Annotated in this window: 989 protein-coding genes, 1 rRNA gene, 8 pseudogenes, 7 riboswitches and 1 other annotated feature (1 of these 1006 running past the window's edge); of the genes and pseudogenes, 334 read left to right on the forward strand and 664 right to left on the reverse strand. The window is 48.9% G+C overall.

What is annotated here, in order from left to right; translation table 11 throughout:
- Together AF331_RS09895 and AF331_RS09900 are read right to left on the reverse strand one after the other, a co-directional pair.
- Positions 1–59 (reverse strand): 16S ribosomal RNA (locus AF331_RS09895); the annotation flags it as partial.
- A 267-nt stretch (positions 60–326) separates the two neighbouring features.
- Positions 327–1,193, reverse strand: coding sequence for a nucleotidyltransferase-like protein (locus AF331_RS09900; protein WP_053427988.1), 867 nt, complete (start codon positions 1,191–1,193; stop codon positions 327–329).
- A gap of 154 nt (positions 1,194–1,347) precedes the next feature.
- Here AF331_RS09900 and AF331_RS09905 point away from each other — a divergent pair, with 154 nt between their 5' ends.
- A complete protein-coding gene (locus AF331_RS09905) occupies positions 1,348–1,701 on the forward strand; it encodes a YgzB family protein (protein ID WP_048007783.1) in 354 nt (117 codons plus the stop codon).
- A 68-nt stretch (positions 1,702–1,769) separates the two neighbouring features.
- On the opposite strand, the gene perR is transcribed toward AF331_RS09905, so the two are convergent.
- The 5 genes from perR to AF331_RS09930 all read right to left on the reverse strand — a co-directional run bounded on the left by perR (position 1,770) and on the right by AF331_RS09930 (position 4,947).
- On the reverse strand, positions 1,770–2,222 hold the full coding sequence (gene perR, locus AF331_RS09910; RefSeq protein ID WP_048007782.1) for a peroxide-responsive transcriptional repressor PerR: 453 nt from the start codon (positions 2,220–2,222) through the stop codon (positions 1,770–1,772).
- A gap of 85 nt (positions 2,223–2,307) precedes the next feature.
- The gene (locus AF331_RS09915; protein ID WP_053427989.1) at positions 2,308–2,856 is read right to left on the reverse strand and encodes a cob(I)yrinic acid a,c-diamide adenosyltransferase; all 549 of its coding nucleotides are present in this window, start codon (positions 2,854–2,856) and stop codon (positions 2,308–2,310) included.
- Position 2,857: 1 nt separating this feature from the next.
- Positions 2,858–3,817 carry a D-2-hydroxyacid dehydrogenase gene (locus tag AF331_RS09920; protein WP_235576364.1) on the reverse strand — a complete coding sequence of 320 codons (960 nt, stop codon included), beginning with the start codon at positions 3,815–3,817 and terminating at the stop codon, positions 2,858–2,860.
- A gap of 194 nt (positions 3,818–4,011) precedes the next feature.
- Positions 4,012–4,476 carry a thioredoxin-dependent thiol peroxidase gene (gene bcp, locus AF331_RS09925; protein ID WP_053427991.1) on the reverse strand — a complete coding sequence of 155 codons (465 nt, stop codon included), beginning with the start codon at positions 4,474–4,476 and terminating at the stop codon, positions 4,012–4,014.
- Between the two features lie 57 nt (positions 4,477–4,533).
- The gene (locus tag AF331_RS09930) at positions 4,534–4,947 is read right to left on the reverse strand and encodes an ion channel (RefSeq protein ID WP_053427992.1); all 414 of its coding nucleotides are present in this window, start codon (positions 4,945–4,947) and stop codon (positions 4,534–4,536) included.
- A 148-nt stretch (positions 4,948–5,095) separates the two neighbouring features.
- On the opposite strand from AF331_RS09930, the gene AF331_RS09935 reads away from it, so the two are divergent.
- Both AF331_RS09935 and AF331_RS09940 read left to right on the forward strand, forming a co-directional pair.
- Entirely contained in the window at positions 5,096–6,382 is a 1,287-nt protein-coding gene (locus tag AF331_RS09935; RefSeq protein ID WP_053427993.1) for a glutamate-1-semialdehyde 2,1-aminomutase, read from the forward strand.
- A gap of 265 nt (positions 6,383–6,647) precedes the next feature.
- Positions 6,648–7,733: an FUSC family protein gene (locus AF331_RS09940; protein WP_053427994.1), complete on the forward strand. Its 1,086-nt coding sequence runs from the start codon at positions 6,648–6,650 to the stop codon at positions 7,731–7,733.
- 40 nt (positions 7,734–7,773) lie between these two features.
- Here AF331_RS09940 and nikC read toward each other — a convergent pair whose 3' ends face one another.
- The 10 genes from nikC to fabL form a co-directional block, all read right to left on the reverse strand.
- Positions 7,774–8,670: a nickel transporter permease gene (gene nikC, locus AF331_RS09945; RefSeq protein ID WP_053427995.1), complete on the reverse strand. Its 897-nt coding sequence runs from the start codon at positions 8,668–8,670 to the stop codon at positions 7,774–7,776.
- 25 nt (positions 8,671–8,695) lie between these two features.
- The gene (locus AF331_RS09950; protein WP_053427996.1) at positions 8,696–9,700 is read right to left on the reverse strand and encodes an ABC transporter permease; all 1,005 of its coding nucleotides are present in this window, start codon (positions 9,698–9,700) and stop codon (positions 8,696–8,698) included.
- A 225-nt stretch (positions 9,701–9,925) separates the two neighbouring features.
- Positions 9,926–11,518 (reverse strand): ABC transporter substrate-binding protein, encoded by a 1,593-nt coding sequence (locus tag AF331_RS09955; protein ID WP_053428919.1) that lies wholly within the window; start codon positions 11,516–11,518, stop codon positions 9,926–9,928.
- A gap of 64 nt (positions 11,519–11,582) precedes the next feature.
- Positions 11,583–12,548 carry an ABC transporter ATP-binding protein gene (locus tag AF331_RS09960; RefSeq protein WP_048012505.1) on the reverse strand — a complete coding sequence of 322 codons (966 nt, stop codon included), beginning with the start codon at positions 12,546–12,548 and terminating at the stop codon, positions 11,583–11,585.
- Complete coding sequence (locus AF331_RS09965) at positions 12,523–13,539, reverse strand: ABC transporter ATP-binding protein (RefSeq protein ID WP_053427997.1); 1,017 nt, start codon at positions 13,537–13,539, stop codon at positions 12,523–12,525. Before AF331_RS09965 ends, AF331_RS09960 begins: the two co-directional genes overlap by 26 nt.
- Before the next feature lie 245 nt (positions 13,540–13,784).
- Positions 13,785–15,533 (reverse strand): ABC transporter ATP-binding protein, encoded by a 1,749-nt coding sequence (locus tag AF331_RS09970; RefSeq protein ID WP_053427998.1) that lies wholly within the window; start codon positions 15,531–15,533, stop codon positions 13,785–13,787.
- Between the two features lie 126 nt (positions 15,534–15,659).
- Entirely contained in the window at positions 15,660–16,190 is a 531-nt protein-coding gene (ntdP, locus tag AF331_RS09975) for a nucleoside tri-diphosphate phosphatase (protein ID WP_053427999.1), read from the reverse strand.
- Between the two features lie 147 nt (positions 16,191–16,337).
- Positions 16,338–16,595: a YgaB family protein gene (locus AF331_RS09980; RefSeq protein WP_053428000.1), complete on the reverse strand. Its 258-nt coding sequence runs from the start codon at positions 16,593–16,595 to the stop codon at positions 16,338–16,340.
- A gap of 176 nt (positions 16,596–16,771) precedes the next feature.
- On the reverse strand, positions 16,772–16,966 hold the full coding sequence (locus AF331_RS09985) for a gamma-type small acid-soluble spore protein (protein ID WP_048012507.1): 195 nt from the start codon (positions 16,964–16,966) through the stop codon (positions 16,772–16,774).
- 75 nt (positions 16,967–17,041) lie between these two features.
- The gene (fabL, locus tag AF331_RS09990; protein ID WP_053428920.1) at positions 17,042–17,785 is read right to left on the reverse strand and encodes an enoyl-[acyl-carrier-protein] reductase FabL; all 744 of its coding nucleotides are present in this window, start codon (positions 17,783–17,785) and stop codon (positions 17,042–17,044) included.
- A 72-nt stretch (positions 17,786–17,857) separates the two neighbouring features.
- Between fabL and AF331_RS09995 the strand changes: the two genes are divergently transcribed.
- Positions 17,858–18,082, forward strand: coding sequence for a hypothetical protein (locus AF331_RS09995; RefSeq protein ID WP_048012508.1), 225 nt, complete (start codon positions 17,858–17,860; stop codon positions 18,080–18,082).
- On the opposite strand, the gene mutY is transcribed toward AF331_RS09995, so the two are convergent.
- A complete protein-coding gene (gene mutY / locus AF331_RS10000; RefSeq protein ID WP_053428921.1) occupies positions 18,079–19,191 on the reverse strand; it encodes an A/G-specific adenine glycosylase in 1,113 nt (370 codons plus the stop codon). The genes AF331_RS09995 and mutY overlap by 4 nt on opposite strands.
- Positions 19,192–19,388: 197 nt before the next feature.
- Between mutY and AF331_RS10005 the strand changes: the two genes are divergently transcribed.
- Positions 19,389–20,375, forward strand: coding sequence for a metal-dependent hydrolase (locus AF331_RS10005; protein ID WP_053428001.1), 987 nt, complete (start codon positions 19,389–19,391; stop codon positions 20,373–20,375).
- 49 nt (positions 20,376–20,424) lie between these two features.
- On the opposite strand, the gene AF331_RS10010 is transcribed toward AF331_RS10005, so the two are convergent.
- Positions 20,425–20,694 carry a YfhJ family protein gene (locus tag AF331_RS10010; protein ID WP_048007764.1) on the reverse strand — a complete coding sequence of 90 codons (270 nt, stop codon included), beginning with the start codon at positions 20,692–20,694 and terminating at the stop codon, positions 20,425–20,427.
- A gap of 109 nt (positions 20,695–20,803) precedes the next feature.
- Here AF331_RS10010 and AF331_RS10015 point away from each other — a divergent pair, with 109 nt between their 5' ends.
- Both AF331_RS10015 and AF331_RS21840 read left to right on the forward strand, forming a co-directional pair.
- Positions 20,804–20,968, forward strand: a complete 165-nt coding sequence (locus tag AF331_RS10015; RefSeq protein ID WP_053428002.1) for a small, acid-soluble spore protein K — start codon at positions 20,804–20,806, stop codon at positions 20,966–20,968.
- Positions 20,969–20,985: 17 nt separating this feature from the next.
- Positions 20,986–21,126, forward strand: a complete 141-nt coding sequence (locus AF331_RS21840) for a YpzG family protein (RefSeq protein WP_079515360.1) — start codon at positions 20,986–20,988, stop codon at positions 21,124–21,126.
- 31 nt (positions 21,127–21,157) lie between these two features.
- On the opposite strand, the gene AF331_RS10020 is transcribed toward AF331_RS21840, so the two are convergent.
- Positions 21,158–21,487 (reverse strand): YfhH family protein, encoded by a 330-nt coding sequence (locus AF331_RS10020; RefSeq protein WP_053428003.1) that lies wholly within the window; start codon positions 21,485–21,487, stop codon positions 21,158–21,160.
- A 356-nt stretch (positions 21,488–21,843) separates the two neighbouring features.
- Between AF331_RS10020 and AF331_RS10025 the strand changes: the two genes are divergently transcribed.
- Positions 21,844–22,515, forward strand: a complete 672-nt coding sequence (locus AF331_RS10025) for an SDR family NAD(P)-dependent oxidoreductase (RefSeq protein WP_053428004.1) — start codon at positions 21,844–21,846, stop codon at positions 22,513–22,515.
- A 15-nt stretch (positions 22,516–22,530) separates the two neighbouring features.
- Here AF331_RS10025 and recX read toward each other — a convergent pair whose 3' ends face one another.
- Positions 22,531–23,337: a recombination regulator RecX gene (recX, locus tag AF331_RS10030; protein WP_053428005.1), complete on the reverse strand. Its 807-nt coding sequence runs from the start codon at positions 23,335–23,337 to the stop codon at positions 22,531–22,533.
- 90 nt (positions 23,338–23,427) lie between these two features.
- Between recX and AF331_RS10035 the strand changes: the two genes are divergently transcribed.
- From AF331_RS10035 to AF331_RS21850, 3 genes are all read left to right on the forward strand, one after another.
- Complete coding sequence (locus AF331_RS10035; protein WP_053428006.1) at positions 23,428–24,333, forward strand: TIGR01777 family oxidoreductase; 906 nt, start codon at positions 23,428–23,430, stop codon at positions 24,331–24,333.
- Positions 24,334–24,400: 67 nt separating this feature from the next.
- Positions 24,401–24,523, forward strand: a complete 123-nt coding sequence (locus AF331_RS21845; protein WP_082346926.1) for a YfhE family protein — start codon at positions 24,401–24,403, stop codon at positions 24,521–24,523.
- An 87-nt stretch (positions 24,524–24,610) separates the two neighbouring features.
- Positions 24,611–24,793 carry a YfhD family protein gene (locus tag AF331_RS21850; protein WP_174564569.1) on the forward strand — a complete coding sequence of 61 codons (183 nt, stop codon included), beginning with the start codon at positions 24,611–24,613 and terminating at the stop codon, positions 24,791–24,793.
- A gap of 52 nt (positions 24,794–24,845) precedes the next feature.
- Here the strand turns inward: AF331_RS21850 and AF331_RS10040 are convergent, their stop codons facing one another.
- Both AF331_RS10040 and AF331_RS10045 read right to left on the reverse strand, forming a co-directional pair.
- A complete protein-coding gene (locus AF331_RS10040) occupies positions 24,846–25,163 on the reverse strand; it encodes an MGMT family protein (protein ID WP_053428007.1) in 318 nt (105 codons plus the stop codon).
- Positions 25,160–26,920 (reverse strand): ABC transporter ATP-binding protein, encoded by a 1,761-nt coding sequence (locus AF331_RS10045; RefSeq protein ID WP_053428008.1) that lies wholly within the window; start codon positions 26,918–26,920, stop codon positions 25,160–25,162. The genes AF331_RS10040 and AF331_RS10045 overlap by 4 nt, the downstream gene beginning before the upstream one ends.
- Positions 26,921–27,429: 509 nt before the next feature.
- Between AF331_RS10045 and AF331_RS10050 the strand changes: the two genes are divergently transcribed.
- The gene (locus AF331_RS10050; protein ID WP_053428009.1) at positions 27,430–28,185 is read left to right on the forward strand and encodes a Cof-type HAD-IIB family hydrolase; all 756 of its coding nucleotides are present in this window, start codon (positions 27,430–27,432) and stop codon (positions 28,183–28,185) included.
- Between the two features lie 49 nt (positions 28,186–28,234).
- Here AF331_RS10050 and AF331_RS10055 read toward each other — a convergent pair whose 3' ends face one another.
- The 14 genes from AF331_RS10055 to AF331_RS10115 all read right to left on the reverse strand — a co-directional run bounded on the left by AF331_RS10055 (position 28,235) and on the right by AF331_RS10115 (position 44,443).
- Complete coding sequence (locus tag AF331_RS10055) at positions 28,235–30,364, reverse strand: ATP-dependent Clp protease ATP-binding subunit (RefSeq protein WP_053428010.1); 2,130 nt, start codon at positions 30,362–30,364, stop codon at positions 28,235–28,237.
- Positions 30,365–30,611: 247 nt separating this feature from the next.
- A complete protein-coding gene (gene lhgO, locus AF331_RS10060) occupies positions 30,612–31,826 on the reverse strand; it encodes an L-2-hydroxyglutarate oxidase (RefSeq protein WP_053428011.1) in 1,215 nt (404 codons plus the stop codon).
- Positions 31,827–31,842: 16 nt separating this feature from the next.
- Positions 31,843–33,135 carry a (Fe-S)-binding protein gene (locus AF331_RS10065; RefSeq protein WP_152915593.1) on the reverse strand — a complete coding sequence of 431 codons (1,293 nt, stop codon included), beginning with the start codon at positions 33,133–33,135 and terminating at the stop codon, positions 31,843–31,845.
- Positions 33,132–34,541: an FAD-binding oxidoreductase gene (locus AF331_RS10070; protein WP_053428012.1), complete on the reverse strand. Its 1,410-nt coding sequence runs from the start codon at positions 34,539–34,541 to the stop codon at positions 33,132–33,134. Before AF331_RS10070 ends, AF331_RS10065 begins: the two co-directional genes overlap by 4 nt.
- A gap of 21 nt (positions 34,542–34,562) precedes the next feature.
- Complete coding sequence (locus AF331_RS10075) at positions 34,563–35,291, reverse strand: FadR/GntR family transcriptional regulator (RefSeq protein WP_053428013.1); 729 nt, start codon at positions 35,289–35,291, stop codon at positions 34,563–34,565.
- A 183-nt stretch (positions 35,292–35,474) separates the two neighbouring features.
- The gene (locus tag AF331_RS10080; RefSeq protein ID WP_053428014.1) at positions 35,475–37,427 is read right to left on the reverse strand and encodes a TRAP transporter permease; all 1,953 of its coding nucleotides are present in this window, start codon (positions 37,425–37,427) and stop codon (positions 35,475–35,477) included.
- A gap of 18 nt (positions 37,428–37,445) precedes the next feature.
- Positions 37,446–38,456 carry a TAXI family TRAP transporter solute-binding subunit gene (locus AF331_RS10085; RefSeq protein ID WP_053428015.1) on the reverse strand — a complete coding sequence of 337 codons (1,011 nt, stop codon included), beginning with the start codon at positions 38,454–38,456 and terminating at the stop codon, positions 37,446–37,448.
- Between the two features lie 167 nt (positions 38,457–38,623).
- Positions 38,624–38,968, reverse strand: a complete 345-nt coding sequence (locus tag AF331_RS10090; RefSeq protein WP_053428016.1) for a hypothetical protein — start codon at positions 38,966–38,968, stop codon at positions 38,624–38,626.
- Between the two features lie 76 nt (positions 38,969–39,044).
- Entirely contained in the window at positions 39,045–39,206 is a 162-nt protein-coding gene (locus tag AF331_RS22370) for a hypothetical protein (RefSeq protein WP_156489323.1), read from the reverse strand.
- Between the two features lie 326 nt (positions 39,207–39,532).
- Positions 39,533–41,581, reverse strand: coding sequence for a catalase (locus tag AF331_RS10095; RefSeq protein WP_053428017.1), 2,049 nt, complete (start codon positions 41,579–41,581; stop codon positions 39,533–39,535).
- Between the two features lie 172 nt (positions 41,582–41,753).
- Positions 41,754–42,458 (reverse strand): G protein-coupled receptor family protein, encoded by a 705-nt coding sequence (locus tag AF331_RS10100; RefSeq protein WP_053428018.1) that lies wholly within the window; start codon positions 42,456–42,458, stop codon positions 41,754–41,756.
- Complete coding sequence (locus AF331_RS10105; protein WP_053428019.1) at positions 42,455–43,195, reverse strand: hypothetical protein; 741 nt, start codon at positions 43,193–43,195, stop codon at positions 42,455–42,457. Before AF331_RS10105 ends, AF331_RS10100 begins: the two co-directional genes overlap by 4 nt.
- Entirely contained in the window at positions 43,182–44,066 is an 885-nt protein-coding gene (locus tag AF331_RS10110) for an ABC transporter ATP-binding protein (RefSeq protein ID WP_053428020.1), read from the reverse strand. Before AF331_RS10110 ends, AF331_RS10105 begins: the two co-directional genes overlap by 14 nt.
- Positions 44,063–44,443, reverse strand: a complete 381-nt coding sequence (locus AF331_RS10115; RefSeq protein WP_048012522.1) for a GntR family transcriptional regulator — start codon at positions 44,441–44,443, stop codon at positions 44,063–44,065. Before AF331_RS10115 ends, AF331_RS10110 begins: the two co-directional genes overlap by 4 nt.
- A gap of 180 nt (positions 44,444–44,623) precedes the next feature.
- Here AF331_RS10115 and AF331_RS10120 point away from each other — a divergent pair, with 180 nt between their 5' ends.
- The 4 genes from AF331_RS10120 (at position 44,624) to AF331_RS10135 (ending at position 48,960) form a co-directional block, all read left to right on the forward strand.
- The gene (locus AF331_RS10120; protein ID WP_082346928.1) at positions 44,624–45,226 is read left to right on the forward strand and encodes a DUF4004 family protein; all 603 of its coding nucleotides are present in this window, start codon (positions 44,624–44,626) and stop codon (positions 45,224–45,226) included.
- Between the two features lie 22 nt (positions 45,227–45,248).
- Positions 45,249–46,037, forward strand: coding sequence for a polymer-forming cytoskeletal protein (locus AF331_RS10125; RefSeq protein ID WP_053428021.1), 789 nt, complete (start codon positions 45,249–45,251; stop codon positions 46,035–46,037).
- A gap of 338 nt (positions 46,038–46,375) precedes the next feature.
- On the forward strand, positions 46,376–47,689 hold the full coding sequence (locus tag AF331_RS10130; protein WP_053428022.1) for an alkaline phosphatase family protein: 1,314 nt from the start codon (positions 46,376–46,378) through the stop codon (positions 47,687–47,689).
- The gene (locus AF331_RS10135) at positions 47,686–48,960 is read left to right on the forward strand and encodes an MFS transporter (protein ID WP_053428023.1); all 1,275 of its coding nucleotides are present in this window, start codon (positions 47,686–47,688) and stop codon (positions 48,958–48,960) included. Before AF331_RS10130 ends, AF331_RS10135 begins: the two co-directional genes overlap by 4 nt.
- 41 nt (positions 48,961–49,001) lie before the next feature.
- Here AF331_RS10135 and AF331_RS10140 read toward each other — a convergent pair whose 3' ends face one another.
- The 4 genes from AF331_RS10140 to AF331_RS10150 form a co-directional block, all read right to left on the reverse strand.
- Positions 49,002–49,628, reverse strand: coding sequence for an FMN-dependent NADH-azoreductase (locus AF331_RS10140; protein WP_053428024.1), 627 nt, complete (start codon positions 49,626–49,628; stop codon positions 49,002–49,004).
- Between the two features lie 134 nt (positions 49,629–49,762).
- Positions 49,763–49,897, reverse strand: coding sequence for a hypothetical protein (locus AF331_RS23020; RefSeq protein ID WP_268786634.1), 135 nt, complete (start codon positions 49,895–49,897; stop codon positions 49,763–49,765).
- A 68-nt stretch (positions 49,898–49,965) separates the two neighbouring features.
- A complete protein-coding gene (locus AF331_RS10145) occupies positions 49,966–50,493 on the reverse strand; it encodes a DUF3189 family protein (protein ID WP_053428923.1) in 528 nt (175 codons plus the stop codon).
- Positions 50,494–50,545: 52 nt separating this feature from the next.
- A complete protein-coding gene (locus AF331_RS10150) occupies positions 50,546–51,067 on the reverse strand; it encodes a ferritin (protein ID WP_053428924.1) in 522 nt (173 codons plus the stop codon).
- A 139-nt stretch (positions 51,068–51,206) separates the two neighbouring features.
- Here AF331_RS10150 and AF331_RS10155 point away from each other — a divergent pair, with 139 nt between their 5' ends.
- A complete protein-coding gene (locus AF331_RS10155) occupies positions 51,207–51,512 on the forward strand; it encodes a hypothetical protein (RefSeq protein WP_053428025.1) in 306 nt (101 codons plus the stop codon).
- 119 nt (positions 51,513–51,631) lie between these two features.
- Positions 51,632–52,327 carry a TerC family protein gene (locus AF331_RS10160; protein ID WP_053428026.1) on the forward strand — a complete coding sequence of 232 codons (696 nt, stop codon included), beginning with the start codon at positions 51,632–51,634 and terminating at the stop codon, positions 52,325–52,327.
- Positions 52,328–52,358: 31 nt separating this feature from the next.
- On the opposite strand, the gene AF331_RS10165 is transcribed toward AF331_RS10160, so the two are convergent.
- Positions 52,359–53,411 (reverse strand): NAD(P)/FAD-dependent oxidoreductase, encoded by a 1,053-nt coding sequence (locus tag AF331_RS10165; protein WP_053428027.1) that lies wholly within the window; start codon positions 53,409–53,411, stop codon positions 52,359–52,361.
- Positions 53,412–53,570: 159 nt separating this feature from the next.
- On the opposite strand from AF331_RS10165, the gene AF331_RS10170 reads away from it, so the two are divergent.
- The 5 genes from AF331_RS10170 (at position 53,571) to AF331_RS10190 (ending at position 58,767) form a co-directional block, all read left to right on the forward strand.
- A complete protein-coding gene (locus tag AF331_RS10170) occupies positions 53,571–54,416 on the forward strand; it encodes an ABC transporter ATP-binding protein (RefSeq protein ID WP_053428028.1) in 846 nt (281 codons plus the stop codon).
- A complete protein-coding gene (locus AF331_RS10175) occupies positions 54,367–55,290 on the forward strand; it encodes an iron-hydroxamate ABC transporter substrate-binding protein (protein ID WP_053428029.1) in 924 nt (307 codons plus the stop codon). The genes AF331_RS10170 and AF331_RS10175 overlap by 50 nt, the downstream gene beginning before the upstream one ends.
- Before the next feature lie 58 nt (positions 55,291–55,348).
- Positions 55,349–56,350 carry a FecCD family ABC transporter permease gene (locus AF331_RS10180; RefSeq protein ID WP_373922346.1) on the forward strand — a complete coding sequence of 334 codons (1,002 nt, stop codon included), beginning with the start codon at positions 55,349–55,351 and terminating at the stop codon, positions 56,348–56,350.
- Entirely contained in the window at positions 56,347–57,354 is a 1,008-nt protein-coding gene (locus AF331_RS10185; protein WP_053428031.1) for a FecCD family ABC transporter permease, read from the forward strand. Before AF331_RS10180 ends, AF331_RS10185 begins: the two co-directional genes overlap by 4 nt.
- A gap of 102 nt (positions 57,355–57,456) precedes the next feature.
- On the forward strand, positions 57,457–58,767 hold the full coding sequence (locus AF331_RS10190; RefSeq protein ID WP_053428032.1) for a short-chain fatty acid transporter: 1,311 nt from the start codon (positions 57,457–57,459) through the stop codon (positions 58,765–58,767).
- 325 nt (positions 58,768–59,092) lie between these two features.
- Here the strand turns inward: AF331_RS10190 and AF331_RS10195 are convergent, their stop codons facing one another.
- From AF331_RS10195 to AF331_RS10215, 5 genes are all read right to left on the reverse strand, one after another.
- A complete protein-coding gene (locus AF331_RS10195) occupies positions 59,093–60,055 on the reverse strand; it encodes a bile acid:sodium symporter family protein (protein WP_053428033.1) in 963 nt (320 codons plus the stop codon).
- Positions 60,052–61,446 carry an FAD-binding oxidoreductase gene (locus AF331_RS10200; RefSeq protein ID WP_053428034.1) on the reverse strand — a complete coding sequence of 465 codons (1,395 nt, stop codon included), beginning with the start codon at positions 61,444–61,446 and terminating at the stop codon, positions 60,052–60,054. The genes AF331_RS10195 and AF331_RS10200 overlap by 4 nt, the downstream gene beginning before the upstream one ends.
- 151 nt (positions 61,447–61,597) lie before the next feature.
- Positions 61,598–62,575 (reverse strand): alpha/beta hydrolase, encoded by a 978-nt coding sequence (locus AF331_RS10205; protein ID WP_200908251.1) that lies wholly within the window; start codon positions 62,573–62,575, stop codon positions 61,598–61,600.
- A 253-nt stretch (positions 62,576–62,828) separates the two neighbouring features.
- On the reverse strand, positions 62,829–63,443 hold the full coding sequence (locus AF331_RS10210; protein ID WP_053428036.1) for a class F sortase: 615 nt from the start codon (positions 63,441–63,443) through the stop codon (positions 62,829–62,831).
- The gene (locus AF331_RS10215; RefSeq protein WP_053428037.1) at positions 63,443–64,228 is read right to left on the reverse strand and encodes a DUF4397 domain-containing protein; all 786 of its coding nucleotides are present in this window, start codon (positions 64,226–64,228) and stop codon (positions 63,443–63,445) included. The genes AF331_RS10210 and AF331_RS10215 overlap by 1 nt, the downstream gene beginning before the upstream one ends.
- 219 nt (positions 64,229–64,447) lie before the next feature.
- Positions 64,448–64,549, forward strand: a riboswitch (purine riboswitch).
- 73 nt (positions 64,550–64,622) lie between these two features.
- On the opposite strand from AF331_RS10215, the gene ade reads away from it, so the two are divergent.
- The gene (gene ade, locus AF331_RS10220) at positions 64,623–66,362 is read left to right on the forward strand and encodes an adenine deaminase (protein ID WP_053428038.1); all 1,740 of its coding nucleotides are present in this window, start codon (positions 64,623–64,625) and stop codon (positions 66,360–66,362) included.
- Between the two features lie 300 nt (positions 66,363–66,662).
- Here the strand turns inward: ade and AF331_RS10225 are convergent, their stop codons facing one another.
- From AF331_RS10225 to AF331_RS10235, 3 genes are all read right to left on the reverse strand, one after another.
- The gene (locus tag AF331_RS10225) at positions 66,663–68,171 is read right to left on the reverse strand and encodes a flotillin family protein (RefSeq protein WP_053428039.1); all 1,509 of its coding nucleotides are present in this window, start codon (positions 68,169–68,171) and stop codon (positions 66,663–66,665) included.
- 104 nt (positions 68,172–68,275) lie between these two features.
- Positions 68,276–69,286: an ABC transporter permease subunit gene (locus AF331_RS10230; protein WP_053428040.1), complete on the reverse strand. Its 1,011-nt coding sequence runs from the start codon at positions 69,284–69,286 to the stop codon at positions 68,276–68,278.
- Positions 69,283–70,161, reverse strand: a complete 879-nt coding sequence (locus AF331_RS10235) for an ABC transporter permease subunit (protein ID WP_053428041.1) — start codon at positions 70,159–70,161, stop codon at positions 69,283–69,285. The genes AF331_RS10230 and AF331_RS10235 overlap by 4 nt, the downstream gene beginning before the upstream one ends.
- A gap of 113 nt (positions 70,162–70,274) precedes the next feature.
- Between AF331_RS10235 and AF331_RS10240 the strand changes: the two genes are divergently transcribed.
- Positions 70,275–70,871: a hypothetical protein gene (locus tag AF331_RS10240; protein ID WP_053428042.1), complete on the forward strand. Its 597-nt coding sequence runs from the start codon at positions 70,275–70,277 to the stop codon at positions 70,869–70,871.
- Positions 70,872–70,906: 35 nt separating this feature from the next.
- On the opposite strand, the gene AF331_RS10245 is transcribed toward AF331_RS10240, so the two are convergent.
- The 7 genes from AF331_RS10245 to gltB form a co-directional block, all read right to left on the reverse strand.
- Positions 70,907–71,182: a hypothetical protein gene (locus tag AF331_RS10245; protein WP_053428043.1), complete on the reverse strand. Its 276-nt coding sequence runs from the start codon at positions 71,180–71,182 to the stop codon at positions 70,907–70,909.
- Positions 71,183–71,233: 51 nt separating this feature from the next.
- A complete protein-coding gene (locus tag AF331_RS10250) occupies positions 71,234–72,010 on the reverse strand; it encodes an arylamine N-acetyltransferase family protein (RefSeq protein ID WP_053428044.1) in 777 nt (258 codons plus the stop codon).
- A gap of 69 nt (positions 72,011–72,079) precedes the next feature.
- Positions 72,080–73,930: a terpene cyclase/mutase family protein gene (locus AF331_RS10255; RefSeq protein ID WP_082346935.1), complete on the reverse strand. Its 1,851-nt coding sequence runs from the start codon at positions 73,928–73,930 to the stop codon at positions 72,080–72,082.
- Positions 73,931–74,015: 85 nt separating this feature from the next.
- Positions 74,016–74,723 (reverse strand): DUF2161 domain-containing phosphodiesterase, encoded by a 708-nt coding sequence (locus tag AF331_RS10260; protein WP_053428045.1) that lies wholly within the window; start codon positions 74,721–74,723, stop codon positions 74,016–74,018.
- Between the two features lie 147 nt (positions 74,724–74,870).
- Positions 74,871–76,325, reverse strand: a complete 1,455-nt coding sequence (gene nagE, locus AF331_RS10265; protein WP_053428046.1) for an N-acetylglucosamine-specific PTS transporter subunit IIBC — start codon at positions 76,323–76,325, stop codon at positions 74,871–74,873.
- 259 nt (positions 76,326–76,584) lie between these two features.
- Positions 76,585–78,072, reverse strand: coding sequence for a glutamate synthase subunit beta (locus AF331_RS10270; protein ID WP_053428047.1), 1,488 nt, complete (start codon positions 78,070–78,072; stop codon positions 76,585–76,587).
- Between the two features lie 16 nt (positions 78,073–78,088).
- Positions 78,089–82,690, reverse strand: coding sequence for a glutamate synthase large subunit (gene gltB / locus AF331_RS10275; protein WP_053428048.1), 4,602 nt, complete (start codon positions 82,688–82,690; stop codon positions 78,089–78,091).
- Positions 82,691–83,334: 644 nt separating this feature from the next.
- Here gltB and AF331_RS10280 point away from each other — a divergent pair.
- A complete protein-coding gene (locus tag AF331_RS10280; RefSeq protein WP_053428049.1) occupies positions 83,335–84,870 on the forward strand; it encodes a glycoside hydrolase family 10 protein in 1,536 nt (511 codons plus the stop codon).
- A gap of 61 nt (positions 84,871–84,931) precedes the next feature.
- On the opposite strand, the gene metE is transcribed toward AF331_RS10280, so the two are convergent.
- The 6 genes from metE to AF331_RS10310 all read right to left on the reverse strand — a co-directional run bounded on the left by metE (position 84,932) and on the right by AF331_RS10310 (position 92,060).
- Positions 84,932–87,205 (reverse strand): 5-methyltetrahydropteroyltriglutamate--homocysteine S-methyltransferase, encoded by a 2,274-nt coding sequence (metE, locus tag AF331_RS10285; RefSeq protein ID WP_053428050.1) that lies wholly within the window; start codon positions 87,203–87,205, stop codon positions 84,932–84,934.
- Between the two features lie 139 nt (positions 87,206–87,344).
- A riboswitch (cobalamin riboswitch) is annotated at positions 87,345–87,529 on the reverse strand.
- 61 nt (positions 87,530–87,590) lie between these two features.
- Positions 87,591–87,699: riboswitch (SAM riboswitch) on the reverse strand.
- Between the two features lie 153 nt (positions 87,700–87,852).
- Positions 87,853–89,190 (reverse strand): 6-phospho-beta-glucosidase, encoded by a 1,338-nt coding sequence (locus tag AF331_RS10290; protein WP_327205398.1) that lies wholly within the window; start codon positions 89,188–89,190, stop codon positions 87,853–87,855.
- Between the two features lie 6 nt (positions 89,191–89,196).
- Complete coding sequence (locus tag AF331_RS10295; RefSeq protein ID WP_160316512.1) at positions 89,197–89,433, reverse strand: hypothetical protein; 237 nt, start codon at positions 89,431–89,433, stop codon at positions 89,197–89,199.
- A 152-nt stretch (positions 89,434–89,585) separates the two neighbouring features.
- Complete coding sequence (locus AF331_RS10300; RefSeq protein ID WP_053428053.1) at positions 89,586–90,863, reverse strand: PTS sugar transporter subunit IIC; 1,278 nt, start codon at positions 90,861–90,863, stop codon at positions 89,586–89,588.
- A 25-nt stretch (positions 90,864–90,888) separates the two neighbouring features.
- Positions 90,889–91,194 (reverse strand): PTS sugar transporter subunit IIB, encoded by a 306-nt coding sequence (locus AF331_RS10305; protein WP_048005030.1) that lies wholly within the window; start codon positions 91,192–91,194, stop codon positions 90,889–90,891.
- Entirely contained in the window at positions 91,194–92,060 is an 867-nt protein-coding gene (locus AF331_RS10310) for a MurR/RpiR family transcriptional regulator (protein ID WP_053428054.1), read from the reverse strand. The genes AF331_RS10305 and AF331_RS10310 overlap by 1 nt, the downstream gene beginning before the upstream one ends.
- Positions 92,061–92,221: 161 nt before the next feature.
- On the opposite strand from AF331_RS10310, the gene AF331_RS10315 reads away from it, so the two are divergent.
- Genes AF331_RS10315 through AF331_RS10340 form a run of 6 tightly spaced genes read left to right on the forward strand, consistent with a single transcriptional unit; the run spans position 92,222 to position 98,488 of the window.
- Complete coding sequence (locus AF331_RS10315) at positions 92,222–92,548, forward strand: PTS lactose/cellobiose transporter subunit IIA (protein ID WP_048005032.1); 327 nt, start codon at positions 92,222–92,224, stop codon at positions 92,546–92,548.
- A gap of 13 nt (positions 92,549–92,561) precedes the next feature.
- Positions 92,562–93,653 (forward strand): DUF871 domain-containing protein, encoded by a 1,092-nt coding sequence (locus tag AF331_RS10320; RefSeq protein ID WP_053428055.1) that lies wholly within the window; start codon positions 92,562–92,564, stop codon positions 93,651–93,653.
- A 3-nt stretch (positions 93,654–93,656) separates the two neighbouring features.
- Positions 93,657–94,547, forward strand: coding sequence for a BadF/BadG/BcrA/BcrD ATPase family protein (locus tag AF331_RS10325; RefSeq protein WP_053428056.1), 891 nt, complete (start codon positions 93,657–93,659; stop codon positions 94,545–94,547).
- Positions 94,548–95,717: an anhydro-N-acetylmuramic acid kinase AnmK gene (anmK, locus tag AF331_RS10330; RefSeq protein WP_053428057.1), complete on the forward strand. Its 1,170-nt coding sequence runs from the start codon at positions 94,548–94,550 to the stop codon at positions 95,715–95,717.
- 33 nt (positions 95,718–95,750) lie between these two features.
- The gene (gene glcD / locus AF331_RS10335) at positions 95,751–97,163 is read left to right on the forward strand and encodes a glycolate oxidase subunit GlcD (protein ID WP_053428058.1); all 1,413 of its coding nucleotides are present in this window, start codon (positions 95,751–95,753) and stop codon (positions 97,161–97,163) included.
- Entirely contained in the window at positions 97,160–98,488 is a 1,329-nt protein-coding gene (locus AF331_RS10340) for a (Fe-S)-binding protein (RefSeq protein WP_053428059.1), read from the forward strand. The genes glcD and AF331_RS10340 overlap by 4 nt, the downstream gene beginning before the upstream one ends.
- A 294-nt stretch (positions 98,489–98,782) precedes the next feature.
- Here the strand turns inward: AF331_RS10340 and AF331_RS22375 are convergent, their stop codons facing one another.
- Together AF331_RS22375 and AF331_RS10345 are read right to left on the reverse strand one after the other, a co-directional pair.
- Entirely contained in the window at positions 98,783–98,944 is a 162-nt protein-coding gene (locus AF331_RS22375; protein ID WP_156450607.1) for a hypothetical protein, read from the reverse strand.
- A 95-nt stretch (positions 98,945–99,039) separates the two neighbouring features.
- Complete coding sequence (locus AF331_RS10345) at positions 99,040–99,657, reverse strand: class I SAM-dependent methyltransferase (RefSeq protein ID WP_235576365.1); 618 nt, start codon at positions 99,655–99,657, stop codon at positions 99,040–99,042.
- Between the two features lie 164 nt (positions 99,658–99,821).
- Between AF331_RS10345 and AF331_RS10350 the strand changes: the two genes are divergently transcribed.
- Positions 99,822–100,496: an NAD(P)H-dependent oxidoreductase gene (locus AF331_RS10350; protein ID WP_053428061.1), complete on the forward strand. Its 675-nt coding sequence runs from the start codon at positions 99,822–99,824 to the stop codon at positions 100,494–100,496.
- A 295-nt stretch (positions 100,497–100,791) separates the two neighbouring features.
- On the opposite strand, the gene AF331_RS10355 is transcribed toward AF331_RS10350, so the two are convergent.
- The 9 genes from AF331_RS10355 to AF331_RS10400 form a co-directional block, all read right to left on the reverse strand.
- Entirely contained in the window at positions 100,792–102,018 is a 1,227-nt protein-coding gene (locus AF331_RS10355) for an ATP-binding protein (RefSeq protein WP_160316513.1), read from the reverse strand.
- Between the two features lie 40 nt (positions 102,019–102,058).
- Positions 102,059–102,616 (reverse strand): helix-turn-helix transcriptional regulator, encoded by a 558-nt coding sequence (locus AF331_RS10360; protein WP_053428063.1) that lies wholly within the window; start codon positions 102,614–102,616, stop codon positions 102,059–102,061.
- A 246-nt stretch (positions 102,617–102,862) separates the two neighbouring features.
- The gene (locus AF331_RS10365; RefSeq protein WP_053428064.1) at positions 102,863–103,921 is read right to left on the reverse strand and encodes a C45 family autoproteolytic acyltransferase/hydolase; all 1,059 of its coding nucleotides are present in this window, start codon (positions 103,919–103,921) and stop codon (positions 102,863–102,865) included.
- A 295-nt stretch (positions 103,922–104,216) separates the two neighbouring features.
- Positions 104,217–104,795 carry an ATP-dependent Clp endopeptidase proteolytic subunit ClpP gene (clpP, locus tag AF331_RS10375; protein WP_053428066.1) on the reverse strand — a complete coding sequence of 193 codons (579 nt, stop codon included), beginning with the start codon at positions 104,793–104,795 and terminating at the stop codon, positions 104,217–104,219.
- Positions 104,796–104,811: 16 nt separating this feature from the next.
- On the reverse strand, positions 104,812–105,447 hold the full coding sequence (locus tag AF331_RS10380) for a sigma factor-like helix-turn-helix DNA-binding protein (RefSeq protein ID WP_053428067.1): 636 nt from the start codon (positions 105,445–105,447) through the stop codon (positions 104,812–104,814).
- Positions 105,448–105,509: 62 nt separating this feature from the next.
- A complete protein-coding gene (locus tag AF331_RS10385; protein WP_152915599.1) occupies positions 105,510–106,499 on the reverse strand; it encodes a hypothetical protein in 990 nt (329 codons plus the stop codon).
- Between the two features lie 150 nt (positions 106,500–106,649).
- On the reverse strand, positions 106,650–107,498 hold the full coding sequence (locus AF331_RS10390) for an AraC family transcriptional regulator (RefSeq protein ID WP_053428069.1): 849 nt from the start codon (positions 107,496–107,498) through the stop codon (positions 106,650–106,652).
- Positions 107,499–107,601: 103 nt separating this feature from the next.
- Positions 107,602–107,976 carry a hypothetical protein gene (locus AF331_RS10395; protein WP_053428070.1) on the reverse strand — a complete coding sequence of 125 codons (375 nt, stop codon included), beginning with the start codon at positions 107,974–107,976 and terminating at the stop codon, positions 107,602–107,604.
- Between the two features lie 5 nt (positions 107,977–107,981).
- Positions 107,982–108,188, reverse strand: a complete 207-nt coding sequence (locus AF331_RS10400) for a helix-turn-helix transcriptional regulator (RefSeq protein ID WP_053428071.1) — start codon at positions 108,186–108,188, stop codon at positions 107,982–107,984.
- Positions 108,189–108,292: 104 nt separating this feature from the next.
- Between AF331_RS10400 and AF331_RS10405 the strand changes: the two genes are divergently transcribed.
- The 3 genes and pseudogenes from AF331_RS10405 to AF331_RS10410 all read left to right on the forward strand — a co-directional run bounded on the left by AF331_RS10405 (position 108,293) and on the right by AF331_RS10410 (position 110,110).
- A complete protein-coding gene (locus AF331_RS10405) occupies positions 108,293–109,285 on the forward strand; it encodes a DUF4003 family protein (RefSeq protein WP_160316514.1) in 993 nt (330 codons plus the stop codon).
- Positions 109,285–109,499 (forward strand): annotated as a pseudogene (locus AF331_RS21855) (DUF3951 domain-containing protein). The gene AF331_RS10405 and the pseudogene AF331_RS21855 overlap by 1 nt, the downstream one beginning before the upstream one ends.
- Positions 109,496–110,110, forward strand: coding sequence for a hypothetical protein (locus tag AF331_RS10410; protein WP_053428073.1), 615 nt, complete (start codon positions 109,496–109,498; stop codon positions 110,108–110,110). The pseudogene AF331_RS21855 and the gene AF331_RS10410 overlap by 4 nt, the downstream one beginning before the upstream one ends.
- A 159-nt stretch (positions 110,111–110,269) precedes the next feature.
- On the opposite strand, the gene AF331_RS10415 is transcribed toward AF331_RS10410, so the two are convergent.
- The gene (locus tag AF331_RS10415; RefSeq protein WP_053428926.1) at positions 110,270–111,199 is read right to left on the reverse strand and encodes an NADP-dependent oxidoreductase; all 930 of its coding nucleotides are present in this window, start codon (positions 111,197–111,199) and stop codon (positions 110,270–110,272) included.
- Positions 111,200–111,383: 184 nt separating this feature from the next.
- Here AF331_RS10415 and AF331_RS10420 point away from each other — a divergent pair, with 184 nt between their 5' ends.
- The 3 genes from AF331_RS10420 to brnQ all read left to right on the forward strand — a co-directional run bounded on the left by AF331_RS10420 (position 111,384) and on the right by brnQ (position 115,251).
- Complete coding sequence (locus AF331_RS10420; RefSeq protein WP_053428074.1) at positions 111,384–112,802, forward strand: NAD-dependent succinate-semialdehyde dehydrogenase; 1,419 nt, start codon at positions 111,384–111,386, stop codon at positions 112,800–112,802.
- 332 nt (positions 112,803–113,134) lie between these two features.
- Complete coding sequence (locus AF331_RS10425) at positions 113,135–113,539, forward strand: VOC family protein (protein WP_053428075.1); 405 nt, start codon at positions 113,135–113,137, stop codon at positions 113,537–113,539.
- A 96-nt stretch (positions 113,540–113,635) separates the two neighbouring features.
- Positions 113,636–113,875: a binding site (T-box leader), on the forward strand.
- Positions 113,876–113,928: 53 nt separating this feature from the next.
- On the forward strand, positions 113,929–115,251 hold the full coding sequence (gene brnQ / locus AF331_RS10435) for a branched-chain amino acid transport system II carrier protein (RefSeq protein ID WP_053428077.1): 1,323 nt from the start codon (positions 113,929–113,931) through the stop codon (positions 115,249–115,251).
- 35 nt (positions 115,252–115,286) lie between these two features.
- On the opposite strand, the gene AF331_RS10440 is transcribed toward brnQ, so the two are convergent.
- Together AF331_RS10440 and AF331_RS10445 are read right to left on the reverse strand one after the other, a co-directional pair.
- The gene (locus AF331_RS10440) at positions 115,287–116,204 is read right to left on the reverse strand and encodes an ABC transporter ATP-binding protein (protein ID WP_053428078.1); all 918 of its coding nucleotides are present in this window, start codon (positions 116,202–116,204) and stop codon (positions 115,287–115,289) included.
- Positions 116,198–116,887 (reverse strand): ABC transporter permease, encoded by a 690-nt coding sequence (locus tag AF331_RS10445; RefSeq protein ID WP_053428079.1) that lies wholly within the window; start codon positions 116,885–116,887, stop codon positions 116,198–116,200. Before AF331_RS10445 ends, AF331_RS10440 begins: the two co-directional genes overlap by 7 nt.
- A 155-nt stretch (positions 116,888–117,042) precedes the next feature.
- On the opposite strand from AF331_RS10445, the gene AF331_RS10450 reads away from it, so the two are divergent.
- Entirely contained in the window at positions 117,043–117,750 is a 708-nt protein-coding gene (locus tag AF331_RS10450; RefSeq protein ID WP_053428080.1) for a response regulator transcription factor, read from the forward strand.
- Entirely contained in the window at positions 117,747–119,426 is a 1,680-nt protein-coding gene (locus AF331_RS10455; protein WP_053428081.1) for a sensor histidine kinase, read from the forward strand. Before AF331_RS10450 ends, AF331_RS10455 begins: the two co-directional genes overlap by 4 nt.
- A gap of 136 nt (positions 119,427–119,562) precedes the next feature.
- Here AF331_RS10455 and AF331_RS10460 read toward each other — a convergent pair whose 3' ends face one another.
- Entirely contained in the window at positions 119,563–120,057 is a 495-nt protein-coding gene (locus AF331_RS10460) for a lactoylglutathione lyase family protein (protein WP_053428082.1), read from the reverse strand.
- Positions 120,058–120,170: 113 nt separating this feature from the next.
- On the opposite strand from AF331_RS10460, the gene AF331_RS10465 reads away from it, so the two are divergent.
- The 4 genes from AF331_RS10465 to AF331_RS10480 all read left to right on the forward strand — a co-directional run bounded on the left by AF331_RS10465 (position 120,171) and on the right by AF331_RS10480 (position 121,840).
- Entirely contained in the window at positions 120,171–120,545 is a 375-nt protein-coding gene (locus tag AF331_RS10465; RefSeq protein WP_053428083.1) for a winged helix-turn-helix transcriptional regulator, read from the forward strand.
- 10 nt (positions 120,546–120,555) lie between these two features.
- Positions 120,556–120,873, forward strand: a complete 318-nt coding sequence (locus AF331_RS10470; RefSeq protein ID WP_053428084.1) for an ArsR/SmtB family transcription factor — start codon at positions 120,556–120,558, stop codon at positions 120,871–120,873.
- Positions 120,874–120,937: 64 nt separating this feature from the next.
- Positions 120,938–121,366 carry a DMT family transporter gene (locus AF331_RS10475; RefSeq protein WP_053428085.1) on the forward strand — a complete coding sequence of 143 codons (429 nt, stop codon included), beginning with the start codon at positions 120,938–120,940 and terminating at the stop codon, positions 121,364–121,366.
- Positions 121,367–121,378: 12 nt separating this feature from the next.
- Positions 121,379–121,840, forward strand: a complete 462-nt coding sequence (locus tag AF331_RS10480) for a DMT family transporter (protein WP_053428086.1) — start codon at positions 121,379–121,381, stop codon at positions 121,838–121,840.
- Positions 121,841–121,921: 81 nt separating this feature from the next.
- Here the strand turns inward: AF331_RS10480 and AF331_RS10485 are convergent, their stop codons facing one another.
- The 3 genes from AF331_RS10485 to AF331_RS10495 form a co-directional block, all read right to left on the reverse strand.
- On the reverse strand, positions 121,922–123,178 hold the full coding sequence (locus AF331_RS10485) for a DUF4179 domain-containing protein (protein ID WP_053428087.1): 1,257 nt from the start codon (positions 123,176–123,178) through the stop codon (positions 121,922–121,924).
- Positions 123,171–123,695, reverse strand: coding sequence for an RNA polymerase sigma factor (locus tag AF331_RS10490; RefSeq protein ID WP_053428088.1), 525 nt, complete (start codon positions 123,693–123,695; stop codon positions 123,171–123,173). Before AF331_RS10490 ends, AF331_RS10485 begins: the two co-directional genes overlap by 8 nt.
- 131 nt (positions 123,696–123,826) lie before the next feature.
- A complete protein-coding gene (locus AF331_RS10495; protein WP_053428089.1) occupies positions 123,827–126,955 on the reverse strand; it encodes a hypothetical protein in 3,129 nt (1,042 codons plus the stop codon).
- A 140-nt stretch (positions 126,956–127,095) separates the two neighbouring features.
- Between AF331_RS10495 and AF331_RS10500 the strand changes: the two genes are divergently transcribed.
- The 3 genes from AF331_RS10500 to AF331_RS10510 all read left to right on the forward strand — a co-directional run bounded on the left by AF331_RS10500 (position 127,096) and on the right by AF331_RS10510 (position 129,307).
- Positions 127,096–127,719, forward strand: coding sequence for a TVP38/TMEM64 family protein (locus tag AF331_RS10500; RefSeq protein ID WP_053428090.1), 624 nt, complete (start codon positions 127,096–127,098; stop codon positions 127,717–127,719).
- 103 nt (positions 127,720–127,822) lie between these two features.
- On the forward strand, positions 127,823–128,200 hold the full coding sequence (locus tag AF331_RS10505) for a GntR family transcriptional regulator (protein WP_053428091.1): 378 nt from the start codon (positions 127,823–127,825) through the stop codon (positions 128,198–128,200).
- Between the two features lie 3 nt (positions 128,201–128,203).
- The gene (locus AF331_RS10510) at positions 128,204–129,307 is read left to right on the forward strand and encodes a DUF1648 domain-containing protein (RefSeq protein WP_053428092.1); all 1,104 of its coding nucleotides are present in this window, start codon (positions 128,204–128,206) and stop codon (positions 129,305–129,307) included.
- Positions 129,308–129,454: 147 nt separating this feature from the next.
- Here the strand turns inward: AF331_RS10510 and AF331_RS10515 are convergent, their stop codons facing one another.
- The 3 genes from AF331_RS10515 to AF331_RS10525 all read right to left on the reverse strand — a co-directional run bounded on the left by AF331_RS10515 (position 129,455) and on the right by AF331_RS10525 (position 132,989).
- A complete protein-coding gene (locus tag AF331_RS10515; protein WP_053428093.1) occupies positions 129,455–130,222 on the reverse strand; it encodes an SDR family oxidoreductase in 768 nt (255 codons plus the stop codon).
- Between the two features lie 283 nt (positions 130,223–130,505).
- A complete protein-coding gene (ald, locus tag AF331_RS10520) occupies positions 130,506–131,630 on the reverse strand; it encodes an alanine dehydrogenase (RefSeq protein ID WP_053428094.1) in 1,125 nt (374 codons plus the stop codon).
- Between the two features lie 120 nt (positions 131,631–131,750).
- Positions 131,751–132,989 carry a PucR family transcriptional regulator gene (locus AF331_RS10525; RefSeq protein ID WP_053428095.1) on the reverse strand — a complete coding sequence of 413 codons (1,239 nt, stop codon included), beginning with the start codon at positions 132,987–132,989 and terminating at the stop codon, positions 131,751–131,753.
- 281 nt (positions 132,990–133,270) lie between these two features.
- Here AF331_RS10525 and AF331_RS10530 point away from each other — a divergent pair, with 281 nt between their 5' ends.
- Positions 133,271–134,674: an alanine/glycine:cation symporter family protein gene (locus AF331_RS10530; RefSeq protein ID WP_053428096.1), complete on the forward strand. Its 1,404-nt coding sequence runs from the start codon at positions 133,271–133,273 to the stop codon at positions 134,672–134,674.
- Positions 134,675–134,713: 39 nt separating this feature from the next.
- Here the strand turns inward: AF331_RS10530 and hflX are convergent, their stop codons facing one another.
- The 4 genes from hflX to AF331_RS10550 form a co-directional block, all read right to left on the reverse strand.
- Positions 134,714–135,979, reverse strand: coding sequence for a GTPase HflX (hflX, locus tag AF331_RS10535; protein WP_053428097.1), 1,266 nt, complete (start codon positions 135,977–135,979; stop codon positions 134,714–134,716).
- A gap of 374 nt (positions 135,980–136,353) precedes the next feature.
- Positions 136,354–137,118, reverse strand: coding sequence for an HAAS domain-containing protein (locus AF331_RS10540; RefSeq protein ID WP_053428098.1), 765 nt, complete (start codon positions 137,116–137,118; stop codon positions 136,354–136,356).
- On the reverse strand, positions 137,115–137,444 hold the full coding sequence (locus AF331_RS10545) for a PadR family transcriptional regulator (RefSeq protein WP_053428099.1): 330 nt from the start codon (positions 137,442–137,444) through the stop codon (positions 137,115–137,117). The genes AF331_RS10540 and AF331_RS10545 overlap by 4 nt, the downstream gene beginning before the upstream one ends.
- A gap of 191 nt (positions 137,445–137,635) precedes the next feature.
- Entirely contained in the window at positions 137,636–138,460 is an 825-nt protein-coding gene (locus AF331_RS10550) for an SDR family oxidoreductase (protein ID WP_053428100.1), read from the reverse strand.
- Positions 138,461–138,764: 304 nt separating this feature from the next.
- Here AF331_RS10550 and AF331_RS10555 point away from each other — a divergent pair, with 304 nt between their 5' ends.
- Positions 138,765–139,208: a hypothetical protein gene (locus AF331_RS10555; protein ID WP_053428101.1), complete on the forward strand. Its 444-nt coding sequence runs from the start codon at positions 138,765–138,767 to the stop codon at positions 139,206–139,208.
- Positions 139,209–139,468: 260 nt separating this feature from the next.
- Here AF331_RS10555 and AF331_RS10560 read toward each other — a convergent pair whose 3' ends face one another.
- Together AF331_RS10560 and AF331_RS10565 are read right to left on the reverse strand one after the other, a co-directional pair.
- Positions 139,469–140,626: an ABC transporter permease gene (locus AF331_RS10560; protein ID WP_053428102.1), complete on the reverse strand. Its 1,158-nt coding sequence runs from the start codon at positions 140,624–140,626 to the stop codon at positions 139,469–139,471.
- Complete coding sequence (locus AF331_RS10565) at positions 140,616–141,368, reverse strand: ATP-binding cassette domain-containing protein (RefSeq protein ID WP_053428103.1); 753 nt, start codon at positions 141,366–141,368, stop codon at positions 140,616–140,618. The genes AF331_RS10560 and AF331_RS10565 overlap by 11 nt, the downstream gene beginning before the upstream one ends.
- A gap of 161 nt (positions 141,369–141,529) precedes the next feature.
- Here AF331_RS10565 and AF331_RS10570 point away from each other — a divergent pair, with 161 nt between their 5' ends.
- From AF331_RS10570 to AF331_RS10585, 4 genes are all read left to right on the forward strand, one after another.
- Complete coding sequence (locus AF331_RS10570) at positions 141,530–142,228, forward strand: LytR/AlgR family response regulator transcription factor (RefSeq protein WP_053428104.1); 699 nt, start codon at positions 141,530–141,532, stop codon at positions 142,226–142,228.
- 14 nt (positions 142,229–142,242) lie between these two features.
- Positions 142,243–143,217, forward strand: a complete 975-nt coding sequence (locus AF331_RS10575; protein ID WP_053428105.1) for a sensor histidine kinase — start codon at positions 142,243–142,245, stop codon at positions 143,215–143,217.
- A gap of 250 nt (positions 143,218–143,467) precedes the next feature.
- The gene (locus AF331_RS10580; RefSeq protein WP_048005078.1) at positions 143,468–144,055 is read left to right on the forward strand and encodes a TetR/AcrR family transcriptional regulator; all 588 of its coding nucleotides are present in this window, start codon (positions 143,468–143,470) and stop codon (positions 144,053–144,055) included.
- 45 nt (positions 144,056–144,100) lie between these two features.
- Positions 144,101–147,259: a bifunctional cytochrome P450/NADPH--P450 reductase gene (locus tag AF331_RS10585; RefSeq protein ID WP_053428106.1), complete on the forward strand. Its 3,159-nt coding sequence runs from the start codon at positions 144,101–144,103 to the stop codon at positions 147,257–147,259.
- Between the two features lie 523 nt (positions 147,260–147,782).
- On the opposite strand, the gene AF331_RS10595 is transcribed toward AF331_RS10585, so the two are convergent.
- The 10 genes from AF331_RS10595 to AF331_RS10640 form a co-directional block, all read right to left on the reverse strand.
- The gene (locus tag AF331_RS10595; protein WP_053428108.1) at positions 147,783–149,981 is read right to left on the reverse strand and encodes a YhgE/Pip domain-containing protein; all 2,199 of its coding nucleotides are present in this window, start codon (positions 149,979–149,981) and stop codon (positions 147,783–147,785) included.
- Between the two features lie 280 nt (positions 149,982–150,261).
- A complete protein-coding gene (locus AF331_RS10600; protein ID WP_048005082.1) occupies positions 150,262–150,462 on the reverse strand; it encodes a cold-shock protein in 201 nt (66 codons plus the stop codon).
- A gap of 178 nt (positions 150,463–150,640) precedes the next feature.
- Positions 150,641–151,408, reverse strand: coding sequence for a MerR family transcriptional regulator (locus tag AF331_RS10605; protein ID WP_048005083.1), 768 nt, complete (start codon positions 151,406–151,408; stop codon positions 150,641–150,643).
- Positions 151,409–151,519: 111 nt separating this feature from the next.
- The gene (locus AF331_RS10610) at positions 151,520–152,299 is read right to left on the reverse strand and encodes a hypothetical protein (RefSeq protein ID WP_053428109.1); all 780 of its coding nucleotides are present in this window, start codon (positions 152,297–152,299) and stop codon (positions 151,520–151,522) included.
- Positions 152,300–152,327: 28 nt separating this feature from the next.
- A complete protein-coding gene (locus tag AF331_RS10615) occupies positions 152,328–153,902 on the reverse strand; it encodes a ribonuclease YeeF family protein (RefSeq protein WP_053428110.1) in 1,575 nt (524 codons plus the stop codon).
- 93 nt (positions 153,903–153,995) lie between these two features.
- Positions 153,996–154,445, reverse strand: coding sequence for a DUF5085 family protein (locus tag AF331_RS10620; protein ID WP_048005088.1), 450 nt, complete (start codon positions 154,443–154,445; stop codon positions 153,996–153,998).
- On the reverse strand, positions 154,432–154,881 hold the full coding sequence (locus tag AF331_RS10625) for a hypothetical protein (RefSeq protein ID WP_053428111.1): 450 nt from the start codon (positions 154,879–154,881) through the stop codon (positions 154,432–154,434). The genes AF331_RS10620 and AF331_RS10625 overlap by 14 nt, the downstream gene beginning before the upstream one ends.
- 32 nt (positions 154,882–154,913) lie before the next feature.
- Positions 154,914–155,765 (reverse strand): hypothetical protein, encoded by an 852-nt coding sequence (locus AF331_RS10630; RefSeq protein WP_053428112.1) that lies wholly within the window; start codon positions 155,763–155,765, stop codon positions 154,914–154,916.
- Between the two features lie 37 nt (positions 155,766–155,802).
- Positions 155,803–157,416 (reverse strand): LXG domain-containing protein, encoded by a 1,614-nt coding sequence (locus tag AF331_RS10635; protein ID WP_053428113.1) that lies wholly within the window; start codon positions 157,414–157,416, stop codon positions 155,803–155,805.
- A gap of 23 nt (positions 157,417–157,439) precedes the next feature.
- Positions 157,440–157,709 (reverse strand): YwqI/YxiC family protein, encoded by a 270-nt coding sequence (locus AF331_RS10640; protein ID WP_048012578.1) that lies wholly within the window; start codon positions 157,707–157,709, stop codon positions 157,440–157,442.
- A gap of 299 nt (positions 157,710–158,008) precedes the next feature.
- Here AF331_RS10640 and AF331_RS10645 point away from each other — a divergent pair, with 299 nt between their 5' ends.
- The 3 genes from AF331_RS10645 (at position 158,009) to AF331_RS10655 (ending at position 160,015) form a co-directional block, all read left to right on the forward strand.
- The gene (locus tag AF331_RS10645) at positions 158,009–158,176 is read left to right on the forward strand and encodes a twin-arginine translocase TatA/TatE family subunit (protein ID WP_053428114.1); all 168 of its coding nucleotides are present in this window, start codon (positions 158,009–158,011) and stop codon (positions 158,174–158,176) included.
- A gap of 207 nt (positions 158,177–158,383) precedes the next feature.
- Positions 158,384–159,001, forward strand: a complete 618-nt coding sequence (locus AF331_RS10650; protein WP_048005092.1) for a DUF47 domain-containing protein — start codon at positions 158,384–158,386, stop codon at positions 158,999–159,001.
- Between the two features lie 15 nt (positions 159,002–159,016).
- Positions 159,017–160,015, forward strand: a complete 999-nt coding sequence (locus tag AF331_RS10655) for an inorganic phosphate transporter (protein WP_053428115.1) — start codon at positions 159,017–159,019, stop codon at positions 160,013–160,015.
- 115 nt (positions 160,016–160,130) lie between these two features.
- Here the strand turns inward: AF331_RS10655 and AF331_RS10660 are convergent, their stop codons facing one another.
- From AF331_RS10660 to AF331_RS10685, 6 genes are all read right to left on the reverse strand, one after another.
- Complete coding sequence (locus tag AF331_RS10660; protein ID WP_053428116.1) at positions 160,131–161,588, reverse strand: sucrose-6-phosphate hydrolase; 1,458 nt, start codon at positions 161,586–161,588, stop codon at positions 160,131–160,133.
- Between the two features lie 21 nt (positions 161,589–161,609).
- Positions 161,610–163,013 carry a sucrose-specific PTS transporter subunit IIBC gene (locus AF331_RS10665; RefSeq protein WP_053428117.1) on the reverse strand — a complete coding sequence of 468 codons (1,404 nt, stop codon included), beginning with the start codon at positions 163,011–163,013 and terminating at the stop codon, positions 161,610–161,612.
- A 161-nt stretch (positions 163,014–163,174) separates the two neighbouring features.
- The gene (locus tag AF331_RS10670) at positions 163,175–164,161 is read right to left on the reverse strand and encodes a LacI family DNA-binding transcriptional regulator (RefSeq protein ID WP_053428118.1); all 987 of its coding nucleotides are present in this window, start codon (positions 164,159–164,161) and stop codon (positions 163,175–163,177) included.
- Positions 164,162–164,262: 101 nt separating this feature from the next.
- Positions 164,263–164,736: a response regulator gene (locus tag AF331_RS10675; protein ID WP_053428119.1), complete on the reverse strand. Its 474-nt coding sequence runs from the start codon at positions 164,734–164,736 to the stop codon at positions 164,263–164,265.
- 26 nt (positions 164,737–164,762) lie between these two features.
- The gene (gene desA / locus AF331_RS10680; protein WP_053428120.1) at positions 164,763–165,788 is read right to left on the reverse strand and encodes a Delta(5) desaturase DesA; all 1,026 of its coding nucleotides are present in this window, start codon (positions 165,786–165,788) and stop codon (positions 164,763–164,765) included.
- Positions 165,789–166,036: 248 nt separating this feature from the next.
- On the reverse strand, positions 166,037–166,888 hold the full coding sequence (locus AF331_RS10685) for a TRM11 family SAM-dependent methyltransferase (protein WP_235576366.1): 852 nt from the start codon (positions 166,886–166,888) through the stop codon (positions 166,037–166,039).
- A 244-nt stretch (positions 166,889–167,132) separates the two neighbouring features.
- Between AF331_RS10685 and AF331_RS10690 the strand changes: the two genes are divergently transcribed.
- The 3 genes from AF331_RS10690 to AF331_RS10700 all read left to right on the forward strand — a co-directional run bounded on the left by AF331_RS10690 (position 167,133) and on the right by AF331_RS10700 (position 168,868).
- The gene (locus AF331_RS10690; RefSeq protein ID WP_048016376.1) at positions 167,133–167,339 is read left to right on the forward strand and encodes a helix-turn-helix transcriptional regulator; all 207 of its coding nucleotides are present in this window, start codon (positions 167,133–167,135) and stop codon (positions 167,337–167,339) included.
- Positions 167,336–167,794, forward strand: coding sequence for a hypothetical protein (locus AF331_RS10695; protein WP_053428121.1), 459 nt, complete (start codon positions 167,336–167,338; stop codon positions 167,792–167,794). The genes AF331_RS10690 and AF331_RS10695 overlap by 4 nt, the downstream gene beginning before the upstream one ends.
- A gap of 252 nt (positions 167,795–168,046) precedes the next feature.
- A complete protein-coding gene (locus AF331_RS10700; RefSeq protein ID WP_053428122.1) occupies positions 168,047–168,868 on the forward strand; it encodes an MBL fold metallo-hydrolase in 822 nt (273 codons plus the stop codon).
- Between the two features lie 34 nt (positions 168,869–168,902).
- On the opposite strand, the gene AF331_RS10705 is transcribed toward AF331_RS10700, so the two are convergent.
- Positions 168,903–169,277 (reverse strand): VOC family protein, encoded by a 375-nt coding sequence (locus AF331_RS10705; protein WP_053428123.1) that lies wholly within the window; start codon positions 169,275–169,277, stop codon positions 168,903–168,905.
- 207 nt (positions 169,278–169,484) lie between these two features.
- On the opposite strand from AF331_RS10705, the gene AF331_RS10710 reads away from it, so the two are divergent.
- Positions 169,485–170,495, forward strand: coding sequence for a serine hydrolase domain-containing protein (locus tag AF331_RS10710; protein WP_053428124.1), 1,011 nt, complete (start codon positions 169,485–169,487; stop codon positions 170,493–170,495).
- On the opposite strand, the gene AF331_RS10715 is transcribed toward AF331_RS10710, so the two are convergent.
- Both AF331_RS10715 and AF331_RS23155 read right to left on the reverse strand, forming a co-directional pair.
- On the reverse strand, positions 170,492–171,163 hold the full coding sequence (locus AF331_RS10715; protein WP_152915603.1) for a hypothetical protein: 672 nt from the start codon (positions 171,161–171,163) through the stop codon (positions 170,492–170,494). The two genes, AF331_RS10710 and AF331_RS10715, sit on opposite strands and share 4 nt — an antisense overlap.
- A gap of 8 nt (positions 171,164–171,171) precedes the next feature.
- Positions 171,172–171,465, reverse strand: coding sequence for an RNA polymerase sigma factor (locus AF331_RS23155; protein ID WP_053428126.1), 294 nt, complete (start codon positions 171,463–171,465; stop codon positions 171,172–171,174).
- A gap of 103 nt (positions 171,466–171,568) precedes the next feature.
- On the opposite strand from AF331_RS23155, the gene AF331_RS10725 reads away from it, so the two are divergent.
- The gene (locus tag AF331_RS10725) at positions 171,569–171,982 is read left to right on the forward strand and encodes an ATP synthase subunit c family protein (protein WP_053428127.1); all 414 of its coding nucleotides are present in this window, start codon (positions 171,569–171,571) and stop codon (positions 171,980–171,982) included.
- A gap of 47 nt (positions 171,983–172,029) precedes the next feature.
- On the opposite strand, the gene mmuM is transcribed toward AF331_RS10725, so the two are convergent.
- Positions 172,030–172,995 carry a homocysteine S-methyltransferase gene (gene mmuM, locus AF331_RS10730; RefSeq protein WP_053428128.1) on the reverse strand — a complete coding sequence of 322 codons (966 nt, stop codon included), beginning with the start codon at positions 172,993–172,995 and terminating at the stop codon, positions 172,030–172,032.
- Positions 172,964–174,379, reverse strand: coding sequence for an S-methylmethionine permease (gene mmuP, locus AF331_RS10735; protein ID WP_053428129.1), 1,416 nt, complete (start codon positions 174,377–174,379; stop codon positions 172,964–172,966). Before mmuP ends, mmuM begins: the two co-directional genes overlap by 32 nt.
- A gap of 85 nt (positions 174,380–174,464) precedes the next feature.
- Positions 174,465–174,573: riboswitch (SAM riboswitch) on the reverse strand.
- A 168-nt stretch (positions 174,574–174,741) separates the two neighbouring features.
- On the opposite strand from mmuP, the gene nei reads away from it, so the two are divergent.
- Positions 174,742–175,557: an endonuclease VIII gene (nei, locus tag AF331_RS10740; RefSeq protein WP_053428130.1), complete on the forward strand. Its 816-nt coding sequence runs from the start codon at positions 174,742–174,744 to the stop codon at positions 175,555–175,557.
- A gap of 309 nt (positions 175,558–175,866) precedes the next feature.
- Here nei and AF331_RS10745 read toward each other — a convergent pair whose 3' ends face one another.
- The 8 genes from AF331_RS10745 to AF331_RS10780 all read right to left on the reverse strand — a co-directional run bounded on the left by AF331_RS10745 (position 175,867) and on the right by AF331_RS10780 (position 182,806).
- Positions 175,867–176,814, reverse strand: a complete 948-nt coding sequence (locus AF331_RS10745) for an ICP22 family protein (RefSeq protein WP_053428131.1) — start codon at positions 176,812–176,814, stop codon at positions 175,867–175,869.
- A 172-nt stretch (positions 176,815–176,986) separates the two neighbouring features.
- Positions 176,987–177,415: a monovalent cation/H(+) antiporter subunit G gene (mnhG, locus tag AF331_RS10750; protein WP_053428132.1), complete on the reverse strand. Its 429-nt coding sequence runs from the start codon at positions 177,413–177,415 to the stop codon at positions 176,987–176,989.
- Positions 177,393–177,677, reverse strand: coding sequence for a Na(+)/H(+) antiporter subunit F1 (locus tag AF331_RS10755; RefSeq protein ID WP_048015147.1), 285 nt, complete (start codon positions 177,675–177,677; stop codon positions 177,393–177,395). The genes mnhG and AF331_RS10755 overlap by 23 nt, the downstream gene beginning before the upstream one ends.
- On the reverse strand, positions 177,670–178,146 hold the full coding sequence (locus tag AF331_RS10760; protein ID WP_053428133.1) for a Na+/H+ antiporter subunit E: 477 nt from the start codon (positions 178,144–178,146) through the stop codon (positions 177,670–177,672). Before AF331_RS10760 ends, AF331_RS10755 begins: the two co-directional genes overlap by 8 nt.
- A gap of 24 nt (positions 178,147–178,170) precedes the next feature.
- On the reverse strand, positions 178,171–179,655 hold the full coding sequence (locus tag AF331_RS10765) for a Na+/H+ antiporter subunit D (protein ID WP_053428134.1): 1,485 nt from the start codon (positions 179,653–179,655) through the stop codon (positions 178,171–178,173).
- On the reverse strand, positions 179,648–179,986 hold the full coding sequence (locus AF331_RS10770) for a Na(+)/H(+) antiporter subunit C (RefSeq protein WP_048005112.1): 339 nt from the start codon (positions 179,984–179,986) through the stop codon (positions 179,648–179,650). The genes AF331_RS10765 and AF331_RS10770 overlap by 8 nt, the downstream gene beginning before the upstream one ends.
- Complete coding sequence (locus AF331_RS10775) at positions 179,986–180,411, reverse strand: Na(+)/H(+) antiporter subunit B (protein ID WP_053428135.1); 426 nt, start codon at positions 180,409–180,411, stop codon at positions 179,986–179,988. The genes AF331_RS10770 and AF331_RS10775 overlap by 1 nt, the downstream gene beginning before the upstream one ends.
- Positions 180,395–182,806 (reverse strand): Na+/H+ antiporter subunit A, encoded by a 2,412-nt coding sequence (locus AF331_RS10780; RefSeq protein WP_053428136.1) that lies wholly within the window; start codon positions 182,804–182,806, stop codon positions 180,395–180,397. The genes AF331_RS10775 and AF331_RS10780 overlap by 17 nt, the downstream gene beginning before the upstream one ends.
- A gap of 165 nt (positions 182,807–182,971) precedes the next feature.
- On the opposite strand from AF331_RS10780, the gene AF331_RS10785 reads away from it, so the two are divergent.
- A complete protein-coding gene (locus AF331_RS10785; protein WP_053428137.1) occupies positions 182,972–183,664 on the forward strand; it encodes a universal stress protein in 693 nt (230 codons plus the stop codon).
- 49 nt (positions 183,665–183,713) lie between these two features.
- On the opposite strand, the gene AF331_RS10790 is transcribed toward AF331_RS10785, so the two are convergent.
- The 5 genes from AF331_RS10790 to htpX form a co-directional block, all read right to left on the reverse strand.
- Entirely contained in the window at positions 183,714–184,277 is a 564-nt protein-coding gene (locus AF331_RS10790) for a site-specific integrase (RefSeq protein ID WP_053428138.1), read from the reverse strand.
- Between the two features lie 275 nt (positions 184,278–184,552).
- Positions 184,553–185,221 carry a thiamine phosphate synthase gene (gene thiE, locus AF331_RS10795; RefSeq protein WP_053428139.1) on the reverse strand — a complete coding sequence of 223 codons (669 nt, stop codon included), beginning with the start codon at positions 185,219–185,221 and terminating at the stop codon, positions 184,553–184,555.
- Entirely contained in the window at positions 185,221–186,015 is a 795-nt protein-coding gene (thiM, locus tag AF331_RS10800) for a hydroxyethylthiazole kinase (RefSeq protein ID WP_053428140.1), read from the reverse strand. Before thiM ends, thiE begins: the two co-directional genes overlap by 1 nt.
- A 53-nt stretch (positions 186,016–186,068) precedes the next feature.
- Positions 186,069–187,511: a protein adenylyltransferase SelO gene (locus AF331_RS10805; protein ID WP_053428141.1), complete on the reverse strand. Its 1,443-nt coding sequence runs from the start codon at positions 187,509–187,511 to the stop codon at positions 186,069–186,071.
- 137 nt (positions 187,512–187,648) lie between these two features.
- A complete protein-coding gene (htpX, locus tag AF331_RS10810; RefSeq protein WP_053428142.1) occupies positions 187,649–188,530 on the reverse strand; it encodes a protease HtpX in 882 nt (293 codons plus the stop codon).
- A gap of 168 nt (positions 188,531–188,698) precedes the next feature.
- Between htpX and AF331_RS10815 the strand changes: the two genes are divergently transcribed.
- Entirely contained in the window at positions 188,699–189,439 is a 741-nt protein-coding gene (locus tag AF331_RS10815; RefSeq protein WP_082346945.1) for a DUF1836 domain-containing protein, read from the forward strand.
- A 72-nt stretch (positions 189,440–189,511) separates the two neighbouring features.
- Here the strand turns inward: AF331_RS10815 and AF331_RS10820 are convergent, their stop codons facing one another.
- From AF331_RS10820 to AF331_RS10850, 7 genes are all read right to left on the reverse strand, one after another.
- Positions 189,512–189,874, reverse strand: a complete 363-nt coding sequence (locus AF331_RS10820) for a DoxX family protein (protein WP_235576368.1) — start codon at positions 189,872–189,874, stop codon at positions 189,512–189,514.
- Positions 189,875–189,969: 95 nt separating this feature from the next.
- Positions 189,970–190,338, reverse strand: coding sequence for a hypothetical protein (locus AF331_RS10825; RefSeq protein ID WP_053428144.1), 369 nt, complete (start codon positions 190,336–190,338; stop codon positions 189,970–189,972).
- Positions 190,338–190,760, reverse strand: coding sequence for a GNAT family N-acetyltransferase (locus AF331_RS10830; protein ID WP_053428929.1), 423 nt, complete (start codon positions 190,758–190,760; stop codon positions 190,338–190,340). The genes AF331_RS10825 and AF331_RS10830 overlap by 1 nt, the downstream gene beginning before the upstream one ends.
- Before the next feature lie 14 nt (positions 190,761–190,774).
- A complete protein-coding gene (locus AF331_RS10835; RefSeq protein WP_053428145.1) occupies positions 190,775–191,206 on the reverse strand; it encodes a GNAT family N-acetyltransferase in 432 nt (143 codons plus the stop codon).
- 75 nt (positions 191,207–191,281) lie between these two features.
- Positions 191,282–192,076, reverse strand: a complete 795-nt coding sequence (locus AF331_RS10840; protein WP_053428146.1) for an ABC transporter permease — start codon at positions 192,074–192,076, stop codon at positions 191,282–191,284.
- A complete protein-coding gene (locus AF331_RS10845) occupies positions 192,073–192,978 on the reverse strand; it encodes an ABC transporter ATP-binding protein (protein WP_053428147.1) in 906 nt (301 codons plus the stop codon). The genes AF331_RS10840 and AF331_RS10845 overlap by 4 nt, the downstream gene beginning before the upstream one ends.
- Positions 192,975–193,214 carry a PLD nuclease N-terminal domain-containing protein gene (locus AF331_RS10850; protein ID WP_053428148.1) on the reverse strand — a complete coding sequence of 80 codons (240 nt, stop codon included), beginning with the start codon at positions 193,212–193,214 and terminating at the stop codon, positions 192,975–192,977. The genes AF331_RS10845 and AF331_RS10850 overlap by 4 nt, the downstream gene beginning before the upstream one ends.
- 117 nt (positions 193,215–193,331) lie before the next feature.
- Here AF331_RS10850 and AF331_RS10855 point away from each other — a divergent pair, with 117 nt between their 5' ends.
- Positions 193,332–193,877, forward strand: a complete 546-nt coding sequence (locus AF331_RS10855; protein ID WP_053428149.1) for a helix-turn-helix domain-containing protein — start codon at positions 193,332–193,334, stop codon at positions 193,875–193,877.
- Positions 193,878–193,913: 36 nt separating this feature from the next.
- On the opposite strand, the gene AF331_RS22380 is transcribed toward AF331_RS10855, so the two are convergent.
- From AF331_RS22380 to rlmD (AF331_RS10870), 4 genes are all read right to left on the reverse strand, one after another.
- Positions 193,914–194,078 carry a hypothetical protein gene (locus AF331_RS22380; protein ID WP_159644396.1) on the reverse strand — a complete coding sequence of 55 codons (165 nt, stop codon included), beginning with the start codon at positions 194,076–194,078 and terminating at the stop codon, positions 193,914–193,916.
- Between the two features lie 69 nt (positions 194,079–194,147).
- Complete coding sequence (locus AF331_RS10860; RefSeq protein WP_053428150.1) at positions 194,148–194,744, reverse strand: histidine phosphatase family protein; 597 nt, start codon at positions 194,742–194,744, stop codon at positions 194,148–194,150.
- Positions 194,745–194,747: 3 nt separating this feature from the next.
- Positions 194,748–195,188: a GNAT family N-acetyltransferase gene (locus tag AF331_RS10865; RefSeq protein WP_053428151.1), complete on the reverse strand. Its 441-nt coding sequence runs from the start codon at positions 195,186–195,188 to the stop codon at positions 194,748–194,750.
- 399 nt (positions 195,189–195,587) lie between these two features.
- Positions 195,588–196,949 (reverse strand): 23S rRNA (uracil(1939)-C(5))-methyltransferase RlmD, encoded by a 1,362-nt coding sequence (gene rlmD, locus AF331_RS10870; protein WP_048005628.1) that lies wholly within the window; start codon positions 196,947–196,949, stop codon positions 195,588–195,590.
- Positions 196,950–197,131: 182 nt separating this feature from the next.
- Between rlmD (AF331_RS10870) and AF331_RS10875 the strand changes: the two genes are divergently transcribed.
- Complete coding sequence (locus AF331_RS10875) at positions 197,132–197,935, forward strand: alpha/beta fold hydrolase (protein ID WP_053428152.1); 804 nt, start codon at positions 197,132–197,134, stop codon at positions 197,933–197,935.
- 124 nt (positions 197,936–198,059) lie between these two features.
- Positions 198,060–198,737 (forward strand): DUF4396 domain-containing protein, encoded by a 678-nt coding sequence (locus AF331_RS10880; RefSeq protein ID WP_053428153.1) that lies wholly within the window; start codon positions 198,060–198,062, stop codon positions 198,735–198,737.
- An 82-nt stretch (positions 198,738–198,819) separates the two neighbouring features.
- Here the strand turns inward: AF331_RS10880 and AF331_RS10885 are convergent, their stop codons facing one another.
- Positions 198,820–199,656: a GNAT family N-acetyltransferase gene (locus AF331_RS10885; protein WP_053428154.1), complete on the reverse strand. Its 837-nt coding sequence runs from the start codon at positions 199,654–199,656 to the stop codon at positions 198,820–198,822.
- A gap of 198 nt (positions 199,657–199,854) precedes the next feature.
- Here AF331_RS10885 and AF331_RS10890 point away from each other — a divergent pair, with 198 nt between their 5' ends.
- The gene (locus AF331_RS10890; protein WP_053428155.1) at positions 199,855–200,742 is read left to right on the forward strand and encodes a cation diffusion facilitator family transporter; all 888 of its coding nucleotides are present in this window, start codon (positions 199,855–199,857) and stop codon (positions 200,740–200,742) included.
- A 226-nt stretch (positions 200,743–200,968) separates the two neighbouring features.
- On the forward strand, positions 200,969–201,688 hold the full coding sequence (locus tag AF331_RS10895) for a hypothetical protein (RefSeq protein ID WP_053428156.1): 720 nt from the start codon (positions 200,969–200,971) through the stop codon (positions 201,686–201,688).
- Positions 201,689–201,797: 109 nt separating this feature from the next.
- On the opposite strand, the gene AF331_RS10900 is transcribed toward AF331_RS10895, so the two are convergent.
- The 4 genes from AF331_RS10900 to AF331_RS10915 all read right to left on the reverse strand — a co-directional run bounded on the left by AF331_RS10900 (position 201,798) and on the right by AF331_RS10915 (position 205,178).
- Complete coding sequence (locus tag AF331_RS10900; RefSeq protein ID WP_152915604.1) at positions 201,798–201,989, reverse strand: hypothetical protein; 192 nt, start codon at positions 201,987–201,989, stop codon at positions 201,798–201,800.
- Between the two features lie 146 nt (positions 201,990–202,135).
- The gene (locus AF331_RS10905) at positions 202,136–203,656 is read right to left on the reverse strand and encodes a tripartite tricarboxylate transporter permease (RefSeq protein WP_053428158.1); all 1,521 of its coding nucleotides are present in this window, start codon (positions 203,654–203,656) and stop codon (positions 202,136–202,138) included.
- Between the two features lie 14 nt (positions 203,657–203,670).
- Positions 203,671–204,117, reverse strand: coding sequence for a tripartite tricarboxylate transporter TctB family protein (locus tag AF331_RS10910; protein WP_053428159.1), 447 nt, complete (start codon positions 204,115–204,117; stop codon positions 203,671–203,673).
- 65 nt (positions 204,118–204,182) lie between these two features.
- Positions 204,183–205,178 (reverse strand): tripartite tricarboxylate transporter substrate binding protein, encoded by a 996-nt coding sequence (locus tag AF331_RS10915; protein ID WP_053428160.1) that lies wholly within the window; start codon positions 205,176–205,178, stop codon positions 204,183–204,185.
- Positions 205,179–205,399: 221 nt separating this feature from the next.
- On the opposite strand from AF331_RS10915, the gene AF331_RS10920 reads away from it, so the two are divergent.
- The 4 genes from AF331_RS10920 (at position 205,400) to AF331_RS10935 (ending at position 209,525) form a co-directional block, all read left to right on the forward strand.
- Positions 205,400–206,425 carry an ArsR/SmtB family transcription factor gene (locus AF331_RS10920; protein WP_053428161.1) on the forward strand — a complete coding sequence of 342 codons (1,026 nt, stop codon included), beginning with the start codon at positions 205,400–205,402 and terminating at the stop codon, positions 206,423–206,425.
- On the forward strand, positions 206,415–207,611 hold the full coding sequence (locus AF331_RS10925; RefSeq protein ID WP_053428162.1) for an MFS transporter: 1,197 nt from the start codon (positions 206,415–206,417) through the stop codon (positions 207,609–207,611). The genes AF331_RS10920 and AF331_RS10925 overlap by 11 nt, the downstream gene beginning before the upstream one ends.
- A gap of 403 nt (positions 207,612–208,014) precedes the next feature.
- Positions 208,015–208,944 carry an RNA polymerase sigma factor gene (locus AF331_RS10930; protein ID WP_053428163.1) on the forward strand — a complete coding sequence of 310 codons (930 nt, stop codon included), beginning with the start codon at positions 208,015–208,017 and terminating at the stop codon, positions 208,942–208,944.
- The gene (locus AF331_RS10935; RefSeq protein ID WP_053428164.1) at positions 208,941–209,525 is read left to right on the forward strand and encodes a dienelactone hydrolase family protein; all 585 of its coding nucleotides are present in this window, start codon (positions 208,941–208,943) and stop codon (positions 209,523–209,525) included. The genes AF331_RS10930 and AF331_RS10935 overlap by 4 nt, the downstream gene beginning before the upstream one ends.
- 300 nt (positions 209,526–209,825) lie before the next feature.
- Here the strand turns inward: AF331_RS10935 and AF331_RS10940 are convergent, their stop codons facing one another.
- On the reverse strand, positions 209,826–209,999 hold the full coding sequence (locus AF331_RS10940) for a DUF4083 domain-containing protein (RefSeq protein ID WP_235576369.1): 174 nt from the start codon (positions 209,997–209,999) through the stop codon (positions 209,826–209,828).
- Between the two features lie 72 nt (positions 210,000–210,071).
- Positions 210,072–210,521, reverse strand: a complete 450-nt coding sequence (locus AF331_RS10945; RefSeq protein ID WP_053428930.1) for a GNAT family N-acetyltransferase — start codon at positions 210,519–210,521, stop codon at positions 210,072–210,074.
- Positions 210,522–210,748: 227 nt separating this feature from the next.
- Between AF331_RS10945 and AF331_RS10950 the strand changes: the two genes are divergently transcribed.
- Complete coding sequence (locus tag AF331_RS10950; protein WP_053428166.1) at positions 210,749–211,432, forward strand: DUF421 domain-containing protein; 684 nt, start codon at positions 210,749–210,751, stop codon at positions 211,430–211,432.
- Here the strand turns inward: AF331_RS10950 and AF331_RS10955 are convergent.
- Positions 211,401–211,856, reverse strand: a complete 456-nt coding sequence (locus tag AF331_RS10955; RefSeq protein WP_053428167.1) for an NUDIX hydrolase — start codon at positions 211,854–211,856, stop codon at positions 211,401–211,403. The genes AF331_RS10950 and AF331_RS10955 overlap by 32 nt on opposite strands.
- 2 nt (positions 211,857–211,858) lie before the next feature.
- Positions 211,859–212,356, reverse strand: a complete 498-nt coding sequence (locus AF331_RS10960; RefSeq protein ID WP_053428168.1) for a GNAT family N-acetyltransferase — start codon at positions 212,354–212,356, stop codon at positions 211,859–211,861.
- A gap of 55 nt (positions 212,357–212,411) precedes the next feature.
- Between AF331_RS10960 and AF331_RS10965 the strand changes: the two genes are divergently transcribed.
- The gene (locus AF331_RS10965; protein WP_053428169.1) at positions 212,412–212,711 is read left to right on the forward strand and encodes a TIGR04104 family putative zinc finger protein; all 300 of its coding nucleotides are present in this window, start codon (positions 212,412–212,414) and stop codon (positions 212,709–212,711) included.
- A gap of 38 nt (positions 212,712–212,749) precedes the next feature.
- Here the strand turns inward: AF331_RS10965 and AF331_RS10970 are convergent, their stop codons facing one another.
- From AF331_RS10970 to AF331_RS23090, 15 genes are all read right to left on the reverse strand, one after another.
- Entirely contained in the window at positions 212,750–214,816 is a 2,067-nt protein-coding gene (locus tag AF331_RS10970; protein ID WP_053428170.1) for a DUF4179 domain-containing protein, read from the reverse strand.
- 63 nt (positions 214,817–214,879) lie between these two features.
- Positions 214,880–215,590: an alpha/beta fold hydrolase gene (locus AF331_RS10975; RefSeq protein ID WP_053428171.1), complete on the reverse strand. Its 711-nt coding sequence runs from the start codon at positions 215,588–215,590 to the stop codon at positions 214,880–214,882.
- Between the two features lie 16 nt (positions 215,591–215,606).
- On the reverse strand, positions 215,607–215,735 hold the full coding sequence (locus AF331_RS23025; RefSeq protein WP_268786706.1) for a hypothetical protein: 129 nt from the start codon (positions 215,733–215,735) through the stop codon (positions 215,607–215,609).
- Positions 215,736–215,781: 46 nt separating this feature from the next.
- The gene (locus AF331_RS10980) at positions 215,782–217,461 is read right to left on the reverse strand and encodes a M3 family metallopeptidase (RefSeq protein WP_160316516.1); all 1,680 of its coding nucleotides are present in this window, start codon (positions 217,459–217,461) and stop codon (positions 215,782–215,784) included.
- Positions 217,461–218,030, reverse strand: a complete 570-nt coding sequence (locus AF331_RS10985; RefSeq protein WP_053428173.1) for a 2'-5' RNA ligase family protein — start codon at positions 218,028–218,030, stop codon at positions 217,461–217,463. The genes AF331_RS10980 and AF331_RS10985 overlap by 1 nt, the downstream gene beginning before the upstream one ends.
- A gap of 123 nt (positions 218,031–218,153) precedes the next feature.
- A complete protein-coding gene (locus AF331_RS10990) occupies positions 218,154–219,371 on the reverse strand; it encodes an ABC transporter permease (protein ID WP_327205403.1) in 1,218 nt (405 codons plus the stop codon).
- Positions 219,355–220,284 carry an ABC transporter ATP-binding protein gene (locus tag AF331_RS10995; RefSeq protein ID WP_053428174.1) on the reverse strand — a complete coding sequence of 310 codons (930 nt, stop codon included), beginning with the start codon at positions 220,282–220,284 and terminating at the stop codon, positions 219,355–219,357. The genes AF331_RS10990 and AF331_RS10995 overlap by 17 nt, the downstream gene beginning before the upstream one ends.
- Entirely contained in the window at positions 220,277–221,152 is an 876-nt protein-coding gene (locus AF331_RS11000; RefSeq protein ID WP_053428175.1) for an ABC transporter ATP-binding protein, read from the reverse strand. Before AF331_RS11000 ends, AF331_RS10995 begins: the two co-directional genes overlap by 8 nt.
- Entirely contained in the window at positions 221,149–221,535 is a 387-nt protein-coding gene (locus tag AF331_RS11005) for a GntR family transcriptional regulator (RefSeq protein WP_053428176.1), read from the reverse strand. The genes AF331_RS11000 and AF331_RS11005 overlap by 4 nt, the downstream gene beginning before the upstream one ends.
- 15 nt (positions 221,536–221,550) lie before the next feature.
- Positions 221,551–222,273, reverse strand: coding sequence for a hypothetical protein (locus AF331_RS11010; RefSeq protein WP_053428177.1), 723 nt, complete (start codon positions 222,271–222,273; stop codon positions 221,551–221,553).
- 137 nt (positions 222,274–222,410) lie between these two features.
- The gene (locus tag AF331_RS11015; RefSeq protein ID WP_082346947.1) at positions 222,411–222,944 is read right to left on the reverse strand and encodes a cysteine hydrolase family protein; all 534 of its coding nucleotides are present in this window, start codon (positions 222,942–222,944) and stop codon (positions 222,411–222,413) included.
- Positions 222,941–223,411 carry a DinB family protein gene (locus AF331_RS11020; RefSeq protein WP_048005153.1) on the reverse strand — a complete coding sequence of 157 codons (471 nt, stop codon included), beginning with the start codon at positions 223,409–223,411 and terminating at the stop codon, positions 222,941–222,943. The genes AF331_RS11015 and AF331_RS11020 overlap by 4 nt, the downstream gene beginning before the upstream one ends.
- Positions 223,398–223,808 carry a nucleoside 2-deoxyribosyltransferase gene (locus AF331_RS11025; RefSeq protein ID WP_053428933.1) on the reverse strand — a complete coding sequence of 137 codons (411 nt, stop codon included), beginning with the start codon at positions 223,806–223,808 and terminating at the stop codon, positions 223,398–223,400. The genes AF331_RS11020 and AF331_RS11025 overlap by 14 nt, the downstream gene beginning before the upstream one ends.
- A gap of 5 nt (positions 223,809–223,813) precedes the next feature.
- Positions 223,814–224,236, reverse strand: coding sequence for a GNAT family N-acetyltransferase (locus AF331_RS11030; RefSeq protein ID WP_053428934.1), 423 nt, complete (start codon positions 224,234–224,236; stop codon positions 223,814–223,816).
- 119 nt (positions 224,237–224,355) lie between these two features.
- Positions 224,356–225,075, reverse strand: coding sequence for a nuclear transport factor 2 family protein (locus AF331_RS23090; RefSeq protein ID WP_327205404.1), 720 nt, complete (start codon positions 225,073–225,075; stop codon positions 224,356–224,358).
- A 178-nt stretch (positions 225,076–225,253) separates the two neighbouring features.
- Here AF331_RS23090 and AF331_RS11045 point away from each other — a divergent pair, with 178 nt between their 5' ends.
- Together AF331_RS11045 and AF331_RS11050 are read left to right on the forward strand one after the other, a co-directional pair.
- Entirely contained in the window at positions 225,254–225,976 is a 723-nt protein-coding gene (locus AF331_RS11045) for a 3-ketoacyl-ACP reductase (protein WP_053428178.1), read from the forward strand.
- A gap of 62 nt (positions 225,977–226,038) precedes the next feature.
- A complete protein-coding gene (locus tag AF331_RS11050) occupies positions 226,039–226,473 on the forward strand; it encodes a GNAT family N-acetyltransferase (protein WP_053428179.1) in 435 nt (144 codons plus the stop codon).
- 29 nt (positions 226,474–226,502) lie between these two features.
- Here AF331_RS11050 and AF331_RS11055 read toward each other — a convergent pair whose 3' ends face one another.
- Genes AF331_RS11055 through AF331_RS11075 form a run of 5 tightly spaced genes read right to left on the reverse strand, consistent with a single transcriptional unit; the run spans position 226,503 to position 229,673 of the window.
- A complete protein-coding gene (locus AF331_RS11055) occupies positions 226,503–227,492 on the reverse strand; it encodes a S66 family peptidase (RefSeq protein WP_053428180.1) in 990 nt (329 codons plus the stop codon).
- Positions 227,489–228,016 carry a DinB family protein gene (locus AF331_RS11060; protein ID WP_053428181.1) on the reverse strand — a complete coding sequence of 176 codons (528 nt, stop codon included), beginning with the start codon at positions 228,014–228,016 and terminating at the stop codon, positions 227,489–227,491. The genes AF331_RS11055 and AF331_RS11060 overlap by 4 nt, the downstream gene beginning before the upstream one ends.
- 2 nt (positions 228,017–228,018) lie before the next feature.
- Entirely contained in the window at positions 228,019–228,639 is a 621-nt protein-coding gene (locus tag AF331_RS11065) for a class I SAM-dependent methyltransferase (RefSeq protein ID WP_053428182.1), read from the reverse strand.
- Between the two features lie 60 nt (positions 228,640–228,699).
- Entirely contained in the window at positions 228,700–229,251 is a 552-nt protein-coding gene (locus AF331_RS11070) for an ATP-binding protein (protein WP_053428183.1), read from the reverse strand.
- Entirely contained in the window at positions 229,248–229,673 is a 426-nt protein-coding gene (locus AF331_RS11075; RefSeq protein ID WP_053428184.1) for an NUDIX hydrolase, read from the reverse strand. Before AF331_RS11075 ends, AF331_RS11070 begins: the two co-directional genes overlap by 4 nt.
- Positions 229,674–229,828: 155 nt before the next feature.
- On the opposite strand from AF331_RS11075, the gene AF331_RS11080 reads away from it, so the two are divergent.
- Positions 229,829–230,245, forward strand: a complete 417-nt coding sequence (locus AF331_RS11080; protein WP_053428185.1) for a VOC family protein — start codon at positions 229,829–229,831, stop codon at positions 230,243–230,245.
- A gap of 40 nt (positions 230,246–230,285) precedes the next feature.
- Here the strand turns inward: AF331_RS11080 and AF331_RS11085 are convergent, their stop codons facing one another.
- Positions 230,286–230,960: a response regulator gene (locus AF331_RS11085; protein ID WP_053428186.1), complete on the reverse strand. Its 675-nt coding sequence runs from the start codon at positions 230,958–230,960 to the stop codon at positions 230,286–230,288.
- Positions 230,957–232,543 (reverse strand): ATP-binding protein, encoded by a 1,587-nt coding sequence (locus AF331_RS11090; protein ID WP_053428187.1) that lies wholly within the window; start codon positions 232,541–232,543, stop codon positions 230,957–230,959. Before AF331_RS11090 ends, AF331_RS11085 begins: the two co-directional genes overlap by 4 nt.
- A gap of 534 nt (positions 232,544–233,077) precedes the next feature.
- On the opposite strand from AF331_RS11090, the gene AF331_RS11095 reads away from it, so the two are divergent.
- Together AF331_RS11095 and AF331_RS11100 are read left to right on the forward strand one after the other, a co-directional pair.
- Positions 233,078–234,019, forward strand: a complete 942-nt coding sequence (locus AF331_RS11095; protein WP_053428188.1) for a DUF1672 family protein — start codon at positions 233,078–233,080, stop codon at positions 234,017–234,019.
- An 11-nt stretch (positions 234,020–234,030) separates the two neighbouring features.
- A complete protein-coding gene (locus AF331_RS11100) occupies positions 234,031–236,136 on the forward strand; it encodes an SA1320 family protein (RefSeq protein WP_053428189.1) in 2,106 nt (701 codons plus the stop codon).
- A gap of 283 nt (positions 236,137–236,419) precedes the next feature.
- On the opposite strand, the gene AF331_RS11105 is transcribed toward AF331_RS11100, so the two are convergent.
- Together AF331_RS11105 and AF331_RS11110 are read right to left on the reverse strand one after the other, a co-directional pair.
- Complete coding sequence (locus AF331_RS11105) at positions 236,420–236,716, reverse strand: hypothetical protein (protein WP_053428190.1); 297 nt, start codon at positions 236,714–236,716, stop codon at positions 236,420–236,422.
- A 310-nt stretch (positions 236,717–237,026) separates the two neighbouring features.
- Positions 237,027–237,515, reverse strand: a complete 489-nt coding sequence (locus tag AF331_RS11110; protein WP_053428936.1) for a DedA family protein — start codon at positions 237,513–237,515, stop codon at positions 237,027–237,029.
- Positions 237,516–237,720: 205 nt separating this feature from the next.
- Here AF331_RS11110 and AF331_RS11115 point away from each other — a divergent pair, with 205 nt between their 5' ends.
- Positions 237,721–238,182: a hypothetical protein gene (locus AF331_RS11115; protein ID WP_079515204.1), complete on the forward strand. Its 462-nt coding sequence runs from the start codon at positions 237,721–237,723 to the stop codon at positions 238,180–238,182.
- A gap of 42 nt (positions 238,183–238,224) precedes the next feature.
- On the opposite strand, the gene AF331_RS11120 is transcribed toward AF331_RS11115, so the two are convergent.
- Positions 238,225–239,070, reverse strand: coding sequence for a sulfite exporter TauE/SafE family protein (locus AF331_RS11120; RefSeq protein ID WP_053428191.1), 846 nt, complete (start codon positions 239,068–239,070; stop codon positions 238,225–238,227).
- 101 nt (positions 239,071–239,171) lie between these two features.
- Between AF331_RS11120 and AF331_RS11125 the strand changes: the two genes are divergently transcribed.
- Entirely contained in the window at positions 239,172–240,011 is an 840-nt protein-coding gene (locus AF331_RS11125) for a LysR family transcriptional regulator (RefSeq protein WP_053428192.1), read from the forward strand.
- A 68-nt stretch (positions 240,012–240,079) separates the two neighbouring features.
- Entirely contained in the window at positions 240,080–240,664 is a 585-nt protein-coding gene (yyaC, locus tag AF331_RS11130; RefSeq protein WP_053428193.1) for a spore protease YyaC, read from the forward strand.
- Positions 240,665–240,681: 17 nt separating this feature from the next.
- On the opposite strand, the gene AF331_RS11135 is transcribed toward yyaC, so the two are convergent.
- Both AF331_RS11135 and AF331_RS11140 read right to left on the reverse strand, forming a co-directional pair.
- Complete coding sequence (locus tag AF331_RS11135) at positions 240,682–241,992, reverse strand: CitMHS family transporter (RefSeq protein ID WP_053428194.1); 1,311 nt, start codon at positions 241,990–241,992, stop codon at positions 240,682–240,684.
- A gap of 130 nt (positions 241,993–242,122) precedes the next feature.
- Positions 242,123–242,998, reverse strand: coding sequence for a LysR family transcriptional regulator (locus tag AF331_RS11140; protein WP_053428195.1), 876 nt, complete (start codon positions 242,996–242,998; stop codon positions 242,123–242,125).
- A gap of 125 nt (positions 242,999–243,123) precedes the next feature.
- Between AF331_RS11140 and AF331_RS11145 the strand changes: the two genes are divergently transcribed.
- Positions 243,124–244,254 (forward strand): 2-methylaconitate cis-trans isomerase PrpF family protein, encoded by a 1,131-nt coding sequence (locus tag AF331_RS11145; protein WP_053428196.1) that lies wholly within the window; start codon positions 243,124–243,126, stop codon positions 244,252–244,254.
- A gap of 330 nt (positions 244,255–244,584) precedes the next feature.
- Here AF331_RS11145 and AF331_RS22880 read toward each other — a convergent pair whose 3' ends face one another.
- The 18 genes and pseudogenes from AF331_RS22880 to AF331_RS11235 form a co-directional block, all read right to left on the reverse strand.
- Positions 244,585–245,055: a GNAT family N-acetyltransferase gene (locus tag AF331_RS22880; RefSeq protein WP_152915654.1), complete on the reverse strand. Its 471-nt coding sequence runs from the start codon at positions 245,053–245,055 to the stop codon at positions 244,585–244,587.
- Positions 245,038–245,445: pseudogene (locus AF331_RS22885) on the reverse strand (DinB family protein); the annotation flags it as partial. The gene AF331_RS22880 and the pseudogene AF331_RS22885, both read right to left, overlap by 18 nt.
- A 3-nt stretch (positions 245,446–245,448) precedes the next feature.
- On the reverse strand, positions 245,449–245,946 hold the full coding sequence (locus tag AF331_RS11155) for a hypothetical protein (protein ID WP_053428197.1): 498 nt from the start codon (positions 245,944–245,946) through the stop codon (positions 245,449–245,451).
- Positions 245,943–246,704: a class I SAM-dependent methyltransferase gene (locus AF331_RS11160; protein ID WP_235576370.1), complete on the reverse strand. Its 762-nt coding sequence runs from the start codon at positions 246,702–246,704 to the stop codon at positions 245,943–245,945. The genes AF331_RS11155 and AF331_RS11160 overlap by 4 nt, the downstream gene beginning before the upstream one ends.
- A 105-nt stretch (positions 246,705–246,809) precedes the next feature.
- The gene (locus tag AF331_RS11165; RefSeq protein ID WP_053428199.1) at positions 246,810–248,573 is read right to left on the reverse strand and encodes an acid phosphatase; all 1,764 of its coding nucleotides are present in this window, start codon (positions 248,571–248,573) and stop codon (positions 246,810–246,812) included.
- 211 nt (positions 248,574–248,784) lie between these two features.
- The gene (locus tag AF331_RS11170; RefSeq protein WP_053428200.1) at positions 248,785–249,327 is read right to left on the reverse strand and encodes a DJ-1/PfpI family protein; all 543 of its coding nucleotides are present in this window, start codon (positions 249,325–249,327) and stop codon (positions 248,785–248,787) included.
- A complete protein-coding gene (locus AF331_RS11175) occupies positions 249,324–249,779 on the reverse strand; it encodes a GNAT family N-acetyltransferase (protein ID WP_235576371.1) in 456 nt (151 codons plus the stop codon). The genes AF331_RS11170 and AF331_RS11175 overlap by 4 nt, the downstream gene beginning before the upstream one ends.
- Positions 249,780–249,876: 97 nt before the next feature.
- Entirely contained in the window at positions 249,877–251,079 is a 1,203-nt protein-coding gene (locus AF331_RS11180) for a Bcr/CflA family efflux MFS transporter (RefSeq protein WP_053428201.1), read from the reverse strand.
- A 180-nt stretch (positions 251,080–251,259) separates the two neighbouring features.
- Positions 251,260–252,177: a cupin domain-containing protein gene (locus AF331_RS11185; protein ID WP_235576372.1), complete on the reverse strand. Its 918-nt coding sequence runs from the start codon at positions 252,175–252,177 to the stop codon at positions 251,260–251,262.
- 75 nt (positions 252,178–252,252) lie between these two features.
- Positions 252,253–253,455 (reverse strand): sensor histidine kinase, encoded by a 1,203-nt coding sequence (locus tag AF331_RS11190; RefSeq protein WP_053428203.1) that lies wholly within the window; start codon positions 253,453–253,455, stop codon positions 252,253–252,255.
- A 200-nt stretch (positions 253,456–253,655) separates the two neighbouring features.
- Positions 253,656–255,440, reverse strand: a complete 1,785-nt coding sequence (locus AF331_RS11195) for an ABC transporter ATP-binding protein (RefSeq protein ID WP_053428204.1) — start codon at positions 255,438–255,440, stop codon at positions 253,656–253,658.
- Positions 255,437–257,176 (reverse strand): ABC transporter ATP-binding protein, encoded by a 1,740-nt coding sequence (locus AF331_RS11200; RefSeq protein ID WP_053428205.1) that lies wholly within the window; start codon positions 257,174–257,176, stop codon positions 255,437–255,439. Before AF331_RS11200 ends, AF331_RS11195 begins: the two co-directional genes overlap by 4 nt.
- Positions 257,177–257,332: 156 nt before the next feature.
- Positions 257,333–257,872 carry a ferric reductase-like transmembrane domain-containing protein gene (locus AF331_RS11210; protein WP_053428206.1) on the reverse strand — a complete coding sequence of 180 codons (540 nt, stop codon included), beginning with the start codon at positions 257,870–257,872 and terminating at the stop codon, positions 257,333–257,335.
- Positions 257,869–258,762 carry an FAD:protein FMN transferase gene (locus AF331_RS11215; protein ID WP_053428207.1) on the reverse strand — a complete coding sequence of 298 codons (894 nt, stop codon included), beginning with the start codon at positions 258,760–258,762 and terminating at the stop codon, positions 257,869–257,871. The genes AF331_RS11210 and AF331_RS11215 overlap by 4 nt, the downstream gene beginning before the upstream one ends.
- Positions 258,759–259,040, reverse strand: coding sequence for a hypothetical protein (locus AF331_RS11220; RefSeq protein WP_048013605.1), 282 nt, complete (start codon positions 259,038–259,040; stop codon positions 258,759–258,761). Before AF331_RS11220 ends, AF331_RS11215 begins: the two co-directional genes overlap by 4 nt.
- A 71-nt stretch (positions 259,041–259,111) precedes the next feature.
- Positions 259,112–259,756, reverse strand: a complete 645-nt coding sequence (locus AF331_RS11225; protein WP_053428208.1) for a hypothetical protein — start codon at positions 259,754–259,756, stop codon at positions 259,112–259,114.
- 125 nt (positions 259,757–259,881) lie between these two features.
- Positions 259,882–261,225: a sensor histidine kinase gene (locus tag AF331_RS11230; protein ID WP_235576373.1), complete on the reverse strand. Its 1,344-nt coding sequence runs from the start codon at positions 261,223–261,225 to the stop codon at positions 259,882–259,884.
- A 31-nt stretch (positions 261,226–261,256) separates the two neighbouring features.
- On the reverse strand, positions 261,257–261,919 hold the full coding sequence (locus AF331_RS11235) for a response regulator transcription factor (protein ID WP_053428210.1): 663 nt from the start codon (positions 261,917–261,919) through the stop codon (positions 261,257–261,259).
- Positions 261,920–262,042: 123 nt separating this feature from the next.
- Here AF331_RS11235 and AF331_RS11240 point away from each other — a divergent pair, with 123 nt between their 5' ends.
- Both AF331_RS11240 and AF331_RS11245 read left to right on the forward strand, forming a co-directional pair.
- Positions 262,043–262,255 (forward strand): ASCH domain-containing protein, encoded by a 213-nt coding sequence (locus AF331_RS11240; protein ID WP_053428211.1) that lies wholly within the window; start codon positions 262,043–262,045, stop codon positions 262,253–262,255.
- On the forward strand, positions 262,218–262,457 hold the full coding sequence (locus AF331_RS11245; protein ID WP_053428212.1) for a hypothetical protein: 240 nt from the start codon (positions 262,218–262,220) through the stop codon (positions 262,455–262,457). Before AF331_RS11240 ends, AF331_RS11245 begins: the two co-directional genes overlap by 38 nt.
- Before the next feature lie 4 nt (positions 262,458–262,461).
- Here AF331_RS11245 and AF331_RS11250 read toward each other — a convergent pair whose 3' ends face one another.
- Positions 262,462–262,923 (reverse strand): GNAT family N-acetyltransferase, encoded by a 462-nt coding sequence (locus tag AF331_RS11250; protein WP_412177716.1) that lies wholly within the window; start codon positions 262,921–262,923, stop codon positions 262,462–262,464.
- Positions 262,924–262,992: 69 nt separating this feature from the next.
- Here AF331_RS11250 and AF331_RS11255 point away from each other — a divergent pair, with 69 nt between their 5' ends.
- Positions 262,993–263,991 (forward strand): GTPase, encoded by a 999-nt coding sequence (locus AF331_RS11255; protein WP_053428213.1) that lies wholly within the window; start codon positions 262,993–262,995, stop codon positions 263,989–263,991.
- 114 nt (positions 263,992–264,105) lie between these two features.
- On the opposite strand, the gene AF331_RS11260 is transcribed toward AF331_RS11255, so the two are convergent.
- The 4 genes from AF331_RS11260 to AF331_RS11275 form a co-directional block, all read right to left on the reverse strand.
- Complete coding sequence (locus AF331_RS11260) at positions 264,106–265,200, reverse strand: NADH:flavin oxidoreductase (protein WP_053428214.1); 1,095 nt, start codon at positions 265,198–265,200, stop codon at positions 264,106–264,108.
- A 77-nt stretch (positions 265,201–265,277) separates the two neighbouring features.
- Positions 265,278–265,583: a hypothetical protein gene (locus AF331_RS11265; protein ID WP_053428215.1), complete on the reverse strand. Its 306-nt coding sequence runs from the start codon at positions 265,581–265,583 to the stop codon at positions 265,278–265,280.
- A gap of 84 nt (positions 265,584–265,667) precedes the next feature.
- Positions 265,668–266,975 (reverse strand): hemolysin family protein, encoded by a 1,308-nt coding sequence (locus AF331_RS11270; RefSeq protein ID WP_053428216.1) that lies wholly within the window; start codon positions 266,973–266,975, stop codon positions 265,668–265,670.
- Between the two features lie 296 nt (positions 266,976–267,271).
- Positions 267,272–267,625 carry a winged helix-turn-helix transcriptional regulator gene (locus AF331_RS11275; protein ID WP_053428217.1) on the reverse strand — a complete coding sequence of 118 codons (354 nt, stop codon included), beginning with the start codon at positions 267,623–267,625 and terminating at the stop codon, positions 267,272–267,274.
- Between the two features lie 156 nt (positions 267,626–267,781).
- Here AF331_RS11275 and hxlA point away from each other — a divergent pair, with 156 nt between their 5' ends.
- The 4 genes from hxlA to AF331_RS11295 all read left to right on the forward strand — a co-directional run bounded on the left by hxlA (position 267,782) and on the right by AF331_RS11295 (position 270,229).
- On the forward strand, positions 267,782–268,414 hold the full coding sequence (gene hxlA / locus AF331_RS11280) for a 3-hexulose-6-phosphate synthase (RefSeq protein ID WP_048013614.1): 633 nt from the start codon (positions 267,782–267,784) through the stop codon (positions 268,412–268,414).
- A 4-nt stretch (positions 268,415–268,418) separates the two neighbouring features.
- Complete coding sequence (gene hxlB / locus AF331_RS11285) at positions 268,419–268,976, forward strand: 6-phospho-3-hexuloisomerase (protein ID WP_048005198.1); 558 nt, start codon at positions 268,419–268,421, stop codon at positions 268,974–268,976.
- A 96-nt stretch (positions 268,977–269,072) separates the two neighbouring features.
- Positions 269,073–269,933: an alpha/beta fold hydrolase gene (locus AF331_RS11290; RefSeq protein ID WP_053428218.1), complete on the forward strand. Its 861-nt coding sequence runs from the start codon at positions 269,073–269,075 to the stop codon at positions 269,931–269,933.
- On the forward strand, positions 269,930–270,229 hold the full coding sequence (locus tag AF331_RS11295) for a hypothetical protein (RefSeq protein ID WP_053428219.1): 300 nt from the start codon (positions 269,930–269,932) through the stop codon (positions 270,227–270,229). The genes AF331_RS11290 and AF331_RS11295 overlap by 4 nt, the downstream gene beginning before the upstream one ends.
- A 44-nt stretch (positions 270,230–270,273) precedes the next feature.
- Here the strand turns inward: AF331_RS11295 and AF331_RS11300 are convergent, their stop codons facing one another.
- Both AF331_RS11300 and AF331_RS21865 read right to left on the reverse strand, forming a co-directional pair.
- The gene (locus AF331_RS11300; RefSeq protein ID WP_053428220.1) at positions 270,274–272,220 is read right to left on the reverse strand and encodes an LTA synthase family protein; all 1,947 of its coding nucleotides are present in this window, start codon (positions 272,218–272,220) and stop codon (positions 270,274–270,276) included.
- 200 nt (positions 272,221–272,420) lie between these two features.
- Positions 272,421–273,452, reverse strand: a complete 1,032-nt coding sequence (locus AF331_RS21865; protein ID WP_082346949.1) for an NUDIX hydrolase — start codon at positions 273,450–273,452, stop codon at positions 272,421–272,423.
- A gap of 91 nt (positions 273,453–273,543) precedes the next feature.
- On the opposite strand from AF331_RS21865, the gene AF331_RS11310 reads away from it, so the two are divergent.
- The 4 genes from AF331_RS11310 to AF331_RS11325 all read left to right on the forward strand — a co-directional run bounded on the left by AF331_RS11310 (position 273,544) and on the right by AF331_RS11325 (position 277,340).
- The gene (locus AF331_RS11310; RefSeq protein WP_053428221.1) at positions 273,544–274,158 is read left to right on the forward strand and encodes a LysE family translocator; all 615 of its coding nucleotides are present in this window, start codon (positions 273,544–273,546) and stop codon (positions 274,156–274,158) included.
- A 126-nt stretch (positions 274,159–274,284) separates the two neighbouring features.
- Positions 274,285–274,596, forward strand: a complete 312-nt coding sequence (locus tag AF331_RS11315) for a metal-sensitive transcriptional regulator (protein WP_053428222.1) — start codon at positions 274,285–274,287, stop codon at positions 274,594–274,596.
- Between the two features lie 38 nt (positions 274,597–274,634).
- Positions 274,635–274,841, forward strand: coding sequence for a copper chaperone CopZ (gene copZ, locus AF331_RS11320; RefSeq protein ID WP_053428223.1), 207 nt, complete (start codon positions 274,635–274,637; stop codon positions 274,839–274,841).
- An 84-nt stretch (positions 274,842–274,925) separates the two neighbouring features.
- Positions 274,926–277,340, forward strand: coding sequence for a heavy metal translocating P-type ATPase (locus AF331_RS11325; RefSeq protein ID WP_053428224.1), 2,415 nt, complete (start codon positions 274,926–274,928; stop codon positions 277,338–277,340).
- A 46-nt stretch (positions 277,341–277,386) separates the two neighbouring features.
- On the opposite strand, the gene AF331_RS11330 is transcribed toward AF331_RS11325, so the two are convergent.
- The 4 genes from AF331_RS11330 to AF331_RS22390 form a co-directional block, all read right to left on the reverse strand.
- A complete protein-coding gene (locus tag AF331_RS11330) occupies positions 277,387–278,604 on the reverse strand; it encodes a DUF5068 domain-containing protein (protein WP_053428225.1) in 1,218 nt (405 codons plus the stop codon).
- 216 nt (positions 278,605–278,820) lie between these two features.
- On the reverse strand, positions 278,821–279,189 hold the full coding sequence (locus AF331_RS11335) for a MerR family transcriptional regulator (protein WP_053428226.1): 369 nt from the start codon (positions 279,187–279,189) through the stop codon (positions 278,821–278,823).
- A gap of 136 nt (positions 279,190–279,325) precedes the next feature.
- Complete coding sequence (locus AF331_RS11340; protein ID WP_053428227.1) at positions 279,326–280,120, reverse strand: class I SAM-dependent methyltransferase; 795 nt, start codon at positions 280,118–280,120, stop codon at positions 279,326–279,328.
- A 180-nt stretch (positions 280,121–280,300) separates the two neighbouring features.
- Complete coding sequence (locus AF331_RS22390) at positions 280,301–280,477, reverse strand: hypothetical protein (protein WP_160316519.1); 177 nt, start codon at positions 280,475–280,477, stop codon at positions 280,301–280,303.
- 85 nt (positions 280,478–280,562) lie between these two features.
- On the opposite strand from AF331_RS22390, the gene AF331_RS11345 reads away from it, so the two are divergent.
- On the forward strand, positions 280,563–281,084 hold the full coding sequence (locus AF331_RS11345; RefSeq protein WP_053428228.1) for a putative glycolipid-binding domain-containing protein: 522 nt from the start codon (positions 280,563–280,565) through the stop codon (positions 281,082–281,084).
- Between the two features lie 91 nt (positions 281,085–281,175).
- On the opposite strand, the gene AF331_RS11350 is transcribed toward AF331_RS11345, so the two are convergent.
- The 9 genes from AF331_RS11350 to AF331_RS22395 form a co-directional block, all read right to left on the reverse strand.
- Positions 281,176–281,607 (reverse strand): NUDIX hydrolase, encoded by a 432-nt coding sequence (locus tag AF331_RS11350; protein WP_053428229.1) that lies wholly within the window; start codon positions 281,605–281,607, stop codon positions 281,176–281,178.
- 19 nt (positions 281,608–281,626) lie between these two features.
- A complete protein-coding gene (locus AF331_RS11355; RefSeq protein WP_053428230.1) occupies positions 281,627–284,848 on the reverse strand; it encodes an ABC transporter permease in 3,222 nt (1,073 codons plus the stop codon).
- A complete protein-coding gene (locus AF331_RS11360) occupies positions 284,845–285,537 on the reverse strand; it encodes an ABC transporter ATP-binding protein (RefSeq protein WP_053428231.1) in 693 nt (230 codons plus the stop codon). The genes AF331_RS11355 and AF331_RS11360 overlap by 4 nt, the downstream gene beginning before the upstream one ends.
- 174 nt (positions 285,538–285,711) lie before the next feature.
- A complete protein-coding gene (locus tag AF331_RS11365) occupies positions 285,712–286,245 on the reverse strand; it encodes a GNAT family N-acetyltransferase (RefSeq protein WP_235576374.1) in 534 nt (177 codons plus the stop codon).
- Between the two features lie 32 nt (positions 286,246–286,277).
- Positions 286,278–286,646, reverse strand: a complete 369-nt coding sequence (locus tag AF331_RS11370; RefSeq protein WP_053428233.1) for a hypothetical protein — start codon at positions 286,644–286,646, stop codon at positions 286,278–286,280.
- Between the two features lie 59 nt (positions 286,647–286,705).
- On the reverse strand, positions 286,706–286,882 hold the full coding sequence (locus AF331_RS11375; RefSeq protein WP_160316520.1) for a hypothetical protein: 177 nt from the start codon (positions 286,880–286,882) through the stop codon (positions 286,706–286,708).
- 141 nt (positions 286,883–287,023) lie between these two features.
- Positions 287,024–289,111 (reverse strand): heavy metal translocating P-type ATPase, encoded by a 2,088-nt coding sequence (locus tag AF331_RS11380; protein ID WP_053428235.1) that lies wholly within the window; start codon positions 289,109–289,111, stop codon positions 287,024–287,026.
- 18 nt (positions 289,112–289,129) lie between these two features.
- A complete protein-coding gene (locus tag AF331_RS11385; RefSeq protein ID WP_231578972.1) occupies positions 289,130–289,393 on the reverse strand; it encodes an ArsR/SmtB family transcription factor in 264 nt (87 codons plus the stop codon).
- A gap of 203 nt (positions 289,394–289,596) precedes the next feature.
- Positions 289,597–289,773 carry a hypothetical protein gene (locus AF331_RS22395; RefSeq protein WP_156450598.1) on the reverse strand — a complete coding sequence of 59 codons (177 nt, stop codon included), beginning with the start codon at positions 289,771–289,773 and terminating at the stop codon, positions 289,597–289,599.
- A 176-nt stretch (positions 289,774–289,949) separates the two neighbouring features.
- On the opposite strand from AF331_RS22395, the gene AF331_RS11395 reads away from it, so the two are divergent.
- Positions 289,950–290,414 (forward strand): VOC family protein, encoded by a 465-nt coding sequence (locus AF331_RS11395; protein ID WP_053428237.1) that lies wholly within the window; start codon positions 289,950–289,952, stop codon positions 290,412–290,414.
- A 211-nt stretch (positions 290,415–290,625) separates the two neighbouring features.
- Here AF331_RS11395 and AF331_RS11400 read toward each other — a convergent pair whose 3' ends face one another.
- From AF331_RS11400 to AF331_RS11415, 4 genes are all read right to left on the reverse strand, one after another.
- Positions 290,626–290,973 carry a hypothetical protein gene (locus AF331_RS11400; RefSeq protein ID WP_053428238.1) on the reverse strand — a complete coding sequence of 116 codons (348 nt, stop codon included), beginning with the start codon at positions 290,971–290,973 and terminating at the stop codon, positions 290,626–290,628.
- Positions 290,974–291,111: 138 nt separating this feature from the next.
- A complete protein-coding gene (locus AF331_RS11405; RefSeq protein ID WP_053428941.1) occupies positions 291,112–292,251 on the reverse strand; it encodes a mannitol-1-phosphate 5-dehydrogenase in 1,140 nt (379 codons plus the stop codon).
- 5 nt (positions 292,252–292,256) lie between these two features.
- Positions 292,257–294,329 (reverse strand): BglG family transcription antiterminator, encoded by a 2,073-nt coding sequence (locus AF331_RS11410; RefSeq protein ID WP_053428239.1) that lies wholly within the window; start codon positions 294,327–294,329, stop codon positions 292,257–292,259.
- Positions 294,330–294,414: 85 nt separating this feature from the next.
- Positions 294,415–296,328 (reverse strand): PTS mannitol transporter subunit IICBA, encoded by a 1,914-nt coding sequence (locus tag AF331_RS11415; protein WP_053428240.1) that lies wholly within the window; start codon positions 296,326–296,328, stop codon positions 294,415–294,417.
- A 200-nt stretch (positions 296,329–296,528) separates the two neighbouring features.
- Between AF331_RS11415 and AF331_RS11420 the strand changes: the two genes are divergently transcribed.
- The gene (locus AF331_RS11420) at positions 296,529–297,074 is read left to right on the forward strand and encodes a class I SAM-dependent methyltransferase (protein ID WP_053428241.1); all 546 of its coding nucleotides are present in this window, start codon (positions 296,529–296,531) and stop codon (positions 297,072–297,074) included.
- On the opposite strand, the gene AF331_RS11425 is transcribed toward AF331_RS11420, so the two are convergent.
- The gene (locus AF331_RS11425; RefSeq protein WP_053428242.1) at positions 297,071–297,820 is read right to left on the reverse strand and encodes a serine hydrolase; all 750 of its coding nucleotides are present in this window, start codon (positions 297,818–297,820) and stop codon (positions 297,071–297,073) included. The genes AF331_RS11420 and AF331_RS11425 overlap by 4 nt on opposite strands.
- Positions 297,804–298,754: an alcohol dehydrogenase catalytic domain-containing protein gene (locus AF331_RS11430; protein ID WP_053428243.1), complete on the reverse strand. Its 951-nt coding sequence runs from the start codon at positions 298,752–298,754 to the stop codon at positions 297,804–297,806. Before AF331_RS11430 ends, AF331_RS11425 begins: the two co-directional genes overlap by 17 nt.
- A gap of 128 nt (positions 298,755–298,882) precedes the next feature.
- Here AF331_RS11430 and AF331_RS22400 point away from each other — a divergent pair, with 128 nt between their 5' ends.
- Positions 298,883–299,023: a hypothetical protein gene (locus tag AF331_RS22400; protein WP_156489283.1), complete on the forward strand. Its 141-nt coding sequence runs from the start codon at positions 298,883–298,885 to the stop codon at positions 299,021–299,023.
- Between the two features lie 34 nt (positions 299,024–299,057).
- Here AF331_RS22400 and AF331_RS11435 read toward each other — a convergent pair whose 3' ends face one another.
- Entirely contained in the window at positions 299,058–299,657 is a 600-nt protein-coding gene (locus AF331_RS11435) for a histidine phosphatase family protein (RefSeq protein ID WP_053428244.1), read from the reverse strand.
- A gap of 97 nt (positions 299,658–299,754) precedes the next feature.
- Here AF331_RS11435 and AF331_RS11440 point away from each other — a divergent pair, with 97 nt between their 5' ends.
- The 6 genes from AF331_RS11440 (at position 299,755) to AF331_RS11465 (ending at position 302,789) form a co-directional block, all read left to right on the forward strand.
- Entirely contained in the window at positions 299,755–300,459 is a 705-nt protein-coding gene (locus AF331_RS11440) for an MBL fold metallo-hydrolase (RefSeq protein WP_053428245.1), read from the forward strand.
- Between the two features lie 6 nt (positions 300,460–300,465).
- Positions 300,466–301,026, forward strand: coding sequence for a TetR/AcrR family transcriptional regulator (locus tag AF331_RS11445; RefSeq protein WP_053428246.1), 561 nt, complete (start codon positions 300,466–300,468; stop codon positions 301,024–301,026).
- A gap of 13 nt (positions 301,027–301,039) precedes the next feature.
- Positions 301,040–301,393, forward strand: a complete 354-nt coding sequence (locus tag AF331_RS11450; protein ID WP_082346951.1) for a YrdB family protein — start codon at positions 301,040–301,042, stop codon at positions 301,391–301,393.
- 17 nt (positions 301,394–301,410) lie between these two features.
- Positions 301,411–301,692, forward strand: a complete 282-nt coding sequence (locus AF331_RS11455; RefSeq protein WP_053428248.1) for an RNA polymerase alpha subunit C-terminal domain-containing protein — start codon at positions 301,411–301,413, stop codon at positions 301,690–301,692.
- A 76-nt stretch (positions 301,693–301,768) separates the two neighbouring features.
- Positions 301,769–301,951 carry a hypothetical protein gene (locus tag AF331_RS11460; RefSeq protein ID WP_053428249.1) on the forward strand — a complete coding sequence of 61 codons (183 nt, stop codon included), beginning with the start codon at positions 301,769–301,771 and terminating at the stop codon, positions 301,949–301,951.
- A 91-nt stretch (positions 301,952–302,042) separates the two neighbouring features.
- Complete coding sequence (locus AF331_RS11465) at positions 302,043–302,789, forward strand: class I SAM-dependent methyltransferase (protein ID WP_053428250.1); 747 nt, start codon at positions 302,043–302,045, stop codon at positions 302,787–302,789.
- Between the two features lie 17 nt (positions 302,790–302,806).
- On the opposite strand, the gene AF331_RS11470 is transcribed toward AF331_RS11465, so the two are convergent.
- Positions 302,807–303,529, reverse strand: a complete 723-nt coding sequence (locus AF331_RS11470; RefSeq protein WP_053428251.1) for an alpha/beta fold hydrolase — start codon at positions 303,527–303,529, stop codon at positions 302,807–302,809.
- Between the two features lie 266 nt (positions 303,530–303,795).
- On the opposite strand from AF331_RS11470, the gene AF331_RS11475 reads away from it, so the two are divergent.
- The gene (locus tag AF331_RS11475; protein ID WP_235576375.1) at positions 303,796–305,103 is read left to right on the forward strand and encodes an aldehyde dehydrogenase; all 1,308 of its coding nucleotides are present in this window, start codon (positions 303,796–303,798) and stop codon (positions 305,101–305,103) included.
- Positions 305,104–305,254: 151 nt separating this feature from the next.
- Here the strand turns inward: AF331_RS11475 and AF331_RS22165 are convergent, their stop codons facing one another.
- The 5 genes from AF331_RS22165 to AF331_RS11500 all read right to left on the reverse strand — a co-directional run bounded on the left by AF331_RS22165 (position 305,255) and on the right by AF331_RS11500 (position 308,452).
- On the reverse strand, positions 305,255–305,734 hold the full coding sequence (locus AF331_RS22165) for a DUF4367 domain-containing protein (protein ID WP_152915610.1): 480 nt from the start codon (positions 305,732–305,734) through the stop codon (positions 305,255–305,257).
- Positions 305,735–305,913: 179 nt separating this feature from the next.
- On the reverse strand, positions 305,914–306,633 hold the full coding sequence (locus tag AF331_RS11485; protein ID WP_053428253.1) for an aspartate/glutamate racemase family protein: 720 nt from the start codon (positions 306,631–306,633) through the stop codon (positions 305,914–305,916).
- Positions 306,630–307,385 carry a phosphotransferase family protein gene (locus AF331_RS11490; RefSeq protein WP_235576376.1) on the reverse strand — a complete coding sequence of 252 codons (756 nt, stop codon included), beginning with the start codon at positions 307,383–307,385 and terminating at the stop codon, positions 306,630–306,632. The genes AF331_RS11485 and AF331_RS11490 overlap by 4 nt, the downstream gene beginning before the upstream one ends.
- Positions 307,382–308,011 carry an HAD family hydrolase gene (locus AF331_RS11495; RefSeq protein ID WP_053428255.1) on the reverse strand — a complete coding sequence of 210 codons (630 nt, stop codon included), beginning with the start codon at positions 308,009–308,011 and terminating at the stop codon, positions 307,382–307,384. Before AF331_RS11495 ends, AF331_RS11490 begins: the two co-directional genes overlap by 4 nt.
- A 60-nt stretch (positions 308,012–308,071) precedes the next feature.
- Positions 308,072–308,452 carry a VOC family protein gene (locus tag AF331_RS11500; protein WP_053428943.1) on the reverse strand — a complete coding sequence of 127 codons (381 nt, stop codon included), beginning with the start codon at positions 308,450–308,452 and terminating at the stop codon, positions 308,072–308,074.
- A gap of 159 nt (positions 308,453–308,611) precedes the next feature.
- Here AF331_RS11500 and AF331_RS11505 point away from each other — a divergent pair, with 159 nt between their 5' ends.
- Both AF331_RS11505 and AF331_RS11510 read left to right on the forward strand, forming a co-directional pair.
- Entirely contained in the window at positions 308,612–309,463 is an 852-nt protein-coding gene (locus AF331_RS11505; RefSeq protein WP_053428256.1) for a PhzF family phenazine biosynthesis protein, read from the forward strand.
- A 76-nt stretch (positions 309,464–309,539) separates the two neighbouring features.
- Positions 309,540–310,382, forward strand: a complete 843-nt coding sequence (locus AF331_RS11510; RefSeq protein ID WP_152915612.1) for a CPBP family intramembrane glutamic endopeptidase — start codon at positions 309,540–309,542, stop codon at positions 310,380–310,382.
- A gap of 35 nt (positions 310,383–310,417) precedes the next feature.
- On the opposite strand, the gene AF331_RS11515 is transcribed toward AF331_RS11510, so the two are convergent.
- Complete coding sequence (locus tag AF331_RS11515; protein WP_053428258.1) at positions 310,418–311,035, reverse strand: class I SAM-dependent methyltransferase; 618 nt, start codon at positions 311,033–311,035, stop codon at positions 310,418–310,420.
- Positions 311,036–311,282: 247 nt separating this feature from the next.
- On the opposite strand from AF331_RS11515, the gene AF331_RS11520 reads away from it, so the two are divergent.
- The 3 genes from AF331_RS11520 to AF331_RS11530 are packed head-to-tail and all read left to right on the forward strand — an operon-like array spanning position 311,283 to position 313,282.
- Positions 311,283–311,810, forward strand: a complete 528-nt coding sequence (locus tag AF331_RS11520) for an RNA polymerase sigma factor (RefSeq protein WP_053428259.1) — start codon at positions 311,283–311,285, stop codon at positions 311,808–311,810.
- Complete coding sequence (locus AF331_RS11525; protein WP_053428260.1) at positions 311,794–312,828, forward strand: DUF4030 domain-containing protein; 1,035 nt, start codon at positions 311,794–311,796, stop codon at positions 312,826–312,828. The genes AF331_RS11520 and AF331_RS11525 overlap by 17 nt, the downstream gene beginning before the upstream one ends.
- Positions 312,829–312,844: 16 nt before the next feature.
- On the forward strand, positions 312,845–313,282 hold the full coding sequence (locus tag AF331_RS11530; RefSeq protein ID WP_053428261.1) for a DUF4362 domain-containing protein: 438 nt from the start codon (positions 312,845–312,847) through the stop codon (positions 313,280–313,282).
- Positions 313,283–313,348: 66 nt separating this feature from the next.
- Here the strand turns inward: AF331_RS11530 and AF331_RS11535 are convergent, their stop codons facing one another.
- A complete protein-coding gene (locus AF331_RS11535; protein WP_053428262.1) occupies positions 313,349–314,185 on the reverse strand; it encodes an aldo/keto reductase in 837 nt (278 codons plus the stop codon).
- A gap of 183 nt (positions 314,186–314,368) precedes the next feature.
- Between AF331_RS11535 and AF331_RS11540 the strand changes: the two genes are divergently transcribed.
- Both AF331_RS11540 and AF331_RS11545 read left to right on the forward strand, forming a co-directional pair.
- Positions 314,369–315,019 (forward strand): DUF3885 domain-containing protein, encoded by a 651-nt coding sequence (locus AF331_RS11540; protein WP_053428263.1) that lies wholly within the window; start codon positions 314,369–314,371, stop codon positions 315,017–315,019.
- Complete coding sequence (locus tag AF331_RS11545; protein WP_053428264.1) at positions 315,016–315,573, forward strand: GNAT family N-acetyltransferase; 558 nt, start codon at positions 315,016–315,018, stop codon at positions 315,571–315,573. Before AF331_RS11540 ends, AF331_RS11545 begins: the two co-directional genes overlap by 4 nt.
- A 17-nt stretch (positions 315,574–315,590) precedes the next feature.
- Here AF331_RS11545 and AF331_RS11550 read toward each other — a convergent pair whose 3' ends face one another.
- Positions 315,591–316,250 (reverse strand): O-methyltransferase, encoded by a 660-nt coding sequence (locus AF331_RS11550; RefSeq protein WP_053428265.1) that lies wholly within the window; start codon positions 316,248–316,250, stop codon positions 315,591–315,593.
- Positions 316,251–316,347: 97 nt separating this feature from the next.
- Here AF331_RS11550 and AF331_RS11555 point away from each other — a divergent pair, with 97 nt between their 5' ends.
- A complete protein-coding gene (locus AF331_RS11555) occupies positions 316,348–316,881 on the forward strand; it encodes a P-loop NTPase family protein (protein WP_053428266.1) in 534 nt (177 codons plus the stop codon).
- On the forward strand, positions 316,874–317,383 hold the full coding sequence (locus AF331_RS11560; RefSeq protein ID WP_053428267.1) for an NUDIX hydrolase: 510 nt from the start codon (positions 316,874–316,876) through the stop codon (positions 317,381–317,383). The genes AF331_RS11555 and AF331_RS11560 overlap by 8 nt, the downstream gene beginning before the upstream one ends.
- Before the next feature lie 36 nt (positions 317,384–317,419).
- On the opposite strand, the gene AF331_RS11565 is transcribed toward AF331_RS11560, so the two are convergent.
- On the reverse strand, positions 317,420–318,328 hold the full coding sequence (locus tag AF331_RS11565; RefSeq protein ID WP_412177717.1) for an alpha/beta fold hydrolase: 909 nt from the start codon (positions 318,326–318,328) through the stop codon (positions 317,420–317,422).
- 115 nt (positions 318,329–318,443) lie between these two features.
- On the opposite strand from AF331_RS11565, the gene AF331_RS11570 reads away from it, so the two are divergent.
- The 4 genes from AF331_RS11570 to AF331_RS11580 all read left to right on the forward strand — a co-directional run bounded on the left by AF331_RS11570 (position 318,444) and on the right by AF331_RS11580 (position 319,809).
- Positions 318,444–318,830: a YybH family protein gene (locus AF331_RS11570; protein ID WP_053428269.1), complete on the forward strand. Its 387-nt coding sequence runs from the start codon at positions 318,444–318,446 to the stop codon at positions 318,828–318,830.
- A gap of 84 nt (positions 318,831–318,914) precedes the next feature.
- The gene (locus AF331_RS22405; RefSeq protein WP_160316521.1) at positions 318,915–319,079 is read left to right on the forward strand and encodes a hypothetical protein; all 165 of its coding nucleotides are present in this window, start codon (positions 318,915–318,917) and stop codon (positions 319,077–319,079) included.
- A gap of 100 nt (positions 319,080–319,179) precedes the next feature.
- A complete protein-coding gene (locus tag AF331_RS11575; RefSeq protein ID WP_053428270.1) occupies positions 319,180–319,521 on the forward strand; it encodes a hypothetical protein in 342 nt (113 codons plus the stop codon).
- 9 nt (positions 319,522–319,530) lie between these two features.
- Positions 319,531–319,809 (forward strand): hypothetical protein, encoded by a 279-nt coding sequence (locus AF331_RS11580; protein WP_053428271.1) that lies wholly within the window; start codon positions 319,531–319,533, stop codon positions 319,807–319,809.
- 72 nt (positions 319,810–319,881) lie between these two features.
- On the opposite strand, the gene AF331_RS11585 is transcribed toward AF331_RS11580, so the two are convergent.
- On the reverse strand, positions 319,882–320,292 hold the full coding sequence (locus tag AF331_RS11585; protein WP_053428272.1) for a YjdF family protein: 411 nt from the start codon (positions 320,290–320,292) through the stop codon (positions 319,882–319,884).
- A gap of 167 nt (positions 320,293–320,459) precedes the next feature.
- On the opposite strand from AF331_RS11585, the gene AF331_RS11590 reads away from it, so the two are divergent.
- Positions 320,460–320,765 (forward strand): hypothetical protein, encoded by a 306-nt coding sequence (locus AF331_RS11590; RefSeq protein ID WP_053428273.1) that lies wholly within the window; start codon positions 320,460–320,462, stop codon positions 320,763–320,765.
- On the opposite strand, the gene AF331_RS11595 is transcribed toward AF331_RS11590, so the two are convergent.
- The 3 genes from AF331_RS11595 to AF331_RS11605 are packed head-to-tail and all read right to left on the reverse strand — an operon-like array spanning position 320,735 to position 323,377.
- Entirely contained in the window at positions 320,735–322,219 is a 1,485-nt protein-coding gene (locus AF331_RS11595) for a HEAT repeat domain-containing protein (protein WP_053428274.1), read from the reverse strand. The genes AF331_RS11590 and AF331_RS11595 overlap by 31 nt on opposite strands.
- A gap of 19 nt (positions 322,220–322,238) precedes the next feature.
- Positions 322,239–323,042, reverse strand: coding sequence for a metallophosphoesterase (locus tag AF331_RS11600; RefSeq protein WP_053428275.1), 804 nt, complete (start codon positions 323,040–323,042; stop codon positions 322,239–322,241).
- Positions 323,039–323,377, reverse strand: a complete 339-nt coding sequence (locus AF331_RS11605; protein ID WP_053428276.1) for a YunG family protein — start codon at positions 323,375–323,377, stop codon at positions 323,039–323,041. The genes AF331_RS11600 and AF331_RS11605 overlap by 4 nt, the downstream gene beginning before the upstream one ends.
- 90 nt (positions 323,378–323,467) lie before the next feature.
- Here AF331_RS11605 and AF331_RS11610 point away from each other — a divergent pair, with 90 nt between their 5' ends.
- From AF331_RS11610 to AF331_RS21870, 5 genes are read left to right on the forward strand one after another with little or no spacing between them, the layout of a single operon-like run.
- Positions 323,468–323,836, forward strand: a complete 369-nt coding sequence (locus tag AF331_RS11610; RefSeq protein WP_053428277.1) for a hypothetical protein — start codon at positions 323,468–323,470, stop codon at positions 323,834–323,836.
- A gap of 60 nt (positions 323,837–323,896) precedes the next feature.
- The gene (locus tag AF331_RS11615; RefSeq protein WP_053428278.1) at positions 323,897–324,718 is read left to right on the forward strand and encodes a nucleotidyltransferase domain-containing protein; all 822 of its coding nucleotides are present in this window, start codon (positions 323,897–323,899) and stop codon (positions 324,716–324,718) included.
- Positions 324,715–325,194, forward strand: coding sequence for a GNAT family N-acetyltransferase (locus AF331_RS11620; protein WP_053428279.1), 480 nt, complete (start codon positions 324,715–324,717; stop codon positions 325,192–325,194). The genes AF331_RS11615 and AF331_RS11620 overlap by 4 nt, the downstream gene beginning before the upstream one ends.
- 1 nt (position 325,195) lies before the next feature.
- Positions 325,196–325,333 (forward strand): hypothetical protein, encoded by a 138-nt coding sequence (locus AF331_RS22890; RefSeq protein WP_235576377.1) that lies wholly within the window; start codon positions 325,196–325,198, stop codon positions 325,331–325,333.
- Complete coding sequence (locus tag AF331_RS21870) at positions 325,302–325,829, forward strand: hypothetical protein (protein WP_235576378.1); 528 nt, start codon at positions 325,302–325,304, stop codon at positions 325,827–325,829. The genes AF331_RS22890 and AF331_RS21870 overlap by 32 nt, the downstream gene beginning before the upstream one ends.
- Before the next feature lie 54 nt (positions 325,830–325,883).
- On the opposite strand, the gene AF331_RS11635 is transcribed toward AF331_RS21870, so the two are convergent.
- The 12 genes and pseudogenes from AF331_RS11635 to AF331_RS11685 all read right to left on the reverse strand — a co-directional run.
- Positions 325,884–326,108, reverse strand: a complete 225-nt coding sequence (locus tag AF331_RS11635) for a hypothetical protein (RefSeq protein WP_053428280.1) — start codon at positions 326,106–326,108, stop codon at positions 325,884–325,886.
- A gap of 104 nt (positions 326,109–326,212) precedes the next feature.
- Positions 326,213–327,196 carry a quinone oxidoreductase family protein gene (locus AF331_RS11640; protein ID WP_053428281.1) on the reverse strand — a complete coding sequence of 328 codons (984 nt, stop codon included), beginning with the start codon at positions 327,194–327,196 and terminating at the stop codon, positions 326,213–326,215.
- Between the two features lie 170 nt (positions 327,197–327,366).
- Positions 327,367–328,050: an alpha/beta fold hydrolase gene (locus AF331_RS11645; protein WP_053428282.1), complete on the reverse strand. Its 684-nt coding sequence runs from the start codon at positions 328,048–328,050 to the stop codon at positions 327,367–327,369.
- A gap of 19 nt (positions 328,051–328,069) precedes the next feature.
- Positions 328,070–328,624, reverse strand: a complete 555-nt coding sequence (locus AF331_RS11650) for a 2'-5' RNA ligase family protein (protein ID WP_053428283.1) — start codon at positions 328,622–328,624, stop codon at positions 328,070–328,072.
- 24 nt (positions 328,625–328,648) lie between these two features.
- The gene (locus AF331_RS11655; RefSeq protein ID WP_053428284.1) at positions 328,649–329,650 is read right to left on the reverse strand and encodes a serine hydrolase domain-containing protein; all 1,002 of its coding nucleotides are present in this window, start codon (positions 329,648–329,650) and stop codon (positions 328,649–328,651) included.
- On the reverse strand, positions 329,647–330,561 hold the full coding sequence (locus AF331_RS11660; protein ID WP_053428285.1) for a Nif3-like dinuclear metal center hexameric protein: 915 nt from the start codon (positions 330,559–330,561) through the stop codon (positions 329,647–329,649). The genes AF331_RS11655 and AF331_RS11660 overlap by 4 nt, the downstream gene beginning before the upstream one ends.
- 1 nt (position 330,562) lies before the next feature.
- Positions 330,563–331,006 (reverse strand): immunoglobulin domain-containing family protein, encoded by a 444-nt coding sequence (locus tag AF331_RS11665; RefSeq protein ID WP_160316522.1) that lies wholly within the window; start codon positions 331,004–331,006, stop codon positions 330,563–330,565.
- Positions 330,937–331,212 carry a hypothetical protein gene (locus AF331_RS22170; protein WP_152915618.1) on the reverse strand — a complete coding sequence of 92 codons (276 nt, stop codon included), beginning with the start codon at positions 331,210–331,212 and terminating at the stop codon, positions 330,937–330,939. The genes AF331_RS11665 and AF331_RS22170 overlap by 70 nt, the downstream gene beginning before the upstream one ends.
- 65 nt (positions 331,213–331,277) lie before the next feature.
- A complete protein-coding gene (locus tag AF331_RS11670) occupies positions 331,278–331,514 on the reverse strand; it encodes a serine hydrolase (RefSeq protein ID WP_053428287.1) in 237 nt (78 codons plus the stop codon).
- Positions 331,515–331,526: 12 nt separating this feature from the next.
- Positions 331,527–331,994: an NUDIX hydrolase gene (locus AF331_RS11675; protein ID WP_235576379.1), complete on the reverse strand. Its 468-nt coding sequence runs from the start codon at positions 331,992–331,994 to the stop codon at positions 331,527–331,529.
- A 12-nt stretch (positions 331,995–332,006) separates the two neighbouring features.
- On the reverse strand, positions 332,007–333,125 hold the full coding sequence (gene dnaN / locus AF331_RS11680; protein ID WP_053428288.1) for a DNA polymerase III subunit beta: 1,119 nt from the start codon (positions 333,123–333,125) through the stop codon (positions 332,007–332,009).
- Positions 333,126–333,251: 126 nt separating this feature from the next.
- Positions 333,252–333,419, reverse strand: a pseudogene (locus tag AF331_RS11685) (SunI/YnzG family protein); the annotation flags it as partial.
- A gap of 193 nt (positions 333,420–333,612) precedes the next feature.
- Between AF331_RS11685 and AF331_RS11690 the strand changes: the two are divergent.
- Complete coding sequence (locus tag AF331_RS11690) at positions 333,613–334,434, forward strand: AraC family transcriptional regulator (protein ID WP_053428289.1); 822 nt, start codon at positions 333,613–333,615, stop codon at positions 334,432–334,434.
- 30 nt (positions 334,435–334,464) lie between these two features.
- Positions 334,465–335,403, forward strand: a complete 939-nt coding sequence (locus tag AF331_RS11695) for a proline dehydrogenase family protein (RefSeq protein WP_053428290.1) — start codon at positions 334,465–334,467, stop codon at positions 335,401–335,403.
- 51 nt (positions 335,404–335,454) lie between these two features.
- On the opposite strand, the gene AF331_RS11700 is transcribed toward AF331_RS11695, so the two are convergent.
- The gene (locus AF331_RS11700) at positions 335,455–335,727 is read right to left on the reverse strand and encodes a hypothetical protein (protein ID WP_053428291.1); all 273 of its coding nucleotides are present in this window, start codon (positions 335,725–335,727) and stop codon (positions 335,455–335,457) included.
- Between the two features lie 291 nt (positions 335,728–336,018).
- On the opposite strand from AF331_RS11700, the gene AF331_RS11705 reads away from it, so the two are divergent.
- The 4 genes from AF331_RS11705 to AF331_RS11720 are packed head-to-tail and all read left to right on the forward strand — an operon-like array spanning position 336,019 to position 338,891.
- Positions 336,019–336,453: a type IV pilus modification PilV family protein gene (locus AF331_RS11705; protein ID WP_053428292.1), complete on the forward strand. Its 435-nt coding sequence runs from the start codon at positions 336,019–336,021 to the stop codon at positions 336,451–336,453.
- Positions 336,450–336,872, forward strand: coding sequence for a PulJ/GspJ family protein (locus AF331_RS11710; protein ID WP_053428293.1), 423 nt, complete (start codon positions 336,450–336,452; stop codon positions 336,870–336,872). Before AF331_RS11705 ends, AF331_RS11710 begins: the two co-directional genes overlap by 4 nt.
- A gap of 6 nt (positions 336,873–336,878) precedes the next feature.
- On the forward strand, positions 336,879–338,330 hold the full coding sequence (locus AF331_RS11715; RefSeq protein ID WP_053428294.1) for a DUF7305 domain-containing protein: 1,452 nt from the start codon (positions 336,879–336,881) through the stop codon (positions 338,328–338,330).
- Positions 338,331–338,390: 60 nt separating this feature from the next.
- The gene (locus AF331_RS11720; RefSeq protein WP_053428295.1) at positions 338,391–338,891 is read left to right on the forward strand and encodes a VanZ family protein; all 501 of its coding nucleotides are present in this window, start codon (positions 338,391–338,393) and stop codon (positions 338,889–338,891) included.
- Positions 338,892–338,928: 37 nt separating this feature from the next.
- Here AF331_RS11720 and AF331_RS11725 read toward each other — a convergent pair whose 3' ends face one another.
- Positions 338,929–340,221: a helix-turn-helix domain-containing protein gene (locus tag AF331_RS11725; protein ID WP_053428296.1), complete on the reverse strand. Its 1,293-nt coding sequence runs from the start codon at positions 340,219–340,221 to the stop codon at positions 338,929–338,931.
- Positions 340,222–340,380: 159 nt separating this feature from the next.
- Between AF331_RS11725 and AF331_RS11730 the strand changes: the two genes are divergently transcribed.
- A complete protein-coding gene (locus tag AF331_RS11730; protein WP_053428297.1) occupies positions 340,381–341,619 on the forward strand; it encodes an MFS transporter in 1,239 nt (412 codons plus the stop codon).
- A 52-nt stretch (positions 341,620–341,671) separates the two neighbouring features.
- On the opposite strand, the gene AF331_RS11735 is transcribed toward AF331_RS11730, so the two are convergent.
- Together AF331_RS11735 and AF331_RS11740 are read right to left on the reverse strand one after the other, a co-directional pair.
- Positions 341,672–343,273: an ABC transporter permease gene (locus tag AF331_RS11735; RefSeq protein ID WP_053428298.1), complete on the reverse strand. Its 1,602-nt coding sequence runs from the start codon at positions 343,271–343,273 to the stop codon at positions 341,672–341,674.
- Entirely contained in the window at positions 343,273–344,160 is an 888-nt protein-coding gene (locus AF331_RS11740; protein WP_053428299.1) for an ABC transporter ATP-binding protein, read from the reverse strand. Before AF331_RS11740 ends, AF331_RS11735 begins: the two co-directional genes overlap by 1 nt.
- A gap of 144 nt (positions 344,161–344,304) precedes the next feature.
- Here AF331_RS11740 and AF331_RS11745 point away from each other — a divergent pair, with 144 nt between their 5' ends.
- Complete coding sequence (locus tag AF331_RS11745) at positions 344,305–344,892, forward strand: TetR/AcrR family transcriptional regulator (RefSeq protein ID WP_053428300.1); 588 nt, start codon at positions 344,305–344,307, stop codon at positions 344,890–344,892.
- Positions 344,893–344,922: 30 nt separating this feature from the next.
- Here the strand turns inward: AF331_RS11745 and AF331_RS11750 are convergent, their stop codons facing one another.
- Genes AF331_RS11750 through AF331_RS11780 form a run of 7 tightly spaced genes read right to left on the reverse strand, consistent with a single transcriptional unit; the run spans position 344,923 to position 350,443 of the window.
- Positions 344,923–345,303, reverse strand: a complete 381-nt coding sequence (locus AF331_RS11750; RefSeq protein ID WP_053428301.1) for a VOC family protein — start codon at positions 345,301–345,303, stop codon at positions 344,923–344,925.
- Positions 345,303–345,656: a hypothetical protein gene (locus AF331_RS11755; RefSeq protein WP_053428302.1), complete on the reverse strand. Its 354-nt coding sequence runs from the start codon at positions 345,654–345,656 to the stop codon at positions 345,303–345,305. Before AF331_RS11755 ends, AF331_RS11750 begins: the two co-directional genes overlap by 1 nt.
- Positions 345,657–345,692: 36 nt before the next feature.
- Complete coding sequence (locus AF331_RS11760; RefSeq protein WP_053428946.1) at positions 345,693–346,124, reverse strand: VOC family protein; 432 nt, start codon at positions 346,122–346,124, stop codon at positions 345,693–345,695.
- A gap of 39 nt (positions 346,125–346,163) precedes the next feature.
- Positions 346,164–346,967: a helix-turn-helix domain-containing protein gene (locus tag AF331_RS11765; RefSeq protein WP_053428303.1), complete on the reverse strand. Its 804-nt coding sequence runs from the start codon at positions 346,965–346,967 to the stop codon at positions 346,164–346,166.
- A gap of 1 nt (position 346,968) precedes the next feature.
- Positions 346,969–348,348, reverse strand: a complete 1,380-nt coding sequence (locus AF331_RS11770; protein ID WP_053428304.1) for a sensor histidine kinase — start codon at positions 348,346–348,348, stop codon at positions 346,969–346,971.
- Positions 348,348–349,016, reverse strand: a complete 669-nt coding sequence (locus AF331_RS11775; protein ID WP_053428305.1) for a response regulator transcription factor — start codon at positions 349,014–349,016, stop codon at positions 348,348–348,350. Before AF331_RS11775 ends, AF331_RS11770 begins: the two co-directional genes overlap by 1 nt.
- The gene (locus AF331_RS11780) at positions 349,013–350,443 is read right to left on the reverse strand and encodes an aminotransferase-like domain-containing protein (protein WP_053428306.1); all 1,431 of its coding nucleotides are present in this window, start codon (positions 350,441–350,443) and stop codon (positions 349,013–349,015) included. The genes AF331_RS11775 and AF331_RS11780 overlap by 4 nt, the downstream gene beginning before the upstream one ends.
- A gap of 100 nt (positions 350,444–350,543) precedes the next feature.
- Between AF331_RS11780 and AF331_RS11785 the strand changes: the two genes are divergently transcribed.
- Positions 350,544–351,146, forward strand: a complete 603-nt coding sequence (locus tag AF331_RS11785; protein WP_053428307.1) for a LysE/ArgO family amino acid transporter — start codon at positions 350,544–350,546, stop codon at positions 351,144–351,146.
- A gap of 38 nt (positions 351,147–351,184) precedes the next feature.
- On the opposite strand, the gene AF331_RS11790 is transcribed toward AF331_RS11785, so the two are convergent.
- The 5 genes from AF331_RS11790 to AF331_RS11805 form a co-directional block, all read right to left on the reverse strand.
- Positions 351,185–353,299, reverse strand: coding sequence for an MMPL family transporter (locus AF331_RS11790; protein ID WP_053428308.1), 2,115 nt, complete (start codon positions 353,297–353,299; stop codon positions 351,185–351,187).
- A 94-nt stretch (positions 353,300–353,393) separates the two neighbouring features.
- The gene (locus AF331_RS22410; protein WP_160316524.1) at positions 353,394–353,549 is read right to left on the reverse strand and encodes a hypothetical protein; all 156 of its coding nucleotides are present in this window, start codon (positions 353,547–353,549) and stop codon (positions 353,394–353,396) included.
- A gap of 27 nt (positions 353,550–353,576) precedes the next feature.
- Positions 353,577–353,807, reverse strand: coding sequence for a hypothetical protein (locus tag AF331_RS11795; RefSeq protein ID WP_053428309.1), 231 nt, complete (start codon positions 353,805–353,807; stop codon positions 353,577–353,579).
- 199 nt (positions 353,808–354,006) lie between these two features.
- On the reverse strand, positions 354,007–355,911 hold the full coding sequence (locus AF331_RS11800) for a S9 family peptidase (protein ID WP_082346954.1): 1,905 nt from the start codon (positions 355,909–355,911) through the stop codon (positions 354,007–354,009).
- A gap of 243 nt (positions 355,912–356,154) precedes the next feature.
- A complete protein-coding gene (locus AF331_RS11805; protein ID WP_053428947.1) occupies positions 356,155–356,604 on the reverse strand; it encodes an AraC family transcriptional regulator in 450 nt (149 codons plus the stop codon).
- A gap of 108 nt (positions 356,605–356,712) precedes the next feature.
- Between AF331_RS11805 and AF331_RS11810 the strand changes: the two genes are divergently transcribed.
- Positions 356,713–356,946, forward strand: coding sequence for a DUF3953 domain-containing protein (locus tag AF331_RS11810; RefSeq protein ID WP_053428311.1), 234 nt, complete (start codon positions 356,713–356,715; stop codon positions 356,944–356,946).
- Between the two features lie 41 nt (positions 356,947–356,987).
- Here AF331_RS11810 and AF331_RS11815 read toward each other — a convergent pair whose 3' ends face one another.
- The 10 genes from AF331_RS11815 to AF331_RS11860 all read right to left on the reverse strand — a co-directional run bounded on the left by AF331_RS11815 (position 356,988) and on the right by AF331_RS11860 (position 366,705).
- Positions 356,988–357,302 carry a hypothetical protein gene (locus AF331_RS11815; protein WP_053428312.1) on the reverse strand — a complete coding sequence of 105 codons (315 nt, stop codon included), beginning with the start codon at positions 357,300–357,302 and terminating at the stop codon, positions 356,988–356,990.
- Between the two features lie 48 nt (positions 357,303–357,350).
- The gene (locus tag AF331_RS11820; RefSeq protein ID WP_053428313.1) at positions 357,351–358,958 is read right to left on the reverse strand and encodes a glycoside hydrolase family 43 protein; all 1,608 of its coding nucleotides are present in this window, start codon (positions 358,956–358,958) and stop codon (positions 357,351–357,353) included.
- Positions 358,951–359,376, reverse strand: coding sequence for a DUF4064 domain-containing protein (locus AF331_RS11825; protein WP_053428314.1), 426 nt, complete (start codon positions 359,374–359,376; stop codon positions 358,951–358,953). The genes AF331_RS11820 and AF331_RS11825 overlap by 8 nt, the downstream gene beginning before the upstream one ends.
- Positions 359,373–360,317 carry a pectinesterase family protein gene (locus AF331_RS11830; protein WP_053428315.1) on the reverse strand — a complete coding sequence of 315 codons (945 nt, stop codon included), beginning with the start codon at positions 360,315–360,317 and terminating at the stop codon, positions 359,373–359,375. Before AF331_RS11830 ends, AF331_RS11825 begins: the two co-directional genes overlap by 4 nt.
- Positions 360,287–361,186, reverse strand: a complete 900-nt coding sequence (locus tag AF331_RS11835; protein WP_053428316.1) for a dienelactone hydrolase family protein — start codon at positions 361,184–361,186, stop codon at positions 360,287–360,289. Before AF331_RS11835 ends, AF331_RS11830 begins: the two co-directional genes overlap by 31 nt.
- On the reverse strand, positions 361,183–362,511 hold the full coding sequence (locus tag AF331_RS11840; RefSeq protein ID WP_053428317.1) for a glycoside hydrolase family 28 protein: 1,329 nt from the start codon (positions 362,509–362,511) through the stop codon (positions 361,183–361,185). Before AF331_RS11840 ends, AF331_RS11835 begins: the two co-directional genes overlap by 4 nt.
- Complete coding sequence (locus tag AF331_RS11845; RefSeq protein WP_053428318.1) at positions 362,475–363,638, reverse strand: glycoside hydrolase family 88/105 protein; 1,164 nt, start codon at positions 363,636–363,638, stop codon at positions 362,475–362,477. The genes AF331_RS11840 and AF331_RS11845 overlap by 37 nt, the downstream gene beginning before the upstream one ends.
- Positions 363,639–363,704: 66 nt before the next feature.
- Entirely contained in the window at positions 363,705–365,201 is a 1,497-nt protein-coding gene (locus AF331_RS11850) for an extracellular solute-binding protein (RefSeq protein WP_053428319.1), read from the reverse strand.
- Positions 365,170–365,829: a YesL family protein gene (locus AF331_RS11855; RefSeq protein ID WP_053428320.1), complete on the reverse strand. Its 660-nt coding sequence runs from the start codon at positions 365,827–365,829 to the stop codon at positions 365,170–365,172. The genes AF331_RS11850 and AF331_RS11855 overlap by 32 nt, the downstream gene beginning before the upstream one ends.
- An 18-nt stretch (positions 365,830–365,847) precedes the next feature.
- Positions 365,848–366,705: an ABC transporter permease gene (locus AF331_RS11860; protein WP_235563470.1), complete on the reverse strand. Its 858-nt coding sequence runs from the start codon at positions 366,703–366,705 to the stop codon at positions 365,848–365,850.
- 374 nt (positions 366,706–367,079) lie between these two features.
- On the opposite strand from AF331_RS11860, the gene AF331_RS11865 reads away from it, so the two are divergent.
- A complete protein-coding gene (locus AF331_RS11865; RefSeq protein WP_048005289.1) occupies positions 367,080–367,964 on the forward strand; it encodes a carbohydrate ABC transporter permease in 885 nt (294 codons plus the stop codon).
- Between the two features lie 62 nt (positions 367,965–368,026).
- Here the strand turns inward: AF331_RS11865 and AF331_RS11870 are convergent, their stop codons facing one another.
- The 4 genes from AF331_RS11870 to xylA form a co-directional block, all read right to left on the reverse strand.
- A complete protein-coding gene (locus AF331_RS11870) occupies positions 368,027–370,243 on the reverse strand; it encodes a helix-turn-helix transcriptional regulator (RefSeq protein ID WP_053428322.1) in 2,217 nt (738 codons plus the stop codon).
- A 160-nt stretch (positions 370,244–370,403) separates the two neighbouring features.
- A complete protein-coding gene (locus AF331_RS11875; RefSeq protein ID WP_053428323.1) occupies positions 370,404–371,168 on the reverse strand; it encodes an NAD-dependent epimerase/dehydratase family protein in 765 nt (254 codons plus the stop codon).
- Positions 371,165–372,667, reverse strand: coding sequence for a xylulokinase (gene xylB, locus AF331_RS11880; RefSeq protein WP_053428324.1), 1,503 nt, complete (start codon positions 372,665–372,667; stop codon positions 371,165–371,167). The genes AF331_RS11875 and xylB overlap by 4 nt, the downstream gene beginning before the upstream one ends.
- Positions 372,668–372,671: 4 nt before the next feature.
- The gene (xylA, locus tag AF331_RS11885) at positions 372,672–373,988 is read right to left on the reverse strand and encodes a xylose isomerase (RefSeq protein WP_053428325.1); all 1,317 of its coding nucleotides are present in this window, start codon (positions 373,986–373,988) and stop codon (positions 372,672–372,674) included.
- Positions 373,989–374,133: 145 nt separating this feature from the next.
- Here xylA and AF331_RS11890 point away from each other — a divergent pair, with 145 nt between their 5' ends.
- Entirely contained in the window at positions 374,134–375,303 is a 1,170-nt protein-coding gene (locus AF331_RS11890) for an ROK family transcriptional regulator (protein WP_053428326.1), read from the forward strand.
- Positions 375,304–375,404: 101 nt separating this feature from the next.
- Here AF331_RS11890 and AF331_RS11895 read toward each other — a convergent pair whose 3' ends face one another.
- The 5 genes from AF331_RS11895 to AF331_RS11915 form a co-directional block, all read right to left on the reverse strand.
- Positions 375,405–375,896, reverse strand: coding sequence for a hypothetical protein (locus AF331_RS11895; protein WP_053428327.1), 492 nt, complete (start codon positions 375,894–375,896; stop codon positions 375,405–375,407).
- A gap of 27 nt (positions 375,897–375,923) precedes the next feature.
- Positions 375,924–376,553 (reverse strand): hypothetical protein, encoded by a 630-nt coding sequence (locus AF331_RS11900; RefSeq protein WP_053428328.1) that lies wholly within the window; start codon positions 376,551–376,553, stop codon positions 375,924–375,926.
- Positions 376,554–376,721: 168 nt separating this feature from the next.
- Positions 376,722–377,408, reverse strand: coding sequence for a hypothetical protein (locus AF331_RS11905; protein WP_160316525.1), 687 nt, complete (start codon positions 377,406–377,408; stop codon positions 376,722–376,724).
- Positions 377,409–377,595: 187 nt separating this feature from the next.
- Positions 377,596–378,210, reverse strand: coding sequence for a putative periplasmic lipoprotein (locus tag AF331_RS11910; RefSeq protein ID WP_152915621.1), 615 nt, complete (start codon positions 378,208–378,210; stop codon positions 377,596–377,598).
- A 62-nt stretch (positions 378,211–378,272) separates the two neighbouring features.
- On the reverse strand, positions 378,273–378,917 hold the full coding sequence (locus tag AF331_RS11915; RefSeq protein ID WP_160316526.1) for a hypothetical protein: 645 nt from the start codon (positions 378,915–378,917) through the stop codon (positions 378,273–378,275).
- A gap of 258 nt (positions 378,918–379,175) precedes the next feature.
- Between AF331_RS11915 and AF331_RS11920 the strand changes: the two genes are divergently transcribed.
- On the forward strand, positions 379,176–379,565 hold the full coding sequence (locus tag AF331_RS11920; RefSeq protein WP_053428332.1) for an OsmC family protein: 390 nt from the start codon (positions 379,176–379,178) through the stop codon (positions 379,563–379,565).
- Between the two features lie 62 nt (positions 379,566–379,627).
- Here AF331_RS11920 and AF331_RS11925 read toward each other — a convergent pair whose 3' ends face one another.
- Complete coding sequence (locus AF331_RS11925) at positions 379,628–380,365, reverse strand: class I SAM-dependent methyltransferase (RefSeq protein ID WP_053428333.1); 738 nt, start codon at positions 380,363–380,365, stop codon at positions 379,628–379,630.
- A gap of 611 nt (positions 380,366–380,976) precedes the next feature.
- Here AF331_RS11925 and AF331_RS11930 point away from each other — a divergent pair.
- From AF331_RS11930 to AF331_RS11950, 5 genes are all read left to right on the forward strand, one after another.
- On the forward strand, positions 380,977–381,294 hold the full coding sequence (locus tag AF331_RS11930) for a PadR family transcriptional regulator (protein ID WP_053428334.1): 318 nt from the start codon (positions 380,977–380,979) through the stop codon (positions 381,292–381,294).
- Complete coding sequence (locus AF331_RS11935) at positions 381,281–381,853, forward strand: DUF2812 domain-containing protein (protein WP_053428335.1); 573 nt, start codon at positions 381,281–381,283, stop codon at positions 381,851–381,853. The genes AF331_RS11930 and AF331_RS11935 overlap by 14 nt, the downstream gene beginning before the upstream one ends.
- 166 nt (positions 381,854–382,019) lie before the next feature.
- The gene (locus AF331_RS11940; RefSeq protein ID WP_053428336.1) at positions 382,020–383,963 is read left to right on the forward strand and encodes an FtsX-like permease family protein; all 1,944 of its coding nucleotides are present in this window, start codon (positions 382,020–382,022) and stop codon (positions 383,961–383,963) included.
- Positions 383,964–384,170: 207 nt separating this feature from the next.
- Positions 384,171–384,410, forward strand: a complete 240-nt coding sequence (locus tag AF331_RS11945; RefSeq protein WP_053428337.1) for a DUF896 domain-containing protein — start codon at positions 384,171–384,173, stop codon at positions 384,408–384,410.
- Between the two features lie 24 nt (positions 384,411–384,434).
- Positions 384,435–385,454 carry an LLM class flavin-dependent oxidoreductase gene (locus AF331_RS11950; RefSeq protein ID WP_053428338.1) on the forward strand — a complete coding sequence of 340 codons (1,020 nt, stop codon included), beginning with the start codon at positions 384,435–384,437 and terminating at the stop codon, positions 385,452–385,454.
- 58 nt (positions 385,455–385,512) lie between these two features.
- On the opposite strand, the gene AF331_RS11955 is transcribed toward AF331_RS11950, so the two are convergent.
- The 10 genes from AF331_RS11955 to AF331_RS11990 all read right to left on the reverse strand — a co-directional run bounded on the left by AF331_RS11955 (position 385,513) and on the right by AF331_RS11990 (position 396,536).
- Positions 385,513–386,622 (reverse strand): hypothetical protein, encoded by a 1,110-nt coding sequence (locus AF331_RS11955; protein ID WP_152915625.1) that lies wholly within the window; start codon positions 386,620–386,622, stop codon positions 385,513–385,515.
- A gap of 128 nt (positions 386,623–386,750) precedes the next feature.
- Positions 386,751–386,900: a hypothetical protein gene (locus AF331_RS22415; RefSeq protein WP_160316527.1), complete on the reverse strand. Its 150-nt coding sequence runs from the start codon at positions 386,898–386,900 to the stop codon at positions 386,751–386,753.
- A 173-nt stretch (positions 386,901–387,073) separates the two neighbouring features.
- Positions 387,074–387,208, reverse strand: a complete 135-nt coding sequence (locus AF331_RS23030) for a hypothetical protein (RefSeq protein WP_262371265.1) — start codon at positions 387,206–387,208, stop codon at positions 387,074–387,076.
- Between the two features lie 270 nt (positions 387,209–387,478).
- Positions 387,479–388,522 carry a sugar ABC transporter substrate-binding protein gene (locus tag AF331_RS11960; RefSeq protein ID WP_053428340.1) on the reverse strand — a complete coding sequence of 348 codons (1,044 nt, stop codon included), beginning with the start codon at positions 388,520–388,522 and terminating at the stop codon, positions 387,479–387,481.
- Between the two features lie 13 nt (positions 388,523–388,535).
- On the reverse strand, positions 388,536–390,056 hold the full coding sequence (locus AF331_RS11965; protein WP_053428341.1) for a response regulator: 1,521 nt from the start codon (positions 390,054–390,056) through the stop codon (positions 388,536–388,538).
- On the reverse strand, positions 390,031–391,491 hold the full coding sequence (locus AF331_RS11970) for a sensor histidine kinase (protein WP_053428342.1): 1,461 nt from the start codon (positions 391,489–391,491) through the stop codon (positions 390,031–390,033). Before AF331_RS11970 ends, AF331_RS11965 begins: the two co-directional genes overlap by 26 nt.
- Positions 391,488–392,465, reverse strand: a complete 978-nt coding sequence (locus AF331_RS11975) for a sugar ABC transporter substrate-binding protein (protein WP_053428343.1) — start codon at positions 392,463–392,465, stop codon at positions 391,488–391,490. Before AF331_RS11975 ends, AF331_RS11970 begins: the two co-directional genes overlap by 4 nt.
- Positions 392,466–392,637: 172 nt before the next feature.
- Positions 392,638–393,810 (reverse strand): sugar ABC transporter permease, encoded by a 1,173-nt coding sequence (locus AF331_RS11980; RefSeq protein WP_053428344.1) that lies wholly within the window; start codon positions 393,808–393,810, stop codon positions 392,638–392,640.
- A 14-nt stretch (positions 393,811–393,824) separates the two neighbouring features.
- Positions 393,825–395,348, reverse strand: a complete 1,524-nt coding sequence (locus tag AF331_RS11985; RefSeq protein WP_152915627.1) for a sugar ABC transporter ATP-binding protein — start codon at positions 395,346–395,348, stop codon at positions 393,825–393,827.
- A 72-nt stretch (positions 395,349–395,420) separates the two neighbouring features.
- On the reverse strand, positions 395,421–396,536 hold the full coding sequence (locus AF331_RS11990; protein WP_285813550.1) for a sugar ABC transporter substrate-binding protein: 1,116 nt from the start codon (positions 396,534–396,536) through the stop codon (positions 395,421–395,423).
- Between the two features lie 518 nt (positions 396,537–397,054).
- Here AF331_RS11990 and AF331_RS11995 point away from each other — a divergent pair.
- Both AF331_RS11995 and AF331_RS12000 read left to right on the forward strand, forming a co-directional pair.
- Positions 397,055–397,585 carry a DUF5906 domain-containing protein gene (locus AF331_RS11995; protein ID WP_327205418.1) on the forward strand — a complete coding sequence of 177 codons (531 nt, stop codon included), beginning with the start codon at positions 397,055–397,057 and terminating at the stop codon, positions 397,583–397,585.
- Between the two features lie 378 nt (positions 397,586–397,963).
- On the forward strand, positions 397,964–398,314 hold the full coding sequence (locus AF331_RS12000; protein WP_160316528.1) for a hypothetical protein: 351 nt from the start codon (positions 397,964–397,966) through the stop codon (positions 398,312–398,314).
- A gap of 527 nt (positions 398,315–398,841) precedes the next feature.
- On the opposite strand, the pseudogene AF331_RS22895 reads toward AF331_RS12000, so the two are convergent.
- From AF331_RS22895 to AF331_RS22175, 5 genes and pseudogenes are all read right to left on the reverse strand, one after another.
- A pseudogene (locus AF331_RS22895) lies at positions 398,842–399,935 on the reverse strand (IS3 family transposase).
- Between the two features lie 91 nt (positions 399,936–400,026).
- The gene (locus AF331_RS12010) at positions 400,027–400,986 is read right to left on the reverse strand and encodes an arsenic resistance protein (protein WP_053428348.1); all 960 of its coding nucleotides are present in this window, start codon (positions 400,984–400,986) and stop codon (positions 400,027–400,029) included.
- Between the two features lie 168 nt (positions 400,987–401,154).
- Positions 401,155–401,994, reverse strand: coding sequence for a methyl-accepting chemotaxis protein (locus AF331_RS23095; RefSeq protein WP_327205408.1), 840 nt, complete (start codon positions 401,992–401,994; stop codon positions 401,155–401,157).
- A 20-nt stretch (positions 401,995–402,014) separates the two neighbouring features.
- Positions 402,015–403,469: an aldehyde dehydrogenase family protein gene (locus AF331_RS12020; protein ID WP_053428350.1), complete on the reverse strand. Its 1,455-nt coding sequence runs from the start codon at positions 403,467–403,469 to the stop codon at positions 402,015–402,017.
- A 174-nt stretch (positions 403,470–403,643) separates the two neighbouring features.
- Entirely contained in the window at positions 403,644–411,218 is a 7,575-nt protein-coding gene (locus tag AF331_RS22175; RefSeq protein WP_053428351.1) for a carboxypeptidase regulatory-like domain-containing protein, read from the reverse strand.
- 465 nt (positions 411,219–411,683) lie between these two features.
- On the opposite strand from AF331_RS22175, the gene AF331_RS23160 reads away from it, so the two are divergent.
- Both AF331_RS23160 and AF331_RS12035 read left to right on the forward strand, forming a co-directional pair.
- Positions 411,684–411,908, forward strand: a complete 225-nt coding sequence (locus tag AF331_RS23160) for a helix-turn-helix domain-containing protein (protein WP_367037818.1) — start codon at positions 411,684–411,686, stop codon at positions 411,906–411,908.
- A gap of 208 nt (positions 411,909–412,116) precedes the next feature.
- The gene (locus AF331_RS12035) at positions 412,117–412,299 is read left to right on the forward strand and encodes a hypothetical protein (protein ID WP_048005320.1); all 183 of its coding nucleotides are present in this window, start codon (positions 412,117–412,119) and stop codon (positions 412,297–412,299) included.
- Between the two features lie 236 nt (positions 412,300–412,535).
- Here the strand turns inward: AF331_RS12035 and AF331_RS12040 are convergent, their stop codons facing one another.
- The 4 genes from AF331_RS12040 to AF331_RS12055 all read right to left on the reverse strand — a co-directional run bounded on the left by AF331_RS12040 (position 412,536) and on the right by AF331_RS12055 (position 417,919).
- The gene (locus AF331_RS12040; RefSeq protein ID WP_053428352.1) at positions 412,536–412,907 is read right to left on the reverse strand and encodes a DUF1304 domain-containing protein; all 372 of its coding nucleotides are present in this window, start codon (positions 412,905–412,907) and stop codon (positions 412,536–412,538) included.
- A gap of 330 nt (positions 412,908–413,237) precedes the next feature.
- Positions 413,238–413,813 (reverse strand): dienelactone hydrolase family protein, encoded by a 576-nt coding sequence (locus tag AF331_RS12045; protein WP_053428353.1) that lies wholly within the window; start codon positions 413,811–413,813, stop codon positions 413,238–413,240.
- A 192-nt stretch (positions 413,814–414,005) separates the two neighbouring features.
- Complete coding sequence (locus AF331_RS12050; protein ID WP_053428354.1) at positions 414,006–416,597, reverse strand: polynucleotide kinase-phosphatase; 2,592 nt, start codon at positions 416,595–416,597, stop codon at positions 414,006–414,008.
- Positions 416,597–417,919, reverse strand: a complete 1,323-nt coding sequence (locus AF331_RS12055; RefSeq protein ID WP_053428355.1) for a methyltransferase domain-containing protein — start codon at positions 417,917–417,919, stop codon at positions 416,597–416,599. Before AF331_RS12055 ends, AF331_RS12050 begins: the two co-directional genes overlap by 1 nt.
- Before the next feature lie 172 nt (positions 417,920–418,091).
- Here AF331_RS12055 and AF331_RS12060 point away from each other — a divergent pair, with 172 nt between their 5' ends.
- Positions 418,092–418,454 carry a PadR family transcriptional regulator gene (locus tag AF331_RS12060; protein ID WP_053428356.1) on the forward strand — a complete coding sequence of 121 codons (363 nt, stop codon included), beginning with the start codon at positions 418,092–418,094 and terminating at the stop codon, positions 418,452–418,454.
- A complete protein-coding gene (locus AF331_RS12065) occupies positions 418,415–419,179 on the forward strand; it encodes a VanZ family protein (protein WP_053428357.1) in 765 nt (254 codons plus the stop codon). The genes AF331_RS12060 and AF331_RS12065 overlap by 40 nt, the downstream gene beginning before the upstream one ends.
- Before the next feature lie 144 nt (positions 419,180–419,323).
- On the opposite strand, the gene AF331_RS12070 is transcribed toward AF331_RS12065, so the two are convergent.
- Positions 419,324–420,370 (reverse strand): 2,3-butanediol dehydrogenase, encoded by a 1,047-nt coding sequence (locus AF331_RS12070; RefSeq protein WP_048013864.1) that lies wholly within the window; start codon positions 420,368–420,370, stop codon positions 419,324–419,326.
- Positions 420,371–420,487: 117 nt separating this feature from the next.
- Here AF331_RS12070 and AF331_RS12075 point away from each other — a divergent pair, with 117 nt between their 5' ends.
- On the forward strand, positions 420,488–421,384 hold the full coding sequence (locus AF331_RS12075) for a LysR family transcriptional regulator (RefSeq protein ID WP_048005327.1): 897 nt from the start codon (positions 420,488–420,490) through the stop codon (positions 421,382–421,384).
- Between the two features lie 85 nt (positions 421,385–421,469).
- Here the strand turns inward: AF331_RS12075 and AF331_RS12080 are convergent, their stop codons facing one another.
- The gene (locus tag AF331_RS12080) at positions 421,470–422,651 is read right to left on the reverse strand and encodes a transglutaminase-like domain-containing protein (protein WP_053428358.1); all 1,182 of its coding nucleotides are present in this window, start codon (positions 422,649–422,651) and stop codon (positions 421,470–421,472) included.
- A 131-nt stretch (positions 422,652–422,782) separates the two neighbouring features.
- Positions 422,783–423,103, reverse strand: coding sequence for a hypothetical protein (locus tag AF331_RS12085; protein WP_053428359.1), 321 nt, complete (start codon positions 423,101–423,103; stop codon positions 422,783–422,785).
- Positions 423,104–423,252: 149 nt separating this feature from the next.
- Between AF331_RS12085 and AF331_RS12090 the strand changes: the two genes are divergently transcribed.
- Together AF331_RS12090 and AF331_RS12095 are read left to right on the forward strand one after the other, a co-directional pair.
- Positions 423,253–423,534: a hypothetical protein gene (locus AF331_RS12090; protein ID WP_053428360.1), complete on the forward strand. Its 282-nt coding sequence runs from the start codon at positions 423,253–423,255 to the stop codon at positions 423,532–423,534.
- A gap of 181 nt (positions 423,535–423,715) precedes the next feature.
- On the forward strand, positions 423,716–424,276 hold the full coding sequence (locus AF331_RS12095) for a hypothetical protein (protein WP_053428361.1): 561 nt from the start codon (positions 423,716–423,718) through the stop codon (positions 424,274–424,276).
- Positions 424,277–424,644: 368 nt separating this feature from the next.
- Here AF331_RS12095 and AF331_RS12100 read toward each other — a convergent pair whose 3' ends face one another.
- Positions 424,645–424,986, reverse strand: coding sequence for a hypothetical protein (locus tag AF331_RS12100; protein ID WP_053428362.1), 342 nt, complete (start codon positions 424,984–424,986; stop codon positions 424,645–424,647).
- 681 nt (positions 424,987–425,667) lie between these two features.
- Positions 425,668–426,210, reverse strand: coding sequence for a nitroreductase family protein (locus AF331_RS12110; protein WP_053428364.1), 543 nt, complete (start codon positions 426,208–426,210; stop codon positions 425,668–425,670).
- 342 nt (positions 426,211–426,552) lie between these two features.
- Here AF331_RS12110 and AF331_RS12115 point away from each other — a divergent pair, with 342 nt between their 5' ends.
- From AF331_RS12115 to AF331_RS12125, 3 genes are read left to right on the forward strand one after another with little or no spacing between them, the layout of a single operon-like run.
- Positions 426,553–426,939: a hypothetical protein gene (locus AF331_RS12115; RefSeq protein ID WP_053428365.1), complete on the forward strand. Its 387-nt coding sequence runs from the start codon at positions 426,553–426,555 to the stop codon at positions 426,937–426,939.
- A gap of 17 nt (positions 426,940–426,956) precedes the next feature.
- Positions 426,957–427,196, forward strand: coding sequence for a hypothetical protein (locus AF331_RS12120; RefSeq protein ID WP_053428366.1), 240 nt, complete (start codon positions 426,957–426,959; stop codon positions 427,194–427,196).
- Positions 427,197–427,249: 53 nt separating this feature from the next.
- Positions 427,250–427,669 (forward strand): hypothetical protein, encoded by a 420-nt coding sequence (locus AF331_RS12125; protein WP_053428367.1) that lies wholly within the window; start codon positions 427,250–427,252, stop codon positions 427,667–427,669.
- 13 nt (positions 427,670–427,682) lie between these two features.
- Here AF331_RS12125 and AF331_RS12130 read toward each other — a convergent pair whose 3' ends face one another.
- Positions 427,683–428,591: an iron-hydroxamate ABC transporter substrate-binding protein gene (locus AF331_RS12130; protein ID WP_053428368.1), complete on the reverse strand. Its 909-nt coding sequence runs from the start codon at positions 428,589–428,591 to the stop codon at positions 427,683–427,685.
- A gap of 472 nt (positions 428,592–429,063) precedes the next feature.
- Positions 429,064–429,167, forward strand: a riboswitch (SAM riboswitch).
- 84 nt (positions 429,168–429,251) lie between these two features.
- Positions 429,252–429,357: riboswitch (SAM riboswitch) on the forward strand.
- A gap of 91 nt (positions 429,358–429,448) precedes the next feature.
- Here AF331_RS12130 and AF331_RS12135 point away from each other — a divergent pair.
- The 6 genes from AF331_RS12135 (at position 429,449) to AF331_RS12160 (ending at position 434,996) form a co-directional block, all read left to right on the forward strand.
- Positions 429,449–430,480: a methionine ABC transporter ATP-binding protein gene (locus tag AF331_RS12135; protein WP_048013722.1), complete on the forward strand. Its 1,032-nt coding sequence runs from the start codon at positions 429,449–429,451 to the stop codon at positions 430,478–430,480.
- Entirely contained in the window at positions 430,470–431,120 is a 651-nt protein-coding gene (locus tag AF331_RS12140; RefSeq protein ID WP_053428949.1) for a methionine ABC transporter permease, read from the forward strand. Before AF331_RS12135 ends, AF331_RS12140 begins: the two co-directional genes overlap by 11 nt.
- Before the next feature lie 14 nt (positions 431,121–431,134).
- Positions 431,135–431,959, forward strand: a complete 825-nt coding sequence (locus AF331_RS12145; RefSeq protein WP_053428369.1) for a MetQ/NlpA family ABC transporter substrate-binding protein — start codon at positions 431,135–431,137, stop codon at positions 431,957–431,959.
- Between the two features lie 18 nt (positions 431,960–431,977).
- The gene (locus AF331_RS12150; RefSeq protein ID WP_053428370.1) at positions 431,978–433,180 is read left to right on the forward strand and encodes a M20 family metallopeptidase; all 1,203 of its coding nucleotides are present in this window, start codon (positions 431,978–431,980) and stop codon (positions 433,178–433,180) included.
- Between the two features lie 424 nt (positions 433,181–433,604).
- On the forward strand, positions 433,605–434,054 hold the full coding sequence (locus tag AF331_RS12155) for a hypothetical protein (protein WP_053428371.1): 450 nt from the start codon (positions 433,605–433,607) through the stop codon (positions 434,052–434,054).
- A 75-nt stretch (positions 434,055–434,129) separates the two neighbouring features.
- Complete coding sequence (locus AF331_RS12160; protein WP_053428950.1) at positions 434,130–434,996, forward strand: GNAT family N-acetyltransferase; 867 nt, start codon at positions 434,130–434,132, stop codon at positions 434,994–434,996.
- Between the two features lie 112 nt (positions 434,997–435,108).
- Here AF331_RS12160 and AF331_RS12165 read toward each other — a convergent pair whose 3' ends face one another.
- From AF331_RS12165 to AF331_RS12185, 5 genes are all read right to left on the reverse strand, one after another.
- Positions 435,109–435,420: a hypothetical protein gene (locus AF331_RS12165; protein ID WP_053428372.1), complete on the reverse strand. Its 312-nt coding sequence runs from the start codon at positions 435,418–435,420 to the stop codon at positions 435,109–435,111.
- A 59-nt stretch (positions 435,421–435,479) separates the two neighbouring features.
- Complete coding sequence (locus AF331_RS12170; protein WP_053428373.1) at positions 435,480–435,824, reverse strand: hypothetical protein; 345 nt, start codon at positions 435,822–435,824, stop codon at positions 435,480–435,482.
- A 15-nt stretch (positions 435,825–435,839) separates the two neighbouring features.
- Positions 435,840–436,847: an ABC transporter permease subunit gene (locus tag AF331_RS12175; RefSeq protein ID WP_053428374.1), complete on the reverse strand. Its 1,008-nt coding sequence runs from the start codon at positions 436,845–436,847 to the stop codon at positions 435,840–435,842.
- Entirely contained in the window at positions 436,844–437,578 is a 735-nt protein-coding gene (locus AF331_RS12180; protein ID WP_053428375.1) for an ABC transporter permease subunit, read from the reverse strand. Before AF331_RS12180 ends, AF331_RS12175 begins: the two co-directional genes overlap by 4 nt.
- Positions 437,579–437,755: 177 nt before the next feature.
- Positions 437,756–438,007, reverse strand: coding sequence for a hypothetical protein (locus AF331_RS12185; protein WP_160316530.1), 252 nt, complete (start codon positions 438,005–438,007; stop codon positions 437,756–437,758).
- A 217-nt stretch (positions 438,008–438,224) separates the two neighbouring features.
- Between AF331_RS12185 and AF331_RS12190 the strand changes: the two genes are divergently transcribed.
- Positions 438,225–438,641 carry a VOC family protein gene (locus AF331_RS12190; protein ID WP_053428377.1) on the forward strand — a complete coding sequence of 139 codons (417 nt, stop codon included), beginning with the start codon at positions 438,225–438,227 and terminating at the stop codon, positions 438,639–438,641.
- Positions 438,642–438,686: 45 nt separating this feature from the next.
- Here the strand turns inward: AF331_RS12190 and AF331_RS12195 are convergent, their stop codons facing one another.
- Positions 438,687–439,310: a LysE family transporter gene (locus AF331_RS12195; RefSeq protein ID WP_053428378.1), complete on the reverse strand. Its 624-nt coding sequence runs from the start codon at positions 439,308–439,310 to the stop codon at positions 438,687–438,689.
- A 127-nt stretch (positions 439,311–439,437) separates the two neighbouring features.
- Here AF331_RS12195 and AF331_RS12200 point away from each other — a divergent pair, with 127 nt between their 5' ends.
- Both AF331_RS12200 and AF331_RS12205 read left to right on the forward strand, forming a co-directional pair.
- Positions 439,438–440,265 carry a TrmB family transcriptional regulator gene (locus AF331_RS12200; RefSeq protein ID WP_053428379.1) on the forward strand — a complete coding sequence of 276 codons (828 nt, stop codon included), beginning with the start codon at positions 439,438–439,440 and terminating at the stop codon, positions 440,263–440,265.
- A 55-nt stretch (positions 440,266–440,320) separates the two neighbouring features.
- Positions 440,321–441,106, forward strand: a complete 786-nt coding sequence (locus AF331_RS12205; RefSeq protein WP_053428380.1) for a class I SAM-dependent methyltransferase — start codon at positions 440,321–440,323, stop codon at positions 441,104–441,106.
- Positions 441,107–441,151: 45 nt separating this feature from the next.
- Here AF331_RS12205 and AF331_RS12210 read toward each other — a convergent pair whose 3' ends face one another.
- The 3 genes from AF331_RS12210 to AF331_RS12220 are packed head-to-tail and all read right to left on the reverse strand — an operon-like array spanning position 441,152 to position 443,830.
- The gene (locus AF331_RS12210; RefSeq protein ID WP_053428381.1) at positions 441,152–442,561 is read right to left on the reverse strand and encodes a sensor histidine kinase; all 1,410 of its coding nucleotides are present in this window, start codon (positions 442,559–442,561) and stop codon (positions 441,152–441,154) included.
- Positions 442,558–443,241 carry a response regulator transcription factor gene (locus tag AF331_RS12215; protein ID WP_053428951.1) on the reverse strand — a complete coding sequence of 228 codons (684 nt, stop codon included), beginning with the start codon at positions 443,239–443,241 and terminating at the stop codon, positions 442,558–442,560. Before AF331_RS12215 ends, AF331_RS12210 begins: the two co-directional genes overlap by 4 nt.
- 25 nt (positions 443,242–443,266) lie before the next feature.
- A complete protein-coding gene (locus AF331_RS12220) occupies positions 443,267–443,830 on the reverse strand; it encodes a class I SAM-dependent methyltransferase (RefSeq protein ID WP_053428382.1) in 564 nt (187 codons plus the stop codon).
- A gap of 144 nt (positions 443,831–443,974) precedes the next feature.
- Here AF331_RS12220 and AF331_RS12225 point away from each other — a divergent pair, with 144 nt between their 5' ends.
- Positions 443,975–444,436: a hypothetical protein gene (locus AF331_RS12225; RefSeq protein ID WP_053428383.1), complete on the forward strand. Its 462-nt coding sequence runs from the start codon at positions 443,975–443,977 to the stop codon at positions 444,434–444,436.
- Positions 444,437–444,471: 35 nt separating this feature from the next.
- On the opposite strand, the gene AF331_RS12230 is transcribed toward AF331_RS12225, so the two are convergent.
- The 3 genes from AF331_RS12230 to AF331_RS12240 all read right to left on the reverse strand — a co-directional run bounded on the left by AF331_RS12230 (position 444,472) and on the right by AF331_RS12240 (position 446,018).
- Positions 444,472–444,717: a hypothetical protein gene (locus AF331_RS12230; RefSeq protein WP_053428384.1), complete on the reverse strand. Its 246-nt coding sequence runs from the start codon at positions 444,715–444,717 to the stop codon at positions 444,472–444,474.
- A gap of 90 nt (positions 444,718–444,807) precedes the next feature.
- Positions 444,808–445,014 carry a hypothetical protein gene (locus tag AF331_RS12235; protein ID WP_053428385.1) on the reverse strand — a complete coding sequence of 69 codons (207 nt, stop codon included), beginning with the start codon at positions 445,012–445,014 and terminating at the stop codon, positions 444,808–444,810.
- A 137-nt stretch (positions 445,015–445,151) separates the two neighbouring features.
- Positions 445,152–446,018, reverse strand: coding sequence for a GNAT family N-acetyltransferase (locus AF331_RS12240; protein WP_053428386.1), 867 nt, complete (start codon positions 446,016–446,018; stop codon positions 445,152–445,154).
- A 114-nt stretch (positions 446,019–446,132) separates the two neighbouring features.
- Between AF331_RS12240 and AF331_RS12245 the strand changes: the two genes are divergently transcribed.
- Positions 446,133–446,417 carry a hypothetical protein gene (locus AF331_RS12245; protein ID WP_053428387.1) on the forward strand — a complete coding sequence of 95 codons (285 nt, stop codon included), beginning with the start codon at positions 446,133–446,135 and terminating at the stop codon, positions 446,415–446,417.
- A gap of 34 nt (positions 446,418–446,451) precedes the next feature.
- Here AF331_RS12245 and AF331_RS12250 read toward each other — a convergent pair whose 3' ends face one another.
- From AF331_RS12250 to AF331_RS12265, 4 genes are all read right to left on the reverse strand, one after another.
- A complete protein-coding gene (locus AF331_RS12250) occupies positions 446,452–447,033 on the reverse strand; it encodes a histidine phosphatase family protein (RefSeq protein WP_053428388.1) in 582 nt (193 codons plus the stop codon).
- A gap of 42 nt (positions 447,034–447,075) precedes the next feature.
- Positions 447,076–447,507, reverse strand: a complete 432-nt coding sequence (locus AF331_RS12255) for a GNAT family N-acetyltransferase (protein WP_053428389.1) — start codon at positions 447,505–447,507, stop codon at positions 447,076–447,078.
- A gap of 4 nt (positions 447,508–447,511) precedes the next feature.
- Complete coding sequence (locus AF331_RS12260; RefSeq protein WP_152915633.1) at positions 447,512–447,700, reverse strand: hypothetical protein; 189 nt, start codon at positions 447,698–447,700, stop codon at positions 447,512–447,514.
- 118 nt (positions 447,701–447,818) lie between these two features.
- On the reverse strand, positions 447,819–448,157 hold the full coding sequence (locus AF331_RS12265; protein WP_053428391.1) for a YolD-like family protein: 339 nt from the start codon (positions 448,155–448,157) through the stop codon (positions 447,819–447,821).
- Positions 448,158–448,654: 497 nt separating this feature from the next.
- Here AF331_RS12265 and AF331_RS12270 point away from each other — a divergent pair, with 497 nt between their 5' ends.
- Entirely contained in the window at positions 448,655–449,107 is a 453-nt protein-coding gene (locus AF331_RS12270) for a VOC family protein (RefSeq protein WP_053428392.1), read from the forward strand.
- Positions 449,108–449,156: 49 nt separating this feature from the next.
- On the opposite strand, the gene AF331_RS12275 is transcribed toward AF331_RS12270, so the two are convergent.
- Complete coding sequence (locus AF331_RS12275; RefSeq protein ID WP_053428393.1) at positions 449,157–449,816, reverse strand: DUF4097 family beta strand repeat-containing protein; 660 nt, start codon at positions 449,814–449,816, stop codon at positions 449,157–449,159.
- Positions 449,817–450,003: 187 nt separating this feature from the next.
- On the opposite strand from AF331_RS12275, the gene AF331_RS22750 reads away from it, so the two are divergent.
- From AF331_RS22750 to AF331_RS12305, 6 genes are all read left to right on the forward strand, one after another.
- Positions 450,004–450,156, forward strand: coding sequence for a hypothetical protein (locus tag AF331_RS22750; RefSeq protein ID WP_053428394.1), 153 nt, complete (start codon positions 450,004–450,006; stop codon positions 450,154–450,156).
- Positions 450,157–450,161: 5 nt separating this feature from the next.
- Positions 450,162–450,905 (forward strand): MerR family transcriptional regulator, encoded by a 744-nt coding sequence (locus tag AF331_RS12285; RefSeq protein WP_053428952.1) that lies wholly within the window; start codon positions 450,162–450,164, stop codon positions 450,903–450,905.
- Positions 450,895–451,542: a GAP family protein gene (locus tag AF331_RS12290; RefSeq protein ID WP_053428395.1), complete on the forward strand. Its 648-nt coding sequence runs from the start codon at positions 450,895–450,897 to the stop codon at positions 451,540–451,542. Before AF331_RS12285 ends, AF331_RS12290 begins: the two co-directional genes overlap by 11 nt.
- A 119-nt stretch (positions 451,543–451,661) precedes the next feature.
- On the forward strand, positions 451,662–452,057 hold the full coding sequence (locus tag AF331_RS12295; protein WP_053428396.1) for a hypothetical protein: 396 nt from the start codon (positions 451,662–451,664) through the stop codon (positions 452,055–452,057).
- 140 nt (positions 452,058–452,197) lie between these two features.
- The gene (locus AF331_RS12300; RefSeq protein ID WP_053428397.1) at positions 452,198–452,674 is read left to right on the forward strand and encodes a DUF2975 domain-containing protein; all 477 of its coding nucleotides are present in this window, start codon (positions 452,198–452,200) and stop codon (positions 452,672–452,674) included.
- Positions 452,675–452,684: 10 nt separating this feature from the next.
- Positions 452,685–452,903 carry a helix-turn-helix domain-containing protein gene (locus AF331_RS12305; protein ID WP_053428398.1) on the forward strand — a complete coding sequence of 73 codons (219 nt, stop codon included), beginning with the start codon at positions 452,685–452,687 and terminating at the stop codon, positions 452,901–452,903.
- 239 nt (positions 452,904–453,142) lie between these two features.
- Here the strand turns inward: AF331_RS12305 and AF331_RS12310 are convergent, their stop codons facing one another.
- Positions 453,143–453,376, reverse strand: a complete 234-nt coding sequence (locus AF331_RS12310; RefSeq protein ID WP_053428399.1) for a hypothetical protein — start codon at positions 453,374–453,376, stop codon at positions 453,143–453,145.
- A 159-nt stretch (positions 453,377–453,535) separates the two neighbouring features.
- Between AF331_RS12310 and AF331_RS12315 the strand changes: the two genes are divergently transcribed.
- Positions 453,536–453,958, forward strand: coding sequence for a helix-turn-helix domain-containing protein (locus AF331_RS12315; protein ID WP_053428400.1), 423 nt, complete (start codon positions 453,536–453,538; stop codon positions 453,956–453,958).
- Between the two features lie 82 nt (positions 453,959–454,040).
- Complete coding sequence (locus AF331_RS12320) at positions 454,041–454,463, forward strand: hypothetical protein (protein ID WP_053428401.1); 423 nt, start codon at positions 454,041–454,043, stop codon at positions 454,461–454,463.
- 81 nt (positions 454,464–454,544) lie between these two features.
- Here AF331_RS12320 and AF331_RS12325 read toward each other — a convergent pair whose 3' ends face one another.
- Genes AF331_RS12325 through AF331_RS12335 form a run of 3 tightly spaced genes read right to left on the reverse strand, consistent with a single transcriptional unit; the run spans position 454,545 to position 456,850 of the window.
- Positions 454,545–455,882 carry a replicative DNA helicase gene (locus tag AF331_RS12325; protein WP_053428402.1) on the reverse strand — a complete coding sequence of 446 codons (1,338 nt, stop codon included), beginning with the start codon at positions 455,880–455,882 and terminating at the stop codon, positions 454,545–454,547.
- A complete protein-coding gene (locus AF331_RS12330) occupies positions 455,839–456,141 on the reverse strand; it encodes a replicative helicase loader/inhibitor (RefSeq protein WP_053428403.1) in 303 nt (100 codons plus the stop codon). Before AF331_RS12330 ends, AF331_RS12325 begins: the two co-directional genes overlap by 44 nt.
- A complete protein-coding gene (locus AF331_RS12335; protein WP_053428404.1) occupies positions 456,131–456,850 on the reverse strand; it encodes a hypothetical protein in 720 nt (239 codons plus the stop codon). The genes AF331_RS12330 and AF331_RS12335 overlap by 11 nt, the downstream gene beginning before the upstream one ends.
- 234 nt (positions 456,851–457,084) lie before the next feature.
- On the opposite strand from AF331_RS12335, the gene AF331_RS12340 reads away from it, so the two are divergent.
- A complete protein-coding gene (locus AF331_RS12340) occupies positions 457,085–457,753 on the forward strand; it encodes a haloacid dehalogenase type II (protein WP_053428405.1) in 669 nt (222 codons plus the stop codon).
- Positions 457,754–457,879: 126 nt separating this feature from the next.
- On the opposite strand, the gene AF331_RS12345 is transcribed toward AF331_RS12340, so the two are convergent.
- From AF331_RS12345 to AF331_RS22420, 4 genes are all read right to left on the reverse strand, one after another.
- Positions 457,880–458,116: a hypothetical protein gene (locus AF331_RS12345; protein ID WP_053428406.1), complete on the reverse strand. Its 237-nt coding sequence runs from the start codon at positions 458,114–458,116 to the stop codon at positions 457,880–457,882.
- Between the two features lie 123 nt (positions 458,117–458,239).
- Positions 458,240–458,575, reverse strand: a complete 336-nt coding sequence (locus AF331_RS12350; protein WP_053428407.1) for a hypothetical protein — start codon at positions 458,573–458,575, stop codon at positions 458,240–458,242.
- Between the two features lie 122 nt (positions 458,576–458,697).
- Positions 458,698–459,033: a hypothetical protein gene (locus AF331_RS12355; RefSeq protein WP_053428408.1), complete on the reverse strand. Its 336-nt coding sequence runs from the start codon at positions 459,031–459,033 to the stop codon at positions 458,698–458,700.
- A 59-nt stretch (positions 459,034–459,092) separates the two neighbouring features.
- Positions 459,093–459,269 (reverse strand): hypothetical protein, encoded by a 177-nt coding sequence (locus AF331_RS22420; protein WP_160316531.1) that lies wholly within the window; start codon positions 459,267–459,269, stop codon positions 459,093–459,095.
- Between the two features lie 173 nt (positions 459,270–459,442).
- Between AF331_RS22420 and AF331_RS12360 the strand changes: the two genes are divergently transcribed.
- From AF331_RS12360 to AF331_RS12375, 4 genes are all read left to right on the forward strand, one after another.
- Positions 459,443–460,123: a response regulator transcription factor gene (locus tag AF331_RS12360; RefSeq protein WP_053428953.1), complete on the forward strand. Its 681-nt coding sequence runs from the start codon at positions 459,443–459,445 to the stop codon at positions 460,121–460,123.
- On the forward strand, positions 460,120–461,964 hold the full coding sequence (locus AF331_RS12365) for a sensor histidine kinase (RefSeq protein ID WP_053428409.1): 1,845 nt from the start codon (positions 460,120–460,122) through the stop codon (positions 461,962–461,964). The genes AF331_RS12360 and AF331_RS12365 overlap by 4 nt, the downstream gene beginning before the upstream one ends.
- A gap of 101 nt (positions 461,965–462,065) precedes the next feature.
- Complete coding sequence (locus tag AF331_RS12370; RefSeq protein WP_160316532.1) at positions 462,066–462,611, forward strand: hypothetical protein; 546 nt, start codon at positions 462,066–462,068, stop codon at positions 462,609–462,611.
- A gap of 310 nt (positions 462,612–462,921) precedes the next feature.
- Positions 462,922–463,857 (forward strand): LCP family protein, encoded by a 936-nt coding sequence (locus AF331_RS12375; protein WP_053428411.1) that lies wholly within the window; start codon positions 462,922–462,924, stop codon positions 463,855–463,857.
- Positions 463,858–463,922: 65 nt separating this feature from the next.
- Here the strand turns inward: AF331_RS12375 and AF331_RS12380 are convergent, their stop codons facing one another.
- The 4 genes from AF331_RS12380 to AF331_RS12395 form a co-directional block, all read right to left on the reverse strand.
- Positions 463,923–464,462, reverse strand: a complete 540-nt coding sequence (locus tag AF331_RS12380; RefSeq protein WP_053428412.1) for a GNAT family N-acetyltransferase — start codon at positions 464,460–464,462, stop codon at positions 463,923–463,925.
- 61 nt (positions 464,463–464,523) lie between these two features.
- Positions 464,524–465,033 (reverse strand): GNAT family N-acetyltransferase, encoded by a 510-nt coding sequence (locus tag AF331_RS12385; protein WP_053428413.1) that lies wholly within the window; start codon positions 465,031–465,033, stop codon positions 464,524–464,526.
- Positions 465,034–465,180: 147 nt separating this feature from the next.
- Positions 465,181–466,176 (reverse strand): hypothetical protein, encoded by a 996-nt coding sequence (locus tag AF331_RS12390; RefSeq protein WP_053428414.1) that lies wholly within the window; start codon positions 466,174–466,176, stop codon positions 465,181–465,183.
- A gap of 29 nt (positions 466,177–466,205) precedes the next feature.
- On the reverse strand, positions 466,206–466,976 hold the full coding sequence (locus AF331_RS12395) for a DUF7683 domain-containing protein (RefSeq protein ID WP_053428415.1): 771 nt from the start codon (positions 466,974–466,976) through the stop codon (positions 466,206–466,208).
- Between the two features lie 139 nt (positions 466,977–467,115).
- Here AF331_RS12395 and AF331_RS12400 point away from each other — a divergent pair, with 139 nt between their 5' ends.
- The 3 genes from AF331_RS12400 to AF331_RS12410 all read left to right on the forward strand — a co-directional run bounded on the left by AF331_RS12400 (position 467,116) and on the right by AF331_RS12410 (position 468,625).
- Entirely contained in the window at positions 467,116–467,466 is a 351-nt protein-coding gene (locus tag AF331_RS12400) for a hypothetical protein (RefSeq protein ID WP_053428416.1), read from the forward strand.
- Between the two features lie 229 nt (positions 467,467–467,695).
- Positions 467,696–468,319, forward strand: coding sequence for an HNH endonuclease family protein (locus AF331_RS12405; RefSeq protein WP_053428417.1), 624 nt, complete (start codon positions 467,696–467,698; stop codon positions 468,317–468,319).
- Between the two features lie 63 nt (positions 468,320–468,382).
- Positions 468,383–468,625, forward strand: coding sequence for a hypothetical protein (locus AF331_RS12410; protein WP_053428418.1), 243 nt, complete (start codon positions 468,383–468,385; stop codon positions 468,623–468,625).
- Between the two features lie 61 nt (positions 468,626–468,686).
- Here AF331_RS12410 and AF331_RS12415 read toward each other — a convergent pair whose 3' ends face one another.
- From AF331_RS12415 to AF331_RS12425, 3 genes are all read right to left on the reverse strand, one after another.
- Entirely contained in the window at positions 468,687–469,121 is a 435-nt protein-coding gene (locus AF331_RS12415) for a DUF4275 family protein (protein ID WP_053428419.1), read from the reverse strand.
- A 38-nt stretch (positions 469,122–469,159) separates the two neighbouring features.
- Complete coding sequence (locus tag AF331_RS12420) at positions 469,160–469,684, reverse strand: hypothetical protein (protein WP_053428420.1); 525 nt, start codon at positions 469,682–469,684, stop codon at positions 469,160–469,162.
- Positions 469,685–470,006: 322 nt separating this feature from the next.
- Complete coding sequence (locus tag AF331_RS12425; RefSeq protein WP_053428421.1) at positions 470,007–470,852, reverse strand: aldo/keto reductase; 846 nt, start codon at positions 470,850–470,852, stop codon at positions 470,007–470,009.
- Between the two features lie 166 nt (positions 470,853–471,018).
- On the opposite strand from AF331_RS12425, the gene AF331_RS12430 reads away from it, so the two are divergent.
- Positions 471,019–471,432, forward strand: a complete 414-nt coding sequence (locus AF331_RS12430) for a MerR family transcriptional regulator (RefSeq protein WP_053428422.1) — start codon at positions 471,019–471,021, stop codon at positions 471,430–471,432.
- Between the two features lie 44 nt (positions 471,433–471,476).
- On the opposite strand, the gene AF331_RS12435 is transcribed toward AF331_RS12430, so the two are convergent.
- The 4 genes from AF331_RS12435 to AF331_RS12450 all read right to left on the reverse strand — a co-directional run bounded on the left by AF331_RS12435 (position 471,477) and on the right by AF331_RS12450 (position 475,485).
- On the reverse strand, positions 471,477–472,883 hold the full coding sequence (locus AF331_RS12435) for a DUF3238 domain-containing protein (protein ID WP_053428423.1): 1,407 nt from the start codon (positions 472,881–472,883) through the stop codon (positions 471,477–471,479).
- 149 nt (positions 472,884–473,032) lie between these two features.
- Complete coding sequence (locus AF331_RS12440) at positions 473,033–473,842, reverse strand: hypothetical protein (protein WP_053428424.1); 810 nt, start codon at positions 473,840–473,842, stop codon at positions 473,033–473,035.
- 341 nt (positions 473,843–474,183) lie between these two features.
- A complete protein-coding gene (locus tag AF331_RS12445) occupies positions 474,184–474,612 on the reverse strand; it encodes a cupin domain-containing protein (protein ID WP_053428425.1) in 429 nt (142 codons plus the stop codon).
- 15 nt (positions 474,613–474,627) lie between these two features.
- Positions 474,628–475,485 (reverse strand): aldo/keto reductase, encoded by an 858-nt coding sequence (locus AF331_RS12450; RefSeq protein ID WP_053428426.1) that lies wholly within the window; start codon positions 475,483–475,485, stop codon positions 474,628–474,630.
- Positions 475,486–475,691: 206 nt separating this feature from the next.
- Between AF331_RS12450 and AF331_RS12455 the strand changes: the two genes are divergently transcribed.
- Positions 475,692–476,237, forward strand: coding sequence for a TetR/AcrR family transcriptional regulator (locus AF331_RS12455; RefSeq protein ID WP_053428427.1), 546 nt, complete (start codon positions 475,692–475,694; stop codon positions 476,235–476,237).
- Positions 476,238–476,278: 41 nt separating this feature from the next.
- On the opposite strand, the gene AF331_RS12460 is transcribed toward AF331_RS12455, so the two are convergent.
- On the reverse strand, positions 476,279–477,184 hold the full coding sequence (locus AF331_RS12460) for a helix-turn-helix transcriptional regulator (RefSeq protein WP_053428428.1): 906 nt from the start codon (positions 477,182–477,184) through the stop codon (positions 476,279–476,281).
- A gap of 81 nt (positions 477,185–477,265) precedes the next feature.
- Between AF331_RS12460 and AF331_RS12465 the strand changes: the two genes are divergently transcribed.
- From AF331_RS12465 to AF331_RS12485, 5 genes are all read left to right on the forward strand, one after another.
- Positions 477,266–477,709: a VOC family protein gene (locus AF331_RS12465; protein WP_053428429.1), complete on the forward strand. Its 444-nt coding sequence runs from the start codon at positions 477,266–477,268 to the stop codon at positions 477,707–477,709.
- A gap of 121 nt (positions 477,710–477,830) precedes the next feature.
- Positions 477,831–478,388: a DUF2239 family protein gene (locus AF331_RS12470; RefSeq protein WP_053428430.1), complete on the forward strand. Its 558-nt coding sequence runs from the start codon at positions 477,831–477,833 to the stop codon at positions 478,386–478,388.
- Positions 478,389–478,481: 93 nt separating this feature from the next.
- Entirely contained in the window at positions 478,482–478,952 is a 471-nt protein-coding gene (locus AF331_RS12475; RefSeq protein ID WP_327205419.1) for a GNAT family N-acetyltransferase, read from the forward strand.
- A gap of 90 nt (positions 478,953–479,042) precedes the next feature.
- On the forward strand, positions 479,043–479,240 hold the full coding sequence (locus AF331_RS12480) for a hypothetical protein (RefSeq protein ID WP_053428431.1): 198 nt from the start codon (positions 479,043–479,045) through the stop codon (positions 479,238–479,240).
- 256 nt (positions 479,241–479,496) lie between these two features.
- Entirely contained in the window at positions 479,497–479,682 is a 186-nt protein-coding gene (locus AF331_RS12485; protein WP_053428432.1) for a hypothetical protein, read from the forward strand.
- A gap of 77 nt (positions 479,683–479,759) precedes the next feature.
- On the opposite strand, the gene AF331_RS12490 is transcribed toward AF331_RS12485, so the two are convergent.
- The gene (locus AF331_RS12490; protein WP_053428433.1) at positions 479,760–480,986 is read right to left on the reverse strand and encodes a DUF819 family protein; all 1,227 of its coding nucleotides are present in this window, start codon (positions 480,984–480,986) and stop codon (positions 479,760–479,762) included.
- Between the two features lie 159 nt (positions 480,987–481,145).
- Here AF331_RS12490 and AF331_RS12495 point away from each other — a divergent pair, with 159 nt between their 5' ends.
- Entirely contained in the window at positions 481,146–481,901 is a 756-nt protein-coding gene (locus tag AF331_RS12495; RefSeq protein ID WP_053428434.1) for a hypothetical protein, read from the forward strand.
- Complete coding sequence (locus AF331_RS12500) at positions 481,888–482,361, forward strand: hypothetical protein (RefSeq protein ID WP_053428435.1); 474 nt, start codon at positions 481,888–481,890, stop codon at positions 482,359–482,361. The genes AF331_RS12495 and AF331_RS12500 overlap by 14 nt, the downstream gene beginning before the upstream one ends.
- Before the next feature lie 99 nt (positions 482,362–482,460).
- Here the strand turns inward: AF331_RS12500 and AF331_RS12505 are convergent, their stop codons facing one another.
- Genes AF331_RS12505 through AF331_RS12515 form a run of 3 tightly spaced genes read right to left on the reverse strand, consistent with a single transcriptional unit; the run spans position 482,461 to position 485,957 of the window.
- Positions 482,461–483,210: a hypothetical protein gene (locus tag AF331_RS12505; protein ID WP_048013777.1), complete on the reverse strand. Its 750-nt coding sequence runs from the start codon at positions 483,208–483,210 to the stop codon at positions 482,461–482,463.
- Positions 483,200–484,051, reverse strand: coding sequence for a hypothetical protein (locus AF331_RS12510; RefSeq protein WP_048013778.1), 852 nt, complete (start codon positions 484,049–484,051; stop codon positions 483,200–483,202). The genes AF331_RS12505 and AF331_RS12510 overlap by 11 nt, the downstream gene beginning before the upstream one ends.
- A 1-nt stretch (position 484,052) precedes the next feature.
- The gene (locus tag AF331_RS12515; protein ID WP_053428436.1) at positions 484,053–485,957 is read right to left on the reverse strand and encodes a hypothetical protein; all 1,905 of its coding nucleotides are present in this window, start codon (positions 485,955–485,957) and stop codon (positions 484,053–484,055) included.
- Positions 485,958–486,976: 1,019 nt separating this feature from the next.
- Here AF331_RS12515 and AF331_RS12520 point away from each other — a divergent pair.
- Positions 486,977–487,390, forward strand: a complete 414-nt coding sequence (locus AF331_RS12520) for a very short patch repair endonuclease (protein ID WP_053428437.1) — start codon at positions 486,977–486,979, stop codon at positions 487,388–487,390.
- Between the two features lie 75 nt (positions 487,391–487,465).
- On the opposite strand, the gene AF331_RS12525 is transcribed toward AF331_RS12520, so the two are convergent.
- The gene (locus AF331_RS12525; RefSeq protein WP_053428438.1) at positions 487,466–488,653 is read right to left on the reverse strand and encodes a type II restriction endonuclease; all 1,188 of its coding nucleotides are present in this window, start codon (positions 488,651–488,653) and stop codon (positions 487,466–487,468) included.
- Positions 488,640–489,632 (reverse strand): DNA (cytosine-5-)-methyltransferase, encoded by a 993-nt coding sequence (gene dcm, locus AF331_RS12530; protein WP_053428439.1) that lies wholly within the window; start codon positions 489,630–489,632, stop codon positions 488,640–488,642. Before dcm ends, AF331_RS12525 begins: the two co-directional genes overlap by 14 nt.
- A gap of 129 nt (positions 489,633–489,761) precedes the next feature.
- Here dcm and AF331_RS12535 point away from each other — a divergent pair, with 129 nt between their 5' ends.
- Positions 489,762–490,046 carry a hypothetical protein gene (locus AF331_RS12535; RefSeq protein WP_053428440.1) on the forward strand — a complete coding sequence of 95 codons (285 nt, stop codon included), beginning with the start codon at positions 489,762–489,764 and terminating at the stop codon, positions 490,044–490,046.
- 958 nt (positions 490,047–491,004) lie between these two features.
- Here the strand turns inward: AF331_RS12535 and AF331_RS12540 are convergent.
- The 4 genes from AF331_RS12540 to drmA all read right to left on the reverse strand — a co-directional run bounded on the left by AF331_RS12540 (position 491,005) and on the right by drmA (position 499,040).
- A complete protein-coding gene (locus AF331_RS12540) occupies positions 491,005–492,768 on the reverse strand; it encodes a DEAD/DEAH box helicase (RefSeq protein ID WP_053428441.1) in 1,764 nt (587 codons plus the stop codon).
- A 329-nt stretch (positions 492,769–493,097) separates the two neighbouring features.
- Entirely contained in the window at positions 493,098–493,880 is a 783-nt protein-coding gene (locus AF331_RS12545; RefSeq protein ID WP_053428442.1) for a phospholipase D-like domain-containing protein, read from the reverse strand.
- Positions 493,873–495,687 (reverse strand): DUF1998 domain-containing protein, encoded by a 1,815-nt coding sequence (gene drmB / locus AF331_RS12550; protein WP_053428443.1) that lies wholly within the window; start codon positions 495,685–495,687, stop codon positions 493,873–493,875. Before drmB ends, AF331_RS12545 begins: the two co-directional genes overlap by 8 nt.
- A gap of 5 nt (positions 495,688–495,692) precedes the next feature.
- On the reverse strand, positions 495,693–499,040 hold the full coding sequence (gene drmA, locus AF331_RS12555; RefSeq protein ID WP_053428444.1) for a DISARM system helicase DrmA: 3,348 nt from the start codon (positions 499,038–499,040) through the stop codon (positions 495,693–495,695).
- A 133-nt stretch (positions 499,041–499,173) separates the two neighbouring features.
- Between drmA and AF331_RS12560 the strand changes: the two genes are divergently transcribed.
- Together AF331_RS12560 and AF331_RS12565 are read left to right on the forward strand one after the other, a co-directional pair.
- Positions 499,174–501,000 (forward strand): ATP-dependent helicase, encoded by a 1,827-nt coding sequence (locus AF331_RS12560; RefSeq protein WP_053428445.1) that lies wholly within the window; start codon positions 499,174–499,176, stop codon positions 500,998–501,000.
- Positions 501,001–501,011: 11 nt separating this feature from the next.
- Positions 501,012–502,463, forward strand: a complete 1,452-nt coding sequence (locus tag AF331_RS12565) for a 3'-5' exonuclease (RefSeq protein WP_053428446.1) — start codon at positions 501,012–501,014, stop codon at positions 502,461–502,463.
- A gap of 264 nt (positions 502,464–502,727) precedes the next feature.
- Here AF331_RS12565 and AF331_RS12570 read toward each other — a convergent pair whose 3' ends face one another.
- From AF331_RS12570 to AF331_RS22180, 4 genes are all read right to left on the reverse strand, one after another.
- Complete coding sequence (locus AF331_RS12570) at positions 502,728–503,705, reverse strand: HNH endonuclease domain-containing protein (RefSeq protein ID WP_053428447.1); 978 nt, start codon at positions 503,703–503,705, stop codon at positions 502,728–502,730.
- 19 nt (positions 503,706–503,724) lie between these two features.
- Complete coding sequence (locus tag AF331_RS12575) at positions 503,725–504,048, reverse strand: nucleoside triphosphate pyrophosphohydrolase (protein ID WP_053428448.1); 324 nt, start codon at positions 504,046–504,048, stop codon at positions 503,725–503,727.
- Positions 504,049–504,206: 158 nt separating this feature from the next.
- Entirely contained in the window at positions 504,207–505,610 is a 1,404-nt protein-coding gene (locus AF331_RS12580; protein ID WP_235576380.1) for an HNH endonuclease, read from the reverse strand.
- Between the two features lie 13 nt (positions 505,611–505,623).
- Entirely contained in the window at positions 505,624–506,562 is a 939-nt protein-coding gene (locus AF331_RS22180) for an HNH endonuclease (protein ID WP_152915638.1), read from the reverse strand.
- Between the two features lie 116 nt (positions 506,563–506,678).
- Here AF331_RS22180 and AF331_RS12590 point away from each other — a divergent pair, with 116 nt between their 5' ends.
- From AF331_RS12590 to AF331_RS23165, 4 genes are all read left to right on the forward strand, one after another.
- On the forward strand, positions 506,679–507,290 hold the full coding sequence (locus AF331_RS12590; protein ID WP_053428449.1) for a hypothetical protein: 612 nt from the start codon (positions 506,679–506,681) through the stop codon (positions 507,288–507,290).
- A 197-nt stretch (positions 507,291–507,487) separates the two neighbouring features.
- Positions 507,488–507,724 carry a helix-turn-helix domain-containing protein gene (locus tag AF331_RS12595; RefSeq protein ID WP_053428450.1) on the forward strand — a complete coding sequence of 79 codons (237 nt, stop codon included), beginning with the start codon at positions 507,488–507,490 and terminating at the stop codon, positions 507,722–507,724.
- An 85-nt stretch (positions 507,725–507,809) separates the two neighbouring features.
- The gene (locus tag AF331_RS22425) at positions 507,810–507,983 is read left to right on the forward strand and encodes a hypothetical protein (protein ID WP_160316534.1); all 174 of its coding nucleotides are present in this window, start codon (positions 507,810–507,812) and stop codon (positions 507,981–507,983) included.
- An 882-nt stretch (positions 507,984–508,865) separates the two neighbouring features.
- Positions 508,866–509,297 carry a CBO0543 family protein gene (locus AF331_RS23165; protein WP_412177721.1) on the forward strand — a complete coding sequence of 144 codons (432 nt, stop codon included), beginning with the start codon at positions 508,866–508,868 and terminating at the stop codon, positions 509,295–509,297.
- Here AF331_RS23165 and AF331_RS12610 read toward each other — a convergent pair.
- From AF331_RS12610 to AF331_RS12665, 12 genes are all read right to left on the reverse strand, one after another.
- Positions 509,292–510,392 carry an L-dopachrome tautomerase-related protein gene (locus AF331_RS12610; protein ID WP_053428452.1) on the reverse strand — a complete coding sequence of 367 codons (1,101 nt, stop codon included), beginning with the start codon at positions 510,390–510,392 and terminating at the stop codon, positions 509,292–509,294. The two genes, AF331_RS23165 and AF331_RS12610, sit on opposite strands and share 6 nt — an antisense overlap.
- A gap of 138 nt (positions 510,393–510,530) precedes the next feature.
- Positions 510,531–511,292 (reverse strand): SDR family NAD(P)-dependent oxidoreductase, encoded by a 762-nt coding sequence (locus AF331_RS12615; RefSeq protein ID WP_053428453.1) that lies wholly within the window; start codon positions 511,290–511,292, stop codon positions 510,531–510,533.
- Positions 511,293–511,372: 80 nt separating this feature from the next.
- Positions 511,373–511,678, reverse strand: coding sequence for an ArsR/SmtB family transcription factor (locus AF331_RS12620; protein WP_048005433.1), 306 nt, complete (start codon positions 511,676–511,678; stop codon positions 511,373–511,375).
- Between the two features lie 75 nt (positions 511,679–511,753).
- The gene (locus tag AF331_RS12625) at positions 511,754–512,536 is read right to left on the reverse strand and encodes an SDR family NAD(P)-dependent oxidoreductase (protein WP_053428454.1); all 783 of its coding nucleotides are present in this window, start codon (positions 512,534–512,536) and stop codon (positions 511,754–511,756) included.
- 305 nt (positions 512,537–512,841) lie between these two features.
- On the reverse strand, positions 512,842–513,288 hold the full coding sequence (locus tag AF331_RS12630) for a hypothetical protein (protein ID WP_053428455.1): 447 nt from the start codon (positions 513,286–513,288) through the stop codon (positions 512,842–512,844).
- Between the two features lie 265 nt (positions 513,289–513,553).
- Entirely contained in the window at positions 513,554–514,264 is a 711-nt protein-coding gene (locus AF331_RS12635) for a PoNe immunity protein domain-containing protein (RefSeq protein WP_053428456.1), read from the reverse strand.
- Between the two features lie 16 nt (positions 514,265–514,280).
- The gene (locus AF331_RS21945; protein ID WP_082346965.1) at positions 514,281–516,206 is read right to left on the reverse strand and encodes a T7SS effector LXG polymorphic toxin; all 1,926 of its coding nucleotides are present in this window, start codon (positions 516,204–516,206) and stop codon (positions 514,281–514,283) included.
- Positions 516,207–516,218: 12 nt separating this feature from the next.
- Complete coding sequence (locus AF331_RS12645) at positions 516,219–516,500, reverse strand: YwqI/YxiC family protein (RefSeq protein WP_053428457.1); 282 nt, start codon at positions 516,498–516,500, stop codon at positions 516,219–516,221.
- A gap of 263 nt (positions 516,501–516,763) precedes the next feature.
- Entirely contained in the window at positions 516,764–517,264 is a 501-nt protein-coding gene (locus tag AF331_RS12650) for an LURP-one-related/scramblase family protein (protein ID WP_053428458.1), read from the reverse strand.
- 134 nt (positions 517,265–517,398) lie between these two features.
- Positions 517,399–519,153 carry a dihydroxyacetone kinase subunit DhaK gene (gene dhaK / locus AF331_RS21950; protein WP_082346966.1) on the reverse strand — a complete coding sequence of 585 codons (1,755 nt, stop codon included), beginning with the start codon at positions 519,151–519,153 and terminating at the stop codon, positions 517,399–517,401.
- A gap of 153 nt (positions 519,154–519,306) precedes the next feature.
- Positions 519,307–519,582 (reverse strand): hypothetical protein, encoded by a 276-nt coding sequence (locus tag AF331_RS12660; protein WP_053428459.1) that lies wholly within the window; start codon positions 519,580–519,582, stop codon positions 519,307–519,309.
- A 99-nt stretch (positions 519,583–519,681) separates the two neighbouring features.
- Positions 519,682–520,026, reverse strand: coding sequence for a hypothetical protein (locus AF331_RS12665; protein WP_053428460.1), 345 nt, complete (start codon positions 520,024–520,026; stop codon positions 519,682–519,684).
- Between the two features lie 131 nt (positions 520,027–520,157).
- Between AF331_RS12665 and AF331_RS12670 the strand changes: the two genes are divergently transcribed.
- On the forward strand, positions 520,158–520,604 hold the full coding sequence (locus tag AF331_RS12670; protein ID WP_053428461.1) for a hypothetical protein: 447 nt from the start codon (positions 520,158–520,160) through the stop codon (positions 520,602–520,604).
- 76 nt (positions 520,605–520,680) lie between these two features.
- Here AF331_RS12670 and AF331_RS23035 read toward each other — a convergent pair whose 3' ends face one another.
- Positions 520,681–520,815: a hypothetical protein gene (locus AF331_RS23035; RefSeq protein ID WP_268786785.1), complete on the reverse strand. Its 135-nt coding sequence runs from the start codon at positions 520,813–520,815 to the stop codon at positions 520,681–520,683.
- 329 nt (positions 520,816–521,144) lie between these two features.
- Here AF331_RS23035 and AF331_RS12675 point away from each other — a divergent pair, with 329 nt between their 5' ends.
- Positions 521,145–521,672: a YdbC family protein gene (locus AF331_RS12675; protein WP_053428462.1), complete on the forward strand. Its 528-nt coding sequence runs from the start codon at positions 521,145–521,147 to the stop codon at positions 521,670–521,672.
- A gap of 50 nt (positions 521,673–521,722) precedes the next feature.
- Here the strand turns inward: AF331_RS12675 and AF331_RS22430 are convergent, their stop codons facing one another.
- Positions 521,723–521,878, reverse strand: a complete 156-nt coding sequence (locus tag AF331_RS22430; RefSeq protein WP_160316535.1) for a hypothetical protein — start codon at positions 521,876–521,878, stop codon at positions 521,723–521,725.
- Between the two features lie 257 nt (positions 521,879–522,135).
- On the opposite strand from AF331_RS22430, the gene AF331_RS12685 reads away from it, so the two are divergent.
- The 6 genes from AF331_RS12685 (at position 522,136) to AF331_RS12710 (ending at position 525,931) form a co-directional block, all read left to right on the forward strand.
- Entirely contained in the window at positions 522,136–522,669 is a 534-nt protein-coding gene (locus AF331_RS12685; RefSeq protein WP_053428464.1) for a sigma-70 family RNA polymerase sigma factor, read from the forward strand.
- Positions 522,662–523,684 carry a DUF4179 domain-containing protein gene (locus tag AF331_RS12690; RefSeq protein WP_053428465.1) on the forward strand — a complete coding sequence of 341 codons (1,023 nt, stop codon included), beginning with the start codon at positions 522,662–522,664 and terminating at the stop codon, positions 523,682–523,684. Before AF331_RS12685 ends, AF331_RS12690 begins: the two co-directional genes overlap by 8 nt.
- 157 nt (positions 523,685–523,841) lie before the next feature.
- Positions 523,842–524,150 carry a DUF3784 domain-containing protein gene (locus AF331_RS12695; protein ID WP_053428466.1) on the forward strand — a complete coding sequence of 103 codons (309 nt, stop codon included), beginning with the start codon at positions 523,842–523,844 and terminating at the stop codon, positions 524,148–524,150.
- Positions 524,151–524,240: 90 nt separating this feature from the next.
- Complete coding sequence (locus tag AF331_RS12700) at positions 524,241–524,621, forward strand: hypothetical protein (RefSeq protein WP_053428467.1); 381 nt, start codon at positions 524,241–524,243, stop codon at positions 524,619–524,621.
- 69 nt (positions 524,622–524,690) lie between these two features.
- Positions 524,691–525,122, forward strand: coding sequence for a PH domain-containing protein (locus tag AF331_RS12705; protein ID WP_053428468.1), 432 nt, complete (start codon positions 524,691–524,693; stop codon positions 525,120–525,122).
- A 2-nt stretch (positions 525,123–525,124) separates the two neighbouring features.
- Entirely contained in the window at positions 525,125–525,931 is an 807-nt protein-coding gene (locus tag AF331_RS12710) for a hypothetical protein (protein WP_053428469.1), read from the forward strand.
- Positions 525,932–526,091: 160 nt separating this feature from the next.
- On the opposite strand, the gene AF331_RS12715 is transcribed toward AF331_RS12710, so the two are convergent.
- The 17 genes from AF331_RS12715 to AF331_RS22435 form a co-directional block, all read right to left on the reverse strand.
- Complete coding sequence (locus AF331_RS12715) at positions 526,092–527,333, reverse strand: MFS transporter (protein ID WP_053428470.1); 1,242 nt, start codon at positions 527,331–527,333, stop codon at positions 526,092–526,094.
- Positions 527,334–527,347: 14 nt separating this feature from the next.
- The gene (locus AF331_RS12720) at positions 527,348–528,034 is read right to left on the reverse strand and encodes a CPBP family intramembrane glutamic endopeptidase (protein WP_053428471.1); all 687 of its coding nucleotides are present in this window, start codon (positions 528,032–528,034) and stop codon (positions 527,348–527,350) included.
- 48 nt (positions 528,035–528,082) lie between these two features.
- Entirely contained in the window at positions 528,083–531,160 is a 3,078-nt protein-coding gene (locus tag AF331_RS12725) for an efflux RND transporter permease subunit (RefSeq protein WP_053428472.1), read from the reverse strand.
- Positions 531,157–532,398, reverse strand: a complete 1,242-nt coding sequence (locus AF331_RS12730) for a beta-ketoacyl-[acyl-carrier-protein] synthase family protein (RefSeq protein WP_160316536.1) — start codon at positions 532,396–532,398, stop codon at positions 531,157–531,159. The genes AF331_RS12725 and AF331_RS12730 overlap by 4 nt, the downstream gene beginning before the upstream one ends.
- Before the next feature lie 153 nt (positions 532,399–532,551).
- Positions 532,552–532,962 (reverse strand): 3-hydroxyacyl-ACP dehydratase FabZ family protein, encoded by a 411-nt coding sequence (locus AF331_RS12735; protein WP_053428474.1) that lies wholly within the window; start codon positions 532,960–532,962, stop codon positions 532,552–532,554.
- Positions 532,963–532,981: 19 nt separating this feature from the next.
- Positions 532,982–534,079 carry a beta-ketoacyl synthase N-terminal-like domain-containing protein gene (locus AF331_RS12740; RefSeq protein WP_053428475.1) on the reverse strand — a complete coding sequence of 366 codons (1,098 nt, stop codon included), beginning with the start codon at positions 534,077–534,079 and terminating at the stop codon, positions 532,982–532,984.
- Between the two features lie 57 nt (positions 534,080–534,136).
- Positions 534,137–534,394: an acyl carrier protein gene (locus tag AF331_RS12745; RefSeq protein ID WP_053428476.1), complete on the reverse strand. Its 258-nt coding sequence runs from the start codon at positions 534,392–534,394 to the stop codon at positions 534,137–534,139.
- 7 nt (positions 534,395–534,401) lie between these two features.
- Positions 534,402–535,448 (reverse strand): 3-oxoacyl-ACP synthase III family protein, encoded by a 1,047-nt coding sequence (locus AF331_RS12750; protein WP_053428477.1) that lies wholly within the window; start codon positions 535,446–535,448, stop codon positions 534,402–534,404.
- The gene (locus AF331_RS12755; protein WP_053428478.1) at positions 535,448–537,112 is read right to left on the reverse strand and encodes a thiamine pyrophosphate-binding protein; all 1,665 of its coding nucleotides are present in this window, start codon (positions 537,110–537,112) and stop codon (positions 535,448–535,450) included. Before AF331_RS12755 ends, AF331_RS12750 begins: the two co-directional genes overlap by 1 nt.
- A 3-nt stretch (positions 537,113–537,115) precedes the next feature.
- Complete coding sequence (locus AF331_RS12760) at positions 537,116–538,342, reverse strand: aldehyde dehydrogenase family protein (RefSeq protein WP_053428479.1); 1,227 nt, start codon at positions 538,340–538,342, stop codon at positions 537,116–537,118.
- Complete coding sequence (locus AF331_RS12765; protein ID WP_053428480.1) at positions 538,330–539,766, reverse strand: class I adenylate-forming enzyme family protein; 1,437 nt, start codon at positions 539,764–539,766, stop codon at positions 538,330–538,332. The genes AF331_RS12760 and AF331_RS12765 overlap by 13 nt, the downstream gene beginning before the upstream one ends.
- Positions 539,767–539,768: 2 nt before the next feature.
- Complete coding sequence (locus AF331_RS12770; RefSeq protein WP_053428481.1) at positions 539,769–540,680, reverse strand: ACP S-malonyltransferase; 912 nt, start codon at positions 540,678–540,680, stop codon at positions 539,769–539,771.
- Between the two features lie 7 nt (positions 540,681–540,687).
- On the reverse strand, positions 540,688–541,632 hold the full coding sequence (locus tag AF331_RS12775; protein WP_053428482.1) for an ACP S-malonyltransferase: 945 nt from the start codon (positions 541,630–541,632) through the stop codon (positions 540,688–540,690).
- 17 nt (positions 541,633–541,649) lie between these two features.
- On the reverse strand, positions 541,650–542,402 hold the full coding sequence (locus tag AF331_RS12780) for an SDR family NAD(P)-dependent oxidoreductase (RefSeq protein WP_053428483.1): 753 nt from the start codon (positions 542,400–542,402) through the stop codon (positions 541,650–541,652).
- Entirely contained in the window at positions 542,399–543,040 is a 642-nt protein-coding gene (locus AF331_RS12785) for a GNAT family N-acetyltransferase (protein ID WP_053428484.1), read from the reverse strand. The genes AF331_RS12780 and AF331_RS12785 overlap by 4 nt, the downstream gene beginning before the upstream one ends.
- A 137-nt stretch (positions 543,041–543,177) precedes the next feature.
- A complete protein-coding gene (locus AF331_RS12790; protein WP_053428485.1) occupies positions 543,178–543,822 on the reverse strand; it encodes a LuxR C-terminal-related transcriptional regulator in 645 nt (214 codons plus the stop codon).
- 45 nt (positions 543,823–543,867) lie between these two features.
- Complete coding sequence (locus AF331_RS22435; protein WP_159645999.1) at positions 543,868–544,005, reverse strand: hypothetical protein; 138 nt, start codon at positions 544,003–544,005, stop codon at positions 543,868–543,870.
- A 116-nt stretch (positions 544,006–544,121) separates the two neighbouring features.
- Between AF331_RS22435 and AF331_RS12795 the strand changes: the two genes are divergently transcribed.
- Entirely contained in the window at positions 544,122–545,129 is a 1,008-nt protein-coding gene (locus AF331_RS12795; RefSeq protein WP_053428486.1) for a helix-turn-helix domain-containing protein, read from the forward strand.
- A 6-nt stretch (positions 545,130–545,135) separates the two neighbouring features.
- Here the strand turns inward: AF331_RS12795 and AF331_RS12800 are convergent, their stop codons facing one another.
- The 10 genes from AF331_RS12800 to AF331_RS12845 all read right to left on the reverse strand — a co-directional run bounded on the left by AF331_RS12800 (position 545,136) and on the right by AF331_RS12845 (position 567,168).
- Positions 545,136–546,188, reverse strand: coding sequence for a GntG family PLP-dependent aldolase (locus AF331_RS12800; protein ID WP_053428487.1), 1,053 nt, complete (start codon positions 546,186–546,188; stop codon positions 545,136–545,138).
- The gene (locus tag AF331_RS12805; protein ID WP_053428488.1) at positions 546,185–547,423 is read right to left on the reverse strand and encodes an ATP-grasp domain-containing protein; all 1,239 of its coding nucleotides are present in this window, start codon (positions 547,421–547,423) and stop codon (positions 546,185–546,187) included. Before AF331_RS12805 ends, AF331_RS12800 begins: the two co-directional genes overlap by 4 nt.
- Entirely contained in the window at positions 547,401–548,492 is a 1,092-nt protein-coding gene (locus AF331_RS12810; RefSeq protein WP_235576381.1) for a cysteine synthase family protein, read from the reverse strand. Before AF331_RS12810 ends, AF331_RS12805 begins: the two co-directional genes overlap by 23 nt.
- On the reverse strand, positions 548,453–549,376 hold the full coding sequence (locus AF331_RS12815; RefSeq protein WP_235576382.1) for a GHMP family kinase ATP-binding protein: 924 nt from the start codon (positions 549,374–549,376) through the stop codon (positions 548,453–548,455). The genes AF331_RS12810 and AF331_RS12815 overlap by 40 nt, the downstream gene beginning before the upstream one ends.
- Positions 549,376–550,872, reverse strand: a complete 1,497-nt coding sequence (locus tag AF331_RS12820; protein ID WP_053428491.1) for a lyase family protein — start codon at positions 550,870–550,872, stop codon at positions 549,376–549,378. The genes AF331_RS12815 and AF331_RS12820 overlap by 1 nt, the downstream gene beginning before the upstream one ends.
- A gap of 12 nt (positions 550,873–550,884) precedes the next feature.
- Positions 550,885–554,823: a non-ribosomal peptide synthetase gene (locus AF331_RS12825; protein WP_053428492.1), complete on the reverse strand. Its 3,939-nt coding sequence runs from the start codon at positions 554,821–554,823 to the stop codon at positions 550,885–550,887.
- Positions 554,824–554,837: 14 nt separating this feature from the next.
- Positions 554,838–562,946: a non-ribosomal peptide synthetase gene (locus AF331_RS12830; RefSeq protein ID WP_053428493.1), complete on the reverse strand. Its 8,109-nt coding sequence runs from the start codon at positions 562,944–562,946 to the stop codon at positions 554,838–554,840.
- Position 562,947: 1 nt separating this feature from the next.
- Positions 562,948–564,198, reverse strand: coding sequence for a beta-ketoacyl-ACP synthase II (fabF, locus tag AF331_RS12835; protein ID WP_053428494.1), 1,251 nt, complete (start codon positions 564,196–564,198; stop codon positions 562,948–562,950).
- 168 nt (positions 564,199–564,366) lie between these two features.
- Complete coding sequence (locus AF331_RS12840; RefSeq protein WP_053428495.1) at positions 564,367–565,902, reverse strand: NAD(P)-binding domain-containing protein; 1,536 nt, start codon at positions 565,900–565,902, stop codon at positions 564,367–564,369.
- A gap of 3 nt (positions 565,903–565,905) precedes the next feature.
- Complete coding sequence (locus AF331_RS12845) at positions 565,906–567,168, reverse strand: cation:proton antiporter (RefSeq protein WP_160316537.1); 1,263 nt, start codon at positions 567,166–567,168, stop codon at positions 565,906–565,908.
- Positions 567,169–567,385: 217 nt separating this feature from the next.
- Between AF331_RS12845 and AF331_RS12850 the strand changes: the two genes are divergently transcribed.
- The 5 genes from AF331_RS12850 (at position 567,386) to AF331_RS12870 (ending at position 572,519) form a co-directional block, all read left to right on the forward strand.
- On the forward strand, positions 567,386–568,042 hold the full coding sequence (locus AF331_RS12850; protein WP_412177722.1) for a 4'-phosphopantetheinyl transferase family protein: 657 nt from the start codon (positions 567,386–567,388) through the stop codon (positions 568,040–568,042).
- A 113-nt stretch (positions 568,043–568,155) separates the two neighbouring features.
- On the forward strand, positions 568,156–568,887 hold the full coding sequence (locus AF331_RS12855; RefSeq protein WP_053428498.1) for an ABC transporter ATP-binding protein: 732 nt from the start codon (positions 568,156–568,158) through the stop codon (positions 568,885–568,887).
- A complete protein-coding gene (locus AF331_RS12860) occupies positions 568,850–571,333 on the forward strand; it encodes an ABC transporter permease (RefSeq protein ID WP_082346967.1) in 2,484 nt (827 codons plus the stop codon). Before AF331_RS12855 ends, AF331_RS12860 begins: the two co-directional genes overlap by 38 nt.
- Positions 571,334–571,356: 23 nt before the next feature.
- Positions 571,357–571,854, forward strand: coding sequence for a PadR family transcriptional regulator (locus AF331_RS12865; RefSeq protein WP_053428500.1), 498 nt, complete (start codon positions 571,357–571,359; stop codon positions 571,852–571,854).
- 14 nt (positions 571,855–571,868) lie between these two features.
- Entirely contained in the window at positions 571,869–572,519 is a 651-nt protein-coding gene (locus AF331_RS12870) for a hypothetical protein (protein ID WP_053428501.1), read from the forward strand.
- Between the two features lie 65 nt (positions 572,520–572,584).
- Here AF331_RS12870 and AF331_RS12875 read toward each other — a convergent pair whose 3' ends face one another.
- From AF331_RS12875 to AF331_RS12890, 4 genes are all read right to left on the reverse strand, one after another.
- Positions 572,585–573,646 carry a hemolysin family protein gene (locus AF331_RS12875; protein WP_053428502.1) on the reverse strand — a complete coding sequence of 354 codons (1,062 nt, stop codon included), beginning with the start codon at positions 573,644–573,646 and terminating at the stop codon, positions 572,585–572,587.
- Positions 573,647–575,020: a hemolysin family protein gene (locus AF331_RS12880; protein WP_053428503.1), complete on the reverse strand. Its 1,374-nt coding sequence runs from the start codon at positions 575,018–575,020 to the stop codon at positions 573,647–573,649.
- Between the two features lie 305 nt (positions 575,021–575,325).
- Positions 575,326–575,868, reverse strand: coding sequence for an SF0329 family protein (locus AF331_RS12885; RefSeq protein WP_053428504.1), 543 nt, complete (start codon positions 575,866–575,868; stop codon positions 575,326–575,328).
- Positions 575,869–575,944: 76 nt separating this feature from the next.
- A complete protein-coding gene (locus tag AF331_RS12890) occupies positions 575,945–576,187 on the reverse strand; it encodes a DUF2798 domain-containing protein (protein ID WP_053428505.1) in 243 nt (80 codons plus the stop codon).
- A 156-nt stretch (positions 576,188–576,343) separates the two neighbouring features.
- Between AF331_RS12890 and AF331_RS12895 the strand changes: the two genes are divergently transcribed.
- Entirely contained in the window at positions 576,344–576,646 is a 303-nt protein-coding gene (locus AF331_RS12895) for a hypothetical protein (protein WP_160316539.1), read from the forward strand.
- 26 nt (positions 576,647–576,672) lie between these two features.
- Here the strand turns inward: AF331_RS12895 and dltD are convergent, their stop codons facing one another.
- The 7 genes from dltD to AF331_RS12930 form a co-directional block, all read right to left on the reverse strand.
- Positions 576,673–577,908, reverse strand: a complete 1,236-nt coding sequence (gene dltD, locus AF331_RS12900; RefSeq protein WP_235576383.1) for a D-alanyl-lipoteichoic acid biosynthesis protein DltD — start codon at positions 577,906–577,908, stop codon at positions 576,673–576,675.
- The gene (dltC, locus tag AF331_RS12905; protein ID WP_053428508.1) at positions 577,860–578,096 is read right to left on the reverse strand and encodes a D-alanine--poly(phosphoribitol) ligase subunit 2; all 237 of its coding nucleotides are present in this window, start codon (positions 578,094–578,096) and stop codon (positions 577,860–577,862) included. Before dltC ends, dltD begins: the two co-directional genes overlap by 49 nt.
- A gap of 14 nt (positions 578,097–578,110) precedes the next feature.
- Positions 578,111–579,268 carry a D-alanyl-lipoteichoic acid biosynthesis protein DltB gene (gene dltB, locus AF331_RS12910; protein WP_053428509.1) on the reverse strand — a complete coding sequence of 386 codons (1,158 nt, stop codon included), beginning with the start codon at positions 579,266–579,268 and terminating at the stop codon, positions 578,111–578,113.
- On the reverse strand, positions 579,265–580,770 hold the full coding sequence (dltA, locus tag AF331_RS12915) for a D-alanine--poly(phosphoribitol) ligase subunit DltA (RefSeq protein WP_053428510.1): 1,506 nt from the start codon (positions 580,768–580,770) through the stop codon (positions 579,265–579,267). Before dltA ends, dltB begins: the two co-directional genes overlap by 4 nt.
- A 21-nt stretch (positions 580,771–580,791) precedes the next feature.
- On the reverse strand, positions 580,792–580,938 hold the full coding sequence (locus tag AF331_RS12920; RefSeq protein ID WP_048005486.1) for a teichoic acid D-Ala incorporation-associated protein DltX: 147 nt from the start codon (positions 580,936–580,938) through the stop codon (positions 580,792–580,794).
- On the reverse strand, positions 580,931–581,617 hold the full coding sequence (locus tag AF331_RS12925) for a response regulator transcription factor (RefSeq protein ID WP_053428511.1): 687 nt from the start codon (positions 581,615–581,617) through the stop codon (positions 580,931–580,933). Before AF331_RS12925 ends, AF331_RS12920 begins: the two co-directional genes overlap by 8 nt.
- A 73-nt stretch (positions 581,618–581,690) precedes the next feature.
- The gene (locus tag AF331_RS12930; protein ID WP_053428512.1) at positions 581,691–583,448 is read right to left on the reverse strand and encodes a sensor histidine kinase; all 1,758 of its coding nucleotides are present in this window, start codon (positions 583,446–583,448) and stop codon (positions 581,691–581,693) included.
- Positions 583,449–583,964: 516 nt separating this feature from the next.
- Here AF331_RS12930 and AF331_RS12935 point away from each other — a divergent pair.
- A complete protein-coding gene (locus AF331_RS12935) occupies positions 583,965–584,366 on the forward strand; it encodes a hypothetical protein (protein WP_053428513.1) in 402 nt (133 codons plus the stop codon).
- Between the two features lie 383 nt (positions 584,367–584,749).
- Here the strand turns inward: AF331_RS12935 and speE are convergent, their stop codons facing one another.
- Genes speE through AF331_RS12955 form a run of 4 tightly spaced genes read right to left on the reverse strand, consistent with a single transcriptional unit; the run spans position 584,750 to position 586,836 of the window.
- The gene (gene speE, locus AF331_RS12940; protein WP_053428514.1) at positions 584,750–585,583 is read right to left on the reverse strand and encodes a polyamine aminopropyltransferase; all 834 of its coding nucleotides are present in this window, start codon (positions 585,581–585,583) and stop codon (positions 584,750–584,752) included.
- Positions 585,584–585,599: 16 nt separating this feature from the next.
- On the reverse strand, positions 585,600–585,914 hold the full coding sequence (locus tag AF331_RS12945) for a DMT family transporter (RefSeq protein ID WP_053428515.1): 315 nt from the start codon (positions 585,912–585,914) through the stop codon (positions 585,600–585,602).
- Positions 585,914–586,258 (reverse strand): DMT family transporter, encoded by a 345-nt coding sequence (locus AF331_RS12950; RefSeq protein ID WP_053428516.1) that lies wholly within the window; start codon positions 586,256–586,258, stop codon positions 585,914–585,916. The genes AF331_RS12945 and AF331_RS12950 overlap by 1 nt, the downstream gene beginning before the upstream one ends.
- Positions 586,255–586,836 (reverse strand): TetR/AcrR family transcriptional regulator, encoded by a 582-nt coding sequence (locus AF331_RS12955; protein ID WP_053428517.1) that lies wholly within the window; start codon positions 586,834–586,836, stop codon positions 586,255–586,257. The genes AF331_RS12950 and AF331_RS12955 overlap by 4 nt, the downstream gene beginning before the upstream one ends.
- Before the next feature lie 260 nt (positions 586,837–587,096).
- Here AF331_RS12955 and AF331_RS12960 point away from each other — a divergent pair, with 260 nt between their 5' ends.
- A complete protein-coding gene (locus tag AF331_RS12960) occupies positions 587,097–587,828 on the forward strand; it encodes a carotenoid biosynthesis protein (RefSeq protein ID WP_053428518.1) in 732 nt (243 codons plus the stop codon).
- Positions 587,829–587,908: 80 nt separating this feature from the next.
- Here AF331_RS12960 and AF331_RS12965 read toward each other — a convergent pair whose 3' ends face one another.
- Together AF331_RS12965 and AF331_RS12970 are read right to left on the reverse strand one after the other, a co-directional pair.
- Positions 587,909–588,874 carry a DNA/RNA non-specific endonuclease gene (locus AF331_RS12965; RefSeq protein ID WP_053428519.1) on the reverse strand — a complete coding sequence of 322 codons (966 nt, stop codon included), beginning with the start codon at positions 588,872–588,874 and terminating at the stop codon, positions 587,909–587,911.
- Entirely contained in the window at positions 588,871–589,194 is a 324-nt protein-coding gene (locus AF331_RS12970; RefSeq protein WP_053428520.1) for a hypothetical protein, read from the reverse strand. Before AF331_RS12970 ends, AF331_RS12965 begins: the two co-directional genes overlap by 4 nt.
- A 283-nt stretch (positions 589,195–589,477) precedes the next feature.
- On the opposite strand from AF331_RS12970, the gene AF331_RS12975 reads away from it, so the two are divergent.
- Entirely contained in the window at positions 589,478–591,193 is a 1,716-nt protein-coding gene (locus AF331_RS12975; RefSeq protein WP_053428521.1) for a M3 family metallopeptidase, read from the forward strand.
- 157 nt (positions 591,194–591,350) lie between these two features.
- Positions 591,351–591,485 carry a hypothetical protein gene (locus tag AF331_RS23040; protein ID WP_268786806.1) on the forward strand — a complete coding sequence of 45 codons (135 nt, stop codon included), beginning with the start codon at positions 591,351–591,353 and terminating at the stop codon, positions 591,483–591,485.
- Positions 591,486–591,512: 27 nt separating this feature from the next.
- Here AF331_RS23040 and AF331_RS12980 read toward each other — a convergent pair whose 3' ends face one another.
- Together AF331_RS12980 and AF331_RS12985 are read right to left on the reverse strand one after the other, a co-directional pair.
- Positions 591,513–592,706 (reverse strand): MFS transporter, encoded by a 1,194-nt coding sequence (locus tag AF331_RS12980; RefSeq protein ID WP_053428522.1) that lies wholly within the window; start codon positions 592,704–592,706, stop codon positions 591,513–591,515.
- Between the two features lie 230 nt (positions 592,707–592,936).
- Positions 592,937–593,317, reverse strand: coding sequence for a VOC family protein (locus AF331_RS12985; protein WP_053428523.1), 381 nt, complete (start codon positions 593,315–593,317; stop codon positions 592,937–592,939).
- Positions 593,318–593,569: 252 nt separating this feature from the next.
- Between AF331_RS12985 and AF331_RS12990 the strand changes: the two genes are divergently transcribed.
- From AF331_RS12990 to AF331_RS13000, 3 genes are read left to right on the forward strand one after another with little or no spacing between them, the layout of a single operon-like run.
- Positions 593,570–594,589 carry an ROK family transcriptional regulator gene (locus AF331_RS12990; RefSeq protein ID WP_053428524.1) on the forward strand — a complete coding sequence of 340 codons (1,020 nt, stop codon included), beginning with the start codon at positions 593,570–593,572 and terminating at the stop codon, positions 594,587–594,589.
- 48 nt (positions 594,590–594,637) lie between these two features.
- Positions 594,638–595,189, forward strand: coding sequence for a sugar O-acetyltransferase (locus AF331_RS12995; RefSeq protein WP_053428525.1), 552 nt, complete (start codon positions 594,638–594,640; stop codon positions 595,187–595,189).
- Positions 595,190–595,218: 29 nt separating this feature from the next.
- Complete coding sequence (locus tag AF331_RS13000; protein ID WP_160316540.1) at positions 595,219–595,467, forward strand: HPr family phosphocarrier protein; 249 nt, start codon at positions 595,219–595,221, stop codon at positions 595,465–595,467.
- 127 nt (positions 595,468–595,594) lie between these two features.
- Here the strand turns inward: AF331_RS13000 and AF331_RS13005 are convergent, their stop codons facing one another.
- From AF331_RS13005 to AF331_RS13020, 4 genes are all read right to left on the reverse strand, one after another.
- Positions 595,595–596,629 (reverse strand): flavin-containing monooxygenase, encoded by a 1,035-nt coding sequence (locus AF331_RS13005; protein WP_053428527.1) that lies wholly within the window; start codon positions 596,627–596,629, stop codon positions 595,595–595,597.
- A gap of 242 nt (positions 596,630–596,871) precedes the next feature.
- On the reverse strand, positions 596,872–597,720 hold the full coding sequence (locus AF331_RS13010) for a sialate O-acetylesterase (protein ID WP_053428528.1): 849 nt from the start codon (positions 597,718–597,720) through the stop codon (positions 596,872–596,874).
- A 43-nt stretch (positions 597,721–597,763) separates the two neighbouring features.
- On the reverse strand, positions 597,764–598,666 hold the full coding sequence (bla, locus tag AF331_RS13015; RefSeq protein WP_053428529.1) for a class A beta-lactamase: 903 nt from the start codon (positions 598,664–598,666) through the stop codon (positions 597,764–597,766).
- Positions 598,667–598,831: 165 nt separating this feature from the next.
- A complete protein-coding gene (locus tag AF331_RS13020; RefSeq protein ID WP_053428530.1) occupies positions 598,832–599,215 on the reverse strand; it encodes a RidA family protein in 384 nt (127 codons plus the stop codon).
- 105 nt (positions 599,216–599,320) lie between these two features.
- On the opposite strand from AF331_RS13020, the gene AF331_RS13025 reads away from it, so the two are divergent.
- Positions 599,321–599,659: a winged helix-turn-helix transcriptional regulator gene (locus tag AF331_RS13025; protein ID WP_053428531.1), complete on the forward strand. Its 339-nt coding sequence runs from the start codon at positions 599,321–599,323 to the stop codon at positions 599,657–599,659.
- Between the two features lie 17 nt (positions 599,660–599,676).
- Here AF331_RS13025 and AF331_RS13030 read toward each other — a convergent pair whose 3' ends face one another.
- The 3 genes from AF331_RS13030 to AF331_RS13040 all read right to left on the reverse strand — a co-directional run bounded on the left by AF331_RS13030 (position 599,677) and on the right by AF331_RS13040 (position 602,035).
- Entirely contained in the window at positions 599,677–600,408 is a 732-nt protein-coding gene (locus AF331_RS13030; protein WP_053428532.1) for an SDR family NAD(P)-dependent oxidoreductase, read from the reverse strand.
- Between the two features lie 20 nt (positions 600,409–600,428).
- Positions 600,429–600,869, reverse strand: a complete 441-nt coding sequence (locus AF331_RS13035; RefSeq protein WP_053428533.1) for a GNAT family N-acetyltransferase — start codon at positions 600,867–600,869, stop codon at positions 600,429–600,431.
- A 308-nt stretch (positions 600,870–601,177) separates the two neighbouring features.
- Complete coding sequence (locus tag AF331_RS13040; RefSeq protein WP_053428534.1) at positions 601,178–602,035, reverse strand: alpha/beta fold hydrolase; 858 nt, start codon at positions 602,033–602,035, stop codon at positions 601,178–601,180.
- A gap of 193 nt (positions 602,036–602,228) precedes the next feature.
- Between AF331_RS13040 and AF331_RS13045 the strand changes: the two genes are divergently transcribed.
- Positions 602,229–602,810, forward strand: coding sequence for a CGNR zinc finger domain-containing protein (locus AF331_RS13045; RefSeq protein WP_048013828.1), 582 nt, complete (start codon positions 602,229–602,231; stop codon positions 602,808–602,810).
- Between the two features lie 208 nt (positions 602,811–603,018).
- Here AF331_RS13045 and AF331_RS13050 read toward each other — a convergent pair whose 3' ends face one another.
- Together AF331_RS13050 and AF331_RS13055 are read right to left on the reverse strand one after the other, a co-directional pair.
- Positions 603,019–604,125: a sensor histidine kinase gene (locus AF331_RS13050; RefSeq protein WP_053428535.1), complete on the reverse strand. Its 1,107-nt coding sequence runs from the start codon at positions 604,123–604,125 to the stop codon at positions 603,019–603,021.
- Positions 604,122–604,841 (reverse strand): response regulator transcription factor, encoded by a 720-nt coding sequence (locus AF331_RS13055; RefSeq protein ID WP_053428536.1) that lies wholly within the window; start codon positions 604,839–604,841, stop codon positions 604,122–604,124. The genes AF331_RS13050 and AF331_RS13055 overlap by 4 nt, the downstream gene beginning before the upstream one ends.
- Before the next feature lie 159 nt (positions 604,842–605,000).
- Here AF331_RS13055 and AF331_RS13060 point away from each other — a divergent pair, with 159 nt between their 5' ends.
- The 5 genes from AF331_RS13060 to AF331_RS13080 all read left to right on the forward strand — a co-directional run bounded on the left by AF331_RS13060 (position 605,001) and on the right by AF331_RS13080 (position 609,957).
- Positions 605,001–605,870: an ABC transporter ATP-binding protein gene (locus tag AF331_RS13060; protein ID WP_053428537.1), complete on the forward strand. Its 870-nt coding sequence runs from the start codon at positions 605,001–605,003 to the stop codon at positions 605,868–605,870.
- Positions 605,867–607,426, forward strand: coding sequence for a hypothetical protein (locus tag AF331_RS13065; RefSeq protein ID WP_053428538.1), 1,560 nt, complete (start codon positions 605,867–605,869; stop codon positions 607,424–607,426). The genes AF331_RS13060 and AF331_RS13065 overlap by 4 nt, the downstream gene beginning before the upstream one ends.
- Positions 607,427–607,430: 4 nt before the next feature.
- A complete protein-coding gene (locus AF331_RS13070) occupies positions 607,431–608,123 on the forward strand; it encodes a DUF4097 family beta strand repeat-containing protein (protein ID WP_053428539.1) in 693 nt (230 codons plus the stop codon).
- Between the two features lie 236 nt (positions 608,124–608,359).
- Positions 608,360–608,908 (forward strand): tyrosine-type recombinase/integrase, encoded by a 549-nt coding sequence (locus tag AF331_RS13075; RefSeq protein ID WP_053428540.1) that lies wholly within the window; start codon positions 608,360–608,362, stop codon positions 608,906–608,908.
- Between the two features lie 131 nt (positions 608,909–609,039).
- Positions 609,040–609,957: a class I SAM-dependent methyltransferase gene (locus AF331_RS13080; RefSeq protein WP_053428541.1), complete on the forward strand. Its 918-nt coding sequence runs from the start codon at positions 609,040–609,042 to the stop codon at positions 609,955–609,957.
- Between the two features lie 470 nt (positions 609,958–610,427).
- On the opposite strand, the gene AF331_RS13085 is transcribed toward AF331_RS13080, so the two are convergent.
- Positions 610,428–611,243 (reverse strand): alpha/beta fold hydrolase, encoded by an 816-nt coding sequence (locus AF331_RS13085; protein ID WP_053428542.1) that lies wholly within the window; start codon positions 611,241–611,243, stop codon positions 610,428–610,430.
- Between the two features lie 84 nt (positions 611,244–611,327).
- The gene (locus tag AF331_RS13090) at positions 611,328–612,119 is read right to left on the reverse strand and encodes a LysR family transcriptional regulator (RefSeq protein ID WP_053428543.1); all 792 of its coding nucleotides are present in this window, start codon (positions 612,117–612,119) and stop codon (positions 611,328–611,330) included.
- 119 nt (positions 612,120–612,238) lie between these two features.
- Here AF331_RS13090 and AF331_RS13095 point away from each other — a divergent pair, with 119 nt between their 5' ends.
- Complete coding sequence (locus tag AF331_RS13095) at positions 612,239–612,784, forward strand: DUF4865 family protein (RefSeq protein WP_053428544.1); 546 nt, start codon at positions 612,239–612,241, stop codon at positions 612,782–612,784.
- Between the two features lie 38 nt (positions 612,785–612,822).
- Here AF331_RS13095 and AF331_RS13100 read toward each other — a convergent pair whose 3' ends face one another.
- From AF331_RS13100 to AF331_RS13110, 3 genes are all read right to left on the reverse strand, one after another.
- Positions 612,823–613,695: an AraC family transcriptional regulator gene (locus AF331_RS13100; protein WP_053428545.1), complete on the reverse strand. Its 873-nt coding sequence runs from the start codon at positions 613,693–613,695 to the stop codon at positions 612,823–612,825.
- A 203-nt stretch (positions 613,696–613,898) separates the two neighbouring features.
- Positions 613,899–614,927 (reverse strand): ABC transporter permease, encoded by a 1,029-nt coding sequence (locus AF331_RS13105; protein WP_053428546.1) that lies wholly within the window; start codon positions 614,925–614,927, stop codon positions 613,899–613,901.
- Complete coding sequence (locus AF331_RS13110) at positions 614,924–615,655, reverse strand: ABC transporter ATP-binding protein (RefSeq protein ID WP_053428547.1); 732 nt, start codon at positions 615,653–615,655, stop codon at positions 614,924–614,926. Before AF331_RS13110 ends, AF331_RS13105 begins: the two co-directional genes overlap by 4 nt.
- Before the next feature lie 207 nt (positions 615,656–615,862).
- Here AF331_RS13110 and AF331_RS13115 point away from each other — a divergent pair, with 207 nt between their 5' ends.
- The gene (locus AF331_RS13115; RefSeq protein WP_053428548.1) at positions 615,863–616,474 is read left to right on the forward strand and encodes a TetR/AcrR family transcriptional regulator; all 612 of its coding nucleotides are present in this window, start codon (positions 615,863–615,865) and stop codon (positions 616,472–616,474) included.
- 65 nt (positions 616,475–616,539) lie between these two features.
- On the opposite strand, the gene AF331_RS13120 is transcribed toward AF331_RS13115, so the two are convergent.
- Complete coding sequence (locus AF331_RS13120) at positions 616,540–617,913, reverse strand: amino acid permease (RefSeq protein ID WP_053428549.1); 1,374 nt, start codon at positions 617,911–617,913, stop codon at positions 616,540–616,542.
- 367 nt (positions 617,914–618,280) lie between these two features.
- On the opposite strand from AF331_RS13120, the gene AF331_RS13125 reads away from it, so the two are divergent.
- Both AF331_RS13125 and AF331_RS13130 read left to right on the forward strand, forming a co-directional pair.
- On the forward strand, positions 618,281–618,517 hold the full coding sequence (locus tag AF331_RS13125) for a DUF3923 family protein (protein WP_053428550.1): 237 nt from the start codon (positions 618,281–618,283) through the stop codon (positions 618,515–618,517).
- A 169-nt stretch (positions 618,518–618,686) separates the two neighbouring features.
- The gene (locus AF331_RS13130) at positions 618,687–619,034 is read left to right on the forward strand and encodes a hypothetical protein (protein WP_053428551.1); all 348 of its coding nucleotides are present in this window, start codon (positions 618,687–618,689) and stop codon (positions 619,032–619,034) included.
- A 7-nt stretch (positions 619,035–619,041) separates the two neighbouring features.
- On the opposite strand, the gene AF331_RS13135 is transcribed toward AF331_RS13130, so the two are convergent.
- From AF331_RS13135 to AF331_RS13145, 3 genes are read right to left on the reverse strand one after another with little or no spacing between them, the layout of a single operon-like run.
- On the reverse strand, positions 619,042–619,554 hold the full coding sequence (locus AF331_RS13135; protein ID WP_053428552.1) for a methylated-DNA--[protein]-cysteine S-methyltransferase: 513 nt from the start codon (positions 619,552–619,554) through the stop codon (positions 619,042–619,044).
- Complete coding sequence (locus tag AF331_RS13140) at positions 619,508–620,422, reverse strand: DNA-3-methyladenine glycosylase family protein (protein WP_053428553.1); 915 nt, start codon at positions 620,420–620,422, stop codon at positions 619,508–619,510. The genes AF331_RS13135 and AF331_RS13140 overlap by 47 nt, the downstream gene beginning before the upstream one ends.
- Positions 620,409–620,981: a bifunctional transcriptional activator/DNA repair enzyme AdaA gene (locus tag AF331_RS13145; protein ID WP_053428554.1), complete on the reverse strand. Its 573-nt coding sequence runs from the start codon at positions 620,979–620,981 to the stop codon at positions 620,409–620,411. Before AF331_RS13145 ends, AF331_RS13140 begins: the two co-directional genes overlap by 14 nt.
- 155 nt (positions 620,982–621,136) lie before the next feature.
- Here AF331_RS13145 and AF331_RS13150 point away from each other — a divergent pair, with 155 nt between their 5' ends.
- The 4 genes from AF331_RS13150 (at position 621,137) to AF331_RS13165 (ending at position 622,688) form a co-directional block, all read left to right on the forward strand.
- Positions 621,137–621,463: a hypothetical protein gene (locus AF331_RS13150; RefSeq protein WP_053428555.1), complete on the forward strand. Its 327-nt coding sequence runs from the start codon at positions 621,137–621,139 to the stop codon at positions 621,461–621,463.
- Positions 621,464–621,514: 51 nt separating this feature from the next.
- A complete protein-coding gene (locus tag AF331_RS13155; RefSeq protein ID WP_053428556.1) occupies positions 621,515–621,802 on the forward strand; it encodes a hypothetical protein in 288 nt (95 codons plus the stop codon).
- Positions 621,803–621,815: 13 nt separating this feature from the next.
- Positions 621,816–622,091 carry a hypothetical protein gene (locus AF331_RS13160; RefSeq protein WP_053428557.1) on the forward strand — a complete coding sequence of 92 codons (276 nt, stop codon included), beginning with the start codon at positions 621,816–621,818 and terminating at the stop codon, positions 622,089–622,091.
- Between the two features lie 102 nt (positions 622,092–622,193).
- A complete protein-coding gene (locus AF331_RS13165; RefSeq protein WP_048015334.1) occupies positions 622,194–622,688 on the forward strand; it encodes a DinB family protein in 495 nt (164 codons plus the stop codon).
- A 91-nt stretch (positions 622,689–622,779) separates the two neighbouring features.
- Here AF331_RS13165 and AF331_RS13170 read toward each other — a convergent pair whose 3' ends face one another.
- From AF331_RS13170 to AF331_RS13180, 3 genes are all read right to left on the reverse strand, one after another.
- Positions 622,780–623,463, reverse strand: coding sequence for a zf-HC2 domain-containing protein (locus tag AF331_RS13170; protein ID WP_053428558.1), 684 nt, complete (start codon positions 623,461–623,463; stop codon positions 622,780–622,782).
- Positions 623,460–623,945, reverse strand: a complete 486-nt coding sequence (locus AF331_RS13175) for an RNA polymerase sigma factor (RefSeq protein ID WP_053428559.1) — start codon at positions 623,943–623,945, stop codon at positions 623,460–623,462. Before AF331_RS13175 ends, AF331_RS13170 begins: the two co-directional genes overlap by 4 nt.
- Positions 623,946–624,611: 666 nt before the next feature.
- Positions 624,612–625,145 (reverse strand): dihydrofolate reductase family protein, encoded by a 534-nt coding sequence (locus tag AF331_RS13180; RefSeq protein WP_053428560.1) that lies wholly within the window; start codon positions 625,143–625,145, stop codon positions 624,612–624,614.
- Positions 625,146–625,266: 121 nt separating this feature from the next.
- On the opposite strand from AF331_RS13180, the gene AF331_RS13185 reads away from it, so the two are divergent.
- The 4 genes from AF331_RS13185 (at position 625,267) to AF331_RS13200 (ending at position 628,981) form a co-directional block, all read left to right on the forward strand.
- Positions 625,267–626,208, forward strand: a complete 942-nt coding sequence (locus AF331_RS13185; RefSeq protein ID WP_235576384.1) for a helix-turn-helix transcriptional regulator — start codon at positions 625,267–625,269, stop codon at positions 626,206–626,208.
- Positions 626,209–626,394: 186 nt separating this feature from the next.
- Positions 626,395–627,567, forward strand: a complete 1,173-nt coding sequence (locus AF331_RS13190) for a hypothetical protein (RefSeq protein ID WP_160316541.1) — start codon at positions 626,395–626,397, stop codon at positions 627,565–627,567.
- 31 nt (positions 627,568–627,598) lie between these two features.
- A complete protein-coding gene (locus tag AF331_RS13195) occupies positions 627,599–627,931 on the forward strand; it encodes a hypothetical protein (RefSeq protein ID WP_053428563.1) in 333 nt (110 codons plus the stop codon).
- Between the two features lie 216 nt (positions 627,932–628,147).
- Complete coding sequence (locus AF331_RS13200; protein WP_048015327.1) at positions 628,148–628,981, forward strand: YitT family protein; 834 nt, start codon at positions 628,148–628,150, stop codon at positions 628,979–628,981.
- Positions 628,982–628,998: 17 nt separating this feature from the next.
- Here the strand turns inward: AF331_RS13200 and AF331_RS13205 are convergent, their stop codons facing one another.
- Entirely contained in the window at positions 628,999–629,580 is a 582-nt protein-coding gene (locus AF331_RS13205; RefSeq protein ID WP_053428564.1) for a DedA family protein, read from the reverse strand.
- Positions 629,581–629,756: 176 nt separating this feature from the next.
- Here AF331_RS13205 and AF331_RS13210 point away from each other — a divergent pair, with 176 nt between their 5' ends.
- A complete protein-coding gene (locus tag AF331_RS13210; protein WP_048015325.1) occupies positions 629,757–630,014 on the forward strand; it encodes a hypothetical protein in 258 nt (85 codons plus the stop codon).
- 169 nt (positions 630,015–630,183) lie between these two features.
- Here AF331_RS13210 and AF331_RS13215 read toward each other — a convergent pair whose 3' ends face one another.
- The 4 genes from AF331_RS13215 to AF331_RS13230 all read right to left on the reverse strand — a co-directional run bounded on the left by AF331_RS13215 (position 630,184) and on the right by AF331_RS13230 (position 633,678).
- Positions 630,184–630,861: a hypothetical protein gene (locus tag AF331_RS13215; RefSeq protein ID WP_053428565.1), complete on the reverse strand. Its 678-nt coding sequence runs from the start codon at positions 630,859–630,861 to the stop codon at positions 630,184–630,186.
- A 422-nt stretch (positions 630,862–631,283) separates the two neighbouring features.
- On the reverse strand, positions 631,284–632,312 hold the full coding sequence (locus tag AF331_RS13220) for a DUF4030 domain-containing protein (RefSeq protein ID WP_053428566.1): 1,029 nt from the start codon (positions 632,310–632,312) through the stop codon (positions 631,284–631,286).
- Positions 632,312–632,821 carry a sigma-70 family RNA polymerase sigma factor gene (locus AF331_RS13225; protein WP_053428567.1) on the reverse strand — a complete coding sequence of 170 codons (510 nt, stop codon included), beginning with the start codon at positions 632,819–632,821 and terminating at the stop codon, positions 632,312–632,314. Before AF331_RS13225 ends, AF331_RS13220 begins: the two co-directional genes overlap by 1 nt.
- Positions 632,822–633,006: 185 nt before the next feature.
- Positions 633,007–633,678 carry an NAD(P)H-dependent oxidoreductase gene (locus AF331_RS13230; RefSeq protein ID WP_053428568.1) on the reverse strand — a complete coding sequence of 224 codons (672 nt, stop codon included), beginning with the start codon at positions 633,676–633,678 and terminating at the stop codon, positions 633,007–633,009.
- A 122-nt stretch (positions 633,679–633,800) separates the two neighbouring features.
- Between AF331_RS13230 and AF331_RS13235 the strand changes: the two genes are divergently transcribed.
- Together AF331_RS13235 and AF331_RS22185 are read left to right on the forward strand one after the other, a co-directional pair.
- Positions 633,801–634,670, forward strand: coding sequence for a LysR family transcriptional regulator (locus AF331_RS13235; protein WP_053428569.1), 870 nt, complete (start codon positions 633,801–633,803; stop codon positions 634,668–634,670).
- Between the two features lie 325 nt (positions 634,671–634,995).
- The gene (locus AF331_RS22185) at positions 634,996–635,313 is read left to right on the forward strand and encodes a hypothetical protein (RefSeq protein WP_152915640.1); all 318 of its coding nucleotides are present in this window, start codon (positions 634,996–634,998) and stop codon (positions 635,311–635,313) included.
- Between the two features lie 43 nt (positions 635,314–635,356).
- Here the strand turns inward: AF331_RS22185 and AF331_RS13245 are convergent, their stop codons facing one another.
- The 7 genes from AF331_RS13245 to AF331_RS13260 form a co-directional block, all read right to left on the reverse strand.
- Positions 635,357–635,845 carry an NUDIX hydrolase gene (locus AF331_RS13245; protein WP_053428571.1) on the reverse strand — a complete coding sequence of 163 codons (489 nt, stop codon included), beginning with the start codon at positions 635,843–635,845 and terminating at the stop codon, positions 635,357–635,359.
- 24 nt (positions 635,846–635,869) lie between these two features.
- Entirely contained in the window at positions 635,870–636,043 is a 174-nt protein-coding gene (locus AF331_RS22440) for a hypothetical protein (protein WP_160316542.1), read from the reverse strand.
- The gene (locus AF331_RS22190) at positions 636,013–636,291 is read right to left on the reverse strand and encodes a hypothetical protein (RefSeq protein ID WP_160316543.1); all 279 of its coding nucleotides are present in this window, start codon (positions 636,289–636,291) and stop codon (positions 636,013–636,015) included. The genes AF331_RS22440 and AF331_RS22190 overlap by 31 nt, the downstream gene beginning before the upstream one ends.
- A 48-nt stretch (positions 636,292–636,339) precedes the next feature.
- Entirely contained in the window at positions 636,340–636,555 is a 216-nt protein-coding gene (locus AF331_RS13250) for a hypothetical protein (protein ID WP_048005537.1), read from the reverse strand.
- A gap of 497 nt (positions 636,556–637,052) precedes the next feature.
- The gene (locus AF331_RS22755; RefSeq protein ID WP_162838961.1) at positions 637,053–637,226 is read right to left on the reverse strand and encodes a hypothetical protein; all 174 of its coding nucleotides are present in this window, start codon (positions 637,224–637,226) and stop codon (positions 637,053–637,055) included.
- Positions 637,227–637,314: 88 nt separating this feature from the next.
- Complete coding sequence (locus AF331_RS13255; RefSeq protein WP_053428572.1) at positions 637,315–637,737, reverse strand: GNAT family N-acetyltransferase; 423 nt, start codon at positions 637,735–637,737, stop codon at positions 637,315–637,317.
- Positions 637,738–637,748: 11 nt separating this feature from the next.
- Positions 637,749–638,258, reverse strand: a complete 510-nt coding sequence (locus AF331_RS13260; protein ID WP_053428573.1) for a TetR/AcrR family transcriptional regulator — start codon at positions 638,256–638,258, stop codon at positions 637,749–637,751.
- Between the two features lie 100 nt (positions 638,259–638,358).
- Here AF331_RS13260 and AF331_RS13265 point away from each other — a divergent pair, with 100 nt between their 5' ends.
- Positions 638,359–638,703: a VOC family protein gene (locus AF331_RS13265; RefSeq protein ID WP_053428574.1), complete on the forward strand. Its 345-nt coding sequence runs from the start codon at positions 638,359–638,361 to the stop codon at positions 638,701–638,703.
- A 54-nt stretch (positions 638,704–638,757) separates the two neighbouring features.
- On the opposite strand, the gene AF331_RS13270 is transcribed toward AF331_RS13265, so the two are convergent.
- The 5 genes from AF331_RS13270 to AF331_RS13290 all read right to left on the reverse strand — a co-directional run bounded on the left by AF331_RS13270 (position 638,758) and on the right by AF331_RS13290 (position 645,099).
- Positions 638,758–639,645 (reverse strand): alpha/beta fold hydrolase, encoded by an 888-nt coding sequence (locus AF331_RS13270; RefSeq protein ID WP_160316544.1) that lies wholly within the window; start codon positions 639,643–639,645, stop codon positions 638,758–638,760.
- Positions 639,646–639,716: 71 nt separating this feature from the next.
- Positions 639,717–640,322 carry a hypothetical protein gene (locus AF331_RS13275; protein WP_053428576.1) on the reverse strand — a complete coding sequence of 202 codons (606 nt, stop codon included), beginning with the start codon at positions 640,320–640,322 and terminating at the stop codon, positions 639,717–639,719.
- A 133-nt stretch (positions 640,323–640,455) separates the two neighbouring features.
- Positions 640,456–643,725 (reverse strand): ABC transporter permease, encoded by a 3,270-nt coding sequence (locus tag AF331_RS13280; protein ID WP_053428577.1) that lies wholly within the window; start codon positions 643,723–643,725, stop codon positions 640,456–640,458.
- Positions 643,722–644,414 (reverse strand): ABC transporter ATP-binding protein, encoded by a 693-nt coding sequence (locus AF331_RS13285; RefSeq protein ID WP_053428578.1) that lies wholly within the window; start codon positions 644,412–644,414, stop codon positions 643,722–643,724. Before AF331_RS13285 ends, AF331_RS13280 begins: the two co-directional genes overlap by 4 nt.
- 139 nt (positions 644,415–644,553) lie before the next feature.
- Entirely contained in the window at positions 644,554–645,099 is a 546-nt protein-coding gene (locus AF331_RS13290) for a cupin domain-containing protein (protein WP_048016007.1), read from the reverse strand.
- A 118-nt stretch (positions 645,100–645,217) separates the two neighbouring features.
- Between AF331_RS13290 and AF331_RS13295 the strand changes: the two genes are divergently transcribed.
- The 5 genes from AF331_RS13295 to AF331_RS13315 all read left to right on the forward strand — a co-directional run bounded on the left by AF331_RS13295 (position 645,218) and on the right by AF331_RS13315 (position 648,984).
- Positions 645,218–645,817 (forward strand): LysE family translocator, encoded by a 600-nt coding sequence (locus tag AF331_RS13295; protein ID WP_053428579.1) that lies wholly within the window; start codon positions 645,218–645,220, stop codon positions 645,815–645,817.
- Between the two features lie 124 nt (positions 645,818–645,941).
- The gene (locus AF331_RS13300; RefSeq protein ID WP_053428580.1) at positions 645,942–646,418 is read left to right on the forward strand and encodes a GNAT family N-acetyltransferase; all 477 of its coding nucleotides are present in this window, start codon (positions 645,942–645,944) and stop codon (positions 646,416–646,418) included.
- A 284-nt stretch (positions 646,419–646,702) separates the two neighbouring features.
- Positions 646,703–647,992 carry a right-handed parallel beta-helix repeat-containing protein gene (locus AF331_RS13305; protein ID WP_053428581.1) on the forward strand — a complete coding sequence of 430 codons (1,290 nt, stop codon included), beginning with the start codon at positions 646,703–646,705 and terminating at the stop codon, positions 647,990–647,992.
- A 21-nt stretch (positions 647,993–648,013) separates the two neighbouring features.
- Positions 648,014–648,580 (forward strand): maltose acetyltransferase domain-containing protein, encoded by a 567-nt coding sequence (locus AF331_RS13310; RefSeq protein ID WP_053428582.1) that lies wholly within the window; start codon positions 648,014–648,016, stop codon positions 648,578–648,580.
- 122 nt (positions 648,581–648,702) lie between these two features.
- Positions 648,703–648,984, forward strand: a complete 282-nt coding sequence (locus AF331_RS13315) for a hypothetical protein (RefSeq protein WP_152915644.1) — start codon at positions 648,703–648,705, stop codon at positions 648,982–648,984.
- 47 nt (positions 648,985–649,031) lie between these two features.
- Here AF331_RS13315 and AF331_RS13320 read toward each other — a convergent pair whose 3' ends face one another.
- Positions 649,032–649,610 (reverse strand): histidine phosphatase family protein, encoded by a 579-nt coding sequence (locus tag AF331_RS13320; RefSeq protein ID WP_053428584.1) that lies wholly within the window; start codon positions 649,608–649,610, stop codon positions 649,032–649,034.
- Positions 649,611–649,747: 137 nt separating this feature from the next.
- Between AF331_RS13320 and AF331_RS22445 the strand changes: the two genes are divergently transcribed.
- The 3 genes from AF331_RS22445 to AF331_RS13325 are packed head-to-tail and all read left to right on the forward strand — an operon-like array spanning position 649,748 to position 650,721.
- Complete coding sequence (locus AF331_RS22445) at positions 649,748–649,909, forward strand: hypothetical protein (RefSeq protein WP_160316545.1); 162 nt, start codon at positions 649,748–649,750, stop codon at positions 649,907–649,909.
- An 18-nt stretch (positions 649,910–649,927) separates the two neighbouring features.
- Positions 649,928–650,191, forward strand: coding sequence for a hypothetical protein (locus AF331_RS22905; protein ID WP_235576385.1), 264 nt, complete (start codon positions 649,928–649,930; stop codon positions 650,189–650,191).
- Positions 650,176–650,721 (forward strand): GNAT family N-acetyltransferase, encoded by a 546-nt coding sequence (locus AF331_RS13325; protein WP_235576386.1) that lies wholly within the window; start codon positions 650,176–650,178, stop codon positions 650,719–650,721. The genes AF331_RS22905 and AF331_RS13325 overlap by 16 nt, the downstream gene beginning before the upstream one ends.
- Before the next feature lie 70 nt (positions 650,722–650,791).
- On the opposite strand, the gene AF331_RS13330 is transcribed toward AF331_RS13325, so the two are convergent.
- The 11 genes from AF331_RS13330 to AF331_RS13375 all read right to left on the reverse strand — a co-directional run bounded on the left by AF331_RS13330 (position 650,792) and on the right by AF331_RS13375 (position 657,500).
- Positions 650,792–651,361: a GNAT family N-acetyltransferase gene (locus AF331_RS13330; RefSeq protein ID WP_053428585.1), complete on the reverse strand. Its 570-nt coding sequence runs from the start codon at positions 651,359–651,361 to the stop codon at positions 650,792–650,794.
- A 121-nt stretch (positions 651,362–651,482) separates the two neighbouring features.
- The gene (locus AF331_RS13335) at positions 651,483–652,154 is read right to left on the reverse strand and encodes a 5'-methylthioadenosine/S-adenosylhomocysteine nucleosidase family protein (RefSeq protein WP_053428586.1); all 672 of its coding nucleotides are present in this window, start codon (positions 652,152–652,154) and stop codon (positions 651,483–651,485) included.
- Positions 652,155–652,277: 123 nt separating this feature from the next.
- Positions 652,278–652,643, reverse strand: a complete 366-nt coding sequence (locus AF331_RS13340; RefSeq protein WP_053428587.1) for a fluoride efflux transporter FluC — start codon at positions 652,641–652,643, stop codon at positions 652,278–652,280.
- Positions 652,640–653,014, reverse strand: a complete 375-nt coding sequence (gene crcB / locus AF331_RS13345) for a fluoride efflux transporter CrcB (RefSeq protein WP_053428588.1) — start codon at positions 653,012–653,014, stop codon at positions 652,640–652,642. Before crcB ends, AF331_RS13340 begins: the two co-directional genes overlap by 4 nt.
- Before the next feature lie 88 nt (positions 653,015–653,102).
- Positions 653,103–653,543 carry a GyrI-like domain-containing protein gene (locus tag AF331_RS13350; protein WP_053428589.1) on the reverse strand — a complete coding sequence of 147 codons (441 nt, stop codon included), beginning with the start codon at positions 653,541–653,543 and terminating at the stop codon, positions 653,103–653,105.
- Between the two features lie 144 nt (positions 653,544–653,687).
- Positions 653,688–654,080 (reverse strand): pentapeptide repeat-containing protein, encoded by a 393-nt coding sequence (locus AF331_RS23100; protein WP_327205413.1) that lies wholly within the window; start codon positions 654,078–654,080, stop codon positions 653,688–653,690.
- Complete coding sequence (locus tag AF331_RS23105; RefSeq protein WP_327205414.1) at positions 654,077–654,481, reverse strand: hypothetical protein; 405 nt, start codon at positions 654,479–654,481, stop codon at positions 654,077–654,079. The genes AF331_RS23100 and AF331_RS23105 overlap by 4 nt, the downstream gene beginning before the upstream one ends.
- 31 nt (positions 654,482–654,512) lie before the next feature.
- Complete coding sequence (locus AF331_RS22195) at positions 654,513–654,740, reverse strand: hypothetical protein (protein ID WP_148796909.1); 228 nt, start codon at positions 654,738–654,740, stop codon at positions 654,513–654,515.
- Entirely contained in the window at positions 654,725–655,519 is a 795-nt protein-coding gene (locus AF331_RS13360) for an aminoglycoside phosphotransferase family protein (RefSeq protein WP_053428590.1), read from the reverse strand. The genes AF331_RS22195 and AF331_RS13360 overlap by 16 nt, the downstream gene beginning before the upstream one ends.
- A gap of 902 nt (positions 655,520–656,421) precedes the next feature.
- The gene (locus tag AF331_RS13370) at positions 656,422–656,928 is read right to left on the reverse strand and encodes a cyclophilin-like fold protein (RefSeq protein WP_200908252.1); all 507 of its coding nucleotides are present in this window, start codon (positions 656,926–656,928) and stop codon (positions 656,422–656,424) included.
- The gene (locus tag AF331_RS13375) at positions 656,925–657,500 is read right to left on the reverse strand and encodes a DapH/DapD/GlmU-related protein (protein ID WP_412177718.1); all 576 of its coding nucleotides are present in this window, start codon (positions 657,498–657,500) and stop codon (positions 656,925–656,927) included. The genes AF331_RS13370 and AF331_RS13375 overlap by 4 nt, the downstream gene beginning before the upstream one ends.
- A 120-nt stretch (positions 657,501–657,620) precedes the next feature.
- Between AF331_RS13375 and AF331_RS13380 the strand changes: the two genes are divergently transcribed.
- The gene (locus tag AF331_RS13380) at positions 657,621–658,523 is read left to right on the forward strand and encodes a LysR family transcriptional regulator (RefSeq protein WP_053428592.1); all 903 of its coding nucleotides are present in this window, start codon (positions 657,621–657,623) and stop codon (positions 658,521–658,523) included.
- A gap of 20 nt (positions 658,524–658,543) precedes the next feature.
- Here AF331_RS13380 and AF331_RS13385 read toward each other — a convergent pair whose 3' ends face one another.
- Positions 658,544–659,584: an NAD(P)-dependent alcohol dehydrogenase gene (locus AF331_RS13385; protein ID WP_053428593.1), complete on the reverse strand. Its 1,041-nt coding sequence runs from the start codon at positions 659,582–659,584 to the stop codon at positions 658,544–658,546.
- Between the two features lie 192 nt (positions 659,585–659,776).
- On the opposite strand from AF331_RS13385, the pseudogene AF331_RS13390 reads away from it, so the two are divergent.
- Positions 659,777–660,184, forward strand: a pseudogene (locus AF331_RS13390) (MerR family transcriptional regulator).
- Positions 660,185–660,216: 32 nt separating this feature from the next.
- On the opposite strand, the gene AF331_RS13395 reads toward AF331_RS13390, so the two are convergent.
- Positions 660,217–660,741: a CbrC family protein gene (locus AF331_RS13395; protein ID WP_053428594.1), complete on the reverse strand. Its 525-nt coding sequence runs from the start codon at positions 660,739–660,741 to the stop codon at positions 660,217–660,219.
- Between the two features lie 30 nt (positions 660,742–660,771).
- Positions 660,772–660,930 (reverse strand): hypothetical protein, encoded by a 159-nt coding sequence (locus tag AF331_RS22450; protein WP_160316546.1) that lies wholly within the window; start codon positions 660,928–660,930, stop codon positions 660,772–660,774.
- Between the two features lie 158 nt (positions 660,931–661,088).
- Here AF331_RS22450 and AF331_RS13400 point away from each other — a divergent pair, with 158 nt between their 5' ends.
- From AF331_RS13400 to AF331_RS13420, 5 genes are all read left to right on the forward strand, one after another.
- Positions 661,089–661,433 (forward strand): PadR family transcriptional regulator, encoded by a 345-nt coding sequence (locus AF331_RS13400; protein ID WP_048005562.1) that lies wholly within the window; start codon positions 661,089–661,091, stop codon positions 661,431–661,433.
- Positions 661,424–662,680, forward strand: a complete 1,257-nt coding sequence (locus tag AF331_RS13405) for an FtsW/RodA/SpoVE family cell cycle protein (protein WP_053428595.1) — start codon at positions 661,424–661,426, stop codon at positions 662,678–662,680. The genes AF331_RS13400 and AF331_RS13405 overlap by 10 nt, the downstream gene beginning before the upstream one ends.
- A gap of 95 nt (positions 662,681–662,775) precedes the next feature.
- Positions 662,776–663,195 (forward strand): MarR family winged helix-turn-helix transcriptional regulator, encoded by a 420-nt coding sequence (locus AF331_RS13410; protein WP_053428596.1) that lies wholly within the window; start codon positions 662,776–662,778, stop codon positions 663,193–663,195.
- Positions 663,180–663,533, forward strand: coding sequence for a DUF3147 family protein (locus AF331_RS13415; RefSeq protein ID WP_053428597.1), 354 nt, complete (start codon positions 663,180–663,182; stop codon positions 663,531–663,533). Before AF331_RS13410 ends, AF331_RS13415 begins: the two co-directional genes overlap by 16 nt.
- Positions 663,534–663,545: 12 nt before the next feature.
- The gene (locus AF331_RS13420; protein ID WP_053428598.1) at positions 663,546–664,055 is read left to right on the forward strand and encodes a YfiT family bacillithiol transferase; all 510 of its coding nucleotides are present in this window, start codon (positions 663,546–663,548) and stop codon (positions 664,053–664,055) included.
- A gap of 43 nt (positions 664,056–664,098) precedes the next feature.
- On the opposite strand, the gene AF331_RS13425 is transcribed toward AF331_RS13420, so the two are convergent.
- The 5 genes from AF331_RS13425 to AF331_RS13445 form a co-directional block, all read right to left on the reverse strand.
- The gene (locus AF331_RS13425; protein ID WP_053428599.1) at positions 664,099–664,842 is read right to left on the reverse strand and encodes an aminoglycoside phosphotransferase family protein; all 744 of its coding nucleotides are present in this window, start codon (positions 664,840–664,842) and stop codon (positions 664,099–664,101) included.
- 37 nt (positions 664,843–664,879) lie between these two features.
- The gene (locus AF331_RS13430) at positions 664,880–665,569 is read right to left on the reverse strand and encodes a DUF2268 domain-containing putative Zn-dependent protease (protein WP_160316547.1); all 690 of its coding nucleotides are present in this window, start codon (positions 665,567–665,569) and stop codon (positions 664,880–664,882) included.
- The gene (locus tag AF331_RS13435) at positions 665,559–665,843 is read right to left on the reverse strand and encodes a hypothetical protein (protein ID WP_053428601.1); all 285 of its coding nucleotides are present in this window, start codon (positions 665,841–665,843) and stop codon (positions 665,559–665,561) included. The genes AF331_RS13430 and AF331_RS13435 overlap by 11 nt, the downstream gene beginning before the upstream one ends.
- Positions 665,840–666,364, reverse strand: coding sequence for an AAA family ATPase (locus AF331_RS13440; protein WP_082347004.1), 525 nt, complete (start codon positions 666,362–666,364; stop codon positions 665,840–665,842). The genes AF331_RS13435 and AF331_RS13440 overlap by 4 nt, the downstream gene beginning before the upstream one ends.
- 146 nt (positions 666,365–666,510) lie before the next feature.
- Positions 666,511–666,840 carry a hypothetical protein gene (locus tag AF331_RS13445; protein ID WP_053428603.1) on the reverse strand — a complete coding sequence of 110 codons (330 nt, stop codon included), beginning with the start codon at positions 666,838–666,840 and terminating at the stop codon, positions 666,511–666,513.
- Positions 666,841–667,067: 227 nt separating this feature from the next.
- Between AF331_RS13445 and AF331_RS13450 the strand changes: the two genes are divergently transcribed.
- Positions 667,068–667,541 carry a GNAT family N-acetyltransferase gene (locus AF331_RS13450; RefSeq protein WP_053428604.1) on the forward strand — a complete coding sequence of 158 codons (474 nt, stop codon included), beginning with the start codon at positions 667,068–667,070 and terminating at the stop codon, positions 667,539–667,541.
- 3 nt (positions 667,542–667,544) lie between these two features.
- On the opposite strand, the gene AF331_RS13455 is transcribed toward AF331_RS13450, so the two are convergent.
- Complete coding sequence (locus tag AF331_RS13455) at positions 667,545–667,907, reverse strand: DUF3221 domain-containing protein (protein ID WP_160316548.1); 363 nt, start codon at positions 667,905–667,907, stop codon at positions 667,545–667,547.
- 108 nt (positions 667,908–668,015) lie between these two features.
- On the opposite strand from AF331_RS13455, the gene AF331_RS13460 reads away from it, so the two are divergent.
- The gene (locus AF331_RS13460; RefSeq protein ID WP_235576408.1) at positions 668,016–668,999 is read left to right on the forward strand and encodes a BRCT domain-containing protein; all 984 of its coding nucleotides are present in this window, start codon (positions 668,016–668,018) and stop codon (positions 668,997–668,999) included.
- An 83-nt stretch (positions 669,000–669,082) separates the two neighbouring features.
- Positions 669,083–669,475: a DUF5412 family protein gene (locus AF331_RS13465; RefSeq protein ID WP_048012339.1), complete on the forward strand. Its 393-nt coding sequence runs from the start codon at positions 669,083–669,085 to the stop codon at positions 669,473–669,475.
- Positions 669,476–669,506: 31 nt separating this feature from the next.
- Here AF331_RS13465 and AF331_RS13470 read toward each other — a convergent pair whose 3' ends face one another.
- Entirely contained in the window at positions 669,507–670,367 is an 861-nt protein-coding gene (locus tag AF331_RS13470; RefSeq protein ID WP_053428607.1) for an HAD-IIB family hydrolase, read from the reverse strand.
- An 84-nt stretch (positions 670,368–670,451) separates the two neighbouring features.
- Between AF331_RS13470 and AF331_RS13475 the strand changes: the two genes are divergently transcribed.
- The 3 genes from AF331_RS13475 (at position 670,452) to AF331_RS13480 (ending at position 672,153) form a co-directional block, all read left to right on the forward strand.
- Positions 670,452–671,438 carry a LacI family DNA-binding transcriptional regulator gene (locus AF331_RS13475; protein WP_053428608.1) on the forward strand — a complete coding sequence of 329 codons (987 nt, stop codon included), beginning with the start codon at positions 670,452–670,454 and terminating at the stop codon, positions 671,436–671,438.
- A 69-nt stretch (positions 671,439–671,507) separates the two neighbouring features.
- On the forward strand, positions 671,508–671,654 hold the full coding sequence (locus tag AF331_RS22760) for a hypothetical protein (RefSeq protein ID WP_162838962.1): 147 nt from the start codon (positions 671,508–671,510) through the stop codon (positions 671,652–671,654).
- 28 nt (positions 671,655–671,682) lie between these two features.
- Positions 671,683–672,153, forward strand: a complete 471-nt coding sequence (locus AF331_RS13480) for a YrvL family regulatory protein (RefSeq protein ID WP_053428609.1) — start codon at positions 671,683–671,685, stop codon at positions 672,151–672,153.
- Positions 672,154–672,168: 15 nt separating this feature from the next.
- Here AF331_RS13480 and AF331_RS13485 read toward each other — a convergent pair whose 3' ends face one another.
- A complete protein-coding gene (locus AF331_RS13485) occupies positions 672,169–672,435 on the reverse strand; it encodes a lipoprotein (RefSeq protein WP_053428610.1) in 267 nt (88 codons plus the stop codon).
- Between the two features lie 148 nt (positions 672,436–672,583).
- Between AF331_RS13485 and AF331_RS13490 the strand changes: the two genes are divergently transcribed.
- Together AF331_RS13490 and AF331_RS13495 are read left to right on the forward strand one after the other, a co-directional pair.
- Positions 672,584–672,895 carry a hypothetical protein gene (locus AF331_RS13490; RefSeq protein ID WP_053428611.1) on the forward strand — a complete coding sequence of 104 codons (312 nt, stop codon included), beginning with the start codon at positions 672,584–672,586 and terminating at the stop codon, positions 672,893–672,895.
- A 94-nt stretch (positions 672,896–672,989) separates the two neighbouring features.
- Positions 672,990–673,253 carry a DUF4017 family protein gene (locus tag AF331_RS13495; protein ID WP_053428612.1) on the forward strand — a complete coding sequence of 88 codons (264 nt, stop codon included), beginning with the start codon at positions 672,990–672,992 and terminating at the stop codon, positions 673,251–673,253.
- 525 nt (positions 673,254–673,778) lie between these two features.
- Here the strand turns inward: AF331_RS13495 and AF331_RS13500 are convergent.
- Positions 673,779–674,252 (reverse strand): GNAT family N-acetyltransferase, encoded by a 474-nt coding sequence (locus AF331_RS13500; RefSeq protein ID WP_053428613.1) that lies wholly within the window; start codon positions 674,250–674,252, stop codon positions 673,779–673,781.
- Positions 674,253–674,340: 88 nt separating this feature from the next.
- On the opposite strand from AF331_RS13500, the gene AF331_RS13505 reads away from it, so the two are divergent.
- Positions 674,341–675,114 (forward strand): HAD-IIB family hydrolase, encoded by a 774-nt coding sequence (locus AF331_RS13505; protein ID WP_053428614.1) that lies wholly within the window; start codon positions 674,341–674,343, stop codon positions 675,112–675,114.
- A 120-nt stretch (positions 675,115–675,234) separates the two neighbouring features.
- On the opposite strand, the gene AF331_RS13510 is transcribed toward AF331_RS13505, so the two are convergent.
- Positions 675,235–675,726 (reverse strand): PH domain-containing protein, encoded by a 492-nt coding sequence (locus tag AF331_RS13510; RefSeq protein ID WP_053428615.1) that lies wholly within the window; start codon positions 675,724–675,726, stop codon positions 675,235–675,237.
- A 74-nt stretch (positions 675,727–675,800) separates the two neighbouring features.
- On the opposite strand from AF331_RS13510, the gene AF331_RS13515 reads away from it, so the two are divergent.
- Positions 675,801–676,196 (forward strand): VOC family protein, encoded by a 396-nt coding sequence (locus AF331_RS13515; RefSeq protein ID WP_053428616.1) that lies wholly within the window; start codon positions 675,801–675,803, stop codon positions 676,194–676,196.
- A 263-nt stretch (positions 676,197–676,459) separates the two neighbouring features.
- Here AF331_RS13515 and AF331_RS13525 read toward each other — a convergent pair whose 3' ends face one another.
- The 14 genes from AF331_RS13525 to AF331_RS22765 form a co-directional block, all read right to left on the reverse strand.
- A complete protein-coding gene (locus AF331_RS13525; protein WP_053428618.1) occupies positions 676,460–677,647 on the reverse strand; it encodes an iron-containing alcohol dehydrogenase in 1,188 nt (395 codons plus the stop codon).
- Between the two features lie 23 nt (positions 677,648–677,670).
- On the reverse strand, positions 677,671–678,267 hold the full coding sequence (locus tag AF331_RS13530) for a VanZ family protein (protein WP_160316549.1): 597 nt from the start codon (positions 678,265–678,267) through the stop codon (positions 677,671–677,673).
- A 157-nt stretch (positions 678,268–678,424) separates the two neighbouring features.
- Entirely contained in the window at positions 678,425–679,102 is a 678-nt protein-coding gene (locus AF331_RS13535) for a hypothetical protein (RefSeq protein ID WP_053428620.1), read from the reverse strand.
- Positions 679,095–679,619, reverse strand: a complete 525-nt coding sequence (locus tag AF331_RS13540) for an RNA polymerase sigma factor (protein WP_367024355.1) — start codon at positions 679,617–679,619, stop codon at positions 679,095–679,097. Before AF331_RS13540 ends, AF331_RS13535 begins: the two co-directional genes overlap by 8 nt.
- A gap of 176 nt (positions 679,620–679,795) precedes the next feature.
- A complete protein-coding gene (locus AF331_RS22455; protein ID WP_160316550.1) occupies positions 679,796–679,945 on the reverse strand; it encodes a hypothetical protein in 150 nt (49 codons plus the stop codon).
- Between the two features lie 136 nt (positions 679,946–680,081).
- Complete coding sequence (locus AF331_RS13545; RefSeq protein WP_053428622.1) at positions 680,082–680,630, reverse strand: YdhK family protein; 549 nt, start codon at positions 680,628–680,630, stop codon at positions 680,082–680,084.
- An 81-nt stretch (positions 680,631–680,711) separates the two neighbouring features.
- Positions 680,712–681,323 (reverse strand): FMN-binding negative transcriptional regulator, encoded by a 612-nt coding sequence (locus AF331_RS13550; protein WP_053428623.1) that lies wholly within the window; start codon positions 681,321–681,323, stop codon positions 680,712–680,714.
- A 99-nt stretch (positions 681,324–681,422) separates the two neighbouring features.
- Positions 681,423–681,635: a hypothetical protein gene (locus tag AF331_RS13555; RefSeq protein ID WP_053428624.1), complete on the reverse strand. Its 213-nt coding sequence runs from the start codon at positions 681,633–681,635 to the stop codon at positions 681,423–681,425.
- Between the two features lie 116 nt (positions 681,636–681,751).
- On the reverse strand, positions 681,752–682,288 hold the full coding sequence (locus AF331_RS13560) for a GNAT family N-acetyltransferase (protein WP_327205415.1): 537 nt from the start codon (positions 682,286–682,288) through the stop codon (positions 681,752–681,754).
- 89 nt (positions 682,289–682,377) lie between these two features.
- On the reverse strand, positions 682,378–683,406 hold the full coding sequence (locus AF331_RS13565) for an ABC transporter ATP-binding protein (protein WP_048005593.1): 1,029 nt from the start codon (positions 683,404–683,406) through the stop codon (positions 682,378–682,380).
- On the reverse strand, positions 683,403–684,914 hold the full coding sequence (locus tag AF331_RS13570; protein ID WP_235576387.1) for an ABC transporter permease: 1,512 nt from the start codon (positions 684,912–684,914) through the stop codon (positions 683,403–683,405). The genes AF331_RS13565 and AF331_RS13570 overlap by 4 nt, the downstream gene beginning before the upstream one ends.
- 56 nt (positions 684,915–684,970) lie before the next feature.
- Entirely contained in the window at positions 684,971–686,020 is a 1,050-nt protein-coding gene (locus AF331_RS13575) for an extracellular solute-binding protein (protein ID WP_231579088.1), read from the reverse strand.
- A gap of 176 nt (positions 686,021–686,196) precedes the next feature.
- Entirely contained in the window at positions 686,197–686,460 is a 264-nt protein-coding gene (locus tag AF331_RS13580; RefSeq protein ID WP_053428627.1) for a YesK family protein, read from the reverse strand.
- 52 nt (positions 686,461–686,512) lie between these two features.
- Positions 686,513–686,677 (reverse strand): hypothetical protein, encoded by a 165-nt coding sequence (locus AF331_RS22765; RefSeq protein WP_162838963.1) that lies wholly within the window; start codon positions 686,675–686,677, stop codon positions 686,513–686,515.
- 133 nt (positions 686,678–686,810) lie between these two features.
- Between AF331_RS22765 and AF331_RS13585 the strand changes: the two genes are divergently transcribed.
- Positions 686,811–687,215, forward strand: a complete 405-nt coding sequence (locus tag AF331_RS13585) for an Rrf2 family transcriptional regulator (protein WP_048012327.1) — start codon at positions 686,811–686,813, stop codon at positions 687,213–687,215.
- Between the two features lie 143 nt (positions 687,216–687,358).
- Complete coding sequence (locus AF331_RS13590; protein ID WP_053428628.1) at positions 687,359–687,991, forward strand: NAD(P)-dependent oxidoreductase; 633 nt, start codon at positions 687,359–687,361, stop codon at positions 687,989–687,991.
- Between the two features lie 43 nt (positions 687,992–688,034).
- Here AF331_RS13590 and AF331_RS13595 read toward each other — a convergent pair whose 3' ends face one another.
- Positions 688,035–688,358: a hypothetical protein gene (locus AF331_RS13595; RefSeq protein ID WP_053428629.1), complete on the reverse strand. Its 324-nt coding sequence runs from the start codon at positions 688,356–688,358 to the stop codon at positions 688,035–688,037.
- Between the two features lie 175 nt (positions 688,359–688,533).
- Between AF331_RS13595 and AF331_RS13600 the strand changes: the two genes are divergently transcribed.
- Positions 688,534–688,845, forward strand: a complete 312-nt coding sequence (locus AF331_RS13600) for a hypothetical protein (protein ID WP_053428630.1) — start codon at positions 688,534–688,536, stop codon at positions 688,843–688,845.
- Positions 688,846–688,848: 3 nt separating this feature from the next.
- Here AF331_RS13600 and AF331_RS13605 read toward each other — a convergent pair whose 3' ends face one another.
- The 9 genes from AF331_RS13605 to AF331_RS13645 all read right to left on the reverse strand — a co-directional run bounded on the left by AF331_RS13605 (position 688,849) and on the right by AF331_RS13645 (position 695,133).
- Positions 688,849–689,739, reverse strand: coding sequence for a hypothetical protein (locus AF331_RS13605; protein ID WP_053428631.1), 891 nt, complete (start codon positions 689,737–689,739; stop codon positions 688,849–688,851).
- Positions 689,740–689,924: 185 nt separating this feature from the next.
- On the reverse strand, positions 689,925–690,425 hold the full coding sequence (locus AF331_RS13610; protein WP_053428632.1) for an immunity protein YezG family protein: 501 nt from the start codon (positions 690,423–690,425) through the stop codon (positions 689,925–689,927).
- Between the two features lie 107 nt (positions 690,426–690,532).
- Positions 690,533–690,967: a GNAT family N-acetyltransferase gene (locus tag AF331_RS13615; protein ID WP_412177719.1), complete on the reverse strand. Its 435-nt coding sequence runs from the start codon at positions 690,965–690,967 to the stop codon at positions 690,533–690,535.
- A 55-nt stretch (positions 690,968–691,022) separates the two neighbouring features.
- The gene (locus tag AF331_RS13620; protein WP_053428633.1) at positions 691,023–691,532 is read right to left on the reverse strand and encodes a hypothetical protein; all 510 of its coding nucleotides are present in this window, start codon (positions 691,530–691,532) and stop codon (positions 691,023–691,025) included.
- A 70-nt stretch (positions 691,533–691,602) separates the two neighbouring features.
- Complete coding sequence (locus AF331_RS13625) at positions 691,603–692,283, reverse strand: anti-sigma factor family protein (protein ID WP_053428634.1); 681 nt, start codon at positions 692,281–692,283, stop codon at positions 691,603–691,605.
- Positions 692,273–692,767: an RNA polymerase sigma factor gene (locus AF331_RS13630; protein WP_053428959.1), complete on the reverse strand. Its 495-nt coding sequence runs from the start codon at positions 692,765–692,767 to the stop codon at positions 692,273–692,275. The genes AF331_RS13625 and AF331_RS13630 overlap by 11 nt, the downstream gene beginning before the upstream one ends.
- A 124-nt stretch (positions 692,768–692,891) precedes the next feature.
- Positions 692,892–693,749, reverse strand: coding sequence for a GNAT family N-acetyltransferase (locus AF331_RS13635; RefSeq protein WP_053428635.1), 858 nt, complete (start codon positions 693,747–693,749; stop codon positions 692,892–692,894).
- A gap of 74 nt (positions 693,750–693,823) precedes the next feature.
- Positions 693,824–694,252, reverse strand: a complete 429-nt coding sequence (locus AF331_RS13640; protein ID WP_053428636.1) for a GNAT family N-acetyltransferase — start codon at positions 694,250–694,252, stop codon at positions 693,824–693,826.
- Entirely contained in the window at positions 694,237–695,133 is an 897-nt protein-coding gene (locus AF331_RS13645) for a DMT family transporter (protein ID WP_053428637.1), read from the reverse strand. The genes AF331_RS13640 and AF331_RS13645 overlap by 16 nt, the downstream gene beginning before the upstream one ends.
- A 97-nt stretch (positions 695,134–695,230) precedes the next feature.
- Between AF331_RS13645 and pdxR the strand changes: the two genes are divergently transcribed.
- On the forward strand, positions 695,231–696,631 hold the full coding sequence (gene pdxR / locus AF331_RS13650) for a MocR-like pyridoxine biosynthesis transcription factor PdxR (protein WP_053428638.1): 1,401 nt from the start codon (positions 695,231–695,233) through the stop codon (positions 696,629–696,631).
- A 92-nt stretch (positions 696,632–696,723) separates the two neighbouring features.
- Here pdxR and AF331_RS13655 read toward each other — a convergent pair whose 3' ends face one another.
- Entirely contained in the window at positions 696,724–697,335 is a 612-nt protein-coding gene (locus tag AF331_RS13655; protein WP_160316551.1) for a hypothetical protein, read from the reverse strand.
- 193 nt (positions 697,336–697,528) lie between these two features.
- Here AF331_RS13655 and AF331_RS13660 point away from each other — a divergent pair, with 193 nt between their 5' ends.
- Both AF331_RS13660 and AF331_RS13665 read left to right on the forward strand, forming a co-directional pair.
- Entirely contained in the window at positions 697,529–698,413 is an 885-nt protein-coding gene (locus AF331_RS13660; protein ID WP_053428640.1) for an ABC transporter permease subunit, read from the forward strand.
- The gene (locus AF331_RS13665) at positions 698,406–699,431 is read left to right on the forward strand and encodes an ABC transporter permease subunit (protein ID WP_053428641.1); all 1,026 of its coding nucleotides are present in this window, start codon (positions 698,406–698,408) and stop codon (positions 699,429–699,431) included. The genes AF331_RS13660 and AF331_RS13665 overlap by 8 nt, the downstream gene beginning before the upstream one ends.
- A 45-nt stretch (positions 699,432–699,476) precedes the next feature.
- Here AF331_RS13665 and AF331_RS13670 read toward each other — a convergent pair whose 3' ends face one another.
- From AF331_RS13670 to AF331_RS13715, 12 genes are all read right to left on the reverse strand, one after another.
- Entirely contained in the window at positions 699,477–701,552 is a 2,076-nt protein-coding gene (locus AF331_RS13670; protein WP_053428642.1) for a class I SAM-dependent methyltransferase, read from the reverse strand.
- A gap of 113 nt (positions 701,553–701,665) precedes the next feature.
- Positions 701,666–702,253, reverse strand: coding sequence for a histidine phosphatase family protein (locus AF331_RS13675; RefSeq protein ID WP_053428643.1), 588 nt, complete (start codon positions 702,251–702,253; stop codon positions 701,666–701,668).
- A gap of 28 nt (positions 702,254–702,281) precedes the next feature.
- Complete coding sequence (locus AF331_RS13680; RefSeq protein ID WP_160316552.1) at positions 702,282–702,635, reverse strand: DUF2085 domain-containing protein; 354 nt, start codon at positions 702,633–702,635, stop codon at positions 702,282–702,284.
- A complete protein-coding gene (locus tag AF331_RS22200; RefSeq protein ID WP_152915649.1) occupies positions 702,613–702,900 on the reverse strand; it encodes a hypothetical protein in 288 nt (95 codons plus the stop codon). The genes AF331_RS13680 and AF331_RS22200 overlap by 23 nt, the downstream gene beginning before the upstream one ends.
- Before the next feature lie 109 nt (positions 702,901–703,009).
- On the reverse strand, positions 703,010–704,224 hold the full coding sequence (locus tag AF331_RS13685; protein WP_053428645.1) for an HD domain-containing protein: 1,215 nt from the start codon (positions 704,222–704,224) through the stop codon (positions 703,010–703,012).
- Between the two features lie 17 nt (positions 704,225–704,241).
- Entirely contained in the window at positions 704,242–705,084 is an 843-nt protein-coding gene (locus tag AF331_RS13690; RefSeq protein WP_053428646.1) for a gluzincin family metallopeptidase, read from the reverse strand.
- Between the two features lie 13 nt (positions 705,085–705,097).
- Complete coding sequence (locus tag AF331_RS22910) at positions 705,098–705,319, reverse strand: NUDIX hydrolase (protein ID WP_235576388.1); 222 nt, start codon at positions 705,317–705,319, stop codon at positions 705,098–705,100.
- The gene (locus AF331_RS22915) at positions 705,301–705,597 is read right to left on the reverse strand and encodes an NUDIX domain-containing protein (RefSeq protein WP_235576389.1); all 297 of its coding nucleotides are present in this window, start codon (positions 705,595–705,597) and stop codon (positions 705,301–705,303) included. Before AF331_RS22915 ends, AF331_RS22910 begins: the two co-directional genes overlap by 19 nt.
- 211 nt (positions 705,598–705,808) lie before the next feature.
- On the reverse strand, positions 705,809–707,206 hold the full coding sequence (locus AF331_RS13700) for a DUF4179 domain-containing protein (RefSeq protein WP_053428647.1): 1,398 nt from the start codon (positions 707,204–707,206) through the stop codon (positions 705,809–705,811).
- The gene (locus AF331_RS13705) at positions 707,199–707,738 is read right to left on the reverse strand and encodes a sigma-70 family RNA polymerase sigma factor (RefSeq protein ID WP_053428648.1); all 540 of its coding nucleotides are present in this window, start codon (positions 707,736–707,738) and stop codon (positions 707,199–707,201) included. Before AF331_RS13705 ends, AF331_RS13700 begins: the two co-directional genes overlap by 8 nt.
- A gap of 151 nt (positions 707,739–707,889) precedes the next feature.
- Positions 707,890–709,275, reverse strand: coding sequence for a 23S rRNA (uracil(1939)-C(5))-methyltransferase RlmD (gene rlmD / locus AF331_RS13710; protein WP_053428649.1), 1,386 nt, complete (start codon positions 709,273–709,275; stop codon positions 707,890–707,892).
- A gap of 15 nt (positions 709,276–709,290) precedes the next feature.
- Complete coding sequence (locus tag AF331_RS13715) at positions 709,291–710,151, reverse strand: DNA-3-methyladenine glycosylase family protein (protein ID WP_053428650.1); 861 nt, start codon at positions 710,149–710,151, stop codon at positions 709,291–709,293.
- 140 nt (positions 710,152–710,291) lie between these two features.
- Between AF331_RS13715 and AF331_RS13720 the strand changes: the two genes are divergently transcribed.
- Complete coding sequence (locus AF331_RS13720; protein WP_048016059.1) at positions 710,292–710,489, forward strand: hypothetical protein; 198 nt, start codon at positions 710,292–710,294, stop codon at positions 710,487–710,489.
- Positions 710,490–710,522: 33 nt separating this feature from the next.
- On the opposite strand, the gene AF331_RS13725 is transcribed toward AF331_RS13720, so the two are convergent.
- The 3 genes from AF331_RS13725 to AF331_RS13735 are packed head-to-tail and all read right to left on the reverse strand — an operon-like array spanning position 710,523 to position 711,652.
- Complete coding sequence (locus AF331_RS13725; protein ID WP_053428651.1) at positions 710,523–710,855, reverse strand: hypothetical protein; 333 nt, start codon at positions 710,853–710,855, stop codon at positions 710,523–710,525.
- Positions 710,856–711,152 (reverse strand): hypothetical protein, encoded by a 297-nt coding sequence (locus AF331_RS13730; RefSeq protein WP_053428652.1) that lies wholly within the window; start codon positions 711,150–711,152, stop codon positions 710,856–710,858.
- A 2-nt stretch (positions 711,153–711,154) separates the two neighbouring features.
- Entirely contained in the window at positions 711,155–711,652 is a 498-nt protein-coding gene (locus tag AF331_RS13735; RefSeq protein ID WP_053428653.1) for an NUDIX domain-containing protein, read from the reverse strand.
- A 124-nt stretch (positions 711,653–711,776) separates the two neighbouring features.
- Here AF331_RS13735 and AF331_RS13740 point away from each other — a divergent pair, with 124 nt between their 5' ends.
- A complete protein-coding gene (locus tag AF331_RS13740) occupies positions 711,777–712,718 on the forward strand; it encodes a 3-oxoacyl-ACP synthase III family protein (RefSeq protein WP_235576390.1) in 942 nt (313 codons plus the stop codon).
- Here the strand turns inward: AF331_RS13740 and AF331_RS13745 are convergent, their stop codons facing one another.
- The 8 genes from AF331_RS13745 to AF331_RS13780 all read right to left on the reverse strand — a co-directional run bounded on the left by AF331_RS13745 (position 712,719) and on the right by AF331_RS13780 (position 718,515).
- Positions 712,719–713,123, reverse strand: a complete 405-nt coding sequence (locus AF331_RS13745; protein ID WP_053428654.1) for a cytidine deaminase — start codon at positions 713,121–713,123, stop codon at positions 712,719–712,721.
- A gap of 39 nt (positions 713,124–713,162) precedes the next feature.
- Positions 713,163–713,732 (reverse strand): GNAT family N-acetyltransferase, encoded by a 570-nt coding sequence (locus tag AF331_RS13750; RefSeq protein ID WP_053428655.1) that lies wholly within the window; start codon positions 713,730–713,732, stop codon positions 713,163–713,165.
- 25 nt (positions 713,733–713,757) lie between these two features.
- The gene (locus AF331_RS13755; RefSeq protein ID WP_053428656.1) at positions 713,758–713,949 is read right to left on the reverse strand and encodes a hypothetical protein; all 192 of its coding nucleotides are present in this window, start codon (positions 713,947–713,949) and stop codon (positions 713,758–713,760) included.
- A 93-nt stretch (positions 713,950–714,042) separates the two neighbouring features.
- Complete coding sequence (locus AF331_RS13760; protein WP_053428657.1) at positions 714,043–714,855, reverse strand: SDR family NAD(P)-dependent oxidoreductase; 813 nt, start codon at positions 714,853–714,855, stop codon at positions 714,043–714,045.
- A 409-nt stretch (positions 714,856–715,264) separates the two neighbouring features.
- Positions 715,265–715,681 carry a hypothetical protein gene (locus AF331_RS13765; RefSeq protein WP_053428658.1) on the reverse strand — a complete coding sequence of 139 codons (417 nt, stop codon included), beginning with the start codon at positions 715,679–715,681 and terminating at the stop codon, positions 715,265–715,267.
- 27 nt (positions 715,682–715,708) lie between these two features.
- Complete coding sequence (locus tag AF331_RS13770; RefSeq protein WP_053428659.1) at positions 715,709–716,875, reverse strand: M20 metallopeptidase family protein; 1,167 nt, start codon at positions 716,873–716,875, stop codon at positions 715,709–715,711.
- A 57-nt stretch (positions 716,876–716,932) separates the two neighbouring features.
- A riboswitch (SAM riboswitch) is annotated at positions 716,933–717,029 on the reverse strand.
- An 11-nt stretch (positions 717,030–717,040) separates the two neighbouring features.
- On the reverse strand, positions 717,041–717,967 hold the full coding sequence (locus AF331_RS13775; protein ID WP_160316553.1) for a DUF2785 domain-containing protein: 927 nt from the start codon (positions 717,965–717,967) through the stop codon (positions 717,041–717,043).
- Positions 717,968–718,056: 89 nt separating this feature from the next.
- Entirely contained in the window at positions 718,057–718,515 is a 459-nt protein-coding gene (locus tag AF331_RS13780; protein ID WP_053428661.1) for a 2-thiouracil desulfurase family protein, read from the reverse strand.
- 209 nt (positions 718,516–718,724) lie between these two features.
- Here AF331_RS13780 and AF331_RS13785 point away from each other — a divergent pair, with 209 nt between their 5' ends.
- Positions 718,725–719,900: an iron-containing alcohol dehydrogenase gene (locus AF331_RS13785; protein ID WP_053428662.1), complete on the forward strand. Its 1,176-nt coding sequence runs from the start codon at positions 718,725–718,727 to the stop codon at positions 719,898–719,900.
- 40 nt (positions 719,901–719,940) lie between these two features.
- On the opposite strand, the gene AF331_RS13790 is transcribed toward AF331_RS13785, so the two are convergent.
- The 5 genes from AF331_RS13790 to AF331_RS13810 form a co-directional block, all read right to left on the reverse strand.
- Positions 719,941–720,351 (reverse strand): DUF4181 domain-containing protein, encoded by a 411-nt coding sequence (locus AF331_RS13790; protein ID WP_053428663.1) that lies wholly within the window; start codon positions 720,349–720,351, stop codon positions 719,941–719,943.
- Positions 720,352–720,553: 202 nt separating this feature from the next.
- A complete protein-coding gene (locus AF331_RS13795; protein ID WP_053428664.1) occupies positions 720,554–720,961 on the reverse strand; it encodes a DUF4181 domain-containing protein in 408 nt (135 codons plus the stop codon).
- A gap of 40 nt (positions 720,962–721,001) precedes the next feature.
- A complete protein-coding gene (locus tag AF331_RS13800; protein ID WP_053428665.1) occupies positions 721,002–721,397 on the reverse strand; it encodes a DUF4181 domain-containing protein in 396 nt (131 codons plus the stop codon).
- 12 nt (positions 721,398–721,409) lie between these two features.
- Complete coding sequence (locus tag AF331_RS13805) at positions 721,410–721,802, reverse strand: DUF4181 domain-containing protein (RefSeq protein WP_053428666.1); 393 nt, start codon at positions 721,800–721,802, stop codon at positions 721,410–721,412.
- 157 nt (positions 721,803–721,959) lie between these two features.
- Complete coding sequence (locus AF331_RS13810; protein ID WP_048012289.1) at positions 721,960–722,394, reverse strand: Lrp/AsnC family transcriptional regulator; 435 nt, start codon at positions 722,392–722,394, stop codon at positions 721,960–721,962.
- Between the two features lie 151 nt (positions 722,395–722,545).
- Between AF331_RS13810 and AF331_RS13815 the strand changes: the two genes are divergently transcribed.
- The gene (locus AF331_RS13815; RefSeq protein ID WP_082346976.1) at positions 722,546–723,271 is read left to right on the forward strand and encodes an isochorismatase family protein; all 726 of its coding nucleotides are present in this window, start codon (positions 722,546–722,548) and stop codon (positions 723,269–723,271) included.
- Here AF331_RS13815 and AF331_RS13820 read toward each other — a convergent pair.
- Together AF331_RS13820 and AF331_RS13825 are read right to left on the reverse strand one after the other, a co-directional pair.
- A complete protein-coding gene (locus tag AF331_RS13820) occupies positions 723,216–723,689 on the reverse strand; it encodes a GNAT family N-acetyltransferase (RefSeq protein ID WP_053428667.1) in 474 nt (157 codons plus the stop codon). The two genes, AF331_RS13815 and AF331_RS13820, sit on opposite strands and share 56 nt — an antisense overlap.
- Positions 723,676–724,110, reverse strand: a complete 435-nt coding sequence (locus tag AF331_RS13825) for an HIT family protein (protein ID WP_053428668.1) — start codon at positions 724,108–724,110, stop codon at positions 723,676–723,678. The genes AF331_RS13820 and AF331_RS13825 overlap by 14 nt, the downstream gene beginning before the upstream one ends.
- Before the next feature lie 122 nt (positions 724,111–724,232).
- On the opposite strand from AF331_RS13825, the gene AF331_RS13830 reads away from it, so the two are divergent.
- Positions 724,233–725,150, forward strand: coding sequence for a hypothetical protein (locus AF331_RS13830; protein ID WP_053428669.1), 918 nt, complete (start codon positions 724,233–724,235; stop codon positions 725,148–725,150).
- A 39-nt stretch (positions 725,151–725,189) separates the two neighbouring features.
- Here AF331_RS13830 and AF331_RS13835 read toward each other — a convergent pair whose 3' ends face one another.
- The gene (locus AF331_RS13835) at positions 725,190–726,116 is read right to left on the reverse strand and encodes a 1,4-dihydroxy-2-naphthoate polyprenyltransferase (protein WP_053428670.1); all 927 of its coding nucleotides are present in this window, start codon (positions 726,114–726,116) and stop codon (positions 725,190–725,192) included.
- A 336-nt stretch (positions 726,117–726,452) separates the two neighbouring features.
- On the opposite strand from AF331_RS13835, the gene AF331_RS13840 reads away from it, so the two are divergent.
- Together AF331_RS13840 and AF331_RS13845 are read left to right on the forward strand one after the other, a co-directional pair.
- Positions 726,453–727,451, forward strand: coding sequence for a ketoacyl-ACP synthase III (locus AF331_RS13840; protein ID WP_235576391.1), 999 nt, complete (start codon positions 726,453–726,455; stop codon positions 727,449–727,451).
- Complete coding sequence (locus tag AF331_RS13845) at positions 727,448–727,855, forward strand: hotdog family protein (protein ID WP_053428672.1); 408 nt, start codon at positions 727,448–727,450, stop codon at positions 727,853–727,855. The genes AF331_RS13840 and AF331_RS13845 overlap by 4 nt, the downstream gene beginning before the upstream one ends.
- Positions 727,856–727,971: 116 nt before the next feature.
- Here AF331_RS13845 and AF331_RS13850 read toward each other — a convergent pair whose 3' ends face one another.
- Genes AF331_RS13850 through AF331_RS13860 form a run of 3 tightly spaced genes read right to left on the reverse strand, consistent with a single transcriptional unit; the run spans position 727,972 to position 730,172 of the window.
- Positions 727,972–728,484 carry a MepB family protein gene (locus tag AF331_RS13850; protein WP_235576392.1) on the reverse strand — a complete coding sequence of 171 codons (513 nt, stop codon included), beginning with the start codon at positions 728,482–728,484 and terminating at the stop codon, positions 727,972–727,974.
- A gap of 28 nt (positions 728,485–728,512) precedes the next feature.
- Positions 728,513–729,364 carry a phosphotransferase family protein gene (locus tag AF331_RS13855; RefSeq protein ID WP_053428674.1) on the reverse strand — a complete coding sequence of 284 codons (852 nt, stop codon included), beginning with the start codon at positions 729,362–729,364 and terminating at the stop codon, positions 728,513–728,515.
- A 28-nt stretch (positions 729,365–729,392) separates the two neighbouring features.
- Positions 729,393–730,172, reverse strand: a complete 780-nt coding sequence (locus tag AF331_RS13860; protein ID WP_235576409.1) for a Cof-type HAD-IIB family hydrolase — start codon at positions 730,170–730,172, stop codon at positions 729,393–729,395.
- A gap of 220 nt (positions 730,173–730,392) precedes the next feature.
- Between AF331_RS13860 and AF331_RS13865 the strand changes: the two genes are divergently transcribed.
- On the forward strand, positions 730,393–730,656 hold the full coding sequence (locus tag AF331_RS13865) for a DUF4190 domain-containing protein (RefSeq protein ID WP_053428675.1): 264 nt from the start codon (positions 730,393–730,395) through the stop codon (positions 730,654–730,656).
- Between the two features lie 31 nt (positions 730,657–730,687).
- On the opposite strand, the pseudogene AF331_RS13870 reads toward AF331_RS13865, so the two are convergent.
- Positions 730,688–730,945: pseudogene (locus AF331_RS13870) on the reverse strand (ABC transporter permease); the annotation flags it as partial.
- Positions 730,946–731,078: 133 nt separating this feature from the next.
- Between AF331_RS13870 and AF331_RS13875 the strand changes: the two are divergent.
- Positions 731,079–732,215, forward strand: a complete 1,137-nt coding sequence (locus AF331_RS13875) for an Ig-like domain-containing protein (RefSeq protein WP_053428676.1) — start codon at positions 731,079–731,081, stop codon at positions 732,213–732,215.
- A 110-nt stretch (positions 732,216–732,325) separates the two neighbouring features.
- Here the strand turns inward: AF331_RS13875 and AF331_RS13880 are convergent, their stop codons facing one another.
- From AF331_RS13880 to AF331_RS13930, 11 genes are all read right to left on the reverse strand, one after another.
- Positions 732,326–732,520 (reverse strand): hypothetical protein, encoded by a 195-nt coding sequence (locus AF331_RS13880; RefSeq protein WP_053428677.1) that lies wholly within the window; start codon positions 732,518–732,520, stop codon positions 732,326–732,328.
- The gene (locus AF331_RS13885; protein ID WP_053428678.1) at positions 732,517–733,044 is read right to left on the reverse strand and encodes a DNA topology modulation protein; all 528 of its coding nucleotides are present in this window, start codon (positions 733,042–733,044) and stop codon (positions 732,517–732,519) included. Before AF331_RS13885 ends, AF331_RS13880 begins: the two co-directional genes overlap by 4 nt.
- A gap of 12 nt (positions 733,045–733,056) precedes the next feature.
- The gene (locus tag AF331_RS13890; protein ID WP_160316554.1) at positions 733,057–733,317 is read right to left on the reverse strand and encodes a hypothetical protein; all 261 of its coding nucleotides are present in this window, start codon (positions 733,315–733,317) and stop codon (positions 733,057–733,059) included.
- Between the two features lie 84 nt (positions 733,318–733,401).
- The gene (locus AF331_RS13895) at positions 733,402–734,208 is read right to left on the reverse strand and encodes a protein phosphatase 2C domain-containing protein (protein ID WP_053428680.1); all 807 of its coding nucleotides are present in this window, start codon (positions 734,206–734,208) and stop codon (positions 733,402–733,404) included.
- Positions 734,201–734,644 carry an HIT family protein gene (locus AF331_RS13900; RefSeq protein ID WP_235576393.1) on the reverse strand — a complete coding sequence of 148 codons (444 nt, stop codon included), beginning with the start codon at positions 734,642–734,644 and terminating at the stop codon, positions 734,201–734,203. Before AF331_RS13900 ends, AF331_RS13895 begins: the two co-directional genes overlap by 8 nt.
- Positions 734,645–735,173: 529 nt before the next feature.
- Entirely contained in the window at positions 735,174–735,401 is a 228-nt protein-coding gene (locus tag AF331_RS13905) for a sulfurtransferase TusA family protein (protein ID WP_048006893.1), read from the reverse strand.
- A gap of 18 nt (positions 735,402–735,419) precedes the next feature.
- Positions 735,420–736,547 (reverse strand): MBL fold metallo-hydrolase, encoded by a 1,128-nt coding sequence (locus tag AF331_RS13910; RefSeq protein WP_053428682.1) that lies wholly within the window; start codon positions 736,545–736,547, stop codon positions 735,420–735,422.
- Positions 736,548–736,592: 45 nt separating this feature from the next.
- Entirely contained in the window at positions 736,593–737,156 is a 564-nt protein-coding gene (locus AF331_RS13915) for a sulfurtransferase TusA family protein (RefSeq protein ID WP_053428683.1), read from the reverse strand.
- Between the two features lie 48 nt (positions 737,157–737,204).
- Positions 737,205–737,495, reverse strand: a complete 291-nt coding sequence (locus tag AF331_RS13920) for a rhodanese-like domain-containing protein (RefSeq protein WP_053428684.1) — start codon at positions 737,493–737,495, stop codon at positions 737,205–737,207.
- Positions 737,496–737,512: 17 nt separating this feature from the next.
- A complete protein-coding gene (locus AF331_RS13925) occupies positions 737,513–737,992 on the reverse strand; it encodes a DsrE/DsrF/DrsH-like family protein (protein WP_048006889.1) in 480 nt (159 codons plus the stop codon).
- A gap of 216 nt (positions 737,993–738,208) precedes the next feature.
- A complete protein-coding gene (locus AF331_RS13930) occupies positions 738,209–738,991 on the reverse strand; it encodes a class I SAM-dependent methyltransferase (RefSeq protein WP_053428685.1) in 783 nt (260 codons plus the stop codon).
- Between the two features lie 82 nt (positions 738,992–739,073).
- On the opposite strand from AF331_RS13930, the gene AF331_RS13935 reads away from it, so the two are divergent.
- Positions 739,074–739,292 (forward strand): hypothetical protein, encoded by a 219-nt coding sequence (locus tag AF331_RS13935; RefSeq protein ID WP_053428686.1) that lies wholly within the window; start codon positions 739,074–739,076, stop codon positions 739,290–739,292.
- A gap of 97 nt (positions 739,293–739,389) precedes the next feature.
- Here AF331_RS13935 and pdaA read toward each other — a convergent pair whose 3' ends face one another.
- From pdaA to AF331_RS13955, 4 genes are all read right to left on the reverse strand, one after another.
- Positions 739,390–740,169 (reverse strand): delta-lactam-biosynthetic de-N-acetylase, encoded by a 780-nt coding sequence (gene pdaA / locus AF331_RS13940; RefSeq protein ID WP_053428687.1) that lies wholly within the window; start codon positions 740,167–740,169, stop codon positions 739,390–739,392.
- 104 nt (positions 740,170–740,273) lie between these two features.
- Entirely contained in the window at positions 740,274–740,837 is a 564-nt protein-coding gene (locus AF331_RS13945) for a DUF4825 domain-containing protein (protein ID WP_053428688.1), read from the reverse strand.
- 23 nt (positions 740,838–740,860) lie between these two features.
- On the reverse strand, positions 740,861–742,414 hold the full coding sequence (locus tag AF331_RS13950; RefSeq protein ID WP_053428963.1) for a fumarate hydratase: 1,554 nt from the start codon (positions 742,412–742,414) through the stop codon (positions 740,861–740,863).
- Positions 742,415–742,569: 155 nt separating this feature from the next.
- Positions 742,570–742,833: a hypothetical protein gene (locus AF331_RS13955; protein ID WP_056533171.1), complete on the reverse strand. Its 264-nt coding sequence runs from the start codon at positions 742,831–742,833 to the stop codon at positions 742,570–742,572.
- 199 nt (positions 742,834–743,032) lie between these two features.
- On the opposite strand from AF331_RS13955, the gene AF331_RS13960 reads away from it, so the two are divergent.
- Complete coding sequence (locus AF331_RS13960; protein WP_053428690.1) at positions 743,033–743,581, forward strand: hypothetical protein; 549 nt, start codon at positions 743,033–743,035, stop codon at positions 743,579–743,581.
- On the opposite strand, the gene AF331_RS13965 is transcribed toward AF331_RS13960, so the two are convergent.
- The gene (locus AF331_RS13965) at positions 743,544–744,017 is read right to left on the reverse strand and encodes a GNAT family N-acetyltransferase (RefSeq protein ID WP_053428691.1); all 474 of its coding nucleotides are present in this window, start codon (positions 744,015–744,017) and stop codon (positions 743,544–743,546) included. The genes AF331_RS13960 and AF331_RS13965 overlap by 38 nt on opposite strands.
- A gap of 72 nt (positions 744,018–744,089) precedes the next feature.
- The gene (locus AF331_RS13970) at positions 744,090–744,272 is read right to left on the reverse strand and encodes an SE1561 family protein (RefSeq protein ID WP_048006881.1); all 183 of its coding nucleotides are present in this window, start codon (positions 744,270–744,272) and stop codon (positions 744,090–744,092) included.
- Between the two features lie 114 nt (positions 744,273–744,386).
- On the opposite strand from AF331_RS13970, the gene yfkAB reads away from it, so the two are divergent.
- Positions 744,387–745,514, forward strand: coding sequence for a radical SAM/CxCxxxxC motif protein YfkAB (yfkAB, locus tag AF331_RS13975; RefSeq protein WP_053428692.1), 1,128 nt, complete (start codon positions 744,387–744,389; stop codon positions 745,512–745,514).
- A gap of 33 nt (positions 745,515–745,547) precedes the next feature.
- Here yfkAB and AF331_RS13980 read toward each other — a convergent pair whose 3' ends face one another.
- A complete protein-coding gene (locus AF331_RS13980) occupies positions 745,548–746,027 on the reverse strand; it encodes a GNAT family N-acetyltransferase (protein ID WP_053428693.1) in 480 nt (159 codons plus the stop codon).
- A 107-nt stretch (positions 746,028–746,134) separates the two neighbouring features.
- On the opposite strand from AF331_RS13980, the gene AF331_RS13985 reads away from it, so the two are divergent.
- Complete coding sequence (locus AF331_RS13985; RefSeq protein WP_053428694.1) at positions 746,135–746,716, forward strand: cupin domain-containing protein; 582 nt, start codon at positions 746,135–746,137, stop codon at positions 746,714–746,716.
- A gap of 40 nt (positions 746,717–746,756) precedes the next feature.
- Here the strand turns inward: AF331_RS13985 and AF331_RS22460 are convergent, their stop codons facing one another.
- The 18 genes from AF331_RS22460 to AF331_RS21965 form a co-directional block, all read right to left on the reverse strand.
- Positions 746,757–746,921: a hypothetical protein gene (locus tag AF331_RS22460; RefSeq protein ID WP_156450570.1), complete on the reverse strand. Its 165-nt coding sequence runs from the start codon at positions 746,919–746,921 to the stop codon at positions 746,757–746,759.
- A 106-nt stretch (positions 746,922–747,027) separates the two neighbouring features.
- On the reverse strand, positions 747,028–747,852 hold the full coding sequence (locus AF331_RS13990) for a YfkD famly protein (RefSeq protein ID WP_053428964.1): 825 nt from the start codon (positions 747,850–747,852) through the stop codon (positions 747,028–747,030).
- A gap of 129 nt (positions 747,853–747,981) precedes the next feature.
- The gene (gene cax / locus AF331_RS13995) at positions 747,982–749,037 is read right to left on the reverse strand and encodes a calcium/proton exchanger (RefSeq protein WP_053428695.1); all 1,056 of its coding nucleotides are present in this window, start codon (positions 749,035–749,037) and stop codon (positions 747,982–747,984) included.
- Between the two features lie 206 nt (positions 749,038–749,243).
- Positions 749,244–749,417: a hypothetical protein gene (locus AF331_RS22465; protein WP_160316555.1), complete on the reverse strand. Its 174-nt coding sequence runs from the start codon at positions 749,415–749,417 to the stop codon at positions 749,244–749,246.
- 73 nt (positions 749,418–749,490) lie between these two features.
- On the reverse strand, positions 749,491–749,661 hold the full coding sequence (locus AF331_RS22470) for a hypothetical protein (protein ID WP_160316556.1): 171 nt from the start codon (positions 749,659–749,661) through the stop codon (positions 749,491–749,493).
- 234 nt (positions 749,662–749,895) lie between these two features.
- The gene (locus AF331_RS22475; RefSeq protein ID WP_160316557.1) at positions 749,896–750,048 is read right to left on the reverse strand and encodes a hypothetical protein; all 153 of its coding nucleotides are present in this window, start codon (positions 750,046–750,048) and stop codon (positions 749,896–749,898) included.
- Between the two features lie 601 nt (positions 750,049–750,649).
- On the reverse strand, positions 750,650–751,384 hold the full coding sequence (locus tag AF331_RS14005) for an ABC transporter permease (protein WP_048006874.1): 735 nt from the start codon (positions 751,382–751,384) through the stop codon (positions 750,650–750,652).
- The gene (locus AF331_RS14010) at positions 751,377–752,108 is read right to left on the reverse strand and encodes an ABC transporter ATP-binding protein (RefSeq protein WP_053428697.1); all 732 of its coding nucleotides are present in this window, start codon (positions 752,106–752,108) and stop codon (positions 751,377–751,379) included. Before AF331_RS14010 ends, AF331_RS14005 begins: the two co-directional genes overlap by 8 nt.
- 2 nt (positions 752,109–752,110) lie before the next feature.
- On the reverse strand, positions 752,111–753,061 hold the full coding sequence (locus tag AF331_RS14015; protein ID WP_053428698.1) for a hypothetical protein: 951 nt from the start codon (positions 753,059–753,061) through the stop codon (positions 752,111–752,113).
- A 2-nt stretch (positions 753,062–753,063) separates the two neighbouring features.
- A complete protein-coding gene (locus AF331_RS14020; RefSeq protein WP_053428699.1) occupies positions 753,064–753,831 on the reverse strand; it encodes a SagB family peptide dehydrogenase in 768 nt (255 codons plus the stop codon).
- Positions 753,828–754,727, reverse strand: coding sequence for a thiopeptide-type bacteriocin biosynthesis protein (locus AF331_RS14025; RefSeq protein ID WP_082346979.1), 900 nt, complete (start codon positions 754,725–754,727; stop codon positions 753,828–753,830). Before AF331_RS14025 ends, AF331_RS14020 begins: the two co-directional genes overlap by 4 nt.
- On the reverse strand, positions 754,679–755,893 hold the full coding sequence (locus tag AF331_RS14030) for a hypothetical protein (protein ID WP_053428701.1): 1,215 nt from the start codon (positions 755,891–755,893) through the stop codon (positions 754,679–754,681). Before AF331_RS14030 ends, AF331_RS14025 begins: the two co-directional genes overlap by 49 nt.
- Positions 755,869–757,494 carry a YcaO-like family protein gene (locus AF331_RS14035; RefSeq protein WP_053428702.1) on the reverse strand — a complete coding sequence of 542 codons (1,626 nt, stop codon included), beginning with the start codon at positions 757,492–757,494 and terminating at the stop codon, positions 755,869–755,871. The genes AF331_RS14030 and AF331_RS14035 overlap by 25 nt, the downstream gene beginning before the upstream one ends.
- Positions 757,491–758,984 (reverse strand): hypothetical protein, encoded by a 1,494-nt coding sequence (locus tag AF331_RS14040; protein ID WP_053428703.1) that lies wholly within the window; start codon positions 758,982–758,984, stop codon positions 757,491–757,493. Before AF331_RS14040 ends, AF331_RS14035 begins: the two co-directional genes overlap by 4 nt.
- Complete coding sequence (locus AF331_RS14045) at positions 758,974–760,065, reverse strand: hypothetical protein (protein ID WP_053428704.1); 1,092 nt, start codon at positions 760,063–760,065, stop codon at positions 758,974–758,976. Before AF331_RS14045 ends, AF331_RS14040 begins: the two co-directional genes overlap by 11 nt.
- The gene (locus AF331_RS14050) at positions 760,049–762,493 is read right to left on the reverse strand and encodes a lantibiotic dehydratase (protein ID WP_160316558.1); all 2,445 of its coding nucleotides are present in this window, start codon (positions 762,491–762,493) and stop codon (positions 760,049–760,051) included. The genes AF331_RS14045 and AF331_RS14050 overlap by 17 nt, the downstream gene beginning before the upstream one ends.
- Positions 762,494–762,905: 412 nt before the next feature.
- Positions 762,906–763,178, reverse strand: a complete 273-nt coding sequence (locus tag AF331_RS23175) for a thiazolylpeptide-type bacteriocin (RefSeq protein ID WP_367037724.1) — start codon at positions 763,176–763,178, stop codon at positions 762,906–762,908.
- Complete coding sequence (locus AF331_RS21965; RefSeq protein ID WP_079514794.1) at positions 763,121–763,315, reverse strand: thiazolylpeptide-type bacteriocin; 195 nt, start codon at positions 763,313–763,315, stop codon at positions 763,121–763,123. The genes AF331_RS23175 and AF331_RS21965 overlap by 58 nt, the downstream gene beginning before the upstream one ends.
- Positions 763,316–763,923: 608 nt before the next feature.
- Between AF331_RS21965 and AF331_RS14060 the strand changes: the two genes are divergently transcribed.
- Both AF331_RS14060 and AF331_RS14065 read left to right on the forward strand, forming a co-directional pair.
- Positions 763,924–765,108: an MFS transporter gene (locus tag AF331_RS14060; RefSeq protein ID WP_053428707.1), complete on the forward strand. Its 1,185-nt coding sequence runs from the start codon at positions 763,924–763,926 to the stop codon at positions 765,106–765,108.
- 212 nt (positions 765,109–765,320) lie between these two features.
- Positions 765,321–767,228 (forward strand): heavy metal translocating P-type ATPase, encoded by a 1,908-nt coding sequence (locus tag AF331_RS14065; RefSeq protein ID WP_053428708.1) that lies wholly within the window; start codon positions 765,321–765,323, stop codon positions 767,226–767,228.
- Between the two features lie 67 nt (positions 767,229–767,295).
- Here AF331_RS14065 and AF331_RS14070 read toward each other — a convergent pair whose 3' ends face one another.
- The gene (locus AF331_RS14070) at positions 767,296–768,267 is read right to left on the reverse strand and encodes a hypothetical protein (protein WP_053428709.1); all 972 of its coding nucleotides are present in this window, start codon (positions 768,265–768,267) and stop codon (positions 767,296–767,298) included.
- Between the two features lie 376 nt (positions 768,268–768,643).
- Here AF331_RS14070 and AF331_RS14075 point away from each other — a divergent pair, with 376 nt between their 5' ends.
- The 4 genes from AF331_RS14075 to AF331_RS14090 are packed head-to-tail and all read left to right on the forward strand — an operon-like array spanning position 768,644 to position 772,530.
- Entirely contained in the window at positions 768,644–769,681 is a 1,038-nt protein-coding gene (locus AF331_RS14075) for a sulfate ABC transporter substrate-binding protein (protein WP_053428710.1), read from the forward strand.
- 23 nt (positions 769,682–769,704) lie between these two features.
- Positions 769,705–770,544, forward strand: a complete 840-nt coding sequence (gene cysT / locus AF331_RS14080) for a sulfate ABC transporter permease subunit CysT (RefSeq protein WP_053428711.1) — start codon at positions 769,705–769,707, stop codon at positions 770,542–770,544.
- A 57-nt stretch (positions 770,545–770,601) separates the two neighbouring features.
- Positions 770,602–771,441 (forward strand): sulfate ABC transporter permease subunit CysW, encoded by an 840-nt coding sequence (gene cysW / locus AF331_RS14085; protein ID WP_412177723.1) that lies wholly within the window; start codon positions 770,602–770,604, stop codon positions 771,439–771,441.
- A gap of 15 nt (positions 771,442–771,456) precedes the next feature.
- Positions 771,457–772,530, forward strand: a complete 1,074-nt coding sequence (locus tag AF331_RS14090; RefSeq protein ID WP_053428713.1) for a sulfate/molybdate ABC transporter ATP-binding protein — start codon at positions 771,457–771,459, stop codon at positions 772,528–772,530.
- A gap of 116 nt (positions 772,531–772,646) precedes the next feature.
- On the opposite strand, the gene AF331_RS14095 is transcribed toward AF331_RS14090, so the two are convergent.
- Complete coding sequence (locus AF331_RS14095; protein WP_053428714.1) at positions 772,647–773,447, reverse strand: class I SAM-dependent methyltransferase; 801 nt, start codon at positions 773,445–773,447, stop codon at positions 772,647–772,649.
- Positions 773,448–773,673: 226 nt separating this feature from the next.
- Between AF331_RS14095 and AF331_RS14100 the strand changes: the two genes are divergently transcribed.
- From AF331_RS14100 to AF331_RS14110, 3 genes are all read left to right on the forward strand, one after another.
- Entirely contained in the window at positions 773,674–775,308 is a 1,635-nt protein-coding gene (locus AF331_RS14100) for a PTS transporter subunit IIBC (RefSeq protein WP_053428715.1), read from the forward strand.
- Between the two features lie 2 nt (positions 775,309–775,310).
- On the forward strand, positions 775,311–776,090 hold the full coding sequence (locus tag AF331_RS14105; protein ID WP_053428716.1) for an endonuclease/exonuclease/phosphatase family protein: 780 nt from the start codon (positions 775,311–775,313) through the stop codon (positions 776,088–776,090).
- 1,034 nt (positions 776,091–777,124) lie between these two features.
- A complete protein-coding gene (locus tag AF331_RS14110) occupies positions 777,125–778,801 on the forward strand; it encodes a tripartite tricarboxylate transporter TctB family protein (RefSeq protein ID WP_053428717.1) in 1,677 nt (558 codons plus the stop codon).
- 38 nt (positions 778,802–778,839) lie between these two features.
- On the opposite strand, the gene AF331_RS14115 is transcribed toward AF331_RS14110, so the two are convergent.
- The 9 genes and pseudogenes from AF331_RS14115 to AF331_RS14150 all read right to left on the reverse strand — a co-directional run bounded on the left by AF331_RS14115 (position 778,840) and on the right by AF331_RS14150 (position 787,419).
- Positions 778,840–779,394, reverse strand: a complete 555-nt coding sequence (locus tag AF331_RS14115) for a GNAT family N-acetyltransferase (RefSeq protein ID WP_053428718.1) — start codon at positions 779,392–779,394, stop codon at positions 778,840–778,842.
- A 149-nt stretch (positions 779,395–779,543) separates the two neighbouring features.
- Positions 779,544–779,702 carry a hypothetical protein gene (locus AF331_RS22480; RefSeq protein WP_160316559.1) on the reverse strand — a complete coding sequence of 53 codons (159 nt, stop codon included), beginning with the start codon at positions 779,700–779,702 and terminating at the stop codon, positions 779,544–779,546.
- Between the two features lie 95 nt (positions 779,703–779,797).
- Entirely contained in the window at positions 779,798–781,225 is a 1,428-nt protein-coding gene (gene proS, locus AF331_RS14120) for a proline--tRNA ligase (RefSeq protein ID WP_053428719.1), read from the reverse strand.
- Positions 781,226–781,541: 316 nt separating this feature from the next.
- Positions 781,542–782,768: an MFS transporter gene (locus AF331_RS14125; protein WP_053428720.1), complete on the reverse strand. Its 1,227-nt coding sequence runs from the start codon at positions 782,766–782,768 to the stop codon at positions 781,542–781,544.
- A 404-nt stretch (positions 782,769–783,172) separates the two neighbouring features.
- Positions 783,173–783,364: a hypothetical protein gene (locus AF331_RS14130; protein WP_053428721.1), complete on the reverse strand. Its 192-nt coding sequence runs from the start codon at positions 783,362–783,364 to the stop codon at positions 783,173–783,175.
- A gap of 391 nt (positions 783,365–783,755) precedes the next feature.
- A pseudogene (locus AF331_RS23180) lies at positions 783,756–783,920 on the reverse strand (KGG domain-containing protein); the annotation flags it as partial.
- A 650-nt stretch (positions 783,921–784,570) separates the two neighbouring features.
- Positions 784,571–786,016 carry a carbon starvation CstA family protein gene (locus tag AF331_RS14140; protein ID WP_053428722.1) on the reverse strand — a complete coding sequence of 482 codons (1,446 nt, stop codon included), beginning with the start codon at positions 786,014–786,016 and terminating at the stop codon, positions 784,571–784,573.
- Positions 786,017–786,159: 143 nt separating this feature from the next.
- Positions 786,160–786,993: a YihY/virulence factor BrkB family protein gene (locus tag AF331_RS14145; RefSeq protein WP_053428723.1), complete on the reverse strand. Its 834-nt coding sequence runs from the start codon at positions 786,991–786,993 to the stop codon at positions 786,160–786,162.
- 21 nt (positions 786,994–787,014) lie between these two features.
- Positions 787,015–787,419: a hypothetical protein gene (locus AF331_RS14150; protein ID WP_053428724.1), complete on the reverse strand. Its 405-nt coding sequence runs from the start codon at positions 787,417–787,419 to the stop codon at positions 787,015–787,017.
- A 192-nt stretch (positions 787,420–787,611) separates the two neighbouring features.
- Here AF331_RS14150 and AF331_RS14155 point away from each other — a divergent pair, with 192 nt between their 5' ends.
- On the forward strand, positions 787,612–787,833 hold the full coding sequence (locus tag AF331_RS14155) for a DUF1128 domain-containing protein (RefSeq protein WP_053428725.1): 222 nt from the start codon (positions 787,612–787,614) through the stop codon (positions 787,831–787,833).
- Positions 787,834–787,897: 64 nt separating this feature from the next.
- Here the strand turns inward: AF331_RS14155 and AF331_RS14160 are convergent, their stop codons facing one another.
- From AF331_RS14160 to motA, 16 genes are all read right to left on the reverse strand, one after another.
- Complete coding sequence (locus tag AF331_RS14160) at positions 787,898–788,410, reverse strand: type 1 glutamine amidotransferase domain-containing protein (RefSeq protein WP_053428726.1); 513 nt, start codon at positions 788,408–788,410, stop codon at positions 787,898–787,900.
- Between the two features lie 79 nt (positions 788,411–788,489).
- Positions 788,490–789,788, reverse strand: coding sequence for a lysine N(6)-hydroxylase/L-ornithine N(5)-oxygenase family protein (locus tag AF331_RS14165; RefSeq protein WP_053428966.1), 1,299 nt, complete (start codon positions 789,786–789,788; stop codon positions 788,490–788,492).
- Positions 789,789–789,894: 106 nt separating this feature from the next.
- The gene (locus tag AF331_RS14170; RefSeq protein WP_053428727.1) at positions 789,895–790,884 is read right to left on the reverse strand and encodes a class I SAM-dependent methyltransferase; all 990 of its coding nucleotides are present in this window, start codon (positions 790,882–790,884) and stop codon (positions 789,895–789,897) included.
- Entirely contained in the window at positions 790,881–792,191 is a 1,311-nt protein-coding gene (locus AF331_RS14175) for an FAD-dependent oxidoreductase (RefSeq protein ID WP_053428728.1), read from the reverse strand. The genes AF331_RS14170 and AF331_RS14175 overlap by 4 nt, the downstream gene beginning before the upstream one ends.
- A gap of 154 nt (positions 792,192–792,345) precedes the next feature.
- The gene (locus AF331_RS14180) at positions 792,346–794,754 is read right to left on the reverse strand and encodes a PAS domain-containing protein (RefSeq protein WP_160316560.1); all 2,409 of its coding nucleotides are present in this window, start codon (positions 794,752–794,754) and stop codon (positions 792,346–792,348) included.
- A 160-nt stretch (positions 794,755–794,914) separates the two neighbouring features.
- Positions 794,915–795,850 (reverse strand): pseudouridine-5'-phosphate glycosidase, encoded by a 936-nt coding sequence (locus tag AF331_RS14185; protein ID WP_053428730.1) that lies wholly within the window; start codon positions 795,848–795,850, stop codon positions 794,915–794,917.
- An 18-nt stretch (positions 795,851–795,868) separates the two neighbouring features.
- The gene (locus tag AF331_RS14190) at positions 795,869–796,963 is read right to left on the reverse strand and encodes a carbohydrate kinase (RefSeq protein WP_053428731.1); all 1,095 of its coding nucleotides are present in this window, start codon (positions 796,961–796,963) and stop codon (positions 795,869–795,871) included.
- Between the two features lie 416 nt (positions 796,964–797,379).
- On the reverse strand, positions 797,380–798,315 hold the full coding sequence (locus AF331_RS14195) for a siderophore ABC transporter substrate-binding protein (RefSeq protein ID WP_053428732.1): 936 nt from the start codon (positions 798,313–798,315) through the stop codon (positions 797,380–797,382).
- A 29-nt stretch (positions 798,316–798,344) separates the two neighbouring features.
- Positions 798,345–799,106: an iron ABC transporter ATP-binding protein gene (locus AF331_RS14200; protein WP_053428733.1), complete on the reverse strand. Its 762-nt coding sequence runs from the start codon at positions 799,104–799,106 to the stop codon at positions 798,345–798,347.
- A complete protein-coding gene (locus AF331_RS14205) occupies positions 799,103–800,053 on the reverse strand; it encodes an iron chelate uptake ABC transporter family permease subunit (protein WP_053428734.1) in 951 nt (316 codons plus the stop codon). The genes AF331_RS14200 and AF331_RS14205 overlap by 4 nt, the downstream gene beginning before the upstream one ends.
- Positions 800,046–800,996: an ABC transporter permease gene (locus tag AF331_RS14210; RefSeq protein ID WP_053428967.1), complete on the reverse strand. Its 951-nt coding sequence runs from the start codon at positions 800,994–800,996 to the stop codon at positions 800,046–800,048. Before AF331_RS14210 ends, AF331_RS14205 begins: the two co-directional genes overlap by 8 nt.
- A gap of 1,115 nt (positions 800,997–802,111) precedes the next feature.
- Positions 802,112–803,503: an alanine/glycine:cation symporter family protein gene (locus tag AF331_RS14215; protein ID WP_053428735.1), complete on the reverse strand. Its 1,392-nt coding sequence runs from the start codon at positions 803,501–803,503 to the stop codon at positions 802,112–802,114.
- 129 nt (positions 803,504–803,632) lie between these two features.
- Entirely contained in the window at positions 803,633–803,809 is a 177-nt protein-coding gene (locus AF331_RS22485) for a hypothetical protein (protein WP_160316561.1), read from the reverse strand.
- A 64-nt stretch (positions 803,810–803,873) separates the two neighbouring features.
- Entirely contained in the window at positions 803,874–804,395 is a 522-nt protein-coding gene (locus tag AF331_RS14225) for a nucleoside deaminase (protein ID WP_053428737.1), read from the reverse strand.
- A 161-nt stretch (positions 804,396–804,556) separates the two neighbouring features.
- Complete coding sequence (gene motB, locus AF331_RS14230; RefSeq protein WP_053428738.1) at positions 804,557–805,348, reverse strand: flagellar motor protein MotB; 792 nt, start codon at positions 805,346–805,348, stop codon at positions 804,557–804,559.
- Positions 805,335–806,126 carry a flagellar motor stator protein MotA gene (gene motA / locus AF331_RS14235; protein ID WP_053428739.1) on the reverse strand — a complete coding sequence of 264 codons (792 nt, stop codon included), beginning with the start codon at positions 806,124–806,126 and terminating at the stop codon, positions 805,335–805,337. The genes motB and motA overlap by 14 nt, the downstream gene beginning before the upstream one ends.
- Before the next feature lie 152 nt (positions 806,127–806,278).
- On the opposite strand from motA, the gene AF331_RS14240 reads away from it, so the two are divergent.
- Complete coding sequence (locus AF331_RS14240; protein WP_048012239.1) at positions 806,279–806,464, forward strand: hypothetical protein; 186 nt, start codon at positions 806,279–806,281, stop codon at positions 806,462–806,464.
- A 51-nt stretch (positions 806,465–806,515) separates the two neighbouring features.
- Here the strand turns inward: AF331_RS14240 and AF331_RS14245 are convergent, their stop codons facing one another.
- Complete coding sequence (locus tag AF331_RS14245; protein WP_053428740.1) at positions 806,516–806,893, reverse strand: DnaJ family domain-containing protein; 378 nt, start codon at positions 806,891–806,893, stop codon at positions 806,516–806,518.
- 131 nt (positions 806,894–807,024) lie between these two features.
- Between AF331_RS14245 and AF331_RS22770 the strand changes: the two genes are divergently transcribed.
- Positions 807,025–807,192, forward strand: coding sequence for a hypothetical protein (locus AF331_RS22770; RefSeq protein WP_162838964.1), 168 nt, complete (start codon positions 807,025–807,027; stop codon positions 807,190–807,192).
- A gap of 38 nt (positions 807,193–807,230) precedes the next feature.
- Here AF331_RS22770 and hmpA read toward each other — a convergent pair whose 3' ends face one another.
- Positions 807,231–808,403 carry an NO-inducible flavohemoprotein gene (hmpA, locus tag AF331_RS14250; RefSeq protein ID WP_053428741.1) on the reverse strand — a complete coding sequence of 391 codons (1,173 nt, stop codon included), beginning with the start codon at positions 808,401–808,403 and terminating at the stop codon, positions 807,231–807,233.
- A gap of 162 nt (positions 808,404–808,565) precedes the next feature.
- Between hmpA and AF331_RS14255 the strand changes: the two genes are divergently transcribed.
- The 3 genes from AF331_RS14255 (at position 808,566) to AF331_RS14265 (ending at position 810,956) form a co-directional block, all read left to right on the forward strand.
- Positions 808,566–809,024, forward strand: a complete 459-nt coding sequence (locus tag AF331_RS14255; protein WP_053428742.1) for an RrF2 family transcriptional regulator — start codon at positions 808,566–808,568, stop codon at positions 809,022–809,024.
- A 201-nt stretch (positions 809,025–809,225) separates the two neighbouring features.
- The gene (locus AF331_RS14260) at positions 809,226–810,458 is read left to right on the forward strand and encodes an aminopeptidase (protein ID WP_053428743.1); all 1,233 of its coding nucleotides are present in this window, start codon (positions 809,226–809,228) and stop codon (positions 810,456–810,458) included.
- A 120-nt stretch (positions 810,459–810,578) separates the two neighbouring features.
- Positions 810,579–810,956 (forward strand): hypothetical protein, encoded by a 378-nt coding sequence (locus tag AF331_RS14265; protein WP_053428744.1) that lies wholly within the window; start codon positions 810,579–810,581, stop codon positions 810,954–810,956.
- Between the two features lie 11 nt (positions 810,957–810,967).
- Here the strand turns inward: AF331_RS14265 and AF331_RS14270 are convergent, their stop codons facing one another.
- Complete coding sequence (locus tag AF331_RS14270) at positions 810,968–811,174, reverse strand: hypothetical protein (RefSeq protein WP_053428745.1); 207 nt, start codon at positions 811,172–811,174, stop codon at positions 810,968–810,970.
- Positions 811,167–811,856 carry a DUF6944 family repetitive protein gene (locus AF331_RS14275; protein ID WP_053428746.1) on the reverse strand — a complete coding sequence of 230 codons (690 nt, stop codon included), beginning with the start codon at positions 811,854–811,856 and terminating at the stop codon, positions 811,167–811,169. The genes AF331_RS14270 and AF331_RS14275 overlap by 8 nt, the downstream gene beginning before the upstream one ends.
- A gap of 216 nt (positions 811,857–812,072) precedes the next feature.
- Between AF331_RS14275 and AF331_RS14280 the strand changes: the two genes are divergently transcribed.
- The 9 genes from AF331_RS14280 (at position 812,073) to AF331_RS14315 (ending at position 821,495) form a co-directional block, all read left to right on the forward strand.
- Positions 812,073–813,362 (forward strand): MDR family MFS transporter, encoded by a 1,290-nt coding sequence (locus AF331_RS14280; protein WP_053428747.1) that lies wholly within the window; start codon positions 812,073–812,075, stop codon positions 813,360–813,362.
- Between the two features lie 207 nt (positions 813,363–813,569).
- Positions 813,570–813,698 (forward strand): YflJ family protein, encoded by a 129-nt coding sequence (locus tag AF331_RS21975; RefSeq protein ID WP_082346982.1) that lies wholly within the window; start codon positions 813,570–813,572, stop codon positions 813,696–813,698.
- A gap of 198 nt (positions 813,699–813,896) precedes the next feature.
- Positions 813,897–814,382 carry an acyl-CoA thioesterase gene (locus AF331_RS14285; RefSeq protein ID WP_053428968.1) on the forward strand — a complete coding sequence of 162 codons (486 nt, stop codon included), beginning with the start codon at positions 813,897–813,899 and terminating at the stop codon, positions 814,380–814,382.
- Between the two features lie 131 nt (positions 814,383–814,513).
- Positions 814,514–815,485: a BMP family lipoprotein gene (locus AF331_RS14290; protein ID WP_053428748.1), complete on the forward strand. Its 972-nt coding sequence runs from the start codon at positions 814,514–814,516 to the stop codon at positions 815,483–815,485.
- A gap of 26 nt (positions 815,486–815,511) precedes the next feature.
- Positions 815,512–817,170 (forward strand): methyl-accepting chemotaxis protein, encoded by a 1,659-nt coding sequence (locus AF331_RS14295; protein WP_053428749.1) that lies wholly within the window; start codon positions 815,512–815,514, stop codon positions 817,168–817,170.
- Positions 817,171–817,796: 626 nt separating this feature from the next.
- Positions 817,797–818,801 carry a rod-share determining protein MreBH gene (gene mreBH / locus AF331_RS14300; protein WP_053428750.1) on the forward strand — a complete coding sequence of 335 codons (1,005 nt, stop codon included), beginning with the start codon at positions 817,797–817,799 and terminating at the stop codon, positions 818,799–818,801.
- 970 nt (positions 818,802–819,771) lie between these two features.
- Positions 819,772–820,338, forward strand: coding sequence for an RNA polymerase sigma factor (locus AF331_RS14305; RefSeq protein WP_053428751.1), 567 nt, complete (start codon positions 819,772–819,774; stop codon positions 820,336–820,338).
- A complete protein-coding gene (locus AF331_RS14310) occupies positions 820,335–821,054 on the forward strand; it encodes an anti-sigma factor (protein WP_053428752.1) in 720 nt (239 codons plus the stop codon). The genes AF331_RS14305 and AF331_RS14310 overlap by 4 nt, the downstream gene beginning before the upstream one ends.
- 213 nt (positions 821,055–821,267) lie before the next feature.
- Positions 821,268–821,495 carry a hypothetical protein gene (locus AF331_RS14315; protein ID WP_053428753.1) on the forward strand — a complete coding sequence of 76 codons (228 nt, stop codon included), beginning with the start codon at positions 821,268–821,270 and terminating at the stop codon, positions 821,493–821,495.
- Between the two features lie 39 nt (positions 821,496–821,534).
- On the opposite strand, the gene AF331_RS14320 is transcribed toward AF331_RS14315, so the two are convergent.
- The 5 genes from AF331_RS14320 to AF331_RS23115 form a co-directional block, all read right to left on the reverse strand.
- Positions 821,535–822,602, reverse strand: a complete 1,068-nt coding sequence (locus AF331_RS14320) for a nitric oxide synthase oxygenase (RefSeq protein WP_053428754.1) — start codon at positions 822,600–822,602, stop codon at positions 821,535–821,537.
- A gap of 82 nt (positions 822,603–822,684) precedes the next feature.
- On the reverse strand, positions 822,685–823,194 hold the full coding sequence (locus AF331_RS14325; protein ID WP_053428755.1) for a GNAT family N-acetyltransferase: 510 nt from the start codon (positions 823,192–823,194) through the stop codon (positions 822,685–822,687).
- Between the two features lie 52 nt (positions 823,195–823,246).
- Complete coding sequence (locus tag AF331_RS14330; RefSeq protein WP_053428756.1) at positions 823,247–824,194, reverse strand: NAD(P)/FAD-dependent oxidoreductase; 948 nt, start codon at positions 824,192–824,194, stop codon at positions 823,247–823,249.
- Positions 824,195–824,210: 16 nt separating this feature from the next.
- Entirely contained in the window at positions 824,211–826,079 is a 1,869-nt protein-coding gene (gene abc-f, locus AF331_RS14335; protein WP_053428757.1) for a ribosomal protection-like ABC-F family protein, read from the reverse strand.
- A gap of 189 nt (positions 826,080–826,268) precedes the next feature.
- Positions 826,269–826,382 (reverse strand): RAxF-45 family protein, encoded by a 114-nt coding sequence (locus AF331_RS23115; RefSeq protein ID WP_283957840.1) that lies wholly within the window; start codon positions 826,380–826,382, stop codon positions 826,269–826,271.
- 310 nt (positions 826,383–826,692) lie between these two features.
- Here AF331_RS23115 and AF331_RS14340 point away from each other — a divergent pair, with 310 nt between their 5' ends.
- On the forward strand, positions 826,693–827,244 hold the full coding sequence (locus AF331_RS14340) for a DUF6241 domain-containing protein (RefSeq protein WP_053428758.1): 552 nt from the start codon (positions 826,693–826,695) through the stop codon (positions 827,242–827,244).
- A 41-nt stretch (positions 827,245–827,285) separates the two neighbouring features.
- Here AF331_RS14340 and AF331_RS14345 read toward each other — a convergent pair whose 3' ends face one another.
- The 3 genes from AF331_RS14345 to queF form a co-directional block, all read right to left on the reverse strand.
- The gene (locus AF331_RS14345; RefSeq protein ID WP_053428759.1) at positions 827,286–828,134 is read right to left on the reverse strand and encodes a YitT family protein; all 849 of its coding nucleotides are present in this window, start codon (positions 828,132–828,134) and stop codon (positions 827,286–827,288) included.
- Positions 828,135–828,308: 174 nt separating this feature from the next.
- Positions 828,309–829,199: an EamA family transporter gene (locus AF331_RS14350; RefSeq protein WP_053428760.1), complete on the reverse strand. Its 891-nt coding sequence runs from the start codon at positions 829,197–829,199 to the stop codon at positions 828,309–828,311.
- Positions 829,200–829,317: 118 nt separating this feature from the next.
- A complete protein-coding gene (gene queF / locus AF331_RS14355; RefSeq protein WP_048006792.1) occupies positions 829,318–829,815 on the reverse strand; it encodes a preQ(1) synthase in 498 nt (165 codons plus the stop codon).
- A gap of 260 nt (positions 829,816–830,075) precedes the next feature.
- Between queF and AF331_RS14360 the strand changes: the two genes are divergently transcribed.
- From AF331_RS14360 to AF331_RS14375, 4 genes and pseudogenes are all read left to right on the forward strand, one after another.
- Positions 830,076–830,726: a cobalamin B12-binding domain-containing protein gene (locus tag AF331_RS14360; protein ID WP_053428761.1), complete on the forward strand. Its 651-nt coding sequence runs from the start codon at positions 830,076–830,078 to the stop codon at positions 830,724–830,726.
- Positions 830,727–830,854: 128 nt separating this feature from the next.
- On the forward strand, positions 830,855–831,355 hold the full coding sequence (locus AF331_RS14365) for a hypothetical protein (RefSeq protein WP_053428762.1): 501 nt from the start codon (positions 830,855–830,857) through the stop codon (positions 831,353–831,355).
- A gap of 18 nt (positions 831,356–831,373) precedes the next feature.
- Complete coding sequence (locus tag AF331_RS14370) at positions 831,374–831,931, forward strand: beta-class carbonic anhydrase (protein WP_048006790.1); 558 nt, start codon at positions 831,374–831,376, stop codon at positions 831,929–831,931.
- Between the two features lie 154 nt (positions 831,932–832,085).
- Positions 832,086–832,595, forward strand: a pseudogene (locus AF331_RS14375) (DUF6434 domain-containing protein); the annotation flags it as partial.
- On the opposite strand, the gene AF331_RS14380 reads toward AF331_RS14375, so the two are convergent.
- Positions 832,580–833,293 carry a 5-formyltetrahydrofolate cyclo-ligase gene (locus AF331_RS14380; protein WP_053428763.1) on the reverse strand — a complete coding sequence of 238 codons (714 nt, stop codon included), beginning with the start codon at positions 833,291–833,293 and terminating at the stop codon, positions 832,580–832,582. The pseudogene AF331_RS14375 and the gene AF331_RS14380 overlap by 16 nt on opposite strands.
- Before the next feature lie 189 nt (positions 833,294–833,482).
- Between AF331_RS14380 and AF331_RS14385 the strand changes: the two genes are divergently transcribed.
- Positions 833,483–833,989, forward strand: a complete 507-nt coding sequence (locus AF331_RS14385; protein ID WP_053428764.1) for a peroxiredoxin family protein — start codon at positions 833,483–833,485, stop codon at positions 833,987–833,989.
- Positions 833,990–834,159: 170 nt separating this feature from the next.
- Positions 834,160–835,179, forward strand: coding sequence for an NADP-dependent oxidoreductase (locus tag AF331_RS14390; protein ID WP_373922351.1), 1,020 nt, complete (start codon positions 834,160–834,162; stop codon positions 835,177–835,179).
- Positions 835,180–835,202: 23 nt separating this feature from the next.
- Here AF331_RS14390 and fosB read toward each other — a convergent pair whose 3' ends face one another.
- Complete coding sequence (gene fosB / locus AF331_RS14395; RefSeq protein ID WP_053428765.1) at positions 835,203–835,640, reverse strand: metallothiol transferase FosB; 438 nt, start codon at positions 835,638–835,640, stop codon at positions 835,203–835,205.
- A gap of 134 nt (positions 835,641–835,774) precedes the next feature.
- Between fosB and aldA the strand changes: the two genes are divergently transcribed.
- The 3 genes from aldA to AF331_RS14410 all read left to right on the forward strand — a co-directional run bounded on the left by aldA (position 835,775) and on the right by AF331_RS14410 (position 839,865).
- A complete protein-coding gene (gene aldA, locus AF331_RS14400) occupies positions 835,775–837,220 on the forward strand; it encodes an aldehyde dehydrogenase (protein ID WP_053428766.1) in 1,446 nt (481 codons plus the stop codon).
- A 1,349-nt stretch (positions 837,221–838,569) separates the two neighbouring features.
- The gene (locus AF331_RS22490) at positions 838,570–838,734 is read left to right on the forward strand and encodes a hypothetical protein (protein WP_160316562.1); all 165 of its coding nucleotides are present in this window, start codon (positions 838,570–838,572) and stop codon (positions 838,732–838,734) included.
- A 588-nt stretch (positions 838,735–839,322) separates the two neighbouring features.
- The gene (locus AF331_RS14410; RefSeq protein WP_053428768.1) at positions 839,323–839,865 is read left to right on the forward strand and encodes a GNAT family N-acetyltransferase; all 543 of its coding nucleotides are present in this window, start codon (positions 839,323–839,325) and stop codon (positions 839,863–839,865) included.
- Positions 839,866–839,960: 95 nt separating this feature from the next.
- Here AF331_RS14410 and AF331_RS14415 read toward each other — a convergent pair whose 3' ends face one another.
- The 5 genes from AF331_RS14415 to AF331_RS14435 form a co-directional block, all read right to left on the reverse strand.
- Entirely contained in the window at positions 839,961–841,874 is a 1,914-nt protein-coding gene (locus AF331_RS14415) for a BglG family transcription antiterminator (RefSeq protein ID WP_053428769.1), read from the reverse strand.
- Positions 841,875–841,942: 68 nt separating this feature from the next.
- The gene (mngB, locus tag AF331_RS14420) at positions 841,943–844,573 is read right to left on the reverse strand and encodes a mannosylglycerate hydrolase (RefSeq protein WP_053428770.1); all 2,631 of its coding nucleotides are present in this window, start codon (positions 844,571–844,573) and stop codon (positions 841,943–841,945) included.
- A gap of 92 nt (positions 844,574–844,665) precedes the next feature.
- Complete coding sequence (locus tag AF331_RS14425; RefSeq protein ID WP_053428771.1) at positions 844,666–845,778, reverse strand: PTS fructose transporter subunit IIC; 1,113 nt, start codon at positions 845,776–845,778, stop codon at positions 844,666–844,668.
- A gap of 20 nt (positions 845,779–845,798) precedes the next feature.
- Positions 845,799–846,119 (reverse strand): PTS fructose transporter subunit IIB, encoded by a 321-nt coding sequence (locus AF331_RS14430; RefSeq protein WP_048006779.1) that lies wholly within the window; start codon positions 846,117–846,119, stop codon positions 845,799–845,801.
- 5 nt (positions 846,120–846,124) lie between these two features.
- The gene (locus AF331_RS14435) at positions 846,125–846,574 is read right to left on the reverse strand and encodes a PTS sugar transporter subunit IIA (RefSeq protein WP_053428772.1); all 450 of its coding nucleotides are present in this window, start codon (positions 846,572–846,574) and stop codon (positions 846,125–846,127) included.
- A 211-nt stretch (positions 846,575–846,785) separates the two neighbouring features.
- Here AF331_RS14435 and AF331_RS14440 point away from each other — a divergent pair, with 211 nt between their 5' ends.
- Positions 846,786–847,580: a VLRF1 family aeRF1-type release factor gene (locus AF331_RS14440; RefSeq protein WP_053428773.1), complete on the forward strand. Its 795-nt coding sequence runs from the start codon at positions 846,786–846,788 to the stop codon at positions 847,578–847,580.
- A gap of 94 nt (positions 847,581–847,674) precedes the next feature.
- Positions 847,675–847,962, forward strand: coding sequence for a hypothetical protein (locus AF331_RS14445; RefSeq protein WP_053428774.1), 288 nt, complete (start codon positions 847,675–847,677; stop codon positions 847,960–847,962).
- A 156-nt stretch (positions 847,963–848,118) separates the two neighbouring features.
- On the opposite strand, the gene AF331_RS14450 is transcribed toward AF331_RS14445, so the two are convergent.
- The gene (locus AF331_RS14450) at positions 848,119–848,919 is read right to left on the reverse strand and encodes an RDD family protein (protein ID WP_053428775.1); all 801 of its coding nucleotides are present in this window, start codon (positions 848,917–848,919) and stop codon (positions 848,119–848,121) included.
- 101 nt (positions 848,920–849,020) lie between these two features.
- On the opposite strand from AF331_RS14450, the gene AF331_RS14455 reads away from it, so the two are divergent.
- Positions 849,021–849,995: a stage II sporulation protein M gene (locus AF331_RS14455; RefSeq protein WP_053428776.1), complete on the forward strand. Its 975-nt coding sequence runs from the start codon at positions 849,021–849,023 to the stop codon at positions 849,993–849,995.
- Here the strand turns inward: AF331_RS14455 and AF331_RS14460 are convergent.
- The 10 genes from AF331_RS14460 to AF331_RS14505 form a co-directional block, all read right to left on the reverse strand.
- Positions 849,975–851,309 (reverse strand): DUF58 domain-containing protein, encoded by a 1,335-nt coding sequence (locus AF331_RS14460; protein WP_235576394.1) that lies wholly within the window; start codon positions 851,307–851,309, stop codon positions 849,975–849,977. The genes AF331_RS14455 and AF331_RS14460 overlap by 21 nt on opposite strands.
- The gene (locus AF331_RS14465; RefSeq protein WP_053428777.1) at positions 851,284–852,210 is read right to left on the reverse strand and encodes an AAA family ATPase; all 927 of its coding nucleotides are present in this window, start codon (positions 852,208–852,210) and stop codon (positions 851,284–851,286) included. Before AF331_RS14465 ends, AF331_RS14460 begins: the two co-directional genes overlap by 26 nt.
- Entirely contained in the window at positions 852,207–853,331 is a 1,125-nt protein-coding gene (locus AF331_RS14470; protein ID WP_053428778.1) for a DUF4350 domain-containing protein, read from the reverse strand. Before AF331_RS14470 ends, AF331_RS14465 begins: the two co-directional genes overlap by 4 nt.
- A gap of 20 nt (positions 853,332–853,351) precedes the next feature.
- Positions 853,352–853,981, reverse strand: coding sequence for a DUF4129 domain-containing protein (locus AF331_RS14475; RefSeq protein ID WP_235576395.1), 630 nt, complete (start codon positions 853,979–853,981; stop codon positions 853,352–853,354).
- Between the two features lie 37 nt (positions 853,982–854,018).
- Positions 854,019–854,951, reverse strand: coding sequence for a DUF7847 domain-containing protein (locus AF331_RS14480; RefSeq protein ID WP_053428780.1), 933 nt, complete (start codon positions 854,949–854,951; stop codon positions 854,019–854,021).
- A gap of 228 nt (positions 854,952–855,179) precedes the next feature.
- Positions 855,180–855,812: a response regulator gene (locus tag AF331_RS14485; protein WP_053428781.1), complete on the reverse strand. Its 633-nt coding sequence runs from the start codon at positions 855,810–855,812 to the stop codon at positions 855,180–855,182.
- On the reverse strand, positions 855,805–856,851 hold the full coding sequence (locus tag AF331_RS14490; RefSeq protein ID WP_053428782.1) for a sensor histidine kinase: 1,047 nt from the start codon (positions 856,849–856,851) through the stop codon (positions 855,805–855,807). Before AF331_RS14490 ends, AF331_RS14485 begins: the two co-directional genes overlap by 8 nt.
- On the reverse strand, positions 856,848–857,579 hold the full coding sequence (liaF, locus tag AF331_RS14495; RefSeq protein ID WP_053428783.1) for a cell wall-active antibiotics response protein LiaF: 732 nt from the start codon (positions 857,577–857,579) through the stop codon (positions 856,848–856,850). Before liaF ends, AF331_RS14490 begins: the two co-directional genes overlap by 4 nt.
- Before the next feature lie 89 nt (positions 857,580–857,668).
- Positions 857,669–858,313: a PspA/IM30 family protein gene (locus AF331_RS14500; RefSeq protein ID WP_053428784.1), complete on the reverse strand. Its 645-nt coding sequence runs from the start codon at positions 858,311–858,313 to the stop codon at positions 857,669–857,671.
- A gap of 20 nt (positions 858,314–858,333) precedes the next feature.
- A complete protein-coding gene (locus AF331_RS14505) occupies positions 858,334–858,678 on the reverse strand; it encodes a lmo0954 family membrane protein (protein ID WP_053428785.1) in 345 nt (114 codons plus the stop codon).
- 872 nt (positions 858,679–859,550) lie between these two features.
- Between AF331_RS14505 and AF331_RS22495 the strand changes: the two genes are divergently transcribed.
- Positions 859,551–859,961 carry a hypothetical protein gene (locus tag AF331_RS22495; RefSeq protein ID WP_160316564.1) on the forward strand — a complete coding sequence of 137 codons (411 nt, stop codon included), beginning with the start codon at positions 859,551–859,553 and terminating at the stop codon, positions 859,959–859,961.
- 694 nt (positions 859,962–860,655) lie between these two features.
- Here AF331_RS22495 and AF331_RS14515 read toward each other — a convergent pair.
- Positions 860,656–862,443: a M3 family oligoendopeptidase gene (locus tag AF331_RS14515; protein WP_053428787.1), complete on the reverse strand. Its 1,788-nt coding sequence runs from the start codon at positions 862,441–862,443 to the stop codon at positions 860,656–860,658.
- 199 nt (positions 862,444–862,642) lie between these two features.
- Here AF331_RS14515 and AF331_RS14520 point away from each other — a divergent pair, with 199 nt between their 5' ends.
- Positions 862,643–863,368, forward strand: a complete 726-nt coding sequence (locus AF331_RS14520; RefSeq protein WP_327205416.1) for a TspO/MBR family protein — start codon at positions 862,643–862,645, stop codon at positions 863,366–863,368.
- A gap of 44 nt (positions 863,369–863,412) precedes the next feature.
- Entirely contained in the window at positions 863,413–863,550 is a 138-nt protein-coding gene (locus AF331_RS22675; RefSeq protein ID WP_162244076.1) for a hypothetical protein, read from the forward strand.
- 55 nt (positions 863,551–863,605) lie between these two features.
- Here the strand turns inward: AF331_RS22675 and AF331_RS14525 are convergent, their stop codons facing one another.
- The 3 genes from AF331_RS14525 to AF331_RS14535 form a co-directional block, all read right to left on the reverse strand.
- A complete protein-coding gene (locus AF331_RS14525; RefSeq protein ID WP_200908253.1) occupies positions 863,606–865,459 on the reverse strand; it encodes a cation:proton antiporter in 1,854 nt (617 codons plus the stop codon).
- Between the two features lie 66 nt (positions 865,460–865,525).
- Positions 865,526–866,842 (reverse strand): oligosaccharide flippase family protein, encoded by a 1,317-nt coding sequence (locus AF331_RS14530; protein ID WP_053428788.1) that lies wholly within the window; start codon positions 866,840–866,842, stop codon positions 865,526–865,528.
- A gap of 115 nt (positions 866,843–866,957) precedes the next feature.
- The gene (locus AF331_RS14535) at positions 866,958–870,125 is read right to left on the reverse strand and encodes an efflux RND transporter permease subunit (RefSeq protein ID WP_053428789.1); all 3,168 of its coding nucleotides are present in this window, start codon (positions 870,123–870,125) and stop codon (positions 866,958–866,960) included.
- Positions 870,126–870,288: 163 nt separating this feature from the next.
- Between AF331_RS14535 and AF331_RS14540 the strand changes: the two genes are divergently transcribed.
- On the forward strand, positions 870,289–871,119 hold the full coding sequence (locus AF331_RS14540; protein ID WP_053428790.1) for a TetR/AcrR family transcriptional regulator: 831 nt from the start codon (positions 870,289–870,291) through the stop codon (positions 871,117–871,119).
- A gap of 54 nt (positions 871,120–871,173) precedes the next feature.
- On the opposite strand, the gene AF331_RS14545 is transcribed toward AF331_RS14540, so the two are convergent.
- From AF331_RS14545 to gntK, 3 genes are all read right to left on the reverse strand, one after another.
- Complete coding sequence (locus AF331_RS14545; RefSeq protein ID WP_053428791.1) at positions 871,174–871,830, reverse strand: oxidoreductase; 657 nt, start codon at positions 871,828–871,830, stop codon at positions 871,174–871,176.
- 57 nt (positions 871,831–871,887) lie between these two features.
- Positions 871,888–872,607, reverse strand: a complete 720-nt coding sequence (locus AF331_RS14550) for a YebC/PmpR family DNA-binding transcriptional regulator (RefSeq protein WP_053428792.1) — start codon at positions 872,605–872,607, stop codon at positions 871,888–871,890.
- Between the two features lie 90 nt (positions 872,608–872,697).
- Entirely contained in the window at positions 872,698–874,218 is a 1,521-nt protein-coding gene (gene gntK, locus AF331_RS14555; protein ID WP_053428973.1) for a gluconokinase, read from the reverse strand.
- Between the two features lie 295 nt (positions 874,219–874,513).
- On the opposite strand from gntK, the gene AF331_RS14560 reads away from it, so the two are divergent.
- A complete protein-coding gene (locus tag AF331_RS14560) occupies positions 874,514–875,362 on the forward strand; it encodes a MurR/RpiR family transcriptional regulator (protein ID WP_053428793.1) in 849 nt (282 codons plus the stop codon).
- Between the two features lie 905 nt (positions 875,363–876,267).
- Here the strand turns inward: AF331_RS14560 and AF331_RS14565 are convergent.
- The 7 genes from AF331_RS14565 to AF331_RS14595 form a co-directional block, all read right to left on the reverse strand.
- The gene (locus AF331_RS14565) at positions 876,268–877,974 is read right to left on the reverse strand and encodes an adenine deaminase C-terminal domain-containing protein (RefSeq protein ID WP_053428794.1); all 1,707 of its coding nucleotides are present in this window, start codon (positions 877,972–877,974) and stop codon (positions 876,268–876,270) included.
- A 16-nt stretch (positions 877,975–877,990) separates the two neighbouring features.
- Entirely contained in the window at positions 877,991–879,043 is a 1,053-nt protein-coding gene (locus AF331_RS14570) for an ABC transporter ATP-binding protein (RefSeq protein WP_053428795.1), read from the reverse strand.
- Positions 879,044–879,058: 15 nt separating this feature from the next.
- Positions 879,059–879,844 carry an ABC transporter permease gene (locus AF331_RS14575; RefSeq protein WP_053428796.1) on the reverse strand — a complete coding sequence of 262 codons (786 nt, stop codon included), beginning with the start codon at positions 879,842–879,844 and terminating at the stop codon, positions 879,059–879,061.
- Between the two features lie 6 nt (positions 879,845–879,850).
- The gene (locus tag AF331_RS14580; protein WP_053428797.1) at positions 879,851–880,672 is read right to left on the reverse strand and encodes an ABC transporter permease; all 822 of its coding nucleotides are present in this window, start codon (positions 880,670–880,672) and stop codon (positions 879,851–879,853) included.
- Between the two features lie 26 nt (positions 880,673–880,698).
- Entirely contained in the window at positions 880,699–881,628 is a 930-nt protein-coding gene (locus tag AF331_RS14585) for a nucleoside hydrolase (protein ID WP_053428798.1), read from the reverse strand.
- Between the two features lie 17 nt (positions 881,629–881,645).
- Complete coding sequence (locus AF331_RS14590) at positions 881,646–882,689, reverse strand: ABC transporter substrate-binding protein (RefSeq protein ID WP_053428799.1); 1,044 nt, start codon at positions 882,687–882,689, stop codon at positions 881,646–881,648.
- 177 nt (positions 882,690–882,866) lie between these two features.
- Positions 882,867–883,202 (reverse strand): hypothetical protein, encoded by a 336-nt coding sequence (locus AF331_RS14595; protein ID WP_048007789.1) that lies wholly within the window; start codon positions 883,200–883,202, stop codon positions 882,867–882,869.
- Between the two features lie 198 nt (positions 883,203–883,400).
- Between AF331_RS14595 and AF331_RS22500 the strand changes: the two genes are divergently transcribed.
- A complete protein-coding gene (locus AF331_RS22500; protein WP_160316565.1) occupies positions 883,401–883,559 on the forward strand; it encodes a hypothetical protein in 159 nt (52 codons plus the stop codon).
- Between the two features lie 19 nt (positions 883,560–883,578).
- On the opposite strand, the gene AF331_RS14600 is transcribed toward AF331_RS22500, so the two are convergent.
- Entirely contained in the window at positions 883,579–885,819 is a 2,241-nt protein-coding gene (locus tag AF331_RS14600) for an ATP-dependent helicase (RefSeq protein WP_235576396.1), read from the reverse strand.
- Positions 885,820–886,073: 254 nt separating this feature from the next.
- On the opposite strand from AF331_RS14600, the gene AF331_RS14605 reads away from it, so the two are divergent.
- The gene (locus AF331_RS14605; RefSeq protein WP_048007788.1) at positions 886,074–886,310 is read left to right on the forward strand and encodes a hypothetical protein; all 237 of its coding nucleotides are present in this window, start codon (positions 886,074–886,076) and stop codon (positions 886,308–886,310) included.
- Between the two features lie 55 nt (positions 886,311–886,365).
- Here the strand turns inward: AF331_RS14605 and AF331_RS14610 are convergent, their stop codons facing one another.
- From AF331_RS14610 to AF331_RS14705, 19 genes are all read right to left on the reverse strand, one after another.
- Entirely contained in the window at positions 886,366–887,142 is a 777-nt protein-coding gene (locus tag AF331_RS14610; protein WP_053428800.1) for a methyltransferase domain-containing protein, read from the reverse strand.
- A 1,489-nt stretch (positions 887,143–888,631) separates the two neighbouring features.
- Positions 888,632–889,756 (reverse strand): DEAD/DEAH box helicase, encoded by a 1,125-nt coding sequence (locus AF331_RS14620; protein WP_053428802.1) that lies wholly within the window; start codon positions 889,754–889,756, stop codon positions 888,632–888,634.
- Positions 889,753–891,084 carry an ATP-binding protein gene (locus AF331_RS14625; protein WP_053428803.1) on the reverse strand — a complete coding sequence of 444 codons (1,332 nt, stop codon included), beginning with the start codon at positions 891,082–891,084 and terminating at the stop codon, positions 889,753–889,755. The genes AF331_RS14620 and AF331_RS14625 overlap by 4 nt, the downstream gene beginning before the upstream one ends.
- A gap of 230 nt (positions 891,085–891,314) precedes the next feature.
- Positions 891,315–892,244 (reverse strand): homoserine kinase, encoded by a 930-nt coding sequence (gene thrB / locus AF331_RS14630; RefSeq protein ID WP_053428804.1) that lies wholly within the window; start codon positions 892,242–892,244, stop codon positions 891,315–891,317.
- Positions 892,238–893,302, reverse strand: coding sequence for a threonine synthase (thrC, locus tag AF331_RS14635; protein WP_053428805.1), 1,065 nt, complete (start codon positions 893,300–893,302; stop codon positions 892,238–892,240). Before thrC ends, thrB begins: the two co-directional genes overlap by 7 nt.
- Positions 893,299–894,597 carry a homoserine dehydrogenase gene (locus AF331_RS14640; protein WP_053428806.1) on the reverse strand — a complete coding sequence of 433 codons (1,299 nt, stop codon included), beginning with the start codon at positions 894,595–894,597 and terminating at the stop codon, positions 893,299–893,301. Before AF331_RS14640 ends, thrC begins: the two co-directional genes overlap by 4 nt.
- 183 nt (positions 894,598–894,780) lie before the next feature.
- On the reverse strand, positions 894,781–895,764 hold the full coding sequence (ilvA, locus tag AF331_RS14645; protein WP_235576397.1) for a threonine ammonia-lyase: 984 nt from the start codon (positions 895,762–895,764) through the stop codon (positions 894,781–894,783).
- Entirely contained in the window at positions 895,764–896,369 is a 606-nt protein-coding gene (gene leuD / locus AF331_RS14650; RefSeq protein WP_053428807.1) for a 3-isopropylmalate dehydratase small subunit, read from the reverse strand. The genes ilvA and leuD overlap by 1 nt, the downstream gene beginning before the upstream one ends.
- Positions 896,370–896,380: 11 nt before the next feature.
- Positions 896,381–897,796: a 3-isopropylmalate dehydratase large subunit gene (gene leuC / locus AF331_RS14655; protein WP_053428808.1), complete on the reverse strand. Its 1,416-nt coding sequence runs from the start codon at positions 897,794–897,796 to the stop codon at positions 896,381–896,383.
- Positions 897,797–897,835: 39 nt separating this feature from the next.
- Positions 897,836–898,948: a 3-isopropylmalate dehydrogenase gene (gene leuB / locus AF331_RS14660; RefSeq protein ID WP_048005705.1), complete on the reverse strand. Its 1,113-nt coding sequence runs from the start codon at positions 898,946–898,948 to the stop codon at positions 897,836–897,838.
- 45 nt (positions 898,949–898,993) lie between these two features.
- Positions 898,994–900,547 carry a 2-isopropylmalate synthase gene (locus tag AF331_RS14665; protein ID WP_053428809.1) on the reverse strand — a complete coding sequence of 518 codons (1,554 nt, stop codon included), beginning with the start codon at positions 900,545–900,547 and terminating at the stop codon, positions 898,994–898,996.
- Positions 900,534–901,568, reverse strand: a complete 1,035-nt coding sequence (ilvC, locus tag AF331_RS14670; protein WP_048014912.1) for a ketol-acid reductoisomerase — start codon at positions 901,566–901,568, stop codon at positions 900,534–900,536. The genes AF331_RS14665 and ilvC overlap by 14 nt, the downstream gene beginning before the upstream one ends.
- Before the next feature lie 28 nt (positions 901,569–901,596).
- On the reverse strand, positions 901,597–902,118 hold the full coding sequence (gene ilvN / locus AF331_RS14675) for an acetolactate synthase small subunit (protein ID WP_048005708.1): 522 nt from the start codon (positions 902,116–902,118) through the stop codon (positions 901,597–901,599).
- Positions 902,115–903,836 (reverse strand): acetolactate synthase large subunit, encoded by a 1,722-nt coding sequence (ilvB, locus tag AF331_RS14680; RefSeq protein ID WP_053428810.1) that lies wholly within the window; start codon positions 903,834–903,836, stop codon positions 902,115–902,117. Before ilvB ends, ilvN begins: the two co-directional genes overlap by 4 nt.
- Positions 903,837–904,175: 339 nt before the next feature.
- Positions 904,176–905,843, reverse strand: coding sequence for a dihydroxy-acid dehydratase (ilvD, locus tag AF331_RS14685; RefSeq protein ID WP_053428811.1), 1,668 nt, complete (start codon positions 905,841–905,843; stop codon positions 904,176–904,178).
- A gap of 15 nt (positions 905,844–905,858) precedes the next feature.
- On the reverse strand, positions 905,859–906,758 hold the full coding sequence (gene ilvE, locus AF331_RS14690; protein ID WP_053428812.1) for a branched-chain-amino-acid transaminase: 900 nt from the start codon (positions 906,756–906,758) through the stop codon (positions 905,859–905,861).
- A gap of 624 nt (positions 906,759–907,382) precedes the next feature.
- On the reverse strand, positions 907,383–908,528 hold the full coding sequence (locus tag AF331_RS14695; RefSeq protein ID WP_053428813.1) for a homogentisate 1,2-dioxygenase: 1,146 nt from the start codon (positions 908,526–908,528) through the stop codon (positions 907,383–907,385).
- Entirely contained in the window at positions 908,467–909,444 is a 978-nt protein-coding gene (locus tag AF331_RS14700) for a fumarylacetoacetate hydrolase family protein (protein WP_053428814.1), read from the reverse strand. Before AF331_RS14700 ends, AF331_RS14695 begins: the two co-directional genes overlap by 62 nt.
- Before the next feature lie 5 nt (positions 909,445–909,449).
- Positions 909,450–909,677: the final stretch of a flavin reductase family protein gene (locus tag AF331_RS14705; RefSeq protein ID WP_053428815.1), read on the reverse strand. The gene runs 384 nt beyond the window's last position; 228 of the gene's 612 nt are visible here — the last part of the coding sequence; the start codon falls outside the window, past its right edge; the stop codon is at positions 909,450–909,452.

The raw sequence follows: 909,677 nt of genomic DNA on the forward strand, positions 1-909,677 counted from the left end.
TGCATGTATTAGGCACGCCGCCAGCGTTCGTCCTGAGCCAGGATCAAACTCTCCATAAAAAGTTTGAATAGCTCTTAAAATAAATCTAGAATTAACGTTGACGTGTTTGTCTTGTTTTGTTCAGTTTTCAAGGTTCAAATAGATTGTAAGCGCTTCGTTTCTCCCTGAAGCGACCTTTTAATCTTATCAAGTTGTCATCCCTTTGTCAACAACTTTTTTTCATTTTATCAGGTCGCCACTGACCGTTTTGCTGTCGTTCAGCGGCGACTTAACTACTATATCAAGCCTTATAAAAGAAGTCAACACAAATTGATATTTTAATATAATTATTTTTTAACCCTGTAATACCTATGGTAAATCCCCTGCCCTTTGGTTTCCACATCAACCACCTCGATGAAGCCCTTATCCGTCAGATACTCGATCATCATGCTCAGATCCACAGAATAATGTTTGGCTCCTTCATTATTCAAGAGTTCCTGGAATGTCCAATACTCTTTTTGCTCCAGTATACTGATGAGGTGCTCTGAAGCTACCTTCATCCTCGAATGGATAAGGAATTCACTTGCCAGGAAAAGAAGCTCCAGACGCTTGTCGATTTCCTCATCACTCGTCACCAGCTCTTCATACAGCTTGTAAATTTCCGGTTCAATCTGCTTGACCTGATTCCACACGGTCACTTCAGGATGGAATCCATGCTCGATGACAGAGAGCCTTGCAAGATGATGAAGGGAATGGACAATATGATTATAGGCATCAAGGTAATGTTTACTCTCGAAGAATACCTTTCCATCCATATATCGTCTGATCAGTTTGGCAAACTCGAGACCCATTTTGATTTTCCTTCCATAGAAAGGGAAGTCCCTCAGTTCGATCTTCAGATTCTGGATGAACTCATTCCGATCAAATAATACTTTCCCATTGAAAATCCAGTCGATGACTTTACGGTTGGAACCAAGCAGGATCCATTCCCGGAGCTTTTCCTCCGTCACCACGTGCAGGGCTGCTTTTTGATCTTTATAGGAATAATGCTTGATGAAGACAGGCTCTTCCGCCTCCTTCACCACAAGGAACAGGACGATATCAAAGGTATCGGTCAGGGGGCTGAATTTGTTACTCTGTTCTACCAACAGGGCGCCCAGCGTATTGGGGTGACTGGTACGCTCCTGGTATATCGGTCTTAAAATGTCTTCCATTGCTTACTCCTCCACATCAATCATTGGTTGGTAACTATTTCGACATGAACACTGGATTTCCTTCTGTAATTATAGTCATTTTTCGACAAACGTCATTCCCGTCCCACGTTCCATCCTGATTATGGTATAGTATTTTTTTAGGAGGGGGATGGAGATGGCAAAGAAGTATTCTAGCAAAATCAATAAAATCCGGACCTTTGCGTTAAGCTTGGTTTTCATCGGATTCATCATTATGTATGTAGGTATCTATTTTAGACAGCACCCGTGGGTCATGACAACCTTCATGCTATTGGGGTTTCTGTCAATCATCGGAAGTACGGTCGTCTACTTCTGGATCGGCATGCTCTCGACGAAGGCCGTCCAAGTGACGTGTCCCAATTGCGGGAAGGTCACGAAGGTGCTCGGGCGTGTCGATATGTGCATGTATTGCAATGAGCCGCTTACGTTGGATCCGAAGCTTGAAGGCGAAGAGTTCAACGAAGACTATAATAAAAAACGCAGCCGATAGGGACCTTAACTGGCCCCTATCTTTTTTTATAATGCGCAACAAAAAAGAATGGTCCGGTTGGGCCATTCTTAATGGGTTTCTTTGTTGATTTTACTGCATTCAGGACAAGTTCCGTAAATCTCCATGCGATGACTGTTAACCTTGAATCCCGTCACGTGAGAGGCGAGATGCTCCACTTCATCGAGTCCCGGGTAGTGGAAATCGACAATCTTTCCGCAGCTATCGCAGATGACATGATAGTGTTCCGTGGTGACAAAATCAAAGCGGCTGGACGCATCCCCGTAGGTAAGTTCCTTTACCAGTCCGACTTCACGGAAGACCCGAAGATTGTTATAGACGGTTGCCACACTCATATTAGGGAATTTTCCTTCAAGGGCTTTGTATATGTCATCAGCAGTCGGATGAGCCATTGATTCAATGAGAAACTCTAATATCGCATGACGTTGAGGAGTTATTCGCACTCCCGTTTCCTTCAATGTCGAGATCGCTTCTTTCAATTGGCTTTCGTCAGACATCGTCATGCACCTCTTTTCATAAAAATTATTAGTTTATAATCTTTATAAATAGTGTACTAATGGAGCCGCCGATTGTCAATCCATGCCACCATCAACCATGCAAATTTTTCTCTTCCTCACCCATCTGCTGGTTGATGTATCTCCCTGCCACGAACAGATAATCAGACAAGCGGTTCAAATAGGATAGAACGAGAGGATTGACCGGTTCATCGATACCTACCGCTTCCCGCTCAGCCCTTCTCACAATCGTCCTCGCAGTGTGGAAAGCAGCTCCTGATGGATGGCCACCGGGCAGGATGAAATTCGTCAGCGGAGTAAGCGTCCCATCGAGGGCGTCAATCTGTTCTTCAAGTTCTTTCACATGCTCCTCCTCCAGCTTCCATTTCACTTCCTTGCCCTCGGGGGTGGCAAGCTCTGCCCCTACGTGGAACAGGATCGTCTGCACTTTGTGAAGGAAGGCCTCGAATGAGTCTTTCCCTTCGAAGAATTCATTTTTTATATGGCTTAGTGCCAGTCCAAGCATGGAATTTGCTTCATCGCATGTTCCATATGCTTCTACACGCTGATCCTTTTTGGACACTCTGGTACCGTATATAAGGGATGTCGATCCTTTATCCCCGGTCTTTGTATAAATTTTCACCTTAATAACCCCTTTCAGTATCAATGATATTGATAAGCTCTTCACCATTATGATATGCAAGCAGATTGGTTTTAAATATGGAGAGCGCTCTCGGCATATAGTGTTCCGTTATGCTCGACACATGAGGTGTGATGGTGATCGACTCCTCTTCCCAGAACGGATGATCTGCAGGCAGGGGTTCATCCTTGAATACATCCAGGTAGATCTTCTCAACCAGGTGATCCCCGGCAGCACGGAGGAGTACTTCCTCCTCTACTAGATCGCCCCTCCCGATATTGATGAAGGCGGCGCTCTCTTTCATGGCTTTGAAGTGATCGATTGTCAACAGGGAGCGGGTCTCCTTCGTACTTGGAAGGACCGAAACGATATAGTCAGCAGATCCAAGGACCTTATCCATCCCTTCAAAGGTGTACATCTCATCGAAATGGTCTTTTGCCTCACCGGATGAATTGATGCCGATCACCTTCATCCCGAATGCTTTTGACAGCCTGGCGACCTCCCCTCCGATCGCTCCGGCACCGAGAACGAGGAGCACATGATCATGAAGCTCCGCTGAGCCGATCCGACGCGACCACGTCTTCTCTTTCTCCTGCTCACCGATGACAGGGAATTTCTTCGCATGCTGCAGCATCAGGCCCAATGTAAACTCGGCCATGGGGATCTTATGGATCCCCCTTGCATTTGTCACCATGATCCCTCTTTCACGGATGGAATCGAACGGCATCTTCTCCAAGCCGGCAGACGTTACCATGATCCACTTCAACTGCTGGCAATTTTCAAGAATTTCAGGGGTCAAGTCCTCCCCCATTGTTACAGCAATTTGGGCCTCAGCCAGTATTTCCCCAGCTTCCTTCACATTTTTGCAGAAGTGAAATTGCTGATCAGGAAATTCACGCTTCAGCTCCACACGGAAATCTTCTTTCGGCTCATATGTAAATACAACATCCATCGCGACACCCACACTCCTTTCTCCCATTTTATCACACTGCCATACAGCCCTCTAATCTCAAGCGGCAAAAAAAGAGGGCGGTCATCGACCGGCCCTGTCTATGGGAGACTGACTTATTTGAGGAGGTTGCCCTACTCTTACTATATGTACCTGCAGTAAAAGTGAATGGACAAACGCCTCTGAAAGGAAAAATATGCGATTTCTCTTCAGGAAAGATGCTCTTCGATGTATTGAAGGGCCTCTTCCACATGTCCCTTCACCTTCACCTTCCTCCACTCCTTGGAGAGTCTGCCTTCTTTATCGATGATAAAAGTGGAGCGTTCGATACCCATGTATTCTTTTCCGAAGTTCTTCTTGAGCTTCCAGGCTCCGTATGCCTCAGCCACCTGATGATCTTCATCCACAAGAAGCTGGAATGGAAGGCCATGTTTCTCAATGAACTTTTCATGGCGTTCGGCCGGATCGGGGCTTACACCGATGATGACCGCATCAAGCTCTTCAAAATTCTCATGATGGTCTCGGAAGTCACAAGCCTCTGTCGTACATCCCGGTGTCATATCTTTCGGATAAAAATAGAGCACAACATTCTTGCCTCTGTAATCGGATAGTTTCACTGTTTCACCATTATTCGCCTTCAGTTCGAATTCCGGTGCCTTTTGACCAACTGTCATCCTTTGATCCCTCCATATATTTGATTACCGATAGCGTAACCAAAACAGGGATAAAACTCAACTTATTCGATCATCTTTTGGCCTCATGAAGCTTTTAACCACAAAGGCAGCCGGTACGGTATAGCCCAGCCACGATTCTATGAGGGCGACACCCCGACCGACCCCGACCGGCGTAACGTCACCGTATCCAAGAGAGAAGAGCGTCACGCCGCTGAAGTAGATGCTCGTGAAGAAATGTTCAATGAAGGTACCACTGATGGGGGCACCATCTTCCACCAGGATCTGTACCCCCTCAAGATCGAGAAGAAGGTAAATGGCACCGAAACCGATCATGATGGTCAGGTAGCACATCCCCAGAAAGAAAAAATGGTGCAGGGAAAAAACGTGGTCCTTTTTCCCACTGGGAGTGAAAAGAGCCCATACGCTCATCATCATGCAAAGAAAGATCATTGATCCGATCACATACAGCATCCGCATCCCTCATCCATGAGCTTGTCTTCTAATATGTACGCATCCTTCGGCGAAAACATTCTCATATCCAGTATTCCCCTATTTGCTAAACCCTGTGGCACAGTACTACAATAGAGAAGGAAGTTTCAAAGAATACTAGGAGGTTACCATGCAATTTTCTAAATCAGAATCATTACATACAGAAGCCCTGGAACATATCGTCGGTGGCGTGAACAGCCCATCACGCTCGTATAAAGCAGTCGGCGGCGGGTCTCCCGTCGCGATGGAACGCGGAGAAGGGGCATATTTCTGGGACGTCGACGGGAATAAGTACATTGACTACCTTGCTGCCTACGGTCCGATCATTACGGGACACGCTCATCCCCACGTGACAGAAGCCATTAAAACCGCTGCGGAGAACGGGGTGCTATACGGTACGCCGACTCGCCATGAAGTCAAGTTTGCGAAAATGATCAAAGAAGCGATGCCTTATATGGATAAAGTGCGTTTCGTCAACTCCGGTACAGAAGCCGTCATGACGACCATCCGCGTTGCACGTGCCTACACCGGTAAAGATAAAGTCATCAAGTTCGCGGGCTGTTACCACGGACATTCCGACCTTGTCCTTGTGGCAGCAGGTTCAGGTCCGTCCACGCTTGGTACTCCGGATTCAGCAGGTGTCCCGAAAAGCATCGCCCAGGAAGTGATCACTGTTCCATTCAATGAAATCGGACCTTTCAAAGAAGCGATGGAAAAATGGGGCGACCAGATCGCAGCCGTTCTTGTCGAGCCGATTGTAGGAAACTTCGGGATCGTCGAGCCGAAGGAAGGCTTCCTCGAAGCCATCAATGATATCGCTCACGAAGCCGGCTCCCTTGTGATCTATGATGAAGTCATCACGGCATTCCGCTTCATGTACGGAGGAGCTCAGGACCTTCTCAAAGTGAAGCCCGACCTGACCGCACTCGGAAAGATCATCGGAGGAGGACTTCCGATCGGTGCCTACGGCGGTAAAAAAGAGATCATGGAGCAAGTGGCTCCACTCGGACCTGCTTATCAGGCTGGAACGATGGCCGGCAATCCGGCATCGATCCTGTCGGGAATCGCCTGCCTTGAAGTACTCCAGGAACAAGGTGTGTACGAAAAGCTTGATGCACTCGGCGCCAAGCTTGAAGAGGGAATCCTCGCAGCAGCCAAGAAACACGGTACACCGATTTCCATCAACCGCCTTAAAGGAGCTTTGACCCTCTACTTCACTGAAGAAACTGTAGAGAACTATGAGCAGGCAGAAGCCACAGACGGGGAAATGTTCGCCAGGTTCTTCAAACTTATGCTGAATCAGGGGATCAATCTTGCACCATCGAAATACGAAGCATGGTTCTTGACCACTGCCCACACAGAAGAAGATATCGATGCGACACTCGTTGCCGTCGATAAAGCCTTCTCGCAGCTTTGATCTTACCGGCCCGCCTCTTGCCAGAGACGGGCTTTTTAAATTACGCCACCCATGATAATCCCCTCTGCTTCTTCATATACTAAAGAGCCAAACACCCGTTTAATCTCCTTTTCAAAGTGGTACTAACCCTAGTAAGAAAACCCTTGTGATAACAGGCAGCAACCTTCTGAAAGAAATTGAAATTGCCTATTGATATTGTACTGAAGTACCTGTATAGTACAGTATTGTTTATTGAAAAAGTCAAGAATGGAAAGGATCTATATACATGAAATTTGGTGCCCGCATCCTCAAGACGGGGATTGCGATCGTTTTGGCTCTCCTTATCTCAGAAATACTGAAACTGCCTGCCCCTGTGTTCGCCGGGATTGCAGCAGTATTCGCCGTACAGCCGACGATCTACCGCTCATACCTGACCATCATTGAGCAGGTCCAGGCAAACCTGGTCGGCGCCGGGATCGCCGTGATCTTTGTATTGATTTTCGGCAGCAGCCCTCTTGTGGTCGGCCTTGCGGTCATTATCGCCATCGCCATCATTTTGAAACTGAAACTGCAAAACACCATCGGCCTTGCTCTTGTCACACTCATCGCCATCATGGAGGTCACCGATCAGGACTTTATAACATTTGCACTCATCCGTTTTTCTACGATTTTGATTGGGGTATTCTCCTCTTTCATCATCAACCTGATCTTCCTGCCACCAAAGTATGAGACAAAGCTTTTCCACCGGGTTTCGGATTCAACAGAAGAGATCCTGAAGTGGATCAGGCTAAGCACAAGGCACGCAACCGAATTCCACCTTGTAAAAAAAGATCTGGAGCGTATCAAAGAAAAGCTCATCAAGGTTGATCAGCTTTATCTGCTGTACAAAGAAGAGCGTGAATACTTCAAGCGGAACACGATTGTCAGAAGCCGTAAGCTTGTTATCTTCAGGCAGATGATTTCCTCCACGTACCGCAGCTTTGAAGTGTTAAAAAGGTTAAACCGCTATGAAAACGAAATCTACCAGCTTCCCGATGAACTCCGGGGTGTCATCAAGGCTCAGCTCGATTGTCTCCTGACCTATCATGAACAATTACACCTGAAGTTCATTGGCAAGATGCATCCCCAAGCTGAATCGGAAGCACAGCAGGATGTTTGCCTTCACCGAAAAGAATTGATGACCATCATGCTGGAGGAAGTCAAGCAGCACACCAAAAACGACGATATCCATAATTTCCACCTGCTTCATATCTTCTCTGCCATCTTTGAATACGATGAAAACCTTGAGCATCTGGAGCGATTGATCACAAGCTTCCAGTCGTATCACAAAGAAGATAACGAAGTGTCCATCTCGGAAGAAGAAGAAGTATAAAATAAAGAAGGAGCCGATGCTGTCGGCTCCTTCTTTTTTGTCAATTTTTCATTTTTGGATCTAGTGCATCCCTGAGACCATCGCCCATGAGATTGAATCCGAGGACCGTCAGCATGATGGCAAGTCCCGGAAAGATCATCGTCCAAGGCGCCTGCAGCATGAACGTTCGGGCATCGGCGAGCATCTTTCCCCACTCCGGTTGAGGAGCCTGCGCGCCCAAACCTAGGAAACCAAGGGCTGCCGCCTCGATGATGGCCGTAGCAATGGCAAGGGTCCCCTGAACAATGATCGGGGCCATGCTGTTCGGAAGGATATGATGCAGCAGGATCCGGTTATCCTTCATTCCGATTGCCTTTGCCGCCATCACATACTCTTCCTGCTTAACGCTCAGCACCCTTGATCGGACAAGCCTTCCGAAGTTCGGTATATTGATGATGGCAATGGCGATAAGGGCATTCCTCAAGGATGGTCCGAGTGCCGCAACGACGGCGATGGCCAGGAGGATACTAGGGAATGCGAGCATGATATCAAAAATCCTGGAGATGATCGTATCAACCCAGCGCCCATAATAACCTGCAACAATCCCCAGCAGGCTCCCTGCTACGGCGGAACCGATGACAGCAAAGAATCCGACCCATAGGGAAATCCTTGCGCCGTGGATGATCCTTGAAAGAATATCACGACCGAAATCATCCGTTCCGAACCAGTGCTCGGAGGATGGTGCCTGCAGCCTTTTCGCCAGATTCTGCTCGTTGATCCCCTGAGGGGCAATCAGCGGGGCCGCTATTGCAAGAATAACGAAGAACAGAACGATGAAAAGACCGATCAGGGCTATTTTATTCTTTCGGAAGCTCTTCCACGCCTCCTTCCATGGGGAAACATGTTCCTCATGAAGGGCAGGATTGAGTTCTTTTTGCGGTTCTGCTATTTCTGCCATGAGAGTTCACCTCTTCCTGTAGATGCTAGTTATATTTAATGCGCGGATCAACTGCCGCATAAAGGAGGTCCACGATGAGATTGATGGTGACAAAGATCATGGCGACCACCAGGATCCCTGATTGAATGACGGGGTAATCCCGATAGGCTATTGCATCGTAAATATAGCGGCCGATTCCTGGCCATCCAAAGATTGTTTCCGTCAGGATCGCTCCCCCGAGAAGGAGACCCATCTGTAGCCCGATGACGGTCAGGACCGGAATGATGGCATTCTTCAAAGAATGCTTGTACACAACCCAGAACATCTTCAATCCTTTAGCCCGTGCCGTCCGGATATAATCAGATCTCATGACTTCGAGCATACTGGACCTCGTCATCCGTGCAATGATAGCCATGGGAATAGTCGCAAGGGCAATCCCCGGAAGGATAAGATGCTTGAAGACATCACCGAATTGATCAAATCTCCCTTGTATCAGGGTGTCGAGCAAATAAAAGTTCGTAATCGACGAAACAGGATTCCGGACATTTTCCCGGCCAGATGTAGGAAGCCAGTCAAGCTGAATCCCGAAAACCCACTGCTCCATCAACCCAAGCCAGAAGATCGGAAGCGATACCCCGATCAAAGCGAGGATCATGGCTGTGTAATCAAACCATGAGTTTTGGAACCACGCACTGATGATACCTGCATTGACACCAATGACAACAGCAATGATCATGGCCACTATGGCCAGTTCAGCAGTGGCTGCAAGATACGGCCAGATTTCCGATGAAACCTCTGTCTTCGTTCTGAGGGAATTACCAAGATCACCTGTAAGGAGACCTTTTAAATAGTCAAAATATTGAACATACCAGGCGGTATCAAGTCCAAGCTGATTCCTCAGCTGCTCGATGGCTTCCTTCGAGGCCTGCTGCCCAAGAATGACCTGTGCCGGATCACCAGGAATGGCACGGATGATGAAGAATACAATCAACGTCATTCCCAACAGAACCGGAATCAGCTGCAATAATCTTCGGATGGTGTATTGAAACATCAGTGTTCACCTCTTTTTTAAAAGGAATGGTTGCTATGTTCGATGCTTTTCTTTCTTGTCCAGCTCCGGCGGGTTGGCCCTCGAGGTCATAAGCCTGAATTCCAAAAAGGCAAAGAACGCCTTTCCGGATTTCTGTCTTATGCTTGTCGGGCCAGATCGACCCGCCTCCGCTTTTCTATGTACAAAGGGGAGAGCTTTTGGCGTCTCCCCTTTGGTGGTGATGAATTATTCGATGTCTACTGCTCCTAGGAAGTCGGATCCAGTTGGATGCGGCTTGAAGTTCTTGACTTTGTTGCTGCCCGCTAGAAGTGGTGTCGAGTGGGCAAGCGGTACCCAAGGGGCATCTTCATGGATGATTTCCTGGGCTTTCTTGTACATCTCGTTACGTTTGTCTTGATCGGTTTCCGATTGGGCATCGATCAGGAGCTTGTGTAGCTCGTCATTGCTGTAGTACGTATAGTTGTTGCTTCCGATGTTGTCTTTATCGAGAAGAACATAAAGGAAGTTATCGGCATCTCCGTTATCACCGGTCCAACCAAGTAGGAAGGCATCGGCTTCACCTTTACGGGCTTTTTCAAGATACGTTGCCCACTCATAGGATACGATGTTGGCTTTGACTCCGATTTTTTCAAGGTCGGCCTGGATGGCTTCTGCCACCTTTTGACCATCAGGCATATACGGACGCGGTACTGGCATCGCCCACAGATCCAGCTCGAAACCGTCTTCAAGACCAGCTTCCTTCAACAGTTCCTTCGCTTTTTCAGGATCGTACTCATACCCTTCGAGCTCATCGTTATAACCCGCTACGACCGGTGGCATAGGGTTTTTGGCAATTTCAGCTTTCCCTTCGAAGAAAGCGTCGATGATCGATTGCTTATTGATGGCATAGTTGATAGCCTGACGCACTTTCGGATTGTCGAACGGCTTGCGTGTAGAAGTCAAACCGAGGTATCCGACGTTCATGGACGGACGTTCAAAGATCTGCAAGTCAGCATTGCTCTCGACTTGGCCTGCATCACTTGGATTGATTCCATCGGCAAGATCGATTTCCCCGGAAATCAGGGCGTTCAATCGAGCAGAGTTCTCAGGGATGGCGCGGAATACCACTTCATCCAATTTAGGTTGATCCTGTTGCCAGTAATCTTCATTTTTCACCAGGACGATTTTGTCGTTACGCTTCCACTCTTTGAATTTGAATGGACCTGTTCCTGCATCCACCGGGTTTTCTCCGAGCTTATCACCTTGTTCGTCAATTGCTTTCGGGCTGACGATGGCAAACGGGCTCATGGCAATGTTTTTAAGGAAAGGAGCCTGCGGGCGTTTCAGTTTGAATTCGACGGTTTTCTCGTCAACAGCTTTCACTTCCTCGATGACGTGCCCTTCGTCACCTTTGAATCCACCGAACATGGATTTATAGTAATAAAACGCTTCCTCATTTCCGTTCATCCAGCGATCGAAGTTCTTTACGACCGCATCTGCATTGAAGTCCGTTCCGTCTTGGAACTTCACTCCTTCACGAAGGTTGAACGTATAGGTCAACCCATCGTCAGAAACCTTCCACTCCTCTGCAAGACCGGGATTCGGTTCTGTATCCTGTTCCCCGAACTCGATGAGCGTTTCGAAGATATTCTTTGTAACCTTGAATGATTCTCCGTCAGTTACCACTGCCGGATCTAGTGCAACGGAATCACCGCCACGTCCGAATATCAATTGTTTCGGACTGCCGTTATCCTTGTCTCCCCCGCCTTCGCCGGATGAACCTTCGGATCCGCATCCGTAAAGCACTGTGGATACGAGCAGGATCATCAGCATGATCATTGACCAACCTTTTCTCTTCAAACAAATCCCCTCCTGTGGTTTATATATACGTTATACCGCCCGCCTAATAAAGATGGCAGGCAACATAATGCCCTGGTTGCTGTTCCTTGAACTCAGGAACCTTTTGCTTGCATATCTCCGTTGCATGCGGACATCTTGTGTGGAACGTGCATCCGCTCGGAGGATTGGAAGGACTCGGGATATCCCCTTGTAAAAGGATGGTTTCCCTTTTAAACTCCGGATCCGGAATCGGCACTGCCGACAGAAGCGCCTGCGTATACGGGTGCATCGGCTTATCGTAGAGGGCTTCACTGGTGCTGAGTTCCACCATCCTGCCGAGGTACATGACGCCGACCCGGTCACTGATATGCCTGACGACGCCAAGATCATGCGCAATGAATATATAGGTGAGTCCGAATTCTTTTTGTAGATCCTGCATGAGGTTCAGCACCTGTGATTGGATGGATACATCGAGGGCTGACACGGGCTCGTCTGCAATGATGAGCTTCGGACGCGTCATGAGGGCCCTCGCTATCCCGATCCGCTGCCTCTGTCCCCCACTGAACTGATGGGGATACCGCTTTGCATGATAGCTGCTCAATCCTACAATTTCGAGAAGCTCCCTCACCCTTTGGCGCCTTTCTTTCTGAGACCCGATCCCGTGGACCTTGAGGGGCTCTTCCAGGATTTGTTCCACTGTGTGCCTTGGATTCAGAGAGGCATACGGGTCCTGGAAGACCATTTGGATCTCCCTTCTCATCTTCCGCATTTCGGAGTTTGATAGACTCGTAAGCTCCCGGTCCTGAAACGTCACTTTCCCATCGGTCGGATCGATCAATCGCATGAGCATCCTTCCGGTTGTGGATTTCCCACAGCCGCTTTCCCCGACTATTCCCAGGGTCTCCCCCTTATTGACGGTGAATGATACGCCGTCAACCGCTTTGACCGAGCTGATTTGTCTCCCCAGCAGCCCCCCGGTGATGGGGAAGTGTTTCTGGAGATTCTCAACCTTCAGCAATGGTTCCGTCATAAACTCCCTCCTCCGCTCCATCGAATAGGAAGCATCTTGTGCAATGTCCTTTGGATGTTTCATATAGTTCAGGGGTTTCAACCAGACAGCGATCGAAGGCCGCTTCACATCTGGCAGCGAATCGACATCCGGTCTTGATCGATCCCGGTCTCGGCACGCTGCCTTTGATTGAATGGAGACGCTGCTGCTTCATCCTCATGTCGGGGACCGATTGGATCAGCCCCTTTGTGTAAGGGTGCTGAGGATTTTTGAAGATTTCTTCCACTGTCCCCTCTTCAACCACTTTCCCAGAGTACATGACCACGACACGCTCACATGTTTCGGCTACGACGCCAAGATCATGGGTGATCAGGAGGACAGCCGTATTCAATTCCTTATTTAGATTTTTCATCAGCTTCAGGATCTGCGCTTGGATGGTCACATCAAGGGCTGTGGTCGGCTCGTCTGCAATGAGGACATTGGGATCGCATACCATGGCCATGGCGATCATGACCCGTTGACGCATTCCCCCCGATAGTTGATGAGGATATTCCTTCACCAGTTCTTCTGCCCTTGGCAGGCCGACCTTCCCTAGCATTTCAACGGCTTTTTGAAGTGCATCTTTTTTACTGATTTTCATATGTATACGGATGGATTCCGTCAATTGGTCTCCTATTGTAAAAACAGGATTCAGGGATGTCATCGGCTCCTGAAAGATCATGGCGACTTCATTCCCTCTGATTTCCCTCATTCGCTTGTCGGATGCCTTAGTTAATTCTTCCCCCTTATAGAGGATCTTCCCTCCCGTGATTTTACCTGGTGGTGAGGGAATTAGTCCCATGACCGAAAGGGATGTGACGCTCTTACCGCATCCACTTTCTCCTACCACCCCGAGGATCTCGCCTTCATTCACATGAAAACTTACCCCATCGACTGCCGGAACCTCTCCATCATCAGTGAAAAAGGAGGTCCTCAAGTCTTCTACCTGCAATAAAGGACGTGCTTTCCCCATCAAACCTCTCCCTTTCCGTTATCTAAAAAATCTTTATTTTCTAATTTTATCTGTTTCTTATTATACAAGATGCTACAAATGTTGCAATCTATTTTCAGAATTTTTATTCTTAATAGACAATTATACTCTTTCTCACTATATGCCGTTTGTCCTAGATCATTCCTTCACCCATAGAGGGAAATACTCCCAGTTTATCGCCACAAAAAAGCCGGTGAAGAAACATCCGTTTCTTCACCGGCTTACTATTAATTATCTAGTTGTTGAACTTGGAACAGTCTGTAATAATGATCCTGTTTCTTCATTAATTCCTCATGGGTACCCATCTCAGCAATTTCACCGTTTTCCATATGGATGATGCGATCTGCATGAGTTATCGTTGATAGGCGGTGGGCAACGATGAAAGTCGTCCTGTCTTTGGCCAGCATCTCCAAGGATTCCTGAATGAGATGTTCACTCTCAAGATCGAGGGCGGAGGTTGCCTCGTCCAAGATCAAGATCGGTGGATTCTTCAAGAATACCCTGGCAATGGCCACCCTCTGCTTTTGACCCCCGGAAAGTTTCACACCGCGTTCCCCGACTTTCGTATCGTAGCCTTCCGGCAGCTTCATGATGAAGTCATGGGCATTGGCTGCTTTGGCAGCCTCGATCACATCTTCATCCGTTGCATCCGGATTACCGAATTTGATATTCATCTTGACCGATTCACTGAAAAGGATGTTGTCCTGAAGAACCATGCCGATTTTATCCCTGAGCGTCCTTACCTGGAACCTTCTGATATCCGTGCCATCAAGTAGTATGCTCCCTTCGGAGACGTCATAGAACCTGGGGATCAAGCTGACAAGGGAGGATTTACCCCCTCCGCTCATTCCGACAAGGGCGACCGTTTCACCTGAATGAATATCCAGGTTCAGGTTGCTCAGCACCGTTTCTTCTTCCTCCTCGTACTTAAATGATACCTGATCGAACTTGATGTCCCCTTTTACAGTCGTACATGGAATGGCTCCGGGTTCATCGTCGATATCGTATTTTTCATCCATGAATTCAAACACCCTGTCCATGGACGCAATGGACTGTGTGAGGGTCGTAGAAGAGTTCACCAGTCTCCTCAGCGGACTATAGAGACGGTCGATATAGGCGACAAATGCGGCCATCGTCCCAATGGTCAAGTCTCCTTGGATGACCTGATACCCGGCATACCCGATGATGATGAGCGGTGATATGTCTGTAATCGTATTGACGACGGCAAATGCTTTCGCATTCCAGCTCGTCTGATCCAATGCCTTCTGCAGGAAGTTCTTATTCTGACTGCGGAAAGCGGTTTGCTCGTGATCTTCCACGGCAAAGCTCTTGATTACCGGCATTCCCTGGACCCGTTCATGTAGATGGCTCTGTACTTCTGCAAGGGCCTGTGACCTGTCCCGCGTAAGACCACGGAGACGCCCGAAGAAATAGCGTACTGAAAGGGCATAGAACGGAAAGGCAATCAATGATACGAAGGTCAGTGATACGTCCATGGTGAACATGATGGCCACGGCGATCAAGATCGTGGCAAGATCCAGCCAGAGGTTCATCAGGCCCGTCATGACGAAGTTTTTTGTCTGCTCCACGTCATTGATGACCCTGGAGATGACTTCTCCTGCACGCGTGTTCGAGTAATACTTGAAACTGAGCTTCTGTATGTGAGAGAAAAGCTGGTCCCTGATATCATAGAGGATTTTGTTCCCTGTCCACTGTGCGAAGTATTGGCGGTAATATTCAACAGGCGGACGAATGATCAGAAAGACCACAACCATGATCCCCATCACAAGGAGAAGATGGTTCGTCTTCTCACCGGCCGACAGGGAGGTATTCCCTACTACATCATCAATGACATATTTGATGAGCACCGGAATGAGAAGCGGAATTGCGAATTTGATGATTCCTATAATGAGCGTACCTATGATTTGCCAGCGGTAAGGCTTTACAAACTGCAGGTACCGTTTGATACTGTCCACTTCAAAACTCCTTTCATTCTGACCATGAAAAAGGGATGACCCCGTTGATCGAGAAGCCATGGGCGGATCGGATTGAATCCGGCGGCTCTCGGAAAGGGTCAGCCCTCCTATCGGTTACTACTTCCTTTATCCTCTGTGCATTAAATAGCGCTCGTACCAAATATCGATGAAATCAGGGGCAAACGGTCCCTTCCGCTGCCTGATCCATCTGACGAGCTTGTCCACATTCCTTTGCAAAATGTGATCGATAACATCGGGATAACCGTACAACTTGCGATGGGCATCATACTCATCTTCATCCAAGAGCGTATAGGTCATATCAGGGTACACCTTGATATCAAGATCATAATCGATATACTTGATCGCTTCGTGATCGTACACGAACGGGGAGCTCAGATTGCAATAATAATAAATACCGTCTTCCCGGATCATGCAGATGATATTGAACCATAATTCTGAATGAAAGTAGCAAATTGCAGGCTCTCGGGTCATCCACGTCCTGCCGTCGGACTCCGTCACCATCGTCCGGTCGTTTCCACCGATGATCATATTGCTCGTCCCTTTCAGGATGGTTGTCTCATTCCATATACGGTGGATGTTTCCATCATGCTTGAAGCTATGTATTTGTACTGAATGCCCTTCTGTGGGAACCGCCATTTTCTACCCTTCTTTCCTTCGGATTGCACGTATAAATAAAAGTCTATTCTATTATTATAACGTTTCCTTCCGAAATTTAAAACAAAAGGGCTACCCATTGGGAAAATACATTCGCTGGGCGCCCATGTCCTTCATTCATCTTATCCCTTAAAGGGGTACTTCCTGTTCTTTTTTATACGAGCGGATGACTTCATCTGTCTGCTCCTGGAATACTTTTTGAATGTCTTTCAATTCACATTTCTTCAGTTCGATTTCTTTTTTCAGTGACTCGGCAAGAGCCAGCTCTTCAAGCTCGACCAGTTCCTTTTCAAGCTCTTGACAGCGCTCGATTTCGGATTGAAGGAAGAGCAGCTTGTCCATCGTTTCCAGCTGCTCATGAATCAGTTCATTGAATAACTCCTGCATAGCCCATCCACTCCCTGTTAAAGACTCTCTACACAGATTCTCCTTTCAAACGGTAATCCCTTTGACTTTTCCTGTCCCTTTCCCACCAGTTTTGTCGAAGGGAAAATGAAAAAGCACCCGGAAGGATTCCGGATGCTTTTCATTGGTCATGGAATAGCTCTATGCTATTTCAGACATTATTTTTGTTTCTTTTGAGCTGATTGTTGGTTTTGCTTTCTTACTTCAGCAGCGTTTGTCTCAGAAGCAAATTCAGTTCCGTATTGTTGTTGACCGGATTGAGCTTTGCTAGCCGATTGTTGGTTTTGTTTTTTCACTTCTTGAGCGTTTGTCTCAGAAGCAAATTCGTTGTTGTAGTTGTTTTTCTTTGCCATTGTAATCACCTCCACGCTTATTAAGATAACCAAGGGTGGAGGTGACTATTCGATTTTTTTTCGAAAAAAATCAGGTCAGACGAGAAGAGATCGTCCGCCGTCGACAATGATCGTTTGTCCCCTGATCATAGACGAATCATCCGACACTAGGAACATGACGGACTTCACGAGGTCGTCAATTTCGACCATTCTTCCAGCAGGGGTATTCTGACGGGCATCTTCAAGAAGCTCTTCGCGATTAGGGAAATGCTTGAGTGCATCCGTATCAATCGCCCCCCCTGATACGGCATTCACGATAATATTCCTTGGCGCAAGCTCGACAGCCAGATAACGGGTCAATGCTTCAACCGCTGCCTTTGAGACGCCAACGGTCGTGTAGTTATCAAGGTAGCGGATCGAACCGAGGGAGCTGATGCTGACGATCCTTCCGCCGTCATCCATCAACTTTGCCGCTTCCTGGGCACAGAAAAGGAGCGCTTTGCTGTTGATGTTCATCGTCCAGTCCCAATGGGATTCTTCCAGTTCCATCACGGGGCGCAGCACCCCGGAGGCCGCATTGCTGATGAGAACATCCAATCGCCCGAATTCATCCTTGATTTGTTCGAACATGGCCTTGATTTTATCGACATCCCCGACATTAGCACGAACGATGAACGCCTTTCGCCCCAGCTTCTCAATCTGTTCAGCCGTCTCGAGGGCTCCCTTCTTACTGCGTGCGTAGTTGACGACGATATCGTATCCTTTTTCAGCAAGCTGGATGGCGATTTCCCTTCCCAATCCACGACTGCTTCCCGTTACCAATGCTACTTTTTGATTCATGTTCATCTTCCTTCCTTACCCCCTGTATATTCGTCCTTCATTCATCCAAACTAAGGACAGGAGGGATCATTAATGTATGTAGGTAGAGATATGACCGAACTTTCCATGGTACCAAAGAGTGATTGGAAGGAATCCGAACTTGCATTCTTCCATCACTCACTACAACAAATAGTACCTTATTTGAACAGTGAAGGACAATCCATCCATCGTGAAATCATCAAAGAGATCGAGTCACGCGGGGGCCTGTCCCATCACGAAGCCACTTATACCAATGGAACAAAGGTCAGTTATGATTAGGGGCGAACTTGCCCCTTTTCAAGCTGTGAGCTGACTTCCTTCCATATCTTTTGATGAGATACGGGAAATGCATATTTTTCAAGCTCTTCGGGTGTGACCGCAATAAGATCGCCATATGAGTCATGATCTTCAACAGCCCCAACGAATACATCGATATCCCATATGATGTGTGAGAAGATATGTTGGAAGGTCGAAGCTATTTCCCTTTTTAACGCACTCTCCACCCCATATACTTCAATGAGGCTTTCATGGAGCTGTTCACGGATGTGACCGGTACTTCCGACTTCAAAGTTCGGGAACTCCCACAAATTCGCAAGAAGTCCAGTGCCGGGACGCTTATGAATCAGAACCTTTCCATCCGTGTTGAAAAGCACGGCTGCTGCCATATTGAGCTTACGGGCACTTTTCTTTTTTGATTTGATGGGAAGTTCAGATTGGACCCCTTCTTCAAATGCATGACAATGCTCCCTAACAGGACAGAGCAGGCATGAAGGGGACGTCGGCGTACAGATCAACGCACCAAGCTCCATCAGTGCCTGATTGAAGTAAGAAGGGTTTTCTTCAGAAATGAGGGCACGTACCGCTTCTTCGAATACCTTTCGCGATGAAGGCTTGGAAATATCGAGCCAGATCGATAATATGCGCGAGAAGACCCTCATGACATTGCCATCCACTGCCGGTTCGGGTTTCCCGTAAGCAATACTGAGAATGGCCCCAGCCGTATAGGGCCCTACCCCCTTCAGGGTGGCGATTTCTTTCGGATCATCTGGAACGATCCCTCCGTATGAGTCCCTCACCTCACGGACCGCTGCCTGCAGATTCCTCACGCGTGAATAATACCCTAGCCCTTCCCAGGCTTTCAGGATTTCTTCTTCATCGGCAGACGCAAGAGCATCTATCGTAGGAAATTTTCCGATAAATCGGTTAAAATAAGGTATGACCGTATCGACACGGGTCTGCTGGAGCATGATTTCCGATACCCACACTTTATAGGGGTCCTGATCCTTCCTCCATGGAAGATCCCGCTGCTCATTGGTAAACCAGGAGATCAGGTCCTCCCGAAACGCTTCCCGGTCAATGGAATGGAGATTCTTTAATGGTTCATCTATCACTTTTGTCCCTCCAGGATGTTATTTGGTACTCGATATAGGGAATAATCCCTGTAAGCAGGGCGATCTTTCCCTCCTGCTACAATGAATTATCACAAAACTGTAATCATTCTTACCTTGAAATTCACACCCATTAACCATATCATGTTCAGAAACGATTCGCGACACAAAACATGCGAGCCAAGGAGGACTTACTTTTGGATACAGGTACACATATCGTCATGGGGTTTGCAATCGGGGGGCTTGCGACGCTGGACCCGGTCGTGGCGGAAAATGCCTCAACCGCGCACAGCGTATTGATCGCTGCCGTCATCGGCTCCCAGATCCCCGATGTCGATACCATACTTAAACTCCGGAACAATGCCGTTTACATCAGGCATCACCGGGGCATCACCCATAGCATACCCGCTGTCATCCTGTGGCCACTCCTGATCGTCGCCTGCCTGTACCCATTCTTCCCGGGTGCCAATCTGCTTCATCTTTGGTTATGGACCTTTTTCGCCGTCTTTCTCCACGTGTTTGTGGATATCTTCAATGCGTACGGCACCCAGGCCATCCGGCCGATTTCATCGAAATGGGTGGCTCTCGGGGTCATCAACACGTTCGACCCCATCATTTTCGGTATCCACATCGTCGGATTGATCCTCTGGGCCGTTGGCTTTCCGCCCGGCCAGACGTTCCTTGTGATGTATGCGGTCATTATCGGATACTACCTCCTGCGCTTCATCGTGCAGAGAACGGTCAAAAACGCAGTCAAAAGAAGGATCCCCAATGCCGAACGGATCATCGTCTCCCCGACGATCCGATTCTTCCAGTGGAGGCTGGCCGTACTGACCAAACATCACTACTATGTGGCACGTGCCTATAGGAGATCCATCACGATCTACGATGAGTTCAAGCGGGTTCCGATACCGGATATTCCGGTCATGAACGCTGCCCGGAAAGATAAAAATCTGGCCGCATTCCTGTCCTTTTCCCCGATTTACCGTTGGGAAATGGATGAATACGATGACCACTTTGAAGTCAGATTCATCGATTTACGGTACCGTAACAACGGACACTACCCATTTGTTGCTCTCGTGCAGCTCGATAAAGATCTGCACATCGTGAGTTCTTATACGGGTTGGGTGTTCAGCGAAGAGAAACTACGCCAGAAGGTGGATATCAATATAATCATCGATTGAATGACGAAAGGGACGGCCAATTGGCTGTCCCTTTTGATTTTCCACTTGATCAGTGGACCGTATGATCTCCGTCATCAAGCAAATGACTGTATTTCGGATTACTCGCTGCGAAATCATGCACATTCGTTCCGTACGTCGCAATCCATTGCCTTACGACCTTTTCAGTGACTTCTTTTCCTTTATATTCATAACCAGCCTTGGCATAAGTCGTTTCAAAGTCTTCCCAAACAAGCTCAACCCAGGTCCTGGCCTTTTCATACGTCAGTTTGGAATTTTCATCCATGAGAAGCTGTGTCAGTTCGTGAAAAATCGATTCCATTATCCACCCTCCTTTTCCAGTGACAGTAACGTGTTTTCTATCTGAAAAATCATCATACTATAGATGTGGCATCGTCCACAAACAATCCACCCTTTAAGGAGGCAGTCACATGCGCAATAAGACAACAGGGTTCCCGAATGAACACGGCAATAAATTCGAAGGAGAACCCCGTGCCAAAGCGGAATATGCATCCAAAAGGGCGGATGGCACCATCAATACCCACCCTCAAGAACGAATGAAGGCTTCAAATAATCGAAAGCACGATTCACTCTAGAGCAGGGGGAATAGTTGATGAAATTCAATCGAGATTACAACAGTCCATTTAAAAAGGCATTCTACAATCCGAAGCATGCCCATGCACAGGCAAATGGACAAACAACCCAGACACAGAATCTGATCATCCTTGAGCGCGATACTAAAAAGCGCACATAACATGTTGCCCGTTCCCTTTGCGGAATGGGCTTCACTTTTTCTTATCCGGGGCAAGCAATGAAATCGGCAATGCCTCTTCTTCCCCATTTCCGCCGAGGCGGTAACCCCAGGCAAACACTCCATTCAGATAGTCGACCTTGAAGTATACACCGGGATCTCCTTCGATCCCGTAAACCCCACCGGATTCATAATCAGCAGGATTCCTTAAATAAGCCTGAGCCATCAGCGTCTTACGCTCCAACACCGCAAACTCATTCACAATGCCCAGCTGCTCAGCCTTGCGTGCCTTCTCCCTCAACGAAGCAATCTCCTGATTCAACTCATGCTCCGTCATCTCACTATAACGTCTCTCCTGATCCATTTCCTCACTCCTCCCTACTATTGTAGTATAAGGAAAATGGTATAATAAGAAAAGCGCAGGCGGGTTGGGCTGACCCGACAAGCATAAGGCGAGGAACCCGGAAAGGCGTTCTGTGCCTTTTTGGGTTTCTTGACTTATGACCTCGAGGGGCAACCCGCCGGAGCTGGATAATAAGAAAAGCGCAGGCGGGTTGGGCTGACAAGCATAAGGCGAGGAACCTGGAAAGGCGTTCTGTGCCTTTTTGGGATCATAGACTTATGACCTCGAGGGGCAACCCGCCGCAGCTAGCCAAAAGAAAAGCGCAGACATCCACCATTTACTCATCAATAGTACATACGCCGAAAGGATTGATCATCATGGGAACAGCAGTCATAACTGGTGGAGGCACCGGGTTAGGAAAAGAACTTGCAAAACAGCTCAGCGCAAAGGGATATGATATTCTTCTTGTCGGCCGCAGGGAACAGCCGTTAAAAGAAACTGTCCAGAGTATCCTTGCATCAGGCGGGCAAGCTTCATATGTCATTATGGACGTCCGCTCCCTAACTGAGATTGAACAGACGCTATCAGCATGGGACTCACAAGATATTGAACTGCTCGTCCACAACGCTGGCGTGGGATATTTCGGTCCACTTGAATCATCCAGCGACGAAGAAATGGTCGCCACCTTTGAAACAAACGTGTTCGGTCCCATCCGCCTGACAAAGGCCATGATCGAAGCTGTCACCCATCGCTCATTTACTGTCATCAATGTCATCTCAACGGCGGGGCTCCGTGGTAAGAAGAATGAATCCCTCTATGCGGCAAGTAAATTTGCACTGAGGGGATTCGGTGAAAGTCTTCAGAAAGAATACGAAGAGAGCCAGATCCGAATCGTGAATGCCTTTATGGGGGGAATGAATACACCATTCTGGGATAACAGCGACCATGTTGAAGATGCCAGCCGATTCCGCTCACCCGCAGAAGTGGCAGAGATGATCGTATCCCAGTACACGGAAACGGAAGAAATCATCATTGAATCCAAGAAATAAAAAGAACCGGGAAGGTCACTCTTCCTGGTTCTTGATTTCCTCTATTGCCCTGTCGATATCCTCCATGGAGAATCCTTTTCGGTACAACGCCTGCTTCATCCGCTGATAATAGTCGTACCCTTCATACTTTGAGCTCAGCTTGCGATGGGCCTTCAATGCCTGATGGTAGATTGCCTGCCACGCTTCGTCATCATCCCGCTGGTTGTCGACCGTTTCCCAAGCCTGCTTCATGATGGGGCCGGTGTAGCCTTTCCTCATCAAGTTCTGTTCAATTTTTTGTTTTGCCACCGTCATCGAGTCATTTTTGTACTTCTTCAGCATCTTCTCCATAAGAGCAGCAGCTTTTTCAACCTGCTGATCCTGAGAGAATGCCTCAAGAGCTTCCTCGATATAACGGGCATCAACGCCTTTCCTTCTCAGTTCACCGCTTATCCATTTCGGCCCTTTATCCGAAGTATTCATATGAGTTCCCGTGAAGGCATGGGCAAACTCCGCATCATTTGTATATTTCAATTCCTTCAGTTTATCCATCACTTCTTGCACGATTCCGTCCTCCCACTCCGACTCGAGAAGGTGGTCACGCACTTCCTTCTCAGTCCTCATCCTGTAGGAAAGATAATGACTTGCTTTATTGAAAGCCTTCTTCACGTCATCCGCATATTGAAGCTCACCGATGGCAAGTTCGTCCACTTCCAGGCCCTTACGCAGGTTATGTGAGGCCAGTATGCCTTCATCAACGCTGAATGCATATTTTCCATCTATAAATAGATTATAACGTTCTGTATTCTTGATCTGCCTTGTAATCTTTGTAATGGTCCCCATCTTTATCACCTCATTTCAATCGTAACACATCCTTTATGTTTTTAATTCTGCAAAGAGGTAAAATAATAAGTATTAACTGGAGGGATGATCATGAAAATCGCGATTACCGGCGGGACAGGATTTGTGGGGAACGTGTTATCAGAGGAACTTCTCAAGCATGGGCACGAACTATTCATCTTGACCCGAAACCCTGACAAGCAATCCGCGCACGAAAACATAACCTTTATCGGCTGGATGACCGAAGGAGCCACTCCTGAAACGCACCTTGACGGAATCAATGCCTTCATCAACCTGGCAGGTGAATCAATCAACAGCGGCAGATGGACGGAAGAACGAAAGCGCAGGATCCTCGCAAGCAGGATCGAGGCCACACAGGAAGCACTGCGGATCATACGGAATCTGGAAAACAAGCCGGCGTCCTTCATCAATGCGAGCGCCATCGGAATCTATCCTTCTTCTGTATCCAGGACCTATACAGAAGCTTCTACCGAACAAAGTGAGGATTTCCTCGGACAAACGGTCCAGATATGGGAGCGCGAAGCAGGAAGGGCCAGGGAGATGGGTCTCCGTGTCGCTTTCATGCGATTCGGGATCGTGTTGGGAAAAGGCGGCGGAGCTCTGCCAAAGATGGCCATTCCTTATAAGCTCTTCGCCGGAGGCCCAGTCGGAAGCGGGGAACAATGGATGTCGTGGATCCATATACAGGATATCGCCAAGGGGATCTCCTACACCCTCCAACACGAAGACATTGAAGGCCCTGTCAATCTGACGGCACCCCACCCGCTTCAGATGAATGAGTTTGGAAAGGTACTTGGCGAGGTACTCGGAAGGCCTCATTGGCTGCCGGTTCCTTCCCTGGCTCTCAAAGCAGCCATGGGGGACATGAGCACCCTCGTACTGGACGGACAGAAAGTCATTCCAGAAGTCCTTTTGAATCACGGATTTGAATTTGAATACCCTGATTTGAAGGAAGCACTTCAGGCCATTTATAAGTAGAATACGTATACCCCTTCCTCTTCAAGGAAAAGATGGTAGTAGGTTTTAATGGAAGGGGTGTACAGATATGGACAAGAAAAAGGGCGATCAAAACAAGGCCACACTGACCTCTGCTCAACAGGTCACCTATTCCCATCAGTTCAAGGCAGCTGACCGGGCTGCAGGCTATACGCCGAAACGAAACCGCTAGGAAATTTTCCCTTATTAAAATGGGTGACACTGACCCATACTATACGTACAGGCGCCAGCGCTTGTACCGACTAAGTATGATAAGGGGATGTTTCGATTGGGAAGATCGCATAAGAATCGTGATAAGAATGCTAATTCATTGCCTCAGACTCCGGCCCAGAATAAAATGGGCGTCGACGAAGAGTTCTCACGTGAACTTGCCGACCAGGCCGATCTAGAAGCCCAGGCCCGCGCCAACGCTGCCAATCAGCGTGCCCGGGCGAAGAAATAGCACCATCATACGACAGAAGCCCCCGCTCACGTTTGTGAGCGGGGGCTTTCCTTTATTCCTCTTCAAAAGGCAGCGGCTCATAGTGGTAGTGATCGAGATTGACTGTCCCGTTCTGAAAGAGGATCCCTTCCTGGCGAAGAGCGTCCATTTGATGCTGCCCTTCTTCTCCTCCCAGACTGATCTCCCCCTTCCCATTCAAGACCCGATGCCATGGTAACCCGTGCTTTGCACTCATGGAATGCAGGATCCTGACCACCTGTCTTGCTCCCCGGGGACTACCCGCGTGCGCAGCAACCTGTCCATAGGTCATGACCCTTCCTTTCGGTATCGATTTGATAATGCTGACTGCACGTTGCGTGAATGGCTTCAATGCTGCAACCCCTCACGTTCCCCGATCCTCAGCTGCTGCTTGGCAAAATCACGGTACAATGCGTGTGAAGCAAATAGTTCTTCGTGATTGCCGCTACCTGTCACCTTCCCTTTCTCAAGGAAGATGATCTGGTCGGAGTCGACAATGGTTGATAGGCGATGAGCGATCACGATCGTCGTCCTCCCTTTCATGAGGTTCTTGAGCGCTTCCTGTACAACGATCTCAGACTGACTATCGAGACTCGATGTCGCTTCATCGAGCATGAGGATATCGGGGTCCCTGAGAAGCGCCCTCGCAATGGCAATACGCTGGCGCTGACCACCTGAAAGCTTGATCCCACGCTCCCCTACTTCCGTGTCGTACGCATCTGGAAGTTCCTTGATGAAGTCATGGGCAAATGCCATCCTTGCGGCTTCGATCATTCTTTCTTCGGGTATTTCTCCTTCAAGCCCATAAGCGATATTATCCCGGATAGATCCTGAATAGATCGGACTATCCTGGGAAACGTATCCCAGCATGCTTCTCCATGTCTTCAGGGAGAAGGTGCTGATAGGCGTCTCACCAAAACGGATGGAACCGTGTTGGGGGCGGTAGAATTGTTCAATCAAGGAGAATAACGTAGTCTTTCCGCTTCCGCTCGGTCCAACGATGGCTGTGACCTTTCCTTTCTCGGCCATGATATTTACTTCTTTAAGAACCATTTCGTCGGGCTCGTACCCAAATGATACATCTTCAAGGACGAGAGCCTCATCCAGACTCTTCACCTCAACCCCTTCATCGAGGCGCTCCTCCTTTAGCTGAAGGATCGATAAGACTTTTTCCGTTGCCCCCACTGTTTTTTGGAACTGGGTGAAAAAGACGATGATCTGTGTGATAGGCATGATGATCTGGAACAGATATATGAAAAATGCCACTAGTTCACCTGCCGTCATGGCACCGGACGTTACGCGAATACCACCGAACCCGATGATCAAGACAAGTACGATAATGATCATGGATGAGACGACAGGTGACATGAGGGACTGAATGATTCCTTCCTTTATCCCCAACCGGTAAAGCTTCCTGATGCCGTCTTTCCCTTTATGGAATTCAATGCTTTCTGCATTCGAAGATTTGACCAGCCTTATTTCAGAAAGGACACGGGTAAGGTTGGCTGAGAAGCTGGCCGTTTCACCTTGGATGCCCCTTGAAATCTCCGCCATCTTCTTGCCAACCGGAATCAGGAACAGGAGAGCGAGGGGGATGATGGAAAACATCACTAGGGTCAATGGCCAATCGAGGTAAAAGAGGACGATGATTGCCCCGGCAACCGAAATGATTCCTGTAATGAATCCGGTGAGATGCTCTGTGATCAGGTTTTTAATGACTCCTGTATCGTTGGTCATCCTGCTCACGGAGTCTCCCGTTTCATGTGTATCGTAATAAGGGACCGGCAGCGTCAACAGTTTACTCCAAAGCTTTTCACGCAGGGAGGCAATGACGTGCTGACCTACCTTGGCGAGAAGATAGACCGAGACACCACCAGCAAGTGCCTGAATGAAAAAGGCTGCAATCATCGCGATGATCACTCCCCTGCTCAGTGAGTCTAAGCTGAAATCATCGATAAGCTTGCTTGTAAGCAGCGGGATGGCAAGTCCTGCCAGCGTCGTCAGGAGACTAAGCCCAAGGGAAATGCCAAATAATACTTTGAGCGGTTTCGTTTCACGGATCAGTGTGAATAGATGCTTCCAAGAATTTTTTTGATTTGAAGGATTCATTGGGTCTTCCTTTCGAGGGTTTTGTCATGTATTGATTATTCTTTGAAATGTTGGATCTTGCTGCTCGAGGTTGAAAGCCGGTAGGGCACAGGACCTCGTTCCGGGTTCCTCGCCTTATGCTTGTCGGGTCATCCCTACCCGCCTCCGCTTTTCTTTTTGTCCAGCTCCAGCGGGTTGACCCTCGAGGTCATAAGGCAAGGTACCCAAAAAGGCACAGAACGCCTTTCCGGGTTCCTCGCCTTATGCTTGTCGGGTCATCCCTACCCGCCTCCGCTTTTCTTTATTGTCCAGCTCCGGGCGCTTGAGGCTCGAGGTCATAAGCCAAACAATCCAAAAAGGCAAAGAACGCCTTTCCGGCTTGCTTGTCTTATGCTTGTCGCCTCATTGCGAGCGCCCTCTGCTTTTCTTTATTCTATACTGTTTTACTCTCTCACTAAAGCTTCTTTCCTAGATGGATGGTGGTTTTTGTATTACACTAGAGAAGAATTCTAAGAAGGACGTGATTGTCTATGCCAACAGATATTAAATTGATCGCTCTCGATATGGACGGGACGCTTGTAAATGACGAGGGAATGGTCTCTCCGGAGAATGAGAAGGCTATTGAGCTCGCCAAAGAAAAAGGCATCCATGTTGTATTGAGTACGGGCCGCTCTTTGCGCACGTGCCGCGATATTTCGGATCAGCTCGGCAGATCCTCTTACCTTGTGACCGTTAACGGCGGGGAGATCTACGACAAGGAGTATAATCTTGTCCACGGTTCTCCTTTGGATACCGAGCTTGTGAAGGACCTTTGGAAACTGAAGGAAACCCACGATAAGGATAGTGTTTACTTCTGGTCTTCCACTTCTCAAGGCCTTTTTAACAGCCATAATCCATTCGATGGTAAGATTGAAGATTATAATTGGCTCAAATTCGGCTTTGATATCAAGGATGATGAAGTCAGGAAGGTCGTATTGGACGAGCTCATGAATAACGAAGCACTCGAAGTTTCGAACTCAAGCCCGACCAATATCGAAATCAATCCAGCCGGTGTGAACAAGGCCGCAGCACTCGTCAAGGTATGTGAATGGCTCGGACTATCCATGGACCAAGTGATGGCCTGCGGAGACAGCCTGAATGACATGGCCATGATTCGTGAAGCCGGGATCGGTGTCGCCATGGGCAATGCACAGGAAGCAGTCAAGGAGGCGGCAGACTGGGTAACCGGCCGGAATACGGATCACGGGGTGGCGCAGGCCATTCATAAACTATTGGAGCAGCAATAATTCTCTGCAAGAAAAGGCGTATCGGCCAAACCGATACGCCTTTTTGTCTTTATGAGCCGACGATAATGTTGTCATCTTTCACAGACACATTTACTTCCTTCACACCATCTTCGTCAAGAAGGAGATCGGCGATGCGATCTTCCACCTGTTCTTGGATGACGCGGCGGAGAGGACGTGCACCGAATGCAGGATGATAACCAAGGTCCACCAGTTTTTCCTTGGCGGCTACGTCGACCGTAATGGAGATGCCTTGTTCGGATAAATCCTTCCTTAGATCATCGAGCATAAGGTCGAGAATCGTAAGAAGTTCTTCTTTTTCGAGTGATTGGAACTGGATGATGCTGTCGAAGCGGTTCAAGAATTCCGGTTTGAAGTATGCTCCGAGAGAGGTCAGAATGTTGGTTTCTTTGATGGCATCCGTTCCACCTGTATCGAAACCGACGACTTTTTCCTTCACATCCGTCACTCCGGCGTTGCTTGTCATGATGATGACAGCATCCTTGAAACTGACTGTCCTGCCCTGGCTATCAGTTAAACGACCATCTTCGAGGATTTGCAGGAACATATGCTGTACGTCTGGGTGCGCTTTTTCGATTTCATCAAGAAGGATGATGGAATACGGGTTCCGCCTTACCTTTTCCGTAAGCTGCCCTGATTCCTCATGACCGACATATCCAGGCGGTGATCCGATAAGTTTTGAAACAGAGTGCTTCTCCATATACTCACTCATGTCGAGTCGGAGCATCACTTCTTTGGAGCCGAAGAGTTCTTCTGCAAGGGTCTTCGTGAGCTCGGTTTTCCCGACACCTGTAGGGCCGACGAAGAGGAATGTACCGATTGGACGATGCTTCGCCTTCAGTCCTGCACGGCTGCGGCGGATGGCTTTAGCCACTTTTTTCACGGCTTCCTCTTGGCCGATGACTTTGCCGGCAAGATTTTCTTCAAGTGATTTCATGCGCTCACGATCGTCGCTTTGGAGCTTGCCGACAGGAATACCTGTCTTAGATTCCACCAGCGATTGAATAAGCTCGGTTTCGACAGTGGCATCATGTGTTTGATGTCCCTCATCCAACCGTTTTTCAATAGCCGCTTCCTGATCTCTCAGTCGGGCTGCTTCTTCATAGTTCTCTGCTTTTGTAGCCTGCTCTTTTTTCACTTTGATGTCACTCAGCTTTTGATGAAGTTCGGCTGTATCTTTTCCTTCCGACAGCAAGTTCACTTTCGAACCGGCTTCGTCCATGAGGTCGATTGCCTTATCAGGAAGGAAGCGATCCTGGATATAGCGGTGTGAGAGCTTCACACAAGCTTCAAGGGCTTCATCCGTGAATGTGACTTTATGGTACGCTTCGTATTTATCCTTGAGGCCTTTCAGGATTTCAATGGATTCCTCAAGTGAAGGCTCGTTGACCATCACGGGTTGGAAGCGGCGTTCGAGAGCCGCGTCTTTTTCGATCTGGCGGTATTCTTTAAGGGTTGTCGCTCCTATGACCTGAAGCTCACCACGGGCGAGGGCAGGTTTCAGGATATTTCCTGCATCCATGCTTCCTTCTGCAGATCCTGCACCAACCAGCTGGTGGATCTCATCGATGAAGAGCATGACGTTTTTACGGTTTTGAAGCTCATTGATGATACCTTTCAGGCGCTCTTCAAACGAACCTCTCACACCTGTTCCCGCTGTAAGGGAGGCGACATCCATGACATAGACTTCTTTATTCATTAATTTCGAAGGCACGTCTCCAGCGACGATTTTCAATGCAAGACCTTCCGCGATAGCCGTCTTACCTACACCCGGTTCCCCGATGAGGACCGGATTGTTTTTGTTGCGGCGATTCAGGATTTCGATCACCCGGTCGACTTCTTTGTCGCGTCCGATGACAGGGTCGATCAGTCCAGCTCTTGCTCCATCCGTCACATTGCGTCCGAATTGGTCGAGCATCCCTCCGCCCCTCTGTTGCGTCTGCGGCTGGCTTCCTTGTCCGGACTTGAAACCCGACTGCTGGCTGCCTCCGATATTCATGCCTTTAAATAATTCATCGAACGGGAATCCACCGTGCATTCCAGAAGGTGCGGTCTGCTGTTGAAAGCATGTTGAACACATATGCACTTTGGATTTCGTTCCGTTCACTTGAGTAAACAATTCAATGGTTGCCTGATGTTGTTGACAAACTTCACATTTCATTGTGTAAGACCTCCTGTTCAAATTCATATATAGTTAAGGTCTCATTTGACTTTGACTAACTTTGACCTTATGAACATAGTATACTCTGACCTTTTTTGACTTTCAAGGTTTTTGCTCAAATTTTTGATGTCACTCCGACACTGCCATGGAGTGTGAGAACCAGTATAAGACCACGTTGATTTTCTCTCAAGGTTTTTGCTCATCAAAAAAACCGCCATGGAAAGATGACGGTTCGTACATGCCAAGATTATGAAAACTGTTTGCTTCGTTCGAAATGGTCAGACGGTATCTTCCGTACGACTTCCTTTCCGATTTCAAGGGAGGCAGTTGCGGCTGGGGAGGGCGCGTTGCAGACATGGATGCTTCTTTTTCCATTCACGATGAAGAAGTCGTCCACGAGCTCGCCGTCACTGGTCAACGCTTGAGCGCGGACTCCCGCATCTGCGGGTACCAGGTCGGCTTCTTGGATTGCAGGCATGAGCACCTGTACATTTTCAACAAATTTTTTCTTGCTGAAAGAGCGCATCATCTCCCCCATCCCTTCCTTCATATATTTTGACGCAATCTTCCAGAATCCAGGGTAGGTCACCACTTCTGCAAAATCCTTCAGATGAAAATCTGTCTTCCGATATCCTTCCCGCTTCAGGCTAAGGACCGCATTGGGTCCTACGTCGACTGCCCCTCCGATCATTCGGGTGAAGTGGACACCGAGGAATGGGAAGTCCGGATTCGGTACAGGGTAGATCAAGTTGTTCACGAGGACTTTTTTATCCTCTTTCAGCTTGTAGTACTCACCACGGAAGGGAACGATTTTCATGTCGACGTGATAGCCGGTCATATTGGCAATCCTGTCGCTCTGGAGACCCGCGCAGTTGATGAGATACCTGCCTCTGATCGTTTCCCGGTCGGTTTCAACCACGACTTCATCTTTTCCTTCCTCTATCGTCCTGACCTCTTTCGAGAGTTTGATCTCTCCATTATTATCTGTAAGGATTTCGGCCATTTTTTCTGATACCTTCCTGTAATTCACGATGCCTGCCATGGGGACATGGATGGCTCCGACGCCGTTGACATGGGGTTCCTTTTCGAGCAGTTCTTCTTTTGTGAGCCTCGTGATACTCAGTTCATTCTGAAGGCCCCGTTGATAGAGATTTTCCAGATGAGGGATCTCCGCCTCATTTGCTGCTACGATGACCTTTCCACAGATATCGTGCTCAATCTGATGCTCCCTGCAAAATTCAGTCATGGAACGGCTTCCCTGTCTGGCAAAAAGGGCTTTATAACTGCCAGGCTTATAGTAAATCCCTGAGTGGATGACCCCGCTATTATGCCCCGTCTGGTGAGAAGCCACTTCTTTTTCTTTATCGATCAGGACAATCTTGCTTCCCGGGTTCTTTTCGTGTATGGCGAGTCCGACGGAAAGACCGACGATTCCTGCGCCTACGATGATGAAATCATACATATGAACACTGCCTTTCTTAATGGATGTTGCAGGACTCTGCCAGCAATTCGACGAGATGCATGACCTTGATTTTGCCTTCAAGACCTTCTCTTTTGACCCCCAGGAGCATCTGGAGATGGCAACCTGGATTAGACGTGAGGATCACATCCGGCCTGACCGACCGAATATTTTTCATTTTCATGTCCAGGATGTCCATGGATTCTTCATAATGCACCAGATTATAGATGCCAGCTGATCCACAGCACATCTTCATATCGGGATACGGGAGGAACTTAACCCCCGGGATCCTCGAGATGAGTTCCAGCGGTTCGTCCGCGACACGCTGGACGTTCGTTAAGTGACAGGAAGGCTGATAGGCAACGTTCAGAGGAGACCTTTCCTTGAAAGGAAGATCTACCTGGCGAAGGATCGCACTGATATCCTTCGATTTTGAAGCGAATTGCTTTGCCCGGTCATACCATGGGTCCCCCACCTCGAAAAGATGATGGTATTCCACCATGGCTGCACCGCACCCTCCTATGCTGTTCACGACGAAATCCACATCCAGTTTTTCAAACGCCTCAATATTGGCCATTGCGAGCTTTCTTGCTTTGTCCCTTTCACCACTATGCTGATGAAGCGCACCGCAGCATGTTTGCTCTTCAATGAAGTGAACCTCACAGCCCGATGCCGTGAGAAGCTTCATACTGAGATCATTGACTTTCCTGAAGAAAGTGTCCATGACACACCCTGTGAAAAAGGCGACTTTGAAGCGGGTCTCCCCTTCTTTGACCGCCATGGTTTCTTCTTTTCGTTTACCGGAGAGGACCTCAGGCATGATTGCCTCCATTTCCCTCATTGATTCAGGGAGGATCCTTGTAAGATTCAGCTTTTTGACCAGGTCATCGAGATGCCATGACTGATACCAGTGGAGACCCGATCCGATGAAGCCCAGGACATTCCGCTTCGGGAATACATGATGGAACAGCACCTTTTTTATCGTCTTTTCCTTCATCGTTTCATATTCTTTTCGATAAGCAGAAACCGTGCTGAGGGCAGATTCCATTATCTTGCCGTACTGGACATTGGTTGGGCATGCCGGTTCGCACGCCCTGCATCCCAGACAGAGCTCCATCGGGCCCGCCAGATCGTCAATGGAGATCCTTCCTTCAGCTGCCATCTTCACCAGATTGATCCTTCCACGAGGGGAATGGGTTTCTTTCTTCATCGTGATATATGTAGGGCAGGATGGCAGGCAGTATCCACATTGGACGCAGTCGAAGGTTTCATCATAAGCAAGTGACGATTTCAAATCGGTTGTACTACTCATGACAACACCAGCCTCTGACCCGGTTCGGGGAAGATTTTGCCAGGATTAAGGATGTTATTCGGATCCCATGCGCGTTTGATCCGGTGCATCATGTCGAGTCCTTCCTTACCTACTTCCATTTCCATGAAGGGGGATTTCATGACCCCGATCCCGTGTTCACCTGATAGGGTTCCCCCAAGTTCCACCGCTGCTTTGAAGATCTCCCCGACTGCTTCTTCCACGCGGCGCATTTCCTCGGGATCCCTCTGATCTGCAATGATATTCGGGTGAAGGTTTCCATCCCCGGCGTGTCCGAACACCACCAGATGAACCCCAAATGTGTCCCTTATGATTTTTAAACGTTTGAACATCTCAGGGATCTTGCTGCGGGGAACCGTTGCATCTTCCGATATCTTTGTTGGTTTGATCCTGACAATCGCTGGGGAAACAAGTTTTCTCGCTTTCCACAGCTCACGTTCTTCTATGGCATCCCGGGCAACTTTCACCTCTTCAGCTCCTGCAGCTATGCATACCTTTTCAACGACCTCCATCTCATGGGCTATGGCTTCGGGATGGCCATCAAGCTCCAGGAGGAGGACCGCTTCAACATGGATTGGAAGTCCCAGGGGCTCATATTCCTCGACTGCAAGGACGGATGCCTGGTCCATGATCTCCATCTTTGAAGGAAGGATGCCCGATGTGAGGATTTTTGAAATGGCCCTGCCGGAATCGACCAGGTCCTTGAAAGGAATGAGGGCGGTCTTCGTCGCCACGGGTTTCGGAATGAGCTTCAAGATGGCCTCTGTCACGATTCCAAGGGTCCCTTCCGACCCGACAATGAGCTTGGTCAAATCGTAACCGGTTACATTTTTCACCGTCCTCCCACCGGTCCTGATCACTTCCCCCTCTGGAGTGACCACCTCAAGACCGATGACATAGTCCTTCGTCACCCCATACTTCAATCCCCTCGGTCCACCGGAATTCTCGGCGAGATTTCCTCCAATGGTGGACACATGAGCCGAGCTCGGATCAGGAGGATACATAAGCCCGTGCTTACCGGCTGCGGTGTCGATTGACCCGGTCAGCACTCCCGGTGAAACGATGGCAATCATATCATCAGGGTGGATCTCAAGCTTGTGATCCCAAAGGGAAAAATCGAGTACGACACCCCCATGGACGGCAAGGGGGCCACCACTCAAGGATGTTCCCCTTCCCCTCGGGTACAGCGGCACACGGTGAACGTTCGCGATTTTCACGATTGCAGCCGTCTCTTCCGTAGAAATCGGCTGGAGGACAAGATCCGGCTGAAAAATTCCGAATGATGCATCATAGGAATAGCTATAAAGATCGGCCGCATCCTCGAGGCATCTTTTTGGATCCTTCATAGTTGCTTTGAGTTCTTGACGGCATTCCATCGTCAGTTCCATTTTCCGACCCCCCTTTCCGGATTAATCCATGCTTTCATTCAACGGATTGATCCGCTTATCTCCCAGTTTGATTCTGGCGTTGAGCAGATGCCTCTTCATATAGTAAGCTGCTGCTTTCTCATCCTGCCGTTCAATGGCCTCATAGATCTTCACGTGCTCTTCATAGATTTGCTGCCTCTTCCTGGCGAGGCCGACATTCTGCTTCAATGAAAAGGTCAGAGCCCTCTCGTAGAGTCCCCTAAGCCCCTCGACTGATTGCAGGAGGAAGCGATTCCCCGAAGCTTTCACGATTTCATGGTGGAAAGCGAAGTCTGCTTCGGATCCGACAGACGTTTCGTCTTCCATCTTTTCTGCGAACAGATCAAGCGCCTTCCGGATAGCCTCCAGTTCATCTTCACTCCTCCTCATGGCTGCAAAAGAGGCGGCCTCGGTCTCTACGACGGTACGCATCTCCAGAAGGTCATAGACCTGATCGATATGGATGAAATCGAAAGTGACCGGATCGAGCATATTCGCAAGGTTTACCTCTCTCACGTAGCTCCCTCCACCTTGCCTCGACTCTACCATCCCCCCTGCCTGAAGTACTCTCAGCGCTTCCCGTATCGGAGAACGACTGACCCCGAACATGCCTGCCAGTTCATTCTCAGATGGAAGCTTTGAATTCGGTGGGAATTCTTTATCCTTAATCATCCTTTTCAACTCATCAAGGACTTGTTCAGATACTTTTTTTCTTTCAATCGGTGATATCATATGAAAGCTCCTTTAGCGAACAACTTGTATTACAAGTATACAACATCCATCCTTCAATGGATAGAGTATTCAGAAAAATTTAACTTATAACACGAAAAGGATCCGGACACCCTCCTTCATTACGTATGAATGAGGGCAAGTCCGGATCCTTTTTTTGAAGATACTACTTATCAGTCATATCCGTCACGCAGCCACTTCGTAGGAACTGCGCTTTTTGTGCGTCAGCACATGATACAGGATCGTCAAACCGCACACCACCAACCCTGCAGCGTCTGTCAGAAGGCCTGGCTTGATCAAAAGCAATGCCCCCATAAAGAGCAGGCAACGTTCAAGGAGTGCAAGCCTGGTAATCAGGAAATTCCCCAGTGAACTCGCAAGGGCGTACACCCCGATGGTACTCGTGATGACAACGATGGCAATGGAAAACACACTCAGCAATTCCCCGTCTTGAGCCGGCTGTAAAAGAAGAATCGGGTTATAGGCGATCATAAATGGAATGATGAATCCCGGGAGTGATATCCTAAGCGCCTCCCAGGATGTTTGCATGGCGTTGGCCCTGGCAATTCCTGCGGCCGTGTATGAAGCGAGGGCTACAGGGGGCGTGATATTGGATAAGGCACCGAACCAAAACACAAAGAAATGGGCTGCAATGGGTGCTACACCAGCTGCTACAAGAGCCGGGGCAGCGGTTACGGCTACTACGATATAAAGCGCTGTTGATGGAAGACCCATACTCAGCACGATACAGGTAATCATCACGACAATGAGAACGAGCCAAAGCTTGCCACCTGTCAACTCTACAATGTTAAAGGCGAGCGTCGAACCGATGCCCGTCATCGTCACTACACAGATGATGATTCCAATGGCGGCACAGGCAATCCCCACCTGTATGGTCCCCCTGCCCCCGTCAATGAAGGCCTGGATCGTTTTCCTGAATGTGATCCTGGAGGTTTTGTCCTTTGCGATCCAGCTTGCAAGGATGACGGCCCCGATCCCGGAGAACCCAGCGAATAATGCCGTCTTACCTGCCAAAAGTGTTCCGATGACCACAAGGATCGGAATGAGGAGAACTCCTCTTTCCTTTAAGATTTTCACGACATCCGGTATATTTTCTTTTGCAATACCTTTCAAACCTAGTTTCTTCGCTTCAAAATCAATGGCGAAGATCAAGGCGATATAGTATAGGAAGCTCGGGATGATGGCAGCCAGGATGACCGTTGTGTAAGAGATCCCGAGGAACCCGGCCATGATGAACGCCGCTGCCCCCATGATGGGAGGCATGATCATTCCTCCCGTGGAGGCCGCAGCTTCCACTGCTCCGGCTGTTTTTGGTTTCAATCCAATTGATTTCATCAAAGGAATGGTGAATGTGCCCGTTGTAGCCACATTGGCAACTGCCGATCCACTTAATGACCCCGTCAATGCACTTGATAACACTGCGACTTGGGCAGGTCCTCCACGTCTTCTTCCGGCAATGGCCAGAGCAAGATCATTGAACAGTTGTGTCGCCCCACTCACGGACAGGAATGCACCGAACAGGATGAACATGACGATGAAGGTGGAAGCAGTAGAAAGCGTCAGCCCTAGGATTCCTTCCGTTGTCATATAAAGCCGGTACAACAGACGTTCGAGCGAGAAGCCTGCGTGACCGAATATCCACGGAAAATAGGTGCCAAACAGGGCATAGGCGATGGTGATGAGACAGAGGATCGGAATGAAAGCGCCGACCGCCCTGCGCGCTGCCTCCAACAGGACGATGATCGTGATCCCTGCAAATACATAATCGATGGTAATCGCCTGTGAGGCACGATCAACGTGAATAACAGAATAATTGAACAGAAGATACCCGATCCCCGCCAGAGAAAGACCGATAAAAATATAATCCGGGAGGGTGAAACGTGAATTGCTTGCCTTCTTTCCTGAAGGATAGAAAAAGAACGTTAGAAGTAAAAGTAGACCGAGGAAGATCAGATTCCGATAGATTTCCTGTATGTTGGATAAACCATTTGTATAGATGGCAAAGATCGAGAACAGCACGGCAACCGATCCGGCGATGGTCTTATATATGCCAGTCAGTTCCCTTGCCCCGCCCCCTGCTTCCTTGTCAAGATTCACTGCTTCCGTATTCGTTGACATTGACTTCACTTCCTCCCTTTATTGTGCTTCCGGTGGAATCAATTCTTCCGGAATATCCAAACCAGCTTCTTTGAAATATTTATATGCCCCTGCATGGAGAGGGACCGTGACCCCGTCGAGAGCCGTTTCAAGCGTCATATCTTTTGCTGAACTGTGAACCTCGTACATTTCATCCAGGTTTTCATAAAGGGTCTTTGTCAACAGATAGATGGTCTCTTCATCGATTTCCTTTGTGGTGGAGAGAAGATTAGGCTGCGCGATCGTTTGAATGTCTTCATCGATTCTCGGATACGTACCGCCCGGAATCGTATAACGATACCAGCTGTTCGAGACCTCATTGATCGCATCCAGTTCTTCATCCGTCACTTCAAGAACAGTGGCTTTGACGTTGCTTGCGTACATATCCGTAACGGCGGAAATCGGTATGCCGGCAGGCAGTGATCCACCATCCAGACGCCCGTCCCTCATGGCGGACACCGTATCGCTGTATCCGAGATACTCAGGGGAGATATCTTTTTTGGATAGGTCCAAACCTTCCATCATCACCAGCGTAGACTGTTCTGTACCGCTTGCCTGCGGTCCTACGGAAAACCTTGTTCCCTTGATATCCTCGATCGTTCCCGATTTTACCTTGTTATTCATGAGCACAAAATGTTCGACATTCGGCCACAGCATGGCGACTGACCGAAGATCTTTATAGGGCTTGCCTGAGAACGTGCTCTCCCCTTCATAAGCCTGGGTGGAAATCAATCCTTGCAAAATGGCAAGCTGCGCTTCCCCTTCCCGGAGCAATTCAATGTTCTCAATGGACCCGGCAGACGATTGCCCGCTTGCTTGAACCTTTTCCCCTTTTAAATGGCTGCTCCAGATATTCGCCATCCCGACACCAATCGGGTAATAGGTTCCGCCCGTTGAAGCAGTCGCAACTGAAACGAACTTTTTCCCCTTGTTGCCTTCAGCGGTTCTGACCCCCACCACCGCTGCAATGAAGATAAACACGACACTAAGGATGATCTTCCATTTCTTCATAAATGATTTCCCACCTTCCTTTATGTAAGCGCTTCAAAACTTGTAATACAAGTATACAATAAGACAAGGTTAGACGAAAGAAAATTCTGACATTGAAACCAAAATAAAAATGATCCCTGCTTTATCAGAGATCATTCATCTATGTGAATCCTTTTTACAGGAGAATTTTAGTACCATTGCTCCCAGTTATTTGATTTGATATACTTCTTGATCATTTGAATATCGGATTTCATCTTCTCGATATCCGCGTTTACATTGACTGCGCCACGGTTCATCCGTTTGCTCATGACATTGTTCAGCATGGATGAGATATCGAAATTCTTTGCCATACCCAGGAGATTTTCCGTTGATCCCAGCCCTGTTCCCTTCATCAGGTTTTTCAGACTGTCTTCATTCATGATGGAATTCATCTGCTCCTTCAATGTATCCATATCGATGGATTGACCTTGATCCTTCGATACTTTATTGATCATATCGAATAATCCTTCAAGTGGATTTCCTTTTTCGCTCATTCTCCATTCCTCCCTTCAAGGTCTTCTTAATAGCTCCTGAAGAAGGGAGCCTGTCCCATCTTCAGGAGTGTCATTCTTACAACTCGCCTACCACTAACAATACAAGTAGCGCAATTCCGATTACTAGTGCCGCAAGAGGGGCAATAGCAAGCGTGATAAGGAACGCAGCTACAAGAATCACCAACAAAAGGCTGTAGAAATCAAATTCAGTGCTCGGTTGAGATTTTGAGTAACCCATATCCAGTCACCTCCTTGTTCTTTTCTAGTAAATCACCTTACAACGTTATTCTATGTAGAACTGGTAGTTTCGCATCTGATAGAAGCCTATTTCTAGTAAAACGGGCGAAAATAGACATCAGCATAGATTGAGAGGACTCCTTTGACGCTGGCCCCTTCAGATTGGGATAGGCACCTTTATCCATAATGAAAACATATCAGTTTAGGTTCTTTCTGCTCATGAAACAAATGAAAAACCCGAAAGCATGTGCCTGATCAGAGGCACTTGCTTTCGGGTTATACTATGACTAAAACACTTCTGTTCCAGTCTCACGATTTTTTTCTTATTTAAACTACTTCACGATCCCAGTGGCGGTGTTCGGAAATGGCGGTGATGAAGCGTCTGGAGAAATCATCTCCTCCATTCGTAACGACACCCGCACCTTCCTCGATACCGGCAGAAGCAAGCCATTCAGAACCTTCATGGACGGCACCGATCGGTTTGAAGTGGGAGAATGCTTCCTTCACGAAATACTGTGTTTCATTAGTAAACTTCTTATCTACTTCGGTTCCACCGGCGAGGAAGATACTGTCGAACAGGACCGATTCCCCTGTAAGGAACGTATGATCCACTTCAACCTCCGCCCCGTCAGCTCCTTTGACAACACCGAGCTTTCCGGATATGATCTCCGGCTGCACCCCTTCTTCTTTAAGAGCGTTCAGGATGACGGATACTTCACTATTGAAACCTCCCGTCACGATCACACCGACTTTTCTGGTCTGAGGCTTCTTCTTCGTGTTTTCCTGGCTGAGTGCGGGAGATGATTTGGATACAGTAGAACCGGCATCCTCAGGAGCTTCAAGCCCGATCTGTTCCGCAAAGCCTGCTGCGAGTTCCTTACTGACGTTGGCAAACATGGCCACAATCTGCTTCCTTACGTCCACACTCTCCACTTTCCCTAGCTCAAAGCTGAACGCCTGGATGATGTGTTCCTTTTCCGGGCGGCTCATGCTGTTCCAGAACATCGTCGCCTGGGAGAAATGGTCTTTGAAGCTCTCACTCCTCGCCCTGACCTTATGACCCTCGACCTTCTCCTGGTAGTGGACATAGCCACCCTCCTCCGGACTTGCCGGTGCCGGGGTATTATTGGCGAGTGAGTTTTTGTGATAGCTCACCTGACCGCGGTTGATCGTCTGGCGGCCGTAACCATCCCGCTGATTATTATGGAACGGGCAGACAGGACGGTTGATCGGGAGTTCGTGGAAGTTCGGTCCGCCCAGACGGATGAGCTGCGTATCCGTGTAGGAGAAGAGCCTACCCTGAAGCAGCGGGTCGTTTGAAAAGTCGATACCCGGAACGACAGATCCCGGATGGAATGCCACCTGCTCCGTTTCGGCGAAAACGTTGTCCACGTTGCGATTGAGGGTCATCTTCCCGATGATCTTGACCGGTACATCTTCTTCCGGCCACAGCTTCGTCGGATCCAATACGTCGAAGTCGAAGTTGAATTCGTCTTCCTGCTTGATGAGCTGAACGCCAAGTTCGAATTCCGGATAGTCTCCGTTCTCGATGGATTCATAAAGATCGCGGCGATGGAAGTCAGGATCCTTCCCGTTGATCTTTTGTGCTTCATCCCACACAAGGGAATGTGTCCCGAGGACCGGCTTCCAGTGGAACTTCACAAAGTGCGCCTTCCCTTCATCGTTGACAAAGCGGAACGTATGGACGCCAAAGCCCTCCATCATGCGGAGACTTCTGGGAATGGCACGATCCGACATGGCCCACATGACCATATGCGCAGATTCCTGGTTGTTGGCGACGAAATCCCAGAATGTATCATGGGCTGAAGCCGCCTGTGGCATTTCATTATGAGGCTCAGGCTTCACCGCGTGGACGAAATCAGGGAATTTTATGGCATCCTGGATGAAGAAGACAGGGATGTTGTTCCCAACAAGATCATAATTCCCTTCTTCTGTATAGAACTTCGTGGCGAATCCACGGGCATCCCGCACGGTTTCAGCAGATCCCTTCGATCCTGCCACCGTGGAAAAGCGCACGAATACCGGCGTCTTCACCGACGGATCCTGAAGGAATTTCGCCATTGTATAGTCTTTCATCGATTCATACACTTCGAACTCACCGTGTGCGGCATAGCCCCTGGCATGGACGATGCGCTCCGGGATCCGCTCGTGGTCAAAGTGTGTCATCTTTTCACGGAAGTGGAAATCTTCGATCAGGGTCGGACCGCGTTCCCCCGCCTTGAGGGAAAATTCATCTTCCGATACCTTCAGGCCCTGATTCGTGGTGAGATGCTTATCCTTATCATCCACACGGTACTGTTCCAGCTGTTCATCCTTGCTATTCCCGTTCACCTTGCCATGACGATCATTACTCATTCTCTCAACCCTCTCCACCTGTTTTGTAATGCTGTTTACTATGTAAACAAATCCACTTACAAACTACCCTTCCAGTGGAAGAATAAACATGGTCTTCTGGAGATATGTTCCTCTCCAGATAATGTTTTCATAGAAAAAGAGACACCATTCAAAGGTGCCTCCTTTCGTTGATCTATTCATGCTCCCTTATCCATTCTACGGGACCGGATACAAGGGTTCCTTTAGGGACCGTGATATAAATGGCGTCGGTGCCTATGGAGGATTCAAACGATTCACCTCCAAAAGCGGTCACACCTTTAAACTGATTGGTCACAAAAGAACCCGTATACTGATTGATGATAATCTCCTTATCGGGCTGACTTTTCACTGTCAGAACCCCCTCTTTAAAGGCTATTTTAGGAGAAGGTACTTCGCTCGTTATATCCAGATTCTGAAGAACGCTACGGGATACGATATGCTTTACTGAAATCTCACCTGATTCTCCCCTGTCATCGACGATAATGAATGGATCGCCGTCTTGCCATCCCATCGTCTTGACATCGAACGATTTCTCTTTATTGGGAAAGTTCCATTCTTTTTGTAAAACAGCTATCGGTACCTGATCGATGGAACCCTCCATCAGGCCGGTCATGAATTGATTGTAGTCGTCTTCACCTGTATAATCGGCTGCTTCATACCTTGTGTCCTTCATATGGTCTGGCAAGAATACGAATACGAGTATGGAAGCAACCAGTATGATCCCATATACCAGCAAGATTTTTTCCGGTAAAATCCGTTTGCCTACCCCTGCAACCTTCGTCTTTTTGAGAGAAAAACCAATAAGCACTGCAAGTAGGGCGATGATGAAGATGGGGAGTATAAGGCCAAGGACCATCATGATTTCACCTCCAAGCGATTTCCTGTTATCAGGTTAACCGCGAAAAGCGGAAGGCTGACGAGCAGGAACTTTCCAACGAATAGACTGAATGATGTCTCATCCAAAAAGAAGAGGAAAAGATCTTCTGTTAAGAATCGAACGCCCAACATAAATGAAGTGGTCATGGGGACGCCGATGACTATGGCAGGAATGATGAAGAGGAACAGCTTATTCATCTGAACCAGCATACCGCACGTATACCCTGAAAGGGCGAACAATATCAGGTACATACAAGTGCCAAGGATTCCTTGAATCGTCGGTGCCGCCCCCTCAAAAATAAACGCTGCATCCCTGAACAAAATCAACAGATCACGGAGTAAATAATCTGCACCGATCGCTGTGAGTGCCCCGATGATGGATATGATCAATAGACACAGCAGTGATGAAACCTGACTGGTCAGCCTGTTACTAACCATTAAAAAGTCACTGTATCGATACGCCTTCGTGGTTATGACGATGGCCGTCATGAACGACCAGATCATCGTGAAGACCAGGATCAGGTTCCCGGAATACCCATTCACCTCGAAGGAATAACCCATGGAAGAGGAGCCGACCGACCCACCGGTGCTCCCGAGGGACAATAAAAGCGCGACGACTTGAACAATGATCATCGATGTATAAATCCCTCTATATGCCTTCAGCTTATACCGAAGCTGTTTCATGACGATGCTCCAAAATTCTGCCTTAGCGATAGACATCATCGATTCCCCCTTTTCCTCTTCCTGTGATGTACACACATGCGTCTTCTGCCGCTACTTCCCTGACCGCAAACGTTTCAGGGATGCGCCCTTCAAGCCGGTCCCCTCTTACAGCAGCAAGTGCCAGGTGAGAGGTGGTGGATTTCATATGGAGCACGTCCTGCGCGGAAGCCCACTTTTCCAGTTCTTCTTTCGGTCCGCTCACTTCGATGACAAGCTGCCTGATTTCATCAACACTCTTATGAAGGCACAGCCCTCCATCCTTCATGAGGAGGATGTTTTCAATAAGATCCTCCATCTCGGTCAGGAGATGACTGGAGAGAATCATAGTCCTCGGATGGGCAAGATAATCCTTCAGCATCATGCGATAGAAGTCCTTCCTTACGGCAGCGTCCATCCCCGTGACGGGTTCATCCATGATGGTCAAAGGGCAACGTGCAGCAAGGCCGACAATGACATTGAAAGTGCTTTTCATGCCTTTGGAGAGCTGGCTATGATACGTTTTTCCGTCAAGAGAGAAATGGGCCATCAGCTTCCGGGCGATCTCCATATCCCAATTGGGATAAAAATCCTTCATGGCATGGAGGATTTCCTTCAGGTTCAGATAGGGGGAAAAGGTCATTTGGTCATCCACATAGATACTGTTGGCGGATACCTTCAAAGAATTGAAGGGAGTTTCTTCAAAAATGCGGATTTCTCCATCCGTCGGCCGCATGAAGCCTGCCAGGAGCTTCAATAAAGTCGTTTTCCCTGCGCCGTTCCTCCCGATCAAACCCGTGATTACATTCTCCTCGATCGTGAAGGTCAGCTGATTCACGGCCTTTTTCCCACCGTAGGTCTTTGAAACTCGATTGCACTCGATGACACTCACTCTTCATTCCCCCTTCCCATTTCTTCCCTTATCAACCGGATCAGTTCGTCTTCCGATACATTCAGATACGCAGCTTCCTTCACCAGATTCCCGATGAGTTCCCCAAGCGTTTCATTTTTTCTCCTCATCAAAATGATGTTCTTGGCCTTTTCCGATACAAACATACCCAGCCCCCTTTTCTTGTACAGCACTTCTTCATCTACTAATAGTGATAGTCCCTTTCCAGCAGTCGCCGGATTGATATTGAGCATGTCGGAAAGCTGATATTGTGAGTAAACTTTCTGATCTGCTTGTAGGGCATCAGAAAGGATCTCCGTTTCGATCCATTCGGCAATCTGGACGTAAATCGGCTTCGAACTGTTTGAATTTAAGATCAAGAGTGCATTCACCTCTTCCTGCCATAGTGCATTACTGATGTAATGTACTATATACCGATTTCCATTGTTTTGCAATAGGCAAAGAGGAATTTTTTTCAAACGCACTTGCCAACGTAACATTGTTCTGTTATCCTGAATACAGATACAACGTAACAATGTTTTGTTACAAGGAGGTTGAGTATGAGTGAAGAACTGATTTCAAAACGTGAAGTCCTCGATATGACCGGCATTTCCTATGGACAGCTCTACCGGTGGAAAAGAAAGAACATCCTCCCTGAAAGTTGGTTTATCAAGAAGTCCAGCTTCACAGGACAGGAAACCTACTTTCCAAAGGAGAAAGTGCTCGAACGCATACAAAAAATCAAAGAGCTGAAGGATGACCACTCCCTCGATGAGCTTTCAGCGATCTTCTCTCCTGATTCGTCCACCATCCAACTGAGTGGACAGCAGGTAAGGGCACTGAACCTGATACCGGAAGATCTTTGGAACTTGTTCCAAGCAAGGGAAACCTTTACCGGTCAGGATCTGCTGCATGGCAAGATCGTGTATCGGGCCAAAGAACAAGGCGTGAAGGAAGAAGCACTGAAGGAGCTGGTTTCCTTTCTGGAATCATCCCCTCCTCCCCTCGACTCCATGCTCATCGGCATGAGTAAAGGATCGGAATGGATGTGGATGCAGCTTCCCGGTGACAGTAAATGGGTCATGGAAGAATCCGCGAACGCCGTGGAGATGGACATCGGTTCGTTGATGGAACAAGTGAACGGCAGCATTGCAACAAAGTGAAGATATTTTGAGGAGGACAATGATGAGTGCAGCTCAAACGAAATTATATGACTTGAAGATCAGTGGAAGCGGGACATCGGGAGGCGGAACATTCAAAGATGTAAAAATTAGCGGAAGCGGAAAGATTCATGGCGACTTATCCTGCAAGGATTTCCACATGTCGGGTTCGGGTAAGGTGGACGGAAAAGTGGACGCGGAGCATATGAAAACGAGCGGTTCATCTGTGTTTTCAGGCGATATCCAAACAGGGACCTTCACCGTAAGCGGTTCTTCCAAATGTAACGGAAACCTTACAGCACAAGAAGTTGATATCAGTGGATCGATGAAGATCGCCGGTGATTTATTCGCACAGACGCTTGAGAGCAGCGGTGCCTGTAGAGTGGACGGAAAGCTCCAGGGGCAATCATTGGAAACAAGCGGCTCTCTCAAGGTCGGTAAGGACTGCGAAGTAGAAAGCTTCACTTCTTCAGGCTCTGTCCATATCGACGGATTGCTGAATGCAGATAAGATTGACATCAAGCTGCATCACCACTCCACCATCAAGGAAATCGGCGGCGAAACAGTAGTGGTCAAACAGAGCCGCACAGGGAAATTCTTCAAGCAGGTGGTCAATTTCTTCACACAAAAAGATGAGTTCCTACACTGTGACCTCATTGAAGGAGATCTCATCACCCTGGAAAATACAAAAGCAAAGCTCGTTCGCGGAAAGCACATCATCATCGGAGAAAATTGTGAAATCGATCATGTGGAATATTCCCATGAACTCGATACAAAAGAAAATGCAAAGGTCGAGCGTTCAACCAAGATTTAATCACAGAGGATGGGACAAAACTAAAAGAGGCCCCTTTAATGCCGGACACGATCAGTATAGGATCTTAATACCGCTCATGATCTCCGTGCAAGACTTCGCTTTCCGCGGGTAGCCCGTGAGCCTCNTGGAAACGATTTGAATGGTCATCAAAAAATTTAAAACCCGAATCATTTGCTTTATCGTAGGCAAATGATTCGGGTTTTTCTATGACTAAAACATGTTTGTCTCAGACTCTTTTTTCATTCCCTTTACCTGTTATTAACAAAAGTGCGTATGTACATTCTGAATCTTCTGCTATATTAATAGATATATAGTACATTTCCCTGTTGGAGGTACACATGACCCGACTGACTGAGCATCTTATCGTCGTATCATTCGACTGCTTGTCTTCATTGGATTATCCATTTTTGAAAGAGCTCCCACACTTCAGCCGCCTCCTCGAGGAAGGGGCATTATGCCGGAATGTGCGCACCATTTATCCATCCGTCACCTACCCCTGTCATACATCGATCGTGACGGGGAACTATCCGAAGCGTCATGGGATCATCAATAATACGCTCATCCAGCCGGGGCGACCTTCGCCCGACTGGTACTGGCACCGCTCTCACATCCGGGGAACCACCCTGTACGATGAAGCAAAGTCAGCCGGACTTACGACGGCCGCCCTTCTATGGCCCGTCACGGCGAAAGCAAACATCGATTACAATCTTCCCGAGATATTCGCCAACCGTCCGTGGCACCACCAGATCATGGTTTCACTCATGAATGGGACCCCGCTCTACCAACTCGACCTTCAACGGCGATTCGGTTCCATAAGGAACGGGCTTGAACAACCCGCTTTGGATGACTTTGTACTGGAATCCGCCGTCCATACGATCCGTACGAAGAAGCCCGGCCTGGCGCTCATCCATTTCACCGACCTCGATACAATGAGGCATTACCACGGATTCTCCTCAAAGGAAGCCATCGGTGCCCTTCACCGTCATGATGATCGCCTTGGACGGATCATGCATGCATTGGATGAAAGCAGATGTAAGTATACCTTGGTTGCATTGGGAGATCACAGTGCACTCGACGAAGATACAGCCATCCAACTGAACGTTTGCTTCAAAGAGAAAGGATGGATTACATGTGATGGGAAAGGAAAGGTGATCGATTGGAAGGTTTATGCCAAAGGGTGCGACGGCTCATCCTATGTTTATGTAAGGGACGAACGTCTTATGGATGGGGTCCACCAACTGTTGAAAGCGCTTAAAAAAGAAGGAGGGATCGAAGACATCTTCACGGGATACGAGGCAGGGCTCATGGGTGCAGATGGAAGTGCCGCATTCATGCTCGAGGCAGGGAGAGGGTATTACTTCAAAGACTTCACCGAGGGCGACTTCCTTCATCGCATCACCCCTCAAGATGTCCGGGAGCGCACCTATACATGGGGCTCCCACGGGTACTCCCCTTCCAAGGACCGGTACGGGACGATATTCATGGCCATGGGCAAAGGGATCAGAAAGACCGAAATCCATGCGATGAATCTTGTGGATGAGGGGCCTACTCTGGCACGCCTCCTAGGGCTTGACCTCGGGGATACAGATGGGGTGTGCAGACATGAATTACTGGATACAGCGAACATTGAACAGGAGGACGGAACAGGATGAAAAAATTCACAAAAGAAGAGAATAGTTGGATCCTTTATGATTGGGCGAACTCAGCCTATTCCATCATCATCTCCACGGCCGTTTTCCCGCTTTTCTTCAAGGCAGCCGCTACAAGCGCAGGAGTGAGCTCCGTGGACTCCACGGCGTATCTCGGCTACACCATTGCCATCGCGACATTCATTTTGGCCATGCTCGGCCCGATATTGGGCACGATTGCTGATTACGAAGGCTACAAGAAAAAATTCTTCACCTTCTTCTTCACCCTGGGTATCATCTTTACAGCCTCCCTCGCCTTCATTCCAGGGGAGCAGTGGATCCTCCTCCTCATCTTTTACACGGTATCCACCGTGGGATTTGCGGGAGCCAACGTCTTTTATGATGCCTTCCTCACCGATGTGACAACCGAAGAACGGATGGACCGTGTTTCTGCGAGGGGCTATGGGCTCGGTTACATCGGAAGCACGATCCCGTTTATCATCGCCATTGCCATCATCGTGCTCGCCCAGAGCCAGGTTATCCCCATCGCCGTCGACACGGCCAGTGGCATCGCCTTTGTCATAACAGCCATTTGGTGGGGGATCTTCACCATCCCTCTCCTCAAGCATGTTAAACAGCACTACTTCATCAAGCGCGAAAAAAACCCCGTTGCGAAAAGCTTTAAACGCCTCGGCAAGACCTTTAAAGAAATCCGGAAATACAGAGCCCTTTTTCTATTCTTATTGGCTTATTTCTTTTATATCGATGGAGTCGGTACGATCATCACCATGTCCACCGCCTATGGAAGTGATCTTGGCATCACTTCTACCAACCTGTTGATCATCCTGTTCGTCACCCAGGTGGTGGCAGGGCCATTTTCCATCCTATACGGCAGGCTATCTGAGAAGTTCACGGGGAAGAAGATGTTGTACGCAGGAATCATGGTCTATATCGGCGTCTGCATCTACGCCTACTTCCTTGAAACAACCCTCGATTTTTGGATTCTGGCCATGCTTGTGGCTTCCTCACAAGGTGGCATCCAGGCACTGAGCAGATCCTATTTTGCCAAGATGGTTCCTAAAAAGAACGCCAATGAGTTCTTCGGTTTTTATAATATTTTCGGGAAATTCGCGTCGATCATGGGACCATTGCTCGTGGCCGTGACGTCCCAGGTGACAGGGCAGTCGAACAGCGGGGTGTTCTCGCTGGTGATCCTCTTTGTGATCGGGATCGTCATCCTCGCCTTCGTACCTGAGCCTAAGGAAGAATCAGTCGATCGCTCTGCCATCATTTGATAGAAAAATCCGGCCGAAATCACTTCGGCCGGATTTTTCAATTAGAAATTCGGAGCAGCAGCTTTGGCTTTTTCAATGGCTTCCGCTTTGATTTCCTCGGCTTTATCCGGCATAGCCGCATGCCCTTCGACAAATATCCCTTCAAAAGACGGTACGCCGAAAAATTGCATGATGATGCCAAGATATCGGTGACCCATCTCAAGTTCCGCCTGGGGACCATGGGAATAGATGCCTCCCCTTGCCTGGATGTGGATCGCCTTCTTGTCCGTCAAGAGACCGACAGGACCATTCTCGGTATACTTGAATGATTTCCCTGCGACGGCAACCGAGTCTATATATGCTTTCATGACCGGTGGAAATGAGAAATTCCAGAGTGGCGTGACGAACACATATTTATCGGCTTCCACGAACTGTTCGGAAAGCTCATTCAGGCGGCTTACCTTTGTCTGCTCATCCGGGGACAGATCTCCACCGGATTGGAGTTTCCCCCATCCGCTGAACACATCGGCATCGATGGCCGGGATATGTTCCTTATAGAGATCAAGATGGGTGATCTGGTCATCCTGGTGACTTTCCTGATAGGACGTCATGAACGCGGATGCAACCGCCATGCTGAATGATTGGGTTTCATCGTGAGGGTGTGCGGTAATATAAAGAACCTTTGCCATGTCGGAAACTCCTCCTTTTATGCTCTCTTCTCTATTGGAGAAAGAACCTCCATAGTTTTCTCTTTGGGCAAATGATTATCCCGTTTTTCAAAAAAAGAGCGACCGCGAGCTTATGAACCCGGGGCCACTCCTATTCATTCTTCCGTTCCGTATGGATTCCCTGAGATGCTCTTCCTCATCTCTTCGGTCAAAACGAAGGGCTCCTGCATTCCTTCTCCTTCGTTGCTTACTGGGTGACTCCCGTCGTAATGCAATGGTTTTCCTTCCATCTCATCACACCTCCGTTTTAATCGCTCGCATCCCCTGTTGACTGATTCTTTGTACCAATTTCTCCCTCTTACAACTTTTTCCCTTTTTTATATTGATAATATTTATTTTCAAGGTCCATAATTTGTCCCGCATGCGGTTCATAAGCGTTGCGTTTTGTTTCTTCCACCAGCTTTTCAAGATACTCCCTGCACTGCTTCGCTCCCCTCAACAGCAGTGGCACACCGATGGCATCCAGCCCGAGTCCCCGGGCAAAAAAACCGCCTGCGGTCATGACCGGGGGTACAACGGGGGATGTGTTCGAAAAGATGATCTTTCCGTCACGATCATAACGGGAAAGAAGCATCTTACTTACATCTTTCATGGCTGGCAGTACATACTTAGAAGACCGTTTCCCGATCGTATACACATCATGGCCGTCATGATCCGTCCCTTTGAAAAAAAGATGTCCGGCATCTTTTTTCTTCAGCTGATTGAAGTCCGGAATGCCGAGGATTTCCTCATCAGTCCATTCCCGATCCGGCAGCAATCTCAGATGGATCGCTGCCGCCATGGAGGTCGTGTGGGTCCCTCCAAAATCATGGTAAATAAAAATCATCTCATCACCCTTACCGATCGTCTTTTTATCAGTATGGGTCTTTTCCTGAATTTTATCCCCCTGCTGCACCCGCTCCTCCAGCGGCTCCTGCCGGTGTCCTTTGCCCTAGCTCCTGATCGAGGACCAGCAGGGCGGCCGAGTTGTTCCCGGCAAGCGTCAGTCGATCTACAATCGTTTTGGATTGAGCTTCTTCATCCACTTGCTCACGGAGGAATTCCTGAATGATGATGGCAGACTGTTGATCATTCTGGGCAGCGTACTCATAGGCTTTCCGGTATGCATCCGTGACGAAACGCTCGTGCTCCAAGACCTTCTGGAAGGTTTCAAGCGGTGTGCCGAAGGTCTTTGGCTGTGCCGGAAGAGCTGACAGCTCCACTACACCCCCACGATCCGTCAGGTAATCGATCAGTTTCAATAGGTGCGTCCTCTCTTCTTCCGATTGGACCCGAAGCCAATTGGCCATCCCTGTGTAGTTTTGATTGGCAAGGTAAGCAGACATGGCAAGGTACAGGGTGGTAGAAACATGTTCAATTTGAATCAGGTTATTGATGAGCTTTTGCATCTGTTCATTCATGATCATTTTTCCTCCTTCGTTTCATTCGGGACTAATGCCCATTACATTCATATATATAGTGGATGGAAGCAGAGTATGAATAAATAACCTTGATGATTCGTTGGGCATATACTATACAAAATGAGGAAGGATGGATCATATGAACATCTACGCGATCAGGAATCAGAGACCCGTTCACGGCGGAGGCGGTCACGTCAACTGGGGCAACGGCTCAGCCAGCTGGCATCACGGGGGCGGATGGAATACAGGAGGTTGGAACCACGCCGGAAACTGGGGACCGGGGTGGAATCATGGCTGGGGGTATCCCGGTGCAGACTTCGCCGCAGGAACGGTCACCGGTCTGGCGGTTGGGGCAGCTGCATCACCAGGACCCTACCCTGTCCCTGTGCCCGCTTATCCATATCCCTATCCTTACCCGTATCCATACCCCTATCCAGCGCAGTAGGCTGTCGGCCGGTCATTTGCCGGCCTTTTTTGAATTCGGGAAAATGGGATGGGGGTGGTTTTAGTGCTATAATAAGTGGGCAACATACTGCTTGAGAGAAGAATACAGGAGGAACCATTATGGATTTATCATTTTCATCCGAAGCCATCATTGCGCTGTTGAAGATCATCGCCATTGACATCATCCTGTCAGGCGATAATGCCGTAGTCATCGCCATGGCCACGAGAAGACTTCCAAAAGATCTGCAGAATAAAGCGATCTTCTGGGGCACAGGCGGCGCAGTCATACTAAGGATATTATTTGCAGCTATCATTGTTTATCTTTTAAAGATCCCTTATGTCCATCTGCTCGGAGGCATCCTTTTACTATGGATCGCCTATAATGTCCTCGTCGAAGATGAAGGAGATGCCGATATCAAATCGCATTCCAAACTGGGACAAGCAATCGGGACCATCATCCTTGCCGATGCAGTCATGAGCCTTGATAATGTCGTGGCAGTGGCAGGAGCCGCTCACGGTCATATCGGCATGATCGCACTCGGGGTCTTCATCAGTATCCCGATCATGATCTTCGGTTCGAAACTCATCGTCAAGGTTCTAGAGAAATATCGCTGGATCGCCTACTTGGGCTCGGGGATCCTTGCCTATACGGCCGGGGAAATGATCGTCGGGGATGAAAAATTCATGAAGTTCCTGAACCTTCATGAAGGTCCTGCCACCATGACGATCACGATCGCCCTTACCATCGCCATCCTTTTGATCGGCTTCCTGGTGAATAAGCGCAGATCCTCTAAACGCGAAAATCAATATGGGTAAATAAAAAATCCAGACAGCTGTCTGGATTTTTTTATTTACCTACCATCTTTTTGATTAATTCACGGTTCCGCTTTTTGAATACTTCATTGTGGGAAGACACCATTCCGGACTTGTCTGCATCGGGTGAAATGAAGTTCTTTGCACGGTTGACGGCATTCGCCGCGTCCTGGAACGCTCCTGCGATCAAATGGACCTTTCCTTCGTGCTTCAAAATATCGCCTGCTGCGTACAATCCTTCCACGGATGTTTCGCTCACGGCATTCCCTTTCATATAAAAATCATCCAGCATTTCTATGCCGAGGGAGCTGTCTTTCAAGAGAGAAGAATCGATTTCGAACCCATGATTGACGATGACGTCGTCGACCGACACGACCGTTGTATTCTTTGTCTCCACATTCATCAGCTCCACCTTCTCGATCCTCTCCCCATCCTCAGAACCGATCAAGCGCGTGATGGTTGTGTTGAATAGGCAATCGGCCGAGCTGTTCATGAGCTGGGAGCATTGGGCTTCATGCCCGGTGAAGGAAGCCTTCCTGTATGTGACCATGACCTTCCCTGCCACAGGCTCCAACTCATTCGCCCAATCAACAGCCGAATTCCCGCCTCCCGAGATCAAGACGGTCCTGCCCTTGAATTGTTTGAGGGATTTCACTGTGTAATGAAGATTGGACACCTCGAACCGCTCGGCGCCTTCGATCTTGAGTTTCTGAGGATTGATGATTCCGCTCCCCACCGCCACGATCACCGTCCTGGACAAATGGACATCACCCGAGTCTCCTTCGAGGATAAAGATCCCCTCCGGATCCTTCCTGATGGAAGAAACCTTTTCATTGAGTACGACGGTCGGATCGAATGTAAGACCCTGCTTCACGAGCTGCTTGATCAGGTCGGCTCCGGACAAAGGAGTAAGGCCCCCTACATCCCAAATCATTTTCTCTGGATAGACATGGATCTTCCCGCCCAATCGCGGCTGGGACTCAATCAGCTTCGTTTTCATTTCCCTCAATCCACTATAGAAAGCAGAATATAGACCAGCTGGCCCTCCGCCGATTATCGTGACATCATAGATCTCCTTCTCTCTCATCCTAATCCCCCGCTATCTAAATGATTATCATTCTCAATTACATCCTACCTCTTTTCATCTGCTTTGACAACCAATTTTCTATTGACAATGGGCAAAAAGGAATATAACATGAGAATTAGTTGACACTGAGAATCATTATCACCGATTAGGAGGGATAGGATGAATCGTCTCTTTTCTACCGAGCTTTCCGTAGGCTATGACGATCGGCTCATCGTGAAGAATCTGAGCGTGAGTATACCGGATAAGCAGATCACCACGATCATCGGACCAAACGGCTGCGGAAAGTCGACCTTGTTGAAAGCGATTACCCGGATCATTCCCCATCAGACGGGGAATATCCTTCTGGATGGACAAAACATCCATAAACAAAGCACGAAGGAATTGGCCAAAAAAATGGCCATCCTCCCCCAGACCCCGGAAAGTGCAAGCGGATTGACTGTGGGTGAACTGGTATCGTACGGTCGATTTCCCCATCAGAAAGGCTTGGGCCGCTTGACGAAGAAGGATCATGATATGATCCACTGGGCAATGGAAGAGACGGGCACGCTTCCTTTCAAACACAGGGAAGTAGATGCTCTATCAGGAGGACAACGTCAGCGCGTGTGGATTGCCATGGCCCTCGCCCAGGAAACGGACATCATCTTCCTGGATGAACCGACAACGTATCTCGATATGGCCCACCAGCTTGAGGTCCTTGAGCTCTTGGAGAGGCTTAACCGGGAACAAGGACGCACGATCGTCATGGTGCTCCATGATCTGAATCAGGCAGCGCGGTTCGCCGATCATATCATCGCCCTGAAGGACGGTGACCTGGTGAGTTCCGGCACAGGGGAGCAGGTCATCACCCGTGAGACATTGAGGAAAGTGTTCAACATCGACGCCGAGATCGGCCGGGATCCACGCACCCTCAAACCTATATGCATCACCTACAATCTAATCAAAGGAGAAGAACAACATGAAGAAATGGCTGGCACCTATCATTCTGCTATTCGTGCTACTAGTTAGTGCATGTGGCAATCAAACATCAACGGATCAAAAAGAAGAGAAAAAGAAAGAAGACAAGGGAACCATTACCTATCAATCTGAAAACGGACCGGTAGAAGTTCCGGCCGACCCTAAACGCGTCGTCGTCCTGTCTTCATTCGCTGGTAATGTCATGGCTCTGGATGTCCCTCTTGTCGGAGTGGATTCCTGGTCCAAGATGAACCCCCGCTGGGATGATTCCCTTAAAGATGTGAAGGAAGTCAGCGATGAAGACCTTGAAAAGATCATCGAGTTGGACCCGGATCTCATCATCGGTCTATCCAATATCAAGAACGTCGATAAACTCAAAAAAATCGCCCCTACCGTTACATATACGTATGGAAAAGTCGATTACCTCACACAGCATCTTGAGATCGGAAAACTCCTGAACAAAGAAGATGAAGCAAAAGCATGGGTCGATGATTTCAAAAAACGTGCAGCTGCTACTGGGGACGACATCAAAGCGAAAATCGGTGATGATGCCACTGTTTCCGTCATCGAAAGCTTCAATAAACAACTCTATGTGTATGGAAACAACTGGGGACGTGGAACCGAGATCCTCTATCAGGAAATGGGACTGAATATGCCTGATAAAGTAAAAGAAGAAGCGCTTGAGCCAGGTTACTTCGCCCTTTCCACGGAAGTTCTACCTGACTTCGCTGGTGACTACCTGATCGTCAGCAAGGATCCGAATGCAGACAATTCTTTCACCAAGACGGATACGTATCGTTCGATTCCTGCAGTGAAGAATAACCGCGTATATGAAGTAAACATGATGGAATTCTACTTCAATGATCCTCTGACGCTGGATTACCAGCTCGAGTTCTTCAAAGAGAAATTCCTAGGAAACCAGTAATCTCCCGAAAGGAATTCTTACTATAAGAATTCCTTTCTCTTATACTACGACAGAAAAGATGATGGCTATGAGTCGAAAACTACCATACATACCTGCACTATCCATACTGATAATCGTATTATGCGCAACCTTCCTTGTATCGGTCACTTTTGGTGCGGCTGACACGTCCCTTGCCGATGTCTGGGGGGCGCTGACCAATACCGGGAGCGGGGACAAGATCTCGATCCTCCAGGAACTCCGCTTCCCCCGTGAAGTGGCTGCCATCCTGGTCGGCGCCGCCCTCAGCGTTTCCGGAGCCATCATGCAGGGGATGACCCGCAACCCCCTGGCTGATCCGGGGCTGCTCGGTCTCACGGCTGGAGCCAATGCTGCCCTTGCTGCCGCTCTTGCTTTCCTGCCTTCCATCGGTCCCTTCGGCATCATGCTTGCGTGTTTCATAGGAGCGGCCGCCGGGGCAGGACTCGTCTTTGGTATCGGAGCTGCGAAAAGGGGCGGGTTCTCCCCATTCCGCATCGTCCTTGCAGGAGCGGCTGTATCGGCTTTTTTATTTGCTGTTTCTGAAGGAATCGGTCTTTATTTCAAACTATCAAAAGACATCTCCATGTGGACCGCTGGAGGACTGATCGGCACGACGTGGAATCAAATTTATATCATCGGTCCTTGCATCCTCTTAAGTGTGATCATTTCCATGGGGTTCTCAAGGCAATTGACCATCCTGAGCCTGAATGAGGAAGTCGCAGTCGGATTGGGTCAAAGAACGGTACTCGTCAAGTCGGCCCTATTCATTTTGACGGTCATCTTGGCAGGGTCTGCTGTCGCCCTCGTAGGGAATATGGCCTTTCTTGGACTGATGGTCCCTCATATCGCCCGGGCACTGACAGGGACCGATTATCGCACCATCATACCTGTCTCGGTCGTCCTCGGAAGCACGTTCATGCTTCTGGCCGATACGATCGGCCGGACCGTGAATGCACCCTACGAGACTCCCGTTGCGGCCATTGTATCCATGATGGGCCTCCCCTTCTTCTTATTCATTGTTCGGAAAGGCGGTAAACTATGATCCATCCCAAGCTACTTAAAAAACAACGGGGGATCTTGATCGCCCTTCTGCTTTTCATTGTGTCTACTGTTTTGATCGGCATCAGCCTGGGGTATTCCTCCGTGTCGATTGACCGGCTGATCCCCACCATCATGGGGAATGGGTCGTTCAAAGATGAATTCATCCTTTTCTCCATCAGGCTACCGAGGATCGTGATTACCGTCCTTGCCGGTATGGCCCTTGCCCTTTCAGGCTCCATCCTGCAGACGATGACCAAAAATGACCTTGCAGATCCGGGTATCATCGGAATCAATTCCGGTGCCGGTGTCGCCATCACGGTCTTTTTCCTGTTCTTCCCCATCGATGCAGGATCTTTCGCCTTCATGCTTCCAATCGTGGCCTTTGCCGGTGCGATTCTGACTGCTGGTCTCATCTACTTTTTCTCCTCAACACGGGGAGGCGGACTTCAGCCCGTCAAGATGATCCTTGTGGGGGTCGGATTCTCCACGGCATTCTCCGGATTGATGATCATCATGATTTCCAGTGCGGAACGGGCAAAAGTAGACTTCATCGCCAACTGGCTTGCCGGTAACATATGGGGAGCTGATTGGCCCTTCGTATGGGCGATCCTTCCTTGGCTGGTGATTCTGATACCGTTCACTCTGTATAAAGCCCGTACACTGAATCTCCTGGCCCTGAGCGACCCCGCTTCCATCGGCGTCGGTGTCGCACTGAAGAGGGAGAGGATCGTCCTTCTGTTCACAGCCGTCGCCCTGGCCGCATCAGCCGTCTCCGTGACGGGGGGGATCGCCTTCATCGGCCTGATGGCCCCCCATCTCGCCAAATCCATTGTCGGCCCTCGCCATCAGCTGTATCTTCCGGTAGCCTTGCTCCTCGGGGGCTGGCTGCTACTCGCAGCCGATACGGTCGGCAGAAATATCCTCGAGCCTGATGGTCTTCCTGCCGGGATCATGGCCGCTTTGATCGGGGCTCCCTATTTCGTGTATCTGCTTCTGAAAAAATAGCAGGGTAAAAAGCCGGATCTTCCAGGATCCGGCTTTTTTGTGCTCATGAAGCCGGACAAATCCCAATATACTGTAGTCAATCATTGAAAGGAGTTGTTCATCATGTTAGCTTCCATTGCCGATAGACTATCAAGACTTGTCCAGCGGTACTTGCCTGATGCTTTCGTCATCGCTGTCCTGCTTACGCTCCTCGTATTCGGTATCGGGATTTTCCTGAAGCCGGCAGAGCCACTCAGCCTTGTTAAGTCATTCGGGGACGGCTTTTGGGTCTATTTGACGTTTACCATGCAAATGGTCCTTTTGCTTTTGACCGGCATGGTCCTTGCATCCGTGCCTTTTGTCAAAAAAGGGCTGCAGCAACTCGCCAAATGGGCAGACACCCCGACAAAGGCCTATGTGTACACCTTTTGCCTATCGGGTGCCGCTTATTACATCAACTGGGGGCTGGCTGTAGTGGTCGGTGCCATCCTGGTCAGGGAGATCGGCAGGCGCAATCAAAACGTTCACTTCCCTCTGCTCGTCGCAGCTGCTTATTCCCCCACCGCTCTTTACACAGCAGGATTATCAAGTTCAATCGGACTCACTGTCGCAACAAACGATCATTTCCTTGCCGATCTCATGGGTGTAATCCCTACTTCCGAAACGATTTTCAGCCCTTCTACCATCATCATATTCCTTGTTCTTTTCGTTACGATGCCCGTCATCATCTGTCTGATGGCACCAAAGGGGCAGGTCACCCCTTATGAAGAAAAGATCACCCAAAAGGTCAAAGTCCCGACCAGTGAGGAAGCGACCCCTGCATCATGGTTGGAAAAGACTCCTATACTCGGCGTCGTGACAGGATTGATCGGTATGATCTACGTGATCCATGAATTCATAGTGGGCCGGGACCTTGATCTGAACATCATCAATCTTTTATTCCTGTCCCTCGGTTTGATCTTCCATGGATCCCTGCGTTCATTCGGCGAAGCGTTCAAAGAAGCCGCGGGGTCCACCTCCCCCATCATCCTGCAGTTCCCGTTTTATGCTGGGATCATCGCCGTTTTGACCAGTTCGGGATTGGGGGAAAGCATCATCAAGGGGATGACATCGATCGCCAATAAAGAAACCTTCGATATCTTCACGTACTGGACAGCGGGAATCGTCAATCTCCTGGCCCCGTCCGGTGGAGGTCAATGGGCATTGCAGGGCCCCCTCCAAGTACCGGCGGGGATGAATCTAGGAGTGGAGCCTTCAACCATCGCCATGGCTGTCGGATGGGGTGACGCTTGGACCAATCTCATCCAGCCTTTCTGGGCCCTCCCGATCCTCAGCATCGTCGGACTGCATATCCGCCACATCATGGGCTACTGTTTCATCCTGGCCGTATGGGTCGGGTTCGTGACCACCATCCTCATGTTATTCCTTTATTAATCAAAAAATGAGGCTGAGATAAACATGTTTTAGTCATAGTAAAACCCGAATCTTTTGCCTGCGATAAAGCAAATGATCCGGGTTTTACATTCGTTTAATGACCATTCAAATTTCATCGTTTCCAGCGGTTGATCGGAGTGCAAGACGAAGACTCCTGCGGGAAGAGTAGCTGATGTGAGACCCCGCAGGCCTGCCGAGGAGGCTCACGGGCTACCCGCGGAAAGCGAAGTCTTGCACGGAGATCATGAGCGGTAGTAAGATCCTATACTGATCGTGTTCGGCATTAAAGGGGCCTTTTTTAGTTTTGTCCCATCCTCTTTTTTGATTATCCAGCTTTCATCTTTTCTTCCGTCTCATCGACTCTAGCAGGTTTCTTACTCCAATAGGTCGCCAGGATCGGACCTGATATATTATGCCATACTGCTCCAATCACGCTTGGAAGTGCGGCAAGCGGACCAAAATGGGCGGTGGCGAGTGCTACACCGAGTCCAGAATTCTGCATCCCGACCTCGATGGAAATCGCCCTTCTGTCCCCTTCCTTCAATTTCATGATGACGGCGGCCACATACCCAAGGGTCAAACCGAGCAGATTATGAAGCATCACGGCAACAAAAATGATTGCTCCGGAAGTACGGATGCTCGGGGCGTTGGCAGAAACGACGGCCGTTACGATCGTCATAATGGCAAGGACCGAAATCAACGGAATGATCTCAAGACTCTTCTCGACGATGCCAGGAAGAAGCTTCTGGACGATGATACCAAGTGTGATCGGCACGATGATCACCTGGAAGATCGACAGGAACATGGCCAGGGGATCAACCGGCATCCACTGCCCTGCCAGTCCAAGGAGAATCAACGGAGTGGCAAGGGGGGCAAGGAGCGTTGACAACGACGTCATGGCAACCGATAGGGCAAGATTCCCGCGGGCAAGATAGACCATCACGTTCGACGCTGTTCCGCCCGGTACCGAGCCAAGAAGGACTAATCCCGCAGCCAGTTGATCCGAGAGGCCGAGGAGATAGGCGATGAGAAGCGCGCCGAGGGGCATGATCAAAAACTGTGCCAGGATCCCGACGATGACCGGAAGCGGCTTCTTCACGACCAGCTGAAAATCCACCGGTTTTAGCGTCAGGCCCATCCCGAACATGACCACACCCAGGAGGATGGTGATGTATCCTCCAAGGGGAAGGAAAGGTGCCGGGATGAAATAGGCCACGACCGCTACAAGGATGACCCAAAGGGCAAAGTACTTTCCAGCAGTTTTGCTGATGGTCTCAAGGAATTTCATTGTCCCGCCTCCTTTTGTTTGATCAGTTTATTGGGGTTGAAGATTCCCTTGGGATCGAGGGCTTCTTTGATCCTTTCCATCACCCGCAGGGAATCACCGTGCTCCAGTTCCTGATACTTTTGCTTCCCTACTCCGACACCATGCTCACCCGTACAGGTCCCCCTGCGTTCAAGTGCGTATTCAACGATCTGTTCGTTGAACTGTGCAGCTTTCTCCACTTCCCGGGGATTTTCCATATCGATCATGAGGAGCACATGGTAGTTCCCATCGCCTACGTGACCGAGTATGCCTCCTGTGAGTCCGAAGGTATCCAGCCTCTTCCTGGCGTCCCTGATGGCCCCTGAAAGCTCGGATATGGGAACACAAACATCGGTCACCATCATCTTCTTGCCTTTGTTCCCATGAATATAGGCATAGGCAAGATTATGACGGGCATCCCATAACCGATTCCTTGCCCCTTGGTCCGTTTCAAAGGCAACAGACTCGCACCCATGATCAGCGACGATTTCCTTTGTGAATTCCACATCCTGGGCGAGACCCGCTTCGTTTCCGTGAAATTCAAGGAAGAGCGTGGGCTTTTCATGATAATCCGTTTCACTGAATCGATTGGCCTGCACCATGGACGTTTCATCCAGAAGCTCGACCCTGGCAATCGGAACACCTGCCTGCAAGATTGATACAACGGCTTCCACTGCATCATCCAGCTCTTGGAACGAGGCTCTTGCTGCTACAATATGCTCTGGTATCCCGTATACTCTCAATGTCAGTTCCGTTATGCACCCAAGCGTCCCTTCCGATCCTACAAACAGACTGTTGAGGTGGTAACCCGAGGATGATTTCTGTGCAAGGTTCCCGGTATGTATGATACTTCCGTCTGGAGTCACGACCTCCAGATCACGGACCTGATCCCGCATGACCCCATATTTCACGGAAGTCGTCCCGCTTGCATTGGTAGCTGCCATGCCGCCAAGTGTTGCATCGGCTCCGGGATCGACGGAAAAGAACAAACCGTGTTTCTTGAGTTCCTTATTGAGCTGGGAGCGAGTGACACCCGGCTGCACGGTAACCAAAAAGTCCTTTTCCCTCACTTCCACTATTCGATTCATTTTGGAAAAATCGATGGTGATCCCCCGCTCATACGGAATGACATGACCTTCCAGACTTGTTCCAAGTCCAAATGGGATTACCGGTACTTCATGAGCAGCCGCTGTCTTCACGACGGCCCTTACGTCTTCTGCACAAGAAGGGAAGACCACCAGATCGGGATTACTCGGTTCGTGATAGGACTCATCCCTCCCATGTTGCTCCCTTACTGTTATATTGGTTGATAACTGGTCTTTCCCCAGTACGTTCTGAAGTTCTTCATATAATGTTTCTGTGTCTGTGTTCATATGCTTCTCCTCCTGATGATGGTTATTGTCGAATTATACCTAATAATCAGAATTTTACAATGACATGAGAGGAACTTTTTTCAAAAACTTCTTATTTTCCTTTACTCACAAAAAAATCCGTCCCCAAACTACTGTAGGGGACGGATTATTCTCAATTATTTTCTTCCTGCTCCATCATCGCTTCATTGACAAAGTCAATGACTTTCGTGCCGTATTCGGGTTCATTCACCAGGAACCCTTCCGTATGACCTGCTCCCGGGACGATCCACATGTCCTTCTTTCCTCCGGCTGCCTTATAGATCTCCGTCGCCATTTCCGTCGGGACCAGTTCATCTTCAGCTCCGTGAATGATCAGGAGGGGAAGATCATTCTTCTTTACCTGCTCGACAGCAGATGCCTCTTTGAATGAATACCCCGCCCGGATCTTGGTGACGATGGATGTGGCGTCTACAAGGGGGAAGGCGGGAAGGTCATAGAGATATTTCAACTGATGGGCAAGCTCGTCCTCGAGATTTGTATAGGCACTATCGGAGATGATCCCCTTCACTTCGGGCGGCAGATCTTCTCCGCTCGTCATCAGGACGGTCGAAGCCCCCATGGAGAACCCATGAAGGAAGATCGCTTCCTCCCCTTTCTCCTTGACGAGGAAGTCGATCCATTTTACATAATCGAGCCGGTCCGGCCAGCCGTACCCGATATAGTCGCCTTCACTGTCCCCGTGCCCCCTTGCATCGGGCTTAAGAATATTATAGCCTTGGCGATAATAGAACCGTGTCACCTCGGGAAGCTGGTCGCTGTTCCCTTTGTACCCGTGGGCAAGGACGACCGTCTTCCCGTTCGGGTACTTATTCTTGAGGTACAGGCCCTTCAAGGTAAGACCGTCGTCGGATTGGATGGATACCTGTTCGAATTTTTGCCTGCTCGTCCAACTGCGCAGTTCTTCCAGCCTTTTTTGTTCTTCTTCCAATGCGCTCACCGCTTCAACCGCCTTATCCGTTCCTCCGTAGAGCTGGACAACACCGCTGTTGCGGCTGATGGCAAGATCATATATATAGTTACCTGCAAGCCCCAGGACGATGACAACGAGGGCCAACAATGAGCCGATCAACCAAATGATTCGTCTTTTCATCACTCGTTCTCCTTCGATCGTCAGTCATCTCATGGAAGCCTGTCAATGGTAGGTAGGATCACCCGTCAGTTGCGGGAAGTGTATCTTCCGAAGATTTCTGAACTAGATTGTCTTTACCCCTTTTTCCCTCATTCCCCATGCAGTTAAACCCTATTATGTGTTGAAGATGTAGACAGCTGAGAGATGATCATCCCTTAAATAGAACTCATATCCAAACCTGTCAGGAATCACCCAAAGAAAAAAAGCACCCGGTTCACCCGGATGCTTTTTCATCTGTGACGAGCTCTGTATAAACGACCAGGCGCTCGACATAATTATGAATATCGTGGTCAAAATATCCTGTGCACGTAATGATATTAAGACCGATATGATCTCCCGGCCCGAAAATCTTCCGAAGGGGGGCATCATCTTTCAGATAGGCTTGTTTATCCTTCACTTCAAAGACAAGTTCTTCATCATCCTTTCCCTTCAGGATGATCCTGTCCCCCTTCTTGATATTTTTCAGGTCGAAAAAGACCGCAGGCTGCTTTTCGTCATCGACATGCCCTGCCAGGACAGCATTTCCCCGTTCCCCGGGGCGAATCCCAGGTGAGAACCAGGCGACATCCTTCCCGTTTTTGGGAAGCTCCATATTCCCTTCCTTATCCAGACCGAATGCTTTCACAGGGGCATCAATATCAAGTGAAGGGATCGTAATCGATTCAGGAATGATCGATTGTTCATCATCCTGCACGTTGGCTGTTTGAACAGCAGGCTTCACCGCTTGTACCTTTTGGACGGGTTCATCCGCTTCCGGTGCAGTGGAAGGGTCATTGGAGCATGCGGCCAGAAGCAATGGGATGAACAAGACAACCGCGATCCGCTTCATTAAGAAGAGAATAATTTTTTACGGTTGATGAATAGTAGTGCTCCTCCACCAAGCACTGCAACAGCTGCTACGATCGGAAGCATCGTATTTTGATCAGCCGCTCCTCCCATACCGGTCTCAGGCATTCCACCAGGCATGAGCGTGTAATCTTTCAATACAAGTACTTCTAGTTTGTCTGCTGTATTGATGGCAAACACACTGTATACGGTATTTTCAGCTAGTTCTGTTCCGGAAAGATCCAATACTTGCTCTCCTTCAGGTGTGCGGATTTCAAGATCATATGTTCCAGGATCCAATTCCTGATAATCCGTGATGGCTTTGAATTCTGCTCCTTCGAACAACGCATCTCCATCCTTCAGTCCAACATCGACTGTTGGTGCATCAGGGGATAAATGGCCGACCCTTACTTTTGTCTTGCCTTCGGTTACGTCCATGGAATCATTGGCTACGACAAGTTCAAGATTTTCAAGGGTATTGGCGGCTGCGACCGTGTAAGCCATTCCAGCTTCAACGGTAAGATCTTGTGAAATCACCGGATCTTCCTTTGTTCCAGCTGCAAAGATTTCCACTTTGTGATCACCTGCAGGAAGTTCCATATAGTCAGTGGCTGCTTTGAATTCTGCTCCCTCAACCACTGCATTACCATCTACATAAACATCGACAGCCGGTGCGTCAGGGGATGCGTGCACGATTCGCACCATGGCATCTCCATCAGCTGCGAAAGCAGCTCCCGATACACCAAACATCATCAACACTGCGACCAACATTGCAAAAAGCTTTTTCATTCACTCCACTCCTTGTATATGTTTTATGCAAGGTTTGTTCGAACCTTGTACATCTAATGTATAACGGTTACATTTTTCCTGCAACTCTCAACCTGCCGATTCAGCACATTGAATGTGCTGATCCATCCGGAACCCTGAATCCGCCCTTTTCCGGTCCGTTCTATCCATTTTTCATTGACATTTCTAAAGAGCAGGATATACAATGTTCCTTAAACATTTTAATAGCAGCATGAGTGTTCTCGTATAATATTGGAAATATGGTCCAAAAGTTTCTACCAAACTACCGTAAATGGTTTGACTACGAGGAGACAGAGGCCGTATGCCCTGTCCTTCTCCAACGTCGAACCCTGGGTGAACCCCGGGGCTTTTTGTTTATAAAGGAGAGAAAACGTTGATGAAAAAGACTGATTTGACAAGACGGATACAGGCAGCCGCCGGTACTGCCACGGCTGATATCGTGATAAAGAATGCCCGGATCATAGATGTATTCAACAGGGAGATCGCAGAAGGTGATGTCGCGATCACAGATGGCATCATCGTGGGAATCGGAAACTACCAAGGAAAGGAAACGATTGATGCAGAAGGGAAGTGGCTCTGCCCTTCGTTCATCGATGGTCACGTGCATATCGAATCATCCATGGTAACGCCATCGGAATTTGCAAAAGTGGTCCTCCCCCATGGTGTGACAACGGTCATCACCGACCCGCATGAGATCGGGAATGTCTCAGGGGTCGAAGGCATACAGTTCATGCTCGATGATTCAGAAAACCTTCCCCTTGATGCGTTGACCATGCTGCCATCCTGTGTACCTGCAACGCCATTTGAGAATTCGGGAGCGGAACTTGGCGCTGATGACCTTGGCCCACTCTTCGAGCATGATCGCGTCATAGGGCTTGCCGAAGTGATGGATTACCCTTCCCTGCGATCAGCCTCCCCCGGCCTTATAGACAAGATTGCCTTGACCTCTGAGTACAGCCGTCTTGTCGACGGCCATCTGGCCGGTCTTCCCGAGGAAGCCATCAATGTGTACCGTGCAGCAGGCGTATCAACCGACCATGAGTGCAATACAGTGGAAGACGCAAAGGCCAGGCTCCGACGGGGAATGTACCTTCTCATCCGTGAAGGGTCCGTGGCGAAGGATCTGAAAAAATTGCTACCTGTAGTGAATGAACGGAATGTACGCCGCTGTCTGTTCTGCACCGACGACAAGCATCTTGATGATCTGGTCGAAGAAGGAAGCATCGATCACAATATACGCCTGGCCATCGGTGAAGGGATGGACCCTCTCATGGCCATTCAGATGGCCACGCTGAATGCAGCGGAATGTTATGGTCTCTACACCAAGGGGGCTATCGCACCTGGATTCGATGCCGATTTCCTCCTTCTTGACGATCTAGATGCCTTGCACATCGCTTCTGTCTATAAAGAAGGGCGCCTGGTTGCCCGGGACGGGGAGGCCCTTTCCATCAATGGTGCAAATACAACCCCTCCCATGTCATTGACCGATACCCTCCACTTTCCTGATGTAGCGGCAGAAGACCTTGCAATCCGAATGGCTGGCGGCAGCACAGCAAACGTCATTCAGATCATCCCGAATCAGCTTCAGACCATTAAACGGGTCGAGACCGTGGACACAGCCGGAGATATCTTCTCCGTTTCGATTGAACATGATCAATTGAAGATGGCCGTGGTGGAGAGGCATCACGCAACAGGCAATATCGGGCTAGGCATCGTCAAGGGCTTCGGACTGAAGGCAGGGGCCATTGCTACGACGGTTGCCCATGATTCACATAATCTTGTTGCCGTCGGTACCAATGATACCGACTTGCTTGCCGCCATCAAGGCTCTGCGAGACATGAAGGGCGGACTTGTAATGGTGAAGGACGGATCGGTGATCGCATCCCTCTCCCTTGAGATCGGGGGATTGATGTCCAGTGCCGGTCATGAAGAAGTACTCAAGGGGCTGGAGGAGCTTAATACGTCCTTGAAGGATATTGGATTTACTGGAGATTTCAATCCTTTCCTCACCCTGTCCTTCCTGACCCTACCCGTCATCCCGAGCATCAAGCTCACCGACCTCGGCCTATTCGATGTCGATGAGATGAAGCATATCCCGGTCCGTGCAAAAGGTTGAACGTGAGGATATCCTAAAGCCGTCCGTTCCTTTCCGCTGCAGGCGCTTGCTTTCCGCGGGGAGGAAGTCGAGCCTCCTCGGCTGAGGATCGCCTCCGGGGTCTCGATCATTCCTCCATTTCCGCAGGAGTCAAGCGCCTTCCGCTCCAATCCACTCAGTAATGGCAGGAACATCTGCACGATCCTTCAAGCTTTTCGACCTAACTTCAGCCACCCGACACAAAAAATCCGAACGCATTCGATATCTTGGAGACTATCGAATGATCGTTCGGATTTTTTTGTGGACAAGGGTTGTATGAGATTATTCTTTCGGTTCTTGACTCTCTTCCGTTTCGTCGGTTTCTTTGGCAGCCGCTGCTTCCGCGTGATTCGGCTGGGAAGCGACAGGCTGGTTGACTTCGATTTTCTGTGTCCGGTTGGCGTAGGATTTCAAGAGGTCACCCACGTCGATCCCCGTCATTTCCTTCAAGGGTTCCTGCATATCAAGCATGGTGCGGGTGATGCTTTTCCCGAAAGACGGAACTCCCTGGCCGTTGCCTGAGTCAATGATTTTCACAGAGTCGATATTATTAAGCGGCTGTGCAATCTTCTCGGCGAAGACCGGTAGCATCTCGATGAGTTTCTCGGTGATGATGACATCGCCATGTTTCTCCATCGCTTCTGCCAATAGCTTCCGTGATTCTGCTTCGGCCTTACCGCGCTCCCTGATGACGTCTGCCTCGGCGGATCCTTCTTCCCTGCGGATCTTCGCTTTTGCTTCCCCGTCGATTTCAGCTTTGCGCGCTTCGGCTTCCGCTTTACGGGTTGTTTCATAGTAATCGGCATCGGCTTTGGTTTTTCTCACTTTGGTTTCTTCAGCCTCAAGTTTTACGGCACGTTCCCTTTCAAGGAATTGAAGGGTCAATTCTTCTTCTTTTACTTCCTTGGCAAGCTTTGCTCTTTCCAGTTCATAGGACTGCTCTGATTTCGCCCGTGCACGTTCTGTTTCTTCCTTGAAGGAAGCATCTTTGATGTCCTTTTCCTTCTTGGATTCAGCAATCGTGATCTGGCGTTTGTATTCTTCTTCTTTTGCCTCTTGATCGGTCTGGGCACGGTGAATCCGTGTTTCACGTTCTGTGTTGGCCTCGGCGATTTCAGCCAGCTTGCGCACTTCGGCAATCCTTGGACGCCCAAGATTTTCTAAGTATCCATTTTGTTCGTCCGCATCGCGGATGTCTGTCAACCCGAGAGATGTGATTTTGAAGCCCATGAGATCAAGCTGTTGCTGGGCGATTTCCTGCACATCGGCATTGAATTTCTCACGGTTGCTATTGATATCCTCAACCGTCATTTTTGACAAAATGGCGCGGAGATTACTTCCCAGTACTTCAATGATCTCATCTTCGATTTCCTTTTGATCTTTCCCGAGGAATTGCTCGGCGTAGTTGGCGATTCCGTTCAGTGAGTCAGCCACCTTCACCATGGCCACGGCATCTGCCACGATCGGGACGCCTCCGTTCGTATATACACGTGGCGTAGAGAGTTTGAGCTGGAATGATGTGAGGTTTACAGGAGTGGACGTCTGGAACCGGCGCAGCCTGTATCCTCCACCCCTGATGATTTTCATCGATCGTCCTTCACTATCGGTGAATATATTCGTTTCTTTTTCCGGATCACCCAACCTCGGTCCCGTGATGATAAGTGCCTGATTCGACTTCGCCGTACGATAGCGGAAACGGATCCAGAAATAATAACCGACCCCTGCGATTGCGGCGATGACCAATAGAGGGATGAGAATGACGAACACCCCTGCCAATGTTAATCCTGCCATGATAAAACCCCTTTCTGTTGATGGTTCATAAATAGATTGGAATATTCCTACACCACTATCTACGGAAGGACCTGCCAAAAAGTTTCATGATTTGACGAAATGAATTATTTTCCACTACCCATTGTAAAGGATTCACTCGTGATTTCTACTCTATCTGCCTTTTGATCTCGCACTCTTCTTTTCTTCATTGATGGAACGATGCCGTCCACCAGCCCCCTCTTCAAGGTTGTACTGATGGAATTGGCACACAGGATGCTCACAGCGAAGAACAGAAGTGGAATGAGCACAAGATGCACCCTATTGAAGACTTCCCTGATATTGATGGCGATGGTCGCTCCCCACTCATTCGTCTCGGAAAAATAAACAAGGGACTGGGTCATGACTCCGACGTCCGCTATCTTCAATCCACCGAGACACATGAGCATGATGCCGAGCTGAATGATCAGCGCAAGGGCCGCTGCAATCTGTTCTGAGAATAGCACTACAGAATGCCTCATGAACTGCGGGAACAGGTGACGTCTCAGCAAATGGAAGCGATTGGCACCCATGGTTTGGGATGCAACGATAAAGTCATTCTTCATGAACAGCTTCATTTCTTCACCGAGATAGATTCCGAGAGAAGGAATCGACACCAGGGCGATGACGGCAATCTGGATGGCAAAGTATTTACTTGATGACAACACATCCCCCGAGAAGGCAATTTCAAGGGGAATCAGGAGGATGAAAACAATGATCACAAGAGGAATATACTGAAACGCTTCAGTCAGACCCTTCAGGATCCGATTGATCAAGGACGGAAGGAAGGCATACACGCAGGCAAAGAGGAAGCCGAAGAGCATTCTCAGCAGCGCAATGGCTACAGCAGCCAACAGTGTATACTTCGCTCCTGCCACTAATAGATAGAATAGATTCCTTCCAAGCACATCCCCTCCGAACGGCGGCATCTCACTGATTGAATAAGGAGGGGCTGCAATCACCCTGCCCTCATCGTTCTGCAAGTACTTAGTCTTTTCATCAAAGTCCGGATTCATATAAGGAAGTAAAAAGCTTGCCAGCACGAGTCCCGTCAGGAACAATACAGGCAGTGCGAGTCGTTTCAACATCCAAGGCTTCATGCGTGCTCACCCCCGAGCCAACGGCTCAAGATCCATGAACCGAGTTGGAATACAATGAAGAACGGTATGAATATCAGAAGCAGCCCGATAAAAAAGCCTGCCGGTACGGAAATCGCTGCGGTTGCGAGTGTCATCATGAAGCCATTGATGTTGAATAGGATCTCAATGATCAACAAATTCGACAGCATCAACAGGAAGATCGGCTTCAAATGAAGGAAGAAGTGAATCCATACGTTCCTGAAGATATGCCGCCATACCGTGTAGGACTTCCTGAACCCCTTGGCAAAGGAAAATTCGACGTACGGCTTATTTTCTTCTTCTTTCAACTGGAAGATGAATTGCTTCACCAGGAAGACGACAGGGAGAAGCGACAGACACAGAATCGGGAGGAAGTAGATCTTCTCCTCTCCGAATGCGTAAATCTCAAAGACCAACAGACCCGTCTGCTTGAATAGCCAGATGATGAAAAGCTGGAAACCGACCACGATGAATACATCGGGAAGGGCATCAACGGCATTCACGACTTTCATGGTGAAACGGTAGCCCTTGCCCGGCAGCATCATGATGGAATAGCTGATGATGATGGCAAATGCCACAGCCACGAAAAATGCCGCAATCAAGATGGAAAACGAATAAAAGTAGGTTTTGGCAAATACGGTCGTGATGGGATATGTCTTATTCCCTTCTCCCCACGGCATGGCAATCTGGGCTGGATGAAGGAGCTGCTGGAAAATCTCCTTCAGTCTGACCCCGTAGTCCCCTAAATTGATGACAAGCTCAGTATCGTAGGATAGCAGCGCCCCAAGGCCGCTCAATAAAAACAAACCAGTGATGACTAAAATAAAGTGTAGAGGAGTATACAGTACTCTCTTCATCTCTTCTCCCCTTTTCGTTTCCATATTTATGTAGAATCAAACTAAAAACAATGTTACAATACTGAAATGGAATTGTAAATATTATTCTGAATATACGAATAAGGGTGACACATATGAAATATGTAACGTTGATTGTAGCTGCCACTGCCGTGATGCTCCTTTCAGGCTGCAGGGTTTCCTTTACCCCAACAGTGCAAGAAGCGTCGGCAGGGAATGAAATGGCGGCTGCACCGGAAGACACTCAGGTTCCCGATCGTTCCGAGTTGATTGCAGCCACCATGCAGGTGGATAACCCCAAGGTGATCTTAAGGGGTCAAACCTCTCTACCGCCGGGAACCGTCCTGAATGTAGAGATGAAGCCGTATGCGAAGGAAGATGCATTCGAGCAGATTGAAGCGGGCCAAGTGGAACCGGATCCCAAACCGGTCCTGACCTCAGAAGCCGTCATCGGTGACGATGGGGAGATGGAGCTTACCGTGCTGAGAAGACCCGATAACGAGAGCAGCTATCGTGTTGATCTCATGCTCATACCGGACAACCAGCCTGAAGAAGTCCAGACGGATGTGGAAGAGGCAATGGCAGATGGATCGGTTCCCGTCTATTCCAACGGAAAGGAAAGTAGTGGGATGCTGTTCTCTGCTATCATTTCCGAAGAGGAAGAATGGTACGGAAATCATTTTACGTCCGATATGAAACCTCCTGCCAACTAAAAAAAGAGCCCAGTGGGCTCTTTTTTGATTCGTCTTCAATAATGGCCTTCAGCTTCGTCCTCTTCCGGCATCTGATACTTAGTGAAATAGGCGCCGATGAGAAGGAAGGCAACAGACAGGCCCCAGCTGATCAATCCGATGAAGTCAAATAATAGGGCGAGGATATTCAAAACCCCGACGGATAAAAAACAGATCGGTGTGAGGGCCGATTTGATCCCGGTCACTCCATGCGCCTTCCTTTTCCTTATGACGACCCTGATGGTCCAGAGGAAAATCGGGATGAAGAGGATCGCAAGCAATATGTCGAACATGATAGATGACCTCCTTGCCCTCAGTCTATCACAAATGAAAATGACCGTGTATCATGCATTGAATCTTTTCTTTCGGTATTCATTGAAGGAATCATCGTCCAGATCCTTTTTACTCAAGCGCCCGTCATCCCACTCCGTCATCGACCCCTTCGTAAGGGTGACACTTCCGGTGTCGGTCCGCTTTATCAACAGAGGGGACCGGTTGAAAGGGGATTCCGGATGGACAGATACTGTTTTTTGAACTTCTGCCAGTTCATTTAGATCCGTTACGGGTTTTGTGGTGTCGAATGCATACCCGTTCTGCCACTCGTCGGACCTATACGACAGCTTCATCTGAAGGATATAATCCCCATGGGAAGTGTCTTCCTTTGCTATCCTGAAGTCTCCGTTTGCAGACGTTACGACTTCCCCTGTCAGAGGGACCGGTTTAAGCGGGATATTCCCCCCGAACCCGCCGTCCACTACCCAGCTTTCTCCTCCATGCTCGAGAAGGATCAGGACATGGGTCCGTCCGATATCATGGAAATCCCCTTTCCCCTGATGATAGACGACTCCCCTTACAAGCGTAACACTGAAGCCCGCTTCCTTGAGATAAAGGTATAACAGACCATTCAAGTCATAGCACAGTCCGCCCTCCCCCCGCACCAGGATCTTCTCCTTCAAGGATTGTTCTGAGAAGGGTGTGAGACGATCTTCTATGATGGCCATGTTCTCAAAAGGAACCGCCTTGGCAAATGCCTCGAGAAGGACCGGTATCTCCGCAAAAGCGGGTGACCAGCGCTCTTCCATGCCGATTCTGCGATTTACGTCTTGCTGTACGTTTTCCATGTCATTTCCTCCTGCTATAATCGTTCCTATTAGTATGGCAGGATTCCATTCATTTAGCAGTACATATGCTTATCCATACTTTTTCAGGTAATGGCTGATGGTCACCATGGGCCAGATCCACTGGTAGCTGTGATAATGGATATAAAGATTCCCCGGTAAGCCGGCACCGGTAGGGTAATCATCCTTTTCCTCCAGAAGGTCAAGCAGGGTCTGCATGCCCGTATCAATGGCTGGGGTCGGTTCCTCCTCCAATGAAATCAAGGCATCCAGTGCCCACGCCGTCTGGGATATGGTCGCTCTAGACAAGGGGATATAATGTTTCACTTGATCGCTGAGACATGATTCTCCCCATCCGCCGCCGCGGTGCTGAATTTTTTCTAGCCACTGTTTGGCAAGCACAAGATGATGGTCATCCCCTGGCACACCGACAGCCCTCATGCCCGTAACGGCCGCCCAGGTCCCATAGATATAACAGACTCCCCATCTCCCGTACCAGGACCCATCGATCTCCTGTGCTTTCTTCAGCCAACTGACCCCCTTTTTGATTCCCCTGCGGTTCTTCTTTAGTCCCGCATATCCGCCTAGGAACTCAAGTGCCCTACCTGTAAGGTCCGGCGTCGAAGGATCGATGGCCGCTGCTTCTGCTCCGTTGATGGGAAAGAGCGTGAGAAGCTCATTCGTTTTGTTCGGTTCAAATGCCGGCCACCCACCATCAGGATTTTGCATCCCGACCATGAAGTCCACCCCCCGCTGCCAGGAGTCCCGCATCTCAGGCCGGTCGACTGCTGTTGATGTCAGGGCCCTCAAGGCAGCAGACGTATCGTCCACATCCGGGTGAATCGTATTACCCGCGGTGAATCCCCAGCCCCCGGGAGCTACCGGGGACTCCATTCCCCAATCCCCATAGCGGAATTGCTGATGCTTCTGCAAAAATTGTATGGATTTCCGAATGGATCCATCGGCAGCCGATCTCCCCGCCGACTGAAGGGCATAGGACAATAACGCCGTGTCCCATATGGAGGATGGGGAATTCTGTTGATGATAGCCCCTTTCCGTCTTAAGGATCATCGCCTTCAATCCTTCAACGCATTTCTCGATCAACGGATCATCCTTGCGATACCCGATGGACAGGAGTGCATAGATCATGAAGAAGCTTGAGCTGAAGTATTTCATATAGGTCCCGTCAGGCTCGATCCTTTCCAGCATATAGTCCCGCGTGAACTGTTCGGCACGCTCCTTGAGGGATGACGACAGTCCTCCCATGCTTCCAAGAGCACCGGAGATCTTATTCAGGAAGTGCCTCTCCCCGTCAGGTATTCGCTCTTCCCCTTCCCGGTTCATCGCCTTCAATTCCCCTGCGATTCCCTGCGGACCGTGTGCGTACCCACGGCTTTTCAATAACAGGATCGGAGCCATATGGGCCCTGGCATAGCTTGAAAAGTCCCAGAATCCCACGGGTGAGGAAGGAGGAATAAGGACGAACTCAATCGGGACCGGAAGAACCTTTTTCCACTTCATTCCGCCGAGTATCGCCAGCATGAAGCGGGTAAGGGAGTGAGCTTTTCCTACACCGCCGTTATCCTGGATGAAACGCTTAGCACGTGTGATCCTCTCATCATTTTCTTTTATTCCGCTCATTCGCAGGGCGACATACGCTTCGATTGTAGAGGAAAGATTACCTTCCTCTTCATCCTTGAACAGTTTCCACGTCCCTTCTCTCGTTTGCAGACAGAAGAGACGCTCCACAAGTTTATCCACCCACTGGTCTTCCCTTCGACCCAGGCTACAGAGAAGAATGATCATGAACGCATCGGTCATGGGGCTGTTTTCAAAACAAAACGTCCAGCTTCCGTCAGGATTTTGACGCTGTTCAAGTTGTTCTGCCATCCTGTCCAACTTGGACCTCATCCGTTTCTTCACAGTGCCACCCCCCTTTTGCTCGGTCTCATCACATGTATATGTCAGGGTAGGCCGTGGTAGAAATAATCAAAAAGGACCCCGGACATCAATCCGGGGACCCTTCTTCCGTGCTATACGTTTCAAGGAGATCCGGGTAGTCGAGCATTTCCTTTTTCCCTTTATCCGTGAGCTCATATACACCTCTCTTGACCCTGTCGTACCATCCATAGTAATTTTTCTGAAGGATCAGTGGGGTTTTATCCCCTGTCCCGAGTTCTTTGAGGGATTTCGGTGAAAGGGGTCCATGGCGATCGAGCAGGACGGCAATGTGAATGCAGCTTTCTTTATAAGCCGTCATGATCTTCAGCTTATTGCTTCCCCCCACATTGTAATCCGCGCTCCTTCCTTCGATTTCCCTCACAAGCTGCGCACGCTTTTTCTTGCCATATGAAAGGCTTGCCTTCCGGTCAAAGGGAGCCGGATGATGCACGAATTCTAGTTTATCCCCCTTGGCATGGGGCGACACGGTGATCAACCCAAGCTCCAGCCTCCTCACCAAGTGACAGGCATCCCTCCACCTTTTGGACCTCGTCCGTTTCGGTCTCGGGACCGCTATGTATACCATATCTGTCAGTCTGAGCCTCTTGGCGGCCTGTACGAGAAGATCCACCGTAAGGGAAAGCTTCATCTCCACGATGATCAGCTCTTCCCCTTTCATGGCCGTTACATCACAATCCTTCACCTCTCCGTTGACACGGTAGCCCAGTGAATGGAAATGATTGCGTATAGGTGGATACAGATCGGACTCTTTCATATTGATCCTCCTATCAGGTACTGCCTGTTGATTGCAGATTCCTCTATGAATCTAGCGTTAGTGAAAAGTATAGACCATTTTCAACAAATGAAAAACCTCTCGTCACTAAAAACCCCCCGGATCCTGAACGATCCGGAGGGCAGCCAATCATTTTCTTATTTTGTGGATTTCATCCGCGACGAATTGAACGGATGTACCGACGATTACCTGAATGCTATGTTCTCCCACAACATGGATACCTGGCACACCTGTGCGCCTGATCCTGTTTTGATCCACGACGTCCATATTATCCACTTCGATTCGCAGACGGGTTACACAGTTATCAACGGATGTCACATTCTCGTCTCCACCAAGGCCAGCATAGATCTCAGTAGCCATGGCCGAGAACTTATCTTCCTTGGATGTCTCAGGCTGAGCCGTCTCTTGAACGGCTTCTTCCAAGTCATCTTCTCCCCTTCCAGGTGTCTTAAGATTGAACTTCACAATCAAGAAGCGGAAGAGGAAGTAGTAGATCAGTCCGAAAACGATTCCCTGTACGAGGAGCATGTAAGGAGCATTGGCGATCGGCAGTCTTGAACTCAGTAAAAAGTCGATAAGTCCTGCCGAGAAACCGAATCCGGCTGTCCAATGGAAGAACGCCGCTACCGCAAGGGATAAGCCCATAAGCACCGCATGCACAAGGAACAGCACAGGGGCCGCAAACATGAAGGCGAACTCAAGGGGCTCTGTCACACCAGTGAAGAATGAGGCAAAACCAGCCGCAAGCATGAGGGAACCGATCTGCTTCTTCTTGCCAGGCTTTGCCGTGTGGTAGATGGCAAGTGCCGCAGCTGGAAGACCGAACATCATGATCGGGAAGAAGCCGGCCATATACATACCCGTAATGCCTTTATCCCCTTTTCCAGACCAGAAGTTCCCGATATCATTGATTCCCGCGACATCGAACCAGAATACGGCGTTCAACGCGTGATGAAGGCCTGTCGGGATCAGCAGGCGGTTAAAGAACCCGTATAGCCCGGCACCGACATAGCTGAGGGAACTGATGGCCTCCCCGAAGGCGATCAATCCTGAGAAGATCAACGGCCATAAGAATAGCATGATGACGGAAACCACCAGCATGGATACGGCCGTCATAATCGGCACAAGGCGCTTGCCGCTGAAGAAAGCGAAGGCATCAGGAAGCTTCACTTCACTGAAGCGGTTGAAGTTCCAAGCCGCTATGATCCCGCAAAGGATCCCGATAAATTGGTTGTTGATCTTGCCGAAGGCTATATTGACCGAATCAACATCGACACCCTGAAGCATGGCCACGCTATCCGGGGACAAAAGGGTGGTAATGATCAGGAAGGCCACCAAGCCGCTGAGAGCCGCCGATCCATCTTTTACTTTTGTCATTCCGAGTGCAATCCCGATGGCAAACAGGAAGCCCATATTGCTGATCAGCGATTCTCCTCCCTTGATCAAGAAGGCGGCAAACGGATTATTCCCTCCCCAGCCATCAGAATCGATCCAGTACCCGATCCCCATGAGAATGGCAGCCGCAGGAAGGACTGCAACCGGTAGCATAAGAGATTTACCGATTCGCTGCAAATAGTTCATCATACACATTTCCCCCTTTTTTCTTTAAGATGCTCAACACATTATAATTTCATAAACCGGGGCAATTCTATAGGAAAATGAACATAATGATAAATTGCCCATGCATCTGCCTCTTCAAAGAGACAAACAGGACATAAAATCCTATAGTAGACGATATTCGGAGATTGTGCAATTTAGAAGAAAGGGGAATGGATGTTTTTTAGTCTCTCACCACAAAAAAAGACCCTCCGGATTCCCTATTCCGAAGAGTCTTTCCCTCTTATTAAGGCAGCTGGGTCGCACCCATCAGGTAGCGGTCGCACTCCCTCGCTGCTTCCCTGCCTTCGTTGATTGCCCATACGATCAGGCTTTGGCCGCGTCGCATGTCACCGGCGGCAAATACGCCTTCCACATTGGTCTTGTAGTCGCCATATTCCGCCTTCACGGTTGAATTTTGATTCGTTTCAAGTTCCATGGCCTTGATGAGATCCTGTTCGGGACCACTGAATCCGATAGCGAGAAGAACAAGGTCGGCTGGCCACGCCTTTTCACTTCCCGGGATTTCCTCACGGATTTTGTTGCCTTCTTCATCATACCGAAGCTTCACATTGACCGTGTGGACTTCTTTGATATGCCCGTTCTCGTCACCGACGAATCTCTTTGTCATAACAGCATAAGCGCGGGGATCGGTACCGAACGTTTCTTCTGCTTCCTTCTGGCCGTATTCGACCCGGTGGATCACAGGATACTGCGGCCACGGATTACCCACCTCATCACGCATGGCGCCTTTCTTGTCATAAATGTCGAACTGGGTGAGGCTCTTGCAGTTGTGTCGTACAGAAGTTGCAAGGCAGTCCGTACCCGTATCCCCGCCTCCGATCACAATGACATTCTTGCCGGCGGCAGAGATATACTCCCCATCACCGTGGTTCGAATCCAACAGGCTCTTCGTGTTGGAGTGCAGGAATTCCATAGCATAATGGACGCCCTTCAATGCACGTCCTTCCACCTGTACATCGCGATGGACTGCAGCCCCTCCGCACAGGATGACGGCATCGAAGTTTTCACGCAGCTGTTCGACGGTATAGTCCTTCCCGACTTCTGTATTGGTCACAAAGTCGATCCCTTCTTCCTCAAGGATCTTGACCCTGCGCTCCACTACAGAATAGGGGAGCTTCATTTCAGGGATCCCGTACGTGAGAAGACCACCCACGCGGTCATGCTTCTCAAATACGGTCACTAGATGACCCGCTTTGTTCAGCTGGGCAGCCGATGCAAGCCCGGCAGGACCGGATCCGACGACGGCAACCCGTTTGCCCGTACGGTGCTCCGGCGGCTCAGGGATCACCCACCCTTCCTGGAATCCCTTCTCGATGATGGAACGTTCTACGGTTCGGATGGCAACGGGCGGCTCGTTGATGCCGAGGACACATGCCCCTTCACACGGTGCCGGGCATGCAAACCCTGTGAACTCGGGGAAGTTATTCATTTGATGCTCCCTCTTCAGCGCTTCCTTCCATTGCCCCTGGTATACGAGATCATTCCATTCGGGGATCAAGTGATAAACCGGACAGCCCGTAGTGGAGCCATTGATCTCCATTCCCGATTGACAGGTGGGAACGCCGCAGTCCATGCAGCGCGCTCCCTGATTCCTTACTTCCTGTTCCGATAGGGGGAGTGTGTAGTCGTCCCAGTCCTTCGTCCTTTCACCAGGATGCCTTTCCTTTAATGTTTGCCTGCTGTATTCCATAAAGCCAGTCGCTTTTCCCATGAGTCCCCCTCCTTTTCTACTTCGCTGTTTCTAGCACTTTCTTTTTCTCTTCCTTCGTTCCTTCTTCAAATGCGGCCATCTCTGCATCGAATTTCTCAAGGCCCTTGCTTTCGAATTCACTGATCCGTTCTTTCATTTTCAGATAGGATTTCGGGATCACCCGCACGAATTTCGATAGATAGGATTCCCAGTTTGCAAGGATCTTCCGACCATTATCACTATTGGTATACGAGACATAGCGCTCGATCATTTCATACAATTCTTTCGATTCTTCGGGATCAAATAGCGGTTGCACATGGACAAGCTCCTGATTGCAGCGGCTTCGGAACGTTCCGTCGTCATCCAGTACATACGCGACGCCTCCGGACATTCCGGCAGCAAAATTCCGGCCCGTCATACCCAGAACGACAACCTTTCCACCCGTCATATATTCACATCCGTGATCTCCGACTCCTTCGACCACCACGTCGGCACCGCTGTTACGGACACAGAAACGTTCTCCCGCGATACCATAAATGTAAGCCTCCCCTGATGAAGCACCATAGAAGGATACGTTTCCGACGATAGTATTGCGCTCAGGGATGAACGTAGCCGTCGGATCAGGATGCACGATGATTTTACCTCCGGATAACCCCTTCCCGACAAAGTCATTGGAGTCTCCGACAAGTCTCAACGTAAGGCCTTTCGGAATGAAAGCCCCGAAGCTTTGACCGGCCGACCCCTTGAAGGTCAGGCGGATTGTATCTTCCGGAAGTCCCTCCGCACCGTAGCGCTTCGTGATTTCACTTCCGAGCATCGTTCCCGTAACACGGTGGATATTCCGGATGGCTGTGGTCCACTCCACTTTTTCACCTTTATCGATGGCGTTCCGGCAGCGTGGGATAAGCTCCTGATAATCCAGGGTCTTCGTCAATTCATGATCTTGTTTGCGCGTTGCATACCGGGTCACTTTAGCAGGCACATCAGGCTGATAAAGAAGGGCGGACAGATCGATTCCCTTTCCTTTCCAGTGGTCGATGGCTTCATTCGCTTCAAGGACATCGGTCCTTCCGATCATCTCATTGATCGTCCTGAATCCAAGCTGGGCCATGATCTCCCTTGCTTCCTGGGCCACAAAGCGCATGAAATTCTCGACATGTTCAGGGTCACCCATATATTTTTTTCTCAGTTCAGGATCCTGTGTGGCAATCCCGACCGGACATGTATTCATATGGCATACTCTCATCATCACGCATCCAAGGACCACAAGGGGTGCAGTTGAGAATCCATATTCTTCTGCTCCGAGCAAGGAGGCGATGACCACATCTCTTCCGGTCATCATCTTTCCGTCCGTCTCCACGACGATCCGGTCCCTTAGATGATTGAGGAGCAGCGTCTGATGGGCTTCTGCAAGACCGATTTCCCATGGAAGTCCTGTATGCTTCAAGCTCGTTCTCGGAGCGGCACCGGTCCCTCCGTCATAGCCTGAGATCAGGACCACATCGGCCCTTCCTTTGGCTACCCCGGCAGCAATCGTCCCGACACCGACGGCAGAAACAAGCTTTACGCTGATGCGTGCGCGTGGATTGGCGTTCTTCAGATTGTAGATGAGCTCGGCTAGGTCTTCGATGGAATAGATATCATGATGGGGCGGAGGTGAGATAAGCTCCACTCCAGGGGTAGACCCCCTTACTTCTGCTACCCAAGGATAGACTTTCTTACCAGGAAGGTGACCTCCTTCTCCCGGCTTCGCCCCTTGGGCAACCTTGATCTGGATCTCATCTGAGTTGACCAGATAATGACTGGTGACACCGAATCTCCCTGAAGCCACCTGCTTGATGGAGCTTCTGCGGGAGTCTCCATTTTCATCCGTCTGGAAGCGTTCTGGATGTTCCCCGCCTTCACCGGAGTTGCTTCTGCCTCCGATCCGGTTCATGGCGATGGCGAGCGCTTCATGGGCTTCCTGACTGATGGACCCGAAGGACATGGCCCCCGTCTTGAAGCGGCGGCAGATACTTTCCACCGACTCCACTTCGTCAATCGGGATGGATTTAGCGTCCTTGAAGGAAAGCAGACCTCTTAACGATTGCAAATGCTGCTTTTCTTCAGTGAGCATGCGCGAATATTTTTTGAAAAGCTCATAATCATTCGAACGGCAGGCGTGTTGCAGCGTATGGATCGTACTTGGATTGTATGCATGGTCCTCTCCCTTGTTCCGGTATTGGAACTCATCACCTGATTCAAGGGTCCGGTTCGGGTCCTTCCGATCGGCATAGGCTTTGTTATGGCGCAGGAGGACTTCCTTCTCGATCAGATCGATCCCGATTCCCCCGAGCCTCGACGGCGTACGGGTAAAATAGCGATCGATGACATCGTTTTGGATCCCTACGGCTTCAAAGATCTGTGCACCCCTGTAGCTCTGAATGGTTGATATTCCCATTTTCGAGAGGACCTTGACTACTCCATCCGTTGCAGCCTTTACGTACTTATCGACAGCTTCGTCGAAGGTCTTGCCGCTGATTTCACCGTTTCCGATCATGCTATGGAGGCTCTCATACGCAAGATATGGATAAATCGCTTCGGCACCATAGCCGAGCAGGGTGGCAAAATGATGGACTTCCCTCGGCTCCCCTGATTCCAGGAGAAGGCTTACTCTCGTACGTGTCCCCTTCCGGATGAGATGATGGTGCAATGCGGATACGGCCAAAAGTGCAGGAATTGCAGCCTTCTTCTCTTCGACACCTCGATCGGAAAGGATGAGGAGGGTCGTTCCTTCCTCTACTGCTTGATCTGCTTGTTCAAAGAGGCGTTCCAGGGTAGGAGTCAGTTGATCTCCTTCTTCCGTCACCTCGAAAAGGATGGACAGCGTGACGGCTTTGAAGCCCTCTTCACGCTGTTGACGCAGTTTTTCAAACTCTGTACCCGTAAGGACCGGTGTCTCGAGGTAGATATGGCGACAGCTAGCGGGTGTCGGTGCAACAAGATTCCCTTCGGCACCGATTGTCGTCCCGACAGAGGTGATGATCTGCTCCCTGATGGCATCGATCGGCGGATTCGTCACCTGTGCGAATAGCTGTTTAAAGTAGTTATAAAGAAGCTGAGGTTTCTTAGAAAGGACGGCGAGGGGTGAATCATACCCCATGGACCCGACGGGATCCTTCCCTTCAAGCACCATAGGCTTGATGAGCTTATTGAGTTCTTCGGTCGTGTAACCGAAAGCCTGTTGCTGCACCATTACCTCTTCTTCTGGTATCGTTTCCGGCTCCCTTACAGGATCGGGTAGATCCCTCAGATTGAATTTATTCTGATCGAGCCAGTGGCGATAGGGTTGTTCGGAAGCAACACGCAGCTTGATTTCCTCATCAGGGATGATCCGTCCCTTTTCAAGGTCCACTAATAGCATTTTCCCCGGCTGCAGACGATCTTTATAAACAATATCATCAGCGAAGATATCCAGGGCACCAACCTCGGAGCCAAGAACGATCATGCCGTTCTTCGTCACATAGTATCTGGCTGGACGCAGGCCGTTACGGTCAAGACATGCACCGATTTCCTTGCCGTCAGTGAATACAAGGGCAGCAGGCCCATCCCACGGTTCCATGAGACAGCTGTGATATTCATAAAAGTCTTTTTTCTTAGGATGAATGGTGTCATCATTTTCCCATGGCTCCGGTACCATCATCATGGCTGTATGGGCAAGGGATCGTCCCGATAGATGCAGGAATTCGAAGCAGTTATCGAACATGGAGGAATCACTGCCTGTCTCATCGATCACAGGAAGGATCTTTTTAAGGTCTTCGTCATTGAATGCACTGGATTCGCATAGTTTCTCCCTTGCTCTCATCCAATTGACATTTCCGCGAAGGGTATTGAATTCACCGTTGTGGATCGTATAGCGGTTCGGATGCGACCGCTGCCAGCTCGGGAAGGTATTCGTGCTGAAACGGGAGTGAACAAGAGCGAGCGCAGACCTGAACTCAGGATGATTGAGGTCGATGTAGAAGGAGTCCAGCTGCTCAGGGACCAGCATCCCTTTATAGACGATGGTGGTCGAAGAAAGACTGCAGATATACACATCTTCCTGTCCTTCCACATTGGCTGCCTCATTTTCAATCCGTTTGCGGATGACATACAGCTTGCGTTCAAAGTCCATTCGTGTCTCCATATCATCGGACGCACCGATGAAAACCTGACGGATGAACGGTTTAGACTTGGATGCGACTTTCCCCACGAAGGAATCATTCAACGGCACCGGTCTCCAGCCAAGAACCTCCTGACCTTCTTCCTCGATGATGCGTTCAAAGATTTCTTTGCTTTTCATTCTCTTTTCATATTGTTCAGGAAGAAAGACCATCCCGACCCCATATTCCCCTTTACGTGGAAGGAAGATGTCCTCTTTCTCGCACTGCTTCTTGAAGAAATGATGGGGGATTTGAGTAAGAATACCAGCACCATCGCCGGTACTGGTATCAGCGGACTGTCCTCCGCGGTGCTCTAGGTTACAGAGAATATTGATCGCATTTTGCACGATACTATGTGATTTGCTTCCATCAATGTTGGCAATCATCCCGATCCCGCATGCTTCATGCTCATGTAGGGGGTTATATAATCCTTGTGCCGCCGGAAGATTCGTTTTCATTCAATGTCCTCCTCTACTCACGTGTATAAAAATTGAATAAATACCACCTGATGCATTTAATTGATTTTCGTTAGTATATCATGAAATTTAGAAAAAACGAAAAATTTAGTCATTAAATCCACCTCTATTTATACCAAAATAGTTGGAAAAACAGGCGTGTACAACAACACGGATCTAGTGGATTTCCGCTAATTTTCAGAATCTTTAAAACCTTGATCTAACAATAAAGTAATCGTTTACATTTTATTTCTGAAAAAGCGCGTCCACAGATGAATTTTCATACAAAAATATCTTTAAAAAAATTTTTTTGTCAGACTGTTTTACAAGGTGATTCCAGGTCGATCTTCAAGGATGATTTCGGAAGAATGATGAGAATGGGCATCTCAGCGGAGGACACGGCCGTGCCAAGGTAAGTGGATATCAACGTTATTTACCCACAATTCCTAAAGATCAAACCGTAGTACAAAACGACTAGCATTCACTAGCATCCTTTCACTCTAATGGAACTATATACCACAGAACTACCCGCCTCTATAATGAAGTTAGAAATAATATTTCACAGAATTATTAGTTAATAGTGAAGTGTTATTTCACCAAGTGTTTTGAAAGCGTTTACTATCCGAAACAAGAAAGGGAGGAGTTCTATGAAAAAAGGAAAGAAGGCAATTGTCGTCATCCTGCTTCTGGCCCTGCTTGCCCCTATGTGGGCTGGACAAGCTTCTGCATCGGCACAGCCAAAGCATGAGATGCGTGCCGCATGGATTGCCACTGTTCAGAACATCGACATGAAGGCAGGGATGGACAAAGCCGCCTACACGTCATGGGTTCAATCGACTCTGGATGATCTTAAAGAAAGGAAATTCAATACGGTCATCTATCAGGTGAAACCGACCGTCGATGCTCTCTACCCATCAGACCTTGCCCCCTGGTCCAAATACATCACCGGTAAAGCCCAAGGAACCGATCCGGGATACGATCCACTCGGCATCATGCTTGAAGAAGCCCACAAGCGGGGAATCGAGCTCCATGCATGGGTGAATCCCTACCGTGTCACCATGCCGGGCATGACCCTTGATGACCTTGATCCCGGCAATGTGGCAAAGCTTCACCCTGACTGGGTGCTGAAGTACGGAAGCCAATACTACTTGGATCCAGGTCTGCCGGAGGTCCAGGAATACCTCATCGAGACCGTGGAAGAGCTCGTAGCCAATTATGATATTGAAGCTGTGCACATGGATGATTATTTCTATCCGTATAAAATTGCCGGACAAAACTTCCCTGACCAAGCTACATACGAGAAATACGGCAAGGACTTTGATTCGATTGAAGACTGGCGCAGGAATAATGTCGATGTCCTCGTCAAAGATATCAATACTTCCATTAAAGATATGAAGGAATGGGTCCAGTTCGGGATCTCTCCATTTGGTGTCTGGAGGAATATCGCCAAAGATCCAACTGGAAGTGAAACGACAGCCGGCCAGACGAATTACGATGATCTTTACGCCGATACCCGTCAGTGGATCAAAGACGGCAGCATCGACTATATCACTCCGCAAATCTACTGGTCCCGGGACTTTGCCGCTGCAAACTATTCCATCCTCCTCGATTGGTGGAGCAATGAAGTGACCGAGTACGCCTATGAGCACCCCGTTCATCTCTATATCGGAACGGCTGACTACAAGGTTGGTGACAACTTCGATCAGCAGTGGTACGACCCGTATGAACTACCGGAACAGATCCTGGATAACCGTGAAAACGGCACGGCAAAAGGACAGATGCATTTCTCCCTTCAGCAGCTCTATAACAATCGCCTGGGATATGCCGATATCCTGAAGGAAGAAATCTATACAGAAACAGCCTTGACGCCGCCCACTCCTTGGAATAACAGGGAACTGCCGAAAAAACCGACCAAAGTAAAAGGGAAATCCAAACATGGCAGTGTCAAACTTGAGATTGAAGATAAGAAACACACGGCGAGAAAGTTTGTCATCTACCGGTTTGACGGACCTCGTGAAGGCGATTACAATGATCCTGCCAACATCATCGATGTCGTCTACGCAGATGAAGATTCCTATACAGACGTTCCTCCTGGTAAGGGACTCTACACATATGGAGTGACATCTGTATCCGATACCGGTCTTGAAAGCCGCGACGCCAAAACCGTACGGATTAAACATTAGATCAAAAAAGTGCGGACAGGCCCGTCCTCAGACGGGTGCTGTCCGCACTTTTTATGTTCGTTCACTGTTGAGCTGCCAGAACGGTTTCCCTCATCTTCTTCGCTGCCTCCACCATCACGACGAGTGCTTCGATGGTTTCGTTCGGTCCGCGTGTTTTCAAACCACAGTCAGGATTGATCCAGAACAGTTGCGGATCGAGGACGCGAATGGCCCGTTCAATGTTCCGAGTCATCTCCTCGAGCGTCGGAACCCTTGGGCTGTGTATGTCATAGACGCCGAGACCGATACCTTGACTATAGGTGTTTTCCTCAAAGGAATGAATGAGATTCCCATGACTCCTTGACGTTTCGATCGATATGACGTCCGCATCAAGCGCTTTGATGCTTTCGATGATTTCCCCAAACTCCGAATAGCACATATGGGTGTGGATTTGCGTACTGCTTTTCACAGATGACGTCGCAAGTTTGAAAGCGTGGACGGCAGCATCTAGGTAGCCTGCCCTCTTTTCTTTCTGCAGGGGCATCCCCTCCCTGAGGGCCGGTTCATCGACTTGGATCATGCGGATTCCGTTCGCCTCGAGGGCTTCGACTTCTTTTCTCAAGGCCAGGGCAATCTGATTGGCCACATCATAACGCGGAATGTCTGTCCGGACAAATGACCAGTTCACGATCGTGATCGGACCAGTCAGCATGCCCTTCACAGGTTTTTCAGTCAGTGATTGCGCAAAGACCGTTTCATCCACTGTCATCGGTTCTTGGAAGCATACGTCCCCGTGAATGATCGGAGGCTTCACACAGCGCGAGCCATAGGACTGCACCCAGCCATTCTTCGTGAAGGCAAATCCCCCAAGCTTTTCACCGAAGTATTCCACCATATCCGTCCGTTCAAATTCTCCGTGCACCAGTACGTCCAAACCGATTTTCTCCTGGATGTCGATCCACTTCGCAATCTCTTCCTGGATGAACGTGCGGTAGTCCTGATCGCTTACGTCTCCCCTCCTCCACTTAAGCCGTTCTTTCCGCACCTCTTTAGTCTGAGGAAAGCTTCCAATCGTAGTGGTGGGGAAGAGGGGAAGACCGAGCTCTGACTCCTGAACGACCCGCCTCTCAGAGAATGGAGCACGTTGAAGGACTTCATTTGCGGCCAGTTGTTCACTTTCTCTGAGTGTCCGGGATTGTTCGATATTGTCGAGTCCGTCATAGCTCTCCTTCAGCTCATTGGAGATAGAAGGACGCCCTTCCTTGACTGCCTCCGTAACCGTAACGATTTCCTGCAGCTTTTCATCTGCAAAAGAAAGTGTGCGTTTAAGGCGTTCCCCCAGTCCTTCCTCTACTTTGACCGTGACGGGCACATGGAGCAGGCTTGATGAAGGCTGAATGATTAACCGATCCTTCGAAACAACGCCCTCCAATTCCTTAAGCGAGGAGAGAGTCCGTTCAAGATCTGCCCTCCAGATATTCCTCCCATCAATGATCCCAGCAGCCAAGACCTTATCATCAGGGAATCCATGGGTGGTCAGTGCCTGACGATTCCCACCACCATCGTGTACTAAATCCAATCCGATCCCATGTACCGGAAGCCTGACCACCCTCTCATAGCGACTGACGCGATCAAAGTAGGTTTGAAGAATGACCTTGATACCAGGTGCTGCCTTGATCAACGTGTCATAGACCTGCTCAAGGACCGTCCACTCATCCTCTGTCAGGTCGGTACAAAGCACGGGTTCATCGATTTGAACCCATTCGGCACCAGCCTCTTCAAGCTCCTTGAGAATGGAAGCATACAACGGGACGAACCCATCGACCACGCTACCAAACTCTTCGGGGTCATATCCTTTGGACAGCTTAACGAACGTAACCGGTCCAAGGAGCACCGGCTTTCCAATGATACCAAGCTGCTCCTTCGCTTCCTTGAAGTAGCGAAGCGGGGGATTATCGGCCAAAGAAGGCATAGCCCCTTCCAGTTCGGGAACGATGTAATGGTAATTGGTGTTGAACCACTTCGTCATCGTGGATGCCACCGCATCCCCCGTTCCCCTTGCCATACCGTAATACGTTTGCAGAGAGACCTTCCCTCCCCCATGACCGAACCGCTTCGGGACCACCCCGAACATGGCAGCCGTATCCAATACATGATCATACAGGCTGAAGTCCCCGACAGGAATCAGGTCTATCCCTGCATCCGACTGTTTTTTAAGATGACGAAGGCGGATCTCATCTGTCTTCACCACAAATTCTTCTTCCTTTAGCTTTCCTTCCCAAAATTGTTCCAGCGCTTTCTTCCACTCTCGTTTTTCACCGATCCTCGGGTAACCGAGATTTGAACTTTTCACCATATTGCTCACTCCTTCTCATTTTCTCTCCAATAAAAAAATCTCCCTTTCAGAGAAAGAGAGATTTTGCGCGCAATGAATAAACGTCGACATTCCTATTATGTCAACACGCGTTCCTCACTCCCCTCTATGACCCGTAGAGCTTAAGTGCACACAACAGGCAGGTCTCCTGACTCAGGTTCATCACGCCTTATCCCTTCCCATTCCCTATAGAAACAGTGGATGTGATAAGTTGCTTCCCCTTACAGTGGCGGGACCGTACCGGACTTTCACCGGTTTCCCTTTTCAGCCATGCTTCCACACGGCACCTGTCGCATCTTCCTATTCAGTTCTCACCTCAACGAAAAAAGCCTCTCCACGATAGAGAGGCCCGGTAAACGGATGTCCTCTCTTATTTTCCAAAGCATGACGCTTTGCAGGAATTAGCACCTTTTCAACAAGTGTTGAATGGTTGCCGGGTTTCACAGGGCCAGTCCCTCCACCGCTCTTCATAAGAGTATCAATCATATATTTGTCCGTTGAATAGGGTAATACTAGCATGCCAGCTTTTACTTTGTCAAAATATTTCTAACATTCGTCCGAAGGTCCTACATGCCGTAGGGATCGCTACAGCTAAACTCGTTGCCATAAAGAATGCCCCCTCTGGCACTTCAGAGGAGGGTCGACTTTGCATGGAACGAAGGAAGAAATTCGCGGTGGACGTCCAGCAGTTCATCCAATAATGGTTTCGCTCTTGAATCACTGGTGACCAGTGGATTGATCGTCATGGCGAGGAGGGCTTTTTCGTAGGAGCCTGACACGGCTGCTTCTGCCGCGGTCCGCTCAAAGGATTTGATCTGTTGAACAAGTCCACTGACGGCTACAGGAAGTTCACCGATATGGATCGGTTTCGGCCCTTCTTTGGTCACGATACAGTTCACTTCCACGGCGGACTCATCAGGGATGCCCGTGATACTGCCATCATTTCTGACGTTCAGGGTCTGTACATCCCCTTTATCATTGAAGATCGAAGAAATCACATTGCAGGCGGCATCGCTGTAGTAGGCTCCTCCGCGCTCCTGAAGCTGCGAGGGCTTCACATCAAGGTCTTCGTTTTTATATAGTTCGAACAATTCATCTTCCAATCGCTGGACGACCTCGGCACGGGTTGTCCCCGTTTTGAATTCCTCCAGCTGCTTCTCGAGGATCTCACTGGTTTTGTAAAAATACCGGTGATACGGACAAGGTATGACTCCGAGAGCCTTCAAGAAATCAGGGTTCCATGGCAGTGGGGCGATATTTTTCATGCTGAGCTGCTTATCCTCATCACCCATCAGTTCCAGTACCTCATCAAGGACGGACACCCCATCGACGGTGACATCCAGTCCGTACACCATATGATTCAAGCCGGCAAACCGGATATCGACGGAAGCGACCTCTACGCCAAGAAGCCTGGCAATAGTCATCTTCGTATTGATCGGCAGGTTGCATACGCCCACGACTTTGGAATGCTTGCTGTATCGGAGCAACGCCTCCGTCACCATCCCGGCCGGATTGGTAAAATTGATCAGCCATGCATCAGGGCAAAGACGCTGCATATCCTCTGCAATCTCAAGAAGAACCGGAATGGTGCGGAGGCCTTTGAATAGTCCACCTCCCCCGTTCGTTTCCTGCCCGATCATCCCGTACTTGATCGGCAGCCTTTCATCCTGGATCCTTGCCTTCAGCTGACCGACCCGCATCTGGGTTGTAACAAAATCCGCATCCTTCAGTGCTTCCTCCCGGTCCAAAGCCAGGTGAATGGTCATGGGAACACCAGCCTTAGACACCATCCTCCGCGCAAGACTCCCGACAATTTCGAGCTTTTCTTTTCCAGCAGGGATATCCACCAGCCACAGCTCCCGGACAGGCAGCTCATCATATCGATTGATCAATCCTTCAACAAACTCCGGCGTGTAGCTTGAGCCACCGCCGATGGTCACGATTTTTAAGCCTTTATTCATGCTCATACCTCCTTATCCTTTCACTGCAAATGCCAGCACAAAGCTGATGGCAAAACTAACCACTACACCAAGCCATAAACGCTTCTTCTTAATAGAAGGATTCTCTACAGGCCCTTCAATCTTGAGTAATACGAGACTCAACCCTAGAGAAGTCGAAATTCCCGTTGCCAGAAAAATGCTCCACTCCTTTGGCAAACCTGCACTTATGAAAGGCTTTGACAATAATAATAAGCCGATGGATACGGTCATTAATAAGATGAATACACTTTTGAATCCAATCCTCCTGGGGATGACAGTCTCAGTCATTTCCTTCACTCTCCTTAGGGTACATAGTGAAGAAGCGGGATCCATGGATTCCCGCTTCACTGTTTACTCCCTTGCATATATTTCCATTTGCGCAGTCAAGCGGCTTGTTGATCGTTTTCTTCCACCTGCACCATTTTTTTGTCGTACATCTTGAAGAACGGGAAGTAGATGGCAAACGAAATAGCGATGTTGATGAAAACCATGACTACAGCCCGCCAATCTCCTCCCGTAGCCAGGAATGCACCTATTGGTGCCGGCAGCGTCCACGGTGGCATGATATAGGTTGGTGATATCATACCAGTAGCTGTTGCTACATAAGCAATGGTAGCCGTAATAAGAGGAGTTATCACAAACGGAATGATCAGGACCGGATTCAGGACGATTGGTGCCCCGAAGATGATCGGTTCATTGATATTAAACGTAACAGGTACGATACTGGTACGACCCAATGCTTTCAAATACTTCGAACGAGAGAAGAATACCATGGCGAGAGCTAGCCCTAGAGTAGCCCCTGATCCACCGATCCAGATGAACCATTGGTAGAAGGTTTCCGGTGCGATATGCGGAATAACCTGACCGTTTGCAACAGCGTCGGCATTGTTCACTAGGAACACTTCCCATAATGGACGAGCAACGGTTCCTACTACTGATACTCCGTGAATTCCGAATGACCAGAAGAATGTAATTAAGAAAACAGGAATCAATACCCCAAAAATGCTGTCCCCTGCCGTTACAAGAGGAGCGACTGCCACACCGATCAAATGGTGAAGATCAAGACCTGCCCAAACGGTGATGGCCGATACACCCAAGATGACGAATGCAACAGGAATCAGTGCTTCAAAACTTCGTGCCACGGATGGTGGTACCTGTTCTGGCATTTTGATTGTAATATTTCTCTTTTTACAGAACCTGAGTATCTCGACTGCGAGTATCGAGACGACCATGGCAACGAATAATCCATGTCCCCCGAGGTTTGTCATCGGAAGCATCCATGCGCCGTCAACTGCCTGAGGTGTAATAGTTAAGAGAAGTGCAGCTACGGACATCTGAGCGCCTGAAAGAGGATCGAGGCCATAGCTTTTCGATAGATTGTATCCTATCCCGAAGGCTATATAGAGCGACATGATAAACATGGTGACACGGTATGGAATCAGGATCTCCACAATATTATCTGCAGCCCACTGCTTGATGTCACCGAATACCCCTGCATCAGGAAGCGGTGGGAACGCCACAATCAAAAAGAATGACCCTACGATAATGAACGGCAGTGCAGAAATGACCCCATCCCGGATTGCCTGCAGATGCCTTTGCTCCGACAGCCTCGCCATCGGACCAGATAAGTTGTTCTCCAAGAAACTCACAAATTTTTGCATGTTCCTACCCCCTTGTTCTTCCTCTTTAGTTCGTCAATTCCTTGACGGTTTTCAATAATGTGGCCCCACCGAGCGGCGAGTAAGCCTGTGGCGGGATCGGCCCGCATGGTACATTTGCCCCGTCAGCCGCTTTCTTCACCTGATCAAAGCGGTGCCTGATCTGCGGTGCGACCATGCAGACATCCCATCCCTTGGATATCTCATCGGCCACTTCCCCCGTCCCGATTGCCAGGACGTCCATTTCTAGCCCTTCTTTCGCCCCTTCTTTCTTCAATGCATTGACGACGATGGAACTGGACATCCCACCTGCACATACAAATAATACTTTCATCAATCTTCCTCCTTTTTCATTCGTTGGACGATATTATGGGTCTCGACGATTTGTTCGAAGACGCCATGTCCTTTCTTCATACATAATGCAACAAACAGGGCGTCTATGATGACGAGTTGCGCAATGCGTGCCGTCATCGTACCGATCCTGATATTGTTCTCCTCTTCCGAGATCGTCAGGACGATATCGGCAAGCTTTCTCGCCTGGGACTTCCCATGCTGGGTAAGGAGGATGATTTTCGCCCCTTTTTCCTGTGCCACGGTCATGAGCCTGAGGATTTCCTTCGTCTGACCTGATGTTGAAACGACGAACAGGACATCGTTCTTCGTCATATTCGCTGCCATCATCATCTGGACGTGGATATCCCCCGCCTGGAAGGCAAGGTAATTGAGCCTGAGGATCTTCTGGGTGAAGTCCTCCGCCACGACAGCAGAACCTCCGACTCCGTATAGATAGACGCGATCGGCGTGGTGCAGTGCTTCCACCGCACGCTCGAGCTCCTCCACCGAGAACAGTTTCTCCGTGTTCTTGATGGCTTGGTACGTATTCATCGTCACTTTACTGAATACTGTTTCCAAGCTGTCCTCAAAGTGTAAAAGTGTGTTCACTTCGGGATTTTCCGGTTCCTCGATCCATGAGGTTTTGGCAAGTTCGATCTTCAACCCGCTGAAGGAGTTGATGCCGATCCGTTTGCAAAAACGGATGATCGCCGCCTCGCTGCTCCCGCAGGATGAAGCTAGTTGCTTTGTGGTCATTTCCATCACTTTATCCGGATATTCCACTACATATTCCGCTACTGCGTGCTCAGAAGGAGTGAATGCCTCCATCTGGCTCTTGATGTGTTTTAAAACGTGAAACTCTGTCATGGTCACCTCCAAAAAAATGAGTTGTGTTGTAAAGGCTTTCAATTTACTATGATTATATGCGATAATGAAATTAAATTTCAATATATTTTTGAAATTTCTAAACTTTTATTTTACCAAGTAGTAGAAAACCGTTCTATAAGAGTACTAGGAGGAATAGGAAGATGACCAAAAACGTAGAAGTAGAAATCTTTGAAATCATTTCAAATGGAGGAAATGCAAAAGCCATCGCCTATGAAGGACTTTCCATGGCTCACGAAGGGAAGTTTGATGAAGCCGATCAGCTTTTGAAAGATGCACATGTGGAGCTGAACAAAGCGCATAACACCCAAACATCGCTGATTCAAGCAGAGCTGAACGGGGACAGCTTCGAAAAGTCCCTTCTCATGATCCATGCCCAGGACCATCTCATGACTTCCATCAGTGAGATCACGCTCATTGAGCAGATGATCCCTATGTTGAAACGCATCCACCAATTAGAAACCCGATAAGGAGGAAGAATAGATGAGCAAACGTCTCGGAGTATCGATTTATCCCAATCATTCAAAGGTGGAAGATGACAAAGCGTATCTTGAACTGGCTTCTTCCTATGGATTCAAACGAGTATTCACCTGTCTTCTATCAGTAGATGGGGAAAAGGACACGATCCTGGCAAACTTCAAGGAAACCATTTCATATGCAAAAGAGCTCGGCATGGAAGTCATTGCAGACATCTCACCGCGCATCTTCAAGGAGCTGAACATCTCTTATGATGATCTCTCATTCTTTGCCGACCTCGGAGCCCATGGCATCCGTCTCGATATGGGGTATACCGGGCAGGAAGAATCCATGATGTCTTTCAATCCGTATGACCTGAAGATCGAGCTCAATATGAGCAATGCCACAAAATACATCGACAACATCATGACGTATCAGCCTAATAAGGATGCCCTCCTCGGCTGTCATAACTTTTATCCGCACCGCTACTCCGGGCTGTCTTATCCGTTCTTCGTCGAGTGCAGCCAGAAGTTCAAGGATCTCGGGATGAGGACAGCGGCCTTCGTCTCTTCGGAAGATGCTACATTCGGACCCTGGCCGGTAGTCGAAGGGCTTCCTACCCTTGAAATGCATCGGGATCTTCCAATCGACGTCCAGGCAAAACACCTTTTCGCAACGGGGCTCATCGATGATGTAATCATCAGTAACGCATATGCCTCCGAACGGGAATTGAAGCTCCTGAGTTCTCTTAATCTTCAAAAAATCACGTTCTCTGTGGATATAGTGGATACTACTACGGAACTTGAAGAAACGATTTTGTTCCAGGAGCCTCACTTCTACCGCGGGGACGTGTCGGATTATATGATCCGCTCCACCCAGAGCCGGGTGAAGTACCGCGGCAGGGAGTTCGCTCCCCATAACACCCGTGATATCAGACGGGGGGATATCATCATTGAGAATGACCTGTACGCCCAATATGCCGGGGAGCTTCAAATCGCCTTGAAAGATATGAAAAATTCCGGTAAGACCAATGTGGTCGCCCGGATCCGCGAAGAAGAGATCGTCCTCCTCGATTATCTGCAACCATGGGGCAAATTCGCCTTCGAAAAAAGAGGCTGAGAGATGGGGAGAATCATAGGAATAGACGCAGGTGGGACGAAGACACAGGCCCTCGTGATGGATGAGCAACGGAATGTGCTCTTTGAATCCGTTGCCGGTCATGGCAATCCTTCTGTATCATTTCAACAAGCCATGGACCATCTTACGTTGGTTCTCAAAGAATGTCTGCATGACGGAGAGGCGGACGCCATCGTCATCGGAATGGCCGGGCTTCAATCGGGGCCGCTTGAGGAACGGGTGAAAGACGTACTTGCACCCCTTTCTCCCTCCCCTATGTGGATCATCAGTGATGCCGAGCTTGCTTTCGACAGTGCGATCGGGGACGACGACGGGATCCTTACCATTGCGGGAACGGGCTCCATTTCCCACGGCCGCCACGGTACGATGACAGGTGTGTCCGGTGGATGGGGCCATCTTCTCGGTGATGAGGGAAGTGCCTATTCCATTGCAATCCAGGCCTGCCAGATCATCACTACTGAAATCGATCGAGATGTCCCCCTTTCTCCCCTCTCACAGGCAGTGATGAAGGAGATCGGTGCTGTTGACGGGAAGGGGTTGAAAGGATTCATCTACACATCCGATAAGGGGGAAATCGCCTCCTTGTCCAAGATCGTGGATGCATGTGCGCAGGACGGGGATGCTTCTTCCCGGATGATCCTGCAAAAAGCCGGGGCTTCCCTGGGGATGCAGACCGTTGAGCTCGCCCGTAACCTTTCTCTTTCATCCTTGAAGGTGGCCATAAAGGGAAGCGTTTTGGAAGCAAGCAACGCAGTTCAGACATCTTTCAAACAGGTAGTCTCAGAGGCCTACCCAGATGCAACTATCCTTTTGAGCCCTATGTCCCCGGCCTTGGGTGCCGTCACGACTTTAACAAGAATGAGGAGGAAACATTAAATGGTCAAACGTTTAGCAGTAGGGCTCATGTCAGGCACATCCGTCGATGCGGTGGATGCCGCCCTCGTATCCTTGGAAGGGACGGGAAGCAGTGCAACCTGCAAGCTGATCCATTACGCCTCCACCCCCTTCCCCCAGTCAGTCAAAAAGAAAATTTTCGAGGTCATCAGTGAAGATCACTCATCCACTCCTGCCCTCTCAAGCCTTCACTTCGAGCTTGGCCGCATCTACGGGGAAGCCGTCATCGGTCTTTGCACGGAAGCCGGTGTTCCGCTGGAGGATCTCGATGTCATCGGGTCCCACGGGCAGACCGTATTTCATCAGCCTTTTCCCACGGCGGATTCTGTCCCTTCCACTCTCCAGATCGGTGAGCCGAGCGTGATCGCATACATGACGAATACCGCCGTTGTCTCAAATTTCAGGTCTATGGACGTCGCTGCGGGAGGCGAGGGTGCCCCCCTCGTTCCCTATACGGAATACATCCTCTACCGGTCGCCTGGAGTGGGGCGACTCCTTCAAAACATCGGGGGGATCGGGAATGTCACCGTCCTGTCCAAGGACGGTTCCCTTGAAGACGTGTACGGATTCGATACAGGACCGGGCAATATGATCATAGACGGGCTATGCGAGAGGCTTTACGGCAAGGCATTCGATGAAGACGGGGACATCGCTTCCACTGGGAAGGTGCATGAAAAGATGGTGGAAGAATGGATGGAATGGGAAGCTGGTTTCTTCTCAAGGAAGCCCCCTAAATCCACTGGGCGGGAACAGTTTGGTGACATTTTCATCGACCGCATCATGGATAAGTTCTCTCACCTTGCGAAAGAAGATCTCATCGCATCGGCGACGTACTTTACGGCACGCTCTATCGCAGATGCCTATAAAACGTTCATCTTCCCTCACTATGAAGTGGATGAAATCATCATCGGAGGCGGAGGGAGCTATAACCACACCCTCATCCGTTTCATGAAGGAACTGCTTCCAACCTGTACGCTCCTCACGCAGGAAGAAATCGGCTACTCATCCGATGCCAAAGAGGCCATCGCCTTCGCCCTTCTTGCCCACGAGACGTTGAACGGACAGCCTGGAAATGTACCGGGTGCAACGGGTGCCGGGGGTTATGTGATCCTTGGTTCCATTACTCCTGCCCCTCTTCCCGGAAAGAACTGAATCTACAAGAATACTAGAAAGGCGGGATCACCCATGATCACTTCGTCTATCAAGCAATCATTCATCCGCATTGTAGGAGAAGCTTTCTACTATGACAGCCCCGCAGAGAGGCTCGTCTATTCATACGATGCCACCCCTAACTATCAGGCGATGCCTGATGCCATCCTCTCCCCTTCTTCAGCAGAGGAGATTGCAAGCATCGTGAAAGTGTGCGGAGAGCATGGCATCCCGATCGTACCGAGGGGTTCCGGCACCAACCTCTGTGCCGGAACCTGCCCGACCGAAGGCGGGATCGTCCTTCTCTTTACCCGTATGAATCGCATCCTGGAACTCGATGAGGAGAATCTCACCGTCACGGTCCAGCCCGGTGTGATCACAGGGGAACTCATAGCCTCCGTTGAAGCCATTGGCCTCTTTTATCCACCGGATCCAAGCTCCATGAAGATTTCCACCATCGGCGGGAATATCAACGAAAATTCCGGTGGCCTCAGGGGACTAAAATACGGGGTGACACGTGACTACGTCCTGGCTCTCGAGGCAGTGCTTCCGAATGGAGACATCATCCGAACGGGCGGTAAGCTCGCCAAGGATGTGGCCGGCTACGATTTGACGAGGCTCCTGGTCGGTTCCGAAGGGACGCTCGGAATCATCACTGAAGCGACACTGAAGCTCGTGCCCCTCCCGGAAACGAAGAAGACGATGCTTGCCACTTACGGAGACATGGAAGCTGCGGCCAAAAGTGTTTCCCATATCATCTCGGGCAAGATCATTCCCGCAACACTGGAATTCCTCGATCAGCCGACCCTTGCCGTCGTCGAGGATTTCGCCAGGATCGGTCTCCCTACAGAAGCGAAGGCCGTCCTCCTCATCGAGCAGGACGGACCCGCTGAACTCGTCACAAGGGATATGACGAGAATGAAGGAGATCTGTTTGGAGCACGGTGCCGTATCTGTTGAGCTTGCCGCTACACCTGAAGAAGCAGAAGCCCTCAGGACGGCAAGACGATCCGCCCTCTCTGCCCTCGCCCGGTTGAAGCCGACAACCATTCTCGAGGACGCCACCGTGCCCCGTTCTGAAATTGCCACGATGGTCTCGGCCATCAATCGCATCGCCGAAAAATACAAACTCAACATTTGTACGTTCGGGCATGCAGGTGACGGGAATCTCCATCCGACCGTCGCAACCGATGCAAGGGATCACGAAGAGATGGAGCGGGTGGAAGCGGCCTTTGCCGAGATTTTTTCTGAAGCGATATCGTTGGGCGGTACAATCACGGGGGAACATGGCGTGGGGATGATGAAGGCGCCATATCTTGAATGGAAGCTTGGCCCCGAGGGGGTGAATGCCATGAAACTCATCAAGCAGGCATTCGATCCAGGTAATATCATGAACCCGAATAAAGTATTTGCCAAAGAATCCAGGAAGCGCGTGGTGATTTCACGATGAGTGAACGAACGAAGATGCAGCAGGAGTTCAAGGAACGGATGGATGAGGATGAACTTCTTAATTGCATGAAATGCGGATTTTGCCTCCCCTCCTGCCCGACCTACATCGAATCGGGATTCAAGGAATCACACTCTCCCCGCGGCAGGATTGCCCTGATGAAAGCCGTCGTCGATGGGGTCATCGAACCGGACGAAGATGTAGAGCGTTCACTCGATCTATGCCTGGGCTGCCGAGCCTGCGAGCCCGTCTGTCCTTCCGGTGTGAAGTACGGGCATCTTCTGGAAGAAGCAAGGGACATCATCAACAAAAACAAAAAGCACTCCATCCGAGAGAAAGTCGTGAGAAAGACGGTATTTTCCGGTCTATTCCCCCACCCTGACAGGATGCGGACTGCCACTTCCCTGCTCGGCTTTTATCAGCGTTCAGGAATCCAGAAAGCCGTTAGGGCATCGGGACTCCTGAACATCCTGCCTGATCACTTGGCGACGATGGAAAAGGTCCTGCCCAAGGTGCCAAGACGCGGTGATATGACCGATCGTCCGCGTCACTTGGAGCCTGCAGGCACCAAAAAGAAAAAAGTCGCCTTCTTCAGCGGGTGTCTCATGGATACGCTGTTTCTCAGCACCAACAACGCAACGACAACCCTCCTCCAACAGGCCGGGTGTGAAATTGTCATTCCTCAAGCCCAAACATGCTGTGGAGCCCTTCATGGTCACAGCGGAGAGAAGGACGGAGCGAAAAAGCTTGCCAAAGAAAACATCTCAGCATTTGAAGATTGTGGAGCCGATTACATCATCACCAACGCAGGGGGATGCGGTGCCTTCCTTGTGGACTATGACCATCTATTGAAGGATGACCCGGAATGGAAGGGGCGGGCAGAGCGTTTTACTGCTAAAATCAAGGATGTTTCATCCATCCTTGTCGAACTTGAATTCCACCGCAACGATTTGAAGGTAGCTCCCCAGATCATTACGTACCAGGATTCCTGTCACCTCAGGAACGTACAGAAGACGTTCCTCGAGCCACGCATGCTCCTTCAGGCCGTCGGTGGTGCCGAGTACCACGAGATGAAGCAGGCCGACCACTGCTGCGGTTCTGCCGGCATTTATAATATTGTCGAGTCCGAGATGTCCATGAAAATACTGGATACGAAAATGCAGCATGCCAAGGATACAGGGGCCGTGACCATCATCACCTCGAATCCAGGATGCCTGCTTCAAATGAAGCTCGGAATCGAACGCGAGGGGCTATCGGACACTGTGCGGGCCGTTCATATTGTCGACTTCCTCCTTGAAGCAATCCGCACTGAGACAAATATGTTTTAGTCATAATAAAACCCGAATCATTTGCCTATGATAAAGCAAATGATCCGGGTTTTACATTCGTTTAATGAACATTCAAATTTCATCGTTTCCAGCGGTTGATCGGAGTGCAAGACGAAGACTCCAGCGGGAAGATGATGTGAGACCCCGCAGGCGTGCCGAGGAGGCTCACGGGCTACCCGCGGAAAGCGTAGTCTTGCACGGAGATCATTAGCGGTATTAAGATCCTATACTGATCGTGTTTGGCATTATAGGAGCCTTTTTTAGTTTTGTCCCATCCTTCTTCCTTTCTCCAACCTACTGCTTCTTCGACTTCGGGAACATGAAATACACTAAAAAGAAGAAAACAAGACCATATCCCGAGAGAAGCAGAATGGCAGACTCCGCTCCTTTTGTCATCCAAAGACCGATGGTCACCAAGATCACAATCAAAAAGCTCGCCCACACCCATTTGTACATGTCCCATCCTCCTCATGAAAGCGTCCGCTTTCTACTAGAATGTACGCATGGCTCGATGAAAAGTTTCACAAAAAAGGAAAATCCAGAAACCTTATTCAGCTTTCTCCACCATAAAATAGCTCGTAAACCCTGAACTTCTCATATGGATTCTCGGCAAATTCCCCGGTCAGGTCCACTTCTGCTTTCAGACGGAAAAGCGGATGCTCTTCCATATAGTGAATATACTCATCGGAGCTATAGTACAAGAGGATATCCACGTCCCTTGGATCCTGTTCTACCGAATGAAGTATGTTATTGATGACGCTCATGAAGATCTGGACAGAAAACGGGTTGAAAAAATAAAAGCGATTATCCCGTGGGTGGATGACATATTCCTCTGCCAGACACTCCTTGAAATGGACGTTATTCTTCCGGATTCCGGCATGCCTGAGATAATGATCCAAGTTCACCATGGCATCCCGGTAAAAGTCCCTGTTCATTTCAATCCCGATGGTCGTGCATTTGAACCGGTGGTGAAGATAAAAGTTCAAGCGCCCCTTCCCGCATCCAAAATCCACCACCCGGTCGGACCTGGAGAAAGGATACTGCTCGCAAAACTCATCCAGCGCCTCATACGGCGTCGGTTCATATCGATGATAGTGAAAGGACCGGTGGAAGCCCATTTGTCGTTTACCTGTCTCGATGTGGAGCAGGCGGTCATAATCTGTTTTCATAAGAATCTCCCTAAGGGGCTCGAAGCCCTTCGAATTAGGTCCATTATACATGAATCCTCTTAAAAGAATGGAATCCCGCACCTCCGCCATACTAAATACATGAACTTCCCGCCCGCATGTGGTAGGGTGAATGTGTTCTAAACAAATGGATAGGAGTGATCGCAGTGCAAAACAAAGAACAACGCAAACAAGAAATACTCGCTGCCCATCTGGACAGACATGCGACGAAAGAATTCGATCCCGAGAAGAAAGTTTCCGATGACGATTTCCGATTCATCATGGAAGTCGGTAGGCTTTCTCCCTCATCATTCGGTTTTGAGCCATGGCGCTTCCTCGTGATCCAAAGCGAAGAACTCCGTCAAAAGATCAAGGATGCCGCATGGGGAGCCTACGGAAAACTTCCTGATGCGAGCCACTTCGTGATCCTTCTCGCCCGGACAAAAAAAGATACCCGCTATGATGCTGACTATCTCCAACAGCACTTCAAAGAAGTGAAGCATATGCCGGATGAGCATCTACAAAAGTATCTGAGCCGGATCGAAGAGTTCCAGAAAGAAGACTTCAACCTTCTTGATGGTGATCGCCCGCTTTACGACTGGGCAGGCAAACAAACCTATCTTGCACTTGGCAATATGATGACGGCTGCAGCCGAAATCGGAGTGGATTCCTGTCCGATTGAAGGCTTCCACATCGAAAAGATGAATAAGCTACTTGAAGAAGAGGGACTTCTGGAAGATGGCCGCTTCAGCATCTCCGTCATGGTGGCATTCGGATTCCGCGTGAAGGATCCGGCAGAAAAAACCCGCCGTCCGTTTGAAGATATCGTCAAATTTGTATAAAGAACATAAATAAAAAGGATGGGACAAAACTAGTATAAGATCTTAATACCGCTCATGATCTCCGTGCAAGACTTCGCTTTCCGCGGGTAGCCCGTGAGCCTCCTCGGCACGCCTGCGGGGTCTCACATCAGCTACTCTTCCCGCGGGAGTCTTCGTCTTACACTCCGATCAACCGCTGGAAACGATGAAATTTGAGTGTTCATTAAACGAATATAAAACCCGAATCATTTGCTTTATCGCAGACAATTGATTCGGGTTTTACTATGACTAAAACATGTTTGTCTCAGCCTCTTCTTCATGCAATTCCATGATTCAATTCGATATAAATGGTCGTTCCTTTGTTCGGTTCGCTTTTAACGGTGATATTCCCTTTCATGGCATGGACGATGATGTGGGCCGCCATGACCCCGAGCCCCGTGGACTCATCCTTGATGGTAAAAAAGGGCTCCCCGAATCGCCTGATCTGATCCTTCGTCATGCCCACTCCCGTGTCGCAGATCGATATAATCACTTTCTCCTTCTTTTCCACCTTCACCGTCAGTGTCCCTCCAGCAGGCATGGAATCAATGGAATTCCGCATCATATTCATCATGCATTGACTGAAACTGCGCGGTTGTCCTCTGACCAGCACGCCTTCCTCCAATACCAGGTTCACCTTTACTTTCTGCTCCAGTGAAAATGCCTCGAGATCTTTTGCAACTTCCATGACCGCCAATCTGACGTCGATCGCTACGGGCTCATCCGGCATGGAATCCGTAAAGGTAAGATAATCCTCAATGACACCTGTTGCCTGTTCGATGCCAACAAGTGACAGTTCGATGAACTGCCGCTGCAATTCTATATCCTTCTCCTCCCTGATCAATTGAAGAAATCCTTTGGAAGAAGTCAGTGGATTCCGGACTTCATGGGAAATACTCGCCGCGAGCTGCCCTACCATATTCAGCTTATCCAATTGCTGTTCCTTCCGTTTCAACATGATGAGGTTGCGGATCATTTCGGCACATAATATGGCAATGATCGAAGCGGCCAAAGGAACGATTAGAAGAAGCATGTATTCCGCGAATTTAGTCTTAGGGTCATACATCTCGCCAAATGATAGATTGAAAAGCGACATATAGGTACAGAGGATGATCATGATCACCAGTTTCCACTTCAACGAATACTGAGCGAATCTTTTACTGATCATGGAAATGACCAGAAACGCAAAGAGATAATTGAAGATCACCAGATGGATGAGTTCCGGACCGATGAAAAGGAATCGAAACAGGACGATGACCGCGACCAAAATGATGGATACGAGGGGACCGAAGTAAAGGCTAGCCAGGAAGAAAGGAATCCTTCTTAAATCTGCATAGACACCTTCTGTGATTTCATAGCTGAACAACATGCATAGTAGAATGACAGGTATCGCCACCATAAGGGCACAGACCCTGGAAGGGAATTTCTTCTTCATATCATAATACAACGCAAAGAAAAGCAATCCGGTAATGATGAATAGAAAATCCAGTAAAAGTAACGTCAAGGCTTCCGGATACATCGTATCCCCCCATCCTGATCTTCTGTCATGAATGAACCTTTGGAAAGGCACACACCTGTAACCGAATGGCTGCCGTGCTTCCTCCTATCAGGACGCCCCTGGCGTTGAACAGTGGGTGACAGGTTACATCATAGGCCGCGTCGCCGTCGGAAAGGGTAAACACGATCTTCTTGCTCATGGTCTGGCGGCGGCTGATTACTTCCTTCTTCATTTGCATGAGCTCCTCGGAACCGCTGCCTTTTTCCATCTCCACATCCGTCCTCCCGACAGCAAGAACAGGATCAAAATCTGCGTGGGGATTAAAAAGCCATGTATAGCGAAGATTCAGGTCAAAGTGGGCCAATACCACCTTCGAATGCCGCAAAGCAAAAAAGAACGGACTCTTTTCCATACCGAATACAGAATAGTGGAAACCAAGCAGGTCAGCGAGGTCCTCTGCCAGCTTTTCACTAGGAGCTCTCAAGCCATTCTCGATCTTCGAATAATAAGATCTGTCAATATGTACGAGTTTGGCGACTTCATCCTGGCTTAAGCCCTTAACCTTCCGCATCCTGCCAAGCCAAGTTCTCTTTTTGTGCTCCATCTGCATCCCTCCGAGTTGTTCCTAGTTATATTATACTGAGAAGGGATTTAAAAGCTATGTGCCTATTTTGTCACTCTTGCTAAATTCCGTAAATTTGTTAAAAGGAACTAAAGAAAAGGTAATATCAGAAAATGAAAATAGGTCTTATGAACTTTGTTTTTAGAATTTTCATCCTTGTAAGGAGGTTTATTCAAAGGATGATTCCATATAAACAGCCCGCCTAAATACCCAGGCGGGCTTATCTTTTCATCGTTTAAACCAATCTGCCCCTTCGTCCATATGGAGGAATGGAATCTCGGTGTCTACTTCCCCTTCGATCCTCTCTGCTGCAATCTCTTTTCCTTCGAGCCAAGCCGAAAAATTGAATTCGACCGGCTCTTTATCACCGCCCAGGACAAACCAGGCCTTGCCCTCTTTAGGGAAATAGGCGGACGTATGAATGGTCCCCGCCCAGCTTCCATAAAGATCGGAGAACACCCCTTTATCACGGTCATTCATGAGGCGGAACGCTTCCCTTGCCTCCAGTCCCGGATGCTCTTTCAATATGGAAAGCCTTCGCTCTGAATCTCCAAGATGATTCCTGTTCTCCTCTACCTGGATTTCGAAATGGTTCGTACACGCGTGGTCTTCCCTTACCCTGATCCCACGGGGAGATGCCTCCACGATCTTCGTCACCCCACCGGCGTCATGGAGAACATAGCTGAAGGAATTCCGATGGGGGATTTCTTTCAGCATGGCGACTGCTTCTGCTACATCCCTGCATGACTCAAGCAGCATACGTCCGATCATACAGCAGATGAAACCCGGTCCCGGATTCTTACGATGCATAAAGTTATAACCTACGGCCAAACCGCACTCATTCATACCGTCCATGCGGCCTGTCGTACGCTGGCTCGGACCGATCATGGCATATCCTCCGTCAGACGGCTGGAAGAGCATATATCGTCCCTCATAGGTTTTCGGGTGGTAATCATAGTTACGGATGAGGTAGTCATGGCCTGTCATGATGGAGCAGCCGGATTTACCATAGGGGACCCTGTAGCCGCCGAACTCCCTTAAGACTGATTCCATTGGCCACTGAAGGGCCTCCTGGAGGCCAAGGATTTCCTCCCACACAAAGGGGGCGAATCGTTTGATGGCCATCTTTGCCTCCATAGGATCGATCACAAACCTCGGCTTTCTCACTTTCCACTGATTCTCCCTGTTCCGCACCGTCAGGGAGTCCTTCAACTTCTCTCCCTGAAACTTCCCGAAGTCGAAATGTGTACCCCTGAACTGGATGATATCACTATGGATCTGCTTCATAACTTCAAACCCTCTTTTTCTCTATTTTCCTTCATCATAAAGGATGCAATTGAAGAATGAAAGCAAACATTCTCCAATTCAAAAGAGGATGGGACAAAACTAAAAATGGCCCCTTTAATGCCGAACACAATCAGTATAGGATCTTACTACCGCTCATGATCTCCGTGCAACCGCTGGAAACGATGAAATTTGAATGTTCATTAAACGAATGTAAAACCCGAATCATTTGCTTTTTCGCAGGCAAATGATTCGGGTTTTACTATGACTAAAACATGTTTGTCTCAGCCTCACTCTCTTATTTTTTGATAATATGATCTATGATCCCATATTCCAGTGCTTCCTCTGCCGTCATGAAGTAGTCCCGGTCGGTATCCATCTCGACTTGTTCCAAGGGCTTGCCGGTCCTAACCGCGATGATGTCATTGATGTGCTTACGCAGTTTCACGATCCGTTTCGCGGAGATCTCAAGGTCCGTCGCCTGCCCCCTTGCTCCTCCGAGTGGCTGGTGGATCATGATTTCACTATTCGGAAGGGCCATCCGCTTCCCTTTCGTCCCAGCAAGAAGGAGCATGGCACCGAAGGACGCGGCCATCCCCGTACAGATCGTCCTTACCTCCGGAGTAATATAGTCCATCGTATCGAATATGGCAAACCCTGCAGAAGTCGATCCTCCAGGGCTATTGATGTAAAGGGAGATATCCTTATCAGGGTCATCGGCCGCCAGGAACAGGAGCTGGGCGACGATGCTGTTGGCCATGGCATCGTTGATCTCATCGCTTACCATGATGATTCTGTCCTTGAGCAGCCTCGAGTAGATGTCGTAGGAGCGCTCCCCGGTACTCGATTGTTCAATCACATACGGTATGGCATTCATCTTGTTTCCTCCTCCATTATGCTGCGCTGGAGAGGTTGAGGGAGGAATGGACATGCAGGCGTTCCCCGCTGACCGTCGACTGACGGGCAAGCAGCGTCGGGATAAACTGAAGAAGAAGGGCAGGATCCTGTGCACGCAGGGTACGGATCAGGATGGCATCCAGTTGGTTTTGAATGTCGGACGGCTCCTCCATGGCAGGCTCCTCCTGCAGATTTTTCAGTCTGTTCCTTGCACGACTCAATAACGCCTTGATCCCGGTTTCACTCATGTTCAGTATGGAAGCAATCTCTGGAATCCGGAATTGAAAGGCTTCTTTCAGGACGAAGGTGACCGTCTGCTTCGGGGTGAGACTTCGTAGAAGGTGGGTGCATTCAAAGCCGGACAGCTGATATGACTGCTCATAAGACGTAGCTTGAACCGTTTCCCATCGCCGCTTACGGGTTATATCAATCCACACGGAATAAGCGATACGCTTCAGCAGTGCCTGGGTCCACTCCTCTTGATGATAATGTTCCAACGCTCTGGCCAGAGACTCCTGTGCAATCTCGTCTGCATCCCACTGATTTTTCGTCAGAAAGCGGCAGTAGCGCAGTAGACCGTCCCTTTGCTCCTTCACACCCCCTGGGGGAGGCGACTTTTCAACAGGTTGCATATTCTTCACTCCTTTTCTTCCTCTCACACTACTAACGGATGGGATGCCGAAAAAGATACGGGTCACACCAATAATTCTTTCAGGCGATTAGGATCATCCACCCTGATGGCCACTTCACGCACCATGACCTTCCGACCCATGAAAAGGGTGGCTTCCGCTTCCTCCTTCAATGTGATAACCACCTGGGGCTCCACTTCTTCAAAATCTTTATACATCAGGAGAAGGCTGTCTTCACCTGGTTTTCCTCCCCAATCCATGTGTTCAATATTTTCGATCGGAAAGACAATCCTCTTTTGAAGTCCCTGTCCGATATAGATCATCCCGTCCCTCACTTCAAGGGGATGCAGGCGGGCGATCTGAATCTCAGCAAGGAACAGGATGATCCCGTATACATTAAGTATCAGAAGCACGATCGACAGGACAGGCTGCACATCATGGAGCCACCAATGCAACCCCACCGATTCCAGGACGATGGCATGGATCAACATGAGATTCATGGCTGTGTGGCTGGTATTCTGATGCATGGTCACCACTCCGCCATGGACCGGTGCTTTCCGCCTCCAGCTCATCAGACCGTAGTAGATGGCAAGGACTTCAGAAGTGATCATCCTGACGATAAAATGATCCTTCACATTCTCTATGGCAGCTGGGAGAAGTGAGAATAGGAGACCGTTTCCAGACTCCCTCATATCCCCCCTGATCCCCGGAATTTTCTTTACCAGGAGAATAACCAGTGCAAGCTCACCCATGACCACGAGCACTTCCACCGCCAGACCGGCATACAGCAGAACCGTGTACTGAGCAAAGTGTGCTTCAGGAAGGATGAATCTTGCGAGGACTAGACCGAATACCACGATACCCGCAAGCTGCTTTTTAGAGAGCTTGAATGCTGCATACATCAAAGCAGGCAGGACGACCAACAGGTCAAGGAGGCTCCCGAACACCACTGCCTTGCTGATATGAATATCCAGGTAGAGTTGTACTGAAGATTGATACAGGAGAATATTGCTCAGTAAGATGACGGGCACGAGCATGAGCGCCCATTTTGACATACGTGTCCTTCGGAAAACCATCGATTCACTCCAATCCTCTTATCCTTTTTCTTACATTATAGCAAGAAGGTTTAGATTTAGGAGGAATGACTATGAACATTCTTGAAAATCAAAAAAGGCAGCGCGACGCTGCCTTTCTTCAACATGATATTAACGATTCTTAACGGGCACCCATACCTCACAGCGAAAGTTTTCTGCCCCGGCGTCTTCCATCGGGTACAGTTCGAACTCAGGACCACCGCTGTGCTCAAATCCCGTGGACGGGAACCATTCTGTGAAGATCCTCTCCCATACGCGCTGTATGGCCAGAGGCATCGGACCCACCACCTCAAATACCGCCCAAGTGGCAGCAGGTATCGTATGGGTTTCATAGGCTACCGTAGCCGCCGTATGTTCAGCACCGATGAAATACGTGAATTCATCCTTGGTGCGATCTTCGTGCAGGCACACGCCCATAATCGAATCGGCGTTGGCAGCCCTGCAAATCTCCCGGTCAATCCCATCCCTGTTCACCTGCTCCCAGAGTTTGGGGATATCCCTCAGGTTTTCTCCATTCTGCGTGCTCATCCTTCTTCCGATCCCGGCCACTTCAAACGCTTCTTTTTTCACCATACGATAATTCATCTCGTTCACTCCCATTATCTGAAGTTTAAAACCCAATTTCGGATAAGCCCTGACAGACGCTGTGCGGATTTTTGAAGGTGGTACTCCATGAAGCTTCCGGAAGGCTTTCGAAAATGACTCCGGCGTTTCATATCCATACTTCAGGGCAACATCGATCACTTTTGCATCTGTCACCATGAGTTCCTGGGCGGCCACGGTGAGCCTCCTCTTCCGGATATACTCCGCAAGCGGGCAGCCGGATATCACGGAAAACATCTTCTGGAAATGATGATGGGAGTACATGGAGATCGAAGATAACTCATCCGGATCGATGACTCCGTCCAGATTCTTCTCAATATAGTCGATGCACTGATTCAACCGCTCCAGCATTTCCATCTGATCCCCTCCTTATGTAGAATACGATGAATGGGTGAAGCCTTCCTGTCTTTTTAGGCCTAATGAGGACAGATAACTGAGCTTAAAAAACACCACGTTTCCTCTAGTGTTTCCTTGCCACAACGGTCATGGATACAAAGACTGTACTTATAATAAGGGCTAGCAGGATATTCATCACTTGCATCGCGGTGATCTGAATGGAGCTGAACTGAAGAAACGTTATAAGAATAATAAAATAGCCAAGAATGGCGAAATAAGAATAAAACATCCCCTTCTCCCGGATCATTTTCATGCGTTCGTCTTTCTGAATGAACTGAGGGTGCAGATAACTCATGCAGAATGAGATGATCGCGAGCCCGAGAATTGGAAGAGCATGATAGGCAAAGGAATTAGCAAGGATACCGATGATGAGTACAAACAAACCTTGCACGCCGAGTAAAATCCCTAAAAACAAATATGTTCCTCTTCGTCCTTTCATATGGTTCATTCCCCTTTCTGATTTTCATATAAAAATAACTCCTCAATACTGACATGAAACACTTCCGCCAGCTGAAATGCGAGCTGTAAGGAGGGATCATACTTGCCTTTTTCAATGGATATAATGGTTTGTCTCGATACGCCGAGTTGTAGAGCAAGCTTTTCCTGGGATAACCCTTTTGATTTTCGGTATTCCACCAGTTTATTTTTCATGGTCTACCTCCTTGTTGTCATCATAAAGTAAAGGAAACTTTACGTCAAGGAAACTTTACATTTTACAAAATATGAAACCATCACGTTGTGCATTTCGTAAATATATGAATCAATCATTTAAGGACGTGATCACTATGATGCAAAACCAGATCAATCAGTATGAAGACATTTATACCACACTGAAAAAGCGCCTTCGCTGGCAGGTTTCCGATCACCAGGTACTCATGTTGACCGCCTCCATTTATTGTACGAATGATCATCCTTTCGACGTGGAACGCTTTATGGGCATAAGCGAGATGATCAAAAAAGAATCCGGTATGTTTTCACACATGAAATCGCAGTTGCGCTTCTCATGCGCTGCCCTTCTCGACGTAAAAACCGAAGGTCCCCACCTGCAATTCGAACGCCTTCAATCCCTTTACAACCGGCTCATTGAGGCAGGATTCAAAAAGGGGGTCTACACTCACCTTGCCGCCCTGGCGGTACTGGGGGAAGAAGAGATCGATCCAGATCTTCCAGAACGCGCGCTTACCCTTTATAAACGGATGGCAAAGGAGCATCTCTTCCTCACCGGTCACAGCGACTATCCTTTCGCCATGCTTCTTGCAAAAAAGGGGCAGGAGAATATCGTGGACTATATCGAAACCTTTTATGATCAGTTGAACCACGAAGGCTTCCGCAAGGGGAATGATCTTCAGACAATGAGCCATATCCTTTCCCTTCAGGAGGAAGAAGGACCGGAAGTCATGATCTCAAGAGCCCTGCGCATACACGATGCCCTTCGTTCTGAGGGGATCCGCATGAAACCGGCATACTATCCGCAAGTCGCCCTCCTGTCATTCGTCAAGGATGCAGACTGCGGGAGGATCCGTTCCATATGGGATAACCTGAACAGCATCAAAGCCTTCAAATGGCATAAAGATGTGAATTTCATGATGGCCGTGAACTTCTATGTGAGTCATCACTTGGAGGATGCTTCACTCGCCCAAACCAGCTTGTCGACGACGATCGAGACGCTGATCCAAGCACAGCAGACCGCCATGATTGCCACCTTGTCTGCAAGCGCCGTCATCACAAGCTCGTCCAACGATTCATGATGGAACTGCTGGCATTCGCCCTGCTCCCCCTCTCTGTGACATTGCTCATCATCATTGCAGGGATAAAATTAAAAAAAAAAAACGATCTCCCTCTCTCTTCTATACTCCTTTTGATGAGATCACCGGGCAGACTGAAGTGGAATTCCACGAAGAACAGGACATCCCGGCGGAAGAGGAGGAGACTGGAGACGAACCGGAAAGGACTCATCCATGATCAGCAAAGTTCAATACATCATCATATTCATCTTCGCCATTATCTCAGGAATCACAGGAGGCTTTTTTGATCTTCCTTTTAGAGCATTGGCAATCGTGATTGCAGCCTCTGTCCTTTTCATTGCCTTGATCCCCTACGTATATTTTCTATACTGTTCCACCAATACATCTAAAATCGAACAGTTTCTTTCTGCACGAAGAAGACAACCAATACTCGGCTTTTATTGGGCGCTGGGACAAGGGAATCCGGACCTTGTGAAAGGCCAGCTCGACAAGATTCTCGGAAAGTACAAGTCTCCCTCCCATCAAGCGGTTTTCCTCTTGGCCGAGGCTTCACGCCGAGGGGATGTACGGAGCGCTGCTTCCCGTATCCAACAAATAAAACAGCCTCCAATAAGGGAGTATTACGAGGTTCACATGTTGCTGGAGGAAGGACGATTTGAAGAAGCCAAAGGGAAGGCAGATACCCTGCAAAAAGATTGGATGAAAGAAAGCATCCTCGGCCGACTCCACTCCCTTAACGGGGATGCAGAAGCAAGCAGGAACCATTACATACTCGCCGCTCAATGCTGTAAAGGGGTTCAGCGGTATCTTCTGGAGGGGATGTACTGATTTAGAGCACACAAATGAAAGGAATACACACGTGTTAGTTAGAAGCATCGGATTACGTAAATGTTGAAAAGTATAGGACTTGAACCACGCTTTGAAGTACGACAAAAAACCGGGCGCATCCATTCCATTCAGGAATAGGGAGCGCCCGGTTTTTGCATTCTACTTCACTTTGATGATGATCTTCCCTTTTGCATGATGGGTTTCACTCAGGGCATGGGCATCCTTCAAGCCTTGTTCACTGAGGTCGAATGTCTCACCTATTACCGGTTTGAGCTCTCCCTTTTCATATAGGTCTGCCAGCTTCTTCAGCTGTTCGCCGTTCGGCTCCAGCCACAGGGATTTCGTTGTGAAATCGGCTGAATACTTTTCAGGGGGCTGATCGGCAATGGAGACGAGCTTACCACCCTTTTTCAATACCTTGAAGCTGTCCTCCTGAACCTTGCCACCCATCGTATCGACGACAAGATCATAGTCTGATAAGAGCTCGCTGAAATCCTGCTCGCGGTAGTTGATGAATTCGTCTGCACCGAGGGAACGGACAAACTGCTCATTTTTACCACTCGCAGTCGTAGCGACATAGGCACCAAAGCTCTTAGCAATTTGAATGGCATAACTTCCGACTCCTCCTGATCCTGCATGGATCAATACCTTGTCGCCTTTTTTGATTTCACCAAAATCAACCACACACTGCCAGGCCGTCAATCCAGCAAGTGGGATCGCCGCTGCTTCTTCGTAGCTCATGGAATCAGGCATGGGTGCCAGCAGATGGGCATCCACCGGAACATACTCTGCATAAGTCCCCTGATTCGTCGTTTCCGGACGGGCGAATACCCGGTCCCCTACGGAATAGTCGCTGACGTTCTTACCGATTTCAGAAATGGTGCCGGCTACATCCCAGCCCAGGATAATCGGGAATTCAAAGTCAAGCATCTGTTTCAAGTATCCCTCTCTCAGCTTCCAGTCGATGGGATTGATTGCCGTCGCATGGTTCTCTACCAGCACCTGATCATCACCGATTGCCGGCTTATCCACTTCCTTTTCTTCCAAAACATCCTTGCTTCCATATTGATTGATCACAATTGCTTTCACAGTGGCTTCCTCCTTCATAATCTTCATACGGTATATGTTCCCTCAACCTGAATAAGAATAAACACAGGAACTTCAAGGTTCATTTGTTGGCGTCACCGCTTCATTTGAGGTAACGTTTAAGCTACATATAGAGAGGGAAAACTCTCACTATCTCATCAACCAATCAATTCAGGAGGTTCATTTAATGGAAAAGTATGCCTTATTGATCAATGGTCAACAAACCGGTCAGGATCTCGACACGATCGAGGTCGTGAATCCCGCCACATCCGAGGTGATTGCCACCGTTCCGAACGGGAGCACGAAGGAAGCAAAGAAAGCTGTCGATGCTGCTTCTGAAGCGTTTAAAAGCTGGAGTGCACACTCTGCCTACGAGCGGAGCGAACTGGTGCGGAAATGGCATGATCTCATTCATGAAAACCGTGAAGATCTTGCCCGCACCATGACGCTCGAGCAAGGAAAGCCCCTTAAAGAAGCCCTTGGGGAAATCGACTATGCCAACGGATATATTTCATGGTTTGCAGAAGAAGGGAAACGGGTTTATGGAGAGCAGATCCCGGCTACCCAGCGGGATAAGCGCATGTTCGTGACGAAGCAGCCTGTAGGTGTCGTGGCCGTCATCACGCCGTGGAATTTCCCTGCTGCAATGATTACACGTAAGGTCGCCCCTGCATTAGCGGCGGGATGCACCGTCGTCATCAAACCGGCTGAACTCACACCGCTGACAGCCTTCAAACTTGCCCATCTGGCTGAAGAAGCCGGCATACCGAAAGGCGTCATTAATGTTGTCAGTGGTGACTCCAAAACCATCGGGGAAGCATGGACAGATGATACGCGCGTCCGCAAGCTCACGTTCACAGGCTCAACACCCGTCGGTAAAATCCTCATGAAAAACTCTGCGGATACGATGAAGAAGATCTCCCTTGAGCTTGGCGGCCACGCTCCATCCATCGTGACCCAGGATGCGGATCTTGATAAGGCCGTCAAAGGTGTGGTGGCTTCCAAATACCGCAACGCCGGCCAAACCTGCGTATGCACCAATCGCATATATGTCCATGAATCCATCGTAGATCAATTCACTGAAAAATATGTTGCAGAGGTCAAAAAGCTGAAGGTCGGAAACGGACTGGACGAAGGCATAGACATCGGCCCCCTCATTGATGACCGTGCTGTAGATAAAGTAAAAAAACACATTGAAGATGCCGCGGATAAAGGAGCTAAAATCGAGACCGGCGGAAGCGTGAAAGAAGGGCTGTTCTTTGAGCCCACCGTACTCACCGGTGTAACGGACGATATGCTCTGCATGAGCGAAGAAACATTCGGCCCCCTTGCCCCGATCACCACGTTCAAAACGGAAGAAGAAGCCGTTGAGCGCGCCAACGATTCCATCTATGGTCTCGCAGCGTATGTGTTTACGGAAAACATCTCCCGGGGAATTGCCATCTGTGAGCAGTTGGAATACGGGATTGTCGGATTGAATGACGGTGGCCCATCCGCTCCTCAGGCACCGTTCGGCGGATTCAAACAGAGCGGCCTTGGCCGGGAAGGCGGCCATCAGGGAATGGACGAATACCTGGAAGTGAAATATATTTCTGTCGGATTATAATCCTTTTCGCGTGGCTGAGACAAACGTGTTTTAGTCACCGAACAACCCGGATTCATCTGCCTGCGATCAGGCAAATGAATTCGGGTTTTTATTTTGTTCCAGTACCAATACGATTATATGGTTTCCAGCAGCGGTTGATTGGAGTGCAAGACGAAGACTCCCGCGGAAACCGAAGTCTTGCACAGAAATCATGAGCGGTATAAAGAACCTATACTGATCGTGTTCGTCATTCAATGGTCCTTTTTAGTATTGTCCCACCCTCTTTTTTTGTTGACCTTCACGTAGCGTCCTGGATTACAGTGAAAGCTATCAACAGAAAGGAGAGTGACAGAATGGAAGCCTATCCGATGCCCATGTTTGTGAAAATGGAAGTGAGAGATATCGAGCGTTCAGTGAAATGGTACAAAGATGTCCTGGAATTCAACGAGGTCTATTGTCATAGAGGGGAGGAAAACCAGATCGTAATGGTCCATATCCGCGGTGAAAGATACCAGGACCTTATGCTGATTCCGGCGGGATCCCCTGTTCTTCCTGAAGGATTCACCATCAACCTGCAATGGAAGGACGTTGATCTGACTGCCAAGCAGGCACCCGAGTCCAATATTATGGAAGGGCCAGCCGATCGTCCATGGAATGCAAGGGAATTGGTCCTGATCGACCCGGATGGCTACAAGCTGACACTATCGGAATTGCTTCATAGGGGGATGTCGTTCGATGAAGTCAGGAAGGGATTCTAAGCGTTTACAGGCTACCTGTCAATATGTCAGAATAAATACTATATTTAAAAAACGAATTGACGAACGAATTCTTTATGTGCTAGATTACTACTATAGTAAATGTCAACGACGGGAAAGAGTAGATCGGGACACTGTTGCAAAGAGAGCCGGCATTTGGTGGGAGCAGGCGAACGGTACCCTATTGAAAATCATCCCTGAGACGCAGTGCCGAACGGAGTAAGCACTGCCGGTTTTCCACCGTTAACAGGAAGACGTATGTTGGTACGTTCAAGTGTCGCTTGCTTTTTTTAGCAGGCGGAATTCGGGTGGTAACGCGGGTATAAGCTCGTCCCTTTAGATTTGAGGGGCGGGCTTTTTTGTTTTTCCAGGATAGAATCAGGAGGTTCAACATGACGAATAAAAAACATATGATCATAGCAGGATTCATGCTCTTTTCCCTCTTCTTCGGGGCAGGGAATCTGATTTTCCCTCCCACGCTTGGCATGGAATCGGGCAATGCGTTCATTCCAGCAATCACCGGCTTCATTCTCTCAGCGGTATTCCTACCCCTCATTACGATCATCACCGTTTCTCTTTCGAAGAATGGGCTTTTATCGATCGGTGAGCGGGTTCATCCCCTTTTCGGAATGATCTTCGCTGTCATCGTCTACTTGTCCATCGGCGCTTTTTACGGGATACCCAGGGCCGCCAACGTCGCGTTCGAGCTTGGATTCGAACAGATCCTTCCCGTACAGGGACATATGCCGCTCTTCTTATTCTCGCTCATTTTCTTCGGTCTGACATTTGTGATCTGTCTGAATCCGAAGAAGGCGATCGACCTAGTAGGACAGTGGCTCACGCCCGCTCTGCTCATCGTATTGGCTTTTCTATTCATCAAGGCCTTTTTCACCTATTCCTACGGGGAAGCACCGACTTCAGTAAAGTTCCAAGACTCCCCTTTCCTTACGGGATTCATTGAAGGCTATTATACGATGGATGCCATCGCAGCCCTTGCTTTCGGCATCGTCATCATAAATGGGTTCCGCTCCAAAGGAATGAGCAAACGGAGTGAGCTTGTGAAGGGGACGATCGGTGCAGGATCGATCGCCGCTGTGGGACTCATCCTTGTTTACGTGTCCCTTGGATGGATCGGTAGGGTCATCCCGGCTGACCAGGCAGTGGCCAATGGCGCAGAGCTTTTGGTACTGGCCTCAGGACAACTTTTCGGTCCGAGCGGAAATCTGATTTTTGGTGCAATCGTGATACTTGCCTGCCTGACAACCTGTGTCGGCCTGATCAACGCATGCGCCCAATTTTTCCAAGAGCGCTTCACCGCCCTTTCCTATAAAGGGTATGTCGGGGTATTCACCTTGATCGGGCTTCTCTTTACGAACCTGGGATTGAATATGATCCTCAAGATTGCCGGACCTCTTCTATCCTTGATCTACCCTGTAGCCATCGTTCTGGTCGTCCTCTCCCTTGCCCAGCACTTCCTGGGGAAAAGCAGGAGGATGTTCATCCTATCGGTGGGGATGACGGGTGCGTTTTCACTTTATGAAACGTTCCACAGTTTCAATCTGGTTCCAAAGGTTCTGGAACAGGCCGTTGACTGGATCCCTCTATCGGCAAATGGGTTGGAGTGGACCCTTCCCGCTCTTCTCTGTGCCATCATCGGCTTTGTGTGGGACCACATTTCCGGTTACAGGCGTACGAGTGAACAGTGGCATGGATAAACGAAAGGCAAGGTGTCTTCACGACACCTTGCCTTTTATTCTTGACGTTCCTTTTCAAGGAAGATCTCTTCAAGTGTAGGTTCATCGACTTCCACTCGGTAAACGTCGACCTTGATCCGGTTAAGGACGCGGATGATTTCCGCAATCTTCTTCTCCTCCTGTACAACTACATGAAAATGGGTGTCCTCCATTTCTACATCACGACCATTGATGGTAAGCCATTGTTCCAGATCCTCTTGATCACGTACAGGGATGGCTGAATGTTTGACTTTCACTTCAATATTCGAGCGGTAAAATGCCCTCAGCTCTTCCATCGTGCCGCTTTTTATAATCCGCCCCTCCTTCATGATGGCAAGACGGTTACAGATCTTTTCCACTTCGTCGAGATTATGAGACGTCATGAAGATCGTCTTACCCTGTTTCTGCAGGGAACGGATCAGGTGCTGAATCTGCAGGACCGACTCTGCGTCCATTCCTGAAGTCGGTTCATCAAGGAAGATCAATTCAGGATCATGGATGATCGCCTGTGCCACTCCAAGCTTCTTCTTCATACCGAAGGAGAACTTGGAGGTTTTTTTATGCTCGTGCCCTTCAAGGCCAACGGCGGCCAGCACCGACATGCACGTTTCCTTGGCCACCTTCTTCCCCGATACACCGGCAAGGAACTGCAGATGCTTCAGTGCGGTCATGGATTGATAGAATGTTGAATAATCAGGCATGACGCCGATCTTGTGCTTGATGGCATTGTGATCCTCCTCTTCTCCCAGGAGGGAATAGCTACCGGAAGTTGGGATCACGATGCCGGTCAGCATGTTGATGAACGTTGATTTCCCAGCTCCATTCCTCCCGAGGAACCCGAAGATTTCCCCTTTCTCCACCGTGAGATCGATTCCTTTGACTACCTGATTTTTCCCGAATGACTTCGTCAGCCCTTTCGTTGTAATCATCAACATCCCCTCCTTCTGAAGAATACATATGACAGTAACAGTAAAATGAAAGCATCAACGTACATGAGCAAGAATGTATAATCTTCCCTGACGAGATAATAGTTCGGATCAACATACTTCATCCAGCTGAACCATGGATTCGAGGTGTAGGCAAGCCAGTACCCGAGGATCGGGAGGAGGATCCCGGCGATGATGCTCATGAACATCGTCAACGCAGGTACCGCTACCACCGTCGACAGCAAAACCGTAAAGGCGACCTGACAAGCGATGAGACCCATGAGCTGAAAGAATGTGAAAGCATCGAACCGGTGAGAGAAGATCGCGATGATCACGTGGGAAACGGTGATGCAAGCAAACCAGAAGGCCAGGATCCCGAGGAACTTGCCTGCCACGATGGACTTTCTTGACGTCCGGGTCAGCAGGAACCTCATGGTCCGCTCATGCATCTCCCGGTTCATCGTGTCATGGGACAATCCCATGACGAACAGTTGCCCGAATACAATCATGACCACCAGCAAGCCTGCCGAATGGGCCATATCCGCCTCATCGGGCGTTAACTCCAATGCGCTCTCGAACATCGAGGAGAATTTCGCAAAATAATATGTGGGGACAAGGAGCATGAGGATGATGGCGATGGACTTGAACCCCTTGAATAATTGAAAGAATTCCCTTTTGGCTATGGCAAACATATGAACACTTCCTTTTCTTATTTGTCTATACAAAAAGGATAATCCACTACATTTAACGCAGGTGAAATCTCACCTTAACTTTTCCTTAATTCTCTAATTCTACTAAAACTTTGATGATATGATAGGGGTAACACCGTTAAGATAGGAGATTAATGATGAATGAAGCACGATTATTGATTGTTGATGATGAAATGGCACTTATGAATATGCTTGAGACCCTGCTCCTCAGAGAGGGAATTTCAAAGATTGATAAAGCAGAGACTGCCTCACAGGCACTTGCCCTATGTAAGAGTCATACCTATGATTTGATACTCTTGGATGTGATGCTTCCTGATCAAACAGGTTTTGAGATTTGCCCATCGATCCGCGAGCAATCCGATGCCACGATCTTCTTTCTGACCGCCAAGGCAGGCGACCTCGATAAGTTATCGGGATTTGCCGTCGGGGCTGATGATTACATCACCAAGCCCTTCAACCCCCTCGAAGTCGTCGCAAGAATCAAGGCACATCTGTCCAGGAGGTTGAAGATCAGTACGATACAGGATCAGACCGTACACAGCTGCGGACCCATCGAAATGAACACATCTACAGGGGAAGTGTTTGTACGGGGCGAGGCCGTTCGACTTCCTGCCCAAGTATACCAATTATTACTATTCTTTTGTAAGCACCCGAATCAGCTTTTCAGCAAGGGGCAGTTGTATGAGCAGGTGTGGGGAGACGCCTTCATGGGGGAAGATAACACCGTCATGGTGCACATCCGGAAGCTGCGGGAGAAAATCGAGGAAGATCCCGGAAATCCCGAGCTCATCCTGACCGTGCGGGGACTGGGGTATAAACTGGAGATTCCTAGGGAAAGCAGATGAATATCCATACTCGATTCATCCTCCACCTCCTCGGTCGCCTGATCCTGACCGGCTTCCTTTTATTGCTGTCGCTCTTGATCATTTTCTTATTCATCGCGTTTCTCACCATGAATTCTGCCATTGAAAAAGACCTCACCACCGCAGAAGGACTCTATTTTTCCGACAGGTTTGAGATCAAAGAAGGCAATGCAACCATCGACGAACATCTACAAAAGGTTCTTCAAAAGCAAAAGAGCTGGTTGATCATCCTGGACTCCAAGGGAGACATTGCCGGATCCTACGGTGCGCCCGATTCCGTTCTCTCTTCAAAACATCTTCTGTCGGCTGCCGATGAGGTCCCTTTCACCGATATCCAAACCTGGGAGATCTTGAATATGGACGATGAACCGTCCTACGTGATGCTGGGGAAACATCATCCTGAGGAGCAGTGGATGAGCAAGGTGCAAGATGAGGTCGATTGGGGTAAAGGAGAATGGTTGCTCTCGACAAAAGATCAGCGGCAAATGAAAAAAGAAGGGGTTTGGATTCAGCTGACCGACCCAGATGGCAAGGTTCTTCAAGCTTATGGAGACCGGCCACCTTCAGAGGACTACACGTACCAGGACCTCCTTCAGCTGGATGATCCGAATCAGACCGTGCACCAAGATCCCCTATCAGGAAACATCCTGATTACAGGGATCCATCCTCCTGCTGAAGCACCCATTTCGGTGCCGATCCATAACGGGTGGTTCATCGCACTTATCGTCATTGCCCTCCTGATCTTGTTCAGCACCTTTTGGTATGCACGGAACCTCGGCACCCCTCTCTTGATCATGGTGAAATGGATCAAACAGCTCTCTGACGGCCAATACTCCCAACCGGTCAACCAAGTCGGGGAATCCACGATCTATAAAAGAAATGGGAAGCTTAAACGGAATTATCGCCTGTACAAAGAGCTTTTCAGCCAGCTATCCAAGCTGACGGACACACTGAAGAGCAACGAAAGGCACGAAAAGAAGGTGGTCAGCTCTCGGGAAGAGTGGATCAGCGGACTATCCCATGATCTGAAGACCCCTTTGTCATCCATTACCGGATATGCCCAGATGCTTCAGTCCGATCAGTATGAATGGACACCTGAAGAAATAAGGGACTTTGCTGGTACAATCGTTGATAAATCCGCATTCATGAAGGATCTCCTTGATGATCTCACCCTCGTTTACCAGCTCAACAGCCAAGCCTTGCCCATCAGGAAAGAAAAGACAGATATCAACGAATCCATCCGGAGGAGCATCATTTATTTCATCAATACGGCACAAGCCGATATCCGCTTCCTTCCTGCAGAAAATCCTCTGCTCGGGATGGTGGACCGTAAATGGTTTCAGCGAATCCTAGACAATCTGTTATCAAATGCCATTAAACATAACAGAGACGGTACTACGATCACCATCTCCTCAGAAGCCATAGAAAACCAGCTCATGGTCATCAAGATCGAAGATGATGGAGAAGGAATGGATGCCGAGACCCTCTCCCACTTGTTCCAACGCTTTTACCGCGGCACCAACACCAGTGACTCCGGCAGCGGTACCGGGCTCGGGATGGCCATTACGAAACAACTGATTGAACTGCACAACGGTTCCATCAATGTACAGAGTGCGCCTGACGAAGGAACAAGGGTAAGGCTCATCCTTCCCCTATAAGACCTGAGTTGGGGAAAACATTAAAAAAGTGCCCATTAAAAAACCCGGATTCATCACCCTTATCTTAGGCGAATGAATCCGGGTTTTTCTATGACTGAAACACGTTTCTCCCAGCCTCTGCTACTTTTTCTGGATGTCAGTATGCACCTTCAGAATACGTCAGCTCATAACCGTGGGAGTAGATTTCAAAGATATTGCCGAAAGGATCTTCTACATACACCATCCGGTAAGGGTTTTCACCAGGGTAGTATTCCCGGATCGGCATGCGTTGCTTGCCGCCGTGCGCCTTGATTTTCTCTACTAGGCCTTCGATATCTGGATCCTGGATGGCAAAATGGAATAAGCCGGTCTTCCAGTATTCGAAGTTGTTCTCAGGGGCTTCATTCTGTGGGAATTCGAATAGTTCAATTCCGATCCGATCGCCTGTGGCCATGTGGGCAATCCTGAATGTATCCCATTCGTTACCGAATACGTCACGGCACATTTGTCCGATGGCACTATCATCGTTCTCAACATCGGACGGCTCCATGATGATATACCAGCCGAATACCTCCTGGTAAAACTTCACTGCTTCATCCAGACTTGGCACGCTTAGGCCGATATGTGAAAATGATCTTGGATATGGTTTCATATTAAGTGTCCTCCTTGAGTTGAATTGCCCTCATTATAAACGGCGATTCATTCGAATGTAAGTATGCACTTTTTTGTGAGATACTAACCTGGAGGTAAGAAAGGATGAACTGAATGACAGTGGAGAAAAATGAAAATGGAAAGCTGAAATGCTCCATTGAATATACGCTGAAAAAAATCGGCGGCAAGTGGAAAACCGTGATCCTTTGGCATCTCGGAACGGATGGGGTCCATCGCTACAATGAATTGAGGAGACTCCTGCCAGGCGTCGCACACAAAGTGCTCAGCCAGCAGTTGAAAGAGCTCGAGGAAGATGGTTTCATCATCCGGACATCTTACGACACCGTCCCTCCAAAAGTAGAATATAGCTTATCCGATTTCGGTCGTACGGTGATGCCCGTCCTTCAGGCCATGCACAAATGGGGACGTACCCACGGTCCTTTCTCCGATGAAGTTTCTCCGGTTGACATATCGAGGAATATCGATTAGTCTAATCCACATGGAAAACTACGTAGATATTTTCAAAGCGTTGGCTAACAGCACTCGATTGGAAATGTTGAAATGGTTGAAGGATCCCTATGATCATTTCGACAAACCTTCTGCACATCTTTCGAAGAATATGAGTGAAAAAGGAGGCGTGTGCGTTGGTGATATTTCGGAAAGGGCCGGGATGTCCCAATCCACTGTTTCGCACTATTTATCTATGATGCAGAAGGCTGGATTACTGGAGTCGGAACGTCACGGAAAGTGGACGTACTACCGAAGGAACGAAGAGAATTTAGAGAAACTGGCGAAGTGGATCAAAGAGGAGCTTTAAGCCTCTTTTTTTAAGTTTTCATATCGATATTATTCGAAATATAGATTTAAGGAGCCATCATACTATGAAGCTATGGGTTTATATCGTCGCCCTCATTGCAGGGGCATCATTAAGTACAGAGGGGGCCATCTACGGCGAGCTCGGGAAAACGATCGGGAAATTGGAAAGCAGCTTTTATAACTTTTTCGTCGGAACGATCATTCTCGGTATTGTCCTGCTTTTCCTCGGAAAAGGCTCGTTGTCCCATTCCCTCAAAGCACCAAAATGGCAGCTCACCGGTGGATTCTTCGGGACCATCTATCTTACCATCCTTGTGATCAGTGTTCCACTGGTAGGAGTTGGACTGTCCATGATCAGCGTCATTGTCGGACAGATGATCATGAGTATGATCATCGAGCACAAAGGATGGCTCGGAAGTGAAAAAATCAGCATCAACAAAGAGAAGGTCATAGCTATCATCCTGATGGCTGCGTCCCTCATACTCATCTATTAAGGAGGTCCAAACATGTCTGCATTCATCCTGATCGCCGCCATGCTCGGCGGCTTCACACTAAGCGCACAGTCCTCCGTGAACGGGGCACTCAGCAGGAAAACCGGTACCTATGAGACAGCGTTCATGACGTTTGCTACGGGTGCCATGATCTTATTCCTCATCATCCTCTTCTTCGGAGACGGAAATATTTTCTCTATATTCGATGTTCCTAAATGGCAGCTGGCTGCCGTTTGGTTCGGCGTAGGATACCTGTTCCTCACGGTTCTTGCCGTTCCGAAGATCGGGGTTATCGCCACAAACGTATCCACTGTCATCGGACAGTTGACCATGGGGATGATCATCGACCATTTCGGATGGTTCGGCGGGATTGAGATCCACCTGGACTGGAAACGGATCCTTGCCATCGTCCTTATGCTCCTTGCTTTACGGTTTATTTATGTGGGGAATAAGAAAGCCCAGGAACAATCTGCATAAGGGGCGTCAGTCCAAGTCTCTCGATGACAAAAAGCCAAGAATCCATCCATCGGATTCTTGGCTTTTTTTGATTCATTCCATCTATTCGATCACGATCCGTTTATCATATGTTTTCATGTACGAAATACCTTTCACGATGAGTGATTGAGGTTCATCGTTTGTATTGAAGAGGAGGGTGCGCTCATGGATAGCCTCTCCGTCCCTTTTCGTATACTCGTCATCCGTAGTATGATCGAGCTTGACAGTCCCGCTCCCGGTCTTGATGCTCACTCCGTCTAGACGCAGCCCTTCCCCGCTCTCGATTGTTACGAAAGCCTGCCCATCTTTTACCCCGCTTTTCTTCACCATCACGTTCTGATCATTCACTTTAAACGTTTCAGATGCCGAGAGGGGTACGGAGATGTCCGCTTTCTCCTTTACAGGGAATGCTTTCACAACAAGTTCCAGATTGTTCAAATCGTGTGGCAGAGCGTCGAATTCCAGTTCAATATCATCGGAAAGACCCCAATTGGATGAGCTGCCTGATCCCTGCCACTCAAGAGCTTTGCCGTCTGCGACAAGCTCAATTTCGCCAAGTGGATCGTTGATCTCTTCATCCAGCTTCATCTTGCCCTTGATGACCGTGATGGTGGGGGTTGCCGTTATACTCTTGAACGTGATGGAACCATTATCGAATGTCACAGTCTTATTGATCCCCTGCTTGAATTTGGTTTGCAGTGCTTGATCCGGCCGGTAGTTGAAGGTAAGTTTTTTTCCTTTCACCCATTCATCGTTTTTGTAGTGGTCAAGATGAAAGGTAAGCTCTTTGGCAAAGGCATTCGGTGGATCATATCGGATTTCACCCTTAAGTTCTGTCCGGTCTTCACTGACGACCGTCTTTGCACTGATCATATATTCCCTTGTCAAGAACCCGGTCAGGTCACCCGGCTCCCACGTATCTCCTTCTTCCACTCCGTTGGCATTATGCAAAGTGTAATACAGGATGAATTGATTCTCATCGACAATGACGCCATCGATCGTGATCTTTTCCCCTTCTCCTAGAGAGTATGTCTGGTCGATGACCTGGCCCATCCCCGCTTCGTTCAGATCTTGAAGTGTACCATTCATGACATCCTCTGCTCCTATTATTTTCTTTCCGTAGTAGGCAAGGGCGGGATATTGAAACGAACCGAGGATCAAGAAGACTGCGGCTGCGGCCAGTGCTACCTTCCACCCGTTCTGCTTCCTTCGCGGCCTATCGTCGAGGGCTGAACGCAGGCGCGCTTCCAAGTCTTGTGGGGGCTGGATACTCTGCATTTTTTCTGCTTCTTCCCTTAGTTTCTTATCCACTTCATTCATGTGCTGTCCCTCCAAACGTTTCCCTTAATTTCTTCAAACCTTGGAATACCCTGGACTTTGCCGTTCCCACCGACACGCCCATCACCTTAGCGGCGGTTGAATAATCAAGATCCAGTATATATTTCAGCCTGATGGCCTCTGCCTGGTGCTCATTCAACTGCAGAAGCATGTCTTGGATCTCCATGTCGCGGTCACTGTTCTCCAATGGATTTGAGGATCCCCCCTCATCTGACCACTCTTCTTTCAACACGAGACGATTCTGTTTACGAAGCATCGTTTTACAAAGATTCACGAGTATCGTTTTGCTCCAGCTGTAAAAGGCCTCCGGATCGTTAAGCTGGTGAATTTTTTCATAAACGGTGACGATCATATCCTCCATGGCATCCATGGCATCATGCTCGTTCCCGACGTATACGTAGGCCAATCGATAATAGTTTTCCTTTTCTTCCATGATCAGTTGAAGGAGCGCCTCTTTGCTGCCTTTTTTCGCCTTCTTCACTGCGCTTCTGAGATTCATTTCTCCACCTCTCTTTCCTGTAAGAGTATTTGGATGCGTGAAAAGTTCATTGGTTTTCATTTTTTTATGTAAGAGCCTGTCCAACACCCTGTCAGAGAAAAACCGTCACGGATGACGGCTTTCCCACTTTCTTATTCTTTACCTTCGTGCGGAGGGCACGGGCATTTGACAACGACCAGGAATGGGCCTTTTTTCAACTGTTCATCCCCTACTTCTGCCGTTGCCGTTATCGTGATGATATCCACCTTTCCTTTTGCAGGCACGATCCGGGCAGTATAGGTGCCATCCGCCTTCGTGACTGCTGGATTCGGAAGGATATATTCCTCTCCATGCGACGATACGACTTTAAAATGGACAGCTACGCCTTCAACCGGGCGATGGTCACACAAGACCTCACCGGTGATCTCTTCCCCTTCACAACCAACGAACAACGGGGTGCAAAGAGTCAAACGGGGATGTTTGCACCGCTCACAACCCACAACGGTTTTACAGGTTTTCGAGATGGTCCGCGACCCGATTTCAACACTCGCTGTGTAGGTGGTGAGTTCGTAAGGTCTTTCACCGGGTACGATGGCAGACGTTCTGAAATACCCTTCCTGATTCGTAAACACAACTGCTGGTTCAAAGTCGAGAAGCGGACTGGTCAATGTTACCTTCACTCCTGCAAGCGGCTCACCCTTACAGAGGAATCTTCCCTTTATTTCGGCACGACAGCGGATTTTCTTTACACATTCCAGTTCCAATTCGGGGTCTTCACATTGACAATCCACCTTGATCTGTTGGGATTCCGAAGACACCATTTCTCTTGAAACAATGGCTTCTGCCCTGATGGTGATGACCTCTGTGACCCCGACACCTGCACGGATGCTTGCCGTGTATTCGCCCATTTCATTCGTAAACGCCGGATTCGGATCCACGGTGACGGCTCCCGGGGTATCCGAGGTAACGACAAAGGTAATGGCCGCATCCCTTACCGGTACCCCATCACAGGTGAGACGGCCTGAAATCCGCTCTGCAGGACATCCGATGTATTTTGGCGTATTCAAGGTAAGCTTCGGATTGCGACACTTCAAGCAAATCACTTTCAGCTTGATGGTTTCGGTAATGGTCTTGCCAGCCACTGTCACCCTTGCCGTGATGACCGTCTCTGTGAGCGGTGTATTGGATGGGACGGTCACTTCCGAAGTGAATGATCCCATTTCATCCGTCAGCACCGGATTGGGATCAAAGTCAAGGATCGGACTGGAAAGCATCACTTCGACACCGGCAAGGGGCAGTCCCTCGCATGTCACCTTCCCTCTGATTTCACCTTCACAGTTGATTTTATATGGCTCTTCAAGAATGATCTCTGGATGTTTGCACACACATTTCACTTTGATCTTCTCATTCTCGGAAACTACCACTTTTCCGTCGACAACGGATGAAGCCTGGATCATCACCACTTCCTCCACACCGAGCGTAGTGGTCAAGACAGCCGTGAACCTTCCGTCTTCGTCCGTGGTGACAGGGTTCGGCGATACTGCAATCGCCCCTGCCGGTGAGGTGGTGAACGTGACGAGATTCCCCTTGAGCGGAACTCCGTCGCATGTTAACCTGCCCGTTACCTTTCCGCCGTCACATCCGATGAACTTCGGTGCTTTCAGGGTCAACAGTGGATTCCGGCACTTCTTACAGAATACTTTGACCGTGATGGTCTCAGTGGCTCCCCCTCCTGTAGTGGTAAGGGTCGTTTCCTGAAGATCTGTACCGAATGGGACGATTGCCGTCGTACTGAACCTGCCATTTTCATCCGTGACGACTGGATTAGGTTCGAATTGAAGGAGTGGACTCGAGAATGTGACCTCGACCCCGACGAGCGGGAAGCCTTCACACGTCAAGCGACCCGTAATTGGGGATTCACAATTGATCTTCCCGGGGTCATCGATGGTGATGACCGGATTCTTGCACTCGCAATCGACTTTGATCGTTTTGACTTCTGAGGAAATCAGCACCCCTGCAATCACGGTCCTCGCCTCGATGGTGAACGTACCCACTGTCCCAAGCTCCGGTACGATTCTTGCAGTATAGGACCCATCCTCCCCGGTGATGGCGGGATTGGGAACAATCGCGACCCCCTCTTGCGGCGTTACGACGAAGGCTATACTTGCCCCCGGGAACGGAATACCGCCGCAGGTCAGCTTACCGGTAAGCTCCGCTCCTTCACAGCCTATGACCTTTTTCGGAGTGTTGAGGGTAAGCTCAGGATTACGGCAGAAGAGGCATCCTGCCGTAACAATACGGCTGGTGGAGACCTCGATGCCGCTCACCACCGCTGAAGCCGTTATTTCTGCTTCCTGGAATGGGGTCCCGCTTGTAACGGTCACTGTGGAAGTGAAAACACCATTCGCATCGGTGATGGGAGTGTCCGGTTCAAACTGTAGGAAAGACGGTCCCGAGAGTGATACAGGGACATTGGATAGTGGAACCCCGTCACAAAGCAGCGTACCTGAAATGATTCCTTCACAGTTGATCGTGGATACCTTTTTAATGAAAATGACCGGATTGACGCACTTCACACAGCGCACGGTGAGTTGACGTGCCTCGGATACCACTTCGATTCCGCCGATCCTCGTTGATGCCACGATCGTGATTGTTTCATTGATTCCAATGAACGGAACGACGGTTGCTGTATAAGTGCCGTCATTTTGGGTGATGGCAGGGTTCGGGTTTATGACGACCCGCTTTGACTGGGATGTGATGGTGAAGGTGATGGGTGCTCTTGCAATGGCGCTGCCATCACAGATGAGTCGCCCGCTGAGCGGTGCCCCCTCGCAGCCGACGGGTCCTTCAATCGGATTCAAGGTCAGGGTCGGATTCGTACATACGATGCAGTCAACCGTCACGATGATGCTGTCGGTTACACGCTGACCTCCTACATCTGCACCTGCCGTCACCACGACTCCTGACGTAATCGGCGTACCACGCGGAACCGATACGGTCGTGGAGAAACGCCCTGATGCATCCGTGATCGGGGTAGCATTGGCAAAGTTCACTATCCCGGGATTAGCAGATAGTTGGACGACTACACCCGCTACAGGTTGAAAGTCACAGAACACCCTTCCGCTGATGACCCCGTCACAGCTAATGGAGCCGATACGATCAAGCTGAATGATCGGTTCTTTGCACTCGTTTCCCGGATTCGGAAATAACCCTTCGCAGCTCTTTGGAGGCGGGATGATCTTGCAGGATAACCCTGAGGTTTCTCTCCCTTTTTTCAACATCTCAATCAGTCCTTTTCAATACACTTTCATGCATCATATGCAAAAACCAGTAGGCTGTTCTCCCAAGTTCATGACATCTGCCCGCCCTCACAGCTCATACTGAAGGGACATAGGATACATCAAAAAGCGGTGTATCAAGCATGAGCAGAAACGTTTTTGTTCTTTTCTTCCTTACCCTGTTGGCCACTGTCGGCTTTCTTCAGAGAGACACCATCGGTTTGATCCTCTCAGGGGATGAATCCTCCCTTTCTTCCTTGAAGGAGTCTAACGGATTCAGCCTTTACGGACTTACTCTGCTCGTCATGATTATCCAGAACTCGTTTACCGTCATCCCTCTTATTCTCGTCATTTCAATAAATGTAACGATTTTCGGTTTCTGGCAAGGATTCCTATGGAGCTGGATTTCGAGTATCATCGGAGCCGGGATCGTCTTTCTTTCCGTCAGACAGCTCTTCCTTCAGAGCCTTTCTTCCCGAATCGCTCCTTCCCCCCACCTGAAGGAACGTGGATTCACGTATGTATTCCAAGGACGGATTATCCCTATGATTCCCACGAGCCTCGTCAATATCGTGGCTGGTGTCAGCGGAATTTCATTCCGGCATTTGATCACCGGGACCATCACAGGCAACTTTCTCTACTTTTTCTGTCTATCACTGATCCCCTTAGGAGTCCTTTCCATGTCCTGGATCGAGATCGGCGTCGTCACTCTTGTTCTTATCACGATCATGATTTTCTATTACACAAAGGTCCGCGGCAGACGATGAATGGCTGCCTTTCATCAAAAAGGACAAGCCCATTTTCACTTTGTTATACATATAGTAGAACAAATCTGTTATAATAAACATATAACAAACAGGAGGTGATCTTTTGCTGATCCAAATTGAACCACATTCTCCCATTCCGATCTATGCCCAAGTACGGAATGGAATTGTCGAGGGCATCGTGCGGGGTGAGTTGAAGCCTGGGGATGTACTGCCATCGGTCCGGTCCTTTGCCGCTGACCTGGGCGTCAACATGCACACGGTCAATAAAAGCTACCATGAATTAGAGGACAAAGGGATCATTCAGATCGTACCCAAGTCCGGTGCCGTCATCCTTTCGCCCGACGAACCGACAAAGGAACGGATCGACATGATCGCCTCCTCCATCCGGCCGCTCCTTGCCGAAGCACTGGCAGTCGGAATGACGGAAGAACAGCTGCAGGATATGATCAGATCCATTCAATCAAGTATCAAGGGGGAATAAACCATGCAATCCATTTTATTGATCGGTATGATCGGCATCATACTCCTTATACAAGTGATGCTGCCATTCATCGTGAAACGCACCGTTGTATTCGGGGTCACGATTCCCGTAGAGCACATACGAGACGCTCACTTGCTCCGCTTCAAAAAAATCTATGCGGCGGTCACCGCCATGCTTTCTGTAGCCGGCATTGTCCTGTTCTTTATGATAACCGGCACAGGCGACCTTCCTGAGGAGCGGCTCATTGCTTCAGGAATCCTGCTTCCATTCATCATCATCTTCATCTCCATGTCCCTCTATGCCTACTTCCACATGCGTGTGGTCCGGTACAAACGTGAAAGCCAATGGTTCAAAGGACGAAGACAGGTACGCGTGTCGGAGCTTACCTCCAGGTCCAAGGATGAAATGCTCCCATGGTACCTCTTCCTGTTTCCGGTTGTAATAGGTGCCGTTCTCATTGTCTTTACCCTGATGAATTATCAGCTCTTTCCAGATCGACTGCCGACCCATTGGGGCCCTAATGGGGAGCCGGATGCCTTCACAGCCAAGACCAAGATAAGCGTCCTGACGCTGCCATTTGTTTCACTGCTCATGAGCGCCATGTTCCTCGCCATCCACGAACTGACGCGGAACTCAGGAATCAAACTGAGCGCCGGCAACATTCCCGCATCCAAACTCCGACAGTTCAGGCTGAGGAAATACTCCAGCTGGTTCTTGTTCTTCATTTCCATGGCAACGACCATGCTATACTGTTTTCTCCACATTAAAATGGCTTACGAAGATCTATTAAGCGGATCCCTCATGCTCTTTGCACCGCTTGCCTTCTCTGTGCTTGTCTTCCTGGGAGCTGTCGTGATGGCCGTGAAGGTAGGAAAAGCTGATTCTGACCTGGACCGCACAACGATCATCGATGAGGGAGGGGACACCGTCAATGAAGACGATGATTCCCACTGGATCGGCGGCATTTTTTACTTCAACCGTGAGGATCCTTCCTTCTTGGTGGAAAAACGATTCGGTGTCGGCTGGACGATAAACTTCGCCAGACCTACCGGCTACCTTCTCATCCTTGCACCGGTTGTCGCCATTTTGTTGCTTACCCTGCTATAGAATTAGAGATACGGTTTCAAGCACCCAAAAAGCCCTGTCCGCTTTGTGTTCTGTACGATTCTTTTCTAGAGCGCACAGAATTACCCGATGTAGTACCACCCAAAATAAAGGAAAACTCGCCGCGTAATGGCGAGTTTTCCTTTATTCCTATTTTCCAGTCATATCTTTTCTTAAAAAGTCCTCAAATGTAACGCTCCCCACATTCTGCGTTGGATTCGTGTTTTTACCCTCCAATAAAGATTTGTACAGTTTTCCTGGGAAGGATACATTGTATATCCTACTTGGTTCGTTACTCATCCCTATTTTCAAATCGGCCATTTCTCTTAGTTTCATGACTTTCGGACCTGCAAAATCGCCCGTTCTCCCTTGGGGTCCTTTTTCCGTTAAATCAATTAAATGATTGGCAAATTCACCTACATCCACAGTCTGGAACTTGATGTTCCCAGGAATAAAATAACCCTTTAAAAAAGGCTTCGACAAAAACAAAGAATCTACAAAACTATGGAACTGAGTTGCACGAACGATTGTATAAGGAATATTACTTTGTTTCAGCACTTCTTCTGCTTCATGTTTATGCTTGTAATAGTGATATGGTATATCTTCGATCCCAACAATCGATGGATAGATGAAATGTTTTATGTGTGTGAGTTTACTCAAAAAGTTCGTGAAACCCGATACTTCAATTTCCTTGGTTTTCTTCATTGGGCTGGTTGCTGTGTGAATGACCACATCTATATCTCTTGCGGCCACTTCTAATCCTTCACCTGTCAGCATATCACTATAAACCCAGTCAAAACGATCACCATATTCAGGTTTTCGTCTTGAAGTCATGAGGACACTACACTCACGCTCTTTAAGTTGATTAAGTACCGCCGAACCTAGGCGCCCTGATGAACCAGTCACTAATATCCTCAAAAGCAGCCCTCCCCAATGAAAGAAAAACCAAACCGATCAGCTCCATTGGTTATAAAAGAAAGCAGGCAGCCGGCTGGATCATAACGTTATATTTCAGTCGCACCATACGTATGGTCCATTATATAATGCCATGTCTGCTTGTATGCCAAAAAGGAGATATGAAGACTATTTAAACAAGAAAAAAGACGTGTACTACTTCACACGTCTTTTCAAGTGGTGCTTCTCAGGAGAGCACCCTGCCTGGAACCCTTCAGACTCCGGACAAGGCCCTTCTACATATTTATCACACTACGGTTGTAAGGATGGCGTCGTGGGCTGTAACGTATTTGTACCCAAGATCTCTGGCCACGGCTTCGTATGTGATGAAACCGTTCGCCACATTGACGCCTTTCGCAAGGGCCATATTATCCTGGATCGCTTTCGCCACTCCTTTGGTGGCAATCTGGAGAGCGTATGGAACGGTCACGTTCGTCAAAGCAATCGTGGAGGTACGCGGAACGGCACCCGGCATATTCGCTACGGCATAATGGACCACTCCGTGTTTTTCATACGTAGGATCATCATGCGTGGAGATATGATCGCATGTTTCGATGATTCCGCCCTGATCGATGGCTACATCCACAAGGACAGATCCCGGTTGCATGGACTTGACCATATCTTCCGTCACAAGCTTTGGTGCTTTGGCTCCAGGGATCAAGACGGCACCGATGACAAGATCGGAATCCTTTACTGCATCTTCAATGTTCAAGCGGTTCGACATCAACGTTTGAATATCATTGCCGAAGATATCGTCGAGCTGGCGCAGGCGCTCGGCGCTCAGATCGATCAAGGTCACATCCGCTCCAAGGCCGACAGCCATCTTCGCTGCGTTCGTCCCGACGACTCCGCCTCCGATGATGGTCACCTTGCCACGTTTCACACCCGGTACTCCGCTGAGCAGGATTCCTTTTCCGCCCTTCGGTTTCTCGAGGAATTGTGCACCGATCTGTGTAGCCATGCGTCCTGCTACCTCACTCATTGGAGTCAGAAGAGGCAGGGTACGGTTGACCTCCACCGTTTCATAGGCAATCGCCGTCACTTCCTTTTCAACCAGTGCCTGGGCAAGTTCCGGTTCTGCTGCAAGGTGCAGGTAAGTGAACAAGATCAGTCCTTTGTGGAAATACACATATTCAGACGGAAGTGGTTCTTTCACTTTCATGACCATGGCTTTATTCCACACATCAGCTGCCGAGGCTTCGATTTTCGCTCCCGCTTCTTGATAGGACTCGTCAGTGAAACCGCTTCCAATTCCAGCTCCAGATTCGATATATACGGAATGACCTGCCTTCACCAGGTTCAGGACACCCGCTGGTGTGATGGCTACACGGTTCTCGTTGTTTTTGATTTCTTTAGGAATTCCAATCTGCATCGCTACATCTCTCCTATAATCATTGTTTGGTTAATTCTGATTATATGGATTCTTCACAGTAATTGCATCGTGGAAAATAGAGAAAAAAAGAAGACGGGTTTGGAGAATTCCACAAACCCGTCATTTTTTCATCTGTTCGATTTTAAGATCCAAGTATAAGGTCATTTTCTGATTCGGGTCCTTCAGATCCATCTCGGTGATCTCCCCGATCCTCTTCAGGCGGTAATTCAGTGTATTGGCATGAACATGAAGGGCCTTTGAAGCCTCGTTGACGTTGCAGTCGTATCTCAGGTACATATCAATCGTCTCAAGAAGCTGGGAATGGTGCTTCCGGTCGTACTCCATCAATTTCTCCAGGTGATAATTCTGATAGCCGTCACGGACGCGCTTTTCATACAGCTCATCGATGAACTGGAAGATCCCAAGCTCCTGATACGTGTAGATCCCGCTTGCCTCATATTTAAATCGATCCTTGATCGACAGCACATACAGTGCTTCTTTATAGCTGTCACGGATGCTTACAGGTGAGCGGTAGAGGGTACCGGCTGCTCCTTTCAGCTCAGGGACTCCGAGTCTGCTGCTGATCTCTTCAACGAAGTCACGGACAAAATCCTTGATCTGCCTTGCCGGCCCTTCATCATGGAACGGCCTTACGAGAAGGATCAGCTGATTTTCATCAGTCGTGCTTGTGATAAGTTTAATATAAGAAGAGGCCTGGATATAGTAGTTTACGTGACGCTCAAGGGATTGCTGTATTTCCTCTGGGAACTCAAAAACCACAATGCCCGTGGACCCGTTCATGGAAAGATGATACTTATCAGAGAGGGAATCAATCTTGCCTCGATCTTTCAAATGCCCGGTCAACAGCTGCCAGAAGAAGTCTTTATGCCCCTCTTCCCCCGCCTTTTTCCGTATTTTCAACGATAACATCTGATTCTTGACGACCTTCCCCGCTTTACGGAAGAAATCCAATTCTTCGTCTGTGATATCCCACGTCACCTGGCCCCATATGAAGCCGAGGATCTCATCGTTCTTCCATACTGATATCGCTACGCGCTTCCCGAGACCGACTTCTGCGATGGCAGGGATGATGACAGGCTCGTCACTGTCGAATAGCTTCGGGATGACTCCGTTTTTCCAGAGGCTTTTGATGACATTATCGGGAACCTTCCTGCGCATGATCGTTGCCATGCGGGCAGGATCCACGTCATCATCATGGGTGCTGTATGCAAGGATGCGGTGATTGGCATCTTCTATCGTAATCGGGCATCCGATTGTCTCACTGATGGCATCAGCCAGTTCTTCTAACGATTGGAATGGTCCCTTGAAAGGGTCGAGTTGCTCTGAGGATTTGTCCATTCGTACCACTCCTTTTGCGTTCGATTCATTGATCCGTTTTTAATCATAGTAGATGTACGGTTTCCGAAGCAATGGTTTCCCGACATTTCGGATATGTTTTTCAAAATGGACCACCCGTACATTTCCATCCCTACAAACATCATCCACCCATTTGTGGAAACACACAAATGTAAACGCTTCAACTTTCATTTTTCGACAAAACGCTATCCACATTCTTGATGATACTATATATAATAAGAGTTGGAAACTCACATATTCACAGACAGCTAGAGGAGGATTCGATGTTAGACGTACTAGACAAGATCAATTCATTCTTGTGGGGAACACCAAGTTTAGTACTGTTATTCGGAACGGGCCTATTCTTGACACTGGTATTGAGAGGCATTCAGTTCCGCAGGCTATTCTATGCATTTAAACTCGCATTCACGAAAGAAAAACCTTCTGCTTCGACAGATTCATCCGAGGGGGATATCTCCAACTTCAAAACACTGATGACCGCATTGTCGGCTACGATCGGGAACGGGAATATCGCAGGGGTGGCCACGGCCATCACGATCGGCGGACCCGGAGCCATCTTCTGGATGTGGGTCGTCGGGCTCGTGGGGATGGCGACAAAGTACGCCGAAGCACTGCTCGCCATGAAATACCGGGTTAAAAACAAAAACGGAGAATACTCCGGTGGACCGATGTACTACGTGGAAAAAGGTCTCGGGCGAAAATGGAAATTCCTCGGCGTCGCCTTCGCCCTATTCGGCGCATTTGCAGCACTCGGAATCGGCAACAGCGTCCAGTCTAATACGATTGCCGATGTCATGACAGCAAGCTTCTCTATTAATCCATGGATTACAGGGATCACCCTGGCTGTATTGACAGCACTCATCATCTTCGGGGGCATACAGAGGATCTCGACCGTTGCATCCTTCTTCGTCCCGATCATGGCGTTCCTTTATATAGGAGGATCCCTTTTGATCATCTTCATCAATTATGATCTGATCATTCCCTCCTTCTCCCTGATCTTTGAATATGCATTCAACCCTGTTGCAGCTGCAGGAGGATTTGGTGGAGTCGTAGTCGCAGAGGCCGTGAGGAGCGGGTTCTCCAAAGGGATTTTCTCCAATGAATCCGGACTCGGAACGGCAGCCCTTATTGCGGGGAATGCCAAGACCGACCATCCGGTTAAACAGGCGCTTGTCGCCATGACCGGTACGTTCATCGTGACCATCATCGTCTGTACGATGACAGGACTCGTTTTGCTCATTACAGGATTCTGGGATCCTTCCGGCGGTTTGCTCTCCGGTGTGGCCCACGATCCTTCCTTGGATGGCGGGGCCCTCACAAGCGCCGCTTTCGGACATGCCCTCGGCACGGCTGGGGAATACATCGTATCGTTTTCCGTCGTGTTCTTCGGATTTTCCACGATTGTCGGCTGGTATATGTACGGGGAGAAATGCTTTGAGTACTTGACCAACTACCGCTTCATCATACCGTATCGCCTCGTGTATGTGATCGCAACGTTCGCGGGCGCCATTGCCAACCTGAATGTCGTCTGGAAATTCGCCGACATGGCCAATGCGCTCATGATGATCCCGAACTTGATTGCACTCATACTCCTGTATAAGGTGATATCAAGTGAAACGAAGCACTACTTCAACGAATACCTGCCTTCGACAACCAATAAAAAGTAACCAAAAAGCCCCGTCCTTCATCCCGGACGGGGCTTTTGTTCATGCGATGATATAGTCTCGGTACCGTTCGGCATCACTTTCCCTGCATTCCACTTTCAGGATCGTGCCTTTCTCATCATACTCGGTTTCCAGAACGGTTGCCTGCTGGTTGAAATACGAAATCAACTGTCCCTGGTCATACGGGATGAGCATCGTGCATGTCTTATAATCGCCGAAGATCTGTTTTTTCACTTCACCCAGCAGTTCTTCGATCCCGATCCTCTGCTTGGCTGAGTAATAGACACCGCCTTGTTCCACGCGGGGGATGTCCCCGCCCACAAGGTCCGCTTTATTGAAAGCGTACAGGATCGGTGTATCACCGACTCCGATGTCTTCAAGCGTCTTATCCGTCACATCCATCATCGTATCGTGATGAGGGTCGGCCAGATCCACCACATGGATGATCAGGTCTGCTTCCACCACTTCCTCGAGGGTCGAGCGGAATGCTTTGACAAGCTGATGGGGCAGCTTGTTGACGAAACCGACCGTATCGGTCAGAAGGAAGGATTTTTGATCCGGAAGCGTGATGTTACGCACGGATGTCTCCAACGTGGCAAAGAGCATATCCTTCTCGAACACCTGCTTGTCGTTGTTCTGGTGGAACCGCTCGATGAAGGCATTCATCGTTGTCGACTTGCCGGCATTTGTATAGCCTACAAGGGAAACGACGGGAATGCCGCTCTTTTTCCGCTGCTTCCTCTGTGTGCTCCTCAGCTCCACGAGTGAGTCAAGTTCCTTGCGGAGGGCCGTGATCCGGTCCTCGATGCGACGGCGGTCGAGCTCGAGCTTCGTCTCACCGGCACCACGGTTGGCAAGTCCTGAACCTCCACCCTGTCTGCCGAGGGACTCCCTCCGTCCAATCAGACGGGGCAGCATATACTGCAGCTGTGCAACTTCCACCTGAAGCTGTGCTTCCCTGGTCTTCGCGCGTTCAGCGAAGATGTCGAGAATGAGCATGGTCCGGTCCATCACACGGAGCTCAAGCTTTTTCTCCAGGACCCTGATTTGCGAAGGTGAAAGCTCATCATTCGAGATGATCACATCCGCTTCCCACTCTTCTATGAGGGGAATCAGCTCATCGATCTTCCCTTTTCCTAAATAATGCACATGGTCGGGACGCTGCATATTCTGAGTGAACTCACCTACCACGTCCATATGACGTGCTTCTGCAAGCCCCTTGAGCTCAAGCATCCCGTATTCAAAATCATTGTCTCGGTCTTTCGTATTCACGCCGATGGCGATTGCTTTTAATTTTTGTTCTTCCATTCATTTCTCACTCCTTAATCGATCTTCCCTTAGGGAAGGATCTGGATCGGTCCTATAGACGAAAAAAAGCCCAGACCTCTGCCTGTGCTTTTCGTAAACGGAAAAAGGCATGGGGAAATCCGCACTTCCCCATCATGCGCCAACCGGTCGGTATTCAATTTCAATGATAAGGCTCCACGTTCGAGGCTCCCCTTATAATCGATCAGACCAATCCCATTTACCCTGCACACAGGCAGAGCATTGAACGTATTCAATTATGCGTTCCATTCGCGGATTCGTAGTCTGATCAAGATCATTTGGAAAACCTCCATTCCTATAAGTACAGTCATCTTACCATAGAAACCGCGGGAATGAAAGGGATTCCTCCCGACAGATTATGCAGTCTGTCTGCGTTCCTTTCGCCAGATCTGCAAGAAGGAAATGCCTAGGGAAATCATGAAGCCTATCGGGTATAAAAGACCAAGTACAATAAGTTGTGTCTCATCCGATAAAGAAAACCTCCCAATGAACCACTGAGGTACATAAACAAATACAGGGAACAACACCATAATGATCGTTTTTGTCCAAAGCGAGAACCCAACCAAGCATAAAGCACAAAGGATAAATCCGATAACCCTTCCTGTCACACCAAAGGTCACTGCGGCCTCCCCCATCCACAGATGGATAAACGCGACCGCACCAAATCCGATGGTCATAATGCCGCCTACAGAGAAGAACAGCAACAGTTCCTTTCTTTTCGACATCACTCTTCCCGCGGTCGCTTTAAATGCCCAAGCAGTCAACAAACCGAATAGAAGAATCATGAGAGGGTATCCGATGAACTGGATCCAGGAATAAGCCATCGTCCCATTGATGGCATCTCCCATTACATAGAATGAGAGAGTTCCGACTATGAGGAGCATGCCATATTTAAAGATGACCTTCCTATCGACTGGCATCTCCTTCGCAATCTGAGCCATGTACGCTTTCGGAGTCAGACCTGTAATATCCTGAACACTTTTCCCGTTATTCTCTGCCTCATGAAGATGGTCTTCAAGCTCTCCTGTGATTTCTCTTACCTCATTCTCATTCTTTCCGCTTGAAATCAAGTAAATATTCAGGCGGTCCAGGAAGTCCCTGCTTTCCTTTGAAACATTCATTCCGCTTCCTCCTCTATCAATCGATTTACGCTTGTCGCCATCTCGTTCCATCTCTTTTTGAATTGGTCCAGCTCTTCATGTCCCGCCTCCGTCAAGCGATAGTATTTCCGCTTTGGTCCTCCCGATGGCTGTTCTTTCTGGATCGTTGTCACCAGCCCATCCTTTTTCATGCGCAGGAGCAATGGATAAATGCTTCCTTCCTTCACCATCGTGAAGCCGTGCTGGGCCAGTTTCTCGATCATTTCATAGCCGTATGTTTCCCCTTTTGAGATGATGGAAAGGAGGCAACCCTCCAGTACACCCTTCAATAATTGGCTCGATGACATATCGTCCTCCTTTCTCCCTCAACTATTTTGCTTTACAACATAGTTAAGGAAAAAGAATGCAATGCAAACTAGGTTGCATTACAAAGTAGTTGTAGTTTATCAAATGTTTCCATATTTAGCAATGTAATTTTTATAAAAAATGTATAAATGAAAAGCCCAAGAGCTGGCTCTTGGGCTTTTCATGATGGATCTTATTCAGTTCCCTTCTTCCATTCATCTTGTTCGATCAGCATCTTCCCTGGCCAGGTGTACGCCATGATGCCTCCGTCGGCCTTGATGTCTTCTCCCGTGACATATGAGCTGTCATCAGATGCTAGGAACAGGGCTACCGTCGCCATTTCTGTCGGGCGACCGAGTCGACCCATCGGGGTGATCCACTTATTGGCTGCGCGGAACTTCTCACCCATGTCATCCTCTTTCCCACCGACAAGGATATCGATGAGAGGGGTTTCGATCGTACCCGGAGAAACGGAGTTCACCCGGATACCGTGGCGTGCATAGTCGATGGCCATTGCTTTGGTAAAGTTGATGATGCCTCCCTTGGCGGCATTATATCCTGAGCGATCAAGGTCCGCTGCGTGTCCAGACATGGATCCGTTATTGATGATGGATCCGCCATTCTCTAGCATGAGGGGAATCAGGTATTTGCTGACCAGGAATGTCCCGCGTAGATCAACGGCAATGATCTTATCGAATAGCTCCACAGGATATTCGTGGACCTTCCCGCCCTGCTCATCGACTCCGGCATTATTGAAGAGCACGTCGATCGTGCCATACGATTCCTCCAGATGACGGGCAAATGCCTTGACGCCTTCTTCACTGGAGACATCCAGATGGTACGCCTCTGCATTGCCCCCTTCTTTCCGGATGTTCTCGGCCGTTTTATTGACTTGCTTTTCATCAACATCTGCAAGGATGACCCTGGCTCCCTCTGCTGCAAATACGTTCGCCGCAGCTTCACCGATCCCCGTTGCGGCTCCTGTGATGATGGATACTTTGTTGTCTAATCTTCCCATGATACTGAATCCTCCTGTTTGATTGGTTATCTAAAGGGAGTTTTCCCGATTTGTGAAGAACTAAACATAAGGATGTTTCCACCACCCCACCCACTTATACGCTGCAACCGGTTCATCTTCCCTATTACATCCGCGTACTCCACCCCAGAAAAACGAAAACCAGATGAAGCAGATCGATCATCACATCTAGACAGATTTTCATGAGCATGGGCTCCTCATCCTTTCCATTCATTTCCTAACATTAGTAGCCATCCCCTTCTTCCCCTGCTATAATCAGTGCATATTGAGTAAAGGCGGGATGAGATTGAGAGAAGCCATCATTTCCATAGTAGAAGTGATCAATAACTTCCACGACGTAGTCATTGAAGTCACAGATGGCCTGGGGTTGAACCTCACCGACAAAGATTTGCATTTCTGGGTGATGGGCATCATCGGGATGCTCGTGTTCTTTTTTGTCTATGCCGTATCCAAGGCAGCGGCCAAGATGCCGTTTGGAATAGCGGGTCTCTCTTTTATGTACACACTTACTTTCATGTTCGTCCTTGTTTTCGCCATCGAGATCCAGCAGGCGATCACCCAGCGGGGGAACATGGAATTTGCTGATGCCATCATCGGCCTCTGGGGATTCCTCGCATTCTTCCTGATTTACGCGTCCATAATAGGCGTTTTCCTTGTTCTGCGATCCTTCTTCAAAAAGCCGCCTAAAAAGAAAAGAAGCCCTGGCCGAACGACCAGGTCCTCTCACTAGCATCCTATGACACAGCACAGTCTGTTCTTCAGCGTATTACGCAAAATGGAGCAAGGTGTCCATGATGTAATGTACCAAAGGATCAACAGGACCATGGCAAGTGCAAAGTCTGCGCAGCCTTGTATCAAATGAATCTCCCCCTTTCTTACTCCTATCATATGCACGGAATACTAGAGGGTATAAGCTAGATTACTAGATTCAAGAAAATAGGCTGTACAAAAGTGAACACCGTTCCTTCTTGGGGAACGGTGTTCATTTGTTTAATTCATCACCCATTTATCCTTCAGGAACATGATGCGCCCGATGATGAAGATGACCACGACGACGATCAGATTCGTGCCAATCATCATGGATAAGTGGACGGGATCGACAACACCGTAGATCAGCTCTTTCAAGATACTGAACATATTCAGGATCGGGATAAGGAAGTGATGGGCGGCAAGTTCGTTGACGCTGACTCCCGAAATGAACAAACTCGGAAATACGGCAAGCATCATCACTGGAGTACTATAGCTCTGCGCCTCTTTGATCGTTTTTCCCGCAATACTCGTCAGCATCAAGATCGATGCGTTAAACATGGCGTACACGACAGCCACTACCAACGCAAGCCCTACGATAAGCGGAAGCTGATCCCCGAAAGAAATGCCTTTCCTCAAGTTTTCAGTAAAGAATGCAATTTCCACGGTCACCACGAGCAAGGTGATCATCCCTGTAATGAGCCCCAGTGATGAGATGGTCAACCATTTCGCCCATAGAAGAGTAGAACGCTTCACCGGCGTGATGAGGAGGGCTTCCATTGTTTTCTTTTCCTTTTCACCGGCAAACAGATCAGCTGATACAGGTCCCGCCCCTATTCCAATGGCAAGGGCCATCATCATCGGGATGATCAGGGCAATGAGGAAGAGCCCGGTATCTTCTTCAGACAACTCCTGCTGGGTCATCGTGAAGGGTTGGATCGTCGATTCATCCAAGCCTTCACTCTTCAATCTTTCTGCCGTGACAGATTTTTCAAAGCCTGATAGATAGGCAGTCACTTTGCTCATCAAGAGGCTGGAGTTTTCACTCATGGAATCACCCACGATGGTGACTGTTGCTTCTTCCCCTCTCTGGACGCTCCCCATGAAATCGTTGCTGAAAACGACAGCTGCAAGGGCATCTCCGTCTTTAACACTGCTTTCAGGATCTTCGACTTTGGCCACATCTATACTCTTATCTCCCTGGAACAAGGCCAATTGCTCGTCTGATACATCCTTGCTCACTGCAAGTGTGTAGGAATCTCCCTCACTGTCAGACATCATCCCCTCATAAAAGAAAGTCAATGCCGTCATCATGAGAATAGGCAAAAGCACTGTTAACAGTAGCGTACGTCGATCCCTGAAAGCATCCTTCATTTCCTTCTTAAAGATATTAAGAAGCATGGTACTCATCTCCCCTCACAAGCTTGCTCATAAAGATGAAGTTCAGATCGCGGCTGTTTTCTTGCGCGTAGAGGTCTTCCAACTGTCCATGATAGACGAGTTCGCCTTTATGGACCATCGCCACCTTGTCGCACAGCATCGTGACTTCCTCCATGATATGACTCGAGAATATGATCGTCTTCCCATCCCGCTTCAGCTGATGGACAAGCTGACGGAACACATTTGAAGATGTGATATCAAGCCCCGTCGTCGGTTCATCGAAAAGGATGATCTCCGGGTCATGGATCAGGGTGCGGGCAATCGCCACCTTCTGGCGCATCCCCTTCGAGAACCCGCCGACTTTCCGCCCAAGATAATCCCTCATGCCGAACATCCTGGCGAGTTCATCGATCCTTACCTTCGTGTCATGCTTGCTCATCCCGTACAGGCTCGCGAAGTACTCAAGATTCTCCTTCGCCGTCAGGCGGTCATACAAACCGGTCTCACCGCCAAAGAGCACGCCGATTTTCCGCTTGATCTGATCCGGATTCTTGACCGTATCGTAGCCCCCCACCTTCACGCTGCCATCGGTCGGCTCCAGAAGGGTCGCAATCGTGCGGAGGAGGGTCGTCTTGCCGGCCCCGTTCTCCCCGAGCAATCCGACCGTATCCCCTTTCCCGATGGTAAAGCTCACATGCTTCAGTGCCGTGATGGATTTTTTCTTATCCTGGAATTTCTTTGTGACCTCATTGATTTCAATCATCTTCACCGCTCCTTGTTTGGTTTCTTGTATTTATCTTACTAGGGAAAGCGCAGGCCGTCTCCGGAGTGGTCGCGAATGTTCCTTTTTCTGTCGTGAAAATGCCATAACCCCTCTTGAAAATGGTAAAATGGTCAGAGAAATCCAAATGAAAGGCGATTGCTATGAAAATTGGTCTTGTTGACGATCGGGTCATCGATCTTGATAAACTTCAGGTCATCGTATCAGGTGTGGAGGGTGCAGACATCGTCTTCTCCACCACGTCGGCCGAAGAAGCCTATGAACAAATAAAAAAAGAAACGGTGGATCTACTGATCTGCGATATTGAAATGCCTCATCTATCAGGCTATGAACTGGCGGATATTATCCACTCCCATGCCCTTAGCATTGCCGTCATCTTCGTAACGGCCAACAGCGGATATGCCGTCCACGCCTTCGAACTGAATGTGCACGACTACATCATGAAACCCTATTCCAAGGAGCGGCTTCAGCAATCGGTACAGCGGCTCATGGAAAAGTCCAAATCCGCCGAGATGACGGGCAGGCTGTACTTGAAACAAAAGAACAACATCCATATTATCCAGAAGAAGGACATCATCTTCATCGAGCGTTCCGGACGTTCCACCACTATATACACAAGGAACGAACAGATCAAAACGTATCTCACCCTCAATGAACTGGAAGGAGAACTAAGGGAGCGCGATTTTATCCGGTCTCACCGATCCTTCATCATCAACATCCATTACGTGAAGAACTTTTCGTTGTATGCGAAGAATTCATATGTGATCACTTTTGAAGGCATTGAAGAACAGGCCATGATCACCAAGGAAAAAGTCGACTTCCTGCAAGAGCATTATTTTTAAGAGGTGTACGCATATTGACAAAACCATTCATTCACCGTGGTATCATCATCGTCTTGGGATTCATCCATCTCCACGGGATCCTCACGGGCTACCACTGGATCGTTTCTTATCTATTACCTGCGTTCTTGGTCATGGGGGTGATGTACGCCATCTCCCGCAAAACCCCTCTCCATTCAATGGGTAACCGCTGGGATGGGATGTTCTATCTCCTGCAGCTTTTCCTGATTGTCCCTTCTCTCATGGGAACGGCCTTGATCACAGGAATCCTCCTTCTACTTGTCTTTATAGGATTGGAGTGGCTTCGCACGGATTTATCAGAAAAGCTTTCCATCATGATGATCGAGAAACAACACTTTGAAACAGAAAGACTACATTTGAATGAGACGTTCCGGATCGTCAGGAGCGAGCGGCATGATTTCCTGAAGCATGTCTCAGCCCTCCACTTCATGCTCGACCACGACCAGCATTCCGAAGCAAAGATGTACCTGAATGACCTAGTGGACGGATATGAAGAAACCAACCTCTCCATCAAGGGAGAACGCGGGAGCATCGCGGGCATCCTCCATCAGATGTATCGTGATGCCACCAAGGCAGGTCTCAGCATGGTGTATGATACGGACCTCCCTCTTTCGACGATGCCGATGACGGATAAAAAGCTGGTGATGCTCTTAGGGAACCTCCTCTCCAATAGCATCGATGCCGCAGCTGAATGGCAGGAGGAAACCGGTGAAAAAGGGACCATCACCATGCAATTTTCCAAACGGAGTGGCCTTTATATCTTGAAAGTCGTCAATCCTAGCCTCAAGATTCCAGGGCCGGTCCTGGATAAGCTGTATCAAACCCACGGGATCACCACGAAATCCGGAGAGCACCAGGGATTAGGGTCCGCCATGATCATGGAAATTGTGAATGAGTACGGAGGCTACCTTGATTTCATCCACAAAGATCAGCACTTCGAAGTAAAGCTTAAATTCCCCGCCATCCACTAAAAAGGAAGGAGACTGTGTCTTCTTCCTTTTTTGCATTTTCCTGATTCATGAAATTCTATATAAGAATGGTTTCCATACAGTGAATCCTGAATGACCCCCAACTTCCTGCCCAATTTTGACCAAAACGTCATATATTATGGGTCCAATGCTTGATTGAGTTCATCCCTCCAAAGGGTATACACTATAACGTAATGGACATCGCATTCATCGAAGTTCATGCAGAATCAACTACTGAAATGGGGTGCATTTTTTGACCGCCACTGTTACAAAACGACAAAGCATCATCCACGGTGCACTGAAAACCTTCGCAGAAAGAGGATTCGCTGCCACTACCATTCCAATGGTCGCAACAGAAGCAGGCGTGGGAGCAGGGACGATTTATCGTTATTTCGAGAATAAAGAAGTTCTCGGCAATCATCTCTTCCAAGAGAATGTCACCCGCTTCACCGATGCATTGCGGACGGATTACCCGTATTCGTCATCGATCCGGGAGCAATTTCACCATATCTTCAGCTCCATGATTTCGTTTACGACCTGTAATCCTCATGCTCTTTATTTCATCAAGATGCATAGCAGCGCCCATTTCCTGAACCAGGACAGCCATGATTGCTTTGATGAGCTCACCAAGCTTCTCGGGCAATTTTTTGAATCGGGAAAAACGATGATGGAGCTGAAACCTCTGCCATCTCCCGTGCTATTCTCCATCATCTATGGAGCATTCCTGGAGCTTCAGAGAATCGTGGAAACGGGTGATATCCAACCCGATGCTTCCCTTCTGAAAGATGTGGAAGAAAGCTTATGGAACGCCATCCAATTAATCAAACCGCAAGCGGAATGAATATTCATTCCGACATAAAATCACTGAAAGAGGTGCCATGACCACATGACTCAAACAACCAGTTATCCTCTCGCACGAACCTATGGACCACTCGGCAGCATGCCGCTCATCGACCGTGAAAAGCCGGTCCAGTCATTTATCAAACTCGCACAGGAACTCGGTCCGATCTATCAATTCCAATTCCCGGGACACAAGAGCACATTTGTATCGGGAGCCGAATTGACCAAAGCCATTTGTAATGAAAAACAATTCGATAAAAAAGTCGGCCCCGCCCTTCAAAAAGTGCGCGCATTCGGTGGTGATGGACTGTTCACAAGCGAAACCACGGAGGTGAACTGGAAAAAGGCCCATAACATCCTCCTACCCAGTTTCAGCCAGCAGGCCATGAAAGGCTATCATGCCAAAATGGTCGACATTGCGTCCCAACTAATCCAGAAATGGGCGCGCTTGAATCCGGGGGAGGCTGTTGATATTCCAGAGGATATGACCCGCCTGACCCTTGATACGATCGGACTGTGCGGCTTCAACTTCCGATTCAACAGTTTCTACCGGGAAGATTCCCATCCATTCGTCGATTCCATGGTGCGCGCACTGGATGAAGCAATGAATCAGAATCAGCGTCTCGGCATCCAGGATAAACTGATGATCAAGAATAAACGTCAGTTCAAGGAAGATATCGAGTATATGTTCTCCATAGTCGACAACCTGATTGCAGAACGGAAGGAGAACGGAGATCAAGGAGAAGACGATCTTCTTTCTCATATGCTGAAAGGTGTGGATCCAGAGACAGGTGAAGCACTCAGTGACGAGAACATCCGCTTCCAGATCATCACCTTCCTGATTGCAGGGCATGAAACAACCAGCGGACTGCTCTCCTTCACTCTGTACTATCTGATGAAGCATCCAGAGGTGCTAAAGAAAGCCCAGAAGGAAGTAGAAAGCGTCGTAGGCGATGGGATCCCTGATTACAAACAGGTGAAACAACTGAAGTACGTAAGGATGATCCTGAACGAATCACTCAGGTTATGGCCGACCGCTCCGGCCTTCACGCTTTATGCGAAGGAAGATACATCCCTTCCAGGCGGGTATTCCGTAGCCGCAGGGGATGAGTTCACGATCCTGTCCCCACAACTTCATCGCGACGCATCCGTCTGGGGCGACGACGTAGAATCCTTCATCCCAGAACGATTCGAGAATCCTTCCGAGGTGCCTCATCATGCGTTCAAGCCGTTCGGAAACGGACAGCGCGCGTGCATCGGGCAACAATTCGCCATGCACGAGGCCGTATTGGTACTCGGTATGGTCATCCAGCACTTCGATTTCATCGAGGACACAGACTATAAGCTTTCCATCAAGGAAGCATTGACCCTGAAGCCTGATGGGCTGACCATGCAAGTGAAGCCTCGCAAAGGAGCCGTGTCCTTGGCTGCAGCACCCGCCACAGCTACAGATGAGAAAAAGGAAGACGACTCACAAGTGATCGACTCACACGGTACTCCCCTTCTTGTCCTGTATGGATCGAATATGGGAACGGCCGAAGGAATTGCCATGGAGCTTGCCGAGAAAGGCCGGCGCTTCGGATTCGATGTAGAGACTGCTCCCCTTAATGAATACAGCAACGGCCTCCCTCACCAAGGCGCCGTACTCATCGCATCTGCCTCTTATAACGGGAATGCCCCGGATAATGCAGACGAATTCGTTTCTTGGCTTGAAACCTCACCTGCCATCGGAGATGTACACTTTTCCGTATTCGGGTGCGGGGATAAAAACTGGGCCAATACGTATCAGCGCATCCCATTCCTGATCGATGAAAAACTTGCAGAAGGCGGTGGGATCAGACTGACCAGCCCTGGATTCGGAGACGCAAGCGATGACTTCGAAGGTCAATATAATGCGTGGAAAGAAGACATTTGGCCGGCTCTAGCCGATGCATTCGACCTTGATCTCCCAAGTGAGCAAACAGCGGATACAAGCATCGAGCTTGAATATGTGAGCCACGTCAGTCACACGCCGATCGCCCGTGCCCACCATGCATTCACTGCCGTAATCAGCGAAAATCGCGAGTTGCTTCATAAAGATAGCGGCCGAAGCACACGTCATATCGAAGTCAGTCTCCCAGAGGGAATCAGCTATCGTGAAGGAGACCATATCGGAGTCCTTCCGGAAAATCCGCCTGAATTGATCGAACGGGTCCTTGAACGATTTGCGTTAAACGGGGATGATTATGTTCAGCTGAATGCCGAGAGCGGAACAACCTCCCATCTTCCATCAGGCATGCCAGTGAAGATCTCCGAGTTGCTTGCCAACCATGTGGAAATGCAAGAACCTGCAACACGCGCACAAATCCGTGCAGTTGCTGCCACAACGGTTTGTCCTCCCCATATTGTGGAACTGGAGGCATTACTCGAAGATTCAACTTACAGGGATGAAGTATTGACAAAACGCGTCACCATGCTAGAACTCGTGGAAGCCTACATGGCATGCGAAATTCCATTCGGACAATTCTTGTCACTACTGCCTGCATTGAAACCGAGATTCTACTCGATTTCAAGTGCTCCATCCCATCAGGAAGGAAAAGCGAGTCTCACTGTCAGCGTCGTCCGCGGTGCCGCATGGAGTGGAAAAGGGGAGTACGCTGGAATTGCGTCCAACTACCTTGCCAATCGAACTTCAGGTGACAAAATCGCCTGCTTCATCCATACACCACAATCGAACTTCCAGCTTCCCGAGCAAAGCGAAGCACCGATCGTCATGGTGGGACCAGGAACGGGCATCGCCCCATTCCGAGGATTCATCCAGGAAAGACGCCATCGCAAGGAAAACGGAGAAACATTGGGTCAGGCACACCTCTACTTCGGATGCCGCAACCCGCAGCATGATTTCCTTTACGAAGACGAACTGCGTAAAGCCGAAAAAGAAGGCCTCGTCACCCTTCACACTGCCTTCTCCCGATGCCCGGGTGAAGACAAACGCTACGTCCAGCATGCACTCGCCGGCAATGCCGACGTCATCCTCCCACTGCTGAAAGAAAGTGGACACCTTTACATCTGCGGAGACGGAAGCAAGATGGCACCCGACGTGGAAACCACCCTGCAACAGCACTACCAAACGTTGTACCAAACCACCCAGCAAGAAGCCATCGACTGGCTTCAAACCCTCGAAAAAGAAGGACGCTACGGTAAAGACGTCTGGGCAGGTGCGTAAACATATTGAAAGAGAAGCAGGCCGCATGGCCGCTTCTCTTTTTTTGTTGTGCCTGGCACCTTTTCCCCTTTTTGTGCCTGGCACCTTTTCCCCTTTTTGTGCCTGGCACCTTTTCCCCTTTTTGTGCCTGGCACCTTTTCCCCTTTTTGTGCCTGGCACCTTTTCCCCTTTTTGTGCCTGGCACCTTTTCCCCTTTTTGTGCCTGGCACCTTTTCCCCTTTTTGTGCCTGGCACCTTTTCCCCTTTTTGTGCCTGGCACCTTTTCCCCTTTTTGTGCCTGGCACCTTTTCCCCTTTTTGTGCCTGGCACCTTTTCCCCTTTTTGTGCCTGGCACCTTTTCCCCTTTTTGTGCCTGGCACCTTTTCCCCTTTTTGTGCCTGGCACCTTTTCCCCTTTTTGTGCCTGGCACCTTTTCCCCTTTTTGTGCCTGGCACCTTTTCCCCTTTTTGTGCCTGGCACCAGCATTGCATTCGGTGCCAGGCACAAAAAAACAGCCGCAACGATATCGTTGCGGCTGTTTGTATTAATGGAACAATCCGGATTCCTTGGATTTTTTCATGAAGGCTTTGGTTCGTTTGCTCAGCGGTTGTTTCAGGAACGTGCCCAGGAAGATCGCGATGGCCCAGAATAGGACTAGGAACAGGATATCCTTTGTGACACGCTCCCAGACGATTCCGCCTACCGCTTCTCTCATAAGGTCGATCGCATAGGAGAATGGCAGGAATGGATGGATCATCTGGAAGAACTCAGGCAGCAATGCAGTCGGATACGTACCACCCGATCCTGCAATCTGAAGGACAAGGAGGACGATGGCCAGTGCTTTACCGACGTTTCCGAACACCGATACAAATGTGTAGACAATGGTGATGAATACCGCACTGATCAATAAGCCGAATAGGACGAACCATCCTGGTGACGAGATGTCTACTCCGAGAAGGAAGATATCCCCCAGGGTGACGATGATTGTCTGGATGAACCCGATTGACAGGAAGGTCATAAGCTTACCGAAGTAAATATGCCTTTCTTTGAGGTCCGGAATGCCTTCCATCACGTCGGTAGCAAGAAGGGAGATGAGGAGCAGACCTCCTACCCAAATAGCAAGGACCGTATAGAATGGCGTCATGGCCGTACCGTAGTTCTGAATCGGATACAGGCTGTTTTTGTTCATTTTCACCGGTTCTTCAAAGAAACTTTTCTCCAGTTTCGGATCATTTTTAAGGAGCTTGATGATTTCATTGATGTCTGTCTCGCCCTGGATTTCTCTGATCCGGTCTGCGAGTTCATTCACTTTTGTGTTCACATACGGGTATTCACCCAACACATCTTTCAATGTTTTCTCCCCGTCTGAAAGATTCCCTTCCGTACTGGAAAGGATTTTCTCAACTTCAGGAATGGTGGATTGGATATCAACCAAGATCGAACGAGCATCGCTCAGCGTCTTTTTGGCGCTCGCCACTTCTGAGCGGACAGCCGGTTCGATGTTATTGTTATATTCTTTCACAAACGCATCGATATTGGCACTTGTCTCAGCAGAACGCTCTTGAATGCCGTTGATGACATCATCCACTTCCTTCTGTTTTCCAGAAAGGAAGTCGTTGATCTTATCCCCATCCGTTTGGACTTGTTGAAGTTGTTTCTTCACTTGAGCCAACTGTTCAAGAGCCTGATCAATCTGCTCCTGGTTTTGCTGGGACTCTTCGTTCTGATTGTCCTCCCCCTCTTGTGGTGGAGGGTTCTGTTCTTTTACTTGCTGGAGGCTCGACTCAATGGCCTCAATGTTTTGAATGGTCGAATCCACCTGTTTTTGGACATCGTTTGAAATGGTGTCGCCTTGACTAAGGTCGATATCGGATGTCTGCACACTCTGAAGGAAATCATTGATTTTCTTTGATGTGCTTTGAGCCTGCTCAAGGTCTTTTTGTACCTGAGGTGCAATTTCATCCAATCGTTTTTCGGCCTTATCAAGGAAGGCTGTTGTGTTGTCGATGGTTTCCAACCCTTCATTGGTCACCCGGCTTGCTTCCGGGATCATGCTTTGGGCATCATCGATCATCCCCTGGGCCTTTTCAGCATCAGAGAGTGAATCGTTCAAGGTCTTCCCGATGTCAGGAAGTCTTTCTTCTGCTTCAAACACATAGTTCTCGAAATTTTTGATATCAGGAAGATCGCCTTCGATTTCCAGTCCAAGCTCATTGAACATATCAAAAATCGTTTCATTCACAGTCGAAATGAATGAGCTTGTAATTTTATCAACAATGGCCCCTGCCCCTTTTTCCGTGATCTTCGGGGCGATGGCGTTGATTTTTTCATTTACATAATACTCAAGTTTCGCTTTCTCAGGCTTATCTTCAATGACGGTCGAAAGCTTTTGAGAAAAGTCCTTCGGAATGACGATGACAGCAAAATAGTCACCGTATTCCACTTTGTCCATGGCTTTCTCACGATTGACAAAGTGCCAGTCCATATCATCGTTTTTCTTCAATTCCTTGACAAGGTCTCCTCCGACGTCGATCGATTCGTCCCTGATCGTCGCTCCCTCATCTTCGTTGACGACCGCTACGGGTAGCTGGTCGGTCTTTCCGTACGGATCCCAAGATGCTTCAATGTTAAACCATGCATAGAGGGACGGGAGAATCATCAAACCACCGATGACGATGAGGGCTACATAGTTCGTAACAAGATTTCTTCCGTCCCGCGAGAATATCTTCCAGCTTTTTTTCATGTTCTCTTACTACCTTTCTGTCGTATCTTGTATTACCGTTTACTATACCCATTTTAGTCGTGAACAGGCATCATTTGGTCAATTTAGCTATTATATCGCAATAACGTTCAGGAAAGAAGTATGTTCATCTAACTGTCACATACAATCTTTTCCCCATCTCTGTATATTTCCGGGGAAATTTGCTGTCGAAAATCCCCAGTCACGCGGAGGATGCATAGTGATTTAAAACAAAAAAAGACCCCCGAAACCGGGGATCTTTCTCTCATGATAAAAGCAGAAATTATGCTTTTACAACGTTAGCAGCTTGAAGTCCACGTTGGCCTTCTTCAACTTCGAAAGTCACTTTTTGACCTTCGTCAAGTGTTTTGAAGCCGTCGCCTTGGATAGCTGAGAAATGTACGAATACATCTTCTCCACCGTCAACTTCGATGAAACCGAAACCTTTTTCTGCGTTGAACCATTTTACTGTACCTTCTTGCATGTTATTTCCTCCTGCGTGGATTGTGCTCCACAATTATTACTATTATTGCTCAATTCAGGTGGAAGGATTGCTCCCTCCCTATATACCGAACAAAAATAATTAACTTAATAATAACAGATAGTGGGAGATATAGCAATGGGGTTTCGGATTTTTTTCTTAATCAGTTCGAATTGTTGTTTTACTTCCCCTCATTCTTCATATAATGACCCACCGCATCGCGAAGAAATTCTGCCATACCATTCTGGTACTTATCGTAGTATGACCTGAAACGTTCATCGTCCACATACATCTGTACAAGGCCTTTATGGGCTTCCCTATTATAATGACCCCACTGGCGGGTGATCCATTCTTTGTGGAGCTGCGCAGCTTCCTGTGCCTCCTCACCAGTTGCATCGCCCTTTTCATGCGCTATTTTTAGCAAGGCTATCATTTGTTCTTCCAGGTGCTTGGTTTCTTCATATGTTTCCTTGTCCATGCTCAGGAGCTGCTGATTCGATGCATCTATCGACTCGTCTCCATATTTCTCCCGGATCTCTTTCCCGTATTCCTTCTCGTTTATATCGACGAGCCTTTTCTTGAACCCTTCAAACTTTTCCCGATCACTCATTGTGGCTCCTCCTCCCTTATCTTCCAACGTCTGATCGACATTTCGGATCAACATCAGCAAGCGTTCCTTTTTCTCGACTAGCCGGCTCCGATGCTCTTTCAGCGCTCCCACTGAATCAAAGTCTGGATCATCCAATATGAGCTTGATCCCTTCAAGCTCCATACCCATTTCCCGATAAAACATGATCTGCTGAAGGCGGTCGACCTCCACCCGTCCATAGATCCGGTAGCCGGATGAATTGATCCTGGACGGTGTCAGCAACCCGATTTCATCATAGTACCTCAGTGTCCGCGTACTGACTCCCGCCAAATCACTCAGCTTCTTTATTGTGTATTCCATGTGGCACCTCCTAGGTCTACTGTACACGTTGACGTTGCGTGAAGGTAAAGGGGGAAATGAAAAAACCACTCAATACTATTAATGAGTGGTTTTATGTACTAAAACTTTTGCCTATCCGTTTTTTATATTTTTTTCTGTGGATTCTAAACTATAAAGATACCCTCTAGAATCATAGTTAAATTCCTTGAATCGGATTTTACAGAAAACAATAACGAGTTGTTCCGGCAAAACAAAAATAGTTACATAAGCAATTAGTAAAGGTAAATAGGTTAATATTGCTTCCTCCAAGGAAGCAAATTGAATAGTTCTAATCGTATATTGTAAAAGTAGGAAGAAGCCCGTTGAAGCGATCACAGCAATAGGGACATACGATTTTGTTTCAAACTTACTTCTCGTTACATCCTTACTACTTCCTTTTTTATAGGCTCCTTTTCTTAGTAGGATGGCAAACCTTATACTGGTAACCAAGAGGATTAGAACACCTAAAATTATTGCATAGTAGGTTAATTTAATTAGGATTTCACCGCTTGCATTTCCCTGTTGACCCATAAAAAAGAAAGCAAGGGTAAATTGACAAAGTGTAAAAATGAATTGTGATACAATGACGGTGAGTGCATACTGTAACCAACCTATTTTTTTATATATAAATGGAACGGCAAATACAATCGATAATATTGAAATTACTACAGTCATACTAAACTGAATGGTTTGGAGTTTTTCTACATTAGGATAATTTGTGGAATCCGAACCTACAGTATAGGTTAAAACGTATAATAACCAGACTATAGGAACACTTAGAAATAATGCCTCCGCAAGTTTTTTTGGGCTTTGTCTCCCTGATTCAAGGGGTTTTCTTAATACAGCATAATGATCAACTGTTAATTTGCTCACCTATAAAACAGCTCCTGTCTCAATATTATCACCTAAACCATCCTTTCACTCTATCCATCATTGATTTTTTCGACTTTCCAAATTTGTGGTTAAGTATAGCATTAGCGCCTATGCCAGCAACTACGCCTATTGCAGTTCCTACTCCAGGTATAGGAATCATTGCAGTTCCTACTGCAGTGAATGCTCCCTGAACTGCACCGCTTACTACCGTATCTACTACAGTATCTCCCATAGCTCTGGTAACCGCCCCACTACCTTCTTTTCCATCAGCTTTGGCATCTTGTAAATTACTATAGAATGTTACGCCAGCTGATATTGGTCCTAAACTTTTTAGTCCACCCTTTAATACTCCACTATCCTTAATCGCTTTTAAATTCCCAGCATCTTTTACATTATCTACTGCTCCTTTCCACATTGCTTTACCAATCATTTTGGCTTTTCCTGTAATCCCTTCGTTTCCGTACATGTGAGCAATTTCAGGATTTTTATCTAAAACCTGCTTACCAGTGGTTGACCATCCATTCCTTCCTTTATTTTTTGATGCATATGCAGCGTGCTTTAGAGTAGCCTTATTGGTTTTAGCTTTCTTAACATGTTTGTCTTTGTACTTTTTTCCGTTTTTAGGTAAACCTTTATTTAACTCTTTATTGGCAACAGAGTCTGGTTTAACCCCTAAAGACTTCAAAGAATCCCTGGTTGCCAATACTTTATACTCTACTTTCCCGGTACTTTTATTTACTATTCTCTCGAAGGAAACACCCTCTTCTTTGAAAGCATTGAATAATCTATATCCTTGTGAAACACCACCGGCTAATGTCTTCCCATCAGATAAAAGTTGAACTACACCTTTAGTATACTCTGTGTTGGCATCAACAAATTCTTCTATTTTATCACCATCATCTTCAAGCAAAAAGGTGATATCCTCCGCACTCGTACCATTCAGCTTCATTCCCAACGGAGTTAATCCTGAATATTCCTTCCATTCTTTTGCAGGAAAGTCCACATCCACTTTCCCATCCTCCATTAATCCTTCAATATCTTTAATCCAATTTTCCATCATTGCCAAGTCTTCCTCAGCTGACGATAGAGATTTTGATTGTGAAGAATCAAAATGGGAAAGCTTATCTACAGTTTCTGTGATTTCTGATTTGGCACTTTGGATACCTTGGATAAATGTAGAGTCTTGAATTGCTATTACGGAAACAATGTCACTGATGGAACTAATTGTACTATTGGCATCTGAAACAAGACTCTCGGTATGTTGTTTGATTCTATTAAGGCTCTGTTCGAGCTCATGGTCCAGGAAAGGCTGATGGATGTAGCCATCATCGCTGGACTCGAGTGTGCTCAATTCACTCTTCACTTGCTCCAGAACAGATTTGTAATCGGTGCTGAATTTAGTAATAAACTCTAGCAGTGGGATATGGCAGTCTTCATAAAAAGAACGGATAGCACTTCCGCCCTTTCCTTTTAGTGCCTCTTCCAATCCTGCGAATGTTGATATGGATTTCTTTAATAATTGAATCTCTCCATCAAGGGTGTCTAACATCGTTGTATTCCGGGAGATTCCTTCTTGAAGTGTTTGTACCTTCAAAGTCTTCATGTAACCTTCTCCCTTACAGTGTATTCTTTAATGTAGACTCTTAGATGTACTAAAAATAATAACCCCCGATAAACATCATCAGGGGTCATTCCATTACTCAGCCCCCGCGCTCATCTCCACATAGGTCTTCCCTGAAGGCGACTGCTTGTAGACGACGAACATCGGTGTCGATTGGGTTTGGCCACTTCGCTCAATGTACTCTACGATTTCCCAGAACTTGTATTGGGAGAATTCATCAAAGTTCTCCATCACGCGGGACATGACCATATCCTTCAAGTAGAAGTAGCTTCTGAAGTGAACGTTCTCACTCTCAGGTAAATCTATGCGGTCTTCCTCGATCGGTAGGAAGATTTCAGCTGTCATGATTTCGTCTTCTAAAGGGTTGCTCATGATGCAGAAGAACAGATCGCCTGTTGGGTTGTATCCGTTGTTTTCGAGGATGCCTGCAAAGTCTTCAAAGGCCATTTCCAATTCTTCGGGTGCGAATCGATAAAGCTTCGAGGCTACATTCTTATACGTCAGGGTGTGGTCAGTGAATAGCATGAGGCACACTCCTCGGAACATAGAGATCGATGATGATATCACCGTATACCTCTAGCAGGACACAGTAGAATTGATCTGTGAGGGGGATTCCGTTCACTTCGCCATACGTTTTCACTTGTTCAAAGGCCGTTGAGAAATCCTGAATTTCCTGTGCCTGCCTTAAGACGAGGGCATCTTTCAGGTCCAGCCTGCGTTCATATTGAATGTCTGAATCCTCGGCAAGCTCGACTTCGTCATTCACCGGCATATAATACGTAAAGGTCCCGCTATCTCTTTTTGCTTGATATGTAAAGATGACGGGGCCGTTCCTGTATACTACCTGTTCCAGTTCTGCTTCCTCCATGACAGCAAAGCCTTCCTGCCAGTCCTCCATCTTGCCTTCCATCTTATACACTAATACATGATCAAATTGTAAGGATTTCTTTTCGATAGCCATGACCTACTCCCTTTCATCATTTGTTTTTATTTTCATTGAAACCAGCTGTTCTTCTTTTCGTGTGGAGACACTTTCTTTTCCAAAATAGTGGTTGGTACATTGGGTATAAATTGGGCTTCACCCTTTGCCGTATCACGCTTCAGTGTCTTGCCATCGGCTTCAAAGTTAAAGCTGATGAATCTCTTCTTACAATAAAGAAGAACCAATTGTTCCGGCAGGATGAAGAGCATCATATAAAATAGCGCAAGTGGCAAGAGCGCAATGATGTAGAATTCGAGGGAATCAGCATTGAAATTTCGTATGATATATTGAAGGATCAGTACGATGCTCACACCGATGACGATGGCGAGCGGTACGTTTGATTTCAATTCCAGGTTCATCCGGCTTTTCCACTTTGCCGATCCGTACTTGTATTCTCCGTTTTTCAATAGCCGGAAGAAGCGGAGGACGGTAACGGCGATCAGGAGGACCCCGACCCCGAGAGTAAGCAGTAGCAGCGTCGTGATATTCCCCTCAGTCACGCCTTGTTGTGTTCCGATAAACATCATGGATATCAGATACATACAAACACCAAAAAGGAATTGGCTGGCAAAGATGCTAATGGCGTATTGGACCTTCTGATACTTCTTGAAGAATGACGGAGCGCTTGCCATCACGCACAGGATCGAAAGCAGGATGGTGATGTAGAAGTGCGCACCCTTCACCAGTCCGATTGCCGGGAAAGCAGAGGAATCTTCCATCAGGGTGTAGGTTAAAAAGTAAAGGAGCCAGCTGATGAACACCGAAACGATCAGGCTGGGTGTGAGGGCAGCAGGGCTTTGCCGCCCACTCTCGAATGGCCCTTTCAACACATAAAAATGACTTTCAGGTACATCTCTTAACATAAGCGGTACGCTCCTTTTGTTCTAAACATCATGCGAGCTATCTGAACCAGCCTTTCACTACGTCCATAGCGGATTTTCCTTTGCCGTCCTTATCTTTCCCGAATTTATGGTTCAGAAGGGTATTCACGGCGATTCCCGCCCCCATCCCGACAAGGGTACCGACACCTGGAATGGGGATAAGGGCCGTACCGGCTGCAGTGAAGGCCGTCTGTACAGTGCTTGAAACCCCGACGTCAATGGCCGTATCCACTGTTGCGCGCTTCGTTGCTTCTGCACCGGTCAATCCGTCAGCTTTTGCATTTGTGTGGTTTTCATAGAATGACAGACCCGCAGAGATCGGCGCAAGGCCCTTCAGGCTACTTTTCAATACACCTTTGACAGGACCGCTCTCTTGAAGGGGTTTCGCAATGCCTTTGATGTCGACGATGTCCTTGTATGAGTCTTTGACACCTTTTGCCGTAGCTTTACCGATGGTCTTGAATTTGTCTTTGGCAGACAGCTCATTATTGTTCCAATTCTTAAGATGTGGATTTTTCTCGAGGACTTTCTCCCCAACTGGTGACCAACCTGTCTGGCCTTTCTTTTGTGTCGCGTATTTAAGGGTGACGGTATTGTTTTTAGCAATTTCCTTATGCTTAGGAGAAAGCTTCTTACCGCCCTTAGGTACACCATGCATCAATTCTTTAAACGCACGTGAGTCCGGTTCTACTCCCAGTTTGCGAAGGGCATCCGGTGTCGCGGTGATGCGGTAGCCGTATTGACCTTTCTTGGGATCCCATACCTTATACGTCTTGAGACCATTTTTCCTTGCTGCATAGAAGGTCCTCAAACTTGTGAACGACAGGGTTCCCCGGGACTTCAGCTGATCGAATTGATCCAGGTTCTTCTTCGCTGTAAGCAGGAAGGAACTCGCGCCTCCGCTTACATCACCGGTTTTATCCTCATCATCTTTGATTTCGAGTTCTTCTATATTAGGTGTCGTCCCATTCAATTTATTCGTTAGTGGGTTGAGCTCGGCATATTCCTTCCAAACGGTGGTCGGGAAATTCACGTTCACTTTCCCATCTTGCATCAATCCCTCGATATCAGAAATCCAGTTCTCCATCATGACGAGGTCTTCTTCAGCAGTGGAGAGTGCCTTCGACTGGCTGGAGTCGAACTCCGTCAGCTTGTCGACTGTTTCAGTCAATTCTTTTTTGGCGCTTTGGACGCCTTGGATGAAAGAAGAATCCTGGATGCTGGAGATGGAGACGATATCAGAAATGGAGCTGATCGTACTATTGGCATCTGCAACAAGGCTTTCCGTATGCTGCTTGATGCGGTCTAAGCTCTGTTCGAGTTCCTGATCGAGAAAGGGTTGGTGGATATATCCGTCTGAGCTTGGTTCGAGGGTGCTTAGTTCACTTTTGATCTTTTCGAGGGTGGACTTGTATTCACTGCTGAATTTCACAATGAAATCAAGAAGGGGCACATGACATTCATCATAAAAAGAGCGGATGGCACTCCCACCCTTTCCTTTCAGTGCTTCCTCCATTCCAGAAAAGGCGGTAATCGATTGTTTAAGAGATTGGATTTCTCCATCAAGGGTATCAAGCATGGACTTGCTTCGGGAAATCCCTTCCTGAAGTGACTGGACTTTTAATGTTTTCATCTCTCATCTCTCACATTCATATATTATTTGCGTTGCATCCCGCCGGCGATGGTGGCATCGGCTTCCCTCATGGATTCGACGGCTTGCCGTGTACTTTCAAGATTTTTTTCCAACACACTTTTATAGGAAGCGAGGATTGTATCGAGCTTTGAGGCCAGTTCATTCAGCTTGTCGGCTGTATCGAGGACATTCCCTTCAATTGACCCTTCGCTTTTTGCCTTCAGCCCCTGCAGAGATCCCTTCACATTTGATATCTGGGACTCCACACTTGAATATTCTACTTTGATCTCCATGTTGACACTCCTCCCTTGGCATTTTATGTACCTATTCGTGTTCCTACTATTTTCCTTCCTCATTATTACAAAAACCATTTTTGTCTTATATAGGAAATTCGGATTGTTTTTTGTTTTCTTTCTACTACTTTTTTGCTAGTTTTCATTTTGGAACTAATATCCTCATACCCCATATTCAGAATATTATTCCAATTACCTGTGAAATTCACTGAAAAACCCGATTCCCCCCTTGATTTTCACTTAAAAAGAAGGTCGATAGAAGGAGCTATGCCTCTCTTTTACAAGAAAGAGGTCTGAGGATGAGTCTTGGGTTTCGAGAAATTACATTGATTCTTTTTGTGGCTTTATTGTTTTTTGGTCCAAGCAAGCTACCTGAGCTAGGGCAAGCAGTCGGGATCACGTTGAAGGAATGTATAAAGGCGACCCAAGGGATCATGGAGGATGCGAAAACGGGGACAAGAGGATGAAGAAGCAGATCTAGGAAAATCTACCTTTTTTTCGTTATCAAAACAGGATGAAATACCCGCGTTCGAAGATACTGTAAAAAAAGAAACCGTTCTTATGTTAAGTTAATGTAAATTTTCGATCAAAATTCTACATATTTTCGACAATTTGCGATATTATTATGAAGGTTTATTAATTCCATATTCGAAATGTTGGAGGTTTGAAAATATATGGTTTTCAAAAAGAAGGATAAATTCGGTACGATTTTGAGCAACATCGCAGAAAATCTGAAAGAGAGTGCTCATTATTTCGCTGATTATAAATTGAATAATGTCAGTGACCTGAAAGAATTCTCTACAACCATGAAGGATTATGAAACAAAAGGCGATAACTATGTGCATGAAGTCATCCTCGACCTGAACAAAGTGTTCATCACACCGATCGAGCGTGAAGATATCCTTGCCCTGTCCATGAGCATGGATGATGTACTGGACGGTCTGGAGCACACTGCGGCCATGTTTGAAATGTACTCGATCACTAAGGCAGATGAGTTCATGCTTCAATTCGTGGAAGCCATCCGTCAATGTTCAAATGAAATCGAAGAAGCCGTCGAGCTCCTTTCAACAAAAAAATGGATCAAGGTGCGTGAATCTGCAATCAAGATCAAAGACCTTGAATCTAAATGTGACGGGATCCTGCGTCAGTCGATCAAGCATCTGTTCAACACAGAGAAAGATCCGATCCGCATCATTCAATACAAAGAAATTTACGAAGAGCTTGAACTTGTAGCGGACTATTGTCAGAACGTAGCAAACACATTCGAAACCATTATCATGAAAAATGCGTAAGGAGCTTAGTTCAATATGGATACAGTATTAATTCTGACCGTCTTGATCGTTTTCTTTGCCCTTGCATTCGACTTCATCAATGGATTCCATGATACTGCGAATGCGATTGCTACTTCCGTATCGACCAAGGCATTGAAGCCAAGACACGCCATTATCATGGCGGCTAGCATGAACTTTATCGGCGCCATGACCTTCACAGGTGTGGCCAAAACGATCACGAAGGACATCGTTGACCCATTCGCCCTTGAAAACGGGACGATCGTCATCCTGGCTGCATTGATTGCCGCCATCATCTGGAACCTTGTGACATGGTATTTTGGGATCCCAAGTAGTTCCTCACATGCCCTGATCGGTTCCATCGCAGGTGCTGCGATTGCTGCAGCTGGATTATCATCACTGAATTATACAGGCTTCATCAAGATCGTCGAAGCTCTTATTCTATCGCCAATCCTTGCTTTTGTGGTCGGTTTCATCATTTACAGCATCTTCAAGGTTGTATTTAAAAACCGTAATCTTGCCAAAACGAACCGGAACTTCCGAAGCATCCAGATTGCTACGGCTGCCCTCCAGTCGTTTACACACGGTACCAATGATGCTCAGAAAGCGATGGGGATCATCACCATGGCCCTAATCGTCAATAATTATCAAACCTCCGACGATATCCAGACGTGGGTACAGCTTGCCTGTGCCACAGCCATGGGACTCGGAACCTCCATAGGTGGATGGAAGATCATCAAAACGGTCGGCGCCGGTATCATGAAGATCCGCCCGGTCAACGGAGTGGCAGCTGACCTTACAGGTGCGGCCGTCATCTTCGGTGCGACAGCGATCCACCTTCCTGTCAGTACGACACACGTCATTTCCTCATCGATCCTTGGTGTTGGTTCTGCCCACCGATTGAGAGGAGTCAAATGGGGTACGGCACAACGTATGCTCATCACCTGGGTCATTACCCTACCGATCTCTGCTACGCTGGCAGCCCTGATTTATTATGTAATCGATCTTTTCTTATAAAAAGCAATGCAGACCGTACCGATCCACCGGTACGGTCTTTCTTTTTCCGGAAATATTATTTACCCCACATTTACCCTTACTAAACCTCTTCCCACTCAAAAACGTCCACCCTTTATCAGGAATGGACGTTCAGATTCGATCTTAAGGTATACGCCTCCACCGAAAACATGACGTTTTCTTTCGAATGAAAGATGATGGAGTCGTCCGATACCCGGGGAAAATAGCGGGCGGTCAATACGTGCTCCCCGTCATTCAAGAAAAGCTCCAGTGAAGAGTGGTCCAAGAAGAGATGAAGCTTTTGGACGCGGCTCACATCCACCCTCCTTCTCTCCGTAGATCCGTCATCAAGGCGACGCCGGGTTAATGTAACCCTGCCCTTCTGACAATCGTAGTGAATTTCAGCTTCATTCCTGAGGCGGATAGAGAAAGAGCCTGCTTTCAGAACATCGATGATGAGTTCCTTGCTCTCAACCCCCATCCCTTCAAACTTCCACTTTTCACCGGCAAGGAGTTCTTTTGAACGGACGCTGAACGCACCTGCCCTTAGCTTTTTCAGTTCATTGACCGGTCGTTGGAGTACAACGCCGTCCTTCAGTTCCAGTTCCCTCGGAATGGTCAACGCGTGGATCCAGTGATAATTCAGTGTGGGATGATAGGGCTCCTGAGAATCTGTCATCCCCATCCAGGCCACGAGGATACGCCTCCCCGCTTCGTCAGTCATCGTCTGTGGAGCATAGAAGTCAAAGCCCTTATCAAGCTCTGAAAAATCCCCATGTGAGAATCGGGATGAATCAACATCGAGTGCACCCGTCATATAGCCTGATTGAAAGAGATTCTGATACCGATCTTCCTCGGGTTCGATCCCTTGGGGTGATATCAATAAGACGTCGCCTTCATCAAACTCCAATAGATCAGGGCATTCCCACATATAGCCTCCCAGTGCGTCACGTCCAGCACCCGCGATAATCCCTTTATAATTCCAACGATAAAGATCATCTGATGTATACAAGACGACGGCACCGGCACCTTCAGACGTTTGTGCTCCGATCACCATATGCCAGGTGGCTCCCCTTTTCCATACCTTCGGATCCCTGAAATGGGCGGTGAATCCTTCAGGCAAGGTGATGACCGGGCCCTTTTTCTCAAAATGCACCCCGTCTTCCGAGACAGCAAGGCATTGATACGTTTCCCTTTCACCCGCATCGTTCTTCACGTTTCCTGTATAGAATAGGAACAGGTGATCATCCGAAACGACTGCTGACCCAGAGTAGCAGCCATTCCTCTCGTACCATTCACTCGGCACGAGGGCAATCGGTTCATGTCGCCATGTGGCAAGATCCTCTGAGGAATAATGGCCCCAGAATTTCGCTCCGTGACTTTCTTCAAGGGGATTCCACTGATAGAAGAAGTGATAGCGCCCCTTGAAGAAAGACAATCCATTCGGGTCATTCAGAAGTCCGATGGGCGGCAGGAGATGATAGTTCAATCGGTATGGATCAGCTTCTGCCTTCTGGTGAAAGGACTGTATTCTTTCTTCTACAGCTGTGAGCAGTCTTTTTTCATTTTCATTCATATGCAAAGCTCCTTGCTGTCATTATTTCTCCACGTCGTTTTTCAGTTTATCCGAATAGCCGAACATCCACGTAAGCGCAAATGCAACTCCGATCGCAATGACGTTCACCAAGATATATAAGAGGATCTGACCGTTCAAGTATAGAAGCGTACCCGGGATGACCGTGATGGCCATGCCTGTTCCCTTCAAACCGACAATGGATGCGATGAATCCACCTACTCCTCCCCCGACAAGACCCATGATGAACGGTTTCCCATATCTCAGATTCACCCCGAAGATGGCGGGTTCAGTGATTCCAAGGAAGGCAGAAAATGATGACGGGAGGGCAAGTGCTTTAAGCTTCTTCGACTTGGTTTTCAATCCGACGGCAAGTGCAGCACCACCCTGTGCAGCGATGGAGCAGGTGATGATGGCATTGTACGGATTGCTTCCAAGATTTGCAAGCAGCTGGATTTCGAGCATATTGAAGATGTGGTGGACCCCTGTCACGACGATAACTTGATTGAGGGCACCGATGATCAGTCCGCTAATCCCAAACGGCCATTCCAGGACCGCAATCGTTCCGTCAAGGATGACATTTTCCAAGCTGTGGAAGATGGGACCGATGGCAAAAAGGGCGAGAGTGATCATGATCAGTAACGTCAGGAATGGTGTAATGATCAGATCCAGTGCTTCCGGGACCCTTCTTCGTATCTGCTTCTCAAGCTTCGCACCGAGGATCCCCGCGATGAACGCCGGAAGGACCGAGCCCTGATAGCCTACGACCGGGATGAACCCGAAGAATTCGATGGGATGTACATCCCCGCCTGCTACTCCCCATGCGTTCGGCAGCGATGGGCTCACGAGCATGAGACCGAGTACCAGCCCGACGATTGGCGAACCTCCAAATACGCGGAACGTGGACCATGCCACAAGAGCCGGAAGGAAGATGAAGGCCGTATCAGTCAAGATTTCAGTGAATAAGATGAAGTTTTGAGAGATATCATCTGGCGTCATACCGAATAAGGCAAGGATCTGTTCCTGCAGAACCAGACCTCGTAGTCCCATGAAAAGTCCAGTCGCCACAAGGGCAGGAATGATCGGAACGAAGACGTCTCCGAATGTCCTGATCGCACGCTGGAAGGCGCTTCCGCTTTTCGCGACTTCAGAGGACTGCTCGGACTTCGTGGACCCTTTCAACCCAAGGTTCATGACTTCTTCATAGACCCTGTTCACCGTACCCGTACCGAAGATCACCTGGTACTGCCCTGAATTGAAAAAGGCCCCTTTCACTTTATCCGTTGCTTCCACCGCTTCCTGGTCAATCGCTTCCTTGTCTTTCACCATGATACGAAGTCGTGTGGCACAATGGGCTACAGAGAGGATGTTTTCATCCCCGCCGACCGCTTTGACGATTTCTTCTGCAATCTTTCGATTCTCCGACATAGTCATTCTCCCCTCCATGTTCATTTGTGGAATCGATTACACAACATTGAAAATAAAAACACTTAATCTATGAGACCAAATGTGAAATCGATTACACAAAATCATAAAAATGATGTAATCGATTCCACATCATCAGAATGAAACCGATTACTTAATTCGGATTATACACTATCACCTTGGAGAAGTCGAACATTTATCAGTCTTTTTTCCGGAGAATTTCCACCACTCTTGATGGCTTCCAGGATCAATCCTGCTGCCACTCTGCCAGACTCCTTATTCTGATAGTCCATTGTAGTGAGGGAAGGCGTGATGTATCTGGAAAGCTCCGAAGCACCGATTCCTGCGAACGCAATGTCTTCAGGAATCCGTAATCCTATTGACTTCACGTAATTCATGGCGCCGATGGCCAGACGATCGGTCACGGCAAATACTGCTGTCGGAGGTATGGCAGCCCCCATCATGCGCTCCATGGCAACAGCTCCAGATTCCACATCGAAGATCCCCTTCTCTATCCAACTTTCTTCTATGGGAAGGTTTCTTTCCTGCATCGCTTGGAGGTATCCCTTTTTCCTCAACACACCGACAGCCGGGTCTTCTTCTGAAACCCCGATGAATCCGATGCGTTCATGACCGTGATCGATGAGGTGTTTCACCATGTCCTTTGCTGCCTGATATTCGTCAAAGATCACATTCGGCGTATCGTCTACCTCTTGCCCCACCACGACCACCGGTATATCCAGACGCTGGATTTCAGCCTTCAGCCCGGCTCCATTTGTAGTAGCTGAGAGGATGATTCCATCCACATCTCGACTCTTTAGGAGCCTGAGATGTTCAATTTCTTTTTCCGCACTCAAGCCCGAGTTGGCAAGCAAAATCTGATATCCCTCTTTTGCCAGGACTTCATCCAATCCGCGGACAAGCCTGCTTGACGTTTCCGTGCTGATTTTCGGCAGGATGACACCGATGACTTTCGTTTGTTTCGTTCTGAGGGATTTTGCATTTTCACTCGGAACATAGCCTGTCTCCTCAATCACTTTCAGGATCCTTTTCCTTGCTTCTTCCCCCACATAACCTGAATTATTTAAAAAGCGTGAGACCGTGGCACTAGAGACCTCAGCCATCTTCGCTACTTCTTTGATCGTTGGCACTCTGCATTCCTCCTTACAAAAGCCCGGACCCTTCCATTTTACCCGAAAGCCGCCCTGATGAACATGTTACAGAAAAAGAAAAAAACCTCCCAAGGGGAGGCTCAAACAGCAGAAGATTTGAATCTGTTCACGATAGAGGCGATGGGACCGGCCTTCCTGACCGGGAGAGAGTGTACGATTGACTCCTTTCCCGGTTCTTCGAGCTTGGGAGAATACACGTGTTCTCCCGTCATGACGGTGCGGATCGCTCCGATCAATTCATCTCCCGTGCTGTCTTTGATCAGGTAGCCATGTACACCCGATTCCATCACCATCCGCTCGTTCCCCGGATCGGCAAACGTGGATAGGATGATCATCTTGATGCCTTTGGAAGCTACATCTCTTATGAAGTCCTGTGCATATAACCAGCTGATGTCGGCAATGAAAATGTCTGGTGGGTCTTTCTCCAGGATGCTCCCTGCCGATTCAAGGGAGTCTGCCTGCCCGATCACCACTGCATCTTCTTCCAGTTCCAAAAGGGTGCAGATGGTTTTCAAATATGCTTCATCCACTTCTGCGACAACAATAGAAATCATGCGTGTCTCTCCTCTTCAACCTGCGATTATAATTCCGGTTTGGCTTGCGGAGTGATACGAGCAGACTTTTGGACCTTCGCTGCCTTGAAGGTGACAAAGTTCTTCCGTTCTTCGTCCCACAGTTTGAATTTAATGGAACTGAGACTTGTCATCAGTGAAATCGTCGGGACATTCTGCAAAGGCTTCGTGTTATTATGAGCCTCTTCAAGCTTGTAGTTCGGAACCCTCGGGCTCAGGTGATGGACATGGTGATACCCGATATTCCCCGTCAGGAATTGAATGGCCTTCGGAAGCTTGTAGAACGAGCTTCCTTCCACTGCCGCAAGCACATATTCCCACTCTTTATCTTCCTCGAAATAAGAATCTTCAAACGTGTGCTGCACATAAAACAACCAGATTCCGAAAGCACCCGATATCATGAAGATTGATCCTTGCACAAGCAGGAATGGAAGCCATCCGAGCGTCAGGCAGAATAATGTGACCAGGACTACCAATACAAGGTTGACGAAGTACGTATTGTTTCTTTCTTTTTTTCTGGCGTTCTTACGATTGAAACGATTTTTCAACAAGAACACATAGATCGGACCAAGGATGAACATCACGAACGGATTACGGTAAAAACGGTACGCAAGACGTGTTTTCAGAGGAGCTGCACGGTATTCGTCCACCGTCATCGTCCAGATATCACCGGTACCCCTTTTATCAAGGTTTCCGCTTGTTGCATGGTGGACAGCATGGTCATGTCCCCATTGATCGAAAGGAAAAAGGGTCATGATTCCCATGGCTGTACCGACTGCTCGATTGACTTTGCGGCTTTTGAAGAATGAGTAATGCGTGCAGTCATGGAAGATGATGAAGATCCTTGTCAAAAATCCAGCTGCCAGGATGATGGGAACGAGGGCCAGCCAGTAGGATACAGATAAACTCTCATAGGCGAGGAACCATAGAAGGAAGAAAGGCCCCAACGTATTGATCAGCTGCCACACACTTTCCTTTGTCGTGGATTTCTCATAAGGAGCTACTTCTTTTTTCAGCGTTTTTATATTCGTCATGTGAGTACAATCCCCTTTTCTCTTTGTGTTACCCATAGTATAGGGGAGAGAGTGTCATGGTGTTAGTAGTAGGTGTCATATGAAGGATATGACACTTGTCATATTTTCAAACGGGGCAGGAATGAGAATGCTTTCACAGCAGGGGTTTGAGGAAGGAAATTAAAATCAGGAAAATCTGAAAAAAGTCATATTTCCTGCGTAAAAAACATAAATACCCACTCCATCTTTGTCAATGGAGTGGGTATTATTCATGAGCATACAAGTACTTCCCGGACGAATCGACCTTTCTTCACTTCGCAACGGTCTTCTATGGAGAGACCGGCATCACGGATGGCCTCATCGACATCCTCAAGGGTCACGATCACGGCTTTGTCAGCTATCCGTTTAGCACTCTGAAGGAGCTCTAGCTTCTCTTCATCTGTTATGACCGAGCAGAGATTATAGGGCAGATCGATGATGGCCGCATCATAATGATCGGTTATGTCATTGATGTCCATGAGGCTGACCTCCCCTTCCAGTCCGAAGTGGGCGATGTTTTCCTTCACTCCATCCAAAATCAATGGATTTCGATCACTTCCTTTGATATCCATCCCCATGGACAGTGCTTCCACCAAAACGGTGCCGATTCCGCAGCACGGATCGATAAGGGTGACACCTTCGGGATCCGGTGCGGCGATATTGGCTACGGCACGGGCCACACGTGTATTCAATGAAGTCGAGTAGCTGTGGGGCTTGGACTGGTGCTTCAGCCATATGGCTTCATTACGGGCATACTCCCCTAAGACCCAACCGCCATCAGTTTCCATGATGCCGTATAAGATCGTCGGATGGACCAGCTCCGCTTCCCCCTTGAGCTGGAGGCCGACTTCCTTTTCGATCCTGCGCACTTCCTTGAACCCTGTTTTTTCCCGGTCGGGATTTTGCACATATATGACCTTGAAACCATCTACGGCAGCCAATTGATGGACGTTTCCAAGGAACTCCTCAAAGCTGGCTCCTTCCGTCATGACGGTGAGACGTTCTTTTATAAATGGACTCCTGCTCGGATCGATCAAGCGTGTGCTTTCCTGGATCAATGAGCTCGGACTTTCGCCGAACAACGTCCTTCTTTCCAATGCGCACAGCGAAACTTCGTTCGGTTCCCAGGAGTAGGTATATAGATGTTTTCTGATGATAATCAACTCCGTATGAAAATAGCGTACTCTTCCTATTGTATCACAGCTATTTCGTACAGTCGGCATGCTTGCCGGGGCCCATTTTAGAAATAGATGTAAAATAGACTTTACAAAATGTAAAGTTAACCATACAATATGGGTATAAACTCAAGAAAAGGAAAGTGATGGGATGCTAACAAACCGTGTAAAAGAATTGCGGGCAAGGCATGGAATGACACAGGGCCTGCTTGCTGAGTCCGTCGATGTGACGAGACAGACCATCGTCGCCCTGGAAAAAGGGAGCTATATCCCTTCCCTGCTTCTCGCGATGAAAATAGCCAAGGCATTCGGACTGCCCGTTGAAGAGATATTCTATCTGGAGGAGGAAGAAAGATGAAATTGATGAAACTGTTTTGGATGTATGTCGTAGTATTTGGTTTATTTGGCTGGGCAATGGTGGAGTTTTTTGATATGACCACCCAAATTGCTGCGTTCAACAAAAACCCGGACGGAGACGTCATGTTTGAAGGAAATGCTTTCCCTTTTCTATTGATCTTGATCGTGTGTAGCATCCTTTCCATCCTGTCCTACCGCTCTAAAAAAAGAAGGAAGCTTTCCCTCATGGTTCCGGATGAATTCCAGGAAAGCGATGAAAGGGAAAAGCAGATCACTGCGGAAGCCTGTAAGACCGCCTATATGAGCATGATGATCGCCGCTCCGGTCATCGCCGCTCTGCTTGTCTTTTATCCACTCGTTGCTGAAAAGCTCCCCTACTATCCAGTGATTCTCTTCATGCTGCTGCCCTTCGTTCAGGTGACGGCGTATCTGATTCATTGGAAGAAGGCATTTTAATCAGTGTTAAGACAAAACAAACGAACTCGATTAGGGTAGGTTCGTCATACAGCTCTTAATTCCCGTACAAGACTGCGCTTCCTGCTGGAAACAAATCAATCGTCATGTTCATGACACCAATTAATGACCCGAACTTTTTGCCTGACCGCAGGTAGATCGATTCGGGTTTTACTATGATTAAAACACATTTACCTCAGCCTTTTCATGGTATAATTTTAATGAATTCCCAATAAGAGGAGAAGTGAAGTCATCATGAATGAGTACATATGCACCACATGCGGCGTGCAATACCATTCGGCTGCAGAACCGTCATCTTGTCTGATCTGCACGGAGGAACGACAATATGTGAATCCAAACGGTCAATCATGGACCAACCTTGAGCAGCTTACTGCATCAGGAGTATACAAGAATGAGATTGTTCAAGAGGAAGAAGGGCTTTACAGCATCACCACCACTCCTTCGTTCGCCATCGGTCAAACCGCTTATCTCATCCAGAAAGCCGGCTTCAATGTTCTGTGGGATTGCATCACCTACCTTGATGCAGAGACCATTGCGACCATCCGTGAGTTAGGCGGCATCCAGGCGATTGCCCTGTCACACCCGCACTATTACTCCACCCAAGTGGAATGGGCAGAAGCGTTCGATGCCCCGATCTATATTCACGAAGACGACCGGGAATGGGTGACCCGGCCGAGTGAGCGCATCATCTACTGGAGCGGGGAAGCGCTTGAACTGCACGAAGAAGTCACCATCCATCGCATCGGCGGGCATTTCAAAGGAGGGAGCATCCTCCACTGGAGAAGCGGTGCAGACAAGCTCGGCGTGCTCCTCACAGGTGATGTCATCCAGGTGGTGGCCGATCGGAACTGGGTCAGCTTCATGTATAGCTATCCGAATCTCATCCCGCTCCCTGCCTATAAAGTGAAGGAGATGGCGACCCAAGTGAAGCCGCTCCCATTCGACAGGCTATACAACGCATTTCACCGGATCGTCACGCGTGGAGCGAATACGAAGGTTCAGGCCTCGGCAGAACGCTATATCGCCGCACTGGAAGGCACGCTCTTCCATACATAACAAAAAGCATCCCGTTATATGGGATGCTTTTGTTTCATCCTGTACAAATCATGATGAGATGGCCGTCAGGATCCTTAACGGTAAAAAACGAGAAATCATCGAAGCTTGTGATGGGCTGGACGACTTCAATTCCGATTCCCTCCACGTATCCATGGGCTTCATGAATATCGTCCGCATGAAAATTAAAGATCGGGAAGCGGGCGGGCACGATGTCCTTATGCTCCCCTTCAGGTCCTGCATCAAGCGTAAGACTTGTATAATCGGCGACCGGGATCGTATGGACCGGTCTGGTGACATCGTCCAGGTCGACTTCCTGTCCGAGAAGATCAGCATACCAGTGGGCAGAGGCTTTCAGATCACTCACATGGATAAAGATGGTATGGATTCTGTTTTGAATGGGCGTTTTCATGATTCACTCTCCTTTTTGTCTTCATTCAGTAAGACGGATGAAACGATGAAAACCTGACAGGCTTTTTTTGCAGATTTTCCCTGCGGACGGCTTCCATACAACCTTATCCCCGAAATCAACATAAGGAAAACTTATTCTATCACCATTTTTTGCCTATCAACCTATCACGGGAAACGGTATCATGAAGGAAACGAGAGGACTGATTCCATGAAAGAACATGATCTTCACACCTACTGTATCAATACGGACTTCCAAGGATCTATCCTTGTGACAAGAGGATCCCAGGTGGAATTCAAGGAGGCATACGGCCTGGCAGACCGGGTGCACAACATACCCAATTCCACTCACACCCGCTTCGGGATGGCTTCGGGCTGCAAGCTCTTCACTGCAATCGCTATCCTGCAGCTGATCGAAAAAGGCTGCTTTTCCTTGGACTCGCGGCTACGGGATATTCTGCACATGGAGCATACTTCCTTTCACGAAAGCATCACGGTTCACCAACTGTTGACCCATACTTCCGGCATCCCGGATTATTTTGATGAAGAAGAGATGGATGACTTCGAGGACTTATGGAGAGACCAGCCCTCATACCGGATGGAATCACCGGCTGACTTCCTCTCCTTGTTTGAACAAGAGCCTATGAAATCCACGCCCGGTGAGCGCTTTTCCTACAATAATTCCGGCTATGTGCTTTTGGGCTTGATCATCGAGGCACACGCAGGAATCACATTTTCCGAATATGTGAAGACCCAGATTTTCAAAGCGGCAGGGATGGAAAAGTCGGGTTACTTCAGGATGGACCTGCTACCGGATGGAACAGCCACGGGCTACATCGGTCTAGGGGATGGGCTGTATAAAAGCAATATCTACTCCCTTCCCGTGAAAGGAGGACCGGACGGAGGCGCCTATACGACAACAGAGGATGTCCATGCCCTGCTCGATTCCCTCTTTAAGCACAGTCTCCTGACGAAAGAAAGCACGGACCTCCTCCTGAAGCCCCACGTGGAATGTGGTACGGGAACCTTTTATGGATATGGAGTATGGGTGATCCAGGACGAAGGGGATAATGCGCCGGTTTATTCGTTGATGGGCCTTGATCCTGGCGTGAGCTTCAGATCCGTGATCATCCCGGAGGACGACCGGATGATCACCGTCCTATCAAATTGTGACGAACAGGCATTCTCCCTGATGACCTTCATCAGGAAGAATGATATTTAATACAAATGATAAAAGTAGGCTGCGTTCAATTCTACATCCAGTTCTTCGGCAGCCTGCTTCATCAGATCCCATGAAAAGCAGTAGAATCTCCAGGAGATGACGAGGTCGTCCTCGATCTCGATACGGTGAAGATTGTTGAGATACCTCTTCCCGTCCTCCTTCTCCTCCAGCTCCACAATCACCGGGGCACCCCATAGCAGACGGTACTCCCCGATGATGGCTTGTTGATCCTGGACAATCTGATACCAATCCCCCAAGGAATGTCTCTTTGTCTCTTCCAGGCCGATCTCCAGCCCTGAATGGACAATCTCCGTCTGGATCTCTTCATGAAGGACGGAAGCAATCTTTTCGGGGTCCTTGGACCGGAATCCTTCCAGCATGGTGGCGATGACCGGATCAGCTTGAAGAGAATCCACAGATCCACTTGTTCCTGATTTGGCATTAGAGACAGGACTATACTTCCGCAAACTCTTTCGTGCACGGCTGACATTGGCATGGACGGACGCTTCCGTCGTCCCGATGATATGAGCCACTTCCTTTCCTTTGTATAGGAATGCATCGGTCAAAATGATCGATACGTATTGAACAGGGGTAAGAATGTGGACGAGATGCTCCAGATTTTCCAGAAGCTGATAGTCGAATTCTCCCGCTGCATTGATTTCCTCCATGTCCTCCCTCATCTCGATCCGTTCCTGCTTCCTCCTCTGATCGATCCAACGATTCGTTGCAATCCTGAATAGATAGGCTTTAGATTCGATAGGCTGATAGAGCTTGGCAATAATGAAAACGCACGGAGGAGCGTATCCTGGACCAGATCTTCTGCATCCCACGGGGATAGCGTCAAGGTCCGGCAGTATCTCCATAGATCGGACCGATATGGCTCGATTTTTTCTTTAAATTCCCTCTCCAGGTCCCGAAGGGGTGATCCAAGTGATTCAAGGTCTGCATTCATCTTTCCGCTCCACTCCATTCTCACAATCTACTTTTGTTAATGGTTGCCTGCATATCCTGTATTTCCTATAATATGGGTATGTGACAAAATCTTCAATACTATGAAACGATGAGGTGATTCTATGGCTTTATATTTAATGGCATTAGCAGCCATCATTGCAACCACGGGAATTGGGATTGTAATACGGAAAGCCATGAGGGAGATGGCGGCTCATCCTGATCAGCGTCAACAGATCCAGTCGAGGATGTTCATCGGGGTGGCGATAGCAGAAGCACTCCCATTGATCCTTATCGTCCTTGGCTTCATCATGATCGAGTCCTTTACAGGATCCGTCGTCATTCCTGTGGCCATAACGATTGCGGTTACCGCCGTCAACTTTGTGGTGTTATTGCGGACATTTTTGGACGTGGTGAAAGATCCCCATGCGGATAAGCAAACAAAAGCGATGGTACAGACCACATTTTTCATTGGGTATGCCCTCATGACGGCGGTCCCCATCATCGCCATTGTGGCAAGTCTCATTGCAGCAGGTTGACCCCACATAAAAAAGGAGGCGCATCGGCCTCCTTTTTTATTGTTGATTTATTTTACGCGTTTCCTCCACTTATCAGACAGGTCCTGAATATGGGAAGGTCCGGTACGACAGCAGCCACCGATGATCTTCGCACCTGCTTCGAACCAGGCATCGGACTGGTCAATGAAACTTCCGCACGCTTCCTCTCCATGCCAGGTTTTGGTTTCCGCATCATAGGTTTCACCTGAATTCGGATAGACGATGATCGGTTGATCTGTATGCTGATGAAGGATTTTGACGGCGTCCGTCGCTTCCGGGATCGGTGCACAATTCACACCGATTGCTGCGATCTGTTCTTCGTCCTTGAAGGCAAGTGCGCAGTCTGCCACCCTCGTACCGTCACTGATCCGGGACCCATCCCTTAACGAAAAGGACAGCCAGGCATAAACACCGGGATATTCATGCAATAAGGACACCAACACTTCCGCTTCTTCAAAAGAAGGGATGGTTTCAAACGCCAGAACGTCTGCTCCTGCTTCTATAAGTGCCTTAATACGCGGACGATGGAAGGCTGCAAGCTCTTCTTTAGGAATCCCGTAATTCCCCCGATACTCGGACCCATCTGCCAGATACGCTCCGTACGGTCCGACAGAGGCCGCTACGAAAGGCTTATGACGTCCGTTGTCCCGACTGCCTTCTTCATCCCAGAATGAATCCCTTGCTTCTTTTGCCAGGAATACGGTTTGCTTGATCAAAGCAATGGCCTCTTCCTCGCCTATCCCTCGCTTACCGAAGCCCTCCACTGTTGCCTGGTAGCTTGCTGTGATAGCACAATCGGCTCCCGCTCGGAAGTAGTCCGTGTGGACGGCCGAGATCGCCCCCGGGTTCTCAATGAGGGTCCGGGCAGACCACAGGGGATCATCGAGATCGCATCCATGGGACTCCAGTTCAGTGGCAAGCGCCCCATCCAGGATGACCGTAGCGTGACTCCTCAGGATGGCTTCAATGGGATTGTGTTTCACTTGTGTTGACATACTCTTCACTCCTTTTCTTTTTCACATAGTTTGTCACATAGTACGCTATATAACAGAAGCCGACGAACGGGATCGTGCAGTAAAGTGCCACCCTCTGACCTTCGTCGAATGCGATACCGATGACGGATGCAAGGCAGAGAACGAACGATGCAATCGGGACGAATGGATACAACGGCGTCTTATATGCCAGGTCCTTCACACTGTTGCCTTCTTTGATGAAGCGTCTCCTGAAGAAGAACTGGGATGCACTGATGCTCATCCAGACAAATACGACGGCCAGTCCGGAAATCGACACCAGTAGGATATAGACCGTGTCGGGTGCGTAAATGCTTGATAAGAGTGCAAGCCCGCCTCCAAGCATGCTGGTGATGGTGGCTACGAGGGGAACGCCCGATTTGGTCAATTTACCGAAGAAAGACGGTATGGTCTTCTTGTCTGCAAGTGACCAAAGCATCCTGGAAGAAGCGTACAAGCCGGAATTGGCTGCGGAGAGGATAGCGGTGATGATCACCACATTCATGAGGTCTGCCGCATATGGAATCCCGATCCTGCCGAGTACGGCGACGAATGGACTTTCCAATACGCTTGCCGCTTCACTTGGGAGGAGGGCAGAAAGAACCACGATCGTCCCTACATAGAAGATGACGAGTCTGATAAGGGTCGTCCGGATCGCCTTTGGAATCGTTTTGGTAGGCTCCTTCGTTTCACCCGCGGCTACCCCGATCAGCTCGGTGCCGGAGAAGGCGAAGTTGACGGCAAGCATTGTCATGATGATAGCAAATGCCCCATTCGGGAATAACCCCGCATCGGTGATATTCGTGAAGAATGGTGCCGGGGATGAATCGGCAAGGGGCACGAAACCGACGATGGCAGCCCCTCCTGCAATGATGAAAAAGACAATGGCGACTACCTTGACAAGGGAGAACCAGAATTCAGATTCTGCAAAAAATCGGACCGTGAACGCGTTCATACCGAAGATGATGGCTGCGAATAACCCACTCCAGATCCATACGCTGACTGATGGGAACCACCGCTGCATCATCAGACCGGCAGCCGTGAATTCAGATCCAAGGGCAACCGTCCAAGTCAGCCAGTACAACCAACCGACGGCATAACCGGTACCAGGTCCGATGTACTTTGCCGCGTAGCTGTGGAAAGATCCCGTCTCGGGCATATGTACCGAAAGCTCCCCGAGGCACATCATGACAAGATACACGACGATGGCTCCGATCAAATAAGAAAGGATCGTACCGAATGGACCTGCCTGATGGATGGTATACCCCGAGCTGAGAAAAAGCCCCGTTCCGATCACGCCCCCAAGGGAAAGCATGATCAAATGCCTTGTTTTCATTTTCCTCTTAAAGTCTTTTGCTTCAATTTTCATGTTGGCATCCTCCGCGTTCTTGATTCTGGGATGAGCAGACAAACAAAAAACGCACTCAAAACGAGTGCGTTACCGACAAATAAACTGCTTATCTATCAGGTTTGATCACCCGCTGGAATTAGCACAGTTTCTTCAGAAGAAGATCTGCTGCTGAGGCTTCAAAGGGCCAGTCCCTCCACCTCTCTGGATAAGAATTATGAGATTGGTATAAACATTAACAAGAACCCTCATTCCTGTCAATATAAAAATAATCACACCAATAATATGTAAGCGCACCCACACCTTACCCTTTGTGGAAAAACACCCATTTGATTATTTCCATGGGAATACGGGAACGTATATAGAAAAAGGGGGATGACACCATGCCGGAAGGACCGGAAATCAGAAGGGCTGCCGACCGTGTTCAAAAAGCGCTCGCCCATCTTCCCGTCATGGAGATTTTCTTTGCCTTCCCACAGCTAAAGGGATATGAAAGTCTCCTTCAAGGGACAAAGATCACAAGGGTGGACACGAAGGGAAAAGCGATGCTGATACGCTTTGACAACGGCTATACGATGTATTCACACAACCAACTGTATGGGCGATGGTACGTCAAGCAGGCCTATGAATACCCAAAGACCAACCGCCAGCTGCGCGTAGCCATACACAATGAAAAGAAATCCGCTTTGCTCTACAGCGCCTCTGATATTGAAGTCATGCGGGATGAGGAGGTCCATTTACATCCCTTCATTGCACGGGTGGGACCGGATATTCTCAGTGAAGACGTAACAAGCGGAGACATCCTGACCAGGATGGAAGCATTCAGGAGGCGCAAATGGGCGCATCTGCTCCTTGATCAAGGTTTCGTTGCCGGTATCGGGAACTACCTTCGGTCTGAAATTCTATTCGTCTCGGGGATCCATCCGACACTCCGTCCCATGGACTGCCGTGATGACCAGCTGACCCTTGCCGCTGAAGCCATCATCCATCTGATGAAGCAATCCTATGAAACCGCCGGGATCACCAATGACCTGCAATTGGTAGAGAAGCTGAAACAAGAAGGCTTGACGCGGTCCCGCTATCGCCATTGGGTCTTCAATCGCGAAGGTGCCTCATGCTATCGCTGCGGAACAGAAATTGAAAAGATCATGGCTGCTTCGAGAAGGTTGTACTACTGCCCACATTGTCAGTCCAAATAAAAATGAGGTCGGGACTAAACAAAAAAATAGCATTTAACACGAACAGTATACGTTCTATATACCGCTAATGATTTCCGTGCAAGACTGCGCGCGGGTAGCCCGTGAGCCTCCTCGGCAAGCCTGCGGGGTCTCACATCAGCTACTCTTCCCGCTGGAGTCTTCGTCTTGCACTTCAGTCAACCGCTAGAAACAAGTAAATAAGAATAGTCATGAAACAAATTAAAACCCGAATTCATTTGCCTGATCGGTGGCAAATGAATTCGGGTTTTACTATAGCTAAAACACGTTTTTCCAACCCTCTATTTATTTTTAGATTACTCCGTCCATCCCTGCACTCGTCATGATCCCGTCCAGGGCCTCTACAAAGTAGGCGTGGTCAAGTCCCTGTTTGACGACGATGTCCTTCATGATCACACCCAGTTCAGTGGAAATCCTCAAGTATTCTGTCGTCATATCATCAAGCTTCTTCCTTGTTTCGGCGGCATTGTCCACGTTCACTTTCTCAATCGTTTTGATCATGTCTTCTGAGATTTCCAGGTATTTGTCCTGTGTTTCTTTGTATTTCTTGATATCTCCGTCCACTTCCTTGCTATTGTCGATCGAATCAAGCAAACCCAAGGCCTCATCATGCATGCTCTTATAGACAGGTTCCTCTATCTGGATGGTCTGAAGTTCCGATTTGACCATCTGTACATCCTCTTCGGTCATGTTTTCCTTAATGTAAAAATCGGGATTGCCAATTCCATAATCGTAGTACAACATGACCTCCATCATCCTGGCCTGGAATAAGGCAAGCTGAATCTCTTTATCGAAGGCGGCAAATTCTTCTTCACTGGCTTCAATACTGGGTCCCTGACCAGGCATCGTGGTCTCTGCATCACCTGTAGCCGGACTGTCGAACGCATCGGAAGAGTCGTCATTGAATGGGTCTTCTTCAGTGCTCAGTGAATCATCCTGGACGTTTCCATCTGCCGGAATGTCATCGATTGATGCCGTTCCCTCTTCGCCAGAAGCACTACCTTCTTCTGAATTGATTCCTTCTTCCTCTGTTGCGGTTGCATCCGTCGATTCTTCCGCATCTACTTCTCCAGATTGATCACTGTCATCTTTCTTGGCGGTCTTTTCTTCACCCGTTTGTTCCGTCTTTTCTTTCTTCTCTTCCTTGTCACCGCTGATGGCCGTCTGCAGGCTGCTGCAAGCCCCCAGGGTCAAAATCATCGCCAGTAGAATGCTGAACCATGCTGCCTTTCGCTTCATGTAGCTACCTCCTTATTTGTCAACCATTTTGTTACCAGTTTTATACCCGCACTCTCTCACGGCAAACATATTTTTACAAAGTTTGGTGCTTATTGGTGTGTTTCGACACATGTAAAAAGGTGGATGAACCGCATGGCACCAGTCAAATTTCACATCAAAAAAGACCACCGAATTACTCAGTGGCCTTCTCTGATTTATTGGATGAAGAAGCGTCTGTCTCCTCATCCTTCGTTTCCGTATGGTAATTGGCTTCATCCTGTTCCAACAGATCTTTCAATTCATCCTGTACGGTTTCGTCGCACATTTCGACCTTGGACCTATATGCTGCCCTGACGATGACATGGGAAGCGACTGGCGCCGTAAGGAACACGAAGAAAATGCCCAGGAACAGCCTGATGCTGAACACCCCTTCCATGATGAAAAAAAGGAAGGCACCGATGAGGGTGAACAGGACCCCAACAGTGGAGCTCTTAGAAGCTGAGTGAGACCGGGTGTAGATATCCGGCAGACGGACGAGCCCGATGGCACTGAGCAAACTGAAGATCGTTCCGATCAGGATCAGGAAGACGGCGACGACTTCAATCGGACTTGTTACGTTCAAAGACGACACCCCTCTCTATATAGCGCGCAAATGCAAGCGTGCCGATGAATGAAAGGATCCCGATGAGAAGGATGACTTCGAAGAAGCCCGAGTTCTGGAGCAGCACCGAAAAGATCGCCACCGCAGAGATCAGCTTGACCCCCAGGGCATCCAGTGCCTGGACACGATCGGGTGCTGACGGTCCCTTGATGATCCGATAGACGGTCGCAAGGATGGCAATGGTCAGGACGACAAGGGAACAGATTAATATGGCTTTAATCATTTCTGGTCACCCTCTTTATGGCAGTCTCCAGCTTCTTCTGGGATTTGTATGCCGATTCTTTCGCACTTGGAAGATTGATCCCGTGAAGATAGAATCGTTTGTTGTCATCGGAAACCTCCATGACGACGGAACCCGGGGTCAGGTTCAGCAGGAGGGCAAGAAGCGTGACTTCAAGCTCCCCTTCAAGATCGGTCTCAAGCTTGAATACACCGGGTGATACATCGATCTTCGGCTTAATGATATGACGTGATACCTGAACGCTCGAGACAAACAGCTCCCGGATGAAGACAAGGAATAAATGGATGATGGCCACCAGCGACTCCAGGTAGAACTTATGGGGCAGGAAACGCCTTAAAATGAACAGGACCAGTATACCGAATAAATACCCGCTGAAGAAGGTGAGGAAACTGAAGCTTTCCTGAAAGAACATCCATATGAAACCGATCAGAAGATTGATCAGGATTTGCATGGGCACGGGGTACCACCTCTTTTCTTATCGATTGACACCAATGACGGCTTCAATGTAAATGGACGGATTCATCAATCCATCCACCGCAATATTCACATACTCCTGTACACCTTGTGCTCCGAGTCCAAGGAAGATGGTGAGGGCGGTGAGGATACTGATCGGCCACATGAGGCCTTTGATACTTCCTTTTTCTTTTTCCTCGGTCAGCTCGGTATCTCCAAGGAACCCGTTCATGAAGATCTTCATGATGGAGTACAGGACCATGAGACTGGTCAACAGACCGATGCCACCGAGCCAGAAGTACCCTGCCTCAAATGTCCCCTTCGTGATGAGGACTTTCCCCAGGAACCCTCCGAATGGCGGAATCCCTGCAAGGGACAATGCGGCAATGAAGAACATCCAACCGAACAATGGATGAAGCGTGATGAGTCCGCTGATGTTCCTGAGCTTGCTTGTTCCAGTCAAGTGGATGATCGTCCACCCTAACAAGAAGATCAGGGCCTTCACGATCATATCGTGAATGAGATAAAAGATGGATCCTGTCATTCCGTTTGGATTGAACGAAGCCAGACCCGCCAGGATGAATCCGACACCGACGATGACGTTATACGTCAGGATCTTCTTGATATCCCAGTAGGCGACGGCCCCTATCGCCCCGGACAGCATGGTGAGGGCTGCAAGGATGCCGATGAGGAGATGGGTCACCTGGGGCTCATGATAGAACACAAGGGTGAACATCCGGATGATGGCGTAGATTCCCACTTTCGTCAAAAGGGCGGCGAATACGGCTGACACGGCCGTCGGTGGTGCTCCGTATGAACCAGGGAGCCAGAAGAACAGGAATAGACCGGCCTTCAGGCTGAACACTGTGAGCAGGACGATGGCGATCGTTGTGATCAGCCCATCCTGCCCCGCTTCTTCCACCCGCAGGGATAGATCGGCCATATTCAATGTCCCGAGGGTCGCATAGAGATATGCAATCCCGACGAGGAACAAGAAAGACGAGATGATGTTGATGAGGATGTATTTCAAACTTTCCCTGAGCTGCACCCTCTCCCCTCCAAGGGAGATCAGCACATACGAAGCGACAAGCATCACTTCAAAGCAGACAAACAGGTTAAAGATATCCCCCGTCAAAAATGACCCGTTCACCCCGGTGATCAGGAACAGGAATAGCGGATAGAAGTAATGCTCTTCCCTGCTCCTCCCGATCGACCGGAAGGAATAAAAGAGACAGCATAGGGCGACGATCCCGGAAATCAAAAGCAGGAGCGCCGAAAGCATATCCGCTACCATCGTGACACCGAATGGGGCTTCCCACCCGCCCAACTGAAGGGACTGTGGACCGTTCACTTTGATTTGCTCCATCAGTACGAAGGAGACGGCAATCGATGCCACGAGGGCTATGACCCCGAGGAACCGCTGAAACGGTATGTTTTTTCTGAATATCACCATCACCATCCCCGCGATGATCGGGATGATGATGGGCAATATGATTACATTATTCATTCTCATAACCTCTCATCTGTTCTGTGTCATCGGTGCCTAGCACTTTGTAGGCACGGTAGCTCAACACCAGAAATAGGGCCGTCGTAGCGAAGTTGATCACGATCGCCGTCAACAGGAGGGCCTGAGGCAGTGAGTCCGCATAGGTGAGGGATTTGATCCCGAGAAGGGGCGGTCCACCTTTCTTCAGCCCTCCCATGGTGATGATCAACAGGTTCACGGCATGGCCCAGGATCGAAGTGCCCAAAATGATCCGCAGAAGCGTCTTTGTCAAAATCAAATAGATTCCAATGGCAAAAAGGATACCGACAACAATGGACATCAGTGTTTCCATCAGCGATCATCCCCCATACTCAGTATGATCGTCATGGACGTCCCGATGACGGCGAGGGCAACACCTATATCAAATAGGACCGCAGTGGCGAGCTCCGTCTTCCCGAAGATGGGAAGGTCGAAGTAATCATAGGTCTGGAACAGGAACGGCTTATCGAATACCATCCCACCGACACCCGTCAGGACAGCGATAAGGACACCGACGGCAGACAGGACCTTAAAATCGACAGGCAGGTTGCGACGGACCGATTCCATATCGAAGGTGAGGAAAAGGAGGATCAAGGCTGACGAAAACGCCAGACCGCCGATGAATCCGCCACCGGGGTGATGATGGCCGGAAATGAATAAGTTAATGGCGAAGGCCAGGATGATGACGATGGCCACCCTGGTGACATTCTTGATGATGATATCATTTGGCTTTTTCATTCTTATCCCCTCCTCCCCTCATTTTGATCAGTGTGTAAACACCCAGCCCGGCAATCGATAGAACCAGGATTTCAAGCATCGTATCAATCCCCCTGAAATCGACCAGGATCGCATTGACGATGTTTTTTGCACCAGCGATTTCATACGAATTCTCATAGTAGCTCGAGATGGAATCAAACATTCGTGTACCGTTAGCAGAGAGGGCAACCAGGGTCACGACCACTCCCGATAAAATGGCGATGACGGCGTTCGTCAGCTTGAATGGGATCTTGCTTACTTCCTTCTTCAGCTGAGGAAGATGGTAGAAGCATAACAGGAAGAGCGTCGTCGTAACGGTTTCCACCACCAGCTGAGTGAGGGCAAGATCCGGCGCCCTGAACAAGACGAATAGGAATGATACGAGGAACCCTAGGGCCCCTACGGAAACGACAGCTGTGAGCCTCGTTTTGGCAAACAGGACCGATAGTCCAGACAGGACCAGGATCACCACAAACCCTGCTTCATAAATCGTGATCGGACTGTCGTTCGATGTATCAAGGATAAACCCTCCGGTAAGGAAAAGGGAGCCTCCCACCATCAGGATGAAGAACACGAAGATATAAACAAGATAATCCCTCAAGAACCCTGTCATATAGCGATCCGTCACAGCACCTGAGACTTTCTCCATCTTCTCGATCCCGACATTGTAGGCGTTATTCAGCGTCAGGGCCTGCGGATATTTCAAGTATAGACGGAACCATTTTCGAAGCGTCTTGTAAAGCATGATACCGAAGACGATGACGCCAAAGGTCATGAACAGCTCCATATTGAATCCATGCCATGCGCTGATTTCTTTCAGCTTGATGGTTTCATGAAGCTCGGGAAGGATGGCGTTGAAAGCGGGTTTGTATAGATAATCCCCCATCACATTCGGTACGAAGAATGAGATGATAACTATCAGAGCCAGGATAACCGGACTCAATAGCAACCCGAATGGCGCTTCATGTAAGACCTTCCCTTTCTTCGCGAGCTTGTTGCGCCCGCCGAATGTCTTGAATACAAGGATCATGCAGTATACAAAGGTGAAGACACTGGCCACCCAGCCGATGATCGGGATGAGGAGGCCGATGAACCCGACATTGAAAATCGACAGCTCCGACGCTTTCACCAAGGCAGTGAAGAACATTTCTTTACTGAGGAAGCCATTGAACGGCGGAAGGCCCGCCATGGCAAAACTACCGATTACAGTCAACGTAAAGGAAATCGGCATGAATCGTACGAGCCCTCCAAGTTTCCGGATATCACGGGTACCGGTTTCGTGGTCGATTATACCGATTACCATGAAGAGGGCACCTTTGAATGTGGAGTGATTCACCATATGGAAGATCGCCGCGAATATGGCCGTCCCATAGACGGTGGATTCATCCCCATACCCGAAATAAAGGGCTGCGGAACCGAGCCCGAGCATGCTCATGATCATGCCAAGCTGACTGATCGTCGAATACGCAAGGAGTGCTTTGAGGTCCGTCTGGCGCACGGCGTTGACCGAGCCATAGAGGAGTGTGATGAGGCCGACCCCGGATACGATCCAGAACCATTCGGCCGATCCCCCAAAGAAAGCTGTGAAGCGGGCGACGAGATAGATACCGGCTTTGACCATGGTCGCTGAATGGAGATAGGCACTGATGGGTGTCGGTGCTTCCATGGCGTCCGGAAGCCAGATGCTGAAAGGAAATTGGGCGGATTTCGTAAATGCTCCCAACAGAATCAATATCATGGCAGGAAGGAAGAGTGGGTGATCCTGAAGGCCATTGGCCTGTGACAGGATGTCCCTTATACTGTTTGTTCCTGTCATCATGCTGATCATGATGAGGCCCGCAAGCATGGCGAGTCCGCCGAACACGGTGATGAGCATGGACTTCTGTGCTCCGTAGCGTGAACGCTCCCGTTCATACCAGTACGCGATGAGGAGCAATGAGGATATACTCGTCATTTCCCAGAACACATACAGGACATAGATATTATCCGAGAACACCAGACCGAGCATGGCTCCCATGAAGAGGAGCAGATACACATAGAAGTTGTGTAGCGCTTCACGGTGCTTCGACATATAGTAAATGGAATAAAAGATGACCAAGCTTCCGATCCCGGTGATCAGAAGGCCGAATAGAAGGCTGAGGCCATCGACGGTGAGGACAAAGTCGATATCGTACGCAGGAATCCATGATACAGATGCTTCATACGTATTTCCGGCTGCGAGATTGGGGATAAAGGTTAATAGGTAGATGAAGACCAGAAGTGGAACAACAAGAACGAACCAGCCGGTATGGATCTTCGGTGAAACCAGTTTATAGATGAATGGAACCAAGATGGCGAACAGAATCGGGAGCAAGACGGCTAGATGGATCCAAGACAAGTGAGCCCCTCCTTTTTGAATAATTTTCAACAATCCATTTCTTAATCTTTCGGAACTTCTAGATATAGTAAGAAATCCATTGACGACTATTATGGCATGCGTTATAGTCATACATAGTTTGAAGATAGCAAGGGAAATTCACACAGCTTCGAGGTGAAAATAATCATGAAACCAATAAAAGAACGGATGGATGAAAGCATCCTTGTATGTGTCTATTACGGACCGAACGGGGAGCGCCTCATCCAGCGCGGATGCAAGATCGCCAATATGATGAAATGCCCTCTTTACATCCTCACCGTAGATCCGAAACCCTTCGATGAACTGGATGCTGAGAAGTCGGCCTACATTTCCCAGTGGAAAGAACTAGCCGAGAAGCATAATGCCGATGCCTTCATCATAAAAGATAATGAAAAACGCCCGATTTCAAAGGTGATCGCCGAAGTATCAAGGGAGCGGAACATCACCCAGATCATCCTTGGACAGACTGCCCAGAGCCGCTGGGAACAAATCGCGAAAGGCTCCATCATCAATTCGTTGCTGCGGGAAGTCCCATTTGTGGACCTTCACATCATTTCAGTGTCCCGCGCCCTCAAGAATCCTGATGGACACTTTGAAAAAGGCTGCCGTGCTTATCTCGTGGAAGAAGATGATCAATACCGTCTTACGTTCAAGCACACAAAGGCCATGCGCTATGAAGGAATCTTCTTCAAGGAATCAGGGACCGATTTCAATAATGGGCTTTTCAAGTTCATGAAAGACCGGGAAACGCTCCAGGTTCAAGTAGAAGAAGGAATCGTCAAAGACTTGACGAATGTTTCCGTACAACCGAATGATTCCGAAGATGACGACTATCTATAATTTCAACGCGAACCTCCACCTTGATGGGTGGGGGTTTTTCTTATGCTTTTTACAGGTTCACATCCACTTTCACCAGACGGAGTTCGTCCTGATGAATCCCGATGTATCGTAAGGTTTCCGACGAAGAATGGTGATGAAAGGTTTTCATGAGGATGGAAATGGCGATGCCTTTCCTGTATGCATGATATCCGAATGTTTTCCGTAGGGTATGGGTGCCGATCTTCCCTGGTATCCCCACTTCTTTTGCGGCCTTGTTTATGATGCGATACGCCTGCTGTCTGGTTATGGCCTGAGCGTGTTTCTTTGACTTAAAAAGAAAATCCTCAGGTGAAAAGTCAAGGGGACCGAGATACGCCTGCAGTTCTTCCTGAATCTTTCCGTTCAGATAGAAAGCACCTTCCTCTTCACTTTTGGAGTCCTTTAGACATAAGAACTCCTTCCCTTTCCCTTCTTCCCAGACGTCAGCAATCTTCAATGACAGCAGATCACTGATTCGTATTCCCGTATTGATCCCGAACACGAACAGGAGCAAATCCCGCTGGGACTGCGTTCGCAGGATATCCTTGATGGCATTGATGTTTTCAATATCCCTGATGGGATCGACATATTCCATCCAGAACCCTCCCCACTAATGTAACTTAAATAAATCGTAACATAGATTATGTAACATAACAATGAATAAACGTTGAACATTCTGATGTGTGTCAGCTCATTCTTGTCCACACTGGTACCGGTAGTTTTCTCATAAAAAGCAAGGACGATACTTTCGTCTGGTTTGCTTCAATCTTATGTAACATTTGAACAAAATTCCCCTTTTTCCAAGCATTAAAACGTTCCATCCACACATGAAAAAAATCCGCCAGGACTTCAGGCGGATTTCATTATTTTTTATTGATTCGCACATCCGGAATGAACCGCTTGATTCAATCGAATGGCTGCATCCTCCACGTCTTCAGACCCGGAGATGGCCGAAATGACCGATACACCATCCGCTCCAGCCTCCATCACGGCAGCCGCATTCGTTGACGTGATCCCTCCGATTCCGACCAAGGGAATGGAGAATCCATGTTCTCTGAATTGCCGGATGATGGCGGTCCCCTTCACGCTTTCGGCATCGTCCTTCGAGCTTGTCGGGTAGATGGGGCCTAGTCCGAGGTAATCAGCACCGTCCTTGATGGCACGCTCCGCTTCCTCGATTGTGTGGGCAGAAACCCCCACCCATTTGTCAGCTCCAATTCGCTTCCTTACGATGGAGGCCGCTTCATCCTCCTGCCCGATATGGACTCCATCTGCATCAATCTCCATAGCAAGGTCGATGTCATCATTGACGATAAAGGGGATGTTCGCCTCCTTGCATACCTGTTGGAGTGCTGTCGCAAGCTTTTTCTTCTGAGTACCTGAGAGGGCCCCCTGCCCTTTCTCACGGAATTGGAAGAGAGAAATCCCTCCGCGGATCGCTTCTTCCAGAATGTTCACGGGATCCCGGTGACAGTTGGGGCTGCCCATGATGAAATACAGCTTCAATGCATCTTTGATTGCGGATGTCTTCTCTTGCATCACGCTTCCCCCTTTTCCACCTTGAAGGCTTTCTCATCAACAGCCTGAAGCCTGGACAGCTCATCAAGGAATGCGGCGCAGAAGCTGCCTGGCCCATTTGAGTGCCGCTCTGCCTTTTCTGCTGCAACCCCGTAGGAGGCAACGGCAGCGACCGCACTCTGAAGCGGCTCATGTCCTACGGCTGCGAAAGCCGCGGCAACAGAAGATAATAAGCAACCAGTCCCTGTCACTTGTGTCATGATGGGATGACCATTCCGTATACGGTAGACTGTGGACCCGTCCGTCACCACATCCACCTCACCCGTCAAGATGACGATGCAGGAAAACTGACGGGATGCCTTTACAGCCAATGTGGCCCGGTCTCCATCTCCGTCACCCGAATCGACTCCTCTCATCGTCCATTCCTCTCCAAGGGCGGAGGCAATCTCTCCCGCATTCCCCCTGATGATGGATACGTCGATCTCTTTGAGGATGGTAGCCGTCATCTCTGTACGGAAGGTCGTGGCCCCCGCACCGACTGGATCGAGGACCACAGGAATCCCTTTCCTATTCGCCGCTTTGCCAGCCAGAATTATCGACCTTACTACACTTGAAGAAAGGGTCCCGATGTTCAAAACGAGCGCATCGGCAATCCCTGCCATTTCTTCCACTTCTTCTTCGGCATACGCCATCACCGGCGATGCCCCGAGGGCCAGAAGACCATTTGCCGTAAAATTGGTCACCACCACATTGGTGATGTTGTGGACAAGCGGTTGGTCTGTTCGAAGCTTCTCTACTAGTTCAAGCATTCCCATCTCTCCTCTTCTATGTATGAGCCGCCCAGTGCGAAAGGCGGCTGTTTCAACAATCATGTCCCACAAAATGTGCGGTATGGTCCGTCTTCCGGATTTTGTGGATGTTGATACGCTTCAGGACTTCCCTCATGATCATATGGTTTCGTAAGCACGTGAAGGAGTGTCGTCAAAACGGACAGGTCTCCTTCCTCCACTGCGGCATCAAGCGCCCGTTCGACCTGATGATTCCTCGGAATCACAGCCGGGTTATGGTCGCGCATCAGCTTTCTCGCCTCTTCTTCTGACTCCGGCTGTTCATCAAGACGCTCTTCCCATCTCTCCTGCCACTGGGCGAATCCGACCGTACCAGCAAGGGGATTCCTCTCTTCCCTGTCATGGGTCAGATCAAGAAAAGTATTCGTGTAGTCGGCCCCGTGATTACCCATCATCGTCAGAAGATCTTCGACCAGCTTTTGATCATCTTCATGCGGATGGAACAAACCGAGCTTCGACCTCATACCGTCCAGCCAGTACGCGTGATAGAGGGACGGATAAGTGGAAAGCGTCTCCTGTGCAAGCTCAACCGCCTTTTCTTCATTCTCATCAAGGAGAGGCAACAGGCTTTCGGCGAAACGGGCGAGGTTCCATCCTGCAATCGGTGGCTGATTTCCATACGCGTAGCGCCCCTGCTCATCAATGGAACTGAAGACTGTTTCAGGATTGAATGCATCCATGAACGCACATGGACCATAGTCGATGGTTTCTCCACTGATCGCCATATTATCCGTATTCATGACCCCATGGATGAACCCTACAAGCTGCCACTTGGCAATCAGTGATGCCTGGGCGTCCATCACCTGTTCAAGGAGGGAAAGATAAGGCTGGTCTGTCCCCTTCACACCCGGATAATGTCTGTCGATCGTATAATCCGCGAGGGCTCGCAAGTCTTCCAGGCTCCCCGCTTTGGCGGCCAGTTGGAAGGTTCCCACCCGGATATGGCTGGATGCGACCCTTGTAAGAACGGCTCCATCAAGCAGTCGATCCCTGACGATGTTCTCCCCCGTCTTGACGACGGCAAGGCTCCGGGTCGTGGGGATGCCAAGGGCGTGCATCGCCTCACTGATCACATATTCACGAAGCATGGGACCAAGCGCCGCCCTTCCATCTCCCCCGCGTGAGTAGGGGGTACGCCCGGCACCTTTGAGCTGTATGTCCACCCGGTTCCCTCCAGGGGTCACTTGTTCACCAAGGAGGACGGCACGGCCATCACCCAGTCTGTTGAAATACCCGAATTGATGCCCTCCGTAAGCCTGGGCAAGGGGGTGTCCTCCATCCGGCACACGATTTCCTGCATAGACGTCCACATCCTGATCGGTAATGCCAAGGGATCTGGCAAGCTCTTCATTGAAGATCACCCATTCCGGTTTTTCTACAGGAACGGGTTTCATTGAAGAGTAGAAGAATGGGGGCAACCCCTCATACGTGTTTTCTAGTTTCCAGCCTGACTGATTTGTCATAATGGCTCCTTTCATCTCCAATAGATTTCGTCTTTTGTCCCCATGGTATCATATTTTCCGTCCATCCGCCGAAGTGAAGGGATGGGATGGGAAAAAGAAAAAGCTGCATCCGATTATGGATGCAGCCTTCATGTTTCTTATTTTCCTTCCAGGCGACTGATGCGGACATCGAGGTCCGGGTGAGTCGAGAAGATGGAGGACTTTTTCTTATTATTGATCTTCAACGTGGCGATGGCGGTATCATCATTCCCTTTCATGCGCCCAGTGTAATCCTTCAGCATGCGGAGGGCATGAACCATCTTATCCTTACCTGCAAGATCCGCTCCGCCGCGGTCAGCATGGAATTCACGGTGACGGGAATACGCGAATACAACAAGGCTTCCAAGGATGGAGAACACGATCTGGAAGACAACCACGGCGATGAAGTGGACAATCGGCGCAAGTTCTTCTTTCACAAAACGTGTAGCGATCCAGGCTGCGACACGGGAAAGGAACACCACGAAGGTATTGACCACACCCTGCAGGAGGGTCATTGTCACCATATCACCGTTTGCCACGTGGGCAACCTCATGGGCGATGACACCTTCAACGGCATCGTCATCCATTTCATAAAGCAGTCCGGTCGATACGGCCACTAGTGATTTCTTCTTGGAAGGGCCTGTAGCAAAAGCATTCACTTCCGGTGAATCGTATATTCCTACTTCCGGCATATGTGTAAGACCTGCAGCCCTTGAAAGGCGGTGGACCTTCTCAACGACACTCTGCTCATCCGCCGTCAATGCCCCATTCGGGTCAAGGACACGGACATTCATCATGCGTTTGGCCATCCAACGGGACATAGCAAGTGAAATGAATGAACCGGTGAAACCGATGATTGCACTGAAGATCAGCAGCGCAACCAGATTCAGACTACCATCCGAATTGATATAGCGTCCTGCACCTGTCAGTGAAAAAATGATACTGATGGTCAGAAGGACGAGTACGTTCGTCAACAGAAAATAAAATATGCGTTTACCCATCGAGATCCTCACTCCTATTTTCAAGTTCAAATGAACTTATATATGAGTTTATTATACTGTTTTTTCCTATAAAAGACAAGAATAAAGTGCACACAAAACTTCGATTGACGAGCCAGTTCCCAGTCGATACTATAGTAGAAGATAAAGCAAAGAAACGGAGCGATTGTGGTGGAGACCTACAAACTTACACGAAAAAACATGGCCGATCTTCTCATGGCCCTATCCGGACAGATCTCCCTCAGTCCACAGGAAATCCTCATGGAAGCTTGGGGAACATGCGATCCTTCACAAGGAATGCCGTCCATATTGGTCAAGGTCCTCGACTCACCCATCGGGAATACAGGATTCTCCCTGAATGAGATCGTATCCCTCGGAAATCAGATCGAGTTCACCAACTTCCCCCAGAGTACCGTACAAAACTGGGTGAAGCGGGATGTAAGGGCACTCATCGGATCCCCTCTCCACGGAAAAAAATATACGACGACCCAGGCCGCTATGCTCTTCATCGTAGAGGATCTGAAAGGATCCCTTGATTTTGAGTCCATACGCGGGGTCCTCACCCTTGTATTCAATAATATAGAAGATCGCCATGATGACATCATCAATCCGATTGAACTGTACAGCGCCTATGCTTCTGTATTCGACCGCATCCATCATCACGCCCTCCCCACTGCTACCACCGCCGGGGACACTTCCGTCAATGAAGCGATCGACCAGTTCATACAGGAAGAGTGCAGGAGCCTGTTGCCCGCCCTGCAGGATGTGACAGAAGAAGATTTGACCGTCGTTTGGCATGTGCTGATCGTAGCCGCCATGACCGTCCAGTCTGCCTACTATCAAGCGACGGCCAAGAACTACGTAAAAACTGCATTGGATCTTCGCCGGACAGTAGATCTGCCTGATCAATAAAACGAAGCGCCCCCACGATCCAGTCGACAGGACCATGGGGGCGCTTCGCACTTTCTTCGTCCTCGATCTCCTTCAAAGGCCAAATCCGCCTTTGTTCAAATAGAGGACAATCAAGCTCAGAATCAACAAAAGGAAGGGCATTCCCGACTTGGCAACCGGGTCCTTCACACGGAGGAGATGGGTGAAGATCGCACCCACCATCGTCACGGCCGCGAGCAGCGCTCCGATAGCCGCACAGGTTTCATTCCACAGCCCTGTGATCAGCAGGACTGCTGTGATGACTTCCACCACCCCAGTGAAGATCCGGAACCAAACCGGCATCCGGTATCGATGGAATTCATCCACCATCTGTTTCGATGTGAACTTCATCCACCCGAACATGAGAAATCCTGCACCAAGTAAAATCTGAAGGACCATGGCAACCGTACCCATCATATCCCGTCTCCCGCCCCATTGATTTTTCGATACCCAAAGAGGCATCTGATATATAGGTATGCCTGCAAGAGTGGATACATTCTCCAAGCCGGGTGTCACTTCACTTGTTCAAGGAACAGATAGTCTTCTCCCGTCACCATCTCGACTCGATGGGCCCTCTTCCCGTATGTGACGGTGTGGCCTTCTTTATCCCGCTCTCTCCATCCCGCAGAAAGAAGCCTTATTTTATAGGATAGTGGGAGATCCCCTTCACGGGCAGCCGGTTTCCATTTGTAGTTTTTGATACTTTTCGTTTCATTCATCACATGTGCCGACACAGGGACAGGGAATCCCTGAAGGTCACCGGACCCCTTATACCCGAAGATCACAATCGACCCATATAACAGGATCGACACGATCCCTAACGCTGAGAATCCCCATTTTAGTCTTGTTTTCCAGCTTCCATCCCACTTCACCTTTACCATCAGTTCAGCCTTTTGACAAGGTAATACTGCTGGTGGTCCGGTGTCGGATGTGACTCCACCATACCAGCTACAGTGTACCCAAGCTTCTGATAAAAGTGGGGGGCCTGAAAGCTGAACGAATCAAGCTGGATGAGCCTGCACTGGTTTTCCTTTGCAGCCTCTTCCATTTGACGGAGCAGATCTTGTCCATACCCCTTCCCCCTGAGCTTTTCATCGACCCAAAGAAAATCGATATGCAGATGATACCAGAAGATCGTACCGGTGATCCCGCCGAAGACAATTCCGTCATCATCTTTAAGCATGAAGCCCACCTGCTTCACAGGATGCTTGACTTCATCCGGGAGCCTGTCCCTATTGTATTCGATCACCCTGCTTCGTATCAGGTCGCGTTCCTCCTGGTTCCATTGTGATGTGATATTCATCGATGTCCTCCCTTTCATGAGCGAAGGCTCTTCACAAACCCTGTGCTCTTTGCCGTATACCCCATTCGTTCATAGAACCGGTGAGCGTCTTCACGCTCCGTGCGGTTCCCGCTGTTCAGTCCCATGCCGCTTGCCCCCAAGCTTTCCGCCAGGGTTTCCGCTTCTCTCAGTAGCTCCCCGCCGATGCCTTTATTCCTGATCGATGGATCCACCACCAGGGCGATGACCCTCGCATACATCTCATCTTGAGTGTACAGATAGCCCGTATGGAAGCCGATCATTCCCACGACCCTGCCGTCGAGTTCCGCCACCAGTGTATAGTGATCCTCTTTCTCTACGATTTTTTCAAGCCGTCCACGCATCTGTTCAGATGTGGACGGATAGCCGAGAGAACCCATCAAAACCGTAAGTCTCTCGTAATCTTTCATGTGTGCGTTCCGTATCATCTCACAGCCCCCCAGTATTATCCATTATACAGAGAGAGAATCGTATGATAAATACCGAGTTTCGGAGGACCACCCTTAGCCGTGGCGGAGATATACTTTTCTATGTTTGATCAGCCATTCGTTCAGGGAGAAAAGGACGGGGATCCAGACAGCCACAAACAGTAACGTCCACGTGATACCGGACATCATTCCGTTTTCTTTCAGGACACTGGCAGCCTCTAGACTGAGGGAAGCAGGATTGAACAAATCAACTAGGGGATCCAATCCTGCAAGCATCCTGAATAGAAGCAGGATGACGATCGACACGAATGCCACAGAACCACTTCCCCGCAGGAGCGTGCTGACCGTCATGATCACACTGAGGATGAACATGCCCCACACAAGATAAATCGAAAACGCCTTTATTCCTATACCCACATTCACTCCATCGAATAGATAATGGGAGTAGAACATGGAAGTTCCGAATCCCGCCATCATGCTGAAGGCAATCAAGCTATAGGCTGCCACCCATTTCCCTAATAGATAAGAGCGCAGGTTCAGAGGTCTCGTCATCATGAATGAAAGTATCCCCGATGCTTTTTCTCCCTGTATGATCCCCATGAACGAGAGGGAGATGATGATGAGTCCCATCTGATCGAACTGGGATGCGAGGGTGGCAGCGAGTATGGTGTTGCCGTCCAGTACAAATTTCGATGGATCCACGGTAACCCCCTGCTCTCCACCCATCATTTCAAGGATGGAAGGAAGATAATAGCTCGTTACAGGCTGCGTAGCCCCTAAAAGGATAAAGACGACCGGCAGCCAGATCCACTTATACTCCAATGCCATCTGCCTGCTTTCTTTCTTGAAAATGGTCCATGTATTATTCATGACTTTGTCACCATCCTTATAAAGATCTCCTCCAGTGAATCGCGGCCCACTTCGAATTTGTGGATATCCACTGAGTGGTCCAGCGCTTCCTGCAAGAGTTTTCCTTTATCTTGAACTAGATCTTTGAGCAGGATACTCAAGCTTCTCCCTGTGACATTGACTGATTCGACAAACGGCAGCCCGGCAACATGATTCAACCAGCCTCTTTCCATGGAAGCTGCATCCAAACGGATGATTTGCCGGGAGTACCGATCCAACAGGTCTTGGATCATGGCATCTTCCACCATTTCTCCTTCCGTCATAATGACGAAGCGCTGACAGAGTTCCTCTGCGTCACTAAGAATATGCGTGGAGATGAGCAAGGTCGTTTGAGTTTTGATTTCTTCCAGGATCGAGAGCACTTCCCTTCTCCCGATAGGATCAAGGGCCGATACAGGTTCATCCATAATGACCAGAGAGGGCTTATGTAAAAGTGCCTGGGCAATTCCCAATCGTTGTTTCATCCCTCCTGAGAAGGTGGCGATGCGATCATTTGATCGTTTGGCAAGTCCAACCTTATTCAAAAGCGCGCCGATATCATGTTCCAGTACAGAGGGAGCCATACCGGATAGGCGTCCCATGAAAGCCAAGTGTTCACTGGCTGTCATCCATTCGTAGAAGGCGGGATACTGAGGGAGGTAGCCGATTTCCTTTTTCATAGAAGAGATCGGCTTATCATTCAATAGAATCTCTCCCATGTCAGGTTCCTCCATACCCGTCATCAGTCGCATCAATGTTGACTTCCCTGCACCGTTCGGTCCAATCAGACCTGTGCAAGTCCCCGCATCCACCACCAACGAGAAAGGCTGGAGGGCAACATGACCCTTGTAGGTTTTACTCACATTCTTCACATCAAGTCTCATCTTCTCTTCCCCTCTTTCCGACCGAACACAAAGTAAAGGACAGGACCAATGGTATTCCCAAACACAATGATCAACACCCACATACCCTTATGGTCCCTGAACTGCCTATTCTTATATAAATCTGCCATGGCCAATGCGATCAATATCAGACTGATGATCACGATCGGCAGGATCAGTGGCAATAAGGCCTCTATATCCAAAAAGGGAAGATCATCCAACCCATAATGTAATGTCATTTTCATCATCCTTTACGTTATCATTATTGATAATGATAATTTAAAAGTAGAAGAATTGCAATTCTTATTCTCATTTTTTATAATGAGATTACAAACCCCACGTAAAGGAGCCTACCATTGAAAAATAAAGCCGAGTTGATGATGCATCCCGTCCGGATGAAAATATGCCAGGCGCTCATGAGGAACAAAGCAGCTGGCCTGACGCCTTTAGAAATGGTCAAAGTGATTGAAGATGTCCCGCAGGCCACACTTTATCGCCACATCCAGACCCTTGCCCATGCAGGGATCATCCGTGTGACCCGTGAGAAAAAAGTAAAGTCTGTTTCTGAAAAATATTATGTATTGAATGAAGAGGAAGCCACCATTTCCAAAGAAGAATGGAAGGAAGCTTCAGGTGAGGAAAAGCTCCTCCACTTCTCTCGGTATCAGCTCATGGTGTCGGCTCAATATGAAGATTATCTGAAACAAATCGGAGACGATGAGGACAAAGCATCTTTTTCCATGGTTGAAATGAAATTGAGTGATGCCGAATACCAGAAATTGCAGACGGAAATCGGGGAGATCGTGAAGAAATACTACACCGGCGCTACACAAGAAAAAAAGGATAGGGAACCACTGAGAACCATCGCCATCACGATGATTCCCGATTCCCCATCCCACTAAAAAAATGCGTGGGGCAATGAATACCCCACGCATTTCTTACAATCCGCCGCCGAACCAGCTATTTGCCTTGACCCTCTCTTCTTCTTGAAGCACCCGTTCCTGATCGTTCGCCACATCAAAGGAGGATTTCTCCCTTCGACCATTGATGAGGGCAGAGCCGAGACCGAATACGACAGCGACACCAATGATGATCCATAACATAAGATTTCACCTCCCCTTTGATACTCTTACTAGCATATACGATTCACGCGGTAAAAAGTTTCAATTTTCTCACTCTTTGTGTGAAGTATTTCCCTCCATGACAATTTCATACTTCCCTCCGCCCCCTTCGATGACCGTGAGGCTGGTGGCATGGATGAAAGGAGGAGACCACAGCTTGTCCAATGGAAGTCCCTTTACATGGGCAAGCAGGGCTTTGATGAAGATGGAATGGGTCACGACGAGAATCGTTCCCTTATGAGCCTGGACCTTTTTCAAAAACGACTCCACGCGTTCCATGACCTGATTAAAGGTCTCTCCTGTTTCTGACTCATAGACATGTGGGTTGTTCCAGAACGTGTGAAAGCGTTCCGGATCGGCATTTCTCACTTCATCCTGTGTCCGTCCCTCCCAATCACCCATTCCGATTTCCCTCAAATCTTCATCGAATGTAATGAGCGCGTCGTCAACAATCAGCTCTGCCGTCTTCCTTGCCCGGCCAATCGGGCTTGAGTATACGGCCTCAAAGGAGACCCGCTTCAATACCTGAGCCAGGGCCAGGGCGTCTCCTTCTCCTTCCGGTGTTAAATCCGAGTCTTTCCACCCCTGCATCCGTTTCTCTCTATTCCAGTGTGTTTCCCCATGTCTAGTAATATATAATTTCACCATATGTCACAGCTCCAATTCGTAGTGGAGAAAGGTTTGATCCTGGCGGTACCCATTCTTTTCATACAGCCTGCGCGCCGTTTCATTGTCAGGTGCTGTGCTGAGGCAGATGGAAGCAGCCCCCGTTTCCCCGGCAAACGCCCTCGCCTTATGAAGCAGGGCCTCTCCGACTCCAGCCCCCCGGGCTTCTTCAGACACATAAAGATCGTTAAGGATCCATGCCTTTTTCATGCCGATGGAGGTGAATGTCGGATAAAGTTGAGTGAATCCAACTATTCCGCGATCATCACCTGCAAGAAAAATCACAGAGTCCCCTGTTGTTAGACGCTCTTGAATGAATGTTTTTGCGCCTTCGGGATTAGACGGTTGCTTGTAAAAGATACGGTATTCATTGAATAGGTGTGCGACTGATTCAAGGTCGCTCAGTGTTGCTTTCTTGATGTTCATGGAAATCTCCCCTTCTCTCTTAGTAGTTAAAGTTTACCATCCCTACCCTTTTGGTTCATTTCTTTTTCAAAATATAGGTTGGGACAAAACCAAAGAGGTGCCATTTCATGACGAACATCATCAATATAAGTTCTTAATGCCGCTTATGATTTCCGTGCAAGACTTCGCTTTCCGCGGGTAGCCCGTGAGCCTCCTCGGCAAGCCTGCGGGGTCTCACATCAGCTACTCTTCCCGCAGGAGTCTGCGTCTTGCACTCCAATCAACCGCTGGAAACAATGAAATACACATGTTGTTTACGAACAAATCAAAAACCCGAATTCATATGCCTGTTTATTGGCCAATGAATTCGGGTTTCCCTATGACTAAGACATGTTTGCCCCAGCCCCGTTCCTTATCAAGTTACTTACTCAGACTTGCAACGACTTCCACATGCACCGTGTGAGGGAACAGGTCGACTGGTTGTACATCATCGAGCTTATACCCGAAGGCTTCAAGTTCTTTAACGTCTGTCGCGAACGTATCCGGGTTGCAGGATACGTAGACGATCCTTTCCGGCTGGGCACGGCCGATCCGTCTCATCACTTTGCCGCCTGCACCTGAGCGCGGGGGATCAAGAAGGAGCAGTTCGGGGCGTCCGAAGCTCTCAAGGATCTCGTCGATTCCATTTCGTGCATCCTTCGCAAGGAAGGTGGTGTTGGAGATATGGTTGTCACTGGCATTCCGTTTCGCCGACTCGATGGAGCTTTCCACGATTTCAATGCCGGCAAGGGCGCCGACACGACTTGCGAATGGAAGGGAGAATGTACCGACACCACAGAAGAGGTCGATCATTTTTTCCGTTTCCTTCGGTTTGCCCATTTCAATGGCGAGATCCACAAGCTTCTGTGCCTGTGTCGGGTTCGTTTGGAAGAACGTATCGAACCACAGTCGGAATCGGTACCCGTCCATCTCATCATAAATGAAATCACGACCGGCAAGGACATGGATTTCTTCTGCCTGGGTACGGTCTGCCCAATCGGTGTTTTCCATCCACAGAAGGCTCTTCACATGCGGGAATTTCGCTTCTACACGTGCTTTCAGATCATCGACGGCAGCCTGAAGATCACCCGTCGGGGCTTCAGTTGCAAAAACGCCCAGCATCAATTCACCTGTGGCAAAGGACTGTCGGACCATCAAGTGACGAAGGAGGCCTTCATGCGCCTCTTTGTCATACCCTTTCAGGCCGTGTTCCTTGGTCCAGGCGGCGACTTCCATCGCTGCCTCCACCATCTGCTCGCTTGCGATCAAGCACGTTTCAAGGGAAATCACCTTTCGGAAGTTCCCCTGCTCATGCAGTCCGAGCTCCCCTTCTTTGGAGAAGGTGAACTCCATTTTGTTGCGGTAACGCCAAGGGTTGTCCATTCCCATGGCATCCCTCACCAAGGCAGGATCGAATCCTTCTGCTTCCAGGGCATGTTTGACGTGATTGGTCTTTTCCTTGAGCTGGCCTTCGTACTCCCAGTGCTGCCATACACAGCCGCCGCAGCGATCAAAGTGTGGGCATGGAGGGGTTGTCCGCTCGGGACTCGGCGTGATGATCTCTTGAGGCATCGTCCTCCAGCGTTTTTTTTCCGGCTTATCCACCGTCACTTGGACTTCTTCACCAGGAAGGGTCTGAGGGATTGTAAGCTTCAACTTTCGTTTATTACCAAGCTCGTTTTCGCGCCACACGCTGGCACGGCCCGAGCCTCTGTCGTCTAATCCATGTATTGTCGCAACCATCGTTTCAGGGTTGGATGTTGTCAATTTCGGGTCCTCCTCTATAAAACCTGTCTAACTCTATACTTTAGTAAAATCGGGCGTGGATTGCAACTGGTATTTCTGCAGGAAAGAACCCGATTGTTTCATCGCCTTTCATTGAGGGAAGAGTTAGACCATTAACTGTAAGGGAGTATGATGTAGAAATGGGTAAATCTATCACTGTAGATAAAGATGTGAAGCTCTTCGTGGAAGATATCGGGGAAGGTCAACCGATTGTTTTCATACACGGTTGGCCTGTGAATCATAAAATGTTCGAATATCAGATGAACGAATTGCCTAAGAAAGGCTATCGTTTCATCGGGATCGATCTTCGTGGATTCGGACAATCGGACAAGCCGGCGTTCGGCTACGATTATGACACCCTTGCTTCTGATATCGGAAAAGTCGTCAACGAACTCGGCCTGAAAGACTTTTATCTCACCGGCTTCTCCATGGGTGGACCGATCAGCATCCGGTATGCAAGTAAATTTGCAGGAAAAGAACTGTCGCGTTTGATCCTGATGGGACCGGCAGCCCCGATCTTCACCCAGCGGGACGGCTACCCGTACGGTATGAAGAAGGAAGAAGTCGATGAGCTGATTGAAGGAATCAAAGCGGATAGACCGGCCGCACTGAAAGACTTCGGAGGGAATTTCTTCCACAGCGAGACGTCTGGTGAGATGGATGCGTGGTTCCTGGGTCTTGGACTTGAAGCCTCTTCACACGGAACCATTGCCTGCGCAGAATCTCTCCGGGACGAAGATCTTCGGAGCGAGCTGACTTCAGTGTCTGTACCCGTCACCATCATGCACGGAAAGCAAGACCAGATCTGTGACTACGCCTTCAGTGAACGATTAGTCGAAGAAATGAATGATGCCGAGCTGATTCCGTTCGAAGAGAGCGGGCATGGTCTTGTGTACGATGAAAAGGAAAAGTGCAATGAAGAACTGTTGAAATTATTGAAATGAGCGTGGATGGCCCTTCTTCGGAACGGGCCATTTCTCATGCCCCTCACCATGAAGTGGTGCTCATTTCGCTAAATCTCGTTTATCCCCTTTATACAAAGGGAAATCCATATGGGAGGTGAACGATATGACAACACTTGAATGGATTGCTGCTGTAGCTATCATAATAGGAATCTTACAGGCAATCATCATTGCAGTAGATGTATGCCGGGCTCCCCAGAGCATGTGGATCATGAATGTGACCTGGCCCATCACAGGATTGTACATGCCGTTGATCGGTTTTTGGCTTTACTTCAAGATTGGTAGAAAGGACGGTGGGCACCAGCACGCCCATCACGAAGAGGGAATGCATCACACCCATAAACCGTTTTGGCAGAGCGTCATCGTCTCGACGAGTCACTGCGGAGGCGGTTGCTCCATTGGGGATTTAATCGGAGCTCCCCTTGTATTCTTTGCAGGGTGGACACTGGCAGGCAGCATGCTGTTGGCCGACTATGCGACAGAATTCATCCTAGCCTACATCATCGGGATTGCCTTTCAATTCTACGGGATGAGGAACAAGGAAAAGCCGTTGGGTGAAGAGTTGAAAAACGCCGTAAAAGCAGACACATGGTCACTCATCTCTTTTGAGATCGGTATGTTCGGCTGGATGGTCCTCACACACTACGTCTTATTCATCCAACCTCCCCACCCCGACAGCCTCGTCTTCTGGTTCATGATGCAGGTTGCCATGATGATTGGATTCGGAACAAGCATGCCAGCAAATTGGTTCTTATTAAGAAAAGGCATCAAGCATGCCATGTGAAATTCCAATGGGTTCCTTGGATAGCACGCGGTTTACATCGAATTGTCGTTGTCCAAGGAGCCTTGTTCATTGAGGTCGTTTTTCAACCCAATGCTTGCGATGCAAGTGTGAATAACATCCCATTCCTCCCATGGAGGTCATTTTCACCTTGTACCATAATCGGGGAACGACTATCTTCCACGAAACCGAAGCCTTCTAGATAGCTGTGAAAAGCCTCATCATCTGTCGGTGTATCCAATCGGACACTCCCCTCACCCATTTTCAGAAGTTCCTGCAGGAGCCCCGCAGCTTCATAGGCAGTAGGTGCGACAACAGGTCCTGCCACCCGGTGGACGGAACCTTGCACACACATCCCATATCCTATCATCTTCCCAAGGGAGTCCTTGAGTACTACGGCTGAAATTGACCGTTCGTATCGTGCTCTGAGCATACCGCTCCGGTCTCCACGGAATGCTTGAGCGTCCAACTTTGCCACTTCTTCAATATCCTTGTATGTCATCGGCGCTAGGAATAACTCATGCTGCATCTGTGCTGGATGAAAAGGAGAAGCGATATACTTCGTAATCATCCCGGTCTCCTTGAAACCCATTTTTTCATAGAGGGGTTTCCCTTCCTTTGTAGCAACAAGCAGGATCGATCGTTCACCTTTAGAAGCAAGAACTGATTCCACCAGCTCCCTTCCCAGGCCCCTCCCCTTATAGGCAGGGTTGACGATGACCACACCTAGGGCGGCAAGCTCATCACCATATGGGAACAGGGCCGCTGATGAAATGACCTCACCCGAATCCAGACGATGACCAACCATCCTTCCGCTTTTGAGCACCTCTTCCACGTCTTCTTCACAATAGTCCCATCCCACTTCACGAGAGAGCTGAACGATATTTTTTTTATCAGATACACCCACATTTCCAAGCTTCATCCCAATCACCCTTCTCACTAAAAAATATGCTTCGTGCCTTATACCGTCTGTATTTCTCCTCAGCCTATAAAGTTTCCTTCATCCAACCCTTTTCACCGGTCAAAACATATGTTTCTTCTTCAAATAAGGTTGCTGTAGACCCACTCACACCGGGCTTGGTACGATAGAAACATAGAAAATAGAATAGGGTGAACATATATGAAAAATACCTCAGGCATTGCCTTCTTATCCGTACTCAGTAATTCCTTCGTTGTCCTATTAAAATTCATCGTCGGCATCCTCACCGGATCCGTCGCTGTCATATCAGAGGCCATCCACTCATCATTGGACCTCATCGCCTCTCTGATCGCCTATATCTCCGTCCGTATATCAGGAAAACCTGCAGATCCGGAGCATCCGTATGGCCACGGGAAAGTTGAAAATATTTCGGGTACGATCGAGACCCTGCTGATCTATGTAGCGGGAATCTGGATCATTTATGAGTGTGTCCATAAACTCATTTACCCTGAACCGATCAAGCTTCCGATACTCGGAGTCGGCGTCATGGTCCTCGGAGCCCTCATCAATTTCATCGTCTCCCGGATCGTGAACCGAGAGGCCAAGAAAGTCAATTCCGTGGCCATGAAATCAAATGCCCTCCACCTGCTTACAGACGTGTTCACTTCCCTCGGAGTCGCAGCGAGCCTCCTCCTCGTCACCGTCACGGGATGGACGTTCCTGGATCCCCTGATCGGGATCGGGCTTGCCATCTATATCATGATCGAAGCAACGAAGCTCATGAAAGAAGCCTTCCCTCCCCTCATCGATGCCCGTCTATCCGATGAAGAGGAGCAGGTGATCCTGGACGTGATCGATTCATTTCAGGATGAATACATCCAGGTCCACGACTTCCGTACGCGGCGCGCAGGAGCCATCGAATATATCGACTTCCACATGGTTGTGCCGTCAAAAGAAAGCATTGAAAACGTCCATAAGCTATGCGATCGCATTGAAGACCGGATCAGGCAGGAATTCAAGAAAGCCGTCATCTTTATTCACCCCGAACCCGAGACCCATGTCGAGAACGCCAGCGGACTTGAGAGGTAAACGAACGCAGGATGCACTCCTGCGTTTTTTTGTTCTTCCATGTTTCTGACTTGGCTACACACCCCGATGTTTTCGTTGCCCCCGCTTCCTTAACCTTGTTTGCAAACAGGAACACCTACATCATTCCCATGATTCAAATAGAACCCTCAATTTTTATAGGTAGAACGAATAGCTTGAAAGCATGATACACTTATATGAAACGATAATTTTAATGGGTGGTGTTTGCATGAAAAAGAGGATAAGCGGCCTGTCCCTTTTACTCCTTCTTGCCGGAACGATGGTTGTCCTAGTCATCTATCAGACGGATGAAAAGAAGGTTGCCTCTTATGTCAAAGAAAAATATGAAGAGGATAGTAGAATCATTGATAGCAGATGCGATGATTGCAAAAAACAGAAACACAATCGCATCTACACCGTACAACTAACCGATCACCCCTTTGAAGTGTTCGAAGTATGGACAAATAAAAAAATGATCCGATTGGAAGTTGAAGGTGACAATTATGCCATGGGGGAGCCGCTCAAATCGTTCAATTCGGATCTTTCTCATTCCAAGGAATCGGATGAGCTCAAGCAATACGGGTTTAATAAGATCCACGTTACAAGGTTTTATGACTCCGACGATTCCGGAGTGCTTGAAGAACCCTTTGTCCATGATGGGAATGTGGCATTGTTTATGTATGATGAAAGACAGGGAAATCCAGGAGAGAAACTTCTGGCATCCGCTCCCGTCATCAACGCGGTCAATCAAGAGCTATCATCCACGGGAGATACGCTGGCCTGGGTGTACGTCATCGAACAATCTGATTATCAGACTGTCCATAACAATGATATGGATGGTTATAAGGATGCCATGAAGCAGGCAAAACGTGTGAATATCAAGGATTTATTGAAAGCTGAGGATGTAGAAGATATCCGGGAAAGCATCGTGGATGGGAATACGAATTAGATCGTCCGTTGATGGGTCGCCGATAAGGAAAAACTGATGCTTCATTAACCACTTCCGGCACCGTCAGGATTTCCTGCTCAGCGCCCCCCATATCAGAAGAGGCGCAGGTCTACCGCTTCTTCTCATACCTTCTCTTCGTGAACTTCCAGGACAAGTACCCGTATACCACTCCAAAGGAAAGGGCAGAAAGGAACGTCTGAAACAGGTCGATATCTGAACCACTGATATAAGACAACAAAACGGATAAGCCGAAGAACGCTCCTCCACCCGCCAGGATGCCGACTATGATTAAATAGTTCACCTTTCCCATCCTCTGAGCTCTTTTCCACGCTTTTTCTTCTGAATAATTTCCCACTGGATTCCCCCTCCCCACCGCTACGCCTTCATATCCCAAGCTTACCACAAGAAAACAGAAAAAAAGAGCAGGATCCCCGAAGGGTCCCACTCTTATGATGCCTGGCTATTCGTTTCTTCTTCATCACCACTGGATTTTCTCTTTCTCCATGTTTTCAGAAGCGGAACGATGAAAGAAAGGAATGCAATCGCTAGCAGTGTTGCGGAAATTGGTTTTTGCACGAAAATCAGCAGGCTTCCGTCGGATATCGTCAGGGCCTGTCTGAGGGAACGCTCCATCATCCCTCCGAGAATGAAAGCAAGGAGCATGGGTGCTGCAGGGAAGTTCATGCGTGCCATGAAATATCCGATGATCCCGAAGATGACGAGGAGGAATAAATCGAATGTCCTGAAGCTGATTCCGTACACCCCGATGATACAAAACATGATGACAAGAGAGATCAGCATCGGCTTCGGTACCTTCAAAAGCTTCGAAATATAAGGGATCAAAGGAAGGTTCAAGATCAGCAGGATGACATTCCCGATATACATACTGGCAATGACTCCCCAGAAAATATCCGGATGATCACTGATCATGAGCGGTCCAGGCTGAACGCCGAGGACGATCAGGGCACCGAGCATGACGGCCGTTGTACCTGAACCAGGGATCCCGAGGCTCAGCAATGGCACGAACGCACCGCTTGACGCACTGTTATTGGCTGACTCCGGGGCTGCGAGTCCGACGATGGCCCCTTTACCGAATTCCTCCGGTTTCTTTGAAAGCTTCTTCTCTGTGATATATCCGAGGAATGAAGCGATGGTTCCACCTGCCCCAGGAAGCACCCCGATGATGAAGCCCATGAGTGACTGCCTCGTGACCGGAACGGAAAGTTCCTTCACCTCGGCTTTTGATAATTTCATGCTCCCGAACTCACTGTCGAACATGCTTCGTTCTTTCCGCTCACGGATCAGGGAGGTCACTTCCGCAAGTGCGAATAATCCCAATGCGATCACAAGGAAATCGATCCCTTCCATGAGATTGATATTCCCGAATGTGAAGCGGGCGGTCCCTGTCTGGGAGTCGATTCCGATCGTTGCGATGATGAAGCCCACCGTTGCGGAGATCAGCGCCTTGATGGTTGAACCACTTGTAAAACTTGCGACGGTCATCAACCCCATGAGCATAAGGGCGAAATACTCAGCCGGCCCGAAAGAAATGGCCACTTTCGCAAGGAATGGGGCGAAAAGCGTCAGCAGGATGACACTGATCGTCCCGCCTGTGAATGAAGCCAAAGCTGCGATGGCCAGGGCTTTGCCCGCCTTCCCCTGCTTGGCAAGGGGATAACCGTCAAATGTAGTCGGGACCGCCATGGACTCTCCCGGTGCATTGAGGAGGATGGAAGAAGCAGCTCCTCCATAGGCCGATCCGTAATAGACACCTGCCATGAGGAGGAGGGCAAGTGCCGGGTCCATCCCATACGTGATGGGGATCATGACCGCAATCGCTGTGATCGGGCCGAGACCGGGAATCATCCCGATGATGGTGCCTGTGACGACACCGATGAATACGAATGAAAGACCTTTTAAGCTGAGTGCGACTTGAAATCCTGTGAGGATACCTTCAAAGATGCTCAACCGTCATCCCTCCTTTAGAATGGCAGGATCCCCGAAGGGAGTTGTATTTTTAAAAATGATACGAATAGAAAATAAATGCTGAGAGGTAACGCGAGTGAAACAATGATATTGCTTACCCACTTTTTGTAGCCCAGGAATCTTGAATTGATGCTGATGAATAAAAAGGTGGTAAGGACGAAGCCAAGCGGTTCCAATAGCAGAATGAACATGAGGACAAATCCCAGGACCGCCAGGATGACCTTGCCCTCTCCTTTTGGAAGCTTTTCTTCCTCGTCTTCTTGCGGTTTACTGAAAAAGAGCAGCACAGAAAGGAATAATAGAATGAATCCGAGAACGATCGGAACAGCATCGGAATCCACCGGAACATAAGGGTATTCAGGTAGTGTAAAGCTGAAATATAAGTAAATGACCGAGATAACGGCAAGGATGATGCCCATTTTCTTATTCATCGTATTGATCACGATTGCACACCGCCTATCAGGCAGGGACGATGGAACCCATCGCCCCGCGCCGGTATTTGATTTGATTATTGACCCAACCCGATTTCGTCGAGGAGGGCTTTCATTTCGTCATTCTGTTCTTTCAGGAAATCGTTGTATTCGTCACTTGTCATGAACATTTCATTCCAACCGAAGTTTTCCCTGATTTCCTTCCAGCCTTCAGAATCGTTCAGCGCCTTGAATTTATCTTCATAGTACTTGATCTCTGCATCACTCATATCAGGCGGTCCGAAGAATCCTCTCCAGTTGATGAAGGTGGCATCGATTCCCTGCTCCTTAACAGTCGGAATATCTTCCAATACCTCTCCTGTCATCCGCTCTTCAGAAGTCACACCCAACACTTTGATCTTGCCTGCCTTTACTTGTTCGATCGTCTCCCCTACCCCAGTGGAGTAAACCTGCACACTGCCGTTCAGCAATTGCGTTAGCGCCCCCCCGTCCTGGTCGGACACGTACTTGATCTTTTTCACATCCACTCCTGCGGCCTTAGCCACCTTGACGAATTGAATGTGGTCCATGCTTCCCGGAGCCGAAGTACCGACGATGGAGATGCTTGAAGGATCTTTCTTCATATCCTCGAATAGTTCATTGAGATTATTCCATTTCGCATCGGCGTTCACGGCAAACGCACCGTAGTCCGCAATCATATTCGCAAGAGGAGTGAAATCTTCATATCCATACTTTGATTGCCCGTTCAGTGGAACAAGCAGGAGCGGCGGGGATGCAACGAACATTTGATGTGGATCCTTTTGGGCAAACACAGAAGACCAGGCCACTGCCCCTCCCCCACCGGGTTTGTTGACGACCCCGACACCTTTGTCGATCAGTTTATCTTCTTCAAAGACTTTAGCCGCCATCCTGGCTGTCGTATCCCATCCGCCGCCCGCTCCTGCAGGTGCGACAATTTCAATCGCCTTCGTCGGCTTCCACGGACCGTCTGACTTTTGACTGGATGATTGTCCGGAACATCCCGCCATGAATAAAATCATAGATAATACCGTAATCGTAAACCTTTTCTTCATTCAAACCCCTCCTCTTTCATGTGTAGTATCAGGTGAATCTGTCCTCATCATAAAGGACTACATTATAAATGTAACCGTTTTCATAATAAATTGGATTTAAACCCTTTTTGCACATTTTGATCATTGTGCTCACGGAAATGGACATGCCCTTCTATTAATTTCTAAATATATTGAATTTTATATTCGATTATTTTAGAATAATAGAAAAGGAGGAATCATCCATGAACTACCATTTGTCCCAGATGCAAGAAAGCCCCACCGTTTCCGTCGATTGGTCACCCGTATGGGAGATCATTCTCGGTATCAGCGCCTATACACACCGGAAGCTCCGCCATACCTTTGATTGTGATGAAGAGTGGTCCCAGACAACCCTGTCTGAAACACTCAAGGAGGATCTTCGGATAATCGAGGATACCAACCAGTGGTTTGCCCTCATGATGTTGCAGGCAACGTTCTCCGCCTCCACGGTTCAAGACTTCTCGGATGAACTGTGCCGGATGGAGGAATCGACATTTTATTCAACCATTCTTCCCTACAAGGACCGGCATTCAGAAGCACTGCGCCTTCAAACTTCTCACGATCGCGACTTCCACCGCTATGCTAATGAGTTCAAGACCCATGAGTTTTTCGGCGGGTATATTGCCTCCCTTGCCTCCCATTCGTTTTCACAAATGAAAGACCTCTTCCAGTCCGTACAGAATGGTTGGCAGGAATTTATGGAGGAAAAAGCAGAATGGGGCAAGTGGAAGTCGGCGCTTGATCGAGAGGCCTCCTTCCATGTCATCGACAAGGAAGCTTCCGTAACCGAATCGGTACAGCGGATAGCAGGGACGGCATACGTACCCGAACCATCCATCTGGGAGGTCAAGCTCATCCCCCAGATCTCCTATCGTCCATGGCTCCTTGAGCAAAGGACCCCTGATACGAAACTATTCTTCTATCCATTAAGGGAAGAGTATCTGTTGGAACAAGGGGTGCCGGGAAAGGCGATGGTGAACGGGTATAAAGCATTGGGGGACGAGCTGAGGCTCAAAGTCCTCCATCTTCTGCAGCATGGACCACTCAGCCTCCAGGAGTTGAGCATAAAGCTCGATGTGTCTAAGACGACGCTTCACCATCAGCTGTCACTCTTGAAAGCTTCCAAGCTCGTGACGTCCGCCAAAGGCGTCTATTCCGCAAACCCGCAGCGGATCTCTGAACTCCATGAGGATCTCTCCTTCTTCTTGGGAAAAAACCATGAAGAATAAAGCATTCAAGGCCCTCTGGGTCGGGGAGATCGTCTCTGAACTTGCCGGGGCGGCAGGCGGCATCATCAATGGGCTCATTCTGTATGAGCTGACGGGTTCACGGGAATGGATGGGCCTCCTTTGGCTCGTCTACTTCCTTCCGTCGCTGGTCTTGCAGGGGATGAGCGCGCCATTCCTCAATCATGTGGCAAAGGAAAAAGTATTGAAGAGGATCCAACTGCTGCGATCGGCCGCTTATCTGTTCCCCCTCATTGGGTACGTAAGCGGAATGGACACACTTGTCCTCAGCGGATTAATTCTGCTCCAGCTGTGTCTGGGGCTTCTTCAACCGATCTATGCAAGCCTGTCCTTTTCCATCCTTCCTGACCTCTGCCGTGAGGAGGAACTCACGGAAGCCAACGGGATCCTCGATGGAACCATGAGGCTCATGAGCTTTCTCGCTCCCGGGGTGACCGCCCTCCTTCTCATCGTGGTTCCGACCCAGCTGATCTATGCCCTCTCTTCAGGATTGTTCCTATTCAGTGCGCTGTCTCTGTCACGGCTTCCTCAAACAGAGGCCGCGGAATGGATAAAAGGAAGCTGGTGGCATGAATTGAAGGAAGGCTACCGCGTCTTTTTCCGCTATCCCGTCCTAGTACGGATGACGGGCCTGTCATCACTGGTCCAGTTTGCCGTGGGAGCGGCCATGGTGCTTTCCATCCCATTCATACGTGGGGAAATGGGCGGATCGCCATGGGAATATGCCCTCTTCTCGGCATCGTTCCCCATCGGCTATGTACTCGGTACATGGATGTTGAAAAAAATGCCCCTGTACTCTTGGATCATGTATGCAGGACTCATCGGTGGCGGCCTGTCGTTCGCCCTTCTCTGGATGGCACCTTCGATCCCGGTAGCATGGGGATGCGAACTGTTGGGAGGACTCCTGTTCCCTCTCTTCAACGCAAGGAGCGCCGCGATTTTCCAACAGGCCGCACCGAGGGAACGACTGGCACAGCTCAGTGCCGTCCGGCTCCTCATGCTGCGTATCACCATGCCCCTGGGAATCCTGTTCGGCTCGAACATGTTCTTCACCCTTTCCACACGGAATGCTTTTCTAACGATCGGCCTCATCATCATCGTACCAGCGTCCTTCTTCTTGATCCGCTCCCATTATGGAGTTGATAAGAACGGTAGAGCCGCAGCGTGAAAAGGCACGGAGGGATCCCCTCCGTGCCTTTTGTTAGAAGCTGACGACCGCCAGGATGGAAATGGCATTCAAAAGGACAACTCTCAGTCCCCACCTGACCCGGAGGAAGCGATATACGAAACCTAGATAGATGTCTCTTTATAAGCTCCCTAAACCTCTGACTCCCCATTTGTTTACTTCTTTTAATCTTGTTCCCTTTATCCCACTCGTTATCCTATGGAAACTTCATATATATTTTAGGAAAATATTCAATCCTAGGACCACCGCCTGCTATGATAGTGACTATACAAAGGTACTCGTCGTTGAACTAAGCAGGGAAACGTTCAACATTTTTCATATACCCCGTATAATCTCCGAGCGTTGATACGTTATATTGATGAGAAGATGAAGAGGAGGAGAAACAATGAAGCAGGATATCGCGCAGAATATAATAGAAGAAACGAGAATGGCAAGGGATGCTTTTTCCACCATGGTAGATGCCTTTTCTAAAGATTTGTGGTCATATTGCACCTATATCACGGGATCCCCGTGGGACGGTGAAGACCTGTATCAGGAAACACTGCTAAAAGCATTCGGGATGCTTCCGGAGCGCTGGAGTGATCTCACGGATCAGAAATCGTATCTGTTCAGGATGGCCACGAATGCGTGGTTTGATTTGTGCAGGAAGCGAAAGCATGAGGTGGGCCGTCTCCCCGAAGGTGACATCAGTGGTGTACCACCCATGGACACCCTTGAGTTGGAGGAAGCACTCCTTAAAGTCCACGAATCCCTTACCCCGAAGCAGGCGGCTGCCTTTCTCCTTGTGGATGTCTTCCGCTTCAGTGCAGAGGAAGCAGCAGCTATTGTCCACACGACGCGAGGAGGTATCTACGCGGCTCTTCAGCGCGCCCGGCAGAATCTTAAGGAAAACCACTCGTGGGAAGTGAAGCCTTTGAAGACCAAAGACAACGAAACGAATGAGACCATTGACATGTACCTTGAAGCCTTCAATACCGGCAATCTCGATAAGCTCCTCAGCCTCTTCAGTTCAACCGCCCACAATGAAGCATTCCTCGGTTTCCAGGAATACTCCAAAGCAGAAATGAAGAAAGGATCCATGCGGTTCGGGCTGCCGGGACACACTGCAAAACGGATCACCCTTTGGGGAAGAAACGTCATCGTGGTCATCACCGACGACGGAGAGCTGCACGATATCCAGGTGCAGGAAGTGGAAAACAATCAGATTGTGGTGCATGAAAGTTATTTCTTCAGGAAAGAATTCATGTTTGCTGCAGGAAAGGAACTTGGGGTAGCCGTTCAGTTGAAAAAGCCGCCTGTGGATTGGCGATCATGAGAAAATGGAAAGCCGTCGTAGTTCTCCTCCATGAAATCTATGGCCTCAATGATCACATGAAACACTATGAGAAATGGCTCCGACAGCAAGGATTCGAGGTTGTCATCCCTTCCTTGATCCCTTCTGTGTTCAGCTATAAGGAGGAAGAAGTGGCTTATGAATCGTTTATGAATGAGATCGGCTTTCAGTCTGCCTCGAAACATGCGCGCGAAGTCATCGAGGAGTGTAGTCGCACCTTTGAACGCGTGTATGTCGTGGGCTTCAGCATCGGTGCGACGATTGCCTGGATGTGCAGTCCGATGCCTGAGGTAAAACGAACCGTCTGCTTTTATGGCTCTCGGATCAGGGATTATGGAGAGATTCGTCCACAGTCCCCCACCCTCCTACTGTATGGGGAAAGTGAACCATCATTTCCGGTAGAAGAGTTCATCCGTCACATAAAAATAGAACATGTAACGGCCCTATCAGTGGCTGGAAGCTATGGGTTTGCCGATCCATTTTCAAAACGATTCCACAAGCCGTCCTATGAAGTCGCCCTTTCCCTCTTATCCAATCATCTTCATTTAAAGCAAAGAGGCTGAGACAAACATGTTTTAGTCATAGTAAAACCCGAATCATTTGCCTACGATAAAGCAAATGATTCGGGTTTTACATTCGTTTAATGACCATTCAAATTTCATCCTTTCCAGCGGTTGATCGGAGTGCAAGACGAAGACTCCTGCGGGAAGAGTAGCTGATGTGAGACCCCGCAGGCGTGCCGAGGAGGCTCACGGGCTACCCGCGGAAAGCGAAGTCTTGCACGGAGATCATGAGCGGTAGTAAGATCCTATACTGATCGTATTCGGCATTAAAGGGGCCTTTTTTAGTTTTGTCCCATCCTCTTACTTTTTCGGTTTTTCCAGATGAGCCAGGATCCGATCAAGCTTCGCCTCCACCTCATCGATCCGCTCATTCCTTGCCATCGACCGATAGACGCTGCGCCGGATGAACAGCGTGAAGGAGACGAAAAAAAGGACAATCAAGCCGAAGAATAAAACAAGAAACAACCAATTCATGAATTCCATTATCTTTCCTCCCTTCTTCATAAAAGAGAAAACGCCAGGATCAAGACCCTGACGTTTTCTCTTTTATGAAGTCACCTGGTAGATGACAGCCATTTCCTTGCCGAACCGATTGCCTTCATCTTGAAAGCCAAGGCTTTCATATAGACGATGGGCACCCAAATTACCCGGATGGTACCCGACGACAATACGCTCGCACCCTGGTAGCTCCGACATGATGGCAAGCATTTCTTCCGTTGCCCGCTTGCCGATGCCCTTCCCTTGATGCCTGCGATCGACCATGATCCGGTACACCCAATAGCCGTCGAGTTCTTCCCGTTCCGTGTTGAACATAAGGAAGCCGACTACCTGTTCCTTTTCATAGATGGCAAATGGTTTGAGACCGGGCTCGAATTTGGATTGTGCAATGGAGACGGCATTGGACTCCATATAGGAAGACTGTTCCTCCGTAAGCTCCAGTTGACAGCACTCATACCAATTTTCTTCATTCACTTCGACCAATTTGACTGATTTCAATGCAAGTTCCCCTTTCAGATGAGGGAAAGCGCACGGGGCGTTTTCCCATGAGTGTAAATCGATTTCATCATGAACGCCTCCTTTATCATTAGGGCTATGCTTATGCATGCAAGAAAATTATACCATACAACCCGCAATAATTTACATAATAGTTAAAATAATCAACGGTGGGTACATGGGACTTCCACCAACAGGGAATACTATCATCCTTGAAGGGGGAATATGCCGTGGAAGATATTTTGATGACCATGTATCGAACGACTTTCAGTTTCATCCTTCTTGTGCTGGCAACCCTGCTTTTCGGCAAGCATATCAACTCCCACAAAAACCACTACAGCTTTGCCCTTTCCATCACGATCGGCTCCTTGATCGCCAATATGGCCTTCAACCATCGACTGCAATTCAGTTCCACGGTGATCTCTTTCGGTGTCCTGATCCTCCTGTTCTATATTCTTCTCCTGACATCCGCCAAGTCCCGGAAGTGGAGGGGTCGCCTATCGGGAAGACCGACCACCCTCATGGAAAAAGGGAAGATCCTTGAGGAAAGCATGAGGAAGCTGAAGTTCACGATGGATAACCTGAATCAACAGCTCAGGGAACAGGGAATCTTTGATATCACGGAAGTGGACATGGTCGTCCTCGAAGTGAGCGGGATGCTGTCTGTCAGGAAGAAAGCACTCTACTCTCCGCTCACACCGAAGGATATGAACCTCGCTCCTTCGCCTTCAGGACCCCTTGCCGTTGAATTGATCATGGACGGGAAAGCAACGGAAAACCTTATCCCACCCCACCGTGATCAGCTACTATCTATTTGCAGGGACCGGGGGATTTCCTTGGATGACATCAACTATGCCGTTGTCACAAGCAGCGGGAACATCTTTATCGATGAGAATCGTGATGTACTCCGCTGAAGCGGGAGCGATATACCGCCTCACACTGTTGAATATTATGTATGAGAAAATCGGGGATTCCTGGATGTGCCAGGATTTCTTCCGTTGTCATCCATTTCACCTCATCGACTTCGTCGGGACTCTTCGCGTAGGGTTCTCCTTCCTGAAGCGTGCATATGTAGACGATATCAATCACACTAATGCCCGATGCCGTTTGGAAGATCGAACTGTTCACATACTGGAGGTCGGTCACGTTGACACCCACTTCCTCATAGATTTCCCTTTGCAGCGTACGCTCAAGGATATCAGTGGATGCTTCTTCCCGTTCACATTTCCCTCCCACGAAGGAGAGCGCGCCCGGAGCGTGCTCCTCTTTATCGCTCCTTTTGATCATCAACCAGCGATCCCCACGGCGGATCGCCCCTTCCACATTGACTACAAACATATTCAAGCCTCCAATAGCTGTGCCATATAATATTCATCATGATACCGCCCGTCGATGTACAATGACTGGCGTTTTGTCCCCTCGATCTCGAACCCCATCCTCCGGTAAAGGGCGATGGCCGGTTCATTATCGGTGACGACCGTCAATTCAAGCCTGGTAAGGGAACGTTCCTTTGCCCACTCTACCCCTTCCCTTATCAGTGATTTCCCTAGCCCTTTGCCTCGCCAGTCTTCCCGGATACCGATCACCATATATGCCCGGTGGGATGTTTTCCTTGTTGTTTCGGTCAGGATCATGACGTAACCCACGAACTCACCGAATCCTTCCGCAGCCAGTATGGTGGAGGAGTCACCAATCCGCTCCAGAAATGTCTTGAACTGCTCGGGCGTCGTCTTCCTCTCTCCTCCCTCCATCATCATATACGGAGAAGTCTTCTCTACTTCCTTCATCAGTCTAACGATCTTCCCTGCATCATCAGGATGGACTTTCCGAAAATCCACACAACCGCCTCCATATTATGGTAAAATAAAACTATCTTTTGAAAGGAGTGATCTCATGCCCGTCTGTCAACACTGCAACACGGAATGGACATGGCAACAAACCTTCAAGAAGATCTTCACCTTCAAGCGTTCCCTCACCTGTCCGGAATGTGGCGCAACTCAGTATCTGTCGCGGCGTTCGCGCAACCACATGAGCATCCTGGCCATGATCCCGTTGGTAATCGGCTTGCCGCTTGTCGGATTATCCCTGCCTGCGTCGATCATCATATCGATCCAGCTCGTTACGTTTGCTGCGGTCCTCACGTGGATGCCAAGATTCTACACCCTTACAAATGAAGAAGAAGCCATGTGGTGAAAAAAGAGGGCCCCGGAAGGCCTTCTTTTTATGGTAGGTTACTTATTTTTAAACTTCAGGGGCACGGATTGATCCAGAAAAACGGTTTTTTCGTACCCGTCGATTATAAACTCGGTGGGGATTAGGTCAGGAGCTGGCTTCCCTTGCTTGAACATTTTAAACGATTGCTTCACCGTAAGAGACCGAGGATAATTCCCTTTCATGACTTCCTCATAGTCCCAATCTTCCTCCTCAAACTCTTTTCCGTTACGGTCAAGATACACGCTCTCCATTTCCCCATCATTTCGAAAATCTCCACTGCCCTCTGATTCTTCCTTCGACATGATGTAAACGGTATCGAAGTCTCGATTATCCGTTAGAGGCATCTTCATCGTGACTTCTCCCGGACGGTCTTTTGACGGTTCTTCCACCACAATGCTTCCACCTCCGTATTCATGGACTTGGGGGAAGGGTTTAGTGGAATCAATCTTGAATGTTAGCTCTTCCGGCACATGCATTTGAAGTCTGGAAAACACTAGCTCCGGTTCCCCCAGCTCTTCGAAATACAAGGAATCAAAATTTTGACTGTAGGAGCTCCATCCATCATCGTAATCGTCCTGGTAGACCGGCCAACTGAACCAGTTTATCGATGCAGTCTTTTCCTCCGTCTTTATAGAATCAAAAAGCAACTGAAAGATGGACAAAGGCTCTTCTTCCCCTTCACGGATACTATACGTAAGGGCAGTCGTAGTGGGTGCGATGACAAGCTCTTCCAGCCTGACCGGCAACCCTTCCACCTCGACTTCCTGATTCAGTTTCAAAACACGGGATTTATTCTTTTCAACAGGGATTTCGAACTCCCAATCTCCTCTCGTCATCTCCATTTCTTCCATAGCGTTGGTTGCATACACTTCCATAGTGGATTTCATATCGGGGCTCATCGCTATCAATTGGGTAAAACTGAGTTTTATGAGGGGATCCTCCACATCATCTACGATCGGGGGAAGTGAGAAGGATCCTTTGTGTATATTTTTTTCTTCCACATTTCCTTCCTCACTTTTCCCCTCTTCCATGAAGATGCCCCTTCCTTCTCCATTAAGGAAGTCAATTTGATTTTCGATAGTGAACCCATTTTCCGTATCCACCATCAAGCGCCTGTCCTTCTCCATATCTTCAATTTCATAATAAACCAGCGTCTGGATTTCATCGGCGATGGCGGTCTTGATCGTGATCTTCACACCATTGTCTTCTGCTGTAAGGTTCAGGCGTTCACCGATTCCAGATTGATAGAACTCACGAAGCAGGGGGTCTTCGTCATTCTTCCAGTCTGCATATGTATAGTAGATCGAGGCGAATCCATCGGTCATAAAACCCGTAAATAGTAATAGAAAAGCTGCGACCAAGGCAATGATGCCCGTGCGCTTCCGCTTTTTGTTCTTTTTCTTTCGTTTCTCCATCTCCGTGTCGATCAGCCCATCAAGCTTCAGCCGGAACCCTTCCGGAACATGGCTCTGCTCAAAGAATTCCCGTAACTCCAGAAGCGTCTCCTGAAATGTGGCAAGGTCTTCCTGACACCCGGGGCACTGGTGGATATGCATTTCAAATGCGACCTTCTCCGTCCGCTCGATGCTGCGTTCAAGATAGTCCACGTACAGGCGGTGGTACTCAGGACATCCTTCCACATCGGGGTGTTTACGAATGAAGCGGATCCCCCTGAGGAGGTCTTCCTTCACTTCATCCTCCGGCTTCTTCATGACCGAAGAAACATCTCCTATTGAAAGACCTGCGCCATATACAAGTAAAACCGCTTCACGTTCACTCTCATTCATCCTGCTGATCACCGAAGGGAACTCTTCTCCCTCCACCGGCCTCGCAATCCCCCTGCATTCTTTCATGAACAAAGCAATGAGTGCATGACGGTCCTTTTCCCGACCATGCTTCTTCTTTTGATCGTGAAGCGTAAAGATGCAGTTGAAAAGGATACGTGCAATCACCTCGTCCCCACAACCATGGGAGCGGCCGATGGCGTAGAGGAGAGGCTCTATCTGCCGGAAGATCATGAGGGTCTTATTCAATTCCTGAACCTCCATCCCCATCTCATTACGGGATGCGGCGGGCATTTCCATAGTCAGCACTCCCTGTCTAAAAAATCAGTCTATTTATCCCATTCTAGCATATGCTTCCTTCTCTTACAGCCCGTCTACGTGAGAAAGGAATTCTTTAAGGATCAAGGAATATACCTGCGGCTGTTCACTGTGGACAAGATGGGCGGCAAACGGGATGACCGCAATCCTCACATCTTTGTCAGCATAATAGAGTGCCCCGTTTCTTTCTGCCGCCTGCCCTTCGCCCACCATATACAGGATGGGTGAATCGATGCCTTCGAAACTTTCTGTTTCTTGGAAAGGATACCAGTCCTCATCCCAGCCGAGTTGAATCAGCTTCCTCCAATTGGATCGATGAAGCCCATCAAAATATTGGCACGCTTCCTGGTTTTCCAACAGCCCTTTTTGCATGTCCACATCTTGACGATGAAGCTCCGACCAGTTACCGGGTTTTTCAGGCGTGATCCCCGACAGGGTGACGCTTTTGATCAGATGGGGATAGCGCTTTGCGAAGAATAGCGCCACGATCCCCCCTAGGGAGCAACCAACCAGATGTACGGCACCCACCTCCAGATGCTCAATCGTCTCGGCAAGATCCTTCGCCGAGTCTTCAAAGAAATTCTCATACTCATCAGAAATGGATGAACCGTGCCCTCTCAGATCGGGGCGGATGACCTGGTGCGTCCCCTTGAAGAAGTCTGCCTGCTGTTCGAAATCGGTCAATCCCATTTGTAAGCCTGTGTGAAGGAATACAAGGGGTGTCCCTTGTCCTGTCATGTCTGTATGTAAAATCATCTTTCCTCTCTCCTCCTTAGCGGATGAATAACCTGGCGAACACCTCGAGCAACCACGACATCATGTCAACGATGACCCAGCGGCTCTTCTCCGGCTTCCTTTCTCCGGAAAAGATGTCGTGCTCGCTCCGCAGCTTCCTTCCCATACAACCACTTCCTTTATTTAGCAGTACAGGAGTAAGTACGTTTGAATCATTGATTTGGTTTCAACTGGCGGGTAGATAGTGCAATGAATGTCTCAATATTTTCCTGAATTCGATCGAGGGCCGATTCCCATACGCATCCGCTGATCAGATGTTTCTGCATGAACTCCTCGACCGTCAGTGATGCGGTGTCCTTCAACATCGCCATTAAGCGTTGCTCCTTATCTTCTGCCTCTTTCAACTGATGATAGATCCCCGTACTGAGCAGGTGGGCCACCGTATATGGGAAGTGGCCGAACGGTTTCCGAGTGATATAAAAATGGCGAAGTGATGCCCAGAAGGTCGGATCAAGAGTCTTCATATCCGGTCCAAATACGTGTTCTTGTGCCTCGGCCATCCACGTGTTCATCCTGCGCGCATCGACTTCACCCATTCGGCGGTTTTCGTACAGCATTTCCTCGAATCGATGGCGGACATGGCTATTGAGGATGGTGCCGATATCCCGGCTGATCTGCTGATCAAGAAGATGCATTTTTTCCATGGGAGAAGCAGATTTCATGGCTTCCTCAATAAGAATCGATTCGAACAAAGTCGAGGCAATTTCCGTGAATGCTTGTGGACAATCCTGAAGAAACATGGGATGGTCCTCTAGAAGATGATAATGGTAGGCGTGGCCAAGCTCATGGGCTAACACACTCACACTCTGAAGGTCGCCTTCATAGCTCATCATGACCCTCGTCTGCCGCGCATTGGGAAAGTGTGCGCAAAAAGCACTGACTACCTTGTGACGGGACGGCGCTGCATCGACCCACTTGTGGTTGAACGCATGCTGGACAAACCGACCGGCATCCTCCGAAAAAGCTCCGATGAGATTCCCGATCAAGATCTTGGCTTCCTCATAAGGGATTGTCCCAAATTCCGTTTCCAAAGGGAGAGGGGCGAATTGATCCGTCCAGTGCAGATCCTTCTCCCCTTGAAGAACCAATTTATGCTGGAGGAACTCGTTGAACATCTCCTTCCGCTCAAGGACAGAGGCCCACATATCATTGACGGACTGTTCCGTGATCCGGTTTGTTTCATAAGTCGACTGAATGGGATCCTCACCCCTGCTGATCCGGAATCCAGAGATGTGATTCAATGCCTTGGCACACCAATGACTGACTTTCTCCCACTCCTTGGTCCATTCCTTGAAGAACTCGACCCTCGATGGCCGATCGTTCGAATAATAGACAAGCCTTACTGCTTCACCGAGGGGAACCTCTTTGCCTTTCCATCTGGGTTTCACTTGTTCCGAAGCCATTCCGTATAGCTCAGCCCAGGCATGGAGACCATCCGCTTCGAGCTCATGGCTCCCAGGAGAGGGCAGACGCCAGGTGGACAGTACGGGCCTGAGGGAAACCAATTCCTCGGAATCGGCCAGTCGACTCCACTCGTCATCCGCTAACTGACGACATTCCCGCTTCACCTCTGACTCGATCTGTTTATAGCGCCCCATCAGCTCTTCTGCCTTCCCGTCCAACTGTTTACCCATCGGATCTTTCTTATCTTTCCAGGTGATGCACACTGCCAGTTCAAGATATTCATAGCATCTCGAATAGATCTCTTGAAGGGTCAAAATTTTTTGTGACAGAACTCCATTCTTCGTAACTTCCTCTAACTCAGATGTAATCCGTGCAATATCCAAGTCCACATCATCGGGTATCAGTGGGTCGAGAGTCCATTCGTCCATCATCCGTTCGTCACCCCACTCTTGGATAATCTCTTTGTATAAATCACAGGAGCCACGAGCTTCCCGTTTTCTTCACCGACTTTCTCGATAATGGCAATGCGGTCAATGGTTCCCGAGATCGGCTCTACATGCTTCTGGCAATAACCGAACACGTCGGACAGGTTTCCTGTAACAGGCTGGTTGGCCAATGTGCAATGGGGAATCCACTGTTCAGGCTCGTATAGCTCGTTGGAAGCCTCTTTGTAGTGGGCAAATGCTTGGTGATAGGCCCCGTGCAGCTTCAATAGATCGGTGGTGATGACCGGAGAGAGGAAGACCGTGTCGTAATTCAGGAACGAGCCCACGGTATTGAAGGTGAGGGCTACCTCTTCCTTCCCTTCACAGTAGGCTTCAAGCTCTGTGATGAACGTCTCCTTGTCCAATTGCTCATAACTTGCTAGAGTCAGATGGGGCTTCCCATCCTTGACTTTATTCACATAATACGAGATGGATTGATCACAGAGCTCCTGCCAGATATCCATCACCTTTTGTTCTGTCTCTTCATCGAATAACGCGACAACCCAATACATGCAAGTACCCCTTCCTCTTTTCCATACATCCCCATTATTTCAAATAATCTGACGTTTGACAATGCAGCATGGGGACGGTTCCTGTGCGTCATTTTTTTGACGCATCGGAACCGTCCCCATGTCTCATGATTTAACCCATTTGATGATTTCTCCGATGCTGGCGTTCTTCCCATAGAGGAGGATGCCGACTTCGAAGATTTTGCCGGCGATCTTGATCATCACCCAGATGCTCAGGATGAGGACTGCGATGGCACCGATGATTTCGAGCCACGGCCATTGATCGAGTAAGGAAAGCCTCAGGATCAGGATGGCCGGTGAGGTGAACGGCACATAGCTGGCAATCGTCGCGATCAATCCATTCGGATCAGAAAGAACCGGTGAAATCAGGATGAACGGGAAGAATGGCAGCATGAGGATCATGCCTTGGAAGTTGCTTGTCGAGCTCATATCCTCCATCGTCGCACCGAGTCCGACAAAGAGAGCTGCGAATAATAGATAGCCAAGGAGCGCAATGAAGACGAGGAGCAACAGCTCAGGAACAAGCAGATAGTCCATGACCGGAAACTCATCGAAGCGGATCGCAATCGCAGGAAGAGCGACGGCAATCCAAAAACCGACCTGCAGGATCCCAAGGAAGAAATATCCGATGATCTTCCCTTGCATCAGCTCACTTGGGGTAAGGGACGACAGGATGATCTCCGACACCTTCTCCTTTTTTTCCTGAGAAGCGCTTTGCACGATCATCATCCCCGTCATGATGATGGAAAACAGGACGAGGCCCGCCGCCGCTCCAGGCACTGCTTTCCGCAGAAAGTCACCTGATCCGTCCTCGCCAGCAAGTTCCTGCGCTGTGAACGAGATATCGGTGGAGACCGCCTGAAGCTGCTCATCCGTGAGTCCTGCCTCCGTCAGCCTAAGATGCTGGAGGGGCTGCGCCAGGATCTGCACGTCCGACGCAAACGAATCAGGGATCTCTTCCGTAGTCAGATAGTTGATCTGACCCTTTTCCACAGCCTCTTTGGTCAAGGGGATATACGCCATATCCTCCTCATCGCGGAAATCCTTCTCCATTTCCTTTTGATCTTTATCCGTCAGCGTCACGCTCCAATCCAGATCCGCCTGCTTCAAAAGCGGTGCCACTTCATCCTTCCAGATCCCCGTATCATCCTTTACATACACATGGACGGGCGTGTCCCCTCCCCCTGCAAATAGGGACGGCAGGACGGCAAAGATAATCGCAATCAATGGTGTGAGGACAAGTGAAATCAGGAAGGATTTGTTCTTGACGTTCCTCTTAAACTCCCATTTGGCTACTTTTAAACTGTTACGCACTTTTTTCACGTTCCTTTCCTTGCTTATCGGTGGCGATATCGATGAAGATCTCATGCAGGGTGATGCGGTCGATCTTCAGTTCATGGATGGTCATGCTCTCAGGAAGCTTACGGATCCAAGACGGGATATGCACATCGGGTTCGAGATAAAGCGTCGACGTCTGTTCCGACTGCTCGATCCTCGACACCTGAGGGATGGTTTCCAGGAGTTCCAGACGATTGACTCCCTGGATCGTGCATTTGAAATTCGCGTATTTCTCCTTCACTTCGTCCATCGTGCCGCTGATCACTTCCCTTCCCTTATGGATCATGATGAGGCGGTCGGCCATTTCTTCCACAAGGTTCATCTGGTGAGCAGACAGGAGGACGGCCATACCACTGCGCGCCAATTCACGGATTTCGTCTTTGAACACTTCCTGACTGACAGGGTCCAGTCCGGAAAACGGTTCGTCCAGGATAAGCAGTTTCGGTTCATGGATGATGGAAGCGATGAACTGCACCTTCTGCCCCATCCCCTTGGACAGCTCCTCGATCGATACCTTGTCTTTCCCTTCAAGTCCGAATTTCTTCAAGTAATGAAGGGCACGCTCCTTGGCTTTCTTGATCGGGTAATCCTTCAGTTCTGCGAAATACAGGAGGATATCCATGATCTTCACATTTTTATAGAGTCCGCGTTCTTCGGGAAGGTAGCCGATGGCATGCTTCGGGATGACTCCTTCTTCTTCTCCGCTGAACTGGATATGACCCTCATCCGGGAAGAGGATCCCCATAATGCTCCGGATGGTCGTTGACTTCCCGGCTCCATTCGGTCCGAGGAGGGCTGTGATCTCCCCTTCCTTCACATCGAAGGACACGCCGTGCAGGACCTGCTGTTTTTTGAACGTTTTCTGGACGTTGCTGACCTTAAGAATGGTTTTAGGCATAATGCTTCACTCCCTTTGTTAATAATTCAGTAACGACCGTTTCCAAATCCGGCACCTGCTCCTCCATGATAGAAATCGAGTGCTGACAGAGGGCATCCCTTGTTTGATCTGGATCATTTGTCAAGATCACCTTGCCGTAAGTCCGTTTCAGTTCACCAGGCAATGGTTCGTCAAAAGGGACAGGTTGATCCAGCCACAAAAGTCGGTGTGAGGCGACCAACTCATCCTTCTCAACCGGCTCCCCCACTTCATCTCCCTCAAAGAAAATCAAGTAGTCTGCGAGCTTCTTCAGATCATCCACATCATGCGTGGCCAATAGGATCGTCTTCTCCCCCGTCTCCATGATTTCGGCAAGAAGATCGATGACGAGCTTACGGGACGGAATGTCCATGGAAGCCGTCGGTTCGTCCAAGAGCATCACGGGCGCATTGCACCCCAAGGTAAGGGCTATGCTCAGCTTCGCCTGCATGCCCGGGCTGAGTTTCTTGCCTTTTTTGTTCAGCGGGATATCCAAGGCTGAAACGACCCGCTGAAATAACGATTCGTCCCAGTCCGGATAGTAGCGGGACATCAGCTGTCGGAGATCTTCACCTGTAAGAAAATCCACTCCATTCATCTGCTGTGACTGATAGGATAGGTGGGATTTCCATTCCTCATCGTCACCATTTACAGGCTTTCCGAAGATCGAGATAGTCCCTTTGTCCGGCTTTACCAGATTCATGATCATCTTGAAGAGCGTGCTCTTCCCCGCTCCGTTCGTTCCTACGAGGGCGCAAATCGTCCCAACCGGGATGGTCAGATGTGGGACGGATACCGTGAGGCCCCCAACGGTTTTCTCTACATCTTGTATGGTGATCGGGTCGTTCATTCCTCTTCCTCCTTTAAAATGGCTTCCATCAGTTCACTGATTTCGCTATTGCTTAATTCATGCTGCCTCGCGATTGTGACGGCTTTTTTCAACGCATCATGGACGGCTTGCGATGCAACCGACTCCTTCTTGCCGGCGTCGATTTCGGCAACGAAGGTCCCCTTCCCCTGCGAGGTGCGGATAAAGCCTTCGTATTCCAGGTTCTGATAGGCCCGCCGGATCGTAATCGAGCTGATTTCTAGATCCTTCGCCAGCACCCGGATCGACGGCAGGGGAGATCCGGCCGCAAGCTGACCGCTTGCAATGAGGGCTTTCAGCTGATGCTCGATCTGATGATAGATCGGTTCCCGCGAATCCTTTGATAATCGGATCGGTATATTCATTGTTTTTCCCCCTGCTTACATATAATCCATTTTGTTCATTTGTTTCAGCGCATGGCGGTATGCCCACCATGTGCTTAGTGTCGGGATGACGATGGCCATCAGGACCATCAGGACCGGATGATCGGCACTAAAGAAAATCGACCATTTCAAGATCCCCGTCTGAAGCACATCTTTCATCAAGAAATACAATGCGGCTGCTCCTCCCACCAGCCAAATAAACGATGTGATGAACCGCTTCTTCGAGATGCGATCACCCATTTCCATGGTGACGGATGCACTGCAGGAAGAAAGGGCTATTCCGGTCCAGAACATGGTCAATACAATCAAGTAGCGAACATTTAATATCTCTTTGAATGCATCAGAGAAATAATAGGTCATGATCATAACACCCACCGTACCAATCGTGATGGGAACATAAAGACAGATGAATCTACTCGTGATGATCACACTCCTTTTGATTGGCAGCTGATTCAATAGCAAAAAGACCGGTGCTGCGTAAAGATCTCCATCAATCCTCCGAGCGAGGCTGTCTTTGGAACGGGACCATGCGGGCATAAAGAAAAGATAAAGAAAAAAGAACAAATCAAACGCAGGTTGAACCGTTCCAAGATACCCCTCCATGATTCCGGAAAAAAAGAATCCATACAGTGCTGCCAGCAACAGCACAACCGGAATATGCTTCACAACATATCTGAAGTCGAATCTTGCCAGCCAAATGCTTTCTTTAATCGTATTCATATCCGAATACCTCCATGTTCAAGTGTTATACTGTGTATATGTATATGCACAGTATAAAAGAAGATACCTTACAAAACAAGATGTTTTTGGAAAATAAAACAATTAAAACCCAATTGAACAAAAAAAGAAGCCATCATTCAGCTTCTTTCATTCTCCCAATATTCAATAATATGACTTGATTGCGCCACATCGGCAAACCACCGCAGGACTCCATTATGATGTTGGATGATGTCTTCTGCTTTCAGGACTCCTGAATCCCAGGTACTATGGGCATCGGAGACGAGCGTCACCTTATACCCCATGCTGAAGGCACGCCTGCACGTCGTATCTACGCACACTTCTGATTGGATACCGGTAAGAAAGAGTTCCTCCACTCCCCGTGTCTGAAGCTGTTCATGAAGATCCGTCTGATGAAAGGAATCAGGGGTCAATTTATGGATGACCGTCCCTCCTTTCACCTGTGGATGGATCTCCCACCCTGATGTCCCATGTTCCAATGGCTTTCCTTCAGGCGCCTCATGCTGGATCAGAAAAACTGGGATGTCCATTGACTCTGCTTTTGCTTTCAGGGTAGTGATTGTCTGCAATAATGCATTTGCATTGTGCACTTGTTCCCCTTCATTGAACATGGCTTGTTGGACGTCTATGATAAGGAGCGCCCGCTTACTCAATCCCAGATTCTCACACGATTGACCCCCGCCGTGCGCAGATAATCGAGAAGTTGACCAGTATGTACAGCCTCATGGTAAGGAATACGGAGAAGCATATCACCCAAGTCCCGAACGTACCCTGATTCACTTCGATCGATGCTGATTTCCTTGAGGTCCTCTTCCGTATAAGAACGGATGGTTTCCAGGAATGCCTCGTGATACCCAGTAGCAAAGGCAAGCTCATCTTCTACATTGGTGTACGGCCGGCTTTCAAACGGCGAGTCGAACGCGTCCAGACTTCCTTTGTTCTTAATGGCTAGGTGGTAGTAATGTTCACTTTCCAGTACATGTCTGATCATTTCAAGCATGCTCATCGCTTCTGCATCCGGTCTCCAATGTAGCTTATCCTCTGGAATGCTCCTCCACACGTTTGTGCTCCTTCTTCTTACTTCCTCGATGTTAAAGATGATCCACTCAATGCTGCTCATATGATGCCTCCTGATATGTGTAATGGTTGTTTATCAATAGTAGAAACTCGTCCAATCCTCCTGTAATGTGCCGGATCTCCGGCAGATGATAAAACGTGGTGCTATCATTCAAAGACAATGGTACTTTCGAATAAAGGTATATGCTTTTTTCCCACGCAAGTGCGATCCCAAGCTCGACATGAGTGCCTTTGCCTCCAGGAAGCAAGACGATCACCACATCCGCCTCCAAGATCGCCCTTTTCTCGTCTTGACCGATACGTTCAAGGTCTTTCGCGGTGCTCGCCCGCTCATTTTGAGTCCAATCATACGTCAGTCGGTGTCCCGCTGCACGAAGAGACTCGGTCACGGCCCTCACCATGGGAATGTTTTTAAAGCTCGACGCCACATAAAATTTCATGGCATTCAATGTCTTTCTTCAAACGTTTTGCGGAAACCGTAGAATGGGCGATAGGATTGTTTCTCGTAAAAGGTCTTTGACGTGGAACTGGCCAGCATCTCCACCCGGGTGCTCGGGTAGAGGGTGTGAACATAGTCCAGGAGTCTCGCTCCGATTCCGCATCCCCTGAAATTCTGGTCAATCAATAGTTCACAGATGAAAAGGGTGATGTGTTGATCCGTCAGCCCGCGGATATACCCGATGATCTCCCCCTCCGATTCAGCCACATAGGCGATCCCGGAATCGAGCCAGGCCTCCTTGGTCAGCTCCCTCTTACTCACAAGATTATTCCACTCTTCCTTTTCATTGAGGCTGTGGATTGCCGGAAAATCTTCTTCCTTGAACTTTCTGAATGTGACTTCACGGTTGTTTTTCAGTGTTAGTTGCATGGTTTTATTCACTCTTCCTGATTTTATTGTTGGAGCCGCTTGAAGACTTGCTTTCTTTTTATAAAAAAGCATCAATACCTTTTTGACTGCACCGTCATGCCGGTCCTCAATTCCTGCAATCACCTTTCCAGCTCAATATGCTCCCTCAACAGCTTCCACCCGTCATCCTCAAGCCGCCAAACCAGCAGGCACTGTGCCGAGTAGGCTATCCCCTGGATCATATTCGTCTCACGCCCTGTTAGCAGGACCTCACCCCCGCCCCTTTCCACCAAGGAGGTGAGGTGAAACTGTTTCTCTCCTCGATCAATCTGACGCAATACGTCATCCAGACCGTAATCATGCCCATAGGGTTCAATGCTTTCAAGACCCGCCTTCGCCCAGTATCCTGTAAATGATTTGGAGAAAAATGCCCGGATTCCTTCACTTCTTTTCGAAGCATATCCTTTTGACCACTCCACAAAATAATCCTCTACAACTTGAATGACCGGGTGCTGATCCTGATGATCCTCAAACAGGCCGATCTTGTTTCCTTCAGGATCTTCAAATGTACACCAAGATGCCGGCACACCGTCTCTTCGCTGTATCGGTTCAATCTCCAGATCAAGTTCAGTCATCAGCCGCCCGCGCTCCTTCTCAACAGACCTCACCCCCATTCGCATCGGACCTCCTCCAGGCTCTCCTTCTGCCAGCTGGAACCAGGAACCCGGGACCAATTCCCATTCGGCAAATCCTTCATGAGGAACGAAGTCCGGTTTACGATTGAACAGTATTTCATACCATGCAAGACCTTCCGAAAAATCCTTTATCCTCATTTGAATGGTCACACTTGAATACGCCATTAAACCACTCCTCCTTTTTAATATTCAACACGCTGCGTATCGAAACAGAAACGTCATACCTTGGCGTGGAGATACCCTGAGTCTGTCTTCAATGCTTCCATTTCAATGGTGATTCCTTGCAAGCCCCTCCCGGACCCCGTACACTGTCCATAAGAACCTATTGAAAGGGGAATCATGCATGGCACAATCTATCGAAGGAAAGATCGCGTATATTACCGGGGCCGGCCGCGGCATCGGAAAAGCAACCGCACTTGAGCTTGCTAAAGCAGGCGTCCATCTCGGACTCATGGCACGAACGGAGTCCGCCCTGGAGGAAACGGCCGAAGAAGCCAGAACCTATGGGGTGAAGGCCGTTACGGCACCTGTTGATATTGCAGACCTCTCAAGCGTCGAAGCAGCTATTTCTTCGCTTCAATCCGCACTCGGTGATGCGGACATCCTGATCAACAATGCGGGAATCGGTGTATACGGAGAGTTCCTTGAACTCGAGCCTGGAGAGTGGAAGCGTGCCTTCGAGGTCAATGTATTCGGCACCTACCACGTGACCCGCACCGTCCTTCCTCAGCTTATCGAGAAAAACGGCGGGGACATCATCATGATCTCATCCAGCAGCGGACTGAAAGGAACAGCGAAAAGCTCTGCTTACTGCGGTTCGAAGTTCGCCCTTCAGGGATTCTCTGAATCTCTCATGCAGGAAGTGCGACCGCATAATATCCGCGTCATGACCTTGAATCCGAGTTTAGTAGCCACAGACCTTACGTTTGGTGATAAGCTCGAAGAAACCGACACGAGTAAATATATGCAGCCCGAAGATCTGGCCGAGCACATGGTATCACTTCTCAAGCTGGACCGCCGCATCTTCATCAAGCAATCCCTTCAGTGGGCGACGAATCCTTTCTGAGTATACAAGCCTAAGCTATTCCGCTATACTCTTAATCATTAGCTCTGAAAGGACTGAAGCCAGTGAACATCAAGAGAATCGTAACAGAAGACGAATTGAAAGAAGCATTCGCCATCCGCAAAGAAGTCTTTATCGATGAACAGGGTACCCCCGATGATGAAGAATACGATGCTTACGACAACCTCGAAGCCGATTGCACCCACATCCTTATTTATCAGGACGGGAAGGCGGTTGGTACGGGTCGCATCCGCACAGTGGAAGGAACCGGGAAACTTGAGCGCATCTGCATCCGTGAGCCATTCAGGAAAGGCGGCGTTGGGCGCCATATCATCCAGGAGCTTGAAGACATCGCATCTGAGCAGGGCCTGAGCCGCGTAAAGCTGCATGGTCAAACCCATGCCGAAGGGTTCTATCATAAGCTTGGATATGTATCCGAGCCCGAGATCTTCTATGAAGCAGACATCCCCCATAAACTGATGAAAAAAGAATTAAAGTGATAAAGGCGCCCACTGGGTGCCTTTTCTTCTTATATCCACTCCTCTACGCACGTCACCGTCTTTTCTCCCGCGTCGAGTCTGATCCGTTTTCCGATTGCCAGAGGATGCATCGGGTGAGTATGACACGTATCGAACTCCGCAAGGACCGGCAGTTCTCTTCCATCGAGCTGCTCCAAGAGGAAATCAAGTGGCTTCTTTCCCGTCCCCCCATCATCGAACTGTTCATGCTTCCCAAGAATGATTCCCGCCGCCTTATCGAACAGTCCATGAACCTTCAGCATGGCAAAATTCTTCTCTACGACAGAGGCATGCTTGCCGCAGTCCTCAATCAGGAGAATGTCCCCTTTTTTCACTTCGGGAAAATACTCTGAGCCGATAAAGCCATACATGGTGCTGACATTGCCGCCCATAAGCCTTCCTTCTGCGCTACCAGGATTTCCTGTCACCCATTCATTCCGGTAGAGCGTCTTATCCGTCGTCTTCTCCGCCCAGTTCACGGGTTCATCCGACCAGAAAGGAGGCATCGGGACTTCATACGGTACGACCGTGTCGTTCATGAAATAGTCTTCAAAAAAACGATAGGTATCATCGACCAAGGGAGGAAACTCTCCAAACGATGGCACAAGGGATGGTCCGTAATAGGTGGTGATCCCTGTTTTCGCATGGATGCCCAACAGGATCGCCGTCGCATCCGAGTAGCCCACCAGAAGCTTCGGATTGTCCTTGAACGCCTCATAATCGATATAGGGGAGCATACTGTTGGAATTCGTCCCCCCAATCACCGACATAATCATGGCAAGGTCAGTGCGTCGCAACAACTCATTCAGTTCATCTGCCCGCTCCTTCGGGGTCCCTGATCGATAATGATCCTGCTTACCCGTCAAGGCACCTTCCACTATGGTAAAGCCCTTCTCTTCCAAAAAGGCCTTTGCCCGCTCAAACCTCACCTTTGAATGCGCCGAAGCAGGCGAGGATGGAGAAAAAATCCCGATCTTATCTCCTTGGTTCAATCTGTTCATGCCTCTCTCTTCCTTTCTTGTTGCAGGGCTTTCCGAATGAGCCGGATCTGCCCTCTATGGTTGATTTCATCCTCCATTACATGGAACCAGATGAAGTAGTGATTCGAAGGGTACCCGTCCCAACGGCACTCCTCATAGAGCCACTCATCCGGTTTATCGGCAAGGACTGTGAGGGTCTTCTGCCGGACACGATGCAATCTTTCGATATAAAAGGAAAGAGGGTGTCCAACGATTTCCTTGCGGCCACGGGCTCCCAGCCCGTATGCCGCGCCCCATTCCTCCATTTCTACTTCATTCGGATTCCGTCCGTCGAAGAATTCAATCTGGAATCCTTTCTCTACGGCGGCCATATGAAGGAGCAATGCCCCGATGGTGTTACCATCTGACGAAAGAAGCCCATCCAGTTCTTCCTGTGTGCACCCTTCGATGGAATCAAGCGTCGTCTTCCGTGCATAGTTTATCTGGGATACCAGATGCCCGATCTGGGAGGCGTACCCTTTTTGTTCCTTTATATAGATGTCCATGATTACCGTGATCTCCGAAGGATGATTCCTTGAAAATCGAGATCCCTGCCCAGCTCTTCTTTTGCCAGGCACCGAAACGATTCGATCTTAAAATGCCGTTCAAGGATCTCTCTCAATCGTTCATTCGTGTAGAGGGCAAAGAATCGTTTAGGCTCATAGAAATCCCCTTCCCATATCCCCTCTGAATCCTTGCCTCCGTAGACACCCATGAAAAAGACCCCGCCTGGCTTCAGTACCCTTTTGATCCCTTCAAGTACGCCGGGAAGTTCATCCTTCGGGCAGTGTAGCAGGCAGTTCATCGCCCATACGGCATCGAACGCTCCATCGGGGAACGTTAACGAATCATAGCTCATGACCTCTGCCTTAAGCCCTTTCTCTTTGCACAGCCGGATTGCTTCCGGTGACAGATCGGTGCTGAACGTATCCAGTCCTGCTTCTTTGAAAACTACGCTATCCTGCCCTGACCCGGCTCCAATCTCAAGGAGTCTGGTCTTATTTTCCCTGATCAGGAGCGACAGGAAGTGGCTGCGCACTTCCGCCTTCCAATCCTCCTTGAGCTCGCGATCCCTGGAGATGGCAGCAGCATTATATGAATCGGTTAATTGATCTTTGATTTTCTGCATGTGTACCTCCTTGTTTTAGAACGTATGTTCTTAATTCTACAGAGATACTTCCGATTCCTTCTATTCTTCTATACTTTTTATCTTTTTTATCGCATCGATTATGCGGATCACCTCCTCTTCACTCCTGATGGTAAGGAGATGATCAGCTTCTCCTTCAGAGGGGCCGTTTCCGTGATAGCCGTTCTGTCTCTGCACCACTTCTTCATATGAAGTGGTGGTCGTCCTAAAGATCGTCGTGCTGCGGCCCGATTCACCGATCCGTTTGAAAAGGACGGAATCGGGGATTTGAAAGTCGACCAGGATCGTCTTGAAGCCTTTCTGTCCAAATCTTGAGAGCAGGTCACGCCTCCCATCCCGGTCCAGATTGGAGTTGCTCAGGATGATATGATGTCCGGTATGCTCGACCGCATGGTTTAAAATGGTCTGTGAAAGAGCCATTTTGAATGTATTTGGGCCCTTCTCGGGGACAAGCTTCCGGTAGTGGGTGTTGATGAACTCTGCCTGAAGATCCTGATCGAGGACGATAAAATCAGGCAGCTCCCTTTCCAGCGTCCGGGCAAAGGTGGTTTTTCCGCTGTGGGTCTTCCCTACGGTAAGGACGGCCAGCCTCATTGATTAAACTCCACGTGGATGGGATGACGGGTGTGCTCCAGCGAATCTTCAATCCGTTGGCGGAAGTTGGAGTGGGTCACCATGCTCAGAGCCACATCCACCGGAAAGAACCCCACTTCCAGGCTCTCCGCGGATGTCGTCGGCTCACCGCCGATGACCTTACCAAGGAAGAGGGTGTTGCAGATCGATTGCTTCACATTCTGATAGATTCCACAAAATTTCACGATTTCGATATCGATACCCGACTCTTCCTTCGTCTCCCGGATGGCTGCGTCCGTCAGGGATTCTCCTTCTTCGACCTGCCCACCCGGCATCTCCCATCCCCTTCGCGGCCCCTTGATCAAAAGGATTTCCCCTTTTTCGTTCAGCACGGTCACGGCCGCAGAAACAATATGCTTGGGTGGTGTGTATGACATTGTCATGATCAATCCCCTTTTCATAAATTATCCAATTCTATTATTTCAGAAAAATCCAGCATACTCAATGCTTTTCAGCCTGCATCCTTTATTGAAGGGATTTCCAGACTCATAGCGAATAGATGATAGAAAGATCTTTTCCAATTAAAGGAGGTGTCAGGATGTTTCGAGTAGGATCCATCTTTATTCCGGTGACGGATTTGGAGCGTTCAATGGCGTGGTATGAGGAGCATCTCGGGGTGAAGAAAATCGACGAGTGGGAAGACGGGGTCGGGTATTGCCTGCCTGACGGGCTCACCCAGCTTGCCCTGGTAAAGGTGGAGTCCCGTCAGGAAACCGAGTTCACGATCAAAGGCGATAGGAAGAATGCGTATTTCAATTTCCTCACGGAGAATATTGAAGCCACTCATGAAGGTTTCAGAAGGCACGGTGTCACGGTCACAGCGATTGAAGATTTCGGGGGTATGAAAGCCTTCGATTTCAACGATCCCGACGGGAACCCGTTCTCCATTGTGGATGAAGTAACCGGAACACCTTTTCACAGCGAGGAAGTACGGAAACTTCAAGGGAAAAGCTAGAACAATAAGAAGGAAGCTTTCCGCGGGAAGAGCTTCCTTCTTATTTTGCCATGAAATATTTACGCTCCGGCCTGCCTACGATTCCGTATTCAAGCTCCGCCGTTCCTTCCCCCGTTGAGACCATGTACTCCAGATACCGCCTCGCCGTTGCACGGGATGCCCCCATCCTGGAGCCCATTTCTTCAGCTGAGATTCCTTTGCCCGTATCCTCCACGATCGCCTTCACCTTACTCAAGGTGAGTGGATCGATCCCCTTCGGCATGCCGCTTCCATTCAGCGGCGTTTGATGCAGACCGAGCAACCGGTCGATGGTGGCCTGGCTGACCTCTTCCTTCTCCTTCAGCATCTCCCTTCTCTTCTGGTACTGCTGCAAGGTGGAGGTGAACCGCTTCAAGGATACGGGCTTGATGATGTAATCAAGAACCCCGTTCCTGAGGGCCGTCGCCACAAGCTCCCGGTCGTTCGCCGCAGTGATCATGATCACATCGACATGGGGGAATTGGCTACGAATCGCCGGCAGGAGATCCGTCCCGAGCTGATCCTGCATGTAGATGTCGAGAAGCAATAGATCCGCTTCCTCTTCTCCCAGCAGGCGGAGGGTTTCCTCCCCGTTCAGGGCCTTCCCGGCAACGGTGACCCCTTCGATCTTCTGGAGGAATCGCTCATGGATGGACGCCACCCTGAAATCATCCTCCGCTATGATCACTTTGATCATCCTTCTTCTCCCCTTTTCTCTTCTTTTGGAATGAACACGGTAAAGACCGTCCCTCCGCTTTTCGGTACATGAAGCTCAATCGTTCCGCCAAGCCTTGTGACCGTCTCCTTCACCAGCGTCAATCCCACTCCCCGGTTCTTCCCCTGTTTCGAAGAGATCCCACGCTGGAATACATCCACATCGTCAGGGATCCCGGCTCCGGTATCGGCGACTTCGAACACAATATCCTTCCCGATATCGGTGGTAAAGAAAGTGACTTCCCTCGTCTCCTTGTGAGCAACGGCATCAAAGGCATTATCCATGATGTTTCCCAGTATGGTGATTAGGTCACTCATGGCAACCCTTTTTGGTAACGGTTTCAAAAAGCTGGTTGGATCGATGCTGAACGTCACTTTATATTCAGATGCCTTCCCGATCTTTCCTAATAGGATGGCCTGCACCTTGCGATCATGGATCTGTTCGAACACGATCCGGTTCTGGCTTCCATGCACGTCGGCCTCTGAGTGGATGAGATCGATGGCCTCCTCATATTCCTCCAACTGCAGAAGGCCCGAGATGGCATACAGCTTATTGGTGAACTCATGGGTCTGGGCACGAAGATCTTCAGAATACTGCCGGACCTCTGAGAGGGTATTGATCATTTCCGTCACTTCCGTCTTCTCACGGAAGCTCGCCACTGCTCCGACAATCCCGTTCTTATCCATGATCGGTGTCCGGTTGACGATTACCACTTTTCCGTTCAGGAGCATTTCCTGATCGTTTTCATAAATATCGTTCCGCTGGATATCATACATTTCCGTATTCGGTATCACTTCCTGTACCGGCACCTGGGTCTTCCGCCCACTCACACCAAGGAGCTTCCTCGCAGAGTTATTCATCATCGTGATCAACCCCTTCTCATCCACGGCGATGATCCCTTCTTTTATGGAAAGGAGGATGGCATTCCGCTCCCGGTACAGAGCCGCAATCTCCTTCGGCTCCAACCCGTGTGTATCGCGGCGGATATTTTTCGCCAGAAGGACCGCCCCCACGGCTCCTGCCACCAATACGAGAATCGAGACGATCCCATACGTACGGAGCTTGTGAATGAACAGCGTGTGAATATCCTCCTCGAGGAAGCCGACGGACACGAGCCCGATGATCTTCCCGTTATCATCAAAAATCGGCGCCTTTCCGCGCAGGGACGGACCCATGGAACCGACGGCCTTGGACGTATAATACTCTCCATTGATGAGGGCCCGGTCATTATCCCCTCCCACCATCCGCTTGCCGATCTTCTCTTGCTGCGTATGGGAATAGCGAATGCTGTCCTTATTCCCTACCACGATGAACTCCGCCCCCACCTGCTCCTTCATCTGGATCGTCATGGGCTGGATGATCTTCGCTGGATCCTCTGTATGAAACGCTTCCCGGATACCAGGGATAAGGGACACCGTCGTCGCCACCTGCAGGGCCAACTGACCAACTTCCTGCTCCGTTTCCTTTGATTCAAAATAAGCAAACGTGCCGCTCAAGAGAAGGATGACCGATGACAGCAACGTCAGGATCAAGACCAGAAGCTTTGTCTGCAGCGATACATTCATCCCACTGACCTCCCCGGTCTCATTTCTTTCATTTTAGAAGGACGTCCGCCGTTTGGCAATATAATTTCTGAATATTCAGATGTAACGAGTGATCCCTTATATTTTCAAACTAAAGAAGGGGACACGCTGGTCATTTAGACTAAGAAAGATTGAAATAAAAGTGACAGCTGAGACTAAATGACAGCTCAAACCTAAATAGTGCCACTACATAGGTCCTCGATTCCCGTTTCAAAGCAAGAGACGGAAGAAGTTGAATGCATCATATTGATACAGGATAAATAAATAAAATTTCCCATCAAGAGGGTTAAATCCATAAACTGGAGGGTAATGGTATTTCAGGTGACAAAAGACTCAAACTCCTCGGAATAATCACAAATCCGAATGACAAAAGATTCATGGCAAGACAATCCTTCCTGGTGACGTTTTTCCTGTTTTTGAATTTATGGGTACATTCACCTGTTAATACTTTACAGTTTCTTTTACAATAAAGAAGTTCTTTTACGTACATCATCCCATTAGGAGGATTGTTAACACATGAAACATAAATGGAAACTGTTCTTATGTGGTATAAGCATCTCATTATTATTAGGAGGTTGTTTTGGAGTGGACAGCGGAAAAAAATCAGAAGCGAAGAAGACGGATACGAAGCAGGGAGTCGATGATCGCCCTGAAGATAGGTTTGAAAGCGCACTCACCTATACTGGTGAGGGGTATGACCTACCTGGAGGAGAAGAAAACGAAAAGATAGCTAAAGAGCATAAGGATGAAGTAGTAAAGGCGACTAAGGATTATCTGAAAGAAAAGTATAATACGGATATAGAAGTTCACAACATGGTAGGAAACAAAGATGGAGTCACAGTCTTCTTTGAGTCTATTGGTGACGTACATTTTTACTCTACAGCAATCGTTCCAATTGACTCAGATAATCAAAAAGTATTGTCTGATAAAGTTTGGACGTTGGAAGGTGAAGTAGAGAAAGGGATTGAAACAGGATTGTACGCCTTGAAGATGAAGGATGAATTTAAAAATTTGGACTCTCTAATTGAATCGCTAATAGAAGAAGACAAAAACATTGTTGGTAGAAAAATTGAAGCCCTGCAGAATGTTGGGGGTAACGGCTTTATGACACCTTACTACATTGTCCAGCCATTGGATGCCGAAGAAGCCCTTAAAGATGCTTATGACCTCTATATTAGTAGCTCACAAAAGAATACCGATGAAATAATAAATTCTATAAAAGAAATTAATAACGAGGACTTTTTATTCTCTATACAATTTTTCATGAAAACCGCTAAAGAGCAACCCAATAAAGACACTTTCAACAAAGTTAAGGAATCATTAGAAACGTCCAATAATCTCCCTAGTGGAACTTATGTTATCCAGATAAACGATAACTATATTGATAAAGAATCGTCGGAAGGTTACAAGAAAAACTCTATAAGTTTAGAAGTTTTCGAGGGAATAAAAAAAAATTAGGGTGATTACTAATGAGCCAAACAAATACAAACATAAAGGCAAAAACATCAGACCCAGATCTAGTAGAGCTTGCCGGGTACCATTCATATAAAGACTTAAGTAAAGACACTATATTTAAAGTAAACGGAACAAAATTTTTAGTGTTAGATACTAGATATGAAGATCCCACAGGTCTTGACGCCATGACTGTTCAAAACCTAAAAAACGGAGAGGTTTCAATAATTTACCAAGGTACTCAAGGTCAAAAGAAAAATGGAAAAATGGACCTTTTAACTGATGCTCAACTTCTTAGCGATATCAATGTAAGACAATTGGAAGCTGCTGATAGTTATTATGTGGAAATGAAAGAAAAATACGATTCACTTGGCGGCGTGACCTCCGTTGCAGGTAATTCACTTGGTGGACCGTTAGCCTCAAGTATAGTAGTAAAGCATCCTGAAGACGAAGACAACCTTAGGTGTGTAACTTTAGACCCCGCATTACTACCCAAAGGAATGATGGACCCTAACAAAGAATATAAAAATATAATAAATTACTATGGAGACAATGACGTTTTAACAACAGCTCTTATAGGATTAGATCTTGATAAACGAATTCCAGGAGAAAGACGTGATATATCATTTGGTTTCCCTTTTGCCGATGATAAACTTAAAAATCTCGGACCTTTTCATACTGGATTTTACGGCGACAATGAACATTATGTAGTGGCAGGAGAGAAGATAAATGTTGCAGCCGATGACCATATAATCACCAGTATCTGGACAGGAGAGCCTTTATACAGCGGAAATACTGAGCGCATTGATATTACACCCGAGGCTCTTGCTAAACTCTCGAAGGCTATGATCGGGGATGATTTGTCGGTTCACGGTAAGTATACAAGTATAGATAGTTATATGAATAAGTCACAATCACTAGTAGAACAAGAAGGAGAAAGGTTCACTGCACGATTGAATGAACTCCAAGATAAAATTGAAGAAATTACTGAGTCACATTTCAGTCATCCCTTGTTCAAAGGCATGAGTACCTTAGCTGCTCCTATCCTATTGGAGTTGGACATTTGGATCGCCCTATTGGGTAAAGCAGAATCCTTTGTCAGGTCCATAAATAAGGTACTGGACTCTCCCCCGCTTGAGCTAGTAGAGCATATTGTCAACATTGACCTAAATGTAGCTAATATATTTGAACCCCCACGTGAGTTGCTCTCTCAATTCAAAGAGAATATAGTAGATCTACTACAAGGTTTCAAGCAATTGAGCGAGCACTTAATACCCACACTTTTAAGCGGTGGGAAACAGGTTGTAGAAGATGTGTTTGTAAATGATTTAAACGCACATTACAAAATCGTCAACCAGAATATTGAGAAAGTGTCAAAGCATATTGAACTGTTTAACTTTAAAACAAATTTCGTCAGGGCAGAGATGGTCATGCGTGATAAAAATTTGGCTGACTCAATCACAAATAAGGGCTCATTACTTGCAGTCGCTCCTTCGATGCTGAATAGTTCTGGGGAACCATTAACGGAATCAGACCATATGCTAGTTGGTATGAAATTAGGTGATCTGATTCTCGATGAAAGCATCGCCATTCTCACTGCTTTTGGGAATAACATTATCCAAGCAGTAGTAGGAACCCTAATAGGAATTGTTTCAGCACTAGAAGGGTCCCTTGAAGCAACAATCCTGCAAATTAAGTCAAAAGCTAAGATAGACTCAGTCGCCATTCCTATGGATTTCTTGGGGCTATACTCGAATCTTGCAAATAAAGTGAATGCTATAGCTGAGTCAGCAATCGCCCCGCTTGAAGAGATTACTGGAACACTGGGTGGAGTTAGAGATGGACTAACTAGAGTATTCTTTGGTTTCCCTAACATTGTGAATGAATTTAAACCCTTCCTTCAAAATGCAATTTTGGATCAATTTAAACTAGCTGAGATCAACATTTTAAACGGCGTATCTTCTTCTCTACATGGAGAATTAGAATTGCTCTTCGAAGATATAATCTATCAACTTAGTGAACATAAGGGCAATTCCATCACTGCACTTCACGATACTTCCCAAAAGGTAAAAGCCGATCTAGAAACCGTTCGCGAACAAATTGAACGGATTACATTCAGTTAGTTCGAATATGGTTTCTTATGACTACTTAATGTAATTAAATTGAATAAATGTATTTATAATGAACCTGAAGAAGGGATATCTATTCTAATGATATCCTTTCTTTTTTAACTGATTTGATAAAATTACACTTTCCCCTTGAAGAGCTTCCTTTTCAACTTTCATATTAGTGGATATTTTTTGTTATGAAATGAATATCTAAAGTGTTCAAATATACTACTAGAAAAGATAAGATGATGGTCTACCAGGAGATCAAGCACTTCCTGGAAACCCTTTTATAAAGAAATCACGGCTCGGATATCCCGTTGGCAATGAGCAGCAGATAGATCATGAAGCTGGTCACGATGATAAAAACGCCATTTGCCAGAATGCTGAACAGCTTCACGAAGCGTTGTTGTGACCTCATCCCCATGAAGAGAGCCAAGATGAAGCCCGCGTCAATCAAGGCAAACAGGGCGATGGGCAACCACAGATCGGCTTTCACCAGCTTCCCGATCGGGAACACGAGAATGGAGGCCACCAGCAGGACAGCTGTCAGGGAGACCGCCTGCAGGGAACGTTTATCGAGTTTTTCATTTTCCATTTTAAGTACCTCCCAAAAATAATCGATTGGAGTGCATATGTATCATTAGCTTAGTCATTCTTACCCTAATCCTTGGTTTCGGATTCATGATTTCAGCAATCAGGGACCATTCAAAACGTGTCCAGGAAAAACAGGACCGGCAGATTGAATTGCTTCTCGAGCTTAAGAAAGAATTAGAAAAGGATAACAATGAATAAGGCTTTTTGTAACCTTTTTATCGTCGCAAATTTTTCAGCAACTTACAAGGATTGCTTCACGTTCCATGAATAGTTGAAAACGAAAAAATCCATCGCTGTTGCCGATGGATTTTTCATAATGTCACCACACCTGCCAGCCTCCCGATGGTGATGAAGACCGACGTCCAAAGAAGGGATCCGATGGCAACGAACAGGAAGTACTGTTTAAGATCCATGCGGGCAATCCCGGAAAAATAGCAGGTGATATGCCGTACGCCAGGAATGAAATAGCCGATGATCAAGGAATACGATCCGTACTTCTCCATCCACTTTTCGACCCTTCGCATACGCTTTTCCTTCAGCCCGACCCATTTCCCATATTTATCAAGGAACGGTCGACCGGCTTTGTAGCCGATGAAGTAACTGATGGTCATCCCAACAAGGGCCCCTCCAAAACTGAACAATACGGCCAGTTCATAGTTGAGGGTCCCGACATTTGTGAAATATCCGACCAGCATCATCAGGACCTCATCCGGGACAGGCAGTCCGACGATCCCCAATGTGAGTAATAAAAAGACGGCAATATAGCCATAATTGGCGATGATTTGTTCTACTGATTCCAAGTCCATACAGCATTAAGCTCCCTACGTGAATTCCAGGCAATGATGTTCCATATTCTTATACGGTTCAACACCGGCAAGAGTTTCAGTTCATGGATATTCTTTCAAAACACTTCTACCATCATACCATAGGGAGCAGGTTTTCTATAGATTTTTCCAGAAAACCCATGTATTATTATACAAGAATAATTAATATGAAGTGGTATGTATGATCCTTGTTTTATCCCTGCCTTTAGGTGCGCTGTCTTATTATAGTGTCATATCATTTTTAGAAGTAAAAGAAGCCATTGTCCGCAAGCCCGCTTTGGTGCAGCTGAATATTCTCATGGTGATCCCGATTGTGGCGATAGCGATCTTATCATTTGTCGTATACCTTCTTCACACCCATCTCGAGGATCGCATTTCTCATGCACTACTCGTCCTTAGCTTATGGCTGCTGTGCACCACTGCACTGTTTATTATCCGGAATGCCGGTAATCGCAGGCTATCTGTGATCATCCTAGCCTTAATCAGTATGGTCGCAGCCATTGCCATGACCCCGATCGACTTTTATAATACCGTGTTCGAGGGACCCCATTATGGGCTTCCCTTAGGGATCAGTATATTTTTCATCATCCTGGTTTATATAAACTGGTTTCGTATGGCCCGTTCCATCACCGCTACAACATAAAAACGAAGCCCGCGTCAGAGGACGCGGGCTTCGTCTCTTTACCTAAGCTGATGCACTTGGCTCTTTTCTCTGCTTGTTGATCAAGACCGCAAAAAAGGCAACCATGGCAGCGCCGATCAGAATCAAGGATAGGGTCGGGATCTGAAGCAGCTTGAGGATGACGCTTGCTGCTACGATGATATACAGAAATGCGAGCATGCGTTTCACCTTATCCGTTGCAAAGTTCTTCAGCTGGGTTGAGCCGATTGGTGTTCCGATCAGTGCGCCTGCGATGAGAAGGACGCCGTGGCGATAGTCAAGTGTTTCTCCTGCTGCCATGTATGAACCGATCCCGGACAGGACGATGATGGAGGCAGCCGTGATGCTCGTTCCGATCGCTTTTTTCAGGTCCAGCCTGATCCATTTTGACAGGAGCGGCGTCATGACGAATCCACCGCTGACACCCATGAGGGATGAAATGACCCCTGTGATGAACCCGATCACCGGAACGGCACCCTTGCCTTTCGGTTTCGCATCGGACTTCTCCTTCCTGAAGAATTGATAGGAGAACCATCCAAGAATGGCAATATAGGCGATGGAGATGACGAGGGATGCACCATTTGATGCTTCAAGCCATTTCACGAATGGCGCCGTGACCGTTGACCCGATTACACCAGCGATGCCGAGGATGATGGCAAGTCGTCCGTTTACATTTTTCAATCGTATATGAGAAATCGTGCCGGTCACCGTGGATCCAAGGGTCAGCATCAAGGAGAGGATGATTGCCTGACTCGGGTCATAGCCGAGGACCAGGAGCGTCGGAGTCAAAACGATTCCTCCACCTATCCCGAAAAACCCTGACAGGATCCCGATGAACGCACCACCGATGATAAAATAAATCCATTCCATTTCTGTTCACTTCCTTCCCTTTAATTATACAGCGGGGAAGTTTATAATAGAAATGAATAATACGAATAGTGTTTATTACGTTTCGTAATGGAGGTGCACCTATGCAAATCGATTGGATCCGGACGTTCGTCACCCTTGCGCAGCTGCAGCATTTTACGAAGACGAGTGAATTCCTGAATTTGTCCCAGCCGACGGTGAGCGTCCATATTAAGAAGCTCGAGCAGGCACTCGGCGTTGCCCTCATCAGCCGCTCTTCCAATTCACCCGCCTTTCAATTGACGCCTGCTGGACAGAAGGTATATGAACAAGGAAAGAAGATGCTGGAAATCGCCCGTTCCATGGAGCACATCCATGATGAAAAGGAAGAGTTCCATCTTCGGATCGGGTCCACGCATACAGTAAGCGATGTCCTGCTCCCTGACTTTGTGAAACAGCTGAAGCTGATGTATCCCCATGCCCATCTGCAGCTCAGGATCAACAATCATGAGACGATCGTGGAGGAACTGAATCACGGCGAAATCGATTTTGCTCTTGTGGAAGGGACCAAGGGGCTCGAGCCCTTCCAGGTAGAAGTCATCGCACGAGATGAGATCCGTTTCTTTGCCAGCAATCGCATGAGCCTGGAATCGTCCCCCATCATTTTGAGAGAGCTGGGTTCCGGAACGCGTGAATATGCGGATGATCTCCTGCGATCAGAGCGAATCCAGCCTGTGGAAATCCTCGAGGCAAGCAGCCACTCCCTCATCAAGCAGCTCGCCATCCGGGGCCTTGGGATTGCTTTTCTTTCCACTTCCATGGTGAAAGAGGAGCTCAGGCAGGGGAAACTTGTCCCCATCGATCCTTTTGTTGTCTACCGGCCCTTCTATTTCGTACACGCCGGAAAGTCCGGTGAGGGAAGTGTCGTGGACAACCTGGTCCAACTTGTTAAAGGTTTGTCATGATGAGGAAATCCTTTCACACCGGCTGCATGTATAATGGAAGTACGACCACATGGAAAGGAGCTTGAGAGATGCGTTCATTCGATAGAAGCCAGCCCGATCTGCCAGTGTGGATCTCGGCACAATCCAGGGAATACGAAACGGAGACCCTCCTCCAACTGCTTCAATCGATGCTGACCGATATGGAGGAAAGTGGACGCACCCTCGTCATTTTCTGTATTGGATCCGATCGGTACGTAGGAGATTCATTGGGGCCACTTGTCGGAACGATGCTCACCCGGTTTTCGATCCCTTCACCTGTCTATGGAACCCTTGAAACGCCCATTCACGCTTTTAATCTTAAACCAACGTTGAAAGCCATCCAGAAAACGCACCGTGACCCATTCATCATGACGGTGGACGCTGCACTCGGGAAACAAGATGCGGTCGGTTCCATCCTTTTCAACACCGGCCCCCTCACCCCGGGGAAGGCACTCGAGAAGATGCTTCCTGAAGTCGGGGACTGTCACTTCCAGGGGATTGTGAATTCCGCCGATCCCCTTCCCTCTTCCCAGTTCCTGAATGACACCCGCCTGTACACCGTGATGACGCTCGCTGAGCGAATATCCGCCATCATTCAAGAAGCCCATATACGCAAAGAAGCAGGGACCCTTTGAGGTCCCTGCTTCTTTTATTAGAGAATGGCTCCTGTGATGAAACCAACGATGATAATGATGACGGAACAGAATAGCGCCCATTTGATGGCATATTTCTGAAGATCACCAATATCGGTTTTCACCATCCCTACCAGCAACAGCGTGGATGCCACAAGCGGACTCAGGAAATGGACCGGTTGCCCGAGGACAGACGCCCGTGCGATTTCAAGCGGACTCACCCCATATGCCGCTCCTGCTTCTGCAAGGATTGGAAGCACCCCGAAGTAATATGCATCGTTTGATAACACAAAGGTGAATGGCATGCTCGTGATGGCCACGACGAGAGGGAAGAATTTCCCCACGGACTCCGGGATGATCGAGACGAGGGAATTCGAAATGGCATTGACCATTTCCGTACCCGAGAAGATTCCGGAGAAGATCCCTGCTGCGAATACAAGAAGCACGACGGTCATGGCATTCCCCGCATGGGAGAGGATCCGCTCCTTCTGTTCTTCAAGATTCGGATAGTTGATGACGGTGGCCAAGACGAAGCCGAGAAGGAAAAGCACCGGGATCGGCATGAGGCCCATGACCAGGATGGTCATAACCGTCACGACGAGGATCAGGTTGATCCAGCGGAGTTTTGGACGCTTGCAGCTCTCTTCCAGGGCAAATGATGCTGCGGCCTCGTTTTGGCTCAACTCCTCTGTGCTATGTTCATCAAGGGAGATGACGCCGATCCTCTCCCGTTCTTTCTTTCCAAGAAAGTATGACATCAGGAGGATTGCACCCATCCCGGACAACATCGTCGGGATCATCGGGATAAAGAATTCATTCGCATCAAGTCCCAAAGCGGCAATGGCCCGGGTCGCCGGTCCTCCCCAGGGCGTCATGCCGCTCATGATGCTGACAGACATGAGCGAAATCGTGGCGAGGATCAGCGGGTTCATCCCGATGCGCAGGTACAGGGCGAGCATCGCGGAGATTGTGATCATGTGGGTAGTCGTCCCGTCCCCATCAAGGGCGACAGTCATGGCAATCACGGCCGTCCCAATGGCGATCTTGAGTGGGTCACCTTTGACGATCTTCATCATCTTCTGGATGAGGGGATCAAACAGCCCCGCATCGATCATGATCCCAAAGAACAGGATGGCGAATAATAAGAGGGCCGCTGAAGGCGCAACGGTCTTCAATCCTTCGAGCATCATATCCCCCAGTTGCAGTCCGAACCCTCCTATGATGCCGAATATGACAGGCACGAGTACAAGTGAAGCCACCGGCGAAAGTTTTTTCGACATGATCAAATACGTAAAGACAACCACCATAGAAATACCTAAAAATGTAAGCATCATTTCATCCTCCTTATAGAAAACGCTTTCAATTACCGATCTGTTTTTTCAGAAAATTGATACTATAAGAATATGGGACGCTTACAAATAAGTAAAATATAGAATTTTTACTTATGCATATAAGTATTTTTTATAATCCAACAGAGATATCGACGTGCTGATTCAAAAAGTCCACAAAGTGCTTCACCGTCGCAAGCTGAAGGGAAGATTCATTATACATGAGCCATGTATCCCTTTGGACAGGCGTCCCGTCTTCGTATGTCAATCCGTACGTATACAGGTTGTCGGAGGGTCGCAGACAGATCTCAGGCAGGATGGCGACACCGAGGTCATGCTTGACCATTTCCTTGCACGTTCCCTGGCGATCCGTATCCATCGTCGTTGAGGGCGGTTCATTGAAGCGGTCATTCCACCAGCCCGTCATCAGGTTTTTCAAAGAGGAGTCGGTGTTATATTGAATGAACGGAAGCTCCGGCAGACGTTCGATATCGACTTCGTTCTTCGATATGAGAAAAAGTCTTTCTTTATGAAGGAGCTTCTTCTTCCCGTTCCATTGATAATCCCCTCGCATAATGCCAAGCTGGACGCTTGATGAATCGAGCAGCCCTTTAATGAACGTACTCCACCCCGTCTTCACGCTGAACTGGACGTTCGGATAGAGGGTTGAGAATTCTTTCAGGATCTTCGGAAGCTTGTACTGGGCAAAGTTGCTTGATACACCGAGTCGCAATGTGCCACGCACATCATCTCGCATGTTGAGCATATAGTCCTTCGTCTTTTGAAGCTTCTCCTGCATTTCTTCAGCGTACTGGGCCAGATACAAGCCTTCACTCGTCCACTCGATCCCCCCTTTGATCTTATAGAATAGATTGATTCCAAACTCCTTCTCCAGGTTTTTAAGGCGGTACGTCAATGCCGGCTGGGAGATGTAAAGCCGCTCTGAAGCCCTGCTGATGTTCTTCTCTTCCAGCAGGACGCTGAGAGCGGTCCAATCCTTTTCATCCATGCAAATCACTCCTGATTATAAGTATTTTTTTGATGTTTACGACTAAATTATCTATTTTACTTATAGCTATTCTTATCATACTATAGGGAGCAACAAAAGTGGATTCCTGAAAGGTGGTTTTTTCTATGAAAGTTCCAGTTGTGATCATGCGCGGAGGTACGAGTAAAGGAGTGTTCCTGAATAAAAAGGATATGCCCGGGGACCGTTCCCTTTGGGAGGAATTTCTCCTGGATATCATGGGGAGCCCCGATCAGCGTCAGATTGATGGTCTCGGAGGGGCGAATTCCCTGACGAGCAAGGCTGCCATCATCCAGGCTTCCTCCATTGAGGGGATCGATATCGAGTATACCTTCGCCCAGGTGAGCATCGGAAATCAGATGGTGGACTTCAGCGGAAACTGTGGTAACATCTCGTCAGCGGTGGGACCGTATGCCATTGAGCAGGGGCTGGTAAAGGTGAAGGAACCACTCACTGCCGTCAGGATCCTTAATACGAATACAAATAAAGTCATCACGGCAGAAGTGGAAGTGGAAGACGGCAGGGTGAAAACCGAAGGGACTACGACCATTCCTGGTGTACCCGGATCCGGTTCGCCAATTTACCTTTCGTTCTCAAATGCTGAAGGGGCCGTGACGGGACGGGTCTACCCTACTGGAAATCCTGTTGATTCGATGACTACAGGAAGCGGGAGCACCATCCCTGTATCCATCGTCGATGCCGCCAACCCCCTTGTGTTCGTGCATGCAAGGGACGTCGGACTGGAGGGAACCGAGCTTCCCGAGGATTTCTCTGCTGAAAAGCTTGCGGAACTGGAAGATATCCGTTCCCGGGCAGCTGAACTATGCGGTTTTGCATCCAAAGAAGACTCAACCCGTCTGTCACCGGCCATCCCGAAGATGACCATCATCGCACCTCCGAAAGATTATGTGGATGTGGTCGGGACCACCCACCACGCTTCCGACATCGACTGCCTGATCCGCATGATGAGCATGCAGAAGCCCCATCAGGCACTCGCCATCACCGGAGCCATCTGTACGACGACCGCCGCCTTCCTGAATGATACGATTCTATCGGATATCCTTGAAGTGAAAGAGGATATTGTCAGACTTGGACATCCCGGGGGTATCATGCAGACCAAGGTGGACCTCGTTGCCGGACATATCAGCGCCATCAAAGTCGTGAGGACCGCCCGGACGATCCTTGAGGGATCCGTCCATACGAAGAAAGATTACACCTCTGCCGTCCAGTCGGCATGACGAGCAAAGAACCGGATCGCCTACTCTTGCCATCCGGTTCACTCTTTTCCCCACTTTTCTGCAAATCGGCGAGCCTACTTGGTCCACTCCGCTTGGGTAAAATTCCACGTAGCGCCCTTCCTTCACCCCTACATCAATATAGAAATAGCTTTCCAGTTTCCCAATAGGATGCAGGTCATAGGCGAGCCCGGTGAAGAGATGTTCTTTACCGTCGTGATCGATGTAGATGATCCCCTGCCCATAAGGCCCTCCATATTCGAGCTGGGTCTCAAATTCCACTCCATGCCTCAAACATATTCCTTGGTGAGCAGTTCTTTCATGTTGTCCTTCTTATAGATCCTTTTTCATATAAAAATGGGAATGGTCCCTGCCGACGTTTTCAAGGGTGCCGAACACGTCATAGCCATGCTTCTCGTAGAATCCCCTCGCCTGAAAGCTGAGGGTGTCTAGTTTGATGAAGTCGCAGCCTCGTACAGATGCAATCCGTTCAGCTTCCTGGAGGAGCCTGCTCCCGTGGCCACCGCTCCTCAGACTTTCATCCACCATGAGGATCTTGACCTCCATCCAGTTCCAGCAGATCTCTCCCACAAGGCCTCCCCTGATTTCACCCGTTGCATCACTGAGCGTCAGTGTGATCTCCTCATATCGCCCCTTCAGATCTTCGGGGAAGTGCTTGAGGTTGAAGGAATAGAGCTTTTCTGAAATGCTTTTAGCTGCTTCGTCACCTTCCGTCCGTTGAATGGTTAGCCCATCTGAAAGGAATGCATCGGTCTGCTCTTTATGGTGCAGATCATGCTCCATCAGTCCAAGGAAATAACGAACGATGGAGATGTCTTTTTCACCGATGGTCATGATGTAATCAGCGTTCAATTCCTTGATCTCTTCTATGATTCTAAGCTTTGTTTCGGTAAATTGCCGGAACAGCTCCGCTTTTGATGCCTTCTCCATCCGTGTGACTGCCTCATGATTGAATGCATCCACTTCCGGGGCAGGGGACATGCTTTCTGCTGACCCGATTTCCCTCAGCCGATGATCCAGGAGGAATTCATCCCACGCAATGAGGTGGGCAAGTGTTTCTCCTATGTTCCATTTCCCTGGTTTGAGTGGGGTTTGCCATAGGGTATCGTCAAGCTCCATCAGGGATGCTCCCCATTCGACCATTGCATGTTGATGTTGGATGATGGTTTCCATTTCTCAACCCTCCTCCAGCCAGGCGTGGACTTTTTTCTTCATGTCTTGATCAAGACCCGCGGCCGATCCTTCATCTTTCATGGCTTTCTTCGCCAACTTCTTAGGGAACATACTTTCAAGGGAAGATTGATGAGTGCTTCCGTCATCGGGTTCTTCGTACTTCACCACGGTGTAGCGATTTCCTTCATCCTTTAATTGAATATGGGCAGGGAGAGAGGCTCCTGCTTGTATGTCGTCACCGGTTGCCAAGTGATACCCTTCGTATAGGGTGTAAAGATATACATCGATGGTACCGTTCCCTTCTTTCGTACCATAAATCTTATGTACTTCAAATTGTTCGTCCGTCTTTTCGAACTTAGGTTCATTATGTTCGACGATGGCGGTAGAGATCACGTTATCCATTTCCGGAGTGACCTCCTTGTCCCCGTTCGCTATACCTTGGTTGCAGGCCGCAAGCAACGGGATCATGACCAGTGCCGGTAACCAGCTCCTTTTCCTCATCTATCATGACTCCCTTCGAATGATCCGATGGTCACTTCTGTTTCATATGGAATGGTCAGGCTTCCCTCTTGGCAGTGCTCCCGGAAAAGTGTTCCCAGTGCGTTTACAAATGACTGATACTCGGGGTGATCGGCCGAAGGCGTGTAGGACAGCGACAGACCATGATGAATCAATTCCTCTTCATCGAGGGTATGGGCATTATCCATCTGTACGAGTTTGATGTCTGATCCGAAAAATTCCCGTTTCGCTTTTAGATGATCACCGCTTGAATTCCCCGCCGTCTGCTTGATTGTGAAGTCCTGCAGCACATTGGAATACGCCTCAACGAACGGATCATCCCCCTTCATCGAATTCCAGATGAGGAGCACCCTTCCACCCGGTTTCAAGATGCGCTGGAACTCCGTGCGGCACCGGTCTTTATCCAACCAGTGGAACGCCTGTGCAACGGTGATGAAATCAACGCTTCCCGTCTCCAAAAGGGTTTCCTCTGCCGGTGCTTCCATGTAGGAAACACGTTGGTTGTCACGGCAGGTATGACGACATTCCGCCAGCATGTCGGCACTTGGTTCCACGGCCGTGATGAAGGCATTCAATTCTCCCAGCAGGCGTGTCAGTCGTCCTGTCCCGGCACCGATGTCTGCCATCCGTGATTGGTCATCAGCTCCGAGGCTTCGCATAAGTTCAAGGATGCCTTTTGGGTAAGGCGGTCTTCCTTTTGTATAAGAAGAAGCCCTTCCAGTAAATTCTGTTTTCATCATGATCTTCCCTTCCACATTTTGTATTACCATCCATTTTACGCTTTTTAAAGATGTTTACAATAAAAAAATCAAACCGCTCCCCGTTTTGGAGCGGCTTGATCCTTTTTATTTTATTAGCTTCAGTTCCAGACTGTGGGCCTTGTAGACCGTCTTTACTTTGGTCCCTTTTGGAAGCCCGGTCGTTTCGATATGATTGAACACTTTATGACGGTCCAGTTTCCCGTAGGTCATGACGGTGACGGATTTGCCGGGGCGATGCTCGCTTGGGAAGTGTACCTTGAGTGTGCCGCCGAGCTCCGCTTCCCCTTTGATGACGAGAACATCTTCGCGGCTGTCTACATCCACCTCAAGAACGGATTTCTTCGATTGGCTGTAATCGCCATTGATGACGAGTTTCCCTTTACTTTCTTTTTGAAGGGTACCTGTTTCCACCTCCACATCCCCTTTTCCGAGCGCCGTTTCAGATCCAGCAACCAGGGTCCCGCCATCCAGAGTCGTGTCTCCCCTAAAGGAGTTATCTCCTGTGAGCGTCAATTCACCAGATCCTTTTTTCGTCAGGGATCCCTTCCCTGAGATATCGTTTGCCCATGTATCTTCTGCATGGAATCCGCCTTTGGAGGCGTCCATCTTCACCTTGACGTCTGTTTCAAACGAACCGAATCCATCTGCGGCTGCGTATAGGTTCAATCGTCCCCACCCTTCAAGATCATCAAGAAGCGGGTAACCGGATGCGAGTCCCGTTGTGGAAAGTACGCGGCGGCGTTCCTCGTCGCTCAGGTATGGAAGACGGGTTTCGAGGAGCACCTCAGCTCCCTTCGGCACGACCATGGGCTTCTTGGTGGAACCGGTCGGTTTGAAGCCATAGGTGAGCCTCTTCAGGTATGCCTGTTTATTGGCATCCTTATCGGCAAATCGGTCCGGTGCATTCCCATCCTGCGTCAGTAGCATGGTGTGAGCTTCCTCATAGGCGCCTTCCTTCAACGCTTCATTATCGGGATCTGCGAGGATGGCAGCAGCAAGCGCCGTGGCCATCGTGCGGCCTCCCATCACATCGAGGGGTGAATGAACCCCGGCAACGAGGCGGTTATCCCCGAGCTCCGACGCGCGCGTCAGCATTTCCTGATACCGTTCGGGAACCGCATAGGCAATGGCGAGTGCCGTCAGATAGGCGGCGTTCGTATGACCGCTCGGGAACCCTCCGTCATTGGTCGGGTCCTCCTTCAGCGTCGGACGCAGTTCCGGGACGACGATGGACGGATCGGTCCACCGGAAAGGACGCTTGTACGAGTAATAATCTTTGGCCGAGCTGGTTGACGAGTACTCCCCCCTGAGGGTTTCCACAAGTCCGGCCATCTGTCCGAGCTCAGAGTCAGTGGTGCCCGCGCCTGTCCCTTCATCGGTGTATTTCTTCGTCAGTGCATCCTGTGGGATCCCCGTGATGGTGGTGGTGGCGTTGGCATCCCTCCGGTAGATATCCGTGAGGGACCCGAGTCCATCAAGGGCACTGTAACTCTGGCTCACGCGGTCATCCAGATAGGCGGCATCCGCTTGAGCCTTTGAGCGGGAGGACGTCTTGTCCAACACGGTTTGAATATTATGTTCATGGACCGATTGATCCAGTACGACACCTGAATCCCAGGTTTCCCCCGGTTGCCAGATTCTGTTGTACTGTGAGAGGACGCTGATGGTCGGATTGCTCGCGGTCTTATTGCCCGACACATTATTCTTATATGTATCGATGAAGTAGCCTGACGGCGGTTCCGGTACCGGATCCACCCCTTGTTTCGCCCCTGCCTGGACGCCTCCAAGAGCGCTTTGTGAAATCACAAGTGATAGTACGACGGCCGAAATCGGCTTTATTGCCTTCATTTTCTCCCATCCCTTCTGTCCGCATTGAGCCGTGGGTGACACCACTCTTTGCGCTAATCTCCGATTAGGGTAAGCGCTTTCTCTTTTACCTGAAAAAAATCGACTTCCCTCTCGGATTCAAACTGATTATAAAGTAAGTAGACTGAAAATTCAATCTCACTAATATAAAACAGGTCCTACTTCCCATGATGGGGGTTGAGACCTGTCTCTTCTAGTCTTCCTTATACCAGCGGTCATCAAAGTTGACATTGAGGGCACGGCCAAACTCAGAACCGAAACGGATGAATCCACGGCCCCTTGCCGTAATGATTTTCCCATCCGTTACAACCAGCTCATCGCGGTAAAGGGAATGATCAAACACGCCTGCCTTCTGACGTTTTTCTTCTGTCATGCCAATCGTGTATCGTTTCCCTTCAAGGACCCCTGCCTTGGCTAGAAGGAATGGCGAGCTTGAGATGCTTGCGATGACCGCCCCTGAATCATGAAACTCTTTAATGAAACTGAAGATCGTTTCTTCCGCTTCTAACTGAAAAATGTCCATGCATCCGGTCAATAGAAGACTGTCGAATTCGGATTTCTTGGCCTCCATGATCGATTGTTCGGGCATCACCTTCAGCCCCGCCTCCCCCCTTACCGGATTTCCGTCACTGGTGAGAATCCTGACAGGCTTACCGCCCTGCATGAGAATGGAGAGGGCGACGCTCAATTCATATTCGCTGAATTGTGGATAGAGAAGAATGGCAGTTGACTTCATCGCCTTCTCTCCTTTTCAAAGAATACCAGACTCAGAATATCGTTGATTGTGAGCGTTCGGACCTTTTCATACCCTGATTTTTCATAAAACCTGATGGCGGGCAGATTCTTCTCTGCTGTCGCCACTTTGTAGAGAGAATGGGGATGTGACCGTTCCAATTCCTGCAGAAGCTTCCCGGCAATGCCTCTGCGGAAGTGTGCAGGATCTACGATGAGACGGTGGATGTCCACCTCGTTTCCTTCTTTTTTATAGGCAATCGCCCCGCATAGAACACCATCTTCAAACCAGCCCAGGAATGTTTCTCCGCATTGTTGCAGGTCTTCGGTGGTTTCTTTCAATGGCGGGATATCGTCCGTTCCAATCAGCCCTGCTTCTACCTTGTAAGAACGGAGCTGCATGGATAAGACGGTTTGTGCCTGGAGCGGATCGTTTATATCCATCGTTGCAATCATGATGAACCCTCCTTTTCCTTGCATCATATCACTGTCACCCCATCTTGAGAATATTTTTCCATTTTCTGATACAAAAAAAGAAGCACAAGGGAGCCCCTTATGCTTCTTGTACTTCTTTGGTGAACGTGAAGAATGCGATGGCCCCCAGGAGGGCGGTGGTGAACAGGATGGCTCCCATGGGAACCGGTGAAGCTTCGTTGATCCCGACAAGGGGAGAAACGATGGCGCCGACGACGAGGGGCAGCATCCCGAGGAGGGCACTTGCACTGCCTGCCCTGTGGCCCTGTTTTTCCATGGCCAGGGTGAAGGTACTCGTCAAGATCATTCCGATCGAGATCATATACAGGAAGATCGGGATGACGATGGTGGCCAGCGGTCCTTGGATGAAGGTGGCAATCAGCAGGATCGCCGTCGCACTGATGGAGACGATGACGGCTGTCTTCAATAGATTCCGTTCTCCGACATACTCACTGAAGCGCCCGATGATGAAGCTCCCTGAGATGATGGCCAGTCCGTTGATACCGAACAGGATGCTGAACGTCTGCTCCGATACTCCGTAGATCCCCTGATACACGAAAGGTGTTCCCGATACATAGGCAAAGCTTCCTCCGTGGATGAGTCCGATCGTCAGGACATATCCGATGAAGGAGCGGTCTACCATGAGGCTTCCCATCGTACGCATGGATGAGCCGAGCGTACTCGGAATCCGCTTCTCGGGCGGAAGGGTTTCCTTCAGCTTCAGGAAGATCATGAGGACGATGACGAATCCGATCAGGCACAGTGCATAGAAGATCGTATGCCAGCTGGCGAATGGCAGCAAGAGGATCGCTCCACCCGTAATCGGTGCGATCATCGGTGCCGTTGCATTGATGACCATGAGGAGCGCGAAGAATTTGGTCAGCTCACGCCCCGTGAAAACATCGCGCACGACGGCACGTGATAGCACGATTCCGGCAGAAGCCGTGAAGCCTTGGAGGAATCTTGCTCCGATGAGGACGGTGATGTTCGGTGCCAGGGCACAGAACAAGGAGGCCAGGGCAAAGAGGAAGATGGAGATGAGAAGCGGTTTCCTCCTCCCCTGCGCATCACTGATGGGACCGACGATGACCTGTCCGATGGCAAGACCGATGAGGCAGGCCGTCAGACTGAGCTGGACCATCGAGGCACTTGCTCCGAGGTCTTTGGCAATCCCGGGAAAACTGGGTAGATACATATCGATATTAAGAGGTCCCAGTATACCGAGCATACTGAGAAGGAACGCGAGGGCGATCCGCTCTTTTCCTTGTGGTTGTTGATTCATGGCTTGAACACCTTTCTACTGCGTTGAAATTCTTGTTGATTTTAGCAGAGCCCTCTCCCATTTACAATACATTTGTTTCAATTTCCGGAAGAGAGCGTTTTCAATTTTCTAGTCTGAAAGTATATGATTTCAACGGGGAATAGAATCAAAAAAAACAGCCCCCATTGGGAGCTGCCCTTCTTACCACCAGACCCCGTTGGAATATGGAAGTCTCGGCTGGTTTTCCGCCGCCTCGGCATCGGCTTTGGTTTTGTGCACCGTTCCCCTCGCATGGTGCGGAGGGGCATAGATGGAGTAGAGCTTGATCGGGGTGTTCCCCGTGTTGATCACATTATGCCACGTTCCTGCAGGCACCATGATCGCAGATGCATCCTTGACGGGCTGCTGGTAATAGAGATTCTCCGGACGGTCGCCCATCTGTACGATTCCCTGCCCTCCTTCAAGACGCAGGAATTGATCGGTGTCAGGATGGATCTCAAGACCGATATCCTCTCCCGGTTTGATGCTCATGAGGGTGACCTGAAGATGATTTCCCGTCCACAGGGCCGTGCGGAATGTATTGTTTTCTAGTGTCGCTTCCTCGATATTGACGGAGAATGGACTCGGGCCATAATCCTTGAGGACGACACGCTGATTCCGGCCTGCCCCGATGGCACAAAGGCGCTTCGCGTGCTCCCATCCGCCCTGATTGGCGTTCAGCAGTACGCCATATACCTGGGAATGCTGACCTGAAGCTCCCACTCTCGAAAACTCTTCATATCTGCTCAGTTCCCGGTCATAGGCAATCTGAAGTCCTTCCTCATATGAGCGGAATGGAATGGTTTCGATATGGCATACCGGCGCCGTCCCCGTCAGGGACATATACCAGTTCGTCAACTGCCAACACATCCTCTGCTCATTCTCCATCAGTTCTAGGAGGGTGTCCTGCGCCTCCCGGTCACCGGTTTCGTTCACCAATCGACTGTACAGATCCACGGAAGAAGCCTTATGGCTGATTCCTGCTGTTAAGTCTGCTATTTCATCATGTTGCACGGTTTCCCTCATCACTCCGGTCTCGACGGCCGGCTCCACATAGCAGTATGACTGATTAAAAGGCATGCATCTCAACATCACTCAATCCCTTCACATGAATATCCACGATATCATATGCTTCCAGGGCGGATGTGTGTATGCCTATTGCTGCACGAGCGGGAAACGCACGGTGACCGTCGTCCCTTCTCCTGGTTCGCTTTCAAAATGAATATGACCGTCGTAGCGCTCGACGATGTTGTAGCAGATCATGAGACCGAGCCCGGTCCCCTTGCTCTTCAATGAATAAAAAGGCGTCCCGAGATGATCCACCTGCTCCTGCGTCATCCCCCTGCCGCGGTCGGTCATCGTAATGAATACATCTTTTCCGATCCTTGCTGCTTTCACAGACACCGATTCCCCGGAATCAGACGCTTCGATGGCGTTCTTCAACAAGTTGACGAATAGCTGCTTCACTTCCATAGGATTGGCAGCGATCAGGCACTGTTCATCCACCTCAAGCTCGATGCTGTTATCATGAAGGATCCCGTACATGGACAGAAGCTCTGTCACGTCCCTCAGGATCTGTTCCATGTCGACACGATCCACTTCGTCCGTCTGCTCCGGTTTCGAGATGGAGAGGAACTGCGAAATGACATGCTCCGCCGTATCCAGTTCATTCAGCATGAGGCTGAAGTTTTGCTTATAGTCCTTCGGCAGATGCTCATCCTGTGAGTAATACTGCAGGAACCCTTTCACCACGGTCAGCGGATTCCGGATTTCATGGGCGACGGCTGCCGCAAGCTGGCCCGTCGTTTTCATCCGTTCAGCCTGCTGCACTTCTTCGTAATACATCCGCTGCTTCTTGATACGGCCATTCGTCAGGTAGAAAATGAAATAAAGGATGATCTGACTGGCTACGAAATTGACCAGATTGCCGGGAATATCCGAATAGAAAAAAGCGTAAGTCCTTCCTTTATCCACCCAGCCGATATACATGGCCATACACGCGACAAAGAATATGTTCAACGAAAGCGATGAATAGAAAAGCTTCTTATCGAAGAACAGGATGGAAAGCGCCGGGACGAAACAAAGAAGCACAAACGCCGACCACGTACCCGGATACATATAGAACAGCGCATAGAAATAAACCGATACCGTGAGTACCGTGATGGACCGAAGCCATCTCCGTTCATGAGTCGGATACAGGAGGAGGCAGACAGAGATGATTACCACCATGATCCCGTGCACCGCTATGCCTGACCCTGCGGGATTATCCACGATGACCCCGATGATCATGAGGATAATGGAGACAACCGCCACGGTATAATAATTCCTTTTATGAAATCGTTCGCGAAATTCTCTCATAACGTACTCCTAAATGAAAAATAAGAAAAGATACCTGCAGACGAGGTATCTTCTTCCGATTTTAACATTGTACCATTATATGGATTGGTTTTGTTCGATTTTTTCTCTGGAAGTTTTTCCACGGCTGGGAGCTCTTGCTTTCCCCCCTAGGAATCCTGAATTTGAAATTACCGGCCCGGACAATCCGGACCGGCACTCGGTTATATACCTCCGACGGTCGCACCGCCTATTTCCGCTTCGCGTCCGAACAGTCGGGCGTACACACCATCCCGGTGGAGGAGAAGGTCGCCATGCGTCCCTTCTTCCGCGATCCGGCCGTTTTCGAGGACAACGATCTTATCGGCAGCAAGGACGGTGGAAAGCCGGTGGGAGACGATGATGATCGTCTGGTTTTTACCGGCGCGGAGTACGGCTTCATTGATTTTTGTTTCCGTGATTGGATCAAGAGCCGAGCTCGCCTCATCAAGTACCATGATCGGTGCATCCTTCAAGATGGCGCGGGCCAGGGATAAGCGCTGCTTCTGGCCGCCCGACAGGAGACTTCCCCTCTCCCCGACGAGGGTGTCGAGTCCGTCGGGAAGCGTGGTGATCAGATCCCCCAGGCCACTTGCTTCAAGGGCTTCCATGAGCTCTTCATCCGTGGCGTCCCGCTTACCGATCCGCAGGTTTTCGGCAAGGGACCCGCTCCGCATCATCACGTCCTGGGTGACGATGGCCATCTGGGACCTGAGCCAGTCCGTGTCCCACTCCGTCACATCACGGCCGTCCACTTTGATGCTGCCTTTCCCTGCATCATAAAACTTGAACAGAAGATCGACGATGGTGGATTTCCCCGAACCACTAGGACCGACAAGGGCACAGGTCTCGCCCGGTCTGATTGTGAAGGAGACGCCTTTGAGCACATCTTCTTCCTTACCAGGATAGGTGAATGTCACATCTTCAACCTGGATATCCCCCATAGCACGCTTACCACGGATCCCTTTGCTGGATTCTGCATGGGATGCTTCTTCAGCAAGGAGGATCTCCGAACGGTCAAGGGCCGGACCCGTCCGTCTCACTGACAACCAGTTCCGCAGGAGGCGCTGCATTTCATTCGCCGCGATGGTGACAAGGCCGCCCGCTGTCAGCATCTGACCGCTCGTCAAGCCCTTATCCCAGATCAACAATGTGGAAATCAGGTAAACCAGGGCAAGAGCGAATCCATTGTAACTTGATACGACCACGACGGACTGCATGCGGGCCTTCAGCTCTTTGATGGAGTGCTTGACGAATGTATCCCTGATGGCGACAACGCTCTCCACTTCACTGTCGGATACCCCTGAGACCCGTGAAAGATGGATCCCCGTCACCGACTCGCGCAACCGTTCAAGGTAGCGTGACGCTTCTTTCCGTGCATCGGCTGATGCCGCACGGGTCCTCGCCCCGACCAGATTGGACGTCCAGTAGAAGAGGACGCCGAATACAACGCTCGCAATCATGAGGTACGGATGGATGAAGAACAGGACAATGCTGTAGATGAATACCCCTTGTGCACTTGCCATGAACGTGGAGCCTTCCCACGCGAGGAAGTTATGCAGGGTGTCCGGATCATCCGACACCCTTGCGAGCATTTCCCCGGTGGAATTATGATGATAAAACGAATACGGCAGGACCTGTAGATGCCTGAACAGCCGCAGCTTTTGCCAGTTCGTCACGGTCTTCGCGGTCTGATGGCAGAAATATTCATCGATGACCATCATGACGAGGTCGAGGACTGCCGAAAGGATCAACAGCCACATCAGGCCCCAGAGCAACTTGGAGTTCTCCCCTGGGAGGATCGTATCCACGAGCCAGCTCAAGGCCAATGTCGGGATCAGGGCTGAGAACACCTGAGAGATGGCGATGACCACGGAATCCGCGATCACCCATTTTTTATAGGGACGGAGGAAGGACAGGACCCTCCTGCCGTCACGGCTTTTCTTTGGTGAAACCGTACCGGCGCTCATCCGATCAGCTCCCTTTCCAGTTCGCTGTACTGAGCTTTGTACAGTTCATAGTATTTACCCCTCTGCATGAGGAGTTCTTCATGTGTTCCTTTTTCCGCGATGACCCCTTGATCGAGGAGGATGATGACATCCGCCTTCCGCACCGTGACGAGACGGTGGGCGATCGTAATGGTCGTCCGTCCAGGGATCAGTTCTTCAAGGGAAGCCTGGACCCGTTCTTCGGTCTCGCCGTCCAATGAAGATGTGGCTTCATCAAAGATCAGGACGGGTGGCTGCCTCAGGATGGCACGGGCCATGGCGACGCGCTGGCGCTGCCCGCCTGAGAGCTTCAATCCACGCTCCCCGACGATGGTGTCATACTGCTCATCGAGGGACTCGATCAATTCCTTGAGTCCCGCGGCATCCACCGCCTGCTCGAGTTCCTCCTGCGTGGCGTCGGGCTTACCGTACAGCAGGTTCTGACGCAAGGTGCTGTTAAGCAGGAATGTTTCCTGAGATACGACCCCGACCTGCTGGCGGAAGCTGTTGCGATTGTACTCATATAAATTCTTGCCGTCGATCTCGACAGAGCCTTGATCCGGCTCATACAGACCGAGGAGGAGCTGGACAAGGGTACTCTTCCCTCCCCCGCTCGTGCCTACGATCCCGATATGGCTTCCGGGATTCAAGGAAACCGATACGCCCTTCAGCACCTGCTTGTCACTGCCAGGATACGAGAACCATAGATTCGTAAGATCAATTTTCCCAACGACGTCCCCGAAGGCAGGAAGGTTCTCATCATGTTCTTCCGGCAGATCGAAATATTCATAGATCCGCTGAAGTGCCGGGATGGCCTGCTGGATCGTCAGGGCATGCTCCGCCATGGAACGCACGGGCTGGAACATGATGGGGATGAACGTCAGGCAGGCGACAAGGGTCCCGACCGTGATGCTTCCCTTCCAGATGGCGAGGCCGCCGACCAGCATGACGACACCCGGTGCCGCGATATTGAACAGATTTCCGAGACGCCAGTTCACCTTTCCGATCAGGGCCGCACGGATGGAGAACGTCTTCCAATCGGAGAGCTTCTTCTCCTGCGCCCCCGTTTCCTGATCCTGCGTCTGATACGTCCGGACGAGCCGGACGCTTTCGATGCTTTCCTGCAGGTGATTATACATGTCAGCGCTCATATCGCGCTGAATGGCACTCATCTTCCTCATCTTCGTCCCAAGAGTGAAGGACGGGATGATGTAGATGGCGAACACACAGAACATGACAATCGCCGCCGGCCAGAAGAGCACGAAGACGGCCGAGAATGCCGCCACCGCTCCGACCACCTGCTGGAGAATCCGCGGAACAACCGTGTTATTCAGGTTCTGGATCGACTCGACATCATGGGTGAGCCTGAAGAGCATATCTCCCCTCGGGGTTCTCGAGAAGAATGACATCGGCGCGCGGTGCAGCTTCCGGAAGGCCCGGATCTGCATGTCGGTGATCACATCGAGGCCGATCTTCACCTGGACGAACTCCTGCATCGTCTCGAATAGGGATTTCCCAAGGTAGGCACCGAGGACCCCGCCCGCCACCCATAGAAGGAGGGTAAGATCGCCGCCCACGATCACGTCATCCACAAGCTTCTTCACAAGAACGGGCGGTGCGATGGTAAAAAGACCACCGATAATAGAAAAGATAAGAGCAATCAAAAGCATGCGCCAATAAGGCTTAAAATGATTCACTGTCGTGCGTACTAGATTCATGGTGCTTCCTCCTCACAAAATACTATTTTATTACAATCGATGGGAATATTCACTATAAACTGAATCTTTTTATGATTAAAAATCATTCGAAGCGTTTTCATGAGGAGAGGAATGGTGGAGGATAATAGGAAAGGCAGGACCATGTCCTGCCTTTGATCAGTGGGAGGAACGTGCATCCACAGGTTTATTCTGCTTCCTTCGCCCTACAGTCATGTAGATCGTAGCAAACAGGACGAGAAGGAACGTGGATCCGTACATGGCTAGCGCCCATTCTTCCCTGCCTTCCGTCCCTATGAATAATCCATGGGCCCAGATCAACAGCCAGGACGGAAATGCAAGGTAATGGGCTTTCTTCCACGCTGCACGTCCGATCGTTTTCATGAAGTCGGACGTTACGATGACGATGAGCAGCAGATATAACCCGATTGTCCCAAACCCGCTCAGCACCGGCTCAAATGAAGAGGCAAACGGGATAAGGAGCCCTGTGAGGCTATACGGTTCATACGAATCGAAAAGCAGGAGGAATCCGTGTAGTCCACCGAGAAGGAGGGCGATCTGTCCGATCTGCTGATGGAATTGAAGCAGGAAGAATTTCTTCTTCGGCACTCCCCTCAGGATCCCGCCGAGCACCGACAGGGTCAGGAGAAGATAGGAAGTGAGTCCGAGGACCCTGATGCCGAACCAGATCCAATTCATCCCGCCACCTCCATTGCGCTGTAAAGGCCTTTATTTCCCCCGGCCGCCACGCGATCATCGTTCAGATAGACAAAGTAGGCGGCATCCGGGAATTTGGCTGCCTCCCGTTTCGCCTCTTCATAAGGAAGGATGCAGAAAAGCTTGGCGACCACCTCCGCCTCCATGGCAGAAGATGCGATCACGGTCGATTGCACGACGTCACTCGTGGCCACTTCGCCGGTCCGACCGTTCAGGATGTGGTGATAATCCTCTCCCTCATGGTTCCAGCGCCGATGATGGATGCCTGACGTTGCCATCGCCAGGTCTTCGATCACAAGCTTGATCATGTCTTTTCCCGGAAGCTTCGGGTGAGCGATGCCCACTCGCTGGCGACCGATGGCTACGAGATCGCCTCCCGCATTGACCAATGCCTCCGTGACTCCCTCACGAGTGAGCATCTCCCGTGCACGGTCTGCGATATATCCTTTCCCGAATCCACCAAAGTCGAAGTGAAAGTCTTCGAGCTTCATGATCCATTCCTTCGAAAGCCATTCCATCGGCTCATAAGTGAAGCCTCTTGTTGGTTCTCCGGACACTTCAGGTGCGTACGACTCATGGAACGATGCTGTGTATCCGATCGCCTTCATTGATCGTCCCATGAACGGATTCACCATGTATCTGACCTTTCTTGTAAGGATGAGGGATTTCTCGAGAAGGTCCGCTATGGTTGCATCGAGAAATACTGGAACGTGTGCTGGTAGTTGGTTGAGCTCATCTACAGGATTCCCGGGTATGAAACGGCTGGCCCTCTCTTCGAATCCCTTGAACATGGCCTGAAGCTTTCTTTCCTGCTCAAGGGAGAGGCCGTTTGACATGATGGTTGCGTTCATGGCTGCGAATGTATGGGTCATCGCTTCGACACCCCCGAGCTGCCATGATCCTGACTGAATCCTTCGGACGGGGCCTGGAAGAATGCATCATCTTCGTCGTCATCATGGTCAAAGTTGAACTCTCCCCCATCTTCCCTTTCCTGGATCATCGACTGATCCCCGCTTCTTCCACCGTCATCAAATGACCCTTCCGCCGATGCACCGTTCACCTCTTGTGTGTGATCCGCGACAAGACCGCCGAACGTCAAAAGTGACAGGGTCACCGTTGATATCACTGTCCATTTCACCTTTTTGGTCATCCTTCATTCTCCTTTATCATTGATTAAGGATACTGTACGACGGAATGGTGAAAATTGAGTGAAAAGGCGGTTCAGATTGTTGAAGTCATCAAGACGCCGACGGGATCTGTCCCCGCGAGCGGTTCACGCTGCCGAACCTCCACCGACTCAAGGGACGATTCCTGTCCACGTGAAAGCTGGAGCTCCCAATCGGCTGTACGAATCAGGCAGGTTTCCCCCTTGTCCTCTGCTTCCGCTCCCAGAAGCTCTGCCAATGCCGAAAGCCTGCCTGGGCGGTCGATGTTCAGCTCAAGCCTTGCGAGTGAAGGGAATGCTTCCGACCGTACGGCTTCTTTTCTCCGCTGAAGCTCCACCCTGAATCTCCACGGGGTGGAAATGAAGGTCCTTCGTTCCCCTTCGTCCACCCTCCATCCGAGGAGAGACGCATTTTTCAGCACTTCGTCATGCTCCAGATCGTCCATAAGGAATCCTATATGATCGAACCGGTCCCGCTTTCCCTGACCGAATGTGATGTTCACCTGCCCCTGCACCATTTCAATAATGCGGAATTGGACCTCTTCTTGCCTGAAATCTTCCCATTCGAGGGGCGGATTGAATTCCCGCATCTCCCCGTTTGCCCTTCCGATGCGCTGCCGCGTTTCAAACCCGATCCCTCGGTACCACGCTTCCATTTCTTCTACTTTATCCGTCCACCAATGATAATGAAAACATTTCATCTTTTTCATCTCCTCTACTACTATCAGCATATCGTTCTCTCACGCGACCTGCTTCGGCAAAGGGGTGGAAGAACCTCTACGACTTTAGGAGGAAAAAACAAAAAGCCCCTCATCAATAGGAGCTTTCAGTAGAAAAATGACATTGGACGTTCCGGCGGAAGTGGGATCACCACGCGGAATTCCGAACCTCCACCACTTTCACTTTGGACGGAAATCACACCTTCATGTCCCTCGACAATCCATTTGGCAATGGACAACCCGAGGCCATGACCGCCTTCTTTCCGTGTTCTTGCTTTATCCACACGATAAAACCGGTCAAAGATGCGCAGCTGGTCTTCTTTCCCAATGCCGATTCCCGTATCTTGTACGGAAAGGATGAATGTCCTGCCAGAAGCGTTTTGGTCGATCCTGCAGGAGAGGGTGACGCTTCCGCCTGAGGGCGTATACTTGATGCTGTTGTCCAAAAGGATATACAGAAGCTGTATCAGCTTGTCTCGATCCCCATGGATAGGGAGTTCTCTTGACGATTCAAGGCTGAGCGTAATTGATTTGTCCCGGGCCAGACGGTCGAAGGTTTGAAGGATCTTCTCTGCATCGGGTGCGAAGTCGAACTCTTCCTTTTTCAAGACCAGTCGGGCTTTTCCTTCATCATCTGAGCGTGCGAGGGTGAGAAGGTCGCCGATGAGGCGGTTCATCCTTTTCACCTCGGCTTTCAGTCCCTTGACCATTTTCCTTGTGAAGGGATCAGATTCTTCGTCCCCCATCTCGAGTGCTTCCACAGAGGACAGGATGACGCTCAAGGGCGTCCGGAGTTCGTGGGATGCATCCGCTACAAATTCCTGCTGTCGCCGGTAGGACTGCTGGATCGGGACGAGGGCGCGCTTCGACATGAGGTGACTGAGCCAGACACCCAGGCTGATGAAGAGGACGGCAAGGGCACCAAAGACGAACAAGATCCATTTGAATAGACGGTAAAAGGAGGATATATCGAGGCCGATATACATCCTTCCCACCACCTCCCCTTGAGACGTGATGGGCTGGGACAGCATAAGGACCCTGAGATCGAAATCTTCATACCCTTCATTCTCCGTCACATCGATGGAGTCTTGCCGGATCTGGCGTTCATCCGGTTTCCAGTTGGACAGTTTATCGAGGAAGGTATCCCTGAGATCCGGATAGATTTCATTCGTTTGCAAGGGCTCCCCGTCACTGTCCAGGATATAATAGAACACCTGATTTTCGCTGAGGACGGAAGGTCGCTCCTCCCCCCTAGGTTCTCCGCGCCTGTGGGCACCTGCTTCCTGCAGTTCCTTGATCTCATGTTCCGCCAGGCCCTTGAGTTCCCGTTCCTGGTCGTAAAGCACGGTCTTATAAACGATGATCAAGGCCAACAGGATGAAGACCACTAGAAAGGCTGTGATGATGACGCTATTGAACAGGGTGAGCTGCATCCGGGTTCTCGTGAACAAATCCCTTGATTCCCCCAGAGAAAAAATCGATTTACGTTTCAATCCTGTACCCCACTCCCCTGACGGTTTCGATCAGGCCTTCCCCGATCTTCTTCCTTAATAATTTGACGGTGGCATCCACGGTCTTGTGTGAAACGTCGGAATCGATTCCCCATATCCGGTCGAGGAGAAGGTCCCGCGAGAGCGTGTGATTCTGATTGCGGACCAGCATGTCGAGGAGCTGGAATTCACGGGGAGTAAGGTAGATTTCCTCCCCGTTCCGCATGAGGCTGTGGCTCGTCCGGTTCAATGTGAATCCCCTGATGCCGATGGTTTCTGATTGAAGCGGGGCCAGATTCCGTCTGGACAGGGCTTTGAGCCTGGCATGAAGCTCTGCAATCTCAAAGGGTTTCACGAGATAATCGTCTGCACCCGCTTCGAATCCTTCTACACAATCCTCCACGCCGTCACGGGCCGTGAGCATGAGGATCGCACCTCCATAACCACCGGACCTGAGGCGACGGCAGATCTCGACGCCATTCCCTCCAGGCATCATCCAGTCCATGATGATCACATCATAATAGGAGGCAAGGGCATAGTCATGGGCCTCTTCCCCGCTGACCACCCAATCAATGCGCTCGATCCCCTTTTTCTTCAATAAATGGACGATCAGCTCACCGAGTGTTTCATCGTCTTCTGCCAGTAAAATATGCATACCTGCCACCCCTTTGACCTTTTTTATCCAATGTAGCAAACATAAATGAAAATTTGGTGAAAATGCAGGGATTTCTTCCTGTTATAATCAAAGCAAACTGCTTATCAAAAAGGAGGCATCCCAATGGAGAAAGGTATGTTCATCAGCATCCACCCAGAGTACTGCACCCTGTTATCCGAAGGCAAGAAGGTGCATGAATTCCGGAGCGTGAAACCGAAGCGGCAGACGGATTTCCTGTGGATCTATGAATCGGCTCCATCATCTGCCCTCACCTACATAGCCAGGACCACTACACCCGTTGAATTCCCGGATCAAGTGGAGGCTGGGGGATGGTGATGCGCGGTTCAACGAAGGTGGCACCAAGTACCGGTTCGCCTTCCCCATCCTAGAGCTATGGCGTCTGGAGGAACCGCTCCCTTTCGCCTATCTGAAGGAGCACTTCGGATTCCACGCTCCCCAGAGCTATGCCTATCTCGATCGCTACCCGGCCCTCGTCGATCTGGTACGCAGGGAATCAATCCTTGTGAAGATACGATGAGGCATCAGCGTCGCCATTCGTATAGAAGGTCAGGCAGCTGCTCTTCATTCTCATGCCCCCGGCCGATGATGCGGAAGCCGTGCTTTTCATAAAATCGCCTGGCTCCCTCATTCACTTCGAAGGTATAAAGGGTCAGGATGCCGGATGAGGCTTCCTTGGCACGTGTCAGGAGTGCCGTCCCGACGCCATTCCCGTGATGGTCGTTATGGATATAAAGCTGACTGATCTCAGTCCTATTGTAGGCGATGATCCCGATCACCGATTCGTTTGAAAGGGCGATTTCTACATCATGGGTTGCGGGCAGGATTTCATTCAGGAAATAGAGGTGCTCCTCGAAGGAATGGATGTCCTTTTGGCCGATGGCTGCTTCCTTGCTTTCCCTCCACATCTTGACGGTTTCCGGACCGAATCCATGTTGATAAGGGATGATCTTCATGACTGTTCCCCTTCTTCCTTTTTCCATCATTATACTACGTGGATAGAGGTCCGCGCTTCCGGCTTTCTCCACATTCTGCTACTATTAGGATAAGGAGTGATGAACGTGTTTTCTTTTCATGATAAAGAATTCGAACAGGCCTACGACCAAGAAGTGAATGAAATCAACGCTCAGCTCGATAAGGAAATCGTCTTCGCCATGATCGGGGATGTGAACGCCGGCAAATCGTCGACGATCAACATGCTCATGGGCGATGAAGTCGCCAAGGTCGGCGCACAGCCCGGGGAGACTTCCCTCATCGAGAAGTACGCCTATACCGATAAGATCATCTTTGCCGATACACCCGGACTTGATGACATCAATCAGAAAAATTCCGCCGAAACGATGAAGTTCTATAAGGAAGCCGATGTGATCCTCTTCTTCCTGAATGCGGCCGGAACCGTGTTCTCTGAAGGAGAGCGGAAGACATTCGAAGAGGTCCGCAAGATGAACCGGAACATCATCTTCGTGTTGAACAAGATCGATGCGGCAGAAGATATTCCCGGATTGGTGAAGTACATCCAGGATCATACGAATTACCGCTACAAAGTGACGCCGATCTCTTCCAAGACAGGCGAGAATATGGAGATGCTCCGTGGTGCGATCCTCGACATCCTCAAGGAGAAAAAAAAAGATATCCTTTTCGCTAAACACCTGAAGGAAAAATCATCGACGGCGAATAAATGGATCATCGCAGCAGCAGGATCCTCCACGGCCATCGGTGCTTCTCCGATCCCAGGCTCCGACATGGTGCCCCTGACCGCCATCCAGGTCGGCATGATGGTCAAGCTCGCCACCCTTTACGATAAGCCCCTGACAAAGGACCGGGCGAAGGAGCTCACCATCGCCACCCTCACCGGCAACGTCGGAAAAACCCTGTTCCGCCAGATCGTCAAACTCGTCCCGGGAGCAGGAATGGCCGCAGGCGCAAGCATCGCAGGCGGCATGACCCTCGCCCTCGGGTACGCCATCAAATACGCGTACGAGAACGATATCGACCTGAATCCGAAAAGTTTGAGCAAATTGTATGAGATGTTTTCGAAGAAAAAAGAAGTGTAAAGCAAAAAGAAGCACGGGCCACGGCCCGTGCTTCTTTTCCGTTTCTATTGTATGGAGTTGGACGGTGCACAAGAAATGACGCATGAGAACAGTCCCCATGCGTCATTTTGGCACTCAATATAATGTTTGAAGCGATTCTTTGCTGAATGCGCGGATTTCGTCAGTGCGTCCTTCTTTGATTTTCTTGACCCATTCGGGGTCCTGGAGGACGGCGCGCCCGATGGCGATGAGGTCGAATTCGTCGTCTCCGAGGCGTTCGGTGAGCTCATGGATATCGGTGGCTTCCGCTTCTGAGAATCTGGTGAATTCACCGTTCAGTCCGACGGATCCTACGGAGATGACGGGTTTTCCGGTGAGCTTCTTCGTCCAGCCCGCGAGATTCAGCGGCGATCCGTCGAATTCAGGTTCCCAGAAACGGCGCGTCGAGCAGTGGAAGATGTCCACTCCCGCTTCGACAAGAGGGGTCAGGAATTGCTCAAGCTCTTCTGGTGTCCTGGCGAGCTTCGCACCATAGTCGGTCATCTTCCACTGTGAAAAACGGAAGATGATCGGGAAGTCCGGTCCGACTTCACGCCTGCATGCCTCGATGACTTCGACTGCAAATTGCGTGCGTCCTACAAGATTGCCGCCATAGCGGTCGGTCCGCTTATTCGTTTTCTCCCAAAAGAATTGATCGATGAGGTATCCGTGGGCACCGTGTAACTCGATGCCGTCGAATCCGATCCGTTTTGCATCGGCTGCCGCCTGGGCATAGGCTGCGACGAGCTGTTCCACTTCTTCCGTCGTCGGCGGCTCAGTCACCTGTTCCCCGGTAAGGGTCAAGCCTGACGGTCCAACGGGCAGTGCTTCGGCGTTCGGAAGCTCGCCCTTCTTGCGGGTCATCCCTACATGCCATAGCTGGGGAACGATTTTCCCTCCTGCTTCGTGGACGGCCTCGACCACTTCTGCCCAGCCTTCAAGGGCCTTTTCCCCGTGGAATAACGGGATGCTGTCACCAGATACGGATGCCGGATGGTTGATGCCGGTACCTTCCGTGACGATCAGGCCAACTTCATTTTCTGCGCGTCTGCGGTAATAATCGACGACGGGCTGCCCCGGTACGCCCCCTGGTGAAAACCCGCGCGTCATCGGTGCCATCACCGTACGATTCGGCAGGGATAGGGCTCCATATTTGAAAGGTTGAAATAACGGATTCACAGATTGACTCATGAAAGAATTCCTCCTTATGATGATCTATACATCATTATTCCAAATCGGAATGGAGAAAGAAAGCAATCTGTTTCCCATTAGCCCATCCACATGAGTAAGACAAAACCCGACCAAACTGAAACGGCTCCTCCGATGATGATTGAAACCGTCATCCAGATGGAGAACCTTTTTTCTTCCATACTCCCTTTCCACCGCATCACGATCAATCTGATCACGGAGAACGCAAATAGCCCGATGCTGAGGATCGTCAGAATCATCAAATAGTGAATAGGATCCAACAATCCGGAAGCAGCGTGAAGCCCATAGGCAAGGTCTTGGGCTGTGATTCCGATATACGTCGCCGTCACCAGCAGGATGAAACTCCACCAATTCCCCTTTTTCATTTGTTGACCCCCACTCTTTTTCTATATATTACCACGAAAAGGCCACCGGGGAGAATTCTCTCCGGTGGCCTTACAAGGTTCCCATTATGAAACGAGGGACTCGGGCTTTTTCACTTCCAGATACTGAATGTGATACCCATCCTTTTTGTGCACTTTGAAAACGTACCCGTGAGACTCGAGCTCTGCTTCGCTTTCGATGGTGTTCGAGAGGAACCAGCCTCCGATCGTATCAACGTCTTCATTTTCCATTTCGATTCCGAGCACTTCATTGGCTTCTTCGATCAGGAGCTTCGCATCGATGATGAAATGGTGGTCTTTGAGCTTCCTGACCGGCGCCACTTCATCCTGGTCGAACTCATCGCGGATCTCTCCGACGATTTCCTCGAGGATATCTTCGAAGCTCACGATGCCTGAGGTGCCGCCATACTCATCGACCAGGATGGCGATGTGGGTGCGGAGCTTCTGCATCTTGAGAAGCACATCGTGGATAGGTGCCGTTTCCACCACTCGGATAATGGGGTTGATATGGGCTTTGAGGGAGAAATCTCCCCCCGTCCTCTTGCCCTGCCTCAACCGTTCAGTGAGGAGCTCCTTGACGTTGATGAAACCGACGACGTGGTCTTTATCCCCATCGATCACCGGGTATCGCGTGAATCTCTCGGATTTGATCAGATCCATGATTTCATCAAATCCCTGGTCGACGGAGACGGTTACCATCTCTGTTCTCGGGACCATGATCTCCTTCGCCAGTCGTTCGTCGAAGGTGAAGATATTATTCATGTAGGTCAGTTCGTTCTGATTGATTTCCCCGCTCTCATAGCTTTCAGACATGAGGATCCTGAGCTCTTCCTCGGAGTGGGCCGCATCGTGCTCGGAGGCGGGCTTCATGCCGAATGCCCGTACAAGGAGACGTGCCGATCCGTTGAGGAACCAGATGAACGGGAATAGGATGCGGTAGAACAGGATGATGGGACCGGCAGTCAGGAGCGTGATCGTCTCTGCCTTCTGGATCGCCAGCGTTTTCGGAGCAAGCTCCCCGATGACGACGTGCATGAAGGTTGCAATCATGAAGGCGATGGCAATGACAAGGACGCTTGAAAGGGACTCGCCGACATTCAGGAAATCGAAGATCGGCTCGAGGATGACGGCGAAAGTGGACTCGCCCACCCATCCGATCCCGAGGGCGGTCACCGTGATGCCCAGCTGACAGGCTGACAGATACTCATCCAGATGACTGACGACCTTCTTGGCCGAAGCCGCTCCCCTTTTCCCTTCGAATACGAGTTGATCAATCTTGGTGGACCGCACCTTCACCATGGCAAATTCCGTTGCGACAAAAAAAGCGGTGAGGGCGATCAAAATGGCAAAAATCGTTAAGTTTATGGCTGTCAATACATCGTCTTACCCGAAGGAAGACTTCCACCTCCAAAAGAATAGTTCAAGCTACATGGTCCTCCATGGACCAAACGATAACGTGATAGTTACTAGAATTATACAGGAGAACCATCCTGTCACCGGTGGATAATATGACAATTGTGTGGAGAATGGGCTGCTTCACCGGTAGTTCCTGGTTGTGTTTATACGATTTACCAGTTGAATGATAGCGGATCCAATCCCTCCCCGCATAACAAGACCGAATCCGGACGAGCTCTGTCCTCATACGGATTCAGTCATGATTGATACATGATTTAAGCTTCTATTTTGCTTGGTTCCTTCAGCGTCGTCATATACGTTTTTCCCCATTCGTACATGGATTCGAGTATAGGCATGAGTGTTTGACCTTGTGAGGTGAGGGAATACTCAACTTTGGGAGGGACAACGGGATAGACCTCACGGTGGACGATTTGGTCTTCTTCAAGCTCCCTGAGCTGGTTGACGAGCATGCGCTGGGTGATTCCGGGCATGAGGGCTTTGAGCTCGCCGAATCGTTTGGTCCCTTCTTTTCCAAGATGCCAAAGGATGAGCATCTTCCATTTACCGCCGATGACGGAGAGGGTCAGTTCTTTTTCACATTGGAATGTTTTCTCTTCTAAGCGTGACATATGGCCACCTCCTGAGTGGATTCTATCCCTTAGTATACTTTTTGACACTATGTAAGTAAAATGTGCGTACTTACATGGATTCACCTCATGCGTTATAGTGAAATGGCTGAAGGGGTGACCCGCGCAGCACAAATTTTCTCAAGGAGTGAAGGATCTATGAAATTACAACTTGCACTGGACTTAGTCAACATTCCCGAGGCGAAGGAAGTCGTCAAGGAAGTAGAAGAATACATCGACATCGTGGAAATCGGAACTCCTGTCGTGATCAATGAAGGACTGAAGGCTGTCAAGGAAATCAAGGAAGCATTCCCTTCCCTGTCTGTTCTTGCCGACCTTAAAATCATGGATGCAGCAGGCTATGAAGTGATGAAAGCTTCAGAAGCAGGCGCAGATATCGTGACGATCCTCGGAGTGGCTGAAGATGCCTCCATCCAAGGTGCCGTCGAAGAAGCGAAGAAACAAGGCAAAGAACTCCTCGTCGATATGATCGGAGTGAAAGATATAGAAAAACGCGCGAAGGAACTGGATCAGTTCGGAGCAGATTACATCTGTGTCCACACTGGATATGACCTTCAGGCAGAAGGCAAGAACTCATTCGAAGACCTTCATACCATCAAGAGCGTCGTGAAAAACGCCAAAACGGCCATTGCAGGCGGAATCAAGCTTGAAACCCTACCGGAAGTGATCAAGGAAAATCCTGATCTCATCATCGTAGGCGGCGGCATCACATCCCAGGATGATAAAGCAGCGACTGCAGCGAAAATCCGCGAGCTCATTAACCAAGGGTAATCCCATGCAGACGACAGGCTATATGAACGAAATCCTGAAGGAGCTGTCAAAGGCTCCGGACTTGATCGGGGACCGGTCGGCGGAACAGCTGACCAACCGCATCATGGAAGCCGGTAAGATCTTCACGGCCGGCGCCGGACGTTCCGGACTGATGGCCAAGTCCTTCACGATGCGCATGATGCATATGGGACTCGATGCATATGTGGTCGGGGAAACGGTCACGCCGAACCTTGAAGAAGGGGACCTCCTCATCATCAGCACCGGTTCAGGGGAGACGAAAAGCCTTGTACCCATGGCAGAGAAAGCGAAGGAGCTCGGTGCGACCGTGGCGGCCGTCACGATCAAACCCGACTCCACCATTGGAAAACTGGCCGATATCGTCGTGGAGCTTCCCGGTTCACCGAAGCATGAATCAGGCGAAGAGCGTGCCACCATCCAACCGATGGGCTCCCTCTTCGAACAGACGCTCCTCCTGTTCTACGATGCGGTCATCCTCCGCTATATGGATAAAAAAGGACTCACATCCGATACGATGTTCGGCAGGCATGCCAATCTGGAATAGGAACACAGAAACGCCCGCGAATCTTTCGCGGGCGTTTTGTATTGCAGGAAATCCCCTCCTCACTGCCGTATATAAAAGGGAAAGGACGTGAAACGGATGACATGGAAACAGGAACTACTGAATACGAAGCGGGGATGCTTTGAAGTCTTTCGTAAAGGAAGAGGTGAACCTTTATGCGTGACTCATCACTACTCGGCATTCAATGCTTCAGGAGACCATTTTGCCGACGCCTTCACCGAAACACATGAGGTGTTCCTTGTGAATATGCGGGAAGCGGGACACTCGGAGCGTGCACATGAACCGTACCAACTTGGTTTTCTCGAAACGGTATTCGACCTCGAAGCAGTGAGGGAGGCCCTTGGCTTTGACTCATGGACGTTCGCCGGCCATTCCACCGGCGGGATGATCGGGACCGTGTACGGCATTTATTTTTCCCAAAGTCTGAATTCCCTTGTGATCGTCGGTTCGGCAGCAAGGGAGTTCATGTCAGGATCACCACAGTGCATCTACCATGAGGAACACCCTGACTACGTGCGGATGCAGGAGCTGAACATCACTTTGAAAGGATCCAGCCTTCCGGAAGACGAGAGAAAAGCACTGACCCGTGAGCGGATTTCGTTTTCTTTATACAAGCCGGAGCGGTTTCCATCACTCTTCCCTCCCCATGTAACGAAGCGGATCAGCGCCACGCGCATGGACTTCTTCAATCGGGAGATCCAGCTTTTCGACGTGACCCGGAAGCTGCACCTCATTGATACGCCAACCTTGATTGTCTGCGGCCGTCATGATGTCCAGTGCCCTCTTCTTTACTCGGAGGAAATGCGGGAAGGCATTCCGGGCGCAGAGCTCGTGGTGTTCGATGAGAGCAATCATTATCCGTTCCTCGAGGAGAAGGAACGCTTTCGGACGGTGAGTGAACGCTTTTTCGGAAAGGTTCAAAGAGTGAGTGAAGCATGATGCTCACTACCGGCACCTTTATACTCACAGCCCTGATCAGCTGCTGTCTGTCGAGCGTGATTTCGCTCCCTTTTTATATCAGGACCGGACGGAAGTGGTTCGCACTCTTCATCGCTTTTGCACTGCATGCGCTTATTATGGCAAGTGTGATCCTTATCCTTCATTCCGACTCCTCCAAACAGATCGAGAGGTTTCTTGACACGGCATTTTTTCTCGCCTTCCTCCCCTTTGCCCTCACCTACGTCAATTACGTGTTGATTGAAAGAGCAGGCAAGAAGACCGTCCCTTCTTCATAATTAGTAAAACAGCCCCCGCCATTTCTAGGCGGGGGCTGTCATGTTTACTGATTATTCACGTCTGCGTCTTTGTCATAGATGTAATGATAGTCATCACGATCGATCGGCGTGTAGCCTTCAGGTTTGTAGAAACGGAGCAGATCTTTGTTGACGATGCTGTCGGAGATGGAAAGCTCGGTCTTCGCCTGCTTGCTCAGCTCGGCAAAGCCGTCACCCTCGATCTCTTGTCCGTCTTCGTTGCTGTAGTATTTGCCGTTCACCGATGTGATGTTCGGGGTGATGAAATCTCCGTTACGGAACGGGATGACTTCACGGTGATCCTTGCTCAGGAGGTCGGATCCGATCTGCAGGTAATCCTTCGTATCGACTCCGAGGAGATGGAGCACGGTCGGCATGACGTCGACGGCACCGCCGTACGTATCCTTGGCACCGCCTTTGACACCCGGTGCATGAATGAATAACGGTACCCGCTGGAGCTGGGCGTATTCATAATCATCGATGTCTTTCCCGATGATTTCTTTCATGGCTTGGTTATGGTTCTCGGAGATTCCGTAGTGATCTCCGTACATAACGACGATCGTGTTGTCATAGAGACCCGATTCCTTCAGCTGGTCGAAGAACTGCTCCAACGCTTCATCCATATAGTGCGCTGACTGGAAGTATTGATTGACAACTTTATCATCCGTGTCGGCAGCCGGGAAGTCGGTATCTCCCTCATCCATCTTGAACGGGAAGTGGTTGGACAGAAGGATGTACTTGCTGTAGAACGGCTGCTCGAGGCTTTCAAGGAGCGGCTGGGATTCTTCCACGAATGGTTTATCCTTCATGCCGTAGTTCTTAATGTTATCCTCTGACATATCGTAGTATTCAGCATCGAAGAACTTGTCATAGCCGAGTGACTTGTACATTACATTCCGGTTCCAGAATGTTTTGTAGTTGCCGTGGAAGACCGCGGAAACATAGTCATCCTTCTTCAGGATGGCCGGAGCCGATTGGAATGTATTCTGCGCCTTGCTCACATAGACTGATCCTTGTGCCATCGGGTACAGGGAGTTGTCCATCATGAATTCTGCATCGGACGTTTTCCCTTGCCCGGTCTGATGGAAATAATTCTTGAAGTAGAAGGTTTCATTATCATGAGCCAGTGAATTCAGGAACGGTGTCACTTCCTGCCCATCGATCTCATAGTCGATGATGAAGGACTGCAGCGATTCCAGGGAAAGGTACACCACATTCATGCCCTCCGCCTTGCCGAAATAGGCCGGATTCGGCTCTGCATAATTGGCTTTGATATAGTTTTCCACACTGGTGATGTCGCTGCTGTCCGCCATGGCGCGCTGTCTCGCGGTCTGGACGTTCTGGACGATATCATAGATTGTGAAGTTGTATGAACCCAGGTATTTCACCAAGTAGTTGCGGTCGAACGTACGGGTCAAAAGCTCTGGACGATCCTTTTCCGCGAGATGGAGATTGACGGAAAATACGATGGCTGCCATGGCAATGACAAGACCGGCTGATTTCCATTTCCGCTTGGCTGCAGGTTTTGAGACCTTGAAGGCCAAGAGGGCGATCAAAAGGATCGTATCGGCGAAATAGAAGATATCCCATGGAGTCATCAGGGAGAAGGCACTGTCACCGAGCTGCCCTGCATTGGTCTTTGTCTGCATCAGGACCGGGACGGTGATGAAATCGTTGAAGAAACGATAGTAGACGACATTGGCATAGAGCAGGAATGATAGAACGAACTGAATGACAATCAATAGGGTTGATTGCAGCTTCCCTTTAAAGAACAGGGCAATTCCCAAGAATAATAGACTTGAGCTTAACGGGTTTAAGAATAGTAGAAATTTCTGCATGCTGTTATCGATCCCAAGATTGAATTCAATCTGATAGGCAGCATACGTTTTCATCCATAGGAGCACGACGGCTAACACAAAAATGGCTATGGGCCCTCTGAAAACATTCTTAGTTGATGTTGAAACTTCTTGCATGTTACGCACCTCATAATTGGAATGGTTTAGTAAACATGGATCGGATGCAGGCCTTTGAGGAGCACGGTCGGGGGTATCTCCCAAGTATCTTCAGGCATGCCTCACATGTTTAGTAAACGATTTATTACCCCGAACGAAAAGTATTGTTAAAACTTTACCATTCTACCTGAATTTCAGCAAGAATACAACTGGAGATCTGCCTATCTTCGAAACTCCATCTTCAGGCCGGGAGCGGGCTCCGACGATTGCTTCAGGAGTTCGCGCGTATCGGTGCGGATCCAGTACCACTGGGTCATCGCACCGAATCCGACCTTTACCTTGAAGGAGCCGTCCGGCTGTTCATCCGCATGGATCTCGATGAGCTGCTCCTCTTCTTTGAGGACATTGAACGCATGGAAGGACCGGACATAACCTCCTTCGAGAGGCAGCGTGCGGAGAAGGAGTTCAACCGAAAACGTTTCAATGGGAAGATGATGGAGTGACACCCTCTTCTCTCTCCCATCTCTCTCGATCATCACATGATCTCCGGCATACACCGCTCTGACACCGCCTCCACCGGTATCCTCAACGGAAAGAGGACGATTTGTGGCCGCCATCAATCGGGTCACGGTCCTTCGGTTCCCCATTTCTTCAGATGTGAGGGTCTGCTCCCTCACCAGCACCGCGCCGCCCTCTTCGAATGAAATCCGTTCACGCGTTTCCCCGATGATCCTCTCCACGCCTTCTTCTATTAGATACACCTGTTTGACATCTTCAGATGCCTCCAGACACCCAAGGCCATCTTCAGACCTCTCTTCCAGCACATGATGCAAATAATCCCCATGCCCCCTCGCCAACGGAATATCCCCTGGTGAGGACATCCAGAACAAGGTGAGCTGCAGCCCCTCTTCTTCTCCCCCGCCAGAGGGATCATGCTGCCATTGATCAGGAGCATCCCGCTGATCCAAACGATAAAAATGCCTATGATGGGTGCTTCCATCATCCGCTTGCCACCTGTCGTCGGCAAGGAATACAGGCTTTCCCCATTCCGTCAGGCCGGTCTCCTCGATCATTTCCCGGACGACGGCTGCTTCAGAATTTTCTCCCTCCTCCACCGTCCCTTTGGGGATCTGGATACCCGCTTCAAGGATCGGATGCTGGAACACCAATACCTGGGGTCTTCCATCGTGGTTTCTTGTTATGTATCCGTACGCTTTTTTGATCGGTTCCACTCTTTCCTTCTCCCTTCCCATAAAGGACTCATTTCTTCCATTTAAATCCTTCTTTCATTCTACCGGATTTTTCTCTATACTAAAATGAAACTTCTGAGGAAATTATGCACATATGGACATCATTTTTCTATTAAAAGGCCTGCTCATCGGCTTCACCGTGGCAGCACCCGTCGGCCCGATCGGGATCCTCTGCATCAACCGCACCCTTTCCAAGGGGCGCTTGACGGGATTCGTATCAGGACTGGGGGCCGCGTCAGCCGATGCCATCTACGGATGCATTGCCGCATTCGGCCTGACATTCATCACGAGCTTTTTGATCAGCCAGAAGCTGTGGCTTCAGCTGATCGGCGGACTCTTCCTCTGTTATCTCGGTATCCAGACTTACCGCTCCAGGCCTGCAGGTCATGCTGCTTCTGCACGGGGTGGCGGACTGCTGAAATCCTATACCTCCGTCTTCTTCTTGACGGTGACAAACCCCATGACCATCCTTTTCTTCATCGGGATCTTCTCCGGGATCGGTCTCGGAAAGTCCAGCTTCGACATGGGCTCGGCCCTTCTCATGGTGACGGGCGTGTTCCTTGGATCAGCCGCATGGTGGCTCTCCCTGAGCTTCGGCGTCAGCCTGTTCAGGAAAAAATTCTCGGATGACAGCCTCGCCTGGATCAACCGTCTATCGGGGATCATCGTCTTCGGTTTCGGGGTGTTCGCCCTTCTTCAATTGCTCTGATGCACCTTCTTTTATGGAAGGTGCTTTTTTTTGATAAGCACCCCACTTGACATACCCCCTATAGGTACACTACACTGAACTCAAATGAGAAAAACAGGAAGCAACGAGCTTCCGGGAGGTGATCGGATGGAAGATGGATTGAATGACGGCATCTCCTGCCGCAAGAGTCATCACCCAGAAGAGGTGAAACGGAATCTCACCAGCCGGCTGAATCGTGTCGAAGGGCAGATCCGCGGCATCAAAGGCATGATTGAAAAGGACGTGTACTGTGACGATGTGATCACACAGCTTTCGGCGACCCAATCTGCCCTTAACAGCGTTGCAAAGATCCTCCTCGAGGGTCATTTGAAGGGCTGCGTGGTGGACCGTCTCAATGAAGGGGACGATTCGGTCCTCGATGAATTTGTCGTCACGATTCAAAAGCTGATGAAAAAATAACCCGTACCGGAAATACCCAACCAAAAGGAGCGATTATCATGGAACACATTACATTGAATGTACAAGGAATGTCATGCAACCACTGCGTCAATGCCATCGAGAAGAATGTAGGCGGTCTTGACGGTGTTAAAAAGGTCAACGTAAGCCTCGCGGATGCCAAGGTCGAAGTGGAATTCGACAATGCCGTTGTCGGCCTCGACGAGATCAAGGAAACCATCGACGATCAAGGCTATGACGTTGTGTAAAGAATCAAACGGGGGTGCAGATCATGCACTCTTTCTTTTTCACATCAATATACCCTTGCCAGGTATAAAGGAGGCTTGACGATCATGAGTGCAAACAAGAAGGAAACCACCCTGCACATCTCGGGCATGACGTGTGCCGCCTGTGCGAACCGGATTGAAAAGGGACTGACTAAATTGGACGGTGTCGAAATGGCCACCGTGAATCTCCCCCTTGAGAAAGCTTCCATCTCCTATGATCCTGCCAAACTAGGTGAAAAGGACTTCGAAGAGAAGATCGACGCTCTCGGGTATGGAGTCATCCATGAAAAAGCCGAGCTTGAGATCACCGGGATGACCTGTGCCGCCTGCTCGGCCCGTATTGAAAAGGGGCTGAGTAAACTTGATGGCGTCGCATTTGCAAGCGTCAATCTCGCCCTTGAGAAGGCGGTCATCTCCTATCACCCTTCTCAGACCTCTGTCAGCGACATGATTGCAAAGGTTGAAAAGCTCGGGTACGGCGCCCACCGGCCATCTCAGGAAGATTCGAGCGATCACAGGGAGGAAGCCATCAAGGTCCAGAAGCGGAAGTTCATCCTTTCGGCCATTCTCTCCCTTCCGCTCCTTTGGACGATGGTAGGCCATTTTTCGTTTACTTCCTTTCTGTACGTACCCGATTTCCTTACTAATCCCTGGGTCCAGCTGATCCTGGCCACACCCGTGCAGTTCATCATCGGGGCACAATTCTACATCGGAGCTTACAAGGCACTGCGGAATGGAAGTGCGAATATGGATGTCCTGGTGGCCATGGGGACATCCGCCGCTTACTTCTATAGCCTGTACCAGGCCATCGTGACGGCCGGAAGCCATCACGGGCCCCATCTGTATTTTGAAACAAGCGCGGTCCTCATCACCCTGATCCTCCTCGGGAAGCTGTTCGAAGCGAACGCAAAGGGACGTTCATCCGAGGCGATCAAGACGCTCATGGGTTTGCAGGCGAAAACGGCCCGTGTTTATAAGGACGGGAAGGAAATCGACACCCCTGTCGAAGAGGTGATGATCGGAGACATCGTCATCGTCAAGCCTGGCGAAAAGATCCCCGTCGATGGAGAAGTGACGGAAGGTTCTACCTCCATCGATGAATCAATGCTGACGGGTGAAAGCCTACCCGTCGACAAGGAAAGAGGGGATTCCGTATTCGGTTCTACGGTGAATCAGAACGGTTCCATCCGGATGAAAGCCCAGAAGGTCGGACGCGATACGGCACTTGCCCGGATCATTAAGGTGGTCGAGGATGCCCAGGGCTCAAAGGCACCGATCCAGCGCCTCGCGGACAGGATATCAGGCATCTTCGTTCCCATCGTGGTGGGCCTCGCCCTCCTTACCTTCCTTATATGGATCGTCTGGATCGAGCCGGGTGACTTCACCCAGGCCCTTGAAGTGTTCATCGCCGTCCTTGTCATCGCATGTCCGTGCGCCCTCGGCCTTGCCACACCGACTTCGATCATGGCCGGTTCCGGACGGGCGGCGGAATTCGGGATCCTGTTCAAAGGCGGGGAGCATCTGGAACAGACCCAGCTCATCGACACCGTGGTGCTGGATAAAACCGGGACCGTCACGAACGGAGCACCCGTCTTGACCGATCATCTCATGGCTGATTGGGTGAAAGAGGATGAATTCCTGCGACTCGTCGCCTCCTCGGAGCAGCAATCCGAACATCCCCTGGCACAGGCCATCGTCCAAGGTCTAAAGGATAAAGGGGCACTCCCTTCTTCCACCTCATCATTCGAGGCCGTTCCCGGTAAAGGCGTCCGCTCCACAGTCGATGGACGGCATGTGCTGATCGGCACCAATGCATTCATGGATGAGAACGGGGTGGAAACCGCCTTTGTCGCAGAAGATAAAGCAAAGCTTGAATCACAAGGAAAAACGGCCATGCTGGTAGCCATCGATGGACGATACGCCGGACTCCTCGCTGTTGCCGATACGGTAAAAGAAACCTCAAAGGCTGCCATCGAACGGCTCCAGAACATGGATATCACCGTCATCATGATGACGGGTGACAACACGCGCACAGCAAAAGCGATCGCCTCCCAGGTGGGCATTCAAGAGGTGATTGCAGAGGTCCTCCCCGAAGGAAAGGCCTCTGCAATCAAAAATCTACAGAAATCCGGTAGGAATGTGGCCATGGTCGGGGACGGCATCAACGACGCCCCTGCCCTTGCCACGGCCAATGTCGGGATGGCCATCGGCACCGGGACCGATATAGCCATGGAGGCCGCTGATATCACCCTGATCCGTGGTGATCTTCACAGCATTGCCGATGCGATCCTGATGAGCGCCAAGACCATGCGCAACATCAAACAGAACCTCTTCTGGGCCTTTGCCTATAATACAATCGGCATCCCCATAGCTGCAGCCGGGCTCCTTGCCCCTTGGGTGGCAGGGGCCGCCATGGCCTTCAGTTCGGTGTCGGTCGTGTTGAATGCATTGAGACTGCAACGCGTGAAAAAATGGAGTTAACCAAAAAGCCCGCCGGATTCCGGCGGGCTTTCTTCTTTTTAAGAAGTCACTTCAGCTTGAATGAAACCGTCTTTCCTTCAAACAGTTCCTTTGCTTTGGCATTTTGAAGATGGGCGATCTCCATTTCAAAGGATTTATCCTTCCAGATCTTTTCGTATTTCTCCTTATCCAATACAAAGATCTGCAGAAGTTCACCGGATTCACCAGGTTCGATCACATCATCGTACGCGTAACCTGTGAGCATCGGTTGGTCGAGGGTGTAATCCGCTCCGCCATCGATAAGCAGCTTCGATGTTGGCGATCCCTGGGAAAGCTGTTCTTTCCCACCGTTCTCAACCTGGAGCTTAACGGTAAGAAGCACCATATCCCCCTTGAAGTTGCTGAACTTGGGTGCTTCCACGGCATTCGGCGTGAATTCAGCAAACTGATATCCTTCGAGGGTGAAGGTCAGATCGCCGATTTTTTCATTCGTGCCGATCCCTTCTTTTTCATCCACCATGACCTTTTCACCCATATCATTCTTTGTGGTGAGATCCTGATAGAACTTCTTGTTATCTGCCACCTTTTTGACTCCTGCTTCTGTCAGTCCCACGTTGAAGATCCCCTTTTCACCGATGAGAGAGTTGTAATCGTCCTTCTCAGCTTGGGCTGCAGGTACTTCAATGGCAACAGTTGAAACATCCATGGCCTTCTCCAGATCACCCTTACTCATCGTGTAGGTGTAGTAGCCTGTGATCGTTTCACCTTTTTTCCAAAGATATTCATTGTCCGGAGTGAGCATCTCTTTGATCTGCTTGTCCTCAGGCAGAAGCTCACGATAATTATCATAGGATTTATCCGCCCCCGAGAAGGTCATGTTTAAGGTCGGATTGTAATAGACATCCTGATCCGATTCATTTTTCAACGTATATTTGGCAAGGACAACGGCACCATCCTCTTCTTTTTTGAAAGGTGTCCTGTGCTCCTCATCCAGCCCGTTCAGCTCAAGGACCTGATACTCATCCAATGATACCTTGATGCCCTCAGTTTCATATTCCTGTTCAGGCTTCGTGTTTTCAAACACTTTCTTTGCGGACCCGCCCGTTTCTTTCTCCATAAAGGTAATCAGATCGCTGAACTCCTGATTGCCCGAATCCTTCGATTCTTCCTTTTTCGTCTCTTCTTTCTTCCCGTCACCACTTGCTTTCTCGTCTGCCTGTCCACAACCGCTCACCGCGAACGCAACCAGCACTGCAAGCATGATGCTTATCCATTTTTTACTCAAAATCCCAACCTCCAATCAAAACTAGGTACAGTCTATCATGTTCTAGTATTTGTAAATATGAGAGGAAAGTAGGTTTTTCCAAATGGTGGGATACAAAAATATGTAAAATAATTCATTATTTAGGTATAAAAACCCAAAAGAACCCGACAGGATCTGTCAGGTTCCGACCAATTTCTTTCATAAAACCCATTAATACCTAGGGGACTTCCTTCCCATTTATTGGAGGTTCTTCTCAATCTCCCCGTAGGATACGAGCTTCTTCTTGATCCGCTTCAAGTACTCGAACTGGGAGCTCAGCTTCGCTTCGACATTCTGCTCGTGCTGAAGAAGGAGTTTTCGCCTCTCCTCTTTTGTGGCATCCCCCTCCATATAAAGAGCCACATACTCTTTGATTTCCCTGATAGGCATGTCCGTTTCACGGAGGGCCCGGATAAAATAGATCCATTCAACGTTCACATCATCATACACCCTGATTACCTTATCGTTCCGCTCTACAAATGGCAGGATGGACTCTTTCTCATAATATCGCAGGGCGGAAGCTGGTACACCCGTCATTTCCGTGATTTGTTTCATGCTGTATGTCATCGGCCTCATCTCCCTATTTAGCTTGCTCCGTTAAAGTGTCCTCTATCACATACTGAAGGAGCTTTCAACAACCGCCCCACCAGTGGGCAACAAAAAAATGCCGGGATACCCGGCAAGTTCTTTGCTGGATTACAGTTTACAGTCCAGGACACCAGCTTATGCCCCTTTTCCCCTTCCTCAGTTTGAATACGAGGAAATTCGGGTGGATCAGGTCTTCCCTGTACTCAGGATCCTCCCCCACCAGTTCATCCGACGGTCTCGGTTCTACCATTTCATCAATCTCGAAACCTACTTCCCTGATGGCAGTCATGTACGTGGTCAGGCTCCTATGGTAAAAAACCACTTTGTTCTCGGCCTCTTCGGGAAACGCCTGTTCATAGACCCCTTCAAGGAAGTATCCGGATACTCGCCACGCTTCCTTTTTACCCCGTCCATCCCGGATCCATCCGCTTCCCGGCGTGATGAAGCACGGGTGGAGGATGGAAAAGATGAGGGTCCCGCCTTCTTTCAGGAGCCGGAAGCATTCCCTCAGAGCCGCCGTGTGATCTTCAAGATCCTGAATGACCATATTGGACACGATCGTATCAAACATCCGATCATCCAGGAAATTCAGATTCTCACAGTTTCCGTGGTGGTAGTGGATCCCGGATGATTCCGGCGCCTTCGCTTCGGCAAGCTTGAGCATTTCCGTGGAATAATCCACGGCCGTCACATGGGCCCCCTTCCGTTCGAGGAGCCGGCTCAAATACCCTTCCCCGCAGCCTGCATCGAGGATCTCCGTCCCTTCCACATGCCCGAGGAGGGAGAAGATCGCGGGATTCAAGAGGATTCGCCTGCTCCGGTCCCCTTCCTCCGTGTAGCCTGCCGTGAATGCCTCCGCGTGCTCATTCCACCGCTCGATCGCTTCGTCTGTTGATAGATTCTTTTTCAATGTACGCCCTCTTTTCGTCAGAAAGTCGTAACGTTACGCTCCTTGTGCACTTCTTTATTTTCACCTTGAATCAAAAAAATAAATAGACTTATATTCCGTTTTTTTGTATCATGTAGATAGAGTCATACCTATAAAAACAAGCCGGAGATTTCCATACGAAATCTCCGGCTTTTCTTGTATCTACTGCCTCTTCCCGAGGTGACGGATGATCAGGATGATGGCGAGGATTCCCATGGCAATGAACAGGAATGATTCCACGCCCCAGCCCGACTTCAGGATCACCCATGAATCATAGAGGGCGAAGAAGCTGACGATGGCCAAGGTGAAGTAGATGAAGAGCAATAGTTGTTGTTTCATAATCGGTTTCCTCCCGGCCTTATTTTGGCATAGAACGGGTGCGCCGGCAAGGAGCGATTCGCATTTCATAAAGGAGGACAAGAAAATGATCCGCTGGAAAAATCAACGTGAAGAAACCGAAGAACTCTCCCTCACTGAAAAGGACGGGTGCATCACGATCCAGAGCACGGTGCATCATTCAGCAACGGAAATCCGCTACAGCCTAGAACTGGATCGATCCTGGACGTTCAGGAAAGGGTCTATCCGCATCGGTGACCGGTCCTTGACCCTTCATGCCGACGGATCAGGAAGCTGGTCCGACGGGGAACACGGGCCCATCGAGGAGCTGACCGGAGCCATCGATATCGACATCTCCTGCACCCCTTTCACCAACTCCCTTCCCATCAATCGAATGGAGTGGGTGCAGGGCCGAACCGTGAGTATGGACGTCGTCTATCTTTCAGTGCCTGATCTCACATTCCGGAAGGTCAACCAGCACTACACCCTTCTCCGGGATTCAAACGGTATCAGGGAATTCTGTTATCAAAGCCCCACCTATGAATCCAGCATCTTTGTAGACAGGGAAGGGCTGGTGGTGGATTATCCCGGCTTGTTCCTGAGAATCTAGTTTTCTGTGTAATGAGAGAGCGAAGCCGGATCAAACAGGAAAACGCCCGGCAGCATCTGGGTCCCTTGCTGCCGGGCGTTTTGTAAAACCATCACTTCACTTCCATGGTTTCCTGAAAAAAGAGAGACTTGTAAAGGGCAGCGTGGGCAAGGATATGCCCCAGGCTCCCTTCTCCTGCATAGTGCGTCTGATCGGTGAAGTCGACATCCAGTGGAGACCAGTAGAGTTCATTCTCTTCTCCGTGCACTTCGACGTCACGCGTGCATCTCCCCGCGTAGACTTCCAGGTCGAATCCCGAGAGATGATAGGTCAAATCCATGAAGTGGAAGAGGGAGACATCTTCCCCCGTAAGGCCCGATTCCTCCTCCATTTCCCTGTAGGCGGCAGCCTGACCTGATTCACCCTCTTCGATCTTCCCTCCGATAAAGTTGCTCAATCCTTGATACGGATCCTTCCTCCTCCTGCACAGAAGGACCCTATCCATCGCTTCATTAAAGATGACAATCAGATTATATCGTTTCATGGCCGGATCCTTTCTGTTGTCAGAGTCCCTTGTCTATGTGCTTGATCACGACATCTCCCGGCTGGGAGACGCGGGACAGGATGAAATTGAAGTTTTCCTTGTTTTTCGGTACTTCGAACGCCAGGGAAACAATTGCTTCCCCTCCCGGTTTCATCCGGATCCCGTTCCAGTTCTTGCGGGAAATGACCTCGGTGTCGACAGGCTGGTATTCTTTCCCGTCCTGATCCTTTAAGAACTGTCCTGTGATCTTATAGTCATCCCACTCATCTTCCGTCGTCAGGTTCTGGATCCGTGCTTTGATGACGATGGATTTCGTGTTTGCTTTGGCTTTCTTAGGTTCATCCAGCCTGAACGTATACTGAAGGGGATCGGCGTTCCACGGCTTTTCGAATTCGATTACTTTCCAGAATTCGCGGTCCAGGGCCACCTCTTCGCCTTCCGGTTTGGCTTCAGGTTTAGCATCCGATTTTGTTTCGTCTTTTGAAGGGGCGGTGGATGTTTGGATTGCTCCATCCGTCCCCTTCACATCCTTGGTATCAGCGGTGGTGACAGCCGGTTTCGCGTCAGGAATCGCTTGAGATAAGATGGTGACAAGGCCGATGAAGAGGATTGCTGTCGCCACACCCAAGGTGACCTTCACCCGCTTCTCCGTTTTCCCCGAATGCTCCGCTGTGCCGCCAAGCGCTTGATAAGGTTGGACTTTCACCGCTTTGTGTGCCGGGAAAAGTGCTCCCGCCATCCCCGTCAGGATCGGGATGACAATGGCCAGGGCAAAAAATGGCGCATGCTCCAGAGGCGGTTCCCCGTAGATTTTCCAAACAAATACAAAGGCGATGAGGATGCCGATGATGCCGGCGAACAGTCCGCTGAATGCCCCTTCAAAGAGGACCAGGGAGCGGATGGAACGATTCTTCCAACCGATGGATTTCAGCAGGGCGATCTCGGGCTGACGCTCCGATATGTTTTGCCACATGATTTCCGTTGTAGTGAGGATGGCAATCAATAAGGCGACGCCCATGGCAATGTAATGCATCGAGCTTACTTCCATGGCCACGTACTCCCCGAGCCAGGTCGCGAACATGACCCCCTTCAACCGGTAGGTGATGAAGAGGAACACCACGAACAGGCTGGTCGGAAGGGCAATGGAGACCACCGACAGGCAGCTCCGCTTCCATCTAGACAGGAACGAGTTCAGGCTCATGGACCAGATTGCAGCGGATGGGATCAGCCTCCTCCCCATATGGGAGATCTCTCCTGCCTTCATGGATTCATACGGTTTGATCTTCCCGACGAGATACGCAGGGATCATCGTTCCGAGCAGATAGATCAGGATGCCGAACAGCCCCATGAGAAGGAATCTGAACGGCGACGTCTCCACCGTGGAGGTGACGGTGAAGTATCCGAGGATGATCCAGCTCACCACCGACACGAAGGTCCCGAGGATCAGGGCTTCCGTGAAGAGCATCCGCGATAGCTGGACCGGTCTCCAACCGATGGATAATAGGACGGCGAACTCCTTCTTCCTCGTGTACATCATGATGAGGTTCGATGAGAACACGTAGATGATGGCCACCAGGATGACGCTTGCGATCACCCCGCTCAAGCCTACTTTAGCTTCCTTGAAGATCGTCATGGATGAACCGATTTTGATCCACGGCTGTTCCACCCAGCCGATGGACTCTTCCCCTTTGATGCCAGGGATATGGGTCAGGGCCGGCTGAGGCGATGAACCGAGGGTGATATCGGTGATGAGTCCGGTTTCGTCCTCGATCCGCTTGGCGACTTCCTGTAGCGTCTTTTCACTTTCATCGGTCATGGCTTCCACGCCTGCGACCTTGATCCGGATCGACGAAATCGGCTTCTCTCCCATCAATTCCGCTGCGGCATCAAGGGTCGTCAGCATCATCGGCGGCTTTGTCAGGAACCCATACGGATTGTTCAGGGGCTTCATTTCCTGAGGAGGGTTCACAGGCTCACCATTTTGATCGAGCACGAGATTCGACTTCGAAGGGAAGTAGGTTTCCATGGGAAGCTCTGTCAACGGATCCTTTGAGATGTTGAGCTTCGCAGGGTCAAAGATTCCCTTTACATCAATCTTCACACGCTTCCAATCTTGGAAACTCCCATCCCCGAACATCTTGACGGGACGATAGGCGTCGGTTTCAGCGAGGGGTACCCCTTCAGGGATCTCGTAAGGCTCCACCTCATAGGCAAACGGCCATCGCTCGGAAAACGGACTGCTTACCGGGCGGTAGTTGACCGGGGTTGCTTGAAAGGCGATGAAATTCTCCTTGGTGGTGCTCAATTCGGGATCAGGATACATCGCCTGATCGAGGATCTTTTTATGGGCCTCCTCGGTTGTGAAGGTATAGGACTTTACCTCTTCACCCGACTGTTTCTCCAGGTAGTCTTGCCCTCCGCTCTCCTTTACCTTCTCCATCGTTTTCGCCTGTTCATCAGTGGAAAACGGCAGATCAAGTTTCATGAGCGTATAGGTGACCTTGCTCTCTACGTACTCCCTGTTGCTGAGGAGGACGGGAATCCTGGTCTGGGTGAAGTCTTCATCTTCATACTCCACCACTTCGGCTTGATCGTCCGGTTTAAAATATCGGCTCCCTGCTTCATCAAGGACGGACTGATCAAGTCCGACAAGGGCGCTTTCCGCTTCCGGATCCACCCCGGCGATCATGACTTCAGAACCCATCTCGAGGGACTGTTCGCCCATGAAGGGCGAAGCCCCGTACTCCTTCCCGAGACCTTCCGGTTGCCAGTTCCCTACCGTGAAGTACGTATTGCCCCCATCTTTCCGGATGCCTGCACCTGTATCCGTTTCATCGGTGATCTTCAGGCGGTACACTCCGGGCTCCGATATGGTCAACGTATTCATCTCGATGGAATTGTTCATGAAGCCGATCATGGCGATGGGCGCTGCGACATCAATGTCTTCCATCGTTTTGATTTTTTCATACTGTTCCATCGTGATGCCACTGGAGAGCCCACTCTGATAGTTGGGCTCGAGGAGATTCAACTCTTCCGTGACGCTTCTCGTATCAGGCGGACGCACGACGATATGATACGAGGATTCCCACCTGTTCTGCAGCTCTTCGACGATCGTCCCGTTGTTTGCCTGGGTGACCCCGACCAGGTAGCTGAGGCCCGTGCTGACGATGAGTGCCCCGACGAGGAGCAGGATAAAGCGCCCTTTATTGCGCCACCAGTTATTCCATATGAATCGGATCATACCCGGGCCAGCTCCTTATCCGACAGGATCTTCCCGTCTTTCATCTCGATCATCCGGTCTGCCTTGGCAGCAAGGGCCGGATCATGGGTCACGAATATCACCCCGCAGCCCTTCTCGCGATTCAGTTCGGTCAGAAGGGAAAAGATGATGTCCCCTGTCTCCGTATCCAGGTTCCCCGTCGGCTCATCGGCAAGGAGCCAGTGGGGCTCATGCACAATGGCCCTGGCGATCGCCACCCTCTGCTGCTGCCCGCCTGAAAGCTGGGACGGCAGGGAGTTCATTTTATCCTTCAGCCCCACCCGCTCGAGGACGGCTTCTGCCCGTTCTTTTTTGTTATACGGTACATTCCTTGAGAAAAGGGGAGCCATGACGTTTTCCAGTGATGTAAGGGTCGGAAGCAGATGAAACTGCTGGAAGATGAAGCCTATGTGATTGAACCTGAAGTCGGCGAGCCCGTTTTTGTTATAGGTTTTAATGTCTTCGTTATTATAGAGTATACTCCCTGAAGTGGGACTGTCCAATGTGCCGAGTATGCTCAGGAGGGTTGATTTCCCCGACCCCGATGTCCCGACGATGGACACAAACTCGCCCTTCTTGAATGTGGCATTCACTTCATCAAGGGCGCGCGTCTTGATGCCGTCCCCCTGGAATTCCTTCCTCAACCCTTTGCATACGATGGAAAAGTCCATGTGTAGATCCCCCTATTTTTTATCTGATTATTTCAAATATAGCAAAATCGGGATTGTTTTCCTATAACTTTTACAAATATATCTAATGGTTGGTGTGGGAGGGAGAGGCGGTATGAGTGGCATTGGACCGGTTCCGCTATTTGCCAGGAATGCATGGGATGGCGAGCAGGCCATTCAGCCCGGAGGAAGGCGCGACGTTTGGACCCTTCCCATGATCAGCGTGTCGTGGTAGGTTCCATCGCTCAACCGTTTGTAGTCCACCAAGATGCCTTCGGTTATAAAGCCGTACTGTTCGTAGAGCTTGATGGCTTTATGGTTGTCGGCGAGGACGGAGAGGGTGACCTTTCTGATCTGCTGGGCGTCTGCCCACTGCAGCGACTGTTCAAGGAGCTTGCGGCCGATGCCGTTTCCCCAGTGGTCCTTCAAAAGGCAGACGCCGAATTCAACTCTATGGGCGGAACGTTTCAGTGGACTTCCTTCGCACCGGGAGAATCCTACGATCTCACCGTCCGTTTCCGCCACGAGGAAAAGATGATTGGGTGTTTCTTCATCCGTTTGGATGATTGTGCGGAATCCTTCAGGCGTGATGATGGCCTCCCCCTCTTCACGGTCCATGAATTCCGTCTCGCCATCGATGATGGGACGGATGGTGGATAGTCGGGGTGCATCATATGGTTTCGCCTGGCGTATGGTATAGTGTCTGGTCATTGAGTCGGTCACATCCATTTCGTGTGAGATTTTCAGTCGAATATAATAGGGATGGTTTGTTTCCGGTCTCCTTTTATAAGGGTGACCGTCGCTTTTTGATCACTTTCCCAATCGATCTTGATCTCATCAGGTATCTTGGTTTTCGTCATCACCTGATCTCCGTACCGTATATCGATGACAGGATCGGGGAATTCGTCCACTTTCACCACTTCGATGGTGTGAACGTCATGGGGGGAAGAACTGATTTCAAGGGTGGTTTCACCGGTCCTGAAAAAGAGCCATCCGATGATGAATGGGAGAAGGAGGATGGGGAGGACGACGGCAAGGAGGCACCCTATCCCGGTCAGGTTCTTCGTTTTTCTTATATCGATTTCATCTTCATGGTCTGTTCGTGGGTTCATATTTGGACCTCCCTTCCATTTTCAGAGTATCATATACGGTAGAATTTGGTGGATTTTTATTAGAGAGGCGTTGGAGGTGGTAGGCCATTTCCTTTGATTTCATTAAAAATTGTCTTCTTTTGGATAACACGGATTGCCTTATTACCGGCTTTTTGAATTTTTTTACCGTCAATCGGATTTTTTCTACCGACTTTGAAAAATTTGTTACCAACTCTCTGATTCTCTACAAAATCCATTACCAACTTCATTGGCTTCTTTCCGACTTGGGTGCGGGTTGACCGGGTTCTTCCATTTATCCTCTACTTCCACTCTTTATGACCGACTTCCCTCACATGAACCTCAAAAAAAGAAGCAGGCCGCGGTCGGCCTGCTTCTTCCTATGAAACCTGTTTCTTTTCCCCGAGCATGACCGTCAGACTGATGAGCGTGACGAGGATCGTGGCACCCATGTCGGACAGGATGGCGATCCAGAGCGTTAGCAGTCCCGGAATCGTGAGGAGCAGGGCGATGAGCTTGAGTCCCAGGGCGAGAGTGATGTTGATTTTGATGATGCGATTCACCCGTTTGGCAATCTTGATGGCCGTTGGGAGCTTGCCGAGGTGGTCCTGCATGAGGACAAGGTCGGCGGTTTCGATGGCGCTGTCGGTCCCTTTCCCCATGGCGATCCCGAGGTCGGCCGTGGCGAGGGCAGGAGCGTCATTTATGCCGTCGCCCACCATGGCCACGCGGCCGGTCCTGGTGAGCTCTTTGACCTTGGCGACCTTTTCGTCCGGCAGCAGGCTCGCATAGTAGTCTGTCAGTCCGACTTTGCTTGCGACTTTCTCGGCGGTGCGGTCGTGGTCGCCCGTGAGCATGACCGTACGCTTGATGCCTGCTGCGTGGAGGCGTTCGATGATGTCATGGCTCTCTTCCCGGATCTCATCGGTAATTCCGAAGAGGCCGAGGACCTGCTCTTCATCGGAGACGATGACCAGGGTGTAGCCTTCCCGCTTGAGCCGTTGGATTTCACCGTTCATCTCGTCTGATAGTACGAAAGAGATGCTGTTTTCATTCCCAACCTTGTATGTCCGGCCGTTCAGGATCGCCGAGACCCCTTGCCCGGTGATCGTGTTGATCTCGTCGGGTTCGATGAACGTGAGGTCCTCTTCTGCCAGTCGCTCCATAACGGCTTTGGCGATGGGATGGGAGGACGATTTCTCGATGGACCCGGCGATGGTGAAGAAGCGATCGTCGTAGATCTTCACCTGCTCCACATGGGGTTCCCCTTTTGTGAGCGTGCCGGTCTTATCGAAGGCAATGGTGTCGATCTTGCCGAGCTGCTCGAGGAACACCCCGCCTTTGACGAGGATCCCGTTCTTCGCGTTACGGGCGATCCCTGAGACGATGGCAATGGGAGACGACAGGATCAAGGCGCACGGGCAGCCGACGATGAGGACGGCAAGCCCTTGGTAGAACCACGCTCCCCACTCCCCGTTCAGGAACAGAGGCGGGATGACGATGACAAGGACCGCAATGATCATGATGAGTGGCGTGTAATACTTGGCAAACTTATTGATGAACTGCTCGGTCGGGGTCTTCGTCTCCTGTGCTTCTTCCACCAGATGGAGGATCTTGGCGAGGGATGAATCATGGTATTCCTTCTGGATGGATACCTTCAGGACCCCTTCGTTGTTGATGCTTCCTCCGAACACGGCTTCTCCCGGTTGTTTTTCAACCGGCATCGCTTCCCCGGTGATGGCGGATTCGTTCACGGAGCTTTTGCCCGATTCCACGATCCCGTCGGACGGGATCTTCTGTCCCGACTTCACGAGGACGATGTCCCCCACCTTGAGGCTCGCGATCGGTACGACTCTCTCTTCCCCGTCTTTCAACAGGATGGCTTCCTTCGGTGCGACTTTCAGCAGCTCTTCCATGGAGCGGCGCGCTTTCTCCATGCCCATGCCTTCGAGGAGCTCGTTGACGCCGAACAGGATGGCCACAAGCGTACCTTCCTTCCATTCACCGATGGAGAAGGCTCCGATGAGGGCGATGGTCATGAGCGTATCGATGTTGAACTTCAGGCGGAACAGGTTCTTCGCTCCCTTGATGAACGTTGGATATCCGCTGATGGCGGCGGCAGAAAGATAGAGGGCGATGGATACAGGATGATCGATCACAGAATCAACGAAAATCGCCAGGAGGAAAATGACCGCAGATATGCCGAGGAGCAGTTTCATCCGGCTGCTGCTTGTATGGGAATGGTCATGGCCGTGAGCCCCGTGGTCATGATCATCCTTCTGGATTGCTGCTCCATCCGCGTGCAAAATCTTCTCCACACGTCCCAGGTCGACCCCGTCGGCGAGCTCCATTTTGCTGCTATTGTAAAGGATCCTGGATCCTTCCCCGTGATCAAGCTTATTGATCTCCTCTTCCATTTCCCGCGCGCAGTTGCTGCAGGATAGACCCTGGAGTTTGTATTCTTTCATTATGTGTTCCCCCAGTCGTTAGTGGTGCCGTGCGTGGTGGATCGTTTGCTGCAAAAGATTCATCACATGATCGTCATCCGCTGAATAAAATAGGGTCGTTCCCTGACGGCGATACTTGACGAGACGGAGATTCTTCAGGAACCTGAGCTGATGTGAAACCGTCGTCTGCAGAAGTGAAAGCTTCTCGGCAATCTCGTTGACCGAATGCTCTTTTTGCGCCAACAAGTGCAGGATCCTCACCCGGGTCGGCTCCGATAAGGCCTTGAATGTCTGTGTGACCATGAAGAGGGTTTCTTCATCAATGGCATCACATGTGCAGAGATGGCTTTCTTCTATTTTTTCTGGCTCGATTGCTTCATTCTTGTTCTTTCCCATTTTCAAACTCCTATTCTATTTGAGTATATGACAATGTGTTCATATATGATATGTTCATCATAAGAAAATGGTGCACCCAAGTCAAGGCATGCACCACATTTTGTACATCATTATTCAGATTTTTCTTTCCTTGCTCTATCCACCGCCACCCATATGTAGTAAAGGATCCAAAAGAAGATGATGATCAGACTCCCAAACAGGAGCTGATGGTACGGGATGAAAAGGAACACAAGGACGATGAAAATCAGAATGGGTGGCAATAGTTTAAAATATTTTTTCCAGTCCACCTCTGGCATCTCCTCCTTCCACCTTTCTTCCATCACCATACCACGTTTCGCCCTCATGGAAACATTAGGAATCTCTGCGACCTATGGCGTATGAAAGAATCATCCTTTTACACGGTGGCACCTCCCCCCGATGCCGGTACACTACCTTTAACAATTTTTTTAAGGGAGGAAACATCATGATTAAAGGATTATACGAAGCCCATTTACCCGTCAGCGACCTTGAGCGCTCGGTTGCATTTTATGAAGGGCTGGGGCTGAAGCTCGCGAAGAAATACAAGAAGACCGCCTTCTTCTGGATCGTGGAGAATGAAAGCTGGATTGGGCTGTGGGAAGGCGAGCAGGCAGACATCCCCTACCACGCGTCCATCAGGCACATCGCCTTCCGGGTCGAACTGGAAGACATGCGCACGGCGAAGGAGTGGCTGAAGGAACGCGGCATCGCCATGAGGGAAGCGTTCGGATTCCAACCTGTGGAGCCCATCGTCATGCCCGATCAGGCGCACGCCATGGTTTATTTCCATGACCCGGATGGGAATTCCCTTGAGTTCATCTGCAAGCTGGACAGTGAGCCGGTAGATGAACCGGATATGTATTTGAGTGAGTGGGAGGCGTATATAAAGAACAAAGATCTGATGGCATAACAAAACATGTACCATCCGCAGAGTGCCTCGCAGCGGAGGAGGGACGACTCCTGCGGGAATGGCGGGCAGGTGAGACCCTGGAGGCGCAGCCGAAGCGGCTCACCGCACGCCCCGCGGAAAGCGGTCCTCCGGAGCGGAGAGGCACGGACCCTATGTCAAAAAGGAAGCACGTGATTCCCTTGCTCCCATCGGCTGAGTGCGGTCATATCTATCAGTCCACTCTGAGGATATCCAGGTGCTTGGATGTCGACATCAGGTCTATTGTGTGATCCCCTTTTGTGTAATAAACGGAAGCGCCTTCTCTTTCTCCTTTTTCCCATCCGTTTGCCTTCAGGACCATTTCATACCCAAAAGGTATCCCGTTTTCTTCAGATGCCCTTGACCAATCATACTGATGACCGTTTTCGTTCTCCCCGACCAGTTTCGCATGTGTAGGAACCGGGAAGTGGTATAGATCCTCTGACGGCTCGTAAAGAGATAATGTGATGAAATAGTACAGTGGTGCTGCAGCGATTAAGACTGTGGCTGTTGCAAGGATCCAACCGATTTTTTTCTTCATTTTCCCCACCCCATTTCAGTTATGTAGTAGTAAACCTTTTCCATATTTCCATTGTATAATTTTTCTAAATGCAGGTATACTGCCAGCCTGGCGAAAAAACAAAAAAGGAAGCACGGGGTCCCCATGCTTCCTTTTCCTTTATGCTTTCAACGCGTCGTATTGGGCGATGATTTCTTTGGTGATGGCACTGTCTGGATCGAGTGCGCTGATCTCTTTGAGTGCGCCGGCTACGCCGTGTTCTTTGATGATGGATTGGACTTCGACGGCTTCCGGATCTTGCGGATTGTCGAAGAGCAGGGCAGCTGCGATGGCTTTTGCAAGATTCGTGTAGCCGAGGTCAGCTTTGGCCGCTTGCGTGGTCGGGCGGATCAGGCGGTCTTCCGGTCCGAGTTTACGGATCGGTGCGCGTCCAACCCTGGTGACGCCGTCGTTCAGGTAGGCGTTTTGGAAGCGGGATATGATCTTCTCGATGTAGGCGAGGTGATCCTCTTCATTCAAGCCGTATTCCTTCACGAGGTAGGCTCCTGTTTCTTTCAACGTTTCGCGCACTTGAGTGGCAATGGCTTCATCGGCAAGGGTCTGATCGATCGTTTCCTTCCCTTGAAGGTAGCCGAGGTAGGCGATGACGGCATGTCCTGTGTTGACGGTGAACAGTTTGCGCTCGATGAATGGAGCGAGCTCATCCACGATGGTCATTCCGTTGACCGGCGGGATGGTTTCAGACGTTTCCACGACCCATTCGTAGTAAGGTTCGACAAGGACGTCGAGTGAATCCTGATCCTGGATCGGCACGATGCGGTCGACGGCGGAGTTGAAGAAGTGGACGTTTCCTTCCATCTTGCTGACGGTTGCTTCAGAAAGGTGCTCAAGGATGTATCCTTTCAACAGGTCGGTTGCACTGATCTGGTTTTCACATGCAATCACATAGAGCGGCTCGGATGTTTTCTCCAGGCGCGCTTCGATTCCCTTGGCGATGAGGGGTGCGATGCGCGGCAGGATGTTCGGTCCGATGGCCGTTGTAAGGTATGTCGCTTCAGCGATGCCTGCAACAACTTCGTCTTCCTGGTGAAGGTTATTCAATCCTGAGACGTTGGTGATGGTTTCAGACTCGTTTGATTCCGTTGCCAGCTTCACCTGATAGGTGCCTTCTTCGTTCAGCTTGTTGATGATGGTGTCGGCAATATCAACGAAGGTGACGTGATAGCCTGATTGGGCGAATAGGGCCCCGATAAAGCCCCTGCCGATGTTTCCTGCTCCAAAGTGGATGGTTTTATTCATCATAATCATTCCTTTATAAGGTTTTGTTGAACATAGTCTAAGAAGAGTTCTTCAAGTTTTCGATAGATCATGGCCTCGTTGGTGGAGGAATAGATCATCATGGACGCCTGGTTTTCGATGAGGCTCGTGGAGATGAGGCTGAGGATTTCGTTCTCCCTCTCACTCAACCCTTCCGGAGCGAGCATGAGGAGAAGGCTCTTCATCTCCATGGGCTTCCCGTTCATCCCTTTGATGAGGAACGGCTTGTCCAGATGTGCCACCTGGAACACGAGCTGGGTGACGTGGGGGTCGAGGCAATGGAATAGCCCCATATTCGTTCCTGGGATCCCAAGTCCGCCACGCTGCTCCCTTTCCATCAGCTTGTCCATGACCTTTCCTTCATCTGTCACGAGGCCATCGAGCTTCGCCTGTTGGACCATTTCGTTCATGACGGTAAAATGATCCGTCACCGACTGCTTCCGGTACACGCGGAAGTGATCCAAGATCGATTCGATGCTTGTGTGGACGTCTTTGATTTCCTGGAGAAGTCCGCGGATCTCCGTCGGCTTCTTCTCTATCTTCACCGGTTTCACCGGCTTCAGGTACTTCCTGCTTGTGATCCGTTCGATGTTGTTCTGGACGTACGTCTGAATAATCGCGATATCCTCTTCGCTCAAAAGCGGACTGACAAGGATATAATCAAGATTGGTGAACGGAAGGCGCACGGTGGATATGACGATATCATAGTCGTCGGGATCGGCGTCCCTGAAGTCATTCAGGGATAAGATGCCGACGGGATTGATGATCTTCAGTTCCTTCTTGATTCTGCTTGCGAGCATCTTGGACGCTCCGATGCCTGTCGGACAGACGATGACGGCATCGACCTTCACCTTCTCTTCGTTCATGAGAAGGGCCGATCCGAAGTGGAGGACGATATAGGCGACCTCCGCATCGGGGAATATCATGTCCGGAAACTCTAGCTCCAGGCTGTCCTTCACGGCGAGGAACAGGACCGGGTACTTCTTCTTGATCTCATCCGTCAGGGGGTTGAAGAGCTCCATCTTCTGTTGAAGGCGGAAGATCGACGGTCCCATATGCGCCATGAGCCCCTGATACAGGGAGAAATCATCCGTCAGATCGACGGTGAGCTTGGCCGAAACATCGCTCACGAGTTTCTTCACGAGATGACCGAGGAACACACTATCATAGTAAGTGGCTCCCGGTTCCTGCAGCTTCGATCCCCGAAGGATGACCGACCAGAAGGCGACATCGGCCTCTGTGATCGTCACGGAGAGCCTTTCCCTGAGAACGTCTGCGACAGACTTCATGAGGCTGTATTCCCTTGATTCATCGGGGGTTCCAGCGCTCTGAAGGACATGCCCCCTCCGCACCCGCTGGATGGAGAGGCAGATGTGGACGACAAGGCCGACGAAATCACTGTCGACCAGGTTCACACCTTCCTGATCCAATACGATTCCGAGCGATTCATAAGTAGCAAGGAGAAGCTCAGGTTCATAAAATCCGAGAACAGGCAGGACGCTATCCTGCCCTTTTTGCAGGGAATAGAGGCTGTCGATGATTTCCTCATAGAAGTACACGATGGAGAAGCTTGCCAAGGCATGGCGGCGGCTTCCTTCATCGGCTGCTACTTCCACCCCCACCCCCCGCTTGCGGGTGAGCGTCACGTTGAACTTGGCTAGCCAGTCCGCGACTTCATCGAGGATGGTCGTCAGGCTTGAAATACTGATGCCCAGCTCATTGGCCAGAACGCTCATCTTGAAAGAGGAGCCTCCCTCGAGAAGGGTGACGAGGAGCCGCAGCTTCCTCTCTTCAGGTGTTTCATCCGTTGGTTCGGATTCAGCCAGCTGTTGGATGAGCCTGTAGATGTTTTCATTTTTCCCGCTGATGAAAAGGCCATCGGCAGGTGTCCGCATGAGCTCGAGTTGATGCTGCTTCAGCACGCCCTCAATGGACTTCAGGTTGCGCTGGATCGTCCGTCCGCTTACGTTCAAATACGCAGAAAGGGAGTGGACGGTATGTTTACCCGAGGTTTTCACAATCAGTTCGATGATCGCTTTTTCCCTGGATGTAATGAACATACGTCTCCCCCCTTTCTTTATCTACACTAGTATAAGAACATCCAAATCGGAAAAGCAAGCGTGCGCCTCTCCGATTTGGATTCCATTAGTTGCTATTGATGATGTCTTTGATTTCTTTTGCAGAAGAGGCGAGGACCATTTTGTCGACGTTCTCCTGCTCGGAGCAGATGACCGCGATGCTTGAGAGGATCTCAAGATGCGTGCCGTCCTTACCGGCGATACCGAAGATCAGCTTCGCTTTCTCTCCGTTGAAGTCGACACCGTCTGGAACCTGGATGATGGTGAATCCGGATTTCAGGACTGCCCGCTTCGCTTCTTCCGTTCCATGCGGGATGGCTACGTTATTACCCATGTAAGTCGTCGTGATGCCTTCACGGTCGATCATGGCATCTACATAGCTGTCTTCCACGTATCCGGCTTTGGCCAATGCTTCACCGGCAAATCGGATGGCTTCTTCCTTCGTTGCGAACGATTGATTCAAGAAGATGTTCTCTTCTAGTAGAAGATCGTCATCTCCTGAGTCAGGAGCGTCAACAGGTGCTTCCGCTTCTTCCACAAGCTCTTCTTGAGCTGGTGTCACGTCAGCCTGAAGGCTTCCGATCAACTTGTCATACTCGGGACTGGATAGGAAGTTATCCACTGAGATGTGGTACGCACTTGGAAGCTTGCTTTGCGCACGCGGCGTCAGCTCTTCCTGTGTGATGACCACTTGGGCATCGGCCGGCAGATTGCTGATGGCCGTGTTGGTGACGGTCACACCTTCAATGCCTGCTTCCTTCACTTTCTTACGAAGGAGTGAAGCACCCATTGCACTGGACCCCATTCCGGCATCGCAGGCGAAAATGATTTTGTTTACATTCTCAGGAAGCTGTCCGTTTGATTGCTGGTTGAAGTGACCGGCAACGGAGCTTTTCTTCCCTTTCATATCTTCCATTTTTTTTGTTGCGTCTTCGATGTTTCCATCGTCTTTTTTGCTTGATTTCAAGATGACGGCGGACACGAGGAAGGACACGACTGCAGCCACGATGATCGCCGCGAAGTTCGCGATGTACGCTCCAACGTCTCCAGTCGGTGTCACCAATCCAATGGCTATGACACTACCTGGTGAAGCCGGTGATGCAAGACCTCCGCCAAGAAGGACAAGTGTCAGTACTCCACTCATACCACCAAGGATGACTGAAAGGAGCAGTGCCGGTTTCATCAGCACATACGGGAAGTAGATCTCGTGGATCCCCCCGAAGAAATGGATGATGGCGGCACCCGGTGCGGATTGCTTCGCTGTCCCTCTTGAGAAGAACATATACGCAAGCAGGACACCAAGACCCGGTCCAGGGTTTGCTTCCAATAGGAAGAGGACCGATTTTCCTGTTTGTTGAACCTGCTCGAGACCGATCGGGGAAAGGATCCCGTGGTTGATCGCGTTATTCAGGAACAAGATTTTGGCCGGTTCGATCAAGATGCTTGTCAGCGGCAAAAGATGCGCTGCGATCAGCCAGTCGACACCGTGGACAAGGAGCTGGGTGAATGCATCCACCGCAGGACCGATTCCGAGGAATGCAAGGATGGCGAGGGCTCCACCCAGGATCCCTGCTGAGAAGTTGTTGACGAGCATTTCAAATCCTGAACGGATCTTCCCGTCAATCAGTTCGTCAAATTTCTTGATGACATACGCACCAAGGGGACCCATGATCATGGCGCCGAGGAACATCGGCGTATCAGGCGCACCGACGATGACACCCATCGTGGCGATGGCACCGACGACACCTCCCCGCTGATCGTGAATCAATTTACCACCCGTATACCCGATCAAGAGTGGTAACAGATACGTCACCATCGGGCTCACTAATTTGTTAAGGCTTTCATTTGGGATGAGGCCGTCTGGAATGAAAAGCGCAGTGATTAATCCCCACGCGATAAAAGCACCGATATTCGGCAGTACCATGGAACTCAGGAAGTTACCGAACTTCTGAATCTTTACTTTAACAGTAGACTGTGCCATGTAATTTCTCCCCTTCTATAGTAGGATTTATGACATAAGATCACATCTATATGATATGTCACCTTAGAAACGTCATACAACCTTCTTGAAAACTGACTTTGTCGCGACACCCGTGACAAATGTAATGTATCTGTCTTGACAGTTCAAAATAAAGGAAAATTATCGGATCTGGTCGAATGCATAAATTGAGGTGATCAATCATGGAAGAATTGAAAGTGGTGATCGGCGCGGGACCCTACCATAATAACCCCGACTGGATCCATACCGATGAGCTGGAGCTCGACCTTCTTATAGAAGAAACATGGAAAAGGACATATGAAGTAAGCAGCATTTCGGCCATTCTCGCCGAGCACGTGTGGGAGCATCTCACTGCAGAAGAAGGACTTGAAGCCGCCAAACGCTGTTACCGCTATCTCAGAAAAGGCGGATACGTCCGCTGCGCCGTACCCGATGGGTTTTTCCCGGATGAGGAGTATCAGCATATCGTTCAGGTAGGCGGACCTGGACCGGCGGATCATGCTGCAGCCAGCCATAAAATCGTCCATACATACAAAAGCCTGACTGAGATGTTTTCACAGGCAGGCTTTGAAGTCAAATTGTTGGAGTATTGTGATGAGGACGGACAGTTTCACGCTTCCGAATGGGATGAAGCAAAAGGCGTGATTTTCCGTTCGAAGAAGGTGGATCCGCGGAATCGGGAGGTCTTGACGTTCCCTTCTTTGATGGTGGATGCGGTGAAGAATTAACCCAGTGAACGGTGTAGGAGACGCAGGGACTCTGCCAGGCAGTCATCGGTCCCTTGCGACTCTCTCCGGTCAGGAACACCTGCCGCCCCTATGACAAACAAACATCGTTCTTTCCCAAACTCCCCGATCACACCAATGTCGATGGCCATATCCGGTAGTCCTCCAGTCATGTGATTGAGTTGATGAGGCGGTATGCCTTCCACTTCTTCCTGTTGGCGGACCAGGCCATTCATGATCGGCATCCACACATCGGGACGATAATCATATCCTTCCACCACTTCGATCAGCATCTGCATCAACTCCTGAAGCATCCCTTTATTTTCAGGTGAGCGGGGATCAGAAGTGACGCACATATGATCAAAACGCCTTCGAATCATTCTATTCACATGGTCCCATCCCCCTGCCAAAGTCACCACCTGTTCAGCAACGACACTGTCATGGCATGCAATCATGACTTCCACGGCCTCCCCAAGCATGAGTGACTGCCTGTTTTGAAAATGTGGATACAATTCACGACTATCTTCATCAGGGTTAAAGCGGATAGGTTGGATGACCTCATCCCATTTCATTCCTCCACTCTCCACCATACCTGCGACTGCAAATCCAATCGCTACTTTTCCTGCCGAAGCAAGCGGCATAACCAACTCCTCATTATAGGATGCTGTGATCCTCCGATCCTTAGAGGAATAGGATAAGAACCCAGTGCTCCCATGCACCGCTTCCAATAAATCAATCACTTCTTTCATCGTTTACCCCTCTATCTTTTTTATAATCAACAAACACTTTCAGAGGCCGGATGGATTCCATCTCTTCAAAGCAAGCGATCACTTGATCCCGTATGATCTCCCGTTCAAACAAATCCGTGAGATAAGGCGTCTCTTCATATGTACTGAAAAACCACTCACCATGTTTGCGATAGTCATAGCCATCACTTGAAGCGAGAATCCTCAATTCCTTCTCGAAAAATGCTGAAGGAAGCGTAAATTCATCACGATTCCCATCTGATAAAACACAGATGGTCCCCTCCCCCTTCATGACGTTCATTAGCGTGAGGAACGCAGCACTGTGGGCTGAGCACTCCAATCCAGCATCATAGGAATCTTCTATTTCAGCTTCGCTGCGATAAATCCTGGCGGCACCAAGTCGCAGCGGCAACGGATGCCTCGCTTCATCGGGTTCCACCACATCCACATGCCTCACCCCGAGATGATGTTTCAAGAAATGAATCGCCAAGACGCCCATCGTCCCTGCTCCTGTTACAAGGACACGATCTTCTTTCGAAAGATTCAGCTTCAGGACGCCCTTGGCTGCATCACAGGAAAGCGTATTAAGTAGCGCATACTTCCACTCTACATCCGCAGGAATTCTGACCGCCTTACTGGACGGGGTGACCCCGAATGTCTGCTGACCGTAGAAAGCGATAACGCGGTCGCCCACCTTGAAATCGGTCACGGACTTTCCAATCTGTATGACCCTCCCCGCGCTTTCATACCCGACCTTCCGCGGATAGACCGGCTCCACATCGGTCGGGTCCGTCCCTAGATATTGAGGCATTTCAGCCCCGATGCTTATTCCGCACGCATGGGTTTCAACCCGGATTTCGTCCTCTGATAGTACGGAGTCCCCTTCACTGATCCATTCCAACTTCCTTGGGGCATTCAGGACTAGTCGCGTATTCATATTGATCAACCTCTCTTTTCTATAACCCCCTACCCCCCTTTGACAAGGGATGGTAAGTCGTCCTACACTTGCACGTAGCTATATTTTACCAAAGGAAGGGACGTTCGCATTTGTTTTTATTGTTTTTAATGGCTGTAAGTACCCTGATCGGATTTGTTCTCTTAGGAATGGATCAGCTTGGCATGGTGATTGGTTTCGGGATGATCCTGGGGTGTTTGATCAGGGGGATTTATTTATTGAAAGAGATTTTAGCCAGATTGGAAGAATGAGCGGAGTCCCCACACGAAATGTGTTGGGGCTTTTTCAATTCTTTATTTCGGAAAGATGCCCCGTATCATTCAAAAAGTGAACCAACCTCTCCTCCCCGTCCTTCTCCAACAGATGCATTCCTGTGTCACCCGTGATAAACCAGACACTCTGATCAACCGGATTCCCCATAAAGATATTCAGAAGCATGGATAAAACACCGCCATGAGCGACGATGATGATCCTGTCTGCATGCGTTGTATGTATGATCCGGGAGAAGATGTGCTCCATCCTCATCCGGAACTCAATGAATGTTTCCCCTCCCTCCACAGCTTCGTGAAGATACTGAGGGAGGGGGATCTTCTCAGCTTCCACAAACGGCATGCCGGCTAAGATTCCATTATGTTGTTCCATCAGCTCGTCTACATAGCGGACGTCCTTGCACCCCACTTTATTTGTCAGGATATCCGTGGTTTCGGCAGCTCTTTTTAACGTACTGGACCAGATGATGTCTGGTTTGAAAAAGCTTTCTACTTTTGCCGCCATGGCTTTTCCTTGTGTACGACCAAGCTCCGTCAACGGATAGTCGGCCCTTCCTTCATGTACGTTCAAGACATCTGCCTCGGACTGTCCGTGGCGAATCAATAACAGTTTCAAATAATTCCCTCCTCATCACTAGACAAAACTAATACCATTAGTTATATTGTTATTATCATTAGTTTCAAAATTCATTTTCTTAAAGGAGAACGCCATCATGCGTCTAACCCGTATAAATCAGATCCATCAGTTATCTTTTCTGCCACGGTTGTTTCCTGTGAATTGCTATCTTGTTGAAGAACAGGATGACCTGACCCTTATCGATGCCGCACTACCTTATAGTGCAGAAGCGATCCTGGCATCTGCCGAGAAAATCGGCAAACCCATCACCCGGATTGTCTTGACCCATGCCCATGACGATCATATCGGTGCGTTGGATAAACTGAAGGAATCACTTCCTCATGCTGAAGTCTATATTTCCAAACGGGATGAACGACTTCTTCGCGGGGATGTTTCCCTGGATGATCACGAGCCCCAGACACCTATCCGCGGCGGCGTGCCAAAGAACATCCAGACCCGTGCGGATGTCCTTCTAGAAGAAAATGATGTGGTCGGTTCCCTCCGAGCCATTTCAGCACCGGGGCACACACCGGGGTCAATGGCTTTCTTCGACCAGAGGGACGGTAGCCTGATTATTGGAGATGCTTTTCAAACGCGCGGAGGGACGGCTGTTTCCGGGCAACTCAATGTGCTCTTCCCGTTCCCTGCGCTTGCAACTTGGAATAAAGAGGTGGCCCTGAAAAGCGCTCAAAAGCTGGTTGATCTGAAGCCCACTCTCCTCGCCGCAGGTCACGGAGTGATGATACCGTCACCTGAATCGATCATGAACGAAGCCATCTTAAAGGCAAAAAAGAAAGGTTGAATCAGTATGTCACCACGAATCGGAATGGATCTTGATATCATCGTGAAAGCAGCAATCGAGCTTGCTGACCGTGAAGGGATGAGTGAGGTCACCCTTGCCACTTTGGCAAAATCATTAGATGTCCGCCCCCCTTCCCTCTATAATCATGTAAAAGGCGGACTCCCTGCCCTGAAGATTGAAATGGCCAAACGCGGCTATTCCCAGTTGAACCGACGATTGACGGACGCTTCAGTCGGCCGTTCAATGGATGCCGCTGTCCTCGCCTTCGGTATGGCCTATGTACAATTCGTCCGGGACCATCCGGGACTGTATGAAGCCATGCTCATGGTAGCGATCGGAGCCGATGAAGAGCTGCAGGACATCCAGGATCAAAGCATCAGAATCATCATACAAGTCATGGAGGGCTATGGTCTGGGCGAACATGGCACCCTTCATGCCGTCCGGGGACTGCGGAGCATTCTCCATGGCTTTGCTTCATTGGAGCAGCACGGAGAATTCGGGCTTCCCCTTGAAAAGGATGAGAGCCTGACAAAAAGCATCAACGCTTTTCTTGCAGGAATCCGCTGATTAAAGGACTCCAATGATTAGATGGCTTAGAAGGTTGAATGCTGCCCTTCGCTTCACTCTGGAGCTGATGGGTTTGACGGCAATCGGGTATTGGGGATTCCATATGGGAGATGGCTGGATGGGGTGGCTGAGCGGGATCACCCTCCCCCTGTTATTCGCAATCGCGTGGGGAATGTTCGGTTCTCCGCGCGCCCCATTCCCACTCCCCCAAAATGGTAGGCTTATGCTCGAATCCTTGATATTCGGGCTTCCAGGCGCTCTTCTAATGGGGTTGATGCCTGTGACGGCCATTATTTATCTAATAGGTGTGGTCCTCAACCGTGTGCTCATTGTATATTGGAAACAAGAAAACCTGATTCACACATGAAAGGAGATGCCTCTAACATGACATCCAAACGAGTCTGCGAACACGGACATGTTTATTACAAGAGCAGTGATTGCCCCACATGCCCGACCTGTGAGAAAGGAAAAAAGCCTTCTGAAGGCTTTCAGTCCAAGCTTTCGGCTCCGGCACGCAGAGCTTTGGCCAGTGAAGGGATTAAGAGTGCAGAGGATCTGTGCAGGTACACGGAAAAAGAAATTCTTTCCCTGCATGGGATCGGTCCTTCCTCGCTTCCTGTGTTGAGGGATGAACTGGAACGGAATGGGCTTGTTTTTAGGAAGTGAGTTCTCCTTCTTTCCAGCTTATACTTGTTACCATATACAACAACCCAATGTACAATATCCCCAAGGAGTGATGAACATGCCAGATAAAGAACCCTTCAACTATGTAACCGATCACATGAATAAAATCGAAGGATCACCAATAAGTACAGACCCAGGGAATGGAAGCCTCCCTAAACCGATACGGTGGATCGGTATCTTCATCATCGGAGCGTTTGCTATCGGGGCTTTATTCATCTTGATTGGCAGCTTCATGAATTGACGACTGAATTTCCTAGAGGGAGATTCAGTTTTTTTATTTACAGGAAATGTCCACCAATTTATAGAAGTACTATGAGGAAGGATGTGTTGAGATGAAACCTGTAGATATTTTGACGATGAATAAGACAAGCTGGGAGCAATCGGCCGAGCGCTTTTTCGGACGGACGGCCCTGCCGGAGTTCGGGCCGAATGCCCCGAGTGAAGATGAGCTTCACCTGTTTGGAGATGTAAACGGAAAAACCGTACTCGATATCGGGTGCGGGAGTGGACATTCCCTGGCCTATATGGGGAATCAGGGGGCCGGTGAGCTGTGGGGCCTCGACCTGACCACAAAGCAGATCGAAGCGGCGACGGGTGTGCTTTCGGAACAGAATGCCACAGTGAAGCTGTTCGAATCCCCCATGGAGGAGAATCCCGGGCTTCCTATGAACCATTTCGACGTGGTGTACTCCATATACGCCCTGGGCTGGACGTATGATCTGAAGAAAACATTGAGCCATGTCCACTCGTACCTGAAGCCGGGCGGCACGTTCATCTTCAGCTGGGAGAATCCCATGCACGACCGCCTCCAGTACCGGGACGGCGAGTTCGTCATGACCAAATCGTATGTAACGGAAGGTCCTGAATACAATGAGGGGTGGAATAAAAGTGTCGTGATTCACCACCGAAAGCTGACCACCTACATCAATACGCTCATACAGTGTGGATTTACGATTGAAAACGTCATTGATGAAGTAGTGATTGCCGACACTCCGTCTGACAACCCGGAACGTTGGTACGCCAGTAAGAAAGCGGAATGGGTGCCTTCCACGTTTATTGTGAAGGCGAGGAAGATGTGAGGGGCTGTTTCCCCTCTCTACTTCTTAATGAGTTCCTTAATGGCCGAAATAACCACATCCGGCTGATCACGTTGTATGTAATGAGCACTATCTTCTATGACCCTGTATTCTCCCATTGTAGACAATAAAGAGAGCTCTTGCTGCATATCATTCCAAAGTGATTGTGCCTCCTCTGAATAGTGATCCTTCTTTCCTGCACAAAGAACAACGACTGGTATTTGTAGAGGCTTCTTCTCTGCAGACTTGCATTGATCCAAGCTCTCCTGAAATTCATCGTAGTTGCCTTCGAGGGTGAATTGTTGTGCATACCTGATTTTGAATTCGTCAGACATTACAGGGAGAAAACGTTCCCTATAGTCAACGGGAGTGGAGTCCACAAGAATCAGTCCGGCAACTTCATCAGGATACATGCTTGCAAACAGCCTAATATTTACTCCTCCAAAAGAGTCCCCAACCAAGATCAAAGGGCTTGTGATGCTTAATTCATGCAGAACCTCCCTAAGTTCTTCAACCATGTGAAGACTGGTTCTCTCCGACCTAGTTGGATCGCTCCTCCCCAACCCAGCTCGATCATATAAAATCACTTGTGCATGGTCAGATACGTTTTCCCACACCCCATCCCACACTTTCGAATCATTTCCATATCCAGCTTCAAAAACAACGGTGTGACCACCTTCTTCTTGACCTGTCATCCTTACAAAGATGTTTACATCTTTTACTTTCACCCAACGTTCATTCATAGTGGTTCTCCTCCTGTATTAAATCCATTAGAATCTTGCCATACCTTAGACAAACGAGCGTGTAGTATGCTCCTGCTCTCCTTCATTTCAGGCACATCAAGCACATCCCTTGCAAACAAAAAACGGCTGTATTATAGTAGTCCTGATCATCAATTGACATATCAACTAATTGCGCACAATCAATTGGAAACTCGAGAAATAGTTCCCATGATTATTTTTGTCCCAAACGGGAAAAGCAATAGAGTAGCCAAATCAAAGGAGTGTTCATGTTGGAAAACTACCAAGATCTTTTAACAAAACAACGTACGTATTTCCGTACGGGAGAAACCAAAAGTGTTGCTTTCCGTATTAACACATTAAATACATTGAAATCACTTGTTCAGAAGCACGAGCAGGATATCCTGGATGCTGTGAAACAGGATCTGAATAAATCCGAGCTTGAAGCAAAACGTGCCGAGGTCGGCCTCGTGATCGGTGAAATCGACTTGATGGTGGAGAATCTTGAAGAGTGGGCAGCGACAAAAGAAGTGCCGACACCTGCTTCCCACGAAGGAGCAAAAAGCTTCATCCAGCCTGAGCCGTATGGTTCTGCACTTGTCATCGCACCTTGGAACTATCCATTCCAGCTTGCTGTGACACCGCTTGTTGGCGCCATTGCCGGTGGGAATACGGCCGTATTGAAGCCTTCCGAGCTTACACCGAAAACATCTGCCCTGCTCTCTACATTGATCAACGACAACTTCCCTGAAGAATATCTTCATGTTGTGGAAGGCGAAGTTGAAACCAGCACGGCCCTATTGAAAGAAGACTTTGATTACATCTTCTTCACAGGCAGCACGGGCGTAGGTAAAATCGTGGCCGAAGCAGCAGCGAAGCACCTGACTCCGACTACGCTTGAACTGGGCGGTAAAAGTCCGACGATCGTCCACGAAGATGCCAACCTTGATGAAGCAGCTCAGCGCATTGCACGCGGTAAATTCGCCAATGCCGGCCAAACCTGTGTGGCACCGGATTATCTTCTTGTCCACAGCAGCGTAAAAGATGAACTCATGAGCAAATTCAAAGAAGTCATCACGGCTTCTTATGGTGAAAACATCGTCGAGAACCCGAACTTCGGACATGTAGTGAGCGAGCGCCACTTCGACCGCCTTGTCGGCTTCCTCGATAACGGAAGCATCGTGACCGGCGGGAAACATGACCGCGACAACCTGATCATCGAGCCGACCATCCTTGATAACATCTCATGGGATGACTCCGTGATGCAGGATGAGATCTTCGGACCGATTTTGCCTGTCATGACGTATGACAGCCTGGACGATATCATCGAACCGATTGTGAAACGTCCGAAACCACTTGCTCTTTACCTGTTCTCTGATGACGAAGCCGTACAGGATGAGATCCTGAGTACGATTTCCTTCGGTGGTGGATCCATCAATGATACGATCAACCACATGACATCCCACTACCTTCCATTCGGAGGCGTAGGCGATAGCGGAATGGGCGCCTATCACGGGAAAGCAAGCTTCGATACGTTCACTCACTTCAAGAGCGTGTTGAAACGTTCAACGAAATAATAATGAATGATCCCGTATTGCCATCAGGAGTTGCGGCAATACAGGGTGAGTACTAGAAAACTTTATAGTCGAATCTAAACCCCCAGAGTTACCGACTCTGGGGGTTTAGATTTATATATTCCATCCGGGCACAGCGAAGATCAACAAGAGATCATTCAAATGATTCAGCAGTCTCAATCAGCTCTTCTTTGGTGATTTCCTTTTCAGACTGCTCCCCATAATACGTCAGACGATAATGGATTTGATCATCAGTCCAATCCAAATGCATCACACCGGCATCATCCTCTCCATATTCACCTTTCACGTCCCCTATTTCCACTTCTTCATATTCGTTATCTGAACTGTTCGATACTTCTTTCCCCCGAACCATCATCAGGCCCAAATGGCTTCCTTCTCCATATAAATCAAATGTCACTATTTCATGACCAGCAACTGGTGGGTCGAATTGAGCATCCTTTACTGCAATCGGAGTCTTGCTTGGCAATTTAGGCTTGAAATCCTGTTGGTTCAGTTGTTCTCTCAGATCGCTATTGTCGAAATCATGTAAGCTAGAATCATTCCCACCATCTGCGTTGCTACAGCTCATCAAAAGAACTGAAATGACCAATAACCAAAACATTGGTCTTCTCATTCACACACCCCCTTTCGGAACGGTGGTATTGATCAGCTTTTTAAACTAGGCAATGCTCAGGTTTCAATCTAACTTACCTGTTTGGTTCATGCAACAGTCATTAATCACCGGTCCATCCACCAACTTAATCTTTTGGTCCTTAGATTGCATGTTCTTCGAAGCAAGCAATCACCTTCCCATTAATGGTCTTTGTGGGGCACTCTATCACCTTTCAAGGCATGTGAGACGGCTGCTTCAGCGTGTAAGGCCGTCGTATTGAATAATGGTACAGCCACATCCTCCTGTTTAATCAACAGGGAAATCTCCGTACAACCAAGGATCACACCCTGGCATCCCTTATCGATCAACTTCTCGATGACCTGCTGATAGACCCTTTTGGATGCCGCTACTATTTTCCCGAGACACAGCTCCCGATAAATAATATCGTGTACAAGCTGGCGACCTTCTTGGTCTGGAACAACGACTTCAAGACCATGGCGGGATGAAAGGCGGCCTTTGTAGAATTCTTCTTCCATCGTAAACGCCGTGCCAAGAAGACCGATTTTCGTCAGCCCTGCATCCTTGATGGTTTGGGCAGTGGCATCGGCGATATGGATGAGCGGAATATTGATGGATTTCTGAACGTCATCGGCCATTTTGTGCATCGTATTCGTGCAGATCAGGAGAAAATCAGCGCCACCGCGTTCGATCTGCTGGGCTCCTTTAATCATCAGCTCTGTAGCCTTGTCCCACTCATCATGATGCTGAAACTGCTTGACCTCTTCAAAATCCACCGACATCATGATGCTTTTCGCCGAGTGGTGGCCACCGAGCTTTTGATTGATGCCTTGATTGATTAGGCGGTAATATTCACTGGATGACTCCCAGCTCATACCTCCGAGTAATCCGATTGTTTTCATTTAGGTATCCTCCCTTTCACTCCTTGCCATACAATCCCTAGAAGCCGGTCCGCATCCTCACCCGGAACGTTCTCCGACAGCCTAGCCCCTGCAATCACCGCTTGCCACTGGAGCACCTCATCACGGTCCACCCCGCTCTTCTCGCAGTATAGTGCAAGGTACTGCTCGGCGATTTCCTGATCGAAACCAACATACAAGAGATAGGTGCGAACCACATCTGCGCGGATGTCCCCCGAACTGGCGTCCACCCAATCGAGGACCCGGATCCCATCCTCGGTTTCCACCAGATTGAATAGATGTAAGTCACCGTGACACAGCTTGGTTCCTGACAATTGATCCACCTGTTTCAACAGGCCCATCTTCTCTTCTGAAGATAGTGATGAGACGTCCTGCAGCTGCCTGATCAGTTTATCTCTCATCGGTTCAAGTCCCGGCGCTTCTTTCTCATGGATCATTATCTGGGTCTCGACTGACACGGACAAATAGTCCTCCATAAGAGTTCGGTTCTTCATGGCGAGATCTCCGAGGGTTTCTCCCTCTATGTATTCCATGACCAGGGCCTGTCTTCCGTTGAAAGTGGTGAGTTCAAGGACTTCCGGCACAGGGATGCCAAGGGAATGGATGTAACGCTGCTTTTCCGCTTCCTTCAGGGCTTCGTCCCCAGGGAAGCCTTCCTTGTACACCTTGACGGCATGGCCTGCATCATTCAGATAGATCTCCGCCGTGTTACCCGTGGCGATGGGTCCCTTCATATCAACCCTTCTTCCTTCAAGAGCTCCCATAGATCCTGCTTCTTCCGCTGGAGATGCAGGGCCTTCATGCCGATCCGCTCGGCCCCCTGGATGTTCTCGATAAGATCGTCGACGAAGACGGCTTCTTCCGCGCGGATGTTCATCTCTTCTAGTGCGTAGCGGTAGATCGCTTCGCTCGGCTTCACTTTATTGACGGTGGAAGAGAGGATGATCCGCTCGAAATATTTCCGCAATCCGAGCTGGTCGAATACCCAGTCCATGCTAGGCACGGCGTTTGAGATGACCCCGAGGCGATAATGCTTTGCTTTCAGCTTCTCTAGCACCGCCTTCACTTCCATGAACATCTCGCAGTGGCGGGCATAGTGGCAGAAGTAAAAAAGTTCCGGCGCGAGTTCCCTTGCCCCCATTTCGTCTGCAATGACCTCGTAATAGCGTTTGAAATAGCGCTCCTCTTCTTCCCAATTCGTGATGAACGGAAGCTCCAGCATCTTCGCCTTCCCGATCGCCGTCTGCACATCCTGTCGCTCGAATCCCCGTTCTGCGAGAATGTGATGAACCCGGTCTTCCCCTTTTTTGACTGTGTCGAATAAAACGCCCCCTGCATCCAGGAATATGACGCGCTCCATACTTGTTCCTCCTTCATAAAAACAGGCCCTCAGCTCATGTCTGAAAACCTGTCATCTTCTCTATTGTTTATGATCCATAACGGCAAAATAATTGTCTTCATCATCAGCGAAATTGAACACACGCTGCGGGCCCATCTGGACGATTTCCCCGACGGTCACGCCCTCTGAGGATAGCTTCTCATACAATTCATCAAACCGGTCGCTGAAAAACATGATGGAAGGCGTTCCGAGATTGAGCTCCGGCGACATCTTGGCGATGAGCTCCTTATCATGAAGGATCATCCTCGTCTCCGCCTCCGCTGTAGGAGCGATTTCCACCCAGCGCATATGGCCGTTATCCTCTTCCGACTTGATGTGGAAGCCTGCTTTCTCACTCCAGAATGCCTTCGCCTGATCCTGATTGTTCACATAAAGCATGATTTGACCGATTTGATTGATCATGTTTTGATCCTCCTGGTAAATGGGGTATGTTTCTTCATTCGCCATGAAGGCCTGTTTTCCTGCCATGATCTTCATGTTTCCACCTATATTTACGCTGAATGGACAAGAAGGTTTCAAAAAGTTTGATACAATAAGGAAAATTGTCTGAGGAGGAAAATGATGAAGTTTTTTATTGTGGATGCCTTTACGGATGTTCCGTTCGGCGGGAATCCTGCCGGAGTCGTCCTGGTGGATGAGATGGATGAATCCTTCATGCAGCTATTCGCACGTGAGCTTGGCTATTCAGAGACTGCTTTTGTGGAAAGGAAGAGCGATTCTTCATTCCACGTGCGCTTCTTCACGCCGAATACCGAGGTGGATCTGTGCGGACACGCCACCATCGCTGCCTTTACCGTTCTTTTGGACAAGGGACTGGTAGAAGACGGTCGCTCTTACATCATGAAAACCGGAGCGGGCGACATCACCGTCCATTTAACGAACGGCCGCATCATGATGGAACAGGCACCACCAAGTCTCGGGGATCACTGTGAAGATGTGGTGGAACTGGCTGGGCTCCTGGGAATCGAAGTGTCATCCATTGGAGGGGCCCTGCCGCCTCGTGCCGTGAGCACCGGGTTGATGGATCTCATGGTTCCGGTCATGAGCAAGCTTGCACTCGACGTCATCAATCCGGATATGAAGGCCTTGGCAGCTTATCAAGAAAAGCACGGGCTGGCCGGGATTCACGCGTTCACCCTGGATGTCACGGATGCCCATGCCTGCAGCCGGAATTTCAGCCCCCTTTACGGGATTGACGAAGAATCCGCCACCGGGACGGCGAGTGGCGCTATGACGTACTATCTGTATCATTATGGGGTGTTGACGGAGTTTGACGAGGAGTTCCGGTGTTTACAGGGTGAAAGCCTCCAACGGCCATCGGTCATTACGACAAGGCTGACTGATCCTGCGAAGCCCCGGGTGCGTGTTGGAGGGACTGGTGTAATCATTTCAGAGGGTATAATTAGGATATAAGGAAATTTTTTCTTTCACTCTTGCTTCCAAAGCGTATACTATTATTGTGACATAATAAATACAGGAGTGAATTCACTTGAGACGATTTTTCTTCACCTTTTTAAAAACCCTTTTGTTCTTCAGTTTATGGGTAGTTGGCATATTGATTTGCTCCATACCTGGTGTAGAAGAACCACCCTACATACGCGAATACGCAGCTACATTGAGGCTATGGTGGGAACTCACACCATTGTTTGCCACATTGTTAGCGAGCATGGTCATGCTTGTATGGGTGGAAAAAAAGAAGCTACGCATTAATCTCTTCCGCTCTCCGGCCAGAGACGTCGGACTGGGCTTGTCCCTGGGGATAATCTGGATTGGTGTGGCCCTGTTAGCATGGGGAATTGGGGACAACCTCCGAAGTGGGTCCATGGAGTCTATCCCACTATTCTCCGTTTGGCTCCTTGCAGTGTTAGTGAACGTCATCATGCAGGAATGGTTCGTCAGGGGGTACCTCTTCCAGCTCATCAGGAAAAACGGGAATACCCCAGTCGCCATTGCCATCACTACCCTACTGTTCACCGGTATGCACGGGGGAGCTTTTGAAGCTGGAATCATCCCTGTCATCAATATTGTGACCATGAGCATATTTGTTTCCCTTCTACTTCTTTATACGGGAAATCTTCTTGCTCCTATCATTGCTCACTTCATATGGAATGCGGTAGGAGGCCTGGTCACGGGTACCGTTTCACTTGCTGAAGATTATCCTTCCCTCTGGAACTGGACTGTCAGTGGCAGCCCGCTTCAGTCTGGCGGTATTGCTAAACTGGAAGGGAGTATCATGGTTCTTGTACTGAATCTCCTTCTTATCACATGGATGAGCTGGCTTTTGACATCAAAGATTCGAAGGACTGGTACCATCACTCCATCCACGATATAAAAAAGAAGGCTGTCCAATCGGGCAGCCTTCCGTTCTTATCGCTGAATCTTGTACACGCCCCCGCAATGTGAAATTTGCTGATAGGTCAAACCATTGACATGCGACTCTAATTCGTTCCTCACAAAATAAAACTCGTCCTCATCCCAACGCCTACGATTGTCCTTCCGACACGCCTCAAGGTCTTCCCTCGTTTGAAACGAAATGTCACCGATCAAGAGTTTGCCCCCGGTCTTCAACAGACCCAGCAACTCCTTGATCAGCGCTGTCTTCTTTTTATCCGTAAGGTGGTGGAGCGTGTAGGTGCTGATGATGACGTCATAGGATGACTGCTTGATGACAGAAGGAATCCCTTCCTGCAAGTCCGCTTGTATCAATTCTGCAGCTGGCATCTTCTCCAAGGCTTTCGCCATCATTTCCCTGGAAAAGTCGATTCCGGTGATCGTGTGACCGTGATCGTAAAGCCTGCTTGTGAGAACCGCCGTCCCAAAGCCGATGTCGAGGATTTCAGCATTGTCTTTCCCCATCGCTTCCTTATAAATCACATTCAAAATTTCCCTGTACCCCGCAAACGGGTACTGGTTGCTTTCCTCACTCTTTTTTACCGTTTCATCGTATTGGTCCGCCCATAGATCAAACCCAGTACTATTTAACATATATGCCCTCCGTTAATGTTGATTAATCACGGGCATGGTGTTGGTTTTTACCCGCGACGTGCCTCTATCAGGTTGGTTGCAAGTGTTTGGAATTTCATGGGGATCACGCCTTTCGATTTTGTTGATTCAATTGTAACATGAACAAATGGGTTTAAATGGTTAAAAATTTTATCTCATCGAAACCACAACGTTTTTCCAAGCTATCCGTCTAAGCTATAGTGGACACCAACGAAAGGAGGGAATGATCATGACCGATTCCCCGAAAGATGAGATATCCCGCTTATATGATGAGCACAGCCGCTCCATCATTCATTTCATTATCCTTATGGTCAAAGACTATTCATCGGCAGAAGATCTCACTCACGATACGTTTGTCAAAGCCTATACGAAGTGGGATTCCTTCAACCATCAAGCCAGCGAGCGGACATGGCTGTTCAGCATCGCACATAACGTAACGATGGATTACATACGCAAACGAAAACCGGCCCTCTTCATGAAGGAATTCTTCCAACGTCAGCATGACTCTGCTCCCTTGCCAGATGAGTTTGTCATAACAGAAGAGACTTCGTCCGAACTTCATTTGGCCATCGGCAGTCTCAAAGATTCATATCGAAAAGTCATCATTCTGAGAAAAATCAAGCAGTTTTCCATTGAAGAAACCTCAGAGATATTGGGATGGTCAGAGAGTAAAGTGAAATCCACCCTTCACCGGGCCATGCCTGCACTTCGGAAACAAATTGAAAAGGAGGGCTATTGGGATGAAGAGATCATCTAGTGAAACGCAACTCGATCAACAGCTGTCGGAGCTGGAATCCAATATGAAATGGCGTGGAGAACGTGACCTGAAGAACAAAATTCTCTCTACGATTGATACCAAACAGCCTCTTCGAAAAGGCTGGTTACGCATGACAGCCTATGCTCTGACCGCATGCCTCTTTCTTTTCGGTATCTTCATAGGATCGGCTTTTGTTTCCCCTACAATGGCAAAGGTGGCTTCTAAAATCCCCTACCTTAGCACCATCTTTCATTCTGAAACCTTGCATGAACGTTTATGGGAGGAATTTAAAAAGAATGACATCAATGTGATCGGTATTTCCGGGACACGGGATATCATCGTTTCCATTGAGGGTTCAGAAGAGGATCTTCGTAAGGTCAGTGGGAAAATCAAATCCATCTCAAGGAAAGTATTTTCGGAAAAAGGATATGATGCTACTACTGTGGAAGTGGTACTTCAAGTTGACAAGATTCCACAGCCATCGGAAATGGAAGAGAAGTTAGACTTGGCATGGGAAGAAGCAAAGGAAAAACTCACGGCAGTTGATGTGACCATTTTGTCTGGCGGTATTTCTTTAGAACCGGACTCCGACCACGTATCCGTGGAAGTGAGCATTCCAGCATCTGAATCAAGAAAGGAAGAAATCAAAACCATCATTCAGCAAACATTTGAGGTTCATGGCACCAAGGATTTGGATGTTAAACTCCAATCAGTCGATGTAGAAAAAGAAAAAGCAAGATCAACAGCATGGAATGAGTTATTCCAAACGATGATCGAAGGATTGATGACCAAGAAAGAGTACCAGGTCACAGGGTTTGCTTATTCGTTCTCCCCTCCCCCTCTTCAGATCATCATCAAAACGTCAATCAAGGAATCAGATCCTGATCGAATAGAAAAAGTCGGAAGGATTGAAACAGACATCCATCAATTCCTTCAGTCTGATGAAGTACAAAAGAAAATCAATAAGGAAGAGTACCAGCTAGTAATCAGAAGTAAGGAAGGGAACAAAATCAATTAACTATGGAGGTGTAAAATTGAGGACTCTCATCCCAGTTATCTTATTAATAGTACTTTCCACGGCCTGCTCAAACGGAGCCTACAACTCCGATGAAGCAATCGAACGTGGTGATGTCGTGGTACAGAACGGGGTAGAAAATCCGGGACCCTTCGTAGAGTTTTTGAAGAATGTGGAGGATAAGAATGAAGCGACACTGAGGATAACGGGGTATACCAAGGAAGGAGATCCGATTTTTCATGATCTGGAGTATGACGGAAGTAAGTTCGGATTTTCCCATGATGACTCCCATGATAAATTTGGCGGTGAAGATATAGGGGTTACAACAGACACCTGCACTGAATTGGAGCAAAGGGAAACAGCGAATGATGAAATAGGGTTTTATTTGAAGGGGTGCTCTAAGGAAAAGGAGCACCCGCTTCTTGAACTATCAAAGGAACAGTGGGAAGACCGCTAAGAACCTGGTTCCCATCCATGCAAAGAACCGGATGCACGCAAGCATCCGGTTCTTCACCTATTCGGTTTATTTAAAATCAAACTGGTCCGGATCCGGCCCGATGCGTTTGTGCTCATCGAGGGCGTCCAGGGTTTTGACCTGTTCTTCGGTCAGTTCGAAGTCGTAGATGTCGATGTTTTCTTTGATGCGCGATTCTGTCATGGATTTCGGAATGGTCACGACGCCGTGTTGAAGATCCCAGCGAAGGATGACCTGCGCCGCTGATTTGCCAAGGGACTCGGCGATTTCGTTCACCGTTTCATGGTTCAACAGCTCGGCGTTCATGAGCGGGGACCATGCTTCCACCTGGATATCATGTTTTTCACAGAATGCACGTACTTCTTCCTGTACAAGCTTCGGATGGAATTCGATCTGGTTGATGACCGGTTTCACCTCTGCTGTTTCAAGAAGATGCTCGAGATGGGATACTTGGAAGTTGCTCACACCGATTGATTTGATGCGGCCTTCTTTATAAAGGGCTTCAAGGGCTTTCCAAGGCTCCATGTATTTGTTTTGGCCTGGCCAGTGGATGAGGTACAGGTCAAGATACTCAAGGCCGAGTCTCTCCAATGTATCGTTGTAAGCCTGGATCGTTTCATCGTATGAAAGACCGTCATTCCACACTTTGGATGTGATGAACAGCTCTTCCCTCGTCACGAGACCGGCGTCGATGGCGTTTTGGACACCTTTCCCTACGCTCTTCTCGTTTTGATAGATCGCAGCCGTATCGATGCTGCGGTATCCGATGCGGATCGCGGTTTCCACAGCTTTCTCCAGGTCTTTTCCTTCTTCGACACGGAACACGCCGTAGCCGATTTCCGGCATTTGTACGCCGTTATTTAGTGTAATGGATTTTGCACCCATGAATGAACTCCTCCTTCAAAAATCGTTTCTATTTCAGTATGTACCATCTTCCCAAAAGATAGAAGTAGGCACTTTCATGTGCGATAGGCACTGACAGGTAACCTTTACCCGCTGAAACTATGACAAAAACATATCCAAAATGTTCCACTATGGTAGAATAGTTGATACGAAAGGAGCCTTATCATGAATATACACAACTATCTACACGAACACTTTCCCGGGCTCACCCTCGAGCCACCGCTTTTTTATTCATGGCCGACGGGGCTGCGGTTTGAAATCGCCAAGCCCGGAAGTGAGCACCTGGACACAGACAACCTTGAGCAGATGGGCGAAAGGACGACAAGCTTATTCAAGGCGGTTTTTGAGAAGGACGATGATGTGATCCTCTTGACAGATCTCCTTGGTCTATCCGATTCTTCACTACCGAAGACCAACATCTTTCTCAAATACATCAAGGATAAAGACGTACGCAAGAAGCTGCGGGTTGAACGGTTAGACACAAGGTTTGATGAGGAGGAGACGGTGACTCATCGCTTCTCCCTGCAATGCAAAGCGTTCGACATCCGCTATCGGCCGCTCCTGATGGCGATCTGTCATGAAGATTTCAAACATCCTACACGGATCCTGAAGAATCGTTGGAACATAGGAATCGACATTTACATCGTCAACATCACCAGGCACCTCATCTACCATCTCTATGACGACCGCGGCTGCGATATTATTTCAGCTGAAAAAGATACCATCCTTCCACTTTATCATTCGGCATCCCCTTGGATCCTTGAGTATGATCGGGAGCAGATCGATGAGGTTTTCCTGAAAGAGGAAACAGTATGAAACAGGCATTCCCCACCATTGAAACCAAACGGCTGACACTCGTAAACACCACCGCTGACGATGCCAGATTCATTCTCGCACTCTACAAGGATCCCCTCGTCTGCCGGTACCTCTATGATGAGGAGCCCTTCACCTCGATCGATCAGGCAAAAGAGTGGATCGACTGGCATGAGTATCCGGAAGACTATGGACGGAACCGTTGGATCATCCGAAAAAAAGAAACCGCCACCCCGATCGGAACTTGCGGCTTCGACCAGTGGGACATCGTGAATCATGTGGCTGAAATCGGCTATGATCTCTGGCACGAGGAATGGGGAAAAGGATATATGAGCGAAGCCTTGACCGCCGCCATCGACAGTGGCTTCCGCAACATGGGGCTCAACCGGATACAGGCATTCGTCGCCCTTGAAAACACGGCATCCTGCCGGTTACTCGAGCGGTTGGGGTTTGAAAGGGAGGGAATCTTCAGGGAGAAGCATTTCTTCCAGGGGGAGTACTACGATCACTACATCTACTCCCTCTTGAAGAAGGATTGGAAAAAGGGCGGCTTGTGACCGCCCTTCGGGGATGTTCATTTGACCACGCTGATTACGAGGCCGTCATAGCCTTTGGAACCGACGGTCTGAATCGCAGTGGAATCGATACGGGGATCACGCTGGGCAAGATCCATATACTCCCGGATCCCGATGACGCGCTCGTCCGTGGAGGCGGCATCCACGACCTCTCCATTCCGTACGACATTATCGGCGACGATCACGGATCCTGATGTCGTGAGGGCAAGGGCCCATTCCAGATAGCGAGGATTGTTCTCTTTATCGGCGTCGATGAAGACAAGATCAAAGACGTGGCCCGCTTCCTTCAGCTTCGGCAGCGTATCAAGGGCACTCCCAACCAGGACCTCCACCTGCTCAAGGAATCCCGCACGCCGGATATTCCCTTCTGCGATCAATGCGTGGGCCTGATCGACTTCAAGGGTCGTCACCCTGCCGTCGACACCGACACCCTTTGCCAAGCAGATGGTACTATAGCCGCCAAGTGTACCGATTTCAAGCACCCGCTTCGCCCCCTTCATCTGGGCCATCAGGGTCAGGAACTTTCCTTGCAGGGGAGACACATCGATCTCGGGAAGGCCGGCTTCACGGTTCGCCCCAAGCACCCGTTCCAATTCATCGTCCATTAACAGCTTTCGTGCAAAATACTGATCCACTTCATTCCACAACTCAGAACCCATATGCACCGTCTCCTAATCTAGTATTTTCACACCTTCATTATATGCTAAAATGTTCCATACAGGAAATCGTAGACTCAACTGAAAGGACGGAGCCCCCATGCCAACCATCCCAAAACGAATCCATATCATCGGCTCCGTCGGAAGCGGGAAAACCACATTGGCCCGCGCCCTCTCTACCGCCACCAGTATCCCCTTTCACGAACTCGACAATGTGGTGTGGGAACGGAGGCAGGGCGGAGACCGAAGACGCACAGATGAAGAGCGCAACGCCGTCCTCGCCGACCTTGTGAAAGCGGAGAGCTGGATCATCGAAGGCGTCCACAGCACTGCCTGGGTAGAAGAAAGCTTCCGGAATGCAGACGTGATCCTCTTCCTCGACACCCCCTACTATAAGAGGATGAAGCAGATCACCTTCCGCTTCCTCCGTCAGAAAACGGGCCGTGAATCCGCTCACTACACGCCGGACTTCACGATCTTCAAGAACATGTTCAAATGGAACGCCCTGTTTGAAAAGGAAACAAAACCGTATATCCTCAAGCTCTTCAAAGAAAGAGGGTACCCGCTTCTCATCCTTCACGACAATCAACAGCCCATCGACTGGGACTTACGAAAGGAGAAACGCCATGTATAAGTACACGCTATGCTTCATCCAGCGAAACGATGAAATCCTCATGCTCAATCGCGATAAACCCCCGGTACTCGGTCTATGGAACGGAGTCGGCGGCAAAATGAATGACGGGGAAACCCCGGCGGCATGCATCCTTCGCGAAATAGCTGAAGAAACAGGCCTTCACATTGCCCCGGAACATATTCAGGATAAAGGGACCGTTTCCTGGAATACGGATGATGGCACAACGGGCGGAATGCATCTCTTCACGGCCGTGATTGCAAGTGACGTTCCCTACTCCACCCCGATCAGGACCCTTGAAGGGATTCTCGACTGGAAGTCGATCGATTGGCTACTCATGGACCGGAATCACGGGGTCGGCTGCATGATCCCTCATTATTTCCGAAGGATGCTGCAAGAAAAGAACCGATTCCACCACCGGTTCACCATGGAAAACGGGTCGGTCTGCGCCTACTCGTATGAAGAGATCCCTGCGTGCGAAGGAACCATTTTTGTCCAAACGTAAAGAAGACCCTGCATCACTGAGCGCAAGGTCTTCTCTCTAAGCCGTTTTTTCCTTTATAAAGCGCAGCACTTCTTCCTTGAAGGCATCGGGCTCTTCATAATGAGGCGTATGGCCACTATGCTCAAAGATGGTGACTTCACCGTTCGGGGCGTCGTGTTGGAACGCCTTGATCTGCTTCTCGCAAGTGGTTGCATCATATTTCCCCAGCGCAAGGAGCATGGGATTCGGCACGGTACTCAGCAGGGGCAGGAGGGATCGGAACACTTCCCCTTCTTCGCGGAGAAGATCGAAGTGGAAATCAGAGCGATCATAGAATTCATCCCATTCTTCTTCAGAATGATAGGATTCATAATCTGTGGGGTTGTCGTGATTATGGCGGTAGATTTCCATGCGGCGCTCCCCGAGGTGATCACTCAGCTCCATATACCCTTCCGTCAGTTCCCTGATGGATACATCGGCTTCAGCAAGCTCCCTCCCCTGTTCGGCGAGATCGCGTTGTCCGTACTTTTCCAGCAGGCAGGACGTTTTCCGGATCAGGCTCCGGGATGTGAGCTCAAAATCGAACGTCGGTCCCTCGAAGATGATTTTGTCAATGGACCCGGGGTAGCTGGACGCATACAGAAGAGCAAGGAACCCCCCGAAGGAATGGCCGATGACCGACCACCGTTCGATGCCGAAGTAATCCCGCAGTGCCTCACAATCCTCCACAAGGTCACGGAGTCCGAACTCTTCCCCTTCCTCGATCCCTTCCGACCTGCATACGCCCCGCTGATCGATGATGATGAGGCGAACATGTTCACCCAGACGCTTCGCCTGGTGATAATAAAAGTCATGGCTGCCTTCCCCAGGTCCACCGTGAAGATATAAAACAGCCGGAAGATCTTTCTCTCCAAAGGTCTCTACATACAGCTTCTTCCCTCTGATTTCAATCAGTTCTCCAATCATAGCAGCCTCCCAGAATTTCTTTTCTTTCATTCTATCACACCATTTAATAAATGATGTAAACAAAGGATGATTATGGTAAGTTAATTGCATAAGAACCCTTAAGGAGGAAACTGCAATGAAGGATCATTTCTCCCATCCGGCAGAAGAAGCCCTCAACCGGTACATCAAAGCGACAAACACCCATCGCTTCAGCGAGGTCGAAAAACGTCTTCACCCAGGGGCCGTTTATTATTTCTCCGACCGTACCTGCTCTTCTATAGAAGAAATACAGACTTACTTCGAACATGCCTGGGCGGTTGTAAAGGAGGAAGTATACGGGGCAATTGATGTGAACTGGCTTCAATTAGGAGAGCAGCAGGCTCTTTGCGTCTATCGGTTCACGTATGAAGGCTATGTGGATGGGGAATTTGTGAAAGGTCACGGGAGAGCGACGAATGCGTTTGTCAAAGAGGAAGGGCGTTGGCTTCTCATACATGAGCATTTGAGTGGTGAACCTGAATAGGCGGCATCCTTCAAACCTGTATATGGATAATCATGAACTTTATGGTAGAATAATAGTAATTCCCAAACAGTTAGGAGAAGACAGATGTCAAAAGGATTACTGGGTGTGTTGATAGCCGGTGTACTTAGCTGGTACATTGTCGGGGTCTTCACAAAACATTATGATAGTAAACTATTATTTGCGATTATTGCCTGGGGACTCATTGGGTTCCAGACAGGGAAAAAGAATCGTCAAGCTGAAGCGAATTAACTGGAGGAAGATCTGTGTGATACAGGTCTTCTTTTTTATCTTTACAGGAAGGATTTGTGGTACAGTATATTTATCATATTTTTCCAAAAGGAGTGGTTGAGTGAGATTCCTTCTTCTTTTATCCGTTATGCTGGTGGCGGGGGGATGCAGCAAGTCCCCTTCAGAGGTACAAACGAAAGTGGAATGGGCCGATATTGTCCGTTGGAACGGACACAACTACCTCCTTGATCAAGACTTTGGCGAAGCTCGGGCCGATGAGAAACTTGGTGAAGTCTCATTTTCCTTGGTCGGTAGTGAGGAAGAAGATAACCCAACGTATCAATTAAAGGACGGGGAAGCCACTTTCGCTTCCACGGGAAGTGCGATCCAATCAGTGGCGGGGATTCCCGTAGAGAAGGCCGTTTTGGTCGAGGACAATATGTATACCACAAGGGAGGAATGACAGGAATCAATGGGAAAAAGACTAGTTACCGTTTTATCTTTGGCACTTGGCATCCTTCATTTGATGCTGATTTATCTCTTTCTTCGTGACTGGCAATCGTTTACGACTGCATTTGGTTTCGTCAGTTGGGTGGGTTCGATCCTGTTCGGTATGATCATGTTGCAGTTTCATCGGACAACAAATGCGCTGATGGGAAATTCTCTTTCAATCAGGTTGGTCAGGAGTTCGACCTTGATGGTGACGGCGATCGGTTTGACAGCGTACCTGATTGAAGGAATTACCTACTGAATTGCGTAGTTGAGACGCCCATCAAGGAAAGAAAAAAAGAAACCCCACGAATCTATCCATGGGGTTCCAGCTCTACTTGCCGCGATGACGCGCTTTTGCTTTTTGTTTCTTTTTCTCGTATTTCAGCTGTTGAAGCCTATCCCGTTCGATGCGATTCTCAATTCTCGCTTGCACTTTTTTGTGTTCAAGCGCTTCTTTCATGGCTTCCTGGGCTTTGGTCGAAATTCCTTTTTTCATTTCTTTGGCGGCGAGGCGCTGCAGGCGTTTCGGGTTGATAGGTCCACGTTTCTTAGCTGCCACCCCAACTCCCGGCTGTGATGATTCGTCCAGCAGCCTGGATAAACTTCCATGAATGAATAACAGGATGTCTTCCTCTTTCGGTTCGGTGCCGAATACATGGCGGAATGCCTTAAGCTTGCCTTTCTCCACTACTTCGACGATGCCGACCCAGTACTTACCATCATGGTAAATCGTTAAGGTCATAACGATTCCCTCCTCTTTGTTTACTGAAATGATGGACATCCCGAGGAGGGGAAGGTCACTGACACGCCAAGCGTGCATCCGGACTACCAACCGGATCGTGTTTTTACATTTCATTTCCATTATACTATTTTTGTATAATGAATGTCATCCTGAAAGGAGAGACTCCTATGGCTATGATTCTAGCTTGTCTGTCATTCATCACGGTTTTGTTGCTCTTCAGGGGGGTTGCATGGGCGGAACCAAAACCGTGGCATGAAGTCGGGAAGCATCTTGTTCTGCTCTTATTTGGCCTCCCCTGCCTTTTCCTAATCCCGTTTTTCGCCTATGAAGTGTGGCTCGCAACCGGCCTTCCACCTGACTTCGGAGCTGTTTATGTGATGGGCGGAAGTTCTGCTGTCGTGACACTTTTCGGGATCATGTCCTATTTCAGCGGAAGACGATCCTATTTAAGACAAAAAGCGAGTTCACGCTGAACATCCTGGGGTAACGCATCACCGTGCTTTTGCAAGGCTTCCTTGATGCGGTGCTTTTGGACAGAGGTCGGGACAGTGAAGGTTTTGTTAAAGGTCCTGAGCCATCTGTCCACCTGGTGGCGACCGAGTTCCCGGATGGCCGGCTCAGTTGATGCGCTCATTTCGATACTGTAGCGGATCCCCTTCCATTTTGGAAGGGTCCCCAGTAGAACGGCACACTGCAAAGCTGTATGAAGAGTGTAAGCCCCGGCATACAACCCGTAAATCCTATCTTCGAACGCATCATACCCGATGTGTTGCAGCGCTCTTCTCGCTTCCTTCGCCACCCCTCTATGCGCATGATCCAACAGGTCGACCAGCTCCTCCTGATAACGTCCGTCTCCGATGAAACCAAGTGAACGGATCGAGGCCTTGACGATTCCCGGCTCACTTCTTTCCAGGAAAGGAAGGATCCTCTCTGCATCACCCGCATCTCCTGTTTCACCCAGACCCAGGATGGCTCCCCTAAGAGAGGTTCCTTCCTGGATGGACTCCCGGTAGATAGGAGCAAGATCGGCGACTCCATTTTCCTTCATAAGGTAGCGGGCGACGGAACGAATCATTCCGCTCCGGTCAAATAGGGCATTCCTGACTTCATTCTCATCTTCTGGATGCATGGAATGATAGCGCCTTAAGACATCCGCCCTGATTTGAGGAAAGCGGTCGTGTTTCAAGACGGGATAGGCAGCCTTGAAGGCATCCTCCGTCATGTTTTCCGTGAACGAACGGTAAAGCAGAAGTCTGGAATGCGGCTCTGACTCCCTCATCATCCACTCTATGAGCTGGCACTGTGTAGCCCGGACCCCTTGAAGGATCGATCTGTAGCTGAAATGGCGGATTCTCGGATGGTTGGATGAAGTCCCTTTAATAAGGGCGGCACCTTCTTCCGTGAGCATCGAGAAGATCACCTCAAGCAACGCCTTATCAGCCCGCTCTGATTCTCTCCATTTAAAAAGGATCGGCAAATGGTCGACGAACGAATTGGCATGCTCCGGTCTGATCTTTGACCGGACGAGATGATTCGCGACTTCACTGACTTCCTTTACCCAATCCATGCAGCGCAAGAGTAAAAATGGTAATGAGAGAATGGAATCCATTTCTTCATGTGCTCTCAGTGCCCGTTCGCGAAAATAGCCGTTTGGATGAAAGGTAGCGAGGCCAAGAATGGTCTTCTTCATATCTTCACTTACGTTTCGCGGCAAAAGGGTGAGCGGATCTTTCCGGGACCAGTCCCGGGACCAATCCATGGACGTGCGTTCCCGGAAAAGGACATCGAGCCTGATGAGATCGGTGCTGACTAATGTGCTCACATAGGTGTGGAGCTCTCTTGCTGCTTTTTCTTTTTTCCGTGTGAGCAGCTGTTGGAATTGATCAGGGACCTGCGAGAGGTCTCTTTCATGCTGTGTATTCTTCATCTCATTCCCTACCTTTCGTTTATTTTGCCAATAGCGTGATCTCCACCACTTCTGGCCGATTGAAGATCCGGAGTGGAATGATGCTGTTGCCAAGTCCTCGATTGACGACCATATTTGTGTCTCCATCCTTATAGAGGCCCTCCGTATATTCAGGAAACATCCCTTGGTCAGGAGCCACCAGTCCCCCGATGAACGGTAGACGGACCTGGCCGCCGTGGGCATGACCGCTCAGTACAAGATCCATGCCGGATGCAGCATAATCACTGAAAAGCTCCGGTCTATGGGAAAGAAGGATGTTGAACCCTTTTTCCTTTCCAACTGACTGAAGGGCAGCTGGCACATCTCCACCGGCAGGGTCATCCACCCCGAGGAGCCCGATTTCTTCCCCATTCTCCTTGATGGTGACTGCATCATCCTCGAGGAGGACGGCGCCTGTTTCCCCCACTTCCTCCCTTAGTTCCTCCCACCGGCCTGACCACCACTCGTGATTTCCTGAAATGATGTATACCGGTGCGAGGGTGGAGAGTTCCTTTAGGAGGGTGAGTCCAGGACCTGGATCATATCGCTTAGCGTCGACAAGATCTCCTGTGAATACTATTAAATCAGGCTTTGATTCCTTCACCCTTTGAATCAGCCTATCCTGATTGGACCCGAATGACTTTCCATGAAGATCGGAAAGCTGGACGATCCGATAACCATTGAAAGCTTCTGGGATCTTTGAGGATTCTATTTCAAGCTTCGTGGTGACAAGGGCATTATTTTGAACGTAGCAAAACAAGCCCAGAACAAGGACGATTCCACTCAACACCACCCACTTTTTCATGTCCTGAACACCCGTTGGAATGCCTCCTTGAGACTCTTGTACTGCTCTTCATTTGTATCAGCAATCGCTTCGTCCCTTGTAGAGGGGCGATCTTCATAGTCAGGCAGGCTCCCAAACTGGGAAACCGTGAAATCTTGACGGGCGCCGTCTATGATATTGTAAAAATGCCAGCTTCCTTCTATTGTGGTTTTGGCGATTTCACCACCAAGATGATCATGAATGACGAGAGCCGTCACCCCGCATTGCCCTCTTGCCGGATTTTCCGCTGTCCACTTCGAGCTGCTCTTGATGGACCATGCCTCGAGCAATCCTTTTTCTATGGTTTTTTTCTCCATTTCGCCCCGCCCCCTTGTCTTTTCTATTAAAATAATAGCAGAAGTATTTTCCAAATTCAGTTTTTTTGTTACAAAGGAGGAACATACGTCATGAGGACACAACAAATGATAATAGTCGTGTTGAATGGGATCATTGGTGTATTGATTGCCCTACTCCTTTCGAAAGAACTGGATGTCATTCCAGGGATCTTAGGCGGAGTGGCTGGAGTAGGTGTAGTCTTGATCTTGATGAAAGTCTTCTCAAAACCCTCACCCCCCAAACGGGATGAACAGTCAGTTTACATTATAAGGAAATTCTCAACCATTCTCCTGACTATCACACTACTGCTTTTATGGGTAGCCGTCTTCGCGCTGTACTACTTGGGATATGAAAGTATTAACATCAGTTATTTGAACGGGTATTTCATGGTAGCGGGGCTCGTGTTCCTGGTTGGATTGGGAATCATCAACAGGCGATAGAGTCATGGTTTCTGCCATGAATCAACACACAGTGTCTCGTTACAAAAGGAGGAATCGATAATGATTGAACTTCAACCGATCGGCTTTGTCTGCCAGGTCGATGAAAGTGGAGTGTTTGTGAATGAGTCGAGTCTGGAACGGGTGCATCCCACTTTCAGGCCCGTGGTGGAAGAACTGACGGAACGAATCGCTGACGGGTTTGGCGATATGATTCACAGCGTGTATCTGAGGGGATCCCTGCCGAGGGGCCTCGGCGTGGAAGGGATATCGGACATCGACCTGCTGGTGGTCACCCATCAACCGTTGACGGACGAAACCAAATCCCGCCTGCAAGCATTGGACACCGGTTCACACCCGCTGATCAACGGGGTCGAGTTTGCCGTATGCACGCTGAATGAACTCTTGGAGCCCCGGCGCTTCCACCTGATTTCGTTCATGATCAAGGTGTATGGCGTACATCTTTATGGCAAGAACCTCCAGCCTATACTCCCTGACTTCCGTCCAGATGCGGAGCTTGCCCGAGACCATATCGCATCCATTTCCGACCAGATTGTCCTTGCGGTAAAAGATCTGAAGGGAAATGAAGACCCGGAAGATGTGATGGACTGCTGCACATGGATCATGAAGCTGATCATACGGTGCGGAATGGCCTTTGTGATTGAGGAAGAAAGAACCTACACCCGCGACCTGTATCTTGCGTATCAGCTATTTTCATCGCACTACCCTGAGAAGGAAATGGAAATGAGGCAAGCCGTGGAATATGCCATCAATCCGGTGTGTGATCCAGAGGAGGTCATCCGATTCCTGAGCGGATTTGGGGATTGGATCGTGACAGAAGCCGAACGCTGGATGGTTGTACATAGAAAGGAGCAGGGTCAATGAACTGGAGTATTACAGAATTGAACAGGGAAGCAGCTGAGGAAATCCTCGCGTGGAAATATGAACCACCCTATGACTTTTATGAAAATGAAAGGTCGGAAGAAGCCGTGGCGGAGCTTTCAGGCGGTGAATATCGCCTGGTCTTGGATGAGTCGGGGCAGATGTACGGATTCTTCTGTACCGGTTCTTCCGCCCAGGTTCCCATCGGTCATGAGTTCGGTGTCTATCCGGACGATCATGTCGATTTCGGACTCGGCATGAATCCGGCATTCACCGGGAGAGGAACGGGGGCAGCTTTCACGGCCTTTATACTAAAAGAGATCCGGAGGGATACGTCCTTGCCGATCAGGCTTTCCGTGGCGACGTTCAATAAACGCGCAATCAAGGTATATGAACAGCTCGGGTTCCAGAAGGTCGATCACTTCCGGACCCGCAGTGCGGAATTTATCACGATGGTTGAAAATCGAGGAGGTGCGTAACATGACTACGGTTGGGATACTCGGAATGATCCATGATGAAGAGTGGCAAAAAATCTATCATTTTCCCCTATCACTTGCAGAGGAACTGATCGTCGAGTTCAATCCCGATGTCATTCTGCGGCGAGGTACATCCGGATAGCTGGAATCTTTACAGGGAAGGGGGCGATCCACGGGGAATCTACGAAGAAACGCAGCCTGAATACCCCGCCCTGATCTTCCCCCTGTGTGAAGAAAAAGGAATCGAGTTCATCCCGGTGAACTGGTTCGAGTTCGATGTGTTCAAAGGGCGCTTCGATTCGTTTCCCCAGCATAAAAAAGAAGAGCTCGACGCGGAACTCTCCCGTTGGACGGCACGACAGCTGGAAACGTGGGACAGGGGAAGCATTCCTGTCAACTCCCTGGATTATGACCGGATCACCCGGGAGAAATATGAATGGCTCCACAGTATGAGTCCCGATGTTGAGGACATCAACTGGAATGCAAGACATTTCATCATGCTACAGCGCGTGAAGAACGCCATTCAGGCTCATGAGGGGAAACGGATCCTCTGTGTACACGGTGCCGACCATAACTATTGGTATCATAGTGCACTGCAAAAGGTTCCTCAGGTGCAAGTCGTTTATCCGTTACGCTAACGAACTGGATGTAACGATCGAAATCGGATGGAGGGATGACAGGATAGAGGCCACTCATTGATTTTTAGGACTCTCCCCTCTCCCTCCATTTGATTGAGATTTAACTTTGACCACATTGATGACCACCAAAACGATGGCTACCGTCAAGGTTCCCAGGATATAAGGGATAAACAAGACGTCCACAAATAAACTGCCGATAACGCTCCCGATGATACTGCCAAAGAATATCAATACTGCTAATGCACTCATTCTCCACTCCGAAGTCAGTAATTCCTTCAAGAGAACCGCCTCCTTTTTGGATAGGACCACCGTCAGGTTCCTTGGAGGTTATGTTCCCTGTCCACGACTCCCATAACCATAAAATTGGAAAATGATTAGAAGGTTCACCGTTCCTCTCCAACACTTATGACGATTTTCCCATTACTCTTCCTGTTCTCCATGAGCACATGCGCTTCTTGAATCCCGCTCAAACTGAACTCATGACCCACATCCACGGTCAATCGGCCTGATGCGAGCATGGGGATCACGGCATCTGCGGTTTCTTGCAGGGTCTCCGGTCTTTTTTTTCGTGTGGTACCGAGGCTGAATCCCAGTATGGAGCGGCAGCTTGAGTGGAGATCGACCGACCGGATCATACCGGGAGGTCCTCCAGCGTTGCCGAAGTGAACGAGCCTTCCGTAGGGGGCGAGACAGGTGAGGCTTCGCTCCGTGACCTCACCTGATATGGAATCCAGGACGATATCGACTCCGTTTCCACTCGTGAGGTCGTTCACCCGTTGGGCAAAGTCTTCTTCCTTGTAAAGGATGACCTCGTCCACTCCTGCTTCACGGGCGATTCCTGCTTTTTCCTCGCTTCCGACCGTCCCGATCACGAGCCCCGCACCGAACTGCTTCGCCAGGCGTGCCGCAGTGGTGCCGACTCCACCTGCCGCTGCATGGATCAGGACGGATTCCCCCTTCTCCATACGGGCCACATCCGTCAGCAGGCGATGGCTCAGAAAGGAGACGACGGGGCTTGCGGCTGCAACGGTCATGTTCATCTCATCAGGAATGGGAAACACCAGGACCTCTCGTGCGATCACATATTCCGCATACGATCCGTTATCCGGAAAACAGATGACCCGCTGACCTACGGATACGCTCCTGCAGCCTTCTCCGATTTCTTCCACTATGCCCGCAGCATCAAGCCCCGGAATGAAGGGAAGTTTATTTCCCTTTCCTCCTCGGCGCGCTTTGATATCGGCAAAATTGACGCTCGTCTTCACCACCCGAACGAGCACTTCTCCCGCTCCAGGCACCGGCCTGTCCACCTCTTCTAGGTACATTCCCGTCACATCTCCATATTCCTTCACCACAACTGCTCTCATACTTTCCACTCCTCCGGCTATGATTCTAGTTTAAGAATAGAAGATTTTTCCTGATAAGCAAAGATGGTTTTTTGGATGAGTGGTCATAAGGAGGGCTTATCAATATCTGTTCTATCCATAACAATTTAAAAAGAAAAGGGATTCCAACTATCTGGAATCCCCTTTCCCCTTTACCGTTTCTTCTCTAAAAATGCACGCAAAATCTCATTATATACTTTAGGACAGTCCATATTGGCAATATGGCTGCCACCCGGGATGAGCCCCGCCTCGATGGCCGGGTTGGCCTTCTTCATGAATGCGACGGCATCGACTTCGTGGGGATCGATGCTTCCGTTCAGGATGAGGGCCGGTACCGACAGAGCGGCAAGGTCAGCGGCGCTCACAGAAGGATAGTCGTAGGTCATCCGGTCGAGGACGACCTTCCGGATCTTCTTCCACTTTTCGCCGTGCAGGTTGTTGAAATGTGCTGCCACTTCCGGCTCGTGATCTTCAATGCTGAGGAAATGGCGGTACTGCTCTTCCATGATGCCTTTCAGCTCATCAGGGATGAATGGTGAATAGCCGGTGAGGACGATCCCCTTCATCCGTTCCGGTGTGCGGAGGGCGAGATGGATGGCCAGGGTTGCCCCGAGTGACAAACCGACCACATAGCCTTTTCCGTGCTGTTCAATCTGTTGTTCAACAAAGCGGATGGCGCCTTCTATGTAATCTCCTTGAAGCTCTACGGTTGAATTCCCGTGCCCGGGAAGATCCAGTGCAATGACGTCATAGTCGTCTTTGAACGCTTCGATCTGGTGGGAGAAATGAGCTTGCCCCGTTCCCATGAAGCCGTGAATCAGATAGAGTTTTTCCATGACTGTTCTCCTTTTTTTATCAGACTGTGCGTAATGGCAGGTCGATGAGCGGTTCGTATTGCTTTTTCTCAGTATTCAATTCGTACACCCGAATGGAGGTGACACCAAAACGCGGGTACGGGACGAGTTCCCTTCTGGCCTGGTGTTCCATGACACCAAGATCCGTTTTTCCCACCCCGTCCCGGATGGATGAAGGATACAGCTCTTTTCCCAGTGTCAAATGCGGCACGAATGCCTCCAGTTCAAAGTACTGCCGGATCTCTTCTGGTGAAGGAGAGACAGCCTGGACGACCTCACGATGAAGATCAAAGAGATCAGGGGAATGGACAGTAAGATACAGGATGGTCCCCCCGAAATAAGCCGGTTCCCCAAGACTCAGGGAAAACGGGCGGAAGCGTGAAGCCACACCCTTCACTTCATCCAGCCACTTCCGGTCAGGCGATAGTCCCCCTTGGGCTTTCAGGGTGATGTGGGGCTCCACCCCTACGTTTCCCATCCACCTGTTCTGAAACTGTTGAACCCTTTCCAGGTACTCTTCTGGGGGTACGATGCCGATAAAGTATTCCTTTTTCACTGGCTTTCCCTCCTTTTCCACGCGTTATGTTGTGAGAAGACGGTACACATCGCCGATCAGCCCCTTCATCTGATGGATGCCTGTATTGCCGTTGGTCATGATGACCCATGCTTTTCCCTCCAATGGCTCGGCGACCATCATGGATTGAAACCCTTCTCCCCAACCGAGGGAAGAGATCTCGGTGGAGCTTCCTCCTCCATCCAGGAACACGCCAAGTCCGGCCCAGGATGCGGCCCCTTGCGGAGAAACCATGTCCATCGCATACTCTTTGGAAAATAAGATCCCCTCTCCGTTTAAAGAATGGAAGAGCTCCTTCACGAGTTTCATCAAGTCGGAAGGCGTGCTCCATAGGCCCGCAGCAGCTGCATACGGATAATGGGGGATCCGGTCCTTCATCACGGAGCCATCGGGCTCGTGTCCAGAGGTCATGGGAAAAGTCGGCTCGTACATGCTTCGCTTCATTCCCAGTGGACGGAAGAGATGCTCGTCGATTGCCGACTCGAACGGGGTATCCAGTACGTCTTCCACCACCTGTTGAACGATGCAATAGCCGGCATCAGAATAAGTGAACTCCTGGTTTGGCGGCTTGACTGCCTCGATGCGTGCGGGGCATGCAGGCGTTTCTCCATTAAGGATCTTCGCCATATCAGGGCGGCCTGGATGAATGCCAAAGCTCCCCTCCGGATCCTCGATGCCACCTTGATGACTGAGGAGGTGGCGAAGGGTGACGTGGCCATCACCACTCTTGAGCGACCAGGACCTCAGGTAGTCTTGAACGGGATGATCCAGTGAGAGCAATCCTTGGTGGCATAGCTTCAGTACCAGCATGGAGGTCGCGAATTTGGAAATCGAGCAGGCGTGGAAAAGGGTATCTTCCGTTACGTTCCCTTTGCCTCTTTGAGCCTGGCCGAGGGAGAGAGTGGAAGTGGTTTGGTTGTCCAATATGGCGAGACCGATTCCAGGTACTCGTGTGTTCAGCAATAATTCATTGAGTTTATACGTCAAGGACTCTTTTCTGTTACTCAAAGCCACCACTTCTCCTGCGGCAACAGGGTAGTGTTCAATCCCATATTTTGTTCAAACCAGTCTTTCATCAATGTTTTCTTCACGAGGTATTCAGAAGCAGCATGGGAAACACCGATGAGGGACATCCCGGTACCAGAGGCGTATGCCATCATCTTTGAGAATCTTTCACGGCCGTACTCACTGTCGATATGGCAGTGGATTTCTCCCGTGATGTATGCCTGGGCCCCTTTTTTCTCGGCTTCTTCCATCCACTCCACCTTGTCTCCACAGCCTGCTACGACGGCAATTTTACGAATCTTCTCAAGGCTCGGTCCTTCGCAGTCTACATAAGGAATGGAGAAAACCGATTGAAGGGTTTCCTTCAGTTCCGGGGAATTTATTTCCTCTATTTCCCCGATAAGGATCAGATGCTCACCACGATCATTGGCAAGAAATCCGTCTGTAACCGTCATACCCAGTGCAGCTGCCATGGCAGCGCTTGTTCCCAACGACGGGTGATAGTCCAAAGGGATATGACATGTATAAACGGATAATTGCTTTTCTTTCAGCTGTTCTATTAAGCCCGGCTGAATGGGGACGAACCCTCTCCTCCATTCCCCTTGCGGATCTCCGCATTCCATGAGGAGAGGATGGTGCATGAAAAGAAGATCTCCCGGTTTCCCTTCCTTGATGAAGCGCTCGAGCACATGGTCTGTTGGAAATACAGCGAGGAACACTTGCTCAACTTCACTGGCCCCACGGATCATCAGTCCGTTAAAGTACGAAGTAAACTCTTCTTCAAACGCCGCTTCCCAATCAAATGAAACCGATTCATACGCAGCGGGCAGGAATCTTTTAAAGGCGGGGTCGGCCCCATATGCCTTGACCTCAAACTCCTGATTCAACTTTTTCACCAATTCTTCCAGTCTCATATCAGCACTCTCCCTTTCTCAACCCTCTCATCACTTCATCCCCAAAACCCCGGATATCGGCCAGGTAGTCATATCCCTCATACAAACTATTAAACAATCGAACCGCAACGGCCCGGTACTCCGGGATGACGAGACACGCGCAGCCAGAGGCACCGAAGATCTGGAAGGAGCCGTCCGGCAGGGTTTCGCCCAGTTCGTTTTGCGGGTGACGGCTCTGTCCTTCTTTCAACCACCAAAAATAGCCAAAGGACGGTTGCCCGGACCGATGGACGGGGGTGGTTACCTCCCGGATCACGTTTTCGGGGATGATCCGTTTTCCCTCCTTCATGCCACCCATCACATGGAGGGCCCCCCATTCGGCGAGTTCCCTCGCATTCACAAATAGATTGCGGTCCGTCCCGTCGTCGGCACCCAATCGGATCGTCGGATATCCGAGGGAAGACACGTCACAGACAAGATGTTCTGCCGCTTCCCCCATCCAGTCTGTATGGGACCACATCCCATGGGGTCGATGAGCCGTTCATGAAGGATCTCCCGGATGGTTTGACCCGTTGCTTTCTGTATGATGGCGGCCACGAGATCAGTCCGTTTCCCTTCCAGTACGGTGCCCGGCGGAGCCACCGCTTCTGCCTTTCCGTCCGTCCACTTCAATCCTGTGCTCCTCGTAAGCAGATGTTGAAAGGTTGCCTCACCCGGGATTCCGGGCAGATAGTCATTCAGGGGATCGTGGAGATGGCGGCGGCAAGGGCGATATAGGTCACGCGGACGGAATAGACGTTGAAACGCGAAGAAGCATCGATGCTCCTCGCCCCTGTCCGGTCATGATGGAAACCGTCGTACCATTCCTCGACGACCCGGTTATCCTTCATGACCACAAGGGCTGCACCTGATGCTTTCATCGTACTCTTCATTGTTTTCATATGGGACCTCAGCCCATGAAATGGATCACTCATCCCGCTGCCTCCTCAGCTCACTTCCGGCTTCAATCCTGCATAGAGATCCACCGGGTAAAGCTCGTCATTCTTCATGTGGTCGATGATGTTCCGCAGGATTGAGGGTTCCCTGAGATCTGCATCGTCCATCGTCTCGAGCTCTGCAAGGGTCACCCATTTCCCGTCCTGGACCTCCCCTTCTGCCGGGCGGAAGCTTCCCCCGGTCACCACGCCGTTGAAATGGAACAGGACGATGCGGCTGCCTGTATCACTGATGAATGGATAGACGCCTGTCGTGGAAGTGAGCCGGACGGAGTAACCCGTCTCTTCCTTCACTTCCCTCCAGGCAGCGTCGGCAATATCTTCCCCTGCTTCGATCCGGCCTCCGGGGAAATTCCACTTGCCCCTGACCCCTGGCTTATTTTCTTGGATCAGAAACACCTGATCCCCCTGAATGAGGGTAACATTGACGACTGCGATTGTATGTTGCACGATGTTCATGTTGTCTCCATCCTAGTAGGCCCTGACCGGTGAAATAAGCTGAAGGTGGGTGGCATTGCCTTCAGGGCGAATCACCACGGGCTTCATGATGCCCCCGAATTGCAGGGTCACGGTCTCTTCCTTCACCGATCTCAGCGCTTCCATCAAATACTTCCCGTCGAGGGTCATCTTCATTTCCTCTGTGCCTTCGATCTCCATGATCCTTTGGGATTCTTCGATATTCCCAAGCTGTGTGGCGGCAGAAGAAAGCTTCATCCTTCCGTCGTGAATGGTGATGTATACATTATGGTTCTTCCATTCCCCGGCAAACAGGCACGCACGGTCGACGCCTTTCAACAGCTGCTTCGTCTCCATCTTCACGAGCGTCTCACTGCCTTCCGGAATGAGACCCGATACGTTGGGATACTTCCCATCGATCAGGCGGGAATAGAGGCTGGTTTCACCGAGGCGGCAGTGGATATGATGCTCGTTCATGGCCACCTCCACTGCGTCTGTCTTGCCGTCCCACAGCTTGATGAGCTCCCCGATCGCCTGATACGGGACGATGCATGACCGGTCGATATGTTGATCGATCATCGTTTCACGGTAGGCGAGGCGATGTGAATCGGTGGCTACCGATTTCAGCCGCCCCTCCCCCATGGAAATATGTACACCGGTCAGGACCGGTTTTGCTTCACTTTTCGAAACGGCAAATACGGTCTGCTTCAGCATTTCCATCCACCGCGAGGCATCAAGCTGAAGCGTTTCGCTCTCTTCCATGACGGGAAGCTTCGGATAGTCATCGGAAGGGGAGCCCTTCAGCTTCGTCTTGATCTCCCCGCACCGGATATCGGCCGTCGTGTCGTCGATCAACTGGAGGTGGATCGGACCCGAGAGCTTCTTGACGATCTCAGCCAAATACCTGGCAGGAAGGACAATCGCTCCCGGCTGCTCAACGTCGAGCCTCCCCGCTTCAGCAGGCAGCTCCCTCGTGATAATCAGGTCGGAATCGCTGCCGACAAGCGTTAGCCCTTCATCCGTCGCTACAAGATGCACACCCGTCAGTACCGGCATCGGCGTTCTCGTCGAAACCGCCCTCACCACATCTCCCAACGCCTGGTGGAACACCTCACTCATAATCGTGATCTTCACCACATTTCCCCCTCGGAACTTTTCTATTATTCTTACAATTACGCACAAACATTTCCCTACCCGAACTAGTTTACCAGAAAACGAAGGGGGATATGGATAAATATTACTAGAATCTGCATGTATTTTTTATACAGGGGCCTGTTTCATGAGCGTTTCGATCTTATCTTTCATGCCACCATTGCTTGTATAAAGCAGATAGGTTTCGCTCCTGGTCTTGATTACCACCCGGTCGGTGTGGCCGTATGGGAATCCGAGTCTGATGGCCCGCTTTTCTTCCCCTGCATAGGTTTTGTCCTCTGACACGGGTGAATACAACACGTACACCTTTCCAAAGTGTCGGGACCAAGATTAGGTGGTCCATTTCCATCCAATCTGTATTAGATGGCACATACAAAATGCCACATTCTGCAAGTCAATATATTACAAGATGATCACCTCCTTATCATGGTACACTTAGCTTCAACATGAAATAGAGGAGGTGTGCTCCATGAATCAGGAAGAGAGGACGGTCCGATTCGATCATACCCTGCAAGTTGAAGCCTATCGTTTTGAAGGGATCATGCAAAAGTTCCCGAACCATTTCCATGAATATTACGTGATCGGTTTCATTGAGCACGGGAAAAGAAAATTAACATGTAAAAATAAGGATTACATCATCGGCACAGGCGATGTCATCTTTTTCAACCCGTTTGATACTCATGCATGTGAATCAATCAACAATGAAACACTTGATTATCGCTGCCTCAATATAAATGCTGACATTATGAAGAAAGTAGCGGAAGAAATCACTGGACAAGAGTTCCTCCCTTCTTTTACTTCACCTGTCGTTTATCAATGTGAGCATTCTTCCACTTTGCACAAGCTCCATCAAATGGTGATGGACGAACGGAGTGACCTCGAGAAGGAAGAAACATTTTACTTCCTTCTCGAGCAACTGATTGAAGCGTATTCTCTCCCTCATGAACAGATGAAGGAGCAGAAAACTCCCACCCAAGCAGTTGAGCATCTTTGTACCTATTTGAAAACTCATTACTCCGAGAGTATCAAGCTGGATGATTTGGCGAAGATCGTCAAATTGAATAAATATTCTTTACTTCGTTCGTTTACCCGAACGTTAGGGATAACCCCTTATCGCTACCTTCAAACAATCCGAATCAATGAGGCCAAAAAACGACTTGAGAGAGGGTTAAAACCCATTGATGCAGCACTTGATTCAGGTTTTATCGACCAGAGTCATTTCAGTCATTTTTTTAAAGAGTTCATCGGATTGACACCAGGACAATATCAAAAAATCTTTGATAAGTCATGATTCATATAATAGATGGAAGGAAAGATTTTCATGTATACAAGCGAGAAGCGCTTTTCCAATAGTCTAAAGTCGATTGCTAGGGATCAACATCTAAAAACCTATCTACAGAATTCTTCTGAATTATATCCTCTGCTTGCAAAGGGAGCTAAGAGATTTGTAGCGGGGGAACGCCGTGAAGACGGACTCGTTCGGGCAAAAGAATTCCATACTCAAGGACATGCAGTATCCCTTGAATACATCGGGGAAAATACTATCACTAAAGAAGAGTGCGTCAGATCCAAGGAGGAGTTCAAAGGGCTGATTACTGATTTGGGCAGGCTGGGAATGAAGGCGACCGTCTCTTTTGATCTATCCCATATCGGAATGATGGTATCAGATGATCTTGCATTCATCCATCTTGAAGAACTGGCAAGCGCAGCCGCTAAGAACGGTATTTCGTTAATGATCAGTATGGAAGAATCCCAAAAAACAGATCGGATCCTCTCCCTTTATAAAAGAATTTCCAAAACTCATTCTAACGTAGGCATTACACTACAAGTTCATTTAAATCGAACCTCTATTGATCTCGAAGATATCCTCTCCTTATCCGGTAACATTCGACTTGTGAAAGGAGCCTACCAAGAAGGAGAGGAACAATACATTCCGCGATCATCAGAGTTGAATAATCGATATATCCATTTTGTCACCACCTGTCTTGAACATGATCACCCTATATCGGTTGCCACTCACGATGAAACCATCCTTACTGAATTAAAAAAGAAAGACCTACTACGTAACCCTCGGGTTGAAGTAGAAATGTTGGACGGAGTCAGACCAGACTTATTAAGGAGGTTACATGATGAGGATGTTAATACCAAGGTCTACGTCACCTATGGTAGTGAATGGTATTTATATGTTGTTCATCGGATTGCGGAATACCCACCCAATATCTACACATTTATATCAGACGTGATTGAAGAGTCGATGTAACATCATCCTCCTACTAATAAAGAAAGGGACCCTGGATCAGGGCCCTTTTCTTTATATTCCCGACCAGTATTCATCCACTTCCTGTTGCATCAACTCAAGCTTCGACACAACGGTGGACTTTGGAATCTGGTAGTTCTTATCGTATTTGCACATCCTGCATGAACAGTTCAGTTTCCCCTTTGCCAGTTTCCCCGGGTGAACGATGAACGGATGGAGGATGGATTCCTTCTCATCTCTTCCCCATACATTGCGGACGACGTACAATTTTTGTTGTATGACGCGACGACGCTGGTGCCGTGTAGTGGCACGGTTTCGATTCTTCATGATTGAAGACCTCCCTTGAATGGAACCCGCCTGCACGGGGTCTCAAGGTCTGTCCCCTACAGGCAGGTACTAAGGAAAGGCTTCGCTGCTTCAGTACCTGACATATTTTCTCACGTCCTTATCCCTATCAGTCTATCATGTTTCAATTCGCAGGCTCAAATCCTATGGACGGTCCATCTAAAAATAAATGGCGCACCGGAACCGTCCCCACGCGTCAAAAATAACCCAAAAGTCTGACGGTCTATGGTACTATATGAATAGAAAAATACGGAAACAAAGGATGGTCGAACCATGAAATGGATCCTTCAATATACGCGGAACGCCCGCGGTGTCACCCTTGTTGAAATTCTTGCGTCACTGGTCATCTTAAGCGTCATCCTGGCGGTATTCGTGCCCCTGTTCGGCCACTCCATGACTTCGACGAAAGTGTCGGAGGATATGCTGGATGCCACCTACGTCGCCCAGACGACGATGGAAGAGCTCCATCAACAGATGACCACGCTGAATGAAACCTCGATCGGCTCATTGAAGAACATCACCTACCTAAGAAAAGACACAGAGCGCTACTACTATAAAAAAGAAACGTCAGATGCCTATATCGAAATCTCCATCAAAGCACCGGTGGACGGGCTATCCAGCGTCCTGGTCAAAGTGTACCCGAATTCCGGGAAGAGCAAGCTCCTCGCTCAGATGGAGACGATCAACCGCTGGGGGAAAACACCATGAAGAAGCTGATCCATAATGAACGCGGCGTCACCCTGATCGAAGTCCTGGGGGCCATGGTCGTCCTGTCCATCGTCATGGTGCTGATCGCCAACGTCCAGATTTTTGGACAAAAGCAGTTCGTCAATCAAACGGAACAGGTCTCCCACGAAGCAGATGTCAGGCTTGCCATGAACATCCTGACGAAAGAAATCCGTTCCGCCACTTCTATCTCTGTTACCAACAACACCATCCAGACGGATACAGGCAAGATCGAGCTTAAAGGTAGCACCCTGCAAAAAGGGTCCAAAACAATTGGAGAGAATATCGCCTCCTTCTCCGCTGTCCAAAAAGACGGGAACATCACCCTTACCATCAAGAGCAAGGCAAACGGAAACCAAAAAGCATCCTCATTATCCACGACACTGTACATAAGGAAGTGATCAGTCATGTTTAAAAAACACCTCACGAATGAACGGGGCATGTCCCTTCTGATGGTCCTCCTTCTCATGACCGTCCTGACAGTGCTCGGGATGGGTGTGATGAGCATCGTCATCAATAATACAAAGACCACTTCATCCGAACGGGACAATCAATCCGCCTATTACATCGCTGAAGCCGGCATCACCAAGCAAATGAAAGCTGCTGAGGATGCGGCACGCAAGCTTTACCCACTTCAAACGACCGCAGCCGGATTCTACACCAACCTGGAGTCCCAAATCGTGAAGACGTCGACTCTCACTGATTTTGCCTCTTCATTCGGAGAGAAGCCTTCAGCCAAAGTGACCATCGCCAAGGTATCAGGTGAAAACCCGCGTCAATATAAGATCACCTCTGTCGGTACCATCGGAAAACGTTCCAAGCAGCTGGAGAAGACGTTTACGATCAGCTGGGAGATGAAGGGCGGGCTTCCCCTCAACAAAGACCTGGCCGTATACACCGATACAACCATTTCCCTTTCCGGTGGAGCCCACATCAAAGGTAATATGGGGACGAATTCCAAGGCCGCAAGCACGATTCGATTCGAAGGCGGTGCCGGGATCGACGGGAATATCTATGTACCGAAAGGATCGGAGAATATAGCCATCTACAAACCTGATTATATGAAGGTCCCGCAACCTCAACCATTCAAGGAACAGGCACAGTTTCAGCTACCTCCTTTTCCTTCTTACCCAAGCTACCCGCTCCACCCTAATGTGACAGTGGGAAATGAATACAATAAATATAACGTCATCAACAATGGGGTCCTGCAGGTGGATAACTATCTTGCAGCTGATTATGAGCTCAAGCTCAACAGCAATATTGCCTTCAAAGAAATCAAAATGGGCTCCAATTATACCCTTTATATCAATGTCGGAAGTACGGACAAAGCCATCGTGGTGGATCACCTCAACGTCCAAAACGGACATATCATCCTGAAAGGGACAGGCAAACTCACGATCTACGTCAAGAACGAGATCAGCATGGGATCCGGGAGCACGGTGAATAATGATGGCGACATCAAGCGCCTGAACATCTACCTGGCCAAATCCACCGCATCATCCAACGTCAAACTGGGAGGCAATCAGAAGATCTTCGGTTCCCTCTATGCAGAAAATGCAGATATCGAAATGAACGGAAGCGGCGGATTTCAGGGTCACATTTTCACAGGAGGAAAGAATGTGACCATCACCGGTGGTGCGCGTGCGTATTCCACCCTCATCTACGCTCCGAATTCGACATTTCAAGTACTTGGAGGTGGTACGGTCAAAGGCATGATCGTTTCCAGGTCGTTTGAAGGAGCTGGAGGGGCAGACGTCATCTATGAATCAATCAATCTCAATGAAGTCCCGTTTGCACCAGGCGGAAGTACCGAAATTCCTGTTGGACTCATCACCTCCGACCCGGTCCGGGAGAAATAAACCTCCCAATACTACTAATAATTGGTATAATAGGCGAGGATCTATTCGGAGGTACTTACCATGAAACGCATCATCAAATCGATTATCATCCTAAGCTTTATTGTCTACATCGCTGTCTGCGTGAACCTGCTTTTCCTTGATCAAAGGACATTCGGGGCAAGTGAGATCACGTACGCCCAGTACATCCGCTTCAGCTCGAACTTCATACCGTTCCGTACGATCTGGAGCTATGTGCAGGCTCTCTTCACGGGGTCTCTTCCCCTCAACATCCCGATCACGAACCTGGGAGGGAATCTCATTGCTTTCCTTCCAATGGGTCTTTACCTGCCACTCCTTTTCCGTAGGATGCGCAGTGTCAAAGCGTTGATCCTCACCATGACCATCATGATCCTGGGTGTAGAATCGACCCAGCTCATCACCAAAACGGGAAGCTTCGATGTGGATGACATCATCCTGAACGTCAGCGGCAGCCTGATCGGCTATTGGATCTTTAGGTGGGATTGGGTGCAGAAACTGTTATTCGTATCCAAAGAGAATCCTAAGCGCGGGAAAGCGGCATAAGAAAAGGAACGGGAAGCGTGACTCCCGTTCCTTTTTCTTATAGCTGCTCTTTCCATTTTGCATGAAGGGAACCTTGTGGCTCCTTCATGGCACCGGTTTGAATCATGACTTCTTCGTATACGGAAAGGACAAAGTCCCTTGAAGGATGGTCAACAAGTGGAAGAACGGCCTCTCTTCCAGCAATCGCTTCTTTCCTGGCTTCTTCAGGTTCTCCTTTACGAAGACGGATCAGAGCAGTGTAGGCATACGCTTCTGCTTTGGTGGCGACATCATATGGGTGCCGGGCCATGGGATTCTGTACGTGGACTTGAGATAGATACCCCAATGCCTTGCCATGCTCACCGAGATGGAAATAAGCGATGCCCAGATACAGATTCATATAACTATCCATCACAAGCTTCATCGCCTTGTCTTTAACGGGGTTCTCCTCATAAAGGGCATGAAGGCCAATGATTTCTTCTGGATTTCCTTTTATTAGATAGGCGTGCAGCATCTTTAAAAAGTAATAGGCAAACCGGACTTCTTCTGCATCCGTCATCTGGATGAGCAGCGCCAGACGATCATGGTAGTAGCGGTACCTCTCCATGTCGCCTTGAATCAGGGCAAGATATCCACCGTTTGAAAGGATTTCATGGTCCCGTGTCATATCCCGCGTCCGGGCACTCTCCTGTGCTGCTTCATATAGAAATTCCCTGCCTGCTTCCCGGTTACCGAGAGCCAGGTGAATCCCACCGATGTTGTAAAACACTTTGATCTTAAGTGCGGGGGTCTCTGTCATCTCAGGCTCTGTTTCCATCAACCTTTTGAGCTCCAGGATGGTCTCCAGTGCTTCTTCATACTGACCGTTCAGAAAATGGAACATGGAAAGATCCCGACGGGTCTCCGTCGCTTTTTGCCTGTGCCCCAGGTTGAGAAAGACCCCTTCGGCTTTCTCAATATATTGAGTGGCGCCTGCCTGATCCCCCTTCAGGGCCAATAGATAGGCATACATCTTAAAGACCTCCGCACCGTGGTACGTGTGGGCAATTTCCTCGAGATGAGGATGGATCAGGCCGTACACCCGGTCAGGATCGGTGAATCCTTTTTCCGATAAATACTCCTCGACCTGTCTCCAAAGCTCCTTCGTTTCCCCTTCACTCTCCCCGATCAATTCACTGACGCCCACTTCAAGCATCCGGGCAATATGCCGGAGGTTGTCCATGGTGGGGTTGGATTTCCCATTTTCAATCAGGCTCAACATGCTCACCGAAAGCTTATCGCCGGCCACATCAGCCAGTGTTTTCCCTTTTTGCTTCCGGATCTGCCGAATCCGCTTTCCTATCTGCCCCATCACGCGACACCTCCAACTTTAATGATACTCATTATATCACACTCTGAATCTCCCTTACTCATAAAAATTTTAATTAAATTCAAATTTTCAGTTCCATTCCTTAGAAAATAGTGGTACGATTTTATCAAACTTAAAAACCATAATCTGGAGGTATTTCCATTGAAGGCTTCCCCTACCAAACGGAACATCGTTCTCATGCTCATCAGCGACGTCACATCCACCTATGGCAGCACGGTGTTCAATCTTGCCATGATGTGGTTCATCTATTCGGAAACGGGCTCTGCCTTCGGGGCGTCCGTCATAGCGGCTTTGAGTATGATTGCCATGGTGGTGGCAAGCCCCCTCGCAGGCGTTCTCGTCGATCGTTTTGATCCTGTGAAACTATTGCGGCTTGCGCTTCTTTCCGCGAGCATACTCTTGGGGATTCTGTTCGTCTCCTCCCTATATGTAGAGGGACTCACTCTTGTCTTCATCATCTATGCCGTCGTCTTCCTGCTTTACCTTGCCTACAGCATCACGAATCCAGCAGAAAACAAGGTCGTCCCAAATATCGTAAGTAAAGATAAAGTGGCATCCCTATACGGCATGAAATCCTCCACCAGCCAGCTGTCTTCCCTGGCCGGCAATGCGTCCTCAGGGTTCCTGATCACCTTGTTCTCACTGGCCGGAAGTATACTCATCAACTCGGTCGCCTTCTTGTTCTCTGCCTTGGCATTGACATTCATCCGGGTGCTGAAGCCATTTGATACGGAAGCTGTGCAAGAAGAGCGACCGTCCATGCGCACCCAGATGCGCCAGGGAGTGGAGGCGATCAAAGACCACCCGGTCCTGAAGAAAATTGCCCTCCTTTGTATCGTCATCAACATCGCTTCATTCGGTCCGCTCCTCGTCGTGCTCACGAGCAGTCAGTACGGGGGAGATGCGAAGGACTTCGGCTTCCTGAATTCGGCAGGACTTGTCGGCGGCGTCATTGCCGGGATCATCATCGGGTACATCCAGAAAAAGGTCCGGCCTTCCCTCCTCATGGCGGCAGGCTTTATCTTCTCTGGGGCCCTCCTGGCTGCCATGGCCCTGATCCACACCATGACTATCGCCTTCATCCTTTACGGATTCGCTATGTTCTTCGTCACAACAGCTAATATCATGCTGCAGACGATCATGGCGGTCATCGTCCCGGAGAATCTCCGCGGACGGGTGAACGGGATCCTGACCAGCGCCTCCGTCCTCTTGATTCCGGTGTCCTCCCTATTGATGGGCTGGCTCACGGATCTTGTGGGCGTATCATGGGTCTTCCTGTTCTGCGGGCTATGGATCACGGCCATCGGGTGCGTGACGATGCTCATGAAGGACACGCGGAATATCGATATCGAAGAATCCCTGGAGAGCTCAACAGCCTGACTGTCCCAAATCGAAAAGGCATGAACCGGTCGACGGTCCATGCCTTTTTGTATCACCCTTGGAGATCCCTCTTTCTGTACCCCCATGCACCGACCACCACGAATAGAACGGCGAAGGCACAGGTAAGCAGGAACGGACCTGCCTCGAATGACTCCACCGGCAGACGCGGAATATAGCCGAACGGAGTCAATCGCTTCACCATCTCCGGAAGGTCGAGCATCCCACCGAGGTACACAACCAGGAATGAATAAACAAGATAACCCCAGGTGAAGATGAGGAGCCGTGGCCACACCCCTATGAAAAACGTGCTCACAGCCAGCATGCACCACTGAGCCGGCAGATACACCATACCCGAGGCGATCATATTGGCAAGTGGGATGGGCTCTTCCATCACCATCGATGCCGATGCCCATAAGCCCACGATGGCGAGCAGGATCACGAGGCCACCCCATAGGATCGAGATCAGGACATACTGCCAAAGGACACGCATTCTAGACACCGGACCTGCCAGAAGGTGCTCAAGGGTCCCTTTTTTCTCCTCGCTCCTTACTTTATGAAAGAATAGGAGGGGTGGGATCGTGCCAAGGACAGCGATGACGATCATCATGAGGGTCATGAATTGTTCGGTCAGGCTGTGGCCGGATGCATCGGGAAGCATGGCGGCAAGCTCTTCATTCCCCGACAGGAATGCTTCAAGGTCGCCGAAGACGGAACCATAGGAGACGCCCAGAAGCAGCATGCCGATGCTCCAGGAGATCATCGACGTCCGCTGTATCCTGAGCATGAGACCGAATGGACCGGCAAGCCACCTTGATCCTCGCTCCCTCCCCCCTTTCGCCGGTATCAGACCGCTTCCGATGTCCCTGGAAGCATTCAACCTGAAGCCCAACCAGACCACAAGCACGATCCAGCCCGCCCCAGGGAGGAGCGGCCACCATATATTCTCCACGAAGACCCGGGTTTCAAGGAGCCAGCCGAGGGGGGAACACCAGGTGAGGAACAGATCGCCCACGTCCCCGATGGCCCTCAGTAGATAGGAAAGGCCGAGGAAGGCAAAGCTCCAGCCAAGTGTCCCCACCGTGCTGCCGAATAGCTGTCCCGCTACCAGGGTCACGGTTCCGAAGATCATGCCGGCACTTCCGACGGCGATCCCATAGAGGAGGGAACCGCCGAGGCTTATACTGTCAATCCCAAGGGACACCAGCCCGCCTGTCAAGAAAACGGCCAGACCCCCATTTGCCATGAGGAGGAGCACCAGCACGGCCGACAGATTCGCCGCCCTTCCCACGGGAAGCGCACGGATCATCTCCATCCGTCCATCCTCTTCCTCCCCCCGCGTGTGACGCGAAGCAAGCAGGATGCTCATGATGGCTGCCGCGATCATGGTGAACAACAGCATCTGATGACTGAGCATCGCCCCATCGGTGTAGTCCGACAGGCCGTATCCCTTCCCTACCATGGCGGTCATGGCGGGATTCTTCATCGTTTCCGCCATGGCCTGCCTCTCCTGGTCATTCCCGTACATCCCTGCGTACGACAAAGCGGTCACAATGGTAAGAACCGTTAAGGAGACGACCCATGCGGAAAGGTAGAGCCGATTTCGTCTGAGCATCAGGCTGATCAGGGTCCCCGTTTGATGAAATCGTCCCTCCATCACCCTTCATCTCCTTCATAATGACGCATGAACAGGTCCTCGAGGGTAGGCGGTGAGCTCTCGATCTTCACCAGCCCCTTTTCACTGATGGCCTTCATGATGGAACCAAGCTCATCCCGGTCCGCCTGGAACGTCATGCCTGCACCGGACACCTTCAGGTCATGGACCCCACTCCTCTGCCCAAGATCATCCATGGCCTCCTTCGTTTCAACATAAAGTGTCGTCCGCGTCAGATGACGCAGCTCATCAAGGCTTCCCTGCTCAACCATCGTCCCCTTCCGGATGATCCCCACCCGGTCGCATAATCGCTCGACCTCCGATAAGATGTGGCTCGATAACAGGACGCTGTGCCCCCGCTCCTTCGCTTCGAGCACATACTCCTGGAACACCCTTTCCATGAGGGGATCCAATCCCGACGTCGGTTCGTCGAATATGAACAGCTCCGAATCAGACGCGAATGCCACAATCAGCGCGACCTTCTGACGGTTCCCCTTCGAATAGGTCCTGCACTTCTTCGCCGGATCGAAATCAAAACGCTCCATAAGCTTCTTCAGTCGCGAGGGATCTGCTCCTCCTTTCATCTTCAGGAAGAGGTCGATGACTTCTCCCCCGGTCAGGTTCGGCCAGAGCGTCACATCACCCGGTACATAAGAAAGGCGCTTATGAATCTCGACCGCATCTCTCCACACATCCTTTCCGAAGATGGAGGCTTTCCCTTCCGTCGACCGGAGGATCCCGAGCAATATTCGGATCGTTGTGGATTTTCCGGCTCCATTCGGACCGATGAACCCGTAGATCTCCCCTTGGTTGATGGAGAGCTGGACGTTATTCAGTGCTTGAAACGAACCGAACGTCTTTCTGAGCGCTTCTGTGTGTACAATTTCCATTCTGATACACCCCTCGAAAGTTATGAACTTTTTAAACTACTTTATTTCATAATATACAAATATAACGGATTCCACAACAAGTTTTGAACTTATTCATTTGTTATATTTCATAAAATTAAGTACACTAATGGAGAGGTGAATGAAATGGATGGATTCCAACGCCGTCGCGAACAGAAGAAACAGGCGATCCTTCTTGCCGCCCTGACCCTTTTCATGAAGAATGGCATCCAGAAGGTATCAATCGCTGAAATCGCCAAGGAAGCCGGCGTTTCCCAAGTGACGATCTATAACTACTTTGAAAGCAAGCATCAGTTGACATATGACGTGTTCGTCTTTTACATCGAGAGCGCTTCTTCCCAGTTCGAGGAACTCGTGCACAGTGACCTCCCCTTTCCTGATAAGATCCGCATGATCATGTTCAGTAAAAAAGAGGTCGCCCAGCAGATCCATGAGGAATTTTATCAGTACCTGATGAAACAGTATTCAACAGAAGGAAATCTATTCGAGAACCTTTACGAAGAAAAAGTCGTTCCTTACTTCAGTCAGCTGATCCAGGAGGGAAAAGATCAGGGATACGTGGATGATTCCCTTTCAGAGGACGCGATCCGATTTTACCTGGAGATGCTCAGGACCTATATGCAGAATGAGGAAAACTATACAAAGGCGCTTCCCCTGACGGAGGATATCAACAAAATTTTCTTTTATGGCATCATGAAGGGGAAACAGGAATAGAAAAAGGAGAGTGGCATGCCACCCTCCTTTTTATAGGTTTTCATAGATTTCAAGCAGCGTCCCATCCGGATCGCGGAAATGAGCGACCTTGATGCCCCACTCCTCCTGTTCCACAGGTTCCGTTATGAAATCGACTCTTTCCTTCCATTCCTCATAAGCACGGGCAACATCCGCCACCTTGAAGATCAAGGCCACGCGGTCCGTCCGGGAATCATCTTTCCGGTACACATCGCCGACCGCTTCCGCCATCTGCCTGCGGTCGAAAACCCCGAGCTTCATTCCACCGAACTCGAAGTCCGCATAGTTCGATTCCTCATCTCCCCATGCAACCTTGAAACCGAGCACGTTCCGGTAAAATAGGAAGCACTCTTTATAGCGGTCGACCAAAATCCTTGTATGGGTCAATTCCATCAGAACTCCCGCCTTTCCATGGAGGCATAAAACCGGGCACTGGTGGAGGGCATGAAGGTGACATCGAATCTTGCCACAAGCTCTTTTTTCACCCTGGATGCGAGTCCGCTGCCCTTTTGGTTGAAGGCTTCCTCCATTTCGATTCCACCGGCCCGGAGTTTATCATGGTCCCAATCGATCCATTCCCCGTATGTTTGACCCCACTCATCCAGCTCACTTGATAAAAGATCGGAGAGGCCCACCCCTTCCAACTCGAGGTTGCTTCCGCACGAATGGCACCAGACAGGGTCGGCACCGACATCGCCATCGATCCGGATTGTTGCGGGTGTACCGGTTATACATTCACAGTTCATCATCCTTCATTCCTTTCATCAAAAAAATGCCGACTTTTAAAAAGTCAGCATCGCACCTCGCTCATCGAACGTCGAAGAAGGATTCCACGCCACTTCCCACAGATTCTTCTCCGGGTCGGCAAAATAGGAGGTGCGCCCTCCCCAGAAGGCGTCGCTCGGTTCGCGGAGGATGGTGCCCCCCTTCGACCGGATGGTGTCGATGATGCGGTCGACTTCATCTTTTTCTTCCACGTTGATGGCGAGGGTGACAGGCTTGTAGCCTTCCGTCGGTTTGGCAAGGGGGACACCGGCATCCTTCTCAAGCTCTTCATGAGGGAACAGGGTGAGCATGACCCCGGCCGTTTTGAAGACGGCGTATGTATCCGAACTGAAGTCTGCTTCCTCCCATTCCAGTGATTGATAGAAGGCACGGAGCTTCGGCAGATCCTCCGCCCCCAGTGTGACGAGTGATATTCGCTGTGGAATCATATTCATTTCCCCTTTCCTCTCCATCGTACAGGATCCTCTTCAGGAATGATTGTAAAAATCGGACAGTTTGAGCTGGGACGGGGTCTTCCCCGTCTTCTTCAGGATGTCGTGATAAAGATGGGACTGGTCATAAAAGGAGGCGGACGCTTCCCCGACATTTCTGCCTCCACTTCTCACATAATCCGAGAGAAGGGACTGGAACCGGATGACGGCGCTGAACTTCTTCGGCGTGAGCCCGACGTAGTCTGAGAAAAGCCGGGAGAGGGTCCGGGTGGAAAGGAACTGTTCGCCTGCGACCTCTTTCACGGACAGGATCCCTCTGCCTTCCAGGATCAATCTTACGGCTGCCTCCGCCTGGATGGACCTGGAGGACTGTGTATGGTCCCCGCTTCTTTTCAGAAAAAAAGCATCCAGGGATTCCACACTCAAGTCTGTTTCAGCGAGCTCTGTCAATTCCCTCACAAGTGCCGGTGAAAGATCATCGAGAAGCACCGAGGTGCCGGCGAGAGTCGATGCCTGTTCCCGGATGATGCGATGATACGCCCCCGGATGAAAGCGGATGCCCCATGTGGCCGCCCCGTCCCCTCCCGGACTGACGGCATGGAAATATTCATCAAACATGCCGCAGTAGGACCATTCGTACCGGCCAGTGAGGGCATCCCTGTCATAAATGATGTCGGTGCACCCATCGGGAACGATGACGCTTGATAGCCGCGCACCCTTCCCCTTCATCGGCACCGACTGCCAGTAACAGACGATGTAAGATGTGAGGGCGGGGTGTGGTCGATATTCCCGGTAATCCGTATTGGGACTTGTCATGACAATGGGGCGGAATGGCATCATGTTAATTCTCCTTTGAAGGCAGGGTGATGATGAAGCGCGTTCCTTTACCCAATTCGCTTTCGATGGCCACTTCTCCTCCATGAAGGGAGATGATCTGCCGCACGATGGAAAGGCCGAGGCCGGTCCCCTCTTTCGTGCGAGAATCATCGACGCGGTAAAATTTATCGAACACCTGCGACACTTCATCTTCAGGGATGCCGATTCCCGTGTCGCTGATGATGACCCGGGTCCCTCCGTCCTGCTCGAGGGTGATCCCGATCGTCCCGTCTTCGCGGTTGTATTTAATGGCGTTCGTGAGGAGGTTTTCCCACACGTTCTCCAAAAGCTCTTCATCGGCCCTGACCGTGGCGACCGGGATCTTATAAGAGAGCTCGATCCCTTCTTCATCCATCCGCCAGCGGTACTTCCGGATGACGGCTTTCAGCTGTTCATCCAGACGGTAATCCGTCACCTTGAGAGGATAGGCTTCCTGGTCCAGGGAGGTAAGGAGCAGGAGCTGTTTCGTCAGATTCGACAGCCGCTTCGTCTCACGTTCGATCACCTCGGCATATTCAATCCGTTCTTCCTCTCCTTCTGCGGTCTTCAAGAGATCTGCATAGCCCTGGATGTTCATGAGGGGCGACTGGAAGTCATGGGAAACGGAGCTGATGAACGACTTCCGGGCCCGGTCATTATGAAGGAGCTGATCCTGCATGCGGTGGAAACTCTCGGACAGCTCCCCGATCTCGTCCTTCCGGTGGATATCGATGGGGTAGCTGAAGTTCTCCTGTGACACCTGCCTCGTCGCTTCCGTCAGCTTCGAAATCGGACGGGTAAGCTGCTTAGCGAGCATCATCATCCCGACGATGTTGAGTATCGCGATGACGGCGATGAACCCGGCAAGGACCGTATGAAAGTCCGATGCCAGAAGCTTTGTATCGGACCGGATGAACAGGCCATAGGTGTCTCCGTCGTACTCGAACGGCACGCCCACCGTGTTCTGGAGCTCATTGGAGAAGTGACCGAACATGAAGTTCAGGGTCGAGAAGTTGCTGATGCCGTGATACACATCCCCCTCTGTCAGGACCCGTTCTGCTTCTTCGGGAAACTCTTCATTCTTGAACGGAAGGCCATAGAAACGCTCGTCCCCTTGTCCGTTCGTCACATAAATCTGATAGCCGAGCTTCGAGACGGAATCAAGATACCGGTCGAATGTTTCACCCGAATGATGCATGGCATCAAGCACCTTCACGATCTCCTTGGCCCGGTCCTCCTGCTGCTGGTCGGTTTTCTTCTTCGTGTAGTTCATGTAGAAGACGTTCGCGAGGAAGAAACCCAGCACCGTGCTGACGACCAGGATCAGAAGGGTAGCGGCGATGAACTGCTTGTAGAGTGTCTTCATCATGCCCCCTCCAATCGGTAGCCCACCCCTCGGACCGTATGGATTTCCACGCTTGAGCCGTGCTTTTTCAGGCGGTCCCGGATCCGGTTCATATGGGTGTTGAGGCGGAGCTCGGTCCCTTCTTCCTCAAGGCCCCAGATCTCCTCGATCAATAGCCCCCGGGACGTCACCTTATTGGCCCGTCCCATCAGGGTGTAGAGGATTTCGAATTCCTTCAGGGGCAAGATCAGCGTTTCCTGATTGATGACCACCTCGAAGGTCTTCCGGTTGATGGACGTGTTCCCCATCACGATCTCATCCCGCATACTGCGCTCATAGCGCCTGAGGATCACCTGGACGCGGAACAAAAGCTCCTTCGGTTCGAAGGGCTTCACGATGTAATCCTCCGTCCCGGAAAGAAATCCTTTTTCCTTATCCTCAAGCTGTCCTTTCGCGGTCAACAAGATCACAGGGATGGACAGGTCCTCCGTCAGGATCTTCGTCAGGTCGAACCCATTCATCCCCGGCATCATCACGTCGACGATGGCGAGATCCACCCTTTCTTCCTCCAACAGGTGCAGGGCTTCATCCGCATCCGATGCCTTCAGCACGTGGTAGCCTTCCTTGGTGAGGTGGATGGATACGAGACGCTGGATATGGAGATCATCATCTACCACAAGGATCTTCATGGCGCATCCCTCCTTTCTTCTATGATTTTACGCAATTGGTGTAAGCCGATTTCCATCTCATCCAGCGATGCATACGCAAACGACAAGCGGATGTGATGAGCATCACCAGGGTCATAGATATATCCTGGATTCAAGAGGACCTTCCGCTGCAGTGCCTTCAGAAACAAGGCTTTATTCACAATGGGCGCGTGGAATCGGATCCAGATATAGAAACCTCCAGATGGACGATTCCACGTAGCAATATCCTGATACTGCCGCAATAAGATCTTTTCCATTCGTTCCGCCCTCTCCTGCAGACGCGTACGAAGCCTCTCCACATGCCGATCATACCTTCCGGACATCATCCAGTGAGCGACGATTTCTTGTGAAAACGCACTTGAGCCATAATCGGTCTGCATCTTGATATCAGCGAGTCTCTTGATGACAGGCGTCGGGGCCACGATCCATCCGATTCGAAGACCGGGGCTTAAAGTCTTCGACACACTGCCCAGGTAGAGGACATGGCCAGCTTCATCCATGGCCTTCAACGGTGGGCTGCCTTCCCCGAACTGAAGTTCCTGATACACGTCGTCTTCAATGATTGGAATCCGGGCGTCACGACAGAGGGTGTAGAATGATTTTTTCTCCTCTACTGTCCAACTGTAACCCGTAGGATTATTCAGGGTCGGGACGCAATAAAAAAGGGATTGCCCCTTTAGGCTACGAATCGTGGAAGATAGTGTTTCTGCTCTGTTGACGGCTTGCATCCGCATGCCCGCTGATTGGAACGGATGGACAGAGTTGAGATAGGAGGGACCCTCCTGGAACACCGTCGCCCCTTCCTCCAACAAACCGACGGCGATGAGTTGGAGGGCCTGCAGGGCTCCTGAAACGATCAAGATATTATCAGAGGATACCGTGATACCCCGTTTCTCAAGTCGGGCGGATAGGGCTTCCCGGAGCTTTATGCTGCCTTGTGGCGATGAATATCCGATGGCCCGTGCATCAAGGGTAATGGAACGAAGGGATTCTTCCAGTTCCCTGGCAGGTAGGAGGTCCGGTGACAGTTCTCCTGTGCCGAGTCTGATGATATCGTCTTTTTGCTCATAGTCATTGATCAATTGAATGGTGTGGTAATTGGGCTTGTGGACGCCGGTTTCAATGTGACGCTGCCAGTTTGGACGCGCTTGGTCCATCAGAAGGTTCCATGCATTCCCGGTAACATAGATGCCGGAACCGACCCTCCCTTCAAGATATCCGTCTGCTTTCAACTCATCCAAGGCTGTCTGGATGGTACTTCGGTTCACACCGAATTCTTCTGCAAGCTTCCTTTGAGGGGGAATTCGCATATCGGTGCTCCAATCCCCTCTTTCTATCAAGGCTTTAATCCGATCGGTGATCTGCCGATGAATGCTGATCACGGCGTGACGATTGGGTTTCCAGTCCATCCTGTTCTCCTTTGAAAATTGGATGGGTGAAAAACCATCCAATTGGTTGTTTTCTTTTAGTTGTAACACAGTATGATGAAAGAAGAAAGGAGATGGTGCAATGGACGCCCTTCTACATGGTATCCTACTGGCATTTGGTCTTATCCTTCCTTTAGGTGTGCAAAATGTGTTTGTCTTTTCCCAAGGGGCAGCACAACCCTCCCTTCCGAAGGCACTACCAGCAGCAGTCACTGCTTCCCTGTGCGATACCCTACTCATTCTGTTATCAGTCACCGGCTTATCCGTCATCGTCTTTACGTTTGATTGGCTTCGGACAGGATTGATCATCGGCGGAGTCCTATTCCTGGTCTATATGGGGTGGACCCTCTGGCAGACCGAAGAAGCAAGTGCTTCGACTCATGGTGCCATGCCGCTCAAACAGCAGATGGTCTTTGCCCTTTCCGTCTCGCTCCTCAACCCCCACGCCATCCTTGACACGGTCGGGGTCATCGGGACGAGCGCATTGGCATATACCGGAATGGATCTACTCCTATTCACCTGTGCCTGTATCGGTGTTTCATGGCTATGGTTCCTCGGACTTATCTTCGCAGGATCTACCATGAAGCATGTTGATCCGACTGGAAGAGTGATGACGGTATTCAACAAATGCTCTGGCCTTTTCATCTGGGCCATGGCCCTTTATCTTCTCTCCGGTTTGGTTTAAAAGAAACCACAGGCCTCATAAGCCTGTGGTTCTTCACGTTATTCCGTTGCTTCCTTCTTATCCTTCTCAAAGAAGAGGATGAGGGCCGGAAGCAGCATGCCGCGGACCAGGAAGGTGTCGATCAGGATCCCGATCGATACCATGAATCCGAAGATGAACAAGTCGGCGATTGGCATCGTCATGAGGGCTGCGAACGTGGCCGCAAGGATGACCCCGGCCGACGAGATGACGCCTCCTGTATTGCGTATGGCGATCTCGAGTCCTTTCTTCACTCCATGCACCCTGCGTTCTTCCATGAAGCGCGAGACAAGGATGATGTTGTAATCGATCCCTAGGGCGACGAGGAAGATGAAGGCATAGACCGGAACCCTGGTGCTAATGGCATCATATCCAAAGAACACGTCGATGAGGAAAAGTCCCGCACCCAGTGCCGATGCGTATGAAATCAGGATCGTTGCCATCATGTAGAGCGGCATCTTCCATGAACGGGTCAGGAAGAAAAGAAGCGCAAGAATCAGGACGCTTTCCAGGACAACGATGGTTAAAATATCCCGGTTGTTCACGTCGCGTTCGTCGACGAGCTTCGCCGTCACACCCGCTACATAGGAATCACCTGAAATCGATGCATCCTTCAGGAGGCGATCGCCATTGTCGCGGATATCTTTCATGAAATCCATCGCTTCCACTGAGTATGGATCGGTATTCAACGCGATGCTGTACGATGCAGCGTCACGATCATCCGTCACACCTGTCAGCCTGACCGATGCCACTTCTTTATAGGAATCCAGTTTTTCCTGAAGGGCTTTCACGGATTCATCAGAGAGCTCTTTTTTGCTCTCCACCAAGAACGTAGCAGGAGCGAGTTCCCCTTTATCAAACTGTTCTTCGACGATTTCATATCCAACGCGGGATGGCAGGTCATCCGGGAAGGACTTGACCATATTGAATTCAAAATCAAGGTTCAGGACGTTGGCGGCGGTGATGATCATGAACACCGCGACGGCCCCTCCGGCAACAAGCGGTTTCTTCACCACGAATTTGGCGACCGGACCCCAGAATTTGTGCTTCACTTCTTTCTCTTGGCCATATTTCGGTACTTTCGGCCAGAAGGCTTTACGCCCGAACAGGGTGAATAAGGCCGGGACAAGGGTGATGGACGCGAGCATGATCACAAGCATGGCCATTCCGAACACCGGCGCGAAGTTCGAGTAATCTCGGAAGTTCGCGAAGAAGAGGATGAGCATGGCGGCAAGCACGGTACCCCCGGCGAAAAAGACCGGTTCTCCCGTCGCCCTCATGGCCTGCTTCATGGATTCGTACTTGCTTTCATGGCGGTTAAGCTCTTCACGATAGCGTGAGAACACGAACAGAGAGTAGTCGATGACGGCAGCAAAGAGCAGGATGCTCATGATCGACGTCGTCGAGTTGTTGATTTCAAGACCGGCAGACCCCATGAGGGCGATGGCCTGATTGGCAACCTGATAGACGATGGCCGTCGCGAGGAGCGGGATGATCGCGAGAAGCGGCGAGCGGTAAATGGCAATCAGGAGTACAAGGATGATGAGCACGGTCGCAATCAAAAGAACGAAGTCGGCGCTTTCAAAGAGCTTCACCGTGTCTCCTGCGATCCCGGCAGGACCTGTAATGTAGAAGTCCGTAGCCGATTGCTCCTTCGCCACATCGTTTCCAATCTCGGAGGCCATATCGATGATCGTCGAGTATTCGTCATTCCCGAGGCCTTTCTCGAGATTCATCGGGACGATCATCGTGGAACCGTCTTCCGACGTGAACCCTTCCAGGGCAGGTGGCGGCAGCTTGCTGATGTCCACGATGGAATCGATCCCTTCGATCTTTTCAGCACGGATTGCCTCCAGGATCTCATTGGCATCCTCTATGTTCACCTTTCCATCTTCATTATGAAAGACGAGGATCCCAGGGGTTCCCTGGTCGTTCGGGAAGTACTCTTTTATTTTTTCGTCTGCGACGATGGACTTGGCATCATCGGGCAGGGACTGGAAATCCGACACCTTGTAGTCTGAGAGCTTCGGTCCGGCACTCAGGGCGATCATGACCACGAGCCAGGTGATGATCGTGATCCACATCCCCCGCTTGGTCGATACCCAGTCGGTGATGGGCGATAATAATTTCTTCATGTATGACAACTCCTATGAACAGAATGATTAAGCTTACGGGATCATTCTATCAAGGGAATATAAACTGAATATCAATTCCTTGTGTCAAACTCCTTCAATGATTGAAGGAAGTGTGAAGAATGTAGAAGTCCGTTCCATTCCGCTGCGGGCGCCCGCTTTCCACGGGGAGGGAGTCGAGCCTCCTCAGCTGCGCTTCCGGGGTCTCGATCTTCCCTCTTTTCCCGTTGGAGTCGGGCGCCCTCCGCTTCATTTCACTCAGTGGTTTTTGATGATGGGTTCATTTACTCACCTTTCCTGACACCCACAACAATCCAATTGTCAAGAGTGCTCCTGTCAGTGCACTTTCTCCCGTGATAAACAGCAACCTTCCCACATCTTCCCACTCTCTAGTGCCCAATAACTGAGGCTCCCAATTGAAAAAGATCATATAGACCAAGACCGGCACAAAGGCAAACGGGAATACCAACCAGAAACGCTTTTTAATATTTTCCGGTAATCTCAGTTCCAAGCCTATTCCCTCCTTTTTAATACGGTACTCAGGCAGCTTTCAAAACCAACAGATTCTTAAGGACACAACTCAGTAAAACAGCCCTGTCATAACGACAATCACCAATGCCACCGTGAAGAAGCCGTAGAGAAAGGCCCTGGTCATGGATACGATATCGGGGAACATGTCGTTAAGAAGGTTCGCTTTTCTGTTTATGTTTCTACTTCCCCTTTTTAAGAATATGACGGGTGAACCATTCAAGGTTTTGTTCCATGATCCGTTTGTGAACCTTTGGATGGTCAGAGCTGTAGCCCATTCCTGTGAAGAGTTCGAGTTCAACCTCCACCCCTTGTTCCTTCAGGCCTTTGTAGAGTTCATGGGCGTTCTCAACCGGCACCCTTGCGTCGGCTTCTCCGTGCTGGATGAGCGTCGGTGTGCATGCGGATTGTACATACCATACCGGTGAACTCTTGGCATAGATTTCCGGGTCATTCCAAGGAGTATCGCCGAGATAGCTGAGGACGTTGGAGGGCAGGTCGGTCGTCTTGTAGTTTGTCACCCAGTTGCTGATCCCTCCGCCGACGGATGCCACCTTGAAGCGGTTGCTGTAGATGGACGAGAACGCGGTGATGAATCCTCCCTGGCTCCACCCCATGATGCCGACCTCGTCCGGGTCTACGATCCCTTGCTCCACCAGGGCGTCGACACCTGACATGATATCTTCATGATCACCGATCCCCAGATTTCGGGCATTCGCCTTCATGAAGGCATCTCCATACCCCGTGCTTCCCCTGTAGTTCGGCTCAAGGACGATGAAGCCCTTTGCGATGAACGACTCGACGGGATACTTATCATTGAAGGAAGTCGATTGAAACGGGAAAGATGCCCAGTTTGGACCACCATGGACCAGGACCAGGAGTGGCTGTGCCCGATCTCGTTCCATGTCTTCAGGTATGGATAGAACCCCTTCGATCGTTTCGCCATTGGGATTGGACCAAGTGATCACCTTTTTCCGGCTGATGCGTTTAGAGCTCAGCAAGGCATTCTCATCGGTCACCTTCACTCCATCCACGTAAAGTTCCGGTGTTTCATTCGGATGTGCCTTCAGGCATGCCAGATGATGGCCGTCTGATGATATGGAAGCTCCGAGCGTGTAGCCATCCTCATGGTTGTAAGGTTCGAGGTTTCCATCCGGTTGGAGGAGCCCGATCCTCCCGTTCGTCCGGTCCTGCCATTTCACAAGGATCCCTTGTTCTGTCCAGCGGATCGGAATCCAGGTGGAATCGACTTCGGATAGGGGCTGCTCCCTTTCCCCCGTCGTCAGGTCATGAATCTCAAGCATGCTGTCCGGGATATGGGTTCGATAGTAATCCTTTTCCTCACGACTCACCGTATAGCAGATGTGTGTCCCTTCCGGCGACATGCACACCTGTCCACCAAGGCGTCTGCTTTCTTCAATCTTTTTCACCACTCCAGTGAACCGGTTCAACAGGTACAGCTCTGCCTTGTGAGCGTCATCCGCACCCGGTCCCGGACTCGCCAGGAAAATGATCCTTCCTCCATCGAGGGAAAGATCAAAATCCAAAATATGGACTCCTTCTTCTAGTACAGGCAGGAGTGAACTCCTCTCTTCATGATCAAGAGAATGGAGCCGGTGATGCCCGGTATGAGTGGGGGCGGTATAGTAAAGTCCCTTGCCTGTCGGATCCCATTTGTATAGAGCGATTCCGCCTTCTACATCCGTCAGCTGGACTCGCTTCCCTTCTTTCATAGACTGGATGAAGAGTTGATTTCCGTTGGGCTGTGTACACATAAAGGCAAGCTGATCCGAACATGGCGACCATGATGGACGGAAGCCCGGTCGGACCTCGGCCGTCTTTTCACCTTTTTCATGTACTTCGATATGGGTTATGTATGCGTCTCGTTCCCAATCTGCTGTCCGTTTGACGAAAGCCGATCGTTGGCCGCATTCGCTGATGGTGACATCGGATAGTGTCGGTAGGGAAAGAAGGTCTTTTATGCTTATGTAGTCTGATTTTGTATCGTTCAATGGAATCCCGCCGCTCTGTTTTAGTGGTGCCTGCCGGATGGCAGGGTTTGGTGTTAGTTTAACATAAACTTCCATGTTGGATGTCTAGAAATTCACGTTTGGGATAGGGTCTGCATTCCTTATTGGACGTTCCATTCCGCTGCGGGCGCCCTCTTTCCACGGGGAGGGAGTCGAGCCTCCTCAGCTGCGCTTCCGGGGTCTCCATCTTCCATCTTTTCCCGTTGGAGTCGGTCGCCCTCCGCTTCATTGCACTTTTTGATCATGGTGGTTCTGATGGTTCATGACAGGATAGGTGTTGGTCTGTGCCATCACTACTTCTTATTTTACAGGAACGAGCATTTCACACCGATGCTGCCTGATCAGTTCATCGGTGTAGCGTTCGACGATGGGATGGTTTCTTATGGATAAACCGCTCTTTTCAATATCCGATGGCATGTGCCTCCACCATTCCGTTATGGCTTCTTCGGTGTGGTCCAGTGTGAATACGGCGTATTTGCCCCCTGTAAATATCCCCTCCATTGCACCTCCTGTCACCTCGGTCTCTGCGGTGATCACTACGGCTGTGTCGTAGCGGCAGGCTTCCGGTGGCGTGAGATCCGGGTGGTCCTGCGGGATTCCGAGTATCAACGAATTCTCCAGAATGTCATTCTTTCTTGCCCACGATTTCACCTTTTCCATGAGTTCCTTATTTGCTTCTCCTCCATACGGGCCTATGTTCCTGAAATAGGCGATTCTCATCTCTGGAATCTCTTCTATCATCATATCAATCTCCTCCTCCACTTGAAGGTAATATGGTATAAAATGTTTTTCAAGGGGATTTTTAAAAGTCGTCATGTATGATAGTGTGAGAACAGTATGGTGATTGGAGGCCTTTCCTTGTTAAAGATCCTGCGGATCCTGCTTGCTATCCTCACCGGGTCATTCGCTCTTTACGGAATGCTGGCGGATGATTTCACTTATGTCCCCCTTATGCTTTTGTTCATGGGCGGTATGATCCTTATCATGGGGATTGAAGAGTACAAGAATAATAAAAAGGTTTTAGCTAGTTTGCTCATCGCGGTATGTCTATTTATCTTTTATACCTCGTTTGAGACCATGCTGCGCTGGTAAGCCGCAAAAGAAAATGCACCGTCATCTGACGGTGCATTTCTTCATAACCCGAACTGTTCTTTCATGGTGAGTCTCCCTCGCTGGAAGGAAATGATCACCATCTTCTCGTCCTCTTCCCATCTGTAGACTGAATCGTTTTCGCCGTTGTCTTCCTCGCCTTCCGGTACGCCAGGTTGACCGATGACATCCACGACTTCCGGATAGGTCATGCCTTTTTCAAGATCGTTGAACAGGTCGAGGGTGAACCCCTGCTCTTCTTTTTCCACCTTGCCATTCGAGCTGGTCCATTCGACGCGACATCCGGAGAGGATGATCAGGGCGGCCAGGAAAAACAGGATTGTTTTGAACCGGTTCATGGTTTCCCTCCCTTTTTCTACCTTTACGAAAAAGGGTCGTGCAAGGTTTCACGAATCGCTGAAATTCACCATCCACTCTCCGGATTCTCCAATTCCTCTCGCTTCGTCTTTTCCCCGGTACGTGAAATGATGGAAGTCGGCATGGGAACCGGATTGGGTATCCATGTCGTGGACGGCGATGCCGATATAGGTTCCGGTGAAGCCGCCTGATAAAAAGTGGACCGGGATGGCATCGTCTACGGGCAGCCATTCTGCGTTACTGCGATAGTAGAACCTTGCCTCGCTCCCGAGTCCTTCCACCTTGAGATCAATGGCGCCATCTCCGAGATCGATCATGACCGGATGAAGCGTCGATTCCCCTCCATCACAGGAAAGCAGTCGCAGCACCCGTCCGGATTCATCCAGGGTAAGATAGCAGTAGAGATAATTCTCATCATCGAGATAAAGCATGAGACCTGCGAGCTGATTGAACGTCTCCGGCTCGTATTCGATCCTCGTCTCGGCCTCGTAAAAGAAATCCTTCTGGCGCACGGCGAGGATGTGATGGTCGAACAGGGAGTGCGGCGAGCCGCCGGACCGTAGGCGGAGAGCTCCTTTCCTGCTCGTCAGGTCGCACCATGAAGGGTCCTGGGGAATGCGCAGAGTGTTCCACTCCTGGTGAAGGTTCCCTTGGAACTCATCGTGGAAATCGGTGGGTTTGACCTGACGGACGGGTTCTTTCGTCTCAATGGCCGTCTGCAGACTCGGACCGTTTCCGCCGTCTGCCAGCCTTAGCCACCCGTCTTCGCTCCACGTCACTTCCTGGATCGCCGTCTCGCGACCGAGGATCGCCCCGCTCCCACCGAGGGGACGCGTGCACAGATAGGCCATATACCAGTTGCCCTCGGGTGACTGGATGATGCTGCCGTGGCCGGCGCATTGAAGGGGCGATTCCGGCTTATCCCGGGCCGTGAGCATCGGGTATTCCGGGTCCACTTCATATGGACCCGTGATGGCACGGGACCGGCAGACGGTGATGGCGTGGCCGGAACCCGTCCCTCCTTCTGCCGTGATCAGATAATAATAGCCGTTGTGGCGATACAGATGGGGTGCTTCCGTTTTGGCAAGCTCGGTGCCGTCAAACACCTTATGGACCTGACCCGTGAGCGCTTGCCTAATACGATCGTATTCTTGTAAAACAATTCCTGCCGACTTATTCCCCGTCGTCATCCGGTAATCCCAGATTTCATTGAGGAGCCAGGTCTTGCCGTCGTCATCGTGGAAGAGCGATGGGTCGAAGCCACTGCTGTTGAGGTAGACGGGATCCGACCACGGGCCGCTGAGGTCGGGAGCGGTGATGACATAATTATGACTGTCCTTGAACGGTCGCCTCGTGCTTTTCACATCGGTATAGACGAGATAATAGAGTCCGTCCGAGTAGCTGATCTGCGGGGCCCAGATGCTGCCGTTCTTCGGGTTTCCCCGGAGGTCCACCTGATCGGTGAGGGGATCGGATTTGTGTTCCCAGTTAACGAGATCGCGTGATTCATAGATACGGACGCCTGGAAGCCACTCGAATGTGGAGACGGCGAGGTAATAGGTGTCCTTCACCCGGAGGAGACTCGGATCCGGATGAAATCCAGGCAATACGGGATTGGTGATGATGGTTTTAGGCATGTATGACTCCTTTCCTGATCGGTTGTTTTCGGAAGAAGCAGAGGGCGGCAGAGAGGAAGAAGAGGAACGCCAAAGGGAAGGCAACGAGCTGGGTGCCGATCAGCGTGGCTCCTCCCGCTACTATCAAGATGATCCCGGCCCTTCCCGGATTCCGGTTTCCTTTCAGGAAGAAAGAGGCAAGGGCAATCAGGCAGAGGACCACGAGAAGGGTGATGGCAAACCATGTTGACAGCGTTTTGACCGCCTCGAAATTCCGGCCGAGCTCATCCCCCGGAAGGTTCCCCTGCAAAAGGGGGAATACCTTGTCGGCATAGGTCGCTTCATCCATGGGCAGGATCGTGAGGGCAAACCCTCCGAGGAAAAAGAGGCAGAGGAAGCCCCCGGACAGGGTGATGAGGAGCTCCCGCTTCCTTGTCACCCCTCTTCCTCCTCGATGAAGGTGATCCAATCCGGGATGATGAACGCACCGTCTCCTTCGTAGTGGTTGCGGTCTTCTACGTAGGTGGCGGTGAGGCGGTTCGATGCTTTATCCCAATCATCCCATCGTTCAGGGTGAAGATGCGCCCCCATCCAGCAGCGGGAGAAGACGGTCTTTCCATACGCCCGCCACGGCCGTCCGAGGTAGACGTTCCCCGTTCCTTCTTCTGCCGTGATATAGCATTCCTCGAAGATCAATCCGCGTTCCTGCCCTTCAGGTGTCGACGCTGCGGAAATGAAGCCGACCCCGTCATCGGGTCGCTTGAGGGATTTGATTTCGCACTGATGGAAAAGCCCTTCCCCTCCCCCAAAAATGAAATCAATCGTCCCCTCGATCATGCAGGAGTGGAATTCGGCCCTGCTTTTCTCGAAGCGGACCTTCAGCTGGGGGGTACAAAAGGGAAGGCCGGTCTTCTGGACTTCGGGAAGGGGTCCGAGGCAGACCGTATCCTGATAGCCTTTGAAGCGGCAGTTCTTGAATGTCACACGATCCCCTTCCGAATACATGGCGACGGCCTGCCCGACCACTTCTCCCGGTCCCGCGTCATTGGTGATCGTGATGTTTTCAACTAGCACGTTCTCGGCATTGATGAATACGGTGGCGGTCCGGAATGTGCCGATTTCCCCGCCGTTTCCATCAGGCTCCCTCGCATAGCGGCCGTCGACGATTTCCACGTCGCCGATCCCGCTCAGGATCAGGTTATTTTGATAAATGGCCAGGCGCTCCCTGTAGACCCCGCTCAGGATCGTGATGCGGACTGGCCCCTCGATCCCTTTGCAGCGCTCCAGTGCTTCCCCGATCGTCGATACGGTGCCAACACCGGCTTTCCCGACAACCATGCGCGTTTCTTTTACAGATGTTTTCTCAGAAAGGTTTTCCATATTTCCCTCATCTCCTTCGTCTCTTGGTGGCCCCCGGTCAGGATCCTGCCCTCCCAATGTTCGGGGTAGCCCTTACCGGCGTAAGCCTTGGTCAGTTCTCTATCCAGATATCGTGCCCCTTCCACCGGGCACATCCGGTCGCTTCCCCCCGTGAGGCTGAGGCGGGGACGCGGAGCGATCATTCCCTGGATTTCATAGGTGGAACATGCCTTCAGCAGTCCCGGGACGTAATAGTAGAAGCCGTGATGATCGAGCCCCCTTTTCTCGAGCAGGGTTTCCGTATCCACCTGGGCTGCGATATCAATCGTCACCTTCACGCGCTCATCGAGTGCCGCAAGCCACCAGCTCAGTAGTCCGCCCATGCTCATCCCGATGGTCGCGATACGTGTGTCATCAAGGTCTTCCCTTGTTGCGATGTAATCCAGGAGCCTCATGCTATCGAAGAGGCGCATGCCCCAAAGGGTGCGGCCGTATAACAGCATCTCTTTCACTAGTTCACTTTCGAGCTTTCCTTTCCTCTCTTCGAATCCCCAATGATCGATGGCCAGGACGGCATATCCCATGGCGGTGAACTCCCTTGCAAAAGAAGGGTCCTGCAGGTAGCCGGCACTCTCCGTCAGCTCGTGTTTACCCCTGTCAAAGTCGCCCCCATGTGAATGCTGGTAGACGACGACAGGGTGCGGGCCCGAGCGGTTCAACGGTGTGAGGAGGATGGCAGGGACGCTCTCCATCCCGTTCAGGTCGATCATGAGATGCTCCGTTTCATATGCATCCCCCTTCTCTTTTGAAAGCGTGGTCCCTTGAAGCGTGGCTTCCGGAGGCGGATCTCCGAGGAGCACGAGGAGTTTTTCCCGCAGAGAGGCTGTCATGAGAGCGTCACCTCCACCGCTTCACTGCCGCTTGCAGTCTTCGACAGGCAGTCCCTGACAGTGATTGTACCGCTGTTTTCCACGTGGAACGGCGGGCCCTCATGGTTCTCGATCGTGACGCGGTCGAAATGGAGGTCGCTTGAGCAGCCGATGAAAAAGCCCCGTTTTGCCATATCCTCAATACCGGTCATCATGGCCGGCTTACCCGGGATGGCATCGTCCGCCATGGAGATTTCGATGTGCTGGAAGCTGACGACCGATACGTGCTGCTCGGCGAGTCCGTAGATGAATCCCGCTGCCGCATGGACCCGTCTCGCCGTGATATGGGAGAAGTGGATGCGCCGGAACATCGGCGTTTCGTCTGTGACCGGATACGGATTTTTATCCCATACATATTGGTCCTTTCCGCGCGGACCGCAGAAGTAATAAAGATTCAGGATGAACGGACAAATCACATTGTCCATGACGATATTCGTCACGCGGATGTCTTCGACGACGCCGCCCCTTCCCCTTCTCGACTTCAGGCGGATGCCGCGGTCGGTGTCCTGGAAGACGCAGTTTGAAATGGTAACGTTGCGGATATCACCGCTCATCTCACTCCCAAGGACGACGGCACCGTGACCATGGACCATCGTGCAGTTCGTGATCGTGATGTTTTCACACGGAGTGCGGTCCGGGGAATCCTCGGTCCCGGATTTGATGGCGATACAGTCGTCCCCGACATCGATGTGACAGTTGCTGATCCGCACATTCTTGCACGACTCGGGATCGATCCCGTCGGTGTTCGGGGAGTCGGCAGGGTTCAGGATTGTCACATTGTCGATGGTGATGTTCTCGGAACGGATGGGATTGACGGTCCAGCTCGGGGAGTCCTTCAGATGCACATCACGAAGGGTGATTCCCTTGCAGCGGTCAAAGCTGATGAGCTTCGGTCGCGGGTAGAGGAGGCGGTCCGGTTCGTTGCGGAACACATGCCACCATTCTTCCCCGTTCCCGTCGATTGTCCCGTATCCCGTGACCGCGATTTGTTCGGCATCCTCCGCGTACAGGCACGAGGCATAAACATCGCGGTTCACGCCTTCCCAGCGTGATGCCACGACGGGATAATCCTCCTGACGGTCGGAGAACAGAAGGGTCGCCCCCATCATCAGGTGGAGCTCGATGTGACTCTTCAGGAAAAGGGCGCCCGTCAGGAATTCACCCGCAGGGACAACCACCCTTCCCCCGCCATGACGCTCCGCTTCATCGATGGCCCGCTGGATCGCTTCGGTACAGATCCTGCCTTTACTTACTGCTCCAAACTCGGTGATGTCGTAGACAGACATGACGCGTCTCCCCCTTCCAGTACCGCTTCGCATTCGCATAGGGCCTGGAGGAATGCCCCGAGTCCTTTTTGATCGTTGCAGATGATCGGCTCGCTGATGTAGTACGCGTAGGAACCGTCCCTTTGATCAGCGCCGCCGAGCCCGGCGACCTGACAGTTTTTGTTCAGGTTCACCAACCCTTCATTCGTCAGGAGGACGAATTCTGATATAAGGCCTTTCCGGGATGCGGCGACATCTGCTTCCCACTCCTCACGATCCAATACTCCGAGACGGATCCCTTTGGCCATGGCATAGACGAACATACTGCTGCAGGAAGCTTCAAGGTAATTCCCTTTCCGTCCGCCCTGATCGAGAACCTGATACCAGACGCCGGTTTCGTCCCGCAGTGATTTCACCTTTGTGAGGATGGATTCGAGCATCGTCGCCAGATCGTCCCTTCCCGCCGTGTCCTCCGGCAGGATCTCCAGCGTATCGGCAAGGGCCATGACGTACCAGCCGACGGATCTTCCCCAGATGTTGGCTGACAAACCAGTTCCTTCATGGGCCCATGGCTGCTGCTTTTTCTCATCCCACGCGTGATGCAGAAGGCCGGTCTCCCGGTTCAACAACCGCCCGTAGCTTACACGGAACTGACGGATAATGTCCTCGATCCCTTCCCCGCCGTGCCACGTCATGAGGTACTGTGCATAGAACGGGGTTCCCATATACAGTCCGTCGAGCCAGATCTGATGAGGATAAATCTGTTTATGCCAAAACACCCCTTCCGACGTCCGCGGATGCCGGGACAGCTGTTCCCTTAAAAGGTCCGCCGCCTTCCTGTATTTCTCGTCGCCTGTTTCCTTGTGGAGCAGGAAGAGGAGCTTGCCGTTGTTGATGTGATCGATATTGAACTCTTCCAGCCGGTAGCCAAGGATGCTTCCATCTTCTTTGATGAAGTGATCCATGTTCTCTCGGATGTACGCCAAATACCGTTCGTCCCCCGTCCGCTTCCAGAGGGACTCAAACCCTCTCAGGATCACGCCGTAATCATAGGACCACTTTTCGTTATAGCCCCTTTCTCCATAAAGCCTCGGCGTCCGTTCCATGATGGAGTCCGCTGTTTTCGTTGCCCATGTTTCGTTGGTCATGCCTTCACACTCTCCTTTAGCAAAGTAGGAAAGGAGGGAGGTCTCGTGCCCCACCCTCCTCGATGATCATTGACTCGCCTTGTAGGCTTCTTTGTACTCTTCCTTGATGGTTTTACCGCCTTGGTCTTCCCATGATTGGACGGCTTTCTTGAATCCTTTCATGTCGATCTCGCCGAGGATGTACTGATAGGTGGCATCGGTGATGATCTTCTGAAGCTCGGTTCCTTGGCTTGAGTAGGTTCCAGACTCGAGTGGGACGGCCGGGTTCAGGACGGCATAGTCAGCATTTTCGGCAATCATTTCATTGGATTTCTGCTTGATCGGGTTTGGATCTTTTGATTCATATCCCGTTTCCCGCGGCCTTGAAGCTGCAAGTGGCTGTACTTCCTGCTGCCAAAGATTCTGGTCGATGATTTTGTACAGGCCGTCGGCATCTTCTTCATAATGCGTTCCTTCGATTCCATAGGTCATCAGGCTATACAGCTCTTCATCATGGAGATCATTGACGAACTGAAGGATCTTCTTCAATTCGGCTTCGTCCTTTACTTCAGAGCGAGGGAAGGCAAGAACGCCGCCGACACCGTTCCCTTCAGACCAGATCACGCGCTTGTTGTAGTCTGTTGACGTCATGTCGTTGATGAGGTCAAGCTCCATATCATCCTGGATGCCTTTGGCCATGTTCTGGAAGTTCTGCCCGTCGAATAATCCACCGAAGTAGATCCCGGCTTTCCCTTGGGCGAACGTTTGCTGCTGGTCGGTCTTCGCCATGACGGCAAAGTCCTTGTTCACCCAACCGTTGTCATACATCTTCTTCAGGTAGTCCATGGCTTTGACATATCCTTCTGTTTCGAATTCCGGTGTGAAGTTGCCTTGTTCGTCGACATCCCATTTATTCGGGGCTCCGAAGTAGGTGGCAAGCGTCTTGAACGAGCTATACACCAGGTCGCTCCGGTCGAGCAATCCTACCGTATCGTCCTTGCCGTTCCCGTCGGGATCATCCTCGGTGAACGCCTGGGCCACCTTCATGAGATCCTCTGTTGTTTTCGGCATGTCGAGTCCGAGATTGTCGAGCCAATCTTTGCGGATGACGATCCCGATCCGCGACAAATCTTTCTGGAACGGCACCCCGTACAGCTTCCCTTCAATGGAAGCAGACTTCCTTACATCCTCCGAAATGTCCTTCAGATTCGGGTAATCATCAAGATAGTCCTCTACATTCCAGAACATGCCGGACTTCATGGCGTTTCGCACCGAGGAATTATCCATCATGGTGATTGTCACGATATCGGCCAGGGAATCAGACGCGATGGCGGTGTTGATCCGCTCTTCCTTGGACGCATCGGGCACCCAAGAGAATTCGAGTTTCGTATCGGTCTTCTTCTCGATTTCATCCACGATGGTGTCTGTAGGCGGCGAGGCGGTGTGCAGGATGTTCATCCATGTGATCTTCCCGTCCCCTCCTTCCGATGAAGAGCTGGACCCTTTTTCCCCACTGCAGCCGGCAAGAAGCAGCATCCCGGCAAGGCCGACGCTACCCAATCTTGAGATCATGCGTTTGTTCATTGTGTTTCCCCCTTTTTGATTGTTTGGTTTCATTATGATGAAGCGCTTCCATTCTTGTGAACACCTGATTGCCCATCCATGCAAGCAGGAAGAGTGGAAGGCTTGCTCCCAAGAATACGAGAATACCAGGAAAGATCGACCAGAATAGACCATAAAACACGGCTATGATCAGGGTCGTCACGAGTGAGTACTGCAGGAATGACAGGCCGATCCAGAAGGCCGTTTTGATTTTGAAGAACATTCCTTTCACGTTGTAGTTCGCCATGACCGGGAAGATGAAAAGCAGGGACAATCCATATGCGAACAACAGAAGGAAGAGGAGTCCCTTCACGTACCACTGCGTCACGAAAAGAAGATCAACGATCAGGACCGTGCCTGCGAACATGTACAGCAGGCTTATAGCCGTCGCTTCCCTGAACCCTTCCTTTACGTACTGCCAGAACGTCGAAGCAACAGGAACGTCCTTCCCCCGGACCCACTGACGGCAGACGCTCACCGCTGCATAGGTCGCAGGACCGACGCCGAAGATCACGCCACCGCACAGGGTGCACAGGAGCCAAAGGGCATTCACATACACAAGCTTCAGTAACAGGATACAGATGGCATTGAGCTTCTCAACGGACTTCATCTCGTCTGCCTCCCCATGTTAATACACTCCGTCTTCGCCGAATTTCTTGGCAAGCTTGTTGGCCATGATCACGAGGACGAGTCCCACCAATCCCTTGAACAGGCCGACGGCTGTACTGAAGCTGAGCTGACCGTTCCGGAGACCCGCCGTATAGATATACGTATCGAAGATTTCCGCCACCTGGCGATTCAGGGAGTTTAATAGAAGATACACGTGTTCGAACCCGAGGTCGAGGGTGGAACCGATCTTCAAGATTAATAGAACGATGATGACCGGACGGATGGCCGGAAGCGTCACATGCCACGTCTTGCGCAATCTGCCTGCCCCGTCCATCTCGGCCGCTTCATAGAGTTGGGTATCGACGGCGGTGATGGCAGCGAGATAAATGATCGTCGACCAGCCGAGCTCTTTCCAGATCACCTGTCCGATATAGATCGTACGCGTCCAGTCGGGTGAAGTCAGGAAGCTGATCTTGTTGAACCCGAGGGATGCCAGGAGTTCATTGATGATGCCTCCGTCCACATTCAGGAACACATAGGAGATCGATACGATGATGACCCAGGACATGAAGTGCGGAATGTAGATGAGCGTCTGGATCCCCGCCTTGAAGTACCTGTTCCTCACCTCATTGAGCATGAGTGAGAGGATGATCGGCAGCGGGAAGAAGATGAAGATATTGAGTCCGAACAGGATGAGCGTGTTCTTCAATAGCATGTAGAAGGTCGGCTCGGTGAACAGCCGGACGAAGTGCTTCATCCCGACCCATGGACTCTCCAAGACTCCGAGATACGGCTGATAATCCTGGAACGCAATGACCAGGCCCGCCATGGGCAGATATTTAAATATGACGAAATAAAGAATTCCCGGGAGGATCATCAGGTACAGAATCTTATTTGTCTTGATGCCTGCCCAGATTTGCTTCCTCCTGATGATCCGCTCCTGTTTCGCCGACAGGACCGGAAGCGAGGAATCCTCCGTCTTCACTACAGTTTCCATTCGTCTCCCCCTTTGACCACTTTCTTGTTCCAAGCATACTGATTTCAGGAGGATTACGTATATAATCATTTGGTGATGGCGCTTACAAACGTTGGTGTATCAACCTTTCACGTGTCATGACTATCCAAGGTGATTATCCGGGGCACATTCCTTATCAGGGGCGCCACCCCCTACTGGGAAAGTGATTATATACGGAATGAAACCGCCGATGCTACAGTGAACGTACGCTACGTATCTAAAGGAGGATCTCTGTTATGAAAGAGCCTAAATGGAAGCGGCGTTCAAAAAGCGGGGTTGCTTTCTCCATCGTGAACAACACGCTGCTTGTTCTCGTCGCACTTGCTTGCTTCATTCCGTTCGTGAACGTCATCGCCAGTTCATTCGCATCGACACAAGAAGTGATCGAAAGGAAATTCATCTTATTCCCGAAAACCTTTTCACTCGATGCCTACCATTACATACTGTCCACCCCCACCCTCTTCAAATCACTTGTCGTATCGATCGGGGTGACGGGGATCGGGACCCTGGTCAGCATGGTCCTCACAGCCCTCATGGCATATGGGCTGTCGAGACGCTACTTGTTCGGCAGGGGGTTCATCAACTTCCTCGTCGTATTCTCCATGCTTTTCAGCGGCGGGATGATCCCGACGTTCCTGGTGGTGAAAAGCTTCGGACTCATTGATTCCTACTGGTCTCTCATTCTGCCTGTCGCCATCAATGCCTTTAACCTCATCATCATGAGGAACTTCTTCCAAGCGCTTCCCGACAGTCTGGAGGAGTCGGCGAAGATGGATGGATGCACGGATTTCGGTGTGTTCATGCGGATCATGCTGCCGCTTGCCATGCCGTCGATCGCGACGATTTCACTCTTTTATGCCGTCACATACTGGAATACGTATATGACTGCCATCCTCTATATCAATGATTCATCGAAATGGCCGATCCAGGTGCTTCTGCGCCAGATCGTCATCGTCTCAAGCGGGATGCAGGCAGAAGGCTCGTCCGTTGACGTCGTGCCCCCTGCCCAGACGATCAAGATGGCCGTCATCGTGATCGCCACGGTGCCGATGCTGGTTGCCTATCCATTCGTCCAGAAGTACTTTGTCAAAGGGGCCCTCGTCGGTTCCGTGAAGGGATAAAGGGGAAAAAGAAGAAATCCGAACGTCATCCGCTCAAGCGGCTGGGTTCGGATTTTTTTGTATCAATGCCGATGTTTCTTCCGGTAATCGCCCGGGGTCATATCGAGGCGCTTCTTGAAGAAGCGGATGAAGTTCTGGGAATTGCGGTACTGAAGTTTCTCGGCGATCTCCTTCACCGTCCACTCCGTTTCCACGAGCCATCTCTGGGCCTTCTGGAGACGGTAGTTCATGAGGTAATCACCAAAGCTCTCGCCGTACTCCTTCTTGAACACATTGCTGAGGTAATTCGGGTTGTAATGGAGCCGGTCCGCGATCTGATCGAGGGAGAGATCCTGATCGAACTCCGTTTCCACGATGTAGACGATCTTCTGAGAAAGGGACTTAATCGACTGCTCCTTCTTATCATGGGTCGAGCGGATCACCGGCTTCAGGAGATCCTCCGTCAACCGCTTCCTGATCCGTTCCGGACTGTAGGCATTCATGGCCTCTTCGTAAAGGGGCTTGATCCTGTCGAAGATGGCGAAGTCCGCCCCGAGGAGCTGCCCGAGCTGGACGAGGTCATTGATGATCCGCGTCAGGGTCACACCGATGCTGACGGGATTTTTATTCGTTTTGAAGATGTCCGCGATCAAGCTGTCCATATGGGACACGGCTTCGTCTTCCTCTCCCGATCGCACCGCCCCGAGAAGCTGGTTGTGGAGATCAAGGGGAAACTTCGAAAGCGTGGCATCATTGACCAGCTGGGAGATATCCGAGAAGAAGATGATGGATTCCGCCCCGACGTTCACGCGATAATACAGGGATTCTTTTGCGAGATCCACAGCCTTCTTGCTCTCGACGATGGTGGTATATGGAGCGCTGATCCCGGCGCTCAAGGTGACATGGAGGTTCTCTTTAACCGCCTGCTGGATGCTTTCATAATACTTGGCGATCTTCCGCTCCGGTTCTTCTTCCGTCTCCGGGAACGCGAGGATCGTCGCCTGCATCTCATCATTCAGGACGATGGGGATGAAGCGCTCCGATTCCGGGATGCACTCTGCCACCACCTGATTGATGGCCAGGCGGAAGAGATCCCCCTCCACCCCCTGCTCTTCAAAATCTGTGTCCATCTGGATGACCACTGTGTAGAACACCTTATGATCCACGTCATAGCCGAATTGCTCCAGGCGGTTCTGCACTTCTTTCTCCGACAGGCGATTCCGGAACAGGCTGAGGACGAACAGGGTCTCGAGCTGCGGCTGCTGCCTGGTGAGATCTTCAGTGAGAAGCTCATTTTGATCCACCACCTGCTCAATGGAGGCGGCCAGGAGGGAAAGCTCATTTTCCTTCGATGGAACCCGGGGAAGGGCGAGTTTCTCCTGGATTTTCCGGATTGGCTTTGAGTAGGACTCTGCCAGGCGGTACGAGATGAAGCCGACAAGGAGGATGAGGAGGAGTGAAGTGATCACAAGCCCGATCGCCGTATTGCGGATGATTGTGCCGATTTCCCCCTGGTTCACTTCCACCATGTAGAGCCACTGGTTGTAGTCGGACAGGGCATACACATAGGTGCGCCCGTCCTTTGCCCGCATCATGGTCATGCCGTTGGCGGCTTTTTCTTTGAGACGGTTGAACTCTCCGCTCGTGAGGCTGCTATCCTTTTCCTGATTGGAATAGAGGAGCTCGTCCTGCTTATTGTAGATCTCGACGTACTGCTCTTTGTTGCCGACAATCTGATCGATGCTCCGCTTCGGGATGCTCGCCGTCCCCATGGCGAACTTCTCACTCCGGTAAATGGGAAGCGTCATGATCATCTCGATCTGTTCCCCGTCGGGACGCCAGAAAAGGCTTTGGGTCTTGCCTTCTACATACTTCTCCTTGAAGCCATCGAGCTCTTGTTCCGTAAGCGTTTTCAACGATCCGTTGATGATGCCCCACTTCTGATCGAGGCTGATGAGATTGTACGCACTCCCCTCGATCCCGAGCATTTCGATGTAGCTCATTTCCTTCCGGATATCCTGATAGCGATCGAATTCCGATTCATAAAAGGGCGTTTTGAACGTTTCCTCAAAACTCGACGTCGAGCTGTAGGCGGTGAATCCGTATTCGATGGTCCTCACCTTTTGCTCCACATTATGCAGGACCTGCAGCGTATAATCACGCTTGTCCTTCAGGAATGATTCCTCCACCGAATTGTAGGTGGTTGTATAAATGAAAATACAGAAGCCCAAGACAAGCCCCACTCCTAAAAGGAAGAACGGGACGAATAGGCGATAAAAGACTCTCGATTTCTTGAACATGCTCCCTCTCCCCCATCAAGATCCATGGCGGCATCACAGAATGTGATCCTTTTTCTCTATAAAGTATTCTGAATAATAGCACATTTATATCGTATCACAATGATTTCCACTCGGGTATACGCCTGGGGGAATTTCCTTTTTTTCAAAAAGAAAAGAAGGGCTACTGCCCCCCTTCCCTCCGTACCACCTGTTCGGCATTCCGTTTCGGCTCATAGCCGAGTTCGCTCCTGGCATTGTCGATGGACCAGGGTTTCCCAGGGTTATCCGACACGCCGTAGTAGGTGCCCCCGGCCCGTGATGATTCCATCGCCTTCTCAAAAAGCCCGATCAGATCCTCGTGTGAAAGAAGCGTCTTCATGAGACGTGGATCCTCCTGCACATCCTTCTCCTCGTCAGCATGGACGCTTCCGATGCGGATATTGAACACGGCCGGTCCTCCGGGTTCTTCCCGGGAAATGATCTCACTGATCTGCTCGGACGCGTACTTCAGCACCCCATAAAGCCCCTTGGATCGCGGCTTATCTTCAACGGTGATTTCACGGCCAAGGAGGGAGTCCCCACCTTTCTCATACGCATCCGTCGTATGATTGCTGCTCGCAAAAATCACCTTCGGAATCCCGAGCTCCATGGCGGCCCTCATCAGGTAAAAGCTTGAGATGAAGTGGACGCGGGTCATCTTCATGAACTCATCCGTGTCCTGGAGGTCCTTCTCTCCGCTCACAGTGAGAAGATTGATGAGGATATCCGTGTCTTCCGGAATGCTCTTCTTCAGCTCCGCTTCGTCCGTGGCGTCGACCTTCACACCATTTTCTACCCACTCGGGAACCTCCTGATCCAGGATGACCATTTCAAACCGATCACTCAAACCATCGTGGAGGACCTTTCCGACCGTACCGGCTCCTCCCACCATCACCACTTTTCTCATGCATCATTTCCTCCTTTCCGGAATGGGTAAAGCTGTTCGTTGATGAGTCGGGTGTTAGGATACACTTGTTTGTAAATGGTATACACCTTTTCATAAGCGGCTGCGGCTTCTGCGCCGGGACTATACCGTTTTCCGTATCGGATGAAGGTTTCTGCCGCCTCTTCTATAGAAGAGAACCATCCAGAACCTGTTGCCGCGAGGATCCCTGCCCCGAGACCCGGTCCCTGCTCGGTGACAAGGCTCACCACCTCGGCGCCGAAGATATCGGCCTGGAGCTGGAGCCAGGCGTCGCTTTTCGCACCTCCGCCGATGCTTACGATCGTGTCGATGGTCTTCTCTTTTGACCGCAGGATCTCGACGGATTCTTTCAGGGAAAATGTGATCCCCTCCATCACCGCCTTCACGAAGTCCCCTCTCGTTTGAGAAGCATCCATTCCGATGAAGCTGCCCCTGATGAGGGCATCGGCATGGGGCGTGCGTTCGCCTGATAAGTACGGGGTGAACAGCAGCCCGTTGGCACCGGGAGGTACAGTGGCCGCCTCCTGTAGAAGGTGGTCGAATGATTCACCGGCAGCGAATGTATCACGGAACCAGCTCAGGCTGTGCCCTGCAGATAAGGTGACTCCCATGGCATAATAGCCCCCCGGGACGGCATGGTGAAAATGATGGAGCGCCCCTTCGTAGTCGACGTCGGCATCCTCCTCGTAGCTCACGATGACACCGGAGGTCCCGATGCTGCACATCGTATCTCCCGGCGTAAGGATGCCGGCCCCGATCGCTCCGCACGCATTGTCTGCGCCGCCCGTGAAGACCGGTGTTCCTTCGATCAAACCTGTCTCCTCAGCGGTTTCCGCATTCAAGTTCCCTGCCTTTTCGTCAGACGGAAGGATCGGCGGGCACAGTGCTACTGGGATACCGAAGAGATCGAGAAGATTCTTGCTCCACTCGCCCGTTCTGCTTTCCAGAAGAAGCGTTCCCGCCGCATCGGACGGATCCGTGGCGATTTCCCCGGTCAGGCGGTAGCGGACATAGTCCTTCGGCAGCATGAAAACAGACGCATGCTCAAAGAGTTGCGGTTCATTCTCCTTTACCCACAGAAGCTTGGGAAGGGTGAATCCCTCAAGGGGACGGTTTTTCACAACACGCAGAAGCTCATGGAGACCGGCCGTCTCTTCAATGAAACGGCACTGATTCGTCGTCCTTGTATCATTCCACAGGATTGCCGGCCTGGCCACGTCCCCCTTTCCATCAAGAAGGACGAGGCCGTGCATCTGTCCGGAGAATGAAATGCCTTTCACGTCTCCTTCTACTGTAGAGAGCTCCTTCAGTGCCTGCACAGTCCCCCTGACCCAGTCATCGGGATCCTGCTCGCTGTAGCCGGGCGCCGGGCGCATGACGGAAAATGACCGCTCGGCTTCCTTCACCACGTTTCCAGCACGGTCGAGGAGGAGGCATTTCACTGCACTCGTTCCGAGATCCACTCCGATCACATATTCCATTGGATCAACGCACCCCCAAAATGGCCTGATTGACGATGGCCTTCAGACGCTCCTGCCTGCCTGAACGATTTCGGATCTCCTTCAGGCCGAGGGCATATGCCTCCAGCTTCTTGAAGTCAGTCCGCCCTTCTTGGATCTCAAGGCCGATGCCGGAGGTGAAACTCTCGTAGCGCTCCCCGATGTTTTTCTCCAGCACGCCGTCATCCATGAGTTTTGCCGCCACTTTCAGTCCGACGGCAAAGGCGTCCATCCCGGCGATATGGGCATGGATGAGATCCTCCGACTCGAAGGAGGCACGCCTCACCTTCGCATCGAAGTTCAAACCGCCCCTTCCCAGACCGCCGTTCTGAAGGATTTCATACATGGCAAGAGTGGTGGCATACAGGTCGGTGGGGAATTCGTCCGTGTCCCAGCCGATGAGGGGATCGCCCTGGTTGGCATCGACGGATCCGAGCATCCCCCGGATCCTTGCCACCCTGAGCTCATGCTCGAATGTATGACCGGCAAGGGTCGCGTGATTGGCCTCGATATTGAATTTAAAGTGCTCTGCCAGACCGTATTGCTGCAAGAATGATAGACTAGTAGCCACGTCGTAATCATACTGGTGCTTTGTCGGCTCCATTGGCTTCGGCTCGATGAGGAACTGGGCATCGAAACCGATCTCCCCTGCATAGTCCACCGCCATCTTCAGGAACGCGGCCAAATGATCCTGCTCCAGTTTCAGATCCGTATTGAGGAGCGTTTCATAGCCTTCGCGGCCACCCCAGAACACATAATTCTCCGCTCCAAGCTCTTTCCCGACCTCAAGACCTTTCTTCACGCTCGCCGCCGCATACGCGAATACATCGGCAGAACAGCTTGTAGCAGCCCCGTGCACATAGCGCGGATGTGTAAATGCATTGACCGTATTCCACAGAAGCTTCACGCCGCTCGACTCCATGTACTCCTTGATCATGGCGACGATCACATCCAGATTCCGGTTCGTTTCCGAAAGACTTGCTCCTTCCGGGACGATGTCCACATCATGGAAAGCGAAATACGGAAGGCCAAGCCGATCATAAAATTCAAACGCAGACTCCACCCGCGCTTTTGCACGATCCAATCCGCCAAGGGCATCCCATGAGCGCCTCATCGTCCCCGCACCGAACGGATCTGATCCATCTGCGTTGAACGTATGCCAGTAGGCAGCGGAGAAACGCAAATGATCCTTCATGGACTTTCCTGCGATGATTTCATCGGGATTATACTGCTTGAATGCATACGGGCTATCAGAATCAGCTCCTTCATAACGGATGACTGGAATCTCTTTGAACTCGGGCATATCATTTTTCCTCCTTAAGGTAGGTTCTTGTATACGCTTTCTTTACTCATTATAAATCAAGCCACTTCGTTTATTCAATAAACAAACTAAGTTTTCTGAAAAAATGATATAATGAGATCACGAAACGGATAACAGGAGGACATCAATGAAGCAATCGTGGAATCAAAGCAGTATGAAACATGAAAACAAACGCCTCGTCCTTCAGCAGATCATCGCAGACGAACCGATCTCGCGTGCGGATCTCGCCAAGCGGTGCGGTCTCAATAAAGCCACCGTCTCTTCCCTTGTGGCGGAGCTCATGGACGAATCCCTTGTAAAGGAAGCCGGCATCGGGGAATCGAGTGGCGGTCGCCGTCCCGTCCTGCTCTATTTCTCCCGAGAAGCCGGGTATGCCCTTGGACTGAATGTGGAAGCGGCAACGGTGGAGGCCGCGCTTACCGATCTGAAGGGGACGATCATTTCCCAAGAAACGTTCCCGGCTGGTGATACGGCTTATGAATCCACACTCCGCACCATGGAGGAAGCGCTGGATTGGGCACAGAAGGTGGTACCCGCTTCTCCCCATGGCATCATCGGCGTCGGCGTCGCCGTTCCCGGCATGATTGATCGCTCGGGCACCGTGTTGAACGCCCCTAACCTGCAGTGGCGTGACCGCCCATTAAAGCACGATTTGGAAGATAGGCTGAAGCTGCCCGTGTTGATCGAAAATGAAGCCAATGCAGGCGCCTACCGGGAATATCAGACACGGCCAGACGCCGATGAAAGCCTCGTTTATATCAGCATCGGAACCGGGATCGGCGCTGGGATCGTGCTCAACGGATCGCTCTACAGGGGACAAAGCGGCTATGCGGGTGAAATCGGGCATATGACCCTCGACTTCCAAGGACCACGCTGCACGTGTGGCAACAGTGGCTGCCTGGAACTGTACGCATCGGAACCTGCACTCGTGGAAAAGGCCAGGGGATCCGGCCTGGAGGATTGTAAGGATTTCGACTCCTTGGTGAACAGTGCAGGGAATGGCCATGAACTGGCCCTCTCACTCTTCACAGAAGCCGGCCGCGCACTCGGGAGCGGGGTCGTCAGCGCGATTCACGCATACGATACGAAGCATATCATCATCGCCAGCCGTGGTGGTGAGTGGATGAAAAACGCGGTACGCGATACCGTGAGAGCAAAAGCCCTCCCCCATTACCGGGACGATCTTGATCTCGTCTTTCTCGACACGCGGCTCCCGGTCGCTTCTCTTGGAGTAGCCGGGTTGATGGTGGATGAATTCCTTAAAGGACAGAACGCTGTGGAAAAGGGCAGAGAATAACATTGTCCTTTATCCAACGTGATGAATGCGTCTTGAAAGGCTACTCGACAAAAAAACCGACAAAAGGAGAGTAATCCCCATGTCGGTTTTTTCGATTCTTCTTATTCCAATTCCTGATCTGTGATCTCAACGTCCCACTCATCTGCAAGCTTCTTCAGATCTTTATCGAACTTGACCGCTTTCTCTTCGATTTTCATCTGGGTCTCATCCGCTTTCGTCATCAGTTCCTCGTCCTCTGTCTCAAAGGCTTCTTGTTGAACGTCGAGGTTTTCCCTGCTCATTTTCACGACTTCACGCAACTGCTTTGCTTTCGCCTCTACCTCATCTGTCTTGAACTCCCACGAATCGATTTCCTTCAGCATCTTATCATATTGCGGCTTGGCATCTTCGATTCCGGCAATGAGTGCTTCGATATCATAACTGGTCACTGCCTCTAAAATCGGCTCATTCGCTTTTTCTTCCATTTCAATGATCTTATTCAGTTGTTCATTATTGAACTCGACCAGTTCATCCGCCTTGCCGCTCCCAAATACACCAAGGCTGCACCCTGATAAAAGAAAAAGTAGTGCTGATGCTAACATAAGTTTCTTCATTCTAATTCCCCTTTGTAAAGTTCTGTTTTATGGTTGTGTATACGTGTACCCATACTTCGCCGCGAGCTCATTTAGATCGTCATGGAACGCTGCCGCAGACTTTTCGAATTCGTCCCCTTTGGCAATCATCTCTGCTTCCTTCGAGGGGTCATCAAAGGTTTCCCTGTAGAGGACGAGGGATTCTTTATACAGGTTCACTCCCTCTAGTGCTCCTTCTTTCGCTTTCTGTAGTTCTTCCGAGTCCACCTTGATGGCTTCGACCCTCTCGATCACTTCATCATAATCGATGATGGCCTGATCCAGGACCTCGATCAGTTCTTCTACAGGCTGTTCGCTTGCTTGCAGGATGCGATCCTGAATGTCCATTTCCAGTTCACCGACTTCTGCCATATCTACATCCACAAAGTGCTCGAACTGTTCCTCAGGAGTACCTGGAGAAGCCGCACCCTCGCTATCCTCTTTGAGGGCATCCCCCAGTGAACCGTCCATTTCTTCTTTCAGTCTCTCAAGCTCTTTCTTCGATTCTTCCAATTTCGCTTCTGCTTCTGCGGTTTTATCCTCTGCCTCCGAATCAGCTGTAAGGACCTTTGCCGCCTTCTGTAACCCGCATCCGCTCAATAACAGTGCAAGTAGCATGATGATCAGTATCTTCTTCATTTCCTATTGCACACCCATTCCCTGCCAATTTCTAAACCTTTCACATAATACCATTTCTCTGGGTTTTCCATAATGATTCCATCGATTCATTTTGTTTCAGCCGTCCAGTCGGGACTGCTCTCTCTTGTGTCTTTTTTCCCAGAACCGTTTAAAAAGTGATAGCCTGGATCAGGAAGGGGGAGCCAACTCATAGTCAATTCCATATCCCTTACTGATGTCATCCACCAGGGTGCGGTATCGCTCGACTGACTCTCCGTATTCCAGCGTCTTTTCTTCCACCTTTGTGCTCAAGGATGGGTCATCAATGGTCTTCCGGATGAGATCGAGTGTATCCCTGTACAGCTTGAACCCGTTGACGAGTTCCTCCTTCACGGGCTTCAGTTCATCGGATTCTGCCGGAAGGCTTTCTGCCTGTTTGACCAGGGACCCGTATTCCGAGATGCCCTCATCCAGAGCCTCCCGGGCGGCTTCCTTGTCCCCGTTCATTTCATAGAGATCGACCCCGGCCTGCACCTTCTGGCGGATCGCCATTTCCTGTTGACCGATGGCAGGGACGCTCACGGCGATGAACTGCATGAACTGTGCCTTTCCTTCCGATTCCTCTCCCTTTTCACCCTTATTCATGCTGTCATTGCCCTCAGGGGAGGCAGCAGGGGCTTCTACGACGTCCTCTTGCTCTTTCGGTGCAGTCTCTTTCTCCGATGACGCGTCATCCGGTTCCTTTGGCTGAGACTCCGTCTTCTCAGCCTCCATGCCCCCGCATCCACACAATAGGAGGAGGAACAGGACTGGCAACAGGAATTTCTTCATTGCGTGATTGACCATACTCCACACCTCGACAGGTTTTTCCATCATGTTGGCAATTGCTCACTTTGATTTACCCATATTTTGAGAGGATAACCCTATTTTTGTAACTTTTTGCCGATGACTTTTGATCTGGATTCCTGGTCATAAAATTCGAGTGGTGGCCGTGTCGACATGTGGGAACCTGAAAGTTTGGGATCGTCACGATCGCCCAACCGCGCTGCTTTTCAACTAAACATCATTGTTCAAACGAATACCCATACTCATCGGCAAGATCCTCAAGATGAGACTGATAAGTCCCTTTTGCCCGTTGATACTCAAGGTTCTTTGCAATCATCTCCTGGTCTTTTGAAGGGTCATCGATCAATTCCCTGTTAAGAATGAGATACTCCTGATAGATACTGAATCCATCAAGCGCCTCTTGCTTCAACTTGACCAGCTCATCCGATTCCACTTCGATGGCCTCCATCTTTACGATCAGCTGCTCGTATCCTGCGATGGCTCTTTCCAATGCATCCTTCATCGCCTGATCCTGATCCTTATCCTCGGCAGATTCCCTTTGGGCTTGGGATAGATTGACTTGTACGTTATATTCCATTACTGAAATGTCACTCATATCCCCCTCTATGAAAGAGGTAAACTCTTCTGCAGGGGTCATGCTTCCCTTCTCGGAAGAGTCATCGGCAGCAGCATTGGCTTCCGTCTTCTGATCTTCGTCCTTCCCTTTTTCGTCGGTTGCTATCACCTCTGCATCCTCCGCTCCTTCGTTTGACGAGCTCACCTTTCCCACCTTCATCAAGCTGCATCCGCTCAGTAAGAAGGCAATCAGCACAAAAACTAGTAACCTCTTCATCTTGGTGACCCACCCATCCTGTTTCGTCTTTTGTCGTTCAACCTCTGCACTGCCAGACTCTCTTATTCAGGCTGGCCGACCTGATAGTTGATGCCATACTTCTCGCTGAGCTCTGTGACCATGCGATGGTACTTTTCCACGGACGCATCATATTCGGCGCCCATGATGTTCGCTCCGGTCCACTCGGAAGGATCATCGATGGCATCCCTGATCATCCTGAGGTATTCCTGAAAGAGCATCACGCCATGAATCAATTCTTCCTTGAGCGGTTCCTGTTCATCCATGTAGGTCCGGACATTTTTCGCATCCTCAAGGATGGATTCGTATTCCTTCATGGCCCAATCCACCGTCTCAAACGCGGCCTCCTTGTCTCCATTCATTTCGAAAGCAGACATTGCCTCATACAATCTTTCCTCTACAGCCGCTTCCCGTTGGCCGATCGGAAACACTTCCTGTTCAATGAAAAGTAACAGTTCGCCTTCCCCTTTGACCGGTTCATCTCCCCGCTCGATCTCATCCAGCTTCTTATTCGCTTCTTCCACAAGTGCATTGGCTTTGTCTAAATTCGATGGTTTCTCGGACTTTTCTTGGGCTGTCTCGGTTGCTTCCTCCCCGCCGGTTTCCTCTGCCGGGGAACTGGACGGAAACACCTTTCCAAGTTTCGTCAGCGAGCATCCGCTCAGCATGATTGCTACGAATACTACCATCACTATCCTCTTCATCCCATCCATCACCTTTCCTTTTCCACCTATGTGTCCGATCACAGCACTCATATTTTTCCATAATGATTCCAATTACTCATTTTGATTTACCCATTTTCCACGTATTAAATCCTTTTTATTACATTTAAAGAAAAAAAAGCATGAGGTGGATCCCTCATGACACTACTGTATTTCTTTCCAAGCGTTTTGATTTAATACTCACAAGGGTATATCATTTATAGCTCTATGAAAGGGGTGCTATTCATGAAGTACACCATTAATAAAGACTCTGTCACAACCGATACCACCTTCGGGAATCTTTCCGTATCGACCAATGAAGAGGAAGGATATCGCCCGTTTCAATTATTCATCGCTTCCCTTGCAGGATGCAGCGGAACATTGCTTCGCACCATCTTAACGAAAAAGCGGATGGATGTTGCTCATATGGAACTCGAAGCAGACTACGTGAGAAATCCTGATAGAGCGAACCGAATTGAGGAAATCCATTTCACTGCACTTGTTAAAACTGGAAATACCCTGACGGAAAAGCAGGCAGAGCGCATCTCACAGCTCGTTCTGACTAACTGCGGCATGATTCAATCGGTCATATCCTCCATTGAGATTACGTTCAAGATCCAAATGGTGGATGAATAACCTATTCACAATAAAGAAACAAAAAAAGATTGCCTGATGCGCCGGCAATCTATTTTTGTTCATTATTTTTCACATGAGAATAGCAACACGACAGGAATCCGCAGGCGCCGCTCATATTCCTCATCACTCGAGAAATGCTCCCGCTGAGGATGGCCTTCCCGGAGGGTATCCACGCGGAAGCCCGCTTCGGTCAGCGCCGTGAAATACTGCTCGGTCGTGCGGTGATATTTCACCACCGTCTGATCGATCCACGGTTCCTTCCGTTCCCCCGTACGGAAATAATCATCTACAATCCAGCTTCCGCGCCGTTCCCCGTTCTCCTTGCTCGTGAAAGAGGACGTGGTGAGGGGATGCTGAAGGCTGAAGATGAAGCGCCCGCCAGGTTTCAGCGTCGAGTGGATGCGCTTGAGAATGCTTTCGATGTCTTCTATGTAGTGCAGGACAAAACGGGATGTGACCAGATCAAAGCTTGCTTCAGGGAATGCATAGGTCTCCAGTGTTTCATGAAGGATGGTCGCCTCGGGGTTACCGGCAAGCGATACCCTTGCCGCCTCCACCATCTGACTCGACCCGTCTACACCGGTATAGGAGCCTGCTCCCCCTTCCAGGAGCGCAGTCCCGAACGCCCCGTCACCGGAACCGAGGTCCAGTATCCGGGCACCCTCATACTCCCCAAGCAGCTCAACCATCACCGGTCCTTCGATGGCATTATTCGGACTGTCGCGCCTGCCCCTTCGCTTCGTATACTGATCAAAAAACGCTTCATTATCATAAACGGTCGAACCTCTGTATTCGGTCATCTGTCCTCTCCTTTGTTTGAAGTGGTGCGTGCATCGCTCTCCACTAGATTCGACATGGAGGTAGTTTCTTCCTGTGTGGTCGTGGGCGAACTTCTAATTGATGCACTGATGGGCAGACTGTTCGGCAAACTTGCTTCCGTTTTTCTACGTTTGTGAAAATCCAGTGAAGGTCCACACAACAAAAGGTTTATATTAACATTAATGGATGTTGGATAAAAGATGCCGATTATGTGTGAATGACCGGCTTGTTTGAAAGGGGAGATAGTAGAATGACTAGAGACAAAATGTCCTCTCTTATCCTTCTAACTTTTAGTGTTTCGCTGATTTTAATGGTAACGTATGACAGTAAGCCATCTTGGGGACAGTGTATTTTCATACCCATCGGGTTGGTTTCAAGCCTGGCCACGTTGGTCCTGTTCATTTTCTGTTTGGAAGCCAGGAATCCTTAATGACTGATACATGCGCACATGACGATTGACATCCGGTACTTCCCTCAGTGGAAACCGGTTTTTTTTGGTTTTAATGGAAAACTCTTATTGACTATTCAGTTGAACTGTATTATCTTTTTAATAAGTTGAACTATATAGTCGAACTGAATAAAGGATGAGACGATGAAGCATAAATTATTACCACTGTCGGAAACGATGCACTATATCCTGCTCGCACTGCGCGAGCCCCTGCATGGCTATGCTGTCATGCAGAAGATTGAAGAAATGAGTGATGGCGCGGTCGTGCTCGCAGCGGGTACCCTGTACGGTGCCGTTGAGAATCTGAATAAGCACGGCTGGATCGAACCGGTCGGGGAAGAAGGCCGGAGGAAGGTCTATCAGATCACGTATGACGGAAATGCCGTTTTAAACGTAGAAAAAGAACGATTGCAGCATATTTTATCCTTATATGAAGGAAGTGGATCGGGTGAAAAAGCTTAAGATCTTTTTTGATATCGAGAGAGAAGAAAAGTGGTTGAATGAGCAGCTGGCGAAAGGATTCCGCTGCACCAAGATCAGTTCGCTGGGTGTCTATACATTTGAAGAAACAGACAAAAAACATGTGATGCGCTTGGATTACCGTGACCGGATGAGGAAGGAAAAGGACCTTGAGTATACGAACATGTACGAAGATTTCGGCTGGAGCAGCATCGCCGCTTCCAAAATGGTCGGGATCCGCTATTGGCAGAAAGAAGCGGACGGACACGATGAGCTCTTCTCCGACCGCGAGTCCCTGGCAAAATACTATCAGCGGTTGATGGTTTATTCCGGATGGTTGGGCATCACCCTGTTTGCCATCATGGTTAACTATATTTTCATTCAGAAGCCCAGCTTTTATCACGACGGCCTGTGGCACATGGAAGGGTCCCTCTTCTGGAAGGCGTTCCTTTTTGAGACACCGTTCGCCCTATTGAAAGCATTGCCTGTCCTCATGGTGATCTTGTTCATGGATGGTTATTACAGGGCCTATAAGAAATATAAGGTGTTAAAAACAGCATGAATGATACGATCAGGATGTGTGATGACTTAACGCATCCTTTTTTCTTTCCCCTTACCGTGTGACAACAATGTCACACCATCCTCCATTTTGTTCGCTGAATGAAACGATTCCCGCCTGACTCCTCCCTATAATGGTAAGTACCAACAACGAGCCAGGAGGAATCATCGTGAACATGTACTCTCTTATCGGAAAGAATCTCAAGAAAAATCTCAAAAACTACTATCTTTATATTTTTGCCCTGACTTTCGGGGTGTCGCTGTTCTTTGCCTTTGCCACCCTGCAGTATGATCCGTCCATGGATGCGACGAACGGGTCGATCAAGGGAGGGGCGGCCATCCAGGTGGCGTCCTTCATGCTGATCGCCATCATCGGGATCTTCCTTATCTATGCGAATGCGATCTTCATTAAACGACGCAGCAAGGAAATCGGGTTACTTCAGTTGATCGGGATGTCGAAAAAGCGAATCGTGTTCCTATTGAGTGCGGAGAACTTCCTGCTTTATGCCGTGGCCACCGTCCTCGGAATCGGCGTGGGATTTGCCTTTTCAAAGCTGATTACGTCGATCCTCTTCAAGGCAGTGGGGATCACGGCGGTCGCAAAGCTTCATTTCTCCATGGCCGCCATGGAGCGGACGCTCATCGTCTTCTCTGTGATCTTCCTGATGATCCTGCTTATCAATGCCGCCTTCATCAAGAAACAGAGCATTTTGAGCCTGTTCAAAGTAAAATCTGCTTCTGAAATGAATGTAAAGAAGCAATCTGTATGGGAGATCCTGATGGGGATCCTGGGCCTTGGCCTGGTATCGTCGGGGTACTTTGTGTCAACGAAGCTGTTCGGCGGGGATTTCACCTCGACGGTCGAACTGATGGGTGCCATGATGTTCATCTTGGGCTCGGTCATCATCGGGACGTATTTCTTCTATAAAGGGTCTGTGAGCTTTGTGTTCAACGTGATCCGCAAGCAACGAAAAGGATATTTGAACGTGCGGGAAGTCCTGTCCCTGTCCTCCATCATGTTCCGCATGAAGACGAATTCCATGCTCCTGACGATCATCACGACCGTCTCAGCACTGGCCATCGGGCTCCTGTCCCTCACGTACATTTCGTACTATTCAACCGAGGCGTCTGCCAAGAAGCAGCTGCCGGATGATTTTACCTTCCTGAAGGAGGAAGGGTTGAATCAATTCGAGAAAGCCCTTGGGAGCAATCACATCGATTACAGCGAAAACCGCATCGACGTGCTTCAGGTGGCGGTCGATCTGGAAGGCATCGTGTCCGGTAAAGTCGACGGGATCGCCATGGATCTAAGCAAAGCGCAAATGAGCGTCATCTCTGCAGATGATGCCGGGTTGAAGCTTGGCAAAGATGAAGCGATCCTGACGGGGTACAGTGATATGCTGAAGAACTTCATGCCGATGAAGGAGAAAGGGGAAATCGTCCTCCAGAACAAAGAAACGAAGCAGCCCCTCGAGCTGATCAAAACGATGGATGATCACTATATTACCTGGAAATTCACAGGTGGCGGGTTCCCTGTGGTAATCGTGAACGATACCGTCTTTCAAACGATGAAGGACCATCTGGATCCCGAGCTTCAGGGTACGTCCAATATCAATCTGGGCGTCAACATCAAGGATGACCGTCAACTGGAGAAAGCGAACGATCTGTACGTGAGCCTGTTCGGAAAAGAAGAAACCCTGTCGGATTCCCGTCCGATCTACATCGAGTACCAAAAAGCCAATATGGGGATCTCCGTATTCATCGTCGGCTTCCTCGGACTCACCTTCCTCATTACATCAGGCTGCATCCTTTACTTCAAGCAGATGGATGAAAGCGAAGAGGAACGTCCGAACTACACAGTCCTCCGCAAGCTCGGCTATTCACGGAATGACCTGCTGAAAGGCATCCGTTTCAAGCAGCTGTTCAACTTCGGGATCCCCCTCGCCGTCGGCCTCCTGCACAGCTACTTCGCCGTCAAATCCGGCTGGTTTTGGTTCGGAAGTGAGCTCTGGACGCCACTCCTGATCGTCATGGGACTCTACACCGTCCTCTACTCGGCATTCGGCGTACTCTCCACCCTCTACTCCCGCCGCATCATCCGGGAATCCCTTTGAAAGAATGGGGACGATTTTTGAAGCAACGGATGACTCGTAGGGACGGTTCTTATACCACAATTTAATCAAAGCGATGATAATGGACGATTCCCTTTTTTACAGGAATCGTCCTTTTTTGCTGTGTTGACATTCCCACATTCTGGTGGTAAACTGAATTTATCTCGAATTCGAGATAAATCAATATAAGATAAAAAGGAGGACGAGAACATGATCAGCAGCTTGCAGCGCATCAATGAGCTGGCTCGTAAAGCACGTGAGGACGGATTGACCCCAGGGGAAGTCGAAGAAAGAGCGGCATTGAGGGAAGAATACCTGCAGGAAATCCGCGGTCAAGTTTCCTCCACCATGAGCAGTTTGACCATTGTGAATGAGGACGGCGAGGATATCACCCCTACCGCCCTGGTGATTGAAAAAGCCATTCAGTATCGGAATTCACTTCCGTTTTAATCATAGAAGAAAGAAGGAATTATCATGGAAATCGGATTGTATTCTATAGGGGAACATTTGAGGAATCCCATGAACGGGGATTATATTTCTGCCCAGCAGCGGATCCGGGAATTAATTGAAACAGCCGTATTCGCAGATGAGGCAGGGCTTGACGTTTTTGCCGTCGGGGAAAGCCATCAGCGTTTGTTCATGACCCAGGCCCATACGGTCATCCTCGGTGCGATTGCCCAGGCCACGAAAAACATCAAGATTGCAAGCTCCGCCACGGTTCTCAGTACATCTGATCCGGTGCGCGTGTACGAAGACTTCGCCACCATCGACCTGATCTCGAACGGTCGCGCGGAGATTGTGGCCGGCCGCGGGTCGCGTGCCGGTGCCTATGAGCTTTTCGGGTATGATGTGGACGATTACGAAGACTTATTTGAAGAGAAAATCGAGCTTCTCATGCAGCTCAACCGCGAGGAGAAAGTGACGTGGGAAGGCAGATTCCGCGCCCCGCTCCGCCAGGCCACGATCCTTCCGCAGCCGCTGAAGGGGTCCCTGCCGATCTGGCGGGCCGTCGGGGGACCGCCGGAGAGTGCCATCAAGGCGGGAAAAGCAGGGATACCCATGATGCTCACAACACTCGGCGGACCGTCCACGGGTTTCCTTCCAGCGGTAGAAGGCTTCAGGAACGCAGCCAAAGAGGCGGGCCACGATCCCGCTTCCCTTCCCCTTGCTACGACGGGCTTCCTTTATACAGCCAAGGATAGCCAGACGGCCTTGAGGGAATTCTATCCCCACCTCAACAGCGCCATGATCCAACTGAAGGGTGGCGGTTACCCGCAGGATCAGTTCGCCGCAGCCACTGATTACCGCGATGCCCTGATGATCGGGTCGCCTCAGCAGATCATCGAGAAGATCCTCTATCAGCATGAGCTATACGGCCATCAGCGCTTCCTCGGGGAAATCGATCTCGGCGGCATCCCCCTTGATCAGATTAAGAAGAATATTGAGCTCATCGCTACTGAAATACTGCCGGCTGTTAAGAAATATACGAAGTGATAAATAGGGACGGTTCCTATGCGCCGATTTGATGGCGTACGGGAACCGTCCCTTTGTTTTATTTACGATAGTCTTTCAGGTTCAGGACCTTTCCTTTTCTTCCTTTTTGTTGGTGGTACCCTTCCCGCAGGCCGACCGGAGAATGACCTTTCAAGATCCATTTTCTGGTCGTATTGTGAAGTTCCATCATAAGATCAATCAGAATCGTCATTTCTTCCCCATCGGGGAGTTCAATGGATTCCCCCAATTCATCCATAATGAATTGGAACTTGATATCCACTCTCATCATCCCTACGATCATGTTCAATGTTTCATCAAGTTCTTCTTTTTTCATCTCATAGAGAATCCGGAAGAATTCGGAAAGTTGCTTAACAGCAGGGGTTTTCTCAACGTAACGTGGGTTCGCTGCCAGTTTCAGCTGCTCCTTCGTAAACGGGTAAAATTCAATATCGGTTCTTTCCATTTGTGCCTCGCGAATATCAAGCTCACTTTCCACCCCGGGGTGTAGCCAGCTAAACATCCCCTGTTCGAGATTCAGGTCATAGAGTCCGACCAGATGCAAAACCTCTCTTATTTTTTCCGTGAAGGGTTCTTTCATCACATTCTCCAGGTGTTCATACTGCTGTGGTGCATAGAGGGCACCCTGCATATTCAACATACCTTTCACCACTTCCACCCACTCCGTATTGCGCTTGATGGCTCGTTTGAGCTCTTTGCTCTGTTCAGAGGCAATCACGGAGAGCACTTCTTGTGGCATGATCAGCAAGCGCATGCCGTCTTGTACGACTGGGAACACCATCCCTAGATCTCTCAGCACCGAAACCATAAGACTTGATACGTCGCCTGCAGGGTAGCGTCCAGCCGCATTCACCACCCGTAAAAGAAGGGCGTATGCGTCATTGGTCAGAATCGAAAGTTTGTCCGGGATCCTTGCCGGAATTTCGTTAACCAGGACTTCTGCCAACTTGGTTTTGTTCAGCTGGCTGACACCCGTTATCGCATACATTTTCCTGATCTCTGACAATTCATTTTTAGTGAATTGGATTAATAGTTCATGTAAATCATGACTGTGATAGGGTGTCCACAGCTTCTCTTCAAATGTATGATGGAGCTTCACTAGCGTTTCTTCCATTTCATCCATGATCCGTTTATTTGATCTTTCATCCACAATCTTACCTCCTTGTTCAACGTTGATACCTTCAGTTTCCCATATCCCTACTGGTGATTCAACGATGAAACATAGAATACGGTTCCTGTGCATCGATTGTCCGATGCACAGGAACCGTCCCCCCTTCGTCATTTCAACTCCACCTCCCACTCCTGCGCCAGTTCTTCGATATGTTTGTTTAAGGTCGTAACCTTTATATTATAGGCTGCGAGCAGGTCATCGGATTCTTCCATCAAGGAATCATAGATGGCCTTCAGTGCGTCCTTGAAGGAATTCAAGGTAGTTTTCTTCTACGTCCCGTGCCAGGTTCACCAAGTTTTTGACTTCATAGCTTTTATAGGTCCAGCCGTCTAGCATCAAGAATATTTTCATACCCCAGTATGGCATTATTTTCGATAGCAGCCACCACTTGATCAAGATCCTTGTTCGGTCCCTTCGATGCTTCAATCATTTATTTTCTGGCGTCCGCCTCCATTGAACCCAACTCAACCAGATCTTCATTGATGAAGGCCGTAAAGAACGTATAATCCACGCTGCACCAGGCAAGGACCATCGCGGCCATGCAGTCTAAAAATAGTTTTTTCATAGGTGGCTCCTTCTCCTGTCTCTTATGTACCAAATCGGGGATTGAACATCCCAACCAGCCATTTTACAACATTCCCCACTATAACATGGATATCTTCACCTAAAAAAAGGATCTTTTTATCCATTTCACCTATGGAATGATTGGAATGAAGGAAATAAAGGGACGATTCCGTTCAGGCATCAGCCGATCGGAACCGTCCCTTTCTTACACACGCTGGTCTTAGCATTTACACGTCTGACTGTTTTGACGCACTGGAACCGTCCCCGTGCTTCACTCATACACTTCCTCCCGGGTGTGGAAGTGGTCGGCGATGATGGTGGTGTCGAGGTTGGCTTTGTTGACTGCGGTGGGCTGGAGGAGGACGGATGGGACTTCGATTTTGCCGTTGTTGATTTTTTTGTCGGTGTCGATGTATTCGCCGCGTGCGATGGAGATGGCGAGGGCTGCCGCTTCTTCTGCCAGGATATTGATCGGCTTGTAGACGGTCATGGCCTGGGTGCCCTGGACGATGCGGCGGACGGCGTTGAGTTCGGCATCCTGCCCGGCGACGGGGATCTTCCCGGCGAGTCCCGCTTCCTCCAGCGCCTTCTCGGCCATGCCCGCGGTGGCATCGTTGGCGGCGATGACGGCATCGATGTCCTGCCCGTTCGCTTCAAGGGCCTTTTTCATATTGTCATAGGCGTTCTCGGGCAGCCAGTTGTCGGTCCACTCATCGTACACCACCTGGATCTCTCCCCGGTCGATGGGCTCCTTCAGTACGTCAAAGACGCCTTTCTTCAAGAGGTGGGCGTTGTAATCCGTTTCCGCCCCGCCGATATACACATATTTCCCCTTGGGAACAAGTTCGGTGATGGCATCTGCCTGTAGCTCCCCGACGCGTTCGTTATCAAAGGATACGTACAGGTCGATGTCGGCGTTCCGGACGAGACGATCATAGGAGACGACCTGTATGCCGGCCTTATGGGCTTTCTGGACGATGGCCGCGGCGGCTTCGGCGTTATACGGGACGATCACGAGGACGTCGACGCCTTCTGCGATGAGTGTTTCCGCCTGCAGCACCTGGAGGGCATCATCCCCCCGTGCCTCGGTGATCAACACTTCCGCTCCCTGGTCCTCCACGGCCTGCTTGAAGAGATCCCGGTCCCGCACCCATCGCTCCTCTTCCAGCGTATCCATGGAGAAGCCGATCTTAACGGGACTTGGCGATTCTTCTTTTTCTTTATGGACCGGCACGACCGGCTCCTTTTCTTCGCATCCGGCGAGGATCATCCCGAAGAGGAGGAGCCACGCCAGGTGACGCATCGCTTTCCCCATGCCCCATCACCCTTTATACATGTTGTCCGAGCAGGCTCCTCCGGTACTCTTTCGGGGAGTGCTTCGTCATTTTCTTGAATACCTTGCTGAAATAGTTCGGGTCATGATACCCGACTTCGTAGCTGATTTCCTTGATGCTTTTCTCTGGATTCTTCATGAGCCCCTTCGCCTTGTCCATGCGGCATTCCGTGAGAAAATCGATGTAGTTCATCCCCTGCTTCTCCTTGAACATCTTGCTGATGTAGATCGGACTGAGATGGACGGTCTGGGCCAGGGTATCAAGGGACATATCTTCGTGGGAGTGATCCTGGATGTACTGCTTGATCTGCTGGAACGTGTCGGCTTCCGTATGGCTGAAATGAGTCCGATAGGCTTCCTTCATCTCATCGAGGAGGCGCTCCGCTTCCTTCCGCAGCGTGCGGTAGTCCGTCGGCTGCACGGAAAAGAGGGGCTCCTGCGTGTCGATCCCGCTCTCACTGAGGACGCGGGACGTCATCCACAGCACCTGAAGGATCCGCTGCTGGGAATAGATGATCGGCGTCCCTTCTTTCTCCAGGGTGGTGATGGCGTTGGTCACCTGGGTATGGACCCGGTCCCACTGCCCGAGGCGGATGTTTTCCATGAGCTCCTTCTGGTCGGTCATCGCCTGCTCCCGGGTTTCGGGCTTCAGGGGGATCTCCTCGAAGAACCGGTACCGTTTCCGTCCCTGTGTATCAACGGTGGCGAGCATCGCTTCCTGGTAGGAACGCCTCACGTCATCCAGTGACGAGCAGACGTTCCCGATGCCGATGAACCAGTCCTGTTCCGCCCCGAGGGAAAGGAGTTCGCGGGCGAGGGCAGTCGCCTGGGAGCGGTAGGTGGTCCCGGTCTCCCTGAAGACGATGAGGGGAAGCTGTCGGCCATATAAGGCACCGGTCCAGCCTCGCTGGCGGATCGCCTGACGGATCTCGGAATAATGGCCATCACCGCTTTCCGAAAGGAGGAGGACCATGACGAACAGATCCCCTTCTGCCGGAACGTCCAGCATCTCCATGAGTAGATCCACATGCACATCGTGGACGTGGTCGAAAAGGAGCTGAGTCACGACGTCGGTTTCGACGAGCATGCGTGCCCTCTCCCACTTCTCCTGCTGATCGAGGCTCGCCACATGCCTACTGCGCTCCGCCTCGATTTCACCGAGGACCTTCCCGATCGTCGCCACGATCTCCGCCGCCTTGCTCGGCTTCAGGATGTAGTCCTTCGCCCCGAGCTTGATGGCTGCTTTCATGTAGGAAAAGGTATCATAGGCCGTCACCATGATGAACTTGATATGGGGCTGTTCCGCCGTGATGGCCTCGATGGCTTCAAGCCCGTTCATCCCCGGCATCTTGATGTCCATGAGGACAAGATCAGGACTGAATGTGGCCGCCATGTCAACGGCCACCCTTCCGTTTTTCGCCTGTTGGATGACGAGATCGGGGAAATGCTTCTCCAGGATGAGCTGCATCCCTTCCCTTTCCATCGGTTCATCATCCACGATGAGCAATTTGATCATGATTCTCCGCTCCTTCCCGTTTGATTCGCAGTGTGATGGTCGTTCCCTTTCCTTCTTCGCTTTCAATCGCAATCACATCCTCGACGCCGTAAAAGAGGCGGAGGCGCTTCACGACGTTGCTGAATCCGATGCCGGTGGAATGCCCTTCCGGCAGCGCTTCTTCCTCGACGATCTGACGGATTTTTTCCCGGGGCATGCCCGCTCCGTCATCGCTGATTTCAACCGCGATCCCGTCGCCCTCCTCATACACCCGGAAGCGGATGCTGCCTCCGTCTTCCTGCGGTTCGACGGCATGGATGACGGCATTCTCCACGATGGGCTGCAGGGTGAGGGCCGGGATCTTCGCGTCCAGGCAGGAAGGATCGATGTCGGTGGTGAACTGAAGGCGGTCGGCAAACCGGGCCTTCTGGATATCCATATACTGAAGGAGCACAGCGATCTCATCCCCAAGGGTGACGGAGCGGTTCTGGCGCTTCAGGTTGTAGCGCAGGATGCCCGCCACGCTCACGAGGAGGTCACTCGTCTCCTCGGACCCTTCCATATAGGCTTTCTTCGACAGCGTGTTCAGCGTATTGAAGAGGAAGTGGGGATTGATCTGACTCTGAAGGCTCCTGAACTGACTTTCCTGAAGGAGGAGCTTGCTTTCCTGGAGCTCCCTCTCTAAGGCGGCCTTCTGCTTCATCTCCGAGATAAGATTGTTGATGTTGATCCGCATCCGGTCGAAGGTTTTGGCGAGGAAGGCGATCTCGTCATTCCCCTCCACCTTCACCTCCTGGCTGAAATTCCCCCGGGACAGCTCGTTGGCGGCCTTCGTCAGCTTGAAGACAGGGCGCGTGATGCCGAGTGAGAACCAGTACGAAGCAATCAGCAAGAGACAGGTGATGAGGAGGAGCACCCAGATCCCGAGCTTGATCACTTCGGCGGACTGCTCCATGATCCCCCGGTAGCGCACATTGTACGTCGTGAGCTCCTTATCGATGAGAGTGAGGGTCGTTTCGGAAATATACCCCGAGATCCGATTCGCCTCGGCAAACTCCCTCGCCGACGCTTCCGCATCGTTCTCTTCCTGGAAAAGAAGGAAGCGGTCCGTCGTCTCAACAAGACTGTCGATGAGATTCAGATAGTTTGATAGGGTAAAATCATTGTCCCGGTTCCGCAGGCCGTCCACGACGGTCTTCCCGTCCTTCATCTTTTCTTTGCTCTCCTGCAGTTTCGCTAGATTCCCATCGGTGCTCTCGACCATATAGTTATTGAGATCCGTGACCACCTGCTGGCTGTTCCGCGATACCTCATTCATGCCGAGGTAGCGCTGGAGGATATCATTGTATTGTTCGTGTGTGCGGTAATTGTAGTAGGTCAGGGCAAGCCAGATTGCTGACATGATGATCATGACGACCGTGATGAGGGTGAGGATCTTTTTCTGTATGTAGGTCATCGGTCGTCACCTTTCACGATCTTCACGTTGGTGATGTAGCCTTCGGGGTCAAGGGGCACCGTCTCCCCGTTCAGCCACTCCTCCATGAGCTGCACGCTCCACTTCCCCATGCGCTCCGGCTCCTGCTCGACGACGGCGTTGATCTTGCCCTTGGCAAGGAGCGTCATGGATTCAGGACCGTCATCGAAGGAGTAGATGAGGTACCCTTCTTCTTGAGAGCGCTTACTTATTTCCTCGATCATGGCCCCGAGATTTCCCGCATTCACCGAGATGAACGCATCGACATCGGGCTCACGGTTCATGACCTCACGGGTCGCCGTGATGATCTGATCCCGTGCGCTTCCCGTTTCCCCTTCCACGATCGTGATGGAAGGATGGTCATCAAGGACTGAGCGGATGCCTCGTATTCTCTCATTCTGATTGTATTCGCGCTCGGCATCCACCATGAGGACGACCTTGCCCACATCGCCCATTTGCTTCACCAGGGCATCGGCCATGAGCTTGCCCGCTTCGAATGGATCGGAGCCGATGTAGGTGCGGCGCAGGCTCTCACTCATGGGGACGTCATTGGCGACCGTGATGACAGGGATCCCGTTGAAGGAGGCTTTCACCTTCGTCAGCTCCTTGAACTCGGGCGTGTCCATGCCCTGGATGAGGATGCCGTCGACCTTCGACTGGATCGCGATCTCGATGTTCTTCAAAAATTCTTCTTCATTCTTCCCGTATGTCCCCCACACCTCGAGACTCACGCCTTCCTTCTTCGCCTGCTCCTTCGCCCCCGTCGCCACCTGATCCCAGAACGGCGTCTGCGTATCCTGGGTGATCAGGACGAGCCGACGCTGCTCCTTGGCAGCAGGCATCGTTTCCCGAAGAGGACCTTCATCGGCCAAAAATACTTTCTTCGCTGATAGGAACGTCAGATGACACAGCATCAGCACCCCCACACACAGCACCACCAACCCGATCTTCCTCACGTCCCATCACCTCCCGTACATGCCAAATCTCCTATGCCTATCATAGCACGGCAATGCCCCGTGCGCTCCCTATTTTTTGCAGGTGCGCGGGGACGATACTTGTGTGTCATGTCACGCCCCTTCACTCACCAAACGCCCAAAAGGACGACCCTTTTGGGGCCGTCCTGGTGCGTCAGCGTTTTTTGCGGGTGAGCACGTCGAAGATGACGGCGCCTGCGAGTACGCCTCCGCGGATCATGTATTGGTAGGAGATTCCTACTCCGAGAAGGTTCATGCCGCTTGTGAGGGAGGCCATGACGATGGCACCGATGATGGCGCCTGTCACTTTCCCTACTCCACCGGCACTGGATACGCCGCCGACGTAGGCCGCGGCAATGGCATCAAGCTCGAACAGGGTCCCGGCCGTAGTGGTGGCCGATTGGAGCCTGGAGGTGAAGAGGATTCCAGACAGGGCGGCAAGCATCCCCATGGAACCGAACACGATATACGTGATTTTCTTGACGTTGATCCCGCTCAGGTGAGCCGCTTCGGGATTGCTTCCGACGGCGTAGATGTGGCGCCCGAGGACGGTTTTCGTCGACAGGAAGTGATACACCACCACAACGAGGAGCATGATGACCATCGTCCAGGAGAAGCCGTTGTATCCGGCAAGGATCCATGTGACGTAGCCGATGATGGCTGAAATCAATACGAGCTTCAGGGCGAAGATCGGCGCTGAAATGACTTCGAACTCGTACTTGATCTTATTGCGTCGTGTGGAAAATTCGCTGTAGATGTACAGGAGGATGCCCACGACTCCAACCAATAAGGAGAGGAGGTGAAGGCCGTTCACCTGTGTGAGGGACGGGATGAACCCGTTCCCGATGGCATTGAATTTGTCATCCTGGATGATGATCGTCCCGGTCTTCTCCGTTACTTGAAGGAGGGCTCCGCGGAAGATGAGCATGCCGGCAAGGGTCGCCACGAAGGACGGGATTCCGATTTGTGCCACTAGAAGTCCGTTGAAGAGTCCCACAACCGCCCCGAGGACGAGGATGATGGGAATGGTCAACCACGGGGACATGCCCGCCTGGGTCAATAGGATCGCCGCGATGGCGCCCAGGAATCCGGCAGCGTACCCGACCGATAGATCGATGTGGCGGATGACGATGACGAGGGTCATCCCCACGGCAAGGACCGCGATGTATCCGGCGGAATCCAATAGATTACTAATGTTCCTCGACGTCATGAACAGCCCGTCGGTCATGAATGTGAATGTTAGAATGATAACGGCTAATGCAATGTACATCCCGTAGTCACGGATGTTGTCCCGGATCAGCATCCTTGTTTCTTGAAAAATATTCATCTCTGTCTACCCCCTTATTGCGTTGCTAGCTCCATGATTTTTTCCTGATTGGCGTCTTCGACTTGAAGTTCGCCTTTGATCTGGCCCTGGGCCATGACGTATACGCGGTCGCTCATGCCGAGGACCTCCCCGAGTTCCGATGAGATCATGACGATGCTGAGGCCCTGTTCGATGAGCTCATTCATCACCGTGTAAATCTCGAACTTCGCTCCGACGTCGATTCCCCGCGTCGGCTCATCGAGGATGAGCAGCTTCGGTCCGACGAACAGCCATTTCCCGATGGATACCTTCTGCTGGTTCCCCCCGCTCAGGTTCCCGACGAGCTGTTCAAGGGATGACGCCTTGATATGAAGGGATTTATGATATTTCTCCCCTACCCGAATCTCTTCGTTTTCATTGATCACGCCGGCCTTGGAGGAAATGCCCCCGAGGTTCGCAGCGGAAAGATTGCTCTTGATATCCTGGAGAAGGAAAAGTCCATCATCCTTCCGATCCTCCGTCACGTAGGCGATGCCCGCCTTGATGGCATCACGCGTATGCTTCAGGACGGTGAGGGTGTCGTTCCAGATGAGATCCCCTTCCAGCTTGTAGTGCTTGGCGTTGCCGAAAATGCTCATGGCAAGCTCGGTGCGCCCGGAGCCCATGAGTCCTGCTATCCCGACGATCTCGCCTTTTTTCACCGACAGATTGACGTTCTTGATCACGTGGCGGCCGAGCTGCGGGTCATACGCCGACCAGTTGTGAAGCTCGAGGATGTTCTCGCCGTGCTTCTTGTTCGGACGCTTCGGATAGATATCCTCGATGGCGCGCCCGACCATGTTCTTGATGATCACGGGTTCTGTGATCTGGCCCGTTGAGGCATCAAGGGTGCAGATCGTCTGCCCGTCCCGGATGACCGTCGCCTTGTCGGCGATATGGATGACCTCTTTCAGCTTGTGGCTGATCATGATGCACGTGATGCCTTGAGCCTTCAGATCCTTCAAGAGCTCCAGCAGGTTCTCACTGTCGTCTTCATTCAGGGCCGCCGTCGGCTCATCGAGGATGAGGAGCTTGACGTCCTTACTGAGTGCCTTCGCGATTTCCACGAGCTGACGCTTCCCGACGCTGAGGTCGCGGATGAGCGTATCGGGATTCACGTCGAGCTTCACTTTCTTCAGAAGCTTCTGGGCTTCCACAATCGTACGGTTCCAGTCGATGAACCCGCCGACCTTCACTTCATTCCCTGCAAAGATATTTTCATAGACCGTGAGATCCGGGAAGAGAGCGAGTTCCTGATAGATGATGGCGATGCCTGCCTGCACACTGTCACTGATTTTGTTAAATTGCTGAACGTCCCCTTCAAACACGATGTCCCCCGTGTAGGTCCCATATGGATAGACACCGCTCAGCACCTTCATGAGCGTGGACTTCCCAGCCCCGTTTTCCCCGATCAGACAGTGGATCTCGCCTTCCTCGACTTTGAAATTCACATCGCTCAGTGCTTTGACCCCTGTAAACTCCTTGGAGATATCATTCATCTCCAGCAAATACTTCTTCAATTCGTTAACCCCCTTTAACAAAAGCAATGACAGGTGGAAAAGTGGCGGGATTGCCCCGCCACCACATCCTTCTTACTCCAAACCTGTGAATTCGCTAGCTTCATAGTATTTGGAATCAATCAGCTTTTCTTTCACATTTTCTTTATCCACTACGATGACTTCCGTTTGCTTCGCTTCTACTTCTTTCTTCCCATTATCATAAGAACCGGTTGTTTCAGGTTTCTTGTCATCAAGCACGTCGACTGCGATACCCATGGCATCCGTTACAAGTGTGCGGACATCCTTGAAGACCGTCATGGACTGCTTGCCGTCGATCACATATTGGATCGATGCTTTCTCTGCATCCTGACCTGTGACTACAAAGCTCTTCACTTCTGAATCGGAACCGAATACATCCGCGATGCTTCGTGCCGTACCATCATTCGGTGCAAGGACGGCTACGTCACCCTTCATGTCCGCTCCGACTGCTGTCAAATGCGTTTGAGCCTTGTTCTTGGCTTCGTTTGGATCCCAGTTCGTTGTCACCTGACCGAGGATCTTACTCATCTGGTCACGGCTGAGTTCTGCCGTATCCTTCAGGCCTTCTGCTTCACTTGAGTTGGCAATCTTGAATGTGCCATCAGCGATTTTCGGTTGAAGGGCTTTCCAAGCTCCTTCGAAGAATAGGAACGCGTTGTTATCAGACGCTGCCCCCGCATATAGGTAAAGCGGTACATCCTTACCTGTTGCGTGGTCGATCAAGTATTGACCTTGAGCTTCCCCGACCGCGACGCTATCGAATGTCACGTAGTAATCAACGGCATCCGTGTTCGTGATCAATCGGTCGTATGAGATGACCGTTACGCCTTCTTTCTTCGCAGACTCGACAGCCGCTGCTGCAGCGTCCCCGTCCTGAGGCGTGATGATCAAGACATCGATGCCTTTATTCAGCAATGTTTCCACATTTTCTTTTTCCTTGGCAGATGAACCCTGGCTGAACAGGATCTCAACATTGTAATCCGAATCCTTCAGCGCATCTTTGAAACGTTTTTCATCCTGAACCCATCTCGGCTCATCCTTCGTCGGAAGAACGATCCCGATATCGACACCGGACTTGCTTTTTCCGCCTGAACTACTGCTGCTGCCACAAGCGGCCAGCATCCCCATGAATAAAGCCAGAACCATTAAAAATGAAGCCATTCTCCACATCTTCTTCACACTTGAATCCCCCTTTAACGTGTTGGTACATCTTGATTATATGGGTCCTTCATCATGAATGTAATCGCTTTCACTAGCACTCTTTTGGTATCGTCTGTATTTTTTTGGTGTTGGGGGTTTGGGAGGAATAGGATGGGTGGAGTAGGTGCGGTCACGCCCTAAAATCGAAGAAGCCATCAGAATCATCAATACTTACTGCCTAGAAGTCAGCGCGACAACCGATTCTCACCTGCTCCCCGTGAATAATGGCATTTACAACCAGAAAACAGGTGAGCTTTAACCCTTCAGCGAGCAGTACATCTTTCTGACCAAAATTAACGTGGATTACACTCGTAACGCTACGAATCCAATCATTAAAGAGTCAGACGGTACGCATTGGGATGTTGAGTCTTGGCTGGCAGGACTGTCGGTAATCCGAGAGGTCAATGAGCTTCTATGGCAAGTGATCGCCGCAAGCCTGCAGCCGAACAAATCGATTTGGTTTTATTCAGAATCAGGACGGCCAGCTCATCAAGAATCTGCTCGAGAAGGGAAACTATTCGTCTCTTTCCGTGGTCAATTTCAATCATGAATTCAAGAAGCAGGACTTGCTTGGTGTGGCCGCTAACATCGCTGATGAGAACGACGTGGACAAATATATCAATTCCGTGAAGGATTACAAAGCGAGCATCAGGGGGGATGACGTCATCATCAACCGGAAGCATAAGGATCCGGCGCGCGTGCAGTTCAGGGGTCATAATATCCAAATGATGAACGGGCTGCCGAAGACGAAGGTTAAAACTGGTTCGTTTTATCGTCGTTTGATTATAGTTCCGCTCATCAAGTCATTCACCAATAACGGGGAGAAAAGCTTTATCAATTCGGACTACATCGCCCGTAAAGAGGTGCTGGAGTACACCTTGTTCAAAGCCCTGTCCCTTTCATTTGATGAATTTATCGTACCGCAAGCCTCCGTCTATCTTCCTGATCAGTACCGTGAGAAGAATAACCCGGTGCTCGATTTCTGGAATGAGCTACATGAAGAATCTCATCCCAAATAAGTTCTTATACGATTTGTATCAAAAATGGTTCGAGCATAGCAATCCAAGCGGCACCGTGATTGGGTAACTCACCTTTTATGACCAATTGTCCCCTATCATCGATGCGGACGGGGCGTGGGAAAATCATAATGGTACAGATAAAACCAATATTCGAACCGGTAACAAATTGGACGCACGGAATACGTCTTGGATAAACCATTCCGCAATGGGGCGCCGTCCCCGGGGAGTAAGCCTAACTATAATGGGCCGAGTCAGAAAATGGCCCGAGACTTTACCAGGAAGGGCAAATACAGAGGAATCGTACGGGTATGACTTGCTTAGGGGCTACCCGCCACACACAGTTGAAAGGAGTGAATTGTATGGCTGTCGCTGGATCCTTTGCCATTGTGCTCATGCTCCATCATCGTCTCGAAGACACCCTCAAAGGCATTCGCAAACAATGCATTTCTTGAAAGCTACTTTGAGATGAAAGTCGGTCCTCCCTTCCGCCATACGCTTGAATTGAAAGGTCACAGGCTGATTCATCGACATCTGGGCAAGAAGACGTCCATTAATCTGTATCAGGTCGATGCTGTGGGTATCCGGAACTTTCGGACCAAGATCAAGTTGATAAATGGGAAAGCGATCACCCTGCCGATTGAATTCCATCATCAATCACAAATCTATGCCATCCTTAAACACCATCGCCCGGACGAATTCTGCAGCGCCCTTTCTACGCGCACTAAGTAAGTAGCCCTATCAAATGGATGGAACAATCTTTTCTATATTTGTAGGCGGTGCTTCAACCGACATGACGCTAAACTTATATGTGGGTAGAGACTCTTACAATGTTTATTAATTTGATTTGAATCAAAACCCCTCTTTGGAATAAGAGGGGTTTTGTAATCACGTTAGACAACAGGAGAGCGACTTTATCGCTTTCCGTTATTAAATTTTAGTCAGCATTCGATTTTTATGATAGGACAATGTATAGTTGCAATATTAAGAATAATATTATTAGATAAAGGTAGCATAGATATTATGTGGGGATACATAAACTCTCATGAATCAACTAACATACTAGAAAGGATGAGTCACCATCGAAAAATCAGGAAAAAGTATACTATTGGTACTGGGTTGGGTTTCTGTCATTTTGGCCTTTTTTAGTTCTTTTTTATTTGGGGTAATTGCTATAGGTTTAGGGTATGTATTACGTAAAGATTATGGCGCACGATCTCAAGGCCTCACGCTCATTATATTCGCAGTTATCTTTATCATTATTGGGCTAATCGCCGGACCTTTGCTTGTTTCTTATATGGGTAACCAATAATAGTATCCCAATCAATAAAAAAACCGCAAAGAACTGACTTTAGAGAACAGTAGAAGGTTTCTATGACGGCATTATCAAAGCAATTTCCTCGTCGAGACATGCTTGTGATAATGCCTTTTTTTACAGTATCCCTAAAAATCATTGGAGGTATATTGAAATCCTTGATCACTATGAAGGACGCATCCAGATACATTTTGACCCTCACACGCTCCTTTCTACGTATCTAACACCAACGCTTCTAACACCAACGCTTTATCCTGTTTATCTCCTATGGTGTAAGCAAGAATTTCATTATTATACAGGTCCTTAATTGTTGATAAATATATCATTTTCTCCTCATAAGCAAGATAGCTAATATCTGTCATCCATTTTCCATTCGGTTCCGTGGCAGTAAACTCTCTGTTTAAGATATTCGCGACAATTTCACTTTCACCAGCTAGATAGTTTTGTCTTTTCTTTTTAACCTGGCACTGGATGTTGAATTTCTGCATGATTCGCTGTACCGTATTTCTATTGAGTTCGAGATTATGCTCTTTACGCAAAATGCCGCAAACCATCAGGTGCCCAATGCGAAATTTCAACGCAACGCATAGATTAATGATTTTCTCCTCTAACTCCGACGGTCCCCATGACTTTCTACAACAACGATAATAAGTAGCCTCATCCACTCCAAGCATTCACAAAGAGTCATAACGGATTATTTATGTTTTAACATCTCTACGATTTGAACGAATACTTCTGGGACCACTTCCTATCGATTTCCCTGTACTTTACCACCAATTCCTCACGCATTTCATAATAAGCGACTTTCTTTCGTAACTGAGCTAGTTCACTATCCTCATCTGAAACTTTCCCATAAGAATATTGTTTCCCAAGAGGTTGAGCAAACCGATGAAACTCTCCATTTTAGAACCATCTCACCTAAGTCTTAATCTGAAATCGATTCTTGATTCCAAACATGTCCGTGAGCTCTTGATTTGGATAATTTCCTTCTAATTTTAAACGGACAACTTCTTTCTTAACTTCCTCAGGATAAAACATCTCCAAATGTAAATGAATTACTTACTACTTGAAGGTGTTTTATTCAGTCTCATTTTGTTAGGTCTCTCTAGTACGCCTCGGGGTCCCTCCATTATTTCATCAACCTCGGTACGACCTTGATATACACCAGCTCCCCCACGAGCTCGACGATCGTCTGGGTGACGATGACGGCTGCGGCGAGCCGTGCCCAGTCCCCCGGCAGGGCAAGTGCGAGGGGCAGCACGACCAGGGAGTTCCGCGTGCCGGCGCTGAAGATGAGGGCACGGCCTTCCCCCGTGTCGAGCTTGAACATGGCCGCAATGGCACGGGAGATGATCGGGCTGATGACCAGGAACAGCACGTATATCGGGATGACGCGGACGATTGCATCGAGGTCACTGTACACCTTGCCGATCTGCGAGGCGACAACGACGATGAGCACAAAGGCCATGAACGGGACGGGAAGCCACGCGGTCCAGTCGAGGAACCGGGCTCCGGCCGTCTTCCTGCCAGCCCAAATTTGAGTGAGGAGCGCCATGATGAGCGGCACCACGATCAGGAAGAGGAAGGCTTCAAGGAAGGGACCGACGCGCACGATTCCCGCCATGTTTCCGCCTATGAACAGCCATAGGTATACCGGTAGCAGGAGCATCTGCACGACGAACAGCACCGGTGTGGACGCAAGCATGAGCTTTTCATTCCCTTTCCCGAGCTGGGTGAACACGATCACGTAATCGATGCACGGCGTGAGGAGAACGAGGCATACGCCCAGCAGGACGGGCGGCGCCAAAGGAAAGGGTGTGATCAGGACCCAGACAATGACAGGTACCGCGATAAAATTCGCAATCAATAATGCCATCATGAACCTCAGATTCGACAGGGCTTCACGAAGCTTCAGGAACGGGATTTGCGTGAACATCCCGTACATCAGGATCGCAATCAACGGTGAGATCGCCGCATCCAGACTGCTCCCTGCTCCAGGACTAAGGAGCCCCACTGCCCCGCCGATGAGAAGGGCGATGGCATAAATCCAAATTTGCTGGTTTTCCAGTTGGTTTCTAGTTATCTTCATTTCTTACTCCTTCTATCATTCAATACTAGTAAGTGTAAAGGAAGGGATCGGGCAACTCAATAACGGCGCATGGGGACGGTTCCTATACGCCAAAAAGATGACGCACCGGAACCGTCCCCATGCACCACCAAAAAAAGAAGCACGGGGGCTGCCCGTACTTCTCTTCATTCAGTTCCCGTCGTAGAGGGTTCTCTCTGCGAGCTGGGCGAGTTCTTGTGCTTTTGCGCTGATTTCCTGGATGGTGGCTGAGAATTCCTGGATGGATCCTGATTGGGTGTCGGTCAGGGTGTAGACTTCCTGGAATGATTGGTTCAGGGACAGCAGGAGTCCCTGGATGTTCTTGGTGATGTCGTTGATCTGGGTCACGTTCTCTTTTGAGTTCGTGGCGAGCTTGCGGATCTCGTTGGCCACGACGGAGAAGCCTTTTCCGACTTCGCCTGCACGTGCCGCTTCGATGGCCGCGTTCAGCCCAAGGAGGTTACTTTGATCCGAGATGCCTTTGACGACTCCGGAGATTTCGCCGATTTCCTCTGCGCTGGAGCTGACGTCTTTCATCTGGTCAGTCATATCGGTCACACGGCCTGACAGTTGGGTGACGGAAGTGCTGATGTCTTCAATAGATGCAGCGGTTTGCTCGACGATGACGGAGAAGCTTTCGGCCATCTCGAACAGGGCGCTCGCCTTCTCAAGGCTCGTCCCGATCCCGACGCCTCCGATGACGTTGCCTTCGTCATCATGAAGGGGGATGGCACGTGCGATCAGGGGAAATCCGAACAGATCCTTTGGAAGGACCGCCGTCAGTTCTTCGTTGGCGCGGATTGCTTTCGTGACGATATCCTCGTCAACGAGGGGATCACCCGGCTTGACGTTCAAGGCGAACGTCTTCCCGGGGATGTTGATGATGAGCTTTTCCGTGTCATAGATTCCGACGGTGATGTCATCCTGGATCAGGCTGTTCAACAAGGGCGCGACCTGGACGAATGATTCTAGTACACTTTTGTTTGCCATCTTCATTCACATTCTTTCTATTAATATGGTAGTTGACGCTGACCGTAGTTGACAGAGATCCATTTGAGGGTCGTGAATTCATCCAGACTCCACTCCCCGTTCATGCGGCCGATGCCGGATTGTTTCTCCCCACCGAAGGCCACGATCGGCTCATCGTTGATGGTGATATCGTTCACGTGGATCATCCCGGTGTGGACCTTCTTCGCAAACTCCACTCCGCGCTCCAGATTCGATGTATGCACGGCGCCGCTAAGCCCGAAGCGGGTCTCGTTGGCGATGGCGATCGCTTCCTCTTCTGTGTCGAACGGGATGATGCACACGACTGGACCGAAGAGCTCTTCCTGGGCAACGGTCATATCCGTCGTCACATCTGCGAGCACCGTCGGTTCGAAGAGGCGTCCGCTGTTACTTCCTCTGAGTACAGGGTTCGCGCCTTCTTCGATTCCTTTTTCAATGAGGGCGGCGAGGTTTTTCGCCTGGCGATCGTTGATGACAGGCCCGATGATGGTGTCCGGATCTTTCGGGTCACCCGTTTTCAATGTCGACACCTTGGCCGTGAATTTCGTCACGAACTCATCATAGACCGAGCGCTGGACGAGCACGCGGTTCGCACACATACAGATCTGCCCCTGGTGGGTGAAACGGCTGAAGGCCGCTGCATTGACGGCGTATTCAAGATCTGCGTCTTCGAGTACGATGAAGGCACTGTTTCCACCGAGCTCAAGAAGAGGCTTCTTGAAATTCTTCACGGCCACTTGACCGATGTAGCTTCCGACGCCCGTTGAACCGGTGAACGAGATGATGCGCGGGATCGGATGCTCCACGAACGCGTCCCCGATTTCCTTAATATCTGCAACGACAACGTTCAGAAGACCTTTCGGCACCCCTGCTTCTTCAAAGATTTTCCCTATGAGGGTCCCGCCTGTGATCGGGGAATCTTCATGTGGCTTCAGGACGACGCCATTTCCGGCTCCGAGTGCAGGTGCCACGGATTTAACAGATAGGAAGAACGGGAAGTTGAATGGACTGATGACGCCCACGACCCCAGCCGGGATGCGGTACAGTCTGTTTTCCACGTCATCGATCGTAGATGGCAGGATCTTGCCTTCCATGCGGATCGGGAAGGTGGCTGCTTCTTTGATCATGTTTTTCACAAGACCGATCTCGAATACGGCCTTCAATCGTGTCCCACCGAGCTCATCGATGATGATCGAGATGATTTCTTCTTCATTCTCTTCAATATATTTCACAGCATTTTCTAGGATGTCGCGCTTCTTGAACGGGTTTACTTTATCCCACTGGAGCTTCGCCTCTGCGGCTGCTTGGTAGGCTGCATCTATATCTTCTGTGTTTGCAAGCTTATATGTAACGATGGATTCACCGTTGTACGGGTTGATGTTCACCATTTCACCGGTGCTGTTCCCGTCTCTCCACTCGCCTCCGATGAATTGTTTTCCTAATGACTGTCTATTCATGCTAAAACCTCCAGGTAGTAGATATCTCCAACACTCTTCTTATCGGCTATTTAAGGAAAATCTTTACTGGGAAATGGATATTTCATCCCATACCGTTTTCACTATTCACACTGAGTCCTACACGCAAGACTTATTAGTAAATAAAAACCGACCCCAGATGGGATCGGTCATGTGTTAGCAGTTGAAAGGCCATTCCGGAAAGTCACAGCTGGAGTTGGCGTCCTGGTCGACGAATTCAGGGTTTCCACGTGGGAAGCAGAATTCAGCGAGGACTTCGAGGGTGACGTTGGCATGGACTTCGACCTGTAGGCAGGCGAGGAGTTCGATTTCGAAGAACTGATCGGTAAGGACTCCACCATCTACCATACATTTCACTTCAAGGAGCGAGCAATCGATGTTCCCGGCGTTGAGGCCATCCGGAATGCAGACGGCGAGGGAACGGTCGAGATAGGCGCGATACTCGATGACGCATGAGCCACCCTCCTCCACCTCAAGGGTGAGCGTGACTGGGATCTCGATCCTGACGTTCACAACGCCAGGCCTTCCGTTCTCGTACCCGATTACGCGGCAGCTTGCGGCTCCGGTGCTGCAGGAAATCGTCACGTCTTCGCCGAGGGCGAGGGCGTCTTCCACGATTCCCCTGCAGTCAGGCGGGATCATGACCTTCTGGGACTCCCTGAACGGAGCGAATACCCAGTCGTACAGTTTGTCGGCTTTGATGCATTCCGGACGCAGATCGTTCGGCGGTGGTGGGTTCACGTTACCAAGCTGGATATCGAGCCTCAGGACCTGCCCTTCAAGAAGTGTGACCTCTACGAATTTCTCCGGATAGCCGAACGCCCTGACCCGGATCACATAGCGTCCAGGCGGGAGGCCGAAGAGGATATAGAAGCCATTTTGAGTCGACAGCGTCGAGCGGATCGGTACGTCGGAGCCGAATGGATACACCTGAACAAGGGCTTGAGGAACCGGCTCTCCTGTTCGCACATCCGTGATGAAACCGGTGATGACGGCCGGATCTCCGAGGAGATTGAAGTTTTCCTGGATGGTTTCTCCTCCGATGATCGTGACCTCCCTCATCTGGGTCTGGAAGCCTGTGGCCCTGACGACGAGGACGATCGGACCTGAAGGTAATCCATCGATGGAATAGTTTCCGTTGATGTCTGCTATTGCCGCACCAAGAGGCAGTCCGTTCACTGAGAAAGCAAGGACCAGGGCGTTTCTGATCGGCTCTCCTGTCAAAGCCTCCCTGACTGTACCGATGACGGTTCCGAAAAGGAGCCTCAATGACTCATCCACCGTTAACGTCTCCGCCACTCCCAACTGGATGGAGAGCGTTTCTGTGAGATAGCCTGTCGCTTCGAACCGGAGATTATAATTGCCCGGCGACAAACCGTTCAATGAATAATTCCCATCCTGATCGGTGTTGGTGGATGCTACGATAATTTCCGTCCCTTCCAGAAGAAGGATCACGGTCGCGTTTGGAATCGGGAGTCCGGTCACGATATCAGTCACCACTCCAATGATTCTGGAAGGCAGCTTTGTGAGCTCGGCATCGACCGTTTTCGTCTCACCAGGGTTAAAGAACAGGATGAACGTTTCCGACTGGTAGGTCGGAGCACTGTATACCACTCGGTATTCTTCAGGCAGGAGACCGCTGATGACGTAACGACCCTGCTGATCCGTCTGCACCGATGCAATCGGGATTGTTGTACCGATCGTGAAGACCTGGACAAGGGCGGCAGGGATCGGAAGTCCCGTCACTGCATCCCGCACGGTCCCTTGGATCGAAGCGGACTCTGCAATCAGCCCTACATTCACGGTCACAGTGGCCCCTGCAGGAAGGGCGACCGTTCTAGCTTCTGCTCCATATCCGGTTGCACTGTAAATCACGGAGTATAAACCAGCTGCGATACCCGGCAGTTCATACATCCCGTTTGCATCTGTCAACGTACTCGTAATGAAGATCCCGTCTTGGTTAAACACTCTTACAAGAGCACCCTGGATGGAGATCCCAGTTCCTTGATCGAATACCCTACCGGTGAGTGTAGCTGGATTCGGATCCAGGAACGCGTCCACCACCTCTACTTCATTGGGCTCTAATGTGATCTGCCTCACAACGTTCCCGTATCCATCAGCCGAGAAGATAAGATTGTACTGCCCAGGGGCTATATTCCCAAGGGAGTAGGTTCCATCACTGGATGTCAGGGTGCTGGTCACCTCGATGTCCGTATTCTGGATCAACAACCGGACAAGGGCGCCTGCAATCGGCAACTGGGTAGCGGCATCGTAAACGGTCCCTGTCACGGTTGCAGGGAACGGTCTCATCGGAATATTCAAGATCTCAGATTCACCCGCAGATAAGAACACCGTATTGGTTGAGAGGGAGTAGTTCTGCAATTCCGCAATCACATCGAATGTCCCCGCAGGGAGACCGGAAATGATATATCGCCCATTTTCATCTGATGTTACACGACGGACCAGAATATTTGTGCCAGCAAGCCTGACTTCAATGACCGTTCCAGGAAGAGGTGATTGATCGACCGCGTCAAATACTAGGCCACTCAAGGTTGCAGGATTCGATTGCAAAGAGAAATTCACGGTGTTGGTGACATTCGGCAGGATCATCGTTTCGGCAAAGCCGGTTTGGTATAGTGGATTGACTGCGACGACCGTGTAATCTCCAGGCGCCAGGCCACCAAGATAATAGAAACCATTCGAATCCGTGTGGATGAAGGCAATGATGGTACCCTGGTTATTCACGACCCGAACAAGGGTATCAGGTATAGGTTGAGATGTGGCAGCATCGCGGACGGTCCCTTGCACGGCACCGGGATTCGGTGACAGGAACAGCTCTACCGATGTGACACTATTGCTCACGACCTCTGCCGAAACAGTGGCTGTACTATATCCTTCTTTGCTGGCCACCACCACATAGGATCTAGGTGAAAGTTGGGTTGTCTGGAAGAACCCATTCGCGTCGGTCAACGTCGTTGTAATGATCGGGCCATCTCCGGAGAATTGCCTGATGGTGATGGACGCATTCGGGATCGGAAGGTTCGTTACAGCATCCCGAACGGTTCCTTGGATGACCCCCGGATTCGGTTGAAGAGCGAAGCTGACGTTACTGATCACGTTCGGCGCAACGGTTACGCCTGATATTTCCGGACCGAAATTGGTTGCATTGGCTGTGACGCGATAAGGTCCCGGTGTGACCCCTGTAAACGCATATCGGCCCGCTGTATCTGTGACTGCAGTGGAGACGACCACTCCTGTCAAATCCGTCAACGTGATGGTCGCATTGGGTATCGGGGCACCTGTTGCAAGGTTGGTCACAATCCCGACGACCTGACCCGGATCATCCGGCAAGAAAAGCACAACCGTCAGGGATTCACCCGGATTGGCGAATACAGATTTGGAATCGGTTCCGAATCCCGGCGCATCTGCAGATACAATCAGGGTCCCTGCCGGGAGTTCAGTGAATGTGACATTGCCTGCGGCATCTGTCGTGCCATTTGCGATAACGATATTGTTTGCCGTTTTGATTTGGACTTGAGAACCCGCAATAGGGGTTGAGGTGCCAAGGATCAAGACCGTGGCCGTAACGGTGACAGGATTTGGCGTAAGAACATTGGTGACCGGTACCGTCTGACCTGCGTTGACAATCGCGGATACGGTAGAAGAGGCAAATCCGGGAGCTCCAGCTGTAACGAAATAGGTTCCTGGTGCCAGCTGTGGAACCTGATACGTACCGTCCGGATTGGCAAAAAACGTCGAGACCACAACATTATTCTCGTTCGTAACGGTGACCTGAATGTTATTCCCTGTAATCGGATTGCCATTGATATCTACCACATTGCCCGAAATACTGCCTGGATTCGCCTGTAGTGCGATGTTAGCGGTACTATTCTGGTTGCTGAGTACGATTGCTCCGACCTCTGAAGTAGAGTAATTGGCAAGGGATGCCCTCACGATATAGGTTCCAGGAGCCAAACCATTCAGTACATAGTTCCCGAATAGAGAAGTGGTGGTCGTTGCAATAGGCAGTTGAGTCGTCGCATCGAGCACGACTACAGAAGCACCTGATAAAGGCGCACCTGTCGCCAGATCCGATACATGACCTGTCAGATTCCCTGTATCCGGCGACAAGAAGAAATCGACATTCATCAGATCTTGCCCGATGGTAAGGGTAACCCCCCTCACCTGCTGCCCGTAGTTCAGAGCGGTCGCCACCACCGTGTACGAACCTGCCGGAAGTCCCCCGACTGTGTAAAAGCCGTTGGCGTCGGAAGACCCTGTCGCAACCAAGATCCCGTTGGTGTTCAACACTTGAACGGCTGAGGTTGCAAGAGGTGCGCCTCCGGTCGTGGTGATCCTGCCCGAAACCGATGCCGGATTCGGAACAATCGTCAGGTTTACGACCGCTGTCCCTCCACTGGTCACCGTCGCCCCGCCTTGTGCTGAGGTATAGTTCGGTGCACTGGCCGTTACGGTGTAGACACCTGGGGCAAGATTATTGAAGGAGAACGTCCCATCCGGATTCGTAATGAATGAATCAATGAACACATTATTGACATCACGCAGTTCGACAACAGTATTTGATACTTCCGGTGTGACGGTTCCGATAATCTGGCCAGGGAATGGCTGGAGCTGTACTGCAATTGGCGTGGTCTGCCCGGATACTACGACAGCACCCACCGAGCCACCTTGGAAATCCTGAGCGCTGACTGTAACGGTATAGGTATCAGGCGCAAGTCCCGAAACGGTAAAATTCCCTGCTTGATCAGTCAATACGGAAGTAATCAATATACCGCTACTGTTAATGACGGACACCGTTGCACCTGGAATCGGTGTGGAACCTATACTGCTTGTGACCGTTCCGAACAGGCTACCTGGATTGGGCACAAGCGCCACATCCCCGGTGGCCGTTTGATTGGAGAATACTTGGACCGTGGCACTATTCGTCTGGAAATTGGGCGCTGAGGCGACCACGGTATAGAACCCAGGTGCCAGATTCCCTACCGCATACTGACCATTTGTATCGGAAGAGACGGTGGCAATGATGGATCCACCGGCATCCAGGATCCTAACCTGTACGTTGGCCCCGGCAATCGGCGTTCCCGTTTGAGCATTCGTGATGGTCCCCGCCAACGAACCTGGATTAGCCGCAAGGATGAAGTTCACAACGGTTGTGCCACCGGATGTGATCGTTGCCCCCTCGGAGCCCTGTTGGAAGTTCGTCCCGCTCGCCACCACGATATAGTTCCCCGGAGCAAGTCCAGGAACCGTATAGGTACCATCATTGCCCGTTACTGTCGTCGCTACGATGGTTCCTGTACCGGAACTGGTCGTGACCGTGATATTCACACCCGATAGCGGTGTCGAGCCCGTGTCTGTCACCAATCCCGTAAGTGTCCCAGGATTCGGCGTCAGCGTAGCATTGAGGACCGTCGTCTGCCCAGATGCAATCGACGTACCCAGTGTCAACGTTGAATAGTTCAACGCCCCGATTGAAACGGTATAAGATCCTGGAGATAGCCCAGGAATCGTGTAATTCCCAGCAGCATCGGTCAAGACACTGGCAATCTGTACGTTATTTTGGAAGATGGTCACAGTCGCATTTGGAATCGGCGCACTTCCCGGATCCGTGATGGTACCAGTAAGAGTCCCTGCAATCTGAGCAAGCTCCGCATCGAGGATCGTGGTCGTATTACTGATAACAGTCGCACCCTTTGTCTGACTGCCATATCCGGTGGCAGTAAATACAAACGTATAAGATCCAGGGAGAAGATTTGCGAATGTGTACTGCCCACTCGCATTCGTGGTGAACGCATCAATTACAAACCCCTGACTATCGATTGCCTGGACAGTGGCCCCTTGAATCGGGAGCTGTGTCGCAGCATCCCTCACTTGACCGGATACGGTGCCCGGGTTCTGTTGAAGGAATAGATTGGCTGTCGTGGTAGCTCCTGAAACAACTTGGGCGGAAACTGTCGAGGTCGAATAGCCAAGCGCCACGGCCCTTACTTGATAACTGCCGGGTGCTAAATTTCCAAACGTGTACTGGCCGGTGACGTCAGAAACCGTCGTTGAAAGGAGAATACCAGTTGGAGTAAGCAACTCCACGGTAGACCCTTGGATCGGTGCATTCGTCACGCTATCCCTCACCGTCCCGGAAATCGCACCGGGATTGGCCACCAAGACAAAGTTGACAATAGCCGTCTGATTGGCAACGGTCGTAACCCCTGCAGTCTGGGATTGAAAGCCTGCTGCGTTGACTGAGAGATTATAAGAGCCTGGAGTGATGCCAGTGAAACTATAGTTCCCCGCCGCATTGGTCGTTGTCGTAGCTACAACGGTCCCGGAAGTGTTCGTCAATACGATGGTCGCATTATTGATTGGGCCACCACTCGATACATTACCCGTGATATTGCTAGTAAGCGGTTGGAGAGCAATATTGACCGTTTGTGAACTGCCGCTCGAGACAGACGTATTGACCGAAGCGGTCGTATAATTGGTCCTTGAAGCTTGAACGGTGTAATTGCCAGGTACGACATTGGTAAAGGAATAGAACCCTGCCGCGTTACTTGACGTGGTGGCAATCACAGTCACACCCTGTAAGAGCGTCACCGTCGTATTCGGCAGAACAAGACCCGTGGTTTGGTCTGTAATGGTTCCGTTTATGGTGGCTGCAGCAAGCACATTCACATTGACGACGGTCGTATTGGATGTCAACGTTCCACCAGAGTAACTATCCACTCCTGTAGCCACTACCCGGTCCAATAATCGAGTCCCACTTGTAGTGTAGCTGCCGATTAACGTGAATGTCAGGGTAGCCGTAGCTTCTTCGCCGAGATTCCCTACATTCCACGTGAGTAATTTAGTCGCAGGATTATAGCTGATCAGTCCTTGCGTCACACTGTTTACGACAAAAGAGGTCACTACATCCGGACCGATCGTATCCTGAAGGAAGATTGTCGTCGCGTTCGAGTCCCCCGTATTTTGGACCCTGATGGTTCCGGTCCAAGTCGCTTGTTGTCCCAATACAACAGAAGTCGGCCCACTCGTCAGCTGTTTGGTTGTCCTCAGCCTCGCCCGTACATCCGCATCATCGGCTGTGACGGGATTACTGAATGCATTGGTAAACGAAAATCCTTCGCTCGTACGGAGTGAGTCTTTGTTATAGTTGTTCGAATTTGCCGACGTAAACGACACGATCCTGAGCTCTGACATGTCAGTAATACCCAGTGTGGAGAAAAAAACGCTTGCTGGCAGGAACCAATCCAGAAAGAAATCCTGGGTTCCACCAAGAGAAGAATTAGCCGGGGACACACGCGCAAAGTCGAAATTCGTGATCGGCCTGGAAACATTCGGTGCACCGTTCCCATTCGTCCCTTCGGCCTGATCGGTCCATGAATTGACCTGCACCACCGTGTTCCGGACCAAGCCCACACGATTATTCAGACCATCCACATTGAACAACCAGTTATAGGTCCCCGCCACACCAGTCGTATTGATGAGCACACCCCATGAAAAATTCCGAAAACCCGTCAGCTGCGTATTACGCGGGTCACCGTCCAATCGAATCCTGAAATAAACATTCGTTCCATCATAGGCAAAAAAACCTGCGGGAAACGTTGAATTCCCGACGATATCCGTTGAAGGCGGATTTTCATCCCCCACTACATCGAATAGCGGGACACCACCAACTTCAATCGGTGTAAATTGATCATTACTCGGAAACGCCAAAACCCAAACCCCTCCTTATATAGAATCTCTATATCTTATTGGGGTAGGACAAATCGGTATAGTGCGTATGTCCAGAACTGGAAAAAGAAATCCCCTGCTGACAAGCCATTGAAGATGGTTCTCTGCAAAGTGAACACCCAATCCTCGATTGAGATGCACGGACAGACAACTGAAAACATGAAATGATTCACATGCTTAACCACATTAAGGACTACACACAAAAAAGGTCATCACCCCTCAAAAGGATGATGACCTTTACGCCCATGTTAAAAATAGATTAAAAAATTTTAAGATTGAATTCCTTAAAAAGGTTTATGTTTAAAATGGCAGGGTAAAACTACAATTGCACAGATTTGATTACTTCGATATGAATTACTCGATACCTACTACGAGCAATTACCCCGGACAAGAATCTACTAAAGAGGATTAGGGCTGTTGCACCTAGTTCTTATTTTTTGGAAGTGGGTGTTCTTCTTGGAGATAACACAATATATTGGACGAAGGCTCAGATACCACCGAAGGACACAAGATATCACCATTCAAGAACTGAGCAAGGCAACCGGACTATCCATCAACTTTATTTCGTCCCTGGAAAGAGGTAAAACAAATGCATCTATTAACAAAGTTGATATTCTTGTCAAAGCCCTGAATATCTATTGGGTGGATATACTCCCATCCAAAGAAGAGTAATTCCCATTTTCCAATTGGAAATTTTACACTTAATAAGTCTTATTTTTACTACTTTTAAACGTAATTTAATTGGGAATTTATGAATATTGCTTGTATGGGATACACTGAAGTAGAATGGGAACGAATGTTTCCAAGTCAAACTACAGGGTGTGTTCCATACGTGATATTCCACATCGAACGTACTGGTTGCAGAAACCGAGAGAAACCTTTGGATTGTGCTTATGAAATCAAAGGTAAATGGTATGTGGAACTTGATGACCTATCCGAACTGGTCGGGATCATTGAGCAGTTTAGCGAAGCGGTGATCATCAAACAACACTACCTTAATCCAAACAGCGAAGGCATTCCATCGATCCTCATCCAGGATAAGGAATGCAATTGCTGCTCTTAATTCGGCAGGGAGAGCCCATCTCCCTGCTCTTTTCATGAACACAATCTACCAATACCCTCAACTCTGAATCCTCAAACCTCCTACTATTTTTATTTCTACCCTTTCTTCAGGTGAAGATCGTACATATGACAGAATCGGTCTCATTACGGAACGTATGAATCATGATTTTTTTTATGCAGTATACAGAGCCATCCAGTTGCAAAAAACACGCCATTCCCGGAATGGCGTGTTCTTCTTTACATCACGATGATCAGGGTAATCAGCGCCAGTATCGCTGGCACCCCCTGTTTCACGATGATTCCCTTATTGGAAGTGAAACCGCCAAACAACGCAGCGATCACCACGCAAATCACAAAGAACAGTTGAATCATATAGCCTGTCGATGTGCTTCCAAGAATTAATCCCCAGAGAAGCCCTGCAGCAAGAAATCCATTGTACAGGCCCTGATTGGCGAACATCGTGGCCACATTGGGATCCCCCTGGAGATGCTCCGGCAGATTGAAAGCCCGTTTGGCCATCTTTGATCGGATAAAGAACATTTCGAGGATCATGATGAACAGATGCTCGATTGCCACGATCCCTACTAATATAATTGCTATGATTTCCACAATAATCTCTCCTCTACTCGTACATCCCTTAATAGTATGTTCAACAGTTGTTCTTGACAAGCAGGAAGATACAGAAAAGTTGCAGACCAGAATGTGATTTTCAACTTTTCCACATTCATTGAGCAGGTAACCCGGAAGAATAAAAGGACAAAGATTGGATGCAGAAGATACTATGTTCTACCATTACTGAATCAAACTGATAGATGTTATCCTACCTTTTTTGCTCCTATACTCCATTAATCTTTTGAAAATCGCTGTTTTGACCTTATAAGATAGTGAGCTTGAATCTTGTAGCCGTATAATGACCCGATCTCAATACTTTGTATTTAGTTAAGATTCACCTAGAAAATTGATCACTCGCTTGATGAGAAGCTTCGTCGCGTCGTCATCGTAAGACGGTAAACAACTCTCTGTGAAGAGATGTTCTCTTCCTTCATATAAAAAGAGTTCAGCGTGATTGGTTGATTTGACAAGCTCACGGGCCGCATCAATGTCACCGTCTTCAACAAAAAAAGGATCTTCAGTCATTGCGTGGATTTGAACCGGTACGTCTTTGGGCCACTCGGAATCGAATGCCGAGGGCGGAAGGCAGGCATGGAAAAACAGTGCACCTCTTGCGCCTTCACGGGTTTGAGCGAGCTTCTGTGCAGCCGGGACACCTAATGAAAAACCTGCATACACAATATCATTTGAAAGTTCGTTAGCCGCCTGAACGCCACGCGCCGACACTTCTCCAAATCCAATCCCCTTCACGAATTCCAAGCCCTCTTCCAGCGTAGAAAAAATGCGGCCATCAAATAAATCTGGCACATGAACAATATGTCCTGCATCTCTCAATCGATCCGCTATTGCTTCAATTCCCTTTGTTCGGCCCAAAACATGATGGAACATCAAAACCTCTGCCATCTTCTTTTCCTCCTACCAATTAAGTTACCTATCTATTAGATTCAACGGTAAGACTCTTATACCTTCAAATACATTATGAGATACAAGCGATCATTCTGCTTTAGTGTCATTCATTGAAACACCACTTAGTGGCCAATACACTCACTTTATATAGTTTATTTTGACCACAGGATAGGGCATCTCTTAACTCACTCACAACCTCGGATCGACCGGGTCGGCATTGCTTGCGAGCGTTCCGAGGGCGCACTCGTGTATGCGTTCGAGGCTCTCCCCGTCAACAAAGCGCCTGATGCCTTCAAGGCCGAGGGCGAATTGCCGGAGGGCAAGCTTTTGTTTCTTGGACACATTCCGTTTTCTTAGGCGGTCCAGGTTCCCGGGCTGCGTGTAATCCATGCCGTAGATGATGTGGAGATACTTCAGACCCCTCACCTTGATGGCAGGCTGGACGAGCTTGCCTTTCGACCGCGCCAGGAAGGTTTCCGGCTTGATCACGATGCCTTCATGTCCATCCTCTGTCATCTCGAGCCACCAATCGATCACATCCTGCTCCGAGGCATCATCGCCGATCACCTTGAACTCCGTCTCCACGAAGAGAGGACTGAGGCGTGCGAACTCCCGGTTCTTCTCCATATGCCATGTATGAGGCTGATCGAAGAATGTTTCTCCGCTGTGGGCGAGCACGTGGAACGGGGCGATCTGGATATCCTCGAGGGTTTCTACGTCCCAGCAGTAGGTTTCATACACATCCTTGAACACGCCGGCATGATGAAGCTTCTCTTCATACTCCGTGAGCCAGGCGCTGATCCCTTCATGCTCCCCGACGGCTGCTTCAAGTTTCTCCGTCAGCCTCCCCCGGTCCATGAGCGCCTGCTCCGCCACGTGGGCGTATTGTCGATGGATCAGTTCCTTCGCCTTCAAGTTCCACGGCATGATCTCGGCATCGAGGAGCACATAGTCCGTGCCGTATCGGGCAAAATACCCGTCCTTCTCCAGACTCTCCTGGAGGGATTGAAGGACGCGACCTTCCACATCTTCGTGGAAGAAGCGCCTCCCTGTGCGAGTATAGATGACACCGAGGGTTTCGCGCCCGATCGCACTCTCCCCTGCTTCCTCGTCCTTGAATAAGAGCACGATTCCCCTGCTGCCCATATGCTTCTTCTCAGCCACCATCCGTTTGATGCCAAGACTCCGGTAGTAATCGATGGCGTCCTGCGGGTGTTCGAGGAACCCGTCGATCGTCGATGCTTTCGGCGTCGGGCTCATGGTCGGCGGGATGTAGATGAGTTCTTCGACAGGGACCGTGTAATGGGAGATGGCATCGATCGTCGGGATGATCTGCGCCTTCGGTATCGCCACTTCCCCATACGTTTCCGTCTCCACGCTGTAGCCGTTCTGGAATAGGGCGATATTCGGCGGATCGAGTCGCTTCTTCGCGAGCTCTTCGAGAGGATTTGAATCACTGCCTGAATAGTCCGCTTTTCCCTTCACCGATAACAGCGTCCGCTCAGGATACCGGTAGGCCGTAAGCTCTCCTCCGAAAACGGCACCCTGATCAATATTCAGGGTGTTATTCATCATAAGGGGCCTCGGTTTCGGATCATGCCCCCATAGGATCAAGAGGCTATTGTGATGATGAACGGTCCAATCCTTCCTCACCGGGCGCCCGTCTCCATGGAAACCATCGGTATCACCATACCGGCAGAAGTCACTGATTGCATGGGACTCCTTCCCGATGAATTCATCCTTGATGCCGGCATGGGCACAGACTGCGACCGGTACCGCGCTTTGCTTCAACACAAGATGGGACGGGGCCTTTAATAGGAAGCTACGCCATGTTTCTTTCAGCTCATTGACCGCCTCTTCCCCGTGCTCCGCTTCGTATCGCTCAAGCGTCTCCACGATCCACTCATCTCCGTGGCTCAAAGTGACGTTCCTGCCCCCAAGGTAGCGCGCGATCTTCCATCCGTGATTGCTGTCGATCATATGGGCAAGCCCCCGGTCTACATGCCGGTGGAAAAAGGTCATCGCCTCAAAAGACTTGGGACCACGGCTCATGATGTCGCCGAGTGAAAGGAATGTGCGCCCGTAGGGATGGATGTAGAATCCGTCTTCATTTTCCTCATAGCCCAGTTTCACGAGTAGCTCAATCAGTTCATCAAAGCATCCGTGGACGTCCCCGATGATGTCGACTCCATTTCCTACATCAAGTTCCAGCGGATTGGCTCCCCGGATCCACTCGACGGAATCAGAAGGACGGACCGTATAGATAGCGCGGTAGCCTTCTTTCTTCACGAAGCGCTTCTCCCTCTTGAAAACCTGGTACTGCTGCTTGATGCGGCGTTTCCCCCGGGGGTTGTCCCTGTGGAGATCGCGCTCAAGGAGTTGATCCTGATCAGTATCAAGGATGAGGGCCACGACGGGAACATGGTTCTCCTTCGCCATGGCGATGTAGCGCTTCCGGTCATCAGGATGCAGATGGGTGGCATCGACGAACGTCAGCTTGTTCATGCGGCAGCGTGCCCCGATCACCGCATCCATCATCCCGAACGCTTCCTTGGAGATCTGCTGGTACGTTTCATACAGCGCATCGGCTTCTTCCTTCGGCCTGTCCTTCCAGTCGATGAATTCCACGTCTCCGACGAGCTTCCTGAACTCATCGGAGCTCACGATTTCGGACGGTAATAGAATGTCCTGCTCGACCAGTCCGCGCAGGAGCGTCGACTTGCCGCTATTGGACGGCCCTATGAGAAGGACGATGCCGGCATGTGGGATCACAATCTTCATCATGATTCCTCCTTTCGTGTGAAAATGGCAAACTGCGTCGGCTGCCCGTGGGTGTCATGGTCATCACCGATTCCCTGATGGGTGATATCATACGCTTGATCCCCGTCCATATTCCGGCACCAGGTCTGGAACTCTTCACGTGTCCATTCGAACCGGTGATCGGGGTGGCGGTATCCTTCCCCCATGTCGTACACCCGGTTGTACTCGGCGTTTGGCGTCGTGATCAGGAGGGTGCGCGGTCTGTAGGCACCAAGGATCGTCTCCATGATCTTCGGCAGGCGGTGTTCATCGATATGCTCGATCACTTCGCACAGGATGATCACATCCTTATTCCGGAGGCGCTCATCATAATAGAATAGCGACCCCATCACGTTTGTCGGTTTCAGGAATCCCGCCTGACTTTCCGCTTTCTCGAAACGCTTCAACGCCTTCAGGGCGGCCTGCTCCGAAGGCTCGACAGCAAGGATCTCTTCTATTCCGGGAACAAACCCGAGGCGTGTGGCCAGCTTTCCTTCCCCTGAGCCCATGTCGACCACGCTCGATTTCGTTTGTAGTCCTTTGACCACTTGGATAATCGACTCATACCGGGTCTCATTGAGTCTCGGTTTTGCCGGCTCCGACTTTCCTTTCCCTTCCTCGGGAAGAACATGGCGGTATACATCCTTGAAGCGGAGGGCCCGCTGCAGGATGAATGCGCGTTTCGGGTGATCATCGAGCCACCCTTCCCCGTATCTCTCAATCTTGTCGATTTCCTTTTCATCGATATAGTAGTGCTTGTACTGATCAAGGACCGGGATGAGGACGAACAGCTGCCTCAGTCCTAGTTGGAGGGTCGTTCTCCCTTTCAATGTGATGAACCTGGCGGCCGGTTCCCCTTCGCTCCGGTCGATCCCCACAGAAAATCCAAGGGGCTCGAACAGCTCGGTGATCGCCCCGTCCGACAAGGAGGATGCGAGGGGGCCGAACTCGAACGTGAACGGAAAGGCATGATCCACCCACTCCGTGTAGGCTTCCTTCGGTTTGCCGTTCAGGGCCGTGCCGAGGGCCGTGCGCAGGAACGTACAGAAGATGCTGCTCACGGAAAATTCGCGGTCATTGATGTAGGAAGTGATGTCATACTTCTCCGAACCGTCCCTCGACAGTTCGATCGGGTCGGGCGTCACGAAGAAGGTCACTTCCACCTCATCCTCACTGAACGTGCTGAAAAACATCCGGACGAGATGCCCGTTCTGACTACGCTCGTAGAGGTTCGCCGGGTTCTTCGCAAGCAGATGGGAGATGACTCTCGCATCCTTATCTGCCGTATGGATCGTCAATTGCATGGGGATCCTTCCTTTCTACTGGGTTATTAATTCACTAGTATACCAGTTCAGGATGGAATAAGTTTCAATAATTGTTAAATGTTCTTGCCAATTTTCATAGAAGAAGGTACAATCCATTTATACCTTGTAAAACGATGTACACAGTAACACGATGCAAAAGGAGGAATGACGGTTGGACAAAGAAATCATGAAGGGCAGCATCGACATCCTGCTTCTAACCCTGATCAGCTCGGAGGATATGTACGGCTATCAGATCGTGAAGGCGCTGAAAGAAAACAGCGACGAGCTCTACAGCATGAGCGAAGGCACCCTCTATCCCGCCCTGAAGCGGTTGGAGAAAAAGGGATGGATCCGCTCCTACTGGCAGGAGCCCGATACGGGAGCACGCCGGAAATACTACGCCATCACCGAAGACGGGAAGGCAGAACTGAACCGAAAATTGCAAGAATGGAACAACGTCAACACCCTAATCAAGAGATGTTCGGAGGGACTCGCATGGATCAAACCATTGAAGACTACATCGACCGCATTGTAAACAAACTCGACATGGACGAGATCGACCGACTCGAGCTGAAAGAAGAAATGATGGGGCACATCGACCTGTTGAAAAGCGATTTCATCGCACAGGGTCTTGAGCCGGAAGAAGCGACCAAGGCGGCACTGCAAAGCTTCGGCCATGAAGAAACCCTGAAGGACGGGCTGAAGGAGTCGTTTTCCCCTTTCAATAAAGGCGTTCTTCTATTCCTGAAGCTGGCCGGAGGTGCCTATGCCCTTGTGCTGCTATGGGCACTGCTGCTGCAACGAATCGTGAATAATATGGTGGCCTACTTCTCCACTCCTTTCTACTTCAATCGATACTTCTTCATCCCTGAGGGGGCAGGATACTTCAATATGGACGCGTGGGTGCGGAATGCAAACGTCATCCCGTTTCACAGCCTGTATGAATACACAACAAGATGGAACCATTACAATGTCGATATCATCTTATCCAACACGTTCGGCAATATCCTTCTCTATATCCCACTCGGGTTCTTCCTACCTCTCCTCATCATGAAGGGTGCGGGGATGTTGAAGGTAGTCAAACAGTCAGCCACCCTCATCTTCCTTGTGAATCTGGCACAGTATGTGCTTCATTTAGGACGCTTTGATGTGGATGATGTGATCCTCGGTACGGTTGGCGCGTTGATCGGGTATCTGATTTATCGACCGTTCATGCGCTTGTCGAAGGGGATGGCAAGTCGGCGGGTTGTGCAGGCGTAGATTTTACTTAAAGGGTTCTAGTAGAGGACAAGTAATCAATCGCATTATTCATTTCTACGGATTCTTTTGTTTGAACACGCTATATAGATAGAAAAGGAGACCCATCCTGAACGAATTGGGTCTCCTTTTTCTATTATCGGCCTTTTACTTCTGTTCCGATTGCACCAAAATCTTCACCTGATTCTTCTCCTTGATCAGACTCTGGAAGCCTTCTTCGATGACATCATCGAGGGGAATCCGTTTGGTGACGAGTTTGTCTGCTGAGAAGTAGCCTTTTTGCATGAGGGAAAGGACGGCCGGATACACGTCGCGGTAGCCGATGATGCCTTTGACGGTCCGTTCCTTGATGACGATGTCATTCGGAAGGATTTCCGCTCCCTGTTCCCAGATGGAGACGATGATCGTTTCGCCGCCGATCCCTGTTGACTGGATTGCTTGGCGAAGGACGACCGGAACCCCTGTCACTTCGAAGGATACATCGACACCTCCACCGGTGAGGCGGCTGATTTCCGCCACGGTATCGTCCACTTCGGCCGGGTTGACGACAATGGCTCCCAGTTCTTCTGCCTTGGCTTGTCTCTCAGGAGAAAGCTCGACGGCGTAGATATCGGTCGCACCAGCTGCTTTCAACGCTTCGATCACAAGGAGCCCGATCGGTCCGCAACCGAACACCGCGACTTTATCCCCTGCTTTTACTTTACTTGAACGTACCGCGTATAGTGCCACGGCAGACGGTTCCACGAGTGCGCCCTGTTCATAGGATAGGTCATCAGGAAGCTTGAAGAGGAGCTCTTCATCGACAGCCACGTATTCACTCAAGCCGCCGCCGCCGCCTGCAAGTCCGAGGAAGCCCATTTGCTCATCGAGGTTATAAGCCCCTTGGTGACCATGTGTGGCAAAGATCGGTTCCACGACGACGCGGTCGCCTATTTTGTAATTGCTTACGCCTTCTCCGACTTCCACGACTTCACCGGAAAACTCATGTCCGAGGGTGACAGGCGCTTTTTCGCCCGTAAGAGGATGGGGCTCATCGACCGGGATGAAGATCGGTCCGCCCAAGTATTCATGAAGATCACTACCGCAGATTCCACACCATTTCACTTTCATTTTCACCTGACCGGCACCTGTCACCGGTTCTTCGATTTCTTCCAAACGAATGTCTTTCTGGTCATGCCATCTTAGTGCTTTCATCATGTGCCATCTCCTTCTGTCTTGTCTACACCCTCAGTATACAACGAACGACACTTATGTTAAATTTAGTTAATATTAACGTTTGTTAAGCAGAACGTAACTAAAAAGAGGTTTACTATGACGATTGAACAGTTGAAGTACATAGTCGAAATCGGAAAAACCGGCTCCCTGAAGGCAGCGGCAGACCAACTCCACATCACCCTCCCTGCCCTCAGCCAGTCAATCAAACAGCTGGAAAAAGAACTCAACATCCCCATCTTCCATCGCTCTAGAAGGGGATCGATCCCGACCGAGGAAGGACGCCGGCTCATCGAAAAAGCCCAGGTCGTCCTCTTGAAGCTCCAGGACTTCATGGATGAAGTCGAAACCTACACGGAAACCATGAACGGCGAAATCAAGGTCGCCACGTATCCCGGCCCCATGGAGATCCTCGTACGCGTCATCACGGAGCTGAAGCGGGAATACCCGAACGTCAAGGCGTCCGTCTATGAAAACAGTACCGAGTTCATCATCGACCGCGTCCTCGAAGGCGAGGTCGACGTCGGCTTCATCACCTATACGGAAAAAGAAGAAAAGCGATACCGCAATCTCGTTTTCAAAAAGCTCGTCGACGGTCATATGGTGGCAGCCGTCAACAAGCACTCCCCCCTCGCCAAAGAAACGCTCATCACCCAGGACATGCTCATCGGGCAGCCCATCGTCCTGTACAATGACAAGTACATCCAGGAATTCATGAAGGGCTTCAGCTCCCTCCCCTTCGATATCCTGTTCACCACCAACAACGTCGACACGATCCGCCTCGCCCTCGAGACGAACACGGCCATCAACATCGGCTTCGACTACGCCTTCCGCACCGACGCAGGATTATCCCGAAGCGACGAATACGTACTCGTGAACTTCGCCCCGCCTTATTATAAAACGTATTCCTTCGGGTATTTTTATAACGCCAATAATGGATTGTCCCGGGTGATCCGGGAGTTTTTGAAGCGGGTGCGTTCGGTGATTGTGGATTAAGAAAAGGACGTGGAGATCCACGTCCTTTCCCGCAGAGGGGCATCCACGGACTCGTGCCGAAGACGTCCAAGATGTATCTGTGAACTCAAGTTAAAAAGCTCAAGATACTGAATGAAAAGAGAAGGGAAAGGACGAGGATCGGAATGTTGAATTCCCTTCTGGCCAAGGTCAGAACACCGAATATTCCGAACAATAGACTCGTACCACCCTCTAACCATTTCTCGAAGGTGATGTGCGTGTCGATATTCCATACGTTCAACATGAGAGAGATATACACAAGGATTGCGCCTATGGAGAACGAGTAAATTTTAATACGCATGGAGTAATGGTCCAGCCGATTGGAGGGGCTGACCCTGGTATGACCCAAAACGTTTTTCGCCCTTACCTTTTCAAATACCGGGTGGAGCTGTGGGTAGATCGGCTGCATGTAAGGAGCCCTGCCTTCCATCGATTCAAACCCCCATGCAAAGGGTTCACCAGCGACAGGAAAGACCATATCGTCAGACGAAGGATGTTCATCACGATAAGCAGGATGCGTCTCGATCTCAGGGTCAATGGAAAAAACGACCCTTCCCTTTTCCACTTCGCCGAAATATCGCTCCTTGTTCCGAAGGGCACCCCATTTCACCACCGATCCTATATTGGCAAGCGGATTGCGGAAAAATGTGTACATGGGCAGAGAAACATCGACAGGCATCCAGCCCGACTCCTCCAAGTACACCTCGTTCCACGCATGGAGCTGGTGCCTTCCCCGGAATGCCCCGATCATCATCCTGCACGGGATCCCGATGGAACGGCAGTAAGACGCAAACACGGCCGAGAGCTCTCCACAGTCCCCTTTCTTACTCGTTGTGCAAGCTTCGAATCCCCTCTCCTTGATCCTGGCCGAATACTTGTATTCTTCTACAATATGATCAAAGAGTCGCTTCGCTTGCTGACGGGGCTCCGATTCCCCACTCATCATGGCAAGCACCCTTTCCCGAATCTCCTCATTCACCGGAATCAGCTGACAATCCCTTAGAAAGTACTCCCTCTCGTCATCACCGATCCCTTTTCCCCATTGATAATCATAGGTGGCCGTATACGTAAGCTCTTCCTTTCCATCCAGTTCAAAGTAAAATTGCTCCCCCAGGAAGGGATGCACGGTCCGCTCGTCCGGTTCATGACTGAAGGTCACCCCCTCCGTACCCGGTGCGGCAGACAGCCAGATCTTCACCGGCGCATCACTCGTATTCCTATAACCATAGACGATTTCCGCTTGTGACATCCTCAACATCCTTTCCGTGGTCCTTTTTCTACGGATCTCCCAAACACAGAATCCACTTATATGTAAATTATCCCAAAATCAAGGATGCAAACCAAGCAGTAGGTCATACTTCTTTGAGAAACGGAATCCGGTCATACCACCAGTCCGAATCCCCCCACCACCACAAGCATGAGGACGAAGCGGACAAGCTGATGGCTGAATGTCACCTTCCCATTCATGAATTTCCCATTCAGGATGGCCCCGAGCTGAATCACGAGAAACCCTGCCGCAAGTAATGCCAGTGCCCCCAGGGTATTCGTGAAGAAAACGAGATAAACGGCCATGCATAAGCTTCCGGCCACGAACAGCACAGCGTTCTGAACCGGAATATCGCCCTTGAAGAGCTGGACCGATCCTGTTAAAAGGTGAAGAAGTGCGTAGAGAGATGCAATGACGATGAGTGTGATAAGCATAATGACCTCCATATTTTAAGTATTCAATCTATTTAACATCGTACCTATCATTCTATCAAACACACACTTTCAAATCCAACTAATTCCAAATAAAGAAATATATGATATAGTAAGATGGACTGTAAAAAGAGACCAACGGAGGATTCACCATGTGGATTATATTAGGACTTTTCGCAATCGCAGCAACGGTATTAAATCTTTTCCTCTATTTCTCTGGAAAGGATCACAAACTCGCCATGGCGCTGGGGCTATCATTCACCGCATTGACGATGTGTGCAGAGTACAGTCTCGTCTCGCAGTGGGTAAAAGCGGGAGACTGGTCAGCCCTCGAGGATGTGGTACCCGGTATGGAAAAGGCCTTATGGGTTCTTGTCATTGTTTCCATCCTACTAAATACAGCACCGATGATTGTAGGCAGAGGTAAAAAATAAAATCGAATGTGGAAGAATTGCGCTACATTCGTCATAATACTTACCAGAAATGGGTACTTGTGTTAACAAGGATAAACACAGAAAAGGAGGAATGCTATATGAGTTATTGGACGTGGCTCATCATCTGTATCCCCATCATCGCCGGGGTCATCGCGGCAAATTCTTCGAGGAAGGGTAAACAATGAACGTCATTCGCCGACCATTGACTCTCATGCTATTGGCCATGCTTATCATCGGCGGGTGTTCGGAATCCGCCGATAAGCCAGAGGAAAAGGAAGAAAAAGAGGAAAAACAGACCGTCCTGCAATACGAAGGAAAGCCTCTGAATATCGCCGTTGTCGGGGAAGACGGACCCGCAGACTTCCCCGGGGTCACCTATCACACCTACTCCATGCAGAACCTGGCAAACAAAGACCAACTGGAGTACGACGCCATCATTGTCATAAAAAGCGAATTTGAAGAAGCAGCAAAGAAAACCTTTACCCCTTTCTTCAACTCCATCGACATCCCCGTCTTCTTCTCCGAGGCGGATGATATCGGCCTGTGGGCCTTCACCAATGAAGAATCGACCCTTGATACGGCCAAAAGAAACAGCGCCGGATTTATTCAGGGGTATTGGAACGGAACGGCTGAACGTGACTCAAAGGGTTGGAGCTATTACTTGCCCGATGATCCGACGGAAGCGGACCGGACAAAGGCCTGGGTCGGAGTGTTCGAGACGGTGGAATCGATTGGGGAGTGAACCTTTAGGGGACAGCCTATCAGATCATCATAGCAAGCATTCATAAGAATCCCAACGACGTATATTAGAGGTGATTGGAATGTTTACTGAAGGTTTTTGGCTTGTGGTTATAGTGATACTGATTATTTTTAGTGTTTATGTGACGGTGAAATCGAGTCGTTGCTCAGCCAGATTTTTTGGTATTAGAGTTTCCTTTAAGCCAAATCCCTTCTGTGAATGGTAAGAAGAACAAGCGATTTTCAAGTTGGTCTATCAGAAGCACCGATGATTGAATCACCTAACTAACGGAAGGCTTTGATGCCTACTAGATGCGATGCCTGAAAAAGGCATAAACCCAAAAAATACATCACTTAAACGTTAACCAAATATTAAAGATAGAATACAATCTCCCACACTAAGAAGAACACTTGATAAACCAAAATGAATACGATCAGTTCCAACAACATATAGAGAAGGAATAGGCTTTTCTGGACGATCCACTTCCGACCCGCCACTCTTCTGTGGATCCAGTAACCTGTCGCCCAGAAGGAATAGTGCAGTCCATTTTCGATCCGTTGAAAAGTGGTTTGAGGCGGTTCATTCATAGACCTTTCGAAACGGGGGACCCAGTATTCTTTCACAACAAAAATGGCGAATGCCATGACGAGTTGGTTACACATGACTGCAATCATCAAAATCCTAAGCAATTCTTCTATTACGGGTATCTCCATGTTCTGTACCTCCTCTCTGCCCCTCCCCTATATGCTACCAAATGAAAGAATCGGAGTGTCAACGATTTATAATCTAATGGGATGATTTCTTAATTAGATGTTCAAATACTGCAGGGACGTGGATTCGATCCGAGTCGAAAATGCGGGCTTATTCAAGAAAAAATCAAAAAAACCTCCTCCCAATCAACCGGAAGAAGGTGTTCTGTCGTTAATCCTTATATCGAAGCACATATATAAGAATGACCGTGCAGCAACACTTCGTCAACGTTTCTCATTTCCCTGGCTATCGGACCCATTTCATCCGGTGAGCTGCATCCATCTATCCTTTTTAAGAAAACATATAAACAAAAGGCCAACAACCCGAGACTCACTCAAATTGTTGGCCTTTTTTATCTTTTTCGAAGCAATCGTTTGATGCCTTCGGTACAAATGACACTACTTGCTATCCCAACGTATACGCTTGATGACATCACTTTTCCCATATAATAAAAACCAGTCCCCGCCAGACAGTCGAGGAGAAGGAATTTCTTGATACTCGAACTGTGGATGGCGCAGAAGATCACTTGATGCTGAGCTTTCATCCCCATGATCACACACCTGTTTTTTTCAAAGGATATGACGGATGCGGATTGTCTTATTCACCCCAGAAAAAAAAGGACCCCGGTGAGTCCTTCTTCATCATCATTTCCCGTAAACGGAAAACTTGTCTTCAATTGGTGTCCTCTTCTTCGCCGGCGGAACCTCATCAAAGTAGCCTAGGTGCAGGAATCCGGCGATTTTCTCGCCCTTTTCGACGCCGAGCAATTCATGGACCTTCGGATCATAAATATGAGGATTTGTTTTCCACACTACTCCGAGCTGCTGTTCCCAGGCGAGGAGCTGGAAGTTTTGGATCATGGCGCCGATGGCTCCGAAGTTCTCGTCCCACTGCTTCTGACGGGGGTCTTCGGTCATGACGACGACGAGGATCGCCGCAGGCTGGCTGAAGTAGTTGCGGCGGTTGTCCCTCATATCGGGCGGAAAAGTTTTCACGAGATCCTCTACGAATCCTTCTTTCTCATCCGCCGGTACGAAGATGAATCGCCACGGCTCACGGAGTCCGTGATTCGGTGCCCAGACGGCATCCTCCAATAGGCTCAGCACCGTTTCCTGTGTGACTTCTTTATCAATGTAGCCGGCTTTTATGGAGCGGCGTTCGCGAATCGTTTTAGCTATGTTTGTCATGATTGTATCTCCTTATCTGCTTATCTCTCATCTAAATGATAACAATTCTCACTCTCAATTGCAATCTTTCTATAGGAAAGGAGTCCCCTTATGAGTAAAAATATGAGGGGACTCCTTTGGATTGTACCGAAAGTTTCTCTCCATGTCCGCATAAGGTGTTCCTCACATAATAAGCGGACATAGAGAAGATAGATAGTGGGTTCTTATCACATGCTGCCTGTTCATGGTGACCATATCCGGAGGTAAACAACAAATTATTATTGAAAAAGAAAAACTTTTTATTGTTTTACAATAAATAATCCTATACAATCATGTCATAGAAATCATTTACCAAGATTCTACATGTACAAATTCATCGGAATGGACGTGGACATCATCGGATTTACAATTATTTTTTTGTTGGTGATTGGATTGATCGCATTTGGTTCCATCATGACAGCGCACATGGTGAGGAAGACAAACACCAGGCCTCCTAGGAAATTATCCTATATTGTTTTGAGCCTCCTGATCCTTAACTGGATTTTCTGGCTTTCAAGCGGATATGAATGGTTTTCCGACGAAGTGGCCGGGGCCATCTTCAATCCTATATGGGGTGTGCTATGCGCAGCAGGAGTGGCTGCCAGCCTTTATGAATTGCGGCATAACAAGAGCTTCGCCTTCCCCGTTGGCGCATTATCTGGTATCACTTTGATGTTCGTGATCCTCGTCAACGGCATTACCAGTATGTAAAAGGAGACGTGATCTACATGAAGCTTTTTGCCTGGGTGCTGGTGGCACTCCACCTGATCATTACGATCCTATGGATTGCCAACTCGCCTGCCCTGTTTTCACTCGCCGGGATCGTCGCCTGGCTCCTCTTGATCGCCGGAGGATTCGTCCTCTATTTCAAAACAAACCATATGGCGGTCATTGTCTCCAGTTCCTTCATGGTCTTCCTGGTCCTCTTGACCGGACTGATCGAATGGACGGTTTCATCCATGCCTTAACATAAAAAAAGAGACTCCCTCGTTGGCGAGTCTCTCACAAAGGAGAATGCTTTATGTTGAAGAAAACCATCATGAATGTGTACAATGCGGCCCTGAGCGTGGGTGCTTTTTATCTCGGTGGTTCCATGATGTCAGGTAAAGGGATCTTTGCGGCCTTCCCACCAGAGTGGGCAGGAGATCTGCCTTTTGACAGCTGGATGGCTATGGCGATCGTGGGCATGATCGTTTTCGGACTGGGCAATGCGGTCGTAGCAATCAGAGGGTTCATCCGGTATGACCCGCAGATTTTCTTCTCGACCCTCTTCATGGGCGCCCTGCTTTTCATTGCGACGATCGGTGCCACCCTATCCGTGGGAGAATGGTACTTACCATCGGTACAGCTCTTGATCGCCAGTATTGGCCAGGTGTTGCTGGGCCTTGGCGCTTTCATGCTTCATTTTCTTCGTCCGGAATCGGCAGGGGTCACAGAATGACCCCCTCTGCTCTTTATTTTTCTAAAAAGCCATCCTCGAATGTCTTCAAGAGATGCTCAAGGGTCACGGGGTCACTGTACGTCGATTCCTTGCTGTTGATCTCGATGACATGACCGTTTTTCACGGCCGGGATGTTCTTCCACGTGTCGGTCTCCATGAACGAATTGTCCACATCGGGATTCTTGCTCAGGACGAGGTAATCTCCAGTGAAGTCGCCTACCGCTTCCGGTGAGATGACGTGAATACCCGTTTCCAAGGCGTTATCCTTCACGGCTTCCGGCATGTTGAGCTTCATGGCCTGATACAAAATCTCAGAACCACGGGCATAATTGTTTCCGAAGACATAGAGTTCCTTTTGCCCGGTTTCAATGACGGATACCGTGGCGTCGTCACCGATCTTCTTGCGGATCTCCTCCCCGATCGTCGCGGCACGCTCCTGGAAGTCATCCGCCCACTCCTTCGCTTCTTTCTCTTTATTCAACAGCTTGCCGATCTCGATCTGTTGATCGATGTAATTCAGTTTCCCCCATGTGAAAGCGACGGTCGGCGCAATCTCCTTCATCTTATCGAGGTTCTTCGTCTGACTTCCGGCAATGATCAAGTCCGGGTCGAGTTCGATGATCTTCTCGAGCTGATCGTCACCCACCACTTCCACATCTTTCAGCTTGTCGGTGAAGAGCGGGTTCATCTCGGTCCACTCATCGATCCCGACGAGCTTCCCTTCGAGGGAAATCACATTCGGACCATTGGTGAGGGCGACGATCCGCTTCGGCTCTTTCGGCACCTCCACCGGTCCCTGCTCTGATTCATATGTAAATGTCGATGATTCCTCCTCGGACGAATCCGTTTTTGTTTCTCCGCTGCTGCACGCCGCCAAGAGCAGACAGACCATCAATATGGTAAAGAACGGTGCTTTTTTCATGTGGTTCCCCTTTCGTTTCTTGATAATGAGAATCATTTTCAATTATTACTTTACGGGGGAGGAGGCTGGATGTCAATGGAATGTTCCACAATTTTCTTAGATTGGAAGAGTTCCGCTCCATTTCGCTGCGATGGCTCGCTTTCCGCGGGGCGTGCGGTGAGCCGCATCGGCTGCGCCTGCTGGGTCTCACCTGCCCGCCTTTCCGCAGGAGTCGACCCATCTCCGCTTCATTGCACTCATCGGATTGGTTGGAGGGCCATCCTTCACTTTTAAAAAAATAAATAATTAGTGAAAAAGAAGTGTTTTCCGATTATCCCCATCAAAATAAAAGGCTTTCATTTTCTTAATTATAAATCCATAGACCTATTTTCACCCCATTTCCACTTCTTCCAGCCAGTCTCATTTCTGCCAAAGGGTGTTGACGCAGGAAACAGTCCGGCGTAGAATAAGGCTCACGTTAAACAAACACAACTTCTTATCACGAGAGGTGGAGGGATTTGGCCCTTTGATACCTCGGCAGCGGGCTCACTTGAGCACTGTGCCAACTCCAACAGGCGGATGCCTGAGAGATGAGAAGAGTACGGATCTTTCTTTCCTTATGGATCTCCGGCCTCTTCCTGTCTCAGGAAGGGGCCTTTTGTTTACCCTGAATTTCATAATTTCTTATCCAGAGAAGCTGAGGGACTGGCCCGATGACGCTTCGGCAGCAGACTTTCCACAAAGTACTGTGCCAATTCCAGCAGGCAACGCGCCTGGGAGATGAGAAGGGAACCATTGATTCCGTGTGAATCCATGCCCTCTTCTCGAGAACTCGGGAAGAGGGTTTTTATTTTTAACCACCAGGAGGCATGACGAACATGATTGAATTCAAAAGCGCCACGAAAGTGTATCATAGCGGCGGAAAGGAAGTCCGGGCCCTCGATGGCATCGACCTCCGGGTTGAGCAGGGGGAAATATGCGGGGTGATCGGATTCAGCGGTGCCGGGAAAAGCACGCTGATCCGCACCGTGAACCGATTGGAGCGATTGAGCTCGGGGAAGGTGATCGTGGACGGCCAGGATCTCATGGCCCTTTCACCGAAAGACGTGCGCGAGGTGAAGCGGAAGATCGGGATGGTGTTCCAGCACTTCAACCTCCTGAACTCCAAGACGGTCTTCGCCAATGTGGCGATGCCCCTCATCCTCGCCAAACAATCCAAGGCAGAGATCCAGAAGCGGGTGACGGAGTTGCTGAGCTTCGTCGGCCTTGAAGATAAAGCGAACCAGTACCCTGATCAATTATCAGGCGGTCAGAAGCAGCGCGTCGGCATCGCCCGTGCCCTTGCCACGCAACCGTCGATCCTCCTGTGCGACGAGGCGACATCGGCCCTCGATCCGCAGACGACGGGCTCGATCCTGAAGCTGCTGAAAAAGATCAACCGTGAGTACAACATCACGATCCTCATGATCACCCATGAGATGTCGGTGATCCGGGAAGTGTGCGACCGGGTGGCGGTCATCGAAGGCGGGAAGATCATCGAGTCCGGATCCGTATTCGACGTCTTCTCCTCTCCTCAGACCGAGACGGCGGCGAACTTCGTGAGCTCCGTGCTGAACGACTCCATCCCGGAATCGGTCCTCGAGCTTGTGCAGAAGGAAAACGCACCGGGACGGATCTACAAGATCCGCTTCGTCGGCGCCTCATCGGGTCAGCCGCTCCTGTCACAAGTGGCGAAGCGCTTCGACCTCGATGTAAACGTGCTGTTCGGAAATATTACAGAGCTGCAGGGCACACCATTCGGTCATCTCATCGTCGAGCTCATCGGCTCCGAGAGCGAGATCAACCGTGCACTGCTTGTCATGAACGGAGAAAACGTCACCGTGAAGGAGGTCGCACCACATGCTAGTTGATTCACAGCAGATCATCGATGCACTCATTGAAACATTGGTCATGACCGGCTTCTCCCTCCTCTTCTCCACCGTGATCGGGCTGCCCCTCGGGGTACTCCTCGTCATCACGAGGAAGGGTCATCTATGGGAGAATGCCTTTATTTTCACCATCCTGAACGGGGTCGTGAACATCTTTCGTTCCGTCCCGTTCATCATCCTGATGGTAGCGATCGTCCCCCTCACGCGTTTGATTGTGGGGACATCGATCGGAACGGCCGCGGCCGTCGTGCCACTGGTCTTCTATGCAGGACCGTATATTGCACGATTGATTGAGAACTCCCTCCTTGAAGTCGACAAAGGCGTCATCGAGGCGGCGGAATCCATGGGGGCGACATCCACCCAGATCATCTTCCGCTTCCTCGTCCCGGAAGCGCTCAGCTCCCTCGTCCTCAGCCTCACCATCGCCACCGTCGGACTCGTCGGGGCATCGGCCATGGCAGGCGCCATCGGCGGAGGCGGACTCGGGGATCTCGCCATCACGTTCGGCTACCAGCGCTTTGACACCTGGGTCATGGTCATCACCGTCGCCATACTCATCGTCCTTGTACAGGGACTGCAATCATCGGGTAATTTCGTATCGAAAAAAATCAGAAGAAGATAGCGAGGAGATACAACATGAAGAAATGGATCATTCTATCACTCATTCTACTAATCGGCGGGTTTGCTGCAGGCTGCAGCTCAAGCGCCAGCAAAGACGAAACGAAGGTCAAGATCGGCGTCAGCGGTTCCGATAACCGCATCTGGGACTTCGTCGCCAAGAAAGCGAAGAAGGAAGGCATTGATATCGAAATCGTCCGCTTCTCCGACTACGTCCAGCCGAACCTGGCCCTTGAAGAAGGCGAGCTTGATGCCAACGCTTTCCAGACGATTTCCTACTTCAACGAATTCAAGAAAGAGCATGACCTCGATCTCACACCGATCGGCACAACCGTCATCGCTCCCCTCGGCCTTTACTCCGAGAAATATAAATCAGTAGACGACATCCCGGATGGCGCCAAGATCGCCGTGCCGAACGAAGCAACCAACATGGGAAGAGCTTTCCTCCTCCTACAAGAAGCGGGCCTCATCGAGTTGCCTGAAGACTTCGACGGAAACGGATCACTGGATAAAATCAAAAAGAATCCGAAGAACATCGAGATCGTTCCGGTCGTAGCCGGCCAAACACCGCGCGTCCTGCCTGATGTCGCTGCATCCATCATCAACAATGGTATCGCCGTCGACGCCGGATTCAACCCCGTGAAGGATTCCATCTTCCACGAAGATGACACGGCTACACCTTACATCAACATCATCGCCGCACGTACAGAAGACAAGGACAACAAAACACTCAAGAAAATCGTCGAGCTCTACCAGGAAGAAGACACAGCCGACTTCATCGAAAAAGAATACAACGGAAGCACGATCCCGACCTTCGTCCCACTGAGCAAGATCGGAGAATAATCCTGAGGAGGAATGGAAATGAGTACCGTCGTCGACACATTGAGAGATCAGATCATCGCAAGTCTTGAGGAAAATAAAGAAAAGTACATTGCCATTAGTCATTCGATCCACGACCGTCCTGAGATCGGCAACGAGGAATTCTACGCTTCAAAAACCCACGCAGAGCTTCTGGAGTCGGAAGGATTCACGGTGGAACGCGGGGTGGCGGGACATGAGACCGCCCTCCTTGCCCGCCGGAAATCGGATAAACCCGGCCCGGCCATTGCGTTCCTCGCCGAGTACGATGCCCTTCCCGGCCTCGGTCACGCCTGCGGACACAACATCATCGGCACGACGAGCGTATCGGCGGCCATCGCCCTCAGTAAGGTGATCGACGAAACCGGCGGAGAAGTCGTTTTGCTAGGTACACCTGCCGAGGAGGGTGGCCCCAACGGCAGTGCCAAGGGAAGCTTCGTGAAGCACGGTCTCCTCGAAGGAATCGACGCCGCCCTCATGGTGCACCCGGCGAACTCCACACGGATCACATCGAACTCCCTTGCCGTCGATCCCCTGGATTTTGAATACATCGGGAAACCCGCCCATGCCGCGGGGTCCCCACATCACGGAATCAACGCATTGGACGCGGTCATCGGACTGTTCAACGGGATCAACGCCCTTCGCCAGCACGTGACCGATGACGTCCGGATCCACGGCATCATCACCCATGGAGGCGACGCGCCGAACATCGTACCGGAATACGCCAAAGCCCGCTTCTTCATCCGCGCCGCGACCCGCAAAACCTGCAGCGAAGTGACCGCCCGCGTGAAGGCGATCGCAGAAGGCTCTGCCCTGGCAACGGGGGCGAAGCTGAACGTCATTGCCTTCCAGAATGAAGTCGACAATCTGGTATTGAACCGGACGTATGACGCGGTCTTTAAAGAAGAGCTTGAACGATTGGGCGAGTATGTTTCAACCGAAGAGCGAAACGGACTCGGCTCCACCGATGCCGGCAACATCAGCCAGGTCGTCCCGACGATCCATCCCTATGTCCAGATCGGATCCGAAAGCCTCGTCGCCCATACGGATGCATTCCGCGAAGCAGCGAAATCGCCCAAAGGGGATGAAGCACTGATCCTCGGAGCAAAAGGGCTGGCACTCACGGCCTTGCGACTGGTCACAGACCGTGACGTGCTCGCTGAAATCAAAGAAGAATTTACTAGAAGAAAAGAATTAGAGAGCTGAAGTTCGTGGGAGTCCCCTTGGTTGGTCATAGGGGGCTCCTTTTTTGATGAGTTGGGGGTTGGGGCTAGTGGATTGTGGCATTTTTTTATGTGAAATCACTTTGAGTTGGGGGGATTAGGGGTGGATGAGGCTTCATTGGTCTGAAATGGAGAGTTTCGAGCTTAAATCACACCCTTTATTTTCCATTTTTTAGCTTCCTTCCTATTTTTCTACCGACTTTTGAATTTTTTCTATCAACTTTTAAACTTTTACTTTCAACTTTCGAAATTTTATTACCAACTTTTTTTGGAAGGGAATTTTTATCGTCAACTCTTCCGGTTTATTTTCAACTCTATTCTTTTATTACCAACTTTCACTCTTTATCTCCAACTCCCCACACCCCATTTTCTGGTAGAATAAGAGGGAAGTGAAAGGAGCCTGAACCATGATCATCCTTCCCACCGGCGTCACCGGATTTTTCGATTCGCAGTCTGGGGAACCTCCCCTGACGGATCTATCCCTATTTCAAAAGCTTTGCTACAGCATCGCGGCTGAATCGGGTGGCCGGGTACTGACATTCGAATCCGCCGATGTTTCAACGAATTTCGCCTATGCCCGGATCAAATGGAATGGGGATGAGCTCTTTGTGCTGTTCAATGAACATTACCCCTATCTTGCAATGGCCGATGCCATCGGGTTCGGTGGGATCTCCTTCGTCGACAGAGTGTTGTTAAAAGAAGCGTTTTCCCCGTACTACAGCGTGTTGGAGACTGGTGAACTGAACACACCCATCGAACCGCCGATGATTCAACACCTCAATCGGGCGGAACGGGCGCAGGTTTCCTATTGGAAACCGAAGACTGTTGGGGAAATCGTGTTTCATTATTGGGATTAATAGTAAAAGGAGTGAAGTCAATTGATTACCATCCAAAAAGCCGAAAGGTCCGATGCCGAGAAGCTGACCGATATCATGAAAAGAACGTTTGATGAAGAAGCACGGAGATGGCTGTCTGATGACTCTATCGTCGATTACAATATTCAGCCCCCTGGATATTCTTCGGTCGAGATGACGATCTATATGATCGAAGAATTGGTCTATTTCAAGATCATTGCACATGATGTAGTAGTGGGCGGGATAATTCTTACTATGACGGGGAGCTCCTTCGGCAGGATCGACCGCATATTTGTCGATCCCGACGTGCAGGCACAACACATCGGGTCAACGGTCATCCGTCTCATCGAAGAGGCATTCCCTGACGTGAGGACGTGGGATCTGGAGACGTCCAGCAGGCAAGTGAACAACCATCATTTTTACGAAAAGATGGGATATCAAGCTGTATTTCAGACAGAAGATGAGTATAGCTATATTAAGAGAATCAAGCTCCAATCCCCCGCCGGGAACGTCGTGGAGCAGCAAGATCTATCCCTTACCCAATATGAGGACTGCAAGATGGAACACACGGACCACTATCAAGTCACATTACAGGGAAGTTCCTTCTGCAACAGCAATTTGATGAATACCCACTTCAGCAATTGCAACCTCCGTGATTCTACCTTCAAGAATATCAATCTCACCCATGCCTCTTACGCTGACCTTAACTTTTCCTACAGCAGCATGAGGCTGGTCACGATGGGGGGCGTCCGTTTTATGGATACGAGTCTCGGAGAAAAGCAGGACCCTCTTTCGTTCGAACGCTGTGAACTACAAGGTACGACCATCAAGAACAGCAATCTGAAAAACGTACAGATTACAGGCAGTGATATATCGGGAATGACCATAGACGGAATCTCGGTAGAAGAACTGCTCGACGTGTATAAGCGCCATTCTCTACTATAAAAAAGACAGCCACTCCCCGTAAAAGGTTCCATTCCCTTTTGCAGTTGAGTAAAATGCATATCAAAAAAAAGAATAGCTCCATTCATATGAATGGAGCTATTCTATAAATCGATCAAGGTGCACTTCTGAGAAACTCATCGATGAATTCCATCATTAGACCGTAAACAAGAATACCGAGCGGCAATCCATTGATCACTAAAACAATCATTCTCTTTGCTAAATGTTCTTTACTGAACATGGAAACGATACTCAGTGGTATGCCGAACACCGAAAGAAGGAAGGTAAGGAGTAATAACGGTCGTATAATGGGAACGACATGATCCCTGGTAATGGTCAGAATGAGGAACAGTGGCAGAAGAGTCACCATAGCTAGTGCAATATAGGATGAGATTTGAGTGAACATCTTCAGATTATTCCTTTGCATGTAGCACACTCCCTAGCTTAAACGATGGCCTCCGTGTTACATCCCAGGCTGTCTTTTCCCTACTCAAACGAATGCGTCGTCGCCGTAATCTTCCCGGACGGGTCCACACTGTACTGGGCCACGGCGTTGGTGGCGACGGTCTTATTGGTGAGGCCGTCTTTGTAGTTGAACGACACTTCCCATGCTTTCGAGGAGCTGCTGAAGACAGTGTCGTTCGAGAGGAGTTCGAGGTCGTTGATGTTGATCGGCTCACTGGCGGTTTCATTATAGATGTGAAGGTCCTGTTCCAGTTGGACGATGGCAATGAATTCGGCGTCCGTACTGTCGATGGCCTCGGCTTCATTGTTCCCACACCCCATCAGGAACAGGATAGCACCGACAATCAAGAATGAACATTTTTTCATACAACACTTCCCCCTTTAACCAATTTTTCGATCTATCCGTTCAAAATCTTCTTTTCCGTTCAAGCGGGTATCTTCTGCAATGGGAGCCTCTCTCCTTTTCACCCCTACTCCCCCATACGCCTCCTGATATCCTTCCACCATGAGCTTGAGGGCGATGATGGCGAGCGTCAGAAATAGGATCGGTACGAAAGGAATCCATGTATAGGTAGTAAATAGATACTTAAAATCTTTTCCAATGAGGCCCGACCACTCGTTTGAGAGGGAGGCAATGACGACATTTCCGAATATGTCCTCTTTCGGTGCCCCTCCTCCAAAGAAGATGCCGAGGATACCGAGGTGGGAAAGGAGGATCAGCACTTGGATCGCTTCCCTCAAAAAGAGGACGACGAACCGCGGCTTCAGGAACGGAAGAAGATGCTTCCGCAGGATGTGGCGCCGATTCCCGCCGAGAACTTGGACGCTTTCCATGAACTCCTGCTTCATGATGTCCTTCACTTCGTTGGACACGATGAGGGTGGAAATCGGGACGGCGGCCAGGGTGAGGACGGCGAGTTCGATCATCACCCGTGCGCTGAAGGAATAGCTGAACTCTCCACCCACGAGGCCGTCCCCAAACAGCACCCAATACAGCATCATGAAGGCAAGGAGTGTGATGGGATAATAATAAAAGGTTTGCAGGAACGGACGGATCCACGCGGTGAACTTCGGAACATACAGGGTCATCACAGTCCCGATGACGGCAGACAGGACAAAACGCAGAAACGCCACAAGGAAAGCGATGCCCAGGGTGAATTTCGCCCCGACCACCATCACGAGGAACATGCTTTGCCCCAGGGCGTTGGTGCCGAACGGGAGGTGGTCCATCGGTCCATAGGGCGGTTTGATCGCCCCTTCCGCTCCGAACTTCAACGGAACGACAGGGATGGCATCACCGTACACCCACCCGTAAACGAGGCTCCCTCCCAGTATGAGGCCAATGAACGAAAAGCCGATCACAAACGAGAGATTTTTGAATGCCTTCACCCCTCTTCACCTCCGACGATGCTTGATTTCAGCTTATTCATCCCCTGCTCAAAGAGAAGGATCGGAACGGCGAGGAGGAGGATGCTCACGGTGGCGATTTCCGGGGTCGGATGATGATAGACGAACCAGGTAATGCCCCTCGTATTGAAGATGATCTCCAGCATGATGAGGTTTGAGAGCATGAACGCCAAGATCATCTTGGAATGATAGAGGAGACCCATCAGCCCATTGCGGAACACATGGACGAATAGCACACGAAAATTCGTCAGCCCCTTCCCCCTCGCAAGCTCCACGTAGGGCTTCCGCAGCTCTTCATCGAAAATAATCGTCAGCGTCCGGTACAGGAAGACGGTCGGAAGGATGGTATAGGTGATGAGGGGCAGGATGAACGGACGTTCATAGGCGCCGACGACATCAAAGAACAGAATCCCCGTCTGCTTGAACAGGAAAATGATGAACAGCTGCGCCATGGCGATGACGAACAGGTCGGGCACCGCCTCCAGGATGGTGGACAGCTTCATGAGTGCCGTGCGTTTTTTCACAGATAATTGGAACGTGATCATGATGAGGAAGACCGCGATGACAAGGGCCAAGATGAAGCCCAAGAAAAGGATGGAGAGCGAATAGCCGTAGAACTCAAAGACGTATGGAAACAACGGGTATTTGCTACCGATATTGTAGTCACCCGTGGAATACGTGATGGAACCTGGTTGAACCAGTGAAACGACCAACCCCTTGAGGCTGCTCCAATAGGTGGAGAGACTAAGATCGATGCCTCCCTGGAAGAGCGTGATGAAGGCGCCGAGAAGGATAATGGAAATAAGAATGATGGCTGTTTTGGTGAGGAATCGGATGCAGACACCCCCTTTTTCTTCTTATTTTAACATAAAATACCATAAATGATTGTACTAAAAAAAGAAAAAGGACAAAATAAGAATGATAACCCCCACGATAAACAGCCCATATAGGAACGAGAGCGTTTTGAAAAGGACGACAAAGTATGTAGCAGGTGCGAGCTTTCTTGAGATGAACAATAGAAAATCCATGATCCAATGAACAGGAAGGATTTCCAACGTGGGGTGATGAAATTCATCATCCTCTTGATACGTCTTGAAGACGATATGAAATGCGTTCCCGGCAACATAAAGTAATAGGACCATGACAACTACTGCAAGTATCTTTTCCAATTATTTCTCCCCACAATCGTAATGAACTTAATGAGAAAACTAGCTGGTCCACACTGTCTTTTTTCTCCTATCCATGTCTACTATCTAGTTCCAAGTATACTATCTTTCCAACACCTAGCATTCTCGTTTTGGAGTAAAAAGGATTTAACATCTTCAAACCAGAATAGTACTAGTATTGGAGGGATATCCCATGAGTGAAAAACTGATCCGCATCGGCACCATCTATCTACCTGTTACAGACATAAACCGTTCTGCAAAATGGTACGTCCGCCATCTTGGCGCGAAGCTGAATTACCAAGATGACGACAAAGCCATCCTCGACCTCGCCAACCAAAGCATCTTCCTCGTGAAATCCGGTGAAGGCGAGAGCGCGAACTTCACGGATCACCGCGGAAATGAGCGCTTTTCCGTCACATTCGAGGTGGACGGATTGGTGGAACTCGAAGCCCTGCACGGGGATTTCATCTCCCTCGGGATGGAGGTCGGGGCCATCGAAGACCGCGGCCATGCAGGGCGGAACTTCGTTTTCTACGATCCGGACGGCAATGCGTTCGATGTATGGAGCGAGCTTAGTCCGTCATTCCGGCACCTTGCCCATAAGGAATAACGGCAAAAGAGCTACCCACACAACACGCTGGGTAGCTCTCTTCTTTCATATACCGGTTTTGATTCCGAATCCGACGAGGAGGAGCCCCGCTACTCTTTGGAACATTTGTTGGTGTTTTTTATCATTCAACCACTTCTTCGCATAGTCCACTACATACACCAGGATCAGGAACCAGGCGGCTGCCAGTCCTGTCAGGATCGAGGCCAGGATGATCAACTGCTGGTTGACATGACCGTTCAGGTTGATGAACTGGGGCATGATGGTGATATACACGATGACGGTCTTTGGATTGAGCACATTGCTGAGCATGGCCTGCATGAACGACTTTTTATGATAGCGGCGGTCAATGGGTACGTCTGCGGAGCGTTCCATTTGATCCACGGCAAGGATCTGTTTCGTGATCAGGCTTTTGATCCCGAGATAGATCAAGTAGGCAGCACCGAGGTATTTAATCGTGGTAAACAAAACCACGGATTTGGCAATCACGACGGATAATCCTAAAACAGCAATGCCCGTCCAGAACGAAAGGCCCGAGAGCATGCCAAGAACCGTAAAGCGTCCTGCTTTCGGTCCGTAACTCAAGGTGTTCTTCATGAGAAGCATGGTATCTGCGCCGGGAATGACGACCATGAGCGTAGCGACAGGTATGTAAGCAAGCAAGTTGTCCATGTGTCCTCTCCTAACATGATAATAGTAGTTACTACAGTAACTACTAAAAAGGATACCAGAATCGATTAGAAATAATCAATCTATTTTGATACACTAACAGAAATAAACCCATGCACACGGAGGATCTATGAGCGAAACCCTTTTAAAGACACTGACCAAGCTGCATTTTACCGAATACGAAGCCAAAGCCTATCTGGCCCTCCTGGAAGAATCCCCACTCACGGGCTATGCCGTAGCGAAAAAATCCGGCGTACCTCGATCAAGGATCTATGAGACCTTGGATCACCTCGCTGGAAGGGGAGATATCCTCGTCAGTCCGGGCACCACCCCTCAGTACACCCCGATCCCGGCAAAAGAGCTCATCAAGAATCGGCGCAGGGAAGCGAATGACCACTTCAAGCTGGCTGAGAAATCACTTGCGGAATTTGAACAGTCTTCCCATGATCGTGATAACATCTGGAACATCACCGGTCGGAACGAAATCATCGACAAGGTGAAGAACTGCATCGCCACCGCACAGACGAGGATTCTTCTTGAAGTCATGGAAGAGGAATATGAGGAAGTGGAAGAGGAGCTGAGACAAGCAACCCTTCGCGGCGTCAACGTCACCATCATCGCCTATGGGGACATCTCATCCGACTTTGCCCACGTCCACCTCCACTACATGGGCTCTGCCATCAAGGAGGAATACGGCGGCAACTGGATCGTCATCAGCGCCGACGACGTGGAAGTGGTGGCAGGCATCGTCTCCCTCGGAACCGACAGCCGCGCAGCCTGGACAAGACACGTCGGATTGGTCATGCCCATCACGGAAGTCATGATCCACGACCTCTATCTCATGGAAATCATGAAGGAACACCGGGATGAGCTGGAGAAAACGTTTGGAAAGAACCTCGTGAATCTCAGACGGAAATTTTCGATCCATCCTGATTTTAAGAAGCATTATTTAAAGTGAGATCATACTAGATCATTGAGTAGCCGATTGTCATTCCACTAAAGGAGGTTTCACATTGGATACAACCAAACAAAACAGCAGCGCTTGGGACATGAAAGTCGAAGAAGGGGCGAGGTACACTCTCCCTGTCAGCAGTGAAGAAATCGAGAAAAGCAAAGCCGGTGAGTGGGCCATCACGGTCACCACTGAAAAATCGGTACCGAGACACTGGTTCCCCGAATCCATTAAGGGATTACGAATCCTTTGTCTCGCATCCGGTGGTGGCCAGCAAGCGCCGATTTTGGCGGCAGCTGGAGCAGACGTGACGGTTACGGATCTTTCAAAGAAGCAGCTGGAACAAGACAAAAAGGTAGCAAAACGCGATGGCCTTTCCTTGACCACCGTACAAGGGGATATGTCAGACCTGAGTGCCTTTGACGACGGCACCTTTGACATGGTCGTGAACCCCGTTTCCAACCTGTTTGTCAAAGACGTCCACGTCGTGTGGCAGGAAATCGCCCGAGTGACAAAAGACAAAGGAATCTTAATCGCCGGCTTCACGAATCCATTACTATGGATCTTCGACGATACCCAAGAACGGAAGGGTATCCTTGACGTGAGACACCCCATCCCTTCCTCCACACTGGATCATTTACCTAAGGATGAGGTGGAGAGCTACACCCAATCCAATCAAACCATCGAGTATGCCCATACATTGGAACAACAAATCCAAGGACAAATCGCGGCAGGATTCGTGGTGACAGGATTTTATGAAGATGATTTCGGTGGCACCCGGATCCTCGATCAATATATCAAAACGTTTATCGGTACCAGGGCAGTCAAAATGAAGATTGAATCCTAAAGGAAAAAGGCGATGCCTCCACTCGGAAGCATCGCCTTTCCCATTCTATCCTCTAACCTTCAGCGCCACCCACACGGTCAGCTTACCTTCCCCACTTTCTGCCCAGATCTCCCCGTCATGAAGCTCGACGATGCGCTTGGCAATCGCAAGGCCGAGGCCGGAGCCGGCGATCTTGGTGGAGCGGGCTTCGTCCAATCGGTAGAACTGGTCGAAGAGCCGGTGCAGTTCTTCTGGGTCCACAGGGTCGGATGGATTCGAGAGACTGGTGAGCACCTGGTCCCCTTCCACTCTCATCCTGAGATTGATCGTCCCTTCCAGGCTGTACTTCTCTACGTTGGAAAGGAGGTTATCGAACACGCGGATCATCTTCTCGATGTCCACGGTGACGAGGACGGGGTCTTCCGGTACGTCCATCTCCACGTGAAGCCCCTTCCCTTCCAGGATCGGGGTGTACTCCCCGACGAGCTGGTGCAACAAGGCAGCAAAATCGACCCGATCGGTCTGGAGTTCAACCTGGTGATGGGTGAGCTTCGTGTACTCAAACAGCTCGTCCATGAGCCCCTTCAGCTTGAGGGACAGGCGGTAGGTGGTGTCCACATACCCCTTATCCCCCGGTGACTTCTGGTCTTTCGCCAGCTGCAGATAGCCGATGATTGACGTAAGCGGCGTCCGGAGATCATGGGACAGATTCGTGATGAGCTCACTTTTCGACTGCTCGAGCTCCCGTTCCCGCTCGAACCGGAGCCGGAGCTGATCCGTCATCCAGTTGATGTTCGCGGCGAGGGAGGACAGCTCGTCCTTCCCTTTCACCGGTATCTCATACGTCCAGTCATGATCCACGATCCGTCCGATGCCCGATTCGATCTGCTCGATGTAGCGTGTCACCGGACGCATGAAGAGCACGAACAGAACAAGGAACACCACGACCGCCAGGGAAAAGGCGAGTAAAAGCTGTTGATTGTAGGTCGTGGGATTGATTGCCTTGAGCCTTGACGGGGCCTCAATGACCACGTATCCCAAGCCTTCCTGGAACATAGCCGTGGAAATGAAGGGTGCCTGCTTCTCGTCACGCCCGCTGGAATAGTCATTACGGAGCTTCTGCTCAAGGAGCTTCGGCAGATCTTCACTGTAAAGCTTCCCCGTCCGGTACGTCACATCCCCCTCGGCATCGGTGACGAGGAATCCCCACTCTTCGTGCTGATCCTTCACCGTTCCGATCGCTTCTTCAATCCCCTTCGAATCAGACAAGCTCACGTTTCCCGCTTCCAATGACGCCTTCCAGTCGGCCAGCACCTTCTCCACCTGATTGTTGACTCTTTCCTGCTTCCTGTAGTCTTCAAGGGGAGTGAAATAGAACACCGTGAGGAAAAACGTCACCGTCGCCGCGGCCAGGCAGGCGATGAAGATCAGGATGAGCCTCACATTCAGGTTCAGTTTAAGGGGCAGGAACCTCATGCCTTATACCCCACGCCCCACACGGTCTTCACATAGAAGGGCTTCTTCGGATTCTCTTCGATTTTGTCGCGGATATTGGTGATATGCACCATCACCGTGCTGTCGGATTTAAAGAACGGTTCCTTCCACACCGCTTCATAGATCTGCTCGATGCTGAAGACCTGTCCCTGATTCCGCAGCAACAGGGATAGGATATGGAATTCCTTCGGGGTGAGGCGCACCTCGCGACCGCCGACGGTCACTTCATTCGTCCGCTCGTTGACGGTGAGATCCCCTTTTTCAAGCAGATGGGAGGGTTCGCTGTTCCCGGAAGTCATCTTGTAGCGGCGGAGCTGGGATTTCACCCGGGCCATGAGCTCGAGGGGGTTGAACGGCTTGGTCACATAATCCTCCGCGCCGCTCGCGAGGCCATGGATCTTATCGAGATCCTCGCTCTTGGCTGACAGGAAGATGATGGGCATATCATACGACTGCCGGATCGTCATGCACGCCTCCACCCCGCTCATCCCCGGCATCATGACGTCCAGGATGATAAGGTCGACAGGGCTCTCCTCAAGCACGCCGAATGCTTCGTGGGCATCAGCCGCTTCCAGCACCCCGTACCCTTCATTTTTCAAATAAATCGCAATCATGTTCCGGATGTCGGCTTCATCATCGACGATCAGGATAGTCGTTCCGATCATATGGTCCACTCTTTTCTCTTCATCATTTCATCGGCCTCGCGGCAAGCACATAGGCAGGAGGTACGTTCCACCACACCCGCTGCCATTCCATCCCTGCGAAGTATCGCTCGAACAGCGCCTTTTTCATCATGGAATACTGGAACGTGACGAACACGCCTCCAGGCGCGAGGACCTGATTGGTTACTCTTAAAATAGCGTGTGACACGGCATTTGGCAAGCTTGCGAACGGAAGCCCGGAAACGACCGCATCCAATTGCCTGATTCCACACGTCTTCATATGCACCCGCACGTCCTCTGCCGACCCGTGAATCACCACCACATCGTCCCGCTCACCGTACCGGTCATGGAGGAGATCACAGAACTCACGATTTTCCTCGATCAGCATCAGCACGGTCCCGTCCTTTTTCCTCCGCAGGATCTCTTCTGTGAACACACCCGTACCCGGCCCGAACTCTGCGATGCTCCTCACCTCGTCGAAGTCAATCGACTCAACCATCTGACGGGCAAGCACCTTCGAACTCGGCAGCACGGCCCCCACCGTCCTCGGCTGTTTCACATACTCCTTCACAAACTGCAGCGCACTCATCATCTACTCCTCGCCCTTCTCTACTCGTTTCCACCAGACTACCGGACGGACCTTAAGAAAAAGGACGGGGAAATCTTAAGGAAAGTTAAGATTTCCACTACTTGGATATGCTACACTCAAATCATCAACCGTTGGAGGCCACCCATGTTACCAAGAAAAATCATGTCCGCATGCATATCAGGACCAATCTTTGCCATCATCCTGGCTCTCGTGAATCCGAATCCCTTTGAAGAGCCCATCACATCCCTCTGGGACTATGCCTCATCCATTACGCTCGCAACGCCAGCTTATCTTCTCTACAGCTTTCCCGTCATCTTGATTTACGGTGTCATCACCTCGGTGATAAGCGATAAGCTGGCATCCATGGTCCGCTCAGCAACCAATCGGTATGAGACAGTCCTATCATGCGTGCTCCATCTTCTATTCGGACTCGTACTCCTCCCATATTCACTGGGAGCCGCCCTGTTATTCTTCCTCATCGACCGCAGGCTCCAAGCACAAAACCGGACATTCAAACCGATTCACGCTTTAAAAAGCCTGATCCTCCCCCCGGCACTGTACACCTTCTGTTTGGGATTGGTGTACATTCAGGGGGTTTTGGCATAAAAAATGAAGCATGGGAACTGTTCCCATGCTTCATTTTATGATTTCTTCCTATAAAGAGAGGAACCTATCAGTCCGATGCCCACTACCGCCAAGATGATTGAAAGGATCGCCGGAACAATTCCCACCTTCCAAAATGCCGTTCCGAATAAACCGTAGCGCGAATCCCAACCAAATCCTTCTTGACTAAGAACCGTGGAATAAATCGCTGCGGTAATCAGCGTCAATCCGTATAAAATGGCACTGGATAAGATCAGCACCAACCCTGTCGCAAGTTTCTTCATGAACATTTCCCCCGATGTCTGATTTTGGACGTCGCATGGGGACGGTTCCCATGCGTCACTATTTTGACACACAGGAACCGTCCCCACACGTCATGCATAAAACCCAATGGCATTCAAGATCGCGACCCCGCCCACCGTCACCAGGATGCCCGTCAACGCCGCAACGAAGGCCGACCTCATCTTCCTCGTATCCCACCATACCGTCACTCCGACGATGACCGTGAAGATCAGCCCGAAAAAAATTGACGCCATAGGATTCGTCGGCGTCAGCCAGTCATACCAGGATAGAAAGTCCATATCACTCACCTCCACTCCAGAAACACCTTACATATATAATTCCACATTAAGAAAATAATTCCTTTTCGGAGAATGGGGACGGTTCCGACGCGTCACTTTTTTGACGCATAGGAACCGTCCCCATGCGACACTTCACCTCAAGCCTGCGCCGTCAACGGATGCTTCACCCCATCGGGGATCCCTTCCCCGCTCTTCATGGGCAGGACGAATAGCACGTCATCCCCGTGGAATGCATCTGTCTGCATCCCTTCCGTCTCCTCCGGTGTGAAGTGAAAGACGATCTGCCTTGTATCACCGTCTGCAAGCTTTTCGGCAATCTTTCTGACATCCACGTTTTCGCGGCATGCGACATCAAACAAATCAATCCGCTCCCCGTCACGCTGGAACATCACCACCGCATCTTCTTCCTCGAGATAATAGAGGTTATCCGGGAAGGCATAGAGCGCATAGAACATGAACAGCTCACCTGTGTTCTTCGTCCCGAAGCGATTGGATACCGGCAGCCTGTCCCTGGCGATCCCGTATGCAAGATTGCGATCTGCTTCCTCCTTAATATCAAGCTTCCTCGCGTTCATTTTACCGGCGGTGCCTGGCACCATGCTGAACAGCGTTTCTTGCTGCGCCTGGAATCCGAACTTCGGATAAAACTCCAAGACGTTTTGGTTGGCAAACAGATAGACGAAGTCGACCTGATCCCGGTATTCCGCCAGCACGCTCTTTAGGAGATCCGTCGATAAACCGCGATTCCGGTAGTCGGGATGGGTCATGACGGTCCCGATCTGGATCGCCTTCTTTTCTTCTCCTTTTATAGTAAAGTCGATCAGGTTCACCGACACGTTGGCGATGACCCGGTCCCCTTCGATGAAGGAAAAGGGCACGTATTTCTCTGTCCAGTATCCCCTCTCATGCCACTGTCCGAAATGGATGCCGAATGTATCTTCGGCAAGCTGGTTGAAGCTGTCACGTAAGTTCTTATTTTCTCGAACGTTCTTACTGAGTTCCACACACATTCCCCTTTGCTTTATCGTTTTTACCTAACGCTGCTACCCATTCCCACCCCCGGTGAATTCGCATCTCCTTTTCCCTTATGTTACCATTTCAATAGGAGGTGACATCAGATGCAATTCGTTGAAACGGCCCTCTTGTTCCTGGTCGTCTTCGCAACGTTTTATTCGTGCCTGAAACTATTCAACGACCTTCCGCCAAGTGAAAAAGCACAGAATGCCTTGGCAGTCCTGCCTTCCTTCACCGGAATCCTGGCATTCCTGCTCCTGACGTTTGTCGAGCCGCCCTCTGATCCATTATTTGGACTTTTGACTGCCAACCTGTTTCCCACGGTCATGGTCGCCATCACCCTTGGTCTACTGATCCGGCTGAAAACCATCCGGGAACAGGATGCATGAACGCAGGCTGCTGTGAGGCAGCCTTTTTGATGTGTCAGACTTCTATTTCCTCTTTGACCCATCCCCCATCTTTTAAAAAGTCGGCTCTGGATAGCGTTTCTTTTCTCAAGCGTTCCCGGTACGCTGTGATCGTCCCATCATGGGATACGACGTATACATGACGGGCTCCCTGATCCTCAGCCCATCTCAAAAAGACGTCCACCCATTTCGCAAACTTGTCTGAGGGCATGGTATTGATTCCGGACGTCCATATATCCTGTCCCATCCCGGACTCCACTTCGAATTCCGGGAACTCTTCCCTGATGACTTGCCTGTCCAACATCAGGTCGCATGGCAAGGTCACCGCCCCCGGTTTCTGCGGGAACCTCCTGGGAGACACCAGCGGATGGACGACCCGCCGGCAACCCGATTCCCCGGCAACCAGGCTGGCCGTTTGCAACGTCCTTCGCGTAGGGCTCGCCACCACCAGGTCATCCTTCGTCACCGTGAAGACCATCGCAAGACCCCTCGCCTGCTCTTTCCCCGCTTCCGTCAACGACGGATCTTCCATTTGCAAGCTTCCCGGCACATCGAGCGTATGCTCACCCTGTCCGTGCCGGATGAATGTGATTTCCATCGTCTACCCCTTCCTGTGGCGCATGGGGACGGTTCCCATGCGTCATGTAAGTGACGAACGGGAACCGTCCCCATGCACCATTTCCATGATCACATATGATTTGCCGCCTTTGGTGAAGCGGCGGTCGGTTTCACGCAGACCGAAACGGGTATAGTAGCCGGCTTTCTCGGTGCGTGCGTTGCACCAGATCCGGCGGATGCCCCTGGTTTTCAGTTCCTTGAGAACATGTTCAAGCAGGCGGCTTCCGTACCCCTTTCCCTGCTCCCCTTCAAGGGTGGCGAACTTCCGGAACTGGCACTCGCTGTCTTCGATGAAGAGGGAGATGACAGACTTCAACTCGTCTTCATGAAAGAGTCCATAGTGAAGAGCCGTATCGTCACCTTGGAGCTTGATATAGTCATAGGGTTTGTCCGGCCACATGACGGCGTGGCGGAGACCCCAGGCTTGAATTTGCGTAATTTGTTTGATTAACATGTTCCTATCTCCTCTTGGATGACCGTTTGATGGTAAAGAAGTTCGAACCGATGGCTAGGACCACACCCACGACCAGCCCCACCTTCCAGTAGACCGACCCATTCAGCTCTGTAAACAAAAAGCATCTGAGTACGATAAGGATGAACCCTGTCGTAAAAAGGATTTTCCCTGGCATGGTGAATCTCTTCAACACGACGCCACCCCCTTTTTTCAAAATACTCCCCTACAACCTTACCATATTTTCACAGATATTCCCCTTTAAATTCCCATTAAAAAAAGACACTTACGCTTCCGCAAGTGTCCCTCCGTTTTCACTCCACTACATCCACCGAAATCAGGTCCTCCACGCGTACCCGGACGAACCCCTCATCACCGCACTCGATCATCAGATTCCGGTCCCGTTCATTCAGATAATGAATTGTACCTGTCTTCATTTCACATTTTCCTTTCAATTCATTCCATATCTTCATCCGCAGGAGAAGGTGGTACTCCATGGCATAGCGGATCCGCTCCTCCATCTCGCTCAAGGCGAAGATGTCGACTTCTGGTTTCGTATCGCGTTCGAATTCCTCCCATATATCCCTCAGTTCCTTGACGTGCTCCGGGAGCATGAGCGACGTCCATTTGATTTTCCCTCTGTCTCTTATCATTTCAATCACCTCTGCCCGTTATTATAACCGAACATTTGTTCGTTTATAAAATGAGACGTATTGAGACAGAAGGCTTATCCGCTGCCAATTTTTGTTTTTAACGAACGAGCAATTTATATACCAGCTTAATTCCAAATGTGACTAAACCAATGCCAACAACAAAAGCTAGAGCCAATAATCCGAAGAAATATAAACCTTCCATAAATACCCTCCCATTCATTTGGCTTCTTATACCTGGATCGTAACATAAGTGGAGGTTGATCTTAACGGGAGAATTTGACTATTTACTTCATCTGCAACTTTCTGTGGTGGTCCATTTAGAATAGGGGTCATTCAAAAAGCATCCCTTGCAGCAGAAACAAGCGGCTGATATGACACTTTTTTATGATTGGGGGGGCTCCCCGCTTCCTCCACCAATAGTCTCATGCCCACCCGGCCTTTTGCCCGTCGTATCCAACCGTTCGTCAAGGTACAGTATAGAAAAGGAGGTCATGACCATGATCAAAGGATTATACGAAGCCCATCTTCCCGTAAGCAACGTGGACCGCTCCATTGCCTTCTACCAGGGACTCGGGCTGGAACTGTCCCACCGCGCAGGGGACGGGCTTGCGTTCATATGGATTGAGAAAGAAATAAGCTGGATCGGGCTATGGGAAACGGATTGCGTTGAACTCGCGTATCACCCTTCCATCCGCCATATCGCCTTCCACGTATCACTGGAGGAATTGAAGCAGTCCGTCCCCTGGCTGATCGAGCGCGGATGCACCCCCCGAAAAGCATTTGGATTTGAACCTGTGGAACCGTTCGTCATGGCCCACAACGGGATGGCCCACGCAAAAATCCACTTCCCCGATCCCGATGGAAACAGCCTAGAGCTGATCTGCCCTCTTGAAAACCGGGGGGATGTGACCGGGATGATGTACTTGAGTGAGTGGGAAGCAAGGCACTGAGTGGCGCATGGGGACGGACCCCTTGCACCATCAGGACAGGATTTCCCCATCACTCCACCCGAACCCCACCAGACCTCGTCTCAATCTTCACCTCATGGCTTCCGCTCCCCGATACCCCACTGGTGCCTTTTTTCGAGGACGATTTCCCGTCCAGGTTCACGCCGATCGACTGGCTGCCGCTGTTCGTCGATACATCTAGCTTCAAATTGGGGCTCTCCTCTTCAAACCTCACTGTTGCCTTCCCGCTTCTCGTCTTCACCGAAACCGGCGCCTGAAGGTCTGTCACATGGAGATCCACATCGCCGCTGCTCGTTCCCACCTCGATCCGGTGCCGCCCGAGCTCTTCCCCTGATACATTCCCGGACGACCCATCGAGTACGAGCGTGCCCGTGAAGCTCTCGGGGATCCGTATTTCCAAGGACGGTTTCTTCTTCAGATTCACCAGCCGAATGGCATTGCTGTCCACCTTGATCGTCAATCGGTCTCCGTTCCGGTCAAGGCTCACGCCGGGACCGCCATCATACACCGTCATATGGGTCTCCACCTCTTCCCCCTCACCAACTGTCACCTTGACATCCGTACTGGCAAAATCCACGGCCACTTCCCCCAGATCTCCCGCCGATTCCTTCTGTACCAGCACCTCTTCCGACCCTTCCCGGCATCCCGCCAGCACCATCGCACTCACGATGACCAACATGATCTTCTTCATTGATCCTTCCTCCTTTGGTGCATGGGGACGGTTCCGATGCGTCAAAAAAGTGGCGCACACGAACCGTCCCCATGCGTCATGCCCATTATAGAAGATGACGCAGCGTCACCTTCAACTGATAAGGTGTTTCGTTCTTGCAAGTGACGTAACGTCATCTTTTATACTGAAAAAAAGGAGGAGATTCGGAATGAAGAAAGAAGATATGGTGATATACGGATGCGTCATCGCCGGTGCCGGGATCGGGCTCGTATTCGATGCAGCGATTCCAGGGGTTCTGGTGGGACTCGGTCTAGGGTACGTGTTGAAATCCGGTATGGCGACGAAGGATAGAGAGGAATGATGAAGGTGCTCCATATCAATGAAGTCAAGAAGATGAGCGGGGTGTCGGTGCGGACGCTACGCTATTATGATCAGATCGGCCTGCTGATTCCTGCAGGGAAGACGGACGGCGGGCACCGCCTCTATACATCGGCGGAACTGAAGAAGCTTCAACAGATCCAGTTCCTGAAGTCGATCGGCTTTCAACTGGCGGAGATCGGGGAGATCCTCGAGTCGAAGGAGTGGGACTGGGCCGAGAGCCTGAAGAAACAGCTGTCGTATGTCCTCAATGAAAAGGATAGGTTGTCCGATATTGAGAAATCCCTGCGCGAGCTTATGAACGGCCTCGCAATCGACGGGGAGGAATTCCAAATCTCGAAGATCATGAGCCTGTATGCCAGGGGCAAGAAGGACTCCCTCCTGAAGTCGCGGGATGACTGGGATGTGCATGACGAACGCGTCCTCGAGCGCCTGCCGAATATGAACAGCACCGACCCCGATTCCCTCGAGTGGATCGCCCTCCTCGGCCAGCTCAAGAAGTATATGGACCTCGGGCCATCCCACCCCAGGATCCAGGGCATCATCCGCCGCATGGACGAGAAGCGCACCCTGGACTTCGACGGAGAAGATGCGTTCCTCGACCAGCTCTGGGAGATCCGCATGTGCCCCGAGAAATCCGAAGAACACCGCCTCTATCCCGTCGATCAGGAGGTCCTCAAGCTGATGGCCGAAGCGTACGATCTCTATCTGGAGGAAACGGATGGGAACTGAACTCCTCCTCTACCTCGGCGGCCTGGCCCTCCTCGACACCCTGAGCCCGACGATCATCGGCGTCACCCTTTATCTGCTTTTAGGCAATCAACCAAGGACAGCATCCCGTCTCTTCGTCTACCTGTCCACCGTGGCCATCCTTTACGTGGTCCTCGGCATTGTCATGATGCTCGGCTTCACATCCATACTCGACGCCTTCAGCTCACTGACCGAGCATGTCATCGTCAGCAGGACCCTGTTCGCCATCGGCGTGATCCTCTTCATCGCAAGCTTCTTCATCCCCACCAACAAGAAGCGCACCATCCCGCTGCCGAAAACGGAAAGCCTCCTGTCGATCACCATCATCGGCCTCACCACCTTCCTCATCGAAGCCGGCACCGCATTCCCATATTTCGCGGCCATCGGGCTCATGACGTCGGAAGGAGTCCCCCTGTATCTCTGGCTCCCCACCCTGATCATTTATACCTTCATCATGGTGTTGCCGGCTATATTGATTTTCATTGGCTATCGTCTGATGGGAAAGTGGCTGGAGGGACCTTTGGAGAAACTGAGGTTGAAGCTTGCGGAGCATTCGAATTCGGCTCTGAGCTGGGTGATGTGTATTGTGGGCGTGGTGTTGATATTGAATACAATCTAGGATAGTTGAAACTGAACGTCATCCCGGCACCTCCCCTCTATAAATGAAAATCTACGCATCTTTTTTTCTAAATATTGTATAATGAACAAAAACGGGGTGTTCCTTTGAAAAGATCATTGATGCTTTTTTTCATCATCGGACTGGTTCTGATGGCAGGCTGTGGCAAGGAGGACGCATTCGATATACATGAAATAACCGAGTATAAGGATCCCCCATCCACTTACTATATGAAGGTGCAGTTTACTCCTAAGAACATCGGAAAAGGGACGGTACTCAAATCGATCACTGCCGGGAACGTAGAACTCAACGATGCTTATATAATAGATGATCGGGATAAGAACTCCGTTGAAGAATACAACATTCGAAAACTAGCCTCCCTCCCAATCCAAATAGAGAGTGACGAACGATACTCGGTTATCCTTTTATCTGAGGATAAAGCTCTCCTTGAACAGAAAGAAATTGATTTCAGCTACAAAACGGGTTCAAAAGAATTGACCTACACCCATGAAAAGTAAAACACATCAACGAAACAGGAGTAACCGTTGCATGATAAAGCAGAGGTTGCTCTTTTTTATCTTGTATTAACAATTATTTATTGTAATTCAATAAACAAGATGATACATTCATCTATAAGAAACCATAAGAGGTGACCTGCATGAAACAAGGTTCAACACTATTCCTCAAGGTCGTTCTGTTCTGCATGGGCATCCCCGTCCTCGCTATATGCGTCGCAGGGGCTGTCCAGTTGGTCAGGAATCCGGCCGATCCGGAGTACGCACCATTACTCTATCCAGCCGTTGTGCTGATCTATATCACCGTGATCCCTTTCATCATGGCACTGGTCCAGTCCTTTTCGCTCCTTGGGCTCATCGATCGCCAAGAGGCGTTCTCCGATCGCTCCGTGACGATCCTGAAGAAAATCAAACGGTATGCGCTCTCGGTCAGCGTTCTCTACGTTGCCGCGTTGCCGTTCGTCTTCATGATGGCTGATAAGGATGATGCACCGGGGCTGATCATCCTTGGACTCGTCCCGATCTTCGCCTCCCTCGTCATCGCGGTATTCGCTGCCGTCCTCCAAAAACTATTACGTGAAGCCATTTTCATTAAGTCTGAAAATGATTTGACGGTGTGAGGGGGATACGATGGGAATCATCATTCATATCGACGTCATGCTGGCCAAACGGAAGATGAGTGTCACGGAGCTGGCCGAGAAAGTCGGCATCACCATGGCCAACCTCTCCATCCTGAAGAACGGGAAAGCCAAAGCCATCAGACTTTCCACGCTTGAAGCCATCTGCAAAGCGCTGGACTGTCAGCCTGGGGATATTCTGGAGTATGTGAAAGAAGACGAAACATCCTGAAAAAAACGCCCTCTTCCTACCAAACGGAAGAGGGCGTTTTTCTCTATTATGTATGCAATCGTTTATTCATAGCCTTTAAGAGTACATGCTGAATAACTTCTTTACTGCCCAGTATACCAAACCTATGCATAATCCAAGAAAGAGTAAGATACCTAAAACAGCGACAATCGTTTCGAACATAGAATCATCCTTTCTACTATCTAGTTCTCATAAGATAGGTATCTCTTGCTACCTTATGCCTACTCCTTCTCCCCTCTATCCCGCCACTTAGATCGCATGTTATAAAGAAAATCACTCCCAAAATACACAGCCACTCCCACCAGCATGATTATGAATGAAGCCCCTGTCTCGGACGTCTGTACATACGTATAAACGGAATGCCCCAACAGAACGATCAATAAAATGGAGAAGGCCGTCCCACTCGCTTTTGTTGAATTCCTCTTTTCTTCCTCCGTCATCTTTCTGAAGAACATGTTTTGCCCCCTCTCCTTTTTCGTTTTCCTCCACTATACACCTTTTGACAAAAATTGTATCCACCCTCCCTTCAATCCCATCAGTGGCATATTCAGGAGTCTATTGGTATGATAAGCTCCGGCAAAGGGAATTGAACATCGATTGGAGAGACAGAAGAAATGAAGAAGATTGAAGTGGATACATTGATTGAAGGCGGCCACAGCATGATGAACAGTGTTGTGATAGATACGGCGAAAGAACTGAGCGGGGCTCACTTTGTGGTGAAGCTTGATGAGCTGTTAAAAGAGCGGGGCGTCACACAGAAGCAGCTGGCCGAGATGACGGGGATGAGGGTCGGAACGATTTCCGAAATGGTAAATGGAAAGGGAACCACCATCAATAAAACTCAGCTCTTTTCTATCATGGCAGCCTTGAAGGTCACGCGCCTGAGCGACCTCTATGAGGTGGTCCTTCCTGAAGAGATGCGCAAAGAGTATCTGATGCTCAAAGACGAATGGGTGAACGAACGCAAGATGCCCCTGGCCGTCAAAGAGATGTATAAGAAGAACGTGTTGAAGGCTTCCGGCCTTTCACTTGATTGATCAACCATACGCCCCATGTGCAGGGCGTATTTTTTTATGGAGAAAAGACATCCTATACGAAAAAAGGGACGAGGTATGACGAATGAAAATGTGGTATGTTCTCTCCATTTTATTAGGTTTCATCCATCCTCATACTGTTGCAGGAATATCCACGCCTGAACAGGCTCTGCTTGAAGACATGCGGGAAGACGGATACATAGAGATCGAGGATGCCGTTGCCGCGTTCGAAGATCAGCAACAGATGGAGGTCAAGCTCCCCCGTCCCCCATTTCACGCCACGATCGCACTGGGGAAAGCCTCGCCTGACACACTGACCCTCCAGTGGTTCAACACGGTCAACCATGCCCATATCCGGGTCACCATCGGCAGCCGGTCATCCCTCAACAAGAGCCATGCGGTTGTTGTCACTCTGAAGAACGGTGTCAAAGCCTTTTACAGGGAGGATCCGCCTCATCACACCCTGTCATTTATCAGCGGCGGGCTCACGTACGACATCCACCAGTGAACCGGTTGTCACGAATCAACGCGAGATGGTGGAATTCGCCAATAGCTTCAACTAGCTGCGGCCCTGTTTTCAGGGTCTCTTTTAGTGCTCCATCGTTCTCCCCTTCTTCCCCACAAACCGCCCAAACTCCTTCATAAACTCCACCTTCACCGTCCCCACCGGACCGTTACGATTCTTGGCGATCTTGATTTCCACTTCCCTCCCGCTCTTCGTGTCGGTGTGATAGTAGTCATCACGGTAGAGGAACAGGACGACGTCGGCATCCTGCTCGATGTTGCCGGAGTCGCGGAGGTCGGTGAGGCGCGGACGCTTGTCTTCCCTGGATTCGACGCCCCGTGACAGCTGGGAGAGGAGGATGATCGGGATGCCGAATTCCCTGGCCATTCCCTTCAGCTCCTTCGTGATGTACCCGATGGCGAGATCGTGGCGGTCGAACCGTCCTTTCACCGTGATGAGCTGGAGGTAGTCGATGAGGACGAGGAACGGCTTGTCGGGATGCTCCTGTTTCAGGGTGAAGATCTGCTGCCTCATCTCCTGGAGGGTGATCATCCCATTTTGCGACAGCTCGAAGTCCGATTTGTACACGTCGTTAAGGGCTGCATGCATCTTGGGCATTTCGTCGACGGTCAAGTACTTATAAGGGTTATTCCACTTCATCATATTGATGCCCGTAAGGCTTGAGAGCAGGCGCTGCATCACTTGACGCGACGACATTTCCAGGGAAAAGGTGAGGGCGACGCCGTCTTGTTTGATGCACTCCCACGCGAGCTGGATCGCGAACGCGGTCTTCCCCATGGACGGGCGCGCCGCCAGGATGATGAGCTCACCCTCCTTCCAGCCCCCGGTAAGAGCATCGAGGGATTCGAACCCCGTCGCGACACCCGGCAATCCTTCCCGCTCATGATAGAGAGATTCATAGAGCTCCACCATCAATTCCTTCTTCGACTCTTCCTGATGCGTCATATGGGTCTTCATGCTCCCAAGCGCCTTGTACAGATCATGGGCCGATTCCGGCGTGTAGTCCCGGAGGAACTCATGAGCCGAGTCTCGAATGAGTGAAAGCTCATACTGCTTCAGGACGAGAGATTCGAAGTGGGCGACATTCGCCGCCGTCGGGCAATGGGCCGCAAGCTCCAAGAGGAACTGCACCCCGCCGACCTGCTCCACATCTTCCCGCAGCTCGTCCACGAGGGTGACCGGGTTGACATCCAGCCCCTTTTCCTCAACCGCCCGCATGGCGGCGAAGATCCTCCGGTTATGCCATTGACTGAAATGCTTCTCCTCCAAGGTGATGTCCCCGATTACACCCGGCTCCAGTAGCACGGCCCCAAGGATCATGCTTTCTGCCTCAAGGATCTGACGCAGCAGCTTTTCCTCATTCCCAGGGTGGTACTGCTCGATATCCCTTACACTGTTCAATGCGTTCCGCCCCTTCCTTTTCCCATTTCAAGATCATGTCCTTCAGGCGCGTCTCCTCGACAGGCTCTTCGTACAATTCACTGACGCTCGGTAAAAATCGGCTTTCACGAATGTGCACCGTCAGCCTTTGCTGCACCCGGTCATACGTGCATCCCTTCAGCTCTTCCGCCCAAACCTCCAGCATCGACCGCGAAAAGGGCTGATTCGGATAGGCCGCCTGCATCCTCTTCAACACCTTCCCCAGTTCATCACGCGTCATGGTGCGGGACCACATCATCGAACAATTCGTGGAACTTCGCCATCACGGTATCGCCCTTTTCCTTCCGTGACTCCCACACCTTCTCGATGTAGATGGCGCTGTTGATCGCCCCCTTCTCGGCAAATAACGCCTCCATGAACGCCATCAATTCCTCTTCGGATTCCTTTTCACACAGTCGTTCCAGTGCCATGGAGTCAGCAGGTGAAACGCTGAGCCCCTTCCCCCGCTTCAGGATGAAAAAGTCCGTCACCTCCTGCAGCTTACGCGTACTCATCAATCTCTTCACAATCTTCTCTTTCTTTACAATCTTCTTTATGTTTTCACATTCATTTCGCATCCCTTTCACATCCATTTCACGTCCATTTCGCAAAGAAGCCCCCCAATGCTCAGGGGCACGGAGCGTGATGATCAATCCATAGGCAAACGCTTCAGTCGTCAGAATCCCCACCTTCTCCAAGCGCTTGATGGATCGATGGATCCTGGACAGGGAATACACCTCTTTCTTCCGGCCGTCATAAAACCACAGATCCTTTTGGAGCTGCTTCAGCGACGTCACATACTGCCTCGAAGACAGCTCCACTTCCCCCACGCGCAACCCGGCCTTGAACGTCACATGCGTCAGCAGCCAGATGAAGATCCGCATATCCGCCTGATGATGGAACACATTCATCTCCACGATCTCATTGTCAAACTTACTCCAACCTTCCATCTCCACACCACTCCCATTTCAACATATGTATCTACTCTGTATATAGGCTCAACTTGCCGAAATGGGTACGGTGGACGAAAAAAAGCCTTTTCCACGGAAGAAAAGGGTAAGAAGCGGTATTCGATTTCAGCCTGAAAGTTCGTCCTGTACCATAGCCGTCATCCAGATCCGACTTTGTTTAGCACCAACCAAACAGGGAAAAATAGAAGTATTACACCAAAGGAGCCGATCCCCATGACCAAACCAACCATCAAAGCATTCATATTCGACGTCTATGGCACACTCTTCGACGTCCATTCCGTGCAGGATACGTGCAACAAACACTTCCCCGACAAAGGCGAAGCCATCAGTCAATCGTGGAGGAAAAAACAGCTCGATTATTTCTTCCTGAGACAAGTGATGGGCACGTACGAAGACTTCGTCACGGTCACCCGCGAGTCCCTCCGCTATGCCCTCATGGAAAACGGAGCCCAATGGACGACGGAAGCAGAAAACGAATTGATCGACGCCTACACGCACCTCACCCACTACTCTGAAGTCGAGGGCGTCCTCCAAGAGCTGAAGGACAAGGAGCTCGTGATCCTGTCGAACGGCACACAGCACATGCTCGATAGCCTGATCGAAAACGCCGGTCTCGCTCACCATTTCGACTCGGTCCTGAGCGTCGATGACGTCAAGCAGTTTAAGCCCGCACCCGCCGCCTACACCCATGCCCTCAAGGAGCTCGACGTGAAACGCGAGGAAGTGCTCTTCATGTCCTCCAACGGCTGGGACATCTCCGGCGCCAAGAACTTCGGCTTCCACACCGCCTGGATCAACCGCGGCCATGCCCCGACAGAACAGCTCGGACTAGAGCCGGATGCGGAGTATGACGATTTAACAGGCATTCTTGAGTGGAAATAAGTAAAAGGATCCGATGCTGCTATCGGATCCTTTTTATGCGTTACAGGAAAACAGATACAATTCATTACCGTCTTACTTTACAACCTCGCTATGATCCAATTCCATAATCATCCCTTACTCCCTGCATCAACTCACACTCAACATATAAACCAATAAAAACCCAATCGCGTATGCCAGCACCACACTGAGAACAGAAGCAATCATCAGGGCTCCCCCCATCTTCCGGTCCCTGAAGTGATGCCAGAGGATAAACCCAGCCACCAGTGCAACCAGCGCAAGCACCATGGACGCCAACAACATGGCCGCAACCGCAGCCACCCAGCCTACAATCGTCGTGAATGTCTTTCCTCCTGTTTCGTTCATGCGTTGACCCCTCTTTCGGATTTTTCTTTTAACCTATACCTATGCGTACAGTCCGCCCATTTCCCGGATTCAGAAGAAAAATAATGAAGATCGCAGCTTTTCCTAAGGATTATTTTCATGCAATTAGTGTGTGAGGAGCGCAACCAAGACGGGAAATAATAATGCGTGGATGTACGATATCAATATCCTTTTATTTGTAACTAGTTTCTTGTACATGTTTAAATGTCCATCTTCATAAAAGACCTTCAACATAACATGTTTTTCTTTTACAGGCATGTAGATATCACACATGCCAAAGACAATCATCACCATAAGAATGGCGACTTCAAGCTTGGGTTCAAAAAGGACGATTCCACTATAGATCGTGACTGACATAATCGAAATGATTACCGGGATGATTACATATGCCGTTACTTTATTCCACTTGGACAGGACATCTAATTTTGTCTCCGAATTCAAGTCAGCACCTTCTATTCTCTAAAGCTATGGTTGGACTTTATGATCGTCTCGGAATCATTAACTAACAGGATACTTTGTAAAAGTATGACAGGTTCCATACCATCTTCCCTTACGTTCTTCCCTCAATGCATGTTTATCGCAAAAAAAGCTGTAATGGCCGTGACCATACAATATTTCATCAAAGTTCCTTTATATTTCTTGAGCCTCTCTTTTAAACGTAAGTCTCCATCGGTCCCATACACATTCATACATTCATCCTTATCAAAAATGGGTTGATACAACACACAGTAAAGAAAAGGTGTCGCAATCAGGGCCAAAACGCTCTGGCCGTGGATATCTCCAAATGAGTAGACCAGATAAGGGATGCCCGCCCCTGCTGACATGATCATCGGCACGAGTACGAAGGCCAGGAATTTGTTGCGAATGGTCATATTTTCAGTTGATGATCCGTTACTCACCCTATCACCTTCCCCTCTTTCACTTGCTAGAGCGTTAGATCCATCTACGCCCACACCACCTATAGCACTCTACCAATCAACCAAGGCACCAGATTGATGCTGATCACGCCCCACACCGTGACGGCAGCAATCCACCAGATCATAAATCGGGTCGAAGGGTGCTTCTTTCTCTTCCGGATGACAACCAGGGTGATGAGTCCAAGTGGAATCAAGATGGTGACTAACCATGTGACCATATCATGCACGCTCCCCTCTGTTTCATATACCCAAACTTTACCATGTAACTGGAAGAAAATGAAGGGAAAAGGGGCGGCATCCTTCTGAATGAAGATTTGAATCCTCCCCCCAAGAAGCTTATAATGAGGTGGAATTTGGAACGGTAAACAAGATCCGGAAAGGTTTAGATAGGATGAAACAGACAGTGTTAATCGCAGAGGATGAAGAGATCCTCCGGGAAATCAGTAAGAATTATTTTGTGAATGAAGGGTATGAGGTGCTGGAAGCCGGCGACGGAGAGGAGGCGCTGGAGCTCTTCGGGTGCCACTCCGTTGATCTGATCGTATTGGATATCATGATGCCCCGCCGTGACGGTTGGGACGTGTGCCGGCAGATCCGGGAGCAGTCGTCGGTGCCGATCATCATCCTGACGGCACGGTCCGATGAGGAGGATACGATCCTAGGATTCGAGCTCGGGGCGGATGATTATGTGACGAAGCCCTACAGCCCGAAGATCCTCTTGGCGCGTGCCAAGCGCCTCCTCCAGCAGCGCACCCAGCCTGCTACAAAGGACGATGACGCCTTGACGACGGGCGGTCTGCAGGTGAACCTCGGGGCGCGCACGGTGAAGGTGGCAGGTGAAGAGGTCTCCCTCACCCATACGGAGTTCGAAATCCTGTCATACCTCATGCTCAATGAGAACATGGTCATCTCCCGGGAGCAGCTGATCATCAAGATCTGGGGCTATGAATACCAAGGGGATGAGCGGTCCCTAAATACCCACATCCGGAACCTGCGCTCGAAGCTCGGGGCATGCGCCGGGATGATCAAGACGATCGTACGGGCCGGTTACAAGTTTGAGGGACTGGTATGAAGAGCCGCCTCTTCCTCAAGCTCTTCTTCCTGACCCTTGCCCTGTGCATGCTGATGGTCGGGGGAATCTACATCGGCCAGACGCTTTTCTTCGATGAGTATTATGAATCGAGCAAGATCGGCGAGCTCTCCGATTCCATGGATGAGTTCCAGAAGGAATACCTGAAGCTCGACGACGGGGAACGGGCGAACCATGAGCTGGAACGCAGCTTCCATCAGGAGACGAATGCCTGGATCACCGTCCTCGATGAAAAGGGCTATGTGAAGACCCTTGAAGACTACACCCTCACGATCACGGGTGGATTCGTCGAGGAAGGCGGCATCGTGGCCAATATGGACCAGGAGTACACGATCCCCCTGGCCTATCTCGAAAACTCGCTATCTGATACGTCGATCCTCGAAGCCCTTGAAAACTACCGGGATCACGTCCTTGAGGTCAAGGCGATTGCAAAAGGCGACGAGCTGTATCCTTACGAAATGGTCGTGGATAAAGAACATCACCTGAACAACCGGGAGAGCCCCTTCGAGATCTTCGACGGCGGGATCGACAGCTACATGGACTATATGCGGAACCGGGTCCTCGACGAAAGGATCGATCACACACGGGACCAATCCCTCAAGAAGAAGATCCTGTACGGGAAGGTCGATGCCACCCAGACACCTGAACAATACCCGTTCCAGATGAACCCGGTTTTATCGAATCGCGTGTTCCTGGAGCAGGTCAAAGCATTTCAGGCCGATCTGCTCCTCCGCCCGGGTCACGATCCCGTCGAGTCCTCCCCGAAGAGCTATGAGCGGAATGGCGTCTCCTATAAGATCCTCGTAGACAAGAAGCTGGATGAAGACGGGAAACCCCTTTATTTCATCTCGATGACGTCTCTCCAGCCGATTGATGAGGCGATGGAAATGCTGAAGGATTATTACATCTACGTGATCATCGGAGCGGTCATCCTGGCCCTCCTCGGATCTTTCTATTATTCGAAAAAGATCACACAACCCTTGGTGAACATCAACAAGACGGCAAAGGACATGGCCAACCTTCAGTTCGAGCAGCGCATCCCGATCAAGACCTCCGATGAGATCGGCGAGCTGTCGGAGAGCATCAACAATCTATCCGACAACCTCCACCGCCATATCAACCAGCTGCAGCATGAGATCCAAAAGGAAAAGCAGCTCGAACATACGCGCAAGAACTTCATCGCCGGTGTGTCCCATGAACTGAAGACGCCCCTCAGCATCATCCAGAGCTGCACGGCGATCTTACAGGACGGCCTTGCCAAGGACCGCACGGATCACTATTTTGAAGCCATCAACCGGGAAGTGAGCCGGATGGACCGGCTCATCGTCGACATGCTCGAGCTCGCCAAGTACGAGTCCGGCACCTTCCAGCTCCAACCGGATGCGTTCCCCGTCAAAGAGGCGATCCAAAACGTGTTCAACCAGCTCATGATGAAGATCCAGGAGAAAGATCTCCAGATTCACATGGACGTGGCAGACGTCACCGTGCTCGCCGATCAGCACCGCATCGAGCAGGTGCTCAGCAACCTCCTGTCAAACGCCATCAAGCACACACCGGCAGCAGGACAAGTGACCATCGAAGCCCATCCCGAAGGCGGCCACGTGCGGATCAGCATCATCAACGAAGGCGAGCCCATCGAAGAAACCCAGCTAAAGAGGATCTGGGACCAGTTCTATCAAGAGAAGAAAGCCGGACGTGCCAAAGACGGCACCGGCCTCGGACTCGCCATCGCAAAGAACATCCTGAAGCTCCATGACGCAGAGTATTACGCTCAGAACACGGACCGCGGCGTTTGTTTTTCGTTTACGTTGAAACAGATGTAGCTGCCAAACCTTTGCTCTGTTGCGTACAAATAGCTCTCCTCCAAGGGGTTGTAATCTAAATGATTTATTTGTAAATAAACTGATACAAAAGGATGAATCATGTGTTACAATCTTTTGGGAGGTGCGTAAGTATGAAAAAATTCTTAGTAGTCGTACTTGTTGCCCTGCTCTTGGGAGCTTGTGGCGCAACGGAAACGAAGGAACCAAAGTCTGTCGATTCCAGTGAAAAATCCGAGAACGAAACCAATAAGGAAGAAACCAAAAAGGAAGAGCCTAAGAAGCTTAACCAGGAAATCGCTGACACAGAAAACATCAAAGCAACCTTGATTTCTGTGGAAAAGAAAAAAGACGATGTGTTTGGTGATACCATTGAGGTCATGTTCGAGGTTGAAAATAAACGTGATGATACCATCGAAATTCAAGCAAGGGAAGTTTCCGCTGACGGCAAGATGGTCGATGAGGGAATGCTCAGCATGAGCCAAGAAATTTCAGGTGGCAAGAAAGCCGATGCTATCCTTACCATTCAAAGCTATGACGAAGGAAAAGAGATTCCTGAGCTAAAAGAAAATCTCGAAATGATCCTTTACGCTTTTTCATGGGATAACATGGACTTTGAAGAAGAGCACAATGTAAAAATAGACTTCTAACATAGAAGGAGGACGACTTAAAAAAGTCTCCTCCTTTTTTATTGCAGTAAATCAGGTGTTCCATAACTACGCTCGTTCGTTTTATTCAATTCATCCCCCCTTTCCACCTCTATCTCCGAATTTTCGCTCTCTATCCATTCAATGTTTATATGTATCCACTCTACACTCCAAGGTTTTATACCAATCTTCACCTCATCTTTATCTCACAGCGATAAAGTATGGAGTGATGCGGATACGCGCATATGAGCTTTTCAAGAGTCGTGAACGACCAAATATAGAATGAATTTCACACATGAAAGGTGGATACACAGTGAAGCGTACAGTCAGACGAAAACGAATCAGAAAAAGAAGGGTCGGCCTTCTCCTCATCGTCGCCCTCCTCCTCGCCTTCGGGATCAAAGGGTACATCTTCGCCAATGGGAAGCCGTCCCTCCATAAGACCAGCGCCGAGGAGGAAACGGAATTCAACGGATCGGACGAGCAGGTCGACAACACCAATGTACTCATCCTCGGGAGCGACGCACGCGGGGACGAGCGGGCACGGGCCGATACGATCATGATCGCCAACTACTCCTCGAACACGAAGGAGCCGAAGATCGTCTCAATCATGCGGGACACCTACGTCCATATCCCCGAGCACGGCTATAATAAAATCAACGCCGCGTATGCTTTCGGTGGCCCTGAACTCATGAGGCAGACGATCGAGGAAAACTTCGGCATCCCCATCCACTCTTATGCCGAAGTCAACTTCAACTCGTTTGAGGAGATTGTCGACGCCGTCGCACCGGACGGGATCGAAGTGACGCCGACGTATGAAATGACTCAAGACAAAAAAGCCCTCGGCGTCCAGCTGACCGAAGGCACACAAAAACTCCACGGCAAGGAGCTTCTCGCCTACAGCCGCTTCCGCCATGACGGGAACGGCGACTACGGACGCGTCGAACGCCAACAGGAAGTCTTCGGCAAGCTGAAGGAAGAAGTAAGCAGCTTCTCCACCATCACCAAACTGCCGAAGATCGTTCGCATCGCCTACAACTCCGTCGACACCAACGTCCCTTACCGCACCCTCCTCTCGGTCGGAACCGATGTGGTGCGCGGCAAGACCAAGGACGTGGAAACCATGCGCCTCCCGATGGATAATACCTACCATAACACCCGTTATGATGTCGGCGCCGTCTTGGAATTTGATGAAGGCGGGTTGGAAGAGAATGCGGCTGAAGTGCAGGCGTTTTTGGAAGAATCGTGATGGGGCAAAAATAGGTGATATGAAGAAGACCCAGAGTTGATGGCTCTGGGTCTTATATGCTTCCATTAATAAAGGTAGCCCAATAAATCTAAACATCCATTTTCCCACGTCACATTTCCGATTTCCTTCATCATCAGTTCATTCATGACTTCCATTCCCAAACCTAAAGATTTATGATTTTCATTATCTATTTTGAGCCATGTACATTCGTTCATTACGGATCGGTATCCATTCTTTAAATACAAACCCTTATCATCTGCAAATAAAAGTAAGAAATCAATTGATTTATCTTCACTGAATTTTTCAATTTCTGAAAGCAACAAAGAGCCTAATCCATTTGAGCGGTATTCCTTTTTGACACATAGATCAATGACTCCAAGAACGTTTACAGGATGGCCATTTAGATTCATCACTCGATAATCCAGTCCCACTTGAGCAACAAGCATATTGTCATCATTCAAAACCAAGTATCTAAAATGAGGCAATTGCTTAAAATAAATTCTTTCCTTCGGATTATCCTCTCCAAAACTCTCCAACAGTAAGTCTTGAATACTTCTTCTTACCGCATCATCAAGCTCATACTCGTGTACTCTTTTGATTATCAACTTTTTTCACCTGTCCTACATTAATCCGTTTAATCCTATATCTCATTGAGCGCAAGGAGACTTATACGATACGGGAATAGTACGCGACATCGGCAACCCTGCCCAGCAAATTCGATTCGGGCAACACCGCTACCAACGTAAATCCTAGTTTTTCGATTAACTTCTTTGACTGCACATTTTCATGATCGATCGTAGCCGATAGGCGTTTAAGATGTAATGTGCTTCTACAATGCTCGATGACCGCGGACACCGCTTCATGCGCAAACCCGCATCCCCAATGCTCCCTCATGAAGCGATAGCCGATTTCGCCAAGATACCCTTCTGCTATAGTCGGAATCATGACATCCCCGATGAATTCATCTGTCTCTTTTAGTGCCACCGTCCATTTTGTTTCAGTACGATTTCTGATCATTTCTATCATGCCTTGTTCATCACGAGGGGGATTGATTCCGAGGTATTTTCTTACTTCCTCATGGTTAAACATTTGAAGCATGTTAGGGATGTCTTTTTCAGCTCTCGGACGTAAAACCAATCGATCTGTTTGGATGATCGGCGCTTCTTTTTTTGTCATGATGGATTCCTGCTTTCGTGCATTGTGTAAATAAAAATGGTCACATTGTCTATATGCTGCAATGTTGAGATCCCTGTTCTTCTGATGCTACTTAACTGTTCAGGGGTGTGTAGCGTGGATAGGCTTTTATACAGGTAGAGGCAACCATTAGCCTTTTTCAAATATCTCTTGTTTATTTTCCACTATTCTGGCTACTTTCATTTTGACACGTGGAACTCCATCTTTTTGATAATAATCATTTAATATAGGCTCTACTTCATAGTTGTCTGTACAAAGGATCTTAGGAGAAAATTGCTCAACATACATGTCGCCATAACCTTTAACACAGTTCGCCATTGTATCCAGTGCAATTAAACTTAAAGGTCTTCCTTTGTTCAGCCACGTTTTCATTCTCTCCCAGGTTGGGAAGCATACGGCTGCCAGCCTTCCCCAATTATCGTTAAAACTCATGGAAGTTGACTCAATCCAATCAAGTACATTACTTGAACGGAAGCGGTGTAAGCAGGTAAAAGCCGCTATTGGCAATTCTTTTTCACCTACCAGTTTCAATTTCCCAAAGATATTACTCAATCCCTTTTCGGATGGCAAACTACTGGCTGTCGCCCAAGAAATCGGGTAAAGTAAATCTTCCTCATAATTCTCCCAAAGTTCTCTTACCCACCCTGAAGCAGAAGCACCTAAAACATCAGCTACAATTTCCAACATTCTCGATTTCACTTCGTAATTTCCGGTTACATAAAATCTAGATTTCACTGAACTCAAAGTCTTTTCGATATCGTGTTTTTTAAGGGCATTTATTACATCATCCTCAAGAAACCATTTGGTGATCGAAAAGTCTAATAAAGACTCCAAATTATCTCGAACCTCTCGTAATGTGGGTGCTTTATCTTTTTTTGTTACAACTATATCTTCTTCTGGTTGGAAAGCCTCTCCGTTCTCTTCATAAAAATCATCATGCAATGAAAATTTATTAGGGGAATGAACAACCGCTAAGTTGTACCATTCAATAGGTCGTAATGAATATTTCACTAACCTTTCGTGACATTGATTGCATAATTTATAAGGTTGACTAGGGTCATCAGATGTTTCTACAACGTTAATCTCGTTTCTTTTACAGGCTTCACACAAATCAGTTATCGCCACTGACACCACTCCCTTTTATTGCATATATATTAATGCCCACCCCAAAAACGATACTCATAAAGATCAAAGTCCATTTCATGCTCCAGAAAACGTTGAAAAAACCCCTTCTCTTCACGTGGAATCTCAAAGGAGCCAGTCACCGGATGCGCTGCTGACAGGAGGAAGATACTTCGGCACTCATCCAGGGGGATGCAGGTCACGTCCTCTTTCCCCACGAGGATCTTGGACTCACTGTCAAGATCATTCCATCCAATCTCCCAGATGGCGTCTTCTTCGGAAATCCCATACGGAGATGGCTCCGATTCCACAAAAAGGCCATGGGTGGCAGACCATTCGATGGCCGATGGACAGTTCACGTGGGAGCCAATATACATATAGTAATCCGTCCCCAAATGGATGAAGAAACGATCCTCATACAGCTGGCACCAGATGAAATCCCGTAACACCATCTTCATGATCAAGCGCAGGGCACCCAGGTCGACCAAGGAATCTTCCTTCAGCACAACGCCTTCAAATTCACTCTCATATAAGAAAGATGCCCGATCCTCTTCTGTTATGCTCCCTTCCAACCCCAGAACACGCACGGATTGGATGCCGTTCTCCTCCATAAATGCAATGGCAGAATCAATATAAGCCTCCTCTACCCGTAGATAGTCATCGAGCGTCAATTCGTTCCCATCAAAGGTCTCCCCTATATCAGAAGGTGAAGTCCACTCCTCTATCAAGGTGTAGTGGCCATGCTCATCCCTGAACCTTGGATCGTACTTCGTGACACGCCACTGGTACTGTATGTGTTTCACGATCCGACTCCTCCATTATTTCTGTCATGTGCGTATCTTTCCTTCACTATACCATATATTTTTCCAATATTATCAAATCAATTGTAGTATAATGGAAACAAGATCCATTTGCGGTAAGGCAGATCAACAGGGGGTATGTATGAATAAGAAAAAGGTGATTCGGATTGTCTCGGTTCTCTCTCTAGGGACCGTTCTACTAACGTTATGGGCTGTTTTTTCTTACAAAGAATCTGATAAATTTGGTGGATTTCCTGTCCCTCAATTGGCGAAGAAAACAGTGAGTAGGGAGGACTTTGAATCGTTCACATGGGCTGGTACTTCTGAAGCTAAGGAGGATGGGCTTCCTTTCCTTTACCGTTCGCATATCAAAGCGGGAGGATGGAAAAAAACGTTTACAGAAGGGACTCTGACGACGTATCAAAAAGGTGAACATAAAATTGATGTGATCGCACAAACAGGCTATCTTTCCATAAACGTTAGTAGAGAGTAGTCGTGTATTCTGCATGAACCAATCCCTTAATAATAAGGTGGTTGGTCCTTTTTCATTTCGAGACATTCTTTCATCACCAATTTTAAAAATCCAAAAGAAGTCTGAATCTTTACAAAAAACCTCTTGTAAACCTCTCACTCCCTCCCCTATCATGGCAGTAGTGGCACCTTAATCCAGTATGCGCATCGTGCCGATGTTCATATAAAAAACTACATACAGGAGGCTCTCCATGCTCAAGAAAACCATGTTGTTTGTCGTTGCCCTTGTCCTTTCCTTCTCCCTGTTCCTGCCGTCCGCGTTTGCCACTCCGCCTGTCACGCCGTCGAAAGCGACGTCCCAGTCCCAGCTGAACGGACTCACGGTGAAGAGCGAGGGGGCGATGACCGGCTACTCCCGGGACAAGTTCCCCCACTGGATCAGCCAGGGCGGCGGATGTGATACCCGCCAGGTCGTCCTGAAGCGCGATGCCGATTCGTACAGTGGCAACTGCCCGGTGACGTCGGGCAGCTGGTACAGCTATTATGACGGCGTCACGTTCACCGATCCTTCCGACCTCGACATCGACCACATCGTCCCACTAGCTGAAGCATGGCGCTCCGGTGCCAGCAGCTGGTCCACCGCCCAGCGCGAAGCATTCGCCAATGATCTGAGCGGCTCCCAGCTCATCGCTGTCTCCGCAAGCAGCAACCGCTCCAAGGGCGACCAGGACCCATCCACCTGGCAGCCGCCCCGTGCCGGTGCGAAATGTGGCTACGCCAAATGGTGGATCAGCACCAAGTCCAAATGGAACCTGAGCCTGCAATCGTCCGAGAAGACCGCCCTTCAAGGGATGCTGAATAGCTGCGTATACTGATAGACTAAAAGAAAAACGGACGATCCTCATCGGGATCGTCCGTTTCAAACAGGAGGCCAAACCATGGAAACCAAATCAAGCACGTTCAACGCAAGCCATGGCGTCATGACCGAAGAAGTCGGCGTCATCAGCGGGGAGCTTGAGCTCGTCACCACCTGCGATGAAGATGGCATCCTCTCCCTCAAGATCACCTATGTGGGTGCAGAAGAATGGTACACCCTGCCCGGTGAGGAGTATCGGCTGTTTGATGCCCGGGATCATGAGGTGGTTCATGGGATGCTGGTGAAGGTCCTGGAAAGAAGCTGAGTTTCTACTAAAATATAATCAATGCCAAAGACGCTTGGAATCCCAAGCGTCTTTGTCTTTTCTATCTCCTACTGAAATAGGGACCAAGCCAATCGGTCTCATGCGTGAGCACGAACGTCCAACGGAACTGTTTATCTACGACATAGACGTCGCGGCCCACTTCACTTGATAAGTCCTTCACATCAAAACCCGACGCATTCTCAAGAAGCAGGGCGTCCTCCGTGTCCTGAAAGAAGATGAAACACTTCTGTTTCTGTTGATCCCTGAAGGCACCTTCCGCCATTTCACCTTCCAGACATGTCCTCTTCTTGTAGCTGAACAGATGCCACAGATATCCACCAAATCCATCCTGGTCAGACAAATAGATCGACTGTTTCTCCTTTTCGCTGAGGTGACCGGCAAAATGGGTTTCCCATTCTTTCTTCAAGTACGCTCCCCATCCAGGGATGTCCCGTACCTTGATGTTTTTTTCTTTTAATCGATCGATCAGATTCATTGCAACCCTCCATGAACTCCTCAGCGCGTTAGAGCCTATCACGCTTCTCTTCCGTACCCTCGACCTCTCAAAATCGTGGCAACGGCTATCCTGTCCTGCATGCAAGAGAAGGCATTCTTTTTGGCCAAGCCAATCAGCTTATCATCGGAGAATTGGTCATAATACTCGATGCGAGCTCCTACTTTTTCCTTATGTTCATCAAGCTTGTCGCGAAGACCAGAGAGAAAGGATTTCAGTTTGAATTTCCATGGAGAAACCTCTGCAAGTTCCAAGGCATACTCACTCATGATGACATGGGTCACATCGAGGCCGACGATTCTCGTAGAGCCTGGATAATCCGTCACCTTCAGATTCATGATGATACCCTCTTCCACAATGATGCGTATCGCTTCCTTAAGCGCTCCGTAGTCATGCTTAAATTCTTTCTCGAACAAGGGGGCGATGATCGGCTCCCCTTGCTGATGGTACATTTCTGCTGGAAACCACGGATCTTCAGGGGTTTCGATGGCCCGGTATATGTTCACCTTGTGGACGATGGTATAAATGAGTGCGTCAATGTTCATGATTACTTTTTCCCTGAGGGAGTATTCCTAGACTGACCGGCGTCGCTCCTCTTCGCCCTCCATCTTCCATCATTGTTCTTTGAACGGACCTGACCCTTCGTCGGTCCACTTTTTACAATCGGTCCTTTGGTTTCTTTTGGACTTGGCATATTCCTCATTCTCCTCTATTATTCGTTTACTTTATTTTAACGAATTGCTAGTGATAGGTAAATCGAAACATGACATAAGACTCCCTGAAGAGAAAATAACGTAATACCTAAACAAAAAAACTTCCCAGAGAATCGGACCAACCATCCACTCTCCAGGAAGCTTTTTCTTCATCTTATTTCACGTAATTCACAAACATCTCCACCGTTTCAGGATCAGTATGGTTGAAGAACAGCGACTCCTTCTGATCAAGCTCGGCAATCTTCTCCATATCCTTTTTGGACAGTTCAAAGTCGAACACGTCGAAGTTCTGGATCATGCGCTCTTTGGTGACGGTCTTCGGAATGACGACGACGTCGCGCTGGATCAGGTAGCGGAGGGCTACTTGGGCAGGGGTTTTGCCGTATGGTTGGCCGACTGCCTGGAGCGTTTCGTTGGTGAAGAAGTCGTTCTTTCCTTCGGCAAATGGTCCCCATGATTCGATCTGGGTACCGTATTTCTTCATGATTTCCTGTGGTTTTTGCTGTTGGTTGAAGACGTGGGTCTCCACTTGGTTGACCATTGGGGTGATCTCACTGAATTCGGCGATGTCGATGAAGCGGTCCGGGTAGAAGTTACTCACGCCGATCGCTTTCAGCTTGCCGGCCTTGTAGTATTCCTCCATGGCGCGGTAGGTGCCGTAGTAGTCGTTGAACGGCTGATGGATCAGCAACAGATCGATGTAATCCGTCTGCAGCAGGCGAAGGGATTCCTCGATGGATGCCTTTGCCTTCTCGTAGCCCGCGTTCAAGATCCACACCTTGGTGGTGAGGAAGAACTCTTCCCGCGGCAGTCCGCTTTTCTTCACGGCATTGCCGACGGCCTCTTCATTTCCGTACGCCTGGGCCGTGTCGATGGAGCGATACCCCACTTCGAGCGCCTCGCTCACGACGCGCTCGCATTCTTCAAGATCCCTTACTTGATACACGCCGAAACCTAAGATCGGCATCTCGACTCCGTTGGATAATGTCACATTCTTCATGGTTGATTCCTCCTATATGTGGTTGATCACTTTCATTCTAATCCCTTCGAGTTACTCGAAGGCAAGCCCCAACCCTATCATTTACAAATCAAATACGATGGGCTATCCTTACGTTACCACCTTCGAGTAACACGAAGGCAAATCGTATGCATATGGAGTGATCATGTTGCTGACCGTCAAAGAAGTATCCAGGCTCCTGGATCTCACCGAGCACACCATCCGCTTCTACACCGACAAGGGCCTCGTCCCGAGCCTGAAGCGCGATGAACATAACAAGCGCCTCTTCGATGAAGAGTCCATCAGCTGGCTCACCGGCATCAAATACCTGAAGCAGTGCGGCATGAGCGTCGAAGACATCAAAGCCTACGTCGACCTCTGCCTGGAAGGGCACGACACCATCGAAGAGCGCTATGCCATCATCGAGAAGAAGCGCGCCATCGCCCATGAACAGCTGAAGGAAGCCCGGGAACGGGTCGACTTCATGGAGGAGAAAGCCCGGCACTACCATGAGATCCTGACAAAAAAGATCCCTGACGATACGAATCCGGGCAAGTGGCATAGGGAAGTTCAGTCGAACTAGAAACGAGCTTGTCCCTCAAGAGGGCAAGCTCGTTTTTAATAATACTATTTTGTTTTTTTCGAAATGTTTATTAGTTTTGTCTTATATAGCGACCATGGACTTCTTTCACCTTGATTATGTGTATAGAGGGTTTTATACCCAGATCCATTACTTCTAAATATTCCTATGGATGGAAATAGTGTATGGTATCCTCTCATTTTTGTAGTCCCATCTCGATAGATTTCAGATCGAAATTCGTATTCTACATTGGGAGAAGCTATATAATATGGGTTATTTGCTTTGTGCTTGAAATTGATATCTACCATAGATTTTGTTTTTTTCGTTACTCCAAAATAAACGTTATTGCCTGAAGCAGTTTTTGAATCTTTAAATTTGTATGTTCCGTTGGAGTTTTTTGTATACCGCTTAGTAGCTCCTACACCCTTTGTTTGAGTAGTACTTCTATCACTCCATTTTATCTTTGCCGTTAAGGTAGTTCTAGTGCTACCCGAATCAGTAATAGATTTTCTCTTATCAGTTGCAAAATAATATTTAGAAGTTCCTGGTCCTTTTAAGTATCCACTAGCAAACTTCTTAGAGTTCAATATCATAGTATTAATTTTAATCCAAGTATTAGCAGGAAGTGTTGCCATTGTAGAAAACTCACTAGATTTCGTTAAATCTTCTAATTCCATATCTTCATAGGTTGGTGGTAAAGTTTTTATGGGCGTTGTAGTTTCAACAAAGTCAAAGGGTTCTCTTTCAAGATCATCATATAAAGTTCCTATATCTTCAGTATACTCTTCCTCATCTTGAACTTGTTCTTCATCAAATTCATCCGCCTCTCGATTTTCTTGCTCTTGTGCTTTTTCAAGGTAGAGTGCAATTTCTTCCTTAATTTCTTTAATCCTATCTTCCGTCATCCTTACTCTAGTTCCAATAGTAAATTCATAAGAAGAATTTTCTTTAAGGTTTTCACTTAAGTAAAGGTTTTCAGTAGAAGTAGATACTTCTTCCCCATCTTTATAAATAGTATACTCTTCTGCGTTTTCAATTACTGGCCAGTTTAAGACTACACTATTTTCATTTGCTAGAGCATCAACACCGACATCGCCATACTCGTCATCTTCAATAGGAGTAAAAGCCTTCACATATGCTTTATCTATAACTCGGTTCTTATTATCTATTGCAGCAATATAATATTCATTTAAACTGCCTTCTTCTAAATCTGTTTGAAGAAAAACAGAATCTTCTCCAAGATAGATAATCCTATCTTCATATACGATCCCATACTTAATAGCATTTGATACTTTGTTCCATTCAATCGAAATCGAATTAGGTGATTTTTTTATATTAAACTCTTGCAAATTAAACTTTGAATTATTTGCTTCAGCCCTATCGCTTCCCCAACTCAATCCTGTTGTCATAAAAATTAAAAACGCAATTAATGTTACAAAAAGTATTTTTTTCAAATTAATTCCTCCCTTTCCTAAAATTATAACATATATCCTTGCTAAAAATTACAAATTTTATTAAAAATGTATTTAAACACCTTTATTTACTCATAAAAAAACTCTTACGCACTTTCCGTAAGAGTTAGATATTCTATGATTCACTGCTATTATGAGATCTTCATTCTAAAGAAAATAACAATTAAAGTTATGGAAATAATAAATGTTATCAATGGGAAAAGTATTGGAAATCCTACCGAAGGATACCCTTGAGTTAATTGAGTATGGTAACCAATTGCTTCACTACTGGCACCAGAATAGTTTATTACTTTCACTAATTCGGGATTTTTTCTTAATTTATTTATTGAATCTATTCTTGTAATTAAAACTTCCCCTTCTTTATCAATACTAATTAGTTCCCATGAGTTAGTTGATATTTTTTGAACTATTACTAATTCTTCAGTGGAATCCTTATTATTTGTTTTAAGCGAAACACCTATATTACCGTACCTTAAAGTAACGGAATCACTTAAATTAATATCCTTCTGAAATGTATTATATACCTTGTTATTAATCGATAGGCGCACTTTATTACTATCACCAAAATACTCCTTAAGTAAAACTTCATTAGAATAAAATCTATACGTGCGTTCATAGCTATTATTATCTTGATTTGTTAGTTCTTTAATGTACTCAGTGTAGTTATTGACAGTATTTTTTTTACCCCCTTTTGTAATAAATATATGTGATGCTGATAAATTAGGAATTTCTCGGTATGGTGGAGAATCTACAACCTCGTATAGCTTATTTATAGAATAAGCTTCTTCTCCACTTCCTTCTACAAATTCCAATGATTTAATTGAAAATTCATTATTTATTTTTCTTTCAGTAATAAACTCCCTCGCCATTAACCAAATAGTAAAAGATGATGAGAGAAATAAAATCACCCCAATTATTAAAAAAATATACTTACCATTCATAATGCACAACCTTCCCTAAAAATTCCTTAAATGTAGTTTAAAACCATGAACTATAAACATCTTACACTATTTTTGTTACTTTTTATAATTTCAAAACTCCTAATTTCTTTATCTTTATGATTTTCATTTCATATATGCACATTTAAGTGAAAGCATTCAGCATAGTTCTCATTATGTATAGTATCCTTAATATATTATGAACATTAATGACTTTCTCTGTTCATTAAATTTTCATATATATAAAAACACTTTCAAAAATGCACTTACACATTTTTGAAAGTGTTAGATACTTTTATATATGCTTTAATAACCTAATACCCCCAGGATAGATTTGAATCTAATTAGAAAAATTTAAATGTATTTATAAGAGATTCGTACCACTCATCCGACACAGGCTCCAACCATTCAGGTGTCCCTGCCGTGATGGCCACATGGGAGAACCAGCTGTCCTTCGTCGCCCCGTGCCAGTGCTTGACACCGTCATGGGTGACAATCACATCACCCGTTTTCAGGCATTGAGCTTCCTTTCCTTCTTCTTGGTACCAGCCTTCTCCTCCGGTGACGAGGAGGATTTGATAGCCGCCCCGGTGGATGTGCCAGTTGTTCCGGCATCCCGGTTCGAACGTGACGTTCCCGACGCCGACATTCACTTCGGGATCGGCGACCAGGCCTTTCAGGTAGCTCTGCCCGACAAAATACTGGGCATACCCATCATTCTTCTCTCCAATGGGGAAGACGCCCCCGTTTTTCAACACGTCATGCTTTGCCATAGGGCAACTCCCTCCTTACTTTTTATTGAATACCGGGAAGAAATCATGCTCCCCGTAGCTCTCGAGGCTTTCCACGCGCTTCAAGGCGTCCATGTCACGGTCGCTGATGACAAAATCAAGGTCCGCATTGTTCTTCATATGATCCGGGTTCGCCGTCTTCGGAATGACCACCATCCCGAGCTGGAGGTCATAGCGCAGGCAGAGCTGAGCCACACTCACCCCGTAGCCGTCGGCGATTGCCTTCACTTCGCTGTGGTCGAGGACCGCACCGTGGGCAATCGGGGAATAAGCTTCCACGAGGATTCCGTTCTCCTGACAGAACTCGATGAGCTCCGTCGGCGTGTGGCTGACGTGTGCGAGGATCTGATTGACCATCGGCTTGACCTTGGCATGGGCCAGGATGTTCTCCACATCATCCTGAAGGAAGTTCGACAGGCCGATTGCCTTCACCTTCCCTGCTTCATACGCATCTTCAAGCGCCCTCCATACGTCCACGTTTTCCTCGAAATACCGCTGCTCTTCACGGAACTCCGCCCAAGGCTGTGGACTGTGGACAATCATGAGGTCGATATAGTCCATCCCGAGCTTATTCAGGGATTCATCGATGGAAGCGGAAACCGCTTCATACGATTTCGCTTCCCCCGCCACCTTCGAGGTGATGAAGAGCTCTTCCCGCGCCACACCGCTCAGGCGGACTCCTTCACCGACGCCCGCTTCATTCTCATACGCCTGGGCCGTGTCGATATGACGGTATCCGATGGCAATCGCATCCTGCACCGCTTGTGACGCCTGCTCGTCATCCAAGAGCCACGTGCCGAGACCGAGCTTCGGAATCTCAATGCCGTTTGATAATCTGCTTGTTTCGTTGAACATGTGATCGTCTCCTTTTTAGTCATATCATCTATTGGTCCAACCATTCTCTAACATCCACATGCGAAATCGCATATTGCTACGATACCGCACATCTGTGTATAATATAAAACGACTCGGCCCGTTCTTCAATGATCAAACCCCCTTGATCTGTGCGTTTTCGCACGAATGTGGCCACATTGTACGACATCAGAAAAGGAGTCACCCATATGACCAAGATCGACCGCAGGGTCCAGAAAACACAGGACGCCATCAAACACGCCTTCATCTGGCTCATGGCGGAGAAAGGCTTCGACCACCTTACCATCCAGGACATCTCCGACCGCGCCAACGTCGGCCGCAGGACCATCTATGATCACTACCTCGACAAATTCGATATCCTGGACCGCCTCATCGACGAGCACATCCATGAGCTCCGTGTCCTTTGCCGGGGCGCCGCCGACCTCAGCTTCGAGGAAGGAAACCTGATCTGGTTCGAGTACTTCCAGCAGAACGAGGCCTTCTTCACCACCATCCTCTCAAGCAAAGGAGCCCCGACCTTCCGCACAAGCTTCCTCACCTTCGTCATCGAGGAACTCAAAGCGGACGTCGTTACGACCACGGGATTGAACGAAGGTTTGAGCCGTGAAATCGTCCTGCGATTCTTCGGGGCGGCCATCGTCGAGATTGTGGAAGCATGGATCACCGGGGGACTTACGGAACCTGCCGAGGTGGTGGCGAGGCAGATGGGGAGTTTGTTGGACCGGAATCTCTAAGGAAACACGTCAAAAAGGCTGCCACTCGGCAGCCTTTTTCCTTATTGATACATCCTTAACGCTTCTTCTAGAAACCCTTTATATTTCTCCACGTACTGTTCTGGTTCCACGATCCTCACCTTATTGCCAAACCCGGCCAAAAACTGATAGGCAAAGTGATTCTCAGGCAGTTCCATCGTGGCTTCATATGTCCTTCCACGAGCGTGCACGACGGACTGCTTTCCAAACCGCTCAATGAATTGATCTCTGACACTAATATCGATTTCGGCTTTCACCATCATAGACATCATCGGTGGCTGTTCCATGCCATTTCCTGCAGAAGGTTGGGGCCGTGGTGTAAACGAGCCCTTTATCTTGAGATCCGTCATCCTTGTCACCTTGAACGTCCGGTGATCCTCACGCTCCATACTGTACCCGGCCACATACCATTTCATCTCATGGAGCTTCAGGTGATAAGGCTCCACGGTTCGGCGGCTGATGGCCCCTTTCTGATCCACATAATCAAATTTAATTAGCCAGTGGTTTTTAATGGCGTCCATCAGAGTGGATAATTCCTCGTTCAATCCGCTCTGACCCACCCTATCAGAAAAGGTCATGAAGAGGGTGGGGGTAAGATCGAGATGACTCATCCCCTTGATCTTCCCGATCGTTTGTTGAACCCCTTCATTCGATGACAGCTGGCCGAATCCATCCAAGGCCACGACGATATGCTCAATGTCCCTGTGGGTCAACAACCGCTTATCAAATTTATATTCCCCCATCAATCCGTATCCGCCCTCCCGACCGTGCGTGGCATAGACCGGTATATTCGCATAGGTCAGCGTATCCATATCGCGCTGGATTGTTCGCTTCGTGACCCCGAAAAGCCGACTCAGCTCAGTGGCAGATACCCGCTCCCTCTGCAGAAGCAACATCACAATCGAAATCAATCGCTCAATTTTTTGCATAACGTCCTCCCAATGGCGACATACAGTTGTCACCTTTCCCTCATTATACTACCGATAGACCCATAAAGGAGGCAACACACAATGAAATCAATCGTTTATCTTCAATTCAACGGCCAGGCACAAGAAGCACTCACATTTTACGAAAAAGCCCTGCAGGGAAAGGTCCAACAAGTGACCTTTGGCGCAATCCCTCAAGAACCCCCGCTCCCGGCCGAAGAACAAACCATGATCATGGAGTCGCTACTCGACTTCTCTGGAAACACCATCATGATCTCCGACGTTCTTCCGTCCATGCAAGCAGTCACGGGTCCCATCACTCCCGGAAGCAATGTGATCATCAGCCTGATCGACGGCGATCCTGATCTGAACCAAACGTATTTCGACCATCTGTCTCAAGGAGGGACCATCATCATGCCCCTCTCGTCCGTTCCGTGGTCATCAAGCTTCGGCATGGTGAAGGACCGATTCGGCGTGGTATGGAAATTCAACAGTGACGCGAGTACATTTTTGAACCAGCTGGTTTGATTACCATCCCTCACTCCACTTCCAGTATCACAAGTGGGGTGGTTTTTTATTTTAACCCGGGTAATATTGACGACACCATTTTATCCGGGTATAATACACTATAGTAAAGGAGTTGGAAAACATGACGAAAACCTACACCGCATTTTCAGGCGTCAAAAACGTTGCTAGTGGGCCACTGGATCAAGTCGTCTCCACCATCAAAGATCAACTGGACAGCGACGATTGGCCCCAGGTCCTCATCTTTGACGATGCCACCGGCAGACAGATCGATGTTGATTATCACGGTCCGATCAATCCAAAGGCAGAATCAGGAGAACAGACGGAAGCAGCCCAGCCACGACGAGTCGGCCGTCCTAAGCTCGGCGTCGTTTCCGGCGAAGTGACCCTCCTCCCCCGTCACTGGGAATGGCTCAAGAGTCAGCCCGGCGGCGCATCCGTCACCCTTCGGAAGCTCGTCGAAGATGCCCGACGCGGAGGAGCGCAGCAGGCCAAAGCATCCCAGGAAGCCACCTACCACTTCATGACCTCCATGGCCGGGAACTTCCCTCATTACGAAGAAGCGCTGCGCGAGCTCTATGCAGGAAATCAGTCGGCGTTTCACCAGCATATAGAGGACTGGGCCGTTGATGTGAAGAAGTATATGAAGGAGCTCTCCAGTACGGCATTCACTGAGGAGTGACTCACATTTGGAGGTACTCATATGAACAGACCCTTCACCCTGGACTGCGGTAACATCCTGTTAAGAGAATTTCAACCATAGGACGCAGAATCCATCTACCACTTGACGTCCCAGCCGGAGGTCTATGAATTCCTGCCCGACTGGCGTTCCACAAGAGAGCAGCGCCTGGACTGGCTGACGAATTACGAAGTCCCCGATAACGAGGCATTCCTCTCCTCCCTCCCCACCATCGGTAACGGGTGGCTCAAGCTTGGAATCATTGAAAAAGAGACGGGTGCCTTCATCGGCTTCTGCAATACAGGGATCAAGGAGGAACTCCCCGAACCCAACAGGGAAATTGCCTTTGCCATCTCCAAGCACCACCGGAATAAAGGCTACACGACTACGGCCGTAAAAGGACTCATCGCCTTCCTGGTTGAACAGACCGATGTGAAGCAGGTGAATGCGGTGGTCCTGCCCCGGAATCATGCTTCGAGAAGGGTCATTGAGAAAAGTGGCTTCAGGTTTTGTGGGAGCATGGAGATTGATGGCGAGATGCATGGTCATTATGTATTGTCTACGTGATATGGGTATGGCACATAGAAACGCCTACCATAATAAGGGAATATTTGTTCTGATTTAAAGGACGTATTCATTCATTTACTGGAGGTCCCTATGAAAAACAACACATCACTCGCACTCGCTGCTTCCCTCATCGCATTGATCGGCTTTCCGGCACTCTTTCTCGTCCTCTCCCTGATCACAGGGCAATGGATGTTTCTTGCCTGGAGCATCGCGCCATCTCTGGTTGCCGGGCTGACCGGACTGATGCTGACGCGGAATCAGATCAAGAAGGAACAGCGCACCGCGTAACCCAAAACAAGCCCAGAAGCATGGCCTCTGGGCTTGTTTTGCTTATAATCAGGAATACTCCCCCACCAGTCGGGTATAGATTCATCAAACACCTAGTATTCCTGGTCCTATCCATCATCGGTAAGCATGACATGACATACATACTCCTGTGGAGCGGCGGTATTATATTGGGATTCTTCCTTATGTATCTAGTGGGTAGGAAAAATCGAAAGAGTAGCAGTTAGGTAACAACGCCTTACATTCTCTAATTAGGAAGGTGATCCGAATCAAAACAGCCTCAATCGTCCTGCATGTCCTCTTCATCATGACCCTTCTCTTTCAGCTGGGCGCCGTCCTGATCACCTCTTCAACCTTCGACGACCTGACCGTTCCCATCCACTTTTCTATTGATGGCACCGCTGATAACTTCAGAACCAAAGAAGCGGATTCCTATGCACACTAAGAAGCAAGCTACCTACAGGGCAGCTTGCTTCTTATTTTTCTATTAAAGTCGATCGTCCGCAGATCAAGCAACATTCATCACATCAACCCAGCAAACCACAACCCAAGCGTCGTCCCAACATAATTCCCGATGATATACCCGAGCGTACCTACTACGAGGATCGGCCCAATCAAATCCTTCCATCCCTTCGCAATGGCCATGGCGGCAGCCGTTGTCGGGCCTCCGACGTTGGCGTTGCTGGCGAGGAGGATTTCTTCAAGGTCATATTTCAATAGCTTCCCTGCACCGAGCGAAATGCCCAGGTTGAGGATGACGATGATCAGGACAAACACTAGCAGCAGCGGTGCATTTTGAATAATCAACGGAATCGATGCCGGTATTCCGATTACGACAAAGAACAGGTAAATGAGGAATGTCCCGATTTCCTGGCTGCCGTTGATCGATTCGAAGTACTTCGGAAACAGGGCCAGTGCCAGGAAGGTCAGCGTCGTGAGCATGAGGTACTTATCCCCGAACAGCCCGTTCATCAGATTCAGGAAGAAGGACGCATCGTCACCAGACGGGATGAGTCCGGCAAATAGTTCGGCGATCTTGAATGACACCACAACAAGCAGGAAGGCGGTTCCGACCGACAGGGCTATATCCTTGAGGGACATTTCCTTCCGCGACCAGAATCCTTCGGCAAGCGTCTTCCCGTCTTCCTTCATGCCCCCGCTCTCCACCTTTTCCACATGGGGCGCACGGAATCGTTTCCTGAAGAAGCCCATGGTGGGGATCGTCATCAACACGATGAAGTAGATGGCCATCATCAGATTATCCGCCACCACCGCAGACGACACCATTTCTCCCGGCGGTGCGAACTTCGCGGCCATGGCGGCAAAGTTCACCCCTCCCCCGACATACGAGGCACTGAGCATCGCACCGAGCTTATCAAGGTAGGGAATGTGATCCCTCAATAAGAAGAAACTGATAATCGTCCCCGCCACCGTCCCGACGGAACTGATCAAGAACAGGATGAGCAGCCGCCCGCTCTCCTTCCACACCTTCTTGAAGTTCACATGGAAGAGGAGCAGCGGAATCGCAAGGGGAATGATGAACGTCCACACGGCATCATACACCGGTGACTCCGTCGGGATCACACCCGTATTCGATAGAATGATAGCCCCGACCAGGGCAATGATGGCTCCCGATATCTTCGCCGCCCAGCTATAGCGCTGTTCGAGGAAGATGCTGACGGAAGCCCATACAACGATGATTCCCCACAGGGTTATGTAATCGTCCGGTTGAATGAGAGCTTGGTTCATGGGGTTGCCTCCTTTTTGTAATCTTTATTCTATCGTACCCATTCCAGAAAGAATTTTCAAAATATTATTCCTTATCGAGGCGGTACCCTATCTTCAAGCCAACCCCCTTTTCCAAATAGTGTATACTATACGTAGATTCAGTTAACAGGAGGAATAGAAATGTCCATTGCCACCTACTCAACGTTCAACCACTATAAAAAAACCATTCAATCATTATCTTCACCAACTCAAGAAGCCCTATTGAATGAACCATTCCTGCTGGAAAAAGACCCAAAGAAAAAACTCGAAATCTACTATGCTCCATTTGAGCATCTAAATACCAATGCAAAGGTCGTCATCGTCGGGATCACCCCCGGCCTCCACCAGATGAAAAAGTCGTTCGAGACGGTGTGGAACCTGAGAGAATCCACCCTCACAGACGACGAGATCCTTCACGAGGTCAAAAAGAACTCAAGCTTCGAAGGGCCCATGAGGAAGAACCTCATCACCATGCTCGATGAACTCAACCTCCCCGCTCACTTGGGGATCACTAGCACCAGCGAGTTATTCGGATCACATAGCCACCTGGTCCAAACCACCTCCGTCCTTCCCTATCCGGTCTTCTATAATGGGAAGAACTACAGTGGATCTACACCGAACATAGTGAAAACAGATCTGCTGCGAGACTACATCCTTCAATCGTTCCCTAAAGAAATGGAACATATGGACAATCCGCTGATCGTTCCTCTCGGGGTGAATGTCTCCAAGGCCCTTGCCTATCTATCGGAACAAGGTCTGATCGACGCCGCGTGCATCTTGGACGGCTTCCCCCATCCTTCTGGAGGGAACGGGCATCGACATCGGCAGTTTGCTGAGAATAAGGAGGAGATGATGGATAGGATAGAGAATTACTTCAAAGGGATTGCAACGGAATGATCTGTTCATGATTAAACAGCGCCTTGTTAAGAAGGGGGATATGATAGTGCCATCTATAAAACAAAAAGCAGAAGCATGGCTGTTTCAAAACATAGAAACCCTTCGCTTATATAGAGATTCAACTATATATTTTCCGCTAGTCGGATTTGCGGATGAGCCCAAAATATATATCTCTCTATCAAACCAGGAATTAGAGATTGGCTACATAAAAGATATCTGGTATTCACCTTGTAGCCCTGAACCGACAAAATACAGAAAGCACGTTATGTACATGACTGATCATCTTTCCGTAGAAGATCAAACAGAACAAATCCTTGGTTTACTTTTAAAAACCATCCAATCAAGAAAACGACAATATCGATCATGCCTATTCTGTGGGATAAAGGTAAACCCTGAACACCGTTATGATAAAGATACTTGTCATGGATGTGCGACTTATCATTATGGGATAAAGTATTGAGTGAATAATCTCATGACCATATGGCTGTTTGAATAGCATCGAGCAGATCTATTTGAACTTGAAAAGGATGCCCGTAAGACTGGCATCCTTCTTCACTATTTAACTATAAACGACAGATCCATCATAATAACTCATATACTCCATGAAGATAGGTTTTAAATCTTCTTTTTCCAGCAGGGGTGACATGATGACGGGATAGCTTTTGTTGAATTCAAAGATGACTCGTCGTCCTACACGCTCATCCTTCCCTAAGTCTTCCCTACCTGTTATTTTAGCTTTCAGGGCTTTCGATAGATCCAATTCATAAATAATATCCAAAATATTAATCAAAAACTGTTCATTACGGAAGATCTCATATTTGATTATATAGTTGTAAAGGTCTAGGTTATCCACTAACAGCGTGTAGTAATGTTCTCTCCACTCTTGATCTGCAATGGCATCATTGATGTACTGCGCTCCCAGGACGCACTTATAAATGTAATTTTCCCAGTCGAATTTCTTTAGGACAATGTTATTGAAGTGACTGATCCCTTCACGAATCTTAGGATACTGCTCCAACAGGTAGTCCCGCTTGGTAATCAGCAGGGAATGCCAGAATAATTCATTTAGATGGACATCTCTGTCCGTATCCAAGTAAGAGTGAGAAATCACTCGAAATGCTTCCATGAAGAGATCTTTCTTCTCAGCTTCACTTCCTTGGGCTATATAGATCGGAAAGTGCGGTGCTTCATCAAGATGAACCACTTCGTTTGTGAAGTACTCATCCTTCAGCTGAATCTGGTCGTCTAAAAAATCCTTATAGAATTGTTCGTTATGTTTGTAGCCACTCTCCAGCAGTCTAACTTCCACTTGAAATTAACCCCTTTACCACAGATGTATATTTTTCGATCATCTTATCTGAAATTGCGTAAATCACTTCATCAATCGTATCAATACTGATCTCCTCGACCATCTTCTTCCTCATCAAATGGTACAGTTTAAGATCCAAGGCATGAGCAGGTGGATCAATTTCCAACAAATCGACAGATTCATGGTCTTCACCATTATTTACTATAAACCGCTGCAAAGCGGCATGCATACCAGCATATACGTAAGGATTGTTGAGTGTATTACTCTTTGGAAGATTATTAAATTGGAACTCTTCACTACGATATTGAATCACGATGGTTTCGTGACCAAGCTCAATTTTGATGGCAGATTTCAAGTTCGGGTTAAGTTTCTTTTCAAACAGTTCCAGTGGTTTTGTGGTACTTCCTTCGAACATAACAACATTTGAATAAGCCAGAATGGAATGCTTTGGAACAACCAGATCTTCTTTAAATTGATCGTAAAAAGCGCTAAGATCTTCATTGTCTGTAAAAGCAATATCATCTTTAGACTGAATATGCAATTGTATGGACGTCCGATTGCTAATAGAGATTCTGGACTTCAGGATCTTCACAGAGCTCTGGTTCAAATCGAGCCTGAAGAACTTGTTGTCCTTGGATTGAATAATGAGGATGGCCTGGGCTCTCCCATTCTTTAGAAGTTCATTCATAAAGTCAGAGTCCAGCTCGTAAGTGAAGTCGAATTGATAGTGATGAACGTTTTCTTGAAGCTCTACTTCCAGAACAAACTGACTGGCTGTATAGCTTTTTGACGAGTTGGTAAGTACAGGGTATGGGAAGTTGGCATCTTTTTTGTAAATCATGTTACACCTCGATGTAATATACGAATTTTAGAGATTTATTAAAAGAGCCTTTAAGCCCCAGTTGGAGTTCAGACACACCTTGATGAATCCGTACATCCTTAATGACATTTTGATCCAATGCGTACTCACGCCCCGATTGAAGGTCGGATACGATACTGTAATTGTCTTGGAGATTGAATTCATCGGGATACTCCACACCCATTCCATCAATAACGGCTAATGAAATATCACAACTTGTTTCACCATTGATCATTTCACTGGTGGTGAAATCAAATTTTATTAATTCTTTATTATTCAGAATGACTCGTTCCACCATTTCAGGGTTCGCACTGTATTTTGTTTTCAACTCTTCATTCAAGTCATTCTCCATATTCTCTGTTTTCTTCCGTTTAAGAGGATCACGCTTTGGCCGCTCCTCCCCACCTGATTTTCCATTCTTGTTCTTCTTCGTTTTTTTCGGGACGCTCGTTGACGCCTTCACAACAGATTTCCCTTTATTAATCATGACCGTTCCCATACTGTCTGAGAGATCATTCTTAAACTGGGTTTCCACCACATATAAAATGTCTTCTGTATTCATGATCCCGTCAGTTGGATTATTTTCTTTAACGGCAGCCTCAATGACCTTGGCCATCTCACGGGAAAGATTATTAATAAATCGCTTAGCGCGCTTTTGCAACTTAGCATCCTTAATATGTTCCCAAGACAGTTCCGTATGGGACTCGTTCTCAAGGGATTTAATATAGGAGTCTTCGTCAGAGCCGCCAATCATCACAGCATTATACGGTTTATTCGCATTCGCCGTCACCTTAAAGTCCTCAATCTTCATTCCGATTGTACGAACAATCGCCACACGTCCTTTGGGAATCTCCTCATCGTACCGGAAATAAAGATTGAAACGGAAATCCCGTTCACCATCTGAGACGATTAATTCTCTCGGCTCCTGATTTAAATATGTATCCACATACAATGGCGTGAAAATTTTCTTAGCCTCCGTAACATCCTGATTGTAGTAGTCAGGATTCGTTACGTAACTGGTTATGGTGTCACTCGTCAGCTTTTCGTCGTTAACATTCACTTCTAATTTGCCCTTTAGGATGGAGACAAAGAAGCTGTCACAAATGCTTTTAATGATCTCGTTCTCGTTATCGTACTCTTTTCGAAGGAATGGAATAATGATTTTCAATCCACGGGTATCTTTTGCAAATACCGGTTTAAAGGTATTTTCGTACGGATAGAACCTTGTTTGATCCTCGTTTATATCTGTAAAGTATCCTGAGGATCGGTAGTATTTGCCTTCATACTGGTGCTCAATAAGTTGAACCGTGCCCCCCAGATGCTGATCACCGTGCTCATCACAGTTAGCAAAGTACATCATGTGTAGATCAGAAGCTGCATTCGAGGCAATTTTACCTACTCCATGAGAACCTCCCCGTGAGGTTTCCCGCTCAGAGTCCGCTTCCTCAAAGTGCACTCCCTTATTATAGGCATAGATCCCCCATGTATCCTGTGCTGAATTACTCTGACCATTCCGGGCACCTGTCAGACCACGTGTATTAGAATCTTCAAACGAGATATAGCGCACTTCGTCCTGATTCAATTTGTTCAACATGTGCTGAATGGTTTCCCGTGTGTAGCTATTACGTCCCTGAAGACTTTGAATTCGTGCAATAACGTCCTCTATTCCTGGTATATCCTTTTTCTTAATGCTCCCCGTTTTTATGGTTAACGTGACAGGTCCCTCATATCCGATCAAACGTCCATCCATTGAATTTTGCGTATTCTCTCTGGTCAAACCGGTTACACGCATATTATAAAACCGTTCTAAAATCTTATTAAAATTCGATTCTTCAATATTAGGAATCGGTGAAAATTTCCACAGTGGGCCTATATGCTGACTGGTCATGATTTACTCCTCTTCTAGTACAATGTATTCATTCTGTATATATCTTACATGATCACTAAATATATGTAAATTCAAGGGAGATAAGACCATGGATGCACCCTGAACATTCTATGTCAAACTCCCCTGGTTCTTCACTTTATCAAACTTTAGGAGTAACAATCTTCATCAACCGCCTTAATAAGAGCTGCTCCTCCTCAAGTTGAGTGAGCGAATCCAATAGGGGTGGTGGGTTCTCTTTATAGGAATGCAGTTCTTTTCCTACTTCATACAAATAATCAACGGCGGTTTCCACTTTGATGGAATCACACTGTGTATTGCAGTAGCAAAGTTCTGAATATCAAGCATCGTCATCGCAAACCCATTCTTTTCAAGATGATTCAACTTACCTTGGCAAACGCTTGGCTCCTACCCCGACCAGCTTATGCTCAATTCCCAAGGACCTCTTTAAGCCTCCATACACTTCTTGTTTGTACAGGGGTAAGCCTTGAAATCATACTCCGCCAGTAAGTACCCAAATAACGAATTACTCCAGTGAACAAAACTACCTGAAGTCTAATTTGCTTCCTTCAGCTTTTGTACTATATCGAGAACCGTGAATTCATTTATCGAATAAATGTATTCAGCTTGGATAGGATCTCCTCTTTATAAGATTCCTGATATAACTCGTTTTTAGCTTTGAAGGCAGGATACCGCTTGTAGGACAGTTTGATGTAGGAATCTATGAATAGTTGATCGGAAGGTTTTGGTAAGCAAGGCAGAGACATTTCTTTTTATTAATACCTATGTTTATACTAACCGATTATCCAGGTGGAAAATTGCAGCGACTTCATTTTAAAGAAACATAAAAAATATAAACATTTGCTATCCATTCGAATGTTTTATAAAAAAGTAATTCTTAATGAGGGTTTGTAACATGGTTTGAGCTTTTTCCTACAGGATACAAAGCTTTGATTAACCCACTTTCTAGTTTACTTACTATCTCAGAATGGAAAAGTAACTTAAAGGACAGGTGATAAAGTATGAGTGATGTTTTAACTAAAGAACAACGAAGGAAAAACATGAAGGCTATAAAATCAGTGTCGAAACTTGAGGCAGTTGTATCTAAACAATTGTGGAAAAGAGGATTTCGTTTCAGAAAGAACTCTAAAGATCTATTCGGCAAACCTGATATATCAATTAAAAAATACAGAGTAGTAATTTTTATAGATTCCTGCTTTTGGCATCAATGCCCTGAACATAGTAATATGCCAAAGACCAACGCGGAATTTTGGAAAAAAAAATTAAATCGAAATGTGGAACGGGACATGGAAGTCAATAGACATTATAAAAAAAATGGGTGGAACATTATGAGAGTATGGGAACATGAGATTAAAAAGGACATCGATAAAGTCATAGAAGAGATAAGCATGTTCATTATTAAAGCAAAACAATAAAGATTACATGTTATCTCAAAACACAATACCAAAAATTAATCATCTATCCTTCCTACTTGCTAAACTTGAAAATCACTACATTTCTTTCGTCAAGTATTTTCCTTTCGCAAATTCAATAAACTTCTCTACCGTCCATAAACGATCTCTATATTCTGCAGGATACATTTTATGGTATGGTTCTGGTACAACAAGGGTTACTTTTTCTTCTGCCATCTCGTCTAACTGATTCGCAGAAATACCTTGTTGTAAAGTTAATAGATGCTTTTCTGAGATTCGATTTGCTTCATTTAAGATCTGTCTCCACCTATCCTTACAAGTAGTTTTTGCACCTAAAAATATTAAACTACTTGTTGGGTAATTACTATCAGAATAAGCATTATTTGATGGTAAAAGAAAGTCAGGCTTTTTATTACCTTCAGATTTACCTGGATGAGCAAATGGTAGTTGGAAAGAATTTAAAAGAAAATCTACATGATGCTCTAAGCTCTGCCCTGCTCTGCTTTTACGTCGATTTAGTATGGAATTTGCTACGGTAATTAAAGGTTCCACTTCCAAAAAAGGCTTTGTAAGATACTCTTGGTATAATTTCTTTTCAAGTGTCCTAAATGTTGCGAACTCTGTTTTTACCCATTCTAATAAAAGTTGATCTGAATTTTTTTTTGTATTTTTATATACTTTGTAATGAATTGCCCTGGATATTGTAGCCATATTAACTGTTGAAGGAAAATCATTATATAATAAAACTGTTTTTTCTATTTCCTCTTCTAATTTCTTGGACATGTTCAGCTCTTCTATAATACCATGATTATACACTGCATTATTGTTTACTAAATTCAGTGAAAAGGTTTGGGTGAAAAGCTCAATTTCATCATCTGTATCTAGTATGTATACTTTAAAGTTATCTCCACCCATGGGCAAGAAAATGATTAGATTCCCCAATTGTCTGGCCTTATCAAAAGGTGAATTGGTCCAGAATCGTGTAATACGGTATTCGTTCCTTGTTCCTTTTCCGTAATAACTAACACGGCTATCAAAAGGATAGAGACCTTCAATATCAATCTTTACAATTCTGTGTTTATTTTCTCCTTTGGTTCCTGCTTCCTGAAAGAAGATACCCCACGCACTTTTAGAGATATGTATGCCTTCTTGATGTGCATTAGTTAAACCTACATCATTCGCTGTTACAAACTTACAATAAAAGCGGCCAATATGCTTGGCCGCTTCTAAAAGACTGCTTAATTTTCCGGAATTATTTTGTGACATATTCCAATCGACCTTCTTCCGCGATGTCTTCAATTGTTTTGTCCCTTTCAAGAGCCTGAACCATCTTTTCAGCAATTAAACGGACTACAGGTACTGCCACACTATTACCAAATTGTTTCCACGCGGCAGTTCTGCTCACTACAATTTTAAACGTTTCTGGAAATCCTTGCAAGCGCGCACATTCACGCGGCGTCAATCTTCTTGGATTCTTTTCTTCACCTTGTGAAATTAAAATTTCACTTCCGTCTTTATAATATCTCGCACTAAGAGTTCTCGAATAGGAGTTCAGGTCTGGAAGCCCGAAACCAAAACCATTCCCCTTTTTGGAGTGCTTTTCTTTATACCCCTGTAAATAATCCCACAACTTGTCTGACAGAGTAAACTGCTCATCAACTTCATCATCTAAAATAGAGATTAATGGAGGGCCTTCTTTAGGAATTTCAGGAAATTCAAATTGTATTGGCTTTTTAAAGCCCACTATATAAATACGCTCTCGGCTTTGTGGTACTAATCCTTTTGCATTAATTACCTGGTCATATACGGTATATCCCAGCTCTTCTTCAAGAACCTTTTTTATTACTTTAAATGTATTACCTTTATCATGACTTTTAAGGTTTTTTACATTTTCCAAAAGAAAAGCCTGAGGTTGTTTTTCTTTAATTATACGAGCTATATCAAAAAATAACGTACCCTGTGTTTCATCAAGAAATCCATGTTTTCTACCTAAAGAATTCTTTTTTGATACACCTGCAATACTGAAAGGTTGACAAGGAAAACCAGCAAGCAGAATCTCATGATCCGGTATTTCTTTTTCATTAACCTGTCTTATATCACCAATTGGTTTTTCACCAAAATTTGCTTCATAGGTTTCTTGGGCTTTCATATCCCACTCACAAGAGAAAACACATTCTCCATATTCTTCGAATGCTAATCTAATACCACCGATCCCTGCGAACAAGTCAATAAATCTGTATAACATAATATTAAGCCTCCCTCAACTTGTTCTAGTAAACTTATTATACCAAAGTATAGTGACTTTGGGTCGAATTATGTGTTAAAATGTTTTAGTTACTTTTTAAACAATACCCTATTAGAAAGGGTGAAACAAGTGGCAAATGTAGCAATCTACTATCAACAAGCAGAGGAAGAAAATCCGGATGAGGCAGTACTCATTGTAAAAGAACTCATAAAAAAAATTAGAGATAAACACAAGATAATGAAGGTTTTCATTGACAACTTTGGGGAGGATTTTGAATTTATGGAACTCTTAAATTCCCCACTATTAGAGTTGGATTATATATATATTAATAAACCTATTAACAATGATTTTGATAGGCAGCTCCTTGACCAACTAAAAAAAACTGAAAAATTTGAAGTAGTATATTTCACTTAGTAATTTAAAATTTGAATGCTCATAAGATTTAAAATTTATCCACTTCTATAAAAATAGATTATTAAGTAACATAATTTGCGTAGTCTTGCTTTTATGCATAACTAAGTAACTTCTTATATATTGATTCTTGTCTTATTCATTCCCGTGTGACACCTAATATTTTTCCGACTTCCTCTAAAATCCTCTCGATAGAATTCTCTATATCAAACCTTAGGCAAATAACTCCTTTCTCTTTTATGGTTAAAATTGTAAACATTTCTTTAGCGTTTAAAGCTAGATCATTTCTTTTTAAATTGTTTCCTGATTCAAGACACCTTAAATGTACACTTAGACATGTAAACTCTGAAAGGATAGATAATGTATCTTGATAGAATACCTTAGCTTCTTGCTGGGCACGTGTTAACAATACATATAAAAGCCTTGCGTGGGTTTATCATTCGGAAAAGTATCATGCATTAGATCTATTCCTTTTTATAAAATTTCGTACAGAGACCCTGAAAAGAAGGCGAAAGTACCTTCAATCCGCCAAAAAGTCTTCCAAAGCTCGGTTTATTGATTGACGCTTGACCGCTAAGCCAGAGGATTTGACCGAAGAGGAGCAGTCCCATGTCTTCTCTTAGCTGGAGGAAGTCTGGACGACGCGGCAGCTACAACTACCTTCTTCAATATATTCGTTTTGTCTTGAAATCCTGAAGAACTCACCCACACAACCCGTTTCTTCGCATCCACCCAGAATCAGGTTACTAAATTCAACCACGACTTGTGGTGAAGAATCAATCATAACCAAAGTAGAAGTTAAAACTAATTAGATATTATTTTCCATATACCCTCTGGACTGTCTCCTGTTGGTTTAGAATACCTCCTTTTCTTAAGTAAGTAGCAGCCCACCTAATATCGTACTGCCAAGTACAAAAAAGATCTCTGGAATTTCTCAGATCATGTTCATGTTTATTTAGAACTAATCGGCTTGTATAACCCCCGGCATATTCTTAATACTAATATCCCCAGCATCTCTTATCTGCCAATCCTTAATAAATCTAGCATAGGCTAATGGCTCCCCATGCCGTCTTATATTTTTTGAAAAGTCCACTATCTTACAGTATTCTGTCCCCCCAAACCTTTCACCTCTCAGCCCTCTCCCTACCATTTGTTCATATAAGATAATACTGGAAGTTGGTCTGCATATAAGGATATGGTCGGTCTTTGGTGCATCAAACCCTGTTGTTAATACTCCATAATTAAATAAAAATTCAATATCACCTTTCTTAAAAGCATCTATATGCATTCTTCTTATAGCCTTTGGAGTATCAGAAGATATCACAGCTGATTTTCTCCCGATTGAATTCATGACCATTGCCATAAATTCAGCGTGATCTACAGTACATGCATAAACAAGTGAAGACGATTTTTCTGGAATCGACTTCATATATTCTATAATTTGTATGTTTCTATTTTCATTGTTAGCAAGATCATTTAAAAATTCCTTACTCAGGTCATCATGTTCATCATCAACATAATCAGACACCTCTATTTCTTCTCCGTTTTCATGAAGTAAGAAAATTGGTTCTGCCAAATACCCTTCTTCCCTAAAATAAAGGAGTGGATTCAATTCATACCTTCTCATATCCGGTAATGAGGGGTGGATTAAATAAGCTTCAAACTGATTTACCAGCGTCATGGTCTCTTCATTACTTCGTCCGGGTGTTGCTGTTAATCCACAAATGGGAAACAGGGTGGGACCCACCAATTCTTCGCATTTTTGAAATAATACTTCATAAATTTTTGTAGTAGCATGATGTGCCTCGTCAATAATCATCGCACCGCAGTTGGACAAAATCTCATTTAATGCTTCATCATTACTTTGTATCCTAGAATATAGTTGCTGAATACTTGATATAACAGCACCACCAATTAAGCTGTCATATTTTACTAACTTCCCACCAAAATATCTGTAAACCCTTAAAGATTCAGGAAACTCCCTTTCTTGCCACATCTCAGTAATACACGAAATTGCCTGTTCACATAGTTCTTCTCCTTGGGCAATCCATAACAAATATTTTCCTTCCTTAAAACGGGGTTGCATCCAGTCAATAAAACTTTCCACTGCTACCCTTGTCTTGCCCCCACCGGTTGGTAAAGTAACAACGCATCGTGTTTTTTCCTGTTCCCTATTCAATACAGATAGCATTTTTCCCTTTAAATCCTGCTGATACTCTACAAGAGGAGGCACCGATTTCCTTGGTTCAATGTCCTGCACAGGTTCTGCGCTGTGATCTTTAGGAATGGATATACCTGAAAAAGCTAATGGAAAACCCAATGTCTGAACAAAATCTTTAGCCCACCGCCCTCCCATTACCCACCTTTTACCGGCTAAAGCTTTAGGCATATATGAAGGAGATTGTATTTTCCGGTTACTAATTGGATTTCTATCGTATAGATTAACTAATTGTGCACCCTCGAGTTGTTTTAATAATGACGCTCTTAGTTCTCTTACGACATCATTACTTCCTGCGAATAAAAATAATCCTTTTTCAACTATTATCACTCGGGCCAATTGATAGTCATCCATCATTCCTAAATCTAAGTCCATCAGCATTTTATTCAGTTTTATATACTTATCTGTTCCAACAAATTTAATTAATAGGTTTCTATCAATTTTATATAGATTAATTAAACTTTCCACTGTTTGTTCTATTTCATTTTCTGTTAGAAAGCCACTCAAATTTACATCCCCTAAAATTAATTTTATATAGACTATTTTACTATTCTTCTAACTAAACTGGAATGAAGAGGAAGATAAATAAAAAAGAACACTATTAGCTGTCCTTATTATCTCCTGTCTTTTCCTTGCAAAAATCCGTATAAAAGCCACCGCCACCGGCAAATAAATCAAGCACTTTAAGTTTCCTTATGCTGATACTTCCTTTTAATTAATAATCCAACTCTCCTACTCTATCAAAGATAATCCGGTAAGAGAATCACGAACTTCTTCCGGAGAAATTAAATAAATTTAAAATGACCCCGGATTTTCACCCGACGTCATTTCAAGTATTAGTAAGCTTTTTTCATCTGATTTTCTTTCATTAAAGAATGATATTGCTTCCAAATATCTTTCGCAATATCGTGATTTTCGATAATTACACCTGTTTCAATATTTTTATGAAAACCATGATAAGAAAAGTTTGCAGATGTCAATAACAACTTACGTTGGTCTATGATAATAAGTTTTGCGTGTAAACTTGTATAAGCACTCGAGTCCCTGCCAGTCCAGTGATAAACATTTAACTGATAGTTCTCTTTTTCCCAGTGTTTCATGATCTCCTTGAAATTTTTTTCTACGTCATTAATGATAATATTAACGCGGCAGTTTTTCTCAACTGCCCTTTCTACACTCTTCAATATATCCTTAACCGACTCTTCCCTGAATGAAAAACTATATCCTACAATAAAGACCTCATGTTCAGCAGACTCTATTAAATACTTCACTGTATTATAAGTGTTGAGTTTTATTAGGCCACTTTCAAGATCAGGACCTGTCCATACAGGTGAAACTCTTGGTTCATGCTCTTTGTATTTTTTTGCCATCATAAAGGCCAATTCAAGATATTTTCTTACTTCCATTATTTGAACATCGTTTCTTTCAGCTTCTTTAAGCATGTCATAGGCTAAAAACTCAAGTTCAAAAGGAAACCTTACTCTAGACTGCCAGGTGATAAATTCATTAGTAAGTGTACCATTATCAATTTGCTCAAAAAGTCTATCCAGCATGTGTTCATTAGACGATGAAAAACATACTGAAATAAATTGTACTATTTTTTCATTCAATTTATTCAATTATAAAGAACTCCCGTTGATGATTGGCTACTGTATTAACTAATAATGAACGATCAAGATACCGATTTGATTTCTCGCAAGAGGTTTCAGCTGCCAACATACAACTGTGACAAGCAGCACCATTTACATCTTTTAGTTCATAAACATCTTTTTCAGCACATTGGGGATCTCCGGAACAATATTGCGCAGCTGAAAGGGTACGTGCCAATATAGCCTCAAACTTATCTTTTTTACCCAATTCAACCAATCCTCCAAGGCTCCCTTCTGAATCAACAGTAGCCGTATAAATTAATATACCGGCCATCCCCTTTTCGGGATCAGAATAAATCCTTTCTTTTAAAGCTGATGATGAATAGCCAGAATGCATCGTAAACTCCCTTATTAACGCATGAGAAAGTGTGTGAAGCAATACATATCTCAGTCCAGGAAATGGAGGGATTTCATTTACAGGTACCTTTCTTTCCTCGTACATCGCAATGTGAGCAGCAACCATGCCAGCTTCATAGGTTTTATGGTCATTTTCCCACGCTTGCAGTTTTTCTTGGTTAACTGTTAAAAAGATACCTTCACCATAAGTTTCGACACCAGGTAAAAAGAGTTGTGGTGTTGCACTTAGCGGAGCCAGCTCTACTTTAGCGGTACCAGATTGATTATCCTCATTGGAATCATCAGTTTCACCTGAAAGCCTGGCAGTTAAATCCGGCAAAGGATGTATCCTTGTAAAACCCTTTAATACCATTACTTCTTTAAGCCGCTTAACCCGTACAAGATCGGATATATACTCCTTAAATCTTTCCGGTACGACTTCCGGCTCTGTTTCAAAATCAATTTCTTCATAATTATGGTGCTCTGTAAGTAAGGCATGGTACTCAGGTGTTTTCAAATCAAGATCATTACTACTATTAGTTTCGTCCCTTAACTTCTGCACGATATTCCATACTTTATCCAACCCCAGTCTATTGATGTCTGGGATTCTCTTCATCATAAAATCGAACATAGGTCTATTATCTAAAAGCTCATCATCAGAAAGATCTATATGTTCTTTAATAAAATCTTCTATTCCTTCCTGCTCCAGCGCTTTCGGAATAACTATAGAACTTTCAATTGATGAAAAATAAATGTTTGATGCCCCTCTTAACAAAAGTTCTTTATCATGTTCACAATTGTTCTCAAAATCTCTTAACCAAGGCCTTCTCCCGCTGCATTTCCCCAATATCTTATTATTGGAGAATGCTTCACTCACAGATCTCTCTTGATTACACGTTTTACAATAAACCACAAGATCTTTCAGGGATCCTGTTTCTCCTTTATCCTGCAAATATAACTTGCAAGATTTAGGGTCGTATTTACCCTTCTTGTGAACATACACTCCCCAAGGAAAATCATTAATGTGACCTTTTTTACACGTCACGATAAAACGGACGGGATGGGTTTTAATTTTATTACAAGGTTCTCCTTCCGCGTCAGGATTTTTACAGTAAAGTACTCCCTCCTCTTCCACGAATTCCCTACCTCTGTATTTTCCAATCTTTCTGCATTTTGGACAAACATGATATTCCGGAAAACGGTAAGCAGGTAAAGTGCCAAATTCCTTACTTTCATTTATGGGTATTGCTTTTATCTGTTGAATTCCCAATTTCTTCTTCAATCGATTCTCTTCAATTGTCCTAGATTTTGAAACATCAAATGTATCCCATTTATCAATACCACCCATTATAACGGAATAGTCCGGTAAATCTACTATAGACCCCGGACCAAACGTCGTGATAAATTGACTCGGTCTCAGTTCTCCAATCTTATTATTCAATAAAATCAGTCCTTTCCAATATAGATACCGGCAGCCGGCTCAACATCTCTCATAGAATTCGGAGTATTATAGGTGCCTCGTGAAGAGTCTTGTCCTAATGGATAGAGAAGATTTGACTCATTTTCTTTTTTTCTGAAAGAGGAATAAATCAATCTACTTTTATTGGAATCTTCTTCCCAACTATCGATCAGATGCTCAAGATGTTCTTCAATTTCTTTTGATGAGACCCCCATCTTGCGTGCTCTTTCCAAAAACACTTTAATCATGTCTTTTGCCAATTCATTTACTTTATCAACATTATTAGCCGCTGTATTTTCCGATAGTTCACTTTCACCCAGTCGTAGCATAGATACTAAAACAGCCGCTAATCCTCGATCCCGTGCTCTTGATGCAAAAGGGGTAACACTTATTGGCTCAACATACCTATAAAGTGCTGCGTGATATGCATAGAACTCTTCATAATGAGAAATATCCCTTGGTCTCGCCCAGTTATAAGCTGTAATGATCAGACCAGGATGTCTTCGGCCTACCCTACTTGTAGATTGAATATACTCTGCTGTTGTTTTGGGTTGCCCGTTTACAACCATTAACCCCAACCTTGGAACATCCACACCTACAGAAATCATATTACTGGCAAGCAGCACGTCAACAGGGATTAACTTTCTTTCCTTATTGAAAGGCTGCATTAGACGATCCAATAATGTCGGTATCTTTCCTGAGTCGATACGGCTTGTTAACTCTGGAACATCTCGATCCAATTCCCTTTGAACAAATTTAAATCTATTTTCATCTGTATACTGTTTCTCCAATGTATTCATTCTGGCGGGAACGTCATCTTCAATTAATCTCACTGCACCGCCAAGCTCCCTGATACTATTATAATAACCTACTAAAGTTTGGTAGGGATCAAGAGCTTCAAGATTAAATTCAGATGACCTCTCCATGGCCGTAACACTAGATAACAGATTAGCAAATATCCTTAGTTGAGATGTCTTCATACTTCTACCTGGAGCGAACAAGCCGACATACATGCGACCTGGTACTTCATCAATGCCTCTTTGTTCAGCAAAAAATGAATTTTTGTGTGTCAAACCAGGGCTTGGGAAAATTTGTGTGTCCCTTGTATATAGTCCACTTATCTGTTTATGTGCGTTTTTTATTGTTGCCGTTGATGCAATGATCTTCGGTCTATATTTATTTCCATTAATTGACACTGATGATAAGTGATCCACAGCTGTCTCATAAAGTCCCACCATTGTTCCAAGTGGACCCGAAATCAAGTGAAGCTCATCTTGTATAATTAGATTTGGAGGATGTACTTGATCCGTGTTCGATAAAGTGGTAGTACCTGAAACATTTTTTATGTTTGTAAGTTCGTTTTTGGAACTCCCATTAGACATAAATCCCCAACCGGTAACCTCTCCCTTTACCCGACCAAAGAGATTCTGTATTTGAGGTTCCCATGGCATGCGGGCAAACTTATCTACTGTTCCTATAACCATATCTGGTAGTAACCGATATATTTCTTCATCCGTCACCAGTACAGGAAGTCCTTCTCCACTTGAATTTGTTTTATGAAAACCACATTCTTTATTAGGACAACATATAAGTAATCGCTTCTTTTTTTCTTTCACTTTATATGTAGTATAAAAGATAGCAGGATTTTTTTTATCATCTACAAGCTTCTCCCCGCACCATGGACAGGAAACCAGTTGAATAGGTGTTCCATTAATTCCATTTGGTTTAAAAAACTCTATTTTTCTTTTTATCGCATCTTCTTTAGCACTTATAACTTTTTTAGCATCTTCGAATTTGTTCGGAACACTATTATCTCCAACCCATAATCCAATTCTAAATCTTGTGCTACCCCATTTCTCTGGATCGTTCTTTCTTATTTCCTCGCAAGCACAAATCATTGCGGTTGCACGTTGGAACTGTTGGACAGTTAATAACCTAAGAGTATATCTCATGATTACAGAAACACCGACATCTGTTCTGTAACCTTTGACTTTTGTTAACCTTCTGTAACCTAACGTAAATGCCGCTAACCCTAAGTAGGCTTCCGTTTTACCTCCTCCAGTTGGGAACCAAAGTAGATCAGCAATATCCCTATCTTTGGAAGATGGATCTACAACCCCCTCTAGGTTCTGCAGGAAAAAGGCAATCTGGAACGCCCTCCACTCAGACTTAATAGCATGAACTGATTCTCCGCTTTCAATAGCTTCGGTATGTGCCCTTTGATCCGCCATTACTTTATTTGCAAACAAAAAAGCTTCTAAAGCGCTATCATCTTCACTGAGTTTTGTAAGACCTTTATGCATCCGTTTTAATGATGTTTCACATTTCTTAATGTGCAATATAGCTGTCTCTTTGTAGCTTTCTTCTATGTTGTCTATTTCTCCCCATCTTTCTCCAATCCAATTTCTGTATTCCGTTAATAAAGGCATAAGTGAATCTACGATTTCTGACGCAGACCTCTTTGAAGCCAATATATTCATATCCAATGTACCGCCTTTATTCCATTCAGGAGGTAAAACCATCGGGATCTCATGTGCGGGGATAACTTCCGTCTCTAGTGAATTCGCTCTGGAAGTTTTATCATCCACACCTTTCCAACAGACAGCAATATTATGACCGACACCATAGACACCTTCATTACGATAAAGGAGTTCATTAGATCTGGTATCTTCATCCTTGAATCCTTTATTATTATTTGAGAATGCGTTCCTCACCATAAAACCACTTGGACTGGAAACGCGAATTTTTGGTTGAAACACACACATATGATCAATTTCAAGTTTATCCGTTTCCTGAATGTAACGATTAACGAGGAATAAACTTACAGCATATGAATTTTGATAAGGTCTAACGATCCATTCGACTTGAATTGATTCTTTTATCTCTTTATCTTCAACTGATTCTTTTCGAGGTACTCTCTCTTTTTGTTTTACTCCCAGCCCTTCCATTAGATCTATTTGTAATCCTTTTAGCAAAAAAGGAATACGAACCCAATTTTTTTCCAATGTTTCTTCATACATTCCAAATTCAATGTCCAAATTAATTAACGGTTTTTGTTTATCAACTAGAAAAGATAAACCAATTGCAGAAGGATTCATCGCTTTTGCAAGAGGGGCAATAGAATCGAATGCTTCTTTAGACGTTTCTTTTCCATTCATAGAATCCGCTTCATTCTCTTCAACTGCTACACTTGACTGCATTGGCCAAAGAATACCTGCCAGGTACTTTTGTAAAGGTTTATTATTTATCGTTTCCTTCTCGTCTTCGCACCCAACTATTTCATAACGTAAACGCTCCAATAGTTTGTCCCTGACTTTACTATTAGTTTTTGCCATTTTTTACCCTCCAAGATTTATTTAGACTATTCTATTACTATTTTACCAAATCCCTTAAACTATTGGGTGTTTTTCTGGTAATATATTGAAAGGACAGTTACAAAACATTAATCGACTGAGGAAGGCGTTTTGTATGGACAGATTACTTAAATTATTAAACACTCAACAAAGGGAGGCCGTCACGACCCCATCAAGATATACACAGATCGTAGCAGGGCCGGGGACAGGCAAAACAACCACACTCGCTGCAAAGATTCTCTATACACAGTCTGAGTTGGGTATACTGACCAACAATATATTGGGTATCTCTTTTTCACGTTCCGCCAAGTCACATTTATTAAATAAAATGGAAGAGTTTACAACCCTTATAGGATACGGCGGAAAACCAGTTATTTTAACGTTTCATAGCTTAGCTTTTCGAATTATAAAGTACGGCATTCACTTTAATGAATCACTCTTCCGTCAAGGAGTTGAAACCATTCACACTGAAAACTTCATTGATTTAGATCCGTTACTAACTAAAGGCTTATGCAGTGAATATGCCGATCGAAAACTTGTCAATGAATCGATCTCACAAGCTTATAACTTAATTAGACAAGGATCACTTGAAGCCAGCCCTGTTACTAACTGGAGAGATATCCCACAAGATGTTCAATATCCTGTGAACACATATACCTATGGAAGAATTTTAATTAGGGGACGTGATCTAGCAACTTTCTGGCGAAGAATAAATAAAATTAAAAAAATAAAAAACACAACAGACTTTCAAGGTCTCATTAGCGAAGCAACTCGTATTCTGTCTCTAAAACAAAGAACGTATCATCATGTATCAGAACGTTTCAGGCATATCTTTGTTGATGAGTACCAAGATACCTCCTTGGCTCAAGAAGGACTTCTTCTAAGATTAATAGATAGAGATCAAACCGTTACAGTCGTTGGAGATAAGAACCAGACGATATACACATTTAACGGGTCAAATAGTACAAATATGGATCGTTTCTCTGATTACTGCAAAAAATATGCTCCGGAAAGTTCTGAAGTTATACACCTTACTCATAATTACAGATCCACCAGAGAAATTATTCACGTAGCAAATGAGTTTATTGGGGAAGAAACAATTACCCCCGTAAATAAGAGAAATGGAATTAAGCCAATGGTTGTTGAAACTCATTCTATTCAATTGGCAGCCGAATTCATAGCAAAAAAAATTAGCGAACTTGTTGAGGATACAACTGTTTCTCTTTCTGATATTTGTATTCTTTACAGAAAGAATTCGGAGCACTCCCCTCAAGCCGATAAAGTATTTGAACAACTTGGTCAATATTCTATTCGCTACGATACAGAGCAACAGCACAAAGAAAATACGGAGTCTCTTATAGGGCAAGTATTAAAGGTGCGGGATGAGTATGAAGATGAACCGTTAGAAGAAGTCTTTGAAAAATTGAAATTAAAAAATGCATCAAAGGAACTCCTTCAATTCATGATTGAAGTTATGAACCAAGGTGGCGTGGATACAGATGACCTGACAGAACATATTGTTGAAATAAAGGAAGAGGCACAAGAGGAGACAAGTACAGATTCTATTACAATTAAAACAGTACACGAGGCTAAAGGATTAGAGTATCCCATTGTATTTATCTTGTACTTGGGAGATCGCGAGTTTCCACACAGCAGCCGTCCGAATATTGAAGAGGAAAAACGATTATTATATGTCGGTATGACCCGTGCACAAAATCAGTTGTATGTACTTGGCAAGAAGGGGATCGAATTCGAAGGATTTCTTAATAATTGTATTGATTCAGATACCACACATATTCATTATTACTCGTCTATAGCCGAAGAAAAGAATGAGGGATTTAATAAAGCTGATAAAGATATAATCGACCAAACAGTAAAACAACAAGAAGAGGCAGAAAAAAAAATAAAGGATGAATTAAGAAGGTTAATGGATTTCTTTTAAGGAGGAGCAAGATGTCAGACCCTATTGAATTAACCCAGAAACAAAAAACATGTGTCACTTTTAAACCAGAAGGAGATCTACTGATTCAAGGAATTCCAGGGAGCGGAAAATCAACTATACTGCTAGCAAGAGCAGCTTACTTGAAAGAAACTCTTCCAAATACCTCTTTGCTTGTCCTGACTTATAGCAGGACACTTACTAATTATGTCCGTCAACTTTGTGCGAAGACTATTTCTAAACCCATTGATGCTAAGACCTTTCATCAATGGGGACAAGAAATGCTTGAACACACAGATTACCCACATACCCGATTAATAATGGGTGATAATAGAAAAAGCGCAATCCGATTCGCCAAAAACATTGTAAATAAAAGATATGATACAGTTCATTTCCCTAAGATAAAAGTAAATTCTAATTCTAAAACTGACAAGGACTTGGTACAGTTTCTTTGCGATGAAATTGAATGGATTAAAGGCGCAGGAATAAGTAGTAGAAAAAAATACTTGGAAATAGCAAGGGTAGGTAGAGGGACAGATGTTCGCGTTACTAAATTACACCGGGAAACAATTTATGATATTTTAGAGAAATATAATGAAATACTTTCTAACCACTCTAATTATCAGGGGATCGATGGAGATGATTTAGCCAAGATACTGGTTGAAAAAGCAAATCAAATTCCGGAACACCTTAAACCTGATCATATATTAGTTGATGAAGCGCAGGACTTGCATTCTTTACAACTAAAAGCTATTAGTTCAATTGCTAAGAAAAGCCTAACTATTGGTGCAGATAAAGGTCAACAAATTTTTAGACGCTCTTTCACTTGGAAAGATGCAGGAATAAAAGTTTTGGGCAGTCGAAGTCAATTATTAAAGCAAACGTTTAGATCCACTCGCGAAATTATTAAATTGGCTAATGACTTCCAACAACAAGATAAGAAATATATTAGAGACGAGGACTATTGCCGCGCAGAAGAGCCAAAAATTAATGGAAAAATTCCAGAATTAATACTTTGTCCAGATCAAAAAAAGGAAGATAAGATTATTATTGAACATGTAAAAACTGTGAGAAGTACCTATCCCGATAGCACTATTGGGATTATTGCCCATTCAAATAAAAAACTAGAATACCTTAAGAAAGTTCTAGATGAAAAAGGGTTTCCTGTATACCTTGTTAAAGAGGAAAATGCTGATATTATTTCTCCAGGGGTAAAATTAATTACCTTTCAATCCTCGAAAGGATTAGAATTTGATCATGTAATAATTACAGATCTAAAAAAGGGTAAAGTTCCTTATAAAGCCCCTTCACCTGGAGAAGATGAAGAAGAGTTTATGTCACGAGAAAGAAAAAAACTTTACGTTGCCATGACACGGGCCAAAAAGACGTTATTGCTCGTTGCTCAAGAAGAATATTCTGTATTTGTGGATGAATTAAATAAAGATCTATACTGTTTAAACACATAATGCCGGTAGCGTAATGGACTTATAGTCTATTCCGCTACTCTTTTATGAGGAAATAATTGTATTTCTGACATTTTCTAATATTACTCATTAAATTTAGAAACAATTTCAGCCTCAATCAGGATTAAACACCTTGGTGTTTTTGCAACTCATAAAGCTACATAAAAAGACAAGATACTAACCTATACACGCAGCTCAGAGATGTTTCTATTTTTTTAAAATTATTCTTATACATAATAAAATTGGTTAATAACTGTTCCTAAAACATTACACCCCCCACAACACTTCATAACCATTCTTTATCGAATAATTGTACATCTTTACTAACTTATTCTCACTATAGTTCCCCATCTGCCCCACCAACAATGGTTCCGCTACCAACGCCTCATTCCTTGACACAATAGTGTTCAAGTATTCCTTCTTAGGCAACTTGTCACTCTTAGATGTATTGCACGTGTTACACGCCAAAACCAGGTTCCAAATCTGATCCGACTGCACAAACGACCAAGGAATAAAATGATCGACATGTGTTTCTCGCTTCTGTCCGGTCAGCTTCTTACCGCAATAGAAGCACTTTGCCTCGAAATGGGATAATAGTATCTTCTCGTAAGGCCGCAAGGATCCCCTTTTCGCAATGCTTTCCACTTTCTCCAACAGATGATTGATATGAGGAACTTCGTTCAGTTTCTCGATCATGGCTGCCATGTGATAATTGGTCAATTGGACGATTAGCCTCTGGTAGTTCATCATGAATACATGGACTGCCGGGCTGAATCGTAACCGTTCTGTCCGGTGATCAAATGCATAGAAGGTAGCACCCGTGTCCCCATATAGGGCCCCAAAGACGTTTTCTTTCATGGTGGTTTTGACCTTGTTGATCAGACTGATCTGTAAGGAATCAGGTATCTTATCAAACACCATTTGTGGTGGTATGGAATGACGCGCCTGCTCCTCTTTCATGATTGTGACCACCCTGGCCGTCTTCCCCCGGTTCTGATAGATCAGATTATGCTGGACGATAAGGTTCCAATAAACCTTTGTGAATGTGTATGCCAGTTGATCATAGGTCAGTTCCAGATTTTCATTGACCTGGTACAGATTTTCGATCAATGCCTTCATCAGGGCATATTTATACGTTGATGATTTAACAGACTTTGAAGAGAGGACGATGGTGAACGTCCTCCAGATTTCTTCATCCGTCAGATAGTCAGCCCGCAATTCTCCGACTTTCAATTTATGGCTCATTTCATTCAATCCTTTGGTTTTATTCCTTTACATCAATCAGGAAGATTCCTTCCTGGAACCCTCCCCGTTCCTGCTTCTTTCGGAGTCGGATGCTCTCGATTTCTTCCATGGAAGATCCATGCGTTTTGGCGATGGCATGTAATACTTCGAGGATGTCAGCCAGTTCTTCTTTTGCTTCTTCATTTGCAGTGGCATTCATATATTCATCTACTTCTTCCAAGCACTTCGTCTTCAACTCTTTTATATACTCCTCATTCGACAGGATCGTCGTTGAGACCTCTTTCCCTTTTGCTTCGATGATTTCAGGTATCTTGTCACGTACCAGTTTATTATATGTTGGCATGTTACTAGTTTCCTCCTCACCCTTTATCTATTTCATCGGCGTTTACAGGACTTCCTTTAATCCAATTAGGTTGTTGAATCGGCTGATGCCCATCCTTCATTGTCTTTAGTTATCAGGATTATCTTCTCATCAGATGCCAAGGCTTTTCTCATTCCTATTCACACCTCTAACCGCTCTTTCATCCCTTCCAAAGTGAGATACTTCCCATTTTCTTTCCTATGTAGCATTGCATGACAATTCGGGCAAACAGGTATTAAATCTGTTCTTGGATCAACCACATATCCCTCTTTGACCTTATGAAGGGGTGTGATGTGATGTACATGAATAAAGTCTCTTCCCAATTCCCCATACGTCTCTTCGAAGTTTATCCTACACACTTGGCACTCCACACCGTAATGATCTATGCATTGTTGACGAGCAATGGGATTACGTTCATAGGCATTGACCGTAATCGTTTTGCGCTCCCCTTCCCATAGGTCGGGCAAATCGTCAGGATATGTTACTGAAGATACATCATTTGCAAAGTGGGACATGATGTAGTCACGGAGCTCTCCGGTGAGTTTCATTGATCCCTGGATGTTCCCTCTTAACCCTCGCTCTCTTAATCGAGGAAGAGTCAGATCATCCTTATCGGCTACATCCACCAACCGAATGCGGGTCTTTTCCCCTTCGATCGCTTGACTGTATTTATCGGTATCCAACCAGAACGATTGATCATAAACGGTGTCATTTGAATGGACCAAGCCGTCTATCACTTCCACTTTATACATCACCTTTTTTACACTTCCAGATACATATAGAAATAAGATATCTCCGTTTTCATAGTTATAGGAACGTTTCCAATCAAGTGCTTGAAAGTGGCTGAATGCCCGCTCCAAATCGTATTCATCGGGATTTGCCGGTACCAGCCAGATTCGGCGGGCATTTTTGTGATCCTTTTCTTCCAGCTGCTGGCGACGAGCCGCTGATATTGTTGGAGGGGCAACAAAGCGATAGATATCCCCATCATAGTAGTAAGGAACATGATACGCATATCCTCTTTCGATAGGGTCATAGCATCTATGAATGCTAATGTTCAGATGCTCAGATAAGTACCTCGCCGCATCTTGGATTGAGTCTGCTTCATAAAGCGGTTGGCTGTTCTTCCTGATCGAAATCGGTGTCCGGGTGGTACGTTTTCGAATATACTTCGGATTCACCCTGACCCTCTCATTCATACAATGCTTTTTCCAGTAATAATTATCCCTATTAGTGGCTCTACACAGGAGTGTAAGCTCATCCTGGATCTTTCTGTCTTCAAAAAGAAAGTAATCCCGGTGGTTCTGATTGCTAAGCATGCTCATAAAAGAATATCCATAGGTTGCATGCTTAATGATGCCCGATGTCTCTTTTGGGATGAGTTCTGCTATTTCCCCGATACGAAAGCTTGCTGATACATCTTTCTGTTGGTCCTCAGCTGCCCTCAAAAATAGGACAAACAATTTATCACCATTTACTCTATTCACAATGCTGGTAGTTGAAAACAGATGATACCCTTCACAGTCCCAATCAAAGTCCTCCATGTTCTCCCTCCCTTTAAATGAGTTTCAGTCCCTTTAACTCGATCCACTTGACCAGATTCTTTTTACTCGGTTCATACCATTGCGAACATAAATAATAGTCCTTATCCATAATACGGACGGGTCTGGAATAGTATCGATTATATCCTTTTTCATCTTTTACCTGCTGTTTGATGTCAGATGTATGATCCAATGGTTTCAATAAAGGGAAACCGAGATTGAATATTTTCTTTGAATAGACAGCAGTGGTGAACCGGTTGATCTCTTCAAGTGAAACCTGATTCGATTCCAATAATCTCCTCAAGGAGGTATTAGCAATGACCCCTACCTTTTTTTCATAATACCTTTCTTTTCCCTGCGTTTCCTGGGGGATGACTTGATTTTCAGACGAGGGATCTTTCAACACATGCCTCTGAAGTTGCAGTCTAATCTTGTCCGATAAAATCTGACTTTCCCTCATCAACTTATGAATCCGCTCACAATTCTCCCAGTGTTCCTCCCATATATCTGAATCTACGATATCTTCAAACCCCAATCTTGTAGGTGTACTCCATTTCTCAAACGCATCCAATCTATCAATCATATCGGCAAGATCTTGAACGCCACGAGTATAAGGCGAGAGTTTTGCCCCACTCACCATCCAGTCTTTCCAATGGGAGTTACCTTTGGATTGATTGCACTTGCCGCAAGCCGGAACCAAATTGTGTATTTCGGAAATATACCCTGTCGGACGCTTGTTTTGTACCAGTGGTCGAAAATGATCCCATTCAGTATGACGGTCTCCACAATACGCACACTTTATGGCGTCTTTCATCCCAAGCAGCGTCAATACTTCATTTACTTCTTTTTCCGTTGGAGGGATGCAAGGGATAATCCCGTTAATGAATGAATTGGTTATACTAGAGGACCTTCCATTGATTTTTACAGGTACAGGCATTTTAAAATGTTGTGTCATGTCCAAACCCCTTATCATTTTTTGAGGTGATGCAAGAATTCGGGTTAATGCTATGTAATAATATGGTAGCATATAAGGAGTATTTTACTAGTGTTTATTGAAAGGATGAGACCTTGATGCCTATAGCTGAAAGAGACTACTGGAGAAATGATCGATATCGACCCAAAAAGAAAAAAACACCCAAATTGACTTGGGGCTTTGTAGGACTTATACTCCTGGCCTTGTTTGCCAGTGGACTTCCCATGAAGATTTACAATGAAGTCACGATCCATCACGACCAAAAGATACGAAGTTACTTGGAACAACGAGAGCAATACTATAATGCCAGTGATCAACGTTTCAAGCAGCTGATTAATAAACTGAAAGAGAATAACGGTAATCTTTCAACCTTGTCATTGGAGATCAGCGAAACCGATGTGACACTTGCACGAAATTATCAAAAGCTCATTAATCTGGATCCTCCCCGAGACTTTAAACAGCTTCATGACAAAACGATCGAAGAATGTATTATCAGGCAAGCAGCCGTCAACTACCTCATCTCCTCTGATGCTATAAATGCCTATAAATCTGAAGTGTTATCAACCTACATAGAAGAAAGTAACCAAAAAATAAGTGAATTGCGTCCACTTCTCATTGAAGGGTTACAAAAGGCCGACTTGAGATATCAGATTGAAGAAGATGGAACATTAACCTATTGGGTGAAAGATGACCATTTGAGATTGGAATAAGTATAGGGTCTGCCCTTGATTAACTGAGGGTGGACCTTTTTATGCCCAACTTCCTTATAAGTGGTGAATATGCCAATCAAAGCATCCTCTCTCAAAAAAACTTCGTTATATTCCCTATAATTGTAAAAACTTGACGTTCTGTCTGTTCCGACCTTCTTTATGCAACTTGATAATGGTTGTAAAAAGGGGCGTAACCTTTGCCAGAACGTGATTTATACAAGAAATATCTAGGTATTCATCTTAGAAATAAGAGGCTTGAGATCGGCCTGACCCAGGATGAACTGGAGGAAAAGGCAGGTCTGAGCGAAACCGTGATCAGCAAAATTGAGAACAGCGAACGACTCCCCAGTTCCTTCACCCTCTATTTGATAACCAGCGCAATGGGAATAAGCATAGACCAGTTGAATCAAGACATTACCCGATCCCATCCATGAAGAGACCAAAGAGCCAAAATAATTGCAAGCATTCCATTTTCCACGGAGGTGATCAATCATCGTCAAAAAACCACAATGGACCAAGATGATGGTAATCCAGAATAAGAAGACCCTCACCTATGAATTCATCGGATTTAAAGACGAACAGGCGTATGGAGAGATCTATGTCACCAATGACGAGTCGAAGACCTCCATCTTCCGGGGGACCGGATTGAAGCAGGTCATGCGGGATGCAAAGAAAGGAAGCTGCAGGCGTTGAGCTGCGGCTTCCTTTTTTGATGGGCTATTTTCTATGCATAATCCTAGGTAACAAATGCACCATTCCTTTCCCCATGAACCAATTGTTGAACGAATTCATTCACAACGTATGCGGCTTATGATACGCTTATCATATCTTTATTTCCAAATTAATCCTTTTGAAGATTGAAAGAGAGGCTGATCCACATGCAAAACGCCCCAAGGTTTAGACCGGAGTATATTCCACTCTCGATAATGGTCATCATGAGCATCGTCCTACTATTAACACTGTTTTGGGGTCTTGCCTCAATAAAGGATATCATCACAAATGTCTTAGTCATCATTTTGCTTGGGTTTATAACTGTAGATGTCAAGAATCATTCTTTAGAGAGCAAATCGTTGAGGCCCGCTTATAAATATGTTGTCATGATCATTCTGCTCTCTCTTTTATCTTTATTTTAACTAACACATCTTGCTAGACTACACTTCTTTATTTCTTTACTTCTTCATAATCCCCGCCACAAATCGCGTCAACACTTTTCTCGGAAGTGATCGATTACTGTCACGAAACCACAATGGACCAAGATGATGCTATTTCAGAACAAGAAGACCCTTACCTACGATTCGAAGACCTCCATCTTCCGGGGGAACGGATTGAAGAGAGTCATGCGGGATGCGAAGAAAGGAAGCTGCAGACGTTGAGCTGCCGCTTCCTTTCTTTGCGTAATGTGGTGGAGTACTACATACGTCGCACTCTGATGTTTAAAAGGGTACTACCTAACGCTCACTAGTATAACCATTTGAATCAGGGATAACCTATTCGGTGGGGGTGCTAAACGTGAGAAAAAATTTCGAAATCAACATGATTAAATGGCTTTATTTCTTTGGTATTTGTTCCTTTGTTATGTTAGTTAATAAACCTCTTGCAAAGGACTGGCTCCTTGTTTTCTTTATAAAGAGTTATTATGCATCGTTGGTCGATAAGTTGGTTGTATATAAAGGGTATGTTGAATATCCCACACGGTTTCCGAAACGTGTTAAAACGAGCGTATTGTTCGATTACATCCTTTTTCCGATTACATGTGTTTTTTATAATCAAATCACTAAGGATTCTCATATCCTTCAATGCCTGATAAAGGTCCTGTATTTAAGTGTACCCTTGACCCTTATTGAGCTATGGCTAGAAAAAAACACTCAGCTTGTAAAATATAAAAGAGGATGGAATGGGAGCACTACTTTTTATTCACTTTCCTTTTCCTTTTTAGTAGTCAGGTTTTCAATGTATGTTATAAGACGTTTATTTGATAATCAAAAAAGACCGGATCACACCTTATAGCGTGTATGTGGAAGCAGGAAGCTCATCAATTTTCATCCGAAGTAAACTATACGGTTTCTCTCGCAGGTCTTTTCCATAATGGAACCTTGCCTGCCGATGTAATTGATTTACAATGACATATAGGTATCGATCTGGACCAATTGAAAAAGTATCCGGCCATAAGATTCTCGGATCATGTGCAATGGTTTCCATTGTGCCATCCGGCCATATCTTTCGGATACTATTGTTTTCATAATCTCCAGCATAAACCGTCCCTTTTGCATCTGTAATCATGCCATCCGATGCACCTTTTTCTCCCCAATACTCCACATGATAAGGTAGATCCGTGTCCGGGATCGTTTTGTCTCTAAGGGCCTCTGTCGAGATTGAGAACAAATGACGGCTGGTTAGTGGAGCAAAATATACTGTCTTCCCATCGGGGGAAATCGCAAGACTATCAGAAGCTAATGTAAATCGGGAAGTGGAACCATCTTTGTTTCGATTCATTAAAATCCGACCTTCAACCTTCGGTAAAAAATAGGGATCGGGTGATGTTGAGTTTGCCCCATTTAACCGCCTGAATGCGTGTCCAGTTGATAAATCCACAACGATAATAGCTCCTGGTCCTTTCGATGATGAATCCGTGATATATGCATAACCCGCTTTCCCTACACGGAAATCAAATCGCACATCATTCAGATACGTTGTGGCCAGGACAACATCTTCCGAAAAGGTATAAACCTTTCTGATTGTATTGGTTTCTAAATCAACAGCGACTAATTTCGCTCCACCTTTAATCGGTTCGGAAAAATTGGGTGCCGCTGTATCCAATACCCATAGCGTTCCCCTTCCATCGGCAACTACACTTTGGACACTGATGAACGTCATGGTGATATCCTCGTAGTTCTCCACATTCGTTTGTACATCAGGATAAGGCTGTAATGTATTCTCAACAATTTCCCCCACAGTAAACTTGACATCGTCTCCCCACTTCGGAAAACAAACAAAAATACGACCCGTTTCAGAAACAGTAACACCTGTAGGCATAGCCCCATAAAATGAATGAACTAATTCTAATTCACCGAAATATTTTTCACTAGGTAAGAAAGGCTTCATGATATCCTCCTTAAGCAACACGGATATCACCTATATATGTGATAAGTTTCTTCTAGTGCATGTTTCAATTTACTTAGTTATGAGGTCATACTCGAATGATGCTCCCGAGTAAAGTAAGGCACTTGAATGGAAAACTCTCTATTTCTTCATAATCCCCGCCACCAAACGCGTCAACACTTTCCGCGGCAGAAATCGCCCCATTTGTGTGGTCGCATAGTTCGACTTCCCGTCGACGACGAAGCTGTTTCCTTTCGCCAGGGCGTGGAAGGCGGATTGGACGACTTGTTCCGCTGTCCGCATTTTCCCGACGGAGACGTCTCCGGCCGTTTCAAAGAATGAGGTGGCTGTGGCCCCCGGGCAGAGGGCAAGTACCTTGATCCCCTTCTTCCGGTATTCTTCCCAGAGGGATTCGGTGAAGGAGAGGACGAAGGCTTTGGTTGCGCCGTATACGGCCATGTAGGGGACGGGCTGGAATGAGACGACGGAGGCGAGGTTGATGATGGTGCCCGAGCCTTTTGCCACCATGTCCTTCAGATACAGATGCGTCATATCCACCACCGCGGCCACGTTCACCATGACCTGGTTGTGATCGGTCTCATGGGGGTTGGTGAGGAATTCACCGCTTGTGGCGAAACCGGCATTGTTCACCAGGTAATCGACGGTGAGCCCGAGCTCCTGCGTTTGCTTATAGACGTCCTTCGCCCCGTATTCCTTGCTGAGGTCGGCCGTGATGACCGTTGCGTTCACGTTCCATTGCTCCTGCAGTTCTGTTGCCAGCTCCTGCAATTTCCCCGTCGAGCGGGCGACGAGGATGACGTCCATCCCTTTGGCTGCGAGCTGCGTGGCAAATTCTTTCCCGATACCGGATGAGGCTCCTGTGATCAATGCGATTTGGTTCATTTGTTTCTACTCCCTTTCTGCGTTTATAGGTTTAATCATTTGAACATTTAGGTTGAAAGAAAGGATCTGAAGCCGGATGACTAAAGATCGCATGTACTTTCCACTGTATGAATCAGTTGCTTCAGCAGTCCGACCGATGGCTCAAGGGCCAATGAGTAGAGACGCTGTGTGCCTTTTTGCTCGATGGTGACCAGCTGATTGTCCCGGAGGATCTTCAGATGATGCGAAATGGCTGGTCGTGATAGCGTGGAATGCTCAGTGATTTCGTTTACGGTCAAATGGTCATGCTCTGCCAGCAGCAAAATGATGTCCTGCCGTGCCGGATCACTCAATGCCTGCAAGAGCGGAATACAGGAACGAAACACGTCGATGGCCTGTTGCCCCATATCCATCCCCCTCTAATGTCTATTTGTTTAAGCTAATCAACTCAATGATAGTCAAACGAGCGCCAAACTTCAAGACTAACGGGCCCTCTCCTGGACATTTCGCACCGTCGCCGTCACCCATTTCCTCGGGATGAAGCGGATGCTGTTGGCAAGCAGCTTATTCTTGAATCCCGGGATGACGATGGTCTTCCCTCTCATCAACCCGTCATACCCGATGCGCGCAACCGTCTGGACATCCATCACGCCGCTCTTGAACAGCTTCGACTCACCCAGATTCGCACGGGACTTGAACCCGGTCTCCGTCGGCCCCGGACATAAAGCCGTCACCGTGACACCGCTCCCCTTCAGTTCGTTCTCAAGCGCCTCCGTCAGAGAAAGCACATACGATTTTGTCGCATAATACACCGCCATGAGCGGTCCCGGCTGAAAGGCAGCAGAAGAAGCGACGTTCATGATCCTCCCCCGCCCTCTCGCCTTCATCCCCGGCAGGAACAGCTTGGTCAACGCGGTCAATGCCTTGATGTTGATATCAATCATAGACAGTTCATCCACAAGATCGGTCTCATCAAAAGCCCCATACAAACCGAAGCCGGCATTATTCACCAGTACGTCGATCTCGATATGCTTACCCTTCAATTCTTCCTTCAGGCGGTACGCTTCCTCCTGCTTCCCAAGATCCATGGCAATCACAGTACCCCGGATCCCGTACTGCGCCTCCAGCTCCCCCTTCAGCTGATTGAGCTTCTCTTCACTTCTTGCCACAAGTACAAGATCATAGCCGTCTTTCGCAAAGAGCTTGGCCAGTTCCAGTCCGATGCCGGATGAAGCGCCGGTGATGAGTGCGGTTTGATTGGTCATGGTTGGATCCCTTCCTTTTTTTATGATTAGTTATTTTGTTATGTTTAATCACTTAAACGTTTAAACATTTAAACATATTGTAGTGAATTGATTTGATGATGTCAATGTAAATACTCTAATGGTTTATTTAAGACTCAATCACGTGTGGGTCTATATGAATTCCAGCCGAATGCAGCTCTTCTTGAATCTGATGCTGCTCTTGGATATTTGCTAGCTACTTTAGGGCCTGGAGAATACAGTAGAATAGCCATTAGTCCATCAGAAGTAACTTCTCATTATTCTATATAAAAACAACACGAATGGCTCTATCGTCTTTGCCCATTGGACCCTCTATATTCAATTTCAATAATGGCCTGTTTAGCAGCTTCTATTATTTCTCCGCTAGAATGATGAAGAAACGTCTCCAGGATCGATCTATATTTACCCTTTCCTGAAAAACCCATAAACGTCAGAACATACGTTAACTGTTCTTCATTGAACGTCGATAGAACTGGCACCAGCAGATCCAATGATATGTCAGAAGCAATGTCTTGATTAACGAGTCCGTTATGAATCGAATGAAGAATACTTTCTTTTACTGCATCATCCTTTTCCATAGGAATATGCGCTAGGAGTAGATCAATCCCTTCTATGAGCTTAGGGCTGTCCATACCTCCATATTGGAACCTATCTCCAATATCTTCAATCCCTCTCTCCTTCTCAACTTTATCCTCACTCGATAATAGTCTTTTTATTTCTTCCACTACTTTCATGAGCCTACCTCCTTTCCTTTATTACAATTTTATAAAATAAAGAAACCTTAAGAAGCGCATCTTGCTAATCAAGGTTTCTACACAGCACTATTCCTCCAACACAACATTGGAACATACTACCGACAACCACGGTTTCGAGTAGTCTATCGTGAAAATCCCCACATGCTTGTGCTTATCCGAACTTCCTTCCAGCTCTTTAAAGAGAAAAATTGTTGTGTAAAAAAGCACAATGTATGAATAATTATGGTGGGAAGGATTCCATTTATCATTTGAAGTGAACCATGTCATAAGGATAGTACGGAGTATCCTTTAAGGCAGTATCATCTAACTTTAAGATCTTTACGATGGCTCCACTTTCATAACTCCAATACCCGTTATACGTATCATGTTGACTTTTATGTGAGTCATACCAGCCTATATCTTCGTGACCAGGATACCATTTAGATTCTAAATAATATTTTAATTTCTCTATGGCCTCATTTTCGCTGCTCGCATGAATAACTTCATATAGGATGCTATAGGGATCTGAAAACATAAATGATGGTGTTGTACGATTCAAAATTTTATTGTTATCATTCAACAAAAAATCTACTAGGTAATCTTTCAATTGGGATCTTACAACTAACTCTCTAAGCTGATTTACATCGTGGTCTGGAACATTAATCATATTTCCAATAGAAAGCATCCACACCAGTCTGACATAGCCACTTTCCTTGTTCCATTCCTTATTCATTATTTGGACCATTTCAGAATACAACCTTTGGATATCTTCAATTGGTGCTCCCATAGAATATAAACAGTTTAACTTGTTAAAATAGCTATTTTGAATAATAATATAAGCTCTTTTTAAACCTGTATCCTCTTCTCCTCGTTCCCGTTTCACTTTCTCAGCCATATCTTTATACTTAAGTATTTTACGAGTTTCATTTTCTAAATACTTTTGAAAATAATCTATTCCTCTACGCATATCTCTCATTTCTATATTCCCCCTTCTACTTATCAATTTTCCCAAACGAGTTTAGGGTAGACTTAGTAACATTACCATTTTCATCTATTCTTATTAATAAGCTTTGAACATTTTCTGGATTTAAGATCATTTCATCCCTAATCATTTCAGCAAGCTCCTGGCCAACAGCATCTTCTAGCCTATTACTACCTAGAATCCAATCCTCACTCATCTGGAGACCATCTTTTGTATTTGAAAGTTGTGCCTTATTATACTTTGCTTCTGCTATTACATATTTAGGTGGTGGTGTTGCATTCTCATATACACCATCTATTCCTTTATTAATTTTTTGGTCTAATGTTAATACACGATCATCACTAATTCTTGTATAGGTTTGATTTTCAAAGAAATCATCCATTTTAATTTCCCCATAGTTCCCTTTTTGCTTTGTTGTTTCTAAGGTTATTTCTCCATCCTCTACTGAATCAATTACCACTCGCTGTTGTTCTCTGGCCACATCTATTGATTCTATTACTTTTTCAGATTTATTACTGACTTCACCCTTAGTTTCCTTTTTACTATCCCCAGTTTTCCAAGAGAACCTAACATGACCATTCTCATTCATCACCAGCTTCTTAAACGTAGAGTATGCCTCAGAATTAACAGCTTTTGAAACTGGTCCTGATGCTACTTTTTGATATGTTTTCTCCATTATCTTGTTTAGCTTTTCCGGATTCAAGACATTTTTCGTGTTACCTATGAACTCTCCAAGGGATCCCGAAATGGCTTTCAAGTCCATCACTTGTTTTCCTGTTTTAGAGAAAAGAAGTTGTTGAGCCATTTTCTCCTCTTGGCCATAGACATATTTGACCCCGTCATGGATGGCGGCTCTAACTTTGGCGGTGTTCATGACCTTGTAAGGAATATCTTGATTGGAACTTTTTTTTCCGGCTTTTCCAGCTTTGCTTGCTTTGCTCACTGTACTGACCTTGTCTGCGCCCTTGATCCCTACAAGCGAGGTCGCCACATAGGTTGCTACATAGGCTTCGAATCTTGTTCTGCTTCGTTGGTCTCCCTCTATGACCTCTTTTTCTACAGATTCCCAAAAACTCTCTCCCATGTATTTAAGTGTATCGATTGGGTGTAAGAGCGCATGAAGGATGCCCCCGAAGAATCCAAATGGATCGGTGAATAAAAAAATTAAGGAATCTATTATTCCTATTAGAATGTCTAAAATAGCTAAAGTAAATCCTTCCGCTGTTGCAAACAAATCTGTGACCATCCCTGACAATATCTCTTTGGAGAAGTCGATGGCAAACGATTTCCAATCTGTTTCATTTCCCTCAAACCTCTTTGTAGGTAATAAAACTGGGTTGAAATCCAATTTTTTAAAAATCGGACTTAGCTGCATGATTTGCTTCTCCAAGGCATCGACCTGCCCTTGTAGTGAAGAGAGGGAAGCAGTCTGGGCATGATCAAACTCATACACCTTTTCGATACTATGGCTCATTTCTCTCTCGGCCTCGGCCACATATTGCATGCAGGTCTCGTCCTCAATCTTTGGCAACGTGACGATATCTGATACATTTTTGATCGTTTCATTGGCTTCAAACGTCAGGTGCACCGTTGTCTGCTTCGCAAAATGGAGACCTGCCTGTAATTCATTCTCCAAAAAGCCCTCATTCATGAACCCATCAGGTGCTGGCTCCAGATTCTGAAGCGCATTATTCATTGACTTGATGACCGATTGGTAGCCAGATAGATACGATTGATACTGTTCGAGGAAGGGTAGGTGCATATTGCGGTAAAAATCCCTGATGGCGTTTCCGCCTTTTCCCTTGAATGCCTCATCAAGATCGGTAAAGCCCTGTATGGCCTTCGCAACTTGGTCCGCCTGTTTTTTCTGAGAGGATAAGGTCTCCTCTATTTCTTTTATTCCCTTTTGAAAGCCGTCTACGTCTAGTATTTTCATAGAGTGCCTCCCCTATCGACCCATAGAAATCATGGAATGGAGGCTTTGGTCGGTATCTTCCATGTCTTCCACTGATTGCTTCGATGTTTGCTGGTTGTCCAGCAGGAGTTCTTGGTAGGTCTCGAGCATTTTCTGGCATTGCGCATTGAGCTCGTTCAGCTTGTTGATGACTTCAAGCTTATTCGCTCCGCCAATCTCTTTCGGGAATGATGCGTCCCAGGAATCGACTGACTGACGTAACTTTGACAGTGCCGCTTCCGCCTCTTCATACTGAATCTTGATCTCCTTGCTCATGTGATCGGTCCTTTCTATATCTAGTCTCGTAATTCCAACATCCATTTAAATTCCAATTTGTTCAATATCGTACCATCAATACCATTTATATACCACTAATAACCAGACTTTTAACAAAAATAGGTATTTCATTACGGTGCATTGGTCTTGTTTTTGATATTCACATGGGAGGGGCAGGTTAAAAAGGTAAAAAAGAAGCATGGAGACCGACTCCATGCTTTTCTCTCTTTCATAAAAAAAAGCACGGGATATCTCCCGCACCTCTAGTTAAAATCGATTGATGAATTCGAAGACGACTCATCCTCTTTTACACAATCAATGGCGATGACGATGGCGATCATGACCGTCTCCATCTCATCCTGGAGTACGTTCACCTTATAGCTGTCGCCCCATGAGAACCATTCCTTGGCAACCTCACCGACGACTTCTCCGTGCTTGAGGACCTGGAAGTTCATGTCCCACCAGTTGCCCTGTACTTCGATTCCGGCTGCGTCGATTGTATAGCGGTCCTTGAAGAAGGATAGTTCTTTCTTGATTGTCAGGACCTCTTCACCGCCCACTTCTACAAAGAACTTCGGAAGGAAGCTGAGCGTCTTTTTCGTGATGAGGGCGACCTCTTCCCTGCTTGTATCCATGATCGAAAACGTCTTGGGGATCCGCATGAAACTCCCCTCCACATAGAACCGGTCCTGCTCATCCTGATCCTTCACCGTGAATTTCTCATTGAAGCTGAACACCTTCTGTTTAATATAGAGCTGTCTCATGAGCCTCGCCTCCATCTTGTCTAATGACTCTATATACGATTAAAAGACTAAGTTGGTTTCATTTGTGACATAGGGACGGTTCCGGTGCGTCAAAAAAAGTGGCGCATGGGAACCGTCCCCATGCGCCACTCTTATTACGTCAGACTCTCTGATAGCTCCGTGAAGATGACTCCAAGGGCATAGGCACCGGCATCGGGATGACCCAGGCTGCGTTCGCCGACGGTTCCGGCGCGTCCCATCCGGGCGACGATGTCCTTGGTTTTCTCGGCTCCCTCTACTGCGGCCGCTGCTCCTTTTTCAAATGCAGCTTTGACGTCGTCTCCGTTTGATGCGCTGTCCGACCAGGCGTCCGCACAAGGGACGAGGGCGTCGATGAGGGTTTTGTCGCCCACATCCGCTCCCCTTCCGAAGGATCGCTCGCCTGTATCCTGGATGCCCTTCACTGCCGCCTGCAGCATTTCGGCGAATTCTGCTACGGTCAGTTCGGTTCGGTCACCGGCCGATTTCCCGGCTGCGCGGAAGGCCGATCCCCAGATCGGACCGGACGCCCCGCCACAGTATTCCATGATGACCATGGAGCTTGCGTCGAGGAAGCTTCCGATGGTGAGTGGGTCTTGGTCCAAGATTGATTTCCACTCCCGTTTCAACTGCTTGAAGCCCTTCGAGACGCTCATGCCGAAATCCCCGTCCCCTGCGTGGGAATCAAGCTCACAGAACGGGACTTCATTCCGGATGATGACGTCGCTCATCTTGTCCACGAGGTAGATCATGTTCTGGAGAGATACCTTATTACCCTTGATCTCCCCATGCTCGGCCGCTGTTTCCACCTCGAAGGATACAGGAGTCGATTCTTCCTCTTCCCCGAAGTCGATGTACTCGACCCCTGGCACCGGTCCGTCCACCCTGAACGCAGGAGCCAAGCTCTCACTCGACAGCAGCGTGCGCAGTTCATCATCGAGTTTCATGAAGGTCAGGGACACGCCCGCCATATCGATGCTCGTCATATAGTTGCCGACGAAGGCACGGTTGATCGCGATCTTTTTCTCCGAAAGGATCCGGGTGACGGCGTTATTGAAGAGATAGAGTTCCTGCAAGGGCGTGGCTCCGAAGCCGTTCACCATGACGGCAAGTTCGGTTGAGTCGCCTTCAAGCTTCATGTCCTTCAGAAGATCATTCACCATGCGCTCTGCCAGTTCATCGGCGGATGCTACCTTTTCACGACGCGTGCCGGGTTCGCCATGGATGCCGACGCCGTACTCGATTTCGTCGTCGGCAAGCTTGAACGTAGGCGATCCGGTTGCTGGTACCGTGCAGGAGGTCAGGGCGAATCCGATGCTGCGCACGCTCTTCGCCGCTTTCTCCGCCACGGCCTTCACTTCCTGCAGGCTCCTGCCTTCCTCGGCTGCCGCCCCGGCGATCTTATGTACAAACACGGTTCCCGCAACACCCCGGCGTCCCACCGTATACAGGCTGTCTTCCACTGCGATATCATCGTCGACCTTGACGTATTCCACCTCGATTCCGTCCTCTGAGGCCAGGTGGGCAGCGTTCTTGAAGTTCATGATATCACCGCTGTAGTTCTTGATGATGAGCAGGGCACCCTTCTTCCCGGCCGTCGCCTTGATCGCCTGATACACCTGAATCTGCGAAGGTGAGGCAAACACGTCACCGCACACGGCCGCGTCCAACATCCCTTTCCCCACAAGACCCGCATGGGCCGGCTCATGTCCGCTACCGCCGCCGCTGATCAGCGTGACCTTCTCTTCATTTAACTCCTTCTTCTTCATCACCTTGTACTTCTTCATGAACTCAAGCTCCGGATGAGCAAGCGCCATCCCCTTGCACATCTCCACCACCAAGTCCTCGGGCTTATTCAACACCTTCTTCACATCCAACGCCTCCTTGAGATTGTCGTTGGGTAAATTATCTCACTGGGCAGATGAAAATGAAAGCGTTACGCATGTCGGATAGTGGCGCACAGGGACGGTTCCGGTGCGTCAAAAAAGTGGCGCATGGGAACCGTCCCCATGCGCCACCCTGCATCAAACCGGCTGACCGGCCAATGCTTCGATGATGTCACCTTTCAATCTCTCTTCTTTCCTCTCGTTTTGGACGACCTTCTCCACTTTCACAGTCCCAATGATATGGCGGATGTTTTCATCGGTTTGAATGAAGCGTTCATTTTGTGTGTACAGTTCCCGGAACCATTCCCTTGCCTGAAGCTCTTTGATATTCCTTTCAATTTTCTCCTCCGTCGGGTCACCCTTCATGAAGCTGACCATCGACATGCAGAGATTGGCAAAGATCTCGATTATCAATTCTTCCCCTCATTCCTCTTCAGCGTTATGATACAATCATTCTATTAAAAGAAAAAAATCCCTTTTTGTTTGGCTGTTTTAAACCTTAATGTTATTCTCTCAATATAAAACTCCATTATCTTTTAGCGTGTTTCTAATGTGATTTCCTTCTGGACTAGGAAAAATTTCAATGAATGTGATTAAGCCATTTTGAGTTTCAATGGTACCTATGCCATCAAGATTAAATTCCTCAATGTCTCTATCTTCTTCATACGTAGTTAAGTAAAATGAACCACAATCAGGTTCACCACAATCACAAAGAGTTTTTATTCGTAGGGTATCGACTTGTATGCCTAATTCAAAGCGTGAAATATTATTCGTAAAATAATTTTTGATTTGTTTTGCTAAAGAAGGTAAAACTTCTACAAGTAACGGGCTCTGTTCCACAGCCTCACCAACTTTCAACCTTTGCTTTCTATACGTTTAAGGAAGAATCACACTTCCATTTTTGAAAGACACAAACAATCAGTAAGAACTGTCATTTCCAATAGAACCATAGTACGCGACAGAAATGAACGACTCAAGGAGGTCTTTACATGACAACCCCCGCCTACATAGAACTCGTATTCGAAAACGTCGAATCCATCATCCTGAAACCTGACCGATTTCTAAAGCTGGAGTTCGGTCCTCTGGTGAAAGACGAAGATAACCATACCCAATATGATCAGTTCTTTACGGATGAGGTGCTGATTCACATCTCCTATGAGGACGCATCGGAACTGGCCTACTCTCCGGCCAAATCCGATAATCCCCTTGGCGGCTACACGCATAATCCCGACAGCAATCATGTGGCAGACCGCCCGAACATTCTCGGCCGCCTCCTGCTTTATCCCGATCTCACCCACATCTATTACATAGACGAAAACGAGAATGAGATTTCATCCGTAATCGTTCCGTGGAGTGAGGAAGACGAGTATCAGAATGAGTATATGACGGTGACGACGGAGCCAGGCTATGTGGAGGTCAGGGTCCGGAAAGGGTAACGGGGGCAGAACCTTACCACACGAAGAAGCTTGGTACCTCCGAGACTTTTTGTGTGGTTATCTACCCAAACCAACGTCAATACCCCTTGGAATCAATAAAGAACCGGATTGTACGCCGATACGTCTTCCAGTCCTTGTATCGCTTTAAAAGCCGGGTTTCCAGTTCGTCATCGATCACTTGCTCTCCCCTGTAGATGCCCTCCCTCTCCATATTGATCAGCCGGTTTTCATACTGACCTACTGATATTTCCCGCAGTTTGCGTTCTCCCTATTTGATTTGGTGTTTATTCCTGAGATACTCCGTAAATTCCATTCGCCTACTCCATTCTAGTAGTCTTTGTCCATTCCATATTATGTAATTATATGGTAACACATTCACAATCGATTGTGCTCCTATTCTTTCCAAAGAGTAGTTCCTCAAGATCTTCGAGAAGGGTTGATTTCGTTCCCATAACATCATAGTCATTCAGTCAAAAGTCGGTTCTCCCTTCCCCCATCCTCCGCTAGACTGTTGATAGAAGACCGAAGGAGGAACTTGACATGCTGGTAAAACGAATCGTATGTACGGTGGAAGCCCATCAACGCGGGTCATTTCACATGGCGCAGATGGAGTGGGTTGCTTTGAGAACGGTCGAGGGATTCATTGCCCAGTTGGGCGGATGGGACACATCAGACGCATCCATCGCATACATCTACTCTTTCTGGGAGAATCGCGATCGATATGAGAATTTCATGGAGAACATACATGACGAGATCTTCGGCCATTCAAACCAGAGTGCTACTTATACCTCAATCAAGATCGAGTTGTTCGAGGGGGAGGCAAGTGGAACCGCCGTCAATGAGCTATTAAGAGATTGTTCACTCATCAGAACCAGCATTATCAATCGTGAGGAACAGCCACTTAACAATAAGCAGAGCGATGAAACCCTGCTATTTTCTGATTCTACCGGAGGAACCCTTTTGTTCATGCGCAGTGAAACAAATGGCATCCCTCCCTGTACAGTAGGGGAAACGGAGGAAGCATTCACGATCACCGAAGACTGGTTCGTTCATCGTAATGACATGTAAAAAGGAAGCTGCATATTGAATCAGCAGCTTCCTTTTCTTACGTTCAGTTCTCACCCAACCTTCTTCACTCTGAAGAAATTCGAGACAAACAACAAGCCAAGTCCAAACATGAATCTAGATGAGGCATAAACAGGCTGATCCATCAAGAACATCCCCGCTACTAGCAACAAGCCATACCCCACTATCACCATGACTTTCCCGCTCACTTTCTCCTTATACATCTTTCCATTGAATGAAAATTTCCGATTAATTTGGTTCCTACCACCCATCTAAAACATCCAATTTTATCCTTATCTTAGTTGAAATGGGCGTACCATTCAATGTGCTGAAGGCAAACAGTTATCAAACAATGGAAAACGTCCGATAAAACACTGAAGGATCTACCCAAACCAAACGTACACACCCTTGCAACCAAATAGGCCACCACATACGACTATATAACGTAACAGAAAGGAGAACGCACATGGATATCGCATCATTAGTGAAAAAGGCCAAAAAGGGCGATGATGAATCGTTTGAGCTGCTCATCGGTTCTGTCAGGGAAAAGCTGTACCGGACGGCGTATGTATACGTCCGGAATGAACAGGACGCCCTGGACATCTATCAGGAGGCGATTTATACCGCTTTCACCTCCATCCACACGTTGAAGAAGCCCGAACGGTTTTCGAGCTGGATCACGAAGATCATCGTTTTCAAGGCGATCGATTTCATCCGGAAGGAGTCACGCCATTTTACGACCGATGATGAAAATGTCTTTGCCGGGCTCCTCTCATCCGATAATGCCGATTCGAGCCTGCATTCCATGGATCTCACGGAGGCCTTTACCTCACTGAACCCCACGGCAAAAACGATTGTTCTGCTGAGGTACTACCATGACCTGACCACGAAGGAGATCGCGGCGCTCATGAAGTCCCCTGAGGGAACGGTGAAGTCACATCTAAACCGGGCGAAGAAACAGCTGAGACCGATATTAAAGGAGGGCTATCTGTATGAATAAGGATCTATTCGAAAACATATCTGTACCCGTTGAAAAGCTTGTGGCAAGGGAAAAGGAAGCGATGATGCAGGCGAAGCGAAAAAGGAAGGTGAGAAAGGCGACGATGCGCTCCCTCATGGTGGCGTGTGGGATATGCCTTTCCCTCCTCGGCTCGGGGTTTGTATCGACGGGCATGGCGGAAGCATTGTCGAGCATCCCTCTCCTCAGTCCGATTTATAAGGATTTCAGGGACATTGCATCGGATAAAATCGAACAGGATCACCTTGCGACCCCCATCGACAAACAGGACAGCCACAACGGCCTCACCATGACGGTAAAAGAAGCCGCTTATGACGGCAACCGCCTCATCGTGACGGTCGTGTACACCGGATCAAAAGGCGTGACGCTCAAAGAAGAAAAAGCCGGGCGGCAGGAAATCACCATCAACGGCCAGCCGATTAAACCGGCAATCGGCTCAACAGGGCAAGATGATATAAAGCCGAACACCATCATCGAGCACCACCAGTATACCCTCTCCAACTTGGATGAGTATGGTGATGCGATTGATATCGAAGTCCAAGGAGACAACCTATTTGGCTATGAGGGCCAGTGGAATGTGGCTTTCCCCCTTGAGAAAATCAAGCGTGACGTCACTGCCTTCTCCCCTGATGCCACTGCGAAAACCGAAAACGGAATGTATGCCATCACTGCCGACAACGTGACCTTCTCTCCACTCTCAACCCGGATCGACCTCTCCGTCGACTATCCGGCCGAACTGGATGAAAACGACCGCTGGCCATGGTTCGAATACACCGTCGTCGACGACCAGGGCCGCGTCTACAATGGCATGAAGCTCCAAACCGGCATGGCCGACGGGACGAATGGCCATCATATGGTGCTGACGCTGCCTCCGATGGATGAAGTACCGGGGTCTCTTACACTGATGCCTAGTGAACAAAATCGGGATGTGTATGATTTGGAACTCGATGAACTGGAACTGCTCATTCCTTTGAAGAATCTTAAGTCCCAAAACTAATAAAAGAACGAAGCCGGATCCCAATTTCAACGGAAACCGGCTTTCTGTCGTTCTTGCTGAATACCTCTGACCCAGATTGGAATCTTCTCCCTCTTTATCACCCATAAATGAAACTTCTCATTCATTCCCGACGTAAATAAAGCAAGGAGGCGATGACATGTTGTGGGGCGCAATCGTAGGTAGTTTATTTGCAAGCTTATTCCTATTCGGATCCGCCTATCTGATCTGGTACAAAAAAGACCTCACCTTCATCGCCGGATACGATGAAAAGAAGTTCAAGGGAGACAAGGACCGACTCCCCAGGGCCTACGGCATCTTCTGCTTGGCAAGCGGGATCCTGACTGTCATCCTCCCTTTTGCATTGGAATTCATCGGCTCTTATGCAGGAGCCATATTCGGCATATGGATCACAGTGGGGGTCGTTGTGTTGGCGTTTTATTCACAGTCATTGAATAAAGGCTCCTAGTTTTCTAGCAGATAGTGCATTCCTATGCCAAGATTATCATCCATTTAATACTTATAGAAACAAAAAACAGAAGTCAATCGGAGGATACAGATGAAACCTAAGATTGTTCTAACCTTACTGATTGTAAGTGTAGGAGTAAACCTGTACATAGGGGGAAAATGGCTTTTGTTTGATCGTCCATACGAACCGCCCCCCGAAGAAGCAATCATTCTTGGGGAGATGGTTCAAAAGACAGTCGAAAGTGAAGAGTACAAGGATTTAGCTAAAGCAGAAAAGGTCATCGCCATCGAGACGGGAATTGACAAAAATAAAGGGGGCAGATTCCCCTACAATATGATGACTAGTGTGCGTACGGATAAGGAAACCCATCTATTCTCATGCAGTGATGACAAATGTACAAAAATGGAATTGATAGGAACCAGTTATTCCATCTACCAAGACGAAGAGCCGAGGCTGCCACTCAAAAAGTAGATTGACTACCTCCCCCTTCACCACAAGTTAAACGTTACCTACCCTGACCATCACAAGGAGGACCTGCCATTGAAATACCCGTCAAAAGTAGACCTGTGGCTCGCCATCCTCATCTGGGGAAGCATGCTCGGCACCATCGGAATCGGCCTTTATGCTATCTTCTATGAATCTTCTTCCTATTGGGAAGTGATGTTTCTACTACTTTCTTGCGTGCTTCTTCCCCTGTTTATATTATGGGGGTGCCTTACCACTTACTACCTGTTGAGCGATACCCATTTGATCATCCGATATGGTCCGTTCAAAAAGAGAGTTCCTTTAGACAGGATCACCTCCGTCAAGAAAACGAGCAACCCCTTATCGAGCCCTGCCCTTTCCCTCAAAAGGCTTGAGATTTCGTACAATACCTACGATATGGTGCTGATTTCACCCAAGGATCGAGATGCGTTCATCAAGGTCTTGTCCGAGCGGTGTGAACAGCTTACTAGTTTAAGGAGGATTTAACGATGAATACGGAAGAGTTTTATAGACTTTGTCATTCCACCGATCTCTACAAAAGTGTCGAGCAGAAAAATAGCGACATCACCGGAGGCAACATCACACGGGAAGAGATCGATCTCATAGAAGAATGGGAAGGCGTGGAACGGGTGATGATCTCCGGCCTGAAGCAGGATACATTCGACTACTTCGTCCAACACCATGCCCACAAATTCAAGGCCATTCTATTCTGGAAAAATAAGCTCGTGGAGGACTGGTCCGGTCTGTCCACCCTGAAGGATGTGGAATTCATCGGGTATTTCCATAATCAGCGGATTACGGAGATGTGGGATATGACGGGGAATCATGCCCTAAAAGGTCTTTCCATCAGCGACTTCACCAGGCTTCATTCACTTGACGGGATCCAGAAAGCCCCTGCCCTGGAACGGCTCCACTTCGGTGATGCCGTCTGGCCGGCGAGTGTGCTGGATGACCTGAAGCCGCTGGAGGGCTCACGCTTGAAGGAATTCACCTTTTCTGGCAAGAAGATCAAAGATGAGGACGTATCAGTGTTTACCACGATGCCAGATCTGGAAGTCATGAACTCACCGACCAACCACTACACAACGGAGCAACTTGCGTGGCTGGTGGCCAAGCTCCCACACGTCGAAGGCTACGCGTTGAAGCCCTACATACAATTTGAGAATCGCTCAGAGAAGGACGTCCTGATCTGCGGGAAACGGAAGCCTTTCTTGTCATCAGGGAAGGATGATGCGAGGATCCAGAAGTATGCTGACAAGTTTGAAGAGTTGGTCCGGCAGTATAAAGAAGGATAAAACCAAAACGCATGTAGGCCACTTCCCTACATGCGTTTTTTAGTATTTGTAGGGAACGTCAGCAGCATCTCCCGTAACCAGGTTGATGAGACTGACCGCCACCGCCACCCATTCGGTCATTCCAATCGTAGACCATTGACGTTCTGAGGTTTAAAGGGAATCAATGAGTCGCTCGAATCTGTCTGGCACTCAAGATAACGCCAATCGTCACGACGATTAATATCAAGCTGCTCCAGAACATGATGTCCTGTATCGTGAGGCCGACCGTTAAGAGCATCGATGTGACCCCATATGAAATCGGAGTAAGACCCATGGAACTGATTGTCATCAAGCTCATGATCCTGCCGAGGTATTCCTTCGACACTTGCCTTTGAATGATGCTGATCACCGGTAGCGTCGTGATCTGGATGAATCCACCTACGAGGAATATGCTAGCCAGTCCTGTTGTGAAAGTGGTCGTCTGGGAGAATAAAAGGTAGCTGAACGAAAGACACAGCAAGGAATACAAGGCGATCTTGCCACGATGGCGATTGGTGTTCCACGCGAACATGATGATCGAGCCAATCAACAGACCGATTGATAAGGAACCTTCAATCAGGCTGTAGGATAAGGCTGTACCGTCGAGGACGTTCCGGACGAAAATGGGAAGTCCCATGAACAACGGACCGACGATGATAAGATTGATCAGGACGGAGATCAGGAGCAGGCCTTGGAGGAGACTTGAGCCTTTTATGTAAAGCAGTCCTTCCATCAGTTCCTTCTTAAGGGGGGTCCCCTCCACCCTTTCCTTCTCGACCTTGCTTTCGCGCATGAAGTAGAGTGGCAATGTGCCAGCTGCAAGAAGGATGGCAACGATGAAGAACGTAGTCTGGAAGTTGAACAGCGTGATCAATACGCCGCAGACGAGCGGTCCCGCCAGCATGGAGAGCTGGTTCGTTCCTTGGATCAATGAGTTGGCTTTCGTCAAGTTATGATCTTCCGTGATCATCGGGATGATCGAGTCTCTTGCAGGGTAGAAGAAGGCACCCAATACCCCGAATGCGACGGCATAGATCACGAATATGAAGATGGGGATTACAGCGTACGCAACAAGCACGATGACCAAGCTGAAAATCAAGATCACCCTTGTAAGATCCGACCAGAACATGAGCCTGGTCTTGTCCCATCTATCAGCAATGACACCGCCGATGAACAATAAGAAGATCTGGGGCAAGGTGGATCCGATCATCACGAACCCCACTGCCGCTTGGAGATTGAGAATCGTTACGATGTACCAGGATTGTGTGAATAGGAACATGGAAGCACCTAGACTTGAAAAGACGCTGGAGGCCAACAGATAAATAAACTGCTTGTTCTTCCAGATGGAATCTTGCTTGACCTGGAGCTGGATTGATTGTTCCATTTTTATTTTCCTCCCTAACTAACCAAATAGACTAGAGTCATTAAGCTGAGATTGAACAACGCATGGGCGACCATGGGCACGTAGATAGAGTTTGTCCGTTCATAGAGTATGGCGAATACCAATCCATTCACAAAGTTGACGGGGAGGATATCAATGGATGGAAGGTGGACCAGAGAAAAAATGAGCGCGCTGAACACAATGGCTTTCTTTACTCCGAACCGATTGCGTAACGTCGGATAGATAAATCCTCTATATAAGACCTCCTCGTAGATGGGGGAAACGATGACAGAGGAGAACACGGCTAGAAGGATCGCAAAAAGATACGTGTCATCCACAGCATTCGATCGACTATTGGGTGACACACCTATGATGCTGTACATGGCGAACAATAATAGGAGCGAAACAATCAAGGCCCCAAAGGTGTAAAGGAGAATCATCTTCTTATGCTGAATGATCTTCTTCGCATTGAATATGCCGATCACTTTCCAACTGATGCTGTATTTCCTCACTCCCCACAGATAAACAGTCGCAAAGGCGACGACTGCGAGGAACATTCCGCCAATCGTTCCCGCCTCCAACGAGCTCAGTCCCATCCGTGATAGACCCGGCTTAATGAATAGATCGGCGACCACGAAGCCGGCGACCAGATTGATCGCCAGTACGATCATGGCATCCTTCAACTTCCAAAATGCACTTCCCATGTTGACTCACCTCTTCCTGAATTTTAAAAAGAAAGGCTTAGCAACATGCTAAGCCACTTCTCCTTTCTCATGTCCTTTCCGGTTCTTCCTCCCCAACTTCATCTTCATCTTCGCTAAGGTTTCATAGGCAACCGGAACGATGAACAACGTTAGGACCGTAGAAGAGATGAGTCCCCCGATGACTGTGATCCCTAGGCCACTTGAGATGAGTCCGCTTCCGTCGGACTCTCCTGTAATAACCAGCGGTGCAAGAGCCCCAATGGTGGCAAGGGCGGTCATGAAAATCGGACGTAGTCGTGTCATGCCCGCTTCCAGGATGGATTCTCTTGTGGAATACCCTTGTTTTTCCTTTTGAACAATGCGATCGACCAGAACAATGGCGTTGGTGACGACAATCCCGATCAGCATCAAAGCTCCGATCATGACGGAGATACTGATGGGTTCGTTCATGACGACCAGTCCGACCAAGCTTCCAATGATGGCATACGGTAATGAGAAGAGGATGGCAAGGGGGGCAAGACCGCCTCCGAATGTCAACACCAATACGAAATACACGATCATAATGGCACTGATGATGGCTATCCCTAACTGTGTGAACGATTCATCGATCTGATCGGCCACTCCGCCGACTTCTACTTCAATGCCATCAGCGAGATCCAATTGATCGACCTCTTTCTGAACCTTGGATGTTACAGCTGCCACATCATCACCGGTGATACTAGCCGTGATCACACCGTATACCTTCCCGTTTCGCTTCGTGATGGAGGCTGGAGCCGTTTCTTCCTCTACTTTCACGAGCTCTGACAGCTTGACATTTTCATTCGTCAGCGTTTGGACACGTTTATCTTCCAGTGAAAAGGCAGATCCCTCTTCTTGACCTTGGGAAACGTTGACCGGGATCATTTCTCCCCCCTCATTCAAGCTGGTGATCTGGGTGGAGGACGACCCTTGACTGAGAACATCAAAGATTTGGAGAGGCTGGATATTAAGGCTCGCGATCTTTTCAGTATCAAGGACGAAACCAAGTTGTTTTAAGGATTCAGACGTACTGGCCTTCAATCCAGTCAACTCATTTTCACTTTCTAACGTTCCATTTATCTTTTCTACTGCTTCGTTGACTTCTCCGCTGTTGTCCCCGTAGACGAATAGGGAGAGGGTATTGTATCCTGATCCGGAACTTTGAATGTCCCATTCTCCTTTATTCACATCTTTTAACTTGGATGCCAGTTCATCCTGTTCTTTTGTGATATCAGCCAGCTCCGGGTGATAATTGATGATGAAGAGGACTTGCTTGGTGTCTGACGGGTTCAAGGGGTTCCCTTCCCCGAAGGAAGCCTGGACGTCATTAAGATGGTCTCTCTCCAATAACACATCTTCCGATTTTTGGATTTCTTTCTTTATATCATCATTTGTTGATCCTGGGACAGGATTATAGGATGCAATGATGACCTTGTTCTCGCTGTCAGGGATGAAACTCACCCCGATCATCGGGAGAAGGAACAGGCTCCCGACCAAGAGTACATTCACGATGACAAAGCTGATGATTTTATGGTTCAGGCTCCAGTTAAGAAGTCTCTTATATGGTGACTTCCTTCTCTCTTTGGAGCGTTTGCTGTTGTGCTGGATGTTTTTGCGTAACAATAAGTGAGCCATCATCGGCACGATGGTGATCGATACTATTAGAGAGGCCAGCAAGGCAAACACGATCGTCAACCCGAACGGTAGAAACAGCTCACCCACCGGTCCATCGATCAAACCCAACGGTAAAAATACGCCGATCGTGACAATGGTGGAAGACACAATCGGTGAAAACATTTCAGCCGTGGCCTCTTTGATCAATTCAAACCCCTTCAACGTTTCACCCTTCAATGTCATCCTTCTGAAGATATTCTCGATCACCACGATGGAATCATCCACGACACGGCCGATTGCCACAGTCATGGCCCCGAGTGTCATCAGATTCAGCGTGATGTCCAATTGATTCAAGACCATAAGGGAGATGATGAGAGACAATGGGATGGACACCACCGCTATGATCGTCGTTTTGATGTTTCTCAGGAACATCAAAATGATCAGGATCGCAAACGCCGCTCCCATTAAGGCCTTTTGGAACATCACATGCACCGAGTCCTTGATTGGATCACCTTCATTCAACACAGAGGTGAAGGCCAGTGAATCCTTCTTCTTCTCAAGCTCTTTCATCTTCTCTTGGATTCCATCGACCACTTGGACCGTATTCCCGGCCGCATTCTTGTAAACCTGGATCCCAATGGCCTCCTTGCCATTCATCCTGGATACGGATTTTTCCTTTGTGACCTCATTGATCGTCGAGATTTCACTCATCTTGACAAATGTCTTCCCATTCTCTGATTCACCTGGAGACGGTACAACGGGAATTTCTAAGTTTTTGAGATCCTCTGCCGACGTAACGGAACCTTTAATCACGGCAGACTGCTCTTCATCATCCACCACTTGTAAGCCTAAGGGAGCATCACTACTGATGGATTGGATATAGTCAATGACATTTTGTTCAGTAAGATTGAACGCATTCAAATCCTTATCGTTGAACGACACTTCCAGTTCTTTTTGGATCGTTCCGACCACTTTAATGTCTGAAATGCCTTCCACACTCTCAAACTCGCTTTTGATGGTCGTTTCTGCATAATGACTCAACTCTTGCAAGCTTTCATTCTCATCAGTCAATGCCAGAACAAGGACCGGCAAGTCGTTATAGCTGACCCTGGCCACCCTCGGCTGTTCTGCGTCCGACGGTAAGCCGAGGGACTGGACGGCTTCTTTCACTTCCCCTTCTGCATCTTCCATATTTTTCTTCAGATCATACTGGATCTGAATGGAAGAGGCATTTTCGAATGAAGTGGACGTAACGCTTTTGACACCTTCGAGATTTGAGACCGTATTCTCGATAGGCTCGGTCACTTGTTCCAGGATCTCATTCGGTGAAGCTCCTGGATAGACGGTGGTGACATCGACGACCGGCTCATTGATATTCGGCAATGTTTCAAGCTTCATTGAGTAACCGGAATATGTACCAAAGAGGATGACGAAGATCGTCAGTATCCAGAGGGCGAGTTTGTTGTTAATAGAGAAGCTTATCAGTTTTTTCATGTGTATGGATCTCCTTTAACGTCTTGTAGGATTAAACTTGCATTATGTCCGCCGAATCCAAAGGAATTAGTCATGGCCACGTTGATCGATGTATGCAACGGAGCACCCCTGACGACATTCAACCTGAGCTTCTGATCTACTGGATCCGTATTAACCGTTGCGGGGATCAAATCATGGACGATGGAAAGGACGGTGGAGACTACCTCTGCCGCGCCCGATCCTCCCAGCATGTGGCCGGTCATGGATTTGATGGCATTAATAGGGATCCTGTGGCCATCCGGACCGAAGGCAAGATGGATTGCTTTTGCTTCCATTTCGTCGTTTAACTTCGTACCTGTCCCGTGTGCATTGATGTAATCGACATGGCTTACTCCTGCTTCTTCCATGGCCTTTTCCATTGCTTCAGCTGCCAGCAATCCCTCCGGGTGAGGTGCCGTGATATGATAGGCATCTGTTGTGGCCGCGTACCCGACCACTTCAGCGAGGATTTCAGCCCCTCTGGCGACGGCATGATCATATGCTTCCAATACGACCATACCGGCTCCCGCTCCCATGAGAAACCCGTCCCTATCCTCACTAAACGGCCTGCTGGCTGAACCTGGATTCTCGTTTCCCCTGCTCATGGCGTGAATCCGGTCAAGACCCGCCATGTTCAATGGCTGGATGCCATCATCCGTCCCACCTGCAATCATGATATCGGCGTAGTCGGACTGAATATATCGGAATGCCTCTCCGATAGCATTGGTACCGGATGCACAAGCGGTGGACATCGAATAAGCAGGCCCGGTAGCGTGTATCTTCCTCGCTATTTGGATGGGCGCATTGTTGATCATCGCACCGATATGCTTTTGAGGATCGATTTCGCCTCCATTTAATTGGTTTACGTGGTTTTCATGGAGGAATGGATCTCCACCGTTACTGGACCCCACAATGACCCCAACCCTGCTCGGCTCATGTGTCAATTGAGTCAATCCTGCATGCTCCCAGCCTTCAAGCGCTGCGGTCATGGCGTATTGAGCAAAGGTATCCATCCGTTCCCATTCTTCTTTTTCAATAAAAGGATGAGATTTGAAATCTGTCACTTCGGCTGCAATTTTTGTTCCATATCCGTCTGTATGGAAACCGGTGATGAGCCGTCCACCACGTATTCCTTCCGTGAGACTGGTCCAAAAATTTTCCCGGCCAACCCCGATCGGACTGACTACGCCACATCCACTTATGACTACTCGACGCTTCACGTAATGATCTCCTTTCGAGTTCAAATGATCTCACTTCCTCATTCTATTAAAGTGCCAAAAGAAAAAACCTAGAAAATCACGCAAATTTTCCACCATTCTGTAAAATGCGGAAATAGTACCAAAAAAGGCTCCCATGACGGGAGCCCTTCAGTATTATGATCGAAGGTAGGAAACGGTGATTTCTTCAACCTCTGCGACTTTCAATCCATTGACAGATGCCGTTCCCCTCCCTTTAAATGCCTGTGAGCGGAGCTTGATGATTTCAAATTCCAGATCCAATTGGTCACCGGGGTGAACGGAATGAAAGAACCTCACATTCCTCACACCTGATAACAATCCCAGGCTCTTCTCCTTTTCCGGAAGCACGAAGGCCCCCAATTGTCCTATTGCCTCTAAAATAAGAACCTCGGGCATCTTGGGGTTCTCTTCATTCCGATTCATGAACCAGTCCCCTCTCGATACCAATTTGATTCCTTTCGCATAGGTGAGTTCTTCCTTACAGACCACTTGATCTATCAATAAGAAGGGGTATCTGTGAGGAAGGACCGATTGTATATCGATCATACGTTCATCCTCCCTTTCATCAGGCAAGCTTGATAACCAAACTTGCGTTATGACCTTGAAAGTCAAAACAATTGATCATTGCAATTGCTTTATTCCCCCACCTTTTCTGCTCCCTTGTAAAAGCTAGGGTTTGCAAAGCAAAAATGGTATTCGTCACCCCGATGGCTGCCATCAAGTTGCCTGTTTTCCTTTTAAACACGTGAGTCGGGACTGTTGCTCCTTGAAAAACTGCATCCATGGCCATCTCCTCTGCTCGATCATAGGACGGGATTCCCGCTGCTTGCGGGATCACGATGGATACCTCCTTGGGCGTGACCCCGGCATCTTTCAATGCTGAACGCATCGTCGCCGTATACGATTCTTCCATACGATCCAAGCGGGTCCCCATACTGAACCCCATGACTGTGCCGAGTATATCCGCGCCTCTCCTTTCAGCCGACTCCATCGATTCCATCACGATGGATCCTGCACCAGCACAAAGGACAGGCCCTTTACTGTCTTCAGTGTAGGGATGATAGGCTCGCTGATCGGATTGGGAAATATTCAAACGTTCGTATCCCTCACGCGTTAGATCGGATATATCTCCTTGAGTTCCTCCTGCTACAATCAGAGATGTTCCTTCATTCTGAATTGCCCTCAATCCATGTCCGATGGCTATTAGACTACCCGCCTCTCCCGCAATGATGGTGCCGGAAGGGCCATGTGATCCATTTTTGATGGCAATTTCTGCAGGTGGTGAGTTGATCATGGAAGCAGATGAGTAGTAAGGACTGACCCTTTTCGGCCCTCTTTCCAGTAACAAGAGATGGTTATCCAATAGGAATTGATCTGCCCCGTTTCCTGCAGCTCCTACATATACTCCCATCCCTTTTGTCTCGTGAGGGCTGTTTATGTTGGCATGCGTCAAGGCTTCCATGGATGCAACCATGGCATAGCGGGTGAAACTGTCGAGTCTTTTTCGTTCTTTCTTCTCAAAATACTCGGTGACATCTAATGGGCGTACATCTTCAATAGATTCAAGAGCATTCGATGGTTGGAGGCGGCTCCATGCTTCCTGTACATTCTTTCCTAAATGATTGACCATACCGTACCCGGTTATGGCAACATTAGACCCCATGATTATACCTCCTTCTTTTTAAAAATGACCCCTGCTTAGCAGGGATCATCAAGTGTATCAGCGAGAAGATTCTTCTTGTTTTTGTTTCTCGATAAATTCAACAATGTTGTTGACGGTTTGAAAGCTTGTCGTATTGATTGCTTCCAATTGCAAATCGAATTTCTTCTTCATGAGATTGATGAATAATAGGACGTCCATGGAATCCAGGCCGTATGGGGACTTTTCCCCGAACAAGTGGACATCATCTTGAATCTCCTCTGGAGTCACGGATAGGTTATATGATTGTACAAATTCCTCTTTGATAGCTTGTTTCATTGTTTTATCATCCTTTCAAATCGGTTTGAGTGTATTTTAAACAAAGTGAGCCCCATACGAATCCTGCGCCTATGGCAGAAAACACAACCACATCACCTTCAGTTATCTTCCCTTCATGAAGCGCCCGGTAGAGTACAGAGAACAAGCTTGCTGATCCCGTATTCGCATAGTCTTGTACGGTGAAAGTGGTTTTAGACGGTGACACGTCCAATTCCTCAAGTGCTGCTTGTACGATGTTCAGGTTTGCCTGATGAATCAGAAAATGGTCGATATCCCTGACCGAAAGACCGGCCTTGTCAATGACATTCCGAATGGATGATGGGATGTTCTTCGTGGCCATCTTCCATACTTCTCTTCCGTCCATCTTGACGTATTGACTGCTTTCAATTGTTTCTCCATCGGCCAGTGGAACGGTTCCTCCTCCTTCGATTCTGACTGCATCATTCAGAGTAGAATCGATCTCCCAGGAGAGAAGTCCATTTCCTTCACTCGTTTTCTGAAGGATCGCTGCCCCTGCTGCATCACCGAAGAATACCCTGGTTGTTCGATCATTTGGGTCGGTTACTCTCGAAAGAATTTCCGCCCCGATCACCAATACATTGTTGAACTGTTCATTTTGTAAAAGATGCGTGCCGATCACAATGGAGAAGATGCCTCCTGCGCAGGCAGCTTGGTTTAAATCAATGGGAATCGCCTTATGCGCCCCAATGGCTTCCCCTATGACCAAGGCAGTCGACGGAAGGCGTTGATCCGGTGTCGTTGTGGTCAGAATGATGGCATCGATCTCGGCAGCTGTGATATTCGCATTGGCGATTGCTTCTAGACTCGCTCGGATACAAAGATCGGACGTTACTTCCTCTTCTTCTAAAAAGCGCCTTTCTTTTATTCCGGTACGGGTTTTGATCCATTCATCTGTCGTGTCAAGAAACCCGCTCAACTCCTCATTTGTGACCCGATTTCCCGGTACCGAGAACCCTGTCCCGTTGATTGTGACTGGGACCTTCAGACCTGTTCGATTTTCTGTTTTGGGCAGAATGACTGTTTCCACATTCATTAAACATGCTCCTTTACTGGAAAGTCTCCATGGATTTCATTTAAGGGTGGGGGCACATCGTTAATCGTAATCGTTGCTTCGATAATGACCGTTTGCCCTAAAGCGTACAGATCCTGTGCTTTCTCCCAGATATCGTCCAGCTCTTCCTTTGCGGTTAGACACAGGACGGATAACTGCGGATGCTGAAGCTGGACAAGGGGAGTATCCGTGTTGACGAACGGCGAAGGGGATGCATGTTTATTCTGGTACTCCAGCCATCCATAGCCTCCATTCTTCAACACAATATAAATCACGGGAATCTGGTTATGGGCTACTGTCATCAATTCGGGACTGAACAAATTAAATGCCCCATCGCCCACCAATGCCACGACCATTTGATCTTTCTTGGCTTTAGCAGCGCCGATACTCGCCGCACAGCCGAAGCCCAAGCTTGTTTGTTCACTTGGCACAATGGAAGTCTGTCCTTCATTAAGTGTAAGATAAGGATAGAAGTAGGACCACATATCCTGAAGACCGTTCTCATGTACGAAGATACCCGGAAGCTGTTCACCTCTTTGGATTCTCTCCAGTATATGGACGACCTTTAATGGCGACTCCTCATCTATCACTCTTCTACTTTCGGTCACTAACCTATTCTTCGCTCTCTTCACGTCACCCCTGGAAGCAATCTCTATTGACTCCAAGGCATCATAGAGCAAGCTAAGGGATTCGCCCACATCTCCCACGAGTTTAAGGCTATTGAATGAATGATTGAAGTGATCTTCATTGAGATTGATTTCAATCAGGTGTTTCTCCTCAAGCATGGCTTCCCAGCCAAAGAGTGCCGTTTCCTCAAGCTTGCTTCCAAGCGATAGAACGAGATCGCTTTCTGCGATGATCTCTTTCATGACCTCTGGACAATACAACCCTGCCAACCCACAAAACAGTGAGTGTGTCTCAGGGAAGCTCCCTCTTCCTGAAGCCGTAGAAAAGACGGGTGATTGGAGCCGATCTGCAAGACGTGGAAGCAGGCTGTGATCCCCGATTGTCCTGCACCCTCCTCCCAGCAGTAATACTGGTCGCTCAGAATGTTGGATGAGTTCTGAAGCGGCATGAATCGATGTCGCAGATGGCACTGGTTTACCGGTGTGCTGGGCAGGTACGTCCCCATCTACATCTTCTATTTCAATTCTTCCGATATCTTCTGGTATTTCAATATAGACAGGTCCTGGCGTTCCATTCATGGTCAGGTAAAGGGCTTTTTTCAGGACCCAGTGAATGGATTCAGCACTTTCCAGCCGGTGACTCCACTTGGCCAGTGGAGATACCATATCCATTTGGTTGGCTTCCTGAAAGGCTTTCTCTTCTCCGTATTTCAACGTACTGGTGCCGGCTGCGATGATGAGTATCGGCACACTTAAGGACCGTGCTTCCAGAACACCTGTCAAACTATTGGTGAGGGCAGGCCCCTTCCCCACATTACAGACCCCGAGTTTCCCCGAAGCAAGGGCATATCCTGCAGCCATGAACAGGGCATTCCTTTGGTCCTTCGTAACGAGGTATTCGATTGCATTCTCCTGCACGTGGTTCATCAACTGCAAGTCATCACTGGGAAGCCCAAAAACAATCTCTGTATTCAGCTGGCTTAACCGGTCAGCTACAATCTTCAGCACACTTTTAGGCATCTCTCATCCCTCTCTTCCCCACAGGTCATGCAGGACCTTCGATAGTAACAGAGGGTGGATATGAAGCTCTCCTCGATAGGAAGCATAATTGGCCATTGGACCGTACCCTCCGAAAGGGGAATTCCCATCTTCAATTTCAAACAGGGTCTGATTGACGGAAACCACGTGCTTCTTTTGTAGATAGGACAGTAACTCGTCACTGCCATCACCGCAGTAAAGTGAAGCCCCCATCGCCCTTTCCAAAAAGTAGCCTTCCTGCAGCGTGGACTTCAATTGTTCGTCCTGATCGTAAATGATGACGTTGAATATCGGAGAAAAATATTCATCAATCGGGAGCTTATCCGTGATGTGACTCACCAACACGGTCGGTTGAAGCACCTTTTGATGGTAATCAATCGTCCCACCATGTCTGATAAAGGCGCTGTGCTGATTCAAGTACTGGCCAACCGATTCCAAGGTAGACGTATAGTGAATCTTGCCGTAATCTGCTGTCAGATCAAGATTGGAACCATATTTGAGCTGTTTAACCTTTGCCAGCAACTCATGAATAAAGGCATCACTGATTGTCCGATGGACGTAAATTGCATCTGGCCCCATACAGTCCTGGCCGCTATTGAACATCCTTGCCGCAATCAGATCCTCTGCTGAATGTTCTATGTAAGCTGATTCCGTGAGGATGAAAGGATTGACCCCTTGACCGAAATAAACAAATAGTTGATCATCTGAAAGTTGGAATTTGATATTCTCAGCATTCTGGTATGTCCCAGTGAAGACGACTACATCTGATTTCATGGCCGATTCCCTGATGTACTTCCTATGGGATAGTTCCAATAAGGTGATGGGAAGCTCATGGACCTTCTTTAATAAATCGTGCAGTCTTTTTGCTTGGGGGGACACCATACTGGAACTTCGGAATTCAATTTCTTTCGTATAGTAAGATGGTATCAGCAAGTATAAGACATAAGAGTACAAGAGGACGTTGGAAGGCATGAAAACAGACATGCGGTCGATATCAGGCGGCTGATTCCTTCTGACTTCGTCATACCCTTTCTCCAACGTCTTGATTGAACTGTCAATCTCCTCTTCAGCGGTTCTGTAGGTTGAAACCTCTGTCAGGATGTCACGTATATCCGAACGGTTTCGTTTGATGAATTCAATTGTCTTTTCAATAGAACTCCTCCTACGTTCCATTAACGAAGAATTCCGTTCCAGTATATTTACATTGACCATATCATTTCTTCCTTCCTATTTGCTTCCCACTCATTTGCCATCGCCAGGATGGCTTTCTGATCGACCTTTCCGTTCGAGAGCGTTGGAAATTTCTCCACGCAGGCTACGAAATCAGGTCGTAGTACTGTGCTTAGACACTGATTAATCGCTTTTTTCATGGAGGATTCTTCCTGCATAACCACTTCGGCAAAAAGGAGGATTCTGGACCCTTTTTTCTCATCTTTAATGGGAAACGCCTTCGTTTTCAATCCGAGTTGATCCTCGAGCTGTTTTTCGATTGAAGCCGGGTAGATCAAGTAGCCGTTCCTTAATATCTCATTCCCTCTCCGACCAATAACATGGAGATTTCCATCCATATCCTTAAAGCCGACATCCTTCGTCTGGAACCAATGGGATCGTGGTGGGATGAGATCCGGACTCCCTTCCACGATATACCCTTCCATGACATCACCGGACTTCACGAGTATTTCACCGGTCTCCCCTGGAGGTAATTCTACGCCGGACGGATCGATCACCTTAAGCTCGAGACCAGGAAGAGGCTGTCCGCATCCCGTTTTTGGTGATTCTGTGTTGAGCGCCACATTTCCAAGTTCCGACAAACCATATCCATCCAGCAGCTCCATACCCATCAAACGTCTGAAATCCATTCCGAGTTTCCTGGCCAGAGGGGATCCCCCTATGCACCACATCCTTACTCGGGAACCTTTCAACTCCGCTGCGGTGTCATGGCGTTTGGTAAGCAGTCTATTCAAGATGTAATAAGTAGAAGGGACGGCGTCCACAACGGTTACACCCTTCTCTGTAATCGCCTTGATGATCGGCCGAATTTTTTTGTAGTCGCAGACGACGAGTTCGCATCTTTTCAACCACCAGATGAATAGGAACGACAAGCCGTAAAAGTGTGTGAAGGGAACAAGTGGAAGCAAGACATCCTTCTCCTCGTACTTCATTCGCTCCATCGTACTTTCTATATTGTCGAGAAACGAGCGACCTGATTTTACGATTCCTTTTGGAGCACCGGTTGAGCCTGAAGAATACAGGATTAACGCATCTTTTTTCTCCTTCCATCTTGAGAGACTTAGAGCGGACTGCTCTGCTGAAGGAGTGATCCTTTCCAAGGGGATGACAATGGTCTTCATTTCGGTGGACGGGGTAAACCATCGATCAGACAGGCACATTCCACACCCCAGTGCCCGTGCAGTGGCCCTTACTTCGGATTCCTTCATTTGTGAATCCACCAGAACGATTGAGCAGTCCTTTTGGATAAGGGCGAAAAGTGTGACGACCATATGATAGGAATTGTCTGCCGTCACCAGTACCCTTTCCCCTTCTGTTAAACCCGCGGAACAGAGGGAATCGACATAGTTCCACACGTCTTTCGTAAATGCAAGTCTGTCAGACTGGTACACTTCTGTATGAATCATGGTTAACGTTCCACCAGCATGTCCACCATTTTTTCCGGGCTTACTTCTATCGTCTGGACGTCTTTCTTCAGTAATTGATTAAATAGATTCTTTGGTCCGACGACATAGATATCCTTCAATCCAAGACGGACGATTTGTTGCTTCACCAAGTCCCACCTGACCGGGTTATCGTAGCCGTCCAATAACGATTGCTTAAACTTCTCAGGGTCTTGAACGAGCTCCCCGGACACATCCGATATAAACGTACCCTTCAGCGGTTTGAAGTTGAACTCCTTGAAGATCCCGTTTTTCAATTCCTGATGCAGGGGAGCGAGAGTGCTGCTATGGATCGGTTGTTTCATTGTATGGAGGGAAAAGCATTTGGGTTTGTTGTTAAGGTATTCCTTTAACTCCTTGATGACACCGGCAGGGCCGCACAAGCAGACGACTTTTTCAAGGTACCCCACCAACTCCAGTGGCTTGTTGTGAGCATGGAATTCTTCTACGATTTCCCTCGCATCCTCCAGTGAAAGATTGTAAATAAAATGAGTTTGATAATCTCCTTCAAGACGATGATAGAATCGTCCGGATACTTTGGCAGACTCATGGGTCAGCCAGACAGCTTCCTCGTAAGTGAGCGTTTCTGTAGCGACTGCGGCCCCCATCACCCCGAAGCTCGGTCCGATCGTGTATTCGGGTCTACTGCCATACAGATCGGCATAATGATCCATCAAGGCCACAGAATTAGCGAGAAATGCACATTCTTTCACTTCATATTCCCTTTCATCCGCTTCCCTGAAAGCATCCATCAACGAATATCCGATCGTAGAGCTCGCTTCGGAAAACCGCCTACGTGCATGTGGACTTTGGTGAATAAATGCCTCTACCTCTGAATAGTCAGAAGGAGCTAAGCCTGGTAATAATAATGCTTCCATAAGAAAATCACACCTGCCCCTTCACGTAATGTGGGAATTTCCCCCTGATCTCTTCCATGGTGACGAGCGTCTCTACTTCAAAAGGAATATCAGTAAACTGTAGAGATTTAGAAATGAATTGACCTGGCCCCAGGACAAAAAGCTTCTCTACGCCTTTTGATTTAAGCGATTTAAGGACCTCATACCATTGCACCGTGACCACATATTGTCCAATGATTTCATCACTCACTCCGTCACCATCCGTAATAGCTGAACCGTCTACATTGCTAATAAGTGGCGGCTCGGGGCGCAGTGGGCTGATGGTCGGCATGAATTGTTCTGCGAACTTACTCTGGACATCCGTGAGAAGCGAGCAGTGTCCAGGAGGACCGAATGGGATTGTGACGCCTAACCCTCCTTGGGACATGGCCATCTCGGCGAGTTTGTCCAGTGAGTCGAAATCTCCATTCACAATCATTTGATTGGAACATGCGTACATACACGGCTCGGCATATCCTCCCGACTCCCTTACGATCTGCATATTCTTCTCCATGATGGAACAATCAATATTGTAGAAGAAGAAAACGCCATATCCCTTATTCCGTTCGTCTTTTTCTTCTAGGTCGCACATACCCTTGACCATGCGGATGGTATCTTCAAAGCTAAGGGCCCCACTGCAATGGATCGCCGTCATTTGCCCAAGACTTGGGCCAACATAGTACGCGGGACTCCCAAACGTCTCCTTCAGCATGTCATGTAACGCTGTGCTGATGGTCACAATGCTTGGCCTTGCAATATCTCCCTGGTTGATGACGGCGATATCCTCCGAGAAGAAGCGCTCGGCAAGGTCATAACCCAAGATGGCACTGGACTCCTTGAATTTCTCTCTCACCTGAGGAAATGCCTGATATAAATCCAGGAAGTTCCCGGATTTCAACGTCATCAATGGGGGAAACAATACAGCTGATTTCATTTAAACACCTCCGTTTTTCACATAAGACCGCCGTCGACGACCAGCGTTTGACCAGTTATATATTTTGATTGAGGAGATGCAAGGAATGCTACCGCTTCAGCGACATCATCGACCTCTCCTAAATGCCCCATGGCAATTTTCTTTTTGAATTCAGCCATCTGATCTTCAGGAATCCGATCGACCATGCCCGTGTTGTTAATGTAGCCCGGCGCGACTGCATTGACCCTGACACCAAACCGTGCATATTCCTTCCCAAGCGACCGTGTCAATCCAATCACCCCCGCTTTACTCGCACTATAGGCGCTCAACCTGTCCATTCCCACCAGGCCAGCCAGAGAGGCAATATTGATAATGGATCCCCTCTGTTCGGTTAACATGTGGAGGGAAACTGCATGAATGCAATTGATGGTACCCATGATATTGGTATGGATGATTTCCTCCCATTTTTCGACCGGGTTACTCGGAATCAGTGCCCCTCCATAACTCACTCCTGCGTTATTTACGAGGACATCGATACGGCCGTATGTGGATAGAATACGCTGAAAGGCGCCCTGAACCTCGTCACGGTCATTCACATCAATTCGTTCGTATGCAATTCTTTCATTGCCTGTGGACTCTTGTATCTTCCTGACCAGTTCTTGAATTTCTTCCAGGGAGCTTCTATACCCCAGGATCACAGTGGCACCCAAGGATGCGAAGTGGTTCGCCATCCCGGCCCCCAGTCTCTTGGAAGCACCTGTCACGACAACGACATGACTATCCCAGCTCATTTTTTCTCACCTTTACCAATCAGTTCCGGAAGACAATGCTCTTTCCAATAGCCATTCATGTACTCATGAAGTTCTTCCCGGATCAATCGTTTTTCTTCTTTCGGTATGCTGTCTTGCGGGACATTTTGTTCGTCTGCATAATATTCATCCCGCAGGATGGAAGAAACCACGGCATCATGGTACTCACCATCAATGAAGAAGTGGTCCCGCATAATCCCTTCAATCGTCACCTTGTTCTTAATCAAGAAACGGACCGAACGCAGATTGTACAATCCGTTAATGAATTGGACCTTGTGGGCGTTCCTACTATGGAATAAATAGTCCATGATAAGGAGTGAGGCTTCTGCACCGTATCCGTTATCCCATAGTTCCGGTTCCCCGATGACCCCTCCTAGTACATAGCTCCCTTCATACTTCTGGGGTTGCCATGATACAAAGCCAATCTTACGATCATCATGGGTCAATACCATCGCATAGCGCGTATTGCCCGATTTAATATCTTTCTTGATTTCTTCCGTTGTGGCAAACTCCAATGAACCCCTTGCCAAAGCACTAGAAGTAGACGGTATGACCCATCTAGAAAACAACTCGAAGTCCTCTTCTTCTATCGGTCTTAACTTAACCAGATATCCTTCCATCGATTTTCCCCTTTCTCTATGAACATAGAAGTGTTTCTCCATTACATCTTAAAAAAATGTCCTTCTTAATACACCCGTATTTCACGCAATACTAAGAAAAGAGCCCATCATCAGATGGACTCTTTGAACAGTTGGTATTATGATATGGAGGTTAATGAGGATAAATGTTTAGTTGAATGGGCGTATAGTAGATTTGCTCTGGTTATTTTGACTGCCAAGCCCACCCGGGATTTGACTCTTAATTTTTGCATGCTTGCAGCAATATGATATTCTACTGTCCGCTTGCTTAAGTAGAGTGTATCAGCAATCTGCTGATTCGTTTTGTCATTGATCAATTCTTCAGCAACCCGTAGCTCCATTTCAGTCAGAATCTCCGGCAGATCCACCATATGATCCTGCTGTTGACCAGTTAAGGTTGCCGGGAACAATGAATCCTTCAGCTCTTCCGAAATGTAGAAGCCTCCATTATTTACAACGGTCATAGCCGTTATCAGTTCCTCCACACTATCCTTCTGTACAATAGCCTGAGTATTTAGGATATAAGGGAGCAGGTGCTTCTCACTTTTTCCTATCAACACAATCTTCTTGCATTTACCAGAAGGCAATTGGTTCACGATTTCTTTTTTATTTAGATGAAAAATGGCTATATCATAAAAGTTTACAAACAGTGAATCGTTAAGAGAGGAAGCATTTTGCAATAGATGACATGAGTAGCCTCTTTCAGACAACGTTCCCAAAATCTTTTGAGAATGACTTTTTTCCTTTATATAATCGACAATCAATACCCTATGCCCCACCTGATTTCACCTCTGTTGATCAAAAATAGTTTAATGGTGACCAATGATTGGATCATCAATATCCTTAAAAATTACTACTACGCTACCAGAATGATTACCATGGCCCACACTTCCCATCACGATTGACGTTAAAAGAGCCACAAACATGAATTTTTTTAGTCCTTTCATACTGTTTTCGCCTCCCTTCCTTTATCCTAGTACCATTATTGTACAAAATTTTGTAAAATTATATATGCATTTACGAAATATTATGACAAGTATTTCACTACAATACAGGAGGAAATATGGATCACATCGGGAAAAAAATTCAAGAAATTCGCATGAAGATTGGATATTCCAGACAGTATGTATCTAAAAACATTTGTGATGAATCGACCCTGTACCGGATCGAAAAATCTCTTCAACTTCCCCGCCTAGATGTTCTTCAGAAAATTTGTCATAAGTTGAATATTTCAGTCGATTTTATCCTTACCCCTGACCTTGAGTCTCAATTTGTTCATATGGATAAGATCAAAAAGTTATGCCGAGAAAGTTTATACCAACAAGATTTCGACTCAATTCAGTACCTCATTGAAGAAGCAGAAACGTTCATTTCGGAACACCCCAACTTAGAAGACGATGAGTTTCTTCGTTTTGTGAATTGGCAAAAGGCCATACTCATTCATAAAATAGAAAAAAAAGCCGATCGCGCTGAAACGGCTTTTCGTAAATTACTATACAAAAATAAAATTATCAGAGAAATCGACATTAACATCGCCAACTCGCTTGCATTGGTATTAATAGAGAAAAAAGAGTTCCAAGAGGCGGGTTCCCTCCTCAGGAAATCATTGAAGGCAGCTGAGGACAATAATCTCATAGAGGATAAATCCCTCTATCCTCGTCTCGGGTACAACATGGCTTATATCTATTATATAGATGAAAAGTATGACTCCTGCCTTGATCTTGCCCACAGGATACAATATTATCTACTGGCTAATCATTTATTGTATTCAAAAGGGGAACTATCTCATTTAACTGGGATCGTTTACGAGAAAAAGAATGATCTGGAGAGTGCTTCTGTCTATTTTTCTGATGCCATATCGGTTTTTTCACTGGAAAATAAAAATGATTTCCTCATTCGCTCCTTACGAGCACTTGCGGAAATCGAACAAAAGAGGGGTAATTCCATAGAGGCTACCAAACTACTTGATCAAGCCGAGGAGAAGATTGACAGACTAGGTGATCATCCTGCTGCCGAACAGATGAAGACAAAAATCAAGCACACCAGGGAACGGTGTGCCGGCGAATCATGACATGATTTAAACGGTTTGTGTCATCTCAATCTCTATTACTGATCGCACAGTAGAGATCGTAGACGATATATCATCATCAGAGATATGTCGATGAATCACCGCTCTGATTCTTCCATACCCCATCTCAGAAAATATCAAACCTTGATTCTCATTCAATGCTAAAAATCGTTGCCACGTACATATGTCCTCATCGACGGTAAAAATGACGATATTGGTCTCCACCTCTTCGGGATTGATCTTGATTCCTGGAATGGATGATAGTCCCTGGGCTAATTTTTTGGCCCTTGTATGGTCATCTCTCAATCGTGAAGTCATCTTTTCCAATGCCACCAGCGCAGGCGCCGCCATGATTCCAACTTGGCGCATACCGCCTCCGAGCATTTTGCGTAATGTCCTCACCTTCTTGATATGTTCTTTCGATCCTGCTGCAATGGAACCAATCGGAGCAGACAAACCTTTTGACAGACAAAATTGCACAGAGTCGGCGTATTGCATAATCTCCTTGACGTCTACCCCAGCTGCACAAGCTGCATTGAACAATCTTGCCCCATCCATATGGATGGGTATTTTTCGCTTTCGGCTGAACTCATATACTTCCTTGAGATAGCTCAGAGAAAGGACTTTACCACCGCAGCGGTTATGCGTGTTTTCAAGACATATCAATGCCGGAAGTGCAAATTGTGGATCCTCTGGGTCAAAAGGGAAGACTTTCTCTAAGTCCTGTATGGCCAGTTCACCGTTCGGCTGAGTGGGGATGGGTTCATACATGATCCCTCCACAGACGGATGCCCCTCCTGCTTCAAAGATGTAGATATCGCTTTCGTCCCCGACCAATACCTTGGATCCCCTGGGACAATGGGCCATAATTGAAGCCAGGTTCGCCATCGTCCCACTAGGCATGAAGCAAGCAGACTCCATTCCAAGAAGCTCCGCAGCGAATTCTTCCAACCGATTGACAGTAGGGTCTTCACCGTATACATCGTCCCCGAGGGCAGCATGCTGGATCGAGGCCATCATTTCTTCAGTAGGTTTGGTTATGGTATCACTTAAATAATTCATCTACTATACTCCTTCTCTTCGATTTTCACCTGTTTTGATGCTTCTTGGAGAACAGACAACACATCATTGGCGTCTTCCCCTACAGCAATCATGTACCCGATCCTCCCATAGGCATTCCTGGCTGCTTCAACTTCATCACCGATCTGCACAGTCAGCCTGGTCTCTTTGATCCCCTTTACATGCTGATCCTTTATGGGATTGATTTCCGTAATGACACCACTCGTTCCAGGCACAATGAATTGTATACCTGCATAACAGCCTGAAGGGTGGTGTAATTCAGGCTGAATGCCCAGCGAAGCTTTAATCTGTTCCTCCAGAAGGTCGATGTCTTTTGATAACCGGATTAGTTCCGGAATCATTCCACCTGCAAGGCGGCCATTGAACTCAACTAGGAACAACCTGCCCTCTGCGACCTTTACCTCGATGTGGCTAGGGCCTGTGAACCACCCCAACGTGTGAAGGATTTCAAAGGCCCCTTCCTCGAGGCAATCATGAACGTCCGACGATAGATCATCAGCTGGGAACAGATGTCCTTGTTCCACCCGGAATGGGTCGCCTCCGACTTGTTTTTTTGTTATGCCGATCAGAGTGTGCTTCCCATTGAAAGAGAAGCATTCCACGCTGTATTCCTGACCTTCCACATACTCCTCTACAAGGACCATGTTCACAACGGGCTGATTCCTCGTGTTCAGTTTGACCTTGAGCAGGCGACGCGAATGATTGAGCAGATCAGAGAAATCATGACATACCTTCACACCATTAGAACCGCTGTCATCCACTGGCTTGACGATGCATGGAGTAGGGAACTCATGCCGTTTTTTGACTAGGTCCTCTTCATTTTTAACCCCTGCATAGAAAGGCTGATAAAGCGTTTTGCTCTGTTTTAATTTTTCCCGAACAGCGAACTTATTCCTTGCAGCCGCTACCGCTTCAGGAGGATTACCTGTAAGCCCAAGAGCAGAAGTTAATCGCGCAACGGTATGAATATAAAATTCACTCGTGGTGGTGATACCCCCGATCTCTCCTGAATGGAATGCATCTTTGATTGCCGCGAGAATCTCCTCATAATGATTCGTATCGCATATCATGAGTTCACACTCTTGTTTCTCCAGCCCTTTGTAGATGCTTGGATCCCTAGTGATGAAGACAGGGAATACGTTCAGGGAATGAGCCTTTTGAATCGCCATCATACCCGTGCCTGTTGTATTGGCTTCAATAAATAACAGCTTCTTCATTCGAACACTTCCATTGCTTAAAATTAAGGTACGACCACTTTTCCGTGTTCTGGATGGTAGCTACCTCTTCTGGTTGATCATTTAGGGAATATGGGGTTAATCGGTGTTCCGTAAAGAAAGCTTCTTGATAAATGGTGGTGTAATAGCGATCTCCCCTGTCTGGAAACACGCACAGGATTTTCATCGAGGGGTCGACGTGAGAACTGAGCCAGTTGGCGACGGCATAGACACTTCCGGAACTATTTCCGGCGAAAATCTTTTCATGTCTTGACAGTTCAATTGTCCAGTTGAATGCCTCTTCATCGTTTAACCAGTGCACCTCATCAATGATCGAGTAATTGACATTTTTCGGTTGAAGGCTATTGCCAAGACCTCCTTGAAGTCTTTTCGGCTTGTCCTCCTGAAAAAAGATGGAACTCCCTGCAGCATCGACTGCCACGACTTTCAGATCGGGATTTAGTTCCTTCAGTCTTCCAGCTGTTCCGCATAGGGACCCTCCGCTTCCGACCGCTCCGACAACAATGTCTACGTTCCCGATTTCATCCACCACGCTATCCGCTAGTTCATGATAGGCCAAAGGGTTTTGAGGATTCTCATATTGCTTCGGCCAGAAAGCATCTGGGTGTTGTTCAAGCATCTCATAAAGGGCATTCAGCCTGGCTTGCTGCCATCCTCCTGTCGGACCCATCTTTTCCACTACATGGATGGTCGCTCCCAGCGCCTTAAGCTTGGTATGAGTCAGCGAATCGATACGGGGATCAGTGATGATATGCACTTCATGCCCAAGATACGATCCAACCAGCGCAACCCCTAAGGCGAGAGTTCCGGAAGAACTTTCTATGATGGGGGCGCCTTCTTTTAGAATACCGCTCCTTTTTGCTTCCAGAATTATTTGTTTGGCGACTCGATCTTTCATTCCAAATGGGTTGTACATCTCCAGCTTGGCATACACGGGAGCTAAGCCGTTAACATTCCCTTTTAATTGTATTAACGGTGTCTTTCCTATTAAGTCCACCATTGTCATGACCATTACACCGGCACCTCCTTCTTCACATAATGACTCGAGCATGAGTTGAACACCTCGACTGGGTAGCCCAACTGTCTCAAGGATTCCAATCCGATTTCTCTTTTGGTTGTATAATCAGGATCATCGTCAGATAGAATGATTCCAATATATGTTCCACTATGAGCGGTCACAACTCCTACCCCACCAATGGAATCACAGATTTCCCTCATCGAATCAAGCGTTTTCTTCGGACGGTTTTTTTGATTCAGAATGGCACTTCGGGTGGTCACCCTACCGAGTAATTTCAAATCATGATGGCGGAGTGCCGAACTCATATCAGACAGCAGGGACTGATATTCCGTCTTGTCCACCTGTGAAACTTCCCGCTCTACCTGATTGTATTTGATCGTATCGATCTCCCCTCCTTCATCCAAAGCCAGAATCGACAAGGGAGGGCAGCTTCCAAGGGATTCTCTTAATTCGAGCTTTTTATGATAGTAGACCACGATTCCTGCATGCATGATCCCGTCGGTTGGCTCAATATCCCTGATGAATGACTCCACCACCCCCACTGGTATTTCCATACCAAACACATCTTCAATTGCTCTCGAAACGGCAATCATGTCTGCAGTCGAACTGGCCAAGCCCTTCCCTTGCACTAATTCGCTGTCTATGACCAGATGGCCACTGACTGGTTTATCGTAGTAGGATAATAGTTTTCTGGCCAGGTCTAAGGATTTCAGCTTTCCTTGTGGGGTAATGGATAAGTCCCCTGTGACCGACGGATAATATTTGCACTCCGAATACTTCTCAATGGGGAAGGTGACAAGAAAGTTCTGTTCATTCGGCAGGACGCCCTGTAGCAGTTCGCCGAATGTCCCGTATGATTTCCCCACCCCGTACCTTTTGTTGGCTGTGTAGTCAAGGTGATCCCTCTCTGGGCTCATCATAAGCTCCCTTCGTTAGGTTCCCAGTTCTCCAGCTCATCCAATTTGGACAGGACCCTATTTTTGATAGAGATGAATGTTTGCTGTAACGCTGCTTCACGCTTTCCATATGACTCCATCATCTTCCCTACAGAATCATCATGGGTGGAACCCTCCGTTATCTTCCGGTCGATTTCCCGGCGGAAGTCAAAGATTTCAAGCAGTTCTTGGTCCGATATGTGATTAATGAATCCTTCATCCTTACACATACTTGTCAGGTATTCATTCGACACTTCGTCAGGCTTCCGGTCATGCTCGATATAAAAGGTAATGAACCTTCCGGCAATAACCTGGGCCGTGCGATAGGGAATATGATTTTTTAACGTCAATTGGTTTGCCAGTGAAAATCCTCCGAAAAATTCCGTTGAGCATGCAGCTTCGGTTTTATCGACGTTAAATTCAATGTGCTGAACGATCAGGAGAAACAAATCCAATACGTCATCTGCATTGTTTAATAAGAGTGGCAAGCTTTTGGACGATTCCTTTGATACTTCTACAAGATTGCTGTAGGGAGTGTTTCTTTGCCCTAGGATCATATCCATATAGAAGCCCACCAAGTGACTTGTCTTTCCCCTTGCCCGTTCGAGAAGGGGGAAATTCCGTTTTTGAGGCATGGAGGATGAAATGCCCGACAGTTCATCTGGGAAGGTGATGAACTGCTGTTCACTGCTTCCCCACATGAGGAAATCAGTTAGGAACCGACTTAAATTGGTTGCGAGATACGACAGACATTCGCCCATCTCCAGTACCCACCCCCGAGATGCCACCCCCGCCAGTGCATGCCCCGTATAGGAAGTGAATCCAAGGAAGGCCGCCATCTCATCGCAATTCCACGGAAGCTCCTGACCGGACATGGCACCTGATCCCAGCGGGCAGCGCCCATTGATCGACTCTAGTACGTGCAGCATTTTGCTGATGGTGTGCAGGATATGCTCACTGACAGCTGTTAAATAATATGGAATGGTGATGACCTGTGCCGATTGATAGTGGGTGTACCCAGGCATCATGCAGCCTGAATAGAGAGAGCATTTGTTAAGGATCTGTTTATTAATCTGGAACATTTTATCGAGGAGTCCCAACCACTTCTCCCTGCCGTACATCAGCTGAGCCGTCGCCTGGTAATCATTCCTGCTCCTGTCCACATGCCAGTTTACGATTTCCTTGTCCATTTTTTCATTTACATAGCGTTCTATGGTTAAGGCGATATCTGTCAGATTATCGCCTGACAAAGTGACGAGTTCAGTCTTTTTCATCTCATTCAGAGCCGCCAGAATCGGCACGATATCTTCACGTCCGAGTAAATCCATCTTTTCATATCGTTGAAGCAACACTTTCTCGATGGAGATATAATGTTGTAAATAGTGCTCAAGCTCGTAATCGAATTGTGGTTTCAGTACCTTACTGACGTAAAGTTCATGAGGATTCTTCGCGACTCTCCCTGTTACTTGGTTGACCATCTGGATTGCCCCCTATAGAAATTGGTTTAGCTTATCGGCTAAGGATTTCACATGATGCGGTGAGACGACATCATGATGACGACCCGTTATCTCGATGGGGATAACTGTCCCTTTGGTACGTATTTGCCAGTCTTCGGGATGAACAAGATCATGAAAGTGATTCGGATCTTTCTCTACACAATGGAACGCGATCAAATCGGATTGTATCGGCCCTTGAAAATGATAATGATCACAAGCAAAATTATTCGAAGCCATGATCTTGATGACCCTCTTAACATCCTCGACCTCCGCAAGTCCAGGGAGTAATTTGTTTTTCTTTGCTTTTGCCAATAACACCGAAAGCTTTGCCTCCATGTTCATTCCCTCGAATTGGACCATGTCTACCCCTAAACTTTGAGCCCAAGCCATCAGGGGCTCTTGCCGACCTTCCACCTCATGGTCTCCGTTGAAAGGATGAGCATCAATTAACCCGATGAATGAGCAAACTTCTCCCATTTCTTCAAGGATCCTTGCCATTTCAACTGATAGGGTGCCCCCCATGGACCAGCCTGCAAGCCTATAAGGCCCCTCTGGTTGGACTCCCCTGATTTCTTCTACATACTTCTCGGCCATGGAGCGGATGTCTTTCAAGGGCTCGCAATCCCCTTCATATCCAACAGACTGGATGCCGAATATCGATACGTCCTGCTTCAGCTCCTTTGCAAGAGATAGATAACACATGACTCCTCCCCCTCCTGGATGAATGAGGAATAAGGGGGGATGATTGGACGTTGTCTGATTCAATGGCACGACCACTCCCCCGTTATGCCCTTTCACTTCCAGCTTCTCCAGGGCGTCTGATAGTGATTCAATGGTTCGATGCTCAAATAGGATCGACATCGGAATGCTTCGCTTAAGGTCGCGTCGTATGCAACCCACCACTTCGAGCACTTTGATGCTGTGACCGCCAAGGTCGAAGAAGTCTTCATTGATTCCAATATCGTCAAGGTCCAATACTTCCTCCCATATGGCCGTCAAGGCAAACTGGAGTAAGGATTCTGGCTGCTTTTTATGTTCCTGGGAAACCAGGTCGTTCTGATCAAAAGGCAGTTCTTTCACCAGTAGCTTCCCGTTTGAATTGACCGGTATTTCGTCCATGAACACGATGGCATTGGGAACCATGTAATAAGGAAGTTCTTCTTTGATGATTGCCTTGATCATGGCTGCATCAATAAGGGAATTCTTTTGCTTTACGACAAACGCAAACAGCTTCTTCTCTCCCTCGATGTGATTGACGGCCACCGCTGCATGCTGTACTCCCTGAATCGTCAGGATCACATGCTGGATTTCACCGAGTTCTATCCGGAATCCCCTTATCTTGACCTGAGAGTCTTTTCTGGAGATAAAGATAAATTCACGGGAATGGTTTTGCTTGACGATATCCCCAGTCTTATAGAATCTTTTTTCGCAAGATCCTTCCCATTTCACATTCACAAAGGCTCCTTCTGATAATGTCTCATTATTCAGATAACCTTGCGCGAGACCATCCCCTCCAATCCATAGCTCCCCAGGTATTCCAGGAGGAACTAACTCCCCATGATCGTCTACAACTAGTAACTGATAATTTGCAAATGGCCTTCCGATGGGGATGACTTGATCCGTGTCGGATTCTTTGCAGATATAAAAGGTGGAAGCCACTGTAGCCTCCGTCGGTCCATACACATTGACAAGGGGCGTACGATTCCCCATCGCCCGATAGTATTCACCGACTAAATACTGGCTGAGTTTATCTCCCCCTGTGATGATGTAGTGTAAAGAGTGGGAACCGGTGAAAGACGGCATGGTGATCAGCTTCTCTATCAAGCTGTGGAATAATTGTGCCCTTGTCACCTTTTCCCTGCACATTAAGTCAGCTAAATACTCCACATCAAATTGACGTGACGGCTCGCTCATGATCAGTGTATTGCCTGACATCAGCGTACTGAAAATTTCAGTCATGGAGGCATCGAAGGAATAATTGATATTATGTAAGACTCTCTCTCCTTCTCCAAGAGGAAACTCAGCAAGATAGCCTGCTATATGATTGCTCAGAGAATGATGGCTGATCGAAACACCTTTTGGGTTCCCTGTGCTTCCCGACGTGTAGATATGATAGGCTGAAAGATCTGTAGGTGAAGATCCCTGGAGCAAGTCGGGTGCAGTGGATGCGAAGGATACTGCCTGCCCAGTTGTGAAAACTGGAACATCCACTTGAACCCTACTCTCTCTATCTACCAGTAAGAGGCTGGATTGCGAGTCCGATAGGATGAACTTCCTTCGGTTCTCAGGGAGTGCAGGATCCAGTGGGAGATACGAACATCCTGCTTTCAGGATCCCGATGATGCCTGCAATTTGTTCTTTGGACCTTTCCATCTGAATGGCTATAATCGATCCAGGATCAACCCCACTTTCATGGATCATATTCGCAATCTGATTCGACCTGTCACTGAGTTCCGAATAGGTCCATTCGCCGTGCTGATCCTTTAATGCACAGAACGTCGGGTGCGACTGTGCAGACTTCTCGACTTGCTCATGTATGAAAGATAGAGGTGTCGGAAAAAAAATAGGAGCCAGCATTCCGGACTTCTCTTCGTCTGTTAAAATAGCCAATCTGGATATCGGTTTTTGAGGGTCATTCAATATATCTTCTATTAATCTGATGTAATGATGAATGAATCTCTGAACGGTTTCCTCTTTAAATAGATCGGAATCATATTCAATTTCCCCCACACCCGTTTGATCATCACAGCTAACATAGAGGACAAGATCGAATTTCGATGTCTGGGTGTTGATTTTCTCGTGCTCCATCTCAAACTCATCTCCCCCTTTTGAAGGGGCCTTCTCATGAAAGGTGAACATGACCTGGAAGAGGGGATGGACATTCGGGCTTCTCTCAGGATTCAGCTCTTGAACGATTCGTTCAAACGGTACCTCCCCATAGCCATGGGTGTGAACAAAATTCTTCAACGTACTCTTGAGGAAATTTTCAAACTTGCTGTACGGTTTGATTTTTGACCTGATCGGCATCGTATTCACGAAGAACCCAATTAAATCGTGCGTGAATGATTCTTGCCGGTTTGCAACAGGAGTACCTATGACAATATCCTTTTGTCCAGAGTAGCGATAAAGCAGGACATAAAAGACAGCTAAGAAAAAAGCACTGGGAGTGGAGCCATTGGCCACTGCATATTTCCTTATGGCTGCTACCAGATCCTCCGGAAAAGAAAATTTCACATTGTTTCCGGATTTGGCGGCATGCTTGGGGCGGGTGAAATCGGTCGGCAGTTGCAAGGAAGGCGGTGCCCCTTTTAAGTACTCCTTCCAAAAATTAATTTTCGATGTGAGCTGATCACCTGATAGCCTTTCTTTTTCCCAGCTGGCATAATCCGCATATTGGAGTTCCATCTCTTCCATCTCTGACTCCCTGCCCTGCTTCAGCAGTGGATAGATGCTTAATATCTCGTTCTTCAATACGTCGATGGACCATGCATCGAAAATGGAGTGATGGACGTTGATCAACAAATAATGGAGGTCTTCTTCAGATTGTATGAGTTCAAACCGAATCAAGGGTTCTTTACTTACGTCAAATGGTTTCAGGGCGAAGTTCCGAAGATAAGTTGGGAAATCAAAACTCTTCCCCATTTCCTGAATGGACGTTTGAATGAAACTAAATGGAGGGTTGACGAGGGAAACTTTTTGTAAAAGTTCCCCGTCCACCTGACAAAACGTCGTTCTGAGCACTTCGTGTTTTTCAACTATTTTTAGTAGTGTTGCCTTTAATAGAGTCGGATCAAGCCTCCCTTTCATTTTGAAGATAAAAGGGATGTTGTACGTGGGCGTGTTGGGTTCCATTTGTTCAAAAAACCATATTCTTTCTTGTCCAAATGAGGCTGGTAGTAAATAGACCTCATGATCAACGTGTAGTTCGTTCATATTGACACATCCTTTTATTCCTTCACCAGGTGCTTAGTTCTTTTGATTTTTTTTATGGTAGGGGATCCTGTTATCTTCCCTTGTGTATCTAAATAGGCAGCGAGCGAATGCACGGTAGGATACTGGAATACATCCTTCAGCTGGAGCTCCCGCCCTAGACGATCCTGGATGGCTGCCGCCATACGAATAATAAGAAGCGAGTGCCCTCCAAGTTCGAAGAAGTTATCGGTGTTATGAATGTCGTCCCTTTCAATAAGTCCCTTCCAGATCTCCAGAAGAATGGCTTCAGTAGGTGACTCCATCGGAATTGACCCTTCCCTTTTCGAGGGCTTGTACCCTCTCAATTTCCGCCGGTCCACTTTGCCGCTGGCCGTGACGGGCATGTGTGGAACAGGAATGAATTGACTTGGAATCATTGCCATCGGAAGAACATGGATTAATTCCTGTCTGATTGACGGGACGACTTTTTCATTTTCGACATCTACGTAAGCGGTGATGGTCGTCTCTCCGCTGATTTTGTCGTCCAGGACGTAACAGTCGTTCACTCCCGTGAGGTTCTTGATCGCCGCTATGATTTCATTTTTGTTGGCTCGAACACCCCGAATTTTGATTTGATCGTCATCCCTGCCATCGATTTGGATCATACCGTTAGGCAGATACCGCGCCAAATCCCCCGTAAAGTACACAGCATCATGGGGATCATCACTGAATGCGTTCTGCTTGAACCCATTTTCAGGAAGATGGAGATATCCTTTTGTCCGATAAGGAGTCCTGACCACGATTTCCCCTAGCTCCCCAATCCCGCATAGTGTTTGGGCTTTATTTAAAATATAGAGCTGGGTATCCGGCAGGACATTTCCGATCGGAAGGTGCTCATATTGATCCAGCATCTCTTCCTCTCTCTGGAACCCTTTTGCAAGAGTGGTTTCGGTTTGCCCATACAGGCAGATGATATCCGCACCGCTCCTTCCCTTCCACTGCGAGACGAGTTTCTGGGATAAAGGTTCTCCGGCGAAGAAGATACTCTTTAGTGAAGGAAGCCGAGCTTGTGGTGATTCCTTCAGCCACTGTGTCGATAGGGAAGGAACCGCATGGCATCTTGTGATTGCTGCCTCATAAAGGAAGTCCATACTTCGCTCTCCGTCCCTTGGTATACACAAAGCAGCTCCACTGATTAAAGGCAGGAAGGCATCCCTCAAATAAACATCGAAGGTGACATTGGTCAAATGGGCGAAGCGGTCCTCAGGTTGGATATTGAATTCGTCCCTTTGCCAATGGAGGAAGTGACTCAACCCATCGTGAGTTCCGACGATTGCTTTTGGTTTGCCCGTCGTCCCCGAAGTGAAATAGATATAGGCTTCTTCATTCTGACCCCGGCTCACTCCCGATCCATTCAGGCTGTTTTCAGTCGATTCATGTAGCAGATCATCCATATCCACCACCCTGACTTTGGATTGTCCGAACGCTCTTGGGCTGTGGACCGGCATGGTCGTAAGGATCAGAGATGCGCCGGCTTCTTCCAACATGCTACCTGCTCTTTCTTCCGGGATATTCTCATCGATTGTCATGAAGATGGAGCCTGCCTTTAACACCCCTAGGATGCCGACAATCGTTCGATAACTTTTCTTCCCATAGACGGCAACGACTTCCCCTGGAGAGATTCCGACTGATGGCAGACTATTGGCAAGAAGATCGACTGTTTGAACCAACTTCCCGTACGTAAAATGGAGCCCCTTTTCCTCTATTGCCGTACTGTCCGGAGCTTCCTTTGCTCTTCTCTCGATTAACGAAGTAACACGGGGATAAGATTGTCCTCGTAGATCAGCAGAAAGATCCGGTAGGTGTTGATCCCCTGTCACCAACGAAATCTCCGCCACCCTTTGATCGGGATTTTGAATGGACGATTCCACCCATCTCTTCAATTGGAGGAGAAAAGCGTCCATTCTTGCTTTACTGAATAAATCATTCCGATACGAGAGACTTAAATGGAATCCATCTCCTGTTTCTTCTATATAAAAGGTCATGAAGAATTTTGATTGGATTTCATCCACTTCCACTTCCTTCACTTCGACCCCGTTGATGACATACGTTTTCTGTTCTTCAAAGCTCCGATAATTGATGAGCACATCGAAAAGGGGATTCCGATTCAAATTCCGTTCAGGCTGAACTTCCTCCACGATCTTCTCAAATGGTCGATCACCATGGGTAAACGCGTTTAGGATCGTTTCTTTGCTTTGCAGGAAAAAATCCGTAGATGTATGGTCCTCATCCACTCTCGTCCTTAGTGGAAGTGTGTTCAAATAGATCCCGACCGACTTTTCCAGCTCCTGAAGATTCCGATTGACGACGGGAGTCCCGACGATTATGTCGTTTTGACCAGCCATCCGGGAGAGCAGAGCCGCATAAGCACTGTAAAACACCATGAAAGGAGTCAGCTTCCTGCTTTTGCTGAAGGTCTTAATTTCGTCCGATAACTCACCCTCAAGTGTCATGTGGATTGTATGATTTGTCCCTCCACTTTCTATGTGATCAGTCGGTAGTTGCAAAACGGGTACATGTCCTGACAGTTCGTTTTTCCAAAAGGCCATTTGTGCCTGATTCTCTGGGGAATCCTCGTACTCTTTCTGCCAGAGGGTATAGCTCGGATATTGAACGACCTCCGTATCGTCAGTGAGGACCCCTCCCGCATATAACGTCAACAATTCCTCCTTGATGACGTTTAGGGACCACCCATCACAAATGATATGGTGAAAAACGAGGATCAGGGTGCTTTTCCCCTTCTCATTCACCACTGTTCCTTTTACTAGTGGTCCTTTGGAGAGATCAAATGGCTCTTTGCATTCCGATTGGATGATTTCCTGAATTCCCTCGTTGCTCTCGATGATATTCAATTCTACTGACATTTCGTGATTCACCCGTTGGACAGGCGATCCATTCTTGTTGTGAAAGACCGTTTTCAGTGCGTCATGCCGTTTCATCAACTTGTTAATGGTTGCCTCAAGCTTCATGGCATCGGTATGGCCTTCAAATGATAAAACGAGGGGCATATGATAACTGGTCCCCGGATGTAAATGCTCTAAAAACCAAATTCTCTTCTGTGCATCCGACAATGGGATTCCTTCCTGATCATCGGCTTTGGCTGTCAACCGTTCGTAGTTGTAGGTGGCAGAATCCGATTGGACCAGTGCCGCAGTAAGACCCGAGACAGTCGGTTTCTCAAACAATTGCTTTACAGGTACCGATGTCGAAAACAGCTTATTCACACTGGACATGATCTGAACAGCAAGCAACGAATGACCACCAAGCTCGAAGAAATTGTCATGTATGCCTATTTGACTCACTTTCAGTTTTTCTTTCCACACCTCAAGCACCCGTTCTTCTTGTCGGGACCTAGGCTCTGCATAGGTGGAATTGAGCACAAGATGTGCTTCTGTTGCTTCTGGAAGCTGATTTCGCGCGACTTTCCCATTGGCATTCAACGGAAATTCAGTTAGTTGGACAAAGAATCCAGGCACCATATAGTCAGGCAATTCCAATTGAATAGATTGCTTGATGACGAGTCGAATATCTTCCTGCGCGTCACTCGTGAAATAGGCTGCCAGTCCAGATTTTTCATCATTCTTCACCACCAGCACCACTGCATCCTTCACACCTTCGACAGCCCGGATCTTACTTTCAATCTCGCCTAATTCAACCCGCATCCCCCGAATCTTAACCTGGTTATCCTCTCGTCCTAAAAACATGATGTCGCCTTGTTTTGTGAGGTACCCCCTGTCACCGGTCCGATACATCTTTTCGCCTGTATGAAACGGATCATCTACGAATGAGGTCTTTGTTTTCTCAGGATTGTTTAAGTACCCCCTGGCTAGGCCAATTCCGCTAATATACAGATCACCCGGGACGGCAAACGGAACAGGATTCAAATGTGAATCGAGTACGTAGATCCGATTATTATCGATTGGTCTGCCAACCGACACAATTTCACTGAGGGGCTCGCCTGCGTTTTGATGATACGACTTACAATCAAAACAAGTAGAATCAATGGAGACCTCCGTTGCCCCCCACGTATTAAATAAATCCCCAGGCATTTTTTGATAGAATGCCTCCACAAGCTCTGATTTCAATGCTTCACCGCTTGATACAACCACCCTTAAACGGGACAGCTTCGCTTTTTTCTCCTCTGTCATTTCCTCCACGACCATCTGTAGCATACTTGGAACGAATTGCAGAAGGGAGACATCGTATGTCATCGCATAGTCGAGAATACTGACAGGATCTTTATGCATCCCTGGGGGAATGAGGGCAACGGTCCCTCCCACCATAAGCGGCCAGAAAAACTCGATTGCCGCATCATCGAACGTGAGAGTCGTTTTTTGCAGTGCCACCTCTCCTTCCTGCATGTGATGCTTATTTTGCATCCAGCATACCCGGTTCACCCATCCCTGGTGGGTACTGCTTACCCCTTTGGGGGCACCGGTGGATCCTGAGGTGTAATAGACGGAAACCAGGTTGGTCGGCGTCATGGACACACTTGGCTTTGTCTTACCAAAACTTCTGATATGGGCGGACTCACTCTCGTAGTTCAAGATTTCGATGGAATCGGATTGAAGGGTCAATGAGCCTACATTGGTCAGACAAATGGTGGCTTTCGCACTCAACAGAATATCCGTCATCCGATTCTTTGGTATGTCCACATCAATCGGCAGGTAGGCCCCTCCCGCTTTTAGAATCCCCACTATACCAATGACCATTTCCACAGAGCGGTTCATAACAATGCCTACAGGGGTGTCAGGCGACACTCCTTTCCTTACGAGCAAACGGGCAAGCTGATTGGCCCTTTCATCCAGCTCTCGGTAGGTCATCTCCATCCCTTCATAGACCACAGCCCTTTGGCCAGGTGTGCGTTCTACCTGCTCTTCGAATAACTCATGTAATAGAACATCAGGAAATACGTTTTCTGTATCATTCAGCCCGTGGATGATATGCTGCTCCACATCCTCTGACAGCAGGGATAATTCCGTAAGTGGCGTGGCGGGACAGGAGACCGCAGACCTTAACAATTCAAGGAACATGGATGTAAGATCGTCCATATGCTCCTGATCGAAAGCGCCCGTACGGTATTCCCACTTTCCGATCATCTCCTCCCCTTCATTTTCCAGGAAGAGCGTTAAGTCGAACTTTGACGTACCATTCGAAAGCAAGGTAGGTGGACTGATGGTTACATCATCAGCGGGATGTGTAAACTCCGGGAAATTTTGAAACGCAAACATATACTGGAATAAAGGATGCTGCGTCAGTGTCCTATTAGGTTGTACGGCTTCCACAACCTTTTCAAAGGGTACGTCGCCCCTTGCTATTGCCTCTAATGATGAGGTCTTGACCGTGGAAAGCACGTCCAGAAACGTCATCTTTTCATCCAACAGGTCCCGGATCACTACCGTATTCACAAATAACCCGATTGTCCCCTGATCGCGTTCATCATTCCTTCCGGCAATAGGGGTGCCAACAACGATATCCTTCTCGTGTGATAAGCGATAAATAAGCAGTTTGTACAGGGCAAGCATCCCCATATAGAGGGTGGCACTGTTCGCTGTGCACATTTTTTCCAACTCTTTCAGAAGTTCAGTCGGAATCGGGAATGTCGTGGTCTCTCCTTCATTCGATGGTACCTTCAGTTCCTTCTGAGTTTTGAATAATTTAATTTGTGGAATGTCTCCTTCAAGCTTCGCTCTCCAGTAGTCCACATCGGCTAGCATTTCTTCGCTATCCACTGCCAGCGCTTGCCGATTGACATAATCCTGATAATCGGACTGTGGACCTTCCTCATGGGGAGCGAATACAGCATGTAAAAATACCGTCTCAGACCATCCATCAAAGATAATATGGTGGAAGTTGTAATAAAAATAGTAATGCTCTTCGCTAATCTTATATAGGTGGAATTGATAGAGATTGTCTCGGGAAAGATTGAATGCGATCATGGCGTCAGCCTTCATCTTCTCCAGGCAGATTGATTCGGCTTTGGGTTCCCCGGACAAATCCGTAAAGTGCAATTCACTCTTTTTCTCCTGGTCTATTACACAAAGAGGTTCCCCTTGCCTGGAAATGAAATTGCTCTTCAATCCCTCCTGACTGGATAGAAGCGCATCCAGCCTTTCTCTTATATGCTCAGTGTCTATCTTTCCATGTACTTCTACATAACCAGGTAGATTGTATAAGTGACTGTCGCCTTCCAGTTCATTGATGAACCACAGCCTTTTTTGAGCGTATGACATCGTTTCTCCCAGGCTTCGATTTCCTTTCGGCTCAACCTCTTTCCTCACAGGCAGTTGCTTCCTGCCTTCTAAATAGGCCGCCTGCTGCTGAATGGTCGGATACGTGAAAATGGTTTGAAGATCGACTGGAATAGAATAGATCTCTTTCAGCTTCCTTGATAATCTGGCTGCGAACAGCGAGTTTCCGCCCATATGCAAGAAATGAGTGTCGGTATCGGTAATGGTATGACCTAAAAAAGACTCCCATATATTCTTAAGGTGGGCTTCCATCGGGGTCAGTGTTCCAGACAATGGTGACTTAATCATTTGAAAAGGCGAAGGCAACTGCTTTCGGTCGATCTTTCCGTTGGCGGATAAGGGGAATTCGTCCATCGTGACAAAAAAGGATGGAATCTTGTAATCGGGCAAGTATTCCCTTAATGTTTCTCTTAACCGATTATCATTCCAGTTCTCAGAATCCGTTAGCGTTACATAAGCCGTCAAGTAGGCTTGATCCCGTTCTTCATAAGCTGTCACGATACTATGCTTGATACCGGACTGTCTTTCGATGATGCTTTCGATTTCCCCAAGCTCGATCCTCATCCCCCTGATCTTCACCTGGAAATCGTTTCTCCCTATGTATTCAATCGCCCCGTCTGACCTGCGTTTGCACAGATCCCCAGTCCTGTACAATTTTTGGCCATGACAGAATGGGTGTTCAATGAATCGTTCCCTCGTGATGTCCGGCCTATGGTAATACCCCTTAGCAAGGCCAGCTCCTCCGATATACAGTTCTCCCTCTTCTCCATCTCGAACAGGATGGCCATCCGCATCCATGATGAATAATTGTGTGTTGCTGATTGGAAAACCGATAGGAACCTGTGAACTGGATGGGTCACCGGTACATTTCCACCACGTTACATCGATGGCTGCCTCGGTAGGTCCATATAAGTTATAAAGGTCAGTCTGACCATATAAAGAGAAAAACAGTTCTTCAGTCGATTTCTTCAACGCTTCTCCACTGCAGATCACCCTTTTCAGAGGGGAAATGAGTTGTGGAGATACCCCTTCCAGGAACAACTGAAGCATAGATGGTACAAAGTGCACCGTAGTGATCCCATACTTCACGATTGTCCTCGCCAGATAGTCTGGATCTTTATGACCCTGCGGTTCAGCGACAACCAATGCTGCCCCCGTCATGAGCGGCCAGAAGAACTCCCATACTGAAACATCAAAGCTGTATGGGGTTTTCTGCAGGATCCGATCATTCTCCGTCAGTTGAAAGTGTTTCTGCATCCATTGCAAACGATTATTCAATGCGAGATGAGTATTCATGACCCCTTTGGGTTTGCCCGTGGATCCCGACGTATAAATGATGTACATTAGCCCGTCCCCGAAACAGTCAGAAAGGTCTTCCTTCCCCCGGTTAGTCCAAAAAGCATCCTCAATGAATAACGGGGTATTCGCTTGTGTTGCCGCAAGAGTGATGGACTGCTCGTATGAACTAATGATCACCGGTGCCTCGACTTCCTCCAGAAGTTCATGAATCCTACGGGACGGCAGGGAAGGATCAATCGGAACATAGGCTCCTCCTGCCTTCAGTACGCCCAGCAATACGGTCACTAATTCTACTGATCTCTCTAAACAAATCGCGACCGGCTCTTCACGCTTCAACCCTTTTTCTATCAAAACGTGAGCGATTTGATTTGCTCTTTCATTCAACTCCCTGTAAGTGAGTGAAAGAGAATCAGAAAGGACAGCCGGGTTATCTGGTGTTTTCTTCACTTGTTTCTCGATTAACTGATGGATAAGCAGGTCATGGTCCGGGAATATCTCGGATGGACCACTTATTCCATGTATCATGTTCTTCATGTTATTCTCCTCTCTGCCGCCACTTTTTTATGACCAGACAAGCATTATGTCCTCCGAAGCCGAATGAATTACTCAGCACATGCTCCACTTTTCGTTTTTGTGCTTTATGGGGAACATAGTTCAAGTCCATCCCCTCATCCGCTTCTTCATAATTGATGGTAGGCGGAATCAGTTCGTTCTGTATGGTCAATACACTGGATATCAGTTCCGCCGCCCCGGCTCCGCCCAGCATATGTCCAGTCATCGATTTGATGGAACTCACCGGTACATCCACCGATTCAGGCCCAAACACCTGCTTAATGGCAATTGTTTCGGTATAGTCATTTAACTTCGTACTGGTTCCATGGGCATTGATATAGTCAATGGCTGATGGTCTTAATTCTGCATCCGCCAAGGCATTCATGATTGCTCTTCTGGCACCTCGAGCCTCGGGATCAGGCGCGGTAATATGGTAGGCATCCGTCGTGGCACCGTATCCTGTAAGCTCTGCAAGGATCGGTACCCCCCTTTCCAAAGCGGAATCCAATGACTCCAGTACAACCATGCCCCCACCAGCGGCAATGACAAAACCATCTCTTTGCTTATCAAAGGGACGGCTCGCTCTTTGGGGTTCTTCATTATGTGTGGAAAGAGCTTTGATTCGGGAAAAGGACGCTAAATCAAGAGGGGTCACTGCCCCCTCTGCTCCTCCCGCCACGATGATATCCGCTTCACCGTACTGGATGCTCCTCATGGCTTCTCCGATGGCGTTGGCGCTTGCCGCACATGCTGTAACAAATGCACCGCTCTTCCCCCGTGCTCCCAATAAAAGAGAAATTTCATTAGCCGGGGCATTGATCAACATGCCCGAGGCCAGATATGGGCTGATTCTTCTTGGTCCTTTCAACATGATTTTCTGATAGTTTTCCAGGATCATTTTTGTGCCGCCCATCCCTGAACCGACCAGGACACCCACTCGAAACGGATCCAATTCCCTAAGTGAAAGGGATGCCTGATTAATGGCCTGTCTGGCTGCTGCCATTGCATATTGGGTAAAGGTATCCATCCTGCTTTGTTCCTTTGAAGAAAAATGATCGTCCGGGTTGAATCCTTTTACCTCTCCGCCAATCCGTGTTTGGTGATCAGTGGTATCAAACGACTTAATATAATCAATTCCACTCAACCCATTTGATATATTCTCCCAAAACGTTTGGATTGTCAGACCTGATGGGGAGATGATTCCCATCCCGGTAACCACGACTCTTTTTTTCATAAGAAGACCCCTTCTTTTATGATTTCTGTTTACATTTTACAAATAGCGCATTTTTCCTACATCCGTATATTCCGCAACTTTTCACGTCGCTCTTCTCTCACAGTGGACGAACCCGTTTCCATGCGAGGCGCGATCAAAAAAAAAAGCCGGAAGCCCGGCTTTTTCTTTTTATACTGGTTGCTTTGCTTCCACGGTCATGATGATCTTCTTGATCTCTGGTAGGTATACGTCTTTGCTAAATCGTGATTCGAGATGTTCTTCTAAGTTAAATGCGTGAATTCCTCGGTCATCCTTGACTCTGATTACGGGATGGATATGCACGCTCTTATCAGGATCTCCCGGTTCCCTCGGGATACTGAAAGATTCCTGGAACTGATGAATGTCTCCATACTCCATGGTCAGGAAGAGGAGCGACTCATCATTCATCTCGACGAATTCATTCTTCGTACGGTATCCCAGTGAAATCCAGTTATCACCCTGAAGCTTCAACAATTGCCCCACATAGCCCGGCTGCAACCATAAATCCGGCGATTCATTGAGTTCTTCCAATACATAGTCCTCCACTGGCATGGTCAACGCTTTCGACCTTGAGTCGATGGCACCGGTCTTCTCAGCCAAATGATGGGCAAGAATCTTCGAATTGTATCTGAATCCATGAATGAAACCGCTTGTGGTGGTGGTACGATAGTCCAGCCCATGTGTCTGAGCCCCCGCGAAATAAAGCCCCTCCACTTCCGTCGATTCAAATGTACCGCTGATGGACGGGAACTTATTGTGTAGCCACTTGATGTCAAAATCTTCAACTAAAGATTGAAGGCTTGACTTAAACCCGGTTGCTGCCACCACTTCATTGAAGAATAGTGTCTCGACCTCTCCATTTGCGTGAATATACTCAACCGTCACATCAAACCCGTCTTCCACCTTTTCAATGTTACGGATATGACAGTCCAGCAGGGCGGATTGATGCTTTAACTGATAATTTTCAGCAATGATTGAGTTGACTGCCCTAATGTTTCCTACGTAATGTGTCTTGAACGCAAGCCTAGCTGACGATGGGCTTGCAAGCATAATGACATTTGCTTCATTCAGGATGTCCTGAGCGCATTCCGTCCCGCTGTTGCCTTTCCCTAAAATCAGCACCCTCTTGTCACGATAATATTCTTTTGCGTGCATATCCTCATACTTCGTCACATGATCAATCCCTGGTATATCCGGTGTTACAGGTTCCAATCCAGTGGCTACCACAACATATCTGGTCACGAAGACGCCTTTGCTCGTGTGCACCTCAAATAGTCCATCTTCCGTCTTACTGGTACCGGTCCATTTGGTATTGGTATGAACAGGCAGTTCATACGCTTCAACCAGGTCGTTCAACATATTGACGACGGCTTCCCTCTCAGGATAAAAGTGACGGCTGTAGTTCCTCATCAAGATTTTCTTCTCATTGGTAATGAGACTGTTCCAATCAAAGCGTTCAGAGAAGCGACTCTCCGGGGCTTTTCCGGTATATAGCTTGTTATTACTGATCAGCTTTCCGTGTACAGGGAACTTCGTAAAGGAATGACCTGCTTTATCTGACGCTTCGAGAATGGCGATATTCGGAGTGATGTTTTGTTCCTTGCATAGTTCATAGTAGGTGATGGCCGTCTGCACCCCACCAGGTCCCCCTCCAATAATCACTACATCATAGATTGATTTGTTCATGAATTATCTCTCCTTCACTTTATTATATTTGATAAGCGGGAAGACCCGTCGTTTACCTAGATTCATTGAGTAAGAAGCTTTATATAAAGGCATGGCCAATGCAGTGGTGATGATCGCCATCCAGACAAGGATGGTAAATAGATTCTGACTGATCAACCCGTAAGCAAGTCCAACATTCAGGACAATCAATTCCATCAGACCCCGCGCATTCATCAGTGAACCTACAGCAGATGCATCCCTCCAGGAATAGCCCATGCGTTTCATGACAAACATGCTACTGAAATATTTACTTGTTACAGCGAGCACCAAAATGAGGACGAACAGGAGAAAGATGGTCATGGTCAAACCGTTGAAATGAGTGTTGATTCCTGAGTAAGCAAAGAATATAGGGACCAAGAAAACAACGACAAAATGTTCTAACCGCGTATTAAGCTGTTCTTGGAACTTCTTGCCCTTAGGCATAACCAAACCAAGCATAAATCCTCCAAACACTGAATACACGCCGATAAAGTCAGTGAGTGCAGCAGCGACCAAGACAAGAACCAGAACCAACGCCATGTTCGCCTGTGTTAACAAGCCAGTCTGTTCGACCTTATCCCCCATCTTCTTGAGTAAGGGTTGGACAACCAGGAATAAGATGAGGGTGAAAATGGTCGTATAGATGATTGTCATAATGCCGCCCGTCACTGAGCTGGTTTCAACCAGCGCAATCAGGATCGCCAGGGCAAGCCAGCCTAAAACATCGATGATGCTTGCAGAAAGCAGGGTCGTTGCACCGATCTTGGTATTCAATATGTTCCGCTCCTGCAGGATCCTTGCCAGCATCGGAAATGCCGTCATGGAGAATGCAATTCCGACAAACAATGAGAAGTACAGAGTGTTTCCTTGAGGTTCAAAGTATGTGATGAAAGCAAGGGAAAGGCAAATTCCTGTGAGTAAGGGTACAAAAAATGCAGATACCGCCAGGGAGCCCGCACTAGTAAAGAACTTCTTGTCGTACCCCTTGAAGTTAACTTCAGCGCCCACCAGGAACATATACAAAGCAAGGCCAAGGTTGCTCAGCATATACAAGATGGTTTTAATCTCCGCTGTAAAGAGTGAAGCAAATGCATCCGGTGCGATGACTCCAAATAGTGTTGGTCCCAACAGGACCCCTGCAATCATTTCCCCCAGAACCCGGGGTTGGCCGATCATCAAGCAAAGCTTTCCTACTATCCTTGCTGCAGAAATGATCAGGATCAATACAACCAACAAATTGACAAACAAATGCATATCGGAACTCATATCTATCCTCTCTTCCAGTTACTTTATTCCCCCTGAATATTACATGGGTACCAGATTCCTCACATCAGTAAATAACGCAAACATTCCTTCTACCTATTGGAAATGATTCTTAAACCGAGTATTTTAATAAGTAACAGGAGGTGGAAAGTGGATGACAATATCGCATTACACTTTATCGCAACAGCACGTGCACATTTGGATGATTGATTTGACTATTTCGAGGGATACGAGTGGGGATGTCTTGAGCCGAGAAGAAATGGTTCGTGCTGAACGATTCGTTGACCTACAATCCAAAAGACACTATATGACGTGTCGCAGTGCACTCCGGATCGTGCTGAGTTATTACATGGACTTGGCTCCTAAAGCTATTCTTTTCACGTACAACGCCAATGGAAAACCATACATAGCTCCTTCTCAGAATACCCATCAACTTCAATTCAACCTAAGTCATCATGAAGAGGCATGTTGCATCGCAATCACAGCGTCTCAAGAAATCGGAGTGGATATCGAAAGCATGTCAGGACCGTCATTAGAGGACGCCATGGAGATGTTTATCTCTCAAAGCGAAATGGAAGCACTCCCAATCGTAACCGTTGAACGCTCGACATCACTTATCCATCTTTGGACACAAAAGGAAGCGTTACTGAAGGCCAAGGGTACAGGACTACAATCCGACCCCAAGCAAATACATGGCTATGTGACCCCTTCCTTTCCCCTCATTAATTCACCCCTGGAAGGATATAAATTAAACTCGTTCACCATGGGAACGAATATCCTCTCCCTCTGTACGGAGCACGACATTCACTACGACATCAAACCTTACGAATCCTTAGAAAAACAAAAAAACGTAAAATAGATACAAGGATCTATTTTACGTTTTTTGCATACTCAGTATATACTTTTGGGTATACTCAGTATATATTTAAGTATATACTCAGTATACAACGAACATTCTTTAGGAGGCTAATCATGATATCCGTAAAGGGACTTGAAAAAAGGTATACCATTGGAGATACGGCTTTTACCATTCTGAACAAAATAGATATGCAAGCTGATAAAGGCGAATTCATTGCCGTTATGGGTCCTTCCGGCTCCGGAAAGAGTACCTTCTTAAATCTATTGGGTGGTCTTGACACACCTGAGGCAGGTGAAATCACCGTCAACGGAAAGAATATCCATAGTCTTAATGAAACTCAAAGAACACTATTCCGCAGGGAACATGTGGGATTCATCTTTCAGAACTATCAGCTCCTCCCGAATTTGACGGTAGAAGAGAATGTGTCGTTTCCTATGTATTCTGGTAAAAAAGATAAACAGGAGATAAAAAAACAGGTGAGTGATTTGCTCAGATCAGTGAGCTTGGAAGGAAAGGAGAAAAACTATCCTTCCCAGTTAAGCGGGGGGCAACAGCAACGTGTGGCCATTGCCCGGGCGTTGAGTATGAACCCTAATCTGATATTAGCCGACGAACCTACGGGGAATCTCGATCGTCGGACGGGAACAGAAGTGTTGCGACTTCTCTCTTCCCTTCACCAAAAAAATCAGCTTACCATCATCATGGTGACTCATGACGTCTATGCGGCAAGCTATGCAGATCGAATCATCTTGCTGAAAGACGGTGTAATCGAATCAGACATTCGTCAAACGGAAGGAGCAAATCAGGATGTTATGGCAAACCTCTTGGCGAAACTTAACTCGTAAGAAACTACGTTCTTTCTTGACGATATTGGCCATCGTTCTCGGAATCTCTTCCATGTTTGCCGTCATCAGTACGGTTCAGACCGCGAAACAGGTCACCATGCAGAGGCTTGAACTATACAATGGAAATGCTGACTATTCGATTTTAAGCGAACGTGATGCCTTTCCGGAAGAGGTTTTAGACCTGGTATTGAAGAATGAACAGGTGTCCAGCGCAACTGGATTGATTCATAAGCAAAGTTATGTAGAAATGGATTCCCCTGAGCACTCATTGGATCAGAAACGCATGAGACTGACTGGCTTATCAACGTTGGATAATGAGTTACTCTCATTAGATGCCGTTTCCGGTGACATTCATGAAGAGGGCTTGATCCTCCCTGCCACATCGGCAGAAATCCTTGGAATGAAAGTCGGAGACGAGGTCACGTTCCGTGTTCCTGATGGAATGAAGGAGATCAAAGTGGCTGCGATTGTGAAGGATACCCCTTTGTTGGAAGGTCCGAACGACTGGGATGATGCAACCAACAGGAATTGGAGGGGAATTGTCCCATTATCCACCCTTCAGCAATGGTATGGCCTTGATCAGCAAATACAAGAAGTAAGAATGCATATAAATGATCAGTATGCAATGGATCCTGTCGTGAAGGACCTTCATACAGCTCTGCAGCCCTACGACGGGGTTTATCTTCAAAAAATCGTTCTGGACGAAAAGCAATCCAATCAATTGGAAGATCTCTACTTCATGCTTTATGTCATAGGTGGCTTGGCCATGTTCATCAGTGCCTTTATCCTGTACAATACGATATTTGTGTCGATTGTCGAAAGAAAAAGCGAGATCGCGGTCATGAAAACAATCGGGTACACTCCCTTCCAGATCAAGAAGCTCTTCCTATTCGAAGTACTGATTCTATCCGTCATTGGTTTGATTATCGGAGTGCCGATCGGCTTTGGTTTAGGCAGTGTCTTGCAAAGCGGTCTGTTCAGTTCCTTCCAATCCAATATTGACTTCTCAATGGACTATCAGTGGGCACTTGCCGCATCCATCGTTTTAGGAGTAGCCATACCGGTTGTGGCCTCTCTCATACCTGTCACCCAGGCGAGCAAGATTGATATTATCAAGACACTGAAGAAAGTCCCAGCGACGAATACCAACATGAGCAAATGGAGAAGTGTGGCAGGGGGCATCCTCATTCTCTTATCCCTCTTGCTGACCTTCGTCAACAATGTCTTATCGATTGGTTCTTTGTTGTTAGGCTCCGTTCTCTTCTTCCCCATTATGGTCAAAGGGATCACAACGTTGGTCTTGAGATCATCATTATTAGGCTTTGAAGGAAAGATTGCCGCCAACAATGTATTACGAGCTCTGAATCGGTCGTCCAATATGTCCCTTATTCTGGCTTTGGCCATTTGTTTGGGCTTATTCGTTTCTTCGACCTTCACCTCACTTGAAAAGAACATCGATAAAAGTGTCACCCAGTCCTTCGGTGGAGATATGCAAATCACATCTGAACACTCATTAAGCGAACGAGATGCAGGCAGGATGTCAGCAACCAATGGCGTAAAGGATGTTCACCTGTATAAAGAAAGGAATGTCACGTGGGTAACAGAACAGCAAACCCGTCAATTCTCCATCATCCGTACCGACCTGGAATGGAATGCCGAGCATCCTCTCTTCCACTCGATTGATACTGAGTCCGATAAATGGAAGGATCGATTGAAAGAAGGAGGCATCCTCCTGGGCGACTTTGCATACCGGGAGTGGGGAGGTTCCCCAGGAGAGAACATTACGATTGTCATTGACAATCAGGAGCATGAACTTGAAGTGCTGGGTAAGGTAACTACGAATCAGTATGGGGGGTATACCGCATTTATGAGCGGAGATCCATTTGATGAGCTTTTTCCGGGAGTACTCTCCTATAAAGCCTTACTGACATTGGAAGACGGCTACAAAGAAGATTCGATCAAGAATTCTCTAGTCACGTCCTATCCTTTTGATTTCTCTGAGGTACAGACAGTCGATGAGGAAGTCAACAAGCAAGAACGTGCTCTCCCGGGGGTAAAGTCATTATTTAACGGACTTCTCTTCATCGCCATCGTCGTATCCGGTATTGGAATTATCAATACCCTCGTCATGAATGTGATGGAGCGGCTGAGGGAAGTGGCTATCATGAGAGCTGTCGCCTTTACTAGTTTCCAAGTATATAAAACCATCTTTTATGAAGCGCTTATTATTGGAATCAGCGGGGTGTTGATCGGGATCGCAATGGGCATCTTCACGATTTTCCTGAATGCGGTCACCACATCAGACGAATTGATCGGGTTCACCATACCTGAATCCACGCTCTTACTCAGCATCATCATGGGGATCATCGTCAGCGCATTCGCCTCACTGATTCCTGCAAGACAAGCGGTGAAACACAACATCAATCAAGCACTGAAACAAGAGTAATATCCTAGGAATGAGGAATCACTATGTCCGTTAAACATGCCATCTTAATCCTATTATCTCAGTCCTCACGACACCGGTACGATTTAAAGGTCTCGTTTGAGTCCATGGTCTACAATCAATGGGAAATCAATGCGGGACAGATCTATACAACGATCGATCGGCTCGTGAGGGATGGCTTTGTTGATGAAATAACTGAAGAAAACACCGATTTACGTATCTACCATCTAACTGAAAAAGGACGCAACGAGATTGACCATTGGCTGCTTGAGCCGGTAGAAAAGCCATTGTTGAAGGATGACTTCTATTTCAAGCTATTATGCGCCAAGCAAGTTGACTTCCACAATCTCGAACGCATGGTCAAAGAGCAAAAAGAGTCAATCATCCGTAACATATTGGAGCTCCAGTTGCTTAGAAGGAAAATAGACATCACACCAGAGAACGAAACCATCCTATACCTGATCGACGGGAAGATCCTGCATTTGGAAGCTGATATGAAATGGCTCGATATGTTACCTAATTAACGGGAGGTAGAACCATGGATTTTATTTTGGAACATAAATGGGCATTCCTGATTGCCGCTGAAGTCTTTTTCTGGATCTCTATTCTGAGCTTCCTCGTTGTACGTTATTGGTTCAATATGAAAACATTGAGCGTTGTATTCTTCACATTGTTCATCGTAAACGACTTATGGATTGCCACGATGGGCTTCATGGATTACTTGAGAACCGGGAACTTCACCAGCTACCAAGTCGTCATCCTCGTCATCATTGTTTACGCACTCACTTACGGGAAGACCGATTTCAAGCGATTGGATGTTTTCATTCAAAAGAAAGTAGCGAAATGGAAAGGAGAGCCCATTCCGGATTTGTCAGGACCTATTGGACTACATGGAAAAGCAAAGGCCATCCAGGAGATGAAGCATTTTTCGATTCACTTACTGATATTCGGTGTAATCCATGGTATCCTCTTCTTCCTATTCGGATTGTCCACTGAATTTGATCAGATCAACGGATTGAGCCATTTCTTCTCAGAATGGTTTAGTGGTAAGCAGGCTCTGCTCCCATTTGATAACGCGTCGGCAAATAACTTTAGCAGGATCTGGAGCCTTGTTCTAATCATTGACGGTGTTACCTCCCTCTCCTACACTATCTTTCCAAAGAGCGAGAGAAAAACCGTTTCATCATGAGTACAACGAAAAACCCCCATCCTCGAACCGAAGATGGGGGTTTCCTCTATTCTAAAACAATCGTATTACGTCCCCACAACCCCATCCACCTCATCACGGATCTCCCCGACGATCTCTGTCAGGATATCCTCCATGGTCACGAGGCCGACCGTTTTGCCGGTGCTGTCTGTGACGACGGCCATGTGGGTGCGGGATTGCTGCATCTTGAGGAATACTTCCTTGATCGATGCGGTCTGTTTGAAGCGCGGGATGTCGTGGATGTAGTCCTTGATATCCCCTTTTCGTCCGGCGGCGATGGCGGTCATCATTTCCTTCGTGTTGATGAAGCCGATGAACTGGCCGGCGTCGCCTTTGGTGCGGTCGTGGACCGGGTAGCGCGTGTATTCGTAGCGGTCGATAACGGTGACCATGCTGTCGAGGGACTGATGCCTCTCGAGGGTGATCATGCGGCTCGCCGGGATCATGATGTCCTTCAGCTCACGCTCGTCAAAAGCGAAGATGTTCTTCAGGTAGTCGAGCTCCGTCCGGTTGATCGCGCCGCCTTCATAGCTCTGGGCGACGATGAGCTTGAGCTCTTCCTCGGAGTGGGCAGTGTCATGCCCCGACGGCCGGACGCCGAATGTCTTAAGGAGCAATCGTGCCGATCCGTTCAATACGGTGATGAACGGGCTCGTGACCTTGCCGAACCAATAAAGCGGCGGTGCCAGGAGAAGTGTCATCTTCTCCGCGTACTGGATGGCGAGGGTCTTCGGTGCGAGCTCGCCGATCACGACGTGAAGCAGTGACACGACCGATAGTGCGATGGCGTACGAGAGCACGGTGATCATGGCGGCCGGGACGTTCAGTTCGACGAACACCGGCTCGAGGATCTTCTGGACCGTCGGCTCACCCAAAGCCCCGAGAACAAGGGCCGTGATGGTGATCCCGAGCTGGCAGGCGGACAGATAATAATCCAGCCCTTCCACGACTTTCTTCGCGATCTTCGCTTTCTTATTGCCTTCGGCGATGAGCTGGTCGATCCTCGACATCCTCACTTTCAGGATGGCAAATTCCGCCCCTACAAAGAATGCAGTCAATAAGATGAATATGACGATCAAAAATAGATTAAGTGTAATCATACCGTCCAATTAGCTCCCCCTTCCTGAGGGGTTCACCTCCAGTGAATTCATGAGGGGCTGGGAATCATCTTCTTCCCTTTCCCCTTTATCCGGTTGAAACAGGATTTGTTTGATCTGATAGTTATCGAGCTCGGTCACCGTCCAGGCGTGAGTGCCCTGGGTGATGCGCTGCCCTTCTTCCAGTCCGTCGAAGCTCTGGGACTGGATCCAACCGGCGATCGTATCGATGTCATCCCGGTCTTCAAATGTAAGTCCGAAGCGATCTTCGAGTTCATCAAGGAGCACGCGGCCGTTGATGAGGTAGTCTTCGTCCCCGCTCTTGCGAATATCGGCGACTTCATCTGCATCGAATTCATCGCGAATCTCCCCGACAAGTTCCTCCAGGACGTCCTCCATCGTGAGTATCCCGGCGGTTCCGCCGTATTCGTCCATGACCACGGTCATGTGGACACGGTCCTTCTGCATCCGCTTGAAGATCTCCTTGATACGCGTGACTTCCACCACATGGGGCACGTCGCGGATGAAGTCTTCAAGGACGATCTCCCGCCCGGTCACGATGTGGTTGAGCAGTTTTTTCGCATTCACGATTCCAAGGATCTTATCTTTATCGCCGTTTTCCACGACGGGATAGCGAGTGTAGTTGTGCTCATCCATGAGGGCGATGATGTCAGCCGGCTCCATGTTCTGGTCGATCGTGACAAGGTCGGTCCTCGGCACCATGATGTCCTTGGCCACCCGTTCATCAAAGGAGAACACGTTCTCCATATACTTCAACTCGGTCTGATCGATCTCGCCACCCTGGAAACTTTGGGCCATGATGATCTTCAGCTCTTCCTCCGAGTACACCTGTTCGTGATTTGCTGCCGGCACCCCGAACATCTTCAGGAACAACCGGGACGTGCCGTTCAGCACCTGGATGAACGGATACATCACCTTCCCGAACCAGTATAGCGGCGAAGCGAGAAGCATGGTCGCCTTCTCCGAGAACTCGATGGCGAGGGTCTTCGGTGCCATCTCCCCGATCACCACGTGCAGATACGTGACGACAGCGAGGGAAATCCCATATGAAATGACGGATGCGACTCCGTCCGATACGCTGAGCCAGTTGAACACCGGCCCCATCAGTTCTTTGACGAACGGCTTCGAGAATGCCCCGAGGCCGAGTGCCGTCACCGTGATCCCAAGCTGACACGCTGAGAGATAATAATCGAGGTCCTGCACGACCTTCTTCGCAATGACCGCCTTCTTATTCCCCTCGGCGATCAGCTGGTCGATCCTCGACGAACGGATCTTCACTACCGCGAACTCCGCTCCAACGAAGAACGCCGTCAATCCAAGCAATACAAGTAACAACACGATATTCGATAGGATATATATGTCCAATTCATCCCCCTGATGAGGGATTCACCTCCACAAAATGATGTCTGTCAGCGCATCATCATGTCCGGTCCATGGAGTGTGAAGCAGGACGTACCGCTTTTCCCCCGGAGCCGATCATGATGAACACTTTTTCCGATTAATCCATGAGCAACAAAGGCCCACAACGTATACTTCAGCTTCTCGACCCCAAGGGAACTCCCTCCAAACTGTCACGTGACGGTTATAGTTAGAATTATTATACGATGGTTTGAATGGTGATACAAGGATAATCTTACGACCCTTTTTTCTCCATAAAAAAAGAACATCCTTTAGGAAGGAAGTTCTGTCTCACCCGGATGGGTGATCTGGATATTTTCCACTTCACAGCGCAAGGTATAGAGTCGTTGAACCAGTGGATGTTCGTCTTGGATGGAATAATTCCATCTCTCCAGGGTCCTTTTCCCCACCCGGCGGTCCAGCATAACAAGTGCTTGAACCAATACATCATCCGACTTCAAAAGCTCGTTGATCGGGGATTGGATATAGTGACTCACCACTGAAAAAAAGTCGTATCGGGCGTAGATCCCCTCATGCAGCAACTGCTCATGGGCAAGTTCCTGGATTGCCAGGATCGTTTCCACATCACGTTCATCCTCACCCCACTCACTTCGGATTTCTTCTTCCCGGTAGTACTCTTCTCGCATAGACGTCATCGAACACATGTTGAACACTTCCGCCTTATCCACGGTCATGACGGCACGGCCCATCTGATCATGGGCTTTCCGGTATGAAATCACGTGGAAGTCGATCCTGGACTGCAGAGGATAACAGATCAGATTCATGAGACGCTTCTTTATTTTGCTCCAAACCATACGTCATCGGAGTCTCCTTCCCTATACACAGATGATGGTAAAAAAACCGATCCCTAAACGAAAGCGGGACCGGCTACTAATCGATGGTGTTCTCAAAAAAGTGGATCTTACTAATCAGGTACTGAATGAACTTCGGAAAGAAATACGCTCCGAAAAACGCGCACGCAAATGCTTCAGACCACATTCTTAACCACGTCAGAATAAAATGACTGTCATATCCGAAGTTGATGGATACCAACATGAATGAAATAAAGATCGACATGCACAGAGCCGTTACGAATGCCGTAATGACCCTTCTATATTTGGAATGGATTCTCATACGCTTCTTCCTTTTTACATTGTGATAACTGTCTGATGGTATCATAGATGAGGAGAAGGGTCAAAATCACTCTTCCGAAATGAGAAAGAAGGTGCACCATCCATGCTGCCCAATCCCATACGAATAAAAGGGTTCACCCGCGGAAACCGGCACGAAATGATTGACCACGCCGTCAACACAATCTCCAGATGCACCGGCTGGGTGACCAATCACTCCATGTATGCCAACAAAGTCATCGTAATCAACTTCGAGATTGAGGCGAGAGGAGTGAGGGAACTCATTCTATCACTCAACCAAAATGGTCTCATCTTGTTTGAAGAGAGCCGATCCATCATAGACCAGTTCCCGGAAGAAGTGCTCCTCGAGAACGGGGAGGAAGAACTGAAAGGCTCACTCAACATTACCTTTGTGAATGAAGAACCTGATCAACGCCATCATGTACCACCGATTCCGGGATAATGGGCCCATCGGCTGTTTCCCTTGAATCATTCCTCTTCCTCAAACGCCTTCCCCGTCTTCACAAACGAATCGATATCCCGGTCCAGATACACCCATCCCTTCCACGCAATGTGGATCGTATCCTTCAGAAAATACGGATCGTATTCGTGATCGGAGTAGTCTGTATACGCGAAGCCATTATCTGCGATTTGCGAGGTGATCCGCTTGTAGTAGTCATCCCTTCCCTTCTTCGGGAAGCCTGTGTAATCGTAGTACTCGCCGTTTACGGGCAGGATGACGAAGAGCGGTTCGGCTTTCGATTGTTTCAATACGTCCATGAGCAGCTGGAAGTCATCATACTCCTTGGATACCCCGTAGGAGTGATCCTTGTTCTTGCCTTTTTTGGCCGCGATCTCTCGGGCTTGTTTTTTGTATACCTTGTCGTCGATGTTGAACCGGCTGTGCTGCGTGTGGCGCTCACCTGTACGGTCGGCCATCTTCATGAGGGATTCCCACGATTGACCTTCGACCTTGTTCGAGGCATTGCGCTGGGCCGATGAGATCGTGAACAATGAATAGTACAGATCCTTTTTCTCGAGCACCTTGCCGTACAGGTTCGCCACGGCTGACAGCCCTTGGTATGTAGCGGTTTTATCATGAAGATACGCATCGTACAGTTCATATACGAGCGTATCGTTTTTCACCGTATTATAGGACATCATCCGCTTCATCAGCTTCGTTTTCGTGTCTTCATCGATGATGGAATTGGACGGGAGGTCCATGGCCTGCAGGGCTGAATAGTTCGGGGCGAAGTGATTTTCATCGGTCCCATTCTTCACGAACCATTGAGGCGAGACGATGATCACCATCTGCTTCTGTTGGAGCTGACCGGCGTGGCTCGCCAGGTTGATGGCGTGGATGATGGAGGTGGTGCCCCCTTTTCCGACGAGGAACGGCTTGAAGCCGGCATCATTCACCTTGAAATAGTTCGAGGGGTGGTACCGGTCCCATCGCGAGAATTCGGAAGATCCATAGATTGGTAGATACGTAGGGTCCTCAAGCATCTCATCCTGCAGGTAGGTGCCGGCAAACATGTTCGAGTTCAGGGAACTAGCTGCCTCATCGAGCCGGCCGTCGGGCATCAACTTCACGAGCCACTTGTTCGGTACCGATATCATGCCGATGAACAGCACGAATGCGAGGATCATCGGGCCGAATACGTGTCGCTTTTTCTTCATTTCAGATTCTTCAGCTGCTTGATGATCGCATTTGGCGTGTTCCATACGTCACGGTCAAACTCCGTGATCGGGACGAGGATCCCGAGCCTGTCCTCGAATTCGACGAGCATTTCCACGGTGCCGAATGAATCGAGGAGACCCTCTTCAAAAAGGTCCATATCCGGTGTTTCTTTCACCGACTCCTCCTGGCAAACCTCTGCAAGTATGTCTAATACTTCTTGTTCAAAATTCATATTCGTGTTTCCTCCTAGTGGAATGGTTGTCCTGAGAATAGATAGAATCCGAAGCAGATCACATGGAAGGTGATCACAATGGATACGACGGTCGTGAACCGGTTCGCCGGCCACTTCTTATGCTTCTTGTTCCATTTCTCGAAAAAGTTATAGCTGACCATGACGGCCGCATGATAGAGTCCGTAGACGATGTACTGGATCGCAAGGCCATGCCACACCCCCATGAGGGTGAACAGCAGGATGTAGCCGAGATTCGACAGCAGCATCTTGTTCTTGATCCAGCGCTTCTTCTTCATGAGGAACATGAAGCGCATGAACACATAATCCCTGAACCAGAAGGACAGGGTCATATGCCTCCGGTTCCAGAAGTCCTTGATGTTCCGGCTCAGGAACGGCTTGTTGAAGTTCTCCGGGGTCCGGATGCCCATCATGTAGCTGATCCCGACGGCAAACGCCGTATACCCGGCGAAATCGAAGAACAGGTACATGCTGTAGCCGTACATATAGAGAAGGTTATAAAGGATCTTGTTCGACGTCATATACGGCAGATTCATGATGAAGTAGGTATTGACCGCATATCCGATGATGAACTTATAGAGGAACCCGATGAAAATCTTATGTAATCCCGAGTACAGGAGGGATTGATAGTCCGCAGCATCCCATACGGTCCCCTCATCTTTCTCGAATCTCCGGTACCGGTCGATCGGTCCCGAGGAGAGCGATGGGTAGAACAGCATGAAATAAGCGATCCGGTAGACCGGTGGCTGCTCCTTGATCAGGCCATCCCGTATTTCGATGACCATCTGGACGGCTTTGAACGTCAGGTAGGAGATTCCGAGGAATGTGGCCCAGTTATCGAAGGCTAGAAACGGAAGCACCTTGGATAGAATCAGGGGCAGGAGGGATAGCGCCACCATGAGATAGAACACGACTCCTGCATTCCGCTTCGAGCGGTACGCCATATACCCTTTGATCAGCAGCACCTGGAACACGGTGAAGGCGATCAAGGTCGCGAACCCTCTCGCATCCCCCGAGAAGATCAGGGCCAGGATGACCACCGAGATGATCAGGTTATAGACACGGAAGCTCTTGCCCTTTAAGCCGAGGATGACCGTCGGCAACAGCAGGATTCCGATGATGATAAAGAATAGAAACGAGCCATATACCGTCATGCAAGAACCTCATCCTTAATGCGCTTGCGGTCGAGTTTCCCATTCGTCGTGATCGGCAGGCTCCCTTTGTAGATGAACTTACGCGGGACCATATAAGAAGGCAGCGTCTTCTGCAGCTCCTTCCGGATGAAGGACGTGAGATGATGCTCCTTCTCGAATGGATGATCCCCCGGGATGATCGTGGCGACGAGATAATCGATCTTCTCCCCATTCTGGTGAGGGAGGACGACCGTCGATTGCACGTACGGGCACTGATTGATCTGGAACTCGATTTCCTCAAGCTCCATGCGGTACCCGTGAAGCTTGATCTGGAAATCGAGACGTCCCTGGTAGAAGATGCAGCCTTCACGGGCATAACCGGCATCCCCTGTGCGGTAAGCCCACGTTCCCTGATACGAAAAGAACGACTTCTCCGTCAGATGGGGCGCACCGAGGTAGCCTTTACTCACGCTCGGACCGGCAATGATGATCTCCCCTGCTTCCCCGTCCGCTGCAGGCTCTCCTTGTTCATTCAGGATGAGGACCCGGGTATCGGATTTACTGTACCCGACCGGCAGCGATCCGTGATCGGCCAGGATAAGGTCTGTGATCTCGACCGAGGTGACGGCGACCGTTGCTTCCGTCGGCCCATATGTATTGAAGATGACGGCTTTCGGGAATCGTTTGCGGAGCTCCTTCGCCACCGAGACCGGCAGTGTTTCCCCGCAGAACTGGAACAGCTCGACGTTTGGCATCTTCGCTTCATTAAATCCTGGGTCCATGAGGCACATCTGCATGAACGAAGGGGTCGATGTCCACACCTGGACGCCCGATGCTTCAAGGGTTTCAAACATCACTTTCGGCTTGTCGACGCAAGATTTCGGGAGGGCAAACAGGGTCCCGCCCGTCACAAGCGATGGATACAGGTCCATGACGGATAGGTCGAAGGAGAACGGTGCCTGATTGAGGAAGACTTTGTGCTCCCCGATCGGGAAATCCTCTTTCATCCAGTCCACGAAGCTCTGCAGGTTGCTGCCCGTGATCTGGACCCCTTTTGGATTCCCCGTGCTTCCTGACGTGTAGATGATGTAATACACTTCATCGTCTTTGACCCACGTCCCGGGCGTCACGCTCGTCGGTTCGTTCCAATCGAACGCGTCCAATGCCAGAACGGGAACGGAGGCAAACGGGATGGGTTCACCCGACACATTGATGATCAGTCCGGCGCCCGAGTTCTCGATGATGGACCGGACCCGCTCATCCGGGATGGAGGTGTCGATGGGGATGTACGGGAAGCCTGCCTTGACGCTCCCCAGGAAGGCGATGGGCATACCCGGCTCCATATGTCCGTAGACGACGATCGGGGTCTGGCGCGGAAGGATGTAGGCGTCCAGCAGATAAGAGGCGAGTTGATCGGATCGTCCCCAAAGCTCCCCGTACGATAGCGCCTGCCCATTCGCTGTGAAGGCCTGCTGCTCCGGTGATTGTGTTGCATGCTCTTGAATGTCTAACAAAAAGTCCATAGTTCGATTCCCTTCTCCACGTTAAAAATCGTTGTAAATATAGCTTCCGGTATTGGCACTGTGGAAGCTGTATAAAAAGAATAAAATCAGCAGGATCGCCAAGTAGAATGTCGTGTGCACGACCCATCTCACGGCGGTCCGTTGATAGAAACGGCTTAATTTATCCATGGTTGTCTCCTTCAAATTTGTACCCCGTCCGGATGACGGTGCGGATATAGTGGGATTCCGTCCCGAGCTTGCTTCTCAGCTTCCGGATGTGGGTGTCGACTACACGGCTGTCTCCGTCGAAGTCCATGCCCCACACCCGGTCGAGGATCGTATCCCTGGATAGCACAATGTTCTTGTTCTCGATGAGCAAGAGCAGGAGATCGTATTCTTTCGGCGTGAGTTCCACTTCGGCTCCGTCCACTTCCAGACGGCGTGCCAGCGTATTCAGGAGTGCAGAACCGAACCCGATCATATGACCGTTCGGCAGATAGCTTTCCTTCACCCGCTTCATGAGGGAATTTGCCCGTGCCACCAGCACCCGCGGACTGAAGGGCTTCGTCACATATTCATCGGCCCCGAGCTCGAATCCGTGGATCTTATCGCTGTCAGCCCCCTTCGCGGTCAGCAGGATGATGGGGACACCCGACTTGAGGCGTACACGGCGGCACACCTCGAATCCATTCACCTTCGGCATCATCACGTCCAGGATGAGGAGGTCCGGAGAGATGGAATCCAGCATCTCCAGCGCCACATCGCCATCCTCTGCTTCGTGTACCTCCCATCCATCCTGGATGAAATAGTCCGAAATGATCTCCCTGATCCTCGCTTCATCTTCCACAAGCAAAACTGTTTTACCCATTTTCTTCGTTCCTCCAGCCTGATTCTTCGATTAGTGTAAAAGGGTCGTATGTCTTTTGTGTGTCCTTTTGCCTTTAATTTGTAAATAGTATAGTAAATTGGACTCCATCCTCGAGGTTCTCGACCTTATACTCACAGTGATGCATATCGAGGATCTGTTGGGCGATCGACAGTCCGAGTCCAGTCCCGCCGGTCTGGCGGCTGCGCGACAGCTCCCCGCGGTAGAATCTCTTCCAGATATGATCGAGCGTGTCTTCAGGGATGTTGTCGCCCCTGTTCCGGAGGATGAAGGTCGTGTCGTGGTCATCGCTCTCGATATCGATGGAGATGGTGCTTCCCTTCTCCGCATGGCGGATGGAATTCACCAGGAAGTTCAGCATCACCTTCTCCATCCAGCCGTAATCGGCCACGATCGGCAGCTCCTTGGTGGAGCCGATGACGACGTCGAGATCTTTTTCCTTCAGGGAATAGACCAATTTATTCGAAGCTTTATCGATCAGGTCACTCAATAGGAAGGAAGTCTTCCGCAGCTTGATGGTCCTTGCCTCCAATTTGGCCAGGTCGAGCATGTCCGTCAGCAGCCCTTCCATCTTCTCCGCCTCTTCGACGATGACCTCGAAATAATGATCCTGCTTGTTCGCCCCGATGCCATCCTTCAGTCCTTCCGCAAAACTCTTGATGATGCTGAGTGGCGTCTTCAGCTCATGGGAGGCATTCGCGAAGAAGTCCTGTTGGACCTTCTCCATCTCATTCTTCTGCTCCATATCGGCAAGGAGCTGGACGTTCTTCTCCTCGAGCTCCTTCAACGCCTGATCGAGATTCCTCGCCATGAGCAGCATGCTGTTGGACAGATTCCCGATCTCATCTTTTTGACGGACGGGGGAATCGACGGTGAAATCCAGCTTGACCATCCGCTTCGCCATCTTGTCCAACTTGATCAGGGGTTTGCTGACCAACCGTGAGAAGAAGAACGATAGAATGATAATGAGGAAGAGCCCGCCGATCCCCAGATACAAGTAGAAGAGCTGGAGGGCATTGTTCGTGTCCTGGACTTCCTGCAGGGACGTTACGGACACGAGGAGTTCGGTCTTCCCGGCTTTCGTTTTCACCGGATCGATGATGACCATGTTATGCGTCCCGCTCCACGGCTCCGTCCAATCGATCTTCTGCAGCTTCATGTCCTTGACCTTCTTTTCCTGCGACGGCTTCAAAGGGAATAATTCATTCAACGCATCGAATAGCAGTCCCTGCTGGGTGTTCCATGCCTTCGACCGGGGCAGGACCCGTTCGACCACTTCCCCCGTCACCTTATCCGCATAGGACGCATCCACGTCCTCCCCGATCGACGGGAAGCCCTTTTGGGTAATCTGGAAGGGATACATCACCGTAGGGGCATCCTTTTGTTCCTGATCCAGTGCTCCCCACACCGTCAACGTACTTCCTTTATCGATTGCCGCCGCCTTCAGTTCCTGCCCATATGTATTCATGAAGAACGACAGCGACACGACCACAAGCGTCCCGTCTTTTTGTTTCAGCGTGATATGATACGGGTCATTCAACGTCAGATTCCCATCCGTGTCAACGATGGTCAGCTGACTCTTATTCTCCGACATGAACTTCACGGCTTCCCGTGACGCCCGATGCGAGCTCCAATCCTCATTCACATAATGCTCAGAGAACCTCTCCAGCGCGGACTCCACGCCCTTGATCTTGTACTTCTGGTAAAAATCCTGAAAAAAGAGCATATGCGCCAAAATGATCATGCCGTAAAAGCACATGAACACGACAACCGTCAGTAGAAATAGTTTCAATGTAATTCCTTTACGCTTCATAAAGCCTCCTGGGTCCTTGATGATGTTTTTGCAAGTATACGAGTCTGATATGTTCTTTGTGTGTAGATGAAAATCGCCTGTGAACAGAAATGCAGTTAATCTTACTACAATTGGGAGCGAGAATCCAGATGGTGTCATATACTCCCAATATGCAAAAATATAAATAATTTATAATAAATATTCAGAACTTTGCCACTTTAAAGTTGTAAATCAATCGCATCCATTGTATGATGAAGGAGACAATATGTCATTGACCCCCTTTTTACCCCTTTGTTTGTGCAAAGGGGGTTTTTTATTGTTGGGATGATAAAGAAGTGTCTTGTTGAGTCCTCACTGCGTAGCGGATCCATTGTTGATTCGACTTCACGATCAGGTTCTCGCCCAAGATCAGCTCCCCCTTAACCCCCGATGAAACCCTTCACTCTTCTGTTTTCAACCACATCAAATTTGGGTAATTATATTAAAAATGGAAAAATAACCCTTACCGACCACATTCCACAGAAGGGGGATATTTCAGTGAGAAAACCGATTCTGATCGTCATAGGCATCACGGCGCTTATCACGCTCATCATCAGCATCCCGAACATCACCGCCCAGGCAAAATGGTATGCGTTCGAACGTCATAAGAACGTGGACACCGTCACAAAAACCGTCACCCTGCATGACCTGGCTGATATGCTGCACGACCAGAGGACCCTGGCCGGGGAACTGCAGGACTCTTCCACTTACTCCCTCATAGGGGATCAAGTGAGAAAAGGCCTTGATGACGCTTCCCGACACGAAGTATACCTGCAGCAGCACGATGAAATTGACTCGATCAAAATCAGGCTGCCCATTACCTCCTACAAGGATAAGAATAAAGCGATTGAGTTTATTTCTGGAGAGGGAGAGGTCGTGGAGACATATAGGAAGGAATGATTCTTTCATTCTTGCGTGATAAGCCAATAGAACATCCAAAAATAGTAAAAGGAGAGATTACTTGTACCGTACCATTGCGATCACAATTTCCGTCTTGGCCATAGCCTCTGCGATTTATACGTTTGTTACCAAGTCTGATCTAAGCACTAGCATCACGTTATGTGTATCTGCTTTGGTGTTCTTCCTCCTGGGCGCATTGGAAATCCGGTCTATTATTCATCTGCACGTCCATGCTGATCCTCGGCGTGGCCATCCAACTCGTATTCTGATCGTTTAAGAGAGCGATTCTCCCAAAAGAAAAAAGGCCAACCGCCCTACCGGTTAACCTTTCATCCTTCTTTATAGGTTTCCTTAAATGATCTTCTAACACTCTACTGAAATTATCATTCCTTATCTAAAAGCCGGTTCACGAATCTTGGCAGTACAAAACTTGCATGATGAAGCTCAGGGGTGTAATACTTTGTATCAAGTTCCGAAATATTCTCCATTGACACATCCAATGGATCATACACTTTCGAACCCATCGTAAAGGTCCACATCCCGCTTGGATAGGTTGGGATATTACACGTATATAGGCGAGTGATCGGAAATACCTCGCTTGCGTCCCTCATGACATGTTTGATTAGCTCCGATTTGAACCACGGGTTGTCTGTCTGGGCCACAAATATCCCATCTTCTTTCAGTGCTTTGGCAATGCCCGCATAAAATCCCTTCGTGAACAAGCCCGCAGCGGGACCAACGGGTTCTGTTGAATCGACCAGGATGACGTCATAGACGCCTTCGCTCTTGATGATGTGCTCAAACCCATCTCCGATCAGCAGTTCAGCACGGGCATCCCCGTAGCTGGATGAAATCGTTGGCAGATGTTTCTTCGAGTATTCCACCACTTTGCCATCAATCTCTACCTGCATCACACTCTCGACATCTGGATGCTTCAGCACTTCCCTGATCGTCCCGCCATCTCCTCCACCGACGACCAACACCTTTTTGGGTGAAGGGTGAGTGAATAATGGGATATGCGTGATCATTTCATGATAGACGAATTCGTCTTTCTCCGATGTCATGACCATCCCGTCGAGTAGCAGCATATTGCCGAACTCTTCTGTCTCCAGCATTTCTAGCTGTTGAAAATCCGTCTGCTCGCTCTCAAGCGTGCGACGAACTTTCCCGGTGATTCCGAAAGACTTCGTTTGTTTCTCCGTAAACCATACTGACATTTTATCCAACTCCCAATTAACTAATTAACTTTAATCCAATAGCCGCGCTCAACACCATGGCCATGAAGATGATTCGTAAGATGCTCTTAGATTCCCCATAAAATAAAATCCCGACCAGTCCTGATCCCACGGTACCGATTCCGGTCCAGATTGCATAGGCCGTACCCATTGGAAGAGACTGCATCGACAAACTCAAAAATGTGAAGCTGCATGCAAGCCCGACCACAAAGATGAGATAGGATGATACGCTTTTTTTCCGGGTGATCAGGTTCAATCCCGTTACACCGACCACTTCAAATACCCCTGCAAGAATAAGGAATATCCACCCCATTACGATTCGCCTCCCTGTTCCTGACTCTTCCCTGTCACCAGCTTAAGCCCGATGACGCCTGCCAATAACACAAGGATCAACACGACTTTAGCCACCTGGAACGGGACATTGAAAAAGACCATTTCCGCAATGACCGTACCCGTCGTTCCAAGACCGGCAAAAACGGCATAGGCGGTCCCGACCGGCAGGGACATTTGTGTAGCCTTAATCAGGAACCCAAATGATAAGACGATGGCTGCGATTGTCGCTGCCCACGTGATGAAATCTGTAGAATGTTTCAATCCGATGACCCAGCACACTTCAAATAGGGAACCGAGTACAACGAACGTCCACGCTTTATTCATTCATGGCACTCCCTTTCACTTACGCCTTTCCAAAATACTTCCAACGAGTGGTCCAAACGTTTTTCAAGTCGGTCAGTTCGTCCATACATTAATTCCACCAACAGTCCATCCAGGATTGTCAGATACGCAACAGAAGCTTTTTCAGGTGTCATTTCACCGTGTAATTGTCCATACTTTTCAAACAGTTGAACAAATAAGGATTCTAAGCCTGATATATATTTCTCAGTCCCTTCCTTTATGGGCTCTTCCAATTCAACAGGCGGAAAAAAGGATGTCCTTAAGAAGAATTTCATATTTGAGTCTTCCCGGTATCGAGCAAGATAGTTAGCAGGAAATTGGTTCAACATATTGCGAATTGAAGTATCACTACCGACAAGATCCATTTCAATGAAATCCAATTCATGTTGAACGGAATCTTCAAAAGCACGGATGAATAGATCTTCTTTACTTTTAAAATGCGAATAGATGGATTGCTTTTTAATACCCGCTTTATCTGCGATCGCAGATAGAGAAGCACCTTGATAGCCATGAAGGGCGAATTGCTCAAGGGCAATCGCTTTTAATTCGTTTGATTTCATTTTCTCCACTCCCTTACGAACGTTCGTAAGTTATTTTATCCAGGTAGGGGCTGAATGTCAAATGTTCGATTGGCTCTCCTTTCGATTGTCACAAAAAAGACACGGGAGTGAACCATCATGGAGCATTCAGCCAGTAAGAAAATTGACAGTCCGCCGGGTGGTTTGACATGCTGAAAAGGGAAAGTCCGGTATATGAAAATACATGATGGATTGATTTCCTGAATGAGCTTCAATCCAGTCAAAAAGTGGGGAGCAAGAGGATGTTTGTCTTTCAGAAATACGTGTGGAAGTTTTTCTGTGTATGGTTTGTGATTGGATTGCTTCTAGTCGGTTTCTCGCTCTTGCCGCCTTGGCTCGAGTGGGCAAACACGGTGTTTTTGTTTGCTTCAGGGTTATATGCATCGTGTTATCTGTGGAATGTATTGCCAAAGGGACGATTCATCATTCCATTCATCTTTTTCGGATCCATCGCGATTGAGTCCATCGGTACCCACACCGGCCTGCTATTCGGTGAGTATACATATGAAGCAGATTTCGGACTGATGTTCCTCGGTGTACCGATCACAATGGGACCGGCGTGGCTATCGGTCATGGGAGCCAGTTTGGCCTTTTCTAAATTGTTCTCCTTCCGTCACAGGACCGTGACACTGGTTCCACTTTTTGCAGTGTGGTTGGACCTGGCCATCGATCCCGTGGCGGCCAATGTAAAATCCTACTGGATCTGGGCCGATGGCGGATTGTATTACGACATTCCTTCCCAAAACTTTCTCGGAAGGTATCTGACAGCCCTTTTATTTGCCATCCTGATCTCCAGATTTGAACAAAAAACGACGATGATGGAGTTAGAGAGGAATAACCAGTACTTGTTCTTAATGCTGCATATCCTGTTCGGTTTTACTGCATTTATTTCTGGACTTTATGGGGTCTTGGCGGTCGGCGTCTCATCGAGCATCTGTTACTTGTTCTTGAAAAAGATCCGCACGGAACCATGATTCGACCGGAATAGGAAAAGCCTGGCTGCAGCCAGGCTTTTATCTGTCGTAATGGGATGACACTCATTCCCATGTAGACCTTATTCTCCGACCATCCCTTCACCATCGCGGTCATCCATATATTCATAGAGCCATGAATCCCTCGTGATCGGCATCTTGAATCCGGCCGCTTTCGCTTCAGCAATCGTCACCCTGCCGTTATGATCCGTATCAACCTTGCTGATATCACGAGTGCCTTCCTGTGTTGCGGGGGCCTCTGGAGCCGCTTCAGGTTCGGCTTCTGCTCGTGCATTCACGTCATCCGGGTTCACGTTATCGAAGTCATCCGTCACGGTCCGTCCCTTCATGATGTATGTATACGTGTAATGATCGGGAATCTGCGTTTCTGTATCGGGATAGCTGATCTTTGCCACGAAGTTTGTCACTCCTCCGGCATCGCGGATCACTTTTTCCATGTAGGCTTGATCCCCGTGACGGTTGAGGGTGCTGTCCTGAGGCGTGATATTATAGGCATTGGACACTCCCCCCAGTGAGTCGGCGATCACATGCCCCTGGTCGAGGTAGGAACGCTCCGTCCCCGGAACATCGGCTTCATCGTAATAATACCTGCCGGATGATTTGACCGGCTCCTTTTTATCATCCTGAAGAATGATTTCCTTCGCCTCCACGCGGATCAGCTGTCCATATTCATTGGTGAACGCCCAATATTCCCTGTCACCGAATCCGATATCCACCCGGACATTGGGCTCACGATCACCGGACCTGTCACCGCCGTCGACTTCGATCAGTTTATAGTCGCTGTAGTCAATGTCCCCATTGATGCTTGTTTCTGTCGGAGCACTGGTTGCAGGTTCGCTTTTACTGTCTTCAGGTTCTGCCTTGGCTTCCTGCGCCTCACCTTTTGCGCTCTCCTTGTTGCTTTCATCCGTTTTCTGTTCGCTTACTTGTTTCGTATCCTCTTTTGCTGACGACTGATCTTGCTCCTGTGCACAAGCCGCAAGCGTCATCATGACGAGTGAAACCAATAAGAAGGCTGCTTTCTTCATTTCCATTCCCCTTTTTTTATGTAAATTTCAAAGTCTTCTTCAATGATTTCCTCTTTACCTGTTAATAAAAGGGATTGAAATGATTGAAATAATTTTTGTATTTCTTCTTGTTGATTTATTAATTTCAAACTTTTAATGTATTCTTTTTCGTCTTTATACCTCGTTATTTCTATCCATCTTGTATTATCAGCTTTGCTGTTTAAGTACATTGTATGTGATTCAATATATTGGCTATAAACCATGGATGCTTTTTCTTGAATTTGAAAATATTTATCTACTTTATCTTCTTGGATATGATATTGATACATTTTAACAAACATATTTCAAATCCCCCCCTTACCTATTTATGTTTGTATGCTAATCTTCAAAAAATAAATTTTTGACGCCAACGAATATACTTATTCTACCATCATTATACAGATATTCGAACATCCGATTGAGTCATATGTTTAGCATGCTTACCAATTACCGCCTCCCCACTGCTGTCTGTGTCTAAATCATGACGCTTTCCAAATTATAGTCCTTTTCCCCCTCGCCATCAATCAAACATTTGGATGATTATGGTATGGTGAAAACAGACCGACCTTTGAAGGAGGATGTAAAATGAAAACGCTTTACAAACCCACGCGCTGGAATCTGAACACCCTTTTATCAGGACTTGATATGGACCGGTGGGACCAACAGTTGAACACGATTGGGGAAACCTTGCTTTCGTTCAATTCAACGGAAATGCCCGAGGAACAGGATATACGTCGCCTTTCTGACATCATCCAATACCTTGATTCAGCCGAATCCTTCTATTACTGCCTGACGGTGGAAGAAATCGCCCCCACTACATTATCGTCATTCCACTCCACGATCACATCCTTAACTTCAGAGGCCCGTACCATCCGCTCCAACTGGCAGGAATTGCTTGACACCATGAGCCACGCTCAACGGGAGGGCTGGTCTAAGACCATTCCCAACCGTCTTTTCATAGCTGAACTAACCTACAGGAACAGGTCGGTCGGTTCCCTAACAACCTTAAAGTCCCTTGAAGAACGTTATCTCGTTGAAGTCGGGAACCTGACCGTACATGCCGATCTCGGAGAAGGCGAAACGATTTTGCCTTTTTCTGAAGCCAATAAAATCGCCATGACCCATGCTGATCCCGCCATCAGGGAGCGCGCATTTCAGGGTCTGAACCGCGCGCTACAGGAAAAGGCTCCTGAAGCAGCGTCCATTTATAACGAAATGGTCGGGTCGAGGCTCGAGGATCACAAGCAGGACCATGTCGACTACCTTGATGACTCCCTTGCCGCGAATGGGATTTCCGGTGCGACCCTTCAAGCCATGTGGGACGCAGTCGATGCCCATCTGGATGGGTTCTCCGCATACCTCACCATCAAAGCGAAAGAGCACAGTAAAGAAAAACTGTCTTGGCTGGAGCTTATGACGTCACCTGAAGATGCTTCACCAAAGGTCCCGTTCCCACAGGCAATCGAAGGGATATTGACCTCCCTCAAAACCATCGATCCCAAGATGACGGACTTTGTAAAAGAAGCCCTCTCAAACGGCTGGGTGGATGCGGAAGCCCGCCCCGGAAAACCATCCGGCGGCTTCTGTGCACCGTTCCTCGCTCAAGGAGAGTCAAGGATTTACCTCAGCTATGACAACAGCCTGGATAGTGCAAGACGACTGGCCCATGAGCTTGGCCATGCCTGGCATTTCAAGCAGATGAAAACCAGGAACACCCTTAGCTCACTGGACGAAACGCTTGAAATGACCACGGCCGAGAGCGCTTCGATTCTATTTGAAACGGCCCTGATCGATGAGGTCATCCAAGGGACACATGACCCGGCCATCAAAAAATCCATCCTTGGCTGGAAAGTGGAGCGAAACATCAACTATTTGATGTCTATCCGGGCTGCCTATCTATTTGAAACGGCCTTTTATGAAAAGCGGAAATCAGGACCGCTCCCGGCAGAGGAGATGGAAGCTCTCCTCCTCGCCTCGCAACAAAAAGCGTATGGAAACAGATTAAAAGAATACGAACCGTGCCTGTGGATGAAATACCCGCACTTCTTCCGGGCTGACCTTTCCTTCTATAATTATCCCTACTCCTTCGGCTTCCTTTTCAGCATCGGCCTACTGGAGCTTGCCCACGAGCACGACGGATTTGCCCACAGGTTCCAGTCGTTCCTGAGTGAAACCGGCATGTTGCCACTGGAAGAACTGACGAAGAAGCACTTCAACATCGACCTGTCCCATCCTGCCTTCTGGGAGCAAACAATGAGGCGGGTCGTGGAAGATGTAAACGAATATAAAAAGTGCACGTAATGGGCTAGATGGAAGAACAAAAAATCGGTTTCCTGATGACAGGGAACCGACTTTTTTTGAAATTCGATCTTCTACAGCTCTTAAAACCCATTGAACAAATTACCAATATCTGTTACCATATCCCCTTAATCGAATAATCATAAAGGAGAGGATCGGCATGGGTGTTTTTGATATCACTTTATTGTTTACAGTAAGCGCAGTAGCATTAATGATTTCAGAAGTATCAACTATCAAAAAAGAAAATCAGCAGCTTAGGGAAGAGCTTGATGAACTGAAGAAAAGGATCTCGTAATCTGTTTCCATGAGTCTCATTCTATCCTCACTTTTCACAAAGAGAATCCTGCTTTCGCATCAAGTCATCCCTTCCCGGAGGTTTGGCAGCATGCGCCAACATTCCCGCAATGGTAACGGTCACCAACACCACAAATAGGGCATGGAGTAATCCGATCTTCTCACCGAGAAACCCCAAGAACGGTGGTCCGACCAGGAAGGCAAAATATCCCGCTGAGGCCACTGCACTGACCCTGACCGCCACTCCCCGCGGATCATCACCAGCAGCCGATAACCCTACCGGGAAGCCGAATGCAGCACCTAGTCCCCACATCACAATTCCGATCATGGCAATCGGTACATTTCCTCCGAAGATGACAATCAGTAAACCTGCAATGGCCAGCAAAGAAGACACTCTCAGAACGAATACCCTGCCCGAGCGATCCAATACGCGGCCTCCGACCATCCTCCCGATTGTCATCGCTCCTACGAATAGGCCAAACGCAAAGGAGCCCGTGGCAGGACTTACATCATAGCCATCCACCATAAGGATGGGGAGCCAGTCATTTGCCGAACCTTCTGCAAAAGCCATGCCAAGTACTATCAAACTGATCAGCAACGTCCTAGGTTCCTTCCAAATGGCCATTCTTTCCTTGAACCCCATCGGTACAGCGTTGGGTTGGCTACGATCCTCTTTCCCTGTACCAATTGGTACATACTTGGATAAACTACCCATCACCGCCACTGTGAGGAAAGCGATTCCTAGTAGATGCACTGGTACAGGAATGCTGCTTTTAATCGCTGCAGATCCAATGATGGCCCCAACCAACGTTCCGACACTAAATGCGGCATGAAACCCAGTCAGGAGAGACTTTTGGGTGGCTCCTTCGACCGCTGTCCCCTCAACGTTCATCGCCACATTACAGATCCCATTGCCAAATCCGAAGATCCCAAGTCCGAGGAAGACGAGGCTGCTTTGGGTGAGAACAGAAACACCCAGACTGACGGTCAGGAGCCCGATTGCACTGATGGCTACTCCTGTAACCATGGAGAACCGAGCCCCTTTCTTAGCAATAAGATGACTTGCACACGTCAAACCGATGATGGCCCCAACAGACATACCGAAAATAATCCATCCAAGTTCGGCCGTCGTTGCGCCGAGTGTATGCCGGATCTCAGGTGTCCTTGATACCCATGTGGCCATGGATAAACCAGGAAGGGCAAAAATAAAGTAGATCGACATCCTCCAGGCTTGAATTTGTTGTTTAGTCAGCGATTGGTTCACATTGCACCCCTTTCCTACCTTCTCGTTCGTAAAAGTGCCTAAGCCCCATCGTCAAGAGATCACTTGTAAAAAGGACAATAATGCCCAGCCAAACAAAAAGGAAATTAATCCTCCAAAAAGGATCAACCCTGCATACTTCAACATCTTCCTCTACCCCATTCCTAACTGTGTCTTGAAAGAGACTGCTTTCATAGCGTAATCTCCACGTGATTTCCTTCCGGGTCCAATACGACACTTTCATAGTAGCCATCTCCCGTGATCCGCGGCTCTCCGAAGATGGTATAGCCATCTTCCCTTAATCGTTCCGTCAATTCATCTACATCCTCCTTGGACCCCACCGATATCGCCATATGGGCCCATCCCAGCTGGAAAGGTTCTGCTTTTTTGTCGACTTGGTGCATCTTCATGATCTCGAATCTGGCTGCACCTGAAAACGTGAGGAAATACGATGAGAATCCTCTCATTTCATTGGTATATAAGTCATTGCAAGAAGCATGAAAATACTTCATGTAGAAGGCCTTTGTTTTTTCCAAATCATTTACCCAAAGGGCGATATGTTCGATTTTCACCTATGTCCACTCCATTCGATAGTAAATTTTTTTGTGCCTATCCGTTAGCTTCCAATGCACGGATAGGGGTGAAACCGACACTTTTTAAACTCTTTTAATAAGTTGGTGCTACTATATCACAAACGTACTTTCCCTATCTAGTCTTATTTTTGAAAAAAAATGGGTTTGCCATAGCATTCTCAGCCTGTTATAGTATGAATGACTACTTTTTAAACGATTTTAATAAGTTGATATAGAAAGGACTGGGTTCAGATGAAAAGCAGATCTGAAGACTATCTCTATCGCATTCGTCAGTTCTTCTTAGTACATGATTCTGCCACTACTGCCGAGATTAGCAAGCATCTGACCATCAGCTTCCCCACTGCTACCAAGTTACTTGAAAACATGGAAAAACAGGGAGAAGTATCACTAGGTGGGTTAGATGAGTCCAACGGCGGGCGGAGGGCAAAGCGCTACCGATACAATCCCCACTTCAAGCAGGGGCTCTCCGTCTATGTGGAAAAAGACGAATTAGGATTTATAGTATTCAATAGTTTCGGCGAGGTGTTGGAGGAAGGCATGGTTGCTGATTCACTGGGCAAGGGGAATGTGACCCCTTTGCTTCAATTGGTTTCCGGGCTGTTGGATCGATTTCCCAGGATTTCGGCTGTCTCGCTCGGAGTCCCAGCTTCAGTCAACGGGCAAGGAGACATCCTCTATGCTCCTCATTATGAAGACCTGCATGGGCTTAATTTAAAAGCACTAATAGAGGAGAAGTTCGGAACTCCTACTACGGTTGAAAATGACATGAACGCCGCCGTTTTGGGCTATAGCTACAACGATTCCTACGTTGAACCAAGCTCGTCCACCTTCATCTATCTCTATTTTGGCCATAACGGTCCAGGGGCGGGTCTCCTTGTGAATGGAGAGTTGGTTCGTGGAAAATCCCATTTCACAGGGGAGATTTCCTTTGTACCACAGGTTCACGGGAAGAGCTTTGGGCAATCCCTCTCCCAGGAACAAATTTCACCCGGATCATTACAAGGTCATGGAGCGGATGCGGTCGGACAACTGATCGCTACCTTCACCGCCATCATCAACCCCCATTCCGTAATTTTCTCTGATCAGGAGATTGGTGGTTCTGACATCACGACCATCTTACAAAGAAGCCGTACGTTTATTCCAGAAAGCCATCTCCCTGAGCTGGTAATCAGTAATTGGTCCAAGGATTATTTGAGGGGGCTTCAGCGGTTGTGCATAGAACTTCTTCTGGATCAGACTTCCCTTACGTGATGAACGGAACGTCCTTTTTGTAAGCCATTAAACAGGAGGAATATGAGCATGAAGACTGAAAAAGAAAAAATGCTTGCCGGGCATTTATATGATCCCGGTGATACCGTTTTGGTACAGGAACGCCAAGATGCCAGGAGATTATTAGATGATATCAGTCAGCCTCCTACAGCTGACCCCAGAAGAGTGGACTTGTTAAAAGAACTGTTCGGCTCCACTGGTGAACAGTTTCATGTTGAGAAAGAATTTCAATGTGACTACGGTTCTAATATTCATGTAGGTGAAAACTTCTTTGCAAACTTCAACTGTATTATGTTAGATGTCTGTGAAATTAAGATCGGTCACAATTGCTTCTTGGCACCTGGTGTTCATATCTATACCGCCACCCACCCCTTAAATTATAAAGAGAGGGTTTCTGGCTTAGAATACGGAAAACCCGTAACCATCGGGGATAACGTGTGGATCGGCGGTGGAGCGATTATCAACCCAGGTGTGACGATTGGGAATAATAGTGTCATTGCCTCTGGTACCGTTGTGACAAAGGATGTTCCCGACCATGTCTTGGTTGCCGGGAATCCCGGTCGCATCATCAAAACCATTTAAAGAAGGAAAAGAAGGTGAAATAATTGCGCGTGCAGAAAGTAAATATCTGTTTGATAAGAGGACTTTCCGCCACCAATACCTCCTATTTCGTTCAAAGAGCACGGTCCTTCTCTTCACACGTTACCCTGTACAAGGAAGGGTGCTGCGCCAATGGAAAAGACCTGATGGAAGTCCTGGACCTGGATGTTCGTTTTGGGAATCATGTCACGGTGATGACTGAAGGAGAAGATGAAAGTCACGCGATTGTAGCATTGGTAGCCCTCCTCTCAGGGAGTTAGGATCTATGAACCTATTCATGACAACAAAAAGAAGCATCTTTCATCTGAGTATGAAAGATGCTTCTTTTTAAAATAATTTCTGCGTATGATAGGTGAAAAAATACCAAATGTCCTTTTCACTCAAAGATCAGCTTCCCCCACATATCTTCTCATAAAGATACCTCGCATCCTCCCCCACACCCTGCAGCAAGGCGGATCCCCTCCTATGCTGCCAAGGCAGTCCGATGAAGTAGAGGCCCTTCTCGGGCGAAACGCCTCTGTGGTGGAGAGGCTTTCCTTCTGGGTCCAGTACACCAGCAACGGATATCCAGTCAAAATTCTGTCTGAATCCTGTCGCCCAAACAATATTTGAAATATCCATCGTGGTGCCATCCACAAAAGTCACCCGTTCTTCCTCCATACTCTTGAATCGAGGCTTGACGACGACTCTCCCTTTCCTGATCAATTCCTTCAGTTCCTTTCCGAAGATTGGATCAGGTTGTTTCCGGAGATACCGCCCTGGACCGGAAGATGACGTGACGCTCAACACGCCCAGACGCTTGAACCACCAGAAGATGCTCTTCCCCGCTAATCGCTGAGGCAGGAACTTCATCTTTGATCCGACAGACAGATAGACGGTTCGCGTTTCGGCCAGTTCCACGGCGATTTGCGCACCTGAATTGCCGCCTCCCACCACGAGCACCGACCCGGGAACGAGTTGATCAGCTTGCCTGTAGCTGGAGGAATGCAGCTGATGGATGGTTCCAGACCTTGCTTCCGCCGGGAGTGCAGGGGTCTGAAATGGTCCTGTCGCCACCACTACCTGCTTCGCGAGCAGGATTCCCTGATCAGTCGACATCTTGAACACTCCGGTCTCCTTCTCCAGCTTCACCACCGTCGTTTTCAGCTTCAGGGGAAGATCGAACCTCTTCGCATACTCCTCCAGATAAGAGGCCACCTCATCCTTCCCTGGGTAAACATCCTCCTCCCCACTAAGAGGAAGACCTGGCAGGGAAGACATCGACCGTGGGGTAAAGAGCTTCAGCGAATTATATCTCTTTTTCCAGCTCTCCCCCACAGAGCTTGCTTGATCCAGAATCAGAAAGGATCCACCCGATTTCTTTAAGTAATGACCCATGGCCATGCCCGCTTGCCCACCACCGATGATGATTGTCTCGTACATCTTTATCCTCCTAATCTTATTATATGATTATATATTCATATAATAAGATATATAAGTGAAATTGTATATATTTATTCCATAAATATGCAAGGAAATCCCGTAACAAAATAAAAACCCAACTCCATACAACGGGGTTGGGCCTCATTCCTGAATTGGTTCTGATTTTAATACGACCTCTCTCAAGTCAGGGCATATTCTATTGCCAGATCTTGCTCTATAGAGATCGATTTGACGTGTGCATCTTATTTTCGTTCAAGAATGTTGTCCATCTTGATGGAAAACTCCTCAAAATGAATTTCTCCATTGGCAAATTTCGTGCTAAGAACAAAGATTTCCTCATTTTTCGTCCTTGCACGATTCGTTGTTCGTTCAATCCATCCGTCTTCTTGATCCACTTTGTCTACCACATTCGTTCGGTTCAAGAATGCTTCATAGTACCTCAATCCGAATTGCCTTTGGGAGATGGCATCCATATGAATGCCGTCGGGATTAGCCGTCATTCCCTTTGAGGTTACTAGATACGTATGTTCTTCGGAATGGGCAACGTCAGCTAGCACCTCGTTCACTTGCTTATACTCCACCGCACTCTTTCCGAATCCCGATTCCCCAAGGTACTCTCCCAATTCTCCCATGATAATGGGGATATCCGGAGCATTCAATTCCTCTCTCAAGTGATTGAATAACGTGCAGACTTTCTCCTTATACGTTTCATAGCGCCCCCCGTAGCTGTCGCTTTCTCCCTGATGCCATAGGATACCGACAAGTTCACTCGTTTCCATGGCAAATCTCGCTTCGGAAATGGCATGTCTGGTCAGGATCCCATCAGACGACCACTCATCTATCGAACTTCCTCCCTCGGCGCAGGGGATCAAACCGATGGACTCACCCGGGTGCTCCTCTGTCCAAGCTTGAGCGAATGACGCTGCCGGGCCCACACCAGCTACGTGGCGATCTACATTCAAGGGCTCAGCCATCATCTGCCACCTACCATTTCGCAGCATGTTGATATGCTCATTGTAGATCGGAGGCACGTCCTCTATGAATCCTCTTCCTGCCATATTCGATTGGCCGATTAATAGTACGGATTTCATCTAATGACCTCTTTCTTCGTTTATTAACATGGTATTTTTGATGTTACTTCAAAGCCTCCAGGGTGACTTCGGCTACCTCGGCAATCAGCGCATCGTCATAGTCTGCATCCTCTGTATCGTGGCGGGTCATGATTGCCATAATGATCGGCTCCCGATCTGGCGCCCAGACCACGGCGATATCATTTCTTGTCCCATATCTTCCGGCCCCGCTCTTATCAGCGACCGTCCAGCCATCAGGTGCGCCGGCACGGATCAGCGTGTCTCCCGTCGCATTGCCTTTCATCCAATCTATCAGAATTTCACGCTTATCGTCCGGAAGCAAACCGCCCACTGCAAATCCTTGAAGACTCGTGGCAAGGGCCGCCGGAGTGCTGGTGTCACGGGTATTTCCCGGGGTGAATTCATTCAAAGCCGTCTCGTATCGATCGGATTGTGTCACGTCATCGCCGATCTCCCTTAGAGATTGCTGGAATTGTTCAGGGCCTCCCAGTTCCTCAAAAAGTAAGTTGCCGGCCGTGTTGTCACTGGTCCGGACCGCCGCCTCGCTTAGTTCCGCCAGGGTCATGCCGGTCTCAACATGTTTTTCCGTTATGGGAGAGTACGAAACCAGGTCATCCTCGGTGTACGTGATGACCTCCTCTAGTTCATCCATGGAATTCTGTTTCAACACAAGTGCAGCCGCCAGTGCCTTGTAGGTGGAAGTGAAGGCAAAACGCTCCTCCGATCGATAGTCGATGGTCCGGTCCGACCCCGTATCGATGGCATAGATACCTACGCGAGCGTCATATTTATCCTCGATATTGGCAAAAGTCTCATCGGAAACTGTGCTCTTCTTCTTTTCAGGTGAAGATTCCGCTGATTTCTCCGGCTTCATGCAGGCAGATAGCGTCATCAGGACCAGTAAAATAAACATCGTGACCATAAGGATTTTCTTATTCAATACCATCACCTCTTTCTTTCTATACTACAGACACGTGTGATGGGATGGCTATCCATAATCAGACCTGCTACCAATGGTTTAGGTGCCTATTATTCTTCTGTGTAGTTCTTCCGAAAGGGGGATGGTGCGTAGATTTAATCTGACATAAGAACCCTTTGTTGAAAATAGAGTTTAGTTAGCGTGTGCGACAGCTTTGACTTCAATCCATTGCTCCGGGAACGCCAGATGAGTCACACCGATGAGGCTGCCGGCCGGTCTGTGCTGCCCCAGGTATTCCTTGAACAGTCGGATGACCGAGTCGGAGTGCTCTTCCGGATGAGTCAGAAAGACTTCCACATACGCAAGATTGGCCTTCGTGACATCGAATTCCTTCAATACCCGATCGAGGTTCTCAAATGTTTGAAGGGTCTGAGCTTCAATATCCCCCTTGCCCACAAACGCTCCATCCTGATCGTGTGAAAATTGACCAGAAACATAAATCGTTCCGTTGACGCTGTATCCTTGGGTAATGCCGTGATCCCATAAATTGTGGTTGTAGGTTTTAACATGTACCATGAAATCCTCTCCTTTATCTCAATGTAAGGTCAGTATAAAATGGAAACAAAGAGAAAAACAGTACGCACAATAAAGATAGGTACTATCAGAAAGGATAGTGTCAACATGAGTATGGCTGAATTTAACGAAAAGGGAACGATTCAAGAGACATCCTTCGGGTATACGTTATCCGTCATTGGAGGTAAATGGAAGATGCTGATTCTGTATCTCCTTGCGGAAAATCAACCCGTTCGCTTTAATGACATGAAAAGAAGGATCGGAGCGATCACCTTTAAAACATTGAGTTCACAACTGAAAGAGTTGGAAGCAGACGGGATGGTCAAACGAAAGGAATATCCTCAAATCCCGCCTAAAGTAGAGTACAGTCTTACACCCAAAGGTGAATCCCTATTGCCATTATTGGAACAGTTATGTGAGTGGGGAGAGAAAAACCGCAATACCTGATGGATGATTGATGATGGTCATCTCAGATATCCACCATTATTCAAATCAAATGTCGCCCCCGTATAGTGCTTTGATTTGTCTGAAAGCAAAAATACCACTGTATCCGCCACGTCCTCCGGCGTCACTGGCGTCTTGATCAACTGATGATTGACGTATTCTTCCTTCCTCCAATCAGGAATGGAGTCCATCATAGGGGTGAATACCATGGTGGGAGCCACTGCATTCACCCGGATCGAAGGGGAGAAATTCATGGCACTGCTTTTCGTCAACCCAAGGAGGGCCGCCTTTGATGCTCCGTACACTGCGTCAGAGCTTCCTTCCATCCCGGATACAGATGATAGATTCACAATGACACCGGTTTGATTTTGTTCAAGGATATTCTTGGCGAAGAACTTCGTGAAGAAGAGAGCCCCATTCACGTTGATGTTCATCACCCGATCGACCTCCTCAGAAGTATAATCCAACAGATTCTTTGCAAGATAGATCCCAGCATTATTGACCAACCCATTTATCGTCGGGTGTTTTTCGCTCACCCATGAGAAAAAGTCTGAAACCTCCTCATGGCTGCTTACATCAATTTGATACGTATGTAGTTTTTCTGTCCCCAGCTCTTGGATCAATGCTTTGAGCCCTTCTCCATTAATGTCACATCCGATTACGCTCGCACCTTCTTGGAGACAGGATTTTACGACCTCTTTCCCGATTCCTGAGGCGGCACCGGTGACGATGACGGTTAAATGTTTCAACATGATGACCCCTCCTTTACCGTTTATAGACTCAACTCATAATGAAGAAATGTTTCATCTTGCCTGTACCCATTCCGTTCATATAACCGCTGGGCTTCTAGGTTATCGGGTGCGGTGCTGAGGCTGAGTGAGGATGCCCCCGTTTCCACAGCATGCGCTCTCGCTGCCTGAAGCAAAGCATCCCCAACCCCCTTCCTCCTTGCATCCTTCGCAACAAATAAATCATTCAGAATCCATGCCCTTTTCATGCCGATGGACGAAAAGGTCGGGTAGAGCTGGGTGAAGCCTATTGCCTTTTCCCCTTCAAAGCCTAGGAAAATGACAGAATCATTCCCAGACAGGCGATCTTTCAGATACGTTCGTGCACCTGCAAGATCCGATGGCTTATTGTAGAACATGCGGTACTCATTAAACAGGATGGCTACTTCTTCTAGCTGCTTCGTCGTGGCTCGTTGGATATTCATGATGATCTCTCCTTTAAGTTGGGATAGTTAAAGTCTACCATTTTCAAAGTCTTGATTCACGGACTGTTCTTTCACACATGAAAGCAGTACTCCTGCCAGGGTCAATACGCAGCCTCAAATGGCCTCCAAGCATAGTAATCGGCAGCTTGTTTTGTCGTTTCCCTTCTATATTTAATCAAAAGAATTCATAAGACTCTTCACAAATAATAGGAGCCTTGCAAATCAAATCCATTTGCAAGGCTCCTTTTACTTTTATATTTTAATAACTTTAGCTAAGTATGAAATGAATTGTTCCCACTCTTTTGTTATTAAAGACGAGCTTGCAGGAACTGTTTAATTAAAGTGGCACTCGTTTTCAACTCTTCTTCTAATGGGAAATGGCCTGTATTCAATAAATGCACTTCGCAATCATCAAGATCCCTCTGGAATGCCAGAGCACCTTCTGGTCCGAAAAACATGTCATTTTTACCCCATATAGCGAGTGTAGGTGGCTGGTATGTTCTGAAGAATTCCTGCCAGTTTGAATACTGCTTTACGTTGTTTCTATAGTCGTATTGCAAAGCAAGCTGTATCTCGTCATTTCCTGGACGATTCAGAACAAACTGATCCATATTCCAAGCGTCCGGACTAATATGTTCGGGATTACGAGTACCGTTTGTATATTGATATTTTGTAAAGTCTGAAGATAAAAGGAATCTTATTTTATTTTTGTTTTCCTCAGTAGGATTTTCCCAGTATGTGCGTACAGGATCCCAGGCTGACATTAACCCTTCTTCATAAGCATTTCCGTTTTGGGTTACAATAGCCTGAATTCGCTCAGGGTGTTGGCATGCCAGCCTAAACCCTACTGGGGCACCATAATCATGTACATAAATACTAAATTTCTCTACGTTTAATTGCTCGACAAACTCATTGATGAGGGAGGCAAAGTTACTAAATGTGTATTCGAATTCATTTATTTCTGGCTGATCGCTATTCCCAAAACCCGGATAATCTGGCGCCACCACATGAAACTCCTCCATTAGTTCCGGTATTAAGTTCCGATACATATGAGAAGAGGAAGGAAAACCATGAAGCAATAAAATTGTTGGATTTTCCGGTTGACCAGCTTCTCGATAGAAGATATTTACGCCCTTGATACTAATACTTTTGTGAGTTACTAACATACTACCACCTCATAAGTTTATATTTTCACTTCTAAAAGGGGCAATCGAATGTAGAGCTCCCAATGGAAAAGCCATTACAAACGATTTTATAACCACTAAAAATACTTTTAGAAGTTATAAACAAAGTTACATTACATTATATAACTTGTCAAAACTATTTTAACGGTTATAATTACAATGAGGTGATGAAATCATGGATAAATCAATATTCACTTTGGGTGGAGCCTTATGGATAAACCTTGTCAATACAACTTACATCTCTAATAAACAAAAGATTGATATCTTAGCTAATGCATCAAGTGCACTTCAATGGCTGAAGGAAAATAATCTATTGCGAGAGTCTGATGAATTACATTTAGAACAAAAAGAATCATTAGATTCATTAATTGTTGAACTTCAATCAATCCGTACTCTTTGTAACATCATATTGTCTGAGATCACCCAAAGAGGAGAGCTTTCGCTCGAAACAACCAATAGAATTAAAAAAGTTGTCGAAAATCTGCAAATCAACCCAACCATTAATTCAAAAAATGATAAATTGAAGATGACATTCGAGGGGAAAACAGTTGAAGATCACGTAATGTACAATATTATGGAGTCCATGATGAATACTTTCGAAAACACTTCTCTCGAGCGTATTCGAAAGTGTAATCATGAAGAATGTAAACTCTATTTCGTCGATACATCTAAAGCAGGAAAGAGACGTTGGTGTAGCATGGAGCTTTGCGGAAACCGCAAAAAAGCAGCCGAGTTTTATTCGAAGCAAAAGAAATAATAACCCTAGTATCCTCTTATGATCGACGCTTTAATGACGATTTCCGAGATCGCCACCGAAACGGGTGTTAGCAAGGCTCTATTGTACAAAGAGCTGAATAGGCGCAACCTAAAACAGGCTACCGTATGATTGGCAGCCTGTTTTGTCGCTTTCCTACAAATAACTATATCGTAGAGTCGACCGTCACGTATATTTACTTGTAGACCTTTTAAGAATCCTCAACTGGATGGGGTTCGGAACTACACGGTAATTGTACTTTTATAGTCGTTCCAATATTGATTTGACTTTCGACACTGACAGTTCCTCCATTTGCCACAATTAAATCTCGAGCGATTGCCATCCCTAATCCAGTGCCCGAGTATATCTCCGTATTTGTTCCCCTGTAGTACCTTCTAAAGAGGTTCTTAACGGTCTCTTCGTCCATTCCCACCCCATTATCCGTTATAAGTAGTATACAGATGTTGGGTTCTGTTCTTAATTGAACATGAACAAAAGTATCTGGAGGATTGTGGTTAATTGCATTCATCAGTAGGTTATGCACGGCCCTCTCAATCCATCTTTTATCCATACGGACCCATATTTCGCTGGATGAGTCATCTATGCTGAAAGGCGGTGTCTGAAAACGAGGATCAGCGTTTAAAGGAGAAAGAATCCCATTCATAAACCCATTCATTTCCACTAGTTCTTTATTTGTTGGTAAGGTCTCTTCGACTTGGAACGTTATACTTAAATCATTAATCAGCCCTTCCATGTGATTCGACTTTTTCTCTATCTCTTCAAGGAAACTTCTGGTTTCTTCATTTGACCACTCATACCCTTCATTTAGAAGAAGGGCCGAGTATCCCTTCATATAGGTAAGAGGGGTTTTTAAATCATGTGAAATTCCCGCCATCCATTCCTTTTTTTCTTTTTCAAGCTTAATCCTTTCCTTAGCAAGCTTTTCAAGATCCTCAGACAATTGTTTAATAGACACAATTACTTCCTTATATAATCGGAACCTGGTTTTTAACCTACCGCTACGGGAATAAGCCTTTTTGATCACCTCTGACCCATCACCTTTGTGCAAGTTCATCACTCCGTTAGCCATGACAGATAATGGGCTCCCAAAATACCAAGAGAATAGAATGCTCCACCCCACTACATTAATGAGGAAGGTAAGCAATACAAGGACATCATAAAAGGGGCTCTGCTCTGTCACTCCCGTAGAAGGAAGGAGTACTTCCATCGTTAGCATGGATGTCAGTCCCATGCTTATCAACCATGTAATTAACCCTATTATGAAATATAAGACGAACATCACCTTCGTTCTAATCATGGAGAAGGTATAGGAGGCACGAACTTGTACCCAATTCCCCTCAGATTAACAATAAGGAATGGATTCCTAGTGTTGTCACCAATCTTCTTTCGGATCCTGGATATATAGATGGTGACAGTCTTTTCCTCACCAAATACATCTTCACCCCAAACGCGCTCATACAATTCCCCGCTCGAAAACACTTGATTCGGGTGCTGAAGAAAAAACGTGAGCAGATCCATTTCTTTTGCAGTACACTCTACTTCCCTCTCTTCAACCACCAGCCTTGCTTCTGAAGGGGTAAGTAATATGTTCCCGTAAGTGAGGCTTGTTTGACTGCTCTTCGGTATGGAACGTGCTTCATACATCTTTTTCCTCCTGAATATCGCTTTGACTCGTGCAACAACTTCCAATGGGTTGAATGGTTTCGTAATGTAGTCATCCCCACCGGCTCCGAGACCAGTTAATTTATCAAAATCACTTGAGCAGGAACTTATAAAAATAATGGGAGCTTCCGAGTACTTGCGTATTTCTCTACATACTTCAAAACCATCCATATCCGGTAACATCACATCTAAAAAGATCAGATCAAATTCTTCAGCTTGAACTTTTAAAAGGGTGTCCTTTCCGTTCACACAGGAGGTTATATGTGAGAATCTTTCCTTTGTTAGTGTTACTTCCAATAGCTTGATCAGCCCGACTTCGTCGTCGACAATCAGTATTTTTTCTTTATTCATACCTATCCTCCTGCACATTCATGTTATATGTAAATAATACCATTATCTTCATGTGTACTGACCAAAATTACTTTCTTTTTCCTTCTGGTTTACTTTCTATTTACTTTAGTGGCTTACATTTATTTAGGAAGAAGAATTAAATTCAGAGGTGAAAATGATATGCAACTATCCATTCAGAATCTATCAAAACTCTATACTAATAAAACAGCTATTAACGATCTATCCATAAACCTAACACCTGGAATCACTGGACTTCTTGGTCCTAATGGTGCTGGAAAATCGACCTTCATGAAGATATTAGCAGGTATTGAACAACCTAGCGGAGGTACTGTGACATGGAACGGAGCCTCTCTGGAAGAGCAAATCAACAAATACAGAAAAGTACTAGGTTATCTCCCCCAGGATTTTGGAGTGTATCCCAATCTTACTCCTATTGAATTTTTACAATACATAGCTGCTTTAAAAGGGTTAGACCATCGTTCTTCAAAAAAGCGGATAGAGGGACTACTCGAACAACTTAACCTCCATCAAGATCGCAAACGACCAATCGGTGGATTCTCTGGTGGAATGAAGCAACGTGTTGGAATTGCCCAAGCACTATTGAATGATCCTTCCATTCTTATTGTAGATGAACCGACGGTGGGGCTTGATCCCCATGAACGTATGAAATTTAGAGATATCATCCAATCACTTTCAGAAGATAGGATCGTAATTTTATCAACTCATATTGTTTCTGATGTTGAGTCGATATCAGACAACATCGCCATTCTTGCCAATGGTTCTCTAGAAGCTTTTAAGAGCCCCCAATTCATCATACAGTCATTGGAAGGGAAAGTTTGGAGTGGCGTAATTCCTTCGGATAGTTATCAAGATTACCATAGGAATTATAAAATAAGCAGTTCAGTCCAACGCAGCAACGGACTCCATTTGCGAATACTCTCTGATCAAAGGCCATTTCCTGAAGCGAACTTGGTATCGGCTAACCTAGAAGATGCTTATCTTCTTTATACTGGAGGCTATCGGAAATGAATACATCCTCTATTATTAAAACACTCTTCGTAAAACAAATTAGAACCACGTCATTTGCTTTTATCACACTCATTTGTTTGCTGGTATGTTTCATATGCGTACCAGCAAACAACGCAGGATACGAAGTCTTTTATATAGGGGGCGTCAGGGGGATCTATAATTCCGCTTGGCTTGGAGGTATGCTTGCGATGCTCTCTACGCTTCTGGTTTGGTTATTCGGTTTCTATAAGCTTCGAAGCCAGGTTACGGAAGATTACACTCTTGGAGTATCCTCACTGATAGCGACAAGCCCCATAAGCGACCAAAAGTACATGTTTATGAAAGTCATCTCCAACTATTTGGTATTGCTTCTCATTCAGAGTATTTTAACAGGTGGATTTATTGTGATGCAGGTTGTCAGGGGAGAAGAACATTCTATCCACCTATTACACTATTTACTCCCTTTCTTACTTGTATGTGTTCCTTCATACTTAGTCCTTGCTTCCTTGAGCGTTTTGTTCGATGTATGCCCCGGCTTGAAAGGGTCATTGGGGAATATTTTATTTTTTGGATTATGGTTATTTTTGAGCGTGGTAACCATCGCTTTGCCTTCTAGTTTCTTAGATGTCTTCGGCATCGACATCATCCGTGAAAGCATGGTGAATGGAGCTCAGACAGCTTTTCAAAACATTGGGAATCATGCAGAAGGTGGCAGTTTCGGATATTATCCTCTCACTCAACCAAGTTCGACTTTTGAATGGGGTGGGGTTAATTGGAATGCCCGTTATGTTCTGCTAAGAGGACTTTGGATTGTGATAGCCATTGGACTAACCTTCCTTGCAGGCTTACTTTTTCATCGTTTTAGACATTCTTCTCAAAACAGCAGCCCGTCAAAAAAACGTACAAAAGAGAAAACGCCGGTTTTCAAGCGTGACATTGGCCTTGAGTCATTAACACCCATTCACCATGCCAGGTTCTCTTTTATAAACATACTTATGGCCGATGCTCGGTTACTGTTAAAAGGGGTGTCTAAATGGAGGTGGTTCCTTCTATTTGTAATTTTCACCTCAACATTATTTCTCCAGCCAGATACGTTTAAAAACGCATACTCATTCGTTCTATTAGTACCCATTGGTTTATGGGCATGCTTAGGGAACAGGGAACGGGAAATCGGCGTTCATACGCTAATCCTTTCTTCACGTTCGCCTATTCAAAAACTATTATCCACCTGGATTTCCTGTTCTTTTTTAACATTCATTTTTTTCTCAGGCATTATATTGAGACTGTATCTTAATCAAGATAGCGATTGGATCTCTTGGGTAATATCTGCCGGCTTTCTCCCTGCCCTTGGCCTTATGCTCGGTACACTTACGCATTCAAGGAAATTATTCGACGTTCTTTACTTGTTGTGGTGGTATCTCGGACCTTTCAACGATGTTGCCAATTTAAACTTTATATCTTTTAAGACATCATTTCTCTTTGCTATCATGACTTGCCTTTTGGTTTTGGCCACATTAGGTGTTCCATGGTTTTTAAAATACAGTTCCCGATTAAAGTTATTTAAAGGAAGAAGGTAATGAAATGAAATTCATTTATAGTAGTCTACTTATTCTCACTCTTCTTTTGACAGGTTGTAGCAAAGAAGAGACCCAAGAGTTCCCTGATCAAAAGAACATTTTTGTTGAAACTGATGGACAAAACATTTCAGTAGTCCCATCAAAAACCGATCAAATTACGGTTAAGAGCGAAGATGAATTAATCACTGATGTAAAGCAAGAAGGCATTCATTTCAGCCTTGCTGATACAAAACCGATCAATTTTAAAACCAGCACATTGACTATAGCAATACCTGACAATAATCACGATGCCATCTCCCTGATTTCTACATCAGGAAAAATAAAAGGGAAGGAAGTCCATGCTGCTAAACTGTACAGTAAGTCTGATTCAGGAAGCATTCGCCTGTCCTCTATTCAGGGAGAACAGATTGAAATCGAAACCCTTTCTGGAAATACAACATTGACTAGTGATAATCAACTAACTAAGGATACCAATATTAAAACTGAGACCGGTGATATCAACATTGTCTTTAAAAAGGAAATGAATAACATTCTGCTAGATTTACAAACTACATCCGGATCGATTCATACCCCTTTCCAGAAAGATCCTACGATTGATAATGGAAAACAACGTTTAACATATAAAAAGGGGAATGTTGAACATACGCTCTCCCTAGAATCCAATTCAGGAACTATTAATGTAGATTATTCCAAATAAATTATAGGCCTGATCAGACTCTATCAAATGAGCTGGTCAGACCTATTTTGTTATTTAAATCGGCTTGTCAGTTTATATATATAAACTCCAAACTATAGGAGTATAAAATGTACGAAAATATATGTTTATCAACATTAGAAATCCCGTTATATCAACGTTTCACTATTCCTCACTATTTTAATGTATAATTACCTTTATACACGCATGTAATCGTACTATATAATGAGCTGTTTTTGATGGGATATTATAATGTAGAACCTCTCCGATCGCCGGATGAAATTACTCAATTCCGTGCGGCCCTTTTTGAGCTGGGTGGCGACCGGAACAAATTTTTGTTCACGCTCGGGATCAATACTGGTCTTCGGATCAGTGACCTGGTCAAATTGAAGGTCGGTGACATTTATGGGAAGCCTTATGCCGATCTACTTGAAAAGAAGACGAAAAAGAAACGGCGACTCCATTTGATCGCGATCCAAGGGGACATTGTTGAATACTGTATAGGGAAGCAGCCGGATGGTTTCCTGTTCCCCAGCAAGAAAACAGACAGTCATATCAGCACCACCCAGGCTTACCGGATCTTGGTTGCAGCTGGGGAATGGATTGGTCGTCGCGACATCGGCACCCATACGATGCGGAAAACTTTTGGGTATCACTATTACAAACGGACCAAGGACGTCTATACACTTATGGAGATCTTCGGCCACGCTTCCCCCATGATTACGAAGAGGTACATCGGGATCCGTGAGGTTGAGATTGCAGATAGCTTAAAGGATTTCAGACTATAAAAAAGGCATTCACCGATAACATTTATTTTACAAAATTTTTATTTTATGCTATAATTTACAAATTAATTTATTCTGTATATAATAAGACTCTCCTGGCCAGGGGAGTCTTATTTATATGGAGGAATAACTTAATGAATCAAAACGAAAACAGTATAACATCCTTAGTTTCTGCCTTTTCTAGAGCCTATCATAGTCTTTACGATTCACCGAAAATTTTCAATGATTTTTTAGCCAGGGACCTTATATCTGACGATGAATTCGACATGATTAGTAAAAATATGATTCAGGGAATATCATTCTTTAATTCAAAAATCGGACAAGAATTTCAAGAACAACCAGACAAAATACTAAAATGGATTTCACAAATACAACTTTCTCCAACTCCATTAGCCAGAGCTGCTTTTTGTGAAAAAGTGTTACTTAATGAAATCAAGTTAGGAACAAATCAATACGTTATTTTAGGGGCAGGATTAGATACTTTTTCATTCAGGCATCCCGAATTAGACAATACATTAGAAATATTTGAAGTTGATCATCCAGCTTCACAAAGTTTTAAGAAAAAACGACTCGCTGACAAAAACATGATAATTCCTAATAATCTTCATTTTATACCGATGGACTTCTCAAAAAGATTGACGGATCAAGATTTCATTCTTGCGGGATTTGACTACAGCAAAAAAACATTTTTTAGCCTTTTAGGTGTTTCATATTATTTGAGTAAGAGAGAGATCTCAAATTTACTTTCTCATTTATTTTCTAAAGTCCCTTCTGGAAGTTCGATCGTATTTGATTACGGGGATGAAGGGCTGTTCAAAAGCAAAGGTACATCTAACCGTGTAGAAAATATGATCAAGATGGCTGCAGTAGGTGGCGAAAAAATGCAATCTTGTTTCACTACAGATGATATAGAAATTATGTTAGAAAAATCAAATTTGCTTATATATGAGCACTTAACACCTTCAATGATCAATGATCGTTTTTTTTCAAATCGTTCAGATTACCTTACTGCGTTTGAAACCATTAATTATATCCATGCAGTAAAACGATAATAATTCCCATAAGAGCCTCTCAACAAATGTTGGGGGCTTTTTCATAAAATTGAAAGAACCCTTATGAGAGGTTAGCATCCTACATTTTCATGTAAATAGTTTTTAATCATTTGGGTACACTCTATTGATTCAATATCGCTGTTTGTTTCGAACTATTTGCTAACTAAACTTGAAATTTCTTCTTTTTTTCGTTTAACAAATGAGGAGTGCCTCCCTATTTTAAAGTTAAGTACTCTGTGTGAATTTATATATACCCAGAGTCGAGATGATCCATTGAATATTAAAGGATTCTCCTCCAAAATTCATTAAACCTGCCTTATACATGTGAAGCGTGATACATTAAATTTTATAACATACTAAGAAAGCCCTTTTCTTTGTGTACACAGTTCAAACTTCATTGTTATACACACTAGGTACCTCTAAATAAAAACAGAACTTCATATCCAGAAGTTCTGTTTTCTCACCTCATATCAGATGTTTTCTCCAATCCGATCCAACCATTCCTCCACTAAAGCATTAAAGATCCCCGGCTGCTCAATCTGCAGGTTATGCCCCGCCTGGTCCACTACGACAAATGTACCACGTGGAAATTTCTCTTCTAATTCAAGGGCATCTTGGTACCCCACCGTCGCGTCTTGTTTCCCCAGTAGGAACAAACTTGGCTTGGCAAAGACCGATTGACCAATTTCAAATGAAAAACCATAATTCTCCTGGACCTTATCCAAAAAATCATGATCCGCCACTCTAATTCCACTTATGACCTCGCTGTTGTACCTCTCCCACGTCGACTTATTCAGCACCACATTGTTGCTCCTGAAGTCTTCAAGTTCAGTCTGGCTCAGTGTGCTGATGAAATTCTCATCAATCTTCAAAACCTCGTGCTCAGGCACGGTCCGATCCTGATGATGGGGCTTGATCACAGGACAGATGAATGCTGCACCAAGGATGTTATGTTCATCCTTATGGATCAGGCCGTTGGTCAAATAACCACCGTATGACTCGCCCGCTATAGCGTACTTCTGATCAGGAATGACCGTCTGAATGAACTCATGGACCGCTTCCAACATATCATCGGAACAATTTATCCCGTCATAATTCTTCGTCAAGCCCATTCCTGGAAGGTCTATATAGATCCGCCTCCACCCATGCCGTTCGTTGAATACAGGCTCCATGCACCCTTTCATTAAACGATGATCGGGTGAATAGCCGTGGATCATGAGGATGGGGGTACCTTCTCCTATTTCTTCATAATAGATGTCTGCTTTGCGGACTTTACAATAAGGCATGTGATCGTCTCCTTTTATATGTCTATCAATCTGTTATCACCTATTATATCGTGTTTAATCTCGAAACGATGAAGTGGGAACCCCTTAAGGCAACAGGTCAGCAGGGATCTCCCTCCCTGATTCACGCATCGTGTAGAAGTGAACAGACAGGTTCTCTGCCTCTACATCTTCCACTCTATCTAATTGATCATCCTTTATGGGCAAAAAGGCGATTCCTTTTCCCTCTGAGATAAATTCCTGGATCAGTGAGAAAGAATCCAACGGATGCAGCTGCTCCTTGGGGATATGATTCTTTTCCATAAAGTCGATCGTACGCTTCCTGAAGGGACACTGTTGGTCCTGACTGACAAAGAAGTATTCCTTCGCGTAATCCACGATCGTCTTTCCCTTCGCTTTCTGTAATCCCATTGAAATCGTATGGCTCCCCACTTGTTGGAAATCTGAATCGGCATACGTTCCATACGTGATGACCATGTCCAACCTTTGATTCCTTAATAGAGAGTACAGCTGGCTGCTGTTCTCGATCGTCAATTCGTACTTCATGAACGTCCCGCTTATCCGTTTGCTGACATAGCTGGACAGAATTGATGGCGATGTGGCTATACGGTAAGGAAGGGCCTGGGTCCTTTTGATTTCATGTTTCGCTTCGTCCACCAGGTTCAAGATCCTGTTGGCATAGTCGACGAGTACATCTCCTGATGGAAGGGTGGTGACGCCTTTATTCGATCGGTGGAGTAGCGGTGTGTCCAGTTCTTGTTCCAGCCGCTTGATCCGTTCTGTAAGATGAGGCTGCACATACCCCAAGACGTTCGCGGCCTTACTGATTGATCCTTCTGTTACGACTGTCTTGAATATGACAAGGTCATTGATTTCCATATCGTTCAGCTCTTTTCCTGCTATCAGATTTCATGATGATCGGCATCATCTATACCTATTTTACACCTAATCTCTTCAGGATTATCATGAATCTATACCATTGAAAGAGAGTGATGAACATGATTGGCATGCAATACAAAGTCATCCTGCCGAAGGATTATGATATGGGGATCATCAGAAACAGGGTCCAAGAGAACGGGATGAAGACGGATGGTTTCAACGGACTCGACTTCAAAGCCTATTTAATCACCGAGGCAGGGAAGAACGGTCAACTCTATAACTCTTACACACCTTTCTATATATGGAACAACCATGAAGGAATGAACACCTTCCTATTCGATGGGTATTATGACAATATCTTGGACTCCTTCGGCTGGCAGCATATTCAGATCGGTGTCCCGTTGATCCTTGACCTAGATCCGAACTTTCCCAAAAGTCAGTACGTTGTAGAATACGCTGGACGTATTGCCGAGACTGCTTCATTAGCGGACCACTACCTTCTTGAGGCCGTCAACGTGGAAGGATCCGAAGAATGCTTGGGAAATGTAGTGGTCTATAATCCGGATAAGTGGGGCTACAGCCATTTTCGTTTTTATGAAGAGAAACCGGATGTTGAGGTGTCTGAGCACCGGACCGTGTATGAGATTTTACATATTTCGAGATAAGCAAGAAGGGAGACCCGTGACGGGCCTCCCTTCCTCCATTATTTTTTCCTAATCGGGATCCAAATCTCGCTTCTATACGTCGGTGAAGACAGATCCTTGCTTTCATTCCACAAAAGTTCCGGTCCTTCCATCAGTTCGTACCCGGATGATGGGAACCATTCGGAGTAAATCCGTCCCCACACGTCTTGAAGTGTTTCAGGAAAGGGACCGACGGATTCGAAAACGGCCCATGTCAAAGCCGGTACCTCAAGATCCGCGAACCGGGCTGGGCATTCCTTCGATGTGGCCACCCCGATCATATGATCAAGCTCTCCCTTTTCCTCCATCCGTTCCTCGGAAAAGCGGGCGGATGCACTGATCAGCCCCGTTGGCTCCACATCGGACAGGTCCTTCAATTCCTTGATCATGTCTTCCGTCAAACGCTCCCACATGGCTGCAATCTCCGGGTTCACGCCGTGGAACTGGATGGGGACGCGTTCCTTCAGGCCAACGATGCGAAATGCCCCTTTTTCTTCTATTCGATAGTTCATTTCATTTCCTCCCTTAATGGCTAGTTGGAAGGTCATCGGTGGGTACGCTTTGAGTGAAAGCCCACTCTTCCTGGCTTCTGAAGGCGTGATTCCATGAAGTTGCTGAAAGGCCCTGGCAAATGAATCAGGTGAATGGTACCCATATTTCATCGCCACATCGATCACCTTCACCCGGTCCTCCTTCAGTTCAAACGCAGCAAGAGTCAAGCGCCTCCGACGAATGTACTCTGACAATGTTACGCCTGCCAGGAACGAGAACATCCGCTTGAAGTGATACTCTGAGCATAACGCCCGCTTGGCCACTTCCTTATAATCGATTTCCTGGGCCAGGTTCTCCTCGATATACGTCAGTGCCTGGTTCATTTGTTTTAGCGAATCCATCTTCATGACCTCCTCTTCCTATACATTATCAGGGTCAGCATGCCTCCATCCGACTTTTCATGCACGGTTATGCAGGGTGGCACCAGCGAACAAACCCACAGTCTCTACTTAAGTAGAGGTGGAGGTTCTTTTAAATAAAATAACACCTCTTCCCAAATGGGAAAAGGTGTTCCTGACTATGCCTATTCACACACATGTCAGGCTCAAAGCTTTCTGAACCTCTTCAACGCTTGAGTATTCAATAGATACAGAATAAATGCGTACACGATCAATCCAAGGAGATACCCCCATATTCCCGTGAACCCCTCTCCATATACCATGACCGCTTTGATTGCTGCAGCCCCGTAATAGATCGGCATGATGTAAGACAAATAGCCGAGATGATAAGGGATCAGGTCCAAGGGAATCAATCCTGAGAAAAACACCTGAGGGATGATGGTGAATGGGATCAATTGCACGACCTGTAGCTCGGACCGGGCGAAGATCGAAATCATGGCCCCGAAGGACACAGCCGTCACAGCCAACAGCACCATGGCCACCAGCACCCAGCCGATATTCCCCACCGACTGCAATTGAAGGACATAGACGGAGTAGATGACAATCAGGACCGCTTGAATGACGGCAAAGACACCATAACCGGCCGTATATCCGAGAATCACTTCCCCACGTTTGATCGGGGTCATCATCAACCGTTCCAAGGTACCCCCGCTGCTTTCTCTTACAAGGGCCATCCCGGAAATGATGAACACCATGAAAAAGGAGAAGATGGCGAGGAACACATAGCCAAGGGAATCAAACGTTGATTGGTCTGCGTCCCCGAATACATAGGTCACATCCAGTTCTGCCTTTGGATTCAAGGAGCCCATGGCGGCTTGGATCCCGCTGGCAGCCTTCGCCGCTTTGGAATCGGGCTCATGCATGATCAGCTCATTGCCCGATTGCTCAGAGAGCAGGAAGATTGCATCCACATCCTCATGATCGTTCAAGTAGTCTTTCGCAGCCTGGGTGTCATCGATGCTGACGTCGGTGACCTTTACATCCTCTCCTTTCAACGCGGTGACAACCGGATCCGGTACAGTCGATGTATTCACTCCGACGGTGGGCACATACCCGGAATCCCCCAGCAGGAAATAGACCAGGGTCAAAATCAATAAGGGCGCAACCAGGATCATCATGATGCTTCGTTTGTCATTGATGGTTTGCCGGATGACACGCTTGGCGAGATGGATCATGTTTCAGCACCGCCTTCCACGGACCCCGATGCCATGAAGAATAGCTCATCCACCCGGCCGTTCTCCGTTTTATCGAGTAGCGTCGGCACCGCATCATACTCAATCAACGACCCGTTGTAGATCAGTGCTGCCCTGTCACACTCGGTGACTTCATCCATCACATGGGTGGATACGATGATGGTGGTCCCGGCATGCTTGATCCGCTGGAATTGCTCCCAAATCGTCCTGCGCAGGACCGGATCGATCCCGACGGTCGGTTCATCCAGGAACAACAGATCCGGAGAATGCAAAATCGAAGCCGCAAGGGATAGGCGCTTTTTCATCCCTCCCGAAAAATTCTTCACCAATTTCCTCCGGTGCTCTGTCAGATCTACGATGGCAAGCACTTCATCAATGCGCTCTTCCAACGCTTTCTTACCCAAATGATACAGACCCCCGAAAAAGGTCAAGTTGGCCTCAGCAGACAAATCATCATACAACGCATCATTCTGTGGCATGAACCCGATCTTCTTCAACATGTTCATATCGGGCATGGGGACATCTCCGAATCGGATGCTACCCTGATCTGCCCCGATGGCACCGATCATCAGACGGATCAAGGTGGTTTTCCCTGAACCGGATGGGCCTAGTAAACAACAGATCGTTCCTGCCGGGATGGTGAAGCTGATGTCATTGATCACGTTCTTATCATCAAAGGATTTACTCACATTCGAAACGGTAATCTCCATTCTTATCCCCCTCACTCATTGCTCAACATTTTTTCTTTCGTATGGTTCATGTTAGGGTAAAATATTAAACAACACGTTGTTCATTACGATGTAATCTTAGTATACGTACAGATTTTACCCTGCTCAATCATCATTTATGAGTGAAGTATAGATTAACCCACACATTCCAAGGATGTGTCGGAAAAAATGTTAGGGAGGAACCGTCAGATGAGCGATGCACATTTGGATCTGCGCGTGATCCGCACAAAAACGTCTATAAAACAGGCACTGATCGAGCTGATTGAAGAGAAAGGCTTTGAAGCGCTCACCGTCAAAGATATTACAACCAAAGCAAACATCAACCGGGGGACATTCTACAGTCATTATCAGGATAAATATGACTTGATGACCAAGTGTGAGGAAGAACTGTTGAAGGAAATGAAGAACAAGATTGCGAAGAACATCCCACAGATCATTTCGGACCTCAATGAACGTCATACCATCCCGTTTGCTTTCCTCGTCCCCTTCTTTGACTATATTCAACAAAACAAAGGACTCATGAACATACTGCTCAGTCCGAACAGTGATTCCTCTCTTCAAACCAAAATAAAAGACGTGATGACCAACGCCCTCTTCAGTCGGCACACCGAAGCCATTTTCATAGAGGAGGACCTCGCCATCCCAAAGGCGTATGTCATTTCCTATATTGCCTCCGCCCACTTAGGCGTGATCAAAGAATGGCTGGATTCCGGTGGCGAGGAGTCCCCGCATGAAATGGCCCGGATCATTTCCTCCATGACCCTCACCGGCCCGTTGGCAGCTGCGGGGATGAAGAAGTAACACGCGGACTCCATCACCAATAGAAAAACAGCGCCTTCCTTTACGGAAAGCGCTGTTTTGTTTTTTTATTCCCCTTGCTCCTCCAACGGAACCTTCTTCCCGACCCCGAACGCAAAGTAACTGATGGTCACCAGCACGAGGAATACGATCCCCACGATGAGCGACATGCGCGTATCGTCATTGAACCACATACCGACGAGGACGGCGACCAGGAAGGCAAGGGTCAGATAGTTCGTGACCGGTGCAAACGGCATTTTGAACGGGTGATCGTCGAGTTCTGCTCCCTTCATCTTCCGGAAGCGGATCTGGCTGATGAGGATGACGAACCACGGGACCATTCCCGGGAGGACGCTTGAGCTGTATACGTAGACGAACAGGTTCTCCGGTGCGATGTAGCTCAGGATGACGCCGATCCCGAGTCCGATCATGACGCCGATCGTCCCGAGGAGCGGCACACCGTTACGGGACAGCTTCGTGAAGGATTTCGGTGCTTGTCCATTCACCCCGAGTGTGTAGAGCATGCGCCCTGCGCTGTAGATCCCGCTGTTGCAGCCGGACATGGCCGCGGTGATGACGACGAAGTTGATGACACCGGCCGCTGCCGTGATTCCGACTTTGGCGAATGTCGCGACGAACGGGCTTCCGATGGAATTCAGTTCATTCCACGGATACACGGTGACGATGACAAAGATCGCCCCGATATAGAAAATCAGGATCCGCCAGATGATGCTCTGGATCGCTTTCGTGAGGGTGTTCTTCGGATCGCGTGCCTCTCCGGCCGTGATCCCGATCAATTCCACCCCTTGGTAGGCCGCCACCACTAGGGAGAGGGCGAAGAAGAAGCCCGACCATCCGCCGGCGAAGAAGCCGCCGTTTGCCCACAGGTTCGAGAGCCCGATGGCGTCTCCCCCGTTTCCGAGTCCGAAGAAGATCAGTCCGATCCCGGCGAAGATCATCAGGACGATGGTAATGATTTTAATGAGTGCAAACCAAAATTCGAATTCCCCGAAGGATTTCACGGAAATCAGATTCGCTGCGCCCAGGATGGCCATGGCGATGATCCCCGGTATCCACGCCGGCAGGTCCGGGAACCAGTACTGCATGTATGCCCCCACTGCGACGATCTCAGCCATCCCGACGATCACCCACTGGAACCAGTTGCTCCACGCCGTCATGTACCCGGCAAGTGGATGGATATATTTATGCCCGAAGGTCGCGAACGAACCGGTGCTCGGCTCGACGTACAGCATTTCCCCCATGGCACGCATGATGAAGAAGATGAAAATCCCGGCAATCGCATACGCCAGCAGGACAGACGGGCCCGTCCACTGGATCGTGCTTGCCGATCCCATAAATAATCCGACGCCAATCGTACCGCCCAAAGCAATCATCTGAATGTGACGTGCTTCCAGGCCTCGATGCAACTCTTTGTTAGCCATGCTGTTCCCCTCTTTTACGATTATTCGCTCTGATGTCGTAGAACGTGAAGCTTAATTGTTTTTCATTATAATATGTTTCCTATGTGAAAACAATTGTGTTTTCAGGAAAAACAATCATTCGTGAGGACTATTGACAAACGAACGTCCATGGAACTATCAGGATTCCTTATTTCAGTATAATTTCTGACTAGATCCTTGTACATATAATTGAAATGGAAGGCTCCTTTAGTATCCGTCTTTGTCCATACACTCATCCCCCTCCCTACGTCTTAAGCCTTACGTAAAAATAAAGCCGTGGTCCATCAAAAAGGAACGTCTTACACGGTAGAATAAGGGATAGAATCAAGTGTTGAAATGGAGTGAGAACATGAAGAAAATGTGGACTTTCTGGTGGCTGACCAACCTGTTCTGGGTGATCCTGTTCGGTGTGATCTCGGCATTCATCTGGCTGCGGGATGTGGACGGGTCGGGGATTGTGCAGTCTCCGGAAGCGAAGCTGGTGGCGTTTCTGATCCTCGCAGCTGCGTTCCTTTTCCCGGCCATCATTCAAGGCGTTTGGCTTGTGGTGAATGTGGTGATGAATCGGAAGAAAACGGTGATATAAGAAAACAGAACTTCCTTCACACAGGGAGTTCTGTTTCGTTATGTATGGAGTCGGTTGCACATAGAACATTTATTAGTTTGTTTCACTGGTGGAAATAAAAAATCTCCTAAAATAAGGTACCGATCTATGATAAGATGGGGACACACCACAAGAAAGGAGTGCGAAGCTCATGACAGACACCGGTTGGACCATCATCCTCAACGCGGTTGCCGCACTTGGTTTTGCCATCAGTCTCTTCTATTACGATCCCTTTTTCTACACACGGATGATGGCATGCCTTTTTGCCGTATCGGAAGTCGTGATCCTGCTGCAGAGGAAAGGAATAAAGAAAGGCGTGTATCTTGTCTATTCCATCATCATCCTGGCCATGATGGTCATCGCGAATCAGGTTGATCAGGATCGTATTGATGCCTGGCAGACCATCCTTCTTTGCATCAGTGTGTTTATGCTGTTAAGCACCACCTATCGAACCTTGTACCATGAGCCTCGTACATCGTCCAAACAGCTGAAGACCTGAACGGTTTTCAGCTGTTTTCATGTTTTCCCTCATGCCGCAGCAGCCACTCTTTCCTCCACACGCCTCCCGCATATCCGGTCATCGTCCCGTTTGACCCGATGATGCGGTGGCACGGAATGACGATGCTGAGCTTGTTCTTCCCGTTGGCACTACCGACGGCACGGATTGCCTTTTCATTGCCGATCGAGAGGGCGAGCTCCTTATATGAACCCGTTTCTCCGTACGCCAGGTCGAGCAGTCCCTTCCAGACACGCTTCTGGAAATCGGTCCCCTTCACGCGGACGGGAAACGAGAACGTCCGGCGGCTGCCGTTGAAATACTCGACGAGCTGATCATGGCAATCAATCAGCACGTCAGGCGTATCGTCCCCACGCATATACACCCCCTCTTCCCTTTCCACAAATAAAATTGACGACACGGCCTCGTTGGTCCCGATGATTTCCAAGATCCCAAGGGGCGTGTCCATATCCAGTTTATACTCCTTCTCCGTACAATGATCGCCAGAGATAAAACGTAGCATAGGCTTCCCACCCTTTCCAATTGATTGCGAGTTCTTCGATTTCCTCGATTGTCGGCTTTCGTTCCAGGCCGAGGGCTTCCTTCAGGGCCAGGTGAAGGCCCACATCGGCGACGGGAAACGCGCTGCGATCATGGAAACATTTCATCCTTACATATTCGGCCGTCCACGCCCCGACACCGCGTATCGCAAGCAGATTCTCCCGGATGGCCGATGCATCCAATTGGAGTAGCGCTTCTTTGGAGAGTTCCCCTCTCTCCATGGCTTTTGCGAGATCGAGGACGTACTCTGCCTTCCTCCTCGTGAACTGAAGCTCACGCAGTTCATCGATGGAGAGGGTGGCCACGCGTTCGCAGGAAGGAAACAGCCAATGCGTGCTCCCGTTGAATGTCACACTCTCCCCGTACCGCTCGACAAAGCGTTTTTTCAGCGTATAAGCGAACGTCAGGTTGATCTGCTGACCAAGGATCGCCCATACAAGCGCCTCGAAAAGGTCGGGTATACAAAGGATGCGCATGCCTTCATAGCGCTCAGCGAAAGGCTTCAGGACAGGATCCCGTGCAGCCATCTCCATGAACCCGGAAAGGTCCTGTTCAAGATCAAACCATTCCACCATATAATCGGCCACAAGCTCTCGTGCACGTTGGGAAGGGGACGTGTTCAGAAACGCGACATTCAAGGCTTCACCGGTGGAAGTGACCCTACAGAGAACCAACTCTCCCTCAACCTTCAGAAGCTTGACCACCTCTCCCTCTCCTACCTCGTGAAGTACTTCCTGGTCCGATCTGGCCAAAAACCTCAAGCACTCCTCAAAGCTGAAAGGATGCGGCAGATTGAGTTCAATCGACGATCCACGATTACTCCACTTCATCCAACTGCCCCCTCCGATACTCACTCGGTGAGCATCCCTTCATGCGACTGAACACTTTATAAAAGTTTGACGGACTTTGGAACCCCACTTCATAACAGATCTGAAGATTCGTCAAACCGGTCTCACGCAGCAGGTTCGCCGCCTTATCGATCCGGACCTTCTCCAGATACGTCCGCGGCGTATGAGAGGTTTCTTCCTTGAAGACCCGCTCCAGGTGATAGCTGCTCAGCCCCACCCCGTCAGCGATATCCTGTAGCTTCAACGGCTGCTTGTGGTGGTTGACCAGGAAGGCAATGGTCTCCCGGACGACACCGATATTCGGCGAATGCTCCTCTTCCGGTTTACACCTCTTGCAGGCTCGATACCCCGCCTGCTCCGCCTCCGCGCGCTCCTGGTAGAACTCCACGTTTACCTTCTTCGGCTTCCTCGATCGGCACGATGGCCGGCAGTAAATCTTCGTCGTCTTCACTGCCGTAAAGAACAATCCGTCATATGTCCGGTCGCACGCCATGATCTTCTCCCACATCTCTTCAAATGACAGATTCACCGCCGTCTCCATCCTGCTTCACCGCTTTCTTTCATTCTCGTTGCTTCTATTTTACCAATCCTCCGCAGGGCATTTCATCCTCATTCTTGCTGTTTGGGTCTGACGCATTCACACACCACCCTTTTTTTGGTAAAGTAAGAGTGACTATCTAGAAAAGGAAGATTTTCATGTCTTATAAAGCTCCACTCATCCGCTCCTGTATCCTGCTTGCCGCTTTTTATCTGATTATCACCGAATCCTATTTTTACGCTCTCCTGCTCATCATCTTCTCCTTCATTTTTCAATCAAGGGGATCCCAAGGAAAAAAGGCTGCGCATTATCGAGTAAGCGACGCTGCATATCGATGCAGCTTCCTATTCATTCTCATATTGCTCGGCGTCCACTTGTACATTGTGGAACTTACCCTACCGGCCGGACTCGGAATGACCGTCATCTTCATGCTAGTGTCAGAGATCGTGTTTTCCCTCGTCTTTCGTGCTCCCGATTATTCATGATCAGCTGGCTTGCCGGTACATATACTTTCTGTATAAAGGAGGAATGAGAGAATGGATTTATTGTTCTACATCCTTATGGGACTCCTGATTGTCGCGGCCAATGTGCTGGGGTTTCTTTCTTTCCGCAAAAAGAAAAGCCTCTACTCCGGTGCCCTTACCGTCCTGCTCATGGCACCCGTCCTCGGCGGGATCGGAGGCGTGATCTCACTCCTCGTCATCCGCGATGCCTTTGCCGTCTTTTATGGACTTCAAGTAGCGTACTTCCTGCTCGTGAACAGCGCGATCATCCTTGTCATTGCCGTCATCACGTCTGCCGTCAGAAACTACCGTACTCCTTAAGGAGGGGGATCACATGAAGAAAACCTATTCCATTCTTTCAGGAGCTTTTTCCATCATGGCCATCTTTCCGATCCTCGCCGGATTGACGAAGTGGGGATTTCCGCTGTATGTAGCGGTCCTGGAAGTGAGCCTCTTCTTGCCGTTCACACTGGCACTGGCTGGACTCGTTTTTGCGCTGATGGGACTGAAAGGCAAATTGAAAATCAGCTTGGTCGTGATGAATGCAGCCAGGCTATCCCTGTCGTTGTTTCTCGTGTTTGTGGCGCTGTTTGGATTTCAGCAGCCATAAAAGTATACCCTCGAAATGAGAACCCTTCCATTTTACTAACGAACAACCTCCCTCCTTCATGCTACAATGAAACTGTCTGACATCCAAAAGGAGGGATTTACCATGTTCACATCAACCAATGATTTTCTACGCGAATGGAAACAGGAAGCCGCTACCACTCAGAAGGTGTTCGATGCACTCACCGATGCGTCACTGAAGCAGGAGGCAGGACCCGATCTTTACACCATCGGAAGTGTAGCCTGGCACGTAACGGGCGCAGCGTATTATTTCCTTGCCCAAGTAGGTGTCACCTTCGAGGCGCCAGACCTCCAAAAGGCTGCGCCGGCATCCGCCAGCGAGATTGCCGAGACGTATAAGCTCGTCAGTACCCGCCTCGCCGATGCCGTGTCGGAACAGGTATCCGACGAGAAGCTGAACGAACCAATCAGCCTCTTCGGCATGGACATGCCGTTCCAAGGCGTCCTCCGCCTCCTCATCCAGCATCAGGCCCACCACCGCGGCCAGTTGACTGTCCTCATGCGCCAAGCAGGACTGCAGGTACCAGGCGTGTATGGACCTAGTAAGGAAGAGACGGAAGCAATGCGCGCTGGGAAGTGACGTAGCATTCGTCCAAACAAAAAGAAGACCTCTCATCATGGGAGGTCTTTCATTTGATGTTATAGAATGAACACCCTTATTCTTTAAAGTACTATTCCATACCAAATCGTTCCAACACACTCTGTTCCGTTTGTGGCAGGTCCATGCCATCTTTCCATATCAGCTTGCGATCATCGGGGGTTCCGAAGTAGATGGCTTCTATCTTCTGACCCTGAAGCTCTTCCTGCTCGGCTACATCAACAAACTCATCGTCATTTTCAAATGCATACGGTAGAGTCGATTTCTCCTTGATCACCTTGCGTTTTGCCGTCACATAAAAGGTTCCATCATTCCTTAAATCGTACTTCAATCTCGAAATCCTATAGCCATCATCCACATTCAGATGAAAGAAGATCTTCCCGTCCGCTTGGCTTACCTTACTGATCTCGGCGTCCTCCGTCCCGACACTGACCACATCCCATTGGAAAAGTCCTGCATACGCAAGGACCAGACAACAAGCAAGCAGCGCTGTGACAAGCATCCCCTTCCAAAACGACCGCTTCCTCCCCTTCTTCCACGAGGACGCAATCCCCTTCATCACACGGTCATCGCTATTCCGATCAACCGTCACCTTCTCCTCCATCGACAGCCCGGCATGCATCCGCTGAAGCTCATCCCTGCATGCTTCGCATTGACTAAGATGCCCTTCGACAAGGGTCCGGCTTTCCTCACTGCACACTTCATCATGATACAGGGGCAGCAGGTCTTCGATGACCCGGCATGGTACGTCCCTCATCTGTCTTCCTCCTTCAAACGATCCTGAATTTTTTGCCGTGCCCGGTGATACGTCACCCTGGCCCAGCTCTCCGTCTTACCGAACAATCCGCTGATGTCCCGGAAGGAAAGCTCCCCGAAGATCCGCAGGGTGAACACTTCCTTGTACGGGTCTTGAAGGGAGTGCAGCACCTTATGGACCCGCATCGCCTCTTCCCGATTCTCCATGAGCCGCTCCATGACCGCGTCCCCACTGGACTCGGCCGCTTCTTCCGGCACCAATCGCTTCTGCTTTGATAGATGAGTAAAGTATGTATTCTTCGCGATCTGGCACAGCCACACATTCATCTTGCACTGCCCCTTGAAGCCATCGATCGCCTTCAGCGCCTTGAAAAATGTCTCCTGCGTGATTTCTTCGGCCAGCTTTTCATTGCGGCTCATGGACAGGATGAATGCATACACTTCCCGGAAGTGCTGATCATAGATCTTCTCAAATTCTGTCACCCGGCTGCCTCCCTTCTGTTGTATGACCTGGTTGGGGTAGATTCGTTACAGGATTTATTTAAAAAAATTGATTGTTGATTCTCAGGTAGCTTTTAGTTGTTTTAGCAGGTGCACGCTTCCACATGGTACGATGTCTGGGCTGAACTCTTCAGGATCATGTCCATTTGCTCGTGAATCCCGAACCCGTTATTTGCTACTTTTTTGGGATACTAGCGAAAGATCTTGTTTCTTTTCAAGCAGGGCAGGAATATCAGCGATCTCTTGCTGAAGTTTCCGTCTATATTCGGTCGGTGACACCATTCGACACCATTCGCACCCGCTTTTGACCATTTTCACCCTGGACCAACGTCCCTGATCCGTTCCCTGCATGAAATACTTGCGATTCCTCAAAAAATATTTGCGGAATCTTTGATTCTATTTGCGATAATCAGAAATGTATTTGCGAATGGGCTTTTCACTGATTTTTGTGTTTGCGAGATTCCCTGAATTCATATGATTAGCATACTTTATTTGCGAACACACCAGCTTACTAGCTAACAACAAAATGCCTCATCCCACACACGCTCTCCTAAGTATATAATTACAAGTCCCATTGAACATAGAGGACCCTGCAAAAATTTCACTCACCAAAAAGACAGCCCACCCCGTGAGCTGCCTCAACACCCTCTACCTCTTCACTTCGTAATGCAATTCCACAAACTGATTGAACGACTGCGTTCCCTTCAGTTTAAGATTCAGTCCATGATCACCTTGCCTAAATAAAGGAATCCCATTCCCGATGATGACCGGCGCGACGGTGATGATGAACTCATCCACCAACCCTTCCTGGATGAACGCGTGCAGCAGTTCCCCTCCACCAACGACCCAGATATTCTTGCCGTTTCGCCCTTTTTGTTCGTCTACAAACGACCGGACATCACCATTCCGGTAGCTCACATGTTCCGTATCTTCCCACTCTGAACGGGAAAGCACCACACATTCCTTCCCTTCATACGGGAATGCTCCCATCTCCTGATTCATGACCCAATCATACGTCTTCTTTCCCATCACTACTGTATCAACGGTGTCGTAAAATGCTGAGAACCCATTGTCCCCTTCGCCCTCCACCTGAAACAACCACTCCAATGACTCATCCTTCGTCGCAATATACCCGTCAAGGCTACATGCAATGAAGACAACCACCTTACGATCCTGATGCATCTCATCTTCCTCCTTTTCATAATCGATACATTGAGTATACGATTAAAACATGACATCCTTTGTCATATTAATACTGACTAGTTTAACCAAAGGGGCGGATGGTATGAGAGCGGATCGATTGATGAACATCATGATCCTATTACAGAACCGGGGCAAGATGACAGCGAAGGAACTGGCGGATGAGCTGGAGGTGTCGGAGCGGACGATTCTCCGGGACATGGACGCCCTGACGCATGCGGGGATCCCAATTGTGTCAGAAAGGGGAAAAGATGGGGGATGGCGCCTGATGGATCACTTCCGCAGCCGCCTGAGCGGATTGACCAGCGCTGACATGACCTCGCTCTTCCTATCCCCATCCAAAGAACTCCTTGAAGACCTCGGCCTTCAACTGTCCCTTGATACGCGACAGAAACTGTTCGGAGCGATTCCCGACACATATCGTGAAGAGGCGCAGGCCATGTGGGAGAAGATCCATATCGATTCAGGCACCTGGAGGCCTTCCAGTGAAAAAGCCCACGCCCTCGCCGTCGTGAAGCAGGCACTGTGGGAAAATAAAAAATTGTTCATCCGCTACGGGCGCACAGAAGGGGACATGAAGGAGCGGATTGTGAACCCATTGGGCCTTGTCGCAAAGGGGGGCACATGGTATCTGGTGGCAACCCGGGACGGGGACATCCGCAATTACCGGGTATCCCGGATCGTGCAAGCGAGCATGGAAGAGGAGACGTTCGAACGCCCTCCCCATTTTCACCTTCCGGATTACTGGGAACAATCCAAGGCGTCCTTTGTGAAGAACCTCCCCGCCTATGATGTGGAAGTATGGCTTCACCCCCGTATCGCCGGAAGGATCACCTTCACCGGTAAATTCGTAAAAGTATTGAAAAAGGAACAGTCCTCAGACAACGGGTGGATTCCCGCCACCCTGCAGTTCGATGATGAACAGGAAGCCATTGAATTCATCCTTGGCTTCTCCGATCAAATCAGGGTTGAATCCCCTCATCTGAAGGAAAAAGTACTGGCGGCAGCACAGGCGGTCATCGCGTTTTACCAGGGCAAATCCTGATCCTGATTTGAATGGATCGCCTCTCCCCGGGCGATCCGTTCATCTATCCAGACGGATCGCTCATTTCCTCTGAAAAACCACTCAACACATATTGACCAAAACAACCCAATTACTTACACTTATAGAAACAATTGTATTAACAGAAGCATCATGAAACGGAAAGGGGAAAGAATGAAATACATACTGATGATAGCCAGTGCGCTCTTCCTGCTTGTCGGATGCAGTCACAAAGAGGAGATAAAAAAAGAATCCCTCGGGGAAACCCGCCATGCACCAGACACGTCCATGTCCAATGAGGCCACTCCTGTTTCAACGAACGAGAATCCAACCACCACGAGCGAGCACCTAATTTCCATTTCAAAAGATCCCATCGACCATCTCACACCTGACTCCTATGAACTCACCGATTCTTCTTGTCCAAAAGGAATGATTGCACCTTCCTATATCACAGACCAGTCCATCTTCTATGTGGATGACCAAAGCAGCGAGCAGCCGCGTGATCAGATCATTGCCTTTTCCCGATCAAGCGAGACATGCGACGTTCTATATGAAGCAACGGAAGGTATCAATTCTCTCGTCGGAATCGATCAAACGCTATATTGGACCGAGTATGATACAAGGCGCACGTCCGATGTCAGCTGGACGATCCACGCATTGGACCTTGATACCGGGAAGGTCCAGGCGATCCACGAAGGAGAGAGTACAAATGAAAACCCCACCCCTATCCTGACGACCCATGACCAGTCCCTGAACTGGATCCAATACGAAGTGAAGGATGACCGGGTGATATCCCAGGTGATCAACTATGATGCGAATACCGATAAGAAGAGTACACTCGTAACAACTGAATTAAACGAAAACGGAAGTCCTGACGGGGACTATATCCTGGAGCAGAAAAGGACAGGGAATAGCCTGCTTCTCCATAAAGCCATCTCCAAGGACGGTGAAAGGAGGCTCACCCTGGAACGGGTGGCAGACGATGAGGAGCACACCCTCCTCACAGATGAGGAAATCCTGAGTTTTGATGGAGCGGATGATCGTTTTGCCTATACATCTGACGAGGGATTAACCATTGTAGATAGCGGAAAAGAGGAAACCTACAGGTTCAAGACAACTTCAAAAAGGACACCGTCGGATGCCGCCGTTTTCGTGAATCCGCACACTGTCGCCTTCAGAGATCGCACAGAAAACGTTTATCTTGCCGATCTGGATACCAGAATTGCCCTTTCCTTACGGCGTGATGGGTTTGGCCACACGGCATCAAAGCCCATTTACTTCAACGATACTCTCTGTTTTGCCGTGTTGAAGGAAGAAAGCCTGGATGAATCCGTCACGTTTTATACGTATAAGATGAAGTAAGCTTCAAGAATTCATGAAGGAGGAATGTCACATGGCGAACACTCTTCCACCCTGGTTTTGGATCGCCTATTATCTATTTTTGGCCGTCACCATCGGGGTTGCCATCTACAACGTATCCACACAAAAAACAAGACGGATGTCCCTCTTGGTCATATGGGTGGCCATCACCGTTCCCATCGTTTCGATTTTGAATAGCATCGTTGCACCGCCGGAACTGAATGAATATCAACACTTGGTGAACGAACTGCATCAAGGGGCGCTTTGGGCCTGGTACGCCTCCAGTGGCTACTTGTTCCTTTCCGTATGGTGGATCCTGTTGCTCCTCAAGATCATTGAGCGTCAAAAAAAGATTGTCACCCACTGAACCACGTCTTGATTGGCCCCATCGTCGGGGTCTTTTTTGTGCCTACCCAGCCGATAATCCCCTCCTAACTGGATATACTACCAGTTAAAGTAAACCTCATAACTAAAACGATCCCTTCCATTGAAATAACCCCACCGAACCGGCTGAATCACCTTCCCCCCGCCCATCCTCTGTGCTATAGTATTCTGGTATTCAAACGGAACGGAGTGATCACATATGAATTCGACAGCTAAAGAAATCACATTGATTATTATCGGATCCCTGTTCTTCGCGCTAGGGGTGAATCTGTTCGCGATTCCGAATGAGCTTGGCGAGGGAGGCGTGACGGGGATCTCCATGACCCTCTACTATGTATTCGGCTGGTCACCGGGCTACACGAACTTTATCATGAACGGGATTTTGCTGGCCATCGGCTATAAAGTACTGAATAAACGCGTGACGTGGTATACGCTGCTGGCGATCTTCTTCACATCGGTGTTCCTGCACTTCACAGAAGGAATGGGACGTTCCCTTGATATCATGCTCGGTACGGTCTTTGCCGGTGTGTTCATCGGGATCGGTCTCGGCCTTGTCCTCCGCTCAGGCGGTACAACGGGCGGGTCCACGATCGTTGCCCGCATGCTCAACCAGAAGTTCGGCTGGGCCGTGAGCACGAGCATGTTCGTGTTCGATATTCTTGTGGTGATCGGATCCGGGTTCGTCATCGGGATCGAGAACACGATGTACACCGGGATTTCGATTTACATCAGTACAAAGATCCTCGACTATCTGATCGACGGTTTCGATACGCGGAAGGCTGTCACCATCATCTCGCCCCTCACCGACGCCATCGCCGAGAAAGTGAGCGCCGAGATGGACCGTGGTGCGACGATCATCAACGCCCGCGGCCACTACTCCAAGGAATCGAAGGATATCCTGTATGTGGTCATCAATAAGCAGGAGCTCTTCCTCCTGAAAAAGATGATCCAACAGATCGATGACAAAGCATTCGTCGTCGTCCACGACGTGCGCGATGTATTCGGAGAAGGTTTCACCTTCCCGAAAACGTAATGAAAAACGCCTGGAATCTAGAATCCAGGCGTTTTTTCTATGAGTTCTTCTTTATGGACCTTCCGTCTCCACCTGAGCACGATGAAGCCGACAACGAGCACGACGATCGTCAACACCAGGGGTAACTCATCAAGCAATATCCCCACCACGAATTCCACTCCGACCTTTTCATCGAACGTGTATACAAGTCCGGTCCAGATCCCCGTGTAGATCGATGAGGCGATGAGCGTTGCCGTCACATATTTCCTGAGTGGCATCCGCATGATGCCCGCCACATAGTGGATCGGATGACGGATCCCCGGCACGAAAAACGACACCATCACCGCCCAGAATCCATAGCGGGAAAGCATCCTCTCTGCCTTATTCAACCACTTCGTCGACATCCATTTATTGAATAAGGGAATGCTCCGGAAGAACATCCCGACCACATAAAACCACAGGAAGGCCACGAAGACCGTCCCCCACGACGCAAGCCAGACACCGTACGGATTCACCCCGTCCGCCGCCCAGATCCCGAGGCTCGATAGAAGAATCACCTCATCCGAAATGGGCGTAAACATGATGCCTGCCGCAAGACTGAGCAATTCGATGATATCCATAGTGCACCTCCCCCTCCGTTCATTGATACCTTCATTATATTCACGGAACCTTAATGTTTCAGGGGGGAAGTTCTTAAGAATTCTTAAGGAATAACAATCAGGAGACATGGTGTTCACTTTACCAGCCACTCATAATGGTATATTATGGTTTAAAAGGACATGAAAGGTGGATTCACATGAAACTCTTCTTGCAGTCCATTGCCATCTCCATCGGCATCCATCTGCTATTTTTCCTTGGGACTTACGTGGCCGGTATCATCAGGACGATGAACTACACGCCTGACTTTGAGGCAGCTGGATCCTTCTCGTCAGAAGTAACATTCGGTACCACCTACACCTCGTCACCACTACTGCTTCCCATCACCTTCATCAGTGTCGCCGTGATCGCCGGGGCCCTCATTACCTTGTACAGAAGCAAATCGACCGCCTACTGAGGAATGTAGAATGACGGCTACTCCATCGGGTTTGCGGCTTGATGGTCTCGTTTTTCAAACGTTGGGTACTCATTACCCTGTAAACAAAAAAGAACCTCCTCATGGGGAAGTTCTCAGGCTGTCAAGAACGTCTCGACACCTGACTAAGATACTATGACCGTTATCACATTTATCTTTCTTTATATGTTTTGTCTAACAAACTTCGAATGAAATGTAGGCTATTTTTAAAATCTACATCTTTACTGTCATAAGTAAAACGGTCAATAATACTTCTTTCATATTGCCTTTTAACTTCAGAAAAATTCCTCTCTTTTAACTCGTTCTGTGTTAATTTTTTTTGAGATAAGTTAATATACTCCTCGATAATGCCTGCATTCTTATTGTCGACAAATTCAATTCTAACTCTGTAGTAGCCGACTTCCTCTTTTTCTATGCTATAAATCAAATTCAGTATTTTTTTGGTATAATCACTTTTATCATAGCCACGCTCAACAGGGATTGAGATTACAAAAGAAGGATTTAGTTTGTTTATTTCAATTTCCTTCCCCCCGTCTCCCCCAAGATCCCCATTATATGCAGTCGTAATATAATATTTTGTATTTACACTCAGCTCACTTAAATTTTCTGAAAATAAATTTCTCACAAATTTCTCTTCTAATAATTTTGAATAAGAATCTTCATAATTTGTATTGTTACTATCTCTAGAAACTATAAAAACCATCTCATTATTGGAAATCGGATTTGCTCTAGCTTGTATTAATTCACCTGCTGCAAAACCTAGATTGAATGTTTGAATTTCTCCTATTTCAAACTCTTCCTTATATTTCTCTTTTAAGTAGTCTTTCATCGTTGATTCTTCTGATGTTGAATTCTCAGACGAGATATGTCCTGAAATAAATAAGAGAACTATCAGTATTAATATAGAAAAAACAATCCACAAATTAAATTCAAATCGCTTTACAAACGACAGGATAAGCACCCTCTTATTCGAATATCGTCATGCATGATTACTTAACACTCTTCCGCGTTGGAGTAACTTTTAGCAGAGGCACCATCCAGCACAGCATTATTACAAACAACTTTTTTAAATCATGTAACTTTCTCAATAATACATTGGTCACTAGTAAAGCCAATTATTGTTATTTCAGCGTTTCAATGGATTGGCTCATAGGCGTGCCTCCTGTATGTAGTCTTCACCTAACTATACCATTATTTGTATTTATCTTCCTGACAATATAAGAAAAAAGACGCCATTGGCGCCCTTTCTTATCAATTAAGAATCTTATCCTCTTTGCTGTAGATGTTAATATGGTAGTCATCATCCTTCACCTTAGAGCTCAGTTTGTCCGACTGCAATACTTCATCGATGGCTTTCTCAAGTTCCTCTGCAAATGCCTTCGCATCGACATCCTTTTTCGATATGCTCAAGAATGCCTGGATTTCCGGCTCCGGATGGACAGAGTAGCCCACCATTCTGACGTTGTACTCCTGTTTCCCAAGAAGATCGTCTTGCAGGAGGGTGAGGATTTCCCGCCAGCGTTTATCTTGATCCCGTTTATCCATGTTAATTTTCTTGAAGGACACGTTGATTTCATCCATTCCGTGTGAGCTTACGGTTCCATCGAGTATTTCCTTGATTTCTTCTTCCGTGTCTTCATTACTAGGGATTTCAAATTGCAGCTCTCTCGAACCATAATCCACGCTCGTCTGGAGCAAGCCGATGCCCCGTTTATCTGCTTCCTTTGCCAATTCGTCATAGATGGTCATGAACTCCTGGGAATTTCTTTTTTCTTCCTCGGTCGGTTCCATAACTTCTTCTCTACCTCGGTTCACCTCTACTCCATACGCATCATGATGTCTTTTCTTTAAGATATCCTTCACATCTCGCTCTACTTCGGATTTCACCTTGGTATAGTAGGAATTGTCACCACCGATCGAGATCCGGATGACCTTCTCAGGATACGAAACTCCCATTCCCATGATGGTATACTTCTCTTCAAGTTCATCTGCAATCTCCTGAACAACATCCTCACCATTTTCCGGTACGACGATCTTACCCAGATACGGAATCTTTGCTACCATGCTCGCCATGGCCGGCGATACGAATGCCGACCCAACAAACAGGCCGAACAAGACAACGGCGGCACTCGCTGTGAGCAAGAAGCGATTGACCGGAAACTTTCTCCGCTCCTTCTTCCCTCTATGGATGGCAACTTCGATGGACCGGTTCAACCGTTCCTCAGGGATATGAATGTCATCGATCTGTTCCTTCATCTCATTTGTCCACGGCTCTTTCATCACACGCACCCCTTTTTCATCTCTGTTTTCAAATAGGAAATCGCCCTATGTAAGCGGACTTTGACCGTGCCTTCAGGACATTCGAGGAGTTCGGCGATCTGCTTCACCGTCAAATCCTTGTAGTACCGGAGGATGATCACCGTCTTGTATGGAACATCCAGCCGCTCGATCGCCCTTACCAGATCCATCCGGTCCTCGATCCCGAGGTCCTGCTCCTTCGCCACATCATCGAGATCATCCTTAAGCGTCATCTTTTCGTGCTTCCGGATGAAATCCAGAGCCGCATGAATCAATATCCTCGTAATCCACGTGGAAAAGTAATGGGGTTGCTTCAGTTTATCAATCGATACGTACGCTTTATAAACCGCTTCCTGGACCACATCCAGTGCATCATTTTCATTCTTCACATAGAGATAGGCCATCCGGTAGAGCCGGGCCTTCTCGAGCTGGATCAATTCCTGGAATGCCTTCGCATTCCCCTTCTTTGCTTTCTTCACCAAATCCACCATGGGCTTCACCACCTTTTCTATACGTTAGACAATCCTGATAGATGGAACGTTTCAACTATTTTTTCAAAAAGAAAAAGCCTCAAGATAACTTGAAGCTTATGTTCGTCTATTACTATAGCTGAATGTTAACAATAGGCGCCATCCCCATAGGATATGACGTTTTCACTACTTTATTTTCTACTTACTCAGTTCACCCATTCCACGACGTCTTCCATGGCCTGTCTGGACTTCCCACGATGAGGTTCTTCTGCACGATACCCGAATGCCGCCATGACCGAGATACCGAAGTTCTCGCTGTCAAGGATACCTGCTTCCTCGAGGATGAGGGTGGCTTTTTCATAGTTGAATCCTTCAATCGGACATGAATCGATGCCGATCATGGCGGCTGAGGTCATCATATTGCCGAGGGCGATGTACGTCTGCTTGCTGGCCCATTCGAATAATGCCCGTTCGCTTTCGTAGATGTTGATGTCCTCGTCTTGGAATCTTCTATACGCCGCCACCATCTCGTCCATCATGTGATCGGGTACTTCCTTGACGTTTCTCAACAGGTGCTGCGCATAGTCTGATTCTGGCGTCGCATTCTTACGCGCAAGGATGATGACCATATGACTTGCAGTCGGCAACTGCCCTTGTGCTCCGAAGCTTACTTCGCGCAGTCGCTCGCGGATTTCAGGATTTTGAAGGATAACGAATTTCCAAGGCTCATAGCCCACGGAGCTCGGTGATAATCTTCCTGTCTCAAGGATATAGTCAAAATCGGCATCGGAGATTTTTTTCTCCGGATCGAATGCTTTTGTGGCATGACGGAATGAAAATGCGTCGAGTACGGCTTGTTTTGTTTTATCTTTGCTCATGATTGAATCCACCTTTTCTTGAATGTGTTTGACTCTTTTTATTGTATTGAACATCTATCGTTTAGTAAAATAGATATATCAGAACGAAACGTTCAGTAATACTGAACTTAAGGAGAATCACTATGGAACTGCGACATCTGCTCACATTCAAGACCATCGTCGAAAAAGGCGGATTCAAAAAAGCGGCAGACGAGCTGGGGTATGCCCAGTCCTCCGTCACCAATCACATCAAGGACCTGGAAGATGAGCTTCATCAGCCCCTATTCGATCGACTCGGGAAGAAAGTGGTCCTCACCACCTTTGGAAAAGAGTTCTTCCCCTACGCCACCAAGATCATTGACCTCTATACAGAAGTAAAGGAAAAGGCCACCCATCATGATGAGCCGAGCGGCAACCTCAGAATCGGGGCATTCGATCACCTCACGAGCTACCGGTTGCCACAGATCCTCGTCGAATACAAAAGAAAATACCCGAACGTGAACCTGTCGATTTCGTCCATCGACTTTCATAATCTCCACTCGGAGCTTCAGAACGGCACCATCGACCTTGCCCTGATCCTCGAGACGAAGGATTGGACCCCGAAGGAGCTGACCGTGGAATCGATCAAGCACGAGCCGATGGTACTGATATCACCGCCAACCGAACAAGATACCGATCCGACACGGACCGTCCTATATACAGAAAAAACATGTGCCTACAAGAGCCTGTTCGACCGGTACATCGATCAGCAAAGTCTGGAGATCCAGGGAAGCGTGGAATTCGGAAACATCGAAGCCATAAAGCGCTGTGTCATGAGCGGCCTCGGAAGCTCCATGCTCCCGTATTTCACCGTGAAGAATGAAATTGATCAACACGCGTTCAAAGGCGACATCATTGAAGATCCGGCGTATCAAATCACCACATTCGTCGCGTATCATAAGGACAAATGGATCTCCCCGGCCATCGCTTCCATGATCTCTCTCATTGAGGATCATGCCGAGCATTGGGATTGATTGATTCTAAAAAAAAGAACTTGGGACAAATCAAAAAACGACCATCGGACACGAATAAGTTCCGTATAGATTCTTTATGCCACTCATGATTTCCGTGCAAGACTTCGCTTTCCGCGGGTAGCCCGTGAGCCTCCTCGGCACGCCTGCGGGGTCTCACATCAGCTACTCTTCCCGCTGGAGTCTTCGTCTTGCACTCCAATCAACCGCTAGAAACAATGATATCGTAATGAAATAAATCAAAAACCGGAATTCATTTGCCAAATGGTAGGCAAATGAATTCCGGTTTTACTATCTCTATTACACTTTTGTCCCAGCTCTTACTATGATGCTGTTCACCTTACTGTCTGGCACCCCGGCTCCGCATGCCTCGTTTCACCAAACAGGTCACCAGGTACCCAATCAGCAAGAGAAGGATATACAGGCGTACATCGAAGGAACGAGCATTTCGGAAACCACTTCTGAAAAGGATATCCCGCTCAGCACCGATATGTGTTCCGTTGCTCCCGATAGCAGGATGAAGATGGCCAGATTGGAAAGGAAAAAGCCCATGACCATCAGCGTGACAGCCCGCCCTACGGAAACCTTCATCATCAGCCCGGCAATGACTACCAGCAGGACGAACAGCAGTGGGTACCAATGCTGAAAATGTAGTCATCGGCATTCCCTCCTCCCTTTCTCCAGCTCCTCTATTTCCCCGATAGCACTTCCCACTCATCATATACAACGGCTTCGCCAAGCCCGCCGGTCCGCAGCCACTCAAATGCCTTCAGCACGAGCGGAGACGCATTCTCCATGGACACATCGTCTTCCGACACCCATACAGCCCCCAGGGAATCCTGCCCCTCGAATTGCTCGGGCACCACGATTCCACCACCGATTTTCCTGACAGAATAATAGACAGCGATATGATGGACATTGGTGAAGCCACGCCATTCCCATGGGAGCTTGAAGTCCGTCACACCGATGTTCTCTTCGATTTCAATTTCCACACCCGTTTCCTCGAGGAACTCCCTTTTCATTGCCTCTTGCAGCGACTCCCCGTCTTCGAGACTTCCCCCGGGTAGATCATAACGGTGAATATAGGGTCCCCCGTTCTTCAGGATGACCAGGAGCTTCCCGTCCCTGGCATAAATTCCGTACACGCCGAATGCCCTGTGAAACTTCTGAACTGTCATATTGTCTTCTCTCCGTTTCTTTCATCATTGAACAGGTGCGAGCTGAAGCTTTCCGTCTTTCTCAAAATCGCATCCTTCCAAGCTATAATGCTCTCCGTCGTTCCCCTTTGTAATCGTGAAGTTCCCACAGACATATTCTTCGATAAGTTCACCATCTACGCTGTGAGTCACCTCGATCTGCTTGCCCGTATAGTCCATGGTATGTACGACCCGTTGACCCTCGATCCCGTAACTACGATGACCTGGGATTTCCCCTCTTTGACATTCTTTGCAAATGTCTTTAACCCTTCGCTATTCTGAAACTCCCCGTGATTGTTGACCACTTCGACCGTCGCGAGACGCTGGCAACCGCACAGGATACTTACTAGAAGCATGGCCAATGCAACATAACGCATCCCCATTCCACACCCTTTTTGTTTAAATATACCATTAACTAAAATGATCATCTTGCTTTTTCACGCAAAAAAACAGGGAGTCCCTTCCCCCCTGTTCGGCTAATCCTGCTCCCCACTTACGTCCACGTCCAGCCCATCTACCACAATGGAAAACGAAACAGAGTCCATGAGCCAGGATTCAAAGCATCTTCGAATGGCATATGCGATTTCTTCTTTGGTTCCACTTTCATCAATATTCAGTTCCTCAAGGCTGAACGTTTGCTCCATACGTGCATCTTCTCCTGCCGTGCTGGCAGTGAAGGTAACGGTTGTCATGATGGATCCCCCTCTTATCTTATTAAGTATTTCTAATGCAGGACGTTCCGTTTCGCTGCGTGAGTCCGCTTTCCACGGGGCTCCCGGTGAGCCTCCTCATTCTTGCGGGGTCTCACCCTACTCGCTGTTTCCCGTTGGAGTCGGACTCCCTCCGCTGCACTTCACTCTGTGATGTAACGTGAAGTTGCAATCTGGATATTGATTGATAAGTATTCTATGTAAAGTTGCTCCTGATCACTCGTATCATACCGAACGCTCAACCTTATAAACCAAAGAGTGCATTGAAGCGAAAGGCGCTTGACTCCTGCGGAAAGGAGGAGAAGCGAGACCCCGCAGGCACGAGGAGGCTCGATCTCCTCCCCGCGGAAAGCAAGCGCCTGCAGCGGAAAGGAACGGTCACATTTCCATTTATTCAAGTCTAAAATCGAACATTATCTCCAGTGGTGTCCGTTAAGTAACTGACGAAATCGACAAGCCATTAAGAGAAGAAATAAACTCTACTGGCCACTTCCAGTATGTCGATTGTCCCCCATCATATAATTCGAACTGTCTCCCGGCTTCGCATTCGGATCGGTTGGGATATGAGGGTTATTGTTGTTTCTCCTGCGTCTCCAGTCAATGAATAACGCGAACAATAAAACCCCTACAATCAGTATGACAAACCACCACATATCGGTTTCCTCCTTCGTCGAGTGGAATCCATCTTTACTATACATACGAACTTGCTCGAGAAAGGTTTCAAATTTATTCCAGCTACTTTCAGAATGTCTTCTTATAGTAAATAGCCGATTCTTCGTATCCGATGGAAGCGTAGAATTCTCCAGCTCTTCTTGTAGCCAGGGCGATTAACCTTGACCCACATTCCACTGCAAGCCTCTCTGCTTCATCCATAAGTTGTCTCCCAACTGACATTCCTCTATATTCATCAGATACATACAATTCCTCCACCCAACTAATCGTTCCATTGGCGTAAAAGGCCGGGTGGTGAAGGAGGTAAGCGTAGCCGACAAGCCCATCTTCCATTTCAGCCACGACGACTTCCATCTTTTCGCTTTGCATAACCTGCTGAAACACATGAGAGAAAGCTTCTCTCTCTACCTTGAAACTTGCAGCAAGTTTTGCTGCCAGATTGAACAGCTCATTTTCGTCTTCCTCCCTCGCCTTCCGATACGTGATGGTCATCCCGTTCCTCCCTATCGAAACAACCATTCAAGCAGTTGCTTCCCTTGATCGACCGTAAGTTGACCCTCGCTAATCTGCATTAGGATCGAACGCCACACAGAAACACTCACAATTTCGATGGGTAGCTCCCCTTGAATGTTGAGCTCTGCTAAAAAGTCCTTGATGGGATCTTCCATTCCTAAAGGCTGTTCTTCCCCCATGAGCTTGCACATATTTTGTTTGGCGGAAAAGACTAATCCTGACAGAAGGGCTGATTTCATGGCTTCTTCTGTCTTGGTGAATAGTGCGGCCGCTCCCTCCATCCGATCAATAATCCGTTGCTCCATTTCCCTCCTGACTACGGTATAGAGTGTTAATTTCGAACCGAAGTGGTGATAGACCGCACCTGTGGTCATGTCTGCTTTGGTCGCGAGTTCTGTGATATTCACACCCTCGAAACCTTTGATGCTGAACTCCTCCAGAGACACTTGCATCAACGTATCTTTTTTTGTACCTGCGATTGGCATCCATTCTTTTTTCATACTATTCAGTTTATCACATTGACAGCTCAACAGAAAGCGTTTACGCTATACATAATCACCTTATGTTATACATAATCAAATTATACTAGGGGGATCAGTGATGGAGAAAATGGTTTTCTTGTATCATCCGGTCGACGATTTAAAACAGGCGCTCACCTTTTACCGTGAAACACTCGGGTACGAAGAAGCGTGGCGGGAAGGGAAGCATACAGCTGCCCTCACCATTCCTGGTTCCACCATCAGACTTTTACTTGAAGAGGACGAAAAAGAGCTTGGACCAGGCGGGGTTTTCCTAGTGGACAGCGTGGATGAGTTTCATCGCGAAAAAAATAATACTCTAACTTGCCTAAAAGAGCCCTTTGACATCCCACCAGGACGATATGCCGTCTATCAAGATCCCAGTGGCAACGCACTCCGGATTATTGATTTCAGTAACGAATCCTGATTGTTTCAAAAAGGGAGACACATGAGATACATGCTCTCAAGCGTCTCCCTTTTTCTATTTAAAATCCCGCCTGATCTCTCCCACGACGGCCTCACGGTCATCCCAATGAAGCATATGGGTGGTGTCTTCGATGTACTTGATGGTGATATCAGACATGCGTTTCACATCTTCAAGTAGGCCCTCATTGATAACTGAGAATTCCGCGGGGAGGGTTGCGACCAGCAGGGTAATCTTCTCACTGTCCAGCTCCTGATAAAGGTCGCGGATGGGTGACTGTGCCATGGACCGTATGGCAGCAGTCGCTACTTCGGGTGTCGCTATCAGTTTTATTTTCCCATCCACTTCCTTCACATAGTCTTCGGAAGCCTTTCGTTTGAGCGTCGACCATTCGCTTGCTTTCGCCTCTTCGTTTTCCAGGAAAGCCGTTAAGCTCGGATATTCGAATGCCGTAAAGGACTCCGTGGTGTAGTGGACTTCCTTTTCCACCGAGTTGATATTCGGCCATTTCCAGTCCGGGCTCTGTGCCAGGCCATCTACGATTTCATAGAATGACTTTTTGGTTGTATAGCCTCCGTCGATGAGAATTGTCCTGATCACAGATGAACCGTATTCTTTCATAAAGTGAAGGGCGATATCGGCTCCATACGAATGAGCCAGGAAATAGAACCCGGAGACACCAAGCTTCGCAAGAACATCATGAATCCACCCCACCATACCCGTCATACTGTATTCTTCTTCTGATTTGAATGCTTCACTTCGGCCATGGCCGGGAAGATCGATGGAAACCATATGATATTCACTCTTCAGCGCTTCACCGATTTCGAGGAAACTTAAACTAGAGTTTCCCAGGCCATGCAGGCATACGATTGTGGGCAGATATGTTTCTCCCCACGTGTTGATCCTTACCCGGTAACCATCTATATGTATGACTTGTTCTTTCATGATTGGACCCCTTCCTTGAAACATGAAGACGATGGTGCCACACACCACCGTCCATTGAAGCAACTGCCTTCTTATTCTCTATCCAACGCCTCCAAATCAACAAGCAGATCCGACAAAAGCATTCCGTTTTTATCCATTTTGTAATAAAGGACTTTCGTATCTTTCGGTATTTCAAAGCTCTTTAAAAAGATGATGTGACCATCAGGCTTAATATTCGCATTGTTCCAGCGTTCCTTTTTAACAAATGTCGTTTGGACGGCTTCGTATTCTTCTCCGTTTTCATCGATTACAATCTGACCTCTGAGGGCAAATGGTGAATCGGCATCTGTTCCTTGTGTATTCTCATTGGGAAGCATTTTCACTTCCCCCTGAAGTGTGATGATCTCATTGTCTGGGTTCTCAGGAGCGATTTTTTCTACAGGTTCTGCCTGGTCCACTACAATGGAATAGTCAGCGGATTCTTTTGCTTCACCCAATGTTACTTTATTAGCCCCGTTTTCCAAGGCAGCCAATGCTTCTTGCGATTCGTTCCCTTCTTTCTCTTTGCTCTTTTCTTCCTGTTTGATGGCGCCTGTCGTTTTTTCATCCGTACCCGAACCGGACATCACCACAACCAGATAGCTGATTCCCGCGATGACAATGAGTGCCCCGACCAATGAAAGGATGAGTTTCTTCATAAGGCCTCACCTGCCTTCCCTGTAATCATCTGGATATCCTTCTCATTTACTTTGAATTCTCTTATCGACAGTTCTACCACATTCATGATCCTCACACATACTCCCCCTTTTTTATGTTCCACCTTTACTCCCATCACTCTGTTGCTTCCTCACCCATCCCCTTCAAATCAATCAGTAAGTAAGGTCGCGGCTTCCCGCTTGTGGCCCTCCTCATGTAGAGTGGCGTTGCGTCTTTTGGCACTTCAAAGCTTAGTTGAAGAATGACATGGCCTCCTTTTAGAAGTTTGATATTGTTCCAATTCTCCCTTTCAAGGACGTTTGTTTGAACAGGTGTGTAGACATTGTTCTGATCATCCATAAGATCAAGTCCTTTCAGGGTGAACTCTGTATCATCAATTGAATATTCATCATCCTTACGTGCATCCAGATAAAACTCCCCCTGCAATGTAATGATCCGGTTATCAGGGTTCTCGGGGCTAATGGGCTCCTCTGCTTCAGCTTCTTTAAATAAAATCCTTAAGGACTGATCCTCCGTCACTTCATCATCGAGCTCTGCGATTTTCCAGGCTTGATTCTCGATTGACTGCGAATCACGTTCTTCCTCACTGTCTTTGTCCTCAGGTTTTACTTTTTTCTCCTCTTGCTTGAACACACTTTGCGTCTCTCCATCCGTCCCCTTCACTGTAGAAGGATCCACCTTTTCCGATGCTGACTCTCTGACCTGAGGTACGGCATTTGCGAGCACGGCGATCATGCCGGCAAACAGGATGATGCCTCCTGTCACAAGGACGACTTTGAACCCTTTTTCCGTTTTCTCTGAAGTATCGGCACTTCCCCCCAGCGCCTGGTACGGCATGACCTTGACCGCCGCTGCTGCCGGGAATAAGGCCCCAAGCATACCCGTAGCGATCGGGATGAGGATGCAGGCCAGAATGAACGGAAGATGCTCCATCGGGAATTCTCCGTAAATCCTCCAGATGGCCGTAATGGCGATCACCAGGCCGAGGATGCCGGCTGCAAGGCCGCTGAGGAGTCCTTCATACAGGACAAGCCTGCGGACCTTACCGTTCTGCCACCCGACAGATTTCAAAAGGGCAATCTCAGGCTTCCTCTCAGACTCGTTCTGCCAGATGATCTCCGTCGTCGTCAGAATGGCAATGAGAAGGGCGACACCCATGGCGATGTAATGCATGGCCCCGACTTCCATGGCGACGTATTCCCCGAGCCATGTGGCAAACATGACCCCCTTCAGTCTGAAAGTGATGAAGAGGAAGAGGATGAAGAGACCCGTCGGAAGGGCGATGGAGACAATGGAAAGGATGCTCCGTTTCCACGTTCCGATAAAATGGTTCACACTCATGGTGAAAATGGATGAGGAGGGCAGTAACCGCCTACCAACCGCGGTGATTTCACCACTCCTCATCGCTTCGTACGGTTTGATCTTCCGCACCAGGATGGCCGGTATGACCGTACCGAGGAGGTAGATCAGAAGACCGAAACAACCGATGAGGATAAAGCGCACGATCGATGTGGAAACGCTTGAGCTCACATAGAAGTACCCAAGGATGACCCAGCTCACAAGCGAAACGAAGCTTCCGAGGAGTATGGCTTCCATGAACAGGAGCTTCGACAGCTGATTCGGTCTCCAACCGATGGAAAGGAGAACGGCGAATTCCTTCTTCCTCGTGAACATCATGATCAGGTTAGACGAGAAGACATAGACGATGGCGACAAGGATCACACTGGCAATGATGGCGCTCAGTCCGACCTTCGCTTCCTTGAAGATCGTCATGGAGGATCCGATCTTGATCCACGGCTGTTCCACCCATCCGATTCCTTCCTTCCCTTTCAAACCGGGGACATGGGTCAGAGCCGGTTGAGGGGAGGAACCGAGGGTGATGTCAGTGATCAGACCCGTTTCCTTCTCGATTTGATCGGCCACGGCTTGAAGGCGTTTCTCGCTCACATCATTCATGGTTTCGACGCCTTTCACTTTGACCCGGATCGAGGAAACGGGCTCTTCCCCAAGCACCTTCTCCGCGGCCTCCAGGGTCGTCAGCATCATCGGCGGCTTTGTGAGGAATCCGTAAGGGTTGTTTACCGGCTTCATATCAGCTGGTGGATTGACAGGATTCTGATCCTCATCCATCACCAACGTCGATTTTGCCGGGAAGTAGGTTTCCATCGGCAGCTCTGTTAATGGATCCTTTGAGATTTCGAGTTTGGTAGGATCATATACCCCTCTAAAGTTAAGTTTTAAATATTTCCAGTCGTTTACATCCTTTCCCGTAAGTTTCACTTCCCGGTAGACTTCACTTTCCAGAAGCGGTGAATCTTCAGGGATAGAAAATGGCTTGACTTCATAAGCGAACGGCCATTTCTCCGGGAAGGGACTGTCTACCGGCTTATAATTAACAGGAGATGCCTTGAAAAATACAAAGGGATCATCCAAAAATTCAACTCCATCGGGTTTTGGATTCAGGATATTTTTAATATACGCTTTATGGGTCTCCTCCGAGGTAAACGAGTGAGTGCTGATTTCCTCCCCTTCTTGCGTATCCAGGTATTCCTCCCCACCCTTCTCTTTTATCATTTCCATCGTCTTGTCCCGCTCTTCCACTGAAGAAAAAGGGACATCGAGCTTTGAAAAAGTATAGGTGGTTTTGCTATCGACAAAGTCCACGTTACTCAAGAGAACCTGAATGTTGGTTTGCGTCCTTCCTTCTCCACGGTCCGTCTGGGTGACTTCGGCAGCTTCATCAAAATAGGAACTGTTCTCTCCCTCCAGGACAGCTCCCTTCAAGCCGACAAGGGCATCTTCAGCTTCCGGGTCTACACCAGCCAGCATAACATTTGAAAGGATCCCCAGAGGCACCTTCTCATCCTCATAATAATTCAACGTTCCATATTCACTATCCAGGCCTTCTACCTTCCAGCCGACCGTATAATAGTAGCTGGATTTGTTTTTCCGCACACCGGCACCGTCATTCAAATCTTCTGTCCAGTCTACGCGGTAAATACCAGGTTCTTGAAGAGCCACTTTTTCCATCCAGATTTCATTATCCACAAACCCGATCATGGCAATCGGTGCCGCCACCTCGACATCGTCGATCCCTTTCACTGTCTCCAGCTGTTCCATGGTGATCCCGCCGGATAAGCCGCTCTGGTAGTTCGGTTCGAGAAGATTCAACTCCTCTGTCACGCTGCGGGAATCGGCAGGTCGGACGACGATATGGTAGGAGGACTTCCAGCGTTGCTGCAGTTCATCCACGACCGTTCCCGAATTGGACTGGGTCACCCCGACCAGATAGCTGAGCCCCGTGCTGACGATGAGCGCCCCGACCAACAGCAGGATGAATCGCCCCTTATTCCGCCACCAGCTGTTCCAGATGAACCTCATCATAGAGCCATGCCTGCCCTGTCCGAAATCACCCGGGCATCCTTCATCTCGATAATGCGATCCGCTTTCGCCGCAAGGGCGGGATCATGTGTGACGAAGATGACGCCACAGCCCGTTTCCCTGTTAAGGGCTGAGAGGGTTTCGAAGATCACCTCTCCCGTTTCCGAATCGAGATTCCCCGTCGGCTCATCGGCAAGGAGCCACTTCGGTTCATGAATCAGTGCCCTTGCAATGGCAACGCGCTGCTGCTGACCACCCGAGAGCTGGGATGGGAGGGAATTCACCTTATCTTTCAGCCCTACTTTTTCAAGGACCGCCATCGCCTTTTCTTTTTTATTGTAAGAGACCTTCCGGGAAAACAACGGGGCCATGACGTTTTCGAGTGATGTAAGGGTCGGGAGAAGATGGAACTGCTGAAAGATGAAACCGATCGTTTCAAAACGGAAATCGGCCAGATCATTTTTCTTCATCTTCCGGACATCTTTCTCCCCGATCATGACGGTTCCTGAAGTTGGTGCATCCAGTGTCCCGATCAAACTGAGAAGGGTAGATTTCCCGGAACCCGAGGTACCGACAATCGATACGAACTCTCCATCATGAAACGTCAAATCCACCCCGTCCAACGCCTTGGTCCCGATTCCATCCCCCTTGAATTCCTTCGTCACCGATTCACACACAATCCCATTTCCCACAAATAATCCCCCTTATGTATTTATCTGTAAATTTAGTATATTCTAACGATATCAAATTAGGAGAGATATGTGGGAGTTTTTTGGAAAATACAAAAAACCCTCTTAGATTCCTAAGAGAGCACGGAAGGTACCCAACCAATTAAAATGCAGGAGGCGTTACAGAGAAAAGGATACTTACCTCCTCTTGAGAGGTATTTCGGTACATATGCTCGGCAAAAGGAGGGATCTTCACGCTGTCCCCTGCCTGAAGGATATGCGTGGTTCCTTCCAGCGTCAATTCAATCGGCCCCTGCATGACAAAGGCCACTTCTTCCCCCCTATGGGAAAGCGGTGAGTCGGAAGATGCTGCCCCTGCGGATAGCCGCATGATGGCCGTGACCAATGTGCTGGTGAAGTCCGGCGACACCAGTTCGTAGTGGATCCCGTCGATCATCATCTGCTTCCGTTCTTCCTTCCTGACAATCAGCTCGCTTGCATCGTGTTGCTCCATGAGGAAGGTGAACACCGGTGTATCGAGGGCTTTGGCGATGGACTTCAGCGACTGGATGGACGGTGTCGCCTTCCCCTTTTCAATCTGATTGAGCATGGATGTCGTGAGCCCTGCATCCTGAGCGAGCTGAGTTTGCGTCCTGCCCGCTTCTTTTCTGAGCTGGGTGATCTTCTTCGCTAATTCGTCTTGTTCCATGGTGACACCTCTTTAAATTAAATTTAATTATTTTAAATTATAATTGTCTATTTATGCATTACGTGTTAAATTAAATTTAACATTTTTTAACTAAAGTAGCCACCAAGGAGGGAGAACCATGATCATATTCCTATTGATGACCCTGTTCGTCGTCATCAGCCCAGGCGTCGACACGGCCCTGATCACGAAAAGGACCATTTCTGGAAGCAAAAGAGACGGCATCTGGATGGCCGTCGGGATTTCACTCGGTTCCCTCGGTCATACAATCGCCGTCACTTGTGGATTATCGGCCCTCCTCTTCCAATCAGCCTGGGCGTTCCAGACGTTGAAATGGGTGGGCGCCCTCTATTTGATTTACTTGGGGATCCAATCCCTATGGGTGAGGAAACATAAGGATGAAGGGGCACAGGTGGAACCAAAGCGCTCTCCCCTTACTCAAGGGCTGCTCTCCAATCTCCTGAACCCGAAAGTCCTGATCTTCTTTCTCACATTCCTGCCGCAATTCGTGACAGACACGGACCGGGCAATGGCATCGTTTCTCCTTATGGGGCTCACCTATACACTCCTCTCCTTAATCTGGTTCATCCTTTACGTCATCTGCCTTCATTACATCCGTGAATGGCTCCTATCACCGATTGTCCAACGGCGGATGGAGGGTGCGACCGGTGTGGTGCTGATTCTGTTCGGCATCAAGCTGCTATTCACCCAGGGAGGATGAGCCCACTCATCGCACTTCAAGTTTCAGCACCTGGATCTTGGCCGCTCGTCCTTTTCTCCGCCTTGCCGACTTCCGTAAACTCTCCTATAATGAATATACTAAAAATTCACAATCGGAGGTCCTCATGAAGATTCGTTTACTGGAAGAGAAAGACAACAAGCCGATGGCAGCGATCATCCGCGACATCCTCGAAGCCAATCATCTCGACATCCCTGGAACAGCTTACTTCGATCCTTATCTGGACGACCTATCAAGCTACTATAGTGAACAGCCTGATGCCTGTTACTGGGTCGCGGTGAACGAGCAGGATCAGATCCTGGGAGGGGTCGGCATCGCCCCCTTCAATAGGGAACAACGGATCTGTGAGCTCCAGAAGCTTTATGTGTCACCGGAAGCCAGGGGACTCGGTGTGGCCAAAGCGCTCATGAACACAGCCCTTGAATTCGCCTCAGACCACTATGATCACTGCTATCTCGAAACAATGGAACAGCTGAAGGCAGCCAACTCCCTGTACGATCGATTGGGCTTCACCAAGCGGACAGAACCCTTGGATGGATCCGAGCATGGAACCATGGATACGTGGTACATCAAACAGCTCTGACTTATTTGTAGAAAATGACCGATCGAACAATCTCAAAAAAGTACTCTTTCCACGATTTCTTTGGCAATCCGATCCTCTCCTTTATCGTTAATAGGAATAGTATAAAGGTGTGCCTGGGACAATCCCATTAAGATTGGAACGCATTTCTCTAAAAGACGTTAAGCAACGAATAAAATATCAATGGAAACATTCAGATCACGACCATCCCAACAGCGATTGGCCCTCTCCCATCGAACATGATCGTCTGTCACGGCACTTGAATCCATTAGCATCAAGGAGTTTTTATGAAACAGATCCTCAGTATCGCCATCATCCTATGTTGCTTCCTACCTCTTCACACGGAAGCAGCCGGACCGTCCACTTTGTTCGTCTCTCCCGATGGAGATGACAGCAATCCCGGCACAAAGGAACAGCCCTTCAAGACGTTAAAAAAAGCAAGCAAACTGGCCGTGCCGGGTACCACAGTCTACCTGAGGGAAGGCACGTATCCGGAACGGCTAGACATCAAGCACTCCGGGACAAAGCAAGAACCGATCCGCTTCACCCACTATGAAGATGAGGTCCCGGTGATCAGCGGGGAGACTGCATCTGCAGATGGCGGCCTCATCACCATCCGCGATAAAAGCTATATCACGATCCAGGGACTCGATGTGGGTGGCCTCTCCACCGATCAAGAAGAGCCCACCCCGTCCGGTATTTTAGTAGAAGGAAATGGGACAGGCATCCGGATCCTTGATAATCGGATCCACGACATCACTACCACCCATCCGAACGGCAACGCCCATGGCATCGCCTTCTATGGCACAGAGGCACCTGAACCGCTCCAGGATATCGAGATTTCCGGCAATATCCTCGAAGACCTGACCCTCGGATTCAGTGAAGCGATGACGTTGAACGGCAATGTGAAGGAATTCTTCATCAGTGGGAATACGATCCGGAATGTAGATAACATCGGCATCGATGTCATCGGCTTTGAAGGGATCGCCCCGGTTGAGGAATACGATCAGGCGCGCGAAGGCATCATCCGTGACAATCATGTGTATAACGTCAGCAGTCATTCCAACCCTGCCTACCATGAAGAATACTCCGCCGGAGGCATCTATGTGGACGGAGGGAGGGATGTGGTCATCGAGCACAACATCTCCCATCATAACGACCTCGGAATCGAGATTGCCAGTGAGCATCCCGGCAAACAAACGACGCGGGTCCAGATTGCCTGGAACCAAGTTTACAGGAACCGCTACACGGGTATTTCAATCGGGGGTTACGATTTGAAACGGGGCGGCACCACGCACACCCGCATTTCCCATAATCTCCTTTACGGGAATGACACCATGGGCATGGACGGGGGACAGCTGCTCATGCAGTATCATGCCACTCAGAATCTGGTGGAAAACAACATCATGATCCCCACCGATACCGGCTTGTTCCTGGTTAGCCTCCACCCGTCCAACCAGGACAACCAGCTGATCGGGAATGTGTACGGGAACCACAGCAGTGAGTCCGACCGCTGGATCTGGAATGTACAAGACATCACACATCCACCCTTCTTCCCAAGTGTGATCCACAACTAAAATCGAAAGGGGCCATTGCCCATGAAAACCGAAAAAGAAAAGATGCTTGCAGGAGAGAACTACAATCCCGCCGATCCCGAACTCGTGGCAGGAAGAACCCATGCCCGTGAAAAGATCCATGACTTCAATCACTCACCGGTCGCAGATCTCGACAAGCGCACATCCATCATCCGCGAACTATTCGGTGAAACCGGAGACCAGTTCTTCATCGAACCGAGCTTCCGCTGTGACTATGGCTCCAATATTCACGTCGGGGAGAACTTCTACGCGAACTTTGACTGCGTCCTCCTTGATGTATGCGATATCCGCATCGGGGACAACTGCTTCATCGCCCCTGGCGTACACATCTACACCGCCACCCACCCGATCGACCCCCATGAGCGGAACAGCGGCATCGAGTCGGGCAAACCCGTCACCATCGGTCACAACGTCTGGATCGGCGGACGTGCCGTCATCAACCCCGGCGTCACGATCGGCGACAATGTTGTCATCGGCTCAGGTGCCGTGGTCACAAAGGATATCCCTGATAACGTCGTAGTCGGTGGGAATCCTGCCAAGGTCATCAAGTGGGTCAACAATAAAGGGTGACCTCACCCATGGACCTTGACCAAGAGGACATTGAACGCTCAAAAACGTGGGCAAAATGGGGCTGTTTTCTGTGGGCTATCTTGTTGGTGCTGGGTCCACTCCTCTCCATTGGAGGGTATTTGTTGTACACTACCGAACTAAAAGAACGACCTTTGTTCGTAAGCGAATCCCCCAGTCGGACGAACCTAATAGAAGTGAACGAGAAAGGGGAGCCCTTTTTCTTCGGGCCTTCCTCTATCCGGATTCGCTTTGGTCATCAGCATATAGACCGGACGATCTACAATGATGGGAAAAAACTGAATGGATCGAACGCTTCTGTCCAGTGGAAGGATGATTATACCGCTGTTGTCACCTTGTACGGTGAAGAACAAGAGCCCGAGACGATTGAACTGACCCTGGAATGAATCGTGAAAAAGACCAAAAGACACCCCGATGCCTTTTGGTCTTTTTGTTAAATCAAGTGCCTAGCACAATTGTATAGGGAACAGTCCCACCGATCCTCGTGATGATGCAACACCGTGATGGATGTATTCTCCATATTCGTCTGTTGGAAGGTATCGGGCATCAATCGCTTGAGCGTCAAACCGATCAACGCCCCGTGGCTCACCACCAACACCCTCTTGCCTTCATGTTTCTGCACCACGTCTTCCAAAAACCTTACGCCCCTGCCCGCTACGTCTTCATGCTTCTCCATCCCAAGAGCCCTGGTGCGCCATTCCTTTCCCCACTTTTCGAGGCGCTCTTCTTCCGTCATGCCTTCCGCTTCCCCGCAGTTCACTTCCCTGATCGTTTCATCCGTATGATGCAGGGACAGCCCGATTTTACTCCCTATGATTTCGGCTGTTTCAGTTGCCCGGCATAGATCACTCGCGATGATGAGATCCCACGGCTCCTCGCCGGCTAACCTCTCACCCAATTTATCCGCCTGTACCCTGCCAGTTTCATTCAGCGGGATGTCGCTGATTCCCTGAGCCTTCCCCAATAGATTCCACTCTGTGATGCCATGTCTGATGAGTCCGACTGTTGTCATGATGGTCTCCTCCCACGCAAGAAATTCGTTCTATCTAACCTACTTCTACTCCAAACGTGGATTCACCTTCATTTCTCCCCACTTCATCAGCCAATTCATGGTAAAATAGGAAACACTACATCTTAAAGGAGCGACCCATGCAAACAACACTGATCATACTACTCATCAATCTCGTCACCTTGATGATCGTGATATCCAAACAAAAGAAAGGCCGGATTACCCTGACCACGAAAAAAACCGCCATCGGACTCGGCATGACGGTTCTTGTTATCAATGTCATGCTGACGTGGATGATGTAATAGAAGGAAGGAACAACCATGAACCCAACCGATGATCTATACAAACTGGACCTCTCCTACCTCGGGGCCTTCTCGACCCGCCTCGACACACCATGGGGAGCTCTCTTTTATAACGAAAATCAGTCCCGCTACTACGATGCCAATCATGCCCACGTCATCCGGGAGTGCCATGATCCGCAAACAATGGTTGCGGAAGTGGTGTCTTTTTATCAGAAAAAGAACCTCGTCCCGCGACTCTACATCCATGAGCTCCACCTTCAACAACAGTGCTGTCTGAACTAGAAAAGAATCAGTTCCAGTACGAAGAATTCGTCAGCCCCGTCCAGCTATGGAACAACCAGGTGGCGAGGGTGGCCGACAATCCTGGCGTGACCATTGAAGAAGTCACCGGGGAAAATGTCCAAGAAGCCATCGATGTTGAAAGCACCATCAAAGAATTCGGTAGCAAGGACACCATCACAAAGGTCTTCGAAGAGCAATTTGCCCACCCTTCGTTCAGCTACTATCTCCTCAGACTCAATGGGGAGGCGTGTTCCACGGCCTGTCTGTTCCAAGACGGTCTGGATGCGCGCCTTGAAAGCGTCGCGACCCTTGAATCTCACCGGGGAAAGGGATTAATCGGTCACCTCATCCGCTTCATCCAGGAAGAAACAAGGCGCAGGGGCACGGCCAACCTATGGGTTCTGCCGATCAATGAAGCCGTGGAGAAGGTGTACGCACGCTACGGCTTCACCACCGTCGAACGGATGCGGAGCGGGCATGCCTTTCTTTCCGGCAAGAGCATCAAGGACATACGGGGAGGTCATTCATGAGCTGAATATCCGAACCGTCGATAACAAAACGGGACAGTGGCATCCAAACCACTGTCCCGTTTTATTAAGATCACTTTCCCTTCTTCCTATATTCTTCCTGCAGAAGCCCATAGAGAGCGCAATCTTTATACTGATGTTTAGCATTCCGGATCATATGTTTAATCGTGCCTTCAAGCTCCATTCCATTCTTGAACATAATCTTCCCTGAAGCAGGGTTATCCACATTATGTGCAGCTGAGATCTTATGAACGTTCATCCTTCTAAAACCAAAATCAATGACCGCTTTAAGTGCTTCAGTCCCGTACCCCTTGTTCCACCATTTATAACCGATAGAATAGCCGACCTCACAATTATCCGTCAGACCATCAAAATGAAAAAGATCGATCGCTCCTATCAATTCACCGCTCGTTTTCAGTTCCATCCCCCAATAACAGAACTCCTGTGACTCATAGTTCTTCACGATTTCTTTTACCCTCTCAATGGTCTCCGATACAGACTTATGGGCACCTTTTATGAGATTGTCCATTACCCGATCATCGCTAAGCCAATGATCGAATACACACTGAGCGTCCGAGAGCTCGAGCTTCCTTAAAATTATCCGTTCCGTTTCCAGTACCGGCGTACCGAGATAATGTATCATTCGTCTCCCACCTCAACCCTATCAAGCTACTATTCATTTCTTCACATTCAAGCGTTTCTCCTTCTTCGATTTAGATATGGGTGAACGGCCGTGCCCATATCGATCCGGTTTGGGGTCTATTTCAAATAAATCTCATCAGATACTCTTTGAATATCTTCTCCATTACCTTGGGGGTGTTCTCGATATAAGTCGTCATCTGCTCACTGTTGGATTCGAATGTATCCTCGTTGCTCTCCTTCATCGCAAAATCAGATATACCTTTTATGATGATGCACTCCACTTGATTCTTCTTACAGATGTACGCAATCGCCCCTGCTTCTGTATCAGCGATCGTGATGTTATGTTCCATAAGCTCAACATAATCCTTCCACATCACCACGGCCTTATCTGCCGTGCCGATCGTTCCCCTATTAAAATCATTTCCGTAAGATGATAGATCGATATGGACGATGAAAGATTGCTTGATAAAAGGCTCTATCTCTTTAACGGTGCAGTCATATTGAACGGCTTGATCCGGCACAAAAATATCTAAAGGATGGAACCGTTCATCTATCCCTGCACATGTCCCGGCGACGATCACTTTCGTCAACCCAAAAGCAGACATCATATACTGATTCGCTCCGACCCCGTTTACCTTCCTGACGCCGGTACTGTAGAAAACAAGCTCTCGCCCATTGATTGTCCTCATGAAATACTCCCCGTAGGGATAGGCAAAACGTTCGCCATCTTTGACGCTAAAGTAACTCAGCGTCGCGTCGAACTCCCACTTCGTCGCGATACTTATACCGATCATGGTTGCCCCCCCCTTTTCCAGTGACCTTATTTTACCATAAACTGTTATTCCCTTGCGCAAATCTCAACATAAAAACAGCACCCCGAGTTTCGTTCCTCAAGGTGCTGTTTCGTAATGGTGCTGTCATAAAAGGCGACCCAGCATCAACCCGATGTAGGCACTCAGGATCCCCCCGACATAGCAGCAGCTATTATAGTAGATAAATGCCCGCTTCTCCTTCTTGAGATGAAGCTGAACCCCTTCAAGTTTGAACGTAGAAAAGGTCGTGAACGCCCCCATCATCCCTGTCCCGAAGAACAGCATCAGGGTGTGCCCCGCCGTGCTTCCTGTGAGGAATCCGAGGATGAACGAGCCAAGGATATTGACCGTCAGGGTGGAAACGGGCACGGTGGATGAGCTTTTTTTATTGATGGCCTGCGTAGTCGCAAACCGGGCAATGGCTCCGATAAAGCCGCCTGCACCGACGAGCAGAAGGGATAAGAGGCTCATTGCGCACCTTCTTTCTCCGTCAAACGGAAGCCGATCCTGCTCATGAACAGTCCGCCGAAGATACTGAGGGCAATATAGAGGAAGGCCAGTCCCGTCCGTCCGCCTTCAAAAAGGGCGACGGTTTCCACACTCAACGTCGAGAACGTAGTGAAGGATCCGATCATCCCCGTCCCGATGGCCGTCTTCACCATAGGTGACAAGGGCCATCTCTCCACGAGCACCGTCGTGAAGATCGCCAGCAGAAAACTCCCGATCAGATTGGTGACCAACGTGGCAACCGGGAATACGCTGCCGCTATAAACATACATGCCCACGAGATACCGAAGAACCGCCCCGACGGCACCTGCCGCACCGACCCATAGATAGATCATGATGAAAAACCCCTTTTGAACGAGTAAATAAATATCCTATCAATCTTACATCAATTCCAAGCCTAAAGAAAGAACGCGCAAACGCCATTCACCCTTTGACGGGAAGAAAGATCTCCACGTCTTCTCCATCCTCGAGGGCATGGTACACTTCGATGATATCAGCGGAAAGATTCCGTTCAAATCCATGTTCCCCTCCCCAGGCCACAGCCTTTTCATGAAGATCGGCCACTTTTTCAATTGGGGCCCTGCCGCTTACGTACTTCCCTCCCGCTTCCACATAGACCATCCCCGAGGGAGCATCCTGTCTTTCCTCCACCATCAGCCCTACCACATACCGTCCGGTGCGGTGCCCCTCACCCCGCTTTGCTTCAAATAGGGCGATTTCGATTCCCGTTGAATGCTTGACCTCCGCCGCCCTTTCCATCATGGTCTTAGCCAAGGCAGGAACCGATTCACCCAACTCACTGAATTCTCCTCTTGCCTCCATTCCCACCATCCTGAACGACTTTTCCACTGCTTCAAACGTCATGATCCTTCCTCCTAAATGTCTATGTCTGAAATCAAATCATCCCTATATCATTCTCGAAGACTGCCAGTAATTCCTACACCGACATACTAGCAGACGTAAAAAACACCTTAGCGATGAAGGTGTTTTGCTAAAGGAGCTATGCTTTTACTGACGTTCCCAATGTCCGGGACGCCTCAGTCGTTCGGGGAGCTTGGTATCCTTATCGCCTTTTGCCGAATTCACCTGGGACTGAGTCAAGAAAAGCGCACCGGATAAGTCCGTACCGCTCAAATCGGCGTCGCGCAGGTCGGCTCCGATGAAATCGGCTTTCCTTGCGTCTGCCCCCTTCAAGTTGGCCGCAATCATAAGCGTCCCCCTGAAATCCTGGCCACGGAGATTCTGCCCTTTCAGGTTCACCCCGATATAGTCTGGCTTTCGTTTCCTGACGGGAGTCCCTTCTCGATACACCCGACTTGTTTCCTTCAGGTACTCGTTGACCTTGAATCGGTGCGAAACGACATCGATTCCAAGGATCGCCTCCGGTGTCTGTTCCGTCAATTCCACGGTCTCAAGAGTGTCTGAAGCTTATCCCGAAAAGGCTCGGTCTCTTTTAAACAAAGCGCCTGATCTAGATACGAGAGCATTTCATGAAGTTGCTGGACAATGGGAAACACGGCGAACATCTCCTCTGCACGCTTCGGATCCTCCTGCCATCCCCGTCCCCCATAAATCCCCTGCGACACATGCTGTCCCGCGCCAAAGCACTCATATGTCACGCATCCCTTGAACCCTTCATCCAAGAGGCGATCATGGATCGAGCACAGATGATTGGAACACAGATTCCTGCATGGCACACCACCGTCCTTATCCAGCGGAAAATCCGCCGACTTCCCATACGGCAACGCCACACAGCAGAGACCGAAGCAGCTCGCGCAGTCCGATGATAGATTCCTAATCATGAACGTCACTTCCCATTACCTTTTTCCACTATTATACTCCTTTGTACGGGCGGTCTCTTCTTCTTTTTTTCTTTTTGAACCAGAGTGTCGAGAGGACATATCCGCTTAGCATCAACAGTGCAATGGAACAAACTCTCAACACGATGGATAGAAAAGTTCCCGACTCCAGTTGATCTCGGGCCATTCTGATGTAGTAATAGAGGGCGCTGGCAGCAGCAAGATAAACAAGAGAATAAAAGAATCTCACTCTTCCACCCATCTGTGCCCTTCCCTTTTGATAAACGCAAGCTCCCGTTCGTAGTGATCATAATGACCTTCATCGATCATCCGCTGGAACGCCTCATCCCCTTCTGCTGCCTTCCGCTTCATCGTTGATTGAAGAGCCTGGACGCGGCGCTTGACCACATCAACAATCCCTTCCTTCAGGTGCTCCATCCCATAGGCTTTGAAAAAGAGATCGATCCGTTCCTTTCTTAAGTGAGCATCCCTGCCGGCTTCGTAGTAGACCGCTTCCCCGTTCTCATCAAGATGCCCCACCCCAAGAGGCACGCACGTATAGAGGGCATATGCCACATCCCATACCCTCGGACCTGGCGCCGCCACATCAAAATCGATGATCCCCGCAACCTGCTTGTTATGAAAAATAATATTGTATATTGCGAAGTCATTATGACAAATGAACTCGTATGGACCCGGCGTATCATCGAGGGGCTCCCATTCTTCCTCGAACGGGAAATCACTTACCGCGTCGTGGTAGCCACGAAGCATTTTCGCAATGTCGATCAACACTTCATCCGACCACATATACGATTTGAGGGGATAATTCCCGGCTTCCCCATTCAGATAAGAAAGCACCTCTCTCCCCTTTTCATCAATCCCCATGAACCTTGGAGCATGGAGAAATCCTTTCTCTTCCAGGTGCTTCAACAGCTTATGTATCCTTTCGCTCTCAGGCTTGATTTCACGGCGGACCGTATCCTCCACTCGATACACCTGCGAGACATTGCCCCCGGACAGCTTTTCTTCTTGTTGGCTCATCCTAAAACCCCTTTTTAATGAAAATGACCAGCACCCCAAACAAACTCTTTTAAATCCCAAAAAGGAAATCGATAAACTTCATAAACAAGTAGACCATGAAGGGAAGGATCATTGCAAAACATATCGTATAGATCCAGATTCTCGCCTTATGTTTAACACACAATACCACAATCGAGAGAACCATCATATAATACAACCAGAAAAAAATGAGGGTGCTGAGATTCATTGCAGGAGCAAAGATTGACCAGTATTGCGTCAGGATTCCAAAAAACACGACGAGGAACCCCATAGTGAAAACAATGGAAAATACAGCGATTATAATGAATGGAACAGCAATCCACCCTTCCCGCTTAAACAATCCAGGATGCTTTTTATATTGGAAGTAGGTCACCGCGTGTGACATTAGGAATAGCAAAAGCGGATAGCCTAGGAATTTCGCAGACAACGACCATTCACTATCAGCTACATACCCGATCCCCATATCACTATGAAATATTACATACACAAGTCCAAGTACACCAATCTGACCTAATGTATAATACATTATTTTTTTGATATATCATCACTACTTTCTCTCTTCTTCCGTCATGTTACTCATGACAAATACAAGTAAATATATGGATTTTTACCCTTCTCTCTATGTTGTGTAAACCTTCTTGATCGGCTGTAATCCTAATAGAAAAGGAGTTTTCAAAAATTCATAAAAGACGAATACCATTACACCCCCACAAATGTATGTTTATTCCATTATAGCAAACTTCCATTTTCCATGAGGAGGCAGTTCTGAGCGAGAGAGAAAACTTGTGATGATTAGATCTATTGTAAAAAAGCTCCTACATATTTTTTCATCCCATCCATCAATCCATATTTCTACTAACAATCACAACCAATCCATTCTTTCTTCATAGGGGTTCCTCTAAATTTCTCAACCTCACCACCTCATCTTCTCCCATTCCAGCCACCTTCTCGATCCCGCCGTCTTCCATCCTGCCCATGAGCACCACACCTTTTGCATACGATTCGTCCTTGTAATACAGCGTGACGTCTCCCCACGGAGCGTAGTAGGCAAAGTCACCGGCTGAAGGAGTGTCTCCTTCAGGGGCTCCTTCGGTCGTCAACTTTTTCGGCGGATAGCTGAGCTTCTCGAATCCGCCGAAATCCTTGAAAGTGAGCTCCAGTGGAAGCTGGTCTATAAAGTCACTGCTGGTGGGATTGTCGTACATAGTGATCTCGACTTCCTCTCCCCCGATTTCTGCCATAATGATCATCTCTTCAGTCGGTTTCACAACGTTCTCCTCCTTTTCAGTCACGGTATTGGTTCCTTCACGAGGTTCGGGCGCATCCGATCCGCAGGCAGATGCGATCAGTACCGCAACGGTCACACCGATTCCGAATAACTTCCCTTTCATTCGCTCTCTTCCTCGATCGTCTTCACCACTTTTGCCGGCACGCCTGCCACAACGGTTCCTTCCGGGACATCCTTCGTGACAACGGCTCCTGCTGCGACGACGGCGCGGTCACCGATGGTCACGCCCGGCAGGATCGTCGCACCCGAACCGATCCACACACTTTTTCCAATGGTGACGGGGGATGCATACGTGGTATTCCTCGTTTTCATGTCGAGACCGTGATTCAACGTGGCGATGTTGACATTCATACCGATCAGGCTGCCGTCGCCGATGTGGATGCCGCCGCGGTCCTGGAACGAACAGCCTGTGTTGAAGAACACGTCCTTCCCGATTGAGATGTTCTTGCCAAAGTCTGTATAGAACGGCGGGAAGCACATAAACGAATCGTCTACTTCACGACCGGTAAGTTCACGGAAGATCTCGACGATTTCTTCTTTGGGATGATAGCTCGTATTCAGCTTCATCGTTATCCGCTGAGCTTCAAAACTGCAGTCCGTCAGCATGCCGTGAAGTGCCTTATCCTCGCCCGCAATCGGGTGTCCCGCCCTGCAGTATTCAATGAATTCGTCCATATTCACATGATGACCACCTTTCAAACCTATTCTTCCTTTATGGTAAGATGGTATGGTTAAAATAACAAATACCTATAGCAAATACACTCATATAGCTAAAACGTATAGGAGGAAACGTATATGGATATCCGAATACTCCGCTACTTCCTCGCTGTTGCCCGGGAGGAAAGCATATCCCATGCCGCGAAGGCCCTGCATGTATCGCAGCCGACCCTTTCCCGCCAGCTGGCCGACTTGGAAACCGAGCTCGGGACCACGCTGGTCATCAGGGGCAACCGGCGGATCTCCCTAACGGAAGAGGGTCATTTTTTAGTGAAAAAGGCGAAAGAAATCGTCGCCCTCGTCGACAAGACCGAGGCGAACTTCAAGCAGCCGATCGGATCCGTCACAGGCGAGATCACCATCGGCGCAGGGGAAACCGAGGCCATGGGACTCATCGGGCGGTCCCTTCATTCCCTCTTGACCGAACATCCCGGCATCCGGTTCCACCTTTACAGCGGGAATGCCGATGATCTCATGGAAAAACTCGACTCTGGCGTCCTGGACTTCGGCTTGGTCATCGAGCCGACCAACAAGGAGAAATATGAGTATCTCCACCTTCCCGCCGTCGATACGTGGGGTGTGCTCATGCGAAGGGATAGCCCCCTTGCCGCCCTCGATACCATCACACCGGAGGACCTTGCCAATCACCCCCTCATCCTTTCACGGCAGACGACCGTTGACAATGAGCTCACCGGGTGGTTCGGTCGTGACATCGGGGACCTGACAATCGTCGGTACCTATAATCTCCTCTACAACGCGTCCCTCATGGTGAAAGAAGGAATCGGCTACGCCGTCTGTCTGGAGAAGATCATCCCGACGCCGGAGGATGGGGAGCTTGTGTTCAGGCCCCTTAACCCCGGACTCCATGCCGGCTTGAATCTCATCTGGAAGAAGCACGGGATGCATTCTGCCGCGGCGAACACCTTCCTCGATCACACCCGCAGGACGATCCACGCAAAAAAAGAAGACCCCGAAGGCTGAACCTCCGGGGTCTATCACAATTAAATCGTGCTCGTATCAATAACGAATCGGTATTTCACATCAGAAGCCAATACGCGCTTGTACGCTTCATCGATCTGATCCGCCGAGATGAGCTCGATCTTCGGTGCAATGTTGTGTTCTGCACAGAAATTGAGCATCTCTTGTGTTTCTTGAATGCCGCCGATCATGGATCCGGCGAAAGAACGACGGTGGCCGATGAGGGACATGACGTTCAGTGACATCGGTTCTCCCGGTGCGCCCACATTGACGAGCGTCCCGTCAAGCGTCAGGAGGGAGAAGTATGCATCGATGTCGATGTTGGCGCTGACCGTGTTGATGATCAGGTCGAAGCGGCCTTTCAGCTTCTCGAATGTTTCCGGATCCTTCGTCGCATAGTACTCCTTGGCACCAAAGGCGAGTCCGTCTTCCTCTTTGTTCAGTGTTTGGGAAAGGACCGTCACCTCTGCTCCCATGGCGTTGGCGATCTTGACGGCCATATGACCGAGTCCACCCATCCCGACGATGGCGACTTTCTTGCCGGGGCCGGCATTCCAGTGGTGGAGCGGTGAATACGTGGTGATCCCTGCGCATAGAAGCGGTGCCGCCGCATCAAGCTCGATACCATCCGGGATGTGCAAGGCGAAATCTTCCGTCACGACGATATGTGTAGAATAGCCGCCTTGTGTAGGCTCTCCGTATTTATCGACGCCCGCATAGGTCGGCACATTGCCTTTCAGGCAGTACTGCTCCTCACCAGCCTTACAGTTGACGCATTCACCGCAAGAGTCGACCATGCAGCCGACACCTGCGCGGTCGCCCACCTTGAACTTCGACACACCAGAGCCGACTTCCGTGATGATCCCGGCAATCTCATGCCCCGGAACGAGTGGATAACTCACTTCTCCCCACTCACCGTGGGCTGTATGGATATCAGAGTGACAGATCCCTGCGAATTTGATTTCGATCAGTACATCCTTTTCATCCAGTTCACGTCGTTTGATTTCTGCTGAGCGGAAAGCCTTATCCGGCCCGTCCACTGCGCGTGCTTTTGCCATAACCATAGTAGTTCCTCCTCGAATTCTGATTGTCCCAAGTCAGGGTGTCTTGCTCCTACTGCTATCCCCATTTTCCTCTTAGGCGAAACCATCGTACCCCCTCTAGTTCACTCTAGGTCAAGCACGATGCTCTCTTTTGACAACCAGTGACCACCGTGGTATCTTTCCAATCAGATAAAGACGAAAAGGGGAACCCTCATGAAAACCTACTCCATCAGCGAGGTAGCCAAGGAACTGAATCTCACCATCTACACGCTCCGCTATTATGACAAAGAAGGACTCATGCCCTTCGTGGAACGCAGTCCGAGCGGCGTCCGCCTCTTCAAGGACTCCGACATCAGCACGCTCCGCATCATCGAATGCCTGAAATCCACCGGCATGCCCATCAAGGATATCAAAACCTTCATCGACTGGTGCACAGAAGGCGACTCCACCCTCTAGGAACGTCACGACCTCTTCATGGAACGAAAGGCCACCGTGGAAAAGCAGATGGCTGATCTCATGAAGACGATGGAAGTGATCGACCACAAATGCAGCTACTATAAGGAAGCGCTGGCTGCGGGGACGGAAGAGATCCATCGTGACAAGAAAATTGAGATCCAATAGAAAAACGCCCTGGATTGTGCGTTTTTTCACGTTCAGTTCGAATCCACCGTCAGCCGGTGCTGGTTGCAATGCACGCATTTGAACAGATACCCTTGTAACGCTCCGTCATTGGTCAGCCATTCCTTCAGCTTCTCCTTGGGCAAGTTATAGGTGGTCATGATCTCGTTCAAGTCGCCGGCAAGTTCTTCCTCCAGGTGCTCGATTTCCTTCCACCCGACATACTCCACAATCGCACAGAAGTCCCCGCAGTGACTGAGCCAGTGCTCCTGCTGCCACCCGAAGTACCCCGGCGTCCGGTAAACAAGTTCGTCTATGTACGTTTCTTTCTCCACTTCCTCACAGCTCGCATCGTCCTGAAAAGAGCCTTCATACTTATCGGCGGCCGACCCGTCCGCGATACACCACGGGCAGATCCCCTCTACATCCTCGACGGAATAGAATGGTCCCTTATACACATAGTCCCGCTCCTTGTTGCAGACCGGGCAATCGGTCTTTTCCTTCTTGATGACCTCCAGCTTGATCGGATCCGGATTATACGTAAATGTTGGCAGTGTCATACGACGATCCCCTCCTATATTCAATGATCCCTAAGGCAGAAAAAAATCAAGCATGGCCGTGATGATGATTGCCTGCGCACACGTGATCATGAGTTCATCCTTCCAGTGCGTCTTGCCGAATCGACTGAGAAGACGCGCAATGACAAAAGCAAAAAACCAGATAGCCAGAAATGTATAAAGCCAAGCCAAACCTAACACCTCAACCCATTTTTCTCCATCTTATCACATCCCCCTTATGCAGAGAATGATAGTTGACTAGAAAACAGTTGACGAATAGAAATCGGCGCCATACAATTATACCTAGATGAACTATGCATAGATAATCTATGTATGAAAGGATGACTAAGATGAAAGTGAACAAAGAATTGGTGAAAGGAAGTACCTCCACGCTCATTCTCAGCCTGCTGAATGACCGTCCCATGTACGGATATGAATTGATCAAGGTCATGGAGGAGCGCTCGAACGGGATATTCAGCCTGAAGGAAGGAACCCTCTATCCCCTCCTTCATTCGTTGGAGGAGCAAGGGGTGATCGAAGCCTATTGGGGACAGGGAGATACAGGAAGGAAGCGTAAGTACTACCGCATCACCAAAAGCGGCCAGGCCTTCATGGTCGAGAAAAAAGAAGAGTGGTCCACCTTTAAAGGTGCGGTGGATGACATCCTGGGATGGGAGAGGGTTTCATGGGAATGAACGAACCATTCAAAGACTATATCAGTGCCGTGTGCAGCCGTATCCGCAACAAAGATGTTCATGAGGAAGTGGCCCTTGAGCTAGAGGATCACCTCCATACACTGAAGGAACACGCCATGAAGGAAGGACGTTCAGAAAAGGACGCCGTGGATTATGCCATCAGTCAGATGGGAGACCCAACCACCGTTGGGAAACAGCTTCATCAAACCCATCGGCCGACATTTGACGTGGCGATCCTCATCCCCGTTGCCGTGATTTCCGTTTTTGGTCTCATTTCCATGTATTTCATCCAGTTTCAATCCAACATCACGGGGATCGGCGACATTTTTCAAAGCAGCCTGATTTTTTACCTGGCCGGCTTGATCTTGATGATTGCATGCTTTTTCTATGACTATCGGAAACTATCGCGTTATTCCGGGATCATCTATGGTGGTACGGTCGCCCTCCTTCTCCTGACCCAGTGGGTCGGGGTCCGGGTAGACGGCATTTCCTATCTTGATATCGGATTCGCCACCCTGCATATTTCCGGCATTGCCCCCTTCCTCTTGGTCGTGGCATTTGCAGGGATGTTTTATGAATGGAACTGGCATGCACCTAAAAGAGCCATGGTCGGGATCAGTCTCCTCGCGTTCCCCATCCTGCTCCTTGCATCCGATGGCTTCGCTGTTTATGCTCTCGGACTTGCAGTGGCGCTCACCCTGATGATGGCAACCAGGGCAAAGCTTCATCAGATCCTCCTGTTCGGGATCAGTGCCATCGCATTACCCGCCCTATTCAAACCTGACTTCTTCTCACCAGTCAGTGCCGGAGACGGGGCAGGAATCAGGGCTTTATTCCAAAGAGCAGGATGGTTCGGCACTGACTCAGCCGTGAACCTTTCAAACGAGATGCATACCGACTACATCCTTGCGTATATGGTCCATTCCTTTGGATGGGTGTCGGCTATCGTGACCTTGATGTTCACGATTGTTTTCACGATTCGATTGATCCAAACGGCGAAGACCACCGCCCACTCATTCGGGAAGGTGTTGACGATCGGATTCGCGGCAGCGTTTGGTACCCAGTTTGTCACAGCGATCGTGACAAATATAGGGCTCCTTCCACCGTCTGGTATCACGATGCCCTTCATGAGCTTCGGAGGTACGCATGTATTGATCGACATGATGGCAGCCGGCCTTGTCTTAAGCATCTATCGACGAAGGCGCTTGGCCCCGATTCAATCCGATGGAACGTTGAAATCATCATAACGGATGCTGATCAGGATTTTCCTGATCAGTTTTTTTCTTTATTTATATCGTATAATACGATATAATTTAAATAACCGAACCAAAGGAGAGAACCCATGACAACCGTGAAACAACTCAACCAACACTGGACCGACCTTTATTTCCACCTTCATATCCAGCATCAAGAAAAAATCTCCCACCAAGTCATCCGCATCATGCAGCTTGTGGATAAACGGGACGAAGTCAGTGTGAAGGATGTCGCCGATCTCCTCTCCGTTACCCAACACACAGCATCCGAGCATGTGAAGCGGATCATCGAGAAGGGATACCTCCTTAAAAAAAGGCATCCCGATGATGAGCGCAAGGTGATCTTGGAACTGACCGATAGCGGTCGGGCTGTGCTGTTCCGAAATACCAGTCTTGATGAGGACAAACTGCAGGCTGCCCTGGATCTCATGACTCCTGAGGAAAGAGCAACCGTATCGGAAGCATTCCGGCTGCTGAGCGAGAAGGCAAAATCATGTACGTCTTCCTGAAGATCCTCGTATCCGCCCTCGTCATCGGTGCCGTGACCCAGATTGCAAGGCGCTTCCCTACCTATGGGGGCATCATCGCGGCCCTTCCCCTGGTCAGCCTCCTCAGCATCATCTGGCTCCATGTACAGGGCGAGGCATCGGAGCGCATCAGCACATTCTCCCTCGGGGTCCTGTGGGGATTCCCCGCGACAGCCTTCCTGCTCGTCATCGTGTATCTGTCGTTGCAGCACTCCCTCCATCTCTACGCGGCCATCGGACTTGGACTCGCAGGGTGGGCGCTGTTTCTCGTCTTACAAGATGTCGTCATCAAACAGGCAAAAATCTTTTTCTTATCATAGGAGGAATGAAGAATGAATGAGCGTTATCCCATCGGGGAGTTTGAAACACCCGACCCTCTATCAGCCGATCAGATTCACCAATGGATCGAAGAGATCCGCACGTTTCCTGCAAGACTCCTGGAAACCGTGAAATCTTTAAGCGAGCATGACCTGGATAAGGCTTACCGCGAAGGCGGCTGGACCATCCGACAGGTCGTCCACCATGTTGCCGACAGTCATATGAACGCCTACATACGCTTCAAACTCGCCCTGACTGAAGAAAAACCGACCATCCGTCCCTATGCAGAGGATAAATGGGCCGAGCTATCGGATTCCCGCTCTCCCATCGCATCATCCTTGACGATCATCTCCTCCCTGCACGAACGATGGGTCATTCTTTTAGAAAGCTTGACGGAAGAACTGCTCGCGCGGACCTTCGTCCACCCTGACTCTGGGAGCGTTGCCCTTGCCGAAAACATCGGGATCTACGCCTGGCACGGGAATCATCACCTGGCTCATATCCAGCATGCGCTGCAAAACTAAAATAAGCCTTGGCCTTCCTCTTAAGGGAAGGCCAAGGCTTTTCCTAAAACAACTCATACATCCCATGATAAAAGTACTTGAACTCCTCATCCGACACCCGATATCGCTTATATCCATCATAAAAGGCATCCTTCTCTTTCCCCGTGAACTTCCCGATAGCCAGCGACTCATCATAACGCGGATCTCCCACCGTCATCCCGGACACATCGATGAAGCATCTCACTTCCCCGTCCACTACCAGCACGTTATCGGGATTGCAGTCCCCGTGGATCATCGTGGGTTTGACCGAAGCCGGCCTCTCCGCCTTCAACTGTTCCAAAAGCTCTATATCCCCGTCCGTCTCACCTGCCCTGACATACGGCTCTGCCTCTTCCCATACCCGCTCCAGCCAATCGCCTTCTCCTATTCCTTCCAACGGCTCTCCTTCATGGAATCGCTGAAGGAAATCACCGAAACTCCTAATGAGCGCAAGGCGTTCCTCACCATCGTCGACTCTCTTCAACGCCGATGTCAGGGAGACTCCCTCTATGTATTCCATTAGAAGATAACTGTCTCTATCACTCTCCCAAAATCCCAAGAATCCAGGCACTGCAACAGTTCCCTGAACGCGTTGTAGCGCCTGTGCTTCTTTCCTTAGCCAGTCACGGTAGCGGGGTTGGGACGCCTTCTTCAAAATGAACGTCCCCTCCTCGGTTTCAACCTGGCTCACTTCAGACGTGCACCCCTGTTCTTCAAGGAGTTTATGCTGGCGGATGGGGCCGGCCAACCTTTCAATCTTCTCGATCATCTCACGTCCCCCTTTCTTAAAATGGGAAAATACATGGTTACTCAAACTTCTCCGCGTACTTCCCTTTTTCGAGGATCTCGTCCGTGGTCATGGATGTCCATTCCGGTATAGAAACATCAGGATTCTTTTGTAAAAAAGCATCCATGATTTGAAGGCCGACACGGTAGTTGGACCACATCGGGATCTTCTTTTGGCGACTTCCGAAAAAAGTTTCATCATAGAGGTCTTGATTATAGGTATCGGGATTATCTGAAATCATATCCCACACCATTTTTTCCTTATTTGGATGTAACGTGTCCACCCATGGATTTTCCACATCGGGATAGATTTGCTTAGCAAATGCATCTGCCTTTCCTTCAACGACGACACCATCCAAGTTCGAGTTTTGCTCTGATTTACGGGTCTCGAAATTGACGGTATGATGATACTCATGAGCGATTGTATATTCAAGATTTTCCACGTTGAAAGCAGGATCGATCAGGATGAGGATGGCATGCTCACCGTACACCACACCATATACACCGTTCATAAGATTTGCGTTAGATTTGAATTCAGGACTGGACGGGACCACGTAAATGGTTTTATCCCCACCGGGAAGAACGTCGATAGACTTCTCTATGGCTTGCTTTATGCTCGAGTGGATCGTGTCCTGTTTTCCCTTGAATGCCTGCAGGTTTTCCTCCATTGTATCCAGGTCTCGCGGAGCCTGTAAAAATTCAAAAACCAATCATCTTCATTATAGTCGGATCATCCGCCTCACCGTGCTCAACCATTGCTTTCTTGACCTTCTGTATGTAAAGCGTCTCGTTATCCTCATCAGGATTGTCACGAACACTTTCGATATAATCTGCCATCTCATTGTAGTAATAGTGAACCTTTATTTCTTGTTCTTTGTATGTAATCGTTTCTTTGCTCTTAAACGTTTCTTCTTTTTCATCTGAACAGCCCATGAGTGCTAGGAGCAGGGTACATATAGCAATCGTCCAATAGATTTTCTTCATTCCGCTCCCCCTTCTCCATATTCAAGGTATCGAATGACCCTTGTAATATACGACTTGATGGGAGAAGAAGTATCTATCTGTAAGCAAGGGAGGTCATCGGGCTTTTTACTGTTCAACACCGTTTTCCGGAATGCCTCTTCTGATTTAACCTCTTTGATTTGGCTCGGCATCCGATCCCTTTCCCTCAAACGCTCATTGATCAGGGTAAAATCATGCACCACACACTCAATATATTTATATGGAATTCCGTATTTTTCAGCAAGGAGCGTCCCCTTCTCTACCATTTCATCATAAAGGCAAGGGCTATCAAAGATCACACTATGTCCTTGCTCAAGCAGCGACTCACTGATGGACCAGTCCAAGTGATACGACACTTTTCCTGCCATATCATGGGTAAGTCCATTTCCCACCTTTTCCATCAGGGCTGATTTCGTGACGTCATGATCCACGATGACCGCTCCCGTTCTTTTTCCTATCTCACGGGCAAGGGTTGATTTTCCCGACCCCGGAAATCCTGACATTTGAATAAACATACTCACGCTCACCTCATATCCTATTTATACAAGCATTACCTACCAACTGCCTCAGCCTATCCGTCCATTTCCCGTCAAGTGAATAAACAGCGCTTGATTCCTTCGACTTCATTACACGACTCTCCTCCCCTTCATCACTCAACCAGAGAAGAAGCTTTTTTCTGTTCACCGTTCTCAGCATCCACCTCCATGATGAAATCCGGATCTTCAAGATCGGCCATCCCCTCATCTTTCACAGCACCAGCGAACACTTCTTGGACCGCATGGATCATGAGCGCATCGTCCTCATTAAGCCTAGAATCGCCTCCAGGCTTGAAAAGATGGAATCCTTCCCACTCCTCTAAATCAATCAGCCCGTTCTCCATGACCGACGCCGGAGGATTGTTCAGAACAGGGGCGCCCGATTCCTTTTGACAACTGGCGAGTATAATACTCATCGAGACTGCAAACAGGATCTTTTTCATAGCGGCACCTCCACTTTCTTATACGTACAAAAGAGGATTAAGTTTCCATTTATTGATAAATAAAAACCGGACCCAATAGATCCGGTTTACTTGTTTCATTTCATATAGGTCCTGACCAGGTCGTAACTGCGGGATTCCGTCAGATTCGCTAATATAGACGCTCTGAGGTGGTCCCCCTAAATCCCTCGAAGACGTGGTACACTATAAAAAACTCCAGGAGGTGGCATATGAATCTGCAAAAAATTGATATCGACAAACACAGGGATGTCATCATTTCTTTCCGCAGGGATTCCTTCAAGGTCAGCTTCGGTACGGATCAAGACTTTGACGAGGATGAATATGTAAGGTGGGTCCAGAACCAATCGGCCTTATTCCCGGATGGCTTCATTCTCCTCATGGAACAGGGCGTACCGATCGGTCAGCTTGAATTGACGGTGAAAGACTATGAAGATAGCAAAATCGGGTATGTGAACCTCTACTACCTGATTCCTGAGCGACGTGGATCTGGGCTGGGAAATAAGCTTCATCAATACTCCCTTCAGTTCTTTCGGACTCACGGTGTATCCGAGTATCACCTTCGCGTTTCACCAAGCAACCATCAGGCGCTGGGCTTTTACCGCAGGAATGGGATGACGGTGCTGAAAAGAGAATTGGATGGAAAGGTCTTAAGGATGATGGGACGCGTGGAGGATGGATTGTAGTCTTCAATCCTCCACCACTGCTTCAATCTTCTGGCAGACAGCATATGGCGGAGAAGACTCCAGGATCTTACCACACCACACCTTCACCTTGGTTCCGGACTTTATTCCTTTGAAATCTGAATCGTCATTCAACCTTAAAAAGTATCCGTCGTTTTTGCTCATAAACTCATTTAATGAGAGAGTCTTGCCTTCCTCCTTCAATTCCTCGCCCTCGATCAGAATGTTATGTTCCTCTTTCTGAATATAGATTCCCACCATGGTAGGGGGTCCCTCCCCATCGTGCTCAAATTCAGGCTGCCCTTCATGAATCATCTCCTCACAACCCGTAACCAACAAGAACAGCCCCACCGGCAGGAGGAACTTCATGAAGCGTTTCATCGCACCCATCTCCTTTCATACAGTTGACAACATACAATCTCTGCTTCACTATGTGAATGATACATATTGAACTGAGGAGGCTTCCCCTTGAAAAATATGATACTGATTGACATCGAAACGGGAAGTGCCGCTCCTGATTCCGGGATCTTTCAAGTCGCCGCGCTTGTTGTGGAGGACGGGGTCATCATTGATAAGCATTACTTTTTTGAAATAAAGGACGAGACCATGACGGCCTTCGGTTTTGGGGCTGGATATGCGAAAATCTCAGATCACATAAAGATGAAACAAACCTTCCTTGAGCTACTCGACGACTACCCATACCCGGTTATTTCGTTCAATGCATCCTTGGACCGAGCCACTCTTTTACATGACGGATGGCTGGATGAAGGCAGGGAATGCTTCAGTGCACAGGCCGCCATCAAGCACACCCATCCCCATCTGTTTTCCTATACCCTGAGTTATCTCTCCCACTATTTCAAAGTGGGGTTGCCCGTTGACCACAAAGCCTATTTGAATTCGCTACTCCTGCTTGAAGTGATCAGCGGGGCCTCTCCGCTGGAGTGGAATCCGGTTCATTTAGCCAAGCCGGAACGCGATCGCAGGATTTTCGAAGGAAAGTCCATCGTGTTCACCGGAGCCAGTTCCCAGCCCCGGGTGAGCATGAGCAAAGCCGCCAGAAGTTTCGGGGCCACTGTTAGCAATACCATCACATCCAAGACAGACTTCCTTATCGTCGGCAAACGACCGGGAAGCAAGCTGGAGCGTGCCCGATACCTTGGCGTCCCCATCATGTCGGATGAATGGTTTTTGGAGACCATATCGACCGAACCTGCAAAAGAGGCATCACCTTACAATAAACTTGATGATGTGGTGGGAAAGATGGTTTACCTTGCTCCTATGCCCGCGCCGTACAAACGAAAGGTGAAGAATATCCTGGACACGATGGATGTTTCATGGGTGAGGGATTCGGAAGACTTGAAACCAGAGGTTGTCATCCATCGAGACGGATCAAGGTCCATGGAAGGATTGGAGATGACTCTATCCCTTTCGGAGTTGAATCGGATGCTGCTTCGTGAATAAAAGGTTCCGTCCTTTTGTTAAATAAATTCCTTATTTGAAGTATAATGGAAACCTCTCTATATCATCAAGGAGGCTTCCATTCTATGAAACGTTTCATCAAAAAACACCCCGTCGGTTTCACCATCACGATTTCCACCATCGTGTTCACAGCTGCAGTGAGTTGGGGCCTCATCGCCCTCATCCATTGGTCCTTATTTGACATAGACCGGCTGGAGCCAGGGGAACTCATTACAGAAGAAACGTCACCTGACGGACGCTATACCGTACAAACCTTCCTCAACAATGGCGGAGCCACCGTGGATTATGCCGTGCTGGGCGTACTGACATTCAACGAGAAAAAACGCGAAGCCAAGAATATCTATTGGCAGTACCATGAAGAGGAAGGAGAAATCAGTTGGGTGGACGATGAGACGGTGCAAATTAACGATCAAGTCCTTCATTTACCAGATGAGGTGTATGACTACAGGCGGGAATGAAAGAGAGGTTCCCTCCTCAGGAACCTCCACTTCACCTCTCCATCGCGCTGTCCCATTCCTTACGCGAAAACACTCTCCCACACACTTCCATGATCCCTTTCCCGTATTCACCTTCTGTTATGAGGGCATGCTTCCTTTTCGCTTCTTCCGTGGCATTTCTGAGGAGATAACCGTGCTCCACAGCCTTCACCATTTCCAGGTCGTTGCCGCTGTCACCGAAGGCAAGGGTGCGGCTACTGGGGACGTTGTAATGTTTCTTCATGAAGCTGACCGCGGCCTTCTTACCCGTCCCTTTGGGAATGAAGTCGACGTCGTACGCATTTTCCGGGTCTCCTGCCTTCGGGTTGCAACGGTTGATGTTGATCCCTACACCGTGATTAAACGCGAGCTGACGGATGATGCCGAGGTGATAATCGACACCTGTGTCCGAAGCGGGATAGTAATAGTAGTTCATCTTATAAGTCCCCTGCCCGAACTGGGTTTGAGGGGTCAGTTTGATAGAGTAGATGTTCTTTAAGTCATCCAGGATCTCCTGTACGACTCCATGGGAGAAGCCTGACCGGGCAATCCTCTTCTCCCATTCCGGGATGGAACGGTAGCATTGGCTTGCATTCACTTCCCACATTTCCGTCCCGAGGTTGCTTGAGATGAAGTGGGGAAGATACCGCATCCTCGCCTTCTTCATCTTCTCCTCGACCTGGGTGAGACTGCTGCCTGTCACCCATCCGATCTTCACATGTTGCTCAGACGCAAGCCATTGAAGATACTCCTCCAGTTCATGGACCATCATGAGCTGCTCCTCTGTGCATGCATGAGGGAAATACGTTTCATCAAAATCAAAAAATGCGATGTACCTGGTCTCGGCTGTCGAATGGTAAACATCTTGCGGCATATGGACACCTCCTAGTAAGATAAATTCAACGTACTCTCTGGGAACGTTCCCATGTCAATACATAACTTGGAGGGAGATTGACCAATGCCGACCATTCTTGATATCGCCCGTGTAAGCGGAGTGTCCAAATCGACCGTTTCACGGGTCCTCAATCACCATCCCCATGTCTCGGAAGACAGCCGGAGGAAGGTGGAAGAAGCCATCAAGGAACTTTCCTACGTCCGAAATCTCCGTGGCGTCCAGCTCCGCTTGCAACGAAATCACACGATCGGGATTGTCGTGCCTCTCCTGGATCATCCCTACTTCAGCCGCCTTGCGGGTATCCTTACAAAAACCTGCCGGGACGCCGGGTATAAGATGGTCATCCACCAGACCTTCTTTTCCCAGGATGCTGAATCCGAGATCTATGATGCCTTGATTCATAAAGAGGTCGATGCCTTGATCCTCACCCACTCCGCCTTCTCGGAAGAGGAGATCAAGTCGAGGGTTCAGGATCAGATCGTCGTCGTGTGCAATGAACAGTTCGAAGGGGCACAATTTGATACTGTCGGAGTGGATGAAGAGGAAGCGACGTTCATTGCCACCGATCACCTTCTTCATCAGGGGGCTTTCCCCCTCATCTTCTGCGGGGACGATATGGACTCCCCTCTCCAACAGAAGCGTTGGGAGGGTTTTAAGCGGGCACACGCCCATCACGGACTTGAGTGCGCTGACACTTGTTGTCATAACAAGGTCATCACCATTGAAGACGGGGTGGCATTGGGAGAGGAACGTTTCCGCACCGCTTCGCCACCAAAGGGGATCGTGGCAGGCAGTGACTTTGTAGCCGCAGGGCTACTCGCTGCTGCAAATGCAGTAGGTCTGTCGGTGCCGGAGGACGTGAAGATCATCGGGTTTGATGATCATCCCATCTGCTTGACGACCTCCCCGACCCTTTCTTCCATCTCGTATGCTCTGGACGAAATCGCGCTAGATCTCATGGGCAGGCTGACACAGCGCCTTCAAGGAAAGAATCCCGAGCCCCTTTTGATCAAACGAAAACCGGGGTTGGTGAGACGAGGCTCCTCTTAATGGTTTTATTTTACATAAAATCCAGATTGAACTATACTTTGTAGGAAGTAAAGTCATAGGAGGGATCATGTGAAATCCGCCATCATCGATAACCGCGGGGAGGAACATGAATGGTTGCTTATTTTTGTGACCATCACATCGTTCTTGACCTTCCGCAAAATTCCTAGATTAGAAGCCTTTCATAAGAAACTAAGGGGAACATTCAAGCCATATTGAAGATCCCATTACACCACGGAGGTACACCATGTCCGATCAAGACTCATTCAAAAACGAATCACTGCCCACCAAGATTTTCATCATCGTGTCTGTCAGTCTGATCATTCTCGCGGCCATCGGATTCGTCGTCGCCCTGATTTTCTTCGGTTTCGTCGGTCTCTTCCGGATCATCGGTATCGAGTACAGCTCTTACTGGTCCCTGCTTTGGTTCTCGGTATTGTACTTCATCTGCGGATTCATCGGAGATTTTATCGTGAAGCTGCTGTTCGGCCTCATGAGGGCATCGGGACGCTGGTCATGGAATGCATTGAAGGGAGGCTATTTCTTCTTCTCCTTCCTGATTAACTGGGGCATCATTTCCATCCTAGTGGCTCTCATGTCGTCCATTGACATACAGCCCCTGACTCAGATCGGAATCGCCTTATTCCTCGCCCTGTTGGATCTTGTGTTTGACCCGCCGAAGGAAAAGAAGGCAGACATGGAAGAAGGAGGCGAATGATCGCCTCCCTCCAAGCTAACAAATGCTAACCTCGCTCTTTTTCACCTTACCGGTCGCATCGTGGATATAGTCCGTCCCCGCCTCACAGTTCTCCGTGTTCCCCCACTCCACAATGTATTCCCTCCAGTTGTGCTGAACAGAAATAATCTCGACTTCACCAATGGAATTTTCATGTTCCTTCATAACAATGGATCGAACCTCCTTCTCTGATATGTTCGGTTGATTGGAATTGCATCCGCCAAGCACCAATATCAGCGATAAAGCCACCACGATTTTCTTCATCCCCCATCAGCCTCCTGTCCCTATAGACGATGCAACGCTACAGGAAGTTTCAAGCAGTGGATGCTCCCTTATTAAAATTGTATATTTTTCCATAAAGATGAAACTTCCCTCGTGATCATACGTTTATATATAAAAGGGGGAATGACCAATGAATAAGACGGCTATTTGGGCAATTTGTACTGCCACCGTCATGGGCCTGGTCGTTTGGACAGCCAGCAGGCTCGTACCGTTTTCCTACAATGAATACAGCTTCTTCATCGGACTTGGCGCCTCAATCCTTTTGTTCTTTTTTAGCAGCAGTGGCGGAGTTTTTTCAAGAGCTGCGACCATGGATGCGAGCGAAGCCGTCTGGAAGGTGCAGAAGGTGGAAAAATCGAAGGTCAAGGTCGGCGGGGTCTTTTATGGTGCGGTGCTGTATACGGTGGTCAGTTTGGTTATTATGATGGCTGTTTATTTCTAAGCCTTTGCACGAAGACTTATTGAAGTATTGCTTCCATCCCACTCTGGATTAGTCCCAGTGAAGATAGAATATGTATCTTAAAGGAGCGAACACTATGTTTCTATTCATATGGGGCGGCCTTCTGGTTCTCCTCGTGATCCTCATCAGCCTTCTGCCCAAGGGCCGGTATCTCTGGGTGATACCTCCTGCCGCTTACCTCGCTGTGGTCACCGTCGCCCTTCTCGGTAAAAGCAGCGATCCCGGGTATGATGTATGGGGGTTCAAATTTGCGATTGCACAATTCATCGCCATCCCCCTTTTCGTCATAACAGCAGGTGTCATCTTTTTCAGATTGCATTGGCGGAAACCAAATGTGTGAATCAGAGAAGAAGGCGATTTCCATGCAATGAGGGATCGCCTCCACTTCATTTTCTCCTTCTAATGTAGAATGACGGTATAGGTTAATCAAACCTCACCGTTTAAACACTTCCTCCATATCCTCCTGTACCACCTGCAGGTATTGTTCTCCAAGTTCCAAGTATTCTTCTTCATATGTTTGGCCCGGCGGTTCATAAGGAATGGAGTAAACCAAAACTATTTCCCACCTGTCTGCCTACAAACTTCCCATCCTCCACCATGCTTAATTGGATTACTTTTGAAGGCTGATAAGGTTCGAATATCTCAGACGTATCTTTGGTTTGAACAAGATAACGATTTAACCAGGACAGCGGTACCCCGAATGAAAATCTATAGTCACTATCATTGTAGGATAAACTTAGCGTCGGCTTAACACGTTCACCAAAGCTGTATTCATGGTATTTACTGGCCTCTTCATGAAGCCCCCACGGTCTCATTGTTTAGCGAAAATAGGAATAAAATCACAACTCTTATAACATAACCCATTCTAAAAAGCTTTCACAAACAGCACACGATCCTTCCCCTTCCCATCATAGTCAGAATGAACATGGATACCGGAGTCCGTCAGCTTATCCCCCTTCTCTATCTTGAACCCTATTCTCGTATGGTAGGCAATCGACCCCGTATTCACCGGGGAAGTGAGGCAGCGCACCTTTTGACAGCCACGACTGCTTGCCTCGGCAAAGAATTGCTCATATAATGCCTTTCCAATCCCCAGTTGACGGTATTCCGGGTGAACGCCAACAAAGTGGATATAGGCCTCCCCTTTCTTTGACTGCGAGAGGAATCCGACCAAGAAACCCGCTATCCTGCCTCCCCGTTCCATCACAAAACTTGTATCCTGGAAGTGGTCGAAGAAGACTTTCGGGAGCATGTCGGCCATATTCCTTCCACCCCACCACTCATTGATCACCGGGGATATCTCATAATAATCCTGACTATTTAATTGACGAATGTTCATATACAACCGCTCCTTTGAAAAAACCTATGTAAATGGAAAGTTATTACTGATACGATAAATTATATCAAATATTCTTAGGAGACCACCCATGCATTTCATTTTTGATTTAGACGGAACCATATGCTTTAAAGGAAAACCCCTCTCACCAGCCATAACCCGTGCACTCCATCAACTTGAAGAAGCCGGACACCGGATTGTATTCGCCTCGGCCAGACCCATCCGGGACATGCTCCCTGTCCTGCCAAAGCGGTTTCATAACGGGACGCTGATCGGCGGGAACGGAGCACTGATTTCCGAAAACGGGAACATCACGTTTTCTCGGGCTTTTTCACCGACCAATGTCGAGACCCTGATGAGCACCCTTCACGAGCATCAAGCCACCTACCTGATTGACGGGGAGTGGGATTATTCGTATACGGGCAGAACCGATCACCCGATCCTGACCAACCTGGATCCACATCGCCTTGCCAAAAATATACCCGTCAGTGATCATCCCTCCATCGTGAAGCTGCTCATCCTTAGCGCAACTGAAAAAGAAAGCCTTCTGGAAAAGCTCGGAGAAATGGATATCATCCTCCACCTCCATGCACAGGAGGACGTGATTGACTGCAGCCCGAAAGGCATCCACAAGCATGCAGCACTCACTCACCTGAACATCAGCGATTACATCGCCTTCGGTAACGACGCCAATGATATCACCATGTTTGAAGGGGCCAGGCACGCCGTCATGATCGGCGACCATCAGGCGTTACGCCCGCATTGTACTGAAAGCATTCCGTACACTACAGAAATAGAAGAGGATATCATCGCAAAGTTGATGGAATTGAGCGATGCCTTCGCATCAGAACTTGTCACATCCTAATCGTATACAGCAGGGAGTCACAACCAAAAATGTCCACCGACTGTTCAAGCTGGTGGACATTTTAGAAAACACACTATTCAATGAAGCTCTTATTACCAGATTAGGAGCATCCCGATTTAGTCAGTCCCTCCGATCTACAACCAGATTAGGATTTGATTCCCTCAAAACCTGCAGGAACTCCTCTTGATTCCTGGGGGAAACCGTCAGAAACTTTGAGGCAGAGTAGGTAATCCCTATCCGGTCCACTGAAAGCGCCGGCCCCACAAACGGACTCTTTATAAAAGCCACTCTCTCAATCTCTTGGATGGGAACCCGTAAGGTGATAAGACCATAATATATCACCACTTCCTCCGCCTCTACACGATAACCCGTCCGGAACCAGATAAGAAGGTTCACGACACCAAGCACCAGTGGGATTACAAAGATCCAGACCCACTCATCGGATAAAACCGGCAGTCCGAAACAGAGAAACAGGATGATAAGATGAAGGAATCCCATCCACCCGTCTTTTTTTGAAGGGAAATACACGTAACCACTCCTCCGTCTATTAATGGCATTGGACTTCTCGTTAAGAGGTGAACGGGACCACTCTTCCCACACCTTTTCTTCCATACAAGCTTTTCCAGCGTTCCATCTATGTGCTACTATAACGTTAGATTCATGACTCACCCACTAGGAGGATTTCCATGAAAAAAGCCACCCCGTTCCTTATGTTTCAAAACGCCGACGCAGAGGAAGCCATGACGTTTTATACGTCCATCATTGAAGATTCGGAGATCACAAGCATCAACCGTTACGGAGCTGAAGGGCCTGGTGAGGAGGGTACCGTTATGACGGCTACTTTCACCATCAAGGGTCAGGAGTTCATGTGCATCGACAGTCATATCAAGCATGGATTCACCTTCACCCCTGCCTTCTCAATCTTCCTGGAGTGCAGCAGTGAAGAAGAGATCGATCACGTTTTCGAGAAGCTTCTCGACGGTGGAAGTGCCCTTATGCCACTTGGAGGCTATGGATTCAGCCAGAAGTTCGGCTGGGTCAATGATCGATTCGGGGTATCATGGCAGATGACGCTGATATAAAAATGCGCCGGCATCCCGATGCCGGCTTTACTGCTTGAGTACATTCAGTCATCTCTTCTTGAACCGCCTGTTGATCCATCTAAACAGAAAGCCGAAACCTTTGAAGAAAAGCCAGAATGGAACATACATCAAGAAGATAAACAACCCGCTCTTCTCCAGCATCAACAATAAGTGATCAACATTCGATTTCTTTTGATTGTAATAAGCATTCAATTCTTTGTACTCTCTCCGCAAATCGTTTATGATCTCCCGCCTCTTTCACATTATTGTTTTTTCCCTTCCACGACTTCTCCATCATAAGCAGCTTGATAAATCCTGTGGATATCCGTTTCCTCCAGCACCATCGGACTCCTTGCTAACAGTCTCTTCTGTTTCACACCGTCCTTCGTCAGCTCTTCAAGGGCTGATTCGGGGATATCGAACTGGGATAATCGCTGTGGGATACCGACATCCCTGACGATCCTCACCAATTCTTCCACGCATTTTCTTGAGGCTTCTTCCTTAGACAAGTCATTGGACCTGCCTTCGATCGCTTCCAATACGTCTGCCATCCTCCCTTCACAGCTCTTCCGGATATACCCCATCACATAAGGAAGAAGGACGGCATTGGATTCTCCGTGGGAAATGTGGAACTGACCTCCAAGGGGATAGGCGAGGGCATGGACACCTGCTACGCCTGCATTGAAGAAGGCAAGACCCGCGATATAGCTTCCGTAGCTCATATCAATGCGTGCATGCCGATCGGAACCATCCCTCACAGCCGTACGAATGGATCCGGCAATCAACTTGATTGCGTGCAGGGCCAGGGCGTCCGTTGTCGGGCTTGCATTGATTGAGATATATGCCTCGACAGCATGAGTCAGGGCGTCGATCCCTGTGGCCGCCGTCACCTTTGGTGGCACCGTCAGCGTGAGTTTTGGATCAATGATGGCAACGTCCGCCAATAGGTTGTCATGGGTCACGACATCCTTCGTGGAATCTAAAGAGAGGACGGCAATGTTGGTCACTTCCGAACCGGTTCCCGCTGTGGTCGGAATGAGGATCTTCGGAAGTCCCTTCACTTGGATTTCCTTCGTGCCTGATAGGTTCAGATAATCCTCTACACGCCCTTCCTGCTGAGACAGGACAGCGGTCATCTTGGCCAGGTCGAGAGCACTCCCACCACCCATGCCGATCACCAGGTCGAAACCTCCTTCCCTCGTGAATGCCACCAGTTGTTCCCCTACAGAGAGCGGAGGCTCAGGTACCACTTCTGTATACAAGGTGATGTCGAATCCCTCTTCCTCAAGGGGTACCGTGACGTTCCGGGTCAACCCGATTTCGACCAGTTGCGGATCCGTGACAATGAGGATCCTCATTGCCTCCGCCTTCCTCACTTCAGGAAGTAGGTTCTCCAACGATCCCCACCCTGTATAGCTAAGTGGCGCAAATACTAGTTTTGAACTACTCATCTTTCTCTCCTCCTTGTTGGTCATTATCCCCTTCCCATTGACCTGTACCGAACCGCTTCCACTGGATACCTCCCAATCCCCACTTTCAGGATAGGCAAGGCTATCCCGTATCCAACTAAGAAACCGACCGTGTATAAGAGTAGATCGGACAGATCAAACTGTCCGACATTCAGGATGTGCTGCATCCACTCCAACGTCCAGGCAGCCCCTTGGAACAATAAGAATCGCCCCTTAAATCCCTTCAACACATTGGAAACGGCGAGAAGAAAATACATAGGAACAAAGATGATCAGGTTGATCACCATGACCCATTGTGAGGCCCGGTCCCCTTGTATGTCCGACAAGAAAGCAATGGGATTCCATGACACATCACCCGTCCCGATGTTATACTGCCCATCCGGCCTCAACAGACCGAAGATCAGGACCGTAAAGTAGGCCAGCAACAGAGCGTACCGATCCCATTTCGTAGCCATGCGCAAAACCAATTTCAGAAGAACATAGATTGTCAGCACGACAATCGCCATGGAGAGAATCGTCTTCTCGATATTCTCCATATTGGGAAAGAACCGCGGCAGCATATTCAAGAAATACTCCATGTAGATCCAGATCCCTGCTATCAAACTAAAAACCAACACCACTAAACTTTTCAACTTCCCATGCATACAGCCACCCTATTCTTCTTCACTATTTCTTTCATCATACCATTTTTGTATAAAAATGGTATAAGCGAGATCCTTCATAGGGATGTTCTTTTTTGTCGCTAGGGTAAAAGGAGGATCATCTTACCTTTTCCATTAACTCCCCTACCCCCTTGTCCCTGAATCTGATACTCTCTACCAACCCTTGATCGTTTACAGTGATATCGCCTGATAGATCTACCGTTCCTCTTTCATCACCGTCTCTGCTATAGACGACCTTAACTGTAAACGTAAATGAACCCTGCACTGTTTCATTTTCCTTCACGACAATTTTCTCAGCTTTCAGTTTACATCCGCTTGAGTGGGCGTAATAAGGGAAAGTGATTTTTTCTTCATTCACATACTGCTCTATGGTATCAGGGGACATATAGGGTCGAAAGAGATCCTTGTAATACGAGAGGAACAGGTCAAAATATTCCTCGCTGTTTCCTTCTTCAATATACCTATCCTCTTGCTCCATCAGGCTTTCCAGCTCATCATCCGGTCCTGTGAAGATTCTCTCCAGCACCTCTTTGATCTCTCCTTCCTGGGAAGCGGTTTGATCTGTCATCACGGTATTCAGGAGAAGGTTTCCCCCGGCGAGGATAAACAGTGCTGCTAAGAGTGCAGTCAGCAATGTTGGGACCAAGCGTTGCTTCTTCCTGCCCTTTTTCTCCATACTTTCCACCAATCTTGCGTAAACGTCCTCCTTCTCTCCCTGCTTCATGGAGACAGGTTCATAGGATGGAAAGCGAATGTTTTCATTCCCTTCACTCACGATGGTACCCCTCCTTTTCCAACTGAGCTTTCATTGCCTGCAACGCCCTTGAGAGCGTCGTCTTCACCTTGCTCTCCTTCCACCCTAGCACGTCTGCTGTCTCACGGATTGACAGGCCCTTGATCTTCCGCAGTAAGAGAACCTCCCGATACGAGCGCTTCAACCGGCTCATTGCATCGTATACCATGCGTTCTTCCTCCCCAGCTTCCACAATGTCCTCCGGAGTGGCACCACCCACCCCTGTGAACATCTCCGTCACATAGTGAAGGGGCTTCTTCTTCCGTATGAAATCAATCGTGGCATTCCGGGCGATTCGATACAGCCAATTCTTATCGCTCATTTCCCCCTGAAACGCCTCCAATCGATGGAATGCTTTCAGAAACGTGTCATGAGTCAGATCCTTTGCCTGCTCTCTGTCCCCGATCATCAGTACGATATACCGGAAGATCGCGTCGCTATATTCCACGTACCATTCGCGTATTTTCTGCTTCCTGTACCCCTCATCCAACAAGGTCACCTCGTTTCTTTCTTAGACCATTTACGGTAAAGACGGGCGAGTATGGAAAAAGTTTCATTTTTGGTAAAAATAAAAAAGTCATCCCGTTCGGAACGACTCTTCCTCTTTAGTAATTCAAATGGCAGGTCCACGAAGGATACTCACTATGATAAGGTGTACTTCCTGTTGATTAAGATTTATTCCACTAACTGAAAAACCATCATTCCCAAAAAAATCACGGCGATGATCACAACTTGGACATCACTGCCCACTATCCATTTCCTTTTTTTCGTGTGTCTATCTTCATGTTGGATTTTTCCGGCCTCTTTTTGTGGATGCTTCTCCATCGAACCCCTCCAATGATCGTAGACATCAGGGTAGATCTCCCTTTTCTATACCCTTCCATACCAGGATGAAAAACCCTTTTTTTGTATGTCGCGTAATTTCAAAAAAACCGGCACATCCATGCCGGCTCACACATCCTTATTCAGACTCCAATTCACTTTCCACGACCCACTTATGATTCTTCACCATATCCCCGCCGTCTGTCGGCTGGTAGTCGACCGTGTATACCGTCGTTTTTTCTGCAGACACGATGGTAGCTTTGGCATCTTTCATGCCTTTCATATGATCGGCTTCCAGTGTGACCTCGGTGCCGGGTTTGAGTTCTTCATCCCCTGCATCTTTGATTTCTTCCTGGATCACCCACTTGTGATCCTTCACTTCTTCTCCTCCATCAGTCGGCTTATAGTCGACGACGTAGGCAGTGGTATCATAGGCACCGGTGACCATGCCTTCTGCCCCGTCCATGCCCTTCATGTGATCCGCCTTGATGGTGACTTTGCTTCCAGTCTCGAATTCAGGGTTTGCCGCTTCTTCAAGTCCTTCAGGCATCTCGGCCGATCCTGAATGGTTCATATCCGCATGCTCGTCATGGGATTCCTTTTTGTCCGACTGACTGTCCGGGCTATTGCCGCATCCCGCGAGTGCCAATAGAGCCGCGGCTCCGATTACCAGTATGTATTTCTTCATGATCATCCCTCTTTCTATAAGGTTCTCACCTACAGTGTTACCCTTTAGAGGAAAAAATCATCATGATTTCCGGAAAATGATTCAATGGTCCAACCCTTTTTCCATTCGTTGTGCTACCAAAGCATCCCCTTCCCGACCGGTCCGCCTTAACTCACTGGCGACGGATCGACGCCTTTCCTCCGGATGATGCTGGCTGAACTTCGCTTTTCCTTCCATCCTGGAAATCGGGATCCTGAAGGCTACGATGCCTTTCTTCAGTGCATTGAGCTTGTCTGAGGAAACCTGATCCAGGGAATACGCGCTTCCGGTCCCTTCATACTGATCGACCAGTCGCTCCAGCGAGTCCAGTATTTCCTCGCTGTCTTCCATGATCTCCAGCTTGCCGTATACGTGGGCGGCCTCGTAGTTCCACGTCGGCACCTCCTGATCGGATTCATACCAGGTCGGCGAGATGTAAGCATGTGCCCCCTGGAAGACGGCCAATACTTCCTGTCCTTGCCCATCCTTCCACTGACCATTCGGTCTCGCTATATGTCCGTAGAGGACACGGTCTCTCCGGTCCACCATCAATGGGAGATGAGTCGCCCATGGGGAGCCTTGATGCTGGGAGAAGAGGATGGCGAAGCCGTTTTCCTCTATTAACTGAAAGATTTTTTCTTCCTCATTCAATCGAAAGTGCTTGGGGATATACATCTTCTTTCTCCTCTCATGCTCGCACGGATGCCCGTTTGTTTCTTTTACTGTACTGGTCCTGGCTTGTCTTTTCAATCAAAATCAGATGTAATACCAACGTTACGCACCAACAGCCCCCTGTGCCATTCGCTCATATGCCCGCATGAAACTCTTATGTGAACGATCACCAAGCGTCCCTTCATCGTTCTGGAACAAGCGTTGGAAGGTGAACGCCTTCGCTTCCTCCAATGTGGTGCCCCTGCTGTTCATGATCAGCGATATATATGCAATGAAATAGTCTTCACAAAGGTCACCGCCGTGGTTGATGGTCATGGTTATCCGCTCCTTTTATTTGATAAAGTCAACTATATGTATATGATATAATCAATAATTGATTTAGTCAAATAAACTCCCTCTCGGAAAAAGGGACGGATCTCCGCCCCCTCCACTTACAGCCTCAATACCATCCAATCCTCGTCATAATAGCACCCATCAAACTTCAACCCGTGCTTCTCGACGCCGAACACGGTAAATCCAAGGCTTGTATATAGGCGCTTCGCAGCTTCATTATCGGAAACGACGGTGAGGTTGATCTGTTCCAGCCCGTCGAACCCTTTTATATGCTGCAATAATTCTTCTAAAAGCGATCTTCCCACAGCCTTCCCGCGCATGTCCGGTGAGACGAACATGCCGAAGATGTTTCCCTTGTGGGCCATTTTTGGACTTGTTTCCCTGACGAAGGTGGCCATGCCGACAAGGTCACCGTCCACCCAGGCGCCCATGGTGAATTTGCCTTCCGATGGTGTCAATCGCTCTTGTACAAAAGAGAGGGAAAAGGCAGCCTCCCGTTCATAGGTTGAGCCGAATGCTTCGGGATTGGTTTGAAGTGCTTGCAGGCGCAGCTCCTGGTACGCTTCTGCATCGTGTTCATTCAATATGGAGATGGTCATCTGCTGTTCCTTCTTTCTTCTAGGATCATCTATCACCTATTCGCTGAACTCCCTCCATTTCCTCCTGAATACGAAAAAAAAGCTCCATTCCAGCGATCGGAATAGAGCTTTGCTTCATCATTCATTCAGTAAATCACAACATCCCCGTCCACCTTCAAGCCGACGGTATCCCCGACTTTGACCTGGGGTCTTCCGAGGACGCGGATGGAGGCGGAAGTCGCCTGACCGTTCTCATCGATGAGAAGTTCGATCAGGGAATCGTGTCCGAAGTAGGTCGTCTTCATGACCTTCGCTTGGATTCCGCTTTCGATCGGTCCTACACTGAGCTGTTCCGGACGGATCATGACCGTGACTTGTTCGGCGCAACCGGAAGGCTTATGACATGGCAGCATGCCGAGCGGACAGTCGACGCATTCTCCGCTGATCCGTCCATTGAGGAGCACGGCTTCCCCAACGAAGGTGGCCACCTTCAAGTCTTTCGGTTTCGTATAGACGTCATCCGGATTGGCGATCTGGACGAGCTCGCCGTCCCTCATGACGGCGATGACATCAGCCATGGAGAACGCTTCTTCCTGGTCATGTGTCACCATGATCGACGTTGCATTCGACTGTTCAAGGGCGTGCTTGATATCATCCCGGAGCTTGGCGCGAAGCCCCGTGTCCAGTGCGCTGAACGGTTCGTCCAGTAAGATCAGGCTCGGACCGGGAGCGAGGGCGCGTGCCAGGGCGACACGCTGCTGTTGCCCGCCGGACAGTTCATGGGGCATGCGTTTTTCAAACCCTTGCATACCGACAAGCTCGAGCATATCCAGTACACGACCCGTTCGCTTCATCTTGCGTGGCAGTCCGAAGGCGACGTTCTGTTCCACCGTCAAATGGGGGAAGAGTGCACCTTCCTGCGGTACATAGCCGATCTTGCGCTTTTCCGGGGAGAGATAGAGGCGTTCGCCGAAGGCCTTCACGCCGGAGATCTCGATTTCACCCGATGCAGGGATTTCAAATCCTGCGATACTCCGGAGAAGCGTCGTCTTTCCGCACCCGGATGGGCCGAGGACGGCAAGCATCTGTCCCTTCTGCAAGTCAAAGGAGACATTCTCCAATACTTTCACTCCATCAAAGTTCTTTGATAACTCTTTAATCGCTAAGGCCTTCATACTCTTTCACTCCTCTTACTGGAAAATGATCGCATGGTCAGGATATAGACCGGTACGCCCGAGATCAGGATCAGCAGGGCGGCATAAGGGGCAGCGGCGGCAAACTCCGAGTTCGCCGTGTGCTGCCACACCCTGATGGCGAGCGTATCGACACCCGTTGGACGCAGCAGCAGCGTCGCCGTCAATTCATTCATGATCTTCAAACAAACAAGGGCCATCGCCGCCCCGATCCCCGGTATGATCAGGGGCAGGGTCACGGTGAAGAAGACACTCATCGGCCTTTTACCGAGTGATCGTGCAACTTCCTCGACCCGCTCAGGCGCCTGCTCGTACGAGGCCCGGATCGACGACTGGGCAAGGGGGACGAACAGGATCACATATGCAATGATCAGCAATATCGAGGTCTGATAGATCCCGCTCATATAGCGGATCGCGAAGAACACGAGGGTCAAACCGATGACAAGACCCGGCAGGCTGTGGACCACATACGGGACCCGCTCGGCCATGACCGACAGCGGCCCGCGGTGTCGGAGCGACAGCATGACGAGGGGCAGGGCGATGATCACCGTCACCACGGCCCCTCCCAACCCGTAAGACAAGGTAGTGAACAGATTGCCCACCAATTCAGCAGGCTCAAAGCTTGCCGAGCTTCCGTTCAACAGCCAATACCCGAGGCGTCCGAGTGGGATCCCGACGGCGAGTACCGTCAACACAAGGAACCCCAGTTGGACGAACGGTGCTGCCAACCCGAGTCTCACCTGCTCTCTCGCACGTGAGACACCTCTTCCGACAGACGTATATTTAGCCTTCCCACGGATGTAGAGCTCCACTCCGATGAACACGAGGCAGAGGAACAGGAGGACCGTCGTCAGCATCGCAGCAGATGCTCCGTTGAAGGCCATCGTGTACTGATCATAGATCGCCGTCGTAAATGTATCGAACCGGAGCAGGGACAGGGCCCCGAACTCCGCAAGCGTATGGAGGGCAATGAGAAGCGCGCCACCGAACAGGGCAGGTCGCATCTGCGGGAACGTGACGAGCCAGAAGGTTTTCCACGGTCCGTACCCTGCTGAGAATGCCACTTCCTCCAGGGAAGGATTCATCCCCCGCAGCGCCGCAGCCACCGGCAAGTGGACAAGGGGATAGCTGTATAGCGTCAAGACCAGGAAGGCACCGAAGAATCCTTCAAAGATCGGACTCAGGGATACCCAGCTGTAACTTGATACGAAGGCGGGGACAGCAAACGGAATCGTCACGAGGACATTCCACACGCGTCTTCCCCATAGATTCGTCCGCTCCGTGCACCATGCCGTGGCAACCCCGATGACCATGGAGGCCACCGTTACCGACACGTCCAGGAGGAGCGTATTTTTCAGAAGTTCATACACACGGTCGCGGAAGATCAGATTGATCGACGTCTCCCATCCTGCTTCATACGCGCGGAGGACAATGTAGAGGATGGGAAGGCACGCGACAAAAATAAAGATAAAAACAGGTAAAAGGAGCAACAGCGACGTTCTTTTTCGCTGCGGCTCCTTCTTCCTCCATATGCCGGTCAGGGGCATTAGAGCAACCCTACTTCTTGTAGGAGTTCCAATGCCTGCTCACCATCAGAATATTCACCGAGGTCAAGTGCTTCTTTCGGCGGATTCAATTCTGAGAAAGGCTTCATGTCCTTCGTGTCCACGCTTGAGTTCAATGGATACTGTGAACTTGTATCCGTCAATACCTGCTGTCCTTTTTCTTCCGTTGCAAATTCCATGAATTTCTGTGCTTCTTCTTTATGAGAGCTTGACTTGACGATCCCTGCTCCGGATAGGGAGATCATATCCCCGATATCCCCGTTACCGAAGTAATAAAGCTTGGAGTTCATCTTGTCTGCGCCTTTTTCTTTGGCTTCATTATCCCAGTAGTAGTTGTTGATGAGGGCTGCGCCTACATCGCCTTTTTCTACTGCATCAAGGGCGATCTTGTTGTTCTTATATTGCTTGCCGTATTTCTTCAAGCCTTCCAACCATTGTTTCGTTTCGTCTTCACCATAAAGCATGATCATGGCGGAGATTTGGTTCGTGAACGCACCGCTAGTCGGTACGTAGGCTACTTTATCTTTCCATTCAGGCTTGGCGAAGTCGAATACGGTCTTAGGCAGTTCGCTTTCTTTCACCACATCCGGATTGTACGCCACTACGCGTGAGCGGGCAAGCAATCCGACCCATGTGCCGTCCGGATCTTCGTATTGGTCGTCCATGTTATCAAGTGCTTTGGAATCGATCTTCTCAAGAAGTCCCTTCTCGCTCAGCATGACGAGTGGAGCCGTTTCTTCCGTGAAGATGATATCGGCTGGAGACTTGTCCCCTTCTTCTGCCACCTGATGAGCCAATTCATTGCTGGAACCTTCACGAACATCGACCTTGATGCCGGTTTCCTTCGTGAATTCCTTCGTCAACGCTTCGGTCACTTCCGTGTGCTGACCGCTGTAGATGGTCAACGCTTTTTCCTTATCGCCGTCCTTCGCGTTATCGCCGCCGTTCCCACAAGCCGCCAGTGCACCGACGACCATGACGGACGCTGCCGCCACTGCTGCCTTCTTCGCATATGTATGAAGCTTCATCATGTTGATTTCCTCCCCAAGACTGAATGGTGTGTCATATATGGTAGTTCATTTATTAACGATGCAAGTGATAATCATTATCACTACCTTAGTATAAGCAAGAGGACAAACAACGTCAATGTCTTTAGTGAAAAAAGTTCTCAATTAGCCGAAAATGTGAAAAAAGAATGACGTTTCCATCATTCTTTCACCAGTAAGGACCATATGAAGGATGTCACAAGGCCTGCCATAGATGCTATCAACACCATCATGGCAAGGGCACTATACCCCATCCCCTTCCATCCCCCGATCGCAAATCCTACCACCCATCCTGCAGCTGACAGGAAAATCAGGATTAAAAACAAGATCAATCCTTCATGGGAGGGGCGCTTTGTATAGCGGAGGACCAGTTGGATTACAACACTTACTACCACGCCCATTATCATCATGGTTTGCGGTGTCATATCTCCACCTCCAGCTTTGACCACGGCAAGGAAATGCGTCTCATCGTCTCCATCACCAATCCCGGCCTTCTCCAGACTGATAGTTACTGCTCTCTCCCTTTTTGGTGGCCGGGTCACTATGACGCGTATGTCGTGTGTTGTTATTCCGCCTTCTCCTATAGTCGATCAAAGCAGCGAACAACAGGATACCGATAATCAAATAGAGATAAAACATCATACCCGCAACCCCCTTTCTTCTATAGTATTCTCAATCACGGGTCAGATTCCTCCTTTCCCGACGTCCCTTCATAGGCTGAGCCAGTTGACATCCCCTCCATTTGTAACTAATATGGTTACGAAGGAGGGAGATCATGATTAACACCCGCTTATCGGTCGCGATTCATATCATGTCTCTAGTGGCCATGGATCCGAAGCAATCATCCGATCAGATCGCCCAGAGCGTCACCACGAATCCCGTCGTCATCAGGAGACTATCCGGTGACCTGAAGAAAGCCGGACTATTGACGTCCCAAGCCGGAGTACCAGGGTTCAACCTGACACGGGACCCCCAAGACATTACCTTGCTTGATATCTATAAAGCCGTGAATATGGAGAAAGAGTTATTCTCCATCCACGATAAACCGAACCCGAAATGCCCCGTCGGCAAACGGATCCAGGGTACACTGGATGAAACGTTCAAAAGCGTCCAGACAGCCATGGAAAATGAACTGAATGAACAAACGCTGAAGGACATCATGAATCATCTCTTCCAATAAGAGGTGATTTTTTTCATGGTTGACAGACTCACCTGTAACATTTATAGTTACATTTAGAACAACTCATTCACCCTACTCAATCGGGATTTATTATTGAACATCCTGTAACAAAAACAGTTACAAACCAATAGGAGGAATAAAAAATGAACATCGCCATCATCGGAGCAACAGGAAAAGCAGGATCATTGATTACAGAGGAAGCCATTCAACGGGGCCATGACGTGACCGCCATCGTTCGCAGCGCATCAAAAGTGAACGCAAACGTAAACATCGTTGAAAAGGATCTCTTTGATCTGACAGGAGAAGACTTGAAAGGATTCGACGTCGTCGTGAACGCCTTCAATGCCCCCGAAGGAAAAGAGCATCTCCACATTGAAGCTGGCAGGGTTCTTACCAACGCCCTGAAAGACGCTCCGAAAACCAGACTCGTTGTCATCGGCGGAGCCGGAAGCCTGTTTGTAGACGAAGACAAAACCGTTCAGCTCTTGGAAACACCTGACTTCCCGAAAGCCTATTATGCCACTGCCTACAATGCGAGCCTCAGCCTCAAAGAGCTGCAAAACACCGAAGGCCTCAACTGGACGTACATCAGCCCAGCAGCCTTCTTCGACCCTGAAGGTCCCAAAACGGGAACCTACCAAACCGGCAAGGATCACTTCATCGTCAATGCAGAAGGTCAGAGCTACATCAGCTATGCCGACTATACCGTCGCCCTTCTTGACGAAGTCGAAGAGCCGAAGCATATCAACGAACGATTTGCCGTTGTATCGAAATAAGAATAAAAAGAAGGCAGGGAGCCGATCCCTGCCTTCTTTTACTTTAGTCTGCCTGTTCTTCGCCAAACACCCCGATGGTCTTCAGGTTATTCTTTTCTGAAAAGCGATAGCTTACATATGTAACATTATACTGCTCGTCTTTTTGAACCAGATTCCAGACAGACGGGTCTTTCACGTGAATCGTAAAAAGAATATCCTTATACCCCATGGCATTGTTCACCGTAAGGGTATGCTCTTCCCCATCTGAATTCTTCTCCACGACCTCGACAACCATGGTCGTTCTGCTCGGTTCAAACCAATAAAGACCGAGGGCACCAAGCAAGGCAACTCCCACCAGGCTGAAAAGCACTACCTTCCTTTTGTTCATCAGCGTCCCTCCATTCACTACTGGGACAACCTACCATAAAGTCTGGAGGATTTCTACAAGCTGATGGAAATTACTGCTTTACCCGCCCTTGAATTTTCTCATACTAATCACGCTCTTTTACCAAAATATGTTATAATTAATTTAATCTTACTCCTATGTAAAGGAAGTGACCATAATGGAAACGCAAGTCCCATCACTAAAAAAGTATGGCACCCTAAGCTGGCTTTCCCTCATCATCGGCGTAACATCCTTCTTCCTCGTGTTCGTCACCCCGACACGGGTAGCCAATACCGGTTCTGCCATTGGGGATTCCATCACCCTTGGCCTGATGGTCATCGGGAGTATCATCTCGATTGTTGGACTCCTCAAAAAAACGGAGAAAAAAGCTCTCTCCGTCATCGGTTTATTTCTTTCTCTTTCCTTTATCTTTTACTGGATCCTGATCATCGTACTCTTGGTAACCGGTCAGATTCCTTTTGCACCTTAAGAATCACTGCGTCAGATTTTTCATCTCAACCACTTTTCCGTCAGCCCGCTCGACCGTATAGCGGACAGAAGGATTTTGAGGGTAGGACGCATTGCCATTGTATTCCGTGATTTCAACACGATCGCCGTGGCTCACAAACTTGGTGAAACTTCCCCCGGCTCCGCTGATATTGCTGAAATGCAGAAGCATGCTATCACCTGAGGTGCCTTCCTCCACCACTTCCCATAGATCACGCTCATAGTTCTCCCAGAAAATATTTTTGGAAACCTCGTTTGCTTTGTTCTTATGAACCAATTCCCACAGGTCCACGGCTTCGTCCTTACTATCCCAGGCAGCGCCATCTCGCTGGAATTCGATCACCTGGCCATCAGGCACTGTGCCGTCTGCAAAGTACTGATCGAACGAATCGTCCTCTAACGTCAGGGCTTCCAGGGAATCTCCCTCACCTTTCAACAGCAAAGCAGTCATATTGTTATCATCACGTATAATCTTCACCACCGTATAGCCATGGCGATCCTTATACTTCTCAACCTTATACACATACTCGTACTTTTCGTTCACCGCGAGCTCGCCATTGTTAAAGAACCACTTACTCTTCACTCCATCGTCCTTCCCCTTTGCCACCCAGGAACCGGAGATGTCGAGGGACGCTTCTTCTACTCCATCAGAAGTGGCTTCCTCGTCTTCACTTTTTTCCTCCTGTTCAGCCGTCGCACTCTCATCCGATGTGGTTTCTTCATCCTCAGCCTCAACAGGCTCCGACTGTTTCTCGTCCTGTTTTTCGTCCTGCTTTACTTCAGGATTATCCTCGGTCTGAGCCTTTTCTTCCTTGCCGCAACCCGCTACTACCATGGCAGCAAGGATGGCGGATATCATCCAACTGTAGCTTTTCATATACACCAATCATCCTTTTCATATATTCCCATATGGATATTAAATTCCATTTGTCATTATTCGACAGGAATCTCCGAAATCCTTTTTATGGATTTATAAAATTTCATTATGCGTGGCCTGATTGAGGATTCCGAAATCCATTTCATTTTGCACGGACGCTTCGATCAGTTGTCATTATCTACCCATCACCTCAGCTTAATGGGACTCAAAAACGGATACGATTTCCCTTGAGCCTTAGAATCCAGATATTCCTTTAACAACTTTTGATAAAACGGATCATTCTCCTGTTTTATTCCCAAGTGTTCATATTCCCAGGCAATCCCTGTGACAATTGGACCAAAGGGGTTTTTTTCATAATAATATGAGACGTCAAACCTCCCATCAGGTAAAAAACTCATTTGAAAGCATGTCCAAGCGTCACCAAATTCCGTTTCATACTCCTTTTTAAAGTCACTGATGCAAAATGACAATTCGTCTTCAAACTGTTCATGATATTCCTCGTTCATATCGAATCGTTCAACAATGTCAGAACCACTTATCCACTCTTTTGTTTCTTCGGATAGATAGTAGAAAAAGAAAAACTTAAGACCGTCATCTTCTACAAACACTTTCACTTCAGTCCATTCCTCCACAATCATCTCCGAAATCATCTGTGCAATCCTTGAATAATAGGTCTCAAGTTTCAATGCCCCGCTCCCCCTTCTTAAAATGAAAGCGAAGAGCATCACGGATGCTCTTCGCTTTTATCAACTTATAAGTGAAAAGTCTATCATTCACCTGGGACTTCAATGGCTTACTCTCCCTGCCCATTCTTCAACACCACCGTAAACATCCCAGTCATGTTCGGGGAATGATCCATGAAATCATACTTCTCGTAAAACGATTCTTTTCCACCGGATGCAAACAATCCGACAAATGCTTTATCAGGCGCATGATCCTTCAAGTAGTCGACAAGGCTGCCCATGATCTCCTGCCCAAGGCCCTTCCCCTGATAATCAGGGTGCACGACGATATCCTGTATGTAAAAATAGATCGCTCCGTCCCCGATGATCCGCCCCATTCCGATTGCCTGTTCATGGTCCATGATGACAACAGAGAACAATGAGTTCTCCAGAGACGTTTCCGCTACATCGTAATTCATAAAATCCGTCCAGCCGACGGAATCACACAGACGTGTATATTCTTGCAAGGTGGGTGTGCGTTGTTCCAATTTGTATGTCTTCACCATTCTTCCTCCTCACTTGCTCATCTATGTTATTCGACACATCCGCTCCGTATCCTTCTCACTCCCAAATGAGTCGATCAAATGCATACCCCAGGCTCATGCCTGTCACTTTATTATCGACATGCACGAAGGATAACAGGAGATTGTTCTCATGATCTACGTACCCGATCTCTTGCATTCCCTGGTTTGAATCTGTATATGAAAAATAATTCTCACCATAGGCCGAAGTGACTTCATCCAGTGTTGAACCCAGACCGATATGAGCTGTCGTTGAACCCGTACCGCTTTCGATCACCCCGACAGCAAGGATTTCATCCGTCTCCTTATCCACACTTACATCAAGCTTTCCGTTTGTATACTGATTGTAATTCCTGTCGTATTCACCGTTTGATTCATACCCCTTGAATCCCGACTCTTCCCGGAGAAAAGTGCCCACTTTCAGTCCACCGATGGATTCACCCGACAAATTGGTAGACTGGACTTCCTTCTTGGATTGCTCCAGGGTTTGGGTGCTGCAGGCTGACAGCATTAAGAGGAGGAACAAACATAAAGCTGATAACTTTTTCATATAGGAACTCCCCGATCAAATTCTTTTCCTTAAAGCTATCACAAAAGTAAGTATTTTACATTATAAAACATCATTCTTTCTTTCCATCAAACAGATCCCTCAATCTGATCTCCTCTGTTCGACCGTCATAACTGACTGTGACCTTATCGTCATCCGTCAGTTTAATCTTCTTTCCGTCGTTGAGGATCAGGGTATCTTTGTCGGCGAATGTATACGTGACAGAAACCCCATCTCTGAATTGATCAGAAATCTCACCATATGGAAGCCAAGACGGTGGCGGGATAAGATCCCAGCTTTCATAGATGATGATCTCATCTGTATAAGGCTGATTCAGTTCATTTTGTATCGCAAGGAGGTAGCGGTCATCTTTTTTTGACTTAAAGGTCATGGTGATGCTTGACTGATCCTTCTGGATGGTGGTGTCAACATTCCCCTGATCCGCAATCCACATTGAGACAAACAGGATATGGTTCACCACTGCCAAAATCACGAACAAACCCAGCATGGATGCAATCACCACGATGATCCTCTTCTTATTCTTTGAACGTACCGTCTTGAGATAATCAATCTGCTTTCGTTCGGCGGTGCGCTGTTCCACCTGATGTTCCATGCCCTCTTCCTTCATGTCCTCCAGGTACTCCCTGCACTCAGGACATGATTCCATATGGGCCTCCATCAGTCGCCGGGTCTCATCACTCGTCAGATGTTCCAAATAGTTTGGCACAAGATCCTTGAATACCTCATGATTCATCTCGTTTCACTTCCTTTCTCATCTCTTGTTTCGCCCGATAAAAGGTGACGCGCGCCCAATTTTCCGATTCACCGAAGACGGTCCCGATTTCCTTGAACGATAACTCTCCCAGAAGTCTGAGATAGAGGATTTCACGCTTCTTCTCATCCAGCCCCCGTACCCGCTTGAAGAATTCGACCTTTGCCTCTCCCTTCAGGAGTTCCTCCTCCACATGATGGAAGCCGGCCTCCTCCACTTTCAGCCGGTCTGCCAAGCGTATCCGCTTCTTCTCCCGGTTGACTTCCTGAAGCCATACATTGCGGGCAATTGCGCATAACCAGGTCGACAACTTCGACTTGCCTTCATCAAACGAATCAAGCGACTTCATCGCTTGATAGAATGTTTCCTGGGTCAATTCCTCCGCTGCATGGCTATTATGTGTCAGCGTCATGATGTACCGATAAATAAAACCTGCGTAGTTTCCGTAAATGTCCTCCCGTTCCACCATGTCCCCCCTTTTTGCCTGCTCCTTCATGTATCCAAGATCACACCGATTCGTTACACATCTCGCTGAATTTTTTTCGCAAATAAAAAGAATCACTCACTGGAGTGACTCTCCTTCGTTCCATTTATGTCACCCGTACCACGTAGTGCTCCATCCGGTGAACCATTTCGAATCCAGCTCTCCCATAAAGACGAATGGCCTGGTCTTGTCCAGAATCCACCGTCATACTGACCGTTTGGATCCCAAGCTCGTCATGCAAAAATGCCAGGGCCGCCTTAGTCAGAGTCGTGCCGATCCCTTGATGCCTTTCAGCCGGATCGACTGCGATGAATTCAATCGTTCCTTCATTATAAGTGGGGCTCCCCTTCACATAGGCGTATCCCTTTATTCCATCTTCCGATTCCACTGCGAACACTTTATGCTCGTGATCAAGGCGTTCGAGAATATCGAGACCGCTCATGTACGTTTCTGGAAACGCTTCGTCATGCAGCTTGATGAAGGACGCATGCCTTTCCGGACTCAATTCGTCGATACTGGAATCAATCCTCACAACACTTTGCTTAGTGGCATGCATGATTAAGTGATGACTTCCCTTACAGGCTCCAACCTTATTCATAAAATTCCTCGCCAGGGTATTCTGTTCATTATAGAACCCATGGTAGGTGTGGACCTTGTCACCTAACCGCGTTGTAAGGTCCTCCCACAGTTCCAAAGCAAGCTCAGCTGGCTGCCCCTCTTTTAAAAACGGACCCCAAAGCTCCGCTGTTCCGTCCCCCAGATCGACATCTGCACCCAGCACTCCAATGATGACGTCGTTTTCATGTATGACAGTAATGGATTCTCCTGCCGGCAGGTCTGAGAATTCATGAGAAAGCGTGTGGAAGATCTCTTCCTGCATATCCCCACAATAGCCGACGTGATGTTCAACCTTTTGGTTGGAAAGAGCGATGAAAGTAGAGAGAGTATCGAAGTTGAGTGGCATAGTAGAGCCTCCTTACGCTAAAATCCCTTTCACACAAGATTCGACATCCGCTTCCATATTCCTCCACAAATCGTTCAAATCTCTTTCCTGAATGAATAACTCCGCCTTGTATATCCCATTCTCTCTTCATAAAAACGGTGAGCATCCTTCCTCGCCACACCTGATTCCAGCGCCACCAGCACGGCACCTTGTTCACGCCCATACTCATGGATGGAGGTGAGCAGTCTCTCTCCGTAGCCGTGTGACCGGTGATGGGGACTGGTGACCAGGTCATAAATGAACACGTGACGACCATTATACAAATTGGTGCAAAGCCTGATTCCTGCAAGAGAAACCAGTTCACCTTCTGCATAGAGGCCGAATAGCTGATAGCCCTCCTGGGTCATGACCTGTCTAAGACTCAGATAGCTCTCTAGCGATAGATTGGTCCGCAATGCCTTCATCACCTCAAATGATTGCGTCCATTCTTCCAGAGTGTGAAGTTCCCTTATGTTGATATCCATGTTTGTTCCTCCTTCATCTGTTTTTCTTTTAACGCCATAAAGGCACCTGCACATGACAAACTGCATCCGATCACAAGGTACGGGGTCAGGGGAGATTCACCGATCATGACCGATGCAATCCCTCCAATCGCAGGAAACAGGGCCACCATGTATCCGCTTCTCGCCCCGCCGATCTCCTTGACCAGTTTCAAATAAAACAGCCAGGCAAAGAATGACGCGCATACGGATAGGTACAGAAGTGCAGACCAATAGTGAATGGAGGGCGGCAGGGATAAGGGAACCCCTTTGCCCCATACAAATCCTCCTATCACGACGCATGCCACAAGGAACCCGAACGCATTGGTGTAGACCGGATCGACTCCCCTGTCGGCATTGATGGCAGAGCACACATCGCCGATGGATGTGATGATGGTCCCTGCAAGAGCGAGCCCCAAGCCACTCATCGACAGGGATTCCGGATGGTGGACAAGCGTCGGATACAACAGGACGAACACCGCCCCGATCCCCATTGCGCCACCCACGGCAATCCGACCCGATACAGATTCCCTCCCAACAATGGCAAGAGCCAGTGGAGTGAATACGACCTTCAGGGAGAAGATCATCGTCACTACGGCCGCGGAGCTTTGCAGCGTTCCATAGTAAAGACAAAGATAGCTCAGGGCAAAATTGCACACCCCGAACAGCAGGACCGTCACCCTGCGCCCATCTCCCAACGGTTTATCCGGCCTTCTCCATAGAAGAAGGGCTCCGAACAACAGACTGGTAAGTGCCAGCCGATAAAACAGCGATAGCTCCGGCGCGACAAGGTCCCCCTGGATCTTGACAGCGATGAAATTCAATCCCCACACCAACGTACAAAACCAATAATACATTCGAATCATAGATATCCTCCTCTTACACCCCCATTATCCAAAACATCTGTCATTTCAAAAAGATACAGTTTACACTAAACGTAAATGACAGATTAGGAGACTCCTCATGGCCGAATTGATTTTTCCCATTGACCGAAATAGCCAGATTCCCATGTATCATCAGGTATATCAGTATATCCGCACGCAGATCGCCTCAGGAAAACTTCCCCACGGAACGAGGCTTCCCTCCATCAGGGAGCTTGCCCGTCAGCTTGGTGTGAGCCGGAACACCACGCAGCTCGCTTATGATCAGCTTCTTTCAGAGGGATACCTGCGCAGTGAACATAAAAAAGGCTTCTTTGTGGAAGCCAAAATATCAGATAGCGTATTTGCCTATGAACGGACTCCGGATACTGCTGACCCTGTGGTTCCAACCAACAGGCACCACATCGACTTCCGTACCGGGACGGTGGATCAGGATAGCTTTCCCCTCGCCAAGTGGCGGCGCCATTCCAATAAAATCATGAATGACCCTTCCCTGTACTCCTATGGCGACAAGCAGGGGGATACGGAACTCAGACGGGAACTGGAGAACTATCTTTTTCAATCACGGGGCGTGCAGGCATCTGCGGACCAGATCATCATCGGCGCAGGCACGAAGTCATTGCTCCTCATGCTTCTCCTGATGTTGAGGTCCCACCATGTGATTGCCGTGGAGGATCCAGGATACGACCTGTCCAGAAAGCTCTTCATCCTCATGGGGTTTGAGGTTCATCCGACCCCAGTCACATCGTCAGGCATCCATACAGAGGAACTCAGGCAATCACCAGCCACCCTTCTCTATACCACACCGACCCACCACTACCCGACAGGCGTGACCATGCCCGTGAATCAGAGGCTCGATCTCCTCCGCTCGGCACATGAGGTCGATGGCTACATCATCGAGGATGACTACGACAGCGAATTCCGCTACATCCACCAGCCTGTCCCCTCTCTTCAAAGCATGGACCATAGCGGACGCACCATCTTCATGGGAACCTTCTCAAAAGCTCTTCTTCCCTCGATCAGGATCAGCTATATGGTCCTGCCGCCAAGCTTGCTGGCGCTGTACCGGGAAAACGCAGGGCTATTTGAACAATCCGCTTCCCCCATCCACCAGAAGACGCTGGCCCGTTTCATGAAGGATGGACACTGGTATCCACATCTCCGCAAATTGAAGGCTTTATATCGAAATAGGATGAACATATTGGTGAGGGAGCTTCGACAGGCGTTCCAAACCGATATTTATATCAAGGGCGAGCATTCGGGGATCTTTGTGGTGGTTGAAGTCAAGACCGACCAGACCGAGGTGGAATTGATTGAAAAAGCGAGCAACCATGGCGTGGGCGTATATGGATGTTCGAAGTATTTTGTGGAGGCACAGCCCCGGTACCCTCACCTGCAACTTGGGCTGGGGAAGCTGACGGAGGAGGAGATTGTGGAGGGAGTGGCGCGGTTGAGTCGGGCGTGGGAAAGGCCACCAGAATAAGAAGAACCGCTTGAGCTTTTTCTCCATACAAAGAGGTTCTATCTCTACTTTTAGAGATAGAACCTTTTTGTACTATGTCTCCGATTAGGAAATTAGTTCTTAAGATTTGGTCCTCCCGTGGGAGAGATTTCCTCTCCTTTTTCCCCGGCAACAAAGGGTCTGGGATCAATCGTTCCCCCACTCTCTTCATAGGTCATGAGGTCAGTATATTTCCGAATCACTATGATTTCTTGTTCCTCCTCTGTTACGGTATTCATCCCCCTACTATCTTTGATGCGTTCTCCAGATGAGCCAAGGAGCTCCTGCACTTTCTTATTTTGGTTACGTGGATCAATGATGGCTTCCAACCGGAACCTTTCATCGAGTTCAGGAACGCTTCGCAAAAAGACGACGGGGCCAAATTGCCCCTGACTATCCACTTCTACTTCTTCTTTTTCCTTTACTTCATCTGTAGGTTCCGCACCTCCATTCACAATACTCATATAATTGTCCTTAGAATCGAAAGGTCTCAGCTGTATAGTCACGATGGTCCCTTCCGGAAGTGTGGTTTCCCCCCGGATGATCATTCTTCGGGTAAGCAGCATCAATGTAGGATTAAGGTCCACCATCACCGCTTTCGGCTTACGCACTTCATTGCTCTTAGGTCCCTTCTCCTTCAGCCCCTCAAACGCCACCACCCTGCATCCTGCCAAAACAACAAGCATACACAGTATGAGAATCGTTAAAACCAGCCGTTTACTTCTCATCATTTCCCACCTTTTCGAGGAATCTGGAATCATTTATGAAAAAATATCTATAAACAATTTCCTAAATTACAATTTAATGGTAGTATGTTACCAAAAGATTGTCAATTAAATTCAGAATGTTTTGATTACAAAAAAAGATAAGGGGGAAATGATGAAAAAGATATCGTCAGGGCTTCTCTACACCTTTTTTATTTTCATAGGTTTCTTGTTGGTCAGCAGTGCGAGTGCCATGTTGCAGTATGACCATGAACTGGTGATTAATCTGGACAACTTCGTTTTGTCCATGAAGTCGACGCTCACGCAGATCGGGGACTTCTCGACTCTCCGCATCCCTTTGGGGGAATCCGATAGAACGTATCCTGTAACGGAAGTGTTTGCCGAGTCTTACGGGTACTCCTTCCTGATTTTGCTTGGTGCCTTTCTTTTGGCGATTGTCGTCGCCATTGTACTCAGCTACTGCTTCATGTTGCTTCCGCGGAAGGCGGGCCGGATCGTCAGCCGTTTTCTGGATGGACTTGATGCCTTGCCGGATGTGTTCATCGTCGTCCTGCTTCAGCTCTTCATCATCTGGCTCTTCAAGAATACCGGATTTCTTCTCTTCGATATCTACACCCTCGGGGAGGACAAGATTTATGTTTTGCCCATCGTCTGTCTCGCCGTTTTGCCTGTAACCTACCTCATCAAGAACTTCATCTTCCAGCTGCGGGAGGAAGAGTCCAAGCCGTATATCGAATTCTCGTATTCCAAAGGATTCTCAAAGTCTTATACGCTATGGGTTCATCTCTTCCGGAACGTATGGGTCCATTTCTTCTATCACTCCAAGCCTGTGTTCCTACTCATGCTCTCGAATCTATTGATCATCGAACTCATGTTCAACATCCATGGCTTCATGAAAGCCCTGCTGTTTGCTTCCACTGCTTCTCCCCCTGCCTTCCTGGTGGGGATGGTCCTGCTTGTCCTGCCGTTCTACGCAATTTATGCAATCGTCTCACTTTGTTTGAAAACCTGGTTAAAGGAGGGGACGACTGTTGAATAAAAAATGGATACTCGGTCTCTACCTGCCGCTTTCCGTTATCGCCCTCCTCATACTGGCCAGTTTCCTCCTGCCTATCTTCAATCCAGGGTTCGACGAGGACACGGTGAAATACTTGAAGGATGCTTCAGGGAAGATTTATGCTGCTCCACCCTACTCACCGCTTGAAATGCCACCGCTCGGAAGTGAAAAAACCGGCCTGAACCTGTTCTGGCTCCTCATTGCCGGTGCAAAATACACCATCCTGGCGACCATCGCCATCGCGTTCCTCCGGATGGTCTTCGGTTTCATATCAGGGCTGATTTACACCTTCCTTCCAAAAGTCGTGGTCAAACATGTGAAAGGACTTGCCGAAGTGTTCCAATTCATCCCGCTCGTCATCATCGTGTATGCCCTTCTGCACTACGTGGATCAGGCGTATCAGTCGGCGGCACTTGAGTCCAACACCTATATCATCATCCAGGTCATCGCCATCGCGATCGTCATCATCCCATCCCTCGGCATCTATATGGGGGAAGAAATGAAGCTGTTCATGCACAACGAATTCATCGAGGCATCCCGGACACTCGGAGGGACCAACCGGCACCTGATTCGGACCCATCTGTGGCCTCAGTTCCTGCGGCACTCCATCGTGCTGTTCTCAGAGCAGATCTCCCAGACCCTTGCCCTGCTCATCCAGCTCGGCATTCTGACCCTGACCCTGGGCGGACTCCGGTATCTACCGGGAGGAGAAGACTCCGACCCGCTCTACTTCAACGTCAATTATGAATGGGCATCCATGATCAGCATGAACACCAACGCCATCTTCGTCACCCCGTGGCTCCTGGTGGCACCACTCCTCTTCTTTGCGATCCTGATCTTCCTATTCAACACGATCAGCTCGAACCTGAAAAGGATGCTTCTCGAAACGAATGAAGAAAGGAAAGGAAGGAAGAAGAAAGTAGACAAACGTGTCAAACCAGGCAAAACCTATTCTCAGCAGGATTTTGATATGATCCGGCTTGAAAAAAAGAGCGGGTAAAAACAGAACCCCTGAGGCTCCAATGCCCCAGGGGTTCCTTACATTTCATATCTTCTCTATCACAATAAAGCACGTACTATCCGGCAAGCCCTCGATCCCGTCTTCATCCAGAACCGTCACCTTGGGAGCGAGGAACTCCTCATACCCGTCCTGGAGATAATGCTTGAACGCAACGATTTTCGCCTCATCTCCCAAGGCTTCCTTGATGGCCCCCTTGAACTCGGATGGCGTGTAGTAGCCGAATTGCTCCTGCACTTCATGGGGATAGGCTTCTTCTCCCCACGTATACGTGTAGAGGAATTCCATGGCATCATTGACCGGGAGCTTGATCCTTCCGTCTTGGAGGAATTCGTAATCCAGCTTCCTTCCCTTGAAATCATGGGCGTAACGCTTGAAGAATGCGTGCCCGTTTTCGTCCTTGAATTCGATGGTGCGGTAAGCATCCTTCGGCTCCGTCATGATCCCGTCCCTGATGATGATCCGTCCGCCTTCGCCGAGCACTTCGAATGAACTTCTAAGCGCCTGGATGATCACGTCATGATTGAACTTCTTCCCCTCGTACGGGATATACGAGAACATTTCATGGAGGATCGAGGAGAAGACAATGGTGTCGACGGACCCCGGCTCGTAATGGGCCCTCAGCTCGAGGGCATCGGCCTGCTGCACGGTCCATCGCTTGTTCTCGCGGTTTTTCCGTCTCGTCAGCTCTTCGATGACGTTGGTGGAGACATCGATCCCGACCACATTGGCTTCCGGGTGATCATCCGACAACACATCAAGCATGACGCCACCACCCGCGCCGATGTCGAGCATCAGCGTTCCCGTGGCAAAATCGGAAATAATGCGCTTATGATCCTGACCGCTATTCATGTCGGACAGATAGGTGTGTTCGTTCTGCAGGCGATCGAAGGCATCCTTCCTGAAGCCGAAGAAATCATACAGGAGGATCGTCGCCCGCTCATAGTGAGGGGACTTTTCTGCTTCCTGACAGAATTCGATCAGCTTCTCCCCTGCTGCCGAATATCGGAATCGGACCCCGATGATCTGACCCAAGAGGTCCATGGGCTCAGCCTCTAGCTCCACATGCTCATTGACCGGCTTCTCCCCGTGAAGGAGATCTTCAAGGGAGAATTCCTTCAGATACGATTCTATGATCCTCTTTTTATACAGATTGATGGTTTTCCGGCCTTTGTAATCATAGTAGATGTCTTTCATGAACGCCTCGAAGCTCACATACTGTACGGAGAGGGGATTCACCTTTTGATAGATCAAGAGGAAGATCTTCAGGAACTCTTCCAGCGTAAACTCCTTCAGGGCGGATTCGACGTACCACAGATCGGTCTTCTTGAAGAAGCTTTCCACATAACCGTTCAACCTGGCATCCGCCATATATCGGTCATACTCACGGTCGACATTCTCGCCATTTTCGATCGAAGACCGCCGAAGCCGCTCGATCCGTGCTTTCAGCGTCATTTCCACTGAACGTTCTCCGTCGATCAGGAAAGAAACAATCTGATCTGCTTCGTCCTTCACCACTTCCCAAATCTCATTCGACACCCCTTGGATGATGCATTGATTGAGTTTCTTCAAGACCACTTCCATATCCACACCGATTCCATTGTGCTCATCCATCCACTGAATGAGGGGGTGCATCTGCTTGTAGCGCACCTCTCCTCGGATATATTGACCGATCAGCCCATGGGTCAGGATCAGGGTGTAGAGGAGCTCCTCCCGCTCCAGATCCCTCAGGTGAAGGGGAAGACTCATCTGCTCCGCCGCATAAATCTGTGCTGATCCTATATTGTGGATATCGAGCTGGAAGCCCTTCTTCCCCCAGACGTTCCGCTGATGCTTCGTACCGCCCTTGGCCACTTCCGACCACACCAGCACTTCCTCGATGATTCCCTTCTCCTTTTCCGACAGATCCATTTCATTCAGCACGAGCAAGGTACGTTCCACATAAGGAAGGACCGGGTTCACCGGCATCCTCTCAAGGGAGGTGATCTGTTCCAGATTGATGTGCTGCTCTCTCGTCAGATAAAGGTACTGCAGCCACCTATGCTCCCTCAGGACATCTCGGTCCCCTGCCCTCGCTTTGTCGATAAGCTCCAATGATTTCATAATGGATCCTCCCTTTCGCTACCGTTCTTCATATGGAAAATTGTATCATAATTCACCCAGATGAAATGCCGCCGGCTCTCTGAAAAAACAAAAAAACCGAGGCGTCCTCCACCTCAGCTTGTACGTGGGACGGGATCCCACAGCCTCTCTACCTCAATCAGCTCTTCCCCGTCAAAGGTCAGTTTGTAAATATCCGGCTTCGATGTCCCCAACAGGAAGTCCAGTCCAACCCTCTCGTCGAAGTGCTGCATCATGAGTGTCATCACTGCCCCGTGGGTACCGACGGCGATTTTGTGGCCTTGATAACGGGACAGTAGCTCTTTGATGACCTCAACGGCCCGCACCTGACAACCGGCATTCGACTCTGCACCAGGCAGGGAGTAATGGGGATTCTTAAACGACTTCTCAAGGAGGGGATACAGCTCCGCATCAGCCATCCGGTTCACCCCGGAAGAAAACATTCTTTCTTTCAATTCCTCATAGAGCAGTACGGCCTTTCCAGAAAGGGAGGCGAGCTCCTCGATCGTCAGGACGGCCCGCTTATACGGACTGGAGACGAATACATCGATCCCCTCGTCCTTCAGGAGCTCCGTCACTCGTTCGGCGTCTGCCTGTCCTTTTTCGCTCAGCCCCCTGAGGCGTTCGACTTCTCCCGTCTTCGGGGAATCTCCATGTCTGATCAAATAGATGATGGTATTCATCGTGCACCTCGGATTCTGTTTAGTTGTATTACGGCAACCACGCAATAATGGACCAAAAAAGTCCTGATATCCCGATGGAGAGCCCCAACCCGCTCATCAAACCCGTTGCACTCCTAAGGGTATTGGTACTGGTTCTCCACCGTTTGAGCTGAGTCCACCCATCCAGCACCATGGGCACCTGCAGGACAAACCCGATGTAGATGGGCAAGGGGTGGATCAGGAACAGGGGGAGAAACAGCATGCCGATCAGGATGAACAGGCATCTGGAACAGATCGGCATGGCCTCCCCTCCGATATGAAAACATCGCTCTTCCCTCCGATGACAGGGCACCGTGCGGAAGAACCCATAGAGCGTGGATTTAAGGTGTGCAGTCAAATCCACAGCAATCGCCTCCACCCACATGCTTCCCTACTCCCCTTGGTACCGGCACACATTCTCCAAGGTACGCACAATCCACGCAGTCCCAGTAAGTGGAATCTTTTTTGGATGTTCTCTTTGATTGGGAGCGATAACGCCGGACCGTCGCCCCCAAAATGATGATGGAGAATACCCCGAATATCGCACAGTACACCCATTCCCCTTGGTAGCCTGTATATCCGGTTAAAAGAGAGAATAATAGAAAGGACGAAATCAATACAAAATACATGCTATCACCCTCATCAAGGTCCTTTCCCTGAAGTTTCCTATGATATGAGATTTACTATTTTCCATGAGTGATCTTACCCTTTCTTAACTGAACATGATCAAATCTTTATTCAATCCGCCCCTGCTTCTCCTATGGGAGAATGTGCAAAGACATAATCCACGATGGTCGACCCTGCGGGCAGCGTCAAAGCGTTCCAATCGGGCGTGTAGATGGTGATGGTCTCCTGAAACAGTGAATGAGAAACCACCGCTTCAAACTCGAATACATCCTCTGCAATCTCCGTGGCGTTGTGGATGTCCCCACCGAGACATTCATGGCTCAATCTCTGAATGGACATTGAAGACTTTTCCTCTCTCAATAGGGCCAATACCCCTTGATCGGAGAGTGCTTTCCCTTCCCTCGTTTGCAGAATGATTCTCACCATGTCGTTCCCGACCCATACCTTTGTTTGGAGTTTTTGATTGAAGGGGGAGACTGGCAGGGCAAGATGATCGACAAAGGAATCTGCCACCGGCTTGAACACCTGATGGACGCTCCCCATGACTGAGTAGCAGTTCAGCACTGAATCCGTGGTAATCCGGATGGAATAAAGATCGGATACTTCCACATCATCCTGCAGTAGGGAATAACTCTGATAGAGTGGCTCCCTCATTCCTTCAAAAGTGACGGTCCCCCCTACCTTTTCCCCGACCTGCTGGAATACACGATCAAACCGCGCGGAATACGATTCCACTGCCCCTACCACTTCACTGCACCGCACCGGATTCAAAAATGGGAAACTGATTTCCTCCAGCTCCGCCCTCATCTTCCTCAGTCCGAGCTTTCCGGCAAGGGGGGCGAAGAAGATCAAGGCCTCATTCGCATACGGGATCTGTTTCTCTACCGGTTTGACGTCAAGGGTCCTCATATTATGGAGTCGGTCGGCAATCTTTACCACGGCGACCCTGACGTCATCCGCTGCCGCAGAGAGAAGCTTCTGCATATTGGTAGCGTGATGTTCTTCCTTGCTCATCAGTCCCCTCTCCACCTTGGTCAAGCCGTCCACGATCCTTGAGACTTCCTGTCCGAACTGCTTCTCCACTTCATCGATCGTCACGTCCGTATCTTCAACCACATCATGAAGCAGGGCAGACATAAGGGTAGGAAGGTCTGCTTGCTCCTCCATCAGGATCGAACAGACCGCTACCGGATGCGTCAAATACGGTTCTCCTGTCGCCCGCTTCTGACCGTCGTGGGCCCGGGATGCAAATTCAAATGCCTTCTCTAAAGAAATCAAGTCACTTTGGCCCAGATAGTGTGCCCGCTTCCACCAAGCTTCCTTCATCTCACCCATCCCCCTACTCAATGTATATACCGCTCATCAATCTCCCCAAAATACGATCTTCGCTTCTCCAATCCAGGTACCTTCTTCTGTTCCCGCTCGCTCAGCTTATAGGATTCCTGATCAATATAAGCTAGCCAATCTTCCTGAAGCTCTGCCGCGTCCTTCCCATAGACCTCTTTCATCTGCTGTAGCGAATCTTTTTCATTAAAGACCTTCTCGAACTCTTCCATCCCGTACTCATCGATGAGATAGGAAACAAAGGAAGCCGACTCGATATAGGAGATCCACTGCAGGGACCGAGATGCTCCATCACTTTCCAAGGAAGGTTGAAATAGCATCCGGCTCATGGACGTTCCGCAAAGCTTCGTCAGGGGAATCATCATCCCTTCTTCTTTCACCACATTCATAATCGCATGGGGGGAAACGTCATAATTCGGATACACCGGGTCACCGTATTCCGTTTGAAGATGGATGGCAAGTCCCTCAAGTGCCCAGTAACCCCGGTCATCCTGCTCTTCCTTACCCCACAGAAGCGCATGGGAGAGCTCATGGACCGTCAGGAAATGGCCCTGATCCTTAAACAGCACCACCTCGTCCCGTGTGGCAAAAGAGATATCCTTCTGATTGTAAAACTCCAGGGAAATTTGAGAGGCAGGATCGTAATCCCCCTTCACCGCCCCCATGATCGCTTCATAGGCATGGGTCACCTCGTCCTGGATGGAACTCCGGCCGGCAGTCGAATGGTTCTCTACGGCAAACTCCACCTGTCCGACCTGGAAGGTGAACCGATCTTCTTTAAAATAGAACCAATAGATCATCAGTCCAGCGATGAGAACGATAAGAACACTAGCTGTGATCATCACTGTCTTCTTGCTAGTAATCTCCCATCACCTGCCCGGCCAACTCAATCCTCAACCACTCCACAGGTGCCTTCTTCACAAAATGCTTCTCTACAAACGCGAGCACCACATCATTCCCCGGCAGCGTCGCCCGCTCCATAGCATCGGGAAAACGGAGCCACTCATACTCGCTATGCTCCCTGTTCAGCATCACGTCCTGATCGTCCTCCACAAATCCTACGAACACCGGCGCCATGTAAATGTCAACGTTGCAGGGGAATAAAATTGGTCAAATGTGTTCCCTGTATACAACGTCCTGATGCCGATCCCCGTCTCTTCCCAGATCTCGCGCTTTGCCGCCTGCCATGCCTTTTCACCCGGCTCGATTCCGCCGCCGATGTAGCACCACGCTCCATTCAAGGTCCGGGATGCCCGCTTCAGAAGGAGCACGCGATCCTCTCCATTCACTTTCTTTACTAGAATCGCCGCAATCCCGCTGCGGCGTATAGGTAGCTCCGTCGTTTCACTCATCATCTACTGCACATCCTTACTATTATATTGGCCGGAAGGGTGAAGGATAGCTTAACTCTCCAAGAATAGCTGAAGATGTTTTTTATCAAACACACTAGAATCCCCCTTTGGGATTTTAATCCATTTTACCACTAAGATCAGAAACTTCAATCAAATCTATGAAACTACACACAGCAAAAAGGGTGCGCCGTCTTCAATGGCACACCCCTGGAATTTAGTTGTTCACGCTAATATCAAAAGGCTTCAACTCTTTAGCCGAAACAAAACTGGAGAAATCAAACTGAAGGACCGTATTCTCCAGTGTAAAATCCTTGAACGGCTCTTCTCCATCCAACTCAAATGTGGATTGGAAGTGAGCGGTCTCCCCATCGATCGTTTTCACTGTGTTCTTGCGGATGCTGTGATGTTTAGGCGGGACAGGATTGTCAGGATCAATCTTATCAAGATAATCCTGATCCACCAATAGCAGCTCATATTGAAGATTGTTTTCCAGCAGTTCAAGTCGGTCCGAACTCACGTCTGCAGGAAGACCGAGCAGCTGATAATCCAAGATCACCTGATCACCGCGCTCTGTTATTTCGTTCACCTGCACCTTCAGTCCAAGACGTTCACTCTCGAGTGTGAAGCCATCTGGATCCAGCAGCTGCTCCACCTTTGGATCGGCTACATCCACTTGAGGATAGAGAGTAAAGGAATCGATGGCCGAAGCCGGTTTCGTCATCTCCACGCGAATCGTCCGGTGGTACCCGTCTTCTTCCTGAGACTCGCTCAGTACGGTCGGATTGCCGAAACCGTATACCTTGCCGTCTTCATCCCTTGCTTTTTTAATCCGCACATCATCGTCTTTATATTTCTGAACCGTTTCATATACAAGGGACGAACTCGCCTTGGCCGTCAGGATTTCTTTCAGATGGAAGGTGACGCCATCCTGTTTGGACTCATGACTCTGGTCAAGTGCCGTCCGCGTAATCTCCTCCTGCTGAAGGGGCACGTCGAATGTCCACTCTCCTTTGACGCCATTGATGGAATGGATCGTGACGGGAAGAATCTCATTCTCGTCGATGGTTTCGTACGGATAGTTCATCTTCCACTGGAAGTCATACCCGCCCTTCACTTTCTTGACAGTACTGGAACGATCGCTCAACCACGCATCACGATCCCCCTGCCCGTCACCGTAGTTGACATCAAAGCTCACTTCCCCTGGCTCATTCTGCCCCTTCTCAACGCCATCATCCACAAATCCCGTAATCGATACCGCTACACCGTCAAAATAGGCGCTGGTCAGCTTCACCGTTACCCCGTTCTTCGTCATCGACTGATCAAGCTCCGTCACGGCCTGCTGATGTGCAAGTTCCATTCCAGTTTTATCATTGAACTGCTGGAAGATCCCCCCGATGAGCGGCGCACTGGCCAACACGCTGTTCATTGTCGGATTCACGAACCCGGATCCCAGTGTGATCCCCACAAGAGCCACTGCAGCCGTCAACCCGGTCGCTACCTTTCGCTTCTTCTTTGGCCGGGCTTGGTTCAACCCTTCCGAAATGGCACTGAACACCTTCTCCTTCGGCACCGGAATTTGCTCCATTGCTGCTTTCACCTTCTTGTTATCCATGGCACTTGTCCTCCTCATCCTGATAGAACCTCTTCAGTTCTGCTCTGCCCCTGCTCAGATTCGTCTTCACCGTATTCTCCGGAATGCCCATCATCTCGCTGATCAGCTTGATCGGGTAATCATGATAATAGAAAAGAATGATAGTTGTTCGATAACCCTCTCGTAAATGACCGATCGCATCAAGAAGCTGCTCGGACTCTTCCAGATCTGGGTCTGCGTGACCCGGGAGATTGGATAGAATCTCATCACTCAACGGAACCACTTTCTTCTTCCGACGATACAGATCACCCGCACACCGGATGACGATCCTCGTGAACCAGGTAAGGAAATACTCCGGCTGCTTCAAGGAATGGATCGACGTAAACGCCTTGAATGACGCCTCCTGCACCGCATCCAGCGCATCCTCTTCATTATTCACATACAAAAACGCCGTCCGGTAAATCCGTTCATAATGCTGCTGAAGCAGCCTCTCAAAGGCCACCTTATTGCCCTTGATCGCCTTCTTGACCAGCCGCTGGTCTTTTGCATCCATCTGGTTTGCCCCCTTTATACTTATTAGTGGGTTGGTTGGGGGAGGAAGGTTTCAGGTTGGGGGAGTTTTTATTTATACGATATCATTTACGGGTGAATTGGAGTAAAAAAAACAACAAGAACCGGTTTGGGTTCTTGTTATTTAAAAAAAGTTATTTTAATGTTAGTTTTGCTACTACCTCAACATGCGCAGTCTGCGGAAACATATCAACCGGCTGCAAATACTCCACCCGATACTCACGCTTCAAATACTCGATATCTTTTGCCAATGTCGATGGATTACACGACACATACACAAAACGCTTCGGTTTGACTTCCTTGATGGTGTCGAGGAATTTGCGGTCGCAGCCGACCCTTGGGGGGTCGACAACGACGACGTCGGGGCGCCAGCCTTCTTGTTTCCATTTGGGCATGAGGTCTTCAGCGCTGCCGACGTAGTAGTCGGCGTGGTTGACGCGTGAGGCTTTGGCGTTCTTTTTGGCGTCGTCGATTCCTTCTTTGATGACGTCCATGCCGCGGATTTCTTTGGCGCCGTCTGCGAGCCAGAGGCCGATGGTGCCGACGCCGCAGTATGCGTCGACGACTTTTTCGTTGCCGGTGAGGGCTGCGGCTTTCTTGGCTTCGCCGTAAAGCTTGCTCGTCTGGATCGGGTTGAGCTGGAAGAAGGCGCGGGCTGAAAGTTCATACGTGAACTCGTCCAGGCGTTCTTTGATGCTGTCCTTACCTTGAAGGTTGATCGTCTGATCACCGAAGATCAGGGACGTCTTCTTCGGATTGATATTTTGGACGATGGAGACGACTTCCGGCAGGCGCTTGCTGATTTCTTGGACGAGGAGATCCTTTTGTGGGACCTTCTTTTCTGTGGTAACAAGCACGACCTGGACCTGTCCCGTTTCGAATCCTACGCGTGTGACGATCGTCTTGATGATCTGGCGCTTCTGCTTTTCGTCATAGACGGGGATCTTGAAATCATTGATGATGCGGATGATTTCCGTTGTGACCTTATTCGTCAGCGGATGCTGGACGATGCACTCGTCGATGTCGATGAGCTTGTTGGAGTTCATGCTGTAGAGGCCGGCGATGGCTTTTCCGTCTTGGGTCCCGACCTGGAACTGGCTTTTGTTGCGGTAGTGCCACGGATTATCCATCCCGATTGTCGGGCGGATATCGAGCTCATCGAGATTGAGCTTCGTGTGGCGCTCGAGGGACTGGATCAGGATATCGCGTTTGGCGTCCAGCTGTCCTTGATACTCAAGATGCTGAAGCTGGCATCCACCACATTGTTCATAGACCGGGCATGGTGCTTTCGTTCTCTGGGGTGACGCTTTGCGGATCTTTTTCACGCGGGCTTCGGTGAATTTCGGATGGACCTTGGTGACTTCCACCACGACTTCTTCACCTGGCAGGGCACCGGGTACGAAGACGATCTTCCGTTTAAAGAAGCCGACCCCTTCCCCGTTGATCCCGATTCGTTTTATGGTCAGAGGAAACTGCTGTTTCAACTCGATGCGTACTTGGTTTGACTGTTGTTTATTCATCTATTCACGTCCGTTCTACTCAATACTTCTCCACAGATACAGGGAGGCATAGCTCAGGTAAGGGTCCCATGCGGCGCTCATGCGTTCCATTTCCTCGCGCGTCGGCTTCTGTTCCATCCCGAACAGCTTCTTGATGGCGTTCTGGATGCCGATATCCGCCATGGGGAACAGATTCGGCCGCCCGAGTCCGAAAAGGAGGAAGCTCTGGGCGGTCCACGGTCCGATGCCGCGGATCTTCGTAAGCTCCTTGATGATCACTTCATCGGACTCATGGGCAAGTTCTTCGAGGTTGAGCTCACCGCTTGCCACCTTCTCCCCGACGCCGATCACATACTCAGCCTTCCGCTGGGAAAATTGCAGCTCCCGCAGTTCGTCCACGGTGAGGGTCGCGATTTTCTCCGGTGACGGATAGAACCAGACGCCGTCCTTCTCGGTCCCGTAGCCGGTGACGAAACGGTGGGTCAGGGTGAAGGCGAACTTCAGGTTGAGCTGCTGATGGATGATGCTCTTCACGATGGTGGCAAATGGATTGAAATCAAGGACGATCGGCGTACCGACATGCTCCTCGAAGATCGGCTTCAGATCCGTTGCGAGAAAGTGGGCTTGGACCTCATGAAGTCCCGTGTGCCACTGGAAGATGCGGGCGATATGGGCCTGTTTTTCTTCCGATTTGTCGTCTCGCTCGAATGATAGGACGAACGCCGGCTCATCCTTTGTCCCGACACCTTTTACCGTGATGACTTCCCCTGTCGGATAATACGGGACCTTTACAAGTCTCGCCTCTCGATCCACAGCATGGAGCGGGTCGATGGACAGCCGCTCGAGCACACGGTCGAAGTCATACGGCCCCGGTATCTCGATCCTTGTTTCGCTCATTTGCCTCCCCCTTTCTATATATGCGTATTATAGCACACACCAGTATCCCCTCGCCTGCTCTGTGAAATACCTCTCAATCCCCACCCAAATTCATGTTATACTGTCAAACATAGGAATCTAGCAAGCAAGGAGGTCAACGCGTGAAGAAATCAACTTGGATCCTCGCTGTCGGAATCAGCGCCCTCATCATCCTGTCAGGATCTTTCCGAATTTATCAGATCAAAGAAAACTCCAAACAGAATCAGAAAAAAGCAGCCGAATGCGTAGACGGAGGCGGTACCGTCCTTCTCTATGAAGGCTCCATCTTCTCCCTCAGCTCCGTGTCGTGTGAACAATAAAAGGATTGCTCCATGGACGGGGCGATCCTTTTGTTATGACGCTTTCTTCAATTGATGGGCATATTTCAAGGAAAAGCTGACAATCGCGATGATCCACGCAACGATAGCCAATCCGACCGGAACATAGGTCAGCGTGCGGATAAGGCTTTCCGGCATGAAATACGTTTCGCCCTGTGGCATAAAGAAGCTCGCAATCTCAACGTTGTACATACCGGCTGTCATGAGTGCGACACCGGCGAACCCCGACCAGATGGACAGGGCATACGGCTTGATCGTTTTCACAAATAGGGACGCACCGTCGTTGACTTTCTCTGACAAGATTTTTTCCCCTGGAGGATAAGTGGTGCCGTCTTTCTTTCCACTCATCTAGTTATCTCCTTTTTTCAGCTGATGGGCATACTGGACGGTACCTGTCAAAACGGCAAAAAGGATGAATGCAAAGCCAAGGGCCGATGGGATGTAGGTAAAGAAGGCTGCTCCCGGTAACGGTGTAGTAAACAGCCAATTTGTAATGTACACCCCGTTTATCCCAATTGTCAGCAAGACGACTCCAATCAAAGCGCTCCATAACGAAAACTGATACGGTTTGAAGATGACAATTTCCTCCTCATTTCCTTCCGTAAGTCCTTTATCTCCGGGTGCTACCTGAACATCTTTCTCCATCTTCATCTCCCCTTCTCTATTTTCCTCCATGCAAGATCCAATATATCCTGATGCAACGGCATCCACCCTTTATAATGATCCGGTGCCTTCGCAGGTTCCATGAAAAGACGCGCCCCTGACTCATGCTCCCCTTCAAACGGATGGATCTTCGTTACATCCATGACGAAATACACCTGATACCCGATCTTTGGATACGATCCGTCTTCAGTCCATGAGTCGTTCTCACTATGATCCACCGTGATGTGGCCGAGCATCGTGCAGACGCCTTCCACATATCCTTCTTCCATGGCTTCACGCTTGAAGCATTCTTCCGGCGTCTCCCCCGCTTCCAAATGCCCTCCGGGAATATCCCACCCTCTTGAATGGAGATTAACGAGAAGCAGCTTCCCTTTGTAAAAGCAGAACCCGTGGGCGCTTGTAATACGCTCGAGATCCGGCAAGGCATCCGATTCTGTCCATGACAGCTTGATCCGCGCACCGCCCCATGTGACATATGTCATAGCACGCCCCCCTTTCATTCTTTCTACTTATACTAATTCCATATTATTCTTTTAAATTCCTTTTTATCCCTGTAATTATGCTAGGATGAATATGTAGGAAAAACTCATGAAATGGGGAATGTGTATGATGGTCAACACGGGAATCCTAGGGATCGGTGTCGATATTCCCGACCGCGTGGTGAATAATGAAGAACTCGGTGCCCGCTTTGGCATGAAAGCCTCGGACATCGAACGAAAGACCGGCATCATCGAGCGCCGCTACCTCAGCAAGGAAGAAACGCTCACAGAACTGTGCGAGCGGGCCGGGAAACGGGCCATCGAAAACGCGGGCGTCAATGCAGAAGAGATCGACCTTGTCATCATCGCCACGAACACCCACGACACCCATATCACCGCCGCCCTCGTCCAGGACCGGATCGGTGCCAGGAAATGCGCCGGACTCGACCTTCACTCCGGATGTTCAAGCTTCATCACAGGGCTCGCCACCGCCGTTCAGTTCGTGAAGACCGGCATGTATAAGAAATCACTCGTCGTCGCCGTGGACAAGTGCTCCTCCCTCCTCAATCCCGATGACTATAAAACCTCCCTTATCTTCGGTGACGGCGCGGCCGCGGTCATCGTAGGAGAAGTCCCGGAAGGCAGAGGGATCCTCGGCATCACCATGCAGATGGACGGAAGCGGCGGTCACCACCTCCATCTCGACGAGAACAAACATATCAAGATGAACGGCCGGGCCGTCTTCGATTTTGCCGTCGAGAAGTTCCCGGAAGCCGTGAACGAAATCCTTGCCCAGACTGGCTACACCCTAGACGACGTCCACTTCATCATCCCGCACCAGTCCAATCTCCGCATCATCGAAACGAGCATCGCGTCCCTCGGCTACCCGATGGAACAAGTCCACACTCACACGATCCGCTACTATGGCAATTCATCCGCACCCACGATTCCCATCGGACTTCACAAGGAAGTCACCGAAGGCAAAATAAAAGACGGCGACCTCGTCATCCTCGTCGGCTACGGAGCCGGACTCGGATGGGGGGCCGTCGCCCTTCGCTGGGGGAGCTGATCACTCCCCGCGATACGCCTGATACCAATGATACGGCTGGATCTCATCCAGTCGCTTGAACTCCACATGCCCGTCTTCCGTATAGATCCCTGCCTTCACCTGGGGTCCCCAGTAAAACAGACGCTCCTGGCACACCCCGCACGGAGTCAGGATCTGATACGGCGCATGCTCATCCTCACGGGCCACACAGATCGTATGCGTCACCTCATCGGCAAACTTATGCGCTTCTAAGATTGCGCCCGTCTCCATGCAGAGCTCCGTCGACGCATTGATCACCTCAGGCGCAACGCTCGTCAACAAGCGACCGCCCTTCGTCATCATCGCCGCTGCCCCGCCCCATCCGGTCGGGTAGCGGGTGTTGATGAGGTCGATGGCTGCTTCGTATAGTTGTTGTTCGGTTGTCATGGTGGTAGCTCCTTTATTCGTTGGTCGTTGTTTAATTCCTTAGTTTGAGAAGAACTCTTCCCTCAAAATCGAATACTGCTTCAGATCCATCTGCGTCCCCCTCAGATTCATCGCCTGCCGCAGCGTCCCTTCGTACGTCATGCCAAGCTTCTGCATCACCCGCTCAGACCCGATGTTTTCCGGGAAGCATCTTGCCTGGATGCGGAGGAGGTCCATATGCTCGAACCCGAACTTCAGTAGTTCACGGGCCGCTTCCGTCATATACCCTTTCCCCCAATAGGGGCGGCCGATGGTATAGCCGATTTCTGCTGTCCGATGTCGCTCGCTCCATGACACAAAATCAATTGTCCCGATGAATTTTCCGTTCTCTTTGCACTCGATCCCCCACGGCGACACGTCCTCATTCCGGTACGCCTCCAGCGCATAATCAAGGAACTGTCGCGTATCCTCAAGGGTCTGATGGGTATCCCACAGCACGTACTTCGTCACCTCGGGGTCAGATGCATACCGGAACATGTCGTCAAGATCGGTCGCTGCAATCTTCCTGAGGAGCAGTCGCTCCGTTTCGAAGATGGGCGGGTTGCTGTAGATGGATTGGATGGTGGTCATGGGTTTTCCTCCTTTTTGATTATCGTCATTCTAAGCCAAGAAATGTGATCATCACGAGTGTCCATGCGATCAAAGTGAAAGAAAGTGTCAACCAGAACGTGTTGATGGCTGTTTTTTCATCCCTCTTGATCTTTTTCATGATCGTGACGAGATTCAAACAGAATATGATACTGAGGATCGGTGTCAGGTACATACCGGTATAGAGGAAGACAATCATTGGTTTCCCCCTTAATGGAATCCATTATCTATTTGACTATTATTCCATCATTTAACAAAAACAACAAGATGATTTTCAGAATCATCGTTTATTTCAATGGGTAGAGGGGCGGATTCCGTCAACATCGGTAAATCCATATGCACGTGCCAACTCAGTGACCTCAATGGCCCGTCCGGATAGAGATGCAACATGGGCATCCATAGCCAATGCGACCACTGCGCGCCCAACATAGGCGGTGGTTTCCGTCGCCCCGTCCTCTGGGCCGAATCCAGCATCGACGACCCTTTCCGTCCTCATCCAACCGGGGCACAGCGCCACTGCCGACACGTTGTATTCCTTCAGTTCCTTCGCCATCACAAGGGTCATCCGGTTGACGGCATTCATGGTAAGATCATAGTACAGGTTAGCTGAAATCGTATTATCAAGCTGGGCGGTGATGTTGATGATCAGCCCCTTTTGCTGTGGGATCATGAGTGGTACGGCATTCCGGGCAGTGAGAACGTAGGCATGGGCACCAGCACCCATCATCGCATCCCAGTGTTCCGCCGGCCGCTCCCAGAAACGCCGGCCTCCCGCACGGGGAAGCGAGCTTTCCGAGCCGCCGAATACGCTGTTGACGAGAAGATCGATGCGTCCGTGTTGGTCTTTGATACCCTCGAATAAATGCCGGACATCGGTTGAGTCGGTATGATCACAGCGAACGGCAATCCCCTTCCCGCCGCGTGCCGTGACCCCTGCGGCCGTTTCTTCGATTGTTTCCGGTCGGTTGTCGGTTGTAGATCCGTGGATGCTTCGTCCCGTCACATAGACAGTGGCCCCAGCTTCGCCCAGCTCGTAGGCGATTCCCCTGCCTGCTCCGCGGGATGCACCGGTGACGACGGCGATTGTGTTTTGTAGTGGTTTCATGGTTAAAATCCCTTCATGTTAGGTGGTTTTGGTTCTGGACGGGTCTTGTGTGGTCACATTTTTGGGAAAACAGGATGAAATGGCATACTTTCTTCATTTTTTAATTCCTTATATATCCAATTATATCATTCCACCACCATTTTCTACCGACTTTTAAACTTTTTCTATCAACTTTGGGAAATTTATTATCAACTTTCGAGATTTTACTTCCAACTTTTTTCGGGCTGGCTTTTTTATTTTCAACTCTTCGAGGTTACTGTCAACTCGGGAACGGTACGTCCAACTTCACACGTTTATTACCAACTTCGGCCCACCTAAGACTCCAAATCTTCCAATCCATCACACTCCAAACAAAAAAAAGCCCCGGCCACTTCATAAAAAATGAAGCACCGGGACCGTACCCATGCACCTATTCGATATATGTCACGCTGGCCACATACCCATCATTCGCTTCTTCTGCCTTCAACACCCAGTTGCTTGAGAGCAGCTTCTTCAGCTGGATCAGCTCTTCCACGCTGAGGTGCAGCCCTTCGATTCCGTTGTCCAAGTCGATAAACGGCTTGCGGAATTTCATGCGAAGAAGGTTGCGAAGGCCGTTGTAGGTGACGAATTTGATCTGGTAGCCATCATTCAGGATGCTCTTCAACGCGTCCCAATCATCGCCGAGTTTCAGCAAGGCATCGAAGTTTCCTTCTGGATCTGCGTCCAACAGTCGCGTTGTATCTCCACTTGCTGAGGCATCAAGCAGTATCTCGTTGGTGATGCCTTTTTCGCGGAGGGATTCGATGGCGTAGGCGTCCATCATCGTGATTTTGTAGGTTGTCATCTATGTATCTCCTATTCTACTGTTAAGTTAAAAAACGTAGTGCTCGGCCAGTTTGATGAAGGCTTTGCCCGTGTTGACGAGTGCGCGTTCGTCGATGTCGAAGCGCGGGTGGTGATGGGAGTACTGGGTTGCCAGGTCATCGGTCCGGGATCCGACTCGGAAGAAGGTACCGGGCTTTTCCTGAAGGTAATAGGCGAAGTCTTCAGCGCCCATGGTCGGCTCGGACTCGGCCACAGGTCCAAGATCAGCAAAGAGGCGACGGGCGATTTCCGTTTCCTCCGGATGGTTATAGAGGGCCGGGTAGCCACGCAGGTAGTCGAAGCTGTGCGTCGCCTTGAATCCGGATGTAATACCGGCGACGATTGACTCGATCTCTTCCTGCACCTGGTCGCGCACCTCTGCTTCGAACGTACGCACTGTGCCTTCGATGGTGACGTTGTCGGGGATGACGTTGAAGGCGGTGCCGGCTTTGAAGATGCCGATGGTGACGACGGCGGATTTCAGGGGATCGACCTTCCTGCTCACGATCTGCTGGAGGGCGTTGACGACGGTCGTGCCGATCACGAGTGGATCGATCGTCGTGTGCGGCCTTGCGCCGTGACCTCCGAGGCCATTGATGTGGATGGCGAATTTATCGACGGCCGCCATGCGGAAGCCTTCTCCGACGCTGAAAGACCCAAGTGGCAAATCCGATGCAAGATGGGCTCCGAATACATGGTCCACTCCTTCAAGCACGCCTTCTTCGATCATGAATTTGGCTCCGCCCGGCGGTGTTTCTTCTGCCGGCTGGAAGAGGAAGATGAGTGTGCCGTTGAGGTCTTTTCCATATTGACTCAGCACCTTGGCAACAGACAGAAGGGCGGACGTATGCCCGTCATGACCGCAGGCATGCATCACCCCGGGATTCTTGGATTTGTACGGTGCGTCTTTTTCATCCGTGATCGGCAAGGCATCGAAGTCGGCCCGGAAGGCGATCGTCTTACCCGGCTTCGCCCCGCGGAGGGTACCGGTGATGCCGTTGCCGCCGATACCGGTCTTCATCTCAAGGCCGAACTCACGCAGCTTTCCTTCGATGAAGCGGGCGGTTTCGGTTTCCTGGAAGGATAGCTCCGGATTTTCGTGGAGATGCCTCCTCCAGCTTCGTGTTTCTTCAAAGTTTCCTTCAAGTTCTGTATACATCTCTTGTCTCGTCATGCTCTTCCTCCTTTTCTTCATAAAAAAAGACCTCTCCAAGAGGCCTCTTTCATCAGCCTCTTATCGTTCAGACGCATTGTCTGCTGGATTTGGCACCGTGGATCCGGTTGCCGAGGCTTCATGGGGCCAGTCCCTCCGCCTCTCTTCATAAGAGCATTGCACTATTCAGTTGAGTTCTTTCAGGACCCGGTCGATCGCATCCCTCAGCTTTGAAAGGGTCGGGTAGTCTTCCAGTTTCATATAGAAGGTTTTTGAGAAGGTCTTCACATTGAAAAAGAGGGTCCAATACGCCTCTTCCTCAAGTTCGGCTTTCTGCTTCTCAAGCATCTCAGGAAGTTTTTCCACCAGCGTTATGACTTCCCCCTCGTCCATCCCCTGCCAGATCATCTGGAGGATCGGGACGACGAGCCGCTCATCTTCATCATGGATATAGGCATGGTGTGACACCAACACCTTTTCCCATAATGCTTTCAGCAGGACCGGGAACATATCCTGATCCACTTTCGGGTTCAGCACGAGCTCATCCACCATATCGGCTGCGTGGGCGACACTGTGGGCCCAGCCCTTTTCCTCGACGAAGCCGCGCACGTCCTGTTCCTGCTCCAGGTACTCCACTGTGATATCGGCTGCTTCCTGGATTTTATCCTCTGATAAGAAATCGGCCTCTTTGTCCCGTCCGAGGACGAGTGCCATGAGGAGGGTCGTGAAGGCGCGCGTGAAGACGGAATCCGTCCCTTCCTCACCGATCCCCTTCATAAGAAGATGATCCATGGAAAGGTCGAGGAGATCCTTCAGGACTTCGGTATGGAGTCTGTCTTCCTCAATGATCAATCGGTAAAAGGTGGTGTAAATCAATTTGTCTCGGAGTACGGGATCCGGCGTCCCGATATGCTCCACCATGGCCAGGAGTACGTCCAGTTGTTTCCCTTCTTCGACATCCCCTTGCTGCAGAAGTGACTTTAATTCTGCTTCAGGTAAGAAGGTTTGACCTGTTACATCGCTCATTCGATTCTCTTGCCCCTTTGTGATCGTATTGCAGTCGAAGGACTGTTCTCTATCTCTACTTTTCTTTCCATACAATACCCAGGACATGTTCCGTTGAAACTGTTCCGCGTCTGTATGTGCCATTACTATTATTCATCGGCTAATCAGCACAGGTGTTTAGCAGAACGATGGTAAATTTACACAAATTCATTCACAGCATCCTCTTCCGACCAAACCTTGATTCCATGTCTTCTCAAGAGTGCGGTTGTCACACCTTCCCCGGGAATCTTCTCTCCGGAAAAATCCCCATTGTAGATCATGGAGCTGCCGCAGGAAGGACTGTTTTCCTTCAAGACGATCTCCGTCGCCCCCATCTTCCGGCAAATGGCGAGGGTCTCAGCAGCACCGGCTACATATTGATCCGTCACATCCGCTCCTGAACGGTCCAGCACGCGAGCCGTACCGTCGAGCACATCCTCACCCGTACCGCCCTGGATCTCGGCAGGCTCACGCGGGGTTTGGAATCCACCCAGAATCTCAGGGCAGACCGTGACGGCCTTACCCGAACTGACCATCTCTCCGATCACGTCTTCGAGGCAATCCGTCCCATTGTATCGTACCTTCATGCCTGCAAGACATGCGCTTACCACCAGCATGCCTGAACGCCCCCTTATGAACAACTATTCAATTCTTATTATTTCAAATTTTCAACCTTTGTACAACAAAAATAAAACTTTTGCCAATATCAGTCATAATGTCTCATGATGGGTGCAGAATCGACAGACCCCTTCACTTGCTAAACCTTCCGACCCGCGTTATACTTGCACCTTTGATTCTTAACGACAACTCAGAGGAGGCTGACAAGATGGAAAACTTTACGTATCATAATCCAACGAAACTGATTTTCGGAAAAAATCAGGTCAATGCATTGACGGACTTGATCCCCCAGTACGGAAAGAACGTCCTGCTTGTATACGGAGGCGGAAGCATCAAGCGCAACGGCCTGTATGATCAGGTGCTGGACATCCTGAAGAACCTTGACGTGAACGTATCCGAGCTTGCAGGGGTCGAACCCAACCCGCGCCTCTCCACGGTCAGGAAAGGAATCGACATCTGCCGTGAGGAGAACATCGACTTCATGCTCGCCGTCGGTGGAGGAAGCGTGATCGACTGCACGAAAGCCATCGCTGCCGGTGCAAAGTATGACGGCGACGTCTGGGACATCATCAATAAGCAGGTCATCGCTCAGGATGCCCTTCCGTTCGGGACCGTGCTGACCCTTGCCGCAACCGGATCTGAAATGAACCCGGACTCTGTCATCACAAACTGGGAGACGAACGAGAAGTATGTATGGGGCAGCCCTGGCGTGACTCACCCTGCCTTCTCCATCCTTGATCCGGTCAATACGATGTCGGTTCCACGCGACCAGACGATCTACGGCATGGTGGACATGATGAGCCACGTGTTCGAACAGTACTTCCACAATGTAGCGAACACGCCGCTCCAGGACAATTTATGCTATTCGGTACTTCAGACTGTGATCGAAACAGCGCCGAAACTCCTTGACGACCTCGAGAGCTACGAGAACCGCGAAACGATCCTGTACTCAGGTACCATCGCCCTGAACGGTACCCTGCAAATGGGCTACTTCGGCGACTGGGCGTCCCATACGATCGAGCACGCCGTCTCGGCTGTATATGATATCCCCCATGCCGGCGGACTGGCAATCCTGTTCCCGAACTGGATGCGCCACGTCATCGACCATGATCCGGTCCGCATGAAGCGCCTCATGCTCAGCATGTTCGATATCGAGACGGAAGGACGCAGCGACAAAGATATCGCCCTTGAAGGTGTCGAGAAACTGAGCGCGTTCTGGACCAGCCTCGGAGCACCATCCCGACTCGCCGACTACAACATCGGTGACGACCGCCTCGACGAAATCGCCGGCATCGCCGCCCGCGAAATGGAATACGGAGGCTTCGGTAACTTCAAGAAACTCGGAAAAGAAGACATCCTTTCCATCCTGAAGGCTTCCCTATAAAACAACGAAAGCCCTGTCCGCGTGTGGACAGGGCTTTTTGTCAGGAAATCCAGAAAAAATCCGTGACGTACAGGATCATCATGAAAGATAGCAAATACGCTACGCTCAGCAGTACGCGGATATATTCCTTTCTTTGCTCGGAATACTTCCACTCCATATAGGCACGGCACAACTCAGGAATCGTTATGCTCGCAAACATCGCAAACAGCAGCACGAACCATAACGACTCATCACCGCCCTGAAGGATCATCACCCATATGAACGAGGACATGAGAATACCCAAACTGACCCAGCACATTATCTTATGCCATTTCCAGTGCGTCTCGTTGTAAAAAGTGGGAAACTTCCTCCGACTCTCAAGATGGAGCCATTTCCCCAGCGCCCACTGCACCACCATGTACAGCGCCGCAAATACGAACAACACGAGCAGTACCAAAGCCATACTCGCCATCAAACAGCCTCCTTGATCAACACATGATGAGCTCACCCAACAAGCATCCTAACAAAATGGATGAGCGGTGAAACTCCATCCATGTATATTCGCCTGCCCCTTGCCTCGCCACGGCACCCGTCAAATTAGCGGAGAACCGTTATGGCTCGAGGTCGATGAGCGGTATTGAAGGAGAGTACATGTCCGACAGCTTACACAGCCTTTATGCCAGCCCGAAGAAGTTGGTGACGTAAAATGTGAACAGGAATGTCAGTATACACCCTGCTGATGCCAGCACCCGGATGTATTCCCTTCGCTGCTCTGAGTACTTCCATTCCATGTAGGCAGTGCATAGCTCTTGAAAGAACACTCCGGCAAAGTTCGAAAACAGGATAACCTTCCAAAATGATTCATCTACTCCTCGACTGATGCCCCACATACATCCCACTGCAATAATCAACGCAGATACTAAACGAACCCTAAGATCCCATTTTTTATGCGTTTCATTGTGAAACGTCCGGTAATGCCTCCGCTTCCCGAGATGAAGCCATTTTCCCAACGCCCATTGCAGAAGATAATACACCCCTAAAAACACTCCCAATATGACGATAAGCCAGATCCATGTTGCCATATAATTCCCCTTCTCCCTTTGATGGATCGTTCTTCACGATCTAGCGAACCGCCCAATAAAAGTTCGTGGCGAATGCCGTGACAAAGAATACAACCATGTAGCTCATGGTAATGATCATACGGATATACTCTTTACTCCCATCAGAAAATTTCCATTCCCAGTACACCCGTAGTGCGTTCTGAAGGATGATACAGACGATGAAGACGTAAGGCAGCACATCACGCATCATCCCACCATCCACAGACATCATTAAACTGATCAGGATGATGAACATCAACACACCACTTGTTTTAATTTCCAAATTCTTATGCTGTTCGTTGTGATACCCCTTCTTCTTTTTTTCAATCTTAAGCCATTTGCCCAGCGCCCATTCCAAAAGGATATAAGTTGCTATGAACACGCCAAGGACAATGAGCATCCTTGTACCGTTTTCCATTTGTAACACTCCTTACAGTATGCTTGTAGATAGAATCGCGATGAAAAGGGTCAGGCTGAATGCCATGTATCCTGCTTCGATAAGCGATCGTACGTATTCGTTGCGCTCCTCTGAATACTTCCAATCCATATACGCCTCGGACAGCTCTTGAAGAATAAATCCGATCAAGACCAGAATACATACAAATAAAGGGTCGAAATCATAGTAATAGGAGATACCTAATCCAAACATCATGATCACCAGGATGATCCTTCTGATGCGCTTATCCCATTGCCTGTGGGTTTCATTATAGTGGCGGTTCATCTTCTTACCGAGATGCAGCTTCCTTTTCAGAATCCTTCCTAAAATGAAAGACCCTATATGATAAACGAAGAAAAAAGCTAAAAAAAACAAAATTCCGTTCATTCTCTCTCCTCCTACCCCAAAAAAACCCCTATAGCCGTTGCAGCCAGCAGGCTCACAAACACCGACACGCCCCAGTCCACTCCCCGTCGCATGTTGAGCAGCATATTCAACGTGCCACTGATGGCAAAACAAATAGCAAATCCAAGTAGAAATGCCATCACGCTTCACCGACCGTAAGCGGCTTACCCGGAACTGGGGATGACAGATTCATCATCGTATAGGGCTCGCCGTACTCCATGGCAGCGTCGATGAAATCTTCAAGTTCTGCATTGGTTCCCGTGACCAGCTTCACGAGGTAGCTGTATTCCCCCGTAAGTCGGTGGCATTCCATCACATCGGCGTGCTCCCTGCAGAAGGAGCGGAATGCTTTGCAGCGATGCGTCTTCATAAGGATGAATGCTTTGACGGTCTTGCCTACCCGGTCGGGATCGACCTTTGCATGATATCCCGTGATGACTCCCTGCTCCTCAAGGCGCATCACCCTCTCCTTCACCGCAGGTACCGACAGCGACACCCGCCTACCGAGTTCGGTCATCGACAGCCGCCCGTCCTGCTGCAGTTCTTCCATGATCTGACGATTGATTTCGTCCATGATTCGATCCCACCTTATCTTTTAAGTCCGATCGCCATTTCTTCCGTTGTTTTTACGGCGTTCCGACGTATTTTCCTTCATGATAGCATAGTCCCACCTATCTTTTTCCAATAAACTGAATACTAGAATGAAAGAATAGGAGTGATTGGACATGGAACATTGTTTAGCGTGTGAAAAGAAGATGGATGAGGGAGTTTACCATTGCTCTCATGACTGCACCTTTTGCAGCGAATGTACGGAGAGCTTCAAAAACGTCTGCCCGAACTGTGGCGGAGTGCTGGTACCGAAGGTGAAACGGGCCCTGCTCCTCATCGATGTGCAGCAGGCGTTCCTCCACCCAAAGTGGGGACCGCGGAATAACCCTCAAGCGGAGGAAGAAATGCTGTTTGTTTTAAATGAATGGAGGCGCCTCGGCTGGGAGGTCATCCACATCCAGCACCGGTCGCATCATCCAGGGTCTGTTTTCCACCCTTCCAACGACGGCTTCCGGTTTAAAGAAGGTTTCGACCCAATCCCAGGTGAGACCGTTCTGGAGAAAGACGTGAACAGTGCGTTCATTGGAACGGGACTCGAGGAGCACCTCCGACAACTCGATGTCACAGAAGTGGTGATCGCCGGCTTGACGACACCACACTGCATCTCCACGTCGGCAAGGATGAGCGGCAATCTCGGATTCACGACCTTCGTGCTATCCGATGCCACGGCTGCCTTTGATCTTGTCGATCCCGATGGCCGCACCCTGGATGCCACCCTCGTTCACGACGTATCCCTCGCCACCCTTCACGGTGAGTTTGCCACCGTAGTAAAGGCAACCGATTATGTTAGAGCTCTTTTTCCAGACAATAGTGGGGCTTCCCTCCAATGTCCACTTCCTTAAAGGGGTAAAAGCCCTTCTTCATCCAAAATGCCAGTCCCGCCTCGTTCGAAGCGTGGACGGCCAAGCGGAGGCGGTTCCTGCCGCTTCTCCCGACAAGCGCTTCCAATTCTCCATACACTTCATGGGCGACCCCCGTCCCCTGATGGGCACGGTCGACGACGAAGAGGCTGATCCAAGCTTCTGAATCGGACGGATTCTGGAGGCAATAATCAATGACCGCCACGTATCGGCGGTCTTTTTTCACCAGAAGGCGCCGCACTCCCCGGCGTTCACATTCCTGAAACTCCGATTCTACTTCTTCAAATCCGATCGTTTCCCTATCCCTGGCCAGGCGGTTGAAGGCGGGATTGGAATTCATGATCTCCACCTCGGCCTTCATCTTCTTCCGCATCCGACTGTTCGGCTCAAACTCGAGCATGCTGCTCCATCTCTTTGATGACCCGGATCAGCTTCTGGGCAGCCTGAGCAAGATCCTCTTCCTGAGCCGGCTCTCCCTCCTCAGAGAAGAACTCGGCAAAATCCTGTCCTTCAAAACGAGGGATCACATGCATATGATAATGGTCGAGGTCGTTGAATTCCCCACCGTTTTGGATAATCGTGATGCCATCAGGATTGAACGCCGCCTTCACGACATTAGATAGGAAGCGTGATGCCTCCATGATGTCGATGGCAATCCTCGGATCAAGCTTCTCGACTTCTGTAGCATGCTGCTTAGGGAGAATCAGAACATGTCCCGGATTGAACGGCATATAGTCAAGGATGCATGTAAGGGTGGCTGTTTCGTACACCACATGGACGTTCTCTTGTTCATTGGCCAGTCTGCAGCCTATACAGTTCATGGTCGTTCACTCCTTTTTAGGTTTATTTTACCATATAAGTGGAATAAGACTCTAGGATAGATTTGTACTCAGGTGAAACCAGCGTGTATGTTCACCCGTATCGATTACGAGAGGTGTTTAGCATGGACCTGCAAAAATATGAACATGATCCCGTTTTTATATTCCATAAGTCGTGGTGGACCGATGAAGGATATGTGCAAAGGGGCTTGGATCGTGAAACCAATGAAAAAATTGAGCGTCAGGTTCCCTTCAGTGATATAAAAGAAGTCCTGATTGGGCCAGCCTGGATCAGGATGCACGCGAGATCAAGGGATAGTTCGGGAAAGAAAAAAAATCTGTACAGGCAAGGACTTCGACTGGTATTCAGAGTGGAAAGCAACGGGGATATTACCTACCTTTCCTTTCTGTCGGAAACCAAAAAAGACGTTGACTCCTGGATCCAACGTATACATACTCACGCTATTCCAGCTTATGTGACCGATCTTGACCTGCATGATGCGAAACGGGAGGATTTCGACTTTCATTATGAATCGATTATCCGGCAACCCCTTCATGAGGCTGGCCTTGATTTCCCCGAACGGGTTGATATGAAAAATGAAGAATTCGCACCGCCTCAATGGAAACCCGATTCTTTTTACAAACGAAAGGAGCGGGAGGAAGCGCGGTCCAAGTCTAGAATGAAGAAGATACGCCTTGTCATCTTCATCGGAACATTTCTGGTAGCACTAGTCTGGATTGCTCACTGGCCGCTTGATGATGACATGAATGTCATGTTTCTCATGCTCGGTATCCTGGCGCTTTTATTCCCAACCTACTTGCACAATGCCTGGAAGCCTGTTCAATCGCTCCTTGATACGGTGATGGTCGGTGCTGCCCTGTTTGCAGGGCTGACGACTGCAAATCTGTACACCCCCATCACGGCTGCGTACTATTCCACTACATGGACGACCCTCTTGATCTTCGCCGTCTTCCATAATGGCGCTTTCTTCCTGAGTCGATTCAGGAATAAGAAGGATATCCGTCCAACCAGAAAACGATAAACCAAAAAGACGACCCCCACATTGGAGTCGTCTTTTTGTTCATCGGACGATGAAGTAATTGATGAAGAGTGCCACTGACAGCAGCAATCCGAAGAATGTGTTCGTCTGGGCAGTCGCTTTCATGGCAAGTCCCGAGTGGGCTGGTCCGCCTTTTCCGAGGAAGGATTTGACGGCTTGTACCGGTTTCGGGATGCTCAGGAAGACGAGCAGGACCCACGGGCTGACGGTGCCGGCGATGATGAGGCCGATCAGCCACGCATAGGAGACGAAGAACGAGAAGCCGAGGAAGTAGACGGCTTTCTTGTGACCCATGAGGATCGCAAGCGTCTTCCGTCCGCCAATCGTGTCTTCTTCGATATCCCGGATATTGTTGGAGAGGTTGATGGCTCCGACCAGGATCGCAATCGGGATCGAAATCAGGATCGTCGTCTGATCGACGGTTCCTGTCTGGATGAAGAATGCGATCAGGACGAAGGCCGCTCCCATGCTGACGCCTGAGAACAGCTCACCGAATGGCGTGTAGGCAATCGGCAGCGGGCCTCCTGTATATAGGTAGCCGATGAGCATCCCGCCGATTCCGATGGCGGCAAGCCACCAGCTGCTGTTGGCGCAGATATAGATTCCGGCAAGGACAGCCAGCGTATAGCAGGTAAGGGCCATCTGAAGGACCGTCCTCGGCTTCATGCCGTGGCGGACGATGGCGCCCCCGATCCCTACCGAGTCTTCCGTGTCGAGCCCACGTTTGAAATCGTAATATTCATTGAATAAGTTCGTGGCAATCTGCAGGCACAGACACGCGAAAAGCATCGCTAGGAACATCCAGACGCTGATGTTCGTCTCGTACATGGCGGAAACCGTTCCGATGAATACCGGGACGAAGGATGCAGTCAGGGTGTGGGGACGGGTCAGCTGCCAAAGGATGCTGGCTTTGCTGGGCGTCTCTATCGTTTGGTGCGATTGTTTCATCTAATCATCCTTTCATGCAAGGTTAAATATACTGCTGTTGGACCCGATTTGTCCAAGCACATGCTTCAGCATAGCAAATAGAAGTTCGCGCCTCATGCGTGACTCCTGGGTCAGGCCTCATTCAGTTATATTTCTCCTTCTCTTCTTATCTTAATCTCTCCGGGATGCTTTCACAAGAGCTCAGGGGCAAGTAGAGGGCAGGAATTCGACCTTTTTTTCACCCCTGAAAATCCGGGTGATTGAAGAATGCGACAAAAAGGCGTATAATGGAGAGGATTTAGTACCAGGTCATAATATATGGTGTAAACACAATTCATGAAAAAGGTGGTCCTTCTTTTGAACCAATCACGCGCACGTATCACAGCTATCGGAACGTATGTGCCTGAGAAAAAACTGACAAACGCAGACCTTGAAAAAATGGTGGACACGACTGACGAATGGATCGTTCAGCGCACCGGCATGCACGAGCGCCGCGTCTCGGCCGATGATCAATTCGCTTCCCATCTTGCTTTCGGGGCCGTCCAGAACCTGATTGACGGGTACGGAAAAGATCTGAGCGAGGTCGACTGCATCATCGTGGCGACGACCACACCGGATCATGCCTTCCCGAGTGTTGCCTGCCTGATCCAGAATCACTTCGACATACCTGCAACCGGTGCCTTCGATCTGAATGCCACCTGTGCCGGTTTCACCTATTCCCTGCATGTGGCCAACAATATGGTATCAAGCGGGATCCATAAAAAAATCCTCGTTGTCGCATCTGAAACGCTGACGAAGGTGACGGACTATACAGACCGCTCGACCTGCATCCTCTTCGGGGACGCTGCTGCTGCCATGCTCGTCGAATACGATGAAGAGAATCCAAGCTTCCTGGCAAACCACATGGGTGCAAACGGAGCAGGCGGAGCCCACGTGTACCGCCGTACATTCGCTCCTACTCTTCACGGACAGGAGCTAGATCCATCCGGGAAGATGGTACAGAACGGACGCGAAGTCTATAAGTGGGCAACGCGCACGATCCCAGGCGGCGTAGAAGAGCTTCTGACGAAATCCGGCATCGAGCGGGACAAGCTTGACTGGTTCATCCCTCATAGCGCAAACCTCCGCATGGTGGAGTCGATCTGTGACAAAGCCGGGATCAACGTCGAGAATACCCTGACAAGCATGCAGTACTTCGGCAACACTTCTTCCGCCTCGATCCCCCTTGCTATTCACAAAGGGATCAAAGAAGGAAAAGTGAACGATGGCGATACGATGCTCCTTTACGGATTCGGCGGCGGACTTACCCATCTCGGACTCGTACTGAACTGGAGTCCCGACAGTCCAAAGGCGTGAAGGACATCCGGAGCATCCTGCCTCACCGGTTCCCCTTCCTCCTGATCGATGAGATCGTGGAAGTGGAAGAAGGAAGACGGGCGGTGGGCGTGAAGCTCGTTTCACAACATGATTGTGAAGGGTCACCGGACGGCGCCTTCCCCCGCGGGTTCATCCTCGAGGCCATGGCCCAGATGAGCGGAGCCGCTCTCCATTCCGAGAGCCGGAGCAACGGCCTTGGCATGCTTGCCGGCATCGACAACGGCCGGTTTTACCAGGACGTCTTTGCCGGTGACCGTCTGACTCTTACGATCGACATCACACGGAATAAAGGAAGGATCGTGAAAGGGAGAGGCACGGCGGCCATCGACAGCAGAATCGTCTGTGAAGCCGACCTCCTATTCGCCTTCCAATCCATGACATAAGTCCGGAGACAAAGCTTATCGCTTGTCTCTTTTTAAGGAATCAAGACTCTTTGGGTATCGTCACAGGAAATGGAATCAATGATCATAGGAAAGGGAGCCGTCATCGGCTCCCTTTTCTATGTATTTTCTTCCCCCAGGTAGTATGAGCGAATCAGGTTCCCATCGACATCTCCGGACAAATCCATGAAATACTCCGATTGCCACGCCTGGGTCTTCCTTGCCGTCTCGTTCAATCCGGTCACCCAATCGGGATAGACACGCATGGCCCTTTTCCCTTTTGAGCTGCCGGTCGTAACGATCCCTTTCGACGCCATCACCTCTTTCGGGAAAACGAACTGCCCTTTCTTTCCTTGGTCCAGGACGGTGATGATGAGGCGATCCGTACTTTCCTCCAACGTATATGGACGGTTCCGGTCATCGTCTCCCTTTCTCCAAAAGACAGTGAAATAACCCTTTTTGTTGGGTGTTTTCCTGGCGCGCCTGCTCCTATAGGTCCAATCATCCAGCGTCAGAACGAAGCCTTCATATTCCTGGTTCTGATTTTCCATCTCGAATTCATCCCTATATGGAAGTCCGGCCACTTCTAGCGCATCCATGATCAAATCCTTTGATGCCAATACGTCCTTCATTTCCACCCACATCCCTTTTCTGCAGTCCTCACGCAAGACTCTCCTTCAGGATCTTCACGTTCCGCTCAAAAAAGTCCCTATTCTTCTCTAGACCCATACGCTGGCTCCAGCCAGTGGAATTGAATGCGTCGGTCATACGGTAAAAAGGGAGCACGCGATCAAGGTCGATGAGGGGCCTCACCGAGCGGTATCCATCTTCAAATGCTTCCCGTGTCCCCGGGAACCGCTGACATACATCCCGCTCGATCTTCGTGAAATCCAGCTCCGTCGAACCGATCCGTACGCTCTCGAAATCAATGATGCCCGCCACATGATCGTCTCGCACAAGGATATTCCCGGGACGGAAATCCATATGGATGAACGACGGACCATCTGGAGGCGGCAGCTCCTTCCTCATCTCCTCGAATTGAACAAGGGCCAGGTCGAACAATTCAGGGTCTAGCACCTTTTTCGCATCTTCGGCAAACGAGTAGAACTGCGCAGGAAGGAACTCTGTCCACCTGCTGAATTCATCGCGCACGGCACCTCCGTAGTCTTCGGGACCTACCCGGATGGCATGGAGCCTGGCGAGAATCTTCCCGATCTCCCACGCCAGATTTTCACTCACCACACCAGTCGCCGGGGCTCCCTCCAGCGCCTCAAGTACCAGGAACCCGTCCTCATGGAAGGCGACGATCTCCGGCACGGGTAGATGCCCCTTGAATCGCTCCAATATCTCTTTTTCCAACCTGAACTTCTGGATTGAACGGGGAATTTTCAAAAACACCGTTTCCCCCGTCACGAGTTTCACGTTATACACCGTCGAACTGAATGACTCCGGTACTTCCTTCACAGAAGCAGCTTTAAGATTGACTTTATCCAACCACTGATGAGCGTTCATGCTCTTCCACCTGCCGTTTCCTTATGATCTAGCTGTTACACTGCACCCCGCTAATCACCCCAAGCTCCCGGAGGGCAAAAGCCACACCATCTTCACCGGAAGGCTTGGTGACAAAGTCGGCCACACTCTTCAACTCGGCCCCTGCATTCCCCATGGCGACACCCATACCGGCCAGCTGAAGCATATCGATATCGTTGCCTCCATCTCCAAATGCCATCGCCTCCGAAGGATGGAGCCCAAAATGGTCGAGTATCTTCTTCATGGCAATGGATTTCGATACGGCCGTTTCCAACACATTCAAGATGAAGGGATGCCAGCGCCTGAAGGTCAATTCGGGAAATCTCTTATGATAGAGGTGCATTGATTCGTCACCCGCAAACAAGCACATGAGAAATACCTTCTCTCCCATCTTCTCGACCACCGGTGGATAATCCTTCAGCCCCAATGTTTCAAAGAGTGCAGGCATGGTTCTCCGATCCTCGATCCCGTTCATACTGAATGAATCGGTATAGAAGGATAGGCCGTGGCCGCACTCCATGGCAAACGAAGAGACAGCCTCTACCGTCTGAGTTGAAAGGACGGAATGAAAGATCACCTCATCGCCATGAGTAGCATACCCTCCGTTTGCCGTGATGAAGGTCTCAATCCCCAGATCCCGAATCTCCGCGCACATGGAAAGGGGTCTGCCCGTAGCCGCCACCACCCTGATGCCACGGTCCAAAAGCTCCCCTATCGCATCCCTCGTGCTCGAGGGGATACTTCCATCCTCATGATGGGTCAACGTCCCGTCAATATCGAAGAAAATCATTTTGATATCTGTCACTCTCATCATCTCCCGGTCTACCATTTTACCACATTTATACAGTAATTATTTGTATCTTAGTCTCCCACTATTTTATACTGAAAGAAGCAGTGCAGGAGGGTTGGATCTTTTCGTTTGGTTGCCTTCAAATGCAGGACGCGGGCATTATACAAGCCGAAAAAACGTCCCTAACCTGCAAAATATTCAACTGTTTTCGGAGGCTATAATGAAATCAAACAAAACCAACGCATTGGCCATCCCCAGCCTGGTCCTTGGGATCATTGCCATCATCATCCCGCTCATCGGGATTCTCATCGGGATTGCAGCTGTGATCTTTGGGATAAAGTCCTTGAACCAGCTCAAGAACCGCAACGAAAAAGGGAAGGGAATCGCCATTGCTGGAATCGTCTGTGGAGCAGGCAGTCCATTCTTTCAGATGATTCTTTTTCTGTTTATCGGAGTCATCAGCTTTTTCAATTCACCACAGTGAAGAAGGACCCGGATCCCCGGGCCCTTCTTTTCTATAGATCTGCTTTTTCAATCCGACGGTACGAAAGAAAGGCGATACCAAAACCGATGAGGCACATGCCGACAGGAACACCGATGAATTGGAACAAGCTCGTCTGATTGCTTCCATCAGAAACGGTGGCATTGATGAGGAAGCCGATCAGAACCGCACTTGTGATGGTGGTAGCAGTCGACTTTTTCCTCATACCGAAGAATAAAGGGGTGAGAGAAACCCCTCCCATCATGAACGCCATGAGGAGCATGCCGGGGATATCACCTTTTCGAAACCACATAATTTGGTAAATTTATAAGTTTTAGGATTATCATTTAGGGAATGAAAATGAATGAAGTTCCTTAATTTCACAAAGGAAATAGTAAAGTTGCTTATGAGGAGGAGATTATTCCATGAAGAAACTTTCATTGGCTTTGGGAATCACTATTGTGGGTTTATTGTTAGCTTCTTGTACTAGCGGTGATGACTCGGCAGATACAAGTGCAGAAGAACGTGATAATAGGTCGGAAGAAAACAATGAAAATGGAACGGACAATCAAACTGAAGACGGCAATGCCTCTGATGAAGAAAAATCAGAACAACCTTCTACCTCCGATCAAGCAGATGACGAAGAATATTATAAAGAGTTAGCTGTTTTGGGGGAGTATGATGATGACCTCTACCCCGATGTGCTAAAGAATCTTGAACTACCTGGCATTCACGAAAACACATTAATTTATAATGGAACGATTAATCCCGATCATTCGATTCGTTTTGAATTTCCTCATGACGAAAAAACAATTGATCCTGAAGTATCAGAAGAAGGTCATTTTTCCATATCCTTTAGTGATAAAGAAATTAGAGAAAATGATGATATTAGAGTATATATTTTCGGGGGTGGACTGCCGCACGAACAGACTTTTGAACTTCCAGTACACCCCTCTGAGGAGGGCATGGAAGTCATTCAAAGTGACGCTGATACTAGTGCACAGGAAGAAGCTTTATTAGAAGAAGTTTCGCTTCCAGATATTCAAACGGGTACAAAAACTTACGAGGCTGAAACCGGAGATATGGTTGAGAATGTCCACTACTCGATTGATGGAGAAATGGTTAGACAGGATTTGCTTGTGAAATCTGCGGATCATGATAACCCCGAAGGAGAAATAGTTGTTGAATTTGATGAATCATCGGCAGCTGGTCAAACATTTGAGTTTTATATTTTAGCCAATGGAGTAACAGCTAAAATTGAAAAGCAAGTAGAAAAATCATCTGAGGATGAACAGCAAAGTGCTGATAGAATTAGAGAAGAAACAGAACTACCAGAAATCACTCTAGATACAACAAATTACGAGGGGAAAACAGACCCTAATGCAGAGGTTAAGGTAACTGATCCGGAATTACCGAATTGGATCGTGACACTTGATCTTGATGAAGATGGTAACTTCACACTCCCCCTTGAGGATCGAATCGAGGAACCCGGACAAATTATTCAATTCACCATTACTGATGAAGATGGAAACTCTACTACGATCGAGAAGGAAGTGCAATAAGATCAGTTTCTCCCTCTCATGAAGAAATTTGTATAATCATTTCTTGTCTTGTAGTATCGGAGCATCGAAAGGCTGACTTTCCTTTGAGGGCCCACTACACTATCCAAAGCTTAAGTACGGACAATCCTGGCCGCTCCGATCACACTGATCAACAGATAATAAATCCCCAAGATGGCAAGACCATCGGTAAGCACTACCCCGATATCTGTACGTTTGATTCCCCATCTCCACATAAGCGTACTGACAAAAAAGATGAGGGGGATGACCAGGAAGTAACCGACGAACGTCAGTTTTTGATTCTTCATGCTGATGCCTCCTTATACGTTTTGGCATTCTTCAGGAAGTTCCGGACTTCCCGTGGGTTCTTCAGATGGATGATGGTTTTCTCCCCACTGTAGGCTGCAAGCTTTTGAAGGATGCCCGGTCGCTTCTCCTTCGGGTACTGCCAGATCCACTTGAGGAAGGTCAGGTCCAATCGCTCCTCGCAGCCTTCCCGCATATCGGGCCGTGACTTCCCGTGATAGCGGAGCATGCGCTTCATGGCCCGGTAGCTGCAACGCCATCTCGATAGATCCAGGAAGATGATCGTATCCGCCGCATCCATGCGGAGCTCCATCGTGGAGCCGTAGTTTCCGTCGATGATCCAGCTCTCTCCGCCAATGAGCTTCCGTTGGATTCCATGTACTTCTTCCCGTTCGACCGGAACCCAGCCCGGCTTCCACAGGAGCTGGTCCAAATGCCATACGGGAAGATCCACGGCTTCCCCAAGACGGGTCGCAAGCGTCGATTTCCCCGAACCACCCGAACCGATCAATACCACCTTCTTCATACCGTGCACCTCCTAAAAAAACAACCAGGCTCCTAATACAAAGTAAGCAATCGTCAGTAAAAACGCCGGCACCGACAGTAGAAACTTCGTTCGGTAACGGACGTCTTTAAAAGGACGATACAGCTTCACCACCACCATCATGACAACGAACAGCACCAAGAGAGAAACCAAGATGGCGGCCGCATCCACCATTGTGAAAGGTGGAGTCAAGTATGGATCAAGATAATAGTTCATGATGACGATGACGGTAAACAGCAGACTTTGATAAAACATATACCGTATATAGAGCATGACGTCCTCTTTCTTATCTGTTGTAAATTCCCATATTATTGTAACATAGGGGCGAATCGGGGGACATCATGGTTTTCTCAAATTCCCCGGCCACGTGGCTTCACAACGGTTATCAATCTTCCATGCCACAATCGTCGTGCTATCCCGCACGCCGTTTCCTTCGATCGTGTGGAGAAGATCCGCCACTCCTTCCTCCACCGACTTTTCTTTAAACGCAGCAAAGATCTCTTTACCGCCGGGGTACGGATCTCCCGGACATTCCAGGAGTCCGTCCGTCGTCATGAAGATGGTGTTCGTCCCTTCCCTGAGCTCCCTCACACCTGTGCCGTAGCACGGAATTTCCCCATGGAACGAGCTTGCCTTGCCGATCCATTCGTAAAAATGGCGCTGATTCAGATTGTACTGCCCGTGGGCGGCAAGTTCGGGATGATGGAGCATGGCCACGCAGTCCCCGATCGAGAACCACCATAGATAGTTTTCTTTCCTGCATACCAATAAGATAGCGGTCTCCCCCTGCACTTCCTGAAAGCGGGCAAGGAATCCAGGCTCCCTGAAAATATCCAGAATGCATGCCTGTAACGGATTGAACACCTTGCCAATTGGCCGCTTCAGGATGGATTGAATCCGCTCTTTCTCCCCTTCCAGCGTCTCGATGACCAGGGATGCGCTCTCAGCCGTTTGATGGGCATCCAGGACGGCGGCAAATTCCCACTCCCCCTCTTCAACCCATAAGAGAGCGGCGTCCTCATTCTTGTTTGCACCTGACCCGGAATTCCCTCCGAAGCGCCCCACCACTATCCCATTTGGAAAAGTGAGGACATCCTTCTCATCTACCTTTGTATCATCGCTTCCAACCCAGCTCCACTCACGCATATGATTCCATCCTTTCTTTCAACCGCATGCACAATGACACGATTTCTTCTTCCCCGACCATGGGCGCCTTCTCCCAATCGTATACGTTCATGGGTCCCCAGTGTTCCTCCGGGGTCCCTGGGTATCTGGCCACAAGATGTATATGGAGATGGGGGACCGAATTCCCGGACACAAGAGCATAGACATGCTCCGCTCCTTTACTCTCCGTCAACGCCCGGCTCACCCGGGACATGGCGATGCCGAATGCAGAGGCTTCCTCGCCCGTCATATCCGCCATGCCCGGTACATGCCGTTTCAAGTCGATCATCACATGTCCCGCATAGTTCGGTTTCCCCTCACGATCGATGTGACCGACATACACCCATTCATTCTCGTAAATCGTCGTTCCGGCGGTCTTGATGATGCTTCTATGTTTATTACAGATGAAACATGACACGGCCTTCTCCCCCTTTTTGGATAGCAAAAAGCCCCGTCCTCTCGGAAAGAGACGACGGGGCCGCCGTACCACTCTTATCGGTCTCCCGAACAGGAAACCGCTCTGGACCAGATGACGGTGGTCGGCCGGATGGACATTCCCTTCCATCCGCTCCCAGGCGAGTTGGGGACGGGAATGGCTGTCTTGCAGCGGACGACAGCTCTCTTGACAAACCCTGCTCCTTATTACTCCTGTTCATGGCGTTTACAAATGTTAAAGTTTTCTAATAGTGTAAGGATATTGTCGGGTGGCGTCAATCTTTTTTTAATGGTCCGTTCCTTTCCGCTGCGGTCGACCGCTTTCCTCGGGGCGTGCGGTGAGCCGCTTCGGCTGCGCCTCCAGGGTCTCACCTGCCCGCTATTCCCGAAGGAGTCGGCCGACCTCCGCTGCAATCCACTCTATTCTTCATTCTATCTGATCCACTCAAATTCCCTTATAAAGCTCCCTTACAAATAAAAAAGGAAGGGATATCCCCTTCCTTTAGCATTCATTATCCTTTTTTGATCCAGAACTTCAATACATCTCCGTCTTCTTCATGCTTCACAAGCTCATGACCGCCAGATTTGGCCCATGCGGTGAGGTCGCTTTTGGCACCTTTATCTGTTGCATGGATTTCAAGGACTTCTCCTGACTCGATCGTGTTCATTTCCTTTTTTGTCCTGACGATCGGCATCGGGCATGCCAATCCTTTTGCGTCTAGTACTTTTACTGATTCCATTCTCTATTCCTCCTTGGTTTAGCGGACCGCACAGCGGTTTGGTCCGATTTCCATTTCTCGTTGGGTTTCTTCATCAGGGGTGACTTTCCCCATATTGGTTTCACGGATTTCCTGATACGCATTCGGCTGTGGAGGCAGATTCTCGGTCACGAGCTTTCTGAATTCCCCTTCGTCTTCGATGTTGAGACCGTGGTTTTCTTTCAGTAGCTCTCCAAGGCTGCGTGCAACGGTTCCATCCTCGTTCAGCTCCTCGATCACCATGAAGTGAGCCGGTAGGACGATCAGATCATCCTGCAATTTGCGGTAGCGTGTGTAGAGACTTTCCCTCAGATCCCCTACCCAGTCTTCGGCCATTCCGGCAAGATCCGGGCGTCCGATGGAGTCGATGAACAGGATATCCCCGGATAGGAGATAGCGGCCATCGATGATGAACGAGGTGGAGCCGATCGTGTGACCTGGTGTGTATAGGGCTTGGATGTCGATGGTGGACGTTCCGATAGTCACCGAGTTTCCGTCTTCGAGTTTATTGTAGTCGAAGGTGACTTCAGTTGCGTCCTTCGGCGGCAGCCAGTAGGATCCGCCTGCTTGTACCGCCAACATCCTCCCACCGGAAATATGGTCTGCGTGAAGGTGTGTATCGAAGACATGCTTGATCTTCGCTCCTTTTCCACCGGCAAATGCCGTGTAGGCGGAGGTCATGCGCGTGGCATCGATGACCGCTGCTTCCCCTCCGGATAGAACCATGTAGGACAGGCAGCCTTTGCCGAGACGGACGAATTGATAAAGCTCTCCTCCGTCTGCAAGGTCACCGACTTTCACCGGTTCGAGATGCTCGCTCCATGCCTTCATGCCACCGCTGAGATACGATACATCAAGACCTTCTTCTGAAAGCATCTCAGCCACCATGATCGAGGATCCTTCCTTGGCGCAGACGACAAGGATGTCCTGATCCTTCGGAAGCTGGTCCATGATATCTTCCACACCGTCCAGCAGGTCAAAATAAGGGACGTTCAGATAGGTGAAATTCTTCCCTTCCACTTTCCAGTCCTGAAAGGCGTCTTCGTTCCGGACGTCGAGGATGAAAAGTGTTTCCTGATCCATGACTTTCTGTGCGACTTCTTTGCTGCTCATTGCATTGACTGACACGTTGATTCCCTCCTGTTTGGTGTCCTTCTTAGACTTCCTGATATTTTAGTGGTTCGATTCCGTATTTCCCTTCCACTCACTCATGCCCGGTACGATATTGGTGACGTTGGTGAAGCCATTGGCCACAAGTGTTTGGGCGGCCATGTCGCTGCGGTTCCCTGTGCGGCAAACCACGTAAATGGCTGATTCTTTCTGTAGTTCCTGAAGGCGCGATTCAAGTTCCCCCATCGGGATGGATACAGCACCCGGGATATGATTGAAGGCATACTCTGCCGCTTCACGCACATCAAGGATGGTCATATCTTCTGAGGCATCAATCTTAGCCTGAAGATCCTCGTTGCTCGCAACGGTCTCGTACGAACGCTCCACTGCATCCTGGTCGGATGATTTTCGCAGATAATGCTTCAGTACATCGCCTTCTTCAATCAGGCCAAGATATTGATGCCCTGTACTTTTTGCCCACGCTTCAAGGTCAGCCTTCGATCCTTTGTCCGTTGCCTGGACCTCCAGCACTTCGCCGGCGCTCATATCCTTCATGACCTTTTTCGTCTTGACGATTGGCATCGGACACGCGAGGCCCTTTGCGTCAAGTAGTTGATCAGTTTTCATGATGAATCCTCCTTTTACCAATATGGGTATATTACATTTCAAAAAAATTTATTCTGTCTTTCCTTCCCAGGCCATCATACCGCCTGTCATGTTCACAACGCTGTATCCGTGACTGTCAAGGAGCTGACATGCGCGACCGCTTTGTCCACCTGAGCGGCACACCATGACATACTCTTTTGAACGATCAAGCTCATGCATGCGGAACTCCAATAATCCAAGGGGAATGTGGATCGCTCCAGGGATCTTCCCTTCCTTCACTTCGTCTACTTCCCTGACGTCGATGATATGGACATCTTCGTTCAGTTTCGCTTCAAGTTCTTTCGGCATGATCTCTTTCATGTTGATTCCCTCCCAGTTTAAATGAATAGATTGACGTTTCCTTCTTCAGCATCTCCGAGATACGCGGCCACACCGGCATATTCGATCTGATCCAACAATTCTTCCTTTTGTAGCCCCAAGAGGTCCATGGTCATCGTACAAGCGACCAATTTCACATCCTGCTCCTGAGCCATATCAATCAAATCAGGCAGCGGCATGGCATTATGCTTTTTGATGACATGTTGGATCATCTTCTTACCAGCCCCACCGAAATTCATCTTGGATAATCCCATGCGGTCGGCACCCTTCGGCATCATCTTCCCGAACATCTTCTCAAGAAATCCTTTTTTCACATGGATATCTGAATCCTTCCGAAGGGCGTTCAGTCCCCAGAACGTATGGAAGATCGTCACCTCATGGTCGTATGCTGCTGCTCCATTGGCAATGATATAAGCCGCCATGGCTTTATCGTAATCACCGCTGAAAAGCACGATTGTTGTCTTTTTTCTCTCTGACATTCAAATTCCTCCTCTAAAATACTTATAGGGGTATATTTAAAGGCGTAAAAAGACGATGACAGCTCATCTCTTTCGCCGCTGTTTTAACCTTACGAGTTACATCTTATACCCAACAGGGTATGCGTGTCAACAGAAAATGTGCAAAGAAAATGGAATGGCGCATGGGGACGGTTCTTATGCGCCAAAAAAGTGGCGCACCGGAACCGTCCCCATGCGTCACTTTCTTGCAATTTTAATGCTGAGGGTCGTTGGTTCCGTTAAGGGAGCGAAACCTTCGAGGGCAAGTTTGACTTCTTGCTCGAATGGGATGATATTGTCTCCTAGAAATCGTTTTGCTCCATAAGAAGTGGAGTACAGGTTCCCGAGGATCGATTCGATCGTCCAGTGGATCATATAGGGTGGGAGGGTGATTTCTTCATAGGTGAAGCGGGAACGCCGGATGATGGTTTCATGACGTTCGACGGGATGTGTGTACGTTGAATCTCCTGCTCTCCGCTCCTGTCCGTACCATTTCCGGATGATTGCGTCCAGCACCTCCTGCCATCGCTCCCGCTTCCGTTCAGGCTCATAGTTGTCGATGATAGCGATACCCCCTCCCGCTTCTACACGGTCATACAGGTGCTCCAAAATCGAGTCACGGTCCATCCAGTGGAAGGCTTTTGCGATGGTGACCAGTTTGAATCGATGAGGGTTTGTCATCTTATACTCGGCCCAAGTGCCCGCGAACCATTCCACTTGCCCATTCCGGATCATGGAATGGATCCGCTTGGCTTCCTGTATCATCTCAGGCTCTGTATCGATTCCAACGGTCTTCTCCGCCCAGTCGGCGAGTCTCACGGTCATCGTCCCGGGTCCGCAGCCAAGGTCAAGGATGTTCCCTTCTCCGTCCAGGGAGAATTCGTCGATGAGGGTGCGGATCAGTGTCGACGGGTACACCGGGCGGTATGCTGCATAGTAGCCCGCTGCTCCCTTAAATAAATTCTTTCCGTATGTCGGCATGCTTTTTCTCCTTTTCACCTTGTGTGTTCATAAAGAATATTTTACCATATATGTACTATACATTCGTCAGGAGGAGCATCTTATGCGCAAGTGGGTGGAGCGACTGATCTACCTTGTCTTCACATTTTTTATTTTCCGTGTGCTCTTGTACATCTTTCAATATACATATGATGTTTGGGTTCCATTGACACCAGAGTGGGATGTTATCACCTTTTTTATTGTACTTCCCTTTATGATCATCGCATCCTTCATCATCTCGGCATTCGCGTTCCGCTATGCCTTTGATCGACGTAGTGCATAGGGGACGGTTCCTGTGCGCCCAAAAATGACGCATCAGAACCGTCCTCATGCGCCATTCACGCCAAAAAGCGAAGGCCACTTGGGCCCTTCGCTTTTTGTTATTGCTTTTTCATCATCGGGTGCTCGTCGAGACTTTTGAAGGTATATCCCCGCTTTTTCAAGTCTTGGATGGATTTCTCCATGGCATCCGCATTGTCCTGTGATACGGAATGAAGGAGGATGATGGCTCCGGGATGGGCCTGGTTCATCAGGTTGTTGTAGGAGTACTGCCATCCTTTTTGCTGATCGGTCTTCCAGTCGACGAAGGCCACTGACCAGAATACGTGTGTGTACCCTTCCTTCTTGGCGATATCCAGAGTGCGGGCACTGAATACGCCTCGAGGAGGACGGATATACTTCATTTCCTTCTGTCCAGTCAGCTCGGCGGTTTTCTCCTTTACTTTCTTCATTTCTTCCCTGATCTTTTCATCGCTCGTTTGAGTGAAGTCGGGGTGGTGCCAGGAATGGTTTCCGATGATATGGCCTTCTTTGACCATGCGTTTGACAAGGTCTTCTGAGCTGAGGAGGTAATGCCCGGTGACGAAGAATGTCGCTGGTACCTTCTCGCGTTTCAGTACGTCGAGGATCTTTTTCGTATGGCCATTTTCGTAGCCATTGTCAAAGGTCAGATACAGGACCTTCTCGTCCGGATTTCCTTTATAGAAGGCACCGTAGTCGGAGAGAAGTTTGTCATACTGCGCCCCTGCCTCGGCGGGCACTTCATTCTTGCTCTTCTGGAAGCCCCACCCGATCGATTGGTTGGAAACGGCTGCTGCGCCGGACGGCAATACGAGGGTCAGCATCACGGCAAGCATCATTACTTTTATGGAATGGATCATGTGGAATCCCTTCTTTCAGCAAAATCTATCCCTATTAGTGTTTGAGAAAGAAGGGCCTTTATGAGTACTAAAACTTTCCAAAAAGGGAGCCCCTTGAGGCTCCCTTACTCTTCAAAGTATGTGTGGTAATTCGTCGCCATCTCCGTCAGTTTCCCTTTATGATCGTCGATGAAAGTAGAGACCGTTTTTTCATTCCATTGTGCATCACCCTCGGGGAAGCGTTTGAATTCTTTGGATAGGGCAGCGGTGAGCCGTTCCCTTGGAATGGCCAATTCCTCATCAGCGACCGTGAATCGGTATTCCTTCGCATTCGGCACGAGGAGGGCGAGGTAGAGTGCATTAAAATATAACTTTTTGCGATCCAGCCTGTTTCCATTGAACCAGAACGTTTGGAAGGCAGATTCTGAGATCGATTTCGCCCCGTCATCATAAGTGACATGTAGCTTTTCTCCGGTCAGATCAAGCTCCCCCATCGTTTCACCTCCGGGGAGCAGCCTGACGATGGCACTTACATCGGAATTATCCCCCACGTAGGTTCCACTATATGCTTTGAGCTCCTTCAGATTGGTATGCTCGATCGTCGTGATTCTCTCTTCCGGCTTTGCCTGCGAACAAGCGCCCAGGAAAAGGATCGCGATGAAAACGATGAGAGTGATTTTGCTTTTCATGATCATGACCCCTTTGGTGCGGCTTATTTAAATACCGGCTCCTTGAATTTCGCCAGTTTCTCAAGTGAGGATTTATCGACTTCTTCGTGCAGGCTGTTTCCGTGGGAGTCCATGGTTACAACGGCCGTGAAGCCTTCGACATTCAGATGCCACATCGCTTCAGGGATCCCGAACTGCATGAGGTCCACTCCATCCACGCCTTTGATACAATCGGCATAGTACTGTGCTGCTCCGCCGATGGCGTTCAGATAGACACCGCCGTGATCTTTAAGGGCAGCGAGCGTTTTTGGCCCCATGCCGCCTTTTCCGATGACAGCACGGATACCGAAGCGCTTCATGATATCCCCTTGATACGGCTCTTCACGGATGGAGGTGGTCGGCCCTGCGGCCTTCACGTGCCAGTTGCCTTCCTCATCCTTCAGCATGACAGGTCCACAGTGATAGATGATCTGTCCATCGAGATCAACCGGTGCGTCGTTGTCGCTCAAATGCTTGTGGATCGCATCGCGGCCCGTGTACATGCGTCCGTTGATCTGCACCACGTCCCCGACCTTCAATCCGCGTATCTTTTCTTCTGTGATCGGTGCTTCGAGGACGACGACATTTTGCCCGTCTTCCTTCGCTGCGGCGGTTTCAAGCTCCGCTTCTGTACCCTGTGTCAGGTCCAGCTTTTCGCCTTCCTGGTAGAACCACTCGTCGATGCTTCCAGTCTGAGGATCGAGCCTCACGCCGAGACGGCGGAATGCCCAGCAGTTATAGGCGACTGACACGAAGAAGCTTGCAGGGATCCGGTTCATGACGCCCGCTTTGCATCCAAGCAGGGTCGTTTCGCCACCGAAGCCCATCGTTCCGATCCCTAGTTCGTTGGCGTGCTCCATCACATAGTCTTCCAATTTGCTTAGATCTTCATTCGGATTCACATCATCCACTGCACGGAAAAGCTGTTCTTTCGCAAGGTCGTATCCAGACGAACGGTCTCCCCCGATACCGACACCAATGAACCCGGCGCTGCAGCCTTGTCCCTGAGCCTGGTACACGGAATGCATCACGCACTTGCGGATGCCGTCAAGATCACGTCCGGCACGGCCGAGTCCGTCCAATTCACATGGCAGGCTGTACTGGATGTTCTTATTCTCACAGCCTCCACCCTTCAGGATGAGGCGCGCATCGATATAATCCTTTTCCCACTGATCGAATTTGATGACAGGCGTTCCGAGACCAAGGTTATCCCCGCTGTTATCGCCTGTAAGGGAGTCCACTGAATTCGGGCGAAGCTTCCCGTCTTTCGTCGCCTGCACCATGGCGGCATAGATAGCTTCTTTGATCTCCAGCTGATTGACCCCGACCGGCGTCTTGATCTTGAATGTCGGCAGACCGGTATCCTGACAGATCGGAGATACATTGTCATCAGCCATCTTCACGTTATTGGAAATCGTATCAAGACTCATCGCTGCCCGCGTGCCCGCATTTTCACGCTCTTTGGCAGAGGCGATTGCCCTCCGTACATCCTTTGGCAGGTTCGTTGAAGTCTCTACGATCAAATCATACATGCTTTGTTGCAGTGTCTCTTTATTCATCGTGTTCCCTTCCCCCTCATGATACAGAATTTTCACCATTATTATACTCCTATAAGGAAGTGATTGAAAGGGATTTCACAAAGGAACTCGGGGACCGGGAAAAAGATCCCCTTCCACCCGATAACGGATGAACGCGGATCTTTTTCAGTCAGTGATCAATAGTAATATGGGCCATATCCGTAATACGGTGGTGGATACCCGTAGCCATACCCATATCCATAACCCGGAGCCAGTAGCGACGCACCGAGCAATCCTCCTGCCAGGCCTCCGATGAACGGTCCACCCCAGAATGGGCGTCCGAATCCGAATCCTGGACGACCAAAGCCGAATCCCGGTCTTCCAAACCCACCGCCAAAACCTGGCCGATAGCGCTCATCAAATCCGTGTTGTATATAGGTTGGTTGTTGTTCGTATTGCATAGAAGCATTCCTCCTCTGTTTCTCACAGTGGCATCTTATGCTTATCAATCGTGATGTGTCTGGGCGCATATCACTTTTTTGTGATGCGCGCCTATCGCACCATGATCATTGTGCCAATACGTTGAACACCACGGCAGTCCAACCGATAGTGAATAATCCTCCCCCGATTCGTCCACAATTCCTATAAGAGGTGAACCACATGAACTCAACCATTGAAAAAACGGTGCAATCAACCCACGAAGCAGAATACAGCCAGTGGCTCCATCACGACCTTTTCAGTCCCCATTGGTGGGCGATCCTGCTCATCAGCCTGCTGTTTCTCGTGGTTTTTTTCATTTTGATCGACAGGCAGCGATACATGTTCATCCTGCTGGTCTTCTTCATCAGTTTCTTCGTGATCGGGAGTTTGGACGAAATCGGCAAATTCTTCGGATTGTGGGCCTATCCACATCAGTTTCTCGTCTTCACCCATCGCTTCAATACCGTAGATTTTGCGATCCTGCCCGTCATGGTGACGCTTATTTACCAATATTTCAGCAAATGGACCTACTACCTGTACGCCCATACGATCCATTCGGCCATCGTTGCCTTCATCGGCATTCCGCTCTTCATCAAGTTTCATCTGTACCACATGATCCACTGGAATACGTTCTATGGATTCCTGACCTTATACGCAACCGGTCTCCTCATCAAATATGTGTGCGATGCGATCAGGAAGAAACAGAAGAAGGCCGGGATGGACCTGTAAGGATTTTTTCGAAATAGAACCGGCTTTCGTTCTCCCCGGTATTGATAAACCCGCTCCTCTTATAAAATCCGACCGCATCCTCCCATGCCCGGTTCGTCTCAAGGACCAGTTTGACCGCCTTGAGGCTTTTTGCCGCGTCTTCGAGATGCTGGAGCATGGTTCGTCCTAGGCCCTTACTGCGCATATCGGCACGGACCGACATACGGACGATTTCATATGTGGAGACACCCTGCCTTTTCAATGCACCCGTGCATACGATACCCTGTTGATCCTTACCAACAAAAAAATGGTTGTCTACTCCGTCATAGCATGCTGCAATGTCCTTTATATCGGGATTCAAGGTATCATCGATCCAGCCGAACCGTTCCCTGAAGCCTTCCAATATAAGATTTTTCGCTTCTTCACATTCTTCCAGTGTAATACGGGAAATGTCCATGGCGATACCTCCAGGGTTTTATGCATATTTTACCATGCGTTGCATATAAAAAAAGAGCCCTCACCAGGACTCTCACTCACTTTTCTTGAATTGCTCGACCTTCGTTTCGATATCATCGATCATTTCGATGAGACGGTCGATATCGTCTATGTCAGCCTGCTCGGGATCGATGGAGTCGAGGACGTCCACGAAAAGGTTCAGGCGCTGTTTCAGGTACGTTACTTGTGATTCATTGTCATGAATGGCTTTTCCCAAAGGTATTCTCTCCTTTCAGTACCTTCCTATGGTAACGAATATCTTTCGGATTGACAAGGGCCGAACGTTTCTCAATAATGAATGAGTACCCATTTATCAAAGGAGCTTTTAATCATGAAGACAGAAACCGCTTCAAAGGGCATGACGATTGATCATGATCCTTGGGAAGCCTACCTTGACGTCGATGAACACGGGGATATGACCCTGTCGAACATCGAATTCACGACGACGACCCTCTGCAATATGAGATGCGCACACTGCGCCGTCGGTTATACCCTTTCGCCAAAAGATCCGAGTGCCCTTCCGATCGAGATGATCCTGGGAAGACTCGACGAGATCAAGACACTCCGTTCCCTTAGTATTACCGGCGGGGAGCCGATGATGTCCAAGAAATCCGTGGAGAATTATGTTCTACCACTCTTGAAATACGCCCACGAGCGAGGCGTGAAGACGCAAATCAACTCGAACCTTACCCTCGACCTGGATCGATACTTGATGATCGCCCCGTATCTTGATGTGCTCCATATTTCCCACAACTGGGGAACAACGGATGAATTCATCGATGTCGGGTTTGCCAATATGGAACGAAAGCCTACAAGAGAGCAGCGCCAAAAGCTGTTCGACCGTATGATCGAGAACAGCCGCGCCCTTTCAGAACATGGGGTTCTCGTCTCTGCGGAAACGATGCTCAACAAAAGCACCCTGCCGTATCTTGAGAAAATCCACCGTCAAGTAGTGGATGAAATGAAGTGCGGGAGGCATGAGATTCACCCTATGTACCCATCAGACTATGCCTCCAGCCTTGAATCATTAACCCTGAAAGAAACCTCCGATGCCATCCGCGATATCCTCTCATTCCGCGACGAGAATGTATGGATGCTCTTCGGAACACTGCCGTTTTATCCGTGCAGTTCTTCAGATGAAGACCTTGAACTTCTTCAGACACTGTACAAAAGCAAAAATGTGAGCGTGCGTAATGATCCGGACGGCCGTTCACGCCTGAATGTGAATATTTTCACTGGTGATGTAATTGTCACGGACTTCGGTGATACGCCTCCGCTCGGGAATATCAAGACCGACACCCTTCCCGAGGTATACGACCGCTGGAAACAGCAGCCGCTTGCAAAAGAGCTGAACTGCCATTGTCCTGCAGCACGCTGTCTGGGACCGAATGTTCTTGTAAAATCTATGTACTACAAAGACGTAGACTTCTCGACCCGGGAAGCCAGGATCACACGTTAATGAGAAAGGGGCTTATGGCTCCTTTCTCTTTTTTCATCTGATGGACAGTGCAAAAATGAACTGCTCTCCGATTTTCCCTATCTTCCTCCGCCCCGTATCATGGTAGCCTGTCTGCCTGTATAAAGTTTGAGCCGGGATATTTTTATGATTCACGACCAACACGATTTCATTGCAGGCTTCAAATTCCAGCCTGACCCATTCCTTCACGATCTGCATGGCTTTTTTTGCATATCCTTTTCCCTGCTGTCTGTGATCGATTGACAAAGCGGTCAGGAGCATGGCATGCGGATTGTCCGTGTACTCCTTCACCCTGTCTGTGGAATGCAGCAGAAAAAATCCCACCGGCGTTCCTTCCGCAAGGATCACCACCCGATACTGTCCTTCCGCTTCTTCCCACACCTGTTCAGGCAGAGCGGTAAACTTCGCCTGCTCAGGCGGCAATTGAAATCCTTTCAAATACTCGACGTGCTTTTCCTGAAATAAGCTCAGCGCTACTTCCTCTATCTGTGTCATATCCATCCCTCCTCCTCTTCATCTTACCAAACCTGCCTACTATATGCCCAAGCACCAAATCACGCTCCGCCCATATCCTATATCATCATGAAAAGAAGGTGATGCGTATGACGAAATATATGGATTATACTGCTGACTCCGCTCAGTTCAGCTTCGATCTGAACAAAAGCCCCCTTTTCAAGCTCAATAGCCAAAACCTGATCAATGTCCTTGGAGTCCAGCATCTGAACACCCTTGAAAACTCGTCCCTTCTTGATATCTTTCTCAGCAAGGGATTCTATGTGGAGCCCCACTATCATCAGAATGCATCTGAACTTGTGTACTGTATATCCGGTGAAGCCAGGGTCACCCTCTTGAATCCCTTCACAAGGCAGCTGATCAATGAAGTCATCACTCCGGGTATGGTAGCCAATGTCCCTCAAGGCTGGTGGCATTATGAGGAGGCTCTTACGGACGACACGCATCTTCTGGCCATCTTTGATGCCCCGACCCCTGAAGTCATCCTTGGCTCCGATATCCTCGCCCTTACTCCTGCGAAAGTGATGGCGGAAACATATTGTATCGACGAGAAGATGTGGAAAGATGTCACGGCACCGATCCATCCGGGTACATACATCGGCCCGGCCTGCAAGGCGGAACGACCGGTGTCCCCGTCCTATTACCAGCCTGCCCCGATCCGCTACGTGTAAAAAAACAAAAAGCACTGCGGAATCGGATTCCGTAGTGCTTTCATTGTCGTCGATCCCTCGGAACAAGTTCTTCCAATTGTGGATCGATCTGATGATAGTCTTTGCTTTTAACGTGCGCTGCATAGTTCCTCGCCTTTCGTGCTTCATACCAGAAACGGGCGCTGACGATCACAACGAGTGCCAGGCTGAAGATCATGAGATACATCGGGCTCACCTCCATTATTTCAGAATATTCTAATTATTGTATCATACTGGGCAAAAGAAAAAAAGGGGGGAATCTCTTTAATACCCGATTCCCCCTTCCAATAAACTTATCTTGGTGTTTCAGTGGCCATGAAGCCGAAATGGACATGATCCTGAATCGGAATCCAAGCCCCGACTCCCTGTGAGGTTACATTTTTGACGACGATGGAACGCTTCGTACCTTTCATGACAAGGTAAACTTCCCCATAAGTGACCTTTCCTTTTTCATTGATGGCCGGAGCATATGCATATAGATACCCCATGCGCCTCGGGGAGATGTTATATACCTGATCTTTCTTCGTACCTGCTCCGACAATCGTCTGGAAAGCAAGAGGCAGATTGGATTTTTCCGTTGCTTTGATAAGCATCATCTTCTGGACGTCTTCCGCATGGGGAACCTTTGCGGTCAAGCCACCCTTGACGGCTTTCTGGGACTCCTGAACATAATGGATCTGATGATTCGCCGTCCCCCCGCGATTATCGAAATAGTTCGTATTGATCTTCTGGAACTCCCAGTTAGGCGATGTTTCAGTTGAAGAATAGTTAAGTGGCCATTCCCCAAGATAAATCGTTGCGCGGAGACCGATCGTCGGCGCCGAGTTGACCGTCGACTCATTCAGGATCTTGATGAGGTTCGGATTCTCGATATCCACATTGGATGTCTCAATCAGCTTCTGTGCCCACTCACTCGGCTGAAGATAGGGCTGATCCTGAGTGGAATTGGGATACGTATTCTCTTTCGTGATGGTCAGGACGGAATTGGGCACCTTGACCTCGGAGCGGGAAGGCGCTGCCGGGGCCGGCTGCTTCTTCGGCTCCTTTTCTGCATGAAGGACTGCCGTCCCGGTTATGAAGAAAAGAATGATGATGGTGATGATGCGAATGGCTTTCATATAGTGGTGACTCCTTTCAACTTTCTGTTTGCCATTAGCTTTTCCTCCCCTTGGCACCTTATCCACCTTCCCATCTTGAAAGAATCTGGAAACAACAAAACCGGCCGTGATTGCCACGACCGGTCTCCCCTATAGCAGATAAAACCCGATGCCCATGATGACATAGGCTGCCAGGAGCGTCGCCCCCTCGAACCAGTTCGTCTCCCCGTCATTGGAAATGACGATGGTCACAAGGACCGCCGACACCATGGCTACGAGCTCTGGTATCGTGAATACAAGAGGCATGTTTGTCTGGAAGAACAGTGAAACCAGTACCAGGACCGGTGCCACAAACATCGCGACCTGAAGCGTGGAACCGACGGCGATTTCAACTGCCACATCCATCTTGTTCTTGAACGCCATGATGATAGCGGATGCATGCTCGGCGGCATTCCCGACAATGGCCACAATGATGACCCCGATGAACAGCTCACTCCAACCGAAGGTACGGCCCACTTCCTCGAATGTATGGACGAGGCGCTCCGACACATACGCAACGGCCACCGTGGATAAGAGAAGGATCAGGATCGCCTTCCCCTTGCTCCATTCCGCCTCTTCCTCCTCATGAGCCTTGGCATTTTCATTCTGCTGATACACACCGCGATGGGTCACCAGCTTGAAGAACAGGGCACACAGGTAAAGGGCGATAAGAATGATGGAGATCCCTATACTAAGCGTCATGGTCTTGGACTCATTCATCTCCATGGAGAAGATCTCTGGAATGACAAATGCCACGATCACGGCAAACATCAAAAGCCCTGAATTATGCCGGGCATCAAACACATTGAACTTCTGACGCTTATACTTCACGCCCCCGATAAAGAACGATAGTCCTGCGACAAGGAGCAGGTTCCCAAGCACCGACCCCGTCAAAGACGCCAGCACCACCCCGATCAAACCTGCTTTCAAGGCAAAGATCGAAATGATCAATTCTACGGCATTCCCGAAAGTCGCGTTCAACAGTCCTCCGATCCGTGGACCAGACACCACGGCCAAACTCTCCGTCGCCCTTCCCATGAATGCAGCAAGGGAAATGATCGTCAAACAATAGATCACAAACATCAGAACACTCGACCAGTGCAGCAGCGATCCGGCCACAGAAACGGGAACCCCGATAAACACCAGGCCTGCAAATACCTTATTCATACCTATTTCCTTCTTTCCGAATAAAAATATGATTTCACTTGCTTCTATTAAAGATTATCTTGTTCAAACAACGGCTAATTATCCTACTCCCCTTCCTTACAAGCAATGCCCTTTGTGAAGGTTTTATTCCCTCCTGGTATGAAAATCAATCCTCTTGTGTCCACGCGCTCATGAAATTCAAACGGGAACATATTTGAAAGCCCACTTCAACTCCCATAGGGACCTGTGGTCCTGGAATCGAGATAGAGAAAAAAATAGTCCGTTCCTTTCCGCTGCAGGCGCTTGCTTTCCGCAGGGAGGAAGTCGAGCCTCCTCAGCTGCGCTTCCGGGGTCTCGAGCTTTCCTCTATTCCTGTCGGAGTCAAGCGCCTTCCGCTTCAATGCACTCTTTGGTGTTCACAAGCGTGAGTGTTCATCAAGATCTCCATGACCCTTCTTGTAAAGCATGGACTCTTCATTGAAATGGAGATAGAAAAAACACGTGGACCGTTCCTTTCCACTGCAGGCGCTTGCTTTCCGCGGGGAGGAAGTCGAGCCTCCTCAGCTGCGCTTCCGGGGTCTCGACCTTTCCTCTATTCCCGTCGGAGTCAAGCGCCTTTCGCTTCAATGCACTCTTTGCTTTCACAAGAGTGAGCGTTGGTCGGTCATTGCGTGCATCCTAACTAACAATAAAGCACAAATCTCTTTTGAATATGATTTTCTTAAGATTATACGATGTGTGTTGATTCAGGCGGAAATCACTCCTGGTTTTGAGATAGAGAAAACACGCGGGCCGTTCCTTTTCGCTACACTTTTTGGTGTTGACAAGCGTGAGTGGTCATCAACAGCACCATGCCCCTTATTGTAAAGCATGGATTCTTCATTGAAATGGAGATAGAGAAAACACCCGGGCCGTTCCTTTCCGCTGCAGGCGCTTGCTTTCCGCGGGGAGGAAGTCGAGCCTCCTCAGCTGCGCTTCCGGGGTCTCGAGCTTTCCTCTATTCCCGTCGGAGTCAAGCGCCTTCCGCTTCAATGCACTCTTTGGTGTTATGAAGCATGCTAACTTGATAATGGGTGGGGTACCTTCATTAAAGAAGAAAATCTAAGTAGGGAATCCAAGAATACCGTCTGTCCACGATGGCTATTTTCATGGAAGGTATGTGCTGTCTCTCGTGCCAAAAACGATGCGATGTGAATCTTCCATCCCACCCTCCTAATCATCCAAGAGTGCCTTGCAGCGGAGGCCGGTCGACTCCTGCGGTTAGGCGGACGGGGGAGACCCCGCAGGCACGAGGAGGCTCCACCGATCGCCCCGCGGAAAGCGACCCTCCGCAGCGAAAAGGCACGGTCTGCCTTCTCCCTTAACCCTTCATAAAAATAGATCGGGATGCGGATCCACCTGTCTATCACGAGATGATGGGAACCAAATCCCCTTCAATCATCCAAGAGTGCCTTGCAGCGGAGGCAGGTCGACTCCTGCGGTTAGGCGGGCGTGGGAGACCCCGCAGGCACGAGGAGGCTCCACCGCACGCCCCGCGGAAAGCGACCTGCCGCAGCGGAAAGGCACGGACCCTCACCAAAAAGAACCCGATAAAACAAAAAAGCCGCCACCCATCAGGAATGACGACCACACCTCAATACTCCTTCGACCTCGACTTCACGAAAATCAATCCCAAACACAAGAACACAATAAACACCAGATACAACACATTCACCATCTCCACACCCGACCAGTGCCATACCCCGAGCAAGATCTCCTTCATATGATAAAACGGATTGATATCCACAAAAAACTTCAAATACCCAGGCAGCTGATCCGTCGGGAACATCAACCCTGATCCGAACAGCACATACTGGAACATGATGATCGTATACGGAAGCACCTGACGCGAGTTCTTGAACAGATTATGCGTCGACAAACTGAACAACAGCGTAATCCCGATCACGATCACAAACGTCAACAGGAACACAATCATATGATCCGTGATGGTCGTCTTGAACACGAATACCCCGATGGCAAGGATTTGGGCAAACCCGAGAAGCGAAAGCAGCACACCGCGTATGACGTACGTGAAAATGATCTGATAAATGCTGATGGACGACAGTACGAGCCGCTTATGAATCCCCCGCTCCTTCTCCGTTACATACTGCAGACCGATATTGAAGAATAGGACAAGGAATGAAATGAGTAATCCATAGATCGGGATATACGGTCCGAAGTTCTCAGCCCCGCCTATCGTATTACTGAAGATCTTCATGAAAACGAAAAAGAAGATGCCCGGCAATATCATGATGGGAAGGGCGAAGAAAGGCTCCCGGAAGAAGACTAGGAAATCATACTTACTAAGTTTGATCAGCGATTTATTCATTGGCCGCCTTCCTTTCTTTGATCACGTTGAAATAGGCTTCTTTGAAGTATAGGGTGCCGTGCTTATGCTTCAGCTCCCTCGGATTTCCCCGTTCTGCGATCATGCCCTTATTCAGGATGATCACTTCATCGGCGTACATATCCACTTCTTCAAGGGAATGAGTGGACAAGATGATGGTGGCTCCCTGCTCTTTGGCAACGGAGATATTCGTCCACAAATCGTTCGTTGCTTCCGGATCGAGACCGGTCGTCGGTTCGTCCAGGAAGAGGATCTTCGGTGAGTTCAGGAACGCACACGCGAGGAGGATCCGTTTTTTCCACCCCCCAGACAGCTTCTCGAACTTCACGTTCAGATGGGATTCGAGTGAGAAGATCTCGATGACGTGGCGGACACGCTCTTCATTGATGTTATGGAAGGAAGCAAACAGGTCGAGGATCTCGGCAATCTTGAGATAAGCGTACATCCCACCTTCCTGGAAGACCACTCCGATATTCGAGCGGATCTTGGACAGATTCGCTGCTTTGGACAGGTCCATGCCGATGAGCTCTACTTCTCCTGAGTTCCACGGCTTCAAGGTCATGAGGATCTCTAGGAGGGTCGTCTTTCCAACCCCGTTCGGTCCCATCACGGCCAGGATTTTATTTTCCTCCACCTTGAAGGAGATATTGTTCAAGATCGTTTTCGAACCATAGGCTTTATTGAGGTTATTCACATTGAGGATCATGGTTACCAACCACCTTCTATGTCGATTAATTTGGAATTGAAGCTATCGTTATCAAATGCAAAGGCACCGTTGATGGGAAGCTGGACATCTTCTGCCAAGTGTTTGAGCGTATCTTCATGAATGAAATAAAGGATCCGCTGGATGAGACCCGCTTGGATCATGGACTGGGGAACGGTAGGAAGGGCAGGCGTCCCACCATGGATCTTCCTGAATTCCGTGTATCCATAGCTTTCTTCTTTCAGCACCAATGGTCCGACGGTGAATTCATCGGTGTAGCATCCGTAGTGCACGGCGATCGATGAAGCGATCTGGCCCAGAGCCCTGTCTGCATCGATCAGATTCAGTTCAAGAAGCCGGTTATCGATGATCCAGACTCCCTCCTGGTCCTCCGGAGTGACCCATTGGACCCTCTCCCCGTAAAGCTCTTCAACCGAACTGGACCCGTGCATGGTCAAGAGCTTTTGAAGCTGGATATCCTCCCGTTCACTCAGAGAGGGCTCCATGATCGAGACGCTCATCCCCAGTGATGACAGGGTCCGGCTGAGGGTAAGGCTGGTTTCACTGATTCCCCAGAGGATGAAGGTTTTCTTCCCTTCAGGTCCCAGGTAAGTTTCATAAAGCGATTCCGGACGGATTGACCTCCCGAACTCATACTGTATGTAATCCTCTTTCAAAGCGGGACTTGTGAACCCCGCTAGGTCGAACAATCGCGGATGTGTCTGCAGCAGCTTCATGGCAAGCTTTCCTTCAATGCTTCCACTCAAGCTTTGAAGGGAGACGAAATGCCTCAGGACCGCTTCAAAATCCAGTTGGACCTTTTCGAATTGAGGACCGAGATTGAATTTGAGGATGATCTTTTCTTCCTTTTTATCAAGAACGATGACCTCACGCCGGTCCCTCGGATTGGATAGGATCATATAGTCGTCTTTCAACCTGATCACTTGATTCTCCATCGTCATCCTCCTAGTAGCGTATACAGCACCATCTTGTCGTCCGTGAGCTGCAGCATATTTTTGATTTCCCCTTCATGGAACCCTCCCAGCGGCACGGACGAGAGACCGAGGCTGGTACAGGTGAGAAGGAAATTTTGTGCCATGTGGCCGGCTTCGAGAAGCATGATCCTGTATGAGAGATCCATGTACTTTACCGATAGATCACGATCATTGCCCACCAGTACGACGACGCACTGGGCTTCCTTCAATGAGAAGAATCCGACGTCCGTGGAAGCGCTCAGCAAGGGAAGCTTCGCCAGATCGAGATCCTCCATTTCCACGAGCGTCCCTTCATTCACATTGAGCTTGTACACCTTTTCCTCGAGAAGCCCCGATGCCACGGAACGGATGGTCGGAAGCAGGTAGATTTCCAGGGAATAGAACTGGCCGCCGGAAGGGTAGGTGCGCTTTTTTTCCAAAGGCTCGCTGATACCGAAGCTGAACAGCAGGAGCTCCTTCAGTTCTTCTTCTGTTACATCCCTTTCGCCGAAATTCCATGATGTCCTCCTGTTTTTCATCACATCGGCAAAGGTTTTTCCTCCTGCCTGATCAAATCGTCCCGGGTCCATATGCCATTTGACACGCTTTCCATTCGAATCAAGGTCCCGGACTTCGTATTCCCGCCTCGGCGCCTTCCTCATCTGCATGAGCGGGGCATGACTTGACGACCGATGATAATTCCGGTATCGCTGTGTTGTATCCCCTGCACTGAATGTAAAATCCCACTTCACTTCGCAACCGCTCCTTCTTTCTCACTTCCCGCGATCATCGCCACGGTGCTCTCCAGATTCGGCGGCAGGCCGATCCGATTGTTATACATGTGGATGTGCGAGAAGATCAAATACGGGAGAAGATGCCGCTTTCCCTTTCCGTTGATCCCCTCGACGATCCGGCTGATCCTATCCAGCTCCAGAGAACCACTCTGCCCTCCCATGGCCCGCTGCTTCCAGTACAGGGTGCGGAACCGCTCCCTCTGTACTGGATCGATGCTTCCTTGATCGAATCGGGACCAGAAGGCAGTGTACCGCAGGATGAGCTCATGTCCCTCTTCCTCTGTCAAAGCCTTGAGCATGTCGATGAAAAAGTCGCATGCCAGGAGCAGCCGCTTAGGTATCGCAGGACCCGCAATGCCTTCCAAATGCTTGAGGGCCAGCAGGCTGCTTTGATGAAAGATGGCCTCCGATTCTGCCATCACGTCTTCCCCACCATACCGCTCAAGCTCGGGTTCGTAAGGGATCTCCTTTATCGACCTGTCTTTCACCCAGTAGAGCTCCGCATCATCCGGCGCCGTGCCATCAAAGAGTTGACGGCTGTAGAAGGCTTCCCTTTCAAGTGTGAAAGAGGGCTGGTAGTCCCGGAAAAATGCACGGCATCGCTGCTTCAGCTCGCTGATCACATCGTTTGCATGCTCCGATTGGAAACGGAAACGGATATGGGGACCACCTTGCCAGTAACGGATGAAAAAGAAGGAATAGATTTGCGTATCATCCACGATCCCACGCACCACCTGCTGAAGGAATCGATCATGCTCACTCATGTCATGGATGAAAATATGATAAGAATGCCAGTTCACTAGATTCACCTCCATGATTGCCGGGTAGCGGAAGTTCCGGATCCGAATAGGCATCCATATAGCTTCGACTCCCCTGTTTGCTTCAAGTATGCGTCATTGATATTTTTGAACGGACGGGTAAAGCGCCCTTCCCCGGAAAAGGCAGCAGACATCTCCTGCACGCACATACCGGCGAGGACATGGGCGTAGATGAATGAAGCCAACTCACCGTTTCGGACGGATAAGATGATGGCAAGAGGCAGGCGATCCAGGTTCATCGTCCGTTTCCCTTCATGAAAAAGATCATTCAGACTCTCGAACCCTCCCATTCTCTTCGGTCCGCCAGATTCCATTCGATAGACCCCTTTCTCCATACCATCAACCGACTGCACAAAGAATGTCATCGAAAGCGCCTCATAGTGTCCGGCTATCTCGAGCAGTCTGGCAAACGTCCTCCCTTCCATCACAGAGGGGCGGGCGAACAGACCCAGCCTTCCGTTGAAGGATGTCCGGTTGCCCCATCCCCTCCCTTCCATGGTTCCGGGAAGTGCCGGGATGGAAGGGGCGACCGACGCCGCTCTGGACATCCATCGCTCCATTCCAAGAAAATGAAGCTCTTGAACGAAGTCATCTTGGATGCCGACCCCGCCTTCACCGATATCGTCCCATCCGGCTTCGATGGAAACCGGCAGCTCCCCTTCATAGAATTCGATGAGGTTTCCTTTACGGAACGGGGCGAGGGGATGCATTTCATTATGGTTCCTGAAGGTAAATCGCCCCCTTTTCACTGCTGGATAAAGGTCGGCAAGTATGTGGCCGCACTCCATCAGGGCCAGTGGGAATCCAAACTCACCATATACCCCGCACACCCTGAACAGGTCGATGCAGAGGGAGAACCGATTCTCTCTTCCGTCACGCCCGACGTAGGCGAAACGGTCCCGGCCTGCGTCGTAGACGTATCGGTTTCCGCCAGCAGAGAAAACCGGTACGAACGGATGGATGCCCCTTGGAGAAGGAACGGATTTACTGAAAGGATATGGACTGAGGGGATCATAAGAAGTATAGGCAAACGTCCTCCTGATCCACTCCGCCGCTTCTGCCGGTACGTTCACCCCGTCCCGATATTCCAAGACAGTGGTTGTCGGCATCCTTCTCATCGAATAGGCATACCGATTGCGTTCGTATCGCTCCTCCGTAAAATAACGAAAAGGATCGACTACGGGAAGGGGTGCGGTTCGCATCCTACCTCCACCTCTCCTTCACTCCACGCTTCCAATCGTTCCATATTCAGCCTCTCGTTCTGCTTCCCGAATGTCATGGGCTGCAGGGACGGGATGAACACCTTCACCACCGAAAGCCCCATCTCATCGATGAGTTCATTCCCCATGTCGGTGAAATACACCCGGGGATGGTGCTCCATTACCTTCTCGACGATTCCTTTAAATGAGAACGGGAAACGCGGAGCCATCTCCTCCACACGGATGCGCTCAAGATCGGCCATCCGATCGAAGAGATAGTCGAATGCACCGCTGTTCTCCCTGAAGGCATAGTAGTTCACGTGATCCTCCATGTGGGTGACGTTTTCCGGGCTGCCGATCAGGTGGTAGAGGCCCGGCTTTTCAGCTCGGAGCTTCTCTTCATACACGATGACCGAGGTACCCGCTTCCACAAGGGCCGCGAAAATCGCTGCTTCGGGATCGAAGTGTGAGCCTGCGGCATTGTAGAGATGAAGCTGCCCATCTGGATCAGTGTTCCGGAGCAAGACCCATACGGCTGGGACCTCTGTCTCGAGGGTGATGTCGAATAAGTAGGTCTCGTATCCGAGCTGATCAAGCGTACGGAGGATCCCTTTCACATGGGGACTCGCCAGGCTTTCCTGATCAATGATCCGTGGAAGGCGCTTCGTATACCAGTGGACGAGGAAGCAATCCCGCTCCACCGCCTCGAGGATCGCATACACCAACGCCTCTTCCACACTCCCACCAAGGGCAGTCCCATTGGACGTCTCGTATAGGAAGCGGGTTTCACCCCTCAGGAGCTGATTATCGAAGTACATCATCTGCTCCGGGATCAAGAATACCTCTCCGGTCCCGACCTCCTGGCAGCTCGTCCAGTGGAGCTTGCGGTCGGGATCAAGGGGCTTGCGCAGGATGTAACGCCCAGGCGGCACCACCTTTTCCTTCTGTGCCGCCAACTCTTCATAGGAGGCAATGATGGGTGCCTTGAATCTCGGAACCATGCTTGAATACCGTTCAAGGATCTCAAGGATGGCTGCATTCCTTGATTCCGCGATCCCCGTCGTGCGCCCATATGAGTAGAACGTCCGATCATGGATGACCGCTTCGATGGCGTACATGGGGATGATATTCGATTCTGCATCGCGGAAGAGTGCCTTGCCGACTCCCGTATCAGCATCTATCAGTTCATCTTCATACCTTTTCAGAAGCTGTGAGATTTCCCTTCCTGATTTCACCCTGAAATGGGGTTCGTCTGTCAGATGAAGCTCCGTTTTCCGCTCTTCCTCCCATTCCACCCCACACTCGGGACAGAACGGATTCTTGCGGAATTTCTTCCAAGTCATCGACCAAGACCGCTTATCGATGACAAGGACGCGATTGATGAATGAATGGAGATCCACTCCATCGAGGTCGATCTCACAATCCCTTTCACCAGGTCCTCTCAGTTCATGGTCAAGGATCGAAGCAAGGTTACTTCCATTTGAAGTAAGGTATGAGGTGAAGCAGGTAAAGCAGGCGTGTCCGCGCTCCTTTTTCCACGGGCCTACGAAAAGATGGCTGCTTCGGTCCATGATGGGAAGCCCGGTTTCAGTCATGATCGTCATCCTGCTTCACCCCTTTCAAACTTCCCTACATATAGCCCTGCATCTTCCACATTACCCTGGTAGATCCATGCCGATTCCGTGATCGGGATATCCGAAAGCTCTCGTGTCAGCTCTTCGTGGATATCGGATGGAGTCTTCTGTTCAAGGGGGAAAGGGATGGCCCTAAATGAACCTTCCAGCGTCCCTCCACTGACTTCAAGGCCATTGAGCAGATGACCGGTCACCCATGCAAGCGCCCGACTCAGTTCCCTGCCAAGCTCGATTTCCGCCGTACCTTTGTAGAGCACCCGGCGGTCTTGGTCGACCAGGTATAAGACGAAGACATCTTCTCGGAACAGTGTCTCAAGGATGACCGCGATCTTATTGATCGAGTCCGTTTGTACCAAGATCGAACCGATGCGCTCTTCATATCGTGCCGGCAACGCGGCAAGTTCGACGAATTCCCCTGTCTTACCGAGGAAAGGGACCATCCCCCTGATATAAAATCGCTCCTTTGAGTAGTCTGCTACCCAGCTACTGTCATCGATGCTGCACAGATACCCTTCGATTCCCCTTGTCAGGGCGTGGATGGCCGCATCTTTATACTCATAGTCAATGCTTCGATGCGTAAAGTCCTGGAAACGGATTTCATACGGGGCCACATGGAGGTGAACGGGAAATTCCGGGCTTCCCTCATTGATGGACACATCCAGGGAATGAAAGCTCGTCCACCGCCCTTCAAGCTTTTGGATGAAGGAAAGGTCGGGATCCGCGTCCAGGAACGTCCTCTCATACAGCGGGAAGGTCGAGGTGACATCGGCTTTCCCCATGACAGCAGACTCACCGGTGTCATACAGGACGGTCACGAACTTCTTGCGATGGGGGTCCACGATATACTTGACCCATTCCGCCAGTGCCCTTACACCTGCAACCCGTTTTCCCAGTTCCAACGGACCCCCGCTCCGCTCTCTCTGTACGAGGCCCTTAGCTAGATGAAGATCGCGTTCATTCTCATGAATGAAGAAAGCATGATGACCATTGTCATGAAGAATGACAAAATCCCCGGGGTCTGCATGACCGTCTCCATCGATCCAGCGTATGGTCCGTTTTTCCCCTTCGCCTGTCTGCAGACCGTTCTCGTTGAGAAGCCCAGAAATGGATGGTGGAGCATCGATCACATCGACCGGGGTCGAGACGATCTTATCCCACACCGCCCTGTAGTCGTCATAGGCGTTCTCCACGTAACGGAGAAGGAAAGGTTCATCGTCTTCCAAGGGTTGGTCAAGGAGACCTTGATGGAGACAGAACTTGAGCACCCTTTTATAGTCCGTGGATTTCCCGTCCAGATTTGCGGAGGAACCATCGTTGAACTCCCCCAGGATTCCAAGGAACTCTTCATACAGCCCCTTTTCCATCCTCACCTTCTGAAGCGTGTCATTCTTCTGGATATGAAGCACATCTGAACTCTTATCAAATGACGGGAAGAAATTCGTTCTCGTTTTAAGGAACAAAGGACTCTCCCCTTTCTTTGAGGATCTCGTCCCATGTGGTCCCGTTTTCCTCAAGGATGAACCGGCTCACGATATAGCAGGCCACGTTCTTCTCATTGAAGGAGACGCCGATCATATGGATGAACTTATAGACCACGTTGATTAAATACTTGAAGCGGGCATGCTCCTCGTGGTCGAGGAGCCCCTCGATATTCCTCGCCATGAGTTCATCATGGAATCCACTCCCGATCTCACGGATGTTTTGGTAAAGGAGCTCACGCTGCTCCCGATGGGAATAATAGCCTTCCTCTTCGCCTGCCAGACCTTCAAGATTGGTCGTGATCAAGGAGTCGATGCTTCCGATCGTCTCGCTCCAATCCATGCCGAATGCTTCTTCGTAGTCCTTTCCTGCAAAAAGCTCACGGGGGTTCAATACGTCGTACACCCGCTCGTAGGTGTTTATGTATGCCTGCTTTTTCTTCATGGATTCAGCAATGGCGAGGACCCCCTCGATATTGGATACATATACGAGAACCGCGTATTTTTCCTCGAAGCGCGAGTAAGGGAGCACATCCCTGAAGAAGCGTGCGGTATGGCTGATCTTCGCCGTCTGATCCATCCCTCTCCACTGTGACAAGTGGTGATTGATGAAGGCCTGCATCTTGAATAGGGCTTCGGTATGGACCTTCAAGTGAAGGAATGAGTGGAACCTCTTCTTCACATAGGACTCCGGGATGGTGCCGGCTTCTACCTCTAGATGATTCAGATGGCTCACGTTGCGATGCTCGCGTCTCTCCATCCCTGCAACCACTGCCGTGTTCTTTTGATAGGCTGCCAGATTGCGAAGGATCTCCCCTTCGTCGATTTCTCCATGTTCCCTCATGCAGTGGGAACGGAAATGGGACTTTACGTCTCCCAGATTCACATCTCCCTCAAGAACGACCCTATAGTTCGGACCCCCGAACCAGTCACGCTCGGCATGGAAAGGGACACCGAGTTCCATAAAATAAGGGATCACCCAGTCGAAGTACACATGTGCCTTCTGCTCCTCACTCCCGAAAAAGAATAAGCGGATTTCCGTCAAATCAGTCAGCCTTTTCATCCATGCTCACCTCCACCTGGTATTCTATGTTATGATTTTCGCCCCCACCTATCGGATAAAGCTCCTCCACAACCAATCTTGATTCTTCCTTCAGGAGCTTGACCCATTCTTTGAAAAATAGGGGGGAAAATAGATTCATATACTGAGGTTTCATATCCGATCGATTTGATTTCTCAAAATCGTAGGTCTCTGCGTCCACAATGCGACTCACGAAGAATTCAAGGGGCAACCCGAGCTCCTTGAAGCGGGTGACCGTCTTCCGGTAATGATCGTACACCTCTTCTTCGTGCAGGAAGTGTGACGTATCGAGGAGCCATTTCTCCCTCATGATCACCATATGCCCAAGATGGAGCCTTGGGATGTGATCAATCACAGGCTGGGTTTCCTCATGGATTTCCCAAAGTTTCACCAGACCGGGATCGAACCTCGGCGTCAGCCCCGTCGAAAGCATCCTGATGCTCGGGGGCATCATATAGTCGACAAGACTTCCGATATAGTCAATCTCAAGCGGGCCATCCTCTCCGACAATCTCTATGAGCCCACTCTCTTCGTTGTAACGATAGTGAAGATCATTACTCCAGTGGGCCGTTTCATCGGCTGGATTCGTCTTGCTTCCCGGAATGATGAGACGTTGGTTCAGGAACGTCTCATGCCGATTCGCGTTGAATCCGAATCCCTCGCGTATCTCAAGGACATCCGGGCACATCTGTGCGACATATTCCTTGAAACGGGAATCTTCATAGATCGACGGGCTGTATTGAAAGTAGCGGGTGAATAGCTTCATATGACCCGCATACAGCTTGTTCAGAATATAGCCGTCCTCTGTTTTCTGGAAGAGTGCCGTAGACGAGAGATGTTCTTTGCTAAATCCGGTCCGCTCAATGAATGAATCGTACAGAGCTAGGATTTCATCTCCGATGAGTCGGCCGTCCCCATGCTTTGCTTTTTGGAAAAGGTCCCGGATCTCCCCCTTGATCTCCTCCATCACCTGTCCGCCAGGTGATTTCAAATCGGGTACACCCGCCAAAATATCGGTCCAATTCGTGAATTTCATCACTTCTTCCATATACAAGTCGCGCACTTCTTTCTTCCTGACGGCCATGGACTTCCCTTTGTACCGTTCGTGGAACCTATGGGCGAACTCATACTTGAACTGAAGCGGGATACTCGTCAGAATGGCAAGCTTCTGAACGATTCCGATCTCCCGGATGAAGGATTCATCCAGTTCAAGATCGTTGCTTGCGGGAGCCAGATAGTCCTCATAGAATAGATTTTCTTTCGTGAACGTATAACCGAAGGCTTCCTCTATCCTTGTGAGACGGCTCATGATCTTGGAATAGATCCTGAAGCGTTCCTTCCACCCGGATAGGCGATATTCATCCACCAGGCCGTCGATCGCCTCCATCGTCTCGACAACAAGCTTGATCTTATGGTGGTCAGGCAGGGAGCCGAGCTTCTTGTAAAAATCCCCGCGTACATCCTTTGCGTACTCATCGAGTTCAAAATCGGCATACAGGATCCCTTTCTTCAGAAGGCCATCAACAAAGAAGCGTTCCGCCTTCTCCTCTGAAGTGAAAGGCTGAAGGAGGGAGAGGACTTCTTCGTAAGCGATGGGACGATTGAAGTTGGAGAGGGCAGAGAAGATCGGATTGTCCTTCGCGATAAAATGGTTTTCGATATTGTTAAAGATTTTCCCCCGGTTCAAGTCGATCCGGGAAGTGAAATCCACGATTCCATCTTCATGCCTACCGGAGTAGAGGTACGTAAGATAAGGGATGAAGTCGGGATCGTTGGCAATGAGCTGAAGGATTTTTTGCCATATGTAATAATTCAATTCAATCTGATAATGGGGTGCAGGAGCTTCTGGTTGGGGTGTGAATGATTTCAGGTCGATACTCGTGAATGAGCTGAACGGACTGGTTTTGAAGGTGGAACGGGAGGCAATCCGAAGCAGTGTGCTATCGATTTTCTTCACCTTTGATTTATGCGTGTCCGGCGGGGTGGACAGGAACTTATCGAGCTTGTGATGCATCTGATGATTCACCAAGGGCAGCGGATTCGTCACGACCGGCTTTTCTTTGAAGAGGATCCACAGATGTTTACGGTGACTGGCCTCGGTTGCATGGAAAAGCGCTTCACCGGCAGCACGATCTTCTTCTATGAAGTCGCGTACCAGACGGTATTCCTCCAGGGCGTCCGTCACGGCTTCTTCCTCCTTGAGGCCTTTCCGATTGAAGACCTTCCGCTTCACATTCAGGAGGGAGGGATCTTTTGTTTCGTGAAAGTCGACTTCAAGTGCCGCCACCACTTCATCCTTCATGCGCTGGAACGACTCCAGGTGCAAATGGGATTCAGTAACAAAATCAACGAGCTCAGTGGAACGGAGTGGTGCGAAATCGCTGTAGGATAGCGTGTTTTCTCTGATCAAGTACCACGGGAAGAGCATTTTGTATACCACACTCCATATGTATTTTCTGTAAATTCAAACTACTTGAATCGTACCAAACTATTGGGTGGTCTTCTATCGTTTCGAGATAAATCCCAACATTCAGGAGGTAAGTCCCGGTTTCAAACGACTTGATTTGGGGTAAAGGGAGACCGGAAAGCCGGTCCCCCTCATTGCATCAACCGCCGCAGCTTACGCAAGCGCCACAGCTGACACATGAACATGATCCGCAGCATGACGTACTTCCTGATGAACTGGACCCACTAGTAGCCCCTGTTTCTGATAACATCATTGATTCTGATACTTCCATCACTTCGATGGACTCTATTTCTTCTAATAAGGATTCGATTTTAAGAGTAGTAGTCATCATTAGTCCCCGATTCTTCAGAATTCGTTATCCGCAGCTTGTACAACCGCCACAGCTCACGCAAGAACATGATCCGCAGCATGATGTACTTCCTGATGAACTGGATCCACTAGTCGCACCAGTTTCTGATAGCATCATGGATTCTGACACTTCCATGACCTCGATGGATTCGATCTCTTGAAGCAAGTCTGCTACTTCGTTATTTGCCGCCTTTATCATTTCATTTCCTCCCCCGATCGATTTTAGCCTCCACAGCTGGTGCAGGCACCACAGCTTACACACGAACATGATCCGCAGCATGACGTACTTCCCGATGAGCTCGACCCACTCGTCGCCCCGGTTTCCGACAGCATCATGGACTCTGATACTTCCATCACTTCAATCGATTCGATTTCCTGAAGCAATGACTCCACACTGTTCAATGTCCCATTACTCATGACCTTTTCCCTCCCTCCCCTTGGAATCATGAAAATATTACCACACTGTCAATAAAGGATTCTAGTTGAATTTTATTAACTTTTCTGAATTGTTTAACAATAACTATACCTGCATAGCACCCATTTTTCTTCCCTTCACTTCTCAGCCAAAATGAGAAAGATATATTAAAAATACCGCTATCTAGTCCGAATGAATCAACACATCAAAATGACTAGAAATAGATCTGCAACTCCTTTGTGGTGTGATGGAACAACCTTTGAACATAAGAACATTTTTGCAGTGATCCGTACCCCCTCCTGATACTAGTTCCCCTGACCCACTTATATATGATGAAAAATATTCTTTCAGGAATAATATTAATTTCATCATTAAATTCTATCCCCCACTATTTACAAGGTTCGATTACCTCGTGATCTATTATTTAACTTTTCTACTATAATGATATTTTTTTATATAAGTCACCACTTTTTTCTTGCCTTCTTCCCTTTCCGATCCTTTTTTCGATCATATGTCCTAAACCCTGACAAACGGTTCATCCTCATATTGCCAAAATGAGGGGAACCCGTTACCATCTAAGAGTAACCAACATAGACTGGAGTCCGTGCATATGAATAAACAATTATCGTTTCGCTTCTGGGTCCTTGTGGCCATCGTGTCGATCTCGGGATTCTCACAGGGGATGCTCCTCCCCCTGATCGCCATCATATTTGAACAGGACGGCGTGTCTTCTTCCTTGAATGGATTGAATGCCACTGCGTTGTATATCGGGATCCTTATTGCTTCCCCTCTCATGGAGAAGCCCCTTCAGAAGATCGGGTATCGTCCCATGATCATCATCGGCGGCATCACCGTGGCCGCCGCCATGCTTCTTTTCCCTATATGGAAGACCTTCTGGTTCTGGTTCTTCCTCCGACTCTGCATCGGAGTGGGGGATCATATGCTTCACTTTGCCACTCAAACCTGGATCACGTCGTTTTCACCGAAGGAACACAGGGGTCGCAATATCTCGATCTACGGGCTGTCCTTCGGGATCGGCTTCACCGTCGGGCCGCTCATGACCCAGCTTCTTGCCGTTCATGAGGCGCTTCCGTTCATCATCTCTTCCTTCATGACGCTCATCGTCTGGGGCTTCGTGTTCAAGCTGAAGAATGAATTCCCCGAAACAGAGAATATGGGTGACGCCACCTTCGTCGGATCATTCCGCCGGTTCGGGAAAGTCTTCCGATACGCATGGGTCGCCCTTTTGCCTCCCCTCGGATACGGATTCCTTGAAGCATCGCTGAACGGGAACTTTCCCGTCTTCGCCCTAAGGAACGGGATATCCGTCGATGCAGTGGCGGTCCTCCTTCCTGCATTCGCGGCGGGAAGCATCTTATCACAGCTTCCTTTAGGGATACTGAGTGACAGGGTAGGCAGGCAAAGTGTCCTGATTATCGTGATGATCATCGGGACCGGCTGTTTCACGGCTGCGGGATTCGTCTCCCATTCCACCATCGGACTCTTCACATGCTTCGCCCTTGCCGGGATGGCCGTCGGATCGACCTTCTCCCTCGGGATCAGCTATATGACCGACCTCCTGCCTAAGGAGCTTCTGCCAGCGGGCAATATCATGTGCGGAATCTTCTTCAGCTTCGGCAGCATGATCGGTCCGTTCATCGGTGGAGTGACGATCGAGAAGCTTGAAGGACCAAGTTTCTTCTATATGATTGCCACCATGCTGCTTATCATCTTCATCAGTCTTGTGACCTTTTCCCTTCAGACGAGGCGCAGGGAAATAGCGGAAAAATACTAGCACATAATCCTTTCCTTCTCCATATAGATGTGATAGTATAAATTATAATAATTATAAATTACTGATTTGAAAGCTTGGATCTCAATAGATTTGCTGTCATCCTAACTGGTGGCAGCTTTCGTCGTTTTATAAGGGTATTGATGTTGATTATTATTCTCATTGAGAACCATTCTTTATCAATTAGTTCCATCACACTAGAGGAGGAATCCACTATGAGTTCACAGTCCAAAGCCCTAAGCCTGGGGAGTTCCGATAGCAAACTCCCATTCCTTGAAAAAATCAAACCCCATGCCGAACTGATTGCCGCCCTTGTCAGCGGGGTCTTCATCCTCCTCGGCTGGCTCTTCTCGAAGGATGAGTCCTCCCTGAGCATCATCTTCTATCTTCTCGCATTCGTCATCGGCGGTTTTGCCAAGGCGAAGGAAGGCATCGAGGAGACCATCGAAAACAAAGAATTGAACGTGGAGATGCTCATGATCTTCGCTGCCGTCGGCTCGGCCATCATCGGCTACTGGACCGAAGGCGCGATCCTGATCTTCATCTTCGCCGTGAGCGGAGCCCTTGAAACGTACACGATGAACAAGAGCCAGAAGGAGATTTCAGCCCTTATGGAGCTCCAGCCTGAAGAAGCCTGGCTCATCACAGAGACCGGTGAGAAGAAGGTGCAGGTCAGCTCCCTTGATATCGGGGATCTGATCCTCATCAAACCGGGCGAGCGCGTACCGACGGACGGGATGGTCGTCAAAGGCACCACCTCCATTGACGAGGCCGCCATTTCGGGAGAAGCGGTCCCTGTCACCAAGTCAGCGGATGATGAAGTGTATGCCGGAACCGTGAACATCAACGGGGCCATCACGGTCAAAATGACAAAACCGAGCAGCGAGACCCTGTTCCAGAAAATCATCGATCTCGTCCAATCGGCCCAGTCGGAAAAGTCCCCTTCCCAATTGTTCATCGAACGGTTTGAAGGGACCTACGTCAAGGTGGTCCTTGCCGTCGTGGTCCTGATGATGTTCCTTCCCCACTTCGCATTGGGGTGGAGCTGGAATGAGACCTTCTACCGTGCCATGGTGCTCCTCGTCGTCGCTTCACCGTGCGCCCTGGTCGCATCGATCATGCCGGCGAGCCTCTCTGCCATCTCCAACGGGGCACGCCACGGCATCCTGTTCAAAGGCGGAGCACATCTGGAGAACCTGAGCAACCTGAAAGCCATCGCATTCGACAAGACCGGGACGTTGACAAGAGGAAAACCGGTCGTCACAGACTTCCTGACTTCTGAAGATGAAGCAGACACCCTTCAAGTGGTCGCTTCCATCGAGAATCAATCGAATCACCCCCTCGCCCAGGCCATCGTCAAACACGCCCGCAGCGAAGGGATCCAGCTTACCCAACCCGATTCTCTTGAAGACATCTCGGGCTGGGGAGTCAAGGCCGTCATGGACGGCTCCGAATGGAAGATCGGAAAGGCCGATTTCATGGGCACCGCTGCATCCAATTTCATGGATGGCAGGTATGAAACATTGGCGTCTGAAGGGAAGACGACGGTATTCGTCGAACGTGACGGTGTGATCATCGCCCTCATTGCGTTGAAGGACGTTGTACGAAAGGAAACCGTTGACGCCCTGAAGCTCCTTGCCGATGAAGGCGTTGAAACAATCATGCTCACCGGGGATAACGAGAAGACCGCACGTGCCATTGCACAGGAATCAGGCGTCTCCTCCTTCATTGCCGAATGTCTTCCCGAGACCAAGGTGGATGAACTGAAGCTTTTGAAACAGGACTTCGGGACCGTCGCCATGGTCGGTGACGGGATCAACGATGCGCCTGCCCTTGCCACGGCCAACGTCGGAATTGCCATGGGTGAAGGAACAGACGTCGCCTTGGAGACAGCGGATGTCGTCCTGATGAAAAACGATCTGACCCGGATCGCAGAAGCCATCAAGCTGTCAAAGCGTATGAAGCGAATCGTCCAGCAGAACGTCATCTTCTCCATATCCGTCATCATGCTCCTCATCGCGTCCAATTTCCTTCAAGTCCTCGATCTTCCATATGGGGTCATCGGCCATGAAGGCAGCACCATCCTGGTAATCCTGAACGGGTTGCGATTGCTTCGTTCATGATCCCACCCAAAAGACCTCAGCCGGAGAATGCACTCACCGGCTGAGGTCTTTTATGTTAATAGGATTATTAGAATGGAAATGTTTTGTTCTGACGCTTCGTCTCGTTCACCATTTGAAGTTCTGTCGCATCGAAGTCAAGGGCTGCAAGCTGCATGGCATTCTCAAAAACGATACGGTCGGATGCTGATACTTCCTCTTCGTCCATCGTATAGTGGACAATCGCAAGACCGTCTTCAAGAGAAACCTCCTTTACTTCCAGCCCTTCTGTTATGGCTGATGCGTAAAACGCGTCCTCTTGATCAACGGTCTGCATCATCTCGATGGTTTCTTGAAAAGACAAATCCTCTCCACCAGCCCCTTCATCCAACTCACTTGCTGGAATGAACCATGTTTGCTTCCCTTCTTTATCATAGAGGGTATAGTACCCCTTCGACCTTCCCCTTTCGTCAGCCACCACGATCGGGGCATCCACCTTCCGTTCGGCTACCGTGATGTTCTCTTCGCCTTCCGGATTCACAAACGTGATCTCCTCGATGCCATAAAGATGACTGATCCCGAACAGAGAATCATAAAACATCGAATGCTGCGCAGAAGTGGCGGAAAGAAGGTTTCCATCCTCTTGGAAATCCACCTTAAGATTCGGCCCCTCGACTGTCAGCTTGGTGTAGGTTTCAAGGATCTTTTGTTCCGAAGGATCATTCTCCATGAGAGAAGCTGCCAGGCGCTCTTCCCTGCTCTGATCCTTCCCGTCATCTCGTCTGATGGTGAACATCGTCAAAAATTCCCGCCCTGTATCATAGGTGTCGGTTTCAATGAAGTAATCGGGTGTCACGTTCACTGTTTCGTAGGGGGCAGCTTCGTCTTTTGTTTTTCCCTCATCGGTCTCCGTATCCATCTGTTCAGTTGTTTCCACTTCTTCCTTGGCCGTCTCATCCACCTGCTTGACATCTGTGTCCACCGCATCCTTTTCAGCACTTTGACAACCTGCCAGAAGGAATGCCATGAAAACCACTCCTGCGATTCTCATCCTTTTATTCACCTGAAAAGCCTCCTTTTTTTACCTATATCCCCTCTTCTTATCTTTATTAACATCAAAATCGTATGACTCTATAAAATCTCTCATCCTCTATATTTCTCCCAAAAACCAATTGACTTTATCGGAATAGTAAGATATCTTATAACTAATCAAAATACTGCCGATTGGACAACCAAAGGCCCTGGTCGAAATACTTGACTGGGGCTTTCTTGTTTTTCATCTGCTGTCATGAAAAATTTAAGTAACTAATTCCGATTAAATGAATATGATTAGTTTAAATTAGAATATTCCAGCGCTGATCAGACAAACTGAAGGCCGAGCTTACTCAAAGCGCGGCCTTTTTTTTGATAAAAAAAACAGGAACCGAGGGGGAACTCACATGGTTAAAAATGCATTGATTGGAATCATCGTAGCTCTTGTCTTTTATGCTTCAGGCTGCAGTCAGGGCGAAACCGCCGGTAAAAAAGGAAGCGATTCAAAAGAAGCTGTGGAATTATTGAACGTGTCGTATGATCCGACAAGGGAACTTTATCAGGAATTCAATACGGAATTCGCCAAGCACTGGGAAGAAGAGACAGGACAGAAGGTCACCATCCAGCAATCCCATGGAGGTTCAGGGAAACAGGCACGATCCGTCATTGATGGACTGGAAGCGGATGTCGTAACCCTCGCCCTCGCCTATGACATTGATGAAATCGCGGCGAAACGCGGCATCATTTCAGAAGACTGGCAGTCGAAGCTTGAAGACAATTCCACCCCTTATACGTCCACCATCGTATTCCTGGTACGGAAAGGGAATCCAAAGAACATCCAGGACTGGGATGATCTGATCCGTGACGACGTATCCGTCATCACACCGAATCCGAAGACATCGGGAGGAGCGAGATGGAATTACCTCGCAGCATGGTCCTATGCCGACAAGGCATTCAACGGTGATGAGAAGAAAATCAAGGGCTATATGAGGGATCTATTTAAAAACGTCGAGGTACTCGATTCAGGCGCACGTGACGCGACGAACTCCTTCGTTCAACGGGGACTGGGTGACGTGCTGATTGCCTGGGAGAATGAAGCATACCTCTCCATCAACGAGCTTGGGAAGGATGAGTTCGAAATCGTGAATCCAACACTCAGCATTCTTGCCGAACCACCTGTAGCCGTCGTGGATAAGATCGCCGAGAAGAAAGGCACAGCCAAAGTCGCTAAGGCCTATCTTGAGTATCTCTATACAGAGACCGGTCAGAAAATTGCCGCTGAAAATTACTACAGACCGCGTGATCCTGAAGTGTTGAAGGAGTACGCCGACAAATTTGCCGATATCGAGCTGGTGACCGTGGATGATGCATTCGGTGGCTGGCAAAAAGCACAGGAAACCCACTTCAATGATGGGGGAACATTCGACGAAATCTACGCTGAATAGCACGAAAGGTAACAGGTGATCACATGACCAGAGGAAAAATCCGCTCAACCAAACACCATAATGTATTACCTGGATTCGGTCTGACAATGGGGTACACGACGCTCTACCTGAGCATCCTTGTACTCCTTCCCCTTTCCATGATCTTTTTCTACACCGCCAGGATGGGGTGGACCGAGTTCGCCGATACCGTGTTGGATCCAAGGGTGGTGGCTTCCTATAAGCTGAGCTTCGGAGCCTCCTTGGCCGCCGCCCTCATCAACGTGGCGTTCGGCGTGCTTCTTGCATGGGTCCTTGTCCGCTACCGGTTCCCCGGCAAGAAAATCATCGATGGACTCGTCGATCTGCCATTTGCCCTCCCTACAGCCGTAGCTGGAATCGCCCTGACGACCGTCTACGCTCCAAACGGATGGATCGGCAGCCTCCTTGGATTCAAGGTCGCATTCACTCCGATCGGTGTCGTGATTGCATTGATCTTCATCGGGCTTCCTTTCGTGGTAAGGATGGTCCAGCCCGTCCTTCAAAATCTGGAAAAGGAAGTGGAGGAAGCCTCCTCTTCCCTGGGGGCAAGCCGCCTCCAGACGTTCAGGAAGGTCATCTTCCCTGAGCTTCTCCCTGCGGCCCTGGCAGGCTTCACCCTTGCCTTCGCCAGATCCCTTGGGGAATATGGTTCTGTCGTATTCATCGCAGGCAATATGCCATTTAAGACGGAGATCACGCCCCTGATCATCCTGACGAAGCTCGAACAGTTTGATTATTCCGGGGCCACTGCCATCGCCACGGTGATGCTGGTGACGTCTTTTCTTTTACTGCTGGTCATCAATCTGATCCAATGGTGGACCAATCGTAAGTTCATTCATAGATAGAAAGGAGGAAATGCTTTGTCGGGTCATCTGCCAATTGAACGCTCAACCGCTCCAGTCATTCAGGCAAAAGGAACGACCGATCCTCAATGGGTGAAATGGTTGCTCATCACGATCGCCCTCCTGTTCCTCGGTCTGTTCCTGATCCTGCCGCTCATTACGGTCTTCCTTCAAGCATTCGATAAAGGATTGGACGTATACATGGCAGCCATCACGCAGCCCGAAGCCCTTTCAGCCATCAAACTGACCCTGCTCGTAGCTCTCATCTCGGTCCCTGTGAATGCCCTGTTCGGCATCGCAGCCGCCTGGGCGATCACAAAGTTTCAGTTCAGGGGAAAGAACATCCTCATTACGCTCATCGATCTGCCTTTTGCCATCTCCCCGATCATCGCAGGACTCATCTTCGTCCTGCTTTTTGGAGCACAGGGGGTATTCGGTGACTGGCTGTTCGAGCATGATATCAAGATCGTCTTTGCCGTCCCGGGTATCATCCTCGCCACACTGTTTGTCACCGTCCCCTTCGTCGCCCGGGAGCTCATTCCGCTCATGCAGGCACAGGGAACATCCGAAGAGGAGGCGTCCATCACGATCGGGGCAGGGGGTTGGAAAACCTTCCTCCACGTCACCCTGCCGAATATCAAATGGGCCCTGCTTTACGGGATGATCCTCGCAAACGCCAGGGCGATCGGAGAATTCGGTGCCGTATCCGTCGTATCGGGGCATATCAGGGGGCTCACGAACACCATGCCCCTCCATATCGAAATTCTGTACGGGGAATACCAATTTGCGGCCGCATTCGCCGTCGCGTCCCTGATGTCCATCATGGCCATTATCACACTTGTCATCAAAAGCTTCCTTGAGTGGAAGGGCAAAAAACAAACGGACGTCCATGTCCATTGATAGAGAGGGAATACTATGAGCATAGTCATCGATCACGTGTCAAAATCATTCGGGACGTTCCAGGCCCTTTCGGATATCAACCTCGATATCCAAACCGGAGAACTGGTGGCCCTCCTTGGTCCATCAGGCTCGGGGAAGACATCCCTCCTCCGGATCATCGCAGGACTCGAAGCCCCCGACCATGGCTCGATCCGATTCGACCATAAAGACATCACCTCCATCACGGCCAAAGAACGTGGAGTCGGATTTGTCTTCCAGCATTATGCCCTTTTCAGGCATATGACCGTCTTTGAAAACGTCGCCTACGGGTTGAAGGTAAAACCGAGGAAGGAACGTCCATCCCGCAAGATCATTAAAGAAAAAGTCCATGAACTCCTCGACCTTGTGAAACTGGGGTCACTGGCAGACCGCTACCCTTCCCAGCTGTCAGGCGGTCAAAGACAGCGCGTCGCCCTCGCAAGGGCACTTGCCGTCGAGCCGAAGGTCCTCTTACTCGATGAACCATTCGGGGCCCTCGATGCCAAAGTGCGGAAAGAACTGCGAAGATGGCTTCGGCGCCTTCACGATGAATTCCAGATATCCAGTATCTTCGTCACCCACGACCAAGAAGAGGCACTGGATGTAGCCGATAAAATCGTCGTCATGAACCAGGGACGCATCGAACAGATCGGCACTCCCATCGAGGTATACGAGAATCCCCAGACGCCCTTTGTCTACGACTTCCTTGGAAGCGTCAATATCTTCAAGGGTCGCCTTCATGAAGGGACCCTCGTCCACGGTGATCTCGTATTGAACACACCGGACCTCACGAATTCGGGAGGGAGTGAAGCGTCCGCTTACGTTCGCCCCCATGACCTCACCATCAGCAAAGAAATCCAGGGTGACGAAACCGTTCGGGCCACCGTCAACCACCTCCACATCGTCGGGGCCGTCGTCCGCGTCGAGCTGATCCGGGCGGATACGGACGAATATGTGGAAGCGGAAATCACCAAAGAACGGTACCGCGATCTCTCCCTCAAAGTCGGAGAATCGGTTTATATCAAGCCAAGACATCTGAAGGTGTTTCCACCTGAGGATTATGTTATCTAAACACAAATGTCCATTACCTGATCCGTCTAGGTAATGGACATTTGTTTATGTACACAGGGAGCCGACATGTGCTGGAGGAAGTCCTGTCTCTTTCACTCCCGCATCAGTCCACTCCCTTACTTTTTATCCGCAATCAATGTGAATAATCCCGGCATCTTTTCCTCAAATCCTTCCGGGGTTCCTTCCGGAAAGGCCCATCTGATTCCTGCTTCTTCTTCCAAGTGCTGGATTGTAAGACCTGCCCTCACCAATGACGTGATTACTTCCCCCAGTGTCCACCTTCTGATTGTATTTTTTGGGAGGGACTTTTTTTGTTCTTCGGGTAGGTGGATTGAATAGGCCACATCAACTTCTTTCATGTCGCGGTCAAAGTAATCCCCCTCAACCGCCATCATCCCATCCTTTGCCCTCAATACTTTCGACACCATCGGATGATAATCCCGCAGGATGAATCGTCCTCCCTTCTTCAACCCCTCATGTATCAGCTCGAACAATGGGTCGAGATCGAGGAAATAATGCAACACGCCCAACTCCAATACAATATAGTCGGCGTCCGAGATCTTTTGGGTTTCCGGGATGTCCAGGATGTCAGAGACGATATAGGTCACCTTTACCCCTGCAGCTTCCGCCAACTCCGAAGCGTAACGCGCATTATCCTTTGAAAGATCGACTACCGTCACTTCCGCTCCAAGGAGGGCAAATGAAACAGCCTTGTTTCCTTTTGAACCAAGCAGATTCACAATCTTTCTTCCTTTAATTCCGTTCATATAGTTCAGGTAATGTTCAACGGATTTCCGGGAATCATGTTTAATCTTTTCAGCATATTCTGCCGGAACACCATGCCGGTTGACCCACGCATCATACGCACGTCGATTCCACCCTGTCTCGTTAATCTGACTCATGTCTGTCTGGTTCACCAACATCTCTCCCATTTTTTTCTATGTTACTATTTTTAATGATAATACACGTCTTCTAAACTTTCTATTGCTTTCCTCAAAAAGATATCTTACAATAATGCTATATTAATGCAAACGGTTGCATTAACCGTTTACACTTTTGTATCTTTTTATAGAGAAAGCCATGCTTAACAAATAGAAAGATCGTGCTTTAAAATGAAAACGCACACATAGGGAGGAAGTACAAATGAAGAATTTATTGTCTTTTGATTTCTGGCAGAAGTTCGGTAAGGCCCTTCTCGTCGTAGTAGCCGTCATGCCGGCTGCCGGAATCATGATCTCCATCGGGAAGCTGATCGGCATGACCGGCGGAGACTTGGTTTTAGTGCAAACGATTGCAAGAGTACTAGAAGACATCGGATGGGGAATCATCACCAACCTGCATATCCTCTTCGCCGTCGCCATAGGGGGATCCTGGGCGAAAGAGCGTGCCGGCGGTGCTTTCGCTGCCCTTATCGCCTTCGTCTTGATCAACCGGATCACCGGTGCCATCTTCGGCGTCAATGCCGATATGCTTGCGGATCCTGAAGCGACGATTTCGTCCCTGTTCGGTCAGACGCTCGTCGTTTCCGACTATTTCACTTCGGTCCTCGGGGCGCCTGCCCTCAATATGGGCGTATTCGTCGGAATCATTTCCGGTTTCCTTGGAGCCAACCTCTTCAACCGATTCTATAATTATGACAAACTACCGGATGCCCTTTCTTTCTTCAACGGAAAGCGTTTCGTACCGTTCGTCGTGATTGCGGGTTCCATTGTAACCGCTATCGTCATGTCTATCGTCTGGCCGTTCATCCAGGGTCTCCTGAATGACTTCGGTCAATGGATCGCCACATCACGGGATACGGCACCGATTGTAGCTCCATTCATCTTTGGGGCACTCGAGCGTCTGTTGCTTCCATTCGGTCTTCACCATATGCTCACCGTGCCGATGAACTACACAGAGCTAGGTGGGACATATACCATCCTTACGGGCTCAGGCCAGGGATCTACCGTCGCAGGTCAAGACCCGCTGTGGCTCGCTTGGATCGCCGATTTGAACAACTTCCTATCCGCCGGAGACACTGCCAGCTACAAACAACTTCTTGGCGACGTAACACCGGCCCGTTTCAAAGTCGGTCAGATGATCCTGTCCACTGCGTCCCTCATCGGTATCGCCTATGCGATGTACCGCAATGTGGATAAAGATAAGAAGAAAAAGTACAAATCCATGTTCCTATCTGCAGGACTTGCTGTATTCCTGACAGGTGTCACAGAGCCGATCGAATTCATGTTCATGTTCGCTGCCCCGCTTCTTTATGTGGTATACGCCATCATGACAGGACTTGCCTTCGCCATCGTGGATCTGATCCACATCCGCGTCCACTCCTTCGGATTCATCGAGCTCCTCACCAGGACGCCGATGATCGTGAAAGCCGGACTCTGGCTCGACCTTGTGAACTTCTTCATCGCCTGTCTCGTATTCTTCGGACTTAACTTCGGCGTGGCGAACTTCCTGATCAAACGCTTCAACTTCCCGACGCCGGGACGTAACGGCAATTACATCGAAGACGAAGTCACCCAAGCTCAAGGAGCAGTCAAAAAAGATTCCGTAGCTCCGAAAGTCGTCGCCCTACTCGGAGGCGAAAGCAACATCGTCGACGTGGATGCGTGCATGACGCGCCTTCGTGTCACCGTAAAAGACCTTAGCCTGGTCGGTTCCGAACAGGAATGGAAAGCAAACGGGGCCCTCGGCCTTATCACAAAGGACAAAGGCGTCCAGGCCATCTACGGTCCGAAAGCCGATGTCATCAAATCCGATATCCAGGATATGCTGGGGGCGTAAGGATGAAGCTCCTCACCCTCAACTGCCACTCCTGGCTCGAAGACAATCAGTGGGAGAAACTCGGGATCCTTGCCGATACCATCGCGGAAAAAGAGTACGACGTCATCGCCCTGCAGGAGGTCAATCAGCTCATTTCCGAAGAGGAAGCGTTCATCAAAAAAGACAACTTTGCTCTGATCCTCCTCCAGGAGTTGAAAAAACGCGGGGTCACCGGGTACTCATTCATCTGGGACTATGCCCATGTCGGGTATGACCGCTTTGAAGAAGGCGCAGCAATTCTGACCCGGCATCCCGTTCAGGAAGAGCACAGCTTCCATGTTTCAAATGACGAGGATCCTGCCAACTGGAAAACCCGTAAGATCATCGGGATCACCATCCCCATTCGCAATGAAAAGGTCACCTTCTACTCCTGCCATCTTGGATGGTGGCAGGATGAAGAGGAACCATTCATGAGCCAGGCTGACCGTCTATTTGAAAAGGCAGCCGGTCCCTTCTTCCTCATGGGTGACTTCAACAACGATGCCGACACACGTGGTGAAGGCTATGACTATCTTATGAAAAAAGGGCTTTTGGACACCTTCCATCTTGCCCAAAAGCGAGACGAAGGCACTACCATCCAAGGCGATATTGCCGGATGGGACGAAAATGACAAAGGCTTGAGGATCGACCTCATCCTCTCCAGCCGCATGATCAACGTCCAATCTTCCGCTGCCATCTTCAACGGAACCAACCGCCCCATCATTTCCGACCACTACGGGGTTGAAGTGGAACTGGATTGGTGAATACTAGAGAATGTCCTGATGATGGACATTCTCTTTTTTATTTTAATTGGGAGATTGGTAGGGGGTAAGTCCGTTTCGTTCCACTGCGGCCGCCCGCTTTCCATGGGAGTCGGGCGGCCTCCGTTGAACTTCACTCCTTGATAATTGATAGGTTTCCACTGAATCATACCGGATTATGTAGAACCTCATCTCATTCCTAAATAGATTGAACGCTGAAAGGGGGCTCATTATCTGTCCAAGTAGATTCTGTATAGCAAAGGCGATTATCATAGATGTATTATTTATATGTGTCTGCCTAATCAGAGGTACAGTTGCAAATGTTCCCCATCAACCATCCAACAGTGCAGTGCAGCGCAGGGTGGTCGACTCCTGCGGATAGTCGGGAAGATGAGACCCCGCAGGCACGAGGAGGCTCATCGACCGACCCGCGGAAAGCGACCACCCGCAGCGAAACGGAACGATCCAATTCACACGACACACCCATCAAAAAAAGAAGGGAAGGACATACTTCGCTGATTTGCCCTACACAATCAAACATCCAACAGTGCAGTGCAGCTGAGGGCGGTCGACTCCTGCGGATAGTCGGGAAGATGAGACCCCGCAGGCACGAGGAGGCTCATCGACCGACCCGCGGAAAGCGACCACCCGCAGCGGAACGGAACGATCTAATTCACACGACACACCCATCAAAAAAAGAAGGGAAGGACATACTTCGCTGATTTGCCCTCCCCAATCAACCATCCAACAGTGCAGTGCAGCGGAGGGCGGTCGACTCCTGCGGATAGTCGGGAAGATGAGACCCCGCAGGCACGAGGAGGCTCATCAACCGACCCGCGGAAAGCGACCCGCCCACAGCGGAACGGAACGATCTAATTCACACGACACACCCATAAAAATAAAGGAACGATCTCCTCCCCTTCTCTTTCATACAAAAAGGCAACCATAGTGAACAAAAATGATCACAATGAAACTTCCACCCAGCCTCACCCGTATATACAATAGACTCAACCAAAGAACCTAGAAAGGGGAACAACATGGGCAATATCCTATTATTCTCACTCATCATCGGCCTTGCCGCCACCATCCTGATCGTCCCGATGAGTGCCATGAAAATGAAAAAGAAAGAGGGCTACCCGTCATTTGGCAAAGTATTCGGTGCCACCCTCATCATCGCCATCGTCGCGACATTCCTGTTCTACTATCTGACCAACCTTGACCAGAACTTCACCAGCGTCTGGATCCTCTTCATCATAGCCGCTATCGCAGGAGCATCACTCTCCTATGGAACTGAGCGCATGATCAAAGGAGTCCTCGTCCTTGCCGGCCTTGTAGTCGGTGTCTATTTCCTCAGCGCATTTCTGTTCAATGCAGATGAGAAATACGAATCCGCCGATATGAAAACGAAAACCGAAATCCAGGCATTCGACGAGACGGAAACACCGGCAAGCGTGCCGCCTCAATTCGCCCGGAACAAAATGAAAAAAGCATTCGGTCAAGTACCGAATACAAGCTACTATGAACTCGGCAATCTGCAGATCCAGAAGGTCAACGGCGATTACGTTTATATCGCCCCAGTCGAATTCTCGGACTTCTGGAAATGGGTGAAAGGAGACAAAACCCCGGGGTACTTCATACTGAGCGCAACGGACTCCACTGCCAACCCTAAATTCATGAAGCAGGAAATGAAATACACCCCTTCTTCCTATCTGAATGAAAACATCGAGCGCCACATCCGCATGAAGTATCCGAAGAAGATTTTCTACGGGGACGTGCAGCTTGAAGTGAACGACGAAGGGAAACCTTTCTACATCCGGACATATGGGACATTCATCTCTGCCCGTAATGGTTTTGACGCAGAAGGAGTCGTCCTTGTCGATGCATTGACTGGTGATACGAAAGCTTATCCGATCAAGGATATCCCTGCATTCATCGACGGAGCCATCTCACCTGAGACCGTCAGCCTTCAAAACAGCTACTTCGGGAACTTTGTAAAAGGCTTCTGGAACAGCAAGTTCGGAAAATCCGACGTGAAGCTGCCATCCGATGAAGGAACGGAAGCGAATGTCACGCCGGTCTTCAACAAAGACGGCGATATGTACTACTTCACAGACTTCACGTCTCCTAAAGAAGGCGTAGACTCCATGCTTGGGTATTCCATGACCAATGCCCGTACGGGAGAAGCTACGTATTATACCGGGAACATGGAAGAATCGTATATGGATTCACAAGGCGCCCTGCAGATCATCCAGAAGCGATTCATCGAGAAGAAATGGGACGGCAAGATGCCGGTCCTTTATAACTTCTATGGTGAAGCAAGCTGGTTGACGCCTGTACTCGATTCCAATGGCTTCCTGCAGAACTATTTCATCGTCTCCGCAGCGAACCCGGAAATCGCCGTGTACGCCGATACGCCGAACCAGGCGCTAAAAATGTACAAAACCGCCCTTCAAAAAGGATCCGGAAGCCTGAATAACAACTCCAAGGCTGAAGAGAAACAGGATTCCGGAAAAGTCGTTCGGGTGTATAAGGAAAAATCCGGAGATTACACGGTCGTTTCCTTCCTATTGGAGAACGGGAAGAACTATATCGTTTCATCTGAGGTCAGCCCTCTTGCCATCTACCTGAGGGAAAACGATACGGTCAAGATTACGTATAGCGATACCGAGGAGGAGTTCCTTCCGGTGAAAGACCTCACGATTGAGGGACTGTAACACACGAAAGCCGATGGGTGCACCCCCATCGGCTTTTCTTATTCTGCATTCTGATAATATACGAGCTGATCCTGCCACATCCCCCGCTCATAGATGAATCCCTTCCGCGTGCATTCGTATGTCATGCCGACGCTTTCCACCAGGGAGATGGACGGGACATTGTCGAGATCGATGTGTGCTTCGATCCGATGATACCCGATCTTGGTATAAGCCATTCGTAGTGTTGCTGCCACGGATTCTTTCCCGAACCCCTTCTGCCAGTGTTGATTATGAAGCACATAGCCGATCCTTCCCCAATTGAAGTTGTACCTCATGAGAGTCGAGACGTCGACGGTGCCGACCATCACTCCCGTCGCTTTCAGGAAGACCCCGAAGATATAGACTTCATCCTTCGCCATCATCTCATCCTGCTTGCCGATCATCTCCGCGAACCACTGCTCCGTGCACCCGGACATATCCTGATACCCGGCATCATACTTATGCTGAGATGGCAGGCGATCGAGATGTGACTGAAGCCAGTTTCCGTAATCCCACCGGGTGAAGGGCCGGATTACCAGCCTTTCTGTTTCCATCAGTAGTTGTGTTCCTGTCATCCTTTTCACCCCTACCCCTTTGTTTCTATAATCATATCAATCCGTTTTAAGGAATGGTATCTTCTTTCAACAAAAAAATATCATTTTTCCGTAACAAAAAAATCCCCCTCATCCGAGAGGGACTGCTATGTTGTCAGCATGTGCTTCCATCAACCGTGCCACTCTTCCTGCTCCTCCTCGAGATCTTCCTCCCCAAGAAACGCATTCTCCTCAAAGTGCTCAAGGATCCGGCTGACTTTGAATAGGATAAGGAACAGCGTAACGACGGCAACGGCGAGCAACACAACCATCATGATTTCAATATCCATAAGTTGTCCCTCCTTTACCAAACTCTATGTCGAGAATGGTAAAAAAAGACGATGATGGAAAAAGAAAAGGAAAATAGGGCGAATGTTCGGGGGAATTAGTACGCCTTTGCCCAGTACACCATGTCCCGCGCTTCCTTCCCACAGCACACACAGGTGTCGGCTACCTTCTCCTGCTCGAACGGGATGCAGCGGCTGGTGGCGGTGGTTTCTTCCTTGATCTTGTTCTCGCATGCTTCCTCTCCGCACCACATCGCTTTGATGAATCCACCTTTCTCGATTTGAGACTTGAACTCGTCGAAGGTGACCGCTGTGCTCGTTTTTTCTTCACGATGCGCAGTGGCTTTTTTGAGCAGGTTCTCCTGGATGTCATGGAGGAGAGCCGTGATGGTTTCTTCGATTCCCTCGATGGACACCGTCACCTTTTCCCCTGTGTCCCTGCGCACCAGGATGACCTGCCCGTTTTCGATATCACGAGGTCCGGCTTCCAAGCGAAGCGGAATCCCCTTCATTTCATACTCATTGAACTTCCAACCCGGTTTCTTATCGCTCGCGTCGATCCCCACCCGTGCGACGGAAGATAGGCGCCTCTTCATATCATAGGCAAAATCGAGGACCCCTTCTTTGTGCTGAGCGATCGGTACGATCATCACTTGAGTCGGCGCGATCTTCGGTGGCAGGACGAGCCCCCTGTCGTCTCCGTGCACCATGATCATGGCGCCGATGATCCTTGTGGTGAAGCCCCATGACGTTTGCTGGACATACTGAAGCTTTCCGTCACGATCGGTGAACTGGATGCCGAATGCTTTGGCAAAGCCGTCGCCAAGATGATGGGAGGTACCGGACTGGAGGGCCTTTCCGTCATGCATGAGGCTTTCGATCGTATAGGTGAATTTTGCACCGGCGAACTTTTCCTTTTCCGTCTTCTGTCCTTTAATGACCGGAATCGCCAGCATGTTCTCGCAGATATCTGCATACACGTCGAGCATCTTGATCGTTTCCTCCAGGGCGTCTTCATCGGTTTCATGACAGGTGTGCCCCTCCTGCCAAAGGAATTCGAGTGTCCTCAGGAACGGACGCGTCGTCTTTTCCCAGCGCACGACATTCGCCCACTGGTTATACAGCTTTGGAAGGTCTCGATACGAGTGGATGATGTTTTTGTAGTGCTCCCCGAAAAGGACCTCCGATGTCGGTCTGACGCACAGTCTTTCGGCAAGCTCTTCTTCTCCGCCGTGGGTCACCCACGCCACTTCTGGAGCGAAGCCTTCGATATGATCCTTTTCCCTCTGGAGCAGACTTTCCGGAATGAAGAGCGGCATATAGACATTCTCATGCCCCGTCTCCTTGATCTTCCCGTCGAGGGCATCCTTGATATTTTCCCAAATGGCATATCCATAGGGGCGGATGATCATGGAGCCCCTTACGCTTGAATAGTCGATGAGTTCAGCCTTGGTCACGACATCCGTGTACCATTGGGCGAAATCCTCATCCATGCCTGTGACATTTTGTACGAATTGCTTTGCCATAATTGACACCATCCTTATTAAATTGAATTCCTGTGAAACAAAAAAAGCCCCACTTCTCATTAGGGACCATTCCTGGCGGGACCACCCTAATTCAAAGCAAGGCTTTACTCTCATCATGCATGATAACGGTATCGGACCGCTGGGGTTACCAGAACTCAAGGGCAGGTTCACGAATGTTTTCCATAGGAGCTTCTCACCACGCGGCTCCCTCTCTGAATGGACACGATGTTCACTACTGATCCCCATCAATGTTTCAACATTTAGATATTTTAGATGATTATATAGAGATTCTTCTTGGGTGTCAACGAATTGTTTATCATTCTATCCCGGTCCTGTGGATTTCATACGTGGCGGGGCTGCTTTCCCGACGGATGGACAGGAGGAGCATGATCGCCGTGATGAGCATGATGATAGCACCTGTGCAAACGGCCCACCGGATGGACACGAATTCCGCGCCGATTCCGATTGAAATGGTCATAATCAGTACGAGGGCACCCTCTGCCAGTCCATAGATGCTCGCGATCCTCCCCATCATCTTCACCGGGATCTTCTCTTGGAAGAACGTCTCAAAGCCGGTGCTTGCAAATGCGAGGGCAAAGGATAGGAAGGCAAAGCCCGTGGCCGCCCATATCATGGTGTCAGATGACGCATACAGGAGATACCCTGCAGCGACAGCGACTCCCCCACCTCCCATGAGCTTCATATAGGGCAGGCGATGGGCAAATGCCGTATTTACGATGGAGCCGAGGATGAACCCGGCGCCTGCGATGCTGACCATATATCCATACGTACTGTCGGACAGATGGAGCACTTGCTTCGAGAAAGCCGCTTCCAGGGAATCGACGACGGCGGTCATGACAAGAAGGCAACTGAACAGGAAGTAAATGAGCATGATCGGTGCATGCCGTTTCGTATAGGTGCTCACGAGCTTCCAATCTTCCCGCACTGCCGATAAGGAGAAGCGGCCGATGTCAGCGTCGGCCAGAGCCTCCCGTTCAAGGTTCGGCAGCAGAAGGGTGATAAGACCCGACCCGCATAGGGCTGCTGCCGTCACGAACAGGGACAAGTGAGGCGTTCCGAGCTGGAAGAGCAAGCCTGCGATGGCAGGTCCCATGATGAAGGCTCCCGATCCGATGAGTCCTTTCAGGGCATTGAAGCGTTGACGGCTGTCCTTCGGGATCAGCTGGGTCATATACGTCCTGCTTGCCGGTTCAAACACAGCGCTCATCATATTGATGAAGAACACCACCGCATACATGGCAATGGCCACTGGCATGAGCACCACTACAATAATCGAAACAGCGCGTGAAAGATCCAGGATGATCATCAGATTCCGCTTGTTCACCCGGTCGATGAGACTCCCCGACCATGCGTTCACCACCATGCCGGCCGCCGGCTTCAATAGGTAGAGTAGCACCACGGCCATCGGTGATTGGGTTTCATTGAGGACAATCAGATTCAGGGCGATCAGGTAAATCCAGTCGCCGATATTCGCTATGCCGATCCCCGCTAACAGGATGGCTGGGTATTTCCACTTATTCATCATTCTTCCTCCCGCGATTCGTAGTAAAAACGAAAAAACCCACCCCCAAGACGTTTGGTCTTGGGGGCGAGTCTGTCATCGCGGTGCCACCCCAGTTCATCGATATGTCGCCATATCGACCTTTTCGGGTACACGTTTATACCCTAGCTCTATAACAGGAGCTCCTGTCACACCATCCCCGGCTGGTTCCGATGCACTGCTCAGAGACTTGGTTCACTCCCGTTCCTCCCTCCCCTTTTCAGCTGCCGGGGCTCTCTGTCTGAAGGTCATGAAAGCTACTCTTCTCATCATCGCATGTAATTTCCAGTATCATAGCACGGGTGGAAAAAGAAGTAAACAGTTTTCTCGACTGAATCCTTCTCAATAAAAAAAGACAGGTCCTAAGGACACTGCCGTTTTCATTATTAGCTACCCATTTTCCTGCGGGTATTGCTTGGCTTTTTCGTTTGCTGACTCTGCATGCGCTGATTCGAAGCGAGACCATTCTTGCCCTGTTTACCACTTGATTGGGCTTCTTTCTTCTTGGCAAGCTGCTGCTTCATGGCTTCCTGAAGGCTGATCTTCTTCGGCTCTTTAGACGAATCCTGATTTGTCATAATGGAATCTCCTTTTGATTCGGGATGACTCCATTATAATACACGGCGTTCATAATTGGCACCTGGTATTTCTTTATAAGGAGCCTCCATATAAAACGGGGCCTCTGAAAGGCCCCTATTATGACCGGCTTTAATGGTATCCGTTTTGACCATTGGCAGAGCCGGATGTTTTGTTTTTCGGTTTTTGATTTTGATTTTGCTTGGTGCCACCGTCTTTTTTGGACTTCTTACTCATGTTCCTCACTCCCTACTGACAAGAATGGTGAAACATGCTTAGTATGTCCCTTTCTCTCCATTCAACAGTTGGTAATTTTTCTAGAAAACAAAAGGGACCTTCTTTTTTCAAGAGGTCCCCTTTGGTTCATGATCAGTTATTCGATTGATTTGAACCGTTAGAGCTATTGCCACCCTTTGCACCGATCTCTTGGTAGAACTCTTTATCATGATTGTCGGATGTGGCTTGTCCGCCTTTTTCTCCGATGTCTTGGTAGAATTCCTTGCCGTGATTGTTCGAAGTAGCTTCTCCACCTTTGCGTCCAGCTTCTTCGTAGCTCATCTTATTATTGTTGTTTTGGTTGCTGCTACTTACGTTCTGGTTGTTACTGTTGTTGCTGTTATTGTTGCTGCTGTTGCTGTTGCTGTTATAACTGTTGTTACTGTTATTGCTGTTATTACTGTTGTTGCTATTGTTATTATTGTTGCTGTTATTATTATTGTTTGCCATGGGAAAATCTCTCCTTTTAGGTAATATTTATTTTACTGATCAGGTTTTGTATCCGGTTTCAATCTACTTGATATCTCTGTGAGATAAAGTGCTGTGTCCTGTGATTTGCCGACTTTTTCCGATTCTTGATACATTCATGTTTTACCGACTGTGCGTAAGTTGAACTGGAACTAATTGCTTTGTTTTAGTGAAGATCTGCACCCACCATAAAAATAATTACATATTTTCAATTTCCTCCCTTCTTTGTAGGTTACATTTGCTTATTTACCATCATTTTGGAAAGATAAACATCCGAAAATGCAGCTATTTTTCTGTATTTTCCACCAACCTTAGAGCGGCAGTGTTTTGCGAATGAAAAGTTTTTTTTCCCTTTAAACGCGGTTTTGTCTCTTAACAAAATACCTCTTTTTTATGCAACGAACAAAAAAAGAAGCACCCGCTGAGTCATCGACTCAGGAGGTGCCTTCATTTTTTTTGCGATGTTACGATGCAGCTGGGACCTTTTCATCTACTTCAATTTCGACTCCCCCGGCCAGCCGTTTTCTTAATGTGTAGGCAAAAGCGACGATGGCTGCTGCCGTGACTAGCCCTGCCCCCATGTAAGAAAGGTTCATGGGAAGACCGAATCCGATCGGGGCATTAAGAATGTACGTGAAGGTCACCATGGTCATGAAGATGGCTGGCAGGGTGGCAACCCAGTGCGGTTTCCGCTGCAAGCCGAGGTACATGGCTCCGACCCAAAGGGCAATCATGGCTGTCGATTGGTTGGCCCATGAGAAATATCTCCATAGGATGTTAAAATCGATCTGGGTCAGGGCGATGGAAACAACGAATAACGGCAGTGCAATCCAGAGTCGGTTCGTGATCTTAAGCTGTTTGACGTTAATATAGTCTGCAATGATCATCCTCGCACTTCTGAAAGATGTATCGCCAGACGTGATGGGCAGTACGATGACACCAAGAATGGCAAGGGTCCCACCAATGGATCCGAGCATGAGCATGGAGACCTCGCTGACAACTCCAGCTGGACCTGATTCAGCCAGGATGCTGTTCAACTCACCGGCCGGGAAGATGCTCATGGCAGCCGCAGCCCAAATCATGGCGATGATGGCTTCGAGGATCATCATACCGTAAAAAATCTTTCGCCCATTTTTCTCATTTTTTGTCGTCCTGGAAATGATCGGGGACTGGGTGGCATGGAACCCAGACAGTGCTCCGCATGAGATGGTCAGAAACAGAAGCGGAAATATCGGAATCTGGTCGGGATGAAGATTGGCTAAGGTGATCTCAGGAATATCGGCCCCTGTCACGATGAGCCCACCACCGATCCCGACTGCGCTGATTAATAGCAGTGCGCCGAATAGCGGGTAGACCTTGCCTATGATTTTATCAACAGGTAATAGGGTGGCTGCGATATAATACACGAAGATCGCTCCGATGATCACGCCAAGGGAAATCCATGCCGGTGTCAAATCGGCAATCAAGGCAGCCGGGGCCGTCACGAACACGGTCCCAACAAGCAATAAGAGCAGGACGGAAAAGGCGTTCACCACATGCTTCATGGTTTTCCCAAGGAAACGTCCTGCCAGCTGCGGAAGATGAGCCCCTCCGTTCCGGATCGAGATCATACCTGTGAGATAATCGTGGACGGCTCCGGCAAAGATCGAGCCGAGTACAATCCACAGGAAAGCGACAGGACCATAAAGCGCCCCCATGATGGGACCGAAGATTGGTCCTACTCCTGCGATGTTCAAAAGCTGAATCATGGAATTCTTCCATGTTCCCATGGGTACATAATCGACATCATCTTTTTTGGCATAGGCCGGTGTCGGGCGCTGTTCCTTCACACCAAATAATTTTTCAATAAACTTCCCGTACGTGAAATAACCGATGATCAAAATGATGATCGATACAATGAATGTGATCATCCGCTCAACTCCCCTCTAAAATGAATACGTTTTCATTTTATCAGAGATTTCTTTTCTCCACTCCTCCTTCTTTATTTTCAGGACATAGTACCCAGTTCTCAAATAGAAAAAAAGCCCCTCTTGGTGACGGGGCTTCTTGGCGTTCAGCAGGCAGCATTGTCCTTCTTGGTTCTCATGGCATTGATCTCTCCACCGATCATGATGATGATCCCGGTGAGATAGAACCAGATCATCAGGACGATGATTCCCCCGATGCTTCCATATGTGGCAGAATAGTTGCCGAAGTTCCCCACATAGAAGGAGAAGGCAAGTGAGGCCAATACCCATCCGATTGTTGCAAAGATGGCACCAGGCAAGGCACTCAGGCACTTGATCTTCATATTTGGGGCAAAATAGTACAAGACCATGAAAATGACGAAGAGGATGAGGGGACTGATTGCCCAGCGAATCCCGCTCCATAGGGTGAGGAACTGATCCGAAAATCCGAATTGCGAGAAAAGGAACAAGCCGATCTGCTTCCCGAACACGGGGAGAAGAAGTGCAACAACAAAGACCAGGATCATCCCGAGTGTAAGGGCAACGGATGTCAGGCGCTGAACGATGAATGATCTTGTTTCTTCAATGTCGTACGCACGATTCAAGCTCTTCACAATGGCATTCATTCCGTTGGATGCCGACCAGATTGTTGCAATGATACTGATGGATAGCAATCCCGAGTTACGGTTCGACATGACATCTGAAAGGGTTCCTTCAATCATTTTAAGCGTTTCCCCTGGCGCATAGTCTCTTACCACCCCGAGCAGGTCTTCCTGCTGTACAGGTAAATAGGGTAGGAGCGTGACGACAAATATGAGCAACGGGAAAAGTGACAGGAGAAAGTAATAGGCAATCTGAGCTGCCAAGCCTGTCACATCATTGGCGCTGATCTGTTGAAACAGGCCCTTGGAATACTCTTTTACCTCTTTCTTTCGAGCCATGTGCTCACCTCATTCCATTCATTAATACCCTTTGAATGAAGAATCGATGGGTTGATCCCCATCCTCCAGTTCGTTGGGTGCTTCCTTGAACGCGTCCTTATAGGCTTCAGTAGAGTCTTCGAACGTTTCTTTTGTTTCTTCAATCAGGTCTTTCACCTGAGGGGTCATCCCCTTCAATTCATCCACCTTTTCACTGATGAAGCGGAAATCCCGGGTGACCTGATCCGCCGTGACGGACAATTTTTCGTACACTTCCTTTGAAGCTTCGACCAATTGTTTCGGATCTTTTGCATAAGTGGAGATGTAGCTGCTTCCATTCTTGAGTGAAGCCCCCACTTCCCTGCGGGTTGTTTTGTCCAAAAGGGATAATAATCCCCCGGCAACCGCCCCTAAGAGTACACCCTGGAAGAATTTATTTTTACCCATATGTATGACCCTCTTTCCTAATTAATTGAGAACGTTCAAGGAACTTATCCTTTACTTTCCCATTCCTTAATAGTGTAAAACATTCCCGTGAAAAAATCCTCTGAATATGATTCTATTCCCCCTGTGTTGACAGGTGCCGCGAATCATGGAAAGATAAGCTTAGTGATTTTACGAGGAAAGGGTGCTGATCAAATGGATCTGACACAGAATACGGCTGAGAACATCGATTATATGGTAACCGCCATCAAGGAGAAATTGAACGTCGTCAATGCAGGTGCCATCAAGTCTGAGGACTTCAATGAACAAATGTATGAAGATCTTCAGGACCTCTATGAAATGGTCATTAAAAAAGATCGCTTCAGTCCGAGCGAAATGAATGCCATCATCGATGAACTGAGAAGCCTGCGCAAATAATGAAGAAAGGGGGCGTCCCCGGGCAGTAGCCCGGGGGACGCCCCCTTTTCATTCATTTAACCCATTATTTCAATAATGCAAGTGCCTCACGGTTGAAGGCAGGGATATCATCTGGTGTACGGCTCGTCACAAGCTGGTTGCCGCAAACAACGACTTCCTTGTCATCGAAATTAGCTCCTGCGTACTCCATATCCACCTTGATGGACTTGAATCCAGTAGCTTTTCTGCCTTCCAGTGCCTTCGCTGTGATCAACAATTGAGGTCCGTGACAAATGGCAAAGACAGGTTTTTTCTCATCCATGAAATGCTTGGTGAATGTCACAAAACGATCGTCTGCACGAAGCTGATCTGGTGAGAATCCTCCAGGAAGAAGAAGCGCATCAAAATCGGCCGGATTGACATCATCAATTCCCTGGTCAATGGTTACGCTGGCGTCTCCCTGCTTCCCTTTGACCGTTTTCCCTTTTTCCGATTCAATGGTCACGACTTCATGGCCTGCTTCCTTGAATGCTTTTTCCGGATCTGTAAATTCCACATCTTCGAACATATCGGTGATTAATGTTGCGATTTTAGCCATACAATCAAACACTCCTATTTTAGAATAATGTTGGTAATGGTATATGTTTACCCGGTGCAGGCTCCCTTAAACGTCCTTATTACTTTCGCGAGAATTGGGAGAAAATCGTATTGCTCTGGACTTTATACACATCTTTCCTGCAGATTGCATTGATGATCCGCATATTCCTCTCGACGGAAAGTCCCAGGTTCGTGGCACTCGATCCATGTGAATGCTCCAGATTCGTCACCGTAAAGAAGTAGTGATCACGTTCTGGTTTCTCCTTGAATTGAAGCTGATAATCACGGGAGACTTTGAATTTCTTCTCATCTTCCCACACTATTTTGTCCTCGAATTCTTCAAAAAACCATTCGGGAATATTTGGCTTATATCCAGTAGCGAGGACCACCTTGTCCGCTGTATGCGTAAATGAGTCTTCTTCCTGCCATTGTTCGCAGCTGAGTTCATACTTCCCGTCGATTTCTCGGATTTCCTTTACCTCAGTAAGGGGCTGGATCGTGATATTCAACGGATCACCGCTCGATGAATGGTGGTAAAGAACCTTGTAGATCGCGTCCAGGGTTTCCTGATCGATGCCGTTTCTTAGGCGATCCAAGGTGCCGAGTGCCTTTTCCCGGTCTTCGAATGATAAACCGTGGAAGTAATCCACATAGTCCGGTGCCAGGAGCTCCTGCCCGAGCTTTGACGCTTCAAGCTGGAGGATCCCTTCGGAACGAGTGAACCAATGAAGCTCGTATTCATGGTGCCGCTTTTCTTTCAAAAGATCATAGAAAACTTCCGCTGCACTTTGACCCGAGCCGATGACCGTGATGGATTTCCCTTTCATGGTCGATTCCTTATGGAATAAATACTTGCTCGTATGGTGGACATCTTCCTCAGGCAAATCCTCCATCCCCTTAAGGATAAGGGGCTTGCTTCCCGTACCGAGGACCACATGATCGGCTTCGTAGATTTCCGTCGCCCCCGTGGTCCGGTTCCTCACATTCACGCGATAGCCGTCCTCTATTTCCTCTACACCCGTCACTTCGCTGTTGAATTGGCAGGTCGGCAGCTGTCCTGCCACCCAGCGGGCGTAATCGTTGTATTCCTGCCTCGGCATCTCGAATGTCTGGAAGAAGAAAAATTTATACAAACGGTTATGAGTATGTAAATAGTTCAGATAGCTGAATTTACTTTGAGGATTTGCGAAGGTCACGAGGTCCGCGATGAACGGTACCTGTAGATCCGTCAAATCGATGAGCATGCCTGGATGCCACATGAATTCAGGAGTTTGATCGAAAAATCTCACCTCGAGATCCGTCCTTTCTTCCATTAAAGCAGCCAATCCGAGATTATAAGGACCGATGCCGATTCCGACACAGTCCAATCGTTGTTTCACCACAAGCTATTCCTCCTTTTCTCTCTTTTCCTTATTTTTACCCATAAACATGCCACCACTACCCTGTTTTCAATAAATCCCCTCAAAAAAAAACCGATCCAGGGGATCAGCTTTTTTTGAACGTCATGGCGTACCATCCGCCTTCTTTCACTATGGGTTCGACCGTCTCGCATATAAAGCCTGTTTTCTCCGCGAGGGTTTCCATCTCACCATGGGAGGGGATGGGATACAGATTCTGAAAGCTCATGAAGAAACTGTTGAAGGCACTGGAGAACTGCTGACCGTGCTTCGACTTCTGCATGGGACTCAGGACAAAGAAAACGCCGCCTTCTTCCAGCCACTCCGATGCCTTATGGAAGAAGTCTTTACGCTCGGAGGGATCAATGTAATGGAACAGGTTATTGGCCATGATCATGTCGAAGCCGCTTTCCGGTTCATATGAGTGGAGATCCGCACACACCACATCGATATTCGGATAAGATTCAAGCGCTTCGGTCGCCGTTTTGGCAACGCCTTCATGAATCTCGATGCCGACCATCTTTTTATCAGGATGGCGCTCCCCGATCCGTCGGATATAGCCACCTTCTCCGCACCCCAGATCCAGAATCGTCGAGACATGATGCTTCTTGATTGCTTTCTGAACCTTCGGAAAAGCGAATCGCTCCAGCAATATTGACGTCTTGGCCACGGTCGAACCGTGGAGGTCAGAGTTGAAGTGCTGCTTCCGCTGATTCCTGAGCAGTTCTGGGTAGGAAAGCAGGGCCGGGATATGCAGCTCCATCATTTCCTTGAGGAGGATACCCGATGAATGGGGATCGCTCTTTGAAGAAGGAAGCTTCCACTTCCCCCTTGTCGACACTTTTGAATCGTCCTTCCTTTTTAAGTGCTTCAGGGATATGCCTACTTCCACCCACTGCTCCAACAAGTCCATTTCAAGATTTTTCTGGATGGCGATTTCCTGTATGGTGGCGGGTCGGGAGAAGCTGTCGAACAGATCGAGCTCATATCCCACATAGGCGTGCCAACTATATAGAAACGGAACATTCTTCTTCATCCATGACCGTGCCCTCCACACCTTCACGATTTCACCGATCATATCAGTTCCTCCTTTTCCTTCCATGGATAGTCTTGCTCTTCCGTGAATGATGCACCGAGTTTCTCTTCATTTGATAAAAATGATTTACGGAGGGGAAAAAGCCCCCCTTGGACCATCCGGTCATACAGGGTTTCCCTCCACATACCGAGACCTGAGATATTCAGCATCTGTTTGAACTGGGAGACCCGATCTTTCTCCATGCGCTGAAGGCTTTTATTCCGAAGCCACCCCACCGGTCTGTAGGGATAAGAGTAGGCAAGTGCTGAAAGATGACTGAGATGGAGCTGATGGGAAACCCTGCGCTTCCGAACCTTCGGATACCACTCAAGATTGGCGGGATCCAGTCTGCCCGATGCATACATATCACAAAGCAGTTCCCCGAGTACGCTTCCGTCCTGGATCGCCATGTTCATACCTTCCCCTGCCATAGGGTGAACGGTATGAGCCGCATCACCGATCAATGCGAGATGATCTTTCACATAGGTATCAGCATGATACTTCATCGGGACCATAAGCTGGATCTGCTTCCACTCTGTAATCTGATCCACGTATCCCTCAAGATCGGGACAGAGATCTATGTAAAGCTTATGAAATTCTGAGATCGGCTTCTTACGCAATGACTTGTATTCCCCTGCAGGGATGAGATAGACAGAGCGCACTTCTTCGTTTGGAAGGGGGAAAAGACCAAGAAAGGATTGGTACGTCGACACGATCCGTCCTTTTGTCATATCGAGGGGTCTAGGGAAGGTGACCGTCAGGAAGTGATGATTGTATTTCCTCTCGCTCACTTCAATCCCCATGTAATCACGGGTAACGGAACTTCTGCCTTCTGCTCCTATGATGAATTCGCATTCGATATCAAAGGGTTCTTTTTCACTTCTGTCTTCCACTGTAACCGTCTTGCCGGAGATCTTTTTACATGCGGTGTTCCCCATATAGTGAAAGCTGGAGTATTCCTCCCCTTTGGCCCGTAGGATGTCTTTTAGCTTCTCATGATGGATCATAAGGGAGTAAGGATATTTCCCTGGAAGGATCGAATAGCTCATGGAAGAATGCTCCGCCCTCTTCCCTTTCAGTTCCACCAGCTCCAGTTCCGCTATGCGGTGACCATGGGAAAGCACCGGTTCGATCACACCTAATGAATCAAAAATATCCAGGCTTTTTGGTTGAAGAAGCTCCCCCTTATAGACAGGGCTAGGTCCGGGCAGCCTTTCAATGACCGTTACATCGATGCCGCATCTTGCCAACTTAAGTGCCAGGGTCAGTCCGCCGATTCCACCGCCGCTAATCAAAACATCCGTCTTCATTCCTTCTCACCTCTTTCCTATTAAGTAACCTCTTTCCAATTCCACGAAACGTCATAATGTGTTGTTTATTTCCCGGAAAATATCATTTCCTGTCTTCTTCATGACCAAGTTGCTGTCGAATCAACAAAAAAACCCGCCTAATGGCGAGTTTCTTCTATTGATGAGTGAGTGAGGCAAGGGGAAGAAGGATATCAACCGATGTTCCCTCTTCAACATTACTCTGGATGGAGAGCGAGCCATTATGTTCCTTGATGATTTTCTGACAGATCATCAGGCCGAGGCCCGTCCCTTTTTCCTTCGTGCTGTAGAAGGGTTCGCCGAGATGCTTCATTCTCTCAGGAGGGATGCCGCTGCCATTATCCTGAATCGAGATCTTGGCGTGGTGGCCGTCATTCTCAAGCTGGACGTTCAAGAGCCCACCGTCCTGCATCGCCTCCAGTGCATTCTTCATCACGTTAAGGATGACTTGCTTCATCTGATTGGAATCGCAATACACTTGGGCTTCTTCCACGGCGAAGCGGACATCGACTCCCTGTTTGAGACACTCCATCTTGATGAAATCAACGGAACTAGTCAGGAGCCTTGTCAATGACGTGAGTGAAAACTGTACCGCCCTCGGGCGTGCGAGAGCAAGGAATTCATTCGTGATGATCTCGATCCTGTCGAGTTCTCCCTTGATGACAGTGAGATAAAAGTCGTCTTCCTTTCTTTCATCCATAAGCTGAAGAAATCCTTTAAGGGTGGTCAATGGATTCCTGATTTCATGGGCGACGCCTGCTGCGAGCTGACCAATCATGGCAAGCTGTTCAGATTTCTTCAATAGGTTCTCGTGATGCTTCTTCTCGGAAAGATCACGGATGATGGCAGAAATCCCGATCAGTGACCCTTCATTATTCAATATCGGGTTCATATTGAAGGAGATCTCGATTGATGTCTGGTCCTTCCGGTATCGGAGAGCTTCCTGGTCCTTGATGCGTTTCCCCGCTTTCACGACTTCCATGTTTTTCTGGAACTGATGGTACTGGTCGGACCGGTGCAGGAAGGTGACCACATCTCCAACGATCTCTTCATTCGTCCACCCAAACATATCTTCGAATCGTTGATTCACCTTCAATACCCTTCCGGTCGGGTCGAGGAGGACTATCCCATCCCCGGAATGTTCGAAGTATGCTTCGAGGAGTTCCTTTGCTTCCATTAGTTCATCTTCCATATTTAATTTTTCCGTCACATCCTGACCAAACCCATAGATGCCGATCACTTGACCTCTCACCCGGATCGGGATATTGGTGATGGTGACCCGCCTCTCTTTTCCCTTACCGTCTCTCACGATGGCCAGGTAACGGGATGATGTTCCGTTCAAGGCAATCTGGAAATTCTTCACTGCGTCTTCTTGGGATTCCTCAGCGAATAGAGACGTGTAATGCCGATTGACAAGATCCGAGAACCCATATCCCCAGTGTTCATACACAGCCGGATTGACGGACTGGATAAATCCGTATGTATCCACCATCAGAATATGATCCGGGCTGTATTTCACTATGGATTTGTATTTTTCCTCGCTTTCTGCGAGCTGTCTTTGGATATCCTTCATCAGGGAAATATCCGAGATGGAGCATATGACTTCGGCCACTTTGCCATCTTTTTTGACCGGGACAATGGAGGCGAGATATTCAAGTCCTTTGTAGGCATCTTCGTACGTGTATTCTTCTCCTTTTGCCCAGACCGCTTCTAGTTTCGGACGGATTTTTTTTAGGTGGACCCTGTCGAATACTTCCTCTATCCTCTTGCCGTTCATCCTTTGAGGTGTGAGATCCAGTCTCGACAACATTTTGCCGGAGGCGAGTTCAATCACAAAGTCATGACCTTGCCTTATCACTTTGTAGGTGATCGCTTTTTGGAGACGGAGGATATTCTCCATTTCCGCCTGAAGGAGGATAAGCTCTGCCTGGGCATTTTTTTTCTCGGTGATATCGTGGAAGATGATCCCGACACTATCAATGCATCCACCGCACTTGTAATCGATGGGTGAAACGGTGATGGTGCACGTCAGTTCCCTGCCGCCTGCATGGAACCTCACTTCTTCCCCAGTGGCATCATGCCCTTTTAGCCCCTCTTTGACCAGATGGATGAAGGATGGTTCATGAAGCTCTACAAGATCATAAAAAGACTGATGGATGATTCCGTCGGATAGCCCGAATAGGCTCTGAAAGGATGCATTCATCTCCAGTACCAGGCCATTCACATTCAGGATCAGAACACTTGTAGGTGTATTCTGAATGAGAGACTGGTAGATGGCAGATTTCGAATCTTGGCATGGTGACGGGTCCGTCCCATGGTTGAACAAGAGGATGCATTCGGTACCATCCTCCAATTGTTTGCGCCTTAATAGGCAGTCGTACCCTGCGATCTGTTCCGGTTTCAATAATGTTTCGGGAGACAGGCCGTTCCCCTTCAACCATTCTTCCATTTCTTCATTCAACGAGAGGATGGATTGCGTGAGGGGATCGACAAGGGCTGCAGGAGCCGGGATGGCATCTGCAGAAAATAAGTGTTTCCGTTGCATATCAGCCATAGTACCTTCCTTTAATCATCAGTTTATACCCCTATTCTACTCCACCTTGCAACAGGAGTTAAGGAGCATTCGACTGATTTTTCCATCTAAATGAAATACCATGGGGTCATCATACAGAAAAGCCTGAGCTACTGTGGCTCAGGCTGATGAATCAAACGGTTTGTTGCTGGGTTTGGGCCGCATAGTGAACGGCGATCTCAGCGCCCACTTCGGCATTATGTTTTACAAGGGCGATATTGGCTGTCAGGCTCTTACCTTCTGTCAGCTCTTTTACCTTCCCGAGCAGGAACGGCGTGCTATCTTTTCCTTTGATGTGCTGTTCTTCCGCTTCTTTCAGCGCATTTTCGATCATTGCCGTGATCTCTGCTTCATCCATGGCATGCTCTTCAGGAATCGGGTTGGCAATGACCACTCCCCCGTTCAAGCCGATATCCCACTTGGCCTTCAATACGCCCGCCGTTTCTTCCGGGGTATCGACCTTGTAGTTCACATCGAATTCACTGGATCGAGTATAGAATGCTGGAAGTTTGGCCGTGCCAAACCCTAGTACCGGTACACCCTTTGTTTCCAGATACTCCATCGTCAATCCGATATCAAGGATCGATTTGGCACCGGCACATACGACCGCCACATTCGTCATGGACAGCTCTTCAAGGTCTGCAGAAATATCCATCGTCGTTTCGGCACCACGGTGGACACCACCGATTCCGCCTGTTACGAAGACGGCAATTCCGGCAAGCTCTGCACAGATCATGGTCGCTGCAACCGTCGTTGCTCCGTCTTTCTTCGAAGCAAGGATATAAGGAAGATCCCTACGGCTCGCTTTGATGACATCCTTCGCCTGGCCAAGATACTCCAATTCTTCATCTGACAGACCGATCTTGATTTTACCGTTCAAAATGGCAATGGTGGCTGGTACAGCACCCTTTTCGCGGATGATGTCTTCCACTTCCCTTGCCATTTGTACGTTTTGCGGATATGGCATTCCGTGGGAAATGATCGTTGACTCAAGCGCCACGATGGCTTGTCCTGATTGACGCGCCTCTTCTACTTCTCTAGAAAACTCCAAATATGATGTCAAATCCATGATTTTCATTCCTCCAATTTAGTTGAAATAACTGCTGAATTCTTCTTGCAGATTCCCCTGATTCAAAGTCGGGGAGACGGTAAAATGAGAACGGATCGTAATGGTGGAGCAGGAAACCCCGATCCGACAGGAACCGTCGGTATCCGAGCCTCTCAGATAGCCATAGATGATGCCTGCAACCAGAGCGTCCCCCGCCCCCGTCACATCAGCCACATCCACCTTAGGAGGCAGGATCGCACTTGCTTCCTGATAGGCTGTGTAGTAGATCAGACCCATCTCACCTCTTGTGATGACCACCCGTTCGGCACCTCGCTGCGTGATGGCTTTCGCCGCTTTGAAGAAGTCGCCTTCCGTTTCGATCTCCATGTCGAGGTACATCTCTGCTTCCCCTTTATTGCAGATGAACCAGGTGACTCCTTCCAATGAATCGGGAAGATGCTTGACTTTGGGAGCTGATACCGGGATGATCGTCAACGGTACCCCTTCCGATGCACATCGTCTGATGATGTATTCGATTACATCAGGCGGGAAGTTCGTATCCAGCATGACCATTTCAGATGACCCGATGATGGCCCACCGTTTTTCAATAAACGGGATATCGATCTTTTCGTAAATATTCATGTCTGCTAGGGCGAACATCATCTCCCCGTCCACATCCAGGATGGCCGAATAGGTACCAGTTGCTTCATTCAGCCTTTGAGAAGCGGATATATCGACATGCGTTTTCGTTTGATCAAGGATCCAGCTTCCTTCCGTATCCTCCCCGACCACCGTCACTAGATTGACTTCACTTCCAAGCCTTCCTAGATTCTCAGCGATATTCCTGGCCACGCCGCCTGTCGTTTGTTCAGTTGTTGCGGGGTTGGACGTTTCAGGGATCATCCGGTCGATGAACTGAAATTTCCGGTCAACATTGGCTCCGCCGATACAGGTGATGCCTTTTCTTCTTGGAAGGACATAGGCTCGTCCCAAGATCTTTCCTTGCTTCATGAGATTCGATATATGACCTGCCACAGCCGATCGGGACATATTGCTCCGCTCGGATATTTCCTGCTGGGTCATGAAAGGATTCTCTTCTATGTAGGTAAGCAACAGCTTTTCTTTTTCGTTCACTCACTCCACCCCTATAAAAAAATGTAACATTTGTTAATATTTTAAACTTTTGTCCAAAATTAAACAAGTCTGAATTTAAATATATTTTTAAAAATATAGAATTAGTGGAATAAAAACACGATTGATGCGTTTGTTTTCACAAAAAGAAAAGAGATTGGGGCAAAACCAAAAGGTATTATTCCATGTTCTTTAAACCGTTCATGATGTTCGTAGGTAGTATCTGAGCCTCCTCGGCATGCCTTCTCGCATCAGCTACACCTCCCCCGGGATTCTTGCACTACAATCAACCGCTAGATACAATGAAATACACAAAAAAACCGAATTCATATGCCTGATCATCGGCAAATGAATTCGGGTTTTACTATGACTAAAACATTCATGTCCCAGCCTCTTTGAAAATGGGTATCCATTCTCGATTAAAGTGCTTTTTTTGCATCCTCAATCATATGTCTCATGGATTGAAGTCCACCACCTGACAGATACCATTCGGCTCCATTCAAGTAAATGATCCGGTCGTCTTTAAAGGCCTGTGTCTTTTTGACAAGATCATTTTCAAACGATTCCTTGATGCTTGCTTTCGGATCGAATGCTGCGTCCCGGTCGATGACGAACAGAATACCAGGGTTCTGCTCTTTCACATACTCATAGGTCACCTTTTGACCGTGTGTAGATTTCTCGATTCCATCATCAGCTGGTTTGAAGCCGAAGACGTCATGGATGATCCCGAAGCGGGATTCCGGCCCGAATACACTGATGTCTTCTGAACTTCCCATGATCACAAGGGCGTTGGAATCGAGGGACTCCGTTTCTTCTTGGATGCTTTTCACTTCTTTATCGACCTCTGCAAGCTCTTTCTTCATTTCATCCTCTTTGTTGAAGATCTTCGCGATGGTGTTCATATTGCTTTTGAATGAATTTACATAATCCGTGCTGTCCACAGGGATATACACTGTCGGGGCAATCTCGGCGAATTCATCGTAAAGGTCCGCCTGACGCGCCGAAATGAAGATCACATCGGGCTTCAAGGAATGAATGGCTTCGAAATCGGGTTCCTTCAGACTGCCGACATTAGTGTAATCGGAGTTTTTATAGTCCTCAAGGTACGGAGGGACAGCCGCTTGCGGGACACCATCCACCTTAACACCAAGTTCATCAAGCGTATCGAGGACACCAAAGTCGAACACGACGACTTTATCAGGATTTTCTTTTACTTTCGCTTCTCCCAGTTCGTGTTTGATGGTGATTGTCTTATCATCCGATGTAGCCGAAGAGGAGGATTCTTCTTTCTTTCCGCATGCCCCCAGTAAAAGTAAGATTGCCAGTGTTAAAGCAAGGAATGTCCATTTTTTCATGATTGATCTCTCTCCTTTTATATGTTTTTTTATGAATTGAAGTACACGCAGATCCTGCAGTTGTCCATCTGTTGGACGGGTATGTCCATATCATAGATTTCCTTCAGGGAGTGCGTCTGGATGATCGACTGTGTCGGTCCCTCCTTGACGACTGCCCCGTCCTTCATGGCCACGATCCGGTCGGAATAGACCGAAGCGAAATTAATATCGTGGAGGACGATGAGAACCGTCTTCCCCAGCTCATCCACCAGCTTCCTGAGGATCTTCATGATCTGCACGGAATGTTTCATATCAAGGTTATTCAGCGGTTCATCGAGCAGGATATAATCCGTGTCCTGGGCGATGACCATGGCGATGAACGCCCGCTGTTTCTGACCTCCCGACAATTCCTCGAGGTACCGATCCTGAAGCTCGTTCAAATTCATATACTCAATGGATTGCTGAACCATCTTTTCATCTTCTTCCGTCAGCCTCCCCTTTGAATAGGGGAAGCGGCCAAATGAGACGAGCTCTTTGATCGTTAAGCGCACATTCAGGAAATTGGACTGTTTCAGGATGGCCACCCGTTTCGCCATATCATTCGATTTGATCTTTTTACTATCATGCTGATCGATGATGACTTCCCCGCTGTCGGAATCCAGGAGTCTGCTCACCATGGAAAGCAGGGTGGATTTCCCGGCACCGTTCGGACCGATGAACGAAGTGATCTGACCCTTTTGAATCGTGACCGACACGTCGGCCACCACTTTTTTCTTCCCATACTTCTTCGACAATCCTCTGATCTCGATCATGATGACTTCGCCTCCTTCAATAGTAGATAGATAAAGTAAAGCCCTCCGATAAAGTTCACGATGACACTGAGGGTCGTTGAAAACGTAAAGATCCGTTCCACGAGCCATTGACCTCCCACCAAGGCAATGATGCTGATGATCCCGGCGCCTGCGATCAGGATGCCGTGGCGGTACGTCTTGAACATCTGGTAGCTGAGATTGGCCACGATGAGACCGAAAAAGGTGATGGGACCCACCAGTGCCGTCGAGACAGCGATCAGGATGGACGACAGGACAAGCATGCGCCTCACCACTTTATCGTACGGGACCCCCAGATTGATTGATGTTTCCCTGCCCAGCGATACAACATCAAGTTCAGCCATTTGCCTCCATCCATAGATCAATACGAGGACAATGACGCCCCCCGACACCCAAACGAGGTCGGAACTGATATTGTTGAAGCTTGCAAACATCTTATCTTGCACACTCAGGAATTCATTCGGATCAATCAGGACCTGCAGGAACGAGGATATACTCTGGAAAAACGTCCCGAGTATGATCCCGATGAGAAGCAGGAAGTAGATCGGCTGCTTGCTCCCTTTGAACATGAGCTGATAGAGAAGCAAGGCAAACACGATCATGGCTGCGATGGATAGAAAGAAATTCGCGTTCTTATTCACAATCAGATAGTGACCCGACCCCAAGAAGAAAATCAAGACCGTCTGCAGCAGCATATAAAGGGAATCAAGTCCCATGATGCTCGGGGTGAGAATCTTATTATGGGTGATTGTCTGAAACACCACGGTGGAATAGGCAATGGCTACACCCGTCAGGATCATGGCCAGGGCCTTCATCCCTCTCCGCGGCAGGGCATACTCATAGCTGCCATTCAGGCCGTATAACAGGTAAGCCCCTATTGCCGCAAGGGCAGCGACCGATAGTAGCATCAGTTTTGTCCGATTACTCATATCCCTTCCTCCTTAAAAGCATGTAGAGGAAGATTGCACTTCCGATGACCCCGACCATCAAGCTGATGGAAATTTCATAAGGGAAGATGATGACCCTCCCGAGGATATCGCAGACCAGAAGAAAGATCGCTCCCAGGATGGCCGTATGCGGCAGCGTCCTCTGAAGGTGATCCCCCTTGAAAAGGGACACGATATTCGGGACGATGAGCCCGAGGAAGGGAATCATCCCCACGGTCAAAATCACGGTTACCGTCACGAGTGATGTAAGGATCAACCCGATGTTCACGATACTCCTGTAGGACATCCCCAGATTCTTCGAAAACTCCTCCCCCATCCCCGCAACCGTAAAGCGATTGGCGAAGAGATAGGCAAGTATGATGACCGGTACACTTATGTATAAAAGCTCGTATCTTCCCTTCATGATGAGGGAAAAATCTCCCTGCAACCAAGAAGACATATTTTGGATCAAATTCGCCTTGTAGGCGAAAAAAGTCGTGACAGACGACAGGACATTCCCGAGCATCAGCCCCACCAAGGGAATGAAAACAGCGTCCTTGAATTTGATCCGATCGAGGATCTGCATGAACAGGAATGTACCTGCCATGGCAAAGGCAAACGCCACAAGAAGCTTTTCCATCGTGGATGCCTCGACAAAAATGATCATCGATACAAGGATCCCGAGCCTTGTCGCATCCATTGTCCCTGCCGTAGTCGGAGACACAAACTTATTCCGGCTCAGGCTCTGCATGATGAGGCCGGCAATGCTCATCCCCGCTCCTGCCAGTAGGATCGCAACAAGCCGCGGCAGCCTGCTGACCAGGAACACTTCCACCTCATCCGTCCTTCCGCTGAGTAAATCCGCCGGCGAGATGCTGCTCACCCCGACGAATAAAGAAAGGGCCGAGAGGAGGATCAAGAAAATCAATAAATATCTTTTTTTCAGTAGCACGACCATGACATACCCTCAATCTTTCCTTCCAGTTTAATTGCAATTGAAAATCATTATCATTTGTATAACAATCATATTACAAGAGGGTTTGATGAGCTGTCAACGACTAATTGAAAATGATTATCATTATTATTGGGGCTTTTTTCTTATTGCCACTTCTAATGGAAATTGGCTTTTGGAGGAGTGATGAATGTGACCGGGATCGTTCCTTTTCGCTGCAGGCGCTTGCTTTCTGCTTCAATACACTCTGTGGTTTTTAATTTGCTTGTACTCACCTCTTGATTGTGATAATCCTTTAACCATAGTGTGCAACACCCTATTAACTGTTGAATTCATGAGAAAAGAATGGAAGTGTGAGGAGTGATGAATGCGATGGAGACCGTTCATTTTCGCTGCAGGCGCTTGCTTTCCTGCGGGGAGGGCGGCAAGCCTCCTCGTGCCTGCGGGGTCTCGCCGCTCTTTTCCGCTGGAGTCAAGCGCCTTCCACTTCAATACACTCTTCGATTCTTAAGGGGTGGGTCAGGTTACATATGCAGCTCTTAGTTAATGGGACTTACCTGTGGATGGAATTTTAATAAAAGCTTTAGAGAATGGTAGGAAGACATACCTGCTGAAACATGAACCCCATAACCCTCTTCCATTCCACAGAGTGAAGTGCAGCGGAGGGAGTCCGACTCCTACGGGAATAGCACGCAGGTGAGACCCCGCAAGAATGAGGAGGCTCAACGCAAGCCCCGTGGAAAGCGGGCTCCCGCAGCGGAACGGAACGATCTACGTTGCAACATATGATCATTGGTCATTGGCTCTACACAAAAAAGAAGGTAAATCCATCTCCACTGGACCACGATCCCATAGCCCCCTCCCCTACCACAGAGTGAAGTGCAGCGGAGGGAGTCCGACTCCTACGGGAATAGCACGCAGGTGAGACCTCGCAAGAATGAGGAGGCTCAACGCAAGCCCCGTGGAAAGCGGACTCCCGCAGCGGAACGGAACAATCTACGTTGCCTATGATCATCTGTCAAAAACTCCTCTATCCGCAGTAGACAGATAACCGGAATGGAAAAAATCAGCACACAAAAAAAGACCCCGCATCAATCGGGGTCCTTTCATCAAGAAGCCTTCTTCCCTTTCGTTTTCCCAACATCCTTCAAATAATACTGATCCGACGTAAAGAACTCTGTCGTGAGCCTTCTAACCTCTTTACTCAGCAGAAGCACAGCAATGATATTCGGCAGCAGTACCGCAGCAAGCGCAAGATCTAGGAACTGCCAGATCGTCTGGGCCGCACCGACTGAACCGAGAATGATCCCTGCCACATACACGATCTTGAACGCCTGTCCAAATTTATGCCCGAACAGGAATTCCGCCTGCTTCGCCCCATAAAAGACGATGACGATGATCGTGGAAAGTACGAAGAAGATCAAGGAAATCGTTACAAGAATCCCTCCAAAATCACCAAAGTACTGAGAAAATGCCTGCGTCGTCAAAGCGGATGGATCGTCCATGGCATTCTCACCCGTCCACACACCGGACGAGATGACAACAAAAGCCGTTGCCGTACAGACAATCATCGTATCAATGACAATCCCGATGATCGACCATAACCCTTGTCTGACAGGGTGATCCGTTTGCGCAGCGGCATGGGCGATGGGAGCTGTTCCGAGTCCTGCTTCATTAGAATAAAGTCCACGTGCAAATCCCCAGCGGATCGTTTCTGCAATCGCTGCCCCAGCAAATCCACCCATGGCGGACATCGGCTGGAACGCATTGGAGAAGATCAGTTTAAAGAAGTCTGGTACGGCACCGAGGTTCATGAAGAGGATAACGAAGGCTCCTCCAACGTAAATGAGTGCCATAATCGGAACGAAAATTTCCGTGACCTTCCCGATCCGCTTGATTCCTCCGAATACAATGAGGAGAACAATCGCAGCAACAATGACCCCCGTAATCCAACCGTCGACGTTGAATGTTTCCTGAACGGTTGAAGACACGGCATTTCCCTGTACCATGACGCTCGGGATCAATTCAATCATCAGGGCAAAGGCAAACCAGACTCCCAGCCACTTCATGTTGAGACCCTTTGTCATATAATACATGGGACCTCCGACGAACTCACCCTGTTCATTCTTTTCCCTGTACCTTACAGCAAGGACGCTTTCCGAAAACTTCAGGGCCATTCCGATCATGGCGATGACCCACATCCAGAAGACCGCACCGGGGCCGCCGAACATGATCGCCGCCGGAACACCGACGATATTTGCCGCTCCGATGGTGGATGACAGGGCCGATGTCAGGGCCTGAAGGGGTGTGACCGTCCCTTCACCTTTCGGCTTTTTGAATACACTTCCGATGGTTTGACTAAAAATGTAAAGCGGATGCCGAAACTGGATGAATCCCAATAGAAACGTCAAGTACAGTCCCGTAAGCCCCAATATGGCGATGAGGGGCGGACCCCACAGCCACTCCGATATCTTCCCTACCCAATCCAGAAAACCTTCCATTCTCATCTCTCCTTTAACGTCAGCCGCAAAAAAAGTGGTATGACAGTTATGTATGGCGCGGCTTCCTAGTGATGGAACTTTTCCCTGAATTGAACAAGGTAAACATGAAAAGGAATCAATCTGAGCTTCTTACTTTTTATCCGTCCGCAAATACTCCGGAATAAATAGGCCGCCTCCCAAGAAGAGAATGACTGAAATCACTCGAATGATGTCATAATACTCGCTGCCTTTAAAGAATGAAACATTGACCACCAGCCCGATTGCTCCGATCAACACAAGGGTGATGCCGATCCATCTTTTGAACATGTAAACCCAGCCTTTCCAGTTTTGGATACCGCCGTTCAACCACAATTGGTATGTAGCGTCCCTATTATTTAACCTTTCCCTCAATAGCTCCCTTCCGCAGATTATGGACGTGGTTAGGATTAGATAACCAGCGTTCCATTAACTCCTTTTGTTGCTCTTTCAGGTCATCCAATGGTTCTTCTACTGCAATAACCTTGCAAAATTTCGAATCAAATGCGTTTGTATCCTTTATTTTTTTATATCCGCCGAACCCCATATCATCATTAAGCAGCCAGACCACCCTGCTGATATTGGCAAATAATATTCCACCAGTGCACATTGGACAGGGCTCCAAAGAGGTGTACATCGTAAAATGTTCGCGATTCACTTTAGCCTTGAATATGGATTCGCCTGCATTCCGGATGGCCTCCATTTCAGCGTGGGCTGTCGCATCCTTTCGCGTGTGGACCCGGTTGCGCCCTGTTGCAACGATTTGTCCATCCCCATCCACAATTACCGCTCCAACCGGATACGTATCTTCTTCCAATGCTTTTGATGCTTCTTGCAGTGCCAACTCGAGGTAATATCGATCTTTCACCCTATCCATTAACATCGCCCCCTCATGATCCACCACCAAAAATGGAAGATATTTATAAAATGAGTTTACCATAGGAGTTTTAAAATATGGTTACTATTCCCTTTTTACTTTTCGTATTTAAACGCCAAATATAAAAACCGCAAGCACCGGGCTTGCGGTCTACATTCTTATTATTCCTGCGTCACTCTCGGCAACACCAGTACTTCCACACGACGATTTTTCCCCCGACCCTCTGCTGTCGCGTTATCGGCAATGGGTTCGAACTCCCCGAATCCTTTGGCGCTGAACCATTCCGGTTCGAGATTCGGGTTTTCCAGGAGGATCTTCATGAAGTTCACGGCGCGCATGACGCTCAGTTCCCAGTTTGAATCATAGTTGGCCGTGCGGATCGGTACGTTATCTGTGTGCCCGCTGATGATGATATTCCGGGGAGGATTCATCACGAGCAAGGAGGAAAGCTCTTTGGCCACATCTTGATCACTCCTCTCCACTTCAGCAGAACCTGAAGAAAAGAGGACGTTATCCCTGATCGTCAGCAGCAGGCCTTCATCCGTCAGTTTCGTGACAAACTGGAGCTGGAGATTGTTGGTCTTAATGTACTGGTTGATCTTTTCCTGCACTTCACGCAGTTCTTCCTGATCTTGAAGAAAGGCTTGTTTCTTGATGTCTTCTTTGGGCACTGGCTTTTCTTCTTCCTTCTTGTCAGTAGCAGCTCCCTGCTTTTCCTTCTGATCGCTTGAATCTTGAGGGGCGACAGGACTTGGGTAATCCATCATGCCGGTTCCGCCCTTGAAAATTTCGCTGAACACCTGGGATAATTCCTGGAATTTCTGTGCATCCACCGAACTCGAGGCATAGAGAACGATGAAAAGCGCCACAAGCAGGGTCAGAAGATCAGAGTAAGGCAACAGCCAGGATTCGTCGATATGATCATCTTCCCGCTTCTTCTTACGCCGTCTCATCTTCTTCCTCCTTCATCAGGCTGTATCGGTCTTTTGCAGGCAGATAGGAAGCCAGCTTCTGCTCGATGATCCGCGGTGACTCCCCTTCGATGATCGAAAGGATCCCTTCCACGGTCATCATCTTCAATTGGGATTCACGTTTCGATTTGCGCTTCAGTTTATTGGCGAACGGATGCCAAAGCACGTAACCTGTGAAGATCCCGAGGAGGGTCGCCACGAATGCGGCTGAGATGGCATGTCCCAATTCTTCCGTATTGTCCATATGGCTGAGTGCGGCAATCAAGCCGATGACGGCTCCGAGAACCCCGAGGGTAGGAGCGTAGGTACCAGCCTGTGAGAAAATCTGTGCGCCTGCGCTATGACGCTCTTCCATGGCATCGATCTCTTCATGAAGGACATCCCTTATGTAATCCCCCGTCTGACCGTCTATGGCAAGGGAGAGACCGTCCCTTAAGAACCGGTCATCGAGTTCCTGGATCCTCGCTTCCAATGCAAGCAGGCCTTCCTTCCTGGCAAGGTCCGCCATCTCGGAGAAAAAGGCGATGATTTCTTTCGGGTCCTGGGTGTTCTGTTCTTTAAAAAGGATCCCGAAGAGCTTTGGTACTTTCTTGATTTCATACGTGGGAAAAGCTATGACCACGGAGGCCACGGTCCCCAACAGGATGATAAGGATGGCCGCGGGGTTGATGAGTGCCATGAGGCTTACCCCTTTGAATACCATTCCGACCCCGATTGCAACCAATCCAAGTATGACACCTATAAATGACGTTTTATCCATCTGATCGCTCCACCTTATTCAACATAGTCTACTCCTAATATCGGACCCGTTTTGCTTTTTTTGAGTAGGAATCCACTTCTATTCATTTCTTGGCTGAGCGGAAGCGTTCTATGATAAACTAAGGGCAATGAATCAACAAAGGATGTGTCACCTTGAAACGTCGAATCATTACGATCTTGGCCATCATGATCCTTGTCGCCATCGCGGCAAACTGGATGGTCACTACCCAATATTCAGAACTGGCAGGTAGGGAACGTGCCCTGCTCATCGTTGGCGGCGCCCTGCTATCAGGCGTCATCTCCCTTTTCCTGTTCCGCCCCGACGAACCTCGGAAATAAACAAAAAAGCATGAAGGAAAGGGTCCAGTTCCCTTTCCTTCATGCTTTTTCTCAGCTCATCAGCTTATCTTCAATGGAACGCTGATAGTTCTTGAATACAGATGAATTCGTCTTCACCCGCTTTTTCGACAACATGGCATTGTACTTGAGTACCTTCTCATTCAGTTCCTTATGGAGCGACTTGGCTTCTGCATCGTCCTCACAGGTGCGGATCAAATCCTCGATCCTCATCATCTCACGCTTCAGTCCCGCCTCTTCCGTCGAGTACCCGGCATTCTTCATCATCCGATGGGCCATCTTCAATTCTTCGGGAATTCCGACATCATCATTCAGATCCATCGGTTTCCCAAAACCCGGAAGCTCACTGAACTCTCCATCTTCATAGGCCTTCCGGATCCGCTGCTCTGACATCAACGTTGAAAAATCCATTCCCATCCCCTCCTTACTACCAGTATAGTCCAAATCCCCCTGAAGACTCATCCACCATGCGACGATTCCTTGACATATTCCATACCCGTGAAGTAAAAACTATCCTCATCCATCCATAAGGAGTGAAGAATATGTCACGCGGAAAAGCATTCGAATCAAAGAAAAAAGGCCATCCCGGGAACTTCCCGAAGGGCGGGGAAGAAAAGCCCCATTCTGAAAAGCCTGCAGGCGATGAAGAATATATCGTGACGCAGGAAGCGTTCAAAAACAGGGTCGATCAAGACGAGCACCGTCTCTGATCATGAAGAAAGGGTTCCGGCACCGGAACCCTTTTATCTTATGAATGCGTTCTTTCGACCTCTTCCACACCGGCAAGATCAAGACCGGGTCCAAAGAATTCATAATGAATCCTGTCTACAGGCACTCCGAGATGTTTCAACCTTTCAATGACAGCCTTCATGAACGGTACTGGACCGCATACATAGTAGTCTGATCCATCACCCTCCAGTTGGTCTTCCGATAGAGCCAGGGTCCCATACACAAAGGAGCACTTCCCTTCGTCGTGACCTTGAATCATTCTTTTTACTTCCCCTTTGAAAGGGAGGACGGCTTCATTCCGTGACGCATGGATGAAAGAGACCGGTCGGGACGGCTGATTCCTGTAGGCTGTTTCAAGCATGCTCATCATCGGGGTGATCCCGACTCCGCCGCTGATCAATACAAGAGGAGTGGTTTCTTGATTCAAGACGAAATCCCCTGCCGGCGCGCTTACTTCGAGCCTATCTCCTAACTTTAGGTGATCATGGAGATAGGCAGAGACTGTGCCTTTCCCTTCCCGTTTTACTGAAATGCGGAAAAAGTTCGGATGATGGGCACTTGAAAGGCTGTATTGGCGAATGTGGGAATAGGTTTCCCCCGGGATGTTCAAGCGTACGGATATATACTGTCCCGCATCATATTCCGGCACATCCCCTCCATCTTCCGGTTCAAGATAGAACGAAGTGATCACGTCGCTTTCCTTCACCTTCTTGGACACGATGAAGGGTTTGAAATCAGCAAATCCCGCTTTTTGACTCCGGGCCTGCTTGTATAATTCCTTCTCCACTCCTATGAAAGCGTCGGCGATGACCCCGTACGCATCCGCCCAGGCCGATATTATGCTATCCGTTGCAGCATCGCCAAGCACCTCTTTGATAGCCCGAAGCAGGTGTTCTCCCACAATCGGATAGTGCTCGGCCCTGACACCTAAGCTTCTATGTTTATGCCCGATCTGCTTGACGACGGGAAGAATAGTGTGAAGCTGATCGATGTTCTGTGCAGCTGCGTAGACGGCGTTGGCCAGGGCCGTTTGCTGGCGCCCCTGTTTTTGATTGGAATGATTGAAAATATGAAGAAGTTCAGGGTGATCGGTAAACAGGTTTTTATAAAATACAGTGGTGATGTCAATTCCTCTGGCTTCCAGGATCGGTGCCGTAGATTTAACGATTTCGATGTTTTTTTGAGATAACATATCCTTCACCTCTAAAGATATATTTTTAATACATCTTTATAATATGCTCCCATCCTCCTAAAAACAATATACAAAATACTTCTTTAACAAAACATTCACATTTAGACATTCAGGCATTCACTTTTGTATAATGAAGAACAAGGGAACGGAAGGGTGAGAGAGATGAGACTAACTTTATATACAGATTACTCACTACGCGTGCTGATCTTTTTGGCATCTAAACCATCGGATGAACTCTCGAATATCAAGGAAATCGCTGATGCCTACAGCATTTCGAAGAATCACCTCATGAAGGTGACTTACGAGCTTGGCAAGATGGGCGTCATCGAGACGATCCGCGGGCGGAACGGCGGGATCAAGCTCGCCCAGTCCCCACAGGATATCAATATCGGAACAATCGTCAGGAAGACAGAAGAGGACTTCCACCTGGTGGAGTGCTTCGATGCTGCCAACAACTCCTGTATCATCACGCCTGTATGCGGGCTTAAACATGTACTGGGAAAGGCACTGAATGCCTATCTCTCAGTCCTCGATAAATATACACTGAATGACCTGGTCCGGAATCCCTTGGACTATCGCTTCCTCTTTCAAGAGAAGAACGAACCAGATCCATCCATATGAAAGAAGAGCTTTCCCGCGCCACATCAGGGAAGGCTCTTCTTTTATCATATAGAGGCCGCTTTCCTCCTTTGGGTAAGCTTTTCAATTATCTCCCACGCCCTTTGTACATACTATATTCAGGCGAAACATTTGCAAACCGGGACAGCACTGATAAAATAAGAATGTAAGTGAACATTCTGAAAAAAAAGGGGATACATACACATGTCTAATTTCAACCAACATCTCGACAAATACGCAAGTCTTGCCGTTGAAGTCGGGGTCAATATCCAAAAAGATCAGACTCTCGTCATTAATACGTCCATTGATGCAGCTGAATTCGTCCGTGTCATCGTCAAAAAGGCTTACGAAAAAGGCGCGAAGCATGTCTACGTGGAATGGGGCGATGACGTCGTTGCCCGTACCAAGTATGAGCTTGCACCAGATGAAGCATTCAAGGAATTCCCGTTCTGGCGTGCCGGTCAGGTGGAAGGCCTTGCAGAAGGCGGAGCTGCCTTCATGAGCGTCGTTTCATCCAGTCCTGATTTGTTGAAGGGCGTGGACCCAGAGCGCATCTCCAACTTCCAGCGTGCGGCAGGTGAAGCCATGTCTAAATACCGTCAGTACATCCAGTCCGACAAGGTCAGCTGGTGCGTACTCGCAGCTCCTTCCAAAGAGTGGGCTGCCAAGGTATTCCCTGAAGCGCCGGAAGATGAGCAGGTAGACCTGCTTTGGAATGCGATCTTCAAGGCTGTCCGTGCCGATCAGGCAGACCCCGTACAAGCCTGGAAGGATCACGATGCCAACCTTCATGAGAAAGTTGAATACCTTAATGGCAAGAACTATCAAAAGCTTCACTACACAGCCCCGGGTACCGATTTGACCATCGAGCTTCCTAAAGGTCATCTTTGGGTCGGCGCCGGCAGTGTGAATGAAGAAGGACATACGTTCATGGCCAACATGCCGACGGAAGAAGTGTTCACCGTTCCACTTAAGACAGGCGTAAACGGCACAGTGGCAAGCACGAAGCCATTGAGCTACGGAGGAAATGTAATCGACAAGTTCTCCGTCACCTTCGAAAACGGTCGGATCGTCGATGTGAAAGCTGAAGAAGGTGAAGACATCCTGAAGCGTCTCGTAGACACAGATGAAGGTTCACACTATCTTGGAGAAGTCGCACTGGTTCCTCACCAATCACCGATTTCACAGTCCAACGTATTATTCTACAATACGTTGTTCGATGAGAATGCGTCCAATCACCTTGCCATCGGCAGTGCTTATGCGTTCTGCATCGAGGGCGGCAAGAAAATGAGCAAAGAAGAGCTTGAAAAGAATGGATTGAACAACAGCATCACCCACGTCGACTTCATGATCGGATCTGATAAAATGAATATCGACGGAATCAAGGAGGATGGTTCCTCTGAACCGGTCTTCCGCGATGGCGGATGGGCGTTCTGATTTGTTTTCCTTAAGCCTGTGCATCTCTATGATGCACAGGCTTTTTTATGAAAAACATGAACATTATGGAAATCTTTGTGGTATTATAAAACCGATTGTTCCACAAAGGAGGATTCTTTTATGTTCAAACGGGTTTCTCTTATGACCCTTACACTTGTAACGGCCGTCGGATGTATCTTGGTCGCTGCTTTGCACCCGACAGGCCCCAATACGGTTTCCTATGATGAGCCATTGGGTGTATGGCTGTCGATCGGCATGACAGTCTTGCTGTTCATCCCGCTCCTTGTACTTTCATTCTTCGGCAACCGGATCGTGCGGATCATCTCGTCAATCATCCAGATCCCTGTGGTCATCTCGTTTCTAGGAATCATACCCATCTCCTTCTTTTTTTCCAAAAGCCTCGGAATGGGCCTTCTTGCCCTCTTCGGAGTGATCGTCAGCATTGCGAGTATCGTGGTCACCCTGAGGACCGGTCGATCAAGGGAAATAGCTTCCTAGAGGCTGTCCATTCAATGAAGAAATGAGGATATGGTTGAACGGGCGGAGGTCTCCATCGTAATCATGGAACCTGCCGTCCGTTCAAACACATAGTGGTTTCCTCCTGGTCCCCCATGAATCACGACCATGGGCACGGTTCCCCTCTCAATCCCCTCCAGCTTCACCCAATGAGATATCCCATTGATTGTTACCTGGTATTCCCCGTTTTTTTTAAACATCCGCCATCCTCCTGCCTTGTGACTTCGTGGTTTCGGCATTTCTCATTTTCTCCCATATTGTACCATCCCCTTGATTGAACGGGTACACACGTTTTTCTCCTACGAGAAGTCCCTCTTCTTCATAACGCTTGGTCAGGGCCACAGCAGCCATGAGGGCGCCGGCTACCTGGGCATAGCTCCCAAATGTGGTGACGGGCAGACCTGTCTCTTCGTCCCCTTTGATAATAAGTACCTCCCCAATCCCTTCAAGGATACATCCGAGAGCCTGGATCGTATTCCCCGAAACAAGCAAGTCGATATAAGGACCTTCCAATAATGTCCCACCGTATGCTTCAAGCCCTGCCCCCACTGCCTGGACCACGTCACCCTTCACATCCAGTATGAGACCCGCTTCCTCTTCACCGCCGTACTGCAATTCTGCCGCCACCACGTTGGCCGCGTTGCCCCCTCCTTGTATCCAGTCACCGGCAATCCGTATCCGCTCCCCTTCCGTACCATCGAACACCCGCAACGATGCTGTCCCTTGAATTCCATTCCCTGCTGCCTCAAAGCCGTTTCCTATGGAAACAAGCCGGAAGCCCCGTTGTTCCCCTTTAAGAATCACCGTCTCGCCCACAGCCGCAATGACCGTCCCTGCGACCTGGACCCATGCTCCTGTCAAGATATTCACATAATGGTTCAAACGAGACGCCCCCTCCATTCTTATTAGGTAGTATATTCAGCCTTTGAAAAAACGACTTTGTACCATTGGGATCCTGGAAATTGAACCGCCTTCACCACTCATTCCGAAAAAGAAAAAATATACAATCAATTCAAAAAATCAATCTTGTTTCTTTCTACGGCGCGGGCTATGATTATCTAGTTCACCCATCCACCTTCATGAGGGGAGGAATCATACATGAGAATCAGGGATTGGGATCGGAATTTAAAAGTTCGTTTATTCGGGGAAGCGGCAATCAACATCACATTTTGGATGTTCTTCCCGTTTCTGACGATTTATTTTACAGAAGCTTTCGGCAAGCAGACGGCCGGACTGCTCCTCGTGTTGTCACAGGTATTCGCCGTAGGGGCCAACCTGATGGGCGGATACTGCGCCGATCGATTCGGAAGGAAGCGGATGATGGTCATTTCGGCATTCGGCCAGGGGGCTGGGTTCCTCGTCTTCGGTCTTGCCAGCTCACCATGGCTCGATTCTGCTTTGATCGGATTCATCTGCTTCAGCCTCGTCGGGATTTTCGGTTCCTTTTATTGGCCCGCCAGCCAGGCAATGGTGGCCGATGTAGTGGAAGAGAAAGACCGGAGTCATGTTTTCGCCGTCTTTTATACCTCTATCAATATTGCGGTCGTCGTCGGACCGATACTTGGCGGAATCTTCTATGTGAACTACCGATTTGAACTCTTGCTTGCAGCAGGTTTGATATGCGTGTTGCTCTCGATCCTACTGTCGAAAATGACAAGGGAAACGGCACCGCGGGATGCCACCAAACTGAAGGTCACAGCAGGAAACAATCAAGCATGGTATCATGCGATCACGAATCAATTCAAGGATTATGGAGTCATCATGAAGGACAGGACATTCCTGCTATTCATCGTGGCCGGTATCCTTGTCGGACAGACCTTTATGCAGCTTGATCTGCTTCTGCCCGTCTATATCAAGGACGTCGTGGATAACGTGACTCTCTTCTCGATCGGAGACTGGTCATTGACCCTTGTGGGAGAGCAGGTATTCGGCTTGATCCTTTCGGAAAATGGACTCCTCGTCGCCCTGTTGACTGTTGTGGTCACGCGGTTCATTACGAGGTTTAGAGAACGGAATGTTTTCATTCTTTCATCCATCGTCTATGCAATCGCCATCTTTATCTTCGGTATGACGAGCTCGGTCTGGGTATTCATCTTCGCCATGGCCATCTTCACATTTGCCGAATTGATGACGGCAGGGATTCAGCAGACCTTTGTTTCTAAATTGGCCCCTGAAGATATGAGGGGACAATATTTTGCCGCGGCCAGCCTCCGGTACACCATCGCCCGGACGATTGCCCCCTTATCCATCACCTTGAGCCTTTATATCGGGTATGATTGGACCTTTGCCATCCTTTCCCTGCTTGCTCTCGTAAGTGGAGGCATCTTCTACCTCATGTTCAAACGGTTCGAGGATAAGCAGGAAGAAGTTAAAGCGCCCATAGAATAAACTTGAAGGGAATGGTCCTCTGTGATCATTCCTCTTTAGGTTATGTGAGCAGAGCATCCCCCTTCACTTTCAGAAAATGCCGAATTCCATCCACCCCCTTTTTTCCTGAAAATATGAATGATAGAATAGGCAACTGTAATAACGAATCACGGCTCAAACCCGAGCCGGTCCGAGATTCCAACCATACAACGAAAGGATGTTTTTTCAATGCATGTAGGAAGCAAAGGCTGGTACGTGGAAGAACTAAAAAAAGCAGGCGTTCGACGCTACGAGGAACGTAAAGTGGAAGCCTATAAAAAACATGTTCTTGCAAACTTGCTTGAACGCTCAAAATGACAACCACCGGACGGGGCCAATAGGGTTCCGTCTTTTTTGTGGAGCAGTCGGTCGAACCCTTTCGACAAGAACATGATATACTCTTGTATAGGGGAGCCTTTTCCCATCAAACCATGTTTCAAATCACTGGTTTTGAGGAAACATATTAGAATGGCAATCCATACCAAGAGGTGAACTTCATTGAGAGAGAAAAAAACGATGAAAGAAACAAAAACAATCAAAACGGCCCATGTCCTCCCGCCTGATACGAATCATCACGGGACGATGTTCGGCGGTAAATTAATGGCCTATATAGACGACGTGGCTTCCATAGCAGCCGCCAAGCATGCCAGGAAACCGGTCGTCACGGCATCAACCGATTCCGTCGACTTCCTTCAGCCGATCAAGGTCGGAGACGCCGTCACACTGGAAGCAATGGTCACCTATACAGGTAAGAGCTCCATGGAGATCTGCGTGAAGGTGACATCGGAAGAACTCCTTACAGGCAAGACGAACGTCGCTGCCATCTCCTTCCTCACCTTCGTCGCAATCGAGGATGGTAAGCCTGCCATCATTCCTGAAGTCGTGCCAGAATCAGAAGAAGAAATCTGGCTCAACGAAACCGCCCAGAACCGTGCAGAGCACCGGAAAGCACGTAAAATGCACAGCCAGGAGCTTGCCGAGTTCTTCAGAAAAGCATATTGAAAATAAAAGATGCCCGATTGAGGCATCTTTTTTTATTTTCCTCAAGAGCCTCTTCAAAATCCCCTCCCCTTCTCCGATAATACTGTGGGACACATTGTCCGAGCACTAATACGATATGGAGGGACCATTCCTTGAAAAAAATCATCATGATTCTTCTTACCCTTGTGGTGATGTCCGGCTGTTCAGCCGTTACAAAAAGCACCTCATCACCAGAGCCTTATAGCGTTGGGATCCTTTTATCCGACAGCGGACTCGGTGACGATTCATTCAACGACCTTGCCTTCAACGGCCTTGAACGCTCACGCGATGAACTCGGCATTATTTTTGATTATGCCGAAGCACCAGATGGAAATATGGAAGGCGCTCTTGAAGAACTCATCAACCAGAAACATGATTTGATCATCGGTCTCGGGTTTTCTGTCCAAGAAGCGCTCGAAATCGAGGCAAAAAAACATCCGAAACAGGCATTCCTTTTGATTGACGCCACTTCAGACCTTGAAAATGTCACATCGGTCACATTCAAAGAACATGAGGGCAGTTTCCTAGTTGGAATGGTAGCAGCCATGACGTCCAAAACAGGCACAGTAAGCTTCATCGGGGGCGAAGATGCACCGGTCATCCATAAATTCCAATCAGGATTCGAGCAGGGTGCCCGCTACGCAAAATCTGACATTAACATCCTTACAGGTTATACGAACAGCTTCAATGATCTCAATGCCGGAGAAAGACTCGCGGGCGATCAAATCAAGAAGAAAAGCGATTTCATCTATGCAGCAGCTGGAATGTCTGGAATCGGTTCTTTGAAGACCGCACAAGCGAAAGGGGTCTTATCAGCAGGAGTAGATGCCGATCAGTTCTTTATAGCTGAAAAATCCGTCGCTACATCCATGATGAAAAATGTCGATATCGCCATTTACAATTTCATTGACAACACGCTTAATGAAAAAAAGCAGACACCGTCCTCGTATGAACTCGGTCTCAGCGAAAATGGTGTCGGCCTCGCTCAAATTCGAATCGTCAATCTTAAGCCAGATCAGATGAAGAAGCTGGACGAAGCAAAGGAAAAAATCATCTCAGGAGACATCGATGTTGAAGCTCCATAACCAATCGCTAAGGAGAGCACGTTATCATGAGAATTAAAAACCGTTTAACCATCATAGGGCTCATCCCTCTTATCTTATCCATGTTGATCATCGGCTACATCGTATCCCAGCTGATCGATATGCATGCGTCTGCGAAGGACGATGTTGACACCCTCGTCCGTACAGAGCAATTAAAAGGGGATATGGTTGCCCTCCAGCAGACCTTGTCCTATTACGCTTCCACTCCGTCTGAAGAAAATCGCCAAATCCTTGAGAATGCTATGAAGACGACTACGACCCGGGTGGATACATTAAAGAAGAGAATGGTCACTACCGAACAGAAACGCTATATGAATACCCTGGAAATCAAATACACAGAGCTGAAAAACAAAACGGAAAAAGCAATCGAGGAGCGGAACCCGGCTGAAATCAGACGGCAATCCTCGAGGATCTCAGGTCCTCTGAATGACCTCTACCTCTTGAACATCGAAACCAACGAGTGGTACGACGGCATCCTTGAAGCCAATAAACAAAAAATCACGTTCACGATCTGGACGACCCTGATCGGTTTCGTCATTGTCGTCATCGTTTCCGTTACAAGCTCTGCGATCCTCACGAGAAGGATTACCAAGCCGATTAACAAAATGGTCCGGAATGCACAACGTATGGCTGAGGGAGATCTGACTGGAAACATCGGAGAAATACAAGATAAAAAGAGTAAGTTTGAGGTCGATCATCTGCAAACGGCCTTCCACCATATGATGTTGAACCTGAGGGAAACGGTGCAATCGGTTCAGATAGCCGGGGACAATCTGGAAGCCTTCACCCACGAGGTACGCTCTCAGATGACGAACCTTGCCGAAAGTGCCAGTCAAGTGGCCGTCTCCACGGAAGAACTGGCAAAAGGCAGCCAGTCCATTTCAGAAGATATCCAATCAACCGCTTCCCTTATGGCAACCATGGGGGATGAATTCAGTAAAAACGTGAAGCAGAGCACCGCTTCTGCAGCGGATGGACGCTTGGCCCTTGCCTCAGTCGATCACGGTAGGACATCACTTCAAAAACAACAAGGGTACGCAAAGTCCATATCAGAATCATCTGATGTGATCCTGCAAGCTGTAGAGTCCTTCGCCACCTACACGGCCAAAATCGAGCAGTCGTCTCACGCCGTCAGGGACATTGCAGAACAGACCAACCTCCTTGCCTTGAATGCTGCCATTGAAGCAGCAAGGGCCGGAGAAGCGGGCAGGGGCTTCTCCGTGGTTGCGGAAGAAGTCCGGAAGCTCGCGGAAGATTCAGCCGTTGCAACGGAAGGAATCAACCGTATGGTGGGCAACATCCAGAAAGGCGTAACCGGCATCATGGAAGCCTCCCGTAAAGGACAGGAGCTTTCCATTCAGCAGGTCACTTCCATGACGGTCACCGAAGACGCCTTCCAGGAAATCTCCGTGAAAGTATCTGCCATCCATGAGAGCCTTGAGGTCCTCGAGCATGATATGAACGCTTCCCATGAACGGACAGAGGAAGTCGCTTCTGCCATCGAGAACATATCGGCGATCACGGAAGAAACGGCTGCCGGCACAGAAGAGATCTCTTCCTCCACCGAGGAGCAACTCCGGTACTTTGAACACATGACCAAACGCATTGAACAACTGAATGAAATGACGGAAGAAATGAAGAGAAAACTGGAACGATTCACTCTATGATTCTTTCATACCGCTATGAGGGTGGCATAAAACAAAAAATGCGAACATGATCAGTATAGAATTCTTATACCGCTCATGAATTCCGTGCGAGACTTCGTTTTCCGTGGGTAATCCTCGGCAAGCCTGAGGGGTCTCACATCACGCTGGAGTCTTCGTCTTGCACTCCAATCAACCGCTAATCATGGTCATGAAACAAATTTATAAAACCCGGATTCCTTTGTCTTATCCCAGGCAATGGAATCCGGGTTTCACTATGATGAATACACTTTTGACCCAGCCTCTCTCTTTTTTTATTCCTGCCCCTACGAAACGACCGGGAAGGATGCCCCACGTCTGAAAACCCTTTGAACTACCTGTTTTTCCCTCATCTTCCTCTCAAAAATTATTACAGAACGTTTAAATTTTCATAACGCAGGTAATGAGCCACAACACCTTAACATACCCCAAGAGGTAATTAAAATCCTCGTAACTAAAGCTTTTCACCAAATGACAACCCTACCCCTTTTGTCATCCTTTGTAACAATTTGTCGGTGGTAAATATCTCCACCGACAAAACCCCCGAAAATCTCCTATACTGTATAGAAGGTTATACTGTGTAGAATTCTTATAGTTGGAGGAATACGACAATGCTATCAAACTCTGAAATCGGAATCGACTTAGGTACTGCAAATATACTAGTCTATAGTAAAAATAAAGGAATTATCCTGAATGAACCATCCGTCGTAGCCATCGACACAGAAACGAAATCTGTCTTGGCCGTCGGAGCTGAAGCGAAGAATATGATTGGGAAGACACCCGGTAAAATCGTAGCCGTACGTCCATTGAAAGATGGCGTCATCGCAGACTTCGACGTCACCACTGAAATGCTGAAGCAAGTTATGAGAAAAGCCAGCAAAAAACTGGGCTTCTCCATCCGAAAACCAACCGTTGTCGTTTGTACCCCGTCTGGCGCAACATCCGTTGAACGCAGGGCGATCCAAGATGCCGTACGTGGCAGCGGAGCAAAATCCGTCACTCTCATCGAAGAGCCTGTAGCAGCTGCCATCGGAGCAGATCTTCCAGTCGGAGAACCAGTGGCAAATGTCATCGTCGATATCGGCGGAGGAACAACAGAAGTCGCCATCATCTCATACGGCGGCGTCGTTTCCTGTAACACGATCCGCATCGGTGGAGATCAAATGGATGAAGACATCATTCAATATGTGCGCAAACGCTACAATCTCCTGATCGGTGAAAGGACAGCTGAACAAGTGAAGATCGAAGTCGGTCAAGCTCTCATCGAACACGATGAACGCAAAATGGAAATCCGCGGACGTGACCTCGTCACAGGACTTCCAAAGACCATTGAACTCACATCACTGCAAATCCAGGAAGCACTTAAAGAGTCTCTCTTACATATCCTTGAGACCATCCGTGCCACGCTTGAAAATTGCCCGCCTGAACTGAGCGGAGATATTGTCGATCGCGGTGTGATCCTGACTGGAGGAGGTTCCCTTCTCAACGGCCTTCAAGACTGGCTGAGCCATGAAATCGTCGTACCGGTCCACTTAGCACCGAACCCGCTTGAATCTGTAGCCATCGGAACAGGACGCTCCCTCACGGTCATTGACAAGCTTCAAAAAGTAAAATAATCATCCGCCTCCCTTTTTTCATATGGGGAGGCTTTTTTGTCTGCAATCTTAGGGGAGTGCGCGTTGGAAAACCAGTTAAAGACAAATTCGTCCCAAGTGAAGTTTAAGATGGAAGACTAGCCCGTTCCTTTGCGCTGCAGGGATTTGCTTTCCGCGGGGAGCATGTCGAGCCTCCTCGTGCCTGCGGGGTCTCGATCATCCCCCTTTTCCGCAGGAGTCAAANACTCCCTTCCAATCCACTCTGTGGTATTGGATATGGTTAGGTGATCGTTCACAAATGTGGTTAGAAAGTCATACTAAAAAAACCAGGCATGTGTTGGCCTGTTTCGAATTATCCGATTACCCTTCCTGCGAACAAAGTGCAACGAACGGAACGGTCTAATCTTTCCTACATACTAATTTAAAAAATGATGTAGAGTCCCCCCACTCCTATGCGAATAGCGAATAGAGTGAGACCCTGCAGGCGAATCGATTGGGTTCAAGGAACACTCCATGGAAAAGGAATGACCCTAGCGAAACGGATCGATTTTGTCTTCCCCACATCTTCATTACGAAATCAAGATGACGATATCTGTTCCGAATCAGCACATCCATCTCCCACGCACAGAGTGAAGTGCAGCGGAGGCCTCCCGACTCCTATGGGAGAAGCGGGCAAGGTGAGACCCTGCAGGCAGCGCCGAAGCGGCTCACCGCACGCCCCATGGAAAGCGGGTGGCCGCAGTGAAACGAAACGGTCTCTTCCCCTACTACACACCAATAAAAAACAGGATCGTAAAACCCTTTACCAAACCATCAGATCGAACCAAAATTCTCCATCATATAAAAAACCATATTTATTACCCTAAACCCAACTTTTTCAAACATTTAGTGATCCAAAACCTCAAACTTTTCGTTAGCTTAGTAGAACTTTGAGTTTAGCACCGTTATTTAGTATCCTTATGATAACTACGTCAAAGGTTAGGAGCGAGTTATGTCCCATGATCTAAAGGATATTGAATTGTATCACCGCATCATCCATCAAAAGGATTCATCCGCTCTGCGGGAGCTCTACAGACAATACGAAAAACTCATCTACTCCTTTTCATATAAGATGACAGGAAACCGTGAGCTCGCCGAAGAAGTCATACAGGAGGTCTTCATGAAACTCTGGAAGACCCACGCCCACTATGAAGAATCCAAAGGGAAATTCTCTTCCTGGCTCCTCACAATGACCCGGAACACCTGTCTCGATGCCATCCGGAAAGGTAAGAAACACGACACCGTGGAATATATAGAAAAAGACACCCTCCAGGTTGACCATGAAACGCCACAAGACCTCCTGGAATGGAAGGAAAAAGGGGCCGCTATACGAGATTGCATCAGTGGATTAAAGGAAGATCAGCAAACGATGGTCCAGCTCTTCTACTTCAAGGGTAAGACGCAGCAGTCCATTTCCGAGGCTACCGATACACCGCTCGGAACGGTCAAAGGCAGGATCCGCCTTGCACTAAAACATCTGCATACTTGTCTGAAAGGGAAAGGAGGTCAATTCGAATGACTCAACATCAATGCGATCACATACTGGATTACTACAACGGTCATTTATCTGAACTTGAAAAAGCGGCGTTCGAGAAGCATCTTGCCTCCTGCTCAGAATGCCAGGAATTTTTGAAAGAACTTGAACAGATATCCGGCTATCTGCCCTACTCATCTGAGCCGGTCGAACCACCAACCGACCTTGAGGACAGAGTATTTGCCCATATATTGAATGAATCTGAGGAAAAACAAGAACCGGTTGTTGCTCCACGTCAGAAGCGCAGACGGCCATGGATCTTCCCGTCCATCGCAGCCGCTCTCGCCCTGTCCATCATCGGAAACGCCTACCTCTTCACTCAGCTTGAAGATCAAAAACGTGTGGTGGAGGAAGCCACGATCGATGAGGTGGTCGAGTACGCAGAGCTTGCCCCGGTCAGCGGACAAGGTACGGGAACAGCGAGCATCATCAAGCAAGGAAAGCAAACCAGCATGGTTGTCCAGGCATCGGACCTTGCGAAACTCTCTGACAAGGAAGTGTACCAGGTCTGGCTCATCAAGGATGAAAAGCCCGAGCGTGCAGGAACTTTCGTCACGAGCGGTGATGGTAAAGGATCGGTCATCTTCAAATTCAATGAAGAATTTACTGAAAAAGACTGGGATCAAGTGGCCGTGTCCCTTGAACCTGATGCCAATAGCGAGCTGCCCCAAGGGGAAATCGTCCTCGCAGCAGATATTTAAGAATGAAAAGAAGAGCTCAGCGCAGGCTGGGCTCTTCTGGTTTATGTAATGAGGGGGACGGCGGTGTCCCCCAGTGTGAAGATGAAAGGAGTGGCTTCACATAATGTATTCTATGCAAGTGGTACAACCTGTGCTTGTACCATGGCCCATTTTCACTTTTACAGCATAAATGCCGTCTTTACTTGAGAAACTATCCAAAAGGATGTGATCGGATTGACGGAGCAACAGGTGGAAGACTTGTTTCACTATTATGGACATGAAGATTTATATAAACGCTTCAGGACACCATTGTTTGTGACAGGCATATTGGATGACGCCGAGATGTGGCTGCTGGAGGATTTCTTTGAGAACTTCTCCTTCGACCGTTCGACCCTGTTTGATGAGTTCCGGTTTTGGTATCACTATTATGAAGTTTCCAAACGACCTCCATATTCCAGTTGAAACGAAAAGCCGCTCACGTTGGTGTGAGCGGCTTTTCTGTTAATAAGGATTTTTTTGATAAAAGTAGTTGGTGGATTTCCACGTGTTATCGTATTCTTTATGGAAAATATGAGTCGTAGCCGGCGAGACGGGCGGAATCAGCCAGGTCCAATCACCTGTGACTTTCCGGTCTGCCTTTTTTTCATTTTCTTCAAAGAGGCGGAACTGCTGGGCTGCCGTGTGGTGATCCACAATATTGACCCCTTGTTCTTTAAAGGAATGGAGGACGGCGATATTCAACTCGATGAGGGCTTTATCTTTCCACAGCGTGATATTCCTCGATGTATCCAGTCCCATATGGCCTGCCACTTTGGGCAGTAGATTATAGCGCGTCTCATCTGCAAGGTTACGGGCTCCGATTTCCGTTTCCATATACCAGCCATTGAACGGGGCTGCTTTATAGGAAATCCCTCCGACTTTGAGTTCCATATCCGATATAAGGGGGATCCCGTACCATTTCAGACCCAGGTCCCCGAACCATGGAAATTCAGGATGGCGCAGAGGTACTTCAAGAGCGAGATCCGGTGCGATCCTCTTCCATACAGGGGTCCGGTCGCCTATCTGGACGACAAGCGGCAGGATGTCAAAATCCGTCCCTTCCCCTTCCCATCCAAGTGCCCTGCACTTTTGGGTGAATTCGATGGAATGGGGGTCTCCCCTTCCATCCTCATACCCCGCATATCGAACCAACTGGTGATTCCAAAGGCGGATGTCCTCTTCGTCACGTTCAGACGGTCTGAATACCGTGATGGTCGGTCGGATTTTTCCGCCGTTCGTCGCATACTCCAAATGGGCTTCTAACGCCCCCAGTACCTCTTCTTCCGTGGCTGCATCCCGACGGTCGAACACCTGGAGGGAATTCCAGAACAATCGCCCGATGCATCGGTTGCTGTTACGCCAAGCAAGCTTCGCACCAAACGTCAGCTCCTCTTTCGTATGGGTATAGGTGCCCTTGGAATCAATTTCTTCATTCACTTCACGCAACCGTTCTTTCAGGTCGGATCCGCTTTTCTCCGATTCATGATAAAACTGTATCAAAAAAGCCTGTGCTTCATCCAGGAGTGGCATCAATAGTATCTCATCCTTGCTTCTTTACTGTACCTGTTAGTATACCATTCCAATAGGACTTTTTCCTTTGGGACGAATTACATCACAGGCGTTTTTCGTAGCAGTGATATTCTTGGTGTCCTTCAGGGCGAGACGTGAAGCGGATTGAACCTCGATATTCATACCCACTCTTCTCATACAGGACATTTGCCCCTTTATTCCTTCCATAGGCGTCAAGCCTTATACTCTTATACCCTTTGGAGGCTGCCAGGGATTCACATTCACCCAAGAATGCAGACCCCAATCCCTGTCCTTGGTATTCGGGATCGAGGAAATAGGCGTGCACGACCCATTCGTCGTCATACTTCCAGGAAATATCCTCCCATTCAGGAGACTGCCATTCATTCAGGGTCACACATCCCGCAAGGACTCCGTCTGCCAAAAGGACATAAAGACTTCCCGCCTCCATTTCACGAATGAAATAGTCCCTGCTCGGGTAACCATCTCCCCATTGGAGGAGCCCTTGTTGTTCCAACTCTTCCCTACAGCGCTCATAGATGTCCATGATGGTGTCGATCTGTTTTTCTTCCGCTCTTTGTAGCAGTAATTCCATTCCGATCGCCGCCTCTTTTTTCTCTAGTCTGCGGTTAATGGGGGATGCCTATTCAGGAATCTCCCACCCGATCAGCAAGGAATTCACCAGCAGATTTCCCAGAGAGGTAGGCACTCTCAAAACGGGTTTTACCTGATTCATCACGTTTCGTCAAAAACGCATCCCCGCACATGATCATCCTTTTTCCTGCCTCAAGGAAGGGCTGGTCGACAACTTCAGCCGCTTCGGCGTAACGCCACCGTTTCAACTGGTTGCCATTGCCTTCACTTCCCCCTCCAAGATATGGACGAACGAGATCGATGATGCGGGCAAGGACCTTTTCATCCGATTCGGAAAAATGCTCCTCACTCCACTCTCCTGTCATATAAACAGAGAGTACCGTGGTGGAAGAAATCCCCTTTTCCTTATGATCGACAATCCGTTCTACCCCGTATGGCAGCTGCTCCCCATCCAGATGTCCCGGCGTTGGAAGGCCCGATGGCCCCTCCAGTGTCAGCAACCCGACGAGGCAGGGGCGGAAAGCGACAGGGGCTTCCACGCCAAGCAACTCAGCTGCCTGAGGTGCAGGAGCGGTGATGAGCACATGATCCGCTTTGATCACCTCGCCTTTCTCGAGATGCAACTCGCATCCATCAGGATGTTCTGTGATGGAGAGGACCTTGGTGTTCAAACGCACGGTCAGTCCTGTTGCCAGATTTTTGGCTAGGGCATTCATGCCTTCTGTACCGGTGTAGCGGGGATGGGAATCACCGAACCAACGGCGGACCCATCCTTCCTGTAGCCATGACTCTACTCCTTTTTCGAGCTCCGGGGAGCGTACCGTGAAGAACTGGGCACCGTGATCTGCTTTCCCCTCTCCAATCCGTCTCGTTGCGAGCCGTCCCCCTACACTCCTGCTCTTCTCCACGAGAAGGATATCTGTGATCCCTCTTTCCATAAGAGTCCGTGCCGCCATGATCCCTGATAATCCGGCACCTACAATCACCACTTTTGTCTCCATGATAAGCTTCCTCCTTTTACGATAGCTGTTCTTCAAGCAGAATGTACTTGAGCTCCCTCTCTGCTTCGAGCCGTTCCAGTTTTTCATGAAGTTCTTGGAGCACCCCGAGATCCTCTTCTGTCTGGAGACGCCCTTCAATCAAAGCAATTTCCGTCTCAAGGGCTTCAAGCTCTGCTTCGATGGTGTCTGTTGTTGCCGTCTTTTTTTCCTTTTCACGTGGTTTTGTCACCGTCTTTTTCTTCTCAACCGGCCGTTCAACCGTGATCCTTTCCTGGATCTTTTCCTTCGCCCAACTGTATGGACCTTCAAAGAAATTGAGCTGTCCTTCGTGGATCCAATACGTTTTCTGGAATAGCTTATTGAGGAAATAGCGATCATGGGATACAGCAAGGATCGTACCATTGAACTCCTCTAAGGCCTCCTCCAGAACCTCACGCGAATCAATGTCGAGATGATTGGTCGGTTCATCGAGAACGAGGAGATTGAGATCCTGGTGCATGAGTTGGGCGAGGCGCAGTCTCATCTTTTCCCCACCGCTCAGCTGTCCAACCTTCCGGAACACATTCGGCCCATAAAACATGAAACGCGCAAGGATATGACGCGCTTCTCCTTCCGTCACCGCCACTTCATCCCGGAACGCGTCGATGAGACGGGCTTCCGGATCTGCCACGACAAAGTGCTGGGAAAGGTACCCCATTTTCACATTGCTACCGATCTTCACGTCCCCGTCGTCAGCGGTCATCTCACCCAGGAGGATCTTGACGATAGTCGACTTCCCAGTCCCGTTCTGTCCGACGATGGCCGTGCGGTCTTTGAACCGCAGATCCATTTGGGCGTCATGGAAGAGTGTGCGTCCATCAAAGGACTTCGAAGCTCCCACCATGGAGAAGACGATTTTCCCGCTCCGATCACCGCCTTCGAACTCCAAGCCCATCTTCTTGCGGTCAAGCACCGGACGCTTCAGCTTCTCCATCCTCTCGAGGGCCCTTTCCATACTGCGAGCCCGCTTATGAAGGCCCTCATTTGGAGGATTTGCCTGATTCGCCCATTCCCTCAAACGCTTGATGGCTTCTTTCATTTTCTTGATTTTCTTCTGCTGCTCCTGATAGGCCTGGAACTCGATCATCAGACGTTCTTCCTTCTCTTGCACAAATCCAGAATAATCGGTGTGGTATATGGTTATTTCCCCATCTTCAAGGTCATACACCTTATTGATCACATGATCCAGGAAGTAACGATCATGAGAGATACACATCACGGTGCCGCTATAATCTGTCAAAAACTGCTCCAGCCACTCGACGGCGGCGATATCAAGATGGTTCGTCGGTTCATCCAACAGAAGAAGGTCCGGTTCCTGAAGAAGGATGTATCCAAGGCTTAGCTTCGTCTGTTCTCCTCCGCTACAGGAAGAAAACTCTTTATCCAAAAGCCCCTGGATCCCAAGCCCATTCACGACCATGGCAATCGACGCCTCCATCTCATACCCCCCTTCATTGCTGAAAAGATCCTGACATCGCCCATACTCCTCAAGGATCGTGTCCAGGTCCCCCTGTCCGTCGCCCATTTTCACTTCCAACTCTTTAAGTTTTTCACCGATGGCCACGAGATCGGCGAACGCTGACTTCAAGACGTCGATTCCCAATGTCCCTTCCGGATACTCCGGTATCTGGGCAAGATAGCCGATTTTTGCGTTCTTTTTCATCGAAATTGTCCCCGAATCGGGGGTGTCGTTTCCTGCAAGAAGCTTGAATAGCGTCGTCTTTCCCGTACCGTTCCTTCCCACAAGGCCGATTCTCGCCCCATGGGGGATTTCAAAGGACAAGTCCTCAAAAACAGGATGGCCTCCGTACATTTTACTGATCTGTTGTGCGCTGCAAATAATCATTTTCCTCTTCCTTTCATTTATCCGTTAATGCGGCAAGAGGCACATGATCCACGACAAAAAAACCGTGCATAAGCAGTCCACGGCTTCTTCACCCTTAATCAGGCATAAAAAAAGAAGGCGAAAAACGCCCCCTTCTTCCGTTCTATCAGGTGATTGGAATTGAGACCTCTTACCGTTCAGTATTCATATTCAGTTGCTAAAAAAGGGCATACGTGTCCCCTTGAACGCAACAATATGAAAAATTGCACGGCAGTAGTAAATAAAATCCAAATACTTCCCACGCAATCCTACAGAACGATTCATCCCAATTCCACCTCCTTTTGGTAGCTCAAAATATAATGTTATTATAAGGCAATTCAGAATGATATGGCAACAACTTTATAAGTGCTGTGTATGCACGATTTTTGCCGAATTCGAGGGAACCAAGGTTCCCTCGCTTTTCAGCAAAGCTGAAAAGTCCTTCCCCTTCGGCTAGAAATACGTCAAAAACCAATCAGATTAGCGATTGGTAAATTATACTCAAAACGGTGCTTTTTTGTTATTTTTTTGCTATGATTTACAAACAACCTTTAACCAACAACCGCACCCCAACCAACATACCAGGAGGCTGAAAATGAAAAAGATATTGTCCGTTTCCCTTATTGCACTTGGGCTTGCCGCCTTTGTGGGGTTCGGGGCTTATAAGATATTTGAGAATGCTTCAGCTTTTGAAGAAAAAGCTAATCCTGCAAAAGCTGAAAAACCTGAGGATAAAGACTCTCCTTACGCAACCAAGGAAGAAGAAGTGAGGGAGCAGACGGGCACCATCGGGGGAATCGAGTATACCTTGAAGATCCCTGAAAACGCCGAAGAAAGTGAAATCGTCGACATCATGCACAAAATGACCCACCAGAAGGTCCGCTCCCAGGATAAATGGGGAGCCATTCCCATGATGCCGGAAACGGTCCAACCTGTTCTTGAAACCATTCAAGCCTCCTCTTTCGACCATAAAGAAGAACTCCAAAACATCGCCGAAAAGTGGAAAAAAGAAGATTTTTCTTCCATCGACAAAGACCATAACTACTTTTGGACCCTCCAGGGTGGCACTGTAGGAGAGGCCTACGGCATCATGAATAAGGAAGAGGAAGAAGCCTTCATCCAGAATAACTTCAAACAAGCGGAATGAACCTATTAAAAAAGCCTGAGGAGCGCTCCTCAGGCTTTTGCTTATGCCAAACGTTTGAAGTTTTGACCAAGGATTTCATTCATTGTATGGGCTGTGATGAACGCCTTGTTGTCTGTTTTCGTGATGAAGCCCTTTAGTCGGGAATAATCCTTGCGTCCCAAGATCGTGGTGATGACTTCCTTCTCATCAGAAGTGAAGGCACCTGTTGCCGTATGGACCGTGGCACCCTTCCCAAGCTCATGGACGATATACGACTTGATCTCCGTGCTATGGCGGCTGATGATCACCACTTCCTTATTGGAATTGAATTGTGAAAGCACATAGTCGATCACCAAGCCGTTCAGGATGACTCCGAAGAAAGCGTACATTCCCACCTGTGGTCCGAACAGGATCGTCGAAGAAAGTGCGATGGTCAAATCTGAAAGCAGGACGCCGCGTCCCACTTCAATATTGAAGTATTTGTTCAGGATCATAGCGATGATATCGGTTCCTCCGGTGGAAGCATCCTGATGAAATACGATTGCCATTCCGATTGCGGCGATGCATTGGCCGATGATGAGCTGGATGAGGACATCATTTGATAGCGGTGCATGGATCGGCGCAACCGTTTCAAGAAGCCACACAAAGAATGACAGGGCAAAACTCGCATACACTGTTTTTGCCCCGAAGCTGAAGCCAAGGAAAATCAGACCGACTACGAACAGGACCAGATTGATGAGAATCATGAATAGCCCCAGCGACATACCCGGGAACACGTGATTCATGATAATCGACAGACCGCTCACTCCTCCAGTCGCTAAATCATTGGGTGATAGGAAAAAATGAACGTTGACCGCCACAAGCAATGCCCCGACGTTCATCATCAAGAATGAAAAAATCTTTTGCCGCATCTCCGCAACCTCCTTTATATGAAATATCCGTGCTTTTAAAAAGTTGAACAACGCGCATTATAAAGCCCTTTGCACCCCTTTGTAAAGGGAAGCCGGTTAAATAAATAAGGTTTAATAATTGCGACAATTGAAAGGGTTTTAAAAAGGAAAAACCGCCGAAACGATCCGGCGGCTTTAACTAAAACTCTTCTTTTGTCCTGGCTGTATTTGTGGGATGATGATTCCTGCCAGAATCAGGACGATCCCTGCAAATTGAAAGACCGCAACCTGCTCATGAAGGATCCACATGGCGGCCAGGATGGCAGCGGGTAGCTCCGCTGCCCCCATGATCGTCGACATACTCGAATCAAGATGTGGTGTCCCAATGGCAAAGAAGACAACGGGAAGGATGTTTCCGAATATGGCCACCAGCAGGCCGAAATCCGCCATTCCCACGATTTCAGACGGCTGTTGGATGAAGGATGGCTGAAACACCGCCAGCACAACCAGTATGCCTCCCAATGAAATGATCATGCTTTTCTGGAAGGTTGGTACATTTCTCGCGGCCTTGCCGCTGAAAAACATGAACAGGGCAAACGTGACGGCAGCACCGAATCCATATAATAGCCCGAGCGAGTTACCTGTCCAGTCGAAGCCATGGGAGGAACCCAAGCCGCCGGCGAATAACGTACCGATCCATAAAAACAGCACAGAAACCAGTTTCTTTTTTGAAGGTAGTTTCCTTATATAGAGGGCTTCGATCAGAACTCCGATCCATGTGAATTGAAACAGCATGACGACGGCGATGGAAGCAGGGATGAGACTGAGGCTCATGCCATAAAAGATCCCCGTTAAACTTAAAAACACCCCTACCCCCAATAGCGAAGCCACTTGTCCGGCCGTCATCTTCACCTTGCGTGTGAACAAAAACGCTGCGAACAGCATCACCAAGCCGAATAAATATTGAAGTCCTGTGATATCCGGGACCGAATAGCCTTTTCCCAGGCCCAGCTTCACAACCGAGGCGTGGATGCCGTAGCTGCTTGCCCCGATGAGCACGCATAATGATGCACGATATGATTTCATATTGTTTCCCTTCTTTTCTGCATTTCTCTTCCCTTATACGAAAGCCACTTCCTATTTTACTAGATTCAGCAAGCTGGAGACATAAAAAAAAGACGATCGCATTGGATCGCCTTCACCATCAACGATTGTCGATGGTCTCAGGATACATATCATGATTCATCAAGCGATGGAACGCCATTTCCTCGTATTTCGTACCCGGTTTCCCGTAGTTGGTGTAAGGATCGATGGAGATGCCGCCGCGAGGAGTGAACTTGCCCCAGACCTCGATATAACGTGGATCCATGAGCTCGATCAAATCGTTCATGATGATGTTCATGCAATCTTCATGGAAGTCACCATGGTTACGGAAGCTGAACAGATACAGTTTAAGCGATTTACTTTCCACCATTTTTTCACCAGGGATATAGCTGATGTAGATGGTGGCAAAATCCGGCTGTCCGGTTTTCGGACAAAGGCTAGTGAATTCCGGACAATTGAATTTCACGAAGTAGTCCCTGTTGGGATGTTTATTATCGAATGCTTCCAGGATCTCCGGAGCATATTCGAATAGATAGTTTGTACCTTGATTCCCTAAAAGGGACAAGTCTGTAAGATCTTCATCTTTTCTGCCTGACATGAAACGTCCTCCTTATCAGTCATACGAGGCCCGGACCGGTATCCATTGCAAATGCACCCGATGTTTGGTACGCTTGAATGATAGCCCCAGGCGTATATTTTACATTTGCCCCATGGCCTGTCAACTGGTTGTTCAAGCGTTATCATACTGGAAATCCGTTCAAAAAGTCAACTAGCACAATTGTGTGATGGAAGAAGGATTTTCAATTTATTTATGGAATATAGAATAAGGTATTTTTCACCATCTCAGGAGTGATGAAGATGAATCAGCTAGTCCAGACTTTCACGAAGTCAATCCTGCAAGGGGACGTGCATTCATTGCTTGAACTACACGCATCAGCCATTGAATCGAAAATGGATCACCTGTCTTTTTATGAAAAGGTCGTCAAACCTTCCATGTATAGAATCGGTGAAATGTGGGAGAAGAATCAAATCACTGTCGCTGATGAGCATCTAGCCACAGCCACCTTGAAGTATCTCCTCTCTTATCTGATGAATGAACATAAAGCAGGGAAAAATCAGCCGAAGGCCCTCCTATTCTGCATTGAAGGGGAGCAGCACAGTCTCGGGCTGGAATTGGCAAATGAAATCTTCAAAGAACATAAATGGAACACCCGTTTCTTAGGGGCCAACGTTCCCATCAACGATGCCGTCACGTTTATTGAAGCCTGGCAACCACAGATGGTCGGGATCTCCATCGGGATGACCACTGAACTGGGCAGACTGAAAACGTGCATCGAATCGATTAGAAAAGTAAACGAAAAGATTAATATAGTTGTAGGAGGAAGACTTGTTGCCCAATATAAATTGGACTTCCTTGAGAAAGAACAGGTAATGACCTTCAATGATCTGGATGAATTGAACAGCCACCTTACCGACCTTTCGAAACAATCCGTATCACTGGAAAGCTAACCTCCTCCACCACGAGCTTTGCCAATCATAAAAGGGCCTCCCTGAATGTTATCCCACATGTCACCTTACCTCCAACACCAGTAAGGAGGGCAATGACATCCATACTCCCTAAATCTAGGAGTGATCATGTGGAAAATCTGCACCTATGCCCTATCCCTTATCTGTTGATCGATCGGAAGTTCAACGTGATCGACGCCTCCAATCCCGGCTACGAATTCCTGGATGTCGGAGAAAACTTCCTTTCCATTGTCGAGGAAGAGAGTTCACCTAAGTTTGCCAGAATGATTCATAGGGTTCCGGATGGTACAATGGAGCTCAACTTAAAGAAGGACGATGCCTTTGGCTTATTCGACCTTCACTATCGCTTCTCTGATCATCACCAGCATTATCACATCGCCATCATTTCAAAGGATGATCAGTACCAAAAAGTATCCGAAAAGATGAATGGTCTGTTCGATTTGATGGGGAATTCACCTTTTCCAAGGAAAAAAGCGAATGGGAACGAAGCTCTGGCCAAGGTTTCCTCCCTCTATTTAAAACTTTCCAATACATCGGACTGGAATCGACAAGAAGTGATGGATAAAATAAAAGAGATCGAAACCCTGCTTCAGCAGGAGTTGACTAATTAGCGAAAGGGAGAAGAACCAATGACTCTATTGAACACCATCCTCGACTACAACGAACAATTCGTGGAAGAAAAAGCGTATGAGCAGTACCGTACCACCAAGTTCCCGGATAAGCGTCTCGTTATCCTCACATGCATGGATACACGCTTGGTGGAACTACTCCCTAAATCCATGAACATCAAAAACGGCGATGTCAAAATCGTAAAGAATGCCGGCGCCATCCTGACACATCCATTCGGAAGTATCATGCGCAGCCTTCTTGTTGCCGTGTATGAGCTACAGGCAGATGAAGTCATCGTCATCGGACACCATGACTGCGGCATGAGCGCAATCGACAGCCATAAGATGGTCGATAAGATGAAAGAACGCGGCATCAGCGAGGATACCCTGGGTACGCTCAACTATTCCGGCATCGACCTACACGACTGGTTGAAGGGCTTTGACTCCGTTCAAGAAAGCGTCGCCCACAGCGTTGATATGATCAAGAATCATCCGCTCATGGACAAGAAAACGCCTGTCCACGGACTCGTCATCGATCCGGCAACTGGAAAGCTCGATCTTGTTGTCGACGGATACTAAGCCATTGACCCAACACCTGCCTGAGGGCGGGTGTTTTTTTCTTCCCGAAAAGGAACAAGCGTTCTATACTATAAGAATAAAACCATAATTTGGAGGAAATACCATGAGGCCTGAATTATCGAAAGAAACTCCTGCAAACTAGTTCAGAGAGTACTATTGGCTAAAATCAGAACTCCAACTGTTCTGCAGATCCATAGGGATGAGTGCAGCCGGTTCCAAAGAAGAAATCAGCACGCGCATCGGGCATTTCCTCGAAACCGGAATCATGTTGAAACCTGCCCGGACTGCCAGACCGAAGGCCGTACAACCGGTGACTCTCTCCCTTGATACGATCATTACGGAAGGACACCGATGCAGTCAGCACGTGCGGTCCTTCTTCCAGTCCGTCATCCCGAACTTCCATTTCAGTACCTTTATCCAAAATTTCTTCAGGGAAAACATCGGGAAGACCTATCGGGATGCCGTTGAAGCCTGGCATGAAGAGGAGAAACGGAAAAAAGACCCGTCCTATGAACGGGTCATCTCACCGCAGTTTGAATATAACCGCTTCATCCGGGACTATTTCAACGACCCGCACAACACCGGTCACAGCAGGAACGATGCCATAGCTGCCTGGAACGAGGTGAAATCTAAGCCCGGAAGCAAACGCTATTCCCGGGATTGATGATGTTCCAGTTCTCTCAGGATCGGCATCAGCTCCTTCTCTTCGTCTGTCACATGTTCCCACTGTATCCCAGCAGGCTTTTCATAAGGTGTATTCGTCTCCAGCACCCCTTCTTCCGTCACGATATAGTCGACGGCCAGGTCAAATGAATCTCTTGGAATATCATCATCCACAAGTTGTGCGCTATGGATCGTTGTGACGACGGGTACGGCCGGGTTTCCGATTTCCCTCAGGATCGCATATTCACGATCGGCATACCCTTCCCCCTTCCCCAACCGCCTTCCGTCTTGATGGATGGCTACTGAACCTACAACGATTAAATCAATGGTGGGAATCCGGGACAGAGGAACGACCCGTCCATACGCGTTCATATGTTTGATGCTTGCTGCCTTACGTGCTTCCCCTTCAGGAACATCTTCAGGCCTGATCATCACAAACCCATCCTTCAATCGGGGAGTCGGGATCAAAAGGATTTTCCCGTCCTTCAAGATTGATGCCCTCAAAGGAAGCTGCGGTGCATCGGGATTCACCTTGATGACGCCTGCACGCTTATAGATATCCAGCTCCCTTACATGGGCAGCCGACTTCTCTGCCCCCTTCACATTCGGGATTCGATTTGTCAGAGGAAACGGGAATCGCCCCAGCTTTTCGTCCGTCAGCTTTCCCCATACTTTATGCCTGATTTCATTTTTATCCATATTACTCTCCCCTTCTGGTCCGGAAGCCCATGACACAAGGGCTCGCGGACTCTTCACTCATAGACTATCATACACCCATCAAGCACATCGCCCATTCCTTCTATGTTTCAACTTCATAAGAGCGGGAAAAATAAGGACTGTAGATACGAAACATGCAAAACGCGTAAACCAAACAGGAGGAATGTAATCATGGCAACGTTTCAATTAAAAGATACAGTACCGGATTTTGAACTTCCATCCGTAGCAGGTGAAACATTCAGTTTTAAACAACACCAAAAAGAACATGACAGCTGGCACCTCATCGTATTCTTCAGAGGATCCTGGTGTCCCGTCTGCCAGGAAGAGCTTCGTGAATTCCAGGCAGGTAAGGAATACTTCGAGAAGCACAGCGTCCATATCATCGGGATCTCCAGCGACTCCCTTGATAACCTGAAGGAACTCGTCGATAAAGAAGATATCACCTTCCCGATTCTATCAGATGAAAAAATGGAAGCCATCAAGGCATTCGATGTATTTTATCACGGAGAAGATGCTCCATATGAAGATCACGGACAGCACGGTGAGCCGGCCTACTTCCTGGTAAATGAAAAAGGAGAAATCCTTTATCAGCAAAAACAAACCGGTCCATTCGGCCGTCCGCATCCGAATGAACTCCGTAAAACAATCAGCTACATCCAGAAGAACATCAAGGAATAAAGCAGGGAGCCGGTTTGATCACTCAAACCGGCTTTTTCTTAAGTCTTATTCTTTGTTTAGGGATTCCCATTTATGTTACGGTATCCATGACCCTTAATTGAGGGGTCAATTGCATGAAAAACATCCTATTGCATACACTAGATTTTTAAAAATGAAGAGGAGGATCAGCCATGCTGCCAGACAAGCAAAAACAGATTCAACTTGTATCGCGTCCAAATGGAACACCTGTCGAATCGGATTTTCACTATAAGGAGATTGACGTACCTCGCCCCGACCAAGGACAGGTTCTTGTAAAGACCCTTTATCTTTCAGTCGACCCTTATATGCGTGGTCGCATGTCAGATGCCAAGTCCTATGTAGAACCTTTCAAATTGAATGAAGCCCTTGCCGGAGGCGTCGTAGGTGAAATTGTCGATTCACAATCCGAGCATTTCAAAAAAGGCGATTTTGTCGTCGGTATGCTCCCTTGGCAGGAATATTCCTTGGCAAGCGAGAATGCCGTGCGCGCCATCGATCCTGATGTAGCACCGATTTCGACTCACCTGAGCATCCTGGGTATGACTGGCCTCACCGCCTATTTCGGCCTTCTTGATATCGGCCAACCGAAAGAAGGAGAAACCGTCGTCGTATCCGGAGCTGCCGGTGCCGTCGGATCAGCCGTAGGACAAATCGCGAAAATCAAAGGTGCCCGCGTGGTGGGGATTGCAGGTTCTGACGAGAAAGTGAACTACTTGAAAGAAACCCTTGGTTTCGATGAAGCCATCAACTACAAAACGGGTAATATCCAAGAGTCCCTTGAAGCAGCCTGTCCCGATGGAATCGACGTTTACTTTGAAAATGTCGGTGGGGAAATCGGAGACGCTGCACTCAGCCTCCTGAATAAACATGCCCGTGTGCCTGTATGCGGAGCGATCTCTTCCTACAACAAAACAGAAGAAGACCTCGGTCCTCGCGTTCAGTCTAGACTGATCAAAACGAGCGCCCTGATGAAAGGATTCGTTGTGAACGATTATAACGATCGCTTCAAAGAAGGAGCCTCCGACCTCGGTAAGTGGCTCAGTGAAGGGAAACTTCAATACGAAGAAACGATCACCGAAGGATTGGACAACGTAACAGAAGCATTCCTCGGATTGTTCGAAGGGAAAAACCTCGGTAAGCAGCTCGTAAAAGTCGCCGAACCAGGCAACTAATCCAAAAGCCATGATCACATCGATCATGGCTTTTTTCTATCATCATAAAACTCCATATGCTTCTTTTCTTCACGGTAATAGCTTAACCGATCCTCTAACGTTCCTGTATGGAACTCAAACTTATGACCATCGGGATCAGTGAAATAAATCGACTCCTTATCCCTCGAATCCCGCTCCCTTCCCCCAAGGATACACGCCCCGCTTTTTACCAGCCGATCATACATGGTACCCATTTCTTCTTCCTTAACAGAAAAAGCGATGTGAGTATAGGACTGATGAATATCCTGCCGCGGGATATCCTTTTCTTCATTCAATGCCAGCCACATGCCACTTAAGTCAAAGTAGGCTGTCGATCTTCCTTTCACCAAAAGCTCCGCATGAAATACTTCTTGATAAAAAGCAATCGATCGATCCAAATTCGATACAGAAAATAAAAAATGGTTCAATCCTTGAATCGCCATATCCCTACCTCTTCCCCTGTTTTTTCATTATACTACCATATCTTTTCACTCCATTCGACCTATCCATATGTTTAGTTCCAGACAGTGTAAGGGAATAGTATAGGCATATTCAAAGACTTACGAGGAGGATCTTCATGAAACAGTATCAGCTATACATTAATGGTGAATTTGTAGATAGTTCTTCAGGTGAAGTATCAGACGTCATCAATCCTGCTACGGAAGACGTCATTTCGAAAGTCCCAAAAGGAACTGAAGAAGACGTGGATCAGGCTATCGACGCCGCCCATAAAGCATTCCTATCGTGGGAAAAGGTCCCGTCAACTGAACGTGCATCCTATCTCCACAAGATGGCCGATAAATTGGAAGAACGAAAAGAACAATTCGTCGAGATGCTGACGGAGGAAAACGGGAAAACCGTCAAGGCGTCCGAAGACGAAATCAATACGGCGATCGATTACTTCCGCTACATGGCAGGATGGGCACTTCGCTATGAAGGAGAAATCCTCCAAAGTGAGCGTTCGAACGAAAACATCCTCGTTTATAAAAAACCGATCGGCGTTGTATCCGGGATCGTCCCTTGGAACTTCCCGATGTTCATTCTTGCAAGGAAGGTGGCACCGGCCATCGTGACCGGCTGTACCATCGTCCTCAAACCTAGTCAGTACACGCCGAATACTGCCTGTGAATTTGCCAAGATCGTCGATGAAATCGGCCTTCCAAAAGGCGTCTTCAACCTTGTGACCGGAAAAGGATCAGAAATTGGGAACCGCATGGCCGGTCATCCCCGTGTCGGTCTCGTAACGATGACAGGAAGCTACCCTGCCGGATCCAAAGTCATGGAAGCCGCAGCCAATTCCATCACGAAGGTAAACCTTGAGCTTGGCGGTAAAGCACCCGCCATCGTGACGAAGCACGCCAACATCGACCTTGCCGTCGACCGCATCAAAACCTCACGGATCACGAACTCCGGACAGGCTTGTACGAATGCAGAACGTGTCTACGTACACGAAAGCGTGGCGGAAGAATTCATTTCCAAGATCACCGAAGCTATGAAAAACACAACGGTCGGTGACCCTACAAGCCGTGACAGTGACATCGGACCTCTCGTCAACAAAGACCGGATCGAAGAAGTATCTGAAATGGTGAACAATGCCGTTGAGGCAGGCGCCCGTATTCTTACAGGCGGTAAAGCTCTAGAAGGAAAAGGCTTCTACTTCGAGCCGACTGTCCTTGTCGACGTAAAACAGGATATGGAGATCATCCAGGAGGAAATCTTCGGCCCAGTGCTCCCGATCATGACCTACAGCGACTTTGATGAAGTCATCGAATTGGCCAACGATACGGAATATGGTTTGTCCTCTTCGATCTTCAGTGAGAATCTGCATGAAGTCATGAGAGCTGCCAATGAACTTCACTACGGTGAAACATTCGTCAACCGTGAAAACTTCGAAGCCATACATGGGTACCACGCCGGACGCGGACAGTCTGGACTGGGCGGTGCCGATGGGAAGCATGGACTTCATGACTATTTGGAGACACATGTCATCTACCTTGAGTATGATGAAAACTATAAAGGGTAATTAAAAAGAAGGACCGTCGATCATGACGGTCCTTCTTTTTTTCTATATATAAGAACAAAAAAATATCGCACGGGATGCGATATTTTAAGAAATGATGAAAAAGCTGGCCATCATGATGACAAGGAGGATAACTGCTACTCCGGAGGTCATCCATAAGATGTCATTGAAATCCATCTTTGTTTCCAAAAGTCGATCTCTTTTCATGCGTGCACCCCATTCCCTACTTGCTTCTCAATGATCCCAATGACATTAAATCCAGATACTGGTGAGTGTTCGTCTTCGCATGTGGTACAGGTAAAAGTTTCTTCCATTGTCGACCTGAACTCACTTGAACACTGTCTGCATTGAAGAATATGTAAGTCCATCCGGTCGCCTTCACAGTCAAATTTTATCCGTTCTTTTCCTCTGTTCAAGTAGGTCAACATTCATCTTCCCCTATCGTTGTAAGTAGTACTTATTTACCCGACTTTTAGGGGATAAAACATATTTTAGAAGAGGTGGAAGAACTATTATTCTGTACCTGTCCGGTCTATAGTACTCATTTGGTGGAGATAGGTCGTTCCGTTCCGCTGCGGTCACCCGCTTTCCATGGGGCGTGCTTTGAGCCGCTTCGGCGCTGCCTGCGTGGTCTCACCCTGCCCGCTTCTCCCATAGGAGTCGGGTGACCTCCTTTGCTCTGCACTTTGTGCATTGGAGTGGTATCCGACTGATTCTACGCAAGATGTTATGGTCTCCGTTATGAAAAATTGAAGCTGTAGATGGGCCATTACTTTATGTGAAAATGATTAAGGGCTATTTCGAAACAGGGAATCAACTTCCTGTTTTCAAATGGGAGTGAGGGGAGAATGGGTCGTTCCGTTCCGCTGCCCCGCTTTCCATGGGGCGTGCGGTGAGCCGCTTCTCCCATAGGAATCGGGTGACCTCCTCTGCTCTGCACTTTGTGCATTGAAGTGGTATCCGACTGATTCTACGCAAGATGTTATGGCCTCCATTATGAAAAATTGAAGCCGTAGATGGGCCATTACGTTATGTAAAAACGATAATGGGCTATTTCGAAACAGGGAATCAACTTCCTGTTTTCAAATGGGAGTGAGGGGAGAATGGGTCGTTCCGTTCCGCTGCGGCCACCCGCTTTCCATGGGGCGTGCGGTGAGCCGCTTCTCCCATAGGAATCGGGTGACCTCCTCTGCTCTGCACTTTGTGCATTGAAGTGGTATCCGACTGATTCTACGCAAGATGTTATGGCCTCCATTATGAAAAATTGAAGCCGTAGATGGGCCATTACGTTATGTAAAAACGATAATGGGCTATTTCGAAACAGGGAATCAACTTCCTGTTTTCAAATGGGAGTGAGGGGAGAATGGGTCGTTCCGTTCCGCTGCGGCCACCCGCTTTCCATGGGGCGTGCGGTGAGCCGCTTCGGCGAGCCTGCAGGGTCTCACCCTGCCCGCTATTCCCATAGGAGTCGGGTGGCCTTCGCTGCACTGCACTTTGTGCGAATTGATGAGCGTTAGGTGATTCTTAAAGGGGAATGGATCCCACCTTTTCTATGAGGTTTGAAATCATTTGCATACGACTCCACACTATTTTAAAAAAATGAATGATTTAGATCCCCGTCGCTACCTTGTTGTATGCATAGCCTACTTAACTAGCACTGAGTGTACTGAAGCGGAAGGGATTTGACTCCCGCAGAAAGCAAATTCCTGCATCGGAAGGGAACGGACCACTCTTCATGAGCACCCCTCCTCACAATGAACGAAACGATGACTTTATGCCACCCTGCCCTAACTTATGGAATGGAAGTCCAACGCATTTCTAATCACCATCACAGAGTGCACTGAAGCGGAAGAGATTTGACTCCTGCGGAAAAGGAGGATGATTGAGACCCCGCAGGCACGAGGAGGCTCGACTTGCTCCCCGCGGAAAGCAAATCCCTGTAGCGAAAGGGAACGGACCCTACCCAAAGATACACCCCTACCAAGAATGCTTATCACTCAAACAAGGACTCATTCACTTTTTATGGAATTATTAATAGAGGATACACCAACAATCATCTGAAAAAGACCGAACCCAAAACCAGACCAGAAAGGAAGTGCATACGATTGACTCACGAAAGCAAACTCATCATCTCTCCATTAACCGATGATCTAATAGAAGACATTAACAAAACAAACGACCCCTTCAGACTATACGGCCGAGTCGTCCCCCGCTTACAATCGGGGAAGTGGTCCTACAAAGAAGTTCTTTTTGATGAAGAGACAGAAACACGGTTCCCCGACGACCACCTTGAATGGGACCAGTATATCGACCGGGAGGACAAAAAAGTTTTCTTAGCTTATCTGAACGATTCCTGTATAGGGCAGATTCGAGTCGTGAAAGAGTGGAATCGATTCTGTTACATCGAAAACATTGCAACGAAACGAGAATACCGAGGCAGCGGTGTCGGAAAGGTACTCCTACATCAAGCAGAGGAATGGGCACGGGAACGAAGTCTTATAGGCATGTCCCTTGAAGCACAGGATGATAATCTCGATGCATGCAGATTTTACGTGAAACAAGGGTTCAAGCTGGGTGGAGTTGATACTCTAAAACAAGCATACAACCCAAATATCGATGCCACTTTATACTGGTACAAGTTATTCTAAGGGCACAAACAGATAGCCGTGACGGATTCGGCTTTTTTCATGCCTCACGCTAAAATGTAGAAACCACCCCGGGCATCAAAAACCGGGGTGGTCTCTTATTTATCCATGATGACGTTTGACAGGGCAACGAAATCTTCGAAAGAGCGGCATTTCAACAGCTCCTTGTACTTCTTGCTTTCGGTGAATTCGATGAAGAGATCATAGATCTTGGTTGCTTCTTCGTAGTTTTTATTCCCCATGGCGATGAGGAATACGACGCCTACTTCATGCCCGTCATTCCATTCGACCGGGTGATCGAGGATGGCGATGTTGATGATGGTTTCCTTGGCGATCAATCCCAGGGGATGCGGTATAGCGATTCCTTTTCCGATCGCAGTGGAACCAAGGGATTCCCGTTCAAGGACCGATGCATGGAAATCTTGATCCACGAAGTCTTCTGCTTCCAACTGCTCACTCATGCTTTTCAACAGGCTTTCCTTGTCCACCTTTCCTTCTATGTGGCGGAATAGAATCGGCCTGAAATAGGTCGTGAGCATGGTCGATTTCAGGATCGACTCATTCATAATGGCTTCTACCTGCTTTGATTCATCGTCAGTCAGGAAGGGACTGACAATCGCCACCGGTTTGTTCTTTTTGGATAATTTCACTGTCGAGATGACGATGTCTTCACTGATGCTCTCCCGGTGTTCATATTCATAAAGGGAGATGATATCCGTGATCACCAGGTCCCGGAACGTGGCACGCAGCTTCGTTTCCAGGAGACGGGCGGTACCGAGCCCTGTCCCGCATACAATGAGCGCCACTTTTTTCCGGTCTGACTCCAGGAAGTACTTCCGCTCAAGGGCTGCCCCGATATGAAGGACGAGGTAGCCGAGCTCATCGTCGTTCACCGCGCTCGGAAATCGATCCTGTACTCCCTTCACCGCCCCTAGGGTGACCTCATAGGCCACGGGATAGTTGATTTTGATATGATCCAGGAGGGGGTTCTTCATATTCATATTGAATCGGATCCGGTAGAGCATGGCCTTCAGGTGAGAAATGAGATCCGATTTTAACTGGGTGTCGGATCGGAGGTCATAATGATGCCGCTTATAGATATACTCAAGCATATCCATGACGAGCTCATGTTGCTCATCTGCCATATAGTCTCCGTCCTTCACCTTTGGGCGCACCTTGCTCATGATCTGCAGCAGGAAGTAAATCTTCTCAGCGTCAGAGAATCCGAGGGAGAATGTTTCCTCAAGGTCGCTCACGATGGTTTCCGCCAATTGCTGATAGTCGACCGGTGCTTCGAATGTGGCAAACACCGAAATCGGGTGCTCTGTACGGATTCGTTCGATGGATATGGCTGTATGGATGATGAGATTTTCCAGAGCGATATCCGGCAGATTCAACGAGTGCTGCCTAAACTGAGCCGTCAGGATAGTGGAGATCTTCTCTAACTCCTTCATGTCAAAAAAGCGATGAAGGGCGCTGGTCCGACCGATTTCGGAGGATCCTTGCGATAGATTTTTCGCAAGGCAGAATCGGATGTTCTTTTCTTCCCCGTCCACTCTTATCCCGTGGCCCGGTTTTGACGACAGTTCCAGATGATACCCTGTCAGGATTCTGCGAACGTTTTTCATATCATTGTTCAACGTGGCTCTGCTGATGAACATCTGATCGGCCAGGTCTTCGAGCTTCGTGAATCCTTTTGATAATAAGAGGGATTTCAAGACGTATTGAACGCGGTAGTCCGGGTCATCCTGCACCACGTTCTGGCGGTTGAATTGATCACATAAGCCATCAAACGCTTCTTTTTCCCATACCAGAAGGTGATATCCTTTCTGCCTCTCAAGGGCTATCTCTGCTCCATAGGGTGCAAGACTGTCATTGAGCTTTTTGATATCGGTTCTGATGGTACGCGTGGAGACATCAAAATGGGATGCCATCTCATCAGGCAGCCATCCATCCCTCTCCAGGAATGATTGAAAGATTCCGGCAAGGCGTTTATTCAAGAATAAATTCAATTGCATCTCCTCTTTTCGACTGCCACCCAACGTGAACAATCATAGGGGGGATACCCCTATGATTGCATTCATTTTATAACGTAGGTTTGAAGCTGACAGTGTGACAAGTCCGTGATGTTTTCCATAGCTGTTGTTTCGTTCAGGGCCACTGCTTCCAACGTGCGATTCTTTACATCGACCGTCGACTTTGAAGTCTCGTATGGATTGAAGCATCGCAGGATGTAAGCATCCGACCGTTCTGCTTTCTTGATGGCACTCACTGCAGCTGTGTGGTCAGGGCTGACTTCAAACAGGCTGTATTCCTTTTCAAACTTCGCTTCTTCATCCCGATTCGAGAAGATCAAGCGCCCATTTAGGAAGTCTGCCAGTTGATACACCGCAAGCGGCGACAGGTACTCCTTCGCTGTCCTGACAAGCTCTGCATCATCAAAGTAGCCTGTATTCATCTGGTATGCAAAGGTGAACTTCAATTCACCGATCATTTGTGCATCAGGAGTTTCGATGATTTTCTCTCCAGAAGCACGACCAGGTCTGTATAGAAGATCCTCTTTGCCCATGTATCCGAACGTACGGAACAGGGTGAGGGCAATCGTGTCATAATGCTCGCCGATGATTTCATACTCACGGACTCCTTCTGTGAAGACCGTGAATCCATGACCCTCATCATGCAAGTTCACGAAACTTTGCATCGGTTCGATGGAAATCGGCTTTTCCTGCCACTCTTCTTCTTCCCACACATCGAGTTCCGGAAGGGCAACTGGTCTCTTGATTATACCAAAAGGCTGATCTGCATAGGAGAACCTGGAGGCAATATCCGTTGCGAATACTACGCGGAGACGATGGCTTAGTGCCTGGTTATCCAAGTCGACGTTAAAGTGGATAAGTGGATCTCCGGAACGAAGTGCCACCGTTACAGACAGAGGCATATCCACAGAGCATTTCCCATCGGCCCGTTCTTCCAGGTCACGTGGTACTTCCATCAACAGATTGATGTTCATGATTTCCTCTACGGCATTCCTTCCCACGTCCACCGTTCCATCCGCCCCGACAGAGCTGATGATCAGATCTTTGCGCGGCGGTGAGTAGTTGTATGAATCCCCATCGTCCCCGTTTTCTTCGAAGATCATTTGATTCTTATAGACGCTTCCTGTCGGCTTATGCGTAATGGTCAGGGTGCAATCATCTTCAAATTGGATGCGGTAGTGGTCATTTTCAATCGCATCGACTTTTTCATTCGGTTGATCTCCAAGTTCGTTTTCTTTCAGATCAAAATAGAACTGTGAATATCCGAGGGACGGGATGTCATTGACTTTGACGACCAGTTTTGCTGCATATACCTTCTCAGGCAGATAGACTTTCTTGCTTGGATTGAGATAGATATGCTGATTGAGCACATAATCGGTCAGCTCGGTTTTTTCCTTGATCGTGAAGGGCAGCTGTTCACCGTTGACATCGCGGATCGTGAATTCCTTCTCCGGAAGATAGGCGTCGAATTCCACATATCCCTTCCTTGCATAAGGAAGCGCATTGAATACTGTGAAGGAGAAGGTTTCTTCCTGATTGATCTTCTGAGCGATCATGCGCATATGAAGCTCAAGGAGATTGTCCCCGAGATCCCGCGCCTGCTTGTACCGGAAGAAGACATCCTGATTGGTTGTATCACTGTTGCAACCACCGATGCTGTCATGGGCGGCATTCTCGAACATGAGCTTCCAGATCTCCGCTACCGTCTCATGAGGATAGTCGTGCCCGAGGGAATGGCTGATTGTGAGAACAGGCTCGAGTGTGTTCGTAATGAAGTTCTCGATCTGGTTGTTCAATTGCTTGAGGTCCGCCCTCGTTGAGAAGATGGTCTTATGGATCCGGCTGTGTTTCCCTTCTGTCAGTTCTCCTTCCAATACCGGCAGTGAAGTGGCGGCTTCTTTGATCTCCTGGAGGAAGCGCTCTGGCTCGTTCAGGACATACTCACGGTCCTCATCGATTTCGTTGAATCGATTGATGAGCTCAGGCAGGTTTTTGCGGATTGGGGCCTGGTCGAAACCATTCGGGAAATAAACATGCTCCGTAGACGCTTTTGCTTCGAGTTTCCCGACTTGTTCATTGAGATATGGAAGGATATCGTCCTCGCCTTCAGGGATGTTGCCTCCGTAGTAGTAACCGAATGGAATCTGAACGGCGAAGACTTCACTGCCATCCGACCCCTTCCAGGTGAACTCCGTCTGCTTCAAGCGATTATCGGCAACCCCTCTCCAGAAGAGGAATGTATCGATGCCGAACTGCTTGTAGATCTGAGGCATCTGAGCCGCCTGCCCGAATGCGTCGGGCACATAGCCGACCGCCATGGAGTGACCGAATGATTCTGCAATGCTTTGTCCGTAGTAAAGGTTCCGGACGATGGATTCACCCGAAATGACCAGCTGGTCGGTCTGTGTATACCAAGGTCCTGTCATGATGCGCTTAGCCGCGATCAACGCTTCCAGTCGCCCCCTGTCTTCTGGATACCATTTCAAGTAGTCATCTAGGAGTGATGCCTGCGCATCCAGCAGGTAGTACTTAAAATCCTCGTTGTTTTCAAGCGTTTCAAGGACTTCCTTCACCTGCTTCGCAAGATAGATTTTCGACCGTGATGTTGTGAAATACCATTCGCGATCCCAGTGTGTATGGGGAATGACGTGTACTTTTGTTTTTGCTTTCAACATGATGACCTCCTGAGGAGAAGAGATTCCTCTTCCTTAATGAGTGATCTTGGAAAATAGCCGTGTCACGGATTTCTCCGTGACAGGCGATTGATTTATTCTAGGACGAGCTCGATCTCGTCCTCTTCTGTTGGTTTTGCCGTTTTGCTTGTTTTCACTTCTTCTTCGTCATTGAAGTTACCTAGGAGTACCGCACCGATGGCGATGATGAGGGCTCCACTGATTCCTCCGATCAAGTATGCGAACGGATTCCCGATGGAGATGGCTCCGTATAGTCCACCGATCGGTGGCATCTTGTCATAGGCACCAAGCAGGATCGTTATCGCTGCACCGGCGGCACATCCAATCATATTGAGCGGGATCATCTTCAGCGGATTACGGAGGGTGAACGGGATCGCCCCTTCTGTGATGCCGATCATCCCCATGATCCATGCACCATTCCCTGCTTCACGGAATGTTGCGTTGAATTTGCTTCTGCGGATGACAGTCGCAATTGCATAGCCGAGTGGCGGGATGCAGATCGCGATATTGATCATGATGTTCGGTAGATAGATACCGGAAGCCAATAAGGCGTTACCGGCCATCCAGGCTGCCTTATTGACCGGTCCACCAAGATCGAATCCGATCATGGCCCCGAGGATGACGGCCAGAAGGACTTTATTCGTTCCGCTCTGGGTCATGCTATTGATCCAATCAATCAGTCCCTGATTCAATGCGCCCAGAGGTCCACCCAATACTAGGGCCATGAGGATCCCCGTCAGGCCGACGGTGATGAGCGGAAGGATGATCAACGGTACGGTGCTTGCCGCTGCTCCCTTGATTTGAACTTTGTTCTTGATGAGGATCGTGAGGTAACCGGCAAAGAATCCGGCGATCACGGCTCCAAGGAACCCTGCATTCGTACTGATGGCCAGGCTTCCACCGACAAATCCTGCGGCAAGTGCCGGCTTCCCGCCGATCGAATAGGCGATGTAGGCGGCAAGAATCACATTGAGGAGTCCGATTGCCGTCCAGCCGATTCCCTGGAAGAGGTACACATAATGCAGGAAGCCTGATGCGTCTGCATAATCATCGAGGTTGCTCACCCCGAATCCGAACCCGATCATTTTCGCAATGGCGACCACCAGCGATCCGCCGATGATGATCGGCAGGGCGAACGATATACCTGTCATCAAGTGCTGTTTTGCTTCCGATAACCACTTTTTCATCTTAAGTCCCCCTTTGGCCCCTATGCGTTTGCTTTTTGAACGGCTTCTACCGCTTTTTGAAGAACAAGCTCGGCTTTACTGACTGCCTGACCAATTTTCACCCGCACGATGCGTTTGCCTTCAAAACGTTCCATATCTTCAATCGCCTTATCTGCTGCGATGATGACGAAATCTGCTTCTGATGCTTCCAACGGGGTGATTTCATTTACTTTCCCTAGGGCTCCCTGTTGCTCGATCTTCACATCATACCCAAGCTTAACTCCTGCTTTCTCCAAGGCTTTCGCTGCCATCGGTGTATGGGCCAATCCTGCGATACATGATGTTACACCTACAATTTTCATAGTGGTCACGCTCCTATTTGATTAGTAAAATACTGATACAATTCTTCTGCGGTCTCGAGGCTCTCCAGCTTCTCTTTGAATTCATCCTCCAATAGATTGGTTGCCAGGGAAGCGATGACTTTCAAATGGAGATTTTCCAGATTGCTGCTCGGCATGAGGATCCCGAAGACGTACTTCACGTCCTTTCCGTCCAGAGAGTCCCAGTCCACTTCATTCCTCAAGCGGATGAAGCAAATCCTTGCCTCCATGACGGCATCGCTCTTCGTGTGGGGCAGGGCGACGGATTCTGATAGTCCGGTGGAATATTCCTTCTCCCGCTGCCAAAGGTCCCTCACCAATGCTTCTTTGTTATCTGTTATGTTGAATTTGACCGATACATCGCCGATGAAGTTCATGATATCTTCTTTCGTTTTGAACTCCTGTTCCAGGAAGATCAGCTCCGGTGATAGTAGCAATTGTGTCACCCCTCATATTGTTGTCGTTTGCTTATGAATCTATCATAATGAAATCGCTATCATAGATGAATATAAAGAATTTCCAAAACAATCGGAAAAAATGTACACGAAAGATCCGACACACTATTTACATACAAATTTACCTATATATGTTTAAAGTGGTACCCCTCCGTTTAAATACATACCATACACTGCTTAAAGGAGGAGTACCATGAGTTTCCCTAAACTGATGAATATGTTGGAGAACCTGCACCTGCACACCCCCGATAAGATGCTGACCGTGTACTTGAATACCGACCGGAGCGATCCCGATCAGCAGGGAGGAGAATGGAAAATCGCCTTGAAGAACGGATTCAACAGGCTCGAGGAATACCTGGAGAGCGCCCCTGAAGAACAGGAACGTTTGAAGGATCTGCGTCTGAAAGTCGAAGAATATGTGCACAGCAAGGAGCGTGAACTTCCCCGGAGCTTCATTTTTTTCGCATCCCGGGACAGTGGCATCTGGGAAGCCCTCGAGCTTCAGGTGCCGGTGGAAACCAACTTCTATTGGGAAGAAGATCCTATGCTTGACGCTCTGAAGGAACTGCATGAATCCTACCCCCATACCGGTCTCATCCTCATCCAACAAAATCAGGTCAAGATCCTGACGTCTGCTTTCGGCAACCTCTTATCGAACGAATCCATGGAGTTCGATCTCGACACCGACGACTGGCGGAAGTATGAAGGTCCCCACCACGCAGACGCCAGCATGGGAAGTTCCAAGTCGAACCAAAAAGAAGAGTTCGAAAACCGGGTCAAGGCCAATCAGCAGCGCTGGTGGAAGAGTCTCGCCAGCATGCTCGATAAAAAAGCAGCTGATGAAAAGTGGGACCGCATCATCCTTGTCGGCAACAAGGAAGAAGCAGCCGTATTGGAGGAAAATATGAACAAAGAAGTACATGAGACAATCGGTAAGAATCTCCTCAATGAAAATGAACATCACGTAATCGAAAAAATCCTCGCGTAGAACAGAAAGATCCCGCCAAACCGGCGGGATCTTTCATTCTTTCATGCACATCCGCCCACTCCATTCATACACTGAAAACAGGAGGTGTGCGCCTGTGCTATCACGAATTAAATGGTTATCTTTTTCAATCGAGCTTTTCTTGGCCGTACCGATTTTCGGAAATCTCGCCGGTGAATCCATCCCGTATCTTCTCTGTCTCATTTCCCTGTGGCACCTGGGAGTATTCTTCATTTCCCGATCGGATGACCAGCCCGTTCTCGGAAGTGTGCTTGGAATCATCGCTTCCTTCCTTAACTTCTTCCCTGTCATCCGGCTTATCGCCCATGCCATCACTGCGATTGTCCTCATTTTTGAAATTCAAAAGGCTCCTGGTATGGAGTGATCTGCACAAAAAATGGAGAATAATGGTTTCATTATTCTCCTCCAAAGTAAACCTACATAACGGGAGACTTCAGGGTCTTTCCTCCACGCAACACGGGGATCCCCACTCCGACACAATAAAAAAGCCCTATGCAGTGAAACCGCATAGAGCCCTCTTCTATAATTCATATTCCCACTCATCGCGAAGCTTCAGATAAAGGATCAGCAGCGTATTCTCTAGCTGCTCATACGTCTTCTGCTCCTTGCTCAGTTCGAGCTTAGGAAACAAAATGGTGGCGATCTTCTTCGTCAGCTCGTTCCTTTTCTCGAGGGGAAGATTGGTGAAGCGTTCTGCGTACCCTTTCAACAAGGTCCAGTCCCTCTCATTCAGCTGCTTCATATTCCATTCCTCGATTTTAAGATCTTCACTCTTAAGATTCCTTCTTTGAATCTCCTTGTCCAGCCTGCTCATCCGCTTACTCTTGGCCCTTCGCTCATGAACAACGATCGTTCCCGCAACGAGGTCTCCAAGGCGTTTATGCTTGGGATGGGCATACACCATGATCATTCCCAGAACATAGTAAGCAGGCAGTTGATCGATGATCCTCATCAAGTTCCGGATCACTGAAGAAAGAAGCGTGATACGATGGCCATTCTCCTGCATCACATGGATGCCGAGTATCTTTTTCCCGATCGTCTTCCCGTTCCAGAAGTACTCCTGCCCGGCAAAGTATCCCCAGTTAAGGATGAACATCACGATCACCACACCCAAGATCAGATAAGGCGATATAGATCCAAGACCTAAATACATATCGAATCCCCACACGCCTAAGAACGTGATGAACAGGATCAATAGTGCTACGACGGTGATGATTGCCTGATCGATGATGAGGGCCGCCGCCCTGCTTCCGAGTCCTGCCGGTTCAAATTTGAGGGACACGTATTCGGGGGTTTTGACTTCCACTTTTTCTTCCATCATGAATATATCCTCCTTTCTATTGAATTTCATGCGAAACAGTTTCTATTTTTTCCTAAAATTACTATAATAAGAGGTATCATTACCGACAGGAAGGTGTGCTCATGAACGTCAAACAGTTCGTTAAACAACATCGGGAAGACTGGAAACGCCTTGAAGAGTTGATGACGGTCCTCCAGAAAAAGAGAAATGCCTCCGGGGATGCCATCCGGCGCTTCAATAAGCTCTATCAAAAGGCGGCCCAGAATCTCTCATACAGTCAGACCTATTATCCGAAAGAAGATGTTACTCAATACTTGAATGGCCTTGTATCTCAATCCCATAATCTTTTATACAATGACCAGCTATCGAGTGGAAAGCAGGTACGCCGATTCTTCTCCACTACGTTCATCGGACTGCTCCTTGAACAGTGGAAAGCTGTCGTTATCGCCATGGGACTGTTTTTCCTGGGAGCAGCAGGGGCGTTCATCGCCGTCATCGGCGACCCCCTCACCGCTTATTCCATCCTGCCTGACAGCATGGCCCAAACCGTCGATCCTTCCTCAACAGGTGAAATCGATGGAAATGTCGACTCACCGACCATGTCGGGAGCCATCATGACGAATAATATCCAGGTTTCCTTCCTTGCTTTCGCAGGCGGCATCACGTTTGGTCTGTTGACAACCTATGTGCTGATCTATAACGGAGTCCTCCTTGGAGCCCTTGCTGCCGTGTTTACCAATGCCGGACACACCTATGAATTCTGGGCGTATATCGTCCCTCATGGAATGATCGAACTGACAGCGATTTTCATCGCCGGCGGTGCAGGGCTTCTCATGGGGTACAAACTTTTTGTACCCGGCACCCTTTCAAGGGGATACCATCTCAAAGTGCAGGCCAAACGATCGGTCCAGCTCGTTCTCGGAACGATTCCGCTGTTTGTCATCGCAGGCCTCATCGAGGGGTTCATCACGCCGGCAGCGATTCCGCTCTCCGTGAAATATGGAGTCGCCCTGGTGACCGTTCTGGGACTCATCCTTTATGTCGCCATCGGAAAGCTCCTTCTAGGAAGGAACAAATTACAAGAGACCTCTGTTTAACACATCAATATAATGGGAAACGGCCGTTGAAGCCAGTTTCTCCTCACGGGCCTCCAGCATATGGAGGCCTTGTTTTTCCCATTTCATCTTTTCTTTTCTCTTCTCCATGATCTGTTGTTGCGCCATGCTCTTGATCATGGTCGCCTTCACATTGGCAGGCTCATCCTTGCTCCTATTTATGACCGTCTCATCTTCCACTCCGATTGTCAGGAATAGATGCTGCCTTCTTAAACGTTGGAAATGAAAGAGGAGACTATCTTCATTCAAGAATGTATGCACATCACTGAATAAAAGAAGAAGGCTTCGCTTTCGCTGCACCGACTGGATATGCTGGAACACAAGGGCATAATTTGATTCTGCCGCATCCACTTGAAGCGAGTAGATCTGTTCGAGGATCGTCTGCATATGCCCCATTCCTTTTGCCGGCGGAACATACACTTTGATTTCCCGACTGAAGCCAATGACGGATACATAGTCACCGTTCTTCAATGCAGCCGCCGCTACGGTCATGGCAGCTTCGAGTGATTTCTCCAGCCGATTTCCCTCTTTCAATTCAGCCCCCATCATCCGTCCGCAATCGATCAGGATCGTGATGTATTTGCCGTGTTCCGGCTCATACTCATTGGTCATGACTTCCTGGAGCTTGGCGGTCTGACGCCAGTTGATCATACGGGGGTCATCGCCCGTAACATATGTCCGGATCTTAGCAAACTCCCCGGATCCGCTCTTTTGTTTCCGGATCTTCTGCCCTTCATACATAAGGTACTGCTGGGCGTCTTCAAGAACCTTCCTCGTCTCGGTAAGATCCGGAATGACTCGAACTGCGTCATCCGTTTTAAAAGTCTTCTGCTTTGCCCATAGTCCGAATCGGCTCCTGTAGCGAAGGTAGATGCGACTAAGATTGTAATCACCCCGTACGGGTGCGACCATGTTATAGCTTCCGCTTAAACTGCTGGAAGCAGGGATTTTCCCTTTCAGGGGGAAACGGGCCTCAAACACCTGCGGGAGCCCGTCCTTCAGTTCGATGAGCATCTCGTGATGGGAAGCGTTATGGATGTGAAGGTCCACTTTATATTCAAGGCCACGTTCCAACTGATTCTCAATCTGCCTTGACATCCCCACCTCTTTTTTCTTAGGTGATAGAAGGAGATCGCACAGGCTGAGACCGATCAGGAGTGCATCGATGAGGAAAACAAGGGGCCACGGCAGACCGAATCCCCCTGCTACGATCAGGAGGCTTGAAGCAATCCCGAATACGATAAGGAGTTTTCCTGTCGGAAGGATCCCCTTATCTTGGAACAGTAACCGACCCAACAAGTTCCTGGATGATTTGGTCAACGGTCAATCCCTCCAATTCTACATGCGGGGATAGCTGGATCCTGTGTCTCAGAGCTGGCTTTGCTACAATCTTGACGTCATCCGGGGTCACGTAGTCCCTCTCTTGAAGGTATGCCCATGCCCGTGCAGCCCGGGCAATGGAAATGGCGGCACGTGTACTTGCTCCGAAGCGGATCGATTCCGTCTCACGGGTACGCCGGACGATCTGCATGATGTAATCCAGTACGGCGTCGTTGATGGTCACCCCTTCTATTTCATTCCTGATGGAGAGGAAGGTGGCCAAGTCCATGACCGGTGCATCCGACTCTGTGCGGATCCCCGCAATCACCTGGGCCAGCACCTGCTTCTCTTCTGCAAATGAAGGGAAGTCAATATCAAGTTTGAAAAGGAATCGATCCTGCTGGGCCTCCGGAAGAGGATACGTGCCTTCGAACTCCAACGGATTCTGCGTTGCAACGACGAAGAATACTTCTTCGAGGGTATACGTCTTCCCCTGGATGGTGACCTGTTTCTCTTCCATCGCTTCCAACAGGGCAGCCTGAGTCTTTGCTGGTGTCCTGTTGATTTCATCCGCTAATAGAATGTTGGTGAAAATCGGTCCCTTCAGGGTTTGGAAGGAGCTTTCTTTCATATTGTAGATGGTGCTCCCCGTAATATCGCTCGGAAGAAGGTCCGGGGTGAATTGGATCCTGTTGAATCCCCCGCCGATCAGTCTTGCCAGCGTCTTCACCATCTGTGTCTTCCCCGTACCTGGCACACCTTCCACGAGGACATGTCCCCCTGCCAGTACAGCAGACAGCAATAATCTCAGGTTCGTAGATTGACCGATGATTCTCTCTTCATATTTATTCAATAGGGCGTTTATTTCTTGATTCATAGATCCTCCACCTCTTTCCTCAATTCGTCAATCGCTTGTGACCACTTTACGTATTCCACTTGATCCAATCGTGCTCTCTGCAGAACGACCGGAAGTCCCTCTGTGATCGCCATGATCTTCTTATCCGGGAGAAGCTTGACCCTTCGCTTCAGGGAATCCTGTATATCCGGCCATTCCTTTGATGTAGGGATGCCCCAGCGGTCTTGAAGGGACTGCCTGACATAGTCCGCCTGCATTTGGAGGGATTCCTTATAAAGCTTCCTCCTTATGTACCAAGAGCCCAGTGCCCTGATCCGTTCATCGCTGAACCTCACTGTTTCCTCCCTGACCGTTTCGATGGAACCAAATCGTTTCCCTTTCAACCAGAGCCAGAGGATGGTCAAGATGATGACCTGCAACAAGAAGATGAGCATCCACTGCGGATACACCAGTACATCCCGTAATCCTGAAGTGCCGTAGTGATAGTACTCATCAAACAAGATGGCGTCTTTATCATCGGCACCCGCTTCTCTCAGGAGGGTCAGGAGGATGGGAAGATGCTCCTTCTTCAGGATCGTGTTGTTGATGAACCACTGCGGATTTGTCGAGACAATGAGTTCTCCGTTACCGAATTCGCGCTTTGTTGCAACGGCTCCTTCCCGATCACTCAGAAGGACTACATCGTCTTCCGGTATGATCCTTACATTCGAGAGCTCACCTGTTCTGAAGAGTCTCTGCCCAAGATTGACATTGTTCGTAAACTGGTCGGTATACTCCGTTTCGATTCCGAATAATCCATCCGGGTCCTCTTTGATGAGCAGGATGGTATTCCCTCTTTCCATGAAATCCTCATATCCCTGGATTTCCTCCTGGGTGGGGAAAGAAAAAGGTTCGATCATGATCAGCAGCTGATCCGACCCATCGGGAAGACGATCAGAAGGCAACTCCCACCGCGATACTTCCGGTGCTTCCTGCCCAAGGTACGTATAAAGCGCTTTTGTTCCTGTCGGGGAGGGTGATTCGGAGAGGAACGGCTTATAGTCCTTCGGCTTATCTCCTGATAGGAGGACGCCCGCCGTCAGGAATACTGCGATGGCAACGGCAAATCCGATCCATCCTTTAAGGTTTGACAATCGTTTCAATGCTCTTTCCTCCCTCCCTTTTAGCTCTCATGTCCCTTGTCTCTGATGAGCTCGATCGCCTCATCACGGAATGAGACGTACTCAGGGGCATCCACTTCTCGTTCCCCGTATGCCACTTGATCAAAGACGATCGCCAGCCTGTAAAAGCGATCAGCCCATTCCTTATTGACCTTTCTCAGCTCATCATAGTAATCCCAGTTTGTCTTCCATACCATCGCCTTCAGCCATTCCCTTTCATGGAAATAGAGCAGGAGGGCAAGGAACATATGACGCGTTGCCTGAGAATGATTGCCTGAAGCTGCAAATGTTTCGGCTTCTTTCATATGCCTCTCGTATGACCATTCCAGTTCGTTCATGGACTGGAGCGGCTTGCTCTCGTTCAGCTTCCTTCTCTTCACCCTCCTGCTTATCAGCACTATGGTGATGACCACTAGCGCAATGATGAGACAGGCGATGATACCGATCAAAATGATGGAGGATGCCCTTGCTGTCGGCTCCACAGCTGGAAATATGGCCTCGATTGCCTTTGCAATCGCCTCAAGTGCTTTGTCCCAAAGTTCGCTGAAGAAACCCGGATCCTTATGATAGGCCTGATATTCCGGATCATTCAGGATATCTTCCAACTGATCACGTGCTTTCCCTTCATTCAACAATCCGTTCCTCACCTACTTCCTATCATACTTCCAATCAGACCGTCTCATATTCATCGATTAATTGATCAAGGTCGTCCCCATCATTGCGGATTTTCAAGTCGAAATAGATGATGGCATACCCGACTGAAATAATCATCGTCGTGAATAGGGTGACAAGGTTTACGACAAGTTGATATACTACGCTATTCCCAAGGAAGAGCCCTAGCGTCAGTGGCAACACCCCAGTGATGACACCCACGATCAATGCATAGATCACGAACAATCCTACGATGGTCCATGTACGTCTTTTCGTCAGGTGCCAGCTTCGTCCAAGCGCCGGCGCACTGCCCTTTTCCATGGCTGAGATGGCGACACCGAAGCCCCAACGCACCATAAAATACAAAACCCCGACGAAAAGGGCCGTGAATAATACGATGCTCATCATGAGTCCTATAAAAGGATGGACGAGCGAGCCAAACGCAATTAGGAAAACGATGATGATCATAGGAATAATCATCATCCCACCCCCGATGAGAGAAATGAGAAGGGTGCTCCCGAGAAGGGGGCCGTAACGGGAAAAACCTTCCTTGAGGATCTGCTTATAGGTGAAGCTCTCCCCCTTCCGGATATGATCAACGCCAAAGATGATCGCACCTTGGGCAGCCGGATAGATAAAAAACGAGACAATGGTAACGAAACCGAGAAGTAACGACCCGATTAGATAGCCAGGGGTTAAGGCTTCCTCTTCCGCCGCGATATCATTTGCCCAGCTTTCAAATCCAGCACCGCTGAAGATTTCGGGTCCTACTGATACTTCTTTCAGGAAGCTCGTTCCCATCATCAGGTTGATGAGTGCCTCCAATAGGAAAAACGGACCGACCAGCGTCAGGAATACGAGGAAAAACGTTTTAAAATGCTGTTTACTCAGGCGGAACGTTTGATCCAGGATTTGTCCGAACCCCTTTGGCTTATTTAAAGAACCATTCATTTTTTCACTCCTAATCTTTCTTTTTTTGACAATATACCGCCTATTTTATCATTTCCTGCCTGCCTTTTGACGAAATATGGCTAATTTCCTCCGTTTATACTAATATTACCATCTACCCTTCTCAGATATATAGTTTCAACCCGGCGGAAATGCAAAAAAATGTGAAACAGCTAAAAAAAGACGCTTCCGGCAGGTTCTTCTCCCTGTCGGAAACGTCTTTTCCTGTGGCTATCTGGCCAAATCGTGTTTGAAAGCATAGATGACTGCCTGTGTCCGGTCCTGTACATCAAGCTTCGAAAGAATATTGCTGACATGGGTCTTGACCGTCTTCAACGCAATGAAGAGCTCGTCGGCAATCTCTTGATTCGTCTTGCCCTGTGTCATCAACAGAAGGATTTCAAGCTCCCTGTTCGTCAGCTCCTCATGGGGATGACTGACGGTCTTCTGCCTCATCCGGGTCATCATCTTCCCCGTCACTTCAGGCTCAAGGATTGATTGACCGGCATAAGTCTTCCTGACGGCTTCGGCAATGTCGCTTGCCTTGGACGTTTTCAGCATGTAGCTGACCGCACCCGCTTCAAGCGCAGGATACACTTTGTCATCATCCAGGAAGCTTGTGACGATGATGATCTTCGCTTCCGGCCACTCGGAGACGATATTTTTCGTGGCTTCGATGCCGTCCATTCCTTTCATGACGAGATCCATCAAGATGATGTCCGGTCTGAGCTCCAATGCCATCCGGACCCCTTCACTGCCGTCGGATGCTTCTCCGACGACTTCGATATCCGGCTGCGCTGACAGATAGGCTGATACACCGATCCTCACCATTTCATGGTCATCGACAAATACTACCTTAATCATGACTATCCCCTTCCTTCTCCACTACAGGCACCTTGACTTCCAGGCTCGTGCCTTTACCCGGTACACTGATGATTTTGACCGTGCCCCCGATTTCCAGGGCGCGTTCTTTCATATTCTGAAGTCCATAGGAGCTTGTCACCTTGGACTCGTTCACATCGAAGCCCTGACCATCATCCACCACCCTCAAGATGATCATGGATTCACGGATGATCAACCGGACATCAAGGCTCGCCGCCTTTGCATGACGCAGGGTGTTGGATACGGATTCCTGCAAGATACGGAATAGATGGTCCTCCACTCCTTTATCAAGATCCATCTCCTCCACCTTCCACTGGATATCAAGGGGCATCTTCTGGGCAAGCTCCACAAGGAGTTCTTCCATTCCCTGCTGAAGGGTCTTCCCTCTCAGGGCTACGGGACGAAGATGGAGAAGAAGCGCCCGCATCTCAAGCTGGGATTGCTGGATCGTCCTTTCCACCATATCAAGCTGCTTCTGTTCCCCCGGAGAGCGGGATTCAGAAGGGGTCTCCGCTATGGCAGACATGAGCATGGAGGCAGCGAACAGCTGCTGACTGACGGAGTCATGAAGCTCCCTCGCCAGGCGGTTCCGCTCCTCCGATACGATTTCCTGGACACGTTTTTCCGACTCTTCCGCTTTTTGTGTGGCAAGCTTCTGCGAGGTCCTTGCCTGTTCTGAAAGCTGCGTCCTTAGATCATCGGCTTTTCTCAGGACATGGTAAAGCTCGCCTCCATCATCCTTAATCTGCACAGGCTTCCCTTGCTTGGCCAGAAGGAGCGCCTCTTCAATTTCCCTGAACTGCTGCTTCTGCCCCAAGCCTGTCTTCACACCGAAAGCCCCCCCGATGATCAAGCAAACGAACAAGATGAACCCCACCCCGGGAATGTCCATGATTTCCACTTCAAGGAGCAGAGACCAATCAGAGAGGGGGAAAAGATAAAAATAGCCGGCCGTGACAAGGATGAAGAGCCCCAGTGACAACAGGACACTGCGTATGATCTGCTTTCCTACGCTGCTCATGTCCGTTTCACCTCGAGATCCCCCACCCACATGGAAATGACCACCTTCACTTTCTGCGGGGCTTCCTCGTAGCCTGGTGTTTGATAATAAAGGGACTCATTGAAAACCCGGGGTTCCTGATGCTCGAATACTTCGATCGCTCCCGCCAGGACGGAGTGATGGATGCTCACTTCCACATCGTAAGGAACCAGGATTTCAACGTTCCCCAGGATGTTCCTTACCGTCACAACAGATGTCCCTTTCGGCAGGTACGTATTCCCGAGATCGATGACCGTATCACCGATGATTCCCTGAACATTGATATCCTCCCACTCATAGACACCCTCAGGCGTCTTCTTGCGGCCGAACCATTCGTTTTGGATGGCTGCCCGTTTTAGCACGACGGGAGCCTTCAAAGGCGGAGCTCCCTCCTTGAATGACGGTTGCACCGTCTTGGGCGATTTTTTTGAGTCGGCATAGCGGAAGATCACATAGAGCAATAGGGCAAACAGCGAGAACTTGAAGGCCACTGTGTTGAAAATATTGACCACGAGGACGATGATCCCGAACCACATGAGCAGCCTGCCCGATTTGCTCGGCAGCTTTTTCCTTCCAAGATAGATGCAGAAGGCTGCGATGCAAAGGAAGATGAGAACACCTCCATCAAAAAAAGACACCTCAAGGAACAATAATAATATCCCGATCAGGATGATCCAGCTGATGCCGTCGGTTCTAAGTCGATTGATCAAAGCATTCCCTCCTTCCCTTGTCTATCAATCGGAAAGGGGGTGACCCGATTCGGGCAACCCCTTTTTCACTATGATTAGAATACCATGTTTTATGAAGCTGTCTCTTCTTTTTTCGTTTCTTTTTCCAATTGTGCGATCTTGGCATCGATTGTCGAGCGGTAGTATGAGTTTTGGACTCCATGCTCCAACCGGTCAAGATACTGCTCGATTTCATCAAACTTGGAGAAACGCCCATCCGTGTATCCTGCAGACGGATCCAGCACGGTATTGACCTTGCTCTGGGCACGGGCGATGTTCTCCCTGCCCATGAGCTCCATCCGTTTAATGTACATATCCTTCAGCTTGTGCTTCATCTCTTCATATTTCCGCTCCAGATCCTGCAGATCCTTCTCAGCCTGAGCCGCAGATTCTGCAATCCTAAGTGCCCTTTCTTCGTAGAAAGACTGCTCCTGAACGGCAAACTGATGAAGCTCGGTTTCTCCTGCCTTCCCTGCCACCTCTGCCTGATGCTTGCGCTTTTCAGCAAGGGATAGAGCATGATGATGCTCCTTCTTGAACTCTTCTTTCAGCGTGTATTGGCGCTCCATCAGCTTCTGGACTTTTTCTACTTCTTGCTCACACTGTCTCAAATACTGGTTGAGCACAGCGATCGGATTTTTCTGTTCTTTTTTGTCGATGACTTCGTGGATATCGGACATGACGGTATGTTTGATTCGTTGGAATAGGTTTCCCATTGTTTTTCTCTCCTTTAAGATCAGTTTTTATTCAATTTGGACCATTCACGTTCAAAGTTCGTGAACGGATCGGTGGATTCTTCTTTCACCGCTTCTTCTTTGTTCCAGTCCTTATAGATCACATAGAGCACGTACAGGGCAACCAAGCCGATGATGGCCGGGAAGTTCGAGACGGTCGAGCTGAAAGCTGCGAGACCGATCAGTGCCCACACGATTTTGGCGAACGTCGAGTCTGTTTTCAGGAATTGCTTGATGCTCACGTACATGAGGGCACCCGATATAAGAAGGACCGCGATCGGACCCAGATTCACAAGGAGCACGATGGCCGAGATCCCCCCTGCCACAATCAAACCGAATTTCTTCATCATTGTTTCCTCCTTTCTTCTTCATGTCTTTATCCTACCTGCTACGCTCGTTTTCCATAACGAGCTACAGCCAGATTTCACACTAGGACCTGAGACGTAGCGGTACTCGGACCTGCTGGCTGGCGGGGTGTTCCTTTGCTATAGAATCTGTGTTCCACGGGGAACATGTCGTGCTTTCTCGTGCCTTCAGGATTTTCATCATCCAGGTATAGTTCTAATTGAGGTCCTTGTTGGGAAGGTAGTCCGTTCCTTTGCGCTGCAGGGATTTGCTTTCCGCAGGGAGCATGTCGAGCCTCCTGATGCCAAGCAGGATTTTTGATCATCCTGATCCTAGTTAGAATTAATGGCTTCGTAGTCCTAAGTGAAGCCTTTGGTGGGAAGGTAGTCCGTTCCTTTGCGCTGCAGGGATTTGCTTTCCGCGGGGGGCATGTCGAGCCTCCTCGTGCCTGCGGGGTCTCGATCATCCCCCTTTTCCGCAGGAGTCAAATCCCTTCCGCTCCAATCCACTCAGTGCTATTGGACTGGGGGAGGTAATCGGTTTGTTAATAAGGATAGAAAGCCATGCTAATAAAGAAACTAGGATGGGGATGTCATGCTTCTCCTGCGCACAAAGTATAGCGAACGGAAAAAGCTCGCATTCAGCACATAATCATTGCAAAAAACAGGATGGCGTTAGCATGTTTCCAATCAGCACATCCCCTCTCATATCCACAGGGTGAAGTGCAGCGGGGGCTTCCCGACTCCTATGGGAATAGCGGGCAGGGTGAGACCCTGCAGGCGCGCCGAAGCGGCTCACCGCACGCCCCATGGAAAGCGGGAGGCCGCAGCGAAACGGAACGATCTAATCTCCTCCACACACTCATAAAAAAAAGATGGCGATTCCCTGTTCCGAACCAGCACATCTCCCCTCCTCCACTCAGAGTGAAGTGCAGCGGAGGCCTCCCGACTCCTATGGGAATAGCGGGCTGGGTGAAACCCTGCAGGCAACGCCGAAGCGACTCACCGCACGCCCCATGGAAAGCGGGTGGCCACAGCGGAACGGAACGATCTCCTTTCTGTCACAACCTCATTACAAGATCAGGATGGCAATTTCCCCTGTTTCGAATCAGCACATCCTCTATCCTGCGCACAAAGTGCAGTGCAGCGAAGGCCTCCCGACTCCTATGGGAATAGCGGGCAGGGTGAGACCCTGCAGGCGCGCCGAAGCGGCTCACCGCACGCCCCATGGAAAGCGGGAGGCCGCAGCGAAACGGAACGATCTAATCTCCTCTACACACTCATAAAAAAGATGGCGATTCCCTGTTCCAAACCAGCACATCGCCCCTCCTCCACTCAGAGTGCAGTGCAGCGAAGGCCTCCCGACTCCTATGGGAATAGCGGGCAGGGCGAGACCCTGCAGGCGCGCCGAAGCGGCTCACCGCACGCCCCATGGAAAGCGGGAGGCCGCAGCGAAACGGAACGATCTAATCTCCTCCACACACTCATAAAAAAAAGATGGCGATTCCCTGTTCCGAACCAGCACATCTCCCCTCCTCCACTCAGAGTGAAGTGCAGCGGAGGCCTCCCGACTCCTATGGGAATAGCGGGCTGGGTGAAACCCTGCAGGCAACGCCGAAGCGACTCACCGCACGCCCCATGGAAAGCGGGTGGCCACAGCGGAACGGAACGATCTCCTTTCTGTCACAACCTCATTACAAGATCAGGATGGCAATTTCCCCTGTTTCGAATCAGCACATCCTCTATCCTGCGCACAAAGTGCAGTGCAGCGAAGGCCTCCCGACTCCTATGGGAATAGCGGGCAGGGTGAGACCCTGCAGGCGCGCCGAAGCGGCTCACCGCACGCCCCATGGAAAGCGGGTGGCCGCAGCGGAACGAAACGGTCTCCTCTCCACCACATCCTCATTAAAAATTAGGATCGCAATCCCACAAAAAAACAGCGCCTGCCAGAAACCTGACAAACGCTGTTGCTGCTCATGCTTATTTCGTCAACTCGAGAAATTCCTCCGCATCCTGAATGCAAAGTCTGATCCCCTTCTCCCAGAACGCCTCTTTCGTGATATCCTCGCCAAGGTGCTTCATCGCAAGCTCCTCCACATTCATCACCGCCGTATCACGAAGCAGCGCCATATACTTCTCCTCATAATCCCCACCAGCCTCAAGCGCCTTCGCATAAATGCTCAACGAGAACAAGTAACCGAACGTATACGGGAAGTTATAGAACGGCACACCTGTGATGTAGAAATGAAGCTTAGATGCCCAGAAGTGTGGATGGACTTCATCCACTGCTCCGGCGTACGCTTCCTTCTGCGCTTCAGCCATAAGCTCATTCAGTTTATCTGACGATACGATTCCTTTCGCACGCTCCTCATAGAAGCGCGTCTCGAACAAGAACCGCGCATGGATGTTCATGAAGAACGCCACACTGCGCTGAAGCTTATCTTCAATGAGGGCGACCTTCTCTTCCTTCGACTCCGCTTCCTGTACCGCTGCGTCCGCCACGATCATTTCTGCAAATGTGGAGGCCGTTTCCGCCACGTTCATGGCATAATTGCGGTTCAGCGTATGCATATCCTTCAGGGCATGTGAATGGAACGCATGACCAAGCTCATGGGCAAGGGTCGATACATTGGACATCGTCCCCGAATAGGTCATGAAGATCCGTGACTGCTGACTGAGTGGGAAAGAGGTACAGAAGCCTCCAGGGCGTTTACCGGGGCGATCCTCGGCTTCAATCCAAGAATCTTCGAACGCTTTTTCTGTGAACTGGGCCATTTCGGATCCGAAACGCGCAAACTGTTTTTGGATGAATGCCGCTCCTTCATCGTAGGACATGGTGGAGGTAGTCTCTGCCACAGGGGCATCAAGGTCTGACCATGTCAGCTTTTCCTTGCCTAGGATCTTCGCTTTTCGATTAAGGTACTCGACAAATGGAGCCTTATGTTTTGAGATCGCTCCCCACATGGCATCGAGGGTTTCCTGCTTCATCCGGTTGTATTCAAGAGGCTCTTTTAAAATCTCTTCCCAGCCTCGCTTTTTATAGACATTGAGCCTGAATCCGGATAGGTGATTCAGTGTTTTGGCAAACAGCTCTTCTTTTTCTCCCCAGGCTTTTTCAAGCTTCTCGAACACCGCTTTACGCGTGTTGTCGTCAGGGTGGGAAAGAAGATTATTCGCCTGTCCTACGGAATAGCTCTTCCCGTCATGTTCGATGGTCATGGTGCCTACGATCGTGTCATACATCTGACCCCATCCATGATAGCCGTCTACTGCAAGTGCCCCGATCAAAGACTCTTCCTCACTTGATAGTTTATCTTTTGCTTTTTGACGCCATTCTTCAAGGACAAAGGCGATTTCCTTCAGTCCTTCATGCTTGAGAAGCTCAGCCCATACCTGTTCGCTGCATTCAGACAGCTGCTGCTGGAACTTCGTGAATACACTTGAAAAGTCCGCGCTGATGGTTGTCACTTCTCCCCGAAGGGCGTTTGCCTTCCTGTCGTGCATATCCTGTGCCTCGAGACAGCTGACGAATGCGCCTGCCTGTCTGAGGTTCATCATGACGTCTTTTGCTTCATCGATCAGGTTCCAGACAAGAGCTGCGTCCTCGCCTGATTGAGGAGGGTAGAATGCCACCGCGTTTTCCTCGAACCGCCGCTTCATCTCTTTCAGTTCTTCCAGATGCGCCCGGAACTCGGCTGATTCGCTGCCTCCTTTGAAGAATACGTCCAAATCCCAAACTTCTGAATATGTATGTGTTGAATGGCTCATTATGTCCTCCTAAAAGTGTTCGTTTTTATCCTTCTCTCTGCCTTTATTCGTGATGAAAGGGTAAAATTCCTGCTTTACACGTCTTTAATCCTTTCTTCCCAAACTGTCGTCCAGAGGTTTTTAATATGTCAAAAGTGGAATAGTATAGCATGGAAAACGATTTTCCGGATAAACTACGAAAAAATTGGAGGTCATCATTATGAGAGTCATTCTTAACATCCTTGCGTTTGCATTGGTCATCGTGATGAATACGCTGGCGGTCACCCTGCCCCTGAACAATCAATCCACAGGGGAGATCAGTGACCGACTGGATATCATGCTCACACCTGCTGGATACGTCTTCTCTATCTGGAGCCTGATTTACTTACTATTGGGCATCTGGGTCCTGAGACAGATCCCGAAGGCACGGAGGGATCTGCCCCTCTATACACGCACAAGCGGATGGTTCATCCTCAACTGTCTCTTCAACTCATTATGGATCGTGGTGTGGCACTATAACTATTTCGGCATCTCTGTCCTGGTTATGGCGGGAATCCTCCTTACACTGATCGCCCTGTATAAGCGGGTGAAATCGACTGATCCTTCCCTTTTGGATCAGGCACCCTTCTCCATTTATCTCGGATGGATTTCGGTAGCCGCGATCGTGAACGTCACGTACTATCTGACTGAAATCGGGTTCGACGGCTTCGGCATCCCTGATATCGTCTGGGCTTCCCTTGGATTGGCGGCAGCGACCATCCTCGCGTTCTGGTTCAGGACGAAGGAAAACGACTTCCTGTATCCCCTTGTCATCGTCTGGGCATTCATTGGGATCGGAGTGAAGAATATGGATGAGCATTCCGGGTTTGCTTATGCAGCCTATGCACTCGCCGCCATCATCTTCCTCTTCGATGTCTTTTACAGAAGGAAAAAGGTAACAGCATAGGTCCTGCACCCCCTGCTCATAGTATGAACAGGGGGTGTGTGGACTTGAGCCAAAACCAATCACGCAAAACGTCTGCTGGAACGGATATTGACGAAGTGAAACGTCTTAATGCACAATCCGGCAAGACCTATAATGAAGTGAAGAAGCTTCTCAGTAATATGCTTCACAGCGAGCGCCGTTAAACGCCCTCCATGACGAAAGCCATCCCGTTCACCGGGATGGCTTTTTATTTTTCTTTTATCTATTTCGTTCTGTTTCTTTATTCTCTGCGATCCGTTCGTTGATTTTATTCATTTCCTTCTTCCGGGTGGTCAAGCTTACGACGATGTCCCCTTCTTCCACTCTTGGAGAGGCTTCATTGCGGAAGAATTCAACCTTGCCTGTCGGCTTTTGGATGAGGAGCAGGATCGTTCCTTCCTCGATATCCTCCATATAGCTCTTGAATGGATATTTCTCGGTGACGGTTGTCTTCCGGAACACATCCCCACACTCTACCCGTTTGTTGAGCTCTTCCCACGTCGGTCCATCCTGGAAGACGATATTCCCACCGATGGTATGAACCATCTCTTCCAGGTCCTCTCCCGATTGGTTTCTTAAATTCAACTGATACAGGTTGTTCCGCCCGAACTCAGAGATGAACGACGTACAGACAAGAGCATTATAGGAATCAAGTTCCGTGGCTGCGATCATGTAATCATATGGGGTCATATCCAGACGGTATTCCGTCTTCTCTGAGAGAATCTCGCCCGAATAGAACGGCAGTCCGGCCTTCCTTGCACTGTAGAGCCTCTGCCAAGATGAATCGGCAATCAATGTGGGGATCTTCAGTTCACGAAGCGCCTTGGCAAATTCAGTACTGAACGCACTCCCTCCGACCAGGATGACACCGGGATGCTCATCGTTGGCAAGCTTCAGTTTACTCGCCAGCCACTTGATGGAGAAACCGTGGGCACATACCGTGGCAAAGACAAGGGCAAATGTCAGGGATGTCAAAATGGAGGCATCCTTGAACCCCTTGTCCAATAAAACCGAAGCGAAGTAGCTTGACACCGTAAGGGCTACAATTCCACGCGGTGCGATCCACCCAACCAGTATCTTTTCCCTTTTCGACAGATCTGTCCCGATGGTTGATAACCATATGGACAACGGTCTGACGATGAAGAGCATGAGAAGTACAAATCCAATGATCTGCCAATCAAAGATCTCAAGAAGGGTATCCACAGTCAGGGAAGCTGTCAGCATGACGAATATGGTCGATGTGAGCAATACCGAGATATTTTCTTTGAAATGCCTCATATCACTGATCGAGGCAATATGCATATTGGCAAGCGTCATCCCCATGGCAGTGACAGCAAGGAGCCCTGTTTCGTGGGTGATCTGATCAGAGACCGAAAAGCCCGCCAGCACTAAGGCAAAGACGACCGGTGATTTCAAGAACTCAGGTACATGTCCCTTTTCAAAAAGGAATCCGGTGAAACGTCCAAGCGCCCACCCAAGCAATATGGCAAAGAGCGATGCAGCAAAGAATGAAACGAGTTTAAGAATGGGGGCATCCTCGCTGATAAGGAAATTAATGATTTCAAATGCAAAAACAGCAAGAAGCGCACCGAATGGATCGACGATGATGCCTTCCCATTTCAGGATTGCTGCAGGTCTCGGCTTAAGCTTCGACTGCCTGAGGAGGGGCAGGATGACCGTTGGCCCGGTAACAATGAACAACCCTCCGATGACGAAGGCAACCGCCCATGACAAACCTGCAACATAGTGGGCACCTAGTGAACCCAAGATCCAGGCGAGGAATGCACCGATGGTAACGATCCTGAAGACCGGTTTACCAAGGCCCCTCACTTCCCTGAAATCCAGATTCAGGCTCCCTTCGAATAGGATGATGGCAACAGCCATGGAAATAAGCGGTTCATACAGTTCCCCGAATACTTCTTCAGGATTGATGAGTCCGAGGATCGGACCGGCTAGTAAGCCGACGATGGACATGACGACGATGGCGGGAAGCTTGAACCTCCATGCCGCCCATTGGGAAGCGATTCCCAGGAAGCCGACTAACATAAGGTTAAATAAGATCGATTCAATCATACAGTTTCTCCTTTAACGTAATGAAGCCAGCGGGGCCCGCTGACTTTCATGTGAGCTATGTTTAGTTTATATTTTTTCCGCGGGTTTTAACCATACCGTCGCTTCCAACTCTTTACAGATGGTGAAGTAGTGAAGCAGCATGGCGAGGACGGCTCCGCCGTTCATCCCGACGATGACCCCTTCCATGCCGTAGCGGGATCCCATGAAATAGATGCACGCGAAGGAAAATGCACTCGCCCACACCGTATGAAGCAGGGCATCCTTCACGAGTCCAAGGCCGATCATGAATGCTTGAAGGGGCAGCATCAGGAAGTGAAATAAGAAATATGGCCATAAAAGTTTCAGGTAATAGGCCGATGTCACAGAGTGGAAAAAGCGCTCTGTAATGGCGTCTCCCCAAGCATAGTACACGAATACGACCGGGATCCCGTATCCGATCGTGAGCCACATCACCTGCTTCAAGTGAGCTAGAATCCCCGGCCAATCGTTCGAAGAAGCCTTCTCTGATATCGTCGGGATGAGGACCGTCATCATGGACACGGCGATGAAAGAAGGGAAGAATCCGATGGTCAGGGCAATCCCCGCAAGCATGCCGAAATGTTCATTGGCCTCCCCTGCCTCCATCCCCGACATGACGAGTGCCAGTTTGATGAGAAAAGGCTGGATGGCATGGGTCAGAGCATGGAATATCCGTAAAAAGGTCGTCGGGATCGAAACCGACAACACTGCTTTTCTCATCTCTCCTTTCGGTAGACTGCTATGGCTATCCTTCCTTTTACCCCTTATCTCGACTATGTAAGCATGGATTAAATAGACAAATACAATGCACTCGCTGGCGATCATCGTGCCAAGTGCAATGAAGATGGACGTATTGAGCTCGAACTCCAAGAATTGATAGATGGACACAAGGAGCAAAAGCTGGATGCCTTTTCTCAGGAAATTGGCCGCAGCGATCTTCCCCATCTTCTGGATCCCCATGAAGTACCCCCTCGTAATGGAGGTGAAGGCGATGATGGGGATGACGAGGACGATCAGCCATCTGATTCCCTGATGGTAGCCGCTGAATAAGGGCGTCCAAGCGTAGACAAGGACCATGATGCCGAGTAGGATGATGGTCGTAATGAGAGCGAAACGGAACGCATAGCCAAGCATGCCTTTGTGGAGCCTTTCTTCCCTCTCGGCAAAGAACTTGGAAAGGGAGATGGGAAGCTCCATGCTCGATAAAATCACAATTAAAAAAACGGTGGGCAGGATGGACATATATGTACCAAGTCCCGCTTCACCCAGTTCCTGCGCCAATATCATATTGATGATGAATTCCAGGAGCTCGCCTGCGAATGCCGTCACCATCAAGATCAAGATTCCTTTATAAAACAGATTCATCCACAGTCCCGCCCTTTATCACAAGATGTTCTAGTCTATGACAGGCTATCCCGGAATATGAGGACAGGCAGGACGACAAAAAAGCAGCCCCCGTCAGGAGACTGCTTTCTTTTTGTTATTCCGCTTTGGCTTTTCTCGTTACCTTGCGTTTGATCTTCATGAGGATCTCATACACGATTGGTACGATCACAAGAGTCAGAAGGGTTGAACTTGTCAATCCACCAATGACCGTGACACCGAGACCTTTGGAAATCAATCCGCTTCCTTCAAGGCCTAGAGCGAGCGGGAAGAGTGCCCCGATTGTCGCGATGGCCGTCATGAGGATCGGACGTAGGCGGGTCGCTCCTGCTTCAAGCAGGGCATCACGCGTGGACATTCCTTCGTTCTCTTTGTGAATGACACGGTCCACAAGGACAATGGCATTGGTCACGACGATTCCGATCAGCATCAATGCTCCGATCAGGGAGGAAATACTGATGGTCTCACCAGCGATCAACAGGCCGACAAGGGCACCGATCACTGTGAACGGCAAGGAGAACAGGATGGCAAATGGCGCAAGTCCCCCGCCGAATGTGATGACAAGGATCAGATACACGATGGCAATGGCTGCCAGCATGGCAAGGCCAAGCTGTGTAAAGGATTCCTGGATGTCCTGGGTGACCCCACCCATATTCACATCGATTCCAGATGGAATATCCATATCATCAATGTCTTTTTGAAGGTCTTGAGAGGCTTTTGATACATCATCCGACTTCAGCTCACCGCTTACATTGGCGTAAACTTTCCCGTCACGTCTTGAAAGGGTATCGGATGTTTCACCTTCTTCGATCTTCACTACATCACCGATCTTCACTTCCATACCGAGTGGAGATTGGATCGTTTTATCTTTCAGGTCGTTGATATCTTTATAGCTTTCCTTCGGTGCATCGAGGTAGATATCCACATCTTCCCCGTCTTTCTGGATGGTGGTCAGCACAGGGCGCTGGCGGTCCTGACTGAGCTCCATGGCGATTTGGCCCGCTGTGAGCCCAAGTTCGCTCAGTTTCTCCTGATCGGCTACGAAAGAGTACTCTTCGTACGATTCAGCAAGGGAGTTCTTCACTTTTTTGTAGTCGCCTTTGTCTTCCATCTTTTTCTGAAGATCTTTGACGACAGGTTCGATGTCCTTCACGGAATCACCGTACACATAAACGGAGATCTCATTGCTTCCGGCACTGGCCGAGAAGTCCTGTGATGCCCATTCCCCTTTGGATGTGGTTTCCTGAAGATGTTTGATGACCTTTTCTTTCTCATCAGAGAAATTCTTTGTATCTTCGTCATATGATACGAAGAAAATGGCATCGTTCGTGCTTCCAGGACTCATCGGATTCTCGCTTCCGACAGAGTATTGGATGGTATCTGCGCCTTTTCGGCTTTGAAGATAGCTTTCTGCTTCATCGGCGATTTTCGCCACATCTTCACGGGTCTGACCCGGCTCCGGTTTGAACGTAGCCATGATCATCTTCTCTTCATCACCAGGAAGGAAGCTTACGCCGATCTTCGGCACGAGGAAGAGGCTTCCTACGAGCATGGCGATGGCAAGTACCGAGGTAATGATTTTATGATTCAGCGTCCAGTTCAGGATGCGCTTGTATCCATTGGCCATGCGGCTTGGTTTTTCCACATGCTTTTTCTTCGACGACCCCGGCTTGAACATCGTGTGGGCAAGCATCGGTACGACGGTGACGGCCACGAGGAGGGATGCCAATAGGGCAAATACGATGGTCAAGGCGAACGGAAGGAATAGTTCCCCGATCATTCCTTGGACCAATCCGAGTGGAAGGAACACGGCAATCGTTACGATCGTTGAAGACATGATCGGCACAAACATTTCCTTCGTTGCTTCCCGGATCAGTTCTTTGCCTTTCAGTTTTTCACCCGGCAGGGCCATACGGCGATAAATATTTTCCACAACAACGATGGAGTCATCGATGACACGGCCGATTGCCACTGTCATGGCTCCGAGCGTCATGATGTTCAATGTGATGTCCATTTCCTTCAGGAGAAGAATCGCAATCAACAAGGAAAGCGGGATGGAAATGACGGAAATGATCGTTGACTTGATATCACGAAGGAACAGCAGGATGATGATGACGGCGAAGATCGCTCCGAACAATGCTTTGTTCAACATCGTGCTGACGGACTCTTCGATTGGTTCACCCTGGTCAAACGTAGACGTCAGTTCAACACCATCGATATCTTTCTCAAACTTCTTCATCTGATCTTTCACGGCATTCACGACATCCACCGTATTGGCATCAGCCGTTTTTACAACCTGAAGCCCGATGGATTCCTTGCCATTGGTTTTCGAGATTGATTCAGCTTCACCTTTCACCTTGATGTCTGCGATTTCAGACAGCTTCACCGTTGGGATCTTCATCTCTGCTCCCTGCTGAGGAGCTGCAGGCTGCTGCCCTTGCTGTGCTTGAGGCGCTTGAGCCTGCGGAGACTGTCCTTCCGCACCGCCCATCCCCTGCTGCGCACTTCCGGCTTCACCAGAAGGAACAAGCGGGATCTTCACGTTTTCAAGGTCTTTGACGGTCGTGATGTTCCCGTCAACAAGGACGGACTTTTGAGTATCATCGAACGTATAAAGTCCGAGAGGCTGGGAAATGTCTGACCCTTGGATGATGTTCTTCACCGTATCTTCTGTCAGTCCGTATTGGTCAAGTTTATCCTGATCGAATACGATTTGACCTTCTTGCACTTCCTGACCGGAAGCTTGAACGGAAGCAACCCCATCAAGACCTTCAAATTCAGGGATGATGGTGTCTTCCACTGTCTTCGTCAATTCAGACAGGGATTGATTCTCATCCGATACGCTGAGGGCGATGACCGGGAAGGCATTCAGGCTGAGCCTTGATACCTCAGGGTCGTTGACCTCGTCAGGGAAGGAGATGTCGGAAACGGCATCTTCCACTTCCCTCTTTGCTTCATCCATATCTTTGGAATACTTATATTCAATCTGAACGGCCGAAGCATTTTGATACGAAGTGGAGCTGACCACGTTCACCCCGTTCAGATTCTGGACGCGCTGCTCGATGGGTTCGGATACTTTATCCGCCACATCTTGAGGTGTCGCTCCTGGATAAACCGTCGTGATGGTGACAACAGGCGTATTGATATTCGGCAATGTTTCAAGCTTCATGTTGAAGCCTGAATACAAGCCCGCCACGATGATGATGATCGTCATCAGCCAAACGGCGAATTTGTTTTTCAGCACAAAATTGATGATACTATTCACTCAAATACCTTCCTTTCCAAATTAAACTGACCGACTAGTCATAACATCACCTAATATAACTGACCGAACAGTCACTCGTCAATTATTTATGTATTAAAAGGGTTTATTTTTTGTGACCATTCGGTCATAATGTACCTATGAGACCATTGGGGAGAGAACGTGTATGAAAGAAAAAGAAAAATTGATCATCGAAACGTCGATGAAGCTGTTTGCCAACAAAGGATTCAACGCTACCTCTGTTCAAGAGATCGTTGAGGAATGCCATATATCCAAAGGTGCCTTTTACTTATATTTCAAATCGAAGGATGCCCTCCTTTTTGCCATCATGGAGCATTATTTCCAGATGATCTATACAAGCATCAATGAAGTCGAGCACGCTGATCTTCCTCCCTATGAGAAATTCCAGAAGCAGTTGGAACGCCAATTGACGGAGATATCGAGACACAAAGAGTTCATCGTCATGCAGATCAGGGAAAATGCCATCCCCTTCAATGAAAAGATCGAATCTTTGTTGATGGAGATGAAACGGGAGTCCTACCACCTTTATTCACGGAGGCTTTATGAAATCTACGGTCCTCCGATCGAGCCATATATTTGGGATGCCACGATGATGATCCATGGCTTTTTCCATTCTTACCTTGAAACCATCATCCTAGACCAGATTCCTCTTGATTTCGCGTATTTATCCACCTTCGTATTGAGAAGGATGGATGATATGGTGGAGGGGCTGGTCAAGAGCGGAGATGAGCCCGTCATGCGTAAAGAGCGCATGGAAACGCTCCTGCACGTGGAGAAGGCTCAACTCTGTTCCTTGATCGGTGAAGCATCAAGCAAGACGGAAGACGAGAACACCCGCGTATCCCTGGATGTTATTAAAGAAGAACTCGAAAAAGAAGAACCGCGGAAGGTTGTCATCAAGGGCATGATGGCGAACCTGGAATCCGATCCTTCTCTGCGCCCCCTTTTGAGTGCTCTGAAGGAATATACGGTTTAAATTAATAAAAGGGCCAGGCCACAATGGAGGAGCCTGGCTCATTTTCCTGTATCTTCACAGTTCGTGAATGGCATCCGATTCCCAGATTAAAACGCTGCGGTCCCAATGGCCGCTTGCAGCTGACAGCATTCCTCTGGCCACCTGGGCCCCTTCGATGCTCCGGTATTTTCTCAGCTTTCCTCTCATGAAAGGCTGAAGGATCCACGATGCCGCTTCCCCCATCTTTTCCCCAAAACGGAACTCTGCCCGCTCTCCAAGAAGAAGGGACGGCCTGAAGATATGAAGGGTTGAATACCCCAATGCCGTGATATCCCTCTCTGTCATCCCTTTGACACGACTATAGAAAAAGCGTGAGTCCACATCGGCTCCCATGGAGGAGATCAACAGGAATTGTTTTGCTCCGTGGGTTTTTCCGAGTTCTGCAAGCTGGAGCGGATACCCATGATCGACCTTTTTGAACGCCTCCTGAGACTTGGCTTTCTTGATCGTCGTTCCTAGGCAGCAATATACATCATCGATTGTCTCACCAGGCTCCAATCTCATATCGTCCAATGATTGCACCCGTTCATCCAGCGTTTCATGGGCGACCCCGGACTCTCTCCTCACAATCGAGATGACCTTATCGTAACGTGGAGAATCGAGGAGCAGCCTGACCAGCCTGGAACCTACCATCCCCGTTGCCCCGGCAATGAGAGCGACTTTTCCTTCCATGAACCTGCCTCCTTTTTAAAAAGGGTGCCCCGGTATACCCGGGACACCCCTCATTCTTTATTCACCTAGATCAACGTTATGATAGACTTGCTGAACATCTTCAAGGTCTTCGAGAGCATCGATCATTTTCTCGAACTGCGCCTTTGCATCTTCAGGAAGTTCTACATCGTTCTGTGCAAGCATGGTCAGCTCGGCCACGGAGAATTCCGAAATGCCCGCTTCCTTGAATGCTTCCTGTACAGCATGGAATTGATCGGGATCGGCATACACGATCACCGCATCTTCTTCCGCAATGATGTCGCGGGCATCTACATCCGCTTCCATCAAGATTTCAAGAACGTCATCTTCTGACTTGCCTTCGATCCCGATAACAGCTGTCGCATCAAACATGTAAGCAACCGAACCACTCACACCCATATTCCCGCCGTTTTTGCCGAAAGCTGCACGCACTTCGGATGCTGTACGGTTCACATTATTGGTCAAGGCATCCACAATGACCATGGAACCGTTCGGGCCGAAGCCTTCATAGCGGAGCTCATCATAATTCTCATCGGAACCGCCCTTTGCTTTTTCAATGGCACGATCGATGATGTGCTTCGGTACGTTGTACGTTTTCGCACGCTCAAGTGTGAACTTCAGCGCCTGATTCAGATCCGGGTCCGGTTCGCCTTGTTTGGCCACCACATAGATTTCACGCCCGAATTTTGCATAGATCCTACTTGTATTGGCATCCTTGGACGCCTTCTTTTCCTTGATATTATTCCATTTACGTCCCATCTATAACACTCACTTTCGTTCAATAAATTCCTATCGTGTCAATCCTCATTCATTATACCCTATAAAGGTGGGGTTTGTGGAGGAGCACTCTTATGAATCGATCCTTCTTGCCTGAAAATCGCTGATGGCATCGTATTCCGGTGCAAGGAGCGCCGGCAACCGCGAGAAGATCGGCATCAATTCCTCATAGACTTTCACAGCCTCGGGTTCTGGTCGGTGCGAATGAACGCTGCCCACCATGGAGCGCACTTCTTCCAATGACCCCATCCATCCCTGATCCACCATCCCAAGGACGACGGCACCTAGGCAGGAGCTTTCAAAGCTCTCCGGGACAAATACTTCCTGGTTGAAGATATCGGCGAGCATCTGCCTCCACAGTTCAGAACGGGCAAATCCACCGGTGGCCTGCACACGTACAGGGGTCCCAATCAATTCTTCAAGCGCCTGAAGGACACTGTACAGATTCATGACGATCCCTTCAAGGACCGCCCTGACCATATGTTCCTTCTTATGATGCATGGCAAGTCCGAAGAAGGATCCCCTTGCTTTTGCGTTCCAAAGAGGTGCCCTTTCTCCTGCCATATACGGGTGGAAGATCAGGCCGTCCGCACCAGGATTGACCTTGGAGGCAAGCGCCGTCAACACTTCATAAGGCTCGAGGCCGAGTCTGCCGGCAGCGTCCACTTCGGCTGTAGCGAGCTCTTCCTTCACCCAGCGGAAGATCATGCCTCCATTGTTCACGGGTCCGCCGATGATCCAATGCTTATCTGTCAGCGCATAGCAGAAGATCCGCCCCTTTGGATCCGTGATGGGACGATCCGTGACGGCGCGGATCGCACCGCTTGTCCCGATCGTTACCGCAACGACCCCGCTTTCGATGGCGTTCACACCGAGATTTGAAAGGACACCATCACTCGCTCCTACGTAAAACGGTGTATCTGCATCGATCCCGAGGAGTTCGGCGTAATTGCCTTGAAGTCCGGTCAGACTGGTCGTGGTAGAAACCGGCGTAGACAGCTGGTTCTTTTTAACCCCTGCGACCTCGAGCGCTTCTTCATCCCAATCAAGATCTTCGAGATGAAACATTCCAGTGGCAGAAGCAATTGAATAATCGATCACATACTTGTCGAACAAACGGTGGAAGATGAATTCCTTGATGGAAATGAATTTCGCCGCTTTCGCAAAAAGCTCGGGCTCATCATGACGGAGCCAGGCAAGTTTCACAAGGGGGGACATGGGATGGATCGGCGTACCGGTCCTTTGGTAAATCTCCATTCCGTTCATCTCACGCTTGATCTTTTCCGCCCATTCACTGCTTCTGTTATCTGCCCATGTAATGGATCGGGTCAGCAGACTGTTCTCCTCATCTACCAGGATGAGACTGTGCATGGCGGAACTGAACGATACAAACGAAATCTCTTCTTCCGTTTTTCCCGCTACTTCCTTGATGCAATAAATGACCGCCTGGAAGATTTCTTCGGGATCCTGCTCTGCTACTCCCGGAACCGGGGTGTGAAGGGGATACTCGATTCCATGACGCTCGATTGCTTCGCCTTTTTCATTGTAAAGTACGGCTTTTGTACTGGTGGTTCCAATATCGACACCTATCATATATCGTGACATGACTATTTCCTCCTAAACGAACATAGAGAAGGGATGATCCTTCTTTCATTAAATCGGGGCAGACGTCGCCCTGTCGTTTTAAATACCTCTTTCTAACATAACACCTGAAAGCGCATTTAACCAAACCATATACACGGAAATCTCCTAGGTTCAGCCATCTGGAAAAATGATGAAAGTATTCAAAAAATATTTTTTATTATGCAAACGATTACAGAATTTATTTTTATTTCCACCAAAAACTAGTATACTAATAGAAGGAAAACCCTTACAGGAGTGTGATTCAATGAGCCAAGACCACCAGCACTGCCTCGCCAGGATCCGTGCACATTACCCCCAATTCAGCACTACCGAAAAAAAGATTGCCGACTTCATCCTGAAGAGACCGGAAGAAACCATCCATTCTTCCATTAACGGACTATCAGATCGCTTAGGTGTCGCCGACTCGACCGTGTTCCGCTTTTGTAAGCGCGTAGGGTTCAAAGGATTCCAAGCCATGAAAATTGCCCTGGCATCCGAGATCATGAAGGATTCTTCCCACGATCGGCTCGATGAGGGGGATACACCGACTTCCATCGCTTCAAAGGTATTCCGCTCAAACTGCAAGACGATTGAAGATACCCTTATGATACTTGATGAAGAGGATCTGATGAGAGCCGTACAAGCCATGGAAACGGCACGCTCCATCGAATTCTTCGGCAGTGGTGGATCAGGCATCGTCGCCCTTGACGGCTACCATAAATTCATCCGTACCGGGCTGAAAGTGCATGCGACCCTCGACTCCCACATCCAGCTCATGGCCGCATCGCAAATGACCGATGAAGACTGTGCGATCTTCGTCTCCCATTCAGGAAGCACAAAGGATATCCTCCATATACTGGACATCGTCAAAAGCACCGGAGCCACCACCATCGGAATCACGAATTTCGCCAAATCCCCTTTGAGCCAGCAGGTGGACATCCCCCTCTTCACCGTATCAGAGGAAACCGACTACCGGAACGAAGCACTCTCATCCCGGATCGCCCAGCTCACCCTGATCGACACCCTTTACGCCAACCTCCTACAGATACGCGAAACCAAGGGGCAGGAATCCATCAGAAAAATGCAGGAAGCCATTAAGAGTAAAAGAGGATGACTCCATAACACTCTATTTTTAAGGGATCTAATCTTCCTTTACTAGAAAGCAAGGGAGATAGAGTCCGTTCCTTTTCGCTGCAGGCGCTTGCTTTCCTGCGGGGAGGGCGTCGAGCCTCCTCGTGCCTGCGGGGTCTCGCCACCCCTCCTTTTCCGCTGGAGTCAAGCGCCTTCCGCTTCAATCCACTCTTTCATTCTGGTGGTGGGGAAGGCTATTACTCTGTTGGTAATGTGGAAGGGATGAATCTATCTGTTCTTCCATATTAGTTGCTCACCCTCTCCTTCCCCCTATACAGCCACCACACCACTTCTCCCGTTCAGACGTCATTCCCCATTAACTAGCTCTTTCTGCAGAAAGCCTTTCACTCACTTGTGGATAACTAACTATGTGGATAACATAATTTCCTACCAAGGAGACTTATCCACAATCTATTACAACGAAACATTAGGATGCCTTTTTCGATGTACCTCAAATACCTTCACATATCTACACATAAAAGAAAGGGGAAGGTGTCCAGAACCCTTCACCCCTCCCCACCAAAAGTGCAGTGCAGCGAAGGCCGACCGACTCCTTAGGGAATAGAGTGAAAAGTGAGACCCCGCAGGCACGAGGAGGCTCACCTCACTCCCCTAGGAAAGCGGTCGGCCGAAGCGAAACGGAACGTCCCATCTATACTCAAATACCCACAATACAGATGGGGGTGGTGGTGTCCAGAACCCTTCACCCCTCCCCACCAAAAGTGCAGTGCAGCGAAGACCGACCGACTCCTAAGGGAATAGAGTGAAGGGTGAGACCCCGCAGGCACGAGGAGGCTCACCTCACTCCCCTAGGAAAGCGGTCGGTCGCAGCGGAACGAAACGTCCCATCTATGGACAAAAAAAGAGAGCAGGCACCAAGCCCGCTCCTCAATCCACAATCAACGGAACCACACAGCCCCCATTCACATCAATCAACCCGCGATCTGTAATCTTCAACGCCGGACTCACAGGCAACGACAGCGTACTCAGCGACATGATCACATTATAATGCTCATACCCCATCGCCTTCAGCGAAGCCGTCACCTGCCCCACCTGCTCCGACACACACTCAAGCTTATCCTCAGACAAAATCCCGCCAACCGGCAGCTCAAGCATCGACAAAATCTTGCCACCTTCCACACAGCACACACCGCCCTGCTTCCGGATCACCTCATTCGCCGCCAGCAACATATCCTCTGGATTATGTCCCACAACAAGCAGATTGTGATTATCATGTGAATAAGTCGTCGCAAACGCCCCGCTCTTGATGATATCACCCGCAATCAACCCATGTGCCCGGCTGTCCGTCCCGTATCTCGAAAACGTGGCGATCTGTGCAAGACCGCTTCCTTCCCACTGCAGACGTCCTCTTTTGGACTCCACTGACCGGTGGACTTCCTCGGTAAAGGTCGACCCGTTTTTCACCTGGATGACCCTGCACGTATAATCACCATCAGCTCTCCCGCTCTCCATGTCGAAATCGTCCAAGCTCAATTCTGCAAGATCGACACTTGTATAGAAGGAATCTGGGAAAGCCCGACCCGGTTCAGCCTGATCATACCGTTGATCCCCATCATAGACCCGGCGACCCGCTTTGTAGACCTCGTCAATTTGAAACGATTCCAAGTCGGATATCAAAAGGAAGTCTGCCACCTTCGAAGGCGCGATGCTTCCCCGATCATACATACGCATCCTCTGTGCTGGAGTGTAGGTACACGCATAAATCGCCCTCTCTGGAGTCATCCCCATGGCAATCGCCTTCTTCAACAGGACATTCAAGTGGCCCCTTTCCATAAAGGAATCCGCCATCACATCATCGGTGATGAAGCAAAACAGCTCCTCAACCGGCTCGCTGATCAGGTACTCCATCACCTCGGGCGTCATGGACTTTTCCTGGATTTCAACGAACATGCCGGCCGCCATGCGCTGCTCCATCCCTTCCACTGTCTGGTGCGTGTGATCGGAATGGACGCCGGCGAACGCAACCTGTTGAAGTTCGAGGTCCAGCAGCTTCGGTACATGCCCCTCGATGATCAGATCCGGATACTCGCGGTTCATATGCTCGAGGATGGCGTTCGTCTTACTCGGTGCTTCCGTGATGATTTCATAGAAGTTCATGATTTCTCCCAGGCATTTGATCCTTTCCGTCCGGAGAAGATCATCGATTTCCCCGATGCCGATGTCCCCTCCCGTCGTTTCCATGGAAGTGGCTGGGACAGAGCTCGGAATGGAGTAGAACATGTCCACTTCGCACGCTTCACTGGCGCGGATCATTTCCTTTACACCTGGAAGCCCGAATACATTGGCCATCTCATGGGGTTCGGGCACGATGGTCGTGACCCCGTTCCGGATCAGACCGTATGAGAATGTAGCGGGTGTAACCATGGTGCTTTCTATATGAAGATGGATATCAATCAGACCCGGGACCATGTAGGAGCCGTCCCCTTCCACTACATTGGACGCATTGAAATACTCCGTTCCACGGTCCCCGATATAGAAGAACTTTCCGTCTTTGATGGCCACGTTCCCTTTCGTGAAGCGTTTAAAATAACTGTTGTAGACGCGAACGTCCGTTACCAGCATATCGACTTTCATACTTTCCCTCCTAAAGCTATTCCACCACAACCATCTGATCCTGAGGTATTTCGAGCGAGACCTTTTCTCCCGCACGGTAAGGCAGTGCTGTTTCTTTATTTACGGTGAAATCGCCAAGGGCTGTTTCCACGACGAATTGGAAGCTGCGTCCAAGGTAGGTAGAGATCTTCACGATGCCGGGAATGATGTTCATCCCTTCCTTCGTTCCTTCATGGAGAAGGAGGTTGTCCGGTCGGATGGCACCGATTTTTCCTGATCTGCTCATTTGCGGGTGCCGGGTCAAGACAAAATCATGACCCGAAACGGATAGCCGGATTGTGTTTTCTGCATCCTGCCGCTCTTCGAACTCGATGAAGTTCTTAAACCCGATGAAATCGGCGATGAATCTCGTTTTCGGATATTGATAGATGGTCGTCGGCTCATCGAGCTGTTCGATGACCCCTTTATTCATGATGGCTACCTTATCTGAAATGGAGAAACACTCCTCCTGATCATGGGATACGTAAACCGTTGTAATCCCGAGCTCCTGTTGGATCCGGCGGATTTCCACCCTCATGTTCACTCTGAGGTTAGCATCGAGGTTGCTCAGGGGTTCATCGAATAACAGGATTTCCGGTTCGATGACCAAGGCCCGTGCAATCGCGACACGCTGTTTTTGTCCACCTGATAGTTCTTTCGGGAATCGTTGATCGTAGCCTGCAAGATCGACGACGTCCAGTACCCTCTTTACCTTTTTCTCTATCTCTCCTTTTCCAAGCTTCCTAAGACGGAGTCCGAATGCCACATTATCAAAGATTGATAAATGGGGGAAAAGGGCGTAGTTCTGGAATACAAAACCGAAATTACGCTTGTTCACGGGAACCTTTGTGTAATCTTTACCGTTCAGTAGGAATTTGCCCTTGTTTGCTTTCAGGAATCCCGCAATCAATCGGAGCGTGGTCGTTTTCCCGCATCCACTCGGTCCAAGCAGGGAAACGAGCTGACCCTTCTCGATCTCAAGATTGAAGTTCTCCAGGATCGTTTGCTTATTATAGGAAACAGATACATCGTCCAAACTAAATAATGCCAATGGAGTGGCCCCCTTTTATCGTTTAGTGAAATAAGATAGTCCCATCAATCTTTCAACCATGAACATGAAGAATGTCGTGATGACCATGAGGAGGACGGAAATCGCCGCGATGGTCGGATCGAAATAGTTCTCAACATACGTAAGCATCTGGATCGGGAACGTAGAGATGCCCGGTCCCGTCATGAATACGGATATGTCGACGTTATTGAAGGATTCCAGGAATGCGATCATGACCGCTGCCAGGATCCCTGACTTGATATTCGGCAGGACGACGATGAAGAACGTCTTGACCTTGCTCGCTCCCAGGCTCTCTGCAGCCTCTTCGATGGAAAAATCAAAGTTTGATAGACTTGATGAAATGACCCTGATGATGAAAGGAAGCATGATGATGGTATGACCGATGAAAAGCGCTGTATAGATCGGAAGCTGATAGGTCCCGACGATATAGCGCAGGAATGAAAAGCCAAGGACGATCCCCGGTATGAGGATCGGAGAGATGAACACAGCATCTAGCAGTTTCTTCCCTTTGAAGTCGAATCGACTCAGGGCATAGGCCGCCGGGATGCCAAGGACAAGGGCGAATAAATTCCCCATGAGCGAGACAATAATGGATGTCTTAAATGTAGAAATGAACATCTGCACATCGAATATATTCAGATACCATTTAAAAGAAAGATGTTCCGGCGGGAACTTCAGAACGCTCCCACCTTCAAAGGACGTCACCGATATAATCAGTAAAGGTCCCAATAAGAATAGAAATACCAGGAATGTAAAAAATGCCAATCCTCGATTCTTCTGCATCGACCTCTACCCCTTCGGATTTAATTTACGTGCTAAAGCATTCATGCAGGCAATCACGGCAAACGTGATGACAATCATGATGGTGGCGACAATGGAAGCCACCTGCCAGTCGTTGAGCGTGATGGCGTTCTGATAAAGGAAAGTGGAGATGACCCGCTGCTTGCCCCCCAACAGGGCAGGCGTGGTGTACGCAGTGAAGCTCCCCACAAAGACGAGGATGCTCCCGATGACAAGTCCCGGTACACACAGGGGCAGAACAACCTTCAGAAAAACAGTGGCCTTTGATGCCCCCAGGCTCTCGGCTGCTTCGAGAAGATCATGCTGGATGTTCTCCATGACCCCCACCAGGGAAACGATGATTAAGGGAAGAAATAAATGAACCAGCCCGATGATGATGGCCGTTGGTGTATAAAGGATATCGAGAGGTTCGTGAATGATGCCCATCCCAAGGAGCATCTTATTCAACAATCCATTTCGTCCGATAATGATCATCCAGCTGAACGACCGGACAACCGAACTCGTCAGCAATGGGAAGATCGTGAGAAGAAGAAGGACTGCCTTCATTCTGCCCCCGAGCTTTGAGATATAATAAGCTGCCGGAAACCCAAGGACGATACAGATCAACGTCGTCAAAAGACTGACCCGCAGCGTGGTGAATAGAATATCAAGGAAATATCGATCCTTCAGGAACGTCAGGTACCCGTCTAAGGTGATCCCGCTTCCGTCGGTAAACGTCGTCCCGATCGTGAGGACGATGGGAATAATCATGAATACCGTCAAAAACAGGATGCCTGGCAGCATCAATAGATACATATAACGCGTCTTCATACTCAAAAACCCCTGTCTCCAATAGATTAAGATGAAACGATGGAATGGAATAATCGTAGGAAAGCCGCTTCATCGACCTCCGTACAGACGGATAGATTCCTGTCTTGCTCCAACCTGTTCTGGAAGTCACATACGAGTTGACCATCACATAGCTCGCTCCTCGTTTCCACATCGACGTAGAAATCCTCGGTCTTGACGAGACTTTGGTCGATGGCAACCGCGACAGCAAGCGGATCGTGCATGGCACAACCGTCCACACCGTTCCGTTTGAAATATCGTTTTCGGTATTGAGCCGTGCTGTTATCGATATACTGACGGATCACGGGATTTTCAATCGCATGGATATGGGCTTCCTTCAGGATTGCGTGTCTGGTGACATCGAGCCCCACCTGGGTGATATCGGTGAATCCTGCGTGAAGCACGATCTTCACCGCCTCCGGATCGACCACCATATTGAACTCGGCCGTCGGCGTGACATTCCCTGGTCCTTTGACCACACCGCCCATGAAAATGACTTCTTTCACATAGTGGACAATCTGTGGACATTTCTTAATCGCCAATGCCAGATTGGTCAATGGACCCGTCATGACAAGTGTGACCTCATGAGGGAAATTCAGGATCGAATTGATGATGAAATCAGGGGCGAATCCTTCCTCCGCAGGTCTTGAGGGAAGGATATCCTTCAATTCCCCGCCTAGACCGTCTTCCCCGTGGACCCCATGTTCGAAGAAATGGGGCCTGATCAAAGGGGCGTCGGCCCCTTTGATGACAGACAGATTGGTTTCCCCGAGTAGATCCAATACCTTCAGCGTATTGTCCGTTGCTTGATCCAGGGACACGTTTCCATTCACGGTTGTGATTCCAAGAAGATCGAACTCCCTGCTTTTCACTGCCAGAATGATGCCGATCGCATCATCTATGCCGGTATCCACATCAAGTATCAGTTTACGCTTCATGCCATCCACTCCCTTTGTTAGTTTGCCAGTTCACGGTTCCAACGATCGATCCACTGCTTGGAATTCTGATTCACAAACTCCATATCCAGCGTATTTAATCCCTCTACAACCTCTTCCCCGTACGTCAATCCCTCTGCTTCTTCCTCAGATAGCTTCACTTCGGTGTTAACAGGTGAATCGACCTTGGCCTTCGCTGACTTCTCTTGTACTTCTTTGCTCAATATATAATCGATGAACTTCTCAGCCATCTCTTTATTCTTCGAATCTTTAACGACGTTCACCGTGTTCATGACGGCATATCCGCCTTTTTCAGGCGAAACGAATGTTGCACTCGGAACAGCTTCTTTCAAATCGGCGAAATACATTTCCATGATTGGTCCAGCCACGATCTCTCCCTGAGAGAACATATTGACGAATTCAGATGTCTGGCCGTATTCTTTCACAACATTCGGCAGGATGTCTTTCATTTGACTGAATGCCTGATCTTCATTGAATGTGTTTGCGCCACTGACCTTCGATGCCGCATCAAGCATCATCGGACCGCTTGTGGAGGTGATCCCCGGAATGGTAATGGATGCCTTCAGATCCTTGCGCCATAGGTCATCCCAATCCTTGATCGGTTGTTTCACTTCATCCGCATTATAGGCGATACCGAACTGACCGACCGTATAAGCAGGACCATAGTCTTCTCCAAGAGGAGCTTTGGCTACATCATAGATGGAATCAAGATTTTCAAGCTTTGAATGATCAATCTTCGCAAACAGTCCATCATCGATCCCCTGTTGCGCATAGTAGTCGGATAGGAAGATGACATCCACATCCCCGCGGCCTTGACGGACCTTATTCAAACGATCTGCGTTGTTGCCCGTGTCGAGGACGATTTCTACATTGTTCTCTTCTTCAAACGGCTTATACACTTCTTTATCGAAGAAATCTTCAGCAAATCCCCATGTGGAGATGACGAGCTTCTTGGAATCCTTCTTACTGCCTGAACCATTACCACTGCATGCTCCCAATAGGAAAAGCGACGCAACGGTGAGAATGACGATGAACTTTTTCATTTTCTTGACCCCCTGATGATTGTTTTTTAGTGAATAGCATATAAAAAAAAGACAATCCTAAATAGAATAAAAGCATTCTACTCAAGATTGTCTTTTCTTCGTAAACAAAGATGAAACAAATCCAGAAGATTAAACGGCATCCCTTCAAGATGAATCAAGTCGGGACGTCCAGGTATTCTATTTGACGATGATGTTTGTGAAAGCGATCTGGGTGAGGGAATCGTAATCCCGGAGGACCGCCTCGATGTCCCATCCGATCTCTTTCAGCTTTTCTTTGAGCTTTTTCTTGAACAGGATCGACATGTGAAAATCGACTTCAAGCTTCAGATGGGGCGCCTCCCCTTCGAGAGCCTGTGATCTGGGTGCGCGGCGATGCTTCGCTTGAAACGTGATGATCTTTTCTTCGATCTTCACCTTCAGTAGTGTCGTCCCGAAACCGAATAGTTCCTTGGAGACGTCATTGTACAAGTGGGAAAGAATCTTCTTCGTTTCATTCGCATCCTTCGTCATCATTTCACCCGCCAACAAAGTTGTTACTAGTTATTATACATTTTTTCAGTGAGTTGACAATAGAATATACGGATTTTTATCGAAATTTGTAGATTTTTATTAAAATAACGTTTCCATATACACCTAATCACGAACATTAAAAGGCATACAACCAACCATCTCCCTCATACACTACCCATATAGGCATCTGGGAGGGATGATATGAATATCGCCGTCACCATCGGATTCATTTTTATTTTAGGCATGATCCTTGGGTTTCTCATCTTTTTTCTACGGAAGACGCTCCACGCGGAAGATGCAAGCAGGATCGATCCCCCAGTGGAAAACGAAGATGAATACACAAAGCCCGATTCCCATTAGGGAATCGGGCTTTTATGCGTTAGATCGTGACTTCTTTCCTTCCGTGCTTCATATCCCCCATACAGATTGGGCATTCCTTGGTCGATGCGCTCTCGCCTGGAGCAATCCGCTGCCATGCAATGCACCTCGGCTGGGTGCAGATCCAGGCATCGATGGAAATATAGACAGAATCCGCTTTGGGCTTCTTCACGGGCGCCTTCACCGGCTCCGTCTTGAAAATATCACTGATAAACCGGGAACAAGGGCGGGTCTCCCCCTGATAATAGGCAGGGGATGATATGTAAAGACGCTCCTTTGCCCTCGTAATGGCTACATAGGCGAGCCGCCGCTCCTCCTCGATTGCCTTCTCAAGCTTTTCGGACTTTTTCACATCCTTCAGCACCTTGTCCTCCAGATGATCTGCCTTCAATGCAGAGGAATGGGGAAGATTCCCCTCGATGGCACCGATCAGGAACACGACAGGGAATTCAAGTCCCTTGGACCGATGGATGGTCATAAGAGATACGCTGTCGGACTGTCTGTGCTGGTCGGAATAGACTTCTTCATACTTCTTTTTCATTTCATCAATGAACGCGATGAAGCTTGCAATCGTTTCGAAACGCTTTGCCGAACCTTCCAGTTCATCGAGCATTTCTTTGATCATTTCCTTCTGCTCCGTCACGATATTGGACTCTTTCGCATCCATATACCGGTGGTAAAAGTCCCTCCTGATCCGCTTGATCGCCTGCTGAGGGGCGTGGTCCCGGATCATCTTCAAGAACGAGATCCTCTCATTGATCGATTTCACCTGGAACGGTTTCAGCCCCGGGATCTTCGTCACGTGAAGGAGCGGATTCGGGCTCTGCTCCTTCGTCTCACCCTGCCGGATCTGGGTCATCCCCCTTTCCTTGTTGATGAAAAGGGTCGGAAGGATGGATTCCATGGCAGAGAAGTTCCTCGGTACGATGGCGAGTCGCAGATGATCCACGACGGGCTTAACCATCCAGTTATCATAGAAAAGGGAATCCTTCTGGTTGTATGGGGTGAACGGGATTTCCTTCAACAGCAGCTCCTCAAATACCGCCCTGCCACTACTCATGGTCCTGTGCAGGATCGTCACGTCCTGATACTGATACCCGCTTTCGACGAGGCGCCTGATCTCTTCTGCGATCCACTGTGCTTCCTCATCGACAGTCGATGGCCTCGAATAAAGAGGCTTTTCCGCCTCGGGCTTCGTCGCAATCAACGTTTTGTCCCGGCGCTGTCCATTCCGGCCGATCACTTCATTGCCGAGACCGATGATGGAAGCATCAGAGCGGTAATTCTCTTGCAGGGTGACGACTTTCGCATCAGGGAACTCTTCATCAAAGTCGAGGATGAACTCATTCCTTGCTCCGTTGAAGGAGTAGATTGTCTGGTCATCATCCCCTACCACGAAAAGGTTCCCATGAGCGGCAATCAATTTGATCAGCTCATACTGAACAAGGTTCGTATCCTGGAACTCATCGACCATCACATAGCGGAAACGATGCTGCAGCGTCTGAAGGAGATTCGGATTCATCATGAGGAGCTCATGTGCCTCCGTGAGGATATCATCGAAATCCATCTTGTGGTTCATCCGTTTCCACTCCTCATATTTGAGGAGGATGCTCCGCGTTTCCTTTTCGGTTTTCGTCCCCTCCGGAAGCTCACGCAAATCGAATTTGTTCAATTTATAATGAGAGAGCTTGGCAAGGAGCGTCTCCGCATCATAGGGATTCTGAATGTTCATCCCGCGCTGGATCTGCTTCAGTAGGATCTGTTTGTACCGTTCATTGCCGATGACTTCCTGCGTATACTGTCTGGAGCGCAGAAGATGAAGGAAGAGGGCATGGAATGTACTGGCATGCACCCGGTGTCCGCCTTCGGTGCCCGGAAGACGGGTGATCCGCTGCTTCATCTCATCGGCAGCCTTCTTCGTGAAGGTCACCAGCAGGATATGCTGGGGTTCGATCCCCTTCACCGTCATCAGATAGCCGGTCCTGCTCACAAGGACCGTCGTCTTACCCGTCCCTGCACCAGCAAGGGTCAGGCACGGCCCTCCCCCGTGACGGACAGCTTCGATCTGCGCCTGATTCAACTGAATCCCTGCGCTCTCTAATATTCTGAAATAATATGAATCTTCCTCATCAGGTGCCACTAGAGCCTCCGACGTTTGCCCATTCTGTAACGGGGCGACGGGAATCTCCTTCTTATCGGCATCGAATGGGTAGATGGAATAGTGGGTCAATACGTTATTCAAAGCTCATTCTCCTAGCTTACCTGGCGATTCGTAACCAACTAATCATAACAATGATGAAACCGTCATGGCAATGACCAATCAGCCCCTTAAACGGTTGTTTAACGAATGACCCTATACTATAATAAGCATTTGCTCCCCCAACCAAACGTTTGTTTAACCCCCGCGCCCCCGCCCAACAATGGAATCCTCCATGTAACTGTCCCTCCGACGTTAATCTCCCTTCAAAAAGGGAATAAGAAAACGGGTGATACATGATGAACATAACCAAATGGGGATACACTCGCTTCCGAAGCATCAAAGCTGAATTCGACCTGTTCCCGCACTCTCTGGTCATACTCAGGAAAATACGATCCTACTATTTTGTTTACAACGTCCGCTGGTCTCCCCTCGATCCCGTCGTCGAGACCCACCACCTCGAAGAAATGGAACGGCTCGTCAACCGGGAAATGGACCTTGAGGATCAGTATTTGAAGCGACGGTCTGAATACTGATGTCCACACTACGATACCCCGACACGTAGCGTCGGGGTATCGGGGAGTCCACCGATTATTTTTTTGCTGTGAAGAACAGTCGTTTGAAGCGGAACATGATTTCGCCGTTGACCTGTCTGGAATATTTCCCCTTGATCCCCTCAAGGATCTCCCCCTGAAAGGCTTGTTTTTTCTCTTCATCCGCCTCCAGGGCATTCAAAAAGGGAAGGAGCTTCGTCCCCTTCACCCATTCAAGGATTTCCTCATGCTCCTTCATCCTATGATAATAGATGGTTTCCCACACAGAAAATTCGTCTGTAAGCCCCGACAAGATATCTACGTATTCCCCAGTTGAAAGCTTATTCGTCTGAGAGAATTCCTTCTCCGTAAACCCCCACTTAGGATCACGGATCACTTCGTTGATCACCCGGAAAGCAGGAGACTCCTCATTGATCGGCATCTGCACAGCAAGCGTCCCCCCATCGTTCAGCAATCGGAACATCTCCCCCAGCAACTTACCATGATCGGGAATCCATTGGATCACGGCATTCGAAAAAACAATATCATACCCCGCGTCCAATGACGGCAAGTCTGTGGACGCATCATACAAATCAAACCGCAAACGGGGATATGCCTCCCTCGCTGCCTCAATCATCGCAATAGAAGAATCAATCCCATACACATCTGCATCCGGATAGCAGAGATGCAACCGCTCCGTCCCGTTACCCGGCCCACAGCCAATATCAAGCACCCGGCGGGGATCCACATGATCAATCCGCCCAATCAAATCAATCGACGGCTGTGTCCGTTCATCTCCAAACATCAAATACTGAGAAGCATTCCACTCATTCATCCTCATCCCTCCAATTTCCACATCCTACCACCACTATAACAAAACCACCCTCCCCTAACCATTCACCGTTTTGGATCAGCCCCGATAAGAAAAACCGATCATCGACACCAACCACCACGTCACTAAAAAGCAGGGTGAAGCAAAAGTGATAACCCTCATCACCGCATAGTGCAGTGCAGCGGAGGGTGGTCGACTCCTGCGGATAGGCGGGCGGATGAGACCCCGCAGGCACGAGGAGGCTCATCGCTCGACCCGCGGAAAGCGACCACCCGCAGCGAAACGGAACGAATCCATCACACTACACCCCCAACTCAAAAAAAGGATTTGGTTGAATGGTTCTTTATCTTAAAATGCAGGGTGAATAGTGGCCTTCCCTTCGCCTCCTCTCCCCAGCATCACCGCATAGTGCAGTGCAGCGAAGGGCGGTCGACTCCTGCGGATAGGCGGGCAGATGAGACCCCGCAGGCACGAGGAGGCTCATCGCTCACCCCGCGGAAAGCGTCCACCCGCAGCTAAACGGAACGAACCCATCACCCCACATCCCACTCAAAAAAAGATAGGAAGTTGAATGGTTCTTTACTAAATGCAGGGTGAACTAGGACCATTCCCTTCCCCATCATCAACGCATAGTGCAGTGCAGCCGAGGGTGGTCGACTCCTGCGGATAGGCGGGCAGATGAGACCCCGCAGGCACGAGGAGGCTCATCGCTCGCCCCGCGGAAAGCGGCCACCCGCAGCGGAACGGAACGAACCCATCACACTACACCCCAACTCAAAAATGCAGTATCTGAACCAACCACAATTGGTAATTTAAACCAACACTCTCCCAAAACCCAAACAAACCCCTGATTTCACCGTCCTCCTCAAGAAAAACATTAAAAAACAAAGAAACTTTACAAAAAACAAAGAAAAACCACGATTATCCTACAAAATCTCCTCTAAATCAGATTATATCAATAATTCTGAACATTTAATTAATTAATCGAACCTGCTATGATACATAATAACAAAAGGATAGCTACCACCTATCTTAGAAGAAAGGCGTGATTCCAATGAAGTAGGAAAGCAAAGCATATCAACATCACCATCCGCAATGAAATGGCCCGTGAAAACCAGTTTCAGGATCGTGTGGATATGCGGGGACGCGCACCATTCTTATTTCAGGGGATGATACCAATGAAGAACGTCAGCGAAGCATGCTAAATCACGATACGCCAGAAGAAGGTCCGTGAAAACCTCCTTCGTATCCTGTGGGCATGTGGGAAAATCAGAAGAACGAAAAAAATAAACTAAAGCATGCAATTCCATTAATTTTAAAAAATGAAGGTTCGTATGTTGATTAGTAAGAAAGGATCGTAAAGGTAAATTGAATAAGATGTATTTACATTAAGGCGCTGTTTATGTTCAGTATACATAGACAGCGTCTTGCACTGTGTTCGGGGATAAAAAACGACCCCTCCTGTCACCAGGAGCGGCCGTCAATGCAGCTATTACCGAGGATCTTTCAGCTGTCCGCCGTGGATCGTTTTTTCATTGAACGATAGATCCACTTCTTTTCCGAGCTTTTCGAGGAAGCTCTGTTCGCGTTTGGATACAAGGGAGATGACGGTGCCTGAAGCGCCCATCCTCCCCGTTCTGCCGGAGCGATGGATGTACTGCTTTGTATCGGTCGGGAAATCGAAATGGACTACATGGGTGACCCCTTGGATATCAAGGCCTCGCGCTGCCACATCCGTTGTAAGGAGCATCGGGACTTTCCCAGCCCTGAAGCGGTCTAGAGATGCCTTCCTCTCCACCTTCTTGGATTCCCCTGCAAGTACCTCCAGATCCACGCCTTTAAATTTCAACTTTTCTTCTGCCTCGGAAAGCTTATCAAGCTGGTTGAAAAATACAAGGGCTTTTATGTCCTTGAAATGAGCAAGATTTCTCAGCGCCTCGATCTTATCACGGAGCTCTGTGTATACATAGAGATGCTCGACATTCGGCTGGTCCAGTTTTTCATCGATCTTCACTAATTCCGGATCCTGCAAGAGCTCTTCAGCCACCCTTGAGGTTTCCGGTGACAAAGTTGCAGAGAAGAAGAGCACCTGTCTCTCCTTCAGTGTTGATTTGATGATTTCCCGGACTTCTTTCACATGCTCGTGGGTGATCATCAGGTCGAACTCATCCACAACGATCGTTTTCACTTCATGCATCTTCAGTTTTTTCAGCTTCATGAGCTCCAGCAGACGTCCCGTTGTCCCGACGATGATATGAGGCTTCTTTTTCAGCTTTTCCAGCTGCTTTTTGATGTTCGCTCCACCGATGAAGGCTGCACCAGTCACGCCCGTATCTTTACCCCATTTAGTGATTTCCTGCTGAATTTGCATCACCAGTTCCCTTGAAGGAGCAATGATCACTGCCTGCGCCTGTTTTCTAGAAGGATCGATAGCCTGGATGATGGGAAGCAGATAGGCCAATGTTTTTCCTGTTCCTGTCGGAGATTCGCAGATAAGATCCTTTCCTTCAAGCACCTTCGGGATGGCTTTCTCCTGGATCGGGGTCATGTCTCCAAAACCGGATTCTTCCCACGTCTTTTGTATGGCCGGGTGATCGATTAGTTCAGTTGCTTTCATGTTACATTCCTCTCTTCTACATCGGCACATGTGCTTCCTTTCCATAATGGAAGGCGGATTTCCACCGTTGTACCGACATCTTTTTCTGTTTTGAATAGCAAGGAGCCTTTATGGCGCTGGATGATTTTTTGACATACAGCAAGTCCAAGTCCGGTTCCTTTTTCTTTTGTCGAGTAGAATGGTTCTCCGAGTCGCTCCACGCGCTCCGGATCCATTCCTGTACCGTTATCTTCTACATATATGAAGGCGTGATCATCGGAACTTCCTAACGTTATGCACACATGGCCGTTCCGACTCTCCGGTATGGATTCCACACCATTCTTGATAATATTGATGAATACCTGCTTAAGCTGATTGCCCTCGCCAATCACGAGCATATCCTCGGATCCACTATTGCGGAAGCTCATGGACACATTGTCCATATGCGCCTGCGCTTCCATCAGTACGAGGACATGGGATAATAATTGGTCGATTCGGTGAGGACGAAACGGGATATCCTGTTGTTTACCGAGTATGAGCATTTCTCCTGAGATCAAATCGATCCGGTCAACTTCCTGGTGCATGATATCCAGATAGGATGATTGCACTTCATTTGACGATTTCAACAATTGGATGAAGCCTTTCAGAGAAGTCAGTGGATTCCTGATCTCATGTGCGACAGCTGCTGCCAGCTGTCCGATGACCGAAAGCTTTTCCGATGCGAGTGCCATTTCCTCGTTTTTCCTCTCCCGGGTGATATCACGGGCAATGGCAAACATACCGGTTACCTCTTCATTGACGATGATGGGAACGAAGGAGCATCGCACCAATTTTGAACGATCACCAAGGTGAATGGTCGTTTCAAATGCGGAAGGCACCCCTTTCAATGTTTTGTCATGGTGATCTTTCAACATGTTCAGGTCATTCTTCTCCAAGTATCGGCTGAACGAAACCGACTTGAGGCGATCCATGGGCGATTCTAGGAGTTTTTCCGCTTCGCTGTTCACATATATGACCTGTCCATTCAAGGATAATTCAATGACGGCATCGGGGTTTTGCTCAATAAGGGAATGGTAGTGCTGATTCCTGCTTTCAAGCTGGACTTCTTTCTTACGCAACCGCTCATTGGCAAGTGTAATTTCACGTGTGGTCTTATGGACAAGGAAATAGAGCACTACGCCTGTGATGAGGATGAAAAACCACCCTTTAAAGCGTTGGAAGTAAATATATAAACCTAAATTTTCCTTTGCCAAGTGAATCGACACATAGTCAGATAAAAAAATCCAAAGCAATCCGACCAGGAAATACAACAATGCAATCCGCGCGGCTATCCATTTAGCTTGTCCCATCTTAAGCGTCACCTAAATTCACGTAGTCTTTCCTATATGGTTTCACCAACTATGATGAATTATCACAGTGCTGTTTCCGACTCCCCTATCATACCACGCCATGATGGTGCTTAGGAGATGATTTCAGATCACCTGTCTTTTTTTGTCGCCCTCCTTCTATTCCTGATATGCAAACGATGAAGAGCAAGGGAATCGTCATGGCAAGTAGAAAAAAAGCCCGCCCCACCGCTTCATAGCGGAAAAGGACGGACCTTCGGCTGTTCAAGGACAGAGCTTCCTTCGGATGTGATCAGAAGGTGACGGACGAGCATATGGGGAAATGACTGCTTCATTTCGTTCGCGAGATCCGCTCCTTTCCCCTTCCCCGTAAAGCAAGCAATTGTAGGGCCGGCCCCACTTAGAGCGACGCCGAATGCCCCTGCTTCAAGTGCCGTCCTTTCCACCAGATCATAATGTGGTAAGAGGCTTTTGCGGTATGGCTGATGATAGCGATCCGCCTTCATCATCTTGCCGGCTGTTTCAAGATCACCAGTCAGGAGGGAAGCCACCAGGACATTGGATACGGATCCTGCCAGGACCGATTCTGTGAATGAAAGTTCATCAGGCAGTGCTTCCCGTGCCTCAGAAGTCTTCAGCTCCGTCGGTGGAATGACTGCGACCACATCGAAAGCAGGATTTGCAATCGATACGAGTTCCACATCCTCTCCCGACTGAGTCGCAATCACAAGTCCTCCGTAAAGGGATGCCCCCACATTATCAGGGTGGCCTTCAAATCGATTGGCTTCCTTCAGCTTATCAAGCATCGTCAGGTTCAACCCACAGGCGGCATTCGCCAGTTCAACCCCGGCGATGACGGCTGCTGCACTCGATCCGAGTCCCCGGGTGAGCGGGATCATGCTCTCCACCGACAGCTTGCACGGCGGATGGACCCTCCCATGACGCCCTGCTACTTCCTTGGCTACGCCTACGATGAAATGCTCCTCATCCTGCGGGAAATCTTCAAGTTCCGGAGAAAGGGGGATGACCTCCCATCGCTCCGCTTCCTCGACATCAAGGTTCAGATAGAGGTTCAGGGAGAGGCCGATGGAATCAAAACCCGGTCCAAGATTCGCCGTACTGGCTGGTACAGTGATCTTCCAAGAGCGCGCTTCGCCTACCATACCCCCATCGTCCCCTTGATATAGTCCTTCACGGCTTCCCTATCATTCGGGAGTTTCGCCGGGATGACGGGACTATATTCGATCGCCGTCTGGGGATCTTTCAGGCCATTCCCCGTGAGGACGGCCACAACCTTCGATCCTTTAGGCAGCACGCCTGACTGGATGGATTTGCGGATGCCTGCGATGGAAGCACATGAGGCTGGTTCGGCAAAGATCCCCTCTGTCTTGGCAAGAAGCTGATACGCTTCAATGATCTCTTCATCCGTGACCTCATTGATATGGCCATTCGATTCCTTCAGGGCATCCACTGCCAGCGACCAGCTCGCCGGGTTGCCGATCCTGATCGCCGTCGCCAAGGTTTCAGGCTGCTCGATCACCCGATCATGAACAAGCGGTGCGGCACCGGATGCTTCGAATCCGAACATCCTCGGGAGACCAGATTGCTTCTTCCCATCGTATTCCTTGAATCCTTTCCAGTAAGCAGAGATATTCCCTGCGTTCCCCACAGGAATAGCCAGGATATCCGGTGCAGATCCAAGCGTATCCACCACCTCGAATGCTGCCGTCTTCTGTCCTTCCAGCCGATATGGATTCACTGAATTGACCAGGGTTACCGCTTCGGTCCGGCTAAGATCCCGCACGATTTCCAGCGCTTGATCAAAATTCCCTTCAATGGAGACGATCTCGGCGCCGTACATGACCGCCTGGGCAAGTTTTCCTTGTGCGATCTTACCTTCAGGTATAACGACGATACATTTGAGTCCGGCACGTGCGGCATAGGCTGCAGCAGACGCTGATGTGTTACCGGTGGATGCACAGATGACTGTGGAGCTTCCTTCTTCGACCGCCTTTGCCACCGCCAGGACCATGCCGCGATCCTTGAAGGAGCCCGTCGGATTTGCTCCTTCAACCTTCACATGAAGATCGATCCCCCACTCCTTGGACAGGGTTTCAAGCTTGATGAGGGGTGTATTCCCCTCATGCAGCGTCAATCCCGGTGTCTGCCCCGAAACAGGCAGGTTCTCTCCATACTCTTTGATCAGTCCATCCCAACTCATGCCTTTCCGCCTCCTTCCACTCTGTAGGTGCTCTCGATGGAATGCACCGTTTCCTCGTCTTTCAGTTCCATAAGGATATCCTCGAAATGATCCAGGGATGCCTGATGGGTCACGACGACAATTTCGGCTGCACCCTCCGCTGCCAACGGGTTTTGAAGGATTTTCTCGAATCCTACTCCGTGAGAAGCAAAAATGCTGGTCAGCTTCGACAGTACGCCCACCTCATCTCTAACATGGAGACGAAGGAAGTGTTTCGACTTGATTTCAGACGACTCCTTGAGCTTCTTCGTGAACTGGGGATGGACGGCGCTTTTCCCATTGACGCCAAGCCTCATATTCTTCATGATCCCCACCATATCCGATACAACCGCAGTGGCCGTCGGGAGACTGCCTGCACCCGGTCCATAGAACATCGTTTCACCAACAGCTTCGCCATAAACATATACGGCATTATACTCATCATTCACTGAAGCAAGAGGGTGCTCCTTCTGCAGCAGGGTCGGTTCTACGCTTACCTCCACCTTCTCCCCGTCCCGATGCGCATAGCCGATGAGCTTCATCGCATAGTCGAACTGCTCTGCGTACTGAATGTCTTCTCCCGTCACTCCTGTGATCCCTTTGACCTTTACGTCTGCAAGATCGACATTCATGGAAAAACCGAGCGTGGAGAGGATCGCCATCTTCCTTGCAGCATCTAGACCACCGACGTCTGCCGTTGGATCGGCTTCGGCATACCCGAGGTCCTGAGCTTCCTTCAGCACCTCTTCGAAATTGCTGCCTTCTTTCGTCATCTTTGTGAGGATGAAGTTCGTCGTCCCGTTGACGATCCCCATCATCTTCGTGATCCGATCGGAGGAAAGGCCGTCTACCAAGCTTCTGAGGATCGGGATCCCACCGGCGACGCTTGCCTCGTAGAAAAGGTCGCAGCCGTTTTCAGATGCTGTCTTCAATAGTTCCGGTCCATGAAGGGCCATAAGATCCTTATTGGCCGTCACAACATGCTTTCTCTGCTTCAGTGCGGATAAAAGGTGTTCCTTTGTAGCCTCGATGCCCCCCATGACCTCTACGATAATATCAATCTCAGGATCGTTCAGGACTTCGGCTGGATCCGTTGTGAGGACCTCCCTTCCGAGCTTCAGATCTCGTTCCTTCTCAAGCTCCTGGACGAGTGCTTTTCTCACTTTTACCGGGCAGCCGATCTGATGGGTCAGCTTATCCTGATGATTCTCTACTATTTTCACGACCCCTGACCCCACTGTTCCGAGTCCCAAGAGTCCGATTGATATGGATTCCATATAGCCATAACCTCCATGTGTTCATTTGGAATATACAATTGTTCTTCTATAGAGGACATTATAGAGGAAACATCCAGCCCTTACAATAGATTTTTCAGAATAAATGGAAAATATACAAAAGACCGGTTCCTCCCACCAAAAGAGAGGACCGCCCTTCACGCAAAGAGCCGCCCTTCCCCATGTTTACAGGATATGATGAAGCTGCCGGGCAGACTTCGACAGATCACGGAAAACCGAGATCTTTCCTGGATCAATATTGCCTCCGCTGATGACGCAGCCAACCTTCTTCCCCTGAACGTTCACCTTTTTACAGATAACCGCCGCAAGGGAAGCGGCGCCCGCCCCTTCAACCAAGGTCTTTTCCCGTTCAAGCATGAACATGATGGCACAGGAAATTTCTTCATCCGTTACCGTCACCATATCATCGACGTATTTTTTGATGATGGGGAAGGTCAGTTCCCCTGGCTTTTTCACAAGCAGTCCATCTGCAATCGTATGGACATGCTCCAGGGGACCTTTCCCCCTTCCAGTGAAGAAGTTGTAGGTGGCAGGTGCCCCCAGTGCCTGAACACCGATGATTCGGACCTTCGGGTGAAAGGCTTTGACGGCAGAGGCCATACCCGCAAGGAGGCCACCCCCTCCGACCGGTACGAGGATGACTTCCAAGTCACTCAGTTGTTGAAGCATTTCAAGCGCTACCGTCCCCTGTCCTGCCATTACCTTCGGATCATCGAATGCATGGACGAAGGTGGAGCCCCGCTGCTGTTGATCTTCGAGGGCCGACTGGAAGGCTTCGTTGTACGTATCTCCACCTAGTACAACCCCTGCACCGTAATGTCTGGTAGCCGCGACTTTCGTAGAAGGAGTGCGTTTGGGCATGAAGATTTTCGAAGGGACGTTCCTCATGGCCGCTGCCAGGGCCACACCCTGTGCATGGTTGCCTGCCGATGCGGCAATGATTCCTTTCTCTGCATCCACTTCCGGGAGGGACATGATTTTGTTCATGGCTCCCCGGACTTTGAAGGAGCCCGTACGCTGAAGGTTCTCCATCTTCATATAAATGTCGCCGCCCGTGTAGGCATTCAAGGTGGCCGACTGCTTCAAAGGGGTCCGGTGCACTTGATGGCCGATTCGTTCCATTGCTTCTACAACGTCAGTGTGATCCATTAAATTCCCAAGCTACTCACCTCATATTTTTTTTCATAGGCATCAATACTCTCACCGTATTCAAGGGTCAATCCGATTTCATCCAGCCCTTTGATGAGCATATTCTTCCAATAGGAATCGATGGAGAAGGCCACCTGCAAGCCTTCGGAATCCTCGATCGTCTGATCCTCAAGTGAAATCTCTATTTTATACTGCTCAGCCTTCCGCTCATTCGCCCAAAGCTGATCAACGATTTGATCGTCAAGACGGATCGGGAGGATGCCGTTTTTCAAGCAGTTGTTATGGAAGATATCTGCAAAACTCTTCGCAATGACCACTTTGAATCCGAAATCCTGAAGCGCCCAGGGGGCGTGCTCCCTCGATGAACCACATCCGAAATTCTTCCCTCCGATCAATATCCCGGCATCTTTGTAGGTCGGGGTGTCAAGGAGAAAACCTTTCCTCAATGTCTTCCCATCGTCTTCAAATCGCCAATGATAGAATAGGAACTGACCGAAGCCTTGGCGTTCGATCCGCTTCAAGAACTGTTTCGGGATGATTTGATCTGTATCGACGTGATCCCGGTGCAACGGGAATACACTCTCTTTTACATGATTGATTGCCACGGTGCCACCTCCTATGATACTGAAATTCTTTCTAATTTCCGGACATCCGTCAGCTTACCCGTCACGGCAGCGGCCGCTGCCATGGAAGGGCTGAGGAGATGGGTGCGCGACCCGTTGCCCTGCCTGCCTTCGAAATTACGGTTGGATGTAGAGGCACATCGCTTACCCGGCGGGACGATATCATCATTCATGGCGAGGCACATGCTGCATCCTGCCTCCCTCCATTCAAAGCCCGCTTCCTGGAAGATGGTATGGAGACCTGCTTCCTCGGCCTGTTGCTTTACGCTGAACGAGCCTGGAACGACAAGTGCCGTTACCCCGTCCTTCACCTTATGACCCTGCACCACTTCGGCGGCTGCTCTTAAATCGCTCAACCGCGAGTTGGTACAGGAGCCGATGAATACATAGTCGATGGTGATGTCTTCAATGGACTGATCGGGCTCAAGGCCCATATAGTGAAGGGCACGCTCGATCCCTTCACGGTCCGACGCGTCTTCATACGACTGTGGATCCGGAATCCTCGCCGTGATGGGCGCCCCCATCCCTGGGTTCGTCCCCCAGGTGACATGAGGCTCGATGTCCTCTCCCTTCACCTCGATCCGTTGATCATACTCGGCATCGGCATCACTCTGCAGGGACAGCCAATCCTCTTTCAGCTCCTGGAATGAGCGATTCCTCGGAAGGTTCGGACGCCCTTCAAGATAGGATACTGTCGTCTCGTCAGGACTGATGAGACCTGCTTTTGCACCTGCTTCGATACTCATATTACAGACGGTCATCCGCTCTTCCATGGAAAGGTTCCTGATGACGTCGCCCGTGAACTCGATGACGTGTCCGGTACCGAATCCGACACCGTGGGTGGAAATGATGTTCAGGATCACATCTTTTGCCGTCACCCCGAATCCAAGCTTTCCGGATACGTTCACCTGAAGGGTCTTCGGCTTCGATTGCCAAAGGGTCTGGGTAGCCAATACATGCTCCACCTCACTCGTCCCGATCCCGAACGCCAGGGCACCGAATGCCCCATGCGTGGATGTATGGCTATCCCCGCAGACAATCGTCTTCCCTGGCTGTGTGAGTCCGAGCTCCGGACCGATGACGTGGACGATCCCTTGATCAGGATGATGGATATCGGCTAACGTAACGCCGAATTCCCGGCAATTCTTCTTTAGGGTATCCATCTGGAGTCGTGCAATTTCATCACGGATGATATGCCGCTCCTTTGTCGGGACGTTATGATCCATCGTCGCGTAGGTCAGATCGGGACGGCGTACCTGCCGTCCTTTCATGCGCAGACCTTCGAATGCCTGGGGGGAGGTGACTTCATGCACCAGATGCAGATCGATATATAAGAGGTCCGGCTTTCCTTCTTCCCTTTGTACAACATGCCTTTCCCAAATCTTTTCAATAATGTTTTTGCCCGTCATGAGCTCCCTCCTTATTCTTCTGTCGCATTTTGATTTCTCTTATAGGTAAGCTGATAGAATCGAAGATAGTGCATGATCTGCTTCCAGTCTCTCTACGACGAGATCGCTCATGGCTTCAGTCCCGACTGCAGTGCCCCTTCCACCACTCCAAAGGTCACCTGTCCGGAAGCCTGCATTCAACACTTCCTGCACGGCCATTTCGATCATTTCCGCCTCTTCCTGCATACCGAATGAATGCCTCAGCATCATGGCCACCGACAGGATCATGGCGAGGGGATTGGCTTTTCCTTTCCCTGCGATATCCGGCGCCGATCCATGGACCGGTTCATAGAGTCCGAATGCGTCCTCCCGCAGGCTGGCTGAAGGCAGCATGCCCAGTGATCCGGTGATCATGGAGGCTTCATCACTGAGGATGTCCCCGAACATATTCTCCGTTACCATGACATCGAATTGACCCGGCTGATACATGAGCTTCATTGCAGCTACATCAACAAGCATGTGCTCCACTTCCACTTCCGGGTATTCCTTTGCTGCTTCGTTGACGATTTCTCTCCACATTCGGCTTGTTTCCAATACATTGGCCTTGTCGACGGATGTGAGGCGCTTCTTCCTCTTTTGAGCAAGACGGAAAGCTTTATGGACGATCCGTTCGATCTCTGACTTTTCATAGACCAGGGTGTCGACGGCCACTTCATCTTCTGCTCCCTGCCTTCCGGATGGCTGCCCGAAGTACAGTCCCCCCGTCAGTTCCCGAACGATGATCATATCGACATCTTCCACGATTTCCTTTTTCAGGGGGGATGCTGAGATCAAGCTGTCAAATGCCTTTACCGGCCGAAGGTTCGCAAACAGTTCGAATTCCTTCCGGATCCCAAGAAGACCTTTTTCCGGCCTCTGTTCTTTAGGAAGGTTCTCCCACTGCGGTCCTCCGACGGCACCAAGAAGGATGGCATCACTCTTCTTGCATAGCTCGATCGTTTCTGCCGGGAGCGGACTGCCGAATTGATCGACGGCCGCTCCTCCGATGTATCCTTTTTCCACTTCAAACTCATGGTTGAACCAATCACCCACGGCCTTCAGAACCTTCAGGGCCCCATCCATCACTTCCGGCCCGATTCCATCTCCAGGTAATACAGCAATTTTCTTTTTCATGAGAATGTCCCTCCCTGAAGGGGCGTCGCCACCCCTGTTATGTTGTTACGAACTTACTTCCATCGCTTCTTTTACGTCAGATGATGCTTTCCTCTGGGCCAGTCGGTTCACGGCATTGAGGTAGGCACGGGCCGAAGCCTCGAGTACATCCTGAGCCGTTCCCCTTCCGCTTGTCTTTGCACCTTCATATTCCAGATGGACATAGACTTCGGCGAGTGCATCCCGTCCGCCGCCGACGGAGTTGATCCGGTAGTCAAGCAGCTTGGATGTCCCCGGAAGGATGCGTTCGATCGTGTTATAGATGGCTTCCACGCTACCAGAACCTGTCGATGCAAGCTGGGTGACGCTTCCGTCTTCAAGCTTCAGCTCGATCGTCGCAGTCGGAATATTATCCATCCCATATTGGACTTGCATCCGTTCAAGGCTGAATCCGACTCCTTCCACCATTTCCGTTTGCTTATTCGTCAGGATGCTGAACAGATCATCATCCACGATCTCCTTTTTCTTATCTGCGAGCTCTTTGAACGCGTGAAATGCTTCGTTCAACTTTTCATCCGTCAGCTCGAATCCGAGCTCCGATGCCTTATTCTTGAAGGCATGGCGTCCGGAGTGCTTTCCGAGGACGAGGCGGGTCGAGCTGTTCCCGATCAATTCCGGTGTGATGATTTCGTAGGTGGTCTTTTCTTTCAGCATGCCGTCCTGATGGATCCCGGACTCATGGGCGAAGGCATTATCCCCGACGACAGCTTTATTTGCCGGTACCCTCATTCCCGTAAGCTTGCTGACAAGGGCACTCGTCTTCTTGATTTCATCAAGCTTCAGGCGCGTCCCAGCTCCGTAGAAATCTTCACGGATCCGAAGGGCGACGGCGATTTCTTCAAGAGCTGCATTTCCTGCCCGCTCCCCGATTCCGTTGATCGTTCCTTCGATTTGATCGGCACCGTTTTCGATTGCTGCGAGAGAATTGGCCGTCGCCATCCCCAAGTCGTTATGGCAGTGGGCGGAGAGCTTGATCCCGTCGATATTCGGAACATTCTCCCTGACATATTTGAAGATCTCTCCGTACTTCTGAGGCGTGATATAACCGACCGTATCGGGAAGGTTGATGACGGAGGCCCCTGCATCGATGACTTCCTTCATGATCCTGACAAGGAAATCAAGGTCGGTACGGCATGCATCCTCTGCCGACCACTGGACGACCGGGAAGAACTGTTTCGCATATTTCACGGCCTGGACCGCTGTTTCAACCACTTGGTCCGGCGACATCTTGAGCTTATGGGTCATGTGGATCGGCGATGTGGCAAGGAATACATGGAGCCTCGGCTCCGCTGTATTCTTCAGCGCCCCCCACACAGCATCGATATCACGCTGCTGGGCTCTGGCAAGACCGGTCACCGAGCTGTTCTTGACCGTTTCGCCGATCCGTTTCACTGCGTCGAAGTCACCCTTGGAGGCAGCAGGGAAGCCGGCCTCTATGATGTCGACTCCCAAGCGTTCCAGCTGCTTTGCCACTTCGATCTTTTCAAGCGTATTGAGGTTCACACCCGCCGATTGTTCACCGTCGCGAAGCGTGGTATCGAAAATATCAATGGTTCGCACTGGAGACCACTTCCTTCTCTTTTTTGGAGGATTTCTGCTGTACGAATGGCATCATGGCCCTCAATTCCTTGCCGACCACTTCGATCGGATGCTCGCTTTCACGCTTGTTGATGGCGTTGAACTCTGGGCGGTTTGCCTGGTTTTCAAGGATCCAGCCCTTTGCAAATTTACCTGTCTGGATGTCGGTGAGTACCTCCTTCATCCGCGCCTTCGTTTCCTCATTCACGACACGCGGGCCGGAAACGAAGTCACCCCACTGGGCTGTATCGGAGATGGAGAAGCGCATTCCTTCGAGACCTTGCTCATACATAAGATCGACGATCAGCTTCAGCTCGTGGAGACACTCAAAGTAGGCAACTTCTTTTTGATAGCCTGCTTCCACCAATGTCTCAAACCCTGCTTTCACAAGGGATGTCAACCCCCCGCACAGAACAGCCTGTTCACCGAATAGATCGGTTTCCGTTTCTTCCTGGAAGGATGTCTCAAGGATTCCTGCACGTCCTGCTCCGACTCCTTTTGCGTACGCAAGGGCTACGTCTCGAGCATTTCCCGTCACATCCTGGTACACGCCGAACAGTGCCGGTACACCTGCGCCTTCTTCGAATGTGCGTCGCACAAGATGACCTGGGCCTTTAGGGGCTACAAGGAATACATCCACATCTTCCGGAGGGACGACTTGAGAGAAATGGATGTTGAATCCGTGAGCGAAAGCGAGGGCTTTACCCGCTGAAAGGGCCGGTTTGATTTCGGCTTCATACACCTTCGGCTGATACTCATCCGGGAGAAGGACCATGATGACGTCCGCTTGTTCGCTCGCTTCTCGTACGGAGTATACGTCGAATCCATCTGCTACCGCTTGATCCCATGACTTGCCTTTACGAAGACCGACTACGACATCAAATCCGCTTTCCTTCAGGTTTAGTGCGTGTGCATGACCTTGAGATCCATATCCGACCACTGCCACTTTCTTGCCTTTCAAAACCTCTTCGTTTACGTCACCGTTATAATATACTTTTACCATTTCTCTCATCCTCTCGATTTTTAATAGGTTAGTTGACGATTGTATACTGCTTCATATCTGTGACGCTTTTGCTGTTTCCTCGTGCAAAAGCGGTGATTCCAGTCCTTGCGATCTCTTTGATTCCGTATGGTCTCAGTAGGTCGATGATGGCTTCGATCTTCGACGTCTCCCCTGTTACCTGGACCGTCACGCTGTCCCTTGCGACGTCGATGATGGCGGCGCGGAATGGTTCGACAATTCCGTTAATTTCAGATCGTGTTTGACCTGTGCTGAGCACCTTGATGAGGGCAAGTTCCCTCGCCACCACTCCCTGGTCGGTGATGTCCGATACCTTCAGGACATCGATCTGCTTGTGGAGCTGTTTCAGGAGCTGCTCGATCTTGCGGTCATCTTCCACGTTCACGACGAAGGTCATCCTGGAGACTCCTTCCACTTCTGTATAGCCGACCGAGATGCTCTCGATATTGAACTGTCTTTTGGTGAACAGCCCGGTCACCCTGTTCAATACCCCGCTCCGATTATGGACGATGGCCGTTACGATCCGCTTCATGGTTTCACTCCTATCATTTCGTGTAATCCCTTGCCGGGAGCAACCATCGGATAGACGTTTTCCTTCGGGTTGACCCAACAGTCGATCAGGGCCGGCTCGTCACTCGTCAACGCCTCCCTGAGGACCGATTCCACCTCTTCCTGCGTCTTCACCTGATAACCTTTGATGCCGTAGGATTCAGCCAGTTTCACAAAATCAGGCTGCAGGGAGAAGACCGATTGGGAATACCGTTCTTCGTAGAATGTTTCCTGCCACTGCCTCACCATCCCGAGGGTCCCGTTGTTCAAGATGACCACCTTCACGGGGAGATCGAGCTCTTTTAATAGGACCAGTTCCTGCAGGGTCATCTGGAAGCCTCCGTCCCCTACGAACGCCACGACTTTTCTATCCCTGTCTGCAAGCTGCGCCCCGATTGCCGCCGGGAATCCGAATCCCATCGTGCCGAGTCCGCCAGATGTGACCCAGTTATTCGGGTTTTTGAAAGAGTAATATTGTGCCGCCCACATCTGGTGCTGGCCTACATCGGTGGTGACGACGGCTTCACCGTTGGTCAATTCATACACCTGTTCGATGAGCCGCTGTGGAGAGATGATTTCCTCAGCCCGGTTGTACCAGAATGGATATTCCTGTTTATTGGCTTTCAATCGGCTATGCCACTCCTCGAAGTAGCATTTGCTCTCTTCATGCTCAAGGATTTTGACCAAGGCATGCTTCGCATCAGATACGATCGGGATATGCGTCTCGACATTCTTGCCGATTTCCGCCGGGTCTACGTCGATATGGACTACTTTCGCATTCGGGGCGAAGGTGGCCAGATTCCCTGTCAGCCTGTCATCGAATCGGGCACCGATGTTAATGAGTAGATCGCATTCATGAAGGGCCATATTGCTTGTATAGCACCCGTGCATCCCCGCCATTCCAAGGAACAAAGCATGATCGGCGGGGAATCCGCCAAGACCCAGCAGCGTATGAACCACGGGAAGATCATAATGTTCAGCGAATTCCTTCAGCTCCTCGGAGGCCTTTGCGTGAAGGATGCCTGCACCCGCCAGGATCACAGGTCTTTGTGAGTGCTTCACGGCTTCTATCAATTTCTTGATTTGCAGAGGGTTCGGATGAAGATTCGGATGATAGCCGGGAAGATCCATCTCCTGCTCCTCAGCCGGACTGGCAATTTGAACGGTAAGGTCCTTCGGAATGTCGACCAGAACCGGACCAGGTCTGCCTGTGGAAGCAATGTGGAATGCTTCTTTGACTATGCGGGGAAGATCAGCAAGGTCCCTCACCTGGTAATTGTGTTTGGTGATCGGCATGGTGATCCCGACCACATCCGCTTCTTGGAAGGCATCCGTCCCGATGACGTTGGATGCGACCTGCCCTGTGAAGATCACCAGGGGCAGGGAATCCATCATGGCGTCGGCGATTCCCGTCACAAGGTTCGTCGCCCCGGGTCCCGAGGTTGCAATGACAACACCAGGTCTTCCAGATACTCTGGCATACCCTTCAGCCGCATGGATGGCGCCTTGCTCATGGCGGGCCAGCACATGCTTGATGGGGGCTTTGTAAAGAGCATCGTATATCGGCAGGACCGCTCCCCCCGGGTACCCGAACAGAATCTCAACTTTTTCCTCCTTTAACGCCTTCATGAGCATATCAGCACCGTTGATGTTTTCTGCCAGTGACTGTGAAGCCAGATCCGCCTCTACTTTGGCTCTCATTGCCTATCTCCTCCCTTTCATTTCATGATTTCTATGAATCTATCACACAAAAAAACCTTTTCACCCACTACGACAGAGTTTATCTTTCGCAGGGGCGAAAAGGTTTGCTTCCTTTCCACGGTACCACCCTAGTTCAGAGACGACGTTCATCTCCCTCAGCAGGCTGAAGAATTTCAGCCTTCGTTTTTGTAACGAGTAGAGTCTACTCGATCGTTCCTAATCACTGTTCAGAACGATACTCAGAGGGGATGTCGGTATTGGTTGTATTACTGGTTCGCAGCACCACCAGCTCTCTGTGAATACAAAACCCAATCCTTTTGCCTCTTCACCGATTTTTCTTTATTCTGTTTTCAGTATTCCACCTGTGCTTGCCGATGTGACCAGCTTTGCATATCGAGCGAGATAGCCTTTTCGTATTTTAGGAGCAGGTTGGACCCACTCTTGCTGCCTGAAGGTGAGCTCTTCTTCTGAAACCATGAGGGAGATGGTGCGGTTGGTCAGATCGATGAAGATCGGATCCCCATTCTCCACGACCCCGATCGGGCCGCCTTCCGCTGCTTCCGGTGAAACGTGACCGATGGAGATGCCACGGGATGCACCGGAGAAGCGTCCGTCCGTGATGAGGGACACTTTCTTCTCAAGCCCCCTGCCGGCGATGGCCGCTGTCGGAGCGAGCATTTCCGGCATTCCCGGGCCGCCTTTCGGTCCTTCGTAGCGAATGACCACTACGTGACCTTCCTTCACTTCACCACTTTCGATTCCTGCAAGGGCCTCATCCTGTGATTCATAGACGATGGCCTCACCCATGAATGTCTTGATGGAAGGATCGACTGCCCCCACCTTGATGACACCACCGTTCGGAGCGATGTTCCCGAACAGGACAGACAATCCTCCTACAGGACTGTAGGCGTTATCCTTCCTCCTGATGACTTCATCATTCACGATTTCAGCATCTTTCACATTTTCATAGAGTGACTTCCCTGTAACGGTGATCCGGTCGCTGTGGACCGCCCCCATCTCGCACAGTTCCTTGATGATGGCACTCACTCCGCCGGCATTGTGGACGTCCTGCATGGAATAATCGGACGCGGGGCTGATCTTCGACAGATACGGCACCCTTTCCGCTACGGTATTGATGCGGTTGATGTCGTAATCGATTTCCGCCTCATTGGCGATGGCAAGGGTATGGAGGACCGTGTTGGTCGAACCTCCCATGGCCATATCGAGGGCAAAGGCATCATCGATGGTGTCTTTCGTGATGATATCCCTCGGCTTGATGTCCTTCTTCACCATTTCCACAAGATGCTTGGCGGCGTCCTTGATGAGCTGGTGACGTTCCTCCGATGTTGCCACGATCGTCCCGTTGCCAGGAGGGGCCATCCCGAGCATCTCCATGAGGGAGTTCATGGAATTGGCGGTGAACATCCCTGAACAGGATCCGCAAGTCGGACACGCATTTTGCTCGATGTCCAGAAGCTGTTCGGCTGTCATCCTCCCCGATTGATGGGCACCGACTCCTTCGAAAACGGAGACGAGGGAAAGGGGTTTTCCTTCGCTTGATACACCGGCCTCCATCGGCCCTCCCGATACGAAGACGGAAGGAACGTTGGTGCGAACGGATGCCATCAGCATACCCGGCGTGATCTTGTCACAGTTAGGAATGTAAAACACTCCATCAAACCAGTGGGCGTTGATGACCGTTTCGGCTGAATCGGCGATGAGCTCCCGGCTCGGAAGGGAATAACGCATCCCGATATGTCCCATTGCAATCCCGTCATCCACGCCGATCGTATTGAACTCGAACGGGATGCCTCCTGCTTCCCTGATCGCTTCTTTCACGACGGCAGCGAAGTGATTGAGATGCATATGTCCCGGTATGATATCGATATAGGAGTTGCATACCCCGATGAAAGGCTTCTCCATGTCTTCCAATTTGACTCCCGTCGCATAAAGCAGGCTGCGATGGGGAGCGCGGTCAATTCCTTTTTTGATCATGTCACTACGCACATCAGCACCTCCAACTTACCCGACTTGAGCATTTTGTTTGTAAACTTTTCTTCCATCCTGCGTGACAGTGTCCCTGAACTGTTGCAATAATTTATTTGTACATTCACCCGGTTTACCGTCTCCGATCACACGTCCATCGACTTTGACGACGGCGATGACTTCTGCTGCAGTACCCGTGAGGAAGACTTCATCCGCCGTATATACATCGTGGCGCGTAAAGACTTCTTCTTTCATTTCATAACCGGATTTCTGGGCGATTTCGATGATGGCGTTGCGTGTGATGCCTTCCAGCGCCCCTACATAACCTGGTGGAGTCAGGATCTTCCCTTTCTTCACAATGAAGATGTTATCGGCGGATCCTTCCGCTACATACCCTTGATCGTTCAGCATCAGCGCTTCACTTACACCGGCAAGGTTCGCTTCGATCTTTACAAGGATATTGTTCAGATAGTTCAACGACTTGACCTTCGGCGATAAAACATCCGCTCGGTTCCGTCTGCTTGCCACCGTGACGATTTCGATTCCCGTGTCATACAATGCTTTCGGGAACAAGGCAAGCTGTTCTGCGATGACAATGATCTGTGGATGGCTGCAAGTGAAGGGATCCAATCCGAGATTCCCTACTCCGCGGGAGATGACAACCCTGATATAGGCATTTTCAAGTTTATTCATTTTCAATGTTTCGATGATGATATTGCTCATCTCTTCTTTTGACACTTCGATGTTCAGCATGATGGATTTGGCTGAATCGTAAAGGCGATCAACATGTTCTTCGAGACGGAAGACATTGCCGTCATACATTCGAATGCCTTCGAACACTCCATCTCCATAAAGAAAACCATGGTCATAAACAGATACTTTTGCATCTTCCTTTTTTACGTACTGACCGTCTAAGTAAATCCACTGCTCGCTCATGTTCATCATTCCTTTCACGATTAAATTTATTTGATTATTCGGAATATTAATTTTCTAACACATCTATTTACGTCCAGGCCCCTTGTGAAATTGGGTGCGAAGACCGCCACTGACCTTTTCTGATGCGATTAAAAATTTTATTGAGGACAATGTTACTCCCGTTTTAAAGGAAGGTCAACACTATTTCGGTAAATTATTAGACAATTTAGATTTGTCAGATTATGTGGTAACGCTTTCATCTTTGTCCTTATCATGTTTATAGAACCTAAAAAAAAATAATTTTTTGTTCTTGATAAATCCTTGATAATTTTTTCCCGAAGACGTTGAGTTTACAGGGCTCATGACACCCTTAGACATCATTCTTCACACCCCTCTCCCCCTTCCCATTCTCAACCTATTCCCCCAAATGAGAATCGGGCCACTTTAATACTCTAATAGAAGAAACGCTACTCTTTTAAATTTCCGGATGAAACCGAATGGGAACACTCCCATTTGTGACATGTTGCACAAGAACAACCCATTTATTTACGATTAACGAAATAAATGGAGAATCATCTTTCCCTCAGTCAGTTTAAAATCTCTATAAAATAAAAAGCCGGCTCCTATTCGGAACCGGCTTTCCTTTTATACCCATGTATACATATATGCTGCATCTTCGACATCCTTCGCCTTCTTCACAATTTTCAGGGGGCGGAACGTATCGATCATGACGGCGAGTTCCAGTGTTTCTTTTTTCCCGATGCTCGCCTCGGTCGTTCCCGGATGCGGCCCATGGGGAATCCCGCTTGGATGGAGGGTGATCGACCCCCTCTTGATGCCCTTCCGGCTCATGAAATTCCCCTCTACGTAATAAAGGAGCTCGTCACTGTTGACGTTGCTATGGTTATAAGGGGCCGGTATGGCCTCCGGATGATAATCATAGAGCCTCGGAACGAAGGAGCAGACGACGAAATTATGGCCTTCGAAGGTCTGATGCACGGGCGGCGGCTGATGGACTCTGCCCGTGATCGGCTCAAAGTCTTCAATGTTGAACTTCCACGGATAGAGATAGCCGTCCCATCCCACGACATCAAGGGGATGGTGGTCCAGAACATGGACATGGATCGATCCGCGGGATTTTGTCAGGACGCGGTATTCGCCCTTTTCATCACGGGTTTCAAGCACTTCCGGTCCTGAGATATCACGTTCACAGAATGGACTGTGCTCGAGAAGCTGGCCATATTCATTCCGATACCTGCGTGGAGTCGTGATCTGGCTGAACGATTCGACTATGAGGATCTTCGTCTCTTCCTCGGGTATGATCCTGTGGATGGTGCCGATCGGGATGACGATATAATCTCCTTTCACGTAAGGAAGCGTGCCGAACATCGTCTCCACTTTTCCTGCTCCGTAGTGGATGAACAGCATCTCATCTCCATCACCGTTACGGTAGAAGTCACTCATCGCATCCTTAACAGATGCAGTCCCGATGAGGAGATCACTATTCCCTAGAAGGTATTCCCTGGCGTTCAGGGCATCCCCCTTTTTCTCGATTGCATCTGTGAAAAAGTGGCGGTGGCGAAGGGTACCCTCTTCTTCGAATTCAGGCAGGTAGCTGCCTCCGTAAGATGCTTCAGAGACTGCAGTCGGGAGATGATGATGATAAAGGATCGATTGGGTCCCAGAGAACCCCTTCGTCCCCATCACCTGCTCCCGGTAGAGGCTTCCATCATCTTTTTTGAACATCGTATGACGCTTGTGGGGGATCGTCCCCATCCGGCGATAATACATGATCCCTTTCCTCCCTTGCACTGATTGTATTCTTCAAGATTCCGAGACCGGTGATGCCGAGCTCGACAACATCACCGGGTACAAGCCATGGGTGGACTTCCTCACCAAGCTCGAGGAGGCATCCTGTGCCGACGGTCCCCGATCCGATCACTTCCCCGGGGATGAGCATGACATTTTCAGATGCCCTGGCAATCATGGCGGAAAACGTGTAATGGATCTCCTTGTAGTTCCCCTTTGATAAAAGGACCCCGTTCACCGTCGCGGTCATCTCCAGGTCGAGACGGTCCCCTTCACGATAGGATTCCAGTTCGTCCCTCGTCACAAGATAAGGGCCGAAGGTGGTGGCAAAGTCTTTCCCTTTTGCAGGTCCGAGACCAACCTTCATCTCTTCACGCTGAAGATCCCTCGCACTCCAGTCGTTCATGATCATATAGCCGTAGATATGATCTTCTGCGCATTCAACAGGAATGTCCTTGCCTTTGCGCCCGATAACGCAGGAGATTTCAAGCTCGTAGTCCAGGCATGCACTCCCCTTCGGAACCGTAATGGGCGCATCCGGTCCGGTCACACTCATATGATTGGTGAAATAAAAGACCGGCATTTCATACCATTCCGGCACGACCGCAAGGCCCCTTCTCTGTCGTGCATTCCTCACATGATCCTCAAACGCATAAAAATCCCGGATGCTCACTGGATCAGGCAAGGGGGAAACGAGGGCTAGATCCGAGAGGGCATATTCTCCTGTAAGGGCGGAGAGCTCGCGCATGAGCGCTATGCCTTCATCCCCCAGTTCGATCAGGCCCCTCATCTCCTTCGGTAAGCGGCCACCGCTAGCCTGATGGATGTCAATCACCCTGTCACCGCTTACGAGGCCAGCCCTTACGTCATCTCCCACTATAAAACTCACTAACTTCATCTCTCTCACCTCTTCCGGATCAATTCGAATGTATCGGCAAGGGGCTTCGTGTAGGTCTGGCCGGCCATCCTCCCGACAGGCTCAAGCATGGATGAATCGATTCTTCCGGCATCATACAGCTCATCATCCAGTCGCACGCACTGCACTTTTCCTATCACGAGGCTTCCTGCGCCAGGGTGATCCCCGAAATGCAGGACGTCCTGCAGGATGCACTCCAACTGGACCCGGCTTTC

The organism is Rossellomorea marisflavi (assembly GCF_001274775.1).
GTDB lineage: Bacteria > Bacillota > Bacilli > Bacillales > Bacillaceae_B > Rossellomorea > Rossellomorea marisflavi.

Excerpts from the sequence above, each read along its gene's own strand:
- AF331_RS09900 (WP_053427988.1), bottom strand. The coding sequence starts at position 1,193 with ATGGAAGACATTTTAAGACCGATATACCAGGAGCGTACCAGTCACCCC.
- AF331_RS09905 (WP_048007783.1), top strand. The coding sequence starts at position 1,348 with ATGGCAAAGAAGTATTCTAGCAAAATCAATAAAATCCGGACCTTTGCG.
- perR (WP_048007782.1), bottom strand. The coding sequence starts at position 2,222 with ATGACGATGTCTGACGAAAGCCAATTGAAAGAAGCGATCTCGACATTG.
- bcp (WP_053427991.1), bottom strand. The coding sequence starts at position 4,476 with ATGACAGTTGGTCAAAAGGCACCGGAATTCGAACTGAAGGCGAATAAT.
- AF331_RS09930 (WP_053427992.1), bottom strand. The coding sequence starts at position 4,947 with ATGCTGTATGTGATCGGATCAATGATCTTTCTTTGCATGATGATGAGC.
- AF331_RS09935 (WP_053427993.1), top strand. The coding sequence starts at position 5,096 with ATGCAATTTTCTAAATCAGAATCATTACATACAGAAGCCCTGGAACAT.
- AF331_RS09940 (WP_053427994.1), top strand. The coding sequence starts at position 6,648 with ATGAAATTTGGTGCCCGCATCCTCAAGACGGGGATTGCGATCGTTTTG.
- nikC (WP_053427995.1), bottom strand. The coding sequence starts at position 8,670 with ATGGCAGAAATAGCAGAACCGCAAAAAGAACTCAATCCTGCCCTTCAT.
- AF331_RS09950 (WP_053427996.1), bottom strand. The coding sequence starts at position 9,700 with ATGTTTCAATACACCATCCGAAGATTATTGCAGCTGATTCCGGTTCTG.
- AF331_RS09955 (WP_053428919.1), bottom strand. The coding sequence starts at position 11,518 with ATGATCATGCTGATGATCCTGCTCGTATCCACAGTGCTTTACGGATGC.
- AF331_RS09960 (WP_048012505.1), bottom strand. The coding sequence starts at position 12,548 with ATGACGGAACCATTGCTGAAGGTTGAGAATCTCCAGAAACACTTCCCC.
- AF331_RS09965 (WP_053427997.1), bottom strand. The coding sequence starts at position 13,539 with ATGGGGAAAGCACGTCCTTTATTGCAGGTAGAAGACTTGAGGACCTCC.
- ntdP (WP_053427999.1), bottom strand. The coding sequence starts at position 16,190 with ATGGCGGTTCCCACAGAAGGGCATTCAGTACAAATACATAGCTTCAAG.
- AF331_RS09980 (WP_053428000.1), bottom strand. The coding sequence starts at position 16,595 with ATGCAGGAGTTATTCAATGAACTGATTCATGAGCAGCTGGAAACGATG.
- AF331_RS09985 (WP_048012507.1), bottom strand. The coding sequence starts at position 16,966 with ATGGCAAAGAAAAACAACTACAACAACGAATTTGCTTCTGAGACAAAC.
- fabL (WP_053428920.1), bottom strand. The coding sequence starts at position 17,785 with ATGAATCAAAAAGTAGCATTGGTAACGGGAAGCAGTCGTGGATTGGGA.
- AF331_RS09995 (WP_048012508.1), top strand. The coding sequence starts at position 17,858 with ATGTATGTAGGTAGAGATATGACCGAACTTTCCATGGTACCAAAGAGT.
- AF331_RS10010 (WP_048007764.1), bottom strand. The coding sequence starts at position 20,694 with ATGGAATCGATTTTTCACGAACTGACACAGCTTCTCATGGATGAAAAT.
- AF331_RS10015 (WP_053428002.1), top strand. The coding sequence starts at position 20,804 with ATGCGCAATAAGACAACAGGGTTCCCGAATGAACACGGCAATAAATTC.
- AF331_RS21840 (WP_079515360.1), top strand. The coding sequence starts at position 20,986 with ATGAAATTCAATCGAGATTACAACAGTCCATTTAAAAAGGCATTCTAC.
- AF331_RS10020 (WP_053428003.1), bottom strand. The coding sequence starts at position 21,487 with ATGGATCAGGAGAGACGTTATAGTGAGATGACGGAGCATGAGTTGAAT.
- AF331_RS10025 (WP_053428004.1), top strand. The coding sequence starts at position 21,844 with ATGGGAACAGCAGTCATAACTGGTGGAGGCACCGGGTTAGGAAAAGAA.
- recX (WP_053428005.1), bottom strand. The coding sequence starts at position 23,337 with ATGGGGACCATTACAAAGATTACAAGGCAGATCAAGAATACAGAACGT.
- AF331_RS10035 (WP_053428006.1), top strand. The coding sequence starts at position 23,428 with ATGAAAATCGCGATTACCGGCGGGACAGGATTTGTGGGGAACGTGTTA.
- AF331_RS21845 (WP_082346926.1), top strand. The coding sequence starts at position 24,401 with ATGGACAAGAAAAAGGGCGATCAAAACAAGGCCACACTGACCTCTGCT.
- AF331_RS21850 (WP_174564569.1), top strand. The coding sequence starts at position 24,611 with ATGTTTCGATTGGGAAGATCGCATAAGAATCGTGATAAGAATGCTAAT.
- AF331_RS10045 (WP_053428008.1), bottom strand. The coding sequence starts at position 26,920 with ATGAATCCTTCAAATCAAAAAAATTCTTGGAAGCATCTATTCACACTG.
- AF331_RS10050 (WP_053428009.1), top strand. The coding sequence starts at position 27,430 with ATGCCAACAGATATTAAATTGATCGCTCTCGATATGGACGGGACGCTT.
- AF331_RS10055 (WP_053428010.1), bottom strand. The coding sequence starts at position 30,364 with ATGAAATGTGAAGTTTGTCAACAACATCAGGCAACCATTGAATTGTTT.
- lhgO (WP_053428011.1), bottom strand. The coding sequence starts at position 31,826 with ATGTATGATTTCATCATCGTAGGCGCAGGAATCGTCGGTCTTTCCGTC.
- AF331_RS10065 (WP_152915593.1), bottom strand. The coding sequence starts at position 33,135 with ATGAGTAGTACAACCGATTTGAAATCGTCACTTGCTTATGATGAAACC.
- AF331_RS10070 (WP_053428012.1), bottom strand. The coding sequence starts at position 34,541 with ATGGAACTGACGATGGAATGCCGTCAAGAACTCAAAGCAACTATGAAG.
- AF331_RS10075 (WP_053428013.1), bottom strand. The coding sequence starts at position 35,291 with ATGATATCACCGATTGAAAGAAAAAAAGTATCTGAACAAGTCCTTGAT.
- AF331_RS10080 (WP_053428014.1), bottom strand. The coding sequence starts at position 37,427 with ATGTCAACGAATACGGAAGCAGTGAATCTTGACAAGGAAGCAGGGGGC.
- AF331_RS10085 (WP_053428015.1), bottom strand. The coding sequence starts at position 38,456 with ATGAAGAAATGGAAGATCATCCTTAGTGTCGTGTTTATCTTCATTGCA.
- AF331_RS10090 (WP_053428016.1), bottom strand. The coding sequence starts at position 38,968 with ATGAGCGAAAAAGGAAATCCACTTGAAGGATTATTCGATATGATCAAT.
- AF331_RS22370 (WP_156489323.1), bottom strand. The coding sequence starts at position 39,206 with ATGGGTTACTCAAAATCTCAACCGAGCACTGAATTTGATTTCTACAGC.
- AF331_RS10095 (WP_053428017.1), bottom strand. The coding sequence starts at position 41,581 with ATGAGTAATGATCGTCATGGCAAGGTGAACGGGAATAGCAAGGATGAA.
- AF331_RS10100 (WP_053428018.1), bottom strand. The coding sequence starts at position 42,458 with ATGATGGTCCTTGGCCTTATACTCCCCATCTTCATCATCGCCCTACTT.
- AF331_RS10105 (WP_053428019.1), bottom strand. The coding sequence starts at position 43,195 with ATGTCTATCGCTAAGGCAGAATTTTGGAGCATCGTCATGAAACAGCTT.
- AF331_RS10120 (WP_082346928.1), top strand. The coding sequence starts at position 44,624 with ATGAGTGAAGAACTGATTTCAAAACGTGAAGTCCTCGATATGACCGGC.
- AF331_RS10125 (WP_053428021.1), top strand. The coding sequence starts at position 45,249 with ATGAGTGCAGCTCAAACGAAATTATATGACTTGAAGATCAGTGGAAGC.
- AF331_RS10130 (WP_053428022.1), top strand. The coding sequence starts at position 46,376 with ATGACCCGACTGACTGAGCATCTTATCGTCGTATCATTCGACTGCTTG.
- AF331_RS10135 (WP_053428023.1), top strand. The coding sequence starts at position 47,686 with ATGAAAAAATTCACAAAAGAAGAGAATAGTTGGATCCTTTATGATTGG.
- AF331_RS10140 (WP_053428024.1), bottom strand. The coding sequence starts at position 49,628 with ATGGCAAAGGTTCTTTATATTACCGCACACCCTCACGATGAAACCCAA.
- AF331_RS23020 (WP_268786634.1), bottom strand. The coding sequence starts at position 49,897 with ATGGAAGGAAAACCATTGCATTACGACGGGAGTCACCCAGTAAGCAAC.
- AF331_RS10145 (WP_053428923.1), bottom strand. The coding sequence starts at position 50,493 with ATGATTTTTATTTACCATGATTTTGGAGGGACCCACACGACCTCCATG.
- AF331_RS10150 (WP_053428924.1), bottom strand. The coding sequence starts at position 51,067 with ATGAATGAACAGATGCAAAAGCTCATCAATAACCTGATTCAAATTGAA.
- AF331_RS10155 (WP_053428025.1), top strand. The coding sequence starts at position 51,207 with ATGAACATCTACGCGATCAGGAATCAGAGACCCGTTCACGGCGGAGGC.
- AF331_RS10160 (WP_053428026.1), top strand. The coding sequence starts at position 51,632 with ATGGATTTATCATTTTCATCCGAAGCCATCATTGCGCTGTTGAAGATC.
- AF331_RS10165 (WP_053428027.1), bottom strand. The coding sequence starts at position 53,411 with ATGAGAGAGAAGGAGATCTATGATGTCACGATAATCGGCGGAGGGCCA.
- AF331_RS10170 (WP_053428028.1), top strand. The coding sequence starts at position 53,571 with ATGAATCGTCTCTTTTCTACCGAGCTTTCCGTAGGCTATGACGATCGG.
- AF331_RS10175 (WP_053428029.1), top strand. The coding sequence starts at position 54,367 with ATGAAGAAATGGCTGGCACCTATCATTCTGCTATTCGTGCTACTAGTT.
- AF331_RS10180 (WP_373922346.1), top strand. The coding sequence starts at position 55,349 with ATGATGGCTATGAGTCGAAAACTACCATACATACCTGCACTATCCATA.
- AF331_RS10185 (WP_053428031.1), top strand. The coding sequence starts at position 56,347 with ATGATCCATCCCAAGCTACTTAAAAAACAACGGGGGATCTTGATCGCC.
- AF331_RS10190 (WP_053428032.1), top strand. The coding sequence starts at position 57,457 with ATGTTAGCTTCCATTGCCGATAGACTATCAAGACTTGTCCAGCGGTAC.
- AF331_RS10195 (WP_053428033.1), bottom strand. The coding sequence starts at position 60,055 with ATGAAATTCCTTGAGACCATCAGCAAAACTGCTGGAAAGTACTTTGCC.
- AF331_RS10200 (WP_053428034.1), bottom strand. The coding sequence starts at position 61,446 with ATGAACACAGACACAGAAACATTATATGAAGAACTTCAGAACGTACTG.
- AF331_RS10205 (WP_200908251.1), bottom strand. The coding sequence starts at position 62,575 with ATGAAAAGACGAATCATTTGGTTGATCGGCTCATTGTTGGCCCTCGTT.
- AF331_RS10210 (WP_053428036.1), bottom strand. The coding sequence starts at position 63,443 with ATGAAGCGGATCGCGGTTGTCTTGTTCATCCCATTGCTTCTGGCCGCA.
- AF331_RS10215 (WP_053428037.1), bottom strand. The coding sequence starts at position 64,228 with ATGAAAAAGCTTTTTGCAATGTTGGTCGCAGTGTTGATGATGTTTGGT.
- ade (WP_053428038.1), top strand. The coding sequence starts at position 64,623 with ATGAAAAAGACTGATTTGACAAGACGGATACAGGCAGCCGCCGGTACT.
- AF331_RS10225 (WP_053428039.1), bottom strand. The coding sequence starts at position 68,171 with ATGGCAGGATTAACATTGGCAGGGGTGTTCGTCATTCTCATCCCTCTA.
- AF331_RS10230 (WP_053428040.1), bottom strand. The coding sequence starts at position 69,286 with ATGAAGCCTTGGATGTTGAAACGACTCGCACTGCCTGTATTGTTCCTG.
- AF331_RS10235 (WP_053428041.1), bottom strand. The coding sequence starts at position 70,161 with ATGAAGAGAGTACTGTATACTCCTCTACACTTTATTTTAGTCATCACT.
- AF331_RS10240 (WP_053428042.1), top strand. The coding sequence starts at position 70,275 with ATGAAATATGTAACGTTGATTGTAGCTGCCACTGCCGTGATGCTCCTT.
- AF331_RS10245 (WP_053428043.1), bottom strand. The coding sequence starts at position 71,182 with ATGTTCGACATATTGCTTGCGATCCTCTTCATCCCGATTTTCCTCTGG.
- AF331_RS10250 (WP_053428044.1), bottom strand. The coding sequence starts at position 72,010 with ATGGAAAACGTACAGCAAGACGTAAATCGCAGAATCGGCATGGAAGAG.
- AF331_RS10260 (WP_053428045.1), bottom strand. The coding sequence starts at position 74,723 with ATGAAAGAGTCCGATCTGTATCCACCTATACGCAATCATTTCCATTCA.
- nagE (WP_053428046.1), bottom strand. The coding sequence starts at position 76,325 with ATGATGAACTATTTGCAGCGAATCGGTAAATCTCTTATGCTACCGGTT.
- AF331_RS10270 (WP_053428047.1), bottom strand. The coding sequence starts at position 78,072 with ATGGGAAAAGCGACTGGCTTTATGGAATACAGCAGGCAAACATTAAAG.
- gltB (WP_053428048.1), bottom strand. The coding sequence starts at position 82,690 with ATGAAAACGAATCTTCCGGCGGCACAAGGATTATATAACCCCCTACAT.
- AF331_RS10280 (WP_053428049.1), top strand. The coding sequence starts at position 83,335 with ATGAAAAAAGGAAAGAAGGCAATTGTCGTCATCCTGCTTCTGGCCCTG.
- metE (WP_053428050.1), bottom strand. The coding sequence starts at position 87,205 with ATGGTGAAAAGTTCAAATCTCGGTTACCCGAGGATCGGTGAAAAACGA.
- AF331_RS10290 (WP_327205398.1), bottom strand. The coding sequence starts at position 89,190 with ATGAGCATGAATAAAGGCTTAAAAATCGTGACCATCGGCGGTGGCTCA.
- AF331_RS10295 (WP_160316512.1), bottom strand. The coding sequence starts at position 89,433 with ATGACCGTATCCATCGGCTTATTATTATTGTCAAAGCCTTTCATAAGT.
- AF331_RS10300 (WP_053428053.1), bottom strand. The coding sequence starts at position 90,863 with ATGCAAAAATTTGTGAGTTTCTTGGAGAACAACTTATCTGGTCCGATG.
- AF331_RS10305 (WP_048005030.1), bottom strand. The coding sequence starts at position 91,194 with ATGAAAGTATTATTTGTATGTGCAGGTGGGATGTCCAGTTCCATCGTC.
- AF331_RS10310 (WP_053428054.1), bottom strand. The coding sequence starts at position 92,060 with ATGACAGAGTTTCACGTTTTAAAACACATCAAGAGCCAGATGGAGGCA.
- AF331_RS10315 (WP_048005032.1), top strand. The coding sequence starts at position 92,222 with ATGACCAAAAACGTAGAAGTAGAAATCTTTGAAATCATTTCAAATGGA.
- AF331_RS10320 (WP_053428055.1), top strand. The coding sequence starts at position 92,562 with ATGAGCAAACGTCTCGGAGTATCGATTTATCCCAATCATTCAAAGGTG.
- AF331_RS10325 (WP_053428056.1), top strand. The coding sequence starts at position 93,657 with ATGGGGAGAATCATAGGAATAGACGCAGGTGGGACGAAGACACAGGCC.
- anmK (WP_053428057.1), top strand. The coding sequence starts at position 94,548 with ATGGTCAAACGTTTAGCAGTAGGGCTCATGTCAGGCACATCCGTCGAT.
- glcD (WP_053428058.1), top strand. The coding sequence starts at position 95,751 with ATGATCACTTCGTCTATCAAGCAATCATTCATCCGCATTGTAGGAGAA.
- AF331_RS10340 (WP_053428059.1), top strand. The coding sequence starts at position 97,160 with ATGAGTGAACGAACGAAGATGCAGCAGGAGTTCAAGGAACGGATGGAT.
- AF331_RS22375 (WP_156450607.1), bottom strand. The coding sequence starts at position 98,944 with ATGTACAAATGGGTGTGGGCGAGCTTTTTGATTGTGATCTTGGTGACC.
- AF331_RS10345 (WP_235576365.1), bottom strand. The coding sequence starts at position 99,657 with ATGAAAACAGATTATGACCGCCTGCTCCACATCGAGACAGGTAAACGA.
- AF331_RS10360 (WP_053428063.1), bottom strand. The coding sequence starts at position 102,616 with ATGGAGCACAAAAAGAGAACTTGGCTTGGCAGGATGCGGAAGGTTAAG.
- AF331_RS10365 (WP_053428064.1), bottom strand. The coding sequence starts at position 103,921 with ATGAAGCAGATCCATAGTGATATCATCCAGTTCAGGGGTACACATTTC.
- clpP (WP_053428066.1), bottom strand. The coding sequence starts at position 104,795 with ATGAATGCCATACCGTATGTGATTGAACAATCGAGTACCGGGGAGCGC.
- AF331_RS10380 (WP_053428067.1), bottom strand. The coding sequence starts at position 105,447 with ATGCAACCTGTTGAAAAGTCGCCTCCCCCAGGGGGTGTGAAGGAGCAA.
- AF331_RS10385 (WP_152915599.1), bottom strand. The coding sequence starts at position 106,499 with ATGTCAAAATGGGCGCTCATGCTCGTGCCCGTCATCTTACTGAGCAAT.
- AF331_RS10390 (WP_053428069.1), bottom strand. The coding sequence starts at position 107,498 with ATGGAAATGCTGGAGCGGTTGAATCAGTGCATCGACTATATTGAGAAG.
- AF331_RS10395 (WP_053428070.1), bottom strand. The coding sequence starts at position 107,976 with ATGAAAGGACGAAGAGGAACATATTTGTTTTTAGGGATTTTACTCGGC.
- AF331_RS10400 (WP_053428071.1), bottom strand. The coding sequence starts at position 108,188 with ATGAAAAATAAACTGGTGGAATACCGAAAATCAAAAGGGTTATCCCAG.
- AF331_RS10405 (WP_160316514.1), top strand. The coding sequence starts at position 108,293 with ATGAATCAATCATTTAAGGACGTGATCACTATGATGCAAAACCAGATC.
- AF331_RS10410 (WP_053428073.1), top strand. The coding sequence starts at position 109,496 with ATGATCAGCAAAGTTCAATACATCATCATATTCATCTTCGCCATTATC.
- AF331_RS10420 (WP_053428074.1), top strand. The coding sequence starts at position 111,384 with ATGGAAAAGTATGCCTTATTGATCAATGGTCAACAAACCGGTCAGGAT.
- AF331_RS10425 (WP_053428075.1), top strand. The coding sequence starts at position 113,135 with ATGGAAGCCTATCCGATGCCCATGTTTGTGAAAATGGAAGTGAGAGAT.
- brnQ (WP_053428077.1), top strand. The coding sequence starts at position 113,929 with ATGACGAATAAAAAACATATGATCATAGCAGGATTCATGCTCTTTTCC.
- AF331_RS10440 (WP_053428078.1), bottom strand. The coding sequence starts at position 116,204 with ATGTTGATGATTACAACGAAAGGGCTGACGAAGTCATTCGGGAAAAAT.
- AF331_RS10445 (WP_053428079.1), bottom strand. The coding sequence starts at position 116,887 with ATGTTTGCCATAGCCAAAAGGGAATTCTTTCAATTATTCAAGGGGTTC.
- AF331_RS10450 (WP_053428080.1), top strand. The coding sequence starts at position 117,043 with ATGAATGAAGCACGATTATTGATTGTTGATGATGAAATGGCACTTATG.
- AF331_RS10455 (WP_053428081.1), top strand. The coding sequence starts at position 117,747 with ATGAATATCCATACTCGATTCATCCTCCACCTCCTCGGTCGCCTGATC.
- AF331_RS10460 (WP_053428082.1), bottom strand. The coding sequence starts at position 120,057 with ATGAAACCATATCCAAGATCATTTTCACATATCGGCCTAAGCGTGCCA.
- AF331_RS10465 (WP_053428083.1), top strand. The coding sequence starts at position 120,171 with ATGACAGTGGAGAAAAATGAAAATGGAAAGCTGAAATGCTCCATTGAA.
- AF331_RS10470 (WP_053428084.1), top strand. The coding sequence starts at position 120,556 with ATGGAAAACTACGTAGATATTTTCAAAGCGTTGGCTAACAGCACTCGA.
- AF331_RS10475 (WP_053428085.1), top strand. The coding sequence starts at position 120,938 with ATGAAGCTATGGGTTTATATCGTCGCCCTCATTGCAGGGGCATCATTA.
- AF331_RS10480 (WP_053428086.1), top strand. The coding sequence starts at position 121,379 with ATGTCTGCATTCATCCTGATCGCCGCCATGCTCGGCGGCTTCACACTA.
- AF331_RS10485 (WP_053428087.1), bottom strand. The coding sequence starts at position 123,178 with ATGAATGAAGTGGATAAGAAACTAAGGGAAGAAGCAGAAAAAATGCAG.
- AF331_RS10490 (WP_053428088.1), bottom strand. The coding sequence starts at position 123,695 with ATGAATCTCAGAAGCGCAGTGAAGAAGGCGAAAAAAGGCAGCAAAGAG.
- AF331_RS10495 (WP_053428089.1), bottom strand. The coding sequence starts at position 126,955 with ATGTTGAAAAAAGGGAGAGAAACCTCAGGGTTATCCTGCAAGATCATC.
- AF331_RS10500 (WP_053428090.1), top strand. The coding sequence starts at position 127,096 with ATGAGCAGAAACGTTTTTGTTCTTTTCTTCCTTACCCTGTTGGCCACT.
- AF331_RS10510 (WP_053428092.1), top strand. The coding sequence starts at position 128,204 with ATGCAATCCATTTTATTGATCGGTATGATCGGCATCATACTCCTTATA.
- ald (WP_053428094.1), bottom strand. The coding sequence starts at position 131,630 with ATGCAGATTGGAATTCCTAAAGAAATCAAAAACAACGAGAACCGTGTA.
- AF331_RS10525 (WP_053428095.1), bottom strand. The coding sequence starts at position 132,989 with ATGGACAAATCCTCAGAGCAACTCGACCCTTTCAAGGGACCATTCCAA.
- AF331_RS10530 (WP_053428096.1), top strand. The coding sequence starts at position 133,271 with ATGTTAGACGTACTAGACAAGATCAATTCATTCTTGTGGGGAACACCA.
- hflX (WP_053428097.1), bottom strand. The coding sequence starts at position 135,979 with ATGGAAGAACAAAAATTAAAAGCAATCGCCATCGGCGTGAATACGAAA.
- AF331_RS10540 (WP_053428098.1), bottom strand. The coding sequence starts at position 137,118 with ATGAATGTTTCAAAGGAAAGCAGGGACTTCCTGGACCGCCTGAATATT.
- AF331_RS10545 (WP_053428099.1), bottom strand. The coding sequence starts at position 137,444 with ATGTCATCGAGCCAATTATTGAAGGGTGTACTGGAGGGTTGCCTCCTT.
- AF331_RS10550 (WP_053428100.1), bottom strand. The coding sequence starts at position 138,460 with ATGGGAAGATTAGACAACAAAGTATCCATCATCACAGGAGCCGCAACG.
- AF331_RS10560 (WP_053428102.1), bottom strand. The coding sequence starts at position 140,626 with ATGCTTCTTAATATCTTTAAGAAGGAAATGAAGGATGCTTTCAGGGAT.
- AF331_RS10565 (WP_053428103.1), bottom strand. The coding sequence starts at position 141,368 with ATGATTGAAATCAATGAGGTCACAAAGAAATTCCAGGATAAGAAAAAA.
- AF331_RS10570 (WP_053428104.1), top strand. The coding sequence starts at position 141,530 with ATGAAAATTGGTCTTGTTGACGATCGGGTCATCGATCTTGATAAACTT.
- AF331_RS10585 (WP_053428106.1), top strand. The coding sequence starts at position 144,101 with ATGACTCAAACAACCAGTTATCCTCTCGCACGAACCTATGGACCACTC.
- AF331_RS10595 (WP_053428108.1), bottom strand. The coding sequence starts at position 149,981 with ATGAAAAAAAGCTGGAAGATATTCTCGCGGGACGGAAGAAATCTTGTT.
- AF331_RS10600 (WP_048005082.1), bottom strand. The coding sequence starts at position 150,462 with ATGCAAGAAGGTACAGTAAAATGGTTCAACGCAGAAAAAGGTTTCGGT.
- AF331_RS10605 (WP_048005083.1), bottom strand. The coding sequence starts at position 151,408 with ATGGAATACACAATAAAGAAGCTGAGTGATTTGGCGGGAGTCAGTACG.
- AF331_RS10615 (WP_053428110.1), bottom strand. The coding sequence starts at position 153,902 with ATGAAGACTTTGAAGGTACAAACACTTCAAGAAGGAATCTCCCGGAAT.
- AF331_RS10620 (WP_048005088.1), bottom strand. The coding sequence starts at position 154,445 with ATGCTATTCACTGACCACACCCTGACGTATAAGAATGTAGCCTCGAAG.
- AF331_RS10625 (WP_053428111.1), bottom strand. The coding sequence starts at position 154,881 with ATGGCTATCGAAAAGAAATCCTTACAATTTGATCATGTATTAGTGTAT.
- AF331_RS10630 (WP_053428112.1), bottom strand. The coding sequence starts at position 155,765 with ATGTTAAGAGATGTACCTGAAAGTCATTTTTATGTGTTGAAAGGGCCA.
- AF331_RS10635 (WP_053428113.1), bottom strand. The coding sequence starts at position 157,416 with ATGAAAACATTAAAAGTCCAGTCACTTCAGGAAGGGATTTCCCGAAGC.
- AF331_RS10640 (WP_048012578.1), bottom strand. The coding sequence starts at position 157,709 with ATGGAGATCAAAGTAGAATATTCAAGTGTGGAGTCCCAGATATCAAAT.
- AF331_RS10645 (WP_053428114.1), top strand. The coding sequence starts at position 158,009 with ATGAGTCTTGGGTTTCGAGAAATTACATTGATTCTTTTTGTGGCTTTA.
- AF331_RS10650 (WP_048005092.1), top strand. The coding sequence starts at position 158,384 with ATGGTTTTCAAAAAGAAGGATAAATTCGGTACGATTTTGAGCAACATC.
- AF331_RS10655 (WP_053428115.1), top strand. The coding sequence starts at position 159,017 with ATGGATACAGTATTAATTCTGACCGTCTTGATCGTTTTCTTTGCCCTT.
- AF331_RS10660 (WP_053428116.1), bottom strand. The coding sequence starts at position 161,588 with ATGAATGAAAATGAAAAAAGACTGCTCACAGCTGTAGAAGAAAGAATA.
- AF331_RS10665 (WP_053428117.1), bottom strand. The coding sequence starts at position 163,013 with ATGTCGGAGAATCGAAAGATTGCAGAAGAAATCGTCAAAGCGGTCGGC.
- AF331_RS10675 (WP_053428119.1), bottom strand. The coding sequence starts at position 164,736 with ATGATTTCTATTGTTGTCGCAGAAGTGGATGAAGCATATTTGAAAACC.
- desA (WP_053428120.1), bottom strand. The coding sequence starts at position 165,788 with ATGACGAATATAAAAACGCTGAAAAAAGAAGTAGCTCCTTATGAGAAA.
- AF331_RS10690 (WP_048016376.1), top strand. The coding sequence starts at position 167,133 with ATGCTAACAAACCGTGTAAAAGAATTGCGGGCAAGGCATGGAATGACA.
- AF331_RS10695 (WP_053428121.1), top strand. The coding sequence starts at position 167,336 with ATGAAATTGATGAAACTGTTTTGGATGTATGTCGTAGTATTTGGTTTA.
- AF331_RS10700 (WP_053428122.1), top strand. The coding sequence starts at position 168,047 with ATGAATGAGTACATATGCACCACATGCGGCGTGCAATACCATTCGGCT.
- AF331_RS10705 (WP_053428123.1), bottom strand. The coding sequence starts at position 169,277 with ATGAAAACGCCCATTCAAAACAGAATCCATACCATCTTTATCCATGTG.
- AF331_RS10710 (WP_053428124.1), top strand. The coding sequence starts at position 169,485 with ATGAAAGAACATGATCTTCACACCTACTGTATCAATACGGACTTCCAA.
- AF331_RS10715 (WP_152915603.1), bottom strand. The coding sequence starts at position 171,163 with ATGGAGGAAATCAATGCAGCGGGAGAATTCGACTATCAGCTTCTGGAA.
- AF331_RS23155 (WP_053428126.1), bottom strand. The coding sequence starts at position 171,465 with ATGGAGTGGAGCGGAAAGATGAATGCAGACCTTGAATCACTTGGATCA.
- AF331_RS10725 (WP_053428127.1), top strand. The coding sequence starts at position 171,569 with ATGGCTTTATATTTAATGGCATTAGCAGCCATCATTGCAACCACGGGA.
- mmuM (WP_053428128.1), bottom strand. The coding sequence starts at position 172,995 with ATGTCAACACAAGTGAAACACAATCCCATTGAAGCCATCCTGAGGAGT.
- mmuP (WP_053428129.1), bottom strand. The coding sequence starts at position 174,379 with ATGAAAATTGAAGCAAAAGACTTTAAGAGGAAAATGAAAACAAGGCAT.
- nei (WP_053428130.1), top strand. The coding sequence starts at position 174,742 with ATGCCGGAAGGACCGGAAATCAGAAGGGCTGCCGACCGTGTTCAAAAA.
- AF331_RS10745 (WP_053428131.1), bottom strand. The coding sequence starts at position 176,814 with ATGAAGCGAAAGGCAGCATGGTTCAGCATTCTACTGGCGATGATTTTG.
- AF331_RS10755 (WP_048015147.1), bottom strand. The coding sequence starts at position 177,677 with ATGATTAAAGCCATATTAATCTGTTCCCTTGTCGTCCTGACCATTGCC.
- AF331_RS10760 (WP_053428133.1), bottom strand. The coding sequence starts at position 178,146 with ATGCAAATCCTGATCAATCTTCTGATCGGTTTCATATGGATGTTCTTT.
- AF331_RS10765 (WP_053428134.1), bottom strand. The coding sequence starts at position 179,655 with ATGAATAATGTAATCATATTGCCCATCATCATCCCGATCATCGCGGGG.
- AF331_RS10770 (WP_048005112.1), bottom strand. The coding sequence starts at position 179,986 with ATGGAAACACTGATGTCCATTGTTGTCGGTATCCTTTTTGCCATTGGA.
- AF331_RS10775 (WP_053428135.1), bottom strand. The coding sequence starts at position 180,411 with ATGAAAAAGCCAAATGATATCATCATCAAGAATGTCACCAGGGTGGCC.
- AF331_RS10785 (WP_053428137.1), top strand. The coding sequence starts at position 182,972 with ATGAAACCAATAAAAGAACGGATGGATGAAAGCATCCTTGTATGTGTC.
- AF331_RS10790 (WP_053428138.1), bottom strand. The coding sequence starts at position 184,277 with ATGGAATATGTCGATCCCATCAGGGATATTGAAAACATCAATGCCATC.
- thiE (WP_053428139.1), bottom strand. The coding sequence starts at position 185,221 with ATGCAAGAGAAGACATCCGCAATCAAAGATGCATTGAAGCTGTATTTC.
- thiM (WP_053428140.1), bottom strand. The coding sequence starts at position 186,015 with ATGGGAATGCTTGAACTAGTAGAGAAGCTTCGAACAGACCAACCGCTT.
- AF331_RS10805 (WP_053428141.1), bottom strand. The coding sequence starts at position 187,511 with ATGACAAATCAGTCAGGCTGGAAACTAGAAAACACGTATGAGGGGTTG.
- htpX (WP_053428142.1), bottom strand. The coding sequence starts at position 188,530 with ATGGGTAAACGCATATTTTATTTTCTGTTGACGAACGTACTCGTCCTT.
- AF331_RS10820 (WP_235576368.1), bottom strand. The coding sequence starts at position 189,874 with ATGATGGGTACGGTTGCCATGGTCCTTCAGATTTTACTTGGTGCAGGA.
- AF331_RS10825 (WP_053428144.1), bottom strand. The coding sequence starts at position 190,338 with ATGGTAAAGGTGAAGTGGGATGGAAGCTGGAAAACAAGACTAAAATGG.
- AF331_RS10830 (WP_053428929.1), bottom strand. The coding sequence starts at position 190,760 with ATGAATATCACATCACAATGGAACCAGGAGGAACGCGACCTGATACGA.
- AF331_RS10835 (WP_053428145.1), bottom strand. The coding sequence starts at position 191,206 with ATGATACGGAACGCACACATGAAAGATTACGAGAGACTTACGGTTTTG.
- AF331_RS10840 (WP_053428146.1), bottom strand. The coding sequence starts at position 192,076 with ATGAATAATACATGGACCATTTTCAAGAAAGAAAGCAGGCAGATGGCA.
- AF331_RS10845 (WP_053428147.1), bottom strand. The coding sequence starts at position 192,978 with ATGAGACTTGATGTGAAGAATGTGAGTAAAACCTACAAGGGTCATGTT.
- AF331_RS10850 (WP_053428148.1), bottom strand. The coding sequence starts at position 193,214 with ATGACATTACATTATGGGTTGGATGATCTTCCCTTTTTGGATATAGAG.
- AF331_RS22380 (WP_159644396.1), bottom strand. The coding sequence starts at position 194,078 with ATGTTATGGATCATCATTGGTGTCGCTGTCGTATTCGGTCTCGGCTCT.
- AF331_RS10860 (WP_053428150.1), bottom strand. The coding sequence starts at position 194,744 with ATGGTGAAATTATATATTACTAGACATGGGGAAACACACTGGAATAGA.
- AF331_RS10865 (WP_053428151.1), bottom strand. The coding sequence starts at position 195,188 with ATGAACATCAAGAAAGCAACACTGAGCGACCTTGAATCAGTCGCACAC.
- rlmD (WP_048005628.1), bottom strand. The coding sequence starts at position 196,949 with ATGGTTGCGACAATACATGGATTAGACGACAGAGGCTCGGGCCGTGCC.
- AF331_RS10875 (WP_053428152.1), top strand. The coding sequence starts at position 197,132 with ATGGGTAAATCTATCACTGTAGATAAAGATGTGAAGCTCTTCGTGGAA.
- AF331_RS10880 (WP_053428153.1), top strand. The coding sequence starts at position 198,060 with ATGACAACACTTGAATGGATTGCTGCTGTAGCTATCATAATAGGAATC.
- AF331_RS10885 (WP_053428154.1), bottom strand. The coding sequence starts at position 199,656 with ATGAAGCTTGGAAATGTGGGTGTATCTGATAAAAAAAATATCGTTCAG.
- AF331_RS10890 (WP_053428155.1), top strand. The coding sequence starts at position 199,855 with ATGAAAAATACCTCAGGCATTGCCTTCTTATCCGTACTCAGTAATTCC.
- AF331_RS10895 (WP_053428156.1), top strand. The coding sequence starts at position 200,969 with ATGAAAAAGAGGATAAGCGGCCTGTCCCTTTTACTCCTTCTTGCCGGA.
- AF331_RS10915 (WP_053428160.1), bottom strand. The coding sequence starts at position 205,178 with ATGAAGAAAAGGTTTACGATTACGGTATTATCTATGATTTTATTCATG.
- AF331_RS10920 (WP_053428161.1), top strand. The coding sequence starts at position 205,400 with ATGAACTACCATTTGTCCCAGATGCAAGAAAGCCCCACCGTTTCCGTC.
- AF331_RS10925 (WP_053428162.1), top strand. The coding sequence starts at position 206,415 with ATGAAGAATAAAGCATTCAAGGCCCTCTGGGTCGGGGAGATCGTCTCT.
- AF331_RS10930 (WP_053428163.1), top strand. The coding sequence starts at position 208,015 with ATGAAGCAGGATATCGCGCAGAATATAATAGAAGAAACGAGAATGGCA.
- AF331_RS10935 (WP_053428164.1), top strand. The coding sequence starts at position 208,941 with ATGAGAAAATGGAAAGCCGTCGTAGTTCTCCTCCATGAAATCTATGGC.
- AF331_RS10940 (WP_235576369.1), bottom strand. The coding sequence starts at position 209,999 with ATGAATTGGTTGTTTCTTGTTTTATTCTTCGGCTTGATTGTCCTTTTT.
- AF331_RS10955 (WP_053428167.1), bottom strand. The coding sequence starts at position 211,856 with ATGTTTGTAGTCAATGTGGAAGGGGCGATCCGCCGTGGGGATCGCTGG.
- AF331_RS10965 (WP_053428169.1), top strand. The coding sequence starts at position 212,412 with ATGCCCGTCTGTCAACACTGCAACACGGAATGGACATGGCAACAAACC.
- AF331_RS10970 (WP_053428170.1), bottom strand. The coding sequence starts at position 214,816 with ATGGAAATGCCCGCCGCATCCCGTAATGAGATGGGGATGGAGGTTCAG.
- AF331_RS10975 (WP_053428171.1), bottom strand. The coding sequence starts at position 215,590 with ATGATTTTACATACAGACATGACAGGACAAGGGACACCCCTTGTATTC.
- AF331_RS23025 (WP_268786706.1), bottom strand. The coding sequence starts at position 215,735 with ATGGGAAGGAAGCTGCGGAGCGAGCACGACATCTTTTCCGGAGAAAGG.
- AF331_RS10980 (WP_160316516.1), bottom strand. The coding sequence starts at position 217,461 with ATGGACGAATGGACTCTCGACCCACTGATACCCGATGATGTGGACTTG.
- AF331_RS10985 (WP_053428173.1), bottom strand. The coding sequence starts at position 218,030 with ATGTATTGGGTTGTCGCGTTATTCGATGAAGAGACAGAACAAAAGGTG.
- AF331_RS10995 (WP_053428174.1), bottom strand. The coding sequence starts at position 220,284 with ATGCCTAAAACCATTCTTAAGGTCAGCAACGTCCAGAAAACGTTCAAA.
- AF331_RS11000 (WP_053428175.1), bottom strand. The coding sequence starts at position 221,152 with ATGAACGACCCGATCACCATACAAGATGTAGAGAAAACCGTTGGGGGC.
- AF331_RS11005 (WP_053428176.1), bottom strand. The coding sequence starts at position 221,535 with ATGAATATACCGATCCGATTATCAAAGGATTCGCGGGAACCGATCTAT.
- AF331_RS11010 (WP_053428177.1), bottom strand. The coding sequence starts at position 222,273 with ATGAATACGATTAAAGAAAGCATTTGGCTGGCAAGATTCGACTTCAGA.
- AF331_RS11020 (WP_048005153.1), bottom strand. The coding sequence starts at position 223,411 with ATGAGCAGCATTGAGTGGATCATCTTTAACATCGAGGAAGTAAGAAGA.
- AF331_RS11025 (WP_053428933.1), bottom strand. The coding sequence starts at position 223,808 with ATGAAATTTTATGTGGCGTCGAGCTTTAAAAACATTCCCATGGTGAGG.
- AF331_RS11030 (WP_053428934.1), bottom strand. The coding sequence starts at position 224,236 with ATGCAACTAACACTGAAAAACAACCGTGAAGTCACATTCAGAAAGTTC.
- AF331_RS23090 (WP_327205404.1), bottom strand. The coding sequence starts at position 225,075 with ATGGCGTATTCAAGTGTGACCATTCAAATGAGGATAAAGGATTTTTCG.
- AF331_RS11045 (WP_053428178.1), top strand. The coding sequence starts at position 225,254 with ATGGCACAATCTATCGAAGGAAAGATCGCGTATATTACCGGGGCCGGC.
- AF331_RS11055 (WP_053428180.1), bottom strand. The coding sequence starts at position 227,492 with ATGAACAGATTGAACCAAGGAGATAAGATCGGGATTTTTTCTCCATCC.
- AF331_RS11060 (WP_053428181.1), bottom strand. The coding sequence starts at position 228,016 with ATGGACATCTATATAAAGGAACAAAAAGGGTACGCCTCCCAGATCGGG.
- AF331_RS11065 (WP_053428182.1), bottom strand. The coding sequence starts at position 228,639 with ATGCAGAAAATCAAAGATCAATTAACCGATTCATATAATGCTGCTGCC.
- AF331_RS11070 (WP_053428183.1), bottom strand. The coding sequence starts at position 229,251 with ATGAGGCTGGCCGTCCTTACCGTAGGGAAGACCCACAGCGGAAAAACC.
- AF331_RS11075 (WP_053428184.1), bottom strand. The coding sequence starts at position 229,673 with ATGACAATGTCATACACACCACCCAAGCATATTGTTTCTGCGGCCGTG.
- AF331_RS11080 (WP_053428185.1), top strand. The coding sequence starts at position 229,829 with ATGTTTCGAGTAGGATCCATCTTTATTCCGGTGACGGATTTGGAGCGT.
- AF331_RS11085 (WP_053428186.1), bottom strand. The coding sequence starts at position 230,960 with ATGATCAAAGTGATCATAGCGGAGGATGATTTCAGGGTGGCGTCCATC.
- AF331_RS11090 (WP_053428187.1), bottom strand. The coding sequence starts at position 232,543 with ATGAATGTATCGCTGCAGACAAAGCTTCTGGTCTTGATCCTGACGTTG.
- AF331_RS11095 (WP_053428188.1), top strand. The coding sequence starts at position 233,078 with ATGAAACATAAATGGAAACTGTTCTTATGTGGTATAAGCATCTCATTA.
- AF331_RS11100 (WP_053428189.1), top strand. The coding sequence starts at position 234,031 with ATGAGCCAAACAAATACAAACATAAAGGCAAAAACATCAGACCCAGAT.
- AF331_RS11105 (WP_053428190.1), bottom strand. The coding sequence starts at position 236,716 with ATGGAAAATGAAAAACTCGATAAACGTTCCCTGCAGGCGGTCTCCCTG.
- AF331_RS11115 (WP_079515204.1), top strand. The coding sequence starts at position 237,721 with ATGATCCTTGTTTTATCCCTGCCTTTAGGTGCGCTGTCTTATTATAGT.
- AF331_RS11120 (WP_053428191.1), bottom strand. The coding sequence starts at position 239,070 with ATGGAATGGATTTATTTTATCATCGGTGGTGCGTTCATCGGGATCCTG.
- AF331_RS11125 (WP_053428192.1), top strand. The coding sequence starts at position 239,172 with ATGCAAATCGATTGGATCCGGACGTTCGTCACCCTTGCGCAGCTGCAG.
- yyaC (WP_053428193.1), top strand. The coding sequence starts at position 240,080 with ATGCGTTCATTCGATAGAAGCCAGCCCGATCTGCCAGTGTGGATCTCG.
- AF331_RS11135 (WP_053428194.1), bottom strand. The coding sequence starts at position 241,992 with ATGCTTACATTTTTAGGTATTTCTATGGTGGTTGTCTTTACGTATTTG.
- AF331_RS11140 (WP_053428195.1), bottom strand. The coding sequence starts at position 242,998 with ATGGATGAAAAGGATTGGACCGCTCTCAGCGTCCTGCTGGAAGAGAAG.
- AF331_RS11145 (WP_053428196.1), top strand. The coding sequence starts at position 243,124 with ATGAAAGTTCCAGTTGTGATCATGCGCGGAGGTACGAGTAAAGGAGTG.
- AF331_RS22880 (WP_152915654.1), bottom strand. The coding sequence starts at position 245,055 with ATGGAGCATGATCTGCACCATAAAGAGCAGACCGATGCATTCCTTTCA.
- AF331_RS11155 (WP_053428197.1), bottom strand. The coding sequence starts at position 245,946 with ATGAGGAAAAGGAGCTGGTTACCGGCACTGGTCATGATCCCGTTGCTT.
- AF331_RS11160 (WP_235576370.1), bottom strand. The coding sequence starts at position 246,704 with ATGATGAAAACAGAATTTACTGGAAGGGCTTCTTCTTATACAAAAGGA.
- AF331_RS11165 (WP_053428199.1), bottom strand. The coding sequence starts at position 248,573 with ATGAAGGCAATAAAGCCGATTTCGGCCGTCGTACTATCACTTGTGATT.
- AF331_RS11170 (WP_053428200.1), bottom strand. The coding sequence starts at position 249,327 with ATGAAGTCAACTGCCATTCTTCTCTATCCACAATTCAGCGAATATGAA.
- AF331_RS11175 (WP_235576371.1), bottom strand. The coding sequence starts at position 249,779 with ATGATTGCAACGATGGATATAAACGATCCGCTCCAGGCACAAACCGTC.
- AF331_RS11180 (WP_053428201.1), bottom strand. The coding sequence starts at position 251,079 with ATGAATCAACAACCACAAGGAAAAGAGCGGATCGCCCTCGCGTTCCTT.
- AF331_RS11185 (WP_235576372.1), bottom strand. The coding sequence starts at position 252,177 with ATGCCTTTTAATCAGTCATACTGCTATGTGGAGCCGGCCGTCGAGACC.
- AF331_RS11190 (WP_053428203.1), bottom strand. The coding sequence starts at position 253,455 with ATGAGAGAATTTCGCGAACGATTTCATAAAAGGAATTATTATACCGTG.
- AF331_RS11195 (WP_053428204.1), bottom strand. The coding sequence starts at position 255,440 with ATGAGCGCCGGTACGGTTTCACCAAAGAAAAGCCGTGACGGCAGGAGG.
- AF331_RS11200 (WP_053428205.1), bottom strand. The coding sequence starts at position 257,176 with ATGAATCTAGTACGCACGACAGTGAATCATTTTAAGCCTTATTGGCGC.
- AF331_RS11210 (WP_053428206.1), bottom strand. The coding sequence starts at position 257,872 with ATGAATTGGATCTGGTTCGGCATCAGGGTCCTCGGACTCACTTCCTAT.
- AF331_RS11215 (WP_053428207.1), bottom strand. The coding sequence starts at position 258,762 with ATGACCCATACATTCGCAGCCATGAACGCAACCATCATGTCAAACGGC.
- AF331_RS11220 (WP_048013605.1), bottom strand. The coding sequence starts at position 259,040 with ATGACCAAAAAGGTGAAATGGACAGTGATATCAACGGTGACCCTGTCA.
- AF331_RS11225 (WP_053428208.1), bottom strand. The coding sequence starts at position 259,756 with ATGAAATGTTTTCATTATCATTGGTGGACGGATAAAGTAGAAGAAATG.
- AF331_RS11235 (WP_053428210.1), bottom strand. The coding sequence starts at position 261,919 with ATGCATATTTTACTGGCAGAAGACGATGAAACACTCGGTGAGCTGATC.
- AF331_RS11240 (WP_053428211.1), top strand. The coding sequence starts at position 262,043 with ATGGAGAAAGGTATGTTCATCAGCATCCACCCAGAGTACTGCACCCTG.
- AF331_RS11250 (WP_412177716.1), bottom strand. The coding sequence starts at position 262,923 with ATGATGGAAAAAGGAAGAAGGGGAACAGTCATGAAGATCATCCCTTAT.
- AF331_RS11255 (WP_053428213.1), top strand. The coding sequence starts at position 262,993 with ATGAACGTGTTTTCTTTTCATGATAAAGAATTCGAACAGGCCTACGAC.
- AF331_RS11260 (WP_053428214.1), bottom strand. The coding sequence starts at position 265,200 with ATGAGTCAATCTGTGAATCCGTTATTTCAACCTTTCAAATATGGAGCC.
- AF331_RS11265 (WP_053428215.1), bottom strand. The coding sequence starts at position 265,583 with ATGAAAAAGGGGAATTGGTGGAGTTTCATCCTGCTGGTGACGGCGACG.
- AF331_RS11275 (WP_053428217.1), bottom strand. The coding sequence starts at position 267,625 with ATGTCACGCTTAGAAGAGAAAACATTCCAATGTGAAAAAGAACTGACC.
- hxlA (WP_048013614.1), top strand. The coding sequence starts at position 267,782 with ATGAAATTACAACTTGCACTGGACTTAGTCAACATTCCCGAGGCGAAG.
- hxlB (WP_048005198.1), top strand. The coding sequence starts at position 268,419 with ATGCAGACGACAGGCTATATGAACGAAATCCTGAAGGAGCTGTCAAAG.
- AF331_RS11290 (WP_053428218.1), top strand. The coding sequence starts at position 269,073 with ATGACATGGAAACAGGAACTACTGAATACGAAGCGGGGATGCTTTGAA.
- AF331_RS11295 (WP_053428219.1), top strand. The coding sequence starts at position 269,930 with ATGATGCTCACTACCGGCACCTTTATACTCACAGCCCTGATCAGCTGC.
- AF331_RS11300 (WP_053428220.1), bottom strand. The coding sequence starts at position 272,220 with ATGCAAGAAGTTTCAACATCAACTAAGAATGTTTTCAGAGGGCCCATA.
- AF331_RS21865 (WP_082346949.1), bottom strand. The coding sequence starts at position 273,452 with ATGGGAAGGGAGAAGGAAAGAGTGGAACCGATCAAAAAAGCGTACGGA.
- AF331_RS11310 (WP_053428221.1), top strand. The coding sequence starts at position 273,544 with ATGGACATCATTTTTCTATTAAAAGGCCTGCTCATCGGCTTCACCGTG.
- AF331_RS11315 (WP_053428222.1), top strand. The coding sequence starts at position 274,285 with ATGGAAGATGGATTGAATGACGGCATCTCCTGCCGCAAGAGTCATCAC.
- copZ (WP_053428223.1), top strand. The coding sequence starts at position 274,635 with ATGGAACACATTACATTGAATGTACAAGGAATGTCATGCAACCACTGC.
- AF331_RS11325 (WP_053428224.1), top strand. The coding sequence starts at position 274,926 with ATGAGTGCAAACAAGAAGGAAACCACCCTGCACATCTCGGGCATGACG.
- AF331_RS11335 (WP_053428226.1), bottom strand. The coding sequence starts at position 279,189 with ATGACATACAGCATGAAACAAATCACGGAAATGACGGGTGTACCAGCT.
- AF331_RS22390 (WP_160316519.1), bottom strand. The coding sequence starts at position 280,477 with ATGAAACAACAACTATTGCTCTTCATCTACTTCACCTTGGCCATCGTC.
- AF331_RS11345 (WP_053428228.1), top strand. The coding sequence starts at position 280,563 with ATGATCCGCTGGAAAAATCAACGTGAAGAAACCGAAGAACTCTCCCTC.
- AF331_RS11350 (WP_053428229.1), bottom strand. The coding sequence starts at position 281,607 with ATGAAACGATATAATCTGATTGTCATCTTTAATGAAGCGATGGATAGG.
- AF331_RS11355 (WP_053428230.1), bottom strand. The coding sequence starts at position 284,848 with ATGATCCGATTCATATGGAATAACTGGTGGCGCAATAAAGGGCGCTTT.
- AF331_RS11360 (WP_053428231.1), bottom strand. The coding sequence starts at position 285,537 with ATGGACTTTTCCATCGTATGCAAAGGGTTGAGGAAGGAATTCCAGGGG.
- AF331_RS11365 (WP_235576374.1), bottom strand. The coding sequence starts at position 286,245 with ATGACCAGACACTATACCATACGCCAGGCGAAACCATATGATGCACCC.
- AF331_RS11370 (WP_053428233.1), bottom strand. The coding sequence starts at position 286,646 with ATGAACCCACGAACAGACCATGAAGATGAAATCGATATAAGAAAAACG.
- AF331_RS11375 (WP_160316520.1), bottom strand. The coding sequence starts at position 286,882 with ATGGATTTTGTAGAGAATCAGAGAGTTGGTAACAAATTTTTCAAAGTC.
- AF331_RS11380 (WP_053428235.1), bottom strand. The coding sequence starts at position 289,111 with ATGAAAGAATACAAACTCCAGGGTCTATCCTGCAGCAACTGCGCGCGG.
- AF331_RS11385 (WP_231578972.1), bottom strand. The coding sequence starts at position 289,393 with ATGGTCACACAGACATTCAAGGCCTTATCGGAGCCGACCCGGGTGAGG.
- AF331_RS11395 (WP_053428237.1), top strand. The coding sequence starts at position 289,950 with ATGATTAAAGGATTATACGAAGCCCATTTACCCGTCAGCGACCTTGAG.
- AF331_RS11400 (WP_053428238.1), bottom strand. The coding sequence starts at position 290,973 with ATGAAGAAAAAAATCGGTTGGATCCTTGCAACAGCCACAGTCTTAATC.
- AF331_RS11405 (WP_053428941.1), bottom strand. The coding sequence starts at position 292,251 with ATGAATAAAACCATCCACTTTGGAGCAGGAAACATCGGCAGGGGCTTT.
- AF331_RS11410 (WP_053428239.1), bottom strand. The coding sequence starts at position 294,329 with ATGTTCATTACATCCAGGGAAAAAGCGATCATCGAACTGATTGTGAAA.
- AF331_RS11415 (WP_053428240.1), bottom strand. The coding sequence starts at position 296,328 with ATGGCACAGTCTACTGTTAAAGTAAAGATTCAGAAGTTCGGTAACTTC.
- AF331_RS11420 (WP_053428241.1), top strand. The coding sequence starts at position 296,529 with ATGGAAGAATTGAAAGTGGTGATCGGCGCGGGACCCTACCATAATAAC.
- AF331_RS11425 (WP_053428242.1), bottom strand. The coding sequence starts at position 297,820 with ATGAAAGAAGTGATTGATTTATTGGAAGCGGTGCATGGGAGCACTGGG.
- AF331_RS11430 (WP_053428243.1), bottom strand. The coding sequence starts at position 298,754 with ATGAATACGCGACTAGTCCTGAATGCCCCAAGGAAGTTGGAATGGATC.
- AF331_RS22400 (WP_156489283.1), top strand. The coding sequence starts at position 298,883 with ATGGCTGTAAGTACCCTGATCGGATTTGTTCTCTTAGGAATGGATCAG.
- AF331_RS11440 (WP_053428245.1), top strand. The coding sequence starts at position 299,755 with ATGCGTCTAACCCGTATAAATCAGATCCATCAGTTATCTTTTCTGCCA.
- AF331_RS11445 (WP_053428246.1), top strand. The coding sequence starts at position 300,466 with ATGTCACCACGAATCGGAATGGATCTTGATATCATCGTGAAAGCAGCA.
- AF331_RS11450 (WP_082346951.1), top strand. The coding sequence starts at position 301,040 with ATGATTAGATGGCTTAGAAGGTTGAATGCTGCCCTTCGCTTCACTCTG.
- AF331_RS11455 (WP_053428248.1), top strand. The coding sequence starts at position 301,411 with ATGACATCCAAACGAGTCTGCGAACACGGACATGTTTATTACAAGAGC.
- AF331_RS11460 (WP_053428249.1), top strand. The coding sequence starts at position 301,769 with ATGCCAGATAAAGAACCCTTCAACTATGTAACCGATCACATGAATAAA.
- AF331_RS11465 (WP_053428250.1), top strand. The coding sequence starts at position 302,043 with ATGAAACCTGTAGATATTTTGACGATGAATAAGACAAGCTGGGAGCAA.
- AF331_RS11470 (WP_053428251.1), bottom strand. The coding sequence starts at position 303,529 with ATGAATGAACGTTGGGTGAAAGTAAAAGATGTAAACATCTTTGTAAGG.
- AF331_RS11475 (WP_235576375.1), top strand. The coding sequence starts at position 303,796 with ATGTTGGAAAACTACCAAGATCTTTTAACAAAACAACGTACGTATTTC.
- AF331_RS22165 (WP_152915610.1), bottom strand. The coding sequence starts at position 305,734 with ATGAGAAGACCAATGTTTTGGTTATTGGTCATTTCAGTTCTTTTGATG.
- AF331_RS11485 (WP_053428253.1), bottom strand. The coding sequence starts at position 306,633 with ATGAAAACAATCGGATTACTCGGAGGTATGAGCTGGGAGTCATCCAGT.
- AF331_RS11490 (WP_235576376.1), bottom strand. The coding sequence starts at position 307,385 with ATGAAGGGACCCATCGCCACGGGTAACACGGCGGAGATCTATCTGAAT.
- AF331_RS11495 (WP_053428255.1), bottom strand. The coding sequence starts at position 308,011 with ATGGAGCGCGTCATATTCCTGGATGCAGGGGGCGTTTTATTCGACACA.
- AF331_RS11500 (WP_053428943.1), bottom strand. The coding sequence starts at position 308,452 with ATGATCAATCAAATCGGTCAAATCATGCTTTATGTGAACAATCAGGAT.
- AF331_RS11505 (WP_053428256.1), top strand. The coding sequence starts at position 308,612 with ATGAAGTTTTTTATTGTGGATGCCTTTACGGATGTTCCGTTCGGCGGG.
- AF331_RS11515 (WP_053428258.1), bottom strand. The coding sequence starts at position 311,035 with ATGTTAAATAGTACTGGGTTTGATCTATGGGCGGACCAATACGATGAA.
- AF331_RS11520 (WP_053428259.1), top strand. The coding sequence starts at position 311,283 with ATGACCGATTCCCCGAAAGATGAGATATCCCGCTTATATGATGAGCAC.
- AF331_RS11525 (WP_053428260.1), top strand. The coding sequence starts at position 311,794 with ATGAAGAGATCATCTAGTGAAACGCAACTCGATCAACAGCTGTCGGAG.
- AF331_RS11535 (WP_053428262.1), bottom strand. The coding sequence starts at position 314,185 with ATGGGTGCAAAATCCATTACACTAAATAACGGCGTACAAATGCCGGAA.
- AF331_RS11540 (WP_053428263.1), top strand. The coding sequence starts at position 314,369 with ATGAATATACACAACTATCTACACGAACACTTTCCCGGGCTCACCCTC.
- AF331_RS11545 (WP_053428264.1), top strand. The coding sequence starts at position 315,016 with ATGAAACAGGCATTCCCCACCATTGAAACCAAACGGCTGACACTCGTA.
- AF331_RS11550 (WP_053428265.1), bottom strand. The coding sequence starts at position 316,250 with ATGGGTTCTGAGTTGTGGAATGAAGTGGATCAGTATTTTGCACGAAAG.
- AF331_RS11555 (WP_053428266.1), top strand. The coding sequence starts at position 316,348 with ATGCCAACCATCCCAAAACGAATCCATATCATCGGCTCCGTCGGAAGC.
- AF331_RS11560 (WP_053428267.1), top strand. The coding sequence starts at position 316,874 with ATGTATAAGTACACGCTATGCTTCATCCAGCGAAACGATGAAATCCTC.
- AF331_RS11565 (WP_412177717.1), bottom strand. The coding sequence starts at position 318,328 with ATGATTGGAGAACTGATTGAAATCAGAGGGAAGAAGCTGTATGTAGAG.
- AF331_RS11570 (WP_053428269.1), top strand. The coding sequence starts at position 318,444 with ATGAAGGATCATTTCTCCCATCCGGCAGAAGAAGCCCTCAACCGGTAC.
- AF331_RS22405 (WP_160316521.1), top strand. The coding sequence starts at position 318,915 with ATGTCAAAAGGATTACTGGGTGTGTTGATAGCCGGTGTACTTAGCTGG.
- AF331_RS11580 (WP_053428271.1), top strand. The coding sequence starts at position 319,531 with ATGGGAAAAAGACTAGTTACCGTTTTATCTTTGGCACTTGGCATCCTT.
- AF331_RS11585 (WP_053428272.1), bottom strand. The coding sequence starts at position 320,292 with ATGACCTTAACGATTTACCATGATGGTAAGTACTGGGTCGGCATCGTC.
- AF331_RS11590 (WP_053428273.1), top strand. The coding sequence starts at position 320,460 with ATGGCTATGATTCTAGCTTGTCTGTCATTCATCACGGTTTTGTTGCTC.
- AF331_RS11595 (WP_053428274.1), bottom strand. The coding sequence starts at position 322,219 with ATGAAGAATACACAGCATGAAAGAGACCTCTCGCAGGTCCCTGATCAA.
- AF331_RS11600 (WP_053428275.1), bottom strand. The coding sequence starts at position 323,042 with ATGAAAAAGTGGGTGGTGTTGAGTGGAATCGTCCTTGTTCTGGGCTTG.
- AF331_RS11605 (WP_053428276.1), bottom strand. The coding sequence starts at position 323,377 with ATGGAGAAAAAAACCATAGAAAAAGGATTGCTCGAGGCATGGTCCATC.
- AF331_RS11610 (WP_053428277.1), top strand. The coding sequence starts at position 323,468 with ATGAGGACACAACAAATGATAATAGTCGTGTTGAATGGGATCATTGGT.
- AF331_RS11615 (WP_053428278.1), top strand. The coding sequence starts at position 323,897 with ATGATTGAACTTCAACCGATCGGCTTTGTCTGCCAGGTCGATGAAAGT.
- AF331_RS11620 (WP_053428279.1), top strand. The coding sequence starts at position 324,715 with ATGAACTGGAGTATTACAGAATTGAACAGGGAAGCAGCTGAGGAAATC.
- AF331_RS22890 (WP_235576377.1), top strand. The coding sequence starts at position 325,196 with ATGACTACGGTTGGGATACTCGGAATGATCCATGATGAAGAGTGGCAA.
- AF331_RS21870 (WP_235576378.1), top strand. The coding sequence starts at position 325,302 with ATGTCATTCTGCGGCGAGGTACATCCGGATAGCTGGAATCTTTACAGG.
- AF331_RS11640 (WP_053428281.1), bottom strand. The coding sequence starts at position 327,196 with ATGAGAGCAGTTGTGGTGAAGGAATATGGAGATGTGACGGGAATGTAC.
- AF331_RS11645 (WP_053428282.1), bottom strand. The coding sequence starts at position 328,050 with ATGGAAAAACTCTATCTGATTCACGGCTTCATGGGAACGGGGCAAGCT.
- AF331_RS11660 (WP_053428285.1), bottom strand. The coding sequence starts at position 330,561 with ATGAGACTGGAAGAATTGGTGAAAAAGTTGAATCAGGAGTTTGAGGTC.
- AF331_RS11670 (WP_053428287.1), bottom strand. The coding sequence starts at position 331,514 with ATGAGTGATCCATTTCATGGGCTGAGGTCCCATATGAAAACAATGAAG.
- AF331_RS11675 (WP_235576379.1), bottom strand. The coding sequence starts at position 331,994 with ATGAACATCGTGCAACATACAATCGCAGTCGTCAATGTTACCCTCATT.
- AF331_RS11690 (WP_053428289.1), top strand. The coding sequence starts at position 333,613 with ATGAATCAGGAAGAGAGGACGGTCCGATTCGATCATACCCTGCAAGTT.
- AF331_RS11695 (WP_053428290.1), top strand. The coding sequence starts at position 334,465 with ATGTATACAAGCGAGAAGCGCTTTTCCAATAGTCTAAAGTCGATTGCT.
- AF331_RS11700 (WP_053428291.1), bottom strand. The coding sequence starts at position 335,727 with ATGAAGAATCGAAACCGTGCCACTACACGGCACCAGCGTCGTCGCGTC.
- AF331_RS11705 (WP_053428292.1), top strand. The coding sequence starts at position 336,019 with ATGAAATGGATCCTTCAATATACGCGGAACGCCCGCGGTGTCACCCTT.
- AF331_RS11710 (WP_053428293.1), top strand. The coding sequence starts at position 336,450 with ATGAAGAAGCTGATCCATAATGAACGCGGCGTCACCCTGATCGAAGTC.
- AF331_RS11715 (WP_053428294.1), top strand. The coding sequence starts at position 336,879 with ATGTTTAAAAAACACCTCACGAATGAACGGGGCATGTCCCTTCTGATG.
- AF331_RS11720 (WP_053428295.1), top strand. The coding sequence starts at position 338,391 with ATGAAACGCATCATCAAATCGATTATCATCCTAAGCTTTATTGTCTAC.
- AF331_RS11725 (WP_053428296.1), bottom strand. The coding sequence starts at position 340,221 with ATGGGGCAGATAGGAAAGCGGATTCGGCAGATCCGGAAGCAAAAAGGG.
- AF331_RS11735 (WP_053428298.1), bottom strand. The coding sequence starts at position 343,273 with ATGGAGGGACGATTTCATCAAACGGGGACCCTGATCAGCCTGATGCTC.
- AF331_RS11740 (WP_053428299.1), bottom strand. The coding sequence starts at position 344,160 with ATGGAAATTGTACACACAGAAGCGCTCAGAAAGACGTTCGGTTCGTTT.
- AF331_RS11745 (WP_053428300.1), top strand. The coding sequence starts at position 344,305 with ATGGATGGATTCCAACGCCGTCGCGAACAGAAGAAACAGGCGATCCTT.
- AF331_RS11750 (WP_053428301.1), bottom strand. The coding sequence starts at position 345,303 with ATGGAATTGACCCATACAAGGATTTTGGTCGACCGCTATAAAGAGTGC.
- AF331_RS11755 (WP_053428302.1), bottom strand. The coding sequence starts at position 345,656 with ATGAACTGTGAATGTATAACCGGTACACCCGCAACAATCCGGATCGAT.
- AF331_RS11760 (WP_053428946.1), bottom strand. The coding sequence starts at position 346,124 with ATGATTCCACAGCGAATATCACTCGTCACACTGGGGGCGGAGGATCTG.
- AF331_RS11765 (WP_053428303.1), bottom strand. The coding sequence starts at position 346,967 with ATGATGCCATTCCGCCCCATTGTCATGACAAGTCCCAATACGGATTAC.
- AF331_RS11770 (WP_053428304.1), bottom strand. The coding sequence starts at position 348,348 with ATGAAGACACTCTACAAGCAGTTCATCGCCGCTACCCTTCTGATCCTG.
- AF331_RS11775 (WP_053428305.1), bottom strand. The coding sequence starts at position 349,016 with ATGAAGATCCTTGTGGTAGATGATGATCTCCATATCCAGCGTCTCGTA.
- AF331_RS11780 (WP_053428306.1), bottom strand. The coding sequence starts at position 350,443 with ATGGACTGGAAACCCAATCGTCACGCCGTGATCAGCATTCATCGGCAG.
- AF331_RS11785 (WP_053428307.1), top strand. The coding sequence starts at position 350,544 with ATGGACGCCCTTCTACATGGTATCCTACTGGCATTTGGTCTTATCCTT.
- AF331_RS11790 (WP_053428308.1), bottom strand. The coding sequence starts at position 353,299 with ATGAAGAAATTATTATCGCCCATCACCGACTGGGTATCGACCAAGCGG.
- AF331_RS22410 (WP_160316524.1), bottom strand. The coding sequence starts at position 353,549 with ATGAAGCGGAGGGCGCCCGACTCCAACGGGAAAAGAGGGAAGATCGAG.
- AF331_RS11800 (WP_082346954.1), bottom strand. The coding sequence starts at position 355,911 with ATGGAAGTTTATGTTAAACTAACACCAAACCCTGCCATCCGGCAGGCA.
- AF331_RS11815 (WP_053428312.1), bottom strand. The coding sequence starts at position 357,302 with ATGAACCGGTTCAAAACAATCCTGTTTTTCCTGGCCGCCCTGATCATC.
- AF331_RS11820 (WP_053428313.1), bottom strand. The coding sequence starts at position 358,958 with ATGCCTAAAACCATCATCACCAATCCCGTATTGCCTGGATTTCATCCG.
- AF331_RS11830 (WP_053428315.1), bottom strand. The coding sequence starts at position 360,317 with ATGGAAAACCTTTCTGAGAAAACATCTGTAAAAGAAACGCGCATGGTT.
- AF331_RS11835 (WP_053428316.1), bottom strand. The coding sequence starts at position 361,186 with ATGACAGCCTCTCTGCGGGAAAAACTCCTCGTGCTCCTCGGAGATCCG.
- AF331_RS11840 (WP_053428317.1), bottom strand. The coding sequence starts at position 362,511 with ATGTCTGTCTACGACATCACCGAGTTTGGAGCAGTAAGTAAAGGCAGG.
- AF331_RS11845 (WP_053428318.1), bottom strand. The coding sequence starts at position 363,638 with ATGACCAACGAAACATGGGCAACGAAAACAGCGGACTCCATCATGGAA.
- AF331_RS11850 (WP_053428319.1), bottom strand. The coding sequence starts at position 365,201 with ATGAACAAACGCATGATCTCAAGATTGGGTAGCGTCGGCCTTGCCGGG.
- AF331_RS11855 (WP_053428320.1), bottom strand. The coding sequence starts at position 365,829 with ATGAAGTCCGTTGAGAAGCTCAATGCCATCTGTATCCTGTTACTGAAG.
- AF331_RS11860 (WP_235563470.1), bottom strand. The coding sequence starts at position 366,705 with ATGATCCTCCCGGGAATTCTTTATTTCGTCATATTTAAATATCTGCCC.
- AF331_RS11865 (WP_048005289.1), top strand. The coding sequence starts at position 367,080 with ATGAAAGAGCCTAAATGGAAGCGGCGTTCAAAAAGCGGGGTTGCTTTC.
- AF331_RS11870 (WP_053428322.1), bottom strand. The coding sequence starts at position 370,243 with ATGTTCAAGAAATCGAGAGTCTTTTATCGCCTATTCGTCCCGTTCTTC.
- AF331_RS11875 (WP_053428323.1), bottom strand. The coding sequence starts at position 371,168 with ATGAGAAAAGTGGTGATGGTGGGAGGAGCCGGTACGGTCGGAAAGGTC.
- xylB (WP_053428324.1), bottom strand. The coding sequence starts at position 372,667 with ATGGAATATGTGATCGGAGTGGATCTCGGAACGAGTGCAGTGAAATGC.
- xylA (WP_053428325.1), bottom strand. The coding sequence starts at position 373,988 with ATGCCCGAGTTCAAAGAGATTCCAGTCATCCGTTATGAAGGAGCTGAT.
- AF331_RS11890 (WP_053428326.1), top strand. The coding sequence starts at position 374,134 with ATGAAGCAATCGTGGAATCAAAGCAGTATGAAACATGAAAACAAACGC.
- AF331_RS11895 (WP_053428327.1), bottom strand. The coding sequence starts at position 375,896 with ATGAAGAAACTTATGTTAGCATCAGCACTACTTTTTCTTTTATCAGGG.
- AF331_RS11900 (WP_053428328.1), bottom strand. The coding sequence starts at position 376,553 with ATGAAGAAGATACTGATCATCATGCTACTTGCACTGTTATTGAGCGGA.
- AF331_RS11905 (WP_160316525.1), bottom strand. The coding sequence starts at position 377,408 with ATGATGGAAAAACCTGTCGAGGTGTGGAGTATGGTCAATCACGCAATG.
- AF331_RS11910 (WP_152915621.1), bottom strand. The coding sequence starts at position 378,210 with ATGAAGAGGTTACTAGTTTTTGTGCTGATTGCCTTCTTACTGAGCGGA.
- AF331_RS11915 (WP_160316526.1), bottom strand. The coding sequence starts at position 378,917 with ATGGTAGTATTCGTAGCAATCATGCTGAGCGGATGCTCGCTGACGAAA.
- AF331_RS11920 (WP_053428332.1), top strand. The coding sequence starts at position 379,176 with ATGAAGTACACCATTAATAAAGACTCTGTCACAACCGATACCACCTTC.
- AF331_RS11925 (WP_053428333.1), bottom strand. The coding sequence starts at position 380,365 with ATGACCGAATACAGAGGTTCGACCGTTTATGATAATGAAGCGTTTTTT.
- AF331_RS11930 (WP_053428334.1), top strand. The coding sequence starts at position 380,977 with ATGAAGCATAAATTATTACCACTGTCGGAAACGATGCACTATATCCTG.
- AF331_RS11945 (WP_053428337.1), top strand. The coding sequence starts at position 384,171 with ATGATCAGCAGCTTGCAGCGCATCAATGAGCTGGCTCGTAAAGCACGT.
- AF331_RS11950 (WP_053428338.1), top strand. The coding sequence starts at position 384,435 with ATGGAAATCGGATTGTATTCTATAGGGGAACATTTGAGGAATCCCATG.
- AF331_RS23030 (WP_262371265.1), bottom strand. The coding sequence starts at position 387,208 with ATGAAAAAACTATTTTTAGACTGCATGGCCGCGATGGTCCTTGCCTGG.
- AF331_RS11960 (WP_053428340.1), bottom strand. The coding sequence starts at position 388,522 with ATGGGGAAAGCGATGCGTCACCTGGCGTGGCTCCTCCTCTTCGGGATG.
- AF331_RS11965 (WP_053428341.1), bottom strand. The coding sequence starts at position 390,056 with ATGATCAAATTGCTCATCGTGGATGATGAACCGATGGAAAGGGAAGGG.
- AF331_RS11970 (WP_053428342.1), bottom strand. The coding sequence starts at position 391,491 with ATGACCTACATACAGAAAAAGATCCTCACCCTCATCACGGTCGTCATG.
- AF331_RS11980 (WP_053428344.1), bottom strand. The coding sequence starts at position 393,810 with ATGAATATTTTTCAAGAAACAAGGATGCTGATCCGGGACAACATCCGT.
- AF331_RS11990 (WP_285813550.1), bottom strand. The coding sequence starts at position 396,536 with ATGTGGAGAATGGCTTCATTTTTAATGGTTCTGGCTTTATTCATGGGG.
- AF331_RS12010 (WP_053428348.1), bottom strand. The coding sequence starts at position 400,986 with ATGAAGATAACTAGAAACCAACTGGAAAACCAGCAAATTTGGATTTAT.
- AF331_RS23095 (WP_327205408.1), bottom strand. The coding sequence starts at position 401,994 with ATGGCAAACAAAAGTGTACTAGAATCATTCGTCCAGGTCGCGCCCTTG.
- AF331_RS12020 (WP_053428350.1), bottom strand. The coding sequence starts at position 403,469 with ATGAATAGACAGTCATTAGGAAAACAATTCATCGGAGGCGAGTGGAGA.
- AF331_RS12045 (WP_053428353.1), bottom strand. The coding sequence starts at position 413,813 with ATGGCAGAGGTTTTGATGTTCCATCATGTTTTGGGCCGAACAAAGGGA.
- AF331_RS12050 (WP_053428354.1), bottom strand. The coding sequence starts at position 416,597 with ATGAAGATTGTGATCCCACATGCCGGCATCGTCCTTCTCATAGGGCCG.
- AF331_RS12055 (WP_053428355.1), bottom strand. The coding sequence starts at position 417,919 with ATGCAATTGACGATCCATACGGCAGATAAGGATGCGAGAGTCATCTCC.
- AF331_RS12065 (WP_053428357.1), top strand. The coding sequence starts at position 418,415 with ATGGATCAAACCATTGAAGACTACATCGACCGCATTGTAAACAAACTC.
- AF331_RS12070 (WP_048013864.1), bottom strand. The coding sequence starts at position 420,370 with ATGAAAGCACTAAGATGGCATGACCAGAAAGACATTCGTTTGGAAGAA.
- AF331_RS12075 (WP_048005327.1), top strand. The coding sequence starts at position 420,488 with ATGACGATTGAACAGTTGAAGTACATAGTCGAAATCGGAAAAACCGGC.
- AF331_RS12080 (WP_053428358.1), bottom strand. The coding sequence starts at position 422,651 with ATGTCACAAGCGGAAATCGTCTATGGTTATAGGAATACGAGTGATGCG.
- AF331_RS12085 (WP_053428359.1), bottom strand. The coding sequence starts at position 423,103 with ATGCTTATCACACTCATCGTCATTGCATCTCTCTACGCACTTCTTCAC.
- AF331_RS12090 (WP_053428360.1), top strand. The coding sequence starts at position 423,253 with ATGTGGATTATATTAGGACTTTTCGCAATCGCAGCAACGGTATTAAAT.
- AF331_RS12095 (WP_053428361.1), top strand. The coding sequence starts at position 423,716 with ATGAACGTCATTCGCCGACCATTGACTCTCATGCTATTGGCCATGCTT.
- AF331_RS12100 (WP_053428362.1), bottom strand. The coding sequence starts at position 424,986 with ATGGAGATACCCGTAATAGAAGAATTGCTTAGGATTTTGATGATTGCA.
- AF331_RS12110 (WP_053428364.1), bottom strand. The coding sequence starts at position 426,210 with ATGACAAACATAGCTAAAACGATTCGCGAACGCCGCTCCATAAAAGCC.
- AF331_RS12115 (WP_053428365.1), top strand. The coding sequence starts at position 426,553 with ATGTACAAATTCATCGGAATGGACGTGGACATCATCGGATTTACAATT.
- AF331_RS12120 (WP_053428366.1), top strand. The coding sequence starts at position 426,957 with ATGAAGCTTTTTGCCTGGGTGCTGGTGGCACTCCACCTGATCATTACG.
- AF331_RS12125 (WP_053428367.1), top strand. The coding sequence starts at position 427,250 with ATGTTGAAGAAAACCATCATGAATGTGTACAATGCGGCCCTGAGCGTG.
- AF331_RS12130 (WP_053428368.1), bottom strand. The coding sequence starts at position 428,591 with ATGAAAAAAGCACCGTTCTTTACCATATTGATGGTCTGTCTGCTCTTG.
- AF331_RS12135 (WP_048013722.1), top strand. The coding sequence starts at position 429,449 with ATGATTGAATTCAAAAGCGCCACGAAAGTGTATCATAGCGGCGGAAAG.
- AF331_RS12140 (WP_053428949.1), top strand. The coding sequence starts at position 430,470 with ATGCTAGTTGATTCACAGCAGATCATCGATGCACTCATTGAAACATTG.
- AF331_RS12145 (WP_053428369.1), top strand. The coding sequence starts at position 431,135 with ATGAAGAAATGGATCATTCTATCACTCATTCTACTAATCGGCGGGTTT.
- AF331_RS12150 (WP_053428370.1), top strand. The coding sequence starts at position 431,978 with ATGAGTACCGTCGTCGACACATTGAGAGATCAGATCATCGCAAGTCTT.
- AF331_RS12155 (WP_053428371.1), top strand. The coding sequence starts at position 433,605 with ATGATCATCCTTCCCACCGGCGTCACCGGATTTTTCGATTCGCAGTCT.
- AF331_RS12160 (WP_053428950.1), top strand. The coding sequence starts at position 434,130 with ATGAAAAGAACGTTTGATGAAGAAGCACGGAGATGGCTGTCTGATGAC.
- AF331_RS12165 (WP_053428372.1), bottom strand. The coding sequence starts at position 435,420 with ATGCAAAGGAATAATCTGAAGATGTTCACTCAAATCTCATCCTATATT.
- AF331_RS12170 (WP_053428373.1), bottom strand. The coding sequence starts at position 435,824 with ATGAAAAAATGTTCATTCTTGATTGTCGGTGCTATCCTGTTCCTGATG.
- AF331_RS12185 (WP_160316530.1), bottom strand. The coding sequence starts at position 438,007 with ATGGTCCTATTACTTTATGTTGCCGGGAACGCATTTCATATCGTCTTC.
- AF331_RS12190 (WP_053428377.1), top strand. The coding sequence starts at position 438,225 with ATGAGTGAAAAACTGATCCGCATCGGCACCATCTATCTACCTGTTACA.
- AF331_RS12195 (WP_053428378.1), bottom strand. The coding sequence starts at position 439,310 with ATGGACAACTTGCTTGCTTACATACCTGTCGCTACGCTCATGGTCGTC.
- AF331_RS12200 (WP_053428379.1), top strand. The coding sequence starts at position 439,438 with ATGAGCGAAACCCTTTTAAAGACACTGACCAAGCTGCATTTTACCGAA.
- AF331_RS12210 (WP_053428381.1), bottom strand. The coding sequence starts at position 442,561 with ATGAGGTTCCTGCCCCTTAAACTGAACCTGAATGTGAGGCTCATCCTG.
- AF331_RS12220 (WP_053428382.1), bottom strand. The coding sequence starts at position 443,830 with ATGAGTGCGCTGCAGTTTGTGAAGGAGTATGTGAAACAGCCGAGGACG.
- AF331_RS12225 (WP_053428383.1), top strand. The coding sequence starts at position 443,975 with ATGTTACCAAGAAAAATCATGTCCGCATGCATATCAGGACCAATCTTT.
- AF331_RS12230 (WP_053428384.1), bottom strand. The coding sequence starts at position 444,717 with ATGAAGAAACTTGCGACAGGGTTGGTGCTGATCTTATCCAGTGCCATT.
- AF331_RS12235 (WP_053428385.1), bottom strand. The coding sequence starts at position 445,014 with ATGGACTTTCTATCCTGGTATGACTGGCTGACGCCGACGAATCCTATG.
- AF331_RS12245 (WP_053428387.1), top strand. The coding sequence starts at position 446,133 with ATGCAATTCGTTGAAACGGCCCTCTTGTTCCTGGTCGTCTTCGCAACG.
- AF331_RS12250 (WP_053428388.1), bottom strand. The coding sequence starts at position 447,033 with ATGGAAATCACATTCATCCGGCACGGACAGGGTGAGCATACGCTCGAT.
- AF331_RS12255 (WP_053428389.1), bottom strand. The coding sequence starts at position 447,507 with ATGTTAATCAAACAAATTACGCAAATTCAAGCCTGGGGTCTCCGCCAC.
- AF331_RS12265 (WP_053428391.1), bottom strand. The coding sequence starts at position 448,157 with ATGATAAGAGACAGAGGGAAAATCAAATGGACGTCGCTCATGCTCCCG.
- AF331_RS12270 (WP_053428392.1), top strand. The coding sequence starts at position 448,655 with ATGATCAAAGGATTATACGAAGCCCATCTTCCCGTAAGCAACGTGGAC.
- AF331_RS12275 (WP_053428393.1), bottom strand. The coding sequence starts at position 449,816 with ATGAAGAAGATCATGTTGGTCATCGTGAGTGCGATGGTGCTGGCGGGA.
- AF331_RS22750 (WP_053428394.1), top strand. The coding sequence starts at position 450,004 with ATGAAGAAAGAAGATATGGTGATATACGGATGCGTCATCGCCGGTGCC.
- AF331_RS12290 (WP_053428395.1), top strand. The coding sequence starts at position 450,895 with ATGGGAACTGAACTCCTCCTCTACCTCGGCGGCCTGGCCCTCCTCGAC.
- AF331_RS12295 (WP_053428396.1), top strand. The coding sequence starts at position 451,662 with ATGCTTTTTTTCATCATCGGACTGGTTCTGATGGCAGGCTGTGGCAAG.
- AF331_RS12300 (WP_053428397.1), top strand. The coding sequence starts at position 452,198 with ATGAAACAAGGTTCAACACTATTCCTCAAGGTCGTTCTGTTCTGCATG.
- AF331_RS12305 (WP_053428398.1), top strand. The coding sequence starts at position 452,685 with ATGGGAATCATCATTCATATCGACGTCATGCTGGCCAAACGGAAGATG.
- AF331_RS12310 (WP_053428399.1), bottom strand. The coding sequence starts at position 453,376 with ATGTTCTTCAGAAAGATGACGGAGGAAGAAAAGAGGAATTCAACAAAA.
- AF331_RS12315 (WP_053428400.1), top strand. The coding sequence starts at position 453,536 with ATGAAGAAGATTGAAGTGGATACATTGATTGAAGGCGGCCACAGCATG.
- AF331_RS12320 (WP_053428401.1), top strand. The coding sequence starts at position 454,041 with ATGAAAATGTGGTATGTTCTCTCCATTTTATTAGGTTTCATCCATCCT.
- AF331_RS12330 (WP_053428403.1), bottom strand. The coding sequence starts at position 456,141 with ATGACGCGTGATGAACTGGGGAAGGTGTTGAAGAGGATGCAGGCGGCC.
- AF331_RS12335 (WP_053428404.1), bottom strand. The coding sequence starts at position 456,850 with ATGGAAGGTTGGAGTAAGTTTGACAATGAGATCGTGGAGATGAATGTG.
- AF331_RS12340 (WP_053428405.1), top strand. The coding sequence starts at position 457,085 with ATGACCAAACCAACCATCAAAGCATTCATATTCGACGTCTATGGCACA.
- AF331_RS12345 (WP_053428406.1), bottom strand. The coding sequence starts at position 458,116 with ATGAACGAAACAGGAGGAAAGACATTCACGACGATTGTAGGCTGGGTG.
- AF331_RS22420 (WP_160316531.1), bottom strand. The coding sequence starts at position 459,269 with ATGGTCACATGGTTAGTCACCATCTTGATTCCACTTGGACTCATCACC.
- AF331_RS12360 (WP_053428953.1), top strand. The coding sequence starts at position 459,443 with ATGAAACAGACAGTGTTAATCGCAGAGGATGAAGAGATCCTCCGGGAA.
- AF331_RS12365 (WP_053428409.1), top strand. The coding sequence starts at position 460,120 with ATGAAGAGCCGCCTCTTCCTCAAGCTCTTCTTCCTGACCCTTGCCCTG.
- AF331_RS12385 (WP_053428413.1), bottom strand. The coding sequence starts at position 465,033 with ATGACAAAAAAAGAAGCGCCGATCATCCAAACAGATCGATTGGTTTTA.
- AF331_RS12400 (WP_053428416.1), top strand. The coding sequence starts at position 467,116 with ATGAATAAGAAAAAGGTGATTCGGATTGTCTCGGTTCTCTCTCTAGGG.
- AF331_RS12405 (WP_053428417.1), top strand. The coding sequence starts at position 467,696 with ATGCTCAAGAAAACCATGTTGTTTGTCGTTGCCCTTGTCCTTTCCTTC.
- AF331_RS12410 (WP_053428418.1), top strand. The coding sequence starts at position 468,383 with ATGGAAACCAAATCAAGCACGTTCAACGCAAGCCATGGCGTCATGACC.
- AF331_RS12415 (WP_053428419.1), bottom strand. The coding sequence starts at position 469,121 with ATGAATCTGATCGATCGATTAAAAGAAAAAAACATCAAGGTACGGGAC.
- AF331_RS12420 (WP_053428420.1), bottom strand. The coding sequence starts at position 469,684 with ATGAACATTGACGCACTCATTTATACCATCGTCCACAAGGTGAACATA.
- AF331_RS12425 (WP_053428421.1), bottom strand. The coding sequence starts at position 470,852 with ATGAAGAATGTGACATTATCCAACGGAGTCGAGATGCCGATCTTAGGT.
- AF331_RS12440 (WP_053428424.1), bottom strand. The coding sequence starts at position 473,842 with ATGAATGGTAAGTATATTTTTTTAATAATTGGGGTGATTTTATTTCTC.
- AF331_RS12445 (WP_053428425.1), bottom strand. The coding sequence starts at position 474,612 with ATGGCAAAGCATGACGTGTTGAAAAACGGGGGCGTCTTCCCCATTGGA.
- AF331_RS12450 (WP_053428426.1), bottom strand. The coding sequence starts at position 475,485 with ATGTTCAACGAAACAAGCAGATTATCAAACGGCATTGAGATTCCGAAG.
- AF331_RS12455 (WP_053428427.1), top strand. The coding sequence starts at position 475,692 with ATGACCAAGATCGACCGCAGGGTCCAGAAAACACAGGACGCCATCAAA.
- AF331_RS12460 (WP_053428428.1), bottom strand. The coding sequence starts at position 477,184 with ATGCAAAAAATTGAGCGATTGATTTCGATTGTGATGTTGCTTCTGCAG.
- AF331_RS12465 (WP_053428429.1), top strand. The coding sequence starts at position 477,266 with ATGAAATCAATCGTTTATCTTCAATTCAACGGCCAGGCACAAGAAGCA.
- AF331_RS12470 (WP_053428430.1), top strand. The coding sequence starts at position 477,831 with ATGACGAAAACCTACACCGCATTTTCAGGCGTCAAAAACGTTGCTAGT.
- AF331_RS12480 (WP_053428431.1), top strand. The coding sequence starts at position 479,043 with ATGAAAAACAACACATCACTCGCACTCGCTGCTTCCCTCATCGCATTG.
- AF331_RS12490 (WP_053428433.1), bottom strand. The coding sequence starts at position 480,986 with ATGAACCAAGCTCTCATTCAACCGGACGATTACATAACCCTGTGGGGA.
- AF331_RS12495 (WP_053428434.1), top strand. The coding sequence starts at position 481,146 with ATGTCCATTGCCACCTACTCAACGTTCAACCACTATAAAAAAACCATT.
- AF331_RS12510 (WP_048013778.1), bottom strand. The coding sequence starts at position 484,051 with ATGATTTACAAAAAAGATGCCAACTTCCCATACCCTGTACTTACCAAC.
- AF331_RS12515 (WP_053428436.1), bottom strand. The coding sequence starts at position 485,957 with ATGACCAGTCAGCATATAGGCCCACTGTGGAAATTTTCACCGATTCCT.
- AF331_RS12520 (WP_053428437.1), top strand. The coding sequence starts at position 486,977 with ATGAGTGATGTTTTAACTAAAGAACAACGAAGGAAAAACATGAAGGCT.
- AF331_RS12525 (WP_053428438.1), bottom strand. The coding sequence starts at position 488,653 with ATGTCACAAAATAATTCCGGAAAATTAAGCAGTCTTTTAGAAGCGGCC.
- dcm (WP_053428439.1), bottom strand. The coding sequence starts at position 489,632 with ATGTTATACAGATTTATTGACTTGTTCGCAGGGATCGGTGGTATTAGA.
- drmA (WP_053428444.1), bottom strand. The coding sequence starts at position 499,040 with ATGGCAAAAACTAATAGTAAAGTCAGGGACAAACTATTGGAGCGTTTA.
- AF331_RS12560 (WP_053428445.1), top strand. The coding sequence starts at position 499,174 with ATGGACAGATTACTTAAATTATTAAACACTCAACAAAGGGAGGCCGTC.
- AF331_RS12565 (WP_053428446.1), top strand. The coding sequence starts at position 501,012 with ATGTCAGACCCTATTGAATTAACCCAGAAACAAAAAACATGTGTCACT.
- AF331_RS12570 (WP_053428447.1), bottom strand. The coding sequence starts at position 503,705 with ATGAGCCATAAATTGAAAGTCGGAGAATTGCGGGCTGACTATCTGACG.
- AF331_RS12575 (WP_053428448.1), bottom strand. The coding sequence starts at position 504,048 with ATGCCAACATATAATAAACTGGTACGTGACAAGATACCTGAAATCATC.
- AF331_RS12580 (WP_235576380.1), bottom strand. The coding sequence starts at position 505,610 with ATGGAGGACTTTGATTGGGACTGTGAAGGGTATCATCTGTTTTCAACT.
- AF331_RS22180 (WP_152915638.1), bottom strand. The coding sequence starts at position 506,562 with ATGACACAACATTTTAAAATGCCTGTACCTGTAAAAATCAATGGAAGG.
- AF331_RS12590 (WP_053428449.1), top strand. The coding sequence starts at position 506,679 with ATGCCTATAGCTGAAAGAGACTACTGGAGAAATGATCGATATCGACCC.
- AF331_RS22425 (WP_160316534.1), top strand. The coding sequence starts at position 507,810 with ATGATGGTAATCCAGAATAAGAAGACCCTCACCTATGAATTCATCGGA.
- AF331_RS23165 (WP_412177721.1), top strand. The coding sequence starts at position 508,866 with ATGTTAGTTAATAAACCTCTTGCAAAGGACTGGCTCCTTGTTTTCTTT.
- AF331_RS12610 (WP_053428452.1), bottom strand. The coding sequence starts at position 510,392 with ATGAAGCCTTTCTTACCTAGTGAAAAATATTTCGGTGAATTAGAATTA.
- AF331_RS12615 (WP_053428453.1), bottom strand. The coding sequence starts at position 511,292 with ATGAACCAAATCGCATTGATCACAGGAGCCTCATCCGGTATCGGGAAA.
- AF331_RS12620 (WP_048005433.1), bottom strand. The coding sequence starts at position 511,678 with ATGGGGCAACAGGCCATCGACGTGTTTCGTTCCTGTATTCCGCTCTTG.
- AF331_RS12625 (WP_053428454.1), bottom strand. The coding sequence starts at position 512,536 with ATGACCAATCAAACCGCACTCATCACCGGCGCTTCATCCGGCATCGGA.
- AF331_RS12630 (WP_053428455.1), bottom strand. The coding sequence starts at position 513,288 with ATGAAAGTAGTGGAAGAAATAAAAAGACTATTATCGAGTGAGGATAAA.
- AF331_RS12635 (WP_053428456.1), bottom strand. The coding sequence starts at position 514,264 with ATGAGAGATATGCGTAGAGGAATAGATTATTTTCAAAAGTATTTAGAA.
- AF331_RS21945 (WP_082346965.1), bottom strand. The coding sequence starts at position 516,206 with ATGAAAATACTAGACGTAGACGGCTTTCAAAAGGGAATAAAAGAAATA.
- AF331_RS12645 (WP_053428457.1), bottom strand. The coding sequence starts at position 516,500 with ATGAGCAAGGAGATCAAGATTCAGTATGAAGAGGCGGAAGCGGCACTG.
- AF331_RS12650 (WP_053428458.1), bottom strand. The coding sequence starts at position 517,264 with ATGAGACAGCTCTATATTAAACAGAAGGTGTTCAGCTTCAATGAGAAA.
- AF331_RS12670 (WP_053428461.1), top strand. The coding sequence starts at position 520,158 with ATGACAACCCCCGCCTACATAGAACTCGTATTCGAAAACGTCGAATCC.
- AF331_RS23035 (WP_268786785.1), bottom strand. The coding sequence starts at position 520,815 with ATGGAGAGGGAGGGCATCTACAGGGGAGAGCAAGTGATCGATGACGAA.
- AF331_RS12675 (WP_053428462.1), top strand. The coding sequence starts at position 521,145 with ATGCTGGTAAAACGAATCGTATGTACGGTGGAAGCCCATCAACGCGGG.
- AF331_RS12685 (WP_053428464.1), top strand. The coding sequence starts at position 522,136 with ATGGATATCGCATCATTAGTGAAAAAGGCCAAAAAGGGCGATGATGAA.
- AF331_RS12690 (WP_053428465.1), top strand. The coding sequence starts at position 522,662 with ATGAATAAGGATCTATTCGAAAACATATCTGTACCCGTTGAAAAGCTT.
- AF331_RS12695 (WP_053428466.1), top strand. The coding sequence starts at position 523,842 with ATGTTGTGGGGCGCAATCGTAGGTAGTTTATTTGCAAGCTTATTCCTA.
- AF331_RS12700 (WP_053428467.1), top strand. The coding sequence starts at position 524,241 with ATGAAACCTAAGATTGTTCTAACCTTACTGATTGTAAGTGTAGGAGTA.
- AF331_RS12710 (WP_053428469.1), top strand. The coding sequence starts at position 525,125 with ATGAATACGGAAGAGTTTTATAGACTTTGTCATTCCACCGATCTCTAC.
- AF331_RS12715 (WP_053428470.1), bottom strand. The coding sequence starts at position 527,333 with ATGGAACAATCAATCCAGCTCCAGGTCAAGCAAGATTCCATCTGGAAG.
- AF331_RS12720 (WP_053428471.1), bottom strand. The coding sequence starts at position 528,034 with ATGGGAAGTGCATTTTGGAAGTTGAAGGATGCCATGATCGTACTGGCG.
- AF331_RS12725 (WP_053428472.1), bottom strand. The coding sequence starts at position 531,160 with ATGAAAAAACTGATAAGCTTCTCTATTAACAACAAACTCGCCCTCTGG.
- AF331_RS12735 (WP_053428474.1), bottom strand. The coding sequence starts at position 532,962 with ATGATCGATATACAATCGGTCCTTCCTCACAGATACCCCTTCTTATTG.
- AF331_RS12740 (WP_053428475.1), bottom strand. The coding sequence starts at position 534,079 with ATGGGGTCTAATGTTGCCATAACCGGGTACGGTATGGTCAATCATTTA.
- AF331_RS12745 (WP_053428476.1), bottom strand. The coding sequence starts at position 534,394 with ATGAAACAAGCTATCAAAGAGGAATTTGTACAATCATATAACCTATCC.
- AF331_RS12750 (WP_053428477.1), bottom strand. The coding sequence starts at position 535,448 with ATGAATGTGGAAACAGTCATTCTGCCCAAAACAGAAAATCGAACAGGT.
- AF331_RS12755 (WP_053428478.1), bottom strand. The coding sequence starts at position 537,112 with ATGCCTAAAAGTGTGCTGAAGATTGTAGCTGACCGGTTAAGCCAGCTG.
- AF331_RS12760 (WP_053428479.1), bottom strand. The coding sequence starts at position 538,342 with ATGGTCAATGTAAATATACTGGAACGGAATTCTTCGTTAATGGAACGT.
- AF331_RS12765 (WP_053428480.1), bottom strand. The coding sequence starts at position 539,766 with ATGATTCATACAGAAGTGTACCAGTCTGACAGACTTGCATTTACGAAA.
- AF331_RS12770 (WP_053428481.1), bottom strand. The coding sequence starts at position 540,680 with ATGGAAGCATTATTATTACCAGGCTTAGCTCCTTCTGACTATTCAGAG.
- AF331_RS12775 (WP_053428482.1), bottom strand. The coding sequence starts at position 541,632 with ATGAAATCAGCTGTATTGTTTCCCCCATTGATGACGTTGAAATCCGGG.
- AF331_RS12780 (WP_053428483.1), bottom strand. The coding sequence starts at position 542,402 with ATGAGCTGGGATAGTCATGTCGTTGTCGTGACAGGTGCTTCCAAGAGA.
- AF331_RS12785 (WP_053428484.1), bottom strand. The coding sequence starts at position 543,040 with ATGGAAGGATATCTGGTTAAGTTAAGACCGATAGAAGAAGAGGACTTC.
- AF331_RS22435 (WP_159645999.1), bottom strand. The coding sequence starts at position 544,005 with ATGAAAGGACTAAAAAAATTCATGTTTGTGGCTCTTTTAACGTCAATC.
- AF331_RS12795 (WP_053428486.1), top strand. The coding sequence starts at position 544,122 with ATGGATCACATCGGGAAAAAAATTCAAGAAATTCGCATGAAGATTGGA.
- AF331_RS12800 (WP_053428487.1), bottom strand. The coding sequence starts at position 546,188 with ATGAATTATTTAAGTGATACCATAACCAAACCTACTGAAGAAATGATG.
- AF331_RS12805 (WP_053428488.1), bottom strand. The coding sequence starts at position 547,423 with ATGAAGAAGCTGTTATTTATTGAAGCCAATACAACAGGCACGGGTATG.
- AF331_RS12810 (WP_235576381.1), bottom strand. The coding sequence starts at position 548,492 with ATGCTCGAGTCATTATGTGAAGAAGGAGGTGCCGGTGTAATGGTCATG.
- AF331_RS12815 (WP_235576382.1), bottom strand. The coding sequence starts at position 549,376 with ATGAGCCCAGAGAGGGATCACCTTGACTACACAGCCAACAAAAGGTAC.
- AF331_RS12820 (WP_053428491.1), bottom strand. The coding sequence starts at position 550,872 with ATGGTCAACCAAGTAACAGGGAGAGTCGCGAAGAATCCTCATGAACTT.
- AF331_RS12825 (WP_053428492.1), bottom strand. The coding sequence starts at position 554,823 with ATGAACGAACTACACGTTGATCATGAGGTCTATTTACTACCAGCCTCA.
- AF331_RS12830 (WP_053428493.1), bottom strand. The coding sequence starts at position 562,946 with ATGAAGAACATGATACATGGAATAAGTGGTCCATCCGAGATATTCCCG.
- fabF (WP_053428494.1), bottom strand. The coding sequence starts at position 564,198 with ATGAAAAAAAGAGTCGTGGTTACCGGGATGGGAATCATCTCCCCATCA.
- AF331_RS12840 (WP_053428495.1), bottom strand. The coding sequence starts at position 565,902 with ATGAACAAATCAATCTATGATGTAGTGATTATTGGAGGGGGACCTGGT.
- AF331_RS12850 (WP_412177722.1), top strand. The coding sequence starts at position 567,386 with ATGATTGATTTGACTATTTCGAGGGATACGAGTGGGGATGTCTTGAGC.
- AF331_RS12855 (WP_053428498.1), top strand. The coding sequence starts at position 568,156 with ATGATATCCGTAAAGGGACTTGAAAAAAGGTATACCATTGGAGATACG.
- AF331_RS12860 (WP_082346967.1), top strand. The coding sequence starts at position 568,850 with ATGTTATGGCAAACCTCTTGGCGAAACTTAACTCGTAAGAAACTACGT.
- AF331_RS12865 (WP_053428500.1), top strand. The coding sequence starts at position 571,357 with ATGTCCGTTAAACATGCCATCTTAATCCTATTATCTCAGTCCTCACGA.
- AF331_RS12870 (WP_053428501.1), top strand. The coding sequence starts at position 571,869 with ATGGATTTTATTTTGGAACATAAATGGGCATTCCTGATTGCCGCTGAA.
- AF331_RS12885 (WP_053428504.1), bottom strand. The coding sequence starts at position 575,868 with ATGGTTTGGAGCAAAATAAAGAAGCGTCTCATGAATCTGATCTGTTAT.
- AF331_RS12890 (WP_053428505.1), bottom strand. The coding sequence starts at position 576,187 with ATGAGAATCCATTCCAAATATAGAAGGGTCATTACGGCATTCGTAACG.
- AF331_RS12895 (WP_160316539.1), top strand. The coding sequence starts at position 576,344 with ATGATTGACCACGCCGTCAACACAATCTCCAGATGCACCGGCTGGGTG.
- dltD (WP_235576383.1), bottom strand. The coding sequence starts at position 577,908 with ATGGAACACGCCAAATGCGATCATCAAGCAGCTGAAGAATCTGAAATG.
- dltC (WP_053428508.1), bottom strand. The coding sequence starts at position 578,096 with ATGAATTTTGAACAAGAAGTATTAGACATACTTGCAGAGGTTTGCCAG.
- dltB (WP_053428509.1), bottom strand. The coding sequence starts at position 579,268 with ATGACGGTATATGGCTCGTTTCTATTCTTTATCATCATCGGAATCCTG.
- dltA (WP_053428510.1), bottom strand. The coding sequence starts at position 580,770 with ATGGACTTTTTGTTAGACATTCAAGAGCATGCAACACAATCACCGGAG.
- AF331_RS12920 (WP_048005486.1), bottom strand. The coding sequence starts at position 580,938 with ATGGATAAATTAAGCCGTTTCTATCAACGGACCGCCGTGAGATGGGTC.
- AF331_RS12925 (WP_053428511.1), bottom strand. The coding sequence starts at position 581,617 with ATGGGTAAAACAGTTTTGCTTGTGGAAGATGAAGCGAGGATCAGGGAG.
- AF331_RS12930 (WP_053428512.1), bottom strand. The coding sequence starts at position 583,448 with ATGAAGCGTAAAGGAATTACATTGAAACTATTTCTACTGACGGTTGTC.
- speE (WP_053428514.1), bottom strand. The coding sequence starts at position 585,583 with ATGTCAGTATGGTTTACGGAGAAACAAACGAAGTCTTTCGGAATCACC.
- AF331_RS12945 (WP_053428515.1), bottom strand. The coding sequence starts at position 585,914 with ATGGGGTGGATATTCCTTATTCTTGCAGGGGTATTTGAAGTGGTCGGT.
- AF331_RS12950 (WP_053428516.1), bottom strand. The coding sequence starts at position 586,258 with ATGAATAAAGCGTGGACGTTCGTTGTACTCGGTTCCCTATTTGAAGTG.
- AF331_RS12955 (WP_053428517.1), bottom strand. The coding sequence starts at position 586,836 with ATGAAATCAAACGAATTAAAAGCGATTGCCCTTGAGCAATTCGCCCTT.
- AF331_RS12960 (WP_053428518.1), top strand. The coding sequence starts at position 587,097 with ATGTTTGTCTTTCAGAAATACGTGTGGAAGTTTTTCTGTGTATGGTTT.
- AF331_RS12965 (WP_053428519.1), bottom strand. The coding sequence starts at position 588,874 with ATGAAGAAAGCAGCCTTCTTATTGGTTTCACTCGTCATGATGACGCTT.
- AF331_RS12970 (WP_053428520.1), bottom strand. The coding sequence starts at position 589,194 with ATGTTTGTTAAAATGTATCAATATCATATCCAAGAAGATAAAGTAGAT.
- AF331_RS12975 (WP_053428521.1), top strand. The coding sequence starts at position 589,478 with ATGAAAACGCTTTACAAACCCACGCGCTGGAATCTGAACACCCTTTTA.
- AF331_RS23040 (WP_268786806.1), top strand. The coding sequence starts at position 591,351 with ATGGGTGTTTTTGATATCACTTTATTGTTTACAGTAAGCGCAGTAGCA.
- AF331_RS12980 (WP_053428522.1), bottom strand. The coding sequence starts at position 592,706 with ATGTCGATCTACTTTATTTTTGCCCTTCCTGGTTTATCCATGGCCACA.
- AF331_RS12990 (WP_053428524.1), top strand. The coding sequence starts at position 593,570 with ATGAAAAGCAGATCTGAAGACTATCTCTATCGCATTCGTCAGTTCTTC.
- AF331_RS12995 (WP_053428525.1), top strand. The coding sequence starts at position 594,638 with ATGAAGACTGAAAAAGAAAAAATGCTTGCCGGGCATTTATATGATCCC.
- AF331_RS13005 (WP_053428527.1), bottom strand. The coding sequence starts at position 596,629 with ATGTACGAGACAATCATCATCGGTGGTGGGCAAGCGGGCATGGCCATG.
- AF331_RS13010 (WP_053428528.1), bottom strand. The coding sequence starts at position 597,720 with ATGAAATCCGTACTATTAATCGGCCAATCGAATATGGCAGGAAGAGGA.
- bla (WP_053428529.1), bottom strand. The coding sequence starts at position 598,666 with ATGGTATTGAATAAGAAAATCCTTATGGTCACGATGTTTATTTTACTG.
- AF331_RS13020 (WP_053428530.1), bottom strand. The coding sequence starts at position 599,215 with ATGGTACATGTTAAAACCTACAACCACAATTTATGGGATCACGGCATT.
- AF331_RS13025 (WP_053428531.1), top strand. The coding sequence starts at position 599,321 with ATGAGTATGGCTGAATTTAACGAAAAGGGAACGATTCAAGAGACATCC.
- AF331_RS13030 (WP_053428532.1), bottom strand. The coding sequence starts at position 600,408 with ATGTTGAAACATTTAACCGTCATCGTCACCGGTGCCGCCTCAGGAATC.
- AF331_RS13035 (WP_053428533.1), bottom strand. The coding sequence starts at position 600,869 with ATGAATATCCAACGAGCCACGACGAAGCAGCTAGAAGAAGTAGCCATC.
- AF331_RS13040 (WP_053428534.1), bottom strand. The coding sequence starts at position 602,035 with ATGTTAGTAACTCACAAAAGTATTAGTATCAAGGGCGTAAATATCTTC.
- AF331_RS13045 (WP_048013828.1), top strand. The coding sequence starts at position 602,229 with ATGGATAAATCAATATTCACTTTGGGTGGAGCCTTATGGATAAACCTT.
- AF331_RS13050 (WP_053428535.1), bottom strand. The coding sequence starts at position 604,125 with ATGATTAGAACGAAGGTGATGTTCGTCTTATATTTCATAATAGGGTTA.
- AF331_RS13055 (WP_053428536.1), bottom strand. The coding sequence starts at position 604,841 with ATGAATAAAGAAAAAATACTGATTGTCGACGACGAAGTCGGGCTGATC.
- AF331_RS13060 (WP_053428537.1), top strand. The coding sequence starts at position 605,001 with ATGCAACTATCCATTCAGAATCTATCAAAACTCTATACTAATAAAACA.
- AF331_RS13065 (WP_053428538.1), top strand. The coding sequence starts at position 605,867 with ATGAATACATCCTCTATTATTAAAACACTCTTCGTAAAACAAATTAGA.
- AF331_RS13070 (WP_053428539.1), top strand. The coding sequence starts at position 607,431 with ATGAAATTCATTTATAGTAGTCTACTTATTCTCACTCTTCTTTTGACA.
- AF331_RS13075 (WP_053428540.1), top strand. The coding sequence starts at position 608,360 with ATGGGATATTATAATGTAGAACCTCTCCGATCGCCGGATGAAATTACT.
- AF331_RS13080 (WP_053428541.1), top strand. The coding sequence starts at position 609,040 with ATGAATCAAAACGAAAACAGTATAACATCCTTAGTTTCTGCCTTTTCT.
- AF331_RS13085 (WP_053428542.1), bottom strand. The coding sequence starts at position 611,243 with ATGCCTTATTGTAAAGTCCGCAAAGCAGACATCTATTATGAAGAAATA.
- AF331_RS13090 (WP_053428543.1), bottom strand. The coding sequence starts at position 612,119 with ATGGAAATCAATGACCTTGTCATATTCAAGACAGTCGTAACAGAAGGA.
- AF331_RS13095 (WP_053428544.1), top strand. The coding sequence starts at position 612,239 with ATGATTGGCATGCAATACAAAGTCATCCTGCCGAAGGATTATGATATG.
- AF331_RS13100 (WP_053428545.1), bottom strand. The coding sequence starts at position 613,695 with ATGGATTCGCTAAAACAAATGAACCAGGCACTGACGTATATCGAGGAG.
- AF331_RS13105 (WP_053428546.1), bottom strand. The coding sequence starts at position 614,927 with ATGATCCATCTCGCCAAGCGTGTCATCCGGCAAACCATCAATGACAAA.
- AF331_RS13110 (WP_053428547.1), bottom strand. The coding sequence starts at position 615,655 with ATGGAGATTACCGTTTCGAATGTGAGTAAATCCTTTGATGATAAGAAC.
- AF331_RS13115 (WP_053428548.1), top strand. The coding sequence starts at position 615,863 with ATGAGCGATGCACATTTGGATCTGCGCGTGATCCGCACAAAAACGTCT.
- AF331_RS13120 (WP_053428549.1), bottom strand. The coding sequence starts at position 617,913 with ATGGCTAACAAAGAGTTGCATCGAGGCCTGGAAGCACGTCACATTCAG.
- AF331_RS13125 (WP_053428550.1), top strand. The coding sequence starts at position 618,281 with ATGAAGAAAATGTGGACTTTCTGGTGGCTGACCAACCTGTTCTGGGTG.
- AF331_RS13130 (WP_053428551.1), top strand. The coding sequence starts at position 618,687 with ATGACAGACACCGGTTGGACCATCATCCTCAACGCGGTTGCCGCACTT.
- AF331_RS13135 (WP_053428552.1), bottom strand. The coding sequence starts at position 619,554 with ATGCTACGTTTTATCTCTGGCGATCATTGTACGGAGAAGGAGTATAAA.
- AF331_RS13140 (WP_053428553.1), bottom strand. The coding sequence starts at position 620,422 with ATGAAGTGGAGTAATCGTGGATCGTCGATTGAACTCAATCTGCCGCAT.
- AF331_RS13145 (WP_053428554.1), bottom strand. The coding sequence starts at position 620,981 with ATGGAGACGGCGGTGAATCTGTCATTTGAAGAGATGTGGGAGAAGATC.
- AF331_RS13150 (WP_053428555.1), top strand. The coding sequence starts at position 621,137 with ATGTCTTATAAAGCTCCACTCATCCGCTCCTGTATCCTGCTTGCCGCT.
- AF331_RS13155 (WP_053428556.1), top strand. The coding sequence starts at position 621,515 with ATGGATTTATTGTTCTACATCCTTATGGGACTCCTGATTGTCGCGGCC.
- AF331_RS13160 (WP_053428557.1), top strand. The coding sequence starts at position 621,816 with ATGAAGAAAACCTATTCCATTCTTTCAGGAGCTTTTTCCATCATGGCC.
- AF331_RS13165 (WP_048015334.1), top strand. The coding sequence starts at position 622,194 with ATGTTCACATCAACCAATGATTTTCTACGCGAATGGAAACAGGAAGCC.
- AF331_RS13170 (WP_053428558.1), bottom strand. The coding sequence starts at position 623,463 with ATGAGGGACGTACCATGCCGGGTCATCGAAGACCTGCTGCCCCTGTAT.
- AF331_RS13180 (WP_053428560.1), bottom strand. The coding sequence starts at position 625,145 with ATGCATCAGGATCGTAAGGTGGTTGTCTTCATTGCATGTAGCCTTGAC.
- AF331_RS13185 (WP_235576384.1), top strand. The coding sequence starts at position 625,267 with ATGAACATCATGATCCTATTACAGAACCGGGGCAAGATGACAGCGAAG.
- AF331_RS13190 (WP_160316541.1), top strand. The coding sequence starts at position 626,395 with ATGATAGCCAGTGCGCTCTTCCTGCTTGTCGGATGCAGTCACAAAGAG.
- AF331_RS13195 (WP_053428563.1), top strand. The coding sequence starts at position 627,599 with ATGGCGAACACTCTTCCACCCTGGTTTTGGATCGCCTATTATCTATTT.
- AF331_RS13200 (WP_048015327.1), top strand. The coding sequence starts at position 628,148 with ATGAATTCGACAGCTAAAGAAATCACATTGATTATTATCGGATCCCTG.
- AF331_RS13205 (WP_053428564.1), bottom strand. The coding sequence starts at position 629,580 with ATGGATATCATCGAATTGCTCAGTCTTGCGGCAGGCATCATGTTTACG.
- AF331_RS13210 (WP_048015325.1), top strand. The coding sequence starts at position 629,757 with ATGAAACTCTTCTTGCAGTCCATTGCCATCTCCATCGGCATCCATCTG.
- AF331_RS13215 (WP_053428565.1), bottom strand. The coding sequence starts at position 630,861 with ATGAAAGACTACTTAAAAGAGAAATATAAGGAAGAGTTTGAAATAGGA.
- AF331_RS13220 (WP_053428566.1), bottom strand. The coding sequence starts at position 632,312 with ATGAAAGAGCCGTGGACAAATGAGATGAAGGAACAGATCGATGACATT.
- AF331_RS13225 (WP_053428567.1), bottom strand. The coding sequence starts at position 632,821 with ATGGTGGATTTGGTGAAGAAAGCAAAGAAGGGGAATGCGAAGGCATTC.
- AF331_RS13230 (WP_053428568.1), bottom strand. The coding sequence starts at position 633,678 with ATGAGCAAAGATAAAACAAAACAAGCCGTACTCGACGCATTTTCATTC.
- AF331_RS13235 (WP_053428569.1), top strand. The coding sequence starts at position 633,801 with ATGGAACTGCGACATCTGCTCACATTCAAGACCATCGTCGAAAAAGGC.
- AF331_RS22185 (WP_152915640.1), top strand. The coding sequence starts at position 634,996 with ATGCTGTTCACCTTACTGTCTGGCACCCCGGCTCCGCATGCCTCGTTT.
- AF331_RS13245 (WP_053428571.1), bottom strand. The coding sequence starts at position 635,845 with ATGACAGTTCAGAAGTTTCACAGGGCATTCGGCGTGTACGGAATTTAT.
- AF331_RS22440 (WP_160316542.1), bottom strand. The coding sequence starts at position 636,043 with ATGGACTATACGGGCAAGCAGATCGAGGTGACTCACAGCGTAGATGGT.
- AF331_RS22190 (WP_160316543.1), bottom strand. The coding sequence starts at position 636,291 with ATGATCATTTTAGTTAATGGTATATTTAAACAAAAAGGGTGTGGAATG.
- AF331_RS13250 (WP_048005537.1), bottom strand. The coding sequence starts at position 636,555 with ATGACAACCGTTACCTTCACTGCCAGCACGGCAGGAGAAGATGCACGT.
- AF331_RS22755 (WP_162838961.1), bottom strand. The coding sequence starts at position 637,226 with ATGTGGTGGTTTGTCATACTGATTGTAGGGGTTTTATTGTTCGCGTTA.
- AF331_RS13255 (WP_053428572.1), bottom strand. The coding sequence starts at position 637,737 with ATGACCATCACGTATCGGAAGGCGAGGGAGGAAGACGAAAATGAGCTG.
- AF331_RS13260 (WP_053428573.1), bottom strand. The coding sequence starts at position 638,258 with ATGAAAAAAGAATGGATGCCAATCGCAGGTACAAAAAAAGATACGTTG.
- AF331_RS13265 (WP_053428574.1), top strand. The coding sequence starts at position 638,359 with ATGGAGAAAATGGTTTTCTTGTATCATCCGGTCGACGATTTAAAACAG.
- AF331_RS13270 (WP_160316544.1), bottom strand. The coding sequence starts at position 639,645 with ATGAAAGAACAAGTCATACATATAGATGGTTACCGGGTAAGGATCAAC.
- AF331_RS13275 (WP_053428576.1), bottom strand. The coding sequence starts at position 640,322 with ATGAAGAAACTCATCCTTTCATTGGTCGGGGCACTCATTGTCATCGCG.
- AF331_RS13280 (WP_053428577.1), bottom strand. The coding sequence starts at position 643,725 with ATGATGAGGTTCATCTGGAACAGCTGGTGGCGGAATAAGGGGCGATTC.
- AF331_RS13290 (WP_048016007.1), bottom strand. The coding sequence starts at position 645,099 with ATGGAACAAGACGAATTAGCGAAGAAGATCACCCAGCTCAGAAAAGAA.
- AF331_RS13295 (WP_053428579.1), top strand. The coding sequence starts at position 645,218 with ATGATCATATTCCTATTGATGACCCTGTTCGTCGTCATCAGCCCAGGC.
- AF331_RS13300 (WP_053428580.1), top strand. The coding sequence starts at position 645,942 with ATGAAGATTCGTTTACTGGAAGAGAAAGACAACAAGCCGATGGCAGCG.
- AF331_RS13305 (WP_053428581.1), top strand. The coding sequence starts at position 646,703 with ATGAAACAGATCCTCAGTATCGCCATCATCCTATGTTGCTTCCTACCT.
- AF331_RS13310 (WP_053428582.1), top strand. The coding sequence starts at position 648,014 with ATGAAAACCGAAAAAGAAAAGATGCTTGCAGGAGAGAACTACAATCCC.
- AF331_RS13320 (WP_053428584.1), bottom strand. The coding sequence starts at position 649,610 with ATGACAACAGTCGGACTCATCAGACATGGCATCACAGAGTGGAATCTA.
- AF331_RS22445 (WP_160316545.1), top strand. The coding sequence starts at position 649,748 with ATGCAAACAACACTGATCATACTACTCATCAATCTCGTCACCTTGATG.
- AF331_RS22905 (WP_235576385.1), top strand. The coding sequence starts at position 649,928 with ATGAACCCAACCGATGATCTATACAAACTGGACCTCTCCTACCTCGGG.
- AF331_RS13330 (WP_053428585.1), bottom strand. The coding sequence starts at position 651,361 with ATGATACATTATCTCGGTACGCCGGTACTGGAAACGGAACGGATAATT.
- AF331_RS13335 (WP_053428586.1), bottom strand. The coding sequence starts at position 652,154 with ATGATCGGTATAAGTATCGCGACGAAGTGGGAGTTCGACGCGACGCTG.
- AF331_RS13340 (WP_053428587.1), bottom strand. The coding sequence starts at position 652,643 with ATGAGCCTCTTATCCCTTCTGCTCGTCGGTGCAGGCGGCTTTATCGGA.
- crcB (WP_053428588.1), bottom strand. The coding sequence starts at position 653,014 with ATGATCTATCTATGGGTCGGTGCGGCAGGTGCCGTCGGGGCGGTTCTT.
- AF331_RS13350 (WP_053428589.1), bottom strand. The coding sequence starts at position 653,543 with ATGACGTTTGAAGCAGTGGAAAAGTCGTTCAGGATGGTGGGAATGGAG.
- AF331_RS23105 (WP_327205414.1), bottom strand. The coding sequence starts at position 654,481 with ATGATTAGGAATCTATCATCGGACTGCGCGAGCTGCTTCGGTCTCTGC.
- AF331_RS22195 (WP_148796909.1), bottom strand. The coding sequence starts at position 654,740 with ATGGGTGGAAGAGTGAGATTCTTTTATTCTCTTGTTTATCTTGCTGCT.
- AF331_RS13360 (WP_053428590.1), bottom strand. The coding sequence starts at position 655,519 with ATGAGCCAACAAGAAGAAAAGCTGTCCGGGGGCAATGTCTCGCAGGTG.
- AF331_RS13370 (WP_200908252.1), bottom strand. The coding sequence starts at position 656,928 with ATGAAAGGGAAGTTATTCGGAATCGGTGTGACCGTTGCGGTACTGATC.
- AF331_RS13375 (WP_412177718.1), bottom strand. The coding sequence starts at position 657,500 with ATGGACGAATTCATTGAATACTGCAGGGCGGGACACCCGATTGCGGGC.
- AF331_RS13380 (WP_053428592.1), top strand. The coding sequence starts at position 657,621 with ATGGATATCCGAATACTCCGCTACTTCCTCGCTGTTGCCCGGGAGGAA.
- AF331_RS13385 (WP_053428593.1), bottom strand. The coding sequence starts at position 659,584 with ATGGTTATGGCAAAAGCACGCGCAGTGGACGGGCCGGATAAGGCTTTC.
- AF331_RS13395 (WP_053428594.1), bottom strand. The coding sequence starts at position 660,741 with ATGACACTGCCAACATTTACGTATAATCCGGATCCGATCAAGCTGGAG.
- AF331_RS13400 (WP_048005562.1), top strand. The coding sequence starts at position 661,089 with ATGAAAGTGAACAAAGAATTGGTGAAAGGAAGTACCTCCACGCTCATT.
- AF331_RS13405 (WP_053428595.1), top strand. The coding sequence starts at position 661,424 with ATGGGAATGAACGAACCATTCAAAGACTATATCAGTGCCGTGTGCAGC.
- AF331_RS13410 (WP_053428596.1), top strand. The coding sequence starts at position 662,776 with ATGACAACCGTGAAACAACTCAACCAACACTGGACCGACCTTTATTTC.
- AF331_RS13415 (WP_053428597.1), top strand. The coding sequence starts at position 663,180 with ATGTACGTCTTCCTGAAGATCCTCGTATCCGCCCTCGTCATCGGTGCC.
- AF331_RS13420 (WP_053428598.1), top strand. The coding sequence starts at position 663,546 with ATGAATGAGCGTTATCCCATCGGGGAGTTTGAAACACCCGACCCTCTA.
- AF331_RS13425 (WP_053428599.1), bottom strand. The coding sequence starts at position 664,842 with ATGATCGAGAAGATTGAAAGGTTGGCCGGCCCCATCCGCCAGCATAAA.
- AF331_RS13435 (WP_053428601.1), bottom strand. The coding sequence starts at position 665,843 with ATGAAGAAAATCTATTGGACGATTGCTATATGTACCCTGCTCCTAGCA.
- AF331_RS13440 (WP_082347004.1), bottom strand. The coding sequence starts at position 666,364 with ATGTCAGGATTTCCGGGGTCGGGAAAATCAACCCTTGCCCGTGAGATA.
- AF331_RS13445 (WP_053428603.1), bottom strand. The coding sequence starts at position 666,840 with ATGAAAAAGATCCTGTTTGCAGTCTCGATGAGTATTATACTCGCCAGT.
- AF331_RS13450 (WP_053428604.1), top strand. The coding sequence starts at position 667,068 with ATGAATCTGCAAAAAATTGATATCGACAAACACAGGGATGTCATCATT.
- AF331_RS13455 (WP_160316548.1), bottom strand. The coding sequence starts at position 667,907 with ATGAAGTTCCTCCTGCCGGTGGGGCTGTTCTTGTTGGTTACGGGTTGT.
- AF331_RS13460 (WP_235576408.1), top strand. The coding sequence starts at position 668,016 with ATGATACTGATTGACATCGAAACGGGAAGTGCCGCTCCTGATTCCGGG.
- AF331_RS13465 (WP_048012339.1), top strand. The coding sequence starts at position 669,083 with ATGAAACGTTTCATCAAAAAACACCCCGTCGGTTTCACCATCACGATT.
- AF331_RS13470 (WP_053428607.1), bottom strand. The coding sequence starts at position 670,367 with ATGCCGCAAGATGTTTACCATTCGACAGCCGAGACCAGGTACATCGCA.
- AF331_RS13475 (WP_053428608.1), top strand. The coding sequence starts at position 670,452 with ATGCCGACCATTCTTGATATCGCCCGTGTAAGCGGAGTGTCCAAATCG.
- AF331_RS13480 (WP_053428609.1), top strand. The coding sequence starts at position 671,683 with ATGTCCGATCAAGACTCATTCAAAAACGAATCACTGCCCACCAAGATT.
- AF331_RS13485 (WP_053428610.1), bottom strand. The coding sequence starts at position 672,435 with ATGAAGAAAATCGTGGTGGCTTTATCGCTGATATTGGTGCTTGGCGGA.
- AF331_RS13490 (WP_053428611.1), top strand. The coding sequence starts at position 672,584 with ATGAATAAGACGGCTATTTGGGCAATTTGTACTGCCACCGTCATGGGC.
- AF331_RS13495 (WP_053428612.1), top strand. The coding sequence starts at position 672,990 with ATGTTTCTATTCATATGGGGCGGCCTTCTGGTTCTCCTCGTGATCCTC.
- AF331_RS13500 (WP_053428613.1), bottom strand. The coding sequence starts at position 674,252 with ATGAACATTCGTCAATTAAATAGTCAGGATTATTATGAGATATCCCCG.
- AF331_RS13505 (WP_053428614.1), top strand. The coding sequence starts at position 674,341 with ATGCATTTCATTTTTGATTTAGACGGAACCATATGCTTTAAAGGAAAA.
- AF331_RS13510 (WP_053428615.1), bottom strand. The coding sequence starts at position 675,726 with ATGGAAGAAAAGGTGTGGGAAGAGTGGTCCCGTTCACCTCTTAACGAG.
- AF331_RS13515 (WP_053428616.1), top strand. The coding sequence starts at position 675,801 with ATGAAAAAAGCCACCCCGTTCCTTATGTTTCAAAACGCCGACGCAGAG.
- AF331_RS13525 (WP_053428618.1), bottom strand. The coding sequence starts at position 677,647 with ATGAGTAGTTCAAAACTAGTATTTGCGCCACTTAGCTATACAGGGTGG.
- AF331_RS22455 (WP_160316550.1), bottom strand. The coding sequence starts at position 679,945 with ATGGAGAAGCATCCACAAAAAGAGGCCGGAAAAATCCAACATGAAGAT.
- AF331_RS13545 (WP_053428622.1), bottom strand. The coding sequence starts at position 680,630 with ATGAAGAAATACATACTGGTAATCGGAGCCGCGGCTCTATTGGCACTC.
- AF331_RS13550 (WP_053428623.1), bottom strand. The coding sequence starts at position 681,323 with ATGTATATCCCCAAGCACTTTCGATTGAATGAGGAAGAAAAAATCTTT.
- AF331_RS13555 (WP_053428624.1), bottom strand. The coding sequence starts at position 681,635 with ATGACCATCAACCACGGCGGTGACCTTTGTGAAGACTATTTCATTGCA.
- AF331_RS13565 (WP_048005593.1), bottom strand. The coding sequence starts at position 683,406 with ATGAAGGCCTTAGCGATTAAAGAGTTATCAAAGAACTTTGATGGAGTG.
- AF331_RS13575 (WP_231579088.1), bottom strand. The coding sequence starts at position 686,020 with ATGATGAAGCTTCATACATATGCGAAGAAGGCAGCAGTGGCGGCAGCG.
- AF331_RS13580 (WP_053428627.1), bottom strand. The coding sequence starts at position 686,460 with ATGACACCGCAAACCATGATGATAATGGGCGTGGTAGTAAGTGTTGTA.
- AF331_RS22765 (WP_162838963.1), bottom strand. The coding sequence starts at position 686,677 with ATGATGTTTTATCTCTATTTGATTATCGGTATCCTGTTGTTCGCTGCT.
- AF331_RS13585 (WP_048012327.1), top strand. The coding sequence starts at position 686,811 with ATGATTAACACCCGCTTATCGGTCGCGATTCATATCATGTCTCTAGTG.
- AF331_RS13590 (WP_053428628.1), top strand. The coding sequence starts at position 687,359 with ATGAACATCGCCATCATCGGAGCAACAGGAAAAGCAGGATCATTGATT.
- AF331_RS13595 (WP_053428629.1), bottom strand. The coding sequence starts at position 688,358 with ATGAACAAAAGGAAGGTAGTGCTTTTCAGCCTGGTGGGAGTTGCCTTG.
- AF331_RS13600 (WP_053428630.1), top strand. The coding sequence starts at position 688,534 with ATGGAAACGCAAGTCCCATCACTAAAAAAGTATGGCACCCTAAGCTGG.
- AF331_RS13605 (WP_053428631.1), bottom strand. The coding sequence starts at position 689,739 with ATGAAAAGCTACAGTTGGATGATATCCGCCATCCTTGCTGCCATGGTA.
- AF331_RS13615 (WP_412177719.1), bottom strand. The coding sequence starts at position 690,967 with ATGGTGAAGACATACAAATTGGAACAACGCACACCCACCTTGCAAGAA.
- AF331_RS13620 (WP_053428633.1), bottom strand. The coding sequence starts at position 691,532 with ATGAAAAAGTTATCAGCTTTATGTTTGTTCCTCCTCTTAATGCTGTCA.
- AF331_RS13625 (WP_053428634.1), bottom strand. The coding sequence starts at position 692,283 with ATGAATCATGAGGTATTCAAGGATCTTGTGCCAAACTATTTGGAACAT.
- AF331_RS13635 (WP_053428635.1), bottom strand. The coding sequence starts at position 693,749 with ATGCCACTCAACTTCGATACTCTCTCTACTTTCATCGCTCTTTCCAAC.
- AF331_RS13640 (WP_053428636.1), bottom strand. The coding sequence starts at position 694,252 with ATGGATATCAACATAAGGGAACTTCACACTCTGGAAGAATGGACGCAA.
- AF331_RS13645 (WP_053428637.1), bottom strand. The coding sequence starts at position 695,133 with ATGATTCGAATGTATTATTGGTTTTGTACGTTGGTGTGGGGATTGAAT.
- pdxR (WP_053428638.1), top strand. The coding sequence starts at position 695,231 with ATGGCCGAATTGATTTTTCCCATTGACCGAAATAGCCAGATTCCCATG.
- AF331_RS13655 (WP_160316551.1), bottom strand. The coding sequence starts at position 697,335 with ATGCTTGTTGTTTTGGCAGGATGCAGGGTGGTGGCGTTTGAGGGGCTG.
- AF331_RS13660 (WP_053428640.1), top strand. The coding sequence starts at position 697,529 with ATGAAAAAGATATCGTCAGGGCTTCTCTACACCTTTTTTATTTTCATA.
- AF331_RS13670 (WP_053428642.1), bottom strand. The coding sequence starts at position 701,552 with ATGAAATCATTGGAGCTTATCGACAAAGCGAGGGCAGGGGACCGAGAT.
- AF331_RS13675 (WP_053428643.1), bottom strand. The coding sequence starts at position 702,253 with ATGAATACCATCATCTATTTGATCAGACATGGAGATTCCCCGAAGACG.
- AF331_RS22200 (WP_152915649.1), bottom strand. The coding sequence starts at position 702,900 with ATGTATTTTGTATTGATTTCGTCCTTTCTATTATTCTCTCTTTTAACC.
- AF331_RS13685 (WP_053428645.1), bottom strand. The coding sequence starts at position 704,224 with ATGAAGGAAGCTTGGTGGAAGCGGGCACACTATCTGGGCCAAAGTGAC.
- AF331_RS13690 (WP_053428646.1), bottom strand. The coding sequence starts at position 705,084 with ATGATCACAGCTAGTGTTCTTATCGTTCTCATCGCTGGACTGATGATC.
- AF331_RS22910 (WP_235576388.1), bottom strand. The coding sequence starts at position 705,319 with ATGGCGCCGGTGTTCGTAGGATTTGTGGAGGACGATCAGGACGTGATG.
- AF331_RS22915 (WP_235576389.1), bottom strand. The coding sequence starts at position 705,597 with ATGATGAGTGAAACGACGGAGCTACCTATACGCCGCAGCGGGATTGCG.
- AF331_RS13700 (WP_053428647.1), bottom strand. The coding sequence starts at position 707,206 with ATGGATAACAAGAAGGTGAAAGCAGCAATGGAGCAAATTCCGGTGCCG.
- AF331_RS13705 (WP_053428648.1), bottom strand. The coding sequence starts at position 707,738 with ATGGATGCAAAAGACCAGCGGCTGGTCAAGAAGGCGATCAAGGGCAAT.
- rlmD (WP_053428649.1), bottom strand. The coding sequence starts at position 709,275 with ATGAATAAACAACAGTCAAACCAAGTACGCATCGAGTTGAAACAGCAG.
- AF331_RS13715 (WP_053428650.1), bottom strand. The coding sequence starts at position 710,151 with ATGAGCGAAACAAGGATCGAGATACCGGGGCCGTATGACTTCGACCGT.
- AF331_RS13725 (WP_053428651.1), bottom strand. The coding sequence starts at position 710,855 with ATGAGTGGAAAGAAAGACGGCACCACTTATCCTCCAGGGGAAAAAATC.
- AF331_RS13730 (WP_053428652.1), bottom strand. The coding sequence starts at position 711,152 with ATGGAGAAAGATGTTCAGGTAGCACCCGGAGATAAAGGACTTACGGAA.
- AF331_RS13735 (WP_053428653.1), bottom strand. The coding sequence starts at position 711,652 with ATGACATATGTCACATGGGGCGGTGCGCGGATCAAGCTGTCATGGACA.
- AF331_RS13740 (WP_235576390.1), top strand. The coding sequence starts at position 711,777 with ATGATGGTCAACACGGGAATCCTAGGGATCGGTGTCGATATTCCCGAC.
- AF331_RS13745 (WP_053428654.1), bottom strand. The coding sequence starts at position 713,123 with ATGACAACCGAACAACAACTATACGAAGCAGCCATCGACCTCATCAAC.
- AF331_RS13750 (WP_053428655.1), bottom strand. The coding sequence starts at position 713,732 with ATGACCACCATCCAATCCATCTACAGCAACCCGCCCATCTTCGAAACG.
- AF331_RS13755 (WP_053428656.1), bottom strand. The coding sequence starts at position 713,949 with ATGATTGTCTTCCTCTATACCGGTATGTACCTGACACCGATCCTCAGT.
- AF331_RS13760 (WP_053428657.1), bottom strand. The coding sequence starts at position 714,855 with ATGAAACCACTACAAAACACAATCGCCGTCGTCACCGGTGCATCCCGC.
- AF331_RS13765 (WP_053428658.1), bottom strand. The coding sequence starts at position 715,681 with ATGACAACCTACAAAATCACGATGATGGACGCCTACGCCATCGAATCC.
- AF331_RS13770 (WP_053428659.1), bottom strand. The coding sequence starts at position 716,875 with ATGACGAGACAAGAGATGTATACAGAACTTGAAGGAAACTTTGAAGAA.
- AF331_RS13775 (WP_160316553.1), bottom strand. The coding sequence starts at position 717,967 with ATGTCCTGGGTATTGTATGGAAAGAAAAGTAGAGATAGAGAACAGTCC.
- AF331_RS13780 (WP_053428661.1), bottom strand. The coding sequence starts at position 718,515 with ATGCTGGTGGTAAGCGCATGTCTTGCAGGCATGAAGGTACGATACAAT.
- AF331_RS13785 (WP_053428662.1), top strand. The coding sequence starts at position 718,725 with ATGGAAAACTTTACGTATCATAATCCAACGAAACTGATTTTCGGAAAA.
- AF331_RS13790 (WP_053428663.1), bottom strand. The coding sequence starts at position 720,351 with ATGGCGAGTATGGCTTTGGTACTGCTCGTGTTGTTCGTATTTGCGGCG.
- AF331_RS13795 (WP_053428664.1), bottom strand. The coding sequence starts at position 720,961 with ATGGCAACATGGATCTGGCTTATCGTCATATTGGGAGTGTTTTTAGGG.
- AF331_RS13800 (WP_053428665.1), bottom strand. The coding sequence starts at position 721,397 with ATGGAAAACGGTACAAGGATGCTCATTGTCCTTGGCGTGTTCATAGCA.
- AF331_RS13805 (WP_053428666.1), bottom strand. The coding sequence starts at position 721,802 with ATGAACGGAATTTTGTTTTTTTTAGCTTTTTTCTTCGTTTATCATATA.
- AF331_RS13810 (WP_048012289.1), bottom strand. The coding sequence starts at position 722,394 with ATGGACGAAATCAATCGTCAGATCATGGAAGAACTGCAGCAGGACGGG.
- AF331_RS13815 (WP_082346976.1), top strand. The coding sequence starts at position 722,546 with ATGGAACATTGTTTAGCGTGTGAAAAGAAGATGGATGAGGGAGTTTAC.
- AF331_RS13820 (WP_053428667.1), bottom strand. The coding sequence starts at position 723,689 with ATGCTCGAGTTTGAGCCGAACAGTCGGATGCGGAAGAAGATGAAGGCC.
- AF331_RS13825 (WP_053428668.1), bottom strand. The coding sequence starts at position 724,110 with ATGAACTGTATAGGCTGCAGACTGGCCAATGAACAAGAGAACGTCCAT.
- AF331_RS13830 (WP_053428669.1), top strand. The coding sequence starts at position 724,233 with ATGGACCTGCAAAAATATGAACATGATCCCGTTTTTATATTCCATAAG.
- AF331_RS13835 (WP_053428670.1), bottom strand. The coding sequence starts at position 726,116 with ATGAAACAATCGCACCAAACGATAGAGACGCCCAGCAAAGCCAGCATC.
- AF331_RS13850 (WP_235576392.1), bottom strand. The coding sequence starts at position 728,484 with ATGAAGGACGTATTGGCATCAAAGGATTTGATCATGGATGCGCTAGAA.
- AF331_RS13855 (WP_053428674.1), bottom strand. The coding sequence starts at position 729,364 with ATGAACGCTCATCAGTGGTTGGATAAAGTCAATCTTAAAGCTGCTTCT.
- AF331_RS13860 (WP_235576409.1), bottom strand. The coding sequence starts at position 730,172 with ATGATTTTCTTCGATATTGACGGGACGTTGACCCATCATGAGGATGGA.
- AF331_RS13865 (WP_053428675.1), top strand. The coding sequence starts at position 730,393 with ATGAAATCAAACAAAACCAACGCATTGGCCATCCCCAGCCTGGTCCTT.
- AF331_RS13875 (WP_053428676.1), top strand. The coding sequence starts at position 731,079 with ATGAAGAAACTTTCATTGGCTTTGGGAATCACTATTGTGGGTTTATTG.
- AF331_RS13880 (WP_053428677.1), bottom strand. The coding sequence starts at position 732,520 with ATGAAGAATCAAAAACTGACGTTCGTCGGTTACTTCCTGGTCATCCCC.
- AF331_RS13885 (WP_053428678.1), bottom strand. The coding sequence starts at position 733,044 with ATGAAGAAGGTGGTATTGATCGGTTCGGGTGGTTCGGGGAAATCGACG.
- AF331_RS13890 (WP_160316554.1), bottom strand. The coding sequence starts at position 733,317 with ATGTTTTATCAAAGTCTGCTGTTTACCGTCATCGTCATCATGAACTAT.
- AF331_RS13895 (WP_053428680.1), bottom strand. The coding sequence starts at position 734,208 with ATGCGTGAGTGGAGCTGGGTTGGAAGCGATGATACAAAGGTAGATGAG.
- AF331_RS13905 (WP_048006893.1), bottom strand. The coding sequence starts at position 735,401 with ATGGAATCAGTAAAAGTACTAGACGCAAAAGGATTGGCATGCCCGATG.
- AF331_RS13915 (WP_053428683.1), bottom strand. The coding sequence starts at position 737,156 with ATGAAAACTGATCAACTACTTGACGCAAAGGGCCTCGCGTGTCCGATG.
- AF331_RS13920 (WP_053428684.1), bottom strand. The coding sequence starts at position 737,495 with ATGAAAGAGATCATGCCGAAAGAACTTGAAGCGAAACTGAACGAAGAT.
- AF331_RS13925 (WP_048006889.1), bottom strand. The coding sequence starts at position 737,992 with ATGTCAGAGAGAAAAAAGACAACAATCGTGCTTTTCAGCGGTGATTAC.
- AF331_RS13930 (WP_053428685.1), bottom strand. The coding sequence starts at position 738,991 with ATGCCGACATACGGAAAGAATTTATTTAAGGGAGCAGCGGGCTACTAT.
- AF331_RS13935 (WP_053428686.1), top strand. The coding sequence starts at position 739,074 with ATGCGCAAGTGGGTGGAGCGACTGATCTACCTTGTCTTCACATTTTTT.
- pdaA (WP_053428687.1), bottom strand. The coding sequence starts at position 740,169 with ATGATCCATTCCATAAAAGTAATGATGCTTGCCGTGATGCTGACCCTC.
- AF331_RS13945 (WP_053428688.1), bottom strand. The coding sequence starts at position 740,837 with ATGAAAAGCAAAATCACTCTCATCGTTTTCATCGCGATCCTTTTCCTG.
- AF331_RS13950 (WP_053428963.1), bottom strand. The coding sequence starts at position 742,414 with ATGAATAAAGAGACACTGCAACAAAGCATGTATGATTTGATCGTAGAG.
- AF331_RS13955 (WP_056533171.1), bottom strand. The coding sequence starts at position 742,833 with ATGCAATACGAACAACAACCAACCTATATACAACACGGATTTGATGAG.
- AF331_RS13960 (WP_053428690.1), top strand. The coding sequence starts at position 743,033 with ATGAACTCAACCATTGAAAAAACGGTGCAATCAACCCACGAAGCAGAA.
- AF331_RS13965 (WP_053428691.1), bottom strand. The coding sequence starts at position 744,017 with ATGGACATTTCCCGTATTACACTGGAAGAATGTGAAGAAGCGAAAAAT.
- yfkAB (WP_053428692.1), top strand. The coding sequence starts at position 744,387 with ATGAAGACAGAAACCGCTTCAAAGGGCATGACGATTGATCATGATCCT.
- AF331_RS13980 (WP_053428693.1), bottom strand. The coding sequence starts at position 746,027 with ATGACACAGATAGAGGAAGTAGCGCTGAGCTTATTTCAGGAAAAGCAC.
- AF331_RS13985 (WP_053428694.1), top strand. The coding sequence starts at position 746,135 with ATGACGAAATATATGGATTATACTGCTGACTCCGCTCAGTTCAGCTTC.
- AF331_RS22460 (WP_156450570.1), bottom strand. The coding sequence starts at position 746,921 with ATGTATCTCATGATCTTCAGCCTGGCACTCGTTGTGATCGTCAGCGCC.
- AF331_RS13990 (WP_053428964.1), bottom strand. The coding sequence starts at position 747,852 with ATGAAAGCCATTCGCATCATCACCATCATCATTCTTTTCTTCATAACC.
- cax (WP_053428695.1), bottom strand. The coding sequence starts at position 749,037 with ATGAATAAGGTATTTGCAGGCCTGGTGTTTATCGGGGTTCCCGTTTCT.
- AF331_RS14005 (WP_048006874.1), bottom strand. The coding sequence starts at position 751,384 with ATGAATAAATCGCTGATCAAACTTAGTAAGTATGATTTCCTAGTCTTC.
- AF331_RS14010 (WP_053428697.1), bottom strand. The coding sequence starts at position 752,108 with ATGATCCTCAATGTGAATAACCTCAATAAAGCCTATGGTTCGAAAACG.
- AF331_RS14015 (WP_053428698.1), bottom strand. The coding sequence starts at position 753,061 with ATGGAGAATCAAGTGATCAGGTTGAAAGACGACTATATGATCCTATCC.
- AF331_RS14025 (WP_082346979.1), bottom strand. The coding sequence starts at position 754,727 with ATGCCTATTCGGATCCGGAACTTCCGCTACCCGGCAATCATGGAGGTG.
- AF331_RS14030 (WP_053428701.1), bottom strand. The coding sequence starts at position 755,893 with ATGCGAACCGCACCCCTTCCCGTAGTCGATCCTTTTCGTTATTTTACG.
- AF331_RS14035 (WP_053428702.1), bottom strand. The coding sequence starts at position 757,494 with ATGACGATCATGACTGAAACCGGGCTTCCCATCATGGACCGAAGCAGC.
- AF331_RS14045 (WP_053428704.1), bottom strand. The coding sequence starts at position 760,065 with ATGAAAAGGCTGACTGATTTGACGGAAATCCGCTTATTCTTTTTCGGG.
- AF331_RS23175 (WP_367037724.1), bottom strand. The coding sequence starts at position 763,178 with ATGCTGCGGATCATGTTCGTGTGTAAGCTGTGGTGCCTGCACCAGCTG.
- AF331_RS21965 (WP_079514794.1), bottom strand. The coding sequence starts at position 763,315 with ATGAGTAATGGGACATTGAACAGTGTGGAGTCATTGCTTCAGGAAATC.
- AF331_RS14060 (WP_053428707.1), top strand. The coding sequence starts at position 763,924 with ATGAATAAACAATTATCGTTTCGCTTCTGGGTCCTTGTGGCCATCGTG.
- AF331_RS14065 (WP_053428708.1), top strand. The coding sequence starts at position 765,321 with ATGAGTTCACAGTCCAAAGCCCTAAGCCTGGGGAGTTCCGATAGCAAA.
- AF331_RS14075 (WP_053428710.1), top strand. The coding sequence starts at position 768,644 with ATGGTTAAAAATGCATTGATTGGAATCATCGTAGCTCTTGTCTTTTAT.
- cysT (WP_053428711.1), top strand. The coding sequence starts at position 769,705 with ATGACCAGAGGAAAAATCCGCTCAACCAAACACCATAATGTATTACCT.
- AF331_RS14090 (WP_053428713.1), top strand. The coding sequence starts at position 771,457 with ATGAGCATAGTCATCGATCACGTGTCAAAATCATTCGGGACGTTCCAG.
- AF331_RS14100 (WP_053428715.1), top strand. The coding sequence starts at position 773,674 with ATGAAGAATTTATTGTCTTTTGATTTCTGGCAGAAGTTCGGTAAGGCC.
- AF331_RS14105 (WP_053428716.1), top strand. The coding sequence starts at position 775,311 with ATGAAGCTCCTCACCCTCAACTGCCACTCCTGGCTCGAAGACAATCAG.
- AF331_RS14110 (WP_053428717.1), top strand. The coding sequence starts at position 777,125 with ATGGGCAATATCCTATTATTCTCACTCATCATCGGCCTTGCCGCCACC.
- AF331_RS14115 (WP_053428718.1), bottom strand. The coding sequence starts at position 779,394 with ATGACAGGAACACAACTACTGATGGAAACAGAAAGGCTGGTAATCCGG.
- AF331_RS22480 (WP_160316559.1), bottom strand. The coding sequence starts at position 779,702 with ATGGATATTGAAATCATGATGGTTGTGTTGCTCGCCGTTGCCGTCGTT.
- proS (WP_053428719.1), bottom strand. The coding sequence starts at position 781,225 with ATGGCAAAGCAATTCGTACAAAATGTCACAGGCATGGATGAGGATTTC.
- AF331_RS14125 (WP_053428720.1), bottom strand. The coding sequence starts at position 782,768 with ATGAATAAGTGGAAATACCCAGCCATCCTGTTAGCGGGGATCGGCATA.
- AF331_RS14130 (WP_053428721.1), bottom strand. The coding sequence starts at position 783,364 with ATGACAAATCAGGATTCGTCTAAAGAGCCGAAGAAGATCAGCCTTCAG.
- AF331_RS14140 (WP_053428722.1), bottom strand. The coding sequence starts at position 786,016 with ATGATCACATTCATTGTATCGATCATCATTTTGATCATCGGTTATTTC.
- AF331_RS14145 (WP_053428723.1), bottom strand. The coding sequence starts at position 786,993 with ATGGCTCGAAAGAAAGAGGTAAAAGAGTATTCCAAGGGCCTGTTTCAA.
- AF331_RS14150 (WP_053428724.1), bottom strand. The coding sequence starts at position 787,419 with ATGGGTAAAAATAAATTCTTCCAGGGTGTACTCTTAGGGGCGGTTGCC.
- AF331_RS14155 (WP_053428725.1), top strand. The coding sequence starts at position 787,612 with ATGGATCTGACACAGAATACGGCTGAGAACATCGATTATATGGTAACC.
- AF331_RS14160 (WP_053428726.1), bottom strand. The coding sequence starts at position 788,410 with ATGGCTAAAATCGCAACATTAATCACCGATATGTTCGAAGATGTGGAA.
- AF331_RS14170 (WP_053428727.1), bottom strand. The coding sequence starts at position 790,884 with ATGATCGGTGAAATCGTGAAGGTGTGGAGGGCACGGTCATGGATGAAG.
- AF331_RS14175 (WP_053428728.1), bottom strand. The coding sequence starts at position 792,191 with ATGAAGACGGATGTTTTGATTAGCGGCGGTGGAATCGGCGGACTGACC.
- AF331_RS14180 (WP_160316560.1), bottom strand. The coding sequence starts at position 794,754 with ATGCAACGGAAACACTTATTTTCTGCAGATGCCATCCCGGCTCCTGCA.
- AF331_RS14185 (WP_053428730.1), bottom strand. The coding sequence starts at position 795,850 with ATGGATTTGACATCATATTTGGAGTTTTCTAGAGAAGTAGAAGAGGCG.
- AF331_RS14195 (WP_053428732.1), bottom strand. The coding sequence starts at position 798,315 with ATGAAAAAATGGACATTCCTTGCTTTAACACTGGCAATCTTACTTTTA.
- AF331_RS14200 (WP_053428733.1), bottom strand. The coding sequence starts at position 799,106 with ATGATCGAGATCAGAGGATTGTCGAAGAAGTATGGGAAGAAAAAAGTG.
- AF331_RS14205 (WP_053428734.1), bottom strand. The coding sequence starts at position 800,053 with ATGAGTAATCGGACAAAACTGATGCTACTATCGGTCGCTGCCCTTGCG.
- AF331_RS14215 (WP_053428735.1), bottom strand. The coding sequence starts at position 803,503 with ATGGAAGGTTTTCTGGATTGGGTAGGGAAGATATCGGAGTGGCTGTGG.
- AF331_RS22485 (WP_160316561.1), bottom strand. The coding sequence starts at position 803,809 with ATGTTCAAAAGATGGATCGGCATCACCCTTGTGTTGATCGGAGCAATC.
- AF331_RS14225 (WP_053428737.1), bottom strand. The coding sequence starts at position 804,395 with ATGGATAGGGTGAAAGATCGATATTACCTCGAGTTGGCACTGCAAGAA.
- motB (WP_053428738.1), bottom strand. The coding sequence starts at position 805,348 with ATGAGACGGCGTAAGAAGAAGCGGGAAGATGATCATATCGACGAATCC.
- motA (WP_053428739.1), bottom strand. The coding sequence starts at position 806,126 with ATGGATAAAACGTCATTTATAGGTGTCATACTTGGATTGGTTGCAATC.
- AF331_RS14245 (WP_053428740.1), bottom strand. The coding sequence starts at position 806,893 with ATGGATTTTTCAACGTTGATGTCAGAGCAGCGGATCCGGAAGGCCTAT.
- AF331_RS22770 (WP_162838964.1), top strand. The coding sequence starts at position 807,025 with ATGTCACGCGGAAAAGCATTCGAATCAAAGAAAAAAGGCCATCCCGGG.
- hmpA (WP_053428741.1), bottom strand. The coding sequence starts at position 808,403 with ATGTTATCTCAAAAAAACATCGAAATCGTTAAATCTACGGCACCGATC.
- AF331_RS14255 (WP_053428742.1), top strand. The coding sequence starts at position 808,566 with ATGAGACTAACTTTATATACAGATTACTCACTACGCGTGCTGATCTTT.
- AF331_RS14260 (WP_053428743.1), top strand. The coding sequence starts at position 809,226 with ATGTCTAATTTCAACCAACATCTCGACAAATACGCAAGTCTTGCCGTT.
- AF331_RS14265 (WP_053428744.1), top strand. The coding sequence starts at position 810,579 with ATGTTCAAACGGGTTTCTCTTATGACCCTTACACTTGTAACGGCCGTC.
- AF331_RS14270 (WP_053428745.1), bottom strand. The coding sequence starts at position 811,174 with ATGTTTAAAAAAAACGGGGAATACCAGGTAACAATCAATGGGATATCT.
- AF331_RS14280 (WP_053428747.1), top strand. The coding sequence starts at position 812,073 with ATGAGAATCAGGGATTGGGATCGGAATTTAAAAGTTCGTTTATTCGGG.
- AF331_RS21975 (WP_082346982.1), top strand. The coding sequence starts at position 813,570 with ATGCATGTAGGAAGCAAAGGCTGGTACGTGGAAGAACTAAAAAAAGCA.
- AF331_RS14285 (WP_053428968.1), top strand. The coding sequence starts at position 813,897 with ATGAAAGAAACAAAAACAATCAAAACGGCCCATGTCCTCCCGCCTGAT.
- AF331_RS14295 (WP_053428749.1), top strand. The coding sequence starts at position 815,512 with ATGAGAATTAAAAACCGTTTAACCATCATAGGGCTCATCCCTCTTATC.
- mreBH (WP_053428750.1), top strand. The coding sequence starts at position 817,797 with ATGCTATCAAACTCTGAAATCGGAATCGACTTAGGTACTGCAAATATA.
- AF331_RS14305 (WP_053428751.1), top strand. The coding sequence starts at position 819,772 with ATGTCCCATGATCTAAAGGATATTGAATTGTATCACCGCATCATCCAT.
- AF331_RS14310 (WP_053428752.1), top strand. The coding sequence starts at position 820,335 with ATGACTCAACATCAATGCGATCACATACTGGATTACTACAACGGTCAT.
- AF331_RS14320 (WP_053428754.1), bottom strand. The coding sequence starts at position 822,602 with ATGCCACTCCTGGATGAAGCACAGGCTTTTTTGATACAGTTTTATCAT.
- AF331_RS14325 (WP_053428755.1), bottom strand. The coding sequence starts at position 823,194 with ATGGAATTACTGCTACAAAGAGCGGAAGAAAAACAGATCGACACCATC.
- AF331_RS14330 (WP_053428756.1), bottom strand. The coding sequence starts at position 824,194 with ATGGAGACAAAAGTGGTGATTGTAGGTGCCGGATTATCAGGGATCATG.
- abc-f (WP_053428757.1), bottom strand. The coding sequence starts at position 826,079 with ATGATTATTTGCAGCGCACAACAGATCAGTAAAATGTACGGAGGCCAT.
- AF331_RS23115 (WP_283957840.1), bottom strand. The coding sequence starts at position 826,382 with ATGAATCGTTCTGTAGGATTGCGTGGGAAGTATTTGGATTTTATTTAC.
- AF331_RS14340 (WP_053428758.1), top strand. The coding sequence starts at position 826,693 with ATGAAAAAGATATTGTCCGTTTCCCTTATTGCACTTGGGCTTGCCGCC.
- AF331_RS14345 (WP_053428759.1), bottom strand. The coding sequence starts at position 828,134 with ATGCGGCAAAAGATTTTTTCATTCTTGATGATGAACGTCGGGGCATTG.
- AF331_RS14350 (WP_053428760.1), bottom strand. The coding sequence starts at position 829,199 with ATGAAATCATATCGTGCATCATTATGCGTGCTCATCGGGGCAAGCAGC.
- queF (WP_048006792.1), bottom strand. The coding sequence starts at position 829,815 with ATGTCAGGCAGAAAAGATGAAGATCTTACAGACTTGTCCCTTTTAGGG.
- AF331_RS14360 (WP_053428761.1), top strand. The coding sequence starts at position 830,076 with ATGAATCAGCTAGTCCAGACTTTCACGAAGTCAATCCTGCAAGGGGAC.
- AF331_RS14370 (WP_048006790.1), top strand. The coding sequence starts at position 831,374 with ATGACTCTATTGAACACCATCCTCGACTACAACGAACAATTCGTGGAA.
- AF331_RS14380 (WP_053428763.1), bottom strand. The coding sequence starts at position 833,293 with ATGGATAAAAATGAAATCAGGCATAAAGTATGGGGAAAGCTGACGGAC.
- AF331_RS14385 (WP_053428764.1), top strand. The coding sequence starts at position 833,483 with ATGGCAACGTTTCAATTAAAAGATACAGTACCGGATTTTGAACTTCCA.
- AF331_RS14390 (WP_373922351.1), top strand. The coding sequence starts at position 834,160 with ATGCTGCCAGACAAGCAAAAACAGATTCAACTTGTATCGCGTCCAAAT.
- fosB (WP_053428765.1), bottom strand. The coding sequence starts at position 835,640 with ATGGCGATTCAAGGATTGAACCATTTTTTATTTTCTGTATCGAATTTG.
- aldA (WP_053428766.1), top strand. The coding sequence starts at position 835,775 with ATGAAACAGTATCAGCTATACATTAATGGTGAATTTGTAGATAGTTCT.
- mngB (WP_053428770.1), bottom strand. The coding sequence starts at position 844,573 with ATGTTGAAAGCAAAAACAAAAGTACACGTCATTCCCCATACACACTGG.
- AF331_RS14425 (WP_053428771.1), bottom strand. The coding sequence starts at position 845,778 with ATGAAAAAGTGGTTATCGGAAGCAAAACAGCACTTGATGACAGGTATA.
- AF331_RS14430 (WP_048006779.1), bottom strand. The coding sequence starts at position 846,119 with ATGAAAATTGTAGGTGTAACATCATGTATCGCAGGATTGGCCCATACA.
- AF331_RS14440 (WP_053428773.1), top strand. The coding sequence starts at position 846,786 with ATGAGTTTCCCTAAACTGATGAATATGTTGGAGAACCTGCACCTGCAC.
- AF331_RS14450 (WP_053428775.1), bottom strand. The coding sequence starts at position 848,919 with ATGATGGAAGAAAAAGTGGAAGTCAAAACCCCCGAATACGTGTCCCTC.
- AF331_RS14455 (WP_053428776.1), top strand. The coding sequence starts at position 849,021 with ATGAACGTCAAACAGTTCGTTAAACAACATCGGGAAGACTGGAAACGC.
- AF331_RS14465 (WP_053428777.1), bottom strand. The coding sequence starts at position 852,210 with ATGAATCAAGAAATAAACGCCCTATTGAATAAATATGAAGAGAGAATC.
- AF331_RS14480 (WP_053428780.1), bottom strand. The coding sequence starts at position 854,951 with ATGAATGGTTCTTTAAATAAGCCAAAGGGGTTCGGACAAATCCTGGAT.
- AF331_RS14485 (WP_053428781.1), bottom strand. The coding sequence starts at position 855,812 with ATGATTAAGGTAGTATTTGTCGATGACCATGAAATGGTGAGGATCGGT.
- AF331_RS14490 (WP_053428782.1), bottom strand. The coding sequence starts at position 856,851 with ATGAGCAGCGTAGGAAAGCAGATCATACGCAGTGTCCTGTTGTCACTG.
- AF331_RS14500 (WP_053428784.1), bottom strand. The coding sequence starts at position 858,313 with ATGGGAAACCTATTCCAACGAATCAAACATACCGTCATGTCCGATATC.
- AF331_RS14505 (WP_053428785.1), bottom strand. The coding sequence starts at position 858,678 with ATGAAGAAATTCGGTTTGATTGTGGCAGGGGGGATCTCGGCCATCGTG.
- AF331_RS22495 (WP_160316564.1), top strand. The coding sequence starts at position 859,551 with ATGGCGATTCCCTGTTCCGAACCAGCACATCTCCCCTCCTCCACTCAG.
- AF331_RS14515 (WP_053428787.1), bottom strand. The coding sequence starts at position 862,443 with ATGAGCCATTCAACACATACATATTCAGAAGTTTGGGATTTGGACGTA.
- AF331_RS14520 (WP_327205416.1), top strand. The coding sequence starts at position 862,643 with ATGAGAGTCATTCTTAACATCCTTGCGTTTGCATTGGTCATCGTGATG.
- AF331_RS14525 (WP_200908253.1), bottom strand. The coding sequence starts at position 865,459 with ATGATTGAATCGATCTTATTTAACCTTATGTTAGTCGGCTTCCTGGGA.
- AF331_RS14530 (WP_053428788.1), bottom strand. The coding sequence starts at position 866,842 with ATGAATCTGTTTTATAAAGGAATCTTGATCTTGATGGTGACGGCATTC.
- AF331_RS14540 (WP_053428790.1), top strand. The coding sequence starts at position 870,289 with ATGAAAGAAAAAGAAAAATTGATCATCGAAACGTCGATGAAGCTGTTT.
- AF331_RS14545 (WP_053428791.1), bottom strand. The coding sequence starts at position 871,830 with ATGGAAGGAAAAGTCGCTCTCATTGCCGGGGCAACGGGGATGGTAGGT.
- AF331_RS14550 (WP_053428792.1), bottom strand. The coding sequence starts at position 872,607 with ATGGGACGTAAATGGAATAATATCAAGGAAAAGAAGGCGTCCAAGGAT.
- gntK (WP_053428973.1), bottom strand. The coding sequence starts at position 874,218 with ATGATAGGTGTCGATATTGGAACCACCAGTACAAAAGCCGTACTTTAC.
- AF331_RS14560 (WP_053428793.1), top strand. The coding sequence starts at position 874,514 with ATGAGCCAAGACCACCAGCACTGCCTCGCCAGGATCCGTGCACATTAC.
- AF331_RS14565 (WP_053428794.1), bottom strand. The coding sequence starts at position 877,974 with ATGAAAGTCGATATGCTGGTAACGGACGTTCGCGTCTACAACAGTTAT.
- AF331_RS14575 (WP_053428796.1), bottom strand. The coding sequence starts at position 879,844 with ATGCAGAAGAATCGAGGATTGGCATTTTTTACATTCCTGGTATTTCTA.
- AF331_RS14580 (WP_053428797.1), bottom strand. The coding sequence starts at position 880,672 with ATGAAGACGCGTTATATGTATCTATTGATGCTGCCAGGCATCCTGTTT.
- AF331_RS14585 (WP_053428798.1), bottom strand. The coding sequence starts at position 881,628 with ATGAAGCGTAAACTGATACTTGATGTGGATACCGGCATAGATGATGCG.
- AF331_RS14590 (WP_053428799.1), bottom strand. The coding sequence starts at position 882,689 with ATGAAAAAGTTCATCGTCATTCTCACCGTTGCGTCGCTTTTCCTATTG.
- AF331_RS14595 (WP_048007789.1), bottom strand. The coding sequence starts at position 883,202 with ATGATGACGAAGGATGCGAATGAAACGAAGAAGATTCTTTCCCACTTG.
- AF331_RS22500 (WP_160316565.1), top strand. The coding sequence starts at position 883,401 with ATGAATATCGCCGTCACCATCGGATTCATTTTTATTTTAGGCATGATC.
- AF331_RS14605 (WP_048007788.1), top strand. The coding sequence starts at position 886,074 with ATGAACATAACCAAATGGGGATACACTCGCTTCCGAAGCATCAAAGCT.
- AF331_RS14610 (WP_053428800.1), bottom strand. The coding sequence starts at position 887,142 with ATGAATGAGTGGAATGCTTCTCAGTATTTGATGTTTGGAGATGAACGG.
- AF331_RS14620 (WP_053428802.1), bottom strand. The coding sequence starts at position 889,756 with ATGAAAGCAACTGAACTAATCGATCACCCGGCCATACAAAAGACGTGG.
- AF331_RS14625 (WP_053428803.1), bottom strand. The coding sequence starts at position 891,084 with ATGGGACAAGCTAAATGGATAGCCGCGCGGATTGCATTGTTGTATTTC.
- thrB (WP_053428804.1), bottom strand. The coding sequence starts at position 892,244 with ATGGTAGGCGAAGCGCGCTCTTGGAAGATCACTGTACCAGCCAGTACG.
- thrC (WP_053428805.1), bottom strand. The coding sequence starts at position 893,302 with ATGAGTTGGGATGGACTGATCAAAGAGTATGGAGAGAACCTGCCTGTT.
- AF331_RS14640 (WP_053428806.1), bottom strand. The coding sequence starts at position 894,597 with ATGGAATCCATATCAATCGGACTCTTGGGACTCGGAACAGTGGGGTCA.
- ilvA (WP_235576397.1), bottom strand. The coding sequence starts at position 895,764 with ATGGATCACACTGACGTTGTAGAAGCAATGGAACGAATCGGCCATCAA.
- leuC (WP_053428808.1), bottom strand. The coding sequence starts at position 897,796 with ATGACGGGCAAAAACATTATTGAAAAGATTTGGGAAAGGCATGTTGTA.
- leuB (WP_048005705.1), bottom strand. The coding sequence starts at position 898,948 with ATGAAAAAGAAAATTGCTGTATTACCTGGAGATGGAATCGGGCCGGAA.
- ilvC (WP_048014912.1), bottom strand. The coding sequence starts at position 901,568 with ATGGTAAAAGTATATTATAACGGTGACGTAAACGAAGAGGTTTTGAAA.
- ilvN (WP_048005708.1), bottom strand. The coding sequence starts at position 902,118 with ATGAAGCGGATCGTAACGGCCATCGTCCATAATCGGAGCGGGGTATTG.
- ilvB (WP_053428810.1), bottom strand. The coding sequence starts at position 903,836 with ATGAGAGCCAAAGTAGAGGCGGATCTGGCTTCACAGTCACTGGCAGAA.
- ilvE (WP_053428812.1), bottom strand. The coding sequence starts at position 906,758 with ATGAGCGAGCAGTGGATTTACTTAGACGGTCAGTACGTAAAAAAGGAA.
- AF331_RS14695 (WP_053428813.1), bottom strand. The coding sequence starts at position 908,528 with ATGTATTATCGCCGGATGGGGACGATCCCCCACAAGCGTCATACGATG.
- AF331_RS14700 (WP_053428814.1), bottom strand. The coding sequence starts at position 909,444 with ATGAAGTTAGTGAGTTTTATAGTGGGAGATGACGTAAGGGCTGGCCTC.